The organism is Pantoea sp. C1E2 (assembly GCF_056491465.1).
This window is the reverse complement of the sequence record NZ_JBSZHT010000002.1, coordinates 346,030-1,268,775: the sequence shown is the minus strand read 5'-3', so window position 1 is coordinate 1,268,775 and position 922,746 is coordinate 346,030. Positions and strand designations below refer to the sequence as shown.

The following is a 922,746-nucleotide window of genomic DNA, read 5'->3' as shown; positions in this document are numbered from 1 at the left end:
TATCTGATGAGATCAGAGTGTTATGCGGGCCTAATCGTTAAAGCGCAGGTGATTTAATCTACTTTTCTTCTGTTCGCAGAGGGATAAATCGACAACGGCGCAAATTAAAACGTTTATAGCGAAGAAAGGCAATACGGGATCGGAAAACCAGAAGGATATAACAAGAAAGTGACACAAAGCAGTGCATCAGCGGGGAATAGCGTGAAAACACCTCAGATGATTTGCTTAAAGTTTCCGCACTGCGGGAGATCTCATTGCAAAAATGGGCTTTCAGATGCACAAAAGGCGCGGTTTACGCGCCTGTTTGCACAAGTTTACAGCATCACCACACCTGATTGGCAATATCGACCACCAGACGAATCTTCTGCCACTGCTGCTCTTCCGTCAGGCTGTTGCCCTCTTCTGTTGAGGCAAAGCCACATTGTGGGCTGAGGCAAATCTGGTTCAGACTAACAAACTGCGAGGCTTCCTGCAGGCGTGCTTTTACCTGCGCTGGATCTTCCAGTTCACCGTTTTTGGTGGTGATCAGACCCAATACCACTTGCTGATGACCTGGCTTGATAAAGCGCAGCGGTTCAAAACCACCGGAACGCTCGTTGTCATATTCGAGGAAGTAGGCATCGATATTCACCTGACCAAATAGAATCTCGGCCACTGGCTCATAGCCGCCTTCAGAAATCCAGGTTGAGCGGAAGTTGCCGCGGCACACATGCAGACCAATTGTCAGGTCAGCCGGTTTATCTTCCAGCGCTTTGTTCAGAACCTCAGCGTAAATACGTGCCAGTTCCTGCGGATCTTCACCGCGCTCACGGATCTGTTGCTGCTGATCCGATGAGCAAAGGTAAGCCCAAACGGTGTCATCCAGCTGCAGAAAACGGCAGCCCGCCGCATAGAAAGCCGCAATCGCATCTTTGTAAGTCTGCGCCAGGTCAGCAAAGTACTCTTTCAGATCGGGATAAACGGTGGCATCGATCACCTTACGTCCACCACGGAAATGCAGCACGCTTGGGCTGGGGATGGTCATCTTCGCCACGGCGTCGCCTGCAATGCTTTTCAGGAAGCGGAAGTGATCCAGCATTGGGTGATGCGGATTAAAGGCCACTTTGCCGGTGACTATCACGCCGTGCGCTTTAGTTTGCACACCATTGAACTGAATGCCCTGCTCAGCCTCAAACAGCTCAACGCCCTGCAGATCGCCAAAGAAGTCAAAGTGCCACCAGGCGCGACGGAACTCGCCGTCTGTTACCACTTGCAGGCCGTTGGCACGTTGCTGCTCGACCACGTGGCGGATCTCTTTATCTTCTACCTGACGCAGTTGCTCAGCCGTGATCTCGCCATTGGCGAACTGCACGCGCGCTTGCTTGATCGCTGCAGGACGCAGAAAACTGCCGACGGTATCGGCACGGAACGGTTGTTGTTGTGGCATGTTCACTCCTGGCTAAACGCATAATTGCGTCAGGGTATAATTTCATCTGGTTACTTATAGCCATCTGGATGGCTAAATGTCCAGAGAGAGTGACATGCCGAAACACATTGGGCAATGGAAGAAAATTCAGGTGACGTGAATAAAATTCATGATCGGATGTTCGTTCTTCAATTTTACTCAATGGCAGCACGTGCCTGCGCCATCTGGCTGTCGGAAAGCGGCAGATAACCGGCCTCCGTCACCCGGCGCTGCCCTTCTGGCGATAACACCTGATGTAAGAACGCATTTACCAGTGGCGGCAGCGGTTTGCCCGGCGCTTTATTGACGTAAATATAGAGCGGACGCGACCACGGATAACGACCATTGCGAATCGATTCGGCATCGGGCATCACGCTGTCGCCCTGTGTAGTCACGATCGGTACCATTTTCACGCCGCTCAGGTGAAAGCCAAAACTGGCATAACCAATGCTGTTAGGGGTCGCCGCCACTGCCTGCACCACCGCCGCCGAGCCGGGAAACTCTGCAACGTCTGAACGGAAATCACCTTTGCACAGCGCTTGCTGTTTAAAGAAACCCCAGGTTCCCGATGCCGAGTTACGGCCAAAGCGTTGAATGCTGCGTTGCGCCCAATTCCCCTGATTGAGGCCAAGATCGCCCCAGCGCTGCGGCACAGCGTGCGCACCGCACAGGCGGGTGACAGAGAAAAGGGCATCGAGTTGTGGTTGATCGATACGGGATAGCGGGTTGTCCTGATTCACCACCACCACCAGCGCATCCATTGCCACCGGCACCGCCAGCGGTGGATAGCCGTAGCGCGAGGTAAACAGTTGGCGTTCATCAATTTGCATCGGGCGGCTCATCGCCCCGAGTTGGGCTGCGCCTGCCGCCAGCGCGGTAGGTGCGGTTGAGGATCCAGCCGCCTGTACCTGAACGTTAACGCCCGGTGACTGGCGGCTGAAATCCTCGCCCCATAAGGTCATCAGATAGCCGAGGGTGTCGGAACCGACGCTGCTTAAATTGCCGGTGAGCATGGTTTGTTGGGCTGGTGCCAGCGCAGAGCACAGCAGCAACGTGAACAGCAACAGCGATTTCATCAGGTCTTCCGTCAATCAGGTCATGAACATTCAAGTGCACATTCTGTAGCGGCACGATTGATCGCGCAATACATTGCGCCGCTACCGTATGTGCGAATAACTCGTACATGGCCTAATCCATTGGCATAGCGCAATAAATTGCGCCGCTCCGTCGTGCTTAACTGACCTTACTGTGAACGCTTTTCGCCACAATCAAGCGTGGTGGCAGCACAAAACTAAAACAGGTTTCCTGATGCGGAATACTGGTGATCTCCAGCCTCGCCGTGTGATGGCTCAATGCATGCTTAACGATCGCCAGCCCTAAGCCACTGCCGCCGGTCGCACGCGATCGGGCTTTATCGACCCGATAAAAACGCTCGGTGAGGCGCGGCAAATGCTCCTCGCTGATCCCCGGTCCGTTATCGCACACTTTGAATTCCGCCCCCTCTTTGGTGCGCAGCCAGCTGATATCGAGGCGCGTTCCCTCCGGCGTGTGATTCACCGCGTTGTACACCAGATTGGAAATGGCGCTGCGCAGCTGTTCATCATTGCCGAAGACTTTGAGGTGCGGATCGGTGCGGAAATGGATGCTGTGCCGGCCCTGGCTGAGGGTTTCCGCCTCGCGCTGCAACAGTTGCAGCATGCCCGGGACATCCACCGTCTCTTTGAGATCGATAGCGGGCGCGGCTTCAATACGCGACAAGGTCAGCAGCTGTTTCACCAGGCTATCCATGCGGCGAGTTTGCTCCTGCATGGTGTGCAACGCCTTGCCGCGCGTGCGCTCGTTCATCGCCGCATCGTCCATCATTTCCAGATAGCCCTGCAACACCGTTAACGGCGTACGCAGTTCATGACTGACGTTGGCAAAGAAGTTACGCCGCGCCCCTTCCAGCTGGTGCATCTGGGTGACATCGCGCGCCACCATCAACCATTGCCCTTCGCTGTAGGGCATCACACGAAATTCCATATGATGTTGATTGTTCAGCACCAGCGTCAGCGGCTTGTCAAAATCGCGTTGGCGGATATAGCGGGAAAACTCAGGATAGCGCAGTAAATTGAGGATGTTCTGGCCATTATCTTCCGGCCAGCGCAGCCCGAGATGCTGTTGTGCCAGCCCGTTGCACCAGAAAATGGTGCCCTCTTCGGTGGTCAGGATCACTGCATCAGGCAGGGATTCCGCGCCGCTACGAAAGCGCTTAATCAGGTTACCCAACTCCCGACGACGACGACGGTTACGCAGTTGCATCTGATACAGGCCGTAGAACAGCGGTTCCCAGCTACCGCGCCCGGCGGGTGGCGTCATAGAACGATCGACCCACAGCCAGTGCGACAGACGCATCAGATTTCTAAAGTGCCAAAACATCACACCCGACACTGCAATCAGCAGTAGCCAGGGCAGATAACCGAACAACAGACCAAGCACCAGCGCGGGCAAACAGACCAGCGCCAGCTCAGTCAATAATCTCTTCCAGGAGAGTCGTTCCAGCACGGTAAAAGACTCCGTTTAGTAGCGGGCAGAGAAACGATACCCTGTTCCACGTACGGTTTGAACCATGCGATCGTGGCCAGATACTTCCAGTGCTTTACGTAAACGACGGATATGCACATCAACGGTACGATCTTCCACGTAGACGTTGGTGCCCCATACGTGGTTCAGCAGCTGTTCGCGGCTGTAAACACGCTCTGGGTGCGTCATAAAGAAGTGCAGCAATTTATATTCGGTAGGTCCCATTTCCAGCGGGGTACTTTCCGACATCACGCGATGCGAGGAAGGATCGAGGCTCAGACCCTGCATCTCAATCACCTCTTCCACCGCCATTGGTGAAATACGGCGCATCACCGCTTTGATACGTGCCATCAGCTCTTTCGGTGAGAAAGGTTTGGTGATGTAGTCATCCGCGCCCACTTCCAGACCGCGCACGCGATCTTCTTCTTCACCGCGCGCCGTCAGCATCATCACCGGGATGTCGCGCGTCATGGCTTCACGTTTCAAATGTTTAATAAACTGAATACCGCTGCCGCCAGGCAACATCCAATCCAGCAGAATTAAATCAGGCCAGGGTTCGATCAACTTACCAATCGCGCTGTCATAGTCTTCTGCCTCAATAGGCTGATAATCATTCTGTTCCAGCACGAAACATAACATTTCACGGATGGGAGCTTCGTCTTCCACAACCAAAATGCGCTTAGCCATTATAACTCCTGCTTTTGTGACAATAGGTCACTGGGATTTGCGGCGCCATTATGCGTCAGTTTTATGACACTTTTATGAAAAACCCGACCTATGATAAATAGTTAAAAAACAGAAATGTGACAACGATTATCGCTTTTTTTTCTTTGCGATCTGAAGAGGTTATAATTCGCCTTCGCTTAACGAAGCAGGGAGTATTCATGCGCATTATTCACACCGCGGATTGGCATCTCGGTCAATTCTTTTACAGCAAAAGCCGGGCGGCCGAGCATCAGGCCTTCCTGGAGTGGTTGCTGGACCAGATTACCCAGCATCAGGTGGATGCGCTGATCATCGCGGGAGACCTGTTTGATACCGGTTCGCCACCAAGCTATGCGCGTGAAATGTTTAACCGCTTCGTGGTCGCGCTGCAACCGACGCAGTGCCAGCTGATTGTGCTGGCGGGCAACCATGATTCCGTCGCTACCCTGAATGAATCACGCGAATTACTCGCCTGTTTAAATACGCGAGTGATCACCAGCGCCACGCCACAGGGCGAGCAGCAGGTGCTGACGCTGCATCAGCGCGATGGCACGCCGGGGGCGTTGTTGTGTGCGATTCCCTATTTGCGTCCACGCGATATTTTGCGCAGCCAGGCGGGACAATCCGGGCGCGAGAAACAGATCTCACTGCTGGAAGCGATTGAGCAGCATTACCAGCAGTGTTATGCCGCTGCGCTGGCCGAACGCGCAGATCGTGCACTTCCCATTATTGCCACCGGCCATCTCACCACCGTTGGCGTGACCAAAAGCGACTCGGTGCGCGATATCTATATCGGCACGCTGGATGCCTTCCCGGCGCAGGCGTTTCCCGCCGCGGATTACATTGCTCTGGGCCATATTCACCGGGCGCAGCGTATTGCTGACAGTGAACATATTCGTTACAGCGGTTCACCGATTCCGCTCAGCTTTGATGAACTGGGACGTGAGAAAAGCGTATTTCTGCTGGAGTTCGGCGCTCAGTTGGATAGCGTTACAGCGCTGCCGATCCCGCTGTTCCAGCCGATGCAGATGTTGAAAGGCTCAATGGCGGAAATCGAACAACAGCTGAGCGAATTTAGTGAGGGAGATCGCGAGCAGCCCGTCTGGCTCGACATTGAAATCACCACGCAAGAGTACCTGAGTGATTTGCAGCGCCGCGTTGAGCAACTGACTGAAGCATTGCCGGTGGAAGTGCTGCTGGTGCGCCGCAGCCGAGAACAGCGTCAACGCAGCCTGGCGCGCATGGATAACGAAACCCTGAGCGAGTTGAAAGTCGAAGAGGTGTTTGCTCGTCGCCTGGCGCAGGAAGATCAGTTGGACGCCGATCAGGCTGAACAATTGACGCAGTTATTTCGCACTACCCTCGCCGCGCTGGAGAACCCGTCCGCATGAAAATCCTGACGTTACGTTTTAAAAACCTCAATGCGCTGCGCGGTGAATGGTTTATCGATTTCCGCCGTGAACCCTTTGCCAGCAACGGATTATTTGCCATTACCGGCGCAACCGGCGCGGGGAAAACCACACTGCTGGATGCTATCTGCCTGGCGTTGTATCACCAGACGCCGCGCCTCGGCGTACTGTCGCAGACGCAAAACGAACTGATTACCCGTGACACCGCCGAATGTCTGGCAGAAGTCGAATTTGAGGTTAAAGGGGAAGCCTGGCGTGCCTTCTGGAGCCAGAACCGCGCGCGCGGCCAGGCCGACGGCAAATTGCAGGCGCCACGCGTCGAACTGGCTCGGGTGGCGGATAACCAGATTGTGGCTGATAAGGTCAGCGACAAACTCAAGCTCATCGAAACGCTCTCCGGCCTCGATTTTGACCGCTTCACCCGCTCGATGATGCTGTCGCAAGGCCAGTTCGCTGCCTTCCTCAACGCCAAGCCGGGCGAGCGCGCCGAACTGCTGGAAGAACTGACCGGCACAGAGATCTACGGCCAAATCTCAATGCAGATTTACGAGCGCTGGCGCACCGCACGCAGCGATCTGGAGACCTTGCGCGCGCGGGCGGGCGGCATGCTGTTGCTGGATGAAGTGCGTCGCACAGAGCTGATGCAGCAGGTTGAAGCATTGACGGCGCAAGAAAAAACGCTGAGCGAGCAGCTTGATCAAGCGCAACAGCAACAACAGTGGCTGACGCACTCGCAGCAGCTGGCGCAGGAGCAGCAGCAAGCCGAACAGGCGAACCAGGATGCCGAACAGGCATGGCAGCAGGCGGAAAGCGATCGTCAGCGCCTGGCACGCGCGGAGCCGGCTGAAAAGCTGCGAGAAAAACTCCAGCAGCGCGAGCAGTTACAACAAGATCAACAGCTCGCAACCCGGCAGGCGCAGCAGTTACACACTCAGCAGCAAGATGCGCAAACCGCGCTGCTGCAGGGTGAAAAAAGTTATCAGACGGCACAGCAGGCGCGTGAGCAGGCACTCGCCGATCAGCAGCAGCTGGAAACCTTGCTCACCGAACAGGTGATTCCGATCGACCAACAGCTCGCCAGCCGCGCGCAGCAGTTGGCGGAACAGCAGCGTCTCCATGCGCAACAGTCACAGACATTGCAGCAAAGCCAGATCGCGCTCAGTCAGCATCAGCAAACCCGTGAGCGCTTACAACAGCAGCTGGCAGAGCAGGAGACGTTTCGCAGCCGTGAAGCGGCGGTGGCGCACTGGGGGCCGGAACTGACGCGTTGGCAGGCGGATATTGCTCGTTTCGATGAACGCGAACAGGCGCTGACGCAACTTCGTGCGCAACAGCAGCAGCAAAACGCGCAGCTGACACAACAGCAGCAGGCGATTGCCGAGGGTGATCGCGCGTTGCAACCTCTGCAGCAGGCTGAGGCGCAGGCCAGCCAGCAACGTCAGCAAGCGGAGCAGGCACTCACTTCACTTGAAACCGAAATCAGCAGCACCTCACTGCGTGAGGCGCTCACACAGCATCAACATCAGCGAGCGACACGCCATCAACTCAGCTTACTGGCGGCGCGCTGGCAGTCGTTGCAGCCTCAGCTGCAACAGCGGCAACAAAAACTGACGCTGTTGCAGCAACAGCATCAGCAAGACGAACGCGCTTTGCAGGCGCTGCGCGACGATTACAAACGTGAGAACCAGACGCTGCTCGATCTCCGCAAAATCTGCGAGCTGGAGCGTACCATTGCACAGCTGGCTGATGAACGCGCCCGGCTGCAGCCCGATCAGCCCTGCCCGCTTTGCGGTTCGTGCCAGCATCCGGCTATTGAGCAGTATCAGCAATTACAGCCGGGTGAAAACCAGCAGCGGCTGGCGGCGCAGGAAGCGCTGGTCAGCAAGCTTAAAGAGTCAGGCACCGCGAAAAGTGAGCAGCAAAAGCTGTCGCTGCAACAGCAGCAGGTGCTGCAACAGGAGATCGCTGAATTCGAACAGCAACTCGCGGTGGCGCGCGAGCAGTGGCAAGGTTTCAGCGGTGAGCTGGCACTTACCTGCACGCTGGATCAGCAGGAAGCCTTTACGGCGTGGCAGCAGCAGCAAGATGCGCAGGAAGCCACACAGCAGCAGCAACTTCAGCAACGCGAAAAGGCGGCGCAAGCGCTACAACAGGCCAAAGATGCGCATCTGTTACAGCAACAGCAGTGGCAACAGCAGCAAAGCGCACAACTGCTGGCGCAACAGCAGCTGAATAACCTGCAGCAAACGCTTGATGAACTGAATCAGCGGGAAACTCAGGAGCACAGCGCCTGGCAGCAGTTAGCGCTGCAGTTGGAACAGCAGTTGGCGGCACATCAGTTTACGCTGCCCGATCGCGATGCCCGTGCCAGCTGGCTGGTAACTTTGCAGCAGCGCTGGCAAACCTGGCAACAGAGTGAGCGCATGCTGGCCGAGCTCCAGCCGCAGCTGGTTAAAGCCGACAGCGAGCAGAACAACCTGCAAAGCAACCTGAAGCGCGAGCAGCAGCAGCTGGAGACATTGCAGCACGTGCTCAGCAGCCTGCAACAGCAGCACGCAGAACAGCAGCAGCAGCGTCAGCAGCTGTTTGGCGATCGTCAGGTGAGCGTCGCACGCCAGCAGCAGCAGGCCTTGCTGCAACAGTGCGAACAGGCGCTGGCGCAGCAGTTACAACTGTGGCAGCAGGCACAAAGTCAGCTGCACAGCCTGAATGGTCAGTGTGAGCAGATTGATAGCCAACTTCAGGCCATACATCTGCGTATGCAGGCGGCGGAAACGGCGTTTAACAGCGCACTCCAGCAGAGCGATTTCGCCGATGAGCAGGCATTGCGCAGCGCGTTGCTGGACGAACAGGACATTCAGCATCTGCGCCAGCACCTGCAAGCCCTGGAGCAACAGCGTCAGCAGCAGATTACCCTGCGCCAACAGCTGGCACAGCGCGTCACTGCCCATCAGCAACAGCGCCCTGCTGCCCTGAGTGACGAAGTGGCGGCGGTTATCGCTGAACAGCTGGAATCTCTGCGTCTGGCCCTGCGCGACAATGCCCGCCAGCAGGGTGAAGCACAGCAGCAGTTGCACAGCGACGCCCAGCAGCGCCAGCAGCAGCAAGCGTTACTGACGCAGATCGCCGATGATGAGGTGGAGCTGGCGCAACTCGGTCGCCTGAATGATTTAATCGGTTCAGCCAAAGGCGACAAATTCCGTCGCTTCGCTCAGGGATTAACGCTCGATCATCTGGTATGGCTGGCGAACCGTCAGTTGGATCGCTTACACGGACGCTACCTGTTGCAGCGCCGCGTGACGGATGAGCTGGAGCTGGAAGTGGTCGATACCTGGCAGGCTGATACCACGCGCGATACCCGCACGCTCTCCGGCGGCGAGAGTTTCCTCGTTAGCCTCGCGCTGGCGCTGGCGCTGTCAGATCTGGTCAGCCACAAAACGCGCATTGAATCGCTGTTCCTTGATGAAGGTTTCGGCACGCTGGACGCCGAAACGCTCGACACCGCGCTGGATGCCCTCGACGCATTAAACGCCAGCGGTAAAACCATCGGCGTGATCAGCCACGTTGAAGCGATGAAAGAGCGCATCCCGGTGCAGATCAGGGTGCGGAAGATGAATGGACTGGGCTACAGCAAGCTGGAGCTGCCGGGGGAATAATCCTTCGCCTTGCCATAAATTGGGGCTGCTTTCGCAGGGTGCGGCTTTCCGGCCGCCCCTGCGTATTCGGCTGTGTCACGTGCGAACGGTTCTGCGAAAAAGTCTGGATCTAATCAGAGTCAGAGAAATGCCATAGCAATCCCCTTACTGCTCAGTACACTGGCCCCATGTTTTGCAAATCCGGGCATACAGATGAACTTATTTCACCGCGTTGCTGGCACATTGTTGTTGAGCACCCTGCTCAGCGCCTGCCAGCATGCCCCATCGCATCCCACGGAAAGTATGACCAACCTGTGTCAGCCTCAGAGTGAACCTGGCAGCGCATCCTGCAAGTGGGCTGATGAGATGCAGCACCAGCTCAACCGGCAGTTTACCGACGCGGCACATTACGCCGGACAGCAATGTATGGTGCGGCTGGAGTGGCAAAACAGAGGACGTTATGCGGTCACGCAGACGCAAGGTGATGAAACGCTGTGCCTGCGCGCCTGGCAGTTGATAGGTCAGTCGAAAGGTTTACCGCCGCCGCCAGACCGCACCCAGCCCGCGTGGTTCGGCTTCGCGCCGCATCAGACTAACTCGCCAGCCCATCCTGTCGCCACTGGCGCGGGCTGATGCCAAACCAGCGCCGGAAAGCGCGTGAAAACGCACTGACTTCGGAATAGCCCAGCAGCAGCGCCATCTCCGAGATCGGCAACTGCTTCTGTTGCAGGTAGTGCGTGGCCATTTCGCAACGCACTTTATCCACCAGCGCGGTGAAGCTGATGCCCTCTTCGCGCAACCGCCGTTGCAGCGACCAGCTCGACAGCCCCATTTTATCCGCGATCTCTTCCAGCACCGGTTCGCCCTGCATCAACGATAAGTTGACCTGAGAACGCGCCTGCTCCACCACACTTTGCAGTGAAGCGCTGCTGTTCAGACGGCGAATAGCATCCTGCATGACCATCAGCAGCATGGGATCCTGCTCTGGCATGGCGCGCAGCAGATCGCGTTTTGGGATCAGCAGTGAGTTGAACGGTTGATCGAACCACACCGGCGCATCAAACACTTTGCAGTGCTCGTGCCACTGTTCCGGGCGCGGATGCTCAAAGTGTACCTCACGCGGCGCCCAGTTTTTGCCCGCCACGTGACGGATCAGATTGAGGAACATGCCGAGCGTCAGCTCTGCATCTTGCCGACGCGATAGGATCGCCCCATGCCGCACCTGATAATCCAGTCGCCAGCAGTCGCCTTTATCGATCAGACGCGTCAGCGTATCGTGCTGATGCCAGGGAAAGGCATTCACCACGTTGTGCAGCGCCTGCTCCAGCGTCGGTGAACATAAGCCGATGTAGCCAATCAGCCCTAATGACTGCGGTTTGAACTGCTTGCCGTAATGCAAACCGAAGTTATCAAAACCAGAGTGGCGCGCCGCTTCTTCCATCACACGGCAGTAGTTCACCAGGCCGAGACTGAGCGTCGGGCTGGCCAGCAACTCGGAATCAATGCCGCTGATACCAAAAATACGATCAACATCACCGCCTTTGTCGGTGATAAAGGTGCTTAAGCCGGTGGCCGCCGCCGCCAGCACGCCGCGGTTGTTAGCCTGAGCTGATAGCGAACTGTACGCTTCAGAGGGAGTCATCAGTGATTGCATCGGAACCTCACAGGGATCGCGCGAGTGAAACTAATAGAGGGATCCAGCAAGATTCGTACCATGACGCTCGGCGAGGTCGTCATCGATGATGACCCGGCAAGGATCGGGGGTATTCCCTGGCAAGCGCACTGATGCACACGCTGCCAAATGGTCCAATGGCATCCTGTTAGGCCGCGCCCGCTCTCCGTTCACATCATAGCGGCGCGATTTGCCGCGCAACTGCGTGAATGTCATCTCACAGAGCGCAATGAATTGCGCCGCTACGACGCAGGGCTGCCCGCTACTGGTGCAACTCAAACACCCACCGGCAGCTGATTGGTTTCCAGATAACGACGGCAAAGACGCACGGAGTGATCGGCCCAGCGCGGCCCCAGGCTCAGCGCCATCTCGGTGTCCGCATGAGTGCCCATCCATGCGGTCATCTGGATGCGACGTTGAATCAGCAGCGTCGGCACCAGCGCCATCTCCTGATCGCTGATATGCGCGACACGCTCGTAGCCCTGGATCCAGTTATCCACCCACTCGGCCGCACGCGGATGATGCTCGACAAAGCTGATCGCCGCCGCCAGATCGTGCAGATACCAGCCCATGCCGCAGTCATCGAAGTCGATCACCCGGGTTTCACCTTTGTGCAACAGCAGATTAGTGAGGCGCAGATCGGCGTGGATCAAGCCATAACGATCCGTGCCTTTGCCAAAGTCTTGCAGCTCCAGTCCCACACGCGCCACGGCCTCAGCCACGATACCGTGATCGGCCGGATTCAGGTTCGGTGCATCCTGCCAGCGGCCCCAGTGGCTGCGATCGCTGACCATGGTGTGATGATCCCAGATGATGCGCTGGAAGCCAGCCGGCTTTTGCCAGCTGCGGCTGTGCTGATGCAGGCGCGCAGTGATGTGCCCGAGCTGCTGGAAAGCTTTGGGATCGACATCGGTGGTGGGCATCTCGCCCTCGATCCAGTGGAACAGCACCGCGTGCCGCACGCCGCCATCGGGCATGGCTATTGTCAGCACCGTTTCGCCATCACTGGCCGGAATCGCCTGCGGCACCATAATGCCAATCTCACGCAGCGCGTCGAGCCACAGCAGCTCACTCTGGATATCAGCTTTGCTGTGATAGTCAGGTCGATGCAGGCGCAACGCATAACGCTTTCCGCCCGCCAGCAGCAGAAAGGTGGCGTTCTCCGAGCGACAAAGTAGCTTCAGCTCGCCGTGGAATGGCGCGGGGTAACAGGCCAGCGCCTGCTGTGCCAATAGCGCCATTGCAGCATCGGTCAGGGAATCGGATTGTTTCGCGCTCATTCATCTCTCTCCAGCATCAATCTTTAGGGAAGCAAGTGTTATCAGCATGGGATGACGGCGTCCTGACTGCTTGACCGCAGATAACCCAAAGTTGACCGCAGCGTACATCTGGCACTTTTCTTGCCTCAGAGTTGACCGTGGAGGACAAAACTCACTGCGCCCGCGTCAAGTTTTCCCGCAGCGGGCGGCGGCATTATCACTTCACTGTAGTGCATAGAACAAAACAGCGCGGTGCAGCCGCCGCACAACAATCACGACGGGGAGACGATTATGACGAGTAAGCTCAAACCCACGCTGGGCACTCTGCATTTGTGGGGTATCGCGGTTGGACTGGTAATTTCCGGGGAGTATTTTGGCTGGAGTTATGGCTGGGGCGTGGCGGGCACATTGGGTTTCCTGATCACCACCGCGCTGATCGCCACCATGTACACCTGCTTCATTTTTAGCTTTACCGAACTCACTACCGCCATTCCACACGCCGGTGGCCCATTTGCCTACAGCCGCCGCGCCTTTGGTGAAACTGGCGGTTTGATTGCCGGTCTGGCGACGCTGATTGAGTTTGTGTTTGCCCCACCGGCGATTGCCATGGCGATTGGTGCTTATCTCAACGTGCAGTACCCGGATCTCAACCCGAAAACCGCTGCGGTCGGTGCTTATCTGGTGTTTATGACACTCAATATCCTCGGCGTGAAGCTGGCGGCGATGTTTGAGCTGGTGGTGACGGTGCTGGCGGTACTGGAACTGCTGGTGTTTATGGGCGTGGTCTCGCCGGGCTTCAGTATCGCTAACTTTGCGGCTAACGGTTGGGCGGGTAGCGATCACTTCGGCATGCCAGCCCTTTCGGGTATCTTCGCCGCCATTCCGTTTGCCATCTGGTTCTTCCTCGCCATTGAAGGCGCCGCCATGGCCGCCGAAGAGGCTAAAGATCCGAAACGCACTATTCCCAAGGCTTACATCACCGGCATTCTGACGCTGGTGGTACTGGCGATTGGTGTGATGCTGCTGGCGGGTGGCGCTGGCGACTGGCGCAAGCTGTCAGACATCAACGATCCGCTGCCGCAGGCGATGAAGATGATCGTCGGCGAACATTCAAACTGGATGCATATGCTGGTGTGGATTGGCTTGTTTGGCCTGATCGCCAGCTTCCACGGCATTATTCTTGGCTATTCACGTCAGTTCTTTGCTCTGGCGCGCGCGGGTTATCTGCCACAGGGTCTGGCAAAACTGTCACGCTTCCAGACACCGCACCGCGCCATTATTGCCGGTGGCGTGATTGGTATCGCGGCGATTTACAGCGATGGGCTGATTAACCTGCAGGGCATGACGCTGACGGCAGCGATGATCACCATGGCGGTGTTTGGTGCCATCGTGATGTACCTGATGAGTATGCTGAGCCTGTTCAAGCTTCGTCGCACGGCACCCGAGATGGAACGCAGCTTCCGCGCGCCGGGTTACCCCATTATTCCGGGGATTGCGCTGGTGCTGTCACTGGTGTGTTTGATTGCCATGCTGTGGTTTAACCCGGTGATTGGCGGTTTGTTCGTGGGGATTATGGTGATGGGATATATCTACTTCCTGGCGACCAAAACCCAGCGTCAGAATGCACCGCAGGATGCGATGTTAATGGGTGAGTAATGGCTAAATTGCAGGGGCGCAAACCTGCGCCCCTGTCCAAAGGTCGTTATGGAAGCGACCTTTTTCTACGATTTCAGCGGCCACAACCATGCTGCGCCGCGCACGCCACTTGAATCGCCGTGCACCGCTTTCAGCACTGGCGTTTCACACTCGCGCCCAAACACCCACTGCTTCATCAGCGCAGGCAACGTCTGGTAAAGACGATCGTTATTACTCATGCCGCCGCCCAGCACGATCACATCCGGATCGAGCAAATTCACCACCTGCGCCAGTGATTTGGCTAAGCGCATTTCATAACGACTCATCGCCAGCTCTGCCACTGGATCCTGCTGCTCAATCAGCTTGATGATCTCTGCGCCCTTCAATGCTTTGCCGCTCAAACGTTGATAATCGATGGCAAAGCCCGTGCCCGAGACAAAGGTCTCAATGCAGCCCTGCAATCCGCAATAGCACGGCACTTCTTCGCGATGGCGCAGTTCATCTTCATCCATCCAAGGCAAAGGATTGTGGCCCCACTCGCCCGCATTGCCATTACCGCCAATACGCGATTCACCGCCAATTGCCACGCCAGCGCCTGAACCGGTGCCGATGATCACCGCAAACACCAGCGGCTGACCCGCTCCTGCACCGTCTACCGCCTCAGAAACCGCTAAACAATTCGCGTCGTTCGCGATGCGCACGTCACGATTCAGCGCCTCGGCCAGATCTTTGTCCAACGGCTGGCCGTTGAGCCAGGTAGAGTTGGCGTTTTTCACCCGCTGGGTGTACGGCGAAATGGTGCCCGGAATGCCAATGCCGACCGTGCCTTTTTCACCGGTTTTCTCTTCTGCCAGTAGCACTAAGTCGACAATCGCTTGCACCGTGGCGGCATAGTCATCGCGCGGGGTATTGACGCGGTGACGGAACAGCTCTTGCCCCTGATCGGAGAGCGCAATCACTTCAATCTTGGTACCGCCTAAATCAATCCCAATACGCACGATTTATTCCTCATTATTCGTTCAGGTGACAGATACAGTAGAAGGCTGAATCGGGAAAGGCAATGAAACCCATCCGATGTTTCGCTATCATGCGCGCTGACTTTGAGACTTGTGCGCCCGATCGCACCCACGGTAAGGAATCCCGATGTTGTGGTTTAAAAATATGATGGTTTATCGTCTGAATCGTGACATCCCGCTGTCCGCAGACGATCTGGAAAAACAGCTCGACGCCTTCACGTTTTCCCCGTGCGGCAGTCAGGATATGGCGAAAACCGGCTGGGTCTCACCGATGGGCAACCGCGGTGAAGCGCTGACGCATGAAATCAATGGTCAGATCGTGATTTGCGCGCGCACCGAGCAGAAAATCCTGCCTTCGCCAGTAGTGAAGCAAGCGCTGGAAGCGAAGATCGATAAGCTGGAAGCGGAACAGAGCCGCAAGCTGAAGAAGACCGAGAAAGACTCGCTGAAAGATGAAGTGTTGCATAGCCTGCTGCCACGCGCGTTTAGCCGTTTCAGCCAGACTTTTATGTGGATCGACACCGTTAACAACCTGATCATCGTCGATTGCGCCAGCGCTAAAAAAGCCGAAGACACCTTAGCGCTGCTGCGTAAGAGCATCGGTTCACTGCCAGTGGTGCCGCTGACGCTGGAAAATCCGATTGAGCTGACGCTGACCGAATGGGTGCGCTCGGGCGAATTGCCTGCCGGTTTCACCCTGATGGATGAAGCTGAGCTGAAAGCGATTCTGGAAGACGGCGGCGTGATCCGTTGTAAGAAACAGGATCTGATTTCCGATGAGATCGCCACGCATATCGAAGCCGGTAAAGTGGTGACCAAACTGGCATTGGACTGGCAGGAACGTATTCAGCTGGTGATTGCCGACGATGCCTCGATCAAGCGTCTGAAGTTCAGCGACACGCTGCGTGAGCAGAATGATGACATTGACCGCGATGATTTCGCCATGCGCTTTGATGCCGATTTCACCCTGATGACCGGCGAACTGGCCGCGTTGATCAGCAATCTGGTGGAAGCATTAGGCGGCGAAGCCAAGCGCTAAAGCCTGAGTCGATTACCCCACACCTGGCTATGCTGAAGCCAAAAAGAAACCGGGAATGCTTAAAGCATTCCCGGTTTAATGATGACTCATGCTGAAAGTCAGCGTTTACAGGTAGCGGCAAAGATAAGAAGTTGGCTCAGCCACCTGCAAGTGGAATTCGCTGCTGCCGGGCACGTTAAACACGGAACCCGCTTCGTACCATTTCCACTCGGTTTCACCTGGCAGCAGCACTTTCAGTGCGCCGCTCACGACCGTCATCTCTTCCGGCTGTCCTGTACCGAAGGTGTATTCACCTTCCGCCATCACGCCAACGCTGGCACGGCCAATGGTTACGCTGTCGAAACCAATGGATTTCACTTTTCCGTCGAAATACTCACTTACGTTGAGCATGTTACTTCCTCACAGCACATTATGGTGTCTGGCAGATTACAAGGGAACTCGCTGATCTGTCACGCGAAAAAGCAGCTCAGAACACGAGTTGTGATCGGCCTCAGTCAGAGGATCAATTCTGCTGCTAACTTCGCCACCAGCACATTGGATAACAGCACCGGAATACCCAGCATTTTTTGCAGGAAATCCCGGTGCTTCTGATGGTAGCCAATACAGTCGAGCACCACCACATCCGCGCCCTGCTCTTGCAGCGACAGGCCCGCCTCGATCAAATCATTTTGCTGCGCCAGATAAGGGCTGGCGACGGCAAAGCATGGCGCGGTGTTGAGATTGCGCCACTTGTTGGCCTGCTCAGCGATCTGCTCTTCTACCGGCACCACAATGCCCACTTTATGTTGCTGCACAATGGCTTTAACCAGCGGGGGGATAATACGATCCGGCTCCAGCAGCAAGGCTTTTTGCGTCTTCAGCGTGCCAAACTCACCGGTGCACAACAGCAAAATCGTGTCGTAGCCCTGCTCTTCCAGCGCATTAATTTTACGCTGCAGCCCCTGCTCAACTTTTGGCCCCGACAGGCGCACCTGCTCGCCAGTGATCATCCGCGAAACCAGCACTTTCTCACCCGCTTCCGGTGCATAAAACTGCTCCACCTCGGCGAGTGTCAGGCCATCAAGTAACCCTGCATGGGCGACCAGCTCTTCCGGTAGATGATCCTGCAGCAGCGGCAAAATGTCGCTACGCGGGGATTGACCAATCGTTAAGGTAACCAGGGACTGTTTCATCATTAGGCTTTCCGCGTACGCAGGTGGCTGAGACTACCATACAGAGAGTGTAGTAACGCATACTCTTGCTTGTCATAGAACTGACAGGTTTCACGGCCAAACTCTTTCGCCACTTCCACCGCAAACTTCACGGTCGCCGCGATATCGACTTCATGGCTGGCACCGGTGCCGCAACCTGGCACCACTGATTCCGCGCAAATTGCCACACCCACCACAGGCACATCGGTGGCGGTTGACGGCTGCAGGATGCTGTTCAGGTGATAAACACCGTTGCCGTAAGGTGTGATGTCCTGGGTGGTGATGGGGAAGGTCACCGCTGGCTGACCACTGGTCATCTCCATGATGCGCAACAGATCTTCTGATACGCGCAGGATGTAACCCTCTTTCACGGTCGGCGACAGTGCGTAGCCTTTGTGGTTGAGAATGCGGTTACCCTTGGTGGTATCGATGGAGAGAATCGCGTCAACACCGTCGATCACTTCGTTGTCATTCATGGTGATGTCATCGCAAGGCGAATCCATGAAATCCACCGGCTCGTGCGGACGGGTTGGCGCATCCGGGCAGATGTGGGTGGTGATAATCACGTCACCCGCCAGCACATCGCCTTTGGTCTGCATCTGAGCCAGTTTCAGCGCACTGCTTACCGCCGCGACTGCACCATCCGCATCTGACACCATACCGATACGCGTCGGACGCGCACCGATGCCACCTAAACGACCGACAATACCCAGCGTGGGCGCGGTGCCGCCTTTGCTCTTGCCCTGCGAACCCGGAATATCGATGCGCACGAAATCAGTACGTCCTTTAGGACCGGTCACACGTTTGAAGCTGGCGTTCACGCCCGGATAACTGGCAAAGAGATCCACCACCTGTTGCCCGTCGACGTAGGCGCTGTCGAGTAACTCAAAAACCTGCAGTGTCTGCTGTAAACTCATATTGAATTCCCTGGGTTATTTCTTGGTGCTACTGGCAAAAAGTGAATGGAAGAAGCTGTAAAGCGCGTCGCCCGCAATAAACCCTGCGGCCATCACCTCCATCGGTGAACGTCCACGCTCGCCCCACACTCGAATGATCAGGATACGCAGCGCGATCCCCACCATCACCGCCCAACCTGCTGCGGCGTTGTTGATTAACAAACCGGTCGCCAGCAATACGCCTAATTGACGCTTCGGCCCGCCGATAAACTGAATAATCGCACCCGGAATCGCCCACATCAGCAGGTTGCCCGCAATGCCAGGCTCAGCACCGGCCTGAATGGTTTTGGCGTAAACGCGGGCCACTGGCGGCAGCAGATTCTCTGCGAAGAACAGGTTGTGCGCATACCACACCACAGGAATACAAATCACAAAGGCAATCATGGCGGCGATAAGCTGAATGCGGCGGCCCCACAGCTCTTTCTGTAAATCGGCACCGTTACCACGCAGGATAAAGCCGGCTTTCAGGTCGTAGCCCATGTCGGCAAAGGCCGGTCCGGTGGCGGCAGTAAAGCCACACAGCAGGCAGAGCGCCAGCGGTGGGAAGCCGAGCAGAATACCGAGGATCAGGGTAATCAACGCCACCGCAAACGCCGGGAACCAGCCCGAGTGCATCGCGGCGATGCCGACAATCAGCTCATGCACAAAGGCAGCAAACGCGGCATAAACGATAAACAGCACCAGCATCGGCAAGCCCATCTGGCTCCATAAACCGCCCGCCAGCGCCAGCAGCGTTGAAATAATGATGTAGCCCAGGGTGCCGAAACCGAGCGAACGCTTCACTTCGCTGTCACTGCGGCTGACATTCAGTTGATCGTTGCGACGGCTGACAATCACCTGTACCACCTGAATCAGCGCCACTAAACCTGCACCGACCATCATGCCGTGGGGAATATAAAGCGCATTGATATCGATACCAGCAACCGGTTGCGCATAAGCGCGCAGCAGGAAACCAATACCCAACATACTCAGCGCCCAGATGTTGCCGATAAATGCGGTACCAAATGCCGACATGGGAATTTTCAGCATTGAACCGGCGATGCCGCCGACAATACCGACCACCAGCAACCACGCCTGACGGCCGCCTTTATCCCCGGCCTTGATGGCTTCCGCTGCTGCCACGCCAGGAGGCCATGCATTACTGGCCGGAAATACGCGGGTATCGAACAAGCGGTACAACAAGTAGGCATCCAAAAGCATGGCTGCACTGACACCGACAAACAGCGGCAACACCAGCTGCGGTTCACCCAGCGCCCACGGCACCGCGATCGGCATCAGCAGACTGTTGGCCGCGCCGAAAGTGGCTGAGGAGATGGCGGTTTGTGCAAGGTTCTGAACTTCGATGGAGCGATAGCGACGGAACCATTGCAGAGGAATGCGCGCCAGCAACATGGCAAACAGCGCACCGATAATTGAGGTATTGGGTGTGACCCCAATGGTGGTAATAAGCTGAACTCCGATGATGGCACCCGCAACAGAGAGCACAACCAGCATTAAGCCCACGCCAAAACTCTTTATTGGATTATGTTGACGCATATTATCCCCGTATTTTCACCCTGTAGAAAACGCGAATACGTTTCATGCCCGACACGCGGGACACCAACGTTTTTTATAAATCGTTCCCTGATTTTTGAAATAGGCAGGTCCGAAGACCTGCTATTTCCCTGGTGTGGCGCGAATAAACGCCTTTAAATCGAAAATAAGGTTATGCGCCGTATTTCTCGGCCATCAATGCAGCCGTAGAGCGCAATTCGCTGAGCAGCGCGTCCGGATAACCCGGGGCCGCTTCTTGCGAGAGAAACGAGAGACACAGTGCGGCACTTTCGCCGCGATGTTTATTGGTGACAGCCACCGCCAGTGAGCTGATGCCCGGCAACGTCTCATTGCGTGCCAGTGCCCAGCCTTGCTGGCGAATCACCGCTAATTCTTTACAGAGTGCATCTATGTCCAGCGGCGAGTTCGCGGATGCGGCCTGCCAGTTGTCGGCAAAACGCGCACGCACTTCGTCATCACTCAACTGTGCCAGCAGCACGCGCCCGGTCGAAGTACCGGAAAGGGAAACGCGTGTGCCTGGTGGCGTAACCAGCTGAGTGAAAAAACGTCCGTGATACATGCGCATCACCAGAACGTCTTGTCCATCCAGCACGGAGATGTAGCCCATACAACCACTGCTGGCCGCCAGCTGTGCCATCGGCGCAGAAGCGCTATCCACCAACGGCGTAGATAAGTAGTGCCCCGCAACTGAAAGCAACACGCGACCAATCTGAAAACAGCGACTATCCGGATCACGCTCAAGCAATCCTTCACTTTCCATGGTCGCCAGCAGACGCGAAACGGTACTTTTCGGTAATCCTAACGCGTCTACCACCTCGGTGAAGGTCAGGCCCGGATGGCCCTGCGTCACGCCAAAGCGCTGGAAAAGCTTCAGTACGGCAGCGGCGTTTTCGAGAGTGGTCATGGCGTTAGTTTCACTATGTGGAACCGAGTTCCTATATCAATACAATGAAAGTAATTCGCTACGTTTATCGGGTCAAGCGCAAATTTTGAACCGGCTAAATTTGCGCCAAATCACAGCAGCATAAAATACGGCACAAACGGAAAATGGGGTGACGTTATCAGGCAAGTTCTCAGAATGGCAGAAAAGGATGGCGATTCAGGTGGGTATATTGACCATATTGTGGCAGATGAAAATTTTTTATTTAGCCACGGAAAGTTATCAATAATTAACAGGCGTCCTTGCCCGCGAGAATTACTCTTTATCCGCGTCTTCGTAACGCTCTTTCGCATCCTGCGCTTCCGCTTCGGTTTTGTGTTCACTGATCAGTGAGTCAGGTTTCGGATGGTCAGCGCGTAGTTCATACCAGGTCACGGTATTGTCTGCCGCGCCTTTCTCGACGGCAACGATGCGCGCTTCTCGCGGGTACGGTGGTTTAGTTGGCATACATTTCCCTCTTATGTCTGGTTTCCACACAGACAGCGGCGATCCCCTGTCTTAAACACAGTATAGACAATGGAGGATCGCGAGAAAAAGAGGGATAAATCTGAAGGGGTTAGCTGGCGCGAGCCAGGGAAAGGCATTGAAGAATTTGATCAACCACTTGTTCCGGCGCCTGCATGGCATTCACTTCGTGGTGCGCGGTCTGACGGTAAAGATGCGCGCGCTCACGCAGAATATCGCTCATCTCTTCGGCAATCGGACGGCCAGTTAACGTCGGGCGTTGTGCAGCTTCAGGTTGGCGTTCGAGACGATCGGCCAATACCGTCGACGGGGCATTCAGCCAAATCACCTGCCCATGTTCGCGCATAAAGCGACGATTCACCTCAGCCAGTACCATGCCGCCGCCGGTGGCGATCACCGTTGCCGGCGCGGTCACTGCACGCAGTGACTCGGTTTCGCGCGCACGGAAGCTATCCCAGCCTTCAGTCGCGACGATTTCCGCCACGGTGCGTTGAGTGGTGAGCTGCAGGTTATGATCGGTATCGCGAAAGGCATAGCCAAGCGCCTGAGAGAGGGCCTGGCCGATAGTGGTTTTACCGCAACCGCGTGCGCCGATCAGATAGATGGGTAATGACATCCGGGCTCATCCTCCGCCGTATTTATGCCGCACGGGCAAGGTCATCAGGTCAATATTGCGTCGCATGATACCTGGATTTTATTTTATCAGCCACCCGCGAAGCACGATTTACGCGTATTTACGGCCTTCAATTCACTATCAATATGATTGTTAACGATAAAATGATGCGTATTTCGTGCATCAACCTATTTGTAAGTGCGGGCAACATTTCCTTACCAGGCCATTGATTTACTTTCTGTCACGTTGACCACATATAAGGAGGTACGAATCATTGGAGGTTCACACCATGCAGAATGAAGAACAACAGTTAATCGACAATCTCTTTAGCCGACTGAAACAGGCTGAAACCCAGAGCGGACCGCGTGATGCCGGTGCCGAGCAGCTGATTAAACAGCACTTGCAGAACCAGCCTGGCGCGCCTTATTACATGTCGCAGGCGATTCTGATCCAGGAAGCGGCGCTGAAGAAACTTAACGCCCAGGTCACCGATCTGGAGAACCGCCTGGCCCAGGCTCAGCAACAACAGCAGCAAGCTCCGCAGCAGAGCAGCGGCGGTTTCCTGTCGAGCCTGTTTGGTGGCGGTTCACGTCAGTCAGCCCCACAGCAGCAGCAGCCGGTATGGAACAGCGCGCCGCAGCAAACTCAGCAGCCGTATGCACAGCCTCAGCAGCAACAGCCGCAGTATGCGGCTCCGCCTGCGCGCGGCACTGGATTCCTCGGTGGTGCACTGCAAACCGCGGTGGGTGTCGCCGGTGGTGTTGTGATGGCCGATATGCTCACCAGCATGTTCCACCATTCACAGCCGGAAGAGATCGTGAATATCATTAACGAACCGGCACTGCCGCAGGTGGATAACAATCTCGATACCTTCAACGGTAACGACAACAACCTCGATACCTTTAACGGTAACGACAGCAGCAACGCCTTCCTTAACGATAACGCCAGCTGGGATAACAACAGCTTTGCGGATAACAACGACTTCAGCGACTTTGGCGGTGGCGACTACGACGACGATGACAGCTTCGTCTGATTAGCGTTGCCGTAACCATTTATCCAGTTCGTTAGCAAATAGCTGGCGGTCACGTTGGTTTAGCGCCGATGGGCCGCCGCTCTGCACCCCACTCGCTCGCATCGTTTCCATAAAGTCACGCATGGTCAGACGCTGACGAATGGTATCCGGTGAATAGCGCTCACCCCGCGGATTCAACGCCGCAGCGCCCTTCTCAAGTACTTCTGCCGCTAACGGAATATCACCGGTGATCACCAGCTCGCCCGGCTGCACACGCTTCACGATTTCGTTGTCAGCGACATCAAACCCCGCCGCGACCTGCAGCGTTTTCAGCCACGGTGAAGGCGGCACGCGCAGCGGCTGATTCGCCACAAAGGTCACGGTGATTTTGGCGCGTTCGGCAGCACGGTACAGCACTTCTTTGATGACATTGGGGCAGGCATCGGCATCAACCCAAATCGACATGTGTTTTCCTTTTTCGCACAGAATTGCAGGCGATCTTGCCCGCTTGCGTCAGAATGGCAAATATTTTTACGCGGCTTGTTATTCAGCACAGCTGTCGTAAGCTAACTCGCAAGAGAAAATGAACCACTTAAAGGATAGAGCGATGCTGGAGAAGAAAATCGGGTTTATCGGCTGCGGCAATATGGCGAAAGCCATTATCAGCGGACTGGTCAACAGCGGGCTGATTGCCCCGGCTAACATCTGGGTTTGCGACCGCAAACCGGCCACCAATCAGGCGATGGCTGAGCAATATGGCGTGACGGCGGCAGAAAGCCCAGAGAGCCTGGCACGTGAAGTCGATATCCTGTTTGGTGCCGTGAAACCGAATGTGATTCTTAAAGTGCTGAAAGATCTCGCGGGCCAATTGAAGAAAGATGCACTCGTGGTGTCGATCGCCGCCGGCGTCACCCTCGATTCACTGGCCGCCGTTCTAGGGCACGACCGCAAAATCATCCGTGTGATGCCGAATACGCCATCGCTGGTGAATGAAGGCATGACTTCGATCACGCCTAACGTACTGGTGGAGCAGCATGAAGTCGACGAAGTCGTCGGCATCTTCGAGAGCTTTGGCAAAGCGGCAGTGGTGAATGAATATCTGATTCATGCCGTGGTTGGCGTAAGTGGTTCAGCTCCGGCCTACGTGTTTATGTTTATCGAAGCGATGGCGGATGCTGCCGTGCTGGGCGGCATGCCGCGTGCGCAGGCTTATCAGTTCGCGGCACAGGCGGTAAAAGGTTCCGCGCAGATGGTGCTGGAAACCGGCAAACACCCCGGTGAACTGAAAGATATGGTGTGCTCACCCGGCGGCACCACCATCGAAGCGGTGAAAGTGCTGGAGGAGAAAGGCTTCCGTGCGGCGGTGATCAATGCGATGCAACAGTGCATGGCCAAGTCCGAAGCATTAAGTAAGCAGTAACCTACTTTGGTTTCATCAGGTGCGTATGTCCGCGCACCTGAATCCGCCCAATGTTGTGCAGCCCTCTTTACGCGCCTTGTCCCTGATACGCTTCAAACATCGCCAACCCTTGCGCCAGCGTCATCGGTTGCTGCATGGTTTCCACCAGCGCCGCCGTCAGCGTGTACATCCCAGCTGAACACACCGCCGCGATGATGCCCTGACGACAGTAAAAGGCGATAAAGCTTTTGTCCTGAAGCGATCCCAGCAGTCGGTAGTCGTCCCACTCTTCGGCATGGCCCAGATATTCGTAGCGCGTACCGTAGTGCGCGGTCCAGAAAAACGGCACGCGGTCGTACATCACCCCTTTGCCCAACATATTGAGTGCCGCGATACGTCCCTGCTGATGTGCCACACGATAGTGCTCAATGCGCTGCGGACCACGCGGCGTAAGATAACTGGCGATATCGCCCGCGACCCAGATATTTTCTGCGACGCGTAGCTGCCCATCAGCGAGCAGGCTGCCATCGTCCTGCAGTGGCAAATCGTGGATGAAATCCGTCTCCGGTTTCACCCCTGTGGCAAATAACACCTGACTGGCTGGCACTGATTTGCCCCCTTTCAGGCGCACCGCATGCACCTGCTCATCCCCTTCCAGCGCTTCCGGCTCACCCTCAACAAATTTCACCCCATTGCTGCGGTGCAGTTCGTAAAAATGGCGTCCAATCTCTTCACCAAACTGCTTTGCAAACGGCAGTGGATGACGGGCAATCACCGTGACATCTACATCCCGATTGCGCAGTGCACCCGCCATCTCCATACCGATAAAGCTATTGCCGATGATCACCAACTGCTGTGTCTCATCCACCTGTTTGAGCAGTTCATCGGCCTGATTCAGCGAACGTAGCAGATGCGTACCCTGCAAATCCTTACCGGGGATATTAAGAGGCTGAGGAGTACCGCCGCTGGCTATAAGTAGCTGATCAAATTTCATTGTCTGACCATCAGCAAGAATCAACGTCTGATCCTGCGCCTTGAGTTGCGCGACCTCACCCTGAATGCGTTGCAGCGAACCCAGCACATCCGGCTTAAGCAGTTTAGGCACATCCTCGATCGCCATTTTTCCCGAAGGCACAAATTTGCTCAGCGCGGTACGATCGTAAGGGGCGGCAGATTCGCGCTCTACCAAAACAATGTGCCCGCTAAAGCCTTCATCTCGTAGCGTCCAGATCGCCGCACTGCCTGCGGCTCCGGAACCTAAAATCACGCACACTGGTGATTGGCCCTGAGCAGCAGGCGCACTGGCAGGCGACATCGCCTGCGGATTGACCAGCACCTTGCCCTGTTCAACACGTACCGGGTAGCGTTTGAGGTTGGCCAATGCCAGCGGCTCACACATTTTGCCATCACTCAGTTGAAATACCGCCTTGTGCCACGGACACACCAGCTTATCGCCGCAGATTGTGCCCTGCTCTAACGGTGCCCCTGCATGCGGGCACTTTGCCTGCAGCGCCTGCACCCGTTCGCCATCGCGAACCAGCACCATATCAACATCACCCACGGTGAATTTGGTCGGTTTGCGCTGCGCCAGCGACTTAAGTTCCACGACAGATTGATAGCTCACGATTAGCCTCCTGCGTTGTTATTGGATTTGACGACATTAAATCCCTACAAACAGTAAGCCTGGCAAAGCAGGAGAATTTCGCTGGAGAAACAAAGCGTAACGGCGAATAAGCTATTACTTATCACGCCGTTAGTGAGCAAAAATAAAATCGCGCTTCAGGCTGAAGCGGCTTGCCACACCTTTTTTCCTTGTTTGATGCATGCCACCAACGCCACGCTGTTATCTGGCTGAGGTTTCAGTAGCAGGAGATCCGCTGGTGCACCGGGTGACAAGCCATGCTGCTGAGGCAAATCTAACTGCTGCGCCGGTCGAATCGAGGCCATCTCAATCGCCTGCTGCAAAGGGGCTAATTTTTGCCGCAGCAGGAAATTGACGCCATCCAGCAGCCCACGTGCGGAACCGGCCAGCAGCTGTGGCGCATCCGCCATGCTCAGCCGCCCTTCCGCGCTGAGCTGCACGCGTCCGCCTATCGCCGAATCGTAGATGCCTGGCGGCTGCCCGGCGAAGCACGTTACATCACTGACCAGCAACGCCTGCTCGCCTTTCGCCCGTAAAAAGACTTTCAACACCTCCGCGGGCAGATGGTCGCCATCAGCAATCAGCGTGGCCGCCAGCGCATCTTCCGCCAGCTGCTGCCAGATGTAATTGGGATGGCGCGGCAGTTGCAGGTGGGCGCCATTGCCCAAATGAGTTGAAAGCGAAGCGCCCGCCAGCACCGCATCATGAATCTGCGCGGCAGAGGCCGACGTATGCCCAATCGCCACCCGCACCTGCTGCGTCACGCAATGCCGGATGAGCTCGCTGCTTTGCGGCCATTCCGGTGAGAGCGTCAGCAAACGAATGCGCTGCTGCGCGGCCCGTTGCCAACTTTCAAACAGGAACACATCCGGCGCACAGATCGCCTCCCGTGGATGCGCACCGCGCGGGCCGTCCTCCGGTGACAAGAACGGCCCTTCCAGATGAAAACCCGGCACCGCCAGCGCAACGTCAGAATGGTGCTCGCAGGCGCTGGCCAGCCGCTGCAACGCTTGCGCAATCTCTCCGGGCTGAGCGGTGATCACCGTGGGCATAAAGCTGGTGACGCCTTGCTGCCACAAGGCGCGCGTAGCATGCAGGACATCCTGTTCGCTAAAGGGGAAGTGATTAAAATCCACGCCCTGGAAGCCGTTAACTTGTAGATCGACCAGGCCGGGCGCCAGAATCAGATCGCTGTCTGATTCGGGCAGCGATCGCACTTCTGCCAGCGTGCCTTCGCACATGTAGAGTTCAATCGGGTCCAGCGTGCGGTAATCGCGACCGCGCAATAGTGTTTCAGTCAAAAATCACCTCCGCGCAGGCATCGGCGTCGATATACAACGTGCAGTTAAGATGCTGGCGCAACCGGGTTGCCGGGCAAGCCGTGGATATCGCGTCGTGCAATGTTGCCTGCACCGCAGCGCGTTTAGTTAATCCAGGCACCATGCAAAAAAGCCTGGCCCCGCGCATCAAAGCCGGAATGGTCAGGGTCAACGCGTGCGTTGGCACCTGCTCTAACGTGGTGAAACAGCCGTCATTAACCTGCTGCAGTCGACAAGCGTGATCCAGTTGTACTGTCTTGACGCTCAGCGGATCGCTAAAGTCCGCAACCGGGGGATCGTTAAAGGCCAGATGGCCATTTTCACCAATGCCCAGACAAACCACATCAATCGCCGCCGCCTCCAGCTTGCGGGCGTATTCGCAACAAATCTTCGCCGGATCGCCACTCGATGGGATGAGATGCACCTCGCCAGGTTGCACCCGGTCAAACAGATGCTCACGCAGAAAATGGCTGAATCGCTGTGGCGCCCCCTCATCCAGGCCAATGTATTCATCCATATGAAACGCGTGGATGCGCTGCCAGTCGAGATTCGGCGCGGCAGCCAGTGCAGCAAGAAACTCACGTTGTGAGGGTGCGGCAGCAAATACCATCCGCACCACTGCCTGCTGTTGCAGCAATAGCTGCAGATGCGCGATGCAGTCCAGTGCCGCCGCTGCACCTAATGCATCACGATGGGCGAAGCGCTTGACCCACAAGCGGTCGCGCTTCCCCTGTTGTAAAAGCGTCATTCCTATCCCTCCTGAGAAGCGTTGTGACTTTTCGGCCAGTGGGTGCTGGCGGGCATTTCCTGATCCTGATTGAGTGCCGCGAGCAGCGCGTCAACTTCCGGACGCACCGGTGCGGGACGCAGCCATCCCATCACCACAAACAGCACCAGCGATGACATCACAGGTGCGGCCACTTGAGTGGCGGTGCTGACATCGGTAAAGATAAATTTCACGCAGAAAAAGGTGCCCACGCCCACTGCCCAACTCACCAGCGCGGCGGCACTGCCACTGCGACGAAATGCGGGTAATAGGCCTAAAAGCATCGGGATCGAAATGGGCCCCACTAATCCGCCGAACCAGATAATCAGCAGTGAAAGCACTCCGCCGAAACGGCTGGCATTCATGGCGATAATCAAGGTGGTGATGATGAAGAGAAAAGCCGTCAGACGCGCCACTAACAGCGAGCTTTTACCGCGCTGAAAACGGTGTGGCAGCATGCCGGGCAGAATGTCACGCGTGACCACCGCCGTGATGGCATTGGCATCCGATGAGGTCATTGACAGCGTGTGGGTAAACATTGCCACCAGCACTAAACCGAATAAGCCATTCGGCAGCAGCTCCATCGCCATCACAGAGTAAGAACGGGAGGGATCGCTAAGATTAGGGAAAAGCAGCGGCGCTGCCCACATCGGCCAGAACAGAATCAGCGGCCAGATCAGGTAAAGTGCGGCCGAGAGCAGTGCCGCTTTTCGTGCATCACGACCCGCCGGTGCGGCGATGAAGCGCTGTGCCAGATTCCACGTGCCGCCGTTGTAGCTCAGGGTGTAAATCACAAAGTAGGCCAGAATAAAACCGAGCGTATACGGCTCCTGCACGATCTCGGTATGGGTGGCAGGCAGATGCTGCCAGATGCTGAACAGTTCACCGAAACCGCCAAGATGCATCGCTACGGCCACCACCATGACAATCGCGGCGATGAACTGCACTACAAACTGACCGAAGTCATTACAGGCGTCGGCCCACAACCCGCCCATCACGGTATAAAACAGGCTAAGTGCCCCGGAAATACAGATGCCAATTAACGGATCTAACCCGGTAAAGACATTGATGATCACGGCAATGGCGGCCCATTTGGCGCCGACGTCGAAGGTTTTCAGCAGCACCCCACTCCACGCCAGTACCATTTGCGTTGGCAGGTTATAGCGCGTAGCGAGATACTCCATCGGCGATTCGATATTCATATGAATTCGCAACCGTGCCCAGCGTGGAGCGAAGAGCCGCGACCCAATCAGGACTGCAATCAAGATCGGAAACGCCCACCAGAAATAGATGGTGACGCCGATGTTGTAAGCCACCGCGGCATAAGCCACAAACACAGCAGCACTGTAGCCGGACATATGATGTGAAACGCCCGATAGCCACCAGGGCATTTTTCCGCCTGCCGCGAAGAAATCTCGCGTGCTGCCTACTTTACGCATCGCCCAGAGCGTAATGGCCACTATCATCAGCGCATAGAGCGCCATCACAGCATAATCAAGCACATTCATAGCAGTCTCCACAGGTCAAAGCTGCCCAACGAAAGAACCCGGTTCGAGGGGAAGGATAGGTTATTTTTTAATTAGTCCTTATTTAGGATTAATACATCCTGGCACCGTTACCGCGCTTAAAATGTGACGACGCTCCGGCTATTACTTTTTCTTCTGACCCGAAGAGGAGATAAAAGGCAGGCACTAAAAAGGGCGCATACACAGTATGCACCCTCAGTACAGGAATAAATCGGTTAGGCTTTTTTCAGGCAGGAACTCATAAAGGTTTTACGTGCATCGCCGCTGAGTTTTTTATCAGCCGCGTCAGTGTTACAGGTTTTCATCTTCATTTGCTGCGGCGTCATGCTGCCCATCTTACTGTCTTTTTTCAAACAGTCGCTCATGAAAGATTTACGCGCGTCCCCTTTTAAATCCTGAGAAGAAGCGTGTTGGTTACACATGGTCATTTTATTTTGCTGGGCCGTTTTCTCTGCTGCACCCGCATTGCCCGCCAACAGCAGGCCTGCTGCTATCATTGCCAAAAGACACGATTTCATTGCCGGAATCTCCATAGAATTATTGCCTTTTAATCATGGCAGGAAATAAGCAATGCAGAAAAAAATATATTCCCTCGTCTGACGTTGCGCTTAGAGCTGTTGATAGCACCACAGCTTATTTAGAGGGAGAGATAAGGCTTATACGCGTGGATGATTTAGCAGCTTTTCGACGTAATTACGCAACAGGGTGGTGTCGGGCGTTTCCGCAGCCGGAGCAAGCGGTGGCATCGCAACGGCGATTCCCGCGGCAATCTCGTTGAATTGTTCAGGATCCAGCTTACGCAGCATGGCGGTCAGCACAATTTCTAATGCCTCAACCTGGACCACTAATTCTTTTGACTCTTCTTCTTTCTCAGCCAGTTTTAGCAGGAGTTCCGCAATCAGGTTTTTCATGCGACGGGCTCAATAAGAGATGGAAAACAGACGTTAGCATTGAGGGGGGTAAAACAACAGGGATTTTTAGCGGTTTGCACAAAATTAAGCATAAGCGCAGCGTGAAAAAAGAAACGGAATTTCAATATGTAACGGCGAAACGTTTCACTTCATTGGTCATGCTTTTTCGAAACGTTTCGCGCGTAGTTATTAATTAACGGATGGCGCTAATTAATGCGGTCCCATAAAGCCATGGCCTGGACCACCACCGCCGCCATGACCACCCCAACCGCCGCCACCGCCTGGTGGTGGGAAGATACAACCGCTCAGCGCGGTCACCAGTGCCACAACGGCAGCGAGTTTAATAATACGGACCATAATTACCTCAGAATGGTGAAATCGGGCTGAGTGTATGAGGCGGCAACGGGCGCGACAATACAGAATTCTCTGCAACCCGGCGCTATTCATCTCTGCTCACCACGCTTAACAAATTACTGGCACTACGCCCGCAAAAAAATCACAGAGGCATCATCATAATGACGAAAATTTCAGCCGTTGAGGGTGGTCGATCACTTTACACTTCGCGTGAAATGACGCAATGTGAGCGCATTACAATTAGTGAGATCTTACTATGACTCTGTTCGCCCTCTCTCTCAGTGATATCCTGGCGCGTCGTGACTGGGAAAACCCGGTGATCACCAGCCTGAATCGTCTTGATGCCCATCCACCGTTTTCCAGCTGGCGCGATGAAATCAGTGCGCGCGACGATGCACCTTCTCCATCACGTCAGTTACTGAATGGACAGTGGAGTTTCAGCTATTTCTCACAGCCTGAAGCGGTGCCACAAAGCTGGTTATTGCAGGATTTGTCTGGCGCGCACTCCCTGCCCGTGCCTGCAAACTGGCAACTGCATGGCTTCGACGCGCCAATCTACACCAACGTACAATATCCGATTCCTGTGAATCCGCCGTTTGTGCCAAAAGAGAATCCCACGGGATGTTATTCGCTCACATTCAATGTTGATGACCGTTGGCTGACGCAGGGACAAACGCGAATTGTGTTTGATGGCGTCAACTCCGCCTTCTTCCTGTGGTGCAACGGACAATGGATCGGTTACTCCCAGGACAGTCGCCTGCCCGCCGAGTTTGATCTCAGTAACGCATTGCAGCGTGGCCCAAATCGACTGGCGGTGATGGTGTTGCGCTGGAGTGATGGCAGCTATTTAGAGGATCAGGACATGTGGCGTATGAGCGGCATTTTCCGCGACGTCACCCTGCTGCATAAGCCATCGACCCAGCTAGCCGATGTGCAGATTGAAACGGCGCTGAGCCCGGAATATATCCGAGGCGATCTGCGCGTGAGTGTCAAAATCCACGCAGGTGAACAACCGCTTGATCAGTGCCGTCTGCGTGTGAGCCTGTGGCAGGGCGAAACCTGTATCGACAGTGAAGAACAAGCGCCGGGCAGCGCGGTGATTGACGAGCGTGGGCATTATCCAGAGCGCGCGCTGCTGGTGCTGCCGATAAAAAATCCCATGCTGTGGAGTGCGGAAACGCCCCATCTCTATCGTGCCGTGGTGACGCTACTGGATGACAATGGGCAGGTGATTGAAGCCGAAGCTTACGATGTCGGCTTCCGGCGAGTCAGCATTGAAAACGGCCAGCTCTGCGTCAACGGCAAGGCCCTGCTGATTCGCGGCGTGAATCGCCATGAGCACCATCCGGAAAACGGCCAGGTGGTGGATGAAGCCAGCATGCGTCGCGACATTGAATTGATGAAGCGGCACAACTTTAACGCCGTCCGCTGCGCCCATTATCCCAATCATCCGTTGTGGTATCGCCTGTGCGATGAGTATGGCCTGTACGTCGTCGATGAAGCCAATATCGAAACCCACGGCATGCAGCCAATGAACCGCTTATCAGCCGATCCGCGCTGGTTTGCCGCTTACAGCGAGCGCGTCACGCGCATGGTACAGCGCGACCGCAACCATGCCTGCATCATCATCTGGTCATTGGGTAACGAGTCCGGCCACGGCAGCACCCATGATGCACTCTATCAGTGGGTGAAAAGCAGCGATCCGACACGTCCGGTGCAATATGAAGGCGGTGGCGCCAATACCGCCGCCACCGATATTGTCTGCCCGATGTATGCACGCGTCGATCAGGATCAGCCCTTCCCTGCCGTGCCGAAGTGGTCATTGAAAAAATGGATTGGCCTGCCGGGTGAAACGCGTCCGCTGATCCTGTGTGAGTATGCACACGCGATGGGCAATAGCTTCGGGGGTTTCGCCAAATACTGGCAGGCCTTCCGCCAGTTCCCGCGTCTGCAGGGCGGCTTCGTCTGGGATTGGGTCGATCAAAGCCTGACACGCTATGACGAGCAAGGCCAGCCATGGCAAGCCTACGGCGGTGATTTTGGTGATACGCCTAACGACCGCCAGTTCTGTATGAACGGCCTGGTGTTTGCCGATCGAACGCCGCATCCGGCTTTGTTTGAAGCGCAGCGTGCACAGCAGTTCTTCCAGTTCCAGCGCGATGCCAGTAACGCCTTTCGTTTCACGATCTCCAGCGAGTACCTGTTCCGCAGCAGCGATAATGAAGTGCTGCGCTGGTCGATAGAACAGGATGGCGTTTCCCTCGCGCAGGGCGAACTGCCGCTGCACCTTGCCGCGCAGGGCAGCCAGATGATTGATATCCCAGCCGCTGAACATTTACAGGGCAATGCGTGGCTGAATCTCGCGGTGCATCAGATTGCTGCCACCGCATGGTCGGAAGCCGATGCCCGTGTCGCCTGGGATCAATGGTCGCTGCCCGCCGCGTTAATACCACGTGTGATTGATGCCACGCCCACCGCGCCAGAACTGATTGCCAATCACGATCTGGTTGCTGTGCAACTGCCGCAACAGCGTTGGCACTTCTCGCGTCGCAGTGGGGAATTGGTGCAGTGGTTTGTTAACGACGAAGAGACGATGCTGACACCGTTGCAGGAGTGTTTTATACGCGCGCCGATTGATAACGATATCGGCACCAGTGAAGCCGCCAATATCGATCCTCATGCCTGGGTGGAACGCTGGAAACACGCGGGCTATAACCAGCTGGAAGCGGTGCTGCTGGATATGCAGGTCGATAGCCTGAAACACAGCGTGCTGATTGAAACCTGGCATCAGTGGCAGGCCAATGGGCAGGTGATCTTTACCAGCCACAAGCGTTATCAAATCGGTGGCAACGGTGAGATGAGCATCAGTGTCGAGGTGCAACAGGCGCCGGGCTTGCCTGCTCCAGCACGCATCGGGTTGCGTTGTCAGTTGATTAACGCGCCACAGCAGGTGAGCTGGCTCGGCCTGGGTCCGCATGAAAACTATCCGGATCGTCAACTGGCGGCGCAGTTTTCACACTGGCAGCAGCCGCTGGCCTCGTTGAGCACCGCCTATGTGTTTCCGGGGGAGAATGGTTTGCGCTGCGGTACACGCCAGCTTGATACCGGCAGCTGGCAGGCGAGCGGCGATTTTGCGTTCTCGCTTAGCCGCTACAGCCTCGAACAGCTGCGGGATACCTCGCATCGCCATCTGTTACGGGAAGAGGAAGGCTGCTGGCTGCACCTTGATGGCTTCCACATGGGCGTGGGCGGCGACGACTCCTGGAGCCCCAGCGTCAGCCCGGAGTTTTTGCTTTCTCAGCAGCACTGGCACTACGCTCTGACCCTGCGCCAGTAGGGTTCTTCGTCGCCTCGCCTGGCTGGCTCAGCGGTTGAGTCAGCTCGGTTTTCGGGCGGCGATAGAAGCGGCGCAGCAGCACCACATTGAGCAGCACCACCACGGCGGTGGCGAAGAAGACCCAGCGATAGCCCGTTGCAGCAGACACCGCCGCGCCCAACAGCGGACCCGCCACGTTGCCGAGATACATAAACGATTGGTTGTAACCGAAGATGCGCCCGGTGACGTTATCGCGCGAGTGGCGCACCAGCAGCGTTTGTACCGCGGGCATCATCGCGCCATCGGCAAAACCCAGCAGGAAGCGCAGCACGCCGAGTTGGGTGGCGCTGGTGACAAATGACATCGCCATCAGCAACACCAGAGAAAACAGCATGGTGCCAATCAGAATGCGCTGCGTGCCAATCCGATCGCCCAGTTTGCCCAGACGAGGGGCGGATATCAGTGCTGAAACGCCCGGCAGCGCAGCGATCACGCCACTGAGGAACGCCAGATTTTGCGCATCGGGTGCCAGCTCACGCACGAACAGGGTCAGGATCGGATTCACCGAGCCGTTACACATCTGGATCACCATGGTGGTGACGAACAGACACATCATCAGGCGAGGATTGTCGAGACTGCGGAATACCTCGCGGCCGCTCATTTTGTCCTGCTTGCTCACTGGCGTATAACCGGTCTCTTTGATCAGGAACAGCGTGACAAAGAAGCTCACCATCAACAGCACCGCTGTGACAATAAACACCATGCGCAGTCCCAGCCAGTCAGCCAGCAGTCCGCCAATCATCGGCCCCAGAATCACCCCGCCAATTTGCCCGGTGGAGACACAGCTTAATGCCCAGCCGCTGCGCTCGCGCGGAACCTGGGCGGCCACCAGCGCCATCGCATTAGGAATATAGCCGGAGGTTAAGCCCATCAGCGCACGCAATAGCAGCAACTGCCACGCTTCGGTCACAAACGCCTGCAGCAGTATCACAGCGCCCATGCCAAAAGAGGCGCGTAACAGCATCAGCTTGCGCCCTTTACGGTCAGCCAGGCTGCCCCACAGCGGCGCTACCGCAGCAGAAACGATGAAGGTGATACTGAAGGTGAGACCCGACCAGACGCTCAGTGCATTGGCGCCATGGATACCGAGTTCCTCAACGTAAAGCGGCAGGAAGGGAATGATCTGACTGATGGCTAATCCGGTAAAAAAACAGCCAAACCAGACCGATATCAGATTGACCTTCCAGGACTCGATGGAGCGTAGCATGGGCGTGTGCATCAGAAAAAATGAAATGAGGGTTCAGTCTAACAACCTCATAACATCACCGGACGGCAAAACATGGCATCGGGTTAAAAACGCAGTTTTCCGCTGCCGTGCGTGATTATGCTCACAGCAAATAGTGTAAGGGGCACGATTTGTAGTGTCTTTATGTGCTGTAACAAACAACTCAGCAAGATAAGCGCATCGCCAGGGAGAGCAAACGTGAAAAAATATGTCTATCCATTACTGACAATATTCGACGCCGCATCTATGTTTAAAAAATCACCGGCCATCGCTGGCGAGGCGCTGCCCGTTCTGGACAGTTCCCATGCTTAACCCATATTTCCCAATGCTGCCAATGATCGGCGGTGGGCATCGTTGTCTCTGCGGAGGTCAGCCATGAGAACACATCCTAACAGCGCCAGTCGGGCGATTACCGACTACTTCAACAGTCCTGCATGGCATGCGCCGCACGAGAGCGATCTGCTGGCAGCGATCATGCGCGAATTGATGGATGATGGTCAGCCTGCGACCAGCAAAGCGATCATTGCGCGGGTGATTGCTAAGCTGGAGTTTGAGGGCGATGAGCAGCAGCTACAAAACTACCGTAATTTGCTGGCGCAGCTGCTGGAAGCCCGGCAACAAAAGCCATAAGGTGCCATCATTCAGCCGCCTGCGAAATCGCCCGGTGTGCGGGTATATTTGAAGCACAGGTACAGCGTTGATGGATTACATGACGGCCGTTTGCGGGCGGACTCAAGGGATATACGCAGCCTTCAGGGACTTCACGACGCGCCCTTTGCAGGCGCGCCCCAACGCCGTTTACTTCACTGCACGCAGGTGATCGGCTTCGCTGACCACGGCTTTACCGCTCGCACGCTGGTACAAGCATAGCTCACGTCCCATCTGATTTTTCATGTGCTTCTGTGGATAACGCCCTTCCAGCAGTACCGCATCGTAACCGACGCTATCGTCATACTGAATCGGTTTACCCACCACCTTCACCGCCTTCAGGCCGCTGGCTTTCAGACAAGCTTGCTGCCGGGTTTGGCTGTTTTGCTGCCAGGCGGCTTCGCTCGAGGCGTGCGCCAGTGGGCTTAATAGCAGGGTAATTAGCAGAATTTTTCCGGTGTGTCTCATCGTCGCTCCTCAATTAATCCATTACAGATTAATAGATAAAAAAATTCCCGCCGAGGCGGGAAGAAACAAGACGAGCATTGCATATTCGAGAGTGACGAGGAAATCTCCGTAATGCGCAGCTATCCTCGCCCGGCGCCATGACAGCCCGATGACAATGCGATGTCCGTTTAGATTTATCCGCAGTAAACCCGCGAAATCTTACCGCTCTGATCGGCGGTAAAGTTTAGACGGCGCAGATTAAAGTCCATAGTCACCGCGCCGTTCCACGGAATCGCCCGCATCGGCCCGGCAAAGCGTTGGGTATCCAGGCTGGCCAACGGCTGACCTATGTAGTTCTGATATTGCGATGCGCCGCACTGATCGGTTTCGGGATCGTGGCTGGCGGCAGCAGTGCTGTCAGGTTTGCTGGCGGACTGGCAGGCGGTTAAGGCAAAAAAGGCCGTGGCCAGTAACGCTTTTCCATAATGGGTCACAAGTTTCTCCTCCTGGATAGTAAACGAACCGTTCCCGAGAGTAACAAAGCAAGCCGTTGATGTGAAAACAATGCCAGTGGATTGGTCGAAGAATTGTGCTGTAACGCGCGATCTTCCTCTCATTTCCCAGGATTAATCGCACGCCCTGTCTAAAAATAACGCACTCAGTCACTATAATTAACTAAGAATTATCTGAGGAGACGATGATGGAACTTGCCATTTTTATCGGCTTTACCATCCTGATGACCGTAGTGGCGGTGCGGGTGCGTTAAGTCCTGATGATGCTGGCGGCTAAACGGCCGCCATGACGGAGAAGCCGCGCTTACTGAGCGGCTTCTTTTTCATCCTGCAAGCGCGCATGAAATGCCGCGAGCGGCATCGGCTTGCCGAGGAAGTAGCCCTGCCCTTCTTCACAGGAAAGCGCCTTCAGCTCGTTGAGCTGCGCTTCGGTTTCAATCCCTTCTGCCGTAATGGTGAGCGCAAAGGCCCGCGCTAACCCGACAATCCCCGCGACCACCGATTGCGCCTGCTTCGACTCCGGGAATTCTTTCATCCATGACCGATCGATTTTCAGGCCGTTGAATGGGAAAGTTTTCAGGTAACCTAATGCCGCATAGCCGGTGCCAAAATCATCGACCGTTAGCCTCACGCCCAGCGCTCGCAACCCCTGCATGATTTCCAGTGCACGATCGGGGTGCTCGAAGGTGACGTTTTCAGTGATCTCCAACTCAAGCCGGGTTGCCGGTAAGCCGCTGACCGCCAGCGCATGTGCCACGCGATCCACCAAATCACTGTTGCGGAATTCCACCGGTGAGATGTTAACGGATACGTAGCGCTGTTCGCCCCAGTCGCTGGCATCATGGCAGGCGCGCATCAATACCCAGTCACTGATGGCAGCGATCAGCCCATTCTCTTCCGCCAGCGGAATAAAGCGGTCTGGCGTAATCCATTGATCTTCGCCCACCTGCCAGCGAATCAGCGCCTCTGCGCCAGCCAGCTGACCCGTTTGCAGTTGATAACGCGGCTGATAGTGCAGTGAAAACGTGTTGTTGCGCAGCGCCTCTTCAATCGCCTGCACCATATCGCGCTTCGATTGAATATGGTTGGCCATATCGTTGGAGTACCACACCCAGCGATCGCGTCCAGCCGTGCGTGCCTGACCGAGTGCGATGTCCGCCAGCCGCAGCAACGCCTCCGGATGCGCGGCATCCTGCGGCGCGCTGACGATACCCATGCTGGCAGTGAGATTCAGCTGATGCAATCCCGTGATTATCGGCTGATGGACGGCGCGTTGCAGTGCGCGGCAACGATACTCCAGACCGGCACGCGAGCTTTCGCGCAGCAGCAGAATAAACTCATCCCCGCCCAGTCGTGCCGCCAGTTCATCAGGCCCAATCAGATTTTTTAGCCGCTGAGAGATCTCATTCAGCACCACATCGCCCACCGCGTGGCCCCACGAATCGTTGATCGGTTTGAACTGATCGAGATCGAAGCTGATCACAAACAGCGGTGCCTCTTGCGTGGCATTTTCCAAATGTGTGGTCAGGAATTCCTGCAGCTGCATGCGGTTGGCAAGGCCAGTAAGCAGGTCATGGCGTGACAGGAACTGAATGCGCGCTTCTGCATCCACTTCATGGGTAATATCGGACACCGTGCCGCGAAAACCGGTGCGCAAGCCGTTACGACGAATGGTCTTCGCCATCAATTCGCCGATACGGCGCTCACCGTTGGCAGCCATGAACTGGCAGCGCAGCGGCACATGCTGGATTTCATCGCCCTGACGCAACAGCCAGGCCACCAGCGAATGGCTGGGATGGCTGAGGAGTTGATCCAGCGGGCGCCCAATCCAGCTTTTGACTTCGTGTCCGGTAACTGCCGCAAAACGCGAGGAGAGATAGCAAAGGCGGCCCTGATCGTCGACCTCCCAAATCCAGTCCGAGGCCGCTTCCGCCAGATCGCGAAAACGCTCTTCACTGTTGGCCAGTTCACGCTGGCTGATGGCCAGCATTTCAAAGCGACGATCGGAAATGACGGCGTTATGCAGCGCATGGCGAATGACCCGGCGTGTCACCAGCGCAACCGCCAGTACAGTGAAACACAGCAGCGGCATCATCAGCCAGATCACCCCAAAGCCGGGATTTTTGGCCTGCCAGCGTAACACCAGCGGCTCGCCCTGAATCACCGGTTCAGCCAGCCGCGGTTCATACAACGCATCGTTTAAGCCATTCGCAATTCGCGGAGCGATCACATTGAGCGACTTGCCAAGGACCAGCAATTTTTCCGGGGTCATGATGTTGACGAACACCATCACCGAAGACGGGCCAGGGATGGTGGGAAGATCGGGCACCTTGCCTGGCGTGATCGGCGCAGCCACCACCAGTGCCGGCTGTTGATTGATTATCGCGTTGCGCGTGATGCCATCGTCAGGCTGGTGACGTGCGGCGGCCAGCAACAGTGCAGTTTGCCCGCCTAACCAGCTCTCCAGCGACGCCTCTGACAATTTGCCATCCACCACCGCGTAGCGCGTTTTGCCGGCACCATCAATGACAAACACGCCGTCGTAGTGGTACTCCTTGTACAGGCTGGGTCCAAAGTTCTCTTCGTCCCACGCCCAGACTTTATTCACCGTCAGGTGCAGATTTTTCCAGCCTTCACCCCAGTTCGCGTAATCACGCACATCGGTGATCATCTTCTCCTGCTGCTGTTGCCAGGCCTGGCGCATCAGGTTGACATCCTGCTGGATGGAGTCAGTGTTTTGTCGATGGGCAATCACCAGCACCATGACGACAGAAAGCAATAGCACGCCAAAGAGTAGCGACGTTAAGGTGCGCAGACTGCGTCGCGTCACCCGTACCGTGTGTGCTTCCATATTAGCCCTGGCAGGCAAGGTCGCGTGTCGGTGATACTCAGAATTCATGCAATGTGCTCGCAAACAGAGGCAGCAAAAAAGAAGACAGGGTGCGCTTTCGATGCGCCTCCGTCCTGTAATGGTTTTTTTGGTTATCGGCGCAGGCCGCTGCAGATTTAGTCCTCGCGGCGGAATTTTTGAGCAGTGCAATTCTGTGTGGGGCCATCTCGACAGCAATGATCGCCATTGCTACTATGCGTTTTCCTCTGCCCATTGAGCTGACTATGGACACCCAATCCGACAAAGTGACGCTGACGCTGTTCTACGCCGCGAGCTTTGTGGTGTATTACGTCGTGACCATGCTGATTACGCTGTTTCCCAACTACGGGGCGCTGCGCAATAACGGTTTACTGGTGCCGGTGCTCTGCTTGTTTGAATTCGCGGTGATTTACCCGCTGTATCGTTTTTACTGCCAACGCCGAACTGACATTCCGCTGGGATATCTACGTCCCGGTCAGGCGCTGCTGTTTGTCGGTGCGCTGGTGGCGCTGATGGTGGCGCAAACGCAATTCCTGCAACCGGAAGGCTGGTTGATTGCGCAGAGCCAACAGGGACGCAGTTCGATGCTGATCCTGCTGCTGACTGCCGTGCTGCTGGCGCCGGTATTTGAAGAGGTGTTGTTCCGCGGTTTTCTGTTACAAGGATTTTTGTTGTGGGCACCGAAGAGTCGCTTCGCCTGCATGCTGCTCACCTCTCTGCTGTTCGCCGCGATGCACACGCAATACGTGCACTGGGAAACCATTGTGGCCCTGACGCTGTTTTCACTGTTGCTGTGTTATGCCCGTCTGCGCAGTAATAGCCTCGCGCTGCCCATTTTCCTGCATACGCTCAATAACCTGATCGCGATTCTGCCCGCCTGGTTCTACGCATAAAAAAACAGCGCAATTTCTTGCGCTGTTTTCAGAATAAAAGCTTCAGGAAATCGCCGAGTCTTTGTGTTTATCCGCCTCAAAATGGGCTTTGAACTGCTCGTAGATGGAAATCATGTTTGAAGCATCGCCTTGCAGCGGGCTCAGTTTGCCAGCGCGCACCAGTTCAATCACCAGTTGCAGCGCGGCTTGTTTCGGGCTGCTGGCCGGATGGGCAATTTCGTTCAACATTGGTCACTCACTCATCATTTTTGTCAGGGCCGCACAGTTTAGCCCAGATTGTACTGCTGTTGTGCGTCCGTCTGGTTATAATCTCGCCGTTCGCACCACCAGGCCGCTCGGGGTGATCATTGACTCTCGTGCCGTTTGGCTATACTGGATTAAAAAAAGGAACGAACAGCCACTGCTTCCGTCTCATCAGGAACGTGTTAAAGGAGTCCAATCATGCTGATTGGTTTTGTGTTGTTAGTGAGCGCGTGTGGACATGATGCCTGTGACGCCTTACCCGTGTCAGAACGTATCTACCCAACCAAAGTGGCCTGTGAGCAAATGGCCGACCGCATCCATAAAGTCCGGCCGAATGTGGTCCTGCTGTGCGGGGAAGTGCACCGTTAATTCGGTGCCAGTTTTATTTGAACTGTACAAAAATAAGCCAGGCGGCATTGCAAGATGGGCGCATAGCGTCCAAAATATAAGCTGCTTTACACTATTACCGTTGTGAATCCCATGAAGACTACTCGCCCCCGTCGTCCAAACGGACGCTGGGTTTATTACATTTTGTATGATGGCATTCTCTGGCCCTGCCCGGTACGTTGGGAATGGGAGAGCAGCTTTGAAGGCTGGTTGCCGTTCTACTACTCGCCCACTTTTGAGTTTGTGGCGGGTGACCCACGCAAGGCCTATCGCATTGCGCGCAGCAGTGTGCGTAACGTTCGTCAGCCAGACAGCGAATATGCCTGAATCAACCGAGCTGCCACGGTAACCAGCTGGCGGTCAGCAGATAGTGCATCCCTTCCAGCACCAGAATCACCATCACTAGTACGCCGAGCTTATGGCGGCAGATCCAGTCCTTCAGCCCCATATCATGGCCGCCCAGCGAATCAGCATCAGCGCGCCGCAGATGCACAGCAGCACCACAATCATTTTCCAGTGTTTAGTTGCAGCCAGTTTTTTCCCCACGCATCCTCCAGACGGCAGAAAGCAACGATGCGCCCTGAGGCGCATCGTTATTCTACCGCTGGTAAAGCGTAAGGGCGATTAATTATTCAGCGTATAGTCCAGGCTAATTTCAGCATTGAGGACTTGTGACACAGGACAGCCCGCTTTGGCTTTCTGAATAATCTCATCAAATTTGGCGCTATCGATGCCCGGCAGCGCAATGGTGCTGGTCAGGGCAATTTTGGTAATGGCGAAACCTTCACCTTGCTTGTCCAGAGACACATCCGCCGTGGTATCAATACTTTTTGGCGGATGGCCAGCCTGACCCAGCATCAGCGACAGCGCCATGGAGAAGCACGCCGCATGTGCCGCACCGATCAGCTCTTCCGGATTTGTGCCCTTCTCACCCTCAAAACGGGTATTGAAGCCGTAAGGCTGGTTGCTCAGCACGCCACTTTCGGTGCTCACCGTACCTTTGCCTTTGATGTCGCCTTCCCAATGGGCCGATCCTTTCTTATGAATGGTCATGTCATTCCTCCTGTTAGTCAGACAGCAGTCAGTATAGACAACGTCACTCATTTTGCTTTCCGCGCCTCAGCTTACGGCACGCGGTCGAGCTGGATGTAACCCCGCTTCGCTCAGCAGCGCATTCGCCTGCACCAGCGAGTCCTGGGTGATCTCGGCAATGGTTTTTGCCCCGGTCAGCGTCATCGCAACTTTCATCTCTTTTTCGATCAAATTCAGCAAATTCTCAACGCCACGCTGACCATGAGTCGCCAGCGCGTAGATAAAGGCACGGCCCAGCAGCACGGTGTCCGCACCAAGCGCGATCATGCGCACCACATCCAGACCGTTGCGAATACCACTGTCGGCCAGAATCGCAATATCGCCTTTCACGGCATCAGCAATGGCGGGCAGTGCGCGTGCCGATGACAGCACACCATCCAGCTGACGTCCGCCGTGGTTCGACACCACAATGCCGTCCGCGCCAAAGCGCACGGCATCACGCGCATCTTCGGGATCCAGAATGCCTTTGATCACCATCGGGCCATCCCAGAACTCGCGAATCCACTCCAGGTCTTTCCATGAGATCGACGGGTCAAAGTTATTCGCCAGCCAGCCAATGTAATCTTCCAGTCCGGTGGGCTTTCCGAGATAAGCGGAGATATTACCGAGATCGTGCGGACGGCCATTCAGCCCCACATCCCACGCCCACTGCGGATGCGTCACCGCCTGCCAGTAGCGACGCATCGCCGCATTTGGCCCGCTCATGCCCGAATGCGCATCGCGATAACGCGCGCCCGGCGTCGGCATATCCACGGTGAAGACCAGCGTCGAGCAACCCGCCGCCTTGGCGCGCTCCAGTGCGTTACGCATAAAGCCACGATCGCGCAGCACATACAGCTGGAACCACATTGGGCGGTTGATGGCAGGCGCCACCTCTTCAATCGGACACAGTGAGACGGTGGAAAGCGTGAACGGAATGCCTTTCGATGCCGCCGCCCGTGCCGCCTGCACTTCTCCGCGTCGCGCATACATGCCGCACAGGCCCACGGGCGCTAACGCGACCGGCATCGAGAGCGTTTCGTTGAACAGTTTGGTTTCCAGACTGAGATCGGACATGTTCTTCAACACCCGCTGGCGCAGCGCCACGTCCGACAAATCGGACACATTGCGCTTCAGGGTGTGTTCGGCGTAGGCACCGCCGTCAAGATAGTGGAACAGGAACGGTGGCAGGATGCGTTGCGCCGCGGCGCGGTAGTCACTGGCAGCAGAGATGATCATCAGTTTTTTTCCTTACGATTATCCAGGGACTCGCCTGGCAAGCGGGTAATTCGCGCCTGTCGGGCTTCATCTTCATGGAGCGATTTCAAGGTGGTATGCACAAAGCCGAGGTGATCCATCGCCGCCTGACGTGCCGCCTCGGCATCCCCGGCCATCACCGCATCGAACATCGCCTGATGTTGTTCATTCAGGCGATTAAAGATCACCGGTTGGGTGTACATGCGCTGGCGGCTGTGCAGCACGGATGACTGCAGCAAATCGAAAAAGCCGCGCATGGTTTGCAGCAGCACCACATTATGCGAGGCTTCAGCAATGGCGAGATGGAAGCGCAGATCGGCCTGCGCAGCGATATCGGGGTCGTCACAGTCGTGCATCTTCAGCAGGGCATCGAAGGCAAGACGCAGCTTCTCTTTATCCGCTTCAGTGGCACGCAAGGCGGCGTGCCAGGCGGTACTGGCTTCGATGGCGTGGCGCGCTTCCAGGATATCCCAGCGATAATCCGGGTCGTCCGCCAGCAGCTGGCGAATCGGCTCGACAATACGCTGTTCCGACCAGGGTTCCTGCGGCTCACACAGCCAGGTGCCGCCGCCGCGTTTGCTGATTAACACGCCGCTGCTGATCAACTGCTGGATCACCTCACGCAATGATGAGCGCGACACCCCGAACTCAGCGGCCAGCTGACGCTCAGCCGGCAAACGCATGCCCGGCTCCAGCTGGTGTTCATCAATCCAGGCGCGCAATCGCGCCCGAAGCGTATCCGCTAATCGCGGCGTGTTTTCTGTCATGGAATCATCCAGGTTAAGACGTAGGCCTGCAGCGTGGTGATCACGCCCACCATACAGGTGAAGATCAGGCTGTGTTTGACGGTAAAGCGGAACAAGTCTGACTCCTTACCCACCAGCCCCACGGCGGCGCACGCGATGGCGATCGACTGCGGTGAAATCATTTTACCCGTTACGCCACCCGTGGTGTTGGCGGCCACCAGCAGCACATCCGACACACCAATTTGCTGCGCGGTGGTGGCCTGCAACGCCGCGAACAGCGCATTAGAAGAAGTATCGGAGCCAGTGAGAAACACGCCAAGCCAGCCAAGGAACGGCGAGAAGAAGGTAAAGGCACTGCCGGTGTGCGCCAGCGCCAGGGCTAACGTCGCCGAGAGTCCGGAATAGTTGGAGATAAAGGCAAAAGCCAGCACCATACCGATTGAATAGATCGGCAGGGCCAGTTCCTTTAGCGTCTCAGCGAAGGTCTGGATCGCTGCGGCAGGTTTCATGCGCAGCCAAATCACAGACAGCACCGCCGCCACGATAATCGCCGTGCCGGTCGCTGACAGCACATCGAACTTAAAGATAGCCGCATACGGCGTGGCCGCACTCACCACCGGCGGCATGCGGGATACCAGCTCATGCAGCAGCGGGACCGGCACACTGAACACCCAGTCATACATCGCGCCGCCTTTGGCAAACAGCGCTTTGAACGGCGGAATGCTCCACAGGGTCACGGTGGCGGTGAGGAACAGGAACGGCATCCACGCACGCACAATCTGGCCCAGCGTATAGCGCTTGTTCGTTTGGGTGGGATCGACAGCAGTTTTCTCATCGAAGCGGAAAATACGCACCGGCTTCCAGCGTCGCAGGAACAACGTCAGGCAGATAAGTGAGGCCAGAGACGAGATGATGTCCGGCAATTCAGGGCCAAGGAAGTTGGAGCTGAGGAACTGGGCAATGGCAAACGATCCGCCCGCCACGATCACCGCTGGCCATGTTTCCTTGATACCGCGCCAGCCATCCATAATCGCCATGATCCAGAACAGCACAATGATGGTCAGGAATGGCAATTGACGCCCGGCCATCTGGCCAATCTGGAAGCTATCGAGTCCGGTGACCTGCCCGGCGACGATAATGGGAATCCCCATCGCACCAAAGGCCACCGGCGCGGTGTTAACGATCAGGCACAAGCCCGCGGCATACAGCGGATTGAAGCCCAATCCCACCAGCAGTGCAGCGGTGATCGCCACCGGAGCGCCAAAACCCGCCGCGCCTTCGAGAAACGCGCCGAAAGAGAATCCGACGATCAGCATCTGCAAGCGCTGATCGGGGGTAATAGAGAGGATCGAAGCACGGATAATGTCGAATTGCCCGGTTTTCACCGAAATCTTATAAACAAACACCGCCGCCACGATGATCCAGGCAATCGGCCACAGGCCGTACAGGAAGCCATAGACCACGGAGGCCAACGCCTGGCCCAGCGGCATGCCATACAGGAACAGCGCCACCAGCAGTGCAATCACCACCGTAGCCGTACCCGCCTGATAGCCTTTTAGCTTGAGCTTCAGCAGCGCGAAGAAGAAGAACACAATCGGGATCACCGCCACCAGGCTGGAAAGCCACAGATTGTTGAGAGGATCGTAGTTTTGTTGCCACACCGGCATGCCGTTATCTCCAGAGGTTACCAGATGAGTGCAGCGCAACGGCAATGCAGGATTGCGCCACAGGTCTTGCCCTTCTGCTCACCGAAATTGGTAGGACCAAAATGCAGTGCGGGGCTTTCTGGCTCCAGATAGTTAATGCATTGTTAACCAAAAGCAACGAAGCTGGGGTGCTTTTTCGTGTTATGTGACGATGTGGCAACATTTAAATCGTTTTGGTAGGACCAATAATCACTCTGTCTGACCAAAGGCCCGACGATAACTGTGGGGATGGAAGCGAAGATTTAGCACAATCAATCCCACCGTTACGGCCCCCTGCATCAGCCACACGCTGGTAAAACTGTGCGTCAGCGCCTGCAACTGACCGGCGATAAACGGCATGCAACCAGCAATAATAAATCCCGCCCCCTGCATAAACGCCACCAGGCGAGCGCCAGCCTGCGGATGTGGCAGGTGATCGAGCGCCAGCACCATCGCCATAGGAAATGCCGCGCCGAGGCCGAAGCCGGCAATCGCTGCCCATAGCCACGGCGCCAGCAGTGGCGCAAACAGGAAGCCGCACATCCCCAGCAATTGGCAAACCAAACTGACAATCAGCTGTGGACGGCGATCCGCCTTGCGCGCCAGTAATGGCATCAATAACGCGCCAGCCACCTGACAAAGAATCATCACGCCCAGCAGCGAACCGCCCGCCTGCGCTGACCAGCCAAGGTGGTGATAAGCATCAGGAAGCCAGGCCACGCAGGTGGCGTAACCGCCATTCACCAGACCAAAGCTGAGCGCCAGCGACCAGGCGCGCGGCTTGCGCCATAGCGAAGGCATAGCGATAGGTTCCGCACTCTGCGCCACCGGCACGCGCACCATCCACCACAGCACAATCGCCAGCAACACCGGCAGTGCCCAACCGGTGAGCGCCAGCGACCAGCCAAAATGCGCGCTGAGCCACGGCGAAAGTGCTGCCCCCAATCCGCCGCCGCCCATTAACGCGCCAGCCCATAACCCGGTAACAGGCGCGCTACGCTGGGGAAAGCGCTGGCGGATCAACCCCGGCAACGCCATCTGCACCACGCCAACGCCGAGCCCGGCAAATAGCGCACTCACCACCAGCCACTGCCCGTCGTGAATCACACCGCGCGCGGCCAACGCCAGCAGCAGCAGGATCAATCCGGTAATCAACAAACGTTGCAACGGAACACGTTGCATCAGGGAGGCACTCAATAGCGCCACCGCACCCATCATTATCATCGGCACGGCGGGCAACAGCGAGGCGGCGAGTGAAGAGAGGCCCATGGCCTGGCGCAGTTCGCCTAGCAAGGGGCTGACAGAGGTTAATAACGGACGCATATTCAGCCCGGCCAGCACCAAAGCGGCGAGCGTCAATCCGTTGGAATGTCGGTTCATACACAATCCTGCAGTAGAAAGGTTGTCAGGGTCGCAGTTATGGTTACTATTTGGAAATGAAATAACACCATAACGATCAGTGGAAAAATGAATCGTCAGCCGATGTTTACGCCGCAGCAGTTACTCAGTTTTGTGGCAGTATGCGAAACCGCTAGCTTCACGCGCGCCGCCGACCGCGTGCATTTATCGCAATCCACCGTCAGCCAACAGGTGCGCCGCCTGGAGGAGATGATTGGTAAAGCCTTGCTGGAACGCACCTCGCATCAGGTGGTGTTGACCGAAGAGGGAGAGAAACTACTGGGCTATGCCCGCCGTATCATTGCGCTCAACGGCGAAGCTCACGATGTGCTGAGCGATAAGTGGCGCGATGGTGTCCTGCGCCTCGGTGTCCCAGAGGATTTTGCCGCCCCTACCGCAGCACTGCTGGCGCAGTTCAGCCGTGAACATCCTCAGCTGCGACTCGATGTGATGAGCGGCATGTATGTCGATCTGCACCGCGCGTGGCAGCGTGAGGAGCTGGATATTATGCTCATCAAACAGCCGGGCGGTGAGCGTCCGCTGGCAGCACGACCGGAACCCCTGCTGTGGCTGGACAGCGCCGAGCATCCCTGTTTTGAGCAAACGCCAGTGCCGCTGGTGGTGTTTCCCCAGCAGGGGCTGTATCGCGAAGAGATGTGTCAGACGCTGGATGCGCTGGGCCGCAGCTGGCGCATCAGTTACAGCAGCGCCAGTCTGGTGGCACTCGCCAGTGCCAGCGCGGCGGGGTTAGGCTTGACCTTACTGCCTGCCAGCTGCCGTCTGCCCGGGCATCGCGTTCTGGGTGAAGCGCAGGGTTTACCGCCGATCAGTCACTTTGAGCTGGCACTTTTTTGCCGATCTCCACAGGACGATTTGCAGCAGGCGCTGGCCGCGGCGTTAGTGGAATTTTGCCAGTTAAAGTGGCAGTGATTTTTCCACTGCTCAGCAGTGGGAAATATCGCAGCGCCTCAGCCAGCGTTTTGCCAGATTAACGTTTTCCTTGTTGACTGGAGCCTCTGATGCACCTCACTTCACCCAGCCGTCGCGATTTTATTAGTCAGGGCGTACGCCTCACTGCTGCCGGTAGCCTGCTGGCAGCCGGTATGAGCACTGCCGCGCCATCGCCCTCTTCTGCCGCATCGCTAACGTCTTCACCGCCTCCGCGCGTGGCTCATTACCAACTGCTCAACGTCCGCCTCGAAGAGGGTTTTGAGCGTGACGGCAACGAGATCATTGCCACGCGTACCGCTCTCTACGATATCACCGTCAAAGACGGCAAATTTGCAGCCATCGATGCCGCCGGTAAAGCGCGCAACGCCGACATTCCGCAGTGGGACGCCCATGGTTCGCTACTGTTGCCGCGCACCCGTGACATGCATATCCACCTGGATAAAACCTTTTACAGCGGCCCCTGGCAAGCCCCGCGTCCACGTCAGGGCAAAACCATCATGGATATGATTGCCCGTGAACAGGTGCTGATCCCGCAGTTACTGCCCACCTCACAGGCGCGTGCCGAAGCGTTGATCGGTTTGTTGCACAGCAAAGGCACCACTGAGGCGCGCAGCCACTGCAACATTGATCCGGTGAGTGGACTAAAAAGTCTGGAGCACCTGAAACTGGCGTTAGCCAACCACCCCGAGTTTCCCTGTGAAATTGTCGCCTTCCCGCAGCACGGTTTACTGCACTCGAAAGTGGATGGCCTGATGCGCGAAGCCATGCAGATGGGCGTGCAATACGTTGGCGGACTGGATCCTACCAATGTGGATGGTGCGATGCAGGCGTCGCTGGATGCGATGTTCCAGATTGCGCTGGATTACAATCGCGGTGTGGATATTCACCTGCACGAAACCGCGCCATCTGGCGTGGCGGCGATTCAGTACATGGTGGATACCATCGCCAAAAACCCGCAACTCAAAGGCAAAGTGACGTTGAGTCACGGCTTCGCGCTGGGCACCCTGGAGGGTAAGGCGCTGGATAAGATGATTGCAGGCATGGCCGAGCAGCAGATGAGCGTGGCATCCACCATCCCAATCGGCAAACTGACCATGCCGTTGCCGCAACTGCAGGCCGCAGGTATCACGGTGATGACCGGCACGGACAGCGTGATCGATCACTGGTCACCGTTCGGCACCGGCAGCATGCTGGAGAAGGCCAACCTGTATGCGCAGCTCTATCGCGGCTCTGATGAGTTTGGTCTGAGCCGTGCACTGCATATCGCCACCGGCGGGATATTGCCGCTGTCGAACCAGGGCGATCGCCAGTGGCCGAAAGTGCAGGATGACGCCAGCATGATGCTGGTTGAAGCAAGCTGCTCCGCTGAAGCGGTGGCTCGTATTGCCCCGGTGCGCGCCACCTTCCAGCGTGGAACGCCGGTGTTCAGCGTCTGAGATCAAAAAAGCCCCCTTGCGGAGGCTTGATGAACGAAAAATGCAGGGGCGGCAAGCGCCCCATGCAGAGTGCTGGATTTACGATAACATCTGAATCGCCAGCGCGTATAAACGCTGGTTTTCATCGTCGCTAACAGGCTCTTCTTCCGCGTAACAGGCAATCATGGAGCTGACTTTATCCGAAGACAGGGTCTCTCCGTGCAGATGCAGGGTTAACACGGCGCGGCCGACGATTTTCAGAATGTCTTCGTTTTGTCCCTGGACGTAAAGACTCAAACTGGACCTCTGAATATATTATTGTTCGCCAAATGGCGCGCCAAATATAAAGCAAAACGGCAGGTTATTTTAATCGGAATTTTACCCATCTTAAGTGACACATAAGCTTAACACAGACAAAAACAGGCCAAAAAGACGCTATATAGTCCCTTTATTAACGCTAATTGTACCTTTTCATTCAGGAAAGACGTTTCACACGTTTTTAAGTAACCGGCCATGCAGAAGCAAATGATTAGAACTTTACATCTATTTTAGGCGGTTAATTAACCAAATGATCGCCATGCTAATTGATTTCGCGATGTTATCAATTACGCAATTTGCATTGCCGATAGCAGCCCTTTCTGCGAGACTGACCGCCGCAATCCTGACCGCTATTTGAGACATTCCCGTGACCGCTTTTTCTACCCTGACGCAACTCCCTGCCAGCCAACTCGACAACCTGCGCGAGATGGGTTTCGACGCCATGACACCGATTCAGGCCGCTTCTCTGCCTGCGATTCTTGAAGGGCGCGATGTGCGTGCGCAGGCGAAAACCGGCAGCGGCAAAACGGCCGCCTTTGGTATCGGCCTGCTGCAGCGCATTGACAACACCCGCACCCAAACTCAGGCGCTGATTCTGTGTCCAACGCGAGAACTGGCCGATCAGGTGAGTAATGTGCTGCGTCAGCTGGCACGTTTTACCCGCAACATTAAAATTCTGACGCTGTGCGGCGGTCAACCGATGAGTGCGCAGCGCGATTCGCTGGTGCACGCACCGCATATTGTGGTCGGCACGCCGGGCCGCATCCTTGATCATCTTAAGCGCGACAACCTCGATCTCAACGCACTGCAAACGCTGGTGTTAGATGAAGCCGATCGTATGCTGGAGATGGGTTTCCGTGACGACATGGAAGCGATCATCGGTTTCACGCCGGAAGCGCGCCAGACGCTGCTGTTCTCTGCCACCTGGCCAGATACGATTGCCAGCCTCAGCCAGCGCTTCCAGCGTGATGCATTGGCCGTGGCCACGGAAGACAAAGCGGAACTGCCTGCCATTGAGCAACAGTTTATTGAGGCCAGCGCCCATGAGCGCGGCAACCTGCTGAGTGCATTGTTGAGCCAACAGCAGCCCGCTTCTTGCGTGGTGTTCTGTAATACCAAACGTGAGTGTGATGACGTCGCTGCGGCATTAAACGATCGTCAAATCAGTGCACTGGCACTGCATGGCGATCTGGAGCAGCGCGATCGTGAACGCGTCCTGATCCGTTTCGCCAATGGCAGCATCCGCGTTTTGATTGCCACCGACGTGGCAGCACGTGGGCTGGATATCAAATCGCTGGCGTTAGTGGTGAACTTCCAGCTGGCATGGGATCCTGAAGTGCACATCCACCGCATCGGCCGCACCGGTCGTGCGGGTGAGAAAGGCATGGCGGTAAGCTTCGTGGCGCCTGACGAAATGACACGCGCCAATGCGCTGGAAGAGTACCTGAGCCAGAAACTTAACTGGGTTTCCTCCGCCACTTTGAAAGGCAAATCCGCACAACCGCTGCCGGCGACTAAAATGACGCTGTGCATTGATGGCGGTCGTAAAGCCAAAATTCGCCCGGGCGATATCCTCGGCGCGCTCACCGGTGAAGCCGGATTCAGCGGCGATCAAATCGGTAAGATCGATCTGACGCAAACCCACGCTTATGTGGCGATCGATGCGGCACACGCGAAGAAAGCGCTGATCAAGCTGAAAGAAGGCAAGATCAAAGGCAAAAGCGTTCGTGCCATCCTGCTGAAGTAATCCCCCTTTGCGCGAGGGTAGCCACTCTCGCGCTAAATTTTCTGCCCTGCCCCTTCATTTTTTTTCCCCGCTGCCGATAAGTTAATCATTGCCCCTTTACCCAGCCCAGATTCCGCTTGAGGCCATGATGGATAATTTTCAGAAAGAGATCGATGAACGCGCCAACCTGGCGCTTTCCAATAAATTCGAACTGCTGCTGTTCCGCCTGGGTTCCGATCAGCTGAAAGGCAAATCTGAGCTTTACGGCATTAACGTGTTTAAACTGCGTGAAATCGTACCGATGCCGACTATTACCCGTGCAGCAGGTATGCAGTCACCACTGCTCGGCATGGCCAGTATCCGCGGTCAGTTTATCCCGGTCATCGATCTGCCCGCTGTCACCGGCTGTAAACCGGAAACCGGCCTTAACCTGCTGCTGGTCACCGAGTATGCGCGTAGCACCCAGGCCTTCGCGGTGGAGTCGGTGGAGAATATCGTCCGTCTCGACTGGAACCAGGTGCACACCGCAGAAGCCGGTATTGGTAGCCGCAATATCACCAGCATCGCCTGCCTCGACACCGACGGTCAGAGCAACAATCTGGCGATGGTGCTGGACGTTGAGCAGATTCTGTATGACATCATTCCTTCGGTGCGCGGCGTCGAGCCGAGTGCTGAGACAGTGAAAGATTTCAATCTCAAGCCCGGCCAGGTGGCCATTGTGGCGGAAGACTCCAAAGTCGCGCGCCAGCTGCTGGAGCAAGGTCTGAAAAGCATGGGCATTCCGGCCATCATGCATAACACCGGTCTGGAAGCCTGGATCAAAATTAACGAGATGCAGAAAGAAGCCGCAGCAGCTGGCGAATCCATCCATGACAAAATCGCGCTGGTGCTGACCGATCTGGAAATGCCAGAGATGGATGGCTTTACTCTGACGCGAAATATCAAACGCGATGATGCGCTGCGTCAGATTCCGGTTGTGATCCACTCCTCGCTCTCCGGCAGCGCCAACGAAGACCATGTGCGTAAAGTCGGCGCCGATGGCTATGTGGCGAAATTTGAGATTAACGAGCTGTCGAGTGTGATCCATCGTGTGCTGGAGAAGAAGCGTTAATCCTTTCTAATCTCACCCACACTCCCATAAGGCGCGATATTCGCGCCTTTTTTACGTCCATCCCTCTCTGACAAAACCGATCCACTCATTAATCATGTTAACGATTTTGTGACGCAGCTCTAAAAAATTAAAGTTAAAACATTAACAACCGATAACTGATAGCGCTTAAACCGGTGCTGCCATACCAGATTAATTACGCCCGGAAAGTATCTTTATCTTATAAAACATCAGCCTGATGCGGGCCATACGCCTGCTTTTCCGTCTTGAAAACAACACTATTTAGCATTACGGGGAGAACCAATGTTGAGCTTAAAGAATATGAAAGTGGGCGCCCGTTTAGGGATAGCCTTCGCGCTTGTCGTGGCACTACTGGGCGTGGTCGGTGTGACATCGATTATGAAAATCAACAACATCAAAAACGGCATCACCTCGATTGTGGAAGATCGCTATGTCAAAGTCCGTCTGGGTTTTGACGTGCGCGATGGCGTGAACGATCAGATCAAATACCTGCGCGGCATGGTGATCGATACACTGCGCCCGGAAAACAACGCACAGCGTTTCAAGCAGCTGGATGAAGCGACCGATCGCACCAACACTGCCATGAAAAAAATCGAAGCGATTCAGACCACCGAAGTGGGTAAGAAGAAAATCGCCGGTCTGCTGGCTGCCAGCCAGCTGTTCGAAGCACAGAAGAACGAAGTGTTGGACTTAGTGCGCGCTGGCAAACTGGATGAAGCCAGCACTTATGTGCTGAAGAAAATCACCAGCACGCAGAATACCTTTCTCGATAGCGCCGTGGCTTTTGCCAATTCACAGTCGGATCAGCTGCGCAAAGAAGGCACTGGCATCATTGATGATGGCTCGACTGCGATTGAAATCACCCTGATCTTCTCGGCTATCGCGATTGCCGCCTCCGTGCTGCTTGGCTTTATGCTGACGCGCTCAATTGTGCGCCCGTTAAATGAAGCGGTAGGCATCGCCGAGAAAGTGGCGGCGGGCGACCTTAGCTCACACATTGAAGTCAGCGGCAAAGATGAAACCGCGGTGCTGATGCAGGCGCTGCAGGCGATGAACGATAACCTGCTGACCATCGTGTCCAACGTTCGTGCCGGTTCTGACACCATTGCCGTCGCGTCGAATCAAATCTCCAGCGGTAACATTGATCTCTCATCCCGTACCGAGCAGCAGGCCAGCTCGCTGGAAGAGACCGCCTCCGCCATGGAGCAGATGACGGCTACCGTTAAACACAACGCCGATAACGCGCGTGAAGCTAATCAGCTGGTTGCCACGACCTCAACGGTCGCCAAAGAAGGCGGCGTGGTGATGGAACAGGTCATCGAGAAGATGGAAGCTATCACCCTTTCCTCGAAGAAAATCGTCGATATCATCAGCGTCATCGATTCTATTGCCTTCCAGACCAACATTCTGTCCCTGAACGCCGCGGTGGAAGCCGCTCGTGCGGGTGAACAAGGCCGTGGATTTGCTGTGGTCGCCACCGAAGTGCGTAATCTGGCACAGCGTTCCGCCTCAGCCGCGAAAGAGATCAAAGTACTGATTGAAGACTCGGTATCGAAAGTGGATGAAGGCAGCCGTCTGGTGACGCACGCGGGAACCACCATTGGTGAAGTGGTGAACAGCGTGAAGAGTGTGGCGGATATCATGAGCGAAATTACCATTGCCAGCAGCGAGCAGAGCAGTGGTATCAGTGAGATCAATCTGGCGATTACTCAGATGGAAGCGGTGACTCAGCAAAACGCCGCTTTAGTACAGGAAGCGTCCGCCGCTTCTCAGGCGTTGCAGGAACAGGCCGATCGTCTGGCACAGTCGATGAGTGTGTTTAAGACCGCCGCCGTATAAGACAGGGCGGCGCGAGAGATCGCGCCGCCCTTTTGCATCAATGCATCAGCGAATACGCAATCGACGAAATCGCTAACAAGCCAATCATCACCACAAACACGTTGCTGATTTTACCGCTGTACTGACGCATCGCCGGGACTTTCTGAATGGCGTACATCGGCATCAGGAACAGAATCATCGCAATGATCGGGCCGCCGAGGGTTTCAATCATCCCAAGAATGCTCGGATTCCATGTTGCAACCAGCCAGGTGGTCAACAGCATAAAGCCGGTTGTCACACGGTTCAAACGCTGAGGCGTGACGCTTTTCCCACGGCTGCGCAGCGATTTCACCACAATCCCGTTAAAGCCTTCACGCGCCCCCAGGTAGTGACCGAGGAACGATTTGGTGATCGCCACCATCGCCACTATCGGTCCCATCCAGGCAATCATCGGCACATTAAAGTGGTTCGCCAGATAGGACAAAATGGTGATGTTCTGATCTTTGGCCGCCTGTAAATCAGCCGGCGACAAGCTCAGCACACAGCTGAACACAAAGAACATCACCGTCACCACCATCATCAGGTGTGCGCTGGCTAAAATGCGTGAACATTTCTTTTCCGCGCCTGCGCCATATTCATTGCGCTTCGCCACCGCGAACGACGAGATAATCGGCGAGTGGTTAAAGGAGAACACCATTACCGGAATCGCCAGCCACAGTGTCATCCAGATGCTGCTATCGCCCGCGCTTTGGCTAAACGACAGCGTTTCCAGTGCCGCGCCGTGCCAGTGAGGCACCAGATAAGCCGCCAGCAGCATGAGCACCGCGACAAACGGGAACACCAGCACGCTCATCGCTTTCACGATCATCTGCTCACCAAAGCGCACCACGGTCATCATGCCGATGATCAGCACCAATGACAGCACCACGCGCGGCGGCGATACCATACCAAGTTGATGCACGATAAAGCTGTCAACGGTATTGGTGATCGCGACGCTGTACATCAGCAGGATCGGGAAGATAGCGAAGAAATAGAGCAAGGTGATGATCTTGCCCGCGCCCACACCGAAGTGCTCTTCCACCACTTCGGTAATATCTTCACCGGGATTTTTACCTGAAAGCACAAAGCGCGTCAGTGCGCGGTGTGCATAGTAGGTCATGGGGAACGCGAGAATTGTCATAATGATCAGGGGGATTAAACCACCTGCACCCGCATTGATCGGCAGGAATAAAACGCCTGCGCCTATCGCTGTACCGTAGAGGCCCAGCATCCACACGGTATCACTCTTACGCCAGCCTGTTGAACTGGCCTCAACCGTGCCCTGCGCAACGGTTTGTGAGTTGTCCATCTGTCTCTCCAGAATCTAAAGCTTATAAACAATGCTGCCGAAATCACGGCGGCTAAACATGCCAATGGTGCGACGGGCACATGCTACGCGTTTTTGACGACTTAAGGTTGCCTGAACGCAAGACATGCATCACAAAGCCGTCATAAATGCGCGAATCGGTTATTAAACCAGCAGATATGCATGATTCACGCACGCAAACGTTTGCATGGGGCGCTATTTGACCTGAGAGCATGAAGGAGTGCAAGGATTTGTCGGGCTCGATGTGCAGGCTGCACGGGATGTGGGCTGGAGAGTGATGCGCGAGAGAGAGGCGTTGAAAGCGGGCTGTGCTGGCGGGGAAAATGTGGCAACGGCGAACCGTTGCCACAGGCACTGCAGTAGAGAAAGGTGAAACTCCCCCGGCAACTAATCTCTGGCGAAGCCATTGTTCCACTCGGTATTCTGAGGAATATCCGCAGCAGACAATAACAGAGAATAATCCCGGGGGAATTTCAAATCAGAATGCGCGCATTCTGTAGAGTGCATAAAGGAAATAGTACGCTGTGATAGTATTCAAATTCATAATCATGTACTTCAGTTTTTCATTTTTATTGAGCAGAATAAAAATCCCTTTCGAGTATTTCCCCCGCTTTATTTCATTGATCTCCTGCGCGATATCCGCAGGTGAAAACGACGAATGGTACATCGCCGTCACAATTTGCATATCTAACGCCAGCACGCGTTTGGAAATGCCCTTCAGCAGGTAATCGAGATTACTTCCCTGATATTTATCCACGATTGAATCATACAGCGTGGTCAGAAACTGTTTCCGTACCTTTAACTCGCTGTAATGCACCTTTTGCTTAGATAATGAGCCTGCTACATCTTCATAATGATATGCCGATCCCTGAGTGACCAGGAAATTGCTAATACAGCTGAAGAATTTGAGATTGAATAGCAGATCCTCACTCATCGAGATCCCCTCGATAAAGCGCAGGTTCAATTCACTCAGAATCTGACGGCGATAGCACTTGTTATGCAGATAACCAATGTTATCGCTCATCTCCAGCTCGCCGAGCACGTAAGGGATATCTTCGTTGCTGAAAAAGCCAGACTGAGAGACCTTGCCCACGCGGCCGTCGTTGAGATTACCCACGATCAAGTCCACAGACTCTGTCGACCATGCATCCAGATTCTGTTTGAAGATCATCAAGAAATCATTATCTACCCAATCATCTGCATCGAGGAATAGAACATATTCCCCACTGGCCTGTTGCAACCCACTATTGCGCGCTGCACTGACACCGGCATTAATTTGGTTAATCACAGTAACCTGAGAATAACGTGAAAACTCCTCCAGTACTTTCAGGGTTGCATCAGTGCTACCATCATTAACCACCACAATTTCATAATTGTTGAACGTCTGATTAAGCACACTCAGCAATGTCCGCTTGATGGTTTTTTGTGAGTTATAGACGGGAATAATAATACTGAAAAGTGGTTTTTCATTCATGATAAACTCTCTTTACTGTCTGAGGTTTTGTAATTGACAAGTAGCTGCCATAGTTTCCTGGGGTTGAAAAAAATCTGATGAATACGCATCACAGGTTGCGCAGTGAAGAAATAATTAAGCAGCGAGAAAGAGAGGAATTCGGTTAATACCACGCTGAAAGCAGCGCCGGTCAAACCGAAAAGCGGCACCAATAAAATGGAAGATGCCAGGCAGATAATTAATACCGCAAAGGTCTTTTTCACTAAAAAGCGATAACCGTTGTACTTAATAATAAAACGGTCCATTAAGCTGCTGAGCACACCACACATCGCGCCCACACTGAGCAATAGCGTTGGCGCGATGGCATCGAGATACGCCTCGCCGTAAAAATCACGAATAAACCAGCCTGCGAGTTGCCATATCGCCATGATCACAATGGCAGACACGCCCAGCACTAACAGATGCAGTTTTTGCGCTTTGATAATGGACTGCTCATCATCGCGCTCGGCAAAGAACGCCGGGAAAAAGGAGGCCAACAGAGCGTTGGGCAAAAACACCCATGAGGTTGCCAGCGTCATGGCCACGGCAAATATGCCCGCCTCTTTCACGCCGAGGAAATACGAGACGCTGAGCTGATTGACGCGGGTATAAATCGCGATAGCAATCACCGAGAACACCAGTGAAATGCCGGAAGCCACCATGTAGCGCGAATATTTTTTGATGTGGCGCAGTGCCGGAATCGGCCCCTGGCGATGATAGCGCCAGAAGATCGCTAACTTGATGCTGAACGGCAGCAACGTAGCCAGCACGATGGGGATCGCCAGGAACTGAGGATCCAGTTGCAGATACGAAATTATGAAGCGCACCGACAGACTGATCGCGAGGCCAATCACGTTGGCGATCACATTGAGTCGTGCGTTGAGCATTGCCTCGTTATAGATATTGACCAGATCAATCGACGAGAACAGACAGGCAATCGCCGCTGCGCAGATAAACACCAGCGCTTCGCGGCTCCACTCCTCGCCCATGATCACCATGCCGCTGAGCGCTAAGCCGCAGTAAATAAGCATCACCAGTAAAAAAGTCGCCATCATCAGGCGAATACCTGAATAACGATTTTGCGAGATACGCTTCAGTAAAATCACATCGCTACCCATCACGGCGATCGACTGAATAAACTGAAACACCAGCATGGAGAGTGAGATAATGCCGAAGGTGGTCGGTCCAACATATTTCGCGACATAGGACGTCACAAAAATCAGACCAAACACCGCGATGAGCTTTTCAGCAATCATCCACATCGAATTTTTTAATTTATCTTTCACAGATCAACCTCAGTGAGATTCATTGCCAGGCCAAACTTCACGTCCCTTTCGTCCGGCTTAACATTAACTTTGATTTATTTCGGAGTTTCCTCAGGCAGAAAATGTCGGCCTTTCAACTCTCATAAAATGGTGGGTTAAATAAGATTATCGCTAATCAAATCGTGCAATTTTATTATTCATTCATTTGACTAAAACGCAGGCTACCGCCCCTGGCTTACAGCTACCAGTGTACTGACTGCATGTTTTTGGCTATTTTTGGCGCAAAGAAACCGCGCTGCACTCAGATGAGTTCAGTTAAATATCATGTGGTTATATGACTATCCATTTTGAAAGCAAGATGGCGCTTAACGCATTAACCGCAACGCCAATAAAAAGCACCAATCATCAATAAGCCATTCAATATGATTAAAACCGGTGCAGCTTACTGATTTATCTCGCACCACAAGGAATGCCGGGCGGGATTGAAAAGGTGCATCTTTAGACGGCCTTCTCAACGAACGTCACGACATTAACGATGTTTGCTGTATGCCCTGCCATTTTATTATCACGGTGCGTCTTTCGCCGTTCGATAATGGCAAGTGGCGTTAATTCAACACAGCTCTCGCAGCTGGGTTGCAATGGGCTCAGGGCCCTAATTTTGCGATCTGATTCAAACTTTTAACCGCATTCTCACCAGACAGCGTTATAAGGTCAATGGCCTACAGGCCAATACGGAATTTACTTAGCTAAAAGTTGGATAACGTTGAATGGGAAAGATTAGCGCGGATGAATTGGTTTTCAGAAAATTGATTAGGGCGGCAACCACATACTGTTAGGAATAATAAGATTGAAATGGGTTTACAAGGCCACAAATCGCTAACACCTTGTTCTATAAGTTAACCTGCTAATTATCCGATCGAATTAAACAGTAATGAATCTTGAGATAAGATCGGACCTACTATATTTAGTAGTCAGTAACTCAAATCTACGTAAAAACCCTTCCCAGACTCTCCTGGCAATTTCTTTATCAAAATTAAGCCAAACAAATAGCACAAAACACTATAAATTTAAGCGAAGCGCAGCCAAAAGGGATCACTTACCTCAAATGTTTTTTAAAGAATGGGGTGAGATGCCGATAATGCATACAGTGAATTTTGGCAGTGAGACCGAGCATGATCAGCCTTCAAAACCAACGTTTCAATCAACATCCAGCCTGAAAATAATCCATAAAACGAGTCGCATGCTTACTACAAACAAAAAAGGCGAGGCCGCAGCCTCGCCAGATGGGTTGGATCTCAGTCGTAGTAAGGCAGTTTACGGTCAACGCCGTTGATATTAACTAATACAAAGCCGGTCGGCGTAGTCGCGTTAGTTGGCGTGCCGGCGGCGGTAGCGACCGTCAGCACGCCCTTCTCATTAGCCCCAATTCCTGCCAGCCCGTTGTGCATGCCGAAGCGGGCGGCCGGTTTCAGCGTGCCCAACGTGGTGGTATCCGTCACTACTGACAGATCGGACTGGAACAGCGAGCAGGAGCCGCTATCGAATCGCGTTGGGCCAGTGTTTTTCAGGTTCAGCATGGTGTCACCGCTGTTGGCTTTTAGCTTCACCCACACCACGGCATAAGTGGTGCCGACGCGGTTGTAACGCATATCCAGGATCGCGGGCTGCCCCATATGAAAGGCATCCGCCCAGACGGTTTCCAGTCGTTGCAGATTGATCCAGGTTTTACCGCTACTGGCCACGTTAACCGGGGTACCGGCCGTGCCGGTGGGCTGGGTGGCATCAGCCTTCCCAATAAACTCCATCACCCACTGCTGGTTCGCATTAGGGAAGAACAGCTGCCCCAGACGATACCAGTTGTCAGTAGCGGTGTTATTGGTGATTTTGTACCCGCTATAGTAGCCCGCGCGCAGCGATCCGGTGAGGAAACTGCCGAAACTCTCATCGCGGCGATAGCCATACTCAAAGGTAGAAAGCCATCTGCCGGCTACCAAATCGTTCGACACTTTCGCGCCGGATTGCAGGTTAATCTGGCGCATCACTACGCGTGCATTATTGAGGTTGAAAGGGTTACCGCAATCCTCAATATTGAGCGTATCAATGGTCCAGCCACCATCCGACAAATCACCCGGATTACGCGTGTGCTCGATCCACACATTGCGCAAAATCCCCTGGGTACAGCGCGGCATATACAAAGTGGCATCGCCATAGCCGGTCTGGAAGTTACAGTTGCAGATTTCAATCGCGGTGGAGTGATCCCACGCGCCATTCGGTGAATTTGACCAGCCTACGTCAAATACGCGGGCATAAGTGTACAGGGTGTAAATCTGGTCAAATTTGGTGTCCAGCGTATCCAGCACTTTGATCACCGTACCGCCGTTATTCTGTGCGCGGAAACAGTAGATATTTACCGTGGTGCCTTCGATACAGGTATTTTCGAAGAACGGCTGCACGTTGCTGCACATGGCCGCAGTGATCGTGCCTTTGTTGGTGGTGATATCGGCCGAAGCCTGACCATTCCAGGCAATGCCTCGGATCGAGGTGCGGCGTGCCTTCACCTTAAATACCGGGTTGGCACTTTTATCCGAGATGATGGTGGTGCGCGGCAGAGAACCCAGCTCAACATCATCGCCCTGCAAGCCAAAGAAGGCATTGTCTGTGGCGCTGATGTCGATCGGATTGATTAAAAATTTCCCTCCCGGAAAACGCACCGGCAAATCTTTGATATTACCGCTGTAGGTTTGCGTCCATGCCAGCATGCGCGTAAAGGAGTCGGTGTCGTTGGCGTAGCCATCCCCTTTCGCACCAAAGTGGTAAACGTTGATGTCGGACGGATCGTTAATCACACGTTTCCAGTAAAAGCCGTTACCCACCGCCAGCGTCCCGCCGTCATCCGTGGCGGTGGTGGTGCCGATAAAACCGGTGAAGTCACCGCCACCGTGGAAGGTAGAGTCCGCGTTGTAGCGGCGTAAAAACGCCAAATCGCCGTTTTTGCTGGGAACGGTAGTACGCAGTTCAGCATAAGAGTTAACTTCGATCATCATAGCCTCCTCGGCCTTTTCAGGTTTGCAATACAAGTGTGGGAACAGCGTTACTGCGCCGATGGGCCGCAGTGCTGATCCCAGAGATCGTTGTGGTTGTTGATGGCGCGCACAGTGCGAACATCCATCCGTTCGGCGTCATTGCCGTGGGTGTAAATCGGGGAAAAAAGCGTACAAGCAGAGTCGATAACGACGGGGGATTCAGGGTTGGTTGTATTTCGAGTGCTGCAGCTTGTCGCGAGCAGCAGCGTCATCAAGGTTAAGATTGCTGGCTTCCACACGTTTAGCCTCCTCGCGCAGCTGTTGCTGCTGCTGGTTTACCGCGACAGCCTGCACTGCCGCTTTGTTTGCGGATTCCACCTCTGATTTGGCTTGTTGCTGCACCTTGCCAATCTTTCTGCCACCGAAGTAGCTGGCAACCAGGGCCGCAACAATGCCCGCCAGCGCAGCCAGCCAGTGCCAGCTGCTGCCAAGCAGTGAAGTGATAAGCGTCATGGTTTCTCCTCCAGCGTTTTGCGCTGTTCAATCAAGGTTTTCTGCCGGACAAACTGCGCCAGAACGCCCATCGCTACCATGAAGGCGCCAATCAATCCGAGGTAGTTGTGAGGAAGAATGTCTTTGATGTCCTGAGGCAGTGCATTCCAGGCATCCAGTGCTGATGAAGGAAAGGATTGCGCCCAGGCACTGAGCATCGATCCCAATGAGGCCAGCCACACTGACCAGGTTTTGAACAGCAGTCGCGCATGCTTAACGAACTCCAGCGTGGTGAAACGTTGGAGCAACAGCAGCACAATCACTGCCGCCAGCACCGCGATGACAAACATCATCCATCTCATGTTCATAACAGCCCCCGATAAATGTCGTAGCTGCCGCTGCGCATCACCTCGGCATGACGTCGTGCACGCCCTGGCGTCTGCCGTGCCCACAAGCTGTCGAGCATGGCATTGGCCGCGCCATTGAAGTCGCCCTGGGTGATGGCACTCAACATGCTGCGAAACATCGCCAATCCGTCGACGCCCAATTGATACGCCATGCTGATCAACACATCACAGCGCGCTTCACTGCACTTACTCAGCGCCTGCTGCACCAAAGCACGCTGGTTCATCTCCAGCACCTTGTTTTCCACAATGCACTGCTTCCACACATCGCCCACACGGCGCGGGACCTGAAAGATATAGTTGCTGAGTGAGGCCCCTTTCGGCCCGATGCGGATACCGCCAGCAACGGTAGGAAAGCCCTGCGTATCAAGGTAGGGCGCCTCTCGGTAGCCCTCTTCAAAATTCAAAATGGCAATAATCTGGCTCATAGCGATTCCTCTTTGACGGGCGCAACGGTCAGTAAATGACTGCGCAAATGTTCAAAACATAAATCTCACTGATCTATCCCCCATAAAGAGGCAACGCGTGACCCGCGCTACGCTCAAGCGAGGCTAAACAGTGAGCAATAACGAAACGTTCCGCTTAAAGCTGGGAATACCACGTAGGGTTTAACGCACGGCGTACAAATGGACATGGGGCAAGCAGCAGTTATCAAAGCTTGCGCGTTCGGCCTGGGATCGGGTAGGTGCCATAACTGCACAGTCGACTCGTGACTGCGTCTGGCGCTGGCAAATACGTTCTGCGGTACGTAGGGTTGGAATATCGGGTTCAAGGCCTAAGGCGCTGTCGATACTGCGCTTCAGGCGGCTAAGTGACTGGCGGCGTCGGTGACGGCGGGTACGCGCGTTACCGGTGAAAACTGACTTGCCATACTGGATAATCGCCATAACTCCTCCTGTGAATGAGTCTTTGGCGATGGGGTGGCAGGCGCGGCGTATCGGCTGAAGCCGACACGTCCGTTATTCCACTGCATGCACTCGACATCAGCCCGCCCGGCTGCATTCGCGGCCAGGGATAAGCAGAGGAGAGTGAAGTCAGGGGAGAACTGACGACGCTGCAAAATGCGCATCCACCCCATCCCAAAATCCACTGACTTTGGGTGGTGGGTATCGCGCTTGTGCAGCGCCTCAATTGTTTAAGAGCGGGCTCATCCGAGAGCAGTGATGTCGTCCTTCCATGCTCAAATTATTAACAGGATCTAATGCATTGGCAAACACCAACAGTTAATTTTTTATTTACCGTCAGTTAAATTTATGATTTCAGCCAGAATATTTTTTTACCCGCTGAGCGCGTTTTGTGGTCAACCCAAAATCTGGTAATCACGGGCCTGGCTCATGATCACTCGCGCCACAACCTGCAGTGACGCCGCCTCGTCCAGCGTTAAGTACCAGGTCTCATAGCGCTTGTTATCAGAGATGACTGCCACCTTTCTGTGTTGCAGTTGCAGACGTTTAAGATAAAGCTGATCGTCCAGCGTAAACAGATAAATACCGTCCCCCTCAAAACGATGCACGCTGATATCCACGAACAGTTGATCACGTGGCGCGAAGGTACCGGCCATCGAATCATTGTTGAGCGCGATCAAGCGGATGTTCTCTGCCGGGCGGCCGTTAAACAGCACGCGCGCCTCGTCCAGCCCATACTCAATCGCTTGAATGGTTTCGACCAGTTCATCACGCGCAGCGATGCCCTGGGCACTCCGCTGCCCAATATCCAGACTTTCGACACGGAAGAGAAGCTGTGGGTCAATGAGCGAGTGCTGGCTGATTGTGGCATCGGGCTGCTCCATACCGAACTGCAACCACTCCACGCGGACATCCAGTAACTGGCTGAGCGCCAGCAAATTACTATCATCTGGAATGGATTGAGCGTTAAACCATTTCCAGACCCCCGGTGTTGAGATCCTGCATCCCCTTGCCTGCAGTGCCTGTGCAACCTGTTTGTTTCGTCCATGTCCGACAATTCCCGCGCTGTCACACGCGGCAATCAGCCTGGCAGTAAAAGCTTGTCTAATACTCTCTTTTTTAACCATCAGTTAATAATCTGCCATCAGTTAAAGACTGAATGTTATTTTCATTTTTGCTACCAGTTCATTTTATATTACCGTCAGTTTACTACCCAACAGCTTTTATCAATGAAGCTGGATGATCATTATCCTCTTCGACTGGGTGGAAACCAGCAATGAATGCCCGACAGCTTGTTCTGACAGGGGTTTTCAGGATTGTTCTGTGACGCTGATACCAGCACCTAAAGCAAAAAATGGGTGAAAAGGCTCGGCGGCGCCATAGATGACAGAAATAAATCTAAAAGCTCTGGAAATAATTGGATCGAAAGCAAAAAAAATGGGCACCCTTACGGCGCCCATTGTGTTGCGGAAGTGAAAATTAGCTGCGCAGTGTATCGTCGCCCCAGCCAATCCACTTGTAGGTGGTGAGTGCTTCCAGCCCCATTGGACCACGCGCATGCAGCTTCTGCGTGCTGACGGCCACTTCGGCGCCCAGGCCGAACTGCCCACCATCGGTGAAGCGCGTACTGGCATTCACATACACGGCGGAAGAATCGACCTGATTCACAAAGTGGTTGGCGTTGCCAATGCTACGCGTCAGGATGCCATCCGAGTGCTGCGTGCCGTGCTCGCGAATGTGGGCAACCGCATCGTCGAGATCCGCCACCAGCTTGACGTTAAGATCGTTGGATAACCACTCATCGTCATACTGTTCAGTTTTCACCGCCACCACGCTGGCCGGGCCGTTTTGCAGCATCGACAGCACATTTTCATCGCCGTGCAGCGGGATGTTTTCCTGCGCCATACGCTGCAAAAATGCAGGAATAAAACGCTCAGCCTGTTCGCGATGAATTAGCAAGGTTTCCAGCGAATTGCAGGCGCTCGGACGCTGTTTTTTCGCATTAACAATCACCTCCAGAGCGGGTTCGATGTCCATGGTTTCATCAAGATAGAGATGACACACACCGATACCGCCGGTGATCACCGGAATCGTCGAGTTTTCACGACACAGCTTGTGCAACCCTGCTCCGCCGCGCGGAATCAACATATCGACGTAGCGATCAAGTTTCAGCAGCTGGTTAACCAACTCGCGATCCGGGTTTTCAATCGCCTGCACCGCACCTTTTGGCAGACCATGTTCGCTCAGCGCGTTTTGAATCACGCGAACGGTTGCCGCGTTGGTGCGATAGGTCTCTTTGCCACCGCGCAGAATCGCCGCATTGCCGGTTTTCAGACACAGGGAAGCCACATCTACGGTGACGTTAGGACGCGCTTCATAAATCACGCCAATCACGCCCAGCGGCACGCGGCGACGTTCAATGCGTAAACCGCTGTCCAGCACGCCGCCATCAATCAGTTGTCCGACCGGATCGGCAAGACGGCACACCTGACGCACATCGTCAGCAATGCCTTTCAGGCGCTGTGGATTGAGCGTCAGACGATCCAACAATGCCGCGCTCATGCCATTCTGGCGAGCATCGGCCAGATCCTGCTCGTTAGCCGCCAGAATGTCGGCGCTCTCCGCCTCAAGGCGATCGGCGATAGTCAGCAGCACCTGGTTTTTTTGTTCGGTAGAGAGTTCTGCTAGCTTGTACGACGCTGCACGCGCCGCTTTTCCCATTTCTTCTAACATTATCTGCTCCTTAACTGACGATCATGTCGTCACGATGCACCGCAACCGGGCCATATTCGTAACCGAGGATATCGCTGATTTCCTGGCTGTGATGACCGGCAATCATGCGCATGGCATCGCTGTTGTAACGCGTCACGCCGTGGGCGATATCACGCCCCTGCAGATTACGAATGCGGATCACTTCCCCACGAGAGAAGTTGCCCTGCACTTCACGCACGCCTTTCGGCAATAGTGAACTGCCGCGCTCTAATACCGCAGCCAGCGCACCGTCATCAATCACAATTTCGCCAGCCGGTGGTGCACCAAAGATCCAGCGCTTGCGATTCTCCAGCGGGGATTGCTGTGCGTGGAATCGTGTGCCGACCGGCTTGCCATACAGCACGTCGCTGATCACATCCGGGCGGCTGCCTGCCGCGATGATCACATCAATACCGGCGCGACAGGCGACGTCTGCCGCTTGCAGTTTGGTCGCCATGCCACCCGTGCCGAGGCCAGAGACACTGCCACCGGCCAGCGTGCGCAACGCATCATCAATCTGGTGCACATCGCTGATCAGCTCAGCTTCCGGGTTGGTGCGTGGATCGGCCGTGAACAGGCCTTGTTGATCGGTCAGCAGCAGCAGTTTATCCGCGCCACCGAGCATCGCCGCCAGCGCAGACAGGTTATCGTTGTCACCCACTTTAATCTCAGCGGTCGCCACCGCATCGTTCTCGTTAATCACCGGCACGATATGGTTGTCGAGCAGTGCACGCAGCATGTCTCGCGCGTAGAGGAAGCGCTCACGATCTTCCATATCCGCACGCGTCAGCAGCATCTGGCCGATATGAATCCCGTAGATGGAGAACAGCTGTTCCCACAGTTGAATCAAACGGCTCTGCCCCACCGCAGCCAGCAGCTGCTTTGAGGCGATGGTAGGTGGCAGTTCGGGGTAACCCAGGTGTTCGCGTCCGGCGGCAATCGCGCCTGAAGTGACGATAACGATACGATGACCCGCCGCATGCAGTTGCGCACACTGACGAACCAACTCCACCATGTGCGCACGATTCAGCCGACGTGAACCGCCGGTGAGGACGCTGGTACCCAATTTGACCACTAGGGTCTGACTGCCACTCATGTTTTTCCTGCCATATAAGAAAAAAATTCTGCGAAGGGACGTTTTATCAGGAGTCAGCGAGGAAGCCAACAGCAGCAAGGGGAAAAGCACAAAAATCCCCTGACAATGCGGTAGACCAAAAGTTCGCGATTAACAAGAAATCAGAAAAACTGTCATAAAACTTTCATCACCAATCGGTAAAAAGTCCCCTGTTTTACAAACCCTTTCAAGGGTACAACAAATTTTACTCATTGGGATTGATAGCAAATGAAGAAGAGCACACTGGCATTAGTCGTATCAGCGCTGGCACTGGCTTCCACCGCACACGCCGCAGAAGTTTATAATAAAGACGGTAACAAACTGGACTTCTACGGCCGCGTTAAAGCTGAGCATTACTTTAGTGATGCCGCTTCAAACGACGGTGACAAATCTTATGTTCGTATCGGCTTCAAAGGTCAGACGCAGATCAACGATCTGATGACCGGCTACGGCCAGTGGGAATACCAGTACAACGTCAACAACTCTGAAGGTTCTGACGCTAACTCAGGCAACAAAACCCGTCTGGGCTTTGCCGGTCTGAAATTTGGTCAGTACGGTTCATTCGACTACGGTCGTAACTACGGCGTGCTGTACGACGTTGAGGCATGGACTGACGTATTCCCTGAGTTTGGTGGTGACGGTACTGCGCGTACTGATAACTTCATGACTGCTCGTGCGACTGGTGTTGCGACTTATCGTAACAGCAACTTCTTCGGTCTGGTTGATGGCCTGCGTTTTGCGCTGCAATACCAGGGTAAAAACGACTCTACCAGCGCTAACGCACGTGGTAGCGCCACTGACACCTCTCGCCAGAACGGCGACGGTTACGGTGCGTCACTGGGCTACACCATCGGCAGCACCGGTATCAGCCTGATGTCAGCCATCACCTCTTCTGACCGTACCAACCAGCAGCAAGCTCGCGCTTACGGTTCAGGTGATAAGGCAGATTCATGGGGCGCAGGCATCAAGTATGACGCTAACAGCGTTTACCTGGCCGCAATCTACACCGAAACCCGCAACATGACCCCAATCAGCGGCACCAACTCAGTGACCGGTCTAAGCGTGTCAGGTGCAGCAAACAAAGCACAGAACATTGAATTGGTTGCACAGTACCAGTTCGACTTCGGTCTGCGTCCGTCCATTGGTTATGTTCAGACCAAAGGCAAAGATATCGAAGGGATCGGCGATGCTGACCTGGTTAAATACATCGACGTTGGCGCGACTTACTACTTCAACAAAAACATGTCTACCTTCGTTGATTACAAAATCAACCAGCTGAACGACGACAACCGTCTGTCACTGAACAATGACGACATCGTTGCTGTTGGTCTGACTTACCAGTTCTAAGTTGTTAGCTTTACCCTCAATGTGTCTATAAAAAAAGAGCCGGCTCATCACCGGCTCTTTCTTCTTTTATCAATCTGGCAGGCATTACAGCCGTGCGACTCTATTGCGTACTTAAGCGCTGAGCTTCACTGGCTCTTCTTTAAAGCCCGATGCAGGTTTGAGATCCAACTTAAGATCCTTCAAGACCGCTTTCAGACGCTCATGGAAGTTACGCAGCGTACTCTCCACTCTCTCGTTATTCTCTTTGCCTTTAATGGTTGCCACACCCCAGTCACCCTCTTTATCAAACAAACCAAAGTGGTATTCATAGGTGAAATGGTCTTCGTGCGCTTCCAGCGTCATCCACCAGCCCCAAAACTCGCGCAGTTCAGGTGCAGGTTTAACGTTGACACACGCCGCCAGGCAATCGAAGAAGAAACGCTGCTCTTCGCATTTTCCTTCACGGATGTACGGCCCCAATTCGGTGAAGCGTTTAAGCAGGCGACTACGGGGATGACCACTCGGTAACGTCATGCTAATTCTCCCTCAAATAAACCGTAAATTGTTTCTCGTCACGCGATTCACGCGCGCAACGCAAAATATCCCGGATATAAGTAGTAGCAGAGCGTTGGATTTTTGCCAGTCATACACCCAATTGTTTTGCCAGCCAGTCGCAAATTTGATTTAACGCCTTCTCAAAGCTTGAGAACACCGGCGTGGTCGGAATAGCCAATACTTTGCCCTGGGCGGAGGAGTTGGCTATCAGCTGCGCCTCTTCTTCCGGGCTGAACAAATCACCCGGCCAGTAAGCCGCCAGCATCGGCGTGGGCGTGCGGCGCCCCAGCAAGCCCTGCACCTTCAATGAATAACGATTGAGCTCAATGCGCAGGTTGCTGTCAGACGCGGAAGGCATCCCCAGACGACTGGCTAGCATGTCCATGTACATGTCCGGCAGTTGCTGCTGGCGTTGCTCATCCACAAACACGTTGTGCACCATCGCGCCCAGTGTCGCGACCGCACGCAGACGCGGGACTTCCAGATAGGCCAATCGGGTGGCGACATTGGCGCCAAAGCGATAACCAAACAGCGCAACGCGCGTGTGATCAACCCACGGCACATTGCTCAGTTCACGCAGCACCTGCTGGTGAAGCTGACTGGTGTCCTGGTTCAGCTTCCATTTGCTGCTGAAGCCCACGGAGGGCATATCCAGCGTCAACATGGCGATGCCACGCGGTGCCAGATAATCGTGGAACAGGCGATAATGATCGCTCTGCAGCGAATCCAGGCCTCCGCAAAGCAGCACGGTCGGGTATGGAGCTTGGGCTTGCGCAGGCATATGCAGGAAACCGGTGACCGGGCTGCCGCCGCTGATTTGGAAGGTCAGCGCTTTCAGCTCACCCGGCAGACGCTGTGTCGCCTCTTCATATGCCCGGTTTGCCAGCACCTGTGCCTGATCGGCCAGATCATCGCCTTTGATATAAGGATAGGCGGCAATACTGTAGAGATTGGATGCCCGCATCCACTGATGCCCGGCTTCCTCGTGATCTTCATTTTCCATCGCGCGCTGTTGCCACAAGGCGGCCTGCTTCGACCACTCATAGTTCCAGTTGCCGCCACGATAGCCAATCACCGTATCAAGTTGGGTGTCATCGGTGTGCTCATACTCACTGATGGCAATGCGTGCCAGCACTTCGCTGATCTCCTGCGGTGTCAGGCCGCGCCACGTCCACAGCAGCTTGTTGAGCATGCGATACCAGCAAGGTTGGGTATCCCCTTCGAGGGTGTTGTGCACCTGAACCGGATGATGGTGCTGACGATGCACCAGAGAGGAGGTTTCCGGGTGTTTAAAGCGGGGCTTAAAAAGCTCTTCGCTGAGGTTTTTATCCGACATCTTAGACGTTCTCCCGCGATAGTCGCATAGATGCCTAAGAGTGTACTGCACCCGCATGCTGGGTGCGAGGCGTAGAATGCACAACGCCCGGCATAACCGGGCGTTGTTTGCGTTGCATCAATCAGCTTTTGACGATGGGCGGGATGTAAACCACGCCCATGTCCCACGGCTGTTCGATCCAGGTGTTCTGCGGAATATCGACAATGTAGTCGTCCACCAGTGCACGGCCAGCCGGCTTCGCAAAGATGGTGCAGAAACGCGCTTTTGGATACATATCGCGAATCGCTTGCGCGGTGCCACCGGTATCCACCAGGTCATCAATCACGATGAAACCTTCACCGTCGCCTTCCGCACGCTTCAGCACTTTCATTTCGCGCTGATGATCGTGGTCGTAGCTTGAGATGCACACGGTATCGACATAGCGAATACCCAGTTCACGCGCCAGCAGCGATGCCGGAACCAGACCACCGCGGCTTACCGCAATGATACCTTTCCACTGTTCCACAGGAAGCAGGCGCTGGGCCAGTTTACGGGCATGGATCTGCAACATGTCCCAGGTGACGACGTATTTTTCGCTCATAAAAGAAATCCCGACCAACAATAGTTGGTTTAAAAAATAGACAAGGGGGAAAAGGTTGCGCGAGATTATAAGGATCTGACGCGTTAAAAACCAGCATCTGTCGCACTGGATGCAGGATTTTAGCGCGCCTGAGTACGCACCCGGTGAAAAACAGTGATATTCTCAGCCACATCACGTCAGATGTGCTGACGGCGATCTTTCACTGGAACCCGGCGTGCGAGCGGTATGTCCGCCGCGCTGACACAGGAGATGCATTGTGTCTGAATTGTCGCAACTTTCCCCCCAACCGCTGTGGGATATTTTCGCTAAAATCTGCTCCATTCCACACCCTTCTTATCATGAAGAAGCGCTGGCTGAGCACGTGGTCAGCTGGGCAAAAGAGCAAGGCTTGTGGGTTGAGCGCGATCAGGTCGGCAATATCCTGATTCGCAAACCGGCCACTGCGGGCATGGAAAATCGTACCCCGGTCGCGCTGCAGGCGCACCTCGACATGGTGCCGCAGAAGAATAACGACACGGTACACGACTTCACTAAAGACCCGATTCAACCTTACGTTGATGGTGAATGGGTCAAAGCGCGCGGCACCACGCTGGGCGCAGATAACGGCATTGGTATGGCTTCTGCGCTGGCCGCGCTGGCGGATAACTCGCTGATTCACGGCCCGTTGGAAGTGCTGCTGACCATGACGGAAGAGTCCGGCATGGACGGGGCTTTTGGTCTCCAACCAAACTGGCTGCAGGCCGATATTCTGATCAACACTGACTCGGAAGAGGAAGGTGAGATCTACATGGGTTGCGCAGGCGGTATTGATTTCATCACTACCCTGCCATTAAGCCGTGAAGCGATTCCTGCGGGCTTTGAAACCCTGAAGCTGACGCTGAAGGGCCTGAAAGGCGGTCACTCCGGTGCCGACATTCATCATGGTCTGGGCAACGCCAACAAACTGCTGGCGCGCTTCTTCGCGGTCTACGCGCAGGAACTGGATGTGCGTCTGATTGAGTTCACCGGCGGTACGCTGCGTAACGCGATCCCACGTGAAGCCTTTGCCACGCTGGCCGTCGACAGCCATAAAGTGGATGCCCTGAAATCGGCTGCGGCCCATTTCCAGGCAACCCTGCTGAACGAGCTGGGCATTAAAGAGAAGAACATTGCATTAACTACCGAGCCACTGGCACATCAGGGTCAGGCGCTGACCACTGACAGCCGCGACCGCTTTATCAATTTGCTGAACAGCACCCCGAACGGTGTGATCCGCAATTCTGATGTCGCGAAAGGCGTGGTGGAAACCTCACTGAACGTCGGTGTGGTGACCATGGATCAGGATAATGCTGAAATCATCTGCCTGATTCGCTCACTGATCGATACCGGCAAAGATTGGGTGGTGGAAACCCTGACCTCACTGGGCCAGCTGGCTGGCGCAAAAACCGCACCGAAAGGTGGCTACCCAGGCTGGCAGCCCGATGCCGATTCGCCAGTGATGGCGCTGACGCGTAAGACCTATGAAGCGCTGTTTGGCAAAACGCCAAACATTCAGGTGATTCACGCGGGTCTGGAGTGTGGTCTGTTCAAAAAGCCATATCCGAACATGGATATGGTGTCGATTGGGCCAACCATCACCGGTCCGCATTCACCGGATGAGCAGGTGCACATCGAGAGCGTTGGCCTGTACTGGAAACTGCTGACCGCACTGTTGAGCGTGGTGCCAGAAAAGGCGTAAGTTCGCGCTTTGATTTAAGGAACCAGGCTTCGGCCTGGTTTTTTTACGCCTGTGATCTGAAAAGTTAAGGTGATTGCTTACAAATTAGGTGCAGATATTTGTTGAGCGTGCGCTACGGACGGCAGATCACAGGCAGAACATTCCGCTACAAAACACCTCTGCTATACCACCATTTCACTAGCCCTTACCGTTTATCCAGGTTTAGCCGCCGTTACGCCCAGATGTCTGGATGGCTAATAAGATTTCGTGCTAGCTTATGCGCTTTCGTTTGTTGCCCAGCGTTATGGGTTCAGAAAAAATGCCACCCACTCTCTTAATGAAAGGCCTGCCCCATGAGTGCGATTAACCGCCTGGAGATGCGTAATATCTCCATCGCTTTTGGCGGTTTTGCCGCACTGACCCAGGTCGATTTTCTGACCGAGGGCGGATCGGTTCATGCGTTAACCGGGGCCAATGGCGCGGGAAAATCCACGCTGATGGCGGTGCTATCCGGCGCACACCATCATTACAACGGTGAAATTCTGCTGGATGACCAGCCAGTCTCGATTCGTACCCCACGTGATGCCAAAAAACTTGGTATTCATCTGGTGCAGCAGGAAGTGGATGTAGCACTAGTGCCGCAGTTAAGCGTGGCGGAAAACATCCTGCTCGATCAACTGGCAGAACCTGGCCATGTTTATAGCTGGCGCGAGATCCGCCGTCAGGCGCGTGCCCTGCTCAATCAGCTGGAAGTGAACATTGATGTTAATCGTCTGGTGGAGCGCTGCTCGCTGGCAGAGAAACAACAAATCCTGCTGGCCCGCGCCCTCTCCCATCACTGCCGTTTTCTCATTCTGGATGAACCGACCGCGCCGCTGGATCAGCATGAAAGCGAGCGTCTGTTTACCGTGGTGCGTCGCTTGCAGAGCAACGGCATTGGCGTGGTGTTTATCTCCCACCGCATTCACGAGCTGAAAGCCATCTGCGATCGCCTGACTGTGCTGCGCGATGGCCGTTTGATTGAGAGCTGCCCAATGGCGGCCCTGAGCGGCGAGCAGATCGTTGAGAAGATGCTGGGGCATCAGCTGAACGATGTTTATCCACCCCGCCGTGAGCGCAGTGAACAACCGCTGCTGCTGTCAGTGGAAGGTCTGCACGATGACCAACTGCTGGCGGATATTTCTCTGCACCTGCGCAAAGGTGAAATCCTGGGTATTGCCGGGTTAGCGGGCGCGGGGAAAACCGAACTTTGTAAAGCGTTGTTTGGCGCGAATAAAAGTCGCGTGGAAAAAGGCGAGCTGCACGGCAAACCCTGGCGACCGCGCTCTCCGCACGATTCGGTGGAAAACCGCATGGCGCTGGTGCCAGAAGAGCGTCGTAAGGAAGGCATTTTCATCGATGAACCGGTGAGCATGAACCTCAGCGTCAGCGCCGATAACAGTTTTTCGCGCTGGAGCCTGTTCGGCCATCGTCAGGCGTGGCGCTGGGCCGAAGAGGTGATTCAGCGTCTCAACGTGCGTACCACCGGCCCGGCGCAGATTCTGCGTCGTCTGTCTGGTGGGAATCAGCAAAAAGTGGCGATAGGAAAATGGCTGCGCAATAACGCTGACGTGCTGATTTTTGATGAGCCAACCAAAGGCGTCGATATTAAAGCGAAAACCGATCTGTTCAGCCTGATTGACGGTCTGGCGCGTGAAGGCAAAGGCATCATTTACGCCTCTGGCGAGTTTTCCGAACTGGTCGGCTTATGTGACCGAATTTGTGTGCTCTGGGATGGGCGCATTGTGGCAGAAATGGAAGGTCGTGAGGCCACAGAAGAGATGCTATTGCTTTATTCCACCGGAGGAACCCCTGCGTGAGCAGCAAAGAACTATCCCTGAACCCGCAGGTTTCTCTGCGTCATAAATTATTCGATTTCCTCTATAAATGGGGCATGTTGCTGACTGTGGTAATCCTGATCGCCGGGTTTGGCCTGGCGTCGGATAGCTTCCTTGAACCGACGAACATCATCAACATCCTGCGTTCTATTGCCATCGTCACGGTGATTGCGATTGGCGTGTCGATTTCACTGACCATCGGCGGCTTCGATTTGTCGGTGGGATCTACCGCTTCGCTGGCCAACGCGCTGGTGATCTCACTCTTCGTCTGGCACGGCTTCGGCACCACCGAAGCGATCATCATCACGCTGCTTCTGTGCACCCTGGTAGGGCTTCTCAACAGCTTCCTGATTGTGATTCTGCGCATTCCCGACATGTTGGCTACGCTGGCAACCTTGTTTGTGATTCAGGGCGTGGCGATGACTTACAGTTTCGGCGGTTCGATTACCGAGAATATGGTGATGCCGAGCGGCGATATGGCAGAAGGGACCATTCCGGCGGCGTTTGGCCTGCTGGGTCAGGTTCCGACCATTGTGATCATCATGCTGGTGGTGACGATTGTGGCACAGCTGGCGCTGTCATTGACCAAGCATGGCCGTCGTATGTACGCGCTGGGTGGCAATCCAGAAGCCGCTCGTCTCTCCGGTATTCGCACCACACGCTATCGCGTACTGGCCTATGTGCTGGCGTCACTGCTGGCGGGATTAGGCGGCATTCTGCTGGCATCGCGTATTGGCTCCTCGCAAGTCAATGCCGGCAGCGGTTATTTGATGGATGCCGTTGCCGCGGCATGGATCGGCTTCTCGCTGGCCGGTTCCGGCAAACCTAACGCGCTCGGTACGCTGGTGGGCGCGGTGATTCTGGGTGTGTTGCAGAACGGGCTGGTGATGTTGTCCGTGCCTTATTACGCCATGGACATTATCAAAGGCCTGGTGCTGGCTCTGGCCCTGGCGATTACCTACATTCAGCGCCGTTAAGGCGCGTTTACTGAGAAAGAGAACATAATGAAAAAAATTACCCTTTCGCTGCTGGCGTTAAGCCTGCTGAACGCCAGCGCTGCCTATGCCGATACCGTTACCCCGGTACCTGCAGCGATTGCGAATCATGAAGGTCCGGTGCGCATCGCCATTATTCGTAACCTGGGTTCAGACGATAACACCACCCAGTTTATTGCCGGTGCCATTCAGCAAGGTCGCCAGTTAGGCTTTAAAGTCAGTACCTTTCTGAGTAACGGTGATGATGCGCGTTTCCAGGACTTCGTTAACCAGGCGATCAGCCAGAAGTACGACGGCATTATTCTCTCTCACGGCAAAGAACCCTACTCCACCGCCCTGGTGCAACACATTGTGGATGCAGGTATCAAACTGTCTGTGTTTGATACCCCGGTCAATACCCCGATCAATGGCGTGACCGTGACCGCGCAAGATGATGCTTCGCTGGCGCAGGCGTCACTGGGTCAGCTGATCAGTGATTTCCATGGTAAAGCCAATATCATCAAACTGTGGGTGGCAGGATTCCCGCCACAGGAGCGCCGTCAGGTGGTGTATGAGAAGCTGCTGAAAGAGAACCCAGGCATCCACCAGCTGGAATCCATTGGCGCGGTTTCTACTGATGTACAGGGCGACACCGCCAACAAGGTGGGTGCGATTCTGGCGAAATATCCAAAAGGCAAAGTGGATGCGATTTGGGCATCATGGGACGCATTCAGTCAGGGTGCCTACAAAGCGCTGCAGGAGAATGGTCGTACTGAGATCAAGATTTACAGCATTGACGTGTCCAACCAGGATTTGCAGTTGATGCATGAGAAAAACAGTCCATGGGTGCAGACAGTCGCGGTCGATCCAAAAACCATCGGTGCGGTGAATATGCGCCTCGTGGCGAATAAAATCGCGGGTGAAGCCACACCGGCAAGCTACGAGTTCAAAGCGTCTTCCATTTCGCAGCAGTTACTGAATAGCCAGCAAGGGGCCATTAACGTGGCAACGCTGAACAAGATTATTCCGGGCTGGGGTGTGAACAACGATTTTGTGGCACCGTGGTTTGCCACGCTGGAAGCGAAGTACGCTAAGAAGTAATTTAGCTACTGAGTGTTGCACCCTGGTGGCGCATCAAACCGTCATGCTGGTTAGCTAAGCCAGACTCAAGAAGAGCTGCCGTTTTTACTATGGCAGCTTTTTTATGCGTATCAGAAATGGCCTGCGCGGATCTTTGCATCTGAAAGACAGACCACTCGCCGCTGACCAGCATCACGCTGTTTAACCCGCCGCGTTTACCAACCCAACACCAGCTGCCGCTCCAGTTGGGGATCCACCAGCGTCACATGCAAGCCCACCAGTCGCACACCGCGCCCTGCACGCCGCTCATCCCACGCCTGCTGCGCCACCGCGATCATGTCGTCCTTGTTCAGCACCGGCCAGACATGTTCCTGCGTGGTCTGCTGGAAATCATTAAATTTGAGTTTTACGCCCTGACGCGCGATCTGCTTGTCCGGTCGAATATCGGTTAATCGACGATCCAGCTCGGCATACAGGAAATCGATGATCGCCAGACACTGCTCCCAGCTGTGAATGTCTTCCATCAGCGTGCGTTCAACACCCAGCGATTTGCGTTCGCGCTCCACCACCACATCTCGCTCATCGATGCCGTTACTGCGCTCCCACAGGATGCGACCGAATTTACCAAAGCGTTTCAGCAGTAGCGCCAAATCGGCACGCTGCACATCGGCACAGGTGCGCAGCCCCATCTCTTCCAGCTTTTTCGTTGCAACCTTCCCTACGCCGGGAATCTTACTTAACGGCAGCGTCAGTAAAAAGTCCGGCATCACCTGGGGTGTGATCACATATTGCCCGTTGGGCTTATTCAGATCGGAGGCGATCTTGGCGAGGAATTTGATCGGCGCAATGCCAGCAGAGGCGGTTAATCCGGTTTCGCGTAGGATATCGGCACGTATCGCCTGAGCCATCAGCGTCGCCGAGCCCTGACAATGTTCACTGTCAGTCACATCCAGATACGCTTCATCCAGTGAAAGAGGTTCTATTAGCGGGGTATAGCGCGAGAAGATATCGCGGATCTGACGTGACGCCTCTTTGTAGGCATCGAAGCGTCCGGGCAGTAATTTCAGATGCGGACAGAGCTTGAGCGCCATTGCTGTCGGCATTGCACTGCGCACGCCATATTTACGCGCCGGATAGTTGGCCGTGCTGATCACACCACGCTGCACCCGGCTGCCGCCAATGGCAATAGGGATATCCGTTAATGAAGGATCGTCGCGCATTTCAACTGCCGCGAAAAAGCAGTCCATATCGACATGAATGATTTTGCGCATACGCCCTCCGAATACTGGATAAGTATACAGCACAAAGAAAGTTCGGCAATATATGTCGAGCGACGAATTAAAGTTTACAAAAATCTGGTCGTAATCCCTTTAGGAATGCACCATTTTCACGGACACTGTCTTGATTAAACCTCAGACAATGTTAATGTTGCGCTGCGGTAGCGGATATTTCCGATAATGCAATATCTGGACGCTCAGCGTCATCGTCTCTCTTCACTTCAAGGTACACACAGAATGGGCAGAATCGCATTGTTGCTTGCGATGATTCTTATGCCAGTCCTTAGCTGGGCCATTTCACCAGAGCCAACGCAACCGTCGGCGCCGGTGAGCAAAGAGTTAAAGAAACAATTACTTGGTACCCCTGTTTTTATTCAGATTTTCAAGGAAGAGCGTACGCTGGAACTGTACGGCAAAATCGGTAATGAATATCGTCTGCTGGACAGCTATCGCATTTGTAATTTCTCTGGCGGTTTAGGGCCTAAACGTCGTCAGGGCGATTTTAAAAGTCCGGAAGGGTTTTATAACGTTAAGCTGAACCAGTTAAAACCGGACAGCCGTTTCTACCGCGCGATCAATACCGGATTCCCGAATCAGTACGATCGTGATAAAGGTTATGACGGCAACTATTTGATGATTCACGGTGATTGCGTATCGATTGGCTGCTACGCCATGACCAATGCATCGATGGATGAGATCTTTACTTACGTCAACGCTGCGCTGCGTAACGGCCAGCAGGATGTTCAGATCAACATCTATCCGTTCCACATGACCGACAGCAACATGCAGCGTCATCGCTACTCAACGTACATTAACTTCTGGCGTGAACTGCAGCCGGGTTATGCCTACTTTGAGAAGTACCACGTGCCGCCAACGGTTAACGTGACGACCACAGGTCAATATGCGGTGAACAGCACGCCGGTGATCTCCACACCGGATGCTGCCTCGAAGTCATTCCTGGCGCTCACCCAGGCAAAATAATGCCCACTCGCCTGGCACTATCCGGTGCCAGGTTTCATTCCCTGTCAGCGGCTGTGTCGCAATCACCGTCACCACATCTTTTGGCGTGGTTTGCTGCATAAAATCAATTTCCACATCCTGATCGAGCAACTTGGCTTTGCCAAACGGCGCACGACGTGTGATCCAGTAGAGATTGGTGGAACAGAACGCCATCAGATAACGGCCGTCCGACAGCAGCATGTTAAACACGCCCTTCTCGCGCATTTCAGCCGCCAGCTCAGCAATGTAACGAAACACCGCCGGCCAGTTACCCGGTGTGCGCGGATAGCGCTCAGACAACTTATGTAGAATCCAGCAAAATGCTTTCTCGCTGTCCGTTTCGCCTACGGGACGAAACTGCCCGGTCTCCAGCTGCTTGTAGCCTTTCAGCTGTCCATTGTGCGCGTAGGTCCAGTTACGTCCCCAAAGCTCACGGGTAAACGGATGGGTGTTTTCCAGTGACACTTCGCCGCGGTTTGCCTGGCGGATGTGCGCCACCACGGAATGCGATTTGATCGGGTATTCCTGCACCAGGCGGGCAATGGGTGAGTTAAAGCTGGGCTGCGGATCTTTAAAGGTGCGGCACCCTTTTCCTTCATAGAACGTGATGCCCCAGCCATCTTTATGCGGCCCGGTTCCGCCGCCACGCTGCACCAGACCGGTAAAACTGAAACAGATGTCCGTGGGGACATTGGCGCTCATCCCGAGCAATTCGCACATAGCAACCGCCTTAAGTCAGAACCTCCCGCGATGGCGGGAGGAACGCGTCATTACTTAACCATCTCTTTTTCGACCAGCAGCATCAGGATGTGAATCACTTTAATGTGAATCTCCTGAATGCGGTCAGCGTAGCCGAAATGCGGCACGCGAATTTCGATATCTGCTGAACCTGCCATTTTGCCGCCATCTTTACCGGTCAGGGTAATCACTTTCATGCCTTTGGCACGTGCCGCTTCGACGGCTTTGATGATGTTCGCCGAGTTACCAGAAGTGGACAGGCCCAGCAGCACATCGCCTTCACGGCCAACGGCTTCGAGATAGCGCGAGAACACATAGTCATAGCCGAAATCATTGCTGACGCACGAAAGGTGGCTGACATCAGAGATGGCAATCGCCGGGTAGCCAGGACGATTTTCACGATAGCGACCGGTCAGCTCTTCAGCAAAGTGCATGGCATCACAGTGAGAACCACCGTTGCCACAGGAGAGCACTTTGCCACCCGCTTTGAAGCTATCTGCCAGCAAGACTGCCGCGCGCTGAATCGCGTGAATGTTCGCTTCGTCACTCAGGAACTTATTGAGCGTATCGGCTGCTTCATTGAGTTCTGAGCGAATAATGTCCTGATACATAGGGATGTCCTTTAGAGGAAAGATTTACCCTGCAAGTTTAACGGAATGGGACAAAGCCGCAAAGCGCCCGCATCGGGGAAAAATGCACAGGCTTTGCCGTTCTTGCTCTGTTGGTGTTCAGAGAGTGCGATTTTGTGAGTTCCGTTGTAATTGCGATGTAAACAGATTGCTAAAAAGCAGCCACTGCTCTAAACCTTACTTTATAACAGGTCAGACCTCTTACAACTTACGGAGCGATTCATTATGTTGCTTGCCTCGATTATCGCGACGCTGATTTTGATTAGCGCCCTCTTTTACCATCAAGTTTCGTTGAAACTGAGCAGTGCCATTTTGCTGCTGTGGACAGCCGGGCTGGCTGCTGCGGGCTTGTGGACGCCATGGCTGCTGCTGCCGCTGGCGATCATCCTGCTGCCATTCAATCTGCCTGCCATGCGCCGCAGCATGTTCTCCAAACCGGCGCTGCACAGCTTCCAGAAAGTGATGCCGCCGATGTCACGCACGGAGAAAGAGGCGATTGATGCCGGTACCACCTGGTGGGAAGGCGATCTGTTTCGTGGCAAGCCAGACTGGCAGAAGCTACATAACTATCCGCAGCCGCGTTTGACAGAAGAGGAGCAGGCCTTCCTTGAAGGTCCGGTGGAAGAAGCTTGCCGCCTGGCAAACGATTTCGAAATCACCCATGAGCTGGCCGATTTGCCGCCGGAGCTGTGGGCTTATCTCAAGCAGCATCGCTTCTTCGCCATGATCATCAAGAAGGAGTACGGCGGTCTCGAATTCTCAGCCTATGCCCAGGCGCGCGTGCTGCAAAAACTGGCGGGCGTATCCGGGATTCTGGCGATTACCGTGGGTGTGCCGAACTCACTCGGTCCGGGCGAACTGTTGCAGCATTACGGCACCGATGAGCAGAAAGATCACTATTTACCGCGTCTGGCTCGCGGCGATGAAATTCCGTGCTTCGCGCTGACCAGCCCGGAAGCGGGTTCTGATGCCGGTGCGATTCCCGATACCGGCGTAGTGTGCATGGGTGACTGGCAAGGCCAGCAGGTGCTCGGTATGCGCCTGACCTGGAATAAGCGTTACATCACGCTGGCACCGATTGCCACCGTGCTGGGCCTGGCGTTTAAACTCTCCGATCCCGATCACCTGCTGGGTGATACCGAAGAGCTGGGCATTACCTGTGCCTTGATCCCGACGCAAACGCCAGGCGTGGAAATTGGCCATCGTCACTTCCCGCTTAACGTCCCGTTCCAGAACGGCCCGACTCGCGGCAAAGATATCTTTGTGCCAATTGATTTCATCATCGGCGGCCCGGCGATGGCCGGTCAGGGCTGGCGGATGCTGGTGGAATGTCTCTCTGTGGGACGCGGCATCACCCTGCCTTCCAACTCAACAGGCAGCCTGAAGAGCATTGCGCTGGCTACCGGTGCTTATGCGCATATCCGTCGTCAATTCAAAGTCTCTATCGGCAAGATGGAAGGGATTGAAGAGCCGCTGGCGCGTATTGCCGGTAACGCTTACGTGATGGATGCCGCCGCCACGTTGATCACCAGCGGCATTATGCTCGGTGAAAAACCGGCGGTGCTGTCGGCCATCGTGAAGTATCACTGTACCCATCGTGGCCAGCGCGCCATTATTGATGCGATGGATATCGCCGGTGGTAAAGGCATTATGCTCGGAGAAAACAACTTCCTGGCGCGTGCTTACCAGGGCGCACCGATCGCGATTACCGTGGAAGGCGCTAACATACTGACGCGCAGCATGATCATCTTTGGCCAGGGCGCGATTCGCTGCCATCCGTGGGTACTGGAAGAGATGAACGCCGCGGCGAAAAACGACCTGGTGGCCTTTGACCGTGCCTTGTTCAGCCATATCGGCCATGTGGGAAGCAATAAAGTGCGCAGCCTGTGGCTCGGTTTAACTGGCGGCCGCACCAGCGCGTCGCCAACCCGTGACATCACCCGTCGCTACTATCAGCAGCTGAACCGTCTGAGCGCCAACCTCGCGCTGCTATCAGATGTTTCTATGGCAGTGCTGGGCGGCAGCCTGAAACGTCGTGAACGCATCTCAGCCCGTCTGGGCGATGTGCTGAGCCAGATGTACCTGGCCTCTGCCACCTTGAAACGTTATGACGATGAAGGCCGCAACGAAGCCGATCTGCCGCTGGTGCATTGGGGCGTGCAGGATGCGCTGCATCAGGCTGAAGTAGCGATGGACGATCTGCTGCGTAACTTCCCAAATCGTTTAGTGGCTGGCGCACTGCGCATGGTGATCTTCGCCGGTGGCAGACATTGCCCGGCACCGTCTGACAAACTGGATCACAAGCTGGCGAAACTGCTGCAATTGCCTTCTGCCACCCGTACACGCCTCGGTCGCGGCATGTATCTGACGCCAAGTGAACACAACCCAGCCGGTCTGCTCGAGCAAGCTCTGCAGGATGTGATGGCGGCAGAAGTGATTCATGAACGTCTCTGCCAGCAGCAGAAAAAACATCTGTCGTTTACTCATCTGGATCTGCTGGCACAGCGTGCACTGAAGGAGGGCTGGATTGATGAGAGCGAAGCCAAAGTGCTGACGCGCGCAGAAGCCAGTCGTCTTAAAGCCATCAACGTGGATGAGTTTGTGCCAGAGGCGCTGGCCTCGCCGAAGCCGCAAGAGAAAGGCGCCACGCGAGCCAGTGAAGCGGCATAAAACAAAAAAGCCTCCTGATGGAGGCTTTTTTTTGTCAGGCTCAAACGGCCTGACGAATCCGTGCAATCAGCGCATCGACATCTGCAACATGATCCGCCGCCAGAATCAGCGTACGTCCTAAGGTAATGCAGTTACGGATACATTCGGTGCGCATCGTGTCATCGCCAATCTGTTTAAAATCGGCCACGTGCGACATGCCCACGGTGCGGCGAATCAGCTCTGTTCCACAATAGCCAATGGTGTCACTCCATACTTTACGCAGGAAGGCTTCGGCATAACCCGGATACGCCAGCGCCACATCGGCGGTTTTAGCGTGTGCCAGTTCGAGGAAGCGGCTGGAGAACTGCGTCCAGACTTCATGCACATCGCTCAGACGACGTTCGCGACCTTCTGCAGCCTCACGTGGAGCCAACAGGCCCGGCAGGCAGCAGTAGTTGATCAGCAGGTTGCCAATCGCGCTGCCGATATCAAAGCCAATCGGACCGAAATAGCCAAATTCTGCGTCGATGACTTTTAGACTGCCATCAGCCACAAAGATAGAGCCGCTGTGCACATCGCCGTGCAGCAAGGCTTCGGCATCGGCGAAGAAGCGGTGCTTTAGCCCGGCAACGGCGATTTTTAATGCATCGTCGGTGCGCAGGCTGACCACCAGCGATTCGAGCGCAGCCGGATATTTGTTGCGCTCGTGATCGGTGAACGGATCGTTGAAGAACAAGTCTTCGGTGATTTCGCACATTTCCGGATTGATGAAACGCGCCACTTCAGCCTTTTTCTTGTGCGGGTGCAGGAAGAAATCAGAAGTATGGAACAGCGTCTGCGCCAGATATTCGCCCAGTTGGCGACCGGCTTCAGGGTAATATGCGCCATTCACTAACTCGCCGCGCCAGATGCGATGGCTGGAGAGATCTTCCATCACCATCACCGCCAGTTCGGCATCGTAATGGGTGACGTTAACCGTGTGCTCAGGGCAGTGTTTGTAGTGCTCGACCAGGGTCTGAGCTTCAAGACGTGCGCGATCCAGCGTTAATGGCCAGGACTCTCCTACGCAACGCACGTACGGCAGTGCCTGTTTCACCACCACACGGCTCTGACCCTGGTTATCAAAAATCTTGAAGACGAGGTTGAGATTGCCATCACCGATTTCCTCTGCGCTGACCAGCGTTGACGGATCGTCGACACCGCCAAATTTTTGAGCATATTCCACAGCGTCAGCAGCGGTGAAGGTACGGTATTGTGACATTGCCTGTTCCTCGACATTCGATAGTAATAAGCCGTTTGGACGTCTATACATCCGTCAAGCATGTTGGCACAATAGCCGCTATTAACGCAACAGGGATTTCACACCATGCAAACACTTCGTACCACCAGCCTTGAGGTCCGCGATAACCAACTGTGGATCCTAGACCAGCAGGCACTGCCACAACAACAAAATTGGCTGCCTGCGCACACCGTTGGCCAGTTAGTCGATCACATTCATGCGCTGCGCGTGCGCGGTGCGCCACTGATTGGTCTCTCTGCCAGCCTGCTGCTCGCTCTGCTGGGTGAACAAGGTGAAAGCCGCGCGGCGTTGGCGGAAGCACTGGAGGTGTTGCGCGCGGCGCGCCCCACGGCGGTGAACCTGATGAACAATCTGGATCGCATGAAGTTAGCGCTGGCGGAGAGCGATCACGTCAGCGCCCTGAGCGCCGAAGCGTTGCGTCTGGTGGCGGAAGATAAACTGCTGTGTGACAACATTGCCCGCGCCGGCAGCGCGCTGGTCAAGCCTGGCAGCCAGCTGCTGACACACTGCAACACCGGCGGCCTCGCCACCGCAGGCGTCGGTACGGCACTGGGTGTGATTGCTCACGCGCATCAGCAAGGCTTAGTGAAAAACGTCTGGGTGGATGAAACGCGTCCGCTTTTGCAGGGCGGCCGTTTAACCGCGTGGGAACTGGGCGAGCTGAACATTCCGTATCAACTGATTACGGATTCGATGGCAGCAAGTTTGATAGCGCGCGGTGTGGTCGATGCGATTTGGGTCGGCGCGGATCGCATTGCCGCCAACGGCGATGTCGCTAATAAGATCGGCACCTACAGCCTGGCAGTACTGGCGCATTATCACGGGATTCCGTTCTATGTTGCGGCGCCGCACACCACGCTGGATCGCCTCTGCCCGAATGGCGATGCCATTCCGATTGAGCAGCGCGCCGCCAGTGAAGTGACCGGCGTATCCGGCAGTTTTGGTAGCGTGCAGTGGGCACCGGAGAATGCAGCCGTGTTTAACCCGGCGTTCGATGTCACGCCAGCAGCCTTAATCAGTGGTTGGGTGTTAGATACCGGCGTGGTGACGCCAGAACAGGTTATCGCTGGGATTTTTCAGCCTTAGAGCGCCTTGAGAATAGCGGCCTGGGATGGCGTATCATGTGCTTTACGGTGCCTCATAAATAAAAAGGTCGCCATAAATGGCGACCCTACGATGACGTGCCCATATTGTCAGATGCACCATGAACGGCGACCTTTCAATGGATTATTCCATTTTGTAGTGTGCGCATTTATGCGCACCGTTCGTCACGCCAGGCGGGGATAAGCTTCCGCAATGTTGTCGCCAGTGAAGTTGGCGATCCAGCCTTCCTGATTATCGAAAATACGAATCGCGGTGAAGTGCGGCTCAGAACCCATATCAAACCAGTGCGCCGTGCCTTCCGGCACTGAAATCAAGTCGTTCTTCTCACACAGAATCTGATACACCTCATTGCCGATATGCAGGCAGAACAGACCCGAACCTTCGACGAAGAAACGCACTTCATCTTCGCTGTGCGTGTGTTCATTGAGGAATTTTTCACGCAGCGTCGTTTTGTTTGGGTTGTCTGCACGCATGCTCAGCACATCCCAGCTCTGATAGCCCTTCTCTGCCACCAGACGGTCAATTGCGTGCTGATAGGCTTTGATCACCGTCTCCGCGTCAGGATCTTTACCCAGATCGCGATCCGCTTCCCAACGCTCAAAACGCACGTTTTTAGCATTCAAACGCTCACGAATGGCATCGGCATCAGTACTGTGCCACAACGGCTGGCTGGCTTCGGTATCGCTAAAGATGGTCAGTGCACTCATGTTAAATCGACTCCGGTTTAATCTGGGAAAAATCATTCACCTGATGATGACGACTGACGTTATCCGCCTCGCCACGAATTAACTGCATTGTATGCCAGCCCGCTTCTGCCGCCGCATCGAGTTCCTGATGAATATCAGACAGGAACAGCAGCGATGAAGGCGCCAGGCCGATGTGTTCGGCAATATTGTGATACGACTGCGTTTCACGCTTGGCGCCGACGGCGGTATCAAAATAGCCGCTAAACAGCGAGGTTAAATCACCTTCATCGCTGTAGCCAAATAACAGTTTCTGCGCGGGAACCGATCCCGAGGAATATACATACAGCGCGATGCCCTGCTGCTGCCAGCGTTCAAAGGCAGGTAACACATCGGGATAAAGATGTCCGGTGAACTGGCCCTCGACATAACCGGCGCGCCAAATCATGCCCTGCAAGGCTTTCAGGCCGGGAGATTTGCGATCTTCATCGATATAACCGATCAGCGTGGCGATCACCTCATCCAGCGATGCCTTTGGTGCCGCAGATTCTTCACGCACCGCATTCAGCGCTGCAATCACTGACTCATCGGTTTGGTTATTACGTACAAATGCCGCCAGATGCTGACGCGCATACGGAAACAGAACGTTGTGGACGAACTGAATATCGCTGGTGGTGCCTTCAATATCGGTAACAATCGCGCGAATCATTGGGTCTCCAGCAATCGACGTTGCAGTTCACATTCAAACAGGAATTCCAGCCCTTCCAGGTGGCGGCGCGCTTCGTTGACGTCCTTGCCCCAGCAGGTCAAACCATGGCCACGCAGCAGGAAGGCATACCGCAATGGCGTGTCCGCCGCAAAGGCTTCAATACGCTGCGCCAGTGCCTCAATATCCTGATCGTTATCAAACAGGGGAATGGCAATAGTATTTAAGTGAGTATCCTGACCGGCGAGGGTTTTCTGCATCTCGTAGCCGCTGAGCAACAGCGCACTGCCCTTCTCTACACGCGACAGCACGGTGGAATTCACCGTATGGGTATGCAGTACAGCCCCGGCTTGCGGGAACAAGCGATAAATCAGGGTATGCAGCCCGGTTTCCGCCGACGGTTTTCGCCCGGAAGGCACGCTGTTAGTCGCGATCGCCACCTGAATGAAGTCATCTCGCGTCAAACTGCCTTTATCTTTGCCTGATGCGCTTAGCAGGCAGTACTCCGCGTCCTGGCGAACAGACATGTTACCGCCCGTCGCGGGTGCCCAGCCTTTAGCGCCAATCCAGTGGCAGGCGGCCACCAAATGTTCCAGTGGGAGAAAATCCGTCATAGTGAAGGTGAGGCTCCGCAGGTTGTTTTAGACGTCTAAGCGTCTCGATTGCCAAATATTAGCATCCTGTGTAGAGTGGCAGCAATACAGGGTTTCTCCGCATCGACATTCGCGCTTAAGGCCACCTAATAATGACGCAGCTCAACCTGATTCCCGAGAGCAAATTACCGGCGCTCGGCACCACTATTTTTACGCAAATGAGCGCCCTTGCCGCGCAGTTCAACGCCATCAATTTATCACAGGGCTTTCCAGATTTTGACGGTCCACAATATTTACAGGATCGTCTGGCCTATCATGTGAGCCAGGGCGCAAATCAATATGCGCCTATGACCGGTGCGTTACCACTGCGTGAAGCGATTGCTGATAAAACTGCTGAACTTTACGGTCACACTCCCGATGTTAACAGTGATATCACTGTAACCGCAGGGGCGACCGAAGCACTGTATGCCGCGATTACGGCGCTGGTTCGTCCAAGCGATGAAGTGATCTGCTTCGATCCCAGCTATGACAGTTACGCACCGGCTGTGCAACTGGCCGGTGGCGTGCTGAAGCGCATTGCATTACAGCCACCGGGCTTCCGCGTGGACTGGCGCGAATTTCGCAGCCTGCTGAGCGCGAAAACCCGCCTGGTGATTCTGAACACGCCGCACAATCCTTCCGCGACCGTATGGCGTAAAAGCGATTACGCCGAGTTATGGCAGGCCATCGCCGAGCAGGAAATTTATGTGCTGAGCGATGAAGTTTACGAGCACATCTGTTTCGATGAAGAGGGTCATGCCAGCGTGTTGGCTCATGCTGAGCTGCGCCAGCGCGCGATTGCCGTCTCATCATTCGGTAAGACCTTCCATATGACCGGCTGGAAAGTCGGCTATTGCATCGCGCCTGCGGCGATCAGTGCAGAAATCCGCAAAGTGCACCAGTATCTGACCTTCTCGGTGAATACCCCGGCGCAGTTGGCGATTGCCGATATGCTGCGTCAGGAGCCGGAACACTATCGTGACCTGCCGGCCTTCTATCGCGAACGCCGCGATTGCCTGGTAGAAGCGCTAGCGGGTAGCCGCTTCAAAGTGTTGCCGTGCGAAGGGACCTACTTTGTGCTGCTGGATTACAGCGCCATTTCCGATCTGGATGACGTGAGTTTCTGCCAGTGGCTGACCAAAGAAGTGGGCGTGGCGGCGATTCCGCTGTCGGTATTCTGCGCTGATCCATTCCCGCACAAACTGATTCGCCTGTGCTTTGCCAAACAGCCAGCGACCTTAATCGCCGCAGCGGAGCGCTTATGTCAGCTTTGAAAATCACCGTTTTACAGGAAACCCTGAGCTGGATGGATGGCGAAGCCAACCTGCACCATTTTGATGGGGTGTTGAAAGGCATCGAAGGTCGCGATCTGATTCTGCTGCCCGAAATGTTCACTACCGGCTTTGCGATGGAAGCGGCAGAAAGTTCCCTGCCGCAGGAGCAGGTGATTGAGTGGCTGTACGGCCATGCGAAAACCAGCAATGCTTTAGTCGGTGGCAGCGCGGCCATCCAGACTGAAAAAGGCGCCGTGAACCGTTTTCTGCTGGTTGAGCCAAATGGCACTGTTCATCAGTATGATAAACGTCATCTGTTCCGCATGGCGAATGAGCATGAACACTATGTCGCGGGTGATACGCGTGAAGTCTTTACCTGGCGCGGCTGGCGCATTCTGCCGCAGATTTGCTACGACCTGCGTTTCCCGGTGTTCTCTCGCAATCACAATGATTACGATCTGGCGCTGTACGTTGCCAACTGGCCTGCACCGCGTGCGCTGCACTGGCAGTCACTGCTGTTAGCGCGTGCGATTGAAAACCAGGCGTATGTCGCCGGTTGCAATCGCGTCGGCAGCGATGGCAATAGCCATCAATACAGCGGTGACAGTCGAATTATTTCGCCATTGGGCGAGATTCTGTCCGCAGGCGAGCCTTTCGCCCGCGGCCGTCTGGATGCGGAATTGTCACTGGACGATCTGCAAGCCTACCGCAAACGCTTCCCCGCGTGGCGCGATGCCGATGGGTATACGTTGAAGTAAACGTCTTGCCGCGTCTTTCTGGCGTGGCTTCCTCTCTTTTTCAATTTTTTGTTGCCACATTGGAAACACCCCTGACTTCGGCTACAATGTTTCCATGTTGGAACATGCCGAGGGAATGATGCACGTTATTTCAAGGAAGATATTTGCTGAGGCAGCATTGCGTTTTCCCAATGATGCAGCAGCGCTGGACGCGACATACCGCACTTTACATGGCAGAGATTTTGCCGATCCTGAAGCGCTTAAAGATTTCTTTCCAAGCCTGGACCGCATGAAGTATCGGGTGAAATGGTGGGTAATCAATATTGGTGGCAACAATCTTAGGTTGATGTTTTTCGCCGACTTTATCGCGGGACGCATTTTCATCAAGCACATTATTACCCATGCTGAATACGACAAATTAGTTAAGTTCTATCGGGAGAACAAAGAATGATCGCCGAAGCTATTCAGGCCTCAGATAACCTGATTAAAGCCGTCCCCCTGCTTGGCGGCAGTCAATCGAAAGCAGATTATGAGCAAGCGCTAGAGCTGGTTGAGTATTTGGTTGAACATCAGCCTTCTCATCCGCTGATTGATATGCTGACGGAGAAAGTTGCGAAATACGAAGAGCATGCGCCGGAGTTTGCCGCCTTTAATGCGCGAATGAAAACACTTCCGGGCGGTGTTGCGCTGCTACGTGTTTTGATGGATCAACACGATTTAAACCAGTCATCTTTCACTCAGGAAATTGGTCAGCGTTCTTATGTTAGCCGTATTTTGAAAGGTGAACGTAAGTTAACGGATAAGCATAAAGCTGCGCTGGCAAAACGCTTTAACGTGCCGTTTGAGGCATTCCGCGAAGATTAAACAGAAAAAAGCCGCAGCATGTCACCGCTGCGGCTTGAGTTTGATTACAGCTCGAAGCGATCCAGATTCATTACTTTGGTCCAGGCGGCCACGAAGTCATTGACGAACTTCTGTTTGGCATCGCCGCTGGCGTAAACTTCCGCCAGCGCGCGCAGGATGGCGTTGGAACCAAATACCAGATCGGCACGCGTTGCGCTGTACTTCACTTCACCGCTGGCACGATCGCGGCCTTCGAACAGCTCGGCGCTCTCATCGGTGGCGCGCCATGCGGTGCGCATATCCAGCAGGTTCACGAAGAAGTCATTGCTCAATACGCCAACACGATCGGTGAACACGCCATGCTGACCGCCGTCGAAGTTGGTGCCCAACACACGCAAGCCGCCCAACAGCACCGTCAATTCTGGCGCACTCAGCGTCAGCTGTTGCGCTTTATCCAGCAGCAGGGTTTCAGTAGATGAACCACCGGCAATGCGGCGATAGTTACGGAAGCCATCGGCCAGCGGTTGCAGCACGTCGAACGACTCGACTTCAGTTTGATCCTGACGCGCATCCACACGGCCCGGCGTAAACGGCACTTGCACCGCCACTCCCGCTGCGGCGGCAGCCAGTTCAATGCCCACGCTGCCCGCCAGTACGATGATATCGGCCAATGACGCTTTACCAGACTCTTGCTGAATTTTCTGCAGGGTTGGCAGCACATCGTGAACCACGCTGGCATTCACCGCCCATGTATTTTGCGGTGCCAGTGCCAGACGTGCACCGTTCGCGCCGCCACGTTTATCGCCGCCACGGAAGGTCGATGCCGAAGCCCAGGCAGCCGAAACCAATTGGCTCACGCTCAGGCCGGATGCGGCAATCTTCGCTTTCAGATCGGTGATTTCATCTGCGGTTGGCTGATGCGTGGCAGCTGGCAATGGATCCTGCCAGATCAGATCTTCTTTTGGCACTTCCGGGCCGATGTAACGCGCTTTTGGCCCCATATCACGGTGGGTCAGTTTGAACCAGGCGCGAGCAAAGGCTTCATTAAAGGCCTGTGGATCATTAAGGAAGCGGCGCGAAATCTTGCCGAACTCTTCGTCGAAGCGCAGCGTCAGATCGGTCACCAGCATAGTGGGCTTACGCTTTTTCTCGGGATCGAACGGGTCAGGAATGATCGCTTCTGCATCCACCGCTTCAAACTGGATCGCGCCCGCTGGGCTGTGTGTCTGCACCCATTCGTATTTGAACAGGTTCTCGAAGAAGTAGTTGCTCCACTGGGTCGGCGTCTGCGTCCACACCACTTCCAGGCCTGAAGTAATGGCATCGGCGCCTGAACCGCTGCCGTAACTGCTGTTCCAGCCGAGGCCCTGCGCTTCCAGTGGTGAAGCTTCTGGATCAACACCCACATGGCTGGCGGCAGCCGCACCGTGGGTTTTGCCCAGCGTATGACCACCAGCAATCAGCGCGACGATCTCTTCATCATTCATGCCCATATTGCCGAAAGTGGCGCGAATCGCTGGTGCCGCTGATTTCGGATCGCCGCTGGCTTCAGGGCCTTCCGGGTTGACGTAAATCAGGCCCATTTCGGTGGCACCCACCGGTGCGTTGGCCAGACTTTCTGGATGGCGGTGCGCCAGCCATTCGGTCTCGTTACCCCAATCCACATCCAGATCCGGTTCCCACACGTCTTCACGTCCGGCACCAAAGCCGAAGGTGCGGAAACCGGCGTTTTCCAGCGAGACGTTACCCGCCAGAATATAGAGATCGGCCCAGGATATTTTCTGTCCGTATTTTTGTTTTACCGGCCACAGCAGGCGACGCGCTTTATCGAGGCTGACGTTATCCGGCCAGGAGTTAAGCGGTGCGAAACGCTGCTGACCACGGCCGGAACCGCCACGTCCATCAACGGTACGATAGGTGCCGGCACTGTGCCACGCCATGCGAATGAACAGCCCAATATAGCTGCCCCAGTCGGCTGGCCACCAGGATTGAGAATCGGTGAGGATGGCGCGGATATCGGCTTTTAGCGCCGGATAATCCAGCTTGCTGAACTCGTCGCGGTAATTAAAGTTTTCACTGAGGGGATTGGAACGGTTGGAGTGCTGATTTAGCAGATCGACACGTAACATATTCGGCCACCAGTCGCGGTTAGATGTCCCGCTCCCCGCGCCGCGTGCCAGTACGCTTTTTTCTTCAGACGCCCCATGATGAAAAGGGCATTTGCCTGAGGCTGCTACATTATCGTTATTATCTTGCGTGCTCATTTTTCGGCTCCGTTTGCTTCACATTGTCCGGTAAAGATAACCGCACATTGTGAAAGAATATATTTGGATGAACCGAAGGTTTTGATAGTTCCTGTCTTTCAAGCGCAGCGTGTGACATGCCGCACAGATAGTAGGGATTTGTCGCCTAATCAACTACCGCGATACGTCGACCACGACCAGGGTGAAATCAGGAACGGCAGATGATAGTGGCTGCCCGCAGAGCCAATCACAAAATCAATCTGCGCGCTGACGTACAGCGCATCGCGTCCGTCAGCCGCGAAATAGTCACCGATCTCTGCGGTCAATCGATAGTGGCCTGGCGCTAACGGCTCTGGGGTTAGATCTTTGATGCGGCCATCGCTGTCAGTGTCGCCTTCCGCGATCGGCAGCCAGCCTTCCGGGCTGTTCTGTTCGAGCGAAATGGCCACGCCGATCGCCGGTTTGCCCAGCGCGGTGTCCAGAACGTGCGTGGTAATGGTGCTCATACGATGCTCTCCTTTAAGCGTAACAGGGTGATTTCACGCAGTTGCGCCAGCGCTTCCTGCTGTTCTGTCTCGACATCATTGTTGAGCCTGCGCTGCAATTCCGCCAGCATCTCCTCGCCAGTGCGTCCTTTAGCACGAATTAAAAACACCCGGCCAAAGCGCTGCTCGTAGGATTGATTGCCCGCCAGCATGGCAAACTGCAGCGCGCCATCGGCCTGCTGCATCGCCGACTGTTCATTGCGTGACAGTGCCGCCTCTTTATCCGCGCCCTGCGCTTTTTCGCCAATGCGGGGATGTGCGCTCAGGGCCTGTTCCAGCTCAGCACCCTGCCACCCCTGCGCCAGACGATCGGCAGTGCAGTGCAGCGCAGCCAGATCGTGAAAAGGTCTTGCGGCGACCACCGCTTGCTGCCAGGCGGGAATCGCGACGCAGTGCGCTATCGCAGCCTGCGCCTCGGTAGCAGAAGCCTGATTAAAGCTTGCCAGATCCATGCTGCCGCTCCCTTACGCCTGTGCCAGATCGCACACCGCTTGCAGATAGGCCTGCACGCCATACGCCACGTCAGCCGTTTGTACCGATTCCGCTGGATGATGGCTGATACCGCGATGGTTACGCACGAATAACATGCCAACTGGCCAGCGGTCCGCGATCGCAATCGCGTCGTGCCCTGCGCCGCTTGGCAAAGAAACGCTGCGGCCTTGCACCGTTTCCACCGCGTGGCTCAAGGCCTGCTGCAAGCGTGCATCACAAGCGGTAGCGGCAATACGGTAGTACTCGTTCGAGGTGAAGGTCAGGCCACGACGCAGCGCAATCGCTTCAGCCTGCGTTAACAACATGGATTGCAGACGCTCTAAAGGCTCATCCTGCGGCCCACGCACATCCAGAGACAACTGCACTTCACCGGGAATGACGTTAACGGCACCCGGCAAGCAGCTCAGCGTGCCAACGGTGGCCACCAGCTGCGGATCCTGCTCAGCCGCGGTGTGCTCAATAAACACCATCCACTCAGCGGCGGCGGCCAGCGCGTCTTTACGATGCGCCATCGGCACGGTACCGGCATGGCCCGCTTCGCCGATAAAGCTGCAATTCAGACGACGTGCGCCGTTAATGGCGGTGACCACGCCGAGCGCCAGATCTTCTTGTTCCAGGCATGGCCCCTGCTCGATATGCAGCTCAAGGTAGGCTGCAATGTCGTTGACGTCACGCGCCGCCTGCATAATCTTCGCTGCATCTAAGCCAATATCCTGCATCGCTTCGGCAACGGTAATACCATTACCATCGGGATGCGTTACCCAGCTCTCGGGCCAGGTGCCGGTAATGCCACGGCTGCCCAGCAGCGTGATACCAAAGCGCGTGCCCTCTTCATCACCGAATCCGACAATTTCAATGGCCAATGGTAAACGCTGTTGGCGATCGTGCAGCCACTGCACGGTTTCAATGGCGCTGAGCACCCCCAGCATGCCGTCGTAGCGTCCAGCGTTGCGCACGGTGTCAAGATGCGAACCCAGCAGAAGCGCCTTAGCACCAGGTTCTGCTGATTCATAACGCCCGCAAATATTGCCGACAGCATCTTGCCAGATCGTCATGCCAGCCGCCTGCATCCACTCCGCCACGCGGCCATTGGCACGCAGTTGTTCTGGCGACAAGTAGACGCGCGTCAGGCCATCTTCACTTTCACTGATTTCAGCCAGGGCATCGCAGCGCGCCATGACACGGGCGGCGGCAGATTGCGCCTCGCTGGCGGTCATCAGGCTGTTGCTCATGCGTGACTCCCGTAATGATCCCAGGCTGCCTGCAACGCTGCACCTTGTGTCGAACGGTAACCCACATGGTTCAGCACCGCTTCCAGCGCGCTCAGCGTTTGCATCACACAGTCTTTACGTGCGTTGTAGCCCATGGTGCCGATGCGCCACACTTTACCGTGCAGTGGGCCAAACGAGGTGCCGATCTCAATCCCGAAATCTTCCAGCACCAGCTTGCGCACCTGATCGCCATTCACACCCTGCGGGATCACCACGCCGAGCACGTTGTTCATTTTGTATTTCAGGTTACCGAAGGTTTCGAGGCCCATGCCCTGAATGCCCTTCAGCATTGCATCGCCGTGCAGCTTGTGACGCGCAATGCCTTTATCCAGCCCTTCCTGCATCATCAAACGCGCGCATTCACGTGCACCAAACAGCGCGGTGGTCGCTTCGGTGTGATGGTTGAGACGCTCCGGGCCCCAGTAATCCATGATCATGCCGAGATCGAAATAGTTGGAGTAGATCATCTCGTCATCGCCGTCCTGATGATCCGCAGTACGAATCCCCTCTTCCACGCATTTGCGTTTACGGATCACGGCTTCCATCTTCGCACTGAGTGTGATCGGCGAGGTGCCAGAAGGACCACCAAGACATTTCTGCATCCCGGCGGATACCGCGTCCAGGCCCCACGCATCGGTTTCCAGGGCGTTGCCACCAATCGATGCGGTGGCGTCGGTATAAAACAGCACGCCATATTTCTGGCAAATAGCGCCCAACTCTTCCAGCGGTTGTAGCATGGTGGTGGAAGTATCGCCCTGCACCGTCAGCAACAGGCGCGGCTGCACTTTCTTGATCGCATCTTCGATCTGATCCGGAGTGAACACTTCACCCCACGGCACTTCAATGGTGTGCACTTCCGCGCGGCAGCGGCGGGCGATTTCACACAGCAGATGACCAAAGCGACCAAACACCGGCACCAGCACTTTGTCACCTGGACGGATGGCTGAGAGCAGAATGGCTTCGATACCGGCGCGTGAGGTGCCGTCGATCAACAGGGTCCAGCGGTTTTCGGTGCGGAATACGCCACGGTACAGTGCCATCACTTCATTCATGTAGTGCGTCATCGCCGGATCGTACTGACCCAGCAGCTGGCTCGACATGGCGCGTAACACGCGCGGATCGGCGTTGATCGGCCCCGGTCCCATCAGCAGGCGTTGTGGCGGATTGATTTGCGAAAACTGACTGATATCCATGTTGTATTCCTTTATTGAAAACTTAGAGACGCACGGTGGAGATAAACTGCTTCAGCTCGGCGGTCTGCGGATTGGCGAACAGCGTTTTGCTATCGCCCTGCTCCCAGACGCGTCCCTGATGCATAAACACCACGCGGTCGCCCACATCACGGGCGAAGTTCATTTCATGGGTGACGAGGATCAGTGTCATACCTTCTGCAGCCAGCTGCTCCAGTACTTTCAGCACTTCGCCCACCAGCTCAGGATCGAGCGCCGAGGTGATCTCATCACAGAGTAAAACTTTGGGCTGCATCGCCAGCGCACGGGCAATCGCCACACGCTGCTGCTGACCACCGGATAAATTGGCCGGATAGTAGTTGATGCGCTCACCGAGGCCGACTTTCTCCAGCATTTGCGTCGCCAGTTCACGGCATTCGGCTTCACTTTTCTTCAACACCCGACGCGGCGCGAGCATGACGTTTTCCAGCGCGGTCATGTGTGGGAACAGGTTGAAGTTCTGGAACACCATGCCCACTGAGCGGCTGATTTCGCGCGCCTGGGATTCACGGTCAGTAATCGTCATGCCGCCGAGTTTGATGCTGCCATCCTGATAGCCTTCCAGTCCGTTCATGCAACGCAGCAAAGTACTTTTACCGGAGCCGCTGCGGCCGATGATCGAGATCACCTCGCCGTTGTCGATATCCAGATCGACACCTTTCAGAACGTGGTTATCGCCGTAGTACTTCTGGACCTGATTAATGGTGATGAGCGGCATTGAATTTTTTCTCCAGGTACTGGCTGTAACGCGACAGCGGATAACACATCAGGAAGTAACCCAGCGCCACCAGGCCAAACACCTTGAAGGGCTGATACGTCACGTTGTTCAAAATGGTGCCGGCTTTGGTTAGCTCGACGAAACCGATAATTGATGCCAGCGCGGTGCCTTTGATCACCTGCACGGCAAAACCCACGGTTGGGGCGATGGCGATGCGAATCGCTTGCGGCGCTACCACGCGAAACAGCGTTTGACCAAAGCTCAGACCGAGGCAGCGAGACGCTTCCCACTGCCCTTTAGGCAGAGCGCGAATGCTGCCGTGCCAGATATCCACCAGAAACGCGCTAGTGTAGAAGGTTAATGCCAGCGAAGCGGCGGTCCAGGGCGCGACATCGATGCCAAACAGTCCGACGCCAAAGAAGGCGAGGAACAGCTGCATCAGCAGCGGCGTGCCCTGAAACAGCTCGGTGTAACAGCGAATCAGGCGCGTCAGCCATGGGCGTTTCAGCAGACGCAAAAACAGCAATGGCAAAGTCACCAGCGTGCCGCCGAAAAAGGCCACCAGCGACAGTAAAATCGTCCAGCGCGCTGCCAGCAGCAGGTTGCGCAGGATGTCCCAGTCAGTAAAGGTTGTCATGCGGGCTGCGCTCCAAACCATTTACGCCCCAACGCCAGCAGCAGCTGTCGCATGGCAATCGACAACACCAGATAGATCAGCGTGGTCACGAAATAGACTTCAAAACTCAAAAAAGTGCGCGACTGAATCAGGTTGGCGGCGAAAGTCAGCTCTTCGTACGACACCTGCGACACCACCGACGAACCCAGCATCACGATAATGCACTGGCTTACCAGCGCCGGATAAATACGCTGCAGTGAGGGCGGCAGGACCACGCGGATAAAGGTCTGAGTGCGGGTTAAACCCAGCACCCGTCCTGCTTCCCACTGCCCTTTCGGCGTGACCTGAATCCCGGCACGAATAATTTCAGTGCTATAAGCGCCAAGGTTAATCAACATCGCCAGCAGCGCTGCTTCGCCCGCCGTCAGTTTCAGACCAAGATTGGGCAAACCAAAGACGATAAAAAACAGCTGTACCACGAATGGCGTGTTACGGATCAGTTCGACATAAACGCCCCAGAGGCGACTCGCCCAGCTCGGTTTGCCACTGCGCAGTGCCGCGCCGAGAATTCCCAGACTTACCCCGCCCACCGTGGCGAGCACCGTTATCTGAATCGTGACCCACAGCCCTGCCAGCAACTCTGGCCAGTGCGGCCAGAGATCTGCAAAGTTAAGTTGCCCAATCATTGCGTTATGCGCCGAGGTTGGCTGGCAGTGGGGCTTTCAGCCACTCTTCTGACAGTTTGTTCAGCGTGCCGTCTTTAATGCCCTGCTCAATCAACGCATTCACTTTGTCTTTCAGCGCCGGTTCATCCTTCTTCAGACCGATAAAGCACGGTGAATCCTTCAGCATGAACTGCGGCACCGGTGCTTTTTCTGCGTTCTGACGCGCAATCGCGGCGACCACGAGGTTACCCGTCGCCACATACTGCACCTGACCTGACAGATAAGCTGACAGCGTGGTGTTGTTATCTTCATAACGTTTCACCTGCGCATCTTTTGGCGCCACATCGCTGAGCACCATGTCTTCCACCGCGCCACGCGTCACACCAATCGATTTACCGCTTAACGCTGCAGCATCTTTCAGTGGCTCACCTTTCGGGCCAAACACCCCAAGGAAGAACGGCGCGTAAGCACGGCTGAAATCGATCACTTTCTCACGCTCGGCATTTTTGCCCATGCTGGAGATCACCAGATCCACTTTATCGGTCTGCAGATAGGGCACGCGGTTGGCGCTGGAAACCGGCACCAACTGCAACTTCAGTTTCATCTGCTTCGCGAGGTATTTCGCCATGTCGATGTCATAGCCTTGTGGCTGTAAATCAGTCCCTACCGAACCAAACGGCGGAAAGTCCTGCGGTACCGCAACACGGATGACGCCACGTTTCTGCATGTCCTGCAGCTGATCGGCCATCGCACTGCCAACCTGTGCCATCAGTAATGCTGCGCCTGCGACTGCCAGTAAAACTTTTTTCATTATGCACCCCGGTGAGTTTATCGTGAAACAAAAGATTCTTGATAAAACGATTTGCAACTAATGTGCCAACCACAGGGTGCGAAGAATAAAGGGAAGAAAAACGAATAAACACGGAGCTTAAGGCGAGAAAAACGGGCATTACGCCCGTATTAAAATCCGATCAAAAAAGGTGCAAAGCACCAAATTGGTGCCCACTATCGGTGTTCCAGTTCATCCAGGTGCTGATAAAGATCGGCAATTTGATGAATGCGCTGGCGACCTTGCGACAGCATCTCATGCAGCAGTGCATTCGCCAGCAGGTTGATCAAACTCATCGCCGATGCGTAGCTATCAAAGGCAGAAACGCTGTCGAGCGGCGCACACAGCTGCCATTGTGCCAGAGTGAGTATGCCCTGCGCCTGCGGCTCGCACAGTGCCAGCACCGGAATATTGCTCTGCTGCAGTTGCTGCATCAGCGGGCGGATAATGCGTGGACGGCGGCGGAAGGCCATCACCACCACGATATCTTCCGGTGTGATATCCACCAGCTCCTCACCCAACGTCTGGCCGGGCTGCGGCAACACATGCACCTGCGGGCGCGCCTGCATCAGCTGCTGACGGAGGTGCAATGCCACCGGATAAGCATTGCGCATGCCGATAATAAATACGCGCTTTGCTGTACCCAGCGCCTGAATCACTTCACCAAACTGTTGCGGATCAATGCTATTGACCCACTGCGTCAGGTTAGCCATCTCCTGCTTATAGTGACGTGACAACAGGGTATTGCCCTGTACCGCATCACGGTTGTCGGTTAACGGCATGCCGCTCTGACGCAGCACACGCAACTCGTCCCGCATATCCTTGTATTTCTCATAGCCCAGACGTTTAAACAGGCGGCTGACTGTCGCCTTTGATACCCCGCTCAGCCGCGCCAGCTCTGCACTGTTGTAGCTGATCAGGTCATCAAAATGGTCAAACACAAAGTCGGCAATGCGCTGCTCCTGCGGCGACAGTTGCGGATAGTGACTGCGAAGGCGTTCATCAAGCTGTTTCATGGTCGGTCCTGTAACTTTCGTTTCATCACAAGCTAGCACAAATCGATCCACATTGATGTCCGACCAAAACTGGAACAGCTCTTGCTTAGATCACCTCACGGATTTGTAGGGTCGCTTTTTATGACCACCACCAACCCCATTCAACCCTACAAAAGAATCAACGATGAAGAGTTCACTATGATACAGAGCAACATGGCCCCGCTCGGCATGGCCGTCACCCCTCACCATCTCGCCAGTGAAAGTGCACTGGCGGTTTTACGCGAAGGCGGTAACGCGATTGAAGCGATGGTTGCAGCGGCTGCCACTATCGCGGTTGTCTATCCGCACATGAACGGCCTGGGTGGCGATGGCTTTTGGCTGGTAGTACCACCGAATGGCGATCCTGTTGCTATCGATGCCAGTGGTGCAGCGGGCTCGCTGGCACACCTCGACTTCTATCACGGCGAAAGCCATATTCCGCATCGCGGCCCCAAAGCCGCATTAACTGTAGCGGGCACGGTGAGTGGCTGGCAGGAGGCGTTAACGCTGGCTGAAGAGCTGGGTTCTGCGCCTTTGCCGTTAGCCCGCTTACTGCGTGATGCGATTCGATATGCCGCCGATGGCATTCCGGTTACCGCATCGCAGGCTGCGGCCACCGCCGCAAAGCAACATGAACTGCTCGACCAGCCCGGCTTCGCAGCGACCTTCTTACCTGATGGCACCGTCCCTGCTGCCGGTAGCCGTTTTACCCAGCCCGCGCTCGCCAATACGCTTAGCGTGTTGAGCGAGCAGGGTCTGGAGAGCTTCTATCGCGGCGAATTAGCGCACCATCTGGCACGTGAGATGACCTCTCTGGGGATGCCGATCACCCTGGAAGATTTACAGAAACAGCACGCTCGCCGCTGTACACCATTACACCTGGCACACAGCGAAGGCGATATCTGGAATATGACGCCGCCAACGCAAGGTTTGGTGTCGCTGGCCATTCTCGGCATTACCGACCGCCTGAACATGGCAGAGGCCAATGAAGCGCAAAGCGTGCACCGTATCGTGGAAGCCACCAAAAAAGCCTTTGCCTTGCGCGATAAGCACATCACCGATCCGCGTCACATCGACTTCAATGTGCAAGATCTTCTGGATGCCGATCACCTTTCCACACTGGCGGCACAAGTTGATGACCAACAAGCCGCGCCGTGGGGAACCGGACGAGGTCCTGGCGATACCGTGTGGATGGGGGTGATGGACAGCAGCGGGCTGGCGGTTTCCTTTATCCAGAGCATTTATCACGAATTTGGTAGCGGCGTCGTGCTGCCCGGCACGGGTATTACGTGGCAAAACCGCGGGGCAGCGTTCAGCTTACAGCCGGATCACCTGCTGGCACTGGAGCCGGGAAAACAACCGTTCCACACCCTGAATCCAGCGGCCGCGCGTTTGAAAGATGGCCGCACCATGGTTTACGGCTCAATGGGTGGCGATGGTCAACCGCAAACGCAGGCGGCGATTTTTACCCGCCACGTGATTCAGGGTCAGCCGCTGCAACTGGCGATCAGTGCCCCACGCTGGTTGCTGGGACGCACCTGGGGCCAATCCTCAGATTCACTCAAGCTGGAAGCTCGCTTCGCGCCGGAGACGGTAGCGCAATTGCGTCAACTTGGCCATGAAGTGGAGTTGCTGCCCGATTTCAGTGAAGTGGTCGGCCACGCCGGCGCCATCGTCAGACATAACAACGGCATGCTGGAAGGTGCCTTCGATCCACGCAGCAACGGCAGCGCAGCGGGCTTCTAAAGGAAACCATTATGCATTCACAACCGGATTGGGCGGCCTATATCGTCCAAATGGAACAGATTCTGGCGCTGGAACTGGATGAAGTACGTCGCGCTGAATTGCAGGTGCAGTTCAATCGCATCGCCGCCATGGCTGAACCGCTCATGGCTTTCCCACTGGATGATCGGCTGGAAGTGGCAGGAGTGTTCCATCCATGAAACTGGCATCGTTATCCATCAAGGCGCTCAATCAGGTGCTGAATCAAGGTGATATCAGCGCCCGTGAAGTGGCACAACAGACGTTGAACGCCATTGAACAGCACAATCCTGCGCTCAATGCGTGGACCGAAGTCACTAGTCAGCGTATGTTGCGCGAAGCGGATCAGGTCGATTTACAGCGCCAGCGCGGTGAAGTATTACCCACGTTGGCGGGCATTCCGTATGCGGTTAAAAATCTATTTGATGTCGCCGGGCACAGCACCTTAGCCGGGGCCAGCTTGTTCAGTGAACGGGCAGCGGCCCGCGAAGATGCGTGGGCGGTGAGTCAACTGCGTCAGTCAGGCGCACTGCTCTCTGGCATGCTGAATATGGATGCCTATGCTTACGGCTTTACCACCGAAAACACCCATTACGGCGCGACCCATAATCCGCGTGATTTGACCCGCGTGGCCGGTGGCTCCTCGGGTGGCTCAGCAGCGGCCGTCGCTGCTGGACTGGTGCACTTCTCGCTGGGCACCGATACCAATGGTTCGATCCGCGTGCCAGCTTCGTTATGCGGTATCTATGGACTGAAACCGACCTTTGGCCGTTTGTCGCGCAGCGGTAGCCATCCTTTTGTCGCCAGCCTCGATCATATCGGCCCGTTTGCCCGCTCGGTGGAGGATTTGAGCCTGGTGTATGATGCGCTGCAAGGCCGTGATAGCGGTGATGCTTTCCAGTATATTCAGGCTGTGGAGCCCGCCAGTGAGGGATTACCGAAAGGTGCGGAAGGCATTCGCAGCGCCGTTCTGGGCGGCTTCTTTTCGACATGGTGCAGCGAAGAAGCACACGCGGCCGTCTCGGTGGTGGCAAAAGCGCTGGATGCCAGTGAAGAAGTCACCTTAGCCAACGCGGAAATTGCCCGCTCAGCCGCTTTTATCCTGACTGCCGCTGAAGGAGGAAATCACTATCTGCCTGCCTTACGCAGCATGCCTGCGCAATTCGAACCGAATTCTCGTGAACGTCTGCTCGCCGGTGCCATGCTGCCTTCCGCGTGGTATGTGCAGGCACAGCGTTTCCGCCGCCATTTCCAACAGCAAGTCTTACCGCTGTTTGAACAATTCGATGTCCTGATTGCGCCAGCGACCCCTTGTACCGCTACCACCATCGGGCAAGAGACGATGCATATTAACGGACAGGATTTGCCGACGCGCGCCAGTATGGGCATGCTGACGCAGCCGATTTCATTCCTCGGTTTGCCGGTGTGTACCGTGCCTTTGCAAACCGCCAGCGGATTACCGATTGGCTTGCAGTTGATCGCCGCACCGTTTAAAGAACATTTGGCACTGCGCGCCGCCTGGGCTTTACAGCAGCAAGGGCTGACTCTGCCGCAAACCACCTTGATGGATGCTTGAAAATGACACCTGAACATATTGATCGTCCTGCCGTGCTGGCCGAAGTCACTGCTGCGTTTTACCGCTACGAAGAAGCGCTGGTAAGCAACAATGTTGATGTGCTTGATGAGCTATTTTGGCACGATGACCGCACCGTGCGTTTGGGCGCGGGCGAGAATCTGTATGGCATTGACGAGATCCGTGCATTTCGCGCAGCACGTCCATCAAAAGGGTTAGATCGCACGCTACGCAATACAGTGATCACCACCTTTGGTGATGACTACGCGGTGTGCAGCACTGAATTTACGCGTGAAGGCGTGGAGAAAATCGGCCGCCAGCAGCAGACGTGGGTACGCATGCCTTACGGCTGGCGAATAGTGGCGGCTCAGGTCAGTTTGATGAGCTAACGCGTTAAACCGGCGCTCGTTAGTATGGCTTAAATGTGCGGCTATGGCCGGTACGACAATCCATGTCGCACCGGTCGATTTTAAGCACGCTTTAGCGCACGTCGTTAAACGGCTGACGCCGGATGCGTCTCCATCCAGTGTTCAGCAATCTGCTGGCGCGTGCAAACCCACACATTCTCATGCTGCTGGATATGGTCGAGGAAACGTTGCAAGGCACGGAATTTGCCCGGGCGGCCCAGCAGTCGACAATGCATGCCAATCGACATCATTTTCGGCGCGGTGTCGCCCTCTTCATACAACACATCAAAGGTGTCACGCAGATAGACAAAGAACTGCTCGGCGGTGTTAAAACCCTGCGGTGATGCAAAGCGCATATCGTTACACTCCAGCGTATACGGAATGATCAGATGCGGTTTCACCGTGCCATCCTGGCAGGTCACCTGCGTCCAGAACGGAAGATCGTCGCCGTAGTAATCGCTGTCATAACTGAAGCCCCCATTCTCCACCACTAAGCGGCGGGTGTTGGGGCTGTCGCGGCCGGTGTACCAGCCGGTCGGCGCTTTGCCAAACAGATCGCGCAGCACATCCACCGCCTGCTGCATATGCTGGCGTTCGGTTTTAGCATCCATCGACTGATAATGGATCCAGCGCCAGCCATGACTGACCACGTCATAATCCGCCGCTTTGATCGCTTCCACAATCTCCGGATGACGCGCCAGCGCCATCGCCACGCCAAATACCGTCAGCGGCAATCCGCGCTTCTGGAATTCGTTGTGAATGCGCCAGAAACCGGCGCGTGAGCCGTATTCATACAGAGAATCCATCGACATATGGCGATCGGCGTAGCTGGCTGCACCTATGATGTCAGACAGGAATTGTTCAGAGCCAGCATCGCCGTGCAGCACGTTGTTTTCTGCACCTTCCTCATAATTGAGGACAAACTGCACTGCGACTTTGGCGTTGCCCGGCCACTGCGCGTGCGGCGGATTGTTGGCATAGCCAATCAGATCACGCGGATAGTTTTTGTTGAAGCTGTACTCTTTCTTTTCAGATACATCGCTCATTCTGTAAATTCCTTAGTCAGTCCTCAACCAGCCCTTAGTTTAGGTGCTGAAATGCGCCGCTGAGCGGTTTTTCAATCGGGTAATCTAAATCCCCGTGCTTGCTGGTGCCAAAGCCGAGCGCTACCAGTGATTCCACCATTTTTACCGCTGCGCTGACGCCATCAATCACCGGCAGACCCAACTCTTTCGTCAGTTCCTGCGCAAGTGAGGCCATGCCGCCACAGCCCAGCACAATCGCCCCACTGCCATCTTCACGTTTGGCCTGAATACAGCGCTGGCGCACCTTTTCCTGTGCCACACCGCTGCCATCTTCCAGCGCCAGCACCGGGAGGTCGATAGCGTGCAACGCCGCACAATGATGGGTAAAGCCATACTGCTGCAGCAGATGGCGGGCAATCACCAGCGTGCGCGGTAGCGTGGTGACTATCGAAAAGCGCGTCGCCACCAGCGTTGCCGTATGCATTGCGGCTTCCGCAATGCCAATCACCGGACCGCTGGCCAGTTCACGCGCGGCCAGTAAACCCGGATCGCCGAAGCAGGCAATAATGTGGCCGCTCACGCCCTGTGCTTTGCCGAGCCTGACCTGTTCCAATACGCCTATCGCCGCAATCGCTTCATCGAAATGCCCTTCAATCGACGGCACGCCCTGGCTCGGACACACGGCCAGAATTTCGGTACCAGGTGCCGCGACCGCACGTGCGGCTGCAACGATGGTCTCTGTCATCGCCTGGCTGGTATTAGGGTTGATCACCTGAATCAGGCTCATGATGCGGCTCCATTGTGACCGGAAAATAACCGGGTGAAGTCGGGTAACGTTTCGCCGCTGTGCTCAAAATGCAGGCTGGCCACGATATGTTCGAAGTGATGCTGCAACGCGGCGGTGAGCGCCGGCAGATCTTTCTGCCGCAATAGATCCACCAGCCGATCGTGATGATCGCAACGGCATCCGCGCTGCCAGGGCGCGCCATAGGCGGCAATCACTAATGATGAGCGTTGGGTTAGGCGCGTCACCATATCGGTGAGTACCTGATTGCCGGAAATCGCTTGCAGCTGAATATGGAAGGCGGCCGAGAGGCGGATCGCCGCTGCGCCGTCGTGCTGTTCGTGTGCCTGCTGCTCTTCCTCAATTAAGGTACTCAGGGCAGCAAGATGCGGAGGTTGAACATGCGTCAGCACCGCCGGCAAATTGGCGCACTCGAGTAAGCTGCGAGTGGCGAAGATATCGCGTGCCTCATCAACGCCCGGCGTGGCCACTTGTGCACCACGCCTGGGCGACAAGGTGATCATTTGCACCGCAGCGAGGCGTTGTAGCACCTTACGAATGCCGGTACGACTCACGCCAAAGACTTCTGACAACGCCTCTTCAGGCAATTTGCTGCCCGGTGGCAGCTGATGTTCCACAATGGCGGTGAGTAACGCCTGATAGATAGGTTCGTCGCGATCATTCAGATCGGCAGCCGTTTTCTGGCCTGTTTCGCTCTTCATTACCTGCTCCGGTAAGTGTCTGTGCACAGCACATCGTATACGTGAAATTAATTTTTTGTATACAAGAAATCAATTCTGGCCTGGATCCTGCAATACCGTTTCACGCTGTGATTATTTTTCCCATGATGTGAGAGGAGCAGGTTTCATGCCAAATCATTCTGAAGTGACCTCCGGGGTGGCCTCTGGAGCCAACGCCCACTACAGTCCGCGCCTGTGTAATGAAGATCTGGCGCCAACGCGCGACCAGAATTGGTCGTGGTATAACATTTTCTCTTTCTGGATGTCGGATGTGCACAGCATGGGCGGCTATGTAGTGGCCGCCAGCTTCTTTACCTTAGGTCTGGCAAGCTGGCAGGTGCTGCTGTGTTTGTTGGTGGGCATCTGCATCGTTCAGCTGTGTGCCAACCTGGTCGCCAAACCGAGCCAGATGGCGGGCGTGCCTTACGCGGTGATTTCACGTCAGGCATTCGGCGTGTTTGGTGCCAATATCCCGGCGGTGATCCGTGGATTGATCGCCTTCGCCTGGTATGGCATCCAGACCTATTTAGCGGCTAACGCGTTGATGCTGGTGTTGCTAAAGTTCTTCCCTTCACTGAGCGGTATGACGCAAAGCAGCTGGCTGGGATTATCTCAACTGGGCTGGTGCTGCTTCGGGGTGATGTGGTTTCTGCAGGCGATGGTGTTCTGGCACGGCATGAGCGCGATCAAACGCTTTATCGATGTGGCGGGTCCGGCAGTTTACGTAGTGATGGTGGCGCTGGCGGGCTGGATTGTATACAAAACCGGTTTTGACGGGATCTCCTTCACGCTGGCCAGCAAGCAGATGAGCACCGGCGAGCAAACCTGGCAGATGATCACCGCCACCGCTTTAGTCGTCTCTTATTTCTCCGGTCCGCTGCTGAACTTTGGTGACTTCTCTCGCTACGGCAAAAGTATGGGTGAAATCCGCCGTGGTAACCGCTGGGGATTACCGTTCAACTTCCTGCTGTTCTCGATTGTCACCGTGGTGATCGTATCAGGTACTCAATCGCTGTTCGGCCGCATGATTATCGATCCCATTGAGACGGTCAGCATGGTCGGCAACGACGTGGCGGTGGCGATTGGGCTGCTGACCATGATTATCGCCACCATCGGTATCAACATTGTGGCGAACTTTGTTTCTCCGGCTTTCGACTTCTCTAACTGCTCACCGCAAAAAATCAGTTTCCGTACCGGTGGAATGATTGCGGCGGTAGGTTCCGTGCTGCTGACGCCGTGGAATCTGTTCCAGTCACCGGAATTAATCCATTACACGTTGGATGTTCTCGGCTCCTTTATTGGCCCGCTGTTTGGCATTCTGGTGGCCGATTTCTATCTGATTAAGCGCAGCAAAGTTTACGTCGATGACCTGTTTGATGACACGCCGAAAGGACGCTACTGGTATCGCGGTGGCTTCAACCCGAAAGCAATTGCAGCACTGCTGCCGTCAGTGGGCATTTGCCTGGTGATCAGCTTTATTCCTTCTTTACATGCTGTGGCTAACTTCAGCTGGTTTATTGGTGTGGCATTGGGTGCAGGTTGCTATCGCTGGCTGGCACGCGCCGATCGTGAAGTATCTGTAGGCAGCTATCGTCAGGAAGTGGCGGTGCAGAAGGATTGATGTGTTCGCAGGTTTGGCATTGAGGTGCCAATCCTGAAAAAGCAAAAAGCCGATGCATTTCTGCATCGGCTTCTTTAATGATTGGCGGAACGGACGGGGCTCGAACCCGCGACCCCCTGCGTGACAGGCAGGTATTCTAACCAACTGAACTACCGCTCCGCGCTTTGTTCCCCGTCGAGAACGAGGCGAATATTAATGGCAGCTTTATGAACCGTCAATGCTTTTTCTGAGGGAATGAATCGTTTGCCGATTTTTTCGACTTAACGTTGCTTTTCCACGCAAAATCAGCCCATTCAGGCACGCCACAGGCAACTCCCGCCCTTCTTCAGCACCAAATCCAGTCGACTTTCATGTGCCAAGATCTCATCATCGCTGGCGTTGACCACGCGTAATCCTGAACTCGGACGCACAATGCGCTGGATGTTATCGCCTGTATTTTGGCTGCCCTGATCACCCTCCGCTGAGAAGGCCAGCGAGGTTTGGCCGCCCGTCATCATCAGGAACACTTCCGCCAGGATTTCGGCATCGAGCAATGCGCCGTGCAACGTACGTTTGCTGTTGTCGATTTCGTAGCGATTACACAACGCATCGAGGCTATTACGCTTGCCTGGATACATTTTACGCGCCATCGCCAGGCTATCCGTCACCTTACAGAAAGTGTCGGTTTTGCCGATATCGCGCTTGAGCATGCCGAACTCATAGTCCATAAAGCCGATATCGAACGAGGCGTTATGGATCACTAACTCTGCGCCACGAATGTAATCCAGGAATTCATCGGCGATGTCAGCGAACAGTGGCTTATCAGCAAGAAACTCATCGGCAATCCCGTGCACGCCGAAGGCTTCCGGATCCACCAGCCGATCGGGCTTGAGATACATATGGAAGTTGTTGCCGGTCAGGCGACGGTTAATCACCTCAACCGCACCGATTTCAATGATGCGATGTCCTTCATAATGCACACCGATCATGTTCATGCCGGTGGTTTCGGTATCGAGGACGATCTGGCGGTTATTTGCAGTGCTCATAGGACTCGTTTTATGTCAGACTTGGCGTTTTGTCAGAAGGAAGTCTACCAGAGATGCGCAAACAGGTAGAAATATTCACCGATGGATCCTGCCTGGGCAATCCCGGCCCCGGCGGCTACGGCGCCATTTTACGCTATGGCGCGCATGAAAAAGAGTTCAGTACCGGTTATCGACTCACGACCAACAACCGCATGGAAATGATGGCGGCCATTGTGGCGCTGGAAGCGTTAACTCAGCCCTGTGAAGTGGTGCTCAGCACTGATAGCCAGTATGTGCGTCAGGGGATCACCAGTTGGATTCACAACTGGAAAAAGCGTGGCTGGAAAACCGCCGATAAAAAGCCGGTAAAAAATGTCGATCTCTGGAAGCGTCTGGATGCCGCGCTCAGCAATCATGAAATTAAGTGGGAATGGGTAAAAGGCCACGCCGGTCACCCGGAAAACGAGCGCTGCGACGAACTGGCGCGCAACGCTGCCGGCCATCCGACGCAGGATGATGTCGGCTATCAGGTCGAATCCTGATCCTTCACTTCACGGAACTGGCGAGTGGCATTCACCGTTTGCCTGACCTGTGCTTTATTGATGCTCTTTTTTGCTTTGGTGGGCGTTAACGGGAACGTCCGTTTGCGTGCCACCACGATGTTCAAACATCCCAGCGCGGGCAAATGCGCACTGATCACCTTACCGCCCTGCTTATGCCACGGCACCACCTGAAAACGCGTACGGTAAACGACCTCATAATTGAGCAGGCTTAGCCAGTCGAGCAAACGGACCTGGCTGAACATCCTGCCGCTCCAGGGTGCGCGCGCATGTAAACCCGGAATACCTTTGCTGATACCAAGCAGGCTGAACGGGTTAAACCCGCTAATAATCATCCAGCCATCATCAATCAAGACCCGGTCTACTTCTCGTAACACGCGATGGGGATCCTGACTCCACGCCAGAGTATGCGCCATCAGGCAGGCATCAATCGATTTCGCTTCAAAGGGCAATTGCGTGGTATTGGCGATGACCTGCAGGTCATCGCCCTCAATGCCCACATTAACCTGATGCGATATGGCACACTGGCGGGTATTGATTTCTGCGCTGAGGCTGCCAAGTTTAAGCATATGAAAGCCATATAGCTTTCCAAGGTAGGGCTGCAACTGCTGCGTGAGTGCATCGCGAAAGTAGTCCCCCATCGGCATGTCACGCCAGGAGCGCGGCGCAGACAGAATTCGGCGTGTTTTAGCTGGCTTCATGCTCTACCATCATCCTTTTTCTACGACCTGAGAGGTGTTTATGAATCTTACCAGTATTCCCGCGTTGCAGGATAACTACATCTGGACACTGACAGACGATGATAAAAACTGTCTGATCGTCGATCCCGGCGAGGCTCAACCGGTGCTGGATAAAATTAGAGTCAATAAGTGGCAACCGGTGGCTATTTTACTCACGCATCATCATCACGATCATGTCGGCGGTGTCGCAGAGCTGTTGCAGCACTATCCCGATTTGGCGGTTTATGGACCAGAAGAAACCGCGGATAAGGGGGCAAAACACATCGTCGCTGAGAATGATGAATTTACGCTGCTTGGGCTAAATTTCCGTGTCATCGCAACACCCGGACACACTTTAGGACATATCTCATATTTCAGTTCACCTTATCTTTTCTGTGGTGACACGATGTTTTCTGGCGGTTGCGGAAGATTATTTGAAGGCACGGCAAAGCAGATGTTTGAGTCATTTCAAAAACTTAATGAACTCCCTGCAGATACCCTCGTTTGCTGCGCACATGAGTACACTTTATCCAATATGAAGTTTGCTGCGGCTATTCTGCCCCATGACCCTAAAATTTTGGCAAGGTATCAGCAAATTAAGGACTTACGTGCAGAAAATCGCATTACTTTGCCGACAAAACTGGCCCTTGAGCGAGAAATAAATTTATTTCTTCGTACGCAAGATGCTGATTTACAAAAGGCTTTGGGGACTAATGTGTCATCGTCTCCGTTATGGCAAACTTTTGCGGATCTACGCGAGAAGAAAGACCGTTACTGATATTTCTGGTTGTGTTGTGTGTACCCCTAACGTATAGTTGCTCGTCTTTTAAGCGAACTATTGACACACACATGAAGGCTAAAGCGATATTACTCGCCTCGGTCTTGCTGGTAGGATGTCAGGCATCAAGGAATGACGCCAATATCCCCGTACAGCATGCACAGAGCTTGTCTTCAGCTGGTCAAGGTGAAAATGGAAAGTACGGAGATCAATTATTATCGCAGCGCTGGCAGGATGATGGAACAAGCCTCGCAGAAGATACCGATCTCTGGAATCACATTAGTGACGAGTTGAAGATGGGGATTCCGGAAAACCCCCGGATCCGCGAACAAAAAACAAAGTTTTTAAGAAATAAGAGCTATCTCCACGATGTAACATTACGGGCAGAGCCGTACATGTACTGGATTGTCGAGCAGATACAGAAACGTAAAATGCCGATGGAACTGGTACTGCTACCCATAGTGGAGAGCGCTTTTGACCCACATGCAACATCTTCTGCGAATGCCGCTGGCATCTGGCAGATTGTTGCACAAACGGGCAAAAACTATGGTTTGAAACAGAACCAATGGTACGACGGACGCCGCGATGTGGTGGCCTCGACCAAAGTTGCGCTGGATATGATGCAGCGTCTGAACGGTATGTTTGACGGTGACTGGTTGTTAACAGTGGCCGCCTATAACAGCGGTGAAGGACGAGTGTTGAAAGCGATGAAACAGAATAAGGCGCGCGGCAAGCCGACTGACTTCTGGCATTTATCGTTACCACGCGAAACCACGGTCTATGTACCTAAGATGTTGGCCTTGAGTGAAATCCTCAAGAACAACAAGCAGTACGGTATCAAGTTGCCGACCCCGAACGAAAGCCGTGCCCTGGCACGTGTTGAAGTGGGCCAGCAAATTGAACTGACGCAGGCCGCCGATATGGCCGGTATGTCGCTCAATAAGTTGAAGAGCTTCAATGCGGGTTATAAACATGGCACCACTGCGCCAAACGGACCGCACTATATTATGGTGCCTAAGTCCAACGTTGCTAAGCTGCGCAATTCACTGGCTTCCGGTGATATTGCCTCCGTGCAGCCTACCGAAATGGCGAAAGTCAGTGCGGCAGGAAATAACTACACGGTACGCAAAGGCGACACCTTGTCAGCAATTGCTAACAAGCTTGGCGTAAGCGTCAGTGCACTGAAACAGCAGAACAACCTGCGCAGTGCTTCAGTTCGCATCGGTCAGAAGTTGACTGTAGGCGGCAAAGCAACGCAGTTGGCTGATAACGGCAACAGCATCACCTACCGTGTACGTAAGGGTGATTCTTTTGCCAGTATTGCAAAACGTCATGGAGTGAACACTCAAGATGTTATGCGCTGGAACAGTGACGCTAAAGACATTCAGCCGGGCGACAAGCTCACGCTGTTTGTTAAGAATAGCGCAACACCTGATACCTAATGCGTCGAAAAGGCTGACTTTTGTCAGCCTTTTTCATTTTCTGTCGTCCACAACCCCTTTCGCAGACGCCCTTCAGCCTATTATTTACTCGCCTGTCTGACAGATGGCATTAACGCCCGATGGGATACGTTGAATTGAACTCAACCAGCAGTGGATTGTGATCAGAGGCCCGCGTGACGAGCACAGAAGCCTCGCTGACTTTCATATCACGGTAAAAGACAAAATCTAACGGACGGCCAAACGCTTTACGCCGATGGTCATCCGTGAAATTCACTTCTTGCAATGCCATCTCTTCGGCAAAGCGATACAGCGCATTCATGCGCTGGCGGCTCCAGGCATTAAAATCGCCGGCCATGATTACCGGTCCGCGATGATGCTGAATCTGTTCGCCAATCGGCCCGAGTTGCTTACTGTAGACATCCACACCCAGGCTGAAATTCACCGCGTGAATGTTGACCACCATCAGCATTTCGCCGGTCGGTAGTGGATAGGCAGTTACCAGCGCAGATTTTGCCAGGCGTAATAAAGGTTCCCGCTCACGTAAAGGACAACAATACACAGGATGCGCAGAAGCCAGCGTCATTACGCCGGAAGGATGTTGAGGTAGGACAAAGGCAGGCACCTGATCGGCCGCCAGATAGTTACTGGTGGCGAATTTGACCAGCTCAGGTGTAGTTTGCGCTTCCTGTAGTAAAACCAGGTGAGCATCTTTGCCGAAACCCTGCAACACAGACATCCAGTCTGCCCGCTGCTGTTTGAAGATATTCCAGACTAAAACCCGCAATGCAGGATCCGCAGGTAACGGTGCACCAGGCGGCAGCGCCTGCCCCAGATGCAACATTGCCCCAGGCGGAAATATCCGCTCTGCAGGCTGACCCGCTGTATAACGCATTGCATATGTTTTCTTTCGCACTTTCCCGCCTGGCTGATTTACGACTACAACTTCACCTGACAGTTATAGGGATTTTAGGGCAGGGTTTCAATTGGCGTTGTTAATTGTCGGAATTAGCTTCACAGCATATTGCAGCAACAACCCGCCCTGTGGCGGGTTGTTGATCTCACTATTCAGTGGCGAATACAGTACGGGGTTTGTCGAACTGACCACTCAGTCTTACCAGTAATAGCGCGATAAAAACGATGACAGCACCAACCCAAGGGGTTTGAGCCAGACCGTAATGTTCGACAATATGACCGCCAACCAACGACCCCAGCGCAATGCCGATGTTAAACGCCGCAATGTTCAGCCCTGACGCCACATCAACTGCACCGGGCGCATAATACTCAGCCTTTTGCACCACATAAACCTGCAAACCGGGCACGTTCGCAAAGGCAAAAATTCCCATCACTAACACCGTTGCCAGCGCCATAAAGTGTGTATTTGCCGTGAACTGGAATACCAACAGCAACACTGCCAGTGCGCTAAAGATCAGGGTTAACGCAGGCACAGCGCCATGACGATCGGCTAGCTTGCCGCCCCAGATATTACCGATGGCTACAGAGATACCGTATCCCAGCAGAATCACACTTACGGCTGTTGGGGAAAACCCTGCCAATGACTGCATCATCGGCGCCAGGAAAGTGAAGGCGGTAAACACGCCGCCGTAGCCCAGCGCGGTGATGGCATAAATTAATAGCAGACGCGGATTCACCATGACGCGCGCTTGCTGCGCTAGTGTGGTAACAGGTGGTTGCGCAATATTACGCGGTATCAGCACCATGCTGCTGACTAAAGCAATGACACCTAACATGGAAACTGCGAGAAAACTTTCACGCCATCCAAAGTGTTGACCAATCAGAGTACCCAAGGGTACACCGGTTACCAATGCCACAGTCAGACCTCCAAACATGATGGCGATGGCACTTGCCGCCTTCTCTTTGCTCACCAGGCTGGTTGCAATCGTCGAACCGACCGAGAAGAAAACGCCGTGTGCCAGTCCCGTTAGCAATCGAGCAATCACCAACGTCTCATAGTTCGGTGCCAACCACGCGACTAAGTTGCCCACCGTAAAGAGCGCCATCAGCCCCATCAGCAGTGGCTTGCGAGGTACTTTACCGGTTAAAGCGGTTAGCACTGGCGCCCCCACGGCGACACCAAGGGCATAAATTGAGACCAGCATTCCTGCGGAAGGCAGCGTGATGTTAAGTTGTTCCGCAATCGTAGGAATAAGACCTACGATAACGAATTCAGTGGTTCCGATAGCGAAGGCGCTGATAGTCAGCGCCCAGAGTGCAAGTGGCATGATTGACTCCCATGAATGTTTTGATGGGGATTATTATCGCGTCATGCTTTAATGACAAAAAGATGCAAAGTAAGAATAGACTTTTGCTTCGGAGAGCATAATGAAAGCATCGTCGGATGAGTTGAAAGTTTTTATCGCTGTGGTAGAAAGCGGCAGTTTTAGCCGGGCGGCTGAACAACTGCAGATGGCGAATTCGGCTGTGAGCCGCACAGTTAAAAAGCTAGAGAACAAACTTGGAGTGGCATTACTTACGCGAACCACACGTCAGCTCGCGCTTACTCAGGAAGGTGAGCACTACTTTAAACGCGTGCAGAAGCTCATGCAGGAAATGTCGACCGCTGAAAATGAGTTAGTGGAACGGCAGCAATCCCCTCAGGGTGAATTGCGAATTGATGCGGCAACGCCGGTGATCCTGCATTTAATCTTGCCGATGATTAAATCATTTCGTGAGCGCTATCCAGACGTTACGCTGTCGCTGATTTCCTCCGAAAGCTTCATTAACCTGATTGAACGTAAAGTCGATGTAGCAATTCGCGCGGGCAATCTGACCGATTCCACCCTACGCGCGCGCTTATTGTTTACCAGCTATCGCAAACTTGTCGCAACACCTGCGTATTTGGCTAAGCGCGGTGTTCCTGCTTCCATTGTTGATTTAGTCGATCACGAATGCCTGGGATTTGTTGAACCCTCGCGGTTAAACCGTTGGCCAGTTTCGGACAATGGCCGCGATCTATACGAGATTAAACAGGGAATGTCTTCGAATAGTGGCGAAACGATTAAACAGCTATGCCTGGACGATCAGGGTATCGCCTGTTTATCTGATTACATGGTGGACAGGGAAATCGCCGAAGGGACTTTTGTTGAGGTATTGGCGCAGCAGCGAGTTCCCGTGGAGATGCCGTTCAACGCGGTCTATTACAGTGATCTGGGTGTAAGTCAGCGTGCACGTGCTTTTATCGACTTTCTCAGCGAGTGGGTCAGGCAACAGCCCTGGCGTATGCAGGGCTGAATACTGCGTAACTTAATCCCAGTCCGGAGCCAATCCTTCAGGGCTAACCAACCGCTGCTGGCGATCCAGTGATGAGATGCTTTTCATATCCTCCGCATCAAGTGTTAAGTTAGCAGCATCCATATTACTGGCCAGATTATCGCGCTTAGTTGAAGAAGGGATTACGCTGAAGCCAGATTGCATCGCCCACGCCAGAACGATTTGTGCCGATGTCGCCTGATGTTTGTGTGCAATCGACTGGATGGTTTCATCCTTTAGTGCCTCACCGTAAGCCAATGTCATGTAAGACGTGATATGCAATCCTTGCTGCTTAGCATACTCAACAACCGCGCGGTTTTGCAGGAACGGATGGAGTTCAATCTGGTTCGTGGCGATATTTTCAATGCCAACCGCTGCAATGGCCTCTTTCATCAATGCAATCGGGAAGTTTGATATGCCGATTTGACGCGTCAAACCCGCTTCTTTTGCAGCCATTAATGCCTGCATGCTCTCTTTAACTGATACTGCTGCGCCGGGTGAAGGCCAGTGAATCAATGTAAGATCAACATAATCGGTGCGCAGTTTTGACAGACTTTGCTGCAAACTCGGTATCAGTTTTTCACCAGACAGGTTTTCAATCCAGATCTTGGTGGTAATAAAGAGTTGATTACGAGCTATGCCACTTTCAGCAATTGCCTGACCAACGGCTGCTTCATTTTCATAGATTTGGGCGGTATCGATAGCACGGTAACCGAGTTCCAGTGCAGTTTTCACGGAATGGATTACAACATCATCTTGCAGGCGGAAAGTGCCTAAACCAAAGGCTGGGATTGTCATGAGTTCCTCATCGTGTTGTGGTTTATTGCGATGGGAAGTATTTTGGCAGCTTTATTGTTGACGAAAAATCCGCTTATAAGCAGAAGAATATTGCGTTTAAATCAACAATAGGCACTAAATTTTGCACATGAAAAAGCCCTGACTTATTAAGTCAGGGCTATTCAATTAAGTGGCGGAACGGACGGGGCTCGAACCCGCGACCCCCTGCGTGACAGGCAGGTATTCTAACCAACTGAACTACCGCTCCACCGATACTGTACCAAAATCAGAAAATCGTTCTGAATTCGGGTGTTTCGCCCTTTCAGTGTCACTTGAAAGGTCACGACTCACGAATGAGTCTTAATTTGATGCCTGGCAGTTCCCTACTCTCGCATGGGGAGACCCCACACTACCATCGGCGCTACGGCGTTTCACTTCTGAGTTCGGCATGGGGTCAGGTGGGACCACCGCGCTAAAGCCGCCAGGCAAATTCTGTTTCATCCGCGCCGTTACTTCCGTAACCACGCGAACCAATCTCTGAACAAGCTGAAAATCTACTGCGTCTCTCAAAAACGCCTCTGGCGTTGTAAGGTTAAGCCTCACGGGTCATTAGTACCGGTTAGCTCAATGCATCGCTGCACTTACACATCCGGCCTATCAACGTCGTAGTCTTCAACGTCCCTTCAGGACTCTCAAGGAGTCAGGGAGAACTCATCTCGGGGCAAGTTTCGTGCTTAGATGCTTTCAGCACTTATCTTTTCCGCACTTAGCTACCGGGCAATGCCATTGGCATGACAACCCGAACACCAGTGGTGCGTTCACTCCGGTCCTCTCGTACTAGGAGCAACCCCCCTCAATTCTCCAGCGCCCACGGCAGATAGGGACCGAACTGTCTCACGACGTTCTAAACCCAGCTCGCGTACCACTTTAAACGGCGAACAGCCGTACCCTTGGGACCTACTTCAGCCCCAGGATGTGATGAGCCGACATCGAGGTGCCAAACACCGCCGTCGATATGAACTCTTGGGCGGTATCAGCCTGTTATCCCCGGAGTACCTTTTATCCGTTGAGCGATGGCCCTTCCATTCAGAACCACCGGATCACTATGACCTGCTTTCGCACCTGCTCGAGCCGTCACTCTCGCAGTCAAGCTGGCTTATGCCATTGCACTAACCTCCTGATGTCCGACCAGGATTAGCCAACCTTCGTGCTCCTCCGTTACTCTTTAGGAGGAGACCGCCCCAGTCAAACTACCCACCAGACACTGTCCGCAGCCCGGATCACGGGCCTACGTTAGAACATCAAACATTAAAGGGTGGTATTTCAAGGTTGGCTCCACGCAGACTGGCGTCCACGCTTCAAAGCCTCCCACCTATCCTACACATCAAGGCTCAATGTTCAGTGTCAAGCTATAGTAAAGGTTCACGGGGTCTTTCCGTCTTGCCGCGGGTACACTGCATCTTCACAGCGATTTCAATTTCACTGAGTCTCGGGTGGAGACAGCCTGGCCATCATTACGCCATTCGTGCAGGTCGGAACTTACCCGACAAGGAATTTCGCTACCTTAGGACCGTTATAGTTACGGCCGCCGTTTACCGGGGCTTCGATCAAGAGCTTCTCCTTGCGGATAACCCCATCAATTAACCTTCCGGCACCGGGCAGGCGTCACACCGTATACGTCCACTTTCGTGTTTGCACAGTGCTGTGTTTTTAATAAACAGTTGCAGCCAGCTGGTATCTTCGACTGGCTTCAGCTCGGGGAGCAAGTCCCTTCACCTACGCGCCAGCGTGCCTTCTCCCGAAGTTACGGCACCATTTTGCCTAGTTCCTTCACCCGAGTTCTCTCAAGCGCCTTGGTATTCTCTACCTGACCACCTGTGTCGGTTTGGGGTACGATTTCGTGTTACCTGGAGCTTAGAGGCTTTTCCTGGAAGCAGGGCATCAGTTACTTCACCACCGTAGTGGCTCGTCATCACACCTCAGCGTTAACAAGAGTCCGGATTTACCTAAACTCTCCGCCTACATGCTTAAACCGGGACAACCGTCGCCCGGATAACCTAGCCTTCTCCGTCCCCCCTTCGCAGTAACACCAAGTGCAGGAATATTAACCTGCTTCCCATCGACTACGCTTTTCAGCCTCGCCTTAGGGGTCGACTCACCCTGCTCCGATTAACGTTGAACAGGAACCCTTGGTCTTCCGGCGAGCGGGCTTTTCACCCGCTTTATCGTTACTTATGTCAGCATTCGCACTTCTGATACCTCCAGCAACCCTCACAGGCCACCTTCAACGGCTTACAGAACGCTCCCCTACCCAACAACGCATACGCGTCGCTGCCGCAGCTTCGGTGCATGGTTTAGCCCCGTTACATCTTCCGCGCAGGCCGACTCGACCAGTGAGCTATTACGCTTTCTTTAAATGATGGCTGCTTCTAAGCCAACATCCTGGCTGTCTGTGCCTTCCCACATCGTTTCCCACTTAACCATGACTTTGGGACCTTAGCTGGCGGTCTGGGTTGTTTCCCTCTTCACGACGGACGTTAGCACCCGCCGTGTGTCTCCCGTGATAACATTCTTCGGTATTCGCAGTTTGCATCGGGTTGGTAAGCCGGGATGGCCCCCTAGCCGAAACAGTGCTCTACCCCCGAAGATGAGTTCACGAGGCGCTACCTAAATAGCTTTCGGGGAGAACCAGCTATCTCCCGGTTTGATTGGCCTTTCACCCCCAGCCACAAGTCATCCGCTAATTTTTCAACATTAGTCGGTTCGGTCCTCCAGTTAGTGTTACCCAACCTTCAACCTGCCCATGGCTAGATCACCGGGTTTCGGGTCTATACCCTGCAACTTAACGCCCAGTTAAGACTCGGTTTCCCTGCGGCTCCCCTATACGGTTAACCTTGCTACAGAATATAAGTCGCTGACCCATTATACAAAAGGTACGCAGTCACCCCATAAAAGAGGCTCCCACTGCTTGTACGTACACGGTTTCAGGTTCTGTTTCACTCCCCTCGCCGGGGTTCTTTTCGCCTTTCCCTCACGGTACTGGTTCACTATCGGTCAGTCAGGAGTATTTAGCCTTGGAGGATGGTCCCCCCATATTCAGACAGGATACCACGTGTCCCGCCCTACTCTTCGAACTCACAGTAAGTGCATTTTTGTGTACGGGAGTATCACCCTGTACCCTGCGACTTTCCAGACGCTTCCACTAATGCACAAACTGATTCAGGTTCTGGGCTGTTCCCCGTTCGCTCGCCGCTACTGGGGGAATCTCGGTTGATTTCTTTTCCTCTGGGTACTTAGATGTTTCAGTTCCCCAGGTTCGCCTCGCAACACTATGTATTCATGTTGCGATGATGCACAGAGTGCACCGGGTTTCCCCATTCGGACATCGTCGGCTGTAGCGGTTCATATCACCTTACCGACGCTTTACGCAGATTAGCACGTCCTTCATCGCCTCTGACTGCCAGGGCATCCACCGTGTACGCTTAGTCGCTTAACCTCACAACCCACAGGCGTTTTACAACGCATGCAGACTGCAAGCATTTGAGAGACTCGAACACATCGCTTATTCATTCTTATTACGGAGAATGAACGCGACGTGTCGTTTCAATTTTCAGCTTGTTCCGGATTGTTAAAGAGCAAATATCTCAAACGCAGCTCGCAAGCTGGTTTTGAGATACTGTGGAGACACCTTTCACCTGTCACCAAGCAAGTGGCGTCCCCTAGGGGATTCGAACCCCTGTTGCCGCCGTGAAAGGGCGGAGTCCTAACCGCTAGACGAAGGGGACACGATAGTGTCACGACTTCGCAGCCGTCTTGCTCATTACTTTTCTATCAGACAATCTGTGTGAGCACTGCGCGGGAAGGTATCTTCAGGTAAGGAGGTGATCCAACCGCAGGTTCCCCTACGGTTACCTTGTTACGACTTCACCCCAGTCATGAATCACAAAGTGGTAAGCGCCCTCCCGAAGGTTAAGCTACCTACTTCTTTTGCAACCCACTCCCATGGTGTGACGGGCGGTGTGTACAAGGCCCGGGAACGTATTCACCGTAGCATTCTGATCTACGATTACTAGCGATTCCGACTTCACGGAGTCGAGTTGCAGACTCCGATCCGGACTACGACGCACTTTATGAGGTCCGCTTGCTCTCGCGAGGTCGCTTCTCTTTGTATGCGCCATTGTAGCACGTGTGTAGCCCTACTCGTAAGGGCCATGATGACTTGACGTCATCCCCACCTTCCTCCAGTTTATCACTGGCAGTCTCCTTTGAGTTCCCGGCATAACCCGCTGGCAACAAAGGATAAGGGTTGCGCTCGTTGCGGGACTTAACCCAACATTTCACAACACGAGCTGACGACAGCCATGCAGCACCTGTCTCAGAGTTCCCGAAGGCACCAAAGCATCTCTGCTAAGTTCTCTGGATGTCAAGAGTAGGTAAGGTTCTTCGCGTTGCATCGAATTAAACCACATGCTCCACCGCTTGTGCGGGCCCCCGTCAATTCATTTGAGTTTTAACCTTGCGGCCGTACTCCCCAGGCGGTCGACTTAACGCGTTAGCTCCGGAAGCCACTCCTCAAGGGAACAACCTCCAAGTCGACATCGTTTACGGCGTGGACTACCAGGGTATCTAATCCTGTTTGCTCCCCACGCTTTCGCACCTGAGCGTCAGTCTTTGTCCAGGGGGCCGCCTTCGCCACCGGTATTCCTCCAGATCTCTACGCATTTCACCGCTACACCTGGAATTCTACCCCCCTCTACAAGACTCTAGCCTGCCAGTTTCGAATGCAGTTCCCAGGTTGAGCCCGGGGATTTCACATCCGACTTGACAGACCGCCTGCGTGCGCTTTACGCCCAGTAATTCCGATTAACGCTTGCACCCTCCGTATTACCGCGGCTGCTGGCACGGAGTTAGCCGGTGCTTCTTCTGCGGGTAACGTCAATCGTCAAGGCTATTAACCTTAACGCCTTCCTCCCCACTGAAAGTACTTTACAACCCGAAGGCCTTCTTCATACACGCGGCATGGCTGCATCAGGCTTGCGCCCATTGTGCAATATTCCCCACTGCTGCCTCCCGTAGGAGTCTGGACCGTGTCTCAGTTCCAGTGTGGCTGGTCATCCTCTCAGACCAGCTAGGGATCGTCGCCTAGGTGAGCCATTACCCCACCTACTAGCTAATCCCATCTGGGCACATCCGATGGTGTGAGGCCCGAAGGTCCCCCACTTTGGTCCGAAGACGTTATGCGGTATTAGCTACCGTTTCCAGTAGTTATCCCCCTCCATCGGGCAGTTTCCCAGACATTACTCACCCGTCCGCCACTCGTCACCCAAGGAGCAAGCTCCTCTGTGCTACCGTTCGACTTGCATGTGTTAGGCCTGCCGCCAGCGTTCAATCTGAGCCATGATCAAACTCTTCAATTTAAGTTTGATTTGCTGAAACAAGTTCAGCGATGCTCATCTGTAAAACGTCATAATGAATTTCATTATGTGTTCACTCGTGAGACTTGATATTTTTTACGTCCGGAGACGTTGATATCAATCCTGCGAGTGCCCACACAGATTGTCTGATAAATTGTTAAAGAGCAGTGCAATCAGCGTTTTAACTTGCTGTTGCGAGGTGGCGTATATTACGCTTCTCTCCTTCAGAGTCAAACACTTTTTTCAGCGTTTTTCATCTGGCGGGGTGAATCTCTTCACTCCCTGCTGAGCCGTCTGCGTTGCCGCTTTGCCGTCTCAGTGGTGGCGCATTATAGGGAGGTTCTGAGGAAGCGCAAGGGCAATTTTTAAGACTTTCATTCGTTCGCTTGAAAATTGCACAAAACAGTCTACATCACCCCTTTTTGATACGTCCAGGCAGCTCTGAGAGGCTATTAAGCACCCAATCGGCTGCATTTTCCCCTTCTGCAGTGACAGGCTTACCAGAGCGAACCAGCACTTTAGTGCCCACACCTGCCGCCAACGCCGCCTGCATATCTTCTATTTTGTCGCCAACCATATAAGAAGCAGCCATATCGATGTTCAAATGCTTCTGCGCAGAGAGCAGCATACCGGGCTGCGGCTTACGGCAATCACACACCTGGCGATACTCTTCTACTGTTGCATCTGGCAGATGAGGACAGAAATAGATGCCATCAAGATCAACATCACGATCTGCCAGCGACCAATCCATCCATTCGGTGAGCTGCATAAACTGGTCTTCAGTAAACATGCCGCGCGCAATACCGGACTGATTAGTCACCAGTACCAGCGCGTAACCCATCTTCTTCAGCGCCTGTAACGCTTCAATGGTACCGTCGATGAATTCAAAATTATCGATTTCATGAACATAACCGTGATCGACATTCAGGGTGCCATCACGATCTAGAAAAATAGCGGGGACTTTGTTCGACACGTAGAAACTCCTGCTGCAAATAATGCCGCACAGTATCGCATGATTGCATATATAGAGAGAATGGCAGATTGAATGACTTCGATTGATTTAGCCGTCTGGATGCCTTAACATCCATCCAAATTTCACGCAGCGCCATCGCGTGGAAGCCGATACACCACGGACAACGTAATACGATAACTATTAAACTAATGATTAAACTCGAAAACATTACCAAAGTGTTCCAGCAAGGTTCACGCACTATTCAGGCGCTCTCAGATGTCAGCCTGCACGTGCCTGCCGGACAGATTTATGGCGTCATCGGATCATCCGGTGCCGGTAAAAGTACGCTCATCCGCTGCGTTAACTTACTTGAGCGTCCAACATCGGGGCGCGTTCTGGTGGATGGTCAGGATTTGACTGCCCTCTCCTCCTCAAAACTGACGCTGGCACGTCGTCAGATTGGCATGATCTTCCAGCACTTCAATTTAATGAACTCACGTACCGTATCCGGTAACGTTGCGCTGCCGCTTGAATTGGGAAACCTCTCTCGCGAGCAGATCAAAAGCCGTGTGACTGAACTGCTGGAGTTAGTTGGGCTGGCAGACAAACACGACAGCTGGCCTGCGAATCTTTCCGGCGGACAGAAACAGCGTGTGGCGATTGCGCGTGCGTTGGCTACTAATCCAAAGGTTTTGCTGTGTGACGAAGCCACCAGCGCCCTCGATCCGGCAACGACGCGTTCCATTTTAGAATTACTGAAAGACATCAACCGCCGACTGGGGATCACTATTCTGCTGATCACCCATGAGATGGATGTCGTGAAACGCATCTGCGACCAGGTTGCCGTCATCAGTAATGGTGAGCTGATCGAGAAAGACAGCGTTAGCGAAGTGTTCTCACATCCTAAAACGCCATTGGCTCAGCAGTTTATTCAATCGACGCTGCATCTGGATATCCCAGACGATTACCAGCAGCGTATGCAGCCGCTAGCCTCGGCTGAAAGTGTCCCGCTGTTGCGCCTGGAGTTCACCGGAAAATCGGTCGATGCACCGCTGCTGTCAGAAGCCGCACGTCGCTTCAACGTCAACAACAACATTATCAGTGCGCAGATGGATTACGCGGGCGGTGTGAAGTTCGGCATTATGCTGGCGGAAATGGATGGTAGTGAAACAGATACACAGGCAGCGATTACCTGGCTGAAAGAAAATCATGTGAAAGTAGAGGTACTGGGTTATGTCTGAAGCGATGATGTGGTTACTGACGCGTGGCGTCTGGGAAACGCTGATGATGACCTTCGTCTCCGGTTTCTTTGGTTTTGTGCTCGGTCTGCCGGTAGGCGTGCTGCTGTACGTCACCCGCCCAGGGCAAATTCTGGCCAATGGCACCCTCTATCGCGTGCTTTCCGCGGTGGTGAATATCTTCCGATCAATTCCCTTCATCATATTACTGGTATGGATGATTCCCTTCACACGCATGATTGTCGGCACCTCCATTGGTTTGCAAGCCGCTATCGTGCCACTGACGGTCGGCGCCGCACCTTTCATTGCGCGTATGGTTGAGAATGCACTGCTGGAGTTGCCAACCGGTTTAATTGAAGCCTCACGTGCGATGGGTGCAACGCCACTACAGATCGTACGTAAAGTGTTGCTCCCAGAAGCCCTGCCGGGTCTGGTGAATGCCGCTACAATTACCCTGATTACGCTGGTCGGCTACTCCGCCATGGGCGGCGCTGTCGGCGCTGGCGGTCTGGGTCAGATTGGCTACCAGTATGGTTACATTGGCTATAACGCTACGGTAATGAATACCGTACTGATTTTGCTGGTTGTTCTGGTGTATTTAATTCAGTTCTGTGGCGACCGCATTGTGCGTGCTGTGTCCCATAAATAAGTAAACAACATCAATAGTCCTCTATTAAGGAAGGGATATGTCTTTCACATTTAAAAAGATTGCCGCTGTGGGTGCTCTGATTGGCGCAATTGCGCTGGCAGGATGCGATCAGAAAGCTAAAGATCCAAACCACATTAAAGTGGGTGTGATTGTCGGTGCTGAGCAGCAGGTTGCTGAAACCGCTGTTAAGGTCGCTAAAGAGAAATACGGTCTGGATGTTGAACTGGTGACTTTCAACGATTACGTGCTGCCAAACGAAGCGTTGAGCAAAGGCGATATCGATGTTAACGCCTTCCAGCATAAGCCTTATCTGGATCAGCAGATCAAAGACCGCGGTTACAAGCTGGTTGCCGTGGCCAATACCTTTGTTTACCCGATTGCCGGCTACTCGAAGAAAATCAAATCACTGGATGAACTGCAGAACGGTGCGCAGGTCGCTATCCCTAACGATCCAACCAACCTCGGTCGTTCACTGCTGCTGCTGCAGAAAGTGGGCCTGATTAAACTGAAAGATGGCGTGGGCTTGCTGCCAACTTCACTGGATATCGTTGAGAACCCGAAAAACCTGAAGATTGTTGAGCTGGAAGCGCCGCAGCTGCCACGTTCACTGGACGATCAGCAGATTGCACTGGCGGTGATCAACACCACTTACGCTAGCCAGATTGGCCTGACACCTGCGAAAGACGGCATCTTTGTCGAAGATAAAGATTCTCCTTACGTGAACCTGATCGTCAGCCGTGAAGATAATAAGGATGCGGAAAACGTGAAGAAATTTGTTCAGGCATATCAGTCTGATGAAGTTTCAGAAGCCGCGAATAAAATCTTCAACGGTGGTGCAGTCAAAGGCTGGTAATTTTTGCCTTTGATGCCATCCAGGGCGGCTTAGGCCGCCCTTTCTTTTTGCTGACTTGTTATTTAATCCCGTCCTTGTTTCAATAACGCCACTTTTTACTACTGAGGATGTTGCCATGCGTTTTTTACCGCTCTGCTTGTTAGCATTGATGCTAACCGGGTGTGTTCGTGAATATCACCCAATAAGCAGTGCTCCCGCTCGCCCGCAACAGTCATCCAGCGAACCTGAACGTAAACCGACTCCACGCCCGGCGCCGGTGAAGATTTACACCGACGCCACAGCTCTGGTCAGCAATCCGTTCCGCGACCTGGGTGAAGTCTCTGCCGATGATTGCCAGAGCAGCAGCCAGGATTCACCACCGAACATTAACACCGCGCGTAAGCGTCTGCAGATTAAAGCGGCGGGTATGAAAGCTAACGCGGTATTGCTGCATAAGTGCGAGATCGTCACCAGCACGCCAGGCTGCTATCGCCAGGCCATTTGCCAGGGCTCTGCACTGAAAGTTTCTAATCAATGAGTGATTTTGCCTTTGCGCAAATCGGCGTGATTCGTTCGCCGTGGAAAGAGAAATTTGCTGTACCGCGCCAGCCTGGCTTAGTGCAGGATGGCGGCGGCGAGCTGCACTTGCTGCCGCCGTATAATCAGCCAGAAGCGGTGCGCGGGCTTGAAGCCTTCAGCCATCTTTGGGTGCTGTTCGTCTTCCATCAAACTATGGAAGGCGGTTGGCGTCCAACAGTGCGACCACCGCGGTTAGGTGGAAACGCACGTATGGGCGTGTTTGCCACACGCTCAACCTTCCGTCCCAATCCCATTGGCATGTCATTGGTTGAGTTAAAAGGCATTCGTTGCGAGAAGCAGCAGGTCATTTTACAGCTCGGTAGCCTGGATTTAGTGGATGGCACACCGGTGGTCGATATCAAACCGTACCTGCCGTTTGCTGAAGCGTTGCCTGATGCACGCGCCGGATTTGCCCAAAGCGCCCCGGATGCCACCATGCCCGTGCGCTTCTCTGCTTTAGCGCAGAGCCAGATTCAGCAGCAGAAAAACTATCCCCATCTGGCACGCTTTATCGCAGACGTTTTAGCGCAAGATCCCCGTCCGGCTTACCGTAAAGGCGAAGCGGAAGATCGTGAGTATGCTGCCTGGCTGCTCGACTTTAATGTGCGCTGGCGTATCGATGAAGTCGGCACTGAAGTGATCGCCCTCGATCCGCGCTAAAACAAGCTTTTGAGTGATGGATCTCGCTGGTACACTAGCCGCCAGAAAATTTTTTGTCCGTGTCCTTCCGTACAACTGGAATCGTAATCAATGCGTACTACTCAATATCTGCTCTCTACCCTGAAAGAGACGCCATCCGATGCGGAAGTGATCAGCCACCAGCTGATGCTGCGCGCCGGTATGATCCGCAAACTGGCTTCCGGTCTTTATACCTGGTTGCCGACCGGTGTTCGCGTACTGCGAAAAGTTGAAAATATCGTACGCGAAGAGATGAACAACGCGGGTGCGATTGAGATCTCCATGCCGGTGGTTCAGCCTGCCGATTTGTGGGAAGAGAGCGGTCGTTGGGAGCAGTACGGCCCGGAGCTGCTGCGCATTAAAGATCGTCACGAGCGTCCGTTCGTATTGGGTCCGACTCATGAAGAAGTGGTCACCGACCTGATCCGTAATGAACTGAGTTCTTACAAACAGCTGCCGCTGAATGTCTACCAGATCCAGACCAAATTCCGTGATGAAGTGCGTCCGCGCTTTGGTGTGATGCGTTCGCGTGAGTTCATCATGAAAGATGCTTACTCATTCCATACCTCGCAGGAATCCTTGCAGGAAACCTACGACGCGATGTATCGCGCTTACAGCCAGAGCTTTAGCCGTATGGGTCTGGACTTCCGCGCCGTACAGGCTGACACCGGTTCAATTGGCGGTAGCGGCTCACATGAATTCCAGGTGCTGGCGCTGAGCGGTGAAGATGATGTGATCTTCTCCAGCGAATCCGATTACGCTGCTAACATCGAAAAAGCTGAAGCACTGGCGCCAGTGGGCGAACGTCCGGCTGCGACTCAGGCGATGACACAGTTCGCCACGCCAAACGCCAAAACGATTGCAGAATTGGTTGAGCAACATCAGATCCCGGTAGAAAAAACCGTGAAGACGCTGATTGTGAAAGGTGCGGAAGAGAGCGGCCATGCGCTGGTTGCCTTATTGGTCCGCGGCGATCATGAACTCAACGAAATTAAAGCCGAGCATCTGGATATCGTTGCCTCTCCATTGGAGATGGGCAGTGAAGAAGCGATTCGCGCTGCCGTTGGTGCAGGCTTTGGTTCAATCGGCCCGGTTGGTCTGAGCATGCCTGTGATTGCCGACCGCACTGTTGCTAAAATGAGCGATTTCTCTGCAGGCGCCAACATTGATGGTCAGCACTTTGCCGGCATCAACTGGCTGCGCGATCTGCCTGAAGCGCGCGTGGAAGATATCCGTAACGTGGTTGAGGGCGATCCAAGCCCGGATGGCAAAGGCACGCTGCAGATTAAACGTGGTATCGAAGTGGGTCACATCTTCCAGTTAGGCACCAAGTACTCTGACGCGATGAAAGCCGCAGTGCAGGGTGAAGATGGTCGTAACCAGGTCATGACCATGGGTTGCTACGGTATTGGTATCACTCGCGTAGTGGCCGCAGCCATCGAGCAGAACCATGACGAACGTGGCATTATCTGGCCTGCAGCGCTAGCGCCGTTCGAAGTCGCGATTCTGCCGATGAATATGCAGAAATCTTTCCGCGTGAAAGAATTGGCTGAAGAGCTGTACAGCCAGCTGCGTGCAAAAGGCATTGATGTGATTCTGGATGACCGTAAAGAGCGTCCAGGTGTAATGTTCGCTGATATGGAACTGATTGGCGTGCCGCACACCATCGTGATTGGTGATCGTAACCTCGATAATGAAGAGATCGAGTACAAGGCGCGTTCTTCCAGTGAGAAGCAGATGATCAAACAGCACGATATTGTCGAGTTCCTGGCAAAAGCGCTGAACAAGTAATCGCGAGACGCCTCCCCCGGGAGGCGTTTTTTATTGCACTTTACCCCGCATCGATTTCACACTGCTTCGCCGCGATTTACCATCCAGTCGCCTTTCTTTTGACGCCCGCGTAGGACGCGTTGCCCGCCTTACCTTTTCAACCGTGGTTAACTCGTGAATCAGATTGATGAGCCGTTGCAGGGCCGCCTCACGATTCATTTCCTGACTGCGATACTCCTGAGATTTGATGATCACCACGCCTTCTGCCGTAATCAAATGGTGGCTTGCGGCCAGCAAACGCTCCTTGTAAAACGGCGGCAGCGAAGAAGCGTGAATATCAAAACGCAAATGGATAGCAGTGGACGTTTTATTCACATGCTGCCCACCCGCGCCTTGTGCACGAATGGCACTGAGCTCGACTTCATTGTCTGCAAGTGAAACCGAACGCGACAGCACGATCATCTGTCACCTGCCTTTAAGAACGACATTGCGTCGCGTAATAACCTGTTCATCAACTTAACCTTTTGTGCGCCGTCTTAAGGCTTAAGACCAGCGCTGTGTGTCACTTTTTCACTTTTCTTTGCGTACATCCCGGCTTCTCCTGGCTGATTTCCATGAAAATCCTGTGATATAGTCGCTTATCAACCAGAGTATTTAAGCTCTGCTGAGGAGGTGTATGTGCAAAAGTATTGTGAGTTAGTTCGCCAGAAATATGCCCAAATTGGAAGTGGCGACCTGGGGTATGTGCCAGACGCGATAGGTTGCGCGCTAAACGCACTCAACGATATTGCCGCTAATTCTGCGCTAAACTCTTCTGTCAGGGAACAAGCAGCTTATGCTGCTGCTAACTTATTGGTGAGCGACTATGTTGACGAATGAAGCCTACAAACCCATCAACTGCGATGACTACGATAGCCTCGAACTCGCCTGCACCAAACACTGGACGCTGTCTTTGGAGTTAAAAAACGGCGATCAGCTCAAGGCGAAAGCCGTTGACATGGTCTCACGTAAAAACGTGGAGTACCTGACGGTCGATCTCTCCGGTGAAACCCGCGAACTGAGGCTTGACCATATTGCCAGCTTCAGTCACCCCGAGCTGGGCACCGTCATCGTCAGCGAAGACGAATAAATCCTGCATTCGGGCGGGAACTGATCTCCCGCCCTCCTCGCTTACGGCTTCAGCGAACTGTAATACGCCGATAAATCTTCCATATCCTGATCGCTCAATCCCGCGACAAACGCCTTCATTACTTCTGCCTGACCACCACTGCGCTCCCCTTTTTTGTAAGCCTGCAACGAATGCAGCAGGTAAGGCGCATGTTGCCCGGCAAGATTGGGATAAAGCGGCACCGCACTTTTGCCTTCCGCCCCATGACACGCCAGACAGGCTGCTGCTTTCTGCGCGCCCGCGTTTACATCACCGTCGGCAAAAGCCGGCAGCGCAGCAGCCAGCAACGTGGCTGCCATCCAGTATTTCATCATTGCTCTTCCTGTTATTGTTGTTTTAGCCAGATCGCCTGCCAGCCTTGCTCATGACTGGCTGCACCTTCGCGGGTGACAAAGATTCCCGGTGCACAGATCAGCGTCTGGTTGTAGTAAATCAAAGGAATACGTTCACGCTGCCAGGGTGGCACACCTAACTCCTGCCACAATTTTTTCATCTCCCGGCCTCCCGCACGGCCCAGCAGATGATGATAGCCGCTGGCTTGAAAACGAATGTTGATCGATTCGTCCTCAGCGGGTTGACGTAAACTGGCCAATTCCACATCAGCCTGTAACTCCCCCACACCATCTGGCAATACAAGTGGTTGCTTGCGGTCATGCCAGGTTAGCGAGTGCTGACTCAGTGATGGTTGCGATCGAAGCCAAAATAGCAGTTGTCGATAACGGCGTAGCTCGAAGGCACCGAAACGCAGGCAGGGATTGGCATCTTCACGGCTTTGCATCACTTCATCAGTGATACGTTTTAAGGCGTCCCGTGAAGGCATTGCGCCGCCCTGCTGTGCGATCCAACGTCGCAATAAAGCATGACGTCGCATTTCACTCATCGCCAGCATTGGCGGAAAATGCAGTGCGCCCTGTGCATAAGTGAGCTGAGCTAACTGTTCCGCCAGTAATTCATCCAGCAACTGCTCCTGCTCGCCGCACAACGCGGCACTGCGCGAGCTGGCTGCACTGAAATGTGGCCAGCGCGTCTGCAGCAACGGCAAAATTTGCTGACGAAGAAAATTGCGGTCATAGCGGCTGTCTGCGTTACTTTCATCCTCAATCCAGCGTAAGCGGTGTTCTGCCGCATAGGCTTCGAGTTGCTGGCGGCTGAGATCCAGTAACGGGCGTAAGTGCGAATGCCCACCCACCTGACGCTGTATTGGCATTGCCGCCAGCCCCGCTGGACCGCTACCCCTTTTTAAGGCTAACAACAGCGTTTCACACTGGTCATCCAGGTGCTGGGCCGTAAGTAAGTGCTCACCGGGTTGCAGCTGTTGAAACAGCGCCTGATAGCGAGCCTCACGCGCCGCAGCCTCAATACCTTTAGCATGGCCATCTACTTGCACCCGCAGCACCTCGCAGGGAATCTGCCACTGCTGGCAGCTTTGCAGACAATGCGTTGCCCAGCTATCAGCATTCGGGCTTAACCCATGATGGACGTGTAACGCGCGCACGCGCAGCTGCGGCTGCTGGCGTTGCCAGCTCACCAGTTGGTGCAGCAAGACGGTGGAATCCAACCCGCCACTGAACGCCAGCACACAGCGGGCGTCGGGTGTCAGTAACGAAGCAAGATGGGGAAAAGACATGAGCGCGTTCCATCAGAGCGAGCCGCCTGATTGCGGCCCGCAGCGAAGGTTATTTTACGCTTGATACAGCTCCAGCGGCAAACCGTCTGGATCCGGGAAGAAGGTGCACGCCTTCCCGGTTAGCGCATCAATGCGAATCGGTTCGCACACCACACCTTTCTCTGCCAAAGCCGCAATCGACTGTTCAACATCATCAACACAAAACGCCAGATGGCGCAGACCGCAGGCTTCAGGACCGCTGACGCGTGGCGGCGGTGTAGGGAACGAGAACAGCTCGATGGTGTAAACCCCGTTCAGTCCCAGATCCCCTTTCCACGAATCACGCTCGGCGCGGTAATACTCGCCGAGCAATTCAAACCCGAGCACGTCACAGTAAAACGCCTTACTGCGCTGATAGTCGGTGGCAATAATGGCAATGTGGTGGATCTGTTTTATCTGCAGCATAGCGGCTCCTATAGAATCAGCCGCTAAGCCTACGTGCTCGGTGCGGCGCTGAAAAGAGGCAATTATCTGAAGTTAATGGGTGTTCTCTTCACGCAGCACACGTACCAGATAACGTCCATCATCGGTGAGTGTTGTGCCATGGATATCGGTCTCAAAGCCTGGATAGTGCCGTCCGATGGTGCAGAGCATCAGCAGAAAGTCGAGCACAGATCGACTATCCTCAGTGATCATCTCACCAGGCATCACCAAAGGTACACCCGGCGGATAAGGCAGAATCATGTTGGCGGAAATGCGTCCGACCAGTTCACGAATATCGACGGTTTCAACTTTACCCTGTACCTGGCGCTGGAATGCCTGATGCGGCGTCATCTTCGATTCGGGCAACACATCAAACGCTTTGAGCATCAGGCGCGGCAGATCATGTTGCCGGATCAAATTATGGATGCCCTGCGCCAATGTCTGTATGCGCATATTGCGATAGAAGTCAGGATCCTCGGCATAGAGATCCGGCAGCATGTTTTTCACCCGCAGGTTGAGATCGTAGGCGCGTTTGAACTCGGTCAGGCCACGCAGCACGCTCATCGCTTTGGTTTTATCAATACCAATGCTGAACAGGAACAGCAGGTTGTACGGCCCGGTTTTCTCCACCACCACACCGCGCTGATCGAGGAACTTCGCCACCAGCGCCGCTGGAATCCCCTCTTCTGCCATTTTGCCTAATTCACTCATGCCGGGCGTCAGGATGGTCACTTTGATCGGGTCGAGATACATGTGGTCGCGATCGGCTTGCGTAAAGCCATGCCAGTCCTCTTCACCCGGTTGGATCGCCCAGCACTCAGCTTCATCCACCTGCTCGGGCTGCCAGATATCAAAGAACCAGCCATCGCACTCTTCTCGCAACCGCTGAATCTCACGACGGAAATGCAGAGCACGCTCGACTGAGCGGTTGATCAGTCGCTTACCAGGATTGCCACGCAGCATCGCTGCCGCCGTTTCAATCGATGAGACAATCGCGTAACTCGGCGATGTGGTGGTGTGCATCATGTAGGCTTCATTGAAGGTGTCGTGGTCGTAATCACCTTTAATATGAATCAGCGAGGCCTGCGAAAACGCCGCCAGCAGTTTGTGCGTCGACTGCGTTTCATAAATCACTTTGCCGGGTATTCGCTCCCCGCTCATACCACTTTTGCCGCTGTAGATCGGATGGAAGTTGGTGTACGGCACCCAAGCTGAATCGAAATGGATCGACGGCACATCCAGCGTCTCTTTGATGTACTGGGTGTTATACAGCAGGCCATCATAAGTGGAGTTAGTGATCACCGCGTGCACCGGCCAACTGGCGCGCGGCGTCTGATTAACTTTCTGCTGGATGCTGTCACGCGTGAACTCCCGCTGCGGAATCCCACCCAAAATGCCCAGCGCATTACGCGTCGGCTTGAGCCAGATCGGGATGATGTCGCTCATCATTAGCAGATGCGTAAGTGATTTGTGGCAGTTACGGTCGATCAGTACCGTGCTGCCTGCCGGTGCGGCGTACATGCCAACGATTTTGTTGGAGGTCGATGTCCCGTTGGTCACCATATAGCTCTGTTCAGCTCCAAAGGTGCGAGCGACGTACTCTTCAGCTTCGAGATGCGGACCGGTGTGGTCAAGCAGCGAACCGAGTTCGGTGACGGAGATGGAGACATCCGCCTTTAGCGTGTTCGCACCGAAGAAATCATAGAACAGGCTACCCACCGGGCTTTTCTGGAATGCGGTGCCGCCCATATGGCCTGGCGTGCAGAAGGTGTATTTGCCCTCTTTCACATAGGTAAACAGCGCCTTGGTGAGTGGCGGCATGATTTTGTCGATGTACTCATCGGTGTACTGGCGAATGTGCAATGCGATGTCGTCAGCCGCGTTGAGCGCATACTCGAAGAATTGCAGCGCCATGCGCATTTCGTTGATGCTGACATCCATCTGCGAATGGGTGTTGATAAAGGCATACAGCGGCAGATATTCGTTGAGCTGATTGATATCGCTGCACAACGCCAGGCTGTAATCGTCCCAGTCAAAAACCACGCCGCAGATGCGTGGGTTGTGTTCAATCAGTTTCAGCAGGTCGCTGGCATTGTTGGGATAGACGGTCTGGAAGCCTTGCAGCTTGAGGGCTGCGTCCAGTTCACGAATCGGTTCATCTTTGTAGAATGCGCCGTGCGGTCCCATGATCGCGATAATATTCAATGCTCACCTCCTGTGGTGTTATGGCACTGAATAAGGATAGCGAAAAGTGAGAGGGGAATGTTCTGGAATGCGGTGTTGTTGATAGTAGATGTATGGCTGGGATGAGAAAGGCGGTTGTTTAGGGGAATTGCTGAGAGTTGGGAGCAAAGGCCAGAGAAGGCCAGCCCGATCGCAAAGGAACAACGCATCCATGCAGATCGGCCGGGCCATCCGTGGCCCGGACGCTTTGCTCTTCGAGCTGGCCTTCTCTGGCCGGTTAGAACGTCATGGCTGCACAATTCATCGTCGTCTGTTTGATCCCTCTCATTATTCAGGGCAGTTCAAGGAGTAATGTACGCCCTGCACTTTGGACGGGAGCGCACTGAGCATGCAGCAAAAATCCCTAACTAATGGAATAAAAAAAGCGGACCGGAGTCCGCTTCTTTCACTTCACAAGCTGGCTTACGCGTAGCCGTAGCTCATCAGACGCTGATAGCGACGATTAAGCAGCTCTTCAGTGCTCAGCACGTCGAGATCGGCCAGATCCGCCAGCAGTTGCTTCTTCAGGCTTGCGGCGATATCCAACGGTTGACGATGCGCGCCACCCAATGGTTCTGGGATGATCGAGTCAATCAGCTTCAGCTCTTTCAGGCGATCGGCAGTGATGCCCATCGCTTCCGCAGCCAATGGCGCTTTATCAGCGCTTTTCCACAGGATTGACGCACAGCCTTCCGGTGAAATCACCGAATAGGTGCTGTACTGCAGCATGTTCACTTTGTCGCCGACACCGATCGCCAGCGCACCACCGGAACCGCCTTCGCCAATCACGGTGCAGATCACCGGAATTTTAAGGCCTGACATTTCACGCAGGTTACGTGCGATCGCTTCAGACTGACCACGCTCTTCAGCACCCACGCCAGGATAAGCACCTGGGGTATCGATGAAAGTGATCAATGGCATCTTAAAGCGTTCAGCCATTTCCATCAGTCGCAGTGCTTTACGGTAGCCTTCTGGCGCTGGCATACCAAAGTTACGACGGATCTTCTCTTTGGTTTCACGACCTTTCTGATGTCCAATGATCATCACAGGGCGACCATCCAGACGGGCAATACCGCCGACAATCGCTTTGTCGTCAGCATAAGCACGGTCGCCTGCTAACTCATCGAAATCATCAAACGCGTTGCGGACATAGTCCAGCGTATAAGGGCGCAGCGGGTGACGCGCGAGCTGCGCAACCTGCCATGCACCTAAATCGGAGAAGATTTTACGGGTCAGCTCAACGCTTTTTTCGCGCAGACGCTGCACTTCTTCATCCAGATTAATATCGTGTTTTTCATCCGAACGGCCAATTGACTTCAGCGAGTCGATTTTCGCTTCCAGTTCTGCGATTGGCTGTTCAAAATCCAGGTAATTAAGACTCATAATGTTCCTGTTTTAGTCAAACTCCAGTTCCACCTGCTCCGATCCTACTAACGACCGCAAATCGTTGAGTAAACGATCGCTGGGCGAAATACGCCACGCTGCACCAAAGCGCAGCTTCGCCCGCGCATCTGCTCTCTGATAATAGAGATGCACCGGAATGGTCCCGGAGCGATGAGGCTCCAGAGACTGGCGGAGACGGTTTAAAAGCTGGTCATCAATTTGCCTGTCCGTCAGCGAGATAGCAAGTCCGCGCGCGTATTTTTCCCGCGCTTCGTCGATGTCCATCACTTCTCGAGCGGTCATTTTAAGGCCACCGCTAAAGTCATCAAAGCTGACCTGTCCACTGACGATCAGGATACGGTCTTTCTCCAGCAACTGCTGGTATTTATCTAACGCATCGGTAAATAACATCACTTCCAGACGACCTGAGCGATCGTCGAGAGTACAGATACCAATTCGGTTGCCGCGTTTCGTAACCATCACGCGAGCGGCAATCACCAGCCCCGCCGCGATGGTTACTTTACCACGATCCGTCGGATGCATGTCCTTCAGGCGCATGCCGCCAACGTAGCGATCGATTTCTTTCAAATACTGATTAATCGGATGGCCAGTAAGATATAGACCCAGCGTCTCACGTTCACCATCTAACTGAATTTGTTCCGGCCATGGCGTGATGTTGGTGTAAGACTTCTCCACCTGCTCAGGCTCTTCGGCCAGTACGCCAAACATGTCGGCTTGTCCGGTCGCTTCTGCTTTTGCGTGCTGATCCGCAGCTTTCAGTGCATCGCTGAGTGCGCTCATCAGGGCTGCGCGATGCGGTCCGAGGCGATCAAACGCGCCCGACATGATCAGTTTTTCCATCACACGGCGGTTAATCTTTTTCGTATCAGTACGCGCGCAAAGATCAAACAGCTCCTTGAAGTAGCCGCCTTCGTTACGCGCCTCGATGATCGCTTCAATCGGCCCTTCACCCACGCCTTTAATCGCGCCGATGCCGTAGACGATTTCACCTTCTTCATTCACGTGGAAGGGATACAAGCCGGAGTTGATATCTGGCGGCAGTACTTTCAAGCCCATACGCCAGCATTCATCCACCAGGCCAACGACCTTTTCGGTGTTATCCATATCCGCCGTCATTACCGCGGCCATAAATTCGGCCGGATAGTGCGCCTTCAGCCACAGCGTTTGGTATGACACCAGCGCGTAGGCGGCGGAGTGTGACTTGTTAAAGCCATAACCAGCAAACTTCTCTACCAGATCGAAGATCTTCATCGAGAGTTCGCCGTTAACACCCATGCTCTCCGCACCGTCCTGGAACACAGAACGTTGCTTAGCCATCTCTTCCGGCTTTTTCTTACCCATTGCACGACGCAACATATCCGCGCCGCCAAGGGTGTAACCGGACAGCACCTGGGCAATCTGCATCACCTGTTCCTGATACAGGATGATGCCATAGGTCGGTTCCAGCACCGGCTTCAGGGTTTCGTGCTGCCACTGAATATCCGGATAGGAAATCTCTTCACGGCCGTGCTTACGGTCAATAAAGTTGTCAACCATGCCTGATTGCAGCGGTCCCGGACGGAACAGTGCCACCAGTGCGATCATATCTTCAAAGCAGTCCGGCTTTAGACGTTTGATCAGGTCTTTCATGCCGCGCGATTCAAGCTGGAATACCGCCGTGGTTTCCGAACGCTGCAGCATATCGAAGCTTTTCTTGTCTTCCAGCGGGATGGCGGCGATATCAATCGGCTCCAGCCCTTCTTTGGCACGGCGCGGGTTAATCATCTTCAGCGCCCAGTCAATGATGGTGAGCGTACGCAGGCCAAGGAAGTCAAACTTCACCAGGCCGGCATATTCCACATCATTCTTATCAAACTGGGTGACAGGGAACTGGCCGTTTTCATCACAGTAAAGCGGGGCAAAATCGGTGATTTTGGTCGGCGCGATTACCACACCACCGGCGTGTTTACCGGCGTTACGCGTGACACCTTCCAGCTTGCGCGCCATATCGATCAGCGCTTTGACCTCTTCATCTGCCTCGTAAATTTCCGGCAGTTGCGGTTCCGCTTCGAAGGCTTTTTCCAGCGTCATGCCCGGATCGGGCGGGATCAGTTTGGAGATGCGATCCACAAAGCCATACGGATGACCGAGCACGCGTCCCACGTCGCGAATTACCGCTTTCGCCGCCATGGTACCGAAGGTGATGATCTGCGAAACCGCTTCGCGCCCGTACATTTCGGCGACGTGATCGATCACCTGATCGCGCTTCTCCATGCAGAAATCGACGTCGAAGTCAGGCATCGATACGCGTTCCGGATTCAGGAAGCGTTCGAACAGCAGGTCAAATTCCAGCGGATCGAGGTCAGTGATTTTCAACGCATACGCGACCAGAGAACCCGCACCCGAACCACGGCCCGGCCCCACAGGAATACCGTTATCCTTCGACCACTGGATAAATTCCATGACGATCAGGAAGTAGCCAGGGAATCCCATCTGGTTGATAACGTTGAGTTCGATCTCAAGACGTTCATCATATTCTGGTCGCTTCTCAGCGCGCACCTTGTCATCCGGGAATAGAAACTCCAGACGCTCTTCCAGCCCTTCTCGTGATTTCGCCACCAGGAAGTCTTCGGTGGTCATCTCGCCGGTTGGGAACTGTGGCAGGAAGTACTCGCCAAGGCGCACCGTGACGTTACAACGCTTAGCAATCTCTACGCTGTTTTCTAACGCTTCAGGGATGTCCGAGAACAGCTCGCACATCTCCTCTTCGCTGCGCATATATTGCTGAGGACTGTAAAGGCGTGGACGCTTGGGATCGTCCAACGTATAGCCGTCGTGAATGGCGACACGAATTTCATGCGCGTCAAAATCGGCCTCATTAAGGAAACAGACTTCGTTAGTGGCCACCACCGGCACACCTTCGGCAATCGCTAACTCTACGGCAGCATGCAGATAAGCCTCTTCATCGGCACGACCGGTACGCGTTAATTCGAGGTAATAACGATTGGGAAAATGTTCCTGATAGAAACTGAGGCATTGCGACACCAGCGCACTGTTGCCGCGTAGCAAGCTGCGGCCAACATCGCCCTTGCGCCCACCGGAGAGCAAAATGATGCCTTCACCCAGCTCAACCAGCCAGTCACGGTCGATAATCGGGCCGGCAATGCCATAGCCACGCTGATAGGCACGTGAAATCAACAGCGTCAGATTTTGATAACCGGTGTTGTTGGCGGCAAGCACCGTGAGCTGGGTCAGCTCATCGCCCATCAATTCGCTGGCGACATGGAAGTCAGCACCGATGATTGGCTTAACACCGGCATCGTGCGCACTACCGTAAAAACGCACCAACCCGCAAAGGTTGATGTAATCGGTAATCGCGATGGCTGGCATGCCCAGCGCAGCCGCCTTCTTGACCAGTGGCTTGGTTTTCGCCAGGCCATCAACCATCGAATAGTCGCTATGTACGCGCAGATGTATAAAACGAGGTTCAGCCATATCAGTTTCCGGTTAAAACAGCGTCAGGCTATTAAAGCGTAGTCGGCTGACGCGCGGCCAGCACATCAGCATCCATCAGGGCATTACGCACCGGCGCAAAGCTGCGACGATGATGTGGCGTGGCACCAAACTGCGTCAGTTTTTCCATGTGCAACGCCGTCGGATAGCCCTTGTGCTGGGCAAAACCATATTGCGGGAACAGCAGATCAAGCTCCGCCATCTCACGATCGCGTGTCACTTTAGCAATGATCGAGGCCGCGCTGATCTCTTGCACCAGACTATCACCCTTCACTACCGCCTGAGATGGCATCGGCAATGCCGGGCAACGATTGCCATCGATCAAGACAAAGTCAGGCGTAACAGGCAAACCCGCTACCGCACGCTGCATCGCCAGCATAGTGGCATGCAGGATGTTGAGCTGATCAATCTCTTCAGGCTCCGCACGACCGAGGCTCCAGGCCAGCGCTTTCTCTTTGATCTCGTCATACAGCGCCAGTCGGCGCTTTTCAGAGAGTTTTTTCGAATCGGCCAAACCTTTAATCGGATTAGCGGGATCGAGGATAACTGCGGCGGTGACAACGGCACCTACCAGCGGGCCACGCCCCACTTCATCGACGCCGGCAATGCGCTGCGCGTTAGGGTAGATAAACTCAGCCATTGACGATCTCCAGTACGGCATCCGCGGCCTGCTCATCGGCATTCCAGCGAATCTGTTGATGTAATTCGTTGAAGGTATTCAGCAGCACATCGCGCTCTGGCCCGGCATGCAATAACGGCTCAAGCGCTGCCGCGAGGGCTTCCGGCTGACACTCTTCCTGCAACAGCTCTTTGACCAATTCCCGGCCCGCCAGCAGATTGGGCAGCGAAACATACGGTGTTTTCACCAGACGTTTTGCTAACCAGAAGGTGAAAGGCTTCATGCGGTAACCCACCACCATCGGACACTTCGCCAGCATGCATTCCAGCGCGGCAGTGCCCGAGGCGAGAATCGCCGCATCGCTGGCGATCATGGCCTGACGGCCTTTGCCATCCAGCAAATGCATGGGCAGCTCAGGCGCCACTTCAGCTTTAATCTGCTCAAACTGTTCACGACGTTTGGCGTTCACTAGCGGCACGACGATTTCCAGCGTGGGATAGCGCTGACGCAGCAACTGCGCCGCACGCAGGAAATCTGCACTTAGCATTTCCACTTCTGCACCACGGCTGCCCGGCAACAAGCCAAGGCAAATAGCATCGTCAGCGATACTTAATTCATGTCGCGCAGCGGACTTATCCGGCTGCAGCGGCATCGCATCGGCCATGGTGTGACCGATAAAGCGGCAAGGTACATTGAATCGATCGTAAAACGCTTTTTCAAACGGCAAAAACGCCAATACCAGATTGGTGTTACGGCCAATTTTGAACACACGCTTTTGCCGCCAGGCCCAAACCGAGGGACTGACGTAATGAATGGTGCGAATACCCTTGCGCTTCAGGCTGCCTTCCAGCGTGATGTTAAAGTCTGGCGCATCAATGCCAACAAACACATCCGGCTTGAGTTCGGTGAAGCGTTGCGTCAAATCCTTGCGAATTTTTAGCAAGCGACGCAAGCGACCGAGCACTTCAACAATGCCCATCACCGCCAGCTCTTCCATCTCATACCAGGCTTCACAGCCCTCAGCTTGCATGAGCGGACCGGCAACACCCACAAAGCGGGCATCAGGATGACGCGCTTTTAACGCACGAATGAGACCTGCACCAAGAATATCGCCGGAGGTTTCTCCGGCGACCAGGGCAATCGTTAAGGGACGCACTGACATGGATTAACGAATCAATCCACGTGTTGAACGAGCAAAGAAGTCGTAGAAAGGCTGTACTTCGCTATGTTGTTTTGCCAGCTCTTCAATCTCTGGTTTCACTTCATCCAGCGTTTTACCACTGCGGTAAAGCAGCTTGTACGCATTGCGAATGGCGTGCAGTGCTTCTTTGCTAAAGCCACGACGCTTAAGACCTTCGATGTTAATACCGAACGGCGTCGCGTGGTTACCCTGCGCGATAACGTACGGCGGCACATCCTGGGCGACGCCTGAACAACCACCAACCATCACATGTGCGCCAATGGTGCACCACTGGTGCACAGCCGTCATGCCGCCGATGATCGCGAAATCATCTACGGTGACATGGCCGCCCAGCGTGGCGTTGTTGGCGAAGATGCAACGGTTACCAATCACACAGTCATGCGCAATGTGCGCATTGACCATCAGCAGGTTATCACTGCCAATTTTGGTAAGGTTGCCGCCCTGCGTGGTGCCACGATGAATGGTGACGCTCTCGCGGATGCGGTTACGATCGCCGATTTCAACACGGGTCGGTTCACCGGCATATTTCAGGTCCTGGTTCACTTCACCAATCGAAGCAAACTGATAGATCTGATTATCTTTGCCAATGCGCGTGTGGCCGTTCACCACCACGTGCGATTTGAGCACCGTACCTTCACCAATTTCCACGTTAGCGCCGACAAAGCAGAACGGGCCGATGTGAACATTGGCGCCGATGACGGCACCTTCTTCAATGACGGAACTGGGATGAATGTTGGCGGTTGAATCAATCACTAATTATGCCTCCCGGCTACGGGCACACATCATGGTCGCTTCACAGACAATCTTGCCGTCTACAGTTGCCACGCCTTTGAAGCGCGTCAGACCACGACGAGTTTTCTCGAAGGTCACTTCCATAATCATCTGATCGCCCGGTACCACTGGACGTTTGAAGCGGGCTTCGTCGATACCGGCGAAGTAGTACAGCTCGCCCGGTTCCAGTTTCCCAACGCTTTTGAACGCCAGAATACCCGTTGCCTGCGCCATTGCTTCCAGAATCAGAACGCCTGGGAAAATCGGCTTACCAGGGAAGTGTCCCTGGAAAAACGGTTCATTAACAGAAACGTTCTTCACCGCACGCAGATATTTATGCTCTTCAAATTCCAGCACGCGGTCAACCAGCAAGAACGGATAGCGGTGCGGCAGCAGTTCTAAAATCTCTTCGATTTTCAGAGTATGCGTTTCAGTTGTCAAAATACTCTTCCTGTCCTAAAAAATCTGATGGCAATAATAACACGGCCTGCACAGATCAAAATGATCCTCCGCAGGCCGCAAATCAGTTCGGTGGCGTAACGCTTTCTTGAGAGACCTTCCGCCTTTCCCGGGTAAACCGAAAGAGGCAGAGAGTACGCTGCTTTTTTATGAAAGCGGGTAGCTGGGATGCGTTTAGTCGTCTTTGCCGACCTTACGTTCGATGGCTTTTAAGCGTTTGCTTATTTCATCGATATTCATCACCAGGGCTGCCGTTTTACGCCAGGTTTTGTTGGGTTGCAGTGGGATACCCGATGAGTATACCCCAGGCTCTGTGATCGGGCGCATTACCATGCCCATGCCCGTTACGGTCACTTTGTCACAGATTTCCATATGGCCGTTAATGACGCTGGCGCCGCCAATCATACAATAACGTCCAATCTTCAGACTACCCGCCATGATCACACCGCCCGCAACGGCCGTGTTATCTCCAATCACAACGTTGTGCGCAATCTGACACTGGTTGTCTATGATAACACCATTGCCGATCAGAGTGTTATCCAGTGCACCGCGATCGATAGTGGTACAGGCACCAATTTCTACCCGATCCCCAATCACAACAGTACCCAGCTGTGGAATTTTCACCCAATTGCCACGGTCGTTAGCATACCCGAAACCATCGGCGCCGATAACGGTGCCGGATTGAATCAGACAATCCTGACCAATCTGGATCTCGTGGTAAATCGTGACGTTAGCCCACAAACGTGAGCCGCGACCGATACGCGTCTGCTTACCAACAAAACATCCTGCGCCAATTACGACGTCGTCACCCAGCTCAACGCCAGATTCGATCACCGCATTCGCACCCACCGAAACGTTCTTACCCAGCGTCGCTGTCGGATCGATCACCGCACTGGGCGCAATATTCTGCGCGGGCTGCGGCGTTGTGTCCAGCAGTTGTGCCATGCGAGCGTACGTAAGGTAAGGATTTTTCACCACCAGGGCAGCGGTTTTACACCACTCCAGATCCGCTTCCGTCAGCACCACGGCTGAAGCCTGGATATGAGCGAGCTGCTCGCGGTAGCGGCTGTTTGCAAGAAAAGTGATTTGACCAGTGGTGGCGGATTGCATAGAAGCAATGCCGGAGATGACGATATCGCCATCTCCGTGCAATTCTGCATCCAACTGCTGGGCTAAATCAGCCAGTCGAATTGATGACATCGATTATTTAACCTGTTTTACAACGTCAGCAGTGATGTCTTTAGCATCAGCAGAAGAGTACAGAACGGCCTGAGAATCCAGCACCAGATCGTAACCATCGCTTTTCGCTACAGACTGTACAGCGGTCTGGATTTTAGCCAGCAGCTTGTTACGCTCCTGCATCTGACGAGTCTGGTTGTCTTTGTCGAAAGCCTGCGCTTTCTGTTCAAAGGCAGCACGCTCAGAAGCAATCTGCTTCTCTTTCTTGGTGCGGTCGCTGGCCTTCATGGTTGACGCATTACGCTGCAGATCCTGGATTTCGCCCTGGATTTTCTGCTGCTGCGACTGGAGGTCAGAAGCACGGCTTGAGAACTCACCCTCAAGCTGTTTAGCAACAGCGGCACGCTGCGGAGATTGCTGGAAAACCTGGCTCAGGTTCACGACGGCGATTTTATCGGCCGCCTGGGCACCCGCAGAAGCAGCTAATGCAACACCCAGAGCAGCAGCACAGAACAACTTTTTCACTATAAACTCCTTACCTCAACGTGTGTGTTTGCAGCGTGTCACGCTCATGCGCGACACGGATGCAAGACGGTATATTCACTTCCTTGTTCAGAGCCTTACCAGGTTTTACCAATGTTAAACTGGAACTGCTCTGACTTGTCTCCCTCGACTTTCTTCATCGGCTGAGCATATGAGAATACCAGCGGACCTAATGGCGACATCCATTGCAGGGCGACACCCGCAGAGACACGAATGTTATTCGGATCGCTGTAGTCCGGAATCCCCGCCGCACGTGTTTCTGCGGTGTTCTGCCATTTGGTATCCCAGACAGTACCGGCGTCCATAAACACCGAAGTACGGACTGAGTTAGCGTATTTCTCGCTCAGGAACGGCGTTGGCGTGATCAGCTCAAGGCTGGCAATCGCCATGGCGTTACCACCCACCGCGTCATCTGACTTACAGATACCGTTAGCATCGGTCAGATTACAGGTGGACGAGTGATCGTTCAGATAAGCAGCTTTCGGACCAATGGTATTGGACTGGAAGCCACGAACCGTACTTGAACCACCGCCGTAGAAGTTCTCATAGAACGGCATCTCTTTTCCACCGAGCCCGTCACCATATCCTACACGGCCACGTCCCAGCACCACCCAGGTGCCATCACGGTTCAATGGCACGTACTGCTGGGTATCCAACGTCGCTTTGTAGAAGGCGTTGTCAGAACCCGGAATGGTCACTTTGCCGTTCAGGTTGGTACGGTTACCCTTGGTTGGGAAGAAACCGCGGTCAAGCGTGTTATACGTCCAACCGTAGTTGAAGGTGAAATCATCTGCTGAGAAATCACCATCATCATTCAGACCCTGATGACGACCAACCGAGTCAAGATAACGCCACATCGCAACCTGCGGCTGCATGTTAGACAGGTCGTTATGCACATAACCCAGGCCGACACGTAATGTGTTGTTTTCATTAACCGGGAAGCCCAACGTGCCATCCACACCATAACTTCTGTTGGTGTAGTCAGACAGATCAGCATCATCCGCTTTAAAGTCGTTATAGAATACGCGACCACCAAGGCTCACACCGTCGACCGTGAAATACGGATCGGTCAGTGAGAATTCAGCATAGGTTTGGTAATCGTTTTTAGTACCGCTGATGCCAACGGTATTGCCGGTGCCGAGCCAGTTTTCCTGGGTCACACCCACCTGGAAGCTGACGCCACTTTCAGTACCGTAACCGACACCAAAGTTGAAGGTACCGGTGTTACGCTCTTTAACCTTGTAAACGACGTCTACCTGGTCCGGAGAACCTGGCACACGCTGAGTATCCACATCGACGGTTTCAAAGTAACCGGTACGGTTCAGACGCTCTTTACCCTGATCAACCAGGTCGCTGCCCAACCAGGCGCCTTCCATCTGACGCATCTCACGGCGCAGCACGGCATCTTTCGACGTATCGTTACCTTCGAAGCGCACTTTACGCACGTAATAACGGTTACCGGCATCCACATTGATATGCAGTTTAACGGTTTTGTCTGCGTCGTTAATTTCCGGCTGTGTCACCACACGCGGATAGGCATAGCCATAACGACCCAGCAGTTTTTTGATGTCGTCTTCCATCTGCGTGACTTTGGTGCCGTTATACAGCTCACCCGATGGAATACGCGTCATTTTTTCGATTTCAGCAGAATGGCCCGCCATGCTGCCGTTCACGATCACGCCGGCAATCTTGTACTGATCGCCTTCGTTGATGTTCACGGTGATGTAGATGCCTTTTTTATCTGGCGTCAGGCTCACCTGAGTTGAATCGATGTTGAAGCGCGCATAACCGCGATCCAGATAGAAGCTACGCAGGGTCTCAAGATCCCCGGCCAGCTTTTGTTTCTGGTATTTACGATCGCCTACCACGTTCCACCATGGCACTTCATCACGCAGTGAGAAGCGCGAGATCAGTTCGTCAGAGCTAAAGGCTTTGTTGCCGACGATGTTGATCTGCTGAATCTGAGCAGAAACGCCTTCCTGGAAGACGAACTTCAGATCCACACGGTTACGCGGCAGCGGTGTCGCAATCGCTTTCACGCTGGCGGTGTATTTACCGACGCTGTAGTAGAAGTCTTCCAGGCCCTTCTCAATCGAAGAGAGCGTGGTGCGGTCGAGTGCTTCACCGACGCGCACACCCGAAGCTTCAAGGTTCTGCTTCAGTTGCTCTTCTTTCACCGCTTTATTACCGGAGAAAGTGATGCTGGCAATGGTCGGACGTTCTTTCACCTGAACAATCAGGGTTGTACCGTCGCGCAGAACCTGCACATCTTCAAAGTTGCCAGTGGCGAACAGTGAGCGAATGGTGTTTCTGACGTCGTCGTCAGAAATCGTATCACCGACACGTACGGGCATGCTGAGCAGAGCCGCGCCGACGGCGACTCGCTGGAGACCTTCGAAATGAATGTCCTTCACTACGAAATCGTCTGCACCGTAAACGGTGGCGCTGCTGAACAGCAGCGACGCTATGAGCAACTTTTTCATCGCCATCGTTGTTATGCGTTTTCCTAACACATCCCGCGCCTGTCTGCGTTCCAGCTATTACAGACGTGAGAAATCATTGAAAAGTGCAAGCCCCATTAATAACACCAGCAAAATTGAGCCAATGCGATAACTGAAGTCCTGAACTCGCTCGGACACCGGTCCTCCTTTGATCTTTTCGATCGCCAGAAAGAGCAGATGTCCACCATCTAATACCGGCAGAGGGAACAGGTTGATGATCCCTAGGTTGACGCTGATCAGCGCCAGGAACATCAGATAGTAAATCACCCCGTACTCCGCTGATAACCCCGCACCCTGAGCAATCGAAATTGGCCCGCTCAGGTTATTCAGCTTCACATCCCCGGTTATCAACTTGCCCAGCATTGAGACCGTTAACTTCATCAGCTGCCAGGTTTTGACACTGGCTTCACCAATTGCAGCAAAGGGTCCGTACTGCCTTACCGTTTTGTACTCATCAGGCAGCGGAATCACGCGCGGGATGACACCCGCGAAGCCTTCCGCTTCATTACCCGGTTTTGCTTCTGGCGTTAGCGTCAACGCCACCTGTTCGCCGTTTCGTTCAACATCCAGCGCCATGTTTTTGCGCGGATTATCGCGTACCTGTGCCGCAAAAGCCTGCCATTGTGTTAACGGCTGACCATCGACTTTAACGATCCTATCGCCCGCTTGCAAACCGGCAACGCTTGCCGGTGAGTTTGCCTGAACTTCCGCTAAGGTCGTTTCAATCTGCGGCCCACGTGGACGAATCCCTAACGCGACAACCGGATCTTGTTTATCTGGTTCAAATTGCCATTCGCGCAAATCTAACTGCTTCTGCTGCGTGGCTTCTTCACCAAATTGCGAGACGGTGAGCGTGGCATTGCTGTCGCCGATTTTACCGATCAGCGCCATACGCACAGCATCCCAATCAGGCGTTTCGATACCATCTACCGCTTTAAGTTCCATACCGGAGGTAATTTGCGCTTCAGCAGCGACGGATCCGTTCAGAATTTCGCCAACCACCGGGCGTACACCCGGTACGCCATGGATGAAGACCACCCAGTAGGCAAAAACGGCAAAGATGAAGTTAGCGATAGGACCAGCCGCAATGATTGAGGCACGTTGCAGCACGGTTTTGTTGTTGAAGGCTTGATGGCGCAATTCAGCAGGAACGCTCTCAACGCGCTCGTCGAGCATTTTGACGTAGCCGCCGAGTGGAATCAGCGCGATGACATATTCGGTGCCCTGACGATCGCTGCGACGCCACAATGCTTTGCCAAAGCCAATCGAGAAACGCTCGACCTTGACACCGCAGCGGCGGGCGACCCAAAAATGGCCAAATTCGTGCACGGTGATCAGTACGCCAAGCGCCACGATAAAGGCGACAAAACTCCAGAGTATGCTCAACATTGTCGCTAATCCTCAGAGGGTGCGGAACACCAGCAGCAGCAGGCAGGCAAAAACCGGCACCGCAGCGGTCAGGCTATCGATACGATCGAGGATACCACCGTGACCCGGAATCAAGTTACCGCTGTCTTTGATGCCCGCTTCACGTTTGAACATGCTTTCAGTGAGGTCGCCCAGTACGGAAGCCAGTGTGGCAATGACGGCGCATATTACCAACGTGCCTGGCGCGACAGTGAGTGGCGCTAACATCGCAAACAGCCACGCAATAATCGCTGACGAGAGCAAACCACCAAAGAAGCCTTCCCATGTTTTGCCCGGCGAAACTTTGGGTGCCAGCTTATGTTTGCCGAACAGACGGCCAAACATATAAGCACCAGAGTCTGCGCCCCACACGATGAACATCACAAACAACAGCCACCACGCACCAGCGAAGTGGTCAGTATCATAGTGATATTGGCGCAGCGCCATCATGCCCCAGAAGAAGGGGATAACGGTCAGAAGACCAAATATGAGGCGTAATGGGCGCGAATGGCGCCACAGTGCGGCAGATGCAGGATAGAAGAGCACCAGAACCAGAGCGACGATCCACCACCCCAGAGAAGCCCATAGGGAGCCTTCCATCTGGAACTGATGAAGATTACGTTGGTAGGGTTGCAGGGTAAACAGCATCACCGCGAGTATCAGGCCGCAAAGCACCGCCAGCCAGATACGTTGCTGACGCGATGCCATACCTGCAAACTGCCCCCATTCCCAGGCGGCAAGCATACAGATGATGATGGTGGTAATCGCAAATCCGGACAGCGGTAACCAAAACAGAGCAGCGATCACCAGCGGAATCAAAATAAGCGCGGTGATCAGACGAGACTTCAGCAAAGGTTACCCCCAGATTGCTCAGGCGCCGCCTGGTGCCGCGCCGCCAAAGCGTCGCTCCCGCGAAGAGAATGCATTCAGTGCACCTTCAAAAACGTGTTCATCAAAATCAGGCCAAAGAACATCGGTAAACCAAAACTCAGCATAGGCGATCTGCCACAGCAGGAAGTTGCTAATCCGATGCTCTCCCCCGGTCCTTATCACTAAATCCACCGGCGCCAGCTCCTGCATACATAGATACGGAGCCAGACTTTCTTCGGTTATCTGGTCAGGACGTAATAAACCTTCCTGAACCTGTTCAGCCAGTTTTCTGGCACCCTGGATAATATCCCAACGGCCGCCATAGTTGGCAGCAATGTTGAGGGTGAGTCCATTATTTTGCTGAGTCAGTTCCTCGGCGCGACGAATGCGTTCCTGAATACGATTATTGAAACGACTGATATCGCCAATCACGCGCAGACGCACGTTGTGTTTGTGCAGGCTTTTGACTTCGCTGTCGAGCGCCCAGACAAACAATTCCATTAAGGCCGTCACTTCCTGTACCGGTCGGCTCCAGTTTTCACTGCTGAACGCGTAGAGCGTGAGCGCTTCCAGTTTGTGGCTGACCGCAAAGCTGACGGCCCGGCGTACTGATTTTACCCCGGCTTTGTGGCCTGAAATACGCAGTTTGCCCTGATTTTTTGCCCAGCGACCATTACCATCCATAATGATGGCCACGTGACGTGGCGTGCAGTACGACTCGTCATCGATTGTGTTGTGATTGTTGGACGACATAACGCGTAATAATTCCTTTCATCAGAAATGCTGTGGTTTCTGAATACATTGCGCCTGCGGCAAACCCCGGTATCGCTACCAGATGACATCGAAACAATGTCGGGCCGAAAAACGCGAGCGAGCGACTATACCATTTTCACCCTGAGCGAACAAATAGCGGGAAGTATCAACCTGCTAAACGAAAGCGTGGTAGCAATTCTGTGGCACAGATACGCGCTAACCGATCGATCTCCATCACATCCTCAATGCTGCCCGGCTCCTGGCACACCAGGGACGCCAGCACTTCGCTGTTAATGGCGGCGATGTCGGTAAAGCGAATCTGATGCTGCAGAAATGCCGCGACGGCCACTTCGTTTGCCGCATTCAGCGTGGTGGTGGCGGCCTGCCCTGTTGAGCAAGCATCAATCGCCAGCTTCAGGCAGGGATAGCGCTCATAGTCCGGTTCAGCAAACGTCAGTGACTTCATTCGCGTGAAATCGAGTGGCGTTACACCGGCCGAAATACGTGCTGGCCATGCCATACTGTGGGCGATAGGCGTTCGCATATCAGGCGATCCTAGCTGCGCCAGCACACTGCCATCGCAGTAACGCACCATGGAGTGAATCACCGACTGCGGATGCAGGATGACTTCCATCTGTGCGTCAGTGGCATTAAAAAGCCAGCGGGCTTCAATGTATTCAAGACCTTTATTCATCATGGTGGCCGAATCAACAGAGATTTTACGCCCCATTGACCAGTTCGGATGTGCACACGCTTGATCTGGCGACATGGCGGCCAAATCCGCTAATGGCGTGTCACGAAAAGGACCACCCGATCCCGTAAGGAGAATAGAATCAATGCCATTCTCTCGCAGATCAGCGTACCCCAACTGATGCTGTATGGAAGCGGGTAAACTCTGAAAAATGGCGTTGTGCTCGCTGTCGACCGGCAACAACTGGGCATTGTGATGACGTACCGCCTCCATAAACAGGCGGCCGCACGTGACAAGTGACTCTTTATTCGCGAGTAAAACAGTTTTGCCGGCACGAATCGCGGCAAGCGTGGGTTGCAGGCCAGAAGCACCAACGATGGCCGCCATCACCTGATCCACTTCATCCAATGCAGCCAGCTCGCAAGCCGCCTGAACGCCGGAGAGCACTTCGGTATGAAGATTTAATGCTCTCAGTCGCTCACGCAGCGCCTGTGCGGAGGCTTCATCAGACATCGACGCATAACGTGGGGTAAATTGCTGACACTGTTCAGCCATCAGCGCTACGTTTTGACCCGCCACCAGCGCGGTGACCTGATACAGGTCTGGATTGGCCGCGATGACTGCCAGCGTACTGGTACCAATCGAGCCGGTGGAACCCAGCAGAGTTAATCGCTTCATCATGCTATCCCTGTGACGTCGTGGATCGTGCCTGCAACAGCGCCAGGCACAATGTAAAACGCCGCCAGAGTCGTACAACGTCTCTGAACGGCGTTTTATACCCGTCATACTTCAAGTTGCAGGTGCGTTGGCTAAGCTCATTCACCCCAGTCACTTACCTGAGTAAGCTCCTGGAAATTCATTCCCTTGCCGCCTTCCTGCACCCTGAATTATTTTGGGTATAGGTGTTCTGATGGGAATTAGAAATCCATCAGTTCCTTTTCTTTTTCGGCCAATGCAGCATCAAGGTTTTTGATGTAGCCATCGGTCATTTTCTGGATCTCTTCCTGCGAGCGACGTTCATCGTCTTCGCTGATCTCTTTGTCTTTCAGCAGTGCTTTGATCTTGTCATTAGCATCACGGCGCACGTTACGAACAGAAACACGACCCTGCTCCGCTTCGCCACGCACGACCTTGATCAGGTCCTTACGACGCTCTTCCGTCAACGCTGGCAGTGGCACACGAATATCGGTGCCTGCTGAGCTTGGGTTCAGACCCAGGTCAGATGCCATAATGGCTTTTTCAACGGCAGGGCTCAGTGAGCGGTCAAACACGTTGATTTTCAGCGTACGAGAATCTTCTACCGTGACGCTAGCCAGCTGACGCAATGGCGTAGGTGTACCGTAGTAAGGAACCATAATGCCGTCGAGCAGTGAAGGCGAAGCACGACCGGTGCGCACTTTGCTGATTTGGTTTTTGAATGCATCCACGCATTTTTCCATGCGCGTGTCGGCATCTTTTTTAATGTCGTTAATCACGTTAAAACCCTTGGATTCGGTTTGACCTGGCCATTTCCGGGCAACCCGGAAGTGGTATCGATAAACATCGATCATCCTGAAAGCTGCGCGGTGCCATTGCATCGCGCCAACAGAATATACCTTATTTTATCTTGCGTCGGGTATTAATGCGTAATCAGGGTGCCTTCTTTTTCACCCATCACTACGCGACGCAGTGCGCCAGGCTTGTTCATGTTGAAGACGCGGATCGGCAATTGATGGTCACGAGCCAGCGTAAAGGCCGCCAGATCCATGACTTTCAGCTCTTTATCCAGTACTTCGCCATAAGTCAGCTGTTCATACAGTGTAGCGTCCGGGTTTTTCACCGGGTCATCTGAATAAACACCGTCAACTTTGGTGGCTTTCAGCACCACATCGGCTTCGATTTCGATGCCACGCAGGCAAGCGGCTGAGTCAGTGGTAAAGAACGGGTTACCCGTACCGGCGGCGAAGATCACCACGCGGTTATTGCGCAGCAGGCTGATCGCTTCTGCCCAGCTGTAGTTATCACACACGCCATTCAGCGGAATCGCGGACATCAGACGCGCGTTAACATACGCACGATGCAATGCGTCACGCATTGCCAGACCGTTCATCACGGTTGCCAGCATGCCCATATGATCGCCGACCACACGGTTCATGCCTGCCTGAGCCAGGCCTGCGCCACGGAACAGGTTACCGCCACCAATAACCACACCCACCTGGATGCCCAGCTCAACCAGCTCTTTCACCTCTTGCGCCATACGGTCAAGCACGCTCGCGTCAATACCAAAACCTTCGGCACCTTGCAGTGCTTCGCCACTCAGTTTTAGCAGGATACGTTGATATACAGGTTTTGCGTTGGTCGCCATGGTCAATTCTTCCTGGAAGATATGATGAATGAGAAGTTAAATCTGATCGATCATCCGCTTAGCGAACGAAAAAAGCTATTGGGATGAGACTGAAAAGTGGTCCACGCAAAACGCAGACAAAAAAGAACCGCCTTCCGGCGGTTCTTTCGGAGCATTAAGACTGTTTAGACATTGCAGCAACTTCTGCTGCGAAGTCAGCTTCAACTTTCTCGATGCCTTCGCCCACTTCGAAGCGGATGAAGTTAATTACGTCTGCGCCTTTCTCTTTCAGAGCCTGGCCAACGGTTTTGCTTGGGTCGATGACGAAAGCCTGACCGGTCAGAGAAACTTCGCCGGTGAATTTCTTCATGCGGCCTTCAACCATTTTCTCTGCGATTTCTTTAGGCTTGCCAGACTGCATGGCGATGTCCAGCTGAACCTGGTACTCTTTCTCAACCACATCAGCAGACACGTCTTCTGGCTTAACGAATTCTGGCTTGCTTGCAGCAACGTGCATAGCAACTTGCTTGCTCAGCTCTTCGTCAGCACCGGTGGTAGAAACCACTACGCCGATACGTGCACCGTGCTGATAGCTGTTCAGCTGAGCGCCTTCCAGGATAGCAACACGACGGATGTTGATGTTCTCACCGATTTTAGCAACCAGCGCTACGCGTTCTTCTTCGAACTGCGCTTTCAGAGCTTCAACATCAGTCACTTTACCAGCAACAGCTGCGTCCAGTACTTTGTCTGCGAAAGCCTGGAAACCAGCATCTTTAGCAACGAAGTCGGTCTGGCAGTTCACTTCCAGAATCAGTGCGAAACCATCAGCGATTTTGGTTTTGATCACGCCGTCAGCAGCAACGTTGCCTGCTTTCTTAGCGGCTTTGATCGCGCCAGATTTACGCATGTTCTCAATCGCCAGCTCGATGTCGCCGTTCGCTTCAGTCAGCGCTTTTTTGCAGTCCATCATGCCTGCGCCAGTACGCTCACGCAGTTCTTTTACCAATGCAGCGGTAATTTCAGCCATTCCAAAATCCTCGATTCGTCTCTGTGTGCATTCACACTGTCAGAAACTTGTTGCGGAAAATTTACTCTGCCCCGCTCACCCATAGGGAGCGTGGCAAACTTAGATAAATAAAAGGGGCCTGTGCGGCCCCCTTAACAGATAACATCTGATGTCTAAGGGCTCTTAGAAAGAGCGAACCTTATTAAGCTTCTGAAGCTTCTTCAGCCTGCTCAGCCAGGTCCTGTGAACGGCCTTCGCGCACGGTAGTCGCAACAGCAGTCAGGTACAGGCTTACAGCACGGATCGCATCGTCGTTACCTGGGATAACGAAATCAACGCCATCTGGATCAGAGTTAGTATCAACGATAGCAAATACTGGGATACCCAGGTTGTTTGCTTCTTTGATAGCGATGTGTTCGTGATCAGCATCAACTACAAACAGTGCATCCGGCAGACCGCCCATATCTTTGATACCGCCCAGGCTGTTTTCCAGCTTGGCCAGTTCACGAGTGCGCATCAGCGCTTCTTTCTTGGTCAGTTTGTCGAAAGTACCGTCCTGAGACTGAGACTCTAGATCTTTCAAACGCTTGATTGACTGGCGAACAGTTTTCCAGTTAGTCAGCATGCCACCCAACCAGCGGTGGTTAACGAAGAACTGGTCGCAGCTCAGAGCTGACTCTTTAATAGATTCGGCAGCAGCGCGCTTAGTACCAACGAAAAGGATTTTGCCTTTACGTGAAGAAATCTTCTGCAACTCAGCCAGAGCGTCGTTGAACATAGGTACAGTTTGCTCAAGGTTGATGATGTGAACCTTGTTACGTGCGCCGAAGATGAATGGCTTCATTTTCGGGTTCCAGTAACGGGTCTGGTGACCGAAGTGAACACCAGCCTTGAGCATGTCGCGCATTGATACAGTTGCCATGATTACCTCTAAAGTATGATTGGGGTTGGGCCTCCATGTATCCCATACAACCGACCTCTTTCAAGGCACCCCGGAGTATGTGTCGATACATGTGTGTTTTAGTACACAAAGTGAGTTTTATGCGTTTCTCGCCAGCCAGGAAGGTGACAGAGAATCGTCGGCGCGCTTTATACCATAATGCGCAGGAATACGCCAATAGTAGTTAGCGTCGACAGGCGTGGACAATCCCGATTTGGCAGCCTAATTGCTGGCTGCTAACATGACTGCCACAGAACTCATTATTGTCGAAAATGTCGGCGATTGCGGATTATTTAATGGCCATTTCAATTAAAACCCCTGAAGAAATCGAAAAAATGCGCGTGGCAGGCCGTCTGGCTGCTGAAGTGCTGGAAATGATCGCCCCGCACGTGGTGCCGGGTGTGACCACGGGCGAACTCGACCGCCTGTGCCACGATCACATCACTAACAAGCAGCAGGCTATCTCAGCGTGCCTTGGCTATCACGGCTTCCCGAAATCAGTGTGTATTTCGGTCAATGAAGTGGTGTGCCACGGCATCCCGAGCGATGATCGCGTCTTGAAAGATGGCGATGTGGTCAACGTCGACGTCACGGTTATCAAAGATGAGTATCACGGCGATACCTCAAAAATGTTCATCGTGGGCAAACCGACCATTCAAGGCGAGCGACTGTGTCGTGTCACCCAGGAAAGCCTCTACATTGCGCTGCGTCTGGTAAAGCCGGGCATCCGCCTGCGTGAGCTGGGCCGTGCCATCCAGCAATATGTTGAAGCGCAGGATTTCTCGGTGGTGCGCGAGTATTGCGGCCACGGCATCGGCAAAGGTTTCCATGAAGAGCCGCAGGTGCTGCATTACGATGCCGATGACGGCGGCGTGGTGTTGCAGGCGGGGATGACCTTTACCGTCGAGCCGATGGTCAATGCCGGTGATTATCGTATCCGCACAATGAAGGATGGCTGGACCGTAAAAACCAAAGATCGCAGCTTGTCCGCGCAGTATGAGCATACTATTGTGGTGACAGAAAACGGCTGTGAGATTCTTACGCTGCGTGAAGATGACACCATTGCTGCGGTGCTCGAAAATAACGCGTAACGTTCTTGAAGACAGTACCAGGCCGGCTTAATGCCGGCCTTTTTTTTGGCGCTTACGAGGCATGTCGATGAGTGGTAGCGTGACCGAAGCAGTACACAAAGGCCTGACCGATTCCCCCGCCAGCTGGCCTGATGAAGCCCTGAAGCGTGACAAAATAAAACTTTACCTTGAGCAATTTCAGCAGCATCTGGGCGTGGCCTTCGATGCGGGTACGGATGTCGAATCGTTGATTGACGTTCGTACCCTGTTTATCGATCGCCTGTTGCGCCGTCTGTGGCGTTTCTACGGCTTCGATAAGATGAAAGAAATTGCCTTGGTCGCGGTGGGCGGCTACGGACGCGGTGAACTACATCCCCTCTCCGATATCGATGTCTTGATTCTCAGCCGCCAGCCACTGGATGACGCCGCCGCACAGCGCACCAGCGAACTACTGACGCTGATGTGGGATTTAAAGCTCGAAGTTGGCCATAGCGTACGTACGTTGGAAGAGTGCTTACTGGAAGGCTTATCGGATCTCACCGTGGCCACCAATCTGATTGAATCCCGCATGCTGACTGGCGATGTCGCTCTGTTCCTTGAGCTACAAAAGAACATTTTCAGCGATGGTTTCTGGCCATCATCGCGCTTCTTTGCCGCCAAAATCGAAGAGCAGCAAGAGCGCCATCAGCGCTATCACGGCACCAGTTACAACCTCGAACCAGACATTAAAAGCAGCCCCGGCGGCCTGCGCGATATTCACACCCTGCAGTGGGTTGCGCGCCGTCATTTTGGCGCGACCACCATGGATGAAATGGTCGGATTTGGCTTTATCACCGAAGCCGAGCGCAATGAAATCAATGAGTGCCAAATGTTCCTCTGGCGCATTCGCTTTGCGCTGCACCTAACATTGACGCGTTACGACAACCGTTTGTTGTTTGATCGCCAATTGACTGTGGCACAGCGGCTCAACTATCTCGGCGAAGGCAATGAGCCGGTTGAGCGCATGATGAAAGACTTTTACCGGGTGACACGCCGCATTGGTGAACTCAATCAGATGCTGCTGCAGCTGTTTGACGAAGCGATCCTCGCCCTCTCCACTACTGAGAAACCGCGCAGCATCGATGATGATTTTCAGCTGCGCGGCAATTTGATCGATCTGCGCGATCCCACGCTGTTCGAACGTGAACCGCAGGCAATTCTGCGCATGTTCTACGTGATGGTGCGTAATGAGAACATCACCGGCATTTACTCCACCACGCTACGTCATTTGCGCCATGCGCGTCGCCATTTGAAGCAGCCGCTGTGCCAGATTGCTGAAGCGCGCGAGACCTTTATGTCGATTCTGCGCCATCCGGGTGCAGTGAAGCGTGCGCTGGTGCCGATGCATCGCCACAGTGTCCTTTGGGCGTATACGCCGCTGTGGGGCAATATTGTCGGACAGATGCAGTTTGACTTGTTCCATGCCTACACGGTGGATGAGCACACCATTCGCGTCCTGCAAAAGCTGGAAAGCTTCGCCAACGAAGCCACGCGTCCGATGCACCCATTATGTGTTGAACTCTGGCCGCGTTTGCCGCAAATCGAATTGTTACTGATGGCCGCCCTGCTGCACGATATCGCCAAAGGGCGCGGCGGTGATCACTCGATTCTGGGGGCGCAGGACGCGCTTGATTTTGCTGAATTGCATGGGCTCAACTCGCGGGAAACGCAGTTGGTGGCCTGGCTGGTGCGCCATCATCTGCTGATGTCAGTCACCGCCCAGCGCCGCGATATTCAGGATCCGACGGTAATCCAGCAATTCGCCGAAGTGATGCAGAATGAAAACCGCCTGCGTTATCTGGTGTGTCTCACCGTCGCCGACATCTGCGCCACCAACGAGAGTCTGTGGAACAGCTGGAAGCAGAGCCTGCTGCGCGAACTGTTCTTCGCGACTGAAAAACAGCTGCGTCGCGGCATGGAAAACAGCCCGGATTTACGCGAACGCGTGCGTCATCACCGTTTACAGGCCCTCGCGCTGTTGCGTATGGAAAACCTCAACGAAGAGCGTTTGCACCATATCTGGAGCCGCTGCCGTGCTGACTATTTCCTGCGTCACACGCCAAATCAGCTGGCATGGCACGCGCGTCATCTGATCGACCACGACCTCACCAAACCGCTGGTACTGGTCAGCCCACAGGCCACACGCGGTGGAACTGAAATTTTCATCTGGAGCCCGGACCGCCCTCACCTGTTTGCCGCAGTAGCCGGTGAACTGGACCGCCGAAATCTGAGCGTGCACGATGCCCAGATCTTTACCAGCCGCGACGGCATGGCAATGGATACCTTTATTGTGCTGGAGCCGGATGGCAGCCCGCTGGCCGCCGATCGCCATCCGATGATTATGCAGGCGCTGGAACAAGCGATTACCCAAACCGAATGGGTGCCGCCGCGCACACGTCGCCAGTCTGCACGCCTCAAGCACTTTAGTGTCGATACCGAAGTGAATTTCCTGCCGACGCATACCGACCGTCGGAGTTATCTGGAATTGGTGGCGCTGGATCAGCCAGGCTTGCTGGCGCGTGTTGGGGAAGTGTTTGCCGACCTCGGCGTTTCACTGCACGGCGCGCGCATCAGTACGATTGGCGAACGGGTTGAGGATCTTTTCATCCTTGCGGACAGCGAGCGACGCGCACTTGATGTAGAAATGCGCAATGTGCTGCAACAACGGTTGACAGAGGCCCTCAATCCAAACGATAAACTGTGACCTGGCTTCCATCCTTAACGCTGCAGGTGCGTTGGCTTTCCTCGCTCACCCCGATCACATACTGATGTATGCTCCCGGGGATTCACTGCGTCGCCGCGTGATTCGGCCTTTGGCCTCACCCCTGCGGGGCCAGCGCGAGCGCTGTTCAAAACACTTTGTGTTTTGTCCTGCAACGTGAATGATGTTTGCCAGGCAATTTTACTATGTACGCTTTTTGGCGTGCATTCCGTTATGACAGAATCAGGAAAAAAATATGCAACAGTTACAGAGCGTTATTGAATCTGCCTTTGAGCGCCGCGCCGATATCACGCCAGCGAGCGTGGACAGCGTGACCCGTGAAGCTATCGAACAGGTAATTGGCCTGCTGGATAGCGGCGAACTGCGCGTGTCTGAAAAGATCAACGGAGAGTGGGTAACGCATCAGTGGCTGAAGAAAGCGGTGCTGTTGTCTTTCCGCATCAATGACAATCAGGTGATTGACGGCGCAGAAACCCGCTTCTACGACAAAGTGCCAATGAAGTTCGCTAACTGGGATGAAGCACGCTTCAAGAACGCCGGTTTCCGCGTGGTACCACCAGCAGCCGTGCGTCAGGGCGCGTTCATCGCTCGTAATACCGTGCTGATGCCCTCTTACGTTAACATCGGCGCTTTCGTTGATGAAGGCACCATGGTTGACACCTGGGCGACCGTAGGTTCTTGCGCGCAGATCGGTAAAAACGTTCACCTGTCAGGCGGCGTTGGCATCGGTGGTGTTCTGGAGCCACTGCAGGCGAACCCAACCATCATCGAAGACAACTGCTTCATCGGCGCACGTTCCGAGATCGTTGAAGGCGTAATCGTTGAAGAAGGTTCAGTGATCTCCATGGGTGTTTACATCGGTCAGAGCACCAAAATCTACGATCGTGAAACCGGCGAAGTGCATTACGGCCGCGTTCCAGCAGGTTCCGTGGTGGTATCAGGCAACCTGCCGTCTAAAGATGGTAGCTACAGCCTGTACTGTGCCGTGATCGTGAAGAAAGTGGACGCCAAAACTCTGGCTAAAACCGGTATTAACGAACTGCTGCGTACCATCGACTAAACCCTGATTTAGTCCGATAACCCTGCCGACGGGCCTGTATTCAGGCCCGTAATCATTTCTTTACACTCTCGCCCCAACTACCTGCTTCGCGCCGCGAATTAACTGGTGCGTTTATTTTTCAAACAGTTCATAATCCGCGCCAGTTAACTCCGGTCGCGCACTGTTCATCCCGGTTTTTGTGTCTACAGTTGATTAAGTATGCCGTAAGCGTTCCGGTTGCTGCGTTTCTGCTGCATCCCGAATGATGATGATAGTCCTGCGCGCTCACCCACTCTTAGATGGAATATAAACGCTATGTACGACAACCTGAAAAGCTTAGGTATCAGCTCTCCTGAAGACATCGACCGTTACAGCCTGCGTCAGGAAGCCAGCAACGACATCCTGAAAATCTACTTCCGCAAAGACAAAGGTGAATTTTTCGCGAAAAGCGTGAAGTTCAAATACCCGCGTCAGCGCAAAACCGTCGTGGCCGATCACACCAGCCAGGGCTATAAAGAAGTACAGGAAATCAGCCCGAACCTGCGTTACGTGATCGACGAACTGGATCAGATTTGCCAGCGCGATCAGGTTGAAGTCGATTTGAAACGCAAAATCCTCGCGGATCTGCGTCATCTGGAAAACGTGGTATCGAATAAGATCGCTGAAATTGAATCCGATCTGGATCAACTGACCCGCAACGGTCGTTAATTTCCCCCGCGTTCCCAGGGCCAGCTTACGCTGGCCTTTTTTTTGCCTTATTTCAGTTTTATCTGGGACTGTTTCACCTACCTGTATTCATAATCCCTGGCTAGTATCGGGTTATGTCTGACTTCCGGTAAAACAAAAACCATGCAATTTGCAGCCATCACCTCAGGACAGCGCGGTCTGGATGTTCATATCGCCGGTGACCTCGCGCAAAAAATTCTATCTGGAACGCTTAAGGCCGGTGATGTTCTGCCCAGCGAAGTCGAGCTGTGCAGCCACTTTGGCGTCAGCCGAACTGCCGTGCGTGAAGCACTCAAACTATTATCTTCGAAAGGATTATTGGAATCGCGCCCCAAACTCGGCACGCATGTACGTGACCGCACGTACTGGAATCTGCTTGATGTGCAACTGCTGGAATGGATGAAGGGCATCGAATCAACAGCAGAGATGTATCAACAGTTTCTGGCATTTCGTGAGGCCATTGAACCGCAGGCCGCCAGGCTGGCTGCGTTACACGCTACACAGTCACAACGCACTGAACTTTCAGTGTTATTCCGCGAAATGATCGCCGTTTGCGCCGCAAGCTCCTTCGATCTTGCTCGCTGGCTGGAGGTGGATAGCGCCTTTCATCGTCTGATCTTTCACTCCACGGACAACTGTTTTTACATCCCGTTTGGTAATCTGCTTGAAACCATCTTTAAGTGCTTCTTCACCTGGCCCTCCAGCGCGCAGGATATTTTTCTGGATGAACACCGCAAGATTTACGAAGCGATCATGATTGGCGATGCCGATGCTGCACACAGGGCGTCGATGGGTTTAATGCTCAACAGCACACAGCCTCGAATGTAATCTGACCATCACAGATGCGTGGGTGGCCGCGATAACAACCAAATATCACGCAGTGCTTCTCTTTCCGCACCTCGCGCTTCTGCTGCGCTGATATTGGCCGCCGAATGCATTTCAATCGCGCGGTGGATCCATCGCTGGTAGCGGTCGCTATTCAGGCTGCTATCCGCAAGCGAGAGCAGTGGAATCAAGCGCAGACTGACACGATCGCGGTTTTTCCATGGCCAGATTTTGCTGTCATCGCTAAAAGGAGCCATATAATCCAGCGCACTCAACAATGAACCGCTCTGCTGATGATAATGCCAGAGATCGCCGGTTCCACTGCGCTGCGCCAGTTGCGCGACGTTTGTCAGTGCCTGCAAATTGAAATAGCTGTAATGGAACGAGCGTGTGCGTGCCAGTTCCATTGGCTGCGTTCCGTCCGCACGAATTTGCCCGGCTATTTTATCCTGAGCTAATATCACCATCTGCTTAATCACCTGAGGTTGATGCAAATACCACGCAATGCCCGCCACCTGTGCGGCATACCAGCTGCCATGATTATTAGGTGCATCACGCTCGCCTTGTGCCAGCTTACTGTGCAGTAGCCAGTCAAGGTAATCGCTAAACCATGCGTGTAATGCAACCTGATCCTGTTGGTGCCAGCCGGGCGAATCTTGCAGTAGCTGCAGTGCATCCACCACGCGCGTGGCAAAGTAACGCCCATCCAGCACGCCAGTATGTCGGCCCTGTGCCTTACCCGGCACGCCCTGAGCAAAATTAAGGTTGGGATTCATGCGGGTAGCTGGATCGATAAACCAGCTGCGAATCATCGATTGGGCTTTCGCTGCATAACGGGTGTCGCCGGAAAAGTACCAGGCAAGTGCCAAAACCTGCACATCCGCAGTGAAACGGGCCAGACGCACACCATCGCTTTGGTCGTTTTTACTCGCCGGGTTGACCTCGCCATCGCGGCGCACCCAAGGCAAGCCATTCGGCTTAGCGGGATCCGGCCACCAGTAGGCGCTCAGGCTGAGATAATCATGGCGGGAACCGCTGGGAGGTAACATCCCTTTCTGCGTCACGCTGGGGTTTGGCTGTTTAAGCGCGCGATCGGCCGCCTGTTTGAGTTGTTGCCACGCCTGTTCCGTCTGCGGCGCAGCCTGATGATTCTGCAGTTCGGCTCGCGTAAGTTGCAGCTCCTCGCCGGATATAAAGGCCAGCGAAACGGCTTGAGCCTGGCAGGTTGCGGTCACAAGCCAACCGGCCAGCAGCCAGACCAGAGGCACTTTCAATCGGGGCATCTTTCTCTCCAGACCACGATGCGGGTCAGCTCTGTTCATCCAGTTGCAATGCCACATACAGCAGCAGTCGATCGTCAAAATTCCCGAGGTTTAATCCGGTTAGCTCAGAGATGCGGTTAAGGCGATATTCGAGCGTATTACGATGGATAAACAGCGCGCGTGCCGTGGCGCTCGGTTGGACGTTATGACTGAACCACGCCACCAGCGTACGGCGCAGTAATCCATTATTATCATTGGCTTTGAGTTTTGCCAACGGACGCGCCAGTTCATTGGCTTGCCAGCCACCGCGCAGGCTATCCAGTAGCACCGGCAGCACCAAATCCTGATAGAAGAAGCTGCGCTGCTCCGGCATGCGCTGTTTACCCACCATCATCGTGGTGCGCGCCGTGCGGTAGGAACGCGCAATGCTGCCGGGACCAGTAAAGAAATTACCCAGCGCGATGCGCATCCGCACCTGGCCACTCTCTTTCATACGCTGTAATAACTGATCCACGCGACGGCGGTGATCGTCTTGATCGTAACGGCCGTGGGCGTTAAGCGCCGGTTTCAACACCACCATTTCGGTGAGTGAGACGATGGCAATCAGGTTGTCACGATCCGGCGTCGTCAGCAGTGTTTGCAACTGCTGCAATTCCGACATGGCGCTGTCAACGCCAAGCTGACCGCTGTCCACCTCCACCACCGCCACCACGCGCGGCTGATTGAGATCGATGCCCAGGCGCTGCGCCCACTCGCTCAGCGCAGGTGAAAGCGTATCGCTACGGATCAGGTTCAGTACCAGTTCCTCGCGCAAACGACTGTCTTGCGCCAGCATGTGTAACAGCCGCGCCTGTTCCAGCATCATTTCGGCGGTCATACACACCAGTTCACCGTAGTGGCGCAGTGCCGTCGGTTGCCCGGTCAAACCGATCACCCCGACAATGTCGCCATCAATGCGTAAGGGCAAATTGATGCCGGGCCGCACACCATGCAGATGTTTCGCCACGGCTTCATCAATGTTCACCACCCTCCCCTGCGATAACACCAGCAACGCACCTTCGTGCAATTCGCCAATACGCTCACGATCGCCGCTGCCAATAATGCGGCCGCGTGCATCCATCACGTTGACATTACTGTCAATAATTTGCATGGTGCGGGCAACAATATCCTGAGCCAGTCGCGCATCGAGATGATAGGTGGCCATCAATCACTCCAGAGAAAGGGAAGAATTGACAGAATACGCATCCCACGCACGCCTGACATTGTGCAACTGCACATAGCCGGATAGAGAATGCGGGAATTGCGGTAGGCGTCACATTGCGAAACTGACATCTGCACAATATGGACCACGTTAAAGTGGTGCTGATGCTAGCGAGTCGTGCTGCATAAAAACAAAAAAGGCGAGCCGAAGCTCGCCTGCGTTGAATCGTCTAAGATTTATTGCATCAGCAGATAAAGGCTGCTGTCGCCACGCTGCACGTTCAAGGCCAGCACGGACGGTTTGGTATCGAGGATTTTGCGCAGTTCACCGAGGTTGGCAATCGCCTGCTGGTTAACGCCCATAATCACGTCACCTTTCTTCAGACCAATTCGCGCCGCTGCACTGCCTGCCTTCACATTATCCACGCGCACGCCTTTCTGGCCGTTGCTGTCGATATTGCTCAGGTCAGCACCTTCAATACCGGTGTAGATGGTGGCGGACTGCACTTTTTCCTGCGAACTCTGCTGCAGTTCAACTGTGATAGTCACTGGTTTACCGTCACGCAACAGACCCAACTGCAGTTTGGTGCCGACCGGCAGTGAGCCGACTTCAGCTCGCAGCGCAGCAAAACTGGTTAGCGCTTTACCATTCATCGATACCACGACATCACCGGCTTTCACGCCCGCTTTGGCCGCTGCCGAATTAGGCAGAACCTGGCTGACAAAGGCACCGCGCTGGGCATCGACTTTCATCGCTTTCGCCAGTTCGGAATTCAACTCGGTACCCATAATCCCCAGCTCGCCGCGTTTCACCTGGCCGTACTCAATCATCTGCGCCGTCAGGTTTTTCACCATCGCACTTGGGATAGCAAAGCCGATACCGATGTTGCCGCCATCCGGCGCCAGAATCGCGGTATTAATCCCGATGAGCTCACCGTTCAGATTAACCAGCGCACCACCGGAGTTACCGCGGTTGATCGCGGCATCGGTCTGGATAAAGTTCTCGTAATTCTCGACGTTGAGGCCGCTACGTCCCAGTGCAGAAACGATACCGGAGGTCACCGTTTCGCCGAGTCCGTAAGGGTTACCGATCGCGACCGTGTAATCACCGACGCGTAAGTCATCGGAGTCAGCGATCTTAATCGCCGTCAGGTTTTTCGCGTCCTGCAGTTGAATCAGGGCGATATCAGACTGAGGATCTTTGCCAATCACTTTAGCATCGTAACGACGGCCATCGCTCAGCTGCACCTGAATTTTGGTGGCGTTATCCACCACATGGTTGTTAGTGACGACATAACCTTTATCAGCATTGATCACCACGCCCGAACCGAGCGCACGGAATTTTTGCTGTTGGGTGTTGGCTCCGCTATTGTCACCGCCCTGGCTGCCGTCACCGCCGCTCTGGCACATTGGCGAGCTTTGGAATGGCGATCCGTCCTGGCAGAATGGCGAGTTATCACCAAAGAATTGCTGGAATTGCTGCGGCATGCGCGGGGTTTTCACCGTGGTGCTGCCTTCAACACTAATACTCACCACGGAAGGCATCACTTTTTCCAGCATGGGCGCCAGGCTAGGCAGCTGCTGGTTCGAGGAGGAAGCGGTTTCCGCCGCGAAACTAACAGGGCTTAATGCCATGCCCAGACTAAGCGCCAGCGCACTTAACATTAATGTGCTTTTTTTCATTTGTCTGTGTCTCTCTAAGATTTACGGCCAGACCATTGCTGTGGTCGTGATGATGAGATTAAGTTTTTAGCGCGAAGTTCCTAATGAAGTTTTGGGTAAAGGTAAAAATTTATTCTTCATCTTTACAAAACTCAGCTTATTCCACCGCCATCAAACGACGATACTCATCCCATGCATAATTGTCTGTCATCCCGCTGATATAGTCCTGAATCAACCGTGAACGGTAATAACGCTCCCACAACAAGCGTTGATATTTATGCTCGACAATCAGTGCTCGCATCTGCTGCTGATAAGCTTTTCGATGCTTTCCTGAAAGCTTATGAAACAGTCGTGTTTCAATCGGATATTTTGGCAGAAAGTCGTCGTTCATCAGCGTAGTAAATTGTTCATAATCCAGCAACATCAATGACTGATAGATTTCCAGCAGCCCTTTAATGACCCGATAGCCTTGTAATTCGAGCTGCTCAACTTCCGGGTGATTAAATACCTGCTGACGCGCCACGGTTTTAAATAATTTCAGCAAACGGCCTTCATCGCCGTCATCTTCCAGCAGTGCATGATTAAAGTCACCTTCAAAAATAGCCGGGAGATTATCGACAAAACGGCGCACGGCATGGCTGACCAACACATTTTGTACGTTAACCCGTAACGACATAAAAAATTGATCGCTCAGGCTGCGGCGTTTTTTCTGATTCGCTTCTTTCCATGCCTCGCTCACCGTGCGACTGAACGCATCGCCACTATTTACCGTACCCCAGGCTTTGAGCAGAGCGTTATATAAGGTTTCAACATCAAAAATATCTTTTTCGACGGCGTCATCTAAATCGGCAATACAGTATGAGATATCGTCAGCAGCTTCCATAATCCAGGTGAGTGGATAGCGATGGTGCTCTTTAATATCGGTAGCTGCGCGTAAGTCAGCCACATACTCACGCTCGGACAAATAAAAGCCCGGCTTCTTCATCAGCACGCTAAATTCTTCCGGCTTATCGCCCTGCCACCATGCCGGTGCGGTGTATTTTAAAATACAGGCGACCTGCGCGTAGCTAAGATTGAGTTGCAGCAGCGTATGCACCAGACGAATTGCCTGCGCGTTGCCTTCGAAGTGGCACAAATCCTGACGAATCATTGCATTTAGCTGGTCAAAATCCGCGCGCTGATGTTCATCCGCCACGCCCGCCACCAGCGGGTCCACCAATTCAAGAGGCAGATTATCGTCAAACCAGTCATTGATGGCGGCTTCACCAAAGTGACCAAACGGCGGATTGCCCACATCATGCAGCAGGCAGGCCATTTCAATCAGGCTCTCAAACGCGCCTTCAAATTCATCCAGTCCATAATTCGCCAGCCCGCCGCCCTGCGTTTTCAGGTTTTGCAGGATCTCTTTGGTGATGTAGCGCCCGGTTTGCTGCACTTCCAGCGAGTGGGTCAGACGTGAACGCACCGCAGCATTACGCTCCAGTGGAAATACCTGCGTCTTTTGTTGCAGACGGCGGATCGCGGCAGAATTGATGATACGGCCACGGTCACTCTCAAAGTGCCGCGTAATATAGTATTCACCCTCGGGATCTTTGCGGCTGGTATAAGGTCGGGTGAAACTGATCTTATTTTTGAAATTGATCGGCGCCATCATTACCCCTTATTTTTTGGTGAATTCATCCTCTGCCAGCCATGGTAGACTATGCCTCACTTTTAAGCTTTACATCCATAACTACAGCGAGATTCTTTATGAAAGCAGGCATTATTGGCGCGATGGAGCAGGAAGTCACTCTGCTGCGTGACAAAATTGAAAACCGTCAGACGCTGACGCTGGCTGGTTGTGAAATTTATACCGGCACGCTGAACGGTGTTGAGGTTGCTCTGCTGAAATCAGGCATCGGTAAAACCGCGGCGGCGCTCGGCACGACCCTGTTGCTGGAGCTGTGCAAACCCGATCTAGTGATCAACACCGGTTCAGCGGGTGGCCTGGCCGCTTCACTGAAAGTGGGCGATATTGTGGTCTCCGATGAAGTGCGTTATCACGACGCCGACGTCACCGCATTTGGTTACGAACCTGGCCAGATGGCCGGTTGCCCGGCAGCCTTTGTGGCGGATGAAAAACTGATCGCCGTTGCTGAGCACGTGATTAAGCAGCTGGATCTCAACGCGGTGCGCGGATTAGTGGTCAGCGGGGATGCTTTTATCAACGGTGCTGAACCACTGGCACGTATTCGCACCACCTTCCCACAGGCGATCGCCGTGGAGATGGAAGCTACCGCCATCGGTCATGTTTGCCATCAGTTCAAGGTGCCGTTCGTGGTGGTGCGCGCGATTTCTGATGTCGCAGATAAAGAATCCCACCTGAGCTTTGATGAGTTCCTCGTCGTTGCCGCTAAACAATCGTCACTGATGGTTGAAAACCTGCTGGCACAGCTGGCGCGTGGCTAAGTATTGGTTGTTAGGGCTATTGCTGCTCAGCAATAGCCTGATTGCTGCGGTACCGCGCGTTATCACCCTATCGCCACACCTCACCGAACTGGCTTTTGCAGCAGGTATTACGCCGGTCGCGGTCAGTGCTTATTCGGATTTCCCGGCGCAGGCCAACCAGCTTGAGCAGGTGGCAAACTGGCAGGGCATCAAAGTCGAGCGCATCCTGCAACTGCAACCGGATGTGGTGCTGGCCTGGCGCGGCGGTAATCCCCAACGGCAGATCGACCAACTGCAACGTTTAGGCGTTAAGGTTGAGTGGATCGATCCACAAACCATTGATCAAATGATCGATGCGTTAGCTGACCTCAAACAGTGGAGTCCGCAACCTCAGCAGGCAGAAGCTGCCGCAAAGGCATTACGTCAGCAAGAGGATGATCTGCGTAAACAGTATCAACAGCGCACGCCGATTCCACTGTTTCTGCAGTTCGGCCAGCAGCCGCTGTTTACAGCCTCACGCAATACGCTGCAAAACGAGGTGATCACGCTGTGCGGTGGCAAAAACATCTTTGCCGACAGCCGTGTCAGCTGGCCGCAGGTGAGTCGTGAGCAAGTATTAGCACGTCATCCTCAGGCGATTGTGATCGGCGGTGACCCTGTGCAAGCCGCGAATATCGTGAAATTCTGGCAGCCACAGCTGGCGGTGCCGGTGATTGCCATTAACGATGACTGGCTCAGTCGACCGGGTCCACGCATCCTGCTGGCAGCCAAACAGCTGTGTGCAGATTTACATCCGGCGAAAAATAGCACCAAATAAGATTAAAGATTCGGCAAAAATTGTCGAAAATCAAAATACAAGGCACTGCGGCCACGTATGCTCAGTGCCCTTTTTGCGCAACGCGCAACTTTTGACTTCACCAGGAATTATTCATGACCAGAGCACTGCTCCTGGCCATAGGGCTCGCGATGGCTGCGCCAATTGGCGCGGCGACTTCCACCGGCTCTATTGCCGTCACGCTGACAATATTTTCCCGCTGCGATATCTCACGCCAAAGCGAACAAACACTGCCATCGATTGATTGTGGACGTCACTTCAGCGCACAGCCGCGCGTGACTGAAAGCGTATTAAAACGCGATGCGAAGCGTCGGGAAACGTCACGATTAGTGACAGTGGAGTGGTAAAGTTCTGACCGCCAGAGCGGCGGTCAGAAAAGGGATTAGATGCTGAAGGAAGAGCCGCAACCGCAGGTGGTTTTTGCATTGGGATTGGTCACGATAAAGCGTGAACCTTCCAGTCCTTCGGTGTAGTCGACCGAGCCACCGACCAGATACTGCAGGCTCATTGGATCCACCACCAGCGCCACACCTTGTTTCTCGATGGTCATGTCGCCGTCATTCATTTGATCATCAAAAGTAAAACCGTACTGGAAACCACTGCAACCGCCACCGGTGATATACACGCGCAGTTTCAGCTCTGGATTTTCTTCATCCGCGATCAGGTTTTTTACTTTTTTCGCTGCTGCTTCAGTGAATTGCAAAGGCAGCGCTGCTACGTCGTCACTCATGTTTTACTCCGGGTAAACGTCCAGGTCAGAAAACGACCTTAATTCCGCTATTATCTGCCAGCCGCCCAGTGCAATCAAGTACTGCGCTTGACACTGTGTGCCGCCTGCGCTGCGCTAAAGTATAGCTTTAAAAGGCTTTCGCACCCGCTTGCCTTTCTAATCGGGCGACTCTTCCCTTAGAATGGCGCCAGAATTTTTTTCCAGAACAGCAGGAGCCGATCAATGAGTAAGTCAGAAAACCTGTATGCCGAAGCGCAACGCCTGATCCCTGGCGGTGTGAACTCCCCGGTACGTGCCTTTACCGGTGTGGGCGGTGTACCGCTGTTCATCGAACGCGCCGACGGTGCCTATCTGTATGACGCCGATGGCAAAGCCTATGTCGACTATGTCGGTTCATGGGGCCCGATGGTGCTGGGTCATAATAATGCCACCATCCGTAATGCGGTGATCGAAGCGGCATCACGCGGTTTGAGTTTCGGTGCGCCAACCGAAATGGAAGTGAAAATGGCCGAGTTGGTGTGTGAGCTGGTGCCAAGCATGGACATGGTGCGTATGGTGAACTCCGGCACCGAAGCCACCATGAGCGCCATTCGTCTGGCGCGTGGCTTCACCCATCGCGATAAAATCATCAAATTCGAAGGCTGCTATCACGGTCACGCCGATTGCCTGCTGGTGAAAGCCGGTTCCGGCGCGTTAACCCTGGGTCAGCCGAACTCGCCGGGTGTTCCCGCAGATTTCGCTAAACACACCCTGACCTGTACCTATAACGATCTGGCGTCAGTGCGCGAGGCCTTCGAGCAGTATCCACAAGATGTCGCCTGTATCATCGTTGAGCCAGTTGCGGGCAACATGAACTGCATTCCACCTCAGCCGGACTTCCTGCCGGGCCTGCGTGCACTTTGTGATGAATTTGGCGCGCTGCTGATCATTGATGAAGTGATGACCGGCTTCCGCGTGGCGCTGGGCGGTGCTCAGGCCTATTACGATGTCACTCCGGATCTGACCTGCCTCGGCAAAATCATCGGCGGCGGTATGCCAGTGGGCGCATTTGGTGGTCGTCGTGATGTGATGGCTGCGCTGGCACCGACAGGTCCGGTGTATCAGGCGGGCACGCTTTCTGGTAACCCGATTGCCATGGCGGCCGGTTTTGCCTGTCTGACACAGATTGCTCAGCCGGGTACGCACAGCACGCTGACCGACCTCACCACGCAACTGTCTGAAGGATTGCTGGCAGCGGCAAAAGCAGAAAACATTCCGCTGGTGATCAACAACGTTGGCGGCATGTTCGGTATCTTCTTTACCGATGCCGAAACCGTGACTTGCTATGCCGATGTGACGAAATGCGACGTTGAGCGCTTCAAGCGCTTCTTCCACCTGATGCTGGAAGAAGGTATCTACCTCGCACCTTCTGCTTTTGAAGCGGGCTTTATGTCATTGGCGCACAGCCAGGAAGATATTCAGCGCACCGTTGATGCGGCACGCCGCAGTTTCGCGAAGCTGTAAGCCACTAGCGGGCGCCATGAATGGCGCCCCTACATTGATGTGCCCGTCTGTCCCTTCGGCGCTGCTGCCCCGCAGACACCTATTGTCGTAATTTGCGCATTTATCCGCAGCCGCCTTACAGACATCCATTGCTGTAGGTTACACATTTATCCGCAGCCGCCTTACAGATACCCATTGCAGTATGTTGCGCATTTATGCGCAGCTGCTTTACAGACACCCATTGCTGTAGGTTGCGCATTTATGCGCGACGCAACAACCAGATAAAGTACGGTGCGCCAAAGAAGGTCGCCATCAGCCCTGCCGGGATCTGATCCGGGAATGCCAGCATCCTGCCGCACCAGTCAGCAAACACCATCAAGCCACTGCCTAATAATCCCGCCATCAACACCTGCGGTAATGCACGCCGGAACCCCAGCATGCGCACAATGTGTGGCGCCATCAGACCAATAAAACTCAATGGCCCAATGGTTAAAGTGGCCGTGGCGGTTAACGCTGCCGCCAGCAACAGTAAAGCCAAACGCGATCCGGTCAGCGCCATACCTGCTGAGCGTGCCGTGGCGCTGCCCAATGGCAGCAGCGTAAGCCAGCGGCTGGCCAGGGGTGCTAGCGCAATCAGGATGATACCAACCACCGCGCTTTGTACTGCCTGATGCATGTTGATGTTGTACGTCGAACCCGAGATCCAGCTCAGCAGGCCGCCCATACGCGGATCGCCACTCGCCATTAACACCATCAGTAAGGTGACAAAGGCACTGTTAAGCGCCATCCCGGCCAGCAGCATGCGCTCTGGTGAGAAGCCTCCGCGACTGGCCACCAGCATAATCACCAGCAGCGTCAGCGCTGCACCGAGCGCACCGGCTGGCAGCAGCCACGCCACCGCATCGCCCGGCACAAAGAACATCATCACCACGACGCCGCATGCCGCACCAGAACTGATGCCCAATACTTCCGGGCTCGCCATCGGGTTGCCAGTAAGCCGCTGAATCAGCGCACCGGCGACACCGAGCATCATACCGACCACTAATGCCGCCAGCACACGCGGTGCACGCCACGGCAGCAGTTGATGCAGCATCTCGCCGTTGACCCACGTCCAGCTGTGCGCATCACGGCCAAAGGTGATGCCAACCATGCTTAGCAACATCAGAATTACCAGGCCGATTACACACCACAGCACCACCTTCTGGCGCTCTGCCGGGACCTTGTCACCCATGTTCATCGCCGGTGGTACTGAGCCGGTACGCAGACGCGGCAACAGCCACAGCAGAATCGGTACGCCAATCAACGCGGTGGCTGTGCCAGTGGAGACTTCGCGCCAGTGGCTGGTCAGCCACAATACGCACTGATCGGCCAGCCACAGCAGCAACGCACCGATCAGTGGAGCCAGCAGCATACGACTGAGCAAGCGACGGCCACCGAGCATTTTTGCCAGCAGCGGCGCAAACAGCCCGATAAAACCAATAATCCCGGCGACGTTAACCAACTGCGCACTCAGCAGAATCGCCAGGGCTAACGCGCCGATACGTGCAGCAGACAATGCCAGACCGAGATTTTTTGCTACACCGTCATCGAGCCCCATCAGCGTTAAGGGACGCAGCAATGCCAGCGCCACCACAAAGGCCAGCAGCAGACGCGGCCACAGCATTGCAACGTTGTGTCCATCCATCTGATTCAGTGCGCCCGTGCTCCACAGGAACATATTCAGCAACTGATCGTGATTGAAGATGGCAAAGATTTGATTCACTGAACCGGCGTAGAGGCTCAAGACCAGCCCGGCAAGAATCAGTGTCACCGGCGACAGGCGTTTGCCCCAGGCCACGCCAAACACGAGTAGGCCAACCAGCACCGCGCCGCCCATCGCGGCAAACTGTTGCGTCAGTTCTCCGCCTGGCAGATGCCAGAGTGTGGCGACCGTGATACCAAGCTGTGCGCCCGATGACACGCCCAGCGTGGTCGGTTCCGCCAGCGGATTGCGCAGCACCTGCTGAAACAGCAAACCGGCCAAACCGAGGCCCGCACCCACCAGCAGTGCCAGTGCCAGACGCGATAACAGGCTGTGATGGAACACCACTTGCTGAATACTGTTGATATCCGGCGCGAAGATCGCCTGCGACCACTGCGCCGTAGGCAGCGCGTCACGCAGATTGATAAAGGTCAGCGCCAGCGCCAGCAAGAACATGCTGCTCAGCAGCACCACAGGAAAGAGACGATGGCGCATTAGTGCGACTCCAGCGCGTGTTCCAGCACGCGAACAAATTTCAGCGCTGAGTAGGTCGCGCCGTAATACCAGACGGCAGGCACACGCTTAAAGCGACCTGCGCGGATGAAGGGCAAAGCCTGCCACAGCGCGGTGTTCATCACCTGCTGCATATCACGGTCGTTATCGTGATCGAAGCAAATCACCTGCACATCGCCAACATCGGCTAACCGCTCAAGCCCCACCACCGCACTGCCCCAGAAGTTAGTTTCACCGTGCCAGGCGTTGGTGAGACCGAGAATCTCCATCACTTCCAGGAACAGGCTGTTGGTGCCAAAGGTGATCGCGTGACGGCTGTCCATCAATGACATCAGTAACACCGGACGATCGGCCCAGGGTTTGAGGCGCTCACGCGCTGCCGCTAACTGCTGATCGAGGAATTGCAGATGCTGTATCGCTTGCGCTTCACGCCCCAGCCGAGCCCCGAGCGCTTGCAGCGATTTGCGCGCCGTGCTGAGCGGCTTACCGTCGCCGCTATTCAGATCAAAGCCCATGGTGGGCGCGATACGTGCGAGCTTATCCAGCCCCGGACCGTAGCCGTTAGAGTGCAGAATCAGGGAAGGTTCGAGTTGCGTCATCAACTCCAGATTGGGTTCGGTGCGTAAGCCGAGATCGATGGTGCTGGCAGGCAACAACGGCTCGCCCACCCAGATGTTGTAGTTACGCAGATCGGCCACGCCGAGCGGCGATACTCCGAGCGCCATCAGCAACTCAACAGGCAGCCACTCCAGCGCCAGGATGCGCTGCAGATCGGGCGTTGCCGCACACAATGGCGCAACGTTCATCAGTGGCGTCAGTGCCAGCGCCGTCAATAAGCGACGGCGGGAAATGTCGAACATGGCGAGGCCTCAGTAAACAAAACTGACGGGCGCACCGCCCTGTGGATGAGGCAAGATGCCCATCGGAATACCGTAGATATTGCCCAGCACATCGGCTTGCATGATCACCTCAGGTCCACCTTCCGCGATCATTTCACCACCGCGCAGCGCCACCAGGCGATCGCAATAGCGCGCCGCCATATTGATGTCGTGCAGTACCGCAATCACCGTCAAGCCACGCTCACGGCTGAGGCGCTGAATCAGTGCCAGCACATCAACCTGATGGGCGATATCCAGTGCCGAAGTGGGTTCATCCAGCAGCAGGCAGCGGCTGTTCTGCGCCACCAGCATCGCCAACCACGCGCGCTGGCGCTCTCCGCCTGACAGGCTATCCACCAGACGCCCGGCGAAAGGTTTCAGGCCCACCAGCGTAATCGCTTCCTCTACGCGGTCGCGATCTTCCTGGCCATAGCGCCCGAGCGCTCCGTGCCAGGGATAACGACCAATCGCCACCAGCTCACGCACCGTCATCCCTTCTGCTGCCGGTAACTGCTGCGGCAAGTATGCCACCTGGCGCGCAAAATCTTTGCTGCCCCAGTTCTCAACCGCATCGCTATTCAACAGCACCCGGCCTTCACTTGCCGCATGATGGCGACCGAGCATTTTCAGCAAGGTGGATTTGCCGGAGCCATTATGACCGATCAGCGCCGTAACTTTGCCTGGCGCGAAGGTGAGTGAGAGCGGGTGCAGCAACGTGCGCCCAGGCACACGAAAACTGACATTGTCCAGCGTGAAGGTGGTTTCTTCGTGGTGCGGATGCTGCATGGTTATCCCTGGTTAATCATCACAAAGCCGATCTGATTCTGAAGGGGGCGGCCCTGAGGCCGCCCCTGATCACAACATGGTACGCTCTGACGAATCAGAAGCGGAAGGTGGCGGTGCCAACGATTTGACGTTCAGCGCCCCAGTAACAGGCGTAATCACGGTAGCAGCTGGCAACGTATTCACGATCGAACAGGTTGTTGATGTTCACGCCAACCGTAGAGCCAGGCAGACCGAAACGACCGAGGTCATATTTCAGGGCTGCATCGACGGTGGTGTAACCCGCTACGTCGAAGTTCTGATTAATGTTGTCACCTGTTGAATAGAGACCTTTGCTCTCGCCAACATAACGCACACCCGCTCCCAGCGTCACGCCTGACAACGCAGTCTCATGGAAGGTGTAATCTCCCCACAGCGATGCCATATGCTTCGGCACCTGCACCGGTGTTCTGCCTTTCAGCGTGGTGTCTTCGGTATATTCCGCATCGGTATAGGTGTAAGACGCCGTCATGTTGATGTTGGCGCTCAGCGCCGCTTTGGCTTCCAACTCAACACCGCGTGAACGAATTTCACCGCTCTGAATGCTGGCAAATGGGTGGTTTACGGTATCTGGATCCGCAGTCAGGTTTTTGGTTTTGGTCAATTGATAAACCGCCGCCGTCACCACAATTGGACGATCTTTTGGCACGTATTTCACGCCAGCTTCATATTGCTTGGCACGTGAAGGATCGAAAGCCTGTCCTTCAAACGTTGAACCTGAGTTAGGAATAAAGGCTTCGCTGTAACTGAAATAAGGTGCAATGCCGTTATCGAACACATAGTTAAGACCACCACGCCAGGTAAAGGCTTGATCGTTTTGACGATCCAGTGAACTGGCTACACGGTCATACACCGAGGTCATCGCGTAGTCGTAGCGACCACCTAAGGTCAGCACCCAGCGATTCCACTCCATTTGGTCCTGCGCGTATAGGCCAGTCTGACGCTGTTTATTCAGATGCTGATAAGGAGAGGCAAACGGCGTCACCAAATCGTTGCCGTATTGCGGATTGATCGCACTCAAATTGCTGGCTGAGCCAAACTGCGCATCAACATCATTGCGCATCTGCTGATAATCCACACCCATCAGCAAGGTATGATCTAAAGCACCCGTCGCGAATTTCGCCTGTGCTTGTGTATCAACAGAGAATTCATTCAGCTTCTCATCCGAAACCGCTGAGCCACGGGTGATCTCATTAGTAGCAGCGTTGAAGCCATTGCCGTAAATACTGCGATATCCGGTACGCATATCCGCATAACGCAGATTCTGGCGCACCGTCCAGGTATCGTTAAAGCTATGTTCGAAGTTGTAGCCCACCATCTTGGTGTTGCGCGAGATTTTATTGCTGTCTTCGCCTTCATCAAAGTTGGTTGGCAACTTATAACTGCTGCCATCCGGGCGGGTAATCCCCACCACGGTGCCCTGACGCGGCAACCAACCGTAATAACCGGTTTCCGGTTCATTCTGGAAGTAGGTCAGCAGGTCAAAGCGGGTATTAGCATCAGGACGCCAGCTGAACGAAGGTGCGATGGTGTAGCGCTTCTCTTTGTTCATTTCCTGCTGCGCGTCGGCGCTGCGAGCCTGACCGGTCAGGCGGTAGCTGTACACGCCATCATCGTCCAGCGAACCGCCAAAATCGAAGCCGGTTGAGTACAGGTTATCGGTACCCATCTGGAACTGCACTTCACGCAGGGTTTCCTGAGTAGGACGCTTGCTGACCAGTGATACGACACCACCTGGGTTGCTCTTGCCGTACAGCACGGAAACCGGACCACGCAGCAGTTCCGCACGCTCAAGGAAATACGGATCGATGGCGAATTCAGAGTAGTTATCACCCTGCAGCTTCAGGCCATCAAGATATTGGTTGGTGTTGGTTTCGCTGAAGCCGCGAATTGACAGCGCATCGATCACGCTTGAACTGCCGCGGTTACCCGTCAGCACGCCAGCCGTGTAATTGAATGCACCTTTGACGCTGGTCACTGCGCGCATCGCCATTTCTTCTTGCGTCACAACAGACACAGACTGCGGGTTTTTCTCAATCGGCGTATCGGTTTTGGTGCCGGTAGCACTGTGTTTCGCTGCAATGGTGGGAGCCGGGCCCCATGCGCTTTCCTGCGCGACGGTGTTGCCGCCATTGGCGGTAACCACCACTGTATCTTCCGCCAGCGCCTGCGCGCTCAGCGTACCCAGTGTTAAAGAAATCAATAAAGCGAGCGGACGACGGGAAGTCGCAGCACGGGCAGAACAAGGATTTGAAATTCGCGTATTCATAAAAGGATCTCTCAGAAAGAAAACAATGCAGGTGAATACAAACGAGAATGATTATTAGACGCACGGATTTTAGGCGAAGTTTGGCGAGATCCGCAAGATGTAATGCCTGATGGCGGTGCGTTTGCGACCAGATCGTGCATGTCCATGATCGCGATTAACAAATCACAGGCATGAAAAAGGGCGCCGTAGCGCCCTCTGTTTTCTGCAGCTAACTATTTGCTGCCAAACATATCCTTAATCCAGCCCGCCACGCCGTCAGCATCTTTTTGCTCACCCTGTTGCTGCTGAGGTGATTGCTGCTGCGGTTGCGACTCTTGCTGCTGTTGGATCTGCTGCTGTTGCTGGATCTGTTGCTGCTGTTGTTGGCACAACGCGTTAGGATCCAACGTCCACACCGGCAGCGAACGCCAGGTGCTGCTACCAGAACCACACACGAAGTTACCCGCAGAGTCGACGTTCATCTGCGTGATATCTTCTGGCGGAGTCAGCACCAGCGGCATTGGCGCCTGATTGTCGAGATAACGACGATAAATCTGCATCGCACCGCTCGCCCCATACAGCTTCGACGTCTGGTTGTTGTCACGGCCAACCCAGGTGATCGCCACTTCCTTGCCATCAATACCCGCAAACCAGCTATCGATCAGGTCATTGGTGGTACCGGTTTTACCCGCCAGATGGGCATTCGGATAGCGCGCGCCCAACGCACGGGCGGTGCCATGGTCAGCGACCTGCTGCATGGTGTACAAGGTCATATAAGCCGCCTGCGCCGGCTCAACGCGCTGCGCCTGCGGGAAGCTCTGATACAACACCGTGCCATCTTCGGCAATCACCGAGCGTACCGCTGAGAGATCGGCGCGGTTACCGCCGCTGGCAATCGACTGGAACGCCTGTGCTGCTTCGATCGGCGTCAGGTTAAGCGCACCCAGTAACATCGCTGGCACCGGGTTCAGCTGATCTTTCGGCACGCCCAGCTTCGTCCAGGTATCGACCACCGAAGGCAGACCCAATGTCATCCCCAGGTTTACGGTAGGCACGTTCATGGAGTTGGTTAAGGCATCCACCAGCATCACTTTGCCGCTGAAACGCTTGTCGTCGTTCATCGGTTTCCAGACCGATCCGTTTGGCTGTTTCAGCGCAATCGGTTCATCCGCCAGCCAGGTGTTCAGACGATAGGTATTCGGTTGGCTCAATGCGGTGAGATAGGTCGCCGGTTTAGCCAGTGAGCCAATGGAACGACGCGCCTGCAGCGCACGGTTATAGCCCGCGAACTGCGGATCGGCACCGCCTACCATGGCACGCACTTCACCACTGAAGCGATCCACCACCACCATTGCGGTTTCCAGATCCTTCAAGCCACGCTGTTTTTTCAGCGCCGGGATACCATCTTCAACCGCTTTTTCCGCCGCATCCTGGGAGATAGGATCGAGCGTAGTGAAGATCTTCACGCCAGACAGATCTTTAATCTTGTCGCCCAGTTTGGCCTGCAGTTCGTTACGCACCATCTGCATAAAGGCAGGCTGCGGCGTGATCACGCCCCCTTTCGGCTGCACACCCAACGGACGCGCCGAGAGCATGTCATACAGCTCCTGGTCGATGACGTTTTGCTGCTGCAGTAAACGCAGCACCAGGTTACGACGTTCCAGCGCCAGTTTCGGGTTACGCCATGGGTTATACAGCGACGCGCCTTTCACCATACCGACCAGCATCGCCTGCTGATCGAGACTCAGCTCATCCACCGGACGACCAAAGTAGTACAGACTCGCCAGTGGGAAGCCGCGGATCTGATCGTTGCCTGCCTGGCCGAGGTACACCTCGTTCAGGTAGAGCTCAAGGATGCGATCTTTGCTGTAACGCGCATCCATGATCACTGCCATGTAAGCTTCACGCGCTTTACGCCACAGTGAACGCTCGTTGGTCAGGAACAGGTTTTTCACCAGCTGCTGCGTCAAGGTACTGCCGCCCTGCACCGCTTTACCGGCGGTGATGTTGGCGAGGAAAGCACGACCAATCGAGTACGGGCTGATGCCATCATGCTCGTAGAAGTGGCGGTCTTCGGTGGCGATCAGCGTACTGACCAGCAGATCCGGGAAGCCCGCGCGCGGCACGAACAGACGCTGCTCGCCGTTCGGCGATTGCAGCATGGTGATCAAGCGCGGATCGAGGCGGAAGAAGCCAAAATCACGTCCGGTATCGAGGTTTTTAATCTCGCTCAGTTCGTTGTTGCTGAACGTCAGACGCGCGTTGATCTGCCCTTCTTTGCTGTCCGGGAAATCAAACGGACGACGCAGCAGATCGATAGTGTTGCCTTTAACACTGAACTCACCAGGACGGGTGATGCGCGACACTTCGCGATACTGCGTGCCTTCCAGCAGCGCAATCATCTCTTTTTTGTCGTACGACATTCCCGGCTCAAGGCTCACCATGCGGCCGTAAACGGCAGCAGGCAGCTGCCACACTTTACCGTCGATGCGGCTGCGGATCTCTGAATCGAGATAGATACCCCAGGCCACCATCACTACCACAAAGACCAGGAAGAGCTTAATCAACCAGCCTAACCAGCGACGTTTGCCGCGTGGCGGACGTTTTCCTTTCCCTTTACCTTTTGGTGGCACCGGTGTGCTCTCCTCATCATCTTCGTCAAAATCGTCCTGATCGATATCATCATCAAGCTCCCTGCGGCGACCCCGTCGTGCAGTGCTGCGCGGCGGCTTTGGCGCTTTTCCTTTGCGCCCAATAGGTTCGCGATCGTTCCCAGACATGCTTTTATTCTCCAGGCATAGCTACGGCTGCGGCCGTTACTCTAACTGCTTTCTCGTGCTGCGCATGGCAGAACCCTCTGAATTCGATCCACAGAGTGTCACGATGAAAATTTCTTGGTGCGCCTTGTCGGTAAGGCGTTTGCCGGATCGTCGGGCCAGGGATGTTTGGGATAGCGCCCTTTCATCTCTTTCTGCACTTCAGGATAGGCTCCGCGCCAGAACGCCGCGAGATCACGGGTAATCTGTAACGGACGCTGCGCCGGTGACAGCAACTCCAATACCAGCGGAATACGGCCTTCGGCCACCGCAGGATTTTGCGCTTCACCAAACATCTCCTGAATGCGCACTGCCAGCGCAGGGGGCTTATCTACCGCGTAGCGAATCGGCAGGCGACTTCCGGTCGGGACAGTGTAATGAGTTGGCAGCACAGTATCCAGCCGCTGACGTTGTGACCATGTCAGCAAATGTAATAATGCGCTGACAAGATTGACGGCCTGCAGGCTCCTGAGATCGCGCACGGAGCCCATCTCGGGTAACAGCCAGCGCTCCAGCGAGTCGAGCAGGCTCTCATCGTCCAACGGCGGCCATGCCTCTTCCGGCAGCCATTCGGCGGCACAATGCAAACGCAAACGCAGCTGTTCCGCTTCCTGTGTCCAGCCGAGCACGGAAAGCCCTTTCTCACGGATCCAGCGCAGCATCGCCGGGTGTAAAATATCCGCGTCCGGGCGCGCCTGCGGCTGTGCTTTTAGGACCAGCGCACCCACAAGCTCACGCTTCCAGGCGCGCAATGTGCCCTTCTCTTCATCCCATTCCACATCAATGCGCTGCGTCACCAGCTCAGGGCATTGCTGGCGTAACTCACCGATTTCCACCGGCAACGCTAAGAGCATGCGCGCTTCGGCCGCGCTGGCACCCTGCAATAAGGTCGGCGCAATCAGCCATTCATAACGGCTCAAGCCATCCTGCTCATCCAGCATGGCGCCAATCCCATTGGCCAGCTGATAGCGCGCACTCTCGCCGCGTCGCTGTGCCAGCCGATCGGCAAACCCTGCTGCCAGTAAAGCGGGGAACAGATCGGGATTGACCGTGCCGCCGCTGGCATTGAGTCTCTGCTGCCACTGACGGGCGCGGCGCTGCCAGTGAGGTTGAGGCCGGTTGAGTGCATCACGCAAATCTGCGCTGCCGTTGCGCGGGGGATCTTCCAGAATCGCCACCAGCAAGGCGGCACTGGCGATCGCATCCTTGTCCTGTGCCGCGCACAAGATTGCGGTGAGGCGAGGATCGCTCCCCAGCGCCGCCATTTGGCGCCCACGCGCATTCAGCTTATCGACCTCCATCGCCCCCAAGCGAGTCAGCAGGTCATTGGCCGCGCGCAAGCTGCGCGCGGGCGGCGCATCCAGCCAGCTAAGCTGTGATGCATCCTGGCAACCCCACTGCAATAAATCGATTTGCAGTGAAGAGAGATCGCTGTTGAGGATTTCCGGCTCACTCTGTGCCGCCGCGCGCATCGCTTGTTCCTGCGGCAGCAGATGCAAACAGATACCGGGTTCAAGACGCCCGGCACGCCCCGCACGCTGGGTCATCGACGCCTGGCTAATCCGCTGGGTTTGCAACCGTGTTACGCCGCTGCGCACATCAAACTGCGCTGAACGTTCCAGCGCGCTATCCACCACCAGACGGATGCCTTCAATGGTCAGGCTGGTTTCGGCGATATTGGTCGCCAGCACCACTTTGCGACGACCAGCGGGTGCAGGCAGAATTGCGCGACGCTGCACATCCAGAGACAGCGCACCATATAAAGGAGAGAGATCAACATCATCACCAACGCGGGATTCCAGCTCGCGCTTCACGCGTTCAATCTCCGCGACGCCCGGCAGGAACAGCAGCAGCGAACCCGTTTCGTCGCGCAGCAACTGCGCCACTTCGCGTGCCACCGCTTCGTCAAAACGCTGCTGCGGATTGAGCGAAGCATAACGGCGCGTCACCGGAAAACTACGTCCTTCAGAGACGATAAAAGGCGCATCCGGCAGCAACTGACGCAGCCGCTCGTTATCCAGCGTGGCGGACATCAGCAGAATTTTCAGATCTTCGCGCAGGCCTTGCTGCACATCCAGCAGCAGCGCCAGCGCCAAATCGGCCTGCAGGCTGCGCTCATGAAATTCATCAAGGATCACCAGCGACACGCCTTCAAGCATCGGATCGCGCTGCAACATGCGCGTCAAAATACCTTCCGTCACCACTTCCAGTTTGGTATCTGGACCACAGCAGTTTTCACCACGCATGCGATAACCCACGGTGGCACCAGGCTGTTCCCCCAGCAGCTCCGCCAGACGTTGCGCGACATTACGCGCCGCCAGCCGACGTGGCTCTAGCATAATGATGCGGCCCGATAGCCGGGCTTTTTGCAGCAATTGCAACGGCAGCCAGGTGGATTTACCCGCGCCGGTCGGCGCCGCCAGCAATACCTGCGGCGACTGTGCCAAGGCATCCAGCAATGCAGGCAGCACTTCGCTCACCGGTAATTCGCTCACACTCAACTCCCACTCCGCCTGTGCTAATATGGCGCGCATTGTAGCACTCAACGGCACCGCCATCATGACCACGCAACGTCTGTTTTTTGCCCTCGAACTGCCCGCTCCGCTCCAGCAACAGCTGGTACAGTGGCGTGCAGATCATTTCAGTGAGGATGATGGAAAACCCGTCGAAGCCGCCAACCTGCATCTGACGCTGGCGTTTCTTGGCGAAGTCAGCAATGAGACCTCGCAAAAGCTGCAGCAGCTCGCCTCGCGCATCTCCCAACCAGGCTTTGCCCTCGACCTCGATGACGCCGGACACTGGCCGCGTCCCGGCGTAGTTTGGCTTGGCTGCCAGCGTGCGCCACGCGGTTTGCTGCAGTTAGCGAGTTTGCTGCGTGCTCAGGCAGCACGCCACGGTTGTGCGCAGAGTGCCCAGCCTTTTCATCCGCATATCACTTTGCTGCGCCACGCTACGCAAAAAGTCGCGCTGCCAGCACGAGGATTTCATTGGCGTCATGAGGTCAGTCACTTCGCGCTGTTTTCATCAACCTTTTCCCAGGGCCGTACCCGCTATCGCCGACTGGCCCACTGGCCACTGTTACCCACTTCAGGAGCCTAAATGCTGTTCGATCCTCCGCTGAAACCCGCTCGTCTTATCGTTCGCTATAAGCGCTTTCTTGCCGATGTAGTGACACCGGAAGGCGAGACTCTGACGATTCACTGCGCCAATACCGGCGCGATGACCGGCTGCGCCACGCCAGGCGATACTGTGTGGTACTCCACTTCAGACAGCAACACGCGCAAGTATCCGCATAGCTGGGAATTGACCGAGACGCAACAAGGCCACTGGATCTGCGTGAATACACTAAGAGCCAATCAACTGGTGCGCGAAGCCTTAACCCTTGACGCCATTCCAGAATTGTCCGCTTACACTCACTGCCAACCCGAAGTAAAATACGGCACGGAAAAAAGCCGAATTGACTTCCTGCTGCAAGCGGAGGGCAGATCAAACTGCTATATTGAAGTCAAGTCCGTCACCCTTTTACAGCAGGGTAAAGGCTTTTTTCCGGATGCGGTGACGGCTCGAGGACAGAAGCATCTGCGCGAACTCAGTGCTATCGCGGCAGAGGGTCATCGAGCTGTTTTGTTGTTCGCCGTTCTGCACACGGGGATTGAGGACGTCTCCCCGGCGCGCCATATCGACGCACACTACGCAGAACTACTGGGACAGGCTCAACGCTGTGGAGTGGAGGTGTTGGCGTATCAGGCTCAGATATCACCTGCTCAAATGTTACTCACTCAGCCGGTCGCAGTGACGATTAACGCAGAGTTGTAATATTTATAGCAATTTGCTGTGATAGGAATGTTCTGGGCGGTGCGCTAAATACGCTGTTCCTCACAGGCTTGTCAAGGTGCGAATATGAATAATTGCCAACCTTGACTGCTTCTGCTATTTATAGCGGCCTGTTTTTTCCCTGATGGGAATCGATATACCCCTTAATAATTCGCGTTGCTGGCAGTCGGTGGTCATTTTAGCCAATGCACATGCAACCTGAAGTATGACGGGAAGGGCGTGTTATCCAGGAGAAACAACATGCAAGAAGGGCAAAACCGTAAAACATCGTCCCTGAGTATCCTCGCCATCGCTGGTGTGGAGCCGTATCAGGTGAAACCGGGCGAAGAGTATATGAACGACGCCCAACTGAGCCATTTCCGCAAGATTCTGGAAGCCTGGCGCAACCAACTTCGGGATGAAGTAGACCGCACTGTGTCGCATATGCAGGACGAAGCTGCTAACTTCCCGGATCCGGTAGACCGTGCCGCGCAGGAAGAAGAGTTCAGCCTGGAATTACGTAACCGCGATCGTGAGCGTAAATTGATCAAGAAGATCGAGAAGACGCTGAAGAAAGTGGATGACGACGATTTCGGCTACTGTGATTCCTGTGGTGTAGAAATTGGTATTCGCCGCCTTGAAGCGCGTCCGACTGCCGACCTCTGCATCGACTGCAAAACGCTGGCTGAAATCCGCGAGAAGCAGATGGCAGGCTAATGGCCGTGAGCAGACTGTCACCGCACTGCCGGGAAAACCACTGTTTTCCCGACGTGCGGTGCACCTCAAAATGAACTCTTCAACTTCTCCCTGCGTCGGGCGTTTCGCTCCCTCTCCTTCTGGTGACCTGCATTTTGGTTCACTGATTGCCGCTTTAGGCAGCTACCTGAGCGCGCGTGCGCAACAGGGCCGCTGGCTGGTGCGTATTGAAGATATCGATCCGCCACGAGAAGTCCCTGGCGCGGCCACACGCATCTTAAAGCAGCTGGAGCATTATGGCCTGCAATGGGATGGTGACGTGTTATGGCAATCGCAGCGTCATGAGGCTTACCGGGAAGCGCTGAGCTGGCTGCAACAGCATCGTCAAAGCTACTTTTGCACCTGCACGCGCAGCCGTATTCAGCAGCTCGGGGGGTTTTACGACGGTCACTGTCGGGAATTACATCTCCCCGCAGAGAACGCCGCGCTGCGCCTGCGTCAGCATACGCCGGTTTATGGCTTTGACGATGACCTGCGCGGCCACTTAGCCGCCGAGCGATCGCTGGCGGAAGAAGATTTTATTATCCATCGTCGGGATGGTTTGTTTGCTTATAACCTGGCGGTGGTGGTGGATGACCATTTTCAGGGTGTGACGGAAATCGTACGTGGGGCCGACTTGATCGCGCCCACGGTGCGTCAAATTGCGCTCTACCACCAGTTCGAGTGGCCAGTGCCGGCTTATCTGCATCTGCCGCTGGCAATAAATGATGATGGCAATAAGCTATCAAAACAGAATCATGCGCCCGCCTTACCCGCGGGAGATGTACGGCCATCGTTAGTGCACGCGTTACGTTTGCTGGGGCAACCGGTTTGGGAAGGTTGGCAAGATGCCACAAAGGAGCAACTGCTGGAGAAAGCAGTGGCCCAGTGGAGTATCCAACTGATACCACAACAGAACGCGCGAATAACGGATGAGGCGACATCGCCATTCCTAAATGGTTCGCAACAGGCTATGATTAGCCGCTGATTTATTAACACCCTTTTTATCACTGTCGAGGTGTCCCATTTTTACCCGAGTCGCTAATTTTTGCCGGAGAGTCCTCAAGCGTGACGAGGAGGCGCCTGAAGAGGTGGAAACTGAAAGTCTTATGACCGTCATTCCCCGTGAAAGCCATAACATCTCACGCAAAGATATCAGCGAAAACGCCCTTAAAGTGCTGTATCGTCTGAACAAAGCCGGATTCGAAGCTTACCTGGTAGGCGGCGGCGTACGCGATTTGCTGCTGGGTAAGAAGCCAAAAGACTTTGATATCACCACCAACGCCACGCCTGAGCAGATGCGCAAGTTGTTCCGCAACTGCCGCCTCGTGGGTCGTCGCTTCCGTCTGGCGCATGTGATGTTCGGTCCCGAAGTGATCGAAGTCGCCACTTTCCGTGGTCACCACCAGGAAGAGGCTGAAGACGATCGCAACAGTTCACAGCGCGGTCAGAACGGCATGCTGCTGCGTGATAACATTTTTGGCAACATCGAAGATGATGCCCAGCGCCGCGATCTCACCATCAACAGCCTGTATTACAGCGTGGCGGATTTCTCGGTGCGTGACTACGTCGGCGGTTTGCAGGATTTGGAAGACGGCGTCATCCGTCTGATTGGCGATCCGGAAACCCGGTACCGCGAAGATCCGGTGCGTATGCTGCGCGTGGTGCGTTTTGCTGCCAAGCTGGAGATGCGCATTGCCGCGGAAACTGCCGAGCCGATTCCGCGCCTGGCTACGCTGCTGAATGACATTCCGCCTGCGCGTCTGTTTGAAGAATCCCTTAAGCTACTGCAAGCCGGTTACGGATTCCGTACCTATCAGATGATGCGCGAGTATCATCTGTTCCAGCCGTTGTTCCCTACCCTGACGCGTGGCTTTACTGCCGAGAGCGACAGCCTGATGGAGAAAATGCTGGCACAGGTGCTGAAGAACACCGACAACCGCATTCTGAACGATATGCGCGTCAATCCGGCCTTTCTGTTTGCCGCGATGTTCTGGTATCCGCAGCTGGAATCGGCCCAACGCATCGCGCAGGAAAGCGGACTGACCTACTACGATGCCTTTGCGCTGTCGATGAACGAAACGCTGGATGAAGCCTGCCGCGCGCTGGCGATTCCTAAGCGTATCACCACTCTGATTCGCGATATCTGGCAGTTGCAGTTGCGCATGTCACGTCGTCATGGCAAACGCGCATGGAAGCTGATGGAGCATCCTAAATTCCGTGCCGCTTATGATCTGCTGGCGCTGCGTGCCGATGTGGAAAACAACCGCGAACTGCAAAGCCTGACCCATTGGTGGGGCGAGTTCCAGGCTGCGGCTCCGGTTGAGCAGAAAACCATGATGAACACGCTGGGCGACGATCCGGTGGTACCGCGCCGTAAACCGCGTCGTCCGCGCCGCCGTCCAACCGGCCCGCGCCGCGATACCAACAGCGCATCATGATTCGCGTTTACCTCGCACTAGGCAGTAATCTGGCCGATCCGCTGCATCAGGTTGATGCAGCGCTGGCCGCGATTGATGCGATACCGCACACCTCGCGCGTCGCCACCTCTTCGCTGTATCGCACGCCACCGTATGGCCCGGCTGACCAGCCTGATTACCTGAATGCGGTGGTCGCGCTGGATACTACGCTGGAAGCGGAAGTCCTGCTCGATCATACGCAACGTATCGAGCTGGAGCACGGACGTGTGCGCAAAGCCGAGCGCTGGGGACCGCGCACCCTTGATATCGACATCATGCTGTTTGGTCAGCAGACGATCCACACCCCACGTCTCACCGTACCGCACTACGATATGCACAACCGCGCGTTTATGCTGGTGCCGCTGTTAGAGATCGCGCCAGGCCTGCGTCTGCCGAATGGCCAGCCTTTAACTGGCATCCTCGCCACGCTCGATCGCAGCACCATCCACTTGTGGTCTGAGTAGGCGGCAATAATCGCACTACGGTCGTATCGCCTTTTCAATCAATCCAGTACACTGCGCGCATCAGAAAACTCTGGAGTGTACGATGAAACCGACAACCATCACCCATCTACGCCAGCTCAAAGCCAGTGGCCGCAAATTTGCCACCCTGACGGCCTACGACTTTAGCTTTGCCCGCCTGTTTGCTGATGAAGGCATTCAGGTGATGCTGATTGGCGACTCCCTTGGCATGACCGTGCAAGGCCATGAATCCACATTACCTGTCACCGTGGCGGATATCGCTTATCACACCGCTGCCGTGCGCCGTGGCGCGCCGAATGCGCTGGTGATGGCCGACCTGCCGTTTATGAGTTACGCCACGCCGCAGCAAACCTTCGATAACGCCGCTCAACTGATGCGCGCCGGTGCCAACATGGTGAAGCTGGAAGGCGGTGAATGGCTGGCAGACACCGTGCGTATGCTCACCGAGCGCGCCGTGCCGGTCTGCGGTCATCTTGGCCTGACGCCGCAGTCAGTGAACATCTTTGGTGGCTACAAGGTTCAGGGCCGCGATGAAGCGGGTGCAGAGCGCCTGTTAGCCGATGCGCTGGCGCTGGAAGCCGCCGGGGCGCAACTGATGGTGCTGGAGTGCGTGCCGGTGGCGCTGGCAGAGCGCATCACCAAAGCATTGCACATTCCGGTGATCGGCATTGGTGCCGGTAACGTCACCGACGGGCAGATTCTGGTGATGCACGATGCCTTCGGCATTACCGGCGGTCATATTCCTAAATTTGCCAAAAATTTCCTCGCGGAAACCGGCGACATTCGCGCGGCAATTCGCCAGTATATTGCCGACGTTGAAGCGGGCATTTATCCTGCCGCCGAACACAGTTTCCAGTAAATCAGGAGAGTTGCAGTGCTGATTATTGAATCGCTGCCGATGTTGCGCCGGGAAATTCGTCGCTGGCGGCAGGAAGGCAAACGTATCGCGCTGGTGCCGACCATGGGCAACCTGCATGACGGCCACCTGACATTGGTGGACGAAGCGCGCGAGCGGGCCGATATTGTGGTGGTCTCGATTTTCGTCAACCCGATGCAGTTTGAACGCGCCGATGACCTCGCGCGCTATCCTCGCACCTTGCAGGACGATTGCGAGAAACTCAATCGTCATAGCGTCGATGTGGTATTTGCCCCTGCGCCGGCGGATGTTTATCCCAAAGGCCTGGATAGCCAAACCTTCGTTGAAGTCCCGGGGTTATCGTCCCTGCTGGAAGGTGCCAGCCGTCCTGGTCACTTCCGTGGCGTTTCCACTATCGTGAGCAAACTGTTTAATCTGGTGCAGCCCGATATAGCCTGCTTTGGCGAGAAGGATTTCCAGCAGTTAGCCATTATCCGCAAGATGGTGGCTGATATGGGCTTCGATATCGAGATTGTCGGCGTACCAACCGTACGCGCGAAAGATGGTTTGGCGTTGAGTTCACGTAACGGTTATCTCACCAGCGAAGAGCGCGCGATCGCTGCGGGTCTGAGCCAGGTGATGAACAGCATGGCCGAGCGTCTGAACAACGGCGAACGCCATGTCGAAGAGATTATCGAAACGGCCGAGGCCGCATTGCGTGAGAAAGGCTTCCGCCCTGATGGCCTGGCCATTTGCGATGCCGACAATCTGCAGCCGCTGACGGTGGATAGCCAGCGCGCCGTGATTCTGATGGCCGCCTGGTTGGGCAATGCGCGCCTGATCGACAATCAGCAAGTGGATCTGACGGAGTAACCTCCGTCGTTTAATCGCAGCTTAATAAGGTTATCCCGTTATGATTCGTACCGTACTTCAGGGCAAACTGCACCGCGTGAAAGTCACTCAGGCAGATCTGCACTACGAAGGTTCCTGCGCCATCGATCAGGATTTTCTTGATGCATCCGGCATTCTGCAATACGAAGCCATCGACATCTACAACGTCACCAATGGTCAGCGTTTCTCTACCTACGCGATTGCCGCTGAGCGTGGCTCGAAGATCATCTCCGTCAACGGTGCCGCCGCCCGTTGTGCCTGTGAAGGTGACATCATGATCATCTGCTCATACGTGCAGGTGGAAGATGCAGTGGCACGCAGCTGGCAACCGAAAGTCGCCTATTTCGAAGGTGACAATGAGATGAAACGCATCGCCAAAGCGCTTCCGGTTCAGGTTGCCTGATCAAAACGGAACCTCTGTTCAGAGGTTCCGCCCTTCACTTACACCGGTTTTGCCACCTTCACACGCGGCTGCGTCTTCAGGGTAAACAGGAAGTTGAACCAGCCACGCTGACGTAACAAGCACAGCGTCCACGGCAGGATCATTGCCGCAGCGAAAGCCAGCACAAACAACAGATCATGTATCCATGGCGAAGGCGTCTGCAGCTTCACAATCTTGCTGAAGAATTGAATCACCAGATAATGCGACAGGTAGAAGACGATGGAATTCACCCCAACGTAGTGCACCAGTCGTGAGTCCACCTTCAGTGATATCCAGACAAACAGAGGGATAGACAACAGCGCCAGCGCGGCCAGCAGCACATGTGACGGCGGATGTGCAGTCAGCAGATTCAGGCACAGGAAAAGAATGACGCTTGCCAGTGAGAGCAGCACCAATAGCGAATTCTCTGCCAGCTTGGGAATATCATATTGCCTGCGCGCTAACTGATCGCCGACGTAGAAGAAAATAAACAGATTTATCGATTTATTGATATGTGCATTATCGAAGCTGGCAAACATGCCATCGGCGCTTAGCTCGGGTAGGAAATAACTGAGTAATAAACACCCTGGAATCACCAGCCAAAACGGTAATTGACGAACAAAAATGATAGCCAGGAAGAAGAAGAACAATGAATGCAAAAACCAGGTTATATCGCCGCCGCCACTCAGATGCATGGCAATAACATGCAATGGCGATTGCGGATTATTTGCCATCGAGCTGAATAATATTTTCAATCCGCCGTACACCAACACCCAGACGGCAAAGGGATATAAGATGGTCTGAATTTTATTATGAATAAACGGACCCAGTCCTTTGCGTAATCCGGCATCAACAAACAATCCCGAGACAAAAAACACCAAGCCAAGAAAGACCGGTATCAACAACGGATCCAGCGTTAGCACCAGCGGAGCGAAGTGTCCGACGTTACCATTCACCGCAATAACGCAGTGCAGCAGAATAACGACAAGTACACCAATACCTCGCAGATTATCCACCCACGTTAAACGATTCATGTTAGTTGCCCTGTTTAAAAATATAAGTGTCCGTTCCGCCACGCGCATGGCGTCGCGAAGGAAGTTGAACTCGCTTTATGATAAAGACGTGATCTATTAGCGAATGAATATTCCAATGACTGACACTTAATAACAAGTTCAAAAAACTGGACAAAAACTTACAAATTCTTAGCAGAATATAAATCAATAACTTACTGCATCATTACGCGCCGATTATCAGAATAATTTCAAATTATCGCAAAATGGAATAACTCATGACTGACAGTTACTGACTGTTTCATTTTTGATATTTAACTGGTCTTAATAGCTCGGGGAATTATCTTACAAAAGAGAGGAGATAAAGAGGCAGAAATAACAATGCAGCCGAAGCTGCATTGTTAAAAAGTCTATCAGGTACGTAATCCGCGACCGCGCTGAATCAGCGCATAGACCAGCACGTAAAACACTACGATAAAGCCAATCAACACTGACAAGGTCAGCGCCAGCGGCACATCACTGATGCCAAGAAAACCGTAGCGGAAGCCGCTGATCATATACACCACCGGGTTCAGCTTTGACACCGCCTGCCAGAACGGCGGCAACAGCGTCAGTGAGTAAAACACGCCGCCCAGATAAGTTAATGGCGTCAGCACGAAGGTCGGAATCAAGCTGATGTCATCAAAGGTACGTGCGAATACCGCATTCAGCAGACCCGCCAGCGAGAAAAGAATCGCCGTTAGCAGCAGCGTCAGGGCCACCATTGACCAGGAGTGCACGTGGAACGGCACGAAGAACAGCGAAATCGCGGTCACCAGAATGCCGACACATACACCGCGCGCCACGCCACCGCCGACATAACCGGCAATGATGATGTGCGTCGGTACGGGTGCCACCAGCAACTCTTCGATGTTGCGCTGGAATTTAGCGCTGAAGAACGATGATGCCACGTTGGCGTAGGCGTTGGTGATCACCGCCATCATGATCAATCCAGGCACGATAAACTGCATGTAGCTAAAGCCGTGCATATCGCCGATGCGTGAACCAATCAGGTTGCCGAAGATAATGAAATAGAGCGTCATGGTGATCACCGGTGGCACCAGCGTCTGAATCCAGATGCGAGCGAAACGGTTGATCTCCTTGGCCCAGATACTCTTGAGCGCTACCCAGTATAAATGTGTCATGCTTTCACTCCTTTACCCTGGGTCAGGCTGACGAACAGCTCTTCAAGGCGGTTCGCTTTGTTACGCATACTCAGCACCTGCACGCCCTGCGAACTTAACTGGCTAAATACACTGTTCAGGCCCTGCTCACGCATCACTTCCACTTCCAGCGTTGAAGTATCCACCAGACGATACTGGAAACCTTCCAGCTGCGGCAGCGGGCTGCGCGGCGCCAAATCAAGAATGAAGGTTTCTGATTGCAGCTTCGACAGCAGGCCTTTCATCGAAGTGTTTTCCACCAGCTCACCGCTCTGGATGATGCCGATATTGCGGCACAGCATTTCTGCTTCTTCCAGATAGTGGGTGGTGAGAATAATGGTGGTGCCTTTGATGTTGAGATCTTTCAGGAAGGTCCACATTGAGCGACGCAGTTCGATATCCACGCCGGCGGTGGGTTCATCCAGAATCAGCAGTTTCGGCTCATGCATTAGCGCGCGGGCAATCATCAGACGACGTTTCATCCCGCCCGACAGCATCCGGGCACGCTCGTTGCGTTTACCCCACAGATCGAGCTGGTTGAGGTACTTCTCGGCACGCTTGTTGGCTTCTGCCCGCTCCACACCGTAGTAACCGGCCTGATTGACCACAATCTGCATCACGGTTTCAAACGGGTTAAAGTTGAATTCCTGCGGCACCAACCCAAGCTGGCGTTTCGCATTGACCACATCCTTTGACAGGTCATAGCCGAACACGCGCACACTGCCGCCGGATTTATTCACCAGCGAACTGATAATGCCGATAGTGGTGGATTTGCCCGCGCCATTTGGCCCGAGCAGCGCGTAAAAATCGCCAGCCTCTACGTTGAGGTCAAGCTTCTTCAGCGCCTGAACGCCGCCGGGATAGGTTTTGGTGAGCCCGGAAATTTCCAGTGCATAAGTCATTGCGAATCCATACCCTGTTGTAGTGACATCAAAGCCCTATGAAATGATAGTGCGCTCACGCCGAGCATGCGGGGTTATTCAGAGATAACGAGTGAAAAATCAAAGATGAAGCGCTGAGCGATAACCCGCGACACTTTACCACTCTGCATGCGGCAGGGGAACGCGAGCGCAGCCCGTAAGTCATTGACTCGCGGGCTGCGCATCTTATCGCAGGCTGAAGGGATTAGCCTTGGAAGATTGTGCGGTTATTCACCGGTCGGGATAACTTTGCCGATATACGGCAGATGACGATAGCGTTGCGCGTAATCGATACCAAAGCCCACCACGAATTCATCAGGGATGGTAAAGCCGACATACTCCACGGTGACCTCCACTTCGCGGCGCTCTGGTTTATCCAACAGAGTGCAGATCGCCAGTGATTTTGGCTCACGCAGGCGCAGGATTTCACGCACTTTGCTTAGGGTGTTACCGGAGTCGATGATGTCTTCCACGATCAGCACATCTTTACCGCGAATATCTTCGTCGAGATCTTTGAGGATTTTCACGTCGCGGGTCGATGACATGCCGCTGCCGTAGCTGGAGGCCGTCATAAAGTCGACTTCATGCGGCACGTCGATGGCGCGGCAGAGATCGGCCATAAACATAAAGGAGCCGCGCAGCAGACCCACCAACACCATTTCGCTGCCGCTGCTACGGTAGTGTTCGCTAATCTGCTTGCCCAGTTCGGCAATACGGGTTGCGATCTCCTGCTCAGAGATCATCACGTCGACGGTGTGTTTCATTGCATTCGCCTGGTTAAGGTTTTTCAGAAAGCCACGAAGTCTATCATAGTCGAACCAACCTCTAACGCGGCGCACAGAACGCAAACGATACCGTGGCAAAATTTATTGCGCTGTCCTTAACTACAGGAATCGTTCCCCCCTCTTACCGGTGACCTCTGGAGATCCTATGACCGCTCCATCCAGTAAAAAAACACAGATAGGCACACACGATCTGCATCCGGAAACGCAAATGCTTAACTACGGTTACGATCCGCGGCTGTCAGAAGGCGCGGTCAAACCGCCGGTGTTTCTCACCTCGACCTTTGTGTTTAACAGTGCCGAAGAGGGACAAGATTTCTTTGATTTCGTCGCCGGGCGTAAACAGCCGCCAGAGGGGAAAAGCGGCGGGCTGGTCTATTCACGCTTTAACCATCCTAATAGCGAGATTGTGGAGGATCGGCTGGCCATCTATGAACAGGCGGAAAGCGCCGCGCTGTTCTCATCTGGCATGTCGGCAATTGCCACCACTCTGCTGGCGTTTGCACGCCCCGGAGAGGTGATTCTGCACTCGCAGCCGCTGTATGGCGGCACTGAAACGCTGTTGAGCAAAACGCTGCACGATTTAGAGATTAAAGCCGTGGGCTTTAGCGATGGCACCGATGAAGACAAGGTGTATGAAGCGGCTAAACTGGCGTGGCAGCGAGGTCGTGTGGCGCTGATTCTGATTGAGACGCCAGCCAATCCAACCAACAGCCTGGTGGATATTCAGTTGATGAAGCAGGTGGCGGATGTGATTACCCAGCAGCAAGGTTCGCGTCCGATTCTCGCCTGCGACAACACGCTACTCGGCCCGCTGTTTCAACGCCCTTTGCAGCACGGTGCGGACTTGTCGCTTTACTCGCTCACCAAATATGTCGGCGGCCATTCGGATCTGATTGCGGGCGCAGTGCTGGGCAGTAAAGCGCTGGTGAGCAAGGTGCGTTCGCTGCGCAGTGCCATTGGTACTCAGCTTGATCCGCACTCCAGCTGGATGATTGGCCGCTCGCTGGAAACGTTGTCATTGAGGATGGAGAAAGCCGCCAGCAATGCGGAAAAAGTCGCCGCGTTTTTGCGCGATAGCCCGCAGGTGGAAAAACTGCACTGGCTGCCCTATCTCGATGCCAACAGCTCGGCGGGAGAAACCTACCAACGGCAATGCAGCGGCGCAGGGTCCACCTTCTCCTTCGATATCAAAGGCGGCCAACCGGCCGCATTTCGTTTTCTCAATGCCCTGGGGCTATTCAAGCTCGCCGTGAGTCTCGGCGGCACCGAATCACTCGCCAGCCATCCGGGCAGCACCACCCATTCCGGCGTGCCGCAGGAGGTACGCCAGCGTATCGGCATTACCGATGCCACGGTACGTTTGTCGATTGGTATCGAGCATGCTGATGATTTGATTGAGGATATCCGGCTGTCGCTGGAAGCGGCGCTGTCAACGTAGAGAGTGCCGCCGAATCGACTGACTACAAAAGTGTTACCTATGGGATCGGTTTGATCTGTTAACCATGTGCCCAGTTGTACCTTCATGCGGCACCCTACACACTCAGCGCCTGTAGTGTCGCCATTAATGGCGACCGAGCGGAGTCGCCATCAGGTAAAAGAGAGCGATTAACTGACCGTAAAGCCCAGCATCATGCCGGTATCTTCATGCTCCAGCAGATGGCAGTGCGCCATGTAGGCGTTATCGGCATTGGCAACGTAGTTAAAGCGCACCAGCACTTCACTGCGCCAGCCGTTCACGCTGACCATGTCTTTCCAGCCTGCACGATGCGGTGCTGGCGGCTTGCCGTTTTCTGACAGGATGCGGAACTGAGTGCCATGAATGTGGAACGGATGCAGCATTGCATCGCCCTCACCGGAAATGATCCATTTTTCCACTTTACCGAGTTCGGCGTTAAACATCGGCTTGGTCATATTAAACGCCTGACCGTTGATTTTATTGCCGTTGTGGAAATCATAAGCTGCCGTTTTTGCGTGATCCATTGGCATACTGCCATGATCCATCTTCATGGCGCCGCCGCTCATGTCCATGTTGCCATGGTCCATCTGCATGGCCCCGCCTTTCGTATCCATGCTGCCATGATCCATCTGCATAGCCCCGCCCTTCGAGTCCATGCTGCCATGATCCATCTTCATGCCAGCCATGGCTTTATGACCGTAGCGATCCATCAGCGCCTGCATGCCTTGTTGATCCAGCTGCGGATCCATCATCAGTTGCAGCCAGCGGCTTTGCACGCCTTCCACTGACGGCAGCGGCGGCAGCTCCACCAGCTTATCCGGCATGGAACCGCTCGCCATCACGCGCAGCGGCAGAATTTGCACCAGCGGCAGCGGTTGATCAAAGGGCGCCAGCGTCATGCCCATCTGCGTCACAGGCAGCGTCACCATGTCGAAGGTTTTGCCGTCTGAGGTGTCAATCATCACTTCGAAACGCTCGCCCGGCAGCAGCGGCAGGCTCTCCACTTTCACCGGTTCTGCCAGTAAACCGCCATCACTGGCGATCACGTACATTGGTCGCTTGTCGCTGGTGGAAATATCCAGCGAACGGGCATTGCAGCCGTTCAACAGACGCAGGCGCAACCAGCCGCGCGGCACCGCCTGCTGCGGATATTGCACGCCGTTGGTTAACATCATGTCACCAAACCAGCCCACCGCCGCGCGCATAATGTCGAGTTGATAATCGATTTTAGAACCGTCTTTGGTCAGCTGTTTATCCTGGAAAATCAGCGGCACATCATCTTCGCCCCACTGCATCGGCAGACGCAATTTGCCGGAATCTTCATCCTCCAGCAGCACTAATCCCGCCAGCCCCTGCGCCACCTGATAGCCGGTTTTCCCGTGCAGATGTGGATGGAACCAGCAGGTGGCAGCCGGTTGATCGGGGGTAAAGGTCACCTGACGTGAGCCACCAGGTGCAATCATCGCCTGCGGCCCGCCATCGACATCGCCGGGGATTTCCAGCCCATGCCAGTGCAATGTCGTCGCTTCCGCCAGCCGATTATGGATATTCACTGTGACCGCTTTCTCGCGCGGCAGGCGCAGCGCCGGGCCGAGCAGGCTGCCGTTATAGCCCCATGTCGGGACGGATTTTCCGTTCCATTGGCTGGTGCCACTCATCGCGGTGAGCGTGTATTGTCCGCGTGCATCGGGCTGCAAAATAGAGGGAATCGGTAATAGCGGACGCGTAGCCGCCATAAGCGAACGGCTCCACAGTGGCAGAGCGCCTGCCGCGCTGAGTGCGGCAGTCAATTTTAGAAAATGACGACGTTGCATATGCTTATCCTTGTCGTGAATATGGGCACAGCGTAAACCTTTACCCTGCAGGAGGGTCAAGCCCTGAAACAGAATGCACTGATAAAAAGCGCGGGAATCGCCCGTTTGGGCAAATTTAGCGGAATCCCTGCAATAACTGTGCTAACGTCAATTCATTGCCCCTTGTTGAGAATGATTATGACGAAAAGCATCAAGATCCTGCTGCTGGCGGGACTCCTTGGCTTCTCCTCCACCAGTTTTGCCCTGAGTGAATCCGAAGCGGAAGATTTAGCTGACCTCACGGCTGTGTTTGTCTATCTGAAGAACGATTGTGGCTATCAGGATCTGCCCGATGCGCAGATTCGCAAAGCACTGGTGTTTTTTGCCCAGCAGAACCGCTGGGATCTGAGTAATTACAGCAACTACAACATGAAGTCGCTCGGCGAAGAGAGCTACAAAGATTTGAGCGGTATCGCCATTACCAACGACAAGAAGTGTAAGTCGCTGGCGCGTGACTCATTAAGTCTGCTCGCTTACGTTAAATAGCCCGCCACACCGCTCTTCTGCTGAAGGTTTGACCGTGCAACCACGGTCATAATTCGCTATCCTTTTTTCCCTTTTCATGGCGATGACATTCGAGGAGAGCCCCATCATGGCCCAGGATGAAATGTGGTATGAGACGCTTCATGCCGGATTTGGACAGTATTTCACGGTAGATAAACTGCTCTATCGCGACAAAACGGCGCATCAGGATCTGGTGATCTTTGAGAATGCTGCTTTTGGTCGTGTCATGGCGCTGGACGGTGTAGTGCAAACCACCGAGCGCGATGAGTTCATCTACCACGAAATGATGACCCACGTGCCGCTTCTGGCGCACGGCAAGGCGAAACGCGTGCTGATCATCGGCGGCGGCGACGGCGCGATGTTGCGCGAAGTCTCACGCCATCAAACGATTGAACAGATCACCATGGTCGAGATCGATGCTGGCGTGGTGAGTTTCTGCAAAGAGTATCTGCCCAATCACAGCGCCGGTGCCTATGACGATCCCCGGCTGAATCTGGTGATTGATGATGGCGTCAATTTCGTCACTCAGACGCAAGAGAAGTTCGACGTCATTATTTCCGATTGCACCGATCCCATCGGTCCCGGCGAAAGCCTGTTTACCTCCGAATTCTATGCAGGCTGTAAAAATGCGCTCAATCCGGGCGGAATCTTCGTGGCACAGAATGGCGTCTGCTTCCTGCAGCAGGAAGAAGCGATCAACAGCCATCGCAAACTCGGTCATTACTTCTCCGACGTTAGCTTTTATCAGGCGGCGATCCCCACCTATTACGGCGGCATTATGACGTTTGCCTGGGCGAGTGATAATGAGTCATTGCGTCAGTGGGATACATCGACCCTGGAGTCGCGTTTTGAAGACGCGGGCCTGCGCTGCCGCTATTACAATCCTGCGATACATGTCGGTAGCTTTGCCTTGCCGCAATATCTGCTGAATGCTTTATCGTGTGAGGAGTGACGAAATTGCAAAAGCTGAAACTACATGGCTTCAATAATCTGACCAAAAGCCTGAGTTTTTGTATTTACGATATTTGCTACGCCAACAGCGAAGCCGAACGTGATGGCTATATCGCCTATATTGATGAGCAATACAACGCCAATCGCCTTACTGAAATCCTGACCGAGACCTGTTCGATCATTGGTGCCAACGTGCTGAACATCGCGCGCCAGGATTATGAACCGCAAGGTGCCAGCGTCACTATTTTGGTCAGCGAAGAACCGATCAACCCGCAGGACATCGACAAATCTGAGCACCCAGGTCCGTTGCCCAACTCCGTGGTGGCGCATCTGGATAAGAGCCATATCTGTGTGCATACCTACCCGGAAAGTCATCCTGAAGGTGGATTGTGTACCTTCCGTGCCGATATTGAAGTCTCAACCTGTGGCGTCATTTCACCGCTGAAAGCACTGAACTACCTGATTCACCAGTTAGAGTCGGACATCGTCACCCTTGATTATCGCGTGCGTGGTTTTACCCGCGATGTGAACGGCGTGAAACACTTTATCGATCATGAGATCAATTCGGTGCAGAACTTTATGTCCGAAGATATGAAGGCGATGTACGACATGGTGGATGTGAACGTTTATCAGGAAAATATCTTTCACACCAAGATGTTACTGAAGGAATTTGACCTGAAGTATTACCTGTTCAATACCAAGCCAGAAGATCTGAGTCCGCAAGAACACAAGCGCATCACCAATCTGCTGTGGAAAGAGATGCGTGAAATCTATTACGGCCGCAACATTCCGGCGACGGGATTGAAGTTGTTATAAAACCCATATCCTTGGTAGCGGCGTGATTTATCACGCGTTCCTGAAGCTGCACAGTGGCTAACAGAAGCGCGATAAATCGCGCCGCTACGTATCAGCACCACATTAAGCCGTTAGCTCCAGCCCAATACCGCGCTCGCGTAACTCGCGGCACACCACCTCATCCAGACGCGCATCCGTCACCACATCGGTCAAACTATCAATCGGCGCGGCGCAGTACAGCGACCAGGAACCGTATTTACTGCTGTCAGCCAGCAGGATGCGGCGACGTGCATTCGCCAGCAGATCCATCTTCAATCCAGCTTTATCTTCCGTCGGCGTGGTAATCCCGCGCTCGATACTCCATGAGTTACAGCTGACAAAGGCGATATCGGGATTGATGCTACGCAACAATCGACGACCATGTTCACCAATGCAGGATTGGCTGGAGTCATCAATGCGGCCACCAATAATGGTGGTTTCAATCTGCTTGAATTCAGACAGGAACAGCGCGATGTGCAGATCGGCAGTGATCACCCGCAACTTCAAATGCGTCAGCTGTCGTGCCAGTTCCAGCATGGTGGTGCCGGCATCCAGCACCACTGAGTCACCTGACTGCACATAACTGGCGGCAAACTGCGCGATGGCCTGCTTCTCGGCCAGATTACGCTGCATCTTTTCCAGCGTGGTCGGCTGAGCTGGAATAAAGCGATTGAGCGTCACCCCGCCATGGCTGCGGCTAATGACGCCTTCCTTGTCGAGCTTGATCAGATCGCGGCGGATCGTCGCCGGTGAAGCCGAGATCGCACTCACCAGCTGTTCTACAGTGACCAGATTATGACTTTTCAAATAGTCCATAATCTGGTCGAGACGGCTTTGTCCCTTCATATTTCCCTATGCTAGCTGCATCGCGAGTTTAATGGAGATCGCCATGCTCGCAGAGTTCGCTTTACCTGTCCAGGCGATATCAAACGCCGTACCGTGGTCCGCAGAAGTGCGGATAAACGGCAGGCCAGCGGTGATATTGACGCCATCATAAAAGCCTAACAATTTCAGCGGGATGTGTCCCTGATCGTGGTACATCGCCACCACCATATCGTACTGGCCTTGCTGGCACTGCAGGAACACGGTATCCGGCGGGCAAGGGCCATAAACATCAATGCCCTTCTCTTTCATCACTTTGATCGCCGGTGCGACGGTGGTGATCTCTTCGTCACCAAACAGGCCATTTTCGCCCGCGTGCGGGTTCACCCCTGCAACGGCAATGCGCGGATGGTCAAAACCAACCCGGCGCAGGAAGGTATCCGCCATGCCGATCACCGTCTGGATGCGATCGCCATTGAGCGTGTCGAGGAACTTACGCAGCGCGATATGCGTCGTCACATGGATCACCTTCAGGTGATCGGTGTACAGCACCATGGCGTAGTTTTTGGTGTTAGTCAGCTGCGCCAGTAGTTCAGTATGCCCCGGATAAATATGCCCTGCCGAGTGCAGCGCTTCTTTATTGAGTGGAGCTGTCGCAATCGCATGCACTTCACCGGCCAGTGCCAGTTCGGTGGCGCGCTTCACACAGCGCCAGGCCAAATCGCCCGCTTCTTTCTGCACTACGCCCGGTTTTAAGGCTTCTGGATTCGCCAGCGGCTCATCGATCACGTTGATGATGCCCGGTGCAAAATGCGCGTCTTTGACGTTGTCCAGTACGCGCAATTCAGCCTGCGGCGTAATGTTCAGCCCCATCACCCGACGTAGCGTGCTGGCACAGCCGATCACTACCGCCGGGATACCCGCCAGGTCGCCTTCCGCTAGCGCTTTGATGATGATCTCCGGGCTGATGCCTGCAGGATCGCCCATGGTCACCGCAATAATTTTATTCACTCGACTTCTCCTCAATGAAACGGATGGCTTCTACCAGGGTGTTTTCGTCTCCAAAGCCACCCGCTTTGGTCATCACCGGCAGGTGTAATTCGCTATTTAGCAGAACCCCGTGCGGCACACAGCCCGCCACCAGGCCCTGAATCTGGAAACCTTTGGCGCCGAGCGCCTGTGCGACAGCAATCGCCACGTCGCCGCCCGAAAGATACAACCCGGCAGGCAAGACATGACGGCAAACGCTGTGGGTCAATTGGGCGAGGAAGAGGCAGATGCGTTCTCCCAGTTCCTGACGTGACACCTGATGTTGCTGACACAGCTGTTCGATCTCATGACGTTGTTCTGCATGCTGTGTAGTGCGCACCACGCAGTGCGCGCCGTCGCGTAACGCCTGTTGCATCGCCTGCTGCCACTCAGCGGCCTGCGGCCATGCGGGCTGAGCAAAAAGCTGACAGATATCTATATCGATAATGCAAATGTCGCGCTGGGTCGCAAGGCGGGCAATTTGCTGCTGCGCGATGGCGCTCATTGAACCCACCACCGCCAGTACTGGCCTGGCAGGACGCGACGCCAGATATTCACCCAGGGCATCACCTAATCCGGAAGCGCCCGCGAGTAGTGGTCGTGCGGGTAAACTCGCCGCCGCCGCCACGATCAGCGCAATGTCAGCATCCTGCTCGGCATCCAGCACCACTAAGCCCTGCCTACTGGCGAGCACCTGTGTCAGCTTGCCACTGCGCACCGTCGCCAAATCAAGGGTTTCACCTGTCAGATCGCTTTGCATGTGCAGACGGGTTAACACATGGCTGCTGGTCACCGGGGTTTTCGGGTCACTGGCAAATTCGGTATCCGTCAGACGCTGCTGGTTGATCCAGACTTCACCCTCACGCGTTATGCGACCGAGTTTCGGCACGGCGGGCACCACCAGTGCTAAGGTTTTTCCGCTGGCGTGTAACGCGGCTTCAATCTCTGCACCGGGATTGCCACGCAGCGTGGAATCAATCTTTTTAAACAGCCAGCCATCCTGGGCAATCGCCTGATGCTGCTGTAATGCTAGCGTTGTACGATGCGCTGCTTCTGCTGCGCTGACTGCACGGCTGTCGGTGCTGATCACCAGCACATCGGCGCTGCTGGCATCGTGGGCTGTACTGCTATCAAACAGCACATGCACCTTTGCGCCTGCTCGCGCCAGTCCGCTACCGGCGTCGTTGGCACCGGTAAAATCATCCGCGATCACTAAGACGGGTGTTTTCCATGGCTGTGAAGTCATTCTCTTTCCTCTACCGGCAGCTCGCCGCGTTGAGATTGATTATATTCAATCATGATTGATTATATGTGAGCAAGATCAAATTATTTGAAATCAATTTGTCCTATAAATTTAGGCACTGTAGTGACAGAACCCGCACTGAATGAGCAAAATTAATCATTTAGTACGAAAAAACCGCGATAAGGGTATGAAATGAATATCAACAGCACCGTGATCAGTGGCTTCCAGGCGCTAAATGACCTCAGCTATTTACTGCAGGGTAAAGAAAAAGCGCTTCTGGTCACCGACAAGAATATCGAAGGCATTCCAGCGGTTCAGTCGCTGATCGCGCAGCTGAAGCAGCAGATCAGCAGTTTGAGCATTGTGAACAGCGTGCCGCCGGAGCCGAGCCAGCACGATGTCGCCGCCATTGTTGCTGCTTTACCGTCAACCGACATCGATCTGGTGATTGGCGTCGGCGGTGGCAGCGTGTTGGATGTCGCCAAACTGCTGTCGATTCTGTGCGTTGACGGCGCGCCGACACTGGATGCCCTGCTGGCCGGTGAGAAACCACTGACCCGCACCACGTCACTGTTGATCCCGACCACCGCCGGTACCGGCTCCGAAGCCACGCCGAACGCGATCCTGGCGATCCCAGAGAAAGAGACCAAAGTCGGCATCATTACTCCGGTGATGCTGCCCGATTATGTCGCACTGGTACCTGAACTGACCACCAGCATGCCACCGCATATCGCCTCTTCCACCGGCATCGATGCACTGTGTCATCTGATCGAGTGCTTTACCGCCACCGTGTCCAATCCGGTGAGCGACAACTATGCGCTGATCGGCATGAAAAAGCTGTTTGCCAGCCTGGAGACCACCATCGCCGAACCGGGCAATCTGGAAGCGCGCCTGAATATGCTGTGGGCCTCTTATTACGGTGGCGCATCGATTGCCCACGCTGGTACGCATTTAGTGCATGCGATGTCCTATCCGCTGGGCGGCAAATATCATCTGCCGCACGGCGTGGCGAACGCCATTCTGCTGGCACCGTGCATGCGCTTTGTGCGCCCCGCCGCCGTAAGCAAATTCGCGCTGGCCTACGATCTGCTGCCGGACGCTGATGCTTCGCTGGATGAAGAAGCGAAATCGCACGCGCTGGTGGAGTACTTCGCCGCGCTGGTAAAACGTCTCAAACTGCCTGCCAGCCTGGAAGAACTGGGCATCGGCCCGGATCATCTGCCGTATCTGGTTGAAGCCGCGCTCGACGTGCAGCGACTGATGAAAAATGTACCGATGAAAGTGAGCGCCGATGACGTACGAAACGTCTACCTGACGCTGTTTCCGGCTTTGAATCACTAAGGATTAATGAGGGAATCATGAGCAAGAAAATTCAGGGCGTATTAACCGCCATCGTCACCACCTTTGATAGCGAAGGTGCGTTTAATCCCGTGGCACAGCGCCTGCAGGTGCAACGTCAACTCAGCGCCGGTAACGGTATTTTCTGCGGCGGCACCAACGGTGAGTTCTTTGTGCTCAACGAGCAGGAGAAATTAGCCGTCACCGAAACCTGTGTCGATGAAGTGAACGGCAGCGCGCCGGTTGTGGCCCACATCGGTGAGATTTCTACCCGTGAAACCATCCGTCTCGGCAAGCAAGTCGCCAAACTGGGCGTCGATGCGGTGTCGGTGATCACCCCGTATTTCGTGCCACTCAAGCAGGAAGAGCTGATTGCCCACTACCGCGCCGTGGCGGATGCGATTGAGGTGCCGCTGTATCTGTACAACATCCCTGCGCGCACCGGTAACACCCTGCAGCCGGAAACCGTTCGTGCGCTGGCCTCGCACCCGAACATCATTGGTATTAAAGACAGCGCGGGCAGCTATGAAAGCCTGAGCGGTTTCCTCAAGGCCGCTGAAGGCATGGAGAACTTCAACGTGCTGACCGGCCCAGACTCGCTGATCCATCGCGGCTTTGTTGAAGGCTGCACCGCCTGTATTTCGGGTCTCGCCAACGTGGCACCGAAAGAGATCAATGCCATCTGGGCACGTTTCCACGCGGGCGATATTGAAGGTTCACGCCAGGCACAGGAGAACATCACCGGCCTGCGTACCGATCTTTACAGCGTGGGTTTCCCACCAGCCACCGTGAAGAAAGCCGTGTCACTGCTGGGGTCTGATGTGGGTAACAGCCGCTATGCGGTGAGCTTCTCTGCCGAAGAAGAGCAGAAGATCCGCCAGATCGTGAATCAGTATTTGCAGTAAATACCGATTGGGCAGCGATTGCTGCCCGTTCCAACACCAGGATTGGGAAAAGCCATGAAAGTTATCTGTACTTCACCCTCTTTCGCAAAATATGACGCTGCGCCCATTGATGCGCTGCAACAACAGGGTTTTGAGCTGATCACGCAGCCCGCCGATGCGCCACTGAGTGCGCTGGAGCCGCATCTGGCCGATACCGTGGCGATGATCGTTGCTTTTACCGACGTGAACGAAGAACTGCTGGCAAAAGCACCTCAACTGAAAATCGTGTGTAAGCATGGCGTGGGCGTCGACAACATCAATCTGGATGCCACCCGCGCACGCGGCATTTACGTCACCAATGTGCCGGATGCCAACAAACATGCCGTGGCCGACTTCGCCTTTGCCCTGATCCTCAATAGCGCACGCCAGATTACACAGGCTGCGATTGAAACCCGCGCCGGCAACTGGCCGCGCATCTTTGCCACTGATGTGTATGGCAAAACGCTGGGGATTATCGGCCTGGGGAATATCGGCAAACAGGTCGCGCTGCGTGCCAAAGGCTTCAACATGCGCGTGATTGCTTTCGATTTTTATCCAGATGAAAAATTTGCCGCCGAGCATGGCATCGAATTCGTCAGCCTCGATCATCTGACCGAAAGCAGCGATTTCATCACGTTGCACAAGCCGCTCACTGATAAAACCCAGAATCTTTTTGATGCTGCGCGTATCAAGCGTATGAAAAAGAGTGCATTCCTGATCAACGCCTCACGCGGTGGCATCGTCAACGAGCAGGATCTGTATCAGGCGCTGCTGGATAACGTCATCGCTGGCGCGGCTGCCGATGTCTTCGAGCAGGAACCGCTGGCGGAACATCCGCTGTTCACCCTCAACAACTTTATCCCGACTTCGCATATCGCGGGTTACACCGACGGCGCCATCAGTGCGATTGGTGAACGCTGCGTGGCGCAGATTGTGCAGTGCATCAAACAGGGCGAGCGCCCGACAAATGTTATGAACGGGCTGGATTAATTTTTCTCAACACCCTACTTAATCCAAATTTTAATCCCCAGTCATTGGCGCGGTAACCCGGCGACCACATCATTCATCCCCAGTAAACGAGCGGGTGAATGATTGGATTGAAGGCTTTTACTGCGCGAAGGACACCGGGAAGGTGAAAAAATATTATGAACAACACCTCTCGCTCTACCCGCGTTCGCTGGTGGATTGCAGGCCTGATGTGGCTGGCAATCGCCATTAACTATATTGACCGAACAGTACTCTCTGCGGCTGCCCCGCATTTGATTAAAGAGCTCGACATCAATCCAGAGATGATGGGCTTTATCATGGCGGCGTTCTTCTGGTCATACGCGCTGCTGCAAATCCCGGCAGGCTGGTTCGCCGATCGCTTCGGTCAGAAAAAAGGTCTCGGTATTGCAGTAGCCTGGTGGTCGATTGCCACCATGGCGATGGGCCTGGCGACCGGCTTTAAATCACTGCTGGCGCTGCGTTTAGCACTCGGCGTCGGTGAAGCCGCTGCCTATCCCAGCAATGCCGGTATCACCGCGCGCTGGTTCCCGGACCGCGAACGTGCCACGGTTTCAGGCCTGTTCGACAGCGCCTCGAAGTTTGGTGGTGCCGTGGCCATGCCGCTGATCGTGTTTATGATCGCCATGTTCGACTGGCGCATCACCTTCCTGGTGATTGGATCACTCGGTGTGTTCTGGGTGATTGCCTGGTACTTTATCTATGCGGAAAACCCGGAAGATCACAAAGCGATCAGTCAGGATGAAGTGCGCTTTATTCGTGATGGCCAGGCGCAGAAACACGGCGATAAAAGTGTGCGTCCGATGAAGTGGTACAAGCTGCTGCGCTACCGCAATATCTGGGCGATGTGTATTGGCTTCTTCACCATCAACTACACCTCATACTTCTTTATCACCTGGCTGCCGACCTATCTGGTGAAAGATAAAGGCATGGATTTCCTCAAGATGGGGATGGTGGCTGCGCTGCCGCTGATTTGCGGCATGGTGATTGAAGTACTGGCCGGTTGGGCATCGGATCGCATGGTGCACAAAAAAGTGCTGTCGCTGACCGCCACGCGCAAACTGTTCCTGACCATTGGCCTGGTGATGGCGCTGTGCATCGGCTTCGCGCCTTTCACTGATTCGGTATTTATGACCGTGCTGCTGCTGTGTATCGCCAAATCCGGTACTACCGTTGCCGCCTCTCAGGTCTGGGCACTGCCGGGTGATGTGGCACCGCAGAACAGCGTGTCGATTGTCGCAGGCCTGCAAAACACCGTCTCCAACATGGGCGGTGCCGTGGGTCCAATCATTACCGGCGCCATCGTCGGCGCCACCGGGCACTTTACCTGGGCGCTGGTGTTCTCTGCTGTGTTAGTGGTTATCGGTATTCTTAACTACCTGTTCCTGATGGGCAAAGTCGAGCCCATCGTGGATGAGGAACAGGTGCATCATCCACACTCCGTAGTAAGCGGCGCGTAAGTGCCAAACCCGCCGCATCGTCCTGATGCGGCGTTTCCCCTACAAAATAAAAAAACAATTGGAGGCGACATGTCGCTGAATTCCAATGGATCACCTGCTGCATTACAGGCAAGTAAAGCGAAAGGGAAATTTCGTTTCGTCATTCTCACGGTGCTGTCGGTCGGCATCGCTATCAACTACATCGACCGCGCCGCCATGAGCGTCGCCATGCCGTTTATGAGTCAGGAGCTAAATTTCTCGCCCACTGACAGCGGTTTGTTACTCTCGGCGTTTTTCTGGAGCTACGTGTTGTTCCAGCTGCCCGGCGGCTGGTTGGTGGACAGGCTCGGCCCGCGAATTACTTTTGCCGTCAGCAGTCTCGGCTGGGGCTTAGCCACCGCCGCCTGCGGGCTGGCCAGTTCGATTGCGGCGCTGGTGGGCTTCCGCTTTGTGCTTGGTGCGGTTGAGGCACCCAGCTATCCCGCCAGTTCGTCAACGGTGACGCGCTGGTTCCCGCGTCAGGAACGCAGCTTTGCCGCTGCCACCTTCAACAACGGCAGTAAGATCGGTGGCACGCTGGCGATCCCAATTATCTCCTTCCTGATTGCACTGGTTGGCTGGCGTATGACCTTTGTGCTCTCGGGTGTGGTCGCGGTGGTCTGGGCGCTGGCGTGGTATTTGTGGTATCGCGATCCGCGCGAACACAAAACCGTGACGCGTGAGGAAGTGGAATTCATTGAGGCCAACCAGGATCCGCAAACCGGCGAGCCAATGAGCGTGCGTCAGTTGCTTGGCCAACGCACCGTGCAGGCGATGATGGCAGGCTTCTTCTGTATCAACTTCGTCTCATACTTCTTCTTTACCTGGTTCCCGACCTATCTGGTAGAGACCTTCCACTTGTCACTGATGAAATTCGGTCTGCTCGGCATGCTGCCAGGCCTTGCGGCGATCGTTGGCGGCTGGTGCGGTGGATTGCTATCCGATTCGCTGGTGCGTCGTGGCTACTCGCTGAGCGTGGCGCGCAAGATCCCGCTGGTGGGTGGCATGCTGGGTAGCGCCACTATCGGTTTGGCAGCGTTTTCCCCCACTGTTGGCCTGGCGCTGGCGGCACTCTGCTTTGCCAACTTCGCCGCCACCTTTGCGTCTGCCGCGCTGTGGGCTCTGCCGTCAGATGTGGCCCCCAATCGCGCGAATGTCGCCACCATCGGCGGTATTCAAAACATGGCGGCCAATCTGGCAGGCATCATCTCGCCTATTCTGATCGGGGTGATCATGCAGTACACCCACTCCTTTGTGATCCCACTGGAGATCGCCGGAGTGATCGGTGTGGTGGGCGCCTTGATCTACGGATTCTGGCTGCCGCGTGTGCAGCCCATGGGCACAGAATCGGCTTTGGCACTGGATAGCAACGTGAGGAGAGAAGTATGAATACTCGCTGGAAGCACCGCCCGGCGCACGCCACCTGGGGGGATTTCGGTCCCGACGATCAGCTGGGTAGACTCAACTTACTCACCGCGCAGAAAGTATTGGAAGGCGTGGCGGAAGTGAAAACCGGGCAAACGTTTTGCCTGAGTTTACCGCTTGATTTACCCGGCGGCACGGCGATGAATCCTCGTCGTCCACCGCCGCAGCTCAATGCCACACGACGCGGCGAGCATGCCAATATGACCTATCCGTTATCGCGTGATAACCCGCAACTCACCGATGTGATCTGCGATGATACCGTGACGCTGGCGCTGCAATACTCGACACAGTGGGACAGCCTGGCGCACATGGGCCAGTGGTTTGATGTCAACGGCAACGGCGAACCGGAGATGGTGTTTTACAACGGCTACAAGGCCAATGTGGATATCGTTGGTGAAACCGATTATCGCGGCGGATGTGGCTGCGATCACGGCAGCCATTTGGGCGCGAAGAAACTCGGTATCGAAAATGTGGCGCAGCATGGCATGCAGGGCCGCGCGGTGATGATTGATATCAAGCGTCACTTCGGCACTGAGCGGTTTGCCTTTGGTTATCAGCATTTGCAGCAGATCTTACAGGCGGATGGCATCGAGGTGCGCCAGGGCGATATGGTCTGTTTCCGCACCGGCATGGATGAAGCGATTCTGGCGATGCAGGGCGAGCCGGATATGACGTTTTTGAACAGCCACTTTGCCGGATTGGATGGCAGTGATGAGCAACTGCGTAATTGGATCGTCGAGAGCGGCGTGGTGGCGCTGATTGCCGATAATCCAGCGGTAGAGATTTTACCGGCACGCCCGATGAACGATGACTTTTATCCATCACATCCGCTGCATGATTTGTGTCTTTTCCGGCTGGGAGTATATCTCGGTGAGCTGATGTTACTCAGCCCGCTGGCGGACTGGCTGGCGCATCATCAACGCCATGCGTTTCTGCTCACCGCCCCACCGCTACGGCTGCCGGGCGCGGTGGGTTCACCGGCGACACCGATTGCCACCGTTTGATGTCTGTATAAACGGTAGCGGCGGTAACTGAGGAAGCACCGTGGCCGTGGTGAGCGTAATACATTGCGCCGCTACGGCCCGTGCGAGATTTTTTCGGTTATTTTCCTGCCAGAAACTGACGATACGCCGCAATCACCGCGAGGAAATCTTCCACACCGCAAAATGACAGGCTCTCTTCATCGTAATACGTCATGCCCTCTTCCATGCCATCATCTTCCAGCGCCAGCTGGTTGGCTCGGATCATGACTTCTTCTTCATCCAGCCAGATGGTGTACTCATGCCCGACACGCTGCCACTGATTAATAGTGCCTTTGACTTCCCGCGCCGCCGCTTCCACTTCATCCAGCAGACCCAGATTATCTCTGACTTCTTCATTGAACCAGTGTCCCACTGCTTCGTGGTCCATCGACATACGCACTTTGACCTGCCCGGTCAAATCACGCAAAAATTCATACTCCATGGGTTTGCCTCGTGTAGCTAATGGCGCGACGAGCAGCACCGGTTAGGTGCATTTTGTGCGTAGCGCGCTGAATAAAGTGGGATCGCGCTCGCATTATGCCAGGTCATGCCTGAGGAAAAAAGTGCATAAAAAAAGGGGACGATTCGCATCGTCCCCTCTTCATCCCTCGCGCCGATTAAACAGCGGTCTGGAAGATTACGCCGTCAGCTTTCTCAGTGTACTGACCCAGCTGGTCAAAGTTGAGATAGCGGTAAGTATCTGCCGCGGTCTTATCAACCTGAACCATAAACTGCTGATACTCATCTGGCGTTGGTAGTTTACCCAGTAGGGAGGCTACCGCAGCCAATTCAGCCGAAGCCAGGAACACGTTCGCACCAGTACCCAGACGGTTCGGGAAGTTACGGGTTGAAGTGGAAACCACTGTCGCACCGTCTTTCACACGCGCCTGGTTACCCATGCAGAGTGAGCAGCCTGGGATTTCGATACGCGCACCGCTCTTACCAAAGACGCTGTAGTAGCCCTCTTCGGTCAACTGTGCGGCATCCATCTTGGTTGGCGGAGCCACCCACAGACGCGTTGGCAATTGACCTTTGTGCGCGTCCAGCAGTTTACCCGCTGCACGGAAGTGACCGATGTTGGTCATGCAAGAGCCGATGAACACTTCATCAATCTTCTCGCCCTGCACATCAGACAACCAGCGCGCATCGTCCGGATCGTTTGGTGCACACAGGATTGGCTCTTTGATATCGGCCAGATCGATATCGATCACCGCCGCATATTCTGCATCCGCATCGCCTTCCAGCAACTGCGGATCCGCCAGCCATTTCTGCATGCCTTCTACACGGCGCTCCAGGGTACGACGATCGCCGTAACCTTCCGAGATCATCCACTTCAGCAGCACGATGTTTGAGTTCAGATACTCAATGATCGGCTCTTGATCCAGCTTGATGGTACAGCCGGCTGCAGAACGCTCCGCAGAGGCATCCGTCAGCTCAAATGCCTGCTCAACTTTCAGTTTCGGCAGACCTTCGATTTCCAGCACGCGACCAGAGAAGATGTTTTTCTTACCCTTCTTCTCAACGGTCAGCAGGCCAGCTTTGATGGCATACAGTGGAATGGCGTGAACCAGATCGCGCAGAGTGATACCCGGCTGCATTTCGCCTTTGAAACGCACCAGTACCGACTCAGGCATATCCAGTGGCATCACGCCAGTCGCAGCAGCAAACGCCACCAGACCAGAACCCGCAGGGAACGAGATACCAATGGGGAAACGGGTGTGTGAATCGCCGCCGGTGCCCACGGTATCGGGCAGCAGCATACGGTTCAGCCAGCTGTGGATAACGCCATCGCCCGGACGCAGTGAAACACCGCCACGGTTCATGATGAAGTCAGGCAGCGTGTGGTGGGTGGTCACGTCAACCGGCTTCGGATAGGCTGCGGTGTGGCAGAATGACTGCATGACCAGGTCAGCAGAGAAACCGAGGCACGCCAGATCTTTCAGTTCATCACGGGTCATTGGACCGGTGGTGTCCTGAGAACCCACAGAAGTCATTTTTGGTTCGCAGTAAGCGCCAGGACGAACGCCCTCGACGCCACAAGCACGACCGACCATTTTCTGCGCCAGTGAATAACCACGGGTGCTTGCCGCCACATCTTTCGCTTGCACGAACACATCGCTGTGCGGCAGACCCAGCGCTTCACGCGCTTTGGTGGTCAGGCCACGGCCAATGATCAGTGGGATACGACCACCGGCACGCACTTCATCCAGCAGCACTTCGGTTTTCAGTTCGAAGGTTGCCAGCAGCTCGTCAGTTTCGTGATTGCGCACTTCACCTTTATACGGGTAAACGTCAATGACATCGCCCATTTCCAGGCGATCAACGTCAACTTCGATTGGCAACGCGCCAGCATCTTCCATAGTGTTGAAGAAGATTGGTGCGATTTTACCGCCGAGGCACAGGCCGCCGCCTTTTTTGTTCGGCACGTACGGAATGTCATCGCCCATGAACCACAGCACCGAGTTGGTGGCAGATTTACGGGAAGAACCGGTACCGACGACGTCACCCACGTAGGTCAGCGGGAAGCCTTTTTTCTGCAATTCTTCGATCTGTTTGATCGGCCCAATGTTACCAGCATCGTCGGGTTCGATACCTTCACGGGCGTTTTTCAGCATTGCCAGCGCGTGCAGTGGAATATCCGGGCGAGACCATGCATCCGGTGCCGGAGAGAGGTCATCGGTGTTGGTTTCGCCGGTCACTTTGAACACGGTGGTGGTGATTTTTTCTGCCAGCTTAGGACGCTTCAGGAACCATTCAGCATCGGCCCAGGACTGGATAATTTTCTTCGCGTGGGAGTTACCCGCTTTCGCTTTCTCTTCGACATCGTAGAAGTTATCGAACATCAGCAGCGTGTGGGACAGGGCTTCAGCGGCAATCGGAGCCAGTGCTTCATCATCTAGCGCTTCGATCAGGGCATGGATGTTATAGCCACCCTGCATGGTGCCCAGCAGTTGAACTGCCTTTTCGCGAGTAACCAGAGGAGAGAGGGCTTCGCCCTTAGTGACAGCTGCCAGGAAACCAGCTTTTACATAAGCTGCTTCATCAACACCTGGGGGTACACGGTTGACCAATAGATCGGTCAGGAATTCTTCTTCACCCGCTGGCGGGTTTTTCAGCAGTTCAACCAGCGCGGCCATTTGGGAAGCATCTAACGGCTTAGGTACGATTCCCTGGGCAGCACGCTCGGCAACGTGCTTACGGTATTCTTCTAGCACGACGTTCTCCTCGCTCTCATTGTATAGCTTTCCGGTACACCCCTTGAGCTGTCAAACAGTAGGGTGAGGTGCCCGGTTCCGCGTCGGCCAGCATAGCAGCATTTCGGCTGATTGTTAATCTGTTTACAAAAAAGCAACATCCGCGCGTTATTTAGCAGATTTATCTGGATTTTGAGCGAGGTCACACAAAAAAGCAGGCCACCTGAGCCTGTTTTTTTGTGATTGAAGGGCTAAAAATTAGCGATCGACCAGGGTGAATTCACTTTCGTTATAGCGCTCACCCTGAACATTTTGTGGATTGAACAGCGTGTCCAGTGCCGTCATATCCGCGGAATGAAGAGTAAGCGCGGCCGCAGCACAGTTTTGTTCCAGATTGGCGATTTTGCTGGCACCAGGGATTGGCACGATATCCTCACCTTTGGCCAGCACCCACGCCAGCGCCAACTGTGCCGCCGTCGCATCATAACCTGCAGCCATCTCTGATAGCTGATTCACTAACTTTTGGTTATGCGCCTGTGCATCCTGCTGGAAACGCGGCAGGTAGCGACGAAAATCATCTTCCGCCAGCGTGGCCGCCGCCGGGAATTTACCGGTGAGGAAGCCTCGGCCTAACGGACTGTAAGGGACAAATCCGATATTTAGCTCACGGCAGGTGGCGAGAAGCTCTTGCTCCGGATCACGCGTCCACAGTGAGTATTCGCTCTGCAGGGCCGAAATCGGATGCACCGCCTGCGCACGGCGTAAGGTGGCCGATGAGACTTCGGATAAGCCGAGATACTTCACTTTGCCTTCACGCACCAGATCCGCCATCACGCCCACCACATCCTCAATCGGCACGGCTGGATCGAGACGATGCTGATAAAGCAATTCTATGGCTTCCACACCCAGGCGCTGGAGTGAACCTTCCACGGCGCGGCGGATATGCGCCGGTTCGCTATTGGCACCGGTAATGCGCTCCCAGCCCTCCCCATGATCGGTGATGCGGAAACCAAACTTGGTGGCCACTTTGATATCGCTACGGCCTTTAATCGCTTTCGCCAGCAGCGTTTCATTGGTGAAAGGGCCATACACTTCAGCGGTATCGAGGAAATTGACGCCAAGTTCAAACGCACGTGCCAGCGTGTTCAACGCCTGCTTCTCATCATTTTGACCATAGGCAAAGCTCATGCCCATGCAGCCTAATCCTAGTGCTGAAACCTGTAATCCCTGACTGCCCAGTTGACGTTGTTGCATTGATTTATCCTCTTCGCTTACGGTGTTAATGTTATAAACCTCAGCAATCGCAGCAACAATTGCGCTATTTTCGTTGATTTAATGAATGGAATTCAGCAATGAATAATTACCGTGCATCAATGCAAGAACTGGAGATGTTTGCCGCTATCGCGCAGCATCTGAGTTTTCGCAAAGCCGCTGAGGAGCGTAATGTCACGCCCTCGAGCCTGAGCCACGCCATGCGCAACTTTGAAGAGCGCTTAGGCGTACGGCTGCTGCATCGCACCACGCGAAAAGTGGCGCTGACCGAAGCCGGTGAGCGTTTTTTGCAGCGAATCCAGCCTGCGCTGGCTGACCTATCGCAGGCGGTGGATGAACTGAACGACTGGCGCAGCGATCCCCGTGGCGTGTTGCGCATTAGCATGCCGCGTTCAGCGGAGGCGCTGTTTTTTCAGTCCCTGATACTGCCGTTTGTACAACGCTACCCGGAGATTACGCTGGAGATCGACAGCAATGACGCGCTAGTGGATATCGTGGAAAGCGGCTTTGATGCGGGCGTACGCTATGGCGATGTACTGGCGCAGGATATGATCGCGGTGCCTTTTGGTCGGCCGATGCGTGCACTGGCGGTGGCCAGTCCGGATTTCCTTGCTCAGCACGGCGTTCCGCTGTTACCGGCGGAGCTATTGCAGTTTCCCTGCATTGAAAGACGCTTTCCGAGCGGACGTCGCTATCGTTGGGAATTTTGGCAGGATGGGCGCAAACAGGAAGTGGCGGTAAAAGGCTCGCTGGTGCTGGACAATAACGAGCGCATTCTGCAAGCAGCTCGCGCCGGATTAGGTATTGCCTTTTTGCATCAGGATGCAGTCAGCAATGCATTAGCGACTGGAGAATTAGTTGAAATACTTGCTGAGTATACCCAGGTTGAGGAAGGATTCTGGCTCTATTACCCGAGCAGGAAATATCTATCCGCACCGTTGAGGCATTTTATTGATTGGATTAAAGATATCAATAATTAATAACATGAACACTTAACACCTTTAATTAAAGCCTAACAATAAAACCGTAATATTTAATAAAAATTAAAGACAGATTAGACGTGAAATAAGAAATAAATCGCGTAGACTGCCTGCGGGCGCTTGAGGCAATCTGCCTCAAGCATTTTCAATTGAGGTGGGTTGTGGAAGGAGAAACTCATGCGGTCAATTTTCATCAACCGCACGAGCAGGCAACTACCCGAAACACCTAAGCAATGTTAGGGTAGTTGCTTGCTCGTGCTAATGCAAGGAGTAAGTGATTATGAAGTTATCATTCAGCAAGCTGATTATCGGCGGGCTCATGCTATTAGTATTGTGCCTGGTGAATCGCAATACACTCTGTGAATTACGGTTTAAGATATTCGCTGCTGAATTATCTGCGGTAATGGCTTACGAAGTCAGGCAGTAATATTTCAATAGCAGGGGGTCGCCCCTGCTATTTCCGGCAGAGCTTATGCGTTAGCTCCAGCGCCTTATTTATCGTTTCAATTAAATAGAACCCGTAATAAAAAACGGCTCCATCAAGGAGCCGTTTCTTTATTTAGCACGAAAGATTATTTCTTTTTCGCTTTCGGGTTTGGCAGGTCAGTGATGCTACCTTCGAACACTTCAGCCGCCAGGCCAACAGACTCATGCAACGTTGGGTGCGCGTGAATGGTCAGTGCGATGTCTTCTGCATCACAGCCCATCTCGATCGCCAGACCGATTTCACCCAACAGCTCGCCGCCGTTGGTGCCGACAATCGCACCACCGATCACACGGTGAGTCTCTTTGTCGAAGATCAGCTTGGTCATACCATCTGCACAATCAGAAGCGATTGCACGACCAGAAGCAGCCCACGGGAAGGTGGAGACTTCGTAGCTGATGCCTTTCTCTTTGGCTTCTTTCTCTGTCAGGCCCACCCAGGCAACTTCTGGCTCGGTATAGGCAATAGAAGGAATCACTTTCGGGTCGAAGTAGTGTTTCAGACCAGAAATCACTTCTGCCGCGACGTGGCCTTCGTGCACACCTTTGTGCGCCAGCATTGGCTGACCGACGATGTCGCCGATAGCAAAGATGTGTGGCACGTTGGTACGCAGCTGTTTGTCGACGCGGATGAAACCACGATCGTCCACTTCCACGCCCGCTTTACCAGCATCCAGGCCTTTACCGTTTGGCACACGGCCAATCGCCACCAGCACTGCGTCATAACGCTGCGCTTCAGCCGGAGCTTTTTTACCTTCCATTGATACGTAGATACCATCGTCTTTCGCTTCAACAGCGGTCACTTTGGTTTCCAGCATCAGGTTGAATTTTTTGCTGATACGTTTGGTGAAGACTTTCACCACGTCTTTATCGGCAGCAGGGATAACCTGGTCGAACATCTCAACCACATCGATCTCTGAACCCAGCGCGTTATACACGGTGGCCATTTCCAGACCGATGATGCCGCCGCCCATAACCAGCAGACGCTTAGGCACTTCTTTCAGTTCCAGCGCATCGGTTGAATCCCACACGCGTGGATCGTTGTGTGGAATGAATGGCAGTTCGATTGGGCGAGAGCCCGCAGCGATGATCGCGTTATCGAAGTTGATGGTGGTTGCGCCACCCTCACCTTCCACCACCAGGGTGTTAGCGCCGGTAAATTTACCCAGACCGGTAACCACTTTCACTTTACGGCCTTTAGCCATACCGGCCAGACCGCCAGTCAGTTGAGTGATGACCTTTTCTTTCCAGGTACGAATCTTGTTGATGTCAGTTTGCGGCTGGCCGAACACGATACCGTGCTCTTCCAGTGCTTTCGCTTCTTCGATCACTTTCGCAACATGAAGCAGCGCTTTTGACGGGATACAGCCCACGTTCAGACAAACACCACCGAGGGTGCTGTAACGCTCAACGATTACGGTTTCCAGACCTAAATCAGCGCAACGGAAGGCTGCAGAGTAACCTGCAGGACCTGCCCCAAGTACCACGACTTGAGTTTTAATCTCTGTACTCATCATGACCTCTTATTAGATTGCCGGCGGTCAAAAGCGAGCCCGTCCCAGGCTCCGCATGCCCTTTATCCACCGGGACATTTCACCGCAAGAGTTTACAGAATTGTTAATAAACTGCCAACCGCGGCAACATTGAATGCTTACAACAAGGCCGGCATTTGCCGGCCTTGGTTAACTTCACATCACCAGACGGCGAATGTCGGACAGTGTGTTGTTGATGATGGTGATAAAGCGCGCACCATCAGCACCGTCGATCACGCGGTGGTCGAAGGAGAGTGAGATTGGCATCATCAGACGCGGCTCAAACTCTTTACCGTTCCACACTGGCTCCATCGCAGACTTGGAGACACCGAGGATAGCGACTTCTGGCGCATTAACAATTGGCGCAAAGTGCGTGGTACCCAAACCGCCGAGGCTGGAGATGGTGAAGCAACCGCCCTGCATATCGCTAGCCGTCAGCTTGCCATCACGCGCTTTCTTAGAAATCGCCATTAGCTCACGCGACAGTTCAGTAATGCCTTTCTTGTTCACATCTTTGAACACCGGAACCACCAGACCGTTTGGCGTATCAACCGCCACACCGATGTTGATGTATTTCTTCAGCGTCAGTTTCTGTGCATCTTCAGACAGTGAACTGTTGAAACGCGGCATCTGCTCCATCGCAGCGGCAACGGCTTTCATGATGAACACCACAGGGGTGAACTTCACATCCAGCTTACGTTTTTCCGCTTCGGCGTTCTGCTGCTTGCGGAACGCTTCCAGATCGGTGATATCGGTTTTATCGAAGTGCGTAACGTGCGGGATAACCACCCAGTTACGGCTCAGGTTCGCACCCGAGATCTTCTGGATACGACCCAGTTCCACTTCTTCCACTTCACCGAACTTGCTGAAGTCCACTTTCGGCCAAGGCAGCAGGCCAGGCAGGCTTCCGCCACTTGCCGCTGCAGCCGGTGCGGTTTCCGCACGCTTAACCGCATCTTTCACGTAAGACTGTACGTCTTCTTTCAGGATGCGACCTTTACGGCCGGTGCCTTTGACTTTCGCCAGATTCACACCGAACTCGCGCGCCAGGCGACGAATCACCGGGGTAGCGTGGACGTAAGCATCGTTCTCGGCAAACTCGCCTTTCGCGTCAGCTTTTGCTGCTGGCGCTGTAGCGGCAGGTTTCGCTGCCGCCGGAGCCGGAGCCGGAGCCGCTTCCTGTTTCGCCGCAGGTGCCGCAGCAGCAGGCGCAGCGCCTTCTACTTCGAACACCATGATCAGTGAACCGGTATTCACTTTATCGCCGGTAGACACTTTCAGCTCTTTCACGGTACCCGCGAATGGTGCTGGCACTTCCATTGACGCTTTGTCGCCTTCGACCACGATCAGTGACTGCTCAGCGGTGACTTTGTCACCCACTTTGACCAGTACTTCCGTGACTTCAACTTCATCGCCGCCGATGTCAGGCACGTTAACGTCTTTCGCACCACCGGCCGCAGCCGGTGCAGCCGCCGGAGCCGCTTCTTGTTTCGCCGCTGGGGCAGCAGCAGGTGCTGCACCCTCTGCGTCGAAGATCATGATCAGCGAGCCGGTATTCACTTTATCGCCGGTAGCGATTTTGATCTCTTTCACCACGCCCGCGAACGGTGCTGGCACTTCCATTGAAGCCTTGTCGCCTTCAACGGTGAGCAGAGATTGTTCCGCTTCAACTTTGTCGCCGACTTTCACCAGAATCTCGGTGACTTCAACTTCATCACCACCGATGTCCGGCACGTTGACTTCTTTGCTCACTGAAGCAGCAGCTGCCGCAGGCGCGGCTTCTGCTTTCTTCTCTTCTGCCGCCGGGGCAGCTGCTGCTGCGCCCTCAGCTTCAAAGATCATCATCAGTGAGCCGGTGTTCACTTTGTCACCGGTAGAGATTTTAATCTCTTTCACCACGCCAGCCTGAGGCGAAGGCACTTCCATAGAGGCTTTATCGCCTTCTACGGTGATCAACGACTGTTCAGCTTCGACCTTGTCGCCCACCTTCACCAGAATTTCGGTGACTTCAACTTCGTCTGACCCGATATCCGGTACGTTAATTTCGATAGCCATTACTCTCTTACCTCTTAAGCCAGACGCGGGTTAACTTTATCGGCATCGATGCTGAATTTGGTGATCGCGTCTGCCACCACTTTCTTATCGATTTCGCCGCGTTTAGCCAGCTCACCCAGCGCAGCAACCACAACATACGATGCATCCACTTCGAAGTGGTGACGCAGGTTTTCACGGCTGTCTGAACGACCGAAGCCATCGGTACCCAGCACGCGATAATCGCTTGAAGGGACGTAGCTACGAACCTGTTCTGCGAACAGCTTCATGTAGTCAGTTGAGGCAACAGCTGGCGCTTCATTCATCACCTGAGCGATGTATGGCACGCGTGGCGTTTCAGTCGGATGCAGCATGTTCCAGCGCTCACAATCCTGGCCATCACGCGCCAGTTCAGTGAACGAGGTGACGCTATAAACGTCTGAGCCGATACCGTAGTCTTTTGCCAGGATTTCCGACGCTTCACGAACGTGACGCAGGATAGAGCCTGAACCCAGCAGCTGCACTTTGCCTTTGCTACCTTCTACCGTTTCCAGCTTGTAGATACCTTTACGGATACCCTCTTCAACGCCTTCTGGCATTGCTGGCATATGGTAGTTTTCGTTCAGCGTGGTGATGTAGTAGTAGATGTTCTCTTGCGCTTCGCCGTACATACGCACCAGGCCATCCTGCATGATCACCGCTACTTCATATGCGTATGAAGGATCGTAAGAGATACAGTTAGGAATCGTCAGTGACTGAATGTGGCTGTGGCCATCTTCATGCTGCAAGCCTTCACCGTTTAGCGTCGTACGACCCGAAGTACCACCGACCAGGAAGCCGCGCGCCTGTTGGTCGCCTGCCAGCCACATCAGATCGCCGATACGCTGGAAACCGAACATCGAGTAATAGATGTAGAACGGAATCATCGGCAGGTTGTTGGTGCTGTAAGAGGTCGCCGCCGCCAGCCAGGATGAACCTGCGCCCAGCTCGTTGATCCCTTCCTGCAGAATCTGGCCTTTCTCGTCTTCTTTATAGTAAGCAACCTGCTCACGGTCCTGCGGGGTGTACTGCTGACCGTTCGGGCTGTAGATACCAATCTGACGGAACAGGCCTTCCATACCGAAGGTACGCGCTTCATCCGCAAGGATTGGCACCAGACGATCTTTGATCGACTTGTTCTTCAGCATCACGTTCAGTGCACGCACAAACGCGATAGTGGTGGAGATCTCTTTGTTCTGCTCTTCCAGCAACGGTTTGAACTCTTCCAGCGTTGGCATTTCCAGCTTCTCGCTGAACTCTGCCTGACGGGTTGGCAGGTAGCCACCCAGCTTCTCACGCTGACCGTGCAGGTAGTTGTACTCGTCAGAACCTTTATCGAAGGTCACGTACGGCAGGTTTTCGATCTGATCGTCAGCCACCGGCACGTTGAAGCGGTCACGGATGTAGCGAACGCCATCCATGTTCATCTTCTTGACCTGGTGCGCGATGTTTTTACCTTCCGCAGTGTCACCCATACCATAACCTTTAATGGTATGTGCGAGGATCAGGGTCGGTTGACCTTTGGTGTCCTGCGCTTTTTTCAGTGCTGCGTAGATTTTCTTCGGATCGTGGCCGCCACGGTTCAGGGCGAAGATCTCTTCGTCTGACCAGTCTTTCACCAGTGCAGCGGTCTCCGGGTATTTACCGAAGAAGTGCTCACGCACGTAGGCGCCATCACGGGATTTGAAGGTCTGGTAGTCGCCATCAACCGTTTCGTTCATCAGCTGGATCAGTTTGCCGCTGGTGTCCTGCTTCAGCAGTTCATCCCAACGCGCGCCCCAGATCACTTTAATCACGTTCCAGCCAGCACCGGCAAAGATGCCTTCCAGCTCGTTGATGATTTTGCCATTACCAGTAACCGGGCCATCGAGGCGCTGCAGGTTACAGTTAATGATGAACACCAGGTTGTCCAGTTTCTCACGGGTGGCGATGGTGATCGCACCTTTAGATTCCGGCTCATCCATCTCGCCATCGCCAAGGAAGGCGTAAACAGTCTGATTTTTGGTGTCTTTCAGGCCACGGTGATCCAGATATTTCAGGAACTTCGCCTGATAGATCGCATTCAATGGACCCAGACCCATAGACACGGTCGGGAACTGCCAGAAGTCAGGCATCAGTTTCGGGTGCGGGTAAGAAGACAGACCTTTACCATGCACTTCCTGACGGAAGTTATTCATCTGCTCTTCGGTCAGACGGCCTTCCAGGAAAGCACGTGAGTAGATGCCCGGAGAAATATGACCCTGGAAGTAAACCAGATCGCCGCCGTCTTTATCACTGCGCGCACGGAAGAAGTGGTTAAAGCACACTTCATAAATGGTGGCAGAAGACTGGAAGGATGAGAGGTGACCACCCAACTCCAGATCTTTCTTCGATGCACGCAGCACCGACATGATGGCGTTCCAGCGAATTGCGGAACGGATACGACGTTCAAGAGAGGTGTTGCCCGGATAGTCCGGTTCATCTTCAACAGCAATAGAGTTGATGTAGTTACTGATAGCCGACGCACCGCCTGCCACTTTCACGCCACCTTTGCGTGCTGCGTTCAATACCTGATCAAGCAGATACTGCGCGCGCTCAACACCTTCTTCACGGATGACCGATTCGATCGCCTGTAGCCAGTCACGAGTTTCGATCGGATCCACGTCATTCTGTAAACGTTCTGACATGGGGTGTGTTCCTTATCTGTGTCTAATACGTTGAATTATCAGGAGCCTGTCTTCTTGTGCTTTGTTTCTTGTTCACAGCACAAGAAGACAGGTCCGTCGTTTGTTTTCCGCACGTTCGTTGCCGTGCGTTATTCCTTACGTTGCTGTAAACGACGCAGGGAGCGTTCACGACGACTCTGCTCCCGACTTCTATCCAGCAAGATTTCCTCAATGAACGCCAGGTGACGATGGGAGGCCTCGCGTGCTTGTTCTGGCTCACGAGCCACAATCGCCTCAAAGATACTGGCGCGGTGACCGCTCACTTTCGCCAGCATTTCCCGGCGAGCGTAAAGCAATTCGAAATTCTGACGGACGTTTTGTTCCAGCATAGGGCCCATGGAACGCAGCAAATGCAACAGCACCACATTATGGGCGGCTTCTGTGACAGCGATCTGATACTTCATCACTGCATCTGCTTCGGCATCCAGATCGCCGCTGTCCTGCGCCTGCTGGATATGAACATGGCAGTCGCGGATGCGCTGCAGATCTTCATCTGTGCCACGCAGCGCCGCATAATAAGCAGCAACGCCTTCCAGCGCGTGGCGGGTTTCCAGCAGGTCAAACTGAGATTCTGGATGTTCGGCAAGCAGGCTCACTAACGGATCGCTCATGCTTTGCCAGAGATTTGTTTGCACGAAGGTACCACCGCCCTGACGGCGTAACAGCAGGCCTTTGGCTTCCAGGCTCTGAATCGCTTCGCGCAGGGATGGACGTGAGACATCAAACTGTTTCGCCAGTTCGCGCTCGGGGAGAAGCTTTTCACCTGGCTGGAGCGTCCCTTCCATAATGAGGGATTCCAGCTGTTGCTCAATCGCATCGGAGAGCTTTGGTTGGCGAATTTTACTGTAAGCCATCTTCCCTTCTTATTGTGCAAAACGTCCGGAGTAAATTGGTAATACCAATTGAAAAATGGTGCCCGTAAAGTAACAAAGTATTCACCTTGTGTCTATATGGCAGGCATCACACTTCCGGGGTATATCGCTGTTACCGCGCGCTAACTTCCCGTGATAAAGGCATATATTTGCTACGTAAGTGAATTGTTAACAGATTTCACTTTTACCAAACCTTACACTGAGTTAGCGGTAAGCCTTACAGGCAACCATAAGCGAAAGCTATTCGTGTTTATTGTTTATTCATGTCAGAAATAACCTGGATGACACACAGTGAATGCTGCTGCTTTTTCAGCCATCTCTCAGCACAAAAAGCAAAAGCAGGTGCAAAGCGGCGCGCTTATCACTATTCTGGTCGCCATGGTAGTTTCAGCATGCACACAGCACGCCAAATACCGTAAAGAAAAGAATACATTGCGTAAAACAGCCTTACAGTGCGCGCACTGCAGGTGCACAATAACAACATCACGAGGTTTGTATGGAACAACAGCATGGCGAAGGACTGCATCGCGGTCTGAAAAATCGCCATATTCAGCTGATTGCGCTGGGCGGTGCCGTGGGTACCGGTCTGTTTCTGGGTAGCGCATCAGTGATTAAATCGGCCGGTCCGGCCGTGATTCTCGGTTATGCGATTGCAGGATTTATTGCCTTTCTGATTATGCGCCAGTTAGGTGAAATGGTAGTGGAAGAGCCGGTTGCCGGTAGCTTCAGCCACTTCGCCTATAAGTACTGGGGCAACTTTGCCGGTTTCGCCTCTGGCTGGAACTACTGGGTGCTGTATGTTTTGGTCGCCATGGCCGAACTGAGTGCCGTGGGTAAATACATCCAATTTTGGTATCCCGAATTCCCTACCTGGGCCAGTGCCGCCATCTTCTTCGTGGTGATCAACGCCATTAACCTGACCAACGTAAAAGTGTTTGGGGAAATGGAGTTCTGGTTCGCAATCATCAAAGTGGTCGCCGTTATCGGCATGATCCTGTTCGGCGGCTGGTTGCTGTTTAGCGGCAACGCCGGTCCGCAGGCCAGCGTCACTAACCTGTGGAGCCAGGGCGGTTTCCTGCCACACGGCATGACCGGTCTGGTCATGATGATGGCGATCATTATGTTCTCGTTTGGTGGCCTTGAGCTGGTCGGTATCACCGCTGCTGAGGCGGATAATCCGCAAGAGAGCATCCCGAAAGCCACCAACCAGGTTCTGTGGCGTATCCTGATTTTCTACATTGGTTCTCTGGCGGTGCTGCTGTCATTGATGCCGTGGACACGCGTCACCGAAGAGACCAGCCCGTTCGTGTTGATCTTCCACGAACTGGGTGATGCCTTCGTCGCCAACGCATTGAACGTGGTGATCCTGACGGCTGCACTGTCGGTCTATAACAGCTGCGTTTATTGCAACAGCCGTATGCTGTTCGGCTTAGCACAACAGGGTAACGCGCCGAAAGCGCTGCTCAATGTTGATAAGCGCGGCGTGCCAGTGGCGACCATTCTGGTTTCAGCCGTTGCTACAGCGCTGTGCGTCCTGATCAACTACCTGATGCCGGGTGAAGCCTTTGGCCTGCTGATGTCACTGGTGGTCTCTGCGCTGGTGATCAACTGGGCGATGATCAGCCTGGCGCACATGAAATTCCGTAAGAAGAAAGATCAGCAAGGTGTGACTACGCGCTTTAAAGCCGTGCTCTATCCATTTGGTAACTGGCTCTGCCTGGTGTTCATGGCGGCCGTGCTGGTGATCATGGCGATTACGCCGGGTATGGCGATTTCTGTGTGGTTGATTCCTGTCTGGCTGGTGATTCTGGCCGTGGGTTACACCATCAAAAATAAAGTGCAAAAAGCCTAATGTAAGTCTCTGCCCGGCACGCCAGTGCCGGGCAACATTCCTGATCTGCCTCACACTTTTCTGCGCCCACCTGTTTTGTCCATCTACGTGACCAATTGTTCCCCAGCAGGTTACTGATTTAACGCTGATAATTTCGTCTCACCTTGTCGCGGGAGACGAATAATGAATGGAGCAGCACTCTCATTCAGAGAGAAACTGGGGTACGGCATGGGCGATGCCGGATGCAATATGATCGGCGGCGCTATCATGCTTTTCCTTAACTATTTCTACACCGATGTGTTTGGCCTTGCGCCCGCGCTGGTCGGTACGCTGCTGCTTTCTGTCCGCGTGCTGGATGCCGTCACCGATCCGATTATGGGCGCCATTGCTGACCGCACGCAAAGCCGCTGGGGACGCTTCCGCCCATGGCTGCTGTGGGTTTCTGTCCCCTATGTACTGTTCAGCGTGCTGATGTTCACCACGCCAGACTGGAGTTATGAGAACAAAGTCATTTGGGCCTTTGTCACCTACTTCTTAATGTCTCTCACTTACACCGCTATCAATATTCCCTACTGCTCACTGGGCGGTGTGATTACCAACGATCCCGGTGAGCGTGTCTCCTGCCAATCCTATCGTTTTGTGATGGTGGGCGTGGCGACGCTGATCCTTTCACTCTCTCTGCTACCGATGGCCGAGTGGTTTGGCGGTGACAATAAAGCGCGTGGCTATCAGATGGCGATGAGTGTACTGGCACTGATAGGTCTGGTGATGTTCCTGTTCTGTTTCGCCACGGTTCGCGAACGTATTCGCCCTGCCGCGCCCAGTAATGACGATTTGAAGAAAGATCTGCGCGACGTCTGGAAGAACGATCAATGGGTGCGCATCTTGCTGCTGACGTTTTGCAATGTCTGTCCCGGCTTCATCCGCATGGCGGCGACCATGTATTACGTCACCTGGGTAATGGGACAATCCACACACTTTGCCACGCTGTTTATCAGCCTGGGGGTGATCGGCATGATGTTGGGTAGCACTCTGGCAAAAATTCTCACCGACCGCTGGTGCAAACTGAAAGTGTTTTTCTGGATCAATATCGCACTGGCGCTCTTCTCCTGCGGTTTCTACTGGATCGATCCTCATGCCACTGTGGCGGTTGTCGTCGCCTACTTCCTTCTAAACATCCTGCACCAAATCCCTTCACCACTGCACTGGTCGCTGATGGCGGATGTCGATGATTATGGCGAGTGGAAAACCGGCAAACGTATCACCGGCATGAGCTTCTCCGGCAATCTGTTCTTCCTCAAAGTAGGCCTGGCAGTGGCTGGTGCGATGGTTGGTTTCCTGCTCTCTATTTATGGCTATGACGCGGGTGCAAATCAGCAGGCTCCCAACGCCCTTAACGGCATCATGCTGCTGTTCACCGTGATTCCCGGCGTCGGTTATCTGATCACCGCCGGTGTAGTGCGCTTGCTGAAGGTGGATCGCAAGCTCATGCGCACCATTCAGGATGATCTTGCGCTACGCCGCGCCAACGCTCGAGAGTTATCCCCTGCCTCACTGTCTGCCATCCCACAACCCGGAGAGATCAAATGAGCTGGCCAAATCCCTTTATTACTCAACGTGCCGACCCTTTTATCCTGCGCCATGGCGAGGGTTACTACTTCGTGGCATCGGTGCCGGAATATGATCGACTCGAAATCCGTCACGCTGACACGCTGAATGGCCTGATTGAGGCGGGAGCGGTCACGGTATGGCGCAAACCCGACACCGGGCCGTACAGTGCGTTGATTTGGGCGCCGGAACTGCACCATATCAATGGACAATGGGTGATTTACTTTGCTGCAGCCCCAGCGCGCGATATCAAAGATGGCCTATTTCAGCATCGTATGTACGCGCTGGTGTGTGATGACAGCGATCCGCTTTCTGGCCACTGGCAGCCTGCTCGCCGTGTGTTTACCCCTATCGATTCGTTCTCTCTCGATGCAACGCATTTCGTGCATCAGGGCAAAAACTGGTATCTGTGGGCACAGAAGGATCCCGCGATTCCGGGCAACTCCAATCTCTATCTTGCAGAGTTACTCAACCCCTGGACACTGAAAAGCGCACCGGTGATGCTCAGTCGGCCGGAATATGAGTGGGAGTGCGCAGGCTTTAGCGTTAATGAGGGCCCTGCTGCTATTCATCACGGCGATCGGCTGTTTGTTACCTATTCCGCTAGCGCTACTGATGAGAATTATTGCCTCGGGATCCTGAGCATTGATGTGATGGCCGATCCACTCGATAGCACAGCCTGGCAGAAGTCAGCACGACCGGTCTTCACCACCAGTTGGGAGAATCAGCAGTATGGCCCGGGACACAACAGCTTTACGCAGGATGAGGAAGGAAGGGATGTGCTGGTGTATCACGCACGGAATTACACCGAAATTGAGGGCGATCCATTATGGGATCCGAATCGCCATACGCGCCTGAAGTACTTCGAATGGCGAGAGGACGGCACACCAGATTTCGGTGTACCGCCTGCCGATCACACCAGCGTGCCGTAAATGGTCAGCAGCGCAACCACGACAACCAGCACCAGTGATATACGCTTTGCCAGCGCCACGGCCACCCGTGGCGTTTCGACTTTATCCATGTGCGGATCACGCGCTAACGAGAACTGCGCCAGGCTGGTCAGCACCTGATATTGCGAACGATGGCGATCGCTCAATGAGGCAAACCACGCAGGTAATGCCCGCTCACCATGGCCTAAGAGTGCATAAGCCACACCTGCCAGACGCACCGGGATCCAGTCCAGTACGTGCAGTACGCGATCAACACCTGACTGCGCGCGCTCCAGTGGAGAATGGTGTTTCGCCAGCCAGCTCTGCCAGGCACGCAGAAATGCATAACCCACCAGCAGCACCGGGCCGTAAGGGCCACCGACAACAAACCAGAACAGCGGTGCGAGGTAGAATCGGAAGTTAATCCAAATCAGGGCATTTTGTAGTTCACGCAGAAACTCGCGCTCACTGCATTCAACGGGCACACCATGAATCAGCGTCAGTTCGGCAGCCATGGCCTGATGCGCCGCTTCATCATCGTGGCTGGCGGCTTTCAGATAGCGGTGATAGTGCAGACGCACCGAGCCTGCGCCAATGCACAACAAGCCCACCACAATCCAGAATGCCAGTTGCGCCACGCCAAACAAAATGCCTTTCAGGCTCCATACCAGCAGCCAGACAATTAGCATCGCGATGAGGGTCATCACCAGCGTGCGCAGCAGTGAAAATCGCTGGCGTCCGCGGAACAGCGGCTCCAGACGATGATCCAGCTGCCAATGCTCACCCAATTTAAACAGGCGTTCCCAACCTAACACTAATAACAAGCTAAACAACGTCATACCTGCTCCTGCTGTTTCAGGGATTCTCCTGCCTGATGGACTCTTTATAGCGTATCCAGTCAAATGCGGGGCCTGGATCGGTTTTGCGCTGCGGCGCGATATCGCTGTGCCCGGTGATACGTTCCAGCGTCAGCGGATAGTGCTTGAGCAACAAGGCGCTGACCTTTTTTAACGTCTTATACTGCGCATCGGTGTAGGGCAACGTATCCGTGCCTTCCAGCTCAATGCCCATTGAGAAATCATTGCAGTTTTCTCGCCCGGCAAATTGCGACACGCCGGCATGCCATGCGCGCTGATCAAAAGAAACATACTGCACCAATTCACCATCACGACGAATCAGGCAGTGTGCCGCCACGCGCAATTGCGCGATATCGGCAAAATAGGGGTGAGCATCCGGCGGTAAAGTCCCGGTAAACAGTTGATCAATCCACGGACCACCAAATTCACCCGGCGGCAAACTGATATTATGAATGATCAGCAACGAGGGAATTTCATTTTCCGGTCGTTGGTTAAAGTGCGGCGAGAGCACTTTGCGCGCGCTGGTGATCCAGCCATCTTCCAGTTTCATGCTCTAAATCCTAAGCAAAATCAGGCTGAGAATAACATGTTTCCCCTTTTCGGCTTGTGACTTAATGCGAATGGCGATCGATGTTAAGGATACTAAACATTTCAACTATCGCGACTGGCAATAGCCTATAAATCAGGCTAAGGTGAGCGCAGTAAAATCCGACTATTGGAGTGGCATAAACATGGCATCGCGTCGTTACGATCCCGATCATCGTCGTCAGGAACTGATTAAGCGTATTGAGCAGGACATCCCCGAAGCCGTTGCGCGCGCACTTCAGGAGGATTTAGGCGGTGAAGTAGATGCCGACCGTGACATCACGGCCCTACTTTTACCAGAAGAGAAACAGGCCGAGGCACAGATCATCACGCGGGAAGCCGGTGTTTTTTGTGGTAAACGCTGGGTGCAAGAAGTGTTCATCCAGCTTGGCAATAAAGTTACGATTGTCTGGCATGTTGAAGATGGCCAAGCCGTGGTAGCTGACCAACTGCTGTTCGAGTTAAAAGGCCCGGCTCGTCTGCTGTTAACCGCTGAACGAACCGCATTGAATTTCGTGCAAACGCTTTCCGGCGTGGCTACGGAAGTCAGCCGCTATGTCGACTTACTCGACGGCAGCGAAACGCAATTGCTGGATACACGCAAAACCTTGCCTGGCCTGCGCACCGCGCTGAAATATGCCGTATTGTGCGGCGGCGGGAGTAATCATCGACTGGGCCTGTCCGATGCCTTCCTGATCAAGGAAAACCACATCATCGCCAGCGGGTCTGTACGTAAAGCAGTGGAGAAAGCGCTGTGGCTGGATCCCGATGTGCCGGTTGAAGTTGAGGTAGAGAGCCTGCAAGAATTGCAGGACGCCATTGATGCCGGAGCCGACATTATCATGCTGGATAACTTCAGCTTCGAGATGATGCATGAAGCCGTTATTCTCACCGATAAACGCGCCCTGCTGGAAGTCTCCGGTAACGTCACGGAAGCCACGCTGCCGCAAATTGCCAAAACCGGCGTCGACTTCGTTTCGGTAGGTGCATTGACTAAACACGTGCGCGCAATGGATCTCTCCATGCGATTCCGCGACAACTAATAGTCCTCCCTCTTACCGCCGCATCTGCGCGGCGGTTTGTGAGTCGCCTTCCCGTTTACTGTTGCCTCTTCTGCAAACGCAGCGATTCATTACAGCCTGCTCTCCAGCAATAAACAGACTCACTATCGCTTTCCGACACCGTTTTCTACCTTAGCCGCTCCACAATAAGGAGCTTTTAACAATGGAAAGACAACGGGGTTTTACCCTCATCGAGCTGATGATCGTGATTGGCATTGTGGCCATCCTGAGCGCTATCGGCCTGCCCAGTTATCAAAATTATCTGCAACGCGCCGCGCTGACTGACATGTTGCAAACCATGGTGCCGTATAAAACCGCAGTGGAACTCTGCGCGATTGAACGTGGCGGTCCCACTCAGTGCCAGGCGGGCGCGGGCGGTATTCCTGCTGCCAAAGGTTCACGTTATGTGGCCTCGCTAAGTGTCGTGAATGGCGCCATCACCTTAATGGGCCAGGAGAGTCTTACCGGGTTAAGTGTAGAAATGACACCGATCTGGAACACCACGGAAGGCACGCTGGATTGGCAACGCAGTTGCACCAGCACCAATGCCAGCCTGCGCGACAGCTGTCTTGAACAATTCCGCTTCACCGATAAGGACACTCGCTGATGGCACAGCCCAACACCCCGATCCAGACCCTATGCGCACGTTACCAGGCGGTGATGCTTCAGCATGACGCCACATCACTGCGCGTTGCGGTAGCGGAAACGCCCGATCCGCTGCTGCTGGAAGCCCTGCAATTCGCCAGCCAGTGCAAAGTGGAAGTTGAGTGCTGGCCTGCGGCAAGACTGGAGCAGCTACTGCACAAACCTGATGACTCGCCGGCCTTGCACGAACCGGCCGCGACCGAAACAGCAATCAATGCCGTTGAGCAGATTTTACGCCAGGCGATCCAGCGCCGTGCTTCTGACGTCCATTTTGAACCTCAGCAGCAGGGGTTACGCGTTCGATTACGTATTGATGGCGTCTTGCACAAACTGTCACATTTGCCGGATGCACCCACGGCTGCGGTGCTTGCAAGGCTGAAAATCCTCGGTGGGCTGGATATCGCCGAGCGTCGCTTGCCACAAGATGGGCAATTCACCCTGGACATTGAAGATCAACAGGCCGCTTTTCGCCTCTCAACCTTACCTATTAGCCACGGTGAGAAAGCCGTGGTGCGACTGCTGCAAAGTGAAAACAGCGCGATCACGCTGGATAAACTCGGTATGCCGATTGCCCAGTTACGGCTACTTAAGCACGCACTGGCGAAACCTCAGGGGCTGATACTGGTCACCGGGCCTACCGGCAGCGGTAAAACCTTCACTCTGTATAGCGGCCTGAGCGCTCTGAATGTGCCGGATAAAAATGTGTGTAGCGTGGAAGATCCGGTGGAAATCCCCTTAGAAGGCATCAACCAGACACAAATTCAGCCGCGTAGCGGACTCGATTTTAATCGGGTGCTGCGGGCTCTGCTGCGACAGGACCCGGATGTGATTATGGTGGGAGAAATCCGCGATGCCGAAACGGCCAGCATTGCCGTTAAAGCGGCGCAGACCGGGCATCTGGTGCTATCAACATTGCATACCAATTCGACGGCAGAAACGCTAACGCGTCTGCGACAGATGGACATTCCCGGTTACCTGCTTGGCCCGGCCCTGCAGTTAGTCATCGCGCAGCGTCTGGTACGAAGGCTCTGCGAGCACTGCCGCCAGCCAGCACAGGCCATTGCACATCTGCCACACGACATCTGGCCTGGCACCTTACAAACCTGGCGTGCTCCAGGCTGTGACCACTGCTTCTCGGGCTATTACGGACGCCTGGCATTGTTTGAGGTGCTTCCGATGAGTAACAAGCTGCAGAACGCGATTTCAGCCGATATGCCGCTGGAGCACATCATCGCACTGGCCAGTGAAGGCGGCATGAAAACGTTGCTCGCCGCCGGGCTGGAGGCCGTAAGTCGCGGTGACACCTCCTTTGAAGAAGTCCAGCGGGTTGTGGGATTGGGGGATGGCTAATCTCTATCAATTCCGCTGGCAGGCGCTGGACACGCTGGGCGCATTACTGGAAGGGGATTCATTGGTGGCCAGTCAGGATGCGCTTCTCGAGCAGCTCTCAAATCGCGGTATGCTGCCGGTCAGCTGGCATCGTGGGAAATGCTGGCGCATGCGTGACTGGAAGTGGCAGCACAAAATTGACCTGGTTCGCCAGTTAGCTACCCTGCTCAAGGCAGGATTGCCGCTGGCGGAGAGTCTGACGTTGCTGGCTGAAGGGCACCCGCATGCAGGCTGGCGTCTACTGCTTAACGAATTGCAACGCCGGGTGATGGCAGGAGAGGCTTTTTCATCCGCACTCCGCGCCTGGCCGCAGATCTTCCCCACGCTGTTTCCAGCATTAATGGAAGTGGGGGAACTGACTGAACAGCTTGACGAGTGCTGCCGCCAGTTAGCCTTACAACAGAGTAAGCAACAGCATCTGCGCCAGAAAGTGGTTAAAGCCTTGCGCTATCCACTGTTTCTTTTGCTGGTGGCGCTGGCGGTGAGTGCAGGCATGTTGCTGTTTGTGCTGCCCGAATTTGTCTCGGTGTATGCCAGTTTTGATGCACCGCTGCCCGCCTTCACCGCCGCCGTGATGAGTCTGTCCGCGTTTTTACAACAGGCTGCGTTACCTCTGACGCTAACGATGATGTGCTTATTGTTCGGCGCAAGATGGCTTTACCGTGGCTCCGTAATCTGGCAAATACGTGTTCATCGCTGGCTATTGCGTCTGCCGTTACTTTCGACACTGTGGCGCGGTGGCCAGCTCAGCCAGATTTACGCCATCCTGCAATTGACGCAGCAGGCCGGGCTCACCTTGTTACAAAGTCTGCAAGCCGTTGAGGTCACTCTGGGATCGCCCCTATGGCGTGAAGCGATTATTGCCTTACAGCGGCATATCGCTGGTGGTTCACCCCTGCATCAGGCTATGCAGCATCATGTACTTTTCACCGCACTCTGTGCACAACTGATCCGGGTCGGTGAGGAAGCGGGTGCGCTGGATGCCATGCTGGCACGTTTAGCAGAGTGGCATGAAGCACAAACGCTGATGCGGGCTGATGCACTCGCGGCTTCGCTCGAACCCTTGATGATGGTGGTGATCGGTGGAATTGTCGGGACGTTGGTGATTGCCATGTACCTGCCGGTATTTGGTTTAGGCGATGCCATTCGTTAACAGGTGCGCGCGGTGCGCACCTGCCATCAAATGCCAAATGCCAAATGCCAAACTTCGACTATCAGCCACCAGCCATCAGCGCGTGAATACCCGATTTTCCTGTTCCGCCACACGAATGAATGTAGTGCGCTTTGTCAGTTCTTTGAGGCGTTCTGCACCAACATAGGTGCAGGCCGAACGCAGTCCGCCAAGAATATCCTTCACGGTCTCTTCCACCGGGCCACGCAGCGGCAAACGAACGGTTTTCCCTTCTGCTGCACGATACTGCGCGACACCACCGACATGGCGTTTCATGGCGGATTCTGAACTCATGCCATAGAACAACATAAACTGCTCGCCCTGCTCTTCGACAACATTCCCCTCGCACTCATCATGCGCCGCCAGCATGCCGCCGAGCATGACGAAATCCGCACCGCCGCCGAAAGCTTTAGCGATATCACCCGGCACCGAACAACCACCGTCGCTGACAATCTGGCCGCCTAAACCGTGCGCCGCATCAGCACACTCAATCACCGCTGACAGCTGCGGGTAGCCGACGCCGGTTTTCACACGCGTGGTGCAGACAGAACCGGGGCCAATGCCGACTTTGACGATATCCGCGCCAGAGAGAATCAACTCCTCAACCATCTCACCGGTGACCACATTGCCCGCACAGATAGTTTTGCCTGGGAAACTTTCACGCACTCGCTGCAGGAATTCAACAAAGTGCTCGGAGTAACCGTTGGCAACATCAATGCAGATGAAATTGAGTTGTGGCGATAAGGCGAGAATCGCAGTGAGCTTAATGAAATCGGCTTCGGAAGTACCGGATGACACCATCACATGCCCGAGCACTGCAGCCGGCACGCGCTGGACAAATGCCTGCCAGGCTTCCACGCTGTAATGTTTATGCACTGCAGTCAGCACATTGAAGCTCGCCAGTGCTTCGGCCATGGTGAATGTACCCACGGTATCCATATTGGCGGCAATCAGCGGCACGCCGGTCCAGTTCAGGCCTGAATGCTTGAAAGTGTAGGTGCGTTCGAGTTCAACTTCAGAACGGCTTTTCAGGGTGGAGCGTTTGGGCCGGATTAAAACATCTTTAAAGCCCAGTTTTAAATCTTCTTCAATACGCATAGCTAAGTGTCCTGGTTAGTGACGACGAACCGCAGTTCGGGTAGCGCTCACGGCTCCAGTGTCGTTATCATACGCGCCATTCGTTCCGCGACAAGACTGCGAATTTAACTTTATTTAGGCTACAATCCCTTAAATTTAGCTGAGAAAATTGATTGTGATCATGCTCTCATCTTATTGCGGCTGACGGTCGCCCAATCAAGACAATTTTGAGAGAACGCTATGCCTTTTACCGTTGCGCTCACCGGGGGAATTGGCAGTGGTAAAAGCACCATTGCCAATGCTTTCGCTGCGCTGAACGTTGATATCATTGATGCTGATGTGATTGCGCGAGAAGTGGTTGAACCCGGCTCTCCTGCCTTGCAGGCGATCGTTAAACGCCATGGCGAGTCAATATTAACCGCCGAAGGAGCGCTGTATCGCGCCCGGCTGCGCGAGATTATTTTTCAGCAGCCAAAAGAGAAAAACTGGTTAAATCAGTTGCTCCACCCTCTTATCAATGCCCGTACGCAGCAGCTAAAATTACTGGCAACTTCACCCTATGTATTATGGGTGGTGCCGCTGTTGGTGGAAAACGGGTTACAGCATCAGGCAAATCGGGTTCTGGTGGTCGATGTGGATGAAACCATACAGTTGCAGCGCACCCAGCAGCGTGATGGCATCACGCTTAGCCAGGCAAAAAAAATTCTTGCCGCACAGGCCACTCGCGAGCAGCGTCTGGCCTGTGCGGATGACATCATCGATAACAGTGGTTCGCCCGAACAGGCGTTACCGCGCGTTGCTGAACTTCACCAGCGTTATTTACGCCTGGCAGCAACCGGACAGGATTAACATCATGAGTACAGTCGTTCTGTTTGAACACCCGCTGAATGAGAAGATGCGCACCTGGCTGCGCGTGGAGTTTTTACTCAACCAACTGCACGAGACGGTGCCCGTGGTGAATTCCGTCTCTGCCTTAGGTGTATTTCGCATCATTAGTGATCTGTTAGATATCTTTGAACGCGGCGATATGCGCACCGAGTTGTTAAAAGAGCTGGAGCGTCAGCAGCAAAAACTTCGCGCCTGGCTTGATGTGCCAGGTGTGGATGAACAAACCGTCAGTAGCCTGCGTGATCGATTGAAACAACAATCCAGCGAGCTGAATGCGGCACCGCGTATGGGTCAGCAGTTGCGCGAAGATCGTTTAATTGGATTGGTACGTCAGCGCCTGAGTATTCCTGGTGGCTGCTGCAGTTTTGACTTGCCGAGTCTGCATATCTGGCTGCACCAGCAGCAGTCCCTGCGGGATACGCAGGTTAACGGCTGGCTGACATCACTGGTTCCTCTGCGCAATAGTTTGACCATGATCCTTGATCTGGTGCGTCAGTCAGGCGTGTTTCGCCACCAAACCAGCCTGAACGGTTTTTATCAGGATAATGCCGAAGGTTCGGATTTGCTGCGTCTCCAGCTTACCCTTGAGGATGCACTTTACCCGCAGGTCTCAGGCCATAAAAGCCGTTACGCCATACGCTTTCTGCCGCTCGACAGCGAGCGCGGAGAAGTGCCAGCTCGACTGAATTTTGAATTAGCCTGTTGTTAGAGGATGTTATGCAAGAAGAGATAATTACCGTACCTTGCCCAAACTGCGGTAGAGATGTGATGTGGGATGAACTGAGTCCGTGGCGCCCGTTTTGCAGTAAGCGTTGTCAGTTGATTGATCTGGGCGAATGGGCTGCAGAAGAGAAACGCATTCCCAGCGATAGCGATCTGACCGACAGCGACGACTGGAGCGAAGAACAACACTAATAGGTAAGGGGCTTTCGCCCCTTCGCTTAAATTTCGTCAGCCACCAGGCGGGCGATCAGCTCATGATTGGCCGGCGGAAACTCATCCGCGACTAAATCGCGTTGTTCCACCCAACGCTGTGGCTGCCCTTCGCGACCATAGGGCTCACCGTTCCATCCCTCTACCAGGAAGAAATGCAGTGTGACGCGCAGATCGTCATAGCTGTGATCCGCCAGACCAACCGCCTTAGCGGCTGTCACTTCAATGCCGGTCTCTTCCATTAACTCACGCTTCAGCGCTTGTTCCGCGGTTTCATCCTGTTCAATTTTGCCGCCAGGAAACTCCCATTTGTTCGCCATGTAAGAACTCGCCGCACGCTGGGCAAGGAAGATTTGACGACTGGCATTGCGAATGATGCCCACCGCGACTTGCAGGTGTTTCATAAGCTGGATTCCGCTTTAATTAATGAGCGCTAATAGTATTGCAGCCGCCAGACAATGTTAACAACGTGGCGACAGACAAAAGAAAAAGGAGCCCGAAGGCTCCTTGATAATCAGGCCAGTCGGCCGTGACACTGTTTGTATTTCTTACCGGAACCGCATGGGCACAGATCGTTGCGTCCCACTTTACGCTCGCCGCCCTGTGCAGCCAAAGCTTCAGCCGCAGCGGTTTCGTCATCAACGTGGCTCAGCTGTTGCTGCTGTGCCAGACGTTCAGCTTCTTCACGACGTTGCTGCTCCATCGCTTCCACTTCTTCCGGCATACGCACCTGTACTTTGCTCAGGGTGCTGATCACTTCATACTTCAGCGACTCCAGCATGGCAGCGAACATCGAGAAGGACTCGCGCTTATATTCCTGCTTAGGATCTTTCTGCGCATAACCACGCAGATGGATGCCCTGACGCAGGTAGTCCATTGCCGCCAGATGCTCTTTCCACAGTGAATCCAGTGTCTGCAGCATTACGCCTTTTTCGAAGTTACGCATCATTTCAGCGCCAACCACTTCTTCTTTCGACGCGTAGTTCTCGTGAGCACGGCTCATGATACGTTCACGCAGCGTTTCTTCATGCAGATCGGGTTCTTTATCCAGCCAGTCAGCAATCGGCAGATCCAGATCGAAATCGTTGCGCAGACGCTCTTCCAGGCCTGGAATATCCCACATTTCTTCCAGCGACTGTGGCGGAATGTAGGTATCGATGGTGGACTTGAACACATCTTCACGGATGCTGTTGATGGTTTCAGACACATCAGACACGTCCAGCAGTTCATTACGCTGGCTGTAGATAGCGCGACGCTGATCGTTCGCCACATCATCGTATTCAAGCAGCTGCTTACGGATGTCGAAGTTACGGCTTTCCACTTTACGCTGTGCGTTGGCAATCGCTTTGGTGACCCACGGATGCTCAATCGCTTCGCCTGGCTTCATGCCCAGTTTACGCATCATGTTAGACACACGATCCGAGGCGAAGATACGCATCAACGCATCTTCCATTGACAGGTAGAAGCGTGATGAACCGGCATCACCCTGGCGACCAGCACGGCCGCGCAGCTGGTTATCGATACGACGTGATTCGTGACGCTCAGTACCAATGATGTGCAGACCGCCCGATGCCAGTACCGCATCATGACGCAGTTTCCACGCCTCTTTGATCGCCTGAATCTGCTCTTCTGAAGGTTCTTCCAGCGCCGCCACTTCGGCCTGCCAGCTACCACCCAGCACGATATCGGTACCACGACCTGCCATGTTAGTCGCGATGGTGACGGCAGCAGGTTGACCCGCCTGAGCCACAATGTCCGCTTCGCTGGCGTGGAACTTGGCGTTCAGTACGCTGTGTTTGATACCGGCGCGCGTCAGTTCGTTGGAGACCACTTCTGATTTCTCAATCGAGATGGTACCCACCAGCACCGGTTGGCCGTTGGCGGTACAGGCACGGATGTCTTCGATGATCGCGTCGATCTTCTCTTTCTCGGTCATGTAGACCAGATCGGCCATATCTTTACGCACCATCGGACGGTTGGTTGGCACCACGATGGTATCGAGTTTATAGATTGAGCTGAATTCAAACGCTTCGGTATCGGCTGTACCGGTCATACCGGCCAGTTTTTCGTAAATACGGAAGTAGTTCTGGAAGGTGATGGAAGCCAGCGTCTGGTTCTCGTTCTGGATTTCCACGCCTTCTTTGGCTTCAACAGCCTGATGCAAGCCATCTGACCAGCGACGACCCTGCATGGTACGGCCGGTGTGCTCATCGACGATGACCACTTCGCCATCTTTAACGATGTAGTCGACGTCACGGGTGAACAGCGCGTGGGCACGCAATGCGGCCGTCACGTGGTGCATCAGCATGATGTTGGTCGGTGAGTAGAGTGACTCGCCCTCATCCATAATGCCCTGGCTCACCAGCAGTTCTTCCACTTTCACCAGACCGCGCTCGCTCATATGAGCCTGACGCGCTTTCTCATCGACCCAGAAGTCGCCTTCACCCTGGAAAGTTTCTGAATCTTCCTTCTCCTGGCGCACCAGGTGAGGAATGATTTTATTCACTTTGGTGTACAGCTCGGAGCTGTCTTCAGCAGGACCGGAGATGATTAACGGCGTACGCGCTTCATCGATCAGGATGGAGTCCACCTCATCCACCAACGCGTAGTGCAGTTTGCGCTGTACGCGCTCTTCCGGGCTGAATGCCATGTTGTCGCGCAGGTAGTCGAAGCCGTATTCGTTGTTAGTACCGTAGGTGATATCAGCAGCATAGGCAGCGCGTTTCGCCACCGCTGGCATGTTTGGCAGGTTGATACCGATAGACAGACCCAGGAACTCGAATAGCGCGCGGTTGTTTTCCGCATCACGCTGTGCCAGATAGTCGTTCACCGTCACCACGTGCACGCCTTTGCCGCTCAGTGCGTTCAGGTAAGCAGGCAATGTTGCCGTTAAGGTTTTACCCTCACCTGTACGCATCTCTGCGATGCAACGCTCATTCAGCACCATGCCGCCAATCAGCTGCACGTCGAAGTGGCGCATGCCAAATACACGCTTACTCGCTTCACGCACGGTCGCAAAGGCTTCTGGGATCAGGCTTTCGAGGCTCTCCCCTTTTTTCAGGCGCTCGCGGAACAGGTCGGTTTTGGCTTTCAGTTCGTCATCCGAGAGCTTGACGAAATCCGGCTCCATCTTATTGATGACATCAACAATTTTGCGCATACGGCGCAGAGTACGATCGTTGCTGCTGCCGAATACTTTGGTTAACAATTTGATTAACATATTAAATTTTTCTCAATTCAGCCATATTCATACGGTCTGGAAAATCTAAAACAGGATGTGGAAAATCGTTAGCTGTTAAGCAATGGCAGGCCCGGCGCGGATGCCATGAATAGCAGCCTGCCAGTCAGCAGAAGTGTGAATTTGAGGTTCGCGATGGCGCAGCGTTTCCTGCGGCTCAAGTGCAATAGCGGGTTGTGCTGGCGAAGTCAGTAGCGCCTGCAACGAATCAATTAATGCCAGCTTTTGTGCCGCCAATGGGACAGCTTGTTCAGCTTCCGCTTTAGTTGGGGGCGTCATGCTAAAGGAAAGATGGCGAATCACAGTGCGAATAGCATGCTGATGCCAGTAGTCGACATTGAAATTAGGTCGACGGGCACTTTCCTGCAAACGAATCAGATGGTCAAAGTGAACAGCGTTACCGATAAACAGGCTGCTGACCGGCGAGTCAGTCGCCGTGGGTTCCGAGCTTTGTGCACAGGCAGGCAAACCCAAACTGGCCGCCACCATCCCTAACAAGAGATGAGGCCAGAAGTAGCGTCTGCCTAATTGTCGCCAGCGTGAGAAAATCCCGATCACAACCTGTCCACAGTTAAATAAAGTAATGAAGCCGTTGCGGTTATCCGCAAACCTGCTCATATGAGCGCCAGATAATAGCACTTATGTGGGGTCAGGACACCAGTGATTAAAGGGCTTACGGGGGATTTCACGTTTATTTGTACAGGCTTTCGCCAGTGATGGCAGAGAATTGAGAGCGGTCTTGCAGGAATAAAAAACAGGCAATAAAAAACGGCAGCTTCCACTGACCGGAGAGGGTGTCAGGGAGAGCTGCCGTTTTTATGACTGACTTACGCCAGGACTAAATTTGGTGCTTTGAATGCCAGTGGCAGTTCAGCTTCATCTTCGAAGGTCGCCCATTCCCAGGCTTCCTGCTTGGCCAGAACCGCTTGCAGCAATTTGTTGTTCAATGCATGACCTGATTTGAACGCAGAAAATGCGCCAATCACGTTGTGGCCACACATGAACAGATCGCCGATCGCGTCCAGCATTTTGTGACGAACGAACTCATCTTCAAAGCGCAGGCCGTCTTCGTTGAGTACACGGAAATCATCAAGACCAATCGCACAATCTAAGCTACCGCCCAGGCACAGGCCTTTAGACTGCAGATATTCGATTTCACGCATAAAACCAAAGGTGCGCGCACGACTGATTTGGCGAACAAACGCCTCAGCCGAGAAGTTCAGCTGGTAACGCTGCGAGCTTGAGTCAATTGCCGGATGTTTGAAGTCGATAGTAAAGTCGAGTGAGAAACCATTATAAGGTTTGATCTCAGCCCACTTATCGCCATCTTCCACACGCACCGTCTGCTTAACACGCACGAATTTCTTCGCACTGTTCAGCTCTTCGACGCCTGCATCCATCAGCAAGTAGACAAAAGGCGCGGCACTGCCATCCATAATCGGGATTTCTGGCGCATCAACTTCAACAATAATGTTGTCGATGCCCAGGCCAGCCAATGCAGCATTCAGGTGTTCAACCGTCGAAATACGCACGCCTTCATCATTCACCAGACAAGTACTCAGCATGGTGTCGCGCACGTATTTTGCATCAGCCGGGAAATCAACCGGTGGATTCAAGTCAGTGCGACGATAGATGACCCCGGTATTAGCCGACGCAGGGCGTAAGGTCAGCGTGACTTTCTTGCCGGTATGTAAACCGACACCAGTCGCCTGAACAATACGTTTTAATGTCCTTTGTTTGATCATCGCATTATCTCGCAATATTACCCATCCGACCGCCAGTATAAATTACCAGCGGGCGAATACTTTAGCACAAAGAGCGGAGAATCCCAATTCTCGGGATATTCTTAGTCTGCCTGTTTACGCAGGAAGGCTGGAATATCGAGATAATCTGGCTCTTTATTGGACGATGCTGGCTGGTCATTGACCACTTTCGCTGCCGGCTTCTGCTCCTGCGGCAACGGCGCCATGCCATGCTGCTGGTAGCGATGATCCATCACTGGCTGGGTGGCCGGTTTGTTGGTCACCAGGGTGATTTCTGGACGCTTGTCCATGCCGATACCGGTAGCCACCACGGTCACACGCAGTTCGTCGTTCATCTCTGGATCCAGAGAAGTACCGATCACTACGGTCGCGTTGTCAGAGGCGAAGGCGCGGATGGTGTTACCCACGGTCTCGAACTCATCCAGACGCAGGTCGAAGCCCGCCGTGATGTTGACCAGCACGCCGCGCGCGCCAGACAGGTCGATATCTTCCAGCAGCGGGCTGGAAATAGCCATCTCGGCTGCTTCTTCGGCACGGTCTTCACCGCACGCTACGCCAGAACCCATCATGGCGTAACCCATTTCTGACATCACGGTACGCACGTCCGCGAAGTCAACGTTCATCAAGCCTGGGCGAGTAATCAGCTCGGCGATACCCTGCACCGCACCTTTCAGTACGTCGTTGGCTGCACCAAATGCATCCAGCAGAGAGATACCGCGACCCAGCACTTTAAGCAGCTTGTCGTTCGGGATAGTGATCAGTGAATCGACATGCTTAGACAGCTCAGCGATACCCTGTTCAGCAAAAGCCATACGCTTTTTGCCTTCGAAGTTGAAGGGCTTGGTCACCACCGCAACGGTCAGGATACCCAAATCTTTTGCAACTTCAGCCACAACTGGCGCTGCACCGGTACCGGTACCGCCGCCCATGCCTGCTGCGATAAACACCATGTCTGCCCCTTCCAGCGCAGAACGCAGTGCTTCACGATCTTCCTCAGCTGAGGTACGACCCACTTCCGGGTTTGCACCCGCACCGAGACCCTTGGTGATACCGGTCCCGATCTGGATCGTCTGGCCAACCGCTGTTTTACGCAACGCTTGCGCGTCGGTGTTTACAGCGAAGAATTCTACACCTTCGATACGCTCGCGTACCATGTGCTCTACGGCGTTGCCACCGCCACCGCCGACGCCGATGACTTTAATCACCGCGTCATTGGTTAATTCCATAGGTTCAAACATGATTTCTCTCCGTTATGTGCCTGTCGCCTGGAGATCATAAACATTGCCTGCATGATCTCCTTTTTTCAAAAATTAAAACTCTTTCTTCAGCCAGCTATTGATACGTTTAAACCAGTTGCCCACTGAAGCACGTTTTTCCGTTTCTGCATCACCGTTCATGTGTGACTCTTTGCCGTAATGCAGCAGACCGACTGCAGTTGAGTAATACGGCTCCTGCGCATAATCCGTCAGGCCGGTGATGTTAAGTGGCTGACCAATACGCACCTGTGTGTGGAACACACGCTGGGCGCAAGCGGCCAAACCTTCAATCTGTGCGGCGCCACCGGTCAGCACGATACCGGCCGCCAGGTGATGCTTCACGCCCTGCTGACGCAGTTGCTCCTGCAGTTGCAGAATCTCGTCATTCACCAGATTCAGCAGTTCGGTGTAACGCGGCTCAATCACTTCTGCCAGCGTTTGACGTTGCAGACTGCGCGGTGGACGTCCACCTACGCTTGGCACTTCGACGTTTTCGTCTTTGCCAACAATCGAACCCAGTGCACAACCATGGCGTACTTTGATCGCTTCCGCATCGGTTGGCGGTGTGCCGAAGGCATAGGCGATATCACTGGTCACCACATTCCCTGCATAAGGGATCACTTTGGTGTGACGCAGCGCGCCGCCGGTGTAAACCGCGATATCCATTGTACCGCCACCGATGTCAACAACACAGACTCCCAGCTCACGTTCATCTTCAGTCAGAACAGAAAAACTGGATGCCAGTCCGGCAAAAATCAGTTGGTCAACTTTCAGGCCACAACGTTCAACGGCTTTAACAATATTTTTCGCCATGTCGTTGTGGCAGGTGATTAAGTGCACCTTAGCCTGCATACGCACGCCGGAAAGACCGACCGGATTCTTGATGCCTTCCTGATAATCGATGGCATATTCCTGAGGAATAACATGCAGGATACGATGTTCATCGCGAACGCGTACGGATTTCGCCGTATGTACCACGTTCTCTACATCATCCTGAGTCACTTCCTCTTCCGAAATCGGAACCATCCCGATTTCGTTCTGACAACTGATATGTTTGCCCGATAATGCGAGGTAAACCGACGAAATCTGGCAATCAGCCATCAGTTCAGCCTGGTCGATGGCGCGTTGAACGCATTTCACCACTGACTCAAGGTCGTTTACGCCACCTTTATCCATACCGCGAGACGGGCAACTGCCCACCCCAATAATGTTGACCATACCATCAGGCAGAATTTCCCCAACCAGGGCGGCAACCTTTGCGGTGCCGATTTCAAGTCCTACTACCAGTTTTCTGTCCGTTGCCTTGATCATTGTGGTTTAGCCTGTGCCTGGTTTTGTTGCTGATTACTGTCCTGTGGCTCCAGCGGGGCAGCTGCCCAGCCTACTGCGGCACCGGAGTCATAGCGCAAATCGACATAAGTAATGCGCTTGTTCTGACTCTGGCCCTGCTGCAGCAGCTCCGGATAGAGCTCAATAAAACGGTTCAGACGCTTCATGGTTTCGCTGCGTCCCAGTTCGATGCGCACATCGTCGCTGGTCACTAACTGCCACGAGCGCCGCGCCGTCATCGACGCGACCTTCAGGGTAAACTTGCCGGCTTTGAGCACATCACTCATGGTGTGATAGCCCGCCAACACCTCTGTTTCACTGCCTTCCGGACCATACAACATCGGCATGGTCTCTTTACCGATGTGACTGGCCGGGACGCTGAAGGAGACGCCATCGGCGTCCACCATGTGCGAGTCATTCCAGCGTGCTACCGGAACATACTCCACCAGGTTTATCTTCAGCTCATCAGGCCACTGCTTACGCACACTGACCTGCTTAATCCACGGTAAACGCTCAATCTGTTGCTGAATGATGTCCACGTTCTGCGACATGAAGGTACCGGGTGCGCCAAGCGACAAAATGGCCTGGCGGATATCATCATGCGTGGTGTAGTGGGTTTCCCCGGTCACCACCAGCTTCGATAACGGCAAGCGTGACGCATCATTCATCCACTTCAACACCACCAGGCCACCTGCAGCCATGATGCCCAACACAATCAGCAGGAACACGACGCCAAACAGTCGGGCACCGTTGCTACGCCCGGTGCGCGCACGCTCCTGGGGTTCGCGATTTCGTACACGTATCGCCGCCTGAGACATATCAGTCAGCCAGCTCCAGAATACGTGCCACCAGCTGCGGGAAACTGTATCCCGCCTGCTTTGCAGCCATTGGTACCAGGCTGTGGCTGGTCATGCCCGGTGAGGTATTCACTTCCAGCAGCTGAAATTTACCCTCACCATCCGTCATCACATCGACGCGTCCCCAGCCGCTGCAACCCAGTGCACGCCAGGCAGCCCAGACCAACGTCTTCAATTCTGCTTCCTGCTCTGCACTCAAACCGCTTGGGCAGAAGTATTCAGTATCGTCAGAAATGTATTTAGCTTCATAGTCATAGAACTCGCTGGCGGTTTTTATTCTGATTGAAGGCAGAATTTCATCACCCAGGATGCCAACGGTATATTCCGCACCGCTCAGGAAAGCCTCAATCAACACGTCATTGTCGTGGCGAAACGCTTCATCCAACGCTGCTGGCAAGGCTTCTAACGTGTTCACACGGCTGATGCCGACACTTGAACCCTCACAGCTTGGCTTCACAAACAGCGGCAGCCCGAGCGCATCAATGGCAGCCTGTGTTTGTGCGTCTAAACCCTGCTCCTGCTGCTGGCGTGTTAACCAGACGAATTTGCCTGAAGGCAGTCCCCTGCCCTGCCACAGCAATTTGCTGCGCAGTTTATCCATGGTGATCGCAGAAGCCATCACGCGGCTGCCGGTATACGGCAACTGGAGGAACTCCAGTACCGCCTGCAGCGTGCCATCTTCACCGCCGCGACCATGCAGGGCGATAAAGGTCTTCGCGAAACCCTGAGCTTTCAGATCCAACACTGACACATCGCGGGTATCCACGCCGTGCGCATCAATGCCCATCTCACGCAGACCTGCTAACACCGCACTGCCCGACATCAGCGACACTTCACGCTCTGCCGAGGTTCCGCCCATCAGGACAGCGACTTTCTCAGCCATGACGGGCCTCCGTTTTTGCTGCTGGCTGCAATTCACTTTCAGCCAACTTGCGGGCAATTTTGCCGATATTACCGGCACCCTGAACGATCACCAGATCATCACCTGACAGCAGCGGAGCCAGCGCTTCCGGCAACGCATCGTGCTCAGAGACCAGAATCGGGTCGACCTTGCCACGACTGCGAATCGCGCGGCACAGTGAACGGCTATCTGCGCCTGGAATCGGTGCTTCACCGGCCGGATACACATCCAGCATCAGCAATACATCGACCTGTGACAGCACATTCGCGAAGTCATCAAACAGGTCACGGGTACGCGTGTAACGGTGCGGCTGAAACACCATCACCAGTTTTTTCTCTGGCCAGCCGGCACGGGCAGCTTTGATCGTGACATCCACTTCCGTTGGGTGATGACCGTAATCATCGACCAGCATCGCACTGCCGGGATTGCCATTGACCGCTGCGGTATCAAATTCGCCCAGCACATCAAAGCGGCGTCCGGTGCCCTGAAAACTCTCCAGCGCGGCCAAAATCGCGTTATCTTCAATGCCTTCTTCAGTCGCCACCGCTACAGCAGCGGCAGCATTTAAGGCATTGTGACGACCCGGCGCGTTCAGGGTCACTTTCAGCACCGGCTTGTCCTGGCGAATCAGGGTGAAGTGCCCCTGCGCGCCACGTTGTTCATAGTTTTCGATGCGCACATCGGCGTCATCACTGAAACCATAAGTAGTGACCTGACGGCCCACGCGTGGGATCAAATCGCGGATCACCACATCATCTACACACATCACTGCACGTCCGTAGAACGGCAGGTTATGCAGGAAGTTAATGAACGTCTGCTTCAGGTTCTCGAAATCGCCCTGATAGGTGTCCATATGATCCGCTTCGATATTGGTGACTATCGCCACCATCGGCTGCAGATGCAGGAACGACGCATCACTTTCATCAGCTTCTGCAATCAGGTAACGACTGGTGCCCAGACGCGCATGTGTGCCCGCAGCTTTCACCAGACCACCATTGACGAACGTTGGATCCAATCCACCTTCGGCATAAATACTGGTGACCATCGCCGTGGTGGTGGTTTTGCCGTGCGTTCCGGCAATCGCGATGCCATGACGGAAGCGCATTAACTCAGCCAGCATCTCTGCACGACGGATCACCGGGATACGCTGTTCACGTGCCGCCACCAACTCCGGGTTGTCCTGTGCCACGGCAGTCGATACCACGACCACGCTCGCATCGGTCACATTTTCCGGGCGATGGTTGAAATAAATGGTCGCACCTAACGAGGCCAGATGCTGAGTCACCGGGTTAGGCGCCAGATCTGAACCGCTGATGTGATAACCTTCGTTCGCCAACACCTCGGCAATACCGCCCATGCCAGCACCACCGATGCCGACAAAGTGAATGTGCCGGACGCGACGCATCTCGGGCACAATGGAACGCAGTTTTGCCAATTGTTGTGTATTCATCTGTCTCAATTACCTGTTTATCTCATTTGTACCTGCATTCAGGTACAGCCGGTCAAACCGACCCATTAATTACTTCGCGACGCGTGCCACTTCCTGCGCAACCCGATCGGTTGCATCAGGAATCGCTACCTGACGGGCTTTTTCAGCCATCGCCAGCAGCGTGGCGCGATCCCAATGGCGCAACGTGTCCGCTACTGCAGTCGCGGTAAATTGCGGCTGCTCGAAAATTTTGGCTGCACCCGCTTGCTCCAGCGGCAGCGCATTCCAGTACTGCTGACGGTCTTTGTGCTGAAACGGCACAAAAATCGCCGGTAAACCTGCGGCAGCGACTTCGCTCACCGTCAATGCGCCCGAACGACACACCACCACATCCGCCCAGGCATAGGCTTCTGCCATATCCTCGATAAACTCGGTGACCTTATGCTGCGGCTGTCCGGCATCGTGATAAGCCTGCTGCACCATCTCCAGCGCGCCTTTACCGCTTTGATGCCAAACCGTGATGGCATCACCCAGTTCTGCGGCCACTTGTGGCACGGTCTGGTTCAAAATGCGCGCACCCTGGCTGCCACCGACGACAAGGACACGTATCGGACCCGTGCGTCCTGTTAGTCGTTCTGCAGGTAAAGGCAGAGCAAGTACATCAGTGCGTACCGGATTTCCAACCACATCCGCTTTCGGAAATGCGCCCGGAAACGCCTGCATCACTTTAGTGGCAATTTTCGCCAGCCATTTGTTGGTAAGCCCGGCAATGCCATTCTGCTCATGCAGCACAACTGGAATACCGCAACTCCACGCGGCTAATCCGCCTGGACCAGAAACGTATCCGCCCATGCCGAGCACCACATCCGGCTGCCAGTTCTTCATGATGCGACGCGCCTGACGCCATGCATTGAAGATGCGCACCGGTGCCAATAACTGTGCTTTAACGCCTTTGCCGCGTAATCCGCTAATGCGGATAAAATCAATTTCGATACCATGTTTCGGCACCAAATCCGCTTCCATTCGGTCAGCGGTTCCAAGCCAGCGCACTTGCCAGCCCTGTTCGATCAGATGGTGTGCCACGGCCAGACCAGGGAACACATGTCCGCCGGTTCCGCCGGCCATCACCATCAGCCGCTTGCTACTCATCGAGCACCTCGGGTAAACGCCTGCGCTTTTGCCAGACGCGTTTCATAATCAATGCGCAATAAAAACACGATGGCGGTCGACATGATGATCAGACTTGAGCCACCGTAACTGATCAGCGGCAATGTCAGACCTTTGGTCGGCAGCATACCTGCAGCCGCACCGACGTTAACCAGCGCCTGGAAGCTAAACCACACGCCAATTGAGCAAGCGAGGAAGCCGGAAAAGCGCTGATCGATCTCCAGAGCACGGCGACCAATAGACATCGCGCGAAAAGCCACGAAGAATACCATCAACAGCGCTAAAACCACACCGACATAACCCAACTCTTCACCAATAATGGAGAAGATAAAGTCGGTATGTGCCTCCGGCAGATACTCAAGTTTTTGCACCGAGTTGCCGAGACCCTGGCCCCAGAATTCACCACGGCCAAAGGCCATCAGAGACTGGGTCAGCTGGTAGCCGCTGCCAAACGGATCTTCCCATGGGTTCCAGAAAGAGGTCACGCGGCGCATACGATAGGGTTCAGCGATGATCAGCAATACCACGGCAAAAATGCCGGAGCCGATAATCGCCAGGAACTGCCACATTTTGGCGCCCGCGAGGAACAACATCGCCAGCGTTGTAACAAACAGTACCACCACCGTACCGAGGTCCGGTTGCGCCAGCAGCAGGACGGCCAACACCACCATCACGCCCATCGGCTTACAGAAGCCCCAAAAGTTGTTACGCACCTCTTCCACTTTGCGCACCAGATAGCTGGCGAGATAGCAGAACAGGGTCAGTTTGGACAATTCAGCGGGCTGAATACGCAAGGGGCCCAGGGCAATCCAGCGCGATGCACCGTTAACCGAGCTGCCCACTACCAAGACAATCAGCAACATTGCAACAGACGCCATCAGCATCACGTTGCTGTAACGCTGCCAGAAATCCATTGGCACACGCAATGTCACCAGCGCCATGCCTATCGCCAGTGCGATATAGAAGGCGTCGCGCTTAGCGAAGTAGAACGGGTCTTCGTTAAGACGCTGACCAACCGGCATCGATGCCGAGGTCACCATCACAAAGCCAATAATCGCCAAACCAAAGGTCAGCCACAGCAGTGTGCGGTCATACAGCACCACCGGCGCATCATCATTTTCACGGCCGCCCATCACCCAATCGCGTAAGCGAACGGAGAGGAAGCTGGCAATACTGGCACCTGGAATGCGCATCAGCTCAGCTCCTTCGCCAGTTGCGCGAAAATATCGCCGCGCTGTTCAAAATTACGGAACTGATCGAGGCTGGCGCAGGCGGGTGACAGCAGCACCATATCTCCGGCTTTAACCTGAGGCGCAATCTGCTCCATGGCCTGCTGCATAGTCTCTGTTCGCGTGGCAATTTCAGGACGCAGCGCGGCAAGAGCATCGCCATCACGACCAAAGCAATAGAGGCGCACATTGTCACCCTGCAGGAAACGTGTCAGCGCACTGAAGTCAGCCGATTTTCCATCACCGCCCATCAGCAGCCACAAAGTGCCTTTCACCTGCAACCCGTTAAGTGCCGCTTCGGTGCTCCCCACGTTGGTAGCTTTGGAGTCATTAATCCAGCGCACACCGTTGGCTTCATGCACCAGTTGGAAACGGTGCGCCAGTCCGGTGAACGTGGTTAAAGCTTTCAGACTGGAGGCGCGCGGGATGTTGACCGCATCCGCCAGTGCCAGTGCCGCCAGTGCGTTGGTGTAGTTGTGCTGGCCCACCAGAGTCATTTCGTCGGTGTTCAGCACCCTTTCACCCTGCGCCCGCAGCCATGTGCTGCCCTGCTGCTGGGTCAGATGATAGTCACCGAGATTGATGCCGAAACTGACACAACGTGCATCAACGCCGCGAACCGGCATGGTCATACCGTCATCGGCATTGACCACGCAGACGCGGGCGTTTTCATAAATCCGCAATTTAGCCGCACGATATTGCTGCATGCCCAACGGATAGCGATCCATATGATCTTCGGTCACGTTGAGAATGGTCGCTGCCGCCGCTTGCAAGCTGTAGGTGGTCTCTAACTGGAAGCTGGAGAGTTCCAGCACATACAGCTGTACCGGGGATTTCAGCAGGGTCAACGCCGGTAAACCGATATTGCCACCGACGCCAACCTGCCAACCTGCTGCACGGGCCATTTCACCCACCAGCGTGGTGACGGTGCTTTTACCGTTCGAGCCGGTGATGGCGACGATTGGAGCCTGAGCTTCCCGGCAGAACAGTTCGATATCACCGACGATTTCGATACCGGCCTCTGCGGCTTCACTTAATGCAGGATGCGCCAGCGCAATGCCTGGGCTGGCAATAATCAAATCCGATGCCAGCAGCCAGTCGCTGTTGATACCGCCCACATAGCGCTCTACCGCCTCAGGCAACTTGTCGAGGCCTGGCGGAGACACACGGGTATCCATCACGCGAGGCGTTACGCCCTGCGCGAGGAAGAAATCAACACAAGACAGGCCAGTAATGCCTAATCCGATGATGACGACTTTTCTGCCCCGATAGTCAGCCATGATTAACGTACCTTCAGCGTTGCCAGGCCAATCAGCACCAGCATCAGTGAAATAATCCAGAAGCGCACAATCACGCGCGGCTCCGGCCAGCCTTTCAATTCATAGTGGTGGTGAATCGGCGCCATGCGGAAAATGCGTTGACCGCGTAGCTTGAACGATCCCACCTGCAGGATCACCGACAGTGTTTCAACTACAAACACACCGCCCATGATCACCAGTAAAAACTCCTGACGAAGCAGCACGGCGATGGTGCCCAATGCGCCACCCAGTGCCAGCGAACCCACATCGCCCATAAAGACCTGAGCCGGGTAGGTGTTGAACCACAGGAAGCCGAGACCGGCACCGACAATCGCGGTGCAGACAATCACCAACTCACCCGCGTGACGCAAATACGGAATATGCAGATACTCAGCAAACTTCACGTTACCGGTCGCCCAGGCCACCAGCGCAAAGCCTGCTGCCACGAAGACGGTTGGCATAATCGCCAGGCCATCCAGACCATCGGTGAGGTTGACCGCATTACCGGTGCCGACAATCACAAAGTAAGCCAGCAGCACATAAAACAGACCCAGCTGCGGCATAATGTCTTTAAAGAACGGCACCACCAGCTGTGTAGCCGGTGTGCCGTTGCCCGCAGCATAGAGTGCAAAGGCCACGCCGAGTGAGATCACCGACATCCAGAAGTATTTCCACCGGGCAATCAGGCCTTTAGTGTCTTTACGCACCACTTTACGGTAGTCGTCGACGAAACCGATGATGCCAAAACCAATCAGCACCGCCAGCACGCACCACACATAAGGGTTTGATGGATACGCCCACATCAGCACCGAGACGGTGATGGAGGTGAGGATCATGATGCCGCCCATGGTTGGCGTACCGCGCTTACTAAAGTGCGACTCAGGACCATCGTTACGAACCACCTGGCCAATCTGCAATTTCTGCAGCCAGGCAATCAGGCGCGGGCCCATCCAGAGTGACAGGAACAGAGCGGTCAGCAGGCTGACAATGGCGCGAAACGTCAAATATGAGAAGACGTTAAAGCCGGAATAAAGTGCGACCAAATGTTCGGCCAGCCAGACTAGCATGTTCCTTTCTCCTGTAAGCTCTCGACGACCTGCTCCATGGCGGCGCTACGTGAGCCTTTAACCAAAATAGTGATGTCCTGATGTTGGGACAGCAATGCGCGTAAACGTTCAGTCAGCTCGGCTTTTGTGGCGAAATGCTCGCCTTTGCCGCTGCTTTCACCTATCAACCGGCTCAAAGTGCCGGTACTCAGAACACAATCAATTCCTGCTGCTTTGGCGGCTTCACCCACCTGCAGATGGCAAGCTTCGGCTTCATCACCCAGCTCCGCCATATCGCCCACCACCATCACACGGAAGCCCGGCATGTCGCCCAATACCTGTGCGGCCGCGGTCATCGAACCGACGTTGGCGTTGTAGCTGTCATCCAGCAGCAGTTGGTTGTCTGCCAGACGAATCGGGAACAGACGCCCCGGTACGGGCTGCAGCGTTTTCAAACCGGTTTGGATAGCGCTCAGCGGGGCATCAACAGAGAGTGCCAGCGCAGCCGCCGCTAAGGCGTTAGCAATGTTGTGGCGACCCGGCAGCGGCAGCGCCACAGCGATGTCTCCGCGCGGGGTATGCAGGGTAAACAGCGTGGCGTCGGCGCGCAGCACGATCTCGCTGGCGCGGAATTCTGCATCCGCCATCGGCTGTGGTGAGAAGCGCCACAGGGTCTTATCGACAAACTGCGACTGCCAGTTAGCGAGGTCGTTGCTATCCGCATTGACGATGGCAGTGCCGTGTACTGGCAACCCACCAAAAATTTCGCCTTTGGCTTTCGCGACACCGGCCAGTGAACCAAAGCCTTCCAGATGCGCTGCAGCCAGATTGTTCACCAACGCCGTTTCGGGACGCACTAAATCGGTGGTGTAAGCAATCTCGCCCTGATGGTTAGCACCCAGCTCAATCACCGCGTAATCATGCTCTTTGGTCAGACGCAGTAGCGTCATTGGTACGCCGAAGTCGTTGTTCAGGTTGCCAGCGGTATACAACGTTTCTCCGCACTGACGCAGAATCGCTGCCGTCATCTCTTTGACTGAGGTTTTACCGGATGAACCGGTCAGCGCGACCACGCGCGCCTTCGACTGCTGGCGCACCCAGGCGCCGAGCTGACCAAAGGCAATGCGAGTATCAGCTACAACCACCTGCGGCACATCTAAAGGCAAGTGCTTACTCACCAGCAGCGCTTTGGCGCCGTTAGCGATAGCCTCGCTGGCAAAGTCATGCGCATCAAAACGCTCACCCACCAGTGCCACAAACAGGCTGCCGTCGGCAACTTTACGTGTATCACTGGTGACATCATTCAGCGTTAAATCTGCGCCGTGCAGCTGACCGCCGCTGATTTCAGCCAGTATTTTTAACGAGACCGGAATCATGCCATCACCCCCAGCAAACGGGCGACGGTGTCGCGATCGGAGTAATCAAGACGACGATTGCCAATGATTTGATAATCTTCATGGCCTTTACCGGCCACCAGCACGATGTCATCGGCATGGGCCTGCATCACGGCGTTAGTGACCGCTTGCGCACGTCCCGCGACCACACGGGCGCGACCGGGATCGAGCAAGCCAGTCAGAATGTCATTAACAATCGCGGCTGGGTCTTCGCTACGCGGATTGTCATCCGTGATCACCACGATGTCAGAGAACTGTTCGGCAATCGCGCCCATCAGCGGACGTTTGCCTTTATCACGATCGCCACCACAGCCGAACACGCACCACAGCTTGCCTTTGCAGTGCAGGCGCGCGGCTTCCAGCGCTTTTTCCAGCGCATCGGGAGTGTGTGCATAATCCACCACCACCGTGGGTTTATCTGGCGCCGTGAACACTTCCATACGACCGCATACCGGTTGCAGCTCTGCCGCGCTTGAAACCAGCGCCTCCAGCGGATAATCGAGCGTCAGCAAGGTGGCCAGTGCCAGCAGCAGATTGCTGACGTTGAATGCGCCCATCAGGCGGCTATCAAACTCGCCATCGCCCCAGCTCGACTGGAACTGAACATGGGCGCCACCATCGTGATAATTCACTGCAGTAGCTTTTAGCCAGCGTCCACGACAGCCAGGCTGCAGATTGTCAGCCATGGTGACAGCAACGGCATCCGGCAATTTTTCCAGCCAGCGGCGTCCGACGTCGTCATCGGCGTTGATAATGGCTTCACCAATCTGATGTTCAGAGAACAGCAGCCATTTGGCGGCTTCGTAGCCCTGCATATCACCGTGATAATCGAGATGATCGCGGCTCAGGTTGGTGAACACGGCAGCCGCGAAAGGCAATGCCGCCACGCGATGCTGCACCAGGCCGTGAGAAGAGACTTCCATTGCGGCCAGCGTGGCACCCTGCTCAACCAGATCATTCAGTACATGTTGTACATCCACCGCGGAACCGGTGGTGTTTTCGGTCGCTACCAGTTGGCCGTACAAACCATTGCCCACTGTGCCCATTACGGCACCTGTTTCACCGAGCAGATTGGCCCACTGCGCCATCAGTTGCGTGGTGGTGGTTTTCCCGTTGGTGCCAGTAACACCGATTAATTTGAGCTTTTCAGCAGGTTGCTGATAAAAGTGCCCGGCCAGTGCAGAGAGACGCTGCTGCAACTGCGCCAGATAGATAACCGGGACGCCGTGCATCTCGCGGATATCTCCATCGCTGGCTTCACCCTCGGCTTCGGCAATCACTGCCGCCACGCCCTGAGCAATAGCCTGCGGAATAAAACGACGTCCATCAGCATGATGGCCCGCCACGGCGATAAACAAATCGCCAGCAGCCGCAGCGCGGCTATCCAGTGTCATGTCACGGAGTGGACGCGCCGGCGCACCCGGCACCCACGGGGCCAGTAAATCGCGCAGGTTACGATCGGTCACTTGATTCCTCACTTCTGTTCTTCACCAACTCGTCTTTATCAACTGTTGGCAACCCATCAGGTTCGATGTTCATGGTACGTAATACCCCGCCCATGATGGCGCCAAACACCGGTGCAGAAACCGCACCACCATAATATTTGCCGGCCTGAGGATCGTTGATCACCACCACCAGCGCAAAACGAGGGCGACTGGCAGGTGCAACGCCTGCCGTGTAAGCAATGTATTTATTGACGTAGCGTCCGTCCGGCCCGACCTTTTTAGCGGTACCGGTTTTAATCGCGATGCGATAGCCCTTGATGGCAGCTTTAACCCCACCGCCACCAGGCAACGCAACGCTTTCCATCATGTGCATCACCGTTTTCACCAGGTCTTCCTGGAAAACGCGTTCACCCGCCACTGGCGGGTCAACTTTGGTGATCGACAGCGGGCGATTGATGCCATAGCTGCCAATGGTTGCGTAGACTCGCGCTAACTGTAACGGCGTTACCATTAGCCCGTAGCCGAAAGAGAAGGTGGCCCTCTCTATGTCAGACCACCGTTGTTTTTGAGGGTATAAGCCACTACTTTCCCCGACCAGCCCCAAATTGGTCGGTTTACCCAGCCCAAAGCGCGCGTAAGTATCTACGAGTGCTGAGGAGGGCATCGCTAACGCCAAACGTGAAACCCCGACGTTACTCGACTTCTGTAAAACCCCGGTAAGGGTCAATTCGTTGTAGCGCGCCACGTCCTTGATCTCATGACCATTGACACGGTACGGCACGGTATTCAGTACGCTGTTCTCTTTCACCACACCACGCTGCAGAGCGGTCATCACCACCATCGGTTTCACGGTGGAGCCCGGCTCGAAGATGTCGGTAATGGCACGGTTGCGCATCACATCTTTCGGGGTGTTGGCGAGATTGTTCGGGTTATAAGCCGGGCTGTTCGCCATCGCCAGTACTTCGCCGGTGTTCACATCCACCAACACAGCAGTACCCGACTCGGCTTTGTTGAAGGCCACAGCATTATTCAGTTCGCGGTAAACCAACGCCTGCAGGCGCTCGTCAATGCTCAGCGTGAGGTTGTGCGCTGCGCGACTATCTACGGAGGAGATATCTTCAATCACGCGACCGAAGCGATCTTTACGCACTGTACGTTCGCCTGGCGCGCCGGTGAGCCACTTGTCAAAACTCTTTTCGATGCCCTCAATGCCCTGGCCATCGATGTTAGTAAAGCCAATCAGGTGCGCAGTGACCTGACCGGCGGGATAGTAACGACGCGACTCTTCACGCAGATAAATGCCTGGTAGCTTGAGTTTTTTCACGTACTCGCCAATCGCCGGATTCACCTGACGCGCCAGATAGATAAAACGCCCTTTGGGATTGGCGTTCACGCGCGCGGCGAGTTGATCAAGTGGGATCGACAAGGCATCTGAGAGGGCTTTCCAGCGGCTGTCCAATGAGACACCACCGTGTTCCATCAGCTCTTTAGGATCGGCCCAGATGGCATTCACTGGCACGCTGACGGCTAATGGACGGCCAGCACGATCGCTGATCATGCCACGTGCAGTGGGAACAGATTGCACACGCAGCGAACGCAGATCCCCTTCTTTAACCAGCTTATCCGGGCTAATGACCTGCAACCACGCCACGCGTGACAGCAATCCGCCCAAAGCCAGTAAAATACAGCCGCACAGCAACGCAAAACGCCAGCTTATAAAGCTGGCCTTGTCTTCCGGTTTTTTTAACTTCAGCGTTTTGCCTGCGCCGCTCATTGAGGTCTGCGATTCCTTATTTATCTCTGCACCACGATATTTTCCTGTGAAGGATCAACATGCTGCATCTGTAGCTTATCGGTTGCTATTCGCTCAACCCGGCTATGATCGCCGAGCGCATTCTCTTCCAAAATCAGGTTACGCCACTCGATATCGAGTGCATCACGTTCTAAAACCAACTGTTCACGCTGCGCCGTTAACAGGCGCGTTTTGTGCGTGGTGGTGACCACAAACACCGAGGACACGAGCACTGCAATCAGTAACAACACCGGGATCTTGCCAAATCGCAGCAGGTCACCACCGATGACGCCGGGCAGGCTGTGTCGCTCGTTGCCGATCATGTCGCGGTCCTTTCAGCAATACGCAGTACCGAACTGCGCGCGCGTGGGTTCTCGTTCACCTCGGCTTCACCCGGAATCAGCTTGCCTAAGGTTTTCAACTCACGTCCGCCCAGCGCTTTGAGCTGGCTTTCGGTCATTGGAATACCCGCTGGAACTTGCGGGCCTCGGCTCTGATCGCGCATAAAGCGTTTTACCAACCGATCTTCCAGTGAGTGGAAGCTGATAACCGATAACCGACCACCAGGCGCCAGTACCGACATCGCTCCTTTCAGCGCGGTATCGATCTCTTCCAGTTCGCTGTTTATCCAGATACGAATCGCCTGGAAAGTACGCGTGGCCGGATGCTTAAATTTGTCTTTCACCGGCATCGCGGCAGCGATGACGGTGGCTAATTCTTTGGTGCGCGTCATTGGCTGTTCACGATTACGCTCGACGATGGCGCGTGCAATACGTTTGCCAAACTTCTCTTCGCCATAGGTCTTGATGACGAAAGCGATATCAGCTTCATCAGCCTTCATCAGCCACTCTGCCGCAGATTGACCCCGCGTTGGGTCCATGCGCATATCCAGTGGTCCATCACGCATAAACGAAAAACCGCGCTCTGCGTCATCCAGCTGTGGTGATGACACGCCAAGATCGAGTAATACGCCATCGATCTTGCCTGTCAGACCGCGCGCTTCGACATACTCTGCCAGCGCCGAAAACGGTCCGTGCACGATCGAAAAACGTGGATCCTGAATCTCAGCCGCGGCAGCGATGGCTTGCGGATCGCGGTCAATCGCCAGCAACTGTCCCTTATCTCCAAGCTGGGAGAGGATCAGGCGTGAGTGACCGCCGCGACCAAAAGTGCCGTCAATGTAAATGCCGTCTTCCCTGATATTGAGGCCGTTAACCGCCTCATCCAGCAGCACTGTGGTGTGTTTAAAATTTTCCTGCATAGCTATAGCGACAAGTCCTGCAACCGCTCAGATAAAGGCTCCTGAGCCGACTGTTCTGCGTCAATATCGTCCTTGACTTGTTGATACCAGGTCTGTTCATCCCACAGCTCAAACTTATTGAACTGTCCAACCAGCATCACTTCTTTAGTAAGGCTCGCATGTTGGCGTAGCGTATTCGCCAGCAACAAGCGACCTGCATTATCCATCTGGCATTCACTGGCATGTCCTAACAGCAGTCGCTGCACGCGACGCTCAATCGGATTCATGCTAGATAAGCGCGCCAGTTTTTTCTCGATGATTTCCCATTCGGGCAGGGTGTAAAGCAACAGGCATGGTTGGTGGAGGTCAATGGTGCACACCATTTGCCCCTGAGACTCCGCGACGAGCAATTCGCGATAGCGTGTTGGTACCGCCAATCGGCCTTTGCCGTCGAGATTGACTAACGTTGCTCCTCGGAACATGTCAGTCCTACCCCCCAATCACCCGTTTTCACCACTTTATCCCACTTTTTACCACGAAACGAGTTTACGGAGCCTACGAAATCCTTGTCAAGCCGCAACGACAAGTGAATATCACTCTTTACAAGGGTGAGAATTATTTAGTGGAGGGTATTTAAGGGAAATGAATGGCAAAATAAAAAATTAACCTGATGAATAGTGGAATAAAAATTTTCACGATTTGAAAAATGGCGAAAAATAAAGCGTTTTCATCGCAAAAGATAATTATCCCGGGATATGCGACAGCGGCTGCATTTTAGGGGATTTCTGAAAGGAAGCCCAGCACCATCGCGCCAGCTCTGCTACGCGTCACTGCTGAAGATGTAAACAAATAAGAAAATCCAGCGCGAATAATTCGTTAGGAAAAGCGATGACAATTTACGCTTTTTTACCCCCGTCCTATGGCAGAAAAATATCTGGATGTTTAATAAGTGCGGGCAGCGATCTGCCCGCGATTTCATTTAGCGCGTCGGCTCAATTGGCCACGGCGGAATAAATTGCGGCGAATACGGGTTAATCCCGGCTTCGGTTTACGCGGTTCATCCAGCGAGGCCAAAACTAATTCCAGCACGCGCTCAGCCACATCACGATGACGCTGCCCCACCGCCAGAACCGGGCACTCTAAAAAGTCCAGTAATTCGTGGTCGCCAAATGTAGCGATAGCAAGGTCGGTTGGCAGGCGCCCATCTCGCTTGAGGGTAATGTCCATCACGCCCTGAAGCAGACCGAATGAGGTGGTAAACAGCGCATCCGGCATCGGATGGTCTTCGAGGTATTTCTCGAACAATGTGGCAGCCGCAGCACGATCAAAACTGTTGCAGTAGAGGTAATCTACCGAACGTTCATCATCTTTCCACGCATCACGGAAGCCCATTTCGCGCAGGAAACTCACTGAAAGCTCGGGCAGCGCACCAAGGAACAGCACGTTTTTCACCGGAAGCTGACGCAATTCAGCTGCCAGCGCATGCGCATCGTCCTGATCGGCACCGACAACACTGGTGAAGTGTTCACGATCCAGCGCGCGGTCCAGCGCGATAATCGGCAGCGGATCGTTGATCCAGCGCTGATAAAACGGGTGCTCGGGTGGCAGCGAGGTTGAAACGATGATCGCATCCACCTGACGTTGCAGCAGATGTTCAATGCAGCGCATTTCATTGTCAGGTTGATCTTCCGAGCAGGCAATCAGCAGCTGATAGCCACGTTGACGCGCCTGACGCTCCAGATAATTGGCAATGCGCGTGTAACTGGTGTTCTCCAGATCCGGGATCACCAGGCCAATAGAACGCGTACGCCCGGCACGCAGGCCCGCAGCAACCGCATTGGGGTGATAATTATGTTCACGCACCACCGCCATCACTTTTTCGACGGTTTTGTCGCTGACACGATACTGCCGCGCTTTGCCATTGATAACGTAGCTGGCCGTGGTGCGCGACACGCCCGCCAGGCGCGCAATTTCATCCAGTTTCACGATGACACCTTAATTCTGATAAGCCAGGGCTGGGCAAATGTCCGCAGAGTAGCTATGGATAAAACATTTGTAACATCTAACCGCAGAACACTACGCTGAGCAACCGCTTTTATTGGGCAGCTCTCACAAGCGCATTAAATAAAAAAAACCCGGCATTACGCCGGGTTAGCTTTGAAGCTGGATGATAACTTTGCGGGATTAACGCATCACTCGATCGCCGCGCGATACACCGACAATGCCTGATCGCGCAACCTCAACGATCTCAGCGACATCGCGCACCGTGTTAAGGAAGGCGTCGAGCTTATCGCTGGTGCCTGCCAGCTGAACCGTGTACAGCGTTGGCGTCACATCAATAATCTGACCACGGAAGATCTCCGCGCTGCGCTTCACTTCTTCACGGCCGTAACCGCTTGCCTGGATTTTCACCAGCATGATTTCACGTTCAACGTAGGCACCCTGCCCCAACTCGCTGACACGTAACACGTCCACCAGCTTGTGCAGTTGCTTCTCAATCTGTTCCAGCACTTTTTGGTCACCGACCGTCTGAATGGTCATACGTGACAGCGTGGGATCGTCGGTTGGCGCAACGGTCAGGCTTTCGATGTTGTAGCCGCGCTGTGAGAACAAACCCACCACGCGAGACAATGCGCCGGATTCATTTTCCAGCAGTACCGATAACACACGACGCATAATTAAGTCCTCTCCGTTTTGCTCAGCCACATCTCATCCATAGAACCACCGCGAATCTGCATCGGATAAACGTGTTCGCTGCCGTCAATATTCACATCAACAAACACCAGACGCCCTTTTGCCAGAGTATCCAGTGCCAGCTGCAGCTTCTCTTCCAGCTCAGCCGGATGCGCGATGGAAATACCCACGTGTCCGTAGGCTTCGGCTAAACGCACGAAGTCAGGCAGAGATTGCATGTAGGATTGCGAATGGCGGCCGGAATAAATCATGTCCTGCCACTGCTTCACCATACCGAGGAAACCGTTATTGAGGTTCAGCACCAGCACCGGTAAATCGTACTGCAGCGCAGTCGACAGTTCCTGGATGTTCATCTGGATGCTGCCGTCACCGGTCACGCAAATCACGGTCTCGTCTGGCAGCGCCATTTTCACACCCAGCGCGGCCGGTAAGCCAAATCCCATGGTGCCGAGGCCACCGGAGTTGATCCAGCGGCGCGGCTTATCGAATTGATAATAGAGCGCGGCGAACATCTGATGCTGACCGACGTCAGAGGTGACGTAAGCTTCGCCTTTGGTCAGACGGCAAATGGTTTCGATAACCGCCTGTGGTTTGATTTTGTCGCTGGTGCGATCAAACTCAAGGCACTTACGACTACGCCAACCATCAATGGTCTGCCACCAGTCGCGCAGGCTATCCAGCTCTTGTTTGGCATCGCTTTGCGCCAGCAATTCCAACATCTGCGACAGCGTCTGCTTCGCATCACCAACAATCGGGATATCGGCGCTGACGGTTTTGGAAATCGAGGTCGGATCGACATCGATATGCATGATGGTGGCGTTCGGGCAGTATTTCGCCAGGTTGTTGGTGGTACGATCATCAAAGCGCACGCCAATACCGAAAATCAAATCAGCATTGTGCATGGTCATGTTGGCTTCGTAAGTACCGTGCATTCCCAGCATGCCGACGCTCTGGCGATGCGTGCCAGGGAATACGCCCAGGCCCATCAGCGACATGGTGACCGGAATATTCAGCTGTTCCGCTAACTGGAGCAGTTCCGCTTCACAGCCCGACATAATGGCGCCTCCACCGGCATAAATCACCGGTTTGTGAGCAGCCAGCAACGTTTGTAATGCGCGCTTAATCTGGCCTTTATGTCCCTGAATCGTCGGATTATATGAGCGCATGCTGACCGTCTCAGGGTAGACGTACGGCAGTTTGTTTGCTGGGTTAAGAATATCTTTTGGCAGGTCGATCACCACCGGGCCTGGGCGGCCGCTTGCTGCCAGCCAGAAGGCTTTTTTCAGCACGGTTGGGATCTCTTCAGCGTTTTTCACCAGGAAGCTGTGTTTCACCACTGGACGGGAAATCCCGACCATGTCGCACTCCTGGAACGCATCGTAGCCGATCAGTGAAGACGGCACCTGACCCGACAGAATCACCATCGGAATCGAATCCATATAGGCCGTCGCAATACCGGTAATGGCATTGGTTGCGCCTGGACCTGAAGTGACCAGCACCACGCCGACTTCGCCGGTCGCGCGCGCCAGACCATCCGCCATATGCACTGCGCCTTGCTCGTGACGCACTAATACGTGGTCAATACCACCGACCGTTTGCAGCGCATCGTAAATGTCGAGCACCGCTCCGCCCGGATAGCCGAATACCTGCTTAACGCCCTGATCGATTAACGAACGGACGACCATTTCGGCTCCTGACAACATCTCCATTTTCTGCCTCCAGGCTTGAGGAACCGGATTCCGTGACGCGCATTGTCCCTGCGCCACTGGTACCCAGCCCCGTATTCGCCAGTTAAGATCAAAACCTTATGTTTATGCTCAGATGGCAGAATTCATTTCTGCCTTCCAGGTACAGGGAATCTACTTGAGTTGATTCTTTTAAGAGTAGGTCGATTACCATAACCGCAGAAAACCCGGCCTGCAAACGACAGGAGGCTGCGGCAGACTTATTTCGGCACAAAAGGCACTGACACGTGATAATCGCTCGCGAGGATTAAACTAATGCCATCCCACAACCACAGATGAAAATGCTGGTTAACTGATTATTTGCAGCGTGTTCTAAGAAATATGATTTTCATATTGCCTGGCCGGTTAGCCCACAATTTTTCATGAATATTACTTTCTGGCGTGATTAACTTCAAAACCCGCTTCCCGCATGGCATTGTGCTAAGCAACCCGCCAAATCCTGTTTTTAGGATTACAGACCAATGACAGTTAAAACCATTAAATTCAATATCTTAAAATTAATTCAGTTTTATAAAAATTTTTTTAGACTGTTTAAGTCGTTATGCATGCTGCTAATTAATGCCAAAGCTCTGTATAGCGGGATATTCGCAGCAGATCGCCCTTGACCGGCAATAGAAATACCCTTTCACTTAGGGTTGACTTCCCGCAGCAATCCCAGTATCAATATGTGCATCACGAATTTACGAGGTTTGATTCATGTTTCATTCTTTCCGCCTACTCGGTCTACTACTAAACGCATTCAATTTGCGCGGTAGACTTGTGGGTGGAATCAATCACTGATTCGAACCTGAAGAAGTTTAAAAAACCCGCGCCGATGCGCGGGTTTTTTTATGCTCGTTACACCGGCGAAGTTGAGTTAAAGCAAAAGGAAGATGACCATGAGCCAGCAAGTTATTATTTTCGATACCACTCTGCGCGACGGCGAGCAGGCATTACAGGCCAGCCTGAGTGTTAAAGAAAAACTGCAGATCGCCCTGGCGCTGGAGCGTATGGGCGTGGATGTAATGGAAGTCGGTTTCCCTATCTCTTCGCCGGGGGATTTCGAATCGGTGCAGACCATCGCACGCTCGGTGAAAAACAGCCGCGTTGCCGCTCTGGCTCGCTGCGTTGATAAAGACATTGATGCCGCCTACGAGGCATTGCGCGTCGCTGAAGCGTTCCGTATTCATACGTTCCTCGCCACTTCGCCAATGCATATCGCCACCAAATTGCGCAGTACCTTGCCAGATGTCATTGACCGTGCAGTGGCCTCCATCAAACGCGCCCGCAATTACACCGACGACGTTGAGTTCTCTTGTGAAGACGGCGGCCGTACACCGATCGACGATCTGTGCCGCGTAGTTGAAGCCGCGATCAACGCCGGCGCGACCACCATCAACATTCCGGATACGGTTGGCTACAACTTGCCGCACGAGTACGCCAGTATCTTTAGCCAGTTACGCGAACGCGTACCGAACATCGATAAAGCGATTTTGTCTGTTCATACCCACGATGATCTGGGCATGGCGACCGGCAATGCGGTCGCAGCGGTCTTAGCCGGCGCACGTCAGGTTGAAGGCACCATCAATGGCTTGGGTGAACGTGCGGGTAACTGTGCGTTGGAAGAAGTGATCATGGCGATTAAAACTCGTCAGCAGATCATGAACCTGCACACCAATATCCATCATCAGGAAATCTACCGTACCAGTCAGTTGGTCAGCCAGATTTGCAACATGCCGATTCCAGCCAACAAAGCAATTGTTGGTACGGGCGCCTTCGCTCACTCTTCCGGCATCCATCAGGATGGTGTGTTGAAGAACCGCGAAAATTACGAAATCCTGACCCCTGAATCTATCGGCTTACACAAAATTCAGTTGAACCTGACTTCACGTTCAGGCCGTGCTGCGGTGAAACATCGCATGGAAGAAATGGGTTACAAAGAGTCGGACTACAACGTCGATGCTTTGTACGATGCCTTCCTGAAGCTGGCTGATAAGAAAGGTCAGGTATTTGATTACGATTTGGAAGCGCTGGCGTTCATCAACAAGCAGAATGAAGAACCAGAGTACTTCCAGCTGAACGAATTCAACGTGCAGACCGGTTCCAGCGTCACCGCGACCGCTTCTGTGCAGTTGGGCTGTGGCGAAGAGACCAAAGCCGATGCCGCGACCGGTAACGGTCCGGTTGATGCCGTTTATCAGGCCATCAACCGCATCACCGGCTTTGAAGCCGAACTGGTGAACTACAAGTTGACCGCCAAAGGCCACGGCGAGAATGCGCTGGGTCAGGTAGATATCGTGGTGAACTACAACGGTCGTAAATTCCACGGCGTGGGCCTGGCGACCGATATCGTCGAATCTTCTGCCAAGGCGATGGTGAACGCCTTGAACAACATCTGGCGCGCCAAACAGGTAGAAAAAGAATTGCAGCGTAAATTTAAAGATCAGAAGGAAACGGTGTAACTATGACTCAGTCTTATCATATTGCGGTAATGCCAGGCGACGGAATCGGCCCGGAAGTGATGGCGCAGGCTATCAAGGTTCTCGATGCAATTCGCGCGCGCTTCGACATGCGTATCACCACCAGCGAATATGATGTTGGTGGTATCGCCATCGATCGTCACGGTGAACCGCTGCCGCCTGCTACCGTTGCCGGTGCAGAGCAGGCCGATGCGATTCTGTTCGGCTCAGTCGGTGGTCCAAAATGGGAACACCTGCCACCAGCGGGTCAGCCAGAGCGTGGCGCACTGTTGCCACTGCGTAAGCACTTCAAACTGTTCAGCAACCTGCGTCCTGCCTCTTTATATAAAGGTCTGGAAGCGTTTTGCCCACTGCGCAGCGACATCGCCGCACGTGGTTTCGACATCCTGTGCGTGCGTGAATTAACTGGCGGCATCTACTTTGGTCAGCCGAAAGGTCGCGAAGGTAGCGGTCCACATGAGCGTGCATTTGATACCGAGGTGTATCACCGTTTCGAGATCGAACGCATTGCACGCAACGCCTTTGAAGCCGCACGCAAGCGTCGTAACAAAGTGACGTCAGTGGATAAAGCTAACGTGCTGGCGACCTCAGTGATGTGGCGCGAAATCGTTAACGAAGTGGCAAAAGATTACCCGGATGTAGAGCTGAGCCACATGTACATCGATAACGCCACCATGCAGTTGATTAAAGATCCATCACAGTTTGATGTGCTGCTCTGTTCTAACCTGTTCGGTGACATCCTGTCAGACGAATGCGCGATGATCACCGGTTCAATGGGCATGCTGCCTTCTGCCAGCATGAACGAAGAAGGCTTCGGTCTGTATGAGCCAGCGGGCGGTTCAGCGCCGGATATCGCCGGTCAGAATATTGCTAACCCGATTGCCCAGATTCTCTCGTTGTCTCTGCTGTTGCGCTTTAGCCTGAATGCAGGTGATGCAGCGGACAGTATCGAGCGTGCGGTCAGCCGCGCGCTGGAAGCGGGCCACCGCACCCGCGATTTGGCCGGCGACGGCCCAGCCGTGAGTACAGATGAAATGGGCAGCATCATTGCCGGTTTCATCGCTGAGGAAAAATAATAAAATGAAAAGCTTATACCAGAAGTTATTTGATGCACATGTCGTCCACGAAGCACCAAACGAAACCCCGTTACTGTACATCGATCGCCATCTGATCCATGAAGTGACGTCACCGCAGGCCTTCGATGGCCTGCGCGCGCACGGCCGTAAAGTGCGTCAGCCGTCGAAGACGTTTGCCACCATGGACCACAACGTTTCCACCCAGACCAAAGACATTAACGCGTCGGGTGAGATGGCGCGTATTCAGATGCAAGAGCTGATTAAGAACTGTGCTGAGTTCGGCATTCAGCTGTATGACCTGAATCACCCGTTCCAGGGCATCGTGCACGTAATTGGGCCCGAACAAGGGATGACGCTGCCAGGCATGACCATCGTCTGCGGCGATTCCCACACCGCGACCCACGGCGCATTCGGTTCGCTGGCATTCGGTATCGGCACCTCCGAAGTTGAACATGTGTTTGCCACGCAGACCCTGAAGCAGGGCCGTGCTAAGACCATGAAGATTGAAGTGCTGGGCGAAGCCGCAACCGGCATCACCGCGAAAGACATCGTGTTAGCGATTATTGGTAAAACCGGCAGCGCCGGTGGTACCGGCCACGTCGTCGAATTCTGTGGCCCGGCGATTGAAGCGCTGAGCATGGAAGGCCGCATGACGCTGTGTAACATGGCGATTGAGATGGGCGCTAAAGCAGGCCTGGTCGCGCCGGATGACACCACTTTCGCTTACCTGAAAGACAAGCAGTTCGCACCGAAGGGCGAGCAGTGGGATGAAGCCGTCGCTTACTGGCGTACGATGAAGTCCGACAGCGATGCCAAATTCGATACCACTGTCACCCTGAATGCGGCCGATATCGCGCCACAAGTGACCTGGGGCACCAACCCAGGTCAGGTGATGGCGGTGGATCAGGCAATCCCTAATCCACAGTCGTTTGCCGATCCGGTTGAGCGTGCCTCTGCTGAGAAAGCGCTGGCTTACATGGATCTGCAGCCGGGCATCAAACTGACTGATGTCGCTATCGACAAAGTATTTATCGGTTCCTGCACCAACTCACGTATTGAAGATTTGCGTGCTGCCGCAGCTATCGCCAAAGGCCGTAAAGTCGCACCAGGCGTCGTAGCCATGGTGGTGCCGGGCTCCGGTCCGGTTAAAGCCCAGGCGGAAGCGGAAGGTCTGGATAAAATTTTCCTCGAAGCCGGTTTTGAATGGCGTTTGCCAGGCTGCTCCATGTGCCTGGCGATGAACAATGACCGTCTGAACCCAGGCGAGCGTTGCGCATCCACCAGTAACCGTAACTTTGAAGGTCGTCAGGGCCGTGGCGGTCGCACTCACTTAGTGAGCCCGGCGATGGCTGCAGCGGCGGCAGTAACCGGTCGTTTTGCCGACATTCGTGAATTGACTCAGGGAGCTTAAGCCATGGCGAACAAATTTACTCAACACACCGGGATTGTGGCGCCACTGGACGCCGCGAACGTCGACACCGATGCCATCATTCCAAAACAGTTTTTGCAGAAAGTGACGCGTACCGGTTTTGGCGCGCACCTGTTCCACGACTGGCGTTTCGAAGATGATGCGGGCACCGTGCCTACCCCAGGTTTTGTCCTGAACAAACCGGAGTTCAAAGGCACCAGCATCTTGCTGGCACGTGAAAACTTTGGCTGCGGTTCTTCGCGTGAACACGCCCCATGGGCACTGACCGATTTCGGTTTCCACGTGGTGATTGCGCCAAGCTTCGCGGATATCTTCTATGGCAACAGCTTCAACAACCAGTTGCTGCCAGTGAAGTTGAGCGATGAAGAAGTGGATGAGATGTTCAAACTGGTGGCGGCGCAGCCGGGTGTGACCTTTACGGTCGATCTGGAAGCGCAGACGGTGACGGCCGGTGAGAAGTCTTACAGCTTTGAAATCGACACCTTCCGTCGTCACTGCATGATCAACGGCCTCGACAGCATTGGTTTGACGCTGCAACACGAAGCGTCCATCTCCAACTACGAGACCACTCAGCCAGCGTTCCTGCGTTAATACCTTATTCGGTGCGTTTGAGCGCACCGAATTGAGACGCACTGGATGTCCCGAAAGTCGCCTTTGCTGGCGACTTTTTGTTTATCTGGCATCACGTACTCGCGACGCCAACCCAAGCGCCACCACCGCCATCACCAGTGCCAGCCAGTAAACGGACTCATGCCCGAAGCGCTCGCTCAGCGTGCCCTGTATCAATCCCGCAATAATCAATCCGGTCGAGATCGAGGTGGTAAACATGGTGGTCGCCGCGCCCGCACGTCCCGGCATCAAATCCTGGAACCACAACATGCCAATCCCCGCGACGATACCGATAAAGGCCGCATTAAACAGCTGCAGCACCATCAATGCCGTGCGCGACTGGAACATGACCAGTCCAAGATAGAACAGAATCGCGGCAACCAGCGCTAACAGCACCAACTTACGTTTACCGAAACGCTTAGCGTAATGGCCAGCCAGCAGCATGATTGGGATCTCCAGCCCTGCCGCCGTCCCCATCAATAAGCCCGCCAGCTTTTCCGGCAGCCCCAGCGTGGAGCTGATATACAGCGGCATATCGATGATATACATGGTGTTGCACGCCCACATCACCACCGAGGCGATAAACAGCATTCGCACCTGGCTGTCTTTCCACGGGCTCAGTTGGGTCAGCACTTGTTCTGGCGTCGCAGCCACGCGCGGCACCGATGGCAGAGTGCGCCAAATCAGCAGCATACTGAGCAGGAAAATCGCCGCCGCCACGCAGAAAAGCGTCACGAAGCCATAGTTAAGCGCTAAAGCGAAAGACAGCGGCGGGCCAATCACCCACGCCAGCGACAGCTGTGCACGCATCACCGAGCTGAACATCACCACTTCACGCGCCGACTGATCGGCATACTCTCGCGCCAACGCAAAGATCTGCGGTATCGCCACGCTGGCCAGCGCCGACAGCAAGACGCCCACGCTAATCAACGTCAGGTAATGACGATTAAAGGCGAATAGCAGCGCATTGAGCACCGCCATCAGGCAGCAAAACAGGATCAAATTGCGACGATCGCCACGATTGTCCGAACGCTTTGCCATCAGCAAACTGATCACAATCCCGGCGATGGCGTTGATAGTAAAGAACAGGCCGACCCAAAATGGTCGCACCTGCACTTCGCGTGTCAAAAACAGACTGAGCGTGGGTGCCTGCAACGCACCAGCGACACCGGTCATAAACGACACGGCCATAAAAGAGAGATAAACCGGATTAATACGACGCTGGCGCGTTAACAGCGATTTCATGCAGAAATCCCTTTGCGGAGAAATGGGGCTAAGACAAAGAGGGTAGAAGATTTCACAGCAAAACGAAAAAAGCCAGCAGAGAAAACGCTGCTGGCGGTGAAATGCACCCTACTCAGAAAAGGCTCCACGTCGGCGGAACCGCTGGCAGAGCGCCATTCATTGCTGAATGCCTCCCGCTCTTCCATTGCCTGGCAGTATGCCTCTAATATGGGGCAGGAAAAACTGAGCGATTCTGAGAAGGAGTTCCCCTTTTATGTCCTCTGCGCGACTGCAACAGCAGTTCATCCGCCTGTGGCAAAGCTGCCAGGGGCTGGATCAGGAAACCACATTAAGCGAGCTGGCCGAACGACTGCACTGTTCACGACGCCATATGCGCAATCTGTTGAATGCCATGCAGGATGCAGGCTGGCTGATTTGGCAGGCGGAAGCCGGACGTGGCAAACGTTCGGCCCTGAGCTTCAATTACACCGGCCTGGCACTCCAGCAGCAGCGCGCCGAGGACTTGCTGGATCAGGATCGCATCGAGCAGCTGGTACAACTGGTTGGCGATAAGGATCAGGTTCGCCAGATGATCGCTGCCCACCTCGGGCGCAGTTTCCGTCAGGGCAAGCACATCCTGCGCGTGCTCTATTACCGCCCGCTGCCGAATCTGTTGCCCGGTTCCCCCTTGCGCCGTTCTGAAACTCATCTGGCGCGACAAATCTTTAACGGCCTGACGCGGATAAATGAGGAAAAGGGGGAAATCGAAGCGGATATCGCCCATCACTGGCAGCAAACCTCCCCACTCCACTGGCGCTTCTTTTTACGCCCCGCGATTCGCTTCCACCACGGACGTGAACTGGAGATGGAAGATGTTATCGCCTCGCTGGATCGCGTACGTAGTCAGCCGCTGTTCTCGCATATCGACAAACTTCACTCTCCTGCACCCTGGACGCTGGATATTCATCTGACGCAGCCCGATAGCTGGCTGCCTTGGCTGCTGGCCAGCGTCAGCGCGATGATCCTGCCGCGCGAATGGCCGACGCTGCGACATTTTGCCCGTCAGCCCATCGGCACCGGTCCGTACAGCGTGGTACGCAACCAGCAGACGCAGCTGAAAATCGCCGCCTTTGATGACTATTTTGGCTATCGAGCGCTGATTGATGATGTGTCGATTTGGGTGCTGCCGGAAATCAGTGATGAGCTGGTGTACGCGGGCGTAAAGCTGCAGGGCGAGACCGCCGATGAGAAATCCGAAGAGAGTCGTCTGGAAGAAGGCTGCTATTTCCTGCTGTTCGACCAGCGCTCTGAGCGCGGCAAGGAGCCAAATTTTCGCCGCTGGGTGAGCTATCTGTTCAATCCGATTGCCCTGCTTAATCATGCGGGCGTCGGCTATCAGCGCTACTGGTTCCCGGCATACGGATTCTTACCGCGCTGGCACCATCGCCGCGATCTCACTCCAGCTGAAAAGCCTGATGGATTAACCCAACTGACTATCAGCTGGTACAGCCATCATGTTGAGCATGAAGGGATTGCCAACGCCCTGCGCCCACAGCTGGCCGAACAGGGTGTCGAACTGATCACGCGCGAGTTGAGCTACGAAGAGTGGTTTGAAGGTGCAGGAGAAAGTGATATCTGGCTCGGCAGTGTGAACTTCACTCTCCCGCTCGAATACGCACTGTTTGCCCAGCTCTACGAGCTGCCGCTAATGCACCACTGCGTGCCGATTGACTGGCACGCCGATGCCCAGCAATGGCGACAGAAAACCTTGCCGCTAGCCGAATGGAGCAAGCAGTTGGTCAACAGCGACTTTGTTCATCCGCTTTTCCATCACTGGTTACTGCTGGAAGGCCAGCGCAGCATGCGTGGCGTGCGGCTCAATACGCTGGGTTGGTTTGACTTCAAATCGGCCTGGTTTGCGCCTCCTGAGTTGTGATGCTTTCGCACTGTCACAGAAGTGTCTAAAATAGACCGTTCTCAACGGGGTGCCCTGCGTTTTGGGCTGAGATAAACCCGTCGAACCTGATCCGGCTCATACCGGCGTAGGGATTTGAGATGCCCGCTAACTCAGATCCTTTGCGACTCAACTTTATTTTCTCCTCAAGGAGCGCAAAGTGTTAAACAAAGTTCTGCCCGTATTGCTGTTGGTCTCCGCTCCGGTTTTCGCCGCTAAACCTGTCCTGACCGTTTACACCTATGACTCTTTCTCTGCAGAGTGGGGCCCGGGTCCCGCCGTCAAAAAAGCCTTTGAAGCCGAGTGCGGCTGCGAACTGAAGTATGTGGCGCTGGAAGATGGTGTGTCATTGCTCAACCGCGTGCGTATGGAAGGCAAGAACAGCAAAGCCGATGTGGTGCTGGGCCTTGATAACAACCTGGTGCAAGCCGCCGAGAAAACCGGCCTATTTGCGAAAAGTGCAGTCGACACCAGTAAATTGCAACTGCCCGATGACTGGCATAACGACACCTTCGTTCCGTTCGATTACGGCTACTTCGCCTTCGTCTACGATAAAAATAAGCTGAAGAACCCACCGAAAAGCCTGAAAGAACTGGTCGAAAGCCCGGAAAAGTGGCGTGTAATTTATGAAGATCCACGCACCAGCACGCCGGGGCTCGGCCTGCTGCTGTGGATGCAGAAAGTGTATGGCGAGAAAGCGCCTGGCGCCTGGCAGAAGCTGGCGCAGAAGACCGTCACCGTAACGAAAGGCTGGAGCGAAGCCTATGGCCTGTTCCTGAAAGGCGAAGGCGATCTGGTGCTGAGTTACACCACCTCTCCGGCTTATCACATCATTGAAGAGAAGAAAGACAACTACGCCGCTGCGCCGTTCAGTGAAGGTCACTACCTGCAGGTGGAAGTGGCCGCACAGCTCGCCAGCAGCAAGCAGCCCAAGCTCGCACAGCAGTTTATGCAATTCATGGTGTCGCCTGCCTTCCAGCAGACCATTCCAACCGGCAACTGGATGTATCCGGTAATCAAAAGCGATTTGCCTGCGGGTTATCAGTCACTCACCGTGCCGGCGAATGCACTGCAATACAGCTCAGCCGAAGTGGCCGATCATCGCGCTGACTGGATTCGCACCTGGCAGCAAGCTGTTAGCCGTTAATGCCAGCCTGGTTAATTCCTGGAAGTGTCGTTGCGCTGCTATTGTGCGCAGTGGCACTGCTGGCGTTTGGTGCCTTAGTGGTGGTGGCGCCGGTCACTGACTGGCGCGCCCTGCTGTCAGACAGTTACCTCCACCACGTGCTGGCCTTCTCGTTTGAGCAGGCAATGTTGTCTGCACTGCTCTCGGTGCTGCCGTCGATTCTGCTGGCGCGTGCGCTGTATCGTCGCCGCTTTCCGGGACGTACGCTGTTGCTGCGTCTTTGCGCCATGACGCTGGTATTGCCAGTTTTAGTGGCGGTGTTTGGCTTGCTCAGCGTCTATGGTCGCAGTGGCTGGCTGGCGCAACTCTGTAACCTGCTTGGTATTGATTACACCTTCTCGCCCTATGGCTTGCAGGGCATTTTACTGGCGCACGTCTTCTTTAACCTGCCCCTCGCCACTCGCATGCTGCTGCAGGCGCTGGAAAGCATTCCCGGGGAACAGCGCCAGCTAGCCGCCCAGCTGGGTCTGCGCGGCTGGAACCTGTTTCGTTTAGTCGAATGGCCCTGGCTGCGACGCCAGATTCTGCCCACCGCAGCACTGATCTTTATGCTGTGCTTCGCCAGCTTCGCCACGGTGCTGGCTCTGGGCGGTGGACCGCGCGCCACCACGCTGGAACTGGCCATCTACCAGGCGCTGAGTTTTGATTACGATCCCAGCCGTGCAGCATTGCTGGCACTGTTGCAGCTCGGATGCTGTTTGCTGCTGGTGCTGCTCAGCCAACGCTTCAGTAAAGCCATTCCCACTGGCAGCCAAAATATTCGTGGCTGGCGTGATCCGCAGGATTCCTGGCACGCCCGACTCGGCGACACGCTGTTGATTATCTGTGCGCTGATGCTGTTGCTGCCGCCGCTCGCCGCGGTGGTAGTCGATGGCCTGCGCGGTGGCATCACGGGTGCACTTCAGCAATCCGCATTATGGCAAGCAACCTTCACCTCACTGCGCATCGCCATCGGCGCCGGATTGCTGTGCGTGCTGCTGACGATGATGTTGCTGTGGAGCAGTCGTGAGCTGCGTCAGCGTCAGCGCAACGTGGCGGCACAGGCGATGGAACTGAGCGGCATGCTGATTCTGGCGATGCCCGGCATCGTGCTGGCCAGCGGATTTTTCCTGCTGTTCAACGCCACCCTCGGTCTGCCGCAGCGTGCCGATGGCTTAGTGATCTTCACCAATGCGCTGATTGCCATCCCCTATGCGATGAAAGTGCTGGAAAACCCGATGCGCGATATCAGCGCCCGTTACAACCAGCTCTGTGCTTCGCTGGGCATTACGGGAATTAACCGCCTGAAACTGATAGAACTGCGAGCGCTAAAGCGTCCCATCGCACAGGCGCTGGCGTTTGCCTGCGTACTGTCGATTGGCGATTTCGGCGTGGTGGCCCTGTTTGGTAGCGCCGATTTCCGCACGCTGCCGTTCTATCTGTTCCAGCAGATTGGCGCTTATCGCGGCGCAGACGGTGCCGTTACCGCACTGCTACTGTTATTACTTTGCCTGTTACTTTTTACCCTGATGGAAAAACTGCCGGGTCGCCATGCTGACACTGAATAATCTCACCTACCTTTACCAGCATCTGCCAATGCGCTTCCGTTTTGAGGTCCAGGCAGGTGAGCGTCTGGCGATCCTCGGCCCAAGCGGCGCGGGGAAAAGCACCTTGCTCAGCCTGATCGGCGGATTTCTGCCGGTGAGCCAGGGAACCCTGATGATGAATGGCGTCGATCATACGCGCAGCGTGCCGTCGGCGCGGCCGGTGTCGATGCTGTTTCAGGAGAACAATCTGTTCCCGCATCTCACGGCGCAGCAAAATATGGGATTGGGTTTGCATCCGGGCCTGAAACTGACGCGGGAACAGCAGCAACAGCTGGCCGCCATCGCTGAACAAACCGGATTAGCCGAAATGCTGAATCGCTTGCCAGGCGAGCTTTCCGGCGGTCAACGCCAGCGCGTGGCCCTGGCGCGCTGCCTGCTGCGCGATCAGCCAATCCTGCTGTTGGATGAGCCCTTCTCTGCGCTCGATCCGGCGCTACGTGGGGAGATGCTGCAACTGGTGCGTTCGGTGTGCGAAAGCCGCAATATCACGCTACTGATGGTGTCGCACAGCCTGGAAGATGCTCAGCAAATTGCGCCGCGCAGTCTGGTGGTGGTCGATGGTCGGATTTACTGGGATGGCAGCACGGGGAGCTTGATCAGTGGAGAGAGTGAAGCGGCTGCCATCCTTGGCGTGAAAAAGCCTTAAGCGAAGAACACCTTCCACAACAGATGGCGGAAGATGGGCATCATCGGGTGATACTGAATGGCGATAAATGCCGCCACGCCGATAGCCGCCGCCAGCGGAGCCAACCAGCGTAAGCGCGCCTGCGGCAGATATTTCGTCGCCCAGTCAGTTGTTTTGCCACTGCGCCACCAGCGCCACATCAGCCAAAAGCCCATCCACACCAGTAACGCCACCAGCAACAGTAGCCACTTAAAATTGCCGCCTTGCGCGGCCTGTGGCACATCAATCGCCACACCGGCAAGGATGCCCGGCATCAGATAAGCCGGCGGCCAGAGAATACAGCCGATCAGATTGGGCGGCAGGAACTTGCGCACCGGCAACTCCAGCATGCCCGCTGCCAGTGGAATCAACGGACGCGTCGGTCCGACGAAACGCCCCACCAAAATCGTAAACATGCTGTGTTCATGCAGCGCGTGCTCGGTTTTATCCAGCAGGCCCTGATACTTTTTCAGATATTTCCAGCGGTGCAACGGCCCCTGAAACTTCCAGCCGATGCCATACGAGACCCAGTCACCTATCAGGCAACCGGCAAAACCCGCCGCCCAGGCAGGATAAAGACCAATCTGCCCACTGCCCACCAGCGCCCCGAGGCTGGCCATCAATACGGTACCTGGCAACAGCAATCCCACGAACGCCAGCGACTCAAGGAAGGTCACCAGCGCCACGGCCATCAGCGCGTACTCCAGCGATTGCGAAAACAGATGTTGAATCCAGGCTTCCATAACTATCCTCTGCGGAATATAGAGGCTGGATTGTCCGGAGCCAGCGCCAACCCGTCAAGGCAAGAATTGTAGAACGATGTTGACAGAGTGCTGACAATATCGCCACGCGCAGGCACTGTATAAACATCCATGATATACTTCAGGCAATTCATTTCCCGGAGTTCCCGTGACCGAACCGCGCGCAGGTTTTCTGCTTACCCGCCACTGGCGAGATACCCCAACCGGCAGCGAAGTGGTGCTCTGGCTGGCGACTGATGAGGGCCCGCAGCGGCTGGTACTACCGGCGCAAGAGTCTGTGGCTTTCATTCCAGAAGAATTCCGCCAGCAAACCGAAACGCTGATCCGTGACGAGCGGCATACTCGAGTGCAATCACTGGAACTGAAAGATTTCCGTCGTCGTCCAGTGTTTGGTCTCTATTGCCGCAGCAATCGCCAGCTGCAAAACCTGGAAAAGCGCCTGCGAGAGAATGGCATCGCGGTGTATGAAGCCGATATCCGCCCGCCAGAGCGCTATTTGATGGAGCGTTTTATCACTGCGCCGGTGTGGTTCAGCGGCGAGGTGCGCGGCGATAGCGTGGTCAATGCACGTTTGAAACCCCATCCAGATTACCGTCCGCAGCTGAAATGGGTTTCGCTGGATGTTGAAACCACAGAACACGGTGAGCTGTATTGCATCGGGCTGGAAGGCTGCGGCCAGCGCCAGGTTTACATGCTGGGTCCGCCCAATGGCGATGCCAGTGCGCTGGATTTCGATCTCATCTATGTGGATAGCCGCCCGCAGTTGCTGGAGCAACTCAATGCCTGGTTCGCTCGCCACGATCCTGACGTGATCATCGGCTGGAGCGTGGTGCAGTTCGATCTTCGCGTCCTGCAGAAACACGCCGATCGTTACGGCATTCCGCTGCGCTTAGGCCGCCAGAATCAGGCGCTGGAGTGGCGTGAGCATGGCTTTAAACCGGGCGTATTCTTCGCACAAGCCACTGGTCGTCTGGTGATCGATGGCATTGAAGCACTGAAGTCCGCTTTCTGGGACTTTCCCTCTTTTAGTCTTGAGGCGGTGTCGCGTCAGCTACTCGGCGAAGGAAAATACATCGACAACCCGTGGCAGCGCATGGAAGAGATCAACTGGCGTTTTGCCCATGACAAACCGGCGCTGGCGAAGTACAACCTGAAAGATTGCGAGCTGGTGACGCGCATCTTTCAGCACACCGCCATCATGCCGTTTTTGCTGGAACGCGCCACGGTGAATGGCCTGGCGGTCGATCGTCACGGCGGTTCGGTAGCGGCGTTTGGTCATCTTTATATTCCGCGCATGCACCGTGCAGGATTTGTGGCACCCAACCTCGGCGAAGTGGCACCCGAAGCCAGCCCAGGCGGTTATGTGATGGACTCACGCCCCGGCCTGTATGATTCGGTGCTGGTGCTGGATTACAAAAGCCTTTATCCCTCGATTATCCGCACCTTCCTGATCGATCCGGTTGGCCTGGTAGAAGGATTGGCCCATCCTGATGACGCCGATTCCGTGCCCGGCTTCCGTGAGGCACGCTTTTCGCGCCAGACCCACTGCTTACCGGCGATAGTCGAACAAATCTGGCAAGGGCGTGAAGCCGCCAAGCGCGAGAATAACAAGCCGTTGTCTCAGGCGCTGAAAATCATCATGAATGCCTTTTACGGCGTGCTGGGCACCAGCGCCTGCCGCTTCTTTGATCCGCGCCTTGCGTCCTCTATTACCCTGCGCGGCCACGCCATCATGCAGCAAACTCGCGAACTGGTTGAGGCCGAAGGGTTTGATGTAATTTATGGCGACACCGACTCGACCTTTGTCTGGCTGAAGGGCGCACATAGCGAGACGGAAGCTGCAGCCATTGGTCATCGTCTGGCCCAACAGGTCAACGCGTGGTGGCAGCAGCATCTGCAACAGACTTACGGGCTGGAAAGTGCACTGGAGCTGGAGTACGAAACCCATTTCAGTCGCTTCCTGATGCCGACAATTCGCGGTGCCGAGCAAGGCAGTAAAAAGCGCTACGCCGGGATGATTCGTAAGGACGGCGCTGAACGCCTGGTATTTAAAGGCCTCGAATCGGTGCGCACCGACTGGACGCCGCTGGCGCAACAGTTCCAGCAAAATCTGTATGGCCGTATTTTCCGTGGCGAACCTTGGCAGGATTACATCCGCGAAACCGTGGCGAAACTGCTGGCGGGCGAACTGGATGAACTGCTGGTCTATAAAAAGCGCCTGCGCCGCCCGTTAAAAGATTATGAAAAAAACGTGCCGCCGCATGTGCGTGCCGCGCGCCTCGCTGATGAGCAAAATCGGAAATTGCAGCGCCCGTTACAGCATCAAAATGGCGGATCCATCCGCTATGTGATGGCGACCGCTGGCCCGGAACCCCTGGAAGCGCGCACCACGCCGCTCGACTACGATCACTACGTCACCAAACAGTTACAACCGGTGGCAGATGGCATTTTACCCTTCGTCGGCGATGACTTTGCTACACTCATTACTGGGCAGCTGGGGCTTTTTTGACAGGTGACGAACGCCTTGCCATCCAGTACCATAGCGCCCTTCCTGATCCTCACCGCATAGACAACCTGACCAAACACCCGTTTGGCGGCGATGTATTGCCTGAGTGCAGGTGAACTTTTTTATGGCATGTCAGAGAGTCGAGCTAAAAATATATGGTTTTTACACTGGGTCAGCGCTGGATTAGTGATACGGAAAGTGAACTGGGATTAGGAACGGTGGTGGCGATCGATACGCGCATGATCACCATGATGTTCCCGGCAACCGGCGAAAACCGCCTGTATGCCCGTAATGATGCTCCCGTCACCCGTGTGATATTCAATCCGGGCGACACCATCACCAACCACGAAGGTTGGCAGATGAGCGTCGATGAAGTCCGCAACGATAACGAATTAATGACTTACATCGGCACGCGTCTCGACACCGAAGAAAGCGGCGTGGTGATGCGCGAAGTGATGCTGGACAGCAAACTGGTGTTCAGCAAACCTCAGGATCGTCTGTTTGCCGGTCAGCTCGACCGTATGGACCGTTTTGCCCTGCGTTTCCGCGCGCGTAAATATCAGAGCGAACAGTATCGCCTGCCGATCAGCGGCCTGCGCGGCATGCGCACCAATCTGATCCCGCATCAGTTGCATATCGCGCATGATGTCGGCCGTCGTCATGCGCCACGCGTACTGCTGGCGGATGAAGTGGGCCTGGGTAAAACCATTGAAGCCGGGATGATCATTCAGCAACAGCTGCTGGCAGGCCGTGCCGATCGCGTACTGATCGTGGTGCCGGAAACCCTGCAGCACCAGTGGCTGGTGGAGATGTTACGCCGCTTCAACCTGCGCTTTGCGCTGTTTGACGACGACCGCTACACCGAAGCCCAGCACGACAGCGACAACGCCTTCGAAACCGAACAGCTGATTATCTGTTCACTGGATTTCGTGCGCCGTAATAAGCAGCGTCTTGAATTGCTGGCCGATGCCGACTGGGATCTGCTGGTGGTCGATGAAGCCCACCATCTGGCCTGGAGCGAAGATGCGCCGAGCCGTGAATATCAGGTGATTGAACAGCTGGCTGAGAAAACTGCGGGCGTACTGCTGCTGACGGCAACGCCGGAACAGCTGGGTCTGGAAAGCCATTTCGCTCGCTTGCGTTTGCTTGATCCTAATCGCTTCCATGACTTCGGTCAGTTTGTCGCTGAGCAGCAGAACTATCGTCCGGTGGCCGATGCGGTGAGTTCCTTGCTGGCCGACCACGCTATCAGTAAAGAAGAGATGAACCTGATCAACGACCTGATCGGTGAGCAGGACATCGAGCCGCTGTTGCAGGTCGCGAACAGCGATCGTGATGGCAAAGAAGATGCACGTAAAGAGCTGGTTTCCATGCTGATGGACCGCCACGGCACCAGCCGCGTGCTGTTCCGTAACACGCGTAACGGCGTGAAGGGCTTCCCCAAACGCGAACTGCACCAGATTCGTTTGCCACTGCCCGCGCAGTATCAAACCGCGATTAAAGTTTCCGGCATCATGGGCACCCGTAAGAGCGCAGAAGAGCGCGCACGTGACATGCTGTACCCGGAAAAGATTTATCAGGAATTTGAAGGCGATAGCGGTACCTGGTGGAACTTCGACCCGCGCGTAGAATGGCTGATGGGCTACCTGACCAGCAACCGCAAAGAGAAAGTGCTGGTGATCTGCGCTCAGGCCGCCACTGCGCTGCAACTGGAGCAGGTGCTGCGCGAGCGCGAAGGTATTCGTGCTGCAGTGTTCCACGAAGGATTATCCATTCTGGAGCGCGACCGCGCTGCGGCGTTCTTCGCCTCTGAAGAAGAAGGCGCACAGGTGCTGCTGTGCTCGGAAATCGGTTCTGAAGGCCGTAACTTCCAGTTCGCCAGCCGCCTGGTGATGTTCGATCTGCCGTTTAACCCAGACTTGCTGGAACAGCGTATTGGTCGTCTTGACCGTATCGGTCAGATGCATGACATCCAGATTCTGGTGCCATGGCTGGAGAAAACCGCTCAGGCGGTGCTGCTGCGCTGGTATCACGAAGGTCTGGATGCGTTTGAGCATACCTGCCCAACCGGTCGCACTATTTATGACAGCGAATACAGCAAGCTGATTGAATACCTCGCTGCGCCAGAGAATCCCCAGGGGCTGGATGAGTTCATTGCCGAGAGCCGCAAACAGCACGATACGTTGAAATCACAGCTGGAGCAGGGTCGTGACCGTTTGCTGGAGCTGAACTCCAACGGCGGCGAAGCAGCTCAGGCGCTGGCGAACGCGATTGGTGAACAGGATAACGACACTGATTTGGTGAACTTCGCGCTCAACCTGTTCGATATCGTCGGCATCAACCAGGAAGATCGCAGCGACAGTTTGATCGTGCTGACGCCATCCGATCATATGCTGGTGCCAGATTTCCCTGGCTTGCCGGAAGATGGCTGCACCGTGACCTTTAACCGTAACCAGGCGCTGTCGCGTGAAGACACCCAATTCATCACCTGGGAACATCCGCTGATCCGCAACGGTCTCGATTTGATCCTGTCCGGCGATACTGGCAGCTGTGCGTTGTCACTGTTGAAGAACAAAGCGCTGCCGGTAGGTACGCTGCTGGTCGAGATGGTGTATGTGGTTGAAGCGCAGGCACCGAAAAGTCTGCAACTCACCCGCTTCCTGCCGCCAACGCCGGTGCGTTTGTTGATGGATCGTGCCGGCAACAACCTGGCAGGTAAAGTGGAGTTCGAAAGCTTTAACCGTCAGTTGAACGCCGTGAATCGTCACACCGGCAGTAAGCTGGTCAACGCGGTACAGCAGGAAGTGCATGAGATTCTGACGCAGGCTGAGAAAGTGGTGATTCCGGAAGCACAGGCGATTATCGCAGCGGCGAAAGTCGAGGCGGATGAGAAACTGAGTGCCGAGCTGTCACGTCTGGAAGCGTTGCGTGCGGTCAACCCCAACATCCGTGATGATGAGGTTGAAGCGCTGGAAAGCAATCGCGAGCAGGTGCTGGCGAGCCTCGGTGATGCGGGCTGGCGTCTGGACGCACTGCGTCTGATCGTCGTTACGCACCAATAATCGCTGAAGGCCACTACGACATGTTGATGGAAGCCTACAATCCACCGCTCGAACCCTGGTTACATATTCTGTATCAGGACGAACACATTATGGTGGTCAACAAACCAAGCGGTTTGTTGTCGGTGCCGGGTCGCCTGGAAGAGCACAAAGACAGCGTCATGACGCGCATTCAACGTGATTTTCCTCAGGCGGAATCAGTCCACCGACTGGATATGGCCACCAGCGGTGTGATCGTGGTGGCGCTGAATAAAGCGGCTGAGCGCGAATTAAAGCGGCAGTTTCGCGAGCGTGAGCCGTCAAAGTATTATGTGGCACGTGTTTGGGGCCATCCTGCGGCGGAAGAGGGAGTCATCGATCTGCCGCTGATTTGCGACTGGCCTAACCGACCTAAGCAGATGGTGTGCTTCGAGAACGGCAAATCCGCGCAGACGGAGTACCAGGTGCTGGAGTATGAAGCGAGCCACAGCGCCCGCGTGTTGCTCAAACCGATTACCGGACGTTCGCATCAGCTGCGCGTGCATCTCCTGGCGCTGGGACATCCGATTTTAGGTGACCGCTTCTATGCCCATGAAGAAGCACTGGCCATGGCGCCGCGTCTGCAACTGCACGCGGAGTCATTAACGATTACCCATCCGTCGTTTGGCAACAGCATGACGTTTAAGCAGCCAGCGGATTTTTAATCTGCAGGCAATAAAAAGGGCCGTCAGCAATGACGGCCCTTTCTAATTCAATCTCAACATTCCAGGCTATTTAAATCCCTTCTCCTTACGAATCAAATCGTAAGCCGCCTGAATCTCCTGCGCTTTCTGCTTCGCCATCTCCATCATTTCTGGCGGTAACCCTTTCGCCACCAGCTTGTCCGGATGATGCTCACTCATCAACTTACGGTAAGCGCGTTTGATGGTGGTGCTGTCATCAGTGCTTTTCACACCGAGTACGCTGCACGCATCATCCAGTGTGGGGCCACGCTTCGCCTGTTGATACGCGCCACCATAAGAGGAGCCGCCGCCGCCAAACTGTTGTCCGCCTTCCATCATCCGCAGGAACTGATCGAACTGCGCGCGTGAAATGCCCAGCTCTTCAGCGATGACATACAGCACCTGACGCTCGTTAGGGTGCAGCGAACCATCAGCAAAGGCCGCCTGAATCTGAATTTCCAGAAACATCCGAATCAGATCAAAACGACCGAAGCAGGCGCTACGCAGTTCACGCAACTTGTTACGCAGCGGATAGTCACTTTGCTTGCCTTCACGGAAAGCGCGCTGCGCCGCCGTGCGGGCATCGCCATGCAACTGCATACGATCCATAAATAAGGAAGCAATCTGGATATCTGCCTCAGTGACGCGCCCTTTTGACTTGGTCAAATGGCCCATCACCTGAAAAGTGGTACTGAAAAACAGCGTCTGTCGCGCCTGATTATTGGCGAAATATCCCTGTCCCTTTACGCTACGCACTTTGTCAAACATGTGACCAATGAGCAGACCCAGTACAATGCCCCAGAAGCCTGCTCCAGAAAGTAAGCCGAGAGCCAGACCAATAACTTTTCCCCAGTAGCGCATAAACTCCTCAATTCGCCATGCTTGCGGCTGAAAATTGCATTATCATACCTTTCATTTACTTCAGTGCCTAACAGCAACGCGATCAGACAAGGATTAACACTGGCACAACGCCGGGCAGTAAGTTAGTCTCTGAGCCGATTGTCGGCATGATGCCCGTTCTCATGGAAATCCCGAACCGCGTATGAAAAAACAGATACCTACCCTGCTGGCAACCATGATTGGTGCAGCGCTCTACAGTCAGCAGACGTTCGCCGACGATCTTATGTCGCAATGTATGCTGGGCGTGCCGAGCTACAACCGTCCGCTGGTTAGCGGCGACACCAATTCGTTGCCTGTCACCATCAACTCTGACTCGGCCAAAGGTAACTACCCGAATGACGCGGTGTTTACGGGCAATGTTGATGTGCAGCAGGGCAATAGCCGCTTGCGTGCCGATGAGATGCAACTGCATCAGCGCCAGCAGGATGGACAGACAACGCCGGTGCGTACCGTAGATGCGCTGGGTAATGTGCACTATGACGACAACCAGGTCATCCTGAAAGGTCCGAAAGCGTGGTCCAATCTGAACACCAAAGACACCAACGTGTGGAACGGTGATTACCAGATGGTGGGCCGTCAGGGCCGCGGCGTTGCCGATCAGATGAAACTGCGTGGCGACAACCGTTATACCATTCTGGAAAACGGCAGTTTCACCTCTTGCCTGCCCGGCTCTAATAGCTGGAGCGTGGTGGGTTCCGAGGTGATTCAGGACCGCCAGGAAGAAGTGGCTGAAATCTGGAACGCCCGCTTTAAACTCGGCAATGTGCCGGTGTTTTACAGCCCGTATTTACAGTTACCGATTGGCGATCGTCGTCGCTCCGGTTTCCTGATCCCAAATGCAAAATATGGCAGTAATAACGGCTTCGAATTTATGCTGCCGTATTACTGGAACATCGCGCCGCAGGCCGATGCCACCATTACACCGCATTACATGAGCAAACGTGGTCTGCAACTGCAGAACGAATTCCGCTATCTGACCGTGTTTGGTGCCGGTCTGATGGAACTGGATTATCTGCCTTCAGATAAGCAGTACGACAATGATAAAGCGGTGCGTGGCATCGCTGAAAATGATAACTCAGATCGCTGGCTGTTCTACTGGCAGCATGCAGGCGTTTACGAGCAGCACTGGCGCTTCAACGCCAACTACACCAAGGTGAGCGACCCGTATTACTTCAACGATCTCGACTCGAAGTATTACAACTCTACTGACGGTTACGCGACGCAGAAGTTTAGCTTTGGCTACGCAGACACCAACTGGGATGCGACGCTATCGACTAAAGACTTCCAGGTGTTTGGCAGTACCAGCACGCGTAATATTTATCGTGCGATGCCTCAGCTTGACCTGAATTTCTATCAAAATGACATTGGTCCATTTGATGGTCGAATTTTTGCTCAGGCCGTCAAATTTACCAACGTAAACAGCGAAATGCCGGAAGCCACGCGCCTTCATATTGAACCTACGCTGAATCTTCCGCTATCAAACGGCTGGGCTAGCCTCGATACCGAGGCAAAATTCCTTGCTACGCATTACCAGCAGGATGGCATCGACAATTACAACAGCACGGTGGATGAGAACAGTGCGAGTGGGCAGCTGAAAAATTCTGTCAACCGTACCCTGCCACAGTTTAAAGTGGATGGTCGTCTGGTATTTGACCGCGATATGGATTGGGAGCCGGGCTACACGCAAACGCTGGAGCCGCGTGTGCAGTACCTCTATATCCCATACCGTAATCAGAGCAGTATCTATCCGTACGACTCTACCCTGCTGCAAACCGACTACACCGGTCTGTTCCGCGATCGTACTTACAGTGGTCTGGATCGCATCGCTTCGGCTAACGAAGTTTCAACCGGTGTGACCACGCGAATTTATGATAACGATCTGGTTGAACGTTTTAACGTTTCTGTGGGTCAAATCTACTCGTTTACCCCGTCTCGTACCGGCGTAAACCAGACGAGTGATGAGGATGATACCGGCAGCCTGGTGTGGGCCGGCGATACCTACTGGAAAATCAGCGATCGCTGGGGCGCGCGTGGCGGACTGCAGTATGACACCCGTCTCGATAACGTCGCACAAGGCAACGCCATCCTGGAATACCGTCAGGATGCGGATCGTATGGTGCAGCTGAGCTATCGCTACAGCAGCCCGGAATACGTGGCGCAGGCGTTGAACAACTCCAGCTTGCTGACGAACCCGATCTACAAAAACGGGATTTCACAAGTTGGCGCAACCGCGAGTTGGCCAATTGCCGATGCCTGGTCACTGGTGGGCGGATATTACTACGATACCCGCAACAGTCGCCCTGCTGAGCAGTTAGTTGGCCTGCAGTACAGCTCGTGCTGCTACGCCATTCGTCTGGGTTACGAGCGCAAGATCAACGGTTGGGAAAACAACGACAGTAAGTATGACAACCAAATCTCATTCAACATTGAGCTGCGTGGTCTGAGTTCTAACTATGGCTTAGGCACCAATGAAATGCTGCGTCAGGGCATCATCCCTTACCAGCGCGCTTTCTGATGTTGTGATATTTGACAGGCTATCCCGCAGTGCGGAACAACAATGGATAAAGTATGAAGAACTGGAGAATGCTGATTCTTGGTGTGGCGATTACCGCTAACACTGCGTTCGCAGCCCCACAAGAGGTTGATAAAGTTGCCGCTGTCGTGAATAACGGCGTGGTGCTGGAAAGTGACGTTGATAACATGATGCGCACCGTGAAATCACAGGCGCAGCAGGCACATCAGCAGTTGCCTGATGACAAAACATTGCGTCATCAAATCCTTGAGCGTCAGGTCATGGATGCCATCATTCTTCAGATGGGCGAGAAAGCCGGCCTGCAGGTCAGCGATCAGCAGTTGGATCAGGCAATCCAGAATATTGCCGCACAAAACAAGATGAGCATGGATCAGCTGCGTAGCCGTCTGGCCTATGACGGGATGAACTACAACGCTTACCGTGCGCAGATCCGTCAGGAAATGCTGATTTCAGAAGTACGTAATAACGAAGTGCGCCGCCGTGTAACGATCCTGCCGCAGGAAGTCGATACGCTGGCTGCGCAGGTGGGTTCTCAAAATACCCAAGGTACTGAGCTGAACGTCAGCCAGATCCTGCTGCCGTTGTCAGAAAACCCGACTCAGCAGCAAGTTGACGATCAGGAAGCGCTGGCGCGTCAATTGGTCGGTCAACTGAAAAGCGGTGCCGATTTCGGCAAAATGGCAGTGACTTACTCTGCCGATCCGCAAGCGCTGAAAGGCGGCAACATGGGTTGGGCGAAAATTGAAGAGCTGCCTACCCTGTTCTCGCAAGCGTTGAGCACCGCGAAGAAAGGCGACATCGTCGGCCCAATCCGTTCTGGTGTTGGCTTCCATATTCTGAAAGTGAACGACCTGCGCGGTGAAAGCAAAAACATCTCTGTGACCGAAGTGCATGCGCGCCATATTCTGCTAAAGCCTTCTCCAATCCTCACTGATGCGCAGGCACAAGCGAAGATCGAGCAGATTGCGGCTGACATCAAGAGTGGCAAAACCACCTTTGCTGCGGCGGCAAAACAGTTCTCTGACGATCCAGGTTCAGCTAACCAGGGCGGTGATCTTGGTTGGGCAACGCCTGAAATCTACGATCCAGCCTTCCGTGATGCACTTCTGAAGCTGCAGAAAGGTCAGGTCAGCGAGCCGGTACACTCTTCCTTCGGCTGGCATTTGATTCAGCTGCTGGACACCCGTCAGGTTGATAAAACCGATGCGGCACAGAAAGAGCGTGCTTATCGTCTGCTGTTTAACCGCAAATTTGCCGAAGAAGCACAAACCTGGATGCAGGAACAACGCGCCAGTGCTTACGTGAAGATTCTGGACAACAATGGTCAGTAATTACCGTGTAGTGATCACGCCCGGCGAACCCGCCGGGATTGGTCCCGATCTCACCGTTCAACTGGCCCAACGTGACTGGCCAGTTGAACTGGTGGTCTGTGCCGACGGTAACGTCCTGCGTCAGCGCGCCAACCAACTTGGTTTGCCGCTGACGCTGCGTGATTACCAGCCCGGCGTAGCCGCACAACCGCAGCAGGCGGGTACGTTAACGCTGCTGCAGGTTGATACCGCACAGCCCGTTGCGCCTGGTGAATTAACCGTGGCGAATGGTCACTACGTGCTGGAAACGCTGGCGCGTGCCTGTGACGGCTGTCTCAACGGCGAGTTTGCCGCATTGATTACCGGTCCGGTGCACAAAGGCGTGATCAACGACGCCGGTATTCCGTTTACCGGCCATACCGAATTCTTCGCCGAGCGTGCCGGTGGCGATCGCGTGGTGATGATGCTGGCAACCGAAGAGTTGCGCGTCGCGCTCGCGACCACGCATTTGCCGTTAAAAGATGTCGCTGATGCGATTACTCGCGACAGCCTGCATGAGGTGATCACGATTCTGCATCAGGATTTACAGCAGAAATTCGGTTTACCGCATCCCCATATCTTTGTCTGCGGCCTGAATCCGCACGCGGGCGAAAGCGGCCATATGGGCCGTGAAGAAATTGATACCATTATTCCGGCGCTCGACGAACTGCGTCAGCAAGGTATTCAGCTTACCGGCCCGTTACCGGCTGATACGCTGTTCCAGCCAAAATACTTACAGCATGCCGATGCTGTCCTGGCGATGTATCACGATCAGGGCTTACCGGTGCTAAAATTTCAGGGGTTTGGTCGCGCGGTGAATATCACCCTCGGCCTGCCCTTTATCCGGACTTCTGTCGACCATGGTACCGCGCTGGAATTAGCCGGCCAGGGCAAGGCAGAACCGGGCAGCTTTATCACGGCGCTTAATCTCGCCATCACTATGATCAAGAGCAGTAATGAATAATCGCGTCCATCAGGGGCATTTTGCCCGTAAACGTTTCGGGCAGAACTTCCTGAACGATCAGTACATTATCGACAGCATTGTCTCCGCTATTCACCCGCAAAAGGGAGAAGCCGTTGTGGAGATTGGTCCCGGCCTTGGTGCCTTAACTGAACCGGTGGGCGAGCGCCTCGATGAACTGACCGTTGTTGAGCTGGATCGCGATCTGGCCGCGCGTTTACAGACCCATCCGTTCCTCGGACCCAAGCTGACCATTTATCAGCAAGATGCCATGACCTTCGATTTTTCGGCACTGGCAAAAGAGAAAGGTCAGCCGCTGCGTGTGTTTGGCAACCTGCCTTACAACATCTCCACGCCGCTGATGTTCCACCTTTTCAGCTATACTGGTTCGATTAAAGATATGCACTTCATGCTGCAGAAAGAAGTGGTTAATCGTTTGGTTGCTGGACCAGGCAGCAAAGCTTATGGTCGCCTGACCGTGATGGCGCAGTACTATTGCCAGGTGATTCCGGTGCTGGAAGTTCCACCAGAATCCTTTACGCCAGCACCTAAAGTGGATTCAGCCGTAGTGCGTTTGATGCCTTACCCAGAGCCACCTTATCCGGTCAGCGATATTCGTTTGCTGAGCCGTATCACCACAGAAGCCTTTGGTAAACGCCGTAAAACCCTGCGCAACAGCCTTGCACATTTGTTTACTGCAGGTGCGTTGGATGAACTGAATATTGATGCTTCGCTGCGTGCAGAAAATGTCACCGTGGCGCAGTTCTGCCAGCTGGCGAACTGGCTGGGCAATCATCAGGCTGAAAACCCGGAGAATTGAGTGTATGAGTGAACTGGCCCGCGTCTGTATTCATGTATTGAGTCAATATGTGGAATCACAATCCTTGCCCGACGAGGATCGCTACGTGTTTGCCTACACCATCACCATTCGTAATCTGGGACGCAATAACGTTCAGCTACTTAGCCGCTACTGGCTTATCACTAATGGCAACGGTCGTGAGACTGAAGTTCAGGGTGAAGGTGTGGTTGGCGAACAACCGCACATTGCAGCAGGCGGCGAGTATCAGTACACCAGCGGTGCGATACTGGAAACTCCGATGGGCACCATGCAAGGCCACTATGTGATGGTCGACGATGCAGGTGAAGAGTTTCATGTCGAAATCCCGGTGTTCCGACTCGCGGTGCAAACCCACATACATTAATCCCTCTCCGCCCGGCCTGTCCGGGCGGCGCGTTTTGATCGGACTGACGTAATGAGTACATACCTGATTGGCGATATTCACGGCTGTTATGACGAGCTACGTGCGCTGCTGGCGCAGGTTGATTTCGATCCACAGCAAGACGAGCTTTGGTTAACTGGCGACCTGGTCGCGCGTGGCCCGGGCTCGCTCGATGTGCTGCGCTACGTGAAATCGCTGGGGGATTGCGTGCGCCTCGTGCTCGGCAATCACGATCTGCATCTGCTGGCGGTCTATGCCGGCATCAGCCGTAATAAACCCAAAGATCGCCTGACGCCTCTGCTGGAAGCACACGATGCGGATGAGCTGATCAACTGGTTACGTCGCCAGCCGCTGCTACAAGTGGATGAAGATAAAAAGCTGTTGATGGCTCACGCGGGTATCACGCCGCAGTGGGATCTCGACACCGCAAAACTCTGTGCTCGTGAAGTCGAAGCCGTGCTGGCCAGCGACACCTATCCGCTGTTCCTGGATGCGATGTACGGCGATATGCCGAACAACTGGACGCCGGAACTGAGTGGGTTGGCGCGTCTGCGCTTCAGTACTAATGCCCTGACGCGTATGCGCTTCTGCTTCCCCAACGGTCAGTTGGATATGATCTGCAAAGAAGCCCCAAACTCTGCTCCACCGCCGCTGAAACCCTGGTTCCTTGTTGCGAGCAAGATCGGTAGCGAATATACGCAGGTGTTTGGCCACTGGGCCTCTCTGGAAGGCAAAGGGACACCTGAACACATCATCGGACTGGATACCGGCTGCTGTTGGGGCGGCACGTTGACGCTGCTGCACTGGGAATCGCAACGCTATTATGTGCAGGCCTCCAATCGTGAAAAGGCGATGGCAGAGAGTGCCGCCAGCGCGCATCCGCCTTTGAGTGACATGCATTAAAAAAACTCGCCCCATTAAGCGACATGTCATAAACAAAAAGCCCCGCAATGTGAGCGGGGCTTTTTTCATTCGCTGTAAATAATGATCCTGATATTTCCCGGTCGCCATAAATGGCGACACTACGACGAAATGACACGATTTTCGTAGGTTGCGAACTAATACGCACCGGGACCAGCATCAACGGCGATCTAAAATCTCAAAGCAGTAACTGTGCGAATTCTGAGCATCGGCGTCATGGAACTCACTAAAGGTCGACTGCCATTCATCCGGCTCGTAGTCCGGGAATTGCGTATCGCCTTCGACTTCGGCATCAATGTGCGTCAGATACAAACGATCGGCACGCGCCAGCATCTGTTCGTAAACTCGACCACCACCGATCACCATCATCTCTTCCACGTCGCCCGCCGCTTTCACCGCTTCGTCCAGTGAAGTGACCCAGGTGACGCCATCGTGCGTACCCGGCTGGCTGCTCACCACAATATTTAAGCGTCCCGGTAACGGGCGGCCAATGGATTCAAAGGTCAGACGCCCCATAATGACAGGTTTATTCAGAGTGTTACGTTTGAACCAGGCCAAATCTGCTGGCAGGTTCCATGGCATGGCGTTTTCCATACCGATAATGCGATCGGCTGCCAGTGCTGCGATCAGACTAATCATGTTAAAAGACCTACAGGAAAAAAATTGGCGCAATGATACGTAAAGGCGAAAGTTTCGTCGATAGGCCGACCCCGCTATTTGCGTAAAGCTCCTATGCGACCGCATTTTTGTTATTGGACAGAGTTTTACACCGACTTTCCCACCATAGTTGGGAATAGACGCCAGATTAATCCAGTAGAACGCTACAACTCAGGGTGAAATGAGGCTTTGACGTGATGGAGTGTAAAGAAAACCGCACTGTCTGCGACAAAGAAAAACGGCTCCCTTAGGAGCCGTTGTCACATCGATTAGAAATCGTAGCGCAGACGCACCAGGTTCATGTTACCCAGTGATTTGTCGGTGCTTGAGGTGATTACGTATTCGTAATCCACCTGGAAACCATAATCGAGTTTGGTGCTGATACCAACGCCATTGTCGATACGCTTGTAGTTACGTCCATTGACGAACTCCAGACGGTCGCCCATGAAGTAAGGCTGGATAGACTTGACCGCATACTGATCGATAGCGAATTTGTAGCCAGCGAAGTACTCCACGCCCCACGCATCATCGGCGAAGTAGTTGTTAACGGTGTTCTTCTTGGTTGGTGAGAAGTTCTGATACCAGCCAGCACCTGCAGACAGCGTCCAGTTATCCGGGGTCCAGCTCAACGCGGTACCGTAGATGTTCTGATCGTAGTCTTTGCTTTCACCGGTGCCTGGGTTATGAATATCCGCACGGGTGTAGTTCCACGCGGTACCCCATGCCAGATCTTTGGTGATGTGATAGTTCACACCCAGTGAGCCGCCACCTTTACGCTTGTAACGCAGGCCGTTGCCCGGCAGGTAGTTGTTATCTTCAAACAGGTATGAAGCGTAAACATCAACGTCGCCGAAGGTATTTTTGTACTTCAGCATCTTACGTGAGCGGTATGAACCGTCGTAGTCACCGTTGATACCGTTGCCCGGTGCCTGAGCTAACATGTCGTAGTCCCAGATATCGGTCTTCGCGCCGACCACATCATAGTAAACGCTGTTCTGTTGACCAAAGGTCAGCTGACCCCAGGTTTTGCTTTTCAGACCGGTGTAGAGCTGACGACGCGTGGTGTTGTTCTGGCCATCGGCATAGTGGTTATCCCAACCCCACCAGGCCGGGAAGTTGACGCCCAGCTCGTAGTAGCTGACCCAGCTGATGTCATCAAACAGATAGTAATCAGCGGAGAAACGGAAACGTGAACCGCCATCGTAGCCGTTACGTTTGTACGATTGGTCACTGACACCAGCCTGATGCTGGAACTGAGGACGAATACTGCCGCCCACTTTGAAATCAAGACGGCTAAGGGGATCGCCTGCCTGCGGATCCTGCTTCAACAGGGTAATTTCCGCCTGGCTGGCGAGAGGCGCAGCAACTAATAACGCAGCCACTGCGCTGAGGGTGAAAGCACGCATTTTCATTTTTTATATCCCAGTTAAGGTGAGCGCTCTATTAATGAGCGTCCGAGATAGTAAGGTGCGCTTACCGGGATCGTATTTATAAATTTGTGCGAATAATCCGACATGTAACCAGTACCGCATCAACTGATAAAAACTATGTCAAATCAATAGATTTTTCACACCTAAGCTTATTCAACCAGCGATAAACAGGCGAAAAAAAACGGCCCCCTGAGGAGCCGTTATTAGTCGATCAACTTATTGATTAGCCTTTGATTAGGGCATGCATTTCCTGCACTGAAATGACTTTCTCAGTAGGATCCGCATTCAGTGACATCGCGGTGGCAAAACCACCGTTCAGCGTGGTGTCATAATGCACTTTATATTGCAGCGCACTGCGGCGAATCAGTTTCGAATCTTCAATCGCCTGACGACCTGCGGTGGTATTGACGATGTAGGTGTATTCGCCATTCTTCAGACGGTCCTGAATGTGCGGACGACCTTCATGCACCTTGTTAACCAGACGTGGGTTAATGCCTGCTTCACCCAGCACCACAGCGGTACCGTGCGTCGCATCCAACTCAAAGCCTAACTTCTGCAGTTTCGCCGCCAGGTCAACGATACGTTTCTTATCGCCTTCACGCACTGACAGCAGCGCACGACCGGTTTTCTTCATGTTGCTCTGCGCACCCAGCATCGCTTTTGAGAATGCTTCTGCGAAGGTACGACCGACACCCATGACTTCGCCGGTAGAACGCATCTCTGGGCCAAGAATCGGGTCAACGCCCTGGAACTTGTTGAACGGCAGCACCACTTCTTTCACAGAGTAGTAAGGTGGAATCACTTCTTCCGTCACACCCTGCTCGGCCAGCGTTTTACCTGCCATCACGCGTGCAGCCACTTTCGCCAGCGGTACGCCTGTTGCTTTAGACACGAACGGTACGGTACGCGCGGCACGTGGGTTTACTTCAATCAGGTAAACTTCGTTGTCTTTAACCGCAAACTGCACGTTCATCAAACCACGGACGTTCAGCTCAAAGGCCAGTTTCTCAACCTGCTGACGCATCACGTTCTGAATCTCAGTGCTCAGCGTGTAAGCCGGCAGTGAACATGCAGAGTCACCGGAGTGAACACCCGCTTGCTCGATGTGCTCCATGATGCCGCCAATCAGCACACGCTCACCGTCGCAAATCGCATCGACGTCCACTTCGACGGCATCATCCAGGAAGCGATCCAGTAACACTGGCGCATCGTTGGAAACGGAAACGGCGTTCTGGAAGTAGCGCTTCAGATCGATTTCGTCGTACACGATTTCCATCGCGCGGCCGCCCAGTACATAAGAAGGACGCACCACCAGCGGATAACCGATACCGGCCGCTTTCTCAACCGCTTGCTCCAGCGTCGCCACCGTGGCGTTCGCCGGCTGCTTCAGGCTCAGACGATCCACCGCCTGCTGGAAACGCTCGCGGTCTTCTGCACGGTCAATCGCATCCGGGCTGGTACCAATGACCGGCACACCCGCCGCTTCTAACGCACGCGCCAGCTTCAGCGGAGTCTGGCCACCGTACTGCACGATAACGCCCTTAGGCTTCTCGATGCGCACGATTTCCAGCACGTCTTCCAGCGTGACCGGTTCAAAGTACAGACGGTCAGAGGTGTCGTAGTCGGTTGAAACGGTTTCCGGGTTACAGTTCACCATAATGGTTTCGTAACCGTCTTCGCGCAGCGCCAATGCCGCATGGACACAGCAGTAATCGAACTCGATACCCTGGCCGATACGGTTTGGACCACCACCCAGAATCATGATTTTGTCACGGTCCTGGTTTGGATTGGCTTCGCACTCTTCTTCATAGGTGGAGTACATGTACGCGGTATCGGTAGAGAACTCCGCCGCACAGGTATCCACGCGCTTGTAAACCGGGTGCAGGTTGAACTGTTGACGCAGCTTGCGGATTTCGCTTTCCGCCACGCCAGCCAGTGCTGCCAGACGCACGTCTGCGAAGCCTTTACGCTTCAGCGCACGCAGGAAGTCCGCATTCAGTGAGTTCACACCTTCACGCGCCACCTGCTCTTCCAGACGCACCAGTTCTTCGATTTGCACCAGGAACCAGCGGTCGATGTTGGTCAGGTTGAACACGCCATCCACCGACATACCGGCACGGAACGCATCAGCGATGTACCAGATACGGTCAGAACCGGCATCTTTCAATTCGCGACGGATACGGGTTAAGGCTTCGGCATCATCCAGATCCACTTTCGGGTCGAAGCCGTTAGCACCCACTTCCAGGCCGCGCAGCGCTTTCTGCATCGATTCCTGGAAGGTACGGCCAATCGCCATCACTTCACCGACAGATTTCATCTGCGTGGTCAGACGGTCATTCGCACCGGCAAACTTCTCGAAGTTGAAGCGGGGAATCTTGGTCACAACATAATCGATTGACGGCTCAAACGACGCTGGCGTACGACCACCAGTGATGTCGTTCATCAGCTCATCAAGGGTGAAGCCCACCGCCAGTTTCGCCGCGACTTTCGCAATCGGGAAACCGGTCGCTTTCGAAGCCAGCGCAGAAGAGCGCGACACGCGTGGGTTCATTTCGATAACAATCAAACGACCATCTTTCGGGTTCACCGAGAACTGAACGTTCGAACCGCCGGTTTCGACGCCGATTTCACGCAGTACCGCCAGCGAGGCGTTACGCATGATTTGATATTCTTTATCGGTCAGCGTCTGTGCTGGCGCGACGGTGATGGAGTCACCGGTATGAATACCCATCGCATCGAAGTTTTCGATCGAGCAGACGATGATGCAGTTGTCGTTTTTATCACGCACCACTTCCATCTCGTACTCTTTCCAGCCAATCAGCGACTCATCAATCAGCAGCTCATTGGTAGGCGACAAGTCGAGACCACGCTCGCAAATCTCTTCGAACTCTTCACGGTTATAAGCGATACCGCCACCGGTGCCGCCCATGGTAAAGGAAGGACGAATGATGCATGGGAAGCCTACGTCTTCGGCCACGGCCAGCGCTTCTTCCATGGTATGCGCGATACCCGAACGGGCAGTGCCCAGACCGATGCTTTTCATCGCCACGTCGAAACGGCGGCGATCTTCGGCTTTATCAATGGCATCTGCGGTCGCACCAATCATGGTGACGCCGAACTCAGCCAGCACACCATGACGCTCCAGCTCGAGCGCACAGTTCAGTGCAGTCTGGCCACCCATGGTCGGCAGCACCGCGTCCGGGCGCTCTTTTTCGATAATTTTGCGTACCACTTCCCAGTGAATCGGCTCGATATAGGTCGCATCGGCCATTTCCGGGTCGGTCATGATAGTTGCCGGGTTGGAGTTCACCAGAATGACGCGGTAACCCTCTTCACGCAGCGCTTTACACGCCTGCGCACCGGAGTAGTCAAATTCACATGCCTGGCCGATAACGATCGGGCCAGCGCCAAGGATCAGGATGGATTTTATGTCTGTACGTTTTGGCATCGTGGGCTCCTGATTACTTCGCGTTAGAACGGTAAGCTTCGATCAGTTCGATAAAGTGATCGAACAGTGGCGCCGCATCGTGCGGGCCGGGGCTCGCTTCAGGGTGTCCCTGGAAGCTGAAGGCCGGTTTGTCGGTGCGGTGGATACCCTGCACAGTCTGGTCGAACAGTGACACATGGGTCACACGCAGGTTGGCCGGTAACTGGCTGTCATCGACGGCAAAACCGTGGTTCTGCGCGGTAATCATCACGACATTGTTGTCGAGATCTTTGACCGGGTGGTTACCGCCATGGTGGCCGAGTTTCATCTTCACGGTTTTCGCACCGCTTGCCAGCGCCAGCAACTGATGGCCGAGGCAGATACCGAACACCGGAACGTCGGTTTTCAGGAAAGCCTGAATCGCGTTGATGGCGTAATCGCACGGCTCCGGGTCACCAGGACCGTTCGACAGGAAGATGCCATCTGGATTCAAAGCCAGCACTTCTTCTGCAGTGGTTTTGGCCGGAACAACCGTTAAACGGCAGCCGCGATCCACCAGCATGCGCAGAATGTTGCGCTTAGCGCCGAAGTCATAGGCGACAACATGGAACGGCAGCTCTGCGGCAGTTTTCTGCTCAGGCAAATCACCTTCCAGTGTCCAGCTACCCTGCTGCCACGCGTAAGTTTCCGCGGTGGTCACTTCTTTCGCCAGGTCCATGCCTTTTAAGCCCGGGAACGCCTGCGCTTTTTGCAGCGCCAGCGCCGCATCCGGATTATCACCCGCGATAATGCAGCCGCTCTGTGCGCCCTTCTCGCGCAGCAAACGGGTCAGTTTGCGCGTATCGATATCGGCGATGCCAACAATGTTATTGCGCTGCAAGTAAGCTGACAGGCTTTCTTCACTGCGGAAGTTGCTGGTGATCAGCGGCAGGTCGCGAATAACGAGGCCTTGAGCATGGATTTGGCTGGATTCTTCATCGGCGGCGTTAACGCCAACATTGCCGATATGGGGATAAGTGAGGGTAACGATTTGGCGGGAATAGGAAGGATCAGTGAGGATTTCTTGATAACCAGTCATTGACGTGTTGAAAACGACTTCCCCCACTGCCGACCCCGTTGCCCCGATGGCCCGACCGTGGAATTGGGTTCCGTCTTCCAGAACCAAGAGCGCTGACTTAATCAAAACATCCTCCAGGGAATAAACAGTCACAATATTTGCATATTAATTCAAAATACATGCCCGAATCAATGCAAAATCCGCCTGAATGCTCGAATTTTGGCAAATTGCGCGCATTCTAATGATCGACCTCTGGCTTGTCTACCCTGAGTGGCTATTTTTTTGTATTTTTAGGGCGGTTCAATGTTAAAAACTGAGAAAAGGGATAAAAGAACAGGAAAAGTGAGAAAAATAAACGGTTGCTTAGCGGCGATAATCGTAAAGTCGTGCTACGCCGCTTAAATTTTTGACCAAATGGTCAAAATTAGCTATTACCTAACAGAAAAACACACACTAACACCAACAAACAAGCACTACGATGAAATATGGACACCAAGCGTTAATTTATACATAAAATAAAGGGCAATGATCACATTGCCCTATTCAATCAACATCTTACCGATTGAAATAACCACATCACGATGGCTCACAACACTCACAACATCGATAAATCCAGCACATCACGCATATCATAAAGGCCAGATTTTTTGTCTTTCAACCAACTTGCTGCCTTAACCGCGCCATTGGCAAAGGTCATGCGGCTGGAAGCCTTATGGGTAATCTCTACACGCTCGCCAATATCTGCAAACATCGCGGTATGCTCACCGACGATATCGCCTGCGCGCACGGTAGCAAAACCGATGGTCTGCGCTTTACGCTCGCCCGTATGGCCTTCACGGGCATACACCGCGTGTTCATCCAGATTCCAGCTCATCGCATCGGCAATCGCTTCACCCATGGCTAATGCAGTACCTGATGGTGCATCAACTTTATGACGGTGGTGTGCCTCAACGATTTCAATATCAGCATACTCACCCATCACTTTGGCCGCCTGCTGTAACAGATTCAGCACCAGGTTCACACCCACACTAAAGTTGGCGGCGAACACAATGCCAATCTCTTCGGCTGCGGCGCGAATCGCTTCTTTGCCCGCTTCATCAAAGCCGGTCGTGCCAATCACCATTGCCTTATGGTGCTGTCGGCAGAAGGCCAGATACTCCAGCGTGCCTTCCGGACGGGTGAAATCGATCAACACATCAAAATCATCGACCACTTTCAGCAAATCGTCAGTGACCGTCACTCCGATTTTTCCAATGCCAGCCAGTTCGCCAGCATCTGAGCCCAGCAGAGAAGAACCGCTGCGCGCCAGTGCCGCGCCTAACGCCACGCCATCTGCTTGCTGCGCGGCCTGAATCAAATTGCGTCCCATGCGACCCGGCGCACCAACGATAGCAATGCGGATATCACTCATAATTATTCATTCCTGATACAAATCTATGCATGCAAAGCGTAAACAGGTTAACGATCCGATAACTGTCACGCCACAATAATAAAGGGATATAAGAATTTTATGCCAGCCGCTAAACATTATCAGTAAATGCAATCCCATCTGCTGGAAATGGGTTTTTATGGCTGGCTGCAGATAAAGAAAAGGCCGAACAATGTCGGCCTGATTTTGTAACGGAAGTCTCCGCTTACTGCACGTTACGCACTTCGACGCGCAACTCTTTCGGCACTTCAAACACGATGTTCTCTTCGCGACCAATCAGCTCAATCGCCGCTTCACCGCCATACTCTTTCAAGCGCTGAATCACCTGCTGCACTAAAATATCCGGTGCCGAGGCGCCCGCTGTGACACCGATGATCTGCTTGTCTTTGACCCACTCTTCCTGAATGTCATCCGCTGAATCAATCAGCTTCGCCAGTTTGCCCGCACGCTGCGCCAGTTCGGCCAGACGGTTGGAGTTGGAGGAGTTTTTCGAACCAACCACCAGCACCACTTCCGCATCACGCGCCAGAACGCGTACCGCTTCCTGACGGTTGGTGGTCGCATAGCAGATGTCGTCTTTACGCGGGCCGATAATCGCCGGGAAGCGTTGGCGCAGTGCATCAATCACTTCCGAGGTATCATCAACCGACAAGGTAGTCTGCGTCATAAAACACAGATTACCTTCATCTTTGACGTTCAGCTTAAACACATCTTCCGGCGATTCCACCAGGTACATGCCACCGTTGGGGTTGTTGTACTGCCCCATGGTGCCTTCCACTTCCGGGTGACCCGCATGACCAATCAGAATGGCTTCCACACCTTTACGGCTGGCACGCGCCACTTCCATATGCACCTTGGTCACCAGTGGACAGGTGGCATCGAACAGCATAGTGAGATTGCGCGCTTTCGCTTCCGCACGAACAGCCTGAGAAACCCCATGTGCGGAGAAGATCAGGATGGCGTTATCTGGCACTTCGCTGATCTCTTCGATAAAAATCGCACCACGATCGCGCAGGCTGCTCACCACGTAGCGGTTATGCACCACTTCATGACGCACGTAGATTGGCGCGCCGTACATCTCCAGCGCGCGTTCCACAATACTGATGGCGCGATCCACGCCTGCACAGAAACCGCGAGGGTTAGCTAACAGGATTTGCATCGCTGGCCTCCAGTACCGGATCAATCTCCAGCACTTCAATTTCAAACTGAATGCGCTGACCGGCCAGTGGATGATTGAAATCGACGGTGATTGAATCACCCGAAATCTCGCGGATCACACCTGGCATCTCGCTACCACCTCTGCCGCTAAACAGCATAATGGCGCCCACTTCCGGCTCTCCGGCATCGTTAAAGTCACGGCGCGAAAAGTACTGAACCAGGTCCGGGCTGATGCCGCCAAAGGCATCATCAGGTGCCAGCGTAAAAGCGTGCTTATCGCCCACTTTACGCCCCACCAATTCCTTCTCCAGCGCCTCTGACAGGCTGCCATCACCCAGACAGAACAGCGCAGGTTTGCCGTTGGCACGCGTGGATTCGGCCGTTGAGCCATCTTCCAGCTTGAGTGTGAAATGCACCAGCAACGCGCTATCGCGCTGTACGGACTCAGTCATTTGTTACCCTTTCTCTTTGACCTGTTTGTCTTTCGGGGTGAGGAAACCTTCCAGCACCACCAACGCTGCACCAATACAGATGCCGCAGTCAGCGATGTTAAAGGTGGCGAAATGCCAGTCACCAACGTAGAAGTCGATGAAATCCACCACGAAGCCGTGATAAGCACGGTCAAACAGGTTACCCAACGCCCCGCCGATTATCAGCGCGTAGGCAATATTGGTTAGTTTGTTACTTGCGCGGTTGCGATACATCATCACCACCAGCGCGACCACAATCGCAATCGCGATGCCGGCGAAGAACCAACGCTGCCAACCGCCTTTGTCCGCCAGGAAGCTGAACGCTGCACCATAGTTATGCGCATAGAACAGATTCAGAAACGGAATCAGCGGTTTGGTTTCGTGCAGCATCATGTTGTTCATGATCCACTGCTTGCTGGCGAAATCGATCACGATCACCACCAGCACCAACCACAGCCAACGCAATCCGGTAGAGCAGAGTTTACTCATCAGGCAAATTTCCGCACTTCACCGTTGCCGGCTACGTTGGTGTAACAACGTCCACAGACCGCAGCATGCTCCGCATTCTGGCCGACGTCAGTAGTGTAATGCCAGCAGCGCGGACATTTCTCGCCTTCTGCTTTGTGCAGTGCGATTTTCAGACCTTTCAGTACTTCGCTCTGCTGTGCTTCATCGCTGGCAGTGGCGTAGTCCGCCACCGTTGCGCCGGAAGTCAGCAATACAAAGCGCAGTTCATCGCCCAGCGCCTGCAGTTTGGCCGCCAGTTCAGCGTCCGCGTACAAGGTCACCGTGGCTTCCAGTGCGCCACCGATACGTTTATCGCTACGTGCCTGCTCGATCACTTTGTTGACTTCGCCGCGCACTTTCAGCAGGTCATCCCAGTAAGCGTCGTTCAGTGCTTCGTTATCCGCCAGACCAAACAGGCCTTCATACCACTCTTCAGTGAACACATACTTCGCGCGCTCACCTGGCAGGTAGCCCCAGATTTCATCAGCAGTGAAGGACATGATCGGCGCCATCCAGCGCACCAGCGCTTCAACGATATGCCACAGCGCGGTCTGGCAGCTGCGGCGTGCCAGGCTGTCACCTTTGGCGGTGTACTGACGATCTTTGATCACATCAAGATAGAACGAGCCCATTTCGATGGAGCAGAAGTGCATCAGACGCTGCACCACTTCATGGAAATCATAGTTCTCGTAAGACTGGACGATGTCCTGCTGTGCGGCGAGTGCACGACCTACCGCCCAACGATCCACCACCACCATCTCTTCTGGTTTCACGCAATCGGTCGCCGGGTTGAAGCCCGCGAGGTTTGCCAGCAGGAAGCGTGCGGTGTTACGGATACGACGATAGCTGTCAGCAGCACGCTTCAGGATTTCGTCGGACACCGCCATCTCACCGGAGTAGTCAGTTGAGGCCACCCACAGACGCAGAATGTCCGCGCCCAGTTTGTCCATTACGTCCTGCGGTGCCACGGTGTTGCCGATGGATTTCGACATCTTGCGGCCCTGGCCGTCCACGGTGAAACCGTGCGTCAGTACCTGACGGTAAGGCGCTTTGCCTTTCATCGCCGTCGAGATCATCAGTGAAGACATGAACCAGCCGCGATGCTGATCCGAACCTTCCAGATACATATCCGGCGTATGGCCGCCAAACTCTGGACGCGCATCCACCACGGAGTAGCTGGTTGATCCTGAATCGAACCACACATCCAGTGTATCCGGCACTTTGACGTAGTGGTCAGCGTCGTCGCCCATCAGATCGCGCGGATCAAGATCCCACCACGCCTGAATGCCATCCTGCTCAACGCACTTCGCGACTTTCTCCATCAGCTCCAGCGTATCCGGATGCAGCTGCTCGGTCTCTTTATGCACGAACAGCGCCATTGGCACGCCCCACGTACGCTGACGTGAGATACACCAGTCTGGACGGTTCGCTACCATCGCTTCGATACGCGCCTGACCCCAGTCCGGGATCCACTGCACGCCTTTGATCTCTTTCAGCGACTGTGCACGCAGGCCTTTCTGATCCATGCTGATGAACCACTGTGGGGTGGCACGGAAGATGATTGGGGTTTTGTGACGCCAGCAGTGTGGATAGCTGTGCAGCAGTTTCTCAACGTGCAGCAGTGCGCCTTTCTCTTTCAGCAGCTCAACGATCATGTCGTTGGCTTTGAACACATTCACACCATCCAGCGTTGGATAGGTGCCTGGCAGGAACGCGCCATCCGGACCGACTGGGTTAGCCGTTTCCAGACCGTATTTCTGGCCGATCACATAGTCATCCGGGCCGTGGCCTGGCGCCGTGTGTACTGCACCGGTACCCGCTTCCAGCGTAACGTGCTCGCCCAATACGACTTTGGATTGAATCTGCTCGAGGAACGGATGCTGGAACAGCTGCAGCTCAAGTGCCGCACCGTTGCATTCGCCCAGCACTTTCCACTCAGCGATGCCCGCGCGCTTCATCACACCCTCAACCATCTCTTTGGCGAGGATCAAGCTGCGGCCTTCGATTTGCAGCAACTGGTATTCGAACTCAGGATGCAGTGAGATACCGCGGTTGGCTGGCATGGTCCACGGGGTGGTGGTCCAGATCACCAGAGAAACCGGGCCTTCAGAGGCTGCAACGCCAAACTTCGCGCGCACCGCATCGGCATCGACGGCGTTAAACATCACGTCGATAGATGGGGAAGTTTTGTCGTAGTACTCGACTTCTGCTTCAGCCAGCGCCGAGCGGCAATCCATGCACCAGTGCACTGGCTTCGCGCCTTTGTGCAGGTGGCCGTTGCCGATGATTTTACTCAGGGCACGAATAATGTTGGCTTCGGTTTTGAAGTCCATGGTCAGGTAAGGACGATCCCAGTCGCCCAGCACGCCGAGACGGATGAAGTCTTTCTTCTGGCCTTCAACCTGTTCAGCAGCGTAGTTGCGGCAGGCGGCACGGAATTCCGCTGCGGAGACTTTCTCGCCTGGCTTACCGATCATCTGCTCAACTTTGTGCTCGATAGGCAAACCGTGGCAGTCCCAACCCGGCACATACGGCGAGTCATAGCCCGCCATGCCTTTCGACTTAACGATAATGTCTTTCAGAATCTTGTTAACGGAGTGACCAATATGAATGCTGCCGTTCGCGTAAGGAGGGCCATCATGCAAAATAAAGGTTTTTTTCCCTTTTTTGGCTTCGCGGATGATGCCGTACAGGTTGTCATCAGTCCAACGTTGCAGCATTCCCGGTTCGCGTTTGGCCAGATCGCCACGCATCGGGAACCCCGTTTCCGGCAAATTCAGGGTAGATTTATAGTCACTCATCAGATTCTCGGTTCCGTATTTCGGTCATTAAGCCGGTGCGTTAAGCCCAAAAAATTGGCGGGCCGTCACCACATCTTTCGCAATTTGTTCTTTCAACGCGTCCAGCGAAGCGAAACGCTGTTCGTCGCGAATCTTCTGTTTCAGCACCACCTCAATGTGGTGGCCATAAAGATTCATGTGTGTGTCAAGCAGGTGAACTTCAAGCTGCTGACGCAGACCTTTTACTGTCGGACGTGTACCAATGTTGGCCACGCCGGCTATAGGCTTGTCACCAAGGCCTAAAACTTCAACCGCAAACACGCCTTTTACCGGCGTTACTGTGCGGCGTAAGGGAATGTTCGCGGTAGGAAAACCAATAGTGCGCCCCAGTGCATCACCGTGCACCACGCGCCCTGAAATGCTGAATGGATGGCCAAGCAGCGCTTCCGCCTGCGCAAAATCATCCTGTGCCAGTGCCTGACGTACCGCCGTGCTGCTGATACGTGCACCGCCATCACAATAGGTCTGAGTGCTGATGACGTCGAAGCCATACTCAACACCGGCTTTCTGTAATAACAGGAAATCCCCCTGGCGACCAGCGCCGAAGCGGAAATCATCACCCACTGCGAGAAACTTCACGTTGAGCTTATCGACCAGCAGTTCGGCGATAAAACTTTGTGCGGAGTGCGCCGCAAAACGGCGATCAAAGCGGACACAGAGCACGGCATCAACGCCCGCCAGCTCCAGATATTTCAGCTTCTCGCGCAGACGTGTCAGGCGTGCCGGGGCTTTGTCACCGGCAAACAATTCAAGCGGTTGCGGCTCAAACAGCATCACCACCACCGGCAGGTTGCGTTGTCGTCCTTCAGCAATTAACTCCGCCATCAAGGCCTGGTGGCCGCGATGTACGCCGTCAAAATTGCCAATGGTCAGGACGCAGCCGCGATGCTGCTCTTTCAGATTATAAATACCGCGGATAAACTTCATGGCTGACTCAAACCGGTGGAAATCGGCGGATTATACCCTTGAATGGCCTTCAGGTTAACCCGTCTGCGTGCCTTTCCTGCGTATGGTGCGGCTTAAAGCGCACGCAACCCCTTGCTCAGGCAGGTAATGAAGATTTTTAGTGCGAAATACTGTATTCAGCGGCGTGTTGCTGGTAGAATCCTGCGCCATCAATTACGTAATCAAGTGCCGTTGCTAAAACGACGCTTATTTGCACAAATCCATTGACAAAAGAAGGCGCAAAAGGCATAGTCCTCGGCCTTTGATTTGTCCATATAGATCACATTTGGGAGTTGGACCTTGGCTAATATCAAATCAGCTAAGAAACGCGCCGTAACATCTGAGAAACGTCGCAAGCATAACGCGAGCAACCGTTCAATGATGCGTACTTTCATCAAGAAAGTATACGCGGCTATCGCAACAGGCGACAAAGCTGCTGCGCAGAACGCATTCAACGAAATGCAACCAATCGTGGACCGTCAGGCTGCTAAAGGTCTGATCCACAAAAACAAAGCTGCACGCCATAAAGCAAACCTGGCTGCTCAGATCACCAAACTGGCTTAATCGCCTGTTAGGTTATCGCTTTGTCGAAAGAACCGGCGCTTAGCCGGTTTTTTTATGCCTGCAATTTGGCATTAAACAGTGCGCTGAAATCACGATTACAAATGCGCTGTACCGCCGGATGTTGAATCATACGCTCGGCAAAAATCACGTGGTACTCTTCCATGACCGCCTCCAGACGCCCTATTTCACAAATCGTATCGTCACGATAGATCTCCGCTCCGTATAACGTCGGCGCAACGAAAATCGCGTTGTTCTGCGCACCAAAAGCCTTCATCAGGGCGGCATCATCAAACTCGCCAAGAATATCGATCTGCAACCCCTGGCTGTGAATCCAGTTCAGCAGCTTGCGGCCCAGCATCGACCGCCGTCCAGGAATTAACAGGCGACGCTGCTCTAAACACGCTGGAAAAGGACGATCAGGCAGCGGGGCGTTGCACCAGAAGCTAATCGGACATTCGCCGAGCTTCACGGAGAACAAACCTTCCTGCTGAGTAGAGTCGATTGGGCAATCCGATACAATCATATCGAGCTTGTGCTGACTCAGTTGCTCCAGCAACATCTCGTGCGTTGACTCGAAACAGCGCAGATGAATTTTCTCTTCCGCCACCACGGCCGCTTCAAGCACTTTGCTCACGAGTGGTTTCGATAATGCATCCGCCACCCCCACATCGAACAACAAATGTGACTCTTTGCGATAGTTAACGATATCCAGCATCTCCTGGCTGAGCATGAACATGCGATCGGCGTAGCGAAACACCAGCTGCCCGAGTTCATTGGGCACCAAACCACGCCCCTGGCGACGGAACAGCACGCCCCCCAGTTGCTCTTCCAGTGCTTTAATCTGCCCCGTCACCGTTTGTGGCGTCAGGCACAGGACATCAGCGGCGCGCACCACGGAGCCGGTTTTGCACACCTGCCAGAAATAGTAGAGATGATTGAAATTGAGCTGATTCATTATAAAAAAGGAGGCTTACGCCCCCTTCCCTGTTTATCGCAGTTTGATACGCAGCAGCGTGTAACCAATCACTGCGGACAGCACCGAGCCACTGAGGATACCGAGTTTCGAGAAGGTCACCAGTTGCTCATGTGCGGCGTCAAAGGCCAGCGAGCTGATGAAAATCGACATGGTGAAGCCAATACCGCACAGCACACCGATCGCCATGATGTCGCGTATGGCGGTGCCGTTCGGCAACACCGCCAGCCTCCACTTCACTGCCAGCCAGCAGAACAAGGTAATGCCCAGCGGTTTACCGATCAGCAAGCCGAGGATAATGCCCAGCGGCTCCGGTGACAGCACATCGCCGAAGGTAATGCCGCTTAAAGAGATACCAGCGTTAGCGAAAGCGAACAGCGGCAGGATCAACCAGTTCACCCAGGGCATCAAACCATGTGCCAGATGTTCTGCAGGCGAATGACCGTCCTTCTCTTCCAGTGGCACGAAGAAACCTACGATCACCCCTGCCAGCGTGGCATGCACGCCGGATTTGAGTACCGCCGTCCACAGCACCACACCCACCAGCATGTAAATCGCAATGTTACGCACACCGCAACGGTTTAATATCGCCAGCAATACGATTGCGCCGGCTGCGACGCTCAGCGACAGCACCGAGAGATCGCTGGTATAGAACAGCGCGATAATCACGATAGCGCCGAGGTCATCGATAATCGCCAGTGCCATCAGGAACACTTTCAACGCGGCGGGCACGCGGCTGCCGAGCAGCGCCAGGACGCCTAAAGCAAAGGCAATGTCAGTGGCGGTTGGGATTGCCCAGCCGTTACGAGCGATTTCATCAGCATGATTGAAACCGAAGAAAATCAGCCCGGGAACCACCATACCGCCGAGGGCGGCAATTACCGGGAAGATGGCACGGTCGCGACTGGCTAATTCACCAATCATCAGCTCACGCTTCACTTCAAGGCCGATTAACAAGAAGAACAATGCCATCAACGCATCATTGATCCACAGCAACAGGTTTTTGCTGATATCCAGTGCGCCAAAGCGAATTTGCACCGGCTCAGCGAGGAACGATTGATAACCTTGTGCGGTTTCTGCACTGTTGGCGAGAATCATCGCGGCAACAGCGGCAAGAATCAGCACGATGCCGTTGCTGGCATCACTCGCGATAAAGCTCTTCAGCAAGCTTCGAATACTACGGGGTTTGTTCACAACTCCTCCTGAGCAGGACAATTTTTAGCGGCTAGTTTAGCGGCGTAAATACCTCGTTAAAAGCAGCTTATGTCTCGTTTATGGATCGGGAATACCGATCTATTAAATCACAGACATAAAAAAAGCGGAGAGTTTCCTCTCCGCTTCATTATGGCTCGCTGACTCGATTAACGGGTCAGGTCGTCAAAGAACTTCTTCACGCCGTCGAAGAAGCTTTTGGAGCGCGGGCTGTTTTTCTCACCCAATGGGCCACCAAAGCTCTCTTCCAGCTCACGCAGTAAGGCTTTCTGTTTGTCGTTGAGGCTGACTGGGGTTTCCACCACCACACGACATAGCAAATCGCCCACCGCGCCACCGCGTACTGACTTCACGCCTTTACCGCGCATGCGGAACAGCTTGCCGGTTTGCGTTTCTGAAGGCACTTTCAGCTTCACGCGACCGTCCAGCGTCGGCACTTCAATCTCGCCGCCCAGTGCTGCCATCGCAAAGTTGATCGGCACTTCACAGTACAGGTTGTTATCTTCACGTTCGAAGATCGGGTGTTTCTTCACCGAGACCTGAACGTACAGATCGCCCGCTGGTGCGCCGTGTTCACCCGCTTCACCTTCGCCGCTCAGACGAATGCGATCGCCGGTATCCACACCTGCCGGGATTTTCACCGACAAGGTTTTCTGGCGCTCAACGCGGCCATGTCCATGACAGGCGTTGCACGGATCTTTGATCACCGAACCGCGACCGTGACAGGTCGGACACGCCTGCTGCACGGTGAAGAAGCCCTGGCGCATCTGCACCTGGCCTGCACCGTGACAGGTCGAACAGGTCTGTGGCTGCGTACCCGCTTTGGCACCGCTGCCGTGGCAGACATCACACTCTTCCAGGGTAGGAATGCGGATCTCTTTGGTCACGCCGCGTACCGCTTCTTCCAGCGACAGCTCCATGTTGTAGCGTAAATCGGCGCCACGGGCAGCACGCTGACGGCGTCCACCACCAAAGATATCGCCAAATACGTCGCCAAAGATATCGCTGAAGTCAGCACCGCCGCCGCCAAAGCCGCCGCCACCGAATCCACCACCGCCCATGCCACCCTGTTCGAAGGCTGCATGACCGTACTGGTCATAGGCCGCACGCTTTTGCGCATCGGTCAGGATTTCGTAGGCTTCTTTAATCTCTTTGAATTTCGCTTCGGCTTCTTTATTGTCCGGATTACGGTCCGGATGGTATTTCATCGCCAGGCGCTTGTAGGCCTTTTTGATTTCACGCTCATCTGCGGATTTAGAGACGCCTAAGATCTCGTATAAATCACTCTTAGCCATTTTGTTCTGCCCTTAACATGATCGCACGGGCGTGGAGAGATCTCCTACGCCCGTGCTGGTTTCAACGGCTGTCAGGCCAGCCGTCGCGCCCGGTCAGGGGCAATTATTTTTTGTCTTTAACTTCTTCGAATTCAGCGTCGACAACATCGTCATCTTTCTTCGCTGAAGCGTCGCCAGCGTCTGCTGCGCCCGCCTGGCCTTGCTGTTGAGCCAGTTCCATCAGTTTGCTTGATACTTCCATCAGAGCCTGCATTTTGGCTTCGATTTCCGCTTTGTCTTCGCCTTTCAGCGCAGTGTTCAGCTCGGTCAGCGCAGACTCGATCGGTGCTTTGTCTTCAGCAGACAGTTTGTCACCGGCTTCGTCCAACTGCTTACGGGTGCTGTGAGAAATCTGATCACCCTGGTTACGGGTCTGAACCAGTTCTTCGAACTTACGGTCAGACTCGGCGTTGGCTTCTGCGTCACGCACCATTTTTTCGATCTCTTCTTCGTTCAGACCTGAAGAAGCTTTGATGGTGATCTTCTGCTCTTTACCGCTGTTTTTGTCTTTCGCAGACACGTGCAGGATACCATCGGCATCGATATCGAAGGTCACTTCGATCTGCGGCATACCGCGCGGTGCAGACTGAATACCGTCGAGGTTGAACTGGCCCAGTGATTTGTTATCACCTGAACGCTTACGCTCACCCTGCAGCACGTGAATAGTCACGGCAGACTGGTTATCTTCAGCCGTCGAGAACACCTGGCTGTGCTTGGTTGGGATGGTGGTGTTCTTGCTGATCAGCGAAGTCATCACGCCACCCATGGTTTCGATACCCAGCGACAGCGGGGTTACGTCCAACAGCAGAACGTCTTTTACTTCACCGGCCAACACACCGCCCTGAACCGCAGCACCGACAGCAACTGCTTCATCCGGGTTCACGTCTTTACGTGGCTCTTTACCAAAGAACTCAGTCACTTTGGCCTGAACCATTGGCATACGTGTCTGACCACCGACGAGGATTACGTCGTTGATGTCTGAAACAGACAGGCCAGCGTCCTGCAGAGCAACTTTCAGTGGCTCGATAGAACGGGTCACCAGATCTTCAACCAGTGATTCCAGTTTCGCACGGGTCACTTTGATGTTCAGGTGCTTAGGACCGGTCGCATCCGCCGTGATGTACGGCAGGTTAACGTCGGTCTGCTGAGCAGAAGACAGCTCAATTTTTGCTTTCTCAGCGGCTTCTTTCAGACGCTGCATCGCCAGCGGATCGTTGTGCAGATCGATGCCCTGGTCTTTCTTAAATTCTGCGACTAAGTAATTGATCAGACGGCTATCGAAGTCTTCACCACCGAGGTGAGTATCACCGTTGGTTGCCAGAACTTCGAAGGTTTTCTCGCCATCAACTTCATCGATTTCGATGATAGAGATATCGAAAGTACCACCACCCAGGTCATATACCGCGATAGTGCGGTTGCCCTGACCTTTATCCAGACCGTAAGCCAGTGCCGCTGCGGTTGGTTCGTTGATGATACGTTTTACGTCCAGACCCGCGATACGGCCGGCATCTTTGGTTGCCTGACGCTGCGCATCGTTGAAGTAAGCTGGAACGGTGATAACCGCTTCAGTTACCGCTTCACCGAGGAAATCTTCCGCGGTTTTCTTCATCTTTTTCAGCACTTCAGCAGAGATCTGCGGCGGTGCCATTTTCTGGCCTTTCACGTCCAGCCATGCGTCACCGTTATCAGCGCCAGTGATTTTGTACGGCATGATTTTGATATCACGCTGCACTTCTTCGTCCTGGAAACGACGGCCAATCAGGCGTTTGATCGCGAACAGAGTGTTCTGCGGGTTAGTCACCGCCTGACGTTTAGCCGGCTGACCGACCAGAGTCTCGCCATCTTGTGTATATGCAATGATTGACGGTGTGGTGCGATCGCCTTCGGCGTTTTCAAGCACACGTGCTTTACCACCATCCATAACCGCAACACATGAGTTGGTTGTACCCAAGTCAATACCAATAATCTTACCCATCTAAACGTCTCCCACTTAAATTCTTTGTCAATTAGCGTTGTTAGCAGATGTGCGGCCAAGCTGGCCTTTTTCAACTGCTGTGACAGGCTTTTTTTGCTGCCTGACATCACTCGATGACAAGTAAATGGGGCCGCTTCAGAGCGCATCAAGGGTTAAAACTAAAATAATTTTAAAAAAATGCGGAAAAGAAAAAGGCGCTTACGCGCCTTAAGTTAGACATTCACCTGATTGAGCAGCGTTGATCGCTGTTTTTCGCTCTGCAGCCACAGGCCGACCAGCAAGCCAATCAGCGCCAGCGCCAGCACATACCAGGCCGGTGCCATCGGCGTGAGTTGCATCATCAGCGTCACGCTGATCGGTGTCAGACCACCGAAAATCGCATAGGCGACATTGTAGGAAAATGAGATACCGGTAAAACGCACCGCTGCCGGGAACGCTTTTACCATCACAAAAGGCACCACGCCCACCACACCAACACTCAATCCCGCCAGTCCGTACCAGACAAACAGCATCTCAGGCGAACCATCGAGTTGATGGAAGAAGTTCCAGCTGAAGATAGCCAGCAGCAACGAACCGCCCATCAGCGTTAACGCCGCGCCGAAGCGATCCACCAGCCAGCCAGCGATGACGCAGCCGAACAGCAACATAATGGTGGCGACGCTATTTGCTTGCAGGCTCAATGCCGCTGGGATGCCATGCTGTTTCTGCATCAACGTGGGTGCCATTAAGATCACCACCACAATGCAGGCGGAAAGCAACCACGTCAGCAGCATCGAAATCACAATCCCGCGCTTATGGCTGGCGAGGATGGTTTGCAGCGGTAGCTTGTCGGATAACGCTTTACGCTCCTGCATCTGCTTAAACACCGGCGTTTCATGCAACCAGCGGCGCAGATACATCGCCAGCAAGCCGAATAAGCCACCGAGGAAGAACGGAATGCGCCAGCCGTGATCGCGAATTGCGGCAGGAGAAAGCGTGGTATTCAGCACCGTTGCCACCAACGACCCCAGCAAAATCCCCGCCGTTAAACCCGCCGTCAGCGTGCCACAGGCAAAACCGATGCGCTTCTCCGGCACATGCTCTGCCACAAACACCCACGCGCCCGGCACCTCGCCACCAATCGCAGCGCCTTGCAGCACGCGCATCAGCAACATCAAAATCGGCGCTGCGATACCAATACTGGCATAGGTCGGCAGTGCGCCCATCGCCAGCGTCGGCAGCGCCATCAGCAAAATGCTCAGGCTGAACATCTTCTTGCGTCCGACTTTGTCACCAAAGTGGGCCATCACGATGCCGCCCAGCGGACGCGCCAGATAACCTGCGGCGAAAATCGCGAAGGTCTGCACCTGACGCAGCCATTCCGGGATATCCGGTGGGAAGAACAGCTCGCCAATCACGGCGGCGAAGAAAACGAAGATAATGAAGTCGTAGAATTCCAGCGCCCCGCCGAGGGCAGCCAGCGACAGGGTTTTATAATCCTGGCCGTTGAGACGGCGCGTTGTGTGTGCATCCATAGTCGTGCGGTATCCAGAGGCAAAGTCAGTATGGTTGTAAAGCTGGAGTTACTATACCGTCAATATTTCGCCACACCAGTACCGCTGAATTTTATGCCTGAAAACGGCGATTTTCAGACGTTTGTCTCACGCCTTGCGCTTTTGGGGCGAAATGCTGCTACCACTGCGGGGTTGGTTTCCACATATGGCCCTTCCAGCAACTGTAAACAATAAGGTACAGCAGCGAAGATGCCCGGCACTTTTACTGCACCATCTTCCGCTTTCAGCCCTTCCAGTGTCTCTTTTATGGATTTCGGCTGACCGGGCAGGTTGAGGATCAGCGACTGTTTGCGGATCACGCCCACCTGACGCGAAAGGATCGCGGTTGGCACAAACTGCAGGCTGATTTGACGCATTTGTTCGCCAAAGCCCGGCATTTCACGATCGGCGACCGCTAAAGTGGCATCGGGTGTGACATCGCGGCGCGCCGGGCCGGTACCGCCGGTGGTCAACACCAGGTTGCAGAACAGCTCATCGACCAGTTCGCAGATCGCCTGCTCAATCATCGGCTGTTCATCGGGCACCAGGCGGGTTTCGATTTCAAACGGAGTAGTGAGCGCGCTAGCAAGCCAGCTTTCCAGCGCCGGAATGCCCTGATCCTGATAAATGCCGTTAGCAGCACGATCGGAAACGGAAATTAATCCAATACGTAAAGTATCCATTAAGTTATCGCTGTGGTTGACCGCAATGCGGCAATTGAAGGGGAATGCAAAAAGGATAATACAAAGCGGAAGCGAGGGGAAAGCGTAAAACCGTGGCGACGGGTGCCGCCACGGCAAATCACCTTACAGCAGTTCGGCGATCATCTTCTCAAGTTTGCCCTGGTCGATGGCAAAGTTGCGGATGCCTTCAGCCAGTTTGGTCACAGCCATTGGATCCTGGTTGTGCTGCCAGAAGAACTCGGCTTCGGTCATTTTCGCAGGACGCGCTTTGACTTCACCGGTGTAGCTCAGCTTACGCTCAACAGTCCCTTCGCTCTCAGCCAGCTCTTTCAGCAGGCCCGGAGAGATGGTCAGGCGGTCGCAACCGGCCAGCTCAATGATTTCGCCGACGTTACGGAAGCTGGCACCCATTACCACAGTTTCGTAACCGTGCTGTTTGTAATAGTTGTAGATTTCCGCCACAGACACCACGCCTGGATCTTCGTGTGCTGCGTACTCTTTCTTGTCGGTGTTCTGCTTGTACCAGTCGAGGATACGGCCAACGAATGGAGAAATCAGGAACACGCCCGCTTCCGCACAAGCACGCGCCTGCGCGAAGGAGAACAGCAGAGTCAGGTTACAGTTGATGCCTTCTTTTTCCAGCTGCTCAGCAGCACGGATGCCCTGCCAGGTTGAAGCCAGTTTGATCAGGATACGGTCGTTGCTGATGCCGGCATCGTTGTACAGTTTGATCAGGCTACGCGCCTTCGCGATGCTCGCTTCGGTGTCGTAAGAGAGACGTGCGTCAACTTCAGTTGAGATACGGCCTGGGATCAGTTTCAGAATTTCCAGACCAATGTTGACGGCCAGCTTGTCAGAAACCAGTGCCAGCTGCTCTTCTTTATTGCTGCTCTGCTGACGTGCCCAGGTAATGGCTTCGTCAATCAGTTTGCGGTATTCAGGGATTTGAGCGGCGTTGAGGATCAAAGAAGGGTTGGTGGTCGCATCTTGCGGCTGATAAAGCTTCATCGCCGCGATATCACCGGTGTCGGCGACCACAGTAGTCAGCTGACGCAAGGAAGTAAGTTTGTCCGTCATGGTTCTCTTTCTCTTAGGTTGACTGTCAGGGTGTAAAAGGCTGTTGGGATAATATCACGCACAATTCAGTGCGCAACATCACGAAGTGCCTCATTACGATAGCGCTAACAAATGGGAGCGATTTGCCGATCCGTGCAGCTTTTTTGCTACACTCGTCGCAACTTAATTCCCACCAATCCCCTGTAAACAGGCGGGTCAACAAGGACAAACACGATGCTGATGGTTATCTCGCCAGCGAAGACACTGGATTTTGAAAGCCCGCTGGCGACACAGCGCTTTACGCAGTCAACACTGTTAGAAAAGTCACAACAGCTGATCGATGTTGCGCGCGATCTCTCACCGGCGCAGATCGGATCGCTGATGGGCATCAGCGACAAACTGGCGCATCTGAATGCCGAACGCTTCAATCAATGGCAGCCGCCCTTCACGCTCGACAATGCCCGTCAGGCGATTCTGGCGTTTAAAGGTGACGTGTATACCGGCTTGCAGGCGGAGACGTTCAGTGAGGCGGATTTCGATTTCGCTCAGCAGCATCTGCGCATGCTGTCCGGTTTATACGGCGTGCTGCGTCCGCTGGATTTGATGCAGCCTTACCGCCTGGAAATGGGCATCAAGCTGGCCAACCCGGCGGCGAAAGATCTCTACGGTTTCTGGGGTGATTTACTGACGCAGAAGCTGAATGATGCGATGGCCGAGCAAGGCGATGAGGTGCTGATCAACCTCGCGTCCGATGAGTACTTCAAAGCGGTGAAGCCGAAGCAGCTCAACGGTGAGTTGATCAAGCCGGTGTTCCTCGATGAGAAGAACGGCAAGTTTAAAGTGATCAGTTTCTACGCCAAGAAAGCGCGTGGCCTGATGAGCCGCTATGTGATTCAGAACCGCTTGAGCAAGCCAGAGCAGCTGAAACAGTTTGATGTCGATGGTTATTTCTTTGCGGCTGATGAGAGCAAGGGTAACGAACTGGTGTTTAAGCGCCGCGAGCAGAAATAAAAAAAGGTCGCCAACATGGCGACCTTCCTCTTTGAGACGCGCATGAATGCGCGCCAGTATGCATCACTTCATCAAGAACTTACGCAGTTCAGCAAAGTCCGCCGTCATATTATGCGACAGCAGTGGCAGCTCAGCGCGCTCTGCCAGCTCTGGCGGCAGCGGCAGTTCCTGACCCAGAATCTCGTCCACGCTCTCTTTGAACTTGGCCGGATGCGCGGTGCCGAGGAACAGGCCGAATTCGCCTTCCTGCAGGTTGTCGCGCAGCATGCGATAGGCAATCGCCGCATGCGGTTCAGAGATGTAGCCAATTTCTGCCAGCTCACGCATGGTGGCTTTGGTGGTCTCATCCGATACCGCACCCGACACCAGATCGGTCAGGCGCCAGGTTTTACGACGGAACAGCTCTTCGACGCGCGGCCAGTTGTTAGGCTGGCTGACGTCCATGGCGTTCGACAGGGTTGCCACTGTCGCATTTGGCAGCCATTCGCCCTTATCAAGGAAGCGTGGCACGGTGTCGTTAGCGTTGGTGGCAGCGATAAAACGCTTGATCGGCAAGCCGAGGGATTTCGCCAGCAGGCCAGCTGTCAGGTCGCCAAAGTTACCGCTTGGTACTGACACCACCAGCTGATTACGCTGCTCTTGCGGCAGCTGCGCCACCGCTTCGAAGTAGTAGCAAATCTGCGCCAGCAGACGGCTGATGTTGATTGAGTTCGCTGAGTTCAGGCCAATCGCCTTCTTCAGCTCTTCATCATCAAACGCCTGCTTCACCAGCGCCTGGCAGGCATCGAAATCGCCTTCCACTGCGATGGTTTCAATATTGCCGCCCAGCGTACAGAACAGTTTTTCCTGCAGCGGGCTGATTTTGCCCTGCGGATAGAGAATCACCACTCGCACGTTTTCCATGCCGTAGAACGCATGGGCCACGGCGGCACCGGTGTCGCCTGAGGTCGCGGTCAGAATGGTGATCTGCTCATCGGCACCCGACACATAAGAGAGCATCTGCGCCATAAAACGGCCGCCGAAGTCTTTGAACGCCAGGGTTGGGCCATGGAACAGTTCGAGGCAGGCCACATCAGCACTGACTTTCGCCACCGGCGCCGGGAAGGCAAAGGCATTTTTCACGCGCTCAGCCAGCTGGTGTGCAGCCACTTCATCGCCAATATAAGCAGAGAGGATTTTGCTGCTGCGGCTGACGAAATCCATCTCCAGCATCGCATCGATGTCGGTCAGTTCGAATTCCGGCAGTTCGAGCGGGAAGAACAGCCCTTGCTGCGAGCCGAGGCCCTGTTTAACGGCCTGAGCAAAACTAACCTGCTCGTTGTGATCCTTAAGGTTGTAGAGTTTCATGCGTTATCCCAAGTTACGTGCGCCAGCCGTATCAAGACGGCAGATATGGACGAAGCCTTCATCATTCTGCAGATAGTGCTGGCTCAGCCAGTCTGCCATCCGCTGTGCCGTTGCCATCTCGTTGCAAACGGCGAAAAGTGTCGGGCCGGAGCCCGAAATACCGCAAGCCAGTGCGCCAATATCGGCCGCCGCTTTACGCGCGTCGGCAAAACCTGGCAGCAGTTTGGTGCGATAGGGTTCGGCAATCACATCCTGCATCAGTTTAGCTGCCAGCAGCGGCTGACGGGTATGACAGGCGTGAATAAAGCCGGATAACAGGCGGCCATGCTTGATGGCATCTTCTTTGCGGTACTGTGCAGGCAGAATCGCCCGCGCTTCTGCGGTCGAGACTTTGATGCCCGGATATGCCATCACCCACAGCCAGTCGTCAAAGCACGGCACCTCCTGACTGATGATCCCGTTCTCTTCAATCATCAGCTGCACACCGCCGAGGAAGCATGGCGCGACGTTATCAAAGTGCACGCTGCCGGAGATACGCCCTTCCAGTTCGCCCATCAAGGCCAACAGTTCGGTATCGCTCAACGGCTTGCCGCAGAACTCGTTCATCGCCATCAAACCGGCCACCACCGAGCAGGCGCTGGAACCCAGGCCTGAACCGATCGGCATGTTTTTTTCCAGCGTCATCGCCACCGGAACCTGTTTACCAATCGCCTGGCAGAAACGTTCCCAGCACTGATAAACGATGTTCTCTTGCGGATTGGTGGGCAGCTTGCTGACAAAGCGCCCGGTGTTCACCAGGCTGAAGCTGTCGGCCGCTTCGACTGACACGCAGTCACCCAACAGGGTGCCATCCACCGGCGAAACCGCCGCGCCCAGCACATCAAAGCCGACGCTGACGTTACCTATCGAGGCCGGTGCATAAATTTTTACCATCATCAAACTCCCAACTTCCACGACAGTGTACGCAGCAAGTCAGCAAATACGCCGGCCGCTGTGACATCATTCCCCGCGCCGTATCCACGCAGAACCAGCGGGATCGGCTGATAATAGCGGCTGTAAAACGCCAATGCGTTCTCGCCGTTCTTCACTTTATAGAGCGGGTCGTTACCGTCCACCGCATCAATTTTCACCTTGCAGACGCCACCTTCTTCAATGGCGCCCACGAAGCGTAACACTTTACCTTCATCACGCGCTTTGGCAACGCGGGCGGCAAAGGCATCGTCCAGTTCCGGCAGACGCGCCATAAACTGCTCAACGTCGGCGATGTCAGTGAGTTCAGCCGGCAGCAGCGGCTCGATCTCGATATCGCTCAGCTCCAGCTGATGGCCCGCTTCACGTGCCAGAATCAGCAGCTTGCGCGCCACATCGGTGCCCGAAAGGTCGTCTCGCGGATCCGGCTCGGTGAAGCCCATCTCACGCGCCGTTTTGGTGGCTTCCGACAGCGAAACGCCTTCATCGAGCTTGCCGAAAATAAAGGAGAGCGAACCGGAGAGGATACCGGAGAATTTGATCAGCTCGTCACCGGCATTCAGCAGATTTTGCAGGTTTTCGATCACCGGCAGACCAGCACCGACGTTGGTGTCATACAGGAACTTACGACGCGACTTGGCCGCGGCCGCACGCATCTGCTGGTAGTAATTCCACGACGAGGTGTTAGCCTTTTTGTTAGGCGTCACCACGTGGAAGCCTTCGGCAAGGAAATCGGCATACTGATCGGCAACCGCCTGGCTGGAGGTACAGTCCACAATCACCGGGTTCAGCAGGTGATACTCTTTCACCAGACGCATCAGACGGCCCAGATTAAACGGGTCTTTAGCTTCACTCAGCGCGCCTTTCCAGTTGCTGAGATCGATGCCGTGCACGTTGGTTAACAGCGCGCGCGAATTGGCGATGCCGCACACGCGCAGGTCGATGTGTTTCTCTTTCAGCCACGCTTGTTGACGATGCAGCTGCTCCAGCAACGCCGCGCCGACACCGCCGACACCGACCACGAACACTTCGATCACCTGATCGGTGGCGAACAACATCTGATGTACCACACGCACACCGGTGGTGACTTCATCATTGCTCACCACCACAGAGATGGAGCGCTCAGAGGAACCCTGTGCAATCGCCACGATATTGATGTTGGCACGCGCCAGCGCCGAGAAGAATTTGGCGGAGATACCGCGCAAGGTTCGCATGCCATCGCCGACCACAGAAATCACCGCCAGCTGCTCCAGCACATCGAGCGGATCCAGCAGGCCATCTTTCAACTCCAGATAGAACTCTTCTTCTAATACACGGCGGGCACGCGCCTGCTCGCTTTGCGGTACGCAGAAGCTGATGCTGTATTCGGAAGAGGATTGGGTGATCAGCACCACTGAGATACCGGTGCGTGACATCGCCGCAAACACGCGCGCCGCCATGCCGACCATGCCTTTCATGCCAGGGCCGGAGACGTTGAACATCGCCATGTTATTGAGATTGGTGATGCCTTTAACCGGGTTCTCATCCAGCTCGCCCTCGCCACCGATTAAGGTGCCGGGCGCTTGCGGGTTGGCGGTGTTTTTGATCAGGCAAGGAATCTGGAACTGGGCAATCGGCGCGATGGTGCGCGGATGAAGCACTTTTGCACCGAAGTAAGACAGCTCCATCGCTTCCTGGTAAGACATCGACTTCAGCAGTCGCGCATCCGGCACCTGGCGTGGATCGCAGGTATAAACACCGTCAACATCAGTCCAGATTTCACAGCAGTCGGCACGCAGGCAGGCTGCCAGCACCGCTGCCGAATAGTCAGAGCCATTACGGCCCAGCACCACCAGTTCGCCCTTCTCGTTACCAGCAGTAAAACCGGCCATCAGGATCATGTGATCGGCTGGGATCTGGCTGGCGGCAATGCGGCGGGTGGAATCGGCGATATCGACAGTGGATTCGAGGTAATGGCCCACGGCCAGCAGTTTCTCCACCGGATCGATCACCGTGACTTTATGGCCGCGCGCCTGCAGCAGCGCTTCCATAATGGCGATAGAGAGCTTCTCACCACGGCAGATGATGGCGGCATTCACCGCATCCGGGCACTGGCCCAGCAGGCTGATGCCGTGCAGCACTTGTTTCAGCTGGGCAAATTCCAGCTCGATGCGGGTTTTCAGGCCATCATAATCGAAGCCAGGCTGAGCCTCCGCCAGGCCCTGCAGCAGATCGGCAAAAATACGTTCGGCATCGCTGATATTCGTCAGTGCGTCCTGGCCGCTGATGGTTTTCTCAATCATCGCCACCAGATGATTGGTGATTTTCGCTGGCGCAGAGAGCACGGTGGCAACCTGTCCCTGTTGCGCGTTGCTTTCCAGAATATCTGCCACGCGGAGAAAACGTTCCGCATTGGCTACTGAGGTTCCGCCGAATTTCAGCACTCGCATGATTGAAGCTCTCCTGAATTTTTGCCGAAAAAAAAGCCCGCACTGTTTAGGTGCGGGCTTTTTTCTTTGTTTTTCCTGTATGCGTCAGCCCGCACCGTTACCTGTGGTAATGGTGGTGGTAATAATAATTGTGGTGTTCAGGCTGATATTACGCATTTAGATTTTTCTGTCTGTCTTTGTCTTGTCCGTCTGCCTTCCAGAATTAAAGCAAAGGGCACGTTAAGTCAACGAATTTGTCTTAGCCACGGTTTAACCACAGCTGCGCAGAGTTCGGTTTCTGCGCACAAATCATATCGGGATCGTTCGACGGATCGCCCTGTTTCCCGATCTGTCACTATTAAAACCGATATTCACCGATTATTTATCTATAAGTTTTTTTTCTACATCGTGCAGCAGGCGATGCAGCATGGCGCTATCGCGCTGCTCCAGCAGGCCGATACGCTGATCGATCCAGTCCGCCATTTTGGCATCGTCGCTCACGTCCAGCTTCACCAGCAATTGATGGAAGCGTTCGCGCAGCGCCTGCAGCTGGTGTTCGTTGGCCACTTCTTTCACTTCTGCCGCCACCTGATTCAGCGCCGACAGCTGATAGCAGTACACCATCACCGCCTGCCCGAGGTTGAGCGAAGGGTAATCATTGGCCATCGGAATGCCGGTCAGCAGATCGACCTGATCCAGCTCTTCATTGGTTAAGCCGCTGTCTTCACGACCAAACACCAGCGCGATACGACTCAGCCACTGACGCTTCTCCTGCAGAATGGTTTCAACCTGTTCGGGCGTGGCGTAGTAGCGGAATTTTGCACGGCTGCGTGCCGTGGTGGCGACCGAGAAATCGACATCGGCCAGCGCCTCACTCAGCGTGGCGTAGGTTTTGACGTTATCGAGAATCTCCCCGGCACCGTGTGCAACGCGACGCGCAGCCGGGTCTTGCCAGGCGTCACTGGCGACAATGCGCAGTTCGCTAAAGCCCATGGTTTTCATGGCACGAGCGGCCGCGCCGATATTTTCCGGACGGGCGGGTGAGACTAGGATCAGGGGGAAATGCATGATTTTTCCATCGAACTGTTAACAACTCGCCCTATGTTGGCATGCAGTGGCAAAAATACCAACCGCAGGGGCAAGAGAAAATAAGATGTTAAGGATGTTAAAAGAGGATAAAAGCCATGGGGAGAAGATATTGTGGGATATAACTAAAATTTCCACGCTTATTTAATATAAATCTATTGTTTTTCATATTATTAAAATATTATTTCCTGCAGGTTTTAGTTTTACCGTTATGCAGCCAAAATGTAGCAAAAATGCTGCTTTTTGTGAGCTAAGCTGGCATTCCTGGAGAAGTTTTTCATAAAAGTGTTAACGTGCTACACTTGCATTTGATATAAGTCAACGAAGCGTTGTTTTTATGCTTATCGGTTGTTGTTGGTGCTGTTAGGTTGCTGTTAATACGGTTAGGATAAGCGCCATTCCGATACCCACGGGGCACGCAAATATTCATCCTGACTGGCTGAGCTAACACTGAAGTTGACATAGATGGATGGTGTATTCCGAAGATTATTTCGTACACCGGTTGCGTAAGGCACGCTGTTTTGATGAACAGTAAACGCAGCCATCGTACGCCCTGTTTTCGATTTGTTGGCAAATTTTAGGTAGCGAAACATGCAGACCCCGCACATTCTTATCGTTGAAGACGAACTGGTCACGCGTAACACCCTCAAAAGTATTTTTGAGGCGGAAGGTTACGTGGTCTATGAAGCCACCGACGGCGCCGAGATGCATCAGGTTTTGACGGAAAATGACGTCAATCTGGTGATCATGGATATCAACCTGCCAGGCAAAAACGGTTTGCTGCTGGCACGCGAATTGCGTGAACAAGCAAACGTTGCGCTGATGTTCCTGACGGGTCGTGATAATGAAGTGGATAAAATCCTCGGCCTGGAAATTGGCGCCGATGATTACATCACCAAGCCTTTCAACCCACGTGAGCTGACGATTCGTGCGCGCAACCTGTTATCGCGCACCATGAATCTGGCGATGCCGAGTGAAGAACGTCGCGCGGTTGAAAGCTATCGCTTTAACGGCTGGGAACTGGATATTAACAGCCGCTCATTGATCAGCCCGAACGGCGACCAATACAAACTGCCGCGCAGTGAGTTCCGCGCGATGCTGCACTTCTGCGAAAACCCGGGCAAGATTCAAACCCGTGGCGATTTGCTGAAGAAGATGACCGGTCGCGAGCTGAAGCCGCATGACCGTACCGTGGATGTCACTATCCGCCGCATCCGTAAGCATTTCGAATCCACTCCGGACACGCCTGAAATCATCGCCACCATTCACGGTGAAGGTTACCGCTTCTGTGGTGAATTGCAGGATTAAGTTTGCTGCAGTAAAAGAAAAACGCCCATCAGGGCGTTTTTTTTATGGCTCAATGCCACGGCATGATCGGCACGGCGCTCAGCGCATTCTTCGGCGAACCGTCCACCACTTTATCTGAGTAGCTTAAGTAAATCAGCGCATGACGTTTCTGGTCAAAGAAGCGCACCACCTGCAATTTTTTAAACACCAAAGAAGTGCGCTTTTGGAACACAACTTCACCCTGCGCCTTGCCTTGTGAAATTTTATCGCTAAGCTCTACAGGCCCAACCTGCTGGCAGGAGATGGCCGCGTCGGAAGTATCTTCCGCCAGACCTAATCCACCCTTGATCCCACCGGTTTTCGCCCGGCTGATATAACAGGTTACATTTTTTACGTCGGGGTCGTCGAAGGCTTCCACCACGATCTTATGGTCGGGGCCAAACATCTTGAAAACCGTGTCTACTGAGCCGATCTCCTCGGCCTGTACGCCCGCGCTGAAGATAGAAGTTGCAAGCGTGATTATAAGAAAGCGAGTTATTGTCATTGAGTTACCATTGGCAATCGAATAGATGAGAATGTAATGTACTGTCAATCGAACCCGGAACCAAACCTAAACGGGTGATAACCCGCATTGATTTAGCACAGCAGATTAATCATCAGCCCCCACGCGTTTGTGCATTTCGTGCTATTATTCGACGACTTCATAGTTGCGCCACCAGAGAGTTATGAGGATGTTTTATGGACCAAGCCGGTATCATTCGCGATTTGCTTGTCTGGCTGGAGAGCCATCTGGACCAACCCCTTTCACTCGATAATGTTGCTCTGAAAGCGGGCTACTCCAAATGGCACCTGCAGCGCATGTTCAAGGAAGTGACGAGCCACGCCATCGGTGCTTACATCCGCGCGCGTCGTCTGTCGAAAGCCGCTGTGGCACTGCGCCTGACCAGCCGCCCGATCCTCGACATCGCTTTACAATATCGCTTCGATTCGCAGCAGACGTTTACCCGCGCGTTTAAAAAGCAGTTCAATCAAACGCCCGCCTGGTATCGTCGCTCATCGGAGTGGAACTCGTTCGGCATTCGCCCGCCGATTCGTCTTGACGATCACCACATGCCAGAGGCCACGTTTGTTACGCTGCCAGAAACGGTGCTGGTCGGGCAAACGCAAAGTTACACCTGCACGCTGGAGCAGATTTCCAGTTACCGTGACGAAATGCGTATCCACTTCTGGAAGCAGTTTCTGCTGGAAACCGATACCGTGCCACCGGTGCTGTATGGTTTGCATCAGGTACGTGCCAGCCATGAAAAAGATGATGAGCAAGAGATCCTCTACACCACAGCGGTGCCTGCCGATCAACAAGCACTGAGCATGCAGTCAAATCAGAATGTGATTCTCGAAGCCGGGGATTACGTGCAGTTCACCTATAACGGCGCCCGTAGCGCGTTGGGTGAGTTTATCCTGCTGCTGTACGGCACCTGCATGCCAACGCTGGGGCTGGTGCGTCGTCAGGGTCAGGATATCGAGCGCTTCTTTACCCACGGTGGTAAGAAACGCAGCGAGCCGCCAACGGAAATCCGTTGCGAATATCTGATTCCGATTCGTCCGCAGCAGAATCGCTGATATGAAAATGCCGTCACGATGACGGCATTTTTTTGGCCTCAATAACGGCCGGTCGTCATAAATGACGACCCTACGATTTCACAGCGTGCGCATTTATCACGAACCCGCAATTTGACAGGGTGCGCGTTTGTCACGACCCCACGAATTCGTAGGGTGCGCATTCATGCGCACCGATACCAGATAACAATTAACGCTGTAATTCATCCAGCGCAGGCGCGTCCAGATGCGACACATCGCCTGCCGTCTCGACCACCCATCCCGCTGCCAGCCACGCGCTCTGTTGATGATCCACGCGTGAGATAGAGCAGTTGCGCAGACGCAAACGACGTTCTGCGTGCGCCGGTAAGCCGAGCAGCGTGCTGACTAACACGCCCAGCGCCATACCGTGACTGACAATCAGCGGACGGCTGCCCGCTGGCAGTTCCAGCAACGCGTTCAGCGCTTCGTGCATACGCGTCGCCATCTCCAGCATCGATTCACCGCCGGGAATACGACCGCCTTCGGTGCCATCCACTAGCGTTTTACGCCAGCTCTCTTCTTCCGGCGTTAAGCCATCAAGGGGACGCTGTTCCAGACAGCCCATATTCAGCTCACGCAAACGCGCATCAACCGTGACCGTACAGCCGCACGCATCTGCGATAATCTCTGCGGTGCGGCGCGTACGGCCTAAATCGCTGGCAATCACATGCGTGATGCCCTGCGATTTCATCCGTTCACCGACTTGCTGAGCCTGTTGCTCACCTTTTTCCGTCAGCGGACTGTCGGATTGCCCTTGAATGCGTCGGGCCGCATTCCATACCGTTTCACCGTGACGAACAAGATAGACCTGTAGCATGCTTAATTTCCGTTATACTGCGACAAATTTGCCTTGAGGGTTCAAACAATTATGTACCACGTTGTCGCAGCCACCATCAACCCGGCAAAAATTCGCGCGATTGCTCAGGCGTTCAACGACGTCTTTGGCGAAGGATCCTGCCACATTGAAGGGGTCGAGGTCGAGAGCGGCGTTGCTGCTCAACCGTTAAGCGATGTCGAAACGCGAACTGGCGCACGTACCCGCGTGGCGAACGCGCGTCTGCTCCGCCCAGCGTCGGATTTTTGGGTGGCGATCGAAGCCGGTATTGAAGGCGATTGCGCCTTTGCGTGGATGGTGATTGAAAACGCTCAGCAGCGCGGAGAATCCCGCTCTGCCAGTTTTACCTTGCCGCCGGTGGTGTTAACAGGCTTAGCAGCCGGGCACGAACTCGGTCACGAAATGGCACGCTTAACCGGCGTTGATAATATCAAACAGAAAGGCGGCGCTATCGGCGCGTTTACCAACGGTCTGTTGAGCCGCTCCAGCGTTTACCATCAGGCACTGATTCTGGCACTCTGCCCGTTCACCCATCCGCTGTATCAGCAGTAGTTAATGGCGGCCTAAGCGCGCTTCCAGCCAGCGTTTCAGCTCGGGAGGCGCTTCTTTCAGACTGTTAGATCCACGCGTAATCGTGGCGATACCGACGCCCAACTCATTCTTCAGCTCGCGCTGACTCATGTCGCCGTTCATCAGCTCTTCGATAATGCGCAGGCGCGTGCCAAACGCTTCACGTTCATCGGGCGTCATCATCAGTTGCAACAATGGCAACGACACGCCGTCCGCGAAAGCGTTTTGCATTAACTCGATAAAACGCAGCCAGTTATCTTCAACAGGCTCAGCCGAATCTGGCTGGGAGGAAAGGGGTTGGCTCATGAAGGGCTTCCGTACTCATTGACGAGTACGGAAGCATAGCACAGCTAGTAACGGCGATTCCACTCACCATCAGCGAGAATCTTATCCGGCTTGCCCATGAAGTAACGGTAGTAGGCATCATAGGCCAGTACGTTTTTCACGTAGCCGCGCGTTTCAGAGAACGGGATGGTTTCGATAAACGCCACCGCATCCAGTTTGCCGCCGCTGTTGTTCAACCAGCTGCGCACCCTGCCCGGCCCGGCATTATACGCCGCCGAGGAGAAGATGCGGTTCTGATCGAACTGCTGATAAACGTACTCCAGATACTGCGTACCAATCTGGATATTGGTCTGCGGATCCAGCAGCTGGCTGCTGTTCACATAGCCAGGGATGTTATACATCTTCACGGTGTGCGCCGCAGTCGCCGGCATCACCTGCATCAAACCGCTGGCACCCACTGGTGAGCGCGCCTTCGGATTCCACGCACTCTCCTGGCGAGAGATCGCCATGGCATAGCTCTGCGGAATGCCTTTATCGCTGGTGTATTGCTGATACAGATTACGCCACGCCAGCGGGAAGCGCTCTTTAAGGCTATCCCACATTTTGGCGGTAATGGTCGCCTGCACGCTAAGATCCCACCAGTCCTGCTCGTTGGCGTAACGGGCCAGCATCTGCTGCTGTGAATGGGTTTTGCTTGAGATCAGATTGGCCCATTCGCTGCGCGCCAGATTATCCAGTCCCCAGTACATCAGTTCACGCACGCGAGCCAGTTCGGGCCCCTGTACCACCGCGTTGTCCGCCGCCGGAGCCTGATCGACCTGCAACGGATACTCTACGCCAAGGCGCTGCGCCGCGACCATCGGATAGAAGCCACGCGCCTGCATCAGCTTACGCAGGATCTCGTCAGCCTCGTCTTTACGCCCCTGAGAGATCAGCAGGTCGGCTTGCCAGTACTGCCACTCATCTTTCTCTTTGGCTTCTACCGGCAAACGGGCAATCCAGGTGTTCAGCCCACGACGATCGTTCTGACTCAGCGCCAGACGCACACGACGTTCCACCAGCGCGGTCGATTCGCTGTTCATCACCACCGCATCACGCCAGCGCGCCTGCTCGGAGGTCAGATCCGCGCCCATCATGCGCCACACCAAGGTTTCCTTCAGATCCTGCTCTTCGGCCTGGCTCATTTTCTGTGCCTGCACCAGCTGTGGGATCATCATGCGCGCATTATCCATATCTTCACGCGCCACGCGGGCAAAGGCATAGCTGGTGGCCATCCGGGTGAAATCGGTCGGACCGAGGCTACTGGCAAACGTGGTCACGGTCTGCGGATTCTGCTGCAGCGCAATCAGCGCGCTGGAGGTGGTCTGGTAATCCGCCGGCAGCGTTTTGGCCAGATAATTCACCAGGCTGTCGTTACCGGCTTTCATCGCCAGACGAATACGTTCGAGGATGGTGATTGGTGACATTTGCCCGGAGGCTTGCCACACCGAGAACAGCTGATCGCAGTCATTCGGCAGCGCGGAACCGCGCAGCCAGATCGATTTCGCGCCATCAAACGCCGCCTGCTGCTGACCGGTGGCCCACTTGGCGTAATACCAGTTACAGCGCGCTTGCACCGGTTTCGGTTCATCCGGACTGAAGCTCAGCACGCCCTGCCAATCCTGACGATGTGCCAGCACATTGACGAAACGCGTGGAAAGCGAACGCGCCGGTGGCAGCGTCGGGTATTGCTGAATAAAGTTCTTCACCGCCAGCGGCGTCTCTTGATCGAGATCCTGCGCCAGCAAACGGTATTGCAGATAAGGATAGAGCGGATAATCCTGCAGCGTTGGCATCAGCTGCGAGACCTGGTCCATTTGGTTATTATCCCAGGCTTGTTTGATTTGCGCATAGCGCTGTCGTTGTTGATCCAGCGAGTCGGCCCACACGCTGCCGGCCGTGCTGACCAGACAGATCCCTATCATCCAGTTACGCCACTTCTCCACTCTGCTCTCCTCTTCGCTGCGATCCAGCTCATGCCAGACTTAACTCATGCTAACCAGGCCAACGGTCTCTTGCCATGTTCTTCACAAAATTTACTCAGGCGCACCGTGATTGCACACCGCCTGCGCCGTGGCTGTGCAAATTATCATCACAAAATCTTATGGTATATCAATTAGCTACAGCTATTCATTCACTTACAAAAATGGCACGCGCTTTGCTCTGTTGAATTCCATCTTGTATACCAGTTGGAATTCACTCATGGCAGCAACCTTCGGATACACGCTTCAGGATTGGCAGCACCGCTATCAGCAGGACCCGCAGTGCATCACTGCCCTATTGGCTGCGCACCTCGACGCCATCGACAAGCAGGATAACGCCTGGCTGTATGTGGCGACGCCCGCGCAATTGCAGGCGCAAATCGAACCTTTGCTGGCCAGTTACTTGCGCAATCCCGCTGCGCTGCCGCTGTTTGGCGTGCCGTTTGCGGTGAAAGACAATATTGATGTCGCAGGGTGGCCCACCAGCGCCGCCTGCCCAGCCTTTACCTACACCGCTGAAGCCGATGCTTTTGTCGTCGCACAGTTAAAAGCGGCCGGCGCGGTGGTGATCGGCAAAACCAACCTCGACCAATACGCCACCGGTTTAGTGGGTACGCGCTCGCCTTTTGGTGCGGTGAGCAACACCTTTAACCCTGAATATGTCAGCGGCGGTTCCAGTTCTGGTTCTGCTTCGGTGCTGGCGCGCGGGCTGGTGGGCTTCTCGCTGGGCACCGATACCGCCGGTTCCGGTCGCGTCCCGGCGGGCTTTAATAACATCGTCGGCCTCAAGCCGACGAAAGGCTGGTTCTCGGCCAGCGGCGTGGTGCCTGCCTGCCGCCTAAATGACACCATCTCCGTGTTTGCCCTGACGGTGGAAGATGCCTTCGCCGTGGCGACAGCGGCAGGCGGTTACGACGCTGGAGATGCCTATTCACGCAGCAACCCGCACACCGCACCGGCCAGCTTCAAAGCCCAGCCTGATTTCGCTATTCCCGCCATGCCAGAATTCTTTGGAGATAAGCAGGCGGAAGCGGCGTGGTTAAGTGCCCTGGAGCAACTGCAAGCGGGTGGTGCGACGCTGCACCCGATCGACTTCAGCGTGTTCCACCAACTGGCGGAACAACTCTATTACGGCCCATGGGTTGCCGAGCGTACCGTAGCGGTGGGCGAGATGATTAACCGCCCGGAAGAGATGGATCCGGTGGTGTACGGCATTGTCAGCAGCGGCCTGAAATACACTGCCGTGGAGGCTTACCAGGCGGAATACCTGCGCGCCGAGCTGACGCGCCAAATCCAGCAAACCCTGGCGCAGTTCGATGCGCTCGTGGTGCCGACTTCACCCACTATTCACACGCTGGAAGAGATGAAACAGGAGCCGGTGCGCTACAACTCGCAGTTCGGCACTTACACCAATTTCACCAATCTCGCTGATCTCAGCGCACTGGCGCTGCCTGGCCCATTCCGCGCCGATGGCCTGCCTGCGGGTATCACGCTGATTGCGCCTGCCTGGCAGGATCGCGCGCTGGCGGGCTTCGGCATTCAGTGGCAGCAGCAGATGGCGCTGACGTTAGGCGCGACCGGCAAAGCTCAGCCCGCTCAACACACTGCCTTCCCGTTTTCTGCCGATCACGTACGCGTAGCGGTGGTCGGTGCGCATCTCACCGGTATGCCGCTCAATTTCCAGCTAACCACCCGCGATGCGGTGCTGGTGGAAGAGACACAAACCGCCAGCAACTACCGCCTATTTGCGCTGCTCGATGGCCCGATCAAAAAGCCCGGCCTGCTGCGCGGCGACAGCGGTGCCGCCATCACCGTGGAGCTGTGGGATATCCCACTGGCGCGCTTTGGTGAGTTCGTGGCGGAAATCCCGGCACCGCTCGGCATTGGCTCACTGACGCTAGCGGATGAAAGAGTGGTGAAAGGCTTTATCTGTGAACCGGCGGTGCTGTCACAGGCGCTGGAAATTACCGAATTTGGCGGCTGGCGCAACTGGTTGGCCTCTCAGGGGAGTAAATAATCATGTTCAGCACCGTACTGATCGCTAACCGTGGCGAAATTGCCTGCCGCGCGATTCGCACCCTGAAGCGCCTCGGCGTGAAAAGCGTCGCCGTCTATTCCGATGCCGACCGTAACGCGCGCCATGTTAAAGAAGCCGATGTGGCGATCGCGCTCGGCGGCGACAAAGCCAGCGACAGCTATTTGCGTATCGATAAAATTCTGGCCGCCGCCAAAGAGACCGGCGCAGAAGCCATCTGGCCGGGCTACGGTTTCCTCTCCGAAAGCCTGCCGTTTGCTGCCGCCTGTGAAGAAGCGGGCATTGCGTTCGTTGGCCCGACCGCGCAGCAGATTGGCGAGTTCGGCCTGAAGCACCGCGCACGCGAGTTGGCCGCCAGCGCGGGCGTGCCGATGACACCCGGCACGCCGCTACTGAATTCGCTGGAAGAGGCACTCAGCGCCGCTGAAACCATCGGTTATCCGGTAATGCTGAAAAGCACCGCAGGTGGCGGCGGCATTGGCTTAACCCGCTGCGATGACGCCGATACGCTGCGCAATGCGTGGCAGAGCGTGCGCCGTCTCGGCGAACAATTCTTCAGTGATGCGGGCGTGTTCCTTGAGCGTTTTATCGACCGCGCGCGCCACGTCGAAGTGCAGATTTTCGGCGATGGCACCGGTAAGGTGATTGCGCTGGGTGAGCGCGACTGCTCATTGCAACGCCGTAACCAGAAAGTGGTGGAAGAAACCCCAGCACCGAACCTGCCGCAGACCACGCGTGAAGCACTGCTCTCTTCTGCCGTGCGTCTCGGCGAGTTAGTCAATTACCGCAGCGCGGGCACCGTGGAATACATCTACGACGCCGAACAGGACGCGTTTTACTTCCTCGAAGTGAACACCCGCCTGCAGGTGGAGCATCCGGTGACGGAGTGCGTGACCGGGCTGGATCTGGTCGAATGCATGCTGCAAGTCGCAGCCGGTGATGCCATCGACTGGGCGCGTCTGCAACAGGCCCCCAAAGGCGCATCGATCGAAGTGCGTATCTACGCGGAAGATCCGCTGAAAAACTTCCAGCCGAGTCCCGGCACCCTGACCGGCGTCCTTTTCCCGGATGACGTGCGCGTCGATGGCTGGATCGATACCGGTACCGAAGTCTCAGCGTTCTACGATCCGATGATCGCCAAACTGATCGTTCACGCCGAGACGCGTGCAGCGGCGCTGAAGAAAATGCAGCAGGCGCTGGATGCTACGCAGCTGCACGGCATCGCCACCAACCTCGACTATCTGCGCCAGATTGTTGCCACCGAAGCGTTCAGCAGCGGCAAAGTCTGGACACGTTTCCTCGACAGCTTTACGCCGTCCTCCAGCGTGATTGAAGTGCTGCAACCCGGCACCTTCAGCAGCATTCAGGATTTCCCCGGCCGCCTCGGCTATTGGGATATCGGCGTGCCGCCTTCCGGCCCAATGGACGACTTTGCTTTCCGCCTCGCTAACCGCATTGTCGGTAACCACGACAGCGCCGCCGGACTGGAATTCACCCTGCAAGGGCCGACGCTGCGTTTCCACAGCGATGCGGTGATTGCCCTGACCGGAGCCGATTGCCCGGCAGCGCTGGATGGCGCAAGTCTCGATTACTGGCAGCCGATCAGCGTGAAAGCGGGCCAGACGCTGACGTTAGGCCGCGCCCAAAGCGGCTGTCGTACCTATTTAGCGGTGCGCAACGGCTTCGATGTGCCGGAATACCTTGGCAGCCGCTCCACCTTCTCACTCGGCCAGTTTGGTGGTCATGCCGGACGCACCCTGCGCGTCGCCGATATGCTGCCGATCTCCCAGCCACTCCTGGCGGCCTGCACCACGCCCGCGCCAGTCAGCGAGCCGCAAGCGCTGGATCGTGCACTGGTGCCGCACTACGGCACCGAGTGGCGCATTGGCGTGCTGTACGGCCCGCATGGCGCACCGGATTTCTTCACTCAGGCGGCTATCGATGAGTTCTTTGCCAGCGACTGGCAGGTGCACTACAACTCCAACCGTCTTGGGGTGCGTTTAGTCGGACCAAAACCGACCTGGACACGCGCCAACGGTGGTGAAGCCGGGCTGCACCCGTCCAACGTACACGACTGCGAATACGCCATTGGCGCGGTGAACTTCACCGGCGACTTCCCGGTGATCCTGACCCATGACGGCCCGAGCCTCGGCGGCTTCGTCTGTCCGGTGACCATCGCTAAGGCCGAGCTGTGGAAAGTCGGTCAGGTGAAACCGGGCGACAGCATTCGCTTCCATCCGATCAGCGCCGACGAAGCGGTGGCGCTGGAGAAAGCCCAGGCGCACAGCGTGGAAACCCTGCGCAGCACCCATGCGCCAGCCTTCGAGGTGCCATCACTGGCCGCCAGCGATATTGGCTCCGCCACTTTGCTAGCCGCCTTACCGGCTACGGCTGCCACACCTGCAGCGGTTTACCGCCAGGCCGGTGATAAATATGTGCTGATTGAGTACGGCGACAACGTGCTGGATCTGGCACTGCGTCTGCGTGTGCACCTGCTGATGAATGCGCTGCGTGAACGTGCGGTGCCCGGCGTCGAAGAGTTATCGCCTGGTGTGCGTTCGTTGCAGGTGCGCTATGACAGCCTGATCCTCAGCCAGAAACAGCTGATGAATCTACTGCTGGAATTAGAAGCCGGACTCGGTGATGTCAGCCAGCTGAAGGTGCCTTCGCGCATCGTCTGGATGCCGATGGCATTTGAAGACAGCGCCACGCTCGGTGCCGTCGAGCGTTATCAGGAAACCGTGCGCGCTACCGCGCCATGGCTGCCGAACAACGTTGATTTTATTCAGCGCATCAACGGTCTGGAAAGTCGTGAAGCGGTACGTGACACCCTTTTCGATGCCAGCTATCTGATCCTCGGCCTGGGCGATGTCTACCTCGGCGCACCGTGCGCAGTACCCATCGATCCGCGCCATCGTCTGCTCAGTTCCAAATACAGCCCGGCGCGTACCTTCACCGCTGAAGGTACGGTCGGCATCGGCGGCATGTACATGTGCATCTACGGCATGGATTCCCCTGGTGGCTATCAACTGGTGGGCCGCACGCTGCCGATCTGGAACAAATTCCTCAAGAACGATCAGTTCGCGGCAGATGAGCCGTGGCTGCTGCACTTCTTCGATCAGGTGCGCTTCTATCCGGTAACCGAGGACGAACTCACCCAGTTGCGTGATGACTTCCGTGAAGGCCGCGCCACGGTACGTATCGAAGAAACCCTGTTTGATTTCGCCGCTCATGGGCAATTCCTCGCGGAGCACGCCGACTCGATTGCCGAATTCCGTCAGCGCCAGTCAGCCGCTTTCGAACAGGAAGTGACGCTGTGGGCGCAGGAAGAACAAAACGCGCCGCTCACCAGCGAAGAGACGCTGATGGTGGCGGAAGCCGATGAGGATGCGCTGGCGGTGTGCGCCGATATGAACGGCAACATCTGGAAAGTGCTGGTGCAGCCGGGTGATGTGGTGGAAGCCGGTCAAACGCTGATCATCGTCGAAGCGATGAAAATGGAACTGGCGATCGTCGCGCCGCAAGCCGGCACGGTGAAACGCATTGCCTGCCAGGCAGGACGTCCGGTCAGTCCGGGCGACACTCTGCTGTGGCTGGAATAAGGAGCGCGCATGAATCAAAGCCCACGTAGCAAAGGCCGTCCGGAAGCCCTGGCGGAGAAGGTGTATCAGGCGCTGAAACAGGACATTTTTGAGTTCCGTTTAATGCCCGGTGACCGCTTTAGCGAAAACGAAATCGCCGATCGGCTCGAAGTGAGCCGCACGCCGGTGCGTCAGGCGCTGTTCTGGCTGGAGCGCGAGGGCTTTGTCGAAGTGTGGTTCCGCAGCGGCTGGCAGGTGAAGCCGTTCGACTTCGAGTATTTCGAAGAGCTGTATGACTTCCGCACCGTGCTGGAGCGCGAAGCAGTGCGCCGTCTGTGCGCGCTACCGCCGCTGGCCTGTGCGGAGATTCTGACCGAACTGAAGAGTTTCTGGATCGATGCGCCTCGCCTGGAGGATGGCAAAGCGGTGTCAGCACACGACGAAGCCTTTCACATGGCGCTGGTGGCCGCCGCGGGCAATCAGGAGATGGCACGCATCCACGCCGAATTAACCGAAAAGATCCGCATTATCCGCCGTCTCGACTTTACGCGTGACGACCGGGTGGATGCGACATACCGCGAACACGCTCAGATTTTACGGGCGATTTTCCAGCAACATACCGAGGAGGCACAACGCATTTTAACCGACCACATCGCCGTCAGTAAGGCAGAGGTCAGAAAGATCACATTGCATATGTTACAGCAGGCCCGGCTTCAACCCATTGAATAAAAAAACTAACACATTTAGAGGGTTAACGATGAAAAGACGTTCGTTGCTAAAAGCTTTTGCGCTCTCCGCCACCGTAGCCAGTTTGGGCTTTACCTTTGGTGCCCAGGCCGCTGATACCATCAAAGTCGGCATCATGTCGTCGCTGTCTGGCACCATGGCGATCTCTGAAACGCCGCTGAAAGACGTGGCCCTGATGACCATTGATGAGATCAACGCCAAAGGCGGCGTGTTGGGCAAGAAGCTGGAGCCGGTAGTTGTCGATCCGGCGTCTAACTGGCCGCTGTTCGCGGAGAAAGCGCGCCAGCTGTTGACGCAGGATAAAGTGGCGGCGGTGTTTGGCTGCTGGACCTCGGTCTCACGTAAATCAGTGCTACCGGTGTTTGAAGAGCTGAACGGGCTGCTGTTCTATCCGGTGCAGTATGAAGGCGAAGAGATGTCGCCGAACGTGTTCTACACCGGCGCGGCGCCCAACCAGCAGGCGATTCCGGCGGTGGAGTACCTGATGAGCGAAGACGGCGGCAGCGCCAAACGCTTCTTCCTGCTGGGTACCGATTACGTCTATCCACGCACCACCAACAAGATCCTGCGCGCCTTCCTGCACACCAAAGGCATTCAGGATAAAGATATTGAAGAGGTCTACACGCCGTTTGGTTACAGCGATTATCAGACCATCGTTTCTAACATCAAGAAGTTCTCTGCCGGTGGCAAAACCGCAGTGATCTCCACCATCAACGGTGACTCTAACGTACCGTTCTACAAAGAGCTGGCCAATCAGGGCATCAAAGCCACCGATATCCCGGTGATCGCCTTCTCCGTTGGCGAGGAAGAACTGCGCGGTATCGATACCAAACCGCTGGTCGGACAGTTAGCGGCATGGAACTACTTCGAGTCGGTGGATAACCCAACCAACACCAAGTTCGTGGCGGATTACCGTGCCTATGCCAAAGCGCACAACCTGCCGAACGCGGGCACCGTGGTCACCAACGACCCGATGGAAGCGACTTACGTCGGCATTCACATGTGGGCGCAGGCGGTCGAGAAAGCCGGCACCACCGATGTAGACAAAGTGCGTGCGGCAATGGCCGGACAGAGCTTTAAAGCGCCGGACGGCTTCACGCTGACCATGGATAGCACCAACCACCATCTGCACAAGCCGGTGATGATTGGCGAAGTGGAAGAGAACGGTCAGTTCAACGTGGTGTGGCAGACCGATAAAACGGTGCGTGCCCAGCCGTGGAGCCCGTACATCGCCGGTAACGATAAGAAGCCGGATTATCCGGTGAAGTCGACCAAGTAACGCTTTAGGTGCGGTCTGATGACCGCACCCATTCCACTCACAACAGGACGATAACCATGACAATCTGCCGTTATCTCTGCTGTCTGTTGCTCCTGCTGCCGTGGCTCGCCCAGGCGGGCGATGGCGCTGATTTCGCCGCCGCCAGCCGCACCGAGCAGGCCAATCTGCTGCAACAGTGGGCCGCCGCACCGCAGGCCAGCCGCCTGCCGCTGCTGCAGGCACTGCGCAACGAAAGCATGGTCATCGACCAGAACAAACAGCCGTTCAGCAAACAGGATGACAAACTCATCCCGCTGGACAGCGCACAACAGCCGACGAGTGACACCAAAAAGCTGTTTATGAACAACCGCCTGCGCGTGTTAATCGCCAGCGCCCTCGCTGCCCACCAGCTGGTGAGCGACGATCCGGCTATCCGCCTGCGCGCCGCGCAGCAGTTACAGAACGATGGTGCTGCCGACCAGTTACCGCTCATCGAACAGCGTATCACCGTGGAGAAAGACACCCAGGTACACTCGGTGCTCGCCATGGCGGCGGCCAACCTGCAACTCGCCAGCCCGGATGCCAGTGTGCGTCTCAAAGCCGTCACGCTGCTCGGTGAATCCAGCGACCCGAATATGCAGGCCAGCCTCAATCGCTTAACTCAGGCCAGCAACGAACCCGATGCGCAGGTGCGCGCTGCTGCTGCTGCCAGCCTGCAGCAGATTAAACATCGCCTAATGTGGGGCGATATTTTAGGTCAGGCGTTTACCGGCCTGTCACTTGGCTCGATCCTGCTGCTGGCCGCGCTTGGCCTGGCGATCACTTACGGTCTGCTTGGCGTGATCAATATGGCGCACGGCGAGATGCTGATGCTCGGTGCCTACGCCACCTGGTTCGTGCAGAACCTGTTCCAGCAGTTCGCACCGCAGTGGCTGGCGTGGTATCCGCTGCTGGCGCTGCCCATTGCGTTCCTGGTCACCGCCGGTATTGGCATGCTGCTGGAGCGCACCATCATTCGCCATTTATACGGCCGTCCGCTGGAAACCCTGCTCGCCACCTGGGGCATCAGCCTGATGCTGATCCAGCTGGTACGTATGCTGTTTGGCGCACAGAACCTGGAAGTGGCCAACCCAGGCTGGCTCTCCGGCGGTTTGCAGGTATTGCCTAACCTGGTACTGCCGTACAACCGTATTGCGGTGATCCTGTTTGTGTTTGCCGTGCTCGGCCTCACCTGGCTGCTGCTGAACAAAACGCGTCTTGGCCTCAGCGTGCGCGCCGTGACGCAAAACCGCGCTATGGCCGATTGCTGCGGCGTGCCGACCGGACGCATCGATATGCTGGCGTTTGGTCTGGGTTCTGGCATTGCCGGACTGGGCGGCGTGGCGCTGTCGCAGCTCGGCAACGTCGGGCCGGAACTCGGCCAGGGTTACATCATCGACTCATTCCTGGTGGTGGTACTCGGTGGCGTTGGTCAACTGGCGGGCACCGTGGTGGCGGCCTTTGGCTTAGGCATCCTCAACAAAGTGCTGGAGCCGCAGATTGGTGCGGTGCTGGGCAAAATCCTCATCCTCGTGCTGATCATCTTGTTCATCCAGAAACGTCCACAGGGACTGTTTGCCTTCAAAGGGAGGGTAATAGACTGATGAGCCAACCCCTAACCTTAACCCTGACGCGCAAAGCGCCACGCCTCAGTATCAGCCTCGGCATCGTCATCACCGTGCTGCTGCTGGTGCTGCCGTTCTGCGCCCTGCTGCCCGCCACGCATCCGCTGGCGATCTCCACTTACACGCTCACGCTGGTGGGGAAAATCCTCTGCTATTCCACGGTCGCCGTGGCGTTGGATCTGGTGTGGGGCTACGCCGGGTTGCTGTCGCTCGGTCACGGTTTGTTTTTCGCGTTGGGTGGCTATGCGATGGGCATGTACCTAATGCGACAGGCTTCCGGCGATGGCTTACCGGCGTTTATGTCGTTCCTGTCGTGGAACGAACTGCCGTGGTTCTGGGCGGGCACGCAGCACTTTGCGTGGGCACTGTGCCTGATCATGCTGGTGCCGGGCTTGCTGGCGCTGGTGTTTGGCTTCTTCGCCTTCCGCTCAAAAATCAAAGGCGTTTACTTCTCGATCATGACGCAGGCGCTGACCTACGCGGGCATGCTGCTGTTCTTCCGCAATGAAACCGGCTTTGGCGGCAACAACGGCTTTACCGGTTTCACCACCCTGCTCGGCTTTAATGTCACCGCCACCGGCACGCGCATTGGACTGTTCGTCGCCACCGTGCTGCTGCTGTTGATTAGTCTTGGCATTGGCTTCGCACTGGCGCGCAGCAAATTTGGCCGGGTGCTGACAGCGGTGCGCGATGCCGAAAACCGCCTGATGTTCGTCGGTTACGATCCTAAAGGCTTCAAGCTGTTTGTCTGGACGCTGTCGGCGGTGCTGTGCGGGCTGGCGGGCGCGCTGTATGTGCCGCAGGTCGGCATTATCAACCCCAGCGAGATGTCACCGACCAACTCGATTGAGGCGGCTATCTGGGTGGCACTCGGCGGGCGTGGCACCTTGATTGGTCCACTGCTCGGCGCGGCGATTGTGAATGGCGCTAAGAGCTGGTTCACCGTGGCCTTCCCCGAATACTGGCTGTTCTTCCTCGGCCTGATGTTTATCCTCGTCACGCTGTTCCTGCCGCGTGGTGTGATTGGCCTGCTGCGGCGGAGGCGTGATGACTGAACAACTGTTTACCCAACCTCATCCAGCGGACCGTCATCGCGATCAGAGCGACCCGGTACTGCAACTGGAGAAGATCAACGTCTCATTCGATGGCTTCCGCGCGCTCACCGATCTGTCGCTGAAGATCGGCGTAGGCGAACTGCGCTGTGTGATCGGCCCTAACGGCGCGGGCAAAACCACGCTGATGGATGTGATCACCGGCAAAACCCGTCCCGATAACGGGCAAGTGATCTACGACCAGGACACCGATCTCAGCTGCATGTCGCCGGTGGAGATCGCGCGCGCCGGCATTGGCCGCAAGTTCCAGAAACCCACGGTGTTTGAGGCGCTCACGGTCTTCGAGAATCTGGAAATCGCGCTGAAAAACGACAAATCGGTGTGGGCCAGTTTGCGCGCCAGGCTGAACGGCGAGCAGCAGGATCGTATCGATGAGGTGCTGAAACTGCTGCGCCTGGGCGGTGAACGTCAGCGCAAGGCCGGGCTGCTGTCGCACGGTCAGAAGCAGTTTCTGGAAATCGGCATGCTGCTAGTGCAGGACCCGCATCTGCTGCTGCTGGATGAACCGGCAGCCGGCATGACCGATGCAGAAACTGAGTACACCGCTGAGCTGTTCCGTAGCCTGGCGGGCAAGCACTCGCTGATGGTGGTCGAGCACGACATGGGCTTTGTCGAAACCATCGCCGATCACGTTACCGTGCTGCATCAGGGCCAGGTACTGGCTGAGGGATCGTTACGCGAAGTGCAGGCGAACGATCGGGTCATCGACGTTTATCTGGGGCGCTAACATGTTGCAGGTTTCTGAACTGAATCAATATTACGGCGGCAGCCATATTTTGCGCGGCCTCTCTTTTGAAACCAAACCAGGTGAAATCACCTGCTTGCTGGGGCGTAACGGCGTGGGCAAAACCACGCTGCTGAAATGTTTGATGGGATTGATCCCGGCGAAATCCGGCGAGATTCGCTGGCAGGACAAGGTGATCAACAGCCGTAAGCCGCACCAGCGCGTGCAGTCAGGCATAGCCTATGTGCCGCAGGGCCGAGAAATCTTCCCGCGCCTGACGGTGGAAGAGAATCTGCTGATGGGGCTGGCACGCTTCTCGGGGTCACAATCCAAAACGGTGCCCGACGAGATTTACCAGCTGTTCCCGGTGCTGCGCGAGATGAAAGCCCGCCGCGGCGGCGATCTCTCCGGCGGGCAACAGCAGCAGTTGGCGATCGGCCGTGCTTTGGCATGTAAGCCGCAGCTGTTGATCCTGGATGAGCCCACCGAAGGGATCCAGCCATCGGTGATCAAGGAGATCGGTGCAGTGATCCGTCAGTTAGCCCAGCGCGGTGATATGGCGATCTTGCTGGTGGAGCAGTTTTACGATTTTGCCGCCGAGCTGGCCGATCAGTATCTGGTGATGTCGCGTGGAGAGATCGTGCAACGCGGCGCGGGATCCAATATGGAAGCAGAAGGCGTGCGCGGATTAGTGGCGATTTAAAGGTCGTCTGCACACAGGGATACAGAGCGCCATAAATGGCGCAATACTTGTCAGTTAGGTGGCGGATGATAACGCAGTCTGGCGCCGTTCCGGGACTGGCGGTCCTCACGCCGCTAGCGCGGTACCTTCACTTCATTCGTTTGCCTGACGGACCGGCTGGGATGGCACATCGTGTGCCGCCCAGCCTTTCGCCCGCATCCATGCGTGCTCTCCTGGCAGACTCATTCCGTTCAGCGCTGCGGATTGCCTGCCCCGGAACGGCACCAGCCTGCTCTAAAGCTTCAGTGCGTGTTGTCAAAAACGGCACGCTGGTTGAGGCCAGAGCGCCTCTGCTGCTGCAATGGCTATCCGCAGCGCTGAGGCTTTTACGTTGGGCCAGGCGCAGGGATGCGACTGGCAGTTCGGGTTCGCCAGGACGGCCTTACCCGAACGGTCCGTAGGCACGACGTGGAAGACGAAGGCACCGCGTCAGCGGCGCGAGGACGGCCCGGCAGCAGCAGAGGCGCTCGGGCCCGCACTCCGGAAGCTTACCCAAACGAAAAAGGCTGACACTTTTAACAGTGCCAGCCTTTGCGAATATGCGCTTAATCGAACCATTTTATGCCATAAATCGCGCCGTTACAGGCCATTGCCTGCCGCTGAATCAGCGTAGTTTGTTGCGCGAAATTACTGAGCCGGTTTCGACTCCAACTGGAACACACTGATATTCTCCACCAGCGAACCAACCTGCTGATTCAGCGCGCGCGCCGACTGGGCGGACTGCTGCGACAGCGTGGCGTTCTGCTGGGTGGCGGCATCCAGATGGGTCACTGCCAGATTCACCTGCTCGATGCCCACGCTCTGCTCCGCGCTGGCGGATGAGATGTTCTCCATCAGCTCACACAACTGCTTCACGCTCTCGACGATCTCCTGCATCGACGATCCCGCGCCCTTCACCAGCGTATTGCCCTGCGCAATCAAACTCACCGAACGATCTGTCAGGCCACGAATGTCACGTGCCGCCGATGCGGAACGCTGTGCCAGCGCGCGCACTTCCGACGCCACCACTGCAAAACCACGGCCATCATTCCCGGCTCGCGCGGCTTCGACCGCCGCATTCAGTGCCAGAATGTTGGTCTGGAACGCAATGCCATCAATCACCGTGACGATCTCATTGATCTCACGGGAGAACTGATGGATCTCGCTCATCGCCACCACCACTTTGTCTACCACCTCGCCGCCATCTCCGGCGCGCTGGCGAGTATCACGCGCAATATCACTCGCATGACGCGCGTTTTCGGCGTTGTTTTTCACCACTGAAGTCAGCTGCTCCATCGAAGCCGCCGTCTCTTCTAGTGCGCTAGCCTGCGCCTCGTTGCGCGCCGACAGTTCGCGGCTGCCGTGCGCCACCTGGTCGGTGGTATCGGCAATGGCTTCAGTGCCGGAACGCACACCCGTGACAATGCGCGTCAGGTTGTGGTTCATATCACGCAGTGCGGCCATCAGCTGCGCCGTTTCGTCGCGTCCTGAAACCTCAATCTGCGTGCGCAGGTCACCCGCTGCCACGGTTTTCGCCACGTTAATCGCCTGCTTCAACGGGCGCGTAATACTCTGGATCAGCCAGGCGGTAATGCAGATACCCACCAGCAAAATACAGCTCATGGCGATTAACAACAGCGTGCGGGTTTTCTGGTAGTGCGCGAGGTTATTCGCTTCGATTTCCTGATGCATCTGCTGCGCGCGCTTCAGCGTGGCGGCCACCAGATCGTCAATTTGCTGCGTTGGGGCGCGGTCAATGCCGGTGACCAGGTGGTCAACCCGCGCCGCACTGTTAATATCGCTGATGCTGTAGTTTTCCAGCGCCGCCAGATACTTGCTCTCCAGCCCGGCATGCACTGCACGCGCCTGTTCCACCGGTGCAACAGGTAACCCTAGCGCCGTCTGAATTTGACTCAACTTGCTAAGCAACGCCTGCGTCTGCTGGCTCTCTTTCAAAAACGCCTTTTTGTACTTATCGAAGGTCTCCTGCCCTTGGGTGCCACGCAACAGGGTATTTTTCCACTCCTGCACCTGAATCTTGAACTGCACCTGCGCACTGCGCGCGGTGTCGATGCTGTCGGCAATCAGGACTTCACGCGCCATCACGTCCTGATTGTTGTCCAGCGCCTGCATATTGACTTGCAGTCCGTGCAGTCCCATCAACAATGTGGCAAGCAACAGCAGCGTGGCGAGAAAACCCAGCCGCTGGCCAATTTTAAACTGATTGAGCTTCATAAATCTGAACCCTGGTAAAGAGAGAGGAGAACCAATGTGACGAATGTCGCAGGGGTTATCGTCCAACAGGGCGTTGAGCTTTATACGATTGGCGAGGAGATTACGTGACAGTTTTGTGAATAGCGAAGCGGTAGGAATCCAGGCGGCACAAGGGCCGCCGGTATTTACAGAATGCCGGTCTCCACGCTGAAGTGGCGTTTCTCGCCGGGTGCCAGCTCAACCAGGGTGCCAGCGCGCTGCGCCGCCTTAAACCCTTCCGGCCGACAGGTGGAGGGCAGCACATAAGCCGCCACCTGCTGATCGTGATTGTGCAGCAGCCAGCGCGTGGCATGGGGGAACTGTCGACTGTCGAAGCGCGTCATTAACGCATAGCCTTCCAGTGCATGCAGTTCGAACTGCACTTCGTTGCCGTACTGCGGCAGATCGTCGGCAAAGAACACGATCTCCGGATCGCACATTTCTGGCTGATCCAACTGCTGCAAGGGCTGCGGATCGCGTGCCAGCTGATCGGTATACGCGGTCCACTGCGGCGTCGGTTTCACATGCGCCGGGATCGAAGTGCGCAGCTTGAAAGCATCCTGCGGGATCGACTGCTTAAAGCGGCCATTGACCAGCCAGGCACTGTTCAAATGGCACATGTACTGCAGCGGCATTGGCGCGCCCGCCAGATTGGTGACATTCATCTCAATCTGCAGACGCGGCGTGTTAGCGTGCAAACGCACCGCTGGAGAGGCCAGATAGTGATGGCCAAAACCTTTCACATACTCGGTCTCTCCTTCCAGCGACACGCGATCCTGCTCCAGCACGATCCATGCGCTGTTCATACGCGCACAGGCCATTTCACCGTGTAGCGGATGGTCGTCATCCGGTGCCGGACAGCCGTTCGCCAGCAGGCCGGAGTGGAAGGCAAAACAGCCGTAAGTATCGATAATCGAACTGCCCAGCAGCGGCTGTTTGAAGCTGTGTCCCATGGTCAGCGAGTGGTCATCAAAAGTCGCGTCCCACACCATCTGACCGTAAAACGGCAGCACAATCACCGTGCCGCGTTGGTTACGGATGCGCACCGCTTCCACGCCCGCCGGATAGCGAAACAGCTCAACGTGGAAATAGTCATTGTGCAGCAGCGTACTGGGCGTTTCCTGAAACTGTTCACGACGTAACGGTAATCGGGTTTTCATGGCATCTCCTCAACCAGACGACCAGCCTGCACCGCCTGATTTTTATGGCGCAGCTCGCCCCAGAAGTAGAATCCGACCCAGGCGAAGCACAACAGCGACACACCAAAGGCCAGCTGCATTGATCCCAGATGATCGGAGACGAAGCCCTGAATCGCCGGGATAAACGCCGCGCCAACAATCGACATGACGATAAACGCGCCTGCCACTTCAGTGTACTTGTTATCCACCGTGGCCAGCGTGCCCGCGTAAATCGTTGCCCAGCAGGGTCCGAACAGCACGCTGACAAACACTGCCGCGTACACGGCGGTAAAGTTAGGCACAAACATCACCCACGCCAGAGTGATCACGCCGAGCACCGAATAGGCAATCAGCACTTTTTCCGCGCGGAAGCGTGTCATCAGGAAGTTGGCGACAAACTTGCCGATGAAGAAGCAGATAAAGCTGTAAATCATAAAGTTAGAGGCGTGACGCTCATTCGTCGCGCCCAGCGTCAGTGCCAGACGAATGGTGAAGGACCACACCGCCACCTGCATGCCGACATACAGGAACTGCGCCACGATGCCGCGTTTGAAGTGGCGATTACCGGCCAGATAGCGGAAGGTTTCCCCCAGCGATGGCAGCGACTTTTCGCTCGACGCGGGTTTGCAACGCGGATAACGGGTAAACAGGAACAGCAGCATCACCACCACTAACACCATCACCAGATATTTGTACGGCTCCAGCGTGTGTTCCAGCATGGTGAGGCGGAAGGCATGCGCCTGCTCGGCATTCATGGTCGCCATCTGCGTATGCAGACTTTCACCGTCCTGGAATACCAGATATTTGCCCAGCACGATGCCCATCAGCGCGCCGATCGGGTAGAACGTCTGGCTGATGTTAAGACGCAGCGTGGCGTGATCGCGATGACCTATCATCGAGCTATAGGTATTCGCAGCGGTTTCGAGGAAGCTTAAACCAATGGCGATGGCAAAAATTGCCGCGAGGAACATGGTGTAAGTCGCCATGTGCGAAGCGGGATAGAACAGCACGCAGCCCACGATGTACAACACCAATCCCATCAGGATCGCCAGCTTGTAGGTGGCTTTGCGGATCACCAGCGAAGCCGGAATGGCAATCAGGAAGTAACCGCCGTAGAACGCGCTCTGCACCAGTGCACTGGCGAAGTCGCTCAACGCAAACACGCTTTTGAACTGGGTGATCAGGATGTCGTTTAAGCTCGCCGCGCAGCCCCACAACGGGAACAGGCAAGAGAGCAAAATGAACTGGAACAGCGGCGTCTTATTCAGATAGCCGTCAGGTTGCTGAACAATGTTCGGTTGCATAGATCGACCTCAGTTTACGTTGAGAAAACGCTGGAAGGTGTCCGCGTCCGGGTAGGAACGTTGCGTGCCGCGTCCAGTGACGCTGCAGGCGGCATAGGCCGAGGCTTGCGCCATCGCCGTGGGGATATCGCCGGTCTTCACCAGCACATGCGCAAAGCAACCGATGAAGGCATCACCGGCACCGCTGGTATCGACGGCTTTTACTGAGGTAGGCGCGACCTGATGCAGCGCATCGCCCGCCATCCACAGTGAACCGCGCGCACCCAGGGTGATAATCAGGTTTTTGAGGCCACGCTTAAGCAGCGTCTGGCCCGCCCGTTTTACCTCATCATCGGTTCCGACCGGCATGCCGGTGAGGATCTCCAGTTCGGTTTCGTTGGGCATAAAGAAGTCGCACTTGCAGGCGTAATCGATATCCAGATTCGCCACCGCCGGTGCCGGATTGAGGATCACTTTGATGTCGTGCTGACGGGCAAAATCAATCGCGTAATAGACCGTTTCCAGCGGGATCTCGAGCTGCAGGATAATCAACTGGCACGCTTTCAGCGCCTCGGCAGCCGCATCAATATCGGCCGGTTTGAGCTGCTGGTTGGCGCCTTTAATGATCAGAATGCGGTTCTGCGATTGGTCATCAACGAAGATCGGTGCCACGCCGCTGGAAGTGCCCGGCGCGGTGGTGACAAATTGGGTATCGACGCCCTGCTGTTTCAGGTTCGCCACGGTGTTCGGCGCAAACAGATCGTCACCCACTTTACTCACCATCATCACGCTGCCGCCCATTTTCGCCGCGGCCACCGCCTGATTTGCGCCTTTGCCACCGCAGCCGATGGCGAAATCAGGCGCTTCCAGCGTTTCGCCCGCCTTCGGCATCTGGTTAGTGTAGGTAATGAGGTCCACCATATTTGACCCAATAACCGCGATATCCATTGTTTACTCCCCGGTGAATTTTTAGCATTTAAATGTTATTTAAATCACACTAGCAGGTATACAAAGTGATCGATGTGACAAAATTCACATCCTGAGCAGCCTGTGAAAACGATTTAGCTGACAAGAAGGCCAGTCTGGATGTTATTATTTTAACAAAACAACATCAGTGCTGTTGACGCTTTCAGCGCGGTGTGGGAAGTTTGCGGGGCGATCTCATTACGGGTAAAATTGAAAAATTGCCGGCTGTATAAGTCGCAAATCATTAAAATATGAGAGATTTACCACGATTTTTCGGTAGCGCTTCTGCCTCGCCGATGGGTAAAACCTTTCACTCTCAGGATAGCCATTACACAGAGATGCTCATGGAAACCCGGCGCGAAGAACGCATTCACAAGCTGGCGCAAGCACTGAAGCGCACCGATAAGCTGCACCTGAAAGATGCGGCGCAGCTGTTGGGCGTCTCAGAGATGACTATTCGTCGCGATCTGACTGAACCCGCCTCTACGGTGGTCCTGCTCGGGGGCTACATCGTCAGCGATCCGAAAAGCCATGCCGGACACTATTTCGTCTCCGATCAGCACGGGCAAAATGCCGCACGCAAACAGCGGCTGGCACAGACGGCAGCCAGTTTGATCAGCGAAAACGATACGGTGTTTTTTGACTGCGGCACGACGCTGCCCTATATCGTGGATGCGATTTCCGACACGCTGACGTTTACCGCCATTTGCTGTGCCATGAACACATTTCTGGCGCTGAAAGAGAAGCCGGCCTGCAATGTGATCCTTAGTGGCGGCGAGTTTCATGCTGATAACGCCCTGTTCACGCCGATTGGCGCGCATTCGATCCTCGACGATCTTTGCCCGACGCTGGCGTTTATCTCGGCGGCCGGTATCGATCAGGAACAGGGCGCAACCTGCTATAACATCAATGAGTTGGCGATGAAGCACCACGCGATGCTGCGGGCGCGTACTCGGGTATTGGTGGCCGACAGCAGCAAATATGGCAAAGTGCTGCCCGCGCGTATTGGCGAGCTGCGTCGTTTTGACATGCTGGTGAGTGACAGCGCGCCGGATGCGGCGCTGAAGGATTGGCTGACGCAACAGAAGATTCCGCTGCGCCTGCCGTAACGTTAGGCCCAGCGATCGATAACCGCTTCGCCATCGCGCAGACGCCGCAGGTTATCGCAGATCCCTTTGATATTGCCCGCCAGTGAGATATCCGTTACGCCGCCAATGTGGGGCGTGGCGATCACGTTATAGTCGAACACCGGATCCTGCGGATTGGGTGGCTCCTGCCAGAACACATCCAGACCGGCACCGGCCAGTTTTTTGCTTTCCAGCGCCGCGAGAAATGCCTGCTTCTCAATTAATCCACCGCGTCCGAGGTTAATCAGAAAGCTGTTCTGCTTCATCTGCGCCAGTGTAGCGGCATCAATAATGTTATGGGTGTCTGGGTTGTCCGGCAGGCTCAGCACCACAAAGTCGGACTGCTGCAGGAGTTCGGGCAACTGCGCCATGGTTCCCAGCCAGTCGAGCTGATGCTGACGTGCAAAAGCCTCATCCGCTTCGCGCTTTACGCCGATCATGCGCATGCCAAAAGGCGCCAGTCGCTTGGCTATGGCTTTGCCGATACCGCCTAACCCTACCAGGCCAACCGTTTTGCCCATCAAGCCCATGCCAATCGGCTGACCGAGTTTCTGCTGCGCCAGGCAATCCGCGATCTCATGCTGGCGCCGCGCCAGACCAATCATCATCCAGATGCCCAACTCGGCAACCGAATCCGCATTGCCTGAATGATCGGAAGGCACGTTCGCGACCATGATCCCGGCCTTTCTGGCGGCATCAATATCCACGCCTTCCAGTCCTACGCCCGCCTGCTGTACCAGCTTCAGGCGATCGGCGGTGGCCAGCAAGCGCGCATCCACACGGCACATACCGGGGATCAGCGCATCGAATCCCGCCAGGCTTTCCGCCGCATGGCCCGCAGAGGCGACAAACTCCACATCGGGTAACGTCTGACGAATTGAAGGAATCAATCCGCCCCAGGCATGTTCATCGGCCGCAATCAGCACTCTCATCGAACCCCTCCCGTTTCAGGCAAAAAGGCAGCATAGTCTGGCCGTTGAGTGAGAATCAATCAGTTATCGGTTTGTGAGCCCGGCTTCATAAGATTCAACGCCATGTGGCTGTGATTGCAGGGTGAAAACGGCTAAACTTCAGCATCTGACGTTCACCACTCACTGACCAAGAGGCTCAATACAACGTGGCTCAATTCGTCTATAGCATGCATCGCGTCGGCAAAGTCGTTCCGCCGAAGCGTCACATCCTGAAGAATATCTCTCTTAGCTTCTTCCCTGGTGCCAAAATCGGCGTACTCGGCCTGAACGGCTCGGGTAAATCCACTTTGCTGCGCATCATGGCGGGCATCGACACCGATATCGAAGGGGAAGCACGTCCGCAGCCGGGCATTAAAGTCGGCTACCTGCCACAGGAACCAAAACTGAACCCAGAGCACACCGTGCGTGAATCTGTGGAAGAAGCGGTATTTGAAGTGGTTGGCGCGCTCAAGCGTCTCGACGAAGTGTACGCACTGTATGCCGATCCGGATGCCGATTTCGACAAGCTGGCTGCCGAGCAGGGCCGTCTGGAAGAAGTGATCCAGGCCCACGACGGTCACAACCTCGATACCCAGCTGAACCGTGCTGCTGATGCCATGCGTCTGCCAGACTGGGATGCCAAAATCGAGACCCTGTCCGGTGGTGAACGCCGCCGCGTCGCGCTGTGCCGTCTGCTGCTGGAAAAGCCAGACATGCTGCTGCTCGATGAACCAACCAACCACCTGGATGCTGAATCCGTGGCCTGGCTGGAACGCTTCCTGCACGACTTCGAAGGCACGGTAGTGGCGATCACGCACGACCGTTACTTCCTCGACAACGTTGCCGGTTGGATTCTGGAGCTGGACCGTGGCGAAGGTATTCCGTGGGAAGGTAACTATTCTTCCTGGCTGGAGCAGAAAGATCAGCGTCTGGCGCAGGAAGCTTCATCTGAAGCAGCGCGTCGCAAGTCGATTGAAAAAGAGCTGGAATGGGTACGTCAGGGCGCGAAAGGCCGTCAGTCCAAGGGCAAAGCCCGTCTGGCACGCTTTGAAGAGCTGAACAGTACCGATTACCAGAAGCGTAACGAAACCAACGAATTGTTCATTCCACCAGGCGCACGCCTCGGTGACAAAGTGTTGGAAGTGACCAATCTGAGCAAATCGTATGGCGATCGTGTGCTGATCGACGATCTGACCTTCTCGGTACCGAAGGGCGCGATTGTCGGCATCATCGGTCCGAACGGTGCGGGTAAATCCACGCTGTTCCGCATGATGTCAGGTCAGGAGCAGCCGGATTCCGGCACCATCGAGCTGGGCGAAACCGTCAAGCTGGCGTCAGTGGATCAGTTCCGTGATGCGATGGATAACTCCAAAACCGTGTTCGAAGAAGTGTCTGGCGGTCAGGACATTATGCGCGTCGGCAACACTGAGATGCCAAGCCGTGCCTATGTCGGTCGCTTCAACTTCAAAGGCACCGATCAGGGCAAACGCGTTGGCGAGCTGTCCGGTGGTGAGCGTGGTCGTCTGCACCTCGCGAAACTGCTGCAGGTTGGCGGCAACCTGTTGCTGCTCGATGAACCAACCAACGACCTCGACATCGAAACCCTGCGCGCGCTGGAAAACGCCCTGCTGGAATTCCCTGGCTGTGCCATGGTGATCTCGCATGACCGTTGGTTCCTCGACCGTATCGCCACCCACATCATCGATTATCAGGATGAAGGTAAGGTGGAGTTCTTCGAAGGTAACTTTACTGAGTACGAAGAGTACAAGAAACGCACCCTCGGCGCAGACGCGCTGGAGCCAAAGCGTATCAAGTACAAGCGTATGACGAAGTAATGGTTATGATGTGAAAAAGGCGCCAATCGGCGCCTTTTTTATGTCTGGCGATCAGGCGCCCAACATCTCTTTCACTAACTCAACGCAGCGCAGGAAGCGCGTATCGTAGTCATCCTCTTTCACGTGCACGAACTCGATATTGTTCTCACGCAGCATCGTCACCAGCATCGACTGAAACTCACGACGATCCATTGAGCTGCCGAGGCTGCGTAAGCCGTCGGCCACCCATGGCACGTTGTTCTCCAGCAGGATCACCAAATCAAATCGATACTCGTCGATTAACGCCTGAACAAACGGATGCTCGCGCCCTTCATACTTGAGGCAAAACGCCTGCGTGGTAACAAAGTCGGTATCGATAAAGGCCACTTTACTGGCGTATTTGACGGCAAAATCGATGTACTGCGCCTGCCCCAAGGCAATCTTGTCGTAATCGGAATACTGCAGCGCCATCTCATCGCCACCGAGGTGCGAGAAGACATAATCGCGGCCATATTCCCACGCACTGGTGGTATTGAAGATATTCGCCAGTTTGTTGACCAGCGTCGATTTGCCGCTGGATTCCCCGCCAAGGATCGCCACAGTGCGCACAAAGAACGGCTTCACTTCGGTGGGAATGTATTCCCAGTAACGGAACGGATCCTGACGAATCTGCCCGCCGCTGATGTTCATAAAGGATCGATTGGGATCGATCACCACCGTCGAAATGCCGAGGTGCTGTTGATACATCGCCGCATCCGGCTCTTCGCTGGTGTAAATGCAATCCGGCTCAATGCCCTGCTCTGAAAGGAATTTCTTTACCCCTTCACTCCACACATCCCAGCCGTGCGGATAAGGTTCGATCCCTTCTTCATCAAACGAGTGGATGCGGATGTTTTTCTGATATTTGAAGGTCTGCAATAACCAGCGCAGACGATCGCTGACGGTCGGCTGCTGCGACATGGCACTGTTTTCAAACAGTTCACGATCGCGCGGATCGTCATGGCCCATGATGATGTGCAACTCGTCCACCTGGCTACAGGCGCGCTGGATCAGATAGATATGGCCGGTGTGCAGCGGGTAAAACTTACCAAACACCACGCCAACGGTTTTGTTGCGGCGCGGAAATTCCAGCCCAAGAAAACGGTGCAGCGCTTCCAGCTTCTGCGCACTCGGACTTTTGATTTTGGCATTCAGCAACTGGCTTAAGTAGCCTTTGGTCATCCCGCTGGCATCTGCAACCTGCTGCAGCGTATGGCCCTGCTGGCGTATGGCAGTTTTCAGGTAGTCGAACGATGACATTTAGTGCCTCCTGCATAGGAAATAATGGGGTGCGGTATTACAGCTCGTCAAAAATCGCCAACGCATCCGACAGCTTTTTCGCGCTATACACCTTCATGCCCTCAATGGCCTTCTTCGGTGCATTGCCCGCGGGCACAATCGCGCGTTTGAAACCGTGCTTGGCTGCTTCTGAAATACGTTCCTGGCCGCTCGGCACCGGACGAATCTCCCCCGCCAGCCCCACTTCACCGAAGATCACTAAATCCTGCGGCAGCGGACGATTACGCAAGCTGGAGACCATTGCCAGCAGCAATGCCAGATCGGCACTGGTTTCGGTGACTTTGACGCCACCCACCACGTTGACGAACACATCCTGATCCGCCATCTGCAAGCCACCGTGACGGTGCAGCACGGCCAGCAGAATCGCCAGGCGGTTCTGCTCCAGACCCACGGCCACGCGACGCGGGTTGCCCATCATCGAGTGATCCACCAGCGCCTGAATCTCAACCAACAGCGGACGTGAACCTTCCCACACCACCATCACCGAACTGCCGGCGGTGACTTCATCGCCGCGCGACAGGAATATCGCCGATGGATTGCTGATTTCACGCATGCCCTGCTCGGTCATGGCGAACACGCCCAGCTCATTCACCGCACCGAAGCGGTTTTTGTGACTGCGCAGCGTGCGGAAGCGCGAATCGGCATCGCCATCCAGCATCACTGAACAGTCGATGCAGTGCTCCAGCACTTTGGGGCCCGCCAGTGAACCGTCTTTGGTGACGTGACCCACCATCACAATCGCCACGCCGCGCGTTTTAGCAAAGCGCGTCAGGTAAGCGGCGGTTTCACGCACCTGCGCCACACTGCCGGGCGAAGATTGAATATCCGCCATGTGCATCACCTGGATCGAGTCGATCACCATCAGTTTCGGCTGTTCCTGCTCGGCGATCAGGCAGATCTGCTCGATGCTGGTTTCCGACAACATATTCAGGTTTTCGGTGGGTAATCCCAGACGGTGGGCGCGCATCGCGACCTGTTGAAGTGATTCTTCGCCAGTGACGTACAGGGTTTTCATCCCTTCCGCCAACTGACACATCACCTGTAACAGCAGCGTCGATTTACCGGCACCGGGGTTACCACCGATCAAAATCGCACTGCCTGGCACCACGCCGCCGCCAAGCACGCGGTCAAACTCTTTGAAACTGGTGGAGAAACGCGGCACGGCTTCGAGGCTGATTTCGGACAGCTTCTGCACCCGGCTGGGTCCAGCGCTACCCGCATAACCACTCAGACGCTCGTTACGCGCTGCTGCAGGCGAGGCGGCAATCCGCACCTCGGTGATGGTGTTCCACGCGTTGCAGGCGCTGCATTGCCCCTGCCAGCGTGGATAGTCTGCGCCGCACTCGTTACAAACGAAGGCGCGCTTTGCCGCTTTGGCCAAATCAAATCCTCTGTTAACGCTCTTCGTGAATCAGGCTACCGGTCAGGATGCAGAACACACCCATCAAATCGGCATGGCGGATAATGATCGACGCCTGCTCATTCACTTTCGGTTTAGCATGGTAAGCGATGCCTAATCCTGCTGCCTTAATCATCGGCAGATCGTTGGCACCATCGCCAATCGCAACCGTTTGTTCTGGCGCGATTTCATGACGTTCAGCGAGATTTTTCAGGGTATCGGCTTTAAATTGCGCATCAACAATCTGCCCTATCACTTCACCCGTCAGCTTACCATCGCGCATTTCCAGCTCGTTGGCGACGGCCGCGGCCAGATGCAGTGTCTGACGCAGATAATCGGCGTAGTAAGTAAATCCACCGGAGGCAATCGCCACCTGCCAGCCCAGCGCCTGCAATTTATGCACCAGCGTGGTCAGACCCGGCATCAGCGGCAGCGTGTCGCGCACCTGCTTAAGGATGTTAGCGTCAGCACCCGCCAGTTTCGCCACGCGCTCGCGCAGGCTGGCTTTGAAGTCCAGCTCGCCGCGCATGGCACGTTCGGTGACTTCCGACACCTGCTCGCCGCAGCCCGCCAGTTTGGCGATCTCATCGATGCATTCGATCTGAATGGCGGTGGAATCCATGTCCATCACCAGCAATCCCGGAGTTTTCAGATGCGGGATCTTGCCGAGCGGCGCCACGTCAAATCCCGCGTCGTGCGCCAGTTTGGTCGCACGCGGCGTCAGTGAACCGGCCAGACGAACCACCTGATACTCATCGACATTCCAGGCACTCACGATCACCATCGCCGCACCCAGCAGATGCTGATAATCGGTCAGTTTTTGTTTATCGAGTCCGCGCCCATACAGCAACCAGCCAGTCCGACCGGCACGGTAATCCAGCGGCATCACTTCATCACCGCTGAGAGAAAGGGGTAGACCCGGCCAGAGTGAAACATCGGCGGGCAGATCGCACCAGGTAAGACGATTTGGCATTACAGCTCCTGTAGGGACAACAAAACCACGCAAGAGGCTACCTTGTCTGCGCGGGTTCTGGCAACATAATTGCCAGCCTTTCTGCTGTTACGTCACACGGGTTTCTGATGGTTAAAACCGCACTGAAATTTCGCCTGCATCGCACGGTGATTGTTCTTATCTCGCTGGCCCTGTTAGTGGTGCTGATGCAAGGGGCATCCTGGTTCAGTCTCGGCCATCAAATGGCCCGTTCTGAACAGGTGGAAGAACTCGCGCATACCTTGACGCGTCAGGTAGCGTTTAGCCTGAAACCGCTGATGGATAACAGCGACGATAACCGCACGCAAATCGCTGCCATCCTCAATCAGATGACGGACAACAGCCGCATCCTCGATGCCTCGGTGTATGCCGACGACGGCAGTCTGGTGGCGCACAGCGGCGAAAGCATTAACGTGCGCGATCGGCTAGCGCTGGATGGCAAACGCGCCGGCAGCTACTTCAACCACCAAATCGTGCAGCCGCTGGAAGGCAAAGAGGGACCGCAAGGTTTCTTGCGCGTGACGCTGGACACCCACGTATTGGTCACCGAATCGCGCCAGGTGGACAACACCACCAACATCTTGCGCTTGATGATGCTGCTGGCGCTGGCGATTGGCATCATCCTGACCCGCACCCTGCTGCGCGACCGCCGCACCCGCTGGCAGCAATCGCCGTTCCTGCTCACCGCCAGTCGCGCGGTGAAAGAGGATAAGGAACGTGAGGAAGAAGAAGCGGCCACCACCTCAGAGAATGAAAAAAGCCGCTAAGCCATTTTGCGGATGGTCTCATCCAGCGTATCCAACTGCTGCAATGATTGCGTGGCGATACGCTGGAAGTTTGCGCTGAACGTTTCGTCATCCGCAATCGCCTGCCAGTATGTTTTCGCCATTCCACAAGCTGTTCGCCACACCTCACCCGGTACTGAGATATCCAGCGTTAATGCCAGTTCATCACGCATATGCCCCTGCGAGTTAGGTGCCAGTGCCATCGGCAGCATGTCGTAGGCAGGTGTCAGAATGAATTTTTCCTGGTCGGTGAAGAAAGATAAATTTCCTGCATGCATATCACTGTTACCAATCAGGCGACCAAATGCCCATTGCAAGGTGCCACGCTGTAGCGTGACATCATCAATGCGCTGCTGATGGCGCAGTTCACGCAGCGCAGCAGGCCAGTGTTGTTGATGACCAACAAACTCTGCGCTGACGGCCTCAAGCGAACTCATCTCACGTCGGCCACGCTCACCAATGCGATCAAAACGCTGCACTTCGAGAAATAACTGCTCTGCACCTTCAATCAGTTGGCTTTGTGCCGCAGCCACGCCTGTAGCTTGCAGATGCTTTAATGCCAGATGTTCCGCACGTATCAAATCGCGCCAGCGCTGCGCATTATCACTGTGGCGCGCCACAGTGAATTTCACCAGACAGTGACGATCGCCATTGGATGTTGTGGCATAGCAGAGGAATTTAGGTTGCTCGCCACCCGCTGATGACCCGGGCTCATCGCCACTTAGCGCATGCTGTGCTCGCTGCGGATACGTTAACGCTTTATCTTCTTCGCTAATGGCGCGCGGTGCTTCCTGCTGTAACCAGCGCTGATACGTGCGCTCGCCGATAATGAACGCGCCCGGCATGTCGACGCCACCGCTTGCCAGCGCCATTAAGCACTGATCGTCGCTCCACAGGCGAATGTCATCATGCAAACCCAATGGGTGGGCATTCTCTCTGCCCCATTGGCGGCCAATAAAGCCTTGCGGGCGCATATCCTGTAAAAACCACGGCAACCCTTCGTAAAAGAGCCCTCGCCCTTGCTCATCCTGATGCAGGCAACTGCCCTGCGGCCAGGTGGGTAACAGCGTGCCAGCGGGCTGTGCCTGCCCTTGTGCTGAAATGCGATACAGTGGAAAGCGGTCTTCGCCGCGAATCGGACGGAGTAAGGCATAACGCGTTGCGCGTGCTCTGCCCCATTTCACGATTTGAGGCTGCTGCCGTAATTGCCGCGACAACGTCGCCTGACTGATGCCAGAGCGTTGCAGTAAATCGGCTGCACTGAGCGGTCCCGCCAGCAGCAAACTTTGCAGATCGACCATTGTCGTTCACCCTATCAGCGCCTGATGAATAGATTCGTGAATAGATTTATGCATAGATTTTATCATAAAAAAAGCCCGCACAGCGGGCTTCTTCATATCATTACAACGGCAACGGTGAATAGATACTTTTAGCGTTCTGTCAGCAATGCTTGCAGCTCTGCCAGCGTCTTCACCTGCCAGGTTGGCGTAATGTGTTCCGGCAACGGGCGCGTGCCGTGATCAATCCAGCAGGTTTTCACTCCCGCGTTCATGCCGCCAAGAATGTCAGATTCAGGCGTATCGCCGACCATTAACACGCGGCTGCGATCCGGGTTGCCGAGCAATGCCAGCGTGTGGTCGAAAATCGCCACGTCCGGCTTCGGTACGCCGACCTGCTCAGAGATCACCAGCTCATCAAAAAACTCGCGGAAACCGGTACGTTCCAGACGCGCCTGCTGCAAGGCGGTAAAACCGTTGGTGATGATGGCGATCTTCACTTTGCCTTTTAGCGTATTCAGCAGCTCAGCAGCGCCCTCCAGCGGCAGGCAGATCTCCGCCATCGCGCTGAGGAAATCGCTGTTCAGCACTTCAGGCGCTACGCTGAGTTTCTCACCCCACAAGGTGAAACGACGCGTCTGCAGCTGTAATGCCGAAATGGTGCCGTTTTGATAATCGACCCACAGCGGTTTGTTGATCGCCTGGTAGTCAGCGTAATCCTGATCGTTAAAGTGCACGTCATAACTGGCGAACATGCGCTGAAGGCCAGCATAGGCATCAAAATGGAAAAGTGTGTCATCTGCATCGAACAGGATGCAGTCCCAGTCGTTTAACATAGTGTCCCTTTTTACAGTGTTAGCGCCATGATAATGGCATCTTCACGGCCGTTGGCGGTGGGATAGTAGTTAGGACGAACGCTGACCTGATGAAAATCGAGCTGTTCGTACAGGGCAATCGCCGGGTGATTCGAGGCACGCACTTCCAGCCACAATGTCATCACATCGCGCTTTTCCAGCTCTGCAATCAAATATTGCAACAGCTGACGCGCAAATCCGCGGCGCTGGAAATCCGGGTCGACCGCAATGTTGAACAGCGAGGCTTCGTCCAATACCACCTGCGTAATGGCGAATCCCGCCAGTTTACCCTCGGCTTCCAGACGATAATTCACAAAACGTTCGCCCTGGTTACTGGCAAACGTCTGCTCGCTCCACGGAAAAGCGTGGCTACGGCGCTCAATGGCCAGCAGGTGCGGCTGGTCTTCAGGGGTGACTAAAGAGATGGCTGTCATGGTTACACATCTGTTGCCACAGGGCGCGTTTTGCGGCGCCGCTGCTGATTAATTCGTTGAAAACGGCGGTGGAAAAGGTAATGCCGTTAAAGGTGTATTCGCTCTCGACGCCCAGTAGCCAGCCCGCACAATCGACCTGTTCGGGCAGCATCGGCAGCTGTTCAGGTGTTAGCGTCATTACCTGCGAAGGCTGAATACTCAGGGCACGCAGCACATCGCGAATCAAAGGTTCCTGCAGCGCGGGAGCATGTTCCGCCACCATCACCAGACGGGTATCCGGTGCCAGCGTAACGGCAATTTCGCCCTGCAGCACGCGCGGGCGCCGCAATTGATACTGCGTAATCCCCATTTGCTGTAGAAGCCAGTCGCGCCTTGTACTCATGCTATTACCCGTTATGCTGCCAGAATGCGACGCTATGCTAGCAAACCCATCGAACATGCGCCAACAAAGCACTATAATCCCCGCTCTGATTTAACAGGAGCGTTCCATGTCTGCTTTTACCCCGGCCAGCGAAGTCATTCTGCGCCACAGTGATGAATTTACCGCCCGCCATGTTTTGTTTGCTGGCGACCTGCAGGATGACCTGCCCGCCCAGCTGGAAACCGCATCAACGCGCGTGCACACCCAGCAGTACCATCACTGGCAGAACCTGAGCCGTCGCCTCGGTGAACGTGCGGTTTACAGCATGGTGGCCACTGCCGCTGATGTCGAAGGCTGCGATACGCTGGTTTACTTCTGGTCGAAGAACAAGCCGGAAGCGCAGTATCAGCTGCAAAACCTGCTGTCACTGATGCCGGTTGGCTGCGATATCTTCGTGGTCGGTGAAAACCGCAGCGGCGTGCGCAGTGCAGAAGGCATGCTGGAAGAGTGGGCTAAACTGGAAAAAGTCGACAGCGCGCGTCGTTGCGGTCTCTATCACGGTCGTCTGGATACACAGCCAACCTTTGATGCCAGCAGCTATGGCAATACTTACATGATCGAACATCTCACCATCCACACGCTGCCGGGCGTCTTCAGCCGCGATGGACTGGATATCGGTAGCGATCTGCTGCTCTCCACGCTGGAGCCGCACTTCCGTGGCAAAGTGCTGGATATCGGCTGTGGCAGCGGCGTGCTCGCCACCGTGATGGCGCAAATTTCCCCACGCATCCGTTTGTGGCTGTGTGATGTGCATGCCGCAGCAATTGAAGCCAGTAAACTGACGCTGGCCGCTAACGAACTGGAAGGTGAAGTGTTTGCCAGTAACGTCTTCTCCGATGTCACCGGCCGCTTCGATATGATCATCTCTAACCCGCCGTTCCATGATGGCCTGCAAACCAGCCTCGATGCGGCCAACACGCTGATCCGTGGTGCGCTGAAGCATCTGAACAGCGGCGGTGAACTGCGTATTGTCGCCAACGCCTTCCTGCCTTATCCGCAGATTCTTGATGAAACCTTCGGTAACCACGAAGTATTGGCGCAGACAGGACGCTTCAAGGTGTATCGTGCGGTGTACGGTCGCGGTGCTAAAACGCGTAAATAACGCATTTTGATCTTCATGACGGTGAAAATGTTGTTTTTTGCAGCAATCGTTTCATCGTCGTGAAATATGTATTGACGCAAAGAGTAAAATCTCTAGAATGCGCCTCCGTGGTTAGCAATACTTTAGGGTGTTGCATGGTACGCGACGGTGGCGGAATTGGTAGACGCGCTAGCTTCAGGTGTTAGTGTCCTTACGGACGTGAGGGTTCAAGTCCCTCCCCTCGCACCAATAATCACAAAGTTTATATCATAGCACTGAGCGATGGTGGCGGAATTGGTAGACGCGCTAGCTTCAGGTGTTAGTGTTCTTACGGACGTGAGGGTTCAAGTCCCTCCCTTCGCACCAATGCAATGGTATAAACAAGACAAGTAAAGACAACACAATGCGATGGTGGCGGAATTGGTAGACGCGCTAGCTTCAGGTGTTAGTGTTCTTACGGACGTGAGGGTTCAAGTCCCTCCCTTCGCACCACGTTGTCTGAATTGCCTGACCCTTCTGGTAGTAAAATCCCAATTTGAACCAAAAGAAAATATCACGCACTCAGCGTGATGTTGTCGTTTCTGTCATCCTGAAAACAGGATCAGATGATATGGAAATTCACGGTGACCGCCGCCGCCCCACCCGCCAATGCCAGACAAGAAGGCAGCAGCAAGTAGTGACGCAGACGATGATGGAACAACATCACCACGGTCATTAACAGCGCAACAATCATCACGACGCGCCACTGGCTGAAACTCGGTTCCCACAGCGCAAATATCGGTAAGGCGGCACAGGGCAGCAATACCCCCCAGCCACTGTCCAGACGTTTACCCATCATCCAGCTCACACCCCACAAGCCGCAGGCAGCCAACATCGCCATGATCATCGCGCAACCCTCAAATGATAAATATTCGTATTATCATATGACAATATTTCTCATCTTGCAGCGAATTTTTTATTGCGGGACGCGTTGGATGACAGATTTACTGGAAAATGCTAAATTGCCGCCGATAACTATTTCGATAACACGTCAATAACGTGCTCACTATCCGATTTGCGGGAGTATTTCCCACGGGTAGCGCTTTGATATTTCAGGGCTGTGAAGAGTAATAATAATGAAATTACAATCTTATGATGAGTTGAAACACAGCAAATATCGGCTTTCGCTGATGCTCTTTTTGTTTTTAAATGTCGCCGTTTCGCTTTTTTGCCTGTTACCTTTTTTAGGCACAGATAGCCCGGTAAGCTCGCTGCCAGTGGGGATTGTCGCGGCTTTCAGCCTGACTTTGCTGACCGTTTGCCTGATGATGCCAAAACGGAAATTACCGCTATTAAATCCTGTCGCCATGATATTAGGCGCACTGTGGGCATGGCACATTAACCACAGATATCATCAGGTTTTTTATTTTGATGGCAGTTTTTTAATAATCAGTCTGTTAAGCGTATTTTTTGTGAGTGCTATTGCACTAAGTGATTATTTGATCGCATTTTGTTTACACATCACGCCGCCGGTATTAACCGTACTGTTATTAGATGATGGTCAGCATTTAATGACGATCATTTTTACTATTACTCTGCCGTTGATTGGTTTCTCGCTGCATCATTTAATGCGGCGCCGTTTTGATACCTTTACCCGACGGCTGGTGAGCCAGCTGTATGAGGAAAAGGAGAGTTTTAGCGATTTGAGTATGCTGGATCCGCTTACCGGTTTGTATAACCGCCGCGGCCTGAAAAATCGCCTCGACACTATTCTGGAAAACCATGCAGGCAGTCATTACGTGCTGCTGCTGGATATCGATCATTTCAAAGCCTATAACGACAACTACGGTCACGCGATGGGCGATCAGGCACTCGCGCGGGTATCGGTCGCGATTCGTGATGCGGTGCGTTCGCGCGATGTGGTCACGCGTTATGGTGGTGAAGAGTTTCTGGTGCTGATGACCAACGTTAACGCGTCGATTGCTATGAAACTGGCGGAGCGCATCCGTCAGTACGTGGTGGATCTTGAAATTCCGCATCGCTTTAATGAAAAGGTCTCCACCCACGTCACCATCAGTGCCGGTATCGCCCCCATTTTGGGTGATGACTTTGACCAGGCGGTGGCCAATGCAGACCGCGCGCTATACGTCGCGAAGAATCAGGGGCGTAACACCATCCTCGCGTGGGAAGATTTGCCGAAGCTGACGCAAGTCACCAATGACCTGATCTAGCAGATGTCGTCGCGACGCGATTCTCACGCTTTCCAATGGCGGTGCAGGGCCGAAAAATGCCGCCGCCCCCTTCTCAACTTGATGACATCTTGTTCACACTGACGGTAACGATTATCATTTGCTTCACGATTCCCGTTATCACTCAGGATTGGCATGCCCATCATCACGCGTCAGGATCATCGCTTTAGCGACCATCCTCTGATCTTTATGCAGAGCGACCGCAGCTTAGCGAGCGCACTGGAAGATCTGATGCGTGAGCAACGCAGCTACATGCTGGATAACGTCAAGCTTGGCCAGGCCGCGCCGGCAGGGACGTTAACGCTGGCAGATTGGTCCACACCGCTGCACTATCGTCGCCTGACGCAGCGCTATAGCGATTACCTTTATCGCAATCACCCTGATATGCAGCAGGAAGCCAAACCGCTGCAGTCACTGTGGGCGCAATGGTATTTTGGTTTGCTGTTAGCCCCGCTGATGTTGATGTTGCTGCAGGAACCGCGGGCGCTGAAATGTGTGCCACATCTAATCCATGTAGAATTTCATGAGAACGGCCATCCCTGTGCTTTCTGGATTGATGTGCAGGAAGATGAAGAGGCGCGCCATCTCAGCGCACAGCAGCGTATTGACCGCCTGGTTCAGCAATGCCTGATCCCTGCCGTCAACGGCATGACGCAACATGGTGATATCAACGCCAAACTCATCTGGAACAACATGGGGTATTCGTTTTACTGGTTCCTCGGTGAACTGAAAAGCCAGTTGCCCGCACCCGTCATCTCTCAGCTGGAACAGGCGCTGTTCTTCACCCAGACACTGCTGGATGGCAGCGACAACCCGCTTTATCGCACCATGATCCCGCGAAATGGCGAGATGGAACGCCGCAGCTGCTGCCAGCGCTATCGCATTCCGGACGTCGAGCGCTGCGGTAACTGCACGTTAAAAGTGGTTTAACCTGCGCGCATTCTGTTACAGATTCTCTTTTTATCCCGTTTACACTTTCCCCCCCTTGTGGCAGCTTTTAGGCTCTGTTTTTACCGGAGAAAAAAATGAGCCTGGAGTCGGTACGGCACTTCTTTGCCGAACATGCACCGGATATCGACATCATCGAGATGCCGGAGAGCACCGCCACGGTAGAACTGGCCGCACGCGTACATGGCGTGACGCCGGGACAAATCGCTAAAACCCTGTCGCTGAAAGTGAAAGATGCCATTGTGCTGATCGTCACACGTGGTGATGCCCGCCTCGACAACCGCAAGCTGAAAGCCGCGCTCGGCGCCAAGGCACGCATGTTAAGTGTCGATGAGGTGGTGAACTGGACCGGACATCCGGTGGGCGGCGTCTGCCCCTTTGGACTGGAAAATCCGCTGACTGTTTATTGTGATGTCACCCTGCGCGGCTTTGAAGAAGTGCTGCCCGCGGCAGGTTCGATTCACAGCGCAGTGCGCATTTCGCCGCAGCGCATGGCTGAACTGACTGCGGCGAAATGGGTCGACGTCTGCGAGGCGCTTTAACGCTGTTCGCGCGCCACGGCACCGGATATTTCAATACCCCGCGTCTCTCGCCCAAAGGCGACAAACACGCAAATCAGCACCGCCACCGTACCGGCAACAATCGCCATCCCCAGGCCGTAGTTGCCGCCGTGCGCCTCGGCAATGCGTGACTGCAAGGTCGCATTGACCGAGGCAATCAAATTACCCAACTGATAAACAAAGCCCGGCAACACGGCGCGCGCATTCGAAGGCACCAGTTCGGTGAGATAGGTCGGCACCACGCCCCACGCGCCCTGCACCATAAACTGCATCAGGAACGCACCAATCCCAATCATCCAGGATCCGCTGGAGAATGCCCACAGCGGCAAGATCGGCAGTGCAAGGAACGAAGCGAGGATGATCGCTTTCTTACGGCCAATCCGTTCTGACAGCGCACCAAAGGTAATCCCGCCCAGCATTGCCGCAATGTTATAGCTAATCGCGATGATGCTGACGGTGCGCGGATCAAACTGATGCTGCACTTTCAGGAAGGTGGGATAGAGATCCTGGGTGCCATGGCTGAAGAAGTTAAAGCACGCCATCAGCAGCACCATATAGATACAGATTTTCCAGTGCTGACGAATAATCGGCAGCAGCGCCGTACTCTCTTTGCGCTCACGCGCGGCCAGCCAGACCGGGGATTCCGGCACTTTAAAATAGATAAACGGCAGCAGCAGAATCGGCAATGCCCCAATCAGGAACATGCCGCGCCAGCCCACCGTCTCGAAAAACAGCCCGAAAATGATCGATGCCAGCAGGTAGCCGCAAGGGTAGCCCGCCTGGAAGATGCCGGACATCAGCCCGCGCGAACGATCCGGGATGGTTTCCATCGCCAGCGACGAGGCCACGCCCCAGATACCGCCCATCGCCACGCCGTAAATCACGCGGAAAGCGAGGAACGCGGTGAAGTTCGGTGACCAGGCTGAGAGCAGCTCAAACAGCGAGAACATCACGATATTGAGCATCAGAATCGGGCGGCGGCCATACTTCTCAGCCAGACGACCAAATATCAGTGCGCCGATCGGTCGAACCGCTAGCGTGAGCATGATGGCAACAGAAACATCGGAGACGCTGGTGTTGAAATACTGGGCAAGATCGCTGAGTACAAACACCAGGATAAAGAAGTCGAACGCATCCAGCGTCCAGCTGGCGAAACTGGCAAACGCCACGTTTCGCTGGGTCGCAGTCCAGTTGAACATAGGGGTATCCTGTCTGATTAGCTTCCGGTTCATTGACCAGAATTTATTGGAACATTATCCGGCGAATGATTTCGCTGGTTATTATTGTGTTAACTATTTGTATATAGCATGTCAGAAAGGCGGGCTGCGGCGGGGAATTGTCAGGGAGTGATTCGCGGTGTAAGGAAGCGTGTCGTGAAGTGAAACATTGCACCGCTGAGCAGCAGTGCAATGTCATGCGGCGTGATGAATGCGCCATTGAAGGACGGCCGGTGCGACAACCTGGGCCGCACTCCGTGATAGGCAATCAGCGCTGCAACTGATTAAACGCCCTCTCCATCATCTCCAGCAGCAATGGATTGTTGACGTTCTGCATCACATGCACCAGCGCCCCGGTATGCTCCGGCACGCCAATATCCAGACGCAGTGGCGAACGATAACGCCAGCTCTTGCCGCGTGTCGCGCCCGCACGTAACTCAATATCGACAAAGTAATCCACCCCATCCGCCACGCGCTGATTGAGTAGCCAGGCAATCACCAGCGCATCGTGGATCCAGCAGCCCGGCAGATGGCGAGTGCGAATCGAGTAGTCAATCCACGGACGCAGCGTCTCACGGACAAATTGTGGCAATGGATGGTCGTTGGTGGTCAGACGATTGAGATCCTGATGGGTCATCAATGTTTGTGTGGTGGCGTCCATCGGCACCAGCGTGATGGCCGCTCCGCTGTGCAGCACCTGATGCGCTGCTTCGGGATCCAGACCAAAGTTGGTGTCTTTAATATAATCATCTAAAGCGAATACCCCGCCCATGATCACAATCTCCGCCACGGACTCGGCCATTTGCGGATAACGCTGCAGCGCCTGCGCCACATTGGTCAGGGGGCCGATCGCCACCAGGGTAAACTCGCCGGGATTATCGCAAATCAACTGGCCCATCACGCCAGCGGCATCGTTACCATCTGCAGCCAGCAGTTGCGGTTTCCGCACGCCCCGCCACAGCTCACCGAGGGTTGCGTCCTTCACACCATCCAGGCGCGCGCGCCAGGGGGCAGGATCTTCGCGGAGCGCCTGCAACGCGCCCTGTACCACGGGAATATTGAGGCCTAATCGCTGGAGTAAATCTTTGGCAACCTGCGCCCCTACCGCACTCGGCGTGTTGCCGGTGACGGTGGTAATCAGTTCAACCGACAGCGAAGGTGATGCCAACGCCAGTGCCAGCGCCAGGCCGTCATCGGTGTTCGCCCCTGCAATTCCATTTCCCGGATCACAATCAATAATCAGTCTTTTCATAATGTTATAGGTTTATTTTTGTTGAGTAAGCGGGCAGCCACAGGACTCACCGATTTCAAGATGGTGAGGAAACTCCGCCAGTTGGGCTTCTCCACCCCAATTTTTCAGCATGGCGATAGCGCTACGTGCCATTTCACGCAGCGGTTGACGTACCGTGGTTAATGTCGGCACATGGAATGCGGATTGATCGGTGCCGTTAAAACACACCAGTGCGACATCCTGCGGCACACGTAAGCCGTGCTCAGAGAACGCACGGATACAGCCAATTGCCTGCCCTTCATTGCTGGTAAACAGCGCGCGCGGCACCTTTCCGCTGGCAAGCATATGTTTTGCGGCGTCATAACCGCCTTGTCGCGAGTAGCTGGCAGGGAAAATCAGAGCTTCATCTACCGGTAAACCTTTCTCTGCCATGGCATCGCGCCAGCCCTGAATACGATCCTGCGCATTCAGCATCTCCAGCGGACCGCTAATCATGCCAACCTGCTGATAACCGTGGCTGAGCAGATGTTCGGTAACCTGACGCGACGCCTCGCGCTCATTCACCCGCAACATGCTCACGCCAGGACGCGGTTCAACGCGATCCAGCATCACCAACGGCGTGCCGCTGGCCTGAATCACATCAATATAAGGATGGCGGTCAACGCTGGTATAAAACAGGCCATCCACCTGACGATTCAGCAAACCCTGAATCAGTTCCAGCTCACGCTTACGATCGTCTCCGGCATCACCCAACAGCATGACGTGGCCGTGATCCAGCGACTCCTGCAGCAGCATGTGCGCCATCGAGGCCACGAAGGGGTTGCTGATATTCGGCACTATCAGCCCAAACGTTTTGGTGCTGCCAGAAGCCAATGCACGCGCCACCGCATTCGGTCGGTAGCCCGTCTGCTTAATCGCTTCCAGCACGCGCAGCCGCGTGGCTTCCGCCACCGGGCGCGGCCCGTTGTTCATCACATAGCTCACCACCGCCACTGACGTGCCGGCGGCTTTCGCCACATCACTACGCGTTACATTTCCGCCTGGAGATTTTGCCAATGCTCTTGCCTCTGCATGAATGCCATTGGCCGGATTATCCGGCCAATGGCATCGTGTCATTTACAGCTTGTTGCGCGTCAGATCGCATCTTCCGGCAGATTCAAATCGCGCCCACGCGTTTCCGGTGCCACAAAAGTGGTCAGAAAACCGATGGTCGCCATCGCCGAGAAGTACACGGCAATCGCCCACCAGTGTCCGGTGTACGATAACAGCGCCGCAGCCACTAAAGGTGCCGTCCCTCCAGAAAGGATAGACCCCAGCTCTTTCGCCACCGCCATCTTGGTGTAACGGTGTTTAACGCCAAACATTTCCACACCCCACGCGGCCTGCACACCAAAAATGCCGAGTGAGGCCAGCGCCATGCCCACGACCATCACCGGGATCACAATCGCCGGGTCGCGGCTGTCCATCAGACTGAATGCCGGCCAGGCATAAATCATCAGCAGCAGGCAGAAACCACGATAGGTAATGCGGCGGCCGAAGCGGTCGGACATCCAACCGGCAAACGGGATTATCAGGAAACCCAGCAGCGAGGCGATAAACACCGCCGTGGTTGGCACTGACTTATCGAGCATCAGCACTTTGGCGACATAACCGACGATAAAGCCCTGCGCCAGGTAGGAGGGGCCGTTTTCGCCGATGCGTAAGCCGACCATGGTCCAGAACGCACGGCTGCGCTGCCAGAAACCGCGTGTATCAACGTCGGCGGCTGCATGCTGCAATGTGTTGCTGCGCTCCGCCTGCAAAAGCGCCTGCTGACGCTCAAACACCGGGGTTTCACGCAGATGGCGACGAAGCCACAACGCGACCAGGGCAATCAGCACGCTGCTGAGGAACGGAATACGCCAGCCCCAATCCAGCAAGGCTTGTTTATCCATCTGAATCACCGCCAGCCACACCAGCGAGGCGATCAGCGTTCCGCTGTTCGAGCCGAGAGCAATCACGGAAGAGACCAGACCACGACGCTCAACCGGCGCGTATTCGCCCAGCATCACGGTGCCACCAGAGAGTTCCGCCCCGGCGCCCAACCCTTGGGTAAAGCGCAGCAGCACCAGACAAGCGGGTGCCCAGACGCCGATAGTGGCGTAAGAGGGGATGAGACCAATTAAGGTTGTCGATGCACCCATCAGGATGATGGTGGCAATCATCACGGTTTTGCGGCCTTTACGATCCCCGATCCAGCCAAACAGCAGCGCACCAATCGGACGCGCGATAAAGCCGACCGACCAGGTAGCAAAACTGGAAAGCAGCGCCATGGTAGGTGTGGCATTGGGGAAGAACACATCGCCAAAAATGATACCCGCTGCCAGGCCATAGAGCGCGAAATCCGCGTACTCCATTGCCGTACCAAGCCAGCAAGAGAAGGTGGCGCGCCAGAAATCTTTGCGGCCAGAGGAGGTTTCCAGCCGCATGTCAGCAGCTGAAGAGGTGCTCAGTGAAGTTTGTTGCGAAACGGACTGCTGTACCGTCATGACCTTTTCCCTGAAATAGGTGAAAACAGCAAACGCCCTTCCGTGGGACGGTTCCCTTGCAACAAGCGGAACTCCCCGGTGACGACGTTCAGTAGGCAAACCTGGATGAAAGTCAAAGAATTCCCTGGTGTTGGAATTCACTCATCCGCCTGTTCTCGCCGATGTTTATTTCATCGATCGCATTAGTAAGGCAAATGTAACTACGTCATCTCAAGGCCAACTTTGTCTCTGGCACCGTGAGTTATCACTGTGGATACAGTCTATCTACGCGCGTAGATAAATCAAGTGATAAAAGTGAAAATTATTAATTTATCTTCACTATAACTCGGGATAAAAAGGCAAAAATGGCGTCAATTCATGACATTACATCTAATGCATGCAAGTAAAAGCGCGTTAACCCAAATGTAATTAACGAGCATTGCTTATCATTAGCTGAGTGGCGGCTGATCCTTCATCGCGCTTTTTTTCGCACAAATCAGTTAAGCTTTGATGACAATTGCGAATTAATCTTAAAAGCCCTTCGCAAGTGCGGTTCAGCCATCAGCTGCATTACACTGGATAAAAATCAGACAGGACACTTATGACCATCATCCTTATGCGACATGGCAAACCTGACCATCCAGGAAGCGGACGCTTTACCGCACGAGCGCTGGCGGACTGGTGTGAAGGTTATGACCTCGCCGATATCTGCGACTCGCCGCCGCCGCGCAGCATGGCCATCGCACAGATGGCCCGCGTGATCGCCTCTAGCCCGTTACCACGTGCACGCTCCTCGCTCACGCGTCTCGGCCTGCAACCGCATGAGGTGGATGATGTCTTCAGTGAAGTGGCCATGCCGCTGCTGCCGTTTGAACGCCTGCACTTGCCGCTGACCGTTTGGCTCGCCCTGTTGCGCCTGTTGTGGTTATGCGGTTACGCCGGGCATGTAGAATCATTAACCCATGCCCGAGCGCGCGCACGCCAGGCGGCAGATAAGCTAGTGGCGTTGTCGAAGCAAGGAACGGTCCTGCTGGTGGGCCACGGCATCATGAACAAAATGATCGCCCGGGAATTGCGCAAACGCGGCTGGCAGGCGGAAAAACATGCCAGTAGCCGCCACTGGAGCAGCGCGATTTACCATCGCCCGTTTATTTAAAGGGCACCCCGCGACGCCCGACATCGACATCTTAAATGCGCTATCAAGCGCCGCCCCACGCTGGATGTGTCATTCCGTCAGTTTAACTGGAAATAACTCAGCACCTCACAACCGGTTCCCGCGGTTGGTGTCGCAATCACTTTCATTTGCAGCAAATCAATGACGCTCAATGAGCCATCGCCTTCATTGGCAATCAGCAGCGTACGATTATCGGCGCTAAAACAGCCATCCATCGGCTTATTGCCCACCTGAATATCCCCCAATGGATTGAGCAAATCGTCAAACAGGGTGATCAGCGGTTCCTGATCGCCAATCGCGACCAAACGCTCACCGTTGGCACTGAAGCGCACCACCTGGCAGGGCTGCTGATGAGCCATAAGTTTAATGCGCTGGCGAATACGGTGGCTTTGCCGATCGACCACATACAACAACGGTGCGTCGGCCGCACTGGCCACCAGATAAGGGTGCTTAGGCGAGGCTGCAATGCCGGAAATCGGCCCCGGCAACAGAATATTGTCGATGATGCGCCCTTCCGCCTCACAGAGATCCACCACCGTAATGCTGGCGTCCTCTTCATTCTCGGTGAACAATTTACGCCCGCTGGGCGAGAGCGTCAGACGATGCGCATTGTGCGACGGCAGTTTAATGATTTTCTCTACCTTGTCGGTGAAGGGATCAATCACCGCAACGGCCGCACTGTTTTCACAACACAGATAAACTTTGCCGTCGCGTCCCAACTGGCCGCTGTGCGGTGACTGTAAGGGGGATAAATCGATAAAACCGTTAATCTGGCGTTTGCGCAGATCGATCACCGCCACTTTGTGACCGGGATGGGGGTTATCGCCATGAATGCCGTCACCATAGATCGGCACATATGCTTTCTCTTGCTCGGGCAACATCAGCAGTTCATGCGGACGCGGCGGAAATGCATTCAGCTCCTGCTGCACGGCAAAGGTGTCGGGATCGAGAAACAATACCCGATTCCCCTGTTTATCGACCGCCAGTAATCCACGGTTGTGTGGCTGCATAGTGCCTCCTTTGGGTTAACCACCTCGTTTAAGCGTAGTTAACCTGCATCAACAAGGGGCAAATCCCTGCCAGGCCAGTGAAAAATGTAGCCACTTTAAACCATCTCAATATAGGAATTTTTTATCTAAGCCACAGCCTGCGCGATGCAGAGGTTATTTTATTAGGAATAGTCCTAAAGGATATAAATTATAAAATCAGTTGGCCATTCAATTATTTTCGTAAAATTTTATGCATAACGGATCCTTCATTTTCCGGTTTATCTGAAAGCAAAAAAAAGTAATAGCCTCTAAGAGCAGAATGATTTATTAAGCTGAGGTGAGTACTTTTTACACACAGCCGTGAGGAAACATAAGAGCGCTCAAGCTGCCAGCATCAGGGAATCCTTGCCACCATAATCACAATAATCAGGTGCACTATGAATAAGAAACGTCTCCAGCCAGCGCTCGCGCTCTGGCAGAACTGGAAAAGAATCGCTTTTACCAGCCAGACATTATTGCAGAAAAAACAGCATACTGCGCTCTGCGCGCCGGAGTACGATCCCAGCGAAGAGGACAATATCGTGTTGTTTTCTGGCGAGAAATCGCTGCCAGAAATACCGAAAAAAGTCTGGATGTATTGGGATAATGAATATTTACCGAAATCAATGATGTTAAATATTCAAAAGTTGCGCAAAGATAATCCTGATCATGATATTCATTTACTAAACCGATTAACGGTAAAAGAAGTTTTACCGGACTTTATTTTTACGTCTACACAATTAAGCGAGCAGCAAAAAAGCGAAGTCATTCGTCTGGAGCTGTTATTACGTTACGGCGGTATTGCCATTGATTGCAGCACGCTGTTATTTGAAGATCTTTCCTGGGTGCATCGTGCCCATCAAGAACGCTGCATGGATGTGATTGGTTACTATCGTGAAATTTCTACCGTCAATTATCTGGCACCGGTGATTGAAAACTGGTTCCTGGCAGCAGCACCCAATAACCCGTTTATTCGCGAATGGCAAAAACAGTACGCGCCGATCAAACACCTGGGGGAGTTGAATTATTTCAACGAACTCTCTAAGCGTGATGATTATGCGCTGCTGACCCAGAAAATTGATCAACCGCAGCAGCAGTTGGGCTCACTGGCGCAACAGGCAGCCATGCGGGAATATCGTCGGGTGAATCTCTACCTGCGCAAGTGCGAAGCAAATGCCTACTATTATCAGCGTTTGAGCGGCTGGAAAAGCGAGGCGTTTGCGCATGCTATTCTGTTCAATCAACGTCCGTTAACGCCGCCGCCGGTCATTAAGCTTAGCGGCAACGAACAGATGCATCTCGACTTCAACCTGCGCTTAGGCAATTACAATCGCAGCAGTCTGCTGGGTGAGATGATGCAGCCGCCTGCAGCGATGACATTGGCTTCACCCATCAACAAAGCGCGCGCGTAGCCAATGGATAAAGGTGGTTACCGCCCGTGGCACCTGTGCTGCATACGGGCGCACCACCCACAACCGATCGGCGAAAGCATCCACGGTTTGCCACTGCGGCAGAACCTGTTGCAACGTGCCTGCGGCCAGCGCCGCTGTGGCACTGAAATCCGGTAACATCGCAATGCCTAATCCCTGCAATGCAGCGTCACGAATGGATTCGCTGTTATTGGTGGCAAAGTTACCCTGAATCTTCACCTGGACCGTTTCGCTCCCGCCGCTCACCGGGCGAAAGCGCCACTGGGGTGATTCCAGCCCGCGCGGGTAGTACAAACAGTTATGTTGCTGCAACGATTCTGGCACCTGCGGCACCCCGTTTTGCGCCAGGTAAGCCGGCGAGGCTACTAACAGCGCCCGCGTCTCACACAGCGGCAATGCCACATGAGTTTCAGGCAATGTCTGGCTGTGGCGAATGGCAAGGTCAAATCCTTCACTGCCCAACGACACTAACCGATCGGTGACATCCAGTTGCAGCCGCACCTGCGGATACTCTCGCAAAAAATCACCGATGATTGGCACCAGCTGCTGACGTGCAAACGCCACTGGCGCGCTGACCCGCACTAAGCCGCGTACCGGCCCGGCTTCATCGCGTACGCTGAAGAAGCTCTGGGCGATGCGCGCGAAAGGATCGCGCAACTCATCCACCAGTTTTTCACCCGCCGAGGTCAGACGCACGCTGCGTGTGGTGCGCTGCACCAGTGACACGCCCGCCATCTCTTCCAGCTCTTTTATCTTTTGGCTCATGGCCGCTTTGCTGACATCTAATCGTTCAGCTGCACGGGTAAAACTCCCCAGTTCAGCCAGTACGGTGAGCCAGTGCAAATGCACCCAGAGCGCATCAGTTTTGATTTCTTTCATATGGATTGTTCAAAATAATAAATAATCATTTCAACCAGCACGCTTTTTCTTTCCTGCAGCAAGCGGCAGCATAGAGCCACATCCTACTCTTATCTTGTGAGCAAAAACGAGGGTTTATTTATGCCGTTACTGACATTTGATGTAATTCAGGGCCGTTCAGAATCAGAAATTCGTACCTTACTGGATGCGGCGCACCGCGCGGTATTAACTGCGTTCAAAGTACCCGCGCGCGATCGCTATCAGATTGTTCATGAAAATAAACGCTATCAGATGGTGTTCCAGGATACCGGGCTGGGTTTCGAGCGGACCGATAACCTGGTGATGGTGCGCGTTTACACCAGCCCAAGAAGTGAAGAACAGAAAACGCTCTTCATGGCAGAGTTAGCCCGCGAGTTGCAGGAAAATTGTGGCGTGCAGGGCAACGATCTGATGATCAGTTTTATCACCAACAGCAAAGGTGACTGGAGCTTTGCCGACGGTGAAGCGCAGTATCTCACTGGCAAGCTCTGATCCTCCCTTCCCCTCGCTGGCAGCGGCGCGTGCGTTGCTGCCAGGTCAAACCATAGTCAACTTAAACCTGCTTTAAACGAATCGGAACCCGCCGCACAATTCTGTATGGTTATGTTGCAGCACTGTGACAGCCCATATAAATTGGCGCATAACCCCCAAAGAGGGCCGAGGGCGCAAGGATGGCGTCACTATTTTATGTGAGGATAAAACCTTGTCCGAGTTGGTTTCGGTTGTACTCTTTTTGGCGGCAATCGCCGTTTACTCCTACAAGGCCGGGCGAAATAAATTCTGGTTTATACTGATTTTAGTGTTGCTCGCGCTGTTTATCGTGCTCAATGCCACACTCATTGCCAGCAACTATTTTACCGGCGATGGCATCACCGATGCGGTGTTGTATACCCTGACCAACAGCCTGACGGGCGCGGGCGTCAGTAAATATGTGGTGCCCGCCATTGGATTAATCATTGGTCTGTTTTTGCTGTTTTGCCTGCTGTCCTGGCTACTACGCCGTCGCAAACGGCCGCATCATTTGGGCTGGAGTTTACTGGCTATCGCCTGCGCCGCTGGCTCGGTGCAAACCACACCTGCATTTCGTCAGGTGAAGGATCTTATTGCCTCGCACTCTCGCCTGGCCGACTCTGATTTCGACGACTACTACCATACGCCCAGTAAGACGATTCCCGAGCCCAAACTCAACCTGGTGTACATCTATGGTGAAAGCCTTGAGCGCACTTATTTTGATCAGCATGCCTTTCCTGGACTCGCGCCGGAACTGAGCCGAGAGAAAGACCAGAGCCTTGATTTCAGTGAAACTGAGCAGTTGCCGGGCACCGATTACACCATTGCTGGTATGGTCGCTTCCCAATGCGGTATTCCCCTGTTTGCGCCTTTTGATGGCAACGCCTCGGCCTCGCTCTCCAGCTTCTACCCACAAAATATTTGCCTCGGCGATATTCTGAAGAACTCCGGTTATGAAAACTGGTTTATTCAGGGCGCGGATTTACGTTTTGCCGGTAAGGACACCTTCCTATTGTCGCACGGCTTCTCACCCGCACATATGTACGGCTCGCAGGAGCTCATCAGCCGCGTCGCCGATCCCAGCTACCGCAACAACTGGGGTTTTTACGATGACACGGTGATGGACGAAGTGTTTGAGAAATACGAAGAACTTTCACGTCAGCAAAAACGGTTTGCCTTATTTACCCTGACGGTGGACACCCATCATCCTGACGGCTTTATCTCGCGCACCTGTCAGCGCAAAAGTTACAGCTACGACGGCAAACCGAACCAATCCTTCAGCGCAGTGGCCTGCTCGCAAGAACATGTCGCGCGTTTGATTGCGCGCATCAAAGCGTCGCCGTGGTTTAAAAACACCATCATCGTGGTCAGTTCGGATCATCTGGCCATGAATAACACCGCGCATCAATATCTGATTAAGCAGCCGCGCCGCGATCTGTTTATGGTGATTCGTGGTGACGAGCCACAGGCGCAAGTGCTGGATGGCAAACGCAGCACCCTGGATAACGGCGCGACGGTACTGGATATTCTGGGCGGTGATAAGGCGATTGGCCTCGGCCGCAGCGGCCTCTCTTCGACGTCCTTATCGGCACAGTTTGATGATATGGCGCAGAAGGTAACGGCATGGAAAGCCGATATCATTCAGCTGTGGAATTTCCCCAGTAAGATGGATACGTTTACCGTCGACCAGCAGAAAAACACCTTCAGCTTCTCCGGATCGACCTTCAAATTGCCGATTCTGTTCCGCGTCGGGCAGGATCGCGTCGAGCCGCTGCCAGAAGGCGAATACTCTGCCCCGCTGCGCTACCAGCTCGCCGACTTTACCTCCTCGGATAAATTCGTATGGGTCGATCGCTGCTTCAAGATGGGCCGCTTATGGCAGCCTGATTTGGCACTCTCTACCGATCTCTGTGTCGCCATGGGCCAGATGGGCGCAAAACCGAAGGTGACGCGCATTGATAAACCGCAGTGGAAGGGTAAAGCTCAATTCCCGAAAGCCGAAGTGAGTGCCGCCACTTATCAACTTAACGAGCAGCAGATTCGCGTGGAGGATAATGCCATTCGCTATAACGCCGACAGCTTCCTGCTGACCGTGCCAGGCGCACCCACTGGCGTGAAAGGTTTCACCGGAATCTCACGGCCCGAGAGCTGGGGAAGATGGTCGAATGCCAATCTGGCACCGGAAGTGAACATCGAATATGTCGATCCGTTGCCCGCCCGTTTTGATCTGGTGATCACCGCACGCGCCTATGGCCCTAATGCACATAGGCCCATCCCGGTGCGCGTCGGTGATGAGGAGCAGAGACTGAATCTCGGAGATGAATTCTCTACCACCACGCTGCACTTCAGTAATCCTAACGGCAGCCACAATCTGGTTATCTCGCCGCCGGAGCCCCAGCTCTCCAACGATGGCAACATTACGGGTCAGGATCCGCGTAAATTGGGTATCGGTATGGTAGAGATAAAAATAATTCCACAGCCGTAACGTTAACGATTTCCTTCACAAATCAAGGCCTGCCTGCGTGCAGGCCTTTTTTATTAGCCCTTTACGTTACTCATTGTAAGCATTGATTTTGTTCGAGGCGGCGCGCAAAATCCATATCGTCACATTGAGAAACTATCACCCTCTGGATACGCTTGCCACTTCATGGAACGACACCAGAGGAAATAAGGATGATATTGACAATGCTCAACACTCATAAAGCCTATAAAGCGTTGCAGGATGCGGGCGTTGCGGACAAGCAGGCCGAAGTCATGGTGGATATTTTTGCTGACATGCAGCAAGAAAATGCCTTAACCAAATTCGACTTGTCGCAAGCAACGGAAATCCTGGTACGGGAACAAAGAGCGACCCACCATCGCATTGATTCTCTTGAAGGGCGTTTCGACAAATTCGAAACGGAGGTCAATCAGCGATTTGACCAAATCGATGAAAGATTCGACAAAATCGATGTTAGATTTGAAAAAATCGATGCAAAACTCATCCAGCACGATGCTAAATTTAACGAATTAGATCAACGCATGCAGATTGGTTTCACGGAGCTAAAACAAGACAATGTGTGGATGAGGCGCATCATGTTTACTATCGCTACCACAATGATCGCGTTTACCACCAAATATCTGTTAAGCAACTGAGCCGGGCACCTCGCCCGGCTGTCACATGCCCTTAGCGCAGCGCCTGCAACTTTGCGCGCTGCGTTCCATCCTCATTGAAATTGTCTGCTGCCAGCCAGCGCTCAAAGGCCTGTTTCAACTGCGGCCACTCCCCATCAATAATGGAGAACCAGCAAGTGTCGCGGCTGCGGCCTTTATAGACGATTGCCTGACGAAAAATGCCTTCAAACTGGAAACCCAACCGTAATGCTGCCTGGCGTGAGGACTGATTACAGCTGTCGCATTTCCATTCGTAGCGACGATAGCCCAATTGTTCAATGGCATAACGCATCAGTAAATAGTGCGCTTCCGTTGCCATGCGGGTTTGCTTAAGCAGCGGCGAAAACGCCACATGCCCCACTTCCACCACACCGTGCGTGGTATCGATACGCATCAGCGCCAACGTCCCGACGGCACGCTGACTGTGCAAGTCAATCACCGCGAAATGCATCGGATCGCGACCCTGCTCGATCTTGCTGGCATAGGCCAGATAGGCTTCCTCATCGGTGAAAGGCTCAGCAAACATATAGGTCCAGTCACGCCCGTCACTGGCCTGCGCATAGGCAGCGTAGAGATCGCGGCCATGACGTTCAGCACTGAGTGGTTCCAGTCGGCAATAGTGGCCGGTAAAGGTCTCATAAGCGGGCCAACTGCGCGATTGCCACTCTGGCAGAGGCGCACCTACCGGTTGTCCGTACTGGTTCGTGTATTGCGTCATCGCTCTATTCCCTTGTCAGTGAATGCCTGTTGCACAGCGTGCCAGTTTGCTGGCATGTTAAAAAGCACCACATTCAATGAAATTTATGGATCCACGAACAATCACAATGAATGAGAGTGAATTGCACAGCCTGCTACTGACACCGTTACTCCCAGATGGCACGCATACGCTGCAGCAGCAGCTATTACAGCGCATTAAACAGGCCATTCTGACAGGCGCGATCTCCGCAGGAACGCCTTTGCCCTCAACACGTCAATTGGCTGCCGACCTTAAGGTGTCTCGCAATACGGTAACCGGCGTTTGGGCACAGCTACAGGCTGAAGGCTTTCTGGTTAGCGATCGTCAGGGCAGCCGCATCAGTCCTTTCGCGCAGCAGCCACCCACCTCCCATCACGACGTCAGCGCCAGTGACCTTCTGTTACCACCAAGAGTGGCGCAGCTTCGCTCCAACCACCGGCCCTTAAGCCAGGAGATGGCGCTGCGGCCCGGCGTTCCCGCGCTGGCACACTTCCCGCTGGCTCATTGGCGGCGAACGCTCAATCGCGTGATGCAGCATCAGCCACAGCAACTCCTCGGCTACGGTGATCCGCTCGGCGAGCCTACTCTGCGTGCCGCGCTGGCCCAACATCTGGCACTGGCGCGCGGCGTCCGCTGTTCATCGGAGCAAATCGTCATTACTGAAGGCGCACAGCAAGCCCTAACGCTGTGCGTGTCACTACTAAGCCAGCGCGGCGACATCGGTTGGGTGGAAGAGCCGGGCTATCGCGGAGCAAAAGCCGCCATGCGCCTTGGGGATATGCGCGTTGAGCCTCTTCAGGTGGATGCACAAGGCCTGGCGCCGCAACCCAGTGACTGGCAACAGCGCCCGCCGCGACTGATCTACACCACCCCAACTCATCAATATCCCACAGGCGTGGTGATGAGCGCACCTCGTCGTCTGGCACTTCTCGCCACAGCGCGCCAGCATCAGTCGTGGATTATCGAAGACGACTACGACAGTGATTTCCGCTACAGCGGCGAACCGATCGCTGCGATGCAAGGCATGATGCAGCCATCACCGGTGATTTACGTGGGATCGTTCAGTAAAACGCTGTTTCCGGCACTTCGCATTGGATTTATGGTGCTACCGCCCCAGCTATTGGCGTTGTTACGTCCGGCCTTGCATGAATTACTGCGCGGGGGAAATCGCCCCGAACAGCAAGCGCTGGCCCAGTTTATTAACAGCGGGGATTACAGCCGCCATCTGAGCAAAATGCGCCGTCTCTATCGCCAGCGTCAAACCAGCTTGCGCGAAGCGCTGTTGATAACCCTGGGAGCGCAGACGTCGTTGCTGGGCGGCGAGTGCGGCATGCATCTGGTATTGCGACTTGCGCATGAACAACAAGATACAGAAGTGGTGGAGCGTCTGATGACCAGCGGCTATGCGCCCGGTGCGCTGTCGGGGTTTTATCTGGGAGAGGAGAAACAGCAAGGGTTGGTGCTCGGATACGGCAACAGCAGTACCAGCCAAATCATTGCTGGCGTCGCGCGCATCGCGCAGTGCCTGGACGTGAAGTAGCGGCGGCCTGATAGCCACCGCGACAAAGGATTAACCTTTAAAGAAGATATCGCCTGATTTACCCATCACGATCTTGCCGCTGTCATCGGTGATCAGGATGTAGTTGGCGTTGATATACGCCCAGTGCGTGCCAGGCTGCGGTGCCGGCAGATGGCGCGGCTGCCACTCAACGATGGTGTACTGCTTTTTGCGGTACTCATCAGGCACCACATCACCGACCTTGTACTCTTTGTAGTCGATGATAATGGTGTTCAGGTCGTAGTTATTCTTTCCTACGGGTGCATCCTGCATGCCATTTTGTGATGGACGAATCGGTGCCACATCACCGGAAGATTCGGCCGGTTCATTGCTGGCAGGTGCATCTGCTGCGGGTGCCTGAGTTTGTGCATCAGGCGCAACCTGCTGCACCTGAGGTGGCGGTGGTACGTTATCCGTTTGCTCGCCTTCAGCCAGTGCGGCTGGAGTCAGGCTTAAAGCGCCCAGAAAAATTCCTGCAGAAAGAAGGGTGACGTGTGTCCTGCGCATTGGTGATTTCCACTCTGGTTAATTATTAACTGTCCAATTTACTGACAAGTGCAGCACGCAGAAGGTTCCCCCGGCGCGCTTTGCGCGTCAAATTCGCTGCACAGCATACCTCAGCGAAGGCGTTTTTTGGCGCAGCAAAATTGCAAGCAACCATTTTTTTACTCAGTCTGGTTTTTCTGCGCCAGATCCATCAGCAGGGCAATCCCAAGATAGTTACTCCAGTTAAAGGCATTCTGCAGCACCACAATGGCATTACCATTTTGCTTATCAAATCCGATAAAGCTCGAATAACCGCCAATGTAACCCACCTGGTAAGTGATTTTCTGATCACCATAGGTGTCTGTTACCCAGGCAATATTCTGCGACTGATTGCCATGTTGCTCGTAACCGTGATTGACCTGCGCAAAAGCCGCATTGATCGACGTATTGGCGCCCTCATGCAGGTGCGCATCCAGATAGCGGATGAGATCGCGCGCATTGCTGTAGAGACTGGCGGCCGCCACCATGTTATTGCTGAATGCCCAATCCGGCGTCAGTTCGCCACGCGGGATCAGTTTCGGCTGATCGCCCGCATGCCCCAGCGCGCGCCAGGGGTAACCGCGCAGGCTCTGCGGTTTGAAGCTGCTGCTGGTCATACCCAGCGGCTGAAACAGATTACGTTGCGCCAGGATTTCGATGTCCTGATGCAAACGATGTTTGAGGATATAGCCGAGCAGCGCATAGCCCAGATTAGAATACTGTGCCGCCGGTTTGGCTGGCGCGTCAAAATCAGACAGATAACCCAGCACCGCATCACTGTCCAGATTGCCGTAAAAATTCTCACCGGTGCGTAGATAAGCCATAAATTTCATAAACATCGGCAGATCCATATCCTGGCGCGGCAAGCCAGACGTGTGAGTCACTAACTGCAGCAGCGTGATACGTTTCGCATCCTCACTGAGTGGCACATTCGCGGGGAGTAGCGTCGCCAGCGTATCATTCCAGTGCAACTCACCGCGATCCACCAGCTCAATAATCACTTCCGCCGTCATGCCTTTACTGAGAGAACCAAGCGCAAACAGCGTATCCGGCGTAATCGGATAACGGTGCACCGCATCGGTCACGCCAAAACTGTAAAACTTTGCAGGCTGACGCTGATGGATAATCGCAATGCTGATGCCTGACACCTGCTTCTGCTGCATGTAATGCCGCACGATGTCATCGACGTTTTCATTGAAAGTCGCATGGGAGAGATAGACTTTATCGCCGACCGGCGCAGAAGTTTGTGACAGCGTGCCACAGGCGCTCAATAGCAAACTGGAGCACAACAGCAGCGATCGCGGAATGATGCAGCGCATCACCGATTATTCCTGGTGAAAGTTTTCATAACAATTGATTTATAAGATATTTTTTATTTTTAGCAAAACGTGCGATGGGTGTTTGTGGCGAAATATAACACAGAAGATGAGAATCGCCACCTGCCAGAAACAGGTGGCGAGGCGGGATTATGGGTTCACCGGAATTACCGAACCCTGATAGTGCTGGTTGATAAATTCAGCAGTTTGCTTTGACTCCAGATCTTTGGCTAATTCGAGAACACGTGGATCATGGGCCAGTTTTGGCGTCGTCACCAGCACGTTCGCGTACGGATTATCTTTTGCCTGCTCCAGCGCCAGCGCATCTTTCGATGGCACTAACCCCGCCTGTAACGCGTAGTTGCCGTTAATGATCGCCAGTTGCGCATCATCCAGTGCACGCGGCAGCTGTGGTGCTTCGATTTCAATGATTTTCAGATGATGCGGGTTGTCACTGATATCTGCCGTCGTCACCAGCGAACTGGCGTTGCTGCCCTTGAGCTTAATCAGACTGCTATCCTGCAGCAGATACAGCGCACGGCTGAGGTTGGTGACATTATTAGGAACCGCGACCTGCGCGCCATCAGGCAGATCTTTCAGGGATTTAACTTTATGCGAGTAAATGCCCAACGGCTCAATATGCACCGTCGCCACCACTGCAAATTTCTCTCCCAACGCTTTTTCCTGATCGCGCAAATAAGGCACATGCTGGAAGTAGTTTGCATCCACATCGCCGCGCGCTAACAATTCATTGGCGTTGAGATTGCCGTTGAGCTCAATCACCTTCAGGTCGAGCTTTTTATCGGTTTGTTTGATGTGGTTGAGGATTTCACTGTGCGGCACCGGATCGGCCGCCACGCGCAATGCGGCTGCCGAAGCAGAGGTACTGAATACTGAGAGCAGTACCAGCGTGGCTATCACCTTTTTAGTCATGTGCTTTCCTTACTTTTATTATGATTGAACGGTGTTCTGGGCGTCGGCGTAGTAACGCGCTGCCACGTCGCGATGCGATCGCAAACGCCCTTTGAGATAGTTCCAGCCCACTTCACGCAGCAAGGGGTTGGTGGGATCGCTGGTCGGCCCACGCGCTTCAGCCGCCAGCTGCGGCGGTAATTGATAAAGTGGTACTTCGGCATCCAGCTGAGCACCGAGGAAAAAGGCGATGGAAACACGCTCCTTGTGTGCGGGCGGTGACAGCACGCGATGTACCGTCGCGCGCAGATAACCATTGGTCGCAATCTCCAGCAATTCGCCGATGTTCACCACAAAGGCGCCCGGTTTCGGCAATGCATCCACCCAGTTGCCCGGCGTCACTTCGACCTGTAAGCCGGGCTGCTCATCCTGTAGCAGAAACGTCAGGAAGCCAGAGTCTTTATGCGCGCCAACGCCCTGCTGGCTGGCACCGCTGGACTGACCGGGATAACGGATCAGTTTCACATGTTCGTTGGGATGCGTGCCGTACAGTGCATCAAATGCATCTGGCGGCAGCGACAACGATTTGGCAAACGCACGCAGCAGGCGCAGTGCAATACCGGTCATCGCCTGCTGCCAGGCGTGGATCACCGGCCTGAGTTGCGGCAGCGCCTCTGGCCATAGATTTGGCCCCTGCAGACGCTTCCATGCGGGATCGCCCGTTTGTAACGCTAACGCCACACGCTCAGCGCCAATATCAAACTGCTCACGCTGGTCGCGTTGCTCGCGGGTATATTCCACGCCAGCCCGGTTATAGCCGCGGAAGTGCGGCGAGTGGATCATCGAAACGCGCTGCTTCTCCTCATCCGGCAGGGAAAAAAACGCCTGCGTGATGCTCTGTACGTTCTGCAGCAGCTGTGGATTGATGCCATGATTGATCAGGTAGAAAAAACCGACATCGCGTGCCGTGGTGCGCAGTTCGGCGAGATAAGGCGACTGGTCAGCATCCGGGAGTTCCAGCAGTGCCAAATCCAGCACCGGCAATGTTTCCGCCATACAATTTTGTCCTTAATGCAGTAAAGTTCTGCGTTTACGCTGCCACTGGCGTTCCATTCCAGCCAATACTGTTGCGCAATATGTTATGGCGAATGATTTTTAGGAATGCTTCAGCAATCGATATGCAAAAAGCGGTAAATCCGTGCCGCTTCCCGCTATAATCGCGCCGTCAAAATTTTGCCTACCCGCACCGCACAGGAGATGCCGTATGAACCAAGGCCCGTTAACCGAGAAAGAACTGAACTGGCTGGAAGATATGCTGGAGAAATACGGCAATGAACAGTCGGTGGTGGATACCTCCGAGCTGGACGGCATGCTGACGGCACTGCTCTCCGGCCCGAACGATATCGAACCGAGTGAGTGGCTGGTGGCGCTGTGGGGTGACAAAAAGCACATTCCAAAATGGGCCAACGAGCGTGAAATGGATCGCTTTATGGCGCTGATTTTCCAGCACTTCAATGATATTGCTGAGCGTCTGGCTGAATTTCCGGAGCAGTTTGATCCTCTGTTTGGCATGCAGGAGATGGAAGGTCAGGAGTTCACTGTGGTGGAAGACTGGTGTTATGGCTATCAGCGCGGCGTGGCGTTAGATGCGGATTGGGATCAACTGCCAGAAAGCCTGCAACCGGCGATGGCCGCCATCACGCTGCACGGCAGTGAAGCGCAGCTGGCAAAGCGTGAAGCCTTCTCGCCAGAGGAATTTGAGGCCAGCATTGACGCCATTCGCCCGGCGGCGCTGGAGTTGCATGAATACTGGCAGGAACAGCGCATGGCACAGCCCGATCCGGAACCCCAACTGCCGCACTTCGCGGGTGAGAAAACCGGCCGTAACGACCCCTGCCCGTGTGGTAGTGGTAAGAAGTACAAACAGTGTTGCGGTAAATAACGCGAAATAATGAGAGGGGCGCGCCAGAGCACGCCCCGTCATCTCAGGATGCAGGCTTTACATCCGTGACCAGCGTCGGCAATTGCCATGCACCGCCAGCGCGAATCGCCCGGCACATACCGGTGGTGGCATCACTGCTCTGCACGAAATCTTTGCCATCCCATACCCAGGCTGCGGTGCTCCAGCAGTCGCCAATGCCACGCCCTTTCTGCGCCTCGGAAATCACCCCTTCGCTGTAATCTGAACCGGAATCGGTGATCAGCTGCGGTTTACCCTGCAACGCACGATCCATTAGCCAATAGCCATAGCCTTCGTTATAGGCCCCGCGCCAGCACAGCGCGGCAATCAGCACATGCGCGTCATCCACTGGCGTTAACGTGAGCGGCTCAGCGCCCTCTTCGGGTTGATCATCGGTAGGATCCAGATTATCGCAGCTGTCGTCATCGGTCAGCGAAGCAATCAGCTTCGGCTTGAGCAACGTCAGTTCATCGGCACTCAACGGACGCGGCGCGGCTTTTTCAACGTTGACCTGATGAATCACCGGCATTGCGACCGCCGCAGGCACACTGTTTTCAGACTTATTGCCTTTGCGCACCAGCGCGCCAGGCGTACTGAGACGGCCCTGCGCATCGTCCATCTTCAGCAGTGTGGCAAAGGCGCCATTACTGGAAAGCTCGAACGGCTCTTCGCCGCCGCGAAACTCCACTTTGCCACTGCCTTTGATGGCATTAATCAGCGCCAGCGTTTGCGCATCGGTCAGCGTCCACTCATCGTTCTCGGCTTTGGTGACCTCGCCCTGCGCGTGATCATCAATCCACAGCGCCAGTGCATCCACTTGCTTAGAATCATCATCGCCAGTATCAGCCAGCACCACGCGTCCATGGGTCGCTGCATTGGGCCCGCCCTCACGCGTGAGCAGGACTGAACCACCAGCGCCCTCTTCAGCGCTGTAACCCGCCGCGCGGCAGGTTAAGGTATTGTCGCAGGCGAGTTCCCAGTCTTTATGGCTGAAGGAGACGCCATCTTCATCTGCCAGTAAGGGCCCGCTCAAACTGGTGAGCAGCGCGAACGCCAGCAGCAATCGGGTTTTCATGCCATCACTCCGTAACGGTAAAGGTGGCTAGTGTGATGATTTTTAGTGCGCGGGAGAAGTGAATTTTTTGCGCTGATATCCGATCGACAGCGATGCCACAATTTGCTGGCGGATACGGCACCGATTGCCTTTCGTCAGCAGAATAGCGGCGACTATACAATCCCCCGCGTTAACACTGAAAGATTCGTTAGCGGAAGGAGAAAGTGGTTTTGCCGTGCATGTGAAGTGATCGCGCGGCGTTGGCATTACTCATAAAGCCAACGCCCTACTTTGGCGGATTCAATCAGCATACCCAGGGTAAAGTCCGGTACCACCGGGACTTCTCGCTTATTGAAGGGATTCAGGATCTGCGCCAGTGACGGTTCGTCCGGATAGTAGGTATCAATCAAAAAACCGCTGCGTTCTACCGCGAATTCAATGAAAAACTCGTCCATTAACGCCTGCGCTTCTTCACGCTCGAAGTTAAGATCGGTATCGATATCGATCTGTGGCGTCAGTGTTTTTTGTTTAAACAGATAGACGCCGTCGTAGCGACGCACTAATTCGTAGATACGCTGGTCGATTTCGTCGGTCATCACCTACCCTCCTGCTAAACGAGCGGCTATTCTGCCATGCAATCGCATCTGCCAGGTAGCGTAAAAGATTGCGCGGTGCCGCTACGCTACCTACTCCGCCAATGTTCAGCAGTTTGATAGATTGAAACAGCACGGTCATTTGGCTGTTCGCCAACATAAATTCGCAAAATACAGTATATATAACAACTATATATCCAAAAACACCTAACACGATTGCTTCATGTATTATTGATAGCCCGCGCCAAACTGACCGCGGGTGTATGACTTTCTTGTCACCATAATAGGACTGGCGCCTCAGGCAATGACCGGCATAAAAGCGGCGGCGGCCTGAATATGCCGTTGATTAACGTGGTCAACCTGAGATTTTTTACTGGCGCGTGCGGGTGGGTTGCACAAACTGCAGGTAAAGGGTTTTTTGATGTTCTCGGTGATGACCACATATCCTCCATGGCAGATCCGGCACGCTTTACGGGAAATAATGCCGCACTCAACAAAGCGAATTAATGTCCAGGCGCGCGTCAGACTTAATTTAGGCTTCACATGACTCTGGCCGCAACACTGTTCCAGATAGAGCCGATAGGTTTTCATCAATACGTTAATCGGCGGGCTATTTTCCGTCGCTTTCAAATACAGATAAATGTTGTAAAACATCGACGAGTGAATATTCTGCTCCCACGACATAAACCAATCTTCGGAAAAGGGCAGCATGCCTTTTGGCGGCGGACATCCTCGTAACTCCTTATACAAACGTAATAATCTTCGTCGACTTAGGGATGTCTCAGACTCTAGAACTTGCATACGTGCACCAAGAGAAATCAACTCTATGGCGATATGATTGTCATGCACTTCCTGCAATAAATTTCTTTGATACATCTCGCCACCTTAATCCACAGCCACAGGCTCTTTATTGAGTGAATTAAGTAAATCCGTCGACAAGATAATGCCTGTGTGAATTTTCTGTAGTGCCTCAATCCTCGAATCTTTAGTGAGATTCTCAATCAAGACTTCATCATCTATGCGCAAGCGGCAAATGAATTGATTGGTCGAGGCCAGTTTCAACAATTGGGGTAACGTCAGAGCCTTGAGATTCTCGGTAGTAGCCTCCGATAAGCCAAGGCGAAAACCTGCCGCAAACTTATCCTGTCGAATTAATTGTTGCGCCAGCAAAAGGTAAGATAAATTCATATCGTGGATATGCTGAAGATACTCATCAAAGTCAGACATTGATAACACCTTATTTTATCGTGCAAAGCAGAAGTTATTAAGAAATGAATATCCATTCCCCATGTGATGCTGATAATCGTGAGGTCGTAGAGTGAACGTCTATGTTACCATCGAGCATCTTAACAACCGACGATTGAGCCGCATTCAGCAATGGAAAAATGATATCCATCAGAATTTCCCGTAACAATACGCCAGAAAAACCTCGAATCAGGAACCAACCATAACCCAATGATTATTAAAAACAATAATGTTATTAATTCTTATTAATTATCAATATTGTCCTTTAACAGCTTGACAGGTGCTTCATCACTTCATATTGCTCCATCATAATCCATTCGACTGCGCAAACGTTTTATTGCCAGACTGTGAAGCTGACTCACTCGTGTCTCCGTAATGTCAAGAATCAGGGCAATTTCGCGCATGTTGAGATCATAGTGATAATAAAAATACAAGATGCGCCTCTCCCGATCAGGAATATAGCGTATGTAGTCAGCAATACGCTCCATCAAATCCCCCTGAATTGAGTGATGCAGGGGATTTAGCAAGGTATGTTCTTCATCAACCTGTTCCCACAGATCGGCATAATGCTCTTGCAATTCATCCATCGAATACAGTTGGCTGTAATTATTATCTGCCAGCATCTGCTGAAAATCCCGCAGTGATACGCCCATTCGATTGGCAATATCCCTTTCACTTGCACTCGCGCCCTGCTCCTGTTCCATTATTTGGATAACAGCAGATATTTCACGAGAATGGGTTCTGACGCGACGCGGCACCCAATCACGTTCTCGTAGTTCATCGATCAACGCCCAGCGCACGCGTTGTGTAATCCAGGTACTGAGCGTGAAGCCTTTCTTCGCATCATAACTGTCAACAGCAGCAATAAATCCGATTGACCCTGCCTGAATGAGATCATCGAACTCTACGCTAGCCGGTAATCTTTTTTGCAGGCGTAATACCTCCTGCCGCACCAGATAATGGTATGTTAGCCATAATTCGTTTTTATCATTCAGACCGGATGCGGTATATAATCCATCCATATTGCCACCCATCTGATAGTTTTGTTATTGATTATCAACTGAGCGTTATGATTTATATAGCGCAATAAGGTTTTAGGAACTGTGCTATTTGAACTCTTTAATTAGCTAATGAGTGATGCGTTAAAATGATTCTCAGTGCGTATTTTCTTTTGCCGTTTGCCCATCCAGAACAGTTGTTAACAGCACTGCGCTAAACAACATGGCTATCTGATGCAGACATTACGCGCCACGCTCTCTGTGCCAGAGGCCAGCACGCGGCCATTAAACAGATAGAGGGCAATCACACTCACATCGCCTGCCTGCCAATGCGGGAAGACATACTTTTGTATGTCCTCATCGCGGCTTTTATCACCCAGGCCACGGCTGTGTTGTGTGACGGTGATTTTAAGCAGGTTGTGGTTAAACTCGCCGTTAAACCACACCGCACGATGAATCGGGATGACTGGCGCAATCAGTTGACCGTCTCTAAAACGAGAAAGCGTGCCGAGATAGCTGAGATGGCCCTGGCTGAAGCCATCGCGATAGCTGCGGTAAATTCCCTGCGTCAGCACCCATTCACGCTCACTTTTGATGTCATAAAATGCCAGCGGAAACAGGCACTGGGACTGCTGTGTGGTGACGGTCAGCCAGCGACCGATTACGGCAGCAAACGCCAGTACAAAGCAGCCGATAAACAGCCAGAGCTGCGGGGATTTAATTGACGCGAAAATAGAACGACTCGCACGCATTGTTCGCTTCCTCAAAGGGTTGTTGGCACGCAATTACACCCTGATGCTGCGGATTGTTGGCTGAATTGAGAGTGACATACAGCACGCTGGCCGCAGGTTTATCCGGGTTCGTCTCCAGTACATAACGGCGATAAGTGCGCAGCGTGGCTTCGATTAAGGCGTGCTGAGTTTGGTGTCCTTTCGGCACCCAGACGCTGCTGCCAACAGGGATGGCCGGGCCTTGCCAGCTGACAAAATCAATTGGTTTTGGCGTAAGAAGAAAAAAGTGTTGTACCAGCAAAGCCACCAGATACCCGGCGGTGATTCCCGCGATGGTGATGCCTGATGCGCGCCGCCACTCCAACGTGCCACGAACAGGTGACGAAAGGGGCATCGGCAGTGGGACGGGGTGTTTGACAACATGCGGCGTATTAATGATTAAGCGATAACCACTCCGTGAGACGGCCAGCAAGCTAACCTGTTGATCCAGCTCCAGCGACAGCAATGCGCGGCGCAGTTTGTTAATCATCACGCGCACGCTGTTATCAGTGGCGGCATAACCGGCACAGCGCCAGCCAATCTCCATTAGTTGTTCATGCGTTAGCACTTCGCCTTGCGCCTCCGCCAGTGCATACAGGCAGCGTGCAGCACTGGCGGGTAGCGTCACGGACATATCATCCAGCGTACGGTTCAGGATGCGCGTACGTCGATCTAATCTGGCCGCCTGACCAAGCAAGATTGTATGGGGCATAGAGATGTCGTCTATCAATTGGGGTAAGAGCGGGTCGGTTGTTAATGTTATGTTTGCGCTAACCGATCCCATTTTTTGCGGCTCAAGAGTGCCAGATTTTCAGCGCATTCCCGCGTTTATTTTTCCGAAAATCACCCAAAACCCACTTAATCATTAAGGTTATTTGTTTGATCTATCCCGTGTGAGCTACAGGGTTATTTTTTATCGATAATTAACAAGGCCAATGAGCGATTCACGTTAGTTGTTCAGGTAATAATGATTAGTATTTTTCATCGGTAGGCGGCACGATTGTGCCAGCGGTGACAGTGTTGAGTCATCAGAGGACCGTGGGGTATTGAGTGCGGTGAGGATTATGTTTTTGAAATGGATATTGCTATTGATTATGAAGGGGTTATAGCTGAATTTCAGGCACAAAAAAAGCCGCTCGTAAGCGACTTAATTTTGCATCAATCGATGGTGCCGAAGGTCGGACTCGAACCGACATGTATCTCTACGGTTGATTTTGAATCAACTGCGTCTACCGATTTCGCCACTTCGGCACTGAAGAGGATGCGGAAAACGTTGGCGATTATACCGTTACGCGCAGAGTGCGCAACACTAATCGACAGGGCTGTGCGCTAAGCGTTGAAAAAACCAGCACTTCGCCGTTTATGAGGGGCAAACACGGCAGCGCGAGTGCCTTTCAGGCGCTTTCTTGTGCAGATTCCAGAACATTCCCAAACTCCCACCACTTCGGAACTTTCTGTGCTTACGCCTCTCTTAACCAAAACTGACAGCGTCAGATGTATAAAACAAAGAGGTTGAGATGAACAAAGCAACACAACGCATCATTTTGGGATTGGGTATCGCGGCGGCACTGGCAGCAGGAAGTGCATCGGCGGCGAGCTGGCAGGATCAGCTGAGTAGCGCAGCATCACAGCTGTCTCAGCAGAACAGCGGCTCTACCACCTCCAGCAACACGCAGAACGGCGGTCTGTCGCTCTCTTCGCTGAGCGGTTTACTGAATGGCGGTGACAAAGCGGTCAGCTCCAACAGCATGACCAACGCCGCAGGCGTGATGTCTTACTGCGTGCAGCATAACGTGGTGGATAACAACGTCTCATCGGTCAAGGATCAGGTACTGAGCAAGCTCGGTCTGAGCAGCCCTGCCGCGCAAGAACAGAAAACCGATTACCAGCAGGGTCTGCAAGGTTTGCTGAACACCGGCAACGGTCAGCAGCTGAACCTGCAGAGCCTGAGCAATTCGCCTATGGGTGAGAAAGTGAAGACTAAAGCCTGTGACGTGGTGCTGAAGCAGGGCAAGAAGTATATCGGCATGTAATTACCACCCTACTTCGGGTTGCAGGTGCGTTAATGGCTTTCTTTCCCCCGCATTGAAACACATCGGGTGTCTCTCGATCGCCGCAGTTCTGCAACCGGCAGGATGATGGGTGAAGTGACCGTGAATAAGGCGCGAGCTGTCCCTCGCGTCTTATTCAGTATTGATGGGGAGCGCAATAAATTGCGCCGCTACGGCCCATCAGCCAATCAGCCAATCAGCCAATCAACTCATCAACACTTTAGTTTCTTCAACCACCCTCTCCAGCACATCCACCGCCTGCTCAAACGATTGAATATTGGTGTAGCCAATCACCAGCCCGTAGCGTTTCTGGGTTTGCGTGTACCAGCCAGAAAGCGGTAACACCCGCAACTGATGACGCTGCCAGATCTCCGCCAGCGCTACATCCTGAATACCTCGCCGCAGGAACGCGACGATATGCATACCGCCGTCAGTGAGTTCAAATTCAAACAGCTGCGGGAAACAGTGTTGTAGCGCATCCAGCATCATGCGGCGGCGCTGCTGATACAGAATGCGCATCTTCTTAATATGGCGATAGAAGTGCCCTTCATTAAGAAATTGCGCGAGAATCTTTTGCGGTAACAACGGCATACCGGTTTCGAGTATTTCACCCAGCTCGCTGAAGCGTTCGATGGTCTGTTGCGGCATCACCAGATAGCCCACGCGCATCGCAGGCATCATGGTTTTACTGAAGGTGCCGGTGTAGATCACCCGATCGTGCACATCCAGGCTTTTCAGGGCGGGAATCACTTTGCGCGTGTAGTGAAACTCGCCGTCGTAATCGTCTTCAATAATCCAGCTGCTATTTTGCTGTGCCCACTCCAGTAACTGATGCTTACGAGGCAGCGATAGCGTCACTGCAAGCGGGCTCTGATGCGTTGGCGTCACCACCGCAAAGCGTGCGTCTGAGTGATAACGCTGCAGGAAATCCACGTCGAGACCTTCACGATCCACCGGCACATAGTGCAGATTCGGTGCGATGCGCTTCAGCAGTTTCTGACCAAAGAAATAACCCGGATCTTCAAACAATACTTTGTCGTGAGGATGGGCCAGTACTGAAAGGATCAACCGCAGGTTGGCGCGATAACCGGTGGTGATAAAAATCTGCTCTGGTTGGCAGTTCAGTCCGCGCGAAATATTGAGGTAGCTGGCAATCGCCTCACGCAGTGGCTGGTATCCCATGATGGCGGGCATGATCATTTCATCAGGCCGCAACGTGCGCGCCGCCTTTCCTGAGATCAGCAGCCATTTCTTATGCGGAAATTCATCCAGCGCGGGAATGCCCAGTCGCAGCTCGCCTTTGCTTTCAATCACCGGATGTTCCAGCCGCATGGAAGGTGGCGCAGTGGAGATAACAGCAGCTTCACCAAGATTGAGCGCAGGGTTCACGCGCGTACCCTTCGCTCCCTGGCTGACAAAGTACCCTTCTCCAATCAGGATCTCGTAGGCCGCCTCCACAGTTTTGCGCGCCACCTGCAGTTCACTGGCTAACACGCGGATCGCGGGCACCCGATCGCCCGGCTTTAAGCGCCCTTCCAGGATCTGCTGGCGATAGCGAGCGTAAATTTCTTTGTAGCCCATCTGTCTTCCTTCATCACGATGAGGTGTACATGAATTTGCCCCCGCAAAGTGAGAGCACCACTCAGCAACATAATCATGTCCTACCTGTTTTCCATCATATTGACCCTTTTCCCTTCGACATAGAAGTTTAAGATGCTCCCATCAACCCGATAATCCTTCACAGGCCGCCATGAAGATTGTTCATTACCAAACACCCACCGAACTGGCGCGCTGCTATGCGTTGATGCGCGAACTGCGTTTCAAGCTGACGGATGAAGATGCCTTTGTTGCGCAGGCGCTGCGCCAGCAAGCACAGGGCTATCGACTGGCGGGCTTCGAACAGGATGGCAAACCAGTGGCGCTGGCGGGCTATCGCCTGCTGGAGAACTTTATTCATGGCCGCTTTTGCTACATCGATGATTTGGTGACCTGCGACAACGCTCGCAGTCAGGGTTTAGGAGCAGCTTTACTGCACGGCCTGGCGCAGCAAGCACGAGATCAAGGCTGCGGGCGCATCGTGCTCGACACCGCACTAAGCAATCAACGAGCACAACAATTTTATCAACGCGTTGGTTACCACGCGTTGGGACTGCACTTTTATCGCGATCTCGCTGAGGGAGAAAATTTATGAAACTGCTGCACATTCAGGTCAGCCCGGATCTGGCTGGATCGGCCTCACGTAGCGCCTCGGCGCGTTTGGTGGAGAAACTTCGCGCCCAGCATCTCAATGTGGAAGAGACGGTACTGGATCTGGCGCAGCATCCGTTGCCACACCTGGATGCCTTCACCATTGGCGCGTTCTTTACTCGCCCGGAGGATCGTAACGATGCACAACGTGCTGCCATTCAGACTTCCGAAAAAATGGTGGATCAGCTGTTCGCCTGCGACACCCTGGTTATCTCATCGCCAATGTGGAACCTCGGTTTGCCGTCGGTGCTGAAAGCCTGGTTCGACCATATCACCCGCGCCGGACGCACCTTCGCCTTTACCCCGGAAGGCACCAAAGTCGGTCTGGTGAGCGGCAAGAAGGTGTACAGCGTGGTCGCCAGCGGCAGCGTGTTTGCCCACGGCCCGTTTGTGCAGGATGACCAGTTCACGCCTTACATCCGCGTGGCACTCGAATACATCGGCATCACCGATGTGGAATTTATCCGCGTGGACGGCACGCACGATCCCGTCAGCCGCGAAACCGCATTACCCCAGGCTCTGCAAGCCATTGACCGCTTATTTTGAATGAGGAAAACATCATGACTTCACGCGTTAACCATTTTAAAACCGCGCCAGCACTGGCCAAATCCATGTCCGATTTCTCTAACACCGTGGCGAACACCGCACTCGAGAAGTCACTGAAGCACTTAATCGATATCCGCGCTTCACAGCTCAATCACTGTGCCTTCTGCCTCGACATGCATGTGAAGCAGGCGAAAATTGATGGCGAGCGCGAACTGCGTCTGCACCACGTTTCTATCTGGCGTGAATCTCCGCTGTTCAGCGCACGTGAGAAAGTCGCTTTTGCTCTGACCGAAGCGCTGACCCGCATTGGTGAACACGGTGTGGATGAAGCGCTGTACGGTGAAGTGCGTGAACACTTCTCTGAAGGCGAAATCAGTGAGCTGACCTTCAAGATTGCTGCCATCAATACCTGGAACCGCCTGATGATTCTGTCACAGATGGCACCGGGGGCACTGGACAGCGCTTACGGCCTGGATCGTGCTGATTTGCGTTAATTTTTACCGCCAGTAGCGCGTGCTGCTGGCGTTGTCATGTTCATCTGCGCTGCCTGACGCTATAGTGAGATTTTGCACCACACAGGACAGCGCGCATGAAAGGCATCAATATTGCGATTTACTTCGATCCCGACCTGATTCACATCAGCGTTCATCAACAGGATGACAGCTATCTCAGCCACCACTTCAGCTACGATGACAGCGTGATTGAAGAGATTTACCAGTGGCTGGAGCAGTTCACGCCTAATCGCACCCACATTTGCCTGATTGAGCACGATACTGCCGATATCCTTGCCGATGAGCTGGTCGATAATGGCTATCACGTCCATCAGGTGACGCAGCACGATCTCCTGAACTGGTTTGCCAGCGAGCCTCCCGCAGAACCCGATGGTTCGCCAGTGCGCGCACTGCTGCGCTATCTGGAAAACGAAAATCCGTCTGAATATCAGTCTCGCACCCCGCAAATCGAAGCCTTGATGGATATGCTGGATGAGCTGGACGATCTGGAAGGCGTGGATGAAGTCGAGGATGAGGATAACCTGCCGGATGACGTGCTGCGTTTGATGAAGCAGAAGAAAATCACCGCCAACGAAGCCGCAGAGCGTTTACTGCCCGACGTCAATGAACGCATTCGCGAGCACCTGATAAGCTACCCAGAGCTGATGACGCCCGAGCTGCTGGAAGATTTCTTCCCGGAGCTGCTGGAAGCGTTAGAGACGCCAAAACATTGATGCATTTTGCACAAGCGCGCTAAATCGTGCCGCGACGCACCTTTAAAGCGCGTCGCGGTGCCATTGGAACTCGGGGAAAACCATGCTGGAACTGTTTAAAGCCATCGGGCTGGGATTGGTGGTGCTGTTGCCACTGGCCAACCCGCTGACCACGGTGGCGCTGTTTCTCGGACTGGCGGGAGACATGAATTTCCAGGAACGCAATCGCCAGGCCATGCAGGCTTCGATCTACGTGTTTCTGATTATGATGGTGGCGTGGTACGCCGGGAATGCGGTGCTGCACACCTTCGGTATTTCGATTCCGGGCCTGCGCATGGCGGGTGGATTGATCGTCGCCTTTATCGGTTTTCGCATGCTGTTTCCGGCGAAACCCGTCGGCCATTCTGTCGAAGCCCGGCATAAAAAGGATGAAATCGACGCCACGGATACACAAAGTGAATCGGTGAATATCGCCTTTGTGCCGCTGGCGATGCCCAGCACGGCAGGTCCAGGTACTATCGCGATGATCATCAGTTCGGCTTCCACCGTAAAAGCGGGCGTCGATTTTCCCAACTGGGTGGTGAACGTGGCGCCGGTGCTGACCTTCTTATCGGTGGCTGTGATTTTGTGGATTTCGCTGCGCAGTTCTGGCGCCATTATGAAGCTGGTCGGTAAAGGCGGTATTGAAGCGATTTCGCGGTTGATGGGCTTCTTGCTGGTGTGTATGGGCGTGCAGTTTTTGATTAACGGCGTGTTAGAAGTGGTACGGACTTTTCATTAAAGAAAGTGCGGCCCGAAGGCCGCACCCGATTTACTCTGCTTTCAACGTCTTGCGTACATCAGCGACCTGATCTTTGGTCACCGCTGACGCATTGTTGCTCCATCCCTGACGGATAAAGGTCGCCAGCTGCGCCACCTCATCATCCGTCAAACGCTTGCCAAAGCCCGGCATCGCCAGTGTGGACGGCGCTTTCTCGGTCGATGGCTGCTGCGCACCGGCAAGAATGGTGTGGATCAAACCAGTAGGATCGTTGGCATTCACAATGGTGGCCTGATCCAGCTCCGGGAAGATCCCTGGCGCGCCTTTACCGGTCACAAAGTGACAGGCACCGCAGTTATCGATATACAGACGCTCGCCTTCCGTCAGATTTTTCGCTGCGGTTAGTTTCGCTTCCGTTGCCTGCTGCTTCTGCACGTTGTACGCCTGCAGCGGCGGGTTGCCACCAATGAACTTCAGGTATGAAGCAATGGCTTTCAGATCGGCATCCGTCATGTGCGAGCTGGAGTGCTCAATCACTGACTTCATCTCACCGCCCACGGCGGCTTTGTCGTTACGACCGGTTTGCAGGTAATCGACGATCTCCTGCTCGCTCCAGCGCGGCAAACCACGCAGCGACGGCACATCCCAGTTATTCAGGCTGCCACCAGCAAGGAACTTATCGTCACCGCTATCCAGCGCTTTCTCGTTCATGCCGAGGCCGCGTGGCGTATGGCAGGAGCCGCAGTGACCGAGGCTTTCCACGATGTAAGCACCGCGATTCACTTCTTCAGACGCGCCGCCAATCGGCTGGAACGGCTTATCAGAGGTGAATGCCCAGTTCCAGAAACGCATGCCCCAGCGCTGGCTGAACGGGAAGCTCAGTTTGGTCTCTTCCGGCTGCTCGCTGCTTGGCTTCACACCCTTCATGAAGTAGACATACAGCGCGTGCATGTCCTCATCGCTGATTTTGGCGTAATCCGGGTACGGCATTGCCGGGTAAAGACGTGAACCGTCCGGCAACACGCCTTTGCGCACCGCATCAGAGAACTGCTGCTCGCTGTAGTTGCCGATGCCGTGCTCTTTGTCCGGCGTGATGTTGGTGGAGAAGATGGTGCCGAGATTCGACTCAATCGCCAGACCACCCGCGTAATCCGCTTTGCCCGACACGGTATGGCACGCCATACAGTCGCCGAGACGTGACAGATATTCACCCTGCTTAATCAGCGCGGCGTCATCTTCCGCGTGTGCCTGTACCGCAAAGCTTCCCAGCAGCACGGCGTTAGCGATTAACAATGATTTTAATTTCATGTGCTTATGCCTGTACCAATGGACCTGGGTTTTTCAGATAGTGTTCTTTGATCGCCTGCGCCGCCATCAGGGTAATCGCGCCGATGGTATCGGTCGGGTTCGCCTGGAAGTTTTGCGGGAAGGCGTTACCGCCCGGTACAAACACGTTATGCACATCCCAGCTCTGCAGGTACTTGTTCAGCGCAGACGTTCTTGGGTTATCGCCCATCACCGCGCCGCCCACGTTGTGGGTGGAGACGTATTTGGTGAGGTCAAAGTCCGCGCCCATCGGCAGGAAGCTCATGCTCATGTTGTCTGGGTTCAGTTCTTTGGCGATATTGCCAACGATGCCTTTCAGATGCTGCTGCAGCTTAAGTTCGTTCTCTTTCCAGTTGAACGTCATACGCAACAGCGGCTGGCCACGATGGTCGGTGTAGTGCGGATCCAGATCCAGATAGATATCGCGATACGACTGGCAGGTGGTCGTGATGCTGATCTTCATGGAATGGTTGTACCACTCTTCCAGACCCTCTTTGTAACCCATGCCCCAGGCTGGCGTGCCTTTTGGCAGTGCTGCGGCCATTGGCGTACCGGTGGCTTGCGAGCTGTGGATCTTCGCGCCGCCGAGGAAGCCGAGGCCTGGGCCATCGAAGTTGCCTGGTGAGATGTCGTTGAACATCTGGCCGGTGGCGCCTGCGGTGGCGTAGGAGTTGAAGTTCTTGTCTTTAAAGAACAGGGTCGCGCCGCCGTTGGACAGGAACGCATAGTTACGGCCTACCACACCCTCTTCAGTGATCGGGTTATACGGCTTGCCGATACCGGACAGCAGCATCAAACGCACGTTGTATAGCTGGAAGCTGGACAGCACCACGATTTTGGCCGGCTGGAACACTTCGTTGCCATCCACATCGTAGTAGATCACGCCTTTCGCGGTCTTCTGGTCATCATGCAGTACCACTTTCACCACTTCCGCGTGCACTTCATAAGAGAAGTTCGGCATACGCTTTAGTGAATCCATTACCGCAGTTTGCGGCGAGGCTTTGGAGTAGTTCAGGCACGGATATTTCGAGCAGTAACCGCAATAGTTACAAGGCGCGATCTGGTTGCCGTACGGGTTTTTCCACGCGCGGGATACGCACGCAGAAGGGTTCGGGAACGGGTGATAACCGAGCTTGGTTGCCGCTTCTTTGAACATGACGTTGTTCAGCGTGTCTTCCAGCGCGGGCAGCGGATAAGGCTCAGAACGTGGACCTTCAAACGGGTCACCGCCTTCCAGAATCTGACCGCGCAGGTTGCCGGTGTTACCCGACTGACCGCAGATCAGTTCAAACTTGTAGTAATACGGCTCGATCTCTTCCCAGGTGAACGGGAAGTCCATCACGCGCATATCTTCCTGCAACACGCCTGGCTTGTACGCCTCATCGACGTAAGTCTTCAGCTTGATATCCGTTGGCGTTGGACGAATCAGTACCGCCGTCCAGTGCATACCTGCGCCGCCGACACCGGTACCCGGAGCGAACGCGCCCCATTTACGGGTCGGCAGTGCAGTCTGGTTCATGTTGTAACGCACGGTGACCGCCACTTCTTTCGGTGTGGCGAACACTTTATTACGGACGTTATAAGCGTATTCATCAGCCGGTTTCGGGTAAGCGAAATCCGGGTAATCACGCTCGCCACCGCGCTCTAACGCACGCACTTCCAGCCCGGCCATTGCCAACTCGATGCTCATCAACGAGCCGGCCCAGCCGAGGCCGCAAACGACGACGTCGACTTCTTTCTTTGTAATCTGTGCCATGTTAAATCCTGTCTCACATACCAAATACGGGGGTGGGCTTACGCGCGCTCACCCAGGAGGCTGACCGGTCCCAGCGGGTACGGCACGTTGTGCTGTTTCACCCATTCGGTGAAGCTGGCGCGTGCGCCTGGGAAGCCGATGGCGATCCAGGCTTTCATGCCTTTGTTGCCGCCGTACATCGGGTCAGCGAGGTAGCCGTGTTTGGTATCTGCAAGCAGTTGACCAAAGAACTGTGAGGCTTTCAGGTTGGGTTCGCCCAGTGCGGCAAAGTCGATACCGTCGTTTTTGTTCACTTTGGTCAGCACAGCATCTTTCTCTTCCAGCGTCAGTTCATGGAATGACTTCTGGTAAGTGCTCTGCGTCCACTGTTCCACCAGCTTGATACCGGCCTGATAGATCTGTTGTGGTGTGAAGGGAATTTGATAACCCATGGTCGCTGGCGCATGCACATCAAACGGACCCTGCATGTAAATTTCGCCACCGAATTCAGGGCTATGGAGTTGCTGATCGATAAAGATCGGCACGTTTGTTTCCAGTGCACCAGGCGCTTTGCCCTTACCACCCGCCGGAATCAGACGATCGGTCGCGGCCAGAATAAACTGCCACTCCTCAGCGCTGAAAAAGATCGGTTTGTAATCGGCGAGTTCCGGTGCTGCCATTTCCGCAGCTTGCGCCGCAGTTAATCCCTTAAATACCAGGTCGCTTAATGGCAAAGCCAATAACGACCCAAAGCAAAAACTTACGTCTGGTGGTCGGTTTATTTAGAAGCATGGCGCGACGACTCTCACTTGCTAAGAAAGATAATTATTTTTGTTAATGGCTTTATAAATCGGTAAATAACCTGGCAATCTTAGGGATATAGATATTTCTGAATGTAAAAATCAGTATATGGATATGTTTTGATGAGAAACCATCATGATGTTGAATTTAGGTTAAGGGCAGGTAAAGGGCTTTCGAGGCGGGAATTGGACTTTTAACCGTACAAATGCTGTGTTTTTAGCAATTCATGATGGGCAAACGACCAAAAATGATCGCACTTAGAAATAATCGCCCAATTCAATCGATAAAAATAAATCATACTTCCATACAAGAGAATTATTCTCATTAATAACATTTTATTTACTTAATTGACCAGTACATGAACGATCTATTTCCTGGAAATGACAGGCGGCGCACAAAATAAGCGAAATAATCGCCAGATGTTATCATTTGTTAATTTCCGGCACAGCTCAGAACAAACTGGCATTTTGCCTGAGCGGCAGCAGCGATAGAGTCGATTAATCTATCACTCAGGATAATAATAAATGCGTTCATTGATTTTGTTCCTCGCCTTGTGGGGCAGCGCGTTTGCGTTGCAGGCCGCCACGCCGAAAGACACGTTAGTGGTTGCCGTACCGCTGGATGGCATCATCAGTTTTGATCCCGCCGAAAGTTTTGAAACCGTCAGCAACAGCGTGCAGCGCAATATCTACCAAACGCTGGTGCAGGCCGAACGCGATACGCCACAGAAACTGGCTCCGTTGCTGGCGACATCCTGGCAAAGTGGCAGTACGCCGCACAGCCTGGTGTTTAACCTTAAACCGGGTGCCCGCTTCTCCAGCGGCAATGCGGTGACGCCGCAGGATGTGATTTTCTCACTGACGCGTGCTGTGCAGTTGAACAAAGCCCCCTCTTTCATTCTCGCCGAGTTTGGCTGGACCACGGCAAACATCGCCAGCCAGTTCAAAGTACTGAATGACCATCAGCTGGAGATTCAGTGGCCCGCGCAGATTGGTCAGGATCTGGCGCTGCGTCTGCTCACCGCGCCAGTGGCCTCGGTGGTGGATAGCAAAACCGTGCAGCAGCATGCGGTGAATAACGATCTGGGTAATGGCTGGCTGCACACCCATACGGCAGGCAGCGGCGCGTTCACTATCCAGCAGTATGTGCCGCAGCAGGCGCTGGTGCTGAGCGCCAACCCACAAGCCAATCCGCAGCCACACCTGAAGCGTATATTGCTGAAAGGTGTCGCCGATGCCGGTGCGCGTCGCCTGCTGATCCAACAAGGTGATGTGGATGTGGCTTATCAGCTCGGTCCAGACCAGATTGATGCACTGAAAAGTGATAAAAACCTGCACATTGCGGCGTTCCCTTCGAGCCTGGTGTATTACCTTGGCTTCAATACGCAGAACAAAGCGCAGCCCGCATTGGGTAATCCGGCTCTGTGGGAAGCGGCGCGCTGGTTGGTGGATTATCAGTCCATCTCACAAGATTTGCTGAAAGGTCAGTACCGCATTCATCAAAGCTTCCTGCCGCAGGGCTTTGACGGCGCGCTGGAGGACAAACCGTTCCACTACGATGTGGCCAAAGCCAAAGCGATATTGGCCAAAGGCGGGATTAAACCGGGCAGCAAGTTTGCGCTGACGGTGATCAATCAGCCGCCGTACATTGATGTCGCCCAAGCGCTGCAGGCCAGCTTTGCCAAAGCGGATGTGCAGATTGAGTTGCAGCCGGTGGCGGAATCCGAGCTGTGGAGCAAGATGCGCGGCCGCGATTTCCAGTCGATCTTTATCTACTGGGGTGCGGATTACGTTGACCCGAATACCAATGCCAGCGCCTTTGCTTACAACGTGCCGGGCGGCTCAAAAACGCTGGCGTGGCGTGTCGGCTGGGAGATCCCTGAACTTAGCGCCAAGACACGTGCCGCAGCGGGCGAAAGTGATGCCGCCAAACGCCGCGCGCTTTACACCGACCTGCAAAATACTGTGCAGCAGAATTCCCCGTTTGTGGTGATGCTGCAGGGCGCGCAGCAGGTGGCGGTGCGGAACAACGTCAATCATGTGCAGCAAGGGATTGGTGTGAGTTTGCTGTTCTTTGATGTGGTGCAGAAGCAGTAAATCCTGTTGATGGGGGAATGGCTTCCCCCATCAACACTTTCAGTACAATCTTCATCCTTCCCCTCGCATCGCTTGCTATTCTTTCTGGCATAACCTGTTGCCTGCGAGTGAAAAAATATGACCACCCCGTTGCTGATTGCTCAAACGCCCGACATCCAGTTATCCCTGCTTTCCAATATGGCGAACCGCCACGGTTTGATCACCGGCGCCACCGGCACCGGTAAAACCGTGACGCTGCAAAAGATCGCGGAATCCTTCTCGAACATCGGTGTGCCGGTGTTTATGGCCGACGTCAAAGGCGATCTCACTGGCGTGGCGACCGCTGGTGAAGGCTCGGAAAAGCTGCTGGCGCGGTTGGAGAAGATTGGCGTCACCGACTGGCAGGCACAGAAGAATCCGGTGATGGTGTGGGATATTTTTGCAGAGAAAGGCCATCCGGTGCGCGCCACGGTTTCCGACCTTGGCCCGCTGCTGCTGGGACGGTTGCTCAATCTGAATGAGGTGCAATCGGGCGTGCTGCAAATCATCTTCCGCATCGCCGACGATCAGGGTTTGTTACTGCTGGATTTCAAAGATTTGCGCGCCATGACGCAGTACATCGGCGATAACGCCAAATCCTTCCAGACGCAGTACGGCAACATTAACAGCGCCTCGGTGGGGGCAATTCAGCGCGGCTTACTGGCGCTGGAGCAGCAAGGCGCTGAGCACTTCTTCGGCGAGCCGATGCTGGATATCCGTGACTGGATGCGTTGTGACAACGAAGGCAAAGGCTTCATCAACATCCTCTCCGCTGAGAAGCTGTATCAGATGCCGAAACTCTATGCCACCAGCCTGCTGTGGCTGCTGGCGGAGCTGTACGAACAATTGCCCGAAGCGGGCGATCTCGACAAACCGAAGATGGTGTTCTTCTTTGATGAGGCACATCTGTTGTTTACCGATGCGCCGCCGGTGCTGCTGGAGAAAGTAGAACAGGTGATCCGCCTGATTCGCTCTAAAGGCGTTGGCGTCTATTTCGTCACGCAGAATCCGTCCGATATTCCCGACAATGTGCTCGGCCAGTTGGGCAATCGCGTGCAGCACGCCCTGCGCGCCTTTACACCGAAAGATCAGAAAGCGGTGAAAAGTGCCGCCGAAACCATGCGCGCCAATCCGGCGTTCGATACCGTAGAAGCCATTCAGGCGCTGGGCACCGGCGAAGCGTTGATCTCCTTCCTCGATGAAAAAGGCAGCCCGTCGATGGTGCAGCGTGCGATGGTGATTGCGCCTGGTTCGCGCATGGGGCCAGTGACGCAGGATGAGCGCAACGGCCTGATCAACAACTCCCCGCTGTACGGTAAATACGACACCGAAGTGGATCGCGAATCTGCGTTTGAGATGCTGCAAAAAGGCGTGCAGGCTGCGCCGCAGCAGGCCAATGCGCCGGAGGCTAAAGGGAATAATGTCGAGGTCGATGACGGCATTCTCGGAGGGCTGAAAGACATTTTGTTTGGCACCACCGGTCCGCGCGGCGGCAAGCGCGATGGCGTGGTGCAGAGCGTAGCGAAAAGCGCGGCGCGTCAGGTGACCAATCAAATCATTCGCGGCGTATTAGGGAGTTTGATGGGCGGTCGTCGTCGATAAACTTGCCCTCATCGCATCTCGGGCGGTCATCAGGCTGCCCCTTCAAAGCCCTGTGCAATCCTCTCTGCTAAAATGGGTATATGGATAAATATCAACAACTCAAACGGAGCAAGCGGCTCGCGCTGTCGCTGCTGCTGGTGGCGGCGGCAACATTTGTCGTGACGCTATTTCTGCCGCCCAACTTCTGGGTGCTCGGTGTGAAGGCGATTGCCGAGGCCGCAATGGTCGGTGCGCTGGCCGACTGGTTCGCGGTGGTGGCGCTATTTCGCCGCGTGCCAGTGCCCTTCATTTCACGTCATACGGCAATTATTCCGCGCAATAAGGATCGCATCGGGGAGAATCTTGGCCGCTTTGTGCAGGAGAAATTTCTCGATACCGATTCGTTGCTGGCGCTGATTCGCCGCCACGATCCTTCGCAGATGCTGGCGCAGTGGCTGAATACGCCAGGCAATGCCGATCGTATCGGTCGCCATCTATTGCAGGTGATGCGCGGCTTCCTTGATCTCACGGATGATGAACGCATCCAGCGCTTCCTGCGCCGGGCCGTGCATCGTGCACTGGATAAGGTCGATCTCACTCAATCCAGCGCGTTGTTACTGGATAGCCTGACCAAAAACAATCGTCATCAGGAACTGCTGGATGCGGCAGTGCAACAGCTGCTGCGCCTGCTGCACAAGCCCGGCACGCGTGAGTTTATCGCGGCGCAGATTGTGCGCTGGCTGAAGCGGGAACATCCCATCAAAGCTAAAATGCTGCCCACCGAATGGCTGGGTGAGCACAGTGCTGACGTCGTGGCTAACGCGGTCGATTCGATTCTCGATGAAGTGGCGATCAATCAAGGTCACGAGCTGCGTCTGGGCTTTGATCGGGCCGTGCAGCGACTGATTGAGAAGCTGAAAACCGACCCCGAAATGGCCGAACGCGCCGAGGTGATAAAAAGCTGGCTGAAAGAGGATGAGTCATTGAATCGCTACATCGGCGAGCTGTGGCAGGATTTGCGTAGCTGGCTGAAGGCCGATCTCAACAGTGAAGATTCCCGCGTGCAGGAGCGTGTGCGTCTCGCAGCGCTGTGGTTTGGCGAAACCCTGGCAGCGGATGAAGCGCTGCGTACCTCGATGAATCAGCATCTGGAAGATGCCGCCCGCAGCATCGCGCCGGAGTTTGCAGAGTTCCTGACGCGCCACATCAGCGATACCGTGAAGAGCTGGGATGCGCGTGACATGTCGCAACAGATCGAGCTGAACATTGGGCGCGATCTGCAGTTTATCCGCATTAACGGCACGCTGGTTGGCGGCACCATTGGCCTGGTGCTGTATCTGCTGTCGCAGCTGCCGACGTTGATTCATACATTGAAGTAATAAAAAAGCCGCCATGGAGATGGCGGCTTTAATGGGTTTTCGTGATAGCTGCGGGTTATCCCTTTACCATCATTAACTGCGCTTCATCAACAGATACAAGCTGATGGCAAAGAACGCGGCGCTCGGCAATAACGCCCCAGAGAATCGGCGGGATGCCATACACCAGACTCAACGGACCAAAGATTTGGTCAAGCACGTAGAACAGGAAGCCGAAGCTAATCCCCGTTACCACGCGCACGCCCATCGATACGCTACGCAGCGGGCCAAAGATAAACGACAGCGCCATCAGCATCATCACCGCAACAGACAGTGGCTGGAAGATTTTACCCCACATGTTCAGCAGATAACGCCCGGAAACCTGGCCGCTCTGCTTGAGGTATTTGCTGTAGTTATACAGGCCGCTAATCGACAGCGCATCCGGATCCAGCGCTACCACGCCGAGCTTGTCAGGCGTCAGGTTGGTTTTCCACTCACCGCCCAAACTTTGCGAACCGGTAATTTGCTTCGCATCACTCAGGTTGGACTCATCCACCTGCGACAACTGCCACAACTTCTTGTCCTTGTTCCAGGTCGCACTGGCAGCATAACGCACGCTCAGCAGACGACGCTGATCGGTGAAGTTGTAAATGCTGACGCCATCAATCTCATTGTCACCTTTGATGCGTTCGATGTAGATGTAGTCATGGCCGTCTTTCGCCCATAATCCATTCTGCGTCGACATCAGCGATCCACCGTACAGCTGCTGCGCACGGTAGTTACGCGCCATCTGCTCGCCCTGCGGTGCCACAAACTCGCCGATAGCCATGGTCAGTAACACCAGTGGAATCGCGGTTTTCATCACCGCCAGCGCCACCTGCATACGGGTAAAGCCCGATGCCTGCATCACCACCAGCTCGCTACGCTGCGCTAACGTCCCTAAACCCAACAGCGCACCCAACAGCGCCGCCATCGGGAAAAAGATCTCAATATCTTTCGGTACGCTGAGCAGCGTGTAGTAACCGGCGTCGAGCGCGGTGTAAGCGCCCTGCCCGGTTTTACGCAGCTGATCGACAAACTTGATGATGCCCGACAGCGACACCAGCATGAACAATGTCAGCATGATGGTGTTAAAGATGGTTTTACCGATATAGCGGTCAAGGACCTTAAACATCAGAGCGATCCTCCACGGCTAAAGCGACCACGAATGCGTCGCATCGGTACCGTATCCCACAGGTTCAACAGCACCGCCAGCGCCAGATAAGCAAAGTTCACGACCCACATCCAGATCGCAGGATCGAACCTGCCTTTCGCTGCGTTGGAGCGCAACGAGCTCTGCAACAGGAAGAAAATCAGATACAGCAGCATCGCAGGCAGCATAGACAGCACGCGGCCCTGACGCGGATTCACCACGCTGAGCGGTACTACCATCAACGCCATTACCAGCACCGCAAACACCAGCGTTAAACGCCAGTGGAACTCGGCCTGGAACTGCGGTGTTTTGTTTTGATACAGCGCGCTGATGCTCGCCTGATCGGCATCATTCGGATCGAGCGTGGCTTCTTTATAACCCACCAGCGCCTGATAGTTGGTGAAGTCAGTGATGCGGAAATCGCGCAGCATCGCGGTACCTTCAAAGCGCGTGCCTTTATCCAGCGTCACCACTTGTGAGCCATCTTTGCGCTGCTCCATATGACCGCTGTCGGCGACGACAACGGATGGGCGCGCATTGCCTTTCGGACGCAGCTGCGCCAGGAACACATTCCCAAAAGTGTTGCCCTTCACGTTCTCGACAAACAGCACGGTATTTCCGTCGCTGGAGGTCTGGAACTGGCCCGCCGCCAGCGCTGCCGCACCGGGGTTGGCTTTGGCATTTTGCGTCACTTCGTCCTGATAACGCGATGACCATGGCCCTAACCAGATGACGTTGACTGCCGCTACCGCGGAAGTCAGCAGCATCAGGATCATCGCGGCCTTAACCAGCACGCTTTTCCCCAGGCCGCAGGCATGCATCACCGTGATCTCGCTTTCGGTGTACAGCCGCCCAAGGGTCATTAAAATCGCCAGAAACAAGCTTAGGGGCAGGATAAGTTGTGCCATTTCAGGCACGCCAAGTCCTAACAATGTCAGAACCAGATTTGTTGGGATTTCGCCATCCACCGCTGCACCCAAAATCCTGACTAACTTCTGGCAAAAGAAGATCAGTAGCAGGATGAACAGGATAGCCAGCTGGCTTTTGAGCGTTTCCCGAACCAGATATCTAATGATGATCACGCTTAGTACGCCTGTGATAACTTGTCTTTTTGCAGGAAAATCGCTAGTTTCAACGCTTATCAGCCATTTTTCTTCATCAATGGCCGTCATCGTAGCTAAAATAGTATGACGAACGCGTTAGGGTGGTGAAAAAACAACACATTGCCACCACATCTCATTATGACTGTCGGCGTTAAATTGTCATGGCGCCGCTAAAAATAATGGGTTACGAACGCGCTACATTCTAACGACAGCTAAGGCCGTTGTCTTTAAGATTCAGGAGAGTGCATGGAGTTCAGTGTAAAAAGCGGTAGCCCGGAAAAACAGCGTAGCGCCTGCATTGTTGTAGGCGTTTTCGAACCGCGCCGTTTGTCACCCATTGCTGAACAGCTGGATAAAATCAGCGACGGCTACATCAGCGCCCTGCTGCGTCGCGGTGAACTGGAAGGCAAAGTCGGTCAGACATTGCTGCTGCACCATGTGCCTAACATCCTGTCTGAACGTATCCTATTGATCGGCTGCGGTAAAGAGCGCGAGCTGGATGAGCGCCAGTACAAACAGGTGATTCAGAAGACTATCAATACGTTGAACGACACCGGCTCAATGGAAGCGGTGTGCTTCCTGACCGAACTGCATGTGAAAGGACGCAACACCTACTGGAAAGTACGCCAGGCAGTTGAAACCTCAAAAGAAGCGCTCTACAACTTCGATCAGCTGAAAAGCAATAAAGTTGAGCCGCGTCGTCCGCTGCGCAAGCTGGTGTTCAACGTGCCAACACGCCGTGAACTCACCAGCGGTGAACGTGCGATTCAGCATGGCTTAGCGGTGGCCGCCGGCGTCAGAGCCGCAAAAGACCTCAGCAATATGCCGCCAAATATTTGTAACGCCGCGTATCTGGCGTCGCAGGCGCGTCAGTTGGCGGATGCTTACAGCAAGAATGTGACTACCCGTGTCATCGGCGAACAGCAGATGAAAGAGCTGGGCATGAACGCTTATCTGGCGGTCGGGGCCGGTTCACACAATGAATCGCTGATGTCAGTAATTGAGTACAAAGGCAGCACCGATCCGGAAGCACGTCCGATTGTGCTGGTGGGTAAAGGCCTGACCTTCGATTCCGGCGGTATCTCGATCAAACCTGCCGACTCGATGGACGAAATGAAATACGACATGTGCGGCGCGGCATCGGTGTATGGCGTGATGCGCATGGTGGCGGAACTCAATCTGCCACTCAACGTGGTCGGTGTACTGGTGGGCTGCGAGAACATGCCAGATGGTCGCTCGATGCGCCCAGGCGATGTGCTGACCACTATGTCGGGCCAGACCGTTGAAGTGCTGAATACCGATGCGGAAGGCCGTCTGGTGCTTTGCGATGCGCTGACCTACGTTGAGCGCTTCGAGCCAGAAGTGGTGATTGATGTTGCGACCCTGACCGGTGCCTGCGTGATTGCGCTCGGCCATCACGTCAGCGGTTTGATGTCGAACCACAACCCGCTGGCGCACGAGTTAATCAGCGCCTCCGAGCAAGCAGGTGACCGCGCCTGGCGTCTGCCGATGGCGGATGAGTATCAGGAGCAGCTGGAGTCCAACTTTGCCGACATGGCAAACATTGGTGGTCGTCCGGGTGGTGCTATCACCGCGGCCTGCTTCCTGGCGCGATTTGCCCGTAAATTTAACTGGGCGCACCTGGATATCGCCGGTACCGCATGGCGTTCTGGCAAGGCCAAAGGCGCCACCGGTCGTCCGGTTCCGCTGCTGTCGCAGTTCCTGTTGAACCGCGCAGGATTGAACGGCGACGATTAAAGCCGAGTGCGTCTATTGAAACGGTGCGCATAAATGCGCACCCTACGGTGTGTGTAGGGTCGCCATTCATGGCGACCTTATTATTGGACGCAGCGAACTTGCTCACGCACAATGCGCCCCACTGTCATTAATGGAAATAAGCTTGCCATGAAAAACGCCACTTTCTACGTGATGGAGTCAGAAAGCGCCAGCGACGGCCTTAGCGCCATCGAAGCACTGGTGTGCGATCTGGCCGAAACACGCTGGCGTGACGGCAAACGCATCCTGATTGCCTGTGAAAATGAAGAGCAGGCCAATCGCCTGGATGAAGCACTCTGGCAGCGCCCGGCCAACGCTTTTGTGCCGCACAATCTGGCCGGTGAAGGCCCGCGTTACGGCGCGCCGGTGGAGCTGGCCTGGCCGCAGCGTCGCGGCAGTTCCCCGCGTGACCTGCTGATCAGCCTGCTGCCACAGTTCGCAGATTTTGCTACTGGTTTCCATGAAGTGATAGACTTCGTACCTTACGAAGAATCCCTAAAACAACTGGCGCGCGACCGCTATAAAGCCTATCGCAGCGTTGGTTTCCAATTGAATACGGCGACGCCACCTCCGCCGCAAACGACAGTGTAGAAATGGAAAAGACATATAACCCGCAAGATATCGAGCAGCCGCTCTACGAGCACTGGGAACAGCAGGGCTACTTTAAACCGAATGGCGATACCAGCCAGGAAAGCTTTTGCATCATGATCCCGCCGCCGAACGTCACCGGCAGCTTGCATATGGGTCACGCTTTCCAGCAAACCATCATGGATACCATGATTCGCTACCAGCGCATGCAGGGTAAAAATACCCTGTGGCAGGCGGGTACTGACCACGCCGGTATCGCGACGCAGATGGTGGTTGAGCGCAAGATCGCCGCTGAAGAAGGCAAGACACGCCAGGATTACGGCCGTGAAGCCTTCATCGATAAAATCTGGCAGTGGAAGGATGAATCTGGCGGCACCATTACCCGTCAGATGCGTCGCCTTGGTAACTCCGTGGATTGGGAGCGCGAGCGCTTCACCATGGACGAAGGCCTGTCTAATGCGGTGCGTGAAGTCTTCGTCCGTTTATACAAAGAAAACCTGATTTACCGTGGCAAGCGCCTGGTGAACTGGGATCCGAAATTGCGTACCGCGATCTCCGATCTGGAAGTGGAAAACCGCGAGAGCAAAGGCTCTATGTGGCATATCCGCTATCCACTGGCGGATGGCGTTAAAACCGCAGAAGGTAAAGATTATCTGGTGGTCGCCACCACTCGTCCGGAAACCCTGCTGGGCGATACCGGCGTGGCGGTGAACCCGGAAGATCCGCGTTATAAAGATCTGATCGGCAAAGAGCTGATCCTGCCGCTGGTGAACCGTCGCATTCCGATCGTTGGCGATGACCATGCGGACATGGAAAAAGGCACCGGCTGTGTGAAGATTACGCCTGCGCATGACTTTAATGACTATGAAGTCGGCCGTCGTCACAAGCTGCCGATGATCAACATCCTGACCTTTGATGGCGACATCCGCGAACGTGCGGAAGTGTTCGACACCAATGGCGAAGTCAGCGACGAGTGCGCAGATGAGATCCCAGCACAGTTCCAGAAAATGGAGCGTTTTGCCGCGCGTAAAGCGATGGTGGCCGCGATTGATGAACTCGGCCTGCTGGAAGAGATCAAACCTCACGATCTGACCGTACCTTACGGCGACCGTGGTGGCGTGGTGATCGAGCCAATGCTGACTGACCAGTGGTATGTGCGCACGGCCCCGCTGGCGAAAGTCGCGGTGGAAGCAGTAGAAAACGGCGACATTCAGTTCGTGCCAAAACAGTACGAGAACATGTACTTCTCATGGATGCGTGACATTCAGGATTGGTGCATCTCGCGTCAGCTGTGGTGGGGACACCGCATTCCGGCCTGGTATGACAACGACGGCAACGTTTACGTGGGTCGTACTGAAGCAGAAGTGCGTCAGGAGAATAACCTGGCTGACGTTGTAGTACTGCGCCAGGACGACGACGTGCTGGATACCTGGTTCTCATCAGGTCTGTGGACCTTCTCTACTCTTGGCTGGCCAGAGAATACCGAAGCGCTGCGTACCTTCCACCCTACCAGCGTGCTGGTGAGCGGCTTCGACATTATCTTCTTCTGGATTGCGCGCATGATCATGCTGACCATGCACTTCATCAAAGATGAAGACGGCAAGCCGCAGGTGCCGTTCAAAACCGTCTACATGACCGGTTTGATTCGTGATGAAGAAGGCCAGAAAATGTCCAAGTCGAAAGGCAACGTCATCGATCCACTGGATATGATCGACGGCATCTCGCTGGAAGATCTGCTGGAGAAACGCACCGGTAACATGATGCAGCCACAGCTGGCTGAGAAGATCCGCAAACGTACCGAGAAGCAGTTCCCGGACGGTATTGTGGCTTCCGGCACCGATGCCCTGCGCTTTACCCTGGCAGCACTGGCCTCAACCGGCCGTGACATCAACTGGGATATGAAGCGTCTTGAAGGCTATCGCAACTTCTGTAATAAGCTGTGGAACGCCAGCCGCTTCGTGCTGATGAACACCGAAGAGCATGATTGCGGCCAGAACGGCGGCGAACTGAAGCTGTCACTGGCCGATCGCTGGATTCTGACCGAATTCAACAGCACCGTGAAAGCTTATCGTGAAGCGCTGGACAGCTATCGCTTCGATATCGCTGCCAACATTCTGTATGACTTCACCTGGAACCAGTTCTGTGACTGGTATCTGGAGCTGACCAAGCCTGTGATGACCAACGGCAGCGAAGCGGAGTTGCGCGGTACGCGTAATACGCTGGTTACCGTGCTGGAAGCGGTCTTGCGCCTGGCGCATCCGATCATTCCTTACATCACCGAAACCATCTGGCAGCGCGTGAAAGGTCTGAAGAACATCGATCACGACACCATCATGCTGCAGCCGTTCCCGCAGTTTGACGCAGTGAAAGAAGATGCGGAAGCCAAAGCGGATATCGAGTGGATCAAGCAGGCGATCGTGGCAGTGCGTAACATCCGTGCTGAAATGAACATCGCACCAGGCAAGCCACTGGATGTGCTGCTGCGTGACTGCTCGCCAACCGCCCAGCGCCGTGTTGATGAGAACCGTAGCTTCCTGTCACGCCTCGCGCGTCTGGAAAGCCTGACCATTCTGCCTGCGGGCGAGAAAGGTCCGGTCTCGGTCACCAAGATCGTCGAAGGCGCTGAGTTGCTGATCCCAATGGCGGATCTGGTCAACAAAGAAGCCGAGCTGGAGCGTCTGGCGAAAGAGCTGACCAAGCTGGATGTCGAGATTGAGAAGATCCAGGTCAAACTGGCGAACGAAGGCTTTGTCGCACGTGCACCGGAAGCGGTGGTGGCGAAAGAGCGCGAGCGCATTGTTGAGCTGGAACAATCAAAAGCAAAACTGATTGAACAGCAGGGCGTGATTGCGGCATTGTAAGCGCATCAGTCCAACTGCTTAATCCAGGCCGGGCACTGCCCGGCTTTTTTACACCGGAAGAAAATGATGACCACCGCTACGCCACTGAATTTACAGGTGCGCCCGATTGTTGCGGCCGATAATCCGCTGATTGCGCAAGTGATCCGTGATGTCTCCGCAGAGTTTGGCCTGACTGCCGATAAAGGCTACACCGTGTCCGATCCGAATCTGGATCGCCTGTTCGAGTTGTACAGCGAAGCCAACAGCGCTTACTGGATTGTCGAGCATGAAGGTCTCGTCGTGGGCGGCGGTGGCGTAGCACCGCTGGCGTGTAGCGCGCCGGATATCTGCGAACTGCAGAAGATGTATTTCCTGCCGCAGGTGCGGGGTTTAGGGCTGGCGCGTGCGCTCGCGTTGCAGGCCATGGAGTATGCCCGCCAGCAGGGTTTCCGTCGCTGCTATCTGGAAACCACCGGCAGTCTGACCCGCGCGATTAAGCTGTATGAGTCGTTAGGCTTCGAGTTGATTGATAGCGCGATGGGCTGTACCGGGCATGGGGATTGTGAAGTGCGGATGCTGAAAGTGCTGTAATGTAAAAGCGGTGCGCAGGCCTGCGCACCCACTTAATAGGCCGGTACACCGCTGTGAAAACGCAACTCGCCATCTGGCTCGCTGATTAAGCGTGCTTCCGCTGCACCAAACGCCTGTACGCGTGGCGTAATATCCTTCGCGGAAATCTGTTCCGCCAGCTTCAAATAATCCTGATAGTGACGCGCCTCAGAACGCAGCAGCGAAATATAAAACTTCTGTAACTGCTCATCCAGATACGGCGCCAGGCTGGCAAACCGCTCGCAAGATCGCGCTTCGATATAGGCGCCACAAATCAATTTATCCACCAGCCCATCGGGTTCATGATTGGCAATCTCGCGGATCAATCCTCTGGCGTAACGGCTGGCGGTGATTTTGCGATACGGTAAACCCCGCGACTGCATAATTTCCCACACCTGATAAAAATGATGCAGCTCTTCTTTGATCAGCAGAATCATCATCTCGACCAAATCATCCGCCCACGGCAGTTCATTACGCACAATGATGCTTTTGGTCAGATTTTTATGCGCATTGATGAAGTTACTGTCCGGCTCTTCACGGTAGATGAAATCTTCATACGGCTTGAGCCACGCCAGAATGGCATCGCCACTTGGCTTATCAGCGACATAACGACGAATGATAAATACTGCGGTCTGCGCCGCTTTTAACTCGCACACCATGTGATCGGTCAGCAGCAACGTCAGGTTTTCCGGCTTGCGCGCTTCATCAATCCACGCTTGTGGCGTGCGGCAGTGCAGGAATTCATAAATGGGTTCTAACAGGGGAGCGTAATTCATCGGCGTTCTTTATCTGGCGGGGAAGTGGTTCTGGGCGGCGAGCGCCGCCCGTTTAAGACTTAGTGACGCACACCGTCGTCTTCTTCGTCGTCGATGAAGTCGCCATCGTCGTCTTCATCTTCTGCGTCCGGATCTTCGAAGTAAGTGCCCCAACCGTCGTAATCGACGTTGAAGCTACCGGCTAGATTTACCAACTGCTCAACCTGTGCATCAATCAGCTCTGGCTTTAACGCGCCTTCGCTCAGGATATCCACACACATCACCGTGCCACCCTCTTCCAGCTCCAGCTCTTCTGGCTCGCTCACTTCAAAGCCCAGTTTGAAAGCCTCAACCGCCACTTTCTCCAGTGAGTCGAAGTTGTTGCAAGAGAGGTGATGCTCGATAGTGTAAAGCGCATCCGGATCGCTGCCGTCTTCCAGCAACTCTTCAATGATCAGGCGGGTTTCTTCGCGCTGTTCTTCCAGCAATGCTTCATATGCCATGTGCGTGTCCTCAAAATGTTCGACGTGAATGCAATTATTTTCCCACACTGCTTCGCCCGCCACTACACAAAACAGAAAGTTTATTATCGCTGGGGTTGAAAATGCATATTCATCCGGTTAGATTGAATTTTAATTCATTATTAACCCGTATCTGGAGCGCTGTATGAGTCAGCTGTATTCGAGACACTTCCTGAGATTGCTGGATTTCACTCCAGCTGAAATCAGCTACCTGCTAAGTCTGGCAGGTGAATTAAAACACGCTAAGAAAAATGCCGCTGAAACCCAGCACCTGAAAGGCAAGAATATCGCGCTCATCTTCGAAAAAGACTCGACCCGCACCCGATGCTCTTTCGAAGTTGCCGCATACGATCAGGGCGCTAACGTCACTTACCTCGGCCCAAGCGGCAGCCAGATCGGCCATAAAGAGTCGATGAAAGATACCGCGCGCGTATTAGGGCGTATGTATGACGGCATCCAGTATCGTGGCTTTGGTCAGGAACTGGTGGAAACCCTGGCGGAATTTGCCGGTGTGCCGGTGTGGAACGGACTGACGACCGAATTCCATCCTACGCAACTGTTGGCCGATCTGCTCACCATGCAGGAACATCTGCCAGGCAAACCGCTGAGCGAGATGACACTGGTGTACGTCGGTGACGCGCGCAACAACATGGGTAATAGCATGCTGGAAGCCGCTGCGTTGGTTGGCCTGGATCTGCGCCTGGTGGCACCGAAGGGCTGCTGGCCGGAAGAGCAACTGGTGGAGCAGTGTCGCGTGGCGGCACAGAAAACCGGTGGCAAAATCACTCTGACCGAAGAGATTACCGAAGGCGTGCAGGGTGCGGATTTCATCTACACTGATGTGTGGGTATCGATGGGCGAAGCGAAATCGGTGTGGGAAGAGCGTATTGCCCTGCTGCGTCCGTATCAGGTCAACAGCGCGATGCTGGCGCTGACCGGCAATCCTCAGGTGAAATTCCTGCACTGCCTCCCGGCCTTCCATGACGATCAAACCACTTTAGGCCGTCAGATGGCTGAACAGTACGGTCTGCATGACGGTATGGAAGTGAGCAATGAGGTGTTTGAATCGGCGCACAGCATTGTGTTCGATCAGGCTGAAAACCGCATGCACACCATTAAAGCGGTGATGGTCGCCACGCTGGGTAACCAGTAAAGCAAACGTTTACCTTACGGCGATTTCTGCTTGATGCTAATCAGTGAATGCGTATAATGCGCCACAATTTGCCGGAGGAAACATGCAACAGCGCAGCGTACAATTTGCCGCTCTACCCCGCCTGACCGCAGGCGATGCAGCTGTTTCTTTCCGTCATACATTGATCGTAAAAAAAGCCCCTTAAGCAGGGGCTTTTTTTTGTCCGCAATCCGGCAGCGCAGAGGAGAACGCTATGGCCAACCCGCTATATCGCAAGCACATTATTTCCATCAACGATCTCAACCGCGAAGAGCTGGAGCTGGTGTTACACACCGCTGCTCAACTCAAGGCTCATCCTCAGCCAGAACTGCTGAAGCACAACGTGATTGCCAGTTGCTTCTTTGAAGCCTCAACGCGCACCCGCCTGTCGTTTGAAACCGCTATGCATCGTTTGGGTGCTTCAGTGGTGGGCTTCGCCGACGGCAGCAATACCTCGCTGGGTAAAAAAGGTGAAACGCTGGCCGACACTATCTCGGTGATCAGCACTTACGTCGATGCGATTGTGATGCGTCATCCGCAGGAAGGTGCCGCGCGTCTGGCGACCGAATTCTCCAGCGGCATTCCGATTCTCAATGCTGGTGACGGTGCCAACCAACATCCCACGCAAACGCTGCTGGATCTGTTCACCATCCGTGAAACCCAGAGCCGCCTCGACAACCTGAATGTGGCGATGGTCGGTGACCTGAAGTATGGCCGCACCGTGCACTCGCTGACCCAGGCGCTGGCCAAGTTTACCGGCAACCGTTTCTACTTTATCGCGCCAGATGCGCTGGCCATGCCGGCCTACATCACCGATATGCTGGATGAGCAGAACATTGTCTGGACACGCCATGACACCATCGAAGAAGTGATGCCGGAACTCGATATTCTGTACATGACGCGCGTGCAGAAAGAGCGTCTCGATCCTTCCGAATACGCCAACGTCAAAGCGCAGTTCATCCTGCGCGCTGCTGATTTAGCGGGCGCACGCGACAATATGAAAGTGCTGCATCCATTGCCGCGTATTGATGAGATCACCACCGACGTCGATAGCACGCCGCACGCCTGGTATTTCCAGCAGGCAGGCAACGGCATTTTCGCCCGCCAGGCCCTGCTGGCACTGGTACTGAATAGCGAACTGGCACTGTAAGGAGAAAGCGATGACTCATGATAATAAATTGCAGGTTGAAGCCATCAAGCGTGGCACGGTAATCGACCACATTCCTGCGCAGGTCGGTTTTAAATTGCTGTCGCTGTTTCGTCTGACCGAAACCGACCAGCGCATCACCATTGGCCTGAATCTGCCTTCGGGCGAAATGGGCCGTAAGGATTTGATCAAGATCGAGAATACTTTCCTGACCGACGATCAGATTAACCAACTGGCGGTGTATGCGCCGCTCGCTACCGTTAACCGTATTGATGAATACGAAGTGGTAGCGAAAATCGCCCCGACCTTACCGGATCGTGTCGAGCGTGTGCTCACCTGCCCGAACAGCAACTGCATCAGCCGCAGCGAGCCGGTATTCAGCAGCTTCGCGGTGAAACAGCGTGACGATGACGTGCATCTTAAGTGCAAATATTGCGAGAAAGAGTTCGCGCGCCACGTGGTGCTCGGTCACTGGTAATCGTGCCTATCGTCCCTATAATGGGGCGAACCAATACGCGGCTGACATAGGTCGGCTGCGCACTTTTAAGGAGAAACAATGTCTCGCGAAATCAGCACAGAAAAAGCACCCGCAGCAATTGGCCCTTATGTGCAGGGCGTGGATCTCGGCAGCATGATCATCACTTCAGGCCAGATCCCTGTCGATCCGGCGACCGGTGCCGTCGCAGATGATGTGTCTGCGCAGGCGCGTCAGTCACTGGAGAACGTGAAGGCGATTGTTGAAGCCGCTGGCCTGAAAGTGGGCGACATTGTGAAAACCACCGTGTTCGTGAAAGATCTGAACGATTTCGCCACCGTTAACGCGACTTACGAAGCCTTCTTCACCGAGCACAACGCCAGCTTCCCTGCACGTTCTTGCGTGGAAGTGGCGCGTCTGCCGAAAGATGTGAAAATCGAGATTGAGGCGATTGCCGTACGTCGTTAATCGGCGCCAGGCAATGTGTTGTCCTCACCCTGTCCTCTCCCGCCAAAGCAGAAGAGGACGGGGTGAGCTAAAGCTGCACACTACGTTAAACCGCCCCACCGCCCGTTTGCGGCAGAGCGCTCGCTCTCATCTATTTCGAAGACCTCAATAACTTCTCCAGCGGCCTGACCAGTGCCAGCACGGTTTCATCCTGCACCTGTGCCGCAGCGTCCAGTTTGGCGTGCATCTCTGCCACTTCACTCGCACCGTAAGCCTGATTACGCTGCATCGCATTGACCAAATCGATCCCCATACGGCTGAGCGTGGCCACCTGCTGCACTTGTTGTTGCAACGCCTTGAGTTGATAGTTGCTCAGGATCAGTGGCATCACCGCATCACTGTTGTTTTGCCAGCGCTGTAGTTGTTGGCGAATGGCATTGGCCGCGCTGCGATCCTCGCGATTAGCCATCAGTGCATCCACCTGTTTATCCAATAAGCGCACCGGTTCACTCTCGGCCGGCAGCACATCCGCCAGACGATTCAGCGGCTCAAAATAATCGTAGTGCCCGGCCTGGAACTTCAGGTGCTGACGCGTGTAGTACTGTGCCGGTTCCAGCACTTCAGCAAGCACGCGCAGCGGCGTGATATCGCTGGTGTTGGCCAGCCGCATCATCTGCACCTCCGCCTGCTGATGCTGTTGTAATCCCACCGACACCGTGCCCCAGCGATCCACCGCATTCAAACGCTGGTACATGTTGTCGCTGTCGGTGACATCCTTCGCCGACCACAGGCGCTCAGCCACCACAAAGGCGCGCGGCCACAAGCGAGTATCGATCACCCTGCTGTTGACGTTTTCCGCCCACAGCGCCGCCTCACCGCCAATCAGGTTGTTTTGCATTTGCTCTGGCGTAGGTACGGAAGGCTGAATGCCGGTGGGCACCTGCGTCAGCTTGCTGCCCTCAGCGGGATAGCGCACATTGCCCACCAGCATATAGCCGGTCAGTTTGTCCTGCGTCAGAGTGACCATTGGCTGGAATGGCCCCATCCAGGTATCTACGCTAAAAGTGAGTTGCGTGGGTGATAGCCAGCGAATGCCACTCACCATACGCCGCGCTTTGCCGCTGAAATCAATAAAGCCACGCCAGCCGTTTTTACCTTCCACCAGAGTGAAACTGCCTTTGGCGGGGCTGCCTTTCAGGCGCGGCATAGTGAACTGCCAGCTCTGCGCCTGCTCGTTGGTTTGAATCTGGTCCAGACCATTGAGTCCCTGCGGCCAGGGCTCATTGCGATAGTGGTAAGCCGCGGTTTGCGGTTGGTCGAGATAGAAACCGGTTGAAAGAATGCCACGGAAATCGTGCTTCGCCACCTCACCGAGTGCATCCTGCCCCTGCCAAGATTGGATCAGGATGCTGTTCGGCAGATCCGGATGGTAAACCTCATCCCAGCCAATCATCCGACGCTGATGTTTTTCAAGGATCTTCTCCACCCGCTGATTGAACCACGCCTGCAGCGCGTGCGTGTCCTTCAGGCCATGGTCGCGCATAAACTGCTGAATCTTTGGCGAATCGTTCCACTGTGTGGGATCGACTTCATCACCGCCAATGTGGATATAGGGATCGGGGAAGATTGTCGTGACTTCGCCCATCAGCGTATCTATGAAGGTGAAGACCGCTTCGTTGCTGGGATCCAGCAACGGTTTAAACACGCCCCAGCCGCGCTCCATCTTGTACGGGCCCGGCGCACTGAGCAGCTCTGGCATCGCCACCGCAATCGCCGAGGCATGCCCTGGCACATCAATTTCCGGCACCACACGTACGCCGCGCTGCGTGGCATAACGCACGACATCGCGCATCTGCTGCTGCGTGTAGTAAAGGCCGTCGCTGGCCTTCTCCTGCAACTGCGGATAGTGGCTGGAAGCAAATCGCCAGCCCTGATCGTCGGTCAGATGCCAGTGGAATACGTTCATACGCGCAGCCGCGATCCCGTCGATCTGCCGCTTCACGGTTTCAATCGGCAGGAAATGGCGCGCCGAATCGATTAGCACCCCGCGCCATGGGAAACGCGGTTTATCGTCAATGGTGACATAAGGGATTTGCGTTGCCGTCTCATTATTTTCAATCAGCTGTAGCAGGGTTTCCATGCCGCGCATGGCACCGAAACGCGTGTTGGCTTTCAGCACCACACCACTGCTGCTGACCTCAAGATGATAGCTCTCATCGCTGTCCGGTTGTGGCAAGGGATCTACTGCCTGAGCGATTTGCACCTGAATCGTGGCCTGATCGCTCGGTGCGCTGGCGGGCAGCAGCGGCCAACCGGTTTGACGTGAAATGCGGGCGCGCCAGCGCGCTTCGGCTCCCTCCAGATGATCGCCCGTAATATGCAGCGTGAATTGCGGTGTCAGCGTCAATGCGCCGCCGCTGGCAGGCTGCACCACTTTTTGTGGCCAGGGCATTAAGGGTAGATCGTTAATCGGTGCGGCAATAGAAGAGAAAGTCAGGGATAAACAACAGGCGAGCAGCGTTCTTTGCAGAGGCATGTAAGGCATCCTTGTGAATAATGACGGGCCAAAAATAGGCAAAAAACCCATTAAACCTGCTTCGCATCGCAAATCAAGTTGTACGAGGTCGAAGTTTGGGCGGGTTAAAACTTTTGAAGTTTAGTCCGCTTAACCATTGTGCGGCTTTCAAACTTCGTTATGTCTTCTTTGCGGCAGGTCAAAAACAGCGCGATTAATTTCAGCCAAAACACCACATGTAGCGATTACACTCTCCATAAATACCTATATATAGTTTCATGGAGAGGGAATGGCGACGGTGGTAATTAAGCGTGACGGCTGCAGAGTGCCGTTTGAAGCGCAGCGTATTGAGCTGGCGGTGCAGGCGGCGGCGCGGGCGGCGCAGATTGATGATGCGCTTTGGTGCGCGCAAGTCGCGACACGCGTCAGTCGTCAGTTGGCCAATCGAGCTGAAGTGGATATCCGCGATATTCAATGTGCGGTGGAAGAGACGCTGATGGCTGGGCGCTGGCCACAACTGGCACGCGCGTATATCGAATATCGCCATGAGCGTGATTTAGCCCGCGAACAACGCGGTAAATTGCATCACGCGATTCGTGGCCTGGTTGAACAGACCAATGCCGCGCTGCTCAACGAAAACGCCAATAAAGACAGTAAAGTCATCCCCACCCAGCGCGACTTACTGGCGGGTATCGTTGCTAAACATTATGCCCAACAGCAACTGCTGCCGCGTGATGTGGTGCTGGCGCATGAGCGCGGTGAGATCCATTATCACGATCTCGACTATTCGCCATTTTTCCCGATGTTTAACTGCATGTTGATCGATCTTCAGGGCATGTTGAACAATGGCTTTAAAATGGGCAATGCCGAAATCGAACCGCCAAAATCGATTGCCACTGCGACGGCCGTGACGGCGCAAATCATTGCTCAGGTCGCCAGCCATATTTACGGCGGCACCACCATTAATCGCATTGATGAAGTGCTGGCGCCGTTTGTGAATCTCAGTCTGGAGAAACATCGCGCGGTAGCTCAACAGTGGCAGATTGCCGATGCGGAGGCCTATGCGCGAGTGCGTACCGAGAAAGAGTGCTACGACGCATTCCAGTCTCTGGAATATGAGGTCAATACGCTGCACACCGCCAACGGCCAGACGCCGTTTGTCACCTTTGGCTTTGGTCTTGGCACCGACTGGGCCGCGCGCCTGATTCAGCAGTCGATTCTGCGTAATCGTATTGCCGGACTGGGAAAAAATCACAAAACCGCGGTGTTCCCGAAACTGGTGTTCGCCATCCGCGAGGGCGTGAATCGTCGTCCCGGCGATTTTAACTACGATATCAAGCAGCTGGCGCTGGAGTGTGCCAGTAAGCGCATGTATCCCGATATCCTCAATTACGACAAAGTGGTGGAAGTCACCGGCTCGTTCAAAACGCCGATGGGCTGCCGCAGCTTCCTCGGCGTGTATGAGGAAAACGGTAAGCAGGTTCATGAAGGACGTAACAACATTGGTGTCATCAGCCTGAACCTGCCGCGCATTGCACTGGAAGCCAACGGCAATGAAGCCCACTTCTGGCAGCTACTGGATGAGCGGCTTGAACTGGCTAAGCGTGCATTGATGACGCGCATTGCCCGACTGGAGAAAACTAAGGCGCGCGTGGCACCGATTCTCTACATGGAAGGCGCGTGTGGCGTTCGCCTGAATGCCGATGACGAAGTGGGTGCTATTTTCCGTAACGGCCGCGCCTCGATTTCGCTCGGTTACATCGGCCTGCATGAAACGCTGAACGCGCTGAGCGGCAGTGAAGTCCATCCGTATGACGCGCAGCACCTGCGGGAAAAAGGCGTGGCGATTGTGCAGCGTCTGCGCGCTGCCGCGGATGCGTGGAAAGATGAGACCGGCTACGGTTTTAGCCTTTACAGCACGCCGAGCGAGAACCTCTGCGATCGCTTCTGCCGTCTCGATGCCGCCGAGTTTGGCGTGGTGCCGGGCGTCACCGATAAAGGCTATTACACCAACAGCTTCCATCTCGACGTCGAAAAGAAAGTGAATCCCTACGACAAGATCGACTTTGAAGCGCCCTATCCGGCCATCGCCAATGGTGGCTTCATCTGTTACGGCGAATACCCCAATATTCAGCACAACCTCAAGGCGCTGGAGGATGTATGGGATTACAGCTATCACCGCGTGCCCTATTACGGCACCAACACGCCCATTGATGAGTGCTATGAATGCGGCTTCACCGGCGAATTCAGTTGCACCAGTAAAGGCTTTACTTGCCCGAGCTGCGCTAACCACGATCCGGCTCGCGTTTCCGTCACGCGCCGCGTCTGTGGTTATCTGGGCAGCCCCGATGCGCGACCGTTCAATGCCGGTAAGCAGGAAGAAGTGCAGCGTCGCGTTAAACATCTGGATACCGGACAGTTAGGATGATGCGTATTCATCGCTATTACGCCGTCGATATCGTCAACGGGCCGGGCACGCGCTGTACGCTGTTTGTTGCCGGGTGCGAGCATCAGTGTCGCGGCTGCTACAACCAGAGTACCTGGCGGCTCGATTCCGGCGTGCCTTTTACGCTGGAGATGGAAGAACAGCTGATCGCCGATCTCAACGATCAGCGCATTCCGCGCCAGGGGTTGTCGCTGAGCGGCGGCGATCCGTTGCATCCACACAATGTGCCGCACATCCGTCGTCTGGTGAAACGGGTGCGACGCGAATGCCCGGACAAGGATATCTGGTTGTGGACCGGTTATGAGATGGCAGAACTCAGCTCAGCGCAGCGTGAAGTGGTGGCTGAAATTGATGTGCTAATCGATGGCCGGTTTGTGGAAGCTGAGAAAGATCTGCAGCTGCTGTGGCGCGGCAGCCGCAATCAGAAGATCTGGTATTTACGCCAGCCACAGGGCGATCGTACCGAGGAGGATGCCGCTGAGCGCCACGCCAACCAGCGCGATCCACAAGGCACGCGCCGGGAAAGCACGATGCAGCATCAGTAGCGATGGCACACTGACGGCGGGTAAGGTCACGAGCAGCGCCAGCGCAGGCGCGATCCCCATGCCCGCCAGCATCATGGTTTGTATGATAGGGATTTCCGCTGCGGTGGGAATGACAAACAAACAGCCCGCTATCGCCATCAGCATCACCCAAAACAGCGTATTGCCCACCGCGCCATCGGCATGCGGGAAGAGCCAGACGCGTGCAGCACCCAATAACAGCACGGCAACGATATACAGCGGGATGGTGTTCCAGAACAGCCGCCACATCACGCGTAGCCAGCGAGTGAGGAACGGCTGCTCGCTACCGGCAGCCATCACCACAGGTGCGACGACTGTGTGTTCTGGCACGCTGCGCTGCACCAGCGACGCAATCCCCAGCACCATGGCCAAGCCCGCCACCAGCCGAATCGCCGCGAAATGCCAACCCAGCACAAACCCCATAAAAATTAACGTGGCGGGATTCAGCAGTGGATTGGCCAGCCAAAAGGCCATCGCTGCCCCGCTCGACACCTGCGACTGACGTAAACCCGCCGCCACCGGCGCTGCACAGCAGGTGCACATCATGCCCGGCAAACCTAACCCGGTGCCGACCAGCGTTGAACCAAACTGAGAATTGCCCATGACGCGCAGCAGCCAATGGCGCGGGATAAGCACTTGTACCAGCGAACCCAAAATCACACCCAGCACCGCGGCTTTCCAGACTGCGAGGAAGTAGATCATTGCGTAGTCCAGCGCAGCACGCCACGGTGAATCCGCTGCGTTTGCCAGAATGGATTTGCCAATAGAGTGGGTTTCAGCCGCCGTGAAGGCTTTGCCGTAATAGGGCTGCCATTTGACGTACCACAAGCCGATCACCACCACGGCGAGGAACAACAAGGGTTTCCACCATGCGAAGCGTGTCGCGGGTGCAGAAGATGCGAGTTGGGTCATAACAGAATCCGTATTCTACAGAATAACGTATGCCGCACTGGGAGGCGCGGCGGTTAATCCATAGTGTTATTCAGGTTATTGGAATCTGCTATGCAAAGTTAACGTAAGTTTGATCGGGAGCGGAAAATTAACTTTCGCCGCTTTCGTTACGCTGCCAGAGAATTTTTTTGCCGAAGCCCAGCGCGTTGTCGGTCATCTTCAGCTCATCTAACATAATCTCCCATAAAGGAGCCTGCACTTTGCGGGCAATCGGATAACGTTTCTGATAGGCATGCAGCGCCTGCGCTTCACGCTCTCCACTAAGTTGCTGGATACGGCCAAAGTACTGCACGCCTTTAATTAACAGCACCGTTTTCGGCTGGCCGTTGATCGTGCCCGCAACGCGCGAATTGGCCTGCATTAACGTGCCGTGTCGCGTATCGGGTTCGGTCATCAACCAAAACGCCATACGGTTTTCATCAAAGACGTAAAAGCAGTTGGCGCACCACAAATCGTCGCCGTTGCTGGCACATAATGACAGGGCACGTTGTTTTTTGAGATAGCGAATAAGATGAGACTGGTCAGACACAATGCAACTCCATGCGGCAGATAGCGAGGCTAACCTAAGCGCGCTACACTGCCCAACAGCCATCGAACAGGAAAAGTCATTTATGCAACAGGGCTGGCAGCTCTATATGCTGCAAACCGCCGCCGGCATGCTTTATACCGGTATCACCACGGATGTTCATCGCCGCCTGCAGCAGCATCAGTGTGGCAAAGGTGCGCGCGCATTGCGCGGCAAAGGTCCGCTGACGCTGGTGTTTAACTGCGATGCAGGCGACCGCGCGACCGCTTCGCGTCTGGAGTATCAGGTGAAGCAGCTCAGCCGCACGCAAAAGCTGCTGCTGGTATCGCAGCAGCCTTCATGCCTGAATACGTGGTTTAATCGAAGCGATTAAAAGGCTCGGAGAAAGCGATTAACCCTTCTGCGCCCGTAAACGCATCGTCCGCTAACTTGTACACCTGAAACGCCGCTTCGCTGCCTAACCAGCGGCAGTGCAAGCCGTGACGTGCCGCCGGCTCAAAGCCCAGTGGGTTGTAAAACTCGGGATCGCCCAGCACCACCACCGCGCTGTAGCTGAACTCATTCAATGAATCCAGGCCTTCGTACACCAGTTTTTTGGCAATGCCTTGCTTGCGCACCGACTCATCCACCGCCAGCGGCGCCAGCGCCACCCAGTTGCGATCTTCACCTTGCAAGGTCACTGGACTGAAGGCGGCATAACCCAGCACCTGCCCCTCATCATCTGTGGCCACCACGCCGAGCGTGAGTAAGCCATCTTCACGCAACTGCTGCACCAATTCTGCTTCTGCGGCGGTAGCAAAACTGCGCTTTAACAGGGTGTCGATGCCCGCCGCATCCACACCAATTTCAGTACGAATCAACATGAGATCCCCACGCGCGCCTCAGCGGCCTCCGCGTCCTGTTTCATTCCTGCCTCAACAAAGGCAGCCAGCTGCTGTAACCCCGTACGCAAAGGCGTGGGCATGGCATCCAGTTCAATAGCATCCATTAGATTCTTCACCTCCAAACCCAGCTCCGTGTCGCCCTCGATCACCAAACGGCGTTGAAAGAACAACATATCGGGGTCTGCTTTGCGTGCTGCCACCAGCAACAGGTCGTTAGCTTCGCCACGAAACCAGACATCAGCCTCAGCGTCGCGCGAAACGGTCAGGCGCCCATTCTGTAAGGTGGTGATCCAGCGCAGATTCACATCCGCAATCTCAATCCCCAGATAGCGCCCTTCCAGAAAGTCTAACTCACCTTCAGACAAAGCATGACGAAATTGCCAGTTTAAGAGTTGTTGCAAAACCACTTTTTTTACAGGGAATGGAGTAAATGAAACAGGTAAGGCGAGGATTTCTGGGCCTTTTTCCACAATCAGGCCACGTAAGCGCGCAAGCATATTCATTAATCCCTTCAGAAATTTTTACCTATATTGCCACAACCATGCCCCCTCGCCTCCACTGAGATCAATGAAATCGCTGAACAACTGATTAAATATTCTTCACTCTGTATCCTGAGTGACGCTTTCACTGCCTTAAATCAACATTTACGCACGACACCTTCCCTACACTTTACCGCTTCAGAATTCGGGGAGGAAAAAGTATGGAACTGCTGTGTCCAGCTGGGAATTTACCTGCGCTGAAATCGGCGGTGGAGCATGGCGCTGACGCGGTGTATGTCGGCTTAAAGGATGACACCAATGCCCGCCACTTTGCTGGCCTCAATTTTACCGACAAGAAGCTGGCGGAGGCGGCGCGCTTTCTGCATCAGCATCGCCGCAAGCTGCACGTGGCGATCAACACTTTTGCCCATCCTGATGGCATCAATCGCTGGCAAACCGCCATTGATGTAGCGGCGCAAAACGGCGCTGATGCACTGATTCTCGCCGATATCGCCACGCTGGAATATGCCGCGCAGCGTTATCCGCAGGTAGAACGCCACCTTTCGGTGCAGGCTTCGGCCACCAATCTGCAGGCCATCCACTTTTATCATCGCCATTTCGATCTCAGCCGCGTGGTGTTGCCGCGTGTGCTGTCGATGCATCAGGTTAAGCAACTGTCACGTGAAACACCGGTACCACTCGAAGTTTTTGCCTTTGGTAGCTTGTGCATTATGGCGGAGGGTCGCTGCTATCTCTCTTCATGGCTGACGGGTGAATCACCGAACAGTGCGGGAGCCTGCTCACCGGCAAAATTCGTGCGTTGGCAGCAAACGCCGCAAGGGATGGAATCGCGCCTCAATGAAGTGTTGATCGATCGTTACGGCGCCGATGAAAGCGCTGGCTACCCCACGCTGTGCAAAGGGCGCTATGAAGTAGACAACCAGCGCTATCACGTGCTGGAAGAGCCTACCAGCCTCAACACCTTGTCGCTGTTACCGGAATTACTGCGCGCCAATATCGCCTCGGTGAAAATTGAAGGTCGCCAGCGTAGCCCAGCTTATGTGGCACAGGTGGCAAAAGTGTGGCGCCAGGCGATCGACCGCTGTATGGCGTCGCCTGAGCAGTTTGCGGTGCAGGAACCCTGGATGCGCGCACTCGGTGAGCTTTCGGAAGGCAGCCAGACCACGCTCGGTGCCTATCACCGTGACTGGCAGTAAGGAGAAGCTATGAAATACGCCATTGGGCCGGTGCTGTGGTACTGGCCAACGGACACGCTGGCCAGTTTTTATCAGCAGGCAGCCGACAGCTCTGCTGACATCATCTATCTTGGCGAAGCGGTATGCAGTAAACGTCGTGCTACCACTTTTGCACAATGGATGGAAATGGGACATACGCTGGCGCAGCACGGTAAGCAGGTGGTGCTCAGCACCCTTGCGCTGTTGCAGTCGCCTTCAGAAGTGAAAGAGCTTCGGCGCTATGTGGAGAACGGCGAGTTTTTGCTGGAAGCTAACGATATAGGCACCGTCAACTTGGCGGCGGAGCGTAAGCTGCCATTTGTCGCCGGTCCGACACTCAATGTCTATAACGCACAGACGCTACAGCTGTTGCTGAAAGAGGGCATGACGCGCTGGTGTATACCTGTGGAGATGTCGCGTGACTGGCTGATTCAGCTGTTGCAGCAGTGTGATGCGGCAGGCCTGCGCAATAAGTTTGAAGTAGAAGTATTGGGCTATGGCCATCTGCCACTGGCGCTGTCGGCGCGTTGCTTTACCGCACGTTCCGAAAATCGCGCCAAAGATGATTGCCAGACCTGCTGCATCAACTATCCCACCGGACGCCGCGTACTGTCACAGGAGGGCCAGCAGGTGTTTGTGTTAAATGGCATCCAGACCATGAGCGGTTACTGCTACAACCTTGGAAATGATTTGCCCGGGATGCATAACTGGATCGATATCGTACGCCTCTCGCCACAGGATGAGACCACGCTGGTAGAGGTCGATCGCTTCCGCGCGAACGAAGCCGGTGAAGCCCCGCTGATGATGGCGCGCGGCAGTGATTGCAACGGTTACTGGCGTCGATTGGCCGGTATGGTACTTGAGGGCGGACGGTAAAGGCACATTCCGGCTATATTCCTGCTGTTAATAGCAGTTTTAATATGGGTAATGATGAGTAATACTCACTGGCGCAGGTCTGATAACACCTGCGCCATCCTTATTTGGAGTGCCCATGTCTGAGAAAAAAACGGTTCGCCTGTCTGTACTGGATCTTGCGCCTATCCCGCAAGGTTCTGCTGCGCGCGAAGCTTTCCACAATTCGCTGGCGCTGGCGCGTCAATCTGAAGCCCTTGGTTTCCATCGTTACTGGCTCGCTGAGCACCACAACATGACCGGTATTGCCAGTGCGGCAACGTCCGTGTTAATTGGTTATCTGGCCGCCAATACCGAAACTCTGCGCCTTGGATCCGGCGGTATTATGCTGCCCAACCACGCACCGCTGGTGATCGCTGAACAGTTTGGTACGCTCGAATCGCTGTATCCTGGCCGTATTGATTTAGGGCTGGGCCGCGCCCCAGGTTCTGACCAGCGCACCATGTTAGCGCTGCGCCGTCATCTCTCCAGCGCCCAGGCGGATAGTTTCCCGGAAGATGTGGCAGAACTGATTCGTTGGTTTGACGCAGAAGACGGTGAACATCCGCCAGTGCAGCCCGTGCCGGGCCTCGGTTTGAAAATTCCTGTCTGGTTATTGGGTTCCAGCCTCTATAGTGCACAACTGGCCGCACAGCTCGGCCTGCCGTTCGCTTTTGCTTCCCACTTTGCACCGGACCTGTTGTTCCAGGCACTGCATCTCTATCGTGAGAAATTCAAGCCTTCTGCGCGTCTGGCGAAACCCTATGCGATGGTGTGCGTCAACGTGGTAGCAGCGGATAGCGAACGCGATGCGCGCTTCCTGTTTACCTCGATGCAGCAGCAGTTTATTAACCTGCGCCGTGGCAAACCGGGCCCGCTGCCAGCCCCCGTTGAGAACATGGATAATCTGTGGTCGCCATCAGAGCAATATGGTGTGCAGCAGGCGCTGAGCATGTCGATTGTCGGCGATAGCGACAAAGTGCGTCAGGGGTTGGCCGCGCTGATCCGCGAAACCCAGGCCGATGAAATCATGGTCAACGGCCAGATTTTCGATTCGCAGGCTCGTCTGCGTTCGTTCGCACTGGCGATGGAAGCTGCGCGCTCACTGTAATATCTACTGCTGTGGGGTCAATCCTTCTGGCCCCACTGCCACCATGCGCACATCCCGTGCTGGAGATTGCCCGTAGAAACGGCTGTATTCGCGACTAAACTGCGAAGCACTTTGATACCCCACGCGATACCCCGCCGTTCCGGCATCTAATTTCTCAATCAGCATCAAACGCCGCGCTTCGTTGAGACGCAGCTGCTTCTGATACTGCATCGGCGTCATCGCCGTCACCGATTTGAAGTGATGATGCAGCGACGAAATACTCATGCCCACGCTGCTGGCCAGCTGATCCATCTTGAGCGGTTGATGAAAGTTTTCGCGTAGCCAGCGTGCCGCGCGGGCCACTTTGTTACCCGGTCGCTCGGTCAACGCCATATTGAGAATCCGCGGGCCTTCTGGCCCGGTGAGTAATCGATAGAAAATCTCTTGCTCAATTAACGGTGCCAGCGCTGGAATATCCTGAGGTTGATCCAGCAGTTCAATCAGGCGGATAACCGCATCAACTAACGGCGGCGCCACTTTATGCACGGTAATGCCGCGTTCGTTCGCCACTGTCGCGCCAATGTGCTGAAGCGGAAAATGTTCGAGATAGCGCATCAGACGCGTTTCGTTAATGGTGATCCCGACGCCAAGGTTGGGCTTCTCCGGTGTGGCCAGCACCACGCAGGATTGTACTGGCATATCCAGCGTCACCAGCAGCAGATCGCCTGCTCCGTAATGCATCACGTCATCGCCCATACGCAACGCTTTCTGGCCCTGCGCTACCAACGCAAAGCTGGCCCAGGTCGCTACGTGCGACAAACTGGTTGGTTTGGCGCTGCGGCCAAATGAGAGAAAATCGATGGCGCTCAAGTGGCGGCCATCTTCTGGAGCATGGCGGGCAATCATCGCCACCAGTTGCTGCCACTGTTCCTGATGAATCATGCGTTACGCACTCCGCGACGAGAAATCACTGTGTCAGCATTCTCGCCTTTCACTTCCGCTGCGCCTAGTCCTTAACCTGCACATTTGCAGGATTGTGCAAAAAGCTTGCAGGATTGCGCTACCGCCCAATTGTATGGACAGCGCATGCTTACCCTTCCCCGAATTCTCAGGTGGAGAGACACAATGAAAGCACTTGAAGGCAAAATTGCGCTGGTGACGGGCGCCTCGAAAGGCATTGGCGCCGCCATTGCTATGACTTTCGCGGCGGCCGGCGCTCGCGTCATTGTTAATTACCGCCAGGATGAAGCGGGCGCTGCAGATGTCGTGACAGATATCTGCGAGCTAGGCAGCGATGCCATTGCCGTACAGGCCGATATCTCCCGCGAGGCCGATGTGCAGCGTTTATTCGCACGCAGCATCGAGCAGTTTGGCGCACCCGATATCGTGGTCAACAATGCCGGTATTTTCCATCACGGCGATTTCGCCGAACTCAGCCTCAGTGAGATGCAGCAGCAGCTCAATGTGAATGTGCTGGGCACTTTACTGGTCTGCCAGCAGGCGGCGAAACATTTCCCCGCTCGCGGTGGCACCATCATTAATCTGAGTGCACTTAACAGCCAACGCAGTACACCGGGTTCGGTGTTATGGGCGGCGACTAAAGGTGCGATTGATACCTTAACGCAGGGCCTCGCACGTGAACTGGGGCCGCGTAATATCCGCGTCAATGCGCTGGCACCAGGAATCATCCTGACGGAAGGTTTGCTGGCGGCAAAGAAGATGAATCCGGATGTTAAAGCGAAGCTAATCGCCGCTACGCCGTTGGGACGATTTGGTCTGCCGGAGGATGTGGCGCAGGTGGCGTTGTTCCTGGCCTCTGAAGATTCAGCGTATGTGAGCGGTGAAAGGGTGTTGATTGCAGGTGGGGTGTAACGTTTAATTTACGAATATAAAAAAGGGACGCCGCGGCGTCCCTTTTTATTTTTCAGCGTTTATCGCTTATGCGTCACGACGACGTGGTGCAGAAGCACCTTCTGGACGTGGGCCACGACCGCCTTCACGGCTGAAGCGTCCGCCTTCACGACCTGCATCACGACCACCTTCACGGCGCTCAGAGAAACGACGCGGTGCGCCTTCGCCACGCGGTGCGCCATTGCCACGACGCTCGCCATCACGGCTAGCAGGACGACGCTCTGAACGCTCGTGTGCCGGTGCATCACCCATCAACTGCATGTTCATCGGCTTGTTCAGGATGCGCGTGCGAGTGAAGTGCTGCAGAACTTCGCCCGGCATACCTTTAGGCAGCTCGATAGTTGAGTGAGTACCAAACAGCTTGATGTTACCAATGTAACGGCTGCTGATGTCGCCTTCGTTAGCGATCGCGCCAACGATGTGACGAACTTCAACACCATCATCACGGCCCACTTCAATGCGGTACAGCTGCATTTCGCCAACGTCACGACGTTCACGACGTGGAGCGCCATCACGGCTTTCGCCACGGTCACCACGGTTTTCGCGCGGACCACGTGAATCGCGTGAGTCGCGTGAATCACGACGATCATCACGGTCGCGGAATTCACGACGTGCTGGACGCGGTGCTTCTGGTGGCAGAATCAGTGGACGTTCGCCCTGTGCCATTTTCAGCAGTGCTGCGGCCAGAGTTTCGATATCCAGATCTTCGCCCGGCTGCATTTTGCTCAGCAGTGCGCGGTACATGTCCAGATCGCTGCTTTCCAGCTGCTGCTGTACTTTCGCGGCGAACTTAGCCAGACGACGCTCACCCAGCAGTTCTGCATTAGGCAGCTCAACTTCTGGAATGGTCAGCTTCATGGTGCGTTCAATATTACGCAGCAGACGACGCTCGCGGTTCTCAACGAACAGCAGTGCGCGGCCAGCACGACCTGCACGACCGGTACGGCCGATACGGTGAACGTAAGACTCAGCATCCATTGGGATGTCATAGTTAACAACCAGGCTGATACGCTCAACGTCCAGACCACGTGCGGCAACGTCGGTGGCGATCAGGATGTCAAGACGACCATCTTTCAGGCGCTCCAGCGTCTGCTCACGCAGTGCCTGGTTCATGTCACCGTTCAGTGCTGCGCTGTTGTAACCGCTGCGCTCAAGCGCTTCAGCCACTTCCAGCGTTGCATTTTTGGTACGCACGAAGATGATAGCGGCATCAAAGTCTTCTGCTTCCAGGAAACGCACCAGTGCGTCAGTTTTACGGCCGTAAGCGGTCCAGTAAGACTGAGAGATATCAGGACGCGTAGTCATGCTTGACTGAATGCGCACTTCCTGAGGATCTTTCATGAAGCGTTTAGTAATGCGACGAATCGCTTCTGGCATGGTAGCTGAGAACAGCGCGGTCTGATGACCGTCTGGGATCTGCGCCATGATGGTTTCAACGTCTTCGATGAAGCCCATACGCAGCATTTCATCAGCTTCGTCCAGCACCAGGCCGCGCAGGTTAGACAGATCTAACGTGCCGCGTTTCAGGTGGTCGAGCAAACGGCCAGGCGTACCCACAACAACCTGTGGTCCCTGACGCAGAGCGCGCAGCTGTACGTCATAACGCTGGCCGCCGTACAGGGCAACCACATTCACGCCACGCATGTGTTTAGAGAATTCAGTCATGGCTTCAGCAACCTGAACAGCCAGTTCGCGGGTTGGAGCCAGCACCAGGATTTGCGGTGCTTTAACGGTTGGATCAATGTTGTGCAGCAGCGGCAGAGAGAACGCTGCAGTTTTACCACTACCGGTCTGCGCCATACCTAACACGTCACGGCCCGCCAGCAGGTGAGGAATACACTCAGCCTGGATTGGGGATGGCTTCACGTAGCCCATGCCGTTCAGTGATTCAAGGATGTCGGCGTTCAGGCCAAGTTCGGAAAAAGTGGTTTGAATATCAGTCATGTAGTACACGTGCCTCTTAGATTGCGGCGGCCAGTCTACATAACTCGTCGTGAAAACTTTCAGTCATTTTCATCAAAAAGTGTGAACCGGCTCAAATTAGAAGTTTTGACGAACAGAAAAGCCCTCACCTTGAAGATGATGACTTTACAAGTATTCAGGCAATAAAAGTTCGTCAGCTATTGCTGGTCAGATTCTGATAAATCGTCTTGTGTCTGGCCGAGTTGCGCCAGTTCCAACAATGCGTATCGGTGCTCAACAAAGTTGTTAACGTTGTTGGCCACCGCCAGTTTGAACAACGCTTTCGCGTCGTCCTTCTCCCCCAGACTTAGGTAGTACTTACCTAAATAGAAGTTGGTTTCACTGAGATGTTCAGCGAGCGAGGTGTTATCCGTTGCGTCCGCCTTGAGACGTTCCATCAGCGTTTTTTCACTGATGTCGCCAAGGTAGAACTCGACAATATTCCATCCCCATTGGTCCCGGACCGCTTTGTCATGTCGCTGTCTCAGCGTGACTTTGGCCTTGTCGGCGTCCATATCGCTTTCAACGAGATAGAGCCAAAGGCTGCGGAAAGGATCGTTAGGATCGTCTTGATAAAACGCCAGCAGATCATCTTGCGCTAACTTGTATCGACCGCCGTAATAGAGGGCGATACCACGGTTTAAATGCGCATAGTTGTAAGTTGGATCAAGCTCAAGTACAGAATCAAACGCTTCATAGGCAGCATCAAAATTGCCTGCCTGCGTTAAATATATACCAAGGTAGTTAAACACCTCAGGCATATCTGGTCTTATAGACAGCGCTTGCGAAAAATCGTTCCGCGCTAATGCCCTCAGACCCAAACTATCATACAACACTCCGCGCTCATATAATAGCTGTGCGCGTTCATCATCGGTCAGGGCACGACTGGCAAGAATTTGTTCCATTCGCGCCAGGATCACCTCTTGCTGCAGTGTGGGCTGCAAAGGTACTGCCAGAACTTCGTTCTTACGCCAATTGGAGTTGCTGCATCCTGCCAGCGTGATAGCTGTCGCAACAAAACACCAGCGCAAAAAAGGCTTCATTTCCCACTCCCGAATACAAACATTGGGATAACCATCCTGTCATCCGCCTGCTGTGCACAAGGATTCCCGCCCTCGCGATGATCCAAACACCTCTCCCCAACTTGCAGGGAGAGGCCAATCAGTAAACGCTTACTCGGCGTCAGATGCATTCGTTGCAGCAGGGGTTTCTTCCACTGGTTTCTGCTCTGTCGCTTCTTTGATGCTCAGGCGTACGCGGCCCTGACGGTCCACTTCCATGACTTTCACTGGAACTTCCTGACCCATCTGCAGATAGTCGGTCACTTTCTCTACGCGCTTATCAGCGATCTGAGAAATATGAACCAGACCTTCTTTACCGCCGCCGATTGCCACGAAGGCACCGAAATCAACGATACGCGTTACTTTACCTGAGTAGATACGGCCCACTTCGATTTCAGCAGTGATCTCTTCGATACGACGAATCGCTTCTTTGGCTTTGTTGCCGTCGGTTGCTGCGATCTTCACGGTGCCATCATCTTCGATTTCGATGGTGGTGCCGGTTTCTTCGGTCAGCGCACGGATAACAGAACCGCCTTTACCGATAACATCTTTGATCTTGTCCGAGCTGATCTTGATGGTATAGATACGTGGTGCGAACTCAGAGATTTCCTGACGTGGGGTGCTGATAGCCTGCTCCATCACGCTCAGGATGTGCAGACGCGCGCCCTTAGCCTGATTCAGTGCAACCTGCATGATCTCACGGGTGATACCTTCAATTTTGATATCCATCTGCAGTGCAGTGATACCGTCGCGGCTACCGGCCACTTTGAAGTCCATATCGCCGAGGTGATCTTCATCGCCCAGGATGTCAGACAGAACCACAAAGTTCTCGTCTTCTTTAACCAGACCCATCGCAATACCGGCTACGGCTGCTTTGATCGGAACGCCTGCGTCCATCAGTGCCAGAGAAGCACCACAGACAGAAGCCATAGAAGAAGAACCGTTTGATTCGGTGATTTCTGACACCACACGAATGGTGTATGGGAAATCTTCCTGCTTAGGCATCACTGCCAGCACACCGCGCTTCGCCAGACGACCATGACCAATCTCACGACGCTTAGGTGAGCCAACCATGCCGGTCTCGCCCACTGAGTATGGAGGGAAGTTGTAGTGGAACAGGAAGCTATCAGTACGCTCGCCCATCAGCTCATCCAGGTTCTGCGCGTCACGTGCGGTACCCAGTGTTGCGGTAACCAGTGCCTGCGTTTCACCACGGGTGAACAGAGAAGAACCGTGAGTACGTGGCAGCACGCCAGTACGCACATCCAGACCACGGATCATGTCTTTTTCGCGACCATCGATACGTGGCTCGCCACGGATGATACGGCTACGCACGACGCTCTTCTCGAGATCGTGAACGATGTCAGCGATTTCGCCAGCATCTAATGATTCATCTTCAGCCTGCAGTGCAGCGATGGTGGCATCTTTAACTACGCCAACCTGAGTGTAACGCTCTTGCTTATCAGTGATGCGGTAAGCATCAGCGATACCGGCTTCTGCCAGTGCAGCAACACGTGCAATCAATGCATCGTTTGCTGGCTCTGGCTGCCAATCCCAGCGTGGTTTGCCCGCTTCAGCAACCAGTGAGTTGATGTTTTCAATAACGATCTGCTGCTGATCGTGGCCGAATACTACCGCGCCCAGCATCTGGTCTTCGGTCAGTACTTCTGCTTCTGATTCAACCATCAGAACCGCGTTCTGAGTACCGGCTACAACCAGATCCAGACGAGAGGTTTTCAGCTCATCAGACGTTGGGTTCAGCACGTACTGGTCATTGATGTAACCAACGCGAGCAGCACCGATTGGACCGTTGAATGGCAGGCCTGACAGCGCCAGGGCTGCAGATGCGCCGATCATCGCAACGATGTCTGGGTTAACCTGTGGGTTAACAGAAACAACAGTGGCGATAACCTGTACTTCGTTGATGAAACCTTCCGGGAACAGCGGACGCACTGGACGGTCAATCAGACGAGAAATCAGGGTTTCGCCTTCGCTTGGACGGCCTTCACGACGGAAGAAGCTACCCGGGATACGACCAGCAGCGTAAGTACGCTCCTGATAGTTAACCGTCAGCGGGAAGAAATCTTGATTTGGTTTGGTTTTTTTCTGGCCAACAACGGTGACGAATACCGCGGTGTCGTCCATGCTAGCCATTACTGCTGCAGTAGCCTGGCGCGCCATCATGCCGGTTTCCAGCGTGACGGTATGCTGACCATATTGGAATTTGCGTACGATCGGGTTCAGCAAAATTTAAGTCCTTAAATTCGAGGGGCAGAGCGCTTTTGGGCTCGCCGGGGTTTACCGATCTTTAGTTGCATCCTCGCGACTAATGACAATCTTCAACCGCCCATGCGGTGAAGCCTCTCATTAGCCGCGCGAAACGCTGCAAGTAAAGATCACTCTCAGCAACAATACATGAGTTTGGTACGGAATGCTGCGGATTGCTCGAAAAAAGGGGCCATAAAGGCCCCCTTTTCGCGAAACTCGCACAAATCTGATCGTCAGATGCGCTTTTCTGCATAGTGCATGTGCTACATCGTTGATCAGATTCTTCAGACTTAGCGACGCAGACCCAGGCTTTCGATCAGGCTGGTGTAGCGAGCAACGTCTTTACGCTTCAGGTAGTCCAGCAGCTTACGACGCTGAGATACCATGCGCAGCAGACCGCGACGGCTGTGGTGATCTTTTTTGTGCTCAGAGAAGTGACCCTGCAGGTGGTTAATCTGAGCAGTCAGCAGAGCAACCTGAACTTCAGTTGAACCGCTGTCGTTGGTACCACGACCGTATTTAGCAACGATCTCTGCTTTAGCTTCTACGCTTAGAGACATAATAAACTCCAGATAAAAAAATGAATGTATGGGTGCCGATCTCTAATTCAGCAGCCCGCTTTAAAAGCCGCGCTATTCTACTCTTCGCCTGATAGCAACGCAAATGCGCCGTTAGCTCAAAAGTGAATGTGTTGATTAGGCAGGAAACTCGACCACCAGACGACGCGGCGCAACGCGCCCATCTTCCGCGATTTCTGCCATACCGATAAATTTGTGTTCATCACCTTCGGTGACACGCACCAATCCCTGTTCAGGTGCATTCGCCGCCTGCACTGGCATCCCCTGCTTGAAATAAGCAGCGACTGAGGGCAGTAAATTCACGATGGGGAACTCTTCCGCTGGACTATCCATTGGCAGCAACAGCGCATCAAGTGCACTGTAGTCTGGCGTTTCTGCTGCGTTCGCTTCAGCCGCCATCGCCTGCAACTGCTCAAAGGTGATCATGCGTTCAATGGGATACTTCGCCACCTGCAAACGACGTAGCATAATCACATGTGCGCCACAGCCTAGCTTCTCACCGAGGTCATCGATGATGGTGCGAATATAGGTGCCTTTGGAAACGTGAATTTCCAGCTCCAGCTCATCACCTTCCCAGCGAATGAACTGCAGTTCGAACACGGTAATAGGACGCGCTTCACGCGGCACGGTAATGCCTTCACGCGCGTATTCATACAGCTTGCGACCCTGGTACTTCAGCGCAGAAAACATGGTGGGCACCTGGAAGGTGTCACCACGGAAGCTTTCCAGCGCCGCATCCAGTGCAGCCTGGTCGAACGTCACTGGCCGCGTTTCGACGATGTTGCCATCGGCATCCGATGTGTCGGTACGCTCGCCAAGACGTGCAATAACGCGATAGCGTTTATCGGAATCGAGCAGGAACTGCGAGAACTTCGTCGCTTCACCGAGGCAGATTGGCAGCATGCCAGTTGCCAGGGGATCAAGCGCACCGGTGTGACCCGCTTTGTTAGCATGAAACAGACGCTTCACTTTCTGCAGCACATCGTTCGAGGATGCGCCTTCATGCTTATCCAGCAAAAACACACCGTGGACGTCGCGACCGCGACGACGAGGACGACTCATTAGTCCTCCTTGTCATCTTCAGCCGGGCTATCGCCACGACGCTCGACATCGCTTTTAATCACATTGCTGACCAGGTTCGACATACGCATACCTTCGACCAGCGAGTTGTCATAGAAGAAGGTCAGCTCTGGCACAATGCGCAGACGCATCGCTTTGCCTACCAGAATGCGGATATAGCCAGACGCTTCTTTCAGCGCTTTCAGGCCATTTTTTACCGCTTCTTCGTCTTTGTCGTTTAGAAAAGTCACGAAGACTTTGGCATACGCCAGGTCACGGGACACTTCAACACCGGAAACAGTCACCATCATACCCAGACGTGGATCTTTGATTTCGCGCTGCAGGATAATTGCGATTTCTTTCTGCAGTTCCTGAGATACGCGCTGTGGGCGGCCAAATTCTTTTGCCATTTTTCTTTCTCCCAAATAATTCGGGAGGCCAGAGGCCTCCCAAATTGCAACACATCAAGTGATGATCAATCGATGGTGCGTTTAATTTCAATGATTTCGAAGACTTCGATCATATCGCCAACGCGAACATCATTGTAGTTCTTCACGCCGATACCACACTCCATGCCGTTACGCACTTCGTTGACATCGTCTTTAAAGCGACGCAGAGATTCCAGCTCGCCTTCGTAAATCACCACGTTGTCGCGCAGTACGCGAATCGGGTTGTGACGTTTGATGTTGCCTTCGGTAACCATACAGCCGGCAATGGCGCCAAATTTCGGTGACTTGAACACGTCACGCACTTCGGCCAGACCAATGATCTGCTGTTTGAATTCCGGTGCCAGCATGCCGCTCATTGCCGCTTTCACTTCGTCGATCAGATTATAGATGACGGAGTAGTAACGCAGGTCAACACTTTCAGCGTCAATCACGCGGCGGGCAGAAGCATCAGCACGAACGTTGAAGCCAAGAATAATCGCGTTAGACGCTGCTGCCAGGGTGGCGTCGGTCTCAGTGATACCGCCCACACCCGAACCGATAATTCTCACCTTCACTTCGTCGGTAGAGAGTTTCAGCAGAGAATCGGAGATCGCTTCCACAGAACCCTGTACGTCGGATTTCAGTACGATATTCAGCTCGGACACTTCGCCTTCGGTCATGTTGGCGAACATGTTCTCCAACTTCGACTTCTGCTGACGCGCCAGCTTCACTTCGCGGAACTTGCCCTGACGATACAGTGCAACTTCACGTGCTTTCTTCTCATCACGAACTACAGTCGCTTCATCACCCGCTGCTGGCACACCAGACAGACCGAGGATTTCCACTGGAATGGATGGACCCGCTTCCAGTACTTCACGACCCAGTTCGTCACGCATTGCACGAACACGGCCATACTCGAAGCCGCACAGTACGATGTCGCCTTTATTCAGCGTACCTTCACGTACCAGCACGGTAGCAACCGGACCACGACCTTTATCAAGGAAGGATTCGATAACCACGCCGCTCGCCATACCTTCACGGATAGCAGAGAGTTCAAGTACTTCTGCTTGCAGCAGAATCGCATTCAACAGATCGTCAATGCCCGTTCCCGCTTTCGCAGAAACGTTAACGAACATGTTCTCACCGCCCCACTCTTCCGGAAGAATTCCGTACTGGGTCAGTTCGTTCTTAACGCGATCTGGGTCTGCATCAGGCTTATCAACTTTGTTGACCGCAACAACCACTGGCACACCGGCTGCTTTCGCATGCTGGATAGCTTCGATGGTCTGAGGCATCACGCCATCATCTGCAGCAACAACCAGGATAACGATATCCGTTGCCTGGGCACCACGTGCACGCATTGCGGTAAACGCGGCGTGGCCCGGGGTATCGAGGAAGGTAATCATACCGTTGTCAGTTTCAACGTGGTAAGCACCGATATGCTGAGTAATACCGCCAGCCTCGCCTGAAGCGACTTTGGTTGAGCGGATGTAATCCAGCAGAGAGGTTTTACCGTGGTCAACGTGACCCATGATGGTGACGACTGGCGCGCGAGCTTCCTGCGCAGCATCAGTATCACGATCGTCCATTACCGCTTCTTCCAGCTCATTCTCGCGGCGCAGGATCACTTTGTGACCCATCTCTTCCGCGACCATCTGAGCAGTTTCCTGGTCGATAACCTGGTTGATGGTCGCCATCGCGCCCATCTTCATCATCGCTTTGATGACCAAAGAACCTTTGATCGCCATTTTATTGGCCAGTTCAGCCACGGTGATGGTTTCACCGATGACAACATCGCGGTTTACAGCCTGAACAGGCTTGTTGAAGCCCTGCTGAAGAGTGCTTGGCTTACGATGTTTGCCACCTTTACCGCCACGTACTTGCGCACGCGCTTCTTCACGGTCGGTTTTGGCTTCAGAATGCTTGTTGCCTTTCTTGACCGGGCGAGCAGCTTTGGTAGTACGCGCACGAGCACGTCCTGCCTCAACTTGACGATCGTTCTCGTCTTCGGCCTGACGGGCATGAGTCGAAGTGGTGACATGGTAGTCGCCTTTATCTTCTTCTTCAGGTTTAGCCCATTCAACGGCTTTCTCTTCAGCCAGGCGTTTGGATTCTTCTGCCACGCGGCGGGCATCTTCTTCCAGCTTACGGCGTGCTTCTTCTTCTGATTTGCGTTTCAGTTCAGCCGCTTCGGCTTCACGACGGGCTTTATCAGACTGCGCAGCCTTGGTTACTTCGTCGGTAGGTTGATTTGTCACTTTGTCATTTTCCGCTGCTTCACGCTTAGCCTTGTCAGCGGCTTCGCGCTTGGCTTTATCTTCGGCTTCACGTTGCGCTTTTTGTTCAGCTTCGCGACGGGCTTGTTCTTCCGCCTCGCGACGCGCCTGCTCTTCCGCTTCACGCTGCGCCTCGGCTTCAGCTTCTGCCTGAGCTTGCTCAGACTCTGCATCACCTTTCACGTATGTGCGCTTTTTGCGGACTTCGATTTGCACCGACTTACTTTTACCCCCGGTGACGGGAATATTCAAGGTGCTGCGCGTTTTGCGCTGCAAAGTCAGTTTACTTGAACCGGTCTGACCGTGCTCACGATTCAGGTGGGACAGTAAGGTCTCTTTCTCTTGCTGGGACACCGCATCGTTTTCAGACTTGCGGATCCCTGCGTCAGCAAATTGCTGTACCAGGCGATCGACCGGAGTCTGAATTTCGGCGGCCAGCGATTTTACGGTTACATCTGTCATGCTGTTCCTTCCTGTTATTACGCGTCATCGCCGAACCAGCAGATATTACGTGCAGCCATAATCAGCGCACCGGCCTTCTCATCATCCAGCCCTTCAATATCTGTCAGATCGTCAACACCTTGCTCAGCGAGATCTTCCAGCGTGCAAACGCCTTTTGACGCCAGGCGATACGCCAGCGCACGATCCAAGCCCTCAAGATTCAGAAGATCCTCAGCGGGCTCCTGATTACCAAGGCTCTCTTCTTTCGCTAATGCCAGGGTGGTTAACGCATTTTTTGCTCGTTCACGCAGGGCTTCAATGGTCTCTTCGTCGAGGCCGTCGATTTCCAGCAGCTCGTTGATTGGCACGTAAGCCAATTCTTCCAGCGAAGAGAAGCCCTCTTCCACCAGAACGGTGGCGAACTCTTCATCGATTTCGAGATGTTTGGTGAACATATCGATCGCTGCGTGGGCTTCAGCCTGATGCTTAGCCTGCAGATCATCGACGGTCATCACGTTCAGTTCCCAACCACTGAGTTGAGAAGCCAGACGCACGTTTTGGCCGTTACGGCCGATCGCCTGAGCCAGATTGCCGGCTTCAACAGCGATATCCATGGTGTGATTATCTTCATCGACCACGATTGACGCCACATCGGCTGGCGCCATGGCGTTAATAACGAATTGCGCTGGGTTATCGTCCCACAGCACGATATCGATACGCTCACCACCCAGTTCGCTTGAAACCGCCTGCACACGCGCACCGCGCATACCGACACAAGCACCCACCGGATCGATACGTTTATCGTTGGTCTTCACGGCAATTTTGGCACGTGAACCCGGATCGCGCGCTGCCGCTTTGATCTCGATAACTTCTTCACCGATTTCTGGCACCTCAATGCGGAACAGTTCGATCAGCATTTCTGGTTTAGAACGGGTGACAAACAGCTGAGCACCGCGCGCTTCTGGACGTACGGCATACAGCACACCGCGAATACGATCGCCTGGGCGGAAGTTTTCACGTGGCAGCATATCTTCACGACCAATCACGGCTTCAGCATTGCTGCCGAGATCCAGTGAAATACTGTCGCGGTTTACTTTCTTCACCACGCCGGTGATGATTTCACCTTCGTGTTGACGGAACTGATCAACCACCATCGCGCGCTCAGCTTCACGTACTTTTTGTACGATAACCTGCTTGGCGGTTTGGGTGGTGATACGGTCGAAGGTGACAGATTCAATCTGGTCTTCAACGTATTCGCCCAGATTGAACGCTTCATCTTCAAAGCGGGCCGCATCCAGCGTGATCTCACGAGTTGGCTGTGTCACTTCGTCCACAATCACCCAGCGACGGAAAGTATCGAAATCACCGCTGCGACGGTCAATGCTGACGCGCACTTCGATTTCCTGCTCATACTTCTTTTTAGTCGCAGTGGCCAAAGCGCTCTCCAGCGCTTCGAAGATTTTCTCACGTGGCAGGGCTTTTTCGTTAGAAACGGCTTCTACTACAGCTAAGATCTCTTTGTTCATCCTGGTTAGCCTCAATCCGGACTTTTAAAAGTGGGGGACCAGGTTCGCTTTCTGAATATTACTCAGCGCGAACACCTCATCGTTACCCTCAACGGTTACCGTGATCATCTCACCTTCCACGGACTTGATGATCCCCTGCCATTTACGGCGGTTCTGTACGGCCATGCGCAGTGTCAGGCTCACCTCATCACCGGCAAAACGTGCATAGTGTTCAGCGGTGAAAAGAGGACGCTCGAGACCTGGCGAGGAGACTTCAAGGTTGTAAGCCACCGTAATGGGATCTTCCACATCCATTACTGCGCTGACCTGGTGGCTAACATCGGCACAATCATCAACATTGATACCATTCTCACTATCAATATAGATGCGCAAAGTCGATGTGCGACCGCGAACGAATTCGATACCGACCAATTCGTAGCCAAGCGCTTCTACCGGAGCGGTGATCAAATCAGTCAATTTTTGCTCTAATGTGGACAAGCCCACCCCCAAGACATAAAAAAAGGGCCTATAGCCCAGTATTGCGATTCCTGATAACAAAAAACCCCGAAAATTCGGGGCTTTTTGTGACTGGACCCTGTACGCCGCATAGCGGCTTCGGAGCACAATCCAAAAGAATTTTTTTCAAAAAACACTGAGGATGCGTCCGTCGATGCATACAGTATATTTGAAAAAGAACTCTAAGGGAAAGTGGTTGCGGGGGCCGGATTTGAACCGACGACCTTCGGGTTATGAGCCCGACGAGCTACCAGGCTGCTCCACCCCGCGTCCGAAAACGTGGCGAATAATACGCCGACCTTGCTTAAAAAGCAAGTTTTACTGAGATTTGGTACCGAGGACGGGACTTGAACCCGTAAGCCCTTTCGAGCACTACCACCTCAAGGTAGCGTGTCTACCAATTTCACCACCTCGGTACTGCACTGACTGCGACGCTACATTGTCGCTAAAGCATTGACGATGTTACTGCGGGATATCATTGCCCGGGGTTGCCGGTTTAGCTGGCTGAGTCTGCTGTTCAGACTGAGCTGGCGCAGTGAGGTTTTCCCACTCGCTTCCTTTAGAAGACTTATTCGTGTTCAGATTGCCAAGGATCAAGCTGATAATGAAGAACAGGGTCGCCAGTACGGCAGTCATACGCGTCATGAAGTTACCAGACCCGTTTGAACCGAACAGTGTACCAGAGGCGCCTGCACCGAATGAGGCTCCCATATCAGCGCCTTTGCCTTGCTGAAGCATGATCAGACCCACGAGGCCAATCGCAACAATAAGGAAAACAACTAACAGAGCTTCGTACATAATCAACCTGTTTCCTTGCGCGTTATCCGCACAGTTAAAGCTTCACCAATATTGACGGGGAGTATCGTCATCACCCATCAGAAGCGGGTGTGAATACTAACCAATGGGGCATACCTCTGCAAGCGCAATTTTCACGAACTTTATTGATTGCGGAAAAAAGCGCCAGGGTGGTGATTTAACAGGCGGAAAGTCGAGATCTCACCGCCTGTAAACGGGCTTAAACCGCTTTTACCGCATCGGCAATTTTGTGTGCCAACTCGGAGACTAAAGCTTCGTCCTCACCTTCAACCATCACGCGAATCAGCGGTTCAGTGCCGGATTTACGTAAGAGCACACGGCCCCGCCCTGCCAAGGTTTTTTCCACTTCAGCGCTGACGGCTTTGACGCTGTCGGATTCCAGTGGATCGTGACTACCAGTGAAGCGCACATTAACCAGAATCTGTGGCAGCATTTTCATACCACTGCATAAATCATGCAGACTCATGTGATTACGCACGATAGCAGTGAGCACTTGCAAACTTGCCACGATACCGTCACCGGTACTGATTTTGTCCAGCAGAATCACATGCCCGGAGTTTTCGGCGCCCATGCGCCAGCCCTTCTCCTGCATTTTTTCCAGCACGTAGCGGTCACCCACTTTGGCACGTGTGAAAGGAATGCCCAGCTGTTTCAACGCCAGTTCCAGCCCCATGTTACTCATCAGAGTACCCACCACGCCGCCGCGCAATTGCCCCTGACGCAAGGCTTCACGTGCAATGATGTAGAGGATCTGGTCACCATCAACCTTCATGCCCAGATGATCCACCATCATGATGCGGTCGCCATCGCCATCATAAGCAAGGCCTAAGTCCGCCTTCTCATCCAGCACGCGCTGCTGCAGCATGCGGAGATCGGTTGCGCCGCACTCTTTGTTGATGTTCATGCCATCGGGCTGTACACCAATCGCAATCACTTTGGCACCCAGTTCACGCAGCACATTAGGCGCAATGTGATAGGTCGCACCGTTGGCGCAATCCACCACGATTTTCAGGCCGTTGAGGCTTAACTCGCTCGGAAATGTGCCTTTACAGAACTCGATATAACGACCGGCAGCATCAACGATGCGGCTGGCGCGCCCCAACTCAGCGGACTCAACGCAGGTCAGCGGCTTCTCTAATTCAAGCTCAATCGCTTCTTCCACTTCATCCGGCAATTTAGTGCCTTCCGCAGAGAAGAATTTGATGCCGTTATCGTCGAAGGGGTTGTGCGATGCAGAGATAACGATACCGGCTTCTGCGCGGAAGGTACGCGTCAGATAGGCAATCGCAGGGGTTGGCATAGGCCCGGTAAAGGCCGCCGATAAACCGGCCGCAGCCAGACCGGCTTCCAGTGCCGATTCCAGCATGTAGCCAGAAATACGCGTATCTTTACCAATCAATACTTTACGTGATCCCGAACGCGCCAGAACTTTACCCGCAGCAAAACCCAGCTTCAGGACAAAATCAGGGGTAATCGGTGCTTCACCGACCTTGCCACGAATACCATCTGTACCGAAATATTTACGATTACTCATGCTTTATCCTTTTGCTCTCCGTGTCGCTTCGACAATACGCATCGCTTCGACAGTCTCTTTCACATCATGCACGCGAATAATTTGTGCCCCTTGCATAGCGGCAATCACCGCACAGCTCAGGCTGCCGGTCAGCCGCTGCGTCGGACCGACATTTAACAACTGGCCAATCATCGATTTACGCGACATTCCGACCAGTAGCGGCAAGCCAAAATGGTGGAAATGGCTGAGTTCGGCCAGCAGCTGATAATTGTGGTTGAGATTCTTACCGAAACCGAAGCCAGGGTCGAGCAACAGATTATCTTTTTTGATGCCCGCCGCTTCGCAGCGTGCAATCTGCGCGATGAAGTAAGCGTCCACTTCGCTCACGATATTCTGATATTCAGGTGCTTGTTGCATGGTGCGGGGCTCGCCCTGCATGTGCATCAGGCACACCGGCAAGCCGGTTTCTGCTGCTGCTGCCAACGCACCCGGTTCGGATAGTGAGCGAATGTCATTAATGATGTGAGCACCCACTCGCGCCGATTCACGGATCACCTCTGGCTTTGAGGTATCCACGGAAATCCACACTTCAAAACGCTGGGCGATGGCTTCCACCACCGGAATCACGCGAGATAACTCTTCATCCACACTGACTTCAGCGGCACCCGGCCGCGTTGATTCTCCGCCGACATCGATGATGGTTGCACCCGCATTCACCATTTCATTGGTGTGGGTCAGTGCCTCCACCAGCGTGTTATGAGTTCCACCATCAGAGAAGGAGTCCGGCGTGACATTCAAAATACCCATCACATGGGGAAACGACAGATCGAGATGGGAATCACGGGCGTACAACTTCATGGCGGGAATCTCCTTGGGAATCGCAGTATCACTGAATGTAAAAAACCCCGGACCGGCCGGGGTTTTTGCTGAGGTTTGAGGCCTCTTATTTGTCGAGCTGTTCTGACATGGTGTTGCCAGGGTTCGGCGTACGCGGTTCATCAACCGGACGTGGCGCCTTTGGCGTGCCATTATTGTCAGATGAGCTACTGTTGCCGGAATCATCCCAACCTGCAGGTGGGCGAACTTCACGGCGAGCCATCAGGTCATCAATCTGCGGTGCATCAATGGTTTCATACTTCATCAGCGCGTCTTTCATCGCGTGAAGGATGTCCATGTTCTCACCCAGCAGAACGCGAGCACGCTGGTAGTTGCTGTCGATCAGGTGTTTAACTTCCTGGTCAATGATGCGTGCTGTTTCATCAGACATGTGTTTCGCCTTCGCCACAGAGCGACCAAGGAACACTTCGCCTTCTTCTTCAGCGTACAGCAACGGACCTAACTTCTCGTTAAAGCCCCACTGCGTCACCATGTTGCGCGCCAGGTTAGTGGCCACTTTGATGTCGTTAGACGCACCGGTAGAAACACGTTCAGCACCGTAGATGATCTCTTCTGCCAGACGACCGCCATACAGCGTCGAGATTTGGCTTTCCAGTTTCTGACGGCTGGCGCTAATCGCGTCGCCTTCAGGCAGGAAGAAGGTCACACCGAGCGCACGTCCGCGAGGAATAATCGTCACTTTGTGTACCGGATCGTGTTCCGGCACCAGACGACCAATAATCGCATGGCCCGCTTCGTGATAAGCCGTGGATTCTTTCTGCGCTTCCGTCATCACCATGGAGCGACGTTCTGCACCCATCATGATTTTGTCTTTCGCTTTCTCGAATTCAACCATTGATACCACGCGCTTGTTGCCACGTGCAGCGAACAGTGCCGCTTCGTTGACAAGGTTAGCGAGGTCAGCACCTGAGAAGCCCGGTGTACCACGTGCGATGATTGCCGCGTCAATATCAGTGGCCAATGGCACACGACGCATATGCACTTTCAGAATCTGTTCACGACCGCGAACGTCTGGCAGACCCACCACAACCTGGCGGTCGAAACGACCTGGACGCAGCAGCGCGGGGTCAAGTACGTCTGGACGGTTGGTCGCGGCGATAACGATGATGCCTTCATTACCTTCGAAGCCATCCATCTCAACCAGCATCTGGTTCAGCGTCTGCTCACGTTCATCGTGACCACCGCCTAAACCGGCGCCACGTTGACGGCCTACGGCATCGATTTCATCGATAAAGATGATGCACGGTGCGGCTTTCTTCGCCTGTTCAAACATGTCACGCACACGAGATGCGCCCACACCCACGAACATTTCTACGAAGTCAGAACCGGAGATAGTAAAGAACGGGACTTTCGCTTCACCGGCAATCGCTTTCGCCAGCAAGGTTTTACCGGTACCCGGAGGGCCGACCATCAGGACGCCTTTCGGAATTTTACCACCCAATTTCTGGAAGCGGCTCGGCTCGCGCAGATATTCAACCAGTTCAGCCACTTCTTCTTTCGCTTCATCGCAACCCGCGACATCCGCAAACGTGGTCTTGATCTGGTCTTCGGTCAGCATGCGGGCTTTACTTTTGCCAAAGGACATCGCGCCTTTGCCACCGCCGCCTTGCATCTGACGCATAAAGAAGATCCAAACGCCAATCAACAGCAGCATTGGGAACCAGGAGATGAAGATAGAAGCCAGCAGGCTTGGTTCTTCTGGTGGTTCGCCAACCACTTTGACGTTTTTGGTCAAGAGGTTATCAAGCAGCTTAGGGTCGTTGACAGGAATGTAAGTGGTGTATTTATTACTGTCTTTTTTGACAACGTTAATCTCACGCCCGTTAATACGTGCCTCGCGGACCTGATCCTGGTTCACTTCTGACAGGAAGGTTGAGTAATCAACCCTACGGCCATTCGACTCGCTGGGCCCAAAGCTCTGGAAGACAGACATCAGCACGACCGCGATGACTAACCAGAGAATCAGGTTTTTCGCCATGTCACTCAAGGGATTAACCTCATATTACAACGGTGTTAACAGACAGCGTAGGGTACTATATATCCTTCAGACCTGGAATCGCGACGCTGATGATTTTGCTGCTTTTCACTGAAACTCAGAATTACACATCAGAGTAAATGCAGTTCGCCTTGCTTTGATTCCAGCACCGAGGGCTATAGTTTGCGCCCTGTCGCCACAATATACACTTCACGTGAACGTAAACGAGAAGCGTCTGGCTTACGAATTTTCACTTTCGTAAATAGGGAGCGAATTTCCCGCAGGTATTCCTCGAAGCCATCTCCCTGAAACACTTTCACTACAAAACTGCCGCCAGGTGCCAGAATATCCCGACACATCTCCAGCGCCAACTCTACCAAATACATCGATCGCGGAATATCAACCTCAGGTGTACCGCTCATGTTTGGTGCCATATCAGACATCACAACATGAACTTTTTTGTCACCCACACGCTCCAGCAATGCGTTCAGCACCGCCTCTTCACGAAAGTCGCCCTGTAAAAAATCGACACCGACAATCGGGTCCATCGGGAGTAAATCACAGGCAACAATACGACCATTCGATCCAATCTGTTGTACCGCATATTGCGACCAACCACCGGGTGCAGCACCCAGATCTACCACTGTCATGCCGGGTTTGAAAAGCTTGTCACCCTGCTGAATTTCATCCAGTTTAAACCAGGCGCGCGAACGCAACCCCTTTTTCTGTGCCTGCAGCACATATTTATCGCTAAAGTGTTCCTGTAACCAGCGACTGGAACTGGCTGAACGCTTTTTACCCGTCATAATTTTTCCAATTAAATCTTCATCGTAGCGATAAATCATTACGCAATGGGTCGCGTTGATTTGGCGATATACCCGAGATGGCGGTAGAATGAACCGTTTTCAATCCCTGAGTAAGTAAAAAATACGATGAATCTGAGTACCAAACAAAAACAGCACCTGAAAGGCCTTGCCCATCCACTTAAGCCCGTTGTCATGCTGGGCGGTAATGGCTTGACCGAAGGCGTGCTCGCCGAAATCGAACTGGCGCTCGCGCATCACGAATTGATCAAGGTGAAAATTGCCTCTGAAGATCGTGAGACCAAGCAGCTGATCGTTGACGCTATCGTACGTGAAACAAAAGCTTGTAACGTACAGGTCATCGGCAACACGCTGGTGCTGTATCGCCCTGCAAAAGAGCGCAAAATTACTCTGCCACGTTAATCAGCCATCAAGGCTGCCATGACGGGCAGAGAAAGTGCCATGCTCCTGCATGGGATAAAAGGCCGCTATGCGGCCTTTTTCCTTTCTTTACAAAGTGCGGCTACACATTTCAAAGCGTAGCAATATCTTAAAGGTATTCCACCTTTAACACTTCATATTCGACATCACCACCGGGGGTTTTCACGATGGCCACATCGTCAGCCGATTTCCCGACCAGTCCGCGCGCCATCGGCGAATTCACTGAAATCAGATTTTTTTTGAAGTCAGCTTCATCATCACCCACGATGCGGTAAGTGAATTCTTCGTCCGTATCCACATTCAAAATGGTTACGGTAGAACCAAAAATCACGCGTCCGGTTTTTGGCATTGAGGTGATATCAATCACCTGAGCGTTGGAGAGTTTGGCTTCAATCTCCTGAATACGCCCTTCACAAAAACCCTGCTCTTCGCGGGCTGCATGGTATTCGGCATTCTCTTTCAGATCGCCGTGCTCGCGAGCTTCGGCGATTGAGGCGATGATGCGCGGACGCTTCACGGTTTTCAGCTCGTTCAGCTCTTCACGCAGGCTCTCAGCGCCTTTCAACGTCATCGGAATCTGATTCATTTTGGCTCCTCGTCATCTATCCTGGTTAACGGCGTCATCCTGACCGATGACAGCAGAAAACAGCTTCTGCGGCGCGTTACCTCTTTTCACAAGCAAAAGAAGCCTGACCCGGAAAGCTTTCCGGGTCAGGTTCGGTTTTGCATTTTGATACGTATTTTACCCCAGAGTTCCCTGTGGGTCATCGTTTACTTTGCACCGCCTCGGGACGTAGTATTGACGCCTTCACCCGTCAGTTACCGCGAGATTATGCGATTTTCACGACTTGTTACCGGATTAACCTGTGCGTTTATGCTGCAGGCACAAGCAGCCCCCGTTGAAGAATACATGCAGTATTTGCCAGACGGCGCAAACCTGGCGCTGATGGTGCAAAAAGTGGGCGCATCAACCCCGATAATCGACTATCACGGCAAACAGATGGCATTGCCGGCCAGTACCATGAAGGTGATTACCGCACTAGCGGCCCTGCTGGAACTGGGTCCGGACTTCCGTTTTCAGACCACGATGGAAACCAAAGGCGCGGTCAGCGATGGCACGCTCAATGGTGATTTAGTGGCGCGCTTTGGTGGCGATCCAACGCTCAGCCGTCAGGATTTGCGCAACATGGTGGCAGCGCTGAAAAAGCAGGGCATCACACATATCAAAGGCAATCTGGTGATCGACACGTCGGTGTTCGCCAGCCACGATATGGCACCCGGCTGGCCATGGAACGATCTGACGCAGTGCTTCAGTGCCCCACCAGGCGCAGCGATTGTTGATAAAAACTGCTTCTCTGTGTCGCTGTACAGCGCTAACACGCCGGGCGAAAACGCCTTTGTGCGCATTGCGTCCTATTATCCGGCACATATGTTCAGCCAGGTGCGAACCATTGGCCGTAACAGTGGTGATGGACAATACTGCGAACTGGATGTGGTACCAGGCGAGCTGAACCGCTACACGCTGACCGGGTGCATGCGCCAACGCGCTGAACCGTTGCCGCTGGCGTTTGCTGTGCAGGACGGCGCCGCATGGGCGGGCGAAATCCTTAAGGCCGAACTGCGTGCCGCGGATATCGATTACAGCGGTCATTTAGTGCGCCAGACGCAGGTTACCCCGCCGGGCACCGTGTTAGCCTCAACGCAATCCGCGCCGCTGCACAATCTGCTGCATACCATGCTGAAGAAATCCGACAACATGATTGCAGATACCGTGTTCCGCACCATCGGCCATCACTATTTCAATGTTCCGGGCACCTTCCGCGCCGGTTCCGATGCCGTACGTCGTGTACTGCGTGAAAAAGCCGGCGTTGACCTGGGTAACAGCATTCAGGTCGATGGTTCAGGCTTGTCGCGCCACGACTTGATCGCGCCAGATACCATGATGCAGGTGCTGCAATTCATCGCAAAAAATGACTCAACGCTGAATTATATTTCGATGCTGCCGCTGGCCGGTTATGACGGCACATTGCAGTATCGCGGCGGTCTGCATGAAGCCGGACTGGATGGCAAAGTATCGGCGAAAACCGGTTCACTGCAGGGCGTCTATAATCTGGCAGGATTTATTACCACTTCCAGCGGTGCACGTGTCGCCTTTGTGCAGTATCTTTCTGGTTATGCGGTGCCGCCTGAAGATCAGAAAACGCGGCGTATTCCTCTGGTACGCTTTGAAAGCCGCCTCTACTCGGATATCAACAAAAACAACTAATGAAATTGCTGATCGTTGAAGATGACGCGCTGTTGCAATCGGGCCTGGCTCAGGCCCTGAGCGCGCAAGGTTATGCCGTTGACTGCGCCAGTACCGCTGCAGAGAGCAATGCTTTCTTACGTAGCGGGCAGTACAGCCTGATCGTACTGGATCTTGGTTTACCGGATCGCGATGGTGCCACGCTGCTGCGCCAGTGGCGCCGCGACGGCATCAATGTGCCAGTGTTGATCCTGACGGCGCGTGATGCGCTGGAGGATCGTGTGGATGGCCTGGACGCCGGTGCCGACGATTATCTGGTTAAACCCTTCGCGCTGGTGGAACTGCAGGCGCGTGTCCGTGCCTTGATTCGCCGCTTTCAGGGCCACAGCGACAATCTGCTGCAACAAGGCGATCTCACGCTCAACCTTAGCTCGCAGCAAGTGCTGCTGGAAGAGCGTCCGCTGGAGATCACCCCGAAAGAGTTCGCGCTGCTGACGCGCCTGTTAATGCGTGTCGGACAGAATGTGCACCGGGAAACCCTGCAGCAGGATCTCTACAGTTGGAATGACGATCCCGGATCCAACACCTTAGAAGTTCATATCCACAATCTGCGCCGCAAGCTCGGGAAAGATCGCATTAAAACCGTGCGTGGCGTGGGCTACCGTCTGGAAGTGCGCGAATGAATAGCATGCGTCAGCGGTTACTGATTATGCTGGCGCTGATTCTCCTCACCTGTCAGGTGATGAGCGCCATCTGGCTGTGGCATGAAAGCCGGGAGCAAATCAGTTTCCTGGTGAATGAAACCCTCTCTGCTCAGGCGCGTAACGACCGCGTCGAGAATGAGATCCGCGAAGCGATAGCTTCATTGCTGTTGCCTTCACTGGTGATGATCGCCTTAACGCTGCTGCTGTCATTCTGGGCGATCAACTGGATCATTCGTCCATTGCGTTCCCTGCAGGACAGCCTGGCGCATCGTTCTGCCGATAATCTCACCCCGCTGCCGGTTTATTCCGAGATGGATGAAATCGTTGCCGTAACCTCCTCCATCAATCAGCTGTTTTCGCGGCTCGATCACACGCTACAGCAGGAACGCCTCTTCACTGCCGATGCTGCGCATGAGCTGCGCACGCCACTGGCAGGTTTACGCCTGCATCTCGAGTTATTGCACCAGCAGCAGGTGCCGCAAAGTGAGATGCTGATCGAGCGTATTGATCAGCTGATGCACACCGTTGAGCAGCTATTGATGCTGTCGCGAGCCGGTCAGGCGTTGGCAGGAGGCCATTATCAGCAGTTGCTGTGGCAACAGGACATCATGCAGCCGCTGCAGCCAGAAATGGCCGAACTGTATGAGCAGCGTCAGCAAACACTGCACTGGCCGCACGGCAAAGATATTCCGCAACAGGGTGAAGCCGTGTTGCTGCGCCTGATGCTGCGTAATCTGCTGGAAAATGCCTCACGCTACAGCCCGGAAGGCAGTGAAGTGAAGGTGAAAATGCAGCAGGACAAACAGCAGGTCATCATCGAAGTGTGGGATCAGGGGCCAGGCATTGAGGCCGATGCGGCAGAAGAACTGACGCAAGCCTTCCGTCGTCGCGATCAGCGTTACGGTGGCAGCGGATTGGGTCTGAATATTGTGCTGCGCATTGTGCAGATGCACCGTGGCAGGCTGGAATTGGTTAATCGTGAAGACAGCAGCGGGCTGATTGCCCGCTGCTATTTACCGCATCAACTGCTTTAGAAGTGGGTATTAAGGCTCATGTAGTAAGTACGGCCTGATTCGTTGTAGGTATTGGCACCCGCACCGTACAGATAGGCGCCAGTTGTGGCGTTACCGGTGGTTTGCGCATTACCTTCGCGGAAGTGACGCTTATCAAACAGGTTGTCGATACCCAAAGTAACGCTGGCGTACTTATTCACATCATAAGTCCCGCTCAGGCCAATGATGGAGTAAGGACTGACTTTATCGGCCGCGCTTCCCGTCACAGGCTGACCTTTGTAGTCATACTTTTTCGGTGTTTGCGTGCCGTACCAGGTCAGCGTGGTTTGTAGCGACAGATCCTGCGTTGCCTGCCAGCTCAGCGTTGAGTTCAGGGTGTATTCCGGGATGATCGACAGACGATCGCCGGTTTCCTTGTTCTTACTCTGCAACATGTAGGTGAAGTTGTTGTTCCAGCTCACGCTATCCGAGAACGGCACATTCACCGTACCTTCCAGCCCTTCCACCACCGCCTTCGGTACGTTTTCCCACTTATAGATATCCGTGGTGCCATTTGAGGCTTTACCGACCGCTGCGTAACCCGCTTCAATCTTGTTACGGTAATCGTTACGGAACCAGGTCAGACCCGCCTGATAACCTTCGTGTTTCCACTCCAGTCCAATCTCTTTGTTGAAACTGTTCTCGGCTTTCAGGTCTGGATTACCCTGCAGATAACAAGCGCCGGTGCTCGCAGCACAGCCCTGACCGTTGCTGTACAGCAGGTAGTTCGGGTTGGTCTGATACAGGCTTGGGGCTTTGTAAGCCAGGCCAGCACCCATCTTCAGCGTGAAGTCATCACCCAAACCTTGCGACAAGTTGAGCGACGGACTCCAGTTATTGCCCACAATCGAGTGATGATCGAAACGCAGGCTTGGCGTCAGCATGGTGCTGTCGGTCAGCTCCATGTTGTCTTCTGCGAACAGTGAGAAGATTTCCGCCTGTGAATACGGGCTACGACCGGTATTCGATACGCCAGGCACGGAACCGTAACTCGCAGCCTGGGTGGTTGAAGACGGATCCTTCATGCTCTGCTGGTTCCATTCGGTACCCAGCGTTGCCGTCTGATTAATCAGCCACTCAAACGGAATGCTGACTTCGCTGTGCAGCAAAATATCGTCTAACTGAATGGTATTAAAACCATCATTGGAGAAGATACCTTCCGTACCACCTGCCAGACCTTCGTTGATACGGCTGTTACGGGTTTTCTCGTAACGCGCGTAGGTATTGGTGCTCACACCGTTATCCCAGGCGCCCGTCCATTTCAGCGAGATGTTTTGACGATATAAACGGTTGGTTTCATCGCCGTACAGGCTCTTCACCAGCGCACTGGTGTTGGTATTCTGAGTATCGCCTGCGTACAGGTTGCCCTGACGGCTATAACCGGCCTGCAGTTCCAGGGTTTGCATCGGGGCAAACGTCCAGCTCAGCAAGGCATTGATATCTTTATTCACTGAACCTTCACGACCCGAAGGATAGCTGCCCGCATAAGTACCGGTACGCGCTGCCGCATGGCCTTCGTTAATGTCATAGGCATCGGCCTGGGTTTTGGCTAATCCACCGTACAAGCGGAAGTTGAAGTCATCACCCAGCGGCCCTTCAAGGCTGAAGTTAGTGCGTTTGGTGGAACCTTCCGATTTGTGTTCCGGCGCATTGAGGTAGGTGTTCCACGAACCATGCCACTGCTGATCGGTGTATTTCTTAGTGATGATGTTCACTACGCCGCCTGCTGCGCCGTTACCGTAACGCACCGCGGCCGGGCCACGAATCACATCAATGCGATCGATCATTTCTGGCGGCACCCAGTTGGTATCACCGCGCGTATCACGCTCGCCACGCCAGCCCAGACGCACTGAGTTGCGGCTGGTGATCGGCATACCATCCACCATGATCAGGGTGTTTTCTGGCCCCATGCCGCGAATATCAATCTGACGATTGTTACCGCGCTGGCCGCTGGTGGAGTTACCGGTCAGGTTGACGCCTGGCATGGTACGAATGATTTCCGACACATCACGCGCAGGGGGATGCTTTTTAATTTCATCTGCGGTGATGGTTGAAACGCCGGGTGCCTGCAGGTTCTGCTGCTGTGCGGTCACCATTAACGTGCCGCCATTCATTGATTCGGCGTCGGTAGTGGATTGGCTGCTGGTCGTCTTGCTGGAAGTGTCTGCTGCCCAGGCGCTGCCGGAGAGCAGTGAGGCGCTGAGCCCCAGTTCAATCAAAATAGCTAATGATAATCGTGAGTAACGCGTCATTGTTTTTCATTCCTGGATGGCCAGTAAAAATGCCGTTGGATTCTTAACTGGCGAGCCGGTGAGAATATCCCTGTCCTTATCGCGCCCAGTTCCAGACCTGGCAGTGCCATCCGTTGCGTAACCTTCCAGGAAGGAAAGAGTCAGGCGGAACGAGCGTGCTCTTTTGAGCGGAAACACCCTATTGCAAATGCAAATAGTTATCAATAGTATTAATTATTAATCTTATGTAAATCGTTCCCTACACAGTGACTGGCAGCCCCTATGACCTGGCGAAATGATGTAACCGGTAGCGAAGCCTGGTGGCAGGAGCAACAATCTCAGGGTATCCCGCGAATTGACCCTCAGCAGGATGGCACCTGCCTGGTGACCTTCTTCTGGCGCGATCCACAAGGCAGTGAAAAAACTTCAACGACTCAACGTGTGTGGATCAACATTACTGGCGTCACCGATCACCACCAGAAGCGTCCACCTCAATCACTGGTGCGCGTAACTGGCACCAATGTTTGGTACTGGCAAACCGCGCTGCCGTCCAACTGGCGTGGCAGCTACTGCCTGATGCCCGATGAGCAGGCAACCGACTTTAGCGGCGAAGCGGACATGTACGCATTGCGTAACTGGTGGCGTGACAAATTCCCCACGGCGAAGGCCGATCCATTGAATATGCTGCGCGGCTGGGCCGGTGGGCGAGGCATGGGTGTCTCGCCACTGCATCTTCCGCAGGCACCTGACCAGCAAATCTGGCAATCCATTGATGATGGCAGTGCAGCTGACATCGCTTTGCAGCAATATCAATGGGATAGCGAGCTGTTAGGTAACAGTCGCAAAGTGTGGATTTATGCCACTGGCGAGTCCAATAACGCGCAACGTCCACTGGCCATTCTGCTGGATGGGCAGTTTTGGGCGAATCAAATGCCGATTGCCGGGCCGTTGCAACAACTCACTGACGCCGGAACACTCCCGCCCGCCGTTTATCTGTTTATCGACATCATCGATCGTGAGCACCGCAGTCGTGAACTGCCCTGTAACCCGCAGTTCTGGCAAGCCGTGCAGCAGGAGTTACTGCCGCAGGTGGCGCAATGGGCACCTTATCGCCAGCAGGCAGCCAGCACGCTGGTGGCCGGGCAAAGTTTTGGCGGACTGGCATCGGTGTTTGCCGCTCTGCATTTCCCGGAGACGTTTGGCAATGCGCTGAGCCTTTCCGGATCATTCTGGTGGCCCGAACGCGGCAATCCATACGGCTGGCTTTTACAGGCGCTGGATAGCGGTTTGGCACCGAAGCAGCCGCTGCGTTTCTGGCTGGAAGCAGGTAAACGTGAAGGCCTGATTCTGCAAGCCAATCAACAATTAGAACAAAAACTTACCGCTGCCGGCTATCAGGTAAATTACCTGCCGGTGGAGGGCGGCCATGACGCGCTATGCTGGCGCGGTGGTCTGCTCGACGGTCTGCAAGCCCTGTGGCGCAATCCGACTTAACTTCATCACGCAGGACGCAAACCGGAGCACAGATGTCTGAATCTCTGATGAACAAAACCATGACAGAACAACATACCTTGCCCCTAGTGGCAGCTCAGCCCGGCATCTGGATTGCCGACCAACTGACCCAGCACCACAATGCTTATGCGGTGGCGCACTTTGTAGAATTGTCAGGCGCCATCGACACTGACCTGCTGGCGCAGGCGATCGTGGCCGGCATGCAGGAAGCCGATACGCTGAATATGGCTTTTGCCGAAGTCGAGGGTGAAGCGCTGCAGTGGCTGCAACCGCAGGCGTTTAGCACGCCTGAAATCGTGGATTTGCGCGATGATGCAGATGCAGCGGCGAAAGCTCGCGCGTTAATGCGTCAAGACATGAACGGGGATTTGCGCGTACTGAGCGGTGCCCCATTATGGCATCACACGCTGTATCGCATTGGCGATCAGCATTGGTTTTGGTATCAGCGCTATCACCATTTGGTGGTGGATGGCTTCAGCTTTACCGCCATTACTCGCCGCATCGCCAATCTCTACACGGCAGCTGTGCAGCAGCAGGATGCCGAGCCGACGCCCTTTATCCCGTTTAGCGAAGTGGTCGAAGAGTACCAGCGCTACCAGGAATCCTCTTCGTTCACCCGCGATCGCGAATTCTGGCGCGAAAAAGGCACGGCACTGCCCTCGCCCGCTTCGCTGTCACCGCTGCCGCTGGCCGGACAAAGTGCTTCGACCGATCTGCTGCGCCACAGCGTGACGCTCGACCACCACACTTTCCAGACCCTGGTTAGCCAGCATCCTCAATCCAGCGCTGCTGACCTGGCCTTTGCGCTGGTCGCCTTGTGGCTGGCGCGACTCAGTGGACAGAACGATTTCGCCGCCGGATTTATCTTTATGCGCCGCATCGGATCTGCCGCGCTGTGCGCCACCGGTCCGGTGATCAACGTGTTACCGATGGCCGTGCATTATGATCCCACCCAGCCGCTGAGCGCGCTTGCTGCCCAGCTGGCAGGTGAAGTGAAGAAAATGCGCCGCCACCAGCGTTATGACGCGGAACAGGTACAGCGCGATCTTGGCCGACTCGGGGATGGCGATCCGCTGTACGGCCCGGTAATTAATCTGAAGATGTTTGATTATCAACTCGATTTTGCTGGCGTCGAAGGCATAACCCATCAACTGGCATCTGGCCCGGTACGCGATCTGGAAATCGCAATTTACATCAGTGAACAGGGTGAACTGACGTTGGAACTGCTGGCGAACGCGGAGCGTTACAACGAATCCACGCTGATGCGCCATGCCAGCCGTTTTGCCCTGCTGCTAAATCAACTCGCAGAGCAACCGCAGCGTGCGTTGGGTGAACTGGATCTGCTGACCTCGGCAGAACATGCGCATATCGCGGGTATCAATCAGACTGCACATCCCGTGCCGGTGGAAACGCTGGCGTCGTTGCTGTCGCAGCAGGTTGAGCGCACGCCTTACGCCCCCGCGCTGGCTGATGCCACGCATCAACTCAGCTACCGCGAAATGCAGCAGCAGCTGTATGCCCTGGCAGCCGATCTCAGTGCGGCGGGCGTACAGCGCGGCGATATCGTCGCAGTGGCATTGCCACGCTCGGTGCAGTTGTCACTGGCATTGCAGGCGATCGTGTCGCTCGGCGCGGCCTATCTGCCGCTGGATACCGGTTATCCCGACGAACGTTTACAGCTGATGCTGGAAGATGCCGCACCCAAAACGCTGATCACCTCAGCGGATCTCAGTGCCCGTTTCAGTGCTATCGCCCCTGTAAAGCAGCTGCATTTTGATGCGCTTTACACCGCGCCAGACGCGCCACACCCCGCCAGCGCGCCGACACCGCAGGATGGTGCTTACATCATCTACACCTCAGGCTCTACCGGACGCCCGAAAGGCGTATTGGTCGGTCATGAGGCGATCGTCAACCGCCTGTTGTGGATGCAGGATCGCTATCCGCTGCAAGCCGACGATGTGGTCTTGCAGAAAACCCCGAGCAGCTTCGATGTGTCCGTGTGGGAATTCTTCTGGCCGCTGCTGGTGGGCGCGCAACTGGTGATGGCACCGCCAGAAGCGCACCGCGATCCGGAAGCACTTCAGCAGCTGTTTGCGCGTTACAAAGTGACCACCACGCATTTCGTCCCTTCTATGCTGGCCGCCTTTGTCGCGGCGCTGGACAGTGAGCCGGCCATCGCCTGTTGTGGCAGCCTGCGCAATGTCTTCTGTAGTGGTGAAGCGCTGCCGACCGATCTGTCGCGTGAATGGGAAAAGCTGACGCGGGTGCCGCTGCACAACCTGTATGGCCCAACCGAAGCGGCAGTCGATGTCAGCTGGTATCCGGCGTTTGGTGAAGCCCTGGCAGCGGTAGATGGGGCCAGCGTGCCGATTGGTTTCCCGGTGTGGAATACCGGATTACGCATTCTTGATGCGCGTATGCAGCCAGTGCCGCCGGGCGTGGCGGGCGATCTCTATTTAACCGGCGTACAGCTGGCACACGGCTATCTTGGCCGCCCGGATCTCACCGCCAGCCGCTTTATCGCTGATCCTTTTGCCGCAGGCGAGCGCATGTATCTGACCGGAGACGTGGCGCGCTGGCTGGATAACGGCGCGGTGGAATACCTTGGACGCAGCGACGATCAGCTGAAGATCCGAGGCCAGCGTATTGAACTCAACGAAATCGATCATGTGATGAGCGCACAGCCTGGCATTGAGCAGGCGGTAACACATGCTGTGGTACTCGGCGGTGCCGCCGCACAAGGCGGTGATGCGCGTCAGTTAGTGGGTTACGTCATCGCAGAGCACACCGTCGATGGCGACGCGCTGCGTGATGCGTTGGCGCAACGCCTGCCTGCACATATGGTACCGGTGGCGATCGTGCAACTGGATGCCTTCCCGTTGAGCAGCAACGGTAAGTTGGATCGCAAAGCCTTGCCTCTGCCGCAAAACGCGGCTGATAGCGTGGGCCGTGAACCGCATCCCGGTCTGGAAACCCAATTGGCACAGGCTTTCTGCCAGTTGCTGGCGCGTGACAGCATCAGCGCCCAGGATGATTTCTTCGCCCTCGGTGGCCACTCGTTGCTGGCGATGCGTTTAGCTGCTCAGCTGCGCCGCGAACTGCAACAGCCGGTTTCGGTGGGGCAGATTATGGTGGCTTCAACGGTGGAAAAACTCGCCCGGTTATTGAGCGACACACAATCGCATCAGCAGGCAGGTTTTGAAGCCGTACTGCCGCTGCGTCAGGGCAACGGCCCCACGCTGTTCTGCTTCCATCCGGCGTCGGGTTTTGCCTGGCAGTTCAGCATTCTGCAGCGCTATCTCGATCAGCGCTGGTCACTGGTGGGGATTCAGTCGCCCGATACCCAGAGCCCGCTGAATCAAAGCGCGCATCTCGACGAAGTGTGTGATGCGCATCTGCAAACCTTACGTAAAGTGCAGCCACACGGACCGTACTTCTTCCTCGGCTATTCGCTGGGCGGCACGCTGGCGCAGGGCATTGCGGCGCGGCTGGAAGCGGCAGGTGAAGAGGTGGCCTTCCTCGGCCTGCTCGATACCTGGCCGCCGGAAACGCAGAACTGGGATGAGAAACGCGGTGAGAATGTGCTGGATCCGGCGGTGCTGGAAGAGGTGAATCGCGAGCGTGAACAGTTTATCGCTGCCCAGCGCCACCAGGCGGGCGAAGAGATGCGCGCGATGTTCGATACCATCGAAGCCAACTACGCCAGTTCGGTGCGCTTGCTGGCCACCGCGCGCAGTGCGCGTTTCAATGGTCGCGCCACGCTGTTCCTTGCTGAGCAGACGCAGCAACCCGGTCAGGATGCGCGTCGCGCCTGGGCACCGTATGTCGGTGAGTTAGAGGTATGGCCGATGGATTGTGCTCATGTGGAGATTATTTCTCCGCAGATGTTTGAGCAGATAGGACCGTTGTTGCAGCGGATATTAGGCTAAGCAGCACCAGGTACGCATTAATGCGTACCTGGATTGTAGGGGCGGCATTTATGCTGCCCTGATTACCTTCCCCGCCCCAGCGGCACGATCATTGGCGTATGCGCCACCGGGTCTTCCACAATCACGCAGCGTAAGCCATACACCTGTTCTATCAATTCGGGCGTCACGATCTCTGCGGGCTTACCTTCAGCAACAATCTTGCCGTGGCGCATGGCGATCAAATGGGTGGCATAACGGCACGCGTGGTTGAGATCGTGCAGCACCACTACCAGCGTGCGGCCATGCTGCTGATTCAACTCCTGCATCAGTTCCAGCAGTTCAATCTGATGGGTGATATCCAGCCAGGTGGTCGGCTCATCCAGCAATAACAGCGGGGTTTGTTGCGCCAGCACCATGGCAATCCATACGCGCTGACGCTGTCCGCCGGATAAGGTATCCACCGGTTGCTGTGCCAAATCCGCCACGCCGGTTGCCCGCATCGCGCTTCTCACCGCCTCTTCATCTTCGCTGCGCCAGCGGCCAAACAGCGCTTGATGCGGATAACGCCCACGCGCCACCAGCTCGGTGACGCTGATGCCCGCTGGCGCGTTAGAACTTTGTGGCAGCAGCCCGAGCCGCCGCGCCACCTCTTTGGTCGGGTAACGCGCTATCGCTTCACCATCCAGATACACCTCGCCCTTCAGCGGGGTGTTAAGACGGCTCAGGGTGCGCAGCAGAGTAGATTTACCGCAGGCGTTTGGGCCGATAATCACCGTCAGCTCCCCTTCAGGGATGGCCACCGACAGGTTTTCTGCCACCACTTTCTTGTCGTAGCCGAGCGTCAGGCCTTCGCCATACAGCCGTGAAGGGATATCGATCATTGGCGTCGCGCCTCCCGCACCAGTAACGCAATCAGATAAAGTCCACCGAGGCTGACGGTAATCACGCCAACCGGTAATTGATAAGGCAGGAACAGATGTTGCGCGGCAAAATCAGCCGCAATCAATAACAGCGCGCCACACAGCGCCGCCAGCAACAGCGCACCTTTCTCGCCGCCGCCGAGTCGACGTGCAATCTGCGGCGCCAGCAGCGCGACAAAGGAGATCGGCCCCACCAGCGCAGTGGACGCCGCCGTCAACACCACACCAATCAGCATCAGCAGCAGCCGACTGCGCTCCACCGGCACGCCGAGCGCACTGGCGGTATCATCGCCCATTTCCAGCAAACGCATGCGGCGGGTCAGCAACACCATCAGCAACAGCGACAGCAGCAATACGCCAATCACCGGTGGCGTTTTCGCCCAGGTGATACCGTTAAGCGATCCGGCACTCCACAATCCGGCGCTGAGCGCGGATTCCAGCGAAGCACTGATAATCAGCCAGGCATTCAGCGCCATCAGCAAGGCGCGCACACTGATGCCGACAATAATCAGGCGGAAAGTTTCAACGCCGTTACGCCAGGCAAACAGGTACACCAGCGCTGCGGTGCCGATACCGCCGACCAACGCTGCCCCCGTCATAGCAGCGATGCCCTGATTGAACAGCACCAGTGCCACCAGCACGCCACTGTAGGCACCGGTGTTGAAACCAAGAATATCCGGGCTGCCGAGCGGGTTACGCAGCAGTGACTGGAAAATCGCGCCGCTGACGCCCAGTGCCGCGCCAATCAGCAGCGCCATCAGCACGCGTGGCAGTCGCCATTCTAAAACGATGAGTTTGACATTGCTGGCACCTTGCCCGGCCAGCACCTGCCAGAATTGCTCAGCCCCAATCGGCAATGCGCCTCGCGTCATAGCCAGATACGCCAGCAGCGCGCAGCCGAGCAACAACCACGTCGTATGTAACCCAACCCGACGCGTCATAGTGCACCTCGCCCAAGTTTACGGCGCACCAGCACAATCAGCACCGGCGCACCTAACATCGCCGTGACGATGGAGACGCGCAGCTCACCCGCCACCAGCAGACGCCCGAGAATATCCGCCGCCAGCAGCAAAATCGGGGTAATGATCGCCGTGGCGGGCAGCATCCAGCGGTGATCGTTGCCGACCATCCAGCGTGCAAAATGCGGCGTCATCAGCCCGATAAAAGCGATGGGGCCTACCGCAGCCGTTGCCGCACCACACAGCAATGCAATCGCCACTAAACCCAGCAGTTGCGTGCGCGCCACCCGCGTGCCCAGCGCGGTCGCCATATCGCCGCCCATGCTCAAACTGTTCAACGCCTGCGACAAATAGAGTGCCACGACGCTACCGATCAGCACGGCAGGGAACAACGTGCGCAACACGGTGAAATTGCGGATATCCAGCGAGCCGCTGTGCCAGAAACGCAGATGGTCATAGATATCGGGATTGAGCAGCGACAGGCCGGATGTCAGCCCATCCAGCACCGCGCCCAGCGCCACGCCGGCTAACGTCAGGCGTACCGGATTGACTCGCCCGCCGCCAATTGCGCCCGTCATCGCCACCAGTAATGACGCCAGCAGTGCACCGGTAAACGCGAAGCCGAGCCAGTCGAGGGGAGAATCCGCACCAAACAGTGCGATGCCAATGACCACCGCAAACCCGGCCCCCGCATTGACGCCGAGAATACCCGGATCGGCCAGCGGATTGCGCGTCAGGCTCTGCATCAGCGCGCCCGCTAACCCAAGGGCCACACCGGCAAGCAATCCGGCCAGGGTGCGCGGCAGGCGTGCATCACGCACAATCACGCACTCAGCGCTATTACAGCTTGAGGTAAGAGAATGATAAACATCGGGAAAGGGTATCGATTTTGCCCCCAGCATTAAGCTGAGCGCGATGAGGAGCAAGAGCAGAATCCCTGAGCCTGCTAATGCACGGATCTGGCGCATCGTTCTAAACCTTCACTGTTCAACGTCGTCGCATGCGCAACGCAATTTGATAATGGTTATCGTTATTACTCGCGTTTGCCTATGTTACCATGACTCGCCTCGCGGACGATGAGGAAAATTGGTGCACAAAGGCGAACAAATGAACAAATCTTCCCACTTTATCGATCTCTCCCTGCTGAAAACCCATGCGGCGTTCCGCGCGGTATTTATTGCCCGTTTCATCTCGATTGTCGCGCTCGGTATGCTGGCCGTGGCGGTGCCGGTGCAGATTCAGCAGATGACACAATCCCCGCTGCTGGTGGGATTGGCGGTCACCCTTGCCGCATCCGGTATGTTTATCGGTCTGCTGACCGGCGGCGTGCTAGCCGATCGCTACGAACGCAAAAAACTGATTCTGATTGCCCGCTCGACCTGTGGATTGGGCTTTATTGCGCTGGCAATCAATGCCGCGCTGCCACATCCCTCGCTCATCGCGGTGTATCTGCTGGGATTCTGGGATGGCTTCTTTGGCGCGATTGGCGTCACCGCGCTGCTTGCCGCAACGCCAGCGCTGGTCGGTCGCGAAAACATTATGCAGGCTGGGGCGATCACCATGCTGACGGTGCGCTTTGGTTCCATCCTCTCGCCGGCCATCGCAGGACTGGTGATTGCGCACGGTAGCGTGGTGTGGAACTACGGTCTAACCGCGTTTGGCACGCTGATTACCGTGCTGACGCTGCTGAAATTACCGCAACTGCCGCCACCGCCTCAGCCGCGTGAACATCCGCTGAAGTCGCTGGCCGCCGGAGTGCAGTTCCTGTTTGCCAGCCCGATTGTCGGTATGGTGGCACTGATAGGCGCGCTGGTCACTTTAGCCAGCGCGATTCGCGTGCTCTATCCCGCTCTCGCACCACATTGGTCAGTGAGTGCTAACCAGCTTGGTATGCTTTACGCAGCTGTGCCGCTCGGTGCCGCAATAGGTGCGTTTACCAGCGGTAAACTTAAGCATGCAGCCCGACCGGGACAGCTGGTGCTGGGCAGTGCGGTGGCCGCCTTTATCGCGCTGGGATTATTCAGTCTGATGCCCAACCTGCCGCTGGCGCTGCTGTGTCTGGTGGCATTTGGCTATTTCAGCGCCATTAACAGTCTCGTGCAGTACGCGATGATTCAACTGCTGACGCCTGACCATCTGCTAGGCCGCATCAACGGCTTGTGGACCGCGCAAAATGTCACCGGGGATGCGATTGGTGCGGCGATGATTGGTGCCATGGGATCGTGGTTATTGCCGCCACAGGCCGCCGCCGCGTTTGGTTTTGCGGCAGCGCTGTTGGGCATGGTGATGTGGTGCGTGATGGGCCGTTTACGTCGTTATGCGCCGCCAGCCCCTGAGCTGGCGGAGCAGGCATCATGATTTAACGAACAGCTTTTCCAGACGCGCCAGCAGATTGCTGGCGCTGTAGTAATCCAGACGGAACGAATCAACGCCAAGCGGGAACACCTGCTTATCCTTGACCGCCGCGTTTTGCGCGAGGAACGGATTGCCGATCACCGACTGCGTAGTTTTATCGTCAGCCGCAAACAGCAGGAAGGTTTTACCGGTTAAACCGCTCGCAACGTTCTCACCCGACAGCTGAATAATGTCCTTACGCTGTCCCATGCTGTGGCCCTGCTGCACGCTGGCAGGCGGCGTGGCGAGCGTAAAGCCAAGCTGCTCCAGCAATTTTCCCTGCGCTGACTCCGTGGTCCACACGTTGACGGCACGCCCATCACCGTTCCACACCATCGCTGAAACCGGCTGCGGCGGCAGAGTGATGGCTTTCTTCAACGCCGCTTCACGATCGTCAAAAGCTTTCACACGCTGTGCCGCCTGCGCTTCGTGGCCGGTTGCCTGGCCGAGCAACGTCACTACATCCTGCCAGCTTTTGTCGTCGTAATTGACCACCAGCGTTGGCGCAATGGCGGAAAGCTGGCTGGCCAGTTTGATAGCTGAGTCATTCCCCGTGGCGCTCACCAGAATCAAATCCGGCGCTTCTGCCGCCACCGCTTCTGCACTCGGCTCGCCAATATAAAGACGTTTAAGCTGACGCTGTTTTGCGACATCGCCCCACTGACGGAAGAACCCTTGATCGTCGGCCAGGCGACTGTTCGGTGCTGTCGCGCCCGATGCCACAACCGGTGCATCAATCGCCAGCAGCGATCCGGTTAAGGTTACGCTGGTCGAGACAATGCGCTGCGGGGCTTTGTTTAAGGTAATTGAACCATTTGCCCCTTGTACCGTGCGCGGCCAACCCTGTTCTGCCTGTGCGAGCCCTGTGAAAGTCTGGAAAATAAACAACAGGGCTGTCAGACCCAATAAACCGCATTTATTCATAAGTTCTGGTCCACCTTTTAGCTTATTGCACGGCCTGGCGTCACCTTCCGATTACGCCTAATCATGCGGGAAATCCCGCGAATGGATTGACTCTCTTATTCAATCGACGTAGGTTACTGCCCCATAATAAAAATGATAATCATTCTTAATAATCTTATCATTTATAGGTGAAAATTATGGTGGAATCATCCATGTTTGAAAATGCCTTATTAGCGGATTTTTCTGCGTTATGCCGTGGTTTCCTCTTTACCTCGCCGTGGCGTAGCCTCGCGACTCAGGGCTGCTATACCACGATAACCACCTCTGTGGCAGACGCTGCATCGTTACAGGGTGATTTTCAACTTCAGCTGCGTCAACATTTCGCGGCGGCAAAACAACAAGGCATTGAGAATCCGATCCTGGTCGGTGCGATTCCCTTCGACGTTAGTCAGCCTGCGGCCCTGTTTATCCCTGAAACGTATCAAACTTTTCATCGTGCCGATCTACAAAATGCGCTGCCTGCGGCTTCAAGCGAGCTGCCGCAGGTACGTCGTCGCATGGCTGTGCCGGATCACGACGTCTTTACCCAAATGGTGTCCGATGCAGTGGCGGCTACGCAGTGTGGTGACCTCGATAAAGTGGTGCTGTCGCGCCTGATGGATATCGTTACCGAGCAACCAGTGGATACCGCTGCGCTGATGCAACGCGTGATTGCACAGAACCCGAATAGCTATCACTTCCATCTGCCGCTGCCACAAGGCGGCGCACTGGTGGGTGCCAGCCCGGAATTGATGCTGCGTAAACAGGGGCGCGACTTTAGTTCATGCCCACTGGCGGGCTCGGCGCGTCGTGATCACCACGACAGCCAGCAGGATCAGGCGGCGGGCAATACGCTGATGGATTCCAGCAAAGATCGTCATGAACACCAGCTGGTCACGGATGCGATGCGCGAAACACTGCAACCGCGCAGTCGCCTGCTGTCGGTACCGACCGTACCCTCGTTGATCACCACGGCAACCCTGTGGCACCTCGCGACGCAAATCGATGGTGAAGTACAGGATGATCGCGAGAACGCCTTGTCGCTGGCTTGCCTGCTGCATCCTACCCCGGCATTAAGTGGCTTCCCACACCAGCGTGCTCAGCAGCTGATTCAGCAGTTAGAGCCTTTTGATCGTCAATTATTTGGCGGTATTGTTGGCTGGTGTGACAGTGAAGGCAACGGCGAATGGGTGGTGACGATTCGTTGCGGCACCGTACAAGGCTCACGCGTGCGACTGTTTGCGGGTGCAGGCATTGTGGCCGACTCCCAACCTGAATCAGAATGGCGCGAAACCGGCGTGAAGCTGGATACCATGTTGCGCGCTTTTGGACTGCAATAAAGGAAAGAACATGAGCATTCCCTACACCCGTTGGCCAGAAGATTTGGCCGCGCGCTACCGTGAAAAAGGCTATTGGCTCGATGTGCCAATGACCGATATCCTGGCGCGCCATAAAGAGAATGAGGCGGTTGCAGTCATCGACGGCGATCGCCACATCAGCTATCGCGAGTTGGATCAGTTAACCGACAATCTCGCGGCTGCCTTGCAGCGCCGTGGCCTGCAACAGGGCGATACCGCGCTAGTGCAGCTTGGCAACGTGGCGGAGTTTTACGTCACGGTGTTCGCGCTATTTAAACTGGGCGTGGCGTCCGTCTTCGCGCTGTATAGTCATCAGCGTACGGAGCTGACCGCCTATGCCGCGCAGATTGAGCCTAAGCTGCTGATTGCCGATCGCCATCACGCGCTGTTTGCCGATGACACCTTTATCGGCGCCCTCTGTGCCGCTCAACCGTCACTACAGCAGATCATCCTGCGCAATGACGGTGATAAAGAAAACACCCTCGAAGCCCTGATGGCGGAAGCGTCAGGCGATTATCAGCCCACGCCGACCGCCGCTGATGAAGTGGCGTTTTTCCAGCTCTCTGGTGGCAGCACCGGGACGCCAAAGCTGATTCCGCGCACGCACAACGACTACTATTACAGTATTCGCGCCAGCGATGAGATCTGTGAAGTCACTGCTGACACGCGTTATCTGATCGCCCTGCCCGCACCGCATAACTTCGCCATGAGCTCACCGGGTTCACTCGGCGTGTTTTATGCCGGTGGCCAGGTGATTCTCGCTGCCGATCCCAGCGCTACGCTCTGCTTCCCGCTGATCGAGAAGCATCAGGTTACCGATACCGGTCTGGTGCCGCCCGCGGTGAGCCTGTGGCTGCAAGCGATTCAGGAATGGGGCAGCAACAAGCAGCTGGCTTCACTGCTACGTATTCAGGTCGGTGGCGCGAAGCTGGGCGAAACGCTGGCTGCGCGCATCCAGAGCGAAATTGGCTGCCAGCTGCAGCAGGTGTTTGGCATGGCCGAAGGTCTGGTGAACTACACCCGTTTTGGCGATGACGAGAAAATCGTTCTGACCACACAAGGCCGACCGATTTCTGACGATGACGAAGTCTGGGTGGCGGATGAATACGGCAATGCGCTGCCGCACGGCACGGTGGGTCGCCTCATGACACGCGGCCCTTACACCTTCCGGGGCTACTACAAAAGCCCGGAACACAATGCTGCCAGCTTTGATGCCAACGGCTTCTACTGCTCCGGCGATCTGATAGAGATCAACCCACAGGGTTACATTACCGTGCAGGGCCGCGAGAAGGATCAGATCAACCGTGGCGGCGAGAAGATCGCCGCAGAAGAGATCGAGAACCTGTTGCAACGCCACCCGGATGTGATTCATGCCGCGCTGGTGTCAATGAATGACGAACTGATGGGTGAGAAGAGCTGCGCCTTTATTGTCGCCAGCCAGCCGATCAAAGCGGTGGCTCTGCGTCGCCATCTGCGCGATCTCGGTGTTGCCGAGTTTAAATTACCCGATCGTATTACCTGCGTAGACGCCCTGCCGCTGACCCCGGTTGGCAAGGTGGACAAAAAACGTTTACGCCAACAGCTTGCTGATCAACAAGCGCAAGCCTGAACCTGTTCCGGAGATTGTAATGGCTATTCCAAAACTGAATTCTTACGCGCTGCCTGCCGCCACTGAACTGCCGACCAACAAGGTCAAATGGACCGTAGAGCCACAGCGTGCTGCCCTGCTGATCCATGATATGCAGGCTTATTTCCTGAATTTCTGGGGCGAAAACAGTCCGCTGATTGATCAGGTTGTGGAGAACATTGCCCGCCTGCGCGCCTACTGCAAAGCACAGGGCATTCCGGTGTTTTACACCGCACAGCCTAACGAGCAGAGCGATGCCGATCGCGCACTGCTCAACGACATGTGGGGCCCGGGCCTGAATAAGCATCCGGATCAACAGAAGATCGTGGATGCACTGGCGCCGGATCAGGACGATCAGGTGTTAACCAAATGGCGTTACAGCGCCTTTGTCCGCTCACCGCTGGAATCGATCCTGCAGGAGATGGGCCGCGATCAGCTGATTATCACCGGCGTTTATGCTCATATCGGCTGCCTGACCACCGCCACTGACGCTTTTATGCGTAATATCCAGCCGTTTATGGTGGCGGATGCGCTGGCCGACTTCAGCCGTGAAGAGCACATGATGGCACTGACTTATACCGCTGGCCGCAGCGGCAAAGTAGTGATGACCGCCGATCTGATGCCGCTGCCGCTGAGCAAAGACGATTTGCGTGCGCTGATTCTGCCGCTGCTGGAAGATGATGATGTGCCGGAAGATGATGAAAACCTGATCGACTACGGTCTGGATTCCGTGCGCGTAATGGCCCTGGCCGCACGCTGGCGTCAGGTGCACAACGATATCGATTTCGTTAGCCTGGCAAAAAATCCTAGCATTGATGGCTGGTGGGCACTGCTGTCACGGACGCCTGCCAAATGAGTGCTTCTTTCGACTTTAGCGGAAAAATCGTCTGGGTAACCGGCGCAGGTAAAGGCATTGGTTATCACACAGCACTGGCATTCCATCAGGCCGGCGCACAGGTGATCGGCTTCGATCTGCGTTTTGATCAGGCCGACTACCCGTTTGCCACTCAGGTTCTGGATGTTGCCAACGCAGCGGAAGTAAAAGCAGTGTGTCAGCGTCTGCTGGCAGAGCAGCCGCGTCTGGATGTGCTGGTCAACGGCGCCGGGATCCTGCGCGTCGGCAGCACTGAAGCACTCTCGTTTGAAGACTGGCAGGCTTGTCTGGCAGTGAACGCCGGTGGCGCATTCAATATGTTCCAGCAAACGCTGCCGGTATTCCGCCAGCAGCGTGCTGGCGCGATTGTGACTATCGCTTCTAACGCGGCACACGCGCCACGTCTCGGCATGTCTGCTTATGGTGCTTCCAAAGCCGCACTGCGCAGCCTATGTCTGACCGTCGGCCTGGAAATGGCGCCGCTGGGCGTGCGCTGCAACATCGTCTCACCGGGTTCAACCGATACCGATATGCAACGCAGCCTGTGGCACACACCGGAAGCGGAGCAGGAGATGATCAACGGCTTCCCGGATCAGTACAAGTTGGGGATCCCACTGCGTAAGATCGCTAAGCCGCAAGAGATCGTGAACAACGTCCTGTTCCTCGCCTCGGATCTTGCCAGCCACGTAGTGCTGCAGGATATTGTGGTCGACGGTGGCGCAACGCTGGGATCCTGACATGGCAATCTGGAAACGATCGGTTGATCTTGCAACCTTAAATACCCTCGGTGATAACTCGCTGGTGTCGCACGTCGGCATCGTGTTCACGGTGATCGGCGACGATTACCTTGAAGCGACCATGCCGGTGGATGCGCGCACGCAGCAGCCGTTTGGCCTGCTGCACGGCGGCGCGTCGGTGGTGCTGGCGGAATCGATGGGATCGATTGCCGGCTATCTGAGCGTGGAAGAAGGAAAAAGCGTCGTCGGTATTGAGGTGAGCGCGAGCCATCATCGCGCAGTAAGCAGCGGCGAAGTGCGCGGCATCTGCCGGCCTCTGCATCTTGGCGCACGCAACCAGAGCTGGGAGATTGAGATTCGCAATGGACGCAACCAGCTGTGTTGCACATCACGATTGACCGTAGCGGTGCTGGGGTAATTTCCAGCAACTGGCCCCTTCCCCGTGTTACAGCGGGAGGAGTGATTAAGCCCGATTGCTGAACATAATGCCCTTTCACCAGTAAGTGAAAATGGGCATTCAGCAGCCATAAAAAAAGCGGCCAATTGGCCGCTTTCTCTTTTGCGATTAACGCTGGTAAATGATTTCGACGCCTTCGTCGTCTTCTTCATCCCAGTCGTCATCCCAATCGTCGTCTTCTTCCACTTCCTGCGCGGTTTCCAAAGCTTCGCGGTGGTAGTCATCCCACATAAAGGCCACTTTCTCCGGCTCTTTCGCTTCTTCTTCGGCCTCTTTAGGGTTCGCGATAATAAAGCTCATCACGTCCCAGCAAAGGTCTTTCACGCCATCATGGCTTGCCGCAGAAATCAGGTAGTGCTTCTCTTCCCAGCCCAACGCTTCCACAACCGCTTTAGCGCGGCTTTCTGCTTCTTCACGGCTCAGTAAGTCACATTTGTTAAACACCAACCAGCGTGGCTTCTGGAACAGCTTTTCGCTGTATTTTTCCAGCTCACCCAGGATGATGCGGGCGTTCTCTACCGGATCGGATTCATCGATCGGCGCAAGGTCGATCAGGTGCAACAGAACGCGGCAACGCTCAAGGTGCTTCAGGAAGCGAATCCCCAGACCGGCACCATCCGCTGCGCCTTCAATCAGACCTGGGATATCGGCGACGACAAAGCTCTTTTCGTTGTCCATGCGCACCACGCCAAGGCTTGGTACCAGGGTGGTAAACGGATAATCCGCCACTTTTGGTTTAGCCGCAGACACGGAACGAATAAAGGTCGATTTACCGGCATTCGGTAAGCCGAGCATACCGACATCAGCCAGCAGCATCAGCTCCAGCTGCAGGTCGCGTTTCTCACCCGGCGTACCCATAGTCTTCTGACGTGGAGAACGGTTAACCGAAGATTTAAAACGGGTGTTGCCCAGGCCGTGCCAACCGCCTTTGGACACCATCAGTTTCTGCTCATGGCGCGTCATATCACCGAGCGTCTCGCCAGTGCCCTGGTCGATCACACGCGTACCGACCGGGACTTTTACTACGATGTCTTTACCGCGCTTGCCGGTGCAATCACGGCTTTGACCATTCTGGCCACGCTCAGCACGGAAAGATTTCTCGAAGCGATAATCGATCAAGGTATTCAGGTTTTCGTCAGCGATCAGATAAACGTCGCCGCCGTCGCCGCCGTCGCCACCATCCGGGCCGCCACGTGGAATATATTTTTCGCGGCGGAAGCTGACGCAACCATTACCGCCATCGCCTGCGACCGCAAGGATCGTCGCTTCATCTACAAACTTCATTTTATTTCTCCGTCACGCTATCGTTCGCGGCGACTAAAGCACAGCAAACGGGTCCGCCAGGGTCTTCTGCGCTGACCGGCGGCGGATAATACAGGATTGGCAAAGCCAGGTGTACATAAATTGTACAGCAAACTGCGCATTTTGGTCAGAGGGGATCCCGCAACCTGCGGCAGAATGTAAAAAGCCCCGCAAAGCTGCGGGGCCTTCAATTCGTGTGTTCAGACGTTGACCGTCTGCGTCACAGCAACCTTACTCAGCAACGATGCTGATGTACTTACGGTTGTTAGGACCTTTAACTTCGAATTGTACTTTGCCGTCTGCGGTAGCAAACAGGGTGTGGTCACGACCACAACCTACGTTGGTACCTGCGTGGAATTTGGTGCCACGCTGACGAACGATGATGCTACCTGCCAGAACAGATTCACCACCGAAACGCTTAACACCCAGACGTTTTGCATTGGAGTCGCGACCGTTACGAGTCGAGCCACCAGCCTTTTTATGTGCCATTTGTCAGATCTCCTCTTACGCGCCGATCACAGTGATTTTCACATCAGTGAACCACTGACGGTGACCAGCTTGCTTACGGTAGTGTTTACGACGACGAAACTTAACAATCTTAACTTTCTCGCCACGACCGTGAGCAACAACTTCTGCCTTGATCACACCGCCTGATACCAGTGGCGCGCCGATTTGCACGTCTTCGCCATTTGCAATCATCAGAACCTGGTCGAACTCAATGGTTTCGCCGGTTGCGATGTCCAGCTTTTCCAAGCGAACGGTCTGACCTTCGCTTACTCGGTGTTGTTTACCACCACTTTGGAAAACCGCGTACATATAAAACTCCGCTTCTGCGCATGCCTTTCTATTCATCAGGCGGCGCGATAAATATTCACAATAGGGCGCGAATTCTACGCAAATCTCCAGCAGAAGACAAGTGCACTTTGCACTCTCTTGCAGAAAAAAAGCGCAGGACGAATGCAAACGTTTCTCAGCCCGATTTTTCAAGTACAATCAGTAACAGATTACCTGAACTCACGCTGGGTAAAAGCGCTTACCATGCAAAATACGAGTCAAAGCTGAACAGACGAATGAACTTAGAACAGATTAATGAATTAACCGCGCAGGACATGGCGGCCGTCAACCAGACCATCCTCGACCAGCTGAATTCAGAGGTCTCACTGATCAATCAGTTGGGTTATTACATCATCAGCGGCGGGGGCAAACGTATCCGGCCAATGATCGCGGTGCTGTCTGCACGCGCACTCAATTATCAAGGATCGCTACATGTCACCAATGCGGCGCTGATCGAATTTATCCATACGGCGACACTGCTGCACGATGATGTGGTGGATGAATCCGATATGCGCCGTGGCAAAGCCACTGCCAATGCCGCGTTCGGTAATGCTGCCAGTGTGCTGGTGGGCGATTTTATCTACACTCGCGCGTTTCAGATGATGACCAGCATGGGATCCTTAAAGATCCTCGCGCTGATGTCGGAAGCGGTGAACGTGATTGCGGAAGGCGAAGTGCTGCAGCTGATGAACTGCAACGATCCCGATATCACTGAAGAAAGCTACATGCGCGTCATCTACAGCAAAACCGCGCGCCTGTTTGAAGCGGCCTCCCAAGCCTCTGCGATTCTGGCTGAAGCCACCCCGGCGCAGGAAAAAGCGATGCAGGATTATGGTCGCTACCTGGGCACCGCTTTCCAGTTAATTGATGATTTGCTGGATTACAGTGCGGATGGCGAAACGCTGGGTAAAAATACCGGTGACGATCTCAGTGAAGGCAAGCCGACGCTGCCGTTGTTGCATGCCATGCATAACGGCACGCCAGAGCAAGCTCAGATGATCCGCAAAGCGATTGAAGAAGGTAACGGTCGCCATCTGCTGGAACCGGTGCTGGACGCCATGCAGCAAACCGGCTCGCTGGAATGGACGCGCAAACGCGCCGAAGAAGAGGCGGATAAAGCCATTGCTGCCCTGCAGGAAATACCCGAATCACCTTGGCGCAGCGCGCTCGAAGCGCTGGCGCACATGTCTGTACAACGCGAGTTCTGATTGCGATAACGGGGCGATTAAGCCCCGTTTACTCTCCTGCATCACCCGTTTTCTCTCCTGCTTCACTTCCCTGCCCTTCTCCTGACTGCCAATTACATTCCTTGCAGCGCTTTTGCGAAAGAGAGCTCAGTTTCACGCGACGCCAAAACAATTACTGGAAGCTTATGGAAACTATTTGCTATAAAGTTTTTTGTTTTTCCTATTATCTCTGTATTGGTTACGCACACGTTGCGGCAGAGATAACGCAATAACATGGACAAGGAGCAGGACGTTATGAAAGCAAGGAAACAGGATTGGCATCCCGCAGATGTGATTGCAGCCCTGCGTAAAAAAGGCACATCAATGGCTGAGTTGTCACGCAATTCGGGGCTGAATTCGTCCACATTATCCAACGCACTTTCCCGCCCCTGGCCCAAAGGAGAGTGGTTGATCGCCAACGCGATCGGCGTTCATCCCGCCGAGATCTGGCCAACTCGCTATTATGATCCTGTCACCGCGCGTTTACTGGATCGCAAAAAACGCATTCGATCGCCGAAGGATCGTCAGGAGATCTCAGATCTTTGACATAAAAAAACCAGCCACGCTGCCGTGACTGGTTTCCATTGAGTGTTATGTCTGCGTTATTCGCCGCTGACGCGCTCGATATTCGCACCCATGGCCTTCAGTTTATCTTCGATGTGCTCGTAGCCACGGTCGATATGATAAATACGATCCACAATGGTGGTGCCTTCCGCGATGCAACCGGCCAACACCAGACTCGCTGAAGCACGCAGGTCGGTCGCCATCACTTGCGCACCTGAGAGCGTCTCAACACCGTGGCAAATCGCGGTGTTACTTTCGATCTCGGCATGGCCGCCCATACGAATCAGCTCAGGAATGTGCATGAAACGGTTTTCAAAGATGGTTTCGGTGATCACGCCCGTGCCTTCCGCCACCATGTTCAACAACGTGAACTGTGCCTGCATGTCGGTTGGGAATCCCGGGTGTGGCGCAGTGCGGATATTCACGGCTTTAGGGCGTTTGCCGTGCATGTCGAGGCTGATCCAGTCTTCACCGGTTTCAATCTCGGCACCCGCATCACGCAGTTTCGCCAACACCGCATCCAGCGTATCCGGCTGAGCCTTATGGCACACCACTTTACCGCGAGAAATCGCAGCAGCGACCAGGAAGGTGCCGGTTTCGATACGATCCGGCAGGACGCGATACACACCGCCACCCAGACGTTCAACGCCTTCGATGGTGATTTTATCTGTACCTGCACCGCTGATTTTTGCGCCCAGCGTGTTGAGGAAGTTTGCCGTGTCGACAATTTCCGGCTCACGCGCGGCGTTTTCAATAATGGTGGTGCCGGTAGCAAGCGTTGCGGCACTCATGATGGTCACGGTCGCGCCAACGCTGACTTTGTCCATGACGATGTGTGCGCCTTTCAGACGGCCATTAACGGAAGCTTTAACGTAGCCTTCTTCCAGTTTAATTTCCGCACCCAACTGCTCAAGGCCGGTGATGTGCAGATCAACCGGACGCGCACCAATGGCGCAGCCGCCAGGCAATGAAACCTGACCCTGACCAAAACGCGCCACCAGCGGACCCAGCGCCCAGATTGAAGCACGCATGGTTTTCACCAGATCATACGGCGCGCTGAAGACGTTAACTTCGCGAGCATCAACGTGAACCGAACCATTACGCTCAACGCGCGCGCCCAGCAAATTCAGCAGCTTCATGGTGGTATCGATATCACGCAGCTTCGGCACGTTCTGAATCTCTACCGGCTCTTCTGCCAGCAGCGCAGCAAACAGAATTGGCAGCGCAGCATTCTTCGCTCCGGAAATGGTCACTTCACCACTTAAACGGGTGGGGCCTTGCACACGAAATTTGTCCATTAACGGCTCTCAATTATCTATCAACAAAACAACCTGTGAGGCGCTTAGAAACCGTTGAGTTTACGGTCGCGCGCCCACTCGGTTGGGGTATAAGTTTTGATGGAAACCGCATGAATACGGTTATCCGCAATGTATTCCATCAGCGGCGCATAGACAGCCTGCTGTTTTTTCACACGGCTCAGCTCACCAAACATCTCACCGACAGCGATCACCTGAAAATGGCTGCCGTCGTTGCTGAGAACATGTACTTCATCTAAGGGTAACGCCTGCATCAGCACGGCCTGAACTTCACTATTTTCCATCGCTCTTTGCTTCACTTAATAATAATAAGGCGGATATCTTAGAGGAAAGCGTCTGACTCTTAAATACGCAAAAGCCCCTGAATAAATCAGGGGCTTTTATCGATCAACACTTAATCAGGCGATTTTTTCCGCAGAAACAATAATCTGCTGCAGGTTATACAGCGTAATTAATGACTGAAGTTTGTCGTTGATACCGGTGAAAACCGGCGTGCTACCTTGTGCCCGCGCAATCTCACGCAGATGAACCAACAATGCCAGACCCGCTGAATCCACGCGATCCAGCGCCCCGACATCAATGGTGGCAACATCCAACATCGCGGTTTCCCGCTCATGCCACAATGCCAGCAATGTGTCTCGATCCAGCATGCCGCTTAAAGATAGCGTGCTGGCATTGCGCTGCCAGCGTAACGGTTCGCTCATTCTTACTGTTTATCCAGAGTGATAGGCTGTGCTGCGTACGTTTTCAACTGCGCGGTCAGACCATCAATGCCTTTGGTACGCAGCAAGTCGCTCCACTCATTTTGTTTGGTGGTGATCATACTGATGCCTTCAGCCACCATGTCATAGGCCTGCCAGTTGCCGGTCTGGCTGTTCTTACGCCACTGGAAATCGAGGCGCACTGGCGGGCGGCCATTTGGATCAACAATGGTTACGCGAATCGCAACAATATTCGAGTCGCCAATCGGCTGCGGCTGCTGAATCTGATAAGTCTGTCCGTGGTAGAGCGCCAGCGCCTGACCATAGGCCTGCGCCAGATAATCACCAAACGCGCTAAAGTAAGCGTCACGCTGTGCCGGAGTGGCCTCACGATAATAGCGGCCCAGCACCAGTGCACCGGCATATTTAATCTGTACATACGGCAGCAGTTCCTGACGCACGACTTCGCGCAGATAATTCGGATCCTGCTTAATTTTTGGTTGCTCGTTTTTCAGGCGGGTAAAGGTTTTTGCCGCCGCTTCGTTCATTTGTTTATAGGGGTCGCTTTGATCCGCGGCGTTAGCGGCCAAAGGTACAATCGCCAGCATGGCAATCATCAGGAAACGTTTAAACATCGTGTTTTACCTCTCTATTCCGTTGTAGCTGGTGCCGCAGGGGCGGTCGCACTCTCCCCACCCTGCTTTTGATTATCGTTTTTATTGTCGCCGCTCTTGTAGAGGAACTGGCCGATCAAATCTTCCAGCACCATCGCCGATTTGGTGTCACGCAGCGTACCGCCATCCTTTAGCATTGATGATCCTAACTCTGGATCGTCGAAGCCTAAATTTAGCGCGAGAAACTGCTCACCGAGCAAGCCTTGCGTGCGGATCGCCAGCGAGCTGGTGTCCGGAATTTTGTCGGTGTACTGATCGCTGATGTCCATGGTGACACGCGGCGAAAGCGTTTTATCATCCAGCGAAATATCTGTTACACGACCAATCACCACACCACCAATTTTTACCGGTGAGCTGACTTTCAGGCCGCCGATATTATCGAAGGTGGCATACAGCTTCCATGTCGGTTCGGTGCCGAGTGACTTGAGATCGGCCACGCGCAGGCTGAGGAATAACAGTGCCAACAGCGCTGCCAGCATGAAGACGCCTACCCAGATTTCGTTTTTCTTGCTTTGCATTGCATCAATTCCCAAACATCAGTGCTGTCAGCACAAAGTCCAAACCGAGTACCGCCAGTGAAGCATGCACTACGGTACGCGTTGTCGCCCGACTAATCCCTTCCGAGGTCGGGATGGCATCATAGCCATTGAACAGCGCAATCCAGGTTACCGTCACGGCAAAGACTGCGCTTTTAATCATGCAATTGATGACATCGGTGCGGAAATCCACGGCATTTTGCATGGCTGACCAGAAGAAGCCCGGATCGATGCCTTTCCAGCTCACGCCCACCAATGCACCGCCAGCAATACCCACTGCCGTAAATATCAACGTGAGCAGCGGCATGCTGATAAAGCCCGCCCAGAAGCGCGGCGACACCACGCGACGCAACGGATCGACCGCCATCATTTCCATGCTGGAAAGCTGTTCAGTGGCTTTCATCAGACCAATTTCTGCCGTCAGCGCTGAACCTGCGCGTCCTGCAAACAACAGTGCAGTGACCACTGGCCCCAGTTCACGCAACAGCGATAATGCCACCAACATGCCAAGACTGGTTTCAGCGCTATAGGTGGTCAACACCAGATAACCCTGCAGGCCGAGCACCATACCGATGAACAAGCCAGAAACCACAATGATCAGCAGCGACAGTACGCCCACGCTGTACAGCTGTTTTATCAGCAGTGGCGCGTGTCGGCGAAAGGCGGGTTTACCCACCAGCGCATGAAACAGCATCAAACCTGCACGGCCAAACGCCGCACAGGTATTAATTCCCTGACGTCCAAGTGACGCCAGCGCCTTTAGCAACATCAGTTTACGTTCTCCCTGCACGAGTCAGATCGCTGAGGTAATCCCCGGCAGCGAAGCGGAACGGCACCGGGCCGTCCGCATGACCCTCAATAAACTGGCGCACGCGCGGATCGGGATTTTCCCGCAACTCCGGCGCACTGCCCTGAGCAATAATCTTTTGACCGGCAACAATATAGGCATGGTCAGCAATGCTCAAGACCTCTGGCACATCGTGTGAAACCACAATACAGGTCACGCCTAACGAGTGATTCAGTTCGTCGATCAATTTCACCAGCACGCCCATGGTAATCGGATCCTGGCCGACAAACGGCTCATCGAACATGATCAGATCTGGTTCCAGCGCAATAGCGCGCGCCAGCGCAGCACGCCGCGCCATGCCGCCTGAGAGTTCGGCCGGCATCAGTTTGGCTGCACCGCGCAGACCCACCGCTTCCAGCTTCATCATCACCGTGCTGTGCAGTAACTCTGGCGGTAATTGCGTGTGCTCACGCAGCGGCCAGGCGACGTTATCAAAGACGTTGAGATCGGTAAAAAGTGCACCCGACTGGAACAACATGCTCATTTTTTTTCGCACTTCATACAATTTAGTGCGAGAAAGCGCCGGAATATTCTGGTCACGGAACCAGATTTCACCTTTATCCGGCTGCAACTGTCCACCAATCAGGCGCAACAGCGTGGTTTTCCCAATCCCGGATGGTCCCATAATAGCGGTCACTTTACCCGCTGGCACGGTAAGCGAAATGTCATCAAAGATGACGCGATCTCCGCGAGTGAAGCTGACGCCACGAACCTCAACCAGATTCGTTTTTTGCTGGATCATCGTTACCTCTTTATGCGGATCGGGCGTAATCAAAGTCGTGGATGGTAGCCTGGTAGGCCATAATGCACGATAGTTTTACAGAAACTTACCCGTCAGGTGTGGCGAAAACGGCCTTAAAATTTACTTTTGCCTCTCAGACAGTCAAAATCAGCGCCTGTTTCCGCGCGCGCAATGTTTTTACCTGTCGGACAAGGTTCGCCGACACACCTATCCATCAAGGATTTTTCATGTTCGTAGCCACTGCCCTGCTGTTTATCGGATTGATTTTACTGGTTTACGGTGCTGACCGTCTGGTTTTCAGTGCCGCGATCCTGTGTCGATCCTTTGGCATTCCTCCACTGATCATCGGCATGACAGTGGTCAGCATAGGCACATCGTTACCCGAACTGATCGTTTCTTTCTCTGCCGCACAGCATGGGCAAATGGATTTAGCCGTCGGCACCGCGCTTGGCTCAAACATCACCAATATTCTGCTTATTCTTGGCGGTGCCGCACTATTGCACCCATTAACGGTACACTCCAATCTGATTCGGCGCGAACTCCCCCTGATGCTGCTGGTCTCACTGCTGAGCGGCATCATGCTGTTTGATAATCACCTTAGTCGACTTGATGGCATCGCGCTGCTGCTGATTGCCCTCGGCTACCTGCTGATCGTCATCCGCATCGCCCGTCGTGCGGAGCGGGATAACAACGACACGTTAACGCGCGAACAACTGGCTGAACTACCACGCGATGAAACAGGTAACACCGTGGCCTTTTTGTGGCTGGCGGTGGCGCTGATTATTCTGCCGATGTCGACGCGAATGGTGATCGATAACGCCACCGTGTTTGCCGACTATTTTGGTGTCAGCGAGTTGGTGATGGGCCTGACGTTAATTGCCGTCGGCACCAGCTTGCCAGAACTGGCTACCGTAGTGGCGGGAGCATTGAAAGGTGAAGACGATATCGCTATCGGTAACCTGATTGGCGCTAATATCTTTAACCTGGCCATTGTGCTGGGTCTGCCCGCGCTGGTGCACCCCGGCAGCATTGATGCACACGCTTTCGCACGAGATTACTGGGTGATGCTGGGTGTCAGCGTGCTGTTCGCCCTACTCTGTTTGTTACGCAAACGCCGGATTGGCCGTGTAGCCGGCACTCTTTTGTTAACGGGATTTATCGCGTGGGTTCTGTGGCTGTGGCTCAGCCCTTCGCTCATCACAAGTTATTAAGGACGGACTGACCATGTCACATCAGCAACCGGATTTTGATTATCAACAGGCAGGTAAAGCGGTACTGCGCATCGAACGCGAAGGGCTGGAGCAGCTCGATCAGTATATTAATGCCGACTTTAGCCGCGCCTGCGAAATGATCATTGCCTGCCGTGGAAAAGTGGTCGTGATGGGCATGGGAAAATCCGGTCATATTGGGGCAAAAATGGCGGCGACTTTCGCCAGTACCGGGACTTCTTCATTCTTTGTCCATCCCGGCGAAGCCAGCCATGGTGACCTCGGTATGGTGACGCCTAACGACGTGGTGATCGCCATCTCTAATAGCGGCGAATCGAACGAAATCCTGGCGTTGGTGCCGGTTCTTAAGCGACAGAAAGTGCCGTTAATTTGCCTCACCAGCCGTCCGGAGAGTGCCATGGGGCGTGCCGCTGATGTGCATATATGTGTGAAGGTGCCGCAGGAAGCGTGCCCGCTCGGTCTGGCTCCGACCTCCAGCACCACCGCCACGCTGGTAATGGGCGATGCGCTGGCTGTCGCCCTGCTGGAAGCGCGCGGCTTTACTCAGGAAGACTTCGCACTCTCTCATCCCGGTGGCGCACTGGGCCGCAAGCTGTTGCTGCACGTCAGCGATATTATGCACAGTGGTGATGAAATCCCGCACGTCAGTCGCGATGCGTCGCTGCGCGATGCGCTACTGGAAATTACGCGCAAAAACCTCGGCCTGACGGTAATTGTTGATGACCTGATGAAAATCGAAGGCATCTTCACCGATGGTGACTTACGCCGCATCTTCGATATGGGTATCGATTTCCAGTCAGCCAGCATTCAGGATGTGATGACGCGCGGCGGAATTCGCGTGCGCCCAAACATGCTGGCCGTCGACGCACTGAATCTGATGCAAAACAAAAACATCACTGCGGTGCTGGTCGCCGATGACGATCGTCTGCTCGGTGTGGTACATATGCATGACATGCTGCGCGCTGGCGTAGTTTGAACAGGAACTAATAATGAGTGTTGAAACCTCAATGATCGATACCTGCTATGGCCCGGTCAGTGCCGATGTAATGGCGCGGGCGGCACAGATTCGCCTGCTAATTTGCGACGTCGACGGTGTGATGTCTGACGGCGTGATTTACATGGGCAACAATGGCGAAGAACTGAAAGCCTTTAACGTCCGCGATGGTTATGGCATTCGCTGCCTACTCACCTCTGATATCGAAGTGGCTATCATTACCGGCCGTAAAGCCAAGCTGCTGGAAGATCGTTGCCAGACGCTCGGTATTACGCATCTTTACCAGGGACAATCAGATAAGCTTTTGGCGTGGCGTGAACTCCTGGATAAACTGTCATTATCTGCCGAGCAAGTTGCTTATATTGGCGACGATCTGATCGATTGGCCGGTCATGGCGCAAGCAGGCTTGAGTGTGGCCGTTGCCGATGCGCATCCGGTATTACTGCCGCGCGCGCACTATGTGACTCGTATTGCCGGTGGTCGTGGTGCGGTGCGTGAACTCTGCGATCTGATTTTAATGGCGCAGAACAAATTTGAGGATGCCAAAGGGCAATCAGTATGAGTAAGAGCAGGCGTTGGATAACGCTGATTCTGGCCTTGATCGCAGTAGTGCTGATCGGCTGGAATCTCACCAACCAGGATGACAACAAAACGCCGGTGGCGACCAATTCCCAGGAACCAACCTACACCAGCGAAAAATCCCATTCTGTGGTGTACAACCCCACGGGCGCGCTGGCGTACAAGTTGATCTCGGATAAAGTGACTTACTTTGAGGCAGATGAGGTGAGTTGGTTCGATAATCCGGTTGCGACCACGTATGATGAAAACAAAGTGCCCACCTGGACAATACGCGCCGATAAGGCAAAGCTGACCAAAGATCGTATGCTGTATCTTTATGGTCACGTTGAAGTGAATACCCTGACTCAGGACTCTCAACTTGAGCGCATTATTACCGATACTGCTCAGGTTAATCTGGTCACCCAGGATGTGACATCTGACGATCAGGTCACCCTATTTGGCCGCAGTTTTAATTCCACTGGCATGAAGATGCGCGGCAATTTACGAACCAAAAATGCCCAGCTTCTTGAAAAGGTCAAAACTTCTTATGAAATCCAAAATGAAAAAAAACAGCCTTAAGTTGTTGCTGGTGAGCACCTTACTGGCGACCAGCCTGCCCGCACTGGCGCTTACGGGAGATTCTGACAAACCCGTAAACATTGACTCGGTGAATCAGGCGTTGGATCTGCAAGGCAACGTGGCGACCTTTACCGGTAATGTCATCGTGACTCAGGGTTCAATCAAAATCACCGCTGACAAAGTGGTGGTCACACGTCCGGGTGGCGACAGCAAAAAAACCATCGTCGATGCCTACGGCGCTCCCGCCACTTTCTATCAGATGCAGGATAACGGCAAACCCGTGCAGGGCCACGCCTCGAAACTGCATTACGAGCTGGCGAACGATTTCGTTGAACTGACAGGCAATGCCTTCATTCAGCAGCTGGACAGCAACATCAAAGGCGATCGCATCACTTACCTGGTGAAAGAGCAGAAAATGCAGGCGTTTAGCCAGGGCGAAAGCAAGCGCGTCACCACCGTGTTGGTGCCGTCGCAGTTGCAGGACAAAAACGGCTCGTCCACGAGCCCTAAAAAGAGTAACTGATCGCTATGGCCACATTAGTCGCTGAAAACCTGGCGAAAGCCTATAAAGGCCGCCGCGTGGTGGAAGATGTCAGCCTGCAGGTAAAATCTGGCGAGATTGTCGGCCTGCTGGGTCCAAACGGTGCCGGCAAGACCACCACGTTTTACATGGTTGTCGGGATTGTGCCGCGCGATGCAGGCCGCATCGTAATTGATGATGAAGACATCAGTATTCTGCCGCTGCACGCGCGAGCGCGCCGTGGAATTGGCTATCTGCCGCAGGAAGCGTCGATCTTCCGCCGCCTGAGCGTGTTCGACAATCTGATGGCGGTGTTGCAAATCCGCGATGATTTGACGGAAGAGCAGCGTCAGGATCGTGCCAATGAGTTGATGGAAGAGTTCCACATTGAGCATCTGCGTGACAGCATGGGCCAGGCACTTTCCGGTGGTGAGCGCCGTCGTGTTGAAATCGCCCGCGCCCTTGCAGCAAACCCTAAGTTTATCCTGCTGGATGAACCTTTTGCCGGTGTTGACCCGATCTCAGTGATCGATATCAAAAAGATCATCGAACACCTGCGCGACAGCGGTCTTGGCGTGCTGATCACCGATCACAACGTGCGCGAAACGCTTGCGGTATGCGAACGTGCTTACATCGTGAGCCAGGGACATCTGATCGCGCATGGTACGCCTGAGGAAATTCTTGCAGATGAGCAGGTTAAGCGGGTTTATTTGGGCGAAGAGTTCAGACTCTGATAAGGTGTCGTTATCCACGACATTTGCTTAGGAAATTCAAGCAGAATTATGAAGCAAGGTTTGCAACTCAGGCTCAGCCAACAGCTGGCGATGACCCCACAGTTGCAGCAGGCCATTCGTCTGCTGCAACTCTCTACGCTTGAACTCCAGCAAGAACTGCAACTGGCGCTGGAAAGCAATCCGCTGCTTGAACAAACCGATCTGCACGAAGAAATCGACGCACGTGAACAACAGGAAAGTGACTCTTTAGATACACGGGAAGCACTCGAACAAAAAGATATGCCGGAAGAGCTTCCGCTGGACGCCACCTGGGATGAAATCTACACCGCGGGCACGCCTTCAGGCACCGGTACTGATTACCAGGATGATGAACTGCCGGTCTATCAGGGCGAAACCACTCAGTCGCTGCAGGATTACCTGATGTGGCAAGTGGAACTCACCCCTTTCACCGATACCGACCGCGCGATCGCCACTTCGATTGTCGATGCCATTGACGACACGGGATATCTCACCGTTTCCGTGCAGGATATCTGCGACAGCATCGGTGATGAAGAGTTGACGCTGGAAGAGGTGGAAGCGGTGCTGAAGCGTGTTCAGCGCTTTGATCCCGTGGGTGTCGGCGCACGTGACTTGCGTGATTGCCTGCTGGTGCAGCTTTCACAATACGCCGCTGATGCACCAATGCTGACGGAAGCGCGTTTGATCGTCAGTGAACATCTGGATCTGCTGGCCAACCACGATTTCCGTAGCCTGATGCGTGTCACTCGTTTAAAGGAAGACGTGCTGAAAGAAGCGATGCTGCTGATTCAGTCACTCGATCCCCGCCCTGGCCAATCGATCAATACCAGTGAACCTGAGTATGTGATTCCTGATGTGCTGGTGCGTCAAACCAGTAAGCGCTGGACCGTTGAACTGAATTCAGACAGCTTGCCTCGCCTGAAAATCAATCAACAATATGCCGCAATGGGCGGTTCCGCGCGTAATGACAGCGACAGCCAATTCATTCGCAGTAATTTGCAGGAAGCCAAATGGCTGATTAAAAGCCTCGAGAGCCGCAACGACACACTGCTCAAAGTGACGCGTTGTATTGTCGAGCAGCAGCAGGCGTTCTTCGAACAGGGCGAGGAGTACATGCGGCCGATGGTACTGGCGGATATCGCTCAGGCCGTGGACATGCATGAATCCACCATTTCCCGCGTGACCACGCAAAAGTATCTTCACAGCCCGCGTGGCATCTTTGAATTAAAATATTTTTTCTCCAGCCATGTGAATACCGAAGGCGGTGGTGAAGCCTCTTCCACGGCGATCCGTGCCCTGGTGAAGAAATTGATCTCCGCGGAAAACCCCGCAAAACCCTTGAGCGACAGCAAACTCACCTCCATGTTATCCGATCAGGGCATCATGGTGGCGCGACGTACGGTTGCTAAATATCGCGAGTCTTTATCGATACCGCCATCAAACCAGCGCAAGCAGCTAGTTTGACCGAACGAAGAAGGAAGACCTATGCAACTAAACCTGACCGGACTTAATGTTGAAATCACTGAACCGCTGCGCGAATTTGTAAATAGCAAGTTTGCCAAACTGGAACACTACTTTGATCGTATCAATCAGGTTTATATTGTTCTGAAAGTGGAGAAGGTGACGCAGATTGCAGAGGCAACACTGCACGTCAACGGCGGAGAGCTGCACGCCACAGGGGAAGCGGAAGACATGTACGCGGCCATCGACGGGTTAATTGACAAGCTTTCCCGTCAGCTGACCAAACACAAAGACAAACTGAAAAAACACTAACCTTCATGCTTGCAGAGTGCTGACCGGTTCGGCACTCAGAGCGCAAATGGGGCGGGTTAACCGCCCCGTTTTGTCATCTGCGCAAGCGCCAACGGGAGACTCGCCATCGTAGTATGAATGGCGTTAACCTTGCGGCTATGTGAACTCGCAAGTGAAACGATGATGAACAACGATCTAACACTGGAATTGAGCTCGGTCCTCTCACTGGACTGTACCCGTAGCGGCGTACACTGCCAGAGTAAAAAACGCGCGCTGGAAATTATCAGCGAGCTGGCAGCGAAGCAGCTCAATCTGCCGCACCAGACACTTTTTGAAGCCATCCTGACCCGTGAACGCATGGGCAGTACTGGCATTGGCAACGGTATTGCCATTCCTCATGGCAAGCTGGAGGAGGACACACTGCGCGCCGTCGGCGTGTTTATCAGCCTCGACCAGCCGATCGCCTTTGATGCCGTGGACAACCAACCGGTTGACCTGCTGTTTGCTCTGCTGGTGCCTGCAGACCAGTGCAAAACCCATTTGCATACGCTGTCGCTGGTCGCTAAACGCCTGGCGGACAAAACCGTCTGCCGCCGTTTGCGCGCGGCACAGAGTGATGAAGAGCTCTATGCCATTATCACAGAAGCTCAGGAAGAACACTCTTAAGCGACAGACACATTTACCGGCGTGTTCGCCGGTTTAAAACGGGAGAAATGTGATGGTGCTGATGATCGTTAGCGGTCGGTCAGGCTCAGGAAAATCGGTTGCACTGCGTGCCCTTGAAGACATGGGATTTTACTGTGTCGATAACCTGCCCGTGGTGCTCTTGCCTGAATTGGCGAACACCTTAACGGAACGCAATATCTCGGCGGCCGTCAGCATTGATGTGCGCAATATGCCTGAATCGCCAGAAGTGTTTGAAACGGCGCTCAATAATTTGCCCGATTCGTTTTCGCCGCAGTTACTGTTTCTGGATGCCGATCGCAACACGCTGATTCGCCGTTACAGTGATACGCGCCGTCTGCATCCGCTCTCCAGCAAGAACCTGTCACTGGAAAGCGCGATTGATGAAGAGAGCGATCTGCTTGAGCCTTTGCGTTCGCGGGCTGACCTGATCATCGATACGTCCGAAATGTCGGTTCATGAGTTAGCTGAAATGCTGCGCACGCGCCTGTTGGGCAAACGCGAGCGTGAACTGACGATGGTATTTGAGTCTTTCGGCTTCAAACACGGTATCCCGATTGATGCCGATTACGTCTTCGATGTGCGTTTCCTGCCAAACCCGCACTGGGATCCTAAGCTGCGTCCGATGACCGGGCTTGATCGTCCAGTTGCCGCATTCCTCGATCGTCACACCGAAGTGCATAACTTCATTTATCAGACGCGCAGCTATCTGGAACTGTGGCTGCCGATGCTGGAAACCAATAATCGTAGCTATCTGACCGTCGCGATTGGTTGTACAGGTGGTAAACACCGCTCGGTTTATATCGCCGAACAGCTGGCAGATTACTTCCGCTCACGCGGCAAAAATGTGCAGTCTCGTCATCGCACCCTGGAAAAACGCAAATCATGACCGTGAAGCAAGTCGTTGAGATTCGTAATAAGCTGGGCATGCATGCGCGCCCGGCGATGAAGCTGTTCGAGTTGGTGCAGAGTTTTGACGCAGAGGTGCTGCTGCGTAATGAAGCCGGTACGGAAGCCGAAGCCAGCAGCGTGATTGCGCTGCTGATGCTCGACTCCGCGAAAGGCGGTCATATTGAGATTGAAGCCAGCGGCCCACAGGAAGTGCAGGCGCTAGCGGCGGTGATTGAGTTGTTTGAAGCGGGCTTTGACGAAGACTAAGTGCTGTTAGTGCAGTTTATAGCGTGCGAGGAAGCCTTCGCCGCCTAGCTGACGCATCTGGCGCATTATCCACTGCTGGCGCATTCGTACATACCCTGAAGGCGCATCTGCGCGGAAGCGAATAGGGTTTGGCAATACCGCCGCCAGCAATGCCGCTTCTGAAATCGTCAGCCGACTGGCCGGCTTGTGGAAGTATCGCTGTGAGGCTTCTTCTACACCAAACACACCGTTACCAAACTCCGCAATATTCAAATACACCGTCAGGATACGACGCTTCGTCCACACCGTTTCGATCCCCACGGTTAAACCTGCTTCCAGCCCTTTGCGTACCCAGCTGCGACCATCCCACAAGAACAGATTTTTTGCGGTCTGCTGCGACAGCGTAGAAGCGCCACGCATCTGTTCAGAGCCATCGTTATCCAGCACTTTTTGAATCGCATCGACATCAAAACCCCAGTGCTCAGGAAATTTTTGATCCTCAGAGGCAATGACGGCCAGCGCCATCCACGGAGAAATCTCATCCATGCTGACCCAATCGGAGTGCGCCACGTAATCGAACCGGCCGCTGAACCAGGCACCCAGCTGACGCTCCACCATCACCGCAGAAAACGGTACCGGTAAAAAGGCAAATATCACAATCCCGGCCAGCCAAACTCCCAGCCATGTCAGCAGCACTTTAGCGATCAGCACTTTAATGCGTCGCCCCATTTTCCCTTTACTCTTACTCATGCAATTTTCTCTTACCTGTTCCCTGCATTAATCAATCACTCAGGTCACAATTTTAATTACCTGCAATCCTGGACAAAACTTTATCGCTTATCGCGTGACAGTTAGAGGTAAAGCTATAACCTGCGTCATCATCGTTCCTTTATTAGAGCCAATCACATCAAGCACTTCCATCATGAGGGAATCGGTTCCATGGTGAAAAAGCCAGCAAAACCCTTACAAACGGATACTTCATGAGAAGTGATGAAGATCACATTTAAACTTTCACAATACTTAACAATAAACTTTCAAAGCATTTGAATAAGCTCACTGATAAGCGAGACCATTCCGAAAAACACGGCTGAAATCGCGTCAACATCGCCATGATTAACCCCGACGCTGGTAAAGGATTTAGCCTTCCGTTTGGTTTACATTACACCGCTAAACCTTAAACTGGAACTTTCTGCAGAGGGTTTCCAAAACGTTTTGGATAACCCACCACAACCACCTTATTTGTTAACTAATATCAGTACGTTAAGCTCACTTAAATCCGATTTTTCGGCTGATTAGGAATTTCAAAGCTGCTGTCAGGCTTTTCCTGCTGATTGCTGAAGGAAATTCAGGCAAAAAGCAGAACATTTGGTCAAAAATAGTGCAATACGGCAAAGAAATTAATTCCTTACTTGACTGTGTCAGCAAATTAATGTTTTCTGTATTTAATCGCTGCTCAACATCACACAATTTAATGAATCTTGTCACAAGCGTTGGCGAATTTGTTAAGGTGATTTCGAAGCGTTAACCAATACCAAACTGTTGCTGATCTATTCGACTTCTAACGATAGCAGCAGTACCCATTTCCCTGGTGTTGGCGCAGTATTCGCGCACCCCAGTTTCGACTGGGGTCATTTTTTTCTGGCATCCGAAGATTTTTCCCGCTCTGCTACCCACTCGCGCAACACATCAACATCATGCCGCCACTCATGTTTTAGTTCGTCGATCCACTCTTGCACGTTGTCCCACCATGCTGGCAATTCCGGCGACTGGATCTGTTTCGACAGTTTCTGCAGATGCAGCAGCCCCACCGAGCCCGCCGCACCTTTAATTTTATGCCCCTCTTCCGCGATACCCTTTTGATCACGTGCCATCATGTTGGAATCCAGTACGTCGAGATAGCCCGGCATCATCTGCTCAAACATCGTCAGGCTTTGTGTAATCAATCCTGGGCCGACCAATTCGATATACTGTTCCAGCATCTCCACATCGAGCAGCATGCGCGAGTGTTCGTCTGAGGAGGCCTGAACCTCCTCTACCGGTTCACCCTGATAATCCCAGAACTTTTTGATCATCGCGGTTAGTGCCGGCACCGCCAGCGGTTTGCTCAGCACATCATCCATACCGGCATCGAGATACTCTTTTTTGTCCTTCAGCACGTTGGCGGTCAGTGCCACCAGCGGCGGTAGCGTCACGCCCGCATGGCGCTGATGAATGGCGCGCGACACATCCAGTCCGGTCATATCCGGCAATTGGATATCCAGCAGCACCAGATCAAATTCCTGCGGATCGAACATTGCCAGCGCTTCAGTGCCGGTCATCGCCACTTCCACGCTGCAGCCGAGCTTCTCCAGAACCGAACTGGCAACAATAACGTTGAGTTCAATATCTTCGACCAGTAATACATGCAGCGCCGGCAGCGGCATGCTGTCGTCGAGATCTTCGTCTTCCACTTCATCGGCCACACGTGGTGCTTTAATCTCAACCACAAAGCATGAGCCCTGCCCCGGCGCGCTGCTCACGCTGATGTCACCGCCCATCGCCTGTGCCAGGCGGCGTGAAACTGCCAGGCCAATACCGGTACCGGTAGCCGGTTTGCCGCCGTGCTGATCTTTCACCTGGTAATACATCGCGAAGATCTTGTCCTGCTCTTCCTGCGGAATCCCCATGCCAGAATCCTGCACTTCAAAGCGCAGTGTTTCGTCCTGGCGATAGGCAACGCGCACCACAATTTCGCCCTGCTGGGTGAATTTCACCGCGTTACCGATCAGGTTCCACAAAATCTGACGCAGGCGCGTGCCGTCAGCAGAGATGATATGCGGCAGCGGTAGCTCTGGGGCCATCACGAACTTCAGCCCTTTTGGTTGCGCCAGTAACCCGGAGAGGTTTTCCAGATCGGCAAGGAAGCCGGTGAAGTCGAGCGGCTGATTATCCAGCTGCACTTTGCGGCGCTCGATTTTGTCCACTTCAATCACGTCATTAAAGATGTTGCCAAGGGTGATGGCCGAGACATGAATGGTTTTAAGGTACTTCAGCTGTTCCTGGTTAAGATCGGTATCCAGCAAAATGCGGCTCAGGCCGACAATGCCATTCAGCGGCGTACGCAGCTCGTGGCTGATAGTAGAAATAAAGGTGGTCTTCTCACGGCTGGCGTTCTCCAGCGCGTCCTGATAGCGCTTACGCTCGGTAATATCGCGACCAAAGCCCATCAAGCCACTGCGTTTACCCACGCGGTCGTAATACGGCACTTTACGGATTTCGAAGCAGGCTTTGCGCCCGTCGGGGTATTGCAGCCACTGTTCGTACGTCAGGGAGACATTATGGCGGAATACCTTCTCATCGGTCTCCAGCACCTTGGTGGCGGCATCTTCATCGTAGATATCGCGTGGCGTCAGGCCAATCAGCTGCTTCTCGCTCATGCCGGTCAATAACTCCATCGCGCGGTTACAGCCGGAGAACTGCTTGTCGATATTGCGATAGAACACTAAATCCGGCGAGGCATCGAGGAAGGAACGTAAGAAAGAGGATTGCTGCTCCAGCTCGATCTGCGCCTGTTCGCGACGCGCCATCTCTTCGCGCAGTTTATCCATCACCTGCTCGCGTGCCTGCTCCGCTTTAATACGGTCGTTAATTTCCTGATTCAGCTGAGCGATGGTCTCTTTCATTTGCTGATTGAGTTCCAGATCGCGCGTGCGCATCTCTTCCAGCTTGTCGACCAACTTCGTCAGGCGCTGGCGTGACTCTTCCAACTGATCCACCACCACCGAAAGAAAATAGACGGCCCAGGGCGTAATCAACAGACCAAAGAACACCGATCGCACCACGTCGATGCTTTCGACATGACCACGCAGCACCATGGTGACCGCCATCTGCACCACCATCGCCAGCACCACCAATGCCGAGGCTAGCAGCAGCGAGAAACGCACCAGCCCCAGCTTGACCATCAAATCAACGTAGTACTGCGCTAAAAGACGAATCTGTTTCATCACGAGCTCCCTGAACGAAATCTGGCTCATGATAGCGTAATTATCTCGGCACTGCGCCGACTCAGCGTGTCATTGCCTGCTGATTTTGCCTCATAATGGTGCATCGCAGCGCCATTTCGCCGATGTTCGCGTCGTTATGCGTAAATCGCTTGACTAAATCTGCGAACTGAATAATCTGGAGGGCCGCGCTTTTGCGACCCTTTTGTTACATCCCGTGCTATTCAGCCCCCCGGCAGCCATTCCATCTGATGGTTGCGTCTTGTTATTGCATATTCATTCAACTTTATCGCTGTTTTACTCACGCCTGCCCTGATTAATTTTACTAATGACAGACCTATTTTGATTCAAATATGACGCCATAAGAAAAACAGATACATCCTGTGCGTCAAACCGCCCCAACAGAATTTTATGCTGATGTCATACGGTTATTCAGCATTGTTTATATATATGAGGCGCACCTCACAGTGAGACGGCTCACACTTCATAGGGGAATCAGAATCGTCAGATTGACACTTATTTACGTAATAAATTGTTCATAATCATTAAGTTAAATCGTTAAAAAGGCTATTACCCGCATCAAAGCTGGCTATTTGACCTGAGTTCGCTTTCCCGATAAGTTGGAATTCCGCTGGATGCTTTCCAGTCGGGACTGTGTCTCGGCATATCTATGCAGCAAGAAATTCCCTCTGGATGCAAGTTATCTCCCGTAAGAGACCGGAAGTAAGAGCAGCTCATCAAGGACGACAACATAATCTCTTGAGAGCCTTTGCTCGGTATTGCGACGTCCGCGTTTAAGCGGCGAAAACGAATTTGATACAGCACGCAGCAGTGCTCTGTGCTTGAAATAATGCAGGTAATGTCAAAAGCAGTTTAAGGAGACCCTCAATGTCCACTCAAAAACCTCATCCATATGGTTTGTATGATCCATCAGCAGGAAGCGATAGCTGTGGTGTCGGGTTTATTACCCGTAAGGACGGCGAGCAGACCCATGAGATCCTGCAGATGGCGCATAGCGCACTGTGCACGGTACCGCACCGTGGCGGGATGTCTGCTGAGGGCGTGGGCGATGGCGCAGGTGTCAACGTCGACCTTTCTTTGAACTTCTTCCGTAAAGTCACCGGCCAACCGCTGGAAGCGGGTCGCTTTGGCGTCGGTAACTTCTTCGTGCCGAAAGATGCCGAGCTGCGTGCGAACGCAGAGCGTCTGGTGGAAGAAACCCTCGCTGCCCATAACTTCCCTGTGCTGATGAAGCGCGATATGCCGCTGGACGGCAGCGTGACACGCCCTGCCGCTCTGCAATTCCAGCTGCCGATTGTGCAGTGGATCTTTGCGGCACCGCAGGAAGTCACAGAGCAACTCGAGTTCGAGCGCCACATCTATCGTGCGCTGCTGGACATCGAAGCGCGTGCCTTTACTGAAAGCGAATTCGGCGGCCTCTATCCGCTGTCGCTCTCTTCACGCACCCAGGTGTTTAAAGCACGCCTGAACTCCAATGAAGTGATTCCGTACTTCAAAGATTTGACCGATGCCGATCATCAGGTGCGCGGGCTGTTTTTCCATACCCGCTTTTCGACCAACACCGATCCGCACACCACCATGGCACAGCCGTTCCGCCTGATGGCGCATAACGGTGAGCTGAACACCGACCGTAAAAACCGCATTGCGGAAGCCGCACTGATGCTGGCGCGTGGCAAGAAAATCGTGCGTCCAAAAGGTCAGTCCGATAGCTCGCGTCTTGACCAGAGCATTCACAGCCGTTTGATGGAAGATAACCTCGACCTGATCAACGCCGTGGTGTCGATGATGCCGCCAGCATGGGAGAACGATACCTCGCTGTCGAATGAAGTGCGCGCGATGCTGGAGTACTTCTCCCTTTACGAAGAGAAGAATGATGGCCCGGCTGCACTGATCTTCGGTAATGGCGAAGTGATCGGGGCGCGCCTTGACCGCCTCGGCCTGCGTCCATTGCGTTCAGTCGAAACCGCTGAGTACATCGGTGCGATGTCAGAAGCCGGCCAGATCGCCTTCCCACCGGAAAGCGTATTGCGCCGCGGTCGCATCGAAGCAGGCGGCATGCTTTATTACGATCACAAAGAAAAACGCTCTTACACCACGGTGGAAGCGCTGGAAAAACTGGCCGCAGAGAAAGATTACCTTTCACTGTTGAGCGCAGCACGCGTAGACCTGCACGATCTGCCGGAAATTCAGGCGGAACAGTTAGGTTCTCCGCTGCGTTATCGTGGTGATCTGCAAACCTATCAACGTTTCGTGGCTTACTACTACAACCAGGAAAGCTTCAAATTCATGATGGACCCGATGCTGCAAACCGGCGCTGAGAAGATCTCGGCGATGGGTTACGGCAACGCCATCAATGGCCTGTCTGACCACGAAGGCGGCATGGCGCACTACTTCTCACAACGTTTTGCTCAGGTTACCAACCCGCCACTGGACTCCATCCGTGAAGCGGATGGCATGACGCTGCGCGTGGCGCTGGGTGCGAAACCGCATCTCGGCCGTAGCAAAGGTCAGCAGGTTATCGTGCCTACGCCGATCCTGACGCACCTCGACATGCTGCGTCTGCGCGAGCAAACCGTCGCACCTTATGCACGCTTTGAAATGCTGTATGAGCCGGTGGTAGGCAAAGATATCGTCAGCCGTGCGGCTAACGCCAATGCGCTGGAAAACGCCATCGATAACCTGGCACAGCAGGTCGTAGATTTCGCACGCCAGCAAGGCGGCATCGCAGTCATCACTGACCGCCACATCTCTTCGACTCACGCGGCAATTCCAATGCTGCTGATGGTTTCTGCCATTAACCAGCGTCTGGTGCAGGAAGGTCTGCGTCTGGATGTTTCTCTGGTGGTAGAAAGCGGCCAGAGTATCTCCTCTCACCACATCGCAGCCACTTTAGGCTTTGGTGCGTCCGCGGTTTATCCGCTCGGCGTGCAGATGCGTGCTGAAGAGAAATATGGCGAAGGTGAAGAAGGTAACAAAGCCTTCAAACGCTATGCCAAAGCAGCCGAAAAAGCCTTGATGAAAACCATGGGTAAAGTGGGTCTCTGTACCGTTGAGAGCTACAGCTGTGGTGAGTTCTTTGAACCTAACTTCCTGAATACCGACGATCCGGTATTGAAGAAGTACTTCCCGAATATCAAAACTCCAGTGGGCGGCGCGGGCTTCCCGGCTATCGCTCAGATGGCAGCTGACTGGCATCAGAGCTCGCTGAAAATTCAGGGCGAGGCGGAAGTGCCACTGCTCGGCTTGTTCAAAGAGCGTGCGGAAGGCGCAGGTCACTCTTACGGCACCATCGCCGTACGTACCTTTATTGATATGACGGAACAGCCGATTCGCTTCGCTGACAAAGCGCGTGAAGAAGATAACTTCATCCGTCTGATGACGCTGGCCAAACTGGATAATGCCTTCAACATCAAAGCTGAGGCATTCAAAGACAGCAGCTTCGAGCGCATCCCGAACGAGGTGATTGACTCACTGGCGATTACGCCGGATTACCGTCAGTTCTCCAGCCTGATGCATGCGGAACGCAAACGTCGTCCAGCAGCACTGCGTGACATCCTCGCGCTGCCGTGCGATTTGACCCACGTTGACAGCGAAGCGGAGTTCGGTCGCAAACTGGGTCGCTACTCACTGGTCAACAACGGTTTCGCCACGCGTGGACTGAAGTGTGAAGCGGTGGACGGCAGCCTGAATCAGTTTGAACTGCGCCTGATTGATTCTATCGCAGGATTGAAGCCAGAAAATGAACGTCTGGAAGCGCTGGCACGTGCCCTGAAAACGCGCTTCAACGATGACATCGAAAGCAGCAGCGTAGCCGACGGTGTATTGCACATCACCGCTTACGGTAAAGCGGCAGATTACCTGTCACTGATCTTTACCGCGCTGCCTTCGCTGCCGCTGGCAGAGATTCAACCGGCACACGAAATCACCCGTACCTTCGCCTCAGGTGCGATGAGCCACGGTGCATTGGTCGCGCCTGCGCACGAAGCCGTGGCGCACGGTACTAACATGGTCGGTGGCATGAGTAACTGTGGTGAAGGTGGCGAGCACTATTCCCGTCACGGCACCATCCGCGCGTCACGCATTAAGCAGTTGGCGTCTGGTCGTTTCGGCGTGTGGGCGGCTTATCTGGCCGACCCGATGCTGGAAGAGCTGGAGATCAAGATTGGTCAGGGCGCGAAGCCGGGTGAAGGCGGACAGCTGCCAGCACCGAAAGTCACCGTGGAGATCGCTGCAGCGCGTGGCGGTACGCCAGGTGTTGAGCTGGTTTCACCACCGCCGCACCACGACACCTACTCCATCGAAGATTTGGCGCAGTTGATTCACGACTGTAAAGCGGCGCGCGTGCGCGTCATCGTGAAACTGGTGTCTTCAGAAGGTATCGGCACCATCGCGGTCGGCGTGGCAAAAGCCGGCGCAGACGTGATCAACGTGGCAGGTAACACCGGTGGTACCGGTGCGGCCTCGGTCACCAGCCTGAAATACACCGGCCGCGTCGCTGAAATCGGTATCGCAGAAGTGCATCAGGCGCTGTGCGCGAATGGCCTGCGTGACAAAGTTCAATTGCGTTGCTCCGGAGCACAACAAACCGGTAGCGATGTGATCAAATCGGCCCTGCTCGGCGGCGATAGCTTCGAGTTCGGCACCACCGCGCTGATGATGCTGAAATGCGTGATGGCGAAAAACTGTAACGTCAAATGCCCGGCCGGTTTAACCACCAACGCCGAAGCTTTTGATGGCGATCCGCGTCAGCTGGCGCAGTACTTCGTTAACGTGGCGCAGGAAGTGCGTGAGTTCCTCGCCCGCCTCGGCTTGCGTTCACTGCGCGAAGCGCGCGGTCGTTCTGACCTGCTGCACCTGATGGATCATCCGCTGGAAGTGGGCAAACTGGATCTGCGTGCCATGTTGACCGTGGTGCCAGAGCAGAAGATCGCTAAGCCGGTCTATCTGGAAAAAGATTTTGAGCTGGATGATGGCTGGGTTGAAGAGCTGAAAACTCAGCTTATTGGCCAGGCGAGCCGCGATATCGCGCTCGGCGCAGGCATCACCCTGAACAACCGTAACAAGAGTGTTGGCGGCCAGTTGGCCATCGACATCGAGCGCATGCTGAATCATGAACTGTCTGCTGAACAACGTGCTGCACTGCCAGCGGTGTTCAAAGACGATCGTGGCCGTCACTACCTGGCACCGCGCACCGTTAACATCCACACCAGCGGATCTGCCGGTCAGTCATTTGGTGCCTTCTGCAACGATGGTATGCAGATGAAGCACTACGGCACCTGTAATGATGGCGTGGGTAAAGGTCAGTGCGGTGGCGAGCTGGTAGTGATGTCACCAGGCGGCGGCGCGCAAGACAGTGATGGCAACGTGCTGATCGGTAACTTCGCGCTGTTCGGCGCGACCGGTGGCCGCTTGTTCGTACAAGGCCAGGCGGGCGACCGTTTTGCTGTGCGTAACTCTGGTGCAACCGCAGTCGTCGAAGGCGTCGGTGATTTCTGCTGCGAATACATGACCAACGGTGCGATTTTGAACCTCGGCACCTTTGGTAAAGGCTTCGGCAACGGCATGAGCGGTGGCTTTGCTTACCAGTACGATCCGTACGGCGCATTAGCGGGACACGCGGCAGGTGACTCCGTGCTGTTCGGTTCTATCGCTGACGAAGACGAACTGGCGCAGGTGCACAAGCAAGCGGTACTGACCATGCTGAACTGGCATCTGGAAGCCACTAATTCCCCTCGTGCAGCCTGGCTGCTGGAGAACTGGGAAACCGAGTGCCACCACTTTGTCTATGTGATGCCGCGTTCGCTGCTGCTGTATCAAGACGGCGGCGAGATCCTGAAAGCGAAATCGCGCAAGGATCTGCTGGAAGAGTTGTCAACGTCACTGGCTGCGCATCAGGTTGCCAAGTTCAAAGCGGCATGGCGTACAGGCAAAACCATTGCGGATGGCGCAGTACCGGCTTACGGTGCGACCGATACGGCAGAGATGTTCGTGTTGCTTAACAACTACACCGTACTGAGCTTCGCGCAGCAGTTGGCGCTGGGCAAACTGCCGAAAGGCACGCCAGTGGAAGATGCGGCGGTCGAGAAAGCGGTTCGTAACCTGCTGATGACCGAAGATTTTGCGCTGGTGAGCAAACTGCAACGCCATGCACGCTCAGCGATTGAGAGCTACAGCGATGACGAACTGGCTAGCCTGATTGCGGCCAAACGTATGTCCGATTACAAAGCGGCGCTGACGCAACGTAACATTCGCTCCATGGACAGCCTGGCAACCTACGGGTGGATCATTTATCAGGATGCGCGTAACCGCGAGGTGCTGGGTCATCTGCCTGATTTTGAAGAGCTGTTTGCACGCGCTGCGCTGCCAGAAATCGCCGCTGCTGTCGGGAAACTTTCCTGATAGCAGCACCAATGAATGTGTGTATATTGACTGAACATCACGAGACGGGTTTGAGTACAGATATCCATGAAGATTCCTTACATTCCTGAAGATGCGCCGTTTAACGGCGAACAGAAATACTGGCTGGCGGGTTTTCTCGCCGGTCTCCACTCGCGTCTGTTGGTATTAGAAGATAAGCAGACGGCACCTGCGGCCGGTGGCGCCACCAACACGCAGTTGCACATTCTGTTCGGTTCACAAACCGGCAATGCGGAAGCGCTGGCACAAACTGCCGCGAAAGCCGCTCGTGCCAAAGGTCTGGTGCCGGTGGTTCAGGCATTGGGCGAAGTGGATTTGGACGTGTTCGCCACCATGCGCCACGTGTTGATTGTCACCTCAACCTATGGCGAAGGCGAAATGCCGGACAACGCCCAGTTGTTCTGGCAGGCACTCTCTGCCAGCACCGCGCCGCGTCTTGAGCAGATGCACTTTGCCATCCTGGCGATTGGCGATACCGGCTACGATGGCTTCTGCCAGGCCGGTAAATTCTTCGATATGCGCCTGGAACAGCTGGGTGCTAAACGCGTCTTTGACCGCATCGACTGCGACATCGACTTCGAAGAGCCGTCGAGTGCATGGATTGGCGATGCAATGCCACAGTTTGCCGCCAGTGCGGGCAGCAGCGGCACGGTATTAGAGAGCGCGCCAGAAGCACCGGTCATTCCAGGTAGCAATAAACAGAACCCTTACGCGGCTGCTTTGGCGACCAATAAGCGTCTGTCTGGCGAATCATCAGCGAAAGATATTCGCCACTTTGAATTCGATCTCACCGACAGCGGCCTGAAATATGAAGCCGGTGATGCTCTGGGCGTGATCCCAGTGAACGATGCTGAACTGGTTAGCCTGCTGTTGAGCGAGCTGAAAGCCGACTATGAAACGCCGGTTCCTGGCTTTGATCGTAACCTCGGCGACCTGCTGACCTATCAGTTCGAAATCTCTGAGCCATCGCGCAAACTGATTGAGTGGGTTGGACAGAACACCAGTAATCAGGAACTGCTGCACGTGTTGCAGCATGACGACAAAGATACCCTGGCCAACTGGCTGTGGGGCAAAGATACGCTGGACCTGCTGCAGCTGGAGCTGAAGCGCCACCTGTCTGTGCCAGAACTAATCGCGATGCTGCGTCCGTTGCAGCACCGAGCGTACTCCATCTCTTCCAGCTCGAAAGCGCATCCAAATCAGGTACACCTGACTATCGCTTCAGTGCGTTACCACAGTGGTGGCCGTGAGCGTAAAGGCGTGTGTTCAACCTACCTGGCTGAGCGCGTGCGTCGTGGTGAGAAGCCGGCAATCTTCATCTCGCCGAACAAAGCGTTCCGCGTACCGGCGAATACCAATGCGCCGCTGATCATGGTTGGCCCTGGCACCGGTATTGCACCGTTCCGCGCTTTCCTGCAGGAGCGTCAGTCAACCGGTGCTGAAGGCAAAAACTGGTTGTTCTTTGGTGATCAGCATCAGGAACACGACTACATCTATGAAGATGAGATGAGCGGCTGGCAGCAAAGCGGTCTGTTAACGCATCTCGACCTGGCGTTCTCACGCGATCAGGAAGAGAAGATTTACGTGCAGAACCGTATGCTGGAAAAAGGCGCTGAGCTGTACGCCTGGCTGCAGGATGGCGCGTATTTCTACGTGTGTGGCGATGCTTCGCGCATGGCGAAAGATGTCGATGCTGCGCTGTATGAAGTAGTGCGCCAGTTCGGTGGCCTCTCCAGCGAACGTGCGGCAGCTTACATCGATCAGCTGAAGAAAGATAAACGCTACCTGCGTGACGTCTACTAAGCATTGCAGACATAAAAAAACGGGCCAATTGGCCCGTTTTTTATTTCATGCGATTTACTTCACTACGCGCAATGAAGGACGTCCACCACGCGGTGGCGGTTCATCATCAGGCGAATGATCGTTATCAGCCGCATCGTCGGGACGATCGCCATCAATCACAGACATCATCGTCTCTTCCTGACCTTCCTGCTCGTTGGTTTCCAGCTCGTAAGCCGGTTCCGGTTCGAACATGGTACCTGCACCGTTTTCACGTGCGTAAATGGCCAGAACAGCCGCCATTGGCACAGAAACCTGGCGCGGTACGCCGCCGAAGCGTGCATTGAAGCTCACTTCGTCGTTGGCGAGGTCGAGGTTACCGACAGCGCGTGGCGCAATGTTCAGAACGATCTGGCCATCACGCGCATACTCCAGCGGCACCTGCACACCAGGCAGATTGATGTCGACCACCAGATGCGGCGTCAACTGGTTGTCGAGCAACCAGTCATAGAACGCGCGCAGCAGATACGGACGACGAGCCGTTAGTTGCGACATTTCCATACATTAGCCCCGGGCTTGCAGGCGCATTTCACGTTCTGCTTCCGTTAATGAAGCGAGGAAAGAGTCACGTTCAAATACGCGTGTCATGTAGCCTTTCAGCTCTTTAGAACCCGCGCCAACCAGTTCTACGCCCATCTGCGGCAAACGCCACAGCAGCGGTGCCAGGTAGCAATCTACCAGGCTGAACTCTTCGCTCATAAAGAACGGCGTGCGTGCGAACAGTGGCGCAATCGCCAGCAGCTCTTCACGCAGTTGTTTGCGCGCGGCATCAGCTTCAGCGTTGTTACCAGTTTCGATCGCGCGCATCAGGGTGTACCAGTCCTGCTCGATGCGATGCATCATCAGGCGGCTCTCACCACGGGCAACCGGGTAAACAGGCATCAGCGGTGGATGTGGAAAACGCTCATCCAGATATTCCATGATGATGCGTGATTCATACAACGTCAGTTCACGGTCAACCAGCGTTGGTACAGTGCGATACGGGTTGAGGTCAATCAGATCCTGCGGCAGGTTATCCGTTTCAACCTGCTCGATCTCCACGCTGACGCCTTTTTCTGCCAGCACGATACGTACCTGGTGGCTAAAGATGTCAGTCGGACCGGAAAACAGCGTCATTACCGAACGTTTGTTGGCAGCGACAGCCATGAAAACCTCCAAGTTTGTTCACAAAAAGATACTGCGAATAGCCAACCACGCGGCGACTCACCTGCTCATCAGATTCGCACACAGCCAACGTCAGCGGCGCTTTCCCGTCGTCCCGACAGGAATAACACGCACAACGCTCCGGCTTGCGGGCGCAAAGTGTCAGTGAGTTTACCAGATTTTAAGCAGCTTGTGGGGCGGGGATGATGAATTGCGGGCAAAATGCGGGTAAAGCTCGCGTTTTTAGCGTGAAAAATCGTGAATGGCAGCAATAAAAAACCCGCCGAAGCGGGTTTTTTGAGCAAATTGTGTCTACCGAAGCAGCAACAATTAACGCTTAGAGAACTGCGGACGACGACGTGCTTTACGCAGGCCGACTTTCTTACGTTCAACTTCACGTGCGTCACGGGTAACGAAGCCCGCTTTACGCAGTTCAGGACGCAGAGACTCGTCGTATTCCATCAGAGCGCGTGTGATACCGTGACGGATCGCACCAGCCTGACCAGAAATACCACCACCTTTAACAGTGATGTACAGGTCAAATTTACCAACCATATCAACCAGCTCCAGCGGCTGACGCACGACCATGCGTGCAGTCTCGCGACCGAAGTATTGCTCCAGTGAGCGCTGGTTAATTACGATGTTACCGCTACCCGGCTTGATGAAGACGCGAGCGGCAGAGCTTTTGCGGCGACCAGTGCCGTAGTTTTGAGTTTCAGCCATTGCCTATAATCCCGATTAAATGTCAAGAACTTGCGGTTGCTGCGCCGCGTGAGTGTGCTCGTTGCCTGCGTAAACTTTCAGTTTACGGTACATAGCACGACCCAGCGGGCCTTTCGGCAGCATGCCTTTAACCGCGATTTCAATCACACGCTCAGGACGGCGCTCGATCATCTCTGCAAAGGTCGCTTGCTTGATACCACCGATGTGGCCAGTGTGGTGATAATAAATCTTGTCAGTACGCTTGTTGCCGGTTACAGCAACTTTCTCAGCGTTCAGAACGATGATGTAATCACCGGTATCAACGTGCGGAGTGTATTCCGCTTTGTGCTTACCACGCAGACGGCGCGCCAGTTCAGTCGCGAGGCGACCCAAGGTTTTGCCAGTTGCGTCAACAACATACCAGTCACGCTGTACGGTTTCTGGTTTAGCTGTAAAAGTTTTCATTGAAAAGCTTACCCAAATAAAAAGTTACACGTTGGTGAAATCCCAAACGCTAAGTAAACGATTGAGGCTCACACGACCATTTTGCCCAGCAAGCCACCCCTTCAAGTGAGTTACCGGATCACATCGAGTTCTTGGGAAAGAAAACCGATGCTGTAACGTGGGGTCGCAAGATTATAGAGAAGTCGAACTCAAAGATCGAACCTTTTTGCATCGAAATCCTGCGTTTTCTGCCCACGTCATCAGGGCAGATGCGGCAGACGCAAATACTCTTCGCTCTGCATCTCCTGCAAACGCGACAAGCAGCGCTGATACTCAAACTTCAGGCGCGTGCCCTGATAAATTTCAAACAGTGAGGTTTCGGCCGCGACCACCAGTTTAACGTGGCGTTCGTAGAACTCATCCACCAACGCCAGGAAACGGCGTGCCTGATCTTCGGTCTTATAAATCATCACCGGCACATCGTACAGCAACACGCTGTGGAAGCGGCGTGATAATTCAATATAGTCGTGCTGGCTGCGCCCTGTGCCGCACAGCGACAGGAAATCAATGGCTAATACGCCTTCGTTAACGCCCAGCGTCGGCATCTGACGATGGTTAATCTCCAGCACCGGCGCCTCTTCACGCGGTTTGCCGGAAAGTGCACGGAACATACGCTCCATCTCAGCATGCGTGGCGTCGTTAAGCGGGAAATTCCACAGATGGGCGGAAGTCAACGTACGCAGGCGATAATCAATGCCCGCATCCACGTTCATCACATCACAATGGCGTTTGATCTGCTCAATAGCGGGCAGAAAACGCGGGCGCTGCAGGCCGTTGCGATACAGATCGTCAGGCGGAATGTTTGAGGTCGCGACCAGTGCGATACCGCGATCAAACAGCGCTTCCATCAGCGTACCCAACAGCATGGCATCGGTAATGTCTGACACAAAAAATTCGTCGAAGCAGAGAATATCGGTCTCTGCTTTAAAGCGGTCGGCCACAATCAGCAGCGGATCGCTGTGCCCCTGCAGCTGCGTGAGTTCTTCATGGACGCGCAGCATAAAGCGATGAAAATGCAGGCGGAGTTTACGATCGCCAGGAATAGACTGAAAAAATAAATCCATTACCCAGGTTTTACCGCGACCGACACCGCCCCACATATAGAGACCCCGCACCGGCGCTCCGCTGCTGTTTTTCTCTTTGGTCATCAGTTTCGATAAGCGGCCAAATAGCCCTTTAGCGGCAGGTTCAGGCGCGGGCTTACGGGCAATCAATCCTTGCTGGATCGCATCCAGGCGGGTAATAGCCTCGCGTTGTACATCATCCGGACGAAACTCGCCCTGTGATAGCGCCTGCTCATAGCGGGCAAGCGGAGATGAGGTTTGCATGGTTCTCTCAGAATCCCTGAAAAAGTCCGATTCACGGGTCGGTTGGCGAAAATTAGGCCGCACTACACTAAGCGATGCAGCCCGATAGTTCCACTTCCATAAGATTATTGGTTATAGTGGCTGCTATTGAAGTGGAAACAGAAGCAATGCCCTACGAAGCAACGGAAATTACACGGGAGTCATTATGACCTGGGAATACGGGCTGATTGGTTTAGTGATTGGCATTATTGTCGGCGCAGTCGTTATGCGTTTTGGCAACAAGAAGCTGCGTGAGCAGCGTAGCATGCAGTACGAGCTGGAAAAATCGAAGGCTGAGCTGGCAGATTATCGCGAAGAGCTCACCAACCACTTTGCGCGCAGCGCAGAACTGCTGGACAACATGGCACATGATTATCGCCAGCTGTATCAGCATATGGCAAAAGGTTCGAATGACCTGCTGCCAAATCTGCCAGGCGAAAAAAATCCGTTTGCCTACCAGCTGACGGAAGCCGAAGCGGATAACGATCAGGCACCGGTGCAAATGCCGCGTGATTACTCTGATGGCGCATCCGGTTTGCTGCGCGGTAGCGACCGTACACCGCGTAAATAATCCTTTTGGGGCACAGCTTAGCTGTGCCCTTTTTGTTTTCCGAACACTTACGCCAAACTACTGTCACACTTTCTATCCCCCTTTCTTCTTTCGCAGCGAGAGCGTTGTAGCAATGAAAAAACAAGCACGACTGTTAAGCGCATTAGCCTTGAGTATTGGGATGAGTCTGGCGGCAACGCCTGGCGCGATGGCGACGCTGCCCGCTCAGGTGCAGGGCCAGGCACTGCCGAGCCTGGCACCGATGCTGGAAAAAGTTCTGCCCGCGGTCGTCAGCGTGCATGTTGAAGGCACCGACAGTGGTCAGCAGGCACAGGACATTCCTGAACCGCTGAAGCGCTTCTTTGGTCAGGCGCCGGGACAATCCCAGCCACAGCCGTTTGAAGGCCTTGGTTCAGGCGTGATCATTGATGCGGCGAAGGGCTACATCCTCACCAACAATCACGTGGTGAACGGTGCCGATAAAATCAGCGTCCAGCTCAGCGATGGCAATGAATATGATGCCAAACTGATTGGCCATGATGAGCAAACCGACATCGCGCTGATTCAGGTCGAAGGCGCTAAAAATCTGACGCAGGTGAAAATCGCCGACTCAGACTCACTGAAAGTGGGCGACTTTGCCGTGGCTATCGGTAACCCCTTCGGCCTCGGCCAAACCGCGACCTCCGGTATCATTTCGGCATTGGGGCGTAGCGGATTGAACCTTGAAGGGCTGGAAAACTTCATCCAGACCGATGCAGCGATTAACCGGGGTAACTCCGGCGGTGCGCTGGTGAATCTGAATGGCGAGTTGATTGGTATCAACACCGCGATTCTGGCCTCCAGCGGCGGCAACATCGGTATCGGCTTCGCGATTCCAAGCAACATGGCGATGAATCTGGCGCAGCAGCTGATTCAGTCTGGTGAAGTGAAACGTGGTCAGTTGGGCATCAAAGGCACCGAAATGACGCCTGACATCGCCAAAGCCTTTAACGTTGATGCGCAGCGCGGCGCCTTTGTCTCAGAAGTGCTGCCGAACTCCGCCGCACAAAAAGCAGGCATCAAAGCAGGCGATATCATCACCTCCATCAACGATAAAGACATCACCAGCTTTGCTGAGCTACGCGTGAAAGTGGGTACCACCCCGCCGGGCCAGCAGGTGAAAATTGGTCTGCTGCGTGAAGGTAAGCCTGTGACGGTGACTGTGACGCTGGAGCAGAGCGCGCAAAGTACCGCCAGCGCCCAGCTGATGTCACCTGCCTTACAAGGTGCAACACTGAGCGATGGCGCAGCTAAGAGCGGCGATAAAGGCGTAAAAGTGGATGCCATCGAAAAAGGCACGCCGGCTGAGCAGGCTGGCTTGCAGAAAGATGATGTGATTGTCGGTGTTAACCGCGATCGTGTCACTTCACTGGCGGAAATGCGTAAAGCGCTGGAAAGTAAACCCGCGATCCTGGCATTGAACGTGGTGCGCGGCGACGAGAGCATTTACTTACTTATGCGATAATCCTCGCAACAGGCGGACAAGCAGGTGTTTGTCCGCCTTTCTCATGTTATTCTGCCCAGCGATCCCACCTTTCCTGAAATAACACCATGTTTCCTAAACTTTTGCGTTCTGTGGTGATGGGCTTGATCGTGGCGGGCTTACTGCTTGTTGCGATTCCTGCGCTGCGTATGAGCAGCAACGTCACCTTTGATCATGACAACAGTGATGATGAATCCCCCGTGAGCTTCAATCAGGGGGTGCGCCGCGCTGTGCCTGCGGTGGTCAACGTCTATAACCGCAGTGCCCATGGCAACAACAATCGCGGTATCACCACGCTGGGTTCAGGCGTGATCATGAACGTGAAAGGCTACATCCTCACTAATAAGCATGTGATTAATAACGCCGACCAGATCATTGTGGCGTTGCAGGATGGCCGCTTCTTCGAGGCCACTTTAGTGGGTTCTGATGCCATGACCGATTTGGCGGTGCTGAAAATCAGCGCCACCAACCTGCCAGTGATTCCCATCAACGCCAAACGTATCGCCCATATCGGTGATGTGGTGATGGCGATTGGCAACCCCTATAACCTCGGCCAGACCGTCACTCAGGGCATTATCAGTGCCACCGGGCGCGTGGGCTTAAGCTCATCTGGACGTCAAAACTTCCTGCAGACCGATGCTTCCATCAATCAGGGCAACTCAGGCGGCGCGTTGATTAACTCGCTAGGCGAACTGATGGGCATCAATACGCTGACGTTTGATAAAAGCAATGATGGCGAAACGCCGGAAGGGATTGGCTTTGCGATTCCGACCGCGTTAGCAACCAAGATCATGGATAAGCTGATTCGCGATGGTCGGGTGATTCGCGGCTATATCGGCATCACCGGACGTGAATTGCCGCCGCTGCATGGTCAGGGCAGTAGTCTGGATCGGGCACAGGGCATTATCGTTAGTGAGGTCACGCCAGGTGGGCCAGCCGATCATGCCGGGATTCAGGCCAATGATGTGCTATTGCAGGTGAACGGCAAACCGGCGCTGTCCGCGCAGGAAACCATGGATCAGGTGGCGGAGATTCGCCCAGGATCGGTGATTCAGGTGCAGGTTCTGCGTAACGAGCAGAAGATGATGCTGCCCGTCACCATTCAGGAATTCCCCGAAGCACCAGCCGCTCCCACGACGCAGCAGTAACCCTTAAATGAACAACGGCGCAATACCTGCGCCGTTGTTGTCTGAAACACCCTGCCCGAGCAAGAATGATCAGCTGCGATCCACCGGGAAGGCAATCACATCGCTCAAGGCATTGGCTTTCAACGCCAGCATAATCAAACGATCCACACCCAACGCCACACCTGAGCAAGCAGGCATGCCATGTGCCAGCGCATCCAGCAGGTTGGTATCAATCGGATGCTGCGGCAGTCCACGGGCGGCACGGCGGCGGTTATCCTGCTCAAAGCGCTGACGCTGCTCGCGGCTATCGGTTAACTCACGGAAGCCGTTAGCCAGCTCCACACCTTTGTAATACACCTCAAACCGTTCCGCGACGCGATGATCCTCAGTGCTGATCTCCGCCAATGCCGCCTGGCTGGCCGGGAAGTGATACACGAAGCACGGCTTATCGTTACCAATCTTCGGCTCAACGCCCAGCATAAACAGCAGCTGCAGTAGCGTATCGCGGTCTTCTTCACGGTTCGCCAGTTCGCTTTCACCCAATTTAGCCGCTGCTTCACGCAACTGCGTTTTATCCGCCGACAAAGGATCGAGTTCCAGATGGCGAATAAACGCCTGCTGATACGACAGGGATTCGGCGCTATCGCACTCCAGCACCTGCTGCATCAGATCGTCGACTTCGTTCATCAGACGATACATATCGTAGTGCGGGCGGTACCACTCCAGCATGGTGAACTCTGGATTATGGTGACGGCCCGCTTCTTCATTACGGAAGCAACGTCCCATCTGATAGATCGGGCCACTGCCCGCCGCCAGCAGGCGCTTCATGTGATATTCCGGGCTGGTCATCAGCCACAGATCGCGTCCTTCCGCGGCTCCGGGGCCGACAAAACGCGTCTGGAACGGCACCAGATGGATGTCAGTGATGGTCGCCTGGCTCATCGCCGGGGTATCCACCTCCAGCACGCCGCGATCGGCAAAGAAACGACGAATCTCCGCCAAAATGGCGGCGCGTTTCAACAAATTGGCAATGGGTGCGCTCGGCTGCCAGCTTGCCGTTTCGCTCATGTTGGTGACTCCGTATACAGATAAGGGGGAGAAGTCTACCCGTATTGGCTACGCCAGACAACGGCGCGTCGGGATCGAGGACGCTCGCGCTGTCTTTTCAGACAAAGAAGTGGGATAAGAGAAAATCCGGTACGAAACCAGGTTTCGCACCGGTTTTGATTACTGTGCGCTGCGCTGAATCGCTTTGCCACCGGCCTGAACGTCCTCGCCAACACCACGGGTGGTATTGCAGGCGGTCAACACAGAGGAAAGCACCAGAACAGAAAGAATCGCGACAATACTTTTCTTTAACATAGCCATATCCTTGTTGGTTGCAGTAAAAGTACAGCCTTTCAAGCATAGACCTTCTATACAGCCCTGCTGGCTAAGCCGCTGAGAAAAGGCGATGTCGTCGCAATTTATTTGTCGGCTGCACGTGAAATAGCACCGCCCAAATGGGAGACGTCTTCACCAAAGCCGTGAAAGGTGTTGCAGGCACTTAAAGCAGAAGAGACGAGCAACGCAAAAACAGCCAGTTTCGCTATCTTTTTCATTATTCTGAACTCAAAAAAAAGCGCATCGATTGATGCGCCTGATTTGGCAATTATTTTACGCGAGAAACGTATTCGCCAGAGCGGGTGTCAACTTTTACCACTTCGCCAATCTGCACGAACAGTGGAACTTTGATCACTGCGCCAGTAGACAGGGTTGCTGGCTTGCCGCCGGTACCGGCAGTGTCACCTTTCAGACCTGGGTCAGTTTCGATGACTTCGGCTTCGATGAAGTTCGGTGGCTGAACAGCGATAGCTTTATCGTTCCACAGGGTAACGATACAATCCGCATTGTCCTGCAGCCATTTGGTCACGTCGTCCAGCACTTTAGATTCGATCTGATACTGCTCGAAAGACTCTGGGTGCATGAAGTAGAAGAAATCGCCGTCGTTGTAAGAGTACTGCAGCGTCATATCACGAACGTCTGCGCCTTCGGCAGAGTCGGTAGATTTGAAGGTCTTCTCAACGCGAGAACCGGTCAGCAAACGACGCATTTTCACGCGCGCAAATGCCTGGCCTTTACCCGGTTTGACGAACTCACTGGCTTCGATGGCGTATGGTTCGCCTTCGAACATGATTTTAAGACCGGGACGGAAATCGTTGCTAAGATAAGTCGCCATAAAGGCCCTCTGTAAATATTGAACTGGTAATAGCCAAAAAAATGGCAAACATTGTAACCCTAAATCCCCCCATCAGAGAAGATTGGTTGCAGCAACTTGCTGATGTTGTCACCGATCCTACTGAATTACTGCAACTTTTATCTCTCGAACAGCATGCGGATCTGGCCGCAGGCAACGATGCGCGCAAGCTTTTTGCGCTGCGTGTGCCCCGTGCCTTTATTCAGCGCATGACGCCAGGCGATGCAAACGACCCACTTTTGCTGCAGGTGGTGACCAGCCGTCAGGAGTTTGTTGATGCGCCAGGTTACAGTACCGACCCGCTGGATGAACAAAGCAGCGTGGTGCCTGGTTTACTGCATAAGTATAAAAACCGTGCGTTGCTGTTGGTGAAAGGCGGCTGTGCCGTCAACTGCCGCTACTGCTTCCGTCGTCATTTCCCCTATCAGGATAATCAGGGCAATAAGCGTAACTGGCAGGCCGCGATCAATTACATCGCTGAGCATCCGGAGCTGGATGAGATTATCTTCTCGGGTGGCGATCCGCTGATGGCGAAAGACCATGAGCTGGCGTGGCTGGTTGGCGCACTGGAGAAAATCCCTCATCTCAAGCGTCTGCGTATTCATAGCCGTTTACCCGTGGTGATCCCGGCTCGTATTACGGAAGGATTGTGTCAGATTCTGGCTGAGACGCGGCTGCAAGTGCTGATGGTCAGCCACATCAACCACGCGCAAGAAATTGACGATGAGCTGCGCTACGGCATGCAGATGCTGAAACGTGCGGGTGTGACCTTACTTAATCAGAGCGTGCTACTGCGCGGTATCAATGATGATGCACAAGCGCTGGCCAACCTGAGCAACGCGTTGTTCGATGCCGGTATTCTGCCGTATTACCTGCACGTACTGGATAAAGTGCAAGGCGCGGCGCATTTCTTTGTCTCGGATGACGAAGCACGTGCGCTGGTACGCCAATTGCTGGCGATGGTTTCCGGTTATATGGTGCCAAAGCTGGCGCGCGAGATTGGCGGAGAGCCAAGCAAAACGCCGTTGGATTTGCAGCTCCGCCAGGAATAAAAAAAGCCGCATCAGCGGCTTCTTTTACAACTCGTTCATGCCATTACGGGCACTTATACACCTGACCCGACATTTTGCTGTCGAGTGGTGCGAATGCAGAGAGCAGATTCTGCGTTGGGCTGGTTGCACCGTAAATCACGTTGCCGCCCATGTCTGCCGCACGGTTACGCAGGTCGTTGGCTGCGCCACGCAGCGAACTGCCTTCACCGCCTGATCCGCTCAACCAGTTGCTCTGTGAGCCGGTGACATTGCCCAGCAGCTGACATTGGCTTCCAGGCTGTTGGTCAACGAAAGTCACACGCTGTCCACCGGAACTCAGTTGATTGGAGCTGCTGCAGCCCGCCAGCAGTAAAGTCCCTACCGCCAGTCCGAGCAAGAGGTTAATCCGCATTGTAATCCCCATTTATTATCATCAGTATCGGGCGGCAGCGTAGCAGAAAAGCGCACTTTTTTTCTGAACATTCATTGCCCTAAACCCGCAAAGCCGAAGTATTGCGCTCTTACTTATACCTTGTTCGCCGCCAAAAGAAAAACCCCCGACCGTTTCCGATCGAGGGTTTTTCAAATGACCTAAGCAGTCAGGGGCAAATTACATCATGCCGCCCATTCCGCCCATGCCACCCATGCCGCCAGCGCCACCTAAATCAGGTGCATCGCCTTTTGGCAGGTCGGTCACCATCGCTTCGGTGGTGATCATCAGGCCCGCAACAGAAGACGCGTACTGCAGAGCAGAACGGGTTACTTTGGTTGGGTCCAGGATACCGAAGTCGATCATGTTGCCGTATTCTTCAGTCTGTGCGTTGTAACCGTAGTTACCGTCGCCTGCTTTCACGTTGTTGGTGACAACAGAAGGCTCTTCACCGGCGTTAGACACGATCTGACGCAGTGGTGCTTCCATTGCGCGCAGCGCAACTTTGATACCGACGTTCTGGTCTTCGTTCTGACCTTTCAGGCCTGAAGCAGCAATTTTCGCTGCAACGCGTACCAGTGCAACACCACCACCAGCAACCACGCCTTCTTCTACCGCAGCACGGGTTGCGTGCAGGGCATCTTCAACGCGGGCTTTCTTCTCTTTCATTTCAACTTCAGTCGCTGCGCCCACTTTCAGAACGGCTACGCCGCCTGCCAGTTTCGCTACGCGCTCCTGCAGTTTTTCTTTGTCGTAATCAGAGGTCGCTTCTTCGATCTGCTGACGGATCTGCGTTACGCGGCCCTGAATTGCGCCCTGATCGCCCACGCCATCGATGATGGTAGAGGTATCTTTGTTGATCACAACGCGCTTAGCCTGACCCAGATCTTCCAGGGTGGCTTTCTCCAGGTCCAGACCGATCTCTTCAGAGATAACGGTACCGCCGGTCAGGATAGCGATATCCTGCAGCATCGCTTTACGACGGTCGCCGAAGCCAGGTGCTTTAACAGCAGCGACTTTCACGATACCGCGCATGGTGTTAACCACCAGAGTTGCCAGCGCTTCGCCTTCAACATCTTCAGCGATGATCAGCAGTGGTTTACCGGCTTTCGCAACCGCTTCCAGTACTGGCAGCAGTTCACGGATGTTCGAGATTTTCTTATCGGCTAACAGGATGAAAGGCGCATCCAGTTCGATAGCGCCAGTCTCTGGCTTGTTGATGAAGTACGGAGACAGGTAGCCACGGTCGAACTGCATACCTTCAACCACGTCCAGCTCGTCTTGCAGGCCGGTGCCTTCTTCAACGGTGATAACGCCTTCTTTGCCTACTTTCTCCATCGCGTCAGCGATCAGAGCGCCAACAGTTTCGTCGGAGTTAGCAGAGATGGTACCCACCTGAGCAATCGCTTTGGTATCCTGGCAAGGAACAGACAGCGCTTTCAGCTCTTCAACAGCAGCGATCACTGCTTTATCGATACCGCGCTTCAGGTCCATTGGATTCATGCCCGCAGCCACAGCTTTCAGGCCTTCGTTCACGATAGCCTGTGCCAGTACGGTTGCAGTGGTGGTGCCGTCGCCCGCAGCGTCGTTCGCTTTAGAGGCCACTTCTTTCACCATCTGAGCACCCATGTTCTCGAACTTGTCTTCCAGTTCGATTTCACGTGCTACAGAAACACCATCTTTAGTGATGGTCGGTGCACCAAAAGATTTATCCAGAACCACGTTACGGCCTTTCGGGCCCAGGGTAACTTTTACTGCATCTGCCAGGATGTTAACGCCACGCAGCATTTTTACGCGTGCGTCATTACCGAATTTTACGTCTTTAGCTGCCATTTCAAATATCCCTTAAATTCGTTTCGTTCAGTGAATTACGCGTAATTACGCTTCGACAACCGCCAGGATGTCGCTTTCAGAGATGATCAGCACTTCTTCGTTATCGATCTTTTCAGTTTTGGCACCGTAGCCTTCGCTGAAGATAACCAGATCGCCAACTTTCACGTCCAGCGGCTTAACATCGCCGTTTTCCAGGATGCGGCCATTGCCAACAGCCAGAACTTCACCGCGAGTTGATTTGCCAGCTGCAGAGCCGGTCAGAACGATACCGCCAGCAGATTTAGCTTCAACTTCTTTACGCTTAACGATAACGCGATCGTGCAACGGACGAATTTTCATTTGGTAGCTCTCCTTTGAGAAGTCCAATCATTCAGTTTTTTGGGTTGAACCGGACTGCATGGCTTCCGGCCTCGTGGAGAGAGAGATAGGGTCAATTAATGGGCTTTCAAGGGCAAAAAAATAAAAAACTTTCGTTTGTGTAACAGATGGCGAAAAAGGCAGCAAAAAGGGCGACTCTCGCCGCCCTTGTTAACTTAACGATCTTTATCGTGCCCGATTTGATCCTGGTCTTTACGCTCGTATTCGCCATCCATGGTGAAGCCGCTGTCAGGACCTGCACCCGGCCCGCGCCACACGCGCAAGTGAGGCATTAATTTCAGCGTCAGATGCTTCTGCACCGGCGGCAGCAGCAGTAACAAACCGAGGAAGTCAGTAAAGAAGCCTGGCAGCAGCAACAAGAATCCAGAAATGATCAGCGAAACGCTTTTGGTCATCTCCGCCGCTGGGCTTTCATTGCGCGCCAGCTTCTCCTGCATCAGGCGGAAATTTTTCATCCCCTGGTTTTTCACCAGCGACACCCCGATGCAGGAGGTGAAGATCACCAGCAGCATGGTCAGCAGCACGCCGAGGGCATGCGCGACCTGAATGAAAATTGAGATCTCAATCCAGGCCAGAACAAAAAAAATCACGAACGGTATCCAGCGCACCGATATCTCCTGTGAGTAGGGCTGCCTCGCTTATAGCCAGGCAGCAGAAAGGGATGGTCTGTCAGACCGTATTGATAGAGATGGGCATCTCAACCCGCAATTTCAACCGATCCTGCCAAATTTTTCCGACTGACTTAAAATTGCGAACTACATCACATATCGTTATTACCGCTGGGCCAGTAAATGCCCGTAAAGTGATCTGTGCACAAACAATTCTGTAACAACAGAATATGATCGTGCCCGCCAGCCTGAAGATGGATAATATGTCGGCGCTGGTATTCCACGACAATATAATTGCTTCACCTGCACAGTGATTGCCGCCCGACCATCCCGGTCGCCCGGCAGTGACACCGCAGAAATAATAAGAAGGTAATCATGGCGAACAACATTCGTATCGAAGAAGACCTGTTAGGCATGCGCGAAGTTCCGGCAGACGCTTACTACGGTGTTCATACTCTGCGTGCGATTGAGAACTTCTACATTAGTAACAACAAAATCAGTGACATACCGGAGTTTGTACGCGGTATGGTGATGGTGAAAAAAGCAGCCGCGCTCGCCAACAAAGAGCTGCAAACAATCCCTCGCAACATCGCAAACACCATTATTCAGGCTTGTGATGAAGTGCTGAATAACGGTAAATGCATGGATCAGTTCCCGGTTGACGTCTATCAGGGCGGCGCGGGTACCTCGGTCAACATGAACACCAACGAAGTACTGGCAAACATCGGTCTGGAGCTGATGGGCCACCAGAAAGGTGAGTACCAGTACCTCAACCCCAACGATCACGTAAATAAGTGTCAATCCACCAACGATGCTTATCCCACCGGATTCCGCATCGCGGTTTACGCGTCCATTCTGAAACTGCTGGACGGCATTAGCCAACTGAGCGAAGGCTTCCAGCGTAAAGCGGTCGAGTTCGAAAACATCCTCAAGATGGGGCGCACCCAGTTGCAGGATGCCGTACCGATGACGCTGGGCCAGGAGTTCCACGCGTTTAACGTGCTGCTGAACGAAGAGACCCGTAGCATTCTGCGTACTGCTGAACTGCTGCTGGAAGTGAACCTCGGCGCCACGGCAATCGGGACTCGCCTCAACACCCCGGATGGCTATCAGCAACTCGCCGTTCAGCGTCTGGCGGAAGTCAGTAATCTGCCAGTCGTTCCGGCGGAAGACCTGATCGAAGCTACCTCCGACTGCGGCGCCTACGTGATGGTGCACTCTGCGCTGAAACGTCTGGCGGTCAAGCTGTCGAAGATCTGTAACGACCTCCGCCTGCTCTCTTCCGGCCCTCGTTCTGGCCTGAACGAAATCAACCTGCCAGAACTGCAGGCCGGTTCATCGATCATGCCAGCCAAAGTGAACCCGGTGGTGCCAGAAGTGGTGAATCAGGTGTGCTTTAAAGTTATCGGTAATGACATCACCGTGACCATGGCATCAGAAGCGGGTCAGCTGCAGCTGAACGTGATGGAACCGGTGATTGGCCAGGCGCTGTTTGAGTCGATCAGCATCCTGACCAACGCTTGCTTCAACCTGCTGGAGAAATGCGTGAATGGCATCACCGCCAACAAAGCGGTATGTGAAGCTTACGTGTTTAACTCCATCGGTATTGTCACCTACCTCAACCCGTATATCGGCCACCACAATGGCGATATCGTCGGCAAGATTTGTGCGGAAACCGGTAAGAGCGTACGTGAAGTGGTGCTGGAGCGTGGCCTGCTGACCGAAGCAGAACTGGATGACATCTTCTCCATCCAGAACCTGATGCATCCAACCTACAAAGCCAAACGCTACACCGACGAAAACGAACAGTAATCCGTTCCGGATCAAATCGCCAAAAGCACGCTTGTATACAATACGGCGTGCTTTTTTCATTTTGGCGGCTACAACTTTAAGAGTCTGGATTTCCCCCACGGCTCAGGAGTGGAACGAATGGTAGGTGTGGAGTTACTGATTGTCCTGCTGGCAATCTGGTTGGGTGCGCGTTTAGGCGGCATCGGTATTGGATTTGCGGGCGGATTAGGCGTGCTGGTGTTGACGTTGTTCTGTGGCATGAAACCCGGCTCCATTCCCTTTGATGTGATCGAAATTATTATGGCGGTGATCGCCGCGATAGCCGCGATGCAAATCGCCGGCGGGCTTGATTACATGGTGGGCTTGGCCGAAAAGCTGCTGCGCCGTCATCCACGTTATGTCACTTTTCTCGCGCCACTCGTCACCTATGTGATGACACTGCTGGCAGGCACCGGCCATACCGCTTTCTCCACGCTGCCGGTGATTGCTGAAGTCGCCAAAGAGCAAGGCGTCCGCCCCTCGCGCCCATTATCCATCGCCGTCGTCGCCTCGCAAATTGCCATTACCGCTTCACCGCTTTCTGCTGCGGTGGTGTTCTTCGCGTCGATTCTGGAACCCCGTGGAGTCAGCTATCTGGCGCTGCTCGCAGTATCGATCCCCTCCACCATGGCCGCCATCTTCTGTGCTGCGGTGATCACCAGCTTTCTCGGTAAAGAGCTAAAGGATGATGAGGTTTATCAGGCGCGCTTAGCCAAAGGCGAAGTGACGCTGCGCGGTGAACGCGTTTATGACATCAAGCCTGGCGCAAAACGCGCGGTCGGGCTATTCCTGATCGGCATTGCGGCGGTAGTGCTCTATGCCACGGCGATCAGCGACAGCGTCGGGCTCATCAGCGATCCGGTATTGCCGCGCAACGAAGCGATTGTGGTGTTTATGCTCACCGTCGCCACCTTGATTTGTCTGACCTGCAAAGTGGATACCGGCGAAATCCTTAGCGCCAGCACCTTCAAATCCGGCATGAGCGCCTGTATCTGCGTGATGGGTGTGGCGTGGCTCGGCGACACTTTTGTCAAAGCGCATTTGAGTGAGATTCAAACCGCTGCGGGTGACATGCTGCAGAGTTACCCGTGGATGCTTGCGCTGGTACTGTTCTTCGCCGCCACCCTGCTCTATTCGCAGGCGGCGACCACCAAGGCGCTGATGCCGGCCGCCCTGATGCTCGGTGTATCTCCGCTGGCCGCAGTCGCCTCCTTTGCCGCCGTTTCGGCGCTGTTTGTGTTGCCAACCTACCCCACCTTATTGGCAGCCGTAGAAATGGATGACACCGGTTCGACCCGAATCGGCAAGTTTGTGTTTAATCACTCCTTTATCATTCCCGGCGTGTTGGCGATTGCCTTCTCCGTGGCGTTTGGCTTCCTGTTTGGCAGCCTGATTCTGTAGCGCCGTTACATCCTGTAAACCTCGTGGCGAGACGGCCGTGCTATCATCGCGGCTCATTCGCCACCGGAGCTGATTACATCCTCATGGCTGCACGACTTTCTCGCCTGATGGGCTTTTGCCTCGCACTGCTGTTTTGCTTTTCAGCACAGGCCAATATCTTCTCACCGAACAATAACAGCCGCTTTGTGCCGGTAGATCAGGCCTTTGGCTTTGATTTCAGTCAGCAGGGCAACCAACTGACGCTGAGCTGGAAGGTGAAAGATGGCTACTATCTTTATCGCCAGCAAATCCATGTGACGCCGCAGAAAGCGCAGATGGCGCCACTGGCTCTGCCGCCAGGACAACCGCATGAGGATGAGTTCTACGGTAAGAGCGAGATCTACCCGCAGGATTTACAGGTGCCGATCACTCTGCATCAGGCTGAGTCAGGTGCCACGCTTACCGTGACCTATCAGGGCTGTGCGGCAGCCGGATTCTGCTATCCGCCAGAAACCCGTTCAGTGCCGCTCAACCCGGTTGCCGAGAATCACGATGCTCCCGCCGTTAACGCGCAGCCTGCACAGCAGCGCACGCCACTGCCGTTTTCACCGTTGTGGGCGCTGCTGATTGGCATCGGCGTTGCCTTCACGCCATGCGTATTGCCGATGTATCCGCTGATCTCCAGCATCATTCTCGGTGGTCAACGCCGGTACTCTGCTGGTCGCCTGTTCGCGCTGGCGATGGTATATGTGCAAGGCATGGCGCTGACCTACACCGTGCTCGGCATGGTGGTGGCCGCCGCAGGTTTACATTTCCAGGCGGCGCTGCAACATCCTTACGTGTTGATTGGCCTGTCAGCGCTGTTCATCGTGCTGGCGCTGTCGATGTTTGGCCTGTTCTCGCTGCAACTGCCATCCGGCCTGCAAACGCGCCTGACGCTGTGGAGTAATCGCCAGCAAGGTGGTTCGCTGCCGGGCGTATTTATGATGGGCGCATTGGCGGGATTGATCTGCTCGCCCTGCACTACCGCACCGCTGAGCGCCATCCTGCTGTATATCGCACAGAGCGGCAATCTCTGGGCAGGCGCGGGCACGCTGTGGCTCTATGCCTTCGGGATGGGCCTGCCGCTGATTGCCGTGACGATGTTCGGCAACAAGCTGCTGCCAAAAAGTGGCCCATGGATGCAGAGCGTCAAAGAGGGCTTCGGCTTTGTGATTCTGGCGCTGCCGGTCTTCTTGCTGGAGCGCGTAGTGGGAGATGTCTGGGGATTAAGACTGTGGAGCCTGCTCGGCGTCGCGTTCTTTGCCTGGGCGTTCAGCCTCAGCCTGCGTGCTAATGGCAAATGGCGCATTCTACAAATCATCATGCTCGCTGCTGCGCTGGTGGCCGCTCGTCCGCTACAGGATTGGGCTTTTGGCAACAGCGCCAGCGTGCAGTCTGTGGCACATCTGCCGTTCAAAACCATTGCCAGCAGCGAACAGCTTGATAGCGCATTACAGCAGGCACAGGGCCGCATCACCATGGTCGATCTCTATGCGGATTGGTGTGTTGCGTGCAAAGAGTTCGAGAAGTACACCTTCAGCGATGACGGCGTGCGTGCCGATTTAAGTCAGGTACAGTTACTGCAAGCCAACGTCACCGCGAATAACGCCCAGGATAACGCCCTGTTGCAGCATTTACAGGTATTAGGCTTGCCGACCATTCTATTCTTTGATGCGCAAGGCAAAGAGATTCCCGACTCACGCGTTACCGGATTCCTGAGTGCGGCTGACTTCCGCGCGCATTTGCACAATCTATCTCGTTAAACGACACTGGTTCCAGGACACTGCCCGTTCGTATGCGAGCGGGCCCGCATTCCAGAGGAGAGTCACTTGCAACGTGAACAGATTCTTGAGCATGCGCTGAATGTGCTTGAGCAGAGCGGCTTGGCCGCCACCACTTCCCTGCAGCAGTTAGCAGGGGAAACCGGATTAGACCCAGAACATCTTGAGCGTTACTGGCCCGACCGCGACGCCCTGTTGTATGACGCCCTGCGTTATCACGGCCAGCAGATTGACAGCTGGCGCCGCCAGATACAGCTCAATGAACATCTCACTGCCCAACAAAAATTGCTGGCGCGTTACGACGTGTTAAGCGAGCACGTGAACAAAGGACGCTTTCCCGGCTGCCTGTTTATCGCCGCCTGCAGCTTCTATCCGCAGCCTGACCAACCCTTGCATCAGTTAGCCGAGCAGCAGAAACGCAGCTCATGGCAGTTCACCCATGAGATTCTGGTGGATTTGGCGCTGGATAACCCGACGATGGTGGCCGATCAGATGGAGCTGATTCTTGAAGGGTGCCTGAGCAAATTACTGGTGAAACGCAACGTGCAGGATGTCGCTACCGCGCGTCGTCTGGCAGAGGATGTGCTGGGTATTGCGCTGTGCCGGCAGAATGGCGCATTAGCATAAACTGTCGCGGGCGGCCCTTAGGCTCGCGCATCACGCAGGTCATGCAGGTCATGCAGGTCATGCAGGTCATGCAGGTCATGCAGGTCATGCAGGTCATGCAGGTCACGCAATCCTGAATACCGCCTTACCACCAGCGGGCACGTTGAGATTTTGCGCACCCTGCCTGAAAAGCAAGCAATCAGTCACGATTGCTACGCTTTTTTGACGAAAGCCGTTGACGGCTGAAAGCCATTAAGGTTTAATGCGCCCCGTTGCCCGGATAGCTCAGTCGGTAGAGCAGGGGATTGAAAATCCCCGTGTCCGTGGTTCGATTCCGCGTCCGGGCACCAACATTCTGAAAACCCAGCTTATGGCTGGGTTTTTGCTTTTCTGCGTTTGTCGTTTTCTAAACTTAATCCCTTAGCCCCCTCAACTTGATTATGTCCCACTTTAAGGACTTAACTCACCTTTAAACCTCATAAAGTGCAATATAAGGGACTCTATAAAACATCCATTTATCATGACAATCATCCGATAGAGTCCTATAATTAGGACATTAAACGCTTAATCGACGATAAAGTGTCTACATTGGGACTTTAAAGATATGACTACTCCTTCTGCATCCGCACTGGCTGAAGAAATTGGCCAGCGACTCAAGCAAGCCCGTCTTAATCGTGACTTAACGCAGACGGAGGTTGCTGAGCGCGCAGGTGTTGCACGTAAGTCTGTGCTCAATGCTGAAAAAGGAAAAGTGCCGTTCGATGTCTTTATCGCCATCATGGTAGCGTTGGATCTCACCGAAAAGCTGGAGCTGTTTCTGCCGCGTCAGGAGATATCCCCGATTCAACTTGCAAAGCTGCAGGGTAAACAAAGGCGGAGAGCTTCAGGGCAACGAAAAGATAAACCGCTCAGGGAGGAGAAATCAGAATGGTAATGGAAGTTATCAATGTTACCTATGCACAACAAGAAGTGGGTGCGGTGAGTTTTGATTCAGAAAAAGGATCGGGGGCGTTTGAATATGCACCCAACTTTATAAAACAAGGAATAGAACTTTCCCCACTCAAAATGCCGCTGGCAACACAAATCTACAGTTTCCCTGAACTTGCGTTTACGACCTTCAAAGGGCTACCCGGTTTAATTGCCGACTCGTTGCCAGATGATTTTGGTAACGCAGTGCTCAATGCCTGGGTCGCGAGCCAGGGTAAACTTCCTGCCGACATTACGCCATTGCAACGACTGCAATACACGGGCAAGCGCGGTATGGGTGCGTTGGAATACACGCCGGCGACAAAACTTCGCAGTCTCAATGCCTCAAATCCGATTGAAATAGCATCCCTTGTTGTCATTGCACAGGAAATCCTTGATGCCCGAGGAGCTTTCTCAGCAACACTTCATCGAGACGGAGATGAAGATCGTGAAGCCATGCTTTCGCTGCTATCAGTAGGCATGAGTGCGGGTGGAGCAAGACCTAAGGCGGTTCTCGCATTTAATGAAGATTTCACCGAGGTGCGCTCTGGCCAGGCCACGATTCCGGATGATTACACACACTATCTGATGAAATTTGATGGTGTGAGTGAACATAATCGCAACCAGGAAACCTTTGGTGATCCATTGGGATTCGGGGCCATGGAGTACGTTTATTATCAAATGGCAACAGCCTGTGGTATCGAGATGATGCCTTCGCAATTATTGTCGGAAGGTCATCGCCGCCATTTCATTACTCAGCGCTTTGACCGTATTGGAAATCAGAAGATCCATGTACAGACCCTGAATGGACTGGCCCATGTCGATTATAAAAAGCCTGGCTCATTTTCTTATGCAGAGCTGTTCAGCGTAGCGCGGCAGCTTAAGCTTCCCGCACGTGATGCAGAACAGCTAATGAAACGAATGATCTTTAATGTTGTGGCGCGCAACCATGACGATCATGCCAAGAACTTTGCTTTCATGCTGAAGGACAACAAATGGCAATTGGCTCCAGCTTACGATCTGGCCTACAGCTATAAACCCGGGAGTAAGTGGGTTAACAGCCATTGGATGACATTGAATGGTAAACGCGAGGATTTCACCCGCAATGACTTCTACGCTTTAGAGAAAATAAGCCCACTATTCAGCAAGCGTAATCTGGATCGGGTCATTGATGAAACAGTCGAAGCTGTGGCGCAGTGGCCTCTTCTCGCTCGTGATCAGGAAGTGCCCAATTCATTGATTGCCGAGGTCAGCAATAACCTGCGTTTAAAACTTTAGGCTGCAGGATGCCTCACGGCATCCTAAATGACCTACAACCCATAATCCTCATCACTTACCTGCTCCAGCCAGCTACGGGGCAGCCATCCACGGATTCGGCGATGGCAATGTGCGACATCTCGTTGTCCGGTGCGGCGTTACCGCATCCTATTGTTACGGTGATTTAAATGCCTGATCTATTTCCTCGTCAAATACTCCCTATGAAGTTAAATATCTAACATGCAATACACCCAGTCATACTTTAAATATATTTAGCCATAATAAAATCCAATAAAATTATTAATCAGTAAGTTAAATGCGCTGCCATTTTTATTTCGTGATCCTGATTTCGTTAGCTGTAACAGCGCATTCGTAACACGTCACCAATCCCGTACACTCCCATTAAATCAGGTGATTACACATTTATATCGCCTTTAATAAGTAAAAAAAAATTTGCCGGTGATATTCATCGGACATCCCTTATCGATTACAAGTTAATAACCCTGACAGGAGAAATAAAATGACCGCAGGAAATCGTATTTATTTACGCCGTCCATCCGATGCCGAGCCGTTACTGGAAGCGTTCCGCCGTTTACCCGCAGCGGTAGTGGCCGACTGCATGAGTCGCTTGCCTGCACTATCGGCAGAGATCAGCCTGAAAACGGCGCCCAAGGCCCCCATCATGTGTGGCCTGGCGGTGACGGTGAAAGCGCGCTCTGGTGATAACCTGATGCTGCACAAAGCATTGGATATGGCTGGCCCGAACGATGTGATCATCTTGTCGAATGAGGGCGATCGCAGCCAATCGTTGATGGGCGAAGTGATGGCCACTTATGCCAGACAGCGCGGTATGGAAGGCATCGTGCTGGATGGACCGGTGCGTGATATTGAGGGCTTATCACGCATGGATTTCCCAATTTATGCCGCCGGGCATACGCCAGGTGGCCCTTTTAAAGATGGCCCAGGCGAAATCAACGTGCCGATTGCCTGCGGTAAAATTCACGTTTCACCTGGCGATATCGTCTTAGGCGATGCCGACGGCGTGATTGTGATTCCACGCCAGGATGCCGCGCGAATTCTTGAAGCGGCGCAAGCTTACTTAATCGTTGATGAGCATAACTTCGAGCTGGCGAAAACCGGTTCACTGGAACGCGGTTGGCTGGCAGAAGCGCTGCAAAACAAGCAGGTAGAAATTATCGATGATGTTTATCGGTAAGTGCATAAGCACGGAGTTATCCAGGCCGCCATCTTTGGCGGCCTGGTTTTCGCAAACCGCGCAGCGGCTAGCACACCGAATTAAGGCGTACTGCTCACCATCGCCAACTTGCGTTGCCGGTTTTCCCGCCACACTGCAAAGATCCCGGCGAGCGCCACAATCGACGCGCCAAATATCGTGGTCGAACCCGGCAGGCTATTAAGGAACAGATAGCCAATCAGCATCGACCACACCAGCGTGGTGTAATCAAACGGCGCCAGCAGCGAGGCATCCGCATAGCGCAGGCTGAGCGTCACCAGAATCTGTGCCAGGCCGCCAAACAAACCGCAGCCCACCAGCAGCAGCCACTGCAATCCGGTAGGTTTTACCCAACCGAAAAATGCCGTTGCCAGACCGATCAACGTTGTCATCACCGAGAAATAGAACACGATCGCGCCCGGTTTTTCGATGCCATTCAGAAAACGGATTTGCACATTCGAGGTAGCCGTACAGAGTGCGGCAATCAATGCAAAGGCAACACCAAGGCTGGCCGTGGCACTGCTGGCACTGCCTGCTAGCACCCCCCCACTGGCCGCAAGGCTGGAGGAGAGCATAATCAGGATACCCGACAATCCCACCACAACGGCAACCCAGCGCGAGACGCGAACGCGTTCTTTGAGCAGCATCGCTGCCATCATCACAGTAAACAACGGTGCGGCATAACTCAGTGCAGTGGCATCAGCCAGCGAGATATACACCAGCGCCAGATAGTTAAAATACATGCCGCCGGTGCCGGAGAAACCGCGAATGAAATGGCCAAACAGATTACGCGTCTTGAGATTCTCCAGTACGTTACCCTGCACTTTCAGCCAGATTAACAGGGGAAATAGCGCAATAAAGCTGCGGAAAAAAATCACTTCACCGGTGGGGACGGCACCGTTCAGACCTTTGACGCAGGCCAGCATCAGCGTGGCGCACAGTGCAGCGAAGATCTTCAATAACACGCCTAATCGGGGATTCATGCTCTCACTCTTCTCTCTCTACCACGCGCAATCGGCAGGATTGCCGAGAGGACAACGCGCTTCACACTAGGGAGAAAAATGTGCGCTGGATAACACTTTTTCGCTCTGCCTGAATAGAAATAACTTATCGACATAGGTCATATCATTTCCCTATTGCATAACACGCTTTCCCTCTTTTTCGCCGCAAAACAAAGCCGATATAGTCCAGAAAAGCGAGATTTTGCGCTCCGAGGCAGTATCCACCATTGAGGGAATGCACATGACCATGAAAAGACTTACCACCATTGGGTTGGCACTGCTGCCGTTGCTGGCTGTTTCGGCGGCGCAGGCAGACATGATGGCGAATATCAAATCCAGCGGTGAGCTTAAGTGCGCAGTCTATTCTGACGTGCCGCCCTTCTCTTCACCGGATCCCAAGACGCGTCAGCTGGTGGGCATGGATATTGATCTGTGCACCGCACTGGCGAAACAGATGAACGTCAAACTCACGCTGGTTCCCACCTCTGTTGAAGCCCGTATTGCAGTGATCGCCACCGGCCGCGCCGATGTGCTGATTGCTAACCTCGCCTACACCAAAACGCGCGGTAACCAGATCCAGTTCAGCGATCCCTACTACGTGGCTAAAGAGATGCTGGTGGTGAAAGCGCCTCTGGCGGATAAGTCGCTAGACTTCTTCAAAGGCAAACGCATCAGCGCCACTAAGGGCACCACGTCTGAGCAGTCGATCCACATCAAAGGCGGCAAAGCGGTGACCTTCCAGGATACGGCATCCGCTTTCCTGGCACTGGAGCAGAACAAATCTGTGGGCTTCGTGACCAACACCATGACCGGTATCAAAACCATCGCCCAGGCGAAAAAAGACGGTATTGAGCTGGCGATGGTGAAAGAGCCGATGGCGCTGGAACCGATTGGTATTGGCATGAAGAAAGATGAGCCGGCACTGCTGGCCAGCGTCAACAGTGGTCTGAAAGCGATGGACGATGAAGGCACCATCGACAAAATCTGGGATACCTGGATTGGGCCGAAAACTGAATACAAAATGGTGCGTGAAGAGCGCGTACAACCGCTCTCCAGCCTGAAATTTGAACCACTGGAATAATCATGCCCGTGATGTCGCACTCTGATATCCAGCCCGCCAGCGCACCCGCGCTGGCTTGTTCCTCTGCGATCGCCCTTTCCACCATTGGCGCCCGTGCGTGGCTGGTGGAAGCACCAGGTGGATTTGATCTTTCCGGCCAGCGCCGCATCTGGTCATTAGCGCGTTTGCTGCAGGCGGATGAGGCGGTTGAAGCCCTGATCCCCGGTGTCACTAATCTACTGGTGCTGTTCCGACACATCCCTGAGGACGAAGCCGCCGTTCGAGCTTCGCTGCATGCCGCCTGGGATCAGGCGCAGGCGATTAGCCCACAGGGCAAACTGATTGAGATTCCGGTGTATTACGGCGGCGAGCACGCCACCGATCTGGATGCCGTTTGTCGTCACACCGGATTCAGCGCACGCGAAGTGGTGCGCCGTCACCATCAAAGCGAATACACCGTGTTTGCCCTCGGCAGCGCACCGGGCTTTGGTTACCTGCATGGGCTCGATCCGCAGTTAGCCACGCCACGCAAGAAAGTCCCCTCGCTCAGTATGCTCAAAGGCACGGTCACCATTGGTGGGGCACAGGCCGGTGTTTCAGCGCTGACCGGCCCCAACGGCTGGAACGCCATCGGTTTTGCCGAGCTGGAGGTATTTGATCCAATGGCAGAATCACCCGCACTGATGGCACCGGGTGATCGTATCCGTTTTCTGCCGCAGAGGATTGAACTGTGATCGAAATTGAACAGAGCGGCGCCCTGAACACGGTTCAGGATCTGGGGCGTTTCCACTTCCGCCATATGGGCGTATCGGTAAGTGGTGTGATGGATCCGCTGGCACTGCGCGCCGGAAATCTGCTGCTCGGCAATGAAGAAAATGCCGCCGCCATTGAAGTTCAGCTGTTCCCGTTCCGTGTGCGTTTTTTGCAGGACAGCAGCATCGCCGTGACGGGTGCTGACTGCCGCGCCACCTTAGACGGTGCACCGTTGCCGCCCTGGTGGGGCTGCGGCGTGCGTGCCGGGCAGGTGCTGGAATTGCGTTACCCGCGCAGTGGTGCTCGTGGCTACGTGTGCATCGCCGGCGGTGTTGATGTGCCCATGGTGCTGGGATCGCGCAGCACGGCACTGCGTGGCGGGTTTGGTGGCCTGGAAGGCCGTCCGCTGCAGCGTGGCGACCGCCTGGCACTGGGTGAAACGCATGCTTCACCGCTGCCCACTAGCGGTATTGGCATTGAGCCGCCCGACAGTGCCCTGCGCGCCCATTTTCCGCGCAACAGCGCAGGGGAAATTCAGCTGCGCGCCATTCCATCCGGCGAGTATCCCTTGTTTGCTGCCGATGCAGGTCGCTTCTGGGAGCAGTCATGGCAGGTCTCCAATCAAAGCAACCGCACCGGATATCGACTGGCGGGCGATCCGATTTTCCCGTCACAAACTATTGAGATGCGATCCTACGGACTGATCCCCGGCATTGTGCAGGTGCCGCCTGGCGGCGAGCCGATCATTCAGCTCAGCGATGCCAACACCGCGGGCGGTTATCCCAAGATCGCCGGCGTGATCGAGCAGGATCTGTGGCGTTTAGGGCAAGTATTACCCGGCCAATCGATCCAGCTGATTCAGAGTGATACGCGTGAGGCCATCGCCATCGAGCAACAGGTCGCAGGCTGGCTAAGCCGTTTACGTGTGAGCTGCCCACCGCTGCGTAAAGCGTTAACCGCATAATTTTCCTAAGGAAAAAAATCATGAAGATTGATCTGAACTCCGATATGGGCGAAGGCTTCGGCGTTTATCAACTGTGCGATGACGCCGCGCTGATGAAAGTGGTCTCCTCAGCCAATATCGCCTGCGGATTCCACGCCGGCGATCCGGCGATCATGACCCGAATGGTGCGGCTGGCGAAAGAGAATGGTGTCGGCATTGGTGCGCATCCAGGCTTGCCCGATCGACAGGGCTTTGGTCGTCGCGAGCTGCCGTTCAGTGCCGAAGAGATATGCCAGCAGGTCGCTTATCAACTCGGCGCGCTGACAGCGATTGCTCAGGCAGAAGGCACGAAGGTGTCGCACTTTAGCTTCCACGCTGCGATGGGCAATATCGTCAATCGCGACGAGGCATTAGCGCAGCAGGTCATGACGCTCGTTGCCCGTATCAATACGGATCTGATCGTGTTCGCACAACCCGATACCCTCATTGAGCGAGCAGCACAGGCAGCGGGCCTGAAAACCCTGACGCTGTTCCTCGCCGACCGCGCCTACGATGCGCAGGGCCGTTTAGTCCCGCGCGGCATTGCTGGTTCAGTCATCAAAGAAGAAGCGGCGCTGCGTGCCCGCGTGCGTCAGTTCCTGCAGCATGGCACCGTCACCACCTTCGAAGGGGAAGTGATTGCCGTGCGTGCCCGGTCAATCCTGGTGCACAGCGACACGCCGGGATCACTGGCTCTCGCCACCATTGTGCGCAGTGAAATTGAAGCCAGCGGCCATCAGGTAGCGCCGGCCGCAGAAGTGCTTGCTCAGTAACCTCTTTAAATCACCCAAATAAAAATGGCTGCCCATCGGCAGCCATTTTTTTCGCCTTACGTTTAACGACAACCAGCGCAGAACGCCGCGATACGATCGCAGCCTGTCTGCAAACGCTCCATGCTGGTGGCGTAGGACAAACGGAAGTACGGGCTCATGCCATACGCAGCCCCCTGCACCGTCACCACATGCTGCTCTTCAATCAGCGCCAGCACAAAATCGGCATCGTTGCTGATGAAACGGCCACCGGCGCTGGTCTTGCCGATCAACCCTTCAATGTTCACAAACAGATAGAACGCACCCTCTGGCTTATGGCAGCGCAGGCCATCAATCGAGGTCAGACGCTCCAGCACGTAATCACGGCGTTCACGGTAAATGCGTGCTCGCTCTTGCAATAGATCCTGCGGGCCTTCCAGCACCGCCACCGCTGCCGCCTGCGTCAAGGTACAGACGCCGCCGCTGTTCTGCGTGTTCACATTGCTCATGGCTTTAATTAATGGCGCAGGACCACCGCAAAAGCCCAGACGCCAGCCTGTCATTGAATAGGCTTTCGACACACCGTTCACCGTCAGCACACGGTCATACAGGCGCGGTTCAACCTGCGCGAGGGTATAAAAACGCACGTCGTCATAGATCAGATGTTCATAGATATCATCCGTCATGATCCACACCTGCGGATGGCGCAATAGCACGTCACCCAGCGCCTGCAGCTCGGCTTTGCTGGCCACCGAACCGGTTGGGTTGCTCGGATAGTTCAGCAGCAGCCATTTGGTCTTGTCAGTGATCGCCGCATCCAGATCCGCTGGCAGCGGTTTGAAGCCATTCTCCTGCGCACACGGCAGCGGCACCGGAACACCACCGGCAAATTTCACGATATCGGCATAGCTAATCCACGATGGCGTTGGGATCACCACTTCATCGCCCGGATTGATGGTCGCCATGATGGCGTTAAAGATGATCTGCTTCGCGCCACCCGCCGTCAGAATCTGGCTGACGTCATACTCCAGCTGGTTATCCCGTTTGAATTTCAGCTGGATAGCTTTGCGCAGTGCAGGCGTACCGTCGGTGGGTGGGTAGCGCGTGTCGCCCGCGCGTGCAGCGGCATACGCGGCTTCAATCGCATGTTCCGGTGTAGGGAAGTCGGGTTCGCCGGTAGAAAGTGCTACCACATCAACGCCCTGCGCAGCGAGATCGCGCGCTTTTTGGGTCATGGCAACGGAGGCGGAAACGGTCACATTCTTTAAACGATCGGCTATCTCGGGCATGGTCAATCCTGGGTTCGGGGGATGTCAGTTTTCCCCTGAGCATAGGATTAGGGCCGAAGCCACGGATAATAGTGCTTTGTTGTGGTGATATAACACAAAGCGATGACTGGACCGACTGCACACTTCTGCCATAAAGGCGGCAGATTGACTCAGAATTGCGTGACAGGTCACGCCCGCACGCCTGACGGAATGTTAATAAAGTGTTACTTTCTTTCCCGAGTTATATCCCGAACCCACGATTTTCCTTGCCCGTCATTGGCAATGCTGATGGGTCAACTGCACTCATTCGGTGCAGCGCTGCAATTTTCAACACCCGCCATGCCGGCGGCTCACTAGCTCAGCACCAGCCTCAGGAGGCCCAGTGGCCGTACCCTCCTGTCTGAGTTCAATAACGAAAGCTTATCCTGGCATCAACTTTGCTTGATGAGGATATGCGTTCTGTTTGAGGGAAGTGTCCATGAATCTTCGTCGCCTGAAGTACTTTGTTAAAATTGTTGACGTCGGAAGCCTGACGCAAGCTGCCGATATCCTGCATATTGCCCAACCGGCGTTGAGCCAACAGCTGGCTACGCTGGAAGGTGAAGTGAATCAACAGCTGTTGATTCGCACCAAACGCGGTGTCACGCCTACCGAAGCCGGGAAAACACTCTATTCCCATGCACAGTCCATTTTGCGCCAGTGCGAACAGGCGCAAAGTGCGATTGATCTGGTCGGCGCTGCGCTGAGTGGCAGCGTTTCCGTCGGGCTGGCACCGGGCACAGCGGCGCAAAACCTGGCGCTCCCGCTGATGATGGAAGTGCAGCAGCAGCATCCTGGCATTGTGCTCTATTTTAACGAGAACTTTGGCACCACGCTGAGCGAGCTGATCATGAACGGACGTATGGATATGGCGGTGATTTACGATCATCGCACTATCCATGGCCTGCGCTTCATGCCACTGATGAAAGAAGATCTGTGCTTCGTTTGCCCGTTCAGCCTGGCCAAACCGGTCAAAGAAATCCCGCTGTCACAGGTCGCGCAATATGATCTGTTCCTGCCTCGTATCTATAACATCATGCGCAAAGTGCTGGATGACGCCTTCGTACAGAACAATCTGCAGTACCGCGTGAAGTGCGAGATCGAATCACAAACCACCCTGAACGCGGCACTGAGTGCCGGTCTGGGCACCACCATCATGCCGGAATCCGCTGCACGTGCGATGCTGAAAAACGGGGATACCTGGATGGCGAAGATCATCGAGCCAGATGTGCAGGCCTCGCTGTCATTCTGCATGTCGGATCATCTGCCACTTTCCCAGCCTGCCGAAGCAGTGAAATCCATTTTGCTGTCGCTGATGTCGCGCCGCAACGTGGAGAACCACCCACTGACTCTGGTGGGATAAGACCCGCTTATCACCGCAAAGCGAAACCCTCTTACTGCCCGTCTAACGAACGCGCTAGATTAATCTGGTCTGTTGCCCGCTCCGGCGGGCGTGCTTCGCTTTGACGGGAACCCCATGGAAAAAACCGCGATACCGCTGCCGACGCTGCGCGCGTTGGCGCGCAAGATGCAACGTTCTGGCCTCAATAGCCTGGCGTTAGAGGGCAAACAGTGGTCGGTTCGTCTGACGTTTGCGCCTGCGCCCGCTTTACCCGTCATGCCGACGGAGGAAACCCCGCCCATCACACAGGTTATCGGCGCGCCGCTGCCCGGTACGCTGCTGCGCCGTCATCCGCATAGCCAACAGGATTTTGTTCAGCCCGGCCAGCAGGTCGCACCTCGGGATCTGCTGGCGCTGGTGCAGGTCGGCCCGCTGTATGTACCGGTGCTCAGTCCCATCAAAGGTCGCGTACAGCAACTGCGTGTTGAGGCATACTCAGCGGTTGAATACGACGAAGAACTCCTGACTATTCATATGGATAATTAATTAGCAATCCGGTTATAAGGGGCTCTTATCGCCTCACAGTTTTTATGTCTTATGCCCTTGCGGCATAACTGCATAAAGTCAAAAAAGACCCATTACGCCGGGCACACACCTGGCGAGACGAGGAAACACAAATGCCATTTTCAGATTACAAAACCGCGCTGGTGACCGGCGCATCGGCTGGCATGGGCGAAGCGATTGTTGAGCGCCTGTGCAAAGAAGGGATAACCGTGCACGCGGTGGCGCGTCGCAAAGAGCAGTTGGCCGCGCTGGCTGACCGCACTGGCTGCATCCCCCATGCCGTCGATGTCAGTGACGTGAATGCACTGACTGCGCTGTGCAAAGACCTGGAGATCGACATTCTGGTCAACAACGCGGGTGTCTCGCATCCCGGTTCCATCCTCGAAGCTGACGAAAACGTGGTGGAGACGCAAGTGGATGTCAATCTGCGTGCCGTGCTGCACCTGTGCCGTTTGCTGGTGCCGGGCATGATGGCGCGTGATCGTGGCCACGTGTTCAACATCACCTCGATCGCCGCCATCTACAACTTCAACGGCAACTCGGTGTATCACGCCACCAAAGCGGGTGTACACGCCCTGTCGCGCCAGCTGCGCGTGGACTGCTATGGCAAACGTGTGCGCGTCACCGAAATCTGCCCAGGCCGCGTCGCCACTGATATTTTCGGCAACGTTTCAGGCGATCACGATGATGCGCGTCGCCGCTTTATCGATGGCTTCGAACTGCCGCAGGCTAAAGATATTGCCGACTGCGTAGCCTTTGCGTTATCGGCTCCGGTCGCCGTCAACATTGGCAACATCGAAATTACCCCGACGCTGCAGGTGCCGGGCGGTCTTTCCACTATGCGACCGGGCGACCGCACCGCGTAATACCGTACGATGAGGTAACTGTATGGCACTTGATTTCAGCAGTGTGATAACCGGCCATTACGGCCAGATGATCGTTGACGGAACGGTGGTCACCCTTGAACTGGCGTTGGGTGCCTGGCTGCTGGCGATGGTTCTCGCCCTGCTACTGGTGGTGGTCCGCCTGACGGAAAATCGTATTGCCGTGGGGTTGGTCAAGGCGTATGTCTCCTATCACCGCAATGTGCCAACGCTGATTCAGTTGATGATGTGGTATTTCGCCATCCCCACCCTGCTGCCTGAATCACTGCAGATGGCGATTGTCGATTACAACGCCGAGTTTTTATTCTCTCTTATCGCCCTCGGATTGTGTCAGGCCGCCTATTTCTCCGAAGATATCCGCAGCGGTCTGCGCGCGATTCCCGATGGGCAAAACGAAGCCGCTCGTGCGCTCGGTATGAGCTATGTGCGCGCCATGCGTTCAGTGATTCTGCCGCAGGGCGTGCGCAATGCGCTGCCTTCTGTGGTCAATCACACTGTGCTGCTGTTTAAAAACACCAGCCTGGCGATGGTCATCGGCGTCGCAGACCTCACCTATGTGACACGTGATATTGAAAACCAGACCTTCCGCACCTTCGAATCCTACTTAGTGGCCACCGTGGGTTACCTGTTCTTCTCCCTGCTGCTGATGGGCTTGGGCGCGCTGCTGGCCCGCCGCTTCCAGCGCGTTTACGCGAGGTAATGGCGATGTTTGAGATCTTCACCATTTTGCATGACAACGGCATGCTGCTGTTAATGGGCCAGTACCCCAACGGGCCGCTGGGCGGCGTACTCTGTACGTTAGTGATTTCCGTACTAGCGGTCGTGCTGGCCTTCCCCATCGGGGTGATGCTGGGTCTGGCGCGTCTGTCACCGTGGCGCTGGCTGAGCTGGCCCGCCACCTGCTGGGTCTATCTGCTGCGCGGCATCCCGCTGATGATGGTGGTGTTCTGGACTTATTTCTGCGTACCGTTACTGATTGGCCACAACATCAGCGGCTTCGCCACCATGCTGTGTACGCTGGTGATTTACGAGAGCGCCTACATCGCCGAGATTGTGCGTGGCGGCATTCAGGCACTGCCTCACGGCCAGTATGAAGCGTCACGTGCGCTGGGCATGAGCCATCTGAAAACCCTACGTTTAGTGATTCTGCCGCAGGCGCTGTTCAACACTTTACCGAGCCTGGTGAGTCAGCTGGTCTCGATCATCAAAGACTCCACGCTCGGCTACGTGATTAACGTGCCGGAGCTGACCTTTGCCGCCAATCAGGTGAGCAACCAGCTGTTGACCAAACCGTTTCAGGTGTTCGCCATTGTGGCGATGAGCTACTACATCATCTGCTTTAGCCTCACCTGGCTCGCTAACAAACTTGAAGCGCATATTGCGCAGAAACGTCGCCAACCGCCGCAGGCCAATCCCAGCGTTGCGCCCGCGGTGATGCTGACTAAAACCTCTTCGCAATAAGGAACCCCTATGAGCCCGATGATCATGTTTAACCAGGTCAACAAATGGTACGGCGCGTATCAGGCGCTGACTGACCTGAGCGCCGAAATCAACACCGGTGAAGTGGTGGTGGTGTGCGGTCCTTCCGGGTCGGGAAAATCCACGCTGATCCGCACCGTTAACCGTCTGGAGCCGATTGATAACGGCCAAATCGTGTTTGATGGCACCGATATTCACGGCAGCAGCACGCGCCTCAATCAACTGCGCACCCGCATTGGATTTGTGTTCCAGAGCTTCAACCTGTTCCCGCACGTGTCTGTCGCCGAAAACATCATGATGTCGCCGATGAAAGTGCTAGGCATGAAACGATCCGAGGCGCGTCACCAGGCGGGCGAACTGCTGGAGCGCGTAGGCTTGTCGCATAAAGCGGATGCCTATCCGGCGCAGTTGTCCGGCGGCCAGCAACAGCGCGTGGCGATTGCTCGCGCGCTGGCGATGAAGCCGCCGGTGATGTTGTTTGATGAACCAACGTCCGCGCTCGATCCCGAAATGGTCGGCGAGGTGCTGTCGGTGATGCGCAGTCTGGCGCAGGAAGGCATGACCATGATGTGCGTGACGCACGAGATGAATTTTGCCCGCGAAGTGGCGGATACCATCTGGTTTATGGACCAGGGACAGATTCTGGAGAAATCGACGCCAGAGAAGTTCTTCACCCAACCGCAGCACCCACGTGCGCAGCGCTTCCTGAGCGATTTACGGTCGCATTGATGCATCCCGGTCGGCAGTGCTGCCGACCGGGATATTCACTTCATCTTAATCAGCAATCCACCCACACCGCACCGGCATTCGCTGACTTCACACACTGCTCAACCCAGCGTACGCCCATCAATCCGGCATGCACATCCGGATACCAGAAGTCCGCCAGAAACGCCTCATCTCCACGATCGGTGGCATCCATTGCCAGCGCAAAACGGCGATAGAGATTCGACCAGGCTTCAAACAGCCCTTCCGGATGGCCGCCGCCGATACGGTCGTCAGCCAGCGCACTTTTGTGCAGATAGCCCATACCTCGGTCCAGAATCTGCAGCGGCTCGCCCTGCACTTCATAGCGCAATTGGTTCGGTTGCTCATCCCACCACTCCAGACTGGCCTTCTCACCAATCACCCGCACTTTCTGCCCGTGCATCGAGCCACAGTTCACCGCCGAGGCCCACATGGTGCCGACAGCGCCGTTGTCGTACTCCATCATTACAAAGGCGTTATCTTCCAGCGGCGCACGGGTTTTCACGAAACTCTGACGGCTGCACAGCAGACGTTTCACCTGCAGTTTCGGCACCATGGTTTCGGCGATAAACAGCGGATGCGTCGCCAGATCCCCCAGCACATAGCTGGGGCCGACAAAACGTGGATCGACGCGCCACTTGGTGCTTTCGTTTTGCAGTTCGACCGCTTCGTTATGGAAACCGTGCGCGAACTGCATATTGATAATGCGGATCTCACCCAGCAGCCCTTCTGCGATCATCTCGCGCGCCTGATGGATCAGCTGATGTCCGGCATAACCGTAGGTGACGCCGATGATCTTTTTCTTCTCGCCGCAGAGTTTTTCCAGCTCGTCCGCTTCCTCCGTGGTGAAGCAAAGAGGCTTCTCACACACCACATGCAAACCGGCATTGAGCGCCGCACGGCAAATGGTGAAGTGGGTATTGTTCGGCGTGGCAATCGAAACGGCTTCGATGCCGTCTGTACGCGCCGCTTCCGCCGCAAACATCGTTTCGTAATCCGGATAGCAGCGATCCGCGTCGACGCCCAAGGATACGCCAAACGCACGGCCGCGTTCGGCGTTAAGATCAAATGCGCCCGCCTGCAACACAAAGTTGCCATCACGCAGTGCCGATGAACGATGGATATAACCAATCTGGCTGGTGCCGCCGCCGCCCACCATGCCCCAGCGCAGTGAACGCTCCAGAGCTTTAATGCCGTTAATCATGATGATCTCCTCAGAATCCGACCGATTGCAGGTAGTGAAGGCTGGCAGTGACGTCGCGCAGGCTGGTGTCGGCGTTGCGCGGATCGCGCTCCTGCTCGATAGTGATCCAGCCCTGATAGTTGCGCTCAGCGAGGAACGCTCGCACCGCAGGATAATCAATCGCGCCTTTGCCAATCGGGCACATCACCCCTTCCGCGCAGGCGGCAAAGAAGTCCCCGCCACGCGCAATCACATCGCGCCATACTGCGTCATTCACATCTTTAAAGTGCAGGTAATCGATGCGATCCCAGTAACGGCTCAGATAAGGGATCGGATCCATGCCGGAGTAATAGAGATGGCCGGTGTCGAGGCACAGTCCCGCAACTTCATGCGGAATGTCCTGCACCAACTGCTCAAGCTCGTCGGCAAACTCAATACAGCCGCCCGCATGCGGGTGGATCACCGCGCGTACGCCGTACTCATTCCAGGCAATCTGGCTCAGGGTGGTGATGTGCTCCATCATTCGCTGCCACTCTTCGCCCGGCAAACGCGGCGCTTTATCTGACTGACCGGCGTATCTGGCGCGTTCAGGATTACCGAAATCGATAATCACCAGGTAAGGCGCAGGCAGATTATCCGCCTGGGTTTTCTCGGCAGTAGGGACTTGCGACAGGTTGCGACAGATGTTGTGTGTCAGTTCAACCATCGCCGGGAAATTGGCTTCGCTGACCAGATCGTCAAAGATCGTGCCCGCCACCAGCGAAAGCTGATGTGCTTCCAGCTGGTGCCGTAATTCAGCCGCGTCAGTTGGCAGGTAAGTCCATGGGCCCAGCTCAATGCTTTTGTATCCGGCCTGAGCGGCTTCCGACAGGACTTTCTGCCACGGTGGCAGGAAAGGGTTTTTAGGATCGTCCACACCCCAGCTGCAGGGCGCGTTTGCAATATGAATCGTCATGATCGTTCCTTGCGGTGTTGGATAGCGCAAGTATCAAATAAAAATTTCACCTTCAGCAATCATGAAACTTTCATTTTTTGATAGCGATCATGTTATTTTTCATCACCAAAATGATAGATAACCTATCAAACCTGTGACTGGCGCGGCTTCCGGAACAAAGGGGCTGGGCAACACGCCGCAACCCATTGTCCCCCCTTTAGCGGATTGGCGATCTCAATTTGCGTGGTCTGTCGCGCCGCTAGCGATGGGTATTGCCTATAAACTAAAGATTCTCACGCGTGATGATCTCAAACGGCAACGTAACCTGGGCAAAATGCGTTCCCGGCTCGACATGTTGCTGGACGGTGCGGACCAACTGCCGTGCCATATCCTCTATTTCATGGCGAATCATCACGGTAATCGTGCCGTCAATCAGTGCCAGCTCGCCCTCTTTCACCGGGCCGTGACAGATCAACGCCACCTCACGCTGCGGCTGCTGGCGCAATGCATGGATAACACCTTCAATACCGCCGCAGGGCGCGTAGATTAACGCCAGATCGGCATGTTCCTCCAGCAACTGACGTGTAGCGTGATAGCCGCCATCAATCGACTCGTGAGTTTTCAGCGGTTCCAGCACGCGTCGGCTGCTGTCCTGTTCACGCAAATAGGAGCGGAAACTGATTTCGCAGCTCTCCTGACAGTTAAAGCGATGGTCGCCCACCAGCACGCCCACCGATCCCGGCTTATGCAGCAAATGCGAGGCCACCCAACCGGCAGTGCGTCCGGCCTTCTGATTATCCAGCCCGAAATAACCCGCATGTCCGCAGGGTGAGAAGTTGGAAAACAGTGCGTAAACCCTAACACCCTGACGTGAGATCTGTTCGATGGCGTGGCGGATCAGTGGGTGATCCAGCGCGACTAAGCCGATCACGTCTACTTCTTGCGCCAGCTTATGCAATGAGGCCACCACAGCCGCCACATCATCAATGTCATGCCAGTAAAACCGTGGCTCACTGCCCGCAGGATGTAACGGCTGCGTCTGTTGCCTGAGGGCATCTGTCAGCGAGTGATAGAAAGAATACGATTTTGATAACAGCACAAACCCCATGCGCAGTGCCACGCGCGCGGACTGCGCCTCCGCGCTGACAGGCACAACCGGCACCATGCGATAACCCAGTCGGTTGGCGGCTTCCAACACTTTCTGCTCAGTAGCCGCGCGCACCGGTGCCCGCCGATTCAATACCCGGTCTACCGTAGCAACGCCGACGCCCGCCGCATTGGCGATGGCGTTCATGGTGATTTTGCTCATTAACAGATTCCATTTTGATAGTTAGTTATCAAAAATAATGCCCGAAACGACCAGTAAATGCGAAAGTATTGCGGAAGAAATCGTCATCAAATCGCAACATCTGATAGAAAATCTCTCAGTAATTTGATCGTTATCGCAAAAATGAAATGATCCATTTCATTAAATTACCTGTCGGAATAAATGTTTGATATTTTCCTGTTCGAGGACAGAGGTGAGGGCTGATGGATTTGCATCAGTAAATGAATAGAGGCGGCGGTCGCGCCTTTCTATAGTGAAAGCGATCTGCCTTATCGGCTCCCGGCACATAAACCACTCAATAATAACGGAGATGATATGTTCCCTCAGACTCTACCTGCACCTCGCCGTCACCCTGAAAACCAGATCCCCACGCTGCGCTGGGGCATTGTCGGACCCGGCTGGATCGCCGACCACTTTGCCAACGCGCTGCGTCATCATACTCAGCAGCAACTGGTGGCGGTGTCGTCACGCAGCCTGGAGAAAGCGCAGGCTTTTGCCAGCAAATGGGATATACCACACGCTGTTGAAGGCATTGATGCACTGCTGAGCCGGAATGACATCGATGTGGTGTATATCGCCACACCACACAATCATCACTTTCCTGATGGGCTGCGCACGCTGCAAGCCGGCAAACATGTGCTGATTGAAAAGCCGCTGGCGCTTAATGCGCAGCAGGCGTTGCAGCTACAGCAGGAAGCGCACAAACAGCAACGCTTATGCGTGGAGGCGATGTGGTGTGATTTTGCGCCGAAATACGACGTCATCCGTCAATTGCTGGCCGATGGCGCATTAGGAGATGTTCATACATTGATCGCCGATCATGGTGAATATTTTACGCAGGATCACCGCATTTTTAATCTCGATCTGGCGGGCGGACCGATGCTGGATCTCGGCAGCTATTTGATCGGCTTCAGCGTGCTGGTCGGCGGCGCACCCGACAGCATTGTGGCGCAAGGCCAGCCTGCACCTGGCGGTGTGAATGGGCAAACATCGATGTTGCTGACCCACGGCAACGGCATGCACTCGGTGCTCAACACCACGCTGTTCAGCAACACACCGGGCACTGCCGTGATCGCCGGTCGTGATGCCACGCTTTATCTCGACGGCCAGTTCTATGCGCCAGGCAATTTCCGTCTCACCTCCAGCGATGGCCGCCATACGCTGCGCTGGGAAGAACCGACTAATCGCTATATTCAGCTCTGTCATGAAATCGAACATACCGCCTGGTGTATCCATCAGGGGCTGCTTGATTCGCCTGTCCGTCCGCTGGCCACCTCACTGGCCACGCTGCACGCCATGGATGAAGTCAGGAAGCAGATCGGTGTGGTGTTTAATGAAGAGCGCACCGCTTAACGATCAGGAGAACAACATGAAAATCGCTTTTGATGTAGATGTCATCAGAGAAATGGGCATCACACGCATGGTGCATCAGGTGGCCGAATGGGGTTACAAGTACATAGAACAATCGCCCCATCCACAGATCAATCCGTTTTATAAACACCCGAAAGCCAGCCGGGAAATCATGCGCGAATACAAAAATGCGCTGAATGCCACTGGCTTAGAAATCTCATCGTTTATCACGGTTTATCGCTGGTCAGGCCCGGACGAGTTGCGTCGTCAGGCGGCGGTGAAGAACTGGAAACGCATGATTGAGATCGCCGTCGAGATGGGCGTGCAGGTGATTAACACCGAGTTGTCCGGCAACCCTAACGAGCCAGAGATCTGTGAAGAGATGTTTTATCGCTCTATGGAGGAGCTGCTGCCGATCATCGAACGTGAAGGCATTCGCGTCGAAATTCAGGCTCACCCATGGGATTTTTGCGAACAGAACAACGAAACGGTGGACATCGTGAAGTCGTTCCGCAGCGATAACGTCAAATATATTTACAGCGCGCCACACACCTTCTACTACGACAAAGGCGTGGGCGATGTGAAAAACATGCTGCATTACGCAGGCGACGATCTGTCGCATATGCTGATTGCCGATACCATGAACCACACTAAACACTGTCGCTATATTGTTAACCCACCGGGTGTGGATGCGACCATTCATCAGCACGTTGCCGTGGGTGAAGGTGAAGTGAATTTCGATGCTCTGTTTGAAGCGCTGCGCGAGATGGATTTCGCCAACCGCACGTATAAGGTGGGCGGTGAGTCGATTATCTCTGCGGCGCTGTTTGGCTATCCGGAAAAGATGAAGTATCAGGCGGTGGAAACGCGTGAACTGATCGAGCGTGAGCTGCTGAAGTAAGCGCGGCAAGCAGATGATATTTCCCCCTCTCCCATGGCGAAAGGGGGAATGAATCGCGCGAGTGCTCATCAAAGGAGCTGATGGAAAGCCTCTCTCCACCGGCACGCTCTCCCACCAGAGGGAGAGCGTTGCGATAACGGCATCAGATTGCCACCCTCTCCACTTCTACAAATTCACCCCGCGTCAGCGATAACTGCGCCGCCTCGGCAATCGCCTGCGCGCGCAGGCCGTCGATCAATCCCGGCAGTCCTTCGATTTTCTCTCCGCCGATATGGCGCACAAACGCATCCAGATGGGTGTAATACGTCTCTTTCACGCGGCTGAACCAGTCGGCATACAGACCTGGCTGGATGATCCCTTTACCCTGATACAACGTGGCGCCGCGCGCTGACTGGGCCTCTGAAGCCAGCATCCCTTCACTGCCCATCACGCTGATGCGTTCGTCATAGCCGTAAGCCGTGCGGCGGGTGTTATCCAGTTGCGCCAGCGCGCCCTGCTGCATGCGCATGATCAGCACCGAAGTATCAACGTCAAAATCGCGGATCTCCGGCATCGCCAGTGCGGCACCGAGTGCGCCAACGGTGCTGACTTCATCTTCTGTCAGCCAGCGCAGCAGATCGAAAAAGTGAATCGCCTGATCGCGCATCTGGCCACCAGAGGCTTGTAGATAGCTAATCGGCGGCAGTTCTGAAGCGCGGCATACCATCTGAATCAGCTCGGTACGGCCAATCAGCCCCTGCTTTAGCTGTGATTTAAGCTGCTGATGGCTGTCATCAAAACGGCGATTGAAGCCCACGGTAACAGGAACCTGCACCGGGGAGATTTTTTCCACTACATCGCGCGCACGCTGCAGCGACAGATCGATCGGTTTCTCGCAATACACCGCCTTGCCCGCCAGCACCGCCTGCTCCAGCAGTTCAGCATGGGTTGGCGTGGCGCTGGCAATCAGTACCGCGTCAATCGCATCACTGTTCAACGCCTGATGAACGCTGGCAGCCTTTGCACCAAAGCGTTGCGCTACCGCTTCGGCGCGTGAGACATCAATATCGCACACCAGCGCCAGCTCCACGCCAGGATGTGCGGCCAGGTTTGCGGCATGCACCTGGCCGATAAATCCACTACCAATCAAGGCAAAACGTTGCGGGGTCCGCATTTTAACGCTCCTTTTGTTCACACTTCGGAATAGCCGATGTTGTCAAAATAGCGCTTTCTGGCAGGCTAGCTGAACGCGGTTTTTGATGGAATTACCTCACATGAAAGCACTGACGCTGGCGGAGTTGGCGAAGCAAGTTGGCGTGGGCGTGGCCACGGTTGATCGGGTTTTGAACGATCGCGGTGGCGTGTCTCCTGCGATGACCAAAAAAATCCTGCAAGCGGCGCGGGATGCGGGTTTAAAGCGTATCTTGCCCGAGGAGCATCGTCACACCTGGCAGGTTGAAGTACTGCTGAGCGGCAACGGTGCCTTCTTTTTTCAGCAGCTGGCACAGGATTTCGCCCGGCTGGCTGATGAGCTGGGCTATCGCCGGTTGCGACTGCATCGCACGCTGATCCCGGAAAACGCGCCGGAGAAGCTGGCCGCGCACATTGCCGCCAGCAGTAAAAAGATGGATGCACTGATCGTTTTCGCGCACGAAAATCCGCTGATTTATGATGCTTTAGCGGCGTGTCAGGCGCGCGGCGTACCGGTGATTACCATGGTGACGGATCTGCCCGATGCGGCGCGCTTGTGCCATGTCGGCATCGATCAGTACAAAGCCGGACGCACCGCGGGATTGATGCTCGGCAGCATGATCAATGCACCGGGCGATGTGGTGTTGGTGAGTGGTCGCGCGGATTACTCGGCACATCGTCAGCGAATTGAAGGTTTTCAAGCCGTGCTGGCGGAGCGTTTTCCGCAGCTCAGGTTGCGTGAAATTTTGGCCGGGCAGGATGAACGCGATCGCATTAGCCGCCTGCTGGAGAAAACACTGGCCGGATCGCAAAATATAGTCGGACTCTACAACACCGGCCTCGGCAACACGCAGATCCACGATGCGCTGGCGCGCCACCGTCTCGGCGGCAAAGTGGTGTACGTGACGCATGAACTTTATGCCACCACCCGCCAGCTTTTTGAGAAGCGCGTACTGACGTTAACTCTCGATCAAAACACCCTGCGCCATGCCCAGCTGGCGCTGACCTTATTGCTAAAACATCTCGAAGAGAGTGAACAGCCCGATACCTACCAGTCCGGCAAAGTCGACTTTATGCTGTTTACGCAAGAGAACTTCGCATAATCACACTTTGCATCTCACCGCCAGCGCGGTTAAATCGCCTTCATCTGTCGCTGCTACACTCAGTAGCAGCAAAAAACGCAATCACAACAAGGCGAAATCACTATGTCGGAAAATCAGTATCAGCCCGCGAAAGTCTGGACCTGGGACCCGGAAGCCAAAGGTAACGGCGCGAAAACCAACCGTCCATTCGCCGGGCCGACGCATGAGAAAACGCTGCCGGTCGGCAAACATCCGCTGCAGCTCTATTCACTCGGTACGCCAAACGGCCAGAAAGTGACGATTCTGCTGGAAGAGCTATTGGCCGTCGGTGCCAAAGAAGCCGAATACGATGCCTGGCTGATCCGCATCGGTGATGGCGATCAGTTCTCCAGCGGCTTTGTTGACGTCAACCCCAACTCCAAAATCCCGGCATTGAGCGACCATTCAGTGACGCCACCGCTGCGCGTATTTGAGTCTGGCAACATCCTGCTCTACCTGGCCGAGAAATTTGGCCACTTTATCCCGGCGGATATCGCTGGCCGTACGGAAACCCTGAACTGGCTGTTCTGGCTGCAGGGCTCTGCGCCTTATCTTGGCGGTGGCTACGGTCACTTCTATTTTTACGCGCCAGAAAAAATCGAGTACGCCGTCAACCGCTTCACGCTGGAAGCCAAGCGTCAGCTGGATGTACTGGATCGTCAGCTCGCGAACAACCGTTTCCTCGCCGGCGAGGAATACACCATCGCCGATATCGCTACCTGGCCATGGTACGGCAACCTGGTGCTGAACAACATCTATGGCGGCGGCGAGTTCCTTGATGTGCAGTCGTACAAAAACGTGGTGCGTTGGGCCAAAGAGATCGCTGAGCGTCCAGCGGTGATTCGTGGTCGCAAAGTGAATAAGGCCTTCGGTGCCGAACCGCAGGATCAACTGCTGGAACGTCACGATGCATCCGACTTCGACACCAACACCGAAGACAAACGTCAGGCGCGAGGAGAGCAGTAATGGCCGCTTATGTGGTGATGATTAAAGACGAAACGCTGGATAAAGACGAACTGGCGACGTACGCGCAAAAAGCCGGTGAGGCACGTGGCGATCATCAGATCACGCCGCTGGCGTTTTATGGCGATCTTGAAGTGCTGGAAGGCCGTGATGCAGAAGGCGTAGTGGTGCTGGAGTTTGCGGATATTGACGCAGCAAAAGCCTGGTATCACAGCCCGGCGTATCAGGAAGCGAAAGCCCATCGGGTCAAAGGCGCGAACTATCGCGTGTTACTGGTCAAGGGTGTGGCTTAATCTGCCAACAGGGGCGCACTTCATTCGGTGCGCCCTGCCAGCCAGAGAAGTCGTGATCTGCTCGTCTCACCGATTTTCAATCCAGTCTGAATAACGCAATCGCCTGCTGTAAACGGTTCGCCTGCTGTTGCTGCTGATGCGCGACCTGCATGGTTTCTGCCACGTGCTGAACGTTGTGATGCACGCTGTGATCGATGCTATTGATACTCTGCTGAATCTGTTCAATGCTCAAATTCTGCTGCTCACTCATCTCAGACAGCTCGGTGACCAGCTGTGACAATCCGCTGATGCTGCTGTGAATCGCGCGCATGGTCTGTGCCGCATGCTCAATCTGCACCGTGCCATGCTCGGTGCTCAACGTACTGGCATCCATCAGTTGGCGAATTTCGCGGGCGGCATTCTCGCTGCGCATCGCCAGGTTACGCACTTCGCTCGCCACTACCGCAAAACCGCGCCCCTGACTTCCGGCGCGCGCTGCTTCCACCGAAGCGTTCAGTGACAGAATATTGGTCTGGAAAGCGATGCCGTCGATCAATTCTAAAATCACTTTCACCCGCTGTGACTCTTCGCTGATTTTCGCCATTGAGCCAATCGCCGACTGAATATTTTCCTCTCCGCGCGTCGCCACCGCGCGCGTATCCCGCGCTAGCTCGCTTGCACTCTGCGCTTTGTCACGCGTTAAGCTGGCGGCGATGCTGATTTCCGTCATCGCACTGGCGGCCACTTCCAGCGCCTGCGCCTGTTCATCGGTGCGGGTCGAAAGGGCGGCGTTGCGTTGCAAAATACTCTCAGACTCCGTTAGCAAGGCACTCACGCCGAGGCTCACCTGATGGAGGGTGCCATGCATGGTGCCTAACGTGGTACTGAAAGTGCGTGCGAACGGGGTTTCACTCTGCTGCGTATCCGCATTCAGCGTCAGATACCCGGCCTGTTGGTTGATCTGTGATGCCAGCTCTGCCACTTCGCTCGCGGAACGTGCATCGGCGGCCATCTGACGCGCAATCACCAGCAAGATGGCGGTCTGCGCCACCACAAACAGGGCATGAAACAGCACCATGTCCCAGCCCGGATGGTGGAATACCACCACGCCAAACAGATCGTTTTCTTGCAGATAATTAAACAGGACATGATGCGTGGCCGCTGCTGCCGCACCCATCATCAACGGTCGGATATCGCGCCACGCCAACAGCACTGACATCAACACAAATACCGAGAAGTGATATTCGGTTTCACCGCCGCCGAGCTGAATCAGTAAACCTGCCCAGCCGATCAGCAGGGCTGAGAGCACCAGCCTTGAAGTCAGCGTGCCGCGCAGGACGGTGCCAAAGAAGGTCGACAGTAGTGCCAACGCCAGACCGGCAATCAGCGCTAAGGTTAAGCTGTCATTCATCCACCCTACACCGAGCGCAATCGGCCACAATCCCCAGTTAAGGATGACCGCAAGGCTGTCTGCGCGCTGTGCAATACGTCGCAGCGAAACCATCTCCACCGGCGCGGCGTCCGGGCCTGACAAGGGCGTTGCGATCATGGCAGTTTTCCACACCAGAGGTTGATTAAGATGCCCAAGACGCAAGGGCTAAACGCTCAGACTGAGTGGAGAAATTATCGGCGTAGTATCAGGAAAGTTTAGGACCGTTAATAATTGAAAGGGAAGGATGTGAGCAGGTTCACTTGAATGCGATGATTCCCCGGGCAGCACAGGCGCAACGTCGTGCGCCTGTGCCGTATCGCTCAACTTACTTCGCAGCAAACTGCGCGTAGTTCTCCGGGGTAATGGTCTGATACGGTACCCAGTTGTATTCCTGCACTTTCTGTTTATCCAGCAGCGCTTTCGTCACCTGCACCGCGCCGGTTGCCTGGCCTTTAGCATCCTGGAAAATAGTCAGCGTCATCTTGCCGTTTTTGACGAACTGCTGCCCGTCAGGCGTGCCATCAATCCCCGCCACCAGAATCTTTTCATTTTTCGCCTGACTGAGCGCCATGATGGCACCAATTGCCATTTCATCATTATTAGCCGCAATCGCATCGATCGGACGTTGGTTCAGCAGCCAGCTCGACACCACATCCACGGCTTCATTGCGCTGCCACTTGGCGGTCTGCTTCTCAATCACTTTCATGTCTTTGTATTTGGCGATCACCGCTTCGACCGCACGGGTGCGCTCACGCGCTTCCTCATTGGACAGTGCGCCCATCAGAATTGCCACATTGCCTTTGTAGTTCATCTTCTTCGCTAACGCTTCCATCTGCATCTCACCGCCCAACGCGGAGTCCGAACCGACATATGCCATGTCGCCCGGCAGTTTCACTTCTGGTTTACGATTGACGAAAATCAGCGGGATATTGGCGTTCTTCGCCGCATTAATCATCGGCAATACGCCCTGCGTATCCACGGGATTCAGGATGATGGCGTCTACGCCCTGGTTGATAAAATCATCAACCTGCTGCACTTGCAGTGCCACATCCCCTTTGGCATCCACGAACTGGCCGTTTAGCTGATTAGCCTTTAACTCTGCCTGCATCTGCGTGCGCAGAATCGAGACAAAGTTAAGGTCGAAGTTAGCCAGCGCGACGCCGACGGTGAAGGTTTTCGCACTGACGCTCAAACTCAGCAGCAGAGAACACAGACAAAGCACGATGTTTCGGATGTTCATGAGGTGATTCCTGTAGGTTGAGGTTTTATTGTTATGACGCCGGGCAACAGGCAAATACCCGGCGGTAAAACGCTTAAATCGTGAAGTGATCGCGGAACTGCTCTAGCGCGGCCGTGCTGTCACCGCTGGCCCAGCCCTCCATCGCCACCGTGCCGCTGTAACCCACTTCCTGAAGTGCACGCGCGATTGCGCGATAGTTGATCTCGCCGGTGCCCGGCTGCTGGCGACCCGGTACATCCGCCACCTGAACTTCGCCAATCGCGGAACCGCTGCGGCGAATCAGCTCAATCAAATTGCCCTCGCCAATCTGCGCGTGATAAAGGTCGAGATTCATCTTCAGCGCCGGGCTGTTGACCGCCTCCACCAGCGCCAGGGTATCGGCAGCCAGCGCAAACGGGGTGCCGGGATGATCGACCGGCAGGTTGAGGTTTTCGAGGGTGAACACGCGCCCGGCGCGCTCGCCCAGTTGCGCCACTTTGCGCAAGGTATCGACCGCTTTCAGCCACATCGCACCGGTTACCACTTCCACAGGTTTGACCGGCAAGCCTTTGTCATCCAGCCCGGTGCCGTGCAGATTTAATCCCGGGCAGTTAAGCCGCTCAGCTACGGCCAGCGAGGCTTCAGCACTTTGCAGCAGCTGCTGGATCTCGTCATCGTCGGTGAGATTGCCGGTGAGATAGCCGGTCATGGAGGTGAATCGCGCACCTGTGGCGACCAGCGCATCAATGTCTTTATTGGCCCATCCCCAGATTTCGACGCCAAACCCCAGCGCGTGAATGCGTTTCACACGCTCGACGAAAGGCAGATCGAGGAACACCATTTCGGCACAAACTGAGAGTTGATAAGCAGCCATTAGCGCGCTCCCACTTTGACAGGCAGGTTGTGGGTGACCGATTCAATACAGGCCAGCGCAATCTCCAGCGCATTGCGCGCGTCTTCGCCGGTGGCGCGCGGTGTTTCACCGGTGCGTATACAGCGGGCAAACTCGATCATTTCCGCCACATAGGCTTCGCGCAGCAGATCCGAATCCATACGCGAGGTTTCCATGCTGATGCCGCTGGCGCTGTAGCGCACACAGTTAGAAGAGGTGATATGGCCCGCCTGCAGCATCCCCTTGCTGCCAAATACTTCGCCGCGCACGTCATAGCCGTACACTGCCTGGAAGTTGGCTTCCGCGATGGCAATCGCTCCGTTATCAAAACGAATCGTCACCACCGAGGTATCCAGTAAACCTTTATCCTTGAAATCCGGACGCACCAGCGCATCAGCAATGGCATACACTTCCACCGGTTTTGCCCCGTGGTTGAAATGCAGCAGCGTGTCGAAATCGTGGATCAGCGTTTCGAGATAAATGGTCCACTGTGGGATGCGTGACGGATCGTGCAGCGCCGGATCGCGCGTCACAGAACGACTCAACTGCGTAATACCGTTCTCACCCGCCTTCACTGCCGCAATCGCCGCCGCAAAACCCGCATCGAAACGGCGATTAAAGCCCACCTGCAACACCACGCCCGCGCTTTTGGCGGCGGCAATCGCCCGATCAGCTTCCTCCAGCGTGACGGCCATCGGCTTCTCACAAAATACGTGTTTTCCGGCATTCGCTGCGGCAATTACCCACTCGGCATGGGTGCGAGCGGGCGCTGCAATGGCAATCGCATCAATCTCTGGATCTTGCAGCAGCGCATGCAAATCGCTGTAGGCTTTTGCTACACCCAGTTTGCTGGCAAGTTTCTCAGCGGCACCGGGCTGCGGATCGGCCACCGCCGCCAGCGTGGCGCCGGGTACGCGATACGCCAGATTCTCGGCGTGGAAGCTGCCCATTCGCCCTGCGCCAATCAGACCAACACGTACCGGTTGAAGATGAAATGTCATAAATCATTCCTTACTGTTTTGGATATGTCCGTTCGGGACAGGTGAGATAGACATTTCATTGCAATCCAGATGCCAACTAAAAAGGGGCGATTTATGTGAGGCACCACACAGCGTTGCGCTGTGGATTGGTCATAAACTTTACATGTCAACTTCACATGTCAATAAAATGGACATTCCAGATTGACCAGGAGCCTCTGATGCGCGCCAGTGAACGTTTGCCGTTTAAAGATGAAAGCGACCCGATTTTCAGCCTGCCGGAAGGAACTGAAGCGGGCGAATGGGATACCTTGTTGTGGCAGGGCTGGCACAGCTTTGTCAGGGGGGAACAACCGGGCTGGATGCGGCGCAGTATTTTGCAGTCCTGGCAGCGATCGCAGCAGCGCGCTATCGATCCCCATACCTTCGTCTACACTTCGCCACCCGCTGATGAGCTGAAGGCCATCCTTGCGCACAATGCCGAGCTGATTATGGTGGCGCGTAACGTAATGGAAAACCTGCTGGCCTATAACCCGGACGGCCATATCAACCTCACAGATGCGCAGGGCGTCACGCTACATTTTTGCGGCGCAGATATGACGCCGATCGGCAGCATCCTGAGCGAAGAGGTGCTCGGCACTAACTGCACGGCACGTTGCCTGATTGAGCAACGCCTGGTGTATGTGTTGAGCGGGGAAAACTGGAAGATCGATCTGCGTAAGCGCCACTACCAATGCGCTGCCGCACCCATCCGTGATGCCGGCGGCCAGCTGCTCGGCGTGCTCACACTCACCGCCACGCCGGATAACTTCAATGCGCACACGCTCGGCACGGTGCAGGCCGCTGCGGAAGCGGTAGGACAACAGCTGATGCTGCGCAGTTTGCTGGCGGAACAACAGTCGATCCTCGAAACCTTAAATGAGGGCGTGATCGTCTGCGATCGCCATGGACGGATCAAAACCTTAAACCGTTATGCGCGGCAGATCTTTAGCGGCCTCGATCCCCAAGCCGGCCCGATCGATGTGTTACTGCAACCACAGGGCGGATCGCTGCTGACCATGCCATTCTGTAACGACCGCGAGCTGCAGTTTATGCCGGATGGCGTACAGCCCCTCTCCTGCCTGATTTCATTAATGCCCGCACCCGATGGTGGCCGCGTGCTGTCACTGCGTGAGAATCAGCGCATTCGGGCGATTACGCGGCAGGTAATGGGCGTCAGCGCCAGTTATACCTTTGAGATGATCCGCGGCCACGCTCCTCGCGTGCAGCAAGCAATCCAGAAAGCACGCGCCAGCAGCCGTACCGATAGCACCGTGCTGTTAAGCGGTGAGAGCGGTACCGGCAAAGAGCTGTTTGCACAGGCGATCCACAACGCCAGCCCACGACATCAGGAACCCTTTATCGCCCTCAACTGCGGCGCTCTGCCGCGTGATCTGGTGCAGAGCGAACTGTTTGGTTATGTCGATGGCGCGTTTACCGGTTCCCGGCGTGGCGGCTCCGCTGGAAAATTCGAGCTGGCGGATGGCGGCACGCTGTTTCTGGATGAAATTGGCGAAATGCCGCTAGAGGCACAAACCAGTTTGCTGCGCGTATTACAGGAGAGTGAAGTAGTGCGTATCGGCGCGGCCCATCCGCTGAAGGTCAATGTGCGCATCATCGCCGCCACCCACTGTAATCTTCTGGATGCGGTGGAAAAAGGCGCCTTCCGCCGCGACCTGTTTTACCGGCTTAACGTGATTTCATTAGCTATCCCGCCGCTGCGTGAACGTCAGGAAGATATCCCAGGCTTGGTGAATACCTTTATTCAGGCGCTCTGTACCCGATTGAAACGCATTGCGCCGCAGGTGTCTTCAGAAGCCATGCACTGCTTACAGGCGTGGCACTGGCCGGGCAACGTGCGTGAGCTGGAGAACCTGGTCGAACGCATGGTGAACCTGTGCGAAGGGCTGGAGATTGGCAAGTCGGATTTACCGGAAGAGATGACACAGCGCGAACCGTTAACGGAAGCAGGCGTCTTGACCTCATTGCAGGAGAATGAGCGCCAGCATGTATTGCAGGTGGTGAGCGAACAGAAAGGCAACCTGCGCCAGTCGGCACAGCTGCTGGGGATTTCACGTACCGCACTGTATAACAAACTGAATATCTGGCAGGTGGATGTCACGGCTTTGCGAGGGAAATAGGGTAACGGTGAGTGCGCCTCTCTTAACCTGCCCGCTCCCTGAATCCTGAGCTGGATTCAGGAATGACCGCAGAGTGGGCAGAGCATATTGCCTGCTCTCTACAACAACGCTCCACCGCAGATCACCAACTCCTGCCCGGTTATTGCATAGGCTGCGGATGACAGCAAAACCGCTCTTTACAACGAGGCCCCACCGCAGATCACCAGCTCCTGCCCGGTTATCGCATCAGCAGCGGGTGACAGCACAAAACCAGCCAGCGCCGCCACTTCCTCCGGCTTGATATAACGTCCGATGGGCGGCAGCTTTGGTGGTGAACTGGCGCGGCCGGGTTGCAGCAGCATGGGCGTCTCTGTGGCTCCGGGCGCGATAACATTCACGGTGATCCCCTGCGGCGCTAACTCAGCGGCCCAGCTGCGCGCCATCCCGACCATCGCCGCTTTGGTACTGACATACTGGCTGCGATGAGCGGCGCCGCGTGAGGTGCGACTGCCGATCAGCAAAATGCGATCGCCCTGCGTCATCTGCGGCTGCAACGCGTTCGCCATGATCTGCGCCACCTGCACATGCAAATACCACAGGCGCGCGCTCTGCTCCTCATCGAGATCGCCGAGCGGCGCTGCCGCCATCATGCCTGCGGCATGCACCAGCGCATCCACCTTTGGCAAGGCGGCCAGCGCCTGCTTCAGCAAACTGGCATCAAACAGATCCACACTCACCGAGATAAAGCCCGGATGATCTTTCTTTACCAGCGTGCGACTGAACCCCGTCACCTGCCAGCCTTGCGCCAGCAGATGATCGGCAATCGCCGCGCCAATACCGGAACTGACACCCGTGACCAGCGCGTGTCGACTCATTGCTCTCCCCTCGCCCACGCTTCGTTAACGCGGACGTACTTAATCGCCTGACGGAAATAGGTATAGGCGATATGCAGCGCGCCATCGTCACTCTGTTTGATGCTGGGATAAGAGAACTCGCGATTGAGTTTCTGCTGCGAATTGTTGGTCATGCAGTAGCCGTCGCCTTCATCGAGATTACGCTGCCACGGCCAGCTTTTGCCGCCGTCCGGGGAAATGGCCAGCGTCATCGGTGCGCGCGGTGCGCCCCAGAATGCGGTGCGCCCGCTATGCACCACCGGTTCAGCCGCCACCGCCACATCATCATCCTCATCTTCGATTTCGTCATACAGCGACAGGCGACGCTCGCTGGCATCTTTGGCGCTCATGGCATTGAATACCAGCGCCAGATGGCCGTTATTCAGTGTGGTCACCTGAATTGAGGAATTGTTGTTTGGCAGTTCAGTCGCCACCGGCGCACTCCAGCTTTCACCGCCATCTGTTGAACGACTTTGATAAATAAAGTCCGCCCAACGGCTGCGATACAGCGCCAGTAAGCTGCCATCCTGCAATAGAGTAATGTTCATGTGCACGCAGCCCAGGCTATCCGGCACCGCCACATCACGCCAGCTTTTACCTTTATCACTGGAGATTTTTACCGCGCTGATGTCGTCATTACCCACCCACTTCGCGCCAGGCTGAGTGCGGCAATAGAACACCGGTAGCAGCCAGTTGCCATTCGGCAACACGGTAATCGGCTGGCGAATAAAGGTGCCGGGTTGATCGAGCAGTGTCTCGATGGCGCTCCAGCTGCGGCCAAAATCACGCGACTGGCGATAGCGCACAATGGCCGTGTCCTGATTGCCGGACTTCTGCGCCGTCCACAACAGCCACAATACCTGGTCAGGATCGAGGAACAGTACCGGGTTTTGCTCAGAACGCGTGGAATCATCAGAAAGTTTCTGCGCATCGCTCCACTGGCTGCTGCCTTGTTCCAGGCGTGAGCACCACACGGAGATATCAGCGATCCCTTCCTGCGTGCCACCAAACCAGACACACAGCAAGTCGCCGTTCGGCAGCGGCAGCAGATTAGCGGCGTGATTCTGCGGACAGACCGAAGGCAGCATCGCCGTGAGCTGCTGCGCATCCTGCGCGTGCGGATGAAGGTTACCGTTACGTTCGACGGTAATCGTTGAATCGGTCATATCAAGCTCCACTGTTTTGCATTGAAGATTTTGGTGCTTTTTTGTCGTGCGTTTGCGGCGACGGGATCAGGCGATCAATCAACATGATCACCGCGGGCGTAATCAACGCCACATACATGTTATTAATGCCGAACGGATCGCCGAGCAGATACCAGACGGTGGTCACCACGCAGGCCCCAATCAGACCAGCATTTGCACCGCGTGTACTCTTATAGAACGGCAGGTAGAAGGCAATAATCGCCACTACCGAGATCGACAGACGAATCGCGCGGGTAAAGAAGGAGAGCTTCAGCACCTCAGGCACGAACAGCACCAGGATTAACGGCAGGAAGCCAATCAGCAGCGACAGCCAGCGCGTCATGCGGAATTCACGTTCTGGCGTCGGGTTGCGATATGGCACGTAGAAATCTTTTACCACCAGCGAAGCAATCGCCAGCGCTACAGTACTGACACTGACGAAAATCGATGCCACCAGCGAAGTGGTCACAATCCCCGCCAGCCATGGGCTCATATCCTGCAGGAACACCGGCAGCGCATACAGGCTTTTGATATCCGGATGCAGGTACTTCGCCGCCACACCAATCAACGCAATGGCAATAGCAATTGGCATGCAGAAGAAGAAGGCAACCCAGGTTGCACGCTTCGCTGACTCAGCGCTTTTCGTGGAAGCAATCGCCTGAATCACAAACTGGGTGCAGAAAATCGAACCGATGGTGCCGATCATCCAGGCAAAAATCGTGCTGGCCCCGATGTTGCCGTCCCACGTCCAATAGAAGTGCGGCATCTCTTTGATCATCGGGCTGACGCCACCGGTCATATGCAGTGCCACACCCAGAATGATCAGGATACCGATATATTTCAGGCCGCTGTGCAGCAGCGTGACCCACGCGATGCCTTTCATGCCACCAAACATAAAGTAGAAGGTACTCACAAGCGCGGTAATCACCGCCGCCGTGGTGAGATTCAGGTTCAATACGGTCGAGATCGCCGCTGCGCCGCTCACGTAGTTCCCCACGTTCACCAGCAGCAGCGCGTAGATCATGATGATAGAAATGATGTTTTTGGTCGAATTGCCGTAACGCTCAGCAATCGCACCGGAAATGGTGATTTTTCCGGTGTTATAAATGCGCTTAACCAGCAGAAATCCGAACAGCGGGAAGCCTATCGCGGCGCCAATCACCGACCATGACGCGGCAAAACCCCCTTCAAACGCCGCCTGTGCGGTGCCGATGGTGGATTTCGCGCCGATGTACTCAGACATCAACATTACACCCACGACAAAGGCTGGCATCACGTTGGATCCCGCCATAAAGTCGCCACTGTTTTTACTGCGCAGGCGCCAGGTCAGCCAGGTGGTAAACAGAATATACGCGATGACTATCCCGACGATAATCATCATCCCTTCTGTAGAGAACTGTTTCATTTTAGCCTCATTGATAACGTAGGGTCGTGGCCTGCGCTGGGCTTCACGCATGCCGTTAATGAGGTTGCCAATCTTGTTATTCTAGTGTCTGTGCACAAAGGCAACCCTGTTTATGCTTATTGATTTATTTCACTCAAATAAGAATGAATTCACGCATAAGCAGGGCAATTTATAGGCTAAACGGCAAATGATTTGTTTGATCATGCTCACAAACAGTCAATGATGATTATAAATAATCAAAAATCACTTAATAGTTACAAGGCGGACTGCAAAAAATCGACAAAGGCGCTAATGCGTGCGGGCAACTGACGCTGTGGCTGCCACACGGCAAAGATATCGCCATCCACCGTGCTCCATGCGGGCAGCACATGCAACAGTTCGCCACTTTCAATCATATGCTGCGCATCCCACCATGAGCGCAGCAGGATGCCGTGCCCGTCCATCGCCAGTTGCATCGCCACTTCACCATCGTTGGTGATCAGGCTGCCGTGCACCTTTTGCGTCAGTTGTTGCTCGCCGTTGCTTAAACGCCACAGGGCAAAGTCACTCTCATATTGCCGCAGTAAAATGCAGTTGTGTTGCGCCAGCGCAGCCACGCTGTCCGGCAAACCATGGCGCTCAGCGTATGCGGGCGCGCAGCATAACACGCGCGGATTGGTGCGTAACTTGCGCGCGATGAGACGGGCATCAGGCGGCTCGCCAATGCGGATATCAATGTCGATGTGGGAGTCGAGGAAATTGAGGGGCTGGCTGCTGAGCTGCAATGACAGCGAGACTTCCGGATGCAACGCGGCAAAGCGCGACACACAGGCCGCCACATGCCGGCGACCAAAGCCGAATGAGGCGTTGATGTTGAGCGAGCCACGCAGCACCGCGGCCTGACTGCTAACGGACTCTTCCAACTCCGCTAGTTGATCGAGCAACGGTCGCGCGCCTTCCAGATAGCGCTTACCCTCGGCGGTCAACTCCAGACGACGTGTTGTACGGCGCAACAGCTGCACGCCAAGTCGTTGCTCCAAATGGCTGAGGCGTTTACTCACTGCCGGCAGCGACAAGCCCAGTTCACGCGCCGCAGCGGTTAAACTTTCGAGTGCTGCAACGCGCACAAAGAAGGCCAGATCGTCAGTCGAAGTACGCGATTCTCTACTTTTATTCAACATTGGCTTGCCGCTCAGGCTAATTATTTCCCGGTAATGCATGGTTATACTGCGTTCAGAACATCAACAGCAACCTGCGAGAACCCTATGAGCGGCAAAACCTACAAAATCGCCGTCATCCCTGGCGATGGCATTGGCAAAGAAGTGATGCCTGAAGGCATCCGCGTGATGGATGCAGCGGCAAAGAAATTCGATATTTCTCTGGAATGGCAATGGTTTGACTTCGCCAGCGCCGAGTACTGGCAAGAGCACGGCAAGATGTTGCCGGATGACTGGTTCGCCACCCTGAGCCAGTTTGATGCCATCTATTTTGGCGCGGTAGGCTGGCCGGATGTGGTGCCGGATCACGTGTCGCTGTGGGGATCGCTGCTGCAGTTCCGCCGCGAATTTGATCAGTACGTCAACCTGCGCCCGGTGCGCCTGATGCCAGGCGTCAAAGCGCCGCTGGCGAATCGTCAGCCGGGCGATATCGATTTCTACGTGGTGCGCGAAAACACCGAGGGCGAGTATTCGTCGGTCGGCGGCACCATGTTCCCGGGCACCGACCGCGAAGTGGTGATTCAGGAAACGGTGATGACGCGCGTCGGCGTCGATCGCATCCTGAAATTTGCCTACGAATTAGCGCAGAAGCGTCCGAAGAAACACCTGACGTCTGCCACCAAATCCAACGGTATTGCCATCACTATGCCGTATTGGGACAGCCGCGTTGAAGCCATGGCTCCGAGCTACCCGGAAGTGAAAGTTGATAAGTATCATATCGATATTCTGACCGCGAACTTCGTGCTGCATCCGGATTGGTTTGATGTGGTGGTGGCCAGCAACCTGTTTGGCGACATCCTGTCAGATCTCGGTCCAGCCTGTACCGGCACCATTGGTATTGCGCCTTCCGCTAATATCAATCCGGAAGGGAAATTCCCTAGCCTGTTTGAGCCGGTGCACGGTTCAGCACCGGATATCGCGGGTAAAGGCGTGGCAAACCCGATTGGACAGATCTGGTGTGGCGCGATGATGCTGGAGCACCTCGGTTACACCGAAGCGGGTGCCGCCGTGCTGGATGCCATTGAGCGCACCCTGGCCGCCGGTAACAGCCTGACGCGCGACCTCGGCGGTAGCGCCTCAACGGAAGAATTGGGTGTGGCGATCGCGGCAGCGTTGTAAAAATTAAGTGTCAATAGAGATCACAATAACCACAAAATAAGCATGGGAAATGAATTTTATTGATGTACCTTATTTTCAGGACAACGGTAAAAAGGAAATAATATGCCTATCCCGGCTTATTTGTGGTTAAAGGATGATGGTGGAGCGATTATTAAAGGCTCCGTAGATGTAACAGCAAGAGAACACAGTATTGAAGTGCAAGGATTCTCTCATGGAGTCACTTTACCGGTTGATGGTGCTACGGGTAAGATTACGGGAACTCGTACACATATGCCGGTAAGTTTTGAAAAGGAATTCGATTCATCAAGCCCCTACCTCTATAAAGCTGTCACATCAGGGCAGACTTTAAATTCAGCAGAATTTAAATGGTACTGTATTAGTGATGCAGGACAAGAGGTCGAATACTTCAATATGCTTTTTGAAGGTGTCAAAATTGTTTCCGTAATTCCTGGCATGGCAAATATAAAAGCGAACAGTCATCAAACTAACCATGTCGAATCCGTTGCGATGATGTATGAAAAAGTCACATGGAGATATTGTGATGGCAATGTACAGCACACTGATGCATGGAATGAACGAAACTAATCAATCCCTGATCAATGACGCTTTTTGAAAACCTTTATCAGATAAAGCGTGAGTGCTAAAAGACTCGCGCTTTCAATAACAGATGAAGCAATAATCAATTGACCGTAAAACCCCTCCGCATCACCCAAACCATATGCATAGGTAAAGTCAACAAATGCAGACTGATTTTCATTAAGAAAGGCGAAACCTATTGAATGATTAATAGGAATGAGTATAAAAAAAACCAAGAAGAAAAATGCAATTTTTAGTGGGAATCTGATACCAGAACTATACGCTACAGGCATCTGAAACACTCCCATCAATGACCTCAATTGTCCCATAAGAATAGAAACTGGTGCCTGGGATGTTTTTATTCCCATAAGTGTAAGTCATCAATGCCTGACGGATTTTAAGAAAATTACTACGATACTGTAAGGTAATACAACCTTGTGATATTCCAGCAGGGCCAATTGGATGAAGACGAAAGTTACCGCGTTTAATACCTTCAGTAAACGTATAATCGTCAATGAGTGCGTCATGGCGAAAAAGTCCAAACCATTCTGCATGAACAACAGGTGAACTTCCCGGCCATGACCAAAATTCTCGGCTCATATTATATAACATACTCTTCACGCCATTCGTTGGTCGTTTGACGATGTAATACAGACCTAAGGGTAAAGGCCCATTAAATGGAACGGATGCACATGCCGGGCGATTGCGATAATGATTATTGCCCGAGAAAGCCATGAAATGGCCAATTCCCGGTAATATGAGTGGAGAGAACTGAGTACCCGTAAGAATAAACTTTCCATTAATAGCCATGTAATTTCCTCCTGAAATTAACCATGGCACAATAACCATAAACTGTTTATGGGTGTTAATTAAATATCCCAGGATTGTCCAACACTGTGCATTCCATCACAGGTTGCAATCCAGACGCCCCAAAGGGTGCCCCTACTTCACCGCCCCTTCCGTCACTCCGCTGATAAATTTGCGCTGGAACACCAGGAACACCACTACCAGCGGCATGATCACAATCATCGCGCCCGCCATCAGCACTGGAATATCAATGGTGTTTTTGTTTTGGAAGAACATCATGCCGATTGGCAGGGTACGCAGTTCATCCTTGTTCACCAGAATCAGCGGAATCAGGAACTCATTCCACGTCCAGATAAACAGCAGCAGCGCCAGTGTTGATAGAGTCGGCCAGATGGCGGGCACCAGAATGCCCCACAGGATTTTGCGCCGGGATGCGCCATCCATCACCGAGGCTTCCACCAGTTCGCGTGGCACCTGTTGGAGTGCGGTGGCAATCATCAGCGTGGTAAATGGCAGCGATAAAGCAATCTGCGGCAGAATTAGCGCCAGATAAGTATTCGTCAGTCCCATCCAACGCAGTTCATGGTAGAGCGGAATAATAAAAGCCTCGCTCGGCAGCACCATGCCCAGGCCCAGCATCGCGGCTATCAGCTTCTTACCGGGGATTTTCAGCCAGGCAAAGCCAAATCCCGCCAGGATCCCTAACAAAATGCTGCTGATCACCACCGGAATCACCACCAGCACCGAGTTCATAAAGTAGACGTTGAAGTGCCCCTGCTGCCAGGCCGTCACGTAGTTTTTGAAGTTCAGCGATGAAGGCAGCGTGAACACGCCCTGAAACAGCTCCATCTGGGTTTTGAACGAGGTCATCAGCGCCATTAAAAACGGCAGGATGGTCATCAGCGCGACAATCCAAATCAGCGCGCGTGAGACAACAGGCGTACCGCGCATCAGTGACGCTCCCGAATAGCAAAATGAATACAGGCGTTGATCATCAGCACAATCAACATACTGAACACGGCGACCGCAGACGCGTAGCCAAAGTAATGCAGGTCAAAGCCCTGCTTATACATAAAGATGTTGGTCACCATGGTCGAGGTGCCCGGCCCGCCTTGCGTCATGACATACACCAGGTCGAAGGCCTTCAGGCTGGCAATCACCGTCAGCAGCAGCGCAATGCGCAATTCCGGACGCAGCGAGGGCAGCGTGATACGCATGAATTTCTGACGCCGTGATGAACCATCCAAATCGGCGGCTTCTAACAGCGAGGGATCCATACGCTGCAATCCGGCCATAAACAGCACCAGACAGAATCCAAAGAAATACCAGGTCGCGACAAAACCCACGGCCGGTAACGCCCAGGTGAAATCGCCTAACCAGGAGAGCGCCAGCTGTGGCAATCCGATGGCGCGCAGGAACTGATCGATAGGACCAAACGCTGGGTTATACAGCCAGCGCCACACTACGCCAAGAACCGCCATCGGCATGATGTAGGGCAGGAAAAACAGAATACGCAATACGCTGCGCTCTTTACCGTTGCGCGTGTCATACAGGAAGCTGCACAACAGCAGACCGACGCCAATCGGCAGCAAGGTGTAAAACAGCATCAGCAGCGCATTGTTACCCAGCGCCACCCAGAACACTGGATCCTGGAACATGCGCACATAGTTGCTGATACCGGTGAAAATCGGCAAGGAGGTGCCATCCCACTCGGTGAAACTGATACCGAGTGAGGCCAGCAGCGGCAGGAGTAAAAACACCGCGTAAACCAATACGGCAGGCAGAAGATAGAGCGCATTGCGCCAGGCAGATTTGTTCAGCATAACCTTACTCGCTTGCAGGCTAATTCACGGCCCGGCATCATCGCCGGGCCGGACGTCATCAGTGCTTCAGGGTTTTCAGGTAGCGTTGATAGTTATTGTCGAAATTGGTGACCATCTGCTCCGGCGTCTGTCGTCCTGCCAGCAACAGCTGCACGTTCTGATTCAGCTCGGCATTCATGGTCGGCGTGGCCCAGTCCAGATAATGGCCGAGGCCATCATGCTCGTTGAGGGTTACCCAAACCTGATATGTCTCTGCCAGCAGGGGATTATCCGCCGGGATCTGTGCATTCTTGCTGGTGCCCGCCGGCAGGAAGCCCACTTTCAACCAGCGGTTAGCCATCTCGTCGGAAACGATGTAGTCGATAAATTTGGCAGCCGCATCCTGCTGCTCTTTGGTTTTCGCGGTGTTGGTGATCGAGAACGCCAGATCGGTACCGCCCACCATTAGCGCATGTTGCACGCCCTCACCCATCGGCATCGCCGCGAAGTGCACATCTTTATTGTCTTTGAACTGGCCGAGATACCAGGTGCCGCTCACCAGGAACGCGGCCTGACCATTCTGGAACAGCGTGGCCGCATCATCATGACCAATGCCTTCGAAGCCGGGGAAGAAGTAGCCTTTGTCTTTCCAGCTCTTCATCATGCTCGCCGCTTTCACCAGCTTGTCGTCTTTGAAGGTGCCGCCCACGTCGTAAATCAGATCGTCGAGGGCTTTGCGATCTTTACTCTCAATCTGTGCTTCCCACACCGTACTCAGCAGCTGCTGGCCCATGTTGCCGTCCAGCAGGCCGAGCATCATCGGCGGCGTACCCGCGGCTTTTAGTTTCTCCATTGCCGCTTCCAGTTCAGGCAGGGTTTTCGGTACCGCGACACCCGCTTTGTCCAGCAGCGCCTTGTTGTAATACAGCCCCACCATTTCACCGAGACTCGCCACGCCATACAGCTTGCCGCTGCCAAAGTCTTGTTTATCAGACCAGCGGTTACGCTTGAGGATCGAATCCGGGAAGCGCGTGGTCCAGCCGTAGGTTTTGGCATAATCGTCCAGCGGCCACAGCAGTTTGTCTTTCACCAGCGAACCCATATCACCACCGCCCTGATTGACCTGCGCGATTTGCGGGCCATCACCGGCGGTCAGCGCCAGCTTCAGAGGAATACGCGTGTCTTCAAAGGAGTGCACCGAGCGCTGGATGGTAATGCCGGGATTCTTTTGCTGGAACGCTTTAACCGCTTCATCCACGGCTTCGGTTTGCTGCGGATAGTTATAAATATCCCATTCGTTCAGCGTGACCGCTTGTGCCGTTGCCATGGTCGCACCGAGCAAAATCCCGGCTGAAACCAGACGCGACACACTGCGCAGTGAGCTTTTCATACGGGACGGACGTTTGGTTGAATCACACATCATGCTCGGTTTCTCCAACAGATGACTGGCTTCCCTTCATCGCGACACCTGCATGTCCTGGCAGGTTGATTCAGCAGCAGTAATAACGACGTTAATTCATACTTACTTTATGCACAAAAGAAAGTCAAACACCCTCACTGCGGAATTTTTGCTCTGTGATACAGTGCAAATTGTGAGAAGAAAGGCAGGCTATACAGCAGAGAATCCTGCCTGACAACCGCTGAAGCGCACACCATAAGAAGACCCACCCCTACAGCCAGCACAAATCACTCACGCCGTTCACCTGCATTAACCCACTGACAGACCATATGAAAATTCTATACTTATTGAGAGATGTGAGAGGCCTGTGCGACATAATCATCCCAGAACACAGGCACCACAGGCTCTGCGCCGCTTTACGGGGTCGTTCACGCCATCGCCCGCCCTCAGGATTTACCTCCGTGTTGTGCGGTAGCGCAATTATTACACCTTGAAAACTAAGTCAGCTTTATTTACCGTAAAATCTGTTCATCTCATGACCACAGAGGCACCACCATGACGGCTAAAGGTGTTATTCGCCGCGCCAGCGAGAGCGATTTTCCGGCCCTGTCGCGCATCTGCTTAGAAACAGCCAATGCGGGCAATGACGCCACCGCGCTCTATTCCGACCCGGCACTGCCCGGCCTGCGCTTTGTCATTCCCTACGCGCGCTTTGCGCCTGACTTTGCTTATGCCCTTGAAATAGAGGGTGAAGTGATGGGTTATGCGGTGGCAGCACCGGATACACGCGCCTTCGAAGCAGAGTTGGATGCGCAGTGGTGGCCGCCACTGCAACAGCAATATCGCGATTACACGCCGCGAGCCCCCCTCGACAGTAAAGTGCTGGATGGCATCCTCCAGCCGGATACCGCTGCGGAACAACTGGTGGCGCAATGGCCTGCACATCTGCACATCAATCTGCTGCCGCCAGCGCAACAGGGCGGCTGGGGACGAAAACTGATTGAGCAGTTGCTGCAGGATCTGCGTGCCGCTGGCGTGCCGGGTGTTTATCTGGGCGTAAGCCTGCAAAACGAGAAGGTGTGCGGCTTTTATCAACGTCTCGGTTTCACGCCCATTATGCGCAGCAACGCCATCTACATGGGCCAACTACTCTGATTGAGGCATCACCATGACCAGCCTGCATCTGCAAAGCGTTAAAAAGTCCTACGACCATGTGAATGTGATCCACGGTATCGATCTCACCATTAACAGCGGCGAGTTCGTGGTGTTTGTCGGCCCTTCCGGCTGCGGTAAATCGACGCTGCTGCGCATGATTGCCGGGCTGGAGGAGATCAGTGACGGCAAGCTGTTGATTGAAGGCGCAGACATGACGCACCAGCCCGCTACCGAGCGCGGCATTGCCATGGTATTTCAGTCCTATGCGCTCTATCCGAATATGACGGTGCGCGGCAATCTGGCTTACCCGCTGGAAGTAATGAAGAAATCCAAAGCGGAGATTGAAACGGCCATCAACCAAACTGCTGCGCGACTGCATCTGACGGAACTGCTGGATCGCCTGCCACGTGCGCTCTCCGGCGGCCAGCGCCAGCGTGTGGCCATTGGCCGCGCCATCATCCGCCATCCCCGCATTTTCCTGTTTGATGAACCCCTTTCCAATCTGGATGCTGAGCTGCGGTTACAGATGCGCATTGAGATTGCTCGCCTGCATGCCTCATTGGGCAACACCATGATTTATGTCACGCACGACCAGCTGGAAGCGATGACGCTGGCCGATCGCATCGTGGTACTTCGTCAGGGAAAAATTGAGCAGGTGGGTGCACCGATGTCGCTGTATCACGATCCCGACAATCTGTTTGTCGCCGGGTTTATCGGTTCTCCTAAGATGAACTTCCTGCAGGCGGAAATCGCCACGGTCTCGCCGGGTGCCGTGCAGTTGCGCGTTCCTGCATTGGGCATCCACACTCTGACCATGAAGATCGATGCAGCCTGTCACGAAGGACAAAAAGTCACGTTGGGAATTCGGCCTGAGCATTTCTCTCCGGCCAACGAGGATGACGCTACGCTGAGCTTTAGCGCCGACTTGTCATTCAGCGAGATGCTGGGGCACACCAACTATCTTTACCTGGATATCGGTGAGGAGAAGTTATTGGTGATTGAGGAGCGCAACGCGGCAGAACATGAGATTGGCGACCGCGTCAGTTATCAGATTAATGCTGAGCGCGGAATGTTGTTTGATGAACAGGGATTGCGCCTGCGTTAGGCGCCTGAACGAAGAGAGCGCCGTAGTTATGCTACGGCGCTCTGTTATAACGAGTGAACAACGTCGATGCAGATCGCGCCACTACATAGATTGCTGCTTTAAGACTCCGTCTCTTCATCCGCCTGCGCCGCCAGCAAATCCAACAGCTTGTTCACCGCAAAACCTGCCGCGCCCTGTGCCCACATGCGATTCGACTCGGTGAGGAACTGCAGCGGCGTCATCTGCGGCGTGATCTTCAGGCGATAGGTCTGGAAACTCTGGGTGATGTGGTCGAGCAGTATGCGCGAGGCCATCTGCGGCTCCATCGCCAGATAAACCACGTCAGGATCGTAAGCCACCGACAGATTCGCCAGCGACATGCCCAGATGCTGCCCGGCTTCCGCCAGCGCGCTCAGCACTTCAGGTGTGGGCTGGTTATCCAGATCGCGCAATGTCTGCGGCAACGCCTCTTTCAGTGAAACCGCCACACGCTGCAAAATCGCCTGAGACGAGGCCACATCTTCCAGCAATCGCTCTGATCCATCACCAAGCAATGACACGCCAATCTCACCGGCTTTACCATGACGGCCGCGATAGAGCTGGCGATCCAGCAAGATTCCGGCGCCAATACCTTTGCCAAAGGTAGCGATCACCGCTGACTGCGCATGACCCAACTGACCAAATACCAGCGCGGCCATGGCTAACGCATTGGCATCGTTTTCAATAAATACCGGCAGCGAAAAACGATCTTCCAGCAGGCGGGCAATCGGCACGTTGTTCCAGCCCAGCGCGCGTGACAGCACGCATACCCCGTTACTGGCATCCACCAGACCCGAGAGTGCCAGCCCAATGGCACCGACTTTCTTCCCTTCCACGCCACGCAAAAACTTCGCCAGCGCATCACCCAGTTGCTTGGGGGTCATCGCGCCTGAAGGGATTTGCTGTTCGCCGATGATATTGCCACTCAGATCGGTTAAGACGATCAGGTTGCGTTCAGCATTGAGCTGAATGCCCACCACGCTGGCGTGATCCGGGTTGAGGCCGAGCAGGGTTTTTGGCCGCCCCATCGAGACGCGACGCAGCCCCAGCTCCTGCACAATGCCGCCGGACAGCAAACGATTAGTGGCCTGCGATACCGTGGACATGCTCAGGCCGCTGCGGACTTTGAGGTCAGACTGGCTGATCGGCGCATTTTCGACAATCAGCCGCAAAATGCGTGCAGTTACGTTGGGAGCGCTCATGGATCTCTTTTTTAAGTTGGAAGAGGCTAAGCCGGTTGTTGACTGAACTGGCTGGCAAGGCGCAGTGCGCCGCTTAAGGCATCGCCCTGCGGCGGCACAAGCTGTGCAGCAATCTCCGCGGGTAACCAGGGTTGAATCGGCACCGCGAGTCCTCCCATCAGTGCCAGCTTGCCGTGGCTGCGTGCCAGCAATGGCTGCACCATCTGCACGATATCGGCAGCGGCCTGCTGTACCAGCGCAATGCCATGGGGATCGCCCTGCTGCGCAGCGGCAAAGACTTCAGGTACCACACTGCCCCACTCGGCGGGCGTGGCCTGCTGTGACCAGATCAACATCTGCTCTGGGCTGTTTTGATGCAACGCCATAATACGTTCGGTCAGTGCCGAGGCAGGCACGATAGCTTCGTGCGCCAGCAGCGCCAAGCGCCGTGCACGGCGTCCAAGGATGGCTCCCGAACCGGCATCTGACAGGGCAAAACCCCAGCCGCCCAGCAGCGTAAACTGCGCGCCGTCCCAGGCTGCTCCCTGGCTGCCCGTCCCGACGATCAACACCGCGCCTGGTGCACCATCGTGCGCACCCGCACAGGCGATCTCAACATCGGTAAACAGATAGCGTCCCTGACAGCGTGGCTGCCAGTTTTGCAGCCGCGTGTGCACCGATGCCACATTTGCGCCTGCTAAACCCGCCACCAGCAAGGTGCGGTCGCGCGCATCGGCAGCCAGCCCCGCTTGTTGAAAGAGTGTGCCGATGACCGATTCAATAGCGGTGATGGCGGCATCATACTGCGACCAGACATTGGCGGGCCCGCCCGTCGCTTCCGCCAGCACGCGGCCGGCGCTGTCCGTCAGCCGTCCGCGACAGTGCGTACCACCGCCATCAATTCCCAGCAAAAGTGATTGCACGCGCTTCCTCCTGCCTGCCACGAACGGCATGATACTTATAGATGTGCGAAAGATAGGGGAAAAAAACTTAAATCGCAATCATAAATAAATACGCATTCCGTATAGCTAATTAATATCTAACAAAAACATAAATATAACCTAAAACGCCGATTTGAGATCGGCGTTACGGATTGACATTAGTTTTTCTGTCGTAATAAGTTAACGGTCAGATTATCAGCAGCCTGATGGGTCGGGCAGCTAACAAGCAACGGGCTTCAGGGGTACAACATGAAAGTGGGCATTATTGGTCTGGGCTTTCGTCTTTCCCATGTGGTGAAAGAGTTCAACAAAGCTGACACAGAGTTCTCCGTGGTAGGTTACGTCGATCCAGCTCCCGCTGGCTTGCCAAATCTTCACACCTTTGGCATTGATGCCGGAAAGGCGTTCGATAGCGTGGATGCGCTGCTCCAGCACGGTGGTTTCGATCTGCTGCTGGTGGGGTCACCCAACTTTATGCACCTTGAGCATATTCGTCAGGGGCTGGCCGCTGGTTACACCGTGTTTACCGAGAAACCGGTGGTGATCAATGAAGAACAAACCATAGCGATGGCGCAACTGGTTCAACAATATGGGCATGAGCGCATTCTGGTCGGCTTAGTTTTGCGCTACTCACCGCTGTATCACGATCTGTTGAGCGCACGCGATGAAAATCGTCTCGGTGAAATCACCTCAATCGAAGCCACTGAACACATCAAGCCCTATCACGGCGCTTTCTTCCAGCGCGACTGGCGACGTCTGGAAAAATACGCCGGTCCTTACATTCTGGAAAAATGCTGCCACGACATCGATCTTTATCAGGGATTAATCGGTGAACGCCCGGTGCGCGTGGCCAGCTTTGGTGGACGTAAGAACTTCACGCCGCAGCATGCACCCACCGGCGCTGTCACGCCGCAATCGGAGGTGTATCACGTTAAGCCCAGCGGCTGGTCGAGCACTGATGCGGTGTTTGACGGCGACGCCGATATCGTCGATTACCAGACGGCGCTGATCGAATACGCCAATGGCGCAACGCTCGCCTTCCACGCCAACCTCAACGTACCGGATGAATTTCGTCGTTTCTGCGTGATGGGCACCGACGGCATGGCCGAGGGCGACTTTGTGCGTAACTACTTCCGTGTGCACAACGCCCGCACTGGCGAGCGTGAAGTCGATACCACTTACAGCGGTAATGCCTATGACGGCCACTATGGTGCCGATGCGTTGATGGCCGAAGAGATCGTCAAGCACATTAAACAGGGAACGCCACTGAAAGTTTCTGTGGTGGATGCACTGGAAGCGGGTTTGACCGCGATTAAAATCGATGAAGCACGAAAATCGAAAACCGTGGTGGATATGACGGTTAGCTGGAAACAATTTGACGCCAGCCTGGGGAAAACCGCGACCGTTTAAGGTCAACCTCCCCGCGCAGATCCCCCTTTGCGCGGGACTTTTCATGGCAGTGCAGAGTGGTGACACCATTAACCGGCCCGCGAGCCGGTTTTTGTTGGCGTTTATCCTGCGTTTTCGTTCTCCAGCTTCTGCCGCTTGCGCAGATGCGGGAAAATCGTCATCCAGACTGCCACCACCACCAGCGTGCCAATACCGCCGAGCGCGGCCGCAGGCACCGCCCCCATCCACGCGGCCAGCATGCCTGACTCAAACTCGCCAAGCTGATTTGAGGTGTTAATAAAGATGGCGTTGACCGCATTCACGCGACCGCGCATATCATCCGGCGTATCCAGCTGCACCAGCGCGCCACGAATCACCATGCTCACCATATCGAATCCGCCCAGTGCGGCCAGCGCCAGCAAAGAGAGCCACAATTGCGTTGAGAGCGCGAACACCAGTGTGGCGACCCCAAAGCCCGCCACAGAACCAAACATAATCATGCCGACGTGTTTTTCCAGCTTGTGACGGCTGAGCCACACGCCAACAATTAGCGCCCCCACCGAGGGCGCACCGCGCAGCATCCCCAATCCCCAGGGGCCGGTATGCAGAATATCCTGCGCAAAGATCGGCAGCAGCGCGGTGGCGCCCCCCAGCAAGACGGCGAAGAGATCGAGTGAAATCACACCGAGCACATCTTTGCGCTCACGAATAAAACGCACACCTGCAAACATGGTGGTGAGATTCATCGGCATGCGCGTTTGGGGCGGGCGTTCATAACGAAGGCGGCTGACCAGCACCAGAGAGAAGAGATAAAACAGTGCGGAAACGCCGTACACCACCTCGGGACCGGCCACATACAGCAGGCCACCTAAGGTAGGGCCAACGATCACTGCTGCCTGGCCGCCCACTGAACTCGCCGCCATGGCACGCGCGAGGATTGGCGGAGGCACCAGCGCAGGCAGCATCGATGTGATCGACGGCCACTCCAGCGCTTTGGCCACGGAGATCAGAAACACCAATCCCCAAATTTCAATTTTATCCGCCCAGTGCATGAGCGTCAGTGCCACCAGGCCAAGCAGGGCCAGCCATTCAATGAATTGCCCTATCAGCACAATGCGGCGACGATCAAACTGATCGGCCAGATGGCCGGCCGGCAGGGCCAGCAATACGGAAGGCAGGAACTGCATCAAGCCAATCATCCCCAACGCCATGGCGCTGTGGGTGATGGCGTAGATTTGCCAGCTCACTGCCACGGAGAACATCTGGAAACCAAACGATGAACAGGTGCGTGCCAGCCAGAAGGCGACAAACGACCTGTGCCGCAACAGAGAATCTTCTGCTGCGGATAACTGTGAACCCATATTTTATCCCATCCTAAATCAGCATCCGGCCAGCGTCATTGCACCAGCCTGGTGAAAAGCCGTTGAACGGCTCTCATTATCATTTTCCGGCCACAGAGTGCGACATCTGACGGGCGCAAGCAATGGCTAGCCGTGCGCTTTAAAAACAGTTGCTTATCTGGAATTTAACTAAGCATAGAGTTCTGAATATTAGCAGACTGATTGTTTTCATCTGAAAATATCCGAATCATTCCAGAAGTTCCAATAACGCATTATTAAATGCATTTATTAGTCACCTTATCTCTCTATCAGTGACAGCTAAAAAAGGTGATCTTAACGAACAATTCGATCTATATTGGGAGCGTAAAGATCACAGCAACCTTGCCGTTCTTATAATAATTAAGACGTTCCAGTTAATTAATTTATTCATAGAGATAAATGGAAAACAGTTCATATAATCCTTATGTTACTGAGCGTATCCGTCGTCTCGACGGGGCACTGATGGGCGTGTGTTATTCAGCACCCTTTATGCATTGTGAACAGGAAAGCGCAGCATTACTTAATGGAAGCAACATAATTTCGCTGCACAATCAGTTGCCCGATACGCCCGAACAAATAATTATCCCTTTGATGGGAAATAGCCTTGCGCGCTTTTTACAGGCGCCCGAAAATTATCCCAGCCTGCAAACGGAAAATGTGTCTCTTGCTATCAATTACGCCAGTTTAGTGAAGGATGAAGCGGCATTACGAGCAGCCGCACAACATCATAGATTCTGGCTATATGATTTGGCTCCGCCAGGCACTTGCTGGAAGAATATTGCTTCATTTCCCTTCAGGGGAATTGTTCTTAACGATCAATTTTTTCATGATAATTATCTCAAGTTCAGCTTTCCATTTCTGCTCGGCTCCTGTCGTGAAAGAGAAGCAGAAGTGATATTACGTACCCCACACTTGCCTCTACCCCAATCGGTCTATGAAGATCTGCAACTTTCAGGCTGGCAGGAACAACGTACTGATAGCCCATTGTTTGGAGTGTAAACGCTTACACAAAACTCCGCCTCTTGCCGTTATGACCCGATCTCTTCGGGCATAACGCCATAATTCCCTCATAAAATGTCGATCTACTACCATTCCATAAGTGCAAAGCACTAAAAAAATCAAACCCGTTAACGTTTTTAAGATAAAATTTAACGCAAAGGGATCATCTGGCGTAACGGAAGCGCTGCGGTCGAACATTTTAAGTCACTTCGTACTCTATGTCGGAAAACATCCTAATGCGTTGTTTTCTTTTAAGTTTATGGCAAAGAAAGAGGTTAATATTATGGGGAAAGCTTCCTCATCTTTTGGCGTGATTCGCTTTTTGACGGTGCTGTTCGCACTGCTCACAGGCGCATTTATGCTGGTAGGCGGTGTATGGCTAGCCGCAATTGGTGGTTCCTGGTACTACGTTATTGGCGGTGTGATTATGTTGATCACCGCTGTTCTGCTGTGGCGCCGTAGCGGTGCAGCGATCATGCTGTATGCACTGTTGCTGTTGGCAACGCTGGTGTGGGGCGTATGGGAAGTCGGCTTCGACTTCTGGGCGCTGGCACCACGTACCGATGTGCTGGTGATCTTCGGCATCTGGCTGATTCTGCCGTTTGTGTATCGCGGTCTGAACCACGCAGGAAAAGGTGCATTGGGTCTGATGGCCGTTGCCCTGATTGCCAGCGTGCTGGTGCTGGCGTGGGCAGTGTTCCACGATCCGCAAGAGCTGAATGGTGAAATTCCTGCGGCGGCTGATAATGCTCCGCAAGCGCAGCCACTGAGCAACATCAAGGATGCCGACTGGCCTGCGTACGCGCGTGACCAGCAAGGTACCCGCTTCTCTCCACTGAAGCAGATCAACAGCGGTAATGTGAAAGAGTTGCAGGTTGCCTGGCAGTTCCAGACGGGCGATCTGAAAACCCCGAACGACCCAGGTGAAATCACCGACGAAGTGACGCCGATCAAAATCCGCGACACCTTGTATCTCTGCTCACCGCACCAGATTCTGTTTGCTCTGGATGCAAAAACCGGTAAGCAGAAGTGGAAATTTGATCCGGGCTTAAAACCGAACCCAACCTTCCAGCATGTGACCTGTCGTGGTGTTTCTTATCATGAAATGCCAGCTGCGGCGGATGCGTCTAACACCCAGCCTGCGCTGTGTTCACGTCGCATTTATCTGCCAGTGAACGACGGTCGTCTGTTCGCGCTGGATGCTGAAACCGGTGAACGTTGTGCCGCCTTCGGTAACAACGGTGAGCTGGATCTGCAGCACAAACAGCCGGTGCTGACCCCAGGTCAGTATGAGCCGACTTCACCACCGATCATCACGGATACCACTATCGTGATTGCCGGTGCGGTCACCGATAACTACTCTACCCGTGAACCGTCTGGTGCTATTCGTGGCTTTGATGTGAACACCGGTAAACTGCTGTGGGTGTTCGATCCGGGCGCGAAAGATCCAAATGCGATTCCAGATGATGAACACACCTTCACCATGAACTCGCCGAATTCCTGGGCACCGGCGGTCTACGATCCGAAACTGGATACCGTATTCCTGCCAATGGGCGTCACGACTCCAGACATCTGGGGTGGTAACCGTACGCCTGACCAGGAACGTTTCGCGAGCAGCGTACTGGCCCTGAACGCCACCACCGGCAAGCTGGTGTGGTCGTATCAGACTGTGCATCACGATCTGTGGGATATGGACCTGCCGTCACAACCGACGCTGGCCGATATCACTGACAAAGATGGCAACACCGTTCCGGTGATTTATGCCCCGGCGAAAACCGGTAACATCTTTGTACTGGATCGTCGTACCGGTAAGCCGGTTGTCCCGGCTCCGGAAACGCCAGTGCCACAGGGTGCCGCGAAAGGTGACCACGTTTCTCCGACTCAGCCGTACTCCGAACTGACCTTCCGTCCGAAGAACAATCTGACGGACAAGGATATGTGGGGCGCGACCATGTTCGACCAACTGGTGTGCCGCGTAATCTTTAAGCGTCTGCGCTACGAAGGTCCGTTCACGCCACCGTCTGAGCAAGGTACGCTGGTGTTCCCTGGCAACCTCGGTATGTTCGAGTGGGGCGGTATCGCGGTGGATCCACATCGTCAAATCGCGATTGCTAACCCAATGGCGTTGCCGTTTGTCTCTAAACTGGTGCCACGCGGTCCGGGTAACCCGATCGAGCCACCAGCCGATGACAAAGGTGGTTCAGGTACCGAAACCGGTATCCAGCCACAGTACGGTGTACCTTACGGCGTTGAGCTGAATCCGTTCCTGTCTCCGTTGGGTCTGCCATGTAAACAACCGGCCTGGGGCTATGTCTCAGCGGTTGACCTGAAGACTAACGAAACCGTGTGGAAAAAACGTATCGGTACCGTTCGCGACAGCGCACCGGTTCCAGTACCGTTCAAAATGGGTATGCCTATGCTGGGCGGCCCAATTACCACTGCCGGTAACGTGTTCTTCATTGGTGCGACGGCGGATAACTATCTGCGCGGATTTGACACCAACACCGGTGAACTGCTGTGGCAGGCACGTCTGCCAGCGGGCGGTCAGGCAACACCGATGACCTATGAAGTGGATGGCAAGCAGTACGTTGTCATCGCTGCGGGTGGTCACGGTTCGTTTGGCACCAAGCTGGGCGATTATGTGATTGCCTACGCACTGCCAGACGCTAAATAAGCTTCTGGTTTGAGGTGACAAAGGCGGGCTGCGAAGCCCGCCTTTTTTATAGTCTCACTACCGGAATAGCTTTCCCTTCCCAATGTATTGCGTAGTCATGAAGACGCTTTATGGGCTGTTCGAAGCACACTGCATTGCGTCGCTACCGCTTCTTTAACACTCGCGCATTTAACAGCGCGCACAGCGCCATGATCACACAGGTCGCGAGAAATACCGGCTGCATGCCGAATGCGCCGCCAACAAAACCGCCAAACAGCGGGCCCGATACCTGTCCGACATACTGCGCCGAGGTCGAATAGCCCAGCATCTTGCCCACCTGCCCCTGCGGCACGTTGTGGCGAATCAGCGCTGTGACACAGGGCATCAAGCCGCCCAATGCCATCCCCATCAGAAAACGCAGCACCACTAATTGCCAGGCCTCAGTGATAAACGCCTGTGGGATTAACAGCACAGCACAGGTCATTAATCCATACACCAGCACGCGGCCATGCCCTACCCGATCCGCCAGACGGCCCAAACGCGGCGCAGAGAGAATACTGCCTAGCGCCGCCGCCGCCATCACCACACCCGCCGTCACAGTAATCGCATGATCACCCTGCACAAATTGCCCGATATACAGCGTGATGATCGGCTCAATCGACATATTGGCAAAAATCAGCAACATGCCTGACAGCCACATCAGCCGTACCAGTGGCAGATTGATCGGCTTTTCATTCTCATCATGCGCTTGCGCCGCCTTTTTGCCCGGCTGACGCGGCGCTTCTTTTAACAAGAAAGTCGTGGCAAGGAAGGCGAGGAAAATTACGGCGCCGGTCAGCCAGAAAGTGTGGCGAATGCCAATCAGCGGTGGCAATACTCCACCCAGCAAGGGCCCTACCACGTTGCCCGCCATAATGCCGGAAGACAACACGCCCAGTGCCCAGCCAGTTTGCTCTTTAGGGGTTTGAGCCGCGACCATAATGGTCGATCCCGATGCATAACCGCCCAGCAATCCTGCCAATAAACGCAGCGCCACCAGTTGCCACGGCGCAGTCGCCATGCCAATCAGCGACATGGCGATCGCCATCCCAAGGCTGGCACGGATCAACATCAGTTTGCGTCCATAGCGATCGGCCAACTTGCCCCACAGCGGTGCCGTCAGCGCGGCGCTCAGAAAGGTGGCGCCATACGCCGCGCCCGACCAGCGCGCAATCGCTGCGGGTTCCTGCACGCCGAGTTGCTGCACGTAGAGTGGCAGAAACGGCAGCAGCAGCGTCATCGCCACAATGGTGCTGAACGAACCCAGCACGCAGACAAATAAATTACGCTTCCAGTGTTGCTGCTCAGGCGCCAACACGGTTGATGATTGCGACATAGTGATTTCCCTGTTTTTGCTTTTTTAGCAGGCTAACAGCGGTGCACCGCAGAAAACAGGGTAAGACGGATATTTGCCCACCAGCGCAGTATTGTTGCCAGATAACAACAGTCAGCTGTCGCTTAGCGCATTAATCAGTGCATCACACAGTAGCGTCACGGGGGATGAAGGGTGCGGTTGCTCTTTGAGGAGCAGATAGCTGTGTAAACGATCCATTTGCCACTCGGGTAACACCTGTTTTATTTCACCGCGTCCCAGCGCTTCTTGCGTCATATAGGCGGGCAGATAAGCGATACCGGTTCCCGCCAGCGCCGCGTTTAGCAGCGCCATGCTGTTGTTAGCACGGAAACGGCTGTGCACATCCAGCGCCAGCCGCTGTTTATCGCGACGAAACGGCAGTGCGGCAGTGTGTGCGGGGCCGTGGAACAGCAACAAATCATGCCGCGTCAGGCGCTCTGGATGATCAATGGCAGGATGCGCCGCCAGATATTCTGGCGTGGCGTACAAGCCCCATTCAATGGTGCTCAGTTCCCGATAATTCACCACTTCCGGCGCGCGCGCACGAATGACAATCGCCACATCCGCGCTGGGTTGCGGATCGTCACTGGTGGTGAGTTCGAGATCAACGTTGATATGAATATGGCGGCGAATAAAGTCATTGAGAGTTGGCACCACGCACTGGCAGCCAAACGTAATCGGTGCCTGCAAGCGCACGTTGCCCGCGGGTAGTTGATGGACCTGCTGCACGAAAGCATCGGCGCGATGCATCTCCTCCAGCATGCGGGTACAAAACGGGTAGTAAGCCTGACCCAGTTCCGTCAGCGCAACCTTACGCGTGGTGCGTTGCAGCAGTTTGATGCCGAGCCGCACTTCCAGCCGGGCGATTTCGCGACTGACATGCGATTTGGAAACACCGAGAGTGCGTGCGGCTTCACTGAAACTTTGCCGCTCAACGACGCGCGCAAACAGCATCATAGCGGTGAGATTGTCGCTGTTGTCCATGTTCTCTGATGGTTAACAAACTGAGAACAGCAGCTTAAAAGTAAAAGCAGCAATAAGCACCGAATTTAATCAGCGCACATTGCGGAGCGGCGTAATTTATCGCGTAAGTCCTTAGCGATCCAATGCGCAATAAATTGCGCCGCTACGTGTTCTGCTCTGGTCAACCTCAACGTTATTAATCAACTGGCCACCGCCAGAGGGAATAGCAAACGCTCTTGCTCAACGCGGCGCTGACGACGCAATTGGCCCGGCGTGACGCTGAAATAGTTTTTGAAGGTACGCGTATAAGCCTGCTGCGTATCAAACCCGTAGCTCATCGCCACCTGCAAAATCGCTTCATCACTGTTAATCAGCGTGAGCGCTGACTCGGTCAAGCGGCGCTGGCGGATGTACTCTGCCAGAGAAAAGCCAGTGTGCTGACGGAACAGACGTTGCAGGTGCCAGCGGGAGTATCCCGAACGGCGTGCTACTTCATCCAGATGCAAATCGTGACCTAAGTTGTCTTCAATCCAGTCCAGCAAACTACGGATAAATTCGCGCTGATTCATGGGAACCTCCTGCTTCGACAATATGTCCAGTGCAGTCACTGTAGCGCGTTAAATTTATCCCTTAATTAGCAGAAAATTAGCGCAGAATTAGCAAGGGGGGAAAACGGGTGTAATTGTGCGCTAAGAATTGAGGGTTACACTGCGTCCATCAGTTTGGGAGAACACTATGCGTGTGCTGCTGGTAGAAGATGATGAAATGATTGGCGCCAACTTGCAGCAGGCGCTGGAAGCGGCGGGCTGGTCGGTGGACTGGGTACGCGATGGCGTATTTGCCACCAATGCCTGGGCCGAAGGCGGTTATACCTGCGTGCTGCTCGATCTCGGTTTACCGCGTGAAGATGGTATTCACGTGTTAAAGCGTGCGCGTACGCGTGGCGACATGACGCCCGTACTGGTGCTGACCGCGCGTGACACGGTGCAACAACGCATTCAGGGGCTGGACAGCGGTGCCGATGACTATTTGCTTAAACCCTTTGATCTGCAAGAGGTACTGGCGCGGATGCGTGCAATCACCCGACGTCGTCACGGAGCGGCGGATTCCCTGTTAGGCAGTGGCGATGTGCAGCTGGATATGATGACGCGCGAAGTACTGTATAAAGGCCAGCGTGAACAACTCACCGCACGCGAATATGCCCTGCTCTACGCTCTGCTGGAGCGACCGGGAGCCATCCTGTCACGCGAACAATTAGAGAACCGCATTTACGGCTGGGGTGAAGAAGTCACCAGCAACGCCGTTGATGTGCTGATCCACGGCATGCGCCGCAAGCTCGATAACGAAGTGATTCGCAACGTGCGCGGTTTGGGCTGGCGAGTACCGGCAATATGAAACCTTTCACTTTTATGCGCTCCCTGCGTAACAAACTGCTCGCTACCCTGGTGCTGCTGCATCTGGCGATGATTGGCGGCGTCACCTGGTATTTCTACCACTGTTATGGCGACATGATGGGCACCATGAAGGACGATCAGCTCGCCAAGATCGCCGATGCCTGGTCCTCAAGCCAGCGTATGCCCGCGCTGATGCCAATGGTGATGCAGCAAGAGAAGCTGAAGAGCACCTACATCGTTCAGCTGTGGGACACCAATAATCAGCTGCGCGCCAGCTCCTGGCCCGCCTTACAGGCGCCACTGCAGGCGAAAAAAGGTTGGTCCGATCTTAAAGTCGGTGACTGTGGGGACGATTGTGACTGGCGCGTCTACACCCGGCCCGGTGAGTTGGGCAGTGAAATCGGCAATATTCAGGTACTGCACAACATCGGCTACATGAAGAGTTTGATGGTGAAGCGGGTGCTGTCCGCCATCATTCCCTTAATGCTGATGATGCCGCTCTCACTGCTGGTGATCTGGTTGGTGGTACGCGCCATCACGCGAGATTTACGCGTTGCCTCGCGCCAGATTGCGGCTCAGGAGACCATGCATCCGCACGCGGTGTCACCAAATGGCCTGCCGGATGAAGTGCTGCCGCTGGTCGATGCTTATAACTCACTGCTGGATAAACTCCGCGCGGCCTGGTCATCGCAGCGACAGTTCCTTGAAGATGCGGCGCACGAGTTACGCACGCCGGTCACAGCCGTCACCTTACAGCTTGAAAATCTGCGCCAGCATATTCAGCCAGGTGAAGCCAGCCGCCAGTTCGATCAACTGGAAGCGGGCGTCACGCGTACGCGCCATTTGGTGACGCAGTTGCTGAATATCTCGCGCCAGGAAGATCAGTCGGTGGTGGCAACGGTGGAAACTATCCAGCTCGATGATTTGCTAAAAGAGAGCATCGAGCAGTTGATGGTGGTCGCGGATAAGCGCGGCATTGATATCGGTTTTAACGGCACCACGCACTACCGCCTGCACGCCAGCCGTTCCGATTTGCGGAGCCTGTTCGATAACCTGATCGGCAACGCAATGCTGCACACGCCGGAAGGCAGCCTGGTGGATGTGCTATTGCATCGCGTGGGCAATCACACCGTGGTGGATATTGTCGATAACGGGCCAGGCATGCCGGAGTCCTTTATTGAACGCGCGTTTGACCGCTTCACCCGCTCGCCAGATGTTCAGGCGCAAGGCAGCGGTTTGGGTCTGTCAATTGTGCGCAGCGTAGCGCAAAAGCATCAGATGCAGGTCGCGCTGTCGAACTGCCATAACGCCCAGGGGCAAATTTCCGGCCTGCAGGTGCGTGTTACCTTGCCATGACCAACGTGCCGCTACCGCCTTGAATATCAAGTGCGGTAGCGGCACAACGTATTGCGTCTTTTGCTCTTCAAAATCGCCATACCCAATAAACCACACATTTTCCACCGTCAAATCCCAAAGGCGCACGATGAATCGTGCCGCTACCTTCTTTTTCTGCATCTGCCATCTTTGCGGTTGTTCGCGACAACGTAAACGGTTGCGGGGTTCCGTTCGCCACACGGCATTTATGTGATCACAGTCACATTTTTAGTGAATCAAAATGCAACACTTTTTGACAAACGTGATCAAAATCTATTTCCTATCGCTCTGTTACAGGCACATTACGCACACTTGAAAATTCGGCGATTTAGACCGGTTAAAAAACAACTCACGGCCCATCCCCTGGGATCGCTTTCACTCGATCGCGACGCATCTGCGGCGATCACTAGCATGTGGTTAATAAAATAATGAAATTTAAAGCATTGATAGCAGGGGCCTTACTGGCCAGCAGCTGGACCGGCGCGGCACAAGCGGCAGACAGCGATCCGCAGTATCTTTCCGACTGGTGGCACCAGAGCGTTAACGTGGTGGGCAGCTATCACACCCGTTTCGGTCCACAGTTCAACAATGACGTGTATCTCGAATACGAAGCCTTTGCCAAAAAAGACTGGTTCGATTTCTACGGCTATGCGGATTTGACCAACTTCTTTGGCGCGGGTAACAGCAACGCCAACGGTATTTTCGACCACGGTTCGCCGCTGTTCATGGAAATTGAGCCGCGTTTCTCGATTGATAAACTGACCGGCACCAGCCTGGCATTTGGTCCGTTTAAAGAGTGGTACTTCGCGAACAACTACATCTATGACATGGGTCGTAACGCTTCTCAGCGTCAGAACACCTGGTACATGGGTCTGGGTACCGACATTGATACCCACAGCGATATCGGCCTGTCACTGAACGTGTATGCCAAATACCAGTGGCAGAACTACGGTGCAGCAAACGAAAACAGCTGGGATGGCTATCGCTTCAAGGTGAAATACTTTGTGCCGATTACCGATCTGTGGGGCGGCAAGCTGAGCTATATCGGCTTCACCAACTTCGACTGGGGTTCTGATCTGCGCGACGAGACCGGTCCATCACGCACCAGCAACTCTATCGCGTCCAGCCACATTCTGTCGCTGAACTACGATCACTGGCACGTTTCTACCGTGGCACGTTATTTCCACAATGGCGGTCAGTGGGCGGATGGGCAGGAGCTGAACTTCGGCAATGGTCCGTTTGAAGTGAAATCAACGGGCTGGGGTTACTACCTGGTCGTGGGTTACAACTTCTAATTCGTATAAATACCAGGTCGCCATCAATGGCGACCCTACCTTGTAGGGTACGCATTTATGCGTACCTGGTCACAAACTGCTCCGGTTTAAATCTGCGGCTTGTACGCATTTACCATCCACGGCACGCCGAACTTATCGGTAAACATGCCGAAACCGTGCGCCCAGAACGTCGGTTCCCACTTTTTCGTCACCTCTCCGCCTGCGGATAACGCATCAAACCAACGCTTGCCCTGCGCCTCATCCGGCGTCGATAAACTCACGGAAAAACCGGCATAACTTGCCTGCTGTGCACCATCGCTCATCATCAATTCACCCTGCCCGATGCGCAGATGGGCATGCATGATCTGTTCAGGCGAGAAGGTCACGCCAGAGGGGCAGCCTTCATCTTCGACGGTAGTTTCATCAGGCATATCGCCAAAGGTCATTTTAAACAGTAGTTCGCCGTCGGTGGCCGCGAGATAGAAGGCGATCGCCTCTTCACAGCGACCGTTGTAAAAAACATAGGGAGTAATTTGCATGGTCAGTTCTCCACAATTGGAACGTCCAGTGCAAGTGTAGTGCGCAATAATTAATCAGCTGCGAGCCAGGCCGCACTCTTACCTTTGTTGACAATAGCGGCGGAACAGTTGGGCCATGTAAGCACTCATTGGCGTCAGCGCGGTGTCTTTTCGCTGGATCAAATAGAAGGTGGCTTTGGGTAGCGGATCGTCAAGATCGAGGGCAATCAATTGCCCACCGTGCGTCGGATCCTCGATCACGTCACGCGAGATGATGCTGACAAAATCACTCTTTGCCACCAGGCTGGTGCAGGCCATAAAGGTTTCGCAGGTCACGACGATCTTCGGTGCCATGCCGCGTTCTCCAAACAGATCGTGCAGCAACCGATAATAACTGCCCTGCGGTGTCGGCATCGTCCAGTCGCAATGCTGCAACTCATTCAGTGAGCGGGCATGCGCCATCGGATGGCCTTTACGCATCACGACCTGATAGTCACGCTCCATTAGCCGCTCAAAAATCAGCTCCTGATCCAGATGATGTTGATCGTAAGTATTAATGGTGAAATCCAGCGCGCCCTGCCGCAGTTCATGCACCATCGACACCAACTGCCCCTCAACAATACGCACCTTCACCAGCGGATATTCTCGATGAAACTGAGTGATCACCTGCGGCATGATGGTGCGCGCAATACTGCCGCCCACGCCGATATTGACCCGGCCACCCGCCAGGCCTAAGCGCTGCTGAATATCTTCCTGCGCCACGCGTAACTCTTCCAGCACCAGACTGGCATGACGGAAAAAGTTATCACCAATGTCAGTGAGCGTGACGCCCTGCTGACGACGTTCGAACAAACGCGCGCCGAGCGCCAGCTCCAGTTCCTGAATCGCTTTGGTCAGTGCAGGTTGTGAAAGTCCCGATAAGCGGCTGGCAGCGCGAATGCTGCCCTGACGCGCCACATCGACAAAGGCGCGCAGTTGATGAAGTTTGAGGTTGGCAGCCATGATTTTTGTGATAACCGTTGTTTATCAGTGACAAGATATTCGCATCTTATGCGCACCAATACCATTGTGTAGATTCGGGATAATGCATAAAAAACCAACACAAAGGATATGCCGATGAAAACCCTCTCCGACCTCGTCAACGCGCGGATTCCACAGATGCAAAGCTGGCGTCGCGATCTGCACCATTTTGCCGAATCGGGCTGGCTGGAGTTCCGTACTGCAACCATAGTGGCAGAAGAGCTGCATCGTCTTGGTTATCAGCTCAAGCTGGGTCGTGATGTGATCGATGCCGATGCGCGCATGGGTTTGCCTTCTGATGACGTGCTGGCGCAGCAGGAAGCTCGTGCACTGGAGCAAGGCGCACTGCCACAGTGGATCTCGCATTTCTCCGGCGGCTTCTGCGGCGTGGTCGCCACGCTGGAGACTGGTCGTCCTGGCCCGGTGATGGGTTTCCGTGTCGATATGGATGCGCTGGACCAGAACGAAAGCCGTGATGCCGACCACATCCCCACTCGTGAAGGCTTTGCCTCCTGCAACCCCGGCATGATGCACGCCTGCGGACACGACGGCCATACCACTATCGGCCTGGCGCTGGCGGGCGTGTTAATGGAGATGAAAGATCAGCTTAGTGGCACGATTAAAATCATCTTCCAGCCTGCCGAAGAGGGTGTACGCGGTGCGAAAGCGATGGTGGCCGCAGGCGTGGTGGATGATGTGGATCTGTTTACCGCAATCCATCTTGGTACAGGCGTGCCCGCAGGCGAAATCGTTTGCGGAAGCGACAGCTTTCTGGCGACCACCAAACTGGATGTCAATTTTACCGGCGTCGGCGCGCATGCGGGCGGCAAACCGGAAGAGGGTCGTAATGCCCTGCTGGCCGCTGCCCAGGCGACACTGGCGCTGCACAACCTTCCGCAACACAGCGGCGGCGTCGCACGCGTCAACGTCGGCGTACTGCAGGCCGGCTCCGGACGCAATGTGGTGCCCGATTATGCCCTGATGAAAGTTGAGACCCGTGGCGTCAGCAATCAGGTCAACGACGATATCTATCAGCAAGCCCTGCGCGTGATTTCCGGCGCGGCGGCGATGTATGGCGTTGAGTACGACATCAAACTGATGGGCGGCGCGCGCAGCTGTACCCCAAGCCAGCCGTGGGTCGATTTTATCCACCAGCAGGCCGATGCGATGGGGATTTTTACCTCGGTGGTGGATACCAAAAAGCAGGCGGCAGGTTCGGAAGATGCGACTTACATGCTGGAGCGCGTGCAGCAGCGCGGCGGTCAGTCATCCTATGTGATCTTCGGCTGCGATTTGGCGGCTGGGCACCACAACGCGAAGTTCGACTTTGACGAAGCCATTATGGCAACGGCCGTGCAAACCCTGGCAACCCTGGCGCTGAACCAGGCACAGTTTGGAGGCCAACGATGAACCATCACGACTTTATCGATCGCTATATCAACGACAACCAGCCACGCTTTACCGCTCTCAGCGATGCCATCTGGGACGTACCAGAAACCCGCTTTGAGGAGACACAGTCTGCTGCCATTCTGGCCGATGCGCTGGAGCAGGAAGGCTTTACCGTTGAGCGCGGCGTCGGCAACATCGATACCGCCTTTATCGCCAGCATCGGCAGCGGTAAGCCGGTGATTGCCATCCTGGGTGAATTTGATGCACTGGCCGGTCTGAGCCAGCAGTCAGGCTGCACCACGCCGCAGCCACTGGTAGAAAACGGCAACGGGCACGGCTGCGGCCACAATCTGCTGGGCACCGCCGGACTGGCTGCCGCCTTCGCCATCAAAGCCTGGTGGGCGGAGAACGGCCAGCGTGGCACGCTGCGCTTTTACGGCTGTCCGGGCGAGGAAGGCGGTTCAGGTAAAACCTTTATGGTACGCGAAGGGCTGTTTGACGATGTCGATGCGGCTGTCACCTGGCATCCTGAAGGCTTCAGCGGCATGTTCAACCTCAGCACGCTGGCCAACATCCAGGCCGCATTTCACTTCAAAGGCGTTGCCGCGCACGCCGCCAACTCGCCGCATCTGGGCCGCAGTGCGCTGGATGCCGTGACGCTGATGAATACCGGTGCCAACTTCCTGCGCGAACACATCGTGCAGGAAGCGCGCGTGCACTACGCCGTGACCAACACCGGCGGCGTTTCCCCCAATGTGGTGCAAGCCGATGCCGAAGTGCTGTATCTGATCCGCGCGCCAGAACTCGATCAGGCACAGGATATTTATCAGCGGGTGATCAATATCGCCAAAGGCGCGGCCCTGATGACCGACACCACCATGACGGTGCGCTTCGATAAAGCCTGCTCTAATTACGTACCTAATCGCGCGCTGGAAGCAGTGATGGAGCGTAACTTGCATCAGTTTGGCTTGCCCGAGTACAGCGCGGAGGAACAACTGTTCGCGGCAGAGATCCGTGCCACGCTGACCAAAGACGATCTGCGCAATGCGCGCCTGAACGCGGCACGCACCGGCGGCGAGGCGGGAATGGCCTGGACAGAAGCGCTGGGCGACAAGATTTTGATGGATGAGGTTGCGCCCTATGCCGTGACGCGAGAGCTGCTGTATGGCTCAACCGACGTCGGCGATGTGAGTTGGGTGACGCCAACCGCGCAGTGCTTTGCGCCCTGCTTTGCCTTCGGTACGCCGTTGCACACCTGGCAACTGGTGGCGCAGGGCCGCACCTCGCTGGGCCACAAAGGTATGTGCCTGGCCGCCAAAGTGATGGCCGCCACCGCGTTGACCTTATTGCAGGACGACGAGGCGCTGGCGCGCTGCCGCGAGGAGTTCCAGCGCGTGCGCAGCGAGCAGCCTTACAGCTGCCCGATTCCGGCGGATGTGACGCCATCAAAATTGTCATCCTGAAATAAACGCGGTGCTCCGGTTCAGTGCGCATAAATGCGCACTCTACGGGGCTTGAGCGCAGTTATGGGTTGTACCGCAATTGTAGGTTTGCCGCAGTTATGGGGCAACGCAATTGTAGGTTTACCGTAGTTGTAGGGGGCGCATTTATGCGCCCAGAAATATCCAAAACACTATAAAAATTACAGCCCCAACGCGGGCATGCAAATACAACAGACATGACGAGGAATGACCGATGGAAGTGACCACGGAGAACCGCAGCCCAGGGAAGCTGTTTAGCTGGATTGAGCGGGTCGGCAACAAAGTACCCAACCCGTTCTTACTGTTTGTCTATTTGATCGTGGTATTGATGGTCGCCACCGCCATTATCAGCTACTTCGATCTGGCGGTGAAAAATCCCGCCAATGGCGAAATGGTGCGGGTCAACAACCTGCTGAGCGTGGCGGGGATTCAATGGATTCTGCCTAACATCATCAAAAACTTCAGCGGCTTCACGCCACTGGGTTCGATTCTGGCGCTGGTGATTGGTGCGGGCCTGGCGGAAAAAGTCGGCCTGCTGCAATCGCTGATGGTAAAGATGGCCTCACGCGTCAGCCGTCGCTACGCCAGTTATATGGTGCTGTTTATCGCCTTCTTCAGCCACATCTCGTCCGATGCCGCACTGGTGGTGATGCCGCCGCTCGGCGCACTGATCTTCCTCGCCGTCGGTCGCCATCCGGTAGCGGGATTACTGGCCGCCATCGCAGGTGTCGCTTCAGGCTTTACCGCCAACCTGCTGATCGTCACCACCGACGTGCTGCTTTCGGGCATCAGTACCGAAGCGGCGAAAGCCGTGAGCGATACCGTGCACGTTAGCGTGATCGATAACTGGTTCTTTATGGCCAGCTCGGTGATTGTGCTGACCATTGTCGGGGCCATCCTCACCGATAAGTTTGTCGAGCCGCGTCTTCCGGTGTGGAACGGCGGCAATCACGATCGCCTGCCGCCGCTGACCGCCCTGGAAAATCGCGGCCTGCGTGCTGCGGGCATTGCCGCGCTGGTGTTTATCGCGCTGATGGCGCTGCTGGTGGTGCCGGAACATGCCCCACTCCGTAACCCGAAAACCGGCGGCATCATTCCTTCGCCGTTTATTCAGGGCATTGTGCCGATCATCATCCTGTTCTTCTTTGTGGTGGCGATTGCTTACGGCGCCGTCACCAAACAGATTCGCCGCCCAGATGACATCCCACAGCTGCTGGTCGATCCGATGAAGAGCATGGCGGGCTTTATTGTGATGGTGTTCCCGCTGTCGCAGTTTGTCGCCTTCTTTAACTGGAGCAACATGGGCAAATTCATGGCGATCGGCTTGACCGATATGCTGGAAAGTGCCGGCATCAGCGGCGCGCCTGCGTTCCTCGGTTTGATGTTCTTGTCGGCATTCTTGTGCATGTTTATTGCCAGCGGCTCGGCCATCTGGTCGATTCTGGCGCCGGTGTTCGTGCCGATGTTTATGCTGCTCGGCTTCCACCCGGCCTTTGCACAGATGATTTTCCGCATCGCGGATTCCGCCGTGCTGCCGCTCGCACCGATGTCGCCGTTCCTGCCGCTGTTCCTTGGATTCCTGCAGCGATACCAAAAAGATGCGCAACTTGGCACCTACTATGTGCTGATCTTCCCTTATCCGGTGGTGTTCTTTATCAGCTGGATCATACTGCTGCTGGCATGGTACGCACTGGGTTTACCGATTGGACCAGGCGTTTACCCCAGCCTGCACTAACCCCTTCGCCATGGACGGCGATCACACTTCTGTGAACTGCAACGTAGATTGCGAAAATGTCACCGTTGCCCCTCTCGGCAACCCGCGATGAATTGATTATCCTGCTATTCCTTCGCTTGCTAACGGTTAATTATATTTAAAACCAATTACAACCGTGCGAGTTCTGCAAACACCGAGGTTTATCCAATAATGACAACAATCACTTCGACAGGGATGGCGAACGATCACATCGCAGCGGATCGCCGCACCTTAGCCGGACGCATCGACGCACTGCCCTCTTCCGCAGGCCTGTGGCGTTTTATCACGCTGCTGGCATTGGGCGGTTTTTTTGAGCTCTACGATCTGTTTGAAACCGGTTATATCAGCTCTGGCCTGATGGCTGCCGGGGTGTTTCATACCGGCTCAGAAGGCGTGTTGGGATTTTCTGACCAGGCCGCCTTCGCCTCAGCCACTTTTCTCGGCCTGTTTTTCGGTGCCAGCCTGCTCGCACCTTACGCTGACCGCTTTGGTCGTCGTTTGACCTTTATGTGTGCGCTGATGTGGTACGGCGTGTTCTCACTGTTGATGGCCTTCCAGCAGAGCGCTGAGATGATCATCCTGTTCCGCTTCCTGGTGGGAATTGGCCTCGGCGTTGAACTGGTAACCATCGATACCTATCTGTCTGAGTGGGTGCCTGCTCATCTGCGCAGCCGCGCCTTTGCCTACTCATTCTTTATCCAGTTTCTGTCGGTACCGGCGGTAGCGCTGATGTCATGGTGGCTGGTGCCGCAAACTATTCTCAGCCTTGAGGGCTGGCGCTGGGTGGTGATTGCCGGTGCGGTCTGCTCACTGGTGATCTGGCTGATTCGTAAAAACCTGCCGGAATCGGCGCGCTGGCTTGCGCAGCAGGGCCGTCATCAGGAAGCACACAAGGTTCTGAGCGAGATGGAAAAACGCTGCGGTATTGCGCCGGGCGAAGATTTCTCCAACAGCGATGCCGCAGCAGCGCTGCCAAAAAAAGGCCGCTTCAGCGAGATTTGGTCCCCGGCTTACCGCAAGCGCACGCTAATGCTGGTAGTGATGAACTTCTTCCAGGCGATTGGTTTCTTCGGCTTTGGCAACTGGCTGCCTGCGCTGTTATCCGGCAAAGGTGCGACCGTAACTCACAGCCTGCTGTATGCGTTCTTTATTACCCTGGCCTATCCGCTGGGCTCACTGATTTGCAGCCGCTATGCCGATAAGATCGAGAACAAATGGCAGATCGTTCTCTCTTCCCTGATGACCGTGGTATTCGGCACGCTGTTCGCGTTAGTGACCAATCCGGTGATGATGGTCATCTGTGGCTTCCTGATCACCTACAGCAACGCATGGCTGACCTTCAGTTATCACGCTTATCAGACAGAGATTTTCCCAACGCATATTCGCGCTCGCGCAGTCGGCTTCTGCTACTCCTTCAGCCGCCTGTCGACGGTATTCAGCAGTATTTTGATCGGTATTATTTTGCAGTACGCCGGCAGCGAAGGGGTGATCGCCTTTATCGTACTGAGCATGTTGATGGTGATGCTGTCAGTGGGGATTTACGGTCCGAAGACGCGCGGGTTGGATTTGGAGAATATCTGAGTAATCGATCGACCGTGGGCGGAAATATAGCCGCCCACTATTTCGCGAATTTGTCTAACTGCGCGAAGGCAATATCCCATGGTAAGCGCCTGCCACTGTCTCGCATTTGGCAATAAGCCCGGCGCGCGCCATCCACTGTAATGATCTGATGCTCAATCATTGCTTCCACAACCCAAAGCGTTCCACGAACATCTATACCCTCTTCTCTGGCAACTCGATTAAGCGCTCTGTCACCGGTTAATAGCTGACAGATTTCCTGTTTAGCCAGGGCTAACGCAAAACAATCATTGCGGCTGGGCCCACGCACACGCTCAATGAGTTTTGTGGCGTACATCATTGTGTTTGAACTTAATTCTCCAATGACCAATCCTTTATCAAGCAAATCGGCATGGTGGGTTTCAAGTTCATCAAAATAGAGTAAATCTGGCACGGTAAATTGGTAGGGCAATTCGAAGAGCGCATCTAACAAATCGCCCTCTTCCACATCAATTAAAATGTTGGCATCACTGATGAGAATGATCATCCGACCACCCCAACTGTCGCTCGCGGTGGAAGGTGACTAACGAGACGCCCATCAGCTCAGCCGCTTTACCTTCACTGATAATCCCTTCTCCTAGCGCTCGAAAGATTAACTGTGGAAAAAGCGTAGTGCTCTCGCGAGCGACCTGTTCACCAGGTTCCTGCTTTCGCCATTTGCGCGCAGAGAACATCATGATCAGATCTTTGCGCTTGCCCTCAGTTATCACGCTCAGATCGGCAGCGCGGTAAACACAGGCCAACATGCTCAGCCCATAGTCCATTTTTTGCAGGTAAAGCTCTTGCACCTCAAGACGAGCACGCCGGCGACCAAAGTGCTGAAACATGGCACTCGCAGGAAAAAGCAAAGCTCCCGCAAAGCGATGACAGGCTTTCTCCTCATTAATATGAGATGCAAGGCGGCCCTGTAAAATCAAATGCCCCAGTTCATGCGCCAGGGTAAACCGCTGGCGATCGCCGGGCCATTTAGCAGAAATAACGATAACGGGTATGGCGTCAATCATCGCCTGACAACCATCAAACTTGTCTGAGTGATCGACATCCGTGACGATCACCAGAATCCCATGGCTTTCCAGCACATCAATCAAGTGGTTAATGGGCTGTTGGCCAAGTCCCCACTGCAGCCGAACGTGATCGGTAATCGTTTCAATCTGCTCATAGTTCTCAACCTGCCCAGCAGGCAGCTGAGGTTGAGCATAAATTGGAACAGGAAAGTTAGGCCACAAATTGGCAAGTTCTAGCCACCGTTCAGCCTGATCAATCACATCAGCATGGATCTGCGCCAGCATTTTGGCTGATAGCGTCTGGCGTTTACGATACTCAATATTTTTCAGTGCAACCGTCGTCGGGCGGAAGAAGTATTCGTTTCGCACACCTAGCGCACGCGACATTTTCACCAGTACGGCAGATCCCGGCATACTTTCGTTATGCTCGTATTTCTTGATCATGTTGGCACTGACGCCCGCTTTCTCAGCCAACTGCTTCATGGATAAGCCCGCAGCGGAGCGCGCGCGCAATAAACGTTCTCCAAACACACTGACCTCCGTTGGTTTATAAAATAATTAATTTTTATAATTTCATAAACCGGAATTATGTGCGCTTAACAATGGCCTTGCAATGAGAGGGATGAAAAATGAGACAAGGCTTGTAGGGATTTAATGTTGAGGAGGTGTAGAACACAATTAATGCAATGGTTCGTATGAATCCTTCATTGGGCCAGTGAGGTCGGTGAAACGATGCGCATGAATGCGCACCCTACAGGGATGGGGTGCGGTTTTGCAGGTTTAGATTTGGAAAATATTTAATGACCGCACAATAAATTGCGCCGCGACCAGATCAGTGCGATCTGGTGCGGCGCGATTTATCGTGCTTTACAACGCAGTGTTGGCTTACTGCCCTTCCAGCACCTTAATATCCGCGCTGCCCTGCTTCGACTCGACCGCTTCATCCTTACGCAGCTTCGCCACATCTTTCGCCGTCACCGTCGACTTCACGCCATTACCCCAGCTGCCACGGATGAAGTTCACCACATCCGCCACCTGGTTGTCGTTCATGCGCCAGCCGAACGCCGGCATGGTGATGGCAGTGGGTGCGCCCTGCACGCCAGGCAAGGTGCCGCCCACCAGCACGATGTGGATCAGTGAGGTTGGATCGTCCGCCATGACAACAGGATTACCGCGCAGTGCAGGATAGAAACGTTGATAACCGCTGCCGTCGGTTTTATGACAGGCCGCACAGCTATCGACATACACCGAGGCACCTGGCTGGCTGTCATCGCCTTTCCACAACGCTTTCGCGACCGCATCATCCTGCGTGAACACCGTCTGGCTGGCGTCCTTCGCACCCAGCGACTTCAGATATTTAGCAATCGCGCTGATATCTTCGTCGTTGAGATACTGCAGGCTGTGCTGCACTACATCGGTCATACCACCAAATACGGCAGTGTGATCGTTGCGGCCAAAGCGCAGGAACTGCTTCAGATCGTCTTCGCTCCAGCGGCCTAATCCATCACGGTTATCGCCACGCAGATTGCTGGCCGTCCAGCCATCAATCGGTGCGCTGCTACCCGAGAGGTAATCATTGCCTTCGCCGTTGGTCAGCGCTTTTTCCTGCATGGTGATGCTACGCGGTGTATGGCAGGCACCGCAGTGACCCAGACCTTCCACCAGATAACGACCACGCGCCAGCGCCGGATCTTCCTGCGCGGCTGGCTGGAACGCTTTCACGTCTGGCGCAAAGATGCCACGCCAGATGGAGAGCGGCCAGCGCATCGACAGCGGCCACGGAATGTCGCTGTCTTTGTTAGCCTGCGACACCGGCTGCACGCCATGCATAAAGTAGGCATACAACGCCTGCATGTCGTCATCGCTGACCACCGCGTAAGACGGATAAGGCATCGCTGGATAGAGCGTGTCGCCATTTTTCGCCACGCCGTGACGCACCGCTTTCTGGAAATCGTCGTAGCTGTAGTCACCAATACCGGTGGCTTTGTCCGGCGTGATGTTGGTGGAGTAAATGGTGCCAATTGGCGTCGCCATCGGTAAGCCACCGGCAAACGGCTTGCCGCCCGCGGTGCTGTGGCACGCCACGCAGTCACCCGCGCGTGCCAGATACTCACCGCGCTTCACCAGTGCGTCCGAACCTGCTTCGTCCGCCACTGCGGCGAACGTCATCGTGCCCAGAAACAGGGCTAAAATGCTTTTGATCATCGCCGTGTTCCTTATGCCTGAACCAATGGGCCGGGGCTCTTCAGATACTGTTCACGAATGGCTTTCGCTGACCAATAGGTCAACGCCGCCACCATACCGGTTGGGTTATAGCCGAGGCCCTGTGGGAATGCCGATGCACCTGGCACAAACACATTGGACACATCCCAGCTCTGCAGATAACGGTTCACCGCACTGGTTTTCGGATCTTCACCCATGATCGCGCCGCCGCTCATGTGCGTGGTTTGATACACGGTGGTATCGAAGTGCGTACCTGCGGCTTTAGCGCCGCCGATGATCATTTTCGGGTTCATCGCTTCGGTGATCTTGCGCATCTTGCCGACCATAAACTGCGCCATCTTGATGTCGTTGTCCTGCCAGTCAAAGGTCATACGCAGCAGCGGCTGGCCATAAACATCTTTGTAGTTCGGATCGAGATCAAGATAGTTGGCGCGATACGACTGGTGCGCGCCGTGTGCATCCATCGAAATATGATGGTTATAGGTGTCCGCCACGGCCGATTTCCACTGGCTACCCCAGTTTGGCGTGCCTTTTGGCGTTGGCAGACCCGAGATCGGCTTGGTGCCCGCCTGGTTCACCCAGAACGGGGAACCGCCGACGAAGCCATACGGCCCATGGTCGAAGTTATCGGCATTGAAATCATCCACTGCCACGCCCGCACCGCCCGCACCAATAAACGGGTTGGTGGTGGTGTTCTTGTCGAACAGCGCTTTCAGGGTGGAGATGTTCTGATAGGCGAAGTTACGACCCACCACACCTTCATTGCTGATCGGGTTATACGGCTTGCCGATGCCCGACAGCAGCATCAGATGCACGTTGTGGAACTGGAACGCCGCAAGGATCACCAGATCCGCCGGCTGCACCACTTCACGTCCCTGACCATCCTGATAGGTCACGCCGGTGGCGCGTTTCTTGTCGTCGGTGAGATTGACGCGCAGCACGTAGGAGTTATTACGCAGTTCGAACTTCGGCTCCTGACGCAGTGCCGGCAGGATGTTCACGTTCGGCGAAGCTTTGGAGTACATGTAGCAGGCATAACCGCTGCAGTAACCGCAGAAGTTACACGGCCCCATCTGCGCGCCGTAGGTGTTGGTGTACGGTCCAGAGGTGTTGGCGGACGGCATATCATACGGATGATAACCCACTGATTCAGCGGCTTGCGCGAACAGCTGTGCTGAATAAGTGCGCTTCTGTGCAGGCAATGGGAAGGCGCTGGAACGATCCGGTGCGTACGGGTTGCCGCCCTGCTCTTTGCCCTGCAGCTTACCTTTGATCGACCAGGCGCTGCCGGAAGTGCCAAACACTTTCTCGGCCTGATCGAAGAACGGTTCCAGCTCGTCATAGCTGACGCCGAAATCCTGAATCGTCATGCCTTCCGGGATGAAGTTTTTGCCGTAGCGCTGCTCATAGTGGCTGCGCAGGTTCAGCTCCACCGGATCGACACGGAAATGCACGCCTGACCAGTGCAGGCCTGCACCGCCGGTGCCGGTGCCGGGCAGAAACGCGGCCAGCTGGCGATACGGCACGGCGGTTTGCGAGGCATCATGACGGATGGTCACGGTGCTTTTAGACAAATCCTGGAACAGCTTTTTACGGATGTTATAGGTCAGTTCATCAATCGACTGGGGATAGGATCCATCAGGATAGGTATCACGATGCGGGCCGCGCTCCAGCGCCACCACATTCAGACCGGCCTCGGTCAGCTCTTTCGCCATGATCGCCCCGGCCCAGCCGAAACCGACGATCACCGCGTCTACTTTTTTCAATTCATTTGCCACGGTTACGCCCTCTCCCCGCGAATATCCACTGACGGGAACGGATAACGTTCACCGCGCTCTACCCAATCCATAAAGTCGGCACGTGCGCCTGGGAAGCCAATCAGCTTCCAGCCCACCATGCCCTGGTTACCACCGTGGATCGGATCGCTGAAGTAACCCTCGCGGGTGTTCTGCAGCAGGAAGGAGAAGAAGGTTTTGGCCGCCAGCTGTGGGAACTGCGCCTGGCCGCTTTCAAAAGCGGTCAGCAACGCATCCTGCTGTTCGCCGGTCAACTCGGCAAACACTTTGCCGTGCTGTTTTTTGCTCCAGCCATCGGCATCGGCGAGGCCCAAACGATAGATCTGCTGCGGCACCAGCGGAGACTGATAACCCAGCTCTTTGGGCAGGTCCGGGTTGAACGGCCCTTGCATGTACCAGTTGCTGCCCGTGGCGTACGGCGTGTTCATCTGACGATCGATAAACTCCGGCACACCGGCTTCCAGGGCGCCAGGACCACGTTCATCATTGGGGATCAGGCGCGCCACGGCGGCGGTAATAAAGGCGAACTCTTCCGCCGTGAACCAGGTGGGCTGGTAATCACGTGCCTGATGAGGTGCTACGGGTTGCTCTGCTGCTCCAGCGGCCATTGGCACCACCAGTGCGCCCATCGCCGAACCGCCAACGGCCATGGCTGGCGCCAGGGTGATGGTTCTCAGCAGAAAATCCCTGCGACTGTGACCATTTTTTTGTTCTGACATGACATTGCCTCATTACCACACTAATGCGGTATGAAAGTTAACTCGTTGCGTTGTATTGTTTTTTTAGTTGTGACTTAAGGGATACAGCGTCACTGTTACCGGTAACAGTGCGCATAGTGTAACACCACAACTGTTATTAATTTAGTTTCCAGAAACAAATGCGCACAAAATACTTAACAACTCACAGCGTCGCTTTACATCGCAGCGGCGATGCTGTCATCGTCAGATACAACCCACAACAGACAAAACACTGTCTGACGCGGTATAAAAGAGTACACACAACAGCGGAGTGCCTATGTTTAAGTCCTATTTTCCGCGGCCAGCGCTGTTTTTCAGCTCGGCCGCGATTTGGAGTTTGATTGCGATTTTTGCCTGGTTCGGCTTTGCCAATGAACTGCCTGCACTGTGGCCTTCGCTGCATGCGGCGATGCAACAGCCGCTGCCCACCAATGCCAGCCGTTTCATCCATCCAAGCCAACTCTGGTTCTATGCCTATTACTGGATCGTTGCGGCGATTTTTGCCCTTGCCTGGAAGGTGATTGATAACCATCCGTGGCAGCGCTGGTCAGTGTGGGGCGCAGCCTTAATCATCTTCGTCACCTGGTTTGGTGTGCAGGTCGGCGTGGCGGTCAACGCCTGGTATGGCCCCTTCTATGATTTGATTCAAAAAGCCTTAACCAAAGCCGGATCGGTGCAGATTGCTGAATTTTACCAGCAAGTTCTCGCCTTTTTAGGCATCGCACTGATTGCGGTGGTGATTGGCGTGATGAACTCATTCTTCATCAGCCACTGGGTGTTCCGCTGGCGTACCGCGATGAATAACTACTACATGCACAACTGGCAGCGTCTGCGCCACGTGGAAGGCGCCGCGCAGCGTGTTCAGGAAGACACCATGCGTTTTGCCAGCACGCTGGAAGATTGGGGCGTAAGCTTTATTCAGGCAATCATGACGCTGGTAGCGTTCCTGCCGGTGCTGATCACCCTGTCACATCACGTGAAAGACATCCCATTGCTGGGCAATATTCCGTATGCGTTGGTGATTGCGGCGGTGCTGTGGTCGGTGTTTGGTACCGGGCTGCTGGCGATCGTCGGGATCAAATTGCCGGGGCTGGAGTTCCGCAATCAGCGTGTTGAAGCGGCCTATCGTAAAGAGCTGGTGTATGGCGAAGACAATGCCGATCGCGCGTCACCGCCGACGGTGAATGAGCTGTTCAGCCGCGTGCGCTTTAACTATTTCCGTCTCTATTTCCACTATCTCTATTTCAACATCACCCGCATTCTCTATCTGCAAGTCGATAACGTATTCGGGCTGTTCCTGCTGTTCCCGTCGATTGTCGCTGGGACGATTACGCTGGGTTTACTGAACCAGATTACCAACGTGTTTGATCAGGTGCGCTCGTCGTTCCAGTATCTGATCTCGTCGTGGTCAACGCTGGTCGAGCTGATGTCGATCTACAAACGTCTGCGCAGTTTCGAGCAGATTCTGTCGGATATCCCGCATCAAGAGATGATGCGCGAGTCGGCGGACTAAGGTTGTTGCCGCGGCGTGATGTATGGCGCACCTGTCAGCGTTTATATCGCTTCAGGTGCGCGCGATAAATCGCGCCGCTACCCTTCTCATTAATCAGCTGGCATCAATCAGCGACCATCAACCTGCTAACACCGCAAACACCTTCTCAACCGCATACGCACCCGGATCTTTCACCCCATCCAGACTCTGCTGATTCAGATAGGCCGAACGGCCCGCTTTGGCACTCTGCATTTGAGCCGTGGCTTCCGCACCTTGCTGAGCGGCTTTCGCGGTAGACGCCAGCGACTCACCGGCCACTAACGCTTCCAGCGCCGGTTGCAGCGCATCCACTAACGTACGATGGCCCGGCTGAGCGCCGCCGTAATGTTTCATGCGATCCAGACCGTGCATTAAGGCCTGCGGCAGTGCGCTGCCCTCTTCCAGTTTTTGCCCGGCGCTGGTGAACAGAATCGACATCAACACACCGCTTGAGCCGCCCATCACCGTCGCCAGTTGCTCACCGATCAGCGCCATTAAGGTTGGCAACTCATCCAGCGGCAGCTGCTTATCACGCAAGCCACGCTGAATCTTCTTCGCGCCTGCGGCAAAGGTTGAACCGGTATCGCCGTCGCCAACTTTGGCATCCAGCGCGTTGAGTTCGCTTTCCAGATCGATCAAGGTTTGTGTCACGCGCTCAACGTGTTTTGCCACTTCAGCGTTGTCGGACGGGTCGAAATCCAGCACGCTGCCGACTTTTTCCGCGCTCTGCAAACTGATGGGTGCAAAGTCATAGACCGGTACCCAGCCCAGCACCTGCACCGGCGCATTGAGTGCCTCAAGGAAGGGTTCCTCCAGCGCCAGCAATGACAGCGAGAAGCCTTTCATATCTAAAGCGCTGACCAGGGTTGCCGGACCGATAAGGTGGGTAACCCGCGCGGCAAGTGGCGATTGCAATACTTCGCGCGTCAACACCGCCAGCTCCAGCTGGGAGAAGCCGCCGAGGTTATTGATTAACAGCAGTGCCTGTTTGCCGTCTGGCAGCGACTGCGCCAGCTTATCGGTCATAATGCTGCTGATCTTTCGACTGTTTTGGGTATCAAGTGTCACCACGCCCGGTTCGCCGTGGATGCCCATACCCAGCTCGCTGTGGCCCGCTTCGACACGTTCATCACGCTTTTCGCCGGGAATATGACAGGTAGCAAACGCCAGCCCAATCGATGAGGTGGCGTCGATGGCACGCTGCGCCAGCGCTTTGACTTCATCCAGCGATTGCCCCTGCTCGGCAGCAAAACCGGCGATCTTATGCACCAGCACGGTCCCAGCGATGCCGCGCGGCTGAGGATTTTCGGGCAGCGCAATATCGTCCTGCACCATTACCAACTCAACGTTGTAGCCGAGATTTTTCGCTTTCTCCGCCGCCAGCCCGAAGTTCAACCGGTCGCCGGTGTAGTTCTTCACAATCAGCAGGCAACCTGCATCGCCTGTAACATTGATGATGGCATTGAGCACCGCATCGACGCTCGGGGAGGCAAAGATATCGCCGCATACCGCCGCCGTGAGCATGCCTTTGCCGACAAAACCGGCATGCGCCGGTTCATGGCCCGATCCGCCGCCGGAGATCAGCGCCACTTTGCTCTTATCCCAATCTGTGCGCACCACCACGCGGATCTCATCACCGAGATCGAGGCGGCTCAGGTTATGCCAGGGCGTGCTCAGCAAAACCCCTTCGATGGCTTCGTTCACCAGATCGTTTTTCTCATGCATAAAAAACTGGCTCATTGCTTCCTCTCCATTGGTGTTGTCGAGGTAAAAGGTAGCGTATATCGCGGGGCGAGCGGGGAAGGAAAGTGCGGAAATGCAAAGGGCGGCACACGCCGCCCTTGAGTTTCAGATAACTGCCGCTTACAGCGCGATGCGCAGGACGCTATCCGGGTTTTTTGGTGGCTCTTTACGGGTGCCTGGCTGCTTGATGCTAACAAACAGCGTTTTACCGTCTGCTGACAGCGCCAGGCTGTTGGGCAGGCCCGGTGCTTTCACCGTGCGCTTCACTTTATAAGAGCTGGCGTCGATGATGCTGATTTCACCCGCTTTGCGATGGGTCACGTACAGCTCGTTGCGGTCGGCATTGAACAGTACCGCCAGCGATTCTGGCACATCAATCTTATGAATCACCTGCTGAGTGCGGGAATCCAGCACCAGCACCTGAGGCTGCTTAGAGTCGCTCAGGAAGATGCGATGGCCTTGGGTATCCAGCGCGATATTCAGGAAGAAGTGATCTTTGTCGCCATCAATTTTCTGACGTTTTTCAATCGCGTTCAGGCGCGTATTGATGGTCACCAGTTCGCCGTCAGCATTGGTCACGTACAGTTTCTGCGCCGCAGAATCGATGGCCAGGCCGGTGCCCATTTTACCGGTGTTCGGTACGGTGCTGACCAGCTTCAGGGTTTTGCCATCCACAACCCACACCACGCTCTGCTCACCGAGGCCGGTGACATACACGCGATCAGTTGCCGCATCAGCAACCACTTCACGCGGTTGCAGTGGACGAACGGTTTCGCTGCGCTGACGCGCATCAAGCACCAGTGAGTTCAGCACTTTACCGCTGCTGGCATCGACCGAGGTCAGTGCCGCATCACGGGTATTGCCGAAGAACAGCGTGTTGGTTTTCTGGTTAATGGCAGCGCCAAAGGTCGGCAGATCGGTGTTGATGGTCTGCTTCACCGACAGGTCCTGCGGATCGAGACGATAAACCGTGCCACCTTTGCTGCTGGCGTTTTGCGCCGTGGCGAGGAACAGCGCGTTATCGCTGTTGCTAAACGCCAGTTCGTAAGCACCTTTGGAAATGACCTGGTTCAATGGCTGGGATTCAGCCGCCAGTACCGCAGAGGAAGATAACAGCGCTGTTGCCAGCAGCAATGGACGCAACGCCCATGTTGTTTTAATCGCTTTCATAACTTCTCCATAGCAAATCCACCGCCTCATGGCAGTGAAGTGAAAGCCCGACAATGCAACCAATTTAAGAATGACAGCCCGAGGCGAGCCGACGAAGGATGTTAGTTTTTGAGAATAGTAATCATTTAGGCAGGGAAGTAACAGAATTTTATGTAGTTACAAACGCCGCCAGGGCGCCCTAAGGCACCCTGTCAGCACAGATCGTTAACGCAGACTTATTTGGTCAACTCGGCAGTCATATGCACGCCGTTGTTGAAGTTGGCTTCAGTCACTTTATACGAAGCACCAGCTTTGTGCGCCTGAGCAGCAATTTGCGCTTCTGCGCCATCCAGGGTTGAAGCACATGCGGTGATGCTTTGCGCGAAGCTAGCGAATGGCAGAGCAGAGAGAGCAATAACAGCAGCAAAAGTTTTGATAGATTTCATGGTCAATTCCTCAATGATTTTTTATCGGATAAGGCGTCATCGCCTTGTTGAGATGAATAATAGGCGTGAAACCGATCACAAAAAAGCGGAGAGATTTGCCGTTGTTATTCGATTAATTTGAACATAAAAAGCACATTTGGATTAACCTGTGTGCAAAGGGTTAAAAAACTGGGTTTTGAATGTGGTGCAGGATTTATGTCTGCGTGGCTTGCCAGAAAAAAGAAAGGTCGCCATCAATGGCGACCCTACAGGTATCAGAGCTTTTTAAAGGATCGACGCTGATGGCGACCCTGACATAGCAAGCTATTTAACCGTGATGCCGAACGCGGGTGAAAATGGTGATGGCCGCCAGCAGCATCAGCACGCCGCTGGCAAGGAATACACCGCCCGCGCCGTTGAGATCAAACATCCAGCCACCTGCCGCCGCACCTGCCGTGATTGCCAGCTGAATGGTTGCCACCAGCAAGCCGCCGCCTGACTCAGCGTCATCTGGCACTGCTCGTGAGATCCACGTTGACCAACCGGTTGGCATTGAGCCAAACGCCAGGCCCCACATCGCCACACCGGCACCGACTACCCATGGCAGATTGCCAAAACTCACCAGCACCACCGCCGTCACGCTCATCACCAGCGCCATGCCGGTCAAGGTCAATGACACGCTGCGCGTCACCAGGAAGCCCGCCAGTGAGGTACCGAAGAAGTTCGCCACACCAAACGCCAGCAGCACTAGCGACAGCTGATTGATATTGAGCTGCGCGCTACTCTCGAGGAACGGACGCAGATAGGTAAAGAAGGCAAAGTGACCGGTAAACATCATGATCACCGCCAGCATGCCCCAGCGCATCAGGCTGTTACGCAGCAAATCCAGCACACCGCCGCTGCGTGCTTTGTTCTCTGGTGGCATGGAAGGCAGTGTGAAGAACTGCCAGAACAGCGCCAGTACGCCCAGTACGCCGGTCAGCAGGAAGATGTTGCGCCAGCCAATAATACCGCCGAGGTAGCTGCCCAACGGCGCGGCAATAATGGTCGCCAGCGAAATGCCGCTGAACACAATCGACAACGCCTTCGGCACCTGATCACTCGGCACCAGCCGCATGGTAATCGCGGTGGAGAGGGTCCAGAAGCCACCAATCGCCATGCCGAGCAGCACGCGCGCCAGCAGGATCATCGGCAGATTTTCTGCAAACGCCACCAGCAGCGCCGAGGCAATCAGCAGCAGCGTAAAGACCAGCATCACGATGCGACGATCGAGACGACGCGTAAGGTTGCCGACCACCAGACTGGTGAGCAGTGCCACCAATGCAGTGACCGTGACGGTTTGCCCCGCTTGCCCTTCACTCACCTGCAGCGAGTCGGCAATCGGCGTCAGCAAGCTCACTGGCAGAAACTCGGCGGTTATCAGGCCGAATACGCCAAACGCCATGGCAAACACCGCGCCCCATGCGGGTTTATCCACCGCTATACTTGTTTCGACTACTTCAGTATCCAGACTCATCTGCGATCCCCATCACAAAAATTCAGGTTGTAAGCATAGTGAGATGACGCAAGACGATCTATGATACAGAAACTTTGTTTTTTGATAATTCGTCTGGATTCGTATGAGCCGCTATGAAGATCTGACCAGTGAACTGCTGATGGGCATGCGCCTGTACGGCGTGAAATATCAGCGTATCGCCTTACATAGCCCTTTTGGTTTGCAATACGATGACGCGCCGGGCAAGGCACAACTGCACTTTGTTGGCCGTGGATCGTTAATGATCCGCTCAGCGTCTGGCGTGATCTATCCGTTGCAGGCAGGCGATGCGATGCTGATCCCGCACGGCAAAGCGCACGCGCTGATCTCCAGCGAGGATGCCATCTGCGAACCGATCACGACTTTCAACAGCAAGCCAATCTGCGGCAGCGTCTGTGCCATTGGTGACAGCAGCGAAGATTGTCCGGACGACAGCGATGTGATTCTGTTCAGCGCCTGCATGGCGTTAGAACTTGGTGGCATGCAGCCGCTGGTGCACACCATGCCGGACGTGATGCTGGTGAGCACTTTGCTGGCCCAGTACCCAGAAATCCAGCCGATTCTCGATGCCATGGAGCGTGAAACCCGCGACCGCAAAGCCGGTTTCGCCGGCATTCTCTCCCGACTGGCCGATGTGGTGGCGGCGCAGATTGTGCGCGGCTGGGTGGAAAACGGCTGCGGTAAAGGCAGTGGATTGGTGCAGGCGCTGCGCGATCCACGTCTTAGCCAGGCGATGGCAGCGATGCACCGTGCACCGGGTGAAAACTGGACGGTGGAACGCCTGGCGCGCGAATCGGGCAGTTCACGGTCGGTGTTTGCTGCCCGTTTTCAATCGGCCACTGGCATGACGCCGTTGCGTTATCTCACCGAGTTGCGCATGCGGCTGGCGGTAGAACGTATCGTCAATGAGGGTGAAGCGGTGGAAAGCGTTGCCTTCCACCTTGGCTACGGTTCGCTGGCGGCGTTCAGCCGGGCGTTCAAACGTATTGTCGGTACGCCGCCTGGCGCGTTGCGTGCGGCGCGCGAGCCTCTTTAACGGAATACGCTGATCGCTTCCACCAAGCGATTGGCATGAGGCTTCGGCGCATTTCGAACAGCGTGCGAGATCCTTTAACGGAACACGCTGATCGCTTCCACCAGGCGATTGGCTTGATGCGTCATACGCCCGGACGCTTCGGCACTTTCCGCCACGCGCGCAGCGTTTTGATGGGTGATATCGTCGAGATCTTCCACCGCCGTGCTCACTTCGCTCAACGCGATGGATTGTTCAGCGGTGGCAGAACTAATCTGGGCAATTAACGCGGTGACGTTTTGCACCTGGTCAACGATCTCCTGCATGGTACGCCCCGCCGCATCGGCATGATCGCTACCTGACTGCACGCGGCCCGCGCTGGTCTCCACCAGATTTTTGATTTCGCTGGCGGCTTTGGCACTGCGCTGTGCCAGACTGCGCACCTCGCCCGCCACCACTGCAAACCCTTTGCCCTGCTCACCGGCTCGCGCCGCTTCAACGGCCGCATTTAGCGCCAGAATATTGGTCTGGAAAGCGATGCCGTCGATTACGCTGGTGATGTTGGCGATGCGCTTCGAGCTATCGGCAATCTCCGCCATCATGCCGACCATCTCTTGCATCACCTCGCCGCCTTTCAGCGCTGCATGGCTGGTGTTCTCAGACAGGCTGTTCACTTCACTGGCGGTATCGGTGTTACTTTTCACCGTGGCGGTCATTTCGTTCATGGTGGCGGCGGTTTGCTGCACGTTGGCGGCGGCCTGCTCAGTGCGGCGGCTCAACTCATCGTTGCTACGCGCAATCGCATCGCTGGCGCTTAACACATTGATCGCCTGACCGCTGACGTCATCCACCAGCCAGCGGAACATCAGGCCGAGTTGCCCGATGGCGCGCAAAGTGATCCCAATTTCATCCACGCGATCCAACTGATCCACTTTATGACTGGCACCGGTAGCGACGCTTAAAGCCTGACGGCAGATGCGCTCCATTGGACGGGAAATCTGCTGCTCCAGCCACAGGCTCGCCAGTAACAATATACCCGCCATGCCTGCGGCAAAGCAGCCCAGCGCCATCGGTGCCATACCCAGCAACCAGACGCCGATCACCGACAGCGGCAGCAGGGTTATCAAGGTGGATCGAATACGCCAGCGCAGCGGCATGATTTTTAACAGTGAACCGAGACGACGCCAACCGGTGCCGACCAGTAGCCCTTTGTGGAAACGGCGGCCTTTGGCACGCCCTTCACGGAAATCACGGTACAGCGCTTCGGTCTGGCGGATCTCTTCCGCTGACGGTTTGGTGCGCACCGACATGTAACCCTGCACTTTGCCTTCGCGCACCACTGGAATAGCGTTGGCCCGCACCCAATAGTGATCGCCATTCTTACGACGGTTTTTTACCAGTGCGGTCCAGGGTTCGCCCTGTTTCAGCGTGGCCCACATATCGGCAAAGGCTTCCGGCGGCATATCGGGGTGACGCACCATGTTATGCGGTTGACCGTTGACCTCCCCCGGCTCAAAGCCGCTGACCTCAATAAAAGCGTCGTTGGCATAAGTAATGTGGCTGTTGAGATCGGTGGTCGACATCAGCGTGGCGTCATCGGCAAAGATGAATTCACGCTGAGTGATAGGCTGGTTGTTCCGCATGTGTGTTGTCCTTGCAAGATGCAGGCTAAAGGAAAAAATCAATTACACTTTTTTACCTTTTCGGCAGCAGAGCTGGCTGGCTTTAGCTCGAAGAATTAATTTTTATCCTGAATTAAAGCCATGGTGAACAATACCCCTGTTATTTGTGGCGGAAATCGATCAATAAAATTTTATTTAGAGTATATGAAATCAAGGTTTTGCCGAGGCGCAAGATGAGCAAGGTGCACATCAATGTGCACCTGAACCCAAGCCCGCAATTGATGGTGATCAGGCCAAATGTCGCATCTGTTTAATGACGCCATTTATCTTGAGCTGGCCAAATCCCGCAGCCATTGAACGACGACATTCAAGGCGACGCTTGAAATGCCCTCATTTAAAACTGCCACCTCACGCCAACGTTATAGCGCCACCCTTTGGCACCGTTGCCGCTGATCTCCTTGCGGTAATCCGCCTCCGCATACAGTGAAACATCCTTCTGCAACGTGGCGGTACCGCCCGCGCCCACTTCCCACATCTGGCCAAAGTGACCGCTGGTGAAGGTGGCACTGAGCGCAGGATTTTCTACCGATGAGATATTGGTGTCTGCCGTGCCGCCCCAGCCTTTGTAGTAGTTGGCGCGCAGGTAAGGGGTGTATTGGCGATGGCTGTCATCCGTCCAGGTGCGATCGAGTCGTGCGCCCAAACGTCCGATGGTCTGGTTATAATCGCCGTAACTTACCTTGTTGCCATCTTCATCGGTGAAGTCGTTCATGTTGAGCTTCATGTACATCAGCTGCGCTTGCGGCTCCAGCTTATAGCCATCGCCGAGATCAAACGGATAGCCACTTTCCAGCGAGGCAGTCCAGCCGTGACCTTTCAGCTTCGCCTCCTGCTTTTGTCGCGCGATATCGGTTTCACCACGATGCCAGTCAAAGGAGATCACGCCATCCAGATAGAATCCGTTCTGTCGCTGCCAGGTGCCGTAAAAGGCCAGGCTATCGCTGTCGAAGGTGGTGCTGCTGTACCCGTCGGCGGCATCCGGACGGATGCGCGTGTTACCACGCGTGTAGGCTAAGCCACCGCGCAGGCTGTCTTTTTCACCGTCGAGGCGCAGCACGTTGCCACCCACCTGCACCGCGCTGTAGTCCAAATCGAAGTCATAGCCGTAATCGCGAAAGCTCTGGTCACTTTTGTATTTCAGGTTGGAACCGATGTAACGCAGGAACATCTCGCCGCCATCGCCTTCCGGTCGTGTCTGCTCATGACGCAACTCACCGAGACGCTTATGCAGATCGTCGATAATCGCCGAGGTGTAATACGCCAGGCCAACCGGTGCAGAGATATAGGACGGCACCTGCGGCACCACGGCGGGACGCGCATCGTAGCTTTGCCCGCTGCCGAACGCATCGGTGATAAAGGTCGATGGGCAGCTGGCGCCATCTTCACACACGTAATAATTCGCCAGCCGGTAATCCCAGTAGTTGTTGCCACTGCCGGTGACTAAACGCTGACTGGGGTCGGTGCTGCCCGGCGCGAAGGTGTAGAGCCGGTATTGCCATGGTCCCGCGCCGAGATAGCCGTCTTTAAGGGCAAAACTCTCGGGACCAGCGTTACCCGCAACCTGTGCCAGCGATATCCCCTCGTTGCCTTCAATGCCGCCATTACGATTCAGGTCCGTTAGCGCGCCAGTGCTGCTGTCGGTGAGTTTCACGTTCACCAGCGTGGTGCCCGTGGCATTGCCCGTCACGTTGAGGTGGTCAGTGAACTGATTGCTCAGCGCGCCACCTTCGTTAAGGTCAGTGATCAGATTGAGCTGGCCGCCGCTGGAGGCCAGTGAACCAGCGATATTCAGGGTGTTTCCCGGTGAGCCAACGCCGTTTGTCAGATCGAGAATACCGGCGTTGTTCACCGTGAGTGAATCCGCGGTGCCACCCGCTAACGTCGGATGCACATTGTTGCCCGCATACAGCGTGGAGTTCGCATCCACGTTAATGGTGCTGTGCGCCAGTTTGAGGTTGTCGGTCAACGTCCACTGCGTATCGGTAAAGTTGATGGTGCTCCAGCCGCTGCCGAGGTTGACCCCTTTATTAAGGTCGTCGGCGCTCAAGCTCCCGCCACGAGAGTCGATCTGGTTGAACGTCAGGGTGTTACCCGTTCCGCTGCCGCTGGTGAGGTGATAGGTGGTGCCGAGATCCACCTTGCTGACCTCCGCACTGTTATTAGCGTCATTGCCCATCGTCAGGCTGCCGTTAAGCGTACCGCCCGTCCAGCGGAACACATCGGAACCGCCGCCGGGGTTGATATCGCCACGCACATCGCCTTCGGTCAGCAGGATTTCATCATTGGCATTGCTGCCCGCCACCGCCACAGTTTGGGGATTGGCAGTGATGATGTTACCGAGGTTTTCGAAGAGGGTTTTGCCCCCGCGCAAATCCACCACTGGCGAGGTCAGGCTGTTCGAAGTGAACGTCCCGGTGTTGACGATGGTGCCCGCCGTGCTGGAGATCAGTGCCGATCCACCCGCTGGATTGTCGATCGTGACATCTGCGGCGGTAGTGACATTGCCAGTGGTGTTGGCGCGGATGCCGCTGCCGCCCGCACCGGTAACGTTAAATTGATAGCCGGATCCCAGTGTTAAATCGCCGCTGGTGGTCGATCCATCCGCATTGGCGATGTTCAGGCCCGTACCGCTGCCGGTCACATTGGTGGTAACCGTCGAGGCCGGATCAAACGGCACCGCGGTGCGAATCCCGTTGCCATTCGCCACGTTGAGCGTGAGGTTGCTCAGGCTGACATTACTGAGTTCAGCCCGGTTCTCAATACCGTTACCGTTGCCCAGCACGTTGACCGTGGCATCGCTGGCGCTGAGTGCGGTGGCGCCGTTATCAACTAAGATGCCGTGCGCAGTGCCCTGTGTGGTGATCACCGTATCACTACCGGTCAGTGCCAGCTGTGCACCGTCGCTGATGCGTACGCCCGCCACGCCGTTATCTACATTGATCACGCCACCTTTGGCCAGCGTACTGCCGCTGCCAGACACATCCAGCCCGGTGCCGTTCGCCACATTGACCGTACCATTGTTGGTCAGCGTGCTGCCTGCGCGTGAGCGAATACCGATATTGTTGCTGCCGGTAAGGTCTACCACACCGTTGTTTACCAGCGTGGCGCCGTTGGTGACATCAAAACCGATGGCGTTGCTGCCTGCACCACTGAGATTGCCATTGCTGGTGACGGTGGTGGCCGCTGAGGTGCCATCCAGCGCGTTGCTGAGATCGGTGCGCAAATTATTGACCAGCACGCCGGCTGCGTTGCTGCCACTGACATTAATGCTGCTGCCGCTGGCCAAAGTAGCATTCGCGCCGCCCTCGGCACGCACTGCGGTGCTGCCCTGACCGCTGGCGTTGAAGCTGGCATTGGCGCTGTTCAGGCTGCTGCCGCTGCCCGAGACGATCACACCCGTGCTGTTAGCGCCGCTGGCGGTCAATGAGGTGGGATTGCTGAAGCTCAGCGCGGCACCCTCATCGATGCGGTATCCGGTGGAATTGAGGGTATTCACGTCCAGCGCGTTGGCGGCCGAGTTGATACGTGAGCCGCTGCCTGCCGCATGATAAGCAATCTGATCGCTGCCATTAAAGATCGGCACAGATCCGGCGGCGATGTTTACCAATGCGCCGTTGATTGCCTCTGCGCCAATCGCGCCAGAGCCGTTGAGGTTCAGGGTGCCACCGTTGAGATTCGCAATCGCCCGACTGCCGCTGGCGCTGACCCCCCGGCTACGGCTGATGGGACTGCCGCCATTAACGTCGATGTTGCCGCTGTTGTTCGCCGTGGTATTTGACGTGCTGCCGCTGCTGTTCACCGCAATGCCGGTGCCGCCATCGTTGATGCTGATGTTACCGCTGTTAGTGCCGGTCGCGCCGCTCTCAACCCTTATCCCGGTTGAGTTAGCGCCGCTAAAGGCGATGTCACCCGTGTTGTTGAGCTGCGCGCGATTGCGTGCCAGATAACCGATCAATCCGCTTTGCGCGGAGTTAAGCGCTGCCGCCGAACTTAACGTGGTGCTGGGCACCGGTGCGCCGCTGTTGCTGCCCGCCAGCGTATGTTTTTGCCCATCGACAATCGCGCCAATCGCGTTGTTGCCGGTGAGGTTGATGGTGGTGTCATTGTCGATGGTGCCCGTTGCCCCGCCTTCGATATTCACCCCTGTGGCACCCGCGCCGCTGACGTTGAGCGTGGCATTGCGGGTGTTGACTTCGGTGCCACCGGTGCCGCTGCCGTTCACCGCGACCGAACCGGCGCCCGATGCCGTGAGTGACAGATCGGTGCCGTCAAAATCCGCGCCCTGCTCCACGCGGAACAGCGTCGAGTTGGTGGTGGTGACATTAAAGGGATTGTTGCCCGCTACGTTGATTAAGGCGTTGGGGCCATAGGCAAAGAAGGCGATCTGATTACTGCCGTTGCTGAAGGTGGGTATCGCGTTGGCGGCAACTTCCACCGTGGCATTACCGCGCGCGTGCACACCAATCGCGCCGGTGCCGCTCAGATTTACCGGACCGTTGACGTCCGCACTGGCCTGGCCGGTGCCCTGACCTTCCACCCACACGCCAAAGTTACGCGTGCCGCTGGCGGGATCAGCGCCTCCGGCAACATTGATGGTGCCTGTCGAACTTGCGGAGGCGGAGTTACCGTTGGTGGCCACCACCTTCACGCCCGTGCCGTTGACGCCATTCAGATTAATGGTGCCGCTGTTGTCGATGTCGCCGCTGCTGTTGGTGACTGACATCCCGACGTTTTCACGCGGCACGCTTGCGGCAGCACCGTTCACATCAATGGTGCCATTATTGACCATCGTGACCCCGCTGGCACCGGTCGCCGACATGCCTGCCGCGTTCTGCACCTTTGAGCCAATCACGATGGTGCCGTTGTTAGTGGCAGAGCCGTTAGCCACTAGAGCAATCCCGCTGGTGAGGCCGCTCTGATTCATCGCGGTATCTGCTACGCTGTCGGTCAGGCTGTTCTGCGGACCACGGCCAATATAAATCTGCCCATCAGTATTGTTGGTAAAGGTGGAGGTCGGTGATGTCAGCAGCACACCAGAAGCGGTACCGCGCGCGCTGGAACCGTTCACGCCCACATTAATATTGCCGCTGTTGCTGGACGTCGCGTCATCCTCCAGCCGAATACCGGCCACGCCATACTGCGAATTACTGCCGATAGTAGCGAGGTTGACGATGCCGTTATTGTTAAATGCACTACCGCTCTGCACCAATACGCCGTTGGCACCGTAACCCGTCGAGCCGATACCGGTGCCATCCTGCCGATTCAGGAAGCCACCGTTGATAACGCCGGAGCTGCTGGTGCTGCCGTTGCTGTTGTCGGAGAGCACCAGCGCAGTGCCGTTGTTGGCAAGGGTGCCACGGCTGGCAAGCTTGCCATCGATTACCGCCTGCGCGCCGTTGGAGGCTTTGATTGCGCCGCCGGTTGATCCGACCACTTCCAGCGTTTTGCCTGCTGCCAGATTGACTCGAGCATTAGGGCCATCGGCATTGACCACAATGCGGTTACCAATTGGCTGTGTGACTTCATCTGGCGGCGTGGCACTGACGTTATACACGATATTGCCGTTGGTGACGGTGACCGCTTTGTTGAACTCGGTCAGATAGTTGGCTTTGTCCAGATTGCCCGCTTGCAGCTGGCTAATCAGCCAGTTGTTGTAGGTCTGCAGTTCGCTGGCGCTGTTCACGGTGAAGGTGTTGGTGGCGCCATCCAGCGTCTGTACGCTCACGCTGCCGTTGTAGGTGGCGATATTTTGCACCTGAAAGGTTTGCGTGGCGCCGGCGCCATCCGGCGTGGCAGCGGTGCCAAAGAAGCTGATGCGATTATTCGAGTTCCAGTTCAGGGTGCTGTCGCTGCCCACCTGAAAGAGCGTGGTCTGCTTCGCCGCCATGCTCCAGCTGTTGGTGCTGGCGCTGCTGGCTGCATTCGCTTGCCCGATATTCACATCAAGCGTGCCACCGTTCGAGACATCCGCAACACGCGTGTTGATGTATTGATCGCCGTTAACGTTAACCACGTCCGGCACCGCCGTATCGGAGGTCACTGGTGTTTGTGCTACCAGACTGGCGGAGTTGTAGACCTGGAAAGTCGTGTTACCGCCAGTCGTAGGATCAGGCACGGTGATGGCGAAGTTCTGCGGACCGGGATCGAGACGGGTCTGATTAAGAAACTGCGCGCCAGATGTGATGTTGACCTGTCCAAGGCTGGAGTTCACTGATCCATCCGTTCCCGGTGCGAAATCAGGAGTGCCGTTCAGCGTTTCATTGCTGCCATTGACGTTAATACTCTGCGCGCCAAAGAGATCGTCATTAATTTTCGGTGAATAGCTTCCCAATGTAATGGCTTGCGCACTTATCGCCGGATAAAACAGCGCCTGCGCGGCTAATATTCCGAACGCAATCGGGTTTAATGTGAACTTCATACTTCCTCCAGTGGGCGAGCAGCGTCCACGCTGTTATTGCAACAGCGTTAAATTCATCGCGAGGGATACAACGGCAGGAATAACACCAACCCCGATGAGCAATTAATTTCTGAGAGCCACTGTGTGAAGAAAGTCTGGTGCAGCGAATAAGAGGTTAAAACTGTTTTTATAGATTAATTGGCTTTAGGTATAGACTTTTCTGCCATCGGACGCAAAAGGTAAATAGGGGTAACCCATTGTCATATTGGCGAAATATTTGTGAGATGGGAGAAATTATTGACAACAATTGAGGCCAGAAGTTTCCAATAATTAGCCTGCTATCTTATTAATAGTTTCTTTATTTTTTCTTAGCAGTTTACTTACGAATGGCACGGCATGTTCGGCAATATCAGCGCCAGGCTAAGCGATACGGCTAATTACAAAAGCGTGACATATATCACATTTAAAATCATTCAATCATCAAGGTTTTTCCGGTCTATCCTCCGCAGCAGCGCGACATCTCAGGCTTCATTTCAGAGGCCTTCGAAGAGGCCTCGTCGCGAGGACAGCTAATGTCTACGGGAACGGGCTCACTACACGTAGAGCGCCGCTGCGGTGGATAGCAATGGCGTTAGCTGAGATCGACGCCTTTGGTTCCGGCCCACCAGGTAAAGGCAAATCCACCGACCCACGCCACGATTAATCCGGCGAGATACACCGCCATACCGGCAAAAATCCCCTGCGAAGAGGTCATCAGCGGCAGCGTGACAAGTCCAGACGGCCCGAACACGGTATTCATCCCCACGGGCAGCCCGAGCCAGGCCACCAAACCAATGAAGAATCCCCCCAGCGCACCGCCACAGCAGGCGGTAATAAATGGCTTCAGGCGCGGCAGCGTAACGCCATAAATTAACGGTTCGCCCACGCCCAACAGGCCCGGCACAATTGCGCCTTTGATTTGAGAACGCAGTAACGAGTGCTTCTCAGCTTTGCACCACAGCGCGAGAGAAGCGCCGACCTGGCCCGCACCCGCCATCGCCAGAATCGGGAATAACGAATTAAATCCCTGGGTTTCCATCAGCGCAAAATAGACCGGAATAAAGCCCTGATGAATACCGAACATCACCGCAATTAAAAACAGCCCGGCCAGGATTGCGCAGCCAAACGGATTGTTATTCAGATGAATAAACAACCACGACATACCTTTAAATAACTCACCGCCAATCGGCATAATCACCATGAATGTCACTGCGCCGGTAATCAATAAGGTGAGCAGCGACGTCAGGATCATATCGAGATTATCGGGAATGATTTTACGCAGCTGTTTTTCAATCCAGGCACCAAATATTGCCGCCAGTAATACGCCGATAATATTGCCGCGCGGGTCAATCGCCATGCCAAAAAAATCTGACATGCCGCTGTAATAGCCCACTGTGGCTTTCGGCATATAGCCCAGCACAAACAGCGACGCGATGATCGCACCATTGACGCCGGTGCCGCCAAAGGCTTTTTGCGCGTTGTAGCCAATCAGAATGCTCAGGAAGGTAAACAGTCCCTTGCCGAATACCTTCATGTAGGCCACGGCGTCCAGCAGCCACTGCGCGTGTTCACCAGGCTGGTTAAGGTGGAATATCTGCTCAATCAGCGTGGCAAATCCCAGCAGTAAACCGGCACCAATAAAACCGGGGATAAGCGGTGTAAATATGGTGGCGAAGCAGGAAAGAAAGCGATGTAGCGCGCTGGTTTGCTTCGCTTTCATCTGCTGCTTTTGGGCGGCGGCAAGGGTGCTGAGATCCTGCGGCTTTTTCGTTTCATCGCTGTCCAGTAACTCCTGCATTTTCTCTGCGGCGGTTTGCGCTTTGCCTGGGCCAAGAACAATTTGCAGCTGCGCATCGCTGTCGATCACGCCCAATACACCGGGCAGCGTTTTGAGACGCGCATGATCGACTACTGTGGCATCCGCCAGCGTCAGGCGCAGACGCGTCATGCAGTTGCCACACTGCACAATATTATGTGCGCCTCCCACCGCTTGCAGGATGTCGCGCAGTAATCCTTCGGTGATGGCGGCCATTATTGCGCTCCTGCATCACGTAACGCGTTACGGATAAAGCCGCTGTTTTGCTTTAGCAGCGCTTTGGCCTCGCTGGCATCCAATCCTGCCAGCACCATCACAATCGCGGTTTTGCAGTGACCGTGACAGGCGTTCAGCGCCTGCTGCGCGGTGGCATCGTCGCAGTCAGTGGCCTGCTTGACGATGTTGATTTGGCGCTGCACCAGTTTTTGGTTAGTGGCTTCGACATCAACCATCAGGTTGCCGTACACCTTGCCACTGCGGATCATCGCGCCGGTGGTCAGCATGTTCAGCACCAGCTTTTGTGCCGTGCCGGCTTTCATGCGTGAAGAACCGGTAACCACTTCTGGCCCCACAACCGGGGTGAGCGCCACATCCGCAGCCTGTGACATCGGGCTGTTGGGATTGCAGGTTAATGCCGCGCTGAACGCGCCCTGCTGTTTCGCATACGCCAGCGCGCCCAGCACATACGGCGTACGACCGCTGGCGGCAATCCCCACCAGCACGTCATTGGCATTGAAATCGATGTCCTTTAAATCTTGTGCGCCCTGCTCGACGTTGTCTTCCGCATTCTCCACCGCCTGCAAAATCGCGGTGTGGCCGCCCGCAATCAATCCCACGACCTGCGAGCGAGGTGTACCGAAGGTCGGTGGGCACTCGCTGGCATCGAGAATACCGAGGCGGCCCGACGTGCCCGCACCACAGTAAATAAGGCGCCCGCCTCTACTGAAGGCTGCAGTGATGGCATCCACCACCTGCGCAATCTGCGGCACAATCGCCTCCACCGCCAATGCCACTTTTTTGTCTTCATCATTAATGACGCGCAGCATCGCTTCTGTTGAAAGCTCATCAATGTTTTGGCTCGCCGGGTTACGGCCTTCGGTGATCATCTGGCTGAGGTCGATCTGCATTACGCACTCCTGATAAGAATAATTTATTCAAAAAACTATATACCATTTTGAATTGTTAATTCCTGTTCGGCCATCAAGTTTTTGTAATTTTTGCCGAGGCAGGCATAAAAAAACCCGCCGGATGGCGGGTAGAAGTTGAGTGATGGCCGTTACGCGTTCGCTAATTCTCTGCGCGCTAACTCCGCCAGAAAACCGCTGCGTGAACCATACTCACGATGAGACTCGACATAGCTATCAATTTTGCTGAGTAGGTTTTGCGGCAAGGTAATATTGAGCTTTACCGCTTTGCCTTCGAAGCGACTCAGATCGATCTCCACGAAAGCCCAGTAGCCTCCCTGGCACGCCTCATCTTGAATGTGAGTCTCAATATCTGCCGCTTTAGGGATGGCTTTGCCGGCATCCGCTAAAGATTCTACGTGTACATCAATCGCGTTAAATGCATCGCGCAGCGCATCATCTACGCTTTTGCCTGCAAAAAAACATCCCTCCACATCTGGCACAAAACCTGACCAGCTATTGTCCTCTGTCTTATGCAGATAAACGGGGAATCTCATGTTCAGTCCTCACTAAAAAGAAATATTCAGGTAGGAATTCATTGCAATGTCTGCTGCAACTGACATTGCTAATTTTTTCCAAATCGGGGGCATTGCCCCCGTATACATTTAGTCCATTAACTTGATTAACTTACGTAATGTTCCAATTGTCAGGTCTTTTTCAGGATGAGGAAGTGAGATGTGATACGGCTTATCTGCTCTCACAAACACATGGTGGCTGCCTTTTACTCGGTCTAAAACCCAACCGCGCTCCAGCAACATCCTGATCAGCTCCCTGCTGCTCAATCAAACCTCCGGTTATCTTAGCGCTAATAATATACCCACCATAACCACAAAACAAAGTCATTAGTGGTTATGGTGGGTATGAAATTAATCACAATTCCGGCGGCCAAACATCCAGGACACGTCTTGAATTGATATAAAAAAACCCGCCGGATGGCGGGTTTCGTTAGCGACGAATCAAGGTGCATTACGCAACTGAAGTCGTGATTTCGTTACGGCCAATGGCCTTAACTGGCGTTTTGCGTGCGCAGTTGCAGCTCGTAGGCTTCGGCCTGTTTGGTGTCGAACTGGTTTTCCCAGCGTGCAATTACCAGCACCGCCAGCGCATTACCGATCACGTTCAGTGCGGTACGCGCCATGTCCATGATTCGGTCCACACCGGCGATAAACGCCAGGCCTTCCAGGGGAATACCCACGCTGCCCAGTGTTGCCAGCAGCACCACAAAGGAAACGCCCGGCACGCCAGCGATACCTTTTGAGGTCACCATTAACGTCAACACCAGAATGATTTCATCGGTCAGCGACAGATCGATGCCATATAGCTGCGCGATAAAGATCGCCGCGATGCTCTGGTACAGCGTTGAACCATCGAGGTTGAACGAATAGCCGGTCGGCACCACGAAGCTGGTGATGGCTTTCGGCGCACCGTAGGCTTCCATCTTCTGCATGATACGTGGCAGCACGGTTTCTGAACTGGAAGTGGAATACGCCAGAATCAGCTCATCTTTCAGAATGCGCATCAGCGTAGTAATACGCAGTTTACACATACGTGCGACCGTTCCCAGCACCACGAAAGCAAAGAACAGAATCGCCACGTAAACCAGCAATACCAGCTTCGCCAGCGGATAGAGCGAGGCAAAACCAAAGTTAGCAATGGTGACGGCGATCAGCGCAAACACGCCAACCGGCGCATAACGCATGATCATGTGCGTCACTTTAAACATGGTTTCGGAAATCGAACGGAACACGGTCACCAGCGGATCGCGATGCTCTGAAGGCAGTGCGGACAAGCCCATACCAAACAGTACCGAGAAGAAGATAATCGGCAGCATGTCGCCCTTCACCAGCGAGGCGAAGATGTTCTGCGGGATGAGCGACAGAATGGTGGTGACCAGGCCGTGAGGAGCACCTTGCACCGCCTGGGTTGTGGCTTCGTATTTAGAGATGTCCACCGTTACCAGCGTAGACATATCAATGCCGCTACCTGGCTGGAATACGTTGGCCAGCGTAATGCCGACCACAATGGCAATGGTGGTGATCACTTCAAAATAGACGATGGTTTTGACACCAATACGTCCGAGCTTTTTCGCATCGCCGACGCCAGCAATGCCGACAATCAGAGATGAAATCACAATCGGCACCACAATCATCTTGATCAGATGAATAAAGATGTCGCCTGCAGGCGTGAGAAGGTTAGTGATTAACCATTCACGATCGTCTGGCTGATTATGCAGTACGGTTCCGACGATAACGCCGAGAATCAAGGCAATCAAAATTTGCCAGGCAAGGGTGAGTTTAAAACCTTTCATAACGCGTTACTTTCCTCAGTAAAAACCCCTTTGCTCCTCTGCGAAGGTGCAGAAGACATGACGCACAGGGAAGTGAGCAAAAGCCCGATAAAATAGAGGGTTATAGTGGGCTGCATCAGATACTGCTGCGTAAGCATTTTGCGCTTGCGCGATGATGCAGCCTGAGTGGATACCTGCTGAACAGGGCCGAGATAAGTACCATTTTCACTACGGTAATTGCAAGCCCTGGGGGGTTAGCGCAAATCCTGCGCAGCTGAGTAGCATAAAATGCTGACATTTACTTTTAGTCATAACTCGCTGTTATGAAAAGTGTTAATTCGATAATTTTCCGCATAGCTATTCAAATTTGGGCAAAAAACACCCCGGCGCGTTTGCTGATTATTTAACCAGCAGCAAGGTCTGATTTCGGCTAAAGCAACAGATTGGGTCTCATTTCTTTCGGTGAAGAACAGTATGAATTCGGGCGCTTTTCAGGCATACAAAAGGTCGTGATCCAGACTGCAAAATAGAAACAAAGCCCGGTCGTGCTCTTCAATTAACCTTTGATTGACATATGATTAACATCTTCAAGGAGGTCAGCCATGAGCCAAATACATAAGCATCCTGTACCCGCTGCCGTCGCAGCGAATGCCCTGATTAATGCCGATCAGTATGCGGCGCTGTATCAACAATCGGTTGACGATCCCGACGCCTTTTGGGGTGAACAAGGTAAAATTCTCGACTGGATCAAGCCTTACAGCAAGGTGAAAAACACCTCCTTTGCCCCGGGCAATATTTCGATTCGCTGGTATGAAGACGGTGCGCTGAATCTCGCCGCCAACTGCCTTGACCGCCATTTGCAGACGCGTGGCGATCACCCGGCGATTATCTGGGAAGGCGATGACGCCAGCGAAAGCAAAACCATTACGTTCCGTGAACTGCACGGCGACGTGTGTCGCTTTGCCAATGTGCTGTTGAGCCTCGGCGTGAAGAAAGGCGATGTGGTCGCCATCTATATGCCGATGGTGCCAGAAGCGGCCGTGGCGATGTTGGCCTGTGCGCGTATCGGCGCAGTGCACTCTGTTATTTTCGGCGGCTTCTCGCCGGAAGCGGTGGCCGGTCGCGTGGTGGATTCCAACGCCAAACTGGTGATCACCGCCGATGAAGGGGTGCGCGCCGGTCGCAGCATCCCGCTGAAGAAAAACGTCGATGATGCACTGAATAACCCAAAGCGTCACCAGCGTGAAAAACGTGGTGGTGTTCAAGCGCACCGGTAAAGATACCGGCTGGCGCGAAGGCCGCGATTTGTGGTGGCACGAGCTGGTGGCGAAAGCCAGCGATCAGCACGAACCGGTGGCGTTAGAAGCCGAACATCCGCTGTTTATCCTTTATACCTCCGGTTCCACCGGCAAACCGAAAGGCGTGCTGCACACCACCGGTGGTTATCTGGTGTATGCCGCCAGCACCTTCAAATATGTGTTTGATTATCATCCAGATGATGTCTACTGGTGCACCGCCGATGTGGGCTGGATCACCGGTCACAGCTATCTGATTTACGGCCCGCTGGCCTGTGGCGCAACCACTCTGATGTTTGAAGGCGTGCCGAACTGGCCGAAGCCGAGTCGCATGGCTGAAGTGGTCGATAAACACAAGGTGACCCTGCTTTATACCGCGCCGACCGCGATTCGTGCCCTGATGGCCGAAGGTGATAAAGCGATTGAAGGTACGCATCGCAGCAGCCTGCGCATCATGGGCTCCGTTGGTGAGCCGATCAACCCGGAAGCCTGGGAGTGGTATTACAAGAAGATTGGCGATAGCCGCTGCCCGATTGTTGATACCTGGTGGCAGACTGAAACCGGTGGCTTCATGATTACCCCGCTGCCAGGCGCGATTGAGCTGAAAGCTGGCTCGGCTACTAAGCCGTTCTTTGGCGTGCAGCCCGCGCTGGTGGATAACGAAGGTAACGCGTTAGAAGGGGCGACCGAAGGCAACCTGGTGATCAACGATTCATGGCCGGGACAGGCGCGTACGCTGTTCGGCGATCACGACCGCTTCGAGCAAACCTACTTCTCCACCTTCAAAAACCGCTATTTCAGCGGTGACGGCGCACGCCGTGATGAAGATGGTTACTACTGGATCACTGGCCGCGTCGATGACGTGCTGAACGTCTCTGGTCACCGTCTCGGCACCGCAGAGATCGAATCGGCGCTGGTGTCACATCCGAAGATTGCGGAAGCGGCGGTTGTGGGTATTCCTCACAGCATTAAAGGTCAGGCGATCTATGCTTATATTACGTTGAATCACGGCGAAGAGCCGTCGCCAGAGTTGTATACCGAAGTGCGTAACTGGGTGCGTAAAGAGATCGGCCCGATTGCCACGCCGGATGTGCTGCACTGGACCGACTCGCTGCCGAAAACCCGCTCCGGCAAGATTATGCGTCGTATTCTGCGCAAAATCGCGGCGGGCGATACCAGTAATCTCGGCGATACCTCAACCCTGGCCGATCCGGGCGTGGTTGAGAAATTGCTGGAGGAGAAGCAGTCCATCACCATGCCGTAACCGGCATCGACGCGACGGAGAGTGTCAGCCTGTCCTCGGCAGGCTACTCTCCGTCATCCCTACCTTACGCCGTACGCTTTTCACCATCGCATAACCTATACCCAAAATAATTCGAGTTGCAGGAAGGCGGCAAGAATGAGAATTCCAGGAGCTTACTGAAGTAAGTGACTGGAATGAGCATACGCTGCCAACGCACCTGCAACTTGAAGTATGAAGGGTATATATAATTAGAATATTCAGTCATTTATATCATTTAATCGTGAGATATCTGCCTGCCTTTCCTCTGGAGAAACTGTGATGAACGAAGCCCTAAATCAACAGGAAGCAGTCTGGCAACAAATCGAGAGTAACCCGCGTTTTCAGGAACTGGTGCACAAGCGCCAGGCCTTTGCGCTGTTGCTCAGTATCATCATGCTGGTGTTGTACGTCGGCTTTATTTTGCTGATCGCCTTCGCCCCTGGCTGGCTCGGTACACCGCTGCATGAAGGCACTAACGTCACCCGCGGGATACCCATCGGCGTTGGCTTAATTGTGGTGTCTTTCCTGCTCACCGGCATCTATGTCTGGCGTGCTAACGGCGAGTTCGATCGCCTGACCAAACAGATTCTGAGCGAGGTGAAATCATGAAGCGCCTGTTCTCAGCCTTGTTAGCGGTGGTGCCCGCCAGCGTGTTTGCCGCCGACGCCATTACCGGCGCGGTGCAAAAACAGGCCACCAATTATGAAGCCATCATCATGTTCGTGGTGTTTGTGGCGGCCACGCTCGGCATCACCTATTGGGCCTCCAAACGCACCCGTTCACGTAGTGATTACTACACGGCGGGCGGCAATATTACCGGCTTTCAGAACGGTCTGGCGATGGCCGGTGACTTTATGTCTGCGGCATCGTTCCTCGGTATTTCGGCGCTGGTTTATACCTCGGGCTACGACGGGCTGATCTACTCGCTCGGCTTCCTGGTGGGCTGGCCGATGATTCTGTTCTTGATTGCCGAACGCTTACGTAATCTCGGGCGTTACACCTTCGCCGATGTGGCGTCTTATCGCCTGCAGCAGAAACCGATTCGTACCCTGTCAGCCTGTGGCTCACTGGTGGTGGTGGCGCTGTATCTGATTGCGCAGATGGTGGGTGCGGGCAAACTGATTCAGCTGCTGTTTGGTCTCGACTACCATGTCGCCGTAGTGCTGGTGGGGATTTTGATGGTGATGTATGTGCTGTTCGGCGGCATGCTGGCCACCACCTGGGTTCAGATCATCAAAGCCGTGCTGCTGCTGTTCGGTGCCAGCTTCATGGCGATTATGGTGATGAAAACCACCGGCTTCAGCTTCAACACCCTGTTTACCGAAGCGATGGCGGTCCACCCGAAAGGCGCGGCGATTATGCAACCGGGCGGGCTGGTGAAAGATCCGATATCGGCGCTGTCGCTCGGATTAGGACTGATGTTCGGTACCGCGGGCTTACCGCATATCCTGATGCGCTTCTTTACCGTGGCGGATGCACGTGAAGCCCGTAAGAGCGTGTTCTGGGCCACCGGTTTCATGGGCTACTTCTACTTCCTGACCTTTATCATCGGCTTTGGCGCTATTCTGCTGGTCGGCGCGAATCCGGCCTTCAAGGATGCTTCGGGCGTACTGATTGGCGGCACCAACATGGCGGCGGTGCATCTGGCGAATGCGGTCGGCGGCAGTCTGTTCCTCGGCTTTATTTCGGCGGTCGCTTTCGCCACCATTCTGGCGGTAGTTGCCGGGCTGACGCTGGCCGGTGCGTCTGCGGTATCGCATGACCTTTATGCCAGCGTGATCCGCAAAGGTCAGGCAACTGAGCGTGATGAGCTGCGCGTGTCGAAGATTACCGTGCTGATCCTCGGCGTGGTGGCGATTGTATTGGGCATCGCGTTTGAGAAACAGAATATCGCCTTTATGGTCGGGCTGGCGTTCTCGATTGCGGCCAGCTGTAACTTCCCGATTATTTTGCTCTCAATGTACTGGTCAAAACTGACCACGCGCGGCGCAATGATTGGCGGTTGGCTGGGGCTGATTACGGCGGTGGTACTGATGATTCTCGGGCCGACTATTTGGGTGCAGGTTCTGGGGCACGCCAAACCGGTCTATCCGTATGAGTATCCGGCACTGTTCTCAATGGCGGCGGCGTTTATCGGTACCTGGCTCTTCTCGATTACCGATCACTCCAGACAGGGTGCTGAGGAACGGGCTAAATTCCGTGGTCAGTTTATTCGCTCTCAAACTGGCGTAGGGATTTCGCAGGGTAAAGCGCATTAGGAATAAAAAATGCCGCCATGAATGGCGGCATTTAGAATGTGCGCAGATTAAACCGGTGCACCTTGAAGTGCGCCGGCTTCAATCATTAGAAACGCAGTGATGCGCCCACATACGGGCCATCGACCAGTACGTTGTCTTTGCGGTCGCCTTTGTTATTCAGCTCGATGTACTGATAACCCACACGCAGGTTCAGCAGTGAGATCGGGGTGAAGCTCAAGCCACCTGACGCTTCTTTGTAGCTGTCCAGACGATCGGAGAACGCTTCAGGCGCATAGTAGTATTCGCCGTACAGGCCCCACATGCTGTTGAAGTTGTACTGTGCACCGGCACCGACGGCAACGGTGAAGCCATCACGACCATCTTCAGGATGGGTGAACAGTGCTTTGGCGGTTGGCGCCAGACGGAAATCGCCCAGATCGATGTTATAACCCGCACCTAAACCGTAGGTGCTGCCGTCGTGATCGCTGCGCAGCCAGTTGCCTTTCAGGAACAGGCCAGGAGAAGTTGTGCCGAGGCCAAGGTTCAGGTTGGTGCTATGCTCACCCACGTCAACACTGCCCTCAATCGCCTGTGCGCCGCTGCTCAGCAGTGCCAGACCCAATACGCTTCCAGTAACAAGTTGCTTAAACATATGATTCCACTCCATGAAGGACAAATAAGTCGGCGCAAAGGGTAACAGCCTGAGAGCAGGAGACAACTTTATTTGGAAAGCTTTACGTAAAAATCGATGACAGTGCGCAAAGCGGCCGATTAAGCCGCCCACAGCAGGTGGCTCAACAGCGGAGCCAGAATCACCGTCACCACGCCCGACAGCATCATCACCAGGCTCGATACCACACCCTCTTGCTGTCCCAATTGATAAGCGCGAGCCGTGCCTGCACCGTGCGATGCAGCGCCAAAACCTGCGCCTTTCGCCACGCCCTGTTTGATCGCAATACGCAGAAACAGCACGTCGCCAACTGCCATGCCAAACACCCCGGTGATCACCACAAACAGCGCCACCAAATCCGGCTGGCCGCCAATCGGTAATGCGGCTGCGAGGGCAAACGGTGTGGTAATTGAACGTACCGCGAGGCTGCGTTGAATGGTTTCCGGCAACATCAGCAGTCGCGCCAGCCATACGGAACTGCACACCGCCACCAGCGTGGCGGTTAACACGCCGACACTCAGCGATAGCCAGTGACGCTTAATAATCTCCAGGTTCTCATACACCGGCACCGCAAACGCCAGCGTTGCCGGGCCCAGCAGCCAGATCAGCCAGTGGCTCTCGGCGATGTAATCTTTCCAGCTGACGTGTGTCAGCAGTAGCAGCGCCACCAGCACCACCGGCGTCATCACCAGCGGCATCAGCAGCAATGTCTGTTTGCGGCGATAGAGACGTTTGTTGACGTAATAGACCAGCAGCGTCAGTGCCAGACACAGCAGGCTAATGACCAAATCAGCCATGATGCGCCTGCTTACGGGCGGCACGCGCCAGTTCAAAACGGTAAAGGCGATCGACCACCAGCGAAGTCGCTGCCAGCACCAATAAGGTACTCACCGCAATCACCACGCAGATGCGCCAGCCCTCGCTGCGCAGCAAATCACTGTAATTGACCACCGCCACGACGGCAGGGATAAAGAAAAGTAGCATTTCTGCCAGCAGCCAGTTGGCACCGGCTTTCACCCAACGCAGTGGCACCACGCGCGTCATGATCAGTAGCAACAGCACGACCATCCCCACCACATTGGCGGGCAGCGGCAGATGCAGCCAACTCACCAGTTTGTCGCTGGCCATAAACAGGCCGATATACAGCACCAGCTGTAACGGCACGAACACACGTTGCAGGATGTCCGTTCTGCGCGGACTTAAGGCCAACGCCATTTTCTTCTCTCCCCGGTATTGGATGTGGGCTTCAGTATAAATCCCGAGCAAACCGTGAAAGAAATGAATTAAAATCATTCAAACTATGCCAAAAAGGAATGCTTTATGGATGTCCGCGCCCTGCGCTATTTCACCGAAGTGGTGCGCCAGCAAAGCTTTACCCGCGCTGCCGAGAAGTTGTATGTCACGCAACCGACCATCAGCAAGATGCTGCGCCAGTTGGAGGATGAACTCGGCTGTACGCTGCTGCTGCGCGAGGGACGAAAACTGCATCTGACCGACAGCGGCCAGGCGGTGTATCAGCGAGGGTTGGCGATTCTGCAGGAGTTTCATCAGCTGGAAGCGCAGATCGGTGATATCAATGAATTGAAAACCGGTGAACTGCGGCTGGGCATCCCGCCGATGGTGGGGATGCAGATCGCTGGTTCGATCTCCGCGTTTCGCCGTCGCTATCCCGGCGTGCAATTAAAGATTGTCGAGTCCGGCGGCTTAACCGTGCAGCAGGCGGTGCTGAGTGGCGGACTGGATATCGCCCTCACTGCGCTGCCGGTCGATGCCGATCTGCCGCTCAATACGCTGGAACTGATGCGCCATCCTTTGTGCGTGCTGCTGCCACGTCACGCGCAGTGGCTCAATCGCAGTAGCCTGGGTCTGAAGGAACTGGCGGCTCATCCACTGCTGATCCTGAATGAGGAGTTCTCACTCAATCGCCAGCTGATGAAGGCGTTTCAGCGTCAGGGACTCACGCCGGACATTGCAGTGCGCAGCGCGCAGTGGGATTTTCTGGCAGCAATGGTGCAGGCTGAAATGGGGCTGGCGATTTTACCCGAGCCGATTTGCCAGCGGCTGGATAAGCAATCGCTATTGTGGCTGCCGCTGGAATCGGAACTGCAGTGGAGCCTGGGGTTGATTTGGCGAGAAGGCAGCTATTTGTCGCGCAGTGCGCAGGCGTGGATCGATTGCTGCCGTGAGCACTGGCCGGATGCGCCGCCACGGTTATCGGTGTAGCGGCGCTATATGTTGTCAGGCGCGCATCAGTGCGGGTTGTTAAAAAGGGGCACGATAGTAGAGGCCAGAGCGCCCCTGCTGCTGCAAGGGCTATCCGCAGCGCTGAGGCTTTTACGTTGGGCCAGGAGCCAGGCGCAGGGATGCGGCTGGCAGTTCGGGTTGGCCAGGACGGCCTTACCCGAACGGTCCGTAGGCACGACGTGGAAGCCGAAGGCACCGCGTCAGCGGCGCGAGGACGGCCCGGCAGCAGCAGAGGTGCTCTGGCCCGCACTCCATCAGGCCGCCTGGTTTACTCCTCTTTCTCAATCAGCAACGCTTCCAGCAGATCGAGATCGCGCAGCAGCTTCTGCATCGTCTCGTTAGAGATCTCCTGCGTGGCGCGTAGGTGATAGACCTCGGCGCGCTCAGCACGCAGCGCATTGAGGCGGAAACGGCGCTCCAGGTTTTCGGCAAACAGCGCCTGATCGACCTCATCTTTGCCCACCACACGGCGACGCAGGTTGCCAATCACCCGCAGACTGACCTCTTTCAACAGTTCCGGATCGATATTCTCTTCCGCATCGTTTTCCAGCCGCTGCTCCATTTTGTGCAGGCTTTCAATCGCCACATTGGCCATTGCCGCACGCGCATGCTGGATTTCACGGCGATGTCCCGATTTGTCGGTGCTTTCCATACCGCGTAACAATATCGGCAGCAGAATCACCCCGACAAACAGCGAGAACAGAATCACGCCGGTGGCAATAAACACCAGTTCATAACGCGCCGGGAACGGTTCGCCATTGCTGAGGAACAGCGGAATCGACAGCACACCGGCCAGCGTAATGGCACCACGCACACCGGCAAAAGAAGCGATGAGCAACTCACGGAATGAGTAGTTAGAGAACTCCAGCGGCTTCTTCTTCAGGAAACGCAGGCTGGCACGCTGCATCATCCACAGCCAGCCAAAGCGCACAATCATCAATGCGCCATACACCAGGGCGACATCGGTAAATAGCATCCACAGCTCGACGTTCGGATCGGCAGTCGCCTGCTGTACCGATGTTTCAAGAATGTCTGGCAACTGCAGGCCCAGCATCAGGAACACCATGCCGTTAAACACAAACTCCAGCATCTGCCACACGCTGTTTGCACGTAAACGCATCGCCAGCGGTGCCTGGCGGATGATGCCAGAACGGGTAATGGTCATACCCGCCGCGACTGCCGCGAGGATGCCTGACACGCCCAGATGTTCGGCAATCAGATAAGAGGCGAAAGGCAACAGCAGCAGCAGCACGGTTTGCGTTGCCGGATCGTCACCGCTCCAGCGGCTTAACAGACGTAGCGAGCGGCCATATAGCCAGCACACAGCCACACCCGCGACCAGACCGCCGATCGCCACTTTGAGGAACTCCACACTGGCGCCGCCCCAGGTAAACACCATGGTGCCCATCGCCACCGCAACCGCAAACTTCAGTGATACCAGGCCGGATGCGTCGTTCATCAGGGCTTCACCCTGCACAATCGACATGATCTTTTTCGGGATACGCCCTTCCCCGACAATGCCGGAGAGCGCCACGGCATCTGTAGGAGATAGCACCGCCGCCAGTGCGAATGCTGGGATCAGCGGAATACCCGGCACCAGCCAGTAAATCAGATAACCGATCCCGACCACGGTAATCAGCACCAGCACCAGCGCCAGGCCCATGATCTCGCGTCCGTGGTGCAGGAATTCGTTAATCGGCGTTTTCCAGCCATCGGCAAACAGCAGGGGCGGAATAAACAGCACGAGGAACAGTTCGGGGTCAAAATCGACATGCAGGCCGAAGCTCGGCACGGCTAACAAGGCACCGGCGGCGATTTGCACCAACGGCAGGGGAATTTGGAACGGCAATATGCGCGCCGCCACGCCGGAGAGTGACACCACCAGCGTCATGATGAGAATAGTAAAGAAGATTTCCATGCTTTCCTTAGGCGAATCAATTTCATTAAAGCGATGTTGTTGCGCTGGAAAGTGTAAAACAAAACGCCGCACAAAGGGGCAACCCTGCGTGCGGCGTGGACCAGAAAGAGACTTATCTGGAATTAAGCGCGTTCAAAAGTCAGATGGCCCAACCACCGGCATAGAAGGCCACCAGCGCAACAGCAATCACCACCGTGCCCACGTTCAGCTTGCGCCATTCACCCGCAAAGATGCGGCCAATCACTAACGAGCCGAAGCCGAGCATGATGCCGGTGACGATGTTGCAGGTCAGCACGATGAACACGGCGGTGACCAAACCCGACATCGCATCGACGAAATCATTGAAATCGATCTTCGCCACGTTGCTCAGCATCAGCAGGCCAACGTACATCAATGCCGGTGCCGTCGCGTAAGCCGGCACCAGATAGGCCAGCGGAGACATAAACAGAATCAGCAGGAACAGCAGACCGACAACAATCGCCGTCAGGCCGGTTTTACCGCCCGCTGCCGTTCCGGCTGCCGATTCGATATAAACCGCCGCAGGCGAAGCACCGACCAAACCGGCGAACAGGCTGCTGACGGAGTCGGTAGTCAGCGCGCGGCCACCGTTGATAATCTGGCCGTCTTTATCCAGCAGATTCGCCTGGCCCGCCACCGCACGAATGGTGCCGGTGGCATCAAACACGGCAGTCATTACCAGCGCCAGCACACTTGGTAAAACCACTGGCTGCAACGCGCCCATGATATCAAGGCTAAACATCGCGGATTGGCCGTTGGCATCCTTCAGGCTCGGCATAGCGAACAGCCCCTGATAAGTCACCGCCGGGTCAAAAATCAGTCCCAATACAGAGATCGCCACGATGGTCAGCAAAATACCGCCTGGCACACGACGCTTTTCCAGGCCAAAAATCGCCGCCAGACCAATCAGCGCCATGATCACCGGGAACGAGGTGAAATGACCGAGTGCCACCGGCAAGCCCGGTGCCGGGTTCTTCACCACCAGGCCAATGCCGTCCGCCGCAATCAGCAGCAGGAACAGACCAATACCCACGCCCGTGCCGTGCGCCACGCCCATCGGCAGGTTACGCAAAATCCATGCGCGAATCCCGGTGACCGAAATCAACGTGAACAGCAAGCCCATCAGGAATACCGCACCAAGAGCAACCGGCACGCTAATGTGTTGGCCGAGCACCAGGCTAAAGGCGGTGAAAGCAGTCAGTGAAATCGCACAACCAATCGCCATGGGCAGGTTGGCCCACAATCCCATAATGATCGAGCCGAAGCTGGCGACCAGGCAGGTTGCCACAAACACAGCGGTCGGAGAGAAGCCGGCTTTACCGAGCATACCCGGCACGACAATGACGGAGTAAACCATGGCTAAAAAGGTGGTTAACCCCGCCAAAATTTCCTGACGCACGCTGCTGCCGCGTGCCGAGATGTTGAACCAGGCGTCCAGTTTTCCACTGGCCGGGCGTGAATCGCCAGACATAGTAAATCCTCTGCGTTTTTTAAGATGTAATGAGCCCCACGGCCCGCGTTTGCGCATCATCCTGGTGAAGGTTCTCAAAGAGAAAAGAGGCAAACGTTTACGTGGCCGCGTATTCCAGGTCGTAAAAGGGGGGACACGGAAAAAGGCAAACGATTATCTGGCGTTTGCTATGGGGTTTTCAACTACTAATCGATTATCAGGCAGGATAAAGCGCAGACTGGCGCGGGTTAACAATGTGGTTACACTGTCCGGGGCGATTTTTTGGGGCGCGGAACTGGCTGGAAAATCACGATTTTTCCCATTCATCGTATAAATTCCCCTCACAAACTGCACACAAGGTATGAGGTTGCTGCAACTTGAAGCGATGACCAACTTGAGGCCCAGCAAAGGCCCGCACGAGGAGCAAAGCCTTCACACCATGGATGACTTAAAAATCACGGCCTGCTCCATATATCGCATAGTTTTCCTCACCAACTGCGCCAAAGGTATAAGGTTGCTGCAACTTGAAGCGATAACCAACTTGAGGCCCAGCAAAGGCCCGCCCGAAGAGCAAAGCGTCCGCGCCATGGACGGCGCGGCCGATCTGCATGGATGCGTGATTCCTTTGCGATCGGGCGGGCCTTTGTTGGGCATGGCACCCAACCCACAGCGCTAATCCACAGCACCCAACCCACAGCCCCCAACCTTTAGCGCCCCCTCGCTAACCTTAGTGCATTAACTGATCGTAATCGCCCCGCCCTGCTCAATCGCACGTTGCCAGGCGGCGCGTTGCTGCATCGATTCCAGCCAGCGCGCGGTGGCCGGCATCTCTTGCAACGATCCCCGCACTTGCAATGCCAGCAGCGGGAAACTCATCTGCACATCGGCGATGCTAAACCGCGACCCGGCGAAATAACGATGCTGGCTAAGATGCTGCTCAATCACGCCACCGTGCAGCTTCAACTGCTTATTCAGCCAGGCCTTCTGAATCCCTTTACTCAACGCCACGCCTGCCGGACGTAAAATCCACGGCACCGGCTTCTTCCCGAGTTGCCCAAACACCAACTTCATCACCAGCAATGGCATCAGCGACCCTTCCGCATAATGCAGCCAGTAACGCGCCTGAATCTGTTCATCCTCATCAGCGATGGCGAACAGATGCTCGCTATCATATTTTTGCTGCAGATACTCCAAAATCGCACCCGACTCGGCGATCACGCGATTGCCATCGGTAATCACCGGCGACTTACCCAGCGGATGAATCTTCTTTAATGAATCCGGCGCCAGCAGCGTATCTTCGCGCTGATAACGTTTAATTTGATACGGCACCGACAGCTCTTCCAGCAGCCATAACACACGGTGCGAACGGGAATTTTCCAGATGGTGAACGGTAATCATGCGGTTTTCCTTGCCGGTCAAAGTCTCCCGGCAAGTATAGCGGATTAACCTTTATGCTCGTCCTGTTCAGGGTCGAGCAGCACCGCTCCCGAACCTTGCTGCGCCAGACGGTCACCAGGATTACGCAGCGGGCAATCGCGCATCGACAAACAACCGCAGCCAATACACCCATCCAGATCGTTACGTAAGCGCGTCAGAGTTTCGATACGCTTATCCAGCTCTTCTCGCCAGTGCTGTGTCAGCGCATCCCACTCCTGGGTCGACATACGCTTATTGGCCGGCACGTGCATCAAACTGTCGCTGACAGTGGCCAGCGGAATGCCGATGCGTTGCGCGATCTTGATAATCGCCACGCGGCGCAGCACATCTCGGCTGTAACGCCGTTGATTGCCGCCATTGCGCGAACTGAAAATTAAACCTTTGGTTTCATAAAAATGCAGCGCGGATACGGCCACGCCGCTACGTTTAGCCACTTCACCCGGCGTTAACACCGGCTTTGGGTAATTGCGTTCTTTTTTCATTTAAGGCCTTTACCTCAAGTTAACTTGAGGAATTATACTCGCACCCCATCAAAACTTCGAATTTCAAACCCGATAAACCTTTCAGAAGGATGAGGCTATGATGCAACAGGAAATCATTCATTCACTGACACACTGGATCGATGAAAATCTGGATAAGGCCCTGTCGATCGATGAAGTGGCGGCTAAATCCGGCTACTCCAAATGGCACCTGCAGCGTATGTTCCGTACCGTGACGAAACAAACGCTGGGTGGCTATATTCGTGAGCGCCGCCTCACGCTGGCTGCGGAAGCGCTACGTCAGACGCAGCGTCCAGTGTTCGATATCGCGATGCAATACGGTTACGACTCGCAGCAAACTTTTTCGCGCGTGTTCCGCCGTCAGTTTTCTCAAACGCCAACGGCCTATCGTCACACCATGCGCCGTCAGGCGATGACTCAGCGCCCGCGTCTGCTGAGTTTTGATTGCAGTGATAGCATGAACAGCTTCGCTCAGCGCACCACCGGCGAGTGCTGCCCGGTTCAGTGACATTCTGCGCGCCCTTCGCGGGCGCACCTTCCCGCCTCACCCTCGATTTCTCCCCCGCTTCGATAAAAATCTTTCTACCATACCAGGTATAAATTTTGTTCAAACTTTCAAATCGAGTGATATAATGTGACCCAAGTCACAGATTTCGCCCCGCGTAAGACGGCCAGAAGGGCCTCCCTGACCCTCCTTCTTTGCCGCCAGTGATGTCCAATCAACGTCAGGGATATTACTGATTTAAGAGGTTTTTGCAGATGGCTACGTTAACCACCAGTTTAATCGTCATGCGTTGGGAGCTGCTCAGCGCCATCATGATGTTCTTCGCCAGCACCATGAAAATTAAACTGCGTCAGAACAGTCACCACGTGATGGCGCTGATGTGTGGCGGCATTGGTGTGGGCATGTCCTGCTGGTTCGTCACCGGCCTGCTCGGTATTACCCTGAGCATGGAGAATCTGCATAACTTCATGGAAATCTCCAAAAACGCCTTCATTGAAGTGATGAGCCAGACGCCTGCTGATTGGCCGATGCCTTAATCGCAGCCAATAAAAAACCCCGCTGAGCGGGGTTTTTTATTTTGCTGTGTGATACTCAAATTTTCTTCAATACGGCTGGAATAGCCACTTCCGGCACTGTAACACCCGGTATCTGCGTACCGCGGCGGTCTTGAATCCACATATCACCCATCATCTGGTTTAACCCACGATCCAGACCTGTCACCAGCCCGGCCCCTGGCGTAAACGTCAGCTCGCCAAAGTAAATCCGATCACCATCGATGTACCAGTCCACACGTACATAATCAAAATCACTCGCCAGCGTTTTGCTCAGCGCTAATGCGTGCTGTAACTGCGCCATAATCGGAGACACATCCAGCCCGGTATCGCGGATTTTGTGATAGGCCTCATTGAGGTTGTTCACATAGAAATTCATCGACAGTAAGGGGTTACATCGGTTGTAAATCACCTGCAGCACATACTCAAAGCTGCCGTCGCGCTTATTGAACATGTGAAACTTGTAATCAATCGGCGCAGTTTTGCCATCACCAATGTACTGCTCCACCAAAATACGTGGCTTGATGTAGCGGTAGTGAATCTCACGCGCTTCATTGGCGAAGTCGGTTTTCAACCAGCGATGGCAGTCACTGATAATGTTCTGTTTCTTAAGCGCATCCGGCTCTTCCAACAGGATTTCCACCATATTGGAACCGTGATTGGGCTTGATCACCGTATTCTTCCAACTTGGCAGCGTATGCAGCGAGTGTGGATCGCTGGTTTCATACACCAGCGGGATCAGGTATTCACTACCCACTTTCTCGGCGATGTATTCGCGCACCGAATATTTATCCGACAGGCGGCCATAGATTTGGTAGTCGCCAAAAACGAATTTCCGGTACAGCACCTTCTCATTGAACACTTTCGGCTGACGCAAATTGGGCAGTTTGCGGAATTTATGAAAGTAGTAGATGCGGTCCTGGTAAGCCCAGGGCATCTTCTTGATGAAGTACTGGACACTTCTTCTGAGTTCATCTTTCAACTTGAGCATATCTGACCTCATTTGTAGGTTTTGTAGTTGAGTGAGGAAACTTGAATCTTCTGAATGACGCCGTTATTGAAGAAGTAATTCATTACGGTGAGGGACAGAAGTTCAGAGATGAAGACGCTCCAGGCGGCACCCATGATGCCGTAGCCCTGGATCAACCACCATGACAGCGGCAGGCTGATCACCATCAGGCAGACGATCTTCTTCAGCAGATAGTTAAATCCGCCCTCTTTCACCATGTAGCGATACGCTACGGTCCCCATTGCCGAAAAGCAGGTTGCTAACGACAGTAACGTAATGAGACTCCCTGACTGTGTGTACTCGTGACCATATAAAGCGATGATGATTTGTTCGCCATACAGCGCGATCACCGCTAACAACAACAATGAAACACCCATGACATAGCCGTTCAGCCGCGCAGTGAGCTTGATGGCGGCTGCTCCGCGCTCCCGGAAGATCTCCGAGAAGCAGGAAGTGATGATGGCAACCGGGATGAAAATCCAGGACGCCGCAATGGTATTAGCGGCCGCAAACAGGCCGAGGTCGCGAGCTGAGACAATGCCCGCCAGAAACATCTGGGCTGCCTTAACCTGCACGGAGATGAAAATGCTGGAAATCGCCAACGGTAAACCGGCGTACAGCAGATAGCGCAGGTAGGTATTACGCTTCTCCTGCGGTGGTGCCATGTCCTGGTTTTCGCGATAAAAGTTAGACCGTTTAATGACGTACGGCACCAGCGTAACCATGACAATCGAAAGCGTCAGCCACAGGGGGTTGAGGTGCAGCCAGGCGATGGTAAAACTCAGGATAAAGCCCAACAGCAGGCCAACCGAGTTAGCTACCGTGTTAAGCCGGGAAGCCAGACGCGCGTTGTTGTATACGCTGAAGGTGTCCTGCGTCACAAAGACGGAGGAGATAAACGAGGCCAGGGCAAACGCGAGGAAATTTTCCTGCATGTTGTACCACACCCAAATCAACACCGGAATGGAGGTCAGCAGCAACAAGACCAACCGCATGGTGCGGGCCACCGTCATCAGGCGCAGGCCTTTCGGCGCGCTCTTGCTGATGCGTTTGAACAGGATGGTTTCGGTACCGAAAATCGCTACGGTCTGTACCATCGAAAACAACGAGGTTGAAAACGCCATTTGGCCGAATATGGTCGGGCCAAATGACTTCGCCACGTAGGAGGTCACAAATATGACGCCAAACACCGAGACGATCTTCTCAGACATCATCCAGGCGGCATTAGACATTACGCTCAATTTCATCGACTGATCCTTAGTATTACTTACAGCAACTGCCTTTCGGTACAACGTCCTTGAAATGAATTAACAAGCGCTCAGTGGGCCTGACTTAAATTAATAACTTCAAACCAAACTGGTCCGAAAAATGAGACTCCCGTCAGGATTCTTTGAATGAATTCAGGAAAATTCCGATTAAACATGGTGCGAAACTCTGCGGATGTAAACGATTTCAGCCTGAATTCGAAGCAAAGGTTTACTGGCACACCCTGTGATTTTCACAAACAGGTTATGCCGTATTTCCAATGATTGTAGTATTTTTCTGCATTTGGGATGGAATGAATCTATATCAAAAACCCAAAGCCAGGAAGGCGTTCAATGTCATTCAGAATAAAATAAGATTTATCCCATGATGATATTTATTCTAAATAACTTAATTTAAACCTCGCAATTCTAATCGCGCACTTTAATACTGCATTAATACTCTTTTTGCAGTACCAGATATTAATACAGTAATTCTCATCCACTAATTGATAAGAAAGGTAAGAGCATTTATGAGAAAGTCACGATATAGCGAAGAGCAAATCACAAATGCCATTAAAGCTTCTGAAACGGGAGTGAAAGTCAGGGAGATTTGTGAAGAGCTTGGCATTTCCGAGGCCACCTTCTATAGCTGGAAGAAAAAGTTCTCTGGGCTTTCTTCAGAAGAGGGTAGAAAAATCAAAGATTTGGAGGATAAACTACAAAACCTTACCCGCGAGCTGCAGTCACTGAGTTCCGATAAAGAGATGCTGCAAAGTGTGCTGAAAAACTTCTTCACCACTAATGAGAAGCGTCAGGCCGTTAACTTCCTGCAAACTACCTTCGACATTGGAACACGTCGTAGCTGCCGCTTGCTGGATATTAGCCGCAGTGTTTACCACTATCCTTCAGGTTCCGATAATCGCTAACACCATTGAGACCGTTGTTATTTGACTTAATGCTGAGATTTGTTCTTACCAGAAGAGATGAAGATCATTTAATTCGGCGTTCGTAACATAACAATTCGCACCATTTTTTCCTGATGAATATCATCGCGGATTTGCTTCCTTTTTTGCGGTAAAATTGATTCACATCAGCAAAAGTCTCGCTATTCAAGCCTTTTAGACGCAGCCCAATCTCATTTCGGTGAGATTGGTGCTTCGTTTATTACTTTATCGACATTAATGTTCAGACCTGAATGCAGATAAATCTGTTAAGCAGTGATGAACAACGACATGTAATCGCTCACACACTGACTCTTCTTTTTATTGGACCTGTCACTTTAGGTGACGATCACGAATCGTCATTTAGCCAGAGCGATGCTCTGATAACAGCACCAGGATTCATCCGGATTGGAAACGTTATCATACCTAAACAATTACAGTTAAAAATGGCAACTAATGAGAAATATCGCCCGGTAATTCATCTCTGTGTTTAATCATTTTTTTATGTGATTTCAGCGGATGAATCTCAACCTGATAGCTTCGCCTTGAGAAAATCGTGGCTTATGGCAGTGATTTTCAGTGCCAAATCGCAATAAAAATGCATATAGAAAACATTTTTAACGCTCTCAACGCATACTTTTCACCCGTTCCTGAGACTCATCATCCCCGTTTCACCCTGTTGAGAGAGTGGAGGAACCCTCAGGACGGTGCAGGTGTTATGACAAAGTGACGTCAAAACAGGGAGCGTGAAGAGAGGGAAAGTTATATCGCGGTGGTAATTGAGGATAAAAAAAGCGAGTGGTCGCGCAAATCAGAGGGGGCAAATTCCTAAAAACACTAGAGAAAGCGCTGCTGAGCACCCTGCCCAGCAGCCAGAAATTCACGTCAGAGCGCACTGACCTGTGGCTGCGGTTTGATACGCATCGCGTAGATCACGCCCACGATCAGACATCCAATACCGATGCCGGTGAGCAGCGGCGGCCAGCTCTGCCGCCAGAGGAAAGTCCACAACAAACCCGCCAGCGTTTCGAACACAATCAGTGGCCCCATGATCACCGTTGGCACTCGCTGGCTGGCCGCATTCCAGCATAGCGTGCCCAGCCATGAACAAATCAGGCCAATCCCCAGCATTAGAAGGAGAAAGCGTGTGGGCTGCGGGCCAAAGGGCAATGCGAAGTCAGGCTGCTGCCAGTACAGCTGGCCGCAGACTAATAAATAGAACACCAGCGCCAGCGGTAAGGTCACCAAACCCTGTGCCGTCGCCCAGCTACCGGCTTTGTGCTGGGGATGTGCCCGCAACCAGATACCATTGCGCAGCGGATACCAGGTCCAGCATGCGACCGCTAATATCGCCAGCAATAATCCTGTCAGGTAGCGCGACCATTCAAAATCAGGCCCCTGCATCTGCATCTCGGCAGCGTTCACGCAGGCCAGACCGGCAGCAATAATCAGTAGCGCCGGGAAAAGCTTACGCCAGGAAAGTCGCCCTTCAAGGTGACCGTAACAGAGGTTGGCCGTCACGGTGATCACCACCGGTAACGTGCCAATAATCATGGTCGAGATCGGCGCACCGGTGCGCTGGATAGCACTGGCGAGGCAGGCGTAATAGAGCAGATTACCGACCAGCGACAGTTTCAGCGCTTCCAGCCAATCTTTGCGCGCCAGTTGTTTAAGACGGCGGCGATCCAGCCACGCCAGCGGCAGTACCACCAGACCGAATGCCACATAGCGTCCGGCTGATTGTAGGGTGCCCGGATAGTCTGGGATCAACAGCGGGCCGACAAAAATCAACCCCCACATCAGTCCTGCGGCAAGTGCAAACACGATTCCTGCAAACATTCTCTTTTCCTTTATGACCTTTCCGCCGCAGTGTGGCGTAACCGGATAAAAAAGGCTTGTAGCAGATTGCGGTTAACGTGAGGGGAAAACTTGCTTTTGATAGCGCCCTGGCGTGATGCCATAGCGATGGGCAAACGCGCGCGTGAGGTGTGCCTGATCGGTCAATCCAACGGTCGCCGCCACCGAAGCCGCGCTTTCTCCCATCCCTAAACGTTGCTTGGCTTCGAACAGGCGAAAGGCCATCAGCATCTGGTGTGGCGTAACATGGAAGTGTTGTTTGAAGCTGCGGAGAAAATGCCACGGCGACAATGACGCCAGGGCGGCCAGCTCATCGAGGCGAACCGGCTCCGCCAGGTTTTCGCGCAGATAAGCTTTTACCGCATCAAAGCGGTGGGCGCCCTCTTCTGGTCGGGATTTTCCCTGATGCGCCAGCGGGCGTAACTGTTCCAACAGTTCCAGCAGCAGCCCCTCGCGTTCAAGCGCGCTGTTGGCTTGCCACATCTGTGCCAGTCGCTGGGAAAAGGGCTGTGCCAGGCGGATATCCGTGCGCAGCGCCTCACTAAACCACCAGTGACGATCGCCGGTCAGGCGCTCCATCTCCTGCGGTTCAATATAGATCATGCGATAACGCCAGCCCTCATCACAGGCTGACTCCCCGGTATGCAGCTCATCAGGATTCATCATCACCAGCGAATGCTGTGGTGCCGTGTAGTGCGTGCCGCGATAGCGAAAGCGCTGTGCCCCGGATTCAATGGTGCCGATGCCAAAGGCTTCATGGGTATGCGGCTCAAAGGCGTAACGCGAGATGTGCGCCTGATAAAGTTCGATACCGGGCAGTTCAGCGAAATGCTGGAACTGCGCTTGATCGCACTTATCAGGAAAGATTTCCGGAACCACCTTCACGTCACACCTCCCAAAAACAGGTTAATTAGCATGCGCGGTGGCGGGCTGAAATGCAAAGCGGATTTGCTTTACCTGCAGGCGTAACAATCGCGATACTGTCATCCAGTCTATAAAGGAGGCGGTGATGGCTAATCGGGTTGTAGTGGTAGTGGATATGCAAAACGGCGTGCTGGCTTCGCCACGTTTCGATCGTGACGGACGTTGTCAGCGCATCAATCAACTCACGGCAGCAGCCGATCAGGTGATTTTTATTCAGCATGTTGGGCCAGGCCTGGAAGTAAACAGCGAAGGCTGGCAGATCGTGCCGGAATTGGAACAACCAACCAATGCGATCTACGTTAATAAGACCGCCTGTGACAGCTTCTGGCAAACCGACCTGGCGGCTCAGCTTGATCAGCATGACATTGAAAGCTTTGTGATTTGCGGCTGCGCGACCGATTACTGCGTGGATACCACCATCAAGGTTGGCGCCAGCCTGGGTTATCACATCACCGTTGCCGCCGATGCGCATACCACGGCCGATCGGACTTACGTTTCCGCACAACAGCAGATCAATCAGCACAATGAAATTTGGGCGGATTTGATTCTGCCGGGTAATCCGGTGTTCGTGCGTGATACTGAAGATTTACTGCGGGAGTGGCGACCACATTGATGTAGCCCAGCCGGGCAGAATTGTCCGGCTTCCATTATGGGTGGCATTCAGCAGCTATATTTTACGCTTCCATTGATAACGGTTTGTTCCTGCCAGCTGTTCAATCAGTCCCTCATGCACCGCACGCTGCAACCATTCAGTCAGCTGAATCTGATGCAGACCAGTTCGCAAGCCCAGATCTTCAATCGTGACCGGATAGGCGGCCAGTGCAGGCAATTGCGCCTGAAAAATCTGATAAAAATCCGCAGGATGCCAGATTCCTTCCGGTTCCTGAGCCACACCAGCAACGTCGACCTTGTTGGTTGTCTTAGGCCATGCGCCGCTCAATAAATCATCCTGTTGATAGGGCTGATCATGGGGAACGGCCATCCATTGCGTAACATCAATGTCATCGGGGTGAGCCGCGCACCATTGTCCTCCCTGTGTGACCAGTTGGGCGTTGCTGGCCTGCACATCGTCGGTGGGCTTAACCCACAACGGGACCCATTGCTTGCGTAGATTCTCCTCCGCACCGGCCAGCGTCCCGCCCTTGTTACCCGCGTGCACCACCAACGCACTTCTCGCCAGGCAATAAACATATCGGTTGCGCGCCATCGCGTTACCGACAGTAAAGCCCGCTTCCGGATAGAAAGGCGAAAGCAGCAGTAAATTGCCTGCCATTAGCCCTTTGCGCCATTTAGCACTGGTCGCAGCGGTCAGCAAGCTATCACTGACCACGCCAATGGCCGCTCCGTTGTGCTGCAATGCGCCCAGCATGGCGGCTTCATCGATGCCTCTTGCCCCCCCTGAAATCAGGTTGAACCCCGCAGAGGCAACTTTTGCCGCAATCTGGCGGCTAAAGGTTAAATCCTCTTCGCTGGCATTCCGCGAACCCACTACCGCACAGCCTGGCTGATTTAGCAAAGTGATATCACCACACCCGAACAGCACCGGTGGCGCATCAGTACGCAGTTGTTGCTTGAGCCGCCTTGGGTATTCAGCTTCAGAGCGCGTCAACACCCACAACCCCGCACGCTGCCAACGCTCGACGGCTAATGCCAGGCTATGACCACGACTTAGTAGCGTTTCAATTCGCTCGCGTGTGATATGGGGATCAATCCAGGCGGCTAACATAACATCAGCACCAGAGCTGAGTAGATCGGCGGGTGTCGCGGATTGTTGTTTTAACCACAGGGCAAATCTTCCCCATTCCGCATTACTGAGCGGCTTAACCTCATCCTCGCTCTGGCGGGAGAAGTAACTGGTTAACAATAGCGTTGCTTGCGCGACGGGAGATAAATTCATCACTCTTTCACCGTTGAGGTTGCTAGCGCCAGCGGATAGACAATACCACTTCCCGCTTGTTGAAGCAGGGCTGCAGCCACTGCCATCGTCCAACCCGAATCAATAATATCGTCTACCAGTAATACCGCAGTGGCTGGCAGATTAGCGCTGGCGGAAAATGCGCCATCCAGATTACGACATTGATGGAATCGATTATTCTGCAAGCGCTGCCGAGGGTTATCTTTCACTTTTTGCAGTGCATCCACAAAGGGTAAGCCAAGTCGCAGTGCCAATCGGCGGGCAAAATCCGCCACCAGTTGAGGCTGGCGCAATGAAGGTACGCAGCAAACCCACTGGGGCGCAGGTGCTGGCTGCCAGCGCTGTTCGATCATTTCCGCTATGGCCGCCACAAGTTCATCACTGAAATGGCCTGCTGCTTTCTCGGCCACCACGCGAGATCCCCACCCGGCATCTCCCCAGCGCGAAAGCACCCGACCTTCCTGCGCGCGCAGAGTGGCAGGTAAATTGCCGCGAAATCCGTATTCTTCAAACGCCTGAGCAGCCACCTGAATTTTGGGCGAAATAACCGTTTCGGCGCGCTGTAGAAAAGTCGCCGCCTGATGAGCCAATGCTGCATCCACCCGCGGGTCAATCAATGATCGTCCGAGACAACTGGCACATTTGCCACAGGATACGGGGTCTGCATCATCCAGTGATAATCGCAGAAACGTCATCAGGCAACCGCGTTGTGCGATATAGCGCTGCACCTCCTGCCACTCTTGTTCGCGCTGTTGCGTCAAATGCACACTACGTTCTCGATCCAGCTGATAAGCGACAGGCGTTCTCCGCCATTGGCTTTTTACTTTAATTACCGGTGCAGGATTTTCAACGCTGAGCAATTTCAGCACTTTTTCAATTTGCCCCTGGCGCAGATTGGTTTGCTGTTCGATATCACGAATCGACAAACCATCGCTCTCCTCCAGCACCTGCAAAATATCATGCACCTGAGTTTCTGCCGGAAACGCAGACTGCCGGAAGAACTGGTGAATATCGCGATCTTCACCGCCTGACATCAGCACCCCAACCGCATGATCGATGCCACGTCCCGCACGCCCGACCTGTTGGTAATAAGCAACGATGGAAGCGGGCGCCTGATAGTGCAAAACGAAACTCAAATCAGGTTTGTCATATCCCATACCCAGTGCGGTTGTCGCCACTAACACTTTCAATTGGTTAGTCAGCAGCAAGGTCTCAAGGTGTTGACGATAGTCGTTGCTGCTGTCGAAACCCGCGGCCTCAACGCTGCCATGATACGCACGCGCATCAATGTGCTGCGTGCGTAACCAGGCCGCCACCTGTTCGGCATCACGAACGGTAAGCGTGTAGACGATCCCGGTCCCCTCAAGCGTCGGGATGACTTGCGCCAGCCAGGCAAGACGTGAAGCCTGATTCGGTAGAATGAGCGTTTGGAGCGCCAGACTCTTTCGGATCAGCTCACCGCGTTGAATCACGATGTCGCCCATCTGTTGCTGTATATCTGCAACAACACGATTATTAGCGGTTGCGGTGGTGCCGAGTACCGGCGTATTAGCCGGTAACCGCCGCAAAATACTGACGATACGGCGATAATCGGGACGAAAATCATGCCCCCAATCGGAGATACAGTGCGCTTCGTCAATCACCATGAGCGCGATACGGTTGGCAATCGGCTGCAGTACGGTTTCGATGAATTGATCATTGGCGAGACGTTCAGGAGAGATGAGTAAACAATCGACCTGATTATCCAACACCCGTTGTGTTACCGAGTGCCAGTCACTACTGTTCGAAGAATTGAGGGTTTCAGCAACAATACCCAGCCGTCGAGCCGACTCAATCTGGTTACGCATCAGCGCCAGTAGCGGCGATACAATGATGGTCGGGCCCATACCGCGATCGCGAAAAATCTTGGCGCTGATGAAATAGACGGAGCTTTTACCCCAGCCAGTCCGCTGTACCACCAATAATTTCTGCTGTTGATTCACCAGTGCATCTATCGCTTCCCACTGCCCACGACGAAACTGAGCATGATCATTCGCCAGTGCGACTTTTAATAACGCTTCTGCCTGTTGCTGTTTCATTATCACTCCTTGACGGGAAATGCGTCCCTTCTTTTGATTGAGAAACCTGAGAGTCAGATACAAAAAAGCCCCGTTAAACGAGGCCTTAGCGTGTAGTTGTGCGTGCGCGTCGACTTAGAACGGGATGTCGTCGTCAAAGTCCATTGGCGGTTCGTTGTTCGCCGGTGCGCTCTGCTGTTGCGGACGCTGCTGTGCGCCGCCGCTGAACTGGTTGCCGCCGCCCTGAGGCTGCTGCTGAGGTTGCTGAGGCTGGCCCCAACCATTGTTATTACCGCCGCCCTGGCCGCCCATCGGTGCGCCACCTGCGTTCGCGCCCTGCTGACGTCCACCCAGCATCTGCATGGTGCCGCCAACGTTCACAACCACTTCGGTGGTGTATTTTTCCTGGCCGCCCTGATCCTGCCATTTACGGGTACGCAGCTGGCCTTCGATGTAAACCTGAGAGCCTTTACGCAGGTATTCGCCTGCCACTTCAGCCAGTTTGCCGAACAACACAACACGGTGCCATTCAGTAATCTCTTTGTTTTCACCGGTTTGCTTGTCGCGCCAGCTTTCCGACGTGGCCAGCGTAATGTTGGCTACCGCGCCACCATTTGGCATGTAGCGCACTTCCGGATCCTGACCCAGATTCCCGACTAGAATCACTTTGTTTACGCCACGACTGGCCATGTTGCTGTCTCCCGATGAGTTGATGCTAAAAGTCTAAGCCAAAAATTGTATCACGTCACAATGACGGTTCCCACTTCAGAGCAGGCTCGCAATTTTTATTCAGCACACAGAATAGCAAAAGCACTGGATATTTATTCAGTTTATTTTTTGTGCCATACTAACGCGTTTCTGCTGGTCGTGCTGGCAAGGCATGGCGAGTGTTGTTCAATCCGGGAAAGGTGAATGGATAAGATCGAAGTCCGCGGTGCTCGCACCCATAATTTGAAGAATATCAACCTGATCATCCCTCGCGATAAGCTGATTGTGGTCACCGGTCTGTCGGGTTCCGGTAAGTCTTCGCTGGCGTTTGATACGTTGTATGCAGAAGGTCAGCGTCGTTATGTTGAATCGCTCTCGGCCTATGCGCGCCAGTTTCTTTCATTAATGGAGAAACCGGACGTCGACCATATTGAAGGTCTCTCGCCCGCTATCTCTATTGAGCAGAAATCGACTTCTCATAACCCGCGCTCCACAGTCGGGACCATTACTGAAATCCATGACTATCTGCGTCTGCTGTTTGCCCGTGTGGGCGAGCCGCGCTGCCCGGACCACGATGTTCCGCTGGCAGCACAGACCGTGAGCCAGATGGTGGATCAGGTCATGGCACAGGAAGAAGGTCGTCGTCTGATGCTGCTGGCGCCCGTGGTGAAAGATCGCAAAGGCGAACACACCAAAACGCTGGAAAACCTTGCCGCTCAAGGTTACATCCGTGCCCGTATTGATGGCGAAGTCTGTGATCTGTCCGATCCGCCCAAGCTGGAACTGCAGAAAAAGCACACCATCGAAGTCGTGGTGGACCGCTTCCGCGTGCGCGATGACCTGGCAACGCGTTTAGCAGAATCCTTTGAAACCACGCTGGCCTTGAGTGGCGGTACTGCCATCGTTGCGGATATGGATGACAGCGCTGCTGAAGAGTTGCTGTTCTCGGCTAACTTTGCCTGCCCGATTTGTGGCTATAGCATGAGTGAACTGGAACCGCGCCTGTTCTCGTTCAACAACCCGGCTGGTGCCTGCCCAACTTGTGATGGTCTGGGCGTGCAGCAGTATTTCGATCCCGATCGCGTGGTGCAAAACCCTGAGTTATCACTGGCTGGCGGTGCAATTCGTGGTTGGGATCGCCGCAACTTCTATTACTTCCAGATGCTGCGCTCGCTGGCAGAGCATCTGGAATTCGATGTCGAAGCGCCGTTTAACAGCCTGAGCGACAAAGCGCGTGAAGTGATTCTGTACGGTTCCGGCAAAGAGAATATCGAATTCAAATACATCAACGATCGTGGTGATACTTCAGTGCGTCGCCATCCGTTCGAAGGTGTGCTGCACAACATGGAACGCCGTTATAAAGAGACGGAATCCAATGCGGTGCGCGAAGAGCTGGCGAAATTTATCAGCAACCGCTCCTGCACCAGCTGTGAAGGCACTCGACTGCGCCGTGAAGCGCGCCATGTGTTTGTTGAGAACACTAACCTGCCGACCATTTCTGAGATGAGCATCGGCCATGCCACCGACTTCTTCCGCAATCTGAAACTCAGCGGACAGCGCGCACAGATCGCCGAAAAAATCCTGAAAGAGATCGGCGATCGCCTGAGCTTCCTGGTTAACGTCGGTTTGAATTATCTGTCGATGTCGCGTTCCGCGGAGACTTTATCGGGCGGCGAAGCGCAGCGTATTCGTCTGGCGAGTCAGATCGGTGCAGGTTTGGTGGGCGTAATGTATGTACTGGATGAGCCATCAATTGGTCTGCATCAGCGCGATAACGAACGCCTGCTTGGTACGCTGATTCACCTGCGCGATCTCGGCAACACCGTGATCGTGGTTGAGCACGATGAAGATGCGATTCGTGCAGCTGACCACGTGATTGATATCGGCCCTGGCGCGGGTGTGCACGGCGGCCAGGTGGTGGCCGAGGGTGATGTGCATGCCATTATGGCTAACGAAGCCTCGCTGACCGGGCAGTACCTGAGCGGCAAACGCGAAATCGCCATTCCGCAACAGCGCGTAAAAGGCGATCCGGCGAAAGTGCTGAAACTCACCGGCGCGCGCGGCAACAACCTGAAAGACGTCACGCTAACAATTCCGGTCGGTCTGTTTACCTGTATCACCGGTGTATCCGGTTCCGGTAAATCCACACTGATCAACGACACGCTGTTCCCGATTGCGCAGCGTCAGTTGAACGGCGCGACCACCACGGAAGTGGCACCGTATCGTGAAATCGCGGGTCTGGAGCATTTCGATAAAGTCATCGACATTGACCAGAGCCCTATCGGCCGTACGCCGCGCTCCAACCCGGCCACTTACACCGGTATTTTCACGCCGGTACGCGAGTTGTTCGCGGGTGTGCCAGAGTCGCGTTCCCGTGGCTACAATCCAGGTCGCTTTAGCTTTAACGTGCGTGGCGGACGCTGCGAAGCCTGTCAGGGCGATGGCGTGATCAAGGTCGAAATGCACTTCCTGCCGGATGTGTACGTGCCGTGCGATCAGTGCAAAGGCAAACGCTATAACCGTGAAACGCTGGAGATTAAATACAAAGGCAAAGGCATTCATGAAGTGCTGGATATGACCATCGAAGAAGCACGCGAGTTCTTTGATGCCGTACCTGCGCTGGCGCGTAAACTGCAAACGCTGATCGATGTTGGCCTGTCCTATATTCGCCTCGGTCAGTCTGCCACCACGCTGTCAGGCGGTGAAGCGCAGCGCGTTAAGCTGGCGCGTGAGCTGTCGAAACGCGGCACCGGGCAGACGCTTTATATCCTTGATGAGCCGACGACAGGTCTGCACTTTGCTGATATTCAGCAGTTGCTGGAAGTGCTGCATCAGTTGCGCGATCAGGGCAATACCATTGTGGTGATTGAACACAATCTTGACGTGATCAAAACCGCAGACTGGATTGTCGATCTCGGCCCAGAAGGCGGTAGCGGCGGCGGCGAAATCCTGATTTCAGGCACGCCAGAAACCGTGGCGGAGTGTGAAAAATCCCACACCGCTCGCTTCCTCAAGCCGATGCTGAAGAAGAAGTAAAATTGAAGGCCCGCAATGCGGGCCTTCTCATTTCTTCAATACACAGGCGTCACGCCCCTCAGTTTATCCGCCGAATATTGCAGTCAATCGGGCCTGATACCTCGCTGTCAGATTCCGCAGCAAAATGCAGAAACAGGCAAGAATCAGACAACTTCAGGCATATACGCATCTCATCCTGCTGACTATCCTTACACAGTTCCTTTTTGGCGTAGCTCAATACGTCTTTGTCCCTTCAGTACGCTGAGCGGGATCCCGCAAAACACTCACGACACACCCGACTGGAGACACCATGAATATTACGCATGCCTATGCCGCACAGGACGCGAAAACCAAACTCGCCCCGTTCGACTATAAGCCGCGCGAGCTGCGCGCTCATGATGTGCAGATTGAAGTGATGTACTGTGGCGTTTGCCACTCTGACCTGCATCAGGCGCGCAACGAATGGAAAAACACCATCTTCCCGGTGGTGCCAGGCCATGAAATTGTTGGACGCGTTACCGCCGTTGGCGGCCACACTCACAAGTACAAAGTGGGCGATCTGGTCGGTGTCGGCTGTATGGTTGACTCCTGCCGCAGCTGTCCAAGCTGCCAGGAAGGGCTGGAGCAGTATTGTGAAAACGGTTTTGTCGGCACCTATAACGGTGAAGATCGCGAAACCGGCGCCATCACCTACGGCGGTTACTCCACCAGCATGGTAGTTGATGAGAGCTTCGTACTGCGCGTGCCGGAGAACCTTGAGCTGGCAGGTGTTGCTCCGCTGCTGTGTGCCGGTATCACCACTTACTCACCGCTGCGTCACTGGAACGTCGGCCCAGGCAAGAAAGTGGGTATCGTCGGTTTGGGCGGCCTGGGTCACATGGGCGTGAAAATCGCTCATGCGATGGGTGCACATGTGGTGCTGTTCACCACCTCACCTTCAAAGATTGAAGACGGTAAGCGCCTGGGTGCCGATGAAGTGGTGATTTCGAAAGATGCCGATCAAATGGCGCAGCACACCAACAGCTTCGATTTCATCCTCAACACCGTGGCCGCTCAGCATGATCTCAACCCGTTTATTGCCCTGCTGAAACGCGATGGCAACATGACGCTGGTGGGTGCGCCAGAGCACGATCACCCAGCTCCACAGGTATTTAATCTGATCTTCAAACGTCGTAGCATCGCCGGTTCACTGATCGGTGGTATCGCTGAGACACAGGAGATGCTGGATTTCTGCGGCAAGCACGGCATTACTTCCGATATCGAACTGATCGCCATGAACCAGATTAACGAAGCCTACGAACGTATGCTGAAAAGCGACGTGAAATACCGCTTCGTGATTGATATCAACACCCTGCGTGAGGAGTCAGCGGCTTAATTAGCGCGCGTCTTCATCATGGCTGACGCCCGCCGCGCGCGTGGCGTCAGCCTGTTGCCAGGAAGCCTCCACCAGATAATAAATCTGCGAATCCTTTAGCGAACCATCCAGCCATAGCGTACTCCAGTGCGACTTATTCAAATGCTCGCTCGGAAATACATCACTGTGCTCTTCGCGCAATAAATCAGCCAGCGCAGGCGAGGTTTTCAACGACAGCGCCGGACGCCCTTTCATATCGTGCACCATGGCAAACAGTACGCCTTCGCTTTTAATCTGCGTTGCATCCCATTCATTTTTATAGCTTTGCTCCGCACCCGGTTTGCTCATGCAGTAGGTGAGGAGATCCGAAATGTTCATGCTGTATTCTCCTGAGTAGAGGCCGATTAGAGGCCCGATGACGCCTGCCCTCGGTTTCAGTACAGGTGTCATTACACCGTTTAAGTGTGCAGCAACTCAGCCAAAGGTAAAGGCGATGGCAGCAGATAACGCGCATAAAAAAACCGCCAGCCCGAAGGCATGGCGGTTTTCTCCTGCTGCGAAGTGCGTTACATCACGGCAGCAAAGGCTTCAGCCACCTGGTTAACGTTGCGGCTATTGAGGCCCGCCACACACATGCGGCCGCTGGCGATCAGGTACACGCCGAACTCATCACGCAGGCGATCAACCTGCTGTGCGCTTAAACCGGTGTAGCTGAACATGCCGCGCTGCTTCAGCAGGTAATCGAAATTTTTGCCCGGCAGCTTGGTGCTCAATACGTTGACCAGTGATTGACGCATTTCGATGATACGCAGACGCATCGCTTCCACTTCAGCCAGCCAGTTGTTCAACAGCGCTTCATCGTTCAGTACGCAAGAAACCACCTGCGCACCAAAGTTTGGCGGGCTGGAGTAGTTGCGACGGACGGTCGCTTTTAGCTGACCCAACACGCGTGCTGACTCTTCTGCGCTCTCACACACAATTGACAGGCCGCCAACGCGCTCGCCATACAGCGAGAAGATTTTCGAGAACGAGTTGCTGACCAGCGCCGGCAAGCCTGCAGCGGCAATGGCGCGAATCGCGTAAGCATCCTGCTCCATACCGGCACCAAAGCCCTGATACGCGATATCGAGGAACGGAATCAGCTCCTGCGCTTTCAGTACTTCGGTGGTTTCATCCCACTGTGCGTTCGTCAGATCCGCGCCAGTTGGGTTGTGGCAGCATGGATGCAGCAGCACAATAGATTGCTTCGGCAGCGTTTTCAGCTTGGCAATAAACGCATCAAACTTCACGCCGTTGGTTTCTTCGTCGTACCACGGATAAGTCTGTGCGTCGAAACCGGCACCGTTGAAAATCGCGATGTGGTTTTCCCAGGTCGGATCGCTCACCCAGACGTTAGATTGCGGGAAGTAACGCTTGAGGAAATCCGCACCCACTTTCAGCGCACCTGAGCCACCCAGCGTCTGAATGGAAGCAATACGACCGGCTTTCAGCATTGGGTGTTCTTTGCCAAACAGCAGCGGTGCAATCGCGTTACGGTATGGGCCCAGACCTTCCATCGGCAGGTAAAGCGACGCCTGATGCGGTTGCGCCTGCAGGCGTTCTTCCGCGGCAGCCACGGCTTGCAACTGAGGAATGATGCCCGCCTCGTTGTAATAGAGGCCAATGCTCAGATTCACTTTGGTGTCACGTGGGTCCTGTTTGAAGGTTTCCATCAGCGACAGAATTGGATCGCCAGCATAAGCATCAACGTTTTGAAACACGGTGCAGATCTCCATGATTGGTCATAAATAGTCGGTAAAGAGGCGTCATTAAACCATGTAGCGGCCGGGACGGTGATTCATAGCGATGATGAGATTGAGGATCACCGCGCCCGCAATTGAGGCCAAAAGTATCGGCAGCGACACCACGAACAGCGATGCGAGCACCACGCAGGTATCCACCGCCATTTGCAGTTTGCCCGCGCGCAGACCGATGCGGTCCTGCAGCCAGAGCGCCAAAATGTTGATACCGCCGAGACTGGCTTTGTGACGAAACAACACTATAAACCCAATCCCCATCACCACGTTACCGAACAATGTCGCATAAAACGGATTTAGCGCAGAAAAATGGATGAACATCGGATGTAAGTGCGTGAACAGTGAAACCAGTCCCACTGCGCAGAACGTTTTAATGGTGAATTCCCAACCCATGCGACGCACCGCCAGCCAGTAAAACGGCAGGTTGATCAGAAAGAAAGCGCTGCCAAAGGAAAGGTGCGTCAGATAGCTGATTAAGAAGGCGATACCTGCGGTGCTGCCGGTGAGCGCGCCCGCTTGCTTCAGCATCATCACGCCAAATGACACCATTAAGGTGCCGAGCACAATCGCCAGCGCGTCTTCGATAAGCGAATGAGGGACTTTGGTAGGTTGAACAACGTTATCCATGGATTAATCTCAATGCAAATGATGCGGTTCAGATGCAAAAAACGCACCACATAGATGACGTGAGGTCGCCACCTATGGGGTGCCAGCGATTATCCAATTGATATCTAAGGCGCTTTTATTGCAGGTTTTTGTGCATCAATCCAATCAGCATTCGTTGATTCATGCACAAATCTCTATTCCGGTGCGCGTTTTTTGCATTTATCGTGCGTTAATTGCACCAGATTAGCACATCATGCACTTTTTTGGCGCGTTTTGTGCTCGGGGATAATCATCACACCGTTTTCTTTTAAACGGCTCAACACCACTGAGGTTTTCACATGAGCCACACTTTGATGGCCTGCCACCAACTGACTGATCAGCGCACTCAACGAGGCTAAATCAGACACGGCCACTTTCAGCAGATAATCGGCATCACCGGTGGTTTTGAAGGCATCAACAATCGCGTCTTCCTCCGCTACCATACGATGGAAACTCTCTTCATAATCTGGCGTGTGATTCTTTAAACGCACTTCAATCAAGCCCACCATGCCGAGACCGACCGCGTCCGGCGAGAGCCGTGCGTGATAGCCGAGGATGAGGTTTGCCTGTTCAAGATTGATGCGGCGGCGTGAACATTGAGACGCCGAAAGACCGACTAAATCACTGAGTTCCTGATTGGTAAGGCGGCCGTTAGATTGTAATAGTGTCAATATCTTAAGGTCGTAATCGTCTACCTGAGTCATTCTGTTTCCACAGCGTTATAGGGTGCGCTTTGGTACAGATAACCTGATTAAAGCCAAGGTTGTCCAACACTATTTTCTGATGACGTGAAATGCATGCACAAATCGTGCATGCATCCAGCGGGAAAGGATTATTCGTCGTCGTAAGACGGGCCTGCGTAGTTATCGAAACGCGACCACTGGCCATTAAAGGTCAATCGTACTGTACCAATCGGGCCGTTACGCTGTTTACCGAGGATGATCTCGGCGATCCCTTTGAGATCGCTGTTTTCGTGATACACCTCATCGCGATAGATGAACATGATCAAGTCAGCATCCTGCTCGATCGAGCCCGATTCACGCAGATCCGAGTTCACCGGACGTTTATCGGCACGCTGCTCCAGCGAGCGGTTAAGCTGGGACAGTGCCACCACCGGCACATTGAGCTCTTTGGCCAGTGCCTTGAGCGAGCGCGAGATCTCTGCGATCTCCAGCGTACGGTTGTCCGACAGCGCCGGTACACGCATTAATTGAAGATAGTCGATCATGATCAGGCTTAAACCGCCGTTTTCACGAAAGACGCGGCGCGCGCGCGAACGCACTTCCGTTGGCGTCAGACCAGAAGAATCATCAATGAACATGTTCTTCTTCTCAAGCAAGATCCCCATGGTGGCAGAGATGCGCGCCCAATCTTCATCTTCCAGCTGGCCGGTACGAATGCGCGTTTGATCCACGCGCGACAATGACGCCAGCATACGCATCATCAGCTGTTCGCTGGGCATCTCCAGGCTGAAAATCAGCACCGGTTTGTCCTGCAGCATCGCGGCGTTTTCGCACAGGTTCATGGCGAAAGTGGTTTTACCCATCGACGGACGCGCCGCTACGATGATCAAATCTGAACCCTGCAAACCGGCGGTCTTTTTGTTCAGATCCTGATAGCCAGTATCTACACCGGTGACACCATCGTGCGGGGTCGACACCAGCGCTTCAATACGCGATACCGTGGCTTCCAGAATTTGCTCGATGTTCTGCGGGCCTTCCGCTTTATTGGCGCGCTGCTCAGCAATCTTGAAGACGTTGGATTCCGCGAAATCGAGTAAATCTTCGCTGCTTCGCCCTTGCGGATCATAGCCAGCGTCAGCGATTTGGTTCGCTACCGAGATCATTTGACGCACAACGGCACGTTCACGCACGATATCCGCATAAGCACCGATGTTCGCCGCACTTGGCGTATTTTTCGCCAGCTCGGCCAAATACGCAAAGCCACCGGCCATCTCCAGCTCGCCCAGTGTTTCGAGCGATTCAGACAGCGTGATCAGGTCAATTGGCTGGCCCATTTCCAGCAGACGCTGCATTTCTGAGAAGATCATGCGGTGCGAACGGTTGAAGAAATCATCCGCCACCACGCGCTCGGAGACGTTATCCCAGCGTTCGTTATCCAGCATCAACCCACCGAGCACCGACTGCTCCGCTTCAATAGAGTGCGGCGGCATTTTCACGCCTTCCAGCTGACGATCGCGGGGTTCGTTGGATTTGTTGGTGGGTTTATTTCCTGCCATAGTGAATGCATTACCGATCGTGAAAGGGACGCGCAAGTATACCGTCCCAGGATGAACAATCACAGGAGTCAGAATGGCAAAGCGTATTCAGTTCAACCAACACGGTGGCCCGGAGGTACTGCAATGGGTCGATTTTGAGCTGGCCGATCCCGCCGAACATGAAGTTCAGGTCGAAAACAAGGCGATTGGCATCAACTATATCGACACCTATGTGCGCAGCGGGCTCTATCCGGTGACGGCTTTCCCGTCCGGGCTGGGCACAGAGGCCGCAGGGGTGGTGAAACGTATTGGCTCAGGCGTGACACGCTTCAAGCCAGGTGACCGGGTGGTGTATTGCCAGGCTGCGCAGGGTGCCTACAGCGAAGTGCATAACGTGGCGGAAGATCGTCTGGTGATCCTGCCGGATAGCATCAGCTTTGAACAAGGCGCGGCCTCGTTTTTGAAAGGCCTGACCGTACAATATTTATTGCGCCAGACCTATAAAGTGAAAGCCGATGAGATCTTCCTGTTCCATGCCGCAGCGGGTGGCGTTGGGCTGATTGCCTGCCAATGGGCTAAAGCGCTGGGCGCACATCTGATTGGTACCGTGGGTTCCGCCGAAAAAGCGCAGATTGCAAAAAATGCCGGCGCCTGGGCAACCATTAACTATCGCGAAGAGAATATTGCACAGCGCGTCAGTGAACTGACCAACGGTGAGAAAGTCGCGGTGGTGTATGACTCGGTAGGGAAAGATACCTGGGAACCTTCTCTCGATAGCCTGCGTCGTCATGGCTTAATGGTGAGTTTTGGTAATGCCTCAGGCCCCGTTACCGGTGTTGACCTGGGTATTCTGAACAAGAAAGGATCGCTGTTTGTCACGCGCCCTTCGCTATTTGGCTACATCACCAATCGCCAGGAACTGGATAGTGCCAGCAACGAGTTGTTCTCATTGATCGCCAGCCGAGCAATTCAATTGAAAGTGCCGGAAGAACAGAAGTTTGCCTTGAGGGATGCGGTGCGCGCCCATCAGGTTCTGGAGAGCCGTGCTACGCAAGGTTCCAGCTTACTGATTCCATAAAAGTTAAGGGCTTCCCGAAGGAAGCCCTTTTTTCTTTCTTTTTATAGTTCGCGCTGGTGTAGGGTCAGCGGCGATGAATTCGTTTTGAATTACTTTACGCATCCTGACAGAAAACATAAGTAAAAAATATGTTTAATTGCAGATTCGTACTAAGCAATTATCGACTCTGTGATCGCCTCCGCAATTAGCGCCAACTCCGTCTCTCTAACTTACTGATTTTTCTTTTTAGTCTGTTCAATTTCGCTTCACCGCTCGGCGTGGTAAAAGCGCGATACAGCCAGACACCGACTACCGCCAGCACCAGCCATGGCAACAATTTGATAACAAGCGCGAACAACCCGCCGAGGAACATCACAACGGTGGCGACAACCAATGCGGCGATAACTCCCAGCAGCGAAACGCCAGTCAGCAGCAGCATCAGAAAAAAGCCGATAACAAATAAAATTTCCACGAAGGCTCTCCTGTGTAAGTAACACAGAGTGCATTACAAGATGCGTGCCAAAGTGGATTGATACTTAATCTATTGAAAATCGGGGCATTATTATTAGAGGGTGCTTTTCAACAGTGATGAAATTCACTAAACATTGGCGCGTTTTAAACCGCACTAACTACAGCCATGCCTCTTTCAATGGACGGGAAAGGCAAGCTCTCTTGCCTTCCGCGCCTCACCTAAAATCAGGCTTCCTGTGGAATCTTATCCGCTACCAATGCCAGTGCCGCTTCCAGCACGCGCACATCGGCACCCGGCTTATGAGCATTCTCACTTAAATGACGACGCCACTGGCGCGCGCCAGGGATTCCCTGGAACAGACCCAGCATATGACGTGTAACGTGGCCAAGATAAGTGCCTTTGCTCAGCTCCGCTTCGATGTAAGGGTACATCGCGCGTACCACCGCGACCGGATCGATTAGAGGCGTATCACGACCAAACAGCTCCCGGTCGACCTGCGCCAGAATGCCCGGATTTTGGTACGCTTCGCGGCCCATCATCACACCATCCATATGCTGCAAATGCAGTTTTGCTTCTTCCAGCGTCTTAATGCCGCCGTTAATCGCCATGGTCAGCGCCGGGAAATCACGCTTCAATTGGTATACACGCGGATAATCCAGCGGGGGAATCTCGCGGTTCTCTTTCGGGCTCAAACCTGAAAGCCAGGCTTTACGCGCATGGATAATAAAGGTATCGCAGTTGCCCTTATCAGCCACCGTACCAACAAAATCACACAGGAAGGCATAGCTGTCCTGCTCATCAATCCCGATACGGGTTTTCACTGTGACCGGAATGCTCACCACATCGCGCATTGCTTTAATGCAATCGGCGACCAGTGCGGCGTCAGCCATCAGACAGGCCCCGAAACGCCCATTCTGCACGCGGTCGGATGGGCATCCGACATTGAGGTTAATCTCGTCGTAGCCGCGCTCTTCCGCCAGTTTGGCACACTGCGCCAGTGCCGCAGGATCGCTGCCGCCCAACTGCAGCGCCAGCGGATGCTCCTCTTCGCTGTAAGCGAGGTAATCGCCTTTACCATGAATAATGGCGCCCGTTGTCACCATTTCGGTGTACAGCAGCGTGTCGCCGCTTAACTTGCGGTGGAAATAACGACAGTGGCGATCGGTCCAGTCCAGCATCGGGGCGATGGAAAAACGTTGCGAAGAGAAAGTATCGGTCATGAAACGCAGCAAATCCGGAGTTAGTGAGTGACGAGAATCTGCGCAATCATATCACAGCAATAACGGGCGACACAGCCGCCCGTTATTGCTGGTTTTAGAAGTTAAATCCGAGCTGCAGCATGCCGCCCACGGTATTGTCATCACCCACTGTGCCAGCAAGATCCAGATGCACGGTATTGTTAAACGGTGAAACGCCAAGACCTGCGGTGAACACATTGGTATCGTTGGATTTCATATCCGCACGATAACCTGCGCGCAGCGCTAACCAATCCAGCACACGATACTCCGCACCCACGCCTGCATACTGGCTGCTCTCTTCTGATTTGAAACGCTTGGTTTGCGTCAAATCAACATCGCCAGCCAGCGTGAACGGACCATAGTTCCAGGCCAGACCTGTCGTGACCAGCGGACGGATTTGATAGGTATCGCGGTAGCCTTCCACCGTTTTGGTGTCGATGTCGCGTGAGATCAGGTTTTGCCCCGTCACGCCCAACGTCCAATGCTCACCAAAGTCGGTCGCGATGCCTGCATCAATGTTGAAGCCGGTATCGGAACTGCGGTATTGGCTGTTGTTGATGTTGCTTTTATCGAAGTTATAAATACTTGCGGTGTAGTTATACAGCCAGGTTTTTTGCAGCTTAGGTGTTACGCCAACGGAAATCGGATGACCAGCGACATCAAACTCATGTGCCAGTGCCACACCATAGTCCGTGACTAATGCTGCCAGACCATGACCGCTCGAACTCAATTTATCCTGATCGCCCGGAACGGGGATCACCGTGCCGTTAGCCACACCGCGCAGATAGGTAATATCGCTATCCACAACGTTAGCTTGCACGCTGGCTGTTCCGTAGGCTTTAGTAATGAAGGCAAAAGGCAGCGTCTCATTCGGCACCGTAACAGCAAAAGCGACACCTGCTGTACCGTGTGCTTTATCACCCTTTAAATCATCCAGCTGATTGGCCATGTCACCCGCAGCGGCCTTTAATTCCGGATAACCTCTTAAATAGTCAGCAAACGTCAGGTTGTCGATCACCTCTTTGTAGCGATCAACACTGTCCGTGATGTCATCGACTTTGTTAATTAATTTGTCTTTATCGGTAACCTGCACACCGGCTGAAGGGAAAATGACGCTGACGCTATCTTCAGGTTTGGCTTTGGTCATCAATGCCGGGTTAGCCAGCACCGCTGAACTCCATGTTGATGAAGCGACGCCGGTGCCACCCATGGCATCGTTGCGCGCGTCATACCAGGTACCTGCTGCCAGAGCTGAAGAAGAAAGAAATACTGCATTCAAACCAACAAGATAAGCTACTTTTTTGTGCCTGAATAATGTCTTCACCATGAGCCTGCCATCACCTTTGAAATGTCGCTGAATAACTCAGAAACGAAACAGTTTAGTTAGCCGCTATTCTGAACCCTGGCTAACGCATCATTGCTGTGAATTAAAAGGAAATAGCACTGCTGTTCGCAGAATTGGATGCAACCACACCATTCTGCTGTTTAGTTATGCAGAAAAATGAACAAAGCCTAAATTGGTACCAGATATTACTTAAGACCTTTTGAACCTTAGACGCTAAGCCGGTGAGTTGCAAAGCAAAAGTAGTGTGATAATTACGCTATATCACTGATCTAATAGAGGGTCTGTAAAAAGAGATGTAACGAGCACACGAGGAAGGTTAAGTTAATTAATTGATTAGCCAAATTTTTTCTGGACACTAACCGGGTAAAAAGCAATCACAGCAGGGTAAAAATTTGTGTGATAAAATAACATCGCATGCAACCTGGAGAACACTTATGTCAAACCTCACGCCCGCACAACTGCTCACTCAGGCAGAATCCCTTTGTCTTGACCGCGGCGTGCGCCTGACCACTCAACGCGCTGAAGTGCTGCGTTTAATGGCTGAGCAGAATGGTTCGATCAGTGCTTATGATCTGCTGGATCAACTCCGCATCAGCGAGCCGCAGGCAAAACCGCCGACCATCTATCGCGCGCTGGATTTTCTGCTGGAGCAGGGCTTCATTCATCGTGTTGAATCGAATAACAGCTATGTGGTTTGCCACCATTTCGACGAGCCTGCACATACGTCAGTGATGCTGGTCTGTGATGGTTGTGCTGCGGTCAGTGAAAAGCATGCACATGGCGTGGAGAAAATCATTGCGGGATTAGCCGATCAGGCGGGGTTCTCTTTGCGTCACACGGTAATTGAAGCACATGGTTTATGCGAAAACTGCGCTGAAGTCGCTGCCTGTAAACATCATGATAGCTGCAAACATGACCATGAAACGGATATGAAGAAGAGGGTAAGAAAAGGTTGAGTGGCACTTCCCTGTGCCGTGCCGACGGGTGATCGGCGGGGTAGGAGCATCTTCCTTAATTCACTAAAAGCTACCAGCGGTAGTCTTTATTGTGACTTTCCCAGTCTTTCACTTCGCTTTCAGCCTGGTCTTTCGCATAGCCGTAGCGTTCCTGAATTTTACCAACAAGCTGATCGCGTTTACCTTCGATGACAGTCATATCATCATCCGTCAGCTTGCCCCACTTCTCTTTCATTTTCCCTTTGAACTGCTTCCAGTTACCGCTCGCTTCGTCTTTGTTCATAATAATCCTCCACATCATCCTGAGTGAGATGTGATGATCCCCTAAGAAATAGGGTAATCACCCACACAACGCGCTACTCAATTGCGCCGTTTGAGATAATTATAGTAGCCAGTTGGGATTGCGCAAAAAATACAGATTAATCTGTAGGTTACGCTTCGCTTATTTAAGCACCAAACCAGGTGTCATGCCGCCAGTGACGGCGCCACACCCACCATAGCGTCACGCCCCGCAGAGTGAGGAATACCGCTACCGCCAGCCATAAACCGTGATTACCGAGCCAGGGGAGTGTCAGCAGCGCCAGTCCATAACCTATAGCGGCTATCACCATGCTGTTACGCATTTCACGCCCGCGCGTGGCGCCGATAAACATACCATCCAGCAGATAGCACCAGACTCCGACCAACGGCAGAATCACTTGCCATGCCAGATAGCGATCGGCCATCTCACGCAGTGATTCAAGCGAGGTGAGCAACGCCACAATTTGGGGGCCGGTTAGCGCATAGATCGCTGCAAACGCCAGGGCAACGATACCGGCCTGCCGACAGGCGGCATGCCAAATCAATAACAAGCGACTGCGATCTCTCGCTCCCACAGCTTCGCCCGAGCAGGCCTCTACGGCATAGGCAAAACCATCCAACGCGTAGGCCGTGAAAGTGAGGAACATCAGCAATACCGCATTTACAGCGACAATATCAGGCCCCAAACGAGCCCCAAGCAGGGTGAGGGACGCGAAGCAGATTTGCACCATCAGCGAGCGCAACATGATGTCGCGATTGAGGCGAAACAGCCGTGCTGCATCACCACGCCAGCTCTGTTTTAGCAGACTGAAAGAGATACCGCGCAGCTTGAGCACGCGCACCACCATCCACAACCCCACGCCCAGCGTGACATATTCCGCCACAGCAGTCGCTGCCGCTGCACCCGCAACGCCCCAGTGCAGCTTAAGTACAAACAGGAGGTCGAGCAGGATATTCACCAGATTGCCGACAATCAGCAGTACCATTGGTGCACGCGCATACTGCACGCCGAGCAACCAGCCTAATATCACCAGATTGGCTAACGTTGCCGGTGCGCTAAGCCAGCGGATGTTGATAAAGATTTGTGCCTGATGCTGCACCTCTGGGCTGCCGCCCATTAACGAGGCCGCGACAAAACTAAAGGGGGTACGTAGCAATACAAACAGCACGCCCGCCACCAGGGCTATTAACAGCGGTTGCGTCAACGCACGCGCCAGTGCGGTTTTATCGTTCGCACCAAATGCCTGTGCGGTCAAACCGGTGGTGCTCATACGCAGAAACAGCAGCAACATAAAGATGAAACTGGTCGCTGTCGCACCCACCGCCACGCCGCCGAGATAAATGGGACTATCGAGATGACCAATCACTGCCGTATCGACGACACCGAGTAGCGGAACGGTAATATTGGAGAGGATCATCGGCAGCGCCAGCCGCCACAATGCTTTATCTGAAGAGGAAAACAGCCGCATTCGCCCGTTCCATTGTTGCGCTGGTCAATTGGACCATTAACCGGCAATCAGCCTGAAGAGGAAAATCAATGTATCAGACTGCGGTCAGCACAGCGACCAACCGCAGCGGGGGAATTCAACGAGAGGTTAGAGCCATTCGCCGTTACGCACGATGCCCACAGCCAGACCTTCAACGGTCAGCGCTTGCTCACGGGTATCGACCACAATCGGCTGAAAATCGGTGTTTTCAGGCAGCAGATGCACAATGGCACCCTGCTTTTTCCAGCGCTTGACGGTGACTTCGTCATCAATGCGCGCCACCACAACCTGGCCATTACGGACTTCCTGCGTTTTATGCACAGCGAGTAAGTCGCCATCCATAATCCCGATGTCTTTCATCGACATACCACTGACGCGCAGCAGAAAATCGGCAGTAGGCTTGAACAGATTGGCATCAACCTGATAGTGCGCTTCGATGTGTTCCTGAGCTAGCAACGGTTCACCGGCAGCCACGCGGCCGATCAGCGGCAGCCCTTCGGAGACTTCTTCTTCCATCAGCAGGCGGATACCACGTGATGCACCTGAGACAATCTCAATGACGCCTTTACGCGCCAATGCTTTCAGGTGTTCTTCCGCCGCATTGGGCGAGCGAAAACCCAGTTGCGCAGCAATTTCCGCACGCGTTGGCGGCATGCCGGTCTGGTTAATATGGTCGCGAATCAGATCATAGACCTGCTGCTGCCTTGCTGTTAACGCTTTCATCCCGCCCCCTGGTTGTTTATACAGTCGCTGTGAGTATATACAGGTATTGGCGAAATGAAAACCAAAACAGAGGGAAAAATCAGCGGTTTGAAGATTCTGGAATACCTATCGCAAATGCGACCAGAGCAGCGCGATCCAGACAAACAGAGCCAGTAATATAGCCAGCAATACCGCCGCTGAGCCCATATCTTTTGCTCGTCCCGCTAAGGGATGGCGCTCTTGCCCAATGCGATCGACTACCGCTTCAATGGCGCTATTCAGGATTTCAACGATGATCACCAACACCACGGAGCCAATCATCAGCACTCGGGAAATCACATCGACATCCAGCCAGCAGGCCACCACAATGGCCACCAGTGCAGCAATGGCTTCCTGGCGAAATGCGGCTTCATGTTGCCAGGCGGCACGCAGGCCCTGCCAGGAATAACCGGCTGCATTCACTATTCTTTGAATACCGGTGACGTTATTTGCCATGCTGTGGAACCCTTGAGGTGATTTGGCGTCAATGAGTGGGCTGTATGAGATGGTGCAGCCACAGATCTTCGATTTACTTTCTGGTATGCTTGCCGCGCTTTGCTAACAAGAGGCTTTAAGTTGTCTATGTCAGGTTGGCGTAAACTTTATTACAAACTATTGAATTTACCACTCTCTTTTTTAGTAAAGAGTAAGGTCATTCCGACCGATCCTGTCTCTGAACATGGGATCGATCCGACTCGTCCAGTGATGTATGTTTTGCCTTACGATTCAAAGGCTGACCTGCTCACATTACGGGCGCAGTGTCTCAACCATGATCTGCCCGATCCGCTGGCCCCGCTGGAGATCGATGGCACTCTGCTGCCACGTCATGTGTTTATTCACGATGGCCCGCGCGTATTCCCCTATTTCGTAGCAAATCCTGAGTCCGTGAAGCTATTCCACGACTATCTCGATCTGCACCGCAGTAATCCTGATCTCGACGTACAAATGTTACCGGTTGCGGTGATGTTTGGTCGTGCGCCAGGACGCGAAATTCAGGGTGAAGACACGCCGCATCTGCGCATCCTTAATGGCATAGAGAAATTCTTCGCCATTCTGTGGCACGGACGTGACAGCTTTGTGCGCTTCTCGCCGACCGTTTCCCTGCGCCAGATGGCCACGGAGCACGGTACCGATAAGTCGATTGCCCAAAAGCTGGCACGCGTGGCACGCATTCATTTTGCGCGTCAGCGCCTGGCTGCTGTAGGCCCACGTCTGCCTGCGCGTCAGGATCTGTTCAACAAGCTGCTGCAATCCAAAGCGATTGAAAAAGCGGTTGAAGATGAAGCGCGCAGCAAAAAAATCTCGCACGAGAAGGCCCAGCAGAACGCCGTTGAGATGATGGAAGAAGTCGCGGCTAACTTCTCGTATGAAGCCATCCGCGTGACCGACCGCGTCATGGGCTGGCTGTGGAGCCGTCTCTATCAGGGCATCAACGTCAATGGTGGCGAGCGCGTGCGTCAGCTGGCGCAAGATGGCCACGAGATTGTGTATGTGCCCTGCCATCGCAGTCACATGGACTATTTGCTGCTCTCTTACGTGCTCTACCATCAGGGTTTGGTTCCGCCTCATATCGCAGCGGGCATTAACCTGAACTTCTGGCCAGCGGGTCCGATTTTCCGTCGCCTGGGCGCTTTCTTTATCCGTCGTACCTTCAAGGGCAATAAGCTCTATTCCACGGTATTCCGCGAATATCTGGGCGAGCTGTTCAGCCGCGGTTATTCGGTAGAGTACTTTGTTGAAGGTGGACGCTCGCGTACGGGCCGACTGCTGGATCCTAAAACCGGCACGCTGTCGATGACGTTGCAAGCCATGCTGCGTGGCGGTAGTCGCCCGATTACCTTCGTTCCGATCTACATCGGTTATGAACACGTCATGGAAGTGGGGACTTACGCCAAAGAGCTACGTGGCGCGGCCAAAGAGAAAGAAAGCTTCCTGCAGATGGTTCGCGGGCTGCGCAAACTGCGCAATCTTGGTCAGGGCTACGTCAACTTCGGCGAACCCTTGCCGCTGATGAACTACCTGAACAAAAACGTGCCGGAATGGCGTGATGCGATCGATCCGATTGAGCCACTGCGTCCGGCATGGATGACGCCGACGGTGAATGACATCGCGGCACGTCTAATGGTGCGTATCAACGAAGCCGGTGCCGCCAATGCCATGAACCTGTGCGTCACCGCGTTGCTGGCTTCACGTCAGCGCTCTTTGACGCGTGAACAGTTGATTGAGCAACTGGAATGCTATACCCAGCTGCTGCGTAACGTGCCTTATTCGCCAGAAGCGACCGTGCCGGATATGACTGCCGAAGCGCTGCTTGATCACGCCATGGGCATGAATAAGTTCGAGACGGAAAAAGACAGTATTGGCGACATCATCATTCTGCCGCGCGAGCAGGCAGTCCTGATGACCTATTATCGCAACAACATTCACCACATGCTGGTCATGCCATCGCTGATTGCCGCTATCGTGCAGCAGCATCGTGAGATCAGTGAGGCGGAGTTACTGCGTCAGGTGAGCCTGGTGTATCCGATGCTGAAGAGTGAGCTTTTCCTGCGTTGGGATAACTCAGAACTGCCAGGCGTGCTGAATGCACTCTGTGCTGAGATGGCGCGACAGGGTTTGATCACCGCGCAGGATGGTCAATTACGCATGAATCCTGTGCGTCATCGCTCGCTGCAACTGCTGGCTGCCGGTATCCGTGAAACGCTACAGCGTTTTGCTATCACCTTTGCGATTCTGAGTGCCAAGCCGACGATCAACCGCGGCACGCTGGAGAAGGAAAGCCGTACGCTGGCGCAACGTCTGTCGGTGTTGCACGGCATTAACGCGCCGGAATTCTTTGATAAAGCGGTGTTTACCACGCTGGTACTGTCGTTGCGTGATGAAGGCTACATCAGTGATTCGGGCGATGCCGATGCGGAACGCACTCACATTATGTGGCAGATGCTGGCAGAGCTGGTGACCAGTGATGTACGTCTGACCATTGAAAGTGCAGTAGCTCACGAATAACGTCTGGCCTGAAAAACAGAAAGGCGACCATCAGGTCGCCTTTTTTTATGGCATCAACGATTCAGAACAGGTCTATAAACGGCTGAGTATTGAGTAGTACGCCGATAAACAGCACCAGACCAACATAGTTATTATTCAGAAAGGCCTGGAAGCAAGGATCGCGTTCACGTTGAGCAATCAGCTTTTGCTGATACACAAAGAAACCACCCGCCACCAGCAGTGACCAGTAAAATGCACCGTTCAGATTCAACATCAATCCGACCAGCGCCATCAGCCCTAGCGTAGCCAGCTGCAGCAGACCAATGATCAACTTATCGAAACGACCAAACAGAATCGCCGTGGATTTCACGCCAATCCTGAGGTCATCATCACGATCCACCATCGCATATTGCGTGTCATAAGCCACCGTCCAGCAGATATTCGCGAAGAACACCAACCAGCAGACTAAAGGTAAGGACTCACTAACTGCCGCCCAGCCCATCGGAATCGCCCAGCCAAATGCCGCGCCCAATACCACCTGTGGCAGATGGGTATAACGCTTCATAAACGGATAGACCCACGCCAGCGCCAGTCCACCAAATGACAGCAAAATCGTCATGCGATTCATGGTCAGCACCAGCGCAAACGCCAGCAGGCCGAGCACGACAAACAGGATTTTAGCCTCTTTCTCCGTCACCACACCGCTCGCCAGTGGTCGTGAGGCAGTACGTTTAACGTGCCCATCGACTTTACGATCGGCATAGTCATTGATCACGCAGCCCGCGGCGCGCATCACAATGACGCCGAGCACAAACACCACCAGTACAGACAAAGGCGGCACAGCCATGCCTGATAGCCACAGGGCCCACATGGTTGGCCACAACAGCAGCAGTGTGCCGATGGGTTTATCGATACGCATCAGGCGGCGATAAGCCTGCCACTTAGTCATGGTTAAGGTTTTTTCCACAGTCCTTTATCCTTGATCCAGCGCGCGATACAGCGGCGACGCCGGTAAAAACAGTTCAGTTAACAACAGCGGTTTACCTGATAAACGCAGGCGTGAGCGACGTCCCCACAAATCATCCACCTGGCCGGGGTCGATAAAATCGCGGCTCAGCGTTGAAGAGGCGAAAAGATAGCGCCCCAGTGGACGGGTGCCAAGATTTTGCAACATCTGCTCCGGGCCATTCAAGGTGCTTTCCGGCACCACGGTGCGCCCAATCAGCCAGGGTTCGCCATCGCCGCACAGCACAATTTCGCGCAACCAGAACTGATCATCGACGGGCAGAAATTCCGCCTCTGGTGCGACTTCGTCAGCGGTAATAAAGCTTTCACGGATCAGTTCCACCGTCACCTGCTGGCAATGCTGCTCGAAGCGACGCGTCATGGAGTCTTCCTCCAGCAACCAGTCAAGGAGAGGGGGGGAAAGCAAGGGGGAAGTGGCTGGCAGCCAATGCAGTGCGAGTAACTGGCGCAGCGCGTGATGCGACATCAGGACATCTCCGGAGAAAAAGTTGCCCTAGTTTAACGCAGAGAATCGGGCGTGGCACTGCTGGTTGTGCCACACCCGTCAGAAGGGGAATTATTCGCGCTTCAACCGATTGCTATTCGCCAGCCACAGCGTGACCACCAGAATCAAAATTGCCGCCGAATAATAGAGCGTGTCGAACGGATTTTTGTGGTCAACGATAATCAGACGAATGATCGCGGTGATACCGATATAAATGAAATAACGCAGCGGGAAGTGATAGCCGGACTGGAAGTATTTCACTATCAGCGCGATAAACTCGAAATAGAGAAAATAGATGACGATGCCTTCGATCAACAGGTATGAAGAAGCCTGCTCACCGGTACTAAACAGCACATTGGCTAAATGAATCGTCTCTTTGCCAAGAAACACCACCAGGATGACGGCCAACGTCACCAGGCCAATATTCAGAACCCATTGTAATACCGAAGCAATAAGTTGCCCCGGTGCTGATTTTGTTGTCATTTTTATACGCCTCAAAGTACGGAAACTCTCTGGCGTTATCATGCTGTAGTGTGATCAAAATCACAATATGCTACACATCAACATCCACACAGAGCGCGTCATAGCGCCAGTACTCACAGTCACAGTCAATCACCCGCTTTTGCTGATCGCGGTTAATGCGTGTAATGAGTAATCCTGGTGTGCCACTGGCGACATTGAGTGCCGGTGCCGCGCGCGCAGGAAGCGGGCCGGGCAGAATGGTAAAGCGAGCGCCGCCGTAGCGAATTCCATAGCGCTGATCGTAGAGATCGGTGAGTGAGCGGGTCAGGTCTTCCTCTAATAGGCCGGGAAAAAAGGCCGGATTGAGGTAATGCTCCACGTACAACACCGCGCGCCCATCAATACGACGCAAACGGCGAATGCGAAATACGCTGTCCCCTTCTAATAGCTGCAAATGCCGCGCTATCACCAGCTGTGCCGGGACTTCCCGCGCCTCAATCACTTCTGTGATGGCGATACGACCTTGTTCTGCCGCCATGGCATGAAAGTGGCTGTGATGGGCCGGGTTATACACCAGTCGCGGTGGCGCGAGAAACCAGCCACGACGCAGTTCGCGGTAGATGATGCCCTGCGCTTCCAGCAAGCCCAGCGCCTCACGCAGGGTAATGCGCGTGGTGGAATAGTGTTCACTCAAACTGCGTTCAGCCGGTAAGCGTCCGCTGGCAAATTCACCGTTTTCAATGCGTTCGCTCAGTGCCGCAGCAATCACATCCACCGTTTTCGACGACATTTTTTCAGCCTCATTTTGGGGCAAATCTGCACTATGACAGTTCGATGACTACAATATGACAGGCATATCCCACGCTTTCGCGCGCTGTATCCGCATGTGGAGCTGCGCGTCACACCACATTTCACCACCATGGTCATAAAACCTTCATCTGATCGGGCTACATTGGCTCGGTTCTTGCTGGACTAGACCAAGACGTCCCACAACTTACACCCGGAGCAACCGAGATGAAAGCGTTTATCTCCTCTGTAGTAGCCAGTGCCGTACTGCTTGCGCTGCCCGCCGCGCACGCCGCCGATAACGACCTTGCCGCGCTGGAAAAAGCCGCGCGTGCTGAGGGCCAGGTCAACAGCGTCGGTATGCCAGACAGCTGGGCGAACTGGAAAGACACATGGAATGACATCAACAGCAAATATGGCCTTAAGCACAGCGATACCGATATGTCATCGGCGCAGGAGTTGGCTAAATTTGATGCAGAGAAAGAGAACGCCAGCGCCGATATCGGTGATGTGGGCGCCGCTTTCGGTCCGGTTGCTGTGACCAAAGGTCTGGCACAACCGTACAAACCCACGCATTGGGATCAGATCCCAAGCTGGGCGAAAGATAACGATGGTAACTGGATGCTGGCTTACACCGGCACCATCGCCTTCCTGATCGACAAGCAGCAGGTAAAAGATGCACCGCACAGCTGGGCCGATCTGAAGAAAGGTAAGTATGTGGTGACTATCGGTGACGTTGGCGTGGCAGCTCAGGCGGCTAACGGCGTACTGGCAGCCAACTACGCGATGGGCGGTGATGAGAAGAACCTGAAGCCAGCCCTCAACTTCTTTGGTGAACTGGCTAAAGAAGGCCGTCTGGGCGTGACCGATCCGGTGATTGCCAACATCGAGAAAGGCGAAATTCAGGTTGCCGTGGTGTGGGACTTTAACGGCCTGAACTACCGCGACCAGATTGACAAGAATCGCTACGAAGTGGTGATCCCGTCGGATGGTTCCGTGATCTCAGGTTACACCACCATCATTAACAAATACGCCAAACACCCGAACGCCGCCAAACTGGCCCGTGAATACATCTTCTCGGATGCCGGCCAGATCAACCTGGCGAAAGGCTACGCACGTCCGATTCGTGCAGAGCATTTGACCCTGCCAGCCGACGTGCAGGCCAAACTGCTGCCGCAGTCTGAGTACAAAAATGCCCGCCCGATCAAAGATCAGGCTGCATGGGATAAGACTTCAAAAATGCTGCCGCGCCTGTGGCAAGAGAACGTGATCATTAACATGAAGCAGTAATTTGCACATAACGTGGCGGCGTGATTTATCACGTCAACGTAAAGCAATGATTCTGCTGATAAGTGCGCAATAAATTGCGCCGCTACGCACAGTGCTCGTATTTGAACGATGTAAGGAACGGGAATGAAAACAATCCTGGTGGTACTGGATGGCCTGAGCAATCAGGTGGCACAGCATGCAATGGGCTATCTGTTTGCCGAATGCAAACAGGGCAACGGCCAATTTTACACGCTCACCTGCGAACTGCCTTCGCTGTCGCGTCCGCTGTATGAATGCATTCTGACTGGGATTCCGCCGGTGCAGAGCGGTATTATTCATAACGGTGTCAATCGCTTAAGCAATCAGCGCAGCATCTTCCATTACGCCCGCGCCGCCGGTTTAACCACGGCCGCTGCCGCCTATCACTGGGTGAGTGAGCTGTATAACCAATCCCCGTTCAACAATGCGCGCGATCGCCACACCATCGCCCCGGATTTGCCGATTCAATACGGCCACTTTTACTGGGACGACAGTTATCCGGATTCCCACTTGTTTGAAGATGCCGAGAGCCTGCGTCTCAATCACGATCCGGACTTTTTACTGATCCATCCAATGAATATTGACGATGCCGGGCACAAGCATAGCCTGTCATCGCCGCAATACCGCAACCGCGCACGTATGGCTGATGGCTATCTGTCACAGTGGATGCCCGGTTGGCTGGCCGCAGGTTATCAGGTGATTGTCACCGCCGATCACGGCATGAACGATGACCGCTCGCACGGTGGCATTTTGCCGGAAGAGACGCAGGTGCCGCTGTTTGTATTTGGCGCAGGCTTCTCACGTCAGCCCGATCTCGAACCGCAACAGACTGAACTGTGCGGCATCGTTTGCACGCTGCTGGGCATTGAGCACGATAAACCGGTGTGCCACGGTTTGCTGGCGGAGCCGCGTTAAATGAAGGGCAAAACCCTCGCCACGCTGTTACTGCTGCCGTTCGCCTTTTTCTGGGTCGCCTTCCAGCTCACGCCGCTGTTGTGGATCGCCATCAACAGCTTCTGGAGCGACATGAACGAGCGCTGGGGTATCGATAACTACACCGATATCCTCACCTCGCCGTTTTATCTGCAGGCGTTTCGCCTGTCGCTGGATATCTCCATCTGGTCGAGCATTTACGGCCTGCTGATCTCGCTGATCGCTGGCTATTCGCTGCATCAGCTGGGCAGCGGCCGTTTTCAACGCTTCCTGATGTCGTTTACCAACATGACCAGCAACTTTGCGGGCGTGCCGCTGGCGTTTGCCTTCGTGATTCTGCTGGGCATGAACGGTTGTCTGACGCTGCTGTTGCGCCATTTCGGCATGCTGGAGGGGTTCAAGCTGTTCTCGCGTGACGGCATGGTGCTGGTCTACACCTGGTTCCAGATCCCGCTCGGCATTCTGCTGCTCTACCCGGCTTTTGATGGGTTGCGCAAAGATTGGGAGGAGTCCGCCGCACTGCTCGGTGCCAGCCGCTGGCGCTACTGGTGGCACATAGGTTTGCCGATTCTGTTCCCGGCGCTGTTGGGCACCTTCGTCATTCTGCTGGCCAATGCGCTGGGCGCTTACGCCACCATTTATGCACTGACCACCGGCAACTTTAACGTGGTGCCGGTGCGTATTGCCGCGCTGGTATCAGGCGATATCTCGCTCGATCCGAATACCGGCGGTGCGCTAGCGATGTTGCTGATGTTCATTATGGCGCTGATTACCGTGGTGCAGCAGTATCTGGTGCGCCGCAGTTATCTCAACGCGAAATCACAGGAGTAGAACGTGTCTCGCGCGGAAAAAATTTATCATCGTCTGATTATCTGGCTGCTGCTGATCATCCTCGCCGCCCCGCTGCTGGCGACGCTGCTGTATGGCGTCTCAACTGACTGGAGCGACACCATTCTGCCGCAGGGCTTCACCCTGAAGTGGTTGATTGAACTGTGGAGCGATCCCCGCTTCCTGACGGCGCTTGGTCACTCCTTGCTGATTTGCTTCGGCGCGCTGCTGTTCTCGCTAGTGCTGGTGCTGCCTGCGATGTTTGTGATCGCTTACTATTATCCCAAGCTGGATGCGGTAATGAACGTGCTGATTCTGATGCCATTTGCCGTGCCACCGGTGGTGTCATCCGTTGGCCTGTTGCAGCTCTACTCTTCCTCACCGCTGATGATCACCGGCACGCCGTGGATTCTGGTCGGCTGTTACTTCACCATCGCGCTGCCGTTTATTTACCGTGCCATTGCCAACAATATGCAGGCAATTAACCTGAAAGAGTTGATTGATGCCTCACATCTGCTGGGTGCCAGCACCTGGCAGGCCGCGCTGTTTGTGGTGCTGCCCAACCTGCGCAAAGGGGTGTTCATCGCAGTGCTGCTCTCCTTCTCTTTCCTGATAGGTGAGTTTGTATTCGCTAACCTGTTAGTCGGCACCCGCTATGAGACGTTGCAGGTGTATCTCTACAATATGCGTAACGGCAGCGGCCACTTCACCAGTGCGCTGGTGATCTCTTATTTTGCTGTCGTCCTGCTGGTCACCTGGCTGGCGAATGCCCTCAATCCTGAACGAGGCTGACCATGAGTTATCTGAACGTCACCCAGCTGAACAAAAGCTACGGCCCTACCAGCATCTTTGAAAATATCGATTTCAGTGCCGATGAAGGCGAGTTTGTTACCCTGCTCGGCCCGAGCGGCTGCGGCAAATCGACGCTGCTGCGCTGCATTGCTGGATTGACCGATGTCGACAGCGGCAAAATTCTGCTGCAGGGCCAGGATATCGTGCCGCTGCCACCGCAGAAACGCACCATTGGCATGGTGTTCCAGAGCTACGCGCTGTTCCCCAATATGACGGTGGAGAAGAACGTGGCCTTTGGCCTCAAAATGCAGAAGCTGCCGGGCGGTGATATTCAAAAACGGGTGATGGAAGCGCTGGCGTTGGTTGAATTGACCGATTTTGCCCGCCGTTATCCGCACCAGCTCTCTGGTGGCCAGTGTCAGCGTGTGGCGCTGGCGCGTTCGTTGATCACCCGTCCTCGCCTGCTCCTGCTGGATGAACCCTTGTCTGCGCTCGATGCGCGAATTCGTCGCCACCTGCGTGAACAGATTCGTAATATCCAGCAAGAGCTGAAGCTCACCACCATTTTCGTCACCCACGATCAGGAAGAGGCGTTAACGCTGTCGGACCGTATCGTGCTGATGAACCGTGGCAAGATCGTGCAGAACGGCAACGCCGAGGCGCTTTATACCCAGCCTGCCGATTTGTTCGCTGCCGGATTTATTGGCAACTACAACTTGCTGAGCGCCGAACAAGCCACGCAACTCACCGGCCAGACATTTAGTGGCCAGGTGGCGATTCGACCTGAATCGATCCGTTTGAGCGCGCCACAAGACGGCATCCCTGCCACCATTGTCAGTCACAGCCTGCTCGGTAACGTGATTCGTTATCGTGTACTGGCGCACGGCGTTGAATTGTCGGTGGATGTGCTGAACCGCAGCGTGGCGGATTTGCACCCTGCTGGCATGCAAATTGGTCTACAGTTAGAGATGTCGACGTTGCGCCAGGTTGCTTAAATTTAACGAAAAATTGGCAACGCAACGCGGCAGCATTCAGCGTTAATGCAGCCTGTTAATCGTTGTCGCGGCGGCCTTTAGGCTGCCCGTGGCCGCACTCCGGTGCGCCCGGCACTTCGGGTACTTACCCACAGGCTTGCAGTTGATGCAATGAAAGTCTGAGGATAAGGAACCGCCCGACGTGTTGACCCTGCTCAATCTGTTATCAGCCGTGGCCCTGCTAGTGTGGGGCACGCACATAGTGCGAACCGGCATCATGCGCGTGTACGGTGCCGATTTGCGGCGCGTGCTCAGCCGCAGCGTGGAAAGGAAGCCGATGGCGTTTCTCGCCGGGATTGGCGTCACCGCGCTGGTGCAAAGCAGCAACGCCACTACCCTGCTCGTCACTTCCTTTGTTGCACAAAACCTTGTTAGCCTGACGCCTGCGCTGGTGGTGGTGCTCGGGGCTGATGTGGGTACCGCCATCATGGCGCGTATTCTGACCTTTGATCTCTCCTGGCTGTCACCGCTGTTCATTTTCTTCGGCGTGGTGTTTTTCCTCAGTCGTAAACAGACGCGCGCCGGGCAAATGGGGCGCGCCGCGATTGGCCTCGGGCTGATTTTGCTGGCCTTGCAGCTGATTGTCGCCGCCGCCAAACCCATCACCCAGGCAGCAGGCTTGCAGGTGCTGTTCTCCACGCTGACCGGCGATGTGATGCTGGATGCCTTGCTGGGCGCGGTATTTGCCATCATCAGTTACTCCAGCCTGGCGGCAGTGCTGATCACTGCCACCTTGACTGCCGCTGACGTCATCTCCTTCAAAGTGGCTCTCTGCCTGGTGATTGGCGCCAACCTCGGCAGTGGTTTGCTGGCGATGATTAACGCCAGCGGTTCCAATGCCGCCGGTAAACGCGTGGCGCTCGGCAGCCTGCTGTTCAAGCTCATCGGCAGCCTGGCGATTTTGCCACTGGTCAATTACGTCGCGGATATTCTCGATAAAATGCCGGTCGATGACGAAGAGCTGGTGATCTTCTTCCACGTTTTCTACAACCTGATCCGCTGCCTGATTATGGTGCCGTTCGCTGAACCGATGGCGCGCTTGTGCCGTCGCATGATTTCCGATGAGCCGGAAACCGATGTGCATTTACGCCCCAAACATCTCGACCGCAGCGCGCTGGACACGCCTGCGCTGGCATTAGCCAATGCCGCGCGAGAAACCCTGCGCATCGGCGATGTCGTCGAACATATGATGGAGTCATTCAATAAAGTGGTGCATGGCGAACTGCGTGAAGAGCGCGCGGTGCGGCGGCTGGATGATGATGTCGATGTGCTGTATACCGCCATCAAACTTTATCTGGCGCGGATGCCAAAAGAGGATTTGGCCGAAGAGGATTCGCGTCGCTGGGCCGAGGTGATTGAGATGGCACTCAACCTTGAGCAGGCGGGCGATATTATTGAACGCATGTGCGCGGATGTTGCGGTGAAATCGCTGAACGCCCGCCGGGCATTTTCACCCGAAGGACTGGAAGAATTGAACACCCTACAGGAGCAAGTGCTCAACAACCTGCGCCTCAGTTTGTCGGTGTTTCTCTCCAAGGATATCCCGAGCGCACGCCGTTTGCGCCGTTCCAAACACCGTTTCCGCATCCTGATTCGCCGTTTTTCGCACGCGCACGTTGAGCGTTTACATCAGAAGAATGTGCAGAGCATCGAAACCAGTTCCCTGCATTTAGGGTTGCTGGGGGATATGAAGCGTCTGAACTCGCTGTTCTGTGCGGTGGCGTATACGGTGCTGGATCAGCCGGATGACGAGCGGGATGAGGATTAAGATCAGGTGCGCATTCCTGCGCACCTGGAAAGTTACGACAGCAAACTAAACGCGATCATTCCGACAATGGCACCGGTGGTACCCAGAATGGTTTCCATCAGCGTCCAGGTCTTCAGCGTTTCACCTTCAGTCGCACCAGTGAAGCGGCCGAACAGCCAGAAACCAGCATCGTTCACGTGGCTGATGATGATGGAGCCCCCACCGATGCAAATCGACAAGGCCGCCAGCTGCGCGCCACTGTAGTGCAGCGGTTCAATGACTGGCATCACCAGGCCCACCGTGGTTAAGCAGGCGACCGTCGCCGAGCCCTGAATCACACGGATCGCACCCGAAAGAATGAAGCACGCCAGCGCAATTGGCATCCCGGCCCCGGTAAGTGCATGACCGAGTACCGGACCGACACCCGAATCCACCAGCACCTGCTTGAACACGCCGCCAGCACCGATCACCAGCAGAATAATGCCTGCCGGTTGCAGCGCACTGCCACACACCTGCATCACCCTCTCTTTATCCATGCCCTGACGATAAGCCAGTCCATAGATGGCCACCAGGCAAGCGAGCAGAATCGCGGTAAACGGATGGCCGATAAATTCCAGCCACTCATACAACCCTGTGCCCGGCGTGGTGAAGCGCGCCCCGATGGTTTTCAGACCCACCAGCAGCAGCGGGAACAGGATCAGCGACAGGCTGAAGCCAAACGACGGCAGCTTGCCCTCTTCCACTTCCGGCTGATGATCTTCCGGCGGCGCACTGAAGCTAACGTGACGGGCAATGAAGTTGCCAAACAGCGGACCGGCGATCAACATACCAGGAATCGCTGCGCACAAACCGAGCAGAATCATCCAGCCAAAATCCGCGTGCATCTGGGAAGCCAGCAGCATCGGCGCCGGTCCCGGCAGCAGAAACGCCGCTGAAGCAGCCACACCGGCAAACAACGGGATCACCAATTTCACTAAATTACCGTTGGTACGACGCGCCACGGCAAAGGCGATGCTGATCAGCAATACCACGGCGACTTCAAAGAACAGCGGCAATGCGCAGATCAGTCCGGCAATCCCCATCGCATAGTGCGCCCGGTTTTCACCAAAGGCTTTCAGCATGCGGATAGCGATTTGATCGACCGCACCGGTTTCATGCAGGATTTTGCCGAACATCGCGCCTAATGCCACCACGATGGCAAGAAATCCGAGCGTGCCGCCCATGCCTTTTTGCATGGTGTCAGCAATTTTATCCAGCGGCATACCGGAGAACAGACCGGCACCAATAGAGACTAACATCAGGGCGACAAAGGCATGCATACGCGCTTTCATCACCAAAAACAGCAGCAGCAGGACGGAGCCTGCTGCAGTTAACACCAGCGTTGCGGTACTCATCACTAACCCTTGTTGATTGCTTCCTCAATGGTCGCAACCGTGGCCGCAACGACTTCATCCAGTGAATGATTAATATCAACCACCAGTACATCGGGCTCGTCTGCCCCAGGTTCTTGCAAGGTCTCAAACTGCGTGACCAACATCTGCGGCTTAAAGAAGTGGCCTTTACGCGCTTTCAAACGGGATTCGATGGTTTCGAAATCGCCCTGCAGATAGATGAATTTCAGGTTCTGATTGCCCTGACGCAGGATGTCGCGGTAAGACTTTTTCAGCGCCGAGCAGACGATAATTGAGACCGCCTGGGTGCGCTGCATCGCGAACGCCGCATCGTTCAGAGCCTGCAGCCATGGCTGACGATCGTTATCGTCCAGCGGATGACCGTCGGCCATTTTCATGATATTGCTGCGCGGATGGAGGAAATCCCCATCCAGAAAGGCGGTGTTCAGCTGATGAGAAACCTGATTGGCGACAGCAGATTTTCCGCTGCCAGAAACGCCCATCAGGATAAACACGTGGTGCGATGGAGATGGCGTAGTCATGGTTTTGCGCTCCGGCAGGTTGGCTGCCAATGTTACCGATAACAAATTTGATTATCATTGTCGGAGGCCACTGCGGGACTGGCAACCCTTGTTAGGCGGAAAAGCACGAAAGTGTGAACTGACTCAAATAATCGCCAAAATCAGATGCTGCCACCTTCTGCAATTTCAAACCCGACATCCAACGGCTCGGTCACGCTGCGATCGCCGCCAATACGCGCCAGCAACATCGCTGCCGATTCACGCCCCATGCGTTCACGCGGCGTGAGCACCGTGGCCAGGCGAGGTGTGACCACCTGCGTGATGTCGTGGCCGTGGAATCCGGCAATCGCCATCTGCGCGGGGACATTTAAGCCCTGACGCTGACACTCAAACATCGCGCCGACTGCGAGGTCATCATTGGTACAGAACAGGCTGTCGGTTTCGGGATAGCGTTTCTGCGCCTCTCGCAGCAGCTGCGCTCCGGCGCTGAAGGAAGAAGCATCTTCCATCATTACGCTGTGCGGAGTGAGCCCGGCTTCACGCATCGCTTTTTCGTAGCCCTGCTGTTTTTGCAGAGTACGTTCATCGAGCCGTGCACCCAGGTAAACGGTGTGGCGATGGCCTTTTTTCAGGATAGCATGCGTCATCTGCCGCGCCGCTTCGACGTTATCGAAGCCCACCGCCATATCCAGGCACGGGGTGACCGAATCCATCATCTCAATCACCGGAATGCCCGCCACTTCCAGCATGCGCAGCGTGCCCGGCGTGTGGGTACGTTCGGTGAGAATCACGCCGTCGATGTTCCAGCCCAGCAGCGAACGCAGCTGTAACTCTTCTTTGTCCGCGTTGTAGCCAAAGTGCGCCACCAGCGTTTGATAACCGGCTTCATCGGTGACGGTTTCAATGCCGCGCAATACGTCGGCAAACACCTGGTTGGTGAGCGAAGGCAACAGCACGCCGATAGCGCGACTGGTAGCATTGGAGAGCATATCGGGGGCACGATTGGGGATATAACCGAGTTCATCCAGCGCCACGGCGATCTTATCGCGTAGCGCCAGCGAGACCTGATCGGGATTACGCAGGTAGCGGCTGACGGTCATTTTTGTGATGCCGACGCGATCGGCAACGTCCTGTAGTACCGGCCTTTTCTTCTTCATCGTATGCGCCTGAGGTCAGAGATACGATGAGTCTATCATTTTTTTGTCATTTTCTGGTTTTGCGGAAAACCGTAGATTCCCGCTTTAACCAAGAGCGCATGAATGCGCCCTTTACGAATACTCGCCGAAAAATGTAGGGTCGCCATTCATGGCGACCCTACATTTTTCATTGACATGCTGTTAAACCGGCGGCAGGTCAAACAGCAGAATCTCCGCATCACTGTCGGCTTTAAGGGTTAACGCGCTTTCATCCCAGATAGCCAACGCGTCGCTGGTGCCGACCTGTTCGCCATTGACGCTCACCAGGCCTTTTACCACCTGAATCCACACACGACGATCCGCTTCGATCGTGACGGCATCGGTTTCACCATCAGCAAACACCCAACGCGACAGCGTCATGTCCTGGAACACTTTCAGCGATCCCTCACGCTCATCCAGTGACAGCACAAACTGGCGACCTTTCACGTCTTCAAAGCGGCGCTGGGCATAGCGTGGCTCAATGCCTTTGCGCTCTGGAATGATCCAGATCTGATACAGATGCAGCGGATCTTTATCACTGGCGTTGTATTCCGAATGACGCACACCAGTACCGGCGCTCATGATCTGGAATTCACCCGTTGGGATCTGCTCTTTGTTGCCCATGCTGTCCTGATGCTCCACGGTGCCCGACAGCACGTAGGTCAGAATTTCCATGTCTTTATGCGGATGAGTACCAAAACCCTGGCCGCCATCGATCACATCTTCATTGATAACGCGCAGTGCTGAGAAGCCCATGAAGTTGGCGTCGTAGTAATCGGCGAAGGAAAACGTGTGCCAGCTATCGAGCCAGCCGTGGTTAGCGTGACCGCGTTCTTCTGCTTTGCGTACGTAGATCATATTCAATTCTCCTCAATGTTTTTTACAGTGTGGGCTTGAGGGGGATTGATTGATAGCTGAAAAACTTCACGCCTCTGTTCAAAAAAGCTGAACGTTTTAGAAGGATTCGAACAAGGGGAATGAAGAAGGTGAATCGCAGGTAAAAAAAAAGCCAGCACCCGAGCTGGCTAAGTAATTCTGGAAGCAATGTGAGCAATGTCGTGCTTACCCGTTCTGTCAGGAGACGTTCCCGAGTCCGCATGACAATAATAATCATTATCATTCGCGTCTGTAAACCCCTTTTGAGAATTATTTTCAATTGACGACTCGCGAGAATTCCTTGATGTTAAAGGGGATTTTATTCACTTTGCACAAGGAGTCGCTTTATGAGTCAGGTCACTGTTCGTCACGCAACGCCGGAAGATGCTGCCGCATTAACCCATCTTTACAGCCAGCAAGAAACTCAGGCCAGCACGTTGCATCTGCCCTACCAATCACCGGCGCTATGGCAGGAACGTCTTAAAGAGATGCGTCCCGGCCAGTACCGTTTGGTGGCGTGCATTGATGAACAGGTTGTGGGTCAACTATCGCTGGATGGCATTACGGTGGCACGCCGCCGCCATGCTGCATCGATTGGCATGGGCGTCGATCCCGCCTTTCACCGTCGCGGCGTAGGCTCGGCGCTGATGGCCGCGATGATTGACCTGTGTGACAACTGGCTGCAGGTAACGCGGATCGAGTTAACCGTGTTCGCCGATAATCATAAAGCGATTGGCCTGTATCAGAAGTTTGGCTTTGAGATCGAAGGCACCGCGAAGCGTTTTGCCATGCGTGATGGCGAGATGGTGGATACGCACTATATGGCGCGATTAAAATAACTTGCGCGTTGAATCGCGCCGCTACAACTCGCACTGAGGTGGTAGCGGCGCAATTTATTGCGCTAAATTAATACCCGGCACTCAAATCATCCACCGAACGCGGATCGGAAGCACCGTAACGCATGCCATCCGGCCCAATCATAATGCTCTGCGTGCTGCCCATCGCGGGCATCACTTTCACATGCTGACCTTTAGCTTCCAGCAAGCGCAGCGTATCTGGGCTAAAGCCTTTCTCCACGCGCAGCTGATCCGGTAACCACTGATGGTGGAAACGCGGGGCGTTAGTGGCTTCGGCTACGTTCATCCCAAAATCAATGCTGTTCACCACCATTTGCAGCACAGTGGTGATAATACGGCTACCGCCAGGGCTACCGGTTACCAGCCAGGTTTTACCGTCTTTGGCAATGATGGTCGGAGACATGGATGACAACGGGCGCTTCGCCGGCTGCACCGCATTCGCTTCGCCGCCGACTAAGCCATAGACGTTCGGCGTGCCCGGTTTGGCGGAGAAGTCATCCATCTCATTATTCATCAGGATGCCGCTCTGGCCGGCGACGATGCCGCTGCCGAAGTAGGTATTCAGGGTATAGGTCACTGCGACCGCATTACCGTCTTTGTCCACCACCGAGAAGTGGGTGGTCTGGTTACTTTCGTACGGCTCAAGCTTGCCCGGTTTAATTTCGCTCGATGGACGCGCTTTATTGACATCAATCTGCTGCGCCAGGGTTTTGGCGTAGGCTTTGCTGGTCAGTGCCTGCTGCGGCACTTTGACGAAATCAGGATCGCCAAGGTATTCCGAGCGGTCGGCATAAGCGTACTTCTCAGCTTCGGCCATCACCTGCATCGCATCGGCGCTGCCAAAGCCCCACTTCGCCAGATCGAAGTTTTCGAGGATATTCAGGATCTGCACGATGTGAATCCCGCCCGATGACGGAGGTGGCATTGAGAACACCTCATAACCGCGATAGGTGCCACTGACCGGCTTACGCTCCACTGCGCGATAGGCCGCCAAATCCGGTTTGCCAATCAACCCGCCATGCTGTGCCATTTCTCCGGCGATCTCATCGGCAATTTTGCCTTTATAGAACGCATCAGGCCCTTGTTGGGCAATCAGCTGCAGGCTGTGCGCGAGGTTTTTCTGCACCAGACGCTCGCCTTTTTGATACGGCTTGCCGTCGGCTTTGTAGAAAATCGCCCGGCTGTTGTCGTGATTGATCAGCGTCTCTTTGCCGTAGGTCGCCAAATCGTCCGCCAGCGCATCGTTGACGATGATGCCTTCACGCGCCAGCTTAATGGCCGGCGCCAGCAAAGTGCTCAGCGGCAGCGTGCCGTATTTCTGTGCCGCCAGCGCAAAACCCGCCACAGTGCCCGGCGTGCCGGAGGCCAGGTGAGAAGTGAGCGACAGCTTAGGATCGGCATTACCCTGTTTATCGAGGAACATATCGCGCGTGGCGTGAGCGGGTGCCATTTCACGGAAATCGATCGCCGCAGTGCGGCCCGATGCGGTGCGCAGCATCATAAAGCCGCCGCCGCCGAGGTTACCGGCCTGAGGATGGGTCACCGCCAGCGCAAAGCCGACGGCGACAGCGGCATCCACGGCGTTACCGCCCTGCTTCAGAATATCGACGCCGACCTGAGTGGCCATCGCATCCACTGACGCCACCATACCGTGCTGCGCCTTCACCGGATGGAAGGTATCGCTGTCCACCCCGTATGACACCGGTGGCGCACTGGCTGGCGCGGCAAACGCGCCCTGCACCACGGTAAAACTCATCAATAATGCCCAGCCAACCTGGCGCACGCTGCCCTTTAGTCTCATTTGCGATCTTCCTTTGCGGTTATTTACATTTGTTATTTTTTGATGCAAGTGTTTGCAAACACGATAAAAAGCGTAGCAGTAAGCCAAATTCGGCGCACTCCTGGTTCAGGACTTTGTGACATCGCATAAACTTATGACAGCAGCCCTTGTTGCCATACTGATGGCAACAGCACACAGCAGGCTGCATTAATGGAGGAAGACCATGAAAAAATGGCTAATCGTTATCGCTGCGTTGCTGCCATTAAGCAGCATGGCAAATATGCTGAACAGCACAAATGACCCGAACAAGCCTGGCTATAACCCAAGTCAGCAGCGCATGCAGTCGCAAATGCAGACTCAGCAGCAGCAACAACAGTTGAAGCTGAAACAGGATCAGCAACAGCAGAATCAGGAATTGCAGCGGAAAATGCAGGAGCGGCGGGATAGTGCCCAGCAGCGCGTGATTCAATCGCAGCCGGGCCAGCAGAACGGTAATTCTCAGAGCGGGAATTAACGGAAGTCGGGACCGATGATATCGATGCGGTCAGTACAGATGGCATCGACGCCCCAACTCAACAGCTCGCGCGCCCGCGCGGGCTGATTCACCGTGTACACCAGAATATGCAATCCGGCTGCTTTTAGCTGCGCGGTGCGTTCGGCATCCAGCAGTTTGTGGTTAAGATGGATGGAGACGCAGCCCAGCGCAGAAGTGAGTGCTAACCAATCATCGTGCCACGTATCCAGCAACAGCCCTCGCGGCAGCTCTGGCACCGCCTGCATCGCCGCTTCCAGCGCTTCATAAGAGAAGGAAGACAACAGCGGTGCGGTTTGCCCCTGCCACAGTTCACGTGCGGCTAAAGCGACATCGCGTCCGGTTTCCACCTCTTTGCCAGTGGTCGGTTTGATCTCGATGTTCGCCATCATCTGATGCTGGCGACAGCGATCGGCCACGTCACGCAACAACGCCAGCGGCTCACCTTCATACTCGCGGCTATACCAGCTACCGGCATCCAACTGTGACAGCTTAGTCCATGACAGATCGCCCGCCACGCCCCAGCCGTTGCTGGTGCGGTCCAGCGTATCGTCATGCAGCAGGAACACCTGCTTGTCGTCCGACAGCTTGGCATCAAACTCGATCATAATGTGGCCGTACTGCGCGCCGACATCAATCGCCGCCAGGGTATTTTCCGGAGCCAGTTTACCGCCGCCACGATGGGCGACGATCTGTGGGTATGGCCAATTTTCTACACTCATTCCAGACGCTTTCCATGGGTTGAATCGAAGAAGTGTAACGCATCTGGCGGCAGTTGCAGCCATAAGGTGCTGCCCGATTGTGGACGCTCACTGTGCGGCAAACGTACCACCAGGCGAGTGTTGCCGATGCGGCCGTGCGCGAGGTTATCCGCACCCAGCATCTCCAGCGTATCAACCACCAGCGGGATACCGCCCGCCGCCTGCGTGCTAAGCACCAGATGTTCAGGACGGATGCCCAGCGTAAGGGGACGGTTCGCCCACTTCGCTTTGCTTTCACCCAATGGCAGGCTGTTGAGCGCATCGAGCGTAAAGCGCGTGCCGTCGCTGTTAATCTGGCCTGGCAGCAGGTTCATGGCAGGCGCACCGATAAACGACGCCACAAACTGGCTCGCCGGACGCTCATACACTTCTACCGGCGTGCCCACTTGCTCTACCACACCTTTGTTCATCACCATGACGCGCTGTGCCAACGTCATGGCTTCTACCTGATCGTGCGTTACGTACAGGCTGGTGGTTTTCAGGCGACGATGCAGCTGTTGCAGCTCCAGACGCATCTGCACACGCAGACGTGCATCGAGGTTCGACAGCGGCTCATCAAACAGGAATACCGCCGGTTCACGTACAATCGCACGGCCCATTGCCACACGCTGACGTTGACCGCCCGACAGCTCACGTGGACGGCGAGCCAGCAGATGATCCAGCTCCAGGCTGCGCGCCGCTTCCATCACGCGTTGCTCAATCTGCTCTTTGCCCATGCCGCGAATTTTCAGGCCGTAAGCCATGTTTTCGCCCACGGTCATATGCGGGTAAAGCGCATAGTTCTGGAACACCATGGCGATGCCACGATCTTTCGGTTCCATGTTGGTGACGCGCTTGTCGTCGATGTAGATATCGCCCGAAGTCACACGTTCCAGCCCCGCCACCATGCGTAGCAACGTCGATTTGCCACAGCCGGAAGGGCCGACCATCACCATAAACTCACCATCATTGATGGTAATATTCAGCGGCTGGATGATCTGATTTTTGCCGTCATACGATTTGGTGACGGTCTGAAGGGTTACGCCTGCCATTTATTTATCACTCTCCACCAGGCCACGCACAAAGGCACGTTGCATCACGAGAACCACCACCACCGGTGGGATCAGGGTTAATAACATTGCCGCCATCACTTCGTTCCACTGCGTTGGGCCACCGCTGGTGTTGATCATACTTTTCACCCCGGCAACCGCGGTGCTGAGGCTCGGATCGTTGATGATCAACAGCGGCCACAGATATTGGTTCCAGCCGTAGATAAAGGTGATCACGAACAGCGCGGCGAGGTTGGTTTTGGACAGTGGCAAAACGATATCCCAGAAGAAACGCATCGGGCTGGCGCCATCAATACGCGCCGCTTCAATCAACTCATCCGGCAGTGACATAAAGAACTGGCGGAACAGGAACGTTGCGGTGGCCGAGGCCATCAACGGCAGCGTTAAGCCGCTGTAGCTGTCGAGCATGTTCAGGTTTGAAATCACTTCCACCGTGGGGAAGATACGCACTTCCACCGGCAGCATCAGGGTGATGAAGATCAACCAGAAGAACAGCGAGCGCAACGGGAATCGGAACCACACCAGCGCGAACGCGGAGAGCATCGACACCGCGATTTTGCCCACCGTAATGCCCAGCGCCATGATCAGGCTGTTGAGCATCATCATGCCAAAGGCCGGACCGCTGCCGTTGACGCCCTGGGTCCAGATGCGCGAAATGTTCTCCCACAGATGCGTGCCGGGCACTAAGGTCATTGGCACCTGATACACCGCTTCGTTATCCAGCGTGGCGGCGACAATCGCCACGTACAGCGGGAACAGAATGGTCAGCACGCCGAGCACCAGCAAGGTATGGCTGAAGATATCCAGCCCGCGTCGATTCTCAATCATTGGTATTGCACCTTACGCTCGACAAAGCGGAATTGCAGGATCGTCAGGCCAATCACCAGCAGCATCAGCACCACCGACTGCGCGGCGGAAGACGAAAGATCCAGACCGGTAAAACCTTCGCGATAAATTTTGTAGATCAGCGTGGTGGTGGCTTGCACCGGACCCCCGCCGGTCGCGGCATCGATCACCGGGAAGGTATCGAAGAACGCATACACCAGGTTAACCACCAGCAGGAAGAAACTCACCGGGGTGATCAGCGGCAGTGACAGATTGAAGAAGCGACGCACCGGACCGGCGCCGTCAATCGCCGCGGCTTCCACCAGCGATTTGGGAATCGACTGCAGCGCGGCGAAGAAGAACAGGAAGTTGTAGCTCATCTGCTGCCAGATGGACGCCAGCACGATCAGGAACATCGCCTGACCGCTGTTTTGCGCGTAGTTCCAGTTGTAACCGATCTGGTTTAGCAGATGGCTGAACAGACCGAGGCCGGGATTGAACAGGAACATCCACAGTACCGCGGCAACCACGGGCGCAACGGCGTAAGGCAGCAACAGCAAGGTTTGATAAAGTTTTTTCAGCCGTATGACGTAATCGACCAGCGCCGCCAGCAGCAGCGAGAAGGTCATGCCACACACGGTGACCAGTGCGCTGAACTCAATGGTGGTCCAGAACGACGCGAGGTAATACTCATCGCTGAACAGACGTTTAAAGTTCTCCAACCCGACAAAGGTGCTGGAAATACCAAAGGGATCGATGCTTTGCAGTGAGTACCACAGCGCTTCACCGGCAGGCCATAAGAAGAAAATGGCGGTAATCACCAGCTGCGGTGCCACCAGCAAATAAGGCAAAAATCGGGAGCGAAATACGGGGCGTGATGAGGACATAGCAGACTCGCCAAAAGAGAAATCGGGGCTGACGCTATGCGCCAGCCCCGAGACAACGGAATTACTTCACTTGCTGTTCAAAACGACGCAGCAATTCGTTTCCGCGCTTCACAGCGTTATCCAGTGCGGCTTGTGGGGCCTGTTTGCCGGTCCACACGCCTTCCAGCTCTTCGTCCACGATGGTACGAATCTGTGGCATGTTGCCCAGACGCATGCCTTTGGTGAACGGCAGTGGATCTTTGTTCAGCATCTGACGCGTTGCGATGTCTGCGCCTGGGTTCTTGTCATAGAAGCCTTGCTTCTTGGTCAGCTCATACGCAGCAGTAGTGATCGGCAGGTAACCGGTCTTCTGGTGCCATTCTGCGGCGATTTCTGGCTGTGCCAGGAACTTCATGAACTCTGCTACGCCTTTATAGGTGTCGGCATCTTTGCCTTTCATCACCCACAGGCTCGCGCCGCCGATGATGGCGTTCTGCGGTGCGTCAGGCACAGTTGAGTCGTAAGGCATCATGCCAACGCCGAAGTTGAACTTGGCGTAATGCTTGATATCCGCCAGAGAACCAGAAGAGGCCGTGGTGATGCCGCAGTCGCCGTTATAGAACTTAGCGGTAGATTCATCTTTACGACCGAAGTAGGTGAAATCACCCTTCTTGTTCATGTCTTCCAGCATCTGGATGTGGCGCACCTGTACTGGCTTGTTGAACTCCAGTACCGCGTCAGTGCCATCGAAGCCGTTGTTTTTGGTGGCAACCGGCAGTGCATGCCAGGCGCTGAAGTTCTCGATCTGGATCCAGCCCTGCCAGCCGCTGGCGTAACCACAGGTCATGCCCGCTTTACGCAGCGCATCGGCGTCTTTCGCCAGTTCCTGCCAGGTTTTTGGTGGCTGGTCTGGGTTCAGGCCGGCTTTTTTGAAAGCATCTTTGTTGTAGTACAGCACAGGCGTTGAGCTGTTGAACGGCTGAGAGATCAGCTGGCCGTTGCTGTCGCTGTAATAGCCCGCGACTGCTGGCACGAACTGTTTAGGATCCATCTGCACGCCCGCGTCTTTGAACACGTCATGCACTGGCACGATGGCTTTCGAGGCCATCATGGTCGCTGTACCCACTTCGTAAACCTGGAGAATAGCCGGTGCTTTACCGGTACGCACAGCAGCGATACCCGCTGCCAGGCTCTGCTCGTAGTTACCTTTGTAAGTCGGTACGATTTTGTATTCTGGGTGAGCCTGGTTAAAACGTTGTGCCAGAGAATCGACTTCTTTGCCTAACTCGCCTTCCATTGAGTGCCAGAAAGGGATGTCAGTTGCTGCCAGCGCGTTACCGCTGAGCGCCAGACCGAGCAACACACTCATCAGGCGGGGACGAAGCGTAAAAGCGGACATAAGTTTTTTCCTGTGCTGTTAGGTACGCGCGATATCACGCATTTTTTTGTTCGCGAAGTAACATGACACGGGGAAATGACGGATTAATAACAGGTTTATGACGGAGATGTGACAGGGATTGCGCGTATTAGAAAGTTTAAAGTGGCACGAGTTATCGCAAACTCGTGCCACTGTTCAGACCGTTGGCGGTAAGTAAGCCAGGTCAGGCACCCAGATAAGCGCTACGTACCGCTTCGTTGGACAGTAACGCTTCACCACTGTCCTCCAGCACCACATGACCGTTCTCCAGCACGTAGCCACGATCGGCCAGCTTCAACGCCTGGTTGGCGTTTTGCTCAACGAGGAAGATCGTCATGCCCTCTTTGCGCAGCTGTTCAATCGTATCGAAAATCTGCTGAATAATAATCGGCGCCAGACCCAGTGAAGGCTCATCCAGCAACAGCAAGCGTGGCTGACTCATCAGCGCACGACCAATCGCCAGCATCTGTTGCTCACCACCGGACATGGTGCCCGCACGCTGCACTTTACGCTCTGCCAACCGGGGGAACAGCTGGTAAACGCGCTCAATGCGCTGCTGATACTCCTGACGGGTTGCGAAGAAGCCGCCCATCGCCAGGTTCTCTTCCACCGTCATGCGCGAAAATACGCGGCGGCCTTCCGGCACAATCGCAATCGCTTCACGCATGATTTTTGCCGTTTGCCAGTCGGTGATCTCTTTACCGTCGAACACGATAGTGCCACTGGTGGCGCGAGGTTCACCGCACAGCGTACCCAGCAGCGTGGTTTTGCCCGCGCCGTTAGCACCAATCAGGGTGACAATTTCACCCTGACTGATGTGCAGGTTGATGTTATGCAGTGCCTGAATCGGGCCGTAATGGGCATTGATACCCTGTAAAGTTAAAATCGGGTTTGCCATATTACGCCTCACCTAAATAAGCACGGATCACATCCGGATTGTTACGCACCTCTTCCGGTGTCCCGTTGGCCAGCGGCGTTCCCTGATTCACCACATAGATGCGGTCAGAAATGCCCATCACCAGCTTCATATCATGTTCAATCAACAGCACGGAGACCTTGTGCTCGCCACGCAGTTCAGCAATCAGCTCATCCAGCTCGTGGGTTTCACGCGGGTTAAGACCAGCTGCAGGTTCATCCAGCATCAGGATTTCCGGACGCGTCACCATGCAGCGCGCAATTTCCAGACGACGCTGCTGGCCGTAAGCCAGGTTACCCGCCTGGCGGTTGGCCAGCTCAAGCAAACCAATACGCTCCAGCCAGGTGGCCGCACGATCGAGCGCTTCACTCTCACCACGACGGAACGCCGGGGTTTTGAACAGGCCGGAGAACACGCCGCTTTTCAGATGCTGATGTTGCGCCACCAGCAGGTTTTCAATCACCGTCATCTCACGGAACAGACGCACGTGCTGGAAAGTACGCACGATGCCCATGCGCGCAATCTTCTGGCCCGGCTGTCCCTGCAACTCCTGGTCGCGCAGCTTGATAGTCCCGCCGGTCGGCTTATAGAAGCCGGTCAGGCAGTTGAACACCGTGGTTTTACCGGCGCCATTCGGCCCGATCAGTGACACGATTTCCTGGGGATGCAGTTCCAGCGCCACGTTGTTGACGGCCAACAGACCGCCGAAGCGCATCATCAAGCCTTCAACGGCTAACAAAGGCTGACTCATGCCTGCTCTCCTTGTTTACTGCTTTTCAACTTCAGGTGAGGACGCTTCATCGGCAGCAGCCCTTGCGGACGCCAAATCATCATCAGCACCATCAAACCACCCAGCACCAGCATGCTGTACTCATTCAAATCACGCATCAATTCGCGCGACACCACCAGCAGCACCGCCGCGAGGATCACCGCAAACTGCGAACCCATGCCGCCCAGTACCACAATCGCCAGCACGAAGGCTGATTCGACGAAGGTGAAGGATTCCGGGCTGACAAAGCCCTGACGTGCGGCAAACAGCGTGCCGGCAAAACCGGCGAACACGGCGCTGATGGTGAAAGCGGTCAGCTTGATACGCGTTGGGCTGAGTCCCAGCGAGCGACAGGCGATCTCATCTTCACGCAGCGCTTCCCACGCACGGCCCAATGGCATACGCAGCAAACGGTTGATCACGAACAGCGTCAGCACCACCAGCAGCAGCGCCACCAGATAGAGGAAAATCACACGGTGGTTGGGATCGTATTGCAGGCCCGTCAGCTCGTGGAAGGTGGTCCAGCCACCTTCACTGACCCGACGCCCAAACTCAATACCAAACAGGCTCGGTTTAGGAATTTGCGCGATACCGTTCGGACCGCCAGTGATCGAAGTGCTATTCAGCAGCAAAATTCGCACGATCTCACCGAAGCCGAGCGTCACAATCGCCAGATAGTCACCGCGCAACCGCAGCACCGGGAAGCCCAGCATCAAGCCAAACGCACCCGCAACAATCCCCGCCAGCGGCAGACTTTCCCAGAAACCAAAGCCGTAATAGTGATTGAGCAGCGCAAAGGTGTAAGCGCCGATGGCATAGAAACCACCATAGCCCAGCACCAGCAAACCAGAGAGACCCACCACCACGTTGAGGCCAAGACCGAGCATCACGTAGATCAGCGTTAACGTGGCGATATCTACGCTGCCACGTGACACCAGAAACGGCCACAGCACCGCAGCAACGATAAGCAGCGCCATCACCAACTTTTGTTTCGGCGTAGAGCCATCGAAGCCCGGCAGCACGAAGCTTTTACCGCTGCGTTTGAACTTGCCATGGAACAGTGGACGCAGCAGCTGGAAGACAAACACCACCGCACAGCCGATGAAAATCCAGTTCCAGCGTGCGGCGCCTGCATTGGCCACCACCAGTTTGGTACCGTCCAGATCGAGACGGACGCCCATAAAGAAGGTGGCAAGAATCAATAACATCACCGTAGAGATAACGGCGTTGACCAGACCGAGGCGTTTCATACTTTCTCTACCTCCGGACGGCCCAGAATCCCGGTAGGCATCACCAGCAGCACCACAATCAGCAGCGCAAACGACACTACATCTTTATATTCCGTCGACAGATACGCCGAGGTCAGCGCTTCCGCGATACCCAGCACCAGACCACCAATCATCGCACCCGGAATACTGCCAATGCCGCCCAATACCGCAGCGGTAAAGGCTTTCATGCCAGCCATAAAGCCGATGAACGGGTTAATCGAACCGTAGAACTGGCCTAACAGCACGCCAGCCACTGCGGCCATGGCAGCACCGATAATGAAGGTCAGTGAGATCACGCGGTCGGTGTTGATACCCAGCAGGCTGGCCATTTTCAGGTCTTCAGCACAGGCGCGACAGGCGCGGCCCATACGTGAATAACGGATGAACAGCGTCAGGGCCAGCATTGACAGGAAGGTCACTACCCAAATCACCAGTTGCATGGTGGAGAGCGTCGCGGCGAAACCGTTGCTCTCGCCCAGCGTCCACTGGCCGGTGATCAAGCTTGGCAACGCCAGATCGCGCGAACCTTGCGTCAGGCTGACGTAGTTCTGCAGGAAGATCGACATCCCGATCGCCGAGATCAGCGCGATCAAACGCTTAGAGGAGCGCACGGGTTTATACGCCACGCGCTCAATGCTCCAGCCGTAAGCGCTGGAGATGATCACCGCCATCACGAAACCGGCGGCAATCATCAGCCACGTGGTATCGATGCCCATCATCATCAGGGCGGCAATCACAATAAAGGAGACATAGCTGCCGATCATATACACCTCGCCGTGGGCGAAGTTGATCATGCCGATAATGCCGTAAACCATGGTGTAACCGATGGCGATCAGCGCGTAGGTGCTTCCGAGGGTGACCCCGTTGAACATCTGCTGAATGAAATAGAGAAACTGCTCGGACATAGTGAGGACCTGCATGTGGACTAAAAATCCCCTCTCCCTTTTGGCAGAGGGTTAGGGTGAGGGAACAGAAGCGCGCGTCATGAAAGTCGTGCGCGCTGTCCCTCTCCCAGCCCTCTCCGGCAAGAAAGAGGGCCAATCTATTTAAGCTTGGGAATTACTTAACAGCGGTAGAAGAGCCGTCTTTGTGCCATTTGAAGACACCAAATTCGAAGCCCTTCAGGTCGCCTTTCTGATCCCAGTTCAGGTTGCCCATCACGGTTGGCACTGCAGCGCCTTCTTTCAGGTTCTTAGCAATCGCATCAGGCTCATCGCTCTTGCTGCGCTCAATGCCGGCCACCAGTGACTGAATCGCAGCATAAGTGGTCCAGACGAACGGGCCGGTTGGATCCTTACGGTTTGAGGCAGTGTTGGTTTTGATCGCGTCAACAATCGCCTTGTTCTCTGGCAGCTGGTCATAACGCTTCGGCAGAGTCACATACAGACCTTCTGAAGCATCACCGGCGATGTTAGACAGTGAAGCGTTGCCCACGCCCTCTGGCCCCATGAAGCCCGCTTTCAGACCGGCTGATTTAGCCTGACGCAGAATCTGCCCCAGCTCTGGGTAGTAACCGCCGTAGTAAACGAAATCGACGTTCTCTTTCTTCAGACGCGCAATCAGCGTTGAGAAATCTTTATCGCCCGCGGTGATACCTTCGAACAGCACAACGTTGCCGCCTTTGGCTTTCAGGGTTTTCTGCACCGATTCTGCCAGGCCCTGACCGTACTGCTGTTTGTCATGCACGACAGCGATACGTTTTGGTTTGATCTGGTCGAGGATATAAGTCGCAGCGGTTGGGCCCTGATCGGAATCCAGACCGGTGGTGCGCAGCACGTCCGCATAACCACGGGCCGTCAGTTCCGGTGCGGTTGCTGCTGGGGTGATCATCAGAATGCCTTCATCGTTATAGATGTCAGATGCAGGCTGAGTTGAAGAGGAGCACAGGTGACCGATAACGTATTTGATACCGTCGTTAACCACTTTGTTGGCAACCGCAACCGCTTGTTTCGGGTCACAGGCGTCGTCATATTCCACGCCAACCAGTTTGTCACCGTTAACGCCACCTTTGGCGTTGATGTCCTTGATCGCCTGCGCTGCACCGGTGAATTGCATATCACCGTATTGCGCAACCGGGCCGGTTGCTGCGCCAACGATGGCAATTTTGATGTCTTTCGCCAGTGCCGCGTGGCTCAGCGCCAGCGCGACGCAACCTGCCAATAATGCGCGTCCTTTACTCATTTTCATGCGAACTTCCCCATCTGTTGTGTCGTGTGTCGTTGTGTTTGGTTTATTTTCAGCCAGTCAAAGAGGAAAACTGATTTTAGAATAATGAGTTAGCGCACTTTTCTGGCATTTTTTGTTAAGAAGGCTTTATTTTTCAGGTTATTAAACAGGAACTTTCTTCTGTAAATCAACTGACATATTCAGTATTAGTCGCGTGGAACAGCAGAATCATCTGGTTTATCTGGCCGCAATTTAGTCAGGTTACCAGGGCTTTATGCTGGCTTTTTCGACGATCATTGATGCCTTCTTCCACAATCCTGGCAAAGTGGCTGGCATTTGACCTATTTTCATTGCAAAAAAGTGACAGCACGCTGACTGTCTAAATTCGCTACACTATGGCCTTTCTGGCAGTACAGGTAAGGGTAATGAAGCTCACTATTCAGCGAATCACCGCACTCACGCCGCAGGATCGGTTGGATTTAGCTAAAGTCTGGCCGCAGATCGATATTTCGCAACTGGAAACCGCATTAAGCGAGACGCAGCGCTTATATGCGGCAAGGTTTAACGATCGTCTGTTGGGTGGGTTACAGCTGGAGATTCGTGGCACGCAGGGGAAGATTTCGCACCTCAATGTGCGCGAAGTGACGCAGCGGCGCGGCGTCGGGCAATATCTGCTGGAAGAGACCATGGCGCAGAACAGCGCACTGTCGGATTGGTGGATAGCCGATGACGGCGAAGCCGATCAGAGTGTCCGCGCGGCGTTTATGCAGGCCTGTGGTTTTCGCGCGCAGGCAGATGGCTGGGTAAAATAAAAAGGGCGACTATAAAAGTCGCCCCGTTTTTACCTGATGCGAATCAGGCTTCGATCGCCATACGCAGTTTCTTCATGGCGTTCTTTTCCAGCTGACGCACACGCTCTGCAGAGACGCCATATTTGTCGGCCAACTCCTGCAACGTGGTTTTGTTCTCATCATCCAGCCAACGGGCGCGGATAATGTGCTGGCTGCGCTCATCAAGGCTCAGCATGGCATCGCTCAGCTTGTCGGCAGCGTGTGCATCCCAGTTGTCCTCTTCAATGCCATCGGCAAAGTCGGAGGTTTTATCCTGCAGATACAGCACCGGTGCCATCGGCTTGCCTTCGCCTGCTTCGTCATCCGAAGACATGTCGAAAGTCATATCCTGCGCGGCCATACGAGATTCCATCTCGAGTACGTCTTTGCTGCTCACGCCTAACTCGCGCGCAACCATTTCCACTTCGTCCTGGTTAAACCAACCGAGACGCTGTTTGCTTTTACGCAGATTAAAGAACAGCTTACGCTGTGCTTTAGTGGTCGCGACCTTCACGATACGCCAGTTACGCAGCACGTATTCGTGAATTTCTGCTTTGATCCAGTGCACGGCAAATGACACCAGACGTACGCCGACTTCAGGGTTGAAGCGACGCACCGCCTTCATCAGGCCAATGTTACCTTCCTGAATCAGGTCCGCCTGTGGCAGGCCGTAACCGGAGTAGTTACGAGCAATATGAACAACAAAGCGCAGGTGAGACAGGATCAGCGTTTTTGCTGCATCCAGATCGCCCTGGTAATGCAGTTTCTCCGCTAATGCCTTCTCCTGTTCTGCCGTCAGTACCGGCCAGTTGTTAGCAGCCCGGACGTAAGATTCCAGGTTACCCAGAGGCGCAATCGCTAAAGTTTGCATTTCTTTGGTCATTCAAACCCTCACAAATTCAATGGACTTGCTGCACGGTGTTTTGCGCAGACGTTACATTATGTCAACGTCGCGAAAAAACCAAAAGCAATCTGTGCTACTTGGACGACAAAGTTATCCACAAGTTCAATTATAGCAGTGAATATTTTACACACAGATGACGGCGGGGGAAATAGGAAAAATCCTCTGCTCCCAGATCGTCGGCAGCAGAGGAAGATTATATCAAAAAACGTTGCTGTTGGTTACTGCGGCGTAAATCGGCGTAAATGTTGTACAGTCGCTAACCACGCGGCAATCCAGCCAATAATGGCGGCAATCAACAGTAGCAGCAGCCCTTCATCCCAGGAAAAACCTTCCAGAACAAAGGTGGTGCCAAACACCGTCGCCACCTGCGCAACTACCGACTGCAGACGCAGCACCAGCACTTCGGACAGCAGCAGTGAAAGCACTGCACCACTGAAACCTAACAGTGCGCCGCCATAGAGGAATGGGCGCAGGATAAAGCCATCGGTGGCACCAATCAGCTTTTGCACGTTAATGGTATCGCGGCGGGCAAAGATGCTCAGGCGCACGCTGTTACCGATCACCAGGAACACCGCCACCACCATCAACAGGCCAATCATCGAAGCGATTTGCCCCACCAGCCCGGTTAATGCCGCCAAACGGGCAAACCAACTGTCATCCATGCGCACTTCATCCACGCCCTGCACTTTCGCCACGCTATCACGCAGATTAGCCATGGTGTCTGAATTCTGGAAATTCAGCTTCGGCGTGATGATGGCCACAGCGGGTAGTGGGTTTTGCTCCAGCATATCCATTGAGCCACCGAAACCAGACCAGTTACGGAACTCATTCAGCGCTTCTTCACGCGTCAGATAGTTGACGTTATCTACGCCATCTAACTTTTTCAGTTCAGCCGCCACATTCTCGGCCGCCGTATCATCTAACGCTTTATCCAGATACACCGTCAGCTGCGGCGCGGGATACCACTGCGTGGCAGCCTGGCTGACGTTCTTCCACACCATGTAGCAGACGCTGGGCAGCGTCAGTGAGATGGCAATCACCATCACGGTCAGCAGCGTCGCCAGCGGCTGACGCCACATATCCGACAGCGTGCCGCGCAGTGCATAGCGCCACTGCTCCTGCCAGCCGCCTTTCAGCGCCTTGCTTTTGGAGGGCTGCTTTGTCGCCTTTGGCGCCGCCGGGCGCTTATTGCGTTTATTGACCATCATGGCCTCCGTGCAGGCGTCCCTGATTCAACGTCATCAAGCGGTAATTGCGGCGGGCAATCAACCCGGTGTCATGCGTCGCCATTAATACCGTTACACCGACGCGGTTGAACTCTTCAAACAGGCGCAGGATATCTTCCGACAGCGCATCATCCAGGTTACCGGTGGGTTCGTCCGCCAGCAGCACCGCAGGTTTGTTCACCACCGCACGGGCAATGCCGACACGTTGCTGTTCACCGCCAGAGAGCTGGATCGGGTAACTCTTCGCTTTGTCGAGCAGGCCGACTTTATCCAGCGCTGCCGATACGCGACGACGAATATCTTCACCGCTGGCGCCGGAAATAATCAGCGGGATCGCCACGTTGTCATAGACCGAACGATCCATCAGCAAGTGGTGATCCTGGAAAATCATCCCGATCTGACGTCGCAGGAAAGGCACTTCACTGCGACGCAGACGCGAAATATCGTGGCCGCTAAACCAGATTTGCCCGGCGCTCGGGCGCTCAATGCCACAAATCAGCTTCAGCAAGGTACTTTTCCCGGCGCCGGAGTGGCCAGTCAGGAATGCCATTTCGCCGGGACGAAGATGGAAATCGACTCCCTGCAGCGCCTGACGTCCCCCCAGGTAAGCTTTACTGACCTCTTGAAAGCGAATCATCCCAATTAATCCTCTCGGGCAAACAGTGCCTCAATAAAATCGGCGGCCTTAAATGGCCGTAAATCTTCGATGCCTTCCCCGACACCGATATAGCGAATCGGAATACCAAACTGGTCGGCAACCGAAAAGATCACGCCACCTTTGGCGGTACCGTCTAACTTGGTCAGGGTGATGCCGGTCAAGCCCACTGCTTCATGGAACAGTTTGGCCTGGCTCACAGCATTCTGCCCGGTACTGGCATCAAGGGTCAGCATCACCTCGTGCGGCGCATCGTCATCCAGCTTTTTCATCACACGAGTGATTTTCTTCAGCTCTTCCATCAGGTGCGCTTTGTTCTGCAAGCGACCCGCAGTATCCGCAATCAGCACATCCACATTGCGAGATTTAGCGGCCTGAATAGCGTCAAAAATGACGGAGGCGGAATCAGCACCGGTGTGCTGCGCGACCACCGGAATGTTGTTACGTTCGCCCCAGACCTGCAGCTGTTCAACTGCTGCTGCGCGGAAAGTATCACCTGCCGCCAGCATCACTGATTTGCCCTGCGCCTGATACTGACGCGCCAGCTTACCGATAGTGGTGGTTTTACCGACACCGTTGACGCCTACCATCAGGATAACAAACGGCGCTTTGCCGCCTACATCCAGCGGCCGATCAACTTTTTCCAGGATGCCGGCCATTTCGGTTTTCAGCAGCCCGTACAAGGCTTCTGCGTCACGCAACTGCTTGCGATTGGCCTGTTGAGTCAGATTGGTGATGATGCGGCGGGTGGTTTCCACTCCGACATCGGCAATCAGCAGCTGCTCTTCCAGCTCTTCAAACAGGTCATCATCAATTTTTTTGCCACGGAACAGGCTGACAAAGCCAGAACCGAGGTTTTCACGCGTTTTAACCAGGCTGCGCTTGAGGCGAGCAAAGAAGCCCTCTTTGGTCGGGCGCTCCTGCTCTTGCGTCACCAGTGGCGCAGCGGCCAGCGGTAAGTCGCTAACGGTATCCTGCGCTTCGGTTTCAGCGTCTTCCGCGTAGGTCTCTGCCAACGCCAGCGCTTCCAGTTCCTCGTCGCTTAACGCGTCGTCTTCCGGTTCAACGGCTGCTTCTTCGATCTCCGGCTCATGCTGCACAATCACTGGCTCGACGACCGCTTCTTCGATTTCCGGCTCGTGCTGCACAACCACTGTCTCGACGACCGCTTCTTCGATCTCCGGCTCGTGCTGCACAACCACTGGCTCAGCGACCGCTTTTTCGATCTCCGGCTCGTGCTGCACAACCACTGGCTCGACGACCGCTTCTTCGATCTCCGGCTCATGCGGCACAATCACTGGCTCGACGACCGCTTCTTCGATCTCCGGCTCGTGCTGCACAATCACTGGCTCGACGACCGCTTCTTCGATCTCCGGCTCGTGCTGCACAATCCCTGGCTCGACGACCGCTTCTTCGATCTCTGGCTCATGCTGCGCAGCAGGCGCGTCAATAATCAGTTCTTCTGCCTGCGGCTCTTCTTCGACAGGTGCCACTTCCGGATGGATTTCCTCTTCCGGCAGCACTTCCTCTTCAATCGCGGTGATCGGCTCGGCCACCACCGCTTCTGGCTGTGCCAGTTGTTCTTCGGCTACGTGCTCAGTTACGGCAACCGTCTCTTCTGCCTGCGCTTCGGCGCTTGCTAACGCGCTCTCTTCAGCGATGGGCTGTTGCGGCGCTTCGGCCGGTTGCTGCTCTTCCGCAGGCTGCTGCTTCTCTTCTTCTTTGCCAAAGCCTAGCCAGGAAAAAAAGCCACGTTTTTTCTCTTTTGCCATTGTGTAACCACACTCCTCGATGGCTTATTCCCGGTAGCACGCTGTTCCCAGGGGATAAAAAATTCAATTTTTTGTTCGCGAGCGGCGTAAAAATCAGGCAATTACGCGCACCATATCAACTCAGTAGTCTAACACTTTCCAGCCAGCGCACCACAGCACCCTTTTTTACGTTTCTTCTGCCTGCTACGCCCGTTAAACTACGCAACAAATTATGACGAGTTGTGAGCGAAATGAGTAAATCCCCCCGCAGCAGCGGCGCTGCTGGCCAAATTCGTATCATTGGCGGACAGTGGCGTGGCCGCAAATTACCGGTTCCGGATAGCGCGGGCCTGCGCCCTACCACCGATCGTGTGCGTGAGACCCTGTTCAACTGGTTAGCACCGGACATTCAGGAAGCGCGCTGCCTCGATTGCTTCGCCGGCAGCGGTGCACTCGGGTTAGAGGCACTGTCACGCTATGCGGCGTCTGCTACGCTGCTTGAGATGGAACGTTCCGTTGCCCAGCAGCTGTCGCAGAATCTGCAAACGCTGCGTGCGACACAGGGCAAAGTCGTGCAGACCAATACATTGCAGTGGCTGAGCCAACCGGGTGAGCAGTTTGATGTGGTGTTTGTTGACCCGCCATTCCGTAAAGGGTTGCTTTTAGAAACCCTGACGCTGCTGGAAAATAACGGCTGGCTGGCGGAGAACGCACTGATTTACGTCGAAAGCGAAGTGGAGCACGGTTCGCCGGTCGCGCCCGCTAACTGGGATTTATACCGCGAGAAAATTGCCGGACAGGTAGCTTATCGCCTCTACCAACGCCAACAGGAGACGCACGATGTGGCTTAATCTGGGACGACTATTGATGATTTGCGTCTGGGCATTTCTGCTGCTGAATCTGGTGCACCCTTTCCCGACACCGCTGCGCTACTTCGTGCATGTGGCACTGTTCTTCATGGTGATCATGCATGGCTTGCAGCTGGTGCTACTGCGCGCCACGCAGCCGAAGGATGCGCCAAAACTCAGTGGTGTCACTCAAGCGAAAATTTTCTTTTTTGGTGTGTTCGAACTGCTGGCGTGGCAAAAGAAGCATTATCCGAAGATGTAACGTTCAGGGCCGCTACAGCGGCCCTTGTTATTGCGCGGGGGTAAAACTAACAAAGCGACTGCCCTGCATTTTCAACTCCCCTTTCGCGCCCTTATCAATGTGATGATAGTCATTGGCGCTCACCACCACTTTGATGTCACTCGCCCCATTGAGCGGGTGGAACCAGGCTTCATACTTCATATCTTCCGCCACAATCTCTTCACGCTGACGCGAACGACGATTAGGCGAGGGGAACTCACGTTTGGTTTTCACTTCAACGCTCAGTGAGCGAACCGGTGAAGCATCATTTACCGCGGTTTCACGGCGTTGCTTGATAAACTGACGGGTCGCCAAAACGGCAATAATCGCCAGAACGATAAAAAAGATTAGCGGTGGTTTGCTCATGATTTCTCTCGCGCTTTGCGTTAGTGTCGGAACAGTAAAAAGACGATAAAGCATACAACCAGAGTTGACCGATTGTCACATTCGTCGCCGGTAACTTACACTGAGATCGCTATTTTGGGAAAATTCATGACTCTGGACGCTGCGTTCAGAAAAGGGAGAAAACATGCTTTGGTCTTTCCTTGCCGTACTTTTTTCCGGTTGGCTTTATGTTGATGCTTCATACCGTGGCCCGCAGTGGCAACGCTGGCTGTTCAAACCTGTTACCTTGCTGTTGCTGGTCGCCTGGGCCTGGCAAGCGCCCACACTCAACACTACCGATTACCTGATTCTGGCGGGTCTGGTTGCTACCCTGGTGGGCGATGCGCTGACGTTACTGCCTCGCCAGCAAATGCTGTATGCGCTGGGTGCATTCTTCCTGTCGCACCTGCTCTACACCATCAGCTTTGCCGCGCACATGACCATGAGTTTCTTCTGGCCGATCCCGGTGACACTGCTGGTGATTGGGGCCGTCGTCATCGGCGTGATTTGGTCGAAGCTGGAAGATTTGCGCTGGCCAATCTGTACCTTGATTGGCATGACGCTGGTGATGAACTGGATGGCAGCAGAGAATTATTTCTTCCGTCCGACGGATTACAGCTTCTCGCTGCTGGTTGGTGCAGGATTGCTGCTGTTAGGCAATATTGTTTGGTTTATCACCCACTATCGCCGCCGTTTCAGTGCAGATAGCGCCATTGTTGCCGCTTGCTACTTCGCCGGTCACTTTATGATTGTGCGTTCACTGTGGCTGTATTGAAGAAAAGATGACCTTACTGCTTGACTCTGGAGTTGACTCCAGAGTGTAGCATTCGGGATGCGGGCAGTGGCCCGCATTGATCCCGGAGGTCATATGCACGCTCATTCTCATTCATGCCGTTGTGGGAAATCCCACAGCAAACTCCAGCCGCTGTGCAGCATTCGCTCTGCAACGCCTACCGCGCTAAAAATCTCGGCTGCCCTGCCCGCCACACCTGAAAGTGGCTGCGGCTGCTGCGATAACGACAGCGGCAGTCCCGGCGGCGAAAGCGACGCCGAAAGCGACAGGCTCTCATCCACCTCCCATCAATTCCGCTGGCAGATTGCCGGTATGGATTGCCCCAGCTGCGCGCGAAAAATTGAAACTGCCGTACAACAACTGTCGCAGGTGCGCACCGCTCGCGTGATTTTTGCCAGTGAAAAACTGGTGGTGGATGCCGACCAGGATATCCGCCCGGCCATCGAACAGGCCGTGAAAAATGTCGGTTTTACCCTGACCTCAACCGATCCGCAAACTCAGCCCGCGCCTCAACGCCGCTGGCAGGAAAATGCCGGTTTGCTATTACTGGCATTGCTGATGCTCGCCAGTTGGCTATTGAGTCAGGTGTCTCCTGTATGGGGCGATCGCCTGTTTGTGGCGACCACGCTGATAGGCTTAGCGCCCATTGCACTTAGCGCCTGGAAACTGCTGCGAAGCGGTTCCCCGTTCAGTATCGAAACGCTGATGACCCTCGCCGCCGCCGGTGCGTTAGTGATTGGTGCGCACGCCGAAGCTGCCATGGTGCTGCTGCTGTTCCAGCTGGGCGAACGTCTTGAATCTTACGCCGCTTCGCGTGCCCGTCGCGGTGTGACCGCATTAATGGCACTCCGTCCCGACACCGCTACGCGGTTGACCGGCACCCAACGTGAGCAGGTGGCGCTGGCTGACTTACGTCCCGGCGATACGATTGAAGTCGCTGCTGGCGGTCGTTTACCTGCGGATGGTGAGCTGCTTAAACTGGGCGCCAGCTTTGATGAAAGCGCGCTGACCGGTGAATCAGTGCCGGTTGCTCGTCAGCCGGGCGAAGCGGTGATGGCAGGCGCGACCAGCGTGGATCGATTGGTCACGCTGAAAGTCATTTCCCAACCCGGCAATAGCGCGATTGATCGCATCCTGCAGCTCATTGAAGAAGCTGAAAGCCACCGTGCACCGGTTGAGCGCTTTATCGATCGCTTCAGCCGCATCTATACACCCGCCATTATGTTGCTGGCGCTGCTGGTGATGGTGCTACCGCCACTGCTGGCAGGTGCCGCCTGGTTGCCGTGGATTTATAAAGGCCTGACGCTGCTATTGATTGGTTGCCCTTGTGCGCTGGTGATTTCAACACCCGCCGCGATCACCTCTGGCTTAGCGGCGGCAGCGCGTCAGGGCGCCCTGATCAAAGGGGGCGCCGCGCTGGAGCGTCTCAGCCGCATCCAGACCATGGCATTCGATAAAACCGGCACCCTCACCCTCGGCAAACCGCAGGTGACCGAGGTCGAATCTTTTAGCGCGATGAAAGAAAACGCGCTGCTGAGCATTGCAGCCGCAGTTGAACAAGGTTCCAGCCATCCTTTGGCAATCGCCATCGTGCGCGAGGCCAAACAGCGGCAGCTCACGCTACCCCACGCCCAGCTGCAGCAAACCCTGGCCGGCAGCGGCATTCGCGCGCAGATTGATGGCGCGGCCTTTCAACTGCTGGCGCCGCGTGATGTCACCACGCTCACGGTCGACCAGCAGCAGGCGATAGCGCAACGGGAAGCAGAGGGTAAAACCGTGGTGGTGCTGTTGCAGGATGAGACGGTACTCGGCAGCCTGGCGTTACAGGATCAACTGCGAGAGGAAGCCGTCACCGCGCTGGCGCAGTTGCAAGCGATGGGCATTAATAGCCTGATGTTGACCGGTGATAACCCGCGTGCAGCGGCGGCGATGGCGGCTGCACTCAACATTGATTATCGCGCCGGGCTTTTACCTGCCGATAAAGTGGAGGCGGTGCGCAAACTGGGAGAGCAGCAGTCACTGGCGATGGTAGGTGATGGCATTAACGATGCACCGGCGATGAAAGCCGCCACGATGGGCATTGCCATGGGCAGCGGCACCGATGTCGCGCTGGAGGCCGCCGACGCCGCACTGACACAAAACCGTCTGGCGATCCTGCCGCGCACCATCGCACTGGCACGCCGCACGCGCGCCATTATCCGTCAGAACATCGCGATAGCGCTGGGGCTGAAAGGCATTTTCCTCGTCACCACGCTGCTTGGCTTTACCGGTTTATGGCTGGCGGTGCTGGCGGATTCAGGCGCGACGGCGCTGGTTACGGCCAACGCCTTGCGATTACTGCGTCAGCGTTAAGCCGCACCTTTCTGAATCAGATACTGGTACGGCAGCGTTTCCGTCTGCTGTGCCAGTAGCTGATGTTCCATAAAACGGCAGAACCCAGGGATATCACGCGTGGTAGCCGGATCGTCGGCAATGATCAGTAAGGTTTCGCCCGCCTGCATGGTGCGCACGGTCTTACGCACCATCATTACCGGTTCCGGGCAGCGCAGGCCAAGTGCATCAAGCGTGTGGTCCGGCGCAGAAAAGGGATCGCTCATGATTCTCTGTCTTCATTCAAGGTGGGCGCTCATTCTAGCGCGCTAAATACACAGCGCAAGGCGATAACGATTGCGTTAAAATTAACCATTGCATTAATTGCGCAACGCGCTAAGATCGCCGCCGTTTTTTTACCAAATTGCTTAATCCTCGAAATAATTCACGTTGTCGCAAGGCGGCAAGCTTGATCATCCCCAGGAGCTTAAGTAAGTAACTGGGGTGAACGAGCGTAGCCAACGCACATAAAATTTGAAGTATGAAGAGGATTGTTGGGTTCCCTCACCCCATTACTCAAAAAGGTCAGACATGATTGATTTTTCTGCACGTCAGCGCATGCATGCGCTGTTTTGGCTATCGCTATTCCATTTGCTGGTGATCACCTCCAGTAACTATCTGGTACAGCTGCCGGTTTCCATCTTCGGCTTCCACACCACCTGGGGTGCGTTTAGTTTTCCATTTATCTTCCTCGCTACCGATCTCACCGTGCGCATCTTTGGCGCGCCATTAGCCCGTCGTATTATTCTGGCGGTGATGATCCCGGCGCTGTTTATCTCTTACGTGGTGTCCTGCGTGTTTTACCAGGGCGAATGGCAGGGATGGGCATCGCTGGAGCAGGTGAACCTTTTTGTCGCGCGTATCGCCAGCGCCAGCTTTATGGCTTATGCGCTCGGTCAGATTCTGGATATCCACGTTTTTAACCGTTTGCGTCGTTTACCGCAGTGGTGGATCGCGCCTGCATCCGCCATGTTCCTCGGTAATATCAGCGATACGATGGCCTTCTTTTTCATCGCCTTCTACAAGAGTCCGGACCCGTTTATGGCCGCGCATTGGGTAGAGATTGCGTTGGTGGATTACAGCTTCAAAGTGCTGATCTGCATGATTTTCTTCCTGCCCGCTTACGGTGTACTGCTGAACAGCCTGCTGAAACGTCTGGCAGAGCGCTCGACACAGCGTCAGATCAATTTCGGCTAATTGCACATAGACGAAACGCCGCAGCGCGCTAAGATTTCCTGACAAACCGGCGGTTGCTTTTGACCGCCGATTCCGTTTTTATACCGGGTAGAAAGCACCTGACTGGGATCATCAAAGGGAAAAGAATGCGTAACTTAGTGAAATATGCGGGTATTGGTTTGTTGGTGTTAGGTCTTGCGGCCTGTGATCAGAAGAAAGAGGATGCGGCTGCAGGCAGCAACGGTGCTAGCGCCAGCCAGTCAGCCCAGACGGTCAACCTGATGGACGGTAAGCTAAGCTTCAGTCTGCCTGCGGGCATGTCAGATAAGAGCGGCAAGCTCGGTTCTGAATCCACTAATATGCATGTGTATGCCGACGAAACCGGCCAGCGCGCGATTATCGTGATTGCGGGCGATCCGACCAACGAAGCGCTGGATGCACTGGCACAGCGTCTGGAGCAGCAACAGCGCGGTCGCGATCCGCAGTTGCAGGTCGTTTCCAATAAAGCCGTGACGCTGAAAGATCAGCCTGCTCAGCAGCTGGATACCGTGATTTCGGCCAACAACCAGACGTCATGGTCTTCCGTGATTCTGGCAAAAGTGGATGGCAAACTGCTGACCCTGCAGATCACTCTGCCAGCCGACAATCAGCAGCAGGCGCAGAGCGATGCTGATGCTATCGTGAAAAGCATCACATTAAAATAATCCCCTTCATCCTTCGAACGGCAGATGCGTTGGCTGCGTTCTCTCACCCCGGTCACTTACGTAAGTAAGCTCCCGGGGATTCGTTAACTTGCCGCCTTCCTGCCATTCAAATGATTTTGGGGATCATAGCCTTTCTAACAGCACGCACTTAAGGAAGCAGGCTGGGGTCGCTTTGGGGCAGGCAATCCGCAGCGCTGAACAGAATGAGTCTGCCAGGATAGCCCGCAGGGCGCGGGCGAAAGGCGGGGCGGCACATGGATGTGCCATCCCCCCCGCCGTTCCGTCAGGCTGACGAATGAAGTGAAGGAACCGCGTCAGCGGCGCGAAGACGCCAGCCCCAAACCGACTCCAGACTGCGTTAGCCCCCACCCTTTCAAACGGCCTGCCTTACAATCTGACCGGCGAAATATGCCAAATCTCGTCCGCGTACTCCTGAATCGTTCTGTCCGATGAGAAATAGCCCATATTGGCGATGTTCAATGCCGCACGGCGCTGCCACTCATCCGGCTGACGATAAAGCTTATCCACCTTATCCTGCGCATCCACATAGCTGCGATAATCGGCCAGCAATTGATAGTGATCGCCGAAATTCACTAACGCATCAAACAGATTACGATAGCGACCCGGTTCACCCGGACTGAATGCACCGCTGGCAATTTGCGTCAGTGCCTGATGCAGCTCGGCATCTTCCTCATAATATTTACGCGGGTTGTAGCCATCCTTGCGCAGTTGCTCGACCTGCGGCGTGGTGTTGCCGAAGATAAAGATATTCTCCGCGCCAATGTGCTCGCGCATCTCAACGTTCGCGCCATCCAGCGTACCAATCGTCAACGCGCCATTCAGCGCAAACTTCATGTTACTGGTGCCCGATGCCTCGGTGCCCGCCGTAGAAATCTGTTCAGAGAGATCCGCCGCCGGAATAATGATCTGCGCCAGGCTCACGCTGTAGTTGGGGATAAACACCACCTTCAGCTTGTTCTTCACCTGCGGATCGTTGTTGATCACGTTGGCAACGTCGTTGATCAGGTGAATGATGTGCTTCGCCACGTAATAGGCCGACGCCGCTTTACCGGCGAAGATATTGACGCGCGGCACCCAATCCGCAGTGGGATCGGCTTTGATGCGGTTGTAGCGCGTGATCACGTGCAGCACGTTGAGCAGCTGGCGCTTGTATTCGTGGATACGTTTGATCTGCACATCGAACAGCGCATGCGGATCCAGCACGATGTCCATGTTCTTCGCCACCCAATCCGCTAAACGCTTCTTGTTGGCAAACTTAGCGTCGGCAACCTGCTCAATGAAGGCAGGATAATCAACGTGCGGCGTCAGTTCGCTCAGCTGGCTGAGGTCGGTACGCCAGGTGCGGCCAATGGTCTCATCCAATACCTCGGACAGCGCCGGGTTGGCCAGTGCCAGCCAGCGACGCGGGGTCACGCCATTGGTTTTATTACAGAAGCGACCAGGGAACAGGCGCGCAAAATCCGCAAACAGCGACTGCACCATCAGATTTGAGTGCAGCTCCGATACACCATTCACCTTGTGGCTGACCACCACCGCCAGCCACGCCATGCGGATCTTACGACCGTTGTTTTCGTCGATGATCGAGATGCGCGACATCAAATCCCAGTCATCCGGATAGTACTCCTGGATGGTTTTCAGGAAGTAATCGTTGATTTCGAACACGATGCTGAGATGGCGCGGCAGGATCTTGCCGAACATATCCACCGGCCAGGTTTCCAGCGCCTCACTCATCAGCGTGTGGTTGGTGTAAGAGAACACCTGACAGGTGACTTCGAAGGCGTCATCCCAGGTGTATTTGTGCTCGTCAATCAACAAGCGCATTAATTCGGGGATGGCTAAAACCGGATGAGTGTCATTGAGATGGATGGCGATTTTATCCGCCAGATTGTCCCAGGTTTCATGCATCTGCCAGTGGCGATTGAGAATATCCTGTACCGTGGCCGACACGAGGAAATACTCCTGGCGCAGACGCAGTTCTCGACCTGAGTTTGTCGAGTCATCGGGATAAAGCACGCGCGACACGTTTTCCGAGTGGTTTTTGTCTTCCACCGCAGCAAAGTAATCGCCCTGGTTAAACTTGCCGAGGTTGATCTCATTGCTGGCCTGCGCGCTCCATAACCGCAGCGTATTGGTCGCATCGGTGTCAAAACCCGGGATGATTTGATCGTAGGCCGCCGCGATAATTTCTTCGGTTTCCAGCCAGCGCACGCGCGCGCCTTCGTGTTGCAGGCGACCGCCAAAACGCACTTTGTAGCGCGTGTTAAAGCGCTGGAATTCCCACGGATTGCCATACTCCAGCCAGTAATCCGGCGATTCGCGCTGCTGGCCATCAACGATATTCTGCTTGAACATGCCGTAGTCGTAGCGAATACCGTAACCGCGTCCCGGCAAGCCGAGCGTGGCGAGAGAATCCAGGAAGCAGGCCGCTAAACGTCCCAGGCCGCCATTACCCAGCCCTGGATCGTTCTCCTCATCCATCAGTTCACTGAGGTCGAGACCCATTTCATCCAGTGCCTGATTGAGATCGTCATAAATGCCCATCGCCAGCAACGCATTGCCCAGCGTGCGTCCCATCAGGAACTCCATCGACAGATAATAAACCTGACGCACATCCTGCGACAGTTGCGCACGGCTGGAACGCAGCCAGCGCTCGACCATGCGGTCACGCACCGCCAACAGCGCGGCGTTGAGCCACTCATGTTGATTCGCAATCGACGGGTCTTTACCAATAGTAAACATCAGTTTATAGGCGATGGAGTGCTTCAGTGCGTCAACCGTTAGCGTGGGTGAGGCATAGGTGAAAGGTGCATTCATATCCAGTATCCCAATCTCTGATTACAGCAAACGTTGATAAAGATCGCGGTAGGCTTGTGCGGCCACCTGCCAACTAAAATCCATCCCCATCGCCTGCCGCTGAACGTAACGCCAGAGTGAAGGACGGGACCACAGTACAAAAGCACGTCGAATCGCGCGGAGCAGCGACCAGGCGTTACTGTCTTCAAAACTGAAACCGCTTGCGACCCCGTCAGCGAGGTTCTCCAGCGAACTGTCTTGTACCGTATCCGCCAGCCCGCCGGTACGGCGCACTAACGGCAGTGTGCCGTACTTCAAACCGTATAACTGTGTCAGGCCGCACGGCTCAAAGCGGCTTGGCACCATAATCACATCTGCACCACCAACAATGCGGTGCGAGAAGGCTTCGTGATAACCGATCTGGACGCCGACGCTACCCGGATGCTCAGCCGCCGCGGCGAGAAAACCTTGTTGCAGCTCCGCATCGCCCTGGCCCAGCAGCACCAGTTGGCCGCCCTGAGCTAATAACCCTGGCAAGGCTTCCAGCACCAGATCCAGCCCCTTTTGTTTGGTCAGGCGGCTGATCACACAGAAGACTGGCGCTTTCTCATCAATCTTCAGCCCCATGGCGATCTGCAATTGACGCTTGTTCTCGGCCTTGCTCTCCAGCGTTTCGCGGTCGTAACGCGCGGTGAGCAGCAGGTCATGCGCCGGGTCCCAGATACCGGGATCGACCCCGTTAAGAATGCCGCTCAACCGCCCCTCTTTCAGCCGCTGTTCCAGCAACGATTCCATACCGTAGCCAAATTCAGGTCGGGTGATCTCCAGAGCATACGTCGGGCTGACTGCCGTAATATGATCGGCATAAAACAATCCCGCCTTGAGATACGAAATTTGCCCGAAAAACTCTAACCCGTGCATGTCGAAAAAGGCGCGCGGTAGCTGAATCTCATCCAGGTGACGCGCATTGAACAAGCCCTGGTACGCCAGGTTATGCACGGTAAACACCGTTTTCGCCGGGCGACCTCGTGCTGCAATGTAGGCGCAGGTCAACCCTGCATGCCAGTCGTGCGCGTGCACCACATCGGGTTGCCACTGTATATCCAACCCGCTGGCGATCTCTGCGCCCATCCATCCCAGTAGCGCAAAACGCAGATAGTTATCCACGTAAGCAAACTGCGATGTGTCGTGATAAGGGCTGCCGGGACGTTCATACAATCCCGGCGCATCTATTAAATAAATGCCAACACCGTTGAATTGTCCAAATAATAAACGGACCGGCCCGGCAAAAGTGTGTAACTCCGCCACGATTTCGGTATCAGGAATCCCTTTACGCAGATCCGGATACGCGGGAATCAGTACCCGCGCATCCGTTCCACCGGCAATTTGAGCCTGAGGCAATGCGCCGACAACATCAGCCAACCCGCCGGTTTTTAACAGCGGGAAAAGTTCTGAACAGACATGTAAAACCTGCATCCTGGACCCCTATTGTGTTATCGCGCGTTCCCCGCGTCGATTGCCTGTGTGCTTGTTCGTTACTTGCGTAGTCAGCCAGCCAGTTTGGCCAGCATGGCGCGCGTCACCAAAACGATGCCTTCATCTGAACGGTAAAAACGGCGGCTGTCTTCATCAGGGTTTTCACCAATCACCATGCCTTCCGGAATCACGCAGGCGCGATCGATCACGCAACGACGCAGACGACAGGAACGATTGATCACCACATCCGGTAGCAGCACCGAAGAGTCAATATTGCAAAACGAGTTAATGCGCACGCGCGGGAACAGCACCGAATTCACCACCACGGAGCCAGAGATGATGCAGCCGCCAGATACCAGCGAATTCATCGTCATACCGTGGCTGCCCGAGCGATCCTGCACAAACTTGGCGGGCGGCAACGGTTCCATATGGGTGCGAATCGGCCAGTCGTGGTCGTACATATCCAGTTCCGGCGTGACAGAAGCCAGATCAAGATTGGCGCGCCAGTAAGCTTCCAGCGTCCCGACGTCACGCCAGTACGGCTCGGCATTCTCATCGTTCTGTACGCAAGACAAGGTAAAGGAGTGCGCATACGCCTCACCGCTGGCGACAATCTTCGGCAGCAGATCTTTGCCGAAATCGTGGCTGGATTCGGGTATCAGCAAATCCTCCTCCAGTAACTGATAGAGGTAATCAGCATTGAACACGTAGATCCCCATACTGGCCAGCGCTTTAGTGTCATCTCCCGGCATTGATGGCGGCTGCGGCGGTTTTTCCACAAAATCGATGACGTTGTTTTCCGCATCCACGGCCATCACGCCAAACGCCGTGGCTTCCGCCAACGGGACGGGCAAACAGGCAATGGTGCATTTCGCCCCTTTGTCAGCGTGGTCGAGCAGCATGCGCGAGTAATCCATTTTGTAGATGTGATCCCCGGCGAGAATCACGATGTACTGCGCGTTGTAGCGACGAATGATGTCGAGGTTCTGCGAAACGGCATCGGCAGTCCCGCGATACCAATGTTCGGTCGCGGCACGCTGCTGCGCAGGCAGTAAATCGACAAATTCGTTCATCTCCTCATTGAACAGGGACCAGCCACGCTGAATATGCTGCGTCAACGTATGTGACTGATATTGGGTAATAACACCGATGCGCCGAATACCTGAATTGATGCAGTTCGACAGCGCAAAGTCGATGATGCGAAACTTGCCACCGAAGTGAACGGCAGGTTTGGCGCGTTTTGCGGTGAGATCCTTCAGACGCGTACCGCGTCCACCAGCCAGGATCAACGCCACCGTTTGTGTAGGGAGCTGGCGCGCCAGCATCAGTGGGTCTGTTCTATCTAACTTAACCATGTCTGACTCCTTATGATTGCTTTAGGAACACACACACGCCGTGTGCGGGCCCGTGCCAGACAGTTGTCAGGATGGGGTTATCTTCCCCGGCGAAAGGAGGAATGGCACGCCACTCTCCGTCTGGTAAGGCAAGGTCACTCACCGATTCCGTGGCGTTGATTGTTATTAACCAGCGGCTGGAGAGCAGGATCTGCATTCTGTGCGCCCCCTGTTCCCACTCCTCATTTCCCTGTGGTTTGCCGCTGGCATTGAACCACTGCACGTTGCCATCGCCCTCCTGCCACCAGCGGTCCGCAGTCAGCGCGGGAATGCGCTGACGCAGCCGGATCAACGCGGCAGTGAAGTCGACCAGTCCAAAATCATCCTGATGCCAGTTCAACCAGGTCAGCGGGTTGTCCTGACAGTACGCATTGTTGTTACCGTGCTGGCTATGACCGCGCTCATCACCCGACAGCAACATCGGCGTGCCTTGTGCCAGTAACAGCGTGGTCAATAAGGCATGTACGCTTCGCCGCCGCCGTTCGACAATATCGAAATTGACCTGCAGCCCCTCTTTGCCATGGTTATGGCTGAAGTTACTGCTGCTGCCGTCACGATTGTCTTCGCCGTTGGCTTGATTGTGTTTGTGGTTGAAACTCACCACGTCACGCAGCGTAAAGCCGTCATGTGCGGTAATCAGATTGACGCTGGCGTGTGGCAGGCGCCCTTCTCGCTGAAACACATCACTGGACGCGGCAAACCGCCGGGCAATTTCACCGTTGTTGAGCTGGCCGTGCAGCCAGTAACGGCGCGCGGCATCGCGGAAATGGTCATTCCACTCGGCGAATCCCTCAGGAAAATTGCCCACCTGATAGCCTCCGGGCCCGATATCCCACGGCTCAGCAATCAATTTGACCTGTGACAGCAGCGGACAGGCTTTGATGGCGGCGAACAGCGGGGCATCCTGAAGATATTCAGGCGTACGGCCCAGCACGCTGGCAAGGTCAAAGCGGAAGCCATCAATATGGCAATCGCGCACCCAGTAACGCAGCGCTTCTAATGCCCATTCCATCACCTGCGGATCGCTCAAATTCAGCGTGTTGCCGCAGCCGGTCCAGTTTTGGTATTCGCCCTGCGCGTCGAGCCAGTAATAGCTGGCGTTATCCACGCCGCGCAGCGATATGTTGGGGCCAAACTCTTCCAGTTCGGCGGTGTGGTTGAACACCACATCAAGGATCACCTCGATACCCGCCGCATGCAGCGCTTTAACCGCCTGCTGAAACTCCTGCAAGGGCGTGAGGCCATGGTCGCCTGAGGCGTAACGTGGATCCACCGCCCATAGCGCAAACGGGTTATAGCCCCAGTAGTTACTCAGCCCCAGCCGCTGCAGACGCGGTTCATTGGCGAAGTGGGCAATGGGCAGCAACTCAAGCGCAGTGATGCCGAGATGGCGTAAGTACTTCACCATAGCAGGATGGCCCAGTGCCGCATAAGTCCCGCGCAGCCTTTCCGGAATTTCCGGATGTTGCCGGGTCAAGCCACGCACGTGCGCCTCATAAATCACCGTATTGCCCCACGGTGTGCGCAGCGGTTTTTCATCGTCCCAGTCGAAATCTTCGGCGATCACCAATGATTTTGGCGCGATGGCGGCGTTATCCTGCAGGTCGCGTTCCTGCTCGCCGCTAAGAAATCGCGGATCGTCAGGTATATCCCCGGCGACCGCTTTAGCGCAGGGATCGACCAGCAATTTAGCCGGATTAAACCGATGTCCTTGCTGCGGAGCCCACGGGCCGTGTACCCGATAGCCATAGCGCTGGCCGGGCTTTAACGCCGGAAAATAGCCGTGCCAGATATCGCCACTGCGTGCGGGCAGCGTAAAGCGCCGTTCAGCACCATGCGCATCAAACAGGCACAGCTCCACCTGCTCGGCATGGCGGGAAAACAGCGTGAAGTTAACGCCGCGCCCGTCATAATGGGCGCCCAACGGCGTTGGCTGCCCGGTTTCCAGCATCAGTCGCCCTCCCGCACCAGCCAAATCGTGGCCAGTGGCGGCAAGGTCAGGCTCAGCGATTGAGCACGGCCGTGGCTCTCGATATTGTCCGTGTGCACAATGCCGTGATTGCGGGTATCACTGCCGTGATAGTCTTGCTGATCGGTATTCAGCACTTCACGCCAGCCGCCTTGTTGATTGACGCCAAAGCGATAATCGTGACGCGCTACCGGGGTGAAGTTACTGGCAACGATGATTTCATTGCCCTCGCGATCGCGGCGTGCAAACACAAACACCGAGTTTTCGTGGTCATCAACCACCAGCCACTCAAAGCCCTGTGCATCGAAATCCAGTTGATGTAATGGCGTGAAGTGTTTGTAGCTATGGTTAAGATCGCGCACTAAGCGCTGAACGCCGTTGTGCCAGTTGTCTTCCCCTTCCAGCAGATGCCAGTCGAGGCTGGTATCGTGGTTCCACTCACGTCCCTGGGCAAACTCGTTGCCCATAAACTGCAGCTTTTTGCCCGGGAAGCCCCACATCCAGCCGTAATAAGCACGCAGGTTGGCAAACTTCTGCCACGCATCGCCGGGCATACGATCGAGAATCGAACGTTTGCCGTGCACCACTTCATCGTGCGACAGCGGCAGCACGAAGTTTTCGGTGTAGTTGTAGAGCATGCCGAAGGTCATCAGATTGTGATGATATTGGCGATGTACGGGGTCGAGCTTCATGTAGTCCAGCGTGTCGTGCATCCAACCGAGGTTCCATTTAAACCAGAAGCCGAGACCGCCATCTTCAGAAGGACGGGTCACGCCAGGATAATCGGTGGACTCTTCCGCCACGCTGATGGTGCCCGGCGCGGCGCGTCCCAGAGTGCGGTTGGTGTGGCGCAGGAACGAGATGGCTTCGAGGTTTTCGCGACCGCCGAAGTGGTTGGGCACCCATTCGCCCTCTTTGCGGCTATAATCGCGGTAGATCATCGATGCCACGGCATCCACGCGCAGCCCATCAATGCCAAAGCGCTCCATCCAATACAGTGCGTTGCCGGAGAGATAGTTGCTGACTTCACGGCGGCCAAAGTTGTAGATCAGCGTGTTCCAGTCCTGATGAAAACCTTCGCGGGGATCGCTGTGTTCATACAGTTCGGTGCCATCAAATTTCGCCAGACCGAAGTCGTCACTGGGGAAGTGGCCGGGCACCCAGTCGAGCAACACGTTGAGGCCAGCATCGTGCGCCGCGGCGATAAAGTGTCGGAACTCATCACGCGGACCAAAGCGGCGCGTTGGCGCATACATGCCGAGTGGCTGATAGCCCCAGCTGCCGTCAAACGGATGCTCGTTGATCGGCAGCAGCTCAATGTGGGTGAAGCCCATCTCTTTGACGTAAGGAACCAGCTGTTCAGCCAGCTCTTTGTAGCTCAGCCAGAAGTTGTTGTCGGTGTGGCGGCGCCACGAACCCAGATGCACTTCGTAAATCGAGATCGGCTGATCAAAGGCATTGGCGGCTTTGCGCTGCGGCTGCATCTCCACTTTAGGTGGCAGACCGCAGATCATTGAGGCGGTTTGCGGGCGCATCTGTGCCTCAAAGGCGAACGGGTCGGCTTTGATCCGCATCTGCCCAGACGCATCAATGATTTCATATTTGTACAGTTGACCATTGACCGCGCCAGGCACAAATAACTCCCAGATACCCAGCTCGCGACGGAAGCGCATCGGGTGACGACGACCGTCCCAGAAGTTGAATTCGCCGACCACGGAAACCCGGCGAGCGTTAGGTGCCCACACCGAGAAACGAGTGCCGCTGACACCATCAATGGTGGCGTTGTGCGCCCCCAGCGTTTCATACGGGCGCAGATGCGTGCCTTCGCCAAGGAGCCAGGCATCCATTTCGGCCAGTAACGGGCCGAAGCGATAGGCATCGTCGATCAGGTTTTGCTGGCCGTGCCAGGTGACCGCCAGCTGATAGCGAAACAGGTTTTTACGGCGCGGAACCACTCCGCAGAAGAAGCCGCGTGAATCGAGACATTTTAGCTGCGCACATTTACGACCAGTGTTGGTTTCAATCACCCAGACTTCGGAGGCATCGGGCAGCAGCGCGCGCACTTCAAGGCCTTCGACAGTCTGGTGCATCCCCAGGAAAGAGAAGGGATCGGCATAATTCCCGGCAAAAAGGGCATTGATCGCATGGCGATCGGGAAGCTCTGACATGACTTTCTTCCTATGATTTTGCGCAGGCGACCGGAGTGGACAACATTGTCGCCTCTGGTGCGCTGCTTTTCATTGAGCCATACGTACACCAGCAAGGGAGGACACCGTCCATGGGAAAAGATATTTGCCGTGTACAACAACCATTCAGTTCGGAAAGCAAAAACAGTTAACAACCGGCACATCACTGTTAAATCATAGCTTGGGGCTGGCAGAAGCCAGGGGGGAAAGCAAAAAAATCTTGTCGGGCAAGCAAAAAGGGGAAGCGGATCACTTGTCAGGCGCAATTTGGGTTAAGTTTTGCAACCTGGTTGGCATAAAAAAGGCCGGGAAATCCCGGCCTGACTGGTTTGTCGCTGCGCTTAGTCGATCAGCAAACGCAACATGCGGCGCAGCGGTTCGGCCGCGCCCCACAATAGCTGGTCGCCCACGGTGAAGGCAGAGAGATATTCCGGCCCCATGTTCAGTTTACGCAGACGGCCGACTGGCGTGGTCAGCGTACCGGTGACTGCCGCAGGCGTCAGTTCACGCATGGTGATTTCGCGATCGTTTGGCACCACTTTCACCCACTCGTTGTGAGAAGCCAGCAGCTGTTCGATTTCGTTCAGCGGGATATCTTTCTTCAGCTTCAGGGTGAACGCCTGGCTGTGGCAGCGCAATGCGCCGACGCGCACGCACAGACCATCAACCGGAATCACGTTGCTGGTGCGCAGAATCTTGTTGGTTTCAGCCTGACCTTTCCACTCTTCGCGGCTCTGGCCGTTATCCAGCTGCTTGTCGATCCATGGAATCAGACTGCCCGCCAGCGGTACGCCGAAGTTATCGGTCGGCAAGGTGCCAGAACGGGTGAAATCGGTGACGCTACGTTCGATATCCAGAATCGCTGAAGCCGGATCCTGCAGGGATTTCGCCACGTGATCGTGCAACATGCCCATCTGAGTCAGCAGTTCACGCATATGACGTGCGCCGCCGCCGGATGCCGCCTGGTAGGTGGCAACAGACGCCCACTCCACCAGATCGTTCGCGAACAGCCCACCGAGGGACATCAGCATCAGGCTCACGGTGCAGTTGCCGCCGACGAAGGTTTTAACGCCGTTGTCGAGGCCCTGACGAATCACATTGTGGTTAACCGGATCGAGAATGATGATGGCATCATCTTTCATGCGCAGCGTCGACGCTGCATCAATCCAGTAACCCTGCCAGCCGCTTTCACGCAGCTTAGGGTAAACTTCACTGGTGTAGTCACCGCCCTGGCAGGTGATAATAATATCCAGCGCCTTCAGCGCCTCGATATCAAAAGCATCCTGCAGCGCACCGGTCGACTTACCGCCGAATGTCGGTGCCGCCTGACCAAGCTGAGACGTGGAGAAGAAGACCGGATTGATCACATCAAAATCGCGTTCTTCACTCATGCGTGACATCAGCACAGAGCCGACCATGCCACGCCAACCAATAAAGCCTACATTCTTCATTTTCTGTCCGTCCGGGGCGTTTTCACTGTGCCCTTCGTGGTGCGAGGAAAAGACCAAGCGGAATATCCAGTTGATCTGCGTAATAATCAGGTTTACCTGCGACCTCCAACTCTACAAAATGCAGGCTTTCTGGCAAGTGAATTAATTCGATTGCGCCAACTTTTTCAGCAGTACAACTAATACTCCCCTCAATGAATCGAGGTACGGGCAGGCGGAATTCGGAGTATCTCGATCGGCTACGCGAGTCAGCGATCAAGAAGCCCATCGCCGCCAACGCACTTTAGTTTGAAGAATGACGGGAACAAGGGATGGCTTTAACCTATGACTGAAATGATATCTGCGACCATATTGCTGCTGTTAATTATGGACCCGCTGGGCAACCTGCCGATTTTTATGTCGGTGCTCAAGCATCTCGAACCTAAGCGTCGCCGCGTGGTGCTGATTCGTGAAATGCTGATCGCACTGATTATCATGCTGCTGTTCCTGTTTACCGGTGAGCGTATTCTGGCGTTCCTGAATTTGCGCACCGAAACCGTCTCGATCTCCGGCGGTATCATTCTGTTCCTCATCGCCATCCGCATGATTTTCCCTTCTGGCGAAACCAGCACCAGCGGCTTGCCAGCTGGTGAAGAGCCGTTTCTGGTGCCGCTGGCGATTCCGCTGGTTGCAGGTCCTTCGCTGTTAGCCACGCTGATGTTGCTGTCACATCAATATCCCAATCAGATGTCACATTTGGTTGGTGCATTGATGATCGCCTGGGGCGTCACCGTGCTGATTCTGCTGATGTCAGGACTGTTTTTACGCTTGCTGGGTGACAAAGGCGTTAACGCGCTGGAGCGGTTGATGGGATTGATTTTGATTATGCTGGCAACACAGATGTTTCTGGATGGGATTCGCGCTTATCTAAAACTGTAGCGCACAGACAGCGGGCGGCACTTTGGCCGCCCGCTTGCAGGATTACTTCTGCTTCTTCTCAATCGGTTTGCCCGACCAGTAACCCGCCAGCAGCGAACCTGACAGGTTGTGCCACACCGAGAACAGCGCGCCCGGCAAGGCAGCCAGCGGTGAGAAGTAGAGTTTGCCCAGCGTTGCCGCCAGACCGGAGTTCTGCATGCCCACTTCCAGCGCCAGCGTGCGGCAGGTGGACTCGTCAAAGCCAAACAGCTTGCCGCCCCAATAGCCGCCCAACAGGCCGATGGCGTTATGCAGGATCACCGCCGCGATGACCATCAGACCAACAGAACCGATAAAGCCCTGGCTGCCCGCCACCACTGCGCTGATGATCAGCAAAATACACACCATCGAGAACGCTGGCAGATAGGGCTCAACGCGGCGCACAACGCTGTTCATCGAGTGGTGGATAATCAGACCCAGTCCAATCGGGATAACGACAATCTTAATGATGCTGAGCAGCATGCCGACCACATCCACCTGAATGTGGGTATCCACGTAGAAGCGCGTCAGCAGCGGCGTAGCGAAGACGCCCACCAGCGCAGAAACAGACGAGATGGTCACAGACAGGGCCACATCGCCCTTCGCCAGATAGATCATCACGTTGGACGCGGTGCCGCTGGCCACGCTGCCCACCAGAATCATCCCGGCGGAAAGGTCCGGCGGCATATGGAACAGTTTCGCCAGGCCCCAGGCGGCCAGAGGCATCACCAGGTAATGCAAAAAGGTACCGGCGATAACCGGTGCCGGACGCGTCAGAACACGTTTGAAATCATCAATATTCAGCGTCACACCCATGCCGAACATGATCAGCATTAGCAGGTAAGTGACCCACGGCCCAATGCCGAGGAACGTCGAGGGCGAGTAATACGCCGCGACCGAGAGCAGTACGGCCCAGAGTGGGAACAGGCGGGTTAATTTGGCGAGCATGGAGAGACTTCCTTAGATATTTTTTGATTTATTTCATATGCCACAGATGAAGTGCCGCGCGGGGAACGACCACAGCGACGGACGCGGGATCATAACATTTCATTATCGTGACGTAAGGCGGGAAGTCGCTAGCAGGATAAAATGCGGATCGTCTGCGGTCGATCCGCGGTTTGTAGAGAAATTACTCTGCTTTTTCCAGTAAAACGCGGTAGATCACACCACCGATTGCCGCACCGATGATCGGCATCAGCCAGAACATCCAGAGTTGCTGCAATGCCCAACCGCCCTGGAAGATCGCCACGCCGGTGCTGCGTGCTGGATTGACTGAGGTGTTGGTCACCGGAATGCTCACCAGGTGGATCAGCGTCAGCGCCAGACCAATGGCAATCGGGGCGAAACCAGCCGGTGCGCGTTTATCGGTGGCGCCCATGATCACCACCAGGAAAATGGCCGTCATTACCGTTTCACAGATCATCCCGGCATTCAGACTAAACCCGCCCGGTGAATGCTCACCATAACCATTTGAGGCGAACCCGCTGGCGGCAGCATCAAAGCCGGGTTTACCGCTGGCAATCAGATACAACACGCCCCCTGCGGCGACGGCACCCACTAACTGCACGATGATGTAAGGGATCACCTGCGCCGCCGGGAAACGTCCTCCTACCGTCAATCCTATGGTGACGGCAGGATTAAAGTGCCCACCGGAAATGTGCCCCACGGCGAACGCCATCACCAGCACCGTTAAGCCAAACGCCAGCGCCACGCCCGCAAAACCAATTCCGACTTGTGGGAAGGTGGCAGCTAATACCGCGCTACCACACCCGCCGAACACCAGAACAAACGTGCCTACCCCTTCAGCAACCAATCTTTGCATAGCCATTCCCTCAAAAATTGAATGTTTTCTCGTTGGGACAATCGATAAGCGCGATTAAAAAGTAACCGCTGATTAGCAGCGTAGTGGGATATAGAGACAATTCCAGTGAGGAAAACGAAGTAAATAGCTATGAATCATGGGGTTATAAAGAAATCACTGGCGCGGAAAGCAGGTTGCCGTTTGGCTTAATCTGTTGTTTAACGAAATGTATAAAATAAAAAAGCCGGACCAGGTCCGGCTTGATGGATTACGCTAAAAATTTGCCTTAAGAACCAAAAAGATTCTTATGCAGCGCGCGCACCACTTCTTCTGCGTCTGGCGTTGGCACCAGGAAGCACAGGTTATAGCTGCTGGCTCCGTAACAAATCATGCGCAGGTTAAACGGCTCAAGGGCACCAAACACCTCTTTACCCACACCGCAGGCTTTCGACAAGTTGTTGCCGATAATCGCCACCAGCGCCAGGTTCTCTTCCACTTCCACGCGGCACAGCGAAGAGAGTTCGGTCAGCAGCGCTTGCGTCAACAGGCTTTCACCGGTGGTCGAAGAACCGGTGGTATCCAGCGTCAGCGCCACGCTCACTTCTGACGTGGTAACCAGATCGACGGAGATGTTATGGCGAGCCAGAATCGCGAACACTTCAGCAAGGAAGCCGTGCGCGTGCAGCATGTTCAGGCTGTGCAGCGTCATCAGAGTTTGCTTACGACGCAATGCCAGCGCGCGGAACAGCGGTGGATTCTGGGTTTCGTTGCAGACGCGCGTGCCACCTGCAGCCGGATCTTTACTCGAACCGACGAACACCGGAATGTCACTGCGCACAGCTGGCAGCAGGGTCGCCGGATGTAGCACTTTCGCGCCGAAGATCGCCATTTCAGCCGCTTCTTCGAAGGTAATTTCTTCAATACGTTTCGCAGTGGGCACCACGCGTGGATCGGTGGTGTAGATGCCGGCCACGTCAGTCCAGATATCCACACGTGCCGCCTGCAGCGCTTCACCCAGCAGTGCGGCGGTGTAGTCGCTACCACCACGTCCCAGCGTGGTGGTGCGGCCTTTACCTTCGCTACCAATAAAGCCCTGGGTAATCACCAGCGCTTCTGCAACGCGTGGCGCCAACTGTGCGGTGGACAGCTCTTTCAGCGTGGCAACGTCAGGCTCTGCACGACCAAAACGATCGCTGGTGCGCATCACTTTACGCACGTCAAACCATTCGGCATTGACCTGACGCTCACGCAGCACTTCCACAAACAGCAGGGTCGACATCAGCTCACCGTGGCTGACCAACTCGTCGGTCAGCGCATGTGAGGTCGCCAGTGCAGTGGCTTCCGCCAGCATCAGGATGTTTTCCAGCATGCGATCAATCTCCTGGCGAATCACTTCAGGGGATTGCAGGCGATCAATGATGGCATATTGAATATTGCGAATTTCGTCCAGCAGGTGTGCGCGCTGCTCCAGTTCCCGGCCTTCAGCCAGAGAAACCAGCAGATTCGTCACGCCAGCAGACGCAGAAAGCACCACTAAACGGGTATTGGCATCGGAGAGCACAACATCCGCACTGCGGTTCATGGCATCAAAATCGGCAACGCTGGTGCCGCCAAATTTTGCCACGATCAGGTTTTGAGACATGTTACGAACCTCGTGTCAGATTAGCTTTCTCCCGTTATTAAACGGAAGAGGTGATTTCAGCCTTGGCACAAGAGAAGAGCAGAATTGGACAGACAAGATCAGGAGATGAGTCACCAAAAGCACTTCACCTTGCGAAACGTCCGACTGCGGACGCTTCTGGTGACAACCCAGAGGATTCAGCCCCTGCAGCCGACAGGACAACACTCCGCGTGTTGTTCCATCTCGGCGTCGCACCCCATGATGTGTTGTCGTTGGATACGGATCCTCAAACACACTGCCTGGGCGACGCGCCTCTTCTGGCTTGCACCCAAAGGTGCAAGTCGCGGGCACAAAATACTGATTAATTTTGCTGCTGTCCAGCCTTGCAACGTGTTGAAAATTCATTTTTAGAATTACGCCAGCGCATCGCAGAACAAACGCGAGCGCTCACTCCCGCCTAAAGTAGTCAACGGCGCCAATAAACGCGGCTTTTTGCTGATGCGGCACAGGGAAATTTTTTGCCAGAACATCGACAATCGCCGCCGGATTAACCTGAAACCGTGCGGCCACGGTCACAAATTTTTTCCCTTCGTTTGCAACTGTGGTCATACTGAAACCCGTTCGCGGTAGCGTATTAGCCACAAGAAATGCTTAGCACGCCGGGCCAGCAGGACGCGCCCGGATGGAATGACGGTTCTTATTTCAACAAGAGTGTTGCCATGAAAAATATCAATCCGAAACAAACCGCAGCCTGGAAAGCGCTGCAGCAGCATTTTGACCAGATGAAATCGGTGCAAATCGCCGACCTGTTTAAAGATGATGCCGATCGTTTTGCGAAATTCTCTGCCACCTTCGACGATCAGATGCTGGTGGATTTCTCAAAAAACCGCATCACCCAGGAAACCCTCGATAAATTGCAGGCGCTGGCAAAAGAGACCGATCTGGCGGGCGCCATCAAATCCATGTTCTCTGGCGAGAAGATCAACCGCACCGAAGAGCGTGCCGTGCTGCACGTTGCTCTGCGTAATCGCAGCAACACGCCAATCATGGTTGATGGCAAAGATGTGATGCCAGAAGTGAATGCGGTGCTGGCGAAGATGAAAGGCTTCTCTGAGCGCATCATCAGCGGTGAGTGGAAAGGTTATACCGGCAAAGCGATCACCGACGTGGTGAACATCGGTATCGGCGGTTCGGATCTGGGTCCGTTCATGGTGACCGAGGCGTTACGCCCGTATAAAAACCACCTGAACATGCACTTTGTTTCTAACGTTGATGGCACGCACATTGCTGAAACGCTTAAGGATCTCAGCCCGGAAACCACCCTGTTCCTCGTGGCCTCCAAAACCTTCACTACTCAGGAAACCATGACCAACGCCCACAGCGCGCGCGACTGGTTCCTGAAAACCGCAGGCGATCAGCAGCATGTGGCGAAACACTTTGCTGCCCTGTCGACCAACGGTAAAGCGGTAGGTGAGTTCGGTATTGATACCGACAACATGTTCGAGTTCTGGGATTGGGTCGGTGGTCGCTATTCACTGTGGTCAGCGATTGGCTTGTCGATCATTCTGTCCGTGGGCTTCGAGAACTTCGAACAGCTGCTGAGCGGTGCACATGCGATGGACAACCACTTCGCTAACACCCCAGCCGAGCAGAACCTGCCGGTGCTGCTGGCACTGATCGGTATCTGGTACAACAACTTCTTTGGTGCCGAAACCGAAGCCATCCTGCCTTACGACCAGTACATGCACCGTTTCGCAGCGTACTTCCAGCAGGGCAATATGGAGTCCAACGGTAAGTACGTGGATCGCGAAGGTAACCCGGTGGATTACCAGACCGGCCCAATCATCTGGGGCGAGCCAGGCACCAACGGTCAGCATGCGTTTTATCAGCTGATTCATCAGGGCACCAAACTGATCCCTTGCGACTTTATCGCAACGGCGCAGACCCACAACGCACTGACCGATCACCATCCGAAACTGCTGTCGAACTTCTTCGCACAGACCGAAGCGCTGGCGTTTGGTAAATCTCGCGATGTGGTAGAAAAAGAGTTTACCGATGCCGGTAAATCCGTTGAGTCTGTTGCCCACATCGTGCCGTTTAAGGTGTTCGAAGGTAACCGCCCAACCAACTCCATTCTGCTGCGTGAAATCACGCCGTTCAGCCTGGGTGCACTGATTGCGCTTTACGAGCACAAGATATTCACGCAGGGCGCGATTCTCAACATCTTCACCTTTGACCAATGGGGTGTGGAATTGGGCAAACAGCTGGCAAACCGTATTCTGCCAGAGCTGGAAAATGAATCGCAGATCGGCAGCCATGACAGCTCCACTAATGGCTTAATTAACCGCTATAAATCCTGGCGTTAATTTTCCTGCCAATCTTATTAAGGCGGCTTAATTGCCGCCTTATTTTTATCAAACATGCTATAAACCTCGCAATTTTGTTATTCATCCGCTTCGTTACGGTTAGATAATTCTTAAAGTGCGCTAAGGAAAATCGGAGTTTGTATAGATTGAAGTGCATGTTATCCATTAAAAAATGGATCTAATTCGTTCACCAAATATAAGTATCCACTTGATTAATCTATAATTAAATTTAAAGCGCATTCAGGAAAATCTGATTATTCCTATTCCGTACCATTTTTTAATGCAAAAGTGAAAAATCCTGCCGCACCAGCCACAACCACTCAAATATTCCACCCCATGAAAAATCTTCATTTAAAAAAAGCAGCTATCGCCAATTCGCCGTATTTATCACCAGAATGAACCCTGATTTTCACCCTCTTTTACTGCCGATGAACTCTGGTAATTTGTTGCCCTATACTGAACGCGCCCGAAATTAGGGTACATCCTTCATTCATTTGTTTCTAAAAATGCAGGAAACGTTGTTATGAAAAAACTGATGGTTGCCGGTGCAGCCTTACTTTACGTTGCCGTTTCTTCCGCTGCGATTGCCGCACCGGAAGAAGCTGGTGCTGCAGCGGGCGCGCAGGCGGGAGCAATCTCGACCGGTGCCACTACCGCTGTGGGTATCGGTGCACTTGGCGCGTTAGTAGGGCTCGGCATCGCTGCTGCTGGCGGCGGTGACGGAGCAAATACCGGTACAACAACCACTACCACAACGAGCACCACACGTTGATGTAGCACCTTTAAACATAACCACACAGCCGTGTGGTTATTTTTTGCCTGGTTTTATTTTTAACAGGGATATACACAGTGCGCCGACTCTCTTTGCTGCTCTTTTGCCTGCTGCTGCAAGCCTGCACACAAACGCAAAAAGGCCTTGAACAAACCGTGATGCTAGCCGTTAACGGCCCGGATGATGTCACCGTTACCGATGAACAGATCGCCAGTCTCCCCTACGCCAGCCTGTATGCACGCATCAATGAAGGACCGCGTATCTTCGTGGTGCTCGGTTATGACGAAAACGGTCAGCAGAAATGGATCACCCAGGATAAGGCAATGCTGGTGATGCAGCATGGCAGGCTGGTCAAAACGCTGGGGCTGGCCAGCAACCTTGATGACATCAGTAATCTGGCGCAAGACCCGCTCGCCGACTCGCTACATCTCCAAAACAATGCCAGCTGGACACGCGTGGTGCAGTGGCGTGAGAAAGATCGCGTGCGCGCCGCCACCGCCGTATCCCAATTTCAGCGCGGCGATGACGCGGTGCTGAATGTGGCAGGCGAACGCGTGCCATGTCGTGTATGGATCGAGACAGTCCGCATGGAGAGTCTGGGCGCAGAATGGCAAAACACCTTCTGGATCGATAACCGTGATGGCGCAGTGTTGCAGGCAAATCAGATGCTGGCCGCAGACGCTTTCCCTGTTGAAACCACCATTCTGAAGCCGGCGAAATCATGAAAATAATCACTCCCCTGCTAACGGCTACCGCCTTACTGGCGGCCGGTTCTGCGCTGGCTGACAGTCAGGTGACGGTGCACGACTTGCGCGGCCAAAACATTTTACAGATCGATCATGCGCAGAATCTGGCGCAGCTGGTGACGAATCCAGCACTTCATACCTGGTGGCCCGGTACCGTGATTGCCGAACGTGGCGCAACAGCGGTGGCACAGCAACAACAGCAACAGCTGCTGGCTGATTTGCGCACGTGGCAGGCCGACAGCGGCGACGCGCTAGCGGCAACCATCGGTACGGTGATCCACCAGCTCAGCGCAGTACAAGTCACCGGACGGCAGTTCACTTCACTCGATCCTGACTGGGTGCGCCTGCGGCCTGAAGCCAACCGCACGTTACTGGGCAGCTATGACCTTTATACCCTCTCGCAGCCTACGCAAGTGCTGATTCTCGGCGCGCTGGAACATCCCGGTAAAGAGAGCTGGCAACCCGGTCGCACCGTGCGGGACTACCTTGAGGCGCACGACCATCTGTCGGGTGCCGAGCGCAGCTTCGCCACCCTCATCGCCCCGTCCGGTCAGACGCAACAGGTGCCGATCGCCTACTGGAATCAACGTCACGTCGAAGTCGAACCCGGCAGCATCATTTGGCTGGGCTTTACCTCGTGGAGCCTGCCCTGGGGCAAAGCTGATTTGAATGCGCGCATGATTTCTGTTCTGACACACCGGATTCCAGACTGATGAAAAAACAACTGCTTCTCAGCCTGTTGGCTGTTTCTGTCTCTGCGGCATACCAGGTGCACGCGGAAACCTGGCCGGATCCGATCGGCCCATCGCAATCTGATTTCGGCGGCGTGGGCCTGATGCAAACACCGACGGCGCGTATGGCAAAAGAGGGTGAATTTAGCCTGAACTTCCGCGATAACGATCAATATCGCTACTACTCTGCTTCGTTGCAGCTGTTCCCGTGGCTGGAAACCACCGTGCGTTATACCGATGTGCGCACCCGTCGTTACAGCGCAGTTGAGGGATTCAGTGGTAACCAAAGCTATAAAGACAAAGCCTTCGATGTGAAGCTGCGGTTGTGGCAAGAGAGCTATTGGTTACCGGAAGTGGCGGTAGGATCACGCGATTTGGGCGGTACTGGCCTGTTCGACAGCGAATACCTGGTCGCCAGCAAAGCCTGGGGACCGTTTGATTTCACCATGGGGATTGGCTGGGGCTACATCGGCAACAGTGGCAGCATCAAAAACCCGTTCTGCTCCTATAGCGATAGCTTCTGCTCCCGCACCGGCGGTGGCACCGCAGGCTCGGTTAACGGGTCACAGATGTTCCACGGCCCGGCAGCGCTGTTCGGCGGCGTGGAATATCAAACCCCCTGGCAGCCGCTGCGCCTGAAGCTGGAATACGAAGGTAACGATTATCAGGATGACTTTGCAGGGCGTCTGGAACAGCGCAGTAAGGTCAACGTTGGGGCGATCTATCGCCTGACCGACTGGGCTGACATCAACGCCAGCTACGAGCGCGGCAACACCTTTATGTTTGGTGTTACCGTGCGCACCAACTTCAACGATCTGCGCCAGTCGCACATTGACAGCGCCAGGCCAGCCTATAACCCGCAGCCACAGGGCGATCTGTTGCAATCCACGGTGGTGGCAAACCAGTTGACCGATCTGAAGTACAACGCCGGATTGAGCGGCCCGCACATTCAGACCAAAGGCAGTACGCTTTACGTATCAGGCGAGCAGACCAAGTATCGTGATACGCCTGAGGGCGTCGATCGCGCCAATCGCATCATCATGAACAACCTGCCAGCCGGTATCGATACCATTGAGGTCACCGAGTCGCGCCTGAATATGCCGCAGGTCACCACCCGAACCAACGTTGCCAGCCTGCACAATGAGCTGAGCGGCTATCCACTGGGCCATGAGCAGCCGCTGCAGCAGACGCGCGAGAATCCGGTCGATCCTGGCGAAACTGAACAAGGCTTCTTTATTCGTAAAGATCGCCTTCACTACAATCTGGCACCGGTGCTCAATCAGTCAGTTGGTGGGCCCGAAAGCTTCTACATGTACCAGCTCGGGGCGATGGCTAGCGCGGATTACGCACTCACCGATCACCTGCTGGTCAGCGGTAGCCTGTTCGGTAACCTTGCCAACAACTACGACAAATTCAACTATAACGGCGCACCGGCTGATTCCACCCTGCCGCGCGTGCGTACCCATATTCGCGACTACGTCGAGAACAATGTCTACGTCAACGACCTGCAAGCCAACTACATGGGTTACCTCGGCAATGGCTTCTACGGCCAGGTGTACGGCGGTTATCTCGAAACCATGTACGGCGGTGTCGGCGGAGAAGTGTTGTATCGCCCAATCGACAGCAACTGGGCCTTTGGTGTTGATGCCAACTACGTGAAGCAGCGTGATTGGGACAACATGATGCAGTTCACCGACTATAAAGCACCAACCGGACACTTCACCGCGTACTGGCGCCCGTGGTTTATGCAGGATGTGCTGGTGAAAGCCAGCGTCGGCGAGTATCTGGCGAAGGACAAAGGTGTGACGGTCGATGTGTCGAAGCGCTTCGACAGCGGCGTGATGGTCGGCTTCTACGCCACCAAAACCAACGTGTCAGCCGAGGCCTATGGCGAAGGGGACTTCACTAAGGGCTTCTATATTTCGATTCCGATGGATCTGTTTACCGTCACGCCAACGCGTGGTCGTGCGCAGGTGAACTGGGTGCCATTAACGCGTGATGGCGGACAGATGCTGGGTCGTAAATATCAGCTGTATGACATGACCTCAGATCGCGACGCGCGGTTTAATTAATTCTCGGGCGGCCAGTTGGCCGCCCGCTTTCTTTCATCAATCCGCGTCGTAACCGAGATTCGGTGCCAGCCAACGTTCAACCTCGCTGACGCTCATGCCCTTACGCGCCGCATAATCCTCCACCTGATCGCGCTGAATCTGCGCCACGGCGAAGTATTTACTGTCGGGATGGCTAAAGTACCAGCCTGACACCGCCGCACCCGGCCACATAGCGAAGGATTCGGTGAGCTTCATGCCGGTGTGCGCTTCCACGTCCAGCAACTGCCAGATCTGCGCTTTCTCGGTGTGTTCCGGACAGGCAGGATAACCGGGCGCCGGACGGATGCCCTGATAATTTTCGCGTATCAACTCTTCATTGCTCAGGTTCTCATTGGCCGCAAAGCCCCAGATCACCTTACGCACACGTTCGTGCAGATACTCGGCAAAGGCTTCTGCCAGACGGTCTGCCAGCGCCTTGATCATGATCTTGTTGTAATCATCATGCTGCTGCTCGTAGGCTTCAGCCAGCGCATCCTCTTCCAGCCCACCGGTGACGGCGAACGCACCGAGATAATCCGCTTTGCCGCTGGATTTCGGTGCCACAAAATCGGCCAGACAGTAGTTGGCGAAGTCCGATTTTTCAGTCTGCTGACGTAAGTGATGGCTCACACACAAGACGTGATCACGTTGTTCATCGCGATAGATCTCAACATCATCACCCACACGGTTGGCGGGGAAAATCCCTACTACTCCACGCGGATTTAAGGAGCCGGTTTTGCTGAGCATATCCAGCATGGCGTTGGCATCGGCAAACAGACGCTTAGCCTCTTCACCCACCACATCATCTTCAAGAATGCGCGGATATTTCCCCGCCAGCGACCAGGTCATAAAGAATGGCGTCCAGTCGATGTAGTGACGCAGCGTGTCGATACTGGCTGTGACAGCGCTCACCCCAAGGCGATGCGCCACTGGCGGCGTGTAGCTTTCCCAATCAATCGAGTAATCGTTGTCGCGTGCGGTTTGCAGGCTCACCGGCGGCGTGCGTGGCTTCTTACGCGCGTGCTGAATACGCACCGTGTCGTACTCTTTGCGCGTGCGCGCCACAAACTCTTCTTTCAGCGTATCCGATAACAGCGATGACACCACGCCAACGGTGCGCGAGGCGTTTTGCACATACACCGTTGGGCCGCTGTAGTTCTGCTCGATCTTCACCGCCGTGTGCGCTTTCGAGGTCGTCGCGCCGCCAATCAGCAGCGGAATAGTGAAGCCCTGACGCTCCATCTCTTTCGCCACGTTGACCATCTCATCCAGCGACGGCGTAATCAGGCCGGAGAGCCCGATGATATCGGCATTTTCAGCGATGGCGGTTTTGAGAATTTTGTCACTCGGCACCATCACGCCAAGATCGATAATTTCGTAGTTATTACACTGCAAAACCACGCCGACGATGTTTTTGCCAATGTCGTGTACATCGCCCTTCACCGTCGCCAGCACGATTTTGCCGTTGCTGCGCCCCGCTTCTTTGCTGGCTTCAATATAGGGTTCGAGATAGGCCACCGCCTGCTTCATCACGCGTGCCGATTTCACCACCTGCGGCAGGAACATTTTGCCCTCGCCAAACAGATCGCCGACCACGTTCATGCCGGACATCAGCGGCCCTTCGATCACCTGAATCGGACGTTCAAATCCCTGACGGGCTTCTTCGGTATCCAGCTCAATAAACTCGGTGATGCCTTTCACTAACGAGTATTCCAGACGTTTGACCACGTCCCAACTGCGCCATTCGGCCTGCTGTTTCTCCTGCTCACCGTCACCTTTGCTGCCGCGATATTTCTCCGCCAGCTCCAGCAAACGCTCGGTGCCATCGTCGCGACGGTTCAGCACCACATCTTCCACCGCATCGCGCAGTTCTGCGGGCAAGTCGTCATAGATTGCCAGCTGACCGGCGTTGACGATGCCCATATCCATGCCGTTGCGAATGGCGTAATAGAGGAACACCGCGTGAATCGCTTCGCGCACCGGATCGTTACCGCGGAACGAGAACGATACGTTAGACACGCCGCCGGAGATCATCGCATGCGGCAGTTCGCGTTTGATGTCTTCACAGGCACCGATAAAGTCCATCGCGTAGTTGTTATGTTCCTCAATACCGGTGGCAACTGCGAAGATGTTCGGGTCGAAAATGATATCTTCTGGCGGGAAGCCGACCTCTTCCGTCAGGATCTTATAGGCGCGACGACAGATTTCGATTTTGCGGGCACGGGTATCCGCCTGACCGACTTCATCAAACGCCATCACCACCATGGCGGCACCGTAGCGCCGCACTTTGCGCGCGTGTTCGATAAACGGCTCAATGCCTTCTTTCATCGAAATCGAGTTAACGATGCCTTTGCCCTGAATGCACTGCAGACCTTTCTCGATCACCTCCCACTTGGAGGAGTCGATCATAATCGGCACGCGTGCAATATCCGGTTCACCGGCAATCAGGTTGAGGAAGCGCACCATCGCGGCTTCGGCATCCAGCATGCCTTCGTCCATGTTGATATCGATAATCTGCGCGCCGCTTTCCACCTGCTGACGCGCCACATCCAGCGCTTCGTTGTACTTCTCTTCTTTAATCAGTCGCTTGAATTTAGCCGAACCGGTAACGTTGGTGCGTTCGCCGACGTTCACAAATAGCGAGTCGGCGTGAATATTCAGTGGTTCCAGACCAGACAGACGGCAGGCAACCGGAATGTCAGGCAACTGGCGTGGTGCAACGCCTTCTACCGCCGCCGCCATCGCCGCGATGTGCTCTGGCGTGGTACCGCAGCAGCCGCCGATGATATTCAGGAAACCGGCACGCGCCCATTCGCCGATCTGTTCAGCCATGTTCGCTGCATCTAAATCGTATTCACCAAACGCATTGGGTAAACCGGCGTTGGGGTGCGCTGTGACGTAACCTTCGGCAATGCGCGATAATTCCTGCACGTACTGGCGCAGCTCGTCTGGGCCGAGCGCACAGTTCAGGCCAAACGACAGCGGCTCGGCGTGGCGCAGTGAGTTGTAGAAACCTTCGGTGGTTTGACCAGAGAGCGTGCGGCCAGAAGCATCCGTGATGGTGCCGGAGATCATCACCGGTAGCTTTACGCCCATCGCTTCCATCTCAACCTGAACAGCGTAAATCGCCGCTTTCGCGTTGAGGGTATCGAACACCGTCTCAATCATGATCAGGTCGGAGCCACCGGCAATCAGCGCATGTGTTGATTCACGGTAGGCTTCCACCAGCTGATTAAAAGTGACATTACGGAAGGCGGGATCGTTTACATCCGGCGAGATGGAGCAAGTGCGGTTGGTGGGGCCGAGCACGCCCGCAACATAGCGCGGTCGGTCAGGGGTTTTCGCCGTCCATGCATCGGCACTGGCACGCGCCAGCTTTGCCGCTTCAAGATTGATCTCAGCGGACAGGGCTTCCATCGCGTAATCTGCCATCGCAATGGTAGTGGAGTTGAAGGTGTTGGTTTCCAGAATATCTGCACCAGCGGCGAGATAGGCATCGTGGATTTCACGGATCACCTCAGGTTTGGTCAGCACTAACAGGTCGTTATTGCCTTTCAAATCGGAGGGCCAGTCGGCAAAACGGCTGCCTCGAAAATCGGCTTCGCTAAGTTTATAACTCTGGATCATGGTGCCCATACCACCGTCCAAAATCATAATGCGCTGTGCCAGTTGCTGATGCAGCATTTCTGTTTTATTGCTCACTCTCGCCCCGTCCACGTCATTGCGTTGGCTAATATGCCAGCCAAACATACTGGCATAACTTTCCGGTGAGCAAAAGTCACGACAGATGAGACATTTTCAGCCTGAAAGTATTACAGATCCGACCAGTAAAGCAGCGTTTGCATTCATGCGCCTAAAAACGAAAATGGTTTCCAGCATTGATGCGATTGTGGAGACGTTATGGCAACCCCAGTACCCGCGAAGCGTGGTAAAAAACCGCGTGCCGCAGCAGCCACCAGCGCCCCAGCCGGTGGGCAAGTCCAATCCCTGACGCGTGGTTTGCGTTTACTCGAACTGATCGCCGAATCCCATGGCAGCGTTGCGCTGACCGAGCTGGCGCAACAGGCCGGATTACCTAACTCCACCACCCATCGCTTACTGACCACCATGCAGCAACAGGGATTTGTGCATCAGGTCGGTGATCTGGGCTTCTGGACGATTGGATCGCACGCGTTTGTGGTCGGCAGCAGTTTCCTGCAGAGCCGCAATCTGCTGGCGATTGTGCATCCTGTCCTGCGTAAGCTGATGGAGGATGCCGGAGAGACGGTCAATCTGGCGGTGCTGGATCTCAGTGATTACCAGGCAGTGATCATCGATCAGGTGCAGTGTACGCAACTGATGCGCATGTCCGCTCCGATTGGCGGTAAGCTACCGATGCATGCCTCTGGCGCGGGCAAGGCGTTTCTCGCCCATCTCAGTGATGAACAAGTGACGGCGCTGCTGCATCAGAAGGGCTTGCACCACTACACGCCGAAAACGCTGATGTCACCGCACAGCCTGAAAGAGAATCTGGCGCTGATTCGCAAGATGGGCTTTTCACATGATGATGAAGAGCACGCGTTGGGCCTGCGCTGCGTCGCGGCACCGATTTATGACGAGCACGGCGAGCCTTTTGCCGCCATCTCGATTTCCGGCCCGATGGCGCGCATGACTGACGACCGCGTAACCGAACTGGGTGCACTGGTGATCCGCGCCGCCAGGCAGGTAACGCAGACTTATTCTGGCCGCTAAGCGGCCACCGACGCATAACGCGCGCTGAAACGTTGCCCGGCGCGCCAGGCAATCACCTCTTCGATATGCCCTTCCCGGATGCGCGTTTGCAGCGCGCGCCACCAGCCCGGATCAAACAGCTGCGGATGCAACGCTTGCAGTAACTTGCCGGTGGCCGGCTCGCTGCACAGCGCATAGCGGAAGGTTTCCGGGAACACATCGTCTGGCCCTACGCTGTACCAGGGTTCGGCTTGCAACTCATCCTCTTCATAACGCGCTGGCGGCACATCGCGGAACTGCAGTTCGGTCATGGGGCGAATTTCATCATAGTCGTAAAACACCACGCGACCGTGGCGCGTCATGCCGAAGTTTTTGAATAGCATGTCGCCGGGAAAAATGTTTGCAGCCGCCAGCTGGCGAATCGCATCGCCATATTCGCCGATCGCGTGCTGACGCTGTTCCGGCGTGGCCTGTGCCAGCCACAAATTGAGCGGCTCCATGCGGCGTTCCAGCCACAGATGGCGGATGATCAGCACGTCGTCACGCAGTTCCATTTTCTCTGGAATGTCGCGCTCAAATTCCGCCATCAACTCTGCCGGGATACGTGCGCGTGGTATCGCGAAGTACTCAAATTCCTGGGTATCGGCCATGCGGCCCACGCGGTCGTGCTCTTTGACCATGCGATAGCAATCCCGCACTTGCGCATCAGTGACCTCTTTCTGCGGCGCGAAGTGATCTTTAATCACTTTAAATACGCGATCAAAACCTGGCAGCGTAAACACCAGCATCACCATGCCGCGGATGCCCGGCGCGATAGTGAAATCTTCGCGGCTGTGTGCCAGATAATGCAGGTATTCACGGTAACACTCGGTTTTGCCGTGTTTCTGACAGCCGATGGCCATATAACGTTCGGCGAGGGTTTTCCCCGGCAGAATCGGTTGCAGCCAGGCAACTAACGCCGCAGGCACTGGTGCATAGACCATAAAGTAGGCGCGGGCGAAGCCGAACACGATGCTGGCGTCGTCGCTGTCGGTTAAGCAGGTGTCGATCCACAAGCGTCCCGCCTCATCGCGCTGAATGGGCAGCAAACAGGGCACCATGCCATCGCTCAACTGTAAGCGCGCCACGATCCAGGCGGTTTTATTGCGGTAGAACAGTTCACCGGCGACATCCAGCGTGGCGGTGGCCAATTGAGCGGGAGTGAACTGCTCATGCAAGTGGCGGACGATCCAGCCGATATCGCGGGTGATATCCTGCCAGGGTAAGCGCAAAGGAATATCGTTAAGAACCTGCCTTAATACTTCATGCCAGCTGCCTTGTGGACGGTACAGCCGCGACAATGGACGTTGTGCCATCGGCGCGGCGGCATAGGGCTGCGACGGGAAGATAAACAGGCGTTCGGGATCCAGATGACTATGGCCTTGCAGACGGCAATAGACGGAATTAAAAAAGCTCTCGGCGATTTCATGGCGCGGATAGCCGGGGAGCAGCGTCTCATAGTGGCTTTTCACCCGCAGCCAGAACGCCTCATCCCAGTTCGAGACGTCATTAAGGATGCGCAGTTGGTTGGCCACTAATCCGACATGGTGATCATAAAGATGGATACGCGCTTTCATCGCCTGCTGCACGGCATGCCAGTCGGCCTGCTCGAAGCGCTGCTGGGCGCCTGCGGTGATATCCAGAAAGCGGCCATACTGCGCGTCGAACCCTTGCAGGATGGTGTGGGCGATCAGAGATTCTCTCGGTGTCATCGGCAACGCTCCGGCAAAGAGAGCCCGTCCGTGGGCCAGGCGTGATGAAAATCCGGGGTGCGGTTCTTAGTCGCCATCAATGGCGACCCTACGAAGGTGTCGTGCGATTTTCGTAGGGTACGCATGCAGACGTATCAGAACTGCGCGGCTTCCGTCGAACCGGTCAGCGCAGTGACTGAGGATTGGCCGCCCTGAATCACATTGGTGATGCGATCAAAATAGCCGGTGCCCACTTCCTGTTGATGCGAGGAGAAGGTGTAGCCTTTTTCGCGCGCGGCAAATTCCGGCTGCTGCACTTTCTCAACGTAATGCCGCATGCCTTCACCCTGCGCATAAGCGTGTGCCAGATCGAACATGTTGAACCACATGCTGTGAATGCCGGCCAGCGTGATGAACTGGAAGCGATAGCCCATGTCGCTTAACGCCTGCTGGAAACGGGCGATGGTGCGATCGTCGAGGTTCTTCTTCCAGTTAAACGACGGCGAACAGTTGTAGGCCAGCAACTTGCCCGGATACTGCGCGTGGATTGCATCGGCAAAACGCTGTGCCAGTTCGAGATCCGGCGTGGAGGTTTCACACCACAGTACATCTGCGTACGGCGCATAGGAGAGGCCTCGGCTGATCGCCTGCTCAATACCGGCGCGAGTACGGAAGAATCCTTCCGCAGTGCGTTGTCCGGTGATAAACGGCGCATCGCGCTCGTCGCAGTCGGAGGTAATCAAATCAGCGGCATCAGCATCGGTGCGTGCCAGCAATACAGTCGGCACGCCCATTACATCGGCTGCCAGTCGCGCAGCCACTAGTTTCTGAATCGCTTCCTGAGTGGGTACCAACACTTTGCCACCCATATGGCCGCACTTCTTCACGGATGCCAGCTGATCTTCAAAGTGCACCGCACCGGCACCCGCCTGAATCATCGACTTCATCAGCTCGAAGGCATTCAGCACGCCACCAAAGCCCGCTTCTGCATCCGCCACAATCGGCAGGAAGTAGTCGATATAGCCTTCATCTTCCGGCGACAAACCGTTGGCCCACTGAATCTGGTCGGCACGCTGGAAGCTCTGATTGATACGCTCGACCACATTCGGCACCGAGTTAGCCGGATAGAGCGACTGATCGGGATACATCTGTCCGGCCATATTGGCATCCGCCGCCACCTGCCAGCCAGACAGATAGATCGCCTCAATCCCCGCTTTGGCCTGCTGTATTGCTTGTCCGCCGGTTAGCGCGCCGAGACTGTTAATATAGCCTTTGGTGGACTCACCGTTGAGCAGCGACCACAGTTTATCGGCACCGCGCTCTGCCAGCGTACAGGCCGGATTCACTGAACCACGCAGGTTGATCACGTCTTCTGCACTATAGGGGCGAGTAATGCCCTGCCAGCGTGCGTCGTTCCAGCTCGATTCCAGTTGTTTGATCTGTTGGTTACGATTCATAGCGTGTTCTCCAGGTTCATGGCAGCAGGCGGTAGCCCGGCAGAGTGAGGAAAGAAACCAGTTCGTCATCAGTGGTTATTTGCGCCATCAGCGCGGCGGCATCGGCAAAGCGCCCACTACGGAAGCGCTCCTCGCCCAGCGTTTGTTGCAGGGCCAGCATCTCTTCATCGAGTAGCCGCTCAAACAGTTCGGCGGTCACCAGTTGGCCATCGCTGAGGATCTGCTTGTGGTGGATCCACTGCCAGATGGAGGTGCGGGCAATTTCCGCCGTAGCGGCATCCTCCATCAATCCGTCAATCGGCACGCAGCCATTGCCACCGATCCAGGCTTCGAGATATTGCAACGCCACGCGAATGTTGGCGCGCATACCGGCCTCTGTGCGCAGACCTCGACAAGGGCGCAGTAGGCGCTCGGCGGTAATCGGGCCATCCTGATCGCGACTGACATGCAGCTGATTAGGCTGGTCGGCTAGCTGACGATCAAATTCTGCCATCGCGATATCGGCCAGACCCGGATGTGCTACCCAGGTGCCATCGTGCCCATTGCCCGCCTCACGCGCTTTATCTTCCTGTACTTTCTGCATCACCCACGCGTTGCGTTCGGCATCTTTGCTCGGGATCAGCGCGGACATGCCGCCCATCGCCAATGCGCCGCGACGGTGGCAGGTTTTGATCAGCAGCCGCGAATAAGCATCGAGAAAGGGTTGATCCATGCTGATTTGTTGACGATCTGGCAGGATACGATCGCCGTGCTGCGCCAGGGTTTTGATGTAGCTGAAGATGTAATCCCAGCGGCCGCAATTCAGTCCCACCACGTGATCGCGCAATTCCCACAGGATCTCGTCCATCTGGAATACTGCCGGCAGCGTTTCGATCAGCACTGTGGCTTTGATGGTCCCGCGCGGCAGATCGAAGCGATCTTCGCTAAAGCGGAAGATCTCACGCCACCACGCCACTTCAGACGCATGCTCGGTTTTTGGCAGATAGAACCAAGGGCCATGCCCCTTTTCCAGCAGTGCCTCAACGTTGTGGAACAGGTAAAGCGCAAAATCAAACAGCCCGCCGGGAATGGCACGATCGCGCCACTCAACGTGTTTTTCATTCAGATGCAGGCCACGTACGCGACACATCATTAGCGCGGGATCGGATTTCAGCTGATAGATTTTGCCCGCCTCACTGGTGAAGCTCAGCGTGCCGTTAACCGCATCGCGCAGTGTCAGCTGGCCATCCATCAATTTCTGCCAGGTCGGGGCCAGTGAATCCTCGAAATCGGCCATGAATACGTTGACGTTAGCATTCAGCGCGTTGATCACCATTTTACGATCCGGCGGGCCGGTGATCTCTACACGACGGTCGCGCAGCAGTTGTGGAATTGGGCGCACCTGCCAGTTACGCTCACGAATGGAAGTAGTTTCCGAATCAAAGTCTGGTAAGGCACCCTGATCGTAACGCTGCTGGCGCTGCTGACGTGCTTTTAACAGGCGCTCGCGTTCCGGTGCAAAACGCGCAACCAGCGTATGCAGGAAGTCGATGGCTTCCGGGGTGAGCAGCTGCTTTTCCGCGTGGGTAAAGGGCTGAGTGAAGGTCAGCGTATTGTGGATAACTGAATCTGTCATGCGGGCTGCTCCTGTTATGATCCGTCCCCAATTTCTGGGATCCGGGTGTAGGGTAATTTTTAACCGGCAAGATCAGAGCATAATGATTTTTATTTTGTTTTCAAAAACTATTTCCATTTTTATGGTTATTGCAGTTTATAACATTGATAAATATGTAATTTAAAGTCTCGAATTAAAGGCAATAACTTCCACATCATCGCAAGAGATCAAAAAAAATGCCGCGACAACACGAGGCTGTCACGGCAAGTTCGAGGAGATATTTGCGAGCTTTTAGTTTATTCGAGCGTTGGGTTCATACGACGGAGATCGAACGGTGTGATCTGGTAAACGTAATAGTTTAGCCAGTTTGAGAACAGCAGATTACCGTGGCTGCGCCAGGTAGCACGCGGCGGCAGTTCTGGATTGTCCTGAGGAAAGTAGTTAAACGGCACTTCAGGATGCAGCCCTGCATCATAATCACGATGATATTCACCGGATAGCGTTAGTGCGTCGTACTCAGGATGGCCGGTGACAAACGCCAGGCGCTTGTCTTTGCTCGCCATCAGATAAGCCCCGGTGGCCTCTGATTCAGCAAACAGCTCAAGATCGGTATAGTCGCGAATTAACTGGCTCGGGAAATCAGCATAACGCGAATGCGGAGCGAGAAAATTGTCATCAAATCCTCGGGTTAACAAGGCGTGAGGATGCAGGATTTGATGTTCATACACACCTGAAAGTTTGTTCTGACGCGTCTGTTTTGGAATGCCATACAGAATGTTCAGTGCGGCTTGCACCGCCCAACAGACAAACAGAGTGGATGTGACGTGTTCTTTCGCCCAGTGCAGCACACGCTGAATCTGTGGCCAGTATGCCACGTCATTGAAATCCACCAATCCCAGCGGGGCACCTGTAACGATCAGACCATCGAAATTATCGTACTCAATATCTTCGAAGTTGCAGTAGAAGTTATTGAGATGTTCGCTTGGCGTATTCCGTGACTCACGACTGTCGATCCGTAGCAACTGCACGTCAATCTGCAGTGGCGAGTTGGACAGCAGGCGTAAGAACTGATTTTCCGTTTCGATCTTTTTTGGCATCAGATTGAGGATCAATACTTTTAGCGGACGAATCTCCTGAACACTGGCGCGCGATGAGGCCATGACGAACACGTTCTCATTACGCAAAAAATTAACTGCCGGTAATTCGTCGGGGATTCTGATTGGCATAACTGACTGACCTCTTACTGATAACCGTATAAACGTTTAGACATCCAGATGCCCGAGGTTATCCTGGCATCTACTGAATGTCGAGTCTTCATGCAGTTTATGAAAATGTTTCAGTTTAAAGCATGATTTGGAGGTCTGACTCGGTTATTTATGCCGCATCTTTGCGCAACTAACGCGGTTTTCTATGCGTTTTTTGCATATAGATGAGGCGTAATGACAGCGTTTAAGAGGAAAAATGGGAGGCTTAACTGATCAATTCTATCTTTTTTCGCAGCACATTTAGCGGTTTTTACCCGTCAGTTAGTCACGGGTGGGATGTTTTCGTGGCTTTTGGCGGGGATTTTGCCAATGTGCAGACGTAAAAAAGCCCTGAACTACTGTTCAGGGCTTCTTCACTTAATTAATGCCTGGCAGTTCCCTACTCTCGCATGGGGAGACCCCACACTACCATCGGCGCTACGGCGTTTCACTTCTGAGTTCGGCATGGGGTCAGGTGGGACCACCGCGCTAAAGCCGCCAGGCAAATTCTGTTTCATCCGCGCCGTTACTTCCGTAACCACGCGAACCAATCTCTGAACAAGCTGAAAATCTACTGCGTCTCTCAAAAAACGCCTCTGGCGTTGTAAGGTTAAGCCTCACGGGTCATTAGTACCGGTTAGCTCAATGCATCGCTGCACTTACACATCCGGCCTATCAACGTCGTAGTCTTCAACGTCCCTTCAGGACTCTCAAGGAGTCAGGGAGAACTCATCTCGGGGCAAGTTTCGTGCTTAGATGCTTTCAGCACTTATCTTTTCCGCACTTAGCTACCGGGCAATGCCATTGGCATGACAACCCGAACACCAGTGGTGCGTTCACTCCGGTCCTCTCGTACTAGGAGCAACCCCCCTCAATTCTCCAGCGCCCACGGCAGATAGGGACCGAACTGTCTCACGACGTTCTAAACCCAGCTCGCGTACCACTTTAAACGGCGAACAGCCGTACCCTTGGGACCTACTTCAGCCCCAGGATGTGATGAGCCGACATCGAGGTGCCAAACACCGCCGTCGATATGAACTCTTGGGCGGTATCAGCCTGTTATCCCCGGAGTACCTTTTATCCGTTGAGCGATGGCCCTTCCATTCAGAACCACCGGATCACTATGACCTGCTTTCGCACCTGCTCGAGCCGTCACTCTCGCAGTCAAGCTGGCTTATGCCATTGCACTAACCTCCTGATGTCCGACCAGGATTAGCCAACCTTCGTGCTCCTCCGTTACTCTTTAGGAGGAGACCGCCCCAGTCAAACTACCCACCAGACACTGTCCGCAGCCCGGATCACGGGCCTACGTTAGAACATCAAACATTAAAGGGTGGTATTTCAAGGTTGGCTCCACGCAGACTGGCGTCCACGCTTCAAAGCCTCCCACCTATCCTACACATCAAGGCTCAATGTTCAGTGTCAAGCTATAGTAAAGGTTCACGGGGTCTTTCCGTCTTGCCGCGGGTACACTGCATCTTCACAGCGATTTCAATTTCACTGAGTCTCGGGTGGAGACAGCCTGGCCATCATTACGCCATTCGTGCAGGTCGGAACTTACCCGACAAGGAATTTCGCTACCTTAGGACCGTTATAGTTACGGCCGCCGTTTACCGGGGCTTCGATCAAGAGCTTCTCCTTGCGGATAACCCCATCAATTAACCTTCCGGCACCGGGCAGGCGTCACACCGTATACGTCCACTTTCGTGTTTGCACAGTGCTGTGTTTTTAATAAACAGTTGCAGCCAGCTGGTATCTTCGACTGGCTTCAGCTCGGGGAGCAAGTCCCTTCACCTACGCGCCAGCGTGCCTTCTCCCGAAGTTACGGCACCATTTTGCCTAGTTCCTTCACCCGAGTTCTCTCAAGCGCCTTGGTATTCTCTACCTGACCACCTGTGTCGGTTTGGGGTACGATTTCGTGTTACCTGGAGCTTAGAGGCTTTTCCTGGAAGCAGGGCATCAGTTACTTCACCACCGTAGTGGCTCGTCATCACACCTCAGCGTTAATAAGAGTCCGGATTTACCTAAACTCTCCGCCTACATGCTTAAACCGGGACAACCGTCGCCCGGATAACCTAGCCTTCTCCGTCCCCCCTTCGCAGTAACACCAAGTGCAGGAATATTAACCTGCTTCCCATCGACTACGCTTTTCAGCCTCGCCTTAGGGGTCGACTCACCCTGCTCCGATTAACGTTGAACAGGAACCCTTGGTCTTCCGGCGAGCGGGCTTTTCACCCGCTTTATCGTTACTTATGTCAGCATTCGCACTTCTGATACCTCCAGCAACCCTCACAGGCCACCTTCAACGGCTTACAGAACGCTCCCCTACCCAACAACGCATACGCGTCGCTGCCGCAGCTTCGGTGCATGGTTTAGCCCCGTTACATCTTCCGCGCAGGCCGACTCGACCAGTGAGCTATTACGCTTTCTTTAAATGATGGCTGCTTCTAAGCCAACATCCTGGCTGTCTGTGCCTTCCCACATCGTTTCCCACTTAACCATGACTTTGGGACCTTAGCTGGCGGTCTGGGTTGTTTCCCTCTTCACGACGGACGTTAGCACCCGCCGTGTGTCTCCCGTGATAACATTCTTCGGTATTCGCAGTTTGCATCGGGTTGGTAAGCCGGGATGGCCCCCTAGCCGAAACAGTGCTCTACCCCCGAAGATGAGTTCACGAGGCGCTACCTAAATAGCTTTCGGGGAGAACCAGCTATCTCCCGGTTTGATTGGCCTTTCACCCCCAGCCACAAGTCATCCGCTAATTTTTCAACATTAGTCGGTTCGGTCCTCCAGTTAGTGTTACCCAACCTTCAACCTGCCCATGGCTAGATCACCGGGTTTCGGGTCTATACCCTGCAACTTAACGCCCAGTTAAGACTCGGTTTCCCTGCGGCTCCCCTATACGGTTAACCTTGCTACAGAATATAAGTCGCTGACCCATTATACAAAAGGTACGCAGTCACCCCATAAAAGAGGCTCCCACTGCTTGTACGTACACGGTTTCAGGTTCTGTTTCACTCCCCTCGCCGGGGTTCTTTTCGCCTTTCCCTCACGGTACTGGTTCACTATCGGTCAGTCAGGAGTATTTAGCCTTGGAGGATGGTCCCCCCATATTCAGACAGGATACCACGTGTCCCGCCCTACTCTTCGAACTCACAGTAAGTGCATTTTTGTGTACGGGAGTATCACCCTGTACCCTGCGACTTTCCAGACGCTTCCACTAATGCACAAACTGATTCAGGTTCTGGGCTGTTCCCCGTTCGCTCGCCGCTACTGGGGGAATCTCGGTTGATTTCTTTTCCTCTGGGTACTTAGATGTTTCAGTTCCCCAGGTTCGCCTCGCAACACTATGTATTCATGTTGCGATGATGCACAGAGTGCACCGGGTTTCCCCATTCGGACATCGTCGGCTGTAGCGGTTCATATCACCTTACCGACGCTTTACGCAGATTAGCACGTCCTTCATCGCCTCTGACTGCCAGGGCATCCACCGTGTACGCTTAGTCGCTTAACCTCACAACCCACAGGCGTTTTACAACGCTGCAGACTGCAAGCATTTGAGAGACTCGAACACATCGTTTATTCATTCTTATTACGGAGAATGAACGCGACGTGTCGTTTCAATTTTCAGCTTGTTCCGGATTGTTAAAGAGCAATATCTCAAACTCGACGTTACCGTCAGTTTTGAGATATTTCGTGGAGACACCTTTCACCTGTCACCAAGCAAGTGGCGTCCCCTAGGGGATTCGAACCCCTGTTGCCGCCGTGAAAGGGCGGAGTCCTAACCGCTAGACGAAGGGGACACGATAGTGTCACGACTTCGCAGCCGTCTTGCTCATTACTTTTCTATCAGACAATCTGTGTGAGCACTGCGCGGGAAGGTATCTTCAGGTAAGGAGGTGATCCAACCGCAGGTTCCCCTACGGTTACCTTGTTACGACTTCACCCCAGTCATGAATCACAAAGTGGTAAGCGCCCTCCCGAAGGTTAAGCTACCTACTTCTTTTGCAACCCACTCCCATGGTGTGACGGGCGGTGTGTACAAGGCCCGGGAACGTATTCACCGTAGCATTCTGATCTACGATTACTAGCGATTCCGACTTCACGGAGTCGAGTTGCAGACTCCGATCCGGACTACGACGCACTTTATGAGGTCCGCTTGCTCTCGCGAGGTCGCTTCTCTTTGTATGCGCCATTGTAGCACGTGTGTAGCCCTACTCGTAAGGGCCATGATGACTTGACGTCATCCCCACCTTCCTCCAGTTTATCACTGGCAGTCTCCTTTGAGTTCCCGGCCGAACCGCTGGCAACAAAGGATAAGGGTTGCGCTCGTTGCGGGACTTAACCCAACATTTCACAACACGAGCTGACGACAGCCATGCAGCACCTGTCTCAGAGTTCCCGAAGGCACCAAAGCATCTCTGCTAAGTTCTCTGGATGTCAAGAGTAGGTAAGGTTCTTCGCGTTGCATCGAATTAAACCACATGCTCCACCGCTTGTGCGGGCCCCCGTCAATTCATTTGAGTTTTAACCTTGCGGCCGTACTCCCCAGGCGGTCGACTTAACGCGTTAGCTCCGGAAGCCACTCCTCAAGGGAACAACCTCCAAGTCGACATCGTTTACGGCGTGGACTACCAGGGTATCTAATCCTGTTTGCTCCCCACGCTTTCGCACCTGAGCGTCAGTCTTTGTCCAGGGGGCCGCCTTCGCCACCGGTATTCCTCCAGATCTCTACGCATTTCACCGCTACACCTGGAATTCTACCCCCCTCTACAAGACTCTAGCCTGCCAGTTTCGAATGCAGTTCCCAGGTTGAGCCCGGGGATTTCACATCCGACTTGACAGACCGCCTGCGTGCGCTTTACGCCCAGTAATTCCGATTAACGCTTGCACCCTCCGTATTACCGCGGCTGCTGGCACGGAGTTAGCCGGTGCTTCTTCTGCGGGTAACGTCAATCGCCAAGGTTATTAACCTTAACGCCTTCCTCCCCACTGAAAGTACTTTACAACCCGAAGGCCTTCTTCATACACGCGGCATGGCTGCATCAGGCTTGCGCCCATTGTGCAATATTCCCCACTGCTGCCTCCCGTAGGAGTCTGGACCGTGTCTCAGTTCCAGTGTGGCTGGTCATCCTCTCAGACCAGCTAGGGATCGTCGCCTAGGTGAGCCATTACCCCACCTACTAGCTAATCCCATCTGGGCACATCCGATGGTGTGAGGCCCGAAGGTCCCCCACTTTGGTCCGAAGACGTTATGCGGTATTAGCTACCGTTTCCAGTAGTTATCCCCCTCCATCGGGCAGTTTCCCAGACATTACTCACCCGTCCGCCACTCGTCACCCAAGGAGCAAGCTCCTCTGTGCTACCGTTCGACTTGCATGTGTTAGGCCTGCCGCCAGCGTTCAATCTGAGCCATGATCAAACTCTTCAATTTAAGTTTGATTTGCTGAAACAAGTTCAGCGATGCTCATCTGTAAAACGTCATAATGAATTTCATTATGTGTTCACTCGTGAGACTTGATATTTTTTACGTCCGGAGACGCTGATATCAATCCTGCGAGTGCCCACACAGATTGTCTGATAAATTGTTAAAGAGCGGTGCAATCAGCGCCTTAAGCTGCTGTTGCGAGGTGGCGTATATTACGCTTTCCTCCTTCAGAGTCAAACACTTTTTTCAGCGTTTTTCATCTGGCGGAAGTTCTTATTGAAGCTTCCTGTCAACACCGCACTCCGTAAACCGTTGTGCCGTCTCGATGGATGCGCATTATAGGGAGTTGTTCGCAGCGCGCAACCGCTAAATTCAATAAAAACAACCGTTCGCTGCATTCCACAGCAAAACCCCGCCTTATACCCACTTACACACAGTGTTATCCACATTCATCGGCGTAGATGAATTTAGGCGAGCATCACGCAAACGTTTTCGCTACAATGCCCGGCGACGTCAAGGATGCCCCTTTTGGGGCGTTACATGAAGCAAGCGCTCTCTTCTATATAGAAAGAAACGCTAAGCTTGATGTAACGCTCTTATTTATGCGAAACAAAGCCAAGGGATAAAACCACCATGCAACAACGTCGTCCAGTACGCCGCGCTCTGCTCAGTGTTTCTGATAAAGCCGGTATCCTCGAATTTGCTCAGGCACTCTCCAGTCGTGGTGTTGAGCTGCTCTCCACAGGTGGTACTGCTCGCCTGCTGGCAGATGCGGGCCTGCCCGTCACTGAAGTTTCTGACTACACCGGTTTCCCGGAAATGATGGATGGACGCGTCAAAACGCTGCACCCGAAAGTGCATGGCGGTATTTTGGGCCGTCGCGGCACCGATGATGCGATCATGTCTGAGCACGCTATCAGCCCAATCGACATGGTGGTGGTTAACCTCTATCCCTTCGCCCAGACCGTCGCTAAACCCGACTGCTCACTGGCAGACGCGGTAGAGAATATCGATATCGGTGGCCCAACCATGGTGCGCTCCGCCGCCAAGAACCACAAAGACGTGGCTATTGTGGTGAAGAGCAGCGACTACGAGGCCATCATCGCCGAGCTGGACGCCAACGAAAACTCCCTGACTCTGGACACCCGTTTCGATCTGGCGATCAAAGCCTTCGAACACACCGCAGCGTATGACAGCATGATTGCCAATTACTTCGGTAGCCTGGTGCCGGCTTACCACACTGACAGCAAAGAGCCTGCCGGCCGTTTCCCTCGTACGCTGAATCTCAACTTCATTAAGAAGCAGGATATGCGCTACGGCGAGAACAGCCATCAGGACGCTGCCTTCTATATAGAAGAGAATGTGGCGGAAGCTTCTGTTGCTACTGCACAGCAGGTTCAGGGCAAAGCACTCTCTTACAACAACATCGCCGATACCGATGCTGCGCTTGAGTGTGTGAAAGAGTTTGATGAAGCGGCTTGCGTGATTGTGAAACACGCCAACCCGTGCGGCGTAGCAGTGGGCGGTTCGATTCTGGATGCCTACGAGCGCGCTTACAAAACCGACCCAACCTCAGCTTTCGGCGGCATCATAGCTTTCAACCGTGAATTAGACGAAGCCACTGCACAGGCAATCATTAGCCGTCAGTTCGTGGAAGTGATCATCGCCCCTTCCGCTAGCGAAGCGGCATTGAAAGTCACCGCAGCGAAACAAAACGTACGCGTACTGGTGTGCGGTCAGTGGCAGGGTCGAGTCGCCGCACTGGATTTCAAACGTGTGAACGGTGGCGTACTGGTGCAGGATCGCGATCTGGGCATGGTTGATGCCAGCCAGTTACGAGTGGTGACTAAGCGCCAGCCAAGCGAGCAGGAATTACGTGATGCGCTGTTCTGCTGGAAAGTGGCCAAGTTCGTGAAGTCCAATGCGATTGTCTATGCACGTGACAACATGACTATCGGCATTGGCGCGGGCCAGATGAGCCGTGTTTACTCTGCCAAAATTGCCGGTATTAAAGCAGGTGATGAAGGTTTAGAAGTAAAAGGTTCTGCTATGGCATCTGATGCTTTCTTCCCGTTCCGCGATGGTATCGACGCGGCTGCTGCCGTGGGTATCAGCTGTGTGATTCAACCAGGTGGTTCTATCCGTGATGATGAAGTGATTGCCGCCGCTGATGAACACGGCATTGCGATGATCTTCACCGACATGCGTCACTTCCGCCATTAATAGCCTGGAGCTGTAATAGATGAAAATTTTAGTGATTGGTAATGGCGGACGTGAACACGCGCTGGCATGGAAAGCGGCACAGTCTCCTTTAGCTGAGACCGTCTTTGTGGCTCCGGGTAACGCTGGTACCGCACTGGAGCCCGCATTGCAAAATGTAGCGATCAGCCCAACCGACGTGCCTGCCCTGTTGGCGTTTGCTCAGCAAGAGAATATCGATCTGACCATCGTCGGCCCGGAAGCGCCGCTGGTGATTGGCGTGGTCGATGCGTTCCGCGCTGCCGGCCTGAAAATCTTTGGCCCAACCCAGGCGGCTGCACAGCTGGAAGGATCAAAAGCCTTCACCAAAGATTTCCTGGCGCGCCAGCAGATCCCTACCGCTGAATACCAGAACTTTACCGAGGTCGAACCCGCCCTGGCTTACCTGCGCGAGAAAGGCGCACCGATCGTCATTAAAGCTGACGGTTTAGCAGCGGGCAAAGGCGTTATCGTGGCGATGGAACTGGCTGAAGCGGAAGCCGCCGTGCAGGACATGCTGGCAGGCAACGCTTTCGGCGATGCAGGCCATCGAATTGTCATTGAAGAGTTCCTCGACGGCGAAGAAGCCAGCTTCATCGTAATGGTAGATGGCGACAACGTGTTGCCAATGGCCACCAGCCAGGATCATAAGCGTGTTGGCGATGGCGATACCGGTCCAAACACCGGCGGCATGGGCGCTTACTCACCTGCCCCGGTGGTAACGGATGAGATCCACCAGCGAGTGATGGATCAGATTATCTGGCCAACCGTCAATGGTATGAAAGCGGAAGGCAACACCTATACCGGTTTCCTTTATGCCGGTCTGATGATCGATAAAGCTGGTCAGCCGAAAGTGATCGAATTCAACTGCCGATTTGGCGATCCAGAAACCCAGCCGATCATGATGCGTCTGCAATCAGATCTGGTTGAGCTTTGTCTGTCCGCGGTGGATGGCAAACTGGATCAACAAACCTCGCAGTGGGATCCACGTCCGTCACTGGGTGTCGTGCTGGCTGCAGGCGGTTATCCGGCGGATTACAATACCGGCGACCAGATCCACGGCCTGCCACTGGAAGAAGTGCCGGATGGCAAAGTGTTCCATGCGGGCACCACGATGAAAGATGATGTGGTGGTGACTAACGGTGGGCGCGTGCTGTGCGTGACCGCACTGGGTGAAGATGTGGCAGCCGCGCAGAAGAATGCTTATGCGCTGGCTAAGCATATTTCCTGGGAAGGCAGCTTCTGCCGCAAGGATATTGGTTACCGCGCGATTAACCGCAAGTAATCAACAAGGGGCACTCTGAGTGCCCCTTAATTTTTTCCGCTTCAGAAATCACTCTCTTTCGGCTGCCAGCTGCATTCATCCTCTGGCGTCGCCCGCAGCAACTGCACGCCTTCAGGCGCCTCCAACCACGACACCATTAACGGTTGTGGCTGGCTTCGCTGCTGCTGGGATAACGTGGCAATCATTCCGCTATCAAACGGTGCATTAACTACTTTGCCATCACAGTCGCGTATCTGTGTTGCTCCCAGCCAATGTCCCTGCTTCAGCAATACTCGGCCACTTAGCAATGCATTACTTTGCTCCAGCATACGTTGTGCATCAAACCGGTAGAGTTCCACCGTGTCACCACTCACCGCTTCGCGACGCCCCGCCAGCTGGCGTTGCATGAAGTTGAGATTACCGAGATGGTCGAAGCGTAACGTCACATCATCCGGTTGCTCGCCTGCCACACTGCGCTCAACGCTGATCAGTTTGTTCTGCTGCCAGTTGTAGTCAGTGGTTTCCATGGCATCGCCATTGAAGGGGGTATAAACGGTACGCAGATGGACAGCTTGATGATCACTGTTCTTACGCCAGATGCGCACAGTGCCGCGATCGGCCAGATAACCGCTCGCCGTAAAGGCAGGAAGATCGTGAGTGGAACTACAGCCCGCGAGTAGCGCACCGAGTAACAGGGCGCAGACGCGCTGAGTAATCGTGTTCAGCATGACAGGCCCCGATAACAAAAAGGGGCGATGTCGCCCCTCTTTTAAAGCTTAAACCGCGATGCGGAAAACTTACTTAACTGCGTCTTTCAGAGCTTTACCAGAGACGAACGCTGGCACGTTAGCTGCAGCGATTTTGATCTCGTTGCCAGTCTGTGGGTTGCGACCGGTACGCTCAGCGCGGTGGTTCACTTTAAAAGTACCAAAACCAACCAGTTGTACAGCATCACCTTCTTTCAGAGACTCAGTGATCGCAGCCAGGGTAGATTCCAGCGCAGCTTTAGCCTGGGTTTTTGACAGGTCAGCTTTCTCTGCGATCACATCAATCAGTTGAGTCTTGTTCATAAGTTATCCTTAAAGTGTATTTATCGCTTGCTAAGCAACGAGTGCGAGGGAAAAGCCATATTCTGGCACTCTTCAACCTGCACGCAAAGATAGCCACAATTTTCAGCCCCCCAAATGTAGACCAGACAGGGGGCTGATGTGAAGCCTCCAGGCGCGGTAATTCAGGCCTGAAGTCACGTTTTATCGCCTTATTGCTGAAAAAGTATACCGATGTTACTGATTCCCGCTTCGCGCAGGTCAGAACGTAACCCCTTAATCAGCTCAAGGTCGCGCTCTTCGCAGTCTGCCAGCAGGCGGAAAATCTCCCACTGCATATCCCATTCATCAATCACCGCCTGATTTTCACGCAGCTCTTCATCGGTCATTTCACGACCGGCCTGCGTCATTTCAAGGATAGCGACGGTGGTGATCGAGGTGCGGCTGACTTCGATCGCGTGCTCCAGAGTTTCGCCGCTGAGTTGTGCATGCACAACTTCGCTCAACGCAACACAGGCATCGATCGCTGGATGGACACCGTAGATATCAAAATCATCGCCATTCGGAATCGCTGATTCCAGCTTTTCCAGTTGGCTATCGAAGTTAATCTTAGCGTCTTTAACCGTCAGGCTCTCCCAGACAAGATCAAGGATGCGGCGATAGAGCTGCGGATCGGCAAATTCGGTCTGCTGACAGAAGGCCCAATAGTTGGGGAACATCCGCTCGCACAGACAGGCCATGAAGGTCATATGCTGCCAGCTTTCCAGCTTCGCCAGACGCAAATGGACGGGGTTCTGTAACATCAAACTTACTCTCAATAGGTTAGCTGGCGGCAGTGTACCGCAAAAGCCGCGCGCAAACAGCGTTAACGCGCATTTTGCCAACGTAGAAATGTCGGTCGACCTGAGGCAACCGCATCGGCCCAGCGTGTGGGTTCGGGCAGGCGATAGCCCGACGTACATAATTCCACCCAATGCAGCGCACTCTCCAGGCTGATTCTATGCCCCGTTGAGACAAACAGCGGGTTACAGCGCGCTTTACTGCGCCACACCCAGCCAATCTGCTCACCTTTATCCATTAGCGGCTGACGACTCCCCGGTTCCCCGCTTAGCTCGGCAAACCGACCACACAGCCGTTTCTTAGCCACGCCAATAGTGGGCACATCCACCAATAAACCGAAATGGGCAGCCACCCCGAGCCGTCGCGGATGAGCAATACCCTGACCGTCAACAAACAGGAGATCAGGCTGATGAGTGAGCTGTTGCCAGGCGGCGAGGAGTGCGGGTACTTCGCGAAAGGACAAAAAACCAGGGATGTACGGCATGGTGGTTTCGATACGCGCAATGCGATGCTCCACCAGCTGCAATGAGGGGTACTCCAGCACGATTAGCGCCGCGCGGGTAATGGCGCCTTCCTGCTCAAAACCGACGTCCGCACCGGCGATAAAACGAGGCGGCAGGACGTCAAAATCATCCTGCCGCACCACGTCAGCAGCGCGTTGAAGCTGTTCGGCTCGCAGCGCGGCTAAATCCATGCTTAGCCCTGATGGTAAGGGCGTGACAGACGATGCACGGCTTCCACGAATGCACCGGCATGTTCTGGCGGCACATCCTGATGGATGCCATGGCCCAGGTTGAAGACGTGGCCTTCACCCGCACCGAAGCCTTCCAGAATGGTGGCCACTTCCTGCTCGATACGTGCTGGCGGTGCATACAGCATGGATGGATCCATGTTGCCCTGCAGCGCCACTTTGTCACCTACACGACGACGGGCATCGGCGATATCGGTGCTCCAGTCCAGACCCAGGGCATCACATCCGGTGGCCGCGATAGCTTCCAGCCATTGACCACCGCCTTTGGTGAACAGTGTAATCGGCACGCGGCGACCTTCGTTCTCGTGTAGCACGCTATCAACGATTTTGTGCATGTAGTAGAGCGAGAACTCACGGTAGTCGCGACCTGTCAGCACGCCGCCCCAGGTGTCGAAGACCATAATCGACTGTGCACCCGCTTTAATCTGCGCGTTCAGGTAAAGAATGACGCTGTCAGCCAGCTTATCCAGCAGCTTATGCAGAGTTTGCGGCTCGGCATACATCATCTTTTTGATTTTGGTGAAAGCTTTGCTGCTGCCGCCTTCGACCATGTAGGTCGCCAGCGTCCATGGGCTGCCAGAGAAGCCGATCAGCGGCACTTCGCCTTTCAGGTTATGGCGAATGGTGCGTACCGCATTCATCACATAAGCCAGCTCGTCCTCTGGATCCGGAATCGGCAACTTATCAACATCTGCGCGGCATGTAATAGGATTTGAGAAACGCGGGCCTTCACCCGTTTCAAAGTAGAGCCCCAGTCCCATCGCATCAGGAATTGTCAGGATATCGCTGAAGAGGATCGCTGCATCCAGCGCATAGCGACGCAGCGGCTGCAAGGTGACTTCGCACGCCAGCTCGGCATTCTTACACAGCGACATAAAATCACCGGCTTCAGCACGCGTGGCTTTATACTCCGGCAAATAGCGCCCGGCTTGTCGCATCATCCATACCGGGGTGACATCTACCGGCTGACGTAACAGGGCGCGCAGATAACGATCGTTCTTCAGTTCACTCATAATGGGCTCTCTCATGCTAAGGCCGCCAGTGTAGCATTTTCACGGCGCGCTGGCGCGACACAGGGCAACGGTATCTTCAATCAACCGTCGTGCCACCGTACCCGGCGGCGGGAGTAGCGGCAGATCGTCATAACGATACCAGCCAGCATCCAGCAACTCTTTGCCATCGTGTTGCAAGTCTCCGCCTTCATACTCGGCCATAAATGCCATCATTAAGGAGTGCGGGAAGGGCCACGGCTGCGAGGTGACATAGCGGACATTTTTCACCCGTACGTTGCTCTCTTCCATCACCTCACGCGCCACGGCCTGTTCCAGCGTTTCCCCTACTTCAACAAAGCCAGCCAATACTGTGTAAATGCTGTTGCGATGGCGCGCATGGTTAGCCAGCAGGATCTCATCGCCTCGGCGAATAGCCACGATAATGCACGGCGCGATCTGCGGATAATAGCGCTCGCGGCAATGGTGACACAGGCAGGCAAACTCACGTTTACTGAGGTGCATTTCGTGTCCGCAGTAGCCGCACCAGCGATGGGATCGGTAAAACTCCGCCAGTTGAACACCGCGCCCAACCATCTGGAAAAGCCCAACATCTTCGTCGATTAGCTGGCGAACAGAGCCCATATTATCCGGGCGTGATTCTCGTATCAGCCAGACATTTTCAGCCTGCCACTCACCAATTAATATCGCGGTCTTTCCTGTCAGGCCAAAATCGCCGGATAAGCCATGCGGCAGCTCGCCTTGCGGTAACCAAAGTTTTTGTTCATGGCTGACAATCCACCAGCCAGCGTCTACGCTTGAGATCTCACGTTGCATCTTATTCGTTGTCCTTAGCGTCGAATGGCACGCTGAAATCCTGATGTTAAGTGTGTAATGGATAACTATAACTCACCCGGAGCCCCATATGCTTACCCAGTTAGATGACCTGGCCAGGCGTGTAAGTGGCGGTAATGAATTAGTCGACGCGTGGCTGCGCGCGCGCCGACAGTTGCTTGTCAGCTATTACGCATTAATCGGCATGAAGCCCAATAAAGAGGCGCTCAGTGCGCTGGATGAACAGGCGTTGGATGCATTTTGCCACAGTCTGGTGGATTACCTTTCAACCGGTCATTTCAGTATTTATGAACGTATTATCAGCGAGATGGAAGGAGACAGCCCACTCATTGCGGCGGCACAAATCTATCCGGCTTTGGAAGCGAATACCGATCGCATGATGCAACTGTATGACAGCCATCTACAGCAGGCGATCAATGACGATAACTGTGTTGAATTCCAAAAGGCGTTGTCCGAAGTGGGTGAAGTGCTGGAGTCACGCTTCACGCTGGAAGATAAGCTGGTGCAACTAGCCTGGGATAACCAGCTGGCGCGCCCGCCAGTCGCCAATGAAAGCAATATGGCTCGCCCCGCTTAAACTCGCACTATGTAAAAAACTTGTTATTCCGAAAAAGCCCTCTTATGCTGAATGGGCTTTTTTATTGTCTCTTTAACCAAATGAGAGCCTACGTTTTGCGATTATCGTAAAACATTACCTTGTCGGAGTGCCCTAAGGGGCTGAGACCGTTTATTCGGGATCCGCGGAACCTGATCAGGTTAGTACCTGCGAAGGGAACAAGAGTAGACATTATCAGAACGGTGCATGCTGGCGCCCCGCATCGCCCCTGTTACTCCTTCCGAACTCTGGACAAGCAACTTCCCCTTCATTCAGGAAACTTGCTATGTCTGTTGCTAAAACTTCTCGTCGTGAACAACGCGCACAAGCGCAGGAATTTATCGATTCGCTGCAAGGCACCGCATTCCCCAATTCAAAACGTATCTGGATTACTGGCAGCCGTTCGGATATCCGTGTGCCGATGCGCGAAATTCAGCTCAGCCCGACACACATCGGCGGTAGCAAAGATCACCCTCAGTATGAACAGAATGAACCGGTCCCGGTGTATGACACGGCGGGCGCTTATGGCGATCCCGCAGCCACCATTGATGTTCATCAGGGATTAGCCAGGCTACGTGCTAACTGGATAGCAGAACGCGATGATAGCGAAACCATCCACCAGCTGAGCTCGCATTACACCCAACAGCGCTTAGCCGACGAAGGGCTGGATCACCTGCGTTTCGAGCAGTTGCCGCAGCCGCGTCGTGCCAAAGCCGGCCGCTGCGTCACACAATTGCATTACGCACGCCGGGGCATTATCACGCCGGAGATGGAGTTCATCGCGGTGCGGGAAAATATGGGGCGTGAGCGTATTCGCGGTGAAGTATTGCTACAACAGCATCCAGGACACAGCTTTGGCGCCAATCTGCCAGAAAATATCACCGCCGAATTTGTTCGTCAGGAAGTCGCCAGCGGTCGCGCCATCATCCCCTCCAATATCAACCACCCCGAATCCGAGCCGATGATCATTGGCCGAAATTTCCTGGTGAAGGTGAATGCCAATATCGGTAACTCGGCGGTGAGTTCATCCATTGAGGAGGAAGTTGAGAAGCTGGTGTGGTCAACACGCTGGGGCGCCGATACGGTGATGGACCTCTCCACAGGCCGCTATATCCATGAAACGCGCGAGTGGATTTTACGTAATAGCCCGGTGCCGATTGGCACAGTACCTATTTATCAGGCGCTGGAGAAAGTGAACGGCGTGGCGGAAGACCTTAACTGGGAAATCTTCCGCGATACGTTGCTGGAGCAAGCCGAACAGGGAGTTGATTACTTCACTATTCACGCCGGAGTACTGCTGCGCTATGTGCCGATGACCGCCAAACGCCTGACCGGCATAGTCTCACGCGGTGGGTCGATAATGGCGAAGTGGTGCCTGTCACATCATCAGGAAAGTTTCCTCTACCTCCACTTCCGTGAGATCTGTGAGATCTGCGCCGCTTATGATGTGGCACTCTCACTCGGCGATGGCCTGCGTCCCGGATCGATTCAGGACGCCAATGATGAAGCCCAGTTTGCCGAATTGCACACGCTAGGTGAGCTGACCAAAATTGCCTGGGAATACGATGTTCAAGTAATGATTGAAGGTCCAGGCCATGTGCCGATGCAGATGATTCGCCGCAACATGACCGAACAGCTAGAGCACTGCCACGAAGCGCCGTTCTACACGCTCGGCCCACTCACCACCGACATCGCACCCGGTTACGATCATTTCACCTCCGGCATCGGTGCCGCAATGATTGGTTGGTTTGGCTGCGCCATGCTGTGCTACGTCACTCCGAAAGAGCACCTCGGTTTGCCGAATAAAGAAGATGTGAAGCAGGGACTGATCACCTACAAGATCGCCGCGCATGCCGCCGATCTGGCCAAAGGCCATCCCGGCGCGCAGATCCGCGATAACGCCATGTCGAAAGCGCGCTTCGAATTCCGCTGGGAAGATCAGTTCAATCTGGCGCTCGATCCACATACCGCGCGTGCCTATCACGATGAGACATTACCGCAGGAATCGGGCAAAGTGGCTCACTTCTGCTCAATGTGCGGTCCGAAATTCTGTTCGATGAAAATTACCCAGGAAGTGCGTGAATATGCTGCTCGTCAGCAGGCAGAAGCCCAGCCGATTGAAATCGGCATGGCGCAGATGTCGGATGCCTTCCGTAGCCGTGGTGGCGAGCTTTATCACGCCGCCGATGCCCTTAAAGAGGAAAAAGTATGACCGACGCCTTTCCAGCCACAGCCCCCAAACTGGGGCTGTACCCTGTTGTCGATAGCGTAGAGTGGATTGCGCGCTTACTGGAGGCCGGCGTTCGCACCATCCAGTTGCGCATCAAAGATTGCCAGGATCATGAAGTAGAAGATGCTGTGCGTGAAGCGATTGCGTTGGGCAAGCAGTATCGTGCTCGCCTGTTTATCAACGATTACTGGCGATTAGCGATCAAATACAACGCTTACGGCGTGCATCTTGGTCAGGAGGATTTGGACGTGGCCAATCTGGATGCCATTCGCCAGGCAGGATTGCGACTGGGGTTGTCGACTCATGACGATGCCGAGTTAGATCGCGCGCTGGCGCTGCGTCCATCGTATATCGCGTTAGGTCATATCTATCCAACGCAAACCAAAGATATGCCTTCAGCACCGCAGGGTGTTGTCGAACTTAAACGCCATCTGGCGCGGTTGCAGGATATACCGACCGTGGCGATCGGCGGTATTTCGCTAGCGCGTGTGCCTGAAGTCTTGGCTACGGGGGTTGGAAGTGTGGCCGTGGTGAGTGCCATTACTCAGGCCGCTGACTGGCGTCAGGCAACCCAGGAACTGCTGGCACTGGTTGAAGCTGGAACCCAGCCTGCAGAAGCGCTGTAACAGTCTGCAAACGCGCTAAATTGGCTGGAATCTCACGCGCGCCCTGCCAACTGCGGGCTGGCGTGTTTTTCCGGTCACGCTAAAGTGTGCCTGCCCACTGTCGCTTGCAGTGGGCCAGGGCTGGTCTACCTCTCTCTCCAGCCCTGCCTTTCCACTTTAATCAGTCAGAGAGGAAGCCTGCTCCGTTTCGATATGACAGGCCTGCATGGCCTTCTCCACCGCGGCGCCAAGCCGGGCGATGGCCTGTTCAGTTTGCTCATTGATGGGCAAACCATAGTTGAGGCGCAAGCAGTTACGATACTTGCCCGAGGCGGAAAACAGCGATCCGACAGCAACCTGAATGTTCAACGCGCGCAGTTCGGTGTTAAGCCGAACCGCATCAAAGGCTTCGGGCAATTCAATCCACATAAGGAAACTACCCTGCGGGCGCGAGACACAAATACCACAGGGGAAATAGTGGCGAACCCAGCAGTTGAAGGTCTCGTAGTTGCGCTGATAAACCTGACGCATCCGGCGTAAATGCGGCCCATAGTGGCCAAGACGAATAAATTCCGCCACCGCATATTGTGGCTGCGTGGCTGTAGAGCCAGTGCCGATATATTTCATATGCAAAACGCGATCGCGGTAGCGTCCAGGTGCCACCCAGCCAACACGTAACCCGGGCGCCAGCGTCTTAGAGAATGAGCTACACAGCAACACCCGGCCGTCCATGTCCAAAGATTTGATGGTGATGGGGCGTGGATACTCCCATGCCAACTCACCATAGACATCGTCTTCAATGATCGCGGCATCAAAGCGTTGGGCCAATGCCAGCAGTGCACGCTTGCGCGCCTCAGGCATGATAAATCCAAGTGGATTATTGCAATTTGGCACCACCACCACGGCCTTAATTGGCCACTGCTCGAATGCCAGTTCCAGGGCTTCGAGGCTAATGCCCGTCACCGAATCGGTAGGGATCTCAATGGCACGAATACCGAGGCCGCGCAGTGTCTGCATCGTGCCATGGAAAGTAGGAGACTCAACGGCGATGATATCACCCGGCTCACACACCGCGCGGATCGACACGGACAGTGCTTCATGGCAGCCCGTGGTGATCACTATATCCTCTGCGGTGAGCTGACAGCCGCTGTCGATAGTTAAGCGCGCGACCTGCTCACGCAAAGCCTCAACCCCCAACAGACTGTCATAATTGAGCTGTCCAAGATCCTGCTTCTGCGCCATTCGGCTCTGAATTTTCCATAATGGCTTCAGTGTCGGCTGGGTCAGATCTGGCATCCCGCTACCTAATTGCAACACGTTACCGCTGCTGCGGCTGCTTAATAACTCCAATACAGATTCCCACTGGGTGATCTCAACAGGTCGCTGTACTGGGCGAGTTAACGCGGGGACGGGTGGCGTGGCTTTACGCGTGGCGACGAAATAGCCTGAACGTGGCTGTGGCACGATTAACTGTTTCTCTTCCAGGAGATGGTATGCCTGTTGCACGGTACTGATACTGACGCCATGTTCAATACTCAGTGTTCGCACCGACGGTAAGCGTTCACCACCACGGTATAATCCTTGCTCAATACGATCTGAGAGCAAGCAAGCCAAATGCTGATATCGCGTCATCGTATGCCTCACTGAATCATCCACATCAATTTACCAGTACAGATAGACTGCATTTTTACCATTCAGATCCTGTCTGGCGCAATCTGTATGTTAAAGATAAGTGTTTTTTGAATCTGTATTGAAGCGCACAACAATTGGAAAATGACACTCAGACATCTTACTGAGGGCAGTAAAAATGGAATTCGATCAAAACCGTGCGGCAAGACCATTTGATGTAACGTTACTGGATCTTTTTCGTGGCGCACGCCGCGCAATGAGACAGTGGCGCGCCCGGCGTGAAACCCGACAGATATTGTCTCAACTAAGCGATGCGCAATTGCGTGATATCGGCCTGACGCGCAACGATATCTGCCGTAAAAGCTGAGTTAAAGACGAAAAAAAACCCTGCCAAGGCAGGGTTTGTTATAAGTCAGACAGAACAACGATTAATCGTCGTTATTACCGCCCAGACCCGCGTTCAGCAGTTCAGCCAGGCTCGCAGAGGCTTCATCCGCAGTCACCTGCGGTGCAACCGGTGTTTCACCTACAGAACGGCGACGCATACGATCCTGATGGTATGCATAACCGGTACCGGCCGGGATCAGACGACCCACGATAACGTTCTCTTTCAGGCCGCGCAGTTCATCGCGCTTACCTGCTACTGCTGCTTCGGTCAGGACACGCGTGGTTTCCTGGAACGATGCTGCAGAGATGAACGATTCGGTAGCCAGTGACGCTTTGGTGATACCCAGCAGATCGCGCATGAATGTCGCGCCGATTTTGCCATTCGCTTCAAGTTCGCGGTTAGCGATCTTGATGCGAGAGTATTCAGCCTGCTCACCTTCCAGGAAGTCGGCACTGCCGGCGCTGGCGATGGTTGCTTTACGCAACATCTGACGCACGATGACTTCGATGTGTTTATCGTTAATCTTAACGCCTTGCAGACGGTAAACTTCCTGCACTTCGTTAGTGATGTAACGCGTAACCGCATGGACGCCACGCAGACGCAGGATATCGTGTGGAGATTCTGGGCCGTCAGAAACAACGTCACCACGTTCAACACGCTCACCTTCGAATACGTTCAGCTGACGCCATTTCGGAATCATCTCTTCGTACGGATCGCTACCATCAACCGGTGTAATCACCAGACGACGCTTGCCTTTGGTCTCTTTACCGAACGAGATAATACCGCTGATCTCGGCCAGGATAGCTGGCTCTTTCGGACGACGCGCTTCGAACAAGTCAGCAACGCGTGGCAGACCACCGGTGATGTCCTTGGTACCGCCAGATTCCTGAGGTACACGAGACAGGGTGTCACCCGCACTGATCTTAACGCCATCTTCCAGCTGAACAATTGCTTTGCCCGGCAGGAAGTACTGAGCTGGCATATCGGTACCTGGAATCAGAACGTCATTTCCGTTGGCATCAATAATTTTCAGCGCAGGACGCAGATCTTTACCACCTGCAGTACGTTCTGCAGAGTCCAGAACCACCAGCGATGACAGACCGGTAAGGTCGTCAGTCTGACGGGTAATGGTCTGGCCGTCGATCATGTCGGTGAAGCGAATGAAACCGCCCACTTCGGTGATAACTGGCATGGTATGCGGATCCCAGTTTGCAACGGTCTCGCCCGCAGCAACCTGCTCACCATCACCTTTGGCCATAACCGCACCGTAAGGCACTTTATAGCTCTCTTTGGTACGACCGAACTCGTCGATCATCTTCAGCTCAACGTTACGTGAAACGATAACCAGCTTCCCGGAGGAGTTGGTTACAGACTTCGCGTTCGTCAGCTTGATGGTACCTTTGTTCTTCACCTGGATGCTGGATTCAGCAGCCGCACGAGATGCCGCACCACCGATGTGGAACGTACGCATCGTCAGCTGTGTACCCGGCTCACCGATGGACTGTGCTGCGATAACGCCGATGGCCTCACCTTTGTTGATGATGTGACCACGTGCCAGGTCGCGACCATAACAGTGTGCACACACACCAAAGTCGGTTTCACAACCCACAACAGAACGCACTTTGATCGCATCGACAGAGTTAACTTCGATCACATCACACCAGTGCTCATCGATCAGCGTATTACGCGGGATCAGGATGTCAGCAGTACCTGGTTTCAGTACGTCTTCTGCGGTCACACGACCCAGTACACGCTCACGCAGTGGCTCTTTAACGTCGCCACCTTCGATGACCGGAGTCATCATGATGCCTTCGAATGTGCCACAGTCGTCTTCGGTCACCACCAGATCCTGCGCAACGTCAACCAGACGACGCGTCAGATAACCGGAGTTAGCGGTTTTCAGTGCGGTATCCGCAAGACCTTTACGCGCACCGTGCGTCGAGATGAAGTACTGGAGTACGTTCAGACCTTCACGGAAGTTCGCGGTGATTGGCGTTTCGATGATTGAGCCATCTGGCTTAGCCATCAGACCACGCATACCGGCCAGCTGACGAATCTGTGCAGCAGAACCACGCGCACCGGAGTCGGCCATCATGTAGATGCTGTTGAACGAGACTTGCTGCTCTTCTTCGCCGTGACGGTTGATCACGGTTTCGGTTTGCAGGTTGTCCATCATCGCTTTGGAAACGCGTTCGTTCGCTGCGGCCCAGATATCGATGACTTTGTTGTAACGTTCGCCAGCAGTTACCAGACCAGACTGGAACTGTTCCTGAATCTCAGCAACTTCCGCTTCCGCTTCCGCAACGATTTCCGCTTTCTTAGCCGGGATAACCATGTCGTCGATACCTACAGAGGCACCTGAACGGGCTGCGTAAGCAAAACCGGTGTACATGGTCTGGTCAGCAAAGATAACGGTCGGCTTCAGGCCCAGGATACGGTAACAAGTGTTCAGCATCTTGGAGATAGCTTTCTTACCCAGCGCCTGGTTGACGATGGAGTAAGGCAGACCTTTCGGCACGATCATCCACAGAATCGCACGACCAATGGTGGTGTCGATAATGCTGGTATTCGCGACGAACTCTTCTTGTTCGTTTTTGCTGTACTCGGTGATACGCACTTTAACGCGAGCATGCAACTCAGCCAGGCCAGCGCGATAAACACGCTCAGCTTCTTTCGGGCCAGTCAGCACCATGCCTTCGCCGCGCGCATTCACTTTGTCACGGGTCATGTAGTACAGACCCAGTACAACGTCCTGAGAAGGAACGATGATTGGCTCGCCGTTCGCAGGTGACAGGATGTTGTTGGTAGACATCATCAGCGCACGTGCTTCCAGCTGGGCTTCCAGCGTCAGCGGTACGTGAACAGCCATCTGGTCACCATCGAAGTCGGCGTTATATGCCGCACAAACCAGCGGGTGCAGCTGAATTGCTTTACCTTCGATCAGAACAGGTTCGAATGCCTGGATACCTAAACGGTGCAGAGTTGGTGCACGGTTCAGCAGTACCGGGTGTTCGCGGATCACTTCGTCCAGGATATCCCAGACAACAGCTTCTTCGCGCTCAACCATTTTCTTAGCAGCTTTGATGGTGGTCGCGAGGCCACGCAGTTCCAGCTTGCCGTAGATAAACGGTTTGAACAGCTCCAGTGCCATTTTCTTCGGCAGGCCGCACTGATGCAGACGCAGGTATGGACCTACGGTGATTACAGAACGACCAGAGTAGTCAACACGTTTACCCAACAGGTTCTGACGGAAACGACCCTGCTTACCTTTGATCATATCGGCCAAAGATTTCAGAGGACGTTTGTTAGAGCCGGTGATGGCACGACCGCGACGGCCGTTATCCAGCAGGGCATCTACCGCTTCCTGCAGCATACGTTTTTCGTTACGTACGATGATATCTGGCGCAGCCAGATCCAGCAGACGTTTCAAACGGTTGTTACGGTTGATCACGCGACGATACAGATCGTTCAGATCTGACGTAGCGAAACGACCACCGTCCAGCGGTACCAGCGGACGCAGATCTGGCGGCAGAACCGGCAGAACGGTCAGGATCATCCACTCTGGTTTGTTACCAGACTGAACGAACGCTTCCAGCAGCTTGATACGCTTGGTCAGCTTTTTACGTTTGGTCTCGGAGTTGGTTTCGTTCAGCTCTTCACGCAGCTGCTCGCACTCTTGCTCCAGATCCATGTTTTTCAGCAGCGCCTGGATAGCTTCCGCACCCATCTTCGCATCGAATTCGTCACCGAACTCTTCCAGCGCGTCAAGGTACTGCTCTTCGGTCAGAATCTGACGTTTTTCCAGGTTGGTCATACCGCCTTCGATCACAACATATGATTCGAAGTACAGTACGCGCTCGATATCACGCAGCGGCATATCCAGCAGTAAGCCGATACGCGAAGGCAGTGATTTCAGGAACCAAATGTGCGCTGTTGGTGAAGCCAGTTCGATGTGGCCCATGCGCTCACGACGAACTTTGGTCTGTGTAACTTCAACGCCACACTTCTCACAGATCACGCCGCGATGTTTTAAACGCTTGTACTTACCGCACAGGCATTCGTAATCTTTTACCGGCCCAAAGATACGGGCGCAGAAAAGACCGTCACGCTCCGGCTTAAAGGTACGGTAGTTAATGGTTTCTGGCTTTTTAACTTCACCAAAAGACCATGAACGGATCATATCTGGCGAGGCCAGAGCGATCTTGATCGCATCAAACTCTTCGGTCTTAGTTTGCGCTTTCAGAAACTTAAGTAAGTCTTTCACGGATTAGCTCCCGTCGGAGTGGAACTCTCAGGGACGCACACCCGAAGTGCGCGTCCCGTAACCAGTACTTGCGAGTGCTTACTCGTCTTCCAGCTCGATGTTGATACCCAGCGAGCGGATCTCTTTCAACAGTACGTTGAAGGATTCCGGCATGCCCGGTTCCATCTGATGGTTGCCATCGACGATGTTTTTATACATCTTCGTACGGCCATTCACGTCATCAGACTTAACGGTCAGCATTTCCTGCAGGGTATAAGCAGCACCGTACGCTTCAAGTGCCCACACTTCCATCTCACCGAAGCGCTGACCACCGAACTGCGCCTTACCACCCAGCGGCTGCTGAGTAACGAGGCTGTAAGAGCCAGTAGAACGGGCGTGCATCTTGTCGTCGACCAGGTGGTTCAGTTTCAGCATGTACATGTAACCTACGGTTACCTGACGCTCGAACTGCTCACCGGTACGGCCATCGAACAAGGTGATCTGACCGGAAGAAGGCAGGCCGCCGAGCTGCAGCAGCTCTTTGATTTCGCTCTCTTTCGCACCATCAAACACTGGCGTTGCGATTGGCATACCTTTTTTCAGGTTCTCAGCCAGACGCAGAACTTCGTCGTCAGTGAAGGTGTTCAGATCGACTTTCTGACGCACGTCAGTACCAAGATCGTAAGCACGCTGGATGAAATCACGCAGTTTGGTGACTTCTTCCTGCTTCTTCAGCATTGCATTGATTTTCTCACCAATGCCTTTTGCCGCCATACCCAGGTGAGTTTCCAGGATCTGACCGATGTTCATACGTGACGGTACACCCAGTGGGTTCAGTACGATATCGACCGGCGTACCGTTCTCATCGTAAGGCATGTCTTCGATCGGGTTGATCTTAGAAATAACACCTTTGTTACCGTGACGACCCGCCATCTTGTCACCAGGCTGGATCTGACGTTTAACCGCCAGGTACACCTTAACGATTTTCAGCACGCCAGGTGCCAGATCATCGCCTTGGGTAATCTTGCGACGCTTCGCTTCGAGTTTCTTCTCAAACTCGTGCTTCAGCTCGTCATACTGCTCAGCCAGCTGCTCAAGAGAGTTTTGCTTCTCTTCGTCAGTCAGGCCCAGTTCCAGCCAGCGCTCACGTGGCAGTTTGTCCAGCTTCTCAGCTTCAACGCCACCGGAGATCAGTACAGTCTGAATACGGCTGAACAAGCCCGCTTCGAAAATCTGCAGTTCTTCAGACAGGTCTTTCTTAACCTGCTTCAGCTGCATCTCTTCGATTTCAAGTGCACGCTTGTCTTTTTCCACGCCATCGCGGGTGAAGACCTGAACGTCGATGACCGTACCGGAAACACCGTTTGGCACGCGCAGAGAAGAGTCTTTAACGTCAGACGCTTTCTCACCGAAGATCGCACGCAACAGTTTCTCTTCTGGCGTCAGCTGGGTTTCACCTTTCGGTGTAACCTTACCAACCAGAATGTCACCGCCGGTCACTTCCGCACCGATATACACGATGCCGGACTCATCCAGTTTGGAGAGCGCTGCTTCACCGACGTTCGGGATATCAGCAGTGATCTCTTCTGGCCCCAGCTTGGTGTCACGAGACACACAGGCCAGTTCCTGGATGTGGATAGTGGTGAAACGGTCTTCTTGTACAACACGCTCGGAAACGAGGATGGAGTCTTCGAAGTTGTAACCGTTCCATGGCATGAACGCCACGCGCATGTTCTGACCCAGAGCCAGTTCACCGAGATCGGTGGACGGGCCATCTGCCAGCACGTCGCCACGTTCAATCGGCTCACCCAGAGACACGCACGGCATCTGGTTGATGCAGGTGTTCTGGTTAGAACGGGTGTACTTGGTCAGGTTGTAGATATCGATACCCGCTTCGCCCGGATACATCTCTTCTTCGTTAACTTTAATAACGATACGAGAAGCATCAACGTACTGAACGGTACCACCACGTTTCGCGACAGCAGTTACACCGGAGTCAACCGCTACAGCACGTTCCATACCGGTACCAACCAGCGGCTTATCAGCACGCAGAGTAGGAACCGCCTGACGTTGCATGTTCGCACCCATCAAGGCGCGGTTAGCATCATCGTGCTCCAGGAACGGGATCAGTGACGCACCGACAGAAACCACCTGCTGGGTGGAAACGTCCATGTAGTCAACTTGATCGCGGCTGAACAGGCTTGATTCACCTTTGCTACGGCAGGTGACGAGATCGTCAACAAAGCTACCGTCATCAGCAAGGTTGGTGTTCGCCTGAGCGATAACGTAGTTACCCTCTTCAATCGCAGAGAGGTAATGAATTTCTTCACCCACTTTGCCGTCAACAACGCGACGATACGGAGTCTCAAGGAAGCCGTATTCGTTAGTCTGCGCGTAAACAGAAAGGGAGTTGATCAGACCGATGTTCGGACCTTCAGGCGTTTCGATTGGGCATACACGACCGTAGTGGGTTGGGTGTACGTCACGCACTTCGAAGCCTGCACGCTCACGCGTCAGACCGCCTGGGCCCAGAGCAGAGATACGACGCTTATGCGTAATCTCAGACAACGGGTTGTTCTGATCCATAAACTGGGACAGCTGGCTGGAGCCGAAGAACTCTTTCACCGCCGCCGAAATCGGCTTGGCGTTGATCATGTCCTGAGGCATCAGGGTGTCGAGATCGCCCAGAGACAGACGCTCTTTAACAGCACGCTCAACACGGACCAGACCCACACGGAACTGGTTCTCAGCCATCTCACCAACAGAACGGATACGACGGTTGCCGAGGTGGTCGATATCATCGACTTCGCCAATACCGTTACGGATGCCGATCAGCTTCTTCATCACTTCGATGATGTCGTCTTTGCTCAGGATGCCTGAACCTTCGATTTCATCACGCAGCAGAGAACGGTTGAACTTCATGCGGCCAACCGCAGAGAGATCGTAACGATCTTCAGAGAAGAACAGATTCTCGAACAGATTTTCTGCCGCTTCACGCGTTGGTGGCTCACCAGGACGCATCATGCGATAGATCTCAACCAATGCGCTCAAACGATCGCTGGTTGGGTCAACACGCAAGGTCTCGGAGATGTACGCACCGTGATCCAGGTCGTTGGTGAACAGGGTTTCAATGCGCTTGTGACCGGACTGGCTAAGTTTAGCCAACAGATCCAGTGACAGTTCCATGTTTGCAGGAACAATCAGTTCGCCGGTGTTCAGATCGACGTAGTCTTTAGCGACCACTTTACCTGCGATATATTCAACAGGCACTTCGATGTGCTGAATACCGTCTTTTTCCAGCTGACGAATATGACGTGCAGTGATGCGACGCGCTTTCTCAACGTAGACTGTGCCGTTGGCTTCGATATCGAAGCTGGCGGTTTCACCACGCAGGCGCTCTGGCACCAATTCCATCTGCAGCTTGTTGTCGCGAATTTCATAAACCACTTTATCGAAGAACAGATCGAGGATTTGTTCAGTGGTGAATTGCAACGCACGCAGAATGATAGTGGCCGGCAGCTTACGGCGACGGTCAATACGGACAAAGAGGTTGTCTTTCGGGTCGAATTCGAAGTCGAGCCATGAACCACGGTAAGGGATGATACGTGCGTTATACAGCACTTTACCAGACGAGTGCGTCTTACCCTTGTCGCTGTCAAAGAACACGCCAGGACTACGATGCAGCTGAGAAACGATAACACGTTCAGTACCGTTGATAACAAAGGTACCGTTGTCGGTCATGAGTGGAATTTCACCCATGTACACTTCTTGCTCTTTAATGTCTTTTACGGTGCCTTCTGGCGCTTCGCGCTCATAGATCACCAGACGCAGCTTCACGCGCAGCGGTGCCGAGTAGGTCACGCCACGGATCTGACATTCTGTTACGTCAAAGACCGGCTCACCCAAACGGTAGCTCACATACTGCAACTCAGAGTTGCCGCTGTAGCTAGAGATTGGGAATACGGAACGGAAGGCTGCTTCCAGACCGTGTTGGCCTTCTGGATCTTGCTCGATAAACTTCTGGAACGAGTCAAGCTGGATAGAAAGGAGATAAGGTATGTCCAAAACTTGTGGACGTTTACCAAAATCCTTACGAATACGTTTTTTCTCGGTATAGGAGTAAACCATAGGGTTCCTCAGCTAGCTGACATGTCGAACCACGCTGTCCGTCCTGATAGGACAGTTCATGCAACACTATTTTGTTTTTCATGCGATGCGTAACACCCCATGCAATACGTCTTTCTATCACTCTTAAATCATTTCATCGCCGTTGTGCAGGCAGGGAACCTTCACAGGAGAGCGATATATTAAGTCGTAGATAGAAAAAGATATTGAAGAGAAACAATGGACAAACAGTGCGAAACGCCATCATTCCCCTGTAGCGCAAAAAGGCTGGTGACCAAAAAGTCACCAGCCATCAGCCTGAAACTACTCAGGCTGCAACCCGAAGGGTTGTCTTACTTAACTTCAACTTCAGCGCCAGCTTCTTTCAGCAGTGCTTCAAGAGCAGCTGCGTCATCTTTGCTGATGCCTTCTTTGATAGTGCCGGTCGCTTCAACCAGGTCTTTAGCTTCTTTCAAGCCCAGACCAGTTGCAGTACGTACTGCTTTGATTACTGCAACTTTGTTCGCGCCAACAGCTTTCAGAATAACGTCGAATTCAGTTTTCTCTTCAACAGCTTCAGCTGGGCCAGCAGCAACAGCTACAGCGGCAGCAGCAGAAACGCCGAATTTTTCTTCCATAGCAGAAACCAGCTCAACTACTTCCATTACGGACATAGCTGCTACTGCTTCCAGAATTTGATCTTTAGTGATAGACATATCGATTGTTCCTAAAAAACAGAAAAAGTTTATACGTTAGCAAGTACGAAGGAAAAGAAGTTGGCCTTAAGCCGCTTCTTTTGCATCGCGTACAGCAGCCAGAGTGCGAACCAATTTGCCAGCAGCGGCTTCTTTCATGGTCGACATCAGGCGTGCCAATGCTTCTTCGTAAGTCGGCAGAGTTGCCAGACGGTCAATATTGGCCGCCGTGATCAGCTCACCTTCAAAGGCTGCAGCTTTGACCTCAAATTTTGCATTCGCTTTCGCGAAATCTTTGAACAGACGAGCAGCAGCGCCCGGGTGTTCCATAGAATATGCAATCAGGGTCGGACCAACAAACGTGTCTTTCAGGCACTCGAAAGGAGTACCTTCAACGACGCGGCGCAGCAAGGTGTTGCGAACAACACGCATGTAAACGCCAGCTTCACGGCCTGCTTTACGCAGTTCGGTCATTTTATCAACGGTAACGCCACGGGAATCCGCAACAACCGCTGAAAGCGCGCCTTTGGCTACTTCGCTAACTTCAGCAACAATCGCTTGTTTGCCTTGAAGATTTAATGCCATTAGCTTTTGCTCCTGGATTTGACCGGGAAAAATTTCCCGGAACTCACTTCACTCAACTACCCGAAGGTAAAGAGCGCTATTACACGGTGAGCAGAATCCAGCGAAGAAAATAATTCTTTTTGGTTCTGTCACCGTCTACGCAGGATATTAAGCAAGCTATCCGAAGATAATCCCGCTCCTGCGGTCTTGGACGGAGGCCAGGATAAGGCCTGGCTCCAACCTAAGTCATTGAGCAACCAGGCAGTTACGCTTTGTTATTCAGTGACTTTGAATCTGGGTCCTGAGTTGAGTCATCAACCAGAACAACGGGCGTAAGATTCTAGATGAATTTTCCGCCCGTTTCAAGTAGCAATTAGTTTGCTACGGCAGTCAGACCAGCCTGGTCAACGGCAACGCCGGCGCCCATGGTGGTAGAGATGCTAACTTTCTTGATGTACACGCCTTTCGCCTGTGAAGGTTTTGCTTTTTTCAGCGCAACCAGCAGAGATTCCAGGTTTTCTTTCAGTTTGTCAGTATCGAAATCCACTTTACCGATGGTAGTGTGGATGATGCCGTTTTTGTCGTTACGATAACGAACCTGACCTGCTTTAGCGTTCTTAACAGCTTCAGCAACGTTAGGGGTTACAGTACCAACTTTAGGGTTTGGCATCAGGCCGCGTGGACCCAGAACCTGGCCCAACTGGCCAACAACGCGCATTGCATCTGGAGATGCAATAACAACGTCAAAGTTCATTTCGCCTTTCTTGATCTGATCAGCCAGATCTTCCATACCTACCAGCTCAGCGCCAGCTGCTTTAGCAGCTTCAGCGTTTGCGCCTTGGGTAAATACAGCAACACGTACTGAACGACCAGTACCGTGTGGCAGAACGGTCGCGCCGCGAACGTTCTGGTCTGATTTACGTGCATCAATGCCGAGGTTGACAGCAACGTCAACGCTTTCAACGAACTTGGCAGTAGCCAGTTCTTTCAGCAGAGCAATAGCTTCAGCGATGTCGTACTGCTTGGTCGCGTCTACTTTGTCACGGATTACGCTCATGCGCTTGGTCAGCTTAGCCATTTCTTAATCCTCTACTACCAGGCCCATGGAACGTGCAGTACCTTCGATAGAGCGAGTCATCGCTTCTACGTCAGAACCAGTCATGTCCGCAGCTTTAGTTTCTGCGATTTCACGTACCTGAGCACGAGAAACTTTGCCGACTTTATCTTTGTTCGGCTTACCTGAACCAGACTTGATGCCCGCTGCTTTTTTCAGCAGTACGGCAGCAGGAGGGGTTTTGGTAACGAAGGTGAAAGAACGGTCGCTGTATACAGTGATAACAACTGGAGTAGGCAAGCCTTTCTCCAGAGATTCTGTTTTGGCGTTGAACGCTTTACAGAATTCCATGATGTTAACACCCTGCTGACCCAGTGCTGGACCAACAGGTGGACTTGGGTTCGCCATACCAGCTGCAACCTGCAGCTTGACGTAGGCTTGTACTTTCTTAGCCATGATATTTCCTCAAATGGGTTATAGCGCCTGTGAAACAGGCTCCCCGTGATAATTATTTCACACGCTGTAACCAGCGTATAAAAACAAAAGGCGCGAAATTATAGGTAAATTTCGCGCCTTCCGCAAGAGCTAAAAAGTGAACAAAGGGGTTAACCTTTCTCCACCTGAGCAAAGTCGAGCTCCACCGGCGTTGCACGGCCAAAGATGGATACTGATACTTTCAAGCGGCTCTTTTCGTAATCAACTTCTTCGACCACACCGTTGAAGTCGGCAAATGGACCGTCGTTGACGCGTACCATCTCGCCTGGCTCGAACAGAGTTTTCGGACGCGGCTTATCACCCACCTGCTGCAGGCGGTTCATAATCGCATCAACTTCTTTGTCGCTGATCGGCGCAGGACGGTCAGAGGTACCACCAATGAAGCCCATTACACGCGGTACACTACGCACTAAGTGCCAGCTGGCGTCATTCATCACCATCTGAACCAATACATAGCCAGGGAAGAATTTACGTTCGCTTTTGCGACGCTGGCCACCACGGATTTCGACGACTTCTTCAGTCGGTACCATGACTTCACCAAACAGTTCTTCCATGTTGTGCAGTTTGATATGCTCGTGCAGCGACTTTGCTACGCGGGCTTCAAAACCGGAGAACGCCTGAACGACGTACCAGCGTTTTTTTGGAGCTTCAGACATCTCAGAACCTCAGGCCAGTGATAAACGATACCAGACGGACCAGAATTCCATCCAGCCCCCACAAAATCAGTGACATCACGGCAGTGACCGCGGCAACGATTAACGTGGTGTGCAATGTTTCCTGGCGAGTCGGCCAAATGACCTTACGCATTTCAGTTTTTGCTTCACGAGCAAAAGCCACGGTCGCTTTGCCTTTAATAGTCAGCAACGCAATGCCGCCCGCCGCAGCGATCAACACCACTACAGCCAGCGCGCGCAAAGGCAGCGTGATGTCGCGATAAATATAGTTGCCAACGATTGCTACTAACAGCAATGCGATCACAACGATCCACTTTATCGCTTCCAGGCCGCGCCCGCTCCCTTGAGCTTCGGTATTCGCACTCATAAACCAACCTGCCACAATAATTCAGAAACAATTCTGCCCCGCAGAGCGAGGCATCCAAACCGAATGAGCTTTTGGGCATAACTCGGTATCCGACACCGTAAACCAGAGCCTGTCTCAGCAATGATTATGATCGAAAATCACTGATGAGCCAGGTTCTATGTAACAGCGTACAAAAAGGGCATCAAATGATGCCCTTTCACTAAGCATTGCGTCAAATATTATCGCAATTAAGCGATAACTTCAGCAACAACGCCCGCACCAACAGTACGGCCGCCTTCACGGATTGCGAAACGCAGACCCTGATCCATCGCGATTGGGTGGATCAGCTCAACGGTCATTTTCACGTTGTCGCCTGGCATTACCATCTCAACGCCTTCTGGCAGCTCAACGTTGCCGGTCACGTCAGTGGTACGGAAGTAGAACTGTGGACGGTAGCCTTTGAAGAACGGAGTATGACGGCCGCCTTCGTCTTTAGACAGAACGTACACTTCTGATACGAACTTGGTATGTGGCTTGATTGAACCCGGCTTAGCCAGTACCTGGCCACGCTGGATGTCTTCACGCTTGATACCACGCAGCAGAACACCACAGTTCTCGCCTGCCTGACCCTGGTCCAGCAGCTTACGGAACATTTCAACACCGGTACAGGTAGACTTAACAGTCGCCTTGATACCAACGATTTCAACTTCGTCGCCGACTTTAACGATACCGCGCTCAACACGACCGGTTACAACAGTACCACGGCCTGAGATTGAGAATACGTCTTCGATTGGCAGCAGGAACGGCAGGTCGATTGCACGTACTGGCTCTGGGATGTAGTTATCCAGGTGACCAGCCAGCTCAATGATCTTCTCTTCCCACTCAGCAACACCGTTCAGTGCCTGCAGAGCAGAACCGCGTACGATTGGAGTATCGTCGCCCGGGAAGTCGTAAGCTGACAGCAGATCGCGAACTTCCATCTCTACCAGTTCCAGCAGCTCTTCATCATCAACCATGTCGCACTTGTTCAGGAACACGATGATGTAAGGAACGCCAACCTGACGACCCAGCAGGATGTGCTCACGGGTCTGTGGCATTGGGCCATCAGTCGCAGCAACAACCAGGATCGCGCCGTCCATCTGCGCAGCACCGGTGATCATGTTTTTCACATAGTCGGCGTGGCCTGGGCAGTCAACGTGCGCGTAGTGGCGAGTCGGGGTTTCATATTCAACGTGCGAAGTGTTGATGGTGATACCGCGCGCTTTCTCTTCTGGTGCGTTATCGATCTGATCGAACGCTTTAGCAGAGCCGCCGTAGGTTTTAGCCAGAACGGTGGTGATTGCTGCAGTCAGAGTGGTTTTACCATGGTCAACGTGACCGATGGTGCCGACGTTTACGTGCAGTTTGTTACGCTGAAATTGCTCTTTAGCCATCGCTAGTCCCTCTAAGACACGGATATATCGAAGATATCGTCATATCAACCAGGCAATGCCTGACTGTTTGGTTTACAGAGAGAGAATCAGGAGAGAGATAAAGGAAGTGGTGCTGATACCCAGAGTCGAACTGGGGACCTCACCCTTACCAAGGGTGCGCTCTACCAACTGAGCCATATCAGCACATCTGGAGCGGGCAGCGGGAATCGAACCCGCATCATCAGCTTGGAAGGCTGAGGTAATAGCCATTATACGATGCCCGCATCCTGGAACTCGGCTACCTGTTCTTTCTGTAGCTTATGAATAATAAAAGAAGACCTTCTATTATTCGAGTCTGTCAGAGTTTCTGACCGACTTTGATTGCGAAACTCTGCAATCTGAATTCGAAGGTGAGAGAGATGAACTCACCCGCCAGATAATGATTTTACCTGACGCTCAACCAAGTGGTTGAGATGGTGGTGGGAGAAGGATTCGAACCTTCGAAGTCTGTGACGGCAGATTTACAGTCTGCTCCCTTTGGCCGCTCGGGAATCCCACCTACTTGATTGGTGCCGGCTACCGGAATCGAACTGGTGACCTACTGATTACAAGTCAGTTGCTCTACCAACTGAGCTAAGCCGGCATCAAGTGGAGCGCATTCTAGGAAGACCGCGCCCAGGATGCAACAAAAAAATTATCAAATTTGTTCTATCGCTTACTATTTGTGCAAAAAATCGCAAACCGCCCCTTACTTGCACTCTTTTCATCCAAATACAGTGTGTTTTTACGCCATTGGGCTACGTCATTCATAGCGGCATATTATGGTTTGATACTCGCACTCGAGAAACACAACGCCATTTTGCATTTAAAAAATCGCCACTTTTTTTGGTTCCGGGTTTGATTGCGTATTTTTTAGCCTGTCGGATTGCAGGATAGGTTTGTTTGTTAACTGATGCCAGTTTCGACATGTAATGAGAGAAGCATTATCAGTTGCTGGACGACGCCTAAAGTTGTTGGCGAGGGATAATCTGAAAAGACTTTACGCGTCGGAGCAACAAAAACCGTCGTAACAAGCAACTAAGCAATAATAAAAATGCGGGCACGCTTACGAAAGCGTGCTCAGGTTTATCAATTTGCTTCTTTTTAAAGTGACACTGGTGTTACCCTCCAGCCCATTGTTCTCGTTAATTACCCCCTATGACGTGCAACTAAGCTCGACGCATCATTGTATGCCAGACGCTACAAGGTGTTGATGGGCCTGGATTTGCGGTCAGATGCATACTTATGAGTAAAAAAACGACACCACTCACTACGCCCTATTTGCAGTTTGACCGTCAGCAATGGGCCGCTCTGCGCGACTCAGTGCCAATGACGCTCGCTGAAGGCGAAATTGAACGATTACGCGGTATTAATGAAGATCTCTCTTTAGAAGAGGTCGCTGAGATTTATTTGCCGCTCTCTCGCCTGCTCAACTTTTATATCAGTTCGAACCTGCGTCGTCAGGCCGTACTGGAGCAGTTCCTGGGCACTAACGGGCAAAAGATCCCTTATATCATCAGCATTGCGGGCAGTGTTGCTGTAGGTAAAAGCACAACCGCTCGCGTGCTGCAGGCACTGCTCAGCCGCTGGCCAGAACATCGTAAAGTGGAGTTGATTACTACTGACGGCTTTTTACACCCGAATGCAGTGTTAAAAGAACGGGGGCTGATGAAGAAGAAGGGCTTCCCGCAGTCTTACGATATGCATCGCCTGGTCAATTTCGTATCCGATTTGAAATCAGGTGCTAATCAGGTCACGGCGCCGGTTTATTCACACCTTATTTATGATGTGATACCGGATGGTGATAAGGTGGTACAACAGCCTGATATTCTGATTCTGGAAGGCTTAAATGTGCTGCAAAGTGGGATGGATTATCCCCACGATCCTCATCATGTATTTGTTTCAGATTTTGTCGACTTCTCAATTTATGTCGATGCACCTGAAACATTATTAGAACGCTGGTACGTTAATCGCTTCTTGAAATTCCGTGAAGGTGCCTTCAGCGATCCCGACTCTTATTTCCACCATTATTCTCAATTGCCCAAAGAAGAGGCCGAAAATATTGCTCGCGGATTATGGAAAGAGATCAACTGGTTGAATCTCAATGAAAATATCCTTCCTACCCGAGAGCGAGCCAGTCTGATAATGACTAAATCTGCAGATCATGCCGTGCAGAGTGTTCGTCTGAGAAAATAGCTTTAATATTAAAACGCCCCGCTATATCAGGGCGTTTTTTTATCAGGTTAGTTCACATTAATTACCAGGTCGTAGCGAAATCTCGCCACCAACCCAGGACTTCACTTCGCCTTCTTGTTCCAGTAATAAACCACCCTGCTTATCAATACCCCGTGCAATGCCATGAACTTCTCTATCGCCAATCAGCAACTTAACCGGGCGATTGATAAAGTTGTCCAGTGCATCCCAACGTCCAACAAACGGTGCTAATCCATCGCGCTCGAAAATTGGCAGTGCATTTCGCAGGCTATTGATGATTTTGGCGGCCAGTTCATTGCGATCAATTTCAACACCGGCTTCCTGCAAATTAATCCAGCCCTGATTAATCTCAGATGCTCCTTCTGAGCGCATCACCAGATTAACCCCTGCGCCCATGACAATTTGCGCCGCATCACCTGTTTTCCCGGTCAGCTCGACCAGAATGCCGGCCAATTTACGATCGTTCAGATAGAGATCATTAGGCCATTTAACGCGCACATCGGGTACGCCTAAAGACTGGATTACCTCAGCCATCACTATACCAATGACCAGGCTTAACCCCATTGCTGCAGCGGGACCTTGCTCAAGTCGCCAGTACATCGAAAGATAGAGATTTGAACCAAAAGGAGAGAACCATTTTCTGCCACGGCGTCCACGGCCCGCTTGCTGATACTCTGCAATACAGGCATGACCGGAGGGCAGCTGATCCATCCGATCCAGCAGATATTGGTTGGTAGAATCAATCACGGGGATGACATCTAAATCTGGTTGATGCAGATGCGAAAGAATATCGGCTTCATTCAGCAATTGAATGGGGGCAGGTAAGCTATACCCCTTTCCTGTAACAGTATAGACATCCAGTCCCCAGCTCTTCAGAGTTTGGATGTGTTTATTGATGGCTGCACGGCTCATTCCCAATGCTTCACCCAGTTGCTCACCTGAATGGAATTCTCCATCAGCCAGCAGCGCGACCAATTTCAGCGGAACACTATTATCTTTCATGAAATGACCTCAACGGCGTTACGTTCGCCTTGAGCACCAATAAAGCGTACCTCTGGCTCGAGCCAAACATTGAATTTATCACCCACGTGATGACGTACCTCGTGAGCTAAAGCAACGATATCTTTTGGCGTTGCCTGGTTTTCATTGATCAATACCAGCGCTTGTTGGCGGTGTACCGCAGCGCCTCCAACCTGGTATCCCTTGAGATGGCATTGATCGATCAACCAGCCTGCCGCTAATTTTACGTCACCATTTGCCTGAGGATAATGCGGTATTCCCGGCCATGCCTCTAACAGCTCATGAGCCAAATCACGTGTGATAAGAGGGTTTTTGAAGAAGCTGCCTACATTGCCCGTTACCCGTGGATCGGGCAATTTGCTCTGGCGCATTTGGCAAACTGCATTAAACACATCCCATGCGCATACGGTGGCCGGATTCAGTTTCGCTAAATCGCCGTAGCTCAGCACCGGCTTCCATTGTTTAGCCAGACGGAGCCCAACAGCAATAATGACGTGATTATCCTTCATTTCGTGTTTAAAGATACTGTCACGGTAACCAAACTGACACGCTTCACGATGCAGGCGACTGATTTTTTGTGTGGGTAGGTGCAACACATCAACGTAGTGGCAAATATCTTTAAATTCAACACCATAAGCGCCAATGTTCTGGATAGGTGCTGAACCGGCCATGCCAGGAATTAATGCAAGGTTTTCCAGGCCGGTAATACCTTTTTTTAAAGTATGCTCAACCAACTCGTGCCAGTTCTCACCAGCGCCAATATGCAAATGCCATGCTTCAGCCTCTTCCTCAAGTGAAATACCTTTGATGGCGTTAATAATTACGCCACCATCAAAGTCTTCAAGGAAAAGCACATTGCTTCCCTCACCTAATACGATGAAAGGTTGGTTCGCCTGTTGAGTCGCTTGCCATGCGCTAATAATGGCTTCAGGTGTGTCTGCGATATACAGCGCTTGTGCACTGACCTCAAGACCCAGTGTATTGAATGCTTTTAGAGAAGTGTGGGGGCTGGACATTTCACGGCCTTTACTGATTTATCTGGCCGTAGTTTACCCGATCAGTTAGTCACGGGTGGGATGTTTTCGTGGCTTTTGGCGGGGATTTTGCCAATGTGCAGACGTAAAAAAGCCCTGAACTACTGTTCAGGGCTTCTTCACTTAATTAATGCCTGGCAGTTCCCTACTCTCGCATGGGGAGACCCCACACTACCATCGGCGCTACGGCGTTTCACTTCTGAGTTCGGCATGGGGTCAGGTGGGACCACCGCGCTAAAGCCGCCAGGCAAATTCTGTTTCATCCGCGCCGTTACTTCCGTAACCACGCGAACCAATCTCTGAACAAGCTGAAAATCTACTGCGTCTCTCAAAAAACGCCTCTGGCGTTGTAAGGTTAAGCCTCACGGGTCATTAGTACCGGTTAGCTCAATGCATCGCTGCACTTACACATCCGGCCTATCAACGTCGTAGTCTTCAACGTCCCTTCAGGACTCTCAAGGAGTCAGGGAGAACTCATCTCGGGGCAAGTTTCGTGCTTAGATGCTTTCAGCACTTATCTTTTCCGCACTTAGCTACCGGGCAATGCCATTGGCATGACAACCCGAACACCAGTGGTGCGTTCACTCCGGTCCTCTCGTACTAGGAGCAACCCCCCTCAATTCTCCAGCGCCCACGGCAGATAGGGACCGAACTGTCTCACGACGTTCTAAACCCAGCTCGCGTACCACTTTAAACGGCGAACAGCCGTACCCTTGGGACCTACTTCAGCCCCAGGATGTGATGAGCCGACATCGAGGTGCCAAACACCGCCGTCGATATGAACTCTTGGGCGGTATCAGCCTGTTATCCCCGGAGTACCTTTTATCCGTTGAGCGATGGCCCTTCCATTCAGAACCACCGGATCACTATGACCTGCTTTCGCACCTGCTCGAGCCGTCACTCTCGCAGTCAAGCTGGCTTATGCCATTGCACTAACCTCCTGATGTCCGACCAGGATTAGCCAACCTTCGTGCTCCTCCGTTACTCTTTAGGAGGAGACCGCCCCAGTCAAACTACCCACCAGACACTGTCCGCAGCCCGGATCACGGGCCTACGTTAGAACATCAAACATTAAAGGGTGGTATTTCAAGGTTGGCTCCACGCAGACTGGCGTCCACGCTTCAAAGCCTCCCACCTATCCTACACATCAAGGCTCAATGTTCAGTGTCAAGCTATAGTAAAGGTTCACGGGGTCTTTCCGTCTTGCCGCGGGTACACTGCATCTTCACAGCGATTTCAATTTCACTGAGTCTCGGGTGGAGACAGCCTGGCCATCATTACGCCATTCGTGCAGGTCGGAACTTACCCGACAAGGAATTTCGCTACCTTAGGACCGTTATAGTTACGGCCGCCGTTTACCGGGGCTTCGATCAAGAGCTTCTCCTTGCGGATAACCCCATCAATTAACCTTCCGGCACCGGGCAGGCGTCACACCGTATACGTCCACTTTCGTGTTTGCACAGTGCTGTGTTTTTAATAAACAGTTGCAGCCAGCTGGTATCTTCGACTGGCTTCAGCTCGGGGAGCAAGTCCCTTCACCTACGCGCCAGCGTGCCTTCTCCCGAAGTTACGGCACCATTTTGCCTAGTTCCTTCACCCGAGTTCTCTCAAGCGCCTTGGTATTCTCTACCTGACCACCTGTGTCGGTTTGGGGTACGATTTCGTGTTACCTGGAGCTTAGAGGCTTTTCCTGGAAGCAGGGCATCAGTTACTTCACCACCGTAGTGGCTCGTCATCACACCTCAGCGTTAATAAGAGTCCGGATTTACCTAAACTCTCCGCCTACATGCTTAAACCGGGACAACCGTCGCCCGGATAACCTAGCCTTCTCCGTCCCCCCTTCGCAGTAACACCAAGTGCAGGAATATTAACCTGCTTCCCATCGACTACGCTTTTCAGCCTCGCCTTAGGGGTCGACTCACCCTGCTCCGATTAACGTTGAACAGGAACCCTTGGTCTTCCGGCGAGCGGGCTTTTCACCCGCTTTATCGTTACTTATGTCAGCATTCGCACTTCTGATACCTCCAGCAACCCTCACAGGCCACCTTCAACGGCTTACAGAACGCTCCCCTACCCAACAACGCATACGCGTCGCTGCCGCAGCTTCGGTGCATGGTTTAGCCCCGTTACATCTTCCGCGCAGGCCGACTCGACCAGTGAGCTATTACGCTTTCTTTAAATGATGGCTGCTTCTAAGCCAACATCCTGGCTGTCTGTGCCTTCCCACATCGTTTCCCACTTAACCATGACTTTGGGACCTTAGCTGGCGGTCTGGGTTGTTTCCCTCTTCACGACGGACGTTAGCACCCGCCGTGTGTCTCCCGTGATAACATTCTTCGGTATTCGCAGTTTGCATCGGGTTGGTAAGCCGGGATGGCCCCCTAGCCGAAACAGTGCTCTACCCCCGAAGATGAGTTCACGAGGCGCTACCTAAATAGCTTTCGGGGAGAACCAGCTATCTCCCGGTTTGATTGGCCTTTCACCCCCAGCCACAAGTCATCCGCTAATTTTTCAACATTAGTCGGTTCGGTCCTCCAGTTAGTGTTACCCAACCTTCAACCTGCCCATGGCTAGATCACCGGGTTTCGGGTCTATACCCTGCAACTTAACGCCCAGTTAAGACTCGGTTTCCCTGCGGCTCCCCTATACGGTTAACCTTGCTACAGAATATAAGTCGCTGACCCATTATACAAAAGGTACGCAGTCACCCCATAAAAGAGGCTCCCACTGCTTGTACGTACACGGTTTCAGGTTCTGTTTCACTCCCCTCGCCGGGGTTCTTTTCGCCTTTCCCTCACGGTACTGGTTCACTATCGGTCAGTCAGGAGTATTTAGCCTTGGAGGATGGTCCCCCCATATTCAGACAGGATACCACGTGTCCCGCCCTACTCTTCGAACTCACAGTAAGTGCATTTTTGTGTACGGGAGTATCACCCTGTACCCTGCGACTTTCCAGACGCTTCCACTAATGCACAAACTGATTCAGGTTCTGGGCTGTTCCCCGTTCGCTCGCCGCTACTGGGGGAATCTCGGTTGATTTCTTTTCCTCTGGGTACTTAGATGTTTCAGTTCCCCAGGTTCGCCTCGCAACACTATGTATTCATGTTGCGATGATGCACAGAGTGCACCGGGTTTCCCCATTCGGACATCGTCGGCTGTAGCGGTTCATATCACCTTACCGACGCTTTACGCAGATTAGCACGTCCTTCATCGCCTCTGACTGCCAGGGCATCCACCGTGTACGCTTAGTCGCTTAACCTCACAACCCACAGGCGTTTTACAACGCATGCAGACTGCAAGCATTTGAGAGACTCGAACACATCGCTTATTCATTCTTATTACGGAGAATGAACGCGACGTGTCGTTTCAATTTTCAGCTTGTTCCGGATTGTTAAAGAGCAAATATCTCAAACGCAGCTCGCAAGCTGGTTTTGAGATACTGTGGAGACACCTTTCACCTGTCACCAAGCAAGTGGCGTCCCCTAGGGGATTCGAACCCCTGTTACCGCCGTGAAAGGGCGGTGTCCTAGGCCTCTAGACGAAGGGGACACGATTCGTGTCACGACTTCGCAGCCGTCTTGCTCATTACTTTTCTATCAGACAATCTGTGTGAGCACTGCGCGGGAAGGTATCTTCAGGTAAGGAGGTGATCCAACCGCAGGTTCCCCTACGGTTACCTTGTTACGACTTCACCCCAGTCATGAATCACAAAGTGGTAAGCGCCCTCCCGAAGGTTAAGCTACCTACTTCTTTTGCAACCCACTCCCATGGTGTGACGGGCGGTGTGTACAAGGCCCGGGAACGTATTCACCGTAGCATTCTGATCTACGATTACTAGCGATTCCGACTTCACGGAGTCGAGTTGCAGACTCCGATCCGGACTACGACGCACTTTATGAGGTCCGCTTGCTCTCGCGAGGTCGCTTCTCTTTGTATGCGCCATTGTAGCACGTGTGTAGCCCTACTCGTAAGGGCCATGATGACTTGACGTCATCCCCACCTTCCTCCAGTTTATCACTGGCAGTCTCCTTTGAGTTCCCGGCATAACCCGCTGGCAACAAAGGATAAGGGTTGCGCTCGTTGCGGGACTTAACCCAACATTTCACAACACGAGCTGACGACAGCCATGCAGCACCTGTCTCAGAGTTCCCGAAGGCACCAAAGCATCTCTGCTAAGTTCTCTGGATGTCAAGAGTAGGTAAGGTTCTTCGCGTTGCATCGAATTAAACCACATGCTCCACCGCTTGTGCGGGCCCCCGTCAATTCATTTGAGTTTTAACCTTGCGGCCGTACTCCCCAGGCGGTCGACTTAACGCGTTAGCTCCGGAAGCCACTCCTCAAGGGAACAACCTCCAAGTCGACATCGTTTACGGCGTGGACTACCAGGGTATCTAATCCTGTTTGCTCCCCACGCTTTCGCACCTGAGCGTCAGTCTTTGTCCAGGGGGCCGCCTTCGCCACCGGTATTCCTCCAGATCTCTACGCATTTCACCGCTACACCTGGAATTCTACCCCCCTCTACAAGACTCTAGCCTGCCAGTTTCGAATGCAGTTCCCAGGTTGAGCCCGGGGATTTCACATCCGACTTGACAGACCGCCTGCGTGCGCTTTACGCCCAGTAATTCCGATTAACGCTTGCACCCTCCGTATTACCGCGGCTGCTGGCACGGAGTTAGCCGGTGCTTCTTCTGCGGGTAACGTCAATCGTCAAGGCTATTAACCTTAACGCCTTCCTCCCCACTGAAAGTACTTTACAACCCGAAGGCCTTCTTCATACACGCGGCATGGCTGCATCAGGCTTGCGCCCATTGTGCAATATTCCCCACTGCTGCCTCCCGTAGGAGTCTGGACCGTGTCTCAGTTCCAGTGTGGCTGGTCATCCTCTCAGACCAGCTAGGGATCGTCGCCTAGGTGAGCCATTACCCCACCTACTAGCTAATCCCATCTGGGCACATCCGATGGTGTGAGGCCCGAAGGTCCCCCACTTTGGTCCGAAGACGTTATGCGGTATTAGCTACCGTTTCCAGTAGTTATCCCCCTCCATCGGGCAGTTTCCCAGACATTACTCACCCGTCCGCCACTCGTCACCCAAGGAGCAAGCTCCTCTGTGCTACCGTTCGACTTGCATGTGTTAGGCCTGCCGCCAGCGTTCAATCTGAGCCATGATCAAACTCTTCAATTTAAGTTTGATTTGCTGAAACAAGTTCAGCGATGCTCATCTGTAAAACGTCATAATGAATTTCATTATGTGTTCACTCGTGAGACTTGATATTTTTTACGTCCGGAGACGTTGATATCAATCCTGCGAGTGCCCACACAGATTGTCTGATAAATTGTTAAAGAGCGGTGCAATCAGCGCCTTAAGCTGCTGTTGCGAGGTGGCGTATATTACGCCTTCCTCCTTCAGAGTCAAACACTTTTTTCAGCGTTTTTCTCCGGCGGGGTGAATCACTTCACTCCCTGCTGAGTCGTCTGCGTTGCCGCTTTGCCGTCTCAGTGGATGCGCATTATAGGGCGTTGATTCTGGCTGACAAGGGTTTATTGCAAAAAAATGATTGTTCGACCTAAATTTAGCCACAACGCTCTATTTCACAACGATTTGCCTGGTAACTGCACAAAATCCTGGGCAAAAACGGCCACTTTATTCCAATCAGTGTATTCAACTTCTTTAGACGTATCGGTTTCGCCGCCGGTCATGCGCATAATGAGTTGAATCATGACACGGTCAAACCAGCGATAGCGGGGATAACGCAACGCGCCGGCAAACACCGCACAGCAATCGGGCTGCCAGGGTGACTGCTCCAGAAACTTGTGCGTATAGGCGTTGGTTGCTGGCGTGCATTTATCTGCTTTGCGCGCCGTGAGGTTAACACTGAAGAAGCCAGTAACGCGCTGTTGCAGCTCTACCTTATATTGAGTGACAAACTTCAACAGCACCGGATGGAAATGTCCGTAACGGATTGAAGCGCCAATCAGCACGCGATCATACTGTGACCACTCAACCTTCTGTACTTCCAGTAAATCAATCACGTCACACAGCTGCTGCGGCGCTAACGTCTGTGCAATGCGCGCCGCGATCTCACGGGTTTGCCCATCGCGGCTGGAATAAAGAATCAATGCTTTCATTAGATAATCCTGTTTATCTTATTCACGCCAGAAGGTCGGGGTGAACAGTACCAGCAGGGTGAACACCTCAAGGCGCCCAAACAGCATGGTCAAAATCAAAATCCACTTAGCGACGTCATTCATAGACGTGAAGTTATCCGCTACGACACCTAAGCCTGGGCCGAGGTTATTCAGCGTCGCGGCAACCGCAGCGAAAGCCGAGAAGTCATCAACGCCCGTCGCGATAATCGCCAGCATGCTGAGTAGGAACACCAGCGCATAAGCAGAGAAGAATCCCCATACCGCTTCAAGGATACGCTCCGGCAGTGCGCGATTGCCCAACTTGATGGTGTAGACCGCATTGGGATGCACCAAACGCTTTAGCTCACGCGAGCCCTGCTTGAACAGCAATAAGATACGAATCACTTTCAGGCCACCGCCGGTCGAACCGGCCATGCCACCAATAAAAGCAGAACAGAGCAGTAGCACCGGCAAGAACAGCGGCCAACGTGCGATGCTATCGGTGGTAAAGCCTGCGGTGGTCGCCATCGACACCACCTGGAAAAAAGCCTGGTTCAATGTTTGCCAACCGCTGGCATAGACGTTGTGGAACCACAGTACTACCGTACAGATCAGCACTAACGTGAGCTGCACGCCAATAAACATGCGAAATTCGGGATCGCGCCAGTAAACTTTGAGGCTTCGACCGCTTAATAAAGAGAAATGCAGGCCATAATTACAGCCCGAAATCAGCAGGAATACCGCCACGATGGTATTGATGGTAGGACTGTTGAAGTAGCCGATACTCGCATCATGTGTAGAAAAGCCACCAATCGCGATGGTGGAGAAACTGTGGCCAATGGCATCAAACACCGGCATGCCCGCCAACCACAACGCCACCGCACACGCCACGGTGAGCAACACGTAGATCAACCACAGCGTTTTAGCCGTTTCGGCAATACGCGGGCGCATTTTGTTGTCCTTCAGCGGCCCCGGCATTTCAGCGCGATAAAGCTGCATGCCTCCGACGCCAAGGATAGGCAAGATCGCCACCGCTAATACGATGATCCCCATACCGCCCAGCCACTGCAGCATCTGGCGATAAAACAGAATCGCTTTCGGTAGCGTATCAAGGCCAACGAGTGTAGTCGCACCGGTGGTCGTCAGCCCGGAGAAGGATTCAAAGAAGGCATCGGTAACCGAAAGGTGCGGCTGTTCGGCAAAAATGAAGGGCATCGCACCCACACTGCCCAGCACCGTCCAGAACAGCACCACAATCAAAAACCCTTCGCGCGGTTTAAGCTCGGTTTTCTTCTTGCGATTCGGCCACCACAACAGCGAGCCAATCACAATCGCCATCATAAATGTCTGGCTAAACGCACGTCCGGCGCCATCGCGATAAATTAAAGCCACCAGCCCTGGTAGGATCATGGTTACCGAGAATAAAATCACCAACAGGCCCACGATGCGGGTAATGGCGCGAAAATGCATTCAGCCGTTCCTTTAAACAGATGCTTTTAGTTGTCCAGCGGGATGAGCGTCAGCGCGCCCCGGCTGTAATCAGAAAGGTTTTGCCGAAAGCCATTGATCTGCGGATGCGGCAACGCCAGACGTAGCGCAATACGATCCTGATAATGGCTCTCTTCGATGATGCCGTCAAAACGTTGCAACAGGCGCTCGATCTCACTTAACTGGGCATAATCACATTGCAGGGTAAAAGATTGCATCGGCACTTTACGCCCGCGCGCCAGTTGCTTCAGCCCCTGCTGCACACCGCCGCCGTAGGCTTTCACTAATCCGCCGGTCCCCAGCATGATGCCGCCATAGTAGCGCACCACCACGGCGGTAATTTCTCCCACGCCACTGCCCATCAGCTGTGCCAGCATCGGTTTGCCCGCCGTACCTGAAGGCTCGCCATCATCGGAAAACCCCAGCTGCTGCGAATCATCCGGTGCACCGGCAACCCACGCCCAACAATGATGACGAGCTGCTGGATGCTCCTGCTTGATCTGCTGCACAAAGGCGCGTGCAGCATCAACGCCATCGGTATGCGCCAGATAAGTAATAAAGCGACTTTTCTTGATGGTTTCCTCGCTGAGGCTAACGGCCTCAGCGGGAATATCATAAGCATCCATCAGGCCAGATGCAGATCGCGCGTCATGTTTTCAACGCGATTAGCGTGGATCACCACATTATCTTCGATACGAATACCACCGTACGGTTTCAATGCGTCGATCGCCTGCCAGTCAAAGTACTGGCTGTACTTACCACCGCGCAGTTTCGCCAGCAGTGAATCGATAATGTAGAAACCTGGCTCGATGGTCAGCACCATGCCCGGTTCCAGCACGCGAGTACAACGCAGGTAAGGATATTTCGACGGTGCCGCCAGGTGCGTGCCGTTATCATCCTGCATAAAGCCTGCGACGTCATGCACCTGCAAGCCCAGCGGATGTCCCAAACCGTGCGGCATAAACGGACCGGTCAGGTCTTCCGCCACCAGCGTCTCTTCGGTCAGGCCTTTAACCAGATCGAACTTCAACAATAGACGTGCAATACGCTGATGCATTTGCAGATGGTAATCGGTGTAGCGCACGCCCGCTTTCAGCGTAGCAATCAGAGACAGCTCTTCTTTATTCATCGCCTCAACCATCTCGGCATAGCGCGATTTGCTTTGAGCTGCATAGCTGCGCGTCAGGTCTGCGGCATAACCAAGGTATTCCGCACCCGCATCAATCAGGAAACTGTGGCGCTTTGCCGGTGGCTGATGGTCGAGTTTGGTGTAGTGCAGCACCGCAGCATGTTCGTTGAACGCGATGATATTGCCGTAGGGCACATCTGTATCACGATGGCCAGTCGCAGTCAGATACGCCTGGTTGATATCGAACTCGCTCATTCCCGAGAAGAATGCCTCTTTCGCCGCGCGATGCCCTGCTACCGCCAGCTTCTGCGCTTCACGCATACAGGTCAGCTCATAATCAGTTTTGATGCTGCGATGGTAATGAAGGAAGTCGATCACGCCTTTTGGATTCACGCGGTCGCTATTAATACCCAACTGCGTAGCGCGGGATGGCACAGGTCCGATATACGCCACATTGTCGCGCTGAGCAGGCAACAGTTGCGCAATCTCATCGGCATCTTTCAGCCCCACCACCTCAACATCCTGAGTCCAGAAGCTGTTGGGCAATGGCTCGACGTTGTGCCAGTAATCCACCGGCGAGTAGAACCACAGTTTTGGCTTGTTAACGCCATCGATCCATAACCAGCAGTTAGGCACTTGCGTGACAGGAACCCAGGCCTTGAATTGCGGATTCACCTTAAACGGGTAGTCGTGATCGTCGAGGAAAACGGTCAACAGCTCGCCAGAGTGAATCAACATCGCATCAAGTTTAAAGCGTGCCAGCACCTGTTGCGCTCGCTGTTGCAGCGTATTGATATGCGCGTGATACAGGGTTTTCAGTGAATCCATGGACTTGTCTCCGATATCGCGAAATTGGCCGCAGTGTAGCACAGCCTCAAGTCAGTTGCCGTGCTGCACTCGCTGTGATCGGCGTATCAAATAAGCAAAGACTCGTTTGCAAAAAATTAACATGCCGCCCACACTCCAACTCATCTGGTATGACCAGATCACCTTTCGCGGTTTCAGGAGACGGACATGCTCTACCAAGGCGATACCCTTTCAGTTCACTGGCTTGACGCTGGCATTGCCGAGCTAATTTTCGATGCCCCCGGCTCAGTGAACAAACTCGATACCAAAACAGTTGCCTCTTTGGGCGAAGCGCTCAGCGTGCTGGAGCAACAGCCCGAATTGCGCGGCTTACTGCTCACCTCGGCTAAACCGGCATTTATTGTTGGTGCCGATATCACTGAATTCCTGTCGCTGTTTGATGCGCCAGAAGAGAAGCTGAGCCAGTGGCTGGCGTTTGCCAACAGCATCTTCAATCGCCTGGAAGATTTGCCAGTGCCGACCATCGCTGCCATTGACGGCTACGCGCTGGGCGGCGGCTGCGAATGTGTGCTGGCGACGGATTTCCGTGTTGCTACACCGGCCGCCCGCATTGGCTTGCCGGAAACCAAACTGGGCATCATGCCGGGCTTCGGCGGCAGCGTGCGTTTGCCGCGTTTACTCGGTGCCGATAGCGCACTGGAGATCATCGCCGCCGGCAAAGATGTTGATGGCACCAGCGCTCTGCAACTCGGTTTGGTCGATGCCGTGGTGAGCAGCGACAAACTGCGCGCGGCAGCGATCACCATGTTGCTGGATGCGATGGCACAAGGCAGTTGGCAGGCGCGCCGCGCACCTAAGCTAGCACCTCTGAAGCTCAGCCCGATTGAAGCAGCAATGAGCTTCACCATTGCCAAAAGTATGGTGATGCAAACGGCAGGCAAGCATTATCCTGCGCCTATCACTGCGGTGAAAACCATTGAGGCCGCTGCAAGCCTGGGTCGCGACGATGCCTTGAAACTGGAAACCGCTGCCTTCGTGCCGCTGGCACAAAGCGATGTGGCGCGGGCGCTGGTCGGCATCTTCCTGAACGATCAGTATGTCAAAGGCCTGGCGAAGAAACACAGCAGCGCAGCCGGTGCACCGCAGCAAGCCGCCGTGTTGGGTGCTGGCATCATGGGTGGTGGCATTGCCTATCAGTCGGCATGGAAAGGTGTGCCGGTGAAAATGAAAGACATTAATCCGCAGGCACTGACGCTGGGCATGACAGAAGCCAGTAATTTACTCAATAAGCAGCTGGAACGCGGCAAGATTAACGGCGCCAAACTGGCGAGCGTACTCACGACGATTCAACCCACGCTGGATTACGCCGGTTTCGAACGCGCCGATGTGGTGGTCGAGGCGGTGGTTGAGAATCCGCACATCAAGGCCAAAGTGCTGGCAGAAACCGAGCAACATTTGCGCGACGATGCCGTGCTCGCTTCCAACACGTCGACCATCCCGATTAGCCAACTGGCGCAATCACTGAAGCGTCCAGAAAACTTCTGCGGCATGCACTTCTTTAATCCCGTGCCACGCATGCCGCTGGTTGAGGTAATCCGTGGCGAGCAGACCTCAGACGCCACCATCAGTAAAGTGGTGGCCTGGGCCAGCAAGATGGGCAAAACGCCGATCGTGGTGAATGACTGCCCCGGCTTCTTTGTGAACCGTGTGCTGTTCCCCTACTTCGCCGCTTTCAGTCTGCTGCTACGCGATGGCGCCGATTTCCGTCAGATTGATAAGGTGATGGAGAAACAGTTCGGCTGGCCAATGGGCCCGGCCTGGTTACTGGATGTGGTGGGTATCGATACCGCCCATCACGCGCAGCAGGTGATGGCGCAAGGCTTCCCTTCGCGCATGCAGAAGGATTACCGCGACGCCATTGATGTGCTGTTTGAAGCCAAACGCTACGGTCAGAAAAACGGTTTGGGCTTTTATCTTTGGGAGCAAGACAAAAAAGGCAAAGCCCAGAAAAAAGCCGATCCGGCTGTGGATGCGTTGCTGGAACCGATTTGCGAGCCCAAACGCGTGTTCAGCGACGAGGACATTGCTAACCGCATGATGCTGCCAATGCTCAATGAAGTGGTGCGCTGCCTCGAAGAGAAGATTATCGCCTCACCGGCTGAAGCCGATATGGCGCTGGTGTACGGCCTCGGTTTCCCGCCGTTCCGTGGCGGTGCCTGCCGTTATATGGATACGCTCGGCAACAGCAATCTGGTTGATCAAGCCAAACGATATCTCGCCCTTGGCCCACTGTACGCGTTACCCGAACTGTTAGTGCACAAAGCGCATCAACATCAAAGCTGGTATCCCGCAGCTCACCCAATTGACGAAGCGACACTGCAAAGTGCCTGAGGTAAATAAAATGGAAAAGGTAGTCATCGTTGATGCAGTGCGCACACCAATGGGCCGCTCAAAAGGCGGCGCGTTTCGTCAGGTAAGAGCGGAGGATCTCTCAGCACATCTGATGCGCGAATTGCTGAGCCGCAACCCCGGCGTTGATCCGGCCTCTTTGGATGACATCATCTGGGGCTGTGTGCAGCAGACGCTGGAACAGGGTTTTAACATCGCACGTAACGCGGCACTGCTGGCAGAAATTCCGCATCGCGTCCCGGCCAGCACGGTGAATCGCTTATGTGGTTCGTCCATGCAGGCGCTGCACGATGCGGCGCGCGCCATTATGGTGGGTGATGCGCACAGCTGTTTGATTGGCGGCGTCGAACATATGGGCCATGTGCCAATGAGCCACGGCGTTGATTTCCATCCAGGCTTGGGCCGGACGGTGGCAAAAGCGGCGGGTATGATGGGATTAACCGCTGAAATGCTGGCGCGCATGCACCACATCACCCGTGAGCAACAGGATGCCTTTGCGCTGCGTTCACATCAGCGCGCCTGGGCCGCGACCCAACGTGGCGATTTCAAACGTGAAATCGTGCCGACCTATGGCCACGATGCCGACGGCGTGCTGAAACGTTATGAAACGGATGAAGTGATTCGCGAAGATACTACGCTGGAAGGGTTGGCTGCGCTGCGTCCCGCGTTTGATCCGGTGAATGGCACCGTCACCGCAGGCACATCTTCAGCGCTCTCCGACGGCGCAGCAGCCATGCTGATCATGAGTGAAAGCCGCGCACGCGAGCTCGGACTGACCCCGCGTGCACGCATCCGCAGCATGGCGGTGGTCGGCTGTGATCCTTCCATAATGGGTTACGGTCCGGTGCCGGCCAGCAAACTTGCGCTGAAACGCGCCGGATTAAGCGTACAGGATATCGATCTGTTCGAGCTTAACGAAGCCTTTGCTGCGCAGACGCTGCCGTGCATTAAGGATTTGGGATTGCTGGATCTGCTTGATGAGAAAGTGAATTTGAATGGCGGCGCAATTGCGCTGGGGCATCCGTTGGGATGTTCTGGAGCACGTATCAGTACGACGTTGCTCAATCTGATGGAACGTCGTGATGCGCAATTTGGTCTCGCGACCATGTGCATTGGCTTAGGCCAGGGCATTGCGACGGTGTTCGAACGCGTTTAATACGTTGATGCACGTGTTCCCGCCCTTTCGGGCGGGCTTTTTACTCAGATGAAGGCAAACGCATCGCCAAACATCTGCGCTTCAACCGCACCACGCTCCGCACAGAAACGCTCGCGCGCAATCTTTGCCATCTCGAAACGACCCGCAATGTAGATATCGTGATCACTTAGCGTTTCATAGTCCTGCATCACGGCGGTTAGTACGGTACCGCTGCGTCCTTCCCAACCCTCTGCGGGCTGTTCCACCACTGGAATCACCTTGAGATTAGGATGCTTCACCGCCAATGCATTCAGCTCATCCAGATCGTACAAATGCATCAGTTCACGGCCGCCCCAGTAGATGGCGATATCGCGGTCGGGCTGCTGTGCCAGTGCCGTCAGCAGAATTGAGCGGGCATAGGAGAAACCGGTGCCGCCAGCGATCAGAATGATCGGACGATCGCTATCCTCACGCAGCCAGGCATCGCCATGTGGCATATCCACGGTGATTTGACGATCGTTTTTGATACGATCCATCACCGCCATGGCATAGAGGTTAAGATCCGATGCGCCGATGTGCAGTTCAATAATGTCCTTTTCCATCGGCGTTGAGGCCAGTGAAAACGGACGCTTATCGCGCTCATCCATCACCACCATCAGATATTGTCCCGCGCGGAAGTTAAAATCCGCTGCCGGAATCAAACGAACGCGGTAAACCGTGTCCGTGATTGCTTCAACCGAAGTGACTTTGCAGCTTAACGTCGTCATACGTGCCCTTTTTTATGATTCTGCCGCCGTTAACGCTGCGGCGGCTCGGCAAAGATAGCTAACTCATCCCAAATTGCGTCAATGCGCGCGGTCACAGCCGGATCTTTAACAATCGGCGTGCCCCACTCACGCGTGGTTTCACCTGGCCACTTGTTGGTGGCATCGAGTCCCATCTTCGATCCCAAACCGGAAACCGGTGAGGCAAAATCAAGATAGTCGATAGGCGTGTTCTCCACCATCACGGTGTCGCGCGCCGGATCCATGCGCGTGGTAATCGCCCAAATGACATCGTTCCAGTCGCGTGCATTGACATCGTCATCACACACAATCACGAACTTGGTGTACATAAACTGACGCAGGAAAGACCAGACGCCAAACATCACGCGCTTGGCATGCCCGGCATATTGCTTCTTAATCGTCACCACCGCGAGGCGATACGAGCAACCTTCCGGCGGCAAATAGAAATCGACAATCTCCGGGAACTGCTTGATCAGAATCGGCACCAGCACTTCATTCAGCGCCACACCCAATACTGCAGGTTCATCCGGCGGACGACCGGTATAGGTTGAATGATAAATCGGGTTACGGCGTTGCGTTACGTGCGTCACGGTAAACACCGGGAAGCTATCTACTTCATTGTAGTAGCCGGTGTGATCGCCGTAAGGACCCTCTGGTGCCATATCGCCCGGTTCGATATAACCTTCCAGCACGATTTCCGCGCTGGCAGGCACTTCAAGTTCGTTCGACAGGCACTTCACCACTTCGGTTTTGTTGCCACGCAGCAAACCGGCAAACGCATACTCTGAAAGCGTATCCGGCACCGGCGTCACGGCACCGAGAATCGTGGCGGGATCGGCGCCCAGCGCCACGGATACCGGGAAGCGTTCGCCCGGATGGGCTTTGCACCACTCCTGGAAATCCAGTGCGCCGCCGCGATGCGACAACCAGCGCATGATGAGGCGGTTTTTGCCGATCACCTGCTGGCGATAGATGCCGAGATTCTGGCGCTCTTTGTGCGGCCCGCGGGTAACGGTTAACCCCCAGGTAATCAATGGCGCGGCATCGCCAGGCCAGCACTTCATCACCGGAATGCGCGACAGATCGACATCATCACCGCTGAAGATTTCTTCCTGACACGGCGCATTGCGCAGGCGCTTGGTCGGCATATTCAGCACTTGTTTAAACTGCGGCATCTTATCGAACAGATCGCGGAAGCCTTTTGGCGGCTCAGGCTCTTTCAAAAAGGCCAATAGCTTGCCCACTTCGCGCAGGGCACTGACCTCTTCCTGCCCCATGCCCATTGCCACACGCTTGGGTGTGCCGAACAGGTTGCACAGCACGGGCATGTCGTACCCTTTCGGGTTCTCAAACAGCAGCGCCGGACCGCCGGCACGCAGGGTGCGATCGGCAATTTCGGTCATCTCCAGCTCAGGATCGATCTCCTGAGTGATGCGCTTTAACTCGCCGCGCTGCTCCAGCAACGCGAGGAAGTCTCGTAAATCCTGATATTTCATGCGGCGTTAGCTTCCGGCCAGAGTGAATCGGCCATTATAGGTCTGATTCACGCTGGCGTGTTGTGGTTTGTGTATCAAGCTGGCTGGCAGGAGAAGGGCACCAGCGACTGGATAGCCAGCACGTCGTGATGTGCAGCAATGGGTTCACCGTGACGGAACACTTTAAAATCTTCGCCACGGGCGCTGTAGTAACGCAGACGATTTTCACTGACGTGCAGGAAACTCGCTTCACGCAGTGCAATGACTGACTCGTGCGGGTTGACCGCACAGAATTCGGCCAGGCGTTCATCACGGGTTTCTCCCATGTGACCACTCACGTGCGCATCCAGATAGTGAGGATTGATCTGTACAGGGAACAGGCCGAGCGCAGGCAGAACGACACTGCTGCGTACCGGCATATCGTTGGTGGTACGGATTGATGGCGTAGCCACATTGCAACCCGCGCTCCAGCCCACGTATGGCACATCACGTTCGCGCACGGCACGCTGGATCGCCACAATCAGTCCATGCTCATGCAGCATCTGGTTAAGGAACCAGGTGTTGCCGCCACTCACCAAAATCATCTCTGCTTGTTCAATGGCGGCGACCGGCGAGGCGAACTCGTGCACGGTTTTCACTTCAATGCCAAGTGAGTCAGACAGATCCTGGGCACGCTGCGCATGATCGCCACGAATGATGGCATAGGGCACCAGCACGGCCGATGTGATGCCACGCTGCGCAATCATCGCGTGCAGTTGGGGGTGAGCGTAGCTCAGCAGTGGCGCATCATCGGCCACTTTGCCGTTGCTTAATAAGAACAGTTCCATCAGCCAGTCCTTTTTCGAATTCATGCGAAAGATGGGGAACGAGTCTGATACAGATGGTCATCAGCCGTCAATTTTCTTGCAAGAAAGCGTTAATAAGCCGCACCAATCGGAAAAATCGTAGTGATTTTTATTTCACAGCCGCGTTTCCGCTGGCCGATGCGCTATAACTCTGACAACAGGTTTGTTATTCTTAGCGTCCAATATTTGGGAGCAGTTATGGAATCCTGGTACTTACTCTATTGCAAACGTGGACAGCTGTTGCGCGCGAAAGAGCATCTTGAGCGGCAAGAGGTGAATTGCCTCAGCCCAATGATCGCTCTGGAAAAGATTGTGCGTGGCAAACGCACCACGGTGAGTGAGCCATTGTTCCCCAACTATCTGTTTATCGAGTTCGATCCGGAAGCGATTCACACCACCACTATCAGCAGCACGCGCGGCGTCAGCCACTTCGTCCGCTTTGGCACTCAACCCGCCACCGTTTCCAGTGACGTGATTGAAGCGCTGCAAACCGATGTGCCGCAAATAATGCTGGATCCCGAGACGCCACAAAGCGGTGATGAAGTGATCATCACCGAAGGGACCTTTGAAGGGCTGCGTGCGATCTTTGCCGAGCCGGATGGCGAAACCCGCTCTGTGTTACTGCTCAACCTGCTCAACAAGCAAGTGATGCGCAGTGTCGACAACAAACAGTTCCGGAAGCTTTAGGCCAGTTTGAACAGCTGACGCGCATTATGATTGAGCTGCGCACCCAGCGTTTCCGCCTCTTCCCCACGCCATTTCGCCACCTGCTGCACAATATGCGGCAGGAAACACGGCTCGTTACGGCGTGAAGGCGGACGCGGATGCATGTCACGCGGCAGCAGATAAGGCGCGTCCGTTTCCAGCAACAGACGTTCGGTTGGGATCAGCGGCAGCATTTCGCGCAGTTCCAGACCACGGCGTTCATCGCACACCCAGCCCGTAATCCCCACCGATAAGCCCAGCGCCAGGCACGACTCCAGTTCGTCACGTGTGCCGGTAAAACAGTGCACCACCGCGCCCGTTAATTTCGGCAGCCAGGGCTCTAACACCGCAACAAAACGATCATGCGCTTCACGGCAGTGAAGAAATACCGGCAACTGCAACTCTGCCGCCAGCGCCAGTTGCGCTTCAAAAGCGTACTCCTGCTGGTCGTGTGCAGAGAGGTTGCGGTTAAAATCGAGTCCGCATTCGCCAATCGCCACCACTTGCTCCTGCTCGGCCAAACGGCGCAGCGTATTGGCTGTGTCCGCTGACCATTCACTGGCATGATGCGGGTGCACCCCGGCCGTTGACCAGCAGTAGCCCACGTGTTGTGCCGCGAGCTGTCGCGCCTGCTGACTTTCCAGCGCATTGGTGCCCGTAATGAGCAGGCCGGTGACGCCTGCTTCGCGCGCACGTTTCACAACCTGCTCGCGATCTTTTGCGAATTGCGTGCTGGTCAGGTTTACACCGATATCAAACATAGTTCTTCCCAAATAAAAACCGCCCAATTTCGGGCGGCTTAGATTCATCATCATCCCGCTCGCTTGCGGGATGCCCTGCTTAAAGGACATCAGGATTCGGTGTTCTGTTCCTCATCCTGTGATGCTTTGCGCCCTTTACCCACATAATAGCGAGAGAAGAATACGCCGACTTCAAACAGGCAGTACATCGGAATAGCGAGCAAAGTTTGCGAGAAAATGTCTGGTGGCGTGAGCAACATCCCAACAACGAACGCGCCAACCAACATGTAAGGACGTTTCTTTTTCAAATCATCTGGCGACGTAATCCCGGTCCAGCATAGCAGCACAATCGCAATCGGCACCTCAAACGCAACACCAAACGCCATGAAAATGGTCATGACGAAGTCGAGATAGTTGGTGATATCGGTGGCGATGGTGACGCCTTGCGGGGCGGTTTTGGCGAAGAAGCCAAACGCCAGCGGGAATACGATGAAGTACGCGAAGGCCACGCCAACGTAGAACAGCAAGGTACTGGAGAACAGTAAAGGCATCACCAGCTTACGCTCATGGCGATACAGCGCCGGTGCCACAAACGCCCACACCTGGTACAAAATCACTGGCACGGCAAGAAACACCGAAACGATGATAGTGAGCTTAATCGGGGTGAAGAACGGTGAAGCAACATCGGTGGCAATCATGCTGGCGCCGGCCGGCATCTGGCTAATCAGTGGCGATGCCACCAAGTGATAGATGTCGTTGGCGAAATAAACCAGGCACAAAAAGATAGCAAACACCGCAATAATGCAGTTCAGCAGACGCTTACGCAGCTCAATCAGGTGGCTGATGAGCGGTTGGGTATCTTCAACGGCCATGTTTATCTTTCATCTTTTACGGTGGGAGTGGGCGTCGCATTCTGCGCGGTATTAACAGGTGCCGCAGCCTCTGCTGTTACCGGTTGAGGAGCCTGAGCTGGTGCGCTGGCCTGACGTTCTGCTGTCACCGCCTGAGGTGCCTGAGCCGGTGCGCTAGCCTGATGCTGTGCCGCCACTGGCTGAGGGGCCTGAGTCGGTGCGCTGGCCTGATGCTCTGCCGCCGCTGGCGTCACCGCAGGCTGGCTTACCGATTCAGAAGGGGCGCCTGCAGGCTGCGATTGATGAATGGTGTTCGCTTCATCTTCCGCCTTCTCGATATCGATGCTCTGCTGCACAGAACGCTTCATCGAATCGGCGGTTTTACGCAACTCTTCCATCGACTCTTTCAGTTCCGGTGACAGTGAGCCACGGCCCGCTTCTTCGACTTTTTTCAGGCTGTCCTGCAACTCCTGCAGTTTCAGCTCCTGCGCCAGTTCGTTCTGCACATTCGCGGCCAGCGAGCGAATCGCCCGAATCCAGCCCACGACGGTTTTCACCGCAACCGGTAATCGTTGCGGGCCAAGAACAATCAGCCCGATAACGAACACCAATACCAGTTCACTAAAACCAATATCGAACACAGTTAACCCTTACTTGTCCCGGGCGTCGTCTTTGCTTGCCGAGGTTTGCTGTTTGTCTGCCAGAGTCTTGGCGTTGAAGTCAGCATCCTGCTCTTTCGGTTGATCCTTTTTGTCGTCTTCATCGCCCATGGCTTTTTTGAAGCCACGAATGGAAGAACCCAAATCCGAACCCAGGTTGCGAAGTTTATTGGTACCGAACAGAAGTACAACAATGACGGCAATGATTAACAATTGCCAAATACTGATACCGCCCATGAGATATGCCTCTAATATTCTGTGAAAAACTCTGAATTGAAACGCACAGAAAGCCCGTATGAATTCGGGCTTTAGCCTGCGACATTACGCGATTTGCACCAGGCAAACAATCAGTTTGTCTTGCGCCAGCCTATCAGCCAGGTGACGATGCCAGCGGCCATTAATAGCGCTGGGAAGAAATCCCAGTCGGGTCGACTTAACAGCACCGCGGTGCCACTTAATAACAGTGTAGCCCCTACGCCAAACAGATAACGAGCCTTGTGATGGCGCGTGCGTTGGGCATTCATATCGCTGACAAGTTTATCGACGCTGTGCTGCAATAATTTATGCTGTCGCATGCTGTCGTAGAACAGCTCCGGCAGTTCTGGCAGCTTCTCGGCCCAGAACGGCGCCTTCTCTTTCACTGCACGCAGAATCGCTGGAATACCGATTTGATCTTTGATCCACTCTTCCAGGAACGGCTTCGCGGTTTTCCACAGGTCGAGCTGCGGATAGAGCTGACGGCCAATGCCTTCGATGTACAGCAGCGTTTTCTGTAACAACACCAGCTGCGGCTGCACTTCCATATTGAAGCGGCGCGCGGTGTTGAACAGGTTTAGCAGCACGTGACCAAAAGAGATCTCAGCCAGCGGCTTTTCAAAAATCGGCTCACAAACGGTACGAATGGCGAACTCAAAATCTTCTACATTGGTATCCGGTGGAACCCAGCCCGAATCCACGTGCAGTTCCGCCACTTTGCGGTAGTCACGGTTAAAGAAGGCGATGAAGTTTTCCGCCAGATAGCGCTTATCTTCTTTATTCAGCGAGCCGACAATACCGCAGTCAATCGCGATGTATTGCGGATCTTCTGGATGGTCATAACTGACGAAGATGTTGCCGGGATGCATGTCAGCATGGAAGAAGCTATCGCGGAACACCTGGGTGAAGAACACCTGCACACCGCGTTCCGCCAGCAGTTTCATGTTGACGCCATGCTTCTCCAGCGTCGCCACATCAGAAATCGGAATGCCGTAAATGCGCTCCATCACCATCATCGATTCGCTGCAGTAATCCGAGAACACTTCCGGCACATACAGCATCGGGCTCTGATCAAAGTTACGACGCAGCTGAATGGCATTCGCCGATTCGCGCAGCAGATTGAGTTCATCAATCAGGGTCTTTTCGTAATCGCGCACCACTTCAACCGGGCGCAGACGACGGCCATCCGGCATTAGGCGAGGAACCCAATGCGCCATGCGGTAAATCAACTTCATGTCGGCTTTGATGACCGGCAGGATGTCCGGGCGAATAACTTTGATCACCACGTCACGGCCGTTAGACTTCAGCGTGGCAGTATGGACCTGAGCAATCGAAGCAGATGCCAGCGGCTTGATATCAAAATCGTCAAACCAGGTATCAACCGGGCCGCCAATCGCTTGTTCAATCTGCTGTTGAGCTTTCAGACCATCAAAAGGCGCGACACGGTCCTGCAATACCGCCAGTTCATCGGCAATGGCCGGCGGGAAGAGATCGCGGCGCGTCGACAGCATTTGGCCAAACTTGATCCAGACCGGGCCAAGCTGCTCCATCGCCAGACGAATACGCACGCCCGTCGATTCATTTTTATGCTTGTTGGGGATCCAGAAAATACAACGTCGCCAGATACGAAGCGGCAACGTGATGCGCATGTGGGGGATCAGTTCATCAAGTCCATAGGTGAGGAAGATCTTGATGATGAAGTATAAGCGCCGAATTTCTCCCAGCGTCATTTCGCCTCCAGCTTTGCTAAACGCGTTTCAAACGCATTGAGCGAACGTTCCATCGCTTCGACCTCTTCACAGAACCACGCCAGTTCCAGTGCACCGGGCGCAACCCGCCACTCTTCGGTCAGCACCTGTCCAACATAATCCTGCCGACGCGTGACCTGCTTCTGCACGAATTTCAGGGCATTTTGCGCGGCCTGACTGACGCCCTGCGCGGCAATGTCGCCAATCCACGGTGCCAGATACTCAGCCGGGTCGAGTTCGGCGAGATCCATCAGCGCGGAGAATTGCTGAACCACTTGCAGATCGCCTTCCACATCCAGCTCACCGCTCCGGATCAGGCTGGTCAGCTGCTGGCGATCGCGCAGTTTTGGCAAGGTGCTGAGGCGCAGGCTGACACTGCAATCGCTGCTGTCCTGCCAGTCACTCAGCACGTCCAGCTGTGATTCGCTAAACACCAGCACCAGCGGGAAGTCCAGCTCCTGCAGACGCAGCAGCAACACCTTACCCACCAGACGCTGACGCGCGGATTTCAGGCTGCGATCACGATAGAGAACACGATTAAGGGCGGTTTCAAGACCGCCCGTGATAAGCGGGGTAAAAGTCATGATCAATCAGAACTTAAAGCCGCGATGCAGCGCCACAATACCGCCAGTCATGTTGAAATAGGTGGTATTTTCAAAGCCGGCATCATTCATCATCGCTTTCAGGGTTTCCTGATCGGGATGCATACGAATCGATTCTGCCAGATAGCGATAGCTTTCCGCATCCTGCGCCACCAGTTGCCCAATACGCGGCAGGATATGGAAGGAGTAGGTATCGTAGGCTTTGCTCAGCGGTTCCAGTAGCGGTTTGGAAAACTCCAGCACCAGTAAACGCCCGCCTGGCTTCAGCACACGGAACATCGAGGCCAACGCCTTCTCTTTTTCGGTGACATTACGCAAACCGAAGGAGATGGTGATGCAATCGAAATAGTTATCCGGGAACGGCAGCGCTTCGGCGTTGGCCTGCACGTAGCTGACATTGCCAGACACGCCCAAATTGCGCAGCTTCTCACGGCCCATCTTCAGCATCGAACTGTTGATATCCGCCAGAACCACCTGACCCGTATCGCCCACCAGGCGAGAAAATTTCGCCGTCAAATCGCCGGTGCCGCCGGCCAAATCCAGGACACGCTGACCACGACGTACGCCGCTGCTGTCGATGGTAAAACGCTTCCAGACACGATGGATGCCAAACGACATCAGATCGTTCATCAGGTCATATTTTGCCGCTACGGAGTGAAACACGTCCGCGACTTTATCGGCCTTTTCGCTTTTCGCGACGATCTTAAAGCCAAAATGGGTAGTTTCCTGCTGTGATTCATCTGCCATCGGGTTTACCTGTTCCACAAACAATTCTTGCCGAAGTGTATCAGAGTCGCGTTACGCGAGCACGTGACCACCGTGCTATTCGTTGATGCGGCGCAGCGAAGCGGTGGAAGAATCTGCCGCATTTTCATCAGGCTCGGGATCGTCCGCCCAATCTTCATCCGCCTCTTCCGGCTGCGCTTGCTCCACCAGCTGAGGATTGATCGGTCGTTTGATCTCCACACCCAACGCGCGGAAGGATTCGCTTTGTGCAATCAGATTGCCGCGCCCTTCTGCCAGCTTTTTCATCGCCTGATGATAACTCTGCTGCGCTTTGTCGAGGCTATGACCGATACCGCTCATATCGTCCACAAACAGTCGCATTTTATCGTACAGCCGCGTGGCACGGTCGGCGATGCGTTGCGCGTTGCGGCTCTGGTGCTCATAACGCCACAGATTGTTGATGGTGCGCAGTGCCACCAGCAAGGTGGTTGGGCTGACCAGCATGATGTTCTGCTGCAATGCTTCGCTGATCAATTCTGGCTGGCGATCAATTGCCAATAAGAAGGCTGGCTCAACCGGAATAAACATCAACACATAATCCAGAGAGCGTAAACCGGGCAATTGTTGATAATCTTTTCGCCCCAGAAGACGAATATGGCCGCGCATGGCGTTAACGTGTTCCTGAATTGCCTGCTCGCGCGTGGCTTCATCTTCCGCGTTGAAGTAACGTTCGTAGGCCACCAGCGTCATTTTCGCGTCAATCACAACATCCTTGCCCTGCGGCAACCGCACGATCACATCCGGTTGCATCCTGCCCTGCTGTTCTAACTGCACGCTGACCTGCGTCTGGTATTCATAACCTTCGCGCAGACCGGAGGCTTCCAGCACGCGCGCCAGTACCACTTCGCCCCAGTTGCCCTGAATTTTGTTATCGCCCTTCAGCGCTTTGGTGAGATTGACCGCTTCCTGCGCCATTTGCGCGTTCAGCTGCTGCAGCTGGCGAATCTCATGGGCCAGCGTATGGCGTTCGCGTGCCTCCTGGCCAAAGCTATCAGTTACCTGACGACGGAAGCCATCCAGCTGTTCACGCAGCGGGCCAATCAGGCCATTGAGGCTTTGACGATTCTGCTCATCTACGCGACGTCCGCTGTTTTCAAAAATGCGGTTGGCCAGATTTTCAAACTGCGCGCTGAGGCGCTGCTCGCTGTTGGTGAGCAGGCGCTGCTTCTCTTCTGCGCCAAAACGCGTCTCTTCTAAACGGATGGTGACTTCACGCAGTTCCGCTTCCTGCGCGCTGTTCACTTCCAGCTGATTGCGCAGTTCCCGGCTGAGCTGCTCGCTTTCGCCACGCCAGTAATCGAGCTGTTGCAGCCGTTCCTGTGCCCCGCTGAGCGTGCCATGCAACTGCCGCAGCTCTTGCTCGCGCTGCTGGATTTGCTGCTGTAACTGTTCGAGCTGCTGCTGCTGGCGCTGCTGCGCCTCTTCCAGCAGTCGGCGTTCGGTGGTGAAGCTGGCGTGCTGGTGGCCGGCACGCAACTGGGCCAAAATCCAACCGAGGCCCAGTCCGGCCAGCGCCAGCGCGCCGCTAATGATAAGTTGCTGATCCATAATCCCCCCGCGGATCGTTTCGCTGAGGGAAAAGGTAAGGCGCTACTGTATGAATGTCCAGACTGTTGTGAAGCTGGCGGGTGATTTACAGCGCTTTCACCGTCAAATCACCTGCCTTCCACGCATCAATCAGGAAAAACGGCATCGGCAATAGCCATTCGCTGCCTTTTACTTTGGCGGGATAACACCAGCTTTGCCCGTCGTGCGTGAGTTCAACCTGCTGCCAGCCGTTATCCACATTTTCCACTTTACCCGCCATGCTGGAGTAACCGGCGTTGCTACCTACGTGGAAACGATCGGTTTGCCAGCGAATGGGCGGATGTGCAGGCCACGCCTGGGCATGATGGAACTGGAAGATATCGTCATGATTCAGCAGGCTTTCGCGCACCGTTGGCCACAGCGCCACCTTGAGGAAATATTGATCGGTGAAGCGCTCACTGCCGCTGTACTGGGCGATAAAGTCGCGCATCTGCTGCTCAACGTTATGGAACACGCCGTGACACCCGCCCCACATTCCTGCCAGCAGCAGTTCGGTATGGGTAAAGTAGTCGCGCATATGATGGAACCAGGATGGCGACTGCAGCCAGGCCTCCACCGCCGCCACTTCGCGTTCAGACAGCAAGGAGTCCGCATCCCGTACGATGTAACGTTTAACGCTGGGATCATCCATCACCAGAAAGCGCCACAGCGTCGGGAATATTGTCTTCTCATGCGACATATCCACCAGCTGCGTATTCGGCTGCCTGAGGCGTTGCCAGACGTGTTGCGGCACGCTGTCATCAAGATAGATACGACAAATCCAGTCAGGATAAAGCTCGCGCGCGACGTCGATATTTTTGATCAGTGTTTCACAGTAGCGCGGTTGGCCGCCGTACAGGCTGAAAGAGATGATGTTTTCTGATGGATTGGCGGGATCAAAAGGCGGCGGCGCTTCTGCCGGATACGCCACTTTATGACCTTGCCGGAAAATCGTGTCTGACTTTTCCAGCGACTCGCGGCCATAGCGCGCCACTTCATCATGCTTCTCCAGCCAGCCACACACTTCCGTTAAGCCATCGAGCCAGGTGTCAGAGGCCTGCGCACGCTGTGCGGCTGGAGCCTGATAGATCTTTTGGTAGGTTTTGTAGGATTTTTTGTACTCGCCCACGCGCATCAGCGTTAACGCATAGTCGCTGAGCACTTGCATATTTTGCGGCATGACGCGCAAAACTTCTTCACAGCACTGACGTGCCACGGGGAAGTCAGAGGCCGCCATCGCCTGGCGAAAACGTGCTGCCACGCTCTCAATACGAGACTGCGCAGCAGCGGGAGTAGGATTAAAGGCAGGACGAGGAGCAGAAACCGTTTTGCGCATAGTTGTTTTCTCAGTATCAGCTGAAAAACGTGCGCAATGTGGCGGCAGCAGGGAATTCCTTATCCGTAATACCTGCTGCCTTGCGCACTAAATTAAGCGACGCGCGGCTTCTACAACAATTTTCACCGCATCGCTTTCGGTCTGTTTCATGGTCACCGCGTCCGGGATCTCTTTCTGCGTACGGTTAACGATAACACCCGCCACCATGCCCGCTCGCAGCCCCTGACTGGCGCACATGGTTAACAGTGTAGCGGATTCCATCTCATAGTTAAGCACGCCCATTTGCTGCCACTCTTGCATAGAGCCCTGGAAGCGATTCACCACGCGTCCTGAGAAGGTATCGTAACGTTCCTGGCCCGGATAGAAGGTGTCAGAAGAGGCGGTGATCCCGATATGCGTTTTGGCGCCACAGGCTTCTGCTGCGGCCACCAGCGCGGTGGTACAGGTAAAATCGGCCACTGCCGGGAATTCCATCGGCGCAAAGTGCAGGCTGGCACCATCAAGGCGTACAGACGCGGTGGTGACCAAAACATCGCCCACATTAATATTCGGTTGGATCGCACCGGTGGTGCCGACGCGCAGGAAAGTACGTACGCCGAGCTGCGCCAGTTCTTCCACCGCAATTGAAGTAGATGGGCCGCCGATACCGGTTGAACACACCACCACCGGCTTGCCATCGACTTCCGCGAGGTAAGTGGTGAATTCACGATGTGAAGCGAGATGCTGTGGGTTATCCATCAGCGCAGCGATTTTTTTCACACGCTCCGGATCGCCGGGAACGATTGCCAATGTGGCACCTTTCAGATCGGCTTTAGTGATACCAAGGTGGAAAACGTCAGACTGGGCCATAACAGACTCCTGATAGATAAGGGATATGCGTGTCACTCTACGTGAGAGCGCCAGATAAATATGTGATTAGTTTCACCATCGACAATGAAACTTACATTATCAGAAAATTATTATGTGACATGAATCACACAAATGCGCTCGGCAATTCTGAATTGCTACAAGCGGTGCTGTGTAAGTTCGGGTGGCAGTGTTAATAGAGAAGAAGAACATAAGTAAACATCCCTCTGAACCCTACGCCAGCCTTGCTCCTGAAGCAGGCTATAGTTACGTGATTGCGCATTTGCTAGCACGGAGAGAACCATGAAAACCGAAGACAATATGGCACAAAAATCAGCAGTCGGCGGCTTTGCCCCGGCCGTTCAGCCCATCGCCAGCAGCACTATCACCACATCCAGCGATCAGATTCATGCGGGTGAAACCTCGGTGCCGAGCCAGGGTGAAAATCTACCCGCTTATTATGCCCGACCAAAAACCTATGAAGGCAAGTTGCCGGTGGTTCTGGTGGTGCAGGAGATTTTTGGCGTACATGAGCATATTCGTGATGTGTGCCGTCGTCTGGCACTGGAAGGTTACCTGGCCGTGGCGCCAGAGCTGTACTTCCGCGAAGGGGATCCGAGTGAATACAGCGATGTCCCTACTCTGCTGAAAGAACTGGTGAGCAAGGTGCCGGATTCGCAGGTGCTGTCCGACCTTGATCATGTCGCTAACTGGGCGGCGCGCCACGATGGCGATATTCGACGTATGGCGATCACCGGATTTTGCTGGGGCGGGCGTATCAGCTGGCTGTTTGCCTCGCACAACCCGCAGGTCCGTGCCGCCGCCGCCTGGTATGGCCGCTTAGAGGGTGAGAAAACCCTGAAGCAGCAGAAGCACCCGATCGATGTTGCCGTGGATCTCACGGCCCCGGTACTCGGTTTGTACGGTGGTCAGGATGCAAGCATCCCGCTGGAAAGTATCGATAAAATGCGCCAGGCGTTGCATGCTGCCAATGCCAAAGCGGAGATTGTCGTGTATCCGGAAGCCGGTCACGCGTTCAATGCCGATTATCGTCCAAGCTATCACGCCGATTCTGCCGCCGATGGCTGGGCACGTATGCTGGCCTGGTTTTCACAGCATGGTGTCGCGCCAAACGCATAATCATATTGGGGCGCTCATGCGCCCCAAGTCCCTGTGCGTTAAACCGTTTCCTCGCGCAGATTTTTTGCCGCTTTAACCATGTTCGCCAGTGCCTGTCGGGTTTCGCTCCAGCCACGGGTTTTCAGACCGCAGTCCGGATTGACCCACAAACGCGCGGGCGGAATACTTTGCGCCGCTTTCCGCAGCAGATCTTCCATCCACTCCACGCTGGGCACATTCGGTGAGTGAATGTCATACACGCCAGGCCCAATTTCGTTCGGATATTCGAACGCTTTAAACGCATCCAGCAATTCCATATCAGAGCGTGAGGTTTCGATGGTAATCACATCCGCGTCCAGTGCCGCGATCGAGTCCATGATGTCGTTGAATTCGCAATAACACATATGGGTGTGGATTTGCGTCGCGTCCTGCGCAACCGCTGCGTTAAGGCGGAAGGCATCGACCGCCCAGGTCAGATAGGCAGCCCAGTCAGACTGGTGCAACGGCAGACCTTCACGCAGCGCGGGTTCATCAATCTGAATGATACCGATGCCGGCTTTTTCTAAATCTTCCACTTCATCACGCAGTGCCAGCGCAATCTGTTTGGCGATGATTTCCCGCGTCATGTCCTCACGCGGGAAAGACCAGCATAGAATGGTGACCGGGCCGGTGAGCATGCCTTTCACCGGTTTGTCGGTCAGCGACTGTGCGTACTTCGCCCACTCAACGGTAATCGGCTGTGGGCGGCTGATATCACCGATGATCACCGGGGGCTTCACGCAGCGAGATCCATAGCTCTGCACCCAGCCATTTTGCGTAAACACAAAGCCATCGAGGTTTTCGCCGAAGTATTCCACCATGTCGTTACGCTCTGCTTCGCCGTGTACCAGCACATCCAGCCCAAGACGTTCCTGTTCAGTAATCGCCTGTTTGATGTGCTCCGCAATGCCGGTGCGATAGTGGCCGCCATCGATATTGCCTTTTTTGAAGTCGAGTCGCAGGCCGCGAATTTCGGTGGTTTGCGGGAATGAACCGATGGTGGTGGTCGGCCAGGCAGGCAAATTAAAGCGATGGCGCTGCGCTTTGGCACGTTCGGGATAGAGGCTGGCGCGCTCAACGTCTTTGGCCTGAATGCTCGCCAGACGTGTGCCCACTGCTGCATTGTGCACGCGAGCAGAGTGCGCACGGGCTCGAATCGGTGCACTCCACTCTGTCAGCGATGCTGCATTGTTATTATTGAGCGCCTTGCTCAGCAGCGACAGTTCAGCACACTTCTGTAAAGCAAAGGCGAACCAGCTTTTTACTTCCGCATCGAGCCGGGTTTCAACGCTAAGATCGATCGGGCTGTGCAGCAGTGAGCAGGAGGATCCAATCCACAGATTTTTACGCTGGCCCACCAGCGGTTGCAGGCGCTCAAACCAGCGGCTGAGATCGGCACGCCAGACGTTACGGCCGTTGATCACGCCTAATGAGAGCAGCCAGTCGGTGGGGATCTGTTGGTGGATAGACTGGATGTCATCTTTGCCATGCACCAGGTCAACGTGCAGGCCTTGAACGGGCAGCGTCTTAATCACATCGAGGTTTTGACCGATGCCGTCAAAGTAAGTGGTCAGCAGCAGTTGCACGCCACCTTGTAATGCAGCGTAAGTGGGCTTGAACGCATCACGCCACGCCTGTGGCAGTTCAAGCACCAGCGCGGGTTCATCAATTTGCACCCATTCGATGCCGCGCTTTTTCAGCTCTGCCAGCACTTGCTGGTAGACCGGCAGAATGTCTTTCAGCAGTGATAGACGGTCAAACGGTTCACCTTTGACTTTACCCAACCACAGGTAGGTCACTGGCCCCAGTAGCACCGGTTTGATCTGGTGACCCAGTGCCAGCGCTTCGTCCACTTCGTCGAGCAGCTGCGTCCAGCAGAGCGAGAACTGCTGGCCCTGCGTGAATTCCGGCACCATGTAGTGATAGTTGGTGTTGAACCATTTGGTCATCTCCGCGGCAGCAGCAGGTTCACCGCTGGGCGCACGGCCGCGTCCCAGACGGAACAGCGTATCGAGATCGACTGAGCCATCCTTGTTCTGATGGCGCGCCGGCACATTCCCGAGCATCAGGCTGGTGGTCAGCACATGATCGTACCAGGCGAAATCGCCCACCGGCAGCAGATCCACACCTGCCTCTTTCTGCTGTTGCCAGTGACGGGCACGCAGTTCGCGACCCACGGCCAGTAGCGCTTCCTGTGAGGAGTTACCTGCCCAGTAGCTTTCCTGTGCTTTCTTCAGTTCACGACGCAGACCAACACGAGGGAAACCGAGCGTATGGTTCAGAATGGTCATTTATTAATCTCCAGATATTCTTAACGGTACAAGCCCGTTTACGTTCATCCAGCGAGGGAATTGCCGTGCGCTGAACGCCTGAACTGGACGAAAGTAAAATGGCTGTGGCGCCTGATTGAGATGTTTAGCCGTCCAGATGTTTACACCGCCATAATCTGCGGGTACTGTATGTTCCTCAAGCGCAATTTGTTCAATCTCGATGTGAAGGACTCTCATGATCGAACTCAAACACCTGAGAACGCTGCAGGCGTTGCAGAATACCGGCTCGTTAGCCGCTGCCGCTGCTCAGCTTCATCAGACACAATCGGCGTTATCTCATCAGTTCAGCGATCTGGAACAGCGGCTGGGCTTTCGCCTGTTTGTGCGCAAGAGCCAGCCGTTGCGGTTTACGCCGCAGGGGGAAATCATGCTGCAGTTGGCCGAGCAGATTTTGCCGCAGATCCAGCAGGCGTTGCAGGCGTGCCATGAGCCGCATCAGACCACGCTGCGCATTGCGATTGAGTGTCACAGCTGCATTCAATGGCTGACGCCGGCACTGAATAATTTCCGCCAGAGCTGGCCACAAGTGGTGGTCGATTTTAAATCGGGGGTGACTTTTGATCCTCAGCCCGCCTTGCAGCAGGGTGAACTGGATGTGGTGCTGACCTCCGATATTCTGCCACGCAGCGGTTTGTTCTATACGCCGATGTTTGATTATGAGGTGCGACTGGTGTTGGCTCCGGACCATCCACTGGCGAAACTGGAGCATATTTCGCCGGAAGATTTAGCCGATGAGGTGTTAATGATTTATCCGGTGCAGCGTCAGCGTCTGGATATCTGGCGTCATTTCCTGCAGCCGGCGGGAGTGAGCCCGGCATTGAAGAATGTAGATAATACGCTGTTATTGATTCAGATGGTGTCGGCACAAATGGGCATCGCCGCATTACCGCATTGGGTGGTGGAGAGTTTTGAAAAGCAGGGCCTGGTGGTGACCAAGACGTTGGGCTCTGGCTTGTGGAGCCGCCTGTATGCGGCGGTTCGCGATGGCGAGCAGCGTCAGCCGGTGCTGGAAGCTTTTGTGCGCTTCGCCCGTCAACACGCCTGTGACCATCTGCCGTTTGTGCGTGATGCGGCGCGTCCAGGTTCACTTCAGTCGGTTTCTTCATGATCTCACGGGCGGCTTGTGTCGCCCGTGCTGTTATCCCTGCCCTGCCTGCTCTATAATGCGCCGCCTCAATCCGCGACCAAGAGAGTTTCACCATGACGAGTAACGATGTTCTGCGCAGCGTGCGCTATATGCTTGATTTGAGCGATAGCAAAGTGGTGGAGATTTTTGCCTTAGCGGGCAGTGAAGTGCCGCTGGAGGATGTTCAGGCGTGGATGAAAAAGGATGAGGATGCGGCGTTCCGTAAATTGCCGGACGTGCTGATGGGCTATTTCCTTAACGGTTTAATTTTCTTCCGTCGCGGTAAAAGTGAAGATGCGCCAGCGCCGTCAGTCGAACGTCGTATGAATAACAATATCTTCATTAAGAAGCTGCGTATCGCGTTTGCGTTGAAGACCACGGATATTCCGGTGGTGCTGGAGAAGGCAAACTTTAAGGTTTCACAGGCTGAGGTTGGTGCGATTTTCCGCAATCCAGATCATAAGAACTACCGCGAGTGCGGCGACCAGATTCTGCGTAACTTTTTGAAGGGATTGACGATGATTCATCGTCCTGCGGCGCCCGCGAAAAAGCCCTGATGGCTTCGTGTTAGTGCTCAGTCGCGAAAGGGCTGATTACTACGTGTTAGTGCTCAGTCAGGAAAGGGCTGATTGCTATGTGTTAGTGCTCAGTCAGGGATAGCGTGGCAGATCGCAAAGGAAACCCACATCCCTGTGGGTCAGCCTCGCCCTCCATGGCTCGGATGCTTTGCTCCTCTGCCACGCTATCCCTTCCCTTAGGCTTTAGGTGTCGCTTTGATATCAGGTCAGATACCGGCCGCTCCGATCACGAAGGAATCTCACTTCCCTGTGGATTTGCCTGTCTCTTCCCTCTGGCTTAGGTGCTGCTTTTTCGAAGCTAGAGCAAAGCAACGAGCTTGTTAGCAATTCAGCTCGGCCATTTAGGCATCGCTTTTAGCGACATGCCCTACTACCCAACGCTTGTGCACGTAAAGTGAAGCGAAAATGACAATCGCCCCGGCAATAAAGCTCGGCCAGTGCGGTTTTTCCTGCCAGATCGCCAGGTTCACCAGTAAGCCCGCCGGTACGTGCATGTTGTTCATGATGCCCAACGTACCCGCATCGACCTGCGTGGCACCGTAGTTCCACATAAAGTAGCCCAGTCCCGAAGCCGCTACGCCCAGCCACACCAGAATGCCCCATTGCAGGTTTGTGGTCGGCAGCTTGTTCGGATTACCCCACAGGCTCCAGGCAATGATGGCAATGATCACCGCGCCTAAATAGAACCACGAGAATGCCGTGTGTTGCGGCATCGGGCGGGTTTCCTGCAAACGCTTGTAACCGACCATACCAATGGCGAAGCAGATGTTAGCCGCCTGAACCAGCAGTAAACCGAACCAGAAGTGATCGCTGACTTTGTCATAGCGAATGATGGCCGCACCGGCTACCGCCAACAGCGCGCTGAAAGCATAGCCGATTCGCAGTCGACGTCTGCTGAGCAAATCGTAGATCAGCGTGACGTAGAGCGGCGTCATCACGGTAAACAATAGGAATTCTGTCACGCTGAGGTAGGTATAAGCCTCAAAACTCAGCAGGTACATGACGCCGAGTTGCAGCATCCCCACCAGCATATACAGCAGGATGGTTGAGGCGCGATAGCCTTTCCAGCGCAGGAACGGCAGGAAGACAATCGCGGCCAACCCAAGGCGCATCAGTACAGAGAACCAGGAGTCAACCTGGCCTGCAAGGTATTCACCTATCAAACTAAAGGAAAAAGCCCACAAAATGGTGGTAACGATCAGTAACGGCACGGCATCGATCCCAAAATGAACAGTGGCGCTAGTGTAAACAAACTGTCGTGTATGGGCTGAAATATCTGGTTGACGAGTGGTCAAAATAAAACCAAACAACTCCTGGCTTCATTAAGCCAACTCTTTATCGCTCGCTTGTAAAACCGGGCTGTTAATTGCTGATGAAGTAAATCTATTTCAGCAGCGCAATGGATTACCCTTTCAAACGTAAAAGTCCCAACGCTTAATGCGCGAATTCCAACATTTCCTGGTTTATATCGCTCTTAAATGTCATCAAACTGTAACAATTGTGTCACACATCACAGTAACGTGGCGTAACCATCACTATCCTTTGCGCGAAATGGAACTTTGCTGTCTGTTTTAGCGCCAGTTGGCGTTTGACCCATCCTGCTGGGAATTCATAACTATATTGCGCCCTGGAGGGCCGCATCCATGTTGAGTATCTTCAAACCGGCACCGCATCAGCCGCAAGTCGCTGACGATCGTGTCGATCCACTTTATCGTCGGCTGCGCTGGCAAATCTTCATCGGCATTTTCTTTGGTTATGCCGCCTATTACCTGGTCCGTAAAAACTTTGCGCTGGCGATGCCCTATTTAGTCGAACAGGGCTTCTCGCGTGGCGATCTCGGTTTTGCGCTGTCTGGGATATCCATCGCTTACGGTTTCTCCAAGTTCATCATGGGTTCCGTCTCCGACCGCTCAAATCCACGCGTGTTTTTACCTGCCGGACTGATTCTGGCCGCCGCGGTGATGCTCTTTATGGGCTTTGTACCCTGGGCCACCTCCAGCATCATGGTGATGTTTGTGCTGCTATTCCTGTGTGGTTGGTTCCAGGGCATGGGCTGGCCACCGTGCGGTCGCACTATGGTGCACTGGTGGTCGCAGAAGGAGCGTGGCGGGATTGTCTCGGTATGGAACTGCGCGCATAACGTCGGCGGCGGTATTCCGCCCCTGCTGTTCCTGCTGGGCATGGCGTGGTTTAACGACTGGAAAGCTGCGCTGTATATGCCGGCGTTCGGTGCCATCTTCATCGCTATCATTGCGTTTGCGCTGATGCGTGACACCCCCCAATCCTGTGGCCTGCCGCCGATTGAAGCGTACAAAAACGACTACCCGCCGGATTACAGCGAGAATCATGAAGAGGAACTGACGGCAAAGCAGATCTTCATGCAGTACATCCTGCCTAATAAGCTGCTGTGGTATATCGCTCTGGCCAACGTGTTCGTTTACCTGCTGCGCTACGGCATTCTCGACTGGTCACCGACCTACCTGAAAGAGGTGAAGCATTTCACGCTGGATAAATCTTCGTGGGCTTATTTCTTCTACGAATATGCGGGCATTCCCGGCACCCTGCTGTGCGGCTGGATGTCGGACAAGGTGTTCAGAGGCAATCGTGGCGCCACCGGCGTGTTCTTTATGACGCTGGTGACCATCGCTACGGTGGTGTACTGGCTTAACCCGCCAGGTAATCCAGGCATCGATATGCTGTGCATGATTGTCATCGGCTTTCTGATTTACGGCCCGGTGATGCTGATTGGTCTGCATGCGCTTGAACTGGCACCGAAAAAAGCCGCGGGCACCGCAGCGGGCTTTACCGGTTTGTTTGGCTATCTCGGCGGTTCCGTCGCCGCCAGTGCGATTGTCGGTTACACAGTGGACTACTTCGGCTGGGATGGCGGTTTCATGGTGATGATTGCTGGATCGGTGTTGGCGGTGATTCTGTTGCTGCTCACGATGGTCAGCGAGCATAAGCACAAGAAACAGATGGCATAACAAAAATGGGCCGGATTAACCGGCCCATTTTTTTAAGCAAGGAACAGCTTACGCAGCGTATGCGGCACCGCGTCTTCAGCGTTGCTGCCAATTACTTCGAGCGTCGGCAAGGTATCTTTCAGACGCTGCTGCCCATTACGCATGATGCAGCCTTTACCAGCCATGCTCAGCATTTCCACATCATTCATGCCATCCCCAAAAGCGATGCACTCTTTCAGTGAGAAGCCAAGCTGCTTCGATACCGCTTCCAGCGCGTGACCTTTTGATACGCCACCCGCCATCACTTCCAGACAGGTTGGCAGTGAGAAACTAACATTCACACGATCGCCCCAGCGCGCTTCGATCGCCAGCTCCAGCGGCGCCAGACGCTCAGGATCGTCGCAGGTGAAGAACACCTTGCTGATACCATCGGTTTCCAGCATGCCCGGCTGGTAGACCTGATAGTTAAACACCGACTCGCGGAAGTAGTCCTGCTCCTCCGGTCGGTGGCGGCTCATAAACCACTCGTCGTCGCGATACACGTGCGTCAGGATATGTTCATCGTGGTACTGCAGACCGTAAAGCTCGCTGGCGATATCGGCGTCGAGGTTATGGCTGAACACCAGTTCACCCTCTGCATTGTGCACGCGGGCACCGTTGGAGGTGATCATGTACGCCGGAATGCCGAGGTTGTCGCGCATCTGGCCCACGTCGATATAGTGACGGCCGGTGGCGAAAACGAAGTGGACATCTTGCGCCACCAGTTCCTGCAGCGTGGTACGGGCAAAAGGTGTCAGTCGGTGTTCCGGTGAGAGCAGCGTGCCATCCAGGTCGGATGCGACGATGTGGTACATGTAAACCTCTGGTATTGATATCGGAAAATGAGTTAAACGTGGCGCTCGAAAAAATCGACCACCAGGTTGAGCGCTTCAGCGCGCATGGCGTCTGTTTCAAACAAAATCTCGTGACGCGCGCCTTGAATCACATACGGCACGGTGCCTTCGCAGGGATGTCCCGCGTCGGCCATCGCCGTGCAAAAAATATCTTGCGAGCGGTTGTCTACCACATCGTCTTCACTGGCCTGCAAAACCAGTGATGGCGTGGTGATTTTCGCCGCCTGGCTAATGATGCTGCGCCCGGCATACACGCCTTCACGCACCCAGTGATAAGTCGGGCCACCAACGCGCAGCCCCGGATCGTCCGCGTAAAAACGCAGGTTGCGCCGATAGCGTTCCCGGCTGTGCGTCAGGCGATTAATACCAAACGGACTGGCGCGCCAGCGGCCGGTGCCAAGGGCATAGCGTTCGCGTATCGCCGGCAGTTTTTCCGCCCAGTCCAAAATCGGGTGCGCCATCCAGTCAGGCAACGGCAGCACGATGCCGAACATCGGTGCCGAAAACACCGCGGCATGGAACGCCTGCGGCTGACGCGCCAGAAACAGCGCTAAAATCGCACCGCCCATCGAATGCGCCAGCACGTAGCGCTGCTGATAATGGTTACTGACGATCTCTTTCAGATACAGCGTTTCTAAATCGTCAACGTAGTGGCTGAACTCGACCACATGGCCGCGATGCGAATCGGCCAGCAAGCGATCGGAGCGGCCCTGCCCGCGATGGTCAATAATCACCACGTCATAACCGCAGTGGAACAGATCGTAAGCCAGTTCAGGGTATTTGATATAGCTTTCGATGCGGCCAGGAACAATCAGGATGACACGGCGATGTTGCGGTGAGGTGAAACGAACATAGCGAATCTTCAGGTTACCTACGCCGGTGAATTCGCACTCTTCACGACGACGCCAGAAGTCGAGCAGCGGACCGGTGGCAAAGGCTGAAAAGCCTCTCTCTCGCCCAAGCCAACGCTGTTTGTGATGCTGCATCTGTCCCCCTGAAAAAAAGCCCCATCGCGCATCTGTACGCCATAGCGCACCGCGATATTCTGGCGTATTGTGTCACACTTCGTTCACTTCAGGGAATGTCACGCATGACCATTGAATGGTGGTTAACCTACCTGTTGACCACAACTATCCTCAGCCTTTCACCCGGTTCCGGTGCCATCAACACCATGAGCACTGGCATTAGCCATGGCTATCGCGGCGCGGCAGCCTCTATCACTGGCTTACAACTTGGCCTGGCGATTCACATTGTGTTGGTGGGTGCCGGTCTTGGCGCACTGTTTTCACAATCGCTTCTGGCGTTTGAAGTGCTGAAATGGGCAGGTGCCGCCTATCTGGTGTGGCTGGGCATTCAGCAGTGGCGTGCTGCGGGCGGTATTGATTTGGATGCCGTGGCGAAAGCGATGCCGCGTCGTCGTTTGTTTAAACGCGCCATACTCGTGAACCTCACCAACCCGAAAAGTATCGTATTCCTCGCCGCGCTGTTCCCGCAGTTTATTCAGCCACATCAGCCGCAGCTAATGCAGTACCTGGTGCTCGGTGTCACCACCATCGTGGTCGATATTATCGTGATGATTGGTTACGCCACGCTGGCAACACGTATTGCAGGCTGGATTAAAGGGCCAAAGCAGATGAAGCTGATGAACCGCACGTTTGGTGGACTGTTTATGGCAGTCGGTGCACTACTGGCGAGTGCGCGCAAAATCGCGTGATTTGCGCCAGGTGCGCAGAAATGCGCACCCTGCGGCGTGGAAGGGTCGCCATTTATGGCGACCGGATTGTTAACGCGAGATAATCAGGTGGATGCCGAATCCAGCAAACAGTACGCCCGCCATCCCATCAACCCATTTCGCCATACGCTGATACTTATCACGCATCCACGGCAGTGCAAAAATCGCCGCGACCAGCGTGAACCAGGCAAAGGTCTCGCCGATAATCAGCAGAAACAGGCCCCAACGCTCCATCGCACCCACGTCATTACCCACAAACAGCGAGAACACGCTACCGAAGTAAATAATGGCTTTTGGATTCGACAGGTTGGTCAGAAAACCTTTCAGGAAGCTCATGCCTTTCTTTGGCAGTTCAACCTCCGGTGCAGCAACCTGCGGGGCTTTGTGCTGCTGACGCGCCGAGCGCAATAGCTGCCAGCCCATCCACAGCAGATACAGTCCGCCGCCGACCATGATGATCTCATGCAACCAGGCCATTTTTTGCAGGATCAGATGCAGGCCCATCAGCGCGACGCCCGCCCAAATCACGATCCCCAGCGTGATGCCAAAGACACCCATCATCGCCTCTTTACGTGAACGGCTGGCCGCTGTTTGCGACACAAAGAAGAAGTCCGGGCCTGGACTCATCAGCGCAACCAAATGCACCAGCGCGACGGTGGCGAATAACATCAACATGGTTTCTTTCCTTTATTCTTCATCGACATGTTCTTTGATCATCACCAGGAATGGTTTACCAAAACGTTCCAGTTTGCGATGACCGACACCGTTCACGCTCAGCATTTCTGACGCGGTAATCGGCATTTGCTCCGCCATCTCAATCAACGTGGCATCGTTAAATACCACGTACGGCGGAATGTTGGATTCGTCGGCAATCGCCTTACGCAACTTACGCAGCTTGCCAAACAGCGTGCGATCGTAATTGCCACTGTGCACCTTCGGCGAACTGCTACGGCTTTTCACCGTGACAATACGTGGTACTGCCAACATCAAAGGCACTTCGGCGCGCAGCACTGGACGTGCCGCTTCGGTCAGCTGTAAGGCGGAGTGCATGGCAATATTTTGCGTCACCATGCCGAGATGAATCAGCTGACGCAACACGCTGACCCAATGCTCCTGGCTCTGCTCACGACCAATGCCGTACACCGGCAGTTTGTCGTGCCCGTTATCACGGATGCGATGGTTGGTGGAACCACGCAGCACGTCGACAATATAGCCCATGCCAAAGCGCTGACCGGTACGATAGATGCTGGAAAGCGCCTTCTGCGCCTCCACCAATCCATCGTAACGACGCGGGGGATCGAGACAAATATCGCAGTTACCGCACTGCTGCTGGCGCCCTTCACCAAAGTAGTTGAGCAGCACCAAACGACGGCAGGTTTGCGCTTCAGCAAAAGCACCCATGGCGTTGAGTTTATGGCGCTCAATATCCTGCAATGGGCCGGGCGCTTTTTCTTCCAGACACTTACGTAGCCATGCCATATCCGCCGGATCGTACAGCATCATTGCTTCTGCCGGCAGGCCATCACGCCCCGCGCGACCGGTTTCCTGATAGTAGGATTCGATATTGCGTGGAATGTCGAAGTGCACCACGAAACGCACGTTAGGTTTGTTAATGCCCATACCAAACGCGACGGTGGCGACCACAATTTGCAAGTCATCGCGCTGGAAGGCTTCCTGCACGTGCGCACGCTGGCCACTCTCAATACCGGCGTGATAGGCGCCAACACTCAGCCCACGGCTTTGCAGACGCGCGGCAGTGTCTTCCACTTTGGCACGGCTGTTACAGTAAATGATGCCGCTTTTACCGCGCTGCTCCTGCACATAGCGCAACAGCTGATCGGTGGGTTTAAATTTCTCCACCAGCGTGTAACGGATGTTGGGGCGGTCAAAGCTGCTGATTTGAATCAGCGGATCGTCCATCTGTAACAGATGGGCGATGTCATTACGCGTGGTTTCATCAGCGGTGGCGGTCAGCGCCATCACTGGCAATTCCGGGAAGTGCTGACGAAGCTGGCCAATCGAGCCATATTCCGGGCGGAAATCATGGCCCCATTGCGAGATGCAGTGCGCTTCATCCACCGCCAGCATCACCGGATTCCACTGGCGCAGGCTGTCGAGGAAGTTATCCATCATCAGGCGTTCAGGCGCGATATACAGCAGCTTCAGCTTGCCGGTACGACAATCTGCAAACACCTGCTGCTGCTGCTCACGCGTCTGCGTCGAGTTGAGGCACGCCGCTGCCACGCCGTTAGCCAGCAGTTGATCGACCTGATCTTTCATCAGTGATATCAGCGGTGAAACCACCAGCGTCAGCCCTTCGCGCACCAGCGCCGGGATTTGATAGCACAGCGATTTCCCGCCGCCGGTCGGCATCACCACCAGACAATCACGCCCTGCGAGCGCGGTTTCGATGATGGTTTGCTGACCGGGACGAAACTGCTGGTAGCCGAAGGTATCTTGTAATACCTGCTGCGCCAGCATTTCCTGATTAAGCACTGCCGATGTTGCCACGGTAATCCTGTTTTTCTGACTGGTTAGAACAGATCGTTAAGTGTTACGCCCACGCCAAAACGGGTCTGGCGGTGGTTATAGTCGATAAGCGATTCACCATACCCGCTGAACAGCTGGGTGTAAAAGCGCACATGCTCAGAGATAGGATAGCTCCAGGCAAATGTCGCGCCACCAAAGCCGCTGTTCCAGTTGTAGTTGCCTTCCACGCTGAAAATGCTCTCGCCCACTTCATAACCAAGCTTGGCGCGATAGTAGCCCATGTACTTGGTGATGTCGGGGTTATCATCATTATTTTCATTTTCTGGAATGCGATACCAGGGTTTGATTTCCGCGAGGAAGTTACCGTTCTGCGCCATCAGGCGTGCATAAACGCGGTTCCAGCTGCGTGAAGTCGGATCGCTGCGGCCATTTGACTCGTGGTTCAGACCGGTTTCAATGTCGCGCAGTGTCCAACCCGCAAAGGTGTAATCCGTTGCCCAGCCGAGGAAAATCTGCGGTTCATAGTTGGTTTCACGGAACGGCGATGAGGCTCCACGGTTAGAGAGCTGCCACCACGAGCGTTGCGTATAGGACGCGGCCAGTACCGAGTTATCACCCAGAATGCCACGCCACAGCGGGAACGCCAGGCTGAGCTGGAATTTTACTTCATCATTTTTTGCTTTGTCAGCCCAGTTGTACGAAGAGATCGCCTCTTTGTTCATGTCACTGGTGTAGGTGTAGAGCAAATAGTTGTTTTCGTAAGGATAAAGCACGAACGGGTTATCGTGTTTCTCCAATAGGTTAGCAATAATGCTGCCCTTGACTGCCGGGGCGTCATGCACCTCTTTTATGGTGGCTTCATCAGCCTGTGCCAGTGCAGGTATCATCAAAGCTGCAACCAGCAACGCGTATAGCTTACGCATAACATTCTCCAGGGAACTGCGTGTTGTCATTATTAGGCCCATGTTCAAAAAGCACGCCATTCTACACGCAAAGAGACAGGTTGATCAGTGCCGATTGCTGAAACTGGAAAGCAGCGCGAACGCGGCATAATATACACAACTCTTTAACATCTTAAGGCAGAAAACATGTCATCCCCGTTGCTGTCACAGCAGGAAGCTCGCCGTCTGATTGGCGAAATCTTTGTCTATCATATGCCGTTCAATCAGGCGCTGGGCTTGGAGCTGGATCGCCTCGAAGCCGATTACGCCGAGCTGGGCTTTGCCAACAAAACCATGCTGGTGGGTAATGCCGCCCAGCATATTTTGCACGGTGGCGTGATTGCCTCGGTGCTGGATGTCGCCGCCGGGCTGGTGTGCGTCAGCCATGCGTTGTCGCGTCAGGAGAGCATCAGCGAAGAGGAGTTGCGTCAGCGTCTGTCGCGCATGGGCACTATCGATATGCGCGTTGACTATCTGCGCCCCGGGCGTGGCGAACGCTTTGTCGCCACCAGCAGCCTGCTGCGGGCAGGCAACAAGGTCGCGGTAGCGCGCGTCGAGTTGCACAATCAGCAGGGTGATTACATCGCCACCGCCACCGCTACTTATTTGATTGGTTAAATTACGTATCTGGAAACCATGATGGAAACGCAACAAACGCGTCAGGGTGTGGGCTTCGCGCTCGGCGCTTATTTTATCTGGGGCATTGCGCCAGCTTACTTCAAGCTGGTGAAAGAAGTGCCACCCACGGAAATCATGACGCATCGCGTGATTTGGTCGGCACTGTTTATGCTGGTGCTGATTACCCTGAGCCGCAGCTGGAAGCAGGTGCGCACAGTGCTGGCTCAACCGAAGAAAGTGCTGCTGCTGGCCGTCACCGCGGTCACCATTGGCGGCAACTGGCTGCTGTTTATCTGGGCGGTGAATAATCAGCACATGCTGGAAGCCAGCCTCGGCTACTTTATTAACCCGCTGATTAACGTGGTGTTTGGCATGCTGTTCCTGCGCGAGCGCTTCCGTCGCTTGCAGTGGGTGGCGGTGATGCTGGCGACTATTGGTGTGCTGGTGCAGCTATGGCAGTTTGGATCGCTACCGATCATTGGGCTGGGACTGGCGCTGAGTTTTGCCGTCTATGGTTTGCTGAGAAAGAAAATTCAGGTGGATGCGCAGAGCGGCATGCTGATCGAAACCGCGTGGTTATTCCCGCTGGCGGCCATCTACTTGTTTGGCTTTGCTGACAGCGCCACCAGCCACCTCAGCGCCAATCCAATGAGCCTCAATCTGAAGCTGATCGCGGCGGGCATCGTCACTACCATTCCGCTGATGCTGTTTGCTGCCGCCTGCACGCGTCTGCGCCTGTCGACCGTGGGTTTCTTCCAGTACATCGGCCCGACGTTGATGTTCCTGCTGGCGGTGGTGTTCTACGGCGAGAGCCTGACGCCAGACAAGATGGTCACCTTCGGCTTTATCTGGCTGGCACTCGCCGTATTTATCGTTGATGCCGTCGCGTTCTCAGCTCGCACCCGCGTGCGCGTAGCGTGAGATAAAGCGCGCGATAGCTGGGCCGGTCAGCAGGATGGTGAACAGGCGTAACGTCTGCAACGCCATCACAAATGCGATATCGACCCGGCTGCCCGCCGCAATAATCGCCACAGTATCCAGCCCGCCTGGGCTGGTTGCCAGATACGCCGTCATGAGATCCACGTGCAGCACCTGCGTCAGCATCCACGCCAATCCACCACACAGCAGCATCAACCCAAAAATCGACACCAGCATTTGCGGCAGAGTACGCAATGCCAGCAGGAAGATGGGACGCGTGAAGCGCAAACCCACGCTCCAGCCAATCAACGCATAAGCCAGCGCCAGCAACCATTCCGGCACCTGCAAAGTGGCGACATCGGTGCCGTGCAGCGTGGCGCCAATCAGAGCAGGCAGCAGTAGCGCACCCGAAGGGATACGCAGTTTTTGACCCAGCCACGCACCGGCAAACATCACCACTAATGTCAGGATGAAGCTACTTTGTAAGGCAGGGAACCATACCAGCTCTACGGCACCACCGTTGGTGCCAAGGCCAATACGTGCCACCACTGCCGCTGCGGTGGCCACAAACAGCACACGCAAATACTGCATAAACGCCACTAAGCGCACATCCGCCCCGAAGTCACCGGCCATTGCCACCATCGCAGACGCGCCGCCTGGCGACGATCCCCATGCGCCCGTTGGCCCCGGCAGGTTACTGAAGCGTACCAGCAAAAACCCCGATAGGCCGCTGGCCGCCAGCGTCAGCACCAGCACGGCTAACACCACCGGCCAGTCATTAAGCAGCGGCGAAAGGATGGCAGGGGAAAGCGTTTGGCCGATCATGCAGCCCAATACCGCCTGTGCCAGCACGAAAAAACGCTTATCGATGCGCACGGTGGCACCAGACAGGCCCATCACGGTACCGACAATCATCGGCCCTAATAACAGTGCAGCGGGAAGGTGAAACAGCTGGAGGATAATCCCCAGTACTAACGAAGCAATCAGCAGAACGGTCCACTGCTGTCGCAAGGAGAAACGCGCCATAGGGTGGAAATCAGAAAGTGAGAAGTGACAACAGCCTACGCAGAATTATGTAGCAGCGCCAGTTTAAAGGGCCGCAAACGCGGCCCCAAAATGGTTACAACCAGTTTTTACGTTTGAAGTAGAGGTACGGCGCTAAACCGGCGAGGATCATCAGAGAGATCGCGCCAGGATAACCGAAGCTCCACTTCAGCTCCGGCATAAACTCAAAGTTCATCCCGTAACTGGATGCCACCAGCGTGGGCGGCAGGAACACCACCGATACCACCGAGAAGATTTTGATGATGCGGTTCTGCTCGATGTTGATAAAGCCCATCGCCGCCTGCATCAGGAAGTTCACCTTCTGGAACAGCGATTCGTTATGCGGCAGCAGGGATTCGATATCGCGCAGGATTTCACGCGCCTGCTCCAGCTGATTGCCCGGCAAGCGCGCTTTACGCACCAGGAAGTTCAGCGCACGCTGGGTATCCATCAGACACAGGCGCACTTTCCAGCCGATATCTTCCAGCTCAGCCAGACGCGATAGCGCCTGATCGTACTCTTCACCCTGCTGGCCTTCCATGATCACGCGGCTGAGTTTTTCCAGCGCGCTGTAGATGTTCTCGATCTCATCCGCCAGCTGTTCGATTTTAGTCTCAAACAGGTCGAGCAGCAGTTCGTAGGCGTTACCATCGGTCAGCGTCTGGTTACGGGCACGCATGCGATACAGACGGAAAGCCGGCAGCTCACGTTCGCGCAGCGTATACAGGCGATCTTCGCGAATGGTGAACGCCACGGTGGAGTTGCCAGCGTGATCTTCCGCATCTTCAAAGAAGAAGAAGGAGTGAATGTGCAGGCCATCTTCATCTTCGAAGAAACGTGCAGAGGCCTCGATATCTTCCAGCTCCGGACGCGTCGCCAGGCTTTGGCCCAGCTCGGTTTGCACACGATCACGCTCACTGTCGTCGGGCTCGATAAGATCGACCCATACCGAAGTGTTCAGTGTGTCGTTATTGTCTTCCAGCTCGATACGCGTCAAGCGATCACGTTCGAGTTTAAAGGCGCTCAGCATAGCAATACTCCCCATTGCAGACTTAATGGGACAAGGCGGTACACCGAGATGCCTAAGGCAAAACGGGCACGGCAAAGCCTGAACGCGGAAACTTTCGCTTCAAGGGTACATCAGTGCTGACTCGTGCGACGAGAGTGTAAAGGGAGGTCGCTGATAACCGCTAAGGCTACCCGCGTATTGAGGTAGCCTTAGATGTTATTCCTGTTAAACAGGCGGTTGAGCCAGCATCGACTGGGCGCGTCCAAGGCATTGTCCTCTCATGATAATAGTGCGCGCATGTTACGCTGAGACGAAAAAGTCGTCAAGGTAACGCAACGGCGCTACACCGTTTCCAGACGCGCGTACGCCGCCACCAGCCACTTGATGCCCTGGCCCTGAAACGCCACCTGCAAGCGGCTGTGTTCACCGCTGCCTTCGAGGTTGATAATGGTGCCTTCGCCGAATTTGGCATGGCGTACACGCTGGCCCAGCGCGAAACCACTGTCGTTTTCCGTGATCGGCGTGCCCATGCGTTGATGGCTCACCGGGCGGCTGACGCTGGCGCGCAGACGCACTTCCTCTACGCACTCTTCCGGCAATTCGCCAATGAAACGCGATGGACGGTGATACACTTCTTTACCATAAAGGCGGCGAGTTTCGGCGTAGGTCAGCGTGAGCTTCTCCATCGCGCGCGTGACGCCAACGTAGGCAAGACGACGTTCTTCTTCCAGGCGGCCACCTTCATCCAGCGACATCTGGCTCGGGAACATGCCCTCTTCCATACCCACGATAAACACCTGGGTGAATTCAAGACCTTTCGCCGAGTGCATGGTCATCAGTTGCACCGCATCCTGCCATTTGTCGGCCTGGCCTTCACCCGCTTCTAGCGCCGCATGCGACAGAAACGCCTGCAGCGGCATCAGATCTTCATCTTCGTCCTGATAGCTGAACTGGCGCGTGGCCGTCACCAGCTCCTCTAAGTTTTCGATACGCGCCTGGCCTTTCTCGCCCTTTTCCTGCTCGTACATAATCCACAAGCCGGAATCTTTGATTACGCGATCGGTTTGTACGTGCAGAGGCATGTCGGAGGTTTCGGTTGCCAGTGAATCCACCAGCTCGCAAAAACGTTGCAACGCGGAAGCCGCACGTCCCGCCAGGGCTTTGTTTTGCAGCAGTTCACGCGTGGCTTGCCACAGCGTCAATTGCTGATCGCGCGCGGTCTGACGTACCACATCCAATGTGCGATCGCCGACGCCGCGCACCGGTGTGTTCACCACGCGTTCGAACGCGGCATCATCATTGCGGTTCGCCATCAGGCGCAGATACGCCAGCGCATCTTTAATTTCCTGACGTTCGAAGAAACGCATGCCACCGTAAATGCGGTACGGCATACTGGCTTGTAACAACGCTTCTTCCAGCACGCGCGATTGGGCGTTGCTGCGGTAGAGAATGGCGCAATCCTGTAACGCGTTGCCGTTCTCATGCCAGGTTTTGATGCGGTTCACCACGAAGCGTGATTCGTCTAATTCGTTAAACGCGCAGTAGAGGGAAATCTTTTCGCCGTCGCTGCCATCGGTCCACAGCTCTTTACCGAGTCGGCCATTGTTATTAGCGATCAGCGTGTTGGCGGCTTTCAGAATGTTATTGGTCGAGCGGTAGTTCTGCTCCAGACGAATAGTTTCTGCGCCAGGAAAATCCTGCAGGAAGCGCTGGATGTTCTCCACCTGCGCACCGCGCCAGCCATAGATCGACTGATCGTCATCCCCGACGATAATCACGCGACCGGTATCACCCGCCAGCATGCGAATCCAGGCATATTGGATGTTGTTCGTATCCTGGAATTCGTCCACCAGCACGTTGCTGAAACGCTCGCGGTAGTGATTCAGGATATGCGGCTTATTCAGCCACAGCTCATGGGCGCGCAGCAGCAGTTCGGCAAAATCCACCAGCCCGGCACGATCGCACGCTTCCTGATAGGCCTGATAGATGCGCAGCCAGGTTTGCTCAATCGGGTTGCCGTAGCTTTCGATGTGTTTTGGCCGCAGCCCTTCATCTTTTTTGCCGTTGATGTACCACATGCCCTGACGAGCGGGCCACTGCTTCTCATCAAGGTTCATGGCTTTGATCAGGCGCTTAAGCAGGCGTAGCTGATCGTCGCTATCGAGAATCTGGAAATCCTGCGGCAGGTTGGCGTCAAGATGGTGCGCGCGCAGTAAACGGTGCGCCAGTCCGTGGAAGGTGCCGATCCACATACCACCCTGACTAGTGCCGATCAGCTGATCGATACGATGGCGCATTTCTGCCGCTGCTTTGTTGGTAAAGGTCACCGCCATGATCGAATAAGGCGAGCAGTTTTCTACCGACAGCAGCCAGGCAATGCGATGCACCAGCACGCGCGTTTTGCCACTGCCTGCCCCGGCCAGCACCAGCAGATTGCTGCGCGGTGCGGCGACCGCCTCGCGCTGTTTGTCATTCAAGCCGTTAAGCAGATCAGAAACGTCCATAAGCACCGTTTTGCAAAATAAGGGGGGTCAGAAATGTCGCTCTCCAGCATGACCTCAACGCATCATTTGTAGCGGCGTGATTTATCGCGCAAAGAATTGCGCCGCTACGATTGGTGCGTCAGGAGATGCCAGCCATCATCCAGCCATTAGCTGGATGAACATACAGCATTATAGCAGCGAGGTCAGCGATGCCAACTGATGAATTTCGACGTGCGGCAGTAAACGCGCATCATCAATCTTCATTAGATTGCCATCACGCAGGTTGATCCAGCAGGCTTGCATGCCCGCATTTACTGAACCGGCCACATCGGTGGTGAGATCATCGCCTACGTGGAGAATATGCTCAGGTGCGATGTTCAAACGCTCAGCCGCCAGCTGATACATATCCTGCCACGGCTTAGCACGGCCGTGCGGGCCAGCGCGCAGGGCAAACTGGAAGTAGTGGTGAATTCCCAGTTTTTCCGGACAGGCATTGCCATTGGTGATTGCCACCAGCGGCACGCGCTCGCCCAGCCACGTCAGCGTTTGATGCGTCTCATCTGGCATCTCGACTTCGCTGCGCCACTGATGGAACACCCCCATCACTTCGCTGGCACCGGCGCTGGCTTCAGCAGCGGATAAGCCGATGTTGATCATTGCCAGCTCAACCGAGCGGCGGCGCCACTCAGACACGTCATGATAAATCTCCGGCTCACGCGCCAGCAATTCGTCACGCAGCGCCTGATAATCAGCCGGCGTGAATTCACGCAGTGCCGGATGGAAGGCCTGCAACGCAGCGTGGGATTCGGCGGTGGTTTTACGGATCACCGGATGATTGTCATACAGCGTATCGTCGAGATCGAAGGTGATCGCTTTGATCGGGCCCAGCGGGCGATAGAACTTCATTAAGACTTTCCTCGTTTAGCACGTGGATGTGCCGCGTCGTAAACGGTCGCCAGATGCTGGAAATCGAGATGGGTATAGATTTGCGTGGTCGACAGATTGGCGTGGCCGAGCAGTTCCTGCACCGCACGCAGATCGCCACTCGATTCGAGCAAATGGGTCGCAAAAGAGTGACGCAGTTTATGCGGATGAATATGGTTGGCCACGCCCTGCTTAATGCCCCACTCGGCAAAGCGCTTTTGCACGTTACGCGTCGATATACGCGTGCCGCGGCTGGAGACGAACATCGCATTATCCTGCGGCGCGAAGCTTTCACGCAGTAGCAGCCAGTGTTTTAACCAGGTCACCGCCGTGCCACCAATCGGCACACGTCGCTCTTTACTGCCTTTACCCACGACCCACACTTCACCGGCATCAAGATCGACATGACGACAATCCATGCCCACCAGCTCCGACAAACGCAAACCGCCGCCGTACATGGTTTCCAGCATCGCGCGGTCGCGCACCGCCAGCGGATCGTTCAGGTCGATCTCCAGCAGCTGGTTAACCTCGTCGACATCCATATTTTTTGGCAGATGGCGGGCATTGCGCGGCGTGGAAATACCTTTGGCTGGATTGGCACTCAACATGCCCTGACTCACCTGCCAGTCAAGAAAACTGCGCAGCGCCGACATGCGTAACGCCAGGCTGCTGGGCCCTAATCCGGCACGGCGGCTGCGTGCCGCCAGCTGGCGAACCTGTGCAGGCTCGAGCTGCGTCCAGGCGACGATCTTCATCTCATCGGCCATAGCGGTCATCGCCTGCAACTGGCGGGTGTAATTCTTTTGCGTCAACGGGCTGAGCTGGCGTTCGACTTTCAGATAACGCAGAAAGCCCTCAACGGCAGGCTGCAGCGGGCTGACGCCACTCATGCGCGTTCAATCCAGCGAGACAACAGATCCGGCAGCATTTGCGCCAGATGCTGCAGCAGTAAGGTGCCCATGCCCGCTTGATAGTGCTGGTTGTCGCGGCTGCTGAAGATCAGCACGCCAAGCTCGCCGCGTTCGCCCATCAGCGACATCGCCACAGAACCGATGGCTTTCGCCTGTGGCAACAGCAGCAGTAACTCCGGGCCATTCAGGCTACCAAGGTAGTGATGCTCATCACCAAAGCGTTGAATGCGCAGCGGCTCAAAGGCCTGACGTGAAAGGCCCAGTTGGGTGAAATCAGAAGGCGCACCGATGTGCCAGTGATCGTTGAACACCCGCACATTAGCACCAGCAAGACCCAGCTCACGCGCCCAGCGGTGCAGACGCGTTAGCATTTCCTGCAGGCTGTCCGCTGCGGCCAGATGGCCTTGTAACCCCAGCAGACGATCGAACAATTGATGGTTGGCCGTGGCCTGCTCCATCAACAGCGTGATCTCCTCTTCCAGTTGATGGATGTGGTTACGCTGACGCGCCATATGCCACTCCACCAGCGATACGCTGCCGCGCACCGGGTGCGGCACCATCATCTGTTCAACCTGGCGCGCATTACGAATAAAGAAATCGGGATTCTGGCGCAGAAAGGCGCTTACCGACTGATCGTCCAGCAAAACCGCGCTGTCGGTTTGCTCTTCGACATTTTTCATAGATGAATAAACCCATCGTAGACGTGTGTGGCTGGGCCGGTCATGTGCAGCGGCTGACCTGCCCCTTTCCAGGCGATATGCAATGTTCCGCCAGGCAAATCAACGCGGACTTTCTCCGCCAGAATGCCCTGCTGAATGCCGCAGGCAACGGCTGCGCAAGCGCCGCTGCCACAAGCCTGGGTTTCACCTGCGCCGCGTTCGTACACGCGCAGACGAATGTGTTCAGGATTAACCACTTCCATAAAGCCAACGTTGACGCGCTCCGGGAAGCGCTCATGGCTTTCCAGAATCGGACCGAGGGTTTCCACGGCGGCCGTTTTGACACTTTCAACCTGAATCACGCAGTGCGGATTGCCCATCGACACCGCACCAAACATCACGGTTTGCTCCGCAACGCGTTGCAGATACAGGCTTTCCGCTTTATTGGCGCGCAGCGGCACCTGCTGCGGATCGAAGTTGGGTTCACCCATGTTGACACGCACCAGCTCATCGCTGGTCACGCTCAGCACCATGCGCCCGGTTTGCGTGCTCACGCGAATGTCGCTTTTGTTTGTCAGCCCTTTCAGGCGCACAAAGCGAGCGAAACAGCGCGCGCCGTTGCCGCACTGGGCCACTTCACTGCCATCGGCGTTGAAAATTCGGTAATGAAAATCGAGATCCGGATCGTAAGGCGGTTCGACGATCAGCAGCTGATCGAAACCGATCCCCAGATGCCGATCCGCCAGACGGCGAATCAGTTCCGGCGAAAAAAAGACGTTTTGCGTCACAGCATCCACAACCATGAAATCGTTGCCGAGACCGTGCATTTTCGAGAACTGCATTTTCTGCTCCGCCGGATTACTCATAGAGATTAGTTCGCCTGTGAACCAGGTTTGCTGGTCACTAAACCGTTAACGTCAGCATCCTGCGCCGCTTTTTGCTGCTGCTCGGTGACCTGCTGATTTTGTTTGGTCGGCTGATCTTTGGGCGGGAAATACAGCGGTCCTTTCAGGCCACAGCCTACCAGGCTGACCAGTGCCAGCGCGATACCCAGCTGACTTATCATGTGTCTCATTCTGTCTGCTCTTCCTGTCCTTAAGCCTTGGCTGCTTATCATCGCAGTTGACGTTGTAAAAGCAACAGGAAATACCCGCAAATCCGGGCGCATGTCAGAGGAAAAGCCAATCCCACCGCGCGAACGCGGGCGGGATCAGTGCATTTGGTAGCGCGGCTGGAAATCGCCGTTGTCGTTATCGGGTTGCGTCGCGCAGAGCTGCGTCAGCGTCTGGCTGCGGAAAGGAATCACCTGGAATCGATCGCCCGCGTGCACAATCTGGTAGAACTGCGGCAGGTTGAAGTTGATAAAGCTGGAGCCATAGGTGAAACGGTCATGTGACGAGGAGTAAAAACGGCTCACGTCACGCACCAGCTCTTCTTTACTGCCTTCGCAATGGTGATAAACCTCAACGCGATTGGTTTCGTCGAGGATATAAATGTTGAAGCCGCGATCGTCATTGGTGTCTTCGAAGAAGAACTGAATGATACCTTCGCTAGCATAGCCATTCACCACCGGCGGCAATGGCGTCTGATTCGATTCCACTTTGATCGACAAACCGTGCAGTTTGTTGTTGGAAATCGCGCCGTAGAACTCCACCGCATTTTCCAGCTTCTGCACCGAGACGCTCATGCGCTCGAAGAACAAGCCCCACGTCTGGCCCGCCATGCGCAGCGCTTTAAAGCGGCCTGGCTCCTGACGGGTACTCGACAGTCGCAGCTCAATACACTCAGACACCAGCTGCTGCACGCGGGTACGAATCAAACCGCGCAGATGCTGACTGTAGCAGAACACTTCCACCGTATCCGGTGGCGCGGCGTCCTGATGCATTTTGCCGAGAATAGTTTTCAGCGCTTCAATCATCGCCTGCTCACCGCTGAAGTGCAGCGTACGCACTTCATTCCATGAATTGCGATACAGCAGATCGATACTGCCAATCAGGCACTGCTGCTGCTGACCGAAGCTGAACACATCCAGCTTGCGGAAATCAAAGTGCACCACCTGATTGCGGAAGGCTGAGGTCGGATCGTGTTCCAGATTGACGATAATCGCCAGATGACGAATTTCGCACGGGCTGTACAACGCTTTTGGCGTCGGCGCAGGCACACGCAGCGGGAAGTGGCTCGACACATCGTTCACCAATTCCTGCAAACGCGGCAGATCGCAGAACTCATTGCCTTTCATGTGCAGGCGAGTTTTACTGGTCAGCAAACCGTTGAACCACGCCCACGCCACTAACTTGTTCAGGTAGCGGTTATATTCCAGCGGCTGATGGCTGATGATCGAACTCATGTCCGGCGACTGGTTGTAAAGATACCAACCAGCGCGATTGGCGCGGCCTTCTGGCACATGAATGAAAGTCAGATTATCTTCAGACAAGTCGGGCGAAATCTGCGGGTTCACCAGCGTCACTTTACCCGGCAGCGCTTCAAACGCGGCATACAGTTTACGCGTCAGCACGCCGATATCCTGCGGGCTGGCACTGACGCTTAAATTGTTACGACGGGCAAAACGGATCAGGTTGCGATAGCTCTGCATCATCGCATCCAGCAGTTCGTTGTGCGCTTCACGCACACGTTCGATTTTCCACTGCGCGCGGTTATCCAGCACCGCGAGTTTCTCTTCATCCCAACCCCACTCTTTCACCAGCTGCGACAAAATCTCGCGACGCCAGCCTGAGCGGTGATGATGGTGATCTTCGCTCGAGAGCTTCTCACACACTTTTAAATAGAAACATCGACGCACTAAATCGAGGCGCGCCATGTCATCAACGCTGGTCAGATAGCGCGTCACGCGCTCCAGCATCATGCAATAGGGGTCGAGACCGAAGCAGACGATTTCGCCATCGTGCAGGCGCTGTTTGATATCCATCGCCAGCAGCTGCGTGTTCGGGTATTCCCAGCTGTACGCTTCTAACAGCAGAGTTTTGAGCACCGCTTTATACGGTGAATCGATGCTTTTATACAGCTGCCACAGGCTGGCACCGAAGTACTCTTCGGCTGACAGCGTGCCGAGGCCGCCGAGATCCAGCCACTCATTCGGCGTTAAAACACCTTGTGAATAGAGTGACATCACGTAATCGTCGTAATGGTGCTCTTCTTCGCCGGGCACCATGTTCCACAGGATGCGTTTGCCCGCCATGCGAACGGCGGTGCGGTAAAACTCATCCAGCAGCAAAATATGTTGGGTAGAACCGCAGTCTTCGCCACCGAGGCTGCCGCTCTCATTGTGACGGAAACGGTTCTCGTCGATCAGGAAGAAACTGACTTCCACACCCATCGACACACACCATTTCTGCAACAGCGTACACTTACGCTGCAGATTGAGGCGCTCTTCATTATCTAACCAGGATTGGTGACACACCCAGATGTCGAGATCGGACACGCTGTTCTGCCCGATGGAAGAGGTACTGCCCATCGAATAGATGCCGGTAATCGGACGTTCGCCTTTCACGGCAGTGCTGAGATCCAGAGACTGATCGCCTGCCAACTGTTGCAGCATATGCTGTTGGTTTTCATCAGACGTGAAGAAGCAGACGCCGTGGGGAACGCTACCTTCAAGGTAGCCCGGCATCAGCGGATGATGATAGTGCAGTAATGTTGGCAGCAGACTGTAGACTTGCTGGAAGGCAGGTCCCATGGCAGCCAGTGCGCGATCGACGCGCAGCTGGTTAATTGCATCCAGTCTCTGTTTCAGTGTCTCAATGTAGAGGTACAAGACGTTTCGCCTGATTGTCCCAGTGTTAAGCACCCTGTCTCCAAAACCTGCCGCTTAATAATAAAGATATTGGGCAAATTATTGCTGGAAACGTGATCAATCTAACACCTGGAGGATTGACCGTAAAGAAAGTTGCGCTACATGACAGTTTAGCACGTTCCCCATGTAGCCCTGCTTTTTCGGACTTAGACGTCAGAAAATGACGCAATAATGCGTAACAACTGACATCGAAGCCTTTTCAATCCGTTGAAACTGACAGCATTCCCCTATCAATGATAGGATAATCGATGAACGATCAAAATGGTTAACAGCATGTTAAACAAAATTTTCAGAATTGCTACCAGACAAAGTCCCCTTGCTTTATGGCAGGCACAATATGTCCAACAGCGCCTGATGGCTGCACATCCGGGCGTACAGGTTGAGCTGCTGCCGATGGTCACTAAAGGTGACATCATCCTCGATACACCGCTGGCTAAAGTCGGTGGAAAAGGCCTGTTTGTTAAAGAACTTGAACTGGCAATGCTGGAAAACCGTGCCGATCTTGCGGTGCACTCCATGAAGGATGTGCCGGTAGATTTCCCGGAAGGCTTGGGCCTCGTCACCATTTGCGAGCGTGAAGACCCGCGCGATGCCTTCGTCTCCAACCTTTATAACAGCATTGATGAACTGCCACAGGGCGCGATTGTGGGGACTTCCAGTCTGCGTCGTCAGTGTCAGATCAGTGCGCGTCGCCCTGATCTGATCATCCGCTCTTTGCGTGGTAACGTGGGCACCCGCCTGGGCAAACTGGATGCCGGAGAATACGACGCCATTATTCTTGCCGCGGCAGGCCTGAAGCGCTTAAATCTCGACGATCGCATTCGCCAGGCGATGCCCGCTGAAATCTCGCTGCCCGCCGTGGGTCAGGGCGCCGTCGGCATTGAATGTCGTCTTGATGATCACGAACTGATTACCTTGTTGCAGGCACTGAATCACGCCGATACCGATGTTTGTGTGCGCGCTGAACGCGCGATGAACACACGCCTTGAAGGCGGTTGTCAGGTACCGATCGGCAGCTTTGCCGTGCTGGAAGGCAATCAGCTGTGGCTGCGTGGCTTAGTCGGTTCACCGGATGGTCATCAAATGGTGGTAGGTGAACGCCGTGGTCCGCGCGAAAACGCCGTACAGATGGGGATTTCCCTGGCGGAAGAGCTGCTGGATGGCGGCGCCCGCGACATTCTGCGCGACGTTTATCAGGGGCAAACGCCTGCATGACCATTCTCGTGACCCGCCCGGAACCCGCTGCCAGTGAACTGGTTTCGCGTCTGCGAACCCTGGGAAAACTGGCGTGGACTCTGCCGCTGATAGAATTCACGCCGGGTCGCGATCTGCAACAATTGCCGCAAAAACTGGCGGCTTTACGACCGGGCGATCTGGTGTTTCTGCTGTCACAGCAGGTGGTGCTGTTTGCCCACCCGGCGCTTCAGCACAGTGCCCTCACCTGGCCCGAAACACTCGACTACTATGCTATAGGGCGCAACACCGCGCTGGCACTGCATACCGTCAGTCATCTAAAAGTAGACTATCCTCATGCGCGGGAGACCAGCGAAGAGCTAGTGCGACTCAACCGTCTGCAGCAGGTAAAAGGCAAGCGTGCGCTGATTTTGCGCGGCAGCCCAGGTCGTGAGTTACTGGCAGAAACCCTGCTGGAACGTGGCGCCGAGGTGGAATACTGCGAGTGCTACCAACGGTGTGAAAAGCTTTACGAGGGCGCGATTGAAGGCCGTCGCTGGCGCGATCGCGGGATTACGACGCTGGTCGTCACCAGTGGTGAGATGTTACAACAACTGTTTGCACTGTTTCCGCCAATCGATCGTCGGGAATGGTTATTGCACTGTCGACTGGTGGTCGTCAGTGAACGTTTGGCTACTCAGGCCGCCGAATTAGGCTGGCAGGATATTGAGATAGCCGATGGTGCTGATAACGATGCGCTGCTGCGTGCGTTACGCTGAACTTAACAATGGGATGAGCCATAATGACGGAACAAAAAGCCTCCTCCGCCATGGTTGAAGAGACCACCCCTGCGGACACTTCCCCCACACCAGCCGGTAAAAAGCCTCGCGATAAAAAAAGCGATGGCAAAGTACTGAGTGCGGTGGCGATTGTGATTGCGCTGGCGATTGGCGCGGGACTTTACCTCAATGGGAAACACCAGGCCGATTTACAGGCTCAGACAAACCAGAACCTGAGTGAACAGCTGAGCGCCCTGCAGCAGCAACTGGGTAGCGACAAACAACAGCTGACGCAACAACTGGACACCGCGAACACGGCGTTGCAGGAAGCGCGTACCCAGCAGGACAACAGCGCCAAAGAGCTGGAAACCCTGCGCGATAAAGTCGCGACGATTTCCGGCAATGACACCCGCACCTGGCTGTTGGCGCAAGCGGACTACCTCGTAAAACTGGCGGGCCGCAAGCTGTGGAGCGATCAGGATGTCACCACGGCCGCCGCGCTGCTGAAAAGCGCCGATACCAGCCTGGCCGATATGAATGACCCGAGCGTGATGAATGTGCGCCGTGCACTGACGCAGGATATCAGTTCACTCTCAACGGTGAGCCAGGTCGATTACGACGGCATCATCCTCAAACTCAATCAGCTGTCGAACGGCGTCGATAATCTGCGTCTGGCTGACAATGACAGTGATGATTCACCGATGGATGCCGATGGCGGAGAGCTTTCCAGCTCGCTGCACGAATGGCGTCAAAACCTGGTGAAGAGCTGGCATAACTTTATGGATGATTTCATCACTATCCGCCGCCGTGATAATACCGCGCAGCCGCTGCTGGCGCCGAATCAGGATGTTTATCTGCGTGAAAATATCCGTTCACGCCTGCTGATTGCCGCCCAGGCAGTTCCTCGTCATCAGGACGAAATCTATAAACAGTCTATTGATGCGGTCTCGACCTGGGTACGCGCCTGGTATGACACCAATGACGCTGCCACCAAAGCCTTCCTTGCACAGCTGGATGAACTGAGTCAGCAAAACATTTCGATGGATGTGCCGGATACGCTGGAAAGTCAGGCGCTGCTGGAAAAACTGATGCAGACACGCGTGCGCAACCTGCTGGCGCAGCCATCGGTTCCGGCTGATCAACAGGGAGGCTAAGCATGCTGAAAGTATTGGTGCTTTTCCTGCTGCTGATCGCAGGCGTGGTCTTAGGGCCGATGATTGCCGGCCATCAGGGCTACGTGCTGATTCAGACCGACAACTGGAACGTGGAAACCAGCGTCACCGGTTTGGCTATCATTCTGATCCTCAGTCTGCTGGTAATTCTGCTTATTGAGTGGATTTTGCGCCGCGTATTCCGCACCGGTGCACGCACGCGTGGCTGGTTTGTTGGTCGTAAGCGTCGTAGCGCACAGCGTCACACGCAAAGTGCACTGATGAAACTGGCGGAAGGTGATTACAAGCAGGTTGAAAAGCTGCTGTCGAAGAATGCCGATCACGCCGATCAGCCAGTGGCTAACTATCTGCTGGCAGCCGAAGCGGCACAACAGCGTGGTGACGAAGTGCGTGCCAATCAACATCTGGAACGCGCTTCTGAGCTGTCTGAGAATGACACCATTCCGGTTGAGATCACTCGCGTGCGCCTGCAGCTGGCACGCAATGAAGATCATGCAGCCCGCCATGGCATTGACCGTTTACTGGAAGTCGCGCCGCGTCATCCGGAAGTGCTACGTCTGGCTGAACAGGCCTATATTCGCACCGGCGCATGGGGCGCGTTGCTGGATATTCTGCCCTCTATGCAGAAATCTCAGGTCAACGACGAAGCCCATCGTGAGGCGCTACAACAGCAAGCCTGGCTAGGCATGATGAATCAGGCCATGGCCGATCAAGGCAGCGAAGGTCTGAAGAAGTGGTGGCAAAACCAGAGCCGTAAAACCCGTCAGGAGACAGCGCTGCAGGTGGCAATGGCAGAACATCTGATTGAGTGTGATGATCCGGATACCGCGCAAAGCATCGTGTTGGAAGGATTGAAGCGTCAGTATGATGATCGCCTGGTGCTGCTGATGCCGCGCATTAAAAGTGGCGATCCACAATCACTGGAAAAAGCGCTGCGTCAGCAAATCAAACAGCATGGCGCGACGCCGCTGCTGCATAGCACTTTAGGCCAGATGCTGATGCGCCACGGTGAGTGGCAACAGGCCGCAGAGGCTTTCCAGCAGGCTCTGGCCCAACGCCAGGATGCCTTTGATTACGCCTGGCTGGCCGATGTTTACGATCGTCTGCATCGGCCCGAAGACGCGGCCAAAATGCGCCGTGAAGGTCTGCTTCTGACCTTGAAGACCAATCCAAACGCTTAATTTAACGATTGTTATTTTTGTGCACGCCGGGCTTGTCCCGGCTTTTTTTTGCCTGAAGAGCAGAGGAATGGATATAAATTGCAGATAAAAAAACACCTGCCATAAGCAGGTGTAAGATCAGGTCGTTCAGACAACTGATGGTATCCGACTCAACGTAATGTCCTTCTTACTGCAGTAAAGCGTGCGCAATGACTGCCAGGCTGGACAACGGATACCGTAAGGGGCTCTGCATCATTCCCAGGTTTATGTAGCATCAGCAAACATAAGAGGTGGAATGAGCATCTACAGGATAATTATTGCATAAGCCGTGCCAGAATTGTAGATTTTGAGATAAGTTATTGTAAATCAGCAAGATAACCGCATGGGCTTACCTCAGACTGAACAGCGCGTCGTGATTTCGCTACACTCCCCTCAATAACTGTCTCCTCTCAACGACATCCAATGCAAGGAACTGTCAGCTGATTTAAAATCAATAAGTTACAAGTCTCATTTTGACGACAGCAGTAGGGAGAGTGATCTAATAAGCGGCAAGCGGCTGAGAGATTGAGATGCTGAGATGCTGAGATGCTGAGATGCTGAAATGCTGAGATGCTGAGATGCTGAGATGCTGAGATGCTGAGATGCTGAGATGCTGAGATGCTGAGATGCTGAGATGCTGAGAAGGATAGGATCAATCGAGGGAAAGATAAAACGAAAAAAGCCTGCTTTTTCAAGCAGGCTTTTCGAATATGGTCGGCGAGAGAGGATTCGAACCTCCGACCCACTGGTCCCAAACCAGTTGCGCTACCAAGCTGCGCTACTCGCCGATTTTTTCTGTATCTTATTTCTTCACGCTACCGCGTAATTTTGCCTGGTGCGAAGGGAGGGACTTGAACCCTCACGTCCGTAAGAACACTAACACCTGAAGCTAGCGCGTCTACCAATTCCGCCACCATCGCGTGCCCAGCAAAATTTGGGGTGGCTAATGGGACTCGAACCCACGACAACTGGAATCACAATCCAGGGCTCTACCAACTGAGCTATAGCCACCATAATTCTGGTGCGTAAGCATCTCTGCTTACTATTTTCTTTCACTGCATAACGCGGTTAAACCAACCACCGAAGCTCTTGCGCACAAACTAAATGGCGCGCCCGACAGGATTCGAACCTGAGACCTCTGCCTCCGGAGGGCAGCGCTCTATCCAGCTGAGCTACGGGCGCGTAGCGCCGTTGCGGATGGGCATACTACGGGCTTGACCTCATACTGTCCAGCGCTTTTTTATAAAAAAAACGCGTTTGATTACGCTTTGTGCATTCCGTCGATTATTAATGCAGTTTTGCTGCCTGCACTGATGATATTGCTGAAAAAATCGGCGATATCAGAGATCGCCACGCCAGTGATAGCGCAAATATTTTAGCAATTTTAATTGTCGGCGCCAGCGCGATGGCTGCCGAATCAGACGATAGAGCCATTCCAGCCCTAATTTCTGCCAGATTCGTGGTGCACGCGCGACGTGGCCGGTGAAAACATCGTAGGTACCGCCCACGCCCATATACAGCGCACGCGGCCAGTGCGCTCGACAATCACGCATCAGCAGCTCCTGACGCGGTGAACCCTGTGCCACCGTGACAATCTGTGCACCGCTGGCCGCAATGCGCGCAAACAACGCCTCACGCTCGGCTGGGGCAAAATAGCCATCCTGACTGCCGACAATGTTCACGTTCCACTGGCGACGCAGTTTGTCACAGGTTTCATCCAGCACCGCCTGACGACCGCCAATCAGAAACACCGGAATGCCGCTGCGGCCTGCACGCTCCATCAAGGCTTCCCATAGATCGGCACCGGCAATGCGGTTCACCTGCAACTGCGGATATTTTTTGCGTAATGAGCGTACGATGCTGATGCCATCCGGATATTTGAATTCCGCTTCAGCAATCAGTGCACGCAGTTGCGCATCCTCTTCCAGCGTCAGCATCTTTTCTGCATTCATCGCCACCAGCGTGCCACAGCGCGGCTGGCCATCCGGCAGCAAGAAGTGCAGGAAGCTGTCCATGTCGTTAAAGGCGTGAAGATCGACACCGCGCAGGTTATAGCGCGGCTTATCGGTTTTCATGAATCATTTTCCCAAAGGTTAAGACAGGCTGTGAACCACCGGCTCGCTGCGCGGGCGAATTAAACCCGCGCGCGCTAACAGCCAGTACAGCAATTTAGCCACCGCCATGCAGGCAGCAAAAATAATGCAAAAGAACACCACGCGCGAACCGAAAGCATCCAGCCCTTCACGCGCCAGCACGATCATATTGAAGACCGCGCCGAAGCAGAAGCTCTGCAGAATCGCACCGCTATAGCGGTTGGAAGCATCACGGCCTTGCAGATAGAGGTTATCGAATCCTTTCATCAGCCAGCCGACGGCAATCGCGCCCAGTGGAATAAACCACACGCCGCCCATTACCAGCAGCGAGCCCAGCAGCGTAGGCGAAATCGCCAGTCCAGAATGGTTGTTCAGCACTTCCCAGGTGAAGTAGTTGGCGCTGTTTAACACAATCGAAGGACGGCCAGGCCAGAGCCAGCTCGGGATAAAGACATAAAAGTCACGCCAGATCGGTGCTAAGCCCTGAAAATCAATTTTGTCGTAGTTCTGCAACAACAGCGCGAGGTTTTCCCAGGGTGAGAAAGTATCACGCGTTAAATACAAGAAAGTGTAAAACGCTTCGTCGCCCACCACATCAAGGTTATAGCGGCGCAGCGCCAGCCAGAACATGCCGGCAATCGCCATCAGGCCCGCGCCCACCAGCATCCACAAGGTGATCCATCCGCGCGTAATCCCAATAAACAGGAACAGGGCGAAGGCGATGATGATATTGGCACGCGTCCCACCCACCAGCGCATAGGTCAGTAAACCAAAGGCCACCGAGACCAGCAAAAACCACAGCCATTGACGCTGCGTTGGGTTGAGGAAATAGCGGATCAGCATCGCCGGAATAAAGAAGTAGAAGAAGCGTTTGAGCGCCACGCCGGACACTTCACTGGAGAAGATCTGGTTATACGCGGAAAGTCGGAATAGCAGTAGCCCATTGTGCATGAAGAACACGGTCACCGTGCCAATCGCCACCAGCGCTAATAAGAGGCAAGTGAGATGGGTTTCAACACGGTTCATCTGTAGCCAGGGTTTACGCGGCGCAGCGTTGATCGGCCTCAAGCGGACTTTATAGCTGACGTAATAGATGGCGTAGAAACTGGTAGCAGCCAGCAACGCCTGCAACAGGAACTCCGGCGGCACCACTTCCACGTTAAAGCGGAACACCAGCACGCTGGTGAGCGGGAACCCGAAATAAAAAGTCAGCAAAAACAAAATGGTGAAGAACAGGTGGAAGTTAAAGCGCACCCGTTTAAATTCCCGCCAGGTCAGCGTCAAAATGAAGCCCAGCGAGAACAGATAAACCACCAGCAGACCACTAAACTGCATCAGGCTCATGTTCTCTCCCTTTCACTCAGGGTCAACGCGTTGCGCCAGCCAGCCAGATAACCCGGGGCAAAGAAGGCAATCGCGGATTTATCACACTGCACCAGCTGACGCCGGGCTTCAGCCACACTCGACGCATCCAGCGCATCTTCACTGAACAGCACCGGCAATCCTTGTTCGCTGAGGTCGCGCCAGAACGGATTTTTGCGATTCAGCACAAAGGGGATATTGGCCTGAATCAGCAGACATAACGTGCCAATACCCTGCTGGCGCTCGAACATAAAATAGCCGAGCTGACAGTCGCTGAGCAATTGCAGATAGGTGTCAAAATCTATCTTGTCGCGCAATAGGGTCACCTGACCTTGGAGGAACAGGTGCTGCGCGGCCGTGTTGATCTCTTCGATGTAGTCATGATTATTTTCCGGGTAGCCAAGCGGGACCAGTACTTTCACCCGATCGCCGAACTGCGCTCGAATCGCCTGCAAGCCTTCAATATGGTTGTTGCTGCGATCGCCTGAATTACCCAACAGCACGGTGAAATCACCGCTCGCCTCACCGCCAGGCACTGCAGCATCGGGCATGCGTGTTGGGAAATAGAGCAGTGAAGTAGGCACACGCGGATGGCGTTGCTGAAAAGCGTGCAAATCCCCACGCGTTGCGAACACGTGAGCAATGCGACGCTGTGCCATACGGCGCAGCAGATAAAAAATTTGATACTTCAGCCCGCGCCCTTCTTCATACAGATCCGCGCCCCAGATATGCCAGAACGCCTGCTCACGCCGCAATTTACCACTGAGCAAAGCCAGCCAAATTTGCGGATTGAACTGACCGTGAAAGAAGAAGCGTTGCGCGCGGTCAGCCGCGCGGGCTATCACCGCCTGTGCCAGCGCACGTTTGCTGGGATAGGTTTCGATCTGCAGCGCGGTATAAGCCTGCAGCGCTTCAGGCGTTGAAGTCACCACCATAAACTGGCGCGGTCCAGCAGCCGGCAACTCAGTGCTCATCACCTCATTAAAGAAGCGCAACACCGTATGGTTATGATGTGGGATATCCGATCCCAGCACGTGAAATAAAGTCATTTTTTCCGGCAATAAATCATAAAGGCGCCACAGCAAAGGGCGAAGTAGAGCACGTAAGTCGCCATATAGGCTTGTGCGGCTCCGGCGGTTCCATGTAATGGAATCAGCCAATGTGAGAACGCGGTCAGCAGCACAAACTGGCTGATTTCCGTCAAAATATAAAAGCGCAGTGAAGCTTTGGCGATCACCAGGTATCCGAAAACATAAGCGCCGACTTTAAAGACGTCACCACACAACTGCCAGACAAACAGGTCACGCATCGCGGCAAACTGCGAAGAAAACAGCAGCCAGATGGCGACATCACGCAATAACCACACGCAAAAACTGGCCGCGGCCACAGCGGGCAGAACAAAACGCAGGGCACGCCCAATTTCACGCGCAATCTGCGGTTTACTTTCCAGTCGCGCCAGCGTCGGTAGCAACCAGACACTAAAAGTCGCCGTGATAAATTGCAGATAGGCATCGGAAATACTGGTCACGCCCTGCCACAGCCCCACCTGCGCCCAACCCTGCTGTTCGGCCAGCAGATTACGCATCATCACCCACGCCACTGGCAGGGTAACGGAGGTGATCAGCGCCATCAGGGTGAACTTTGCCAGATTTCGCGCCAGTTCGGGCTGCCAGCTCGGTTTTAACCAGCGCAGTGGCAACACCTGACGATGACGGCGCAGCATCAGCAATGCCGGGAACACCAACAGTGCAGGCACCAGTGCTAAGCCGACTAACGCTCCAGCATATCCACCCAGCCACCAACACAACACATAACCCAGCACGCCCACCAGGCTACCGATAATCAACGCCAGCGCATTGCCGCGCGCATCGCGAAAGCCTTTGAGCAATGCCAGCGTCAGGTTGGCCCAGGCAATCCCGAACTGCAGAAATGCCACGATGCGTACCACGTTGGCATAGTCGTCATGACCAAACAGCGCATGGCTAATCGGCCCCGCCGCCAGCAAGAAAACCAGCGCCACCAGGGTGGAAAAGCCGATCACCATAGTTGACGCCGTACCCGTCACGGCACGCAGTTGCTCCGGCTGCTGCTGAAACTGCGCAATGTAGGTGGTGACCCCGTTGAAGATCCCCGCCCCGGCCAGTACGCCCAACACGGTAATCAGCTGACGAAAGTTACCGGCCTGGCCAACCCCTTCCGGCCCGAAGCTGACCGCCAGCAGTTTCACCACCAGCAGACCGGCAATGATTTTCACCAGCGTAGACGAAGCTGTCCAGACTGAAGCTTTGGCTAACGACATCAGGCGAAGAAACTCAGTAGGGAACTGATCACCGTACGCTGGTTGTTATCCGACAGGTTATAAAACAGCGGCAGACGCAGCAGGCGCTCACTCTCTTTGGTAGTGAAGCGATCATCACCGTGGAAGCGACCAAAACGTTCACCGGCTGGCGAAGAGTGCAAGGGAATGTAGTGGAACACCGTGAGGATTTCCGCCTCTTTCATCCAGTTGATCAGCGCCTGGCGATCGTCACTGTCGCGCAGCTTGATGTAAAACATGTGCGCATTGTGAAGGCAGTTATCCGGCACCACCGGCAATTCGATGCGTCCCGCAGCCGCCAGCGGGTGCAGCGCATCATAATAGCGCTGCCACAGGCGCAAACGCTGCTGGTTAATGCGCTCAGCCGCTTCCAGTTGCGCCCACAAATAGGCAGCTTGCAGGTCTGCCATCAAATAGCTCGAACCGATGTCGCGCCAGGTATATTTATCCACCTGACCACGGAAGAACTGGCTCCGGTTGGTACCTTTTTCACGGATGATCTCCGCGCGCTCCACCAGCTTCGCGTCATTAATCAGCGTCGCCCCACCTTCGCCACCGGCGGTGTAGTTTTTGGTTTCGTGGAAGCTAAAACAGCCAATATGGCCAATAGTGCCGAGCGCACGCCCTTTGTACTGGGACATCACGCCCTGCGCCGCATCTTCAATCACAAACAATTGATGCTTCGCCGCCAGCGCCATGATGCTATCCATCTCGCACGCGACGCCCGCGTAGTGCACCGGCACGATCGCACGGGTTTTCTCGGTAATCGCTGCTTCAATAAGGGTTTCATCGATATTCAGCGTATCAGGGCGCACATCGACGAACACAATCACGGCACCGCGCAGTACAAAGGCATTGGCGGTGGAGACAAAGGTATAGCTCGGCATGATCACTTCATCGCCGGGCTGGATATCGATTAACAGCGCGGCCATTTCCAGTGATGCGGTGCAGGATGGCGTCAGCAGCACCTTTTTGCTGCCAAAATGCTGCTCCATCCACTGCTGACAGCGACGGGTAAAACCGCCGTCACCGCAGAGTTTGCCGCTGGCCATCGCCGACTGCATGTATTCAACTTCGCTGCCGACAATCGGTGGCGCATTAAATGGGATCATGAGGCTTTCCTGTAAAACCAGTAAGCGGTGCTTTCGAGGCGAGCACCGCTGCGTAAATAGAGGCGCATCGCCGTGAGATTGCTCAGCTGTGTCGCGACGCGCAGTCGTTCCAGCTGCCGCACGCGGCACCAATCTGCCGCCGCCAGCAGCAAACGTTGGCCAATGCCCTGGCCTTGTGCTTCGGGCTGTACGGCAAGCAGGCCGATGCGCGCATCACCGTTGACTTCACGCATCGAGACAAAGCCTTGTAATTGGCCAGCTTCGTCGCTGGCCACCAGACATTGGTGATCAAAAGTGCCGCGTACCGCGTTTTCAACCCACTGCGCATAGAAGCGACCGCTGTCATCGGCGTTAAACCAGGGTGAACGAAAACGGCTTTGTCGAAACGCATGCGATGCCGCCTCACGTAATGCCGGGATCTGCGCTTCACGCGCAATGCGTACGCCGGCCTGGCGCTCAGTGCGTTTGATATTGATGGCGAGGTCGGCTTCACCTTCCACCAGCTGAAAACCGTGCTGGCTCAAGGCATCGATAGCGTCGGTGCGCTCGGCGGGCACTTTGGCCTGCCACAACGTTCCTGGCTGCTGCAACGCGTCGGCCAGGGCGAAGTCGCCATCCAGCTCAATGCGCGCACTGTTCACGCCAAAGAAATCGCTTTCCCACGCAAGGGGATTAATACTGACGAGGACGGGCATGGAGAACATCCATCAGGTATTGGCCGTAGCCGGTTTTGGTCAACGCTTGCGCCGCCGCCAGCAACTGTTCGTCACTCAGCCAACCGTTGCGCCACGCAATCTCTTCCAGACAGGCGATTTTAAAGCCCTGGCGTTTCTCCACGGTCTGCACAAACATACTGGCTTCTATCAGGCTGTCGTGTGTACCGGTATCCAGCCAGGCAAAGCCGCGCCCCAGTAACTCGACAGAGAGTTCACCCTGTTCAAGATACATCTGGTTAATCGCGGTGATTTCCAGCTCGCCCCGTGCAGAAGGCTGTACCTGTTTGGCAAACTCCACCACGCGGTTGTCATAGAAATAGAGGCCGGTTACCGCCCAACGTGATTTGGGTTGCTGCGGCTTCTCCTCGATGGAAAGCGCATTGAAGTCGTCATCAAACTCCACCACACCAAACCGCTCAGGATCCATCACCTGATAGGCAAACACCGTGGCACCGTGACTCCGCGCAGCGACTTTTTTCAGTTTCGGGCTGAAGCCCTGGCCAAAATAGAGATTGTCGCCCAGCACCAGGCAACAGTTGTCTTCGCCAATAAAAGACTCACCAATGATAAACGCCTGCGCCAGACCATCGGGGCTGGGTTGCTCAGCATACTGCAGCTGCAGGCCGAACTCGCTGCCATCACCGAGTAGACGCTCAAAATGCGCACGGTCTTCCGGCGTGGTGATAATCAAAATCTCACGAATCCCCGCCAGCATCAGCACCGACAGCGGATAGTAGATCATCGGTTTGTCGTAAACCGGCAGTAGCTGCTTAGAGATAGCACGGGTGATAGGGTGCAAGCGCGTGCCTGAGCCACCCGCGAGGATGATACCTTTCATCGTTGCTGCTCCTGTATTGTGCCTCAGTGCGGCGTGGCTAAACCCAACCGCTCGCCACGATAACTGCCGTTGAGAATCGCCTGCCACCATTGTGGATTAGCCAAATACCACTGCACGGTTTTGCGAATGCCACTTTCGAAGGTTTCCTGTGGCGTCCAGCCTAACTCACGCGCAATTTTACTGGCGTCGATGGCGTAACGCAGATCGTGACCGGGACGATCGGTGACAAAGGTAATCAGATCACGATAGCGCGTCAGATGCGTGGCGCGCTGCTGTGGGGCCAACTCGTCCAGCAGATCGCACAGGGTTTCCACCACCTCAATATTACGGCGTTCGTTGTGACCACCAATATTATAGGTTTCACCCACTTTACCGCTGCTCACCACACGATAAAGCGCGCGCGCGTGATCCTCTACATATAACCAATCGCGAATCTGGCTACCGTTGCCATACACCGGCAAAGGCTTCCCCGCCAACGCATTGATGATAGTGAGCGGAATCAGTTTTTCCGGGAAGTGATACGGGCCATAGTTGTTCGAACAGTTGGTGACGATGATCGGCAAGCCGTAAGTGCGTAACCAGGCGCGCACCAGATGATCGCTGCTGGCCTTAGTGGCTGAATACGGGCTGCTGGGGGCATAAGGAGTGGTTTCGGTAAAGAAATCATCACTGCCATGCAGATCGCCAAACACTTCGTCAGTGGAAATGTGGTGGAAGATAAAACCTTTTTTACGTTCATCCGCCATGCCATTCCAGTAATGGCGTGCGGCTTCCAATAACTGATAGGTGCCTACAATATTGGTTGCGATAAAGGCAATTGGCCCATCAATCGAACGATCAACATGGCTTTCCGCTGCCAGGTGCATAATGCAATCGGGTTGATACTGGGCCATCACGCGGTCCAGTTCAGCACGATCGCAAACATCCACCTGCTCGAAGGCATAGCGCGCATCATTCTGAACTGAAGCCAAAGAGGCTAAGTTGCCTGCGTAGCTAAGTTTATCCACCACCACCACTCGATGGTCGGTTTGCTCAATCAGAAAACGCACCAGCGCTGAGCCAATAAAACCTGCACCACCTGTCACCAGGAACTGTTTCATCGCCAGACACCTTTAGTATCGACAATCCACTGCTGCGTGATCTGGCCCGCATCGATGGCGCGGAACTGCGCATGATCGACCAGCATCACCACAATATCGGCCTGCTGCAGCGCATCCTCCGTAGAAACCAAAGTCGCTTCATGGGCCAGTCGCACAGGGATTTCCGCCACATGCGGTTCCACCACCAGCGTGCGGCCGCTGTGCCACTCGGCTATCAGGTGTGCCACCGTCATCGCCGGGCTCTCGCGCAAATCATCAATGTTCGGTTTAAACGCCAGCCCGAAACAGGCAATCGTCACCTCAGAAGCACGCTTGCCGCTGGCTGTCAGGCAATCCGCCAGTTGCTGTTTAACCTGATCTAACACCCAGGTGGGTTTGGCATCATTCACTTCACGCGCGGTGCGAATCAAACGTGCCAGTTCCGGATTCTGCGCCACGATAAACCAGGGATCGACAGCGATACAGTGGCCGCCAACGCCCGGTCCAGGCTGCAGAATGTTGACGCGTGGATGGCGGTTCGCCAGCGCAATCAATTCCCACACGTTGATATTCTGTTCCGCGCAAATCAGCGACAGCTCGTTGGCGAACGCAATATTCACATCGCGGAAGCTGTTCTCCGTGAGTTTGCACATCTCGGCGGTACGCGCGTTGGTTTCAACACATTCACCGCGCAGGAAGATACGATAGAGTTCGCTGGCACGCGCTGAGCAGGCGGGCGTCATGCCGCCAATTACGCGGTCATTTTCCAGCAGTTCCACCATCACTTTGCCGGGCAGCACGCGCTCCGGGCAGTAAGCGATAAACACGTCACAGTCATCGCCGTGCTGCGGAAAACGCAAATCAGGACGTGCCTCCGCCAGCCAGGCGGCCATCTGCTCGGTAGCGCCAACCGGTGAGGTCGATTCGAGGATCACCAAATCGCCGGTTTTCAGCACCGGTGCAATCGACAACGCCGCCGACTGTACGTAGCTCAGATCCGGCTGATGATCGCCGATAAACGGCGTGGGCACGGCGATTAAGAAGGCATCCGCGGCTTCGGCTTGCGTGGTAGCTCGCAGGAAACCTGCCTGCACGGCTTCGCGCACCACGTCGCCTAACTCTGGCTCAACAATGTGAATGTCGCCGCGATTGATGGTTTCGACCGCGCGGACATTGATATCCACGCCGATCACTTTTTTTCCCTTTGAGGCAAAAACGGCCGCCGTTGGCAGCCCAATGTAGCCCAGTCCGATAACGGAAATGGTTTCAAAACGCATAATTATACTCTGTGTTGTTTCAGTGCCTGCAGGATGCGCGAGCAGGCATGACCATCGCCATACGGATTGTGCGCGCGGCTCATCCTCTGCCAGGCTTCTTCGTCCCGCAGCAGCAGGCTGACTTCTTCGACAATCCGGTTGATATCGGTACCGACCAGTTTCACTGTGCCTGCATCCACGGCTTCCGGGCGTTCAGTGGTGTCACGCATTACCAGCACTGGTTTGCCTAACGACGGCGCTTCTTCCTGAATCCCACCGGAATCGGTGAGGATCAACCAGGAACGGTTCATCAGCCAGACAAACGGCAAGTACTCTTGCGGCTCAATCAAAATGATATTGTCGATGCCGCTTAGGATGCGATTCACCGGTTCGCTGACGTTGGGATTGAGGTGCACCGGATAGACGATTTGCGCCTGCGGATGCTGACGCGCAATCTGCGCCAGCGCGCTACAAATACGTTCAAAACCGCCGCCAAAGCTTTCACGTCGATGCCCGGTGACCAGAATCAGTTTTTTATCCGCATCAAGGAACGGATAACGCGCAGCCAGACGCGCATTCAGGTCGGTATCATCCAGCACCCGATCGCGCACCCATAGCAGAGCATCAATCACCGTATTGCCGGTGACAAAAATACGCGCATCCGGCAAATTCTCACGCAGCAGATTCTGGCGTGAATTCTCGGTGGGTGTGAAATGATAGCTCGCCAGATGGCCTGTTAGCGTTCGGTTAGCCTCTTCCGGCCAGGGCGACATCAGATTGCCGGTGCGCAGTCCTGCTTCGACGTGCCCCACCGGAATCTGATGATAAAAAGCGGCTAAGCTAGCAGCAAAAGTGGTGGTGGTATCACCGTGCACCAGCACCACATCAGGCTGGAAATCGGCGAGCACCGTTTTCATTCCCTGCAAAATGCGGCTGGTGATCTCCGTCAGCCCCTGCTCCGGGCGCATAATGTTGAGATCGTAATCGGGCTGCAGCTTGAACAGCCGCAGCACCTGATCGAGCATTTCACGATGCTGTGCGGTGACGCACAGGCGTGATTCAAACGACGGGTCCTGCGCCAGTGCCTGCACCAGCGGGGCCATTTTGATCGCCTCAGGACGCGTGCCAAATACGGTCAGAACTTTCACGTGGCTTCTCTTAATGGCTCGTTGGTGACGTCGGACGAGGACGGCGCACCAGCGCCACACCTGCACCCACCAGCGCGCCAATGACGCCCCACATGATCATCATAAATACCCGGCGCGGACTGTCGCGCGACACCGGCTCTTCAGGCGTACGCAGATAGCGGTAAGTCTGGAATGGCTTATCCAACTGCGCGCCTGCCTGCAACGTGCCCAGCATCGCTCTGTTCTGATCATAGCTCAAATCGTAAGCGGGCCCGCTGGCTTGCAATGTATCGAGCTGAGCCTGCAGCATTTGCTGCCCCAGCAGGAAGCGATCGCTGTCTGGCAGCGCTTCGCCGATGGCCGGTGCACGATTTTCTTTGATGCCCTGCTGGCTTGCGACCTTTAAGGCTTGTTCAATGCGTTGACGCTGGCGATCAAACACCGCCTGTGCCACTTCCTGCTGACGAGTGACCTGCGCTTGCAGCTGCGCGCTGCGCGCCTGCCACGCTCCTTTCAGCTCTGCATTCAAATGGCGTGCCGCGCGTTCGCTGGCATAGGCGATATATTGGCGCAGCAGGTTATTTGCATCGCCGGCGGTTTCGGCAATCAGCTTAATGTTATCCAGCGTGTTATGCGCCGCATCCGCAGGCGTGAACTGAATATTGGTAATCAGATCGTCCAGCAGTGCGGCATCGTTGTGCGCATTGCCACTTTTACGACTTTTGAAATAATCGGTCTGCTGCCAGAAATCACGGCGCGTATCCCAGGAGGCCAGTTGCATGGTGAACTCCTGATAGACCTCATCCATCACTGTTGGGGCGGGCGTGTTGAGATTAAGCGTGTTGGTACGCACATCAAGATTATTGAGGAATTGCTGCTGCACGAAGAAGTCACCCAGCATATTCACCGTCGGGCGATCGGTCGTCGCGGTGGTGCTCCATGCTTGCTTCATCAGCATCGACGCCAGCCATGCCAATAAGGCAAAGAGCAGCGCAAAGCCGATAATCCAGCGCTTACCGCGCCACAGCGTGCAGCCAAGGCCGCGCACATCCAGTTCGTTCTCCACAACGACAGAGGTCATAACAAAAGTCCTTATCAGGATGCTTATCGAGGTAATTTTTTATTTGTGCCTGCGTGATTCCACCTACGTTTGATACGCCGAATCATTCGAGCCATACGCCAGGCATGCTTGATACAGTAGCCATAAAGCAGGAATGCCATTAAGAAAAGTACCAACATGGCCCATTCCGGAATGAAGGCAAGATACTCACCGAGCACACCAATACCAGCCAGAAGGGCGGCAGCTACCGTGATGAGTAAAAAAGCCTGACGCGAACTAAAACCTGCTCGCATGATGAGGTGATGAATATGTTGCCTGTCAGCTGAGAATGGGCTCATGCCTTTGCGCAGACGACGATACATAATGGCGACCATGTCCATCAGCGGAATGGCAATCAACCACAGAGCCGTCACTGGTGTGATTGGATGGCTTAAGCCTTGGGTGGTCTCTAATAATATCCAGATGATGGTAAATCCAATCATCGTACTTCCGGCATCGCCCATGAAAACTTTGTAACGACGACCCAGGAAACCCAAATTCAATAGGATATATGGGATTGTTGCGGCAATCATGGCGAAGCACCACATCGCCAGGCTGGTCATACCATCAAAATAAAGAATAATACCCATCGCGCCAAATGTTACGCATGAGAGTCCCCCCAACAAGCCATCAATACCATCGACCATGTTGAAAGCATTGATTGCTGCCCAGACTGCAAAAAGGGTTAAGACATAGCCAAATGGCCCCACCACAATTTCAACTGGCCCGACAATAAACCCAAGGCTCAAAAGATAGAGTTTGGCGCCTACCATCATCACGATGGCAATTAAGGCCTGCATGCAGGCGCGAAATTTGACGCTGATATCAAAGCGGTCATCCAGCGCACCCACGAGCACCAACACACCGGCGCAAACCAAAAATAGCAGGCCGTTGGGCATATATGCTTTAGTGATAAGGAAGGCGAAGCAAACACCAGCATAAACTGAAATCCCGCCAACGAGAGGAATTACACCCTGATGCTTTTTACGGGAGTTAGGCCTATCAACCAACCCAATCTTTTTGGCAACCTTTCTTGCAATGAAAATGAATGCTAGCGAGAAAAGGAAGGTTAATCCAAGCTCTGTACCCATCGTGAGTAAATTCACATTAATGCTCTCAGCTAAAATCATCGACAACAATAAGCAAGATTCTTGCCATTGCCGTATATCCTTAGTCCGAATTCTGCTTCAGATTTTAATTGGCTGCTGAAAAAAACAGCACTTACCTGGCACAATCGTTATTCTGCTTCCTGACTGGGCTAATCCTAATGCCCATAAATGAAAAACGCCACGTTAAGACGTGGCGTTAGCAATAAATCCTGGCAAATTGTGCGACCGAATCGCTTCGCTTAGCGATTCATTTTCGCCAACTTACGAACGCTTCATCATATCGAAGAATTCGTCGTTGGTTTTGGTCATCGCCAGTTTATTGATGAGGAACTCCATCGCATCAATTTCACCCATTGGATGGATGATTTTGCGCAGGATCCACATTTTCTGCAGCTCTTCCTGCGTGGTGAGGAGTTCTTCTTTACGGGTACCTGAGCGGTTGTAATCAATCGCTGGGAAGACACGTTTTTCGGCGATTTTACGTGACAGGTGCAGTTCCATGTTACCTGTACCTTTAAATTCTTCGTAAATCACTTCGTCCATCTTCGAACCAGTATCAACCAGTGCGGTGGCGATAATGGTCAGGCTGCCGCCCTCTTCCACGTTACGTGCTGCACCGAAGAAACGCTTCGGACGATGCAGGGCGTTAGCATCGACACCACCGGTCAACACTTTACCGGAAGCCGGTACCACGGTGTTGTAGGCACGTGCCAGACGGGTAATGGAGTCGAGCAGGATGATAACGTCTTTCTTGTGCTCGACCAGGCGCTTAGCCTTTTCGATCACCATCTCAGCAACCTGAACGTGGCGAGAAGCCGGTTCGTCGAAGGTCGATGCGATAACTTCGCCTTTCACCAGACGCTGCATCTCGGTCACTTCTTCCGGACGCTCGTCAATCAGCAACACCATCAGCACGCAATCGGGATAGTTGTACGCAATGCTCTGTGCAATGTTCTGCAGCAGCATGGTTTTACCCGCTTTCGGTGGTGCCACGATCAGACCACGCTGACCACGACCAATCGGCGATGCCAGATCCAGCACGCGTGCGGTCAGATCTTCAGTAGAGCCATTACCCCGCTCCATACGCATACGATTGTTTGCGTGCAGCGGCGTGAGGTTTTCGAACAGAATCTTGTTACGCGCGTTTTCCGGCTTGTCGTAGTTAACTTCGTTAACTTTCAACAGTGCAAAGTAACGTTCACCCTCTTTTGGCGGGCGAATTTTACCAGAAATGGTGTCACCAGTGCGGAGGTTGAAACGGCGGATTTGGCTAGGAGAAACGTAGATGTCATCGGGACCGGCGAGGTAGGAGCTGTCTCCAGAACGGAGGAAACCAAATCCGTCCTGCAATATCTCCAGCACACCATCACCAAAGATGTCTTCGCCACTTTTCGCATGCTGTTTAAGGATAGAGAAAATAATATCCTGTTTACGCATACGTGCCTGGTTTTCCAGACCCATATTTTCGCCGAGGGTAATCAGCTCAGAAACCGGCGTGTTCTTTAATTCGGTAAGATTCATAGTGAGGGTTCTTAAACTCGGGGTAATTCTCGAAATGATTGTCGTGGGTGGTATGGCGAAAATTCCATGCCTGTTAATGGCTCTCTTTCAACTCTACTCGGCGAACATCGTCAGGTGTGGCGATAGGAAACGTTAAGAGATAGTCGAAAGGTGATGCCGAATGTGCTAGTCATCAGATTGCCAAACCACGATAACGTTCAATGCGAGCAGGGTCTGACAAGGGAAAACTTTAGATGCAAACTACAAGGTAAGTGCGTAATGCAGTGAGGTCAACTTAACACGCCTGAATGGTGACGTCCAGCAGTGGCGAAAAAATTCACCACTGCGGAACAACGCCGTGCTGGGCTTAGGCCAGGTTAGCGTTCAGGAACTCTTTCAGCTGACCTTTAGACAGGGCGCCTACTTTGGTCGCAGCCACTTCACCGTTCTTAAACAGCAGCAGTGTCGGGATACCGCGAATGCCATATTTAGGTGCAGTGCCCGGGTTGTCATCAATGTTCAACTTGGCGATGGTAAGCTTACCGTCGTACTCTTCTGCGACTTCGTCGAGAATTGGGGCGATCATTTTGCAAGGACCACACCATTCAGCCCAGAAATCTACCAGAGTGACACCGTCGGCTTTCAGCACGTCAGTGTCGAAACTGTCATCGGTCAAGTGAACGATTTTATCGCTGCTCATGTTTAACTCCAAAGATTGTGCCTGGCGAATCGGCGTAAAATATACCAACGTAGGTTGACTTTATTTCATCGGATACGCTTTCGTAAAGCGCTAGTAAGCTGATATTCTACCACACTATGAGCAAAACACACTTAACTGAACAGAAGTTTTCCGACTTCGCCCTGCACCCACAGGTGGTTGAAGCCCTTGATACTAAAGGCTTTTCTAACTGCACGCCTATTCAGGCGTTGGCACTGCCTTTTGCGCTTTCAGGGCGTGATGTTGCGGGTCAGGCGCAAACCGGTACCGGCAAAACGATGGCGTTCCTGACGTCAACGTTTCATCATCTTCTTTCTCATCCAGCCGCTGAAGGCCGCCAGATTAATCAGCCACGTGCGCTGATCATGGCCCCGACGCGTGAACTTGCCGTGCAGATTCATGCCGATGCAGAGCCGCTGTCGAAAGCCACTGGACTCAAGCTGGGTCTGGCTTATGGCGGTGACGGCTACGATAAACAGCTGAAAGTGTTGGCCGATGGCGTCGATATTCTGGTGGGCACCACCGGTCGCCTCATCGACTATGCGAAACAAAATCACGTCAACCTCGGCGCCATTCAGGTCGTGGTTCTGGATGAAGCCGATCGCATGTTCGATCTTGGCTTTATTAAAGATATCCGCTGGCTGTTCCGCCGCATGCCGCCGGCCACCCAGCGTCTGAGTATGTTGTTCTCGGCAACTCTGTCTTATCGCGTACGTGAACTGGCGTTCGAACATATGAACAACGCCGAATACGTGGAAGTGGAACCGGAGCAGAAAACCGGCCACCGCATCAAAGAAGAACTTTTCTATCCTTCAAATGAAGAGAAGATGCGTCTGCTGCAAACGCTGTTGGAAGAAGAGTGGCCCGATCGCGCCATCATCTTCGCTAACACCAAGCACCGCTGTGAAGATATCTGGGGCCATCTGGCCGCGGACGGTCACCGCGTAGGTCTGCTGACTGGCGATGTGGCACAGAAAAAACGTCTGCGTATTCTGGATGACTTCACCAAGGGTGATGTCGATATTCTGGTCGCCACCGACGTAGCGGCACGTGGTCTGCACATTCCTGCGGTGACTCACGTGTTCAACTACGACTTGCCTGACGATCGCGAAGACTACGTGCACCGCATTGGCCGTACCGGCCGCGCCGGCGCCAGCGGACACTCGATCAGCCTGGCTTGTGAAGAGTACGCACTCAACCTGCCAGCGATTGAAGAGTACATTGGTCACGGTATTCCGGTGAGCAAGTACAACAGCGATGCACTGATGAGTGAGTTGCCTCCGCCGAAACGTCTGCAGCGCAGCCGTTCTGGAAACGGCCCACGCCGTGGCGGGAACAACAGCAATCGTCGTAGCGGCGCACCGCGCAATAACAACCGTAAACGTTCGAGTTAAGCACACCATGCTAAGCGCATCGTCTCTTTATGCTGCGATTGATTTAGGGTCCAACAGTTTTCATATGTTGGTGGTGCGCGAGGTGTCCGGCAGTATTCAGACCGTTGCGCGGATAAAGCGCAAAGTGCGTCTGGCTGCCGGTCTGGACAAAGCCAATCACCTCTCCGCCGAGGCGATGCAGCGTGGCTGGCAATGTCTGAAGCTTTTCTCCGAACAGCTACAAGATATTCCGCCCGAGCAAATCCGTGTGGTTGCAACCGCCACATTGCGCATTGCTGAAAATGCGCAAGACTTCCTGACCCACGCTGAAGAAATTCTTGGCTGCCCGGTGAATGTCATCAGCGGCGAGGAAGAGGCACGCCTGATCTATCAAGGTGTGGCACACACCACTGGGGGATCCGATCAGCGCTTAGTGGTGGATATCGGCGGCGGCAGCACCGAGCTGGTTACCGGCGAAGGTTCGCACGCGACCACATTGTTTAGCTTATCAATGGGCTGCGTCACCTGGCTGGAACGCTATTTTGGCGATCGTCACCTGGCGAAAGAAAATTTCGAGCAGGCTGAAGTAGCCGCTCGCGAAATGATTCGTCCCGTGGCGGCTGCACTGCGCGAAAAAGGCTGGCAGATTTGCGTCGGCGCTTCTGGCACCGTGCAGGCATTGCAGGAAATTATGGTCGCGCAGGGCATGGATGAACGCATCACCCTGAGCAAGCTGCAGCAGTTAAAGCAGCGCGCAATTCAGTGCGGCAAACTGGAAGAGCTGGAAATTGAAGGATTAACGCTGGAGCGCGCGCTGGTGTTCCCCAGCGGTCTGTCGATTCTTATCGCTATCTTTCACGAACTCAGCATCGACAGTATGACGCTGGCCGGTGGTGCACTGCGTGAGGGTCTGGTTTACGGCATGCTGCATCTGCCAATTGACCGCGACATTCGCAGCCGTACGCTGCAAAACGTCCAGCGCCGCTTCTCTATCGATGTGGAACAAGCAAGCCGGGTGCGTCAACTGGCTGAGAGTTTTTTCCGTCAGGTGAGCAGCGTCTGGAAACTGGATAACCGATGTCGCGATCTGCTACTCAGCGCCTGTTCGATCCACGAAATTGGCCTGAGCGTTGATTTCCGTCAGGCACCTCAGCACGCCGCCTACCTGATTCGCCATCTCGATCTTCCCGGTTTTACGCCCGCACAGAAAAAAATGCTCGCCTGCCTGCTACAGAATCAGAGTGGCAGCATCGATCTCGGTTTGCTGACGCAACAGAATGCCGTGCCACCGCGCATGGCGGAGCGCATGAGCCGGTTACTGCGTCTGGCGATTATCTTCTCCAGCCGTCGTCGCGATGACACGCTGCCTGCGGTACGTTTACAGGCAGACGATGATACGCTGCATCTGACGCTGCCAGCCGGTTGGCTGGACGCGCATCCGCTGCGTGCCGAATTACTGGAACAAGAGAGTCATTACCAGTCTTATGTGCACTGGCTGCTGACTATCTCTTGATCAAACCTGCTGCGCTAGCTGATGCTGCGTTGAAAAGTCCCCGTCAAATGCGCATTTACGGCCTGTAAACTCCGCTTTGCCGGGAACTTTTCGCCTTGCCTCCACTACGCTCGCAACGGTTCTCGCTTGAGGCCTGGCCTGAACGAACGGCGGGGGATTTACCCCTTCTTCGCATTCTCCAGCATCGCACGTAAACCCGCGACGCGTGTCTGTCCGGTTTTCACCCGCTCCTCGGCGCTGATCACCTTTTTCTCGCGCTCCCACACCACATCATCCTGCGGCAGCTCCATCAGGAAGCGACTCGGCTCCGGGCGTACCAGTTCGCCATACTGACGGCGTTCACGGCACAGGGTAAACGTCAGCTCTTTTTGCGCGCGGGTAATACCCACATACGCCAGACGACGCTCCTCTTCGATGTTGTTCTCATCGATGCTGCTCTGATGGGGTAACAACCCTTCTTCCATGCCGACCAGATACACATACGGGAACTCCAGTCCTTTTGAAGCGTGCAAAGTCATCAGCTGCACCTGATCGCTATCTTCATCACTTTCACCGCGCTCCATCATGTCGCGCAGCGTAAAGCGCGTCACTACCTGCGCCAGCGTCATCGGCTCATTGAGTTCGTCGCCTTCCAGCATCTCGGTCATCCACTGGAACAGCGTGTTGACGTTTTTCATGCGCATTTCGGCGGCTTTAGGGCTCGGCGAGGTTTCAAACAACCAGCTTTCGTAATCAACACCGCGAATCAGATCGCGCACCGCATTCACCGGCTCGCGCTCCGTCAGCTGGATAATCTCATTCAGCCATTGGGTGAAACGCTGCAGATGCTCCAGTCCGCGGCCGCTCAGCGTCTGCTCCAGCCCCATGTCGAAGCTGGCATTGAACAGACTTTTATTACGCAGGTTGGCCCATTCACCGAGCTTCTGTAGCGTTGCAGGACCAATCTCACGACGCGGCGTGTTTACGATACGCAGGAACGCGCTGTCGTCTTCCTGATTAGTCAGTACGCGCAGATAAGCCAGCAAATCTTTGATTTCCGGCCGCGAGAAGAACGAAGTGCCGCCAGAGATGCGATAAGGAATGCGGTTCTGCATCAACTGCTTTTCAAAGACACGCGACTGATGGTTGCCGCGATAGAGAATCGCATAATCTTTATAGGCGGTTTTATTGACGAAGTGATGAGCAATCAACTCACCAGCGACCCGCTCAGCCTCATGATCTTCATTATTCGCACTCAGAACCTTCAGCTCGCTGCCCTCGCCGAGCTCGGAGAACAGACGCTTCTCGAATACATGCGGATTGTTAGCAATCAGGATGTTAGCTGACTTGAGAATGCGCTGGGTTGAGCGATAGTTCTGCTCCAGTTTCACTACTTCCAGCGCCGGGAAATCCTCTTTCAGCAGCACCAGGTTTTGCGGCCGCGCACCACGCCAGGAGTAAATCGATTGGTCATCATCACCCACCACGGTGAAACGCGCCCGCGCGCCCACCAGCAGTTTCACCAGCTCATACTGGCTGGTGTTGGTGTCCTGATACTCATCCACTAATAAATAGCGAATGCGCTGCTGCCAGCGCTCGCGCACTTCCTGATTGCGTTGCAGCAACAGCGTCGGCATCGCAATTAAATCGTCGAAATCCAGCACGTTGCAGGATTTCAGGTGCTGGTCATACAGCTGATAGCAGTGGGCAAAAATCTGGTCGCGCTGCGATTGGGCCAATCCGACCGCCGTTTGCGGATCGACGAGGTCATTCTTCCAGTTGGAGATGGTAGAAATCAGCTGCTGCAGTAAGGTTTTATCTTCTTCCAGCCACTGTTGGGTGAGGTCTTTCAATAGCGCCAGCTGGTCCTGATCGTCGAACAGTGAAAAGCTCGCTTTCATGCCTAACGCTTTGTATTCACGCTTGATGATCTCCAGTCCCAGCGTGTGGAAAGTGGAGATCATCAGGCCGCGCGCCTCTTTGCGTCCTAACGTCTGCGCGACACGCTCCTTCATCTCACGCGAGGCTTTGTTGGTGAAGGTCACCGCGGCGATATGGCGCGCCTGATAGCCGCACTCGCGGATCAGATGGGCGATTTTATTGGTGATGACACGGGTCTTACCCGAGCCCGCACCGGCCAGCACCAGGCAGGGACCGGTGACAAATTCGACAGCACGTTGTTGGCCGGGGTTTAAACGCATAACGGAATATCACTCAACAAATGAAAAGAAAATCCCCTGACGATGCCGAATGGCAGGAATACGACAGGTGGGCGAGCCCCGGAAGCGGACTCAATCAGACACCGTACCGAGCATTCGCAACCAACGCACCTGCAATTTGAGGTATGACGGGGATATAATGCGCCGAACATTATACATACATACAGAGACACCCACATGGCGAAAACCGCGGCAGCTTTACACATCCTCGTGAAGGATGAAGCGCAGGCCAAATCCCTGCTGGCTCAGCTGGAAAAAGGCGCGAACTTCCAGCAACTGGCAAAAAAACATTCGACTTGCCCATCGGGCCGCAACGGCGGCGATCTGGGGGAGTTCCGTAAAGGTCAGATGGTGCCAGCCTTTGATAAGGCGGCGTTCTCCTGCTCGCTGTTGCAACCTTACGGACCGGTGAAAACCGCCTTTGGTTATCACATCATCAAAGTGCTGTGGCGTAACTGATCACTTTTTACTCTTCATCTGCTGGAGCACGTTGCTGCACTGATTGGCATCGGTATCACTCGGTGAAATCAGTGCCAGCAGTGCTGCGGCCGGCGCCACCACTGCGCCCAGCGCCACTGCAGCGGCACCACGTGCGATCAACGGCCCGGCTTTCACTCCCGCATCCGGATTTTTGAAGGTGCCACGCACATACAGCGGCGATCGCAGCGTAATAATACGAATACCTTTGCTGTCTGGATTAATGGATAAATCCAGCCTTTCGTTGGCAAAGTTAACGTTACCGGTGACATTAATCACCGCATTCTCCGTATCCAGCACAAACACTTTCGGCGTGGCTACGCCCTGACGGATATTGAGATCGGTGGCGGCACAGTTGATGCGCACCTCATCATCGCCAAACAGTTTGCCGACCACATAGTTACCTACGTTGAGGCCGGCAATCTCCATCAGGCTACGGCTGATCAATCCATCATTCATCAGCAGTTTCAGCTCGCCGTTACTGGTTCCTAAAATATCCGCTACCGAGTTGCCCGTTCCGCTCAGGCTGGCATCGCCGTTTAGCTGACCGAGGCTGCGCTGCATTGCGGTGACATTAGGGAACAGCTGACGCAGTTGCAGCTTACGCGCATGCAGATCGGCACGAGCGCGCATCGGGCTTTTATCCCCTTCCAGATGGATAGTCGAGTTAATGCTGCCACCGGCCATACCGAAGCGCAGCGGATCGAGCAACAGGTCGCCGTTTTTCAATTGCAGATGGGTATAGAGATCGCTGAGCGGCAGTTTACTGCTATGTTCGATGCGTTTTCCGCTGAACTTCACATCCGCATCCATCACGTCCCAGCTTTTGGTATCAAACTTGTCATGCGGTAGCACGCGATCCGCCGGTTGAGTCGAAGCATCGCCGCGCTGGGCTTTGGCCTGCTGGGTTTTCTCACTGCCTTTGCCTGAATTCACCCCAATCAACGGGCCTAAGTCCGCCATACGCAGCTGATTCGAGGTCAATTCCCCGGTCAGTGTTGGGCGCGGTTTCACCTGCCTGTAAGTCAGCGAACCATGAATATCGCTGTCGCCGATGTGGCCATTGAAGTTTTCGTAGCGGAACAGCGGCCCTTTCTCTTCATTGAAACGCGCGATCAGATGGCCGTCAGTTTCGTACGGCGGCGTATCAGGCAGCAGCACGCCGGTTAAACCGTACAGATTCGCCAGCGTATCGCCAGCAAAGCGCAGACGCACATCCAGCCCACCAAGGTTTAAAGGATCCTGCAACGTCCCGTCGATGCGCACACGTGTGGTGCCGTTGCGCACATCCACCTGCAGTGGGAACGGCGTGGTTTTGCTGCGCAACGACAGCATGCCGCCGATCTTGCCATCGCCTTCCAGTTTCTGATTGTTGTAGGTCCCGTCGGCCTGCCAGCCGAAGACAAAATCACCTGCGCCTTTCTGCTGGTCGTTACCGCCAGCAACCTGCGCATAAGGCACCGGTTTGCCCAGTGGATTAATGGTGACGGTCACATCGGCTTTATTGATGGCATCGCGATAGCGAATCTGGCCTTTGTCGAACAGGATATTATCGAGGCGGAAAGACCAGGCAGAAGGCGGCGCATTGGCATCGCTGTTCTCGCTGCTGGCTAAGTTGAAGGTCCAGTTATTCTTTTTATCCGCCGTTTGCACCAGCCGCGCATCAGGCAGCTGCATTTTTATCCACGGTAGATAAACCTGTTTATGCAGCAATGCCAGCGGCGCAAGCGTGGCTTCAACGCGCTGCAAATGGACCATGGTGACATCAGGAATATTCGGTGGGTTACCCAGCATGATGTCATCCGCATGCACCTGCGGCCACGGCACCCAACTGCGCCAGCCCGGCTCTTCGCGATTGCGCACCCAGGCAACGCCCAGATCGCCGCGAATGGCGAAAGGCCGATTTAATTCTGTGGAGACTTTTTGGTTGATGGTTGGCTTCAGGCGGTTCCAGTCAAACGTGGCGATAATCACCACGGCCACTACAACCAACAACAATAAAATCCCGAAAACCCAGCTCAGGACTTTTCCCGTACGTGACATTCTGCTTCCTCCTTGCCCTCAACGTCTCACATAACTGTAGTCGAGACGTTGCGGATCGGGATCAGGGAAGCTCGAGCGCCAGGGATTCCAGCGTGCTGAAGGGAACGGGGCGCGAGAAGAAATAGCCTTGTGCGGCCATCGCGGGGGAATTGCACACCTGCTGCCACTCCTCTTCGGTCTCCACGCCTTCGACGATAACGCCGTTGCAATAGCGATTGATCAACGCCAGCAGCATCGAGAACAGCGAACGACCTTCATCGGTAGAGCGCAGCAGCATGAACAGCTCGCGTGACAGTTTGATGTAGTCATAGCGCAGCTCAGTCAGCGCGGAGAAATTTGCCATGCCAGAGCCAAAATCATCGAGCCACAGCGGACCCAGCTCAGGCATCTTCGCCACCATCTCTTCCTGCGGCAATGCATGGTGTTCCGTGAGTTCAAAGCGCACCCAGGGCAGTTGTATTATCAACTGGCGGATAACGTCATGTTGCTCGATCGCCAGCAGCGTTGGTCCATCAATATTCACCGAAGCAACCAGCTGACGCTGGTTGAAAAAGTGTGACCACTGTAATAACAGCTCAAGCTGTTCCTCGACGACATCGAGACGCTGCGCGATAGTCAGCGCTTCAAAATAGGTTTCGGGCGACAACCTTTTTTCTGGTGCGGATGGATGGGTCACCGCAGTCAGTAATTCAATAGCCAGTAAACGGCCGGAGACCTGGTAGATCGGCTGGAAAGTATAGAATCGTTGGCACTGCTGCCAGTAGAAACGCGTTTCCTGTTGTTGCTCCAGTTCAATTGAAATAGGCAGCCGATGACTCAAATTGTTCATCACCATGGTTTTTTCCTGGTAGGTGGTGGGTGCCTGCAAATTGCTTCTCAGCGGCAAGTATCGGCTATCAGCGCGATAACTTTATGCGTCTCAGCCACCACACGAGCAGTTGAGTGTATCAGTGCGTTTCAGGCTTAATCGGCAAAACAAGCGGCGCTTTGGCCGTTAAATCGCCGTGGAAAAGGTGCTCAGGCACCTTAAGTTAAATTAAAACGTCGTTTTAAAAACCATTGACAGCTGCCATACCAGACGCGAGACTCGTGGGCAGAATTCACTACAGGCCGAAGACCATGACGCAGAAGAAGATTGCCATTATTGGCGAATGCATGATTGAGCTGTCCGAAAAAGGTGAGAACATCAAACGTGGCTTTGGCGGTGACACACTAAACACCGCGGTTTATCTGGCGCGCCAGTCAGATAACCAGCAGCTGCGGGTGGATTATGTCACCGCGCTGGGCACCGACAGTTTCAGTGACCAGATGATCGCAGCCTGGCAACAGGAGCAGGTGCACACCCAGCTGATTCAGCGCCTCGACAATAAAATGCCGGGCTTGTACTTCATCGAAACCGATGAGCACGGCGAGCGCACCTTCTGGTATTGGCGTAACGATGCTGCCGCGCGCTTCTGGCTGGAGAGTCCAGAGTCTGACGCGATCTGCGCCCAGCTGGCCGATTATGATTACCTGTATCTCAGCGGGATTAGCCTGGCGATTCTGCCGGCTGCCAGTCGTGAGAAACTGATGGCGCTGCTCAGCGCCTGCCGCAAAAACGGTGGCAAAGTGATTTTCGACAATAACTACCGTCCGCGCCTCTGGGCCGATAAAGCCAGCGCGCAGCAGGCTTACGCCGAAATGCTGCGTCATACCGATATCGCCTTCCTGACGCTGGATGACGAGCACCTGCTATGGGGCGAACAGCCGCTGGATGCGGTGATTGCGCGCACGCGTGAAGCGGGCGTGCAGGAAATCGCCATCAAACGCGGTGCCGATTCCTGTTTAGTGGCGATGGGCAATGAGCCGCTGCGTGAAGTGCCCGCCATCAAGCTGGCTAAAGAGAAGGTGATCGATACCACTGCCGCCGGCGACTCTTTCAGTGCAGGTTATCTGGCTGTGCGTTTAGCCGGTGGAAGCACAGAGGACGCCGCCGCACGCGGTCATCTCACCGCCAGCACGGTGATCCAGCATCGCGGGGCGATTATCCCTTTAAGCGCCATGCCTAAATAGTCTTGATCACAGCACTTCCCAGCGGCGCTATTTCAGGCAAAAAGTCTGACGCCGCTGGAAGCCAGCTGACGCGATGAATTGCGCCACTCGATCACTTTTACGTTCTGGATTTGATAACCACGACTTACATAATGCGCAGGATAATTTGCCTTAAATCCCGAGATTACACCGCCAATTTTGACTAACCTCGCCAGCCATCCATCTTTGACTCGCATCTGGCCACACCAGTTTAATAATTCTTACCATATCAATTTAAATTCAATGCATTACGGAAAGAAATCGGGCCGCCAGGCATAGTCCGAAACTGCAGAAATGGCGGGTTTTCGGCTGGACGCCAGCGCGAAAACAGACCATGTTTTAATCAATATCAGCAGGACGCTGTTAATCCGGCCGCGAACAAAATAATGACAACACGACTCGCTCAGGACTGATTTATGCACACAGAAATCATTAATATCTGGCCACACGGTGATGCGCCAGGCGCGAGTGATTCGCGCGCACAACCGCAAATCGTCGATCTCGCCAAAGAGTACGAACCTTATGACCGCGCGGCGACTGGCGTGCGTTGCCCTGAAATGGCCATCTGGCATCCGGAAACCTCCAACGGTATCACGCTGCTGGTGGCGCCCGGCGGCGGCTATCAGCGGGTGCTGATTGACCGTGAAGGCAGTGCGCTCGCCACCTTCTTCACGTCAATGGGTTATACGCTGGCGGTGATGACCTATCGGCTGCCGTACGATGGCCATCACGAAGGTCCCGATGCCCCGCTGGCCGATGCACAACGTGCAGTACGCGTGTTGCGCGATCGCGCTCAGCGCGGCATGAACGGTAAATACATCGTGATGATGGGCTTCTCAGCGGGTGGGCACGTGGCTGCCAGCCTGGGGACGCGCTTTGCTGAGAAGGTCTATCCGGTGCAGGATCAGGCCGACAACTTCTCGCCGCGCCCTGATGCGATGGTGCTGCTCTATCCGGTGATCAGCATGCGTGACGGCCTGGCACACGAAAGCTCGCGCACTCGCCTGCTGGGTGCATGGCCGGATCAAAAGTTGATTGAGGCGTACTCAATGGAAACGCGCGTGCATGCGCAGACACCGCCCACGCTACTGATTCATGCTTCCGATGATGAAGCGGTTTCAGTGAACAACAGCATGGTGTTTTTCAGCGCCCTGCGGGAACACAAGGTGCCGGTGGAAATTCACTTTTATCAGAAAGGCGGTCATGGATTTGGCATTCGCGGTGTCGCCGACCTGCCACTCGCCAGTTGGCCGATGCTCGTCACCGAATGGCTACGCGCCAAATGATCTCCTTCATACTTTGAGCTGCAGCAGCGTTGGCTGCGTGGATGCGCCCCAGTCACTTACTGACGTAAGCTCCGGGGGACTTATCCACTTGCCGCCTTGCTGCAACTCAAATTATTTTGGAGATCTCATGTGCCATGAATCATGACGAGGGTTGAGCCGGATCGGTCGCGCTCGCGCTGCCGTTACTTTCTGGTTTGGCTTCATCCGAAGCCGCCGGTGCCGCAGGCGCATCCGGCACCTTCATCACTTTATCCCAGCCGTCCTGAAGCATTTTCACATTGGTCTCAGCTTCGCCCTGTGGCTGAATCAGCACCATCGTCAGTTCCTGCGTCAGTTGCTGGCGCAGCTCCTGATTCAACTGCTCGCGCGTCAATCCACTGAGAAACGCCTGACGCAGCTTTTGATACTGCTCCGGCGCGATATCCACCACCGCATTTTGCTGCGAGCGTAAACGCTGACCCATCAGGATATCAGTGTCGGTGCGCGCGTAAGTGGCGAACAGCTTATTCAGTTCCAGCAGCTTTTGCGCCATCAGCGCATCAAACTCATCCTGCGGCAACCCTTTATCACGCACTGCCGCCAGCTCTTTCGCCACCTGGTTCATGTTCTGCGGCAGCGAGGCGTTGGGACTGTCCATGTTAATGGAACACTGGGCACGCTGGTACAGCACGCGGCAGTCAAAGCCCACCTGAACGTTTTGCGCTTTGCTATCCGCCAGCGCACGTTGCACGTGCCAGAACAGCGCTTCACGTGCCAGGTCACTCTGCCAGTAATGCTCTAAATTCTGCGAGTCGCGAATCGGTTGCCACGGCGTATCCCACACCAGCGACAGGCGATCCTGGTTCATGCTGCCATTAACCAGATTCACCGGCTGGTGCGGCAGAGGAGACAGCGTAGGCAGTGCTGCGGGTGCCACACGTTTACCTTTCAGCACGGAGAAGGTTTTATTGATTTGCTCTGCCATGCTGCGGCTATCAACGTTGCCCACCACATACAGGGTCATGCCATCCGGCGTGTACCACTGCTGATAGAAACTATTGAGCTGAGCAATGTCCACCGGCGCACGCGGTTGTTCGCCCGGATCGTGAGCCAGCATCGCTGAGCCTTTAAGACGATAACGCCACCAGACATCCTGGGTATTCGGCGGCCAGGTGGCGATAGGGTCGGTCGCGGTCAGCGCGGTCGAAACCACCTGCTCATTGATGGTCATTTTGCCTGCGGTTGCCGACAGCCAGTTCAGCGCTTCTTTCAGCAACTCCGGGCGGTTATTAGGCAGACTCAGGTTGTATTGGGTGTAATCGTACGACGAAATCGCCGGTGGCAGCGGTCTCTGCGGATCCATGGCTTGTTGCCACAGCGCACGCTGCTGATTGGTATCCAGCGCGGCGTTATGCACCATCGCCAGACGGGGAATTAAGTGGCTGAAGCCCGTTTGCTGCGCGCTTTCCACCAGCGAACCGGTGTTAACGATAAGACGTAACTCAATGCGATCGCTTGGACGTTGTGGCGTGGTGAGAAGCTGCCAGCTAAACCCATTGTCCAGTTTGCCTTCCTGCCACGCGGGATCGGGCTGGAGTGTTTCGGCGTGTACGCCGAAGCCGGATGCCGCAAGGATCAATCCGCCAACCAAAAGCCGAATTCTGGTGCCCTGCATGTGAACCCCTACATAAACAGATCAACGCTCGTTATCGCGACATGTGCGGCCACAACTTTGGTAGCCGACGCGGCAAGTTGCCGCCACGTTTATTGAAGAACAGACTCTTTGACCACAGGAAGGTCAGGATGTCGCGCAACGAGGTAAAAAATCGGGAAAAAAATCAATGGGGTTTATTATGCAAATGCCCGCTGTCAGGGCAAGTGACAGCGGGCATTTCTCGGGAAATTAACGCAAATAGATGATCAGATGCTGGTTTGTGAGGCGCTATTGACCTTTTTCGCTGAAGAAAGCGTCGCTTTCATCTGCTTTTCATCCAGCTGACCGACCCACTTCGCTACCACTACCGTCGCCACGCCGTTGCCTACAAGGTTAGTCAGTGCGCGTGCTTCGGACATAAAGCGGTCAATACCCAGAATCAGCGCCAGACCTGCTACAGGCAGATGTCCCACCGCAGACAAGGTGGCCGCCAGCACGATGAAGCCACTGCCGGTTACGCCCGCTGCGCCTTTTGAGGAGAGCAGCAGCACCACTAACAGCGTGATCTGATGGAAGATGTCCATATGCGCATTGGTGGCCTGCGCAATAAACACCGCCGCCATGGTCAGGTATATCGAGGTGCCATCCAGGTTAAAAGAGTAACCCGTCGGAATAACTAGGCCCACCACCGATTTCTTACAACCCAGCTTCTCCATCTTATCCAGCATGCGTGGCAGCGCTGACTCAGAAGAAGAAGTACCCAGTACGATCAGCAGTTCTTCTTTGATATAGGCAACAAACTTGAAGATGTTGAAACCTGCCCAGCGTGCTATCAAGCCCAGCACCACCACCACAAACAGCACACAGGTGATGTAGAAGCAGATAATCAACTGACCGAGTTGCACCAGCGAGCCCACACCGTATTTGCCGATGGTAAAGGCCATGGCACCAAATGCACCGATCGGCGCAAGGCGCATAATCATGTTGATGACGCCGAAGATCACTTTCGAGAAGCTCTCAATGACGTTAAACATCACCGTACCGGCACTGCCTAAACGGTGCAGGGCGAAACCAAACAGAATGGCGAACAGCAGCACCTGCAGGATGTTGCCACTGGCAAAGGCACCAATCACACTGCTCGGAATAATGTCGAGTAAGAAGGCAATAACGCCCTGATCCTGTGCTTGCTGGGCGTAAACTGCCACGGCTTTGGCATCCAGCGTGGCAGGATCGACGTTCATGCCCGCACCCGGCTGCACTACGTTAACCACCACCAGACCGATAATCAGCGCGATGGTACTGACAATCTCAAAATAGAGCAGCGCCACGGCACCCGTGCGTCCAACTGCTTTCATGCTCTCCATGCCGGCAATACCGGTCACCACCGTACAGAAAATCACGGGGGCGATGATCATCTTGATCAACTTAACGAAACCATCGCCAAGCGGCTTCATTTGCGCGCCTAACTCAGGATAGTAATGGCCTAACAGGACGCCGATGCCGATGGCAACCAGCACCTGGAAGTAGAGGCTTTTGAACAGTTTCATAACAGGTGTCCAGGTATAGACGGAATTCACCGCCGTTATTATGGAGAACGCATGCGGCAAGCCGCCTGGAAGCGAAAAACCTTACCGATTGCGGGAAAATAACACTCCGTTAACAGGATTAATATACCCTTACATTCCTTACAAAAGTTACAAAACTCTAACTATGAACTGAAACGCTTCAGCAAACAGCTTCATTACAATTTCGTTAATAAAATCAATAAACAATGTGATTATTCAGGATGTGACGAGCTGTCAAGCCAGCGTTGATTAAAGACGTTGAGAGGGAGTGCTTCAGCGTATAAGTAGCCCTGTCCTATAGTAATTCCGCGCGCCAGCAGCCAGTCGCGCTGCTCTTCTGTCTCCACGCCTTCCGCGATCACATCAAGGTGAATGATGTCCGCGATCGCCGCAACGATGCGCACCATGGTGTCGTCATCGGGCAGTGCCGCGACAAAGCTGCGGTCCATCTTCAGCTTGTTCACTGGCAGCGCTTTAAACTGATGCAGGTAATTGAGGTTGGAGTAACCCATGCCAAAATCGTCTAGCGCCACAGCCACACCGGTTTGCTGCAGTGAACGCAGCAGCGTAATCGCTTGTTCGGCATCACCAATCTGCGCGGTTTCGGTAATCTCCAGCACGAAATTGCCGGGTGCTATACGATGGCGCTCCAGCAGGCCCTGCAGATGAGTCACCATGCTGGCATCGCGTAACTGCACGGCAGAGATATTGACGCTCAGCGGAATATTAATCCCCTGCTTCTGCCAGGCGGCGAGAATACGGCAGGACTCCTCGAACACCCAACGTCCAATCGCCGAAATCACACCAATCTCTTCGGCGCTGGCAATAAACTCTTCTGACAATCCATAGCTGCCATCTGGCATGCGCATGCGCAGCAGTGCTTCCGCGCCCGCCAGCTCGCCGGTTTGCATATTGATTTGCGGCTGCAGGTAAAGCGCAAACTGGCCATCCTGCAAACCCTGCAGGATATCGTGTTCCTGGGTCAGACGTTTTTGCGCCCGTTCAGTGAGTGCCGGATCGAAGAACAGAATCTGATTTTTACCCTGATGACGCGCCGACATCATCGCTGATGTCGCACGATCGAGCTGCTCGCTGGCGCTGACGACGCTGTCATCATGCAGTGCCAGGCCAATACTGGCGTTCGGCCGCAGCTGTAACTGATGCAGGTTCACCGGCTGATTGATACGAATCATCAGGTTACGCGCAAGACGCATGGCGCGGAACGGATTGTGCGCGCGCTTCATCAGCAGCGCGAAGTCGCTCGGCCCGGTTTGTGCCAGTAACGTGTGGTCGTCAACGGTGCTGCGAATCTTCTCCACCAGCGTCAGCATCAGCGTATCGCGCTGCTCATCACTCAGTACGCCATTGGCTTCCTGCAACGTTTCGATGCGAATCACCATCAATCCCCACGGCTGACGGCTGTGGCGATGGCTGGCGTGTTGATCCAATAACGCGAGGAACAGGGCACGGTTGGGCAGGTCGGTAACGGCAAAATGGGTGGTCATGCGACTCATTTCATCATGAATCGACTCCAGCACCTGTTGATTGCGATTGTAGCTGCGGATCAGCATGCCAATTTCATCGTCACGATGATTAAGCGGCAGGTCGAGCTTGTGCGTCAGAATGGCCTGCGGCGGCAACTCCTGCAAATCCCGCGAAAGATTACGTAAGGGATGGACGATCAGGCGGTTGATACACCAGCTAATCGACACCGAAAGGATCAGCGCCAGCAGCAGATAGGTGGTGATCATAGTTGAGAGCGTGCTCAACAGGAACTGGTAAACCCGCGAAGAGTCAGCCTGCAGTACCAGATAGGCAATCGGCTTCGGTAAGCCCGTTCGCTCCACAGAATAGAGCGGTAGCGTAATTTGCACCGGCAGCTCAAATAGCCGCGCAACAAGGCGTGGCACGGGCTTCTCCGGCGCGAAATCCGCGTGCAGTGCCTGGAACGCGTTCGGCAATACCACATCCGCACGAGACAGAATGCCCGCCGGTTTCAAAGTATTGAGAATGCGTTCGGCCTGTGGAATATCACCCTTCAGAACCGCTTCTGACAGCGGCTGACGCACCGTGTGCGCGATATTTTCCATCTGCTGGGCGTAGTCAATCCTGCGCTGCTGCACAAAATGGAATAACTGGATGACGATAAAGATGCTGATGGTCACCATCGCCACGGCGGACACCGTTGCCATCTGCTTTATCGTTAACGAACGACTGACGCGCAACAAAAACTCTCCAGGCGGCTAAAGCCGTGTATTTAGATGAAATGCGCTGCGAGTATATCGCAGGTCAGTGTTTTTTTGCGCCGGGATAAAGTCGAAAAATGGCAGGAAGGGCGAGATAAAGCGGTGATTAGGAATTGCACACCCCATCACAGCGAGGTGAAGGTCAAAACGGTCGACATCTCAGCCGACCGTTTCAATTGATGGTTACTGCGGATAAGGCACCCAGTCGCCGCCGTTCAGACGGATCCAGGGTTTACCCTGGTACATCATCACCACGGCGTTATCGTTTTCCGACACCACTGGCGTTTGCGGCAGGTTATCCGTCAGCACCGACATATTGACGTTCGGCGCGTTAAACACCTGACCATCCACCACACGGGAAATGATTTCGGAAATCGCCAGCAAGCTGGTTGGCGTATCAATGCTCAACGGTTGTCCCTGATGCGGCGCTTTCATGCCAACAAACTTAATGCCGACCGGCACATGTGTAATGCTCGGGCTGGGAATATCACGCAAACCTGACATTTGCATTTTATCGCCCTGCAGCGCCGCACCGTGCTCCGGCACCACCAGCACCATCACGCGGCGACCTGATTTCTCCAGATTGGTCAGGAACGTATCCAGTTGATCAAACAGCACTTTAGCGCGCGGCTGCCAGTCAGCGGTGCGCGTGCTGCCGAGCTCGCGCGTACCGTCATGCAGTGGAATCAGGTTATAGAAGGTGGCACTGCGTGCATCACTGCTTTTGGTGCGATCGTCGAGCCAGCGCTGCATTAGTTGCCCATCATTGAACACCGGCGAACCATCAAATGAGGTCAATTCCGGTGCAATACCCGCTTGTGACATCAGCGGCGCCTGCAGATTGCCCTCTTCACGCAACTCTTTGAGATAATTACCAAACACGCCGGTATGATCCATCATCAGTTCCTGCTTAAAGCCCAGCTTCGCCAGGTTATCAAACAGGTAGCAACGCTGATCGGTGGCATTATACAGATTGGTATGCGAAGTCTGACCACAGCTGGCGCGCAGCAAACGAATCCCAGCGGGTCCGCTGTAACCGGTAGCAGAGTTGTAATTGTTCAGCAGGATATCGAAGTGCTTCCACAATGGATGGTCGCGCAACTGTGCCACATCCAAATCGGACCAGGAGAGTGAACAGATGTTGATCACCAGGATATCAAAAGGCTGCGAGTCCGCGGGTAGCGCATCAGGGAAGTGGGTAGCACGCTGACGCTCGCTGTCGTAAAAACGATTGAGCCACGACGTCAGATTGGCGCTGGTGGGTGGCGCCGACTGATCAAGGCCGTTGGGCACTTTTGAGGTGGCCGGTTTGTCATTGAGGGACACTTCCGGGGTCGCCGCTTTGGTCGGCAACAGATTCATTGAGGGACCGGCAATGGTCAGCACGTTAAGCCAGATCAGCATCAGCGAGACCAGCACCGTGACGCGGATCCACTGCGCCACAAACATATAGATCACCAGCAGCACGAAGCCTGCGCCAATCATCTCCCAGTTAATAAAACGTTCCAGCAAATCGAGCAGATAGGCAGAGGAGAAGCCAGCAACCTGGCTGCCCTGACTCATGATCGATTCCAGTCCCGGCAGCCAGGTGTCATGCCAGAACAGTGCAAAGCCAATCGGCAGCGACACCCAGTGGCGCACACGATGTAACCGGCGTGACGGCAGCGGGAACAACAACCAGGCCAGAAACACCAGATTGCTCAAGGCGTGGAAATTGAGATAGCCATACCACAACAGACCAAATTTGATCAGGAAGTAGAAGTTCCAGCCGCCGAGGCCGCGCCACCACGAACCGTGCAGCGTCGAAGGTTTGTTATCACTCATTACGGTTTGGTATCCGTTTTATTCGGTTTGCGTTGCCACTGCCCTTCCGACTTCAGTGCGCGTAACGGCAGCAGACGCATCAGCAAGCTGGTGCTACTGCGCGGTAACCAGCGCACAAACAACGATTTCAGGAACAGTAAAATTAATAACAGCAGGATCGCCACCTGCACCCAATCCATCAGCGTCATCAGTGGCGATCTCCATCGAGGTTGAGAACAATCGGTTGCGGGATTTGTGCCCCGCGCGCAGCGGAAGAGGTTGCACTGGGGGCCTGCGGCACCTCCAGCGGTGCCATCGGCGCCTCACGCTGCGCTAATGGCGTCAGCTGACGGATTTTATGCACTTCCGACAAGATCTGGTTGTCCTCGAACCACACCACGCGATTGCTGAACAACTCATCATGCGGCAGCGAGAAAATCGATTTCAACGCGATATCCAAATCGTTGAAGCGGCAGGACGACAGAAACAGATAGATGCGATCGTTTATCAGCGTCACCAAATCGCCAAAACGGCGCGGTTTACACAGCGTCAGAATCTGCTCGGGTTTCAACTGTGGCACCGGACGCAATGCCACCATCAACCCTTTATCATTCTCCGGCAGCAGCGTATTGCTCATCAGCTGCTGCACGGCAGCACAGAAGTTTTCCAGTGGCAGATAGCCTTTCTGTTGCAATGGCTGTAAGGCCTGCATCAGCGCTGTAAGGTTGGCGGGGACATGGCGGGTAAACTGCTGACCCTGAATCCCTTCCAGCGTGGTCAAAAAGCGCGACAGCGTCTGCGCGCCGGGCACGATGGCATTCACCCCACAAGCCAACAACAGTCGCTCATCGCTATACCTAAGACTGGTACTGATTTCGCGTACCACAATCTTTAATGCGTTACCGCGAGAGCGACGCAAACTGTGGACCATTTTTGCCAGGGCATTTATATCCTGGTTATGGGCCAGGTTAAAAATCACCGTTGCCGCGTTAGCCTGCTGGGCGCGTGAGAATACCCCTTCGTTGTCGCTAAACAGTTGCCACTGGCTTGATAGCGGTGGAGCACCTTCTAGCACACCCTCCTGAGCAAGAAATTGATTTTCATCATTCAGGCTCAGCGGAATATTCTGCTCCGCTTCATTGTCCGCCATAAATTCATTATCAACACAGCGCAAGCGAATAGCGCGGTCGGCTAACAATTTGTCAGCGGAGTACCACCAGTTAATTCGATATTGCCAGCTATCTTGTTGAAATTCTAAATGTGCGACACCATCAAGTTGGCGAAAATAACGCTGGAGATGATTGCGCAGATGAATAATCGATGCGCCTGAGGTAATCAGCAACAGTGTGATTTGTTTTTTGATTAACAAACGTCGCATGCTTTTAACCCAATGATTCAGCTCATCCTCGGATAATTTACTCCACAGCGCGGCGTTACTGTAAAACAGCACTAAGCCACTACGGCTATTCAGCACGCGGGCGAAATCACTCTCCAGATGCTGCAAACTGGCTTTATTGGCAGGCAACGAAAATAGCGGGATACGCGCCGGTCCGTTCAGCGGATCGGGCGTCAATAGCGCCTGGGGTTTCTCATCAGCACTGATTAATGTTGCCGCATCCTGGTGGCTAACCACCTGACGCAGCAGTAATCGGGCATCTTCCTGACGCTGGCTGGTGATCCAATAAAACCCTGGATTTTGCAGGGTAATTAATTCCTGCTGAACCTGATGTAGGCCAAGTGCATAGCGATTTTTCATATTTGTTTCGCGATCAGAACAATCCAGGCTAGTTTAATATAGACGGCGACGATTGGAACTGCTGAAATAAATAAAACCTGCGCTATCTCAAATCATATCGATTTTTGCATGGTGCCCGCTTTTCTTCAGGTTTAGACTTTACAAAAAATATAACCACAATTCATCCGTTGCTGTTTTTTGGTGGCAAAAAGTAATGAAAACAGAGAATGCCTTTTCACTGATCGCTTCCACCAGAGAAGATCAGGATGACATTAATGCGCTGAGTGAAGCCTTTTCCCTGAAGGCATTTCACTACATTGATATTGCTCGCGAAGAGCGCCTGAACAACTTGCTGGCACGCTGGCCGTTGCTGCAAGAATTAGCCGCCGATCAGGAGCCGCAACGCTAATGCCGATCATTGCCCTACAAGGTCTGCGCGGCGGCTGCGGCGCGACATCGCTCAGTGCAGCGCTCGGCTGGGCGCTCAATGCGCTGCAGGAATCGGTGCTGGTTATTGATTTCTCGTCCTCGAATCAACTGGCTGCGCACTTCAATCTGCCGCTCGCTAATCAGAACGGCTGGGTGCCGTCGTTGCTGGATCAGCAGCCGTGGCAACAGAGTGCCCAGCGCTATCAGAACGGACTCGATTTTCTCCCGTTTGGCGTGCTCAGCCATCAGCAGACGTTGAGTTTTCAGCATGCCGACGCGCATTTCGCCGCGCCGTTGCTGAACGCATTACCGGCCCTGAAATCACAGTACGATTGGCTGATCCTCGACCTTCCGGCGGATCTGCTGCCGTGGCAACGATCCTTCGCCCAGGCCGCCGATCGTCTGCTCCAAGTCCTTTCGCTGGATGCCAACTGCCAGCTGCGCTTGCATCATCCGCGTTTTTTGCCGCATACGCTGTTTCTGATCAATCAATTTAATGCCAACAGCCAGCTGCAACAGGATCTGCATCAGCTGTGGCTGCGAACGCTGAAGAATCTGATTCCGCAGGTGATTCACCGCGACGAAGCGCTGGCGGAAGCGTTGATGATGAAACAACCGGTCGGCGAGTATCGCCCTCATGCACTGGCGAGCGAAGAGATCAACACGCTGGCAAACTGGCTGTTATTGAATGTCGCAGGAGAGACAGCGTGAATCCGTTGCGCTGGCTGCTGGTGCCGCAGGCCTGGCAGGCGCTGCAAAGCCGCGCGCGCGTGGCTCGCCAGCACGGCACGGGCCGCTTAACCGTGATGTTGCACCTGCTGTGGTGCGTGCTGGCCTGGTCGCTGCTGCGGCTGGAAACCCCTGGCTGGCAGCGCCTGTTGCAACAACGCCAGCGTTACTATCCACAAATTTCACCGCTGCGCCCGCGCCCGTTAGACGTGCTGCGTTACGCGATGCAGAGCCTGTGGTTGATGCTAGTGTTGCCACTCGATAACAGCGCACGCAGCGAACGTAAACGCTTCAATGCTTTTGGGCCGCTGTTCCGCTGGCGTCAGCAACTCTATCAGTGGCTTGACCATGTGCCCGCACGCCTGGCGAAGACCGGACTTCATCTGCGAACCGAGCAGCTATTACAAAAGCTGCCTGGCCGCGTGCGGCATCTGCTGTTTATTGTTGCCGCGATTGTCGCCAGCCTGCTGGCGCTGCTGTGTATTTCGCAGCCGTTTGGTATCACCACACAATTCGTCTTCGTGCTGCTGCTATGGAGTCTGGCGATGATGGTGCGCCGTGTGCCGGGTCGCCTCTCGACCATCATGCTGATTGTGCTGTCGCTCACCATCTCCTGCCGCTACTTGTGGTGGCGCTACACTGAAACCCTGAACTGGGATGATCCGCTGAGCCTGACGTTTGGTCTGCTGCTGATTGGTGCTGAAACCTATTCCTGGACAGTGCTGGTACTGGGTTACTTCCAGACGCTGTGGCCACTGAATCGCCAGCCCGTTTCAATGCCGCCGGAAATCACTTCCTGGCCGAGCGTCGATATCCTGGTGCCGACTTACAACGAGCCGTTAAGCGTGGTGAAACCGACGATTTACGCTGCGATGGGCATCGACTGGCCGCAAGACAAGCTCAACATCTATCTTCTGGATGACGGTACACGCGAAGAGTTTCGCGAGTTTGCTGCCAGCGTGGGTATCCACTACGTGGTGCGCTCCACCCACGAGCACGCCAAAGCGGGCAACATCAATCATGCGTTGAAAGTGGCGTGTCGCAGTGATTACGTGGCGATTTTTGACTGCGACCACGTGCCGACCCGCTCCTTCCTGCAACTGACCATGGGCTGGTTCCTGAAAGATCACCGCCTGGCGATGCTGCAAACGCCGCATCACTTCTTCTCGCCCGATCCGTTCGAGCGTAACCTCGGCCGCTTCCGCCAGACGCCGAATGAAGGCTCGTTGTTCTACGGCCTGGTGCAGGACGGTAACGACACCTGGGATGCGGCATTCTTCTGCGGTTCCTGTGCCGTACTGCGCCGCACCGCGCTAGATGAGATTGGCGGCATTGCGGTGGAAACCGTCACCGAAGATGCGCACACCTCGCTGCGTCTGCATCGTCAGGGTTACACCTCCGCCTACATTCGTATTCCGCAGGCGGCCGGCCTCGCCACCGAAAGTTTGTCAGCGCACATTGGCCAGCGTATTCGCTGGGCGCGTGGCATGGTGCAGATTTTCCGCCTCGACAATCCGCTGATGGGCAAGGGCTTAAAGCTGGTGCAGCGCCTGTGCTATGCCAACGCCATGCTGCACTTCCTCGCCGGCATTCCGCGCCTGATCTTCCTGCTGGCACCGCTGGCGTTTCTGCTGTGCCACGCCTATATCATCTATGCGCCCGCGCTGGCGATTGCGATCTACGTGCTACCGCACATGGTGCACACCAGCCTGACCAACTCGCGCATCCAGGGACGCTGGCGTCACTCGTTCTGGAGCGAAGTGTATGAAACGGTGCTGGCGTGGTATATCGCTCGACCGACGACGGTCGCGCTGTTCAACCCGCACAAGGGCAAGTTCAACGTGACGGCTAAAGGTGGCCTGGTCGAGGAACGTCACCTCGATTGGGTGATCACCAAGCCTTACATGATGCTGGTGCTGCTGAATATTGCGGGTATCGGCATGGCGTTCTGGCGGATGGCGTATGGCCCGGCCAACGAGATGCTCACCATCTGGGTCAGCCTGGTGTGGGTGGTGTACAACATGATTATTCTCGGCGGTGCCGTGGCGGTTTCGGTAGAAGCGCGCCAGATTCGTGAAGCGCACCGCGTCGAAATCGCCATGCCTGCTGCCATCGCGCGTGAAGATGGCCACATGGTGCCGTGCACCCTGCGCGACTACTCCGATGGCGGTGTCGGTGTCGAACTGCGTGAAGCGGATGCGCTAAAAGAGGATGAACCCGTGTGGCTGCTGCTGCGCCGTGGCCAGCAGGAGTTCAGCTTCCCGTGCCAGGTACAACGCGTATTCGGCCGACGCGCCGGTATTCGCCTGCATCAGCTCACCACCCGCCAGCATATTGAATTTATCCAGTGCACCTTTGCGCGCGCCGATACCTGGGCGCTGTGGCAGGACGGCTTCCCGGAAGATAAACCGGTGCAGAGTCTGGCCGATATTATGGTGCTGGGCTTCAAAGGTTATCTGCGTCTGGCGGAGTATGGCCCTGCCCCACTGCGCCGTATTTTCCGTGTACTGACTTCCCTGGTGAGCTGGCTGGCGACACTGCTGCCACAGGGCATTGGCCGCGCTCCGGCGGCAATCAAAACCGATTTTTCATAAGTTGATGATATGACCATGACGAGAAAACTGAGCTGGTTTACTGCCCTGATGCTGGGCACCGCAACGCTGGCACAGGCCGCACTGCAGCCTTCCACGCCCGAAGCGCCGCGTGCCAGTGCACAGATACCGCTGCCGACAGTCAGCCAGCCGCTGGATGCCAACGCACCGCTGCGCGACAGTCAGCTGCTGTTTAATCAGGTTGCGCCGCCACCGGGCAGCATGACGCTGCGCGGCACCGAGCCTACCAGCCAGATCGAGTTTGGCGTGCGCAGTGACGAAGTGGTGACGCGTGCTTTGCTGACGCTCAGCTATCGTCCTTCACCGGCGCTGATCCCGACGCTGTCGCAACTCAAGGTCTATCTCAACGATGAACTGGTGGGACTGGTCACCGTCACCGCCGATCAGTTGGGTAAAGAGAATCAAACCCAGTTACCCATCGATCCGCGTTTTATCGGTGACTTTAACCGCGTGCGCCTCGAACTGGTGGGCCATTACGCCAACGTGTGTGAAAACCCGGCTAACAGCACCATCTGGATGGATATTGGCAAAGAGAGCAAGCTCGATCTGACGCTGCAAAAACTGCCGCTGAAGAACGACCTGTCGCACTTCCCGGAACCGTTCTTTGATGCGCGTGACAGCCGCCCGTTGCAATTACCGATGGTGTTCAGCAACCAGCCTGACCTGGTGCAGCAACGCGCAGCGGGTATTCTGGCATCCTGGTTCGGCAGTAAAGCACAGTGGCGCGGTCAATCCTTCCCGGTGCTGTATAACCAGTTACCCAAAGAACAGCATGCCGTGGTGTTCGCCACTAACGACCATCGCCCGGACTTCCTGAAAGATTTGCCACGGGTGGAGAAACCGACCGTTGAAATGGTCAGTCAGCCGGACAATCCGTACGAAAAAATGCTGCTGATTCTCGGCCGCGATGACAATGATTTGCTGACCGCCGTCGAAGGTATCGCTCAGGGTGAACTGCTGCTGCGCGGTGAAACCTCGACCATCGACAGCGTGAAAATGCTGGCACCGCGTCAGGCCTATGATGCGCCTAACTGGGTGCGCACCGACCGCCGCACCACCTTTGCCGAGCTGACGCAGTATCAAAATCAGCTGCAGGCCGATGGCTTGCAGCCAAACCCGATCAGCCTGACGCTGAACCTGCCGCCGGATCTGTTCCTGGTGCGCGCGCGCGGCATCGACATGGATCTGATTTACCGCTACACCTCGCCGATCCAGCAAGATGGCTCTCGCCTGGCGGTGCATCTGAATAATCAGTTCATGCAGGATTACCCGCTGACGCAGAAAGACACGGCAGGTCAGCAGATAATGCGCATTCCGCTGATGCAAGGCCTGCAGGACAGCAACCGCCAGTTGACCATCCCGGCATTGCGTCTCGGCGTCGTCAACCAGCTGCGCTTCAACTTTGATTACGCCAACACCTTTATCGGTGGCACCGCTGACGGTCGCTGCGAAACCGTCACCGCCGTCGGTCATCACGTGGTGATTGATGACAACTCCAGCATCGACTTCTCCGGCTATCGCCACTACATCGAGATGCCGTCGCTTGGCGCGTACGCTAACGCCGGTTTCCCTTATAGCCGCTATGCCGATCTGGCGCAGACGCTGGTGTTGGTGCAGCCGAAACCCGCCAACGGGGAAGTCAGCACCATGCTGAACGCACTGGGCGCCATCGGTGCCCAGACCGGCTATCCAGCGCTGCGCGTGCAGATGAGTGATGACTGGAATCAGGCGAAAGATAAAGACGCTGACCTGCTGATGATCGGCGGCATTCCGCAGGATCTGCAGGATGACAAGAAGATCAACCTGCTGGCGGATGCGGCACGAAGCTGGATTAACATGCCATCACGTCCTGTCACCGCACAGAACGTGCCGGTGTCAGCCAGCGATCGTGCGGTGGAGAGCCAGACCGGTATCAGCTCACGCGGACCGATGGGTGCGATTGTCGGCTTCCAGTCACCGTTTAACGACCAGCGCAGCGTAGTGGCACTGCTAGCCGACAGCCCACGCGGTTGGGACCTGCTGAATAATGCCCTGCTCGACAGTGGCAAACGCGCCGCCGTATTTGGCTCCGCCACGGTGGTACGTGAGTCGGGGGTCACCAGTGTGCGCGTCGGCGATACCTACTTTGTCGGCCATCTGCCATGGTGGGAACGCCTGTGGAATCTGCTGGCAACGCATCCGGTGTGGCTGGCGATTTGTGCCGTGGTGGTGGTGATGCTGTTTGCGCTGATGGCCTGGCGCCTGATGCGTATGGTGAGCCGTCGTCGCCTGGCTGAGCTGGAAGACGATGAATAAACTGCCACTCGGGCTGCTGATTGCCAGCATCCTGGCGGGCTCCGGCATGGCTGCCGAGGGTCCGCAGGTGTCACCGGTCGCCTGGCTGCTGATGCAGATTCGCACCGGTGAATCCACCAACAAGTATGATTTGGTGCAGCAGTCGCTTTATCGCCTGGAAAAAATCGATCCTGATAATCCACAGGTGCTGGCAGCGCAAATTCGCATGGCGCTGCGTCAGGGCGATCAGGCCAAAGCGCAGACGCTGCTGGATGAACTGAAAAAGGTCGCGCCCAATGACGTGGCGACGCGTGAATCTGAAACCGGCTTACGCCTGATGAGCACAGAGGGCCGCCAGCAGTTGCAGCAGGCGCGCTTACTGGCCACGGCGGGCCGCGTTGAAGAGGCCAAAACTGCGTGGGATGCCTTGTTCCACGGCGTGTTCCCTGATGTGAACACCGAATTGGAATACTGGCGACTGGTGGCGCGTTTATCCGGTCAGCAGCCCACCGCTTATCGCCAGTTACAGGCCTTGGAAGCGCGTTATCCCGGCAATATCGGTGTAGAACTGCAGCTGGCGCGCATGGCGTTTGATAACAATCAGCCGGGCGAGGCGCTGGTGCAGTTGCGTCGTCTTGCCAATCGTGACGGCGGGCGCGATGCCGCCTCCGAACTCTGGCTGCAACAAATTCAGAATCTACCGGTCAGCGATCGCAGCGTGGCGAGCCTGAGGCAGTATTTGCAGGTGTTCACCTCGGGTGATGCCCAGCAGCGCGGTGAAGAGGAACTGGCGCGACAGCAGAAGCTGCTGGCCGATCCCGCCTATCGTGAGCGCATGCGCGGTCTGGCGCTGGTGGATGCCGGTGGGGGCGCGGGTGCCATTGCGACGCTCAGTGCCGCGCTAAAAGCCAACCCGAATGATGCCGAGCTGATGGGCGCGATGGGTCAGGCGCAGGCGCGTGCCAATAACCGCGCGGCGGCGATCAGCTGGCTGCAGAAAGCGATTCAGGCCGGACAGGCCAGTACCCAAGTCGGCAAATGGCAGTCACTGTTGCAAACCAATCGCTACTGGCTGGCGATCAACAACGGTGACGACGCACTGAAAAAAGGCGATGTGGCGGGTGCAGAGCGCCAGTATCGCAGCGCGCAGGCCATTGATAACCGTGATAGCTGGGCGCTGATTGGCCTTGGCGATGTCGCACAAGCACGGAACAATGACGCGCAGGCTGAGCAATACTGGCAGCAGGCGCTGCGCCTCGATCGCAGTAATACCACCGCCGTGCGTCGGCTGGCCGCGCTGTATCAGCAGCAGTCACCTGCTCGTGCCATGGCGTTTATCAATGCCCTGCCCGCCGCGCAACAGCGTGCGCTGGCGGAGACGTTGCGTTCACTGCGCAGTGACAGCCTGCGAGCTGAAGCGGATGCGCTGGCTCAGCAAGGTCAGTGGCATCAGGCAGTGGTGAAATATCGCCAGGCTGCACAGGACAATCCCAACGATGTCTGGCTCTCTTACCGCTTAGCCAACGCACTGCGCAGCAGCGGTGAAGAAGCCCAAGGTGCACAGGTGATGGACGCTATGGTGCGCCACCACGCGCAGGAACCCGCCGCGCTCTATGCCTGGGCACTGTGGCTTTCGTCCGGCGATCAGGATGATGCGGCGCTGGCGGCACTGCATCGCCTGCCGGAAACCCGCTGGGACAGCAATATGCACGAGCTGGCCGATCGTTTAACGCAGGATAAAGTGTACGCTCGCGCCACCGAGCTGCGCGCCAACGGCAATGAATCTGCCGCACTGGCGCTGTTGCAACAGCAGCCGGCCTCGACGCGACGCGATATCACCCTGGCGGACTGGGCACTGGAACGTGGCGACGCGAAATCCGCGCTGGCCAGTTACCAACACGTCCTGCAGCAGGATCCGACCAACAATGACGCTGCGCTGGGCCGCATCGAAGCACTCATCGCCCTGAAGCGCAAAGACGAAGCACGCACAGCGCTGCAGGCTTTACCCACCAGCGTGGCGCAGAAAAATATCAACATCGGTCGCCGCGTGGCGATGGCCTGGCAAAACAGCGGTGACACGGCGCGTGCGCAGCAGTTGTTCAGTGATTTAAAAACGCGTGCTGCCAAAGAAGCGCCGTCGCAAAGCAAAGCGCTGGTGTATCGCGATGCGGCACGGCTGGAAACTCAGCAGCAACAGCCTGATGCGGCGCAGCAGGATTATCGTCTGGCGATGGCCGCCAGCGGCATCAGCGCCGATGCACCGCAGGATAACGACAGCTACACGCAGCTAACGCGCAACGACGCCAGCGATGACTGGCTGAAGCGCGGTATTCGCAGCGACGCCGCCGATCTCTATCGTCAGCAGGACACCACCTTCACGCTCGAACAGGATTATTCGCGCGATAAAGGCACCGGCGGCATCTCCGACTTCACTGCGCACACCACTATGATGCAGGCGGAAACCCCGCTGGCCGACGGGCGCAGTTTTGTGCGCGTCGATCATGTGCTGGTGTCAGCGGGCACCTTCGCCACCCGCGATGGCAGCCACAGCGAACGGTTCGGCAGCTGTAATGATGACAACTCCGGTGGCTGCAGCCGCGACTTTACCCAGCGCGATGAAGGCACGTCGATTGGCGTCGGCTGGCATAACGATCGCTGGTCTGGGGATATCGGCACCACACCACTCGGCTTTGAAGTCACTAACTGGGTGGGCGGGCTGAGCTGGAAAACCGATGTTGATGATATTGGCGTGACCTTCACTGCTTCACGCCGACCGATCTCCAGCTCGCTGCTGGCCTATGCCGGTGCGCGCGATCCTGCTGCCAACGGCGGCAAAACCTGGGGCGGCGTAGTGGCAACCGGTGGCTCGGTTGGGCTGAGTTACGATCAGGGCGGCGCCAATGGCGTGTGGGCCGATATCAGCGCCCATCAAATCACCGGCGAGAACGTGGCGGACAACAGCCGCGAACGCCTGATGGCAGGCTATTACTATAAGCTGATCAACGAAGATAACCGCCGTGCCACCGTTGGCCTCAACAGCATGCTGTGGCATTACCAGAAAGACCTGAGCGACTACACCTTCGGCCAGGGCGGCTACTACAGTCCGCAGCAGTACTTCTCGCTGGCGGTGCCGCTCACCTATCGCCAACGCACCGAGAACTGGTCGTTTGATCTCGGTGGCTCGGTGTCCTGGTCACAATCACAAACCGACGGGCAGCCGCGTTATCCGGTCAACCCTGGCTTTACGCTGGCTTCCAACCCGACCTCCGACAGCAGCTCCGGCAACGGCTTCGGTTACACTCTGCAAGCGGTGGTAGAACGTCGCGTCACGCCGCACTGGTCAGTCGGCCTCGCGATGGATATTCAGCAGGCCAAGGATTACACCCCGAGCCACGGTTTGATTTACATGCGTTATTCAATGGGTGGCTGGAACGGCGATATGGATATGCCGCCACAACCGCTTGAGCCGTATGCGGATTTTAAATAAAAAAGCCGTACTTCATCGGTGAAGTACGGCTTTCCCATTACGATGTAAATTGTGTCGCGACAAATTACTGTACCCGGGGGTAACAGCTCGATTTATCGCAAGATGTCTAACGCTTTTCCTGATACGCCAGCCAGGTCAGCAGTTGCAAGCTGGCGGAAAAGTAGTTCTGATCTGGCGCTAAACGATCGCTGAGATAACCGGTTTGATTCAGGGTTAAGTCACGTACCGCCAGCAAACCACCGTCCATATTGTAGGGCGCAGGGGTGTTGGCAAGCACATCAAACCAGGCCGGAGTCGTCTGACGACCATAGCCCTGCCAGACGCGCTGGAACGGCACCAGGCGCAGGCTTTGCGGGTCATACCACCAGATATTCAGCGGAACACGAATCGCATCGTAACTGAAGCGATTGGAGTAACCCACCGCCGGCGCCACCGAACCATCGGCATTCAGCGCCACCCAATCCAGCGGCAGGCCGGTTTTGCCAAAGTGCATATCACCCAGCAGTTCCATGCCGTCATCGATCAGGTTATTCCACACGCGCAGGTGACTGCGGTCGGCAAACTCCTGCCATGCGGCAAACAGGAAATATGAGGGATTCAGCACCACATAGCTGTTTTTGTTGAAGCCCTGTGCGCCAGGCAACATCACCGTGTGGCCACCAAAGGTGATCACGTTCTGTTTGACGATGGCGCGCTGAATACGATCAGAGGTTGACTGGTAATCACCGCCCCACTTTTGGCCAGCGCGCTGCAGTGCCCACGCAATCAACACATCACCATCTGAGGCATTGTTCTTGTCGGCAATCGGATCAGACGCACCCGGCGTGTAGCGCCAGTAGAACAGGTCATTCTGCGGATTACGCAAATGCGTGCGTGTCCACTTCCACAGCAGATCAAAAGTGCTGCGGTCATCATTGGCCACGGCCAACAGCATGCCGTAGCCCTGACCTTCGGTATGACTCACATTATTGTTGGCCGTGTCGCTGATACGGCCATCGCTGCTCATAAAACGGCTTTTATACGTACTCCAGCCATCTGCGGCCGCCTGGGCGCTAAAAAACATCACCATGAAACACAGCATCCATTGACGCCAGAACCGCAACACTTTCATCACCGCTTCCTATTGATATCGATAGTGCAGTGTACCGCCATCATTTTTCTCAAATGTGACGGGCACTGCTGCACTGCCACCCTGAGCCTGCAGCCATTGCGCATAGACACCGGCCAGCACGGCGCTCAAGGCGAGCTGCCAGCGCTCGGCGTCCACATTGCTGTCGCCTTTTGGCAACGCGTGATGCTGAATCAAAATGGCATTTTCCTGTGGCTGCAGCTGTGCAAAGCCCCAGTTGAAGCGAGCCAGTTGCAGGTTGATTTCACGCTCCAGATCCTGCACGGTGCGCGCTTCCGCTAAAGGATAGCGTGCCGCCAGCGATGCGCCCACGTCGATAAGAAAACCCTCGGCTTCCTCACCTGCGTTGTTCAACATGCTTTCAATCATCACGCTGACCAGATCAAACCAGCCCGGCTGATGCGGATGGCTGACGCGCACGGTTACTTGCTCACTCATTTAGTTGTCTCCGAACAGATAACGGAAGTACAGGTTCGCCGTACTTTCGTTGTAATCACCAAAGGTGTCGTAGCCTAACTGGCCGCCCACGGTGACATCTTTGTTGATCTTGTAGTCCGCACCGGCATGCAAGTTATAGCCAATGCCGTTTTTGCTCTCGCCGCTGTAATACGCGCTCTTCACGTAGCCCAGATCGGCCAGGCTCTGCATTTGCGCCTGGTAAGTCGGATCGTTCGGGAAGTAGGCGCTCTTATCCTGGCTGTAGGATTGATAGCCCACTGAGCCGCCAACGTTCACTTTCAGATCGTCAAATTTGCGGGAGAAATCGATCGGGAAGGAGACCGATGCATAGTTCTGCGGGCTGAAGTAACCGCCCTGACCGTAGCTGAAGTAACTCAGGTTTTTCGAGTAATCCATCCACGACAGACTCATACCCACTTTCAGCTCGCGATCGTCATAGTGGAACGGACGCACATAAGCACCGGCAGTGGCCTGGACGCTGTTGTTGCTCGCCACGTTTTCACCGATGTAACTGTACGCACCACCGCCGACGTAGAAACCAGCATCGCCGTTGTCGTAGCTCAGCAACGCGTTACCGCCGTTTTTGGTCACGCGACCCCAGCGCTTACCGCTGGTCTTATCTTCCACGCCGACATAGGAGAGCAGACTGTCAGTCATCGCACGACGTTCACCGGTGAGGATCAGCGTCAGGAAATCAGTCAGTTTCGGCGACCACTGTACGCCACCCACCAGGGTACTCAGATCCTGACCCAACGGCGTACTGCCAAGGTCGATCTTGTAGCTGTCGCCTTTCAGCGCAAGGTTCAGCTCAACACCGGTGGCCTTCTGCGAATCGGTAGAAGAGGTCGGCACATCATCAATTTTGGCATCGCCCGCGGCCACCACTTTACCCTGCTCCAACGCATTGGTGCCGAAACGACGCCACGCATCGCCACCCGCGCTGCCCGCCGTCAGCGAGATTGGCGTCATGGTGAAGTCAAAGCGCGATTCGCCAAACGGCACGGTGGAGAAGGTCAGCGGCGCTTTGGCTTCGGTCAGCTTACTCAGACCCGATTCGCCATCACGACCACGTATTTGCATGCCGCCCTGCACCCAGGTGCCGGTTTTCTCTTGCAGGTCATCCATCATATTGTCGATCTGACGCAATGTCTGGCTCTGCTGGATCGCTGGCGTATTGCTCGCCAACGTGGTACCCGCTGCGCTGCTGGTGACATCCGGTGCCGATTGCCATGGCATCACCGCGCCATACGCAGACGGAGAACGTCCCACCGGCGAAGTGCCACGGTTGATGAACGGGTTATCCGACAGTGCCAGGCCACCCACGCTTGGTGTATCACCGTTGGTGGCACCCTGCAGGCCAATCAACTGACCGCGCGCGCTGCGCAGATAGCTCATTGCCTGGCTGTGATTGCCGTTGGCTTCTGCCACGCGCGCCAGTAACAGTTGGCGATCCGGTGACTGCTCGTTGTTCAAACCGCGCGTCAGGGTATTGGCTTTATTGACGTCATTGTTGGCCAGCGCCACATTGATTGCGCCGGTACGCGCATCTTGGGTTGGCGTATCCTGCGTCATCAGATAGTCATACACCACGCCGGCTTCTTTGTTCATCTTGCCGGACTGATACAGTCGCGCCATGGCGAACATCAGATCGCGGTTTTGTGGGTCATGTTGCAGTGCGCCCACCAGCTTGTCGTAAGCCGCGGCGTACTGCTTCTGCTCGCGCAGACGATCCACTTCGTTGATCACGTAACCGTTGCGAATCCCTGCCAGCTGCGTTGGCGTACTGCGTGCCTGCAACTCCGGGCTGCTGAGGAAACTCTGCGCTTCGGTATTCAGACCGGCCTGGTTGAGCACCGCGACCTGCGCTGCGTAATCACCGGCGTTGCCCTGAATGCCGCGCTGCATATTGCTGCGCACCACCGAGACTGCGGTAGTGAGATCGCCCGCTTTCGCCAGCTTCTGCGCCAGGTTACCGGCATCCACCGGGTTAGACGGCGGCGATGACGCCAATGCACGCAGGGTGTTTGCCGCTGCAGCATTTGAACCCTGAGCCAGATACTGATCGGCGGTAGACATCTGCAGGTTGAAGTTCACGCGCTGCGCCAGTTCACGCATGTCGCTGCTCTTGCTGCCGTTAGGAATGCGTGACAGCAACAGGCTCGCCTGCTGCCAGGCGCCGCTTTCGCTGGCGTTCAGTGCACCCGCATACAATTCGGTGGTGCTGGCACCGGTACGCATCGCCGGCTGCATGATATTGGCGGCCATCATGCTATCGCCCTGCGCACGATAAATACGCGCCAGATCGAGACGTAACCAGCCATCGTTCGGGAAGCGCTGAATACCGCTGTTCAAGGTGGCAATGGCTGCGCTGTTGTTGCCCGCCGCCAGCTCACGCTTGGCCTGCGCACGAATCGGATCGGTGCTGCTGCCGCGCGGGGCCACGCTCTGGCGCACGCTATCCGGCAGAGAGGCCAGCAGCGTGTTCGCCTCAGCGCTGCGGTTCTGCTGACGCAGCACGTAGAACAGGCCTTCTTTGGCGTTACGGTTGTTCGGGTCGGCTTGCAGGATGGAACGATAGGTTTGTTCTGCCTGGTCAAGCTGGTTGCTGCGACGCTGCACGTCAGCGCGGAACAGCTTGGCCGAGACCCCTTTCTCGCCATCGGCCTGTGCCAGTGGCTCACTCAATGCTAATGCCTGCGCGCTGTCACCGTTTTTCAGTGCCTGCTGCGCGGTTGCCAGCTGGGCATAGAAGCGTGCATCGGCTGCCTGCTTCTGGCGCGTGTCGCTCTGATCGCCGCCCATCTGCGCAGCGCGCGTCAGGTAATCCGCCGCTTCGGCGTAGCGCCCGGCACGCTGAGCCACATAGCCCATACCCGCGAGTGCATCGGCATCCTGCGGGTTGGCCTGCAGCACTTTCTCAAAGTTGTTCTGCGCGTTGCTAACATCACCGCTGTTCAGCGCGGTAAAGCCTGCCCCTTTCTCGGCGCCACCGACGTTTTTACGGTAGTAATCCAGCACCGCATTGTCCTGCGGATGGCGTTGCTGCCAGGTCTGATACAGCGAGGCATCGGACGCCTGCGGACCGAGCCACAGCAGCGCCTGACGCAGTGAGCGGTCAGCATCTTTATTGCCATCCGCCAGCGTGCCCAACAAATCAATACCCTGACGGCGGGTCGATTCCTGATAGGTCAGTGCCTTGCCCAGCGCCAGCTTCGCGCCGGTATCCTGTGGATGATCGGCCGCGAATTGACGCAGCGCTTCTACTGCCTGTGGCAGCAGGGCGCGGTCACCGGCCATGGTCAGGTAATATTCAGCCGCCACGCTTGGTGGTGGCTCATTACCGTTAAAAGTATTGCGCCAGGTCTGCAACGAAGCCGCGATATTGCCGCTGCGCGCTTGCTGGCGCGCTAGAGACAGCTGCGCCTGCGGGATAGTTTGCAGCTGACGCGCATTATCCAGTTCGCTGAGATGAGGATCGTTAGGCGATGCGGCACTCAGGCGCGCACGCCACTGTGCGGCTTCAGCGCTGCTACCGCTCTGCTGGGAATAGAGCGCCAGCAAATAGAGCGCCTGGGTGTTGTTGGGCTCCACCATCAACACTTTTTGCAGCGAAGATTTCGCCAGGTCGTCATGCGCTTTCTGATGCCAGTAAGCCGCCTGATCGAACAATGCTTGTAACGCAGGATTGGTGCTCTCCGCCGCCAGCAGCGGCTGAGAGAACGCCAGTGCCCCACCCAGAATCAGGGCATGACGAATACCGGCACTCAACAGATTTTTTTTCATTGTTTTTATCCTTACTTCTTGCCGGACTTGCTATCAGCTTTCGGGTTGAGACGTCGCCATGCATGACGTTTCAGCATCGCCCAGGCGCTACCCCCGACCAGTGCGGAGAGCAGCAGTGCCGCCAGCGCCATCAGTACCGAGTGCTGGTTGGCATACCACACCACCATCATGTACCACGGCATCTCACCGCTCGGGAATTGCGGACCCACGCGGAAACTGCGGATACCGTTTTCATCAGTGATGATGGCGGTATCGCCACGAATACCGGCGTTAATACGCGCCGAATTAAGATCTTCATGCAGACGCAGCAGCTGTTGATCGCTGGTTGCCACCGTCATCACCACCAGGCGATCGGCATTCCACGGCGAGCGGTAGCTGACAAAGCCACGCCACGCTTCGTTGGAGGAGAAGTAGCGATCGGCATCCAGCTGCTGAAGATTCCAGTCTCCGGTCAGCCAGCCACGCAGCTTGTCCCAGGTCGTCGGATCTTTCACACCGAGCGTGTTACCGCTGGTCTGATAAGGCGTATTAGCCAGCATCTGCTGATTGAATTCACTGTTCTGCGTGGTGCTCACCGCCAGCAGATCGCTGTCCTGCAGGCGCGTCAGATTGGTGCCGCCATTTGGCAGGCCAAACAACACCTGGTTCTGCACCAGCGGTACACCGGTCGCGTTACCGGCACGTGAAGACATATCCAGCAGCGTGGAGATCTCCGCGTCGGTCGGTTTTTCCGGCAACAGCAAGGTGGTCTGCGAGAAGTCCGCCAGACGCGAGAACGGGAACGACGCGCCGACGAAGTACGACAGGTTCGGCAGCATGGTGAAGTGACGGGTGTGGCTCAGATCGATCCACGAATCATCTTCGATACGGCTCTTGATGTTGTTGTTCAGCAGCACACCGCATGGCGCATCTGCTTTCGGTTTGATGTTGAAGTACAGCGCCAGCTGGTTATCACCGTAAATCAGGTACGGCTCCAGCTTCAGGGTGTAATGCTCCTGACGGGCGTCGCCGCCCAGACGATGCCAGGCGCTTTCCAGCAAGCCGACTTTATTCACGGTCAGGTTGCGCAGGAAGGTGCCGTTGAGCATCACGTTGAGGAACGATTTGTTCTCATCAATCCAGCTTTCTGACGGGAAGCGATAGTGCAGTTCAACCGGAATGGTGTCGCCATCCCACATAAACAGGTCTGGCGCCGCGCGGAAGTTCACGCTCAGCGCATCGTGCCAGATGCCGGTGGTGGTCAGGCTCTGATCTTTACGCAGCAGCTCGCTCAAACGCACCGGGCGGCTGGTGTTGATCCAGCGTGGCGCGTCATACGGCTTACGCAGGCCAATCGGCTGCGGCTGCACGTTCAGGCTGCTGGCATCGGTCGCCAGCGGCTGGGTGGTTAAGCGGTTGGCCGCCTGACGCAGTTGGGCATCGTCCGCGCCGACCACTAACAGCAGTTTGTAAACCGGGTTGTTCGGGTTATCAATCACCTGCAGCAGCGGACCGTTGGTCGCCGGCAGAGTCACAGAACCAATTTTATCGCCGGGATGACCAATCAGAATACCGTTATGCTCCGGCAGATCGCCACGCACCACCGGGAAACGGATACCGCGATAGTCAGATTGAATACCCATCCACGATGAGACTAACGCCGCTGCGCTGATGCTGTCCGGCGTGGCATTGGCGGCAAAGCCAAAGGTTACGCTGGCGGGCGTCATGCGCTGCGCATCCATAAACGGACGCGGGAAATTACGCAGGCTGGTGCCGATATTCAACTGCTGGCCTTCGAGGCTTAGCGTGGTTTTCGGCAGAATCGACACCTGATACTGCTGTGCACTCTCTTTTTCGCACAGCAGTTTGTCGGCATCGTTAATTTTGAAGCTGAGGTTGTTGCTTGAGACCACCATTGCAGCTGGGATATCCAACTGATAATCGCTGACATCGCTGTCACTCGAACCTAATGGCAAGGTACCCAGCGGCTGACCGTTCAACATCAGCTGCAATGAGGTATTACGCGCCGCCAGTGCCGCTGAAACGCGCAGCGACAGATTCAGGCGCGCGTTGGTGATCACTTCATCGCTCGGCAGAGTAAACACGATACCGGATTGCAGCTGGCCACCGGTCAGGGTGACGCCCTGCGGCTGACCCATCTGCGCCACGGAAATGGTGGTGCTGACGGGCTGGTTAAGCATCGCAGAGGCCGCAACAGGTGCAGCTTCCGGTGCCACAGGGGCCACGTTTGGCAACACCATTTCGGGTGCAGGCATGCTGTCGGCAGGCTGGTTCTCTGTCGCAGCTGGCGCAGCATTTTCAGTTGGGGCGCTTTCTACTGGCGCATAAGGCGTGGTGCCCGCCGCCTGCTGCAGCTGTGCATCCGCTTCACTTTGAATACCTTGCGGTGGCGGAACGTTGGACAGGGCCGAACTATCCTGCGTTACCGCAGGGGTTTCCGCCCAAAGCAGGGGCGAGCATCAGCGCCGTCGCCAGCGAGCTTGCCAGCAACGTTTGCGTCAAATTCTTCATACTGCGCTGTCCTCTTTCACTGACGGCTGGTTGTCACGCTTACGCTTCTCACGGCGATCTTTCCAGGTCAGCCAGAACAGCTCAAATACGGTACGAATGATGGTGCCTAACGAAACCAGCGGATTGTCCGCCTTATATTCCGGCTGAATCCATGCATCGGCACGCGCCAGTACCACGCGCACCAGTTCACGGCGGCGCGACAGCGGCATATCGCCAAAACGCAGGCGGATAGACTCTTCATCGCCGGATATTTTGCTCACCGGAATAGTGATGGCACCGGATTTCAGCAGCAGATCAATCTCTTCGATTTCATCGTGCTCATGACGATTATCTGGCGCATCCAGCTGCGCACCGCCCATCGACAGGTCGCTGGTTTGGGTGCGTGATGAGATACCGCTGGCGTAGTGAATCACCGCCGGAATCTGCACTTCGATACGGATAGTTTTACGTACCTGCTTGGTTTCACGCGCCACGGCAATCGCCGCCATCAGGATGATCAAGCTAAACACCGCCCAACCTACGTTGAGGGCGATAACATAAGGATCCACGCCAAAGTAGTCATGCGCGGTTGCACGCACCACACCCGCCACGATACCAATGGTCAGCAGCACCGCGACAATCACATGCGGACGTACAATGTGGAAATCGAAGAAGCCCTGATCCAGCAAACCGCCCTTATCCGTTACGTTAAATTTCCCGCGTTTCGGTGCCAGCATGGTCAGCAACGTCGGGATAACGAGGTGGAAGCACATCACGGTCTCGTAGATTTCACCCCAGAAGGTGTAACGGAACTTGCCGTTCATACGAGAGTTGACGTACAGCGACATCACCAGGTGCGGCAGTACGTAGGCGAAGATCAGTGATGCTGAAGAGTGAATGATGTTCAGGTTGAACAGCAGGTACGCCAGCGGCGCGGTCAGGAACGCCACGCGCGGTAAGCCGAACTGGAAGTGCAGCATGGCGTTGAGGTAGCAGAGACGCTGCTGCCATTTCAGACCACGACCAAACAGCGGGTTATCGACGCGGAAAATCTGCGTCATGCCACGCGCCCAGCGGTTACGCTGTACCACGTGCAGACCGAGACGCTCAGTCGCCAGACCGGCAGCCAGCGGAATCGCCAGGAAAGCCGAGCCCCAACCTAAACGCTGCATTTTCAATGCGGTGTGCGCATCCTCGGTCACGGTTTCGACCGCAAAGCCACCAATCTCTTCCAGCGCACTGCGACGGATTACCGCACAAGAACCACAGAAGAAAGTCGCATTCCAGTTGTCGTTACCCTGCTGAACCGGGCCGTAGAACAGTGCACCTTCGTTCGGGATAGTACGCGCCGCACGCAGGTTGCGTTCGAACGGGTCCGGTGAGTAGAAGTAGTGCGGCGTCTGCAACAGCGCCAGTTTGGGATCTTTCAGGAACGGACCCACGGTCGCCTGCAGGAAAGTACGTGTTGCCACGTGGTCACAGTCAAAGATGCAAATCAGCTCACCCTTAGTGATTTTCATTGCATGGTTGAGGTTACCGGCTTTCGCATGGCTGTTGTCGTCACGGGTGATATAGCCCACGCCCACGTCAGCGGCAAATACCGCAAACTCACTGCGCTTACCGTCATCCAGCAAATAGACCTTAAGCTTGTCACGCGGATAATCAATGCACTGCGCTGCCAGCACGGTATCACGGACTACATCGAGGCTTTCGTTGTAGGTCGGTACATAAACGTCCACGGTTGGCCACAGGCTGGTGTCATCCGGCAAAGGTTCAATGGTGCGTTTTAATGGCCAGGTGGTCTGCAGGAAGCCAAGAATCAGAATCAGCCAGACGTACAGTTCGGCGAGATATAAGCCGATACCGAGAATCGCTTCAATCTCGGAATTAAACTGCAGCGTCTCCGTGGTGCGCCACCAGATATATCGGGTCGACATCAGCGCAGAAAGGATAACCATCACAACGGTTATTTTGCGGCTTTTGCTGAAGCCCAGTAAAAACATCATCCCGATGCTGATTAAGCCAAAGATATACTGCTTTTGGCTGTCCATAGGCGTGATGATGATTACCGCGGCCACTGGTGCGAGCACCAGCAGCAGCAGGTAAAACCCGAGTTTACTCATGATTCACCCTGAAGAAGCTGTGTTGTTATTATTTCTGCCTGACAACGACAGAGTGTTAATAATGGCTGCGGATCGGCGCCTGAACTTCACCGTTACCCACGGTAACGTTGAGGATGTTAGCCACCCGTTTAGCAACCAGTTCGATATCAAATGCGGCCGCAGAAGCTGGGCTGAAATCAAACACCGATTGCTGTGAGGCATTTGCCTCCGCGACACTTTCATCGCGGTGCACCACACCCAATAAGTTTTCACCCAAGCGCTGCTGCATAAAAGCAGTCACTTCGCGGCTAATATTGCGGCGATTGTCGCTCTGGTTTAATACGAAATAGTGACCACGTTTATTATTGAGCGGCTGACCAATCATGCGGTCATTTTCAATTTGCGGTAGTAAAGAGACCGAGGCGGTGTCCGCTAACATCACCACTAAATGCATATCGGCTAATGCCTGCATAGCTTTAAGCGCAGGACCCGGGCCTGGCGGGAAATCGGCAATAATCACCAGCCCCGGATAATTCAGCACCGTATCCAGACCACGACGCAGGAAATGCGGATCTTTGATCAGGTTCTCTTCAAAACGCTCACGCTGATCTTCGGTAACGTCACCATAAGGCATGACAAAAATATTCCCGCCGGTGGTGAGAATGGATTGGCTCCAGTCCGCCTGCTCTTCTGAGCGCGCAACAAAGCCGCGGCCATCATGCAGTGGCACACCAAAATGCAGGCGCAGTGCGTTCTGGACATCGAAATCGATTGCCAACACCTTGCTGCCGGCGCGAGCCAGACTCCATGCAAGGTTGGCCGCCATAGTGGTTTTCCCTACTCCCCCTTTTGGCGAGCACACACAAACTAACGGCATAGCGCAATCTTCTCCAGTAACGGTTTCAATGGTGTTTCTTTAGAAATATTAGCAGGTTCCGCGGGACGGGAACGGAACAGTGAACCAAAGCGAGACGGTGCAGCCGCAGCTGGACGCGCCGGTTCTGCTGGTGCGGCGAATGTTGGCGCAGGTGCAGGACGCGCTGGCTCTGCTGGTGCGGCGAACGTTGGCGCAGGTGCAGGACGCGCTGGCTCTGCTGGTGCGGCGAACGTTGGCGCAGGTGCAGGACGCGCTGGCTCGGCCGGAGCAGCAAACACAGGTGCAGCCGGGCGCGCTGCTTCAACTGGTGCAGCAAAGGCAGGTGCCGCCGCCGGAGCGGGCACGGCTGCGGCCGCCGGTTTTGCCGGTGCCGGTGGAAACAGTGATGTGGTCGACTGGCGCTCAACATGGGTGGCTTTCGGCGCCTGGGTTAATACAGAAGGTGCCGGCTTAGCCGCCGGAGCGGGCGGGAACAGCGATGAAACGCCGGTCGGCGACGTCGCTGGCGCAGATTCAACCGGCGCAGTGGCTGCCAGGCTATCAAGAATCGAACCGCGTGGGGTGCTGGTAACAGGCGCAACCGTCGCAGGTGCAGCCTGAGCTGGCGCGGTAAACTCATCGCCACGAATCGGTTGCGGCTGTGGCAGGTCAATGCGTTGGCCACTGCCTAATTCCGGCACATTATCGGTACCCAATTGGCGAATAATCGCCCACTGGCTGTGATCCGCTTCCTGCGATTGCCCAGACATATCCTTAAAAGCGATATCAAGCGTTTTGGTCTTTTCTTTAAAACGCTGCAGATCGTCGTAATTCTTCATGATCAGAGCCTGTAAAAACGGGAGGGGATTTTTCCTGGAATATAGCACACACATTAACGGAGAGTGAGAGAATTCTGATTATAAAAGCGCCGCATTCGACAAAAGAGTTTTATCCGGATGATTAAAAAACTGGAGATGCAAAAAGCATGCTGATATTTAAGTCCGGAGATTTATTAATATCGATTAACTGAAATAATAACGGGGAGTACACAACCCTAAATGACTGATATGTCATGCATGTGGTTCAATTTACGGATTTTACAGCTGTGTGATTATGCTCACAGATTCCTGACGGTATTCAGAATTTGCCTTAACAATTTATATCTTTATCAGGACCAATTCTTTATTGATGCAGCGGGGTAATACATTTCAGTCTCCTTTTTACATCGCCTTTTCTGGCGTTAATTTTCCTGAAGTATAACGCAGTAAAAAAAAAGGCTCCCACAGGAGCCTTTACTCATTTCTGGCGTTATTAATTACACGCCCACCGGCTGATTCTCATCTTGATCCACCGCGAAACAGGCAATTTGCTGGTCGCCATATTGCTTCAGTTTGGGCTGCAACTGGACGCAGGTGCCAAAACGACGGCGACAGCGCGCGTTAAACGCACAACCCGGCGGCGGATTGAGTGGGCTTGGCAACTCGCCGGTCAATTTAATACGTTCGCGACGCTCATCTGGATTCAGACGCGGCGTGGCTGATAACAAGGCCTGCGTATAAGGATGACGCGGATTGCTGAAAATGGCCTCTTTACTGCCCCGCTCAACGCAACGACCTAAATACATCACCATCACTTCGTCAGCGATATGCTCCACCACCGACAAATCATGAGAAATGAACACATACGACAAACCCAAATCCTGCTGCAAATCCATCATCAGGTTCAGTACCTGTGCACGCACGGATACGTCGAGCGCGGAGACAGGTTCATCGGCGATCAGCACATCCGGGTCAAGCATCAAACCACGTGCAATGGCGATACGCTGACGCTGGCCACCGGAGAACATATGCGGATAGCGATCGTAGTGCTCGGTCTTCAGGCCCACCTTCGCCATCATCTCCAGCGTCTTCTCGCGGCGTTCCGCTTTGGTCAGCGAAGTGTTAATCACCAACGGCTCTTCAAGAATCTGGCTGATTTTCTTACGCGGATTGAGCGAGCCGTAAGGGTTCTGGAACACGATCTGGATTTTCTGACGACGCAGTTTTTGCGCCTGCGGATCGTGCTTCAGCAAGTCCTGGCCGTGCCAGTACAGCTGGCCTTCGGTCGGTGTTTCAATCATGGTCAGCAAGCGGCCAAGCGTGGATTTGCCACAGCCCGACTCACCCACCACCGCCAGCGTTTTGCCGCGTTCAAGGTTGAACGAGACGCCATCCAGCGCTTTCACCAGGCGCTCCTGGCCAAACAACCCTTTCTTCACCGGGTAATGCTTTTTCAGGTCGATCGCCTGCAGCAGGTAATCCTGCTTAGTGTTATCAAGACTCATAAGTTGGTCTCCCGGCATCATCCAGTGGGAAATGGCATTTAGACTGGCGACCCGGAATGTCACGCAGTTCAGGTTCTTCACGACGGCAGCGCTCGGTCACGTACGGGCAGCGCGGATTGAGCAGGCAACCATTTGGACGGTCATATTTGCCCGGCACCACACCCGGCAACGAGGCCAGACGCGCTTTATCCGCCGCAAACTCCGGCAACGCGCGCAGCAACGCCTGGGTGTACGGATGACGTGGTGCTTTAAAGATATCCACCGCTTTACCACTCTCGACCACTTGGCCGGCGTACATCACGATGATGTGCTGCGCGGCTTCCGCCACTAAAGCCAGATCGTGTGTAATCAGGATCAGCGCCATGTTCTCCTGCTTCTGCAATTCCAGAAGCAGTTCGATGATTTGCGCCTGAATGGTCACATCCAGCGCGGTGGTCGGTTCATCGGCAATCAGTAGCTTGGGTTTGCAGGCAATCGCCATGGCGATCATCACACGTTGGCTCATACCCCCCGATAGCTGATGCGGATAAACATCCAGACGTGACGCCGGATCGGGAATCCCCACCTGATCCAGCAAATCAATCGCGCGCTGACGACGGGTGCTTTTGCTGCCGCCCTGATGCACCTTCAGCGCTTCCATGATCTGGAAGCCCACGGTGTAGCACGGGTTAAGGCTGGTCATTGGGTCCTGGAAGATCATCGCGACTTCAGCGCCCACCAGCTGGCGGCGCTCTTTCTCGGAGATTTTCTGCAGGTCGCGCTGGTTGAACTCCAGCTTTTCCGCCATCACGCGGCCGGGATAATCAATCAGCCCCATAATCGCCAGCGAGCTGACCGATTTACCGGAGCCAGATTCACCAACAATGCCCACCACCTGGCCTTGTTCAACCTGGTAACTGATGCGGTCTACTGCACGGAACGGTGTTTTTTCGTCGCCGAAGTGCACCGACAGTTTTTCTACATTTAATAGTGCCATCTCGGTGCCTCTTTACTGCTTGAGTTTCGGGTCGAGTGCGTCACGCAAACCATCGCCCATGAGGTTGAATGCCAGTACAGTGAGCAGGATGACGACGCCAGGGAACGTCACGACCCACCAGGCACTTTGCGCATACTGCAACACGTCGGAGAGCATGGTGCCCCACTCCGGCGTTGGCGGCTGCGCCCCCATTCCGAGAAAGCCCAACGCCGCCATATCAAGGATGGCGTTGGAGAAACCTAATGATGCCTGCACGATCAGCGGTGCCAGGCAGTTAGGCAGAATATTGACGAACATCTGGCGCAGCGTACCGGCACCCGCCACGCTGGATGCGGTGACGTAGTCGCGGTTCACTTCCACCAGCACGGCAGCACGTGTCAGACGGATATAGTGCGGCAGGGCGACGAAGGTGATCGCCAGTGAGGCGTTCACAATCGACGGGCCGAAGATGGCCACCAGCACCAACGCCAGCAGCAGGCTTGGCAGCGCCAGCATGATATCCACCAGACGCATGATCACCGCATCGACGACGCCGCCGAGGTAACCGGCCATCAGGCCAAACACTACGCCAAGAATCAGCGACAGCACCACCACTAAACAGCCAACCAGCAGCGACAATCGCGCGCCGTACATCAGACGAGACAGCACATCACGGCCCACGTCATCGGTGCCAAAGATAAATTTCCAGCTGCCACCGTCCTGCCACACCGGCGGATGCAGCAGCGCATCGCGGAACTGCTCCGACGGCGCGTGCGGCGCCAGCACATCAGCAAAAATAGCGATCAGCAGCATCAGGATGATGTAAACCAGGCCAATCACCGCGCCTTTATTACGTTTGAAGTAATGCCAGAATTCCTGAATCGGGGTCATCGGCTTGGGTGCAGCGCTTACGCTTGCGGGATCAACAGTTGTCATGATGCCCCCCTTATTTCTTATGTCGAATGCGCGGATTGACCACGCCGTACAACAGATCAACCAGCAGGTTGACCACGATGATCAGAATCGCCACCAGCAATACGCCGCCCTGCACCACCGGATAGTCACGGCGCTGCAATGCTTCGATCAGCCAGCGACCGAGTCCCGGCCACGAGAAGATGGTTTCCGTCAGAATCGCGCCCGCCAGCAAAGTACCGACCTGCAGACCGATAACCGTCACCACCGGCAGCATGGCGTTACGCAGCGCGTGCACCACGATGACACGCATACGCGTCAGGCCTTTGGCGCGCGCGGTACGGATGTAATCTTCCCCCAGCACTTCCAGCATTGAGGAGCGCGTCATACGCACGATTACCGCCAGCGGGATGGTGCCGAGCACGATGGCCGGCAGAATCATGTGCATCACCGCATCTTTGAAATCGCCCGCTTCGCCCCACAGCAAGGTATCGATCAGCATAAACCCGGTCAGAGGATGGCTGTCGTCAAGGAAGATGATGTCACTGACACGCCCGGATACCGGCGTCAAGTTCCACTGCACCGACACCAGCATGATCAGCATGATGCCCCACCAGAAAATGGGCATTGAGTAGCCGGTCAGTGAGATGCCCACCGCCGTGTGATCAAACACCGAGCCGCGTTTAACCGCCGCCAATACGCCAACCGGAATGCCCACCGCAATTGCGAAGAGCATCGCGCAGATGCCGAGTTCCAGCGTGGCTTTAAAACGAGGGACGAACTCATCCCATACCGGGATACGGCTTTTCAGCGAGATACCGAGGTCACCGTGCAGCACACCATTAATGTAGGTGATGTACTGTTTCCACATCGGCTGGTCGAGGCCAAACTGGGCCATCAGCTGGGCGTGACGTTCGGGAGAGATACCGCGTTCGCCGGCCATGATCAGTACCGGGTCGCCGGGGATCAAATGGACAAACGCAAAGGTCAGTAAGGTAATACCGATAAACGTTGGGATGACAAGGCCCAGACGTCGGAGTATGAATTGCAGCATAAGCCGGGTTCTCAGTCATTTCCCGTGACGTTGCCGCCAGGGACTACATTGCTCACAACACGCAGCCGACAAAGCCGGACGCGACGCAAGAAGCGCTTCAATATAAGAAATTAGCCGGAAAAAAAGTGCGGAATACAGGCGGCAAAGGTGCCGCCCGAGGGCCAGCAGCGCTGGCCCAGACCGCGATAATCCGAAAGGTTATTCCTGGATATCGACGTTTTCGAAGTGATGTTTACCTAATGGATCAACCACATAGCCGCTCACTTTCTTGCTCACTGGCTCATATACGGTTGAGTGAGCAATGATCAGTGCCGGAGCCTGGTCATGCATCACAACCTGAGCCTGTTTGTAGAGCTCGATACGTTTGTTGTGATCGGCTTCAGCACGTGCAGGCTGAATCAGATCTTCAAACGGCTTGTAGCACCAGCGCGAGTAGTTAGAACCGTCTTTTGCAGCAGCACAGCTAAACAGGGTGGCGAAGAAGTTATCCGGATCCCCATTATCACCGGTCCAGCCCATCATCACGGTCTGGTGTTCACCGGCTTTAGCGCGTTTCAGGTACTCGCCCCACTCGAAGGTGACGATCTTGGCTTTCACGCCAATTTTCGCCCAGTCAGCCTGAACCATTTCCGCCATACGACGAGCGTTCGGGTTATATGGACGCTGAACCGGCATCGCCCACAGGTCGATAGAGAAACCGTCCGGCATGCCCGCTTCTTTCAGCAGCTCTTTCGCTTTAGCAGGATCGTAAGCGTAATCTTTGATGTCGTCGTTGTAGCTCCACATAGTTGGTGGAATCAGGTTTTTCGCGGCCTGGCCAGCGCCCTGATAAACGGCATCAATAATGGCTTGTTTGTTCACCGCCATGGTCAGTGCCTGACGCACTTTCACGTTATCCAGCGGTTTTTTCTCGGTGTTGAATGACAGGTAACCGACGTTCAGACCAGGCTGCTCCATCAGGTTAATTTTGTCATCTTTCTTCATGCTGGCGATGTCAGCCGGGTTTGGATACGGCATCACCTGGCACTCACCCTTCTGCAGTTTGGCGTAACGCACAGACGCATCAGGGGTGATGGAGAACACCAGACGATCAATCTTCGGCTTGGTGCCCCAGAAGTCCGGGTTGGCTTTGTACAGAATGCGCGAGTCTTTTTGGTATTGCTGCAGCACGAATGGACCAGTACCCACTGGATTGAGGTCCAGCTTCTCTGGGGTGCCGGCTTTCAGCATGTTGTCGGCATATTCTTTTGACAGGATTGAGGCGAAATCCATACCGAGGTCGGCAATGAACGGCGCTTCTGAACGGCTCAGGGTGAAGCGTACGGTGTAGTCGTCAACTTTCTCGATTTTCTCGATCAGCTTCGGCATATCCATACCTTCGAAGTATTCGTAGCTGCCGCCCGATACACCGTGGTACTTGTTGTTTTTGTCGAGCTGGCGCTCGAAGGAGAACACGACGTCGTCAGCGTTGAAGGTACGCGTTGGCTTGAAGTCTTTAGTGGTTTGCCACTTCACGCCTTTACGCAGATGGAAGGTATAGGTTTTACCATCTTCGCTAACGTCCCATTTTTCAGCCAGGCCAGGCTGCAGCTCGGTGGTACCGGTTTTGAACTCAACCAGACGGTTGTAGATCGGTACGGAGCTGGCATCGTAAGTGGTACCCGATGTGAAGAGCTGTGGGTTGAAGCCTTCCGGCGAACCTTCTGAACAATATACGAGGGTTTTCGCCTGGACACCCGCGGCAACAGTCATAGCAATCAGGCTAAGACCGACCTTCAGCATCCTGGATTTAGCCAGGGAGTTGATCATGTTTTGCTCCATTGTGATGTGATGTTGTGTGCGTCGCCCGACCTCTGAATTTTTTTATGCGGTTCGGGCAGCATGCGAGTGGTTTTTTTTGTCATCCGATAGCCAATGGCTTCTCAGAATCGCCCTACTCTGCATGTTATTGACGCATCAATTTGTCAACAGTTGCAAAGAACGTCAATACAAGGTGGGGTTATTTACACAGAGTGTGAGTAAGTGCAAGCAACGATAAAAAACAGGGTTATTGCGCTGAGCCAAAATTTAAAAAGGTGATAAAGCGCGCAATGCCGCGTGATTATCTGGCTATGTAGTCAAATGACAGTGATTATCACCGCTAAAAAACACACAAAAGTTATTGGTAAATGTCGAATATCTGAACGATTCTCCGTGCGTTATGACGTTCAGGCAGCGAAATATGCTGGTGTATTGGCATAAGAAATCAGCAAAAAGCAAGAATCGGTCATAAGAAGAATGTGTCGCGAATTAAGCGTGCAGGGTTGATTGCGTGAGGGGTCAAGTTGGTAAAGTGGGAATAATGGCGGGTAGTGACGGTTATTTGAATGGGAAGGGCAATAGTAGGTTTTATTGCTTTTGGTTATCTGCGCTGCTCAGAGAAGGCGGCTCGATCGCAAAGACGGCGTAAATACATCCCTGTAGCCTCGGTCGCCGCATCCCTGCGGCGAACGCTTTGCTCACCGAGCCGCCTTCCCATCGCTCATCAGCAATGATGCCGCTGTTTTGAAAAGCAGCACGCATCTAAGCGGCATCATGTTTTCTTTTTGCAGCACGCACAGAACCGAATTTTCGCTTCCTAAAGCCCGCACAGAATCAGATGAAGGAGGGAATGCGGGGCCGCGGAGTAAAGCGTTACACGCCATGGATGGCGTGTGTCGAGCGATCAGGGACGAGACAGCGACTTTACGCAGCGGCCCCGTATTTACTCCTGACTGCACCGGTTTCGCTTTTGAAACCCCGCACAAGAGCGTATTCACTCCTTACTGCACCGGCTCCGCTTTTAAAACCCCGCACAAGAGCGTATTCCACCGTGACTGCACCGACTCCACGATCAACAGACGAAAAAAAACCTGCTTTTTCAAGCAGGTTTCTTCAAATATGGTCGGCGAGAGAGGATTCGAACCTCCGACCCACTGGTCCCAAACCAGTTGCGCTACCAAGCTGCGCTACTCGCCGATGGGGGCGAATATTACTGCTCCCCCATGGGAGCGTCAATCCCTTTTCCGTAAAATCCGCCCGATCGCCTGGAAAGCAAGCAGTGCTGCAAAAAGCCCTGCCGCTCAGTACCTTCCAGAAAACACTTACAGCGTTTTGGCTGGCGTCGCCGCGGGCGCCTGACACCAGTTATTCGCCGCTTTAATCCCGCCATCCGGTGAACTGTAGCCGAGGCAGCCTAAAATGGTATCAAACAACTCAACGTGACGATGGGTTTTGCCTACACGCTGCTGCGCCTGGAGACGCTCAAAGTTACTGCGGTTGGTCGGATCCTCCAGATACTTATCAGAGGCCCACACCATCATCGGCACGCGGAACTGCTCCGGCGGCGCCATCTCACGCGGCGTACCGTGTAAATGCATATTCTCACTGATCGACTCACCATGATCAGAGGCATAAAACACAATCGCCTTCTTATCACGTAGCTGATCGAGCACGCTATCCAGCATTGTATCGACGTAAAGAATCGAGTTGTCATAAGCGTTAATCAACTGCGCTTTACTACAGGTCTCATCCACGCCCATACATTCCGGCTGATAACGTGCAAAGCTGCGCGGATAACGCTGTGAATACAGGTAATGCGAACCTTTAGTGTGCAACACCACCAGATGCTTGCCTTTCGGGAAACGTTGCAGTGAAGCCTGCAGCTCCGGCACCAGCAGCATGTCATCGACGGCTTTACCCTGATTACGCTTCTCAGAACCGATCTGCTCACGGAACGAGAAGTTATTCATATCAGCATTATCGTAGAACCACACTTCACTCTGCATGGCGAACAGCTCAGAGGTAAAGCCCAGCTCTTTCATCACTGCAAAAACGTTCTGCTCTTTCAGCGTGCGGCCAGGGTTATCCATGGTGCCGCCTTCGCGCACAAACATACAGCGCAGCGACAGCTTGGTGGCGGTATCACAGGATTCACCACGGAATGCGACCAGATTCTTCTCTTTAGAAAGCTTCGGCGTGGTATCGCGGTCATAGCCCAGCAGACCCATATGATCCCAGCGCGTGGTCTCGCCAATCACAAACACCACATAGGTGTCATCGATGCCCGCTGGCGCAACGTAGGTAAACTTCTTCGCCGGATCCAACAACTCAGCGCCATCCACCTCTTCATCGACTTTCGTCCAGGCAAACAGCCCTAATGCCGCGATCCAGTTGGAAGGGAGATACGAGTGCGCCACCACCCCGCCGTAGCTCGGCAGGTCGATATTGGTGATCTCTTCATTCACTTTTTGCAGTTTGTCGAAATAGCGAATCGGCAACCACACCAGCGCCACACTCAGCAGCATGATCAGCGCAGGCTTCAGACGCTGACCTGGCGTTTTCAATTGCTCGATTAAAGTCTGGCTGAGGTTATTGCGCCAAATCAGCAGCAGCGGTAAGGCGCTAACCAGCACCATCCACATCACAAAGCGCATGCCGACCACTTCTTTCGAGAGATCCACATCGGTGGTCATCACCGACGCCACGATGCCGTAGCCGATCACCACATTAAAGAAGGCCATGTAATAGGCGGAAGCGACCGAAATCACTACCGTCAGGCTGGCAAGGATGCGATAAACCCACTTGCCGCCCAGCGATAACAGACGCATCAGGAAGAACGTCAGCAGGACTGCAGCGGTCACTTCCGCTACCGCAGAGAGCCAGTTAGAGAGCGTGGATTTCGTTAAGAAGCCGTCAAATCGGCGATAAAAAATCGGCAAATTCAATAAGATGCCGAGATAGAGCGCAAGCAACAGCGACAGCTTTTGCTGCGTTAACGTTTTGATATAATTCATTTACTTATTCATTCCTGACCCGGTGTCAATAAACTAACCTTAAATGTGACTATTTAAAGTCAATAGAGTTCGTCCGTGAGAGAGAAAAGCGCAAGCAGCGAGCAGGAACGGGACGAATCTGAACCGGAACGGCAATGAGGGCGCATGCAGCGCAGCAGTAGAACATTTAACCAATGGTAAGACCAGACAATTATTGATCTGACCCCATCAAATGATAAAAGGCTCCAGACGGAGCCTCTTTGTAAGACTGGCAGCAACCTTAGCGAATGATGTTAAGGGTCACATCAATGTTGCCGCGCGTAGCGTTAGAGTATGGGCAAACAATGTGTGCCGCATCTACCAGCTTCTGCGCTTCGGCTGCATCCATCTCTGGCAGGTGAATATTCAGTTTGGCTTCGATACCAAAACCGGTGGGGATCGGGCCGATACCCACTTCACCTTCAATCCACGCATCTTTTGGCATGGTGATTTTGTCGCGACCGGCGACAAATTTCATTGCACCGAGGAAACACGCTGAGTAACCCGCAGCAAACAGCTGTTCTGGGTTAGTGACTTCGCCGCCTGCGCCGCCCATCTCTTTTGGCACGCCCAGTTTCACATCCAGCACGTTGTCAGAAGAAGTAGCACGACCATCACGGCCGCCGGTGGCTTTGGCTTTTGCGGTATAAACAACTTTTTCTAAAGACATGATAACCTCATTATTCGCTATATAATCGCGCACTATGTAAATGCGCGCAGTTTTGACGTTGATATCAGGGATGCCACCAGGGTGACATCCGTAATGCTTTATTTGGCGCGGTTAAGATGGCTACGCAAATCGTCCAGCTGGTTTTTCAATGCCAACAGCGCATCATCGTCGCAGGCCGTGGCACAGCGCACCGCTTCAGGAATGCTTTGCGCACGTTCACGTAGCGCACGACCCTCATCGGTTAGGGTCACTACCACCTGACGTTCATCGCGGCGCGAACGCTGGCGACGCAATAAACCCGCGGCTTCCAGACGCTTCAACAGCGGCGTCAACGTGGCTGAATCAAGGAACAGCTGCTCACCAATCTCTGATACCGTCACATCATCCTGATTCCACAACACCAGCATCACCAGATATTGCGGATAGGTAATTTCCAGCTCAGCCAGCAGCTGGCGATAGACTTTGTGCATCGCGAGATTCGCGGAATACAGTGCGAAGCAGAGATGTTGATCAACCTGGAGTGGCATCTGCTGCACTTTTTTGTCATCTTGATTACTGTTCATGCGATTCAATATAGATAGCGCGCTAGATAATTGCAAGCGACTTTATTCCGGAGAGTGAAAGATGCGTGATTCACTGGAAGAGCAAGCGCGCCGTTATGCCACGCAAGCACATGCTGCTGCGGGTCAGCGTCGCAAATACACCGATGAGCCTTATATCGTGCACCCGGCTGCGGTGGCCGAACTGGTGCGCAGCGTCACCGATGATGAACAGATGATTGCCGCCGCCTGGCTGCATGACACCGTTGAAGATACCCCCAGCACGTTACAGGATATTGAAAGCCACTTCGGTTCGCGTGTTGCGCAGCTGGTCGATATGCTGACTGATAGCACTCAACCCGAGGCGAAAAACCGCGCCGCTCGCAAACTGGCGCACTTCCGACATACCGCCGAAGCCTGCCCCGATGCGCAAACTATTAAATTAGCAGACATCATCGATAACACTCGCGCTATCGTCCAGTTCGATCCCAATTTTGCCCGCATCTATCTGGTCGAGAAGCAGATTCAGATTCAGCTGCTGAATCAAGGGGATCAACAACTGTGGAAGCAGGCTGAGCGGATTATTGAGCATGGTCTTGAGCAGCTGGCGCAGCCGCCACACAGCGTGCCAGAGAGTTGGTTTGTGAAACAGGCGGCGAAATACGGCGGATTGAGCTAAAAAAAACCCGCCGTGCAGGCGGGTCAGAGAACCGATAGTCTTTTTACTCGAGCAACTGCCGCCCCAGATAGGGATTGGCTTGCAGCAGTTTCATCAATTTACGCGCCGTAGCGGATGGGCGCGTGCGTTGCGCCTCCCAACTTTTTACAGATGAAACGCTCACCCCCATCACGCGGGCGAATTCATCCACCTGCATGCCGGTCATTTCGCGTAAACGCTGTGGCTCGGGAACGGATACTGCGTTGAGTGTAATTTCTGATACGGAAGGCTGTGCATCACGTGTCAAAACAATCTGCTCAAGGCTACTCAATAACTCGACCATTGGATCTTTTATTTCCATAGAGAACTCCTTAAAAACTCACTATGAAGCACGTGAAAGTAGAGAGGTAAGCGCCACCAGGCGCTGAAACTCGGCCATATCAGGCTGTATCCCGCAGCGGTCTTTTTAATTTTTTATTAAACCGTTACGGGACACAGCCTGCTGCACACTGCGAAAAGATGTCATAGCAATGCAACAATCAGCCGGGTTACTAATTATGGGTCAGATCCCCGGCTTTGCTGCCTGATTACTGATTATTTTTTATTCTTACTTATGTCACAGAGGAATCAATCACCATAAGCAATTGACCCGCCTGAACTTGCTGCCCGGCCTGCCGATAGAAACTATGGATTTTTCCACTGACTGGCGCCACGATCGGGATTTCCATTTTCATTGATTCGAGAATGCCTACCGTGGCGCCCGCTTCAATCTCACTGCCTTCATCAACCAACCATTGCCACACGCTGCCCGCCACCTGGCTCTCTACCGGGCTACACCCTGCAGGCACCGTAATCTCTTCCGTACTCTGTTCCTGCAGCTGGCTGTCGAAGGTGAATTGCCCTTCAGCGCGCCAGCGCGCCAGCTCACTGTCAAAAGCCTGCTGACGTTGCTGCTGGAAGGCGTCGATCTCCACCGCCTGCTCCACCAGCAACGCCTGATAATCTGCGAGGCGGAATTCGCCTTCTTCGCTATGTAGCGGATAGTCACCCCACGGGAAACGCTCGCGAATGGTGAGTAACTCTTCGGCGCTGACCGGATAAAAGCGTATTTGATCGAAGAAGCGCAGCAGCCACGGTTGGGTGAACGCCGAGGTTTGTCGATCGCGGTTCCACATCTGCATGGTACGTCCGACAAACTGGTAACCGCCCGGCCCTTCCATGCCGTATACGCACATGTAAGCGCCGCCAATCCCCACCGAGTTCTCTGCCGTCCAGGTGCGCGCCGGATTGTATTTGGTGGTAACAAGACGATGACGCGGATCGAGCGGCGTCGCCACGGGCGCACCGAGATAGACATCGCCCAGCCCCATCACCAGATAGGCGGCACTGAACACGATCTCCTTCACCTCATCAATGCTGGCTAGGCCATTGATGCGGCGGATAAATTCAATATTGCTGGGGCACCAGGGCGCATTAGGGCGTACAGACTGGCTGTAGCGGGTAATGGCTTCGCGACAGGCCGCGTCATCCCAACTGAGCGGTAGCCACACGGTGCGTGAAGGCACGGCAGCATCGCTTAAGTCACCCAGTGCATAATCAATGTGCAAAATTTGCGCCAACAGCTCACTTCTTACACAGTGTTGTGCATCGTAGTGCACCTGTAGCGAACGGATGCCGGGCGTTAACTCCAGCTGTCCCGGCAGCGGATGGGCTTCCAGCTGTTGCATCAACGCGTGTACGCGGAAACGCAGCGCGATATCCAGCATTAAATCGCCATACTCCACCAGCAGGAATCGGTCACCTGCCGCACGCACGCTGAGCGATGGACGCCCGTTTTCTGCCGCATGATGGTGCAACAGCGGATCAATAAGGGGCAGTGCCGCATTCACTGTAAGCGGTGCTGATTGCAGTTTAATGATCATTTCGCGTTGCGCCTGTGCCAGTCGATCGGCATCACTCAGATCGATCGGCATGAAGCGTACCCGATCCCCGGCTTTGAGCTGTCCGAGTTTCCACAGATCGGCCTCGATCACCGTGGCCGGGCAGACAAAGCCCCCGAGCGAAGGACCGTCCGGGCCGAGGATCACCGGCATATCACCGGTAAAATCCACCGTGCCAAAGGCATAAGCGTTGTCGTGAATGTTGGAGGGATGCATGCCCGCTTCGCCGCCGTCGCTACGGGCCCAGGTCGGTTTGGGGCCAATCAGACGGATGCCGGTACGACTGGAGTTGTAGTGCACCTGCCACTCGGCGGCAAAGAACTCAGTAATGTCCTGATCGGTAAAGAAGGTTGGCGCACCGTGCGGCCCGTAAATCACCCGCAGTTGCCATTCACCGTTGAGTTCCGGCACCAGCTCGGCAGGTAATTCTGCTGTCGCCTGCACCTGCGGATCGGCGAGGTGCAGCACGTCGCCCGCCCGCAGGGCACGCCCGGCATGGCCACCAAATTTCCCGAGGGTGAAAGTGCTGCGGCTGCCGAGATAATGTGGGGTATTCAAGCCACCCGCCAGCAGCAGATAACTGCGGCATCCTTCACTGACATCGCCCAGCGTCAGGGTTTGCCCGGCCTGCGCCGTGACGATCTGATGCATCGCCAGCGTCTGCTGGTCCAGCTGCGCGGCAATCGGTGCCCCGGTCAAAACAAAACTGCACGCCTGATTAAAACGCAGCGTTGGGCCGCGCAGGGTGATCTCCAGTCCCGCCGCCTGCGCGTCATTATTCAATAAGCGATTACCCAACTGGAATGCGCGGCTGTCAAATGGGCCAGAGGGCGGCACACCAACGTGCCAGTAACCGACGCGGCCAGGCGCATCCTGCACCGTGGTTAAGGTGCCGCCGCTAAGGATATCCAGCGTCGGCGGTTGCCATTGCACGCCGCCCAAAGTAGCGGTGATGATGCGGCCCTGCTGTACCTCCGGCAGCGAGCAGAGATGGCGCAACCACAGCAGATTGGTTTCGATGCCGTACAGCTCGGTGGCGTCCAGCGCCTGCGCCATACTGCGCAATGCCTCTTCACGATTGGCTGCATGCACGATTACCTTCGCCAGCATCGGATCGTAAAACGGTGAGACCTCCATGCCGGTTTCCACGCTGCTGTCGATGCGCAGCGTGGCATCATCAATCTTTGCAGGGAACTGAACGTGACTGAGCAAACCGGCACTGGGCTGGAACTGTTTGGCCGGATCTTCTGCGTACAGACGTACCTGAATCGCATGGCCTTGCGCTTCGGTCGATAAGGTGTGGAGCGGCGGCAACGTTTGCTGCGCCAGCTCCACCATCCAGCGCACCAAATCCACGCCGTACACCATTTCGGTGACGCCGTGCTCCACCTGCAAACGGGTGTTTACTTCAAGGAACCAGAACTGCTGGCTGGCATCATCGTAGACATACTCCACGGTGCCTGCGCTACGGTAGTTGACCGCACGCGCCAGTCGCACCGCAGTCGCTTGTAGCTCGGCGCGCACTGTCGCACTCAATCCCGGTGCGGGCGTCTCTTCCAGCACTTTTTGGTTGCGGCGCTGAGCGGAACAGTCACGCTCGCCAAGGGCGATGACGTTGCCAGCCCCATCGCCAAAGATCTGCACTTCGATGTGACGCGCGCGGGCGATAAACTTCTCTAAAAATACGCCATCATCGGCGAAGTTGTTGCCTGCCAAACGCTTCACGCGGGTAAATGCGGTGTTGAGCTGCTCGGCATCATCACAGCGCTGCATACCGATGCCACCGCCGCCCGCGGTGCTTTTTAGCATCACCGGATAGCCAATCTCCTCCGCCATCTCTCGCGCTTCGTCCAGCGAAGTCAGTAAGCCGCTGCCCGGCAGCAGTGGCACCTGATTCTCCTGCGCCAACGCACGCGCACGATGTTTCAAACCAAACGCCGCCATCTGCTCAGCACTCGGGCCGAGGAACTGCACGCCGGCCGCTTCACAGCGCGTGACGAACTCGGGATTTTCACTGAGGAAGCCGTAGCCCGGATGCACCGCCTGCGCCCCGCTCTGCGCGGCAATCGCCAGTAATTTTTGCTGATTGAGGTAGGTGTCTCGCACCTGCCCGTCTCCCAGCGACCAGGCTTCATCGGCCAGACGCACATGCCGCGCGTGGCGATCGGCTTCGGCATACACCGCAATCGCGCGGATATTCATGGCTTTCAGGGTACGGATAATGCGCACGGCAATCGCGCCACGGTTGGCAATCAATACGCGATCAATCATGAGTGAAATCTCTTATTACGGCAGGTCGTCCTGCGTGGACAGTGACGGCTAAAAACGGGTCGTCCCGTTGCGTCAAAGCATCACCACACGCTGACTAAGATCGGCGTGGGGTTGTAACCGTTACAGGGATTGTTGAGCTGTGGGCAGTTGGAGATCAGCACCAGGATATTCATCTGCGCCACCATCTCGACATATTTACCGGGGGCAGAAATGCCATCGGCGAAGGTCAAACCACCGTCGTGCGTCACCGGCACGTTCATAAAGAAGTTGATGTTATGGGTGATATCGCGACGCGTCAGGCCGAATTCCGGCTTCTCGGCCACCGCCAGCATCCAGCTGTCACGGCAGGAGTGCATATGGCGCTTCTCCAGATCGTAACGCACCGTGTTGCTCTCACAGGAACAGGCGCCGCCCAGCGTATCGTGGCGACCGCAGGTATCGGCGGTTATCGTCAGCATCGGGCGATCGGCGTTGGAGCGCAGCACGCTGCCTGCACTGAGGAACACATTCTTTTGCCCGCGAAGTGTATCGCTCATGCTGTAGCGCTCGGCGGTGTCGTCGGCGTTGAAGAACAGGGTATCGGCAGCCTGATTACCCTCCAGATCGGTGATTCGCAAGGTCTGGCCCGCTTCGATGCGCTGTAACCAGTAATCACCAGCATTCACCTGCTGCTGGCATTGCTCTTCGGCGGGATTGAGTAAGCTTTCAGTGATCATCAGATTTCTCCTTGCAGCTGATAGAGCGCGTTGTTGTGCAGGCCGCGCTGGTTTTCGGCACGCGCCAGGCAAATTTCCGGCAGCGGCGCGCGCTGGGCATCCAGTGTGATCTGCACCGGCTGGCGCGGATACTCGCTGCTGGCGCTAAGCGGATGTGGGCAGGTGTGCAAAATCACCAACGTGTCCATGGCAAAGCGCAGTCGCACCTGGGCGCCTGCTGCGCCCTGCTGTTCCAGTTGCAGCGTGCCGTTATCATCGGCGCGCACCTGCGCAAACAGGTTGAGGCAGGAAGCCATATCACGCTGGCCAAGGCCGTATTTCGCCAGCTCAACGAGGAAGCTGTCGTAGCCGTTTTGATGGCGCAGATTGCGTGCCTGCTGATAATCGCTGGCACCGAAACGGGCAGAGGTTTGTTCAGCATTCAGCGTGCCGCAGACGCTCTCATGCCAGCCGAAGCTGTCCTCTTCGATGCCGCAAAAAATGCGTCCCATATCAGAGTAAAGGCAGTGCCCGGCCGTCAGGCGGAAAGTGTGCTGACACTTCAACGTATCGGGCGCGTTGTAGCGTTCCAGTAGATTTTCCGGGTTGTAGAACAGCATGCCGACGTTGGCGCCGCCTGCGATATCGGTCAGCGTCAGCGCCGTACCGCTGCGCATCACCAGCGACCAGTGCGATCCCGCCGGTAACAAGGTTTGATAAGCATTCATGTGGTGCTCCTTTAAGCCACCTGCGGCTCAGACGACAGCGCAGCGTCAGGCTGTGTGCGATCCAGCGGCAGGTCGTAAGTGATAGTCGCGCCCCAGGCTTCCGGCGCGTGCGGGTCATGACGCAGTTTGTCGAACACCAGCAGGCGCGAGGCCAGGCTGAAGCCCTCTTTCAAATCGTGCGTAATCATAAAAATGGTCAGGTTGTGCTGCTGCCACAGGCGAGTAATCAGCTGGTGCATCTCGTGGCGGATGCCGGGATCGAGCGCCCCAAAGGGTTCGTCGAGCAGCAGGATGCGCGGCTGCTTCATTAACGCCTGCGCCAGCGCCAAACGCTGTTGCATGCCGCCAGAGAGCTGATGCGGATATTTACTCTGCGCCTGCTCCAGGCCGACCTGCGCCAGCATCGCCTGCGCACGCTGACGGATCGCCTGGCGCTTTTTACCCCACACACGTCCCAGCCAGCGAGCGCTGCTGAACTCTTCCGCCAGCATCACGTTGCCCAGCACTGTCAGATGGGGAAACACCGAGTAACGCTGAAACACCACGCCGCGATGGGCATCGGGCTCATCGGGTATCGGTTCGCCATCCAGCAGCAGTTGGCCTTTGGTCGGTGATTCGGTGCCGAGTAGCATGTTGAGGAAAGTGGTTTTGCCACAGCCGGATGCCCCAACAATCGCCACAAACTCGCCCTGCTCCACGTTGATGTTGAGGCGCTCCAGCACAACCTGATCGCCGTAATGTTTTTCGAGGTTTTTCAGTTGCAGTAAAGGCATCGCTCGCTCCTGTGTCATTTCGCGTGATACCACGGCCAGCAGCGACGGCTGATTAGCCGTAGCAGCAGGTCGAGCACAAAGGCCAGCAGCGCGATCCACGCCACGTACGGCAAAATCACATCCATCGCCAGATAACGGCGCATCAGGAAGATGCGGTAACCCAGCCCTTCGGTGGCGGCAATCGCTTCAGCAGCAATCAGGAACAGCCACGCCGACGCCAGCGACAGGCGCACCGCATCCAGCAAGCGCGGCATCATCTGCGGCAGGATCACACGCCACAAAATCTGCGCGCTATGTCCACCCAAGGTCTGCGCTTTCACCAGCTGCTCACGCGGGATTTTCTCCACCTGCAGCTGCAAATCACGCGCAATCAGCGGGGTAATGCCGATCACGATCAGCACCACTTTCGATACTTCACCAAGGCCAAAACAGATAAATAGAATCGGCAGAATCGCCAGTGGTGGCACCAGCGCCACCACTGTCACCAGCGGTGCTAATACCGCCCGCACCACCGGTAACGCGCCAGTGAACAGGCCAATCGCCAGCGCCAGCAGCGCGCTAATCGCCACGCCGCTCAGCAGACGCATCAGGCTGGCGGCGGTGTCGGTCCACAGCAGATACTCACCGGTGCGCGGGCTGGGCTGAAACGCCATGCGACTGATGGCGTCGCCCATCGCGTTAAACCCCGGCAACAGTTTGTCTGCGGCATTCAGGCTGAGACGCGCATCCGACGCGAACAGATAGACCAGCAGCAGCGCCAGCAGCGGCAGGATGCCAAGCAGCAGGCGACCGAGCGGCAGCGGTTGGTAGTTGATCAATTTACGCATCGGCATCGTCTCGCTTAGAGCTGACCAGCGGCGGCCAGCTTGGTGTACTCATCGGTGAAGCGCAGTTTCAGGTTATTGGTATCACCCCAATGACCGGCTGGCGTTTCCACGCCCACCACATCGGCGCTCGGTGCCCCTTCGCCCAGTAAGCCGTGCTTGAAGGAGAACTCCGCGACCAGCTGCATGGTGGCTTTCAGCTGTGGGCTATCGACAAAATCGAGGGTGGTTTTAGCATCGCTGAACAGGTGGGTGGCGGCCAGCTGCTGATCGAAGCCTGCCAGATCGGTGCCGGAAGCCTGCGCCATTTGGGTGCGGGCGGCTTTGGCGCTGTCACTGGGACCAGACATGGTTTTAAGGGTTTCATACCAGGCGCCGGTCAGGGCTTTGCCGAGCTGCGGATACTTTTTCAGCGTGGTGGTGTTCACTACCAGCAGATCGAGGATTTCCCCCGGAATCTGCGCGGAGGAGAAGATCAAATGGCTGTCCGGTTGCTTTTCGGCTTCGGCCAGCAGCGGGTTCCAGGTGACGATAGAGTGGACGTCAGCCGTGCCGAACGCCGCCACCAAATCAGCATCGGCGGTGTTCACCACTTTGACATCCTTCTCGCTCATGCCGGATTTCTCCAGCGCACGCGCCAGCAGATAGTGTGAGACCGAGAGTTCGACCAGATTGATGGGCTTGCCTTTCAGCGAGGCAATGTTGCCTTTGCCTTTCAACAGAATGCCGTCATTGCCGTTGGAGTAGTCGCCGACAATCAGCGCGGTGCTGTCCACGCCGCCGGTGGCAGGAATGGTCAGCGCATCCATGTTGGTCATGGTGCAGCCGTCAAAGCCACCGGCGGTGTACTGATTCACCGATTCGATGTAGTCGTTGACCTGCACAAACTGGATGTCGATGCCGTATTTATCGGCCCATTTTTTGACGATGCCGCTCTGCTGGGCGAAATCCCATGGCATCCAACCCGCATAAATGGACCAGCAAATTTTGAAGGAGGGTTTGTCGGCGGCGAGCGTATTGACGCTGAACAGCGCGACGGTGCAAAGCAGCAGCAAGCGAAGGCAGGCTTTGATCATGATGGTTCCTCTGGCGTTAACGGGCGAAAAAAAGCAGGAGGCGGCGAGCAACGATCTCGCTTTCCTCCCGGGCTTTTGTCCCGCCGTGTAACCGTCAGAGGACGGTCGGTCACTCTCGGACCAGCATCTTTCGACCGGAACCCTAGTGACCCATTGCAAATTGTCTGGCGACGTCGGTTGCCCGCTATCGCTCCTGCATCTGCATAAACACATTCAAAAAAAGTGCCAATGTTTCAATCCATTGAAAAATATCATTATTCACGTAATTTCCAGCTCGAACGGCTCGCCTGGTGCACAGTCATGCAGCGTGGGCGCACCAACATGAAGCGTACGTCCCCGCGAGAATATTGATGCACCTCGCAGTTTTAAACGAAGCCCGAAAAAACTTTTACTTACTGTTCAAAGGGTTATTTCTGTCATGTGCCTGTCATCTTTGAACCAATCCAATATTGGTTCGCTTCTTGCCTAAGCTGATAAAGCCGATTGCTCAGCCTTTCATCAGTAAAAGTGCTGGTTAATCCGGGATTACCGATCTTTTACTGATGCTTAAACAGGCGAACCAATCATGAGTCACACGTCAGATAGCGCCCGCAACTCCAGTTCTGCTCTGGAGCAATTGCGTCAACTGATCCAGCAACGGGAGCAGCAGCCCGATCGCGCGCTGCCCACAGAACGTGAACTGGCGGAGCGTTTCGGCGTTGGACGCCGGGAGATTCGCCGTGCGCTTGATGTGCTGGAAGAGGAGGGCCGCATCTGGCGTAAACAGGGCAAAGGCACCTTTGTCGGCCCCGCCGCACCGGTACAGCCGCTAGCGCTGCACGATCTGCCGCAGCAGTCGAACCTGCTGGAAGTGATGGAAGCGCGCTTGCAGCTGGAGCCAGGGCTGGCACGCCTGGCTGCCCTGCGCGCCAGTAAAGAGCAGATTGCGCTGATGAAGCGCCTGCTGGAGCGCATGAATGGCATTACGGCACCGGAGGATGGCGACCAGCACGAACTGTGGGACAGCGCCTTTCATCGCGCTATCGCGGAAGCAGCCGGTAATCGCTTGATGCTGGGCCTGTTCGACGCCGTGGATGCAGTGCGCCGCGATCCTGGTTGGCAGCATCTGCGCGTACAGGCACGCACCCCCGCTCGCCTCAACAATTACGACGACCATCATCAGCGCCTGGTGAATCACATCGCGCAACGCCAGCCGCATGAAGCCGCTGCCGCGATGCGCGAACACTTACTGGCGCTGCAACAGGCGCTGCTCGAAGCGCTGTACCGCCATCAAGAGGAGACGCCATGAACGATCACCCGGTGCTTGCCGTTCGCAATCTGCGTGTGCAGTTTCGCGGTTCACCCGTCACGGTGCTGGACGATATCTCTCTGACGCTGCACGCAGGTGAAACGCTGGCGCTGGTTGGAGAATCGGGCTGCGGCAAAAGTATTACCTCACTCACCCTGATGGGCCTGCAACCCGCCAGTGCGGAGATTTTACAGGGCGAAATGCAGTTCGACGGACGCAGCCTGCGCGATCTCAGTGCCAACGACTACGCCAGCCTGCGCGGCAATCAGCTGGCGATGATTTTCCAGGAGCCGATGACCTCGCTCAATCCGGCTTTCACGCTCGGCGACCAGCTCAGTGAAGCGGTGATGCGCCATCGCCACGTCAATCGCCGCACGGCGATGGAAGCCGCGCTGACCATCCTGCAAAAAGTGCAGATTCCCGCACCAGAAATGCGGCTCAAAGCCTATCCTCATCAGCTTTCTGGCGGCATGCGTCAGCGTGTGATGATCGCCATGGCATTGATTAACAATCCAAAACTTCTGATCGCCGATGAGCCAACCACCGCACTCGACGTCACCATTCAGGCACAGATTCTGGCGCTGCTGAATACCCTGAAGCAGGAAACCGGCACCGCTGTATTAATGATTACTCATGACCTGGGCGTGGTGGCGGAAGTCGCGCAGCGCGTGGCAGTGATGTACGCCGGTCAGGTGGTGGAAACTGGCAGCGTGGAAGCGATTTTTAACGATCCCCAGCATCCGTACACCATTGGCTTGATGGGTTCGATTCCCAGCCTGAGCGCGCGCAGCGGCGCGCTGGCCACCATTCCTGGCCAGGTTCCGCTACCGGAAAACATGCCCGCAGGTTGTCGTTTTGCCAACCGTTGCCCCTTTGCCGAACTCCGCTGTCAGCACAACCGCCCAGCGCTGCGTGCGCTGGCTACCGATCATCAGGTCGCCTGTTTCCGCGCGCCGCTGGAACAGCATGTCACGCAGGGAGAGATCGCATGAAACCGATTTTAGAGTGCCGCGATTTAAGCAAAACCTTTGCCGGGCCCAACCGCCTGTTTAAGCGCAATCGCGGCGTCACCGCAGTCGATCGCGTGTCGTTACAGGTGATGCCGGGCGAAACGCTGGCGATTGTTGGCGAATCGGGGTCGGGTAAATCGACCCTCGGCCGTTTGCTGCTACGCCTGCTGGCGGCCAGTGCCGGAGACGTGTTTTATCAGGGCGAAAGTATTACCGATGCCAGCGGCGCACGCCTGAATCAACTGCGCCGCGAACTGCAAATCATCTTTCAGGACCCCTTTGCCTCATTGAATCCGCGCATGACGGTGCAACAGATTGTCGGCGAGCCGCTGTGGCTGCACGACAAAATGAGTCGGGAAGCACGCCACGATCGCGTGGCGGATCTGCTGCGCACCGTGGGTTTACCGGCAGCCTGGGCCGAGCGTTATCCGCATGAGTTTTCCGGCGGTCAACGTCAACGTATTGGTATTGCTCGTGCCCTCGCCTCTCAACCCAAACTGCTGCTGGGCGATGAGCCGGTTTCCGCCCTGGACGTTTCCGTGCAGGCGCAGGTGGTGAACTTACTGGAGAGCCTGAAACAGCAGTTTGGCCTGACGATGATCATCGTGGCGCACGGTCTGGCGGTGATTCGCCATATGAGCGATCGCGTGGCGGTGATGTATCTCGGTCAGATCGTGGAAGTCGCCACGGTCGATGAGATTTTTGACGCACCGCTGCACCCCTACACCCAGGCGCTGATCGCTTCTGCGCCGCAGATGCAGCCAGGGGCCAACCGCCAGGTTCCGATGCTGCAGGGCGATCTGCCCAATCCTGCCAATCCGCCCACCGGCTGTCGTTTTCACACCCGCTGCCCATGGGCGACAGCAGATTGCCGTCAGTTTGAACCGATTAACCAGGTGCTGAGCGGTGGCCGCCAGATTGCCTGTCATCGCTGGCAGGAGATTAACCGCGATCGCAGCGTCATCGTGATAGCACCGCCTTCTGCCGCCTTTTTACGTCGCCGCGCGCTGTTTGAGCAGGCGGTCAAGCAACAAGCCTAACCCTCTGGAGATTCGCCTGTGAAGAAAGCTCGTTTACCCTTACTCACGGCCTTAAGCGGCCTGCTCTTGCTCGGTGCCAGTACACACAGTCAGGCGGAAAGCGTGATTCGTATCGGGCTGGGTGCCGATCCGGACATGCTCGATCCGCATCTGGCGCGCACCTATTACGGTCGCTTTGTGTTTGCCGCCATGTGCGACCGTCTGGTGGATGTGGATGAGAATCTGAAAGTGGTACCCGGCCTGGCAACCGATTGGACATGGAGCGATGACGGCAAAACCCTGACCATGAACCTGCGCGATGGCGTGACCTTCCAGGATGGTGAGAAGTTTGATGCCAACGCGGTGAAATTTAATATCGAGCGTGCGCTGACGTTGCCGGGCTCGTTGCGGAAAAGCGAAATCTCCTCTGTTGAAAGCGTGGAAGTGAGCGGTCCGATGCAGGTGAAGTTGCATCTGAAAACGCCGGATGCCGCGCTGCTCAGCCAGTTAACCGACCGCGCCGGCGCGATGCTGGCCCCGGAAGCGGCCAAAAAACCGGATTTCGCCACCCATCCCGTCTGTTCCGGTCCATATCAGTTTGCCAGCCGCGTGCAGCAGGACCGTATCGTGCTGACGCGCTTTGAAAACTACTGGAATAAAAGCGCTTACCACTTCGATAAAGTGATTTTCCTGCCGATCCCGGATGCCTCAGTACGTCTTGCCAACCTGCGGGCAGGCGATCTCGACCTGACTGAAGGCGTGGCGGCCAGCGATGTGAAAACCGTGGAGGCCGACAGCAAGCTGGCACTGTCCAAGGTCACCGGTCTCGGTTATCAGGGCATCACCTTCAACATCAATAACGGCAAGGTAGACGCCAACAGCCCGCTAAAAGATCCACGCGTACGTGAGGCCTTCTCGCTGGCGATTGATCGCGATGCGCTGAATCAGGTGGCGTTTGAAGGCTTGTATACCCCGTCCAATCAGGCGTTCTCACCGGTCAGCGCTTATCACGTCAACACACCCATCAGCACACGAGATGTGGAAAAAGCCAAAGCGTTGCTGAAGGCGGCGGGCGTGGCTACACCGCTCAATCTGACGCTGCTGGTCACCAATAACCCAACGGCACAGCAGGTCGGCCAGGTGATTCAGGCGATGGTCAGCGAGGCGGGGATTAACCTCAACTTGCAGATGAGTGAGTTCGCCAGCTTGCTGGACCGTCAGCAGCGCGGCGATTACCAGCTCAGCTTATCTGGCTGGTCAGGCCGTCCCGATCCCGATGGCAGCATCTATTCGTTTATTAACAGTAAAGGCACGCTCAACGACGGTCGCTACAGCAATGCCCAGGTTGATGAGTGGCTGAACGCCGCACGCCTCACCAACGATCAGGCGCAGCGTCAGGCGCTGTACACCAAGGTGGTGAACCAACTGCAAACCGATATGCCGATTGCCTATCTCTACTTCGAGCCACGCATTTTTGGCATGACGAAAAAACTGCAGGGCTTTAAAGCCTGGCCTGATGGTCTGGTGCGCCTAGCGGGTGTGAGCATGGCGCAGTAAACCGCTGAGGAGCGATGATGCTGGAACTGATTGTTAAACGCTTATTGCTGGCGATTCCCACGCTGCTGCTGGTGAGCATCATGGTGTTTGCGCTGCAAAAGCTGCTGCCGGGCGATCCGGTGCTGGCGATGGCGGGTGAGGAGCGCGATCCAGCGGTCATCGCGCAGCTGCGGGCTGAATATCATCTGGATGATCCCATATCCACGCAGTATTTCTCTTGGATCGGCAATGCGCTGAAGGGTGATTTGGGCATGTCACTGCGCACCAAAGAGCCGGTGACCTCGCTGATAGCCAGCAAACTGCCGGTGACGCTGGAATTGTCGCTGCTGGCGATGATTATTGCACTGGGCGCGGGCATCAGCATGGGCATTATCGCGGCGGTGCGCAAAGATACGTGGGTCGATCACACCACCAACTTTGTCGCACTGTCCGGCATATCGGTGCCGCACTTTTGGTTGGGCATTCTGCTGATCCTGCTGTTTTCCGTGCATCTGCAATGGCTGCCGGCATCGGGCTTTGTGCCCATCAGTGAAGATGTGGTGCAGAACCTGAAAACCCTGCTGCTGCCTGCGTTGGTGCTGGGTACCGGCCTGGCCGCCACGCTGATGCGCCATACAAGGGCGTCAATGATCGGTGTGCTCAAGGCCGATTACATCCGCACCGCGCGCGCCAAAGGTTTGCTGGCGCCGAAAGTGGTGCTGAAGCACGCCTTCCGTAACGCACTGATGCCGATCGTCACGCTCACGACCTTGCTGTTTGGTGAACTGCTGGGCGGCGCGGTGTTAACCGAGCAGGTTTTCACGCTGCCCGGCTTCGGCAAGATGATTGTCGATGCGGTGTTTAACCGTGATTACGCGGTGGTTCAGGGCGTGGTGCTGGTAGTGGCGATCGGCTTTCTGCTGCTGAACCTGCTGGCGGATGTGCTCTATCTGTTAATCAACCCGAAAATGCGAGGCTAACCATGAGCGAGGTGTTAACAGCAGGCGCAGTGCCTGCGGTCGCAAAGCCCAACCGCCGGGTGCTGAAGAAATTTCTGCGCAATAAGAGTGCGCTGATCGGCGCGGTGATCGTGCTGCTGTTTGTTGCCGTGGCGCTGCTGGCGCCCTGGCTGGCTCCAGCCGATCCGATCAAGGCGAATTTCCTTGCCGTGCGCAAAGCCCCTTCCGCGCTGTTCTGGTTGGGCACCGATGAGCTGGGCCGCGATATTCTGTCGCGTTTGATTTGGGGCGCCCGCACCTCACTGCTGGCGGGCTGTATTTCGGTGATGATTGCCATTTTGATTGGCGTGCCGCTGGGCTTGATCGCCGGTTACTGGCAGGGTTGGTGCGATGGCATTATCTCGCGCTTTATCGAAGCGCTGCTCGCTTGCCCGTTTCTGATCCTCGCTATCGCCTTGGGGGCGTTTCTTGGCCCGAGCTTATCCAATGCGATGATTGCTATTGGGTTATCCGCCATGCCGATTTTCGCCCGGCTAACGCGCGGCCAGGTGATTGCTATCCGCCATGAAGAGTATATCGAGGGTGCCCGCGCCATTGGCTTGCCGGACCGCTGGATCATCCTGCGTTATGTGCTGCCCAACGTGCTGTCACCGATTCTGGTGCAGGCCACGCTGGCGATCGCCTCCGCGATTATCACCGAAGCCAGCTTGTCATTTCTCGGCCTCGGCCAGCAGCCGCCGTCACCTTCCTGGGGCGCGATGCTGAATACCGCCAAAGGCTATCTGGAGCAGGCACCCTGGATGTCGATTTTCCCTGGGTTGGCCATTTTTCTCACTGTGCAGGGCTTCAATCTGCTGGGTGACGGACTGCGCGACGCGCTTGATCCGCGCAATGACTCACATTAAGGAACCGTTATGAGTGATTTGGATTTCAACGTTAGTTATGCCTCGCACCGCGCCCCAATGATGGGTCGCAATGCGGTTGCCACGTCACAGCCGCTGGCCGCACAGGCGGGGATGCGCATGCTGCAACAGGGCGGTAATGCGGTAGATGCGGCAATTGCTACTGCGATGGCGCTCACCGTACTGGAACCGACCGGCAACGGCATTGGCAGCGATGCGTTTGCCATCATCTGGGATGGGAAAGAGTTGCACGGTTTAAATGCCTCGGGCCGGTCTCCTGCCAGCTGGAATGCAGAGCGCTTTGCCGGGCAGAGCGCCATGCCAGAGATCGGTTGGGAAGCGGTGACCGTGCCGGGTGCGGTTTCTGCCTGGATCACACTGGCGGAACGCTTTGCCACATTGCCGCTGACCACGCTGGCGCAGCCGGCCATCGAATACGCCCGTGACGGCTTCCCGGTTTCGCCACTGATCGCCCATCTGTGGCAGCGCGGCTACAACAAACTGAAATCCCAGCCGGGCTTTACCGAATGCTTTGCGCCGGACGGCCAACCGCCGCGTGCCGGGGAACTGTTCCGTAACCCGGCGCAGGCCGCCACGCTGCAGAAAATCGCCGAAACGAAGGGAGAAGCCTTCTATCGTGGCGAACTGGCGGAGAAAATGGTGGCGTTTGCCGAGCAGCACGGCGCGGCACTGAGCATGGCCGATCTCAACAACCACCGCGCCGACTGGGTAGATCTGTTATCGCGTCCGTTTGCCGACGGCTCGGTGCAGGAGCTGCCACCCAACGGTCAGGGCATCGCCACCCTAATCGCACTGGGTATTCTGGAGCAGTGGGACATCGGCAGCTACACGCCGGATTCCGTACCCTGGCTACATCTGTCGTTCGAAGCGATGAAGCTGGCGCTGGTCGATCTGGATCGTTATGTCACCGATTACGACCATCTGGAATTCCCGGCAGAGTTGCTGCTGAGTGACAGCTATCTCAAACAGCGCGCCCAGCTGATCAATCCCGATCAAGCCGGTGATTTTACCTTCGGCTCCCCGCAGCAGAGCGGCACCGTGTATCTCTCTACCGCCGATGCCAGCGGCATGATGGTGTCTTTTATTCAGTCCAACTATATGGGCTTTGGTTCGGGCGTGGTGGTGCCGGGCACCGGTATCAGCATGCAGAATCGCGGCTGCGGCTTCTCGCTCGATCCGCAACATCCAAACGTGGTGGCCGGCAGCAAACGTCCGTTCCACACCATCATTCCGGCGTTTGCGCTGGATGCGGCAGGTCAGCCATTGATGTCGTTTGGCGTGATGGGCGGCCCAATGCAGGCACAGGGACATCTGCAGCTGGCGCTGCGCATCATGCAGCACAAGCAGAATCCGCAAGCGGCAATTGATGCACCGCGCTGGCGCGTGGAGCAAGGCCGCGCGGTGGTGGTGGAACCGGGTATCGACCGTAATGTGCTGGCGAAGCTGCGCGAGATGGGCCACCAGATAACGGTGGAAGACCCGCTGCAGAGCTACAACTTTGGCGGTGCGCAGGCGATTGTGCGCGATCCGCAGGGCTTCTATATTGCCGCCACTGAAAGTCGCAAGGATGGACAAGCGTTGGTGTTTTAATCTGCCGGGTCGCTCCGCCTGGCGACCTTACTCTCTTGCTGCCGTTTATGATTTGGTGTGCATTGATGCGCACCAGGTCATCCGCTCCCGTTGTACACGCCAGGCCATTGCACTATCCTTTAGGACCATTCCCACCGAATCGAATTTAGCCATAACAGGAGTTCAACATGGCGTCAGGATTATCCCGCATCTGGATGCGTACCGGCATGCTTATGGTCAGTGCACTGGTTGTGATGCAACTTACCGCCTGTGGCGACAAAGAAGGCGATCAGCGTAAAGCTTTCTCCGACTTTTTACAGAACACCGCAATGCGTAGCGGCGAGCATCTGCCAAGCCTGAGCGAAAACCAGAAGCAGACTTTTGGCAACTACGCGGGCGATTACGCCATTCTGTACGGCTTCTCTCAGCAGGCCAATCAGGCGGTTGAGCAAGGCATGCGCCCTGTGGTCGATGAACTGGCCGCGATTCGCGTGCCACAAGACTACCTGACCCGTCGCGACAGTCTGCGTCAGGCCAGCGGCAATTTGAGTGTGTTGTCGCAGCAGATTCAGAGCGCCAAAATGCAGGCCGACAGCAGTAAAGCCACATTGAAGCAGCCAGATGACCTGAAGAAAGTGTATGACAGCGTGTACGCCAAAGTGGTGACACAGCCAGCGGGTACTTTGATTCCGCTGCTGCCTCAGCTGCAGGCGTTGAGCCAGGCGGCGGTGCAAACCGGCGATTATCTGCAGTCGCAGGGCACGCGTGTGACCTTTAACGATGGCGGCGTCCAGTTCCCGACGCAGGATCAGGCCACGCAGTACAACACCCTGATGAGCAACCTTTCCAGCAATGCACAAGCCCTGACCCAGGCGCAAAATGCCGTGCAGGGTGGTTTGTAACGTCGCTTTTTAGGCACTCAGAGGCGACCAAAAGGTCGCCCCTTTCCTGACAAACTCTTCAGTTCATCTTTCAGATATTTCGTCACTTCCTTACAACGTCCTTATCGGTATCACTATTGTGTGATCTGGCGCATTTTCGACCAAAAATAGTTTGTGATCTTAATCACACTTATGAAACAAACCATAGGGCCTTAAAGGTGACTTAAGTCACATTTATCCCGTTGTTTTGCTTAAAATTTCGCCTTCGTACTTTTCTTACACCCTATTTATGTGATCTTCATCACCTTATAGCACCCTGACCACCCCAATTTTGCGTGATCTGCATCACACTTACCCCGGATGCTACGCAGCGTAATAAACTAGTGCTAGAGTCCGCGTGCATACAGTGATGCCACGGCCCGCGCCGGAACGGCTCAATAAAAGTCTTAACAAAAACAACCGCGCTCTTATTGCAGCGCGTCTCAATAAGGGGTGGGTTTATGTCCTCATCAGCGAAGGTCAAGGTCCAGAGCTTTGGTCGTTTTCTGAGTAACATGGTGATGCCAAATATCGGTGCGTTTATCGCCTGGGGTATCATCACAGCACTGTTCATCCCAACCGGATGGATTCCAAACGAAACGCTGGCGAAACTCGTCGGCCCAATGATTACTTACCTGCTGCCATTGTTGATCGGCTTCACCGGTGGACGCCTGGTAGGCGGCGATCGCGGCGGCGTGGTCGGTGCAATCACCACCATGGGCGTGATCGTTGGTGCGGATATGCCAATGTTCCTCGGCGCGATGATTGCCGGTCCGTTGGGTGGCTGGGCGATCAAAACCTTTGACCGTATGGTTGATGGCAAGATCAAAAGCGGCTTCGAGATGCTGGTTAACAACTTCTCAGCCGGTATCATCGGTATGCTGCTGGCGCTGCTGGCGTTTATCGGCATCGGTCCACTGGTTGAAGGTCTGTCGCACATCCTCGCGGCGGGCGTAAACCTGATGGTGCAGAACAACCTGCTGCCACTGACCTCTATCTTTGTTGAACCGGCGAAAATCCTGTTCCTCAATAACGCCATCAACCACGGTATCTTCTCTCCACTGGGTATCCAGCAGGCGAGCGAAGCCGGTAAATCTATCTTCTTCCTGATTGAAGCGAACCCAGGCCCAGGTATGGGTGTGCTGGTTGCCTATATGATTTTTGGTCGCGGTAGCGCCAAACAGTCTGCAGGCGGTGCGGCAATCATCCACTTCCTTGGTGGTATCCACGAAATTTACTTCCCGTACGTGCTGATGGCGCCACGCCTGCTGCTGGCGGTGATCCTCGGTGGTATGACAGGCGTGTTCACCCTGACCGTACTGAACGGCGGTCTGGTCTCTCCAGCGTCTCCGGGTTCAATCCTCGCGGTACTGGCGATGACGCCAAAAGGCGCGTACTTCGCCAACATTGCGGCAATCATCGCGGCGTTTGCGGTCTCCTTCGTGGTCTCTTCTATCCTGCTGAAAACCAGCAAAGTGAAAGAAGATGACGATATCGAAGCTGCCACTCAGCGTATGCGTGATATGAAAGCACAGTCGAAAGGCCAGGCCGTTGCCGGTTCTCCGGTCATCGCCGATGCAAACAGCGTTGATGTCAGCCACGTGCGTAAAATCATCGTGGCCTGTGACGCCGGTATGGGTTCCAGCGCCATGGGTGCAGGTGTGCTGCGTAAGAAAGTGCAGGATGCCGGTCTGAGCAATATCTCAGTGACCAACAGCGCGATTAACTCACTGCCGGGCGATGTAGATTTGGTGATAACTCACCGCGATCTTACTGAGCGTGCGATGCGTCAGGCACCACAGGCTCAGCATATTTCACTGAACAACTTCCTCGATAGCGCACTGTACAGCAATCTGACTGAACGTCTGATCGCCGCTAACCGCAGCGAAGCACATCGTGAAACCGTGCAGACCACGCTGGCAGACAGCTACGATGACGGCAGCTCGAACCTGTTCAAACTGGGCGCGGACAACGTATTCCTCGGCTTGAGCGCCAGCAACAAAGAGCAGGCGATTCGTTTTGCCGGTGAGCAGCTGGTGAAAGGCGGTTATGTTCAGCCAGAATACGTTGAAGCGATGCTGGAACGTGAAAAGCTGACCCCGACTTATCTCGGTGAGTCTATCGCTGTGCCACACGGCACCGTGGAAGCCAAAGACCGCGTGCTGAAAACCGGCGTAGTGTTCTGCCAGTACCCAGCGGGCGTGTTGTTTGGTGAAGAAGCCGATGACGTGGCGCGCCTGGTGATTGGTATTGCAGCTCGCAATAACGAACACATTCAGGTGATCACCAGCCTGACCAACGCGCTGGATGATGACAGCGTGATTGAGAAGCTGGCAAACACCACCAGCGTGCAGGATGTGCTGGATCTGTTGTCGCCAAAAGCGTAACAGCGCGTTTTAACTTCCCTGGGGCGGGCAAGCCCGTCCCACTTATACGGGGCGGATTTGCCCGCCCTTTCGTCATTTGATATGGGTCAAATTTATGAAAGCGTTACATTTTGGAGCAGGTAACATCGGTCGCGGTTTTATCGGTAAGTTGCTGGCTGATGCCGGTATCGAACTGGTGTTCGCGGATGTGAATCAGGTGGTTCTGGATGCCCTTAACGCCCGTCATGAGTATCCGGTTCATGTGGTTGGCGAGCAGGCAAAAGTCGAAATCGTTACTGGCGTTAGCGCAGTGAACAGCACCAGCGACGACATCGTCACGCTGATTGCTGAGGTTGATATCGTTACCACGGCGGTTGGTCCGCAGATTCTGGAACGCATCGCAGGCGGTGTCGCGAAGGGTCTGGCCAAACGCAGCGACAACGGTAATGTCCGTCCGCTGAATATTATCGCCTGTGAAAACATGGTACGCGGCACCAGCCAGTTGAAGCAGCACGTGCTGAAGGCACTGCCAGAGCAGTATCACGCGTGGGTTGAAGAGCATGTGGGCTTCGTGGACTCCGCCGTTGACCGCATCGTGCCGCCTTCTGAAGCCGGCAGCAGCGATCCGCTGGAAGTCACCGTTGAAACCTTCAGCGAGTGGATTGTCGATAAAACCCAGTTCAAAGGTGAATTGCCAAACATTCCCGGCATGGAACTCACCGACAATCTGATGGCGTTTGTAGAGCGCAAACTCTTCACGCTGAACACCGGTCATGCCATCACCGCTTATCTCGGCCAGCTAGCCGGCCACGCCACCATCCGTGATGCGATTCTGGATGAGAAAGTGCGTGCCGTGGTGCAGGGTGCGATGCAGGAGAGCGGCGCAGTATTGATCAAGCGTTATGACTTTGATGCAGACAAGCACGCTGCCTACATCCAGAAAATCCTCACTCGCTTTGAAAATCCGTATCTGAAAGATGATGTGGAACGCGTTGGCCGCCAGCCGCTGCGCAAACTCAGCGCGGGCGATCGTCTGATCAAGCCAACGCTCGGCACGCTTGAGTACCACCTGCCGCACGCGAATCTGGTGCAGGGCATTGCCGCCGCGATGCACTACCGCAGCGAAGCCGATCCTCAAGCGCAAGAGTTGGCCACATTACTGGCAGAGAAAGGTCCGCAGGCCACGCTGGCCGAGATCTCTGGGCTGGAAGCCAATAGCGAAGTGGTCACCTCAGTGGTGAGTGCTTACAACGCTATGGCATAATGCGCGCCTTTTAATAGCTCACTCGGGCGCGGTGCCAACCGTGCCCGTCGGCGGTAGTGGAACGATGCAGGCAATAATGGAAGAGAAGCAAGCTTTTGAAAACCGGGTGCTTGAGCGCCTGAACGCCGGTCGATCGGTGAGAAGCTTCCTGATCGCCGCCGTTGAGCTATTGGCTGAAGCGGTCAACCTGCTGGTATTGCAGGTTTTCCGCAAAGACGATTATGCCGTGAAGTATGCGGTTGAACCGCTGCTGCTGGGTGATGGCCCACTGGGCGAATTGTCGGTGCGCCTGAAACTGATTTACGGTTTGGGCGTGATTAATCGTCATGAGTATGAAGATTGTGAGCTGTTGCTGGCGCTGCGTGAAGAACTCAACCACGACACCAGTGATTACCGCTTCACTGACGATGAGATTTTAGGGCCGTTTGGCGAGCTGCACTGTGTGGTGGCGTGGCCGCCTCAACCTGACTTCACCCGAGACGACGAGGCATTACGCAGCATGCTACAGCAACGCTATCTGCAGATGGTGCGCTCTACCATGGTGTTATCGCTCACCGAGCTGATATCGCGCATCTCGCATAAGCAGGCATTTAAGAAGCCTGCCGTTTAAGCGTGCAGGGTGTGAGAAATCCGCTCCGCTGCAAAATCGCCCCGTTTTGATGTATCCTTTGCCTGTTTTCCTTAACGAGTTTCCCCTGATGAAAGAACAAGAAAAAGCCGAGATCAAACTGCTCAGTGATCAACTGGACGCATTGAATCGCAAAGAACCCCAGCTGCTGGAATCTGGCGATGCCGAAAAACTTGGCGAGCTGCTGCGTGAAAAAGAGAAGCTGGTGCTGGAAATTGAGCGCCTGCGTGGCGTGCGTGAAGAAAAGCTCAGCAAAGAAGCACAACAGCTGCAGAAGCTGGGCTTCAGCCGTGAGATCACCAAGAAAGAACAAGCCAACATGGGCGCATTCAAGAAAAGCGTGCGCGGCCTGGTGGTGGTGCATCCAATGACCGCGCTCGGACGTGAGATGGGGCTGAAGGTGATGACCGGCTACGCAAAGCAGCCGTTCTGATACCCGATTACGCGGCGTGTGACACGTCGCGTTCTACGTTCTCTTCCTGCACAGGTTCAATTCCAGCCGCCTGCAGCACCTGGGTGTTCAACACATCCAGCAATGCATAGCGACGGCGATACTCCGCACGTTTTTTACTGGCGATCTCTTCCAGCGCTTTCCTTTCCATGTGCAGCGGCAACGTAAACAGTTCGTCGGCCCGGGCTTCTCCCCCTAGCGACAGCCAGAACTCGCTGTAGCTGGCAAAGAATTTATCACCCTTACTGTGACGATAGCGCAGGCTGCGGAAAACATGCGTGGTATCCCCCACCGCGCTAATCGCTTGCACGCCACACTGCTGCGCCAGAATAAATACGGCTTCCATTAATAAACGTTTTGGGAATACGCCATGTGCGGCTTTGGTTGCATCGCGGATCACGTCATTCGTAATGTGTTTACGCGGACCCTGTAAGCCACCAATTAATAGTGTGCGCTTACCCTGCTCCTGAATAATTGAAAATGAAAGCGAGGCAATATTCATGGTTTGATAATGCAGTGTCAGGGTTATTTCACCTTCGCGGTCGAAATGTCCTGGGCAGCAATGAATGACAAATGCTTCGTCATTTTTTCCCTGCATAACGGCAATCTGCTGCGACGTCGGGCTTAATAGCAGCTGGCGTAGTTTGACGTTATCCAATTGATCCATCGTGACATAATGGTCAAGCAATGCCTGAGCACGCTGCGCCACGCTCAAGCCCGCGCGCAGGTAGGGACGATGCGGTTTGGCCGGCAGCAAACCCTGCATTTTCAGCAGTTGCGGCAGAAACGGCAGTTTCGCTAACTCGTGAAGGTAATTAAACGTCGTAACCGGAAATATTAAAGACCTTAAAGCAAATTTAAAGCGGAACATACTGCTATTCCATAACTTATCAGGTCTGACTTTCCCGCTAATTAACGGCAAAAACAGAGATGCCGACGAATCTTTATTCGCCACAGGGGTAGTGATAGTAGACATAATTATTTTACTTTCGTGTGATCAACTGCGGCTACTGTATGCCCCAAATTATCAACGACAGGTTAATAACGACCGTAACGGTATTGTCAGCAGGGGTAATATCGATGTGGTTTAAGAAGTGTTTAGATTTCGTAAAGAAAAAACCGGTGAAACAGGTTCACCGGTTGAGTGTGTTGGTTAGTGCCTGAACTTACTTAGCAGCAGCGAAACGTGCAGCCGCTTCGTCCCAGTTCACCACGTTCCAGAACGCTTTGATGTAATCAGGACGTTTGTTCTGATACTTCAGGTAGTAAGCGTGTTCCCACACATCCAGACCAATGATTGGCTCACCGGATGCGCCAGAAATCGCTTCTCCCATCAGTGGGCTATCCTGGTTTGCGGTTGAAACCACAGCCAGCTTGTCGCCCTTTTTCACCAGCCACGCCCAGCCTGAACCGAAACGGGTGGTAGCGGCTTTCTCGAACTCAGCCTGGAATGCTTCAACGCTGCCGAAATCTTTTTCGATAGCGGCTTTCAGTTCGCCTTGCAGGCTGGTGCCCAGTTTCAGGCCTTTCCAGAAGAAGCTGTGGTTAGCGTGGCCGCCCGCGTTGTTACGCAGTGGACCTTTTTTGTCTGCTGGCAGCTGATCCAGTTTAGCGATCAGTTCTTCAACCGGCAGATTAGCGAATTCGGTACCTTCCAGCGCTGCATTCGCGTTGTTAACGTAAGCCTGGTGGTGTTTAGAGTGATGGATTTCCATCGTCTGCTTGTCGAAGTGTGGTTCCAGTGCGTCGTACGCGTAAGGCAGGGATGGCAGTGAATAACTCATGTTCTTCCTCTCCATTTAGTGTTTTGCAGCATCACCTTAGCAGGGTGCCGCGTAAGCAGTCGGATCATTATAGTTAAAATCATGATCGGTAAAAGGGTTATCAATGCCTTAGTAATGATAAGGATTTGATGAATCTGGGAAAAGCACCGCACGCAGAGTGACATCTTATGTGTGCTGGGCGGCAGGCTTACATCTTGTGTGTGCTAGCACGCAGCTTGAGCTGCACTGGCAGTTCGTTGAGAGCCGGTGGCTCATCGCCCTTCAAAGCGGAGAGTAAACGCTTGCCCGCCATGCGTCCCATTTCTTCATAGGGCAGTACAACGCTGGTCAGCGGCGGTGAGCATACCGCCGCTAGTGGGCCGCCACCGATGCTGGCAATCGCCAGCTGGCTTGGAATCGAGATGCCAGCGGCGTGGCAAGCCATGATCGCACCACAGGCCACTTCGTCACTGGTACAGATCAGCACATCCAGTTCCGGCCAGGTGAGACGGATCTCCGCCAGCAGGCTATGTCCGGCAGCAAAGGTGGGCATTTTGGGCGAGGTCACCACGCGGTGCGGCGCCTGATTCGATGCCAGCATGCCACTATGCCAGCCATTCAGCAGTTGGCGGAAAATCGTGGTGTTGGTTTGCGTGCACAGCAAGCCGAGATGGCGATAACCGCGTTCCACCAAACTCTGCACCAGTTGGCGAATCGCTTTGGCGTAATCGACGCCGATGCTAATCCCCGCTGATTCCTGATGCACCCCGCCGATATCCATCACCGGCAGGCCCGAGTTACTCAACATCCGATGGGCTTCGGCAGCATTATCAAAATTGAAATGCACCATGGCGGCCGGATTGTAGGAGAGCAACATCTCAATTAATTCGCTCTCTTCCGCCGCCGAGTGATTAGCTTCCGCCAGCATCATGTTGTAGCCCTGTGGACGCAGAATCTCCTGCAGCGCTTCCGACACAATCGCGCTGCCCGGCGTGGCGAACGAAGGCACCACCATGGTGATCAGCTTCGACGATGCAGACGCCAGATTGCGCGCCTGGATATTCGGCACGTAGGCCAGCTCGGTGACGGCCGCATCAATTTTGGCGCGGATTTCAGGTGAGACTTTCTCCGGCATGCGCAACGCGCGTGATGCCGTCATGGTGCTCACACCGACCAAACGGGCAACATCGGCCAGTGTGCTTTTGCCGGTACCGCGCCGTTTTTTCTCTGCCATGCCTTCTCCTAAAAGACTCGCTACAAATACCCGCACGCAGCTTAAAACCAAATGCGCCAACGTGCCACGTTAATAACCACAGATTCGGGCACGCTTCACCGGTTGAGGATTTTCAGAATCTCCGAGCATGTCAGGTGCTTGCAACGATGACAAACGGGCTGCACTAAAATGTTAGCGATAACACAGTTTTTAACAACATCCGTGTTAGCGCTAACTTTTGCGACAAGCATCACAGAAAAGCGGTGAGAAAATCACCTAAAGTGCACTCCATCGACGAATAACCAGGAATTACTGATGCTCACTCAATGGCTGACACCGCAACATATCCGCATCGTAGAACAGGTTAGCGACTGGCAGGAAGCGGTGCGTCTTTCCGCTGAGCCACTGCTGGCTGAAGGCGCGATGACCCCAGCCTATCTTGATGCCATCTTCACGTCGCATGCCGAACTGGGGCCTTACTACGTACTGGCACCCGGCCTGGCAATGCCGCATGCCCGTCCAGAACAGGGTGCGCGTAAAAATGGTCTGTCATTGTTGCACGTGAAAAAAGGCGTGAGTTTTGAAGCGGATGAAAACGATCCGGTTTACGTCATCATCATGCTGTGTGCACTCTCAGGCGACGATCATATCCAGATGATCACTGCGCTGGCAGAGGTATTCAGCGACGAATCCCGCCTGCAGCAATTGCTGTCGGCTGCTACCTTGCCAGCGATTGAAGCTGTCATTTCAAATTAATCACCAGAGAACCCTATTATGAAAAAAGTATTGATCGTGTGTGGAAATGGTTTAGGCAGCAGCTTTATTGTGGAAATGAACGTAAAAAAAATTGTAGCGGAATTAGGTAAAGAGGCTGAAGTGGGCCATACCGATTTAACCACGGCGAAATCTGAGCAGGCTGATTTAATCATCAGCGCCAAAGATATTGCCGATCAGTTATTCGGGCACAGCGCGCAGGTATTTGGTCTGACGAATTTATTAGATAACGCCAAAATTAAAGAAATCCTGGCGGAAAATCTGTAATAGCCCGATTTTACTCACATGGAGTAATTATGCTGCAATTTATCATCAAGGATGTTCTTGGAACACCCGCAATACTTGTCGGCCTTTTTTCCCTGATTGGTTTATTACTGCAAAAGAAACCGGTGTCGGATGTTATTTCAGGCACGCTGAAAACCATCATGGGTTTTGTGATTCTTATCGCCGGGGCCAACTTAATTGCGGCGACACTGACTATTTTCAGCCAGCTATTTGAGCACTCATTCAATATTCAGGGTGTGGTGCCGAATACCGATGCGATGGCGGCGCTGGCGCAGAAAAGCTACGGTACCGAAACCGCGATGATCATGGTGTTCGGTATGCTGGTGAACATTCTGCTGGCGCGTATCACCCCGCTCAAGTACATCTTCCTGACCGGCCACCACACGCTGTATATGTCGGCGATGCTGGCGGTGATTTTGTCAGTGGGCGGCATACACGGTTTCTGGTTGGTGTTCATCGGCTCCCTGATTCTCGGTACCATGATGGTGGTGTGCCCGGCGATTCTGCAGCCATTCACGCGTAAAATCACCAATTCGGACGATCTGGCCCTTGGTCACTTCGGCTCAACCGGTTATCTGCTGTCCGCGCTGGTCGGTAAAGCGGTGGGCAAAGGCAGCCCATCGACCGAAGAGCTGAAGGTCCCGAAAACCCTCAACTTCCTGCGTGACTCGTCGGTGGCGATTTCGCTGACCATGATGATTCTGTTTATCGCGCTGGTGTTGGTGGCGGGTAAAGAGTTTACCGAAAGCCAGGTGAGTGGCGGTCAGAACTTCATCGTGTTCGCCATTATTCAGTCCATCACCTTTGCGGCGGGCGTCTATATCATCCTCGCCGGTGTGCGTATGGTGATTGCCGAGATCGTACCCGCATTCAAAGGCATCGCGGATAAGTTAGTGCCCAACGCTAAACCGGCGCTGGACTGCCCAACCGTGTTCCCGTTCGCACCGAATGCAGTAATCATCGGCTTCCTGTGCAGCTTCTCCGCCGGTCTAATCAGCATGTTCTTATGCCCGCTGTTTGGTCTGAGCGTGATTGTTCCTGGCCTGGTGCCCCACTTCTTCTGCGGTGCCACTGCTGGCGTGTACGGCAATATCACCGGCGGACGTCGCGGCGCGGTGGTCGGCTCATTCGTACAAGGGCTGCTGATCTCCTTCCTGCCCGCGATTCTGCTGCCGCTAATGGGCGACCTGGGCTTTGCCTCGACCACCTTTGGCGATGCGGACTTCGGTATTGTCGGCATCGTGCTCGGCCACATTATTTCGTTCTTCCATTGATGTCATAACACAGCGCCTGCGGGCGCTGTTTATGTAATGAGGAAATAATCCATGAACGCTCAATTTTCACCGTCATTAATGTGTATGGATCTCACACGCTTTCGTGAACAGATCGAAGCGATGAATAGCACAGCGGCTTTTTATCATGTCGATATTATGGATGGCAGCTACGTAAAAAACATTACGTTATCACCGTTCTTTATTGAGAACCTGCGTAAAATCACCGATGTGCCAATTGATGTGCATTTAATGGTCAATCATCCGGAAGATATTATTCCGATGTGCATTGAAGCGGGGGCGGATATTATTAGCTTCCATCCAGAAACCGCGAATAACAAAATATTCCGCCTGCTCACTGAGATTAAAGAGGCTGGACGTCGTTGCGGCGTGGTATTAAACCCAGCAACACCTGCCGAGAGCATTCGCGAATATGCACATCTGCTGGATAAGGTTACGGTGATGTCGGTGGACCCAGGCTTTGCGGGGCAGAAATTTATTCCGGAAACGCTGAACAAGATTCGCCAGCTGATTGCCATGCGCGAAGAGCACGGTTATCACTATCTGACCGAGATTGATGGCTCCTGCAATGCCCGCACCTTTAAGCAGATTGCCGCTTCTGGTGTGGATGTGTTTATCGTTGGCACGTCGGGTTTGTTCAATCTGGATGATGATGTGGCGCAGGCGTGGCACAAGATGGAAAGCATTTTTGCCGAGGAAACGGCAGCCGCGTAATCCTTTCCAGGTGCGCATCAATGCACACCCTACGAGAAATCTGCCGGGTCGCCAGTAATGGCGACCCGCTTCATCTTCCTGATACTGCTTTGGGGCAACCTTAGCCTTTTAGCGACCCAGCTCGGTCAATGACTTATCCAGCGCACCCACCAGCCAGTCAATATCCGACTCCTGGAACGCCAACGGCGGACGCAGTTTCAGTACGTTGCCATACGGCCCGGCCACAGACGTCAGCACGCGGTGATCGCGGAGCTTCTCGGTGAGATCCAGCGCCAGCGCTTTATCCGGCGTTTTGCTGGTGCGGTCCTGCACCAACTCAAAGCCGATAAACAGCCCCGCACCGCGCACATCACCAATGCTTTCATGGCGATCCATCAGCTTCTGCAACTCGGCGAGCAGTTTGGCACCCACCACGCGGCTGTGCTCCTGCAAGCCCTCTTCTTTAATTACCGTCAACACCGCCTGCGCCGCCGCCATCGCGACCGGGTTACCGCCAAAGGTGTTGAAGTAAGGGATATCGTCGCTAAACGCCGCCAGCACATCACTCTTCGCCAGCAGGCCGGAAACCGGAATGCCGTTGCCCATGGGTTTACCGGTGGTCACCACATCCGGCACCACGCCGTGACGGGCAAAGCCCCAAAACGCGTCGCCGGTACGCCCAAAACCAGGCTGCACTTCATCAGCGATGAAGATACCGCCGTTGGCGTGCACCACATCTACCGCTTTCTGCAGGAAACCGCGTGGATTCGGCAAAACACCGTCTGAAGAGAAGATTGAATCTGCGAGGAAGCCAGCAAACTTGATGCCGTGCGCTTTCATGTCATCAATTTGTTTCTGGATTTCGTTGGCAAACCATTCGCCGAGATCCGGTGCATTGACGCGATAAGCATCGGGCGGTGAAACCAAACGCGTAGTGGCGGCCAACGGCTGACCGCTGCCCAGTGCCGGAGAGACGCCGGACGTCAGATCGCTGGTGCCGTGATAGGCCTCCTGCGACACAATAATCCCGGTACCGCCGCTATAGGCACGCGCGACGCGGATTGCCAAATCGTTAGCCTCTGAGCCGGTGCACATATACATGGCACGATCGATGGCATCTGGCGTGGTTGCCAGCAGCTCTTCGGTGTAATCAAGAATACGTTCGTGCAGATAACGGGTATGGGTATTCAGCATCTTCATCTGCTGATTTACCGCTTCAATCACCGCGGGATGGCAGTGACCAATGCTGGCCACGTTGTTGTACACGTCGAGATATTTGTTACCTGCGGCATCCCACAGATACTGCCCTTCACCGCGCACCAGATGCACCGGCTTACGATAAAACAGGCGATATGACTCGCCCAACACTTTGCTGCGCTTGTCTGTTAGCTGGCGGGTTGCCGCATCCAGACCGTCGGCGTGCTCAGCACGAAAACTGTTGGTGTCCATGATGGTGGAACGTGTAGCCATGGTAACTCCCGTTGCGAAGGTGAAGGGGTGCATGATGTGTGACCGTTGTCACTATCATGCCTGCTTTAACAACAAATGCAACCAAATACACAAATACAACCAAATACACATGACGCCGTGATGACACTCAGGTAAGCTTAGGCCCAGATTATTACGCTACAGGGAAAAGTCATGCTGCAGGAAACCCGCTTACATCGCATCCGAGCCCTGCTGACCACGCAGCATCAGGTCAGCACCGAGCGCATTATTAATGAGCTGGGCATTTCGCGGGAAACAGCGCGGCGCGACATTATTGAACTGGAAGCGCAAGGCTTAGCACGACGGGTACACGGCGGTTTGGTAGCAGTGGATAGCCAACCGGAGGCACCGTTACAGGTGCGGCGCAGTGCCCAGGCAAAAGAGAAACGCACGATTGCCGTGGCGGCCGCACAGCATCTGCAGCCGGGACAGACGCTGTTTCTCGATGCCGGCACCACCACCACCATGCTGGCAGAACAACTGCGCAGCATGTCCGGCTTAACTATTATCACCAACAGTTTGCAGGCTGCGCTGGCGCTGAGCGCCGCCGAAGAGCATGAAACGCTCAACAATCAGGTGATTTTGCTCGGTGGGATGATGATGGCGGGCGCACAGCAGACGCGTGGAGAAATCACGGTCGGCGAGATTTACCGCTATCGCGCCGACGTCGCGCTGCTGTCGCCGGTCGGTATTGATGCGAAAAATGGTGCCAGTAGTTTCCATCCGCATGAAGCCGCCATCGCCCGCGCCATGGTGCAGCAGGCTACCCGTACCATTTTACTGGCCGATCACAGCAAATTGGGGGTGATCAGTCGTACGGTATACGCGCCGATTGGGGAAGTAGATTTGCTGATTTGCGACAACGGCCCAGCCAAAGCAGGGGCATTAACCGCGCTCCAGCAGGCGCTGCCGCATGTGCAGGTGGTTTAAACCAGGCGCTGCGGATGACTGTACACCGTGGCGCGTCCCGGCTTACTAAACCCTATCAGCGTTAAATTACAACGCTCGGCGACCTCAACTGCGAGCTGGGTCGCAGCGGATACCGCAAATAAAATCTCCACGCCGCACATCGCGGATTTCTGCACCATCTCATAGCTGGCACGGCTGGAGACCAGCACCGCGCCCTGCTGCCACGGCTGCTGGCTGCGATGCCCTAGCAGTTTATCCAGCGCCACGTGGCGCCCGACATCCTCACAACCACCGAGCAATTCACCCTGCGGTGACATCCATGCCGCCGCATGCGTGCATCCGGTGAGATTGCCGATAGGTTGGTAATCTCGCAGTTGCCCCAGCCCGATATCAAGGTTCGCCAGATCGAAAGTTTGGGTAAAAGGCAGCGGCTGCAGCGGTTTACCAATCTGGTCGAGTTGTTCCACGCCACACACGCCGCAGCCGGTTCTGCCCGCCATGGCACGGCGCTGCTCTTTAAGCGCCATAAAGCGGCGGCTGGAGAGTTCGATCTGCACTTCGATGCCGTTGCAGCCGGGCACCACATCCATGCCGAAGATCTCATCGGGCTTATCAATGATGCCTTCCGAGAGCGAGAAACCGAGCGCAAACGCCTCGAGATCGTTGGGCGTGGCCATCATCACCACATGCGAAATGCCGTTATACACCAGCGCGATCGGCACCTCTTGCGCCAGCCAGTCGGTTTCCGCCGTGCTGATATCACGCCGCTGGCGCACCTGCGCCTGCACTGCGCCTGAGATCTCACTCACACTCTGATGACTTTCCTGTGCTTTAACTTTCACTTTGCTCGCCTCGGACAACAACCACATTAAAGCAGTGGTATTATTTCGCTGCTATTCTCACACTGTTAGTTGGGTCATTGTGAACCGCGGCCCAACGCATCGCAAAACTAAAAATGTGAAGTAATGTCGACTCAAGGATTAACCATGAACGTCAGCCGAAGAAAATTCTTCAAGATTTGTGCTGGCGGTATGGCAGGGACATCGGCAGCACTGCTCGGCTTTACGCCGGATGTGGCGCTGGCGGAAACACGACAGTACAAGCTGCTGCGTGCCCGCGAAACCCGTAACACCTGCACCTACTGCTCAGTGGGCTGTGGCTTATTAATGTACAGCCTCGGTGACGGCGCGAAAAATGCCAAAGAGACCATTTTCCACATTGAAGGGGATCCGGACCATCCGGTGAGTCGTGGTGCATTGTGCCCGAAAGGCGCGGGTCTGCTCGACTTTATTCACAGCGAAAGCCGCTTAAAATACCCTGAGTATCGTGCGCCAGGCTCCGATAAATGGCAGCGCATCAGCTGGGACGATGCCTTTGATCGCATCGCTAAACTGCTGAAAGCTGACCGTGACGCCAACTTTATCGCGCAAAATGCTGCAGGCGTGACCGTTAACCGCTGGCTGAGCACCGGCATGTTATGTGCCTCAGCCTCCAGTAATGAAACTGGCTACTTAACCCAGAAATTTACCCGATCGCTCGGCATGTTAGCGGTCGACAACCAGGCACGCGTTTGACACGGACCAACGGTAGCAAGTCTTGCTCCAACATTTGGTCGCGGTGCGATGACCAATCACTGGGTCGACATCCGTAATGCCAATCTGATCGTTGTGATGGGTGGCAACGCCGCTGAAGCGCATCCTGTGGGATTCCGCTGGGCGATGGAAGCCAAGATTCATAACAAAGCGAAATTAATTGTTATCGATCCGCGCTTCACGCGTACGGCATCGGTGGCAGACTTTTACACGCCAATTCGTTCCGGCACCGACATCGCCTTCCTGTCGGGCGTGCTGCTGTGGCTGATGCAAAATGACAAAATCCAGCATGAATATGTGCAGGCGTACACTAACGCCAGCCTGATCGTGCGCGAGGATTATCATTTCGACGATGGCCTGTTCAGCGGCTACGACGAAGAGAATCGCAAATACGACAAAACCAGCTGGAACTACGAGCTGGGCGAGGACGGATTTGCCAAACGCGATGACAGCCTGCAGCATCCGCGCTGTGTGTGGAAGCTGCTGAAGCAACACGTTAGCCGCTACACGCCAGAGATGGTGTCACGCATCTGTGGCACGCCAAAAGAGGACTTCCTGCACGTCTGCGAGCTGATCGGTGAAACCAGCGCGCGCGATCGCACCACCTCGTTCCTGTATGCGCTCGGCTGGACGCAGCACTCGGTCGGTGCGCAGAACATCCGCACCATGGCGATGATCCAACTGCTGCTTGGCAACATGGGCATGGCGGGCGGCGGTGTGAATGCATTGCGTGGTCACTCTAATATCCAGGGGCTGACCGACCTCGGACTGCTGTCGCAGAGCCTGACCGGCTATATGACACTGCCGTCAGAGAAACAGGCCGATCTGCAAACCTACCTCGCAGCTAACACCCCGAAAGCCACCCTGCCCGGCCAGGTGAACTACTGGAGCAACTACCCGAAATTCTTTGTCAGCATGATGAAAGCCTTCTTTGGCGACAAAGCGCAGGCCGAGAACAGCTGGGGCTTCGACTGGTTACCGAAGTGGGACAAAGGTTACGACGTGCTGCAGTACTTCGAGATGATGTCGCAAGGCAAAGTGAATGGCTATCTGTGCCAGGGCTTTAACCCGGTGGCGTCGTTCCCGAACAAACGCAAAGTGATCGCCTCGCTGTCGAAGCTCAAATTCCTGGTGACCATTGACCCGCTCAACACCGAAACCTCGACCTTCTGGCAGAACCACGGCGAGTTCAACGATGTCGATCCGGCGAAGATTCAGACCGAAGTGTTCCGCCTGCCCTCCACCTGCTTCGCGGAAGAGAACGGTTCGATCGTCAATTCCGGACGCTGGCTGCAGTGGCACTTCAAAGGTCAGGATGCGCCGGGCGAAGCGCTGAATGACGGTGAAATCCTCTCTGGTATTTATAGCCGTCTGCGCAAAATGTACGCCAGTGAAGGCGGTGCCTTGCCCGAGCAGGTGCTGAACATGACCTGGAACTACCAGACGCCAGACAATCCGGCATCCGAAGAAGTGGCAATGGAGAGCAACGGCAAAGCGCTGGCAGATGTTTTTGATGACAAAGGCACGCTGCTGGTGAAAAAAGGGCAGCAGCTCAGCAGTTTTGCGCAGTTGAAGGATGATGGCAGCACCAGCAGCGGCTGCTGGATTTTCGCGGGCAGCTGGACGCCGGACGGCAACCAGATGGCGCGGCGTGATAACACCGATCCGAGTGGTTTGGGCAACACGCTGAACTGGAGTTGGGCATGGCCGCTCAATCGCCGCATCCTCTACAACCGCGCATCGGCCGATCCGCAGGGCAATCCGTGGGATCCGAAACGGCAGATCCTCAAGTGGGATGGCAGTAAATGGGGCGGGATGGATATTCCGGACTACAGCACCGCCGCACCGGGCAGCAATGTCGGACCGTTTATCATGCAGCCTGAAGGCATGGGCCGCCTGTTCGCGCTCGACAAAATGGCTGAAGGGCCGTTCCCGGAGCACTACGAGCCGTTTGAAACCCCGCTCGGCACTAACCCACTGCACCCGAACGTGATTTCGAATCCGGCAGCACGCGTGTTCAAAGACGATCTGGCGTCGATGGGTAAAGCCGAGCAGTTCCCGTATGTCGGCACCACCTATCGCCTCACCGAGCATTTCCACTACTGGACCAAGCATGCGTTGCTGAATGCCATCGCGCAGCCGGAACAGTTCGTGGAGATTGGCGAGAAGCTGGCCAACAAGCTGGGCATCGTGCAGGGCGATACGGTGAAAGTCAGCTCCAATCGCGGCTACATCAAAGCCAAAGCGGTGGTCACCAAACGCCTGCGTCCGCTCGATGTGGATGGCAGAACCGTCGATACCATCGGCATTCCGATTCACTGGGGTTATCAGGGCATTGCGAAGAAAGGCTTTATCGCCAATACCCTGACGCCGTTTGTCGGTGATGCCAACACGCAAACGCCGGAGTTTAAGGCGTTTCTGGTCAATGTAGAGAAGGTGTAGGAGAACGTAGATGGCTTATCAATCGCAAGACATTATCCGCCGCTCCGCCACCAATGGTTTCACGCCTGCCCCGCAGGCGCGTAATCATCAGCAGGAGGTGGCGAAGCTGATCGACGTCACCACCTGTATTGGCTGCAAAGCCTGCCAGGTGGCGTGTTCAGAGTGGAACGACATCCGCGATGAAGTCGGGCATAACGTGGGGGTGTATGACAACCCAGCGGATTTAACTGCCAAATCCTGGACGGTGATGCGCTTCTCAGAAGTGGAAGAGCACGGCAAGTTAGAGTGGCTTATTCGCAAGGATGGCTGCATGCACTGCGCCGATCCCGGCTGCCTGAAAGCTTGTCCTTCTGAAGGCGCGATTATTCAGTATGCCAACGGCATCGTCGATTTTCAGTCGGAACAGTGCATTGGCTGCGGCTACTGCATTGCCGGTTGTCCGTTTGACGTGCCGCGTCTCAATAAAGACGACAACCGCGTTTATAAGTGCACACTGTGCGTCGATCGTGTCAATGTTGGTCAGGAGCCGGCCTGTGTGAAAACCTGTCCGACGGGCGCGATTCATTTCGGCAGTAAAACCGATATGCAGGCGCTGGCGGGCGAGCGCGTGGCGGAGTTGAATACCCGCGGCTATGCCAATGCCGGCTTGTACGATCCGGAAGGTGTCGGCGGCACGCATGTCATGTACGTGCTGCATCATGCAGACAAACCGCAGCTCTATCACGGCTTACCGGAGAATCCGAGCATCAGTCCGGCGGTGACCTTCTGGAAAGGGATCTGGAAGCCGCTGGCGGCCATCGGTTTCGCCGCCACTTTCGCTGCCTCGGTGTTCCACTATGTCGGCGTCGGGCCGAACCGGGTGGAAGAGGATGAGGACGAGAACCTGCACGAAAAAGAGGAGCGCGAATGATGAAAAAGCGCGATCGTCTGGTGCGTTACAGCGCACCGGAACGCATCAATCACTGGATTGTGGCGTTCTGTTTTGTTCTGGCGGCCCTGAGCGGGTTGGGTTTCTTCTTCCCCTCGTTTAACTGGCTGATGCACGTACTGGGTACACCACAACTGGCGCGTATCCTGCATCCATTTGTTGGAGTGGTGATGTTTGCTGCTTTTCTCATCATGTTTTTGCGCTACTGGAAACAGAATCTGATTAATCGCGAAGACCTGATCTGGGCGAAAAACATCAATAAGATCGTACGCAATGAAGAGGTGGGTGATACCGGCAAATACAACTTCGGGCAGAAGTGTGTGTTCTGGGCTGCTATCATCAGCTTAGTCTTGCTGCTGGCGAGCGGAGTGGTTATCTGGCGCCCTTACTTCGCTGGTGCCTTTACGATTCCGCTGATTCGCGCCGCTTTGGTGGTGCATTCGGTTTCAGCTGTGGCATTAATCGTGGTAATCATGGTGCACATCTACGCGGCCCTGTGGGTCAAAGGCACCATCACTGCCATGGTTGAGGGCTGGGTGCCGGCCGCGTGGGCGAAGAAACATCATCCACGCTGGTATCGTGAGCAGCGCCAACGCCAAACACAACAGGAAAAACGTCCCTGATGAGTATTCGCATTATCCCGCAGGACCAGCTGGAGAAAGGCGAAAAAAACACGGCGGAACAGGTTCCGCCGCTGCTTTTCCCTCGGCTGAAAAATCTGTACAGCCGCCGTGCGGCGCGTTTACGTGAGCTGGCCGCGAAGAATCCGCTGGGCGATTATCTGCGCTTTGCCGCGGTGATCGCGCAAGCGCAGGACATCGTGCTGTACGATCATCCGCTGCAACTCGATTTGCGCCAGCGTTTGGCTGAAAGCGCCGAACAGGGTAAGCCACCGCTTGATATCCACACTTATCCCCGCGATGCCCACTGGCAGCGTCTGCTGCATTCGCTGATTGCCGAGTTGAAACCCGAGATGAGCGGCCAGGCATTAGCGGTGCTCGAGAACCTGGAAAAAGCCTCCTCTTCCGAGCTGGAAGGCCTGGCCAGCGCACTTCTGGAGGGCGATTTTGCACAGGTCAGCAGCGATAAATCCCCGTTTATCTGGGCAGCGCTTTCCATCTATTGGGCGCAGATGGCGGCGCTGATCCCCGGTAAAGCCCGCGCAGAATACGGTGAGCATCGTCAATTCTGCCCGGTGTGCGCCAGCGTGCCGGTCACCAGCGTGGTGCATATGGATGTGGGCCAGCAGGGGCTGCGTTATCTACACTGTAATCTGTGTGAAAGTGAATGGTATGTGGTGCGCAGTAAGTGCTCCAACTGCGAGCAAACGCGCGATTTGCACTACTGGTCACTCGACAGCGAAAAAGCCGCGGTGAAAGCTGAAAGCTGCGGTGATTGTGGCACCTATTTGAAGATGCTGTATCAGGAGAAGGATCCGGCGGTAGAACCGGTGGCCGATGATTTGGCCTCGCTGGTGCTGGATGCGCGCATGGAGCAAGAAGGCTTTGCCCGTAGCAGCCTGAATCCGTTTATGTTTCCTGGGGATTAATACGCTGAATTCCCGGTGCGCATGAATGCACACCCTACGGTTCGTAGAGTCGCTATTTATGTTGACCACAAACTAGCAATGGTAGGGGCGCCATTTATGGCGACCGTGATCTGAGCCGCACACAACCATCATTCAACATGGAGGCGTTCAATGAAACTGATTGGCAGCTACACCAGCCCTTTTGTACGCAAAATCTCGGTGATCCTGTTGGAAAAAGGCCTGGTGTTCGAATTTGTTAACCAGTCGCCATGGGTGGAAGACAGTCACGTGCCGCACTACAACCCCTTGGGTAAAGTGCCGGCGCTGGTCGATGATAACCATCTCACCTGGTTTGACTCCTCGATTATCGCCCAGGTGATCGAACTGCGCGGTGACACCCCTGCTCTGTTGCCGGATGATGCCCTGCTTTCTCTGCAAGTGCGCCAGCTGGAAAAGCTCGCCGATGGCATTAACGATGCCGCCGTAATGATTGTCCGCGAGCAAATGCGCCCCGGCGATCAGCAATCCGAAGAAGTGCTGCTGCGCAATCGCGAGAAAATTCTGCGCGGGTTGGATGCACTGGAAACGGCGGCGGCCCAGGGCGAGTTGATGAACAGCGGCACGCTCAATCTGGCCGATATCGCGACTGGCTGCATGATTGGCTATCTCAATTTCCGCCGTGTGCTGCCCAACTGGTGCGTGAATCGCCCGGCGTTGATCAAACTGGCCGATACGTTGTTTGCACGGGAGAGTTTTGCCCGCACCGTTCCGCCTTCCAGCTAAGTCAGATAATGAAAACTCTCTACTCGCAACTGCCTGCTATCGACAGCCTGCTGCGCGATCCCGCTTTGCAGCCGCTGCTGCTGCAGTCGGGCACCGCGTTTACCACC

789 protein-coding genes, 21 tRNA genes, 9 rRNA genes, 5 pseudogenes, 4 riboswitches and 1 other annotated feature (1 of these 829 only partly in view) are annotated in these 922,746 nt (G+C 54.7%); of the genes and pseudogenes, 320 read left to right on the top strand and 504 right to left on the bottom strand.

The window, feature by feature from the left end; all coding sequences use genetic code 11:
- Positions 1-322 precede the first annotated feature (322 nt).
- From ACXI0A_RS06010 to phoB, 4 genes are all read right to left on the bottom strand, one after another.
- The gene (locus ACXI0A_RS06010) at positions 323-1,426 is read right to left on the bottom strand and encodes a 5-methyltetrahydropteroyltriglutamate--homocysteine S-methyltransferase (RefSeq protein WP_476149895.1); all 1,104 of its coding nucleotides are present in this window, start codon (positions 1,424-1,426) and stop codon (positions 323-325) included.
- 173 nt (positions 1,427-1,599) lie between these two features.
- A complete protein-coding gene (locus ACXI0A_RS06005; protein WP_476149897.1) occupies positions 1,600-2,520 on the bottom strand; it encodes a phosphate ABC transporter substrate-binding protein PstS family protein in 921 nt (306 codons plus the stop codon).
- A 157-nt stretch (positions 2,521-2,677) separates the two neighbouring features.
- On the bottom strand, positions 2,678-3,988 hold the full coding sequence (gene phoR / locus ACXI0A_RS06000) for a phosphate regulon sensor histidine kinase PhoR (RefSeq protein WP_224934166.1): 1,311 nt from the start codon (positions 3,986-3,988) through the stop codon (positions 2,678-2,680).
- Positions 3,989-4,003: 15 nt separating this feature from the next.
- Positions 4,004-4,693, bottom strand: a complete 690-nt coding sequence (phoB, locus tag ACXI0A_RS05995) for a phosphate response regulator transcription factor PhoB (protein WP_034830536.1) — start codon at positions 4,691-4,693, stop codon at positions 4,004-4,006.
- 197 nt (positions 4,694-4,890) lie between these two features.
- Between phoB and sbcD the strand changes: the two genes are divergently transcribed.
- From sbcD to ACXI0A_RS05980, 3 genes are all read left to right on the top strand, one after another.
- On the top strand, positions 4,891-6,102 hold the full coding sequence (gene sbcD / locus ACXI0A_RS05990; protein ID WP_476149900.1) for an exonuclease subunit SbcD: 1,212 nt from the start codon (positions 4,891-4,893) through the stop codon (positions 6,100-6,102).
- Positions 6,099-9,776: an SbcC/MukB-like Walker B domain-containing protein gene (locus ACXI0A_RS05985; RefSeq protein ID WP_476149902.1), complete on the top strand. Its 3,678-nt coding sequence runs from the start codon at positions 6,099-6,101 to the stop codon at positions 9,774-9,776. Before sbcD ends, ACXI0A_RS05985 begins: the two co-directional genes overlap by 4 nt.
- Before the next feature lie 192 nt (positions 9,777-9,968).
- Positions 9,969-10,388, top strand: coding sequence for a cell envelope integrity TolA C-terminal domain-containing protein (locus ACXI0A_RS05980; RefSeq protein ID WP_476149904.1), 420 nt, complete (start codon positions 9,969-9,971; stop codon positions 10,386-10,388).
- On the opposite strand, the gene qhpR is transcribed toward ACXI0A_RS05980, so the two are convergent.
- Together qhpR and ACXI0A_RS05970 are read right to left on the bottom strand one after the other, a co-directional pair.
- The gene (qhpR, locus tag ACXI0A_RS05975; protein WP_224934170.1) at positions 10,348-11,409 is read right to left on the bottom strand and encodes an AraC-like transcriptional regulator QhpR; all 1,062 of its coding nucleotides are present in this window, start codon (positions 11,407-11,409) and stop codon (positions 10,348-10,350) included. The genes ACXI0A_RS05980 and qhpR overlap by 41 nt on opposite strands.
- Before the next feature lie 293 nt (positions 11,410-11,702).
- Positions 11,703-12,707, bottom strand: a complete 1,005-nt coding sequence (locus tag ACXI0A_RS05970; protein WP_476149905.1) for a phosphotransferase — start codon at positions 12,705-12,707, stop codon at positions 11,703-11,705.
- Positions 12,708-12,977: 270 nt separating this feature from the next.
- Between ACXI0A_RS05970 and eat the strand changes: the two genes are divergently transcribed.
- Positions 12,978-14,342: an ethanolamine permease gene (gene eat / locus ACXI0A_RS05965; protein ID WP_476149907.1), complete on the top strand. Its 1,365-nt coding sequence runs from the start codon at positions 12,978-12,980 to the stop codon at positions 14,340-14,342.
- Between the two features lie 65 nt (positions 14,343-14,407).
- Here eat and mak read toward each other — a convergent pair whose 3' ends face one another.
- The gene (mak, locus tag ACXI0A_RS05960; protein ID WP_476149909.1) at positions 14,408-15,319 is read right to left on the bottom strand and encodes a fructokinase; all 912 of its coding nucleotides are present in this window, start codon (positions 15,317-15,319) and stop codon (positions 14,408-14,410) included.
- A gap of 145 nt (positions 15,320-15,464) precedes the next feature.
- Here mak and rdgC point away from each other — a divergent pair, with 145 nt between their 5' ends.
- Positions 15,465-16,376 carry a recombination-associated protein RdgC gene (gene rdgC / locus ACXI0A_RS05955; protein ID WP_476149911.1) on the top strand — a complete coding sequence of 304 codons (912 nt, stop codon included), beginning with the start codon at positions 15,465-15,467 and terminating at the stop codon, positions 16,374-16,376.
- Positions 16,377-16,481: 105 nt separating this feature from the next.
- On the opposite strand, the gene ppnP is transcribed toward rdgC, so the two are convergent.
- From ppnP to aroL, 7 genes are all read right to left on the bottom strand, one after another.
- On the bottom strand, positions 16,482-16,766 hold the full coding sequence (ppnP, locus tag ACXI0A_RS05950; protein WP_224934175.1) for a pyrimidine/purine nucleoside phosphorylase: 285 nt from the start codon (positions 16,764-16,766) through the stop codon (positions 16,482-16,484).
- Between the two features lie 104 nt (positions 16,767-16,870).
- Positions 16,871-17,548: an AroM family protein gene (locus tag ACXI0A_RS05945; RefSeq protein WP_224934253.1), complete on the bottom strand. Its 678-nt coding sequence runs from the start codon at positions 17,546-17,548 to the stop codon at positions 16,871-16,873.
- Positions 17,549-17,550: 2 nt separating this feature from the next.
- A complete protein-coding gene (locus ACXI0A_RS05940; protein WP_476149913.1) occupies positions 17,551-18,483 on the bottom strand; it encodes a DUF1177 family protein in 933 nt (310 codons plus the stop codon).
- Between the two features lie 15 nt (positions 18,484-18,498).
- Positions 18,499-20,058, bottom strand: coding sequence for an OPT/YSL family transporter (locus ACXI0A_RS05935; RefSeq protein WP_476149915.1), 1,560 nt, complete (start codon positions 20,056-20,058; stop codon positions 18,499-18,501).
- Between the two features lie 169 nt (positions 20,059-20,227).
- Entirely contained in the window at positions 20,228-20,980 is a 753-nt protein-coding gene (locus ACXI0A_RS05930) for an IclR family transcriptional regulator (protein WP_224934178.1), read from the bottom strand.
- A 291-nt stretch (positions 20,981-21,271) separates the two neighbouring features.
- The gene (locus ACXI0A_RS05925) at positions 21,272-21,463 is read right to left on the bottom strand and encodes a YaiA family protein (RefSeq protein ID WP_100702230.1); all 192 of its coding nucleotides are present in this window, start codon (positions 21,461-21,463) and stop codon (positions 21,272-21,274) included.
- Between the two features lie 109 nt (positions 21,464-21,572).
- Positions 21,573-22,097 carry a shikimate kinase AroL gene (gene aroL, locus ACXI0A_RS05920; RefSeq protein ID WP_224934179.1) on the bottom strand — a complete coding sequence of 175 codons (525 nt, stop codon included), beginning with the start codon at positions 22,095-22,097 and terminating at the stop codon, positions 21,573-21,575.
- A 286-nt stretch (positions 22,098-22,383) separates the two neighbouring features.
- Here aroL and ACXI0A_RS05915 point away from each other — a divergent pair, with 286 nt between their 5' ends.
- Complete coding sequence (locus ACXI0A_RS05915) at positions 22,384-23,127, top strand: DUF2076 family protein (RefSeq protein ID WP_476149917.1); 744 nt, start codon at positions 22,384-22,386, stop codon at positions 23,125-23,127.
- On the opposite strand, the gene ACXI0A_RS05910 is transcribed toward ACXI0A_RS05915, so the two are convergent.
- On the bottom strand, positions 23,128-23,571 hold the full coding sequence (locus tag ACXI0A_RS05910; protein ID WP_034830508.1) for a YaiI/YqxD family protein: 444 nt from the start codon (positions 23,569-23,571) through the stop codon (positions 23,128-23,130). It lies immediately after the preceding gene.
- A gap of 142 nt (positions 23,572-23,713) precedes the next feature.
- On the opposite strand from ACXI0A_RS05910, the gene proC reads away from it, so the two are divergent.
- Positions 23,714-24,526: a pyrroline-5-carboxylate reductase gene (gene proC, locus ACXI0A_RS05905; RefSeq protein ID WP_224934181.1), complete on the top strand. Its 813-nt coding sequence runs from the start codon at positions 23,714-23,716 to the stop codon at positions 24,524-24,526.
- 67 nt (positions 24,527-24,593) lie between these two features.
- On the opposite strand, the gene ACXI0A_RS05900 is transcribed toward proC, so the two are convergent.
- The 7 genes from ACXI0A_RS05900 to ACXI0A_RS05870 all read right to left on the bottom strand — a co-directional run bounded on the left by ACXI0A_RS05900 (position 24,594) and on the right by ACXI0A_RS05870 (position 31,026).
- On the bottom strand, positions 24,594-26,129 hold the full coding sequence (locus ACXI0A_RS05900) for an FAD-dependent oxidoreductase (protein ID WP_476149919.1): 1,536 nt from the start codon (positions 26,127-26,129) through the stop codon (positions 24,594-24,596).
- A gap of 155 nt (positions 26,130-26,284) precedes the next feature.
- Positions 26,285-27,448 (bottom strand): amidohydrolase family protein, encoded by a 1,164-nt coding sequence (locus ACXI0A_RS05895; protein WP_476149921.1) that lies wholly within the window; start codon positions 27,446-27,448, stop codon positions 26,285-26,287.
- Complete coding sequence (locus ACXI0A_RS05890) at positions 27,441-28,214, bottom strand: 6-phosphogluconolactonase (protein WP_476149922.1); 774 nt, start codon at positions 28,212-28,214, stop codon at positions 27,441-27,443. Before ACXI0A_RS05890 ends, ACXI0A_RS05895 begins: the two co-directional genes overlap by 8 nt.
- Before the next feature lie 2 nt (positions 28,215-28,216).
- A complete protein-coding gene (locus ACXI0A_RS05885; RefSeq protein WP_476149923.1) occupies positions 28,217-29,740 on the bottom strand; it encodes a sodium:solute symporter family transporter in 1,524 nt (507 codons plus the stop codon).
- Positions 29,741-29,973: 233 nt separating this feature from the next.
- A complete protein-coding gene (locus tag ACXI0A_RS05880; protein WP_034830548.1) occupies positions 29,974-30,276 on the bottom strand; it encodes a PsiF family protein in 303 nt (100 codons plus the stop codon).
- A 138-nt stretch (positions 30,277-30,414) separates the two neighbouring features.
- Positions 30,415-30,669: an anti-adapter protein IraP gene (iraP, locus tag ACXI0A_RS05875; RefSeq protein WP_224934186.1), complete on the bottom strand. Its 255-nt coding sequence runs from the start codon at positions 30,667-30,669 to the stop codon at positions 30,415-30,417.
- 210 nt (positions 30,670-30,879) lie between these two features.
- Positions 30,880-31,026: a hypothetical protein gene (locus ACXI0A_RS05870; RefSeq protein ID WP_224934187.1), complete on the bottom strand. Its 147-nt coding sequence runs from the start codon at positions 31,024-31,026 to the stop codon at positions 30,880-30,882.
- Between the two features lie 253 nt (positions 31,027-31,279).
- On the opposite strand from ACXI0A_RS05870, the gene ACXI0A_RS05865 reads away from it, so the two are divergent.
- A complete protein-coding gene (locus ACXI0A_RS05865; protein ID WP_476149925.1) occupies positions 31,280-34,360 on the top strand; it encodes a beta-galactosidase in 3,081 nt (1,026 codons plus the stop codon).
- Here ACXI0A_RS05865 and ACXI0A_RS05860 read toward each other — a convergent pair.
- Positions 34,299-35,606: an MFS transporter gene (locus ACXI0A_RS05860; RefSeq protein WP_476149927.1), complete on the bottom strand. Its 1,308-nt coding sequence runs from the start codon at positions 35,604-35,606 to the stop codon at positions 34,299-34,301. The two genes, ACXI0A_RS05865 and ACXI0A_RS05860, sit on opposite strands and share 62 nt — an antisense overlap.
- Positions 35,607-35,999: 393 nt before the next feature.
- Between ACXI0A_RS05860 and ACXI0A_RS05855 the strand changes: the two genes are divergently transcribed.
- A complete protein-coding gene (locus tag ACXI0A_RS05855; RefSeq protein ID WP_224934189.1) occupies positions 36,000-36,254 on the top strand; it encodes a biofilm development regulator YmgB/AriR family protein in 255 nt (84 codons plus the stop codon).
- Between the two features lie 168 nt (positions 36,255-36,422).
- Here ACXI0A_RS05855 and ACXI0A_RS05850 read toward each other — a convergent pair whose 3' ends face one another.
- The 3 genes from ACXI0A_RS05850 to ACXI0A_RS05840 form a co-directional block, all read right to left on the bottom strand.
- A complete protein-coding gene (locus ACXI0A_RS05850; protein ID WP_476149929.1) occupies positions 36,423-36,740 on the bottom strand; it encodes a hypothetical protein in 318 nt (105 codons plus the stop codon).
- A gap of 173 nt (positions 36,741-36,913) precedes the next feature.
- Positions 36,914-37,213, bottom strand: coding sequence for an I78 family peptidase inhibitor (locus ACXI0A_RS05845; RefSeq protein ID WP_224934191.1), 300 nt, complete (start codon positions 37,211-37,213; stop codon positions 36,914-36,916).
- Between the two features lie 322 nt (positions 37,214-37,535).
- A complete protein-coding gene (locus ACXI0A_RS05840) occupies positions 37,536-40,130 on the bottom strand; it encodes an EAL domain-containing protein (RefSeq protein ID WP_476149931.1) in 2,595 nt (864 codons plus the stop codon).
- A gap of 215 nt (positions 40,131-40,345) precedes the next feature.
- On the opposite strand from ACXI0A_RS05840, the gene ACXI0A_RS05835 reads away from it, so the two are divergent.
- Complete coding sequence (locus tag ACXI0A_RS05835; protein ID WP_034830547.1) at positions 40,346-40,993, top strand: CPBP family intramembrane glutamic endopeptidase; 648 nt, start codon at positions 40,346-40,348, stop codon at positions 40,991-40,993.
- A gap of 42 nt (positions 40,994-41,035) precedes the next feature.
- Here ACXI0A_RS05835 and ACXI0A_RS05830 read toward each other — a convergent pair whose 3' ends face one another.
- The gene (locus tag ACXI0A_RS05830) at positions 41,036-41,221 is read right to left on the bottom strand and encodes a hypothetical protein (protein ID WP_100702215.1); all 186 of its coding nucleotides are present in this window, start codon (positions 41,219-41,221) and stop codon (positions 41,036-41,038) included.
- Between the two features lie 213 nt (positions 41,222-41,434).
- On the opposite strand from ACXI0A_RS05830, the gene ACXI0A_RS05825 reads away from it, so the two are divergent.
- Together ACXI0A_RS05825 and ACXI0A_RS05820 are read left to right on the top strand one after the other, a co-directional pair.
- On the top strand, positions 41,435-41,605 hold the full coding sequence (locus ACXI0A_RS05825; RefSeq protein WP_007887091.1) for a hypothetical protein: 171 nt from the start codon (positions 41,435-41,437) through the stop codon (positions 41,603-41,605).
- A 111-nt stretch (positions 41,606-41,716) separates the two neighbouring features.
- Positions 41,717-41,950: a hypothetical protein gene (locus tag ACXI0A_RS05820; RefSeq protein ID WP_224934193.1), complete on the top strand. Its 234-nt coding sequence runs from the start codon at positions 41,717-41,719 to the stop codon at positions 41,948-41,950.
- A gap of 111 nt (positions 41,951-42,061) precedes the next feature.
- Here the strand turns inward: ACXI0A_RS05820 and yniD are convergent, their stop codons facing one another.
- The 6 genes from yniD to ACXI0A_RS05790 form a co-directional block, all read right to left on the bottom strand.
- Positions 42,062-42,169 (bottom strand): small membrane protein YniD, encoded by a 108-nt coding sequence (gene yniD, locus ACXI0A_RS05815; RefSeq protein ID WP_097117533.1) that lies wholly within the window; start codon positions 42,167-42,169, stop codon positions 42,062-42,064.
- 78 nt (positions 42,170-42,247) lie between these two features.
- Complete coding sequence (locus ACXI0A_RS05810; protein WP_100702213.1) at positions 42,248-42,676, bottom strand: OsmC family protein; 429 nt, start codon at positions 42,674-42,676, stop codon at positions 42,248-42,250.
- A gap of 66 nt (positions 42,677-42,742) precedes the next feature.
- Positions 42,743-43,933, bottom strand: a complete 1,191-nt coding sequence (gene lldD / locus ACXI0A_RS05805; RefSeq protein ID WP_224934194.1) for an FMN-dependent L-lactate dehydrogenase LldD — start codon at positions 43,931-43,933, stop codon at positions 42,743-42,745.
- Positions 43,933-44,718: a transcriptional regulator LldR gene (gene lldR / locus ACXI0A_RS05800; protein ID WP_476149934.1), complete on the bottom strand. Its 786-nt coding sequence runs from the start codon at positions 44,716-44,718 to the stop codon at positions 43,933-43,935. Before lldR ends, lldD begins: the two co-directional genes overlap by 1 nt.
- The gene (gene lldP, locus ACXI0A_RS05795; protein ID WP_476149935.1) at positions 44,715-46,364 is read right to left on the bottom strand and encodes an L-lactate permease; all 1,650 of its coding nucleotides are present in this window, start codon (positions 46,362-46,364) and stop codon (positions 44,715-44,717) included. The genes lldR and lldP overlap by 4 nt, the downstream gene beginning before the upstream one ends.
- A 228-nt stretch (positions 46,365-46,592) precedes the next feature.
- Positions 46,593-47,762: a cyanate transporter gene (locus ACXI0A_RS05790; protein WP_476149937.1), complete on the bottom strand. Its 1,170-nt coding sequence runs from the start codon at positions 47,760-47,762 to the stop codon at positions 46,593-46,595.
- Between the two features lie 87 nt (positions 47,763-47,849).
- Here ACXI0A_RS05790 and ACXI0A_RS05785 point away from each other — a divergent pair, with 87 nt between their 5' ends.
- Together ACXI0A_RS05785 and ACXI0A_RS05780 are read left to right on the top strand one after the other, a co-directional pair.
- On the top strand, positions 47,850-48,710 hold the full coding sequence (locus ACXI0A_RS05785) for a LysR substrate-binding domain-containing protein (protein WP_224934198.1): 861 nt from the start codon (positions 47,850-47,852) through the stop codon (positions 48,708-48,710).
- 89 nt (positions 48,711-48,799) lie between these two features.
- Positions 48,800-50,167 (top strand): amidohydrolase, encoded by a 1,368-nt coding sequence (locus tag ACXI0A_RS05780; RefSeq protein ID WP_476149939.1) that lies wholly within the window; start codon positions 48,800-48,802, stop codon positions 50,165-50,167.
- A gap of 78 nt (positions 50,168-50,245) precedes the next feature.
- On the opposite strand, the gene ACXI0A_RS05775 is transcribed toward ACXI0A_RS05780, so the two are convergent.
- Positions 50,246-50,443, bottom strand: coding sequence for a hypothetical protein (locus tag ACXI0A_RS05775; protein ID WP_038648725.1), 198 nt, complete (start codon positions 50,441-50,443; stop codon positions 50,246-50,248).
- 388 nt (positions 50,444-50,831) lie between these two features.
- On the opposite strand from ACXI0A_RS05775, the gene dbpA reads away from it, so the two are divergent.
- The 3 genes from dbpA (at position 50,832) to ACXI0A_RS05760 (ending at position 55,158) form a co-directional block, all read left to right on the top strand.
- Positions 50,832-52,211 carry an ATP-dependent RNA helicase DbpA gene (gene dbpA / locus ACXI0A_RS05770; RefSeq protein WP_476149941.1) on the top strand — a complete coding sequence of 460 codons (1,380 nt, stop codon included), beginning with the start codon at positions 50,832-50,834 and terminating at the stop codon, positions 52,209-52,211.
- Positions 52,212-52,338: 127 nt separating this feature from the next.
- Complete coding sequence (locus tag ACXI0A_RS05765; RefSeq protein ID WP_476151142.1) at positions 52,339-53,301, top strand: chemotaxis protein CheW; 963 nt, start codon at positions 52,339-52,341, stop codon at positions 53,299-53,301.
- Between the two features lie 300 nt (positions 53,302-53,601).
- Complete coding sequence (locus ACXI0A_RS05760) at positions 53,602-55,158, top strand: methyl-accepting chemotaxis protein (RefSeq protein ID WP_476149943.1); 1,557 nt, start codon at positions 53,602-53,604, stop codon at positions 55,156-55,158.
- 37 nt (positions 55,159-55,195) lie between these two features.
- Here ACXI0A_RS05760 and ACXI0A_RS05755 read toward each other — a convergent pair whose 3' ends face one another.
- The 11 genes from ACXI0A_RS05755 to proB form a co-directional block, all read right to left on the bottom strand.
- Positions 55,196-56,485 carry an HAAAP family serine/threonine permease gene (locus ACXI0A_RS05755; protein WP_224934203.1) on the bottom strand — a complete coding sequence of 430 codons (1,290 nt, stop codon included), beginning with the start codon at positions 56,483-56,485 and terminating at the stop codon, positions 55,196-55,198.
- A 496-nt stretch (positions 56,486-56,981) separates the two neighbouring features.
- Positions 56,982-57,977, bottom strand: a complete 996-nt coding sequence (locus ACXI0A_RS05750) for a glycosyltransferase family 2 protein (protein ID WP_224934204.1) — start codon at positions 57,975-57,977, stop codon at positions 56,982-56,984.
- Positions 57,974-59,281, bottom strand: coding sequence for an oligosaccharide flippase family protein (locus ACXI0A_RS05745; RefSeq protein WP_476149945.1), 1,308 nt, complete (start codon positions 59,279-59,281; stop codon positions 57,974-57,976). The genes ACXI0A_RS05750 and ACXI0A_RS05745 overlap by 4 nt, the downstream gene beginning before the upstream one ends.
- A gap of 1,274 nt (positions 59,282-60,555) precedes the next feature.
- On the bottom strand, positions 60,556-62,301 hold the full coding sequence (locus tag ACXI0A_RS05740; RefSeq protein ID WP_476151144.1) for an amylovoran biosynthesis protein AmsF: 1,746 nt from the start codon (positions 62,299-62,301) through the stop codon (positions 60,556-60,558).
- Positions 62,302-62,502: 201 nt separating this feature from the next.
- Complete coding sequence (locus ACXI0A_RS05735; RefSeq protein WP_476149947.1) at positions 62,503-62,796, bottom strand: hypothetical protein; 294 nt, start codon at positions 62,794-62,796, stop codon at positions 62,503-62,505.
- Positions 62,793-63,137, bottom strand: a complete 345-nt coding sequence (locus tag ACXI0A_RS05730; RefSeq protein ID WP_224934255.1) for a DUF7940 domain-containing protein — start codon at positions 63,135-63,137, stop codon at positions 62,793-62,795. The genes ACXI0A_RS05735 and ACXI0A_RS05730 overlap by 4 nt, the downstream gene beginning before the upstream one ends.
- Before the next feature lie 2 nt (positions 63,138-63,139).
- Positions 63,140-63,607: a glycoside hydrolase family protein gene (locus ACXI0A_RS05725; RefSeq protein WP_224934208.1), complete on the bottom strand. Its 468-nt coding sequence runs from the start codon at positions 63,605-63,607 to the stop codon at positions 63,140-63,142.
- A 180-nt stretch (positions 63,608-63,787) separates the two neighbouring features.
- On the bottom strand, positions 63,788-64,066 hold the full coding sequence (locus ACXI0A_RS05720; protein ID WP_476149948.1) for a transcriptional antitermination N peptide: 279 nt from the start codon (positions 64,064-64,066) through the stop codon (positions 63,788-63,790).
- Positions 64,067-64,479: 413 nt separating this feature from the next.
- Positions 64,480-65,211, bottom strand: a complete 732-nt coding sequence (locus tag ACXI0A_RS05715) for a S24 family peptidase (protein WP_224934210.1) — start codon at positions 65,209-65,211, stop codon at positions 64,480-64,482.
- Between the two features lie 352 nt (positions 65,212-65,563).
- Positions 65,564-66,817, bottom strand: a complete 1,254-nt coding sequence (gene proA / locus ACXI0A_RS05710) for a glutamate-5-semialdehyde dehydrogenase (RefSeq protein WP_476149949.1) — start codon at positions 66,815-66,817, stop codon at positions 65,564-65,566.
- A 10-nt stretch (positions 66,818-66,827) separates the two neighbouring features.
- Positions 66,828-67,931 carry a glutamate 5-kinase gene (gene proB, locus ACXI0A_RS05705; protein ID WP_034825331.1) on the bottom strand — a complete coding sequence of 368 codons (1,104 nt, stop codon included), beginning with the start codon at positions 67,929-67,931 and terminating at the stop codon, positions 66,828-66,830.
- A gap of 246 nt (positions 67,932-68,177) precedes the next feature.
- Between proB and ompC the strand changes: the two genes are divergently transcribed.
- Entirely contained in the window at positions 68,178-69,296 is a 1,119-nt protein-coding gene (ompC, locus tag ACXI0A_RS05700; protein ID WP_224934212.1) for a porin OmpC, read from the top strand.
- 111 nt (positions 69,297-69,407) lie between these two features.
- On the opposite strand, the gene crl is transcribed toward ompC, so the two are convergent.
- From crl to gpt, 3 genes are all read right to left on the bottom strand, one after another.
- A complete protein-coding gene (gene crl / locus ACXI0A_RS05695; protein ID WP_224934213.1) occupies positions 69,408-69,809 on the bottom strand; it encodes a sigma factor-binding protein Crl in 402 nt (133 codons plus the stop codon).
- Between the two features lie 109 nt (positions 69,810-69,918).
- The gene (gene frsA / locus ACXI0A_RS05690; protein ID WP_224934214.1) at positions 69,919-71,166 is read right to left on the bottom strand and encodes an esterase FrsA; all 1,248 of its coding nucleotides are present in this window, start codon (positions 71,164-71,166) and stop codon (positions 69,919-69,921) included.
- Positions 71,167-71,287: 121 nt separating this feature from the next.
- On the bottom strand, positions 71,288-71,746 hold the full coding sequence (gpt, locus tag ACXI0A_RS05685; protein WP_007887137.1) for a xanthine phosphoribosyltransferase: 459 nt from the start codon (positions 71,744-71,746) through the stop codon (positions 71,288-71,290).
- A 256-nt stretch (positions 71,747-72,002) separates the two neighbouring features.
- Here gpt and pepD point away from each other — a divergent pair, with 256 nt between their 5' ends.
- The 4 genes from pepD (at position 72,003) to ACXI0A_RS05665 (ending at position 77,394) form a co-directional block, all read left to right on the top strand.
- Positions 72,003-73,463 carry a beta-Ala-His dipeptidase gene (gene pepD / locus ACXI0A_RS05680; protein WP_224934215.1) on the top strand — a complete coding sequence of 487 codons (1,461 nt, stop codon included), beginning with the start codon at positions 72,003-72,005 and terminating at the stop codon, positions 73,461-73,463.
- Between the two features lie 332 nt (positions 73,464-73,795).
- Positions 73,796-75,301, top strand: coding sequence for an ATP-binding cassette domain-containing protein (locus tag ACXI0A_RS05675; protein ID WP_476149952.1), 1,506 nt, complete (start codon positions 73,796-73,798; stop codon positions 75,299-75,301).
- Positions 75,298-76,296: an ABC transporter permease gene (locus ACXI0A_RS05670; RefSeq protein ID WP_166933644.1), complete on the top strand. Its 999-nt coding sequence runs from the start codon at positions 75,298-75,300 to the stop codon at positions 76,294-76,296. The genes ACXI0A_RS05675 and ACXI0A_RS05670 overlap by 4 nt, the downstream gene beginning before the upstream one ends.
- A gap of 27 nt (positions 76,297-76,323) precedes the next feature.
- Positions 76,324-77,394: a substrate-binding domain-containing protein gene (locus ACXI0A_RS05665; protein ID WP_476149953.1), complete on the top strand. Its 1,071-nt coding sequence runs from the start codon at positions 76,324-76,326 to the stop codon at positions 77,392-77,394.
- Positions 77,395-77,588: 194 nt separating this feature from the next.
- Here ACXI0A_RS05665 and dinB read toward each other — a convergent pair whose 3' ends face one another.
- Positions 77,589-78,644, bottom strand: coding sequence for a DNA polymerase IV (gene dinB, locus ACXI0A_RS05660; protein ID WP_224934218.1), 1,056 nt, complete (start codon positions 78,642-78,644; stop codon positions 77,589-77,591).
- Between the two features lie 243 nt (positions 78,645-78,887).
- On the opposite strand from dinB, the gene dpaA reads away from it, so the two are divergent.
- Positions 78,888-79,631 (top strand): peptidoglycan meso-diaminopimelic acid protein amidase, encoded by a 744-nt coding sequence (gene dpaA / locus ACXI0A_RS05655; RefSeq protein ID WP_100702183.1) that lies wholly within the window; start codon positions 78,888-78,890, stop codon positions 79,629-79,631.
- On the opposite strand, the gene ACXI0A_RS05650 is transcribed toward dpaA, so the two are convergent.
- Together ACXI0A_RS05650 and lpcA are read right to left on the bottom strand one after the other, a co-directional pair.
- A complete protein-coding gene (locus tag ACXI0A_RS05650) occupies positions 79,602-80,369 on the bottom strand; it encodes a class II glutamine amidotransferase (protein ID WP_034825349.1) in 768 nt (255 codons plus the stop codon). The two genes, dpaA and ACXI0A_RS05650, sit on opposite strands and share 30 nt — an antisense overlap.
- 50 nt (positions 80,370-80,419) lie before the next feature.
- The gene (lpcA, locus tag ACXI0A_RS05645; protein ID WP_476149954.1) at positions 80,420-80,998 is read right to left on the bottom strand and encodes a D-sedoheptulose 7-phosphate isomerase; all 579 of its coding nucleotides are present in this window, start codon (positions 80,996-80,998) and stop codon (positions 80,420-80,422) included.
- A gap of 243 nt (positions 80,999-81,241) precedes the next feature.
- Here lpcA and fadE point away from each other — a divergent pair, with 243 nt between their 5' ends.
- Positions 81,242-83,686, top strand: coding sequence for an acyl-CoA dehydrogenase FadE (gene fadE, locus ACXI0A_RS05640; protein WP_476149956.1), 2,445 nt, complete (start codon positions 81,242-81,244; stop codon positions 83,684-83,686).
- Positions 83,687-83,726: 40 nt separating this feature from the next.
- On the opposite strand, the gene mtnK is transcribed toward fadE, so the two are convergent.
- Positions 83,727-84,926, bottom strand: a complete 1,200-nt coding sequence (gene mtnK / locus ACXI0A_RS05635) for an S-methyl-5-thioribose kinase (protein ID WP_476149958.1) — start codon at positions 84,924-84,926, stop codon at positions 83,727-83,729.
- Positions 84,927-85,031: 105 nt separating this feature from the next.
- Here mtnK and mtnA point away from each other — a divergent pair, with 105 nt between their 5' ends.
- Positions 85,032-86,051: an S-methyl-5-thioribose-1-phosphate isomerase gene (gene mtnA / locus ACXI0A_RS05630; RefSeq protein ID WP_476149959.1), complete on the top strand. Its 1,020-nt coding sequence runs from the start codon at positions 85,032-85,034 to the stop codon at positions 86,049-86,051.
- 182 nt (positions 86,052-86,233) lie between these two features.
- Here the strand turns inward: mtnA and ACXI0A_RS05625 are convergent, their stop codons facing one another.
- The 3 genes from ACXI0A_RS05625 to ACXI0A_RS05615 are packed head-to-tail and all read right to left on the bottom strand — an operon-like array spanning position 86,234 to position 88,072.
- Positions 86,234-86,776 carry a 1,2-dihydroxy-3-keto-5-methylthiopentene dioxygenase gene (locus ACXI0A_RS05625; protein ID WP_200573410.1) on the bottom strand — a complete coding sequence of 181 codons (543 nt, stop codon included), beginning with the start codon at positions 86,774-86,776 and terminating at the stop codon, positions 86,234-86,236.
- A 1-nt stretch (position 86,777) separates the two neighbouring features.
- Positions 86,778-87,461: an acireductone synthase gene (gene mtnC / locus ACXI0A_RS05620; protein ID WP_476149961.1), complete on the bottom strand. Its 684-nt coding sequence runs from the start codon at positions 87,459-87,461 to the stop codon at positions 86,778-86,780.
- The gene (locus ACXI0A_RS05615; protein ID WP_476149963.1) at positions 87,458-88,072 is read right to left on the bottom strand and encodes a methylthioribulose 1-phosphate dehydratase; all 615 of its coding nucleotides are present in this window, start codon (positions 88,070-88,072) and stop codon (positions 87,458-87,460) included. The genes mtnC and ACXI0A_RS05615 overlap by 4 nt, the downstream gene beginning before the upstream one ends.
- A gap of 131 nt (positions 88,073-88,203) precedes the next feature.
- On the opposite strand from ACXI0A_RS05615, the gene ACXI0A_RS05610 reads away from it, so the two are divergent.
- The 4 genes from ACXI0A_RS05610 (at position 88,204) to ACXI0A_RS05595 (ending at position 90,965) form a co-directional block, all read left to right on the top strand.
- Positions 88,204-89,364: a methionine aminotransferase gene (locus ACXI0A_RS05610; RefSeq protein ID WP_476149965.1), complete on the top strand. Its 1,161-nt coding sequence runs from the start codon at positions 88,204-88,206 to the stop codon at positions 89,362-89,364.
- Positions 89,352-90,122: an amidohydrolase gene (locus ACXI0A_RS05605; RefSeq protein ID WP_476149967.1), complete on the top strand. Its 771-nt coding sequence runs from the start codon at positions 89,352-89,354 to the stop codon at positions 90,120-90,122. Before ACXI0A_RS05610 ends, ACXI0A_RS05605 begins: the two co-directional genes overlap by 13 nt.
- Before the next feature lie 118 nt (positions 90,123-90,240).
- Positions 90,241-90,552, top strand: a complete 312-nt coding sequence (locus ACXI0A_RS05600; protein ID WP_476151145.1) for a type II toxin-antitoxin system HigB family toxin — start codon at positions 90,241-90,243, stop codon at positions 90,550-90,552.
- A complete protein-coding gene (locus ACXI0A_RS05595; RefSeq protein ID WP_224934228.1) occupies positions 90,549-90,965 on the top strand; it encodes a helix-turn-helix domain-containing protein in 417 nt (138 codons plus the stop codon). The genes ACXI0A_RS05600 and ACXI0A_RS05595 overlap by 4 nt, the downstream gene beginning before the upstream one ends.
- Before the next feature lie 44 nt (positions 90,966-91,009).
- On the opposite strand, the gene katG is transcribed toward ACXI0A_RS05595, so the two are convergent.
- The 10 genes from katG to hpxU form a co-directional block, all read right to left on the bottom strand.
- The gene (gene katG, locus ACXI0A_RS05590; RefSeq protein ID WP_476149969.1) at positions 91,010-93,208 is read right to left on the bottom strand and encodes a catalase/peroxidase HPI; all 2,199 of its coding nucleotides are present in this window, start codon (positions 93,206-93,208) and stop codon (positions 91,010-91,012) included.
- Positions 93,209-93,357: 149 nt separating this feature from the next.
- Positions 93,358-93,693, bottom strand: a complete 336-nt coding sequence (gene uraH, locus ACXI0A_RS05585) for a hydroxyisourate hydrolase (protein WP_224934230.1) — start codon at positions 93,691-93,693, stop codon at positions 93,358-93,360.
- Entirely contained in the window at positions 93,690-94,184 is a 495-nt protein-coding gene (uraD, locus tag ACXI0A_RS05580) for a 2-oxo-4-hydroxy-4-carboxy-5-ureidoimidazoline decarboxylase (RefSeq protein ID WP_476149971.1), read from the bottom strand. Before uraD ends, uraH begins: the two co-directional genes overlap by 4 nt.
- A gap of 12 nt (positions 94,185-94,196) precedes the next feature.
- Positions 94,197-95,456, bottom strand: a complete 1,260-nt coding sequence (hpxK, locus tag ACXI0A_RS05575) for an allantoate amidohydrolase (protein ID WP_476149973.1) — start codon at positions 95,454-95,456, stop codon at positions 94,197-94,199.
- The gene (locus ACXI0A_RS05570; protein WP_224934233.1) at positions 95,453-96,688 is read right to left on the bottom strand and encodes a pyridoxal-phosphate-dependent aminotransferase family protein; all 1,236 of its coding nucleotides are present in this window, start codon (positions 96,686-96,688) and stop codon (positions 95,453-95,455) included. The genes hpxK and ACXI0A_RS05570 overlap by 4 nt, the downstream gene beginning before the upstream one ends.
- Positions 96,689-96,710: 22 nt before the next feature.
- Positions 96,711-97,442 (bottom strand): amino acid ABC transporter ATP-binding protein, encoded by a 732-nt coding sequence (locus ACXI0A_RS05565; protein WP_084936887.1) that lies wholly within the window; start codon positions 97,440-97,442, stop codon positions 96,711-96,713.
- Complete coding sequence (locus ACXI0A_RS05560; protein ID WP_045813713.1) at positions 97,423-98,079, bottom strand: amino acid ABC transporter permease; 657 nt, start codon at positions 98,077-98,079, stop codon at positions 97,423-97,425. Before ACXI0A_RS05560 ends, ACXI0A_RS05565 begins: the two co-directional genes overlap by 20 nt.
- Positions 98,076-98,744 (bottom strand): ABC transporter permease subunit, encoded by a 669-nt coding sequence (locus ACXI0A_RS05555; RefSeq protein WP_476149975.1) that lies wholly within the window; start codon positions 98,742-98,744, stop codon positions 98,076-98,078. Before ACXI0A_RS05555 ends, ACXI0A_RS05560 begins: the two co-directional genes overlap by 4 nt.
- Positions 98,745-98,748: 4 nt before the next feature.
- The gene (locus ACXI0A_RS05550; protein WP_200573432.1) at positions 98,749-99,534 is read right to left on the bottom strand and encodes a transporter substrate-binding domain-containing protein; all 786 of its coding nucleotides are present in this window, start codon (positions 99,532-99,534) and stop codon (positions 98,749-98,751) included.
- Positions 99,535-99,728: 194 nt separating this feature from the next.
- The gene (hpxU, locus tag ACXI0A_RS05545; RefSeq protein ID WP_476149978.1) at positions 99,729-100,568 is read right to left on the bottom strand and encodes a MurR/RpiR family transcriptional regulator HpxU; all 840 of its coding nucleotides are present in this window, start codon (positions 100,566-100,568) and stop codon (positions 99,729-99,731) included.
- Positions 100,569-100,745: 177 nt separating this feature from the next.
- Between hpxU and ACXI0A_RS05540 the strand changes: the two genes are divergently transcribed.
- From ACXI0A_RS05540 to hpxZ, 4 genes are read left to right on the top strand one after another with little or no spacing between them, the layout of a single operon-like run.
- Positions 100,746-102,332, top strand: coding sequence for a gamma-glutamyltransferase (locus ACXI0A_RS05540; RefSeq protein ID WP_476151146.1), 1,587 nt, complete (start codon positions 100,746-100,748; stop codon positions 102,330-102,332).
- Positions 102,333-102,343: 11 nt separating this feature from the next.
- Positions 102,344-102,529, top strand: a complete 186-nt coding sequence (gene hpxX / locus ACXI0A_RS05535; protein ID WP_476149979.1) for an oxalurate catabolism protein HpxX — start codon at positions 102,344-102,346, stop codon at positions 102,527-102,529.
- Positions 102,526-103,923, top strand: coding sequence for an AtzE family amidohydrolase (locus ACXI0A_RS05530; RefSeq protein WP_476149981.1), 1,398 nt, complete (start codon positions 102,526-102,528; stop codon positions 103,921-103,923). The genes hpxX and ACXI0A_RS05530 overlap by 4 nt, the downstream gene beginning before the upstream one ends.
- 2 nt (positions 103,924-103,925) lie before the next feature.
- A complete protein-coding gene (gene hpxZ / locus ACXI0A_RS05525; protein ID WP_200573440.1) occupies positions 103,926-104,309 on the top strand; it encodes an oxalurate catabolism protein HpxZ in 384 nt (127 codons plus the stop codon).
- Between the two features lie 104 nt (positions 104,310-104,413).
- Here the strand turns inward: hpxZ and puuE are convergent, their stop codons facing one another.
- From puuE to ACXI0A_RS05510, 3 genes are read right to left on the bottom strand one after another with little or no spacing between them, the layout of a single operon-like run.
- Positions 104,414-105,373 (bottom strand): allantoinase PuuE, encoded by a 960-nt coding sequence (gene puuE / locus ACXI0A_RS05520; RefSeq protein WP_224934239.1) that lies wholly within the window; start codon positions 105,371-105,373, stop codon positions 104,414-104,416.
- A gap of 34 nt (positions 105,374-105,407) precedes the next feature.
- On the bottom strand, positions 105,408-106,139 hold the full coding sequence (gene hpxA, locus ACXI0A_RS05515; RefSeq protein ID WP_476149984.1) for an allantoin racemase: 732 nt from the start codon (positions 106,137-106,139) through the stop codon (positions 105,408-105,410).
- Positions 106,136-106,858 (bottom strand): FCD domain-containing protein, encoded by a 723-nt coding sequence (locus tag ACXI0A_RS05510; RefSeq protein ID WP_476149986.1) that lies wholly within the window; start codon positions 106,856-106,858, stop codon positions 106,136-106,138. The genes hpxA and ACXI0A_RS05510 overlap by 4 nt, the downstream gene beginning before the upstream one ends.
- Before the next feature lie 145 nt (positions 106,859-107,003).
- Here ACXI0A_RS05510 and ACXI0A_RS05505 point away from each other — a divergent pair, with 145 nt between their 5' ends.
- A complete protein-coding gene (locus ACXI0A_RS05505) occupies positions 107,004-108,497 on the top strand; it encodes an NCS1 family nucleobase:cation symporter-1 (RefSeq protein ID WP_224934242.1) in 1,494 nt (497 codons plus the stop codon).
- 82 nt (positions 108,498-108,579) lie between these two features.
- Here the strand turns inward: ACXI0A_RS05505 and ACXI0A_RS05500 are convergent.
- Positions 108,580-108,656, bottom strand: a tRNA-Asp gene (locus ACXI0A_RS05500).
- Positions 108,657-108,790: 134 nt separating this feature from the next.
- Entirely contained in the window at positions 108,791-109,522 is a 732-nt protein-coding gene (gene dnaQ / locus ACXI0A_RS05495) for a DNA polymerase III subunit epsilon (protein ID WP_476149988.1), read from the bottom strand.
- On the opposite strand from dnaQ, the pseudogene rnhA reads away from it, so the two are divergent.
- Positions 109,476-110,043 (top strand): annotated as a pseudogene (gene rnhA, locus ACXI0A_RS05490) (ribonuclease HI). The gene dnaQ and the pseudogene rnhA overlap by 47 nt on opposite strands.
- Here rnhA and ACXI0A_RS05485 read toward each other — a convergent pair.
- Positions 110,028-110,762: a class I SAM-dependent methyltransferase gene (locus tag ACXI0A_RS05485; RefSeq protein ID WP_224934245.1), complete on the bottom strand. Its 735-nt coding sequence runs from the start codon at positions 110,760-110,762 to the stop codon at positions 110,028-110,030. The pseudogene rnhA and the gene ACXI0A_RS05485 sit on opposite strands and share 16 nt — an antisense overlap.
- A 40-nt stretch (positions 110,763-110,802) precedes the next feature.
- Here ACXI0A_RS05485 and gloB point away from each other — a divergent pair, with 40 nt between their 5' ends.
- Both gloB and mltD read left to right on the top strand, forming a co-directional pair.
- Positions 110,803-111,558 carry a hydroxyacylglutathione hydrolase gene (gloB, locus tag ACXI0A_RS05480; RefSeq protein ID WP_476149991.1) on the top strand — a complete coding sequence of 252 codons (756 nt, stop codon included), beginning with the start codon at positions 110,803-110,805 and terminating at the stop codon, positions 111,556-111,558.
- A gap of 71 nt (positions 111,559-111,629) precedes the next feature.
- A complete protein-coding gene (mltD, locus tag ACXI0A_RS05475) occupies positions 111,630-113,000 on the top strand; it encodes a murein transglycosylase D (protein WP_224934247.1) in 1,371 nt (456 codons plus the stop codon).
- Positions 113,001-113,109: 109 nt separating this feature from the next.
- Here the strand turns inward: mltD and ACXI0A_RS05470 are convergent, their stop codons facing one another.
- Both ACXI0A_RS05470 and ACXI0A_RS05465 read right to left on the bottom strand, forming a co-directional pair.
- On the bottom strand, positions 113,110-113,913 hold the full coding sequence (locus tag ACXI0A_RS05470) for an endonuclease/exonuclease/phosphatase family protein (RefSeq protein ID WP_224935649.1): 804 nt from the start codon (positions 113,911-113,913) through the stop codon (positions 113,110-113,112).
- Between the two features lie 148 nt (positions 113,914-114,061).
- Positions 114,062-115,240 (bottom strand): MFS transporter, encoded by a 1,179-nt coding sequence (locus ACXI0A_RS05465; protein WP_476149993.1) that lies wholly within the window; start codon positions 115,238-115,240, stop codon positions 114,062-114,064.
- Between the two features lie 100 nt (positions 115,241-115,340).
- On the opposite strand from ACXI0A_RS05465, the gene yafC reads away from it, so the two are divergent.
- The gene (gene yafC / locus ACXI0A_RS05460) at positions 115,341-116,249 is read left to right on the top strand and encodes a DNA-binding transcriptional regulator YafC (RefSeq protein WP_476149995.1); all 909 of its coding nucleotides are present in this window, start codon (positions 115,341-115,343) and stop codon (positions 116,247-116,249) included.
- A gap of 12 nt (positions 116,250-116,261) precedes the next feature.
- Here the strand turns inward: yafC and dkgB are convergent, their stop codons facing one another.
- From dkgB to gmhB, 7 genes are all read right to left on the bottom strand, one after another.
- Positions 116,262-117,065, bottom strand: a complete 804-nt coding sequence (dkgB, locus tag ACXI0A_RS05455; RefSeq protein ID WP_476149997.1) for a 2,5-didehydrogluconate reductase DkgB — start codon at positions 117,063-117,065, stop codon at positions 116,262-116,264.
- A gap of 170 nt (positions 117,066-117,235) precedes the next feature.
- A tRNA-Asp gene (locus tag ACXI0A_RS05450) sits at positions 117,236-117,312 on the bottom strand.
- 102 nt (positions 117,313-117,414) lie between these two features.
- Positions 117,415-117,530, bottom strand: a 5S ribosomal RNA gene (gene rrf, locus ACXI0A_RS05445).
- Between the two features lie 102 nt (positions 117,531-117,632).
- Positions 117,633-120,540: ribosomal RNA gene (locus tag ACXI0A_RS05440) — 23S ribosomal RNA — on the bottom strand.
- A gap of 214 nt (positions 120,541-120,754) precedes the next feature.
- Positions 120,755-120,829, bottom strand: a tRNA-Glu gene (locus ACXI0A_RS05435).
- Between the two features lie 89 nt (positions 120,830-120,918).
- Positions 120,919-122,461, bottom strand: a 16S ribosomal RNA gene (locus ACXI0A_RS05430).
- Together the 16S, 23S and 5S rRNA genes with 2 tRNA genes alongside form the textbook arrangement of a ribosomal RNA operon.
- Before the next feature lie 409 nt (positions 122,462-122,870).
- Positions 122,871-123,431, bottom strand: a complete 561-nt coding sequence (gmhB, locus tag ACXI0A_RS05425) for a D-glycero-beta-D-manno-heptose 1,7-bisphosphate 7-phosphatase (protein WP_224935440.1) — start codon at positions 123,429-123,431, stop codon at positions 122,871-122,873.
- A gap of 188 nt (positions 123,432-123,619) precedes the next feature.
- Here gmhB and metN point away from each other — a divergent pair, with 188 nt between their 5' ends.
- From metN to proS, 6 genes are all read left to right on the top strand, one after another.
- Entirely contained in the window at positions 123,620-124,651 is a 1,032-nt protein-coding gene (metN, locus tag ACXI0A_RS05420) for a methionine ABC transporter ATP-binding protein MetN (RefSeq protein WP_476149999.1), read from the top strand.
- Positions 124,644-125,297 carry a methionine ABC transporter permease MetI gene (locus ACXI0A_RS05415; protein ID WP_476150001.1) on the top strand — a complete coding sequence of 218 codons (654 nt, stop codon included), beginning with the start codon at positions 124,644-124,646 and terminating at the stop codon, positions 125,295-125,297. Before metN ends, ACXI0A_RS05415 begins: the two co-directional genes overlap by 8 nt.
- Positions 125,298-125,334: 37 nt before the next feature.
- Positions 125,335-126,150, top strand: a complete 816-nt coding sequence (locus ACXI0A_RS05410; RefSeq protein WP_100704672.1) for a MetQ/NlpA family lipoprotein — start codon at positions 125,335-125,337, stop codon at positions 126,148-126,150.
- Positions 126,151-126,265: 115 nt separating this feature from the next.
- On the top strand, positions 126,266-126,667 hold the full coding sequence (rcsF, locus tag ACXI0A_RS05405) for an Rcs stress response system protein RcsF (protein WP_224935448.1): 402 nt from the start codon (positions 126,266-126,268) through the stop codon (positions 126,665-126,667).
- Entirely contained in the window at positions 126,664-127,368 is a 705-nt protein-coding gene (gene tsaA / locus ACXI0A_RS05400) for a tRNA (N6-threonylcarbamoyladenosine(37)-N6)-methyltransferase TrmO (RefSeq protein ID WP_476150002.1), read from the top strand. Before rcsF ends, tsaA begins: the two co-directional genes overlap by 4 nt.
- Positions 127,369-127,458: 90 nt before the next feature.
- On the top strand, positions 127,459-129,177 hold the full coding sequence (gene proS / locus ACXI0A_RS05395; protein ID WP_476150004.1) for a proline--tRNA ligase: 1,719 nt from the start codon (positions 127,459-127,461) through the stop codon (positions 129,175-129,177).
- Between the two features lie 30 nt (positions 129,178-129,207).
- On the opposite strand, the gene arfB is transcribed toward proS, so the two are convergent.
- Positions 129,208-129,618 (bottom strand): alternative ribosome rescue aminoacyl-tRNA hydrolase ArfB, encoded by a 411-nt coding sequence (arfB, locus tag ACXI0A_RS05390; protein ID WP_224935456.1) that lies wholly within the window; start codon positions 129,616-129,618, stop codon positions 129,208-129,210.
- Between the two features lie 216 nt (positions 129,619-129,834).
- Between arfB and ACXI0A_RS05385 the strand changes: the two genes are divergently transcribed.
- A complete protein-coding gene (locus ACXI0A_RS05385; RefSeq protein ID WP_100704667.1) occupies positions 129,835-130,035 on the top strand; it encodes a YaeP family protein in 201 nt (66 codons plus the stop codon).
- Positions 130,022-130,285 carry a Rho-binding antiterminator gene (gene rof / locus ACXI0A_RS05380; RefSeq protein WP_038648888.1) on the top strand — a complete coding sequence of 88 codons (264 nt, stop codon included), beginning with the start codon at positions 130,022-130,024 and terminating at the stop codon, positions 130,283-130,285. The genes ACXI0A_RS05385 and rof overlap by 14 nt, the downstream gene beginning before the upstream one ends.
- 41 nt (positions 130,286-130,326) lie before the next feature.
- On the opposite strand, the gene ACXI0A_RS05375 is transcribed toward rof, so the two are convergent.
- From ACXI0A_RS05375 to rpsB, 21 genes are all read right to left on the bottom strand, one after another.
- Positions 130,327-130,635, bottom strand: coding sequence for a c-type cytochrome (locus ACXI0A_RS05375; RefSeq protein ID WP_476151147.1), 309 nt, complete (start codon positions 130,633-130,635; stop codon positions 130,327-130,329).
- A 14-nt stretch (positions 130,636-130,649) separates the two neighbouring features.
- On the bottom strand, positions 130,650-131,951 hold the full coding sequence (gene tilS, locus ACXI0A_RS05370; protein WP_476150006.1) for a tRNA lysidine(34) synthetase TilS: 1,302 nt from the start codon (positions 131,949-131,951) through the stop codon (positions 130,650-130,652).
- A 54-nt stretch (positions 131,952-132,005) separates the two neighbouring features.
- Positions 132,006-132,395 (bottom strand): VOC family protein, encoded by a 390-nt coding sequence (locus ACXI0A_RS05365; protein WP_476150007.1) that lies wholly within the window; start codon positions 132,393-132,395, stop codon positions 132,006-132,008.
- 72 nt (positions 132,396-132,467) lie between these two features.
- The gene (locus tag ACXI0A_RS05360) at positions 132,468-134,618 is read right to left on the bottom strand and encodes a lysine decarboxylase LdcC (protein WP_476150008.1); all 2,151 of its coding nucleotides are present in this window, start codon (positions 134,616-134,618) and stop codon (positions 132,468-132,470) included.
- Between the two features lie 441 nt (positions 134,619-135,059).
- Positions 135,060-136,019, bottom strand: a complete 960-nt coding sequence (accA, locus tag ACXI0A_RS05355; RefSeq protein WP_224935468.1) for an acetyl-CoA carboxylase carboxyl transferase subunit alpha — start codon at positions 136,017-136,019, stop codon at positions 135,060-135,062.
- A gap of 12 nt (positions 136,020-136,031) precedes the next feature.
- Positions 136,032-139,514, bottom strand: a complete 3,483-nt coding sequence (dnaE, locus tag ACXI0A_RS05350; RefSeq protein ID WP_224935470.1) for a DNA polymerase III subunit alpha — start codon at positions 139,512-139,514, stop codon at positions 136,032-136,034.
- 31 nt (positions 139,515-139,545) lie between these two features.
- Complete coding sequence (gene rnhB / locus ACXI0A_RS05345) at positions 139,546-140,172, bottom strand: ribonuclease HII (protein ID WP_476150010.1); 627 nt, start codon at positions 140,170-140,172, stop codon at positions 139,546-139,548.
- A complete protein-coding gene (gene lpxB / locus ACXI0A_RS05340; protein ID WP_476150011.1) occupies positions 140,165-141,313 on the bottom strand; it encodes a lipid-A-disaccharide synthase in 1,149 nt (382 codons plus the stop codon). Before lpxB ends, rnhB begins: the two co-directional genes overlap by 8 nt.
- A gap of 3 nt (positions 141,314-141,316) precedes the next feature.
- On the bottom strand, positions 141,317-142,105 hold the full coding sequence (lpxA, locus tag ACXI0A_RS05335) for an acyl-ACP--UDP-N-acetylglucosamine O-acyltransferase (protein ID WP_045832791.1): 789 nt from the start codon (positions 142,103-142,105) through the stop codon (positions 141,317-141,319).
- Between the two features lie 3 nt (positions 142,106-142,108).
- The gene (gene fabZ, locus ACXI0A_RS05330; protein WP_013507953.1) at positions 142,109-142,564 is read right to left on the bottom strand and encodes a 3-hydroxyacyl-ACP dehydratase FabZ; all 456 of its coding nucleotides are present in this window, start codon (positions 142,562-142,564) and stop codon (positions 142,109-142,111) included.
- 192 nt (positions 142,565-142,756) lie between these two features.
- Positions 142,757-143,782, bottom strand: coding sequence for a UDP-3-O-(3-hydroxymyristoyl)glucosamine N-acyltransferase (gene lpxD / locus ACXI0A_RS05325; protein WP_224935476.1), 1,026 nt, complete (start codon positions 143,780-143,782; stop codon positions 142,757-142,759).
- Positions 143,783-143,785: 3 nt separating this feature from the next.
- On the bottom strand, positions 143,786-144,286 hold the full coding sequence (locus ACXI0A_RS05320; RefSeq protein ID WP_224935478.1) for an OmpH family outer membrane protein: 501 nt from the start codon (positions 144,284-144,286) through the stop codon (positions 143,786-143,788).
- Positions 144,287-144,381: 95 nt separating this feature from the next.
- The gene (gene bamA / locus ACXI0A_RS05315; RefSeq protein ID WP_224935503.1) at positions 144,382-146,793 is read right to left on the bottom strand and encodes an outer membrane protein assembly factor BamA; all 2,412 of its coding nucleotides are present in this window, start codon (positions 146,791-146,793) and stop codon (positions 144,382-144,384) included.
- A gap of 51 nt (positions 146,794-146,844) precedes the next feature.
- Positions 146,845-148,194, bottom strand: a complete 1,350-nt coding sequence (rseP, locus tag ACXI0A_RS05310) for a sigma E protease regulator RseP (RefSeq protein WP_224935480.1) — start codon at positions 148,192-148,194, stop codon at positions 146,845-146,847.
- Positions 148,195-148,206: 12 nt separating this feature from the next.
- On the bottom strand, positions 148,207-149,064 hold the full coding sequence (cdsA, locus tag ACXI0A_RS05305) for a phosphatidate cytidylyltransferase (RefSeq protein WP_224935482.1): 858 nt from the start codon (positions 149,062-149,064) through the stop codon (positions 148,207-148,209).
- An 18-nt stretch (positions 149,065-149,082) separates the two neighbouring features.
- The gene (gene ispU / locus ACXI0A_RS05300) at positions 149,083-149,835 is read right to left on the bottom strand and encodes a (2E,6E)-farnesyl-diphosphate-specific ditrans,polycis-undecaprenyl-diphosphate synthase (protein WP_034829480.1); all 753 of its coding nucleotides are present in this window, start codon (positions 149,833-149,835) and stop codon (positions 149,083-149,085) included.
- Positions 149,836-150,001: 166 nt separating this feature from the next.
- Positions 150,002-151,204 (bottom strand): 1-deoxy-D-xylulose-5-phosphate reductoisomerase, encoded by a 1,203-nt coding sequence (gene ispC, locus ACXI0A_RS05295; RefSeq protein ID WP_476151150.1) that lies wholly within the window; start codon positions 151,202-151,204, stop codon positions 150,002-150,004.
- A gap of 239 nt (positions 151,205-151,443) precedes the next feature.
- Positions 151,444-152,001 (bottom strand): ribosome recycling factor, encoded by a 558-nt coding sequence (gene frr / locus ACXI0A_RS05290; RefSeq protein ID WP_224935486.1) that lies wholly within the window; start codon positions 151,999-152,001, stop codon positions 151,444-151,446.
- Positions 152,002-152,144: 143 nt separating this feature from the next.
- Entirely contained in the window at positions 152,145-152,870 is a 726-nt protein-coding gene (gene pyrH / locus ACXI0A_RS05285; protein ID WP_034829488.1) for a UMP kinase, read from the bottom strand.
- 154 nt (positions 152,871-153,024) lie between these two features.
- Positions 153,025-153,876, bottom strand: coding sequence for a translation elongation factor Ts (gene tsf, locus ACXI0A_RS05280; protein WP_166934125.1), 852 nt, complete (start codon positions 153,874-153,876; stop codon positions 153,025-153,027).
- Between the two features lie 181 nt (positions 153,877-154,057).
- Positions 154,058-154,777 carry a 30S ribosomal protein S2 gene (gene rpsB, locus ACXI0A_RS05275; protein ID WP_224935488.1) on the bottom strand — a complete coding sequence of 240 codons (720 nt, stop codon included), beginning with the start codon at positions 154,775-154,777 and terminating at the stop codon, positions 154,058-154,060.
- A 314-nt stretch (positions 154,778-155,091) separates the two neighbouring features.
- Between rpsB and map the strand changes: the two genes are divergently transcribed.
- From map to ACXI0A_RS05250, 5 genes are all read left to right on the top strand, one after another.
- Complete coding sequence (map, locus tag ACXI0A_RS05270; RefSeq protein WP_034829494.1) at positions 155,092-155,886, top strand: type I methionyl aminopeptidase; 795 nt, start codon at positions 155,092-155,094, stop codon at positions 155,884-155,886.
- Positions 155,887-155,953: 67 nt separating this feature from the next.
- Complete coding sequence (gene glnD, locus ACXI0A_RS05265; protein ID WP_476150016.1) at positions 155,954-158,608, top strand: bifunctional uridylyltransferase/uridylyl-removing protein GlnD; 2,655 nt, start codon at positions 155,954-155,956, stop codon at positions 158,606-158,608.
- 253 nt (positions 158,609-158,861) lie between these two features.
- Positions 158,862-159,686 (top strand): 2,3,4,5-tetrahydropyridine-2,6-dicarboxylate N-succinyltransferase, encoded by an 825-nt coding sequence (gene dapD, locus ACXI0A_RS05260; RefSeq protein ID WP_034829499.1) that lies wholly within the window; start codon positions 158,862-158,864, stop codon positions 159,684-159,686.
- Between the two features lie 294 nt (positions 159,687-159,980).
- On the top strand, positions 159,981-160,373 hold the full coding sequence (locus ACXI0A_RS05255) for a DUF3461 family protein (RefSeq protein WP_034829501.1): 393 nt from the start codon (positions 159,981-159,983) through the stop codon (positions 160,371-160,373).
- A 141-nt stretch (positions 160,374-160,514) separates the two neighbouring features.
- Entirely contained in the window at positions 160,515-161,219 is a 705-nt protein-coding gene (locus ACXI0A_RS05250) for a GntR family transcriptional regulator (RefSeq protein WP_476150019.1), read from the top strand.
- An 8-nt stretch (positions 161,220-161,227) separates the two neighbouring features.
- Here the strand turns inward: ACXI0A_RS05250 and ACXI0A_RS05245 are convergent, their stop codons facing one another.
- The 4 genes from ACXI0A_RS05245 to dgt all read right to left on the bottom strand — a co-directional run bounded on the left by ACXI0A_RS05245 (position 161,228) and on the right by dgt (position 166,991).
- On the bottom strand, positions 161,228-162,499 hold the full coding sequence (locus tag ACXI0A_RS05245) for an alginate lyase family protein (protein ID WP_476150020.1): 1,272 nt from the start codon (positions 162,497-162,499) through the stop codon (positions 161,228-161,230).
- A gap of 25 nt (positions 162,500-162,524) precedes the next feature.
- Positions 162,525-163,682 carry a CdaR family transcriptional regulator gene (locus tag ACXI0A_RS05240; RefSeq protein WP_476150022.1) on the bottom strand — a complete coding sequence of 386 codons (1,158 nt, stop codon included), beginning with the start codon at positions 163,680-163,682 and terminating at the stop codon, positions 162,525-162,527.
- A gap of 233 nt (positions 163,683-163,915) precedes the next feature.
- Positions 163,916-165,361 carry a serine endoprotease DegP gene (gene degP / locus ACXI0A_RS05235; protein WP_476150023.1) on the bottom strand — a complete coding sequence of 482 codons (1,446 nt, stop codon included), beginning with the start codon at positions 165,359-165,361 and terminating at the stop codon, positions 163,916-163,918.
- 136 nt (positions 165,362-165,497) lie between these two features.
- Entirely contained in the window at positions 165,498-166,991 is a 1,494-nt protein-coding gene (gene dgt, locus ACXI0A_RS05230; protein WP_476151152.1) for a dGTPase, read from the bottom strand.
- 98 nt (positions 166,992-167,089) lie between these two features.
- On the opposite strand from dgt, the gene mtnN reads away from it, so the two are divergent.
- The 3 genes from mtnN to ACXI0A_RS05215 all read left to right on the top strand — a co-directional run bounded on the left by mtnN (position 167,090) and on the right by ACXI0A_RS05215 (position 168,949).
- Positions 167,090-167,788 carry a 5'-methylthioadenosine/S-adenosylhomocysteine nucleosidase gene (gene mtnN, locus ACXI0A_RS05225; RefSeq protein ID WP_476150025.1) on the top strand — a complete coding sequence of 233 codons (699 nt, stop codon included), beginning with the start codon at positions 167,090-167,092 and terminating at the stop codon, positions 167,786-167,788.
- Positions 167,781-168,584 (top strand): vitamin B12 ABC transporter substrate-binding protein BtuF, encoded by an 804-nt coding sequence (btuF, locus tag ACXI0A_RS05220; protein WP_476150026.1) that lies wholly within the window; start codon positions 167,781-167,783, stop codon positions 168,582-168,584. The genes mtnN and btuF overlap by 8 nt, the downstream gene beginning before the upstream one ends.
- Positions 168,585-168,697: 113 nt before the next feature.
- Entirely contained in the window at positions 168,698-168,949 is a 252-nt protein-coding gene (locus ACXI0A_RS05215) for a hypothetical protein (RefSeq protein WP_224932541.1), read from the top strand.
- 35 nt (positions 168,950-168,984) lie between these two features.
- On the opposite strand, the gene erpA is transcribed toward ACXI0A_RS05215, so the two are convergent.
- The gene (erpA, locus tag ACXI0A_RS05210) at positions 168,985-169,332 is read right to left on the bottom strand and encodes an iron-sulfur cluster insertion protein ErpA (protein ID WP_034829523.1); all 348 of its coding nucleotides are present in this window, start codon (positions 169,330-169,332) and stop codon (positions 168,985-168,987) included.
- Positions 169,333-169,554: 222 nt separating this feature from the next.
- On the opposite strand from erpA, the gene hemL reads away from it, so the two are divergent.
- Positions 169,555-170,835, top strand: a complete 1,281-nt coding sequence (gene hemL / locus ACXI0A_RS05205; RefSeq protein WP_476150027.1) for a glutamate-1-semialdehyde 2,1-aminomutase — start codon at positions 169,555-169,557, stop codon at positions 170,833-170,835.
- 238 nt (positions 170,836-171,073) lie between these two features.
- On the opposite strand, the gene fhuB is transcribed toward hemL, so the two are convergent.
- The 6 genes from fhuB to hrpB all read right to left on the bottom strand — a co-directional run bounded on the left by fhuB (position 171,074) and on the right by hrpB (position 182,366).
- On the bottom strand, positions 171,074-173,050 hold the full coding sequence (gene fhuB, locus ACXI0A_RS05200; protein WP_476150029.1) for a Fe(3+)-hydroxamate ABC transporter permease FhuB: 1,977 nt from the start codon (positions 173,048-173,050) through the stop codon (positions 171,074-171,076).
- Entirely contained in the window at positions 173,050-173,928 is an 879-nt protein-coding gene (gene fhuD, locus ACXI0A_RS05195) for a Fe(3+)-hydroxamate ABC transporter substrate-binding protein FhuD (protein ID WP_476150031.1), read from the bottom strand. Before fhuD ends, fhuB begins: the two co-directional genes overlap by 1 nt.
- Before the next feature lie 9 nt (positions 173,929-173,937).
- Positions 173,938-174,732 (bottom strand): Fe3+-hydroxamate ABC transporter ATP-binding protein FhuC, encoded by a 795-nt coding sequence (fhuC, locus tag ACXI0A_RS05190; protein ID WP_224932537.1) that lies wholly within the window; start codon positions 174,730-174,732, stop codon positions 173,938-173,940.
- A gap of 94 nt (positions 174,733-174,826) precedes the next feature.
- Positions 174,827-177,037, bottom strand: a complete 2,211-nt coding sequence (gene fhuA, locus ACXI0A_RS05185) for a ferrichrome porin FhuA (protein WP_476150033.1) — start codon at positions 177,035-177,037, stop codon at positions 174,827-174,829.
- A gap of 212 nt (positions 177,038-177,249) precedes the next feature.
- Positions 177,250-179,796, bottom strand: a complete 2,547-nt coding sequence (gene mrcB / locus ACXI0A_RS05180; protein ID WP_224932535.1) for a bifunctional glycosyl transferase/transpeptidase — start codon at positions 179,794-179,796, stop codon at positions 177,250-177,252.
- A gap of 98 nt (positions 179,797-179,894) precedes the next feature.
- Entirely contained in the window at positions 179,895-182,366 is a 2,472-nt protein-coding gene (gene hrpB / locus ACXI0A_RS05175; RefSeq protein WP_476150034.1) for an ATP-dependent helicase HrpB, read from the bottom strand.
- A 25-nt stretch (positions 182,367-182,391) separates the two neighbouring features.
- On the opposite strand from hrpB, the gene thpR reads away from it, so the two are divergent.
- The 9 genes from thpR to panD all read left to right on the top strand — a co-directional run bounded on the left by thpR (position 182,392) and on the right by panD (position 189,471).
- Entirely contained in the window at positions 182,392-182,931 is a 540-nt protein-coding gene (gene thpR / locus ACXI0A_RS05170; protein ID WP_476151154.1) for an RNA 2',3'-cyclic phosphodiesterase, read from the top strand.
- A complete protein-coding gene (gene sfsA, locus ACXI0A_RS05165) occupies positions 182,932-183,648 on the top strand; it encodes a DNA/RNA nuclease SfsA (protein WP_476150036.1) in 717 nt (238 codons plus the stop codon). It begins immediately after the preceding gene.
- Positions 183,649-183,906: 258 nt separating this feature from the next.
- A complete protein-coding gene (gene dksA / locus ACXI0A_RS05160; RefSeq protein WP_034829547.1) occupies positions 183,907-184,362 on the top strand; it encodes an RNA polymerase-binding protein DksA in 456 nt (151 codons plus the stop codon).
- A 70-nt stretch (positions 184,363-184,432) separates the two neighbouring features.
- Positions 184,433-185,368 (top strand): tRNA glutamyl-Q(34) synthetase GluQRS, encoded by a 936-nt coding sequence (gene gluQRS / locus ACXI0A_RS05155; protein WP_476150038.1) that lies wholly within the window; start codon positions 184,433-184,435, stop codon positions 185,366-185,368.
- Between the two features lie 37 nt (positions 185,369-185,405).
- Positions 185,406-186,821 (top strand): polynucleotide adenylyltransferase PcnB, encoded by a 1,416-nt coding sequence (gene pcnB / locus ACXI0A_RS05150; RefSeq protein ID WP_224932560.1) that lies wholly within the window; start codon positions 185,406-185,408, stop codon positions 186,819-186,821.
- A complete protein-coding gene (gene folK, locus ACXI0A_RS05145) occupies positions 186,818-187,303 on the top strand; it encodes a 2-amino-4-hydroxy-6-hydroxymethyldihydropteridine diphosphokinase (RefSeq protein ID WP_476150040.1) in 486 nt (161 codons plus the stop codon). The genes pcnB and folK overlap by 4 nt, the downstream gene beginning before the upstream one ends.
- 82 nt (positions 187,304-187,385) lie before the next feature.
- Positions 187,386-188,180, top strand: coding sequence for a 3-methyl-2-oxobutanoate hydroxymethyltransferase (gene panB, locus ACXI0A_RS05140; RefSeq protein WP_476150042.1), 795 nt, complete (start codon positions 187,386-187,388; stop codon positions 188,178-188,180).
- A gap of 15 nt (positions 188,181-188,195) precedes the next feature.
- Positions 188,196-189,050, top strand: coding sequence for a pantoate--beta-alanine ligase (panC, locus tag ACXI0A_RS05135; RefSeq protein ID WP_476150044.1), 855 nt, complete (start codon positions 188,196-188,198; stop codon positions 189,048-189,050).
- 40 nt (positions 189,051-189,090) lie between these two features.
- The gene (gene panD / locus ACXI0A_RS05130) at positions 189,091-189,471 is read left to right on the top strand and encodes an aspartate 1-decarboxylase (RefSeq protein WP_224932528.1); all 381 of its coding nucleotides are present in this window, start codon (positions 189,091-189,093) and stop codon (positions 189,469-189,471) included.
- A 38-nt stretch (positions 189,472-189,509) separates the two neighbouring features.
- Here panD and ACXI0A_RS05125 read toward each other — a convergent pair whose 3' ends face one another.
- The 4 genes from ACXI0A_RS05125 to hpt all read right to left on the bottom strand — a co-directional run bounded on the left by ACXI0A_RS05125 (position 189,510) and on the right by hpt (position 193,385).
- On the bottom strand, positions 189,510-190,523 hold the full coding sequence (locus ACXI0A_RS05125; RefSeq protein ID WP_476150047.1) for an acyltransferase family protein: 1,014 nt from the start codon (positions 190,521-190,523) through the stop codon (positions 189,510-189,512).
- Between the two features lie 389 nt (positions 190,524-190,912).
- Positions 190,913-191,683: an ABC transporter permease gene (locus ACXI0A_RS05120; protein ID WP_224932526.1), complete on the bottom strand. Its 771-nt coding sequence runs from the start codon at positions 191,681-191,683 to the stop codon at positions 190,913-190,915.
- The gene (locus tag ACXI0A_RS05115; protein WP_100704625.1) at positions 191,680-192,603 is read right to left on the bottom strand and encodes an ABC transporter ATP-binding protein; all 924 of its coding nucleotides are present in this window, start codon (positions 192,601-192,603) and stop codon (positions 191,680-191,682) included. Before ACXI0A_RS05115 ends, ACXI0A_RS05120 begins: the two co-directional genes overlap by 4 nt.
- Before the next feature lie 245 nt (positions 192,604-192,848).
- Positions 192,849-193,385, bottom strand: coding sequence for a hypoxanthine phosphoribosyltransferase (hpt, locus tag ACXI0A_RS05110; RefSeq protein ID WP_039331277.1), 537 nt, complete (start codon positions 193,383-193,385; stop codon positions 192,849-192,851).
- Positions 193,386-193,551: 166 nt separating this feature from the next.
- Here hpt and ACXI0A_RS05105 point away from each other — a divergent pair, with 166 nt between their 5' ends.
- Positions 193,552-194,844, top strand: coding sequence for a cystathionine gamma-synthase family protein (locus ACXI0A_RS05105; protein WP_476150050.1), 1,293 nt, complete (start codon positions 193,552-193,554; stop codon positions 194,842-194,844).
- 167 nt (positions 194,845-195,011) lie between these two features.
- Here ACXI0A_RS05105 and cueO read toward each other — a convergent pair whose 3' ends face one another.
- Positions 195,012-196,676 (bottom strand): multicopper oxidase CueO, encoded by a 1,665-nt coding sequence (cueO, locus tag ACXI0A_RS05100; protein WP_476150052.1) that lies wholly within the window; start codon positions 196,674-196,676, stop codon positions 195,012-195,014.
- Positions 196,677-196,853: 177 nt separating this feature from the next.
- On the opposite strand from cueO, the gene ACXI0A_RS05095 reads away from it, so the two are divergent.
- From ACXI0A_RS05095 to speD, 3 genes are all read left to right on the top strand, one after another.
- On the top strand, positions 196,854-197,201 hold the full coding sequence (locus ACXI0A_RS05095; protein ID WP_007888732.1) for a YacC family pilotin-like protein: 348 nt from the start codon (positions 196,854-196,856) through the stop codon (positions 197,199-197,201).
- A gap of 106 nt (positions 197,202-197,307) precedes the next feature.
- Positions 197,308-198,171, top strand: coding sequence for a polyamine aminopropyltransferase (gene speE / locus ACXI0A_RS05090; RefSeq protein ID WP_224932523.1), 864 nt, complete (start codon positions 197,308-197,310; stop codon positions 198,169-198,171).
- Positions 198,172-198,176: 5 nt separating this feature from the next.
- Positions 198,177-198,986 carry an adenosylmethionine decarboxylase gene (speD, locus tag ACXI0A_RS05085; RefSeq protein ID WP_200574422.1) on the top strand — a complete coding sequence of 270 codons (810 nt, stop codon included), beginning with the start codon at positions 198,177-198,179 and terminating at the stop codon, positions 198,984-198,986.
- Between the two features lie 102 nt (positions 198,987-199,088).
- On the opposite strand, the gene ACXI0A_RS05080 is transcribed toward speD, so the two are convergent.
- From ACXI0A_RS05080 to dtnK, 3 genes are read right to left on the bottom strand one after another with little or no spacing between them, the layout of a single operon-like run.
- Positions 199,089-199,850 carry a DeoR/GlpR family DNA-binding transcription regulator gene (locus ACXI0A_RS05080; protein ID WP_200574425.1) on the bottom strand — a complete coding sequence of 254 codons (762 nt, stop codon included), beginning with the start codon at positions 199,848-199,850 and terminating at the stop codon, positions 199,089-199,091.
- Positions 199,851-199,856: 6 nt separating this feature from the next.
- Positions 199,857-200,837 carry a D-threonate 4-phosphate dehydrogenase gene (locus tag ACXI0A_RS05075; RefSeq protein WP_224932521.1) on the bottom strand — a complete coding sequence of 327 codons (981 nt, stop codon included), beginning with the start codon at positions 200,835-200,837 and terminating at the stop codon, positions 199,857-199,859.
- Entirely contained in the window at positions 200,830-202,101 is a 1,272-nt protein-coding gene (gene dtnK / locus ACXI0A_RS05070; RefSeq protein ID WP_476150056.1) for a D-threonate kinase, read from the bottom strand. Before dtnK ends, ACXI0A_RS05075 begins: the two co-directional genes overlap by 8 nt.
- 189 nt (positions 202,102-202,290) lie before the next feature.
- Between dtnK and ACXI0A_RS05065 the strand changes: the two genes are divergently transcribed.
- From ACXI0A_RS05065 to ACXI0A_RS05040, 6 genes are all read left to right on the top strand, one after another.
- Positions 202,291-203,439 carry an iron-containing alcohol dehydrogenase gene (locus ACXI0A_RS05065; protein WP_476150058.1) on the top strand — a complete coding sequence of 383 codons (1,149 nt, stop codon included), beginning with the start codon at positions 202,291-202,293 and terminating at the stop codon, positions 203,437-203,439.
- Between the two features lie 17 nt (positions 203,440-203,456).
- Positions 203,457-204,341, top strand: coding sequence for a dihydrodipicolinate synthase family protein (locus ACXI0A_RS05060; RefSeq protein WP_476150060.1), 885 nt, complete (start codon positions 203,457-203,459; stop codon positions 204,339-204,341).
- A 54-nt stretch (positions 204,342-204,395) separates the two neighbouring features.
- The gene (locus ACXI0A_RS05055; protein WP_476150062.1) at positions 204,396-205,349 is read left to right on the top strand and encodes an NAD(P)-dependent oxidoreductase; all 954 of its coding nucleotides are present in this window, start codon (positions 204,396-204,398) and stop codon (positions 205,347-205,349) included.
- 155 nt (positions 205,350-205,504) lie between these two features.
- Positions 205,505-206,824 carry an MFS transporter gene (locus tag ACXI0A_RS05050; protein ID WP_224932517.1) on the top strand — a complete coding sequence of 440 codons (1,320 nt, stop codon included), beginning with the start codon at positions 205,505-205,507 and terminating at the stop codon, positions 206,822-206,824.
- 69 nt (positions 206,825-206,893) lie between these two features.
- Positions 206,894-208,231 carry an MFS transporter gene (locus ACXI0A_RS05045; RefSeq protein ID WP_476150065.1) on the top strand — a complete coding sequence of 446 codons (1,338 nt, stop codon included), beginning with the start codon at positions 206,894-206,896 and terminating at the stop codon, positions 208,229-208,231.
- The gene (locus tag ACXI0A_RS05040; protein WP_476150067.1) at positions 208,228-209,271 is read left to right on the top strand and encodes a cyclase family protein; all 1,044 of its coding nucleotides are present in this window, start codon (positions 208,228-208,230) and stop codon (positions 209,269-209,271) included. The genes ACXI0A_RS05045 and ACXI0A_RS05040 overlap by 4 nt, the downstream gene beginning before the upstream one ends.
- Before the next feature lie 97 nt (positions 209,272-209,368).
- Here the strand turns inward: ACXI0A_RS05040 and yacL are convergent, their stop codons facing one another.
- From yacL to ACXI0A_RS05025, 3 genes are all read right to left on the bottom strand, one after another.
- On the bottom strand, positions 209,369-209,731 hold the full coding sequence (gene yacL, locus ACXI0A_RS05035; RefSeq protein ID WP_476150069.1) for a protein YacL: 363 nt from the start codon (positions 209,729-209,731) through the stop codon (positions 209,369-209,371).
- 175 nt (positions 209,732-209,906) lie between these two features.
- Positions 209,907-212,504, bottom strand: coding sequence for a bifunctional aconitate hydratase 2/2-methylisocitrate dehydratase (gene acnB / locus ACXI0A_RS05030; RefSeq protein ID WP_224932513.1), 2,598 nt, complete (start codon positions 212,502-212,504; stop codon positions 209,907-209,909).
- Between the two features lie 237 nt (positions 212,505-212,741).
- Positions 212,742-213,737, bottom strand: a complete 996-nt coding sequence (locus ACXI0A_RS05025) for an aldo/keto reductase (RefSeq protein ID WP_476150071.1) — start codon at positions 213,735-213,737, stop codon at positions 212,742-212,744.
- Positions 213,738-213,835: 98 nt separating this feature from the next.
- Here ACXI0A_RS05025 and ACXI0A_RS05020 point away from each other — a divergent pair, with 98 nt between their 5' ends.
- The gene (locus ACXI0A_RS05020) at positions 213,836-214,735 is read left to right on the top strand and encodes a LysR substrate-binding domain-containing protein (RefSeq protein ID WP_476150073.1); all 900 of its coding nucleotides are present in this window, start codon (positions 213,836-213,838) and stop codon (positions 214,733-214,735) included.
- 280 nt (positions 214,736-215,015) lie between these two features.
- Positions 215,016-215,162, top strand: a complete 147-nt coding sequence (locus tag ACXI0A_RS05015) for a Hok/Gef family protein (protein ID WP_155288016.1) — start codon at positions 215,016-215,018, stop codon at positions 215,160-215,162.
- Positions 215,163-215,307: 145 nt separating this feature from the next.
- On the opposite strand, the gene lpdA is transcribed toward ACXI0A_RS05015, so the two are convergent.
- The 4 genes from lpdA to pdhR form a co-directional block, all read right to left on the bottom strand.
- A complete protein-coding gene (gene lpdA / locus ACXI0A_RS05010) occupies positions 215,308-216,732 on the bottom strand; it encodes a dihydrolipoyl dehydrogenase (RefSeq protein WP_038650261.1) in 1,425 nt (474 codons plus the stop codon).
- 174 nt (positions 216,733-216,906) lie between these two features.
- Complete coding sequence (gene aceF, locus ACXI0A_RS05005) at positions 216,907-218,805, bottom strand: pyruvate dehydrogenase complex dihydrolipoyllysine-residue acetyltransferase (protein ID WP_476150075.1); 1,899 nt, start codon at positions 218,803-218,805, stop codon at positions 216,907-216,909.
- A gap of 14 nt (positions 218,806-218,819) precedes the next feature.
- Complete coding sequence (gene aceE / locus ACXI0A_RS05000) at positions 218,820-221,486, bottom strand: pyruvate dehydrogenase (acetyl-transferring), homodimeric type (RefSeq protein WP_224932509.1); 2,667 nt, start codon at positions 221,484-221,486, stop codon at positions 218,820-218,822.
- 128 nt (positions 221,487-221,614) lie between these two features.
- Positions 221,615-222,379 (bottom strand): pyruvate dehydrogenase complex transcriptional repressor PdhR, encoded by a 765-nt coding sequence (pdhR, locus tag ACXI0A_RS04995; RefSeq protein ID WP_034829622.1) that lies wholly within the window; start codon positions 222,377-222,379, stop codon positions 221,615-221,617.
- Between the two features lie 514 nt (positions 222,380-222,893).
- Here pdhR and aroP point away from each other — a divergent pair.
- The 3 genes from aroP (at position 222,894) to ACXI0A_RS04980 (ending at position 226,768) form a co-directional block, all read left to right on the top strand.
- Positions 222,894-224,249: an aromatic amino acid transporter AroP gene (gene aroP, locus ACXI0A_RS04990; protein ID WP_476150077.1), complete on the top strand. Its 1,356-nt coding sequence runs from the start codon at positions 222,894-222,896 to the stop codon at positions 224,247-224,249.
- 162 nt (positions 224,250-224,411) lie between these two features.
- Positions 224,412-225,818: a glycoside-pentoside-hexuronide (GPH):cation symporter gene (locus ACXI0A_RS04985; protein WP_476150079.1), complete on the top strand. Its 1,407-nt coding sequence runs from the start codon at positions 224,412-224,414 to the stop codon at positions 225,816-225,818.
- Positions 225,815-226,768 carry a family 43 glycosylhydrolase gene (locus ACXI0A_RS04980; protein ID WP_476150081.1) on the top strand — a complete coding sequence of 318 codons (954 nt, stop codon included), beginning with the start codon at positions 225,815-225,817 and terminating at the stop codon, positions 226,766-226,768. Before ACXI0A_RS04985 ends, ACXI0A_RS04980 begins: the two co-directional genes overlap by 4 nt.
- Here the strand turns inward: ACXI0A_RS04980 and ampE are convergent.
- Positions 226,750-227,604 (bottom strand): beta-lactamase regulator AmpE, encoded by an 855-nt coding sequence (gene ampE, locus ACXI0A_RS04975; protein ID WP_476150083.1) that lies wholly within the window; start codon positions 227,602-227,604, stop codon positions 226,750-226,752. The genes ACXI0A_RS04980 and ampE overlap by 19 nt on opposite strands.
- Positions 227,605-227,620: 16 nt before the next feature.
- Complete coding sequence (ampD, locus tag ACXI0A_RS04970; protein WP_034829636.1) at positions 227,621-228,172, bottom strand: 1,6-anhydro-N-acetylmuramyl-L-alanine amidase AmpD; 552 nt, start codon at positions 228,170-228,172, stop codon at positions 227,621-227,623.
- 181 nt (positions 228,173-228,353) lie between these two features.
- Here ampD and nadC point away from each other — a divergent pair, with 181 nt between their 5' ends.
- The 4 genes from nadC (at position 228,354) to hofC (ending at position 232,455) form a co-directional block, all read left to right on the top strand.
- The gene (gene nadC / locus ACXI0A_RS04965) at positions 228,354-229,250 is read left to right on the top strand and encodes a carboxylating nicotinate-nucleotide diphosphorylase (protein ID WP_476150085.1); all 897 of its coding nucleotides are present in this window, start codon (positions 228,354-228,356) and stop codon (positions 229,248-229,250) included.
- A 181-nt stretch (positions 229,251-229,431) separates the two neighbouring features.
- Positions 229,432-229,875 carry a prepilin peptidase-dependent pilin gene (gene ppdD, locus ACXI0A_RS04960; RefSeq protein ID WP_476150087.1) on the top strand — a complete coding sequence of 148 codons (444 nt, stop codon included), beginning with the start codon at positions 229,432-229,434 and terminating at the stop codon, positions 229,873-229,875.
- Positions 229,875-231,263 carry a type II secretion system protein GspE gene (gspE, locus tag ACXI0A_RS04955; RefSeq protein WP_476150089.1) on the top strand — a complete coding sequence of 463 codons (1,389 nt, stop codon included), beginning with the start codon at positions 229,875-229,877 and terminating at the stop codon, positions 231,261-231,263. Before ppdD ends, gspE begins: the two co-directional genes overlap by 1 nt.
- Positions 231,256-232,455, top strand: coding sequence for a protein transport protein HofC (gene hofC, locus ACXI0A_RS04950; RefSeq protein ID WP_476150091.1), 1,200 nt, complete (start codon positions 231,256-231,258; stop codon positions 232,453-232,455). The genes gspE and hofC overlap by 8 nt, the downstream gene beginning before the upstream one ends.
- 75 nt (positions 232,456-232,530) lie before the next feature.
- Here hofC and ACXI0A_RS04945 read toward each other — a convergent pair whose 3' ends face one another.
- A complete protein-coding gene (locus tag ACXI0A_RS04945; RefSeq protein ID WP_224932498.1) occupies positions 232,531-233,571 on the bottom strand; it encodes a GMP reductase in 1,041 nt (346 codons plus the stop codon).
- Positions 233,572-233,790: 219 nt separating this feature from the next.
- On the opposite strand from ACXI0A_RS04945, the gene coaE reads away from it, so the two are divergent.
- From coaE to yacG, 3 genes are read left to right on the top strand one after another with little or no spacing between them, the layout of a single operon-like run.
- On the top strand, positions 233,791-234,399 hold the full coding sequence (coaE, locus tag ACXI0A_RS04940; RefSeq protein ID WP_476150093.1) for a dephospho-CoA kinase: 609 nt from the start codon (positions 233,791-233,793) through the stop codon (positions 234,397-234,399).
- A 4-nt stretch (positions 234,400-234,403) separates the two neighbouring features.
- Entirely contained in the window at positions 234,404-235,147 is a 744-nt protein-coding gene (gene zapD / locus ACXI0A_RS04935) for a cell division protein ZapD (protein ID WP_224932496.1), read from the top strand.
- Between the two features lie 8 nt (positions 235,148-235,155).
- Complete coding sequence (yacG, locus tag ACXI0A_RS04930) at positions 235,156-235,353, top strand: DNA gyrase inhibitor YacG (RefSeq protein WP_224932495.1); 198 nt, start codon at positions 235,156-235,158, stop codon at positions 235,351-235,353.
- A 26-nt stretch (positions 235,354-235,379) separates the two neighbouring features.
- On the opposite strand, the gene mutT is transcribed toward yacG, so the two are convergent.
- From mutT to ilvI, 22 genes are all read right to left on the bottom strand, one after another.
- Positions 235,380-235,775, bottom strand: a complete 396-nt coding sequence (gene mutT / locus ACXI0A_RS04925) for an 8-oxo-dGTP diphosphatase MutT (RefSeq protein WP_224932494.1) — start codon at positions 235,773-235,775, stop codon at positions 235,380-235,382.
- Between the two features lie 110 nt (positions 235,776-235,885).
- Positions 235,886-238,591: a preprotein translocase subunit SecA gene (gene secA, locus ACXI0A_RS04920; RefSeq protein ID WP_476150097.1), complete on the bottom strand. Its 2,706-nt coding sequence runs from the start codon at positions 238,589-238,591 to the stop codon at positions 235,886-235,888.
- Positions 238,592-238,666: 75 nt separating this feature from the next.
- A complete protein-coding gene (secM, locus tag ACXI0A_RS04915) occupies positions 238,667-239,167 on the bottom strand; it encodes a secA translation cis-regulator SecM (protein ID WP_476151157.1) in 501 nt (166 codons plus the stop codon).
- Between the two features lie 269 nt (positions 239,168-239,436).
- Positions 239,437-240,354, bottom strand: a complete 918-nt coding sequence (gene lpxC / locus ACXI0A_RS04910) for a UDP-3-O-acyl-N-acetylglucosamine deacetylase (protein ID WP_034829665.1) — start codon at positions 240,352-240,354, stop codon at positions 239,437-239,439.
- Between the two features lie 101 nt (positions 240,355-240,455).
- Positions 240,456-241,610 (bottom strand): cell division protein FtsZ, encoded by a 1,155-nt coding sequence (gene ftsZ, locus ACXI0A_RS04905; RefSeq protein ID WP_039329333.1) that lies wholly within the window; start codon positions 241,608-241,610, stop codon positions 240,456-240,458.
- Positions 241,611-241,682: 72 nt separating this feature from the next.
- Positions 241,683-242,939, bottom strand: coding sequence for a cell division protein FtsA (gene ftsA / locus ACXI0A_RS04900; protein WP_013507861.1), 1,257 nt, complete (start codon positions 242,937-242,939; stop codon positions 241,683-241,685).
- The gene (gene ftsQ / locus ACXI0A_RS04895) at positions 242,936-243,775 is read right to left on the bottom strand and encodes a cell division protein FtsQ (protein WP_200574479.1); all 840 of its coding nucleotides are present in this window, start codon (positions 243,773-243,775) and stop codon (positions 242,936-242,938) included. Before ftsQ ends, ftsA begins: the two co-directional genes overlap by 4 nt.
- Before the next feature lies 1 nt (position 243,776).
- Complete coding sequence (locus ACXI0A_RS04890) at positions 243,777-244,697, bottom strand: D-alanine--D-alanine ligase (RefSeq protein WP_476150100.1); 921 nt, start codon at positions 244,695-244,697, stop codon at positions 243,777-243,779.
- A complete protein-coding gene (gene murC / locus ACXI0A_RS04885; protein ID WP_476150101.1) occupies positions 244,690-246,165 on the bottom strand; it encodes a UDP-N-acetylmuramate--L-alanine ligase in 1,476 nt (491 codons plus the stop codon). The genes ACXI0A_RS04890 and murC overlap by 8 nt, the downstream gene beginning before the upstream one ends.
- Positions 246,166-246,234: 69 nt before the next feature.
- Positions 246,235-247,293, bottom strand: coding sequence for an undecaprenyldiphospho-muramoylpentapeptide beta-N-acetylglucosaminyltransferase (gene murG, locus ACXI0A_RS04880; protein WP_476150103.1), 1,059 nt, complete (start codon positions 247,291-247,293; stop codon positions 246,235-246,237).
- The gene (gene ftsW, locus ACXI0A_RS04875) at positions 247,290-248,504 is read right to left on the bottom strand and encodes a cell division protein FtsW (protein WP_265112650.1); all 1,215 of its coding nucleotides are present in this window, start codon (positions 248,502-248,504) and stop codon (positions 247,290-247,292) included. The genes murG and ftsW overlap by 4 nt, the downstream gene beginning before the upstream one ends.
- Entirely contained in the window at positions 248,504-249,820 is a 1,317-nt protein-coding gene (murD, locus tag ACXI0A_RS04870) for a UDP-N-acetylmuramoyl-L-alanine--D-glutamate ligase (RefSeq protein ID WP_476150104.1), read from the bottom strand. Before murD ends, ftsW begins: the two co-directional genes overlap by 1 nt.
- 2 nt (positions 249,821-249,822) lie before the next feature.
- The gene (gene mraY / locus ACXI0A_RS04865; RefSeq protein WP_224932487.1) at positions 249,823-250,905 is read right to left on the bottom strand and encodes a phospho-N-acetylmuramoyl-pentapeptide-transferase; all 1,083 of its coding nucleotides are present in this window, start codon (positions 250,903-250,905) and stop codon (positions 249,823-249,825) included.
- Positions 250,899-252,260 (bottom strand): UDP-N-acetylmuramoyl-tripeptide--D-alanyl-D-alanine ligase, encoded by a 1,362-nt coding sequence (gene murF / locus ACXI0A_RS04860; protein WP_476150106.1) that lies wholly within the window; start codon positions 252,258-252,260, stop codon positions 250,899-250,901. Before murF ends, mraY begins: the two co-directional genes overlap by 7 nt.
- Positions 252,257-253,744, bottom strand: a complete 1,488-nt coding sequence (murE, locus tag ACXI0A_RS04855; protein ID WP_476150107.1) for a UDP-N-acetylmuramoyl-L-alanyl-D-glutamate--2,6-diaminopimelate ligase — start codon at positions 253,742-253,744, stop codon at positions 252,257-252,259. Before murE ends, murF begins: the two co-directional genes overlap by 4 nt.
- Positions 253,731-255,497 (bottom strand): peptidoglycan glycosyltransferase FtsI, encoded by a 1,767-nt coding sequence (locus tag ACXI0A_RS04850; RefSeq protein WP_224932484.1) that lies wholly within the window; start codon positions 255,495-255,497, stop codon positions 253,731-253,733. Before ACXI0A_RS04850 ends, murE begins: the two co-directional genes overlap by 14 nt.
- 20 nt (positions 255,498-255,517) lie before the next feature.
- On the bottom strand, positions 255,518-255,838 hold the full coding sequence (gene ftsL, locus ACXI0A_RS04845; protein ID WP_224932483.1) for a cell division protein FtsL: 321 nt from the start codon (positions 255,836-255,838) through the stop codon (positions 255,518-255,520).
- The gene (gene rsmH, locus ACXI0A_RS04840; RefSeq protein ID WP_224932482.1) at positions 255,835-256,776 is read right to left on the bottom strand and encodes a 16S rRNA (cytosine(1402)-N(4))-methyltransferase RsmH; all 942 of its coding nucleotides are present in this window, start codon (positions 256,774-256,776) and stop codon (positions 255,835-255,837) included. The genes ftsL and rsmH overlap by 4 nt, the downstream gene beginning before the upstream one ends.
- 2 nt (positions 256,777-256,778) lie before the next feature.
- The gene (gene mraZ / locus ACXI0A_RS04835) at positions 256,779-257,237 is read right to left on the bottom strand and encodes a division/cell wall cluster transcriptional repressor MraZ (protein WP_034825993.1); all 459 of its coding nucleotides are present in this window, start codon (positions 257,235-257,237) and stop codon (positions 256,779-256,781) included.
- Between the two features lie 493 nt (positions 257,238-257,730).
- Complete coding sequence (cra, locus tag ACXI0A_RS04830) at positions 257,731-258,741, bottom strand: catabolite repressor/activator (protein ID WP_224932481.1); 1,011 nt, start codon at positions 258,739-258,741, stop codon at positions 257,731-257,733.
- Positions 258,742-258,939: 198 nt separating this feature from the next.
- The gene (gene ilvN, locus ACXI0A_RS04825) at positions 258,940-259,431 is read right to left on the bottom strand and encodes an acetolactate synthase small subunit (RefSeq protein ID WP_224932480.1); all 492 of its coding nucleotides are present in this window, start codon (positions 259,429-259,431) and stop codon (positions 258,940-258,942) included.
- 2 nt (positions 259,432-259,433) lie between these two features.
- On the bottom strand, positions 259,434-261,158 hold the full coding sequence (ilvI, locus tag ACXI0A_RS04820) for an acetolactate synthase 3 large subunit (RefSeq protein ID WP_224932479.1): 1,725 nt from the start codon (positions 261,156-261,158) through the stop codon (positions 259,434-259,436).
- A gap of 732 nt (positions 261,159-261,890) precedes the next feature.
- Here ilvI and leuL point away from each other — a divergent pair.
- The 5 genes from leuL to leuD all read left to right on the top strand — a co-directional run bounded on the left by leuL (position 261,891) and on the right by leuD (position 266,749).
- Positions 261,891-261,974: a leu operon leader peptide gene (gene leuL / locus ACXI0A_RS04815; protein WP_224932557.1), complete on the top strand. Its 84-nt coding sequence runs from the start codon at positions 261,891-261,893 to the stop codon at positions 261,972-261,974.
- A gap of 98 nt (positions 261,975-262,072) precedes the next feature.
- The gene (gene leuA, locus ACXI0A_RS04810) at positions 262,073-263,635 is read left to right on the top strand and encodes a 2-isopropylmalate synthase (protein WP_476150111.1); all 1,563 of its coding nucleotides are present in this window, start codon (positions 262,073-262,075) and stop codon (positions 263,633-263,635) included.
- Between the two features lie 2 nt (positions 263,636-263,637).
- Positions 263,638-264,729: a 3-isopropylmalate dehydrogenase gene (gene leuB / locus ACXI0A_RS04805; protein ID WP_476150113.1), complete on the top strand. Its 1,092-nt coding sequence runs from the start codon at positions 263,638-263,640 to the stop codon at positions 264,727-264,729.
- Positions 264,730-264,733: 4 nt separating this feature from the next.
- Positions 264,734-266,140 (top strand): 3-isopropylmalate dehydratase large subunit, encoded by a 1,407-nt coding sequence (gene leuC, locus ACXI0A_RS04800; protein WP_224932476.1) that lies wholly within the window; start codon positions 264,734-264,736, stop codon positions 266,138-266,140.
- Between the two features lie 3 nt (positions 266,141-266,143).
- Positions 266,144-266,749 (top strand): 3-isopropylmalate dehydratase small subunit, encoded by a 606-nt coding sequence (leuD, locus tag ACXI0A_RS04795; protein WP_476150115.1) that lies wholly within the window; start codon positions 266,144-266,146, stop codon positions 266,747-266,749.
- Between the two features lie 81 nt (positions 266,750-266,830).
- Here leuD and ACXI0A_RS04790 read toward each other — a convergent pair whose 3' ends face one another.
- Entirely contained in the window at positions 266,831-268,012 is a 1,182-nt protein-coding gene (locus tag ACXI0A_RS04790) for an MFS transporter (protein ID WP_224932474.1), read from the bottom strand.
- 253 nt (positions 268,013-268,265) lie between these two features.
- Here ACXI0A_RS04790 and sgrR point away from each other — a divergent pair, with 253 nt between their 5' ends.
- The 4 genes from sgrR to thiQ all read left to right on the top strand — a co-directional run bounded on the left by sgrR (position 268,266) and on the right by thiQ (position 273,363).
- The gene (gene sgrR / locus ACXI0A_RS04785) at positions 268,266-269,927 is read left to right on the top strand and encodes an HTH-type transcriptional regulator SgrR (RefSeq protein ID WP_476150117.1); all 1,662 of its coding nucleotides are present in this window, start codon (positions 268,266-268,268) and stop codon (positions 269,925-269,927) included.
- 35 nt (positions 269,928-269,962) lie between these two features.
- A riboswitch (TPP riboswitch) is annotated at positions 269,963-270,058 on the top strand.
- 47 nt (positions 270,059-270,105) lie between these two features.
- The gene (gene thiB / locus ACXI0A_RS04780) at positions 270,106-271,092 is read left to right on the top strand and encodes a thiamine ABC transporter substrate binding subunit (protein WP_476150119.1); all 987 of its coding nucleotides are present in this window, start codon (positions 270,106-270,108) and stop codon (positions 271,090-271,092) included.
- The gene (gene thiP / locus ACXI0A_RS04775) at positions 271,092-272,678 is read left to right on the top strand and encodes a thiamine/thiamine pyrophosphate ABC transporter permease ThiP (protein ID WP_476150120.1); all 1,587 of its coding nucleotides are present in this window, start codon (positions 271,092-271,094) and stop codon (positions 272,676-272,678) included. Before thiB ends, thiP begins: the two co-directional genes overlap by 1 nt.
- Positions 272,662-273,363 (top strand): thiamine ABC transporter ATP-binding protein ThiQ, encoded by a 702-nt coding sequence (thiQ, locus tag ACXI0A_RS04770; protein WP_479485189.1) that lies wholly within the window; start codon positions 272,662-272,664, stop codon positions 273,361-273,363. Before thiP ends, thiQ begins: the two co-directional genes overlap by 17 nt.
- Here the strand turns inward: thiQ and ACXI0A_RS04765 are convergent.
- Complete coding sequence (locus tag ACXI0A_RS04765; protein ID WP_166934030.1) at positions 273,360-274,124, bottom strand: DedA family protein; 765 nt, start codon at positions 274,122-274,124, stop codon at positions 273,360-273,362. The two genes, thiQ and ACXI0A_RS04765, sit on opposite strands and share 4 nt — an antisense overlap.
- 166 nt (positions 274,125-274,290) lie before the next feature.
- On the opposite strand from ACXI0A_RS04765, the gene polB reads away from it, so the two are divergent.
- The 3 genes from polB to rluA all read left to right on the top strand — a co-directional run bounded on the left by polB (position 274,291) and on the right by rluA (position 280,390).
- Complete coding sequence (gene polB, locus ACXI0A_RS04760) at positions 274,291-276,651, top strand: DNA polymerase II (protein WP_476150125.1); 2,361 nt, start codon at positions 274,291-274,293, stop codon at positions 276,649-276,651.
- Positions 276,652-276,803: 152 nt separating this feature from the next.
- Positions 276,804-279,710: an RNA polymerase-associated protein RapA gene (rapA, locus tag ACXI0A_RS04755; protein ID WP_224932468.1), complete on the top strand. Its 2,907-nt coding sequence runs from the start codon at positions 276,804-276,806 to the stop codon at positions 279,708-279,710.
- A gap of 20 nt (positions 279,711-279,730) precedes the next feature.
- Positions 279,731-280,390, top strand: a complete 660-nt coding sequence (rluA, locus tag ACXI0A_RS04750; RefSeq protein ID WP_224932467.1) for a bifunctional tRNA pseudouridine(32) synthase/23S rRNA pseudouridine(746) synthase RluA — start codon at positions 279,731-279,733, stop codon at positions 280,388-280,390.
- Between the two features lie 66 nt (positions 280,391-280,456).
- Here rluA and djlA read toward each other — a convergent pair whose 3' ends face one another.
- The gene (djlA, locus tag ACXI0A_RS04745; RefSeq protein ID WP_476150127.1) at positions 280,457-281,269 is read right to left on the bottom strand and encodes a co-chaperone DjlA; all 813 of its coding nucleotides are present in this window, start codon (positions 281,267-281,269) and stop codon (positions 280,457-280,459) included.
- A 181-nt stretch (positions 281,270-281,450) separates the two neighbouring features.
- Here djlA and lptD point away from each other — a divergent pair, with 181 nt between their 5' ends.
- Genes lptD through apaH form a run of 6 tightly spaced genes read left to right on the top strand, consistent with a single transcriptional unit; the run spans position 281,451 to position 288,274 of the window.
- Positions 281,451-283,823: an LPS assembly protein LptD gene (gene lptD / locus ACXI0A_RS04740; RefSeq protein WP_224932465.1), complete on the top strand. Its 2,373-nt coding sequence runs from the start codon at positions 281,451-281,453 to the stop codon at positions 283,821-283,823.
- Between the two features lie 53 nt (positions 283,824-283,876).
- The gene (gene surA / locus ACXI0A_RS04735; protein ID WP_476150129.1) at positions 283,877-285,172 is read left to right on the top strand and encodes a peptidylprolyl isomerase SurA; all 1,296 of its coding nucleotides are present in this window, start codon (positions 283,877-283,879) and stop codon (positions 285,170-285,172) included.
- Positions 285,162-286,154: a 4-hydroxythreonine-4-phosphate dehydrogenase PdxA gene (gene pdxA, locus ACXI0A_RS04730; protein WP_476150132.1), complete on the top strand. Its 993-nt coding sequence runs from the start codon at positions 285,162-285,164 to the stop codon at positions 286,152-286,154. The genes surA and pdxA overlap by 11 nt, the downstream gene beginning before the upstream one ends.
- On the top strand, positions 286,147-286,971 hold the full coding sequence (rsmA, locus tag ACXI0A_RS04725) for a 16S rRNA (adenine(1518)-N(6)/adenine(1519)-N(6))-dimethyltransferase RsmA (protein WP_224932462.1): 825 nt from the start codon (positions 286,147-286,149) through the stop codon (positions 286,969-286,971). Before pdxA ends, rsmA begins: the two co-directional genes overlap by 8 nt.
- A gap of 4 nt (positions 286,972-286,975) precedes the next feature.
- The gene (gene apaG / locus ACXI0A_RS04720; RefSeq protein ID WP_084933874.1) at positions 286,976-287,353 is read left to right on the top strand and encodes a Co2+/Mg2+ efflux protein ApaG; all 378 of its coding nucleotides are present in this window, start codon (positions 286,976-286,978) and stop codon (positions 287,351-287,353) included.
- A gap of 51 nt (positions 287,354-287,404) precedes the next feature.
- Positions 287,405-288,274, top strand: coding sequence for a bis(5'-nucleosyl)-tetraphosphatase (symmetrical) ApaH (gene apaH / locus ACXI0A_RS04715; protein ID WP_476150134.1), 870 nt, complete (start codon positions 287,405-287,407; stop codon positions 288,272-288,274).
- Between the two features lie 177 nt (positions 288,275-288,451).
- On the opposite strand, the gene folA is transcribed toward apaH, so the two are convergent.
- From folA to ribF, 10 genes are all read right to left on the bottom strand, one after another.
- The gene (folA, locus tag ACXI0A_RS04710) at positions 288,452-288,931 is read right to left on the bottom strand and encodes a type 3 dihydrofolate reductase (protein WP_200574533.1); all 480 of its coding nucleotides are present in this window, start codon (positions 288,929-288,931) and stop codon (positions 288,452-288,454) included.
- A 287-nt stretch (positions 288,932-289,218) separates the two neighbouring features.
- Positions 289,219-290,361 carry a porin gene (locus ACXI0A_RS04705; protein ID WP_224932460.1) on the bottom strand — a complete coding sequence of 381 codons (1,143 nt, stop codon included), beginning with the start codon at positions 290,359-290,361 and terminating at the stop codon, positions 289,219-289,221.
- A 241-nt stretch (positions 290,362-290,602) separates the two neighbouring features.
- On the bottom strand, positions 290,603-293,827 hold the full coding sequence (carB, locus tag ACXI0A_RS04700; RefSeq protein WP_224932459.1) for a carbamoyl-phosphate synthase large subunit: 3,225 nt from the start codon (positions 293,825-293,827) through the stop codon (positions 290,603-290,605).
- A gap of 13 nt (positions 293,828-293,840) precedes the next feature.
- On the bottom strand, positions 293,841-294,989 hold the full coding sequence (gene carA / locus ACXI0A_RS04695) for a glutamine-hydrolyzing carbamoyl-phosphate synthase small subunit (RefSeq protein WP_224932458.1): 1,149 nt from the start codon (positions 294,987-294,989) through the stop codon (positions 293,841-293,843).
- A gap of 469 nt (positions 294,990-295,458) precedes the next feature.
- Positions 295,459-296,274, bottom strand: coding sequence for a 4-hydroxy-tetrahydrodipicolinate reductase (gene dapB / locus ACXI0A_RS04690; protein ID WP_476150137.1), 816 nt, complete (start codon positions 296,272-296,274; stop codon positions 295,459-295,461).
- 223 nt (positions 296,275-296,497) lie between these two features.
- Entirely contained in the window at positions 296,498-297,451 is a 954-nt protein-coding gene (gene ispH / locus ACXI0A_RS04685) for a 4-hydroxy-3-methylbut-2-enyl diphosphate reductase (RefSeq protein ID WP_224932456.1), read from the bottom strand.
- Complete coding sequence (fkpB, locus tag ACXI0A_RS04680) at positions 297,432-297,902, bottom strand: FKBP-type peptidyl-prolyl cis-trans isomerase (RefSeq protein WP_224932455.1); 471 nt, start codon at positions 297,900-297,902, stop codon at positions 297,432-297,434. Before fkpB ends, ispH begins: the two co-directional genes overlap by 20 nt.
- Before the next feature lie 3 nt (positions 297,903-297,905).
- Positions 297,906-298,409, bottom strand: a complete 504-nt coding sequence (gene lspA, locus ACXI0A_RS04675; protein WP_224932454.1) for a signal peptidase II — start codon at positions 298,407-298,409, stop codon at positions 297,906-297,908.
- On the bottom strand, positions 298,409-301,228 hold the full coding sequence (gene ileS, locus ACXI0A_RS04670; RefSeq protein ID WP_476150140.1) for an isoleucine--tRNA ligase: 2,820 nt from the start codon (positions 301,226-301,228) through the stop codon (positions 298,409-298,411). The genes lspA and ileS overlap by 1 nt, the downstream gene beginning before the upstream one ends.
- Before the next feature lie 27 nt (positions 301,229-301,255).
- Positions 301,256-302,194: a bifunctional riboflavin kinase/FAD synthetase gene (ribF, locus tag ACXI0A_RS04665; protein WP_058959365.1), complete on the bottom strand. Its 939-nt coding sequence runs from the start codon at positions 302,192-302,194 to the stop codon at positions 301,256-301,258.
- A gap of 318 nt (positions 302,195-302,512) precedes the next feature.
- Here ribF and rpsT point away from each other — a divergent pair, with 318 nt between their 5' ends.
- Positions 302,513-302,776: a 30S ribosomal protein S20 gene (gene rpsT / locus ACXI0A_RS04660; RefSeq protein ID WP_034826107.1), complete on the top strand. Its 264-nt coding sequence runs from the start codon at positions 302,513-302,515 to the stop codon at positions 302,774-302,776.
- Positions 302,777-302,828: 52 nt separating this feature from the next.
- Here the strand turns inward: rpsT and nhaR are convergent, their stop codons facing one another.
- From nhaR to tal, 7 genes are all read right to left on the bottom strand, one after another.
- Positions 302,829-303,731 (bottom strand): transcriptional activator NhaR, encoded by a 903-nt coding sequence (gene nhaR / locus ACXI0A_RS04655; protein WP_224932452.1) that lies wholly within the window; start codon positions 303,729-303,731, stop codon positions 302,829-302,831.
- A 33-nt stretch (positions 303,732-303,764) separates the two neighbouring features.
- The gene (nhaA, locus tag ACXI0A_RS04650; protein WP_224932451.1) at positions 303,765-304,943 is read right to left on the bottom strand and encodes a Na+/H+ antiporter NhaA; all 1,179 of its coding nucleotides are present in this window, start codon (positions 304,941-304,943) and stop codon (positions 303,765-303,767) included.
- A 167-nt stretch (positions 304,944-305,110) separates the two neighbouring features.
- Entirely contained in the window at positions 305,111-306,256 is a 1,146-nt protein-coding gene (dnaJ, locus tag ACXI0A_RS04645) for a molecular chaperone DnaJ (RefSeq protein ID WP_224932450.1), read from the bottom strand.
- Between the two features lie 103 nt (positions 306,257-306,359).
- Entirely contained in the window at positions 306,360-308,270 is a 1,911-nt protein-coding gene (dnaK, locus tag ACXI0A_RS04640; RefSeq protein WP_224932449.1) for a molecular chaperone DnaK, read from the bottom strand.
- 212 nt (positions 308,271-308,482) lie between these two features.
- Positions 308,483-309,784, bottom strand: coding sequence for an MFS transporter (locus ACXI0A_RS04635; protein ID WP_476150142.1), 1,302 nt, complete (start codon positions 309,782-309,784; stop codon positions 308,483-308,485).
- Between the two features lie 113 nt (positions 309,785-309,897).
- Complete coding sequence (mog, locus tag ACXI0A_RS04630) at positions 309,898-310,485, bottom strand: molybdopterin adenylyltransferase (protein WP_224932447.1); 588 nt, start codon at positions 310,483-310,485, stop codon at positions 309,898-309,900.
- Between the two features lie 123 nt (positions 310,486-310,608).
- Entirely contained in the window at positions 310,609-311,562 is a 954-nt protein-coding gene (tal, locus tag ACXI0A_RS04625; RefSeq protein ID WP_061718163.1) for a transaldolase, read from the bottom strand.
- 213 nt (positions 311,563-311,775) lie between these two features.
- Here tal and yaaA point away from each other — a divergent pair, with 213 nt between their 5' ends.
- Positions 311,776-312,552: a peroxide stress protein YaaA gene (yaaA, locus tag ACXI0A_RS04620; protein WP_476150144.1), complete on the top strand. Its 777-nt coding sequence runs from the start codon at positions 311,776-311,778 to the stop codon at positions 312,550-312,552.
- A 63-nt stretch (positions 312,553-312,615) separates the two neighbouring features.
- On the opposite strand, the gene thrC is transcribed toward yaaA, so the two are convergent.
- The 5 genes from thrC to ACXI0A_RS04595 form a co-directional block, all read right to left on the bottom strand.
- On the bottom strand, positions 312,616-313,899 hold the full coding sequence (gene thrC, locus ACXI0A_RS04615; protein ID WP_476150145.1) for a threonine synthase: 1,284 nt from the start codon (positions 313,897-313,899) through the stop codon (positions 312,616-312,618).
- Positions 313,900-313,902: 3 nt separating this feature from the next.
- Positions 313,903-314,832: a homoserine kinase gene (gene thrB / locus ACXI0A_RS04610; RefSeq protein WP_476151158.1), complete on the bottom strand. Its 930-nt coding sequence runs from the start codon at positions 314,830-314,832 to the stop codon at positions 313,903-313,905.
- Between the two features lie 2 nt (positions 314,833-314,834).
- Positions 314,835-317,297, bottom strand: coding sequence for a bifunctional aspartate kinase/homoserine dehydrogenase I (gene thrA, locus ACXI0A_RS04605; protein WP_476150147.1), 2,463 nt, complete (start codon positions 317,295-317,297; stop codon positions 314,835-314,837).
- Between the two features lie 26 nt (positions 317,298-317,323).
- Positions 317,324-317,446: a sequence feature (Thr leader region), on the bottom strand.
- Complete coding sequence (gene thrL, locus ACXI0A_RS04600; RefSeq protein ID WP_413650334.1) at positions 317,382-317,453, bottom strand: thr operon leader peptide; 72 nt, start codon at positions 317,451-317,453, stop codon at positions 317,382-317,384. (Overlaps the previous feature by 65 nt.)
- Before the next feature lie 201 nt (positions 317,454-317,654).
- The gene (locus ACXI0A_RS04595; protein WP_224932427.1) at positions 317,655-318,344 is read right to left on the bottom strand and encodes a tRNA/rRNA methyltransferase; all 690 of its coding nucleotides are present in this window, start codon (positions 318,342-318,344) and stop codon (positions 317,655-317,657) included.
- 609 nt (positions 318,345-318,953) lie between these two features.
- Here ACXI0A_RS04595 and arcA point away from each other — a divergent pair.
- On the top strand, positions 318,954-319,670 hold the full coding sequence (gene arcA / locus ACXI0A_RS04590) for a two-component system response regulator ArcA (RefSeq protein ID WP_224932426.1): 717 nt from the start codon (positions 318,954-318,956) through the stop codon (positions 319,668-319,670).
- 49 nt (positions 319,671-319,719) lie between these two features.
- Here the strand turns inward: arcA and creA are convergent, their stop codons facing one another.
- Entirely contained in the window at positions 319,720-320,193 is a 474-nt protein-coding gene (creA, locus tag ACXI0A_RS04585) for a protein CreA (protein ID WP_224932425.1), read from the bottom strand.
- Positions 320,194-320,387: 194 nt separating this feature from the next.
- Between creA and robA the strand changes: the two genes are divergently transcribed.
- Positions 320,388-321,269 carry an MDR efflux pump AcrAB transcriptional activator RobA gene (robA, locus tag ACXI0A_RS04580; protein WP_034826193.1) on the top strand — a complete coding sequence of 294 codons (882 nt, stop codon included), beginning with the start codon at positions 320,388-320,390 and terminating at the stop codon, positions 321,267-321,269.
- Between the two features lie 187 nt (positions 321,270-321,456).
- On the opposite strand, the gene gpmB is transcribed toward robA, so the two are convergent.
- Complete coding sequence (gene gpmB / locus ACXI0A_RS04575; RefSeq protein WP_224932424.1) at positions 321,457-322,104, bottom strand: 2,3-diphosphoglycerate-dependent phosphoglycerate mutase GpmB; 648 nt, start codon at positions 322,102-322,104, stop codon at positions 321,457-321,459.
- A gap of 51 nt (positions 322,105-322,155) precedes the next feature.
- Here gpmB and yjjX point away from each other — a divergent pair, with 51 nt between their 5' ends.
- Complete coding sequence (gene yjjX, locus ACXI0A_RS04570; RefSeq protein WP_224932423.1) at positions 322,156-322,674, top strand: inosine/xanthosine triphosphatase; 519 nt, start codon at positions 322,156-322,158, stop codon at positions 322,672-322,674.
- Here yjjX and trpR read toward each other — a convergent pair whose 3' ends face one another.
- Positions 322,675-322,998, bottom strand: coding sequence for a trp operon repressor (gene trpR / locus ACXI0A_RS04565; RefSeq protein WP_224932422.1), 324 nt, complete (start codon positions 322,996-322,998; stop codon positions 322,675-322,677).
- Between the two features lie 44 nt (positions 322,999-323,042).
- Complete coding sequence (gene sltY / locus ACXI0A_RS04560) at positions 323,043-324,962, bottom strand: murein transglycosylase (protein ID WP_476150150.1); 1,920 nt, start codon at positions 324,960-324,962, stop codon at positions 323,043-323,045.
- Between the two features lie 256 nt (positions 324,963-325,218).
- Between sltY and atzF the strand changes: the two genes are divergently transcribed.
- From atzF to urtE, 8 genes are read left to right on the top strand one after another with little or no spacing between them, the layout of a single operon-like run.
- A complete protein-coding gene (atzF, locus tag ACXI0A_RS04555) occupies positions 325,219-327,015 on the top strand; it encodes an allophanate hydrolase (RefSeq protein ID WP_476150152.1) in 1,797 nt (598 codons plus the stop codon).
- A 2-nt stretch (positions 327,016-327,017) separates the two neighbouring features.
- On the top strand, positions 327,018-330,635 hold the full coding sequence (gene uca / locus ACXI0A_RS04550) for an urea carboxylase (RefSeq protein ID WP_476150154.1): 3,618 nt from the start codon (positions 327,018-327,020) through the stop codon (positions 330,633-330,635).
- 9 nt (positions 330,636-330,644) lie between these two features.
- Positions 330,645-331,343, top strand: a complete 699-nt coding sequence (locus ACXI0A_RS04545; protein ID WP_224932418.1) for a GntR family transcriptional regulator — start codon at positions 330,645-330,647, stop codon at positions 331,341-331,343.
- A gap of 28 nt (positions 331,344-331,371) precedes the next feature.
- Positions 331,372-332,640: an urea ABC transporter substrate-binding protein gene (gene urtA, locus ACXI0A_RS04540; protein ID WP_476150156.1), complete on the top strand. Its 1,269-nt coding sequence runs from the start codon at positions 331,372-331,374 to the stop codon at positions 332,638-332,640.
- Positions 332,641-332,696: 56 nt separating this feature from the next.
- The gene (gene urtB, locus ACXI0A_RS04535) at positions 332,697-334,262 is read left to right on the top strand and encodes an urea ABC transporter permease subunit UrtB (protein WP_476150158.1); all 1,566 of its coding nucleotides are present in this window, start codon (positions 332,697-332,699) and stop codon (positions 334,260-334,262) included.
- Positions 334,262-335,338, top strand: a complete 1,077-nt coding sequence (gene urtC / locus ACXI0A_RS04530) for an urea ABC transporter permease subunit UrtC (RefSeq protein ID WP_476150160.1) — start codon at positions 334,262-334,264, stop codon at positions 335,336-335,338. The genes urtB and urtC overlap by 1 nt, the downstream gene beginning before the upstream one ends.
- On the top strand, positions 335,331-336,122 hold the full coding sequence (gene urtD, locus ACXI0A_RS04525) for an urea ABC transporter ATP-binding protein UrtD (RefSeq protein ID WP_476150162.1): 792 nt from the start codon (positions 335,331-335,333) through the stop codon (positions 336,120-336,122). Before urtC ends, urtD begins: the two co-directional genes overlap by 8 nt.
- Before the next feature lies 1 nt (position 336,123).
- The gene (gene urtE, locus ACXI0A_RS04520) at positions 336,124-336,822 is read left to right on the top strand and encodes an urea ABC transporter ATP-binding subunit UrtE (RefSeq protein WP_476150163.1); all 699 of its coding nucleotides are present in this window, start codon (positions 336,124-336,126) and stop codon (positions 336,820-336,822) included.
- A 666-nt stretch (positions 336,823-337,488) separates the two neighbouring features.
- Here the strand turns inward: urtE and ACXI0A_RS04515 are convergent.
- The 4 genes from ACXI0A_RS04515 to rbsK all read right to left on the bottom strand — a co-directional run bounded on the left by ACXI0A_RS04515 (position 337,489) and on the right by rbsK (position 342,502).
- Positions 337,489-339,075 (bottom strand): methyl-accepting chemotaxis protein, encoded by a 1,587-nt coding sequence (locus ACXI0A_RS04515; protein ID WP_224932412.1) that lies wholly within the window; start codon positions 339,073-339,075, stop codon positions 337,489-337,491.
- A gap of 164 nt (positions 339,076-339,239) precedes the next feature.
- Positions 339,240-340,253 carry a DUF4432 family protein gene (locus ACXI0A_RS04510; RefSeq protein WP_476150166.1) on the bottom strand — a complete coding sequence of 338 codons (1,014 nt, stop codon included), beginning with the start codon at positions 340,251-340,253 and terminating at the stop codon, positions 339,240-339,242.
- Positions 340,250-341,575, bottom strand: coding sequence for an L-fucose:H+ symporter permease (fucP, locus tag ACXI0A_RS04505; protein ID WP_224932410.1), 1,326 nt, complete (start codon positions 341,573-341,575; stop codon positions 340,250-340,252). Before fucP ends, ACXI0A_RS04510 begins: the two co-directional genes overlap by 4 nt.
- Positions 341,576-341,584: 9 nt before the next feature.
- Positions 341,585-342,502, bottom strand: coding sequence for a ribokinase (gene rbsK / locus ACXI0A_RS04500; protein ID WP_224932409.1), 918 nt, complete (start codon positions 342,500-342,502; stop codon positions 341,585-341,587).
- Positions 342,503-342,864: 362 nt separating this feature from the next.
- Here rbsK and deoR point away from each other — a divergent pair, with 362 nt between their 5' ends.
- A complete protein-coding gene (gene deoR, locus ACXI0A_RS04495) occupies positions 342,865-343,629 on the top strand; it encodes a DNA-binding transcriptional repressor DeoR (protein WP_476150169.1) in 765 nt (254 codons plus the stop codon).
- 2 nt (positions 343,630-343,631) lie between these two features.
- Here the strand turns inward: deoR and ACXI0A_RS04490 are convergent, their stop codons facing one another.
- Positions 343,632-344,579: an NAD(P)-dependent oxidoreductase gene (locus tag ACXI0A_RS04490; protein ID WP_476150170.1), complete on the bottom strand. Its 948-nt coding sequence runs from the start codon at positions 344,577-344,579 to the stop codon at positions 343,632-343,634.
- Between the two features lie 185 nt (positions 344,580-344,764).
- Between ACXI0A_RS04490 and ettA the strand changes: the two genes are divergently transcribed.
- Entirely contained in the window at positions 344,765-346,432 is a 1,668-nt protein-coding gene (gene ettA / locus ACXI0A_RS04485) for an energy-dependent translational throttle protein EttA (protein WP_476150172.1), read from the top strand.
- Between the two features lie 51 nt (positions 346,433-346,483).
- Here ettA and nadR read toward each other — a convergent pair whose 3' ends face one another.
- The 3 genes from nadR to serB are packed head-to-tail and all read right to left on the bottom strand — an operon-like array spanning position 346,484 to position 350,121.
- Complete coding sequence (gene nadR / locus ACXI0A_RS04480) at positions 346,484-347,710, bottom strand: multifunctional transcriptional regulator/nicotinamide-nucleotide adenylyltransferase/ribosylnicotinamide kinase NadR (protein ID WP_224932405.1); 1,227 nt, start codon at positions 347,708-347,710, stop codon at positions 346,484-346,486.
- 37 nt (positions 347,711-347,747) lie between these two features.
- A complete protein-coding gene (radA, locus tag ACXI0A_RS04475) occupies positions 347,748-349,130 on the bottom strand; it encodes a DNA repair protein RadA (protein WP_224932404.1) in 1,383 nt (460 codons plus the stop codon).
- 13 nt (positions 349,131-349,143) lie between these two features.
- Positions 349,144-350,121 (bottom strand): phosphoserine phosphatase, encoded by a 978-nt coding sequence (serB, locus tag ACXI0A_RS04470; RefSeq protein WP_476150175.1) that lies wholly within the window; start codon positions 350,119-350,121, stop codon positions 349,144-349,146.
- 107 nt (positions 350,122-350,228) lie between these two features.
- Between serB and ACXI0A_RS04465 the strand changes: the two genes are divergently transcribed.
- A complete protein-coding gene (locus ACXI0A_RS04465) occupies positions 350,229-350,906 on the top strand; it encodes a YtjB family periplasmic protein (protein ID WP_224932402.1) in 678 nt (225 codons plus the stop codon).
- Here the strand turns inward: ACXI0A_RS04465 and yjjJ are convergent.
- The 4 genes from yjjJ to ACXI0A_RS04445 all read right to left on the bottom strand — a co-directional run bounded on the left by yjjJ (position 350,903) and on the right by ACXI0A_RS04445 (position 353,871).
- On the bottom strand, positions 350,903-352,225 hold the full coding sequence (gene yjjJ / locus ACXI0A_RS04460) for a type II toxin-antitoxin system HipA family toxin YjjJ (protein ID WP_476150177.1): 1,323 nt from the start codon (positions 352,223-352,225) through the stop codon (positions 350,903-350,905). The genes ACXI0A_RS04465 and yjjJ overlap by 4 nt on opposite strands.
- Before the next feature lie 128 nt (positions 352,226-352,353).
- Positions 352,354-353,037 (bottom strand): pyrimidine 5'-nucleotidase, encoded by a 684-nt coding sequence (gene yjjG, locus ACXI0A_RS04455; RefSeq protein WP_224932400.1) that lies wholly within the window; start codon positions 353,035-353,037, stop codon positions 352,354-352,356.
- An 11-nt stretch (positions 353,038-353,048) separates the two neighbouring features.
- Positions 353,049-353,489, bottom strand: coding sequence for a ribosomal protein S18-alanine N-acetyltransferase (rimI, locus tag ACXI0A_RS04450; RefSeq protein WP_476150179.1), 441 nt, complete (start codon positions 353,487-353,489; stop codon positions 353,049-353,051).
- Positions 353,461-353,871 carry a DNA polymerase III subunit psi gene (locus ACXI0A_RS04445; RefSeq protein WP_224932398.1) on the bottom strand — a complete coding sequence of 137 codons (411 nt, stop codon included), beginning with the start codon at positions 353,869-353,871 and terminating at the stop codon, positions 353,461-353,463. Before ACXI0A_RS04445 ends, rimI begins: the two co-directional genes overlap by 29 nt.
- Positions 353,872-353,977: 106 nt before the next feature.
- Here ACXI0A_RS04445 and rsmC point away from each other — a divergent pair, with 106 nt between their 5' ends.
- From rsmC to ACXI0A_RS04425, 4 genes are all read left to right on the top strand, one after another.
- A complete protein-coding gene (rsmC, locus tag ACXI0A_RS04440; RefSeq protein WP_224932397.1) occupies positions 353,978-355,012 on the top strand; it encodes a 16S rRNA (guanine(1207)-N(2))-methyltransferase RsmC in 1,035 nt (344 codons plus the stop codon).
- 141 nt (positions 355,013-355,153) lie between these two features.
- A tRNA-Leu gene (locus ACXI0A_RS04435) sits at positions 355,154-355,240 on the top strand.
- Positions 355,241-355,270: 30 nt separating this feature from the next.
- Positions 355,271-355,357: transfer RNA gene (locus ACXI0A_RS04430), tRNA-Leu, on the top strand.
- A 39-nt stretch (positions 355,358-355,396) separates the two neighbouring features.
- Positions 355,397-355,483, top strand: a tRNA-Leu gene (locus ACXI0A_RS04425).
- A gap of 109 nt (positions 355,484-355,592) precedes the next feature.
- On the opposite strand, the gene ACXI0A_RS04420 is transcribed toward ACXI0A_RS04425, so the two are convergent.
- Complete coding sequence (locus ACXI0A_RS04420) at positions 355,593-355,877, bottom strand: DUF1435 domain-containing protein (protein ID WP_200576621.1); 285 nt, start codon at positions 355,875-355,877, stop codon at positions 355,593-355,595.
- Between the two features lie 229 nt (positions 355,878-356,106).
- Between ACXI0A_RS04420 and ACXI0A_RS04415 the strand changes: the two genes are divergently transcribed.
- The 3 genes from ACXI0A_RS04415 to ACXI0A_RS04405 all read left to right on the top strand — a co-directional run bounded on the left by ACXI0A_RS04415 (position 356,107) and on the right by ACXI0A_RS04405 (position 358,709).
- A complete protein-coding gene (locus ACXI0A_RS04415) occupies positions 356,107-357,201 on the top strand; it encodes a diguanylate cyclase domain-containing protein (RefSeq protein ID WP_476150182.1) in 1,095 nt (364 codons plus the stop codon).
- A 153-nt stretch (positions 357,202-357,354) separates the two neighbouring features.
- Positions 357,355-358,149: a siderophore-iron reductase FhuF gene (gene fhuF, locus ACXI0A_RS04410; protein WP_476150184.1), complete on the top strand. Its 795-nt coding sequence runs from the start codon at positions 357,355-357,357 to the stop codon at positions 358,147-358,149.
- 95 nt (positions 358,150-358,244) lie between these two features.
- Entirely contained in the window at positions 358,245-358,709 is a 465-nt protein-coding gene (locus ACXI0A_RS04405) for a YbaK/EbsC family protein (protein WP_224932393.1), read from the top strand.
- Here the strand turns inward: ACXI0A_RS04405 and ACXI0A_RS04400 are convergent.
- From ACXI0A_RS04400 to ACXI0A_RS04385, 4 genes are all read right to left on the bottom strand, one after another.
- Complete coding sequence (locus tag ACXI0A_RS04400; protein ID WP_224932392.1) at positions 358,706-359,959, bottom strand: MFS transporter; 1,254 nt, start codon at positions 359,957-359,959, stop codon at positions 358,706-358,708. The two genes, ACXI0A_RS04405 and ACXI0A_RS04400, sit on opposite strands and share 4 nt — an antisense overlap.
- A gap of 253 nt (positions 359,960-360,212) precedes the next feature.
- Entirely contained in the window at positions 360,213-361,196 is a 984-nt protein-coding gene (locus ACXI0A_RS04395; protein WP_476150186.1) for a nucleoside hydrolase, read from the bottom strand.
- A gap of 12 nt (positions 361,197-361,208) precedes the next feature.
- Positions 361,209-362,231 carry a substrate-binding domain-containing protein gene (locus ACXI0A_RS04390; RefSeq protein ID WP_476151160.1) on the bottom strand — a complete coding sequence of 341 codons (1,023 nt, stop codon included), beginning with the start codon at positions 362,229-362,231 and terminating at the stop codon, positions 361,209-361,211.
- Between the two features lie 77 nt (positions 362,232-362,308).
- Positions 362,309-363,703 (bottom strand): MFS transporter, encoded by a 1,395-nt coding sequence (locus ACXI0A_RS04385; RefSeq protein ID WP_476150187.1) that lies wholly within the window; start codon positions 363,701-363,703, stop codon positions 362,309-362,311.
- Positions 363,704-364,283: 580 nt separating this feature from the next.
- Here ACXI0A_RS04385 and ACXI0A_RS04380 point away from each other — a divergent pair.
- A complete protein-coding gene (locus tag ACXI0A_RS04380) occupies positions 364,284-364,838 on the top strand; it encodes a histidine phosphatase family protein (RefSeq protein ID WP_224932389.1) in 555 nt (184 codons plus the stop codon).
- A 77-nt stretch (positions 364,839-364,915) separates the two neighbouring features.
- Here ACXI0A_RS04380 and ACXI0A_RS04375 read toward each other — a convergent pair whose 3' ends face one another.
- The gene (locus ACXI0A_RS04375; protein WP_224932387.1) at positions 364,916-365,866 is read right to left on the bottom strand and encodes a YncE family protein; all 951 of its coding nucleotides are present in this window, start codon (positions 365,864-365,866) and stop codon (positions 364,916-364,918) included.
- Between the two features lie 416 nt (positions 365,867-366,282).
- Here ACXI0A_RS04375 and ACXI0A_RS04370 point away from each other — a divergent pair, with 416 nt between their 5' ends.
- On the top strand, positions 366,283-367,296 hold the full coding sequence (locus ACXI0A_RS04370) for a capsular polysaccharide synthesis protein (RefSeq protein ID WP_476150190.1): 1,014 nt from the start codon (positions 366,283-366,285) through the stop codon (positions 367,294-367,296).
- Here the strand turns inward: ACXI0A_RS04370 and ACXI0A_RS04365 are convergent.
- Positions 367,270-368,193, bottom strand: a complete 924-nt coding sequence (locus ACXI0A_RS04365; RefSeq protein WP_476150191.1) for a LysR substrate-binding domain-containing protein — start codon at positions 368,191-368,193, stop codon at positions 367,270-367,272. The two genes, ACXI0A_RS04370 and ACXI0A_RS04365, sit on opposite strands and share 27 nt — an antisense overlap.
- A 120-nt stretch (positions 368,194-368,313) precedes the next feature.
- Here ACXI0A_RS04365 and ACXI0A_RS04360 point away from each other — a divergent pair, with 120 nt between their 5' ends.
- The 3 genes from ACXI0A_RS04360 (at position 368,314) to ACXI0A_RS04350 (ending at position 371,856) form a co-directional block, all read left to right on the top strand.
- Complete coding sequence (locus tag ACXI0A_RS04360) at positions 368,314-368,703, top strand: tautomerase family protein (protein ID WP_034826287.1); 390 nt, start codon at positions 368,314-368,316, stop codon at positions 368,701-368,703.
- A 211-nt stretch (positions 368,704-368,914) separates the two neighbouring features.
- A complete protein-coding gene (gene opgB, locus ACXI0A_RS04355) occupies positions 368,915-371,206 on the top strand; it encodes a phosphatidylglycerol--membrane-oligosaccharide glycerophosphotransferase (protein ID WP_476150194.1) in 2,292 nt (763 codons plus the stop codon).
- A gap of 200 nt (positions 371,207-371,406) precedes the next feature.
- On the top strand, positions 371,407-371,856 hold the full coding sequence (locus tag ACXI0A_RS04350; protein WP_476150195.1) for a hypothetical protein: 450 nt from the start codon (positions 371,407-371,409) through the stop codon (positions 371,854-371,856).
- 31 nt (positions 371,857-371,887) lie between these two features.
- Here ACXI0A_RS04350 and ACXI0A_RS04345 read toward each other — a convergent pair whose 3' ends face one another.
- Positions 371,888-372,592 carry a GNAT family N-acetyltransferase gene (locus ACXI0A_RS04345; protein ID WP_476150197.1) on the bottom strand — a complete coding sequence of 235 codons (705 nt, stop codon included), beginning with the start codon at positions 372,590-372,592 and terminating at the stop codon, positions 371,888-371,890.
- A 106-nt stretch (positions 372,593-372,698) separates the two neighbouring features.
- Between ACXI0A_RS04345 and pdxR (ACXI0A_RS04340) the strand changes: the two genes are divergently transcribed.
- Positions 372,699-374,150 (top strand): MocR-like pyridoxine biosynthesis transcription factor PdxR, encoded by a 1,452-nt coding sequence (pdxR, locus tag ACXI0A_RS04340; protein ID WP_476150199.1) that lies wholly within the window; start codon positions 372,699-372,701, stop codon positions 374,148-374,150.
- A 30-nt stretch (positions 374,151-374,180) separates the two neighbouring features.
- On the opposite strand, the gene ACXI0A_RS04335 is transcribed toward pdxR (ACXI0A_RS04340), so the two are convergent.
- The 4 genes from ACXI0A_RS04335 to ACXI0A_RS04320 all read right to left on the bottom strand — a co-directional run bounded on the left by ACXI0A_RS04335 (position 374,181) and on the right by ACXI0A_RS04320 (position 377,977).
- Positions 374,181-374,675, bottom strand: a complete 495-nt coding sequence (locus ACXI0A_RS04335; protein WP_476150200.1) for an RcnB family protein — start codon at positions 374,673-374,675, stop codon at positions 374,181-374,183.
- 158 nt (positions 374,676-374,833) lie between these two features.
- Positions 374,834-376,012 (bottom strand): serine hydrolase, encoded by a 1,179-nt coding sequence (locus tag ACXI0A_RS04330; RefSeq protein ID WP_476151161.1) that lies wholly within the window; start codon positions 376,010-376,012, stop codon positions 374,834-374,836.
- A 147-nt stretch (positions 376,013-376,159) separates the two neighbouring features.
- Positions 376,160-376,942 (bottom strand): MetQ/NlpA family ABC transporter substrate-binding protein, encoded by a 783-nt coding sequence (locus ACXI0A_RS04325; RefSeq protein ID WP_224932379.1) that lies wholly within the window; start codon positions 376,940-376,942, stop codon positions 376,160-376,162.
- An 18-nt stretch (positions 376,943-376,960) separates the two neighbouring features.
- The gene (locus tag ACXI0A_RS04320; protein WP_476150202.1) at positions 376,961-377,977 is read right to left on the bottom strand and encodes a 2-oxoglutarate and iron-dependent oxygenase domain-containing protein; all 1,017 of its coding nucleotides are present in this window, start codon (positions 377,975-377,977) and stop codon (positions 376,961-376,963) included.
- A gap of 208 nt (positions 377,978-378,185) precedes the next feature.
- Between ACXI0A_RS04320 and ACXI0A_RS04315 the strand changes: the two genes are divergently transcribed.
- The gene (locus ACXI0A_RS04315) at positions 378,186-378,863 is read left to right on the top strand and encodes a UPF0149 family protein (RefSeq protein WP_476150203.1); all 678 of its coding nucleotides are present in this window, start codon (positions 378,186-378,188) and stop codon (positions 378,861-378,863) included.
- Between the two features lie 43 nt (positions 378,864-378,906).
- On the opposite strand, the gene ACXI0A_RS04310 is transcribed toward ACXI0A_RS04315, so the two are convergent.
- The 8 genes from ACXI0A_RS04310 to ACXI0A_RS04275 all read right to left on the bottom strand — a co-directional run bounded on the left by ACXI0A_RS04310 (position 378,907) and on the right by ACXI0A_RS04275 (position 384,792).
- Positions 378,907-379,956: a DUF1176 domain-containing protein gene (locus ACXI0A_RS04310; RefSeq protein WP_476150204.1), complete on the bottom strand. Its 1,050-nt coding sequence runs from the start codon at positions 379,954-379,956 to the stop codon at positions 378,907-378,909.
- Positions 379,957-380,201: 245 nt separating this feature from the next.
- Complete coding sequence (locus ACXI0A_RS04305) at positions 380,202-380,531, bottom strand: DUF1493 family protein (protein WP_476150205.1); 330 nt, start codon at positions 380,529-380,531, stop codon at positions 380,202-380,204.
- A gap of 294 nt (positions 380,532-380,825) precedes the next feature.
- A complete protein-coding gene (gene flhC / locus ACXI0A_RS04300; RefSeq protein ID WP_476150206.1) occupies positions 380,826-381,404 on the bottom strand; it encodes a flagellar transcriptional regulator FlhC in 579 nt (192 codons plus the stop codon).
- A 9-nt stretch (positions 381,405-381,413) separates the two neighbouring features.
- Entirely contained in the window at positions 381,414-381,755 is a 342-nt protein-coding gene (gene flhD, locus ACXI0A_RS04295; RefSeq protein ID WP_224932373.1) for a flagellar transcriptional regulator FlhD, read from the bottom strand.
- Between the two features lie 311 nt (positions 381,756-382,066).
- Positions 382,067-382,795 carry an RNA polymerase sigma factor FliA gene (gene fliA / locus ACXI0A_RS04290; protein ID WP_476150208.1) on the bottom strand — a complete coding sequence of 243 codons (729 nt, stop codon included), beginning with the start codon at positions 382,793-382,795 and terminating at the stop codon, positions 382,067-382,069.
- A 203-nt stretch (positions 382,796-382,998) separates the two neighbouring features.
- Positions 382,999-383,523: a hypothetical protein gene (locus tag ACXI0A_RS04285; protein WP_224932371.1), complete on the bottom strand. Its 525-nt coding sequence runs from the start codon at positions 383,521-383,523 to the stop codon at positions 382,999-383,001.
- Positions 383,489-384,253, bottom strand: coding sequence for a winged helix-turn-helix domain-containing protein (locus ACXI0A_RS04280; protein ID WP_476150210.1), 765 nt, complete (start codon positions 384,251-384,253; stop codon positions 383,489-383,491). The genes ACXI0A_RS04285 and ACXI0A_RS04280 overlap by 35 nt, the downstream gene beginning before the upstream one ends.
- A gap of 454 nt (positions 384,254-384,707) precedes the next feature.
- Positions 384,708-384,792 (bottom strand) — tRNA-Leu (locus tag ACXI0A_RS04275).
- A 266-nt stretch (positions 384,793-385,058) separates the two neighbouring features.
- Here ACXI0A_RS04275 and ACXI0A_RS04270 point away from each other — a divergent pair.
- Positions 385,059-385,574, top strand: coding sequence for a DUF2501 domain-containing protein (locus ACXI0A_RS04270; RefSeq protein ID WP_476150212.1), 516 nt, complete (start codon positions 385,059-385,061; stop codon positions 385,572-385,574).
- Positions 385,575-385,796: 222 nt separating this feature from the next.
- Here the strand turns inward: ACXI0A_RS04270 and pdxR (ACXI0A_RS04265) are convergent, their stop codons facing one another.
- Positions 385,797-387,173: a MocR-like pyridoxine biosynthesis transcription factor PdxR gene (gene pdxR, locus ACXI0A_RS04265; RefSeq protein WP_476150214.1), complete on the bottom strand. Its 1,377-nt coding sequence runs from the start codon at positions 387,171-387,173 to the stop codon at positions 385,797-385,799.
- A gap of 169 nt (positions 387,174-387,342) precedes the next feature.
- On the opposite strand from pdxR (ACXI0A_RS04265), the gene ACXI0A_RS04260 reads away from it, so the two are divergent.
- The 5 genes from ACXI0A_RS04260 to ACXI0A_RS04240 all read left to right on the top strand — a co-directional run bounded on the left by ACXI0A_RS04260 (position 387,343) and on the right by ACXI0A_RS04240 (position 390,370).
- Positions 387,343-387,783: a GNAT family N-acetyltransferase gene (locus ACXI0A_RS04260; RefSeq protein WP_476150216.1), complete on the top strand. Its 441-nt coding sequence runs from the start codon at positions 387,343-387,345 to the stop codon at positions 387,781-387,783.
- Positions 387,780-388,385: an NAD(P)H-dependent oxidoreductase gene (locus ACXI0A_RS04255; protein WP_476150217.1), complete on the top strand. Its 606-nt coding sequence runs from the start codon at positions 387,780-387,782 to the stop codon at positions 388,383-388,385. Before ACXI0A_RS04260 ends, ACXI0A_RS04255 begins: the two co-directional genes overlap by 4 nt.
- 14 nt (positions 388,386-388,399) lie before the next feature.
- Positions 388,400-388,879, top strand: a complete 480-nt coding sequence (locus tag ACXI0A_RS04250) for a carboxymuconolactone decarboxylase family protein (protein ID WP_034826422.1) — start codon at positions 388,400-388,402, stop codon at positions 388,877-388,879.
- A 95-nt stretch (positions 388,880-388,974) separates the two neighbouring features.
- Positions 388,975-389,610, top strand: a complete 636-nt coding sequence (locus ACXI0A_RS04245) for a Mic1 family protein (protein WP_224932365.1) — start codon at positions 388,975-388,977, stop codon at positions 389,608-389,610.
- Positions 389,611-389,692: 82 nt separating this feature from the next.
- Positions 389,693-390,370: a MarC family NAAT transporter gene (locus ACXI0A_RS04240; RefSeq protein ID WP_224932364.1), complete on the top strand. Its 678-nt coding sequence runs from the start codon at positions 389,693-389,695 to the stop codon at positions 390,368-390,370.
- A gap of 30 nt (positions 390,371-390,400) precedes the next feature.
- Here the strand turns inward: ACXI0A_RS04240 and ACXI0A_RS04235 are convergent, their stop codons facing one another.
- Genes ACXI0A_RS04235 through ACXI0A_RS04225 form a run of 3 tightly spaced genes read right to left on the bottom strand, consistent with a single transcriptional unit; the run spans position 390,401 to position 394,090 of the window.
- Complete coding sequence (locus tag ACXI0A_RS04235; protein ID WP_476150219.1) at positions 390,401-391,657, bottom strand: c-type cytochrome; 1,257 nt, start codon at positions 391,655-391,657, stop codon at positions 390,401-390,403.
- A 4-nt stretch (positions 391,658-391,661) separates the two neighbouring features.
- On the bottom strand, positions 391,662-393,431 hold the full coding sequence (locus ACXI0A_RS04230; RefSeq protein ID WP_100704468.1) for a GMC family oxidoreductase: 1,770 nt from the start codon (positions 393,429-393,431) through the stop codon (positions 391,662-391,664).
- A gap of 38 nt (positions 393,432-393,469) precedes the next feature.
- Positions 393,470-394,090 carry a gluconate 2-dehydrogenase subunit 3 family protein gene (locus ACXI0A_RS04225; RefSeq protein ID WP_479485188.1) on the bottom strand — a complete coding sequence of 207 codons (621 nt, stop codon included), beginning with the start codon at positions 394,088-394,090 and terminating at the stop codon, positions 393,470-393,472.
- A 645-nt stretch (positions 394,091-394,735) separates the two neighbouring features.
- Between ACXI0A_RS04225 and ACXI0A_RS04220 the strand changes: the two genes are divergently transcribed.
- From ACXI0A_RS04220 to ACXI0A_RS04210, 3 genes are all read left to right on the top strand, one after another.
- Positions 394,736-396,307, top strand: a complete 1,572-nt coding sequence (locus ACXI0A_RS04220) for an ABC transporter substrate-binding protein (RefSeq protein WP_476150222.1) — start codon at positions 394,736-394,738, stop codon at positions 396,305-396,307.
- A 117-nt stretch (positions 396,308-396,424) separates the two neighbouring features.
- Positions 396,425-397,927, top strand: coding sequence for a helicase HerA-like domain-containing protein (locus ACXI0A_RS04215; RefSeq protein ID WP_476150224.1), 1,503 nt, complete (start codon positions 396,425-396,427; stop codon positions 397,925-397,927).
- A gap of 80 nt (positions 397,928-398,007) precedes the next feature.
- Positions 398,008-399,285 carry a DUF445 family protein gene (locus ACXI0A_RS04210; RefSeq protein WP_476150226.1) on the top strand — a complete coding sequence of 426 codons (1,278 nt, stop codon included), beginning with the start codon at positions 398,008-398,010 and terminating at the stop codon, positions 399,283-399,285.
- Positions 399,286-399,357: 72 nt separating this feature from the next.
- On the opposite strand, the pseudogene lptG reads toward ACXI0A_RS04210, so the two are convergent.
- Positions 399,358-400,435 (bottom strand): annotated as a pseudogene (lptG, locus tag ACXI0A_RS04205) (LPS export ABC transporter permease LptG).
- Positions 400,435-401,535: an LPS export ABC transporter permease LptF gene (lptF, locus tag ACXI0A_RS04200; protein ID WP_224932353.1), complete on the bottom strand. Its 1,101-nt coding sequence runs from the start codon at positions 401,533-401,535 to the stop codon at positions 400,435-400,437. Before lptF ends, lptG begins: the two are co-directional and overlap by 1 nt.
- Before the next feature lie 267 nt (positions 401,536-401,802).
- Here lptF and pepA point away from each other — a divergent pair, with 267 nt between their 5' ends.
- The 4 genes from pepA (at position 401,803) to ACXI0A_RS04180 (ending at position 407,351) form a co-directional block, all read left to right on the top strand.
- Positions 401,803-403,314 (top strand): leucyl aminopeptidase, encoded by a 1,512-nt coding sequence (gene pepA / locus ACXI0A_RS04195; protein ID WP_034826455.1) that lies wholly within the window; start codon positions 401,803-401,805, stop codon positions 403,312-403,314.
- Positions 403,315-403,461: 147 nt separating this feature from the next.
- Entirely contained in the window at positions 403,462-403,923 is a 462-nt protein-coding gene (locus ACXI0A_RS04190) for a DNA polymerase III subunit chi (protein WP_058971041.1), read from the top strand.
- 2 nt (positions 403,924-403,925) lie between these two features.
- Positions 403,926-406,781 (top strand): valine--tRNA ligase, encoded by a 2,856-nt coding sequence (locus ACXI0A_RS04185; RefSeq protein ID WP_476150229.1) that lies wholly within the window; start codon positions 403,926-403,928, stop codon positions 406,779-406,781.
- A gap of 63 nt (positions 406,782-406,844) precedes the next feature.
- A complete protein-coding gene (locus ACXI0A_RS04180) occupies positions 406,845-407,351 on the top strand; it encodes a GNAT family N-acetyltransferase (protein WP_414004079.1) in 507 nt (168 codons plus the stop codon).
- Positions 407,352-407,383: 32 nt separating this feature from the next.
- Here ACXI0A_RS04180 and miaE read toward each other — a convergent pair whose 3' ends face one another.
- Both miaE and rraB read right to left on the bottom strand, forming a co-directional pair.
- Positions 407,384-408,145 (bottom strand): tRNA isopentenyl-2-thiomethyl-A-37 hydroxylase MiaE, encoded by a 762-nt coding sequence (gene miaE, locus ACXI0A_RS04175; RefSeq protein ID WP_100704458.1) that lies wholly within the window; start codon positions 408,143-408,145, stop codon positions 407,384-407,386.
- Between the two features lie 59 nt (positions 408,146-408,204).
- Positions 408,205-408,627 (bottom strand): ribonuclease E inhibitor RraB, encoded by a 423-nt coding sequence (gene rraB / locus ACXI0A_RS04170; protein ID WP_084934252.1) that lies wholly within the window; start codon positions 408,625-408,627, stop codon positions 408,205-408,207.
- 163 nt (positions 408,628-408,790) lie between these two features.
- Here rraB and argF point away from each other — a divergent pair, with 163 nt between their 5' ends.
- The 4 genes from argF (at position 408,791) to ridA (ending at position 411,906) form a co-directional block, all read left to right on the top strand.
- Positions 408,791-409,798, top strand: coding sequence for an ornithine carbamoyltransferase (argF, locus tag ACXI0A_RS04165; RefSeq protein ID WP_224932350.1), 1,008 nt, complete (start codon positions 408,791-408,793; stop codon positions 409,796-409,798).
- Between the two features lie 232 nt (positions 409,799-410,030).
- Complete coding sequence (gene pyrB, locus ACXI0A_RS04160; RefSeq protein ID WP_034826472.1) at positions 410,031-410,966, top strand: aspartate carbamoyltransferase; 936 nt, start codon at positions 410,031-410,033, stop codon at positions 410,964-410,966.
- Between the two features lie 10 nt (positions 410,967-410,976).
- Positions 410,977-411,441, top strand: coding sequence for an aspartate carbamoyltransferase regulatory subunit (gene pyrI, locus ACXI0A_RS04155; RefSeq protein WP_100704454.1), 465 nt, complete (start codon positions 410,977-410,979; stop codon positions 411,439-411,441).
- Positions 411,442-411,519: 78 nt separating this feature from the next.
- Positions 411,520-411,906, top strand: a complete 387-nt coding sequence (gene ridA / locus ACXI0A_RS04150) for a 2-iminobutanoate/2-iminopropanoate deaminase (protein WP_034826478.1) — start codon at positions 411,520-411,522, stop codon at positions 411,904-411,906.
- A 130-nt stretch (positions 411,907-412,036) separates the two neighbouring features.
- Here ridA and ACXI0A_RS04145 read toward each other — a convergent pair whose 3' ends face one another.
- Positions 412,037-414,421 carry a family 20 glycosylhydrolase gene (locus ACXI0A_RS04145; RefSeq protein ID WP_476150233.1) on the bottom strand — a complete coding sequence of 795 codons (2,385 nt, stop codon included), beginning with the start codon at positions 414,419-414,421 and terminating at the stop codon, positions 412,037-412,039.
- Between the two features lie 268 nt (positions 414,422-414,689).
- On the opposite strand from ACXI0A_RS04145, the gene nrdD reads away from it, so the two are divergent.
- Together nrdD and nrdG are read left to right on the top strand one after the other, a co-directional pair.
- The gene (nrdD, locus tag ACXI0A_RS04140) at positions 414,690-416,828 is read left to right on the top strand and encodes an anaerobic ribonucleoside-triphosphate reductase (protein WP_476150234.1); all 2,139 of its coding nucleotides are present in this window, start codon (positions 414,690-414,692) and stop codon (positions 416,826-416,828) included.
- A pseudogene (gene nrdG, locus ACXI0A_RS04135) lies at positions 416,825-417,289 on the top strand (anaerobic ribonucleoside-triphosphate reductase-activating protein); the annotation flags it as partial. The gene nrdD and the pseudogene nrdG, both read left to right, overlap by 4 nt.
- On the opposite strand, the gene ACXI0A_RS04130 reads toward nrdG, so the two are convergent.
- Complete coding sequence (locus ACXI0A_RS04130) at positions 417,284-418,321, bottom strand: permease (RefSeq protein WP_476150236.1); 1,038 nt, start codon at positions 418,319-418,321, stop codon at positions 417,284-417,286. The pseudogene nrdG and the gene ACXI0A_RS04130 sit on opposite strands and share 6 nt — an antisense overlap.
- A 127-nt stretch (positions 418,322-418,448) precedes the next feature.
- A complete protein-coding gene (locus tag ACXI0A_RS04125) occupies positions 418,449-418,889 on the bottom strand; it encodes a YhbP family protein (RefSeq protein WP_476150238.1) in 441 nt (146 codons plus the stop codon).
- 82 nt (positions 418,890-418,971) lie between these two features.
- Between ACXI0A_RS04125 and ACXI0A_RS04120 the strand changes: the two genes are divergently transcribed.
- Positions 418,972-419,259: a GIY-YIG nuclease family protein gene (locus ACXI0A_RS04120; protein WP_476150239.1), complete on the top strand. Its 288-nt coding sequence runs from the start codon at positions 418,972-418,974 to the stop codon at positions 419,257-419,259.
- Here ACXI0A_RS04120 and ACXI0A_RS04115 read toward each other — a convergent pair.
- Both ACXI0A_RS04115 and ubiT read right to left on the bottom strand, forming a co-directional pair.
- A complete protein-coding gene (locus tag ACXI0A_RS04115; RefSeq protein WP_224932342.1) occupies positions 419,243-419,749 on the bottom strand; it encodes a GNAT family N-acetyltransferase in 507 nt (168 codons plus the stop codon). The genes ACXI0A_RS04120 and ACXI0A_RS04115 overlap by 17 nt on opposite strands.
- Entirely contained in the window at positions 419,743-420,267 is a 525-nt protein-coding gene (ubiT, locus tag ACXI0A_RS04110; protein WP_476151163.1) for a ubiquinone anaerobic biosynthesis accessory factor UbiT, read from the bottom strand. The genes ACXI0A_RS04115 and ubiT overlap by 7 nt, the downstream gene beginning before the upstream one ends.
- A gap of 203 nt (positions 420,268-420,470) precedes the next feature.
- Here ubiT and ubiU point away from each other — a divergent pair, with 203 nt between their 5' ends.
- The 3 genes from ubiU (at position 420,471) to ACXI0A_RS04095 (ending at position 423,486) form a co-directional block, all read left to right on the top strand.
- The gene (gene ubiU / locus ACXI0A_RS04105; RefSeq protein ID WP_476150241.1) at positions 420,471-421,466 is read left to right on the top strand and encodes a ubiquinone anaerobic biosynthesis protein UbiU; all 996 of its coding nucleotides are present in this window, start codon (positions 420,471-420,473) and stop codon (positions 421,464-421,466) included.
- Positions 421,467-421,475: 9 nt separating this feature from the next.
- A complete protein-coding gene (locus ACXI0A_RS04100) occupies positions 421,476-422,360 on the top strand; it encodes a U32 family peptidase (protein ID WP_476150243.1) in 885 nt (294 codons plus the stop codon).
- Positions 422,361-422,475: 115 nt separating this feature from the next.
- Positions 422,476-423,486: a luciferase-like monooxygenase gene (locus ACXI0A_RS04095; RefSeq protein ID WP_224932339.1), complete on the top strand. Its 1,011-nt coding sequence runs from the start codon at positions 422,476-422,478 to the stop codon at positions 423,484-423,486.
- Positions 423,487-423,489: 3 nt separating this feature from the next.
- Here ACXI0A_RS04095 and ACXI0A_RS04090 read toward each other — a convergent pair whose 3' ends face one another.
- A complete protein-coding gene (locus ACXI0A_RS04090) occupies positions 423,490-424,407 on the bottom strand; it encodes an AraC family transcriptional regulator (protein WP_224932338.1) in 918 nt (305 codons plus the stop codon).
- Between the two features lie 183 nt (positions 424,408-424,590).
- Here ACXI0A_RS04090 and ACXI0A_RS04085 point away from each other — a divergent pair, with 183 nt between their 5' ends.
- A complete protein-coding gene (locus tag ACXI0A_RS04085) occupies positions 424,591-425,337 on the top strand; it encodes a glucose 1-dehydrogenase (protein WP_476150245.1) in 747 nt (248 codons plus the stop codon).
- Between the two features lie 66 nt (positions 425,338-425,403).
- Here ACXI0A_RS04085 and ACXI0A_RS04080 read toward each other — a convergent pair whose 3' ends face one another.
- The 17 genes from ACXI0A_RS04080 to rlmE all read right to left on the bottom strand — a co-directional run bounded on the left by ACXI0A_RS04080 (position 425,404) and on the right by rlmE (position 443,477).
- A complete protein-coding gene (locus ACXI0A_RS04080) occupies positions 425,404-427,320 on the bottom strand; it encodes a DEAD/DEAH family ATP-dependent RNA helicase (RefSeq protein WP_476150247.1) in 1,917 nt (638 codons plus the stop codon).
- A gap of 16 nt (positions 427,321-427,336) precedes the next feature.
- Complete coding sequence (gene yrbN, locus ACXI0A_RS04075) at positions 427,337-427,393, bottom strand: protein YrbN (protein ID WP_098053093.1); 57 nt, start codon at positions 427,391-427,393, stop codon at positions 427,337-427,339.
- Between the two features lie 103 nt (positions 427,394-427,496).
- Positions 427,497-428,381: a lipoprotein NlpI gene (nlpI, locus tag ACXI0A_RS04070; RefSeq protein ID WP_008104288.1), complete on the bottom strand. Its 885-nt coding sequence runs from the start codon at positions 428,379-428,381 to the stop codon at positions 427,497-427,499.
- Between the two features lie 129 nt (positions 428,382-428,510).
- Positions 428,511-430,646, bottom strand: coding sequence for a polyribonucleotide nucleotidyltransferase (gene pnp, locus ACXI0A_RS04065; protein ID WP_476150249.1), 2,136 nt, complete (start codon positions 430,644-430,646; stop codon positions 428,511-428,513).
- Between the two features lie 311 nt (positions 430,647-430,957).
- Positions 430,958-431,227 (bottom strand): 30S ribosomal protein S15, encoded by a 270-nt coding sequence (gene rpsO / locus ACXI0A_RS04060; RefSeq protein ID WP_025903869.1) that lies wholly within the window; start codon positions 431,225-431,227, stop codon positions 430,958-430,960.
- Positions 431,228-431,362: 135 nt separating this feature from the next.
- Positions 431,363-432,307 (bottom strand): tRNA pseudouridine(55) synthase TruB, encoded by a 945-nt coding sequence (gene truB, locus ACXI0A_RS04055; RefSeq protein ID WP_224932334.1) that lies wholly within the window; start codon positions 432,305-432,307, stop codon positions 431,363-431,365.
- Positions 432,307-432,714 carry a 30S ribosome-binding factor RbfA gene (rbfA, locus tag ACXI0A_RS04050; RefSeq protein WP_100704437.1) on the bottom strand — a complete coding sequence of 136 codons (408 nt, stop codon included), beginning with the start codon at positions 432,712-432,714 and terminating at the stop codon, positions 432,307-432,309. The genes truB and rbfA overlap by 1 nt, the downstream gene beginning before the upstream one ends.
- A 65-nt stretch (positions 432,715-432,779) precedes the next feature.
- Complete coding sequence (infB, locus tag ACXI0A_RS04045) at positions 432,780-435,470, bottom strand: translation initiation factor IF-2 (protein WP_224932333.1); 2,691 nt, start codon at positions 435,468-435,470, stop codon at positions 432,780-432,782.
- A gap of 17 nt (positions 435,471-435,487) precedes the next feature.
- Positions 435,488-436,975 carry a transcription termination factor NusA gene (gene nusA, locus ACXI0A_RS04040; protein WP_084934277.1) on the bottom strand — a complete coding sequence of 496 codons (1,488 nt, stop codon included), beginning with the start codon at positions 436,973-436,975 and terminating at the stop codon, positions 435,488-435,490.
- Positions 436,976-436,999: 24 nt separating this feature from the next.
- Positions 437,000-437,452 (bottom strand): ribosome maturation factor RimP, encoded by a 453-nt coding sequence (gene rimP, locus ACXI0A_RS04035; RefSeq protein WP_034826528.1) that lies wholly within the window; start codon positions 437,450-437,452, stop codon positions 437,000-437,002.
- Positions 437,453-437,663: 211 nt separating this feature from the next.
- A tRNA-Met gene (locus ACXI0A_RS04030) sits at positions 437,664-437,740 on the bottom strand.
- A gap of 59 nt (positions 437,741-437,799) precedes the next feature.
- Positions 437,800-437,886 (bottom strand) — tRNA-Leu (locus ACXI0A_RS04025).
- 46 nt (positions 437,887-437,932) lie between these two features.
- Positions 437,933-438,268, bottom strand: coding sequence for a preprotein translocase subunit SecG (gene secG, locus ACXI0A_RS04020; RefSeq protein WP_034826531.1), 336 nt, complete (start codon positions 438,266-438,268; stop codon positions 437,933-437,935).
- Between the two features lie 217 nt (positions 438,269-438,485).
- Positions 438,486-439,820 carry a phosphoglucosamine mutase gene (gene glmM, locus ACXI0A_RS04015; RefSeq protein ID WP_224932332.1) on the bottom strand — a complete coding sequence of 445 codons (1,335 nt, stop codon included), beginning with the start codon at positions 439,818-439,820 and terminating at the stop codon, positions 438,486-438,488.
- A gap of 3 nt (positions 439,821-439,823) precedes the next feature.
- Positions 439,824-440,657: a dihydropteroate synthase gene (gene folP / locus ACXI0A_RS04010; protein ID WP_476150253.1), complete on the bottom strand. Its 834-nt coding sequence runs from the start codon at positions 440,655-440,657 to the stop codon at positions 439,824-439,826.
- Between the two features lie 85 nt (positions 440,658-440,742).
- Positions 440,743-442,674: an ATP-dependent zinc metalloprotease FtsH gene (gene ftsH / locus ACXI0A_RS04005; protein ID WP_224932330.1), complete on the bottom strand. Its 1,932-nt coding sequence runs from the start codon at positions 442,672-442,674 to the stop codon at positions 440,743-440,745.
- 173 nt (positions 442,675-442,847) lie between these two features.
- Positions 442,848-443,477, bottom strand: coding sequence for a 23S rRNA (uridine(2552)-2'-O)-methyltransferase RlmE (rlmE, locus tag ACXI0A_RS04000; protein ID WP_476150256.1), 630 nt, complete (start codon positions 443,475-443,477; stop codon positions 442,848-442,850).
- 126 nt (positions 443,478-443,603) lie between these two features.
- Between rlmE and yhbY the strand changes: the two genes are divergently transcribed.
- A complete protein-coding gene (yhbY, locus tag ACXI0A_RS03995) occupies positions 443,604-443,897 on the top strand; it encodes a ribosome assembly RNA-binding protein YhbY (protein ID WP_224932328.1) in 294 nt (97 codons plus the stop codon).
- Between the two features lie 127 nt (positions 443,898-444,024).
- Here yhbY and greA read toward each other — a convergent pair whose 3' ends face one another.
- A complete protein-coding gene (greA, locus tag ACXI0A_RS03990; RefSeq protein WP_224932327.1) occupies positions 444,025-444,501 on the bottom strand; it encodes a transcription elongation factor GreA in 477 nt (158 codons plus the stop codon).
- A 246-nt stretch (positions 444,502-444,747) separates the two neighbouring features.
- Here greA and dacB point away from each other — a divergent pair, with 246 nt between their 5' ends.
- The 3 genes from dacB to pmrB are packed head-to-tail and all read left to right on the top strand — an operon-like array spanning position 444,748 to position 447,898.
- On the top strand, positions 444,748-446,181 hold the full coding sequence (dacB, locus tag ACXI0A_RS03985; protein WP_224932549.1) for a serine-type D-Ala-D-Ala carboxypeptidase: 1,434 nt from the start codon (positions 444,748-444,750) through the stop codon (positions 446,179-446,181).
- Positions 446,181-446,843, top strand: a complete 663-nt coding sequence (pmrA, locus tag ACXI0A_RS03980) for a two-component system response regulator PmrA (RefSeq protein ID WP_034826547.1) — start codon at positions 446,181-446,183, stop codon at positions 446,841-446,843. The genes dacB and pmrA overlap by 1 nt, the downstream gene beginning before the upstream one ends.
- Positions 446,840-447,898 carry a two-component system sensor histidine kinase PmrB gene (gene pmrB / locus ACXI0A_RS03975; protein ID WP_476150259.1) on the top strand — a complete coding sequence of 353 codons (1,059 nt, stop codon included), beginning with the start codon at positions 446,840-446,842 and terminating at the stop codon, positions 447,896-447,898. Before pmrA ends, pmrB begins: the two co-directional genes overlap by 4 nt.
- Here the strand turns inward: pmrB and ACXI0A_RS03970 are convergent.
- Complete coding sequence (locus tag ACXI0A_RS03970) at positions 447,895-450,168, bottom strand: TonB-dependent siderophore receptor (protein WP_224932325.1); 2,274 nt, start codon at positions 450,166-450,168, stop codon at positions 447,895-447,897. The two genes, pmrB and ACXI0A_RS03970, sit on opposite strands and share 4 nt — an antisense overlap.
- Positions 450,169-450,429: 261 nt before the next feature.
- Here ACXI0A_RS03970 and fes point away from each other — a divergent pair, with 261 nt between their 5' ends.
- On the top strand, positions 450,430-451,641 hold the full coding sequence (gene fes, locus ACXI0A_RS03965) for an enterochelin esterase (protein WP_476150261.1): 1,212 nt from the start codon (positions 450,430-450,432) through the stop codon (positions 451,639-451,641).
- Positions 451,642-451,673: 32 nt separating this feature from the next.
- Positions 451,674-455,588: an amino acid adenylation domain-containing protein gene (locus ACXI0A_RS03960; RefSeq protein ID WP_476150263.1), complete on the top strand. Its 3,915-nt coding sequence runs from the start codon at positions 451,674-451,676 to the stop codon at positions 455,586-455,588.
- Between the two features lie 62 nt (positions 455,589-455,650).
- Here ACXI0A_RS03960 and ACXI0A_RS03955 read toward each other — a convergent pair whose 3' ends face one another.
- From ACXI0A_RS03955 to fepD, 3 genes are read right to left on the bottom strand one after another with little or no spacing between them, the layout of a single operon-like run.
- Positions 455,651-456,448 carry an ATP-binding cassette domain-containing protein gene (locus ACXI0A_RS03955; RefSeq protein ID WP_476150265.1) on the bottom strand — a complete coding sequence of 266 codons (798 nt, stop codon included), beginning with the start codon at positions 456,446-456,448 and terminating at the stop codon, positions 455,651-455,653.
- Positions 456,445-457,428 carry an iron-enterobactin ABC transporter permease gene (fepG, locus tag ACXI0A_RS03950; protein ID WP_476150267.1) on the bottom strand — a complete coding sequence of 328 codons (984 nt, stop codon included), beginning with the start codon at positions 457,426-457,428 and terminating at the stop codon, positions 456,445-456,447. The genes ACXI0A_RS03955 and fepG overlap by 4 nt, the downstream gene beginning before the upstream one ends.
- Complete coding sequence (fepD, locus tag ACXI0A_RS03945) at positions 457,425-458,414, bottom strand: Fe(3+)-siderophore ABC transporter permease (protein ID WP_476150268.1); 990 nt, start codon at positions 458,412-458,414, stop codon at positions 457,425-457,427. Before fepD ends, fepG begins: the two co-directional genes overlap by 4 nt.
- Before the next feature lie 139 nt (positions 458,415-458,553).
- Between fepD and entS the strand changes: the two genes are divergently transcribed.
- Positions 458,554-459,804: an enterobactin transporter EntS gene (gene entS / locus ACXI0A_RS03940; protein ID WP_224932319.1), complete on the top strand. Its 1,251-nt coding sequence runs from the start codon at positions 458,554-458,556 to the stop codon at positions 459,802-459,804.
- On the opposite strand, the gene fepB is transcribed toward entS, so the two are convergent.
- A complete protein-coding gene (gene fepB / locus ACXI0A_RS03935) occupies positions 459,799-460,764 on the bottom strand; it encodes a Fe2+-enterobactin ABC transporter substrate-binding protein (protein WP_476150270.1) in 966 nt (321 codons plus the stop codon). The genes entS and fepB overlap by 6 nt on opposite strands.
- A gap of 176 nt (positions 460,765-460,940) precedes the next feature.
- On the opposite strand from fepB, the gene ACXI0A_RS03930 reads away from it, so the two are divergent.
- Genes ACXI0A_RS03930 through ACXI0A_RS03910 form a run of 5 tightly spaced genes read left to right on the top strand, consistent with a single transcriptional unit; the run spans position 460,941 to position 465,796 of the window.
- On the top strand, positions 460,941-462,122 hold the full coding sequence (locus ACXI0A_RS03930; RefSeq protein WP_476150271.1) for an isochorismate synthase: 1,182 nt from the start codon (positions 460,941-460,943) through the stop codon (positions 462,120-462,122).
- Between the two features lie 10 nt (positions 462,123-462,132).
- Positions 462,133-463,749: a (2,3-dihydroxybenzoyl)adenylate synthase gene (locus tag ACXI0A_RS03925; RefSeq protein ID WP_476150272.1), complete on the top strand. Its 1,617-nt coding sequence runs from the start codon at positions 462,133-462,135 to the stop codon at positions 463,747-463,749.
- A gap of 19 nt (positions 463,750-463,768) precedes the next feature.
- The gene (locus ACXI0A_RS03920; protein ID WP_034826585.1) at positions 463,769-464,623 is read left to right on the top strand and encodes an isochorismatase family protein; all 855 of its coding nucleotides are present in this window, start codon (positions 463,769-463,771) and stop codon (positions 464,621-464,623) included.
- A complete protein-coding gene (dhbA, locus tag ACXI0A_RS03915) occupies positions 464,620-465,378 on the top strand; it encodes a 2,3-dihydro-2,3-dihydroxybenzoate dehydrogenase (protein ID WP_476150275.1) in 759 nt (252 codons plus the stop codon). Before ACXI0A_RS03920 ends, dhbA begins: the two co-directional genes overlap by 4 nt.
- Before the next feature lies 1 nt (position 465,379).
- The gene (locus tag ACXI0A_RS03910) at positions 465,380-465,796 is read left to right on the top strand and encodes a hotdog fold thioesterase (RefSeq protein WP_476150277.1); all 417 of its coding nucleotides are present in this window, start codon (positions 465,380-465,382) and stop codon (positions 465,794-465,796) included.
- A 147-nt stretch (positions 465,797-465,943) separates the two neighbouring features.
- Here ACXI0A_RS03910 and cgtA read toward each other — a convergent pair whose 3' ends face one another.
- The 3 genes from cgtA to rplU form a co-directional block, all read right to left on the bottom strand.
- On the bottom strand, positions 465,944-467,119 hold the full coding sequence (cgtA, locus tag ACXI0A_RS03905) for an Obg family GTPase CgtA (RefSeq protein ID WP_224932313.1): 1,176 nt from the start codon (positions 467,117-467,119) through the stop codon (positions 465,944-465,946).
- A 249-nt stretch (positions 467,120-467,368) separates the two neighbouring features.
- The gene (rpmA, locus tag ACXI0A_RS03900; RefSeq protein WP_003851093.1) at positions 467,369-467,626 is read right to left on the bottom strand and encodes a 50S ribosomal protein L27; all 258 of its coding nucleotides are present in this window, start codon (positions 467,624-467,626) and stop codon (positions 467,369-467,371) included.
- 15 nt (positions 467,627-467,641) lie between these two features.
- Complete coding sequence (gene rplU / locus ACXI0A_RS03895; protein WP_034826596.1) at positions 467,642-467,953, bottom strand: 50S ribosomal protein L21; 312 nt, start codon at positions 467,951-467,953, stop codon at positions 467,642-467,644.
- Between the two features lie 254 nt (positions 467,954-468,207).
- Here rplU and ispB point away from each other — a divergent pair, with 254 nt between their 5' ends.
- A complete protein-coding gene (ispB, locus tag ACXI0A_RS03890; RefSeq protein ID WP_224932312.1) occupies positions 468,208-469,179 on the top strand; it encodes an octaprenyl diphosphate synthase in 972 nt (323 codons plus the stop codon).
- Positions 469,180-469,452: 273 nt separating this feature from the next.
- On the top strand, positions 469,453-469,743 hold the full coding sequence (locus ACXI0A_RS03885) for a helix-turn-helix domain-containing protein (protein WP_224932311.1): 291 nt from the start codon (positions 469,453-469,455) through the stop codon (positions 469,741-469,743).
- A 56-nt stretch (positions 469,744-469,799) separates the two neighbouring features.
- Here the strand turns inward: ACXI0A_RS03885 and murA are convergent, their stop codons facing one another.
- The 7 genes from murA to mlaF all read right to left on the bottom strand — a co-directional run bounded on the left by murA (position 469,800) and on the right by mlaF (position 474,577).
- A complete protein-coding gene (gene murA, locus ACXI0A_RS03880) occupies positions 469,800-471,059 on the bottom strand; it encodes a UDP-N-acetylglucosamine 1-carboxyvinyltransferase (RefSeq protein ID WP_200576303.1) in 1,260 nt (419 codons plus the stop codon).
- A gap of 44 nt (positions 471,060-471,103) precedes the next feature.
- A complete protein-coding gene (ibaG, locus tag ACXI0A_RS03875; protein WP_034826599.1) occupies positions 471,104-471,361 on the bottom strand; it encodes a BolA family iron metabolism protein IbaG in 258 nt (85 codons plus the stop codon).
- Between the two features lie 114 nt (positions 471,362-471,475).
- Positions 471,476-471,781, bottom strand: coding sequence for a lipid asymmetry maintenance protein MlaB (mlaB, locus tag ACXI0A_RS03870; protein ID WP_224932310.1), 306 nt, complete (start codon positions 471,779-471,781; stop codon positions 471,476-471,478).
- Between the two features lie 2 nt (positions 471,782-471,783).
- The gene (gene mlaC / locus ACXI0A_RS03865) at positions 471,784-472,413 is read right to left on the bottom strand and encodes a phospholipid-binding protein MlaC (protein WP_476150281.1); all 630 of its coding nucleotides are present in this window, start codon (positions 472,411-472,413) and stop codon (positions 471,784-471,786) included.
- Positions 472,414-472,427: 14 nt separating this feature from the next.
- On the bottom strand, positions 472,428-472,970 hold the full coding sequence (mlaD, locus tag ACXI0A_RS03860; RefSeq protein ID WP_476150283.1) for an outer membrane lipid asymmetry maintenance protein MlaD: 543 nt from the start codon (positions 472,968-472,970) through the stop codon (positions 472,428-472,430).
- A 4-nt stretch (positions 472,971-472,974) separates the two neighbouring features.
- Positions 472,975-473,757, bottom strand: coding sequence for a lipid asymmetry maintenance ABC transporter permease subunit MlaE (gene mlaE, locus ACXI0A_RS03855; RefSeq protein WP_224932307.1), 783 nt, complete (start codon positions 473,755-473,757; stop codon positions 472,975-472,977).
- Positions 473,758-473,761: 4 nt separating this feature from the next.
- Positions 473,762-474,577: a phospholipid ABC transporter ATP-binding protein MlaF gene (mlaF, locus tag ACXI0A_RS03850; protein ID WP_034826608.1), complete on the bottom strand. Its 816-nt coding sequence runs from the start codon at positions 474,575-474,577 to the stop codon at positions 473,762-473,764.
- Between the two features lie 227 nt (positions 474,578-474,804).
- Between mlaF and ACXI0A_RS03845 the strand changes: the two genes are divergently transcribed.
- The 11 genes from ACXI0A_RS03845 to npr all read left to right on the top strand — a co-directional run bounded on the left by ACXI0A_RS03845 (position 474,805) and on the right by npr (position 482,803).
- Positions 474,805-475,788, top strand: a complete 984-nt coding sequence (locus ACXI0A_RS03845) for a calcium/sodium antiporter (protein ID WP_224932305.1) — start codon at positions 474,805-474,807, stop codon at positions 475,786-475,788.
- Positions 475,789-475,801: 13 nt separating this feature from the next.
- Positions 475,802-476,782, top strand: coding sequence for an arabinose-5-phosphate isomerase KdsD (kdsD, locus tag ACXI0A_RS03840; RefSeq protein WP_224932304.1), 981 nt, complete (start codon positions 475,802-475,804; stop codon positions 476,780-476,782).
- A 13-nt stretch (positions 476,783-476,795) separates the two neighbouring features.
- Complete coding sequence (kdsC, locus tag ACXI0A_RS03835; RefSeq protein WP_224932303.1) at positions 476,796-477,362, top strand: 3-deoxy-manno-octulosonate-8-phosphatase KdsC; 567 nt, start codon at positions 476,796-476,798, stop codon at positions 477,360-477,362.
- A complete protein-coding gene (lptC, locus tag ACXI0A_RS03830) occupies positions 477,359-477,937 on the top strand; it encodes an LPS export ABC transporter periplasmic protein LptC (RefSeq protein WP_476150286.1) in 579 nt (192 codons plus the stop codon). The genes kdsC and lptC overlap by 4 nt, the downstream gene beginning before the upstream one ends.
- A complete protein-coding gene (lptA, locus tag ACXI0A_RS03825) occupies positions 477,906-478,460 on the top strand; it encodes a lipopolysaccharide ABC transporter substrate-binding protein LptA (protein ID WP_224932301.1) in 555 nt (184 codons plus the stop codon). Before lptC ends, lptA begins: the two co-directional genes overlap by 32 nt.
- A 5-nt stretch (positions 478,461-478,465) precedes the next feature.
- Complete coding sequence (gene lptB, locus ACXI0A_RS03820; protein WP_100704403.1) at positions 478,466-479,191, top strand: LPS export ABC transporter ATP-binding protein; 726 nt, start codon at positions 478,466-478,468, stop codon at positions 479,189-479,191.
- A 48-nt stretch (positions 479,192-479,239) separates the two neighbouring features.
- Positions 479,240-480,673, top strand: coding sequence for an RNA polymerase factor sigma-54 (gene rpoN, locus ACXI0A_RS03815; RefSeq protein ID WP_224932300.1), 1,434 nt, complete (start codon positions 479,240-479,242; stop codon positions 480,671-480,673).
- A 21-nt stretch (positions 480,674-480,694) separates the two neighbouring features.
- Positions 480,695-480,982, top strand: coding sequence for a ribosome hibernation promoting factor (gene hpf, locus ACXI0A_RS03810; RefSeq protein ID WP_034826627.1), 288 nt, complete (start codon positions 480,695-480,697; stop codon positions 480,980-480,982).
- Between the two features lie 162 nt (positions 480,983-481,144).
- Positions 481,145-481,627, top strand: a complete 483-nt coding sequence (gene ptsN, locus ACXI0A_RS03805; RefSeq protein ID WP_176505766.1) for a PTS IIA-like nitrogen regulatory protein PtsN — start codon at positions 481,145-481,147, stop codon at positions 481,625-481,627.
- A gap of 52 nt (positions 481,628-481,679) precedes the next feature.
- Positions 481,680-482,534, top strand: coding sequence for an RNase adapter RapZ (gene rapZ / locus ACXI0A_RS03800; protein WP_034826630.1), 855 nt, complete (start codon positions 481,680-481,682; stop codon positions 482,532-482,534).
- The gene (npr, locus tag ACXI0A_RS03795; protein WP_200576271.1) at positions 482,531-482,803 is read left to right on the top strand and encodes a PTS phosphocarrier protein NPr; all 273 of its coding nucleotides are present in this window, start codon (positions 482,531-482,533) and stop codon (positions 482,801-482,803) included. The genes rapZ and npr overlap by 4 nt, the downstream gene beginning before the upstream one ends.
- Positions 482,804-482,809: 6 nt before the next feature.
- Here npr and mtgA read toward each other — a convergent pair whose 3' ends face one another.
- The gene (mtgA, locus tag ACXI0A_RS03790; protein WP_476150289.1) at positions 482,810-483,532 is read right to left on the bottom strand and encodes a monofunctional biosynthetic peptidoglycan transglycosylase; all 723 of its coding nucleotides are present in this window, start codon (positions 483,530-483,532) and stop codon (positions 482,810-482,812) included.
- Positions 483,533-484,410: 878 nt separating this feature from the next.
- Entirely contained in the window at positions 484,411-486,765 is a 2,355-nt protein-coding gene (gene arcB / locus ACXI0A_RS03785; protein ID WP_476150291.1) for an aerobic respiration two-component sensor histidine kinase ArcB, read from the bottom strand.
- A gap of 885 nt (positions 486,766-487,650) precedes the next feature.
- On the opposite strand from arcB, the gene ACXI0A_RS03780 reads away from it, so the two are divergent.
- Both ACXI0A_RS03780 and ACXI0A_RS03775 read left to right on the top strand, forming a co-directional pair.
- Positions 487,651-493,182 (top strand): glutamate synthase-related protein, encoded by a 5,532-nt coding sequence (locus ACXI0A_RS03780; RefSeq protein ID WP_476150293.1) that lies wholly within the window; start codon positions 487,651-487,653, stop codon positions 493,180-493,182.
- Between the two features lie 66 nt (positions 493,183-493,248).
- The gene (locus tag ACXI0A_RS03775) at positions 493,249-495,003 is read left to right on the top strand and encodes a sulfite reductase subunit alpha (protein ID WP_476150295.1); all 1,755 of its coding nucleotides are present in this window, start codon (positions 493,249-493,251) and stop codon (positions 495,001-495,003) included.
- A gap of 54 nt (positions 495,004-495,057) precedes the next feature.
- Here ACXI0A_RS03775 and sspB read toward each other — a convergent pair whose 3' ends face one another.
- The 5 genes from sspB to zapE form a co-directional block, all read right to left on the bottom strand.
- Positions 495,058-495,540: a ClpXP protease specificity-enhancing factor gene (gene sspB / locus ACXI0A_RS03770; protein WP_100704396.1), complete on the bottom strand. Its 483-nt coding sequence runs from the start codon at positions 495,538-495,540 to the stop codon at positions 495,058-495,060.
- A gap of 3 nt (positions 495,541-495,543) precedes the next feature.
- Positions 495,544-496,185, bottom strand: a complete 642-nt coding sequence (sspA, locus tag ACXI0A_RS03765; protein WP_084934324.1) for a stringent starvation protein SspA — start codon at positions 496,183-496,185, stop codon at positions 495,544-495,546.
- Positions 496,186-496,512: 327 nt separating this feature from the next.
- A complete protein-coding gene (gene rpsI, locus ACXI0A_RS03760; protein WP_034826648.1) occupies positions 496,513-496,905 on the bottom strand; it encodes a 30S ribosomal protein S9 in 393 nt (130 codons plus the stop codon).
- A gap of 15 nt (positions 496,906-496,920) precedes the next feature.
- On the bottom strand, positions 496,921-497,349 hold the full coding sequence (gene rplM, locus ACXI0A_RS03755; RefSeq protein WP_034826650.1) for a 50S ribosomal protein L13: 429 nt from the start codon (positions 497,347-497,349) through the stop codon (positions 496,921-496,923).
- A 239-nt stretch (positions 497,350-497,588) separates the two neighbouring features.
- The gene (zapE, locus tag ACXI0A_RS03750; protein ID WP_476150298.1) at positions 497,589-498,716 is read right to left on the bottom strand and encodes a cell division protein ZapE; all 1,128 of its coding nucleotides are present in this window, start codon (positions 498,714-498,716) and stop codon (positions 497,589-497,591) included.
- Positions 498,717-498,900: 184 nt separating this feature from the next.
- On the opposite strand from zapE, the gene zapG reads away from it, so the two are divergent.
- The 3 genes from zapG to degS all read left to right on the top strand — a co-directional run bounded on the left by zapG (position 498,901) and on the right by degS (position 501,954).
- Positions 498,901-499,305 (top strand): Z-ring associated protein ZapG, encoded by a 405-nt coding sequence (gene zapG, locus ACXI0A_RS03745; protein ID WP_034826655.1) that lies wholly within the window; start codon positions 498,901-498,903, stop codon positions 499,303-499,305.
- 112 nt (positions 499,306-499,417) lie between these two features.
- Entirely contained in the window at positions 499,418-500,788 is a 1,371-nt protein-coding gene (gene degQ / locus ACXI0A_RS03740; RefSeq protein WP_224932294.1) for a serine endoprotease DegQ, read from the top strand.
- An 86-nt stretch (positions 500,789-500,874) separates the two neighbouring features.
- Positions 500,875-501,954, top strand: coding sequence for an outer membrane-stress sensor serine endopeptidase DegS (gene degS / locus ACXI0A_RS03735; protein WP_476150301.1), 1,080 nt, complete (start codon positions 500,875-500,877; stop codon positions 501,952-501,954).
- Positions 501,955-502,023: 69 nt separating this feature from the next.
- Here degS and epmA read toward each other — a convergent pair whose 3' ends face one another.
- The 4 genes from epmA to efp all read right to left on the bottom strand — a co-directional run bounded on the left by epmA (position 502,024) and on the right by efp (position 504,151).
- Positions 502,024-503,001, bottom strand: a complete 978-nt coding sequence (gene epmA / locus ACXI0A_RS03730) for an elongation factor P--(R)-beta-lysine ligase (protein WP_224932292.1) — start codon at positions 502,999-503,001, stop codon at positions 502,024-502,026.
- Between the two features lie 159 nt (positions 503,002-503,160).
- Entirely contained in the window at positions 503,161-503,295 is a 135-nt protein-coding gene (locus ACXI0A_RS03725; protein ID WP_038649531.1) for an entericidin A/B family lipoprotein, read from the bottom strand.
- 104 nt (positions 503,296-503,399) lie between these two features.
- Positions 503,400-503,534 (bottom strand): entericidin A/B family lipoprotein, encoded by a 135-nt coding sequence (locus ACXI0A_RS03720; RefSeq protein WP_084934331.1) that lies wholly within the window; start codon positions 503,532-503,534, stop codon positions 503,400-503,402.
- 50 nt (positions 503,535-503,584) lie between these two features.
- Positions 503,585-504,151 (bottom strand): elongation factor P, encoded by a 567-nt coding sequence (gene efp, locus ACXI0A_RS03715; protein WP_008104410.1) that lies wholly within the window; start codon positions 504,149-504,151, stop codon positions 503,585-503,587.
- A 41-nt stretch (positions 504,152-504,192) separates the two neighbouring features.
- Between efp and epmB the strand changes: the two genes are divergently transcribed.
- Complete coding sequence (epmB, locus tag ACXI0A_RS03710; RefSeq protein WP_476150302.1) at positions 504,193-505,221, top strand: EF-P beta-lysylation protein EpmB; 1,029 nt, start codon at positions 504,193-504,195, stop codon at positions 505,219-505,221.
- Positions 505,222-505,264: 43 nt separating this feature from the next.
- Here epmB and ACXI0A_RS03705 read toward each other — a convergent pair whose 3' ends face one another.
- The 4 genes from ACXI0A_RS03705 to ACXI0A_RS03690 all read right to left on the bottom strand — a co-directional run bounded on the left by ACXI0A_RS03705 (position 505,265) and on the right by ACXI0A_RS03690 (position 508,449).
- Positions 505,265-505,612: a DUF4156 domain-containing protein gene (locus ACXI0A_RS03705; RefSeq protein WP_224932290.1), complete on the bottom strand. Its 348-nt coding sequence runs from the start codon at positions 505,610-505,612 to the stop codon at positions 505,265-505,267.
- A 198-nt stretch (positions 505,613-505,810) separates the two neighbouring features.
- Positions 505,811-507,463 (bottom strand): chaperonin GroEL, encoded by a 1,653-nt coding sequence (groL, locus tag ACXI0A_RS03700; protein ID WP_224932289.1) that lies wholly within the window; start codon positions 507,461-507,463, stop codon positions 505,811-505,813.
- A gap of 45 nt (positions 507,464-507,508) precedes the next feature.
- Complete coding sequence (locus ACXI0A_RS03695) at positions 507,509-507,802, bottom strand: co-chaperone GroES (protein WP_476150303.1); 294 nt, start codon at positions 507,800-507,802, stop codon at positions 507,509-507,511.
- A gap of 194 nt (positions 507,803-507,996) precedes the next feature.
- On the bottom strand, positions 507,997-508,449 hold the full coding sequence (locus ACXI0A_RS03690) for an FxsA family protein (RefSeq protein WP_224932287.1): 453 nt from the start codon (positions 508,447-508,449) through the stop codon (positions 507,997-507,999).
- Between the two features lie 375 nt (positions 508,450-508,824).
- Between ACXI0A_RS03690 and aspA the strand changes: the two genes are divergently transcribed.
- The 8 genes from aspA to ACXI0A_RS03650 all read left to right on the top strand — a co-directional run bounded on the left by aspA (position 508,825) and on the right by ACXI0A_RS03650 (position 517,527).
- A complete protein-coding gene (gene aspA, locus ACXI0A_RS03685) occupies positions 508,825-510,261 on the top strand; it encodes an aspartate ammonia-lyase (protein WP_224932286.1) in 1,437 nt (478 codons plus the stop codon).
- 117 nt (positions 510,262-510,378) lie between these two features.
- Entirely contained in the window at positions 510,379-511,680 is a 1,302-nt protein-coding gene (locus ACXI0A_RS03680) for an anaerobic C4-dicarboxylate transporter family protein (protein WP_476150305.1), read from the top strand.
- 83 nt (positions 511,681-511,763) lie between these two features.
- Positions 511,764-513,464 carry a protein-disulfide reductase DsbD gene (locus ACXI0A_RS03675; RefSeq protein WP_476150307.1) on the top strand — a complete coding sequence of 567 codons (1,701 nt, stop codon included), beginning with the start codon at positions 511,764-511,766 and terminating at the stop codon, positions 513,462-513,464.
- Between the two features lie 66 nt (positions 513,465-513,530).
- Positions 513,531-514,109 carry a division control transcriptional repressor DicD gene (dicD, locus tag ACXI0A_RS03670; protein ID WP_476150308.1) on the top strand — a complete coding sequence of 193 codons (579 nt, stop codon included), beginning with the start codon at positions 513,531-513,533 and terminating at the stop codon, positions 514,107-514,109.
- A 253-nt stretch (positions 514,110-514,362) separates the two neighbouring features.
- A tRNA-Phe gene (locus ACXI0A_RS03665) sits at positions 514,363-514,438 on the top strand.
- A gap of 254 nt (positions 514,439-514,692) precedes the next feature.
- The gene (locus tag ACXI0A_RS03660; protein WP_045831892.1) at positions 514,693-515,022 is read left to right on the top strand and encodes a helix-turn-helix domain-containing protein; all 330 of its coding nucleotides are present in this window, start codon (positions 514,693-514,695) and stop codon (positions 515,020-515,022) included.
- Entirely contained in the window at positions 515,016-516,332 is a 1,317-nt protein-coding gene (locus tag ACXI0A_RS03655) for a HipA domain-containing protein (RefSeq protein ID WP_476150311.1), read from the top strand. The genes ACXI0A_RS03660 and ACXI0A_RS03655 overlap by 7 nt, the downstream gene beginning before the upstream one ends.
- A 499-nt stretch (positions 516,333-516,831) precedes the next feature.
- The gene (locus ACXI0A_RS03650) at positions 516,832-517,527 is read left to right on the top strand and encodes an RraA family protein (RefSeq protein WP_034826696.1); all 696 of its coding nucleotides are present in this window, start codon (positions 516,832-516,834) and stop codon (positions 517,525-517,527) included.
- An 80-nt stretch (positions 517,528-517,607) separates the two neighbouring features.
- On the opposite strand, the gene ACXI0A_RS03645 is transcribed toward ACXI0A_RS03650, so the two are convergent.
- Positions 517,608-518,528 (bottom strand): EamA family transporter, encoded by a 921-nt coding sequence (locus ACXI0A_RS03645; protein WP_476150313.1) that lies wholly within the window; start codon positions 518,526-518,528, stop codon positions 517,608-517,610.
- 259 nt (positions 518,529-518,787) lie between these two features.
- Here ACXI0A_RS03645 and ACXI0A_RS03640 point away from each other — a divergent pair, with 259 nt between their 5' ends.
- From ACXI0A_RS03640 to ACXI0A_RS03625, 4 genes are read left to right on the top strand one after another with little or no spacing between them, the layout of a single operon-like run.
- On the top strand, positions 518,788-519,627 hold the full coding sequence (locus ACXI0A_RS03640) for a transporter substrate-binding domain-containing protein (protein WP_224932278.1): 840 nt from the start codon (positions 518,788-518,790) through the stop codon (positions 519,625-519,627).
- A gap of 11 nt (positions 519,628-519,638) precedes the next feature.
- Positions 519,639-520,340, top strand: a complete 702-nt coding sequence (gene pxpB / locus ACXI0A_RS03635; protein WP_476151165.1) for a 5-oxoprolinase subunit PxpB — start codon at positions 519,639-519,641, stop codon at positions 520,338-520,340.
- Positions 520,337-521,323 (top strand): 5-oxoprolinase/urea amidolyase family protein, encoded by a 987-nt coding sequence (locus ACXI0A_RS03630; protein WP_476150315.1) that lies wholly within the window; start codon positions 520,337-520,339, stop codon positions 521,321-521,323. The genes pxpB and ACXI0A_RS03630 overlap by 4 nt, the downstream gene beginning before the upstream one ends.
- Before the next feature lie 20 nt (positions 521,324-521,343).
- Entirely contained in the window at positions 521,344-522,114 is a 771-nt protein-coding gene (locus ACXI0A_RS03625; protein ID WP_476150317.1) for a 5-oxoprolinase subunit PxpA, read from the top strand.
- Between the two features lie 62 nt (positions 522,115-522,176).
- Here ACXI0A_RS03625 and ACXI0A_RS03620 read toward each other — a convergent pair whose 3' ends face one another.
- Complete coding sequence (locus tag ACXI0A_RS03620; protein ID WP_476150319.1) at positions 522,177-523,379, bottom strand: aminotransferase class I/II-fold pyridoxal phosphate-dependent enzyme; 1,203 nt, start codon at positions 523,377-523,379, stop codon at positions 522,177-522,179.
- Between the two features lie 457 nt (positions 523,380-523,836).
- Here ACXI0A_RS03620 and nac point away from each other — a divergent pair, with 457 nt between their 5' ends.
- The 6 genes from nac to ACXI0A_RS03590 all read left to right on the top strand — a co-directional run bounded on the left by nac (position 523,837) and on the right by ACXI0A_RS03590 (position 528,395).
- The gene (nac, locus tag ACXI0A_RS03615; protein WP_034826712.1) at positions 523,837-524,760 is read left to right on the top strand and encodes a nitrogen assimilation transcriptional regulator NAC; all 924 of its coding nucleotides are present in this window, start codon (positions 523,837-523,839) and stop codon (positions 524,758-524,760) included.
- A gap of 114 nt (positions 524,761-524,874) precedes the next feature.
- Positions 524,875-525,285, top strand: a complete 411-nt coding sequence (locus tag ACXI0A_RS03610) for a biotin/lipoyl-containing protein (RefSeq protein WP_476150320.1) — start codon at positions 524,875-524,877, stop codon at positions 525,283-525,285.
- A gap of 131 nt (positions 525,286-525,416) precedes the next feature.
- Complete coding sequence (locus tag ACXI0A_RS03605) at positions 525,417-526,169, top strand: SDR family oxidoreductase (protein WP_224932271.1); 753 nt, start codon at positions 525,417-525,419, stop codon at positions 526,167-526,169.
- 22 nt (positions 526,170-526,191) lie between these two features.
- Positions 526,192-526,887, top strand: coding sequence for an amino acid ABC transporter permease (locus tag ACXI0A_RS03600; protein WP_224932270.1), 696 nt, complete (start codon positions 526,192-526,194; stop codon positions 526,885-526,887).
- Between the two features lie 5 nt (positions 526,888-526,892).
- A complete protein-coding gene (locus ACXI0A_RS03595; RefSeq protein WP_224932269.1) occupies positions 526,893-527,648 on the top strand; it encodes an amino acid ABC transporter permease in 756 nt (251 codons plus the stop codon).
- A 9-nt stretch (positions 527,649-527,657) separates the two neighbouring features.
- Entirely contained in the window at positions 527,658-528,395 is a 738-nt protein-coding gene (locus tag ACXI0A_RS03590; protein ID WP_320442533.1) for an amino acid ABC transporter ATP-binding protein, read from the top strand.
- A 49-nt stretch (positions 528,396-528,444) separates the two neighbouring features.
- On the opposite strand, the gene ACXI0A_RS03585 is transcribed toward ACXI0A_RS03590, so the two are convergent.
- From ACXI0A_RS03585 to ACXI0A_RS03575, 3 genes are all read right to left on the bottom strand, one after another.
- Complete coding sequence (locus tag ACXI0A_RS03585) at positions 528,445-529,614, bottom strand: Gfo/Idh/MocA family oxidoreductase (protein ID WP_476150324.1); 1,170 nt, start codon at positions 529,612-529,614, stop codon at positions 528,445-528,447.
- A gap of 10 nt (positions 529,615-529,624) precedes the next feature.
- Positions 529,625-530,548 carry a TIM barrel protein gene (locus ACXI0A_RS03580; RefSeq protein WP_476150326.1) on the bottom strand — a complete coding sequence of 308 codons (924 nt, stop codon included), beginning with the start codon at positions 530,546-530,548 and terminating at the stop codon, positions 529,625-529,627.
- A 262-nt stretch (positions 530,549-530,810) separates the two neighbouring features.
- Complete coding sequence (locus tag ACXI0A_RS03575) at positions 530,811-531,836, bottom strand: substrate-binding domain-containing protein (RefSeq protein WP_476150327.1); 1,026 nt, start codon at positions 531,834-531,836, stop codon at positions 530,811-530,813.
- A 333-nt stretch (positions 531,837-532,169) separates the two neighbouring features.
- Between ACXI0A_RS03575 and ACXI0A_RS03570 the strand changes: the two genes are divergently transcribed.
- Both ACXI0A_RS03570 and ACXI0A_RS03565 read left to right on the top strand, forming a co-directional pair.
- Positions 532,170-533,207 (top strand): Gfo/Idh/MocA family oxidoreductase, encoded by a 1,038-nt coding sequence (locus tag ACXI0A_RS03570; protein WP_476150329.1) that lies wholly within the window; start codon positions 532,170-532,172, stop codon positions 533,205-533,207.
- Positions 533,208-533,223: 16 nt separating this feature from the next.
- The gene (locus ACXI0A_RS03565) at positions 533,224-534,105 is read left to right on the top strand and encodes a sugar phosphate isomerase/epimerase family protein (protein ID WP_224932263.1); all 882 of its coding nucleotides are present in this window, start codon (positions 533,224-533,226) and stop codon (positions 534,103-534,105) included.
- 142 nt (positions 534,106-534,247) lie between these two features.
- On the opposite strand, the gene ACXI0A_RS03560 is transcribed toward ACXI0A_RS03565, so the two are convergent.
- Positions 534,248-535,258 carry a Gfo/Idh/MocA family oxidoreductase gene (locus ACXI0A_RS03560; protein ID WP_476150332.1) on the bottom strand — a complete coding sequence of 337 codons (1,011 nt, stop codon included), beginning with the start codon at positions 535,256-535,258 and terminating at the stop codon, positions 534,248-534,250.
- A 100-nt stretch (positions 535,259-535,358) separates the two neighbouring features.
- Here ACXI0A_RS03560 and ACXI0A_RS03555 point away from each other — a divergent pair, with 100 nt between their 5' ends.
- The 3 genes from ACXI0A_RS03555 to ACXI0A_RS03545 all read left to right on the top strand — a co-directional run bounded on the left by ACXI0A_RS03555 (position 535,359) and on the right by ACXI0A_RS03545 (position 537,652).
- Positions 535,359-536,378: a substrate-binding domain-containing protein gene (locus tag ACXI0A_RS03555; protein ID WP_476150334.1), complete on the top strand. Its 1,020-nt coding sequence runs from the start codon at positions 535,359-535,361 to the stop codon at positions 536,376-536,378.
- A 102-nt stretch (positions 536,379-536,480) separates the two neighbouring features.
- A complete protein-coding gene (gene yghU, locus ACXI0A_RS03550; protein ID WP_038643540.1) occupies positions 536,481-537,362 on the top strand; it encodes a glutathione-dependent disulfide-bond oxidoreductase in 882 nt (293 codons plus the stop codon).
- The gene (locus ACXI0A_RS03545; protein ID WP_045831881.1) at positions 537,362-537,652 is read left to right on the top strand and encodes a DUF1330 domain-containing protein; all 291 of its coding nucleotides are present in this window, start codon (positions 537,362-537,364) and stop codon (positions 537,650-537,652) included. Before yghU ends, ACXI0A_RS03545 begins: the two co-directional genes overlap by 1 nt.
- Positions 537,653-537,728: 76 nt before the next feature.
- On the opposite strand, the gene ACXI0A_RS03540 is transcribed toward ACXI0A_RS03545, so the two are convergent.
- From ACXI0A_RS03540 to ACXI0A_RS03525, 4 genes are all read right to left on the bottom strand, one after another.
- Complete coding sequence (locus ACXI0A_RS03540; RefSeq protein WP_476150336.1) at positions 537,729-539,180, bottom strand: methyl-accepting chemotaxis protein; 1,452 nt, start codon at positions 539,178-539,180, stop codon at positions 537,729-537,731.
- A 208-nt stretch (positions 539,181-539,388) separates the two neighbouring features.
- A complete protein-coding gene (locus tag ACXI0A_RS03535) occupies positions 539,389-540,303 on the bottom strand; it encodes a substrate-binding domain-containing protein (RefSeq protein WP_224932255.1) in 915 nt (304 codons plus the stop codon).
- Between the two features lie 73 nt (positions 540,304-540,376).
- Entirely contained in the window at positions 540,377-541,156 is a 780-nt protein-coding gene (locus tag ACXI0A_RS03530; RefSeq protein ID WP_034826749.1) for a TIM barrel protein, read from the bottom strand.
- Positions 541,156-542,175 carry a Gfo/Idh/MocA family oxidoreductase gene (locus ACXI0A_RS03525; RefSeq protein ID WP_476150337.1) on the bottom strand — a complete coding sequence of 340 codons (1,020 nt, stop codon included), beginning with the start codon at positions 542,173-542,175 and terminating at the stop codon, positions 541,156-541,158. Before ACXI0A_RS03525 ends, ACXI0A_RS03530 begins: the two co-directional genes overlap by 1 nt.
- 197 nt (positions 542,176-542,372) lie before the next feature.
- Here ACXI0A_RS03525 and ACXI0A_RS03520 point away from each other — a divergent pair, with 197 nt between their 5' ends.
- Positions 542,373-544,331 carry a sigma 54-interacting transcriptional regulator gene (locus tag ACXI0A_RS03520; RefSeq protein ID WP_476150339.1) on the top strand — a complete coding sequence of 653 codons (1,959 nt, stop codon included), beginning with the start codon at positions 542,373-542,375 and terminating at the stop codon, positions 544,329-544,331.
- 176 nt (positions 544,332-544,507) lie between these two features.
- Here ACXI0A_RS03520 and ACXI0A_RS03515 read toward each other — a convergent pair whose 3' ends face one another.
- The 4 genes from ACXI0A_RS03515 to ACXI0A_RS03500 form a co-directional block, all read right to left on the bottom strand.
- On the bottom strand, positions 544,508-545,185 hold the full coding sequence (locus ACXI0A_RS03515; protein ID WP_476150341.1) for an SDR family oxidoreductase: 678 nt from the start codon (positions 545,183-545,185) through the stop codon (positions 544,508-544,510).
- Positions 545,182-546,369: an exo-alpha-sialidase gene (locus tag ACXI0A_RS03510; protein ID WP_476150342.1), complete on the bottom strand. Its 1,188-nt coding sequence runs from the start codon at positions 546,367-546,369 to the stop codon at positions 545,182-545,184. Before ACXI0A_RS03510 ends, ACXI0A_RS03515 begins: the two co-directional genes overlap by 4 nt.
- Position 546,370: 1 nt before the next feature.
- Entirely contained in the window at positions 546,371-547,792 is a 1,422-nt protein-coding gene (locus ACXI0A_RS03505; protein ID WP_224932249.1) for a sodium:solute symporter family protein, read from the bottom strand.
- Between the two features lie 254 nt (positions 547,793-548,046).
- Entirely contained in the window at positions 548,047-548,952 is a 906-nt protein-coding gene (locus ACXI0A_RS03500; protein WP_224932248.1) for a LysR family transcriptional regulator, read from the bottom strand.
- Positions 548,953-549,036: 84 nt separating this feature from the next.
- Here ACXI0A_RS03500 and ACXI0A_RS03495 point away from each other — a divergent pair, with 84 nt between their 5' ends.
- Positions 549,037-550,107: a tartrate dehydrogenase gene (locus ACXI0A_RS03495; RefSeq protein ID WP_476150345.1), complete on the top strand. Its 1,071-nt coding sequence runs from the start codon at positions 549,037-549,039 to the stop codon at positions 550,105-550,107.
- 102 nt (positions 550,108-550,209) lie between these two features.
- Positions 550,210-550,692, top strand: a complete 483-nt coding sequence (locus ACXI0A_RS03490; RefSeq protein WP_476150347.1) for a type VI secretion system tube protein TssD — start codon at positions 550,210-550,212, stop codon at positions 550,690-550,692.
- Positions 550,693-550,703: 11 nt separating this feature from the next.
- Here the strand turns inward: ACXI0A_RS03490 and ACXI0A_RS03485 are convergent, their stop codons facing one another.
- The 5 genes from ACXI0A_RS03485 to ACXI0A_RS03465 all read right to left on the bottom strand — a co-directional run bounded on the left by ACXI0A_RS03485 (position 550,704) and on the right by ACXI0A_RS03465 (position 554,715).
- Positions 550,704-550,976: a hypothetical protein gene (locus ACXI0A_RS03485; RefSeq protein ID WP_476150349.1), complete on the bottom strand. Its 273-nt coding sequence runs from the start codon at positions 550,974-550,976 to the stop codon at positions 550,704-550,706.
- The gene (locus ACXI0A_RS03480; RefSeq protein WP_476150351.1) at positions 550,960-551,493 is read right to left on the bottom strand and encodes a tlde1 domain-containing protein; all 534 of its coding nucleotides are present in this window, start codon (positions 551,491-551,493) and stop codon (positions 550,960-550,962) included. Before ACXI0A_RS03480 ends, ACXI0A_RS03485 begins: the two co-directional genes overlap by 17 nt.
- A gap of 132 nt (positions 551,494-551,625) precedes the next feature.
- Positions 551,626-552,441: a carbohydrate ABC transporter permease gene (locus tag ACXI0A_RS03475; protein WP_224932241.1), complete on the bottom strand. Its 816-nt coding sequence runs from the start codon at positions 552,439-552,441 to the stop codon at positions 551,626-551,628.
- Positions 552,441-553,313, bottom strand: a complete 873-nt coding sequence (locus ACXI0A_RS03470; RefSeq protein ID WP_224932239.1) for a carbohydrate ABC transporter permease — start codon at positions 553,311-553,313, stop codon at positions 552,441-552,443. The genes ACXI0A_RS03475 and ACXI0A_RS03470 overlap by 1 nt, the downstream gene beginning before the upstream one ends.
- A gap of 58 nt (positions 553,314-553,371) precedes the next feature.
- Positions 553,372-554,715, bottom strand: coding sequence for an extracellular solute-binding protein (locus ACXI0A_RS03465; protein WP_155288003.1), 1,344 nt, complete (start codon positions 554,713-554,715; stop codon positions 553,372-553,374).
- 531 nt (positions 554,716-555,246) lie between these two features.
- Between ACXI0A_RS03465 and ACXI0A_RS03460 the strand changes: the two genes are divergently transcribed.
- Positions 555,247-555,846 (top strand): GNAT family N-acetyltransferase, encoded by a 600-nt coding sequence (locus ACXI0A_RS03460; RefSeq protein ID WP_476150354.1) that lies wholly within the window; start codon positions 555,247-555,249, stop codon positions 555,844-555,846.
- Between the two features lie 13 nt (positions 555,847-555,859).
- Positions 555,860-556,951, top strand: coding sequence for a sn-glycerol-3-phosphate ABC transporter ATP-binding protein UgpC (locus tag ACXI0A_RS03455; protein WP_476150356.1), 1,092 nt, complete (start codon positions 555,860-555,862; stop codon positions 556,949-556,951).
- A 98-nt stretch (positions 556,952-557,049) separates the two neighbouring features.
- Here the strand turns inward: ACXI0A_RS03455 and ACXI0A_RS03450 are convergent, their stop codons facing one another.
- Both ACXI0A_RS03450 and ACXI0A_RS03445 read right to left on the bottom strand, forming a co-directional pair.
- Complete coding sequence (locus ACXI0A_RS03450; RefSeq protein ID WP_476150357.1) at positions 557,050-558,171, bottom strand: ROK family protein; 1,122 nt, start codon at positions 558,169-558,171, stop codon at positions 557,050-557,052.
- 26 nt (positions 558,172-558,197) lie between these two features.
- Positions 558,198-559,073: a BadF/BadG/BcrA/BcrD ATPase family protein gene (locus ACXI0A_RS03445; protein WP_476150359.1), complete on the bottom strand. Its 876-nt coding sequence runs from the start codon at positions 559,071-559,073 to the stop codon at positions 558,198-558,200.
- 267 nt (positions 559,074-559,340) lie between these two features.
- Here ACXI0A_RS03445 and ACXI0A_RS03440 point away from each other — a divergent pair, with 267 nt between their 5' ends.
- Positions 559,341-560,501 (top strand): Gfo/Idh/MocA family oxidoreductase, encoded by a 1,161-nt coding sequence (locus ACXI0A_RS03440; protein ID WP_476150360.1) that lies wholly within the window; start codon positions 559,341-559,343, stop codon positions 560,499-560,501.
- A 101-nt stretch (positions 560,502-560,602) separates the two neighbouring features.
- On the opposite strand, the gene ACXI0A_RS03435 is transcribed toward ACXI0A_RS03440, so the two are convergent.
- Positions 560,603-561,841 carry an MFS transporter gene (locus tag ACXI0A_RS03435; protein WP_224932229.1) on the bottom strand — a complete coding sequence of 413 codons (1,239 nt, stop codon included), beginning with the start codon at positions 561,839-561,841 and terminating at the stop codon, positions 560,603-560,605.
- Positions 561,842-562,258: 417 nt separating this feature from the next.
- Between ACXI0A_RS03435 and ACXI0A_RS03430 the strand changes: the two genes are divergently transcribed.
- Both ACXI0A_RS03430 and ACXI0A_RS03425 read left to right on the top strand, forming a co-directional pair.
- Positions 562,259-562,858 carry a hypothetical protein gene (locus tag ACXI0A_RS03430; RefSeq protein WP_476150363.1) on the top strand — a complete coding sequence of 200 codons (600 nt, stop codon included), beginning with the start codon at positions 562,259-562,261 and terminating at the stop codon, positions 562,856-562,858.
- A gap of 283 nt (positions 562,859-563,141) precedes the next feature.
- Positions 563,142-565,532 (top strand): glucose/quinate/shikimate family membrane-bound PQQ-dependent dehydrogenase, encoded by a 2,391-nt coding sequence (locus ACXI0A_RS03425; protein ID WP_224932227.1) that lies wholly within the window; start codon positions 563,142-563,144, stop codon positions 565,530-565,532.
- Positions 565,533-565,674: 142 nt separating this feature from the next.
- On the opposite strand, the gene ACXI0A_RS03420 is transcribed toward ACXI0A_RS03425, so the two are convergent.
- The 3 genes from ACXI0A_RS03420 to ACXI0A_RS03410 all read right to left on the bottom strand — a co-directional run bounded on the left by ACXI0A_RS03420 (position 565,675) and on the right by ACXI0A_RS03410 (position 568,436).
- Complete coding sequence (locus tag ACXI0A_RS03420) at positions 565,675-566,886, bottom strand: MFS transporter (RefSeq protein WP_476150365.1); 1,212 nt, start codon at positions 566,884-566,886, stop codon at positions 565,675-565,677.
- A 111-nt stretch (positions 566,887-566,997) separates the two neighbouring features.
- Complete coding sequence (locus ACXI0A_RS03415) at positions 566,998-567,888, bottom strand: LysR substrate-binding domain-containing protein (RefSeq protein WP_476150367.1); 891 nt, start codon at positions 567,886-567,888, stop codon at positions 566,998-567,000.
- 179 nt (positions 567,889-568,067) lie between these two features.
- Complete coding sequence (locus ACXI0A_RS03410; protein WP_034826803.1) at positions 568,068-568,436, bottom strand: helix-turn-helix domain-containing protein; 369 nt, start codon at positions 568,434-568,436, stop codon at positions 568,068-568,070.
- A gap of 166 nt (positions 568,437-568,602) precedes the next feature.
- Between ACXI0A_RS03410 and ACXI0A_RS03405 the strand changes: the two genes are divergently transcribed.
- The 3 genes from ACXI0A_RS03405 to ACXI0A_RS03395 all read left to right on the top strand — a co-directional run bounded on the left by ACXI0A_RS03405 (position 568,603) and on the right by ACXI0A_RS03395 (position 571,930).
- A complete protein-coding gene (locus ACXI0A_RS03405; RefSeq protein ID WP_034826805.1) occupies positions 568,603-569,262 on the top strand; it encodes a response regulator in 660 nt (219 codons plus the stop codon).
- Positions 569,259-570,617 carry a sensor histidine kinase gene (locus tag ACXI0A_RS03400; protein ID WP_224932223.1) on the top strand — a complete coding sequence of 453 codons (1,359 nt, stop codon included), beginning with the start codon at positions 569,259-569,261 and terminating at the stop codon, positions 570,615-570,617. The genes ACXI0A_RS03405 and ACXI0A_RS03400 overlap by 4 nt, the downstream gene beginning before the upstream one ends.
- Before the next feature lie 446 nt (positions 570,618-571,063).
- Positions 571,064-571,930: a nucleoside-specific channel-forming protein Tsx gene (locus tag ACXI0A_RS03395; protein WP_039335850.1), complete on the top strand. Its 867-nt coding sequence runs from the start codon at positions 571,064-571,066 to the stop codon at positions 571,928-571,930.
- A gap of 86 nt (positions 571,931-572,016) precedes the next feature.
- Here ACXI0A_RS03395 and yjdN read toward each other — a convergent pair whose 3' ends face one another.
- The gene (gene yjdN, locus ACXI0A_RS03390) at positions 572,017-572,448 is read right to left on the bottom strand and encodes a VOC family metalloprotein YjdN (RefSeq protein WP_476150369.1); all 432 of its coding nucleotides are present in this window, start codon (positions 572,446-572,448) and stop codon (positions 572,017-572,019) included.
- A gap of 78 nt (positions 572,449-572,526) precedes the next feature.
- Positions 572,527-573,429 carry a LysR family transcriptional regulator gene (locus ACXI0A_RS03385; protein WP_224932219.1) on the bottom strand — a complete coding sequence of 301 codons (903 nt, stop codon included), beginning with the start codon at positions 573,427-573,429 and terminating at the stop codon, positions 572,527-572,529.
- 114 nt (positions 573,430-573,543) lie between these two features.
- Between ACXI0A_RS03385 and ACXI0A_RS03380 the strand changes: the two genes are divergently transcribed.
- From ACXI0A_RS03380 to ACXI0A_RS03365, 4 genes are all read left to right on the top strand, one after another.
- Positions 573,544-574,857, top strand: coding sequence for an amidohydrolase (locus ACXI0A_RS03380; protein WP_476150372.1), 1,314 nt, complete (start codon positions 573,544-573,546; stop codon positions 574,855-574,857).
- On the top strand, positions 574,854-576,299 hold the full coding sequence (locus tag ACXI0A_RS03375) for an amidohydrolase (protein WP_476150373.1): 1,446 nt from the start codon (positions 574,854-574,856) through the stop codon (positions 576,297-576,299). Before ACXI0A_RS03380 ends, ACXI0A_RS03375 begins: the two co-directional genes overlap by 4 nt.
- A gap of 232 nt (positions 576,300-576,531) precedes the next feature.
- The gene (abgT, locus tag ACXI0A_RS03370) at positions 576,532-578,052 is read left to right on the top strand and encodes a p-aminobenzoyl-glutamate transporter (protein WP_476150374.1); all 1,521 of its coding nucleotides are present in this window, start codon (positions 576,532-576,534) and stop codon (positions 578,050-578,052) included.
- A 189-nt stretch (positions 578,053-578,241) separates the two neighbouring features.
- On the top strand, positions 578,242-579,651 hold the full coding sequence (locus ACXI0A_RS03365) for an MFS transporter (protein ID WP_224932211.1): 1,410 nt from the start codon (positions 578,242-578,244) through the stop codon (positions 579,649-579,651).
- A gap of 37 nt (positions 579,652-579,688) precedes the next feature.
- On the opposite strand, the gene ACXI0A_RS03360 is transcribed toward ACXI0A_RS03365, so the two are convergent.
- The 5 genes from ACXI0A_RS03360 to ACXI0A_RS03340 form a co-directional block, all read right to left on the bottom strand.
- Entirely contained in the window at positions 579,689-580,174 is a 486-nt protein-coding gene (locus ACXI0A_RS03360) for a PIN domain-containing protein (RefSeq protein WP_476150376.1), read from the bottom strand.
- Entirely contained in the window at positions 580,155-581,222 is a 1,068-nt protein-coding gene (locus ACXI0A_RS03355) for a helix-turn-helix domain-containing protein (protein WP_476150378.1), read from the bottom strand. The genes ACXI0A_RS03360 and ACXI0A_RS03355 overlap by 20 nt, the downstream gene beginning before the upstream one ends.
- 354 nt (positions 581,223-581,576) lie before the next feature.
- Positions 581,577-582,896 carry a c-type cytochrome gene (locus tag ACXI0A_RS03350; protein ID WP_476150380.1) on the bottom strand — a complete coding sequence of 440 codons (1,320 nt, stop codon included), beginning with the start codon at positions 582,894-582,896 and terminating at the stop codon, positions 581,577-581,579.
- An 11-nt stretch (positions 582,897-582,907) separates the two neighbouring features.
- Complete coding sequence (locus ACXI0A_RS03345) at positions 582,908-584,692, bottom strand: GMC family oxidoreductase (RefSeq protein ID WP_224932203.1); 1,785 nt, start codon at positions 584,690-584,692, stop codon at positions 582,908-582,910.
- A 2-nt stretch (positions 584,693-584,694) separates the two neighbouring features.
- Complete coding sequence (locus ACXI0A_RS03340) at positions 584,695-585,429, bottom strand: gluconate 2-dehydrogenase subunit 3 family protein (RefSeq protein WP_084936066.1); 735 nt, start codon at positions 585,427-585,429, stop codon at positions 584,695-584,697.
- A 295-nt stretch (positions 585,430-585,724) separates the two neighbouring features.
- Here ACXI0A_RS03340 and sbmA point away from each other — a divergent pair, with 295 nt between their 5' ends.
- Positions 585,725-586,960, top strand: a complete 1,236-nt coding sequence (gene sbmA, locus ACXI0A_RS03335) for a peptide antibiotic transporter SbmA (RefSeq protein WP_100704323.1) — start codon at positions 585,725-585,727, stop codon at positions 586,958-586,960.
- Positions 586,961-587,077: 117 nt separating this feature from the next.
- Here sbmA and ACXI0A_RS03330 read toward each other — a convergent pair whose 3' ends face one another.
- The 4 genes from ACXI0A_RS03330 to ACXI0A_RS03315 form a co-directional block, all read right to left on the bottom strand.
- The gene (locus ACXI0A_RS03330) at positions 587,078-588,718 is read right to left on the bottom strand and encodes a dihydroxyacetone kinase subunit DhaK (protein WP_476150383.1); all 1,641 of its coding nucleotides are present in this window, start codon (positions 588,716-588,718) and stop codon (positions 587,078-587,080) included.
- 123 nt (positions 588,719-588,841) lie between these two features.
- The gene (yncE, locus tag ACXI0A_RS03325; protein ID WP_476150385.1) at positions 588,842-589,891 is read right to left on the bottom strand and encodes a 7-bladed beta-propeller protein YncE; all 1,050 of its coding nucleotides are present in this window, start codon (positions 589,889-589,891) and stop codon (positions 588,842-588,844) included.
- A gap of 215 nt (positions 589,892-590,106) precedes the next feature.
- On the bottom strand, positions 590,107-590,316 hold the full coding sequence (locus tag ACXI0A_RS03320) for a YdgH/BhsA/McbA family protein (RefSeq protein WP_224932196.1): 210 nt from the start codon (positions 590,314-590,316) through the stop codon (positions 590,107-590,109).
- 307 nt (positions 590,317-590,623) lie between these two features.
- The gene (locus tag ACXI0A_RS03315; RefSeq protein WP_224932194.1) at positions 590,624-591,811 is read right to left on the bottom strand and encodes an MFS transporter; all 1,188 of its coding nucleotides are present in this window, start codon (positions 591,809-591,811) and stop codon (positions 590,624-590,626) included.
- 103 nt (positions 591,812-591,914) lie between these two features.
- Here ACXI0A_RS03315 and ACXI0A_RS03310 point away from each other — a divergent pair, with 103 nt between their 5' ends.
- Positions 591,915-592,865, top strand: coding sequence for a cupin domain-containing protein (locus tag ACXI0A_RS03310; RefSeq protein ID WP_476150387.1), 951 nt, complete (start codon positions 591,915-591,917; stop codon positions 592,863-592,865).
- A gap of 74 nt (positions 592,866-592,939) precedes the next feature.
- Here ACXI0A_RS03310 and ACXI0A_RS03305 read toward each other — a convergent pair whose 3' ends face one another.
- From ACXI0A_RS03305 to gltP, 7 genes are all read right to left on the bottom strand, one after another.
- Complete coding sequence (locus ACXI0A_RS03305) at positions 592,940-594,484, bottom strand: methyl-accepting chemotaxis protein (RefSeq protein ID WP_476150389.1); 1,545 nt, start codon at positions 594,482-594,484, stop codon at positions 592,940-592,942.
- A gap of 373 nt (positions 594,485-594,857) precedes the next feature.
- Complete coding sequence (locus tag ACXI0A_RS03300) at positions 594,858-600,941, bottom strand: autotransporter outer membrane beta-barrel domain-containing protein (protein WP_476150390.1); 6,084 nt, start codon at positions 600,939-600,941, stop codon at positions 594,858-594,860.
- A gap of 610 nt (positions 600,942-601,551) precedes the next feature.
- On the bottom strand, positions 601,552-602,991 hold the full coding sequence (gene murP, locus ACXI0A_RS03295) for a PTS N-acetylmuramic acid transporter subunit IIBC (protein WP_476150391.1): 1,440 nt from the start codon (positions 602,989-602,991) through the stop codon (positions 601,552-601,554).
- Positions 602,991-603,902, bottom strand: coding sequence for an N-acetylmuramic acid 6-phosphate etherase (gene murQ / locus ACXI0A_RS03290; protein WP_476150393.1), 912 nt, complete (start codon positions 603,900-603,902; stop codon positions 602,991-602,993). Before murQ ends, murP begins: the two co-directional genes overlap by 1 nt.
- A gap of 149 nt (positions 603,903-604,051) precedes the next feature.
- A complete protein-coding gene (locus ACXI0A_RS03285) occupies positions 604,052-604,456 on the bottom strand; it encodes a type II toxin-antitoxin system HicB family antitoxin (RefSeq protein WP_224932184.1) in 405 nt (134 codons plus the stop codon).
- A 108-nt stretch (positions 604,457-604,564) separates the two neighbouring features.
- Positions 604,565-604,741 carry a type II toxin-antitoxin system HicA family toxin gene (locus ACXI0A_RS03280; protein WP_476150394.1) on the bottom strand — a complete coding sequence of 59 codons (177 nt, stop codon included), beginning with the start codon at positions 604,739-604,741 and terminating at the stop codon, positions 604,565-604,567.
- A gap of 224 nt (positions 604,742-604,965) precedes the next feature.
- Positions 604,966-606,267, bottom strand: coding sequence for a glutamate/aspartate:proton symporter GltP (gene gltP / locus ACXI0A_RS03275; RefSeq protein WP_476150395.1), 1,302 nt, complete (start codon positions 606,265-606,267; stop codon positions 604,966-604,968).
- Positions 606,268-606,848: 581 nt separating this feature from the next.
- Between gltP and acs the strand changes: the two are divergent.
- From acs to ACXI0A_RS03260, 3 genes and pseudogenes are all read left to right on the top strand, one after another.
- Positions 606,849-608,805: pseudogene (acs, locus tag ACXI0A_RS03270) on the top strand (acetate--CoA ligase).
- A gap of 297 nt (positions 608,806-609,102) precedes the next feature.
- Positions 609,103-609,432, top strand: a complete 330-nt coding sequence (locus tag ACXI0A_RS03265) for a DUF485 domain-containing protein (protein ID WP_224932180.1) — start codon at positions 609,103-609,105, stop codon at positions 609,430-609,432.
- Positions 609,429-611,081 carry a cation/acetate symporter ActP gene (locus ACXI0A_RS03260; RefSeq protein WP_476150396.1) on the top strand — a complete coding sequence of 551 codons (1,653 nt, stop codon included), beginning with the start codon at positions 609,429-609,431 and terminating at the stop codon, positions 611,079-611,081. Before ACXI0A_RS03265 ends, ACXI0A_RS03260 begins: the two co-directional genes overlap by 4 nt.
- Positions 611,082-611,166: 85 nt before the next feature.
- On the opposite strand, the gene ACXI0A_RS03255 is transcribed toward ACXI0A_RS03260, so the two are convergent.
- From ACXI0A_RS03255 to ACXI0A_RS03245, 3 genes are all read right to left on the bottom strand, one after another.
- Positions 611,167-611,712 carry a YfaZ family outer membrane protein gene (locus ACXI0A_RS03255; RefSeq protein ID WP_084936080.1) on the bottom strand — a complete coding sequence of 182 codons (546 nt, stop codon included), beginning with the start codon at positions 611,710-611,712 and terminating at the stop codon, positions 611,167-611,169.
- A 119-nt stretch (positions 611,713-611,831) separates the two neighbouring features.
- Positions 611,832-612,527, bottom strand: a complete 696-nt coding sequence (locus tag ACXI0A_RS03250; RefSeq protein WP_476150398.1) for an LrgB family protein — start codon at positions 612,525-612,527, stop codon at positions 611,832-611,834.
- Positions 612,520-612,945, bottom strand: coding sequence for a CidA/LrgA family protein (locus tag ACXI0A_RS03245; RefSeq protein ID WP_224932178.1), 426 nt, complete (start codon positions 612,943-612,945; stop codon positions 612,520-612,522). The genes ACXI0A_RS03250 and ACXI0A_RS03245 overlap by 8 nt, the downstream gene beginning before the upstream one ends.
- A gap of 105 nt (positions 612,946-613,050) precedes the next feature.
- On the opposite strand from ACXI0A_RS03245, the gene ACXI0A_RS03240 reads away from it, so the two are divergent.
- On the top strand, positions 613,051-613,953 hold the full coding sequence (locus tag ACXI0A_RS03240) for a LysR substrate-binding domain-containing protein (RefSeq protein ID WP_476150400.1): 903 nt from the start codon (positions 613,051-613,053) through the stop codon (positions 613,951-613,953).
- A gap of 289 nt (positions 613,954-614,242) precedes the next feature.
- Here ACXI0A_RS03240 and ACXI0A_RS03235 read toward each other — a convergent pair whose 3' ends face one another.
- The gene (locus tag ACXI0A_RS03235) at positions 614,243-615,892 is read right to left on the bottom strand and encodes a Na+/H+ antiporter (RefSeq protein ID WP_476150401.1); all 1,650 of its coding nucleotides are present in this window, start codon (positions 615,890-615,892) and stop codon (positions 614,243-614,245) included.
- 139 nt (positions 615,893-616,031) lie between these two features.
- On the bottom strand, positions 616,032-617,381 hold the full coding sequence (locus ACXI0A_RS03230; protein ID WP_224932173.1) for an NCS2 family permease: 1,350 nt from the start codon (positions 617,379-617,381) through the stop codon (positions 616,032-616,034).
- Positions 617,382-617,430: 49 nt separating this feature from the next.
- Here ACXI0A_RS03230 and ACXI0A_RS03225 point away from each other — a divergent pair, with 49 nt between their 5' ends.
- On the top strand, positions 617,431-617,694 hold the full coding sequence (locus ACXI0A_RS03225) for a hypothetical protein (protein WP_476150403.1): 264 nt from the start codon (positions 617,431-617,433) through the stop codon (positions 617,692-617,694).
- A 114-nt stretch (positions 617,695-617,808) separates the two neighbouring features.
- On the opposite strand, the gene ACXI0A_RS03220 is transcribed toward ACXI0A_RS03225, so the two are convergent.
- From ACXI0A_RS03220 to soxR, 3 genes are all read right to left on the bottom strand, one after another.
- Positions 617,809-617,970, bottom strand: coding sequence for a hypothetical protein (locus ACXI0A_RS03220; protein ID WP_476150405.1), 162 nt, complete (start codon positions 617,968-617,970; stop codon positions 617,809-617,811).
- A 125-nt stretch (positions 617,971-618,095) separates the two neighbouring features.
- Positions 618,096-618,758 carry a glutathione S-transferase N-terminal domain-containing protein gene (locus tag ACXI0A_RS03215; RefSeq protein ID WP_476150406.1) on the bottom strand — a complete coding sequence of 221 codons (663 nt, stop codon included), beginning with the start codon at positions 618,756-618,758 and terminating at the stop codon, positions 618,096-618,098.
- A 44-nt stretch (positions 618,759-618,802) separates the two neighbouring features.
- A complete protein-coding gene (soxR, locus tag ACXI0A_RS03210; RefSeq protein WP_034826898.1) occupies positions 618,803-619,279 on the bottom strand; it encodes a redox-sensitive transcriptional activator SoxR in 477 nt (158 codons plus the stop codon).
- A gap of 97 nt (positions 619,280-619,376) precedes the next feature.
- Here soxR and soxS point away from each other — a divergent pair, with 97 nt between their 5' ends.
- Positions 619,377-619,805, top strand: coding sequence for a superoxide response transcriptional regulator SoxS (soxS, locus tag ACXI0A_RS03205; protein ID WP_224932168.1), 429 nt, complete (start codon positions 619,377-619,379; stop codon positions 619,803-619,805).
- Between the two features lie 251 nt (positions 619,806-620,056).
- Complete coding sequence (locus ACXI0A_RS03200; protein ID WP_200573642.1) at positions 620,057-620,338, top strand: YjcB family protein; 282 nt, start codon at positions 620,057-620,059, stop codon at positions 620,336-620,338.
- A 55-nt stretch (positions 620,339-620,393) separates the two neighbouring features.
- On the opposite strand, the gene ACXI0A_RS03195 is transcribed toward ACXI0A_RS03200, so the two are convergent.
- Positions 620,394-621,344: an ATP-grasp fold amidoligase family protein gene (locus tag ACXI0A_RS03195; protein ID WP_224932166.1), complete on the bottom strand. Its 951-nt coding sequence runs from the start codon at positions 621,342-621,344 to the stop codon at positions 620,394-620,396.
- An 8-nt stretch (positions 621,345-621,352) separates the two neighbouring features.
- Positions 621,353-622,609 carry an oligosaccharide flippase family protein gene (locus ACXI0A_RS03190; protein ID WP_476150409.1) on the bottom strand — a complete coding sequence of 419 codons (1,257 nt, stop codon included), beginning with the start codon at positions 622,607-622,609 and terminating at the stop codon, positions 621,353-621,355.
- A gap of 527 nt (positions 622,610-623,136) precedes the next feature.
- Here ACXI0A_RS03190 and ACXI0A_RS03185 point away from each other — a divergent pair.
- Positions 623,137-623,532 carry a transposase gene (locus ACXI0A_RS03185; protein ID WP_034826907.1) on the top strand — a complete coding sequence of 132 codons (396 nt, stop codon included), beginning with the start codon at positions 623,137-623,139 and terminating at the stop codon, positions 623,530-623,532.
- A gap of 900 nt (positions 623,533-624,432) precedes the next feature.
- Here the strand turns inward: ACXI0A_RS03185 and ACXI0A_RS03180 are convergent.
- Together ACXI0A_RS03180 and ACXI0A_RS03175 are read right to left on the bottom strand one after the other, a co-directional pair.
- Positions 624,433-625,386, bottom strand: coding sequence for a DMT family transporter (locus ACXI0A_RS03180; RefSeq protein WP_224932161.1), 954 nt, complete (start codon positions 625,384-625,386; stop codon positions 624,433-624,435).
- A 72-nt stretch (positions 625,387-625,458) separates the two neighbouring features.
- The gene (locus ACXI0A_RS03175) at positions 625,459-626,289 is read right to left on the bottom strand and encodes an AraC family ligand binding domain-containing protein (RefSeq protein WP_476150412.1); all 831 of its coding nucleotides are present in this window, start codon (positions 626,287-626,289) and stop codon (positions 625,459-625,461) included.
- A 124-nt stretch (positions 626,290-626,413) separates the two neighbouring features.
- Between ACXI0A_RS03175 and ACXI0A_RS03170 the strand changes: the two genes are divergently transcribed.
- On the top strand, positions 626,414-626,941 hold the full coding sequence (locus ACXI0A_RS03170; RefSeq protein WP_476150414.1) for an isochorismatase family protein: 528 nt from the start codon (positions 626,414-626,416) through the stop codon (positions 626,939-626,941).
- Between the two features lie 54 nt (positions 626,942-626,995).
- Here ACXI0A_RS03170 and ACXI0A_RS03165 read toward each other — a convergent pair whose 3' ends face one another.
- From ACXI0A_RS03165 to ssb1, 3 genes are all read right to left on the bottom strand, one after another.
- Positions 626,996-628,225: a DNA-processing protein DprA gene (locus ACXI0A_RS03165; protein WP_476150416.1), complete on the bottom strand. Its 1,230-nt coding sequence runs from the start codon at positions 628,223-628,225 to the stop codon at positions 626,996-626,998.
- Positions 628,225-630,321, bottom strand: a complete 2,097-nt coding sequence (locus ACXI0A_RS03160; RefSeq protein WP_476150417.1) for a RecQ family ATP-dependent DNA helicase — start codon at positions 630,319-630,321, stop codon at positions 628,225-628,227. Before ACXI0A_RS03160 ends, ACXI0A_RS03165 begins: the two co-directional genes overlap by 1 nt.
- A gap of 114 nt (positions 630,322-630,435) precedes the next feature.
- Complete coding sequence (gene ssb1 / locus ACXI0A_RS03155) at positions 630,436-630,990, bottom strand: single-stranded DNA-binding protein SSB1 (RefSeq protein ID WP_476150419.1); 555 nt, start codon at positions 630,988-630,990, stop codon at positions 630,436-630,438.
- A 222-nt stretch (positions 630,991-631,212) separates the two neighbouring features.
- Between ssb1 and uvrA the strand changes: the two genes are divergently transcribed.
- Together uvrA and ACXI0A_RS03145 are read left to right on the top strand one after the other, a co-directional pair.
- Positions 631,213-634,044: an excinuclease ABC subunit UvrA gene (gene uvrA, locus ACXI0A_RS03150; protein ID WP_476150421.1), complete on the top strand. Its 2,832-nt coding sequence runs from the start codon at positions 631,213-631,215 to the stop codon at positions 634,042-634,044.
- Between the two features lie 289 nt (positions 634,045-634,333).
- The gene (locus ACXI0A_RS03145) at positions 634,334-635,398 is read left to right on the top strand and encodes an NAD(P)-dependent alcohol dehydrogenase (protein WP_224932150.1); all 1,065 of its coding nucleotides are present in this window, start codon (positions 634,334-634,336) and stop codon (positions 635,396-635,398) included.
- On the opposite strand, the gene ACXI0A_RS03140 is transcribed toward ACXI0A_RS03145, so the two are convergent.
- The 5 genes from ACXI0A_RS03140 to dnaB form a co-directional block, all read right to left on the bottom strand.
- Positions 635,399-635,755, bottom strand: a complete 357-nt coding sequence (locus ACXI0A_RS03140) for an MmcQ/YjbR family DNA-binding protein (RefSeq protein WP_200573621.1) — start codon at positions 635,753-635,755, stop codon at positions 635,399-635,401.
- Between the two features lie 188 nt (positions 635,756-635,943).
- Entirely contained in the window at positions 635,944-637,137 is a 1,194-nt protein-coding gene (locus tag ACXI0A_RS03135) for an aromatic amino acid transaminase (protein WP_476150422.1), read from the bottom strand.
- 48 nt (positions 637,138-637,185) lie between these two features.
- Positions 637,186-637,800 carry a YitT family protein gene (locus ACXI0A_RS03130; protein WP_084936102.1) on the bottom strand — a complete coding sequence of 205 codons (615 nt, stop codon included), beginning with the start codon at positions 637,798-637,800 and terminating at the stop codon, positions 637,186-637,188.
- A gap of 230 nt (positions 637,801-638,030) precedes the next feature.
- Positions 638,031-638,522, bottom strand: a complete 492-nt coding sequence (locus ACXI0A_RS03125) for an Lrp/AsnC ligand binding domain-containing protein (RefSeq protein WP_476150424.1) — start codon at positions 638,520-638,522, stop codon at positions 638,031-638,033.
- Between the two features lie 128 nt (positions 638,523-638,650).
- A complete protein-coding gene (gene dnaB / locus ACXI0A_RS03120) occupies positions 638,651-640,057 on the bottom strand; it encodes a replicative DNA helicase (RefSeq protein ID WP_034826934.1) in 1,407 nt (468 codons plus the stop codon).
- Positions 640,058-640,130: 73 nt separating this feature from the next.
- Here dnaB and ACXI0A_RS03115 point away from each other — a divergent pair, with 73 nt between their 5' ends.
- On the top strand, positions 640,131-641,114 hold the full coding sequence (locus ACXI0A_RS03115) for an NADPH:quinone reductase (protein ID WP_476150426.1): 984 nt from the start codon (positions 640,131-640,133) through the stop codon (positions 641,112-641,114).
- A gap of 184 nt (positions 641,115-641,298) precedes the next feature.
- Here ACXI0A_RS03115 and pspG read toward each other — a convergent pair whose 3' ends face one another.
- From pspG to ACXI0A_RS03100, 3 genes are all read right to left on the bottom strand, one after another.
- The gene (gene pspG / locus ACXI0A_RS03110; RefSeq protein ID WP_224932147.1) at positions 641,299-641,565 is read right to left on the bottom strand and encodes an envelope stress response protein PspG; all 267 of its coding nucleotides are present in this window, start codon (positions 641,563-641,565) and stop codon (positions 641,299-641,301) included.
- A gap of 224 nt (positions 641,566-641,789) precedes the next feature.
- A complete protein-coding gene (gene dusA / locus ACXI0A_RS03105; RefSeq protein ID WP_224932146.1) occupies positions 641,790-642,785 on the bottom strand; it encodes a tRNA dihydrouridine(20/20a) synthase DusA in 996 nt (331 codons plus the stop codon).
- A gap of 94 nt (positions 642,786-642,879) precedes the next feature.
- Positions 642,880-644,130 (bottom strand): conjugal transfer protein TraF, encoded by a 1,251-nt coding sequence (locus ACXI0A_RS03100; protein WP_476150429.1) that lies wholly within the window; start codon positions 644,128-644,130, stop codon positions 642,880-642,882.
- Between the two features lie 452 nt (positions 644,131-644,582).
- Here ACXI0A_RS03100 and zur point away from each other — a divergent pair, with 452 nt between their 5' ends.
- Entirely contained in the window at positions 644,583-645,104 is a 522-nt protein-coding gene (gene zur, locus ACXI0A_RS03095; protein WP_476150431.1) for a zinc uptake transcriptional repressor Zur, read from the top strand.
- Positions 645,105-645,174: 70 nt separating this feature from the next.
- Here zur and ACXI0A_RS03090 read toward each other — a convergent pair whose 3' ends face one another.
- From ACXI0A_RS03090 to ACXI0A_RS03075, 4 genes are all read right to left on the bottom strand, one after another.
- Positions 645,175-645,387 (bottom strand): CsbD family protein, encoded by a 213-nt coding sequence (locus ACXI0A_RS03090; protein ID WP_034826959.1) that lies wholly within the window; start codon positions 645,385-645,387, stop codon positions 645,175-645,177.
- 163 nt (positions 645,388-645,550) lie between these two features.
- Positions 645,551-646,873 (bottom strand): MATE family efflux transporter DinF, encoded by a 1,323-nt coding sequence (dinF, locus tag ACXI0A_RS03085; protein WP_476150432.1) that lies wholly within the window; start codon positions 646,871-646,873, stop codon positions 645,551-645,553.
- 126 nt (positions 646,874-646,999) lie between these two features.
- Positions 647,000-647,614: a transcriptional repressor LexA gene (gene lexA / locus ACXI0A_RS03080; protein ID WP_224932139.1), complete on the bottom strand. Its 615-nt coding sequence runs from the start codon at positions 647,612-647,614 to the stop codon at positions 647,000-647,002.
- Between the two features lie 105 nt (positions 647,615-647,719).
- Positions 647,720-648,088, bottom strand: a complete 369-nt coding sequence (locus ACXI0A_RS03075; RefSeq protein ID WP_224932138.1) for a diacylglycerol kinase — start codon at positions 648,086-648,088, stop codon at positions 647,720-647,722.
- Between the two features lie 126 nt (positions 648,089-648,214).
- Here ACXI0A_RS03075 and plsB point away from each other — a divergent pair, with 126 nt between their 5' ends.
- Positions 648,215-650,638, top strand: coding sequence for a glycerol-3-phosphate 1-O-acyltransferase PlsB (gene plsB, locus ACXI0A_RS03070; protein ID WP_476151167.1), 2,424 nt, complete (start codon positions 648,215-648,217; stop codon positions 650,636-650,638).
- A gap of 61 nt (positions 650,639-650,699) precedes the next feature.
- Here the strand turns inward: plsB and ubiA are convergent, their stop codons facing one another.
- From ubiA to ACXI0A_RS03050, 4 genes are all read right to left on the bottom strand, one after another.
- A complete protein-coding gene (ubiA, locus tag ACXI0A_RS03065) occupies positions 650,700-651,566 on the bottom strand; it encodes a 4-hydroxybenzoate octaprenyltransferase (RefSeq protein WP_224932546.1) in 867 nt (288 codons plus the stop codon).
- Between the two features lie 24 nt (positions 651,567-651,590).
- Complete coding sequence (ubiC, locus tag ACXI0A_RS03060; protein WP_476150435.1) at positions 651,591-652,109, bottom strand: chorismate lyase; 519 nt, start codon at positions 652,107-652,109, stop codon at positions 651,591-651,593.
- A 90-nt stretch (positions 652,110-652,199) separates the two neighbouring features.
- Entirely contained in the window at positions 652,200-652,610 is a 411-nt protein-coding gene (gene psiE, locus ACXI0A_RS03055) for a phosphate-starvation-inducible protein PsiE (protein WP_224932135.1), read from the bottom strand.
- A 70-nt stretch (positions 652,611-652,680) separates the two neighbouring features.
- On the bottom strand, positions 652,681-653,379 hold the full coding sequence (locus ACXI0A_RS03050; protein WP_182056453.1) for a UTRA domain-containing protein: 699 nt from the start codon (positions 653,377-653,379) through the stop codon (positions 652,681-652,683).
- 224 nt (positions 653,380-653,603) lie between these two features.
- Between ACXI0A_RS03050 and ACXI0A_RS03045 the strand changes: the two genes are divergently transcribed.
- The 6 genes from ACXI0A_RS03045 to ACXI0A_RS03020 all read left to right on the top strand — a co-directional run bounded on the left by ACXI0A_RS03045 (position 653,604) and on the right by ACXI0A_RS03020 (position 660,038).
- Complete coding sequence (locus tag ACXI0A_RS03045; protein ID WP_476150437.1) at positions 653,604-654,665, top strand: ABC transporter substrate-binding protein; 1,062 nt, start codon at positions 653,604-653,606, stop codon at positions 654,663-654,665.
- 123 nt (positions 654,666-654,788) lie between these two features.
- Entirely contained in the window at positions 654,789-655,598 is an 810-nt protein-coding gene (locus ACXI0A_RS03040) for an alkaline phosphatase family protein (RefSeq protein ID WP_476150438.1), read from the top strand.
- A complete protein-coding gene (locus ACXI0A_RS03035; protein ID WP_476150440.1) occupies positions 655,599-656,447 on the top strand; it encodes an ABC transporter permease subunit in 849 nt (282 codons plus the stop codon). It begins immediately after the preceding gene.
- A 3-nt stretch (positions 656,448-656,450) separates the two neighbouring features.
- On the top strand, positions 656,451-657,236 hold the full coding sequence (locus tag ACXI0A_RS03030; protein WP_224932132.1) for an ABC transporter permease: 786 nt from the start codon (positions 656,451-656,453) through the stop codon (positions 657,234-657,236).
- Positions 657,237-657,238: 2 nt separating this feature from the next.
- Positions 657,239-658,231 carry an ATP-binding cassette domain-containing protein gene (locus ACXI0A_RS03025; protein WP_476150442.1) on the top strand — a complete coding sequence of 331 codons (993 nt, stop codon included), beginning with the start codon at positions 657,239-657,241 and terminating at the stop codon, positions 658,229-658,231.
- Positions 658,232-658,412: 181 nt separating this feature from the next.
- The gene (locus tag ACXI0A_RS03020) at positions 658,413-660,038 is read left to right on the top strand and encodes a sodium-dependent inorganic phosphate transporter (RefSeq protein WP_476150444.1); all 1,626 of its coding nucleotides are present in this window, start codon (positions 658,413-658,415) and stop codon (positions 660,036-660,038) included.
- A 32-nt stretch (positions 660,039-660,070) separates the two neighbouring features.
- Here ACXI0A_RS03020 and gntU read toward each other — a convergent pair whose 3' ends face one another.
- The 4 genes from gntU to ACXI0A_RS03000 form a co-directional block, all read right to left on the bottom strand.
- Complete coding sequence (gene gntU, locus ACXI0A_RS03015; RefSeq protein WP_476150445.1) at positions 660,071-661,411, bottom strand: gluconate transporter; 1,341 nt, start codon at positions 661,409-661,411, stop codon at positions 660,071-660,073.
- A gap of 2 nt (positions 661,412-661,413) precedes the next feature.
- Entirely contained in the window at positions 661,414-661,950 is a 537-nt protein-coding gene (gntK, locus tag ACXI0A_RS03010) for a gluconokinase (protein ID WP_224932124.1), read from the bottom strand.
- Positions 661,951-662,090: 140 nt separating this feature from the next.
- Complete coding sequence (gene gntR / locus ACXI0A_RS03005; RefSeq protein ID WP_224932122.1) at positions 662,091-663,086, bottom strand: gluconate operon transcriptional repressor GntR; 996 nt, start codon at positions 663,084-663,086, stop codon at positions 662,091-662,093.
- Between the two features lie 180 nt (positions 663,087-663,266).
- Complete coding sequence (locus tag ACXI0A_RS03000) at positions 663,267-663,962, bottom strand: pirin family protein (RefSeq protein WP_476150447.1); 696 nt, start codon at positions 663,960-663,962, stop codon at positions 663,267-663,269.
- Between the two features lie 365 nt (positions 663,963-664,327).
- Between ACXI0A_RS03000 and ACXI0A_RS02995 the strand changes: the two genes are divergently transcribed.
- On the top strand, positions 664,328-664,819 hold the full coding sequence (locus ACXI0A_RS02995) for a GNAT family N-acetyltransferase (protein ID WP_476150449.1): 492 nt from the start codon (positions 664,328-664,330) through the stop codon (positions 664,817-664,819).
- A gap of 67 nt (positions 664,820-664,886) precedes the next feature.
- Here the strand turns inward: ACXI0A_RS02995 and ggt are convergent, their stop codons facing one another.
- A complete protein-coding gene (gene ggt, locus ACXI0A_RS02990) occupies positions 664,887-666,638 on the bottom strand; it encodes a gamma-glutamyltransferase (protein WP_224932116.1) in 1,752 nt (583 codons plus the stop codon).
- Positions 666,639-666,840: 202 nt separating this feature from the next.
- Between ggt and ACXI0A_RS02985 the strand changes: the two genes are divergently transcribed.
- A complete protein-coding gene (locus ACXI0A_RS02985; protein WP_224932114.1) occupies positions 666,841-667,131 on the top strand; it encodes a DUF2756 domain-containing protein in 291 nt (96 codons plus the stop codon).
- Here ACXI0A_RS02985 and ugpQ read toward each other — a convergent pair.
- The 10 genes from ugpQ to ACXI0A_RS02935 form a co-directional block, all read right to left on the bottom strand.
- Positions 667,128-667,871 carry a glycerophosphodiester phosphodiesterase gene (ugpQ, locus tag ACXI0A_RS02980; RefSeq protein ID WP_476150452.1) on the bottom strand — a complete coding sequence of 248 codons (744 nt, stop codon included), beginning with the start codon at positions 667,869-667,871 and terminating at the stop codon, positions 667,128-667,130. The genes ACXI0A_RS02985 and ugpQ overlap by 4 nt on opposite strands.
- A complete protein-coding gene (locus ACXI0A_RS02975) occupies positions 667,868-668,941 on the bottom strand; it encodes a sn-glycerol-3-phosphate import ATP-binding protein UgpC (protein ID WP_224932110.1) in 1,074 nt (357 codons plus the stop codon). Before ACXI0A_RS02975 ends, ugpQ begins: the two co-directional genes overlap by 4 nt.
- On the bottom strand, positions 668,942-669,787 hold the full coding sequence (ugpE, locus tag ACXI0A_RS02970; RefSeq protein WP_224932108.1) for a sn-glycerol-3-phosphate ABC transporter permease UgpE: 846 nt from the start codon (positions 669,785-669,787) through the stop codon (positions 668,942-668,944).
- Positions 669,784-670,671, bottom strand: a complete 888-nt coding sequence (ugpA, locus tag ACXI0A_RS02965; RefSeq protein WP_224932107.1) for a sn-glycerol-3-phosphate ABC transporter permease UgpA — start codon at positions 670,669-670,671, stop codon at positions 669,784-669,786. The genes ugpE and ugpA overlap by 4 nt, the downstream gene beginning before the upstream one ends.
- 61 nt (positions 670,672-670,732) lie before the next feature.
- The gene (ugpB, locus tag ACXI0A_RS02960; protein ID WP_224932106.1) at positions 670,733-672,049 is read right to left on the bottom strand and encodes a sn-glycerol-3-phosphate ABC transporter substrate-binding protein UgpB; all 1,317 of its coding nucleotides are present in this window, start codon (positions 672,047-672,049) and stop codon (positions 670,733-670,735) included.
- 202 nt (positions 672,050-672,251) lie between these two features.
- Positions 672,252-672,965 (bottom strand): high-affinity branched-chain amino acid ABC transporter ATP-binding protein LivF, encoded by a 714-nt coding sequence (gene livF, locus ACXI0A_RS02955; protein WP_224932105.1) that lies wholly within the window; start codon positions 672,963-672,965, stop codon positions 672,252-672,254.
- 1 nt (position 672,966) lies between these two features.
- Entirely contained in the window at positions 672,967-673,734 is a 768-nt protein-coding gene (gene livG / locus ACXI0A_RS02950) for a high-affinity branched-chain amino acid ABC transporter ATP-binding protein LivG (RefSeq protein WP_038643684.1), read from the bottom strand.
- Positions 673,731-675,002: a high-affinity branched-chain amino acid ABC transporter permease LivM gene (locus ACXI0A_RS02945; protein ID WP_224932104.1), complete on the bottom strand. Its 1,272-nt coding sequence runs from the start codon at positions 675,000-675,002 to the stop codon at positions 673,731-673,733. Before ACXI0A_RS02945 ends, livG begins: the two co-directional genes overlap by 4 nt.
- Positions 674,999-675,925, bottom strand: coding sequence for a high-affinity branched-chain amino acid ABC transporter permease LivH (livH, locus tag ACXI0A_RS02940; protein WP_034827036.1), 927 nt, complete (start codon positions 675,923-675,925; stop codon positions 674,999-675,001). The genes ACXI0A_RS02945 and livH overlap by 4 nt, the downstream gene beginning before the upstream one ends.
- Positions 675,926-676,079: 154 nt before the next feature.
- Positions 676,080-677,207: a branched-chain amino acid ABC transporter substrate-binding protein gene (locus ACXI0A_RS02935; RefSeq protein WP_224932103.1), complete on the bottom strand. Its 1,128-nt coding sequence runs from the start codon at positions 677,205-677,207 to the stop codon at positions 676,080-676,082.
- Between the two features lie 404 nt (positions 677,208-677,611).
- Between ACXI0A_RS02935 and panM the strand changes: the two genes are divergently transcribed.
- Entirely contained in the window at positions 677,612-677,998 is a 387-nt protein-coding gene (gene panM, locus ACXI0A_RS02930) for an aspartate 1-decarboxylase autocleavage activator PanM (protein WP_476150457.1), read from the top strand.
- A gap of 43 nt (positions 677,999-678,041) precedes the next feature.
- On the opposite strand, the gene rpoH is transcribed toward panM, so the two are convergent.
- The 4 genes from rpoH to ftsY all read right to left on the bottom strand — a co-directional run bounded on the left by rpoH (position 678,042) and on the right by ftsY (position 682,573).
- On the bottom strand, positions 678,042-678,899 hold the full coding sequence (gene rpoH / locus ACXI0A_RS02925) for an RNA polymerase sigma factor RpoH (RefSeq protein WP_224932101.1): 858 nt from the start codon (positions 678,897-678,899) through the stop codon (positions 678,042-678,044).
- A 239-nt stretch (positions 678,900-679,138) separates the two neighbouring features.
- The gene (gene ftsX, locus ACXI0A_RS02920) at positions 679,139-680,125 is read right to left on the bottom strand and encodes a permease-like cell division protein FtsX (RefSeq protein ID WP_224932099.1); all 987 of its coding nucleotides are present in this window, start codon (positions 680,123-680,125) and stop codon (positions 679,139-679,141) included.
- The gene (gene ftsE / locus ACXI0A_RS02915) at positions 680,115-680,783 is read right to left on the bottom strand and encodes a cell division ATP-binding protein FtsE (RefSeq protein ID WP_224932097.1); all 669 of its coding nucleotides are present in this window, start codon (positions 680,781-680,783) and stop codon (positions 680,115-680,117) included. Before ftsE ends, ftsX begins: the two co-directional genes overlap by 11 nt.
- Positions 680,784-680,788: 5 nt before the next feature.
- Positions 680,789-682,573, bottom strand: coding sequence for a signal recognition particle-docking protein FtsY (ftsY, locus tag ACXI0A_RS02910; RefSeq protein WP_476150459.1), 1,785 nt, complete (start codon positions 682,571-682,573; stop codon positions 680,789-680,791).
- Between the two features lie 230 nt (positions 682,574-682,803).
- Between ftsY and rsmD the strand changes: the two genes are divergently transcribed.
- The gene (gene rsmD / locus ACXI0A_RS02905; protein WP_476150461.1) at positions 682,804-683,403 is read left to right on the top strand and encodes a 16S rRNA (guanine(966)-N(2))-methyltransferase; all 600 of its coding nucleotides are present in this window, start codon (positions 682,804-682,806) and stop codon (positions 683,401-683,403) included.
- Positions 683,393-683,662 carry a DUF1145 family protein gene (locus ACXI0A_RS02900; protein WP_176970034.1) on the top strand — a complete coding sequence of 90 codons (270 nt, stop codon included), beginning with the start codon at positions 683,393-683,395 and terminating at the stop codon, positions 683,660-683,662. The genes rsmD and ACXI0A_RS02900 overlap by 11 nt, the downstream gene beginning before the upstream one ends.
- A 27-nt stretch (positions 683,663-683,689) precedes the next feature.
- Here ACXI0A_RS02900 and ACXI0A_RS02895 read toward each other — a convergent pair whose 3' ends face one another.
- Positions 683,690-684,046 (bottom strand): DUF2500 domain-containing protein, encoded by a 357-nt coding sequence (locus ACXI0A_RS02895; RefSeq protein WP_200573538.1) that lies wholly within the window; start codon positions 684,044-684,046, stop codon positions 683,690-683,692.
- A gap of 163 nt (positions 684,047-684,209) precedes the next feature.
- On the opposite strand from ACXI0A_RS02895, the gene ACXI0A_RS02890 reads away from it, so the two are divergent.
- Both ACXI0A_RS02890 and ACXI0A_RS02885 read left to right on the top strand, forming a co-directional pair.
- Complete coding sequence (locus ACXI0A_RS02890) at positions 684,210-684,839, top strand: lysoplasmalogenase (RefSeq protein ID WP_100704241.1); 630 nt, start codon at positions 684,210-684,212, stop codon at positions 684,837-684,839.
- 93 nt (positions 684,840-684,932) lie between these two features.
- A complete protein-coding gene (locus ACXI0A_RS02885; protein ID WP_476150463.1) occupies positions 684,933-687,209 on the top strand; it encodes a zinc/cadmium/mercury/lead-transporting ATPase in 2,277 nt (758 codons plus the stop codon).
- Here the strand turns inward: ACXI0A_RS02885 and tusA are convergent.
- Positions 687,206-687,454, bottom strand: coding sequence for a sulfurtransferase TusA (gene tusA / locus ACXI0A_RS02880; RefSeq protein WP_200573534.1), 249 nt, complete (start codon positions 687,452-687,454; stop codon positions 687,206-687,208). The genes ACXI0A_RS02885 and tusA overlap by 4 nt on opposite strands.
- A gap of 304 nt (positions 687,455-687,758) precedes the next feature.
- Here tusA and ACXI0A_RS02875 point away from each other — a divergent pair, with 304 nt between their 5' ends.
- Together ACXI0A_RS02875 and ACXI0A_RS02870 are read left to right on the top strand one after the other, a co-directional pair.
- Positions 687,759-688,424: a 7-cyano-7-deazaguanine/7-aminomethyl-7-deazaguanine transporter gene (locus ACXI0A_RS02875; protein WP_200573525.1), complete on the top strand. Its 666-nt coding sequence runs from the start codon at positions 687,759-687,761 to the stop codon at positions 688,422-688,424.
- A gap of 125 nt (positions 688,425-688,549) precedes the next feature.
- Positions 688,550-689,107, top strand: coding sequence for a DcrB family lipoprotein (locus ACXI0A_RS02870; protein WP_224932089.1), 558 nt, complete (start codon positions 688,550-688,552; stop codon positions 689,105-689,107).
- A gap of 387 nt (positions 689,108-689,494) precedes the next feature.
- Here the strand turns inward: ACXI0A_RS02870 and glgP are convergent, their stop codons facing one another.
- The 6 genes from glgP to asd all read right to left on the bottom strand — a co-directional run bounded on the left by glgP (position 689,495) and on the right by asd (position 700,397).
- Positions 689,495-691,942: a glycogen phosphorylase gene (gene glgP, locus ACXI0A_RS02865; RefSeq protein ID WP_476150465.1), complete on the bottom strand. Its 2,448-nt coding sequence runs from the start codon at positions 691,940-691,942 to the stop codon at positions 689,495-689,497.
- A 21-nt stretch (positions 691,943-691,963) separates the two neighbouring features.
- A complete protein-coding gene (glgA, locus tag ACXI0A_RS02860) occupies positions 691,964-693,397 on the bottom strand; it encodes a glycogen synthase GlgA (protein WP_224932085.1) in 1,434 nt (477 codons plus the stop codon).
- A 71-nt stretch (positions 693,398-693,468) separates the two neighbouring features.
- Entirely contained in the window at positions 693,469-694,752 is a 1,284-nt protein-coding gene (gene glgC / locus ACXI0A_RS02855) for a glucose-1-phosphate adenylyltransferase (protein WP_476150468.1), read from the bottom strand.
- 10 nt (positions 694,753-694,762) lie between these two features.
- Entirely contained in the window at positions 694,763-696,742 is a 1,980-nt protein-coding gene (glgX, locus tag ACXI0A_RS02850) for a glycogen debranching protein GlgX (RefSeq protein WP_476150470.1), read from the bottom strand.
- The gene (glgB, locus tag ACXI0A_RS02845; RefSeq protein ID WP_476150471.1) at positions 696,742-698,928 is read right to left on the bottom strand and encodes a 1,4-alpha-glucan branching enzyme; all 2,187 of its coding nucleotides are present in this window, start codon (positions 698,926-698,928) and stop codon (positions 696,742-696,744) included. Before glgB ends, glgX begins: the two co-directional genes overlap by 1 nt.
- A gap of 359 nt (positions 698,929-699,287) precedes the next feature.
- Positions 699,288-700,397 carry an aspartate-semialdehyde dehydrogenase gene (gene asd, locus ACXI0A_RS02840; RefSeq protein ID WP_476150473.1) on the bottom strand — a complete coding sequence of 370 codons (1,110 nt, stop codon included), beginning with the start codon at positions 700,395-700,397 and terminating at the stop codon, positions 699,288-699,290.
- 321 nt (positions 700,398-700,718) lie between these two features.
- Here asd and ACXI0A_RS02835 point away from each other — a divergent pair, with 321 nt between their 5' ends.
- Positions 700,719-701,312 carry a YhgN family NAAT transporter gene (locus ACXI0A_RS02835; protein ID WP_224932075.1) on the top strand — a complete coding sequence of 198 codons (594 nt, stop codon included), beginning with the start codon at positions 700,719-700,721 and terminating at the stop codon, positions 701,310-701,312.
- Positions 701,313-701,354: 42 nt separating this feature from the next.
- On the opposite strand, the gene panS is transcribed toward ACXI0A_RS02835, so the two are convergent.
- From panS to ACXI0A_RS02815, 4 genes are all read right to left on the bottom strand, one after another.
- Positions 701,355-702,278, bottom strand: a complete 924-nt coding sequence (panS, locus tag ACXI0A_RS02830) for a ketopantoate/pantoate/pantothenate transporter PanS (protein WP_224932073.1) — start codon at positions 702,276-702,278, stop codon at positions 701,355-701,357.
- A 181-nt stretch (positions 702,279-702,459) separates the two neighbouring features.
- Positions 702,460-703,152, bottom strand: coding sequence for an aquaporin Z (gene aqpZ, locus ACXI0A_RS02825; protein ID WP_224932071.1), 693 nt, complete (start codon positions 703,150-703,152; stop codon positions 702,460-702,462).
- Positions 703,153-703,417: 265 nt separating this feature from the next.
- Entirely contained in the window at positions 703,418-704,773 is a 1,356-nt protein-coding gene (gene lysC, locus ACXI0A_RS02820; protein WP_224932069.1) for a lysine-sensitive aspartokinase 3, read from the bottom strand.
- 109 nt (positions 704,774-704,882) lie between these two features.
- Positions 704,883-705,077: riboswitch (Lysine riboswitch) on the bottom strand.
- Between the two features lie 122 nt (positions 705,078-705,199).
- Positions 705,200-705,361 (bottom strand): hypothetical protein, encoded by a 162-nt coding sequence (locus ACXI0A_RS02815; protein ID WP_224932067.1) that lies wholly within the window; start codon positions 705,359-705,361, stop codon positions 705,200-705,202.
- Positions 705,362-705,471: 110 nt separating this feature from the next.
- Here ACXI0A_RS02815 and pgi point away from each other — a divergent pair, with 110 nt between their 5' ends.
- The 5 genes from pgi (at position 705,472) to ACXI0A_RS02790 (ending at position 711,439) form a co-directional block, all read left to right on the top strand.
- Positions 705,472-707,118, top strand: coding sequence for a glucose-6-phosphate isomerase (gene pgi, locus ACXI0A_RS02810; RefSeq protein WP_479485187.1), 1,647 nt, complete (start codon positions 705,472-705,474; stop codon positions 707,116-707,118).
- Positions 707,119-707,641: 523 nt separating this feature from the next.
- Entirely contained in the window at positions 707,642-707,890 is a 249-nt protein-coding gene (gene yjbE / locus ACXI0A_RS02805; protein WP_034827112.1) for an exopolysaccharide production protein YjbE, read from the top strand.
- Positions 707,891-707,967: 77 nt separating this feature from the next.
- A complete protein-coding gene (locus ACXI0A_RS02800) occupies positions 707,968-708,615 on the top strand; it encodes a YjbF family lipoprotein (protein WP_476150477.1) in 648 nt (215 codons plus the stop codon).
- The gene (locus tag ACXI0A_RS02795; RefSeq protein ID WP_476150479.1) at positions 708,612-709,349 is read left to right on the top strand and encodes a capsule biosynthesis GfcC family protein; all 738 of its coding nucleotides are present in this window, start codon (positions 708,612-708,614) and stop codon (positions 709,347-709,349) included. The genes ACXI0A_RS02800 and ACXI0A_RS02795 overlap by 4 nt, the downstream gene beginning before the upstream one ends.
- Positions 709,349-711,439, top strand: coding sequence for a YjbH domain-containing protein (locus tag ACXI0A_RS02790; protein ID WP_476150481.1), 2,091 nt, complete (start codon positions 709,349-709,351; stop codon positions 711,437-711,439). The genes ACXI0A_RS02795 and ACXI0A_RS02790 overlap by 1 nt, the downstream gene beginning before the upstream one ends.
- Before the next feature lie 36 nt (positions 711,440-711,475).
- Here the strand turns inward: ACXI0A_RS02790 and metH are convergent, their stop codons facing one another.
- Positions 711,476-715,159 carry a methionine synthase gene (gene metH / locus ACXI0A_RS02785; RefSeq protein ID WP_476150483.1) on the bottom strand — a complete coding sequence of 1,228 codons (3,684 nt, stop codon included), beginning with the start codon at positions 715,157-715,159 and terminating at the stop codon, positions 711,476-711,478.
- 198 nt (positions 715,160-715,357) lie between these two features.
- Between metH and iclR the strand changes: the two genes are divergently transcribed.
- Positions 715,358-716,188 (top strand): glyoxylate bypass operon transcriptional repressor IclR, encoded by an 831-nt coding sequence (iclR, locus tag ACXI0A_RS02780; protein ID WP_224932055.1) that lies wholly within the window; start codon positions 715,358-715,360, stop codon positions 716,186-716,188.
- Here the strand turns inward: iclR and aceK are convergent.
- From aceK to ACXI0A_RS02740, 8 genes are all read right to left on the bottom strand, one after another.
- Positions 716,185-717,918 carry a bifunctional isocitrate dehydrogenase kinase/phosphatase gene (gene aceK / locus ACXI0A_RS02775; protein WP_476150485.1) on the bottom strand — a complete coding sequence of 578 codons (1,734 nt, stop codon included), beginning with the start codon at positions 717,916-717,918 and terminating at the stop codon, positions 716,185-716,187. The two genes, iclR and aceK, sit on opposite strands and share 4 nt — an antisense overlap.
- A 134-nt stretch (positions 717,919-718,052) precedes the next feature.
- On the bottom strand, positions 718,053-719,354 hold the full coding sequence (gene aceA, locus ACXI0A_RS02770) for an isocitrate lyase (protein WP_476150486.1): 1,302 nt from the start codon (positions 719,352-719,354) through the stop codon (positions 718,053-718,055).
- A gap of 16 nt (positions 719,355-719,370) precedes the next feature.
- Positions 719,371-720,969, bottom strand: coding sequence for a malate synthase A (aceB, locus tag ACXI0A_RS02765; protein ID WP_476150488.1), 1,599 nt, complete (start codon positions 720,967-720,969; stop codon positions 719,371-719,373).
- Positions 720,970-721,244: 275 nt separating this feature from the next.
- A complete protein-coding gene (gene metA / locus ACXI0A_RS02760; RefSeq protein ID WP_476150490.1) occupies positions 721,245-722,174 on the bottom strand; it encodes a homoserine O-succinyltransferase MetA in 930 nt (309 codons plus the stop codon).
- 405 nt (positions 722,175-722,579) lie between these two features.
- Positions 722,580-722,695 (bottom strand): 5S ribosomal RNA (gene rrf / locus ACXI0A_RS02755).
- 103 nt (positions 722,696-722,798) lie between these two features.
- Positions 722,799-725,706, bottom strand: a 23S ribosomal RNA gene (locus ACXI0A_RS02750).
- A gap of 214 nt (positions 725,707-725,920) precedes the next feature.
- A tRNA-Glu gene (locus tag ACXI0A_RS02745) sits at positions 725,921-725,995 on the bottom strand.
- 89 nt (positions 725,996-726,084) lie between these two features.
- Positions 726,085-727,626: ribosomal RNA gene (locus ACXI0A_RS02740) — 16S ribosomal RNA — on the bottom strand.
- A 627-nt stretch (positions 727,627-728,253) separates the two neighbouring features.
- Here ACXI0A_RS02740 and purH point away from each other — a divergent pair.
- Together purH and purD are read left to right on the top strand one after the other, a co-directional pair.
- Positions 728,254-729,843 (top strand): bifunctional phosphoribosylaminoimidazolecarboxamide formyltransferase/IMP cyclohydrolase, encoded by a 1,590-nt coding sequence (gene purH / locus ACXI0A_RS02735; RefSeq protein WP_224935537.1) that lies wholly within the window; start codon positions 728,254-728,256, stop codon positions 729,841-729,843.
- 19 nt (positions 729,844-729,862) lie between these two features.
- The gene (purD, locus tag ACXI0A_RS02730) at positions 729,863-731,143 is read left to right on the top strand and encodes a phosphoribosylamine--glycine ligase (RefSeq protein WP_224935539.1); all 1,281 of its coding nucleotides are present in this window, start codon (positions 729,863-729,865) and stop codon (positions 731,141-731,143) included.
- Positions 731,144-731,184: 41 nt separating this feature from the next.
- Here the strand turns inward: purD and ACXI0A_RS02725 are convergent, their stop codons facing one another.
- From ACXI0A_RS02725 to nudC, 6 genes are all read right to left on the bottom strand, one after another.
- Positions 731,185-731,850, bottom strand: a complete 666-nt coding sequence (locus ACXI0A_RS02725; protein ID WP_476150492.1) for a DUF1481 domain-containing protein — start codon at positions 731,848-731,850, stop codon at positions 731,185-731,187.
- Between the two features lie 69 nt (positions 731,851-731,919).
- A complete protein-coding gene (gene hupA / locus ACXI0A_RS02720) occupies positions 731,920-732,192 on the bottom strand; it encodes a nucleoid-associated protein HU-alpha (protein ID WP_084938308.1) in 273 nt (90 codons plus the stop codon).
- Positions 732,193-732,380: 188 nt separating this feature from the next.
- Positions 732,381-732,971 (bottom strand): YjaG family protein, encoded by a 591-nt coding sequence (locus ACXI0A_RS02715; RefSeq protein ID WP_224935543.1) that lies wholly within the window; start codon positions 732,969-732,971, stop codon positions 732,381-732,383.
- A gap of 62 nt (positions 732,972-733,033) precedes the next feature.
- Positions 733,034-733,702: a deoxyribonuclease V gene (nfi, locus tag ACXI0A_RS02710; protein WP_476150494.1), complete on the bottom strand. Its 669-nt coding sequence runs from the start codon at positions 733,700-733,702 to the stop codon at positions 733,034-733,036.
- A gap of 2 nt (positions 733,703-733,704) precedes the next feature.
- Positions 733,705-734,772: a uroporphyrinogen decarboxylase gene (gene hemE, locus ACXI0A_RS02705; protein ID WP_224935547.1), complete on the bottom strand. Its 1,068-nt coding sequence runs from the start codon at positions 734,770-734,772 to the stop codon at positions 733,705-733,707.
- Between the two features lie 39 nt (positions 734,773-734,811).
- Positions 734,812-735,585 carry an NAD(+) diphosphatase gene (gene nudC / locus ACXI0A_RS02700; protein WP_476150496.1) on the bottom strand — a complete coding sequence of 258 codons (774 nt, stop codon included), beginning with the start codon at positions 735,583-735,585 and terminating at the stop codon, positions 734,812-734,814.
- Between the two features lie 88 nt (positions 735,586-735,673).
- Here nudC and rsd point away from each other — a divergent pair, with 88 nt between their 5' ends.
- From rsd to thiE, 3 genes are all read left to right on the top strand, one after another.
- A complete protein-coding gene (rsd, locus tag ACXI0A_RS02695) occupies positions 735,674-736,180 on the top strand; it encodes a sigma D regulator (protein ID WP_224935551.1) in 507 nt (168 codons plus the stop codon).
- A 113-nt stretch (positions 736,181-736,293) separates the two neighbouring features.
- Positions 736,294-736,394: riboswitch (TPP riboswitch) on the top strand.
- A gap of 90 nt (positions 736,395-736,484) precedes the next feature.
- Positions 736,485-738,410, top strand: a complete 1,926-nt coding sequence (gene thiC, locus ACXI0A_RS02690; protein ID WP_476150498.1) for a phosphomethylpyrimidine synthase ThiC — start codon at positions 736,485-736,487, stop codon at positions 738,408-738,410.
- Positions 738,407-739,054: a thiamine phosphate synthase gene (thiE, locus tag ACXI0A_RS02685; protein WP_224935555.1), complete on the top strand. Its 648-nt coding sequence runs from the start codon at positions 738,407-738,409 to the stop codon at positions 739,052-739,054. Before thiC ends, thiE begins: the two co-directional genes overlap by 4 nt.
- A gap of 156 nt (positions 739,055-739,210) precedes the next feature.
- Here thiE and ACXI0A_RS02680 read toward each other — a convergent pair whose 3' ends face one another.
- Complete coding sequence (locus ACXI0A_RS02680; RefSeq protein WP_476150500.1) at positions 739,211-740,665, bottom strand: aminotransferase class I/II-fold pyridoxal phosphate-dependent enzyme; 1,455 nt, start codon at positions 740,663-740,665, stop codon at positions 739,211-739,213.
- Between the two features lie 175 nt (positions 740,666-740,840).
- On the opposite strand from ACXI0A_RS02680, the gene ACXI0A_RS02675 reads away from it, so the two are divergent.
- On the top strand, positions 740,841-741,029 hold the full coding sequence (locus tag ACXI0A_RS02675; RefSeq protein ID WP_224935559.1) for a DUF1127 domain-containing protein: 189 nt from the start codon (positions 740,841-740,843) through the stop codon (positions 741,027-741,029).
- A gap of 61 nt (positions 741,030-741,090) precedes the next feature.
- On the opposite strand, the gene rpoC is transcribed toward ACXI0A_RS02675, so the two are convergent.
- From rpoC to ACXI0A_RS02610, 13 genes are all read right to left on the bottom strand, one after another.
- Entirely contained in the window at positions 741,091-745,314 is a 4,224-nt protein-coding gene (gene rpoC / locus ACXI0A_RS02670) for a DNA-directed RNA polymerase subunit beta' (protein WP_224935560.1), read from the bottom strand.
- Positions 745,315-745,392: 78 nt separating this feature from the next.
- Entirely contained in the window at positions 745,393-749,421 is a 4,029-nt protein-coding gene (rpoB, locus tag ACXI0A_RS02665; RefSeq protein WP_224935562.1) for a DNA-directed RNA polymerase subunit beta, read from the bottom strand.
- A gap of 329 nt (positions 749,422-749,750) precedes the next feature.
- On the bottom strand, positions 749,751-750,113 hold the full coding sequence (gene rplL, locus ACXI0A_RS02660) for a 50S ribosomal protein L7/L12 (RefSeq protein WP_084938296.1): 363 nt from the start codon (positions 750,111-750,113) through the stop codon (positions 749,751-749,753).
- A 66-nt stretch (positions 750,114-750,179) separates the two neighbouring features.
- Entirely contained in the window at positions 750,180-750,677 is a 498-nt protein-coding gene (rplJ, locus tag ACXI0A_RS02655; protein ID WP_058973440.1) for a 50S ribosomal protein L10, read from the bottom strand.
- Positions 750,678-751,029: 352 nt separating this feature from the next.
- Positions 751,030-751,734, bottom strand: coding sequence for a 50S ribosomal protein L1 (rplA, locus tag ACXI0A_RS02650; protein ID WP_224935564.1), 705 nt, complete (start codon positions 751,732-751,734; stop codon positions 751,030-751,032).
- Positions 751,735-751,737: 3 nt separating this feature from the next.
- A complete protein-coding gene (gene rplK / locus ACXI0A_RS02645; RefSeq protein WP_007886298.1) occupies positions 751,738-752,166 on the bottom strand; it encodes a 50S ribosomal protein L11 in 429 nt (142 codons plus the stop codon).
- A 149-nt stretch (positions 752,167-752,315) separates the two neighbouring features.
- On the bottom strand, positions 752,316-752,861 hold the full coding sequence (gene nusG, locus ACXI0A_RS02640; protein ID WP_224935566.1) for a transcription termination/antitermination protein NusG: 546 nt from the start codon (positions 752,859-752,861) through the stop codon (positions 752,316-752,318).
- A 1-nt stretch (position 752,862) separates the two neighbouring features.
- Positions 752,863-753,246, bottom strand: coding sequence for a preprotein translocase subunit SecE (secE, locus tag ACXI0A_RS02635; protein ID WP_224935567.1), 384 nt, complete (start codon positions 753,244-753,246; stop codon positions 752,863-752,865).
- 227 nt (positions 753,247-753,473) lie between these two features.
- On the bottom strand, positions 753,474-754,658 hold the full coding sequence (gene tuf / locus ACXI0A_RS02630) for an elongation factor Tu (RefSeq protein WP_476150504.1): 1,185 nt from the start codon (positions 754,656-754,658) through the stop codon (positions 753,474-753,476).
- A 107-nt stretch (positions 754,659-754,765) separates the two neighbouring features.
- Positions 754,766-754,841, bottom strand: a tRNA-Thr gene (locus tag ACXI0A_RS02625).
- Between the two features lie 5 nt (positions 754,842-754,846).
- Positions 754,847-754,921: transfer RNA gene (locus tag ACXI0A_RS02620), tRNA-Gly, on the bottom strand.
- 190 nt (positions 754,922-755,111) lie between these two features.
- Positions 755,112-755,196, bottom strand: a tRNA-Tyr gene (locus tag ACXI0A_RS02615).
- 8 nt (positions 755,197-755,204) lie between these two features.
- Positions 755,205-755,280, bottom strand: a tRNA-Thr gene (locus tag ACXI0A_RS02610).
- A 641-nt stretch (positions 755,281-755,921) separates the two neighbouring features.
- Here ACXI0A_RS02610 and coaA point away from each other — a divergent pair.
- Complete coding sequence (gene coaA, locus ACXI0A_RS02605) at positions 755,922-756,872, top strand: type I pantothenate kinase (protein WP_476150506.1); 951 nt, start codon at positions 755,922-755,924, stop codon at positions 756,870-756,872.
- Between the two features lie 57 nt (positions 756,873-756,929).
- Here the strand turns inward: coaA and birA are convergent, their stop codons facing one another.
- The 10 genes from birA to pepQ form a co-directional block, all read right to left on the bottom strand.
- Positions 756,930-757,892: a bifunctional biotin--[acetyl-CoA-carboxylase] ligase/biotin operon repressor BirA gene (gene birA / locus ACXI0A_RS02600; RefSeq protein WP_224935640.1), complete on the bottom strand. Its 963-nt coding sequence runs from the start codon at positions 757,890-757,892 to the stop codon at positions 756,930-756,932.
- The gene (gene murB, locus ACXI0A_RS02595; protein WP_476150508.1) at positions 757,889-758,926 is read right to left on the bottom strand and encodes a UDP-N-acetylmuramate dehydrogenase; all 1,038 of its coding nucleotides are present in this window, start codon (positions 758,924-758,926) and stop codon (positions 757,889-757,891) included. Before murB ends, birA begins: the two co-directional genes overlap by 4 nt.
- A 150-nt stretch (positions 758,927-759,076) precedes the next feature.
- Positions 759,077-759,192: ribosomal RNA gene (gene rrf / locus ACXI0A_RS02590) — 5S ribosomal RNA — on the bottom strand.
- 103 nt (positions 759,193-759,295) lie between these two features.
- Positions 759,296-762,203: ribosomal RNA gene (locus ACXI0A_RS02585) — 23S ribosomal RNA — on the bottom strand.
- 214 nt (positions 762,204-762,417) lie between these two features.
- Positions 762,418-762,493 (bottom strand) — tRNA-Glu (locus ACXI0A_RS02580).
- Positions 762,494-762,583: 90 nt separating this feature from the next.
- Positions 762,584-764,126 (bottom strand): 16S ribosomal RNA (locus ACXI0A_RS02575).
- A 407-nt stretch (positions 764,127-764,533) separates the two neighbouring features.
- Entirely contained in the window at positions 764,534-765,070 is a 537-nt protein-coding gene (gene hemG, locus ACXI0A_RS02570; RefSeq protein ID WP_224933822.1) for a menaquinone-dependent protoporphyrinogen IX dehydrogenase, read from the bottom strand.
- A gap of 18 nt (positions 765,071-765,088) precedes the next feature.
- Positions 765,089-766,540: a Trk system potassium transporter TrkH gene (trkH, locus tag ACXI0A_RS02565; protein WP_034827948.1), complete on the bottom strand. Its 1,452-nt coding sequence runs from the start codon at positions 766,538-766,540 to the stop codon at positions 765,089-765,091.
- A gap of 26 nt (positions 766,541-766,566) precedes the next feature.
- Positions 766,567-767,184 carry an IMPACT family protein gene (locus ACXI0A_RS02560; RefSeq protein ID WP_476150510.1) on the bottom strand — a complete coding sequence of 206 codons (618 nt, stop codon included), beginning with the start codon at positions 767,182-767,184 and terminating at the stop codon, positions 766,567-766,569.
- Positions 767,184-768,515 carry a Xaa-Pro dipeptidase gene (pepQ, locus tag ACXI0A_RS02555; protein WP_476150511.1) on the bottom strand — a complete coding sequence of 444 codons (1,332 nt, stop codon included), beginning with the start codon at positions 768,513-768,515 and terminating at the stop codon, positions 767,184-767,186. The genes ACXI0A_RS02560 and pepQ overlap by 1 nt, the downstream gene beginning before the upstream one ends.
- Positions 768,516-768,701: 186 nt before the next feature.
- On the opposite strand from pepQ, the gene fadB reads away from it, so the two are divergent.
- Complete coding sequence (gene fadB, locus ACXI0A_RS02550; protein WP_476150513.1) at positions 768,702-770,885, top strand: fatty acid oxidation complex subunit alpha FadB; 2,184 nt, start codon at positions 768,702-768,704, stop codon at positions 770,883-770,885.
- A gap of 10 nt (positions 770,886-770,895) precedes the next feature.
- Positions 770,896-772,059, top strand: coding sequence for an acetyl-CoA C-acyltransferase FadA (gene fadA, locus ACXI0A_RS02545; protein WP_224933818.1), 1,164 nt, complete (start codon positions 770,896-770,898; stop codon positions 772,057-772,059).
- Between the two features lie 44 nt (positions 772,060-772,103).
- Here the strand turns inward: fadA and fre are convergent, their stop codons facing one another.
- From fre to pepE, 3 genes are all read right to left on the bottom strand, one after another.
- Positions 772,104-772,805 carry an NAD(P)H-flavin reductase gene (gene fre, locus ACXI0A_RS02540; protein ID WP_476150516.1) on the bottom strand — a complete coding sequence of 234 codons (702 nt, stop codon included), beginning with the start codon at positions 772,803-772,805 and terminating at the stop codon, positions 772,104-772,106.
- 29 nt (positions 772,806-772,834) lie between these two features.
- The gene (gene ubiD / locus ACXI0A_RS02535) at positions 772,835-774,319 is read right to left on the bottom strand and encodes a 4-hydroxy-3-polyprenylbenzoate decarboxylase (protein WP_476150517.1); all 1,485 of its coding nucleotides are present in this window, start codon (positions 774,317-774,319) and stop codon (positions 772,835-772,837) included.
- A gap of 74 nt (positions 774,320-774,393) precedes the next feature.
- Positions 774,394-775,125 (bottom strand): dipeptidase PepE, encoded by a 732-nt coding sequence (gene pepE / locus ACXI0A_RS02530; protein ID WP_224933815.1) that lies wholly within the window; start codon positions 775,123-775,125, stop codon positions 774,394-774,396.
- 216 nt (positions 775,126-775,341) lie between these two features.
- Between pepE and rfaH the strand changes: the two genes are divergently transcribed.
- Positions 775,342-775,830: a transcription/translation regulatory transformer protein RfaH gene (rfaH, locus tag ACXI0A_RS02525; RefSeq protein WP_034827930.1), complete on the top strand. Its 489-nt coding sequence runs from the start codon at positions 775,342-775,344 to the stop codon at positions 775,828-775,830.
- Here the strand turns inward: rfaH and tatD are convergent.
- From tatD to udp, 10 genes are all read right to left on the bottom strand, one after another.
- A complete protein-coding gene (gene tatD / locus ACXI0A_RS02520; RefSeq protein ID WP_476150520.1) occupies positions 775,827-776,609 on the bottom strand; it encodes a 3'-5' ssDNA/RNA exonuclease TatD in 783 nt (260 codons plus the stop codon). The genes rfaH and tatD overlap by 4 nt on opposite strands.
- Before the next feature lie 89 nt (positions 776,610-776,698).
- Positions 776,699-777,460: a Sec-independent protein translocase subunit TatC gene (tatC, locus tag ACXI0A_RS02515; RefSeq protein WP_476150522.1), complete on the bottom strand. Its 762-nt coding sequence runs from the start codon at positions 777,458-777,460 to the stop codon at positions 776,699-776,701.
- A gap of 2 nt (positions 777,461-777,462) precedes the next feature.
- Positions 777,463-778,080 carry a Sec-independent protein translocase protein TatB gene (gene tatB / locus ACXI0A_RS02510; protein ID WP_476150524.1) on the bottom strand — a complete coding sequence of 206 codons (618 nt, stop codon included), beginning with the start codon at positions 778,078-778,080 and terminating at the stop codon, positions 777,463-777,465.
- Positions 778,081-778,089: 9 nt separating this feature from the next.
- The gene (gene tatA, locus ACXI0A_RS02505; protein WP_038643775.1) at positions 778,090-778,335 is read right to left on the bottom strand and encodes a Sec-independent protein translocase subunit TatA; all 246 of its coding nucleotides are present in this window, start codon (positions 778,333-778,335) and stop codon (positions 778,090-778,092) included.
- 110 nt (positions 778,336-778,445) lie between these two features.
- On the bottom strand, positions 778,446-780,083 hold the full coding sequence (ubiB, locus tag ACXI0A_RS02500; protein WP_224933811.1) for a ubiquinone biosynthesis regulatory protein kinase UbiB: 1,638 nt from the start codon (positions 780,081-780,083) through the stop codon (positions 778,446-778,448).
- Positions 780,080-780,685 carry a ubiquinone biosynthesis protein UbiJ gene (ubiJ, locus tag ACXI0A_RS02495; protein ID WP_476150527.1) on the bottom strand — a complete coding sequence of 202 codons (606 nt, stop codon included), beginning with the start codon at positions 780,683-780,685 and terminating at the stop codon, positions 780,080-780,082. The genes ubiB and ubiJ overlap by 4 nt, the downstream gene beginning before the upstream one ends.
- 6 nt (positions 780,686-780,691) lie before the next feature.
- Complete coding sequence (gene ubiE, locus ACXI0A_RS02490) at positions 780,692-781,450, bottom strand: bifunctional demethylmenaquinone methyltransferase/2-methoxy-6-polyprenyl-1,4-benzoquinol methylase UbiE (RefSeq protein ID WP_476150528.1); 759 nt, start codon at positions 781,448-781,450, stop codon at positions 780,692-780,694.
- 75 nt (positions 781,451-781,525) lie between these two features.
- Positions 781,526-783,037: a DNA recombination protein RmuC gene (gene rmuC / locus ACXI0A_RS02485; RefSeq protein ID WP_476150530.1), complete on the bottom strand. Its 1,512-nt coding sequence runs from the start codon at positions 783,035-783,037 to the stop codon at positions 781,526-781,528.
- A gap of 85 nt (positions 783,038-783,122) precedes the next feature.
- Entirely contained in the window at positions 783,123-784,391 is a 1,269-nt protein-coding gene (locus tag ACXI0A_RS02480) for a tetratricopeptide repeat protein (protein WP_476150532.1), read from the bottom strand.
- Positions 784,392-784,478: 87 nt separating this feature from the next.
- Positions 784,479-785,240 carry a uridine phosphorylase gene (udp, locus tag ACXI0A_RS02475; protein ID WP_084933275.1) on the bottom strand — a complete coding sequence of 254 codons (762 nt, stop codon included), beginning with the start codon at positions 785,238-785,240 and terminating at the stop codon, positions 784,479-784,481.
- A gap of 300 nt (positions 785,241-785,540) precedes the next feature.
- Between udp and ACXI0A_RS02470 the strand changes: the two genes are divergently transcribed.
- A complete protein-coding gene (locus ACXI0A_RS02470) occupies positions 785,541-786,377 on the top strand; it encodes a dienelactone hydrolase family protein (RefSeq protein WP_476150534.1) in 837 nt (278 codons plus the stop codon).
- Between the two features lie 38 nt (positions 786,378-786,415).
- On the opposite strand, the gene metE is transcribed toward ACXI0A_RS02470, so the two are convergent.
- Positions 786,416-788,686: a 5-methyltetrahydropteroyltriglutamate--homocysteine S-methyltransferase gene (gene metE, locus ACXI0A_RS02465; RefSeq protein ID WP_476150536.1), complete on the bottom strand. Its 2,271-nt coding sequence runs from the start codon at positions 788,684-788,686 to the stop codon at positions 786,416-786,418.
- A 214-nt stretch (positions 788,687-788,900) separates the two neighbouring features.
- Between metE and metR the strand changes: the two genes are divergently transcribed.
- Together metR and ACXI0A_RS02455 are read left to right on the top strand one after the other, a co-directional pair.
- Positions 788,901-789,833 carry an HTH-type transcriptional regulator MetR gene (gene metR / locus ACXI0A_RS02460; protein ID WP_476150537.1) on the top strand — a complete coding sequence of 311 codons (933 nt, stop codon included), beginning with the start codon at positions 788,901-788,903 and terminating at the stop codon, positions 789,831-789,833.
- Positions 789,834-789,925: 92 nt separating this feature from the next.
- The gene (locus ACXI0A_RS02455; RefSeq protein WP_224933803.1) at positions 789,926-790,408 is read left to right on the top strand and encodes a YehS family protein; all 483 of its coding nucleotides are present in this window, start codon (positions 789,926-789,928) and stop codon (positions 790,406-790,408) included.
- A gap of 362 nt (positions 790,409-790,770) precedes the next feature.
- On the opposite strand, the gene ACXI0A_RS02450 is transcribed toward ACXI0A_RS02455, so the two are convergent.
- Positions 790,771-791,640 (bottom strand): carboxylate/amino acid/amine transporter, encoded by an 870-nt coding sequence (locus tag ACXI0A_RS02450; protein WP_224933802.1) that lies wholly within the window; start codon positions 791,638-791,640, stop codon positions 790,771-790,773.
- Between the two features lie 432 nt (positions 791,641-792,072).
- Between ACXI0A_RS02450 and glpT the strand changes: the two genes are divergently transcribed.
- A complete protein-coding gene (glpT, locus tag ACXI0A_RS02445; protein WP_224933801.1) occupies positions 792,073-793,413 on the top strand; it encodes a glycerol-3-phosphate transporter in 1,341 nt (446 codons plus the stop codon).
- Positions 793,414-793,445: 32 nt separating this feature from the next.
- Here the strand turns inward: glpT and yigL are convergent, their stop codons facing one another.
- Both yigL and pldB read right to left on the bottom strand, forming a co-directional pair.
- On the bottom strand, positions 793,446-794,246 hold the full coding sequence (gene yigL / locus ACXI0A_RS02440) for a sugar/pyridoxal phosphate phosphatase YigL (RefSeq protein WP_224933800.1): 801 nt from the start codon (positions 794,244-794,246) through the stop codon (positions 793,446-793,448).
- A gap of 32 nt (positions 794,247-794,278) precedes the next feature.
- Positions 794,279-795,271 carry a lysophospholipase L2 gene (gene pldB / locus ACXI0A_RS02435; RefSeq protein WP_224933799.1) on the bottom strand — a complete coding sequence of 331 codons (993 nt, stop codon included), beginning with the start codon at positions 795,269-795,271 and terminating at the stop codon, positions 794,279-794,281.
- A gap of 104 nt (positions 795,272-795,375) precedes the next feature.
- Between pldB and rhtB the strand changes: the two genes are divergently transcribed.
- Positions 795,376-795,999 carry a homoserine/homoserine lactone efflux protein gene (gene rhtB / locus ACXI0A_RS02430; RefSeq protein ID WP_476150541.1) on the top strand — a complete coding sequence of 208 codons (624 nt, stop codon included), beginning with the start codon at positions 795,376-795,378 and terminating at the stop codon, positions 795,997-795,999.
- Positions 796,000-796,068: 69 nt separating this feature from the next.
- On the opposite strand, the gene rhtC is transcribed toward rhtB, so the two are convergent.
- The 3 genes from rhtC to pldA are packed head-to-tail and all read right to left on the bottom strand — an operon-like array spanning position 796,069 to position 799,430.
- Positions 796,069-796,692 carry a threonine export protein RhtC gene (gene rhtC / locus ACXI0A_RS02425; protein WP_476150542.1) on the bottom strand — a complete coding sequence of 208 codons (624 nt, stop codon included), beginning with the start codon at positions 796,690-796,692 and terminating at the stop codon, positions 796,069-796,071.
- 12 nt (positions 796,693-796,704) lie between these two features.
- Positions 796,705-798,528 (bottom strand): ATP-dependent DNA helicase RecQ, encoded by a 1,824-nt coding sequence (gene recQ, locus ACXI0A_RS02420; RefSeq protein WP_100701458.1) that lies wholly within the window; start codon positions 798,526-798,528, stop codon positions 796,705-796,707.
- A 23-nt stretch (positions 798,529-798,551) separates the two neighbouring features.
- Positions 798,552-799,430 (bottom strand): phospholipase A, encoded by an 879-nt coding sequence (pldA, locus tag ACXI0A_RS02415; protein ID WP_224933796.1) that lies wholly within the window; start codon positions 799,428-799,430, stop codon positions 798,552-798,554.
- A gap of 165 nt (positions 799,431-799,595) precedes the next feature.
- Here pldA and ACXI0A_RS02410 point away from each other — a divergent pair, with 165 nt between their 5' ends.
- Positions 799,596-800,066: a thioesterase family protein gene (locus tag ACXI0A_RS02410; protein WP_224933795.1), complete on the top strand. Its 471-nt coding sequence runs from the start codon at positions 799,596-799,598 to the stop codon at positions 800,064-800,066.
- A gap of 21 nt (positions 800,067-800,087) precedes the next feature.
- The gene (rarD, locus tag ACXI0A_RS02405; protein ID WP_224933794.1) at positions 800,088-800,987 is read left to right on the top strand and encodes an EamA family transporter RarD; all 900 of its coding nucleotides are present in this window, start codon (positions 800,088-800,090) and stop codon (positions 800,985-800,987) included.
- Here the strand turns inward: rarD and ACXI0A_RS02400 are convergent.
- From ACXI0A_RS02400 to ACXI0A_RS02360, 9 genes are all read right to left on the bottom strand, one after another.
- The gene (locus tag ACXI0A_RS02400) at positions 800,958-802,010 is read right to left on the bottom strand and encodes an AbrB family transcriptional regulator (protein WP_476150545.1); all 1,053 of its coding nucleotides are present in this window, start codon (positions 802,008-802,010) and stop codon (positions 800,958-800,960) included. The two genes, rarD and ACXI0A_RS02400, sit on opposite strands and share 30 nt — an antisense overlap.
- A 94-nt stretch (positions 802,011-802,104) precedes the next feature.
- Positions 802,105-803,058, bottom strand: a complete 954-nt coding sequence (gene corA, locus ACXI0A_RS02395) for a magnesium/cobalt transporter CorA (protein ID WP_100701463.1) — start codon at positions 803,056-803,058, stop codon at positions 802,105-802,107.
- 320 nt (positions 803,059-803,378) lie between these two features.
- Positions 803,379-805,541, bottom strand: a complete 2,163-nt coding sequence (gene uvrD / locus ACXI0A_RS02390) for a DNA helicase II (RefSeq protein WP_224933792.1) — start codon at positions 805,539-805,541, stop codon at positions 803,379-803,381.
- A gap of 168 nt (positions 805,542-805,709) precedes the next feature.
- Positions 805,710-806,426 (bottom strand): 5-amino-6-(5-phospho-D-ribitylamino)uracil phosphatase YigB, encoded by a 717-nt coding sequence (yigB, locus tag ACXI0A_RS02385; RefSeq protein ID WP_224933791.1) that lies wholly within the window; start codon positions 806,424-806,426, stop codon positions 805,710-805,712.
- Complete coding sequence (gene xerC / locus ACXI0A_RS02380; RefSeq protein ID WP_476150547.1) at positions 806,426-807,334, bottom strand: tyrosine recombinase XerC; 909 nt, start codon at positions 807,332-807,334, stop codon at positions 806,426-806,428. Before xerC ends, yigB begins: the two co-directional genes overlap by 1 nt.
- Entirely contained in the window at positions 807,331-808,035 is a 705-nt protein-coding gene (locus ACXI0A_RS02375) for a DUF484 domain-containing protein (RefSeq protein WP_224933789.1), read from the bottom strand. The genes xerC and ACXI0A_RS02375 overlap by 4 nt, the downstream gene beginning before the upstream one ends.
- Positions 808,032-808,856, bottom strand: coding sequence for a diaminopimelate epimerase (gene dapF / locus ACXI0A_RS02370; RefSeq protein ID WP_224933826.1), 825 nt, complete (start codon positions 808,854-808,856; stop codon positions 808,032-808,034). The genes ACXI0A_RS02375 and dapF overlap by 4 nt, the downstream gene beginning before the upstream one ends.
- A 29-nt stretch (positions 808,857-808,885) precedes the next feature.
- The gene (lptM, locus tag ACXI0A_RS02365) at positions 808,886-809,089 is read right to left on the bottom strand and encodes an LPS translocon maturation chaperone LptM (RefSeq protein WP_224933788.1); all 204 of its coding nucleotides are present in this window, start codon (positions 809,087-809,089) and stop codon (positions 808,886-808,888) included.
- Positions 809,090-809,224: 135 nt separating this feature from the next.
- On the bottom strand, positions 809,225-811,786 hold the full coding sequence (locus ACXI0A_RS02360; protein WP_224933787.1) for a class I adenylate cyclase: 2,562 nt from the start codon (positions 811,784-811,786) through the stop codon (positions 809,225-809,227).
- Between the two features lie 312 nt (positions 811,787-812,098).
- On the opposite strand from ACXI0A_RS02360, the gene hemC reads away from it, so the two are divergent.
- Genes hemC through hemY form a run of 4 tightly spaced genes read left to right on the top strand, consistent with a single transcriptional unit; the run spans position 812,099 to position 816,130 of the window.
- The gene (hemC, locus tag ACXI0A_RS02355; protein WP_476150550.1) at positions 812,099-813,040 is read left to right on the top strand and encodes a hydroxymethylbilane synthase; all 942 of its coding nucleotides are present in this window, start codon (positions 812,099-812,101) and stop codon (positions 813,038-813,040) included.
- Positions 813,037-813,777 carry a uroporphyrinogen-III synthase gene (hemD, locus tag ACXI0A_RS02350; protein WP_476150552.1) on the top strand — a complete coding sequence of 247 codons (741 nt, stop codon included), beginning with the start codon at positions 813,037-813,039 and terminating at the stop codon, positions 813,775-813,777. The genes hemC and hemD overlap by 4 nt, the downstream gene beginning before the upstream one ends.
- Positions 813,778-813,800: 23 nt before the next feature.
- On the top strand, positions 813,801-814,931 hold the full coding sequence (hemX, locus tag ACXI0A_RS02345; RefSeq protein ID WP_224933784.1) for a uroporphyrinogen-III C-methyltransferase: 1,131 nt from the start codon (positions 813,801-813,803) through the stop codon (positions 814,929-814,931).
- Positions 814,932-814,933: 2 nt separating this feature from the next.
- Positions 814,934-816,130 carry a protoheme IX biogenesis protein HemY gene (gene hemY / locus ACXI0A_RS02340; protein ID WP_224933783.1) on the top strand — a complete coding sequence of 399 codons (1,197 nt, stop codon included), beginning with the start codon at positions 814,934-814,936 and terminating at the stop codon, positions 816,128-816,130.
- A gap of 729 nt (positions 816,131-816,859) precedes the next feature.
- Here the strand turns inward: hemY and ACXI0A_RS02335 are convergent.
- The 18 genes from ACXI0A_RS02335 to trxA form a co-directional block, all read right to left on the bottom strand.
- Positions 816,860-816,936, bottom strand: a tRNA-Pro gene (locus ACXI0A_RS02335).
- Positions 816,937-816,981: 45 nt separating this feature from the next.
- Positions 816,982-817,068: transfer RNA gene (locus tag ACXI0A_RS02330), tRNA-Leu, on the bottom strand.
- 15 nt (positions 817,069-817,083) lie between these two features.
- Positions 817,084-817,159 (bottom strand) — tRNA-His (locus tag ACXI0A_RS02325).
- Between the two features lie 94 nt (positions 817,160-817,253).
- Positions 817,254-817,330 (bottom strand) — tRNA-Arg (locus tag ACXI0A_RS02320).
- A gap of 158 nt (positions 817,331-817,488) precedes the next feature.
- Positions 817,489-818,223 carry a lipopolysaccharide N-acetylmannosaminouronosyltransferase gene (gene wecG / locus ACXI0A_RS02315; RefSeq protein WP_476150555.1) on the bottom strand — a complete coding sequence of 245 codons (735 nt, stop codon included), beginning with the start codon at positions 818,221-818,223 and terminating at the stop codon, positions 817,489-817,491.
- 18 nt (positions 818,224-818,241) lie between these two features.
- Complete coding sequence (gene wzyE / locus ACXI0A_RS02310) at positions 818,242-819,585, bottom strand: ECA oligosaccharide polymerase (RefSeq protein ID WP_476150557.1); 1,344 nt, start codon at positions 819,583-819,585, stop codon at positions 818,242-818,244.
- Positions 819,582-820,652 carry a TDP-N-acetylfucosamine:lipid II N-acetylfucosaminyltransferase gene (gene wecF / locus ACXI0A_RS02305; RefSeq protein WP_476150558.1) on the bottom strand — a complete coding sequence of 357 codons (1,071 nt, stop codon included), beginning with the start codon at positions 820,650-820,652 and terminating at the stop codon, positions 819,582-819,584. The genes wzyE and wecF overlap by 4 nt, the downstream gene beginning before the upstream one ends.
- On the bottom strand, positions 820,649-821,902 hold the full coding sequence (gene wzxE / locus ACXI0A_RS02300) for a lipid III flippase WzxE (RefSeq protein WP_476150559.1): 1,254 nt from the start codon (positions 821,900-821,902) through the stop codon (positions 820,649-820,651). Before wzxE ends, wecF begins: the two co-directional genes overlap by 4 nt.
- The gene (rffA, locus tag ACXI0A_RS02295) at positions 821,902-823,032 is read right to left on the bottom strand and encodes a dTDP-4-amino-4,6-dideoxygalactose transaminase (protein WP_476150560.1); all 1,131 of its coding nucleotides are present in this window, start codon (positions 823,030-823,032) and stop codon (positions 821,902-821,904) included. Before rffA ends, wzxE begins: the two co-directional genes overlap by 1 nt.
- The gene (gene rffC / locus ACXI0A_RS02290; RefSeq protein WP_476150561.1) at positions 823,029-823,727 is read right to left on the bottom strand and encodes a dTDP-4-amino-4,6-dideoxy-D-galactose acyltransferase; all 699 of its coding nucleotides are present in this window, start codon (positions 823,725-823,727) and stop codon (positions 823,029-823,031) included. Before rffC ends, rffA begins: the two co-directional genes overlap by 4 nt.
- A complete protein-coding gene (gene rfbA / locus ACXI0A_RS02285; RefSeq protein WP_224933776.1) occupies positions 823,705-824,586 on the bottom strand; it encodes a glucose-1-phosphate thymidylyltransferase RfbA in 882 nt (293 codons plus the stop codon). Before rfbA ends, rffC begins: the two co-directional genes overlap by 23 nt.
- 23 nt (positions 824,587-824,609) lie before the next feature.
- Positions 824,610-825,686 carry a dTDP-glucose 4,6-dehydratase gene (rffG, locus tag ACXI0A_RS02280; RefSeq protein WP_476150562.1) on the bottom strand — a complete coding sequence of 359 codons (1,077 nt, stop codon included), beginning with the start codon at positions 825,684-825,686 and terminating at the stop codon, positions 824,610-824,612.
- A complete protein-coding gene (wecC, locus tag ACXI0A_RS02275) occupies positions 825,683-826,942 on the bottom strand; it encodes a UDP-N-acetyl-D-mannosamine dehydrogenase (RefSeq protein WP_476150563.1) in 1,260 nt (419 codons plus the stop codon). Before wecC ends, rffG begins: the two co-directional genes overlap by 4 nt.
- A 2-nt stretch (positions 826,943-826,944) precedes the next feature.
- Complete coding sequence (gene wecB / locus ACXI0A_RS02270) at positions 826,945-828,069, bottom strand: non-hydrolyzing UDP-N-acetylglucosamine 2-epimerase (protein ID WP_224933773.1); 1,125 nt, start codon at positions 828,067-828,069, stop codon at positions 826,945-826,947.
- Between the two features lie 10 nt (positions 828,070-828,079).
- Positions 828,080-829,129 carry an ECA polysaccharide chain length modulation protein gene (gene wzzE / locus ACXI0A_RS02265; RefSeq protein ID WP_224933772.1) on the bottom strand — a complete coding sequence of 350 codons (1,050 nt, stop codon included), beginning with the start codon at positions 829,127-829,129 and terminating at the stop codon, positions 828,080-828,082.
- 23 nt (positions 829,130-829,152) lie between these two features.
- On the bottom strand, positions 829,153-830,238 hold the full coding sequence (gene wecA, locus ACXI0A_RS02260) for a UDP-N-acetylglucosamine--undecaprenyl-phosphate N-acetylglucosaminephosphotransferase (protein ID WP_476151170.1): 1,086 nt from the start codon (positions 830,236-830,238) through the stop codon (positions 829,153-829,155).
- A 279-nt stretch (positions 830,239-830,517) separates the two neighbouring features.
- Positions 830,518-831,777 carry a transcription termination factor Rho gene (rho, locus tag ACXI0A_RS02255; protein WP_084933178.1) on the bottom strand — a complete coding sequence of 420 codons (1,260 nt, stop codon included), beginning with the start codon at positions 831,775-831,777 and terminating at the stop codon, positions 830,518-830,520.
- A gap of 346 nt (positions 831,778-832,123) precedes the next feature.
- On the bottom strand, positions 832,124-832,456 hold the full coding sequence (gene trxA / locus ACXI0A_RS02250; protein ID WP_003851963.1) for a thioredoxin TrxA: 333 nt from the start codon (positions 832,454-832,456) through the stop codon (positions 832,124-832,126).
- Between the two features lie 116 nt (positions 832,457-832,572).
- Here trxA and rhlB point away from each other — a divergent pair, with 116 nt between their 5' ends.
- Entirely contained in the window at positions 832,573-833,868 is a 1,296-nt protein-coding gene (rhlB, locus tag ACXI0A_RS02245; protein WP_224933771.1) for an ATP-dependent RNA helicase RhlB, read from the top strand.
- Positions 833,869-833,875: 7 nt separating this feature from the next.
- Complete coding sequence (gene ppx / locus ACXI0A_RS02240) at positions 833,876-835,360, top strand: exopolyphosphatase (protein ID WP_224933770.1); 1,485 nt, start codon at positions 833,876-833,878, stop codon at positions 835,358-835,360.
- A 158-nt stretch (positions 835,361-835,518) separates the two neighbouring features.
- On the opposite strand, the gene rep is transcribed toward ppx, so the two are convergent.
- Positions 835,519-837,540: a DNA helicase Rep gene (gene rep / locus ACXI0A_RS02235; RefSeq protein WP_476150564.1), complete on the bottom strand. Its 2,022-nt coding sequence runs from the start codon at positions 837,538-837,540 to the stop codon at positions 835,519-835,521.
- 195 nt (positions 837,541-837,735) lie between these two features.
- Between rep and ppiC the strand changes: the two genes are divergently transcribed.
- Positions 837,736-838,017 (top strand): peptidylprolyl isomerase PpiC, encoded by a 282-nt coding sequence (ppiC, locus tag ACXI0A_RS02230; RefSeq protein WP_476150565.1) that lies wholly within the window; start codon positions 837,736-837,738, stop codon positions 838,015-838,017.
- Here ppiC and ACXI0A_RS02225 read toward each other — a convergent pair whose 3' ends face one another.
- Both ACXI0A_RS02225 and pdeH read right to left on the bottom strand, forming a co-directional pair.
- Complete coding sequence (locus ACXI0A_RS02225) at positions 838,018-840,078, bottom strand: AsmA family protein (RefSeq protein WP_476150566.1); 2,061 nt, start codon at positions 840,076-840,078, stop codon at positions 838,018-838,020.
- Between the two features lie 61 nt (positions 840,079-840,139).
- The gene (gene pdeH / locus ACXI0A_RS02220) at positions 840,140-840,913 is read right to left on the bottom strand and encodes a cyclic-guanylate-specific phosphodiesterase (RefSeq protein WP_224933767.1); all 774 of its coding nucleotides are present in this window, start codon (positions 840,911-840,913) and stop codon (positions 840,140-840,142) included.
- 284 nt (positions 840,914-841,197) lie between these two features.
- Here pdeH and kdgK point away from each other — a divergent pair, with 284 nt between their 5' ends.
- Entirely contained in the window at positions 841,198-842,130 is a 933-nt protein-coding gene (gene kdgK / locus ACXI0A_RS02215; RefSeq protein WP_476150567.1) for a 2-dehydro-3-deoxygluconokinase, read from the top strand.
- Between the two features lie 434 nt (positions 842,131-842,564).
- Positions 842,565-843,434, top strand: a complete 870-nt coding sequence (locus tag ACXI0A_RS02210) for a prolyl oligopeptidase family serine peptidase (RefSeq protein WP_476150568.1) — start codon at positions 842,565-842,567, stop codon at positions 843,432-843,434.
- 139 nt (positions 843,435-843,573) lie between these two features.
- On the opposite strand, the gene ACXI0A_RS02205 is transcribed toward ACXI0A_RS02210, so the two are convergent.
- From ACXI0A_RS02205 to bcsE, 6 genes are all read right to left on the bottom strand, one after another.
- The gene (locus ACXI0A_RS02205; protein WP_476150569.1) at positions 843,574-845,088 is read right to left on the bottom strand and encodes an insulinase family protein; all 1,515 of its coding nucleotides are present in this window, start codon (positions 845,086-845,088) and stop codon (positions 843,574-843,576) included.
- Positions 845,089-845,333: 245 nt separating this feature from the next.
- Positions 845,334-846,614 carry a dicarboxylate/amino acid:cation symporter gene (locus tag ACXI0A_RS02200; RefSeq protein WP_224933763.1) on the bottom strand — a complete coding sequence of 427 codons (1,281 nt, stop codon included), beginning with the start codon at positions 846,612-846,614 and terminating at the stop codon, positions 845,334-845,336.
- Positions 846,615-846,844: 230 nt separating this feature from the next.
- On the bottom strand, positions 846,845-848,857 hold the full coding sequence (hmsP, locus tag ACXI0A_RS02195; protein WP_476151171.1) for a biofilm formation regulator HmsP: 2,013 nt from the start codon (positions 848,855-848,857) through the stop codon (positions 846,845-846,847).
- Between the two features lie 204 nt (positions 848,858-849,061).
- Positions 849,062-850,702, bottom strand: coding sequence for a cellulose biosynthesis protein BcsG (gene bcsG / locus ACXI0A_RS02190; RefSeq protein WP_476150570.1), 1,641 nt, complete (start codon positions 850,700-850,702; stop codon positions 849,062-849,064).
- Complete coding sequence (bcsF, locus tag ACXI0A_RS02185) at positions 850,702-850,890, bottom strand: cellulose biosynthesis protein BcsF (RefSeq protein WP_224933761.1); 189 nt, start codon at positions 850,888-850,890, stop codon at positions 850,702-850,704. The genes bcsG and bcsF overlap by 1 nt, the downstream gene beginning before the upstream one ends.
- Positions 850,890-852,437, bottom strand: a complete 1,548-nt coding sequence (gene bcsE, locus ACXI0A_RS02180; RefSeq protein ID WP_224933760.1) for a cellulose biosynthesis protein BcsE — start codon at positions 852,435-852,437, stop codon at positions 850,890-850,892. Before bcsE ends, bcsF begins: the two co-directional genes overlap by 1 nt.
- Positions 852,438-852,630: 193 nt before the next feature.
- On the opposite strand from bcsE, the gene bcsR reads away from it, so the two are divergent.
- Genes bcsR through bcsC form a run of 5 tightly spaced genes read left to right on the top strand, consistent with a single transcriptional unit; the run spans position 852,631 to position 861,947 of the window.
- Positions 852,631-852,825 (top strand): cellulose biosynthesis protein BcsR, encoded by a 195-nt coding sequence (gene bcsR, locus ACXI0A_RS02175; RefSeq protein WP_224933759.1) that lies wholly within the window; start codon positions 852,631-852,633, stop codon positions 852,823-852,825.
- Positions 852,825-853,556, top strand: a complete 732-nt coding sequence (gene bcsQ, locus ACXI0A_RS02170; RefSeq protein ID WP_476150571.1) for a cellulose biosynthesis protein BcsQ — start codon at positions 852,825-852,827, stop codon at positions 853,554-853,556. The genes bcsR and bcsQ (ACXI0A_RS02170) overlap by 1 nt, the downstream gene beginning before the upstream one ends.
- A complete protein-coding gene (gene bcsA, locus ACXI0A_RS02165; RefSeq protein WP_476150572.1) occupies positions 853,553-856,168 on the top strand; it encodes a UDP-forming cellulose synthase catalytic subunit in 2,616 nt (871 codons plus the stop codon). Before bcsQ (ACXI0A_RS02170) ends, bcsA (ACXI0A_RS02165) begins: the two co-directional genes overlap by 4 nt.
- Before the next feature lie 15 nt (positions 856,169-856,183).
- Positions 856,184-858,481: a cellulose biosynthesis cyclic di-GMP-binding regulatory protein BcsB gene (bcsB, locus tag ACXI0A_RS02160; protein WP_476150573.1), complete on the top strand. Its 2,298-nt coding sequence runs from the start codon at positions 856,184-856,186 to the stop codon at positions 858,479-858,481.
- Entirely contained in the window at positions 858,474-861,947 is a 3,474-nt protein-coding gene (gene bcsC / locus ACXI0A_RS02155; RefSeq protein ID WP_476150574.1) for a cellulose synthase complex outer membrane protein BcsC, read from the top strand. The genes bcsB (ACXI0A_RS02160) and bcsC overlap by 8 nt, the downstream gene beginning before the upstream one ends.
- A 106-nt stretch (positions 861,948-862,053) precedes the next feature.
- Here the strand turns inward: bcsC and ACXI0A_RS02150 are convergent, their stop codons facing one another.
- The 16 genes and pseudogenes from ACXI0A_RS02150 to ACXI0A_RS02075 all read right to left on the bottom strand — a co-directional run bounded on the left by ACXI0A_RS02150 (position 862,054) and on the right by ACXI0A_RS02075 (position 884,075).
- Entirely contained in the window at positions 862,054-863,058 is a 1,005-nt protein-coding gene (locus ACXI0A_RS02150; RefSeq protein WP_476150575.1) for a glycosyl hydrolase family 8, read from the bottom strand.
- 9 nt (positions 863,059-863,067) lie between these two features.
- Complete coding sequence (gene bcsD / locus ACXI0A_RS02145; protein WP_476150576.1) at positions 863,068-863,514, bottom strand: cellulose biosynthesis protein BcsD; 447 nt, start codon at positions 863,512-863,514, stop codon at positions 863,068-863,070.
- The gene (locus ACXI0A_RS02140; protein ID WP_476150577.1) at positions 863,515-867,318 is read right to left on the bottom strand and encodes a cellulose synthase subunit BcsC-related outer membrane protein; all 3,804 of its coding nucleotides are present in this window, start codon (positions 867,316-867,318) and stop codon (positions 863,515-863,517) included.
- 11 nt (positions 867,319-867,329) lie between these two features.
- A pseudogene (gene bcsB / locus ACXI0A_RS02135) lies at positions 867,330-869,744 on the bottom strand (cellulose biosynthesis cyclic di-GMP-binding regulatory protein BcsB); the annotation flags it as partial.
- A gap of 81 nt (positions 869,745-869,825) precedes the next feature.
- Positions 869,826-871,931 carry a UDP-forming cellulose synthase catalytic subunit gene (gene bcsA / locus ACXI0A_RS02130; RefSeq protein ID WP_224933750.1) on the bottom strand — a complete coding sequence of 702 codons (2,106 nt, stop codon included), beginning with the start codon at positions 871,929-871,931 and terminating at the stop codon, positions 869,826-869,828.
- A 55-nt stretch (positions 871,932-871,986) separates the two neighbouring features.
- Complete coding sequence (gene bcsQ / locus ACXI0A_RS02125) at positions 871,987-872,787, bottom strand: cellulose biosynthesis protein BcsQ (RefSeq protein WP_224933749.1); 801 nt, start codon at positions 872,785-872,787, stop codon at positions 871,987-871,989.
- Positions 872,778-873,605 (bottom strand): cellulose biosynthesis protein BcsO, encoded by an 828-nt coding sequence (gene bcsO, locus ACXI0A_RS02120; protein ID WP_476150579.1) that lies wholly within the window; start codon positions 873,603-873,605, stop codon positions 872,778-872,780. The genes bcsQ (ACXI0A_RS02125) and bcsO overlap by 10 nt, the downstream gene beginning before the upstream one ends.
- Positions 873,606-874,081: 476 nt before the next feature.
- Positions 874,082-875,089 (bottom strand): dipeptide ABC transporter ATP-binding subunit DppF, encoded by a 1,008-nt coding sequence (dppF, locus tag ACXI0A_RS02115; RefSeq protein WP_200574135.1) that lies wholly within the window; start codon positions 875,087-875,089, stop codon positions 874,082-874,084.
- A complete protein-coding gene (gene dppD / locus ACXI0A_RS02110) occupies positions 875,079-876,065 on the bottom strand; it encodes a dipeptide ABC transporter ATP-binding protein (RefSeq protein ID WP_200574134.1) in 987 nt (328 codons plus the stop codon). Before dppD ends, dppF begins: the two co-directional genes overlap by 11 nt.
- Before the next feature lie 12 nt (positions 876,066-876,077).
- Positions 876,078-876,980 (bottom strand): dipeptide ABC transporter permease DppC, encoded by a 903-nt coding sequence (gene dppC / locus ACXI0A_RS02105; protein ID WP_224933747.1) that lies wholly within the window; start codon positions 876,978-876,980, stop codon positions 876,078-876,080.
- A gap of 10 nt (positions 876,981-876,990) precedes the next feature.
- Positions 876,991-878,010 carry a dipeptide ABC transporter permease DppB gene (gene dppB / locus ACXI0A_RS02100; RefSeq protein WP_224933746.1) on the bottom strand — a complete coding sequence of 340 codons (1,020 nt, stop codon included), beginning with the start codon at positions 878,008-878,010 and terminating at the stop codon, positions 876,991-876,993.
- 198 nt (positions 878,011-878,208) lie between these two features.
- Positions 878,209-879,819, bottom strand: a complete 1,611-nt coding sequence (dppA, locus tag ACXI0A_RS02095) for a dipeptide ABC transporter periplasmic-binding protein DppA (protein ID WP_476150580.1) — start codon at positions 879,817-879,819, stop codon at positions 878,209-878,211.
- A gap of 1,111 nt (positions 879,820-880,930) precedes the next feature.
- A tRNA-Pro gene (locus ACXI0A_RS02090) sits at positions 880,931-881,007 on the bottom strand.
- Positions 881,008-881,132: 125 nt separating this feature from the next.
- Entirely contained in the window at positions 881,133-882,824 is a 1,692-nt protein-coding gene (gene eptB, locus ACXI0A_RS02085; protein WP_476150581.1) for a kdo(2)-lipid A phosphoethanolamine 7''-transferase, read from the bottom strand.
- Between the two features lie 259 nt (positions 882,825-883,083).
- Positions 883,084-883,512, bottom strand: a complete 429-nt coding sequence (locus ACXI0A_RS02080) for an organic hydroperoxide resistance protein (protein WP_224933743.1) — start codon at positions 883,510-883,512, stop codon at positions 883,084-883,086.
- Between the two features lie 98 nt (positions 883,513-883,610).
- Positions 883,611-884,075: a MarR family winged helix-turn-helix transcriptional regulator gene (locus tag ACXI0A_RS02075; RefSeq protein WP_224933742.1), complete on the bottom strand. Its 465-nt coding sequence runs from the start codon at positions 884,073-884,075 to the stop codon at positions 883,611-883,613.
- 61 nt (positions 884,076-884,136) lie between these two features.
- Between ACXI0A_RS02075 and ACXI0A_RS02070 the strand changes: the two genes are divergently transcribed.
- Positions 884,137-884,730 carry an HD domain-containing protein gene (locus tag ACXI0A_RS02070; protein WP_224933741.1) on the top strand — a complete coding sequence of 198 codons (594 nt, stop codon included), beginning with the start codon at positions 884,137-884,139 and terminating at the stop codon, positions 884,728-884,730.
- A 43-nt stretch (positions 884,731-884,773) separates the two neighbouring features.
- On the opposite strand, the gene ACXI0A_RS02065 is transcribed toward ACXI0A_RS02070, so the two are convergent.
- The 7 genes from ACXI0A_RS02065 to ACXI0A_RS02035 form a co-directional block, all read right to left on the bottom strand.
- Positions 884,774-885,070 (bottom strand): HTH-type transcriptional regulator, encoded by a 297-nt coding sequence (locus ACXI0A_RS02065; RefSeq protein WP_034827767.1) that lies wholly within the window; start codon positions 885,068-885,070, stop codon positions 884,774-884,776.
- 250 nt (positions 885,071-885,320) lie between these two features.
- A complete protein-coding gene (uca, locus tag ACXI0A_RS02060; protein WP_476150582.1) occupies positions 885,321-888,920 on the bottom strand; it encodes an urea carboxylase in 3,600 nt (1,199 codons plus the stop codon).
- A gap of 80 nt (positions 888,921-889,000) precedes the next feature.
- Positions 889,001-889,636 (bottom strand): urea amidolyase associated protein UAAP2, encoded by a 636-nt coding sequence (locus tag ACXI0A_RS02055; protein ID WP_476150583.1) that lies wholly within the window; start codon positions 889,634-889,636, stop codon positions 889,001-889,003.
- Positions 889,636-890,343 (bottom strand): urea amidolyase associated protein UAAP1, encoded by a 708-nt coding sequence (locus ACXI0A_RS02050; RefSeq protein ID WP_476150584.1) that lies wholly within the window; start codon positions 890,341-890,343, stop codon positions 889,636-889,638. The genes ACXI0A_RS02055 and ACXI0A_RS02050 overlap by 1 nt, the downstream gene beginning before the upstream one ends.
- Before the next feature lie 11 nt (positions 890,344-890,354).
- A complete protein-coding gene (locus ACXI0A_RS02045) occupies positions 890,355-891,116 on the bottom strand; it encodes an ABC transporter ATP-binding protein (RefSeq protein ID WP_224933737.1) in 762 nt (253 codons plus the stop codon).
- A 14-nt stretch (positions 891,117-891,130) separates the two neighbouring features.
- Entirely contained in the window at positions 891,131-891,943 is an 813-nt protein-coding gene (locus ACXI0A_RS02040; protein ID WP_058961099.1) for an ABC transporter permease, read from the bottom strand.
- A gap of 14 nt (positions 891,944-891,957) precedes the next feature.
- Positions 891,958-893,016, bottom strand: coding sequence for a putative urea ABC transporter substrate-binding protein (locus tag ACXI0A_RS02035; protein WP_476150585.1), 1,059 nt, complete (start codon positions 893,014-893,016; stop codon positions 891,958-891,960).
- A 62-nt stretch (positions 893,017-893,078) separates the two neighbouring features.
- Positions 893,079-893,173: riboswitch (guanidine-I (ykkC/yxkD leader) on the bottom strand.
- Between the two features lie 408 nt (positions 893,174-893,581).
- On the opposite strand from ACXI0A_RS02035, the gene ACXI0A_RS02030 reads away from it, so the two are divergent.
- The 12 genes from ACXI0A_RS02030 (at position 893,582) to ACXI0A_RS01975 (ending at position 906,931) form a co-directional block, all read left to right on the top strand.
- A complete protein-coding gene (locus ACXI0A_RS02030; RefSeq protein WP_476150586.1) occupies positions 893,582-894,304 on the top strand; it encodes an FCD domain-containing protein in 723 nt (240 codons plus the stop codon).
- Positions 894,301-895,296: an oligopeptide/dipeptide ABC transporter ATP-binding protein gene (locus ACXI0A_RS02025; protein WP_476150587.1), complete on the top strand. Its 996-nt coding sequence runs from the start codon at positions 894,301-894,303 to the stop codon at positions 895,294-895,296. Before ACXI0A_RS02030 ends, ACXI0A_RS02025 begins: the two co-directional genes overlap by 4 nt.
- Complete coding sequence (locus ACXI0A_RS02020; RefSeq protein WP_476150588.1) at positions 895,293-896,354, top strand: oligopeptide/dipeptide ABC transporter ATP-binding protein; 1,062 nt, start codon at positions 895,293-895,295, stop codon at positions 896,352-896,354. Before ACXI0A_RS02025 ends, ACXI0A_RS02020 begins: the two co-directional genes overlap by 4 nt.
- An 18-nt stretch (positions 896,355-896,372) precedes the next feature.
- Entirely contained in the window at positions 896,373-897,890 is a 1,518-nt protein-coding gene (locus tag ACXI0A_RS02015; protein ID WP_476150589.1) for an ABC transporter substrate-binding protein, read from the top strand.
- A gap of 17 nt (positions 897,891-897,907) precedes the next feature.
- Positions 897,908-898,849, top strand: coding sequence for an ABC transporter permease subunit (locus tag ACXI0A_RS02010; RefSeq protein ID WP_476151173.1), 942 nt, complete (start codon positions 897,908-897,910; stop codon positions 898,847-898,849).
- A gap of 2 nt (positions 898,850-898,851) precedes the next feature.
- Positions 898,852-899,733: an ABC transporter permease subunit gene (locus tag ACXI0A_RS02005; RefSeq protein ID WP_476150590.1), complete on the top strand. Its 882-nt coding sequence runs from the start codon at positions 898,852-898,854 to the stop codon at positions 899,731-899,733.
- Positions 899,734-899,742: 9 nt separating this feature from the next.
- Entirely contained in the window at positions 899,743-901,341 is a 1,599-nt protein-coding gene (locus tag ACXI0A_RS02000) for a gamma-glutamyltransferase (protein WP_476150591.1), read from the top strand.
- A gap of 167 nt (positions 901,342-901,508) precedes the next feature.
- On the top strand, positions 901,509-902,222 hold the full coding sequence (locus ACXI0A_RS01995) for a DUF3053 domain-containing protein (RefSeq protein ID WP_224933727.1): 714 nt from the start codon (positions 901,509-901,511) through the stop codon (positions 902,220-902,222).
- Between the two features lie 479 nt (positions 902,223-902,701).
- Positions 902,702-904,627 (top strand): PTS mannitol transporter subunit IICBA, encoded by a 1,926-nt coding sequence (locus tag ACXI0A_RS01990; RefSeq protein ID WP_224933726.1) that lies wholly within the window; start codon positions 902,702-902,704, stop codon positions 904,625-904,627.
- A gap of 94 nt (positions 904,628-904,721) precedes the next feature.
- Positions 904,722-905,870, top strand: coding sequence for a mannitol-1-phosphate 5-dehydrogenase (gene mtlD / locus ACXI0A_RS01985; RefSeq protein WP_476150592.1), 1,149 nt, complete (start codon positions 904,722-904,724; stop codon positions 905,868-905,870).
- A 76-nt stretch (positions 905,871-905,946) separates the two neighbouring features.
- On the top strand, positions 905,947-906,480 hold the full coding sequence (locus ACXI0A_RS01980; RefSeq protein WP_100701530.1) for an MltR family transcriptional regulator: 534 nt from the start codon (positions 905,947-905,949) through the stop codon (positions 906,478-906,480).
- Positions 906,481-906,568: 88 nt separating this feature from the next.
- Positions 906,569-906,931: a YibL family ribosome-associated protein gene (locus tag ACXI0A_RS01975; RefSeq protein WP_224933724.1), complete on the top strand. Its 363-nt coding sequence runs from the start codon at positions 906,569-906,571 to the stop codon at positions 906,929-906,931.
- 7 nt (positions 906,932-906,938) lie between these two features.
- Here the strand turns inward: ACXI0A_RS01975 and ACXI0A_RS01970 are convergent, their stop codons facing one another.
- From ACXI0A_RS01970 to ACXI0A_RS01960, 3 genes are all read right to left on the bottom strand, one after another.
- Positions 906,939-907,925 carry a DUF535 family protein gene (locus tag ACXI0A_RS01970; protein WP_476150593.1) on the bottom strand — a complete coding sequence of 329 codons (987 nt, stop codon included), beginning with the start codon at positions 907,923-907,925 and terminating at the stop codon, positions 906,939-906,941.
- 190 nt (positions 907,926-908,115) lie between these two features.
- On the bottom strand, positions 908,116-908,733 hold the full coding sequence (gene sodA, locus ACXI0A_RS01965) for a superoxide dismutase [Mn] (RefSeq protein ID WP_034827730.1): 618 nt from the start codon (positions 908,731-908,733) through the stop codon (positions 908,116-908,118).
- A gap of 187 nt (positions 908,734-908,920) precedes the next feature.
- Positions 908,921-909,946, bottom strand: coding sequence for a substrate-binding domain-containing protein (locus ACXI0A_RS01960; protein WP_476150594.1), 1,026 nt, complete (start codon positions 909,944-909,946; stop codon positions 908,921-908,923).
- Positions 909,947-910,240: 294 nt separating this feature from the next.
- On the opposite strand from ACXI0A_RS01960, the gene ACXI0A_RS01955 reads away from it, so the two are divergent.
- The 4 genes from ACXI0A_RS01955 to alsE are packed head-to-tail and all read left to right on the top strand — an operon-like array spanning position 910,241 to position 912,990.
- Entirely contained in the window at positions 910,241-910,681 is a 441-nt protein-coding gene (locus tag ACXI0A_RS01955; RefSeq protein ID WP_476150595.1) for a PTS sugar transporter subunit IIA, read from the top strand.
- Between the two features lie 18 nt (positions 910,682-910,699).
- Positions 910,700-910,966: a PTS sugar transporter subunit IIB gene (locus ACXI0A_RS01950; RefSeq protein ID WP_476150596.1), complete on the top strand. Its 267-nt coding sequence runs from the start codon at positions 910,700-910,702 to the stop codon at positions 910,964-910,966.
- A gap of 29 nt (positions 910,967-910,995) precedes the next feature.
- The gene (locus ACXI0A_RS01945) at positions 910,996-912,258 is read left to right on the top strand and encodes a PTS ascorbate transporter subunit IIC (RefSeq protein ID WP_476150597.1); all 1,263 of its coding nucleotides are present in this window, start codon (positions 910,996-910,998) and stop codon (positions 912,256-912,258) included.
- A gap of 51 nt (positions 912,259-912,309) precedes the next feature.
- Entirely contained in the window at positions 912,310-912,990 is a 681-nt protein-coding gene (gene alsE, locus ACXI0A_RS01940; protein WP_476150598.1) for a D-allulose 6-phosphate 3-epimerase, read from the top strand.
- Positions 912,991-913,098: 108 nt separating this feature from the next.
- On the opposite strand, the gene ACXI0A_RS01935 is transcribed toward alsE, so the two are convergent.
- Positions 913,099-914,439 carry an aminotransferase class III-fold pyridoxal phosphate-dependent enzyme gene (locus ACXI0A_RS01935; RefSeq protein WP_476150599.1) on the bottom strand — a complete coding sequence of 447 codons (1,341 nt, stop codon included), beginning with the start codon at positions 914,437-914,439 and terminating at the stop codon, positions 913,099-913,101.
- A gap of 171 nt (positions 914,440-914,610) precedes the next feature.
- On the opposite strand from ACXI0A_RS01935, the gene ACXI0A_RS01930 reads away from it, so the two are divergent.
- Positions 914,611-915,387, top strand: coding sequence for a DeoR family transcriptional regulator (locus tag ACXI0A_RS01930; protein WP_476150600.1), 777 nt, complete (start codon positions 914,611-914,613; stop codon positions 915,385-915,387).
- On the opposite strand, the gene fdhD is transcribed toward ACXI0A_RS01930, so the two are convergent.
- Positions 915,384-916,235, bottom strand: a complete 852-nt coding sequence (gene fdhD, locus ACXI0A_RS01925; RefSeq protein ID WP_476150601.1) for a formate dehydrogenase accessory sulfurtransferase FdhD — start codon at positions 916,233-916,235, stop codon at positions 915,384-915,386. The genes ACXI0A_RS01930 and fdhD overlap by 4 nt on opposite strands.
- 117 nt (positions 916,236-916,352) lie before the next feature.
- Here fdhD and fdnG point away from each other — a divergent pair, with 117 nt between their 5' ends.
- The 6 genes from fdnG to selA form a co-directional block, all read left to right on the top strand.
- On the top strand, positions 916,353-919,400 hold the full coding sequence (fdnG, locus tag ACXI0A_RS01920; protein ID WP_476151175.1) for a formate dehydrogenase-N subunit alpha: 3,048 nt from the start codon (positions 916,353-916,355) through the stop codon (positions 919,398-919,400).
- A 10-nt stretch (positions 919,401-919,410) separates the two neighbouring features.
- Positions 919,411-920,310: a formate dehydrogenase subunit beta gene (gene fdxH / locus ACXI0A_RS01915; protein WP_476150602.1), complete on the top strand. Its 900-nt coding sequence runs from the start codon at positions 919,411-919,413 to the stop codon at positions 920,308-920,310.
- Positions 920,310-920,951, top strand: coding sequence for a formate dehydrogenase cytochrome b556 subunit (fdoI, locus tag ACXI0A_RS01910; protein ID WP_476151176.1), 642 nt, complete (start codon positions 920,310-920,312; stop codon positions 920,949-920,951). Before fdxH ends, fdoI begins: the two co-directional genes overlap by 1 nt.
- Positions 920,951-921,877 carry a formate dehydrogenase accessory protein FdhE gene (gene fdhE / locus ACXI0A_RS01905; protein WP_200574090.1) on the top strand — a complete coding sequence of 309 codons (927 nt, stop codon included), beginning with the start codon at positions 920,951-920,953 and terminating at the stop codon, positions 921,875-921,877. The genes fdoI and fdhE overlap by 1 nt, the downstream gene beginning before the upstream one ends.
- A 150-nt stretch (positions 921,878-922,027) precedes the next feature.
- Positions 922,028-922,639 carry a glutathione S-transferase gene (locus ACXI0A_RS01900; protein ID WP_476150603.1) on the top strand — a complete coding sequence of 204 codons (612 nt, stop codon included), beginning with the start codon at positions 922,028-922,030 and terminating at the stop codon, positions 922,637-922,639.
- An 8-nt stretch (positions 922,640-922,647) separates the two neighbouring features.
- A protein-coding gene (selA, locus tag ACXI0A_RS01895) for an L-seryl-tRNA(Sec) selenium transferase (RefSeq protein WP_476150604.1) crosses the window boundary here: on the top strand, positions 922,648-922,746 show its beginning. The gene runs 1,281 nt beyond the window's last position; 99 of the gene's 1,380 nt are visible here — the first part of the coding sequence; it begins with the start codon at positions 922,648-922,650; the stop codon falls past the right edge of the window.

What these genes read in the sequence shown, in the direction of transcription:
- ACXI0A_RS04980 (WP_476150081.1), top strand. Translation starts at nt 225,815, where the DNA reads ATGAGCTGGCCAAATCCCTTTATTACTCAACGTGCCGACCCTTTTATC.
- aroP (WP_476150077.1), top strand. Translation starts at nt 222,894, where the DNA reads ATGGAACAACAGCATGGCGAAGGACTGCATCGCGGTCTGAAAAATCGC.
- ACXI0A_RS05565 (WP_084936887.1), bottom strand. Translation starts at nt 97,442, where the DNA reads ATGCCGCTCATCACCATTAATCAGGTCCAGAAGTACTACGGCGATAAC.
- gspE (WP_476150089.1), top strand. Translation starts at nt 229,875, where the DNA reads ATGGCACAGCCCAACACCCCGATCCAGACCCTATGCGCACGTTACCAG.
- ACXI0A_RS02560 (WP_476150510.1), bottom strand. Translation starts at nt 767,184, where the DNA reads ATGGATGCTTATGATATTCCCGCTGAGGCCGTTAGCCTCAGCGAGGAA.
- rimI (WP_476150179.1), bottom strand. Translation starts at nt 353,489, where the DNA reads ATGACAGCCATCTCTTTAGTCACCCCTGAAGACCAGCCGCACCTGCTG.
- ACXI0A_RS03440 (WP_476150360.1), top strand. Translation starts at nt 559,341, where the DNA reads ATGAAAGTGGGCATTATTGGTCTGGGCTTTCGTCTTTCCCATGTGGTG.
- ACXI0A_RS03530 (WP_034826749.1), bottom strand. Translation starts at nt 541,156, where the DNA reads ATGGCTGCTTATCAACTCTCAGTTTGTGCCGAAATGGTGTTCCTCGAT.
- uca (WP_476150582.1), bottom strand. Translation starts at nt 888,920, where the DNA reads ATGATTGATCGCGTATTGATTGCCAACCGTGGCGCGATTGCCGTGCGC.
- ACXI0A_RS05025 (WP_476150071.1), bottom strand. Translation starts at nt 213,737, where the DNA reads ATGCAACAACGTCAACTGGGCAGTCAGGGATTACAGGTTTCAGCACTA.
- ACXI0A_RS03885 (WP_224932311.1), top strand. Translation starts at nt 469,453, where the DNA reads ATGAAAGCAAGGAAACAGGATTGGCATCCCGCAGATGTGATTGCAGCC.
- ACXI0A_RS02835 (WP_224932075.1), top strand. Translation starts at nt 700,719, where the DNA reads ATGACTGAAATGATATCTGCGACCATATTGCTGCTGTTAATTATGGAC.
- bamA (WP_224935503.1), bottom strand. Translation starts at nt 146,793, where the DNA reads ATGGCGATGAAAAAGTTGCTCATAGCGTCGCTGCTGTTCAGCAGCGCC.
- ACXI0A_RS05375 (WP_476151147.1), bottom strand. Translation starts at nt 130,635, where the DNA reads ATGAAATACTGGATGGCAGCCACGTTGCTGGCTGCTGCGCTGCCGGCT.
- ppdD (WP_476150087.1), top strand. Translation starts at nt 229,432, where the DNA reads ATGGAAAGACAACGGGGTTTTACCCTCATCGAGCTGATGATCGTGATT.
- ACXI0A_RS03495 (WP_476150345.1), top strand. Translation starts at nt 549,037, where the DNA reads ATGAGCGGCAAAACCTACAAAATCGCCGTCATCCCTGGCGATGGCATT.
- greA (WP_224932327.1), bottom strand. Translation starts at nt 444,501, where the DNA reads ATGAATCAGATTCCGATGACGTTGAAAGGCGCTGAGAGCCTGCGTGAA.
- trpR (WP_224932422.1), bottom strand. Translation starts at nt 322,998, where the DNA reads ATGAGCCAACCCCTTTCCTCCCAGCCAGATTCGGCTGAGCCTGTTGAA.
- pdxR (WP_476150199.1), top strand. Translation starts at nt 372,699, where the DNA reads ATGAATGAGAGTGAATTGCACAGCCTGCTACTGACACCGTTACTCCCA.
- ftsE (WP_224932097.1), bottom strand. Translation starts at nt 680,783, where the DNA reads ATGATTCGCTTTCAAGAGGTCAGTAAAGCTTACCTGGGGGGACGTCAG.
- dnaB (WP_034826934.1), bottom strand. Translation starts at nt 640,057, where the DNA reads ATGGCAGGAAATAAACCCACCAACAAATCCAACGAACCCCGCGATCGT.
- rnhB (WP_476150010.1), bottom strand. Translation starts at nt 140,172, where the DNA reads ATGGCTGAGTTTATCTACCCTAACGCGCAGCGCATTGCCGGCGTCGAT.
- yacL (WP_476150069.1), bottom strand. Translation starts at nt 209,731, where the DNA reads ATGGAGTATGAATTTTTGCGTGATTTGACCGGGCAGGTCAAAGTGCGT.
- degS (WP_476150301.1), top strand. Translation starts at nt 500,875, where the DNA reads ATGTTTCCTAAACTTTTGCGTTCTGTGGTGATGGGCTTGATCGTGGCG.
- ACXI0A_RS02815 (WP_224932067.1), bottom strand. Translation starts at nt 705,361, where the DNA reads ATGACCACAGTTGCAAACGAAGGGAAAAAATTTGTGACCGTGGCCGCA.
- ACXI0A_RS04225 (WP_479485188.1), bottom strand. Translation starts at nt 394,090, where the DNA reads ATGGCAGCACCGGAACTCGCCGATTACAAACCGATCTTTTTCAGCGCT.
- hpxK (WP_476149973.1), bottom strand. Translation starts at nt 95,456, where the DNA reads ATGAGCAACAGCCTGATGACCGCCAGCGAGGCGCAATCTGCCGCCGCC.
- ilvI (WP_224932479.1), bottom strand. Translation starts at nt 261,158, where the DNA reads ATGGAGATGTTGTCAGGAGCCGAAATGGTCGTCCGTTCGTTAATCGAT.
- ACXI0A_RS04185 (WP_476150229.1), top strand. Translation starts at nt 403,926, where the DNA reads ATGGAAAAGACATATAACCCGCAAGATATCGAGCAGCCGCTCTACGAG.
- ACXI0A_RS03050 (WP_182056453.1), bottom strand. Translation starts at nt 653,379, where the DNA reads ATGTCGTCGAAAACGGTGGATGTGATTGCTGCGGCACTGAGCGAACGC.
- ACXI0A_RS03035 (WP_476150440.1), top strand. Translation starts at nt 655,599, where the DNA reads ATGAAGGGCAAAACCCTCGCCACGCTGTTACTGCTGCCGTTCGCCTTT.
- folP (WP_476150253.1), bottom strand. Translation starts at nt 440,657, where the DNA reads ATGAAGTTGTACGCCCGTGATTCCCATCTCGATCTGTCGTTTCCCCAT.
- thrC (WP_476150145.1), bottom strand. Translation starts at nt 313,899, where the DNA reads ATGAAACTCTACAACCTTAAGGATCACAACGAGCAGGTTAGTTTTGCT.
- hpf (WP_034826627.1), top strand. Translation starts at nt 480,695, where the DNA reads ATGCAACTAAACCTGACCGGACTTAATGTTGAAATCACTGAACCGCTG.
- ACXI0A_RS03425 (WP_224932227.1), top strand. Translation starts at nt 563,142, where the DNA reads ATGGGGAAAGCTTCCTCATCTTTTGGCGTGATTCGCTTTTTGACGGTG.
- bcsQ (WP_224933749.1), bottom strand. Translation starts at nt 872,787, where the DNA reads ATGCCGTTAGTTTGTGTGTGCTCGCCAAAAGGGGGAGTAGGGAAAACC.
- apaH (WP_476150134.1), top strand. Translation starts at nt 287,405, where the DNA reads ATGAGTACATACCTGATTGGCGATATTCACGGCTGTTATGACGAGCTA.
- ACXI0A_RS03320 (WP_224932196.1), bottom strand. Translation starts at nt 590,316, where the DNA reads ATGAAATCTATCAAAACTTTTGCTGCTGTTATTGCTCTCTCTGCTCTG.
- wzyE (WP_476150557.1), bottom strand. Translation starts at nt 819,585, where the DNA reads ATGAGCCTGATGCAGTTTAGTGGTCTGCTGGTGGTTTATCTGTTCTCG.
- ACXI0A_RS05835 (WP_034830547.1), top strand. Translation starts at nt 40,346, where the DNA reads ATGGACACCCAATCCGACAAAGTGACGCTGACGCTGTTCTACGCCGCG.
- ACXI0A_RS03385 (WP_224932219.1), bottom strand. Translation starts at nt 573,429, where the DNA reads ATGGCTGCCAACCTCAAACTTCATCAACTGCGCGCCTTTGTCGATGTG.
- deoR (WP_476150169.1), top strand. Translation starts at nt 342,865, where the DNA reads ATGGAAACCCGGCGCGAAGAACGCATTCACAAGCTGGCGCAAGCACTG.
- ptsN (WP_176505766.1), top strand. Translation starts at nt 481,145, where the DNA reads ATGAACAACGATCTAACACTGGAATTGAGCTCGGTCCTCTCACTGGAC.
- glnD (WP_476150016.1), top strand. Translation starts at nt 155,954, where the DNA reads ATGAGTGGTAGCGTGACCGAAGCAGTACACAAAGGCCTGACCGATTCC.
- ACXI0A_RS05735 (WP_476149947.1), bottom strand. Translation starts at nt 62,796, where the DNA reads ATGACGCTTATCACTTCACTGCTTGGCAGCAGCTGGCACTGGCTGGCT.
- ACXI0A_RS03675 (WP_476150307.1), top strand. Translation starts at nt 511,764, where the DNA reads ATGGCTGCACGACTTTCTCGCCTGATGGGCTTTTGCCTCGCACTGCTG.
- rplM (WP_034826650.1), bottom strand. Translation starts at nt 497,349, where the DNA reads ATGAAAACTTTTACAGCTAAACCAGAAACCGTACAGCGTGACTGGTAT.
- argF (WP_224932350.1), top strand. Translation starts at nt 408,791, where the DNA reads ATGAGTCAGCTGTATTCGAGACACTTCCTGAGATTGCTGGATTTCACT.
- purH (WP_224935537.1), top strand. Translation starts at nt 728,254, where the DNA reads ATGCAACAACGTCGTCCAGTACGCCGCGCTCTGCTCAGTGTTTCTGAT.
- glgA (WP_224932085.1), bottom strand. Translation starts at nt 693,397, where the DNA reads ATGCAGGTTTTACATGTCTGTTCAGAACTTTTCCCGCTGTTAAAAACC.
- ACXI0A_RS05505 (WP_224934242.1), top strand. Translation starts at nt 107,004, where the DNA reads ATGCCAAATCATTCTGAAGTGACCTCCGGGGTGGCCTCTGGAGCCAAC.
- murF (WP_476150106.1), bottom strand. Translation starts at nt 252,260, where the DNA reads ATGATTCCGGTCTCGTTAAAAATACTGGCTGAAATCAGCGGCGGTCAG.
- ppnP (WP_224934175.1), bottom strand. Translation starts at nt 16,766, where the DNA reads ATGCTCAACGTAAGTGAGTATTTCGACGGAAAAGTGAAATCCATTGGT.
- ACXI0A_RS03475 (WP_224932241.1), bottom strand. Translation starts at nt 552,441, where the DNA reads ATGCGCGGTACGCCTGTTGTCTCACGCGCGCTGATTTGGATTGTCGCG.
- gntR (WP_224932122.1), bottom strand. Translation starts at nt 663,086, where the DNA reads ATGAAGAAGAAAAGGCCGGTACTACAGGACGTTGCCGATCGCGTCGGC.
- fdoI (WP_476151176.1), top strand. Translation starts at nt 920,310, where the DNA reads ATGAAAAAGCGCGATCGTCTGGTGCGTTACAGCGCACCGGAACGCATC.
- ACXI0A_RS03650 (WP_034826696.1), top strand. Translation starts at nt 516,832, where the DNA reads ATGACCGCAGGAAATCGTATTTATTTACGCCGTCCATCCGATGCCGAG.
- aceA (WP_476150486.1), bottom strand. Translation starts at nt 719,354, where the DNA reads ATGAATCGTAACCAACAGATCAAACAACTGGAATCGAGCTGGAACGAC.
- ACXI0A_RS02680 (WP_476150500.1), bottom strand. Translation starts at nt 740,665, where the DNA reads ATGACGCGATATCAGCATTTGGCTTGCTTGCTCTCAGATCGTATTGAG.
- accA (WP_224935468.1), bottom strand. Translation starts at nt 136,019, where the DNA reads ATGAGTCTTAATTACCTGGATTTTGAACAGCCAATCGCAGAACTGGAA.
- ubiD (WP_476150517.1), bottom strand. Translation starts at nt 774,319, where the DNA reads ATGAAATATCAGGATTTACGAGACTTCCTCGCGTTGCTGGAGCAGCGC.
- ACXI0A_RS03540 (WP_476150336.1), bottom strand. Translation starts at nt 539,180, where the DNA reads ATGATCGCAACGCCCTTGTCAGGCCCGGACGCCGCGCCGGTGGAGATG.
- nrdD (WP_476150234.1), top strand. Translation starts at nt 414,690, where the DNA reads ATGGCGACGGTGGTAATTAAGCGTGACGGCTGCAGAGTGCCGTTTGAA.
- ACXI0A_RS05115 (WP_100704625.1), bottom strand. Translation starts at nt 192,603, where the DNA reads ATGACTTATGCACTGGAAATTTCCGGGCTCACCAAAACCTATCCCGGC.
- ACXI0A_RS03330 (WP_476150383.1), bottom strand. Translation starts at nt 588,718, where the DNA reads ATGAGCCAGTTTTTTATGCATGAGAAAAACGATCTGGTGAACGAAGCC.
- coaE (WP_476150093.1), top strand. Translation starts at nt 233,791, where the DNA reads ATGCCTTTTACCGTTGCGCTCACCGGGGGAATTGGCAGTGGTAAAAGC.
- rsmC (WP_224932397.1), top strand. Translation starts at nt 353,978, where the DNA reads ATGTCTGCTTTTACCCCGGCCAGCGAAGTCATTCTGCGCCACAGTGAT.
- dpaA (WP_100702183.1), top strand. Translation starts at nt 78,888, where the DNA reads ATGGGCAGAATCGCATTGTTGCTTGCGATGATTCTTATGCCAGTCCTT.
- hpt (WP_039331277.1), bottom strand. Translation starts at nt 193,385, where the DNA reads ATGAAACACACCGTCGACGTGATGATCTCTGAGCAGGAGATCGCAACC.
- lptB (WP_100704403.1), top strand. Translation starts at nt 478,466, where the DNA reads ATGGCCACATTAGTCGCTGAAAACCTGGCGAAAGCCTATAAAGGCCGC.
- ACXI0A_RS03235 (WP_476150401.1), bottom strand. Translation starts at nt 615,892, where the DNA reads ATGGAAATCTTCTTTACTATTCTCATCATGACGCTGGTGGTGTCACTC.
- ACXI0A_RS03090 (WP_034826959.1), bottom strand. Translation starts at nt 645,387, where the DNA reads ATGAACAAAGACGAAGCGAGCGGTAACTGGAAGCAGTTCAAAGGGAAA.
- ACXI0A_RS05865 (WP_476149925.1), top strand. Translation starts at nt 31,280, where the DNA reads ATGACTCTGTTCGCCCTCTCTCTCAGTGATATCCTGGCGCGTCGTGAC.
- ACXI0A_RS04515 (WP_224932412.1), bottom strand. Translation starts at nt 339,075, where the DNA reads ATGAAGCTCAATCAGTTTAAAATTGGCCAGCGGCTGGGTTTTCTCGCC.
- xerC (WP_476150547.1), bottom strand. Translation starts at nt 807,334, where the DNA reads ATGAGTGGCGTCAGCCCGCTGCAGCCTGCCGTTGAGGGCTTTCTGCGT.
- tsaA (WP_476150002.1), top strand. Translation starts at nt 126,664, where the DNA reads ATGAGTGATTTTGCCTTTGCGCAAATCGGCGTGATTCGTTCGCCGTGG.
- ACXI0A_RS04310 (WP_476150204.1), bottom strand. Translation starts at nt 379,956, where the DNA reads ATGAAAACCCGATTGCTGCTGGCGTTCGCGCTGCTCACCAGTTTGAGC.
- pyrB (WP_034826472.1), top strand. Translation starts at nt 410,031, where the DNA reads ATGGCCAACCCGCTATATCGCAAGCACATTATTTCCATCAACGATCTC.
- asd (WP_476150473.1), bottom strand. Translation starts at nt 700,397, where the DNA reads ATGAAGAATGTAGGCTTTATTGGTTGGCGTGGCATGGTCGGCTCTGTG.
- thiP (WP_476150120.1), top strand. Translation starts at nt 271,092, where the DNA reads ATGCCAGCCTGGTTAATTCCTGGAAGTGTCGTTGCGCTGCTATTGTGC.
- proA (WP_476149949.1), bottom strand. Translation starts at nt 66,817, where the DNA reads ATGTTAGAAGAAATGGGAAAAGCGGCGCGTGCAGCGTCGTACAAGCTA.
- tatA (WP_038643775.1), bottom strand. Translation starts at nt 778,335, where the DNA reads ATGGGCGGTATCAGTATTTGGCAATTGTTAATCATTGCCGTCATTGTT.
- ACXI0A_RS02150 (WP_476150575.1), bottom strand. Translation starts at nt 863,058, where the DNA reads ATGAAAGTGTTGCGGTTCTGGCGTCAATGGATGCTGTGTTTCATGGTG.
- ACXI0A_RS03310 (WP_476150387.1), top strand. Translation starts at nt 591,915, where the DNA reads ATGAGCCGCTATGAAGATCTGACCAGTGAACTGCTGATGGGCATGCGC.
- arcA (WP_224932426.1), top strand. Translation starts at nt 318,954, where the DNA reads ATGCAGACCCCGCACATTCTTATCGTTGAAGACGAACTGGTCACGCGT.
- corA (WP_100701463.1), bottom strand. Translation starts at nt 803,058, where the DNA reads ATGCTGAGCGCCTTTAAACTCGAACGTGATCGCTTGACGCGTATCGAG.
- metE (WP_476150536.1), bottom strand. Translation starts at nt 788,686, where the DNA reads ATGACCATTCTGAACCATACGCTCGGTTTCCCTCGTGTTGGTCTGCGT.
- ACXI0A_RS04220 (WP_476150222.1), top strand. Translation starts at nt 394,736, where the DNA reads ATGCGTTCATTGATTTTGTTCCTCGCCTTGTGGGGCAGCGCGTTTGCG.
- degP (WP_476150023.1), bottom strand. Translation starts at nt 165,361, where the DNA reads ATGAAAAAAAGCACATTAATGTTAAGTGCGCTGGCGCTTAGTCTGGGC.
- ACXI0A_RS05060 (WP_476150060.1), top strand. Translation starts at nt 203,457, where the DNA reads ATGAGCAAGAAAATTCAGGGCGTATTAACCGCCATCGTCACCACCTTT.
- ACXI0A_RS04305 (WP_476150205.1), bottom strand. Translation starts at nt 380,531, where the DNA reads ATGACCGACGAAATCGACCAGCGTATCTACGAATTAGTGCGTCGCTAC.
- murA (WP_200576303.1), bottom strand. Translation starts at nt 471,059, where the DNA reads ATGGACAAATTTCGTGTGCAAGGCCCCACCCGTTTAAGTGGTGAAGTG.
- fes (WP_476150261.1), top strand. Translation starts at nt 450,430, where the DNA reads ATGACCTGGCGAAATGATGTAACCGGTAGCGAAGCCTGGTGGCAGGAG.
- hemG (WP_224933822.1), bottom strand. Translation starts at nt 765,070, where the DNA reads ATGAAAGCATTGATTCTTTATTCCAGCCGCGATGGGCAAACCCGTGAG.
- ACXI0A_RS03775 (WP_476150295.1), top strand. Translation starts at nt 493,249, where the DNA reads ATGAAGATTCCTTACATTCCTGAAGATGCGCCGTTTAACGGCGAACAG.
- ACXI0A_RS03340 (WP_084936066.1), bottom strand. Translation starts at nt 585,429, where the DNA reads ATGTCAGAACAAAAAAATGGTCACAGTCGCAGGGATTTTCTGCTGAGA.
- bcsR (WP_224933759.1), top strand. Translation starts at nt 852,631, where the DNA reads ATGAAAACAGAGAATGCCTTTTCACTGATCGCTTCCACCAGAGAAGAT.
- murC (WP_476150101.1), bottom strand. Translation starts at nt 246,165, where the DNA reads ATGAATACACAACAATTGGCAAAACTGCGTTCCATTGTGCCCGAGATG.
- ACXI0A_RS04090 (WP_224932338.1), bottom strand. Translation starts at nt 424,407, where the DNA reads ATGATTCATCAGGAACAGTGGCAGCAACTGGTGGCGATGATTGCCCGC.
- glgP (WP_476150465.1), bottom strand. Translation starts at nt 691,942, where the DNA reads ATGAATGCACCTTTCACCTATGCCTCACCCACGCTAACGGTTGACGCA.
- sspB (WP_100704396.1), bottom strand. Translation starts at nt 495,540, where the DNA reads ATGGAAATGTCGCAACTAACGGCTCGTCGTCCGTATCTGCTGCGCGCG.
- tilS (WP_476150006.1), bottom strand. Translation starts at nt 131,951, where the DNA reads ATGTCTTTTCCCCATCTTGCTTCGTTACTGACACCCGACGCCCGCTGT.
- yjdN (WP_476150369.1), bottom strand. Translation starts at nt 572,448, where the DNA reads ATGCAAATTACTCCCTATGTTTTTTACAACGGTCGCTGTGAAGAGGCG.
- ACXI0A_RS02895 (WP_200573538.1), bottom strand. Translation starts at nt 684,046, where the DNA reads ATGAGCAAACCACCGCTAATCTTTTTTATCGTTCTGGCGATTATTGCC.
- ubiJ (WP_476150527.1), bottom strand. Translation starts at nt 780,685, where the DNA reads ATGACTTTTACCCCGCTTATCACGGGCGGTCTTGAAACCGCCCTTAAT.
- ACXI0A_RS02010 (WP_476151173.1), top strand. Translation starts at nt 897,908, where the DNA reads ATGCTGGAACTGATTGTTAAACGCTTATTGCTGGCGATTCCCACGCTG.
- ACXI0A_RS04705 (WP_224932460.1), bottom strand. Translation starts at nt 290,361, where the DNA reads ATGAAAATGCGTGCTTTCACCCTCAGCGCAGTGGCTGCGTTATTAGTT.
- rfaH (WP_034827930.1), top strand. Translation starts at nt 775,342, where the DNA reads ATGGAATCCTGGTACTTACTCTATTGCAAACGTGGACAGCTGTTGCGC.
- apaG (WP_084933874.1), top strand. Translation starts at nt 286,976, where the DNA reads ATGAGTGAACTGGCCCGCGTCTGTATTCATGTATTGAGTCAATATGTG.
- ACXI0A_RS02795 (WP_476150479.1), top strand. Translation starts at nt 708,612, where the DNA reads ATGAAAATAATCACTCCCCTGCTAACGGCTACCGCCTTACTGGCGGCC.
- ACXI0A_RS05415 (WP_476150001.1), top strand. Translation starts at nt 124,644, where the DNA reads ATGTCTGAAGCGATGATGTGGTTACTGACGCGTGGCGTCTGGGAAACG.
- ACXI0A_RS03415 (WP_476150367.1), bottom strand. Translation starts at nt 567,888, where the DNA reads ATGGACAACAGCGACAATCTCACCGCTATGATGCTGTTTGCGCGCGTC.
- lpxC (WP_034829665.1), bottom strand. Translation starts at nt 240,354, where the DNA reads ATGATCAAACAAAGGACATTAAAACGTATTGTTCAGGCGACTGGTGTC.
- sspA (WP_084934324.1), bottom strand. Translation starts at nt 496,185, where the DNA reads ATGGCTGTCGCTGCCAACAAACGTTCGGTAATGACGCTGTTTTCCGGT.
- fre (WP_476150516.1), bottom strand. Translation starts at nt 772,805, where the DNA reads ATGACGACGTTAAGCTGCAAAGTCACTTCGGTTGAAGCAATCACGGAC.
- ACXI0A_RS03365 (WP_224932211.1), top strand. Translation starts at nt 578,242, where the DNA reads ATGACAACAATCACTTCGACAGGGATGGCGAACGATCACATCGCAGCG.
- yjjX (WP_224932423.1), top strand. Translation starts at nt 322,156, where the DNA reads ATGTACCACGTTGTCGCAGCCACCATCAACCCGGCAAAAATTCGCGCG.
- dgt (WP_476151152.1), bottom strand. Translation starts at nt 166,991, where the DNA reads ATGGCGCCGATCAATTTCAAAAATAAGATCAGTTTCACCCGACCTTAT.
- ACXI0A_RS03190 (WP_476150409.1), bottom strand. Translation starts at nt 622,609, where the DNA reads ATGAAATTGAGCGTAATGTCTAATGCCGCCTGGATGATGTCTGAGAAG.
- ACXI0A_RS01935 (WP_476150599.1), bottom strand. Translation starts at nt 914,439, where the DNA reads ATGGCTACACGTTCCACCATCATGGACACCAACAGTTTTCGTGCTGAG.
- ACXI0A_RS02715 (WP_224935543.1), bottom strand. Translation starts at nt 732,971, where the DNA reads ATGTTACAGAACCCCGTCCATTTGCGTCTGGCGAAGCTGGAAAGCTGG.
- mtnA (WP_476149959.1), top strand. Translation starts at nt 85,032, where the DNA reads ATGCAAACACTTCGTACCACCAGCCTTGAGGTCCGCGATAACCAACTG.
- mlaC (WP_476150281.1), bottom strand. Translation starts at nt 472,413, where the DNA reads ATGTTTAAACGTTTCCTGATGATTGCCATGCTGGCGATTGTACCTTTG.
- ACXI0A_RS04395 (WP_476150186.1), bottom strand. Translation starts at nt 361,196, where the DNA reads ATGAAAAGACTGATTATTGATTGTGATCCGGGAAATGGAATTGCAGGG.
- ACXI0A_RS03455 (WP_476150356.1), top strand. Translation starts at nt 555,860, where the DNA reads ATGACCAGCCTGCATCTGCAAAGCGTTAAAAAGTCCTACGACCATGTG.
- ACXI0A_RS03160 (WP_476150417.1), bottom strand. Translation starts at nt 630,321, where the DNA reads ATGAAACAGCAACAGGCAGAAGCGTTATTAAAAGTCGCACTGGCGAAT.
- rlmE (WP_476150256.1), bottom strand. Translation starts at nt 443,477, where the DNA reads ATGACGGGTAAAAAGCGTTCAGCCAGTTCCAGTCGCTGGTTACAGGAA.
- ACXI0A_RS03240 (WP_476150400.1), top strand. Translation starts at nt 613,051, where the DNA reads ATGGATGTCCGCGCCCTGCGCTATTTCACCGAAGTGGTGCGCCAGCAA.
- aqpZ (WP_224932071.1), bottom strand. Translation starts at nt 703,152, where the DNA reads ATGCAAAGATTGGTTGCTGAAGGGGTAGGCACGTTTGTTCTGGTGTTC.
- iclR (WP_224932055.1), top strand. Translation starts at nt 715,358, where the DNA reads ATGGCAACCCCAGTACCCGCGAAGCGTGGTAAAAAACCGCGTGCCGCA.
- ACXI0A_RS03045 (WP_476150437.1), top strand. Translation starts at nt 653,604, where the DNA reads ATGAAAGCGTTTATCTCCTCTGTAGTAGCCAGTGCCGTACTGCTTGCG.
- ACXI0A_RS03525 (WP_476150337.1), bottom strand. Translation starts at nt 542,175, where the DNA reads ATGACATTTCATCTTCAACCGGTACGTGTTGGTCTGATTGGCGCAGGG.
- sbmA (WP_100704323.1), top strand. Translation starts at nt 585,725, where the DNA reads ATGTTTAAGTCCTATTTTCCGCGGCCAGCGCTGTTTTTCAGCTCGGCC.
- ACXI0A_RS04360 (WP_034826287.1), top strand. Translation starts at nt 368,314, where the DNA reads ATGCCGTTACTGACATTTGATGTAATTCAGGGCCGTTCAGAATCAGAA.
- lspA (WP_224932454.1), bottom strand. Translation starts at nt 298,409, where the DNA reads ATGAGTAAACTCTGCTCTACCGGATTGCGTTGGCTGTGGTTGGTGCTG.
- infB (WP_224932333.1), bottom strand. Translation starts at nt 435,470, where the DNA reads ATGACAGATGTAACCGTAAAATCGCTGGCCGCCGAAATTCAGACTCCG.
- ftsA (WP_013507861.1), bottom strand. Translation starts at nt 242,939, where the DNA reads ATGATCAAGGCAACGGACAGAAAACTGGTAGTAGGACTTGAAATCGGC.
- ACXI0A_RS01975 (WP_224933724.1), top strand. Translation starts at nt 906,569, where the DNA reads ATGAAAGAACAAGAAAAAGCCGAGATCAAACTGCTCAGTGATCAACTG.
- pepA (WP_034826455.1), top strand. Translation starts at nt 401,803, where the DNA reads ATGGAGTTCAGTGTAAAAAGCGGTAGCCCGGAAAAACAGCGTAGCGCC.
- fdhE (WP_200574090.1), top strand. Translation starts at nt 920,951, where the DNA reads ATGAGTATTCGCATTATCCCGCAGGACCAGCTGGAGAAAGGCGAAAAA.
- ACXI0A_RS05215 (WP_224932541.1), top strand. Translation starts at nt 168,698, where the DNA reads ATGACCAGAGCACTGCTCCTGGCCATAGGGCTCGCGATGGCTGCGCCA.
- lysC (WP_224932069.1), bottom strand. Translation starts at nt 704,773, where the DNA reads ATGTCTCAAAACCTGATCGTGGCAAAATTTGGCGGCACCAGCGTTGCC.
- dkgB (WP_476149997.1), bottom strand. Translation starts at nt 117,065, where the DNA reads ATGACAATCCCAGCCTTTGGTTTAGGCACTTTCCGCCTGCAAGATGAT.
- dppF (WP_200574135.1), bottom strand. Translation starts at nt 875,089, where the DNA reads ATGAGTCTTGATAACACTAAGCAGGATTACCTGCTGCAGGCGATCGAC.
- ftsL (WP_224932483.1), bottom strand. Translation starts at nt 255,838, where the DNA reads ATGATCGGCAACGAGCGACACAGCCTGCCCGGCGTCATCGGTGGTGAC.
- ibaG (WP_034826599.1), bottom strand. Translation starts at nt 471,361, where the DNA reads ATGGAAAATAGTGAAGTTCAGGCCGTGCTGATGCAGGCGTTACCCTTA.
- gluQRS (WP_476150038.1), top strand. Translation starts at nt 184,433, where the DNA reads ATGAACTCTTCAACTTCTCCCTGCGTCGGGCGTTTCGCTCCCTCTCCT.
- ACXI0A_RS01995 (WP_224933727.1), top strand. Translation starts at nt 901,509, where the DNA reads ATGGCGTCAGGATTATCCCGCATCTGGATGCGTACCGGCATGCTTATG.
- ACXI0A_RS03285 (WP_224932184.1), bottom strand. Translation starts at nt 604,456, where the DNA reads ATGAGATTCCCCGTTTATCTGCATAAGACAGAGGACAATAGCTGGTCA.
- rffC (WP_476150561.1), bottom strand. Translation starts at nt 823,727, where the DNA reads ATGCCCGTCCTCGTCAGTATTAATCCCCTTGCGTGGGAAAGCGATTTC.
- ACXI0A_RS02080 (WP_224933743.1), bottom strand. Translation starts at nt 883,512, where the DNA reads ATGTCTTTAGAAAAAGTTGTTTATACCGCAAAAGCCAAAGCCACCGGC.
- ACXI0A_RS03380 (WP_476150372.1), top strand. Translation starts at nt 573,544, where the DNA reads ATGAAAACCCTCTCCGACCTCGTCAACGCGCGGATTCCACAGATGCAA.
- ACXI0A_RS02050 (WP_476150584.1), bottom strand. Translation starts at nt 890,343, where the DNA reads ATGAATGCTTATCAAACCTTGTTACCGGCGGGATCGCACTGGTCGCTG.
- ACXI0A_RS05610 (WP_476149965.1), top strand. Translation starts at nt 88,204, where the DNA reads ATGACGCAGCTCAACCTGATTCCCGAGAGCAAATTACCGGCGCTCGGC.
- ACXI0A_RS03250 (WP_476150398.1), bottom strand. Translation starts at nt 612,527, where the DNA reads ATGGCTGATTTGGTCATTAGCCTGCTGTGTCTGGCACTGACGCTGCTG.
- lptC (WP_476150286.1), top strand. Translation starts at nt 477,359, where the DNA reads ATGAGTAAGAGCAGGCGTTGGATAACGCTGATTCTGGCCTTGATCGCA.
- ACXI0A_RS05715 (WP_224934210.1), bottom strand. Translation starts at nt 65,211, where the DNA reads ATGGTTAAAAAAGAGAGTATTAGACAAGCTTTTACTGCCAGGCTGATT.
- ACXI0A_RS05755 (WP_224934203.1), bottom strand. Translation starts at nt 56,485, where the DNA reads ATGGACAACTCACAAACCGTTGCGCAGGGCACGGTTGAGGCCAGTTCA.
- ACXI0A_RS04385 (WP_476150187.1), bottom strand. Translation starts at nt 363,703, where the DNA reads ATGACGGTACAGCAGTCCGTTTCGCAACAAACTTCACTGAGCACCTCT.
- leuA (WP_476150111.1), top strand. Translation starts at nt 262,073, where the DNA reads ATGAGCCAGCAAGTTATTATTTTCGATACCACTCTGCGCGACGGCGAG.
- ACXI0A_RS03590 (WP_320442533.1), top strand. Translation starts at nt 527,658, where the DNA reads ATGAGCCCGATGATCATGTTTAACCAGGTCAACAAATGGTACGGCGCG.
- fhuA (WP_476150033.1), bottom strand. Translation starts at nt 177,037, where the DNA reads ATGAATACGCGAATTTCAAATCCTTGTTCTGCCCGTGCTGCGACTTCC.
- kdsD (WP_224932304.1), top strand. Translation starts at nt 475,802, where the DNA reads ATGTCACATCAGCAACCGGATTTTGATTATCAACAGGCAGGTAAAGCG.
- rarD (WP_224933794.1), top strand. Translation starts at nt 800,088, where the DNA reads ATGGAAACGCAACAAACGCGTCAGGGTGTGGGCTTCGCGCTCGGCGCT.
- sfsA (WP_476150036.1), top strand. Translation starts at nt 182,932, where the DNA reads ATGCTGTTCGATCCTCCGCTGAAACCCGCTCGTCTTATCGTTCGCTAT.
- lptA (WP_224932301.1), top strand. Translation starts at nt 477,906, where the DNA reads ATGAAATCCAAAATGAAAAAAAACAGCCTTAAGTTGTTGCTGGTGAGC.
- hpxX (WP_476149979.1), top strand. Translation starts at nt 102,344, where the DNA reads ATGCATTCACAACCGGATTGGGCGGCCTATATCGTCCAAATGGAACAG.
- ompC (WP_224934212.1), top strand. Translation starts at nt 68,178, where the DNA reads ATGAAGAAGAGCACACTGGCATTAGTCGTATCAGCGCTGGCACTGGCT.
- ggt (WP_224932116.1), bottom strand. Translation starts at nt 666,638, where the DNA reads ATGAGACTAAAGGGCAGCGTGCGCCAGGTTGGCTGGGCATTATTGATG.
- ACXI0A_RS05870 (WP_224934187.1), bottom strand. Translation starts at nt 31,026, where the DNA reads ATGGTCCGTATTATTAAACTCGCTGCCGTTGTGGCACTGGTGACCGCG.
- ACXI0A_RS04370 (WP_476150190.1), top strand. Translation starts at nt 366,283, where the DNA reads ATGAATAAGAAACGTCTCCAGCCAGCGCTCGCGCTCTGGCAGAACTGG.
- rof (WP_038648888.1), top strand. Translation starts at nt 130,022, where the DNA reads ATGTTGACGAATGAAGCCTACAAACCCATCAACTGCGATGACTACGAT.
- ACXI0A_RS03140 (WP_200573621.1), bottom strand. Translation starts at nt 635,755, where the DNA reads ATGAACATTTCGGATCTCCTCACCTACTGCATGAGCAAACCGGGTGCG.
- mraZ (WP_034825993.1), bottom strand. Translation starts at nt 257,237, where the DNA reads ATGTTCCGAGGAGCAACGTTAGTCAATCTCGACGGCAAAGGCCGATTG.
- rpsB (WP_224935488.1), bottom strand. Translation starts at nt 154,777, where the DNA reads ATGGCAACTGTATCAATGCGCGACATGCTCAAGGCTGGTGTTCACTTC.
- fhuD (WP_476150031.1), bottom strand. Translation starts at nt 173,928, where the DNA reads ATGTTCGACATTTCCCGCCGTCGCTTATTGACGGCGCTGGCACTGACG.
- ACXI0A_RS05885 (WP_476149923.1), bottom strand. Translation starts at nt 29,740, where the DNA reads ATGAATGTGCTTGATTATGCTGTGATGGCGCTCTATGCGCTGATGATA.
- ACXI0A_RS05810 (WP_100702213.1), bottom strand. Translation starts at nt 42,676, where the DNA reads ATGACCATTCATAAGAAAGGATCGGCCCATTGGGAAGGCGACATCAAA.
- rseP (WP_224935480.1), bottom strand. Translation starts at nt 148,194, where the DNA reads ATGTTGAGCATACTCTGGAGTTTTGTCGCCTTTATCGTGGCGCTTGGC.
- serB (WP_476150175.1), bottom strand. Translation starts at nt 350,121, where the DNA reads ATGCCAAATCGTCTTACCTGGTGCGATCTGCCCGCCGATGTTTCACTC.
- ACXI0A_RS04335 (WP_476150200.1), bottom strand. Translation starts at nt 374,675, where the DNA reads ATGCGCAGGACACACGTCACCCTTCTTTCTGCAGGAATTTTTCTGGGC.
- hemD (WP_476150552.1), top strand. Translation starts at nt 813,037, where the DNA reads ATGACCATTCTCGTGACCCGCCCGGAACCCGCTGCCAGTGAACTGGTT.
- ACXI0A_RS05570 (WP_224934233.1), bottom strand. Translation starts at nt 96,688, where the DNA reads ATGGATATCAGTCAGTTTTCGCAAATCAATCCGCCACAACGCCTGCTG.
- zapD (WP_224932496.1), top strand. Translation starts at nt 234,404, where the DNA reads ATGAGTACAGTCGTTCTGTTTGAACACCCGCTGAATGAGAAGATGCGC.
- ACXI0A_RS02200 (WP_224933763.1), bottom strand. Translation starts at nt 846,614, where the DNA reads ATGAAACTGTTCAAAAGCCTCTACTTCCAGGTGCTGGTTGCCATCGGC.
- ACXI0A_RS05850 (WP_476149929.1), bottom strand. Translation starts at nt 36,740, where the DNA reads ATGAGACACACCGGAAAAATTCTGCTAATTACCCTGCTATTAAGCCCA.
- rplJ (WP_058973440.1), bottom strand. Translation starts at nt 750,677, where the DNA reads ATGGCATTAAATCTTCAAGGCAAACAAGCGATTGTTGCTGAAGTTAGC.
- groL (WP_224932289.1), bottom strand. Translation starts at nt 507,463, where the DNA reads ATGGCAGCTAAAGACGTAAAATTCGGTAATGACGCACGCGTAAAAATG.
- ispH (WP_224932456.1), bottom strand. Translation starts at nt 297,451, where the DNA reads ATGCAAATCCTGTTAGCTAACCCTCGCGGTTTCTGTGCAGGCGTGGAT.
- panM (WP_476150457.1), top strand. Translation starts at nt 677,612, where the DNA reads ATGAAGCTCACTATTCAGCGAATCACCGCACTCACGCCGCAGGATCGG.
- metR (WP_476150537.1), top strand. Translation starts at nt 788,901, where the DNA reads ATGATCGAACTCAAACACCTGAGAACGCTGCAGGCGTTGCAGAATACC.
- ACXI0A_RS03170 (WP_476150414.1), top strand. Translation starts at nt 626,414, where the DNA reads ATGGCTAATCGGGTTGTAGTGGTAGTGGATATGCAAAACGGCGTGCTG.
- ACXI0A_RS05830 (WP_100702215.1), bottom strand. Translation starts at nt 41,221, where the DNA reads ATGTTGAACGAAATTGCCCATCCGGCCAGCAGCCCGAAACAAGCCGCG.
- ACXI0A_RS04490 (WP_476150170.1), bottom strand. Translation starts at nt 344,579, where the DNA reads ATGAGAGTGCTGATTGCGGCCGATGAACATGCCTGGGGCGGATTGATT.
- mtlD (WP_476150592.1), top strand. Translation starts at nt 904,722, where the DNA reads ATGAAAGCGTTACATTTTGGAGCAGGTAACATCGGTCGCGGTTTTATC.
- ACXI0A_RS03925 (WP_476150272.1), top strand. Translation starts at nt 462,133, where the DNA reads ATGAGCATTCCCTACACCCGTTGGCCAGAAGATTTGGCCGCGCGCTAC.
- ACXI0A_RS03600 (WP_224932270.1), top strand. Translation starts at nt 526,192, where the DNA reads ATGGCACTTGATTTCAGCAGTGTGATAACCGGCCATTACGGCCAGATG.
- ACXI0A_RS04260 (WP_476150216.1), top strand. Translation starts at nt 387,343, where the DNA reads ATGAAGATTGTTCATTACCAAACACCCACCGAACTGGCGCGCTGCTAT.
- mtgA (WP_476150289.1), bottom strand. Translation starts at nt 483,532, where the DNA reads ATGAGTAAGAGTAAAGGGAAAATGGGGCGACGCATTAAAGTGCTGATC.
- ACXI0A_RS02225 (WP_476150566.1), bottom strand. Translation starts at nt 840,078, where the DNA reads ATGTCACGTACGGGAAAAGTCCTGAGCTGGGTTTTCGGGATTTTATTG.
- plsB (WP_476151167.1), top strand. Translation starts at nt 648,215, where the DNA reads ATGTCAGGTTGGCGTAAACTTTATTACAAACTATTGAATTTACCACTC.
- ACXI0A_RS05910 (WP_034830508.1), bottom strand. Translation starts at nt 23,571, where the DNA reads ATGTCGATTTGGGTTGATGCCGATGCCTGCCCCAATGTCATCAAAGAA.
- flhC (WP_476150206.1), bottom strand. Translation starts at nt 381,404, where the DNA reads ATGTATCAAAGAAATTTATTGCAGGAAGTGCATGACAATCATATCGCC.
- trkH (WP_034827948.1), bottom strand. Translation starts at nt 766,540, where the DNA reads ATGCATTTTCGCGCCATTACCCGCATCGTGGGCCTGTTGGTGATTTTA.
- ACXI0A_RS03145 (WP_224932150.1), top strand. Translation starts at nt 634,334, where the DNA reads ATGAATATTACGCATGCCTATGCCGCACAGGACGCGAAAACCAAACTC.
- ACXI0A_RS05040 (WP_476150067.1), top strand. Translation starts at nt 208,228, where the DNA reads ATGAATACTCGCTGGAAGCACCGCCCGGCGCACGCCACCTGGGGGGAT.
- glmM (WP_224932332.1), bottom strand. Translation starts at nt 439,820, where the DNA reads ATGAGTAATCGTAAATATTTCGGTACAGATGGTATTCGTGGCAAGGTC.
- ACXI0A_RS03680 (WP_476150305.1), top strand. Translation starts at nt 510,379, where the DNA reads ATGGTAGGTGTGGAGTTACTGATTGTCCTGCTGGCAATCTGGTTGGGT.
- ACXI0A_RS03720 (WP_084934331.1), bottom strand. Translation starts at nt 503,534, where the DNA reads ATGAAAAAGATAGCGAAACTGGCTGTTTTTGCGTTGCTCGTCTCTTCT.
- ACXI0A_RS04130 (WP_476150236.1), bottom strand. Translation starts at nt 418,321, where the DNA reads ATGACCCAACTCGCATCTTCTGCACCCGCGACACGCTTCGCATGGTGG.
- yaaA (WP_476150144.1), top strand. Translation starts at nt 311,776, where the DNA reads ATGCTGATGGTTATCTCGCCAGCGAAGACACTGGATTTTGAAAGCCCG.
- fhuC (WP_224932537.1), bottom strand. Translation starts at nt 174,732, where the DNA reads ATGCAGCATCCGCACCACGAAGAAACCACCTTCACGCTGGACAATGTC.
- ftsW (WP_265112650.1), bottom strand. Translation starts at nt 248,504, where the DNA reads ATGCGCATTCCAGGTGCCAGTATTGCCAGCTTCCTCTCCGTTCGCTTA.
- ACXI0A_RS05650 (WP_034825349.1), bottom strand. Translation starts at nt 80,369, where the DNA reads ATGTGCGAATTGCTCGGGATGAGCGCCAATGTCCCCACGGACATCTGT.
- ampD (WP_034829636.1), bottom strand. Translation starts at nt 228,172, where the DNA reads ATGAAACTGGAAGATGGCTGGATCACCAGCGCGCGCAAAGTGCTCTCG.
- yigL (WP_224933800.1), bottom strand. Translation starts at nt 794,246, where the DNA reads ATGTACCACATCGTCGCATCCGACCTGGATGGCACGCTGCTCTCACCG.
- rho (WP_084933178.1), bottom strand. Translation starts at nt 831,777, where the DNA reads ATGAATCTTACCGAATTAAAGAACACGCCGGTTTCTGAGCTGATTACC.
- gpmB (WP_224932424.1), bottom strand. Translation starts at nt 322,104, where the DNA reads ATGCTACAGGTCTATCTTGTTCGTCACGGTGAAACGGTATGGAATGCG.
- ACXI0A_RS04345 (WP_476150197.1), bottom strand. Translation starts at nt 372,592, where the DNA reads ATGACGCAATACACGAACCAGTACGGACAACCGGTAGGTGCGCCTCTG.
- abgT (WP_476150374.1), top strand. Translation starts at nt 576,532, where the DNA reads ATGGAAGTGACCACGGAGAACCGCAGCCCAGGGAAGCTGTTTAGCTGG.
- ACXI0A_RS05120 (WP_224932526.1), bottom strand. Translation starts at nt 191,683, where the DNA reads ATGACACATTTATACTGGGTAGCGCTCAAGAGTATCTGGGCCAAGGAG.
- efp (WP_008104410.1), bottom strand. Translation starts at nt 504,151, where the DNA reads ATGGCGACTTATCTTAGCAACGATTTCCGTCCCGGTCTTAAAATCATG.
- ACXI0A_RS03515 (WP_476150341.1), bottom strand. Translation starts at nt 545,185, where the DNA reads ATGAGTCGACACGCGCTGGTCACGGGTGTCAGTTCCGGTATTGGCGCG.
- ACXI0A_RS03130 (WP_084936102.1), bottom strand. Translation starts at nt 637,800, where the DNA reads ATGGATAACGTTGTTCAACCTACCAAAGTCCCTCATTCGCTTATCGAA.
- ACXI0A_RS04365 (WP_476150191.1), bottom strand. Translation starts at nt 368,193, where the DNA reads ATGAAAGAAATCAAAACTGATGCGCTCTGGGTGCATTTGCACTGGCTC.
- ACXI0A_RS02210 (WP_476150568.1), top strand. Translation starts at nt 842,565, where the DNA reads ATGCACACAGAAATCATTAATATCTGGCCACACGGTGATGCGCCAGGC.
- ACXI0A_RS03480 (WP_476150351.1), bottom strand. Translation starts at nt 551,493, where the DNA reads ATGGCTATTAATGGAAAGTTTATTCTTACGGGTACTCAGTTCTCTCCA.
- pdxR (WP_476150214.1), bottom strand. Translation starts at nt 387,173, where the DNA reads ATGGGCTACAAAGAAATTTACGCTCGCTATCGCCAGCAGATCCTGGAA.
- ACXI0A_RS04380 (WP_224932389.1), top strand. Translation starts at nt 364,284, where the DNA reads ATGACCATCATCCTTATGCGACATGGCAAACCTGACCATCCAGGAAGC.
- leuC (WP_224932476.1), top strand. Translation starts at nt 264,734, where the DNA reads ATGAAAAGCTTATACCAGAAGTTATTTGATGCACATGTCGTCCACGAA.
- nusG (WP_224935566.1), bottom strand. Translation starts at nt 752,861, where the DNA reads ATGTCTGAAGCTCCAAAAAAACGCTGGTACGTCGTTCAGGCGTTCTCC.
- ampE (WP_476150083.1), bottom strand. Translation starts at nt 227,604, where the DNA reads ATGACGTTGTTTAGCTTGTTATTAGTGTTAGGTTGGGAACGCCTGTTT.
- ACXI0A_RS02075 (WP_224933742.1), bottom strand. Translation starts at nt 884,075, where the DNA reads ATGAACAGTAATCAAGATGACAAAAAAGTGCAGCAGATGCCACTCCAG.
- ACXI0A_RS04255 (WP_476150217.1), top strand. Translation starts at nt 387,780, where the DNA reads ATGAAACTGCTGCACATTCAGGTCAGCCCGGATCTGGCTGGATCGGCC.
- rplA (WP_224935564.1), bottom strand. Translation starts at nt 751,734, where the DNA reads ATGGCTAAGCTGACCAAGCGCATGAGCGTAATCCGTGACAAAGTAGAC.
- gltP (WP_476150395.1), bottom strand. Translation starts at nt 606,267, where the DNA reads ATGAAAGGTTTTAAACTCACCCTTGCCTGGCAAATTTTGATTGCCTTG.
- fadA (WP_224933818.1), top strand. Translation starts at nt 770,896, where the DNA reads ATGGAAAAGGTAGTCATCGTTGATGCAGTGCGCACACCAATGGGCCGC.
- ftsZ (WP_039329333.1), bottom strand. Translation starts at nt 241,610, where the DNA reads ATGTTTGAACCTATGGAATTAACCAATGACGCGGTGATTAAAGTCATC.
- ACXI0A_RS04085 (WP_476150245.1), top strand. Translation starts at nt 424,591, where the DNA reads ATGAAAGCACTTGAAGGCAAAATTGCGCTGGTGACGGGCGCCTCGAAA.
- ACXI0A_RS03165 (WP_476150416.1), bottom strand. Translation starts at nt 628,225, where the DNA reads ATGAATTTATCTCCCGTCGCGCAAGCAACGCTATTGTTAACCAGTTAC.
- ACXI0A_RS05125 (WP_476150047.1), bottom strand. Translation starts at nt 190,523, where the DNA reads ATGAATCGTTTAACGTGGGTGGATAATCTGCGAGGTATTGGTGTACTT.
- ubiC (WP_476150435.1), bottom strand. Translation starts at nt 652,109, where the DNA reads ATGTCGCATCACGCGCTGCGCCAGTTACTCGCACTGCATTGGCTGCCA.
- zur (WP_476150431.1), top strand. Translation starts at nt 644,583, where the DNA reads ATGTCAAACCTCACGCCCGCACAACTGCTCACTCAGGCAGAATCCCTT.
- rbsK (WP_224932409.1), bottom strand. Translation starts at nt 342,502, where the DNA reads ATGGATATCGCGGTTATTGGGTCAAATATGGTGGACCTCATTACCTAC.
- bcsE (WP_224933760.1), bottom strand. Translation starts at nt 852,437, where the DNA reads ATGAAAAATCGCTATGCACTTGGCCTACATCAGGTTCAGCAGGAATTA.
- sbcD (WP_476149900.1), top strand. Translation starts at nt 4,891, where the DNA reads ATGCGCATTATTCACACCGCGGATTGGCATCTCGGTCAATTCTTTTAC.
- ACXI0A_RS04250 (WP_034826422.1), top strand. Translation starts at nt 388,400, where the DNA reads ATGACTTCACGCGTTAACCATTTTAAAACCGCGCCAGCACTGGCCAAA.
- lldP (WP_476149935.1), bottom strand. Translation starts at nt 46,364, where the DNA reads ATGCCGGTGTGGCAACAAAACTACGATCCTCTCAACAATCTGTGGCTT.
- ACXI0A_RS04240 (WP_224932364.1), top strand. Translation starts at nt 389,693, where the DNA reads ATGCTGGAACTGTTTAAAGCCATCGGGCTGGGATTGGTGGTGCTGTTG.
- ACXI0A_RS03520 (WP_476150339.1), top strand. Translation starts at nt 542,373, where the DNA reads ATGCGCGCCAGTGAACGTTTGCCGTTTAAAGATGAAAGCGACCCGATT.
- hrpB (WP_476150034.1), bottom strand. Translation starts at nt 182,366, where the DNA reads ATGCGCGCCATATTAGCACAGGCGGAGTGGGAGTTGAGTGTGAGCGAA.
- lpxB (WP_476150011.1), bottom strand. Translation starts at nt 141,313, where the DNA reads ATGTCAGTGCGTCCCTTAACGATTGCCCTGGTCGCCGGAGAAACCTCC.
- fliA (WP_476150208.1), bottom strand. Translation starts at nt 382,795, where the DNA reads ATGGATGGATTATATACCGCATCCGGTCTGAATGATAAAAACGAATTA.
- ACXI0A_RS01955 (WP_476150595.1), top strand. Translation starts at nt 910,241, where the DNA reads ATGCTCACTCAATGGCTGACACCGCAACATATCCGCATCGTAGAACAG.
- speE (WP_224932523.1), top strand. Translation starts at nt 197,308, where the DNA reads ATGGCCCAGGATGAAATGTGGTATGAGACGCTTCATGCCGGATTTGGA.
- ACXI0A_RS05760 (WP_476149943.1), top strand. Translation starts at nt 53,602, where the DNA reads ATGTTGAGCTTAAAGAATATGAAAGTGGGCGCCCGTTTAGGGATAGCC.
- ACXI0A_RS05055 (WP_476150062.1), top strand. Translation starts at nt 204,396, where the DNA reads ATGAAAGTTATCTGTACTTCACCCTCTTTCGCAAAATATGACGCTGCG.
- ACXI0A_RS03555 (WP_476150334.1), top strand. Translation starts at nt 535,359, where the DNA reads ATGAAAGCACTGACGCTGGCGGAGTTGGCGAAGCAAGTTGGCGTGGGC.
- panB (WP_476150042.1), top strand. Translation starts at nt 187,386, where the DNA reads ATGAAACCGACAACCATCACCCATCTACGCCAGCTCAAAGCCAGTGGC.
- soxS (WP_224932168.1), top strand. Translation starts at nt 619,377, where the DNA reads ATGATGCAACAGGAAATCATTCATTCACTGACACACTGGATCGATGAA.
- bcsB (WP_476150573.1), top strand. Translation starts at nt 856,184, where the DNA reads ATGACGAGAAAACTGAGCTGGTTTACTGCCCTGATGCTGGGCACCGCA.
- robA (WP_034826193.1), top strand. Translation starts at nt 320,388, where the DNA reads ATGGACCAAGCCGGTATCATTCGCGATTTGCTTGTCTGGCTGGAGAGC.
- fepB (WP_476150270.1), bottom strand. Translation starts at nt 460,764, where the DNA reads ATGAATAAATGCGGTTTATTGGGTCTGACAGCCCTGTTGTTTATTTTC.
- fadB (WP_476150513.1), top strand. Translation starts at nt 768,702, where the DNA reads ATGCTCTACCAAGGCGATACCCTTTCAGTTCACTGGCTTGACGCTGGC.
- ACXI0A_RS05240 (WP_476150022.1), bottom strand. Translation starts at nt 163,682, where the DNA reads ATGGCCACCTATCATCTCGATGCGCGACTGGCTCAGGATATTGTTGCC.
- secA (WP_476150097.1), bottom strand. Translation starts at nt 238,591, where the DNA reads ATGTTAATCAAATTGTTAACCAAAGTATTCGGCAGCAGCAACGATCGT.
- ACXI0A_RS05740 (WP_476151144.1), bottom strand. Translation starts at nt 62,301, where the DNA reads ATGATCGAAGTTAACTCTTATGCTGAACTGCGTACTACCGTTCCCAGC.
- proB (WP_034825331.1), bottom strand. Translation starts at nt 67,931, where the DNA reads ATGAGTGGCAGTCAGACCCTAGTGGTCAAATTGGGTACCAGCGTCCTC.
- ACXI0A_RS03595 (WP_224932269.1), top strand. Translation starts at nt 526,893, where the DNA reads ATGTTTGAGATCTTCACCATTTTGCATGACAACGGCATGCTGCTGTTA.
- rffG (WP_476150562.1), bottom strand. Translation starts at nt 825,686, where the DNA reads ATGAAACAGTTCCTGGTGACAGGTGGTGCAGGTTTTATTGGCTCAGCG.
- ACXI0A_RS03360 (WP_476150376.1), bottom strand. Translation starts at nt 580,174, where the DNA reads ATGATCATTCTCATCAGTGATGCCAACATTTTAATTGATGTGGAAGAG.
- aceF (WP_476150075.1), bottom strand. Translation starts at nt 218,805, where the DNA reads ATGGCTATCGAAATTAACGTACCGGATATCGGGTCAGACGAAGTTGAA.
- murP (WP_476150391.1), bottom strand. Translation starts at nt 602,991, where the DNA reads ATGGCCGCCATCACCGAAGGATTACTGCGCGACATCCTGCAAGCGGTG.
- hpxA (WP_476149984.1), bottom strand. Translation starts at nt 106,139, where the DNA reads ATGAGCCTGATTCAGGTGATCAACCCTAATACCAGCCAGGCGATGACA.
- ACXI0A_RS05925 (WP_100702230.1), bottom strand. Translation starts at nt 21,463, where the DNA reads ATGCCAACTAAACCACCGTACCCGCGAGAAGCGCGCATCGTTGCCGTC.
- sodA (WP_034827730.1), bottom strand. Translation starts at nt 908,733, where the DNA reads ATGAGTTATTCACTGCCATCCCTGCCTTACGCGTACGACGCACTGGAA.
- rsmD (WP_476150461.1), top strand. Translation starts at nt 682,804, where the DNA reads ATGAGTAAATCCCCCCGCAGCAGCGGCGCTGCTGGCCAAATTCGTATC.
- ACXI0A_RS05880 (WP_034830548.1), bottom strand. Translation starts at nt 30,276, where the DNA reads ATGAAATCGTGTCTTTTGGCAATGATAGCAGCAGGCCTGCTGTTGGCG.
- ftsX (WP_224932099.1), bottom strand. Translation starts at nt 680,125, where the DNA reads ATGGTCAATAAACGCAATAAGCGCCCGGCGGCGCCAAAGGCGACAAAG.
- ACXI0A_RS03245 (WP_224932178.1), bottom strand. Translation starts at nt 612,945, where the DNA reads ATGGCGTTGGCCTTAAGTCCGCGCAGAACGGACATCCTGCAACGTGTG.
- nadC (WP_476150085.1), top strand. Translation starts at nt 228,354, where the DNA reads ATGGCATCGCGTCGTTACGATCCCGATCATCGTCGTCAGGAACTGATT.
- uvrD (WP_224933792.1), bottom strand. Translation starts at nt 805,541, where the DNA reads ATGGACGTTTCTGATCTGCTTAACGGCTTGAATGACAAACAGCGCGAG.
- ACXI0A_RS04325 (WP_224932379.1), bottom strand. Translation starts at nt 376,942, where the DNA reads ATGACTAAAAAGGTGATAGCCACGCTGGTACTGCTCTCAGTATTCAGT.
- aceE (WP_224932509.1), bottom strand. Translation starts at nt 221,486, where the DNA reads ATGTCAGAACGTTTACAGAATGACGTGGATCCGATCGAAACTCGTGAC.
- rluA (WP_224932467.1), top strand. Translation starts at nt 279,731, where the DNA reads ATGTTGATGGAAGCCTACAATCCACCGCTCGAACCCTGGTTACATATT.
- ACXI0A_RS04985 (WP_476150079.1), top strand. Translation starts at nt 224,412, where the DNA reads ATGAATGGAGCAGCACTCTCATTCAGAGAGAAACTGGGGTACGGCATG.
- ACXI0A_RS06010 (WP_476149895.1), bottom strand. Translation starts at nt 1,426, where the DNA reads ATGCCACAACAACAACCGTTCCGTGCCGATACCGTCGGCAGTTTTCTG.
- ACXI0A_RS02725 (WP_476150492.1), bottom strand. Translation starts at nt 731,850, where the DNA reads ATGCTGAACACGATTACTCAGCGCGTCTGCGCCCTGTTACTCGGTGCG.
- rapA (WP_224932468.1), top strand. Translation starts at nt 276,804, where the DNA reads ATGGTTTTTACACTGGGTCAGCGCTGGATTAGTGATACGGAAAGTGAA.
- dusA (WP_224932146.1), bottom strand. Translation starts at nt 642,785, where the DNA reads ATGACCGATACTTTCTCTTCGCAACGTTTTTCCATCGCCCCGATGCTG.
- ACXI0A_RS02070 (WP_224933741.1), top strand. Translation starts at nt 884,137, where the DNA reads ATGCGTGATTCACTGGAAGAGCAAGCGCGCCGTTATGCCACGCAAGCA.
- ACXI0A_RS02025 (WP_476150587.1), top strand. Translation starts at nt 894,301, where the DNA reads ATGAACGATCACCCGGTGCTTGCCGTTCGCAATCTGCGTGTGCAGTTT.
- nac (WP_034826712.1), top strand. Translation starts at nt 523,837, where the DNA reads ATGAATCTTCGTCGCCTGAAGTACTTTGTTAAAATTGTTGACGTCGGA.
- dnaE (WP_224935470.1), bottom strand. Translation starts at nt 139,514, where the DNA reads ATGGCTGAACCTCGTTTTATACATCTGCGCGTACATAGCGACTATTCG.
- arfB (WP_224935456.1), bottom strand. Translation starts at nt 129,618, where the DNA reads ATGATCGTGCTGTCGCGTTCGGTTTCACTTGCAGACAATGAAGTCGAG.
- ubiB (WP_224933811.1), bottom strand. Translation starts at nt 780,083, where the DNA reads ATGACGCTGGGAGAAATTCGGCGCTTATACTTCATCATCAAGATCTTC.
- ACXI0A_RS02065 (WP_034827767.1), bottom strand. Translation starts at nt 885,070, where the DNA reads ATGGAAATAAAAGATCCAATGGTCGAGTTATTGAGTAGCCTTGAGCAG.
- gpt (WP_007887137.1), bottom strand. Translation starts at nt 71,746, where the DNA reads ATGAGCGAAAAATACGTCGTCACCTGGGACATGTTGCAGATCCATGCC.
- ACXI0A_RS05930 (WP_224934178.1), bottom strand. Translation starts at nt 20,980, where the DNA reads ATGACCACTCTCGAAAACGCCGCTGCCGTACTGAAGCTTTTCCAGCGC.
- ACXI0A_RS03255 (WP_084936080.1), bottom strand. Translation starts at nt 611,712, where the DNA reads ATGTTTAAGCAACTTGTTACTGGAAGCGTATTGGGTCTGGCACTGCTG.
- yjjJ (WP_476150177.1), bottom strand. Translation starts at nt 352,225, where the DNA reads ATGGTCGATCTGCAAAGTTTGCTGCTGGCGGGACCGCTCAGTGCAGCC.
- map (WP_034829494.1), top strand. Translation starts at nt 155,092, where the DNA reads ATGGCCATTTCAATTAAAACCCCTGAAGAAATCGAAAAAATGCGCGTG.
- ACXI0A_RS03230 (WP_224932173.1), bottom strand. Translation starts at nt 617,381, where the DNA reads ATGTCTGGCGATTCACGCCCGGCCAGTGGAAAACTGGACGCCTGGTTC.
- erpA (WP_034829523.1), bottom strand. Translation starts at nt 169,332, where the DNA reads ATGAGTGACGACGTAGCAGCGCTGCCTTTGCAATTCACTGAAGCAGCA.
- ACXI0A_RS05555 (WP_476149975.1), bottom strand. Translation starts at nt 98,744, where the DNA reads ATGATTGGGCAACTTAACTTTGCAGATCTCTGGCCGCACTGGCCAGAG.
- ACXI0A_RS03300 (WP_476150390.1), bottom strand. Translation starts at nt 600,941, where the DNA reads ATGAAGTTCACATTAAACCCGATTGCGTTCGGAATATTAGCCGCGCAG.
- ACXI0A_RS05540 (WP_476151146.1), top strand. Translation starts at nt 100,746, where the DNA reads ATGATACAGAGCAACATGGCCCCGCTCGGCATGGCCGTCACCCCTCAC.
- ACXI0A_RS03465 (WP_155288003.1), bottom strand. Translation starts at nt 554,715, where the DNA reads ATGATGTGTGATTCAACCAAACGTCCGTCCCGTATGAAAAGCTCACTG.
- kdsC (WP_224932303.1), top strand. Translation starts at nt 476,796, where the DNA reads ATGAGTGTTGAAACCTCAATGATCGATACCTGCTATGGCCCGGTCAGT.
- yghU (WP_038643540.1), top strand. Translation starts at nt 536,481, where the DNA reads ATGTCGGAAAATCAGTATCAGCCCGCGAAAGTCTGGACCTGGGACCCG.
- ACXI0A_RS02985 (WP_224932114.1), top strand. Translation starts at nt 666,841, where the DNA reads ATGAAAAAATGGCTAATCGTTATCGCTGCGTTGCTGCCATTAAGCAGC.
- ACXI0A_RS04285 (WP_224932371.1), bottom strand. Translation starts at nt 383,523, where the DNA reads ATGCGTGCGAGTCGTTCTATTTTCGCGTCAATTAAATCCCCGCAGCTC.
- ACXI0A_RS03970 (WP_224932325.1), bottom strand. Translation starts at nt 450,168, where the DNA reads ATGACGCGTTACTCACGATTATCATTAGCTATTTTGATTGAACTGGGG.
- arcB (WP_476150291.1), bottom strand. Translation starts at nt 486,765, where the DNA reads ATGAAACAGATTCGTCTTTTAGCGCAGTACTACGTTGATTTGATGGTC.
- lexA (WP_224932139.1), bottom strand. Translation starts at nt 647,614, where the DNA reads ATGAAAGCGTTAACAGCAAGGCAGCAGCAGGTCTATGATCTGATTCGC.
- ACXI0A_RS04945 (WP_224932498.1), bottom strand. Translation starts at nt 233,571, where the DNA reads ATGCGTATTGAAGAAGATTTAAAACTGGGCTTTAAAGATGTTTTAATC.
- ACXI0A_RS03575 (WP_476150327.1), bottom strand. Translation starts at nt 531,836, where the DNA reads ATGAGCAAAATCACCATGAACGCCATCGCCAATGCGGCGGGCGTCGGC.
- ACXI0A_RS05020 (WP_476150073.1), top strand. Translation starts at nt 213,836, where the DNA reads ATGAATAATTACCGTGCATCAATGCAAGAACTGGAGATGTTTGCCGCT.
- aroL (WP_224934179.1), bottom strand. Translation starts at nt 22,097, where the DNA reads ATGTCATTACCCATCTATCTGATCGGCGCACGCGGTTGCGGTAAAACC.
- ACXI0A_RS03395 (WP_039335850.1), top strand. Translation starts at nt 571,064, where the DNA reads ATGAAATTTAAAGCATTGATAGCAGGGGCCTTACTGGCCAGCAGCTGG.
- rmuC (WP_476150530.1), bottom strand. Translation starts at nt 783,037, where the DNA reads ATGGATCAGCAACTTATCATTAGCGGCGCGCTGGCGCTGGCCGGACTG.
- ACXI0A_RS03200 (WP_200573642.1), top strand. Translation starts at nt 620,057, where the DNA reads ATGGCTACGTTAACCACCAGTTTAATCGTCATGCGTTGGGAGCTGCTC.
- ACXI0A_RS01945 (WP_476150597.1), top strand. Translation starts at nt 910,996, where the DNA reads ATGCTGCAATTTATCATCAAGGATGTTCTTGGAACACCCGCAATACTT.
- ACXI0A_RS03545 (WP_045831881.1), top strand. Translation starts at nt 537,362, where the DNA reads ATGGCCGCTTATGTGGTGATGATTAAAGACGAAACGCTGGATAAAGAC.
- mtnC (WP_476149961.1), bottom strand. Translation starts at nt 87,461, where the DNA reads ATGATTCGCGCGATTGTTACCGATATTGAAGGCACCACCAGCGATATT.
- ACXI0A_RS04635 (WP_476150142.1), bottom strand. Translation starts at nt 309,784, where the DNA reads ATGGATGCACACACAACGCGCCGTCTCAACGGCCAGGATTATAAAACC.
- bcsC (WP_476150574.1), top strand. Translation starts at nt 858,474, where the DNA reads ATGAATAAACTGCCACTCGGGCTGCTGATTGCCAGCATCCTGGCGGGC.
- leuL (WP_224932557.1), top strand. Translation starts at nt 261,891, where the DNA reads ATGTTTCATTCTTTCCGCCTACTCGGTCTACTACTAAACGCATTCAAT.
- wecG (WP_476150555.1), bottom strand. Translation starts at nt 818,223, where the DNA reads ATGAAAACCGATAAGCCGCGCTATAACCTGCGCGGTGTCGATCTTCAC.
- rdgC (WP_476149911.1), top strand. Translation starts at nt 15,465, where the DNA reads ATGTTGTGGTTTAAAAATATGATGGTTTATCGTCTGAATCGTGACATC.
- ACXI0A_RS03500 (WP_224932248.1), bottom strand. Translation starts at nt 548,952, where the DNA reads ATGTTGAATAAAAGTAGAGAATCGCGTACTTCGACTGACGATCTGGCC.
- pxpB (WP_476151165.1), top strand. Translation starts at nt 519,639, where the DNA reads ATGTCGCACTCTGATATCCAGCCCGCCAGCGCACCCGCGCTGGCTTGT.
- proC (WP_224934181.1), top strand. Translation starts at nt 23,714, where the DNA reads ATGCTGGAGAAGAAAATCGGGTTTATCGGCTGCGGCAATATGGCGAAA.
- mog (WP_224932447.1), bottom strand. Translation starts at nt 310,485, where the DNA reads ATGGATACTTTACGTATTGGATTAATTTCCGTTTCCGATCGTGCTGCT.
- ACXI0A_RS05970 (WP_476149905.1), bottom strand. Translation starts at nt 12,707, where the DNA reads ATGAGCGCGAAACAATCCGATTCCCTGACCGATGCTGCAATGGCGCTA.
- ACXI0A_RS01980 (WP_100701530.1), top strand. Translation starts at nt 905,947, where the DNA reads ATGGAAGAGAAGCAAGCTTTTGAAAACCGGGTGCTTGAGCGCCTGAAC.
- urtE (WP_476150163.1), top strand. Translation starts at nt 336,124, where the DNA reads ATGTTGCAGGTTTCTGAACTGAATCAATATTACGGCGGCAGCCATATT.
- ACXI0A_RS03485 (WP_476150349.1), bottom strand. Translation starts at nt 550,976, where the DNA reads ATGCCTGTAGCGTATAGTTCTGGTATCAGATTCCCACTAAAAATTGCA.
- fepD (WP_476150268.1), bottom strand. Translation starts at nt 458,414, where the DNA reads ATGCGCCAGATCCGTGCATTAGCAGGCTCAGGGATTCTGCTCTTGCTC.
- ACXI0A_RS05945 (WP_224934253.1), bottom strand. Translation starts at nt 17,548, where the DNA reads ATGAAACAGTCCCTGGTTACCTTAACGATTGGTCAATCCCCGCGTAGC.
- gntK (WP_224932124.1), bottom strand. Translation starts at nt 661,950, where the DNA reads ATGACTACGCCATCTCCATCGCACCACGTGTTTATCCTGATGGGCGTT.
- ACXI0A_RS03580 (WP_476150326.1), bottom strand. Translation starts at nt 530,548, where the DNA reads ATGACGATTCATATTGCAAACGCGCCCTGCAGCTGGGGTGTGGACGAT.
- ACXI0A_RS03510 (WP_476150342.1), bottom strand. Translation starts at nt 546,369, where the DNA reads ATGACCGATTCAACGATTACCGTCGAACGTAACGGTAACCTTCATCCG.
- creA (WP_224932425.1), bottom strand. Translation starts at nt 320,193, where the DNA reads ATGACAATAACTCGCTTTCTTATAATCACGCTTGCAACTTCTATCTTC.
- ACXI0A_RS03180 (WP_224932161.1), bottom strand. Translation starts at nt 625,386, where the DNA reads ATGTTTGCAGGAATCGTGTTTGCACTTGCCGCAGGACTGATGTGGGGG.
- ACXI0A_RS04465 (WP_224932402.1), top strand. Translation starts at nt 350,229, where the DNA reads ATGGTTAAAACCGCACTGAAATTTCGCCTGCATCGCACGGTGATTGTT.
- zapE (WP_476150298.1), bottom strand. Translation starts at nt 498,716, where the DNA reads ATGCAAACCTCATCTCCGCTTGCCCGCTATGAGCAGGCGCTATCACAG.
- degQ (WP_224932294.1), top strand. Translation starts at nt 499,418, where the DNA reads ATGAAAAAACAAGCACGACTGTTAAGCGCATTAGCCTTGAGTATTGGG.
- ACXI0A_RS02675 (WP_224935559.1), top strand. Translation starts at nt 740,841, where the DNA reads ATGGAATTCGATCAAAACCGTGCGGCAAGACCATTTGATGTAACGTTA.
- ACXI0A_RS04080 (WP_476150247.1), bottom strand. Translation starts at nt 427,320, where the DNA reads ATGACTGATATTCAAACCACTTTTTCCGAACTTGGCCTGAACGCCGAC.
- ACXI0A_RS03305 (WP_476150389.1), bottom strand. Translation starts at nt 594,484, where the DNA reads ATGCGGAACAACCAGCCTATCACTCAGCGTGAATTCATCTTTGCCGAT.
- ubiA (WP_224932546.1), bottom strand. Translation starts at nt 651,566, where the DNA reads ATGACTAAGTGGCAGGCTTATCGCCGCCTGATGCGTATCGATAAACCC.
- ACXI0A_RS05560 (WP_045813713.1), bottom strand. Translation starts at nt 98,079, where the DNA reads ATGACAACCTTTACTGACTGGGACATCCTGCGCAACCTGCTGCTGGCA.
- ridA (WP_034826478.1), top strand. Translation starts at nt 411,520, where the DNA reads ATGTCTCGCGAAATCAGCACAGAAAAAGCACCCGCAGCAATTGGCCCT.
- ACXI0A_RS05600 (WP_476151145.1), top strand. Translation starts at nt 90,241, where the DNA reads ATGCACGTTATTTCAAGGAAGATATTTGCTGAGGCAGCATTGCGTTTT.
- secE (WP_224935567.1), bottom strand. Translation starts at nt 753,246, where the DNA reads ATGAGTGCGAATACCGAAGCTCAAGGGAGCGGGCGCGGCCTGGAAGCG.
- ispU (WP_034829480.1), bottom strand. Translation starts at nt 149,835, where the DNA reads ATGTCGTCCAACAATCACAACACAATCGATGACGAGTCGTACTGCACG.
- miaE (WP_100704458.1), bottom strand. Translation starts at nt 408,145, where the DNA reads ATGAATTACGCTCCCCTGTTAGAACCCATTTATGAATTCCTGCACTGC.
- ACXI0A_RS05825 (WP_007887091.1), top strand. Translation starts at nt 41,435, where the DNA reads ATGCTGATTGGTTTTGTGTTGTTAGTGAGCGCGTGTGGACATGATGCC.
- ACXI0A_RS03460 (WP_476150354.1), top strand. Translation starts at nt 555,247, where the DNA reads ATGACGGCTAAAGGTGTTATTCGCCGCGCCAGCGAGAGCGATTTTCCG.
- ACXI0A_RS01950 (WP_476150596.1), top strand. Translation starts at nt 910,700, where the DNA reads ATGAAAAAAGTATTGATCGTGTGTGGAAATGGTTTAGGCAGCAGCTTT.
- ACXI0A_RS04320 (WP_476150202.1), bottom strand. Translation starts at nt 377,977, where the DNA reads ATGGCGGAAACATTGCCGGTGCTGGATTTGGCACTGCTGGAACTCCCG.
- pmrA (WP_034826547.1), top strand. Translation starts at nt 446,181, where the DNA reads ATGAAATTGCTGATCGTTGAAGATGACGCGCTGTTGCAATCGGGCCTG.
- ppiC (WP_476150565.1), top strand. Translation starts at nt 837,736, where the DNA reads ATGGCGAAAACCGCGGCAGCTTTACACATCCTCGTGAAGGATGAAGCG.
- urtD (WP_476150162.1), top strand. Translation starts at nt 335,331, where the DNA reads ATGACTGAACAACTGTTTACCCAACCTCATCCAGCGGACCGTCATCGC.
- tsf (WP_166934125.1), bottom strand. Translation starts at nt 153,876, where the DNA reads ATGGCTGAAATTACCGCTGCATTGGTAAAAGAACTGCGTGAGCGTACT.
- dppC (WP_224933747.1), bottom strand. Translation starts at nt 876,980, where the DNA reads ATGACAACTGTTGATCCCGCAAGCGTAAGCGCTGCACCCAAGCCGATG.
- ACXI0A_RS05940 (WP_476149913.1), bottom strand. Translation starts at nt 18,483, where the DNA reads ATGAGTTTACAGCAGACACTGCAGGTTTTTGAGTTACTCGACAGCGCC.
- ACXI0A_RS02055 (WP_476150583.1), bottom strand. Translation starts at nt 889,636, where the DNA reads ATGATCACTGAAAGCTTACTCAATCCCGCCGAAGAGCAATGCCAGCAG.
- glgC (WP_476150468.1), bottom strand. Translation starts at nt 694,752, where the DNA reads ATGGTTAAGTTAGATAGAACAGACCCACTGATGCTGGCGCGCCAGCTC.
- rhtB (WP_476150541.1), top strand. Translation starts at nt 795,376, where the DNA reads ATGACCATTGAATGGTGGTTAACCTACCTGTTGACCACAACTATCCTC.
- ACXI0A_RS03930 (WP_476150271.1), top strand. Translation starts at nt 460,941, where the DNA reads ATGGTGGAATCATCCATGTTTGAAAATGCCTTATTAGCGGATTTTTCT.
- lpdA (WP_038650261.1), bottom strand. Translation starts at nt 216,732, where the DNA reads ATGAGTACAGAGATTAAAACTCAAGTCGTGGTACTTGGGGCAGGTCCT.
- ACXI0A_RS03265 (WP_224932180.1), top strand. Translation starts at nt 609,103, where the DNA reads ATGAACGAAGCCCTAAATCAACAGGAAGCAGTCTGGCAACAAATCGAG.
- ACXI0A_RS04215 (WP_476150224.1), top strand. Translation starts at nt 396,425, where the DNA reads ATGACCACCCCGTTGCTGATTGCTCAAACGCCCGACATCCAGTTATCC.
- tuf (WP_476150504.1), bottom strand. Translation starts at nt 754,658, where the DNA reads ATGGCTAAAGAGCAATTTCAGCGTAACAAACTGCACGTAAACGTCGGC.
- ACXI0A_RS03025 (WP_476150442.1), top strand. Translation starts at nt 657,239, where the DNA reads ATGAGTTATCTGAACGTCACCCAGCTGAACAAAAGCTACGGCCCTACC.
- ACXI0A_RS01970 (WP_476150593.1), bottom strand. Translation starts at nt 907,925, where the DNA reads ATGTCTACTATCACTACCCCTGTGGCGAATAAAGATTCGTCGGCATCT.
- ACXI0A_RS05410 (WP_100704672.1), top strand. Translation starts at nt 125,335, where the DNA reads ATGTCTTTCACATTTAAAAAGATTGCCGCTGTGGGTGCTCTGATTGGC.
- ACXI0A_RS02030 (WP_476150586.1), top strand. Translation starts at nt 893,582, where the DNA reads ATGAGTCACACGTCAGATAGCGCCCGCAACTCCAGTTCTGCTCTGGAG.
- metA (WP_476150490.1), bottom strand. Translation starts at nt 722,174, where the DNA reads ATGCCAATCAGAATCCCCGACGAATTACCGGCAGTTAATTTTTTGCGT.
- ACXI0A_RS03535 (WP_224932255.1), bottom strand. Translation starts at nt 540,303, where the DNA reads ATGAACATCCGAAACATCGTGCTTTGTCTGTGTTCTCTGCTGCTGAGT.
- lptM (WP_224933788.1), bottom strand. Translation starts at nt 809,089, where the DNA reads ATGAGACACATGATAAGTCAGCTGGGTATCGCGCTGGCACTGGTCAGC.
- ACXI0A_RS05890 (WP_476149922.1), bottom strand. Translation starts at nt 28,214, where the DNA reads ATGACGCTTTTACAACAGGGGAAGCGCGACCGCTTGTGGGTCAAGCGC.
- nfi (WP_476150494.1), bottom strand. Translation starts at nt 733,702, where the DNA reads ATGGATTTAGCCGCGCTGCGAGCCGAACAGCTTCAACGCGCTGCTGAC.
- ACXI0A_RS04115 (WP_224932342.1), bottom strand. Translation starts at nt 419,749, where the DNA reads ATGTTGATTCGTACTGAAATTGGTGTGGATGCGGCGGGCATCGACACC.
- ACXI0A_RS02975 (WP_224932110.1), bottom strand. Translation starts at nt 668,941, where the DNA reads ATGGCAGGCGTAACCCTTCAGACCGTCACCAAATCGTATGACGGCAAA.
- livF (WP_224932105.1), bottom strand. Translation starts at nt 672,965, where the DNA reads ATGGCAAACCCGATTTTAACTTTACAGGGTATCAATGCCCATTACGGC.
- qhpR (WP_224934170.1), bottom strand. Translation starts at nt 11,409, where the DNA reads ATGCAATCACTGATGACTCCCTCTGAAGCGTACAGTTCGCTATCAGCT.
- wecC (WP_476150563.1), bottom strand. Translation starts at nt 826,942, where the DNA reads ATGCGTTTTGAAACCATTTCCGTTATCGGACTGGGCTACATTGGGCTG.
- ACXI0A_RS05675 (WP_476149952.1), top strand. Translation starts at nt 73,796, where the DNA reads ATGAGTGCGATTAACCGCCTGGAGATGCGTAATATCTCCATCGCTTTT.
- murD (WP_476150104.1), bottom strand. Translation starts at nt 249,820, where the DNA reads ATGGCTGACTATCGGGGCAGAAAAGTCGTCATCATCGGATTAGGCATT.
- birA (WP_224935640.1), bottom strand. Translation starts at nt 757,892, where the DNA reads ATGAAAGATAATAGTGTTCCGCTGAAATTGGTCGCGCTGCTGGCTGAT.
- ACXI0A_RS05725 (WP_224934208.1), bottom strand. Translation starts at nt 63,607, where the DNA reads ATGAGCCAGATTATTGCCATTTTGAATTTTGAAGAGGGCTACCGAGAG.
- ACXI0A_RS05730 (WP_224934255.1), bottom strand. Translation starts at nt 63,137, where the DNA reads ATGAGATGGATGATGTTTGTCATCGCGGTGCTGGCGGCAGTGATTGTG.
- ACXI0A_RS05855 (WP_224934189.1), top strand. Translation starts at nt 36,000, where the DNA reads ATGAGAACACATCCTAACAGCGCCAGTCGGGCGATTACCGACTACTTC.
- ACXI0A_RS04890 (WP_476150100.1), bottom strand. Translation starts at nt 244,697, where the DNA reads ATGGCTGAGAAAGTCGCTGTCCTGATGGGCGGAACCTCGGCAGAGCGT.
- fhuF (WP_476150184.1), top strand. Translation starts at nt 357,355, where the DNA reads ATGCCCATCATCACGCGTCAGGATCATCGCTTTAGCGACCATCCTCTG.
- ACXI0A_RS04595 (WP_224932427.1), bottom strand. Translation starts at nt 318,344, where the DNA reads ATGCATTTCCCCCTGATCCTAGTCTCACCCGCCCGTCCGGAAAATATC.
- ACXI0A_RS03195 (WP_224932166.1), bottom strand. Translation starts at nt 621,344, where the DNA reads ATGCTCAAGTTGAAAGATGAACTCAGAAGAAGTGTCCAGTACTTCATC.
- ACXI0A_RS03505 (WP_224932249.1), bottom strand. Translation starts at nt 547,792, where the DNA reads ATGAAACAGTTCTCTACAGAAGGGATGATGATTATCGTCGGGATAGTC.
- thrB (WP_476151158.1), bottom strand. Translation starts at nt 314,832, where the DNA reads ATGGTAAAAATTTATGCACCGGCCTCGATAGGTAACGTCAGCGTCGGC.
- ACXI0A_RS05465 (WP_476149993.1), bottom strand. Translation starts at nt 115,240, where the DNA reads ATGCCACTTGCACTCTGGGCGCTGACTATCAGCGCCTTCGCTATCGGA.
- murB (WP_476150508.1), bottom strand. Translation starts at nt 758,926, where the DNA reads ATGTCCAGCCCCCACACTTCTCTAAAAGCATTCAATACACTGGGTCTT.
- ACXI0A_RS04400 (WP_224932392.1), bottom strand. Translation starts at nt 359,959, where the DNA reads ATGAACCGGAAGCTAATCAGACAGGATACCCCTATGTTCAACTGGACT.
- ACXI0A_RS02400 (WP_476150545.1), bottom strand. Translation starts at nt 802,010, where the DNA reads ATGGCGCGTTTCTCCTTGCGACAGCAGTGGACCGTTCTGCTGATTGCT.
- ACXI0A_RS02410 (WP_224933795.1), top strand. Translation starts at nt 799,596, where the DNA reads ATGTCATCCCCGTTGCTGTCACAGCAGGAAGCTCGCCGTCTGATTGGC.
- dnaK (WP_224932449.1), bottom strand. Translation starts at nt 308,270, where the DNA reads ATGGGTAAGATTATTGGTATTGACTTGGGTACAACCAACTCATGTGTT.
- ACXI0A_RS06005 (WP_476149897.1), bottom strand. Translation starts at nt 2,520, where the DNA reads ATGAAATCGCTGTTGCTGTTCACGTTGCTGCTGTGCTCTGCGCTGGCA.
- uca (WP_476150154.1), top strand. Translation starts at nt 327,018, where the DNA reads ATGTTCAGCACCGTACTGATCGCTAACCGTGGCGAAATTGCCTGCCGC.
- ACXI0A_RS05595 (WP_224934228.1), top strand. Translation starts at nt 90,549, where the DNA reads ATGATCGCCGAAGCTATTCAGGCCTCAGATAACCTGATTAAAGCCGTC.
- ACXI0A_RS04280 (WP_476150210.1), bottom strand. Translation starts at nt 384,253, where the DNA reads ATGCCCCATACAATCTTGCTTGGTCAGGCGGCCAGATTAGATCGACGT.
- ACXI0A_RS05785 (WP_224934198.1), top strand. Translation starts at nt 47,850, where the DNA reads ATGAATCGTCAGCCGATGTTTACGCCGCAGCAGTTACTCAGTTTTGTG.
- ACXI0A_RS03655 (WP_476150311.1), top strand. Translation starts at nt 515,016, where the DNA reads ATGGTAATGGAAGTTATCAATGTTACCTATGCACAACAAGAAGTGGGT.
- ugpA (WP_224932107.1), bottom strand. Translation starts at nt 670,671, where the DNA reads ATGTCCTCATCACGCCCCGTATTTCGCTCCCGATTTTTGCCTTATTTG.
- rpmA (WP_003851093.1), bottom strand. Translation starts at nt 467,626, where the DNA reads ATGGCACATAAAAAGGCTGGTGGCTCGACTCGTAACGGTCGCGACTCC.
- livG (WP_038643684.1), bottom strand. Translation starts at nt 673,734, where the DNA reads ATGAGTCAGCCTTTGTTAGCCGTTGAAGGCTTGATGATGCGCTTCGGC.
- ACXI0A_RS03565 (WP_224932263.1), top strand. Translation starts at nt 533,224, where the DNA reads ATGAAAATCGCTTTTGATGTAGATGTCATCAGAGAAATGGGCATCACA.
- rapZ (WP_034826630.1), top strand. Translation starts at nt 481,680, where the DNA reads ATGGTGCTGATGATCGTTAGCGGTCGGTCAGGCTCAGGAAAATCGGTT.
- ACXI0A_RS02005 (WP_476150590.1), top strand. Translation starts at nt 898,852, where the DNA reads ATGAGCGAGGTGTTAACAGCAGGCGCAGTGCCTGCGGTCGCAAAGCCC.
- ACXI0A_RS02140 (WP_476150577.1), bottom strand. Translation starts at nt 867,318, where the DNA reads ATGAAAAAAAATCTGTTGAGTGCCGGTATTCGTCATGCCCTGATTCTG.
- ileS (WP_476150140.1), bottom strand. Translation starts at nt 301,228, where the DNA reads ATGAGTGACTATAAATCTACCCTGAATTTGCCGGAAACGGGGTTCCCG.
- ACXI0A_RS01930 (WP_476150600.1), top strand. Translation starts at nt 914,611, where the DNA reads ATGCTGCAGGAAACCCGCTTACATCGCATCCGAGCCCTGCTGACCACG.
- rpsI (WP_034826648.1), bottom strand. Translation starts at nt 496,905, where the DNA reads ATGGCTGAAACTCAAAACTACGGCACTGGTCGCCGCAAAAGCTCTGCC.
- ACXI0A_RS04420 (WP_200576621.1), bottom strand. Translation starts at nt 355,877, where the DNA reads ATGATCATGGCGATGTTGGCTGCCTGCGGCTTGTGGGGTGTGAGCTGG.
- ACXI0A_RS04850 (WP_224932484.1), bottom strand. Translation starts at nt 255,497, where the DNA reads ATGAGCGGCGCAGGCAAAACGCTGAAGTTAAAAAAACCGGAAGACAAG.
- ACXI0A_RS03585 (WP_476150324.1), bottom strand. Translation starts at nt 529,614, where the DNA reads ATGATTAACGGCATTAAAGCTCTGGAGCGTTCACTGCGCTGGGGCATG.
- dhbA (WP_476150275.1), top strand. Translation starts at nt 464,620, where the DNA reads ATGAGTGCTTCTTTCGACTTTAGCGGAAAAATCGTCTGGGTAACCGGC.
- glpT (WP_224933801.1), top strand. Translation starts at nt 792,073, where the DNA reads ATGTTGAGTATCTTCAAACCGGCACCGCATCAGCCGCAAGTCGCTGAC.
- ACXI0A_RS02890 (WP_100704241.1), top strand. Translation starts at nt 684,210, where the DNA reads ATGCTTTGGTCTTTCCTTGCCGTACTTTTTTCCGGTTGGCTTTATGTT.
- rfbA (WP_224933776.1), bottom strand. Translation starts at nt 824,586, where the DNA reads ATGAAAGGTATCATCCTCGCGGGTGGCTCAGGCACGCGCTTGCACCCT.
- pdxA (WP_476150132.1), top strand. Translation starts at nt 285,162, where the DNA reads ATGGTCAGTAATTACCGTGTAGTGATCACGCCCGGCGAACCCGCCGGG.
- ACXI0A_RS05750 (WP_224934204.1), bottom strand. Translation starts at nt 57,977, where the DNA reads ATGAATGAAAAACCACTTTTCAGTATTATTATTCCCGTCTATAACTCA.
- hpxZ (WP_200573440.1), top strand. Translation starts at nt 103,926, where the DNA reads ATGACACCTGAACATATTGATCGTCCTGCCGTGCTGGCCGAAGTCACT.
- ACXI0A_RS03605 (WP_224932271.1), top strand. Translation starts at nt 525,417, where the DNA reads ATGCCATTTTCAGATTACAAAACCGCGCTGGTGACCGGCGCATCGGCT.
- dapF (WP_224933826.1), bottom strand. Translation starts at nt 808,856, where the DNA reads ATGCAGTTCTCGAAAATGCACGGTCTCGGCAACGATTTCATGGTTGTG.
- fucP (WP_224932410.1), bottom strand. Translation starts at nt 341,575, where the DNA reads ATGCAACCGAACATTGTTCAGCAACCTGACGGCTATCTGAATAAGACG.
- hemC (WP_476150550.1), top strand. Translation starts at nt 812,099, where the DNA reads ATGTTAAACAAAATTTTCAGAATTGCTACCAGACAAAGTCCCCTTGCT.
- psiE (WP_224932135.1), bottom strand. Translation starts at nt 652,610, where the DNA reads ATGACAACAAAATCAGCACCGGGGCAACTTATTGCTTCGGTATTACAA.
- ACXI0A_RS05065 (WP_476150058.1), top strand. Translation starts at nt 202,291, where the DNA reads ATGAATATCAACAGCACCGTGATCAGTGGCTTCCAGGCGCTAAATGAC.
- cueO (WP_476150052.1), bottom strand. Translation starts at nt 196,676, where the DNA reads ATGCAACGTCGTCATTTTCTAAAATTGACTGCCGCACTCAGCGCGGCA.
- panD (WP_224932528.1), top strand. Translation starts at nt 189,091, where the DNA reads ATGATTCGTACCGTACTTCAGGGCAAACTGCACCGCGTGAAAGTCACT.
- ACXI0A_RS05720 (WP_476149948.1), bottom strand. Translation starts at nt 64,066, where the DNA reads ATGGCGATTATCCAGTATGGCAAGTCAGTTTTCACCGGTAACGCGCGT.
- ACXI0A_RS03315 (WP_224932194.1), bottom strand. Translation starts at nt 591,811, where the DNA reads ATGAGTCTGGATACTGAAGTAGTCGAAACAAGTATAGCGGTGGATAAA.
- dksA (WP_034829547.1), top strand. Translation starts at nt 183,907, where the DNA reads ATGCAAGAAGGGCAAAACCGTAAAACATCGTCCCTGAGTATCCTCGCC.
- ACXI0A_RS01960 (WP_476150594.1), bottom strand. Translation starts at nt 909,946, where the DNA reads ATGGCAGAGAAAAAACGGCGCGGTACCGGCAAAAGCACACTGGCCGAT.
- thiC (WP_476150498.1), top strand. Translation starts at nt 736,485, where the DNA reads ATGTCTGTTGCTAAAACTTCTCGTCGTGAACAACGCGCACAAGCGCAG.
- dinF (WP_476150432.1), bottom strand. Translation starts at nt 646,873, where the DNA reads ATGCGGCTGTTTTCCTCTTCAGATAAAGCATTGTGGCGGCTGGCGCTG.
- mlaD (WP_476150283.1), bottom strand. Translation starts at nt 472,970, where the DNA reads ATGCAAAGCAAGAAAAACGAAATCTGGGTAGGCGTCTTCATGCTGGCA.
- ACXI0A_RS03405 (WP_034826805.1), top strand. Translation starts at nt 568,603, where the DNA reads ATGCGTGTGCTGCTGGTAGAAGATGATGAAATGATTGGCGCCAACTTG.
- ubiT (WP_476151163.1), bottom strand. Translation starts at nt 420,267, where the DNA reads ATGCTTGCGCGCTTACGTGGCCTGATTGTGGAAAAAGGCCCAGAAATC.
- rcsF (WP_224935448.1), top strand. Translation starts at nt 126,266, where the DNA reads ATGCGTTTTTTACCGCTCTGCTTGTTAGCATTGATGCTAACCGGGTGT.
- ACXI0A_RS05625 (WP_200573410.1), bottom strand. Translation starts at nt 86,776, where the DNA reads ATGAGTGCACTGACCATCTTTAGCGATACCGAAGCCAGCCAGCCGTTG.
- ACXI0A_RS03430 (WP_476150363.1), top strand. Translation starts at nt 562,259, where the DNA reads ATGGAAAACAGTTCATATAATCCTTATGTTACTGAGCGTATCCGTCGT.
- dppD (WP_200574134.1), bottom strand. Translation starts at nt 876,065, where the DNA reads ATGGCACTATTAAATGTAGAAAAACTGTCGGTGCACTTCGGCGACGAA.
- hofC (WP_476150091.1), top strand. Translation starts at nt 231,256, where the DNA reads ATGGCTAATCTCTATCAATTCCGCTGGCAGGCGCTGGACACGCTGGGC.
- ACXI0A_RS03040 (WP_476150438.1), top strand. Translation starts at nt 654,789, where the DNA reads ATGAAAACAATCCTGGTGGTACTGGATGGCCTGAGCAATCAGGTGGCA.
- ACXI0A_RS02885 (WP_476150463.1), top strand. Translation starts at nt 684,933, where the DNA reads ATGCACGCTCATTCTCATTCATGCCGTTGTGGGAAATCCCACAGCAAA.
- ACXI0A_RS04100 (WP_476150243.1), top strand. Translation starts at nt 421,476, where the DNA reads ATGAAATACGCCATTGGGCCGGTGCTGTGGTACTGGCCAACGGACACG.
- ribF (WP_058959365.1), bottom strand. Translation starts at nt 302,194, where the DNA reads ATGAAGTTTATCCGCGGTATTTATAATCTGAAAGAGCAGCATCGCGGC.
- purD (WP_224935539.1), top strand. Translation starts at nt 729,863, where the DNA reads ATGAAAATTTTAGTGATTGGTAATGGCGGACGTGAACACGCGCTGGCA.
- ACXI0A_RS05840 (WP_476149931.1), bottom strand. Translation starts at nt 40,130, where the DNA reads ATGAATTCTGAGTATCACCGACACGCGACCTTGCCTGCCAGGGCTAAT.
- puuE (WP_224934239.1), bottom strand. Translation starts at nt 105,373, where the DNA reads ATGAGCGATGTATCTGAAAAGAAAGAGTACAGCTTCAACAAAAACTAT.
- ACXI0A_RS05015 (WP_155288016.1), top strand. Translation starts at nt 215,016, where the DNA reads ATGAAGTTATCATTCAGCAAGCTGATTATCGGCGGGCTCATGCTATTA.
- lptD (WP_224932465.1), top strand. Translation starts at nt 281,451, where the DNA reads ATGAAAAAACAGATACCTACCCTGCTGGCAACCATGATTGGTGCAGCG.
- pepE (WP_224933815.1), bottom strand. Translation starts at nt 775,125, where the DNA reads ATGGAACTGTTCTTATTAAGCAACGGCAAAGTGGCCGATGATGCGCCA.
- ACXI0A_RS02945 (WP_224932104.1), bottom strand. Translation starts at nt 675,002, where the DNA reads ATGAAACGCCTCGGTCTGGTCAACGCCGTTATCTCTACGGTGATGTTA.
- pyrI (WP_100704454.1), top strand. Translation starts at nt 410,977, where the DNA reads ATGACTCATGATAATAAATTGCAGGTTGAAGCCATCAAGCGTGGCACG.
- ssb1 (WP_476150419.1), bottom strand. Translation starts at nt 630,990, where the DNA reads ATGGCCAGTCGTGGCGTAAACAAAGTGATTCTAGTCGGGAATCTGGGT.
- ispB (WP_224932312.1), top strand. Translation starts at nt 468,208, where the DNA reads ATGAACTTAGAACAGATTAATGAATTAACCGCGCAGGACATGGCGGCC.
- ACXI0A_RS03845 (WP_224932305.1), top strand. Translation starts at nt 474,805, where the DNA reads ATGTTCGTAGCCACTGCCCTGCTGTTTATCGGATTGATTTTACTGGTT.
- wecA (WP_476151170.1), bottom strand. Translation starts at nt 830,238, where the DNA reads ATGGGTACAGAGCTTGGATTAACCTTCCTTTTCTCGCTAGCATTCATT.
- udp (WP_084933275.1), bottom strand. Translation starts at nt 785,240, where the DNA reads ATGGCCCAGTCTGACGTTTTCCACCTTGGTATCACTAAAGCCGATCTG.
- ACXI0A_RS04445 (WP_224932398.1), bottom strand. Translation starts at nt 353,871, where the DNA reads ATGAGTACAAGGCGCGACTGGCTTCTACAGCAAATGGGGATTACGCAG.
- mlaE (WP_224932307.1), bottom strand. Translation starts at nt 473,757, where the DNA reads ATGTTGCTAAAGGCGCTGGCGTCACTTGGACGTCAGGGAATTAATACC.
- ACXI0A_RS05250 (WP_476150019.1), top strand. Translation starts at nt 160,515, where the DNA reads ATGCAATTTGCAGCCATCACCTCAGGACAGCGCGGTCTGGATGTTCAT.
- folK (WP_476150040.1), top strand. Translation starts at nt 186,818, where the DNA reads ATGATTCGCGTTTACCTCGCACTAGGCAGTAATCTGGCCGATCCGCTG.
- leuD (WP_476150115.1), top strand. Translation starts at nt 266,144, where the DNA reads ATGGCGAACAAATTTACTCAACACACCGGGATTGTGGCGCCACTGGAC.
- ACXI0A_RS05080 (WP_200574425.1), bottom strand. Translation starts at nt 199,850, where the DNA reads ATGAAGGGACAAAGCCGTCTCGACCAGATTATGGACTATTTGAAAAGT.
- mlaB (WP_224932310.1), bottom strand. Translation starts at nt 471,781, where the DNA reads ATGAGCGAACCGTTACGCTGGCAGCGCAATGCCAGCACGCTATCTTTA.
- ubiU (WP_476150241.1), top strand. Translation starts at nt 420,471, where the DNA reads ATGGAACTGCTGTGTCCAGCTGGGAATTTACCTGCGCTGAAATCGGCG.
- ACXI0A_RS05935 (WP_476149915.1), bottom strand. Translation starts at nt 20,058, where the DNA reads ATGCGTCAACATAATCCAATAAAGAGTTTTGGCGTGGGCTTAATGCTG.
- ACXI0A_RS04545 (WP_224932418.1), top strand. Translation starts at nt 330,645, where the DNA reads ATGAATCAAAGCCCACGTAGCAAAGGCCGTCCGGAAGCCCTGGCGGAG.
- aspA (WP_224932286.1), top strand. Translation starts at nt 508,825, where the DNA reads ATGGCGAACAACATTCGTATCGAAGAAGACCTGTTAGGCATGCGCGAA.
- ACXI0A_RS04145 (WP_476150233.1), bottom strand. Translation starts at nt 414,421, where the DNA reads ATGCCTCTGCAAAGAACGCTGCTCGCCTGTTGTTTATCCCTGACTTTC.
- ACXI0A_RS05530 (WP_476149981.1), top strand. Translation starts at nt 102,526, where the DNA reads ATGAAACTGGCATCGTTATCCATCAAGGCGCTCAATCAGGTGCTGAAT.
- hemL (WP_476150027.1), top strand. Translation starts at nt 169,555, where the DNA reads ATGAGTAAGTCAGAAAACCTGTATGCCGAAGCGCAACGCCTGATCCCT.
- ACXI0A_RS03435 (WP_224932229.1), bottom strand. Translation starts at nt 561,841, where the DNA reads ATGGGTTCACAGTTATCCGCAGCAGAAGATTCTCTGTTGCGGCACAGG.
- ACXI0A_RS04510 (WP_476150166.1), bottom strand. Translation starts at nt 340,253, where the DNA reads ATGAAAACCCGATTACCGTTACGTCGTGAACAGTTTCAGGAAACGCCC.
- ACXI0A_RS05050 (WP_224932517.1), top strand. Translation starts at nt 205,505, where the DNA reads ATGAACAACACCTCTCGCTCTACCCGCGTTCGCTGGTGGATTGCAGGC.
- ACXI0A_RS03570 (WP_476150329.1), top strand. Translation starts at nt 532,170, where the DNA reads ATGTTCCCTCAGACTCTACCTGCACCTCGCCGTCACCCTGAAAACCAG.
- hemX (WP_224933784.1), top strand. Translation starts at nt 813,801, where the DNA reads ATGACGGAACAAAAAGCCTCCTCCGCCATGGTTGAAGAGACCACCCCT.
- pgi (WP_479485187.1), top strand. Translation starts at nt 705,472, where the DNA reads ATGAAAAATATCAATCCGAAACAAACCGCAGCCTGGAAAGCGCTGCAG.
- ACXI0A_RS05245 (WP_476150020.1), bottom strand. Translation starts at nt 162,499, where the DNA reads ATGCCCCGATTGAAAGTGCCTCTGGTCTGGCTGCTGGCCGGTTGGCTT.
- nhaR (WP_224932452.1), bottom strand. Translation starts at nt 303,731, where the DNA reads ATGAATCAGCTCAATTTCAATCATCTCTACTATTTCTGGCAGGTGTGC.
- ugpB (WP_224932106.1), bottom strand. Translation starts at nt 672,049, where the DNA reads ATGTCCGCTTTTACGCTTCGTCCCCGCCTGATGAGTGTGTTGCTCGGT.
- ACXI0A_RS03920 (WP_034826585.1), top strand. Translation starts at nt 463,769, where the DNA reads ATGGCTATTCCAAAACTGAATTCTTACGCGCTGCCTGCCGCCACTGAA.
- metN (WP_476149999.1), top strand. Translation starts at nt 123,620, where the DNA reads ATGATTAAACTCGAAAACATTACCAAAGTGTTCCAGCAAGGTTCACGC.
- hemE (WP_224935547.1), bottom strand. Translation starts at nt 734,772, where the DNA reads ATGAGTGAACTGAAGAACGATCGTTATCTGCGCGCCCTGTTACGTCAG.
- ACXI0A_RS03400 (WP_224932223.1), top strand. Translation starts at nt 569,259, where the DNA reads ATGAAACCTTTCACTTTTATGCGCTCCCTGCGTAACAAACTGCTCGCT.
- tal (WP_061718163.1), bottom strand. Translation starts at nt 311,562, where the DNA reads ATGACGGACAAACTTACTTCCTTGCGTCAGCTGACTACTGTGGTCGCC.
- carB (WP_224932459.1), bottom strand. Translation starts at nt 293,827, where the DNA reads ATGCCAAAACGTACAGACATAAAATCCATCCTGATCCTTGGCGCTGGC.
- ACXI0A_RS04180 (WP_414004079.1), top strand. Translation starts at nt 406,845, where the DNA reads ATGATGACCACCGCTACGCCACTGAATTTACAGGTGCGCCCGATTGTT.
- ACXI0A_RS02790 (WP_476150481.1), top strand. Translation starts at nt 709,349, where the DNA reads ATGAAAAAACAACTGCTTCTCAGCCTGTTGGCTGTTTCTGTCTCTGCG.
- sgrR (WP_476150117.1), top strand. Translation starts at nt 268,266, where the DNA reads ATGTCCTCTGCGCGACTGCAACAGCAGTTCATCCGCCTGTGGCAAAGC.
- murG (WP_476150103.1), bottom strand. Translation starts at nt 247,293, where the DNA reads ATGAGTAGCAAGCGGCTGATGGTGATGGCCGGCGGAACCGGCGGACAT.
- rraB (WP_084934252.1), bottom strand. Translation starts at nt 408,627, where the DNA reads ATGGCATATGAAGCATTGCTGGAAGAACAGCGCGAAGAAACCCGCCTG.
- ACXI0A_RS04330 (WP_476151161.1), bottom strand. Translation starts at nt 376,012, where the DNA reads ATGCGCTGCATCATTCCGCGATCGCTGCTGTTGTGCTCCAGTTTGCTA.
- ispC (WP_476151150.1), bottom strand. Translation starts at nt 151,204, where the DNA reads ATGAAGCGATTAACTCTGCTGGGTTCCACCGGCTCGATTGGTACCAGT.
- atzF (WP_476150152.1), top strand. Translation starts at nt 325,219, where the DNA reads ATGGCAGCAACCTTCGGATACACGCTTCAGGATTGGCAGCACCGCTAT.
- thiQ (WP_479485189.1), top strand. Translation starts at nt 272,662, where the DNA reads ATGCTGACACTGAATAATCTCACCTACCTTTACCAGCATCTGCCAATG.
- pldA (WP_224933796.1), bottom strand. Translation starts at nt 799,430, where the DNA reads ATGCGTAAGCTATACGCGTTGCTGGTTGCAGCTTTGATGATACCTGCA.
- surA (WP_476150129.1), top strand. Translation starts at nt 283,877, where the DNA reads ATGAAGAACTGGAGAATGCTGATTCTTGGTGTGGCGATTACCGCTAAC.
- zapG (WP_034826655.1), top strand. Translation starts at nt 498,901, where the DNA reads ATGACCTGGGAATACGGGCTGATTGGTTTAGTGATTGGCATTATTGTC.
- dppA (WP_476150580.1), bottom strand. Translation starts at nt 879,819, where the DNA reads ATGATCAACTCCCTGGCTAAATCCAGGATGCTGAAGGTCGGTCTTAGC.
- glgB (WP_476150471.1), bottom strand. Translation starts at nt 698,928, where the DNA reads ATGTCAGAGCTTCCCGATCGCCATGCGATCAATGCCCTTTTTGCCGGG.
- tusA (WP_200573534.1), bottom strand. Translation starts at nt 687,454, where the DNA reads ATGAGCGATCCCTTTTCTGCGCCGGACCACACGCTTGATGCACTTGGC.
- ACXI0A_RS03610 (WP_476150320.1), top strand. Translation starts at nt 524,875, where the DNA reads ATGGAAAAAACCGCGATACCGCTGCCGACGCTGCGCGCGTTGGCGCGC.
- ACXI0A_RS03470 (WP_224932239.1), bottom strand. Translation starts at nt 553,313, where the DNA reads ATGCTGAACAAATCTGCCTGGCGCAATGCGCTCTATCTTCTGCCTGCC.
- ACXI0A_RS03780 (WP_476150293.1), top strand. Translation starts at nt 487,651, where the DNA reads ATGTCCACTCAAAAACCTCATCCATATGGTTTGTATGATCCATCAGCA.
- ACXI0A_RS05980 (WP_476149904.1), top strand. Translation starts at nt 9,969, where the DNA reads ATGAACTTATTTCACCGCGTTGCTGGCACATTGTTGTTGAGCACCCTG.
- ACXI0A_RS02935 (WP_224932103.1), bottom strand. Translation starts at nt 677,207, where the DNA reads ATGAAAATGAGTAAAGGACGCGCATTATTGGCAGGTTGCGTCGCGCTG.
- ACXI0A_RS04120 (WP_476150239.1), top strand. Translation starts at nt 418,972, where the DNA reads ATGCAACAGGGCTGGCAGCTCTATATGCTGCAAACCGCCGCCGGCATG.
- flhD (WP_224932373.1), bottom strand. Translation starts at nt 381,755, where the DNA reads ATGTCTGACTTTGATGAGTATCTTCAGCATATCCACGATATGAATTTA.
- ACXI0A_RS04095 (WP_224932339.1), top strand. Translation starts at nt 422,476, where the DNA reads ATGTCTGAGAAAAAAACGGTTCGCCTGTCTGTACTGGATCTTGCGCCT.
- rbfA (WP_100704437.1), bottom strand. Translation starts at nt 432,714, where the DNA reads ATGGCAAAAGAATTTGGCCGCCCACAGCGCGTATCTCAGGAACTGCAG.
- ACXI0A_RS03695 (WP_476150303.1), bottom strand. Translation starts at nt 507,802, where the DNA reads ATGAAAATTCGTCCGTTGCACGATCGCGTTATCGTTAAGCGTAAAGAA.
- aceB (WP_476150488.1), bottom strand. Translation starts at nt 720,969, where the DNA reads ATGACAGATTCAGTTATCCACAATACGCTGACCTTCACTCAGCCCTTT.
- mraY (WP_224932487.1), bottom strand. Translation starts at nt 250,905, where the DNA reads ATGCTAGTCTGGCTGGCCGAACATTTGGTCGCACTTTATTCCGGCTTT.
- trxA (WP_003851963.1), bottom strand. Translation starts at nt 832,456, where the DNA reads ATGAGCAGCGATAAAATCGTTCACTTGACCGATGACAGTTTCGACACT.
- nusA (WP_084934277.1), bottom strand. Translation starts at nt 436,975, where the DNA reads ATGAACAAAGAGATCTTAGCTGTAGTAGAAGCCGTTTCTAACGAAAAA.
- pldB (WP_224933799.1), bottom strand. Translation starts at nt 795,271, where the DNA reads ATGCAGCATCACAAACAGCGTTGGCTTGGGCGAGAGAGAGGCTTTTCA.
- dppB (WP_224933746.1), bottom strand. Translation starts at nt 878,010, where the DNA reads ATGCTGCAATTCATACTCCGACGTCTGGGCCTTGTCATCCCAACGTTT.
- ACXI0A_RS03705 (WP_224932290.1), bottom strand. Translation starts at nt 505,612, where the DNA reads ATGCGGATTAACCTCTTGCTCGGACTGGCGGTAGGGACTTTACTGCTG.
- epmA (WP_224932292.1), bottom strand. Translation starts at nt 503,001, where the DNA reads ATGAGCGAAACGGCAAGCTGGCAGCCGAGCGCACCCATTGCCAATTTG.
- ACXI0A_RS05780 (WP_476149939.1), top strand. Translation starts at nt 48,800, where the DNA reads ATGCACCTCACTTCACCCAGCCGTCGCGATTTTATTAGTCAGGGCGTA.
- tatC (WP_476150522.1), bottom strand. Translation starts at nt 777,460, where the DNA reads ATGGCCGTTGAAGATACCCAACCGCTCATCAGCCACCTGATTGAGCTG.
- ACXI0A_RS05820 (WP_224934193.1), top strand. Translation starts at nt 41,717, where the DNA reads ATGAAGACTACTCGCCCCCGTCGTCCAAACGGACGCTGGGTTTATTAC.
- fhuB (WP_476150029.1), bottom strand. Translation starts at nt 173,050, where the DNA reads ATGCGCCATCGTCTCTTTCCTGTGGTGCTGCTGAGCAGCATGTTCTTG.
- rplK (WP_007886298.1), bottom strand. Translation starts at nt 752,166, where the DNA reads ATGGCTAAGAAAGTACAAGCCTACGTCAAGCTGCAGGTTGCAGCTGGT.
- ACXI0A_RS05985 (WP_476149902.1), top strand. Translation starts at nt 6,099, where the DNA reads ATGAAAATCCTGACGTTACGTTTTAAAAACCTCAATGCGCTGCGCGGT.
- ftsY (WP_476150459.1), bottom strand. Translation starts at nt 682,573, where the DNA reads ATGGCAAAAGAGAAAAAACGTGGCTTTTTTTCCTGGCTAGGCTTTGGC.
- thiE (WP_224935555.1), top strand. Translation starts at nt 738,407, where the DNA reads ATGACCGACGCCTTTCCAGCCACAGCCCCCAAACTGGGGCTGTACCCT.
- ACXI0A_RS05915 (WP_476149917.1), top strand. Translation starts at nt 22,384, where the DNA reads ATGCAGAATGAAGAACAACAGTTAATCGACAATCTCTTTAGCCGACTG.
- fkpB (WP_224932455.1), bottom strand. Translation starts at nt 297,902, where the DNA reads ATGACTGAGTCCGTACAGCGCGATAGCGCGTTGCTGGTGCATTTCACA.
- rsd (WP_224935551.1), top strand. Translation starts at nt 735,674, where the DNA reads ATGCTTACCCAGTTAGATGACCTGGCCAGGCGTGTAAGTGGCGGTAAT.
- frsA (WP_224934214.1), bottom strand. Translation starts at nt 71,166, where the DNA reads ATGTCGGATAAAAACCTCAGCGAAGAGCTTTTTAAGCCCCGCTTTAAA.
- ACXI0A_RS02900 (WP_176970034.1), top strand. Translation starts at nt 683,393, where the DNA reads ATGTGGCTTAATCTGGGACGACTATTGATGATTTGCGTCTGGGCATTT.
- pdeH (WP_224933767.1), bottom strand. Translation starts at nt 840,913, where the DNA reads ATGGTGATGAACAATTTGAGTCATCGGCTGCCTATTTCAATTGAACTG.
- hemY (WP_224933783.1), top strand. Translation starts at nt 814,934, where the DNA reads ATGCTGAAAGTATTGGTGCTTTTCCTGCTGCTGATCGCAGGCGTGGTC.
- bcsD (WP_476150576.1), bottom strand. Translation starts at nt 863,514, where the DNA reads ATGAGTGAGCAAGTAACCGTGCGCGTCAGCCATCCGCATCAGCCGGGC.
- ACXI0A_RS02870 (WP_224932089.1), top strand. Translation starts at nt 688,550, where the DNA reads ATGCGTAACTTAGTGAAATATGCGGGTATTGGTTTGTTGGTGTTAGGT.
- wecF (WP_476150558.1), bottom strand. Translation starts at nt 820,652, where the DNA reads ATGACTTTATTTCACGTGCTGGGATCGGATATCCCACATCATAACCAT.
- glgX (WP_476150470.1), bottom strand. Translation starts at nt 696,742, where the DNA reads ATGCTGGAAACCGGGCAGCCAACGCCGTTGGGCGCCCATTATGACGGG.
- ACXI0A_RS05095 (WP_007888732.1), top strand. Translation starts at nt 196,854, where the DNA reads ATGACGAAAAGCATCAAGATCCTGCTGCTGGCGGGACTCCTTGGCTTC.
- pepQ (WP_476150511.1), bottom strand. Translation starts at nt 768,515, where the DNA reads ATGGATTCACTGAAAACCCTGTATCACGCGCATATCAATACGCTGCAA.
- fepG (WP_476150267.1), bottom strand. Translation starts at nt 457,428, where the DNA reads ATGACGCGTCGGGTTGGGTTACATACGACGTGGTTGTTGCTCGGCTGC.
- lldD (WP_224934194.1), bottom strand. Translation starts at nt 43,933, where the DNA reads ATGATCATCTCTGCTGCCAGTGACTACCGCGCCGCGGCGCAACGCATC.
- ACXI0A_RS02875 (WP_200573525.1), top strand. Translation starts at nt 687,759, where the DNA reads ATGATTGATTTTTCTGCACGTCAGCGCATGCATGCGCTGTTTTGGCTA.
- ACXI0A_RS03955 (WP_476150265.1), bottom strand. Translation starts at nt 456,448, where the DNA reads ATGATCGATATCCCTTCACGGCTGTATGGCGAAGGCCTGACGCTCGGC.
- secG (WP_034826531.1), bottom strand. Translation starts at nt 438,268, where the DNA reads ATGTACGAAGCTCTGTTAGTTGTTTTCCTTATTGTTGCGATTGGCCTC.
- ACXI0A_RS02000 (WP_476150591.1), top strand. Translation starts at nt 899,743, where the DNA reads ATGAGTGATTTGGATTTCAACGTTAGTTATGCCTCGCACCGCGCCCCA.
- ilvN (WP_224932480.1), bottom strand. Translation starts at nt 259,431, where the DNA reads ATGCGTCGTGTGTTATCGGTACTGCTGGAAAATGAATCCGGCGCATTG.
- dacB (WP_224932549.1), top strand. Translation starts at nt 444,748, where the DNA reads ATGCGATTTTCACGACTTGTTACCGGATTAACCTGTGCGTTTATGCTG.
- eat (WP_476149907.1), top strand. Translation starts at nt 12,978, where the DNA reads ATGACGAGTAAGCTCAAACCCACGCTGGGCACTCTGCATTTGTGGGGT.
- ACXI0A_RS04270 (WP_476150212.1), top strand. Translation starts at nt 385,059, where the DNA reads ATGAACAAAGCAACACAACGCATCATTTTGGGATTGGGTATCGCGGCG.
- dnaJ (WP_224932450.1), bottom strand. Translation starts at nt 306,256, where the DNA reads ATGGCTAAGAGTGATTTATACGAGATCTTAGGCGTCTCTAAATCCGCA.
- ACXI0A_RS05510 (WP_476149986.1), bottom strand. Translation starts at nt 106,858, where the DNA reads ATGAAGAGCGAAACAGGCCAGAAAACGGCTGCCGATCTGAATGATCGC.
- ACXI0A_RS05665 (WP_476149953.1), top strand. Translation starts at nt 76,324, where the DNA reads ATGAAAAAAATTACCCTTTCGCTGCTGGCGTTAAGCCTGCTGAACGCC.
- ACXI0A_RS03660 (WP_045831892.1), top strand. Translation starts at nt 514,693, where the DNA reads ATGACTACTCCTTCTGCATCCGCACTGGCTGAAGAAATTGGCCAGCGA.
- ACXI0A_RS03560 (WP_476150332.1), bottom strand. Translation starts at nt 535,258, where the DNA reads ATGCGGACCCCGCAACGTTTTGCCTTGATTGGTAGTGGATTTATCGGC.
- ACXI0A_RS04415 (WP_476150182.1), top strand. Translation starts at nt 356,107, where the DNA reads ATGAAATTACAATCTTATGATGAGTTGAAACACAGCAAATATCGGCTT.
- phoB (WP_034830536.1), bottom strand. Translation starts at nt 4,693, where the DNA reads ATGGCTAAGCGCATTTTGGTTGTGGAAGACGAAGCTCCCATCCGTGAA.
- ACXI0A_RS05365 (WP_476150007.1), bottom strand. Translation starts at nt 132,395, where the DNA reads ATGCTGCAGATAAAACAGATCCACCACATTGCCATTATTGCCACCGAC.
- thpR (WP_476151154.1), top strand. Translation starts at nt 182,392, where the DNA reads ATGACCACGCAACGTCTGTTTTTTGCCCTCGAACTGCCCGCTCCGCTC.
- ACXI0A_RS04210 (WP_476150226.1), top strand. Translation starts at nt 398,008, where the DNA reads ATGGATAAATATCAACAACTCAAACGGAGCAAGCGGCTCGCGCTGTCG.
- ACXI0A_RS03620 (WP_476150319.1), bottom strand. Translation starts at nt 523,379, where the DNA reads ATGCCCGAGATAGCCGATCGTTTAAAGAATGTGACCGTTTCCGCCTCC.
- tatD (WP_476150520.1), bottom strand. Translation starts at nt 776,609, where the DNA reads ATGTTTGATATCGGTGTAAACCTGACCAGCACGCAATTCGCAAAAGAT.
- ACXI0A_RS01990 (WP_224933726.1), top strand. Translation starts at nt 902,702, where the DNA reads ATGTCCTCATCAGCGAAGGTCAAGGTCCAGAGCTTTGGTCGTTTTCTG.
- rsmA (WP_224932462.1), top strand. Translation starts at nt 286,147, where the DNA reads ATGAATAATCGCGTCCATCAGGGGCATTTTGCCCGTAAACGTTTCGGG.
- nadR (WP_224932405.1), bottom strand. Translation starts at nt 347,710, where the DNA reads ATGTCATCGTTCGACTACCTGAAAACTGCCATACGCCAGCAGGGCCAT.
- bcsO (WP_476150579.1), bottom strand. Translation starts at nt 873,605, where the DNA reads ATGAAGAATTACGACGATCTGCAGCGTTTTAAAGAAAAGACCAAAACG.
- iraP (WP_224934186.1), bottom strand. Translation starts at nt 30,669, where the DNA reads ATGAAAAACCTGATTGCGGAACTCCTGCTAAAACTGGCTGAGAAAGAA.
- ACXI0A_RS04235 (WP_476150219.1), bottom strand. Translation starts at nt 391,657, where the DNA reads ATGAAATTAAAATCATTGTTAATCGCTAACGCCGTGCTGCTGGGAAGC.
- yacG (WP_224932495.1), top strand. Translation starts at nt 235,156, where the DNA reads ATGCAAGAAGAGATAATTACCGTACCTTGCCCAAACTGCGGTAGAGAT.
- ubiE (WP_476150528.1), bottom strand. Translation starts at nt 781,450, where the DNA reads ATGGCAGATGAATCACAGCAGGAAACTACCCATTTTGGCTTTAAGATC.
- ACXI0A_RS02480 (WP_476150532.1), bottom strand. Translation starts at nt 784,391, where the DNA reads ATGCGCAAAACGGTTTCTGCTCCTCGTCCTGCCTTTAATCCTACTCCC.
- bcsG (WP_476150570.1), bottom strand. Translation starts at nt 850,702, where the DNA reads ATGAGTGATAACAAACCTTCGACGCTGCACGGTTCGTGGTGGCGCGGC.
- entS (WP_224932319.1), top strand. Translation starts at nt 458,554, where the DNA reads ATGAACAAATCTTCCCACTTTATCGATCTCTCCCTGCTGAAAACCCAT.
- yjbE (WP_034827112.1), top strand. Translation starts at nt 707,642, where the DNA reads ATGAAAAAACTGATGGTTGCCGGTGCAGCCTTACTTTACGTTGCCGTT.
- alsE (WP_476150598.1), top strand. Translation starts at nt 912,310, where the DNA reads ATGAACGCTCAATTTTCACCGTCATTAATGTGTATGGATCTCACACGC.
- bcsA (WP_224933750.1), bottom strand. Translation starts at nt 871,931, where the DNA reads ATGAGTAAACTCGGGTTTTACCTGCTGCTGCTGGTGCTCGCACCAGTG.
- uraH (WP_224934230.1), bottom strand. Translation starts at nt 93,693, where the DNA reads ATGAGCACCATTACCACGCACGTTCTGGACACCGCGCTGGGCAAACCG.
- ACXI0A_RS04245 (WP_224932365.1), top strand. Translation starts at nt 388,975, where the DNA reads ATGAAAGGCATCAATATTGCGATTTACTTCGATCCCGACCTGATTCAC.
- ACXI0A_RS03410 (WP_034826803.1), bottom strand. Translation starts at nt 568,436, where the DNA reads ATGAATCAGCGCGAATTTATCCGTAGTTTGCTGGACTGGATTGAAGAC.
- epmB (WP_476150302.1), top strand. Translation starts at nt 504,193, where the DNA reads ATGGCAAACATTGTAACCCTAAATCCCCCCATCAGAGAAGATTGGTTG.
- ACXI0A_RS03220 (WP_476150405.1), bottom strand. Translation starts at nt 617,970, where the DNA reads ATGCAGATCGGCCGCGCCGTCCATGGCGCGGACGCTTTGCTCTTCGGG.
- dnaQ (WP_476149988.1), bottom strand. Translation starts at nt 109,522, where the DNA reads ATGAGCACTGCAAATAACCGCCAGATCGTCCTCGATACCGAAACCACC.
- truB (WP_224932334.1), bottom strand. Translation starts at nt 432,307, where the DNA reads ATGAGTCGTCCTCGTCGTCGCGGTCGCGACGTCCACGGTGTGTTTTTG.
- bcsQ (WP_476150571.1), top strand. Translation starts at nt 852,825, where the DNA reads ATGCCGATCATTGCCCTACAAGGTCTGCGCGGCGGCTGCGGCGCGACA.
- lpcA (WP_476149954.1), bottom strand. Translation starts at nt 80,998, where the DNA reads ATGTATCAGGACATTATTCGCTCAGAACTCAATGAAGCAGCCGATACG.
- ACXI0A_RS03910 (WP_476150277.1), top strand. Translation starts at nt 465,380, where the DNA reads ATGGCAATCTGGAAACGATCGGTTGATCTTGCAACCTTAAATACCCTC.
- hupA (WP_084938308.1), bottom strand. Translation starts at nt 732,192, where the DNA reads ATGAACAAGACTCAACTGATTGATGTGATCGCAGAGAAAGCTGACCTG.
- ftsQ (WP_200574479.1), bottom strand. Translation starts at nt 243,775, where the DNA reads ATGTCTCAGGCGGCGATACGTGTACGAAATCGCGAACCCCAGGAGCGT.
- ACXI0A_RS02470 (WP_476150534.1), top strand. Translation starts at nt 785,541, where the DNA reads ATGAAAACCGAAGACAATATGGCACAAAAATCAGCAGTCGGCGGCTTT.
- yjjG (WP_224932400.1), bottom strand. Translation starts at nt 353,037, where the DNA reads ATGTTAAACGACTGGGACTGCATCCTGTTCGATGCAGATGACACACTT.
- wzzE (WP_224933772.1), bottom strand. Translation starts at nt 829,129, where the DNA reads ATGACCTCTGTCGTTGTGGAGAACGAACTGGATGTGCGCGGCCTTGGC.
- rsmH (WP_224932482.1), bottom strand. Translation starts at nt 256,776, where the DNA reads ATGCAGGAAAATTTTAAACACACCACAGTGCTGCTGGATGAGGCGGTT.
- ACXI0A_RS04405 (WP_224932393.1), top strand. Translation starts at nt 358,245, where the DNA reads ATGAGCCTGGAGTCGGTACGGCACTTCTTTGCCGAACATGCACCGGAT.
- ACXI0A_RS03350 (WP_476150380.1), bottom strand. Translation starts at nt 582,896, where the DNA reads ATGATCAAAAGCATTTTAGCCCTGTTTCTGGGCACGATGACGTTCGCC.
- yncE (WP_476150385.1), bottom strand. Translation starts at nt 589,891, where the DNA reads ATGAAAGCGATTAAAACAACATGGGCGTTGCGTCCATTGCTGCTGGCA.
- mrcB (WP_224932535.1), bottom strand. Translation starts at nt 179,796, where the DNA reads ATGTCTGGGAACGATCGCGAACCTATTGGGCGCAAAGGAAAAGCGCCA.
- ACXI0A_RS02040 (WP_058961099.1), bottom strand. Translation starts at nt 891,943, where the DNA reads ATGCGTAAATTGATCAACTACCAACCGCTGCCGCTCGGTCGCCTGCTG.
- hpxU (WP_476149978.1), bottom strand. Translation starts at nt 100,568, where the DNA reads ATGAAACAGCTTGATGAACGCCTTCGCAGTCACTATCCGCAACTGTCG.
- yafC (WP_476149995.1), top strand. Translation starts at nt 115,341, where the DNA reads ATGAAAGCATCGTCGGATGAGTTGAAAGTTTTTATCGCTGTGGTAGAA.
- rhtC (WP_476150542.1), bottom strand. Translation starts at nt 796,692, where the DNA reads ATGTTGATGTTATTCGCCACCGTCGCGCTGGTGCATTTGGTTGCGCTG.
- uvrA (WP_476150421.1), top strand. Translation starts at nt 631,213, where the DNA reads ATGGATAAGATCGAAGTCCGCGGTGCTCGCACCCATAATTTGAAGAAT.
- ACXI0A_RS03450 (WP_476150357.1), bottom strand. Translation starts at nt 558,171, where the DNA reads ATGAGCGCTCCCAACGTAACTGCACGCATTTTGCGGCTGATTGTCGAA.
- urtA (WP_476150156.1), top strand. Translation starts at nt 331,372, where the DNA reads ATGAAAAGACGTTCGTTGCTAAAAGCTTTTGCGCTCTCCGCCACCGTA.
- fdxH (WP_476150602.1), top strand. Translation starts at nt 919,411, where the DNA reads ATGGCTTATCAATCGCAAGACATTATCCGCCGCTCCGCCACCAATGGT.
- ACXI0A_RS03640 (WP_224932278.1), top strand. Translation starts at nt 518,788, where the DNA reads ATGACCATGAAAAGACTTACCACCATTGGGTTGGCACTGCTGCCGTTG.
- ACXI0A_RS03420 (WP_476150365.1), bottom strand. Translation starts at nt 566,886, where the DNA reads ATGTCGCAATCATCAACCGTGTTGGCGCCTGAGCAGCAACACTGGAAG.
- murQ (WP_476150393.1), bottom strand. Translation starts at nt 603,902, where the DNA reads ATGCAGATCGACCTCAGCCAGATGATCACCGAAGGCCGTAACCCGGCG.
- dinB (WP_224934218.1), bottom strand. Translation starts at nt 78,644, where the DNA reads ATGCGCAAAATCATTCATGTCGATATGGACTGCTTTTTCGCGGCAGTT.
- ACXI0A_RS05105 (WP_476150050.1), top strand. Translation starts at nt 193,552, where the DNA reads ATGACCGCTCCATCCAGTAAAAAAACACAGATAGGCACACACGATCTG.
- rffA (WP_476150560.1), bottom strand. Translation starts at nt 823,032, where the DNA reads ATGATCCCATTTAATGCGCCACCGATTGTCGGCAGCGAAGTTGAATAC.
- ACXI0A_RS04315 (WP_476150203.1), top strand. Translation starts at nt 378,186, where the DNA reads ATGAACCAAGGCCCGTTAACCGAGAAAGAACTGAACTGGCTGGAAGAT.
- nlpI (WP_008104288.1), bottom strand. Translation starts at nt 428,381, where the DNA reads ATGAAGCCTTTTTTGCGCTGGTGTTTTGTTGCGACAGCTATCACGCTG.
- ACXI0A_RS02375 (WP_224933789.1), bottom strand. Translation starts at nt 808,035, where the DNA reads ATGAAAAATGTCGAAGAGCAAACCGACAGCGCGGTTTTGCTGGACGAT.
- dapD (WP_034829499.1), top strand. Translation starts at nt 158,862, where the DNA reads ATGCAACAGTTACAGAGCGTTATTGAATCTGCCTTTGAGCGCCGCGCC.
- ACXI0A_RS03125 (WP_476150424.1), bottom strand. Translation starts at nt 638,522, where the DNA reads ATGACTCAGGTAGACGATTACGACCTTAAGATATTGACACTATTACAA.
- aceK (WP_476150485.1), bottom strand. Translation starts at nt 717,918, where the DNA reads ATGACACCGAGAGAATCTCTGATCGCCCACACCATCCTGCAAGGGTTC.
- ACXI0A_RS03185 (WP_034826907.1), top strand. Translation starts at nt 623,137, where the DNA reads ATGAGAAAGTCACGATATAGCGAAGAGCAAATCACAAATGCCATTAAA.
- livH (WP_034827036.1), bottom strand. Translation starts at nt 675,925, where the DNA reads ATGTCCGAGCAGTTTCTCTATTTCATTCAGCAGATGTTCAACGGGGTC.
- yhbY (WP_224932328.1), top strand. Translation starts at nt 443,604, where the DNA reads ATGAATCTGAGTACCAAACAAAAACAGCACCTGAAAGGCCTTGCCCAT.
- ugpE (WP_224932108.1), bottom strand. Translation starts at nt 669,787, where the DNA reads ATGATTGAGAATCGACGCGGGCTGGATATCTTCAGCCATACCTTGCTG.
- ACXI0A_RS05255 (WP_034829501.1), top strand. Translation starts at nt 159,981, where the DNA reads ATGTACGACAACCTGAAAAGCTTAGGTATCAGCTCTCCTGAAGACATC.
- urtB (WP_476150158.1), top strand. Translation starts at nt 332,697, where the DNA reads ATGACAATCTGCCGTTATCTCTGCTGTCTGTTGCTCCTGCTGCCGTGG.
- mutT (WP_224932494.1), bottom strand. Translation starts at nt 235,775, where the DNA reads ATGAAACACCTGCAAGTCGCGGTGGGCATCATTCGCAATGCCAGTCGT.
- ACXI0A_RS03100 (WP_476150429.1), bottom strand. Translation starts at nt 644,130, where the DNA reads ATGGTGAAGACATTATTCAGGCACAAAAAAGTAGCTTATCTTGTTGGT.
- mtnK (WP_476149958.1), bottom strand. Translation starts at nt 84,926, where the DNA reads ATGTCACAATACCGTACCTTCACCGCTGCTGACGCTGTGGAATATGCT.
- pmrB (WP_476150259.1), top strand. Translation starts at nt 446,840, where the DNA reads ATGAATAGCATGCGTCAGCGGTTACTGATTATGCTGGCGCTGATTCTC.
- nudC (WP_476150496.1), bottom strand. Translation starts at nt 735,585, where the DNA reads ATGCAACGTGAGATCTCAAGCGTAGACGCTGGCTGGTGGATTGTCAGC.
- ftsH (WP_224932330.1), bottom strand. Translation starts at nt 442,674, where the DNA reads ATGGCGAAAAACCTGATTCTCTGGTTAGTCATCGCGGTCGTGCTGATG.
- mlaF (WP_034826608.1), bottom strand. Translation starts at nt 474,577, where the DNA reads ATGATCCAGCAAAAAACGAATCTGGTTGAGGTTCGTGGCGTCAGCTTC.
- ACXI0A_RS03645 (WP_476150313.1), bottom strand. Translation starts at nt 518,528, where the DNA reads ATGAATCCCCGATTAGGCGTGTTATTGAAGATCTTCGCTGCACTGTGC.
- ugpQ (WP_476150452.1), bottom strand. Translation starts at nt 667,871, where the DNA reads ATGAGTGTAGAAAATTGGCCATACCCACAGATCGTCGCCCATCGTGGC.
- ACXI0A_RS01900 (WP_476150603.1), top strand. Translation starts at nt 922,028, where the DNA reads ATGAAACTGATTGGCAGCTACACCAGCCCTTTTGTACGCAAAATCTCG.
- rpoB (WP_224935562.1), bottom strand. Translation starts at nt 749,421, where the DNA reads ATGGTTTACTCCTATACCGAGAAAAAACGTATTCGTAAGGATTTTGGT.
- rhlB (WP_224933771.1), top strand. Translation starts at nt 832,573, where the DNA reads ATGAGCAAAACACACTTAACTGAACAGAAGTTTTCCGACTTCGCCCTG.
- ACXI0A_RS05045 (WP_476150065.1), top strand. Translation starts at nt 206,894, where the DNA reads ATGTCGCTGAATTCCAATGGATCACCTGCTGCATTACAGGCAAGTAAA.
- ACXI0A_RS03375 (WP_476150373.1), top strand. Translation starts at nt 574,854, where the DNA reads ATGAACCATCACGACTTTATCGATCGCTATATCAACGACAACCAGCCA.
- dtnK (WP_476150056.1), bottom strand. Translation starts at nt 202,101, where the DNA reads ATGACTTCACAGCCATGGAAAACACCCGTCTTAGTGATCGCGGATGAT.
- mtnN (WP_476150025.1), top strand. Translation starts at nt 167,090, where the DNA reads ATGAAAGCAGGCATTATTGGCGCGATGGAGCAGGAAGTCACTCTGCTG.
- cgtA (WP_224932313.1), bottom strand. Translation starts at nt 467,119, where the DNA reads ATGAAGTTTGTAGATGAAGCGACGATCCTTGCGGTCGCAGGCGATGGC.
- ACXI0A_RS03725 (WP_038649531.1), bottom strand. Translation starts at nt 503,295, where the DNA reads ATGTTAAAGAAAAGTATTGTCGCGATTCTTTCTGTTCTGGTGCTTTCC.
- ACXI0A_RS03115 (WP_476150426.1), top strand. Translation starts at nt 640,131, where the DNA reads ATGGCAAAGCGTATTCAGTTCAACCAACACGGTGGCCCGGAGGTACTG.
- pyrH (WP_034829488.1), bottom strand. Translation starts at nt 152,870, where the DNA reads ATGGCGACCAACGCAAAACCTGTATATCAACGTATCCTGCTAAAACTG.
- lpxD (WP_224935476.1), bottom strand. Translation starts at nt 143,782, where the DNA reads ATGTCATCAATTCGACTGGCTGATTTAGCCCAGCAGTTGGATGCAGAA.
- ACXI0A_RS02455 (WP_224933803.1), top strand. Translation starts at nt 789,926, where the DNA reads ATGACGAGTAACGATGTTCTGCGCAGCGTGCGCTATATGCTTGATTTG.
- thrA (WP_476150147.1), bottom strand. Translation starts at nt 317,297, where the DNA reads ATGCGAGTGCTGAAATTCGGCGGAACCTCAGTAGCCAATGCGGAACGT.
- rplL (WP_084938296.1), bottom strand. Translation starts at nt 750,113, where the DNA reads ATGTCTATCACTAAAGATCAAATTCTGGAAGCAGTAGCAGCTATGTCC.
- gntU (WP_476150445.1), bottom strand. Translation starts at nt 661,411, where the DNA reads ATGAGTACCGCAACGCTGGTGTTAACTGCAGCAGGCTCCGTCCTGCTG.
- gloB (WP_476149991.1), top strand. Translation starts at nt 110,803, where the DNA reads ATGAATCTTACCAGTATTCCCGCGTTGCAGGATAACTACATCTGGACA.
- ACXI0A_RS05615 (WP_476149963.1), bottom strand. Translation starts at nt 88,072, where the DNA reads ATGACGGATTTTCTCCCACTGGAACATTTGGTGGCCGCCTGCCACTGG.
- yigB (WP_224933791.1), bottom strand. Translation starts at nt 806,426, where the DNA reads ATGAAGTTCTATCGCCCGCTGGGCCCGATCAAAGCGATCACCTTCGAT.
- ACXI0A_RS03490 (WP_476150347.1), top strand. Translation starts at nt 550,210, where the DNA reads ATGCCTATCCCGGCTTATTTGTGGTTAAAGGATGATGGTGGAGCGATT.
- coaA (WP_476150506.1), top strand. Translation starts at nt 755,922, where the DNA reads ATGAGTAAAAAAACGACACCACTCACTACGCCCTATTTGCAGTTTGAC.
- ACXI0A_RS04790 (WP_224932474.1), bottom strand. Translation starts at nt 268,012, where the DNA reads ATGAAATCGCTGTTAACGCGCCAGCGTCGTATTAATCCGGTTTATCTC.
- ACXI0A_RS04350 (WP_476150195.1), top strand. Translation starts at nt 371,407, where the DNA reads ATGCTCAACACTCATAAAGCCTATAAAGCGTTGCAGGATGCGGGCGTT.
- djlA (WP_476150127.1), bottom strand. Translation starts at nt 281,269, where the DNA reads ATGCGCTACTGGGGAAAAGTTATTGGTCTGGCTCTCGGCTTACTTTCT.
- folA (WP_200574533.1), bottom strand. Translation starts at nt 288,931, where the DNA reads ATGATTAGTCTGATCGCAGCACTGGCAGCCGATCGCATTATCGGTATG.
- rpsO (WP_025903869.1), bottom strand. Translation starts at nt 431,227, where the DNA reads ATGTCTCTAAGCGTAGAAGCTAAAGCAGAGATCGTTGCTAAATACGGT.
- ACXI0A_RS02035 (WP_476150585.1), bottom strand. Translation starts at nt 893,016, where the DNA reads ATGATCAAAGCCTGCCTTCGCTTGCTGCTGCTTTGCACCGTCGCGCTG.
- wzxE (WP_476150559.1), bottom strand. Translation starts at nt 821,902, where the DNA reads ATGTCGTTAGCCAAAGCTTCAGTCTGGACAGCTTCGTCTACGCTGGTG.
- ppx (WP_224933770.1), top strand. Translation starts at nt 833,876, where the DNA reads ATGCTAAGCGCATCGTCTCTTTATGCTGCGATTGATTTAGGGTCCAAC.
- soxR (WP_034826898.1), bottom strand. Translation starts at nt 619,279, where the DNA reads ATGAAAAAAGAACGCAATTACCCAAAGCCGGTGTTAACGCCGGGTGAA.
- panS (WP_224932073.1), bottom strand. Translation starts at nt 702,278, where the DNA reads ATGCTCGCCAAATTAACCCGCCTGTTCCCACTCTGGGCCGTACTGCTC.
- uraD (WP_476149971.1), bottom strand. Translation starts at nt 94,184, where the DNA reads ATGGATCTGGCAAGCTTTAATCAGGCTTCTGCTACCGAGGCGCAGGCT.
- npr (WP_200576271.1), top strand. Translation starts at nt 482,531, where the DNA reads ATGACCGTGAAGCAAGTCGTTGAGATTCGTAATAAGCTGGGCATGCAT.
- ACXI0A_RS02205 (WP_476150569.1), bottom strand. Translation starts at nt 845,088, where the DNA reads ATGCAGGGCACCAGAATTCGGCTTTTGGTTGGCGGATTGATCCTTGCG.
- ACXI0A_RS03000 (WP_476150447.1), bottom strand. Translation starts at nt 663,962, where the DNA reads ATGATCTACGTACGCAAAGCAGAAGAACGCGGTCACGCTAACCACGGC.
- urtC (WP_476150160.1), top strand. Translation starts at nt 334,262, where the DNA reads ATGAGCCAACCCCTAACCTTAACCCTGACGCGCAAAGCGCCACGCCTC.
- rpoN (WP_224932300.1), top strand. Translation starts at nt 479,240, where the DNA reads ATGAAGCAAGGTTTGCAACTCAGGCTCAGCCAACAGCTGGCGATGACC.
- pdhR (WP_034829622.1), bottom strand. Translation starts at nt 222,379, where the DNA reads ATGGCTTACAGTAAAATTCGCCAACCAAAGCTCTCCGATGCGATTGAG.
- kdgK (WP_476150567.1), top strand. Translation starts at nt 841,198, where the DNA reads ATGACGCAGAAGAAGATTGCCATTATTGGCGAATGCATGATTGAGCTG.
- ACXI0A_RS04190 (WP_058971041.1), top strand. Translation starts at nt 403,462, where the DNA reads ATGAAAAACGCCACTTTCTACGTGATGGAGTCAGAAAGCGCCAGCGAC.
- ACXI0A_RS04230 (WP_100704468.1), bottom strand. Translation starts at nt 393,431, where the DNA reads ATGGCACAGATTACAAAGAAAGAAGTCGACGTCGTCGTTTGCGGCCTC.
- ACXI0A_RS03075 (WP_224932138.1), bottom strand. Translation starts at nt 648,088, where the DNA reads ATGGCAAATAACGTCACCGGTATTCAAAGAATAGTGAATGCAGCCGGT.
- ACXI0A_RS05485 (WP_224934245.1), bottom strand. Translation starts at nt 110,762, where the DNA reads ATGAAGCCAGCTAAAACACGCCGAATTCTGTCTGCGCCGCGCTCCTGG.
- ACXI0A_RS05605 (WP_476149967.1), top strand. Translation starts at nt 89,352, where the DNA reads ATGTCAGCTTTGAAAATCACCGTTTTACAGGAAACCCTGAGCTGGATG.
- ACXI0A_RS05860 (WP_476149927.1), bottom strand. Translation starts at nt 35,606, where the DNA reads ATGCTACGCTCCATCGAGTCCTGGAAGGTCAATCTGATATCGGTCTGG.
- ACXI0A_RS04375 (WP_224932387.1), bottom strand. Translation starts at nt 365,866, where the DNA reads ATGCAGCCACACAACCGTGGATTACTGGCGGTCGATAAACAGGGGAAT.
- lldR (WP_476149934.1), bottom strand. Translation starts at nt 44,718, where the DNA reads ATGACAGAAAACACGCCGCGATTAGCGGATACGCTTCGGGCGCGATTG.
- dapB (WP_476150137.1), bottom strand. Translation starts at nt 296,274, where the DNA reads ATGAGTGATATCCGCATTGCTATCGTTGGTGCGCCGGGTCGCATGGGA.
- ACXI0A_RS05550 (WP_200573432.1), bottom strand. Translation starts at nt 99,534, where the DNA reads ATGAAAAAAGTTTTACTGGCAGTCGCAGGCGCAGCATTACTGATGGCA.
- rep (WP_476150564.1), bottom strand. Translation starts at nt 837,540, where the DNA reads ATGCGTTTAAACCCCGGCCAACAACGTGCTGTCGAATTTGTCACCGGT.
- ACXI0A_RS03960 (WP_476150263.1), top strand. Translation starts at nt 451,674, where the DNA reads ATGTCTGAATCTCTGATGAACAAAACCATGACAGAACAACATACCTTG.
- ACXI0A_RS03215 (WP_476150406.1), bottom strand. Translation starts at nt 618,758, where the DNA reads ATGATTACCGTTCACCATCTGGAAAATTCCCGTTCGCACCGTGTGTTA.
- fadE (WP_476149956.1), top strand. Translation starts at nt 81,242, where the DNA reads ATGTTGCTTGCCTCGATTATCGCGACGCTGATTTTGATTAGCGCCCTC.
- ACXI0A_RS02995 (WP_476150449.1), top strand. Translation starts at nt 664,328, where the DNA reads ATGAGTCAGGTCACTGTTCGTCACGCAACGCCGGAAGATGCTGCCGCA.
- rpoH (WP_224932101.1), bottom strand. Translation starts at nt 678,899, where the DNA reads ATGACCAAAGAAATGCAAACTTTAGCGATTGCGCCTCTGGGTAACCTG.
- ACXI0A_RS05765 (WP_476151142.1), top strand. Translation starts at nt 52,339, where the DNA reads ATGGATAATTTTCAGAAAGAGATCGATGAACGCGCCAACCTGGCGCTT.
- ACXI0A_RS02045 (WP_224933737.1), bottom strand. Translation starts at nt 891,116, where the DNA reads ATGCCTTTACTGCAACTGAAAAACCTCGAAAAACATTACGGCGATCAG.
- eptB (WP_476150581.1), bottom strand. Translation starts at nt 882,824, where the DNA reads ATGAATTATATCAAAACGTTAACGCAGCAAAAGCTGTCGCTGTTGCTT.
- katG (WP_476149969.1), bottom strand. Translation starts at nt 93,208, where the DNA reads ATGAGCACGCAAGATAATAACGATAATGTAGCAGCCTCAGGCAAATGC.
- ACXI0A_RS03625 (WP_476150317.1), top strand. Translation starts at nt 521,344, where the DNA reads ATGAAGATTGATCTGAACTCCGATATGGGCGAAGGCTTCGGCGTTTAT.
- rplU (WP_034826596.1), bottom strand. Translation starts at nt 467,953, where the DNA reads ATGTACGCGGTTTTCCAAAGTGGTGGTAAACAACACCGAGTAAGCGAA.
- ACXI0A_RS02020 (WP_476150588.1), top strand. Translation starts at nt 895,293, where the DNA reads ATGAAACCGATTTTAGAGTGCCGCGATTTAAGCAAAACCTTTGCCGGG.
- bcsF (WP_224933761.1), bottom strand. Translation starts at nt 850,890, where the DNA reads ATGACGCTGATGGATTGGGTGCAGGTGGCGATCCTGCTGTTATTAATT.
- leuB (WP_476150113.1), top strand. Translation starts at nt 263,638, where the DNA reads ATGACTCAGTCTTATCATATTGCGGTAATGCCAGGCGACGGAATCGGC.
- proS (WP_476150004.1), top strand. Translation starts at nt 127,459, where the DNA reads ATGCGTACTACTCAATATCTGCTCTCTACCCTGAAAGAGACGCCATCC.
- fdhD (WP_476150601.1), bottom strand. Translation starts at nt 916,235, where the DNA reads ATGTGGTTGTTGTCCGAGGCGAGCAAAGTGAAAGTTAAAGCACAGGAA.
- ACXI0A_RS03260 (WP_476150396.1), top strand. Translation starts at nt 609,429, where the DNA reads ATGAAGCGCCTGTTCTCAGCCTTGTTAGCGGTGGTGCCCGCCAGCGTG.
- ACXI0A_RS05790 (WP_476149937.1), bottom strand. Translation starts at nt 47,762, where the DNA reads ATGAACCGACATTCCAACGGATTGACGCTCGCCGCTTTGGTGCTGGCC.
- ACXI0A_RS04765 (WP_166934030.1), bottom strand. Translation starts at nt 274,124, where the DNA reads ATGGAAGCCTGGATTCAACATCTGTTTTCGCAATCGCTGGAGTACGCG.
- mltD (WP_224934247.1), top strand. Translation starts at nt 111,630, where the DNA reads ATGAAGGCTAAAGCGATATTACTCGCCTCGGTCTTGCTGGTAGGATGT.
- crl (WP_224934213.1), bottom strand. Translation starts at nt 69,809, where the DNA reads ATGACGTTACCGAGTGGTCATCCCCGTAGTCGCCTGCTTAAACGCTTC.